The sequence below is a fragment of the Serratia sarumanii genome (assembly GCF_029962605.1).
Classification (GTDB): domain Bacteria; phylum Pseudomonadota; class Gammaproteobacteria; order Enterobacterales; family Enterobacteriaceae; genus Serratia; species Serratia sarumanii.
The window spans coordinates 1,425,132-2,332,097 of the sequence record NZ_CP124750.1; the positions used below are offsets into that span (position 1 = coordinate 1,425,132).

The window sequence follows — 906,966 nt, forward strand, 5'->3', positions numbered from 1 at the left end:
CGCGGTGCAGGCCGGGGCGCGGCTCCGGCGCTTCGGCATAAAAGCGCGGCGCGGCGCGCGCGTCGAGAATTTGCACCGGCGTGCCTAACGCCTGCTCCACTTGCCGCATATCCACCACCGCGTCGGCGTTGAACCGGGCGTTGAACGTCTGCGGGGCAGGCTGCGCCGGGCCGGTTGCCAGCGCCTGGCCCTGCGCGGTCCAGCCGTTCAGCCCTTCGTCCAGCACGTAAACGCGCTCGGCGCCGAAATTGCGGAAAGTCCACCAGCCGCGCGGCGCGGAGAACTGGTTGCCTTCGTCGTAAATCACCAGGGTATCGCGCTCGCTGATGCCCAGCTTGCCCACCGCCGCGCCAAACTCCGCCGCCGTCGGCAGCATGTGCGGCAGCGCGGTGTTTTTGTCCGCCACCTCGTCGATATCGAAATAGACCGCGCCTGGGATATGGCCGCGTTCGAACTCGGCAAGCATATCTTTCTTCGGCGTCAGCCCCACCGGCGACATCCGGACGTCGATCACCACCAGATTTTCATCGTTGATATGTTGCGCAAGCCATTGAGGGGTCACCAGAAACGGAGAATTCATCGTATTGTTCGCCTGTTGTGAAAACGGATTTTCACTATACACCAGGCCGTGCCGGGATGGAGTATGATGTTCAGGCAACGGTATGGGCGGGAGACGGAAAACATGACGGATCGGGCGTTTGACGGGGCCAAGATCGCGCTGCTGTGCGACGGCCGCCTGCTGGTTTACCAACGGGACGACAAGCCGGGCATTCCGTGGCCCGGGATGTGGGATCTGCCCGGCGGCGGGCGGGAAAACGGCGAGACGCCGCTGCAGTGCGTGCTGCGGGAAACGCAGGAAGAGTTTGGGGTGTTGCTCGCCGAACGCCAGGTTGTCTGGCAGTGGCGTTACGACGGTATTCAGCCCGGCTACCCGCCGACCTGGTTTATGGCCGGAGTGATCACCCCGGCGCAGATCGCCGCCATTCGCTTTGGCGATGAAGGGCAGCGCTGGCGAATGATGCCGGTAGAGCAGTTTATTCACCACCCGCAGGGCATCGGGCATCTGCGCCGCCGGGTGGCGGTGTATTGGCTTCAGTCCGCCTGAGGTTGCAGCACGCCGCTCGGCATCAGTGCCTGGATGGTGGCGCCGACCCGCTGCACCGCCTGTTCGATCTCCGCCGTCAGCTTCGGCGCATAGTTGATGCGCAGGCAGTTGCGGTATTTGCCGGCGGCGGAAAAGATGCTGCCGACGGCGATCTGCACGCCCTGCTGCTCGAGATGGCGGTTCAGCCGCAGGGTGTCGAACGCCTCGTCCAGTTCGATCCACAGCATAAAGCCGCCGCGCGGCCGGCTGACGCGGGTGCCGGCCGGGAAGTGTTTCAGGATAAGGTCGGTCATGCGATCGCGGTTCTGCTGGTAGCGGGCGCGCATGCGCCGCAGGTGCTGCAGATAGTGCCCGCCGCGGATGAATTCGGCGATCGCCAGCTGCGGCTGGGTGGCGGTGGCGCCGGAGCCGATGAACTTCATGTGCAGCACCCGCTCCAGGTAGCGGCCGGGCGCGATCCAGCCCACCCGCAGCCCCGGCGCCAGCGTTTTGGAAAACGAGCTGCACAGCAGCACGCGGCCGTCTTCGTCGAACGACTTGATGGTGCGCGGCCGCGGGTAGTGATAGGCGATGTCGCCGTAGACGTCGTCCTCGATGATCGCCGCGTCGTGGCGCTGCGCCAGCGTCAGCAACCGCTGTTTGTGGGCGTCGGGCATGATGTAGCCCAGCGGATTGTTGCAGTTGGGCGTCAGCAGAATCGCTTTGATCGGCCACTGTTCCAGCGCCATCTCCAGCGCCGCCAGGCTGACGCCGGTGAGCGGATCGGTGGGGATTTCCAGCGCCTTGATGCCCAGGCCCTTCAGCGTCTGCATGGTGCCGTGGAAGCAGGGCGAATCGACCGCCACGATGTCGCCGGGTTGGCAAACGGCGCGCAGCCCGGCGGAGATCGCCTCCTGGCAGCCGGTGGTGATCAGCAACTGATCGGGGCCGATTTGGCAGCCGGAATCCAGCAGCAGGCGGGCGACCTGCTCGCGCAGCGCGGCCACGCCCTGAATGCTGTCGTAATACAGGCTGCGCAGATCGCCGTGGCGGGCGGCGTTGCGCAGGGCGACGATCAGCGGTTTCATCGTCGGCTCGGCGATATCCGGCATGCCGCGCCCCAGCTGGATCAGGCCCTCGCGCGGCCGGCTGCGCACCAGCTCCAGCACCTGCTCCCATTGCGAAATGTCCACCGGCCGCTGCACCGGCGCCGTCATGGCGGGCAGCTCGGCCTGCGCGCGCCGCGTATGCACGAAGTAGCCCGACTTCGGCCGCGCCTCCACCAGGCGCTGTTCTTCCAGCAGCCGGTAGGCTTGCTGCACCGTGCTGATGCTGACGCCGTGCTCCTGGCTCAGCGCGCGCACCGAAGGCAGGCGATGGCCGGCGGGATACAGCCCTTGCTGAATGCGTTGGCTGAGAATGGCGGCCAGAGTGGCGTAGCGTGTCATACAGAGGCCTCTTATCGGGATGCAGGATTAAAAAACCGGTACAGATGCTTTCAAAGTAAACCATTCAGCGGTTTTTTTGGCGCAGCTGTATGAAAAAAATAGCGCCAGCGTGAATCTGTATTGTTTTTCTCCCGGCGAGCATGATGACTGCAACGCAAAAACAGCAGGGAGAATAACAACATGGCACTGTTTGATGGCATGACGACGTGGCGACGGGTAGGCTGGTCACGCTGGCGTTGGTATTTGTTGCGCCGCAGTACGCGCAGAGAGTTACTGCTGCTGAACGACAGGCAATTGGCGGATATCGGCCTGACGCGGGCGGATGCGCGGCGCGAAGGCGATAAACCGTTCTGGAGAGGGTAAGGAAAGCGAATGCTGAAATTATTGGGCAAAGCCTCATCGATCAACGTGCGCAAGGTATTGTGGACCTGCCAGGAGCTGGGGTTGCCGCTGGCGCGGGAGGACTGGGGCAGCGGCTTTCGCTCCACGCAGGAGCCGGCGTTTCTGGCACTGAATCCCAACGGCCTGGTGCCGGTGCTGATCGACGGCGAGCGGGTGCTGTGGGAGTCGAACACCATCTGCCGCTACCTGGCCGGACGGGAAGGGCGCCGCGATCTGCTGCCGCAGGAACCCGGCGCGCGCGCGGCGGTGGAGATGTGGATGGACTGGCAGGCCACCGATCTGAACGGCGCCTGGCGCTATGTGTTCATGTCGCGGGTGCGCGGGCATGCGGATTATCAGGATGCCGCCAGCCTGGCCGCCGCCGAGCGTGAGTGGAATAGGCTGATGGGGCTGCTGGACAAGCATTTGGCGCAGCACGGCCCTTATACCGCCGGCGCGGCCTTCACGCTGGCGGACGTGGTGCTGGGGCTGTCGCTGAATCGCTGGCTGATGACGCCGTTCGAGCGGCCGAATTATGCGGCGCTGGCGGCCTATCAGCAGCGCCTGCTGCAACGCCCTGGCTACGTGCAGCATGGCGCCAACGGTTTACCTTGATATGAAATAAACGGTTCATTTTATCTCGTCCGGATACGGCAAGCCGTATCCGGGCTTTCCCGTTGCATCATCCCGTCAATGTTTCATGAACGGCATCACGAATGTGAACTTTATTTTCCTTTTTTCTTGTTGTTGAAATTTAAATTCCATATAAACCTGTTATCAGCCGGCGCGTTTCATTGAGCGGCGCCTGGTTCTACACAGGATTTCGATCACGGGAGAAAATGATGAAACAGGTACGCGTTGGGTTAATCGGCACCGGCTATATCGGGCGTTGTCACGCCATCGCCTATGCGCAGGCCGCCACGGTCTTTCCTCTGAAAGGGGAGCTGGTGCTGGAGATGCTGGCGGAAGTGACGCCCGAGCTGGCGGCGCAGCGCGCCACCGAGTTCGGCTTTGCGCGCTCGACCGGCGATTGGCGGCAGCTGGTGGCCGATCCGGCGATCGACGTGGTGGACATCTGCGCGCCCAACTTCTTGCACAAAGAGATGGCGCTGGAGGCGATCCGCCACGGCAAGCACGTGTATTCGGAAAAGCCGCTGGCGCTGGACGCCGCCGACGCGGCGGAGATGGTGCAGGCCGCCCGCGCCAAGGGCGTGAAAACGCTGGTCGGTTTCAACTACATGAAGAACCCGACCAGCCAGCTGGCGCGCGAGATCATCGCCAACGGTGAAATCGGCGAGGTGGTGCATTTTTACGGCACCCACAATGAGGATTATCTGGCCGACCCGCGCACGCCGCTCGACTGGCACTGCCGCCGCGCCAGCGCCGGGCTGGGCGCGCTGGGGGATCTGGCGGCGCACATCGTCAACATGGCGCACTACCTGGTGGGCGACATCGTGGCGGTCTGTGGCGATATGCAAACGGTGATCAAACAGCGCCCGGACCCGCAAGACCCGGCGCGCCTGTTGCCGGTGGAAAACGAAGATCAGGCCGGCGCGCTGCTGCGCTTCGCCGGCGGGGCGATGGGCACTATCGAAACCTCGCGCATTGCCTGCGGGCGCAAGATGGGGCTGACCTATGTGGTCACCGGCACCAAGGGCACGCTGAGCTATACCCAGGAGCGGATGGCGGAGCTGAAGCTGTATCGGCACGATGAGCCGGCGGAGCGGCAGGGGTTCAAAACGCTGCTGGTAGGGCCGAAGCACCCGGACTACGCGGCGTTCTGCATCAGCGCCGGGCACGGCATCGGCTTTAACGATCAGAAGACGGTGGAGATCCGCGATCTGGTCAACGGCATCGCCGCGGGCGATCGCATGTGGCCGGACTTTGAAGAAGGCTGGAAGGTGTCTTGCGTGCTGGATGCGATAGCCGCCTCCGCCGAGCAGCGGCGCTGGCTGGAGATTAACCGCGATTGAAAATGAAATGGCGCTCTCCCGTGGGCAGCGCCATTAATTTGTTGTGTTGATAGCTTAATATCTTATTAAGCTAGTTACATAATAAGTTGTTTGCCTGGCAACTTAGAACGAGAAGCACGAACAGCCGAACGCGCCCCAGAAGGCGTTTTCATCCGACACCGGGATGCTGGAGCGGCGCGCGATGTCATGCTGGTGCGCGTGTACGCCGCACGGGCCGCAGCATTGGTGCGCCTGGCTCAGCACGCCGACTTTGGCCGCCGCCGACGGCGGCGCGGAACGGTAGTGGCCCGGCACCTGGGTGACCGGCGACCACTCCGGCAGCACCGGCAGCGGCGGCGGCGCCAGCGGCGAGAAGCTGCCGGCGGCGTAGACCACCTTGCCGTCCACCACCGTCATTACCGACTCAATGCCTTTGATCTGCTCTTCCGGCACGCTGAAATAGTCCTGCGACAGCACCGCCACATCCGCCAGCTGGCCGACCTTGATCTGGCCTTTCTTGCCCTGCTCGGTGGAGAACCAGGCGCTGCCTTGCGTCCACAGCATCAGCGCCGTTTCGCGATCCAGCCGCGCGCTGTCGTCGTACATCGCCATGCCGCCGACGGTGCGGCCGGAGACCAGCCAGTACAGCGCTGTCCACGGGTTGTAGCTGGCGACGCGGGTGGCGTCGGTGCCCAGCCCGACCGGCAGCTCGGCCGCCAGCATTTTCGCCACCGGCGGCGTATGTTTGGTGGCTTCGATGCCGTAGCGCTCGGCGAAATATTCGCCCTGGAATGCCATGCGGTGCTGCACCGCAATGCCGCCGCCCAATGCCTTGACCCGTTCGATATTGCGTTCGGTAATGGTTTCGGCGTGGTCAAACAGCCAGTGCAGCCCGTTGAACGGAATGTCGCGGTTCACCTTCTCGAACACGTCCAGCATGCGGCTGATGGATTCGTCATAGGTGGCGTGCAGGCGGAACGGCCAGCGGTGCTCGACCAGATGGCGCACCACCCGCTCCAGCTCGTCCTCGGTGCCCGGCGGCAGATCCGGGCGCGGCTGCAGGAAGTCTTCGAAGTCGGCGGCGGAGAACACCAGCATCTCGCCGGCGCCGTTGTGGCGATAAAAGTCGGTGCCCTGGCCCGGCTTGAGCATGTCGGTCCACAGCTCGAAGTCTTCCAGCTCCTGCTTCGGCCGCTGGGTGAACAGGTTATAGGCGATGCGAATGGTCAGCTGCTTTTTCTCGTGCAGCTCGGCGATCACCTGATAATCCTCCGGGTAGTTCTGGAAGCCGCCGCCGGCGTCGATGGCGCTGGTGAGGCCCAGACGGTTCAGCTCGCGCATAAACTGGCGGGTGGAGTTGACCTGCTGCTCCAGCGGCAGCTTCGGTCCTTTCGCCAGCGTGGCGTACAGGATCATGGCGTTGGGCTTGGCGATCAGCATGCCGGTCGGGTTGCCGTTGGCGTCGCGCTGGATCTCGCCGCCCGGCGGGTTCGGCGTGTCTTTGGTGTAGCCGACCACCTTCAGCGCCGCGCGGTTGAGCAGCGCGCGATCGTAGAGGTGCAGAATGAACACCGGCGTGTCCGGCGCCGCCTGGTTGATTTCGTCGAGCGTCGGCATGCGGCGCTCGGCGAACTGGAATTCGGTCCAACCGCCGACCACCCGCACCCATTGCGGGCTCGGTGTGCGCAGCGCCTGTTCTTTCAACATGCGCAGCGCGTCGGCCAGCGAAGGCACGCCTTCCCAGCGCAGCTCCAGGTTATAGTTCAGGCCGCCGCGGATCAGGTGCAGGTGCGAGTCGTTCAGGCCCGGAATGGCGGTGTGGCCGTGCAGGTCGATCACCTGGGTTTCCGGCCCGGCGTGCTGCATGACTTCGCTTTCGCTGCCGACCGCCAGAAATTTGCCGTCGCGGATGGCGACCGCCTGTGCGGTGGGATTTTGGCGATCGACAGTGTGAAACTTGCCGTTGGTGATGATCAATGAAGCGTGGTGGTTCATAACATTCTCCCGGCGAACCGCCTAGCGGCGGGTCAGCCATTGATGAAAAACGCGGGTCACGATAGGCATCCACAGGTACACCACCAGGGCGACCACGGTGGCGTCATTGAGAAAATGGCCGAGCAGCGTGCCGTTCAGCTGCGGCAGCGCCAGCCCCCAAAACCAGGGCATCAGATTGGTGGAAGGGAAGATCACCAGCAGGGTGATGATGAACTGCTTCCACTGGGGCGGCTGGCGCACGCCGGGGCTGGGCGGGGTAAACCAGAACTCCGCGCCGGGGCGGATCTCGATATGGTCGCTCTCCAGCAACAGCGGGGTGACTTCTTCGATGTATTGCTTGCGCAGCGGCGAGTGGATCCAGCGGTACAGATTGTCGAGGTTGTCGAAGCGGACCAGCACCGTATAGGCCTGCTCGTCGCCGGAAGGGCGAATCACGTTGACGCCCAAATGGCCGGTGAAGCCCGCGGCGTCGGGCATGATGCGGTTCAGCCAGGCCTCATAGGCCTGCTCGTTCCCCGGCGCCAAACGGTGGGTGATCACCAGCGTGACATGCTGCGGATGGGCCATAAAACCGACTCCTGAAAATACCCCGGCGCGGAGCCGGGGCAAGGGGAATTATTTCAGCGTGCGGGCCGGTGCGTGGTGCACCATGGTGTAAGCGTAGTCGACGCCCATGCCGTACGCGCCGCTGTGTTCGCGCACCAGCGCCATCACCGCGTCGTAGGTGTCTTTGCGCGCCCAGTCGCGCTGGTACTCCAGCAGCACCTGCTGCCAGGTCACCGGCACGGCGCCGGCCTGCACCATGCGATCGATCGAACGCTCGTGCGCATCGACGGAGGTGCCGCCGGAGGTGTCGGTCACCACATACACTTCATAGCCGGCTTCCAGCGCCATCAGCGCCGGGAAGGTCAGGCACACTTCGGTCCACAGCGCGGAGATCACCAGCTTTTTGCGGCCGGTGGCTTCCACGGCTTTAACGAAGGCCGCGTCTTCCCAGGAGTTCATCGAGGTGCGTTCAATCGGGGTGATTTCCGGGTGTACCGCCAGCAGTTCCGGCCAGATATAGCCGCTGAAGCTTTCGGTTTCTACCGAGGTGAAAAGGGTTGGCACGTTGAAAATCTTGCCCGCCTTCGCCAAACCAACAACGTTGTTTTTCAGTTGCTGACGATCAATATTAGCCACGCCGAAGGCCATTTGCGGTTGATGGTCGATAAAAATCAGTGCGGAGTTGTCTTTATCAAGCAGTTGAAACTTGGACATAATTTACCTTCCCAGTGATATTTCGGTTGAACATCTGATGAGTGTAACGCCGATAAAACGCATGGTAGGCAGAGGGCGATTTCAAAGATACCGCAGAATTTTTGCCGACTTGTTGAGTTTTTTTATACACGGGAGAAAGCATGAGATTAAACCTGGAAGCGCTGCTGATTTTGGACGCGCTGGACCGGCACGGATCTTTCGCCGCCGCGGCCGCCGCACTGTTTAAAACCCCTTCGGCACTCAGCTATATGGTGCAAAAGCTGGAAAACGATCTCGACATCACCCTGCTGGACCGCTCCGGCCACCGGGCGAAGTTCACCGATACCGGCAAGCTGATGCTGGAAAAAGGGCGGGTGTTGCTGCGGGCGGCGCAGGATCTGGAGCAGCAGGCGCGCTACGTGGAGAACGGCTGGGAAAGCGAGATCACGCTCGGGATCGATGCCTCCTTCCCGTTTGCCCGCCTGTTGCCGCTGATCGACGAGTTCTATCGGCAGCATCATCATACCCGGCTGCGTTTCAGCCACGAGGTGCTGGCCGGCTCCTGGGAATCGCTGGTTTACGGCTGCGCCGACATTATCATCGGCGCCATCTGCGAGCCGCCGTCGCGGGTGGGTTATGCGTTCAGCCGGCTGGGGCAGTTGGATTACGTGTTCGCCGTCGCGCCACAGCATCCGCTGGCGGCGCTGCCGGAACCGTTGCCGAAAGATGAGATCCGTCAGCACCGGGCGGTGGTGGTGCGCGATACCTCGCGGGTCAACGCGCCGCAGAGCCTGAACCTGCTGGAAGAACAGGATACGCTGACGGTCTTCGGCTTCGACGCCAAGCTGCAGGCGCAGTTGGCCGGGCTGGGCTGCGGCTATCTACCGCGTTCTCTGGCGGAACCTTACCTGAACAGCGGCGAACTGGTGGCGAAACGCGTTGAATCTGAGCGCTGCAGCGACGTTGCCTATTTCGGCTGGCGGGAAAGCGCCAGCGGTCTGGCAGCCAAGTGGTGGCGCGAGCGGCTGCAGCGTTACGCGGATGACGGCGAGGCTTACCCGGCGGCGCAGTGATCGCCGTCATATAAGGATTAACAACCCAATAAGGATATAGGGAATGAAAAAGACACTAGGCCTGTTGGCGCTGTTGCTGTTAAGCGGCTACGGCGCCGGGCGTCAGGCCGGCATCCCGTTGCCGGAGCCGCAGGCCGAGGCGCAGGCCACGGCGCCGCTCAGCTATCCGGTGCGGGTGCATAACGCGGTGAGCCGCGAGCTGCGTTTGCCTGAACGCGCGCGCGGCCAACGCTGCACCATCAGCATTCGGTTGCGGCCGGACGGCAAGCTGGCGAGCAGCAAGATCGTGCGGGGTGACGCGCCACTGTGCGCGGCGGCGAGCGCGGCAGTGCAGTGCGCGCAGTTTCCGCCGATGGCCACCGCCACCGAGTACGCGCTGTTCAACGCCGTGGTGCTCGATTTCGTTCCCTGAAGGGAGGTAACGGACGGGCCGCCTGCGCGGCCCATTTTTTCGCTTTTACGCGTACGCAACCCGCTGAATTTTCACTTAGCTTTGCCATTTTCGTTATTTTGAATGCCGCTACGGCTCACGGATACTGGGAGAAAATCTCTTACCGCGAGCCCCAGCATGTCCTACGCCCACTATTTGCACCCCGAACAGCGCGAACGAATCAGGCAGCTTTATCGGCGCCGGCATTGGCGGCTGGAGCTGCCCACCTGGGGGATCATGGCGGCGGTGTACGGCGGCTGGTTCGGCGTGGCGCTGGGGTGGCAAACGCTGGGCCCGTGGCTTGGCGCGCCGCTGCTGATCCTGCTGACCACCTGGTACATGTCGTTGCAGCACGAGCTGATCCACGGCCATCCGACGCGCTGGCCGCGCGTCAATCAGCTGTTCGGCCTGTTGCCGCTGGCGGTGTGGTATCCCTACGGGCTGTATCGCGATTCGCATCTGCGCCACCATCGCAACGACCACCTGACCGATCCGCACGAAGATCCCGAAAGCTATTACTTCAGCGCCGCGCAGTGGCGGCGCTATCCCCGGCTGCTGCCGCTGCTGGCCGCCGTGCGCAATACGCTGATCGGCCGGGTGCTCCTTGGCCCGGCGCTGGATATCGCCGCGACCCTGGTCGGGGCGGTGAAAGCGCTTGCCGCCGGGGAGTGGCGCGTCTGGGCGAGGTGGTTGGTGCACCTGTCGCTGTTGGCGATGCTGCTCGACTGGCTGCAGGCGCAGGGTATCGGCGCGGCGTTTTACCTGCTGGCCATCAGCTACCCGGCGCTGGCGCTGACCAAGGTAAGATCGTTTTTTGAGCATCGCGCCGTGGACGCACCGCAGGCACGTTCTATTATTAATGAGGCGGGTTGGCCGTGGCGGCTGCTGTTTCTCAATCTGAACTATCATTTAGTGCATCACGATCTGCCCGGCCTGCCCTGGTATGGTTTGCGCGAAGTCTATCTGGCGGAGCGCGAGGCGTACCAGCGTCGCAGCCAGGGATTTGTCGCGCAGGGCTACGGCGAGTGGCTGCGCGATTACGCCCTGACGCCGATCGACGTCGGCGTGCATCCGTTGCGCGCCGGTGAACCGCAGGGGGAGGGCGATGTCCTGCCGACGGAAAAATTTATTGCGCGCTGGAAGCGCGTTTCTCAGGATTTTCCAACCTAACCGGCCCATGAGCCGGAAAACGTATAACCAGAGGAAAAGTATGGCAATCACCTTATCACGCGGACGTTCCTTTGCCGTCGCGCTGGCTCTGCTGGCCACCGGCGGTCTGGCGCAGGCGGCCGACTCGGTGCGCGTCGGCTCCAAGATCGACACCGAAGGTTCGCTGCTCGGCAACATCATCGTGCAGGTGCTGGAAGCCAACGGCATCCAGACCACCAACAAGCTGCAGCTCGGCACCACCAAGGTGCTGCGCGGCGCCATCACGTCCGGCGAGATCGACATCTACCCGGAATACACCGGCAACGGCGCGTTTTTCTTCTCCGATGAGAAAGATCCGGCGTGGAAGAACGCCCAGGCCGGTTTCGAGAAGGTGAAACAGCTCGACTACGACAAAAACAAAATCGTCTGGTTGGACGCGGCGCCGGCCAACAACACCTGGACCATCGCCATTCGCCAGGACGTGGCGGAGGCCAATCACCTGAAGACGCTGTCGGATCTCGGCAAGTGGATCAACGGCGGCGGCAAGTTCAAGCTGGCGGCCTCGGCGGAATTTATCGAGCGGCCGGATGCGCTGCCGGCGTTCCAGAATGCCTACGGCTTCAAGCTGAATCAGGATCAGCTGCTGTCCCTGGCCGGCGGCGATACGGCGGTGACCATCAAGGCGGCGGCGGAGCAGACCTCCGGCGTCAACGCGGCGATGGCCTACGGCACCGATGGCCCGGTGGCGGCGCTGGGGCTGCAGACGCTGGCGGATCCGAAAGGCGTACAGCCGATCTACGCGCCGGCGCCGATCGTGCGCGAAGCGGCGCTGAAGGCGCACGCCAATCTGCCTGAGCTGCTGAAGCCGGTGTTCGCCTCGCTGGACGGGCCGACGCTGCAAAAACTCAACGCGCAGATCGCCGTGGAAGGCCAGGACGCCAAACAGGTGGCGGCCGCTTACCTGAAAGAGAAAGGGTTTGTTAAGGGATAATGCCGAGGTGCCCCCTCTGCCGTCGGGAGAGGGGGTAAACCGAGGGAACCGGAGCGTTTCTTTGACTATCGCCGTAAAACATCGCGTCTTGTTGACGCTGTTCATGCTGTTGCTGCTGGCCGCGTTCGGCCTGCCGTTCCTCAGTTATGCCCCCAATCGCCTGTTGTCGGGCAAAAGCCTCTCCTTGTTATCCCTGCTGCACGGCCCGGCGCTGTGGCTGCTGTTGCCGCTGGCGGCATTGGCGATCCTCAGCCTGTTGCCGCCGACGCGGGGGCGGGCGCTGCTGGCGGCGCTGGCCGCCTGCGGGGTGCTGACGCTGGCCTTCTGGATCAGCGGGCAGGCCGCCGGGCGTCTGGCGCAGGAGGGATCGCGCCTGGCGCGCACCTCCTGGGGCAGCGGGTGCTGGCTGACGATGGCGCTGAGCCTGCTGATCGCCGCCGACGCCATGGCGCGCATCACCGCGTCGCACCTGTGGCGCATGCTGGGCAACGCGCTGGTGCTGGTGCCGCCGGCGCTGCTGCTGTTCGGGCATCAGCTCGATCAGCTGTCGCTGCTGAAGGAGTACCACAATCGCCAGGAGGTGTTTGACGCCGCGCTGCTGCAGCACCTGACCATTCTGCTGGCGACGATGGCGCCGGCGCTGGCGATCGGCGTGCCGCTCGGGGTGCTGTGTTTTCGCTCCGAGCGCTGGCAGCGGCCGATTTTCTCCGCGCTGAACATTATCCAGACCGTGCCGTCCATTGCGCTGTTCGGCCTGCTGATCGCGCCGTTGGCGGGGCTGGCGACGGCGGTGCCCTGGCTGGCGGAACACGGCGTCAGCGGCATCGGCATGGCGCCGGCGATCGTGGCGCTGGTGCTGTACGCGCTGTTGCCGCTGGTGCGCAGCGTGGTGGCGGGGCTGCAAAGCGTGCCGGCGGGGGTGATCGAATCCGCCACCGGCATGGGGCTGACGCGCGGGCAGATCTTCCTGCGCGTGCAGCTGCCGTTGGCGCTGCCGCTGTTCCTGACCGGCGTGCGCATTTTGGCGGTGCAAACCGTCGGCATGGCGGTGGTGGCGGCGCTGATCGGCGCCGGCGGCTTTGGCGCCATCGTCTTTCAGGGGCTGCTCAGCAGCGCGCTGGATCTGGTTCTGCTGGGGGTGATCCCGGTGGTCATGATGGCGGTCATCGTCGATTCGCTGTTTAAATTTTGGGTTTCAATCCTGGACGTATCGCGCCGATGATTCACTTTGAGCAAGTCAGCAAAATTTTTCAGGGCAAGCCGGCGGTAGACGATCTCACGCTGCACATCGCCGAGGGCGAATTCACCGTGTTGATCGGCACCTCGGGTTCCGGCAAGTCCACGACGTTAAAAATGATCAATCGCCTGATCGAGCACGATCGGGGCAAGATTCTCTTTGCCGGCGAAGAGATCCAGTCGTTCAAACCGCAGGATCTGCGGCGGCGCATGGGCTATGCGATCCAATCGATCGGCCTGTTTCCGCACTGGACGGTGGAGGAAAACATCGCCACCGTGCCACAGCTGCTGAAATGGCCGCGCGCGCGCATTCGCGATCGGGTAACCGAACTGCTGGAGCTGTTGCATCTGGAGCCGGATCTGTTTCGCCGTCGCTATCCGCACCAGCTGTCCGGCGGGCAGCAGCAGCGGGTAGGGGTGGCGCGCGCGCTGGCCGCCGATCCCGAGGTGTTGCTGATGGACGAACCGTTCGGCGCGCTGGATCCGGTTACCCGCGCGGCGCTGCAGGCGGAGATCGCGCGCATCCATCAGCTCTCCGGCCGCACCATCGTGTTGGTGACGCACGACATCGACGAGGCGCTGGGCTTGGCGGATCGCCTGGTGCTGCTCGATCAGGGACGGGTGGTGCAACAGGGCACGCCGCTGGCGCTGCTGACCGCGCCGGCCAACGACTTCGTGCGGGATTTCTTCGGGCGCAGCGATCGCGGCATCAAGCTGCTGTCGCTGGGAACGGTGGCGGAGCGAGTGCGGTCCGGTGCCGCCGAGGGCGAGCCGATCGCCGCCGCCATGAGCCTGCGGGAGGCGCTGTCGGTGTTTGTGGCGCGCGGCAGCGACTGCCTGCCGGTGGTGGATGAACGGGGCGAAGCGTTGGGGGTGTTGCACTTCAACGATCTGATCGCCGGGCAGGCGCTGTCATGAGCGGGCGCATCTGGCGCCTGCTGCGCGATCCGCTGCCCTGGACGCTGGCGCTGTTGTTGGCGCTGGTGTTCGGCATGGATCATCTGCGCGGCCTGTTCGCCGCCTGGTTCCCCGATCTGGAGCGGCCCATTTATCAGCAGGACAGCTTTATCGCGCTGGTGGGGGCGCACCTGTCGCTGGTGGCGATCTCCAGCCTGATCGCGGTGGCTCTCGGCGTGGCGGCCGGCGTGGCGGTAACCCGGCGCAGCGGCCGGGAGTTTCGTTCGCTGGTGGAAACGGTGGTGGCGGTAGGGCAGACCTTCCCGCCGGTGGCGGTGCTGGCGGTAGCGGTGCCGGTGATGGGCTTCAGCGAACAGCCGGCGATCATTGCGCTGGTGCTGTACGGCCTGCTGCCGATCTTGCAGGGCACGCTGGCGGGCATCGAATCGGTGCCGCCCGCCACGCGCGAGATTGCCCGCGGCGTGGGGATGAGCGCCTGGCAAATTCTGTGGCGGGTCGAATTGCCGCTGGCGGCGCCGGTGATCGTCGCCGGGATCCGCACGTCGGTGATCATTAACATCGGCACGGCGGCCATCGCTTCCACCGTCGGCACCAAGACCCTCGGCTCGCCGATCATCATCGGTCTGAGCGGCTTTAACACCGCCTATGTGATCCAGGGCGCGGCGGTGGTGGCATTGTTGGCTATTATCACCGATATGCTGTTCGAACGTTGGGTGCGTTATCTCACCGCCTGGCGTCAGCAGACGCTGGCGACCACTCCGGCGGGGTAAGGGGGAAATGATGCAGGTGTCTCTACCGATGTACGGCGTTGGCCGGGAGCAGGCCGAATCTTTCTGGCAGGTATTGCGCGACAAGCTGCTGCGCCTGGGGCTGCCGGCGGCGCCGGAGCGGCTCAGTTGGCCGGACGATTTGGCGCAGCACTGGCGGCGCGACGATCTGCTGCTCAGCCAAACCTGCGGTTATCCGTTGGTCAGCACTCTGCCGCAGGTGCAGCTGATCGGCACCTACCATTATCGGGTTGAGGGGTGCGACGGGCCGAATTACCGCAGCTGGCTGGTGGTGCGCGCGGGCGACCCCGGCGAACGGTTGGCGGATTTTCGCGGCCGGACGGCGGCCTATAACAGCACCGATTCCCAATCCGGCTACAACGGCCTGCGCGCGCTGATCGCGCCGCTGGCGCAGGACGGGAAATTCTTTGGTGCGGCGATTGCCTCCGGCGCGCATTATCAGTCGTTGAAGCTGATCCGCAGCGGGCAGGCGGATATCGCCGCCATCGATGCGATCAGCATGGAACTGCTGCGCCGGGCGCAGCCGCAGGCGCTGGAGGGGCTGAAAATCATCGGCCGCACGGCAGCGGTGCCCGGTCTGCCGCTGATCACCGCGGCAGGTACGCCGCCGGAACAGGTGGAAATCCTGCGCGCCGGCGCCCGAGCGATGCTGGATGAGGCGGTCAGCGACCGCCTGCTGATCGGCAATTTCAGTCTGGTGCCACGTTCGGCCTACCAGATTATCACCGTGCTGGAACAGCAGGCCGCCGCGCAGGGCGTGACGGCGCTCTAGCCGCCGTTACAGCAGGGCGTCGCCGTCGATGTCGATCGCGCTGCCGGTGACGAAGCCGTTCTCCATCGCCAGCAGGTAACCTGCCGCGCGTCGGCCTGTATCAGGCGCAGCGCGTCGTTTTTCTCCCCGGCGTGGGGAAGGCGGCTATGGCGCGGTGAGGAACTGCTCGAAATGTCTGGTGCCCGCATCGCTCGCCGGTGTCGGAACGCGTCAGGCGGCTGCAGCGCTTTTTACAGCTGCGCTGCCAGCGCTGGCTGGACGATCACTTGGCCTGAAGGGTTTCGGTTTGCGCCGGCGTGGCGGCGGCATCCACGGCAGGCGCGCTTTCTTCGTGCGGGGTGGTGGAACGGGTGTAGATGTTCAGCCCGGCGAGGAATACGCCGCCCAAAGAACCGAAGGCGCACAGGGCGATGACGATGACGAACGCTTTTTTCAGCATAGGAATAATTTCGCAGGTTGCTTGGAACAGCGGGAATTATAGCCCCTTCGCCGGGTGAAACAAGAATCGTTTTTAACGGCGGCCCGCAGACCGCCCTTTGCGATCGCTACCGTTCGCTGTCGATGGCCTGCACGCGGGCCGGGCGGACGAACAGGTATTTTCCCAGCGTCACCAGCACCACCGCCGCCACGATGATCACCAGCGCCAGCCACTCGCGCGGCGCCAGCGATTCGCCGGCAAAGCCGATGCCGAGCAGCACCGCCACCACCGGGTTGACGTAGGCGTAGCTGGTGGCGACCGCCGGGCGCACGTTCTTCAACAAGAACATATAGGCGCTGATCGCCAGCATCGAGCCGAAGACGATCAGATAGCCCAGCGCCAGAAAGCCGCCGGTGCTCGGCATCTGAGTCAGACGCTCGCCGCTCAGCTGACTGGCTGCCAATAACACCACGCCGGCGACCAGCATTTCCGCCGCGCCGGCCATCGGCCCGGCCGGCAGCGAGATGCGCGATCCCAGTACCGACCCGAAGGCCCAGCTGGCCGACGCCAGCAAAATCAGCAGCGCGCCGGTCGGGTTGCCCACCAGGTTGTTGCCGGTATTAAGCAGCACGATGCCCACCAGACCGAGCGCGATGCCGGCCCATTCCAGTTTGGTGTTGCGCATCCCCCACAGCAGGCTGAAGCAGAGGGTGAACAGCGGCACCGTCGCCACCATCACCGCGGCGATGCCGGACGGCACGTGTTGGTGCTCCGCCACCGTCACCAGGCCGTTGCCCACAGCCAGCAGCAGAATGCCGATGGCGCCGGCGGCCAGCCACTGCTTCGGCGTCGGCAGCGCGTGGCCGCGCCAGGCCAGGAAACTGAACAGCACGATGCCGGCAACCAGGAAGCGAATGCCGGCCATCATCAGCGGCGGCCACTGCGCGACGCCGAGGCGAATGACGAAATAGGTGGAACCCCAAACGATATATAACGTGAACAACGCCCCGATCAACGGCAGGACGCTACGGCTTTGTTGGCTAAGCATAGGGATATGTTTTTGCAGGGGTGATTATTATTAGAACGCTCAGTAAACCCGATCGGGCAACCGATAAGCAATGGCTTTCGGCATTATTTTTCCCGGCCGCCGCCCGCCGTTCAGCTGTCCCGCCGCTTCCACTGCAGCCAGCTGACGGCCGGCAGGTAAATCGACCAGCCGACGGCTAGCAGCAGCAGCATGAACTCCGGCGGCACGCCGGGCAGCAAGGCGTCCAGCTTCCAGGACACGGCGTAGGCAAAGGGGCCGACGGCGGCGCCCAGCACCGCCAGCGGCCAGGGGGCCGCTCTGACCACGTCCAGCAGCCAATACCACCAGCAGCCGAAGCCGATCCACAGCGCGATGGTCCAGAGCGGCAGGCCGTGTTGCCCGCTGTAGTGCAGCACGCCGCTGTAGCTCCACAGCCCATCCATGCCGATACCGCCCAGGGCGGCCAGGGCCGCGCCTTTGCGGCGGGCGGCCGGGGTAAAGATCAGCGCCAGGGCCGCGCCGGCCAGCAGGATGCCGTTGAGCCGATCGCGAGTCAGCAGCGCCAGCAGCCAGCAGACGCCCAGTCCCAGCGTCGCCAGCCAGAATCCGGCATGCGGCTTCTTCATCGTTCAACTCCCGTGGGGTTACTCTGCCGCTGCGCGCCAGGCGCCGACGGATTTGCCAGAGCGAGCGCGAGGCCCGCTGTTGGTCTGAATATGCGTTAATTCAACCTTAGAAGGGAAGGTGCGGGATGCACAAGCAGAATAATCTGTACCGGTTGAAAACGTGGGCAAAAACCGGTGTTAAAGGAGCGAAATCCGGTAGGCGCAGCGGCGTGAGCCGGCCAGAATGTGTTCGGCGCGCTCCACCTGCGCCTGCAGCACTTCGGTGAAGATGCTTAGCTCCGCCCGGCAGAAGCCCTGGCAGACGGTGGCGGCGGCGCAGATCGGGCAGTGGTTTTCCACCAGCAGATAGGAACCGTCCTCCTCCTGACGCCATTCGGCCATATAGCCTTCGCGGCAGCGGATTTCGGTCAGGCGCGCCACGCGCTCCTGCAGATCGGCGGCGCCGATCATCGCCTGCTTGTAGTTGATGCGGTTTTCCTGCTCGCGGGTCTCGATCAGCACGTCGAGCGCCTGTTCGCCCAGCTTGTCGCGCACGGTGCGCAGCAGCTGCACCGTCAGATCCGCATGGGTGTCGGGAAAGCGCGCGTTGCCGGCCGAGGTCAAATGCCACAGCTGCACCGGGCGGCCCACGCCGCGCGTTTCCGCCACCGCTTCGACCAGCCCCTCTTTCGCCAGCTTGACGAACTGCTGGCGGGCCGCCTCACCGGTGGTGCCGAGCACCTTTCCTGCGTCAGAAGCTTGCTGTGGGCCGCGGGTTTTCAATAGCGTCAGCAAGCGGTCACTGACCGATTGTGCGGTGCTGCCGCTATTTTCCAAGTTTATTCTTGACATATTTCTCCGCCTCGCCCTAACTTATTCCAAGATAACTCTTGTTAAATTTAACGCAATCTTATGACCAACTCAATGCCATTCCTCTGAAAACAGGACGACAACCGTGATAACCCATGACGATAGCCGCTGGAGCGACCTTTTCTCCGGCAAAAATGCGGCCAGTGCGATCGCGCTTTCGCTCGGCGTGGCGCTGCATGCCATCAATATTCTGGTCGCCACCACCATTCTGCCCTCGGTGGTGCAGGATATCGGCGGTCTGGATCTCTACGCCTGGAACACCACGCTGTTCGTGGTGGCGTCGATCCTCGGTTCCGCGCTGTCGGCCCGGCTGCTCAGCGGCTACGGCGCGCGCAGCGCCTATCTGGTGGCTTCGCTGTTCTTCATCGCCGGGGCGGCGCTGTGCGCGCTGGCGCCGAGCATGCCGGTGATGCTGATCGGCCGTACGGTGCAGGGCTTCGGCGGCGGGCTGATCTTTGCGCTCTCCTACGCGATGATCAACCTGGTGTTCGAGCAGCGATTGTGGCCGCGCGCCATGGCGCTCATCTCGGCGATGTGGGGCATCGCCACCCTGGTGGGGCCGGCGGTGGGCGGCATTTTCGCCGAGCTGAACGCCTGGCGTTGGGCCTTCGGCATTCTGCTGCCGATCATGGCGCTGTACGCCGCATTTACCTTCCTGATTCTGCCCAAGGGCAAAGCGCAGCAGGCGGCCGCGCCGTTGCCGACCACGCAGCTGCTGTTGCTGACCGTGGCGGTGCTGGCGGTGTCCGCCGGCAGCCTGGCGCACAGCGCCTGGATCAACCTGGCGGGCATCGCGCTCTCGCTGGTGCTGATGGCCTGGCTGCTGAAGCGCGAAGCGCACTCGCGCGCCCGCCTGTTGCCGCACGGCGCGCTGCGGCGCGGCTCATCGCTGGCGGCGCTCTACATCACGACCGCGTTGCTGGTGATCGGCATGACCAGCGAGATCTTCGTGCCCTATTTTCTGCAGCTGCTGCACGGCCAGTCGCCGCTGATCTCCGGCTATATTGCCGCCGCCATGGCCGCCGGCTGGACGCTGTCCGAGATCCTCAGCTCCGGTTGGCGCGGGGCGGGCATTCGCCGGGCGATCGTCAGCGGGCCGCTGTTTGTGCTGGTGGGGCTGCTGGCGCTGGCGATTCTGATGCCGGTGCCGTCCGGCGGCCACTGGCAGGCGCTGGCGCCGATCGTCATTGCGCTGTTGCTGGTGGGGTTCGGCATCGGCTTCGGCTGGCCGCACCTGCTGACGCGCATTTTGCAGGTGGCGCCCGAAGCGGACAAAGATATCGCCGGCGCTTCGATTACCACGGTGCAGCTGTTCGCCACCGCATTCGGTGCGGCGCTGGCCGGGATGATCGCCAATCTGGCGGGGCTGAACGATCCGGGCGGCGCGGCGGGCGCGGCGTCGGCGGCGCGCTGGCTGTTCCTGGCGTTCGCGCTGGCGCCGCTGCTGGCGGTATTCAGCGCCTGGCGCTGCGCGGCGATCGCGCCGCCGGGCGCCGAGACGGGCAATCTTGTACAAAACCCGCCCTCGCGCGAGTGCTAGAACGCTCCTCCTTCTTCGATAGTGTTTGCGGTGATAGTGGCGTTCTTGCTGCGCAGTATGCTGGCGGTGGTGTTGCTGAGCATGCTGATATTCATCGCGCTGCGCGGCATTTTTTAAAATCCGCTTGCCATATCTCTAATTTGAGATTATTTCTCTTATATGGGATTTTAAGGCGGAGTGTGAGCGATGGATAACGGTTTGGAGACTGCCGACCTGAGGTTGGCGCAGCGGCTGGCGGATTTGCGCCAGCAGCAGGGGTGGTCGCTGGAGGAGTTGGCGCAGCGCACCGGTCTCAGCCGGGCGACGCTCTCGCGGGTGGAGCGCGCCGAAACCAGCCCGACGGCGTCGCTGCTGAACCGGCTGTGCGCCGCCTACGGGTTGACCATGTCGCGCCTGTTGAGCGAAATCGAAGACGAACCGCCGGAGCTGTTGCGGCCGCCGCAACAGCCGGTATGGGTCGATCGCGCCAGCGGTTTTCACCGTCGCTCCGTTTCTCCTCCCGCCGCGCTGTATAAGGCCGAGTTTATCGAAGCCCGGCTCGATGCCGGCGCGCAGATCGATTACGACCTGCCGTCGATTCCGGCGCTGGAGCATCACCTCTGGCTGCTGTCCGGGCAACTGGAGCTGACGTTGGAAGGGCGCGTTTTCCGGCTGTCGCCCGGCGATTGCCTGCGCTACCGCCTGTTCGGCGCGTCCCGTTTCCATGTCCCCGGCGATGAGCCGGCCCATTACACGCTCGTTATCTGCAGGCCATAGCCATGATTGAATTGCAACAGTGGGGCGCCGACGCGGCGCAAAGCGCCGTGGCCGACTTGGCCGAGATGCTGCACGCCAGCGTGGCGCACGGCGCCAGCATCGGTTTTGTCATGCCCTTTACGGTGGAGCAGGCGCGGGCATTTTGGCAGGGGCTGCTGCCGGCCCTGGCGCGGGGAGAGCGTGCGATGCTGGTGGCGCTGGCGAACGGTCGGCCGGTCGGCACAGTGCAGCTGCTGTTGGCGATGCCGGACAATGGCCGCCACCGGGCGGAAGTGGTCAAGCTGATGGTGCACCCGCAGGCGCGGCGGCAGGGCGTCGCGCGGCTGTTGATGCAGGAAGTGCAGGCGCTGGCGGCGCGTCATCGCCGCAGCCTGTTGGTGCTGGATACCCTGAGCGGCAGCGCGGCGCAGGGGTTGTACCGCCAATTGGGGTTCGAAGCGGCAGGTGACATCCCACAATACGCCCGCGCCAGCGACGGCGGGGCGTTGGAAGCCACCTGCTATATGTACAAACTGCTGTGACTCTTCGGATACTATTAAGTGAAGTTGATAGCCCAGACGCGCTGACACTGATGGCGGAATTGTCGGTGCAACTGGCTGAGATCACCGGTGATAGCGGTACATCCTCGTTTGATCCTGCTGCTATACAAGCGGATGGAGGTTGTTTTATGTTGGTACGCAATGCTGCCGATGAAGCCGTAGCTTGTGGGGCGCTGCGTCGATTAACTTCTGGCGTTGCGGAGTTAAAACGGATGTATGTACGTGAGCCTGGTAATGGTATTGGTCGTAAATTATTACATGCTCTGGAACAACAGGCTCGATGGTTGGGGTATCGCCAACTGTGGCTGGAAACTCGAAGAGTGAACCTGCGTGCCATCAAGTTTTATCTGGCTCAGGGGTATCGGATACGCGAAAATTATGGCCGTTATCGAGGTAACCCGCAGGCGGTCTGTTTCGAAAAAGTTCTGGAATGATGTTGTAAGTCCCCATAGCCATTTGACCTTGAAGATCCGTGCCTTGCTGCTTAGGTTACGGCCAGATTAAATCAAAGAGCGGATGCCGCTACGGTTTTCGGACGGTTAAAATCGAGAGGGTTAAGGGATGAACTACTCTGATATTGCTGAAAGGATAGTGAAAGTGCTTGCTTCACCGGGAAGCGGTGTGGGATTGGCTTCACAGGGCAGTGCCGATACCGATTTCTCACATTTCTTATACCCGCAATCAAAAATTTGAGCATACGCATTTCTTTATGTTCATGCCGCCGAGCCAATATCCCCATTGGTTCGGCGGCATGCTCCGTTAATCCCTTTTTGAAAAAATATTAGGTTATATGGTTTTTTTCTCCCTATTCCTGAATCAGCGCCCGCGCCAGGCTTTGATCGCCTGTTGGCGCACCTGCAGCTTCTGCTGCGGCGTCAGCTTGTTGTAGTCGCGGGCCAGCCCGCTTTCCCAATCGCCGTACAGCGGGTTGGGCAGCACGATGAATTCGGTGCCGAACTTGTTCTGGTTCTCGCTGACGAATGCCCGGCGCTGCGCGTTGTCCTGGTGGTAAGTCGCGGCGCCGAAGTCGTTCAGGTTGTCGCCCGCGTACACCACGATGTCGTAGCCGGCTTGTTTGATGGCGTCGAAGCGCGCCTGCTTATTGGAGGTATCGGTGCTGAGCAGCACGGTCTTTTCCGACATGCCGGTGAAACCGAGCTTCTGCATGTTGGCCACCGTGGCGGCGTATTCGCTCTGCTTGCGGTTCGACACGTAGAACATCGTGCCCTGATGGGCGTTGACGTAGCGGGCGAACGACACCGCGCCCGGCACCGCGCCGGCCTGTTCGGCCTGCGTCCATTTGGCCCAGGTGGCGCCGTCGTATGGCTGGCCCTGCTGCGCCTGCCAGCCGGAGTAGGCGCTGTTGTCCAGCATGGTTTCATCCAGATCGACCACCACCGCCTTTTTACGGCCCGGCGCGGCCCTGGCCTGATCGAAGGCGCGCTGCGCGCTGTTGAACGCCTGATGCGCCAGCGCGCGGTATTCGCCGGACTGTTGGAACCAGTTCACCGCCAGCACCGACTGATGCGCCAGCCGCTGCTGGGCCTGCGCGTCGGTGTGCGGCGGCTGCGCGCAACCGGCCAACGTCAGCAGCGCGACGCCAATCGCCGCGCCGAGGGTGAGTGTCCTTGCCTGTTTTCCTGCCATTGTTATCTCTCTCGGTTTTATTCTTGTGGGCTGTCCAGCAGCATATCCATCTCGAACTGCCGCAGGGGATCCTGCCGCCAGCCAAGATGCGTAAAGAAGGGGGCGGCCACCTCGGGCACAACGACGTTGGCAGTCAGCGGCAAAGGGGCGAACCGTGTTTGCAGGGCGGCCAGCAAGGCGCGCGCATGCCCCTGGCCGCGGTGCTGCGGCGGCACGTAGATCAGGCGCAGCCAGCAGTGCTCGGCGCCGGGCATCACCACGGCGTAGGCCTGACGATTGAGCGTATAGGCTTGCGGTTTGCCCGGCAGCTTGAACAGCGATTCGGGGGCGATCAGCCAGGGCAGATCGGTGGCGCCTTCCGCCGTCAGGCGATGGCTGACGGTCAGCGGATCGACCGCCTGCAGTTCCGCCGTGCCTGGCGGCGCTTCCGCCGGCGCCTGATGGCCGGTCAGGGTGCGCACGATGCGCAGCCCGGCGCGGTGGTACAGCGCCAGCGCGGCGTCGTTGCCTTCGATCACTTCCAGCGACAGCCGCCGGTCGCCGCGGTGGCGGGCGTCCGCCACCAGCCGCTGCATCAGCGCCTTGCCCAGGCCCTGGCCGCGCATCTCCGGGCGCACGGAAAAGGCCGCGACCCGGCTGTGCCGGCCGCGGCGGGCGATCAGCGCCACCGCCACCGGTTCATGGCGGTGGGTGACGATCAGGCTGTCGTTCAGGCTGAGATCTTCGGCGCCGAAACGGGCGGCGAAGGTCGGCCCGTCGACAACGAAGCGCACGATGTAGTTTTCAAAGCAGTGGCTGAGGATGTTCGCCAGTTCGTCGCTGCTGTAGCGCAGGGCGTTGTGGAAGTCGAAGCGTCCGTCGTTATGCATGGCTGATTTCGCTCGGGGAGAAAGCTATACATGTAGACCCGTTTTTTTTGCAAGGCAAGCGGGGGGATTGGACAGGGGGAAAATAAAAACAAAAAAGCCGGACGCAGCCGCCCGGCGAAATAAAACTCTGGGTATCAAGTGACGCTAAAGTTTGCAGTGGTGGTTATTCATTCATCACATCAGAACTGGTAGGTCAGGGCGACAACAACCACGTCGTCGTTTTTCAGACCCAGCTTGTTGTCGTCATCGAGCTGGTTGATTTTATATTCGACATAAGTGGACATGTTTTTGTTGAAGTAATAGGTTGCCGCTACGTCGAAATATTTCACCAGATCGACGTCGCCGATGCCTTCAATATCTTTGCCTTTCTGCTGAACGTAACCCAGCGATGGGCGCAGACCGAAGTCGAACTGATATTGCGCGACCAATTCAATCCCTTCCGCTTTATTGGCGAAGCCGCTAACGGAAGTGGCGTTGTTATTGATGGTGGCGGTGCCGGAAATAGGCGCGATATTGCGGCTCTGCGAATAAGTCGCGGCCAGGTAGACGTTGTTGTTGTCGTATTTCAGACCACCGGCCCAGATATCGGCCTTGTCGCCTTTACCGAAGGTGCCCGCTTTTTGCGTGGTGGTGCGGTTGGAAGAGGCATAGGCGGCGCCCACGCTCAGGCCGTCGATGATTTCGTAGCTGGAGGAGAGGCCCCAGCCGTCGCCGTTCGCCTTGCTGGCGGAGCGGCCGTCGTTTTCGTTCTTGCCCTGGTACTGCACGGCAAATTTCAGGCCGTCGACCAGTCCGAAGAAGTTGTTATTGCGGTAGGTGGCGACGCCGTTGGTACGGCCGTTCATAAAGTTGTCGGTCTTGATGTAAGCATCGTCGCCGAATTCAGGGATCATATCCGTCCAGGCGCCGACGTCGTAAATGATGCCGTAGTTGCGGCCGTAGTCGAAGGAACCGAGATCCTTATATTTCAGACCGGCGAAGCCCAGACGCGTTTTGGTGTCTTTAGTGCCGTCGGATTCCGTGTGGTTGGCGGCGATCTGATATTCCCACTGGCCGTAGCCGGTCAGCATATCGTTAATCTGAGTCGCGCCTTTAAAGCCGATACGCACGTAGGTTTTATCACCGTCGTTGCCGGCATCATCGGAGAAATAATGCAGGGCCTTTACACGACCGTAAAAATCGAGTTTGTTGCCGTCTTTATTGTAGATTTCTGCTGCCTGTGCCGCTTGCGCAAGTAAAAGTGCCGGAATAATAACGGCCAGAAGATTACGTTTCATGGGTTACCCTGCTTTATTCGATTGAAAGACGCTTATCATCAGTTGCATTGCTGTTTTACTGTGCCGCCTGATTGTTGGCGGCGGAGAATTTTTACCGTAGTAATGTGATCTATTTATGACAAAAAATTCATTTTCATGTCGAACGATTAAAAAAGTCGCGTAAAGAGTGAATTTTTTCTTCGGCCGACGGTCGGCGGCTGGTCTACAGTTATCGATACCTTGTTCCGCTGCGGGAGGAATCATGCACGATACTTATACTTTGTTCGGCACGCAGGGCTGCGGCTCGACGATCGTGGCCGCCGCGTTGGTGTTGACCGCTTTCCCCTGGGGCTATGAGGAGGTGGACTACATGCAGGACGGCCCGGAGCGCGATCGCCTGCTGGCGCTGAACCCGTTGGGCCAGGTGCCCACCTTAGTGTTGCCCAATGACGAAGTGATGACGGAGAGTGCGGCGATCATTCTGTTGCTGCACGATCGCGCGCCGCACGCCGAACTGGCGCCGCCCGGCGGCTCGCCGCTGTTGCCGCGTTTTCTGCGCTGGCTGCTGTTCATCAACGCGGAGATTTACCCCACCTTCACCTATGCCGACCATCCGCAGCGCTGGCAGCCGCAGGCGGCGGGGGCGGAACAGCTGAAAAACGCGGTAATGGATTATCGCGAGCGCTTATTGCGGCAGCTGAACGCCGCCGCCGGCGCTGCGGGCCCGTGGTTTCTCGGCAAGAGCTTCAGCGCGTTGGATCTGTACGTGGCGGTGATGTGCAACTGGCGGCCGGGCCGCGCGTGGTTCCGGCAACACTGCCCGCGGCTGTACGCCATCGCAGAGCGGGTGGAACAGCGGCCGGAGCTGAATGCGTTGCTGAGCGCCCATTTCGACGGTGTTGCCCCGCTGGAATCGTGATGCCTCCCCGCCGCCCGGCGGGGAACCCTCCCGTTTTTCTGAACCGAGACTGCTGAAAATCCCGATTTTCACTCGCAGCGGCGGCGGGTAGCGTAAGGCTATCCGCAACTGACAGGAGAGTGTGATGCCATCAGAATCCCAGGCCGGGCAGCAGGCGTTCGGCGATATTGCCCCCAAGCTGGCGCAGCTCAGCGACAGCGTTTTGTTTGACGATATTTGGCAGCGGCCGGCGCTGAGCCCGCGCGAGCGTAGCCTGATTACCGTCGCCGCGCTGGTGGCGCTCAACCGCGTGGAACAGCTGCCGTTTCACCTGCAGCTGGCGCAGCGCAACGGCGTGACGCGTCAGCAGCTGGCCGAGCTCATCACCCATCTGGCGTTCTACGCCGGCTGGCCCGCGGCGGCGTCGGCCGTGGCGCGCCTGCGTGAACTGGAACAGGAGGACAACCATGCCGTTTAGCCGCATCGCCCTGCATCAGGGCAAGTCCGCCGACTATCTGCAAACCTTGTCCGACAGCCTGCATCAGGCGCTGGTGGAGGCCTTCGAGGTGCCGCCGACGGATAAATTTCAGGTGATCGATCAATACCGCCCCGGTGAGCTTATCTACGATCGCGACTATCTCGGCGGGCCGCGCAGCGCGGCTTTCGTGCTGTTTTACATCACCGCCGGGCGGCCGCGCGACACCGACACCAAGCGGCGCTTCTACGGGCGGCTGGCGGCGCTGCTGGCGGAAAACCTGCGGCTGCGCCCCGAGGATGTGATGGTGGTGATCACCACCACCCAGTTGGACGAGTGGTCGTTCAGCGCCGGGCGCGCCTCGATGATCGATCCGCAGGCGTAACTCGGGCTGACGCCGCGGGCGGTCTGTGGGACAATGGCGCCATCATTTCGTTTAGATAAGAGTTGAATGGCGCTCTCCTCCGCAGTTAAAGATCAGATTGGCCAGTGGTACAAAGCCCTGCAGCAGCAAATACCGGATTTCATTTCCCGTGCGCCCCAGCGCCAGATGATCGCCGAGGTGGCGAAGACGCTGGCCGGCGACTACCCGCGCCATCTGGCGATCGAGGCGCCGACCGGCGTCGGCAAAACGCTGTCATACCTGATCCCGGGTATCGCCGTCGGGCGGGCGGAGAGTAAACCGCTGGTGGTCAGCACTGCCAACGTGGCGCTGCAGGACCAGATCTACAGCAAGGATTTGCCGCTGCTGAAAAAGATTATCCCCGATCTGAAATTTACCGGCGCCTTTGGCCGCGGGCGTTACGTGTGCCCGCGCAATCTGGCGGCGATGAGCACCGACGTTAGCCAACAGGGCGATCTGACGCTGTTCCTCGACGACGAGCTGGCGCCGTCCAGCGGCGAAGAGCAGGCGCTGTGCCAGAAGCTGACCAAGGCGCTGGCCCGCTTCGAGTGGGACGGGCTGCGCGATCACTATCAACAGAGCATCGACGATCCGCTGTGGGCCAAGCTGAGCACCGACAAGGCCAACTGCCTGGGGCGCAACTGCCACTATATTCGCGAATGCCCGTTCTATATCGCCCGCAAAGAGATCGAGAGCGCCGACGTGGTGGTGGCCAACCACGCGCTGGTGATGGCGGCGCTGGAGACGGAATCGGTGTTGCCGAACCCGAAAGAGCTGCTGCTGGTGCTGGACGAAGGCCACCATTTGCCGGAGGTGGCGCGCGACGCGCTGGAGATCGACGGGGAAATCACTGCGCTGTCGACCAACCTGCAGCTGGACATGATCGTGCGCCAGGTCGAGCAGTGCATGACGCAGTACCGGCCGAAGAATCCGCCGGGGCTGGCCAACAGCGAGCGGCTGAAAAACCATTGCGAGGAGCTGCGCGAGCTGGTGCAGATCTTCGAGCATCAGGTCAGCGCCTATCTGCCCGGCGACAGCGTGGCGGCCGAGCACCGTTTCGAGATGGGCGAGCTGCCGGCGGAGATGGTGGAGAGCTGCGCGCGGTTGTTCAAACTGACCGACGCGCTGCGCGGGCTGGCGGAGTTCGTGCTTAACGATCTCACCGAGCAGACCGGCAAGCATGACATCGTGCGCCTGCACCGGTCGATCATTCAGATGAGCCGCACGCTGGGCTATCTGGAGGCGATGAGCAAGCTGTGGCGGCTGGCGGCGCTCGACAAATCGTCCAACGCGCCGATCTCCAAATGGGTCACGCGCGAGCTGCGCGATAACGTCACCCATCTTTACCTGCACTGCGTCGGCATCCGCGTCAGCGACCAGCTGGAGAAGCTGCTGTGGCGCAAGGTGCCGCACGTGGTGGTCACCTCGGCTACGCTGCGTTCGCTGAACAGCTTCGCGCGTTTGCAGGAGATGAGCGGGTTGAGCGAGAAGGCCGGCGATCGTTTCGAAACGCTCTCTTCGCCGTTCAATCACGTCGAACAGGGCAAGATTGTCATTCCGCAGATGCGCTACGAACCGGCGCTCGCCAACGAGGCGGAACACCTCGAGGAGATGGCGCGATGTTTCCGCGCCGAGCAGGCGAGCGGCAAACACAAAGGCATGCTGATCCTGTTCAGCAGCCACCGGGCGATGCAGACTTTCCTCAGCTACGTGACCGATCTGCGGCTGATGCTGCTGGTGCAGGGCGACCAGCCGCGCTACCGGCTGGTGGAAGAGCACCGCAAGCGGGTGGAGAAGGGCGTCGCCAGCGTGCTGGTGGGGCTGCAATCGTTCGCCGAAGGGCTGGATCTGAAAGGCGAGCTGCTGACCCAGGTACACATTCACAAAATTGCGTTCCCGCCGATCGACAGCCCGGTGATCATTACCGAAGGCGAGTGGCTGAAATCGCTGAAGCGCTATCCGTTCGAAGTGCAGAGCCTGCCGAGCGCCTCGTTCAACCTGATCCAGCAGGTCGGCCGCCTGATCCGCAGCAACCAATGCTACGGCGAGATCGTGATCTACGATCGCCGGCTGTTGACCAAAAACTACGGTTCGCGGCTGTTGGCGTCGCTGCCGGTGTTCCCGATCGAACAGCGCGCGGTGCCGGAGGCCGACAAGGCGCATCTGGCGGCGCTGAAATCCGCCGCCGACGCGGCCAAAAAAGAGAAGAAGCGCGGCAACCCGTTCGCCCGCAAGCGGCGGCGTTAATCAGAGCAGCGGCGGCAGGCGGCGTTTGACCGGCGTGGTTTTCACGATCGAGGTGTTGCTCTGTGCGTGTTCGGCCAGCCGATCGAGGGTGTGGTCGAGCTGCGCCATCGAGTGCGCCACCAGCCGCACGATAAAGCAGTCTTCGCCGGTCACCTTGTCGCACTCGACCACTTCCGGGATCGCCTGAATCAGCTGTTCAACCTTCTTCAGCATGCCCGGCAGCGGCTTGATGCGCACCAGCGACTCGAAGGCGTAGCCCACCGCCTGCAGATTGACGTTCAGGGTATAGCCCTGGATCACGCCGCTTTCCTCCAGCCGCCGCAGCCTTTCCGACGTGCTCGGCGACGACAGCCCCACCTGCGCGCTCAGCGTCTTCAACGATGCACGCGCATCTTCCGCCAGAATGGTCAGGATTTGGCGATCGATATCATCCATAACGCCTCCGTTAGGTGTTTTCTTTATTATAGCTACGAGAAAAAGGCAGTTAAGCACATCTGCCTTTTTTATGCTATGGAAAGCCGCCCGGCGAAGCCGCAAGCTATGCCTCTGGGCAAGTTTGGAGGAACGCAGAATGAATGCAGAGATAAAACGCGGCTCGCTGGAGATGACGGCGGCGATGCTGATTTCCGGCTCCATCGGCTGGTTTGTGCTGATGTCCGGCCAGCCGGTGGTCAACGTGGTGTTTTGGCGCTGCGCGGTGGGGGCGCTGGTGCTGCTGGCGGTGTGCGGCGCGCTGGGGCAGCTGCGGCGCGATGTGCTGACGCGCGCCACGCTGCTGCTGGCGATCGCCGGTGGGGTGGCGCTGGTGATCAACTGGCTGCTGCTGTTTGCCGCCTATTCCTATGCCTCTATCTCCATCGCCACGGCGGTGTACAACACCCAGCCGTTTATGCTGGTGGGGCTGGGGGCGCTGTTTCTGGGGGAACGGCTGACCGCCCGCAAGCTGCTGTGGCTGGGGCTGGCGTTCGGCGGCATGATGCTGGTGGTGCTGGCGCAGCCGCGGCAGGCGGGGGAACAGAGTCATTATTTGGCGGGCATTGCGCTGGCGCTCGGCGCGGCGTTTTTTTACGCCCTGATGGCGCTGGCGGCCAAGCGGCTGAAGGGCACGCCGCCGCATCTTATTGCGCTGATCCAGGTGGCGGTAGGGGCGGTGATGCTGTTGCCGCTGGTGGATTTCCACGTTTCGGCCAGCGCTGGGCAGTGGGGCATGCTGGCGACGCTCGGCGTGCTGCACACCGGCCTGATGTACGTGCTGATGTACGGCGCGCTGCAGAAGCTGCCGACCAACCTTATCGGCTCGCTGTCGTTCATCTACCCGATCGCCGCCATGCTGGTGGATCGCCTGGCGTTTGGCCACCGGCTGTCGGCCTGGCAGCTGTTGGGCGCGGCGATCATCCTGCTGGCGGCGGCGGGCATGAACCTGCTGGGCGAGCGGCGAGCGCGGCTGCTGCCGGCCTCGGACGGCCGGCGCGCCGGCTGATGCTCAGTTCGTTTTTTTCAGCCGGCGCCATAAGGTGGTGCGGCTGATCCCGAGCAATCGGGCGGCGGCGGCGTGGTCGCCTCCGCATCGCGCCAGCGCTTCGTGGGCGGAGACGGGCGCTGGCGGCGTCTCGGGCGGCGTGGCCGCCGCCAGCTCCGGCAGCAGCCAGCGCAGCGTCTCGCCGCTCGGCGCGGTGCCGGTGCTCAGCATCAGCGCCACCCGCTCCATCATGTTGCGCAGTTCGCGCAGGTTGCCGGGCCAGGCGTAATGACTCAGCGTGGCGTAACAGCCGGCCAGGGCGGCGCGCAGCGGCTCCGTCAGCGGCACGTCGAGCGCCGCCAGCGACCGCTTCAGAAAGTGTTCCGCCAGCATCGCGATATCGTCGCCGCGCGCCCGCAATGGCGGCAGCTGCAGCCGCAGGGCGCTCAGGCGGTAGAACAGATCGGCGCGAAAGCCGCCCCGTTGAATCGCCTGCTCCAGGTGGTTGTGGGTGGCGCTGATGACGCGAAAGTCGACCGCCACCGGCTGCTGCCCGCCGACCCGGGTGACGGCCTTCTCTTCCAGCGCGCGCAGCAGCCGGGTTTGCAGGTGCAGCGGCATTTCGCCGATCTCATCCAGAAACAGGGTGCCGCCGTTGGCGGTTTCCAACAGCCCGCGCCGGCCGCCGCGCCGTGAGCCGGTAAAGGCGCCTTCCTCATAGCCGAACAGCTCCGCCTCCAGCAGCGATTCGGCTATGGCGCCGCAGTTGATGGCGACGAACGGCGGCGTCGCGCCTCTGGCCGGCGCGCCGCGCCGGGAAAAGTATTCCCGGTGGATCGCCTGCGCCGCCAGCTCCTTGCCGGTGCCGGTTTCTCCCTCAATTAATACCGCCGCCGGCGAGCGGGCGTACAGCATGATGGTGCGCCGCGTCTGCTCCATCTGCGGGGAGTCGCCTTGCAAATCGCTCAGCCCGTAGCGCGGCTGCAGGGTATTGCGCGCGGCGTAATCGCCGCCGCGTTTGCCGCCGCCCAGCATCAGGCGCGTCACGTCCAGCGCATCGCTGAAGGCGGCGCGCAGGGTGGCGGCGGAATAGAGAAAAATGGCGGTGAGCCCGGCCTCTTCCGCCAACTCGCTGATGAGGCCCGCTCCAACCACGGCCTGAATGCCGGCGGCTTTCAGCTCGGCGATCTGGCCGCGCGCGTCCTCTTCGGTGACGTAGCTGCGCTGCTCCAGCGGCAGATCGAAGGTCTGCTGGAACTCCAGCAGCGCGGGCAGAGGGGTTTTATAGGTGATGACGCCGATCCGATCGGCGGTTCTGCGCGCCTTGCTCAGCGCCTGCAGCAGGTCGAAGCCGCCGGGCTTGACCAGGATGACCGGCACCGACAGGCGGCTTTTCAGGTAGGCGCCGTTGGAGCCGGCGGCGATGATGGCGTCGCAAGGCTCGGTAGCCAGGCGGGCGCGGATGTGCTGCACCGCCTCCTCAAAGCCGAGGCGGATCGGGATGATGGTCGCCAGATGGTCGAACTCGAGGCTGATGTCTCGGAACAGATCGAACAGGCGGGTGATGGAGACGGTCCAGATCACCGGTTTGTCCGGCGTGACGTGATCGCTCATGGTGGGTTACCGAATGGAAGTAGCTGCATTAGGTGTAGCCCGGTTTCAGTTATGTTTCAAATTTTCTGCGTGAAACAGCGATTGAAACGTTGGCTGAAACGTTTTTTACCTCTTTGTCTGGCCAATGGCGCTGCAGATGTTGTAACTCGCTTATTTTTATCGATTTTAATTTTTCCCCTCACCGAAGTGCAACCTGGCCCGCCCCTTGCTCTGTCTGTTTCATCTGGCTAATCGGAGAAAACGTCATGACGCTGCGCTCACCCGGGCTCGCCTTTCGCCAGGCCCTGAGTAAAGAAAAACCCCTGCAAATCGCCGGCGCGATCAACGCCAACCATGCGCTGCTGGCCCAGCGGGCCGGATTCCAGGCCATCTACCTTTCCGGCGGCGGCGTGGCGGCCGGTTCGTTGGGGCTGCCGGATCTGGGCATTTCGACCCTGGACGATGTGCTGACCGACATTCGCCGCATCACCGACGTTTGCCCGCTGCCGCTGCTGGTGGATGTCGACAGCGGTTTCGGCGCTTCGGCGTTCAACGTCGCCCGCACGGTGCGATCGGTGAGCAAGGCCGGGGCGGCGGCGCTGCATATCGAAGATCAGGTCGGCGCCAAGCGCTGCGGCCATCGCCCCAATAAGGCCATCGTTTCCACCGGAGAGATGGTGGATCGCATCAAGGCGGCGGTGGATGCGCGCAGCGATCCGGACTTCGTGATCATGGCGCGCACCGATGCGCTCGCGGTGGAGGGGCTGGAGGCGGCCATCGAGCGCGCTCAGGCTTACGTGGCGGCCGGGGCCGACATGCTGTTTCCGGAAGCGATCACCGAGCTGGGCATGTACCGCCGCTTTGCTGAGGCGACGCAGGTGCCGATCCTGGCCAACATCACCGAATTCGGCGCGACGCCGCTGTTTACCACCGACGAACTGCGCAGCGCCCAGGTGGATATGGCGCTGTATCCGCTGTCGGCCTTCCGGGCGATGAACCGCGCGGCGGAGCGGGTGTACCGCGCTTTGCGCGAGGAGGGCACGCAGAAAAGCGTCATCGACACCATGCAGACCCGCAACGAGCTGTACGAAAGCATCAACTACTATTTGTTCGAAGAGAAACTCGACGCCCTGTTCGCTCGCCAACGCGACGAATAGGCGCCATTCACGCACAAGCCAAACGAGGACGGTATGAGCCAAGCGATCCCCCCGCAAAGCCCGACTGGCGTTAAGCCGAAAAAATCCGTGGCGTTATCCGGCGTGCCCGCCGGGAATACCGCGCTGTGCTCCGTAGGGCGCAGCGGCAACGATCTGCACTATCGCGGTTACGACATTCTCGATCTCGCGCGCCACTGCGAGTTTGAAGAGGTCGCCCACCTGCTGATCCACGGCAAGTTGCCCAACCGCGATGAGCTACAGGCCTACAAACACCGTCTCAAAGCCCTGCGCGGCCTGCCCGCCAGCGTGCGCACGGTGCTCGAGGCGTTGCCTGCGGCGTCTCACCCGATGGACGTGATGCGTACCGGCGTCTCGGCCCTTGGCTGCACGCTGCCGGAAAAAGAGCAGCACGGCGCGGCCGGCGCGCGCGACATCGCCGACCGGCTGCTGGCGTCGCTGGGATCGATGCTGCTGTATTGGTATCACTACAGCCACAACGGCGAGCGCATTCAGCCGGAGACCGACGACGACTCCATCGGCGGCCACTTCCTGCACCTGCTGCACGGCGAAGCGCCTTCCGCCAGTTGGGAGCAGGCGATGCACGCGTCATTGATCCTGTACGCCGAGCATGAGTTCAACGCCTCGACCTTCGCCGGCCGGGTGATCGCCGGCACCGGATCCGACGTCTATTCGGCGATCGTCGGCGCCATTGGCGCGCTGCGTGGGCCGAAGCACGGCGGCGCCAACGAGGTGTCGCTGGAGATCCAGCAACGCTATGAAACGCCGGACGAAGCGGAGGCCGACATTCGCCGCCGCATCGACAACAAAGAGGTGGTGATCGGCTTCGGGCACCCGGTGTACACCGTCTCCGATCCGCGCCATCAGGTGATCAAAGAGATCGCGCTGCGCCTGTCGCGGGAGGCGGGGGCGATGAAGCTGTATGACATCGCCGATCGGCTGGAAAGCGTGATGCGCGACACCAAAAAGATGTTCCCCAACCTCGACTGGTTCTCGGCGGTGTCTTATCACCAGCTGGGGGTGCCCACCGAAATGTTCACGCCGCTGTTTGTCATGGCGCGGGTGAGCGGCTGGTCGGCGCACATCATCGAGCAACGGCAGGACAACAAAATCATTCGCCCGTCCGCCAACTATACCGGGCCGGAAGCGCGGGCGTTCGTACCGCTGGATCAGCGCTGAGCGCTGAGCGCCGATCGCTATCGTGTCGTTTTCACTATGGAGCCTTTGGGAATCATGATGCTTGAGTCTGCCAATACCCGCCGTCCGCCGTTCGATCGCGAAATGGTCGATATCGTCGATTATGTGATGAAAGAGGCCGTCGATACCCCGGCGGCGTACCGCACCGCCCACTATTGCCTGCTCGATACCCTCGGCTGCGGGCTGGAGGCGCTGAGCTATCCGGCCTGCAAGAAACTGCTGGGGCCGGTGGTGCCGGGCGCCGAGGTGCTGAACGGCAGCCGGGTGCCGGGTACCCGCTTCCAGCTGGATCCGGTGCAGGCGGCGTTCAATATCGGCGCCATGATTCGCTGGCTCGACTTCAACGATACCTGGCTGGCGGCGGAGTGGGGGCACCCGTCGGACAACCTGGGCGGGATCCTGGCGGTGGCCGACTGGCTCTCGCGCCAGGCGGTGGCGGCGGGCAAAGCGCCGCTGACCATGCGGCAGGTGCTGATCGCCATGATCAAGGCGCATGAGATCCAGGGCTGCCTGGCGCTGGAAAATGCCTTTAACCGGGTGGGGTTGGATCACGTGCTGCTGGTGAAGGTGGCGTCCACCGCGGTGGTGGCGCAGATGCTCGGCCTGAGCCGGGCGGAGATCCTGAACGCGGTGTCGCTGGCGTGGGTGGACGGGCAGTCGCTGCGTACCTATCGCCACGCGCCGAACGCCGGCACCCGCAAATCCTGGGCGGCGGGGGATGCGACCGCCCGCGCGGTGCGGCTGGCGCTGATGGCTGCCACCGGCGAGATGGGCTATCCCTCGGCGCTGACGGCGCCGACCTGGGGGTTCTACGACGTCTCTTTCAACGGCAAACCTTTCCGCTTCCAGCGGCCGTACGGCGCGTATGTGATGGAGAACGTGCTGTTTAAAATTTCGTTCCCGGCGGAGTTCCATGCCCAGACCGCCGTGGAGGCGGCCATGACGCTGCACCGCCAGATGCAGGCCGCCGGCAAAACCGCCGCCGACATCGCCAGGGTAAGCATCCGCACCCACGAGGCCTGCCTGCGCATTATCGACAAGCATGGGCCGCTGGATAACCCGGCGGATCGCGATCACTGCATTCAGTATATGGTGGCGATCCCGCTGCTGTTCGGCCGGCTGACGGCCGCGGACTACGAGGATCGGGTGGCCGAGGATCCGCGCATCGATGCGTTGCGCGGCAAGATCCGCTGCCATGAAGATCCCGCCTTCACCCGCGATTATCACGATCCGGAAAAACGATCGATCGCCAATGCGCTGACGGTGGAGTTTACCGACGGCAGCCGTCTGGATGAGGTGGCGGTGGAGTATCCTATCGGCCATGCGCGGCGGCGCGAAGAGGGCATCCCGCTGCTGGTCGAGAAGTTCAAAACCAACCTGGCGCGCCAGTTCCCGGCTCTGCAGCAGCAGCGCATTCTCGAGGTGTCGCTGGACCGGCAGCGGCTGGCGCAGATGCCGGTCAACGAGTATCTCGATCTGTGGGTGATCTGACGCGAGCGGCGCTGACAAGCCACGTCGGCGCCGCTATGATGGACGCTCCATTCCCGTCCGTCTTCTTATCAGGTGATTCATGATTGATGCCGCAACGCTGTTGTTGTTTTCCGGTGCCTGCGTGGCGCTGGCGCTGACCCCCGGCCCGGATATGCTGCTGATCGCTTCGCGCAGCGTCAGCCAGGGGCGGCGCGCCGGTTTCGCTTCGCTGGCGGGCATTCAGCTCGGCACGTATTGTCACGCGCTGGCGGCGGCGCTGGGGTTGTCGCAACTGTTCGTCGCGGTGCCGCTGGCTTACGACGCGGTGAGAATGCTGGGCGCCGCCTATCTGCTCTATCTGGCGTGGAAAACGCTGCGATCCGGCAGCAGTTTGCAGGCTTCCGCCGGGTTGCAGGCGGTGCCGACGGCGCGCATCTTCCGCCAGGGGCTGTTCACCAATATCCTCAACCCGAAAATGGCGCTGTTCGTGCTGGCGCTGTTTCCGCAGTTTATCGATCCGCGTTCAGGCTCGGTGGTGGTGCAGATGCTGGCGCTGGCGACGGTGCTGAATCTGGTGGGCTTGCTGATTAACGGCGGGGTGATCCTGGCGGTCAGCGGCATGAAAAGCCGCTTTGCCGGCCGCCGCTTCAGCACCCGCTGGCCGAACTACCTGCTGAGCGGGGTGTTCGCCGGGCTGGCCTGCAAGCTCATTTTCGACAGCCGCCGCTAACCCTCGTGCAGCAGTGCTTCAAACGCCGCGCTGGCCGGTTCGTCCGGCAGCGCGCTGTACATCACCAGCCGCAGGTGATTCTCTTCGTCGACGATGAAAGAGGCGTGGTCAAAGGTGACCGGGCCGATTTCCGGGATGGCGAAGCTGCGCCGTCCCTGGCAGCGCCCGTGAATGTCGTGCTGCCGCCAGAGCTGGCGGAACTGCGGCGACACCCGCTCCAGCGCCTGTACCCGTTGGCGCATCACCTCATCCTCCGGCGCGCGAGCGTAGTCGCGGCGGAAGCTGGCCAGGATTTGCGGCGCCTGCGCCCGCCACTCCAGCAGGCGCGCATTGAGCTGCGGATCGGCAAACAGCATCCACAACATGTTGCGCTCTTCCGGCGGGCGTTCGGCGATGGCGAACAGCCGCTGCGCCGCCGGGTTCCAGGCGATGATGTCCCAACTCAGGTTCATGACGTAGGCCGGCCGCAGCGCCAAATCGTCCAGCAGCCGCCGCACCAGCGGCGAGACCTGGCACCACTGATGGCCGACCGGCACCGGCGGGCGCTGATGCGCCAATAAAAACAGGTGGTAGCGGCCGGCGGCGTCGAGCTGCAGCACCCGCGCCAGGTTTTCCAAAAACGCCACCGACGCATTGATTTCCCTGCCTTGTTCCAGCCAGGTGTACCAGGTAAGGCCGACGCCGGCCAGCGCCGCGACCTCCTCGCGCCGCAATCCCGGCGTGCGGCGGCGGCTGCCGCTCGGCAAACCGACCGCCTGCGGCGACAGCTGTTCTCGTTTTTGACGCAGAAAATCCGCCAGTTCGTGGCGAGTGCGCTCGAGGGTGCGTGGGGGCATGGCGGCCGTCCTGTTGCTGTTAGTAATAGTATAAGTGGCTATATAGTAACAGTTTAAAACATGTTTCATACTGCGGCCATCATAATCTCTGGAGGTGGTATGGAACATTCATTATCTCGTGAACGGCGAGGGTTGGCCGGCCTGCCGGTGCTGCTGTTGGGCGGTTTTGTCACGGTGTTCGATCTGTTTGTGGTCAACGTGGCGGCGCCGGTGATCCAGCGAGAATTCGCCGCCGATTTTGCCGGCGTCGGGTTGATCGTCGCCGGTTATGAATTGGCGTTCGGGGTGCTGCTGATCGCCGGCGGGCGTCTGGGCGATCGCTTCGGACGTCGGCGTCTGTTCAGCCTCGGCATGCTGGGATTCACGCTGACTTCATTGCTTTGCGGGTTGGCGGGATCGCTCAGTCTGCTGATCGCCGCGCGTATTCTGCAGGGGGCGGCGGCGGCGGCGCTGTTTCCGCAAATTTACGCCTTGATGCGGGTGCTGTACGAGCCGCAACAGCGGCGGCGCGCCTTCGCCTGGCTGGGCATGACGCTGGGGCTGGCGGCAATCTTCGGCCAGATCCTCGGTGGTTTTATCATCGAGGCCAACCTGTTCGGCAGCGGCTGGCGCATGATCTTTCTGATTAATCTGCCGATCGGCGCGCTGGCGCTGTGGGCGGCGCGGCGCATTCCCGAATCGCGGGTGGCGCAGGCGCAGCGGCTGGATGGCGTTGGCCTGGGGCTGGCGGTGACCGGCCTGTCGCTGTTGCTGCTGCCGCTGCTGGAAGGGCCGGCGCGCGGCTGGCCGTGGTGGATCGCGCCGATGTTGGCGCTGGCAATGCTGACGCTGTGGGGCTTCCTGCGTTGGGAGCGCCGTCTGGCGCAGCGCGGCGACGATGCGGTGCTCGATCCGGCGCTGTTCCGCCAGGCGGGCTTCGCGCCGGGTATGGCGGTGGTGCTGGCGATTTATGCCACCGCTTCCTCGTTTTTCTTGTGTTTCGCGCTGCTGCTGCAGGCGGGGGCGGGGCTGACGCCTTTTCAAGCGGGTAGCCTGTTCGCCCCGGCCAGCGCGGCCTTTATGCTGGCGTCGATGTTGGCGCCCCGGCTGGCGCTGCGTTGGGGCAACCGTGCGTTGAGCGCGGGCGTGGCGATTTACGCCGCCGGGCTGGCGCTGCTGATGGCGCAGGCGCTGTGGGGCGCGGCGCTGGCGCATCCGCTGCGGCTGCTGCCGGGGTTGGTGGTGCTGGGATTCGGCCAGGCGCTGAGCATGACGCCGCTGCTGAATCTGGTGCTCGGTTTGGCGCACGAGCGGCAGGCGGGCATGGCGGCGGGGCTGGTTGCCACCGTGCAGCAGGTGGGGGGCGCGCTGGGCATCGTGGTCAGCGGCGTCGGTTTCGTGCCGCTGCTGGCGCACGGCGGTGCGGCGGAGCGCTATGCCGAGGCCTTTGCCGGCGCCATGGTATTTAATCTGTTGGCGATGGGCGTCGCCCTGATCTTGTTAAACCGGATCACGCGAAATAGTCAGAAAGCGGATCTTAAGTAGGCCGCCGGCGGGTGCTTTACTGTCGTCATGATGAGAAGAGCGTAAGGAGCCACACTGATGTTTCAACCCGCCGCATTTCGCGAAGACGATCTGGATGCCCAACTGGCGCTGGTGCGCGCCCACCCGTTGGGGCTGCTGGTCAGCCACGGCGAGCAGGGATTGACGGCCGATCCGCTGCCGTTTCTGGCCGATGTCGAACAGGGGCAGATCCGGCTGCGGGCGCACCTGGCGCGCGCCAACGAGCACTGGCGGCGGCTGCAGCACGCGGCGGAATGCCTGGTGATTTTTCAGGGGTTGGAGGGCTATGTGTCGCCCGGCTGGTATCCGAGCAAGCGCCAGACCGGCAAGGTGGTGCCAACCTGGAATTACAGCGTGGTGCAGCTGTATGGCGTGCCGAAGGTGACGGACGACCCGGCCTGGCTGCGGCGCCAGCTGATCGATCTGACCGCGCAGCAGGAAGGAGGGCGCCCGGCGCCCTGGCGGCTCGACGACGCGCCGGCCAACTACATCGCCGCGCAGCTTAAAGGCATCGTCGGTATCGAGATCGCCGTCACCCGGCGCGAAGGCAAATGGAAGATGAGCCAAAACCGCAGCGCCGACGATGCCGATGGGGTGATCGCCGGGCTGCGCGACGGCGATGAAACGCAGCGGCGGCTGGCGGAGGAGGTTGAGCGGCGGTGCGGATAGGGTATGCTAACCGAAGAGTGAGCAAGGGGAACCTTCGGATGGATTACACCAAAATTATCAAAGAAATAGGCCGCGGCAAAAACCATGCGCGCGACCTGGACCGGCAGACCGCCTTTGAGCTGTATCAGGCGATGCTGGCCGGGGCGGTCCCCGAGCTGGAGCTGGGCGGCATTCTGATCGCGCTGCGCATCAAGGGTGAGGCCGAAGAGGAGATGCTGGGCTTCTACCAGGCGATGCAGCAGCAGGTGTTGCCGCTGCAAGCGCCGCAGGGGCGGCCGCTGCCGGTAGTGCTGCCGAGCTATAACGGCGCGCGCAAGCAGGCCAGCCTGACGCCGCTGCTGGCGTTGCTGCTCGCGAAAGTGGGCCTGCCGGTGGTGGTGCATGGCGTGCTGGACGACAGCACTCGCGTGACCAGCGCCGAGATTTTCCGCGCCCTGGGGCTGCCGTGGTCGGAACAGGCCGTTCACGCCCAGCAGCGTCTCGATAACGGCGAGGCAGTGTTCATGCCGGTTTCCACGCTGTCGGCGCCGCTGGCGCGGCAGCTCGGGCTGCGTTGGCGCATGGGGGTGCGCAACAGCGCCCATACGCTGGCCAAGCTGGCGACGCCGTTCGGCGAACAGGATGCGCTGCGCCTCGCCAGCGTCTCACACCCAGAGTATGTCGGCCGGGTGGCGTCGTTTTTCCGCCAGATCGGCGCCCGCGGGCTGTTGATGCACGGCACCGAAGGCGAAGCCTACGCCAACCCGCTGCGCTGCCCGCAGATTCACTATATTGCCGGCGGCGAACAGCGCGTGTTGCTGGAGCGCACCTTGCAGGATGAAACGCCGACGTTGCCGGCGGCGAAAGACGCGGAAACCACCGCGCGCTGGACCGAGCGCTGCCTGGCGGGCGAGGTGGCGATCCCGCAGGCCATCCAGCGGCAGGTCGCCTGTTGCCTGGTGGCCGCTGGCGAGAGCGAGACGCTGGAACAGGGGCTGCAGCGCCTGCGTCAGGCCTGAGCGCGACTATACTGGGATATTTCCTCATCGGCAGAGAAGGACGGTTATGCAACAGGCTCTCGATTACTTCAATCAATTGAACCAGGATTACCTCGACGTTCACCGCGCCAAAGAAGAGCTGTTCTGGCAAAACTACATGGGCACCGGCGGTGAAGAGGTGTCGGCGCGCTTTGCCGCCGCGGAAAGCGCCTATAAGCGCTTTATCGCCGAACCGCGCCGGCTGGCGGAGATCCGCAATCTGCTGGCCGGATTGGAAACGCTGCCGCAGGAGGCGCAGCGCGATGCGCTGATCCACGGCCTGCAAGGTTGGCTGCGTTTCTTCGACTGCAACGCCATTGAAGATCCGCAGGCGCAGGCGCTGTTGGATCGGATCATCCACGCCGAATCCGATCTCTACTCGCGCCGCAAGGGCTACCAGGTGACGCATCTGAACGCCGAAGGCCAGCGGGTGGCGGCCTCGCTCGGCGAGCTGTTGACCAACCAGGCGACCAACCCGAACGAAGACTACCGCCGCAGCTCGCAGCAGGCGCTGCGCGATCTGGAGCAATGGCTGCTGCATAACGGCCTGCCGGAACTGATTGGCTTGCGCAACCGCTTTGCGCGCCAGATGGGCTATCGCAACTATTTCGACTACAAGGTGAACAAAACCGAGCGCATGACGCCGGAGCAGCTGTTCGCCATTCTGGATCGCTTCGAGCGGGAAACCCGCGAGGCCAACGCGCGCAGCCTGCAGCAACTGGCGGCCGACAAGGGCAGCCAGGCGCTGGAGCCGTGGAACGTGCGCTTTGCCAGCGCCGGCGACGTCACCCGCCAACTGGATCCTTACTTCCCGTTTTCTCGTTCGCTGGAGCGCTGGGTCGACAGCTTCAAACGTCTGCACATCGGCTTTGGCGGCGCCGAGATGAACCTCGATCTGCTGGTGCGCAAAGGCAAGTATGAGAACGGCTTTATGCACGGCCCGGTGCCGCCGTTTGTGCGCCAGGGGGAATGGGTGCCGGCGCGCATCAATTTCACCAGCCTGGCGCAGCCGGGGCAGGTGGGAAGCGGCGCTTACGGGCTCAACACGCTGTTCCACGAGGGCGGCCACGCGGCGCATTTCGCCAACATTCGCCAGAATGCGCCGTGCTTCTCGCAGGAATTCCCACCGACCTCGATGGCCTATGCCGAAACCCAGTCGATGTTCTGCGACAGCCTGCTGGACGACGCCGACTGGTTGAAACGCTATGCGAAAAACGCCGCCGGCGAAGCGGTGCCCGATGCGCTGATCGAAGCCGGTATCGCGGCGCGCCAGCCGATGCGCGCGTTCAACGAACGCCATATCCTGCTGGTACCGTACTTCGAGTGGGCGCTGTATCAGTGGGATGACGAGCAGCGCACGCCGGAAGCCATCACCGCGCTGGCGCGCGAGGTCGAGCAGAAGATCCTTGGCATCAGCGGCAGCCCGCGCCCGACGCTGGCGATCCCGCACCTGCTGTCGCTGGAGTCCGCCTGCTCTTATCAGGGTTATCTGCTGGCGATGATGGCGGTGGAACAAACCCGCCAGTTCTTCCTGCAGCGCGACGGTTACCTGACGGACAACCCGGCCATCGGCCCGGATCTGGCGCAACACTATTGGTTGCCGGGCAACAGCGTCAGCCATGATGACACGCTGCGCAGCCTGACCGGCGAAGGGTTCAACCCGGACTCTCTGGCGCAGGCCTGTAACCAGACGGTGGCGCAGGCGTGGCGCGAGGCGCAGCAGACGATGGCCGCCGCCGCCGCGCGCCCGCAGCCGCCGGCGGATTTCGATTTGGAGGCGCATATTCGGGTGGTGGACGGCGAGACGGTATTGGCGGACAACGCCGACGGCGACGAACGGATGTGTCGCGATTTCGCCGCGGCGATAGAGGCGCGTTTGGTTTAAGGCTGACAATAAAAAAATCCACGCGGCAGCGTGGATTTTATTTAATGATAAAATCTGGGCGTTATTTTATTCGAAATAGACGTCGGGATTATCGGCCAGGGAAACGAAGCTCTTGGTGTTTCTATCCAGCGTACGAATTTCGCCGCTTTCGATGTCGTACACCCAGCCGTGCAGGCGCAGCCCGCTGTTGCGCAGACCCACCGCAACGGAAGGGTGGGTTTTGATATTATTTAGCTGGGCGATAACGTTCTCTTCCACCATAGCGTTAACTTTGTCTGTTTCGCTATTCCAGGTTTTCTTCTCGACCACCGCTTTGGCCGCATCCGCGTAGTGCAGCCAGTGGGCTACCGCAGGCATGGGATCGAGGCACTGACAGGACGCGATAGCCTTCATGGCACCACAGTTCGAGTGGCCACAAATCACGATATCAGTGACGCCCAGAGCCACTACCGCGTATTCGATAGTCGCAGAAACCCCACCCGGCTCCGGGCCGAAGGAAGGGACGATGTTGCCGGCGTTGCGGATAACGAACAGTTGCCCAGGCTCTTGCTGCGTCACCAGCTCGGGCACCAGGCGGCTGTCAGAACAGGAAATAAACAGCGCTTTGGGATTTTGGCTGGAGGCCAGGCTGCGAAAGAGTTCCTTACGCTGCGGGAAAATCTCTTTCTGGAAACTGAGGAAACCTTCAATGATATGTTGCATACAACGCTCTCTGCATCTGTAGTCTGCGTAATATGATAATCATCCTCTTCCGTTAGTCCAGCAATGGCACGGTAAAAAAATGTGTGTACATACCCCCTGTAAACCCCATTAAATACGGGGTTTAAACCCGTTTCCGGTAGCATTGTCCGGTTCGCTTACGCGTGGGTTGCTGATAAAGCGGGTAGCAAAAAACCGGCTGTCGTGCCCATGCAGCGCTGACGCAAGCGAAGATAAAAAAAGCCCGCCGGGGTGATATCCGGCGGGCTTTTTGGCGTCTGGTGCGGTGATTATTTGTAGATAACCGCGGTGGCGTGCATCAGGTTGTTACCGCTGGTCGAAGTGATGGTGAAGGCCTTGGCGCCTGCCGCATCGGCTTTGGCGGCCAGTTGAGACTTCAGGCTGCTCAGGTCGGTCGCGCCGCTGGCGACGATCACGCCGGCTTTTTCGAATTGGGCGGCATCCTGGGCGCTGACGTGTTCAGCGGCGAAAGTGGTGAAAGAAACGGTGGCCAGGGCGATAGCGGCAGCAAAAGTTTTGATGGTTTTCATGTTCGTCATTCCTGTCAAAGTGAATTAGGGAGAAAGGGGGTTGCCTTTCGATGGGAAGATTATTGCGCAGTGACAGGCGGGATGAAATCGGAGAGTGTTGATGGGTTTGTTCAGATTTTTTGATTGTTAATCCCCCCGTTTATCTTCTGCCTAAACGGGGGAGACGATCAGCGCGTCGGGCGCGCCAAATCGAAACGGTGCTGTTCGGAAATGCCGTAGTAGGCGGTCGGGCCGCCGGCGCGCAGAATAGGTTCGGCAGCGGCGGTCTGGTAGACGCCGTGTTCGTCCAGCAGCGCCGGATCGAGGTGCACCGCCACCACCTCGCCCAATACCAGCCAGGTTTCCACCTGTTCACCGGCGGCGGTTTGCAGCTGAATGCACTGGGTCAGCCGGCATTCGAAGTTAACCGGACTTTCGGCCACGCGCTCGGCTTTGACCCGGCGCCCGGGCAGCGGCGTGACGCCGGCGAAGGCGAATTCATCCTCGCCGCGCGGCAGGGGGATGGAACTGTTGTTCATCGCTTCCGCCAGCGGGCGTGTCGCCAGGTTCCAGACGAATTCGCCGGTTTCCACGATATTCGCCACGCTGTCTTTCCAGCCGGTGCTGGCGAAACCGACGATCGGCGGACGGTAGTTGAAGCAGTTGAAAAAGCTGTAGGGCGCCAGATTGCGCAAGCCGGCGGCGCTGCGGGAAGAGATCCAGCCGATGGGGCGCGGGCCGACGATGGCGTTCAGCGGATCGTGCGGCAGGCCGTGGCCGGCGGCGGGTTCATAATAATAACGAGATTCACGGCTCATGGGGGATCCTGTGGTAATCGATGAGGTTTTCATTGTGCCGGGTTTCCCGCCGCTGCGCCATTGCGGGCGGGATGTGTTATCTTACGCGCCGGAAATACCTTCAAGAGAGCCCGTCACGGTGGAAAAAAAGAAAACCTTCCCGCAGCAGAAAAGCGGCCTGCATCCGCGCAACCGTCATCGTTCACGCTATGACTTCCCGGCGCTGATCGCCAGCTGCCCGGCGTTGGCGCCGTTCGTAAAACCGAACGCCTGGGGCGATGTGTCGGTGGACTTCGCCGATCCGGCGGCGGTGAAAATGCTCAACCGTGCGTTGCTGCAGCACTTTTACGGCATCGAACACTGGGATATTCCGGCGGACTACCTGTGCCCGCCGATCCCCGGCCGCGCCGATTATCTGCACCACCTGGCGGATCTGCTGGCGACCAGCAACGGCGGCGAGATCCCGCGCGGCAAGGGCGTGGCGATCCTCGACGTCGGCGTCGGCGCCAACTGCATTTACCCGATCGTCGGCCTGCGCGAATACGGCTGGCGTTTCACCGGGTCTGAAATCGATTCGGTGTCGCTCAACGCGGCCAAAATGATCGTCGAGATGAACCCGACGCTGCGCAACAGCGTGCGTCTGCGGTTGCAAAAACAGCCTGAGCTGATTTTTAGCGGCATCATCGGCGCGGCCGAGAAATTTGACGCCACCCTGTGCAACCCGCCGTTCCACGCGTCCGAGCAGGAAGCGCGCGCCAGCACCCGCCGCAAGCTGCATAAATTGGGCAAAGGGGAAGTGGTCGACAAGCCGGTGCAAAACTTCGGCGGCAAGAACAACGAACTGTGGTGCGAAGGTGGCGAAGAAGCCTTCGTGCGCAAGATGGTGGAAGAGAGCGTCGGCAAGGCCAACAACTGCCTGTGGTTCACTTCGCTCATCTCGAAAAACACCACGCTGCCGGCCATTTACCATGCGCTGAAGGTGGCGGGCACGGCCGAGGTGCGCACCATCGAGATGGCGCAAGGGCAGAAGATCAGCCGCTTTGTCGCCTGGACCTTCCACGACGCCGAGCAACAGGCCGCCTGGGCAGCCGAACGCTGGCGCTAATCCTTCCGGTGCCTCGGTATGGGAGCAAAGTCCCATACCGAGGGCCGGTTTTCCCCGTTTTATTGACTTATCGCATCAGCATTTCTTAACTGTAGAAATACCAATAAAACCCATTCAGGCAGTGTGCAATGTCTCTTTTCACGATGCAGGAGACAGGCCGCGGTGCAGCCATGCCGCGAACGTAATCCATCACACTGACGGGATTTATTATAATTCCTTTAGCTACGCAACAAGAGGTCGGCGCCTTAATTATCGGCATTTTCGGGCGTTTGCCGACGGCGGCGGAAATCGATTACTACGACAGCGCATTTGATATCGGCAGCCAGCCGCCCGCCTATATGGCCAGTATTTTAATGAGCCAACCCGATGCCGCTTGGATGAACGGCCAAAGCGAATACGACATTCTCAGCCAGGTTTATTTCTCCGTTTACAATACCGCTCCCGATCCGGATTACATCAATGCCTTGCTGCAGCAGGGGCATTTCAACAGCGCTGTCGCTAGCGTTGTCATCGAACTCTTCAACTATCCGGGGGACGATCCGGTAATGCTGGCGCAGCGTGATGCGCTCGATCAGCGCATTGCAGAAGGTTTGTATCCCGGCACTGCAGCCGATGCCGCCGGCGGAAGCGGCGACGCGCAGGCGATGTTTTATCTGCTGCGAGCGCCCTGGCAGACCGATGAAATTGCCCATGACGGCAAGCTGCTCAATCAGGGGGGCAATCTGGCGGCGTTGGCGCAGAGCAAGATTGCCACCCTGCCAATCAACGATCTTTCCGATCATGACTTCATTTTGCATCTGTTCGCTCAGGGATTTGAACGGCCACCGACGGCTCCTGAACTTGCCACTTACCAGCAACGACTGGCGGAGGGCGCGACGCGTGGCGATCTGCTGGTGGATATGATCGCGCAGTTGCGCGGGGTGGTGGCGCCGGAAGATGCTGCGGCTCAACAGCATTTCAATGCGGCGGGCCAGGAATATTCGCCGGGCGAACTGCCGGCGACCGAGTATCTGGAGCAGATAGCGGCGCTGTTCCGTGCATTGCCCGAGCGGGCGGTGGACAGCGCTTCGCTGGACAATTGGAGCAAGACGCTGGCCTCCGGCACGTTGAGCTATACCGAATTGGTCACGGCCCTTCTGGCGACGCCGGAATTTCAGGCGCAGGTCGGTGGTTTGCAGGGCGACGACTTTATTCAGCACGTCTATCAGGCGGTGCATGGCCGGGCGGCGGATGAACAGCAGCTGGAACACTATCGGGCATTGGGCGGCGACAAGGCACTGGTCACGCAGGCGGTGATTGCCGATCTGATCAATGCGCCGCCGGCAGGTGACGTTCAGTATGAACAGTGGATGTTCGCGCGCGATGTCGGCGCCAGCCTGGCGTATAAAACGACCGCTTCTCTCGCCACCAGCGAGGGCGGCGGCAACGCGTCGGGTACGGTGAATACGCATGCTCACCATACGCTGAGCAATGCGGAAACCGCCGTGCTGTTCAGGGTATTCCTGCATGCTGACGCGGACGTCATGGTTGACCTGAGCTATGCCTCGCAGCTTTCTTATCTGATCGTCAATGGCGACGCTGCGGCGGATATCTGGCTGCATAATAACCCTGCCGCTCGGTATGGGGTGGACATGACGGTAAACAATGCCAATGTGATAATGCATGGCACCTATGGCGACGATCGGGTGCAGCTCACCTCGCAGGCCGACCTCGCCGCCGCCCAAGGGCACTTTTATCTGAACAACGGTAATGACAGTCTGCTGTGGGGAGGCAATGCCAATGGCGGCGCCAATCATGTGGGGTGGGTGTTCAGCGCCGATGGCGGTGACGGGCACGATATTTTGTCCGCCAACCTGATCGTCAAAATGACCTCGACGCTCGATCTTTTTGGCGCGCGCATCAGTACGGTGAGCAGCAACGCCGCCAATTTCAGTCATTTCGAACAGATAGATATGGCGGGTTATATCGGCCAGGCGGAAGCCACGTTGACGCAAATCGGTTGGAACGGTTACAGCACGAAAGCGCTGGCGACGAGTGCTCATGTGTTTGACTACGGGGTATTGAGTGGCAACGCCACCGTAGAGGGAACGGACGGCGGGACGATCGTACAGAGCTGGGCGGCGCAGGCGCTTGGCCGTGAGGGATTACTGTTGTCCGGCCGGGCGGATAACGTCAAGGTGATCAACGCCAATGCCGATGCGGCACGCCTTGAAATCAGCGGCATCGGCGATCATGCGGACAGCCGGCTTGAGATAGCCTTCCTTGAGAATGCCACCGCTCGTTTCGACCTGTTGTTATCCGGGCGCGGTAACGCCGGCTCATTGGCGCTTGACTCGCATGGCGATGAAAACCCATTGACGCTGATCGCCGTCACCACCGGCGCCTGGGGAAATGGCGCGCTGACGCTGACGGGGCAAAATGATCAGGTGCAAGACATTACGTTGTCCGGCGGCGCGAATTTCAACCTGACGCTGACCGAGGGGTATACTCAGGTCCGCCTGGTTGACGCTTCGGCCTTCGCCGGTAATGGGTTCACCCTGACGTCCTCTCATGGCGGCAGCGGTGACGGCACGATCATTCAAATGTTGGATTCGCTGCCGTTAAGTGGTGACGCGCAGGCCAAATTGGCGCCGCTGCTGGAAGATCTTGGGCTACAGGGCGAACAGCTGCTGGTCAAAGGCGGGGGAGGCAGCGATCAATTTAACGTGCTGGGAGACACGACGATCGTGGCCGGCGCAGGGAAAAGCCACGTGACGCTGCACAGCAGCACGGCGGCGTCAGGCGTGACGTTAAAAGACTTTTCGCTGACGCAGGGCAGCATCGACGATGTGCTCTCAGGCCTGCGGATCGTTCATGGTACCGGCGGCGGCGCGCTGGCAGATTATGGCGTCAGCGATGCGCAAGGCGTGGAGGCGAGAATCGGCGCCCTGACGGCCGAACAAGGAAGCAGTGCCAGCCAGCTGTTGGCCGCGTTGCTCGATCTCGGCCAGCCCGGCGCGTTGAGCGCCAAGGTCGGGGTCAGTAGCGTTCTCGGCGGGCAAAACAGCAGCTATCTCATTGTCGATAACAATGATGACCACCGTCTGGATGAAGCGGACAGCGTCATCCTGCTTTTGGGACAGGATCATCAAAGTTTGCTCAACGAACTGCGCTATATTCCGGAAATCATGCTCAACGGCACGGTGGTTGAGCCGGAGCCTCTGGTCGCGTAAGGGCAATGTTTTAGCTCAACGGCGCCGGTTATCCTGCCGGCGCCGACAAAAATCCGCATTTTACCTTTCAATTTTCATCACTTACGTTATTCTCAATACGGAATTAATAATAAAAATCTTAGGCTGTTGGTTTATTTAAATTCTAATAATTACTTTACTGAATAAATAAATTCAATCCGGTTAATAGCAATAACCAGAAGGAACGGCGCTGCCCGTTCCTTCCGCGATGGCACGTCTGCGTGTGGGCGCGGCACGTGGCCAGGCAAAAATAAGAAAAGCGCCATCATCTGCCACAAGGACTACACCTTATGCTGTTACGATTCAGTCAGTTAACTACCCACAAAGGCGCCGAACTGAGCGCGATAGAACACGCCGTTCCGATGATCGTATTCTCGCCCGATGGCACGGTATTGCGCGCCAACGATCTTTTCCTCAACACGCTGGGATTTCAACGCGATGACGTGATTGGCCGGCATCACCGTATTTTCTGCGATCCGAACTATGTTGCCAGCCCGCTATACCGCAAACATTGGGAGACGCTGAATAAGGGCCAACCCATTACGGACACCATAAAGCGCATCGCGAAAAACGGCGAGGCGGTGTGGCTGCAAGGCACCTATGCGCCGGTGCTGAATAAACAGGGTAAGGTGGTGGAGATCGTCAAGATTGCCAGCGAAGTGACCGAGCGAGTGACCCAGGCGCAGGAGCATCGCAGCCTGCTGGCGGCGCTGAATCGATCGATGGCGATGATCGCTTTCACGCCGCAGGGCACCATCGTCAGCGCTAACGACAATATGCTGGCGCTGATGGGCTATCGGCTGGAAGAGGCGTGCGGGCAGTCGCATGCGGTGCTGTGCCCGCCGGAGTTCGCCAATTCCGACGATTATCGGCGGCATTGGCAGCGCCTGGCGCGCGGCGAGTTCATCACCGGGCGTTTTGAGCGCCTCAACCGGCGCGGCGAACGGGTATGGCTGGAGGCCAGTTACAACCCGATCCTCGACAACGAAGGCCAGGTGGTGAAGGTGGTGAAGATTGCCCAGGACATCACCCGGCTGATGCAACAGCAGCAGCATGAAGAAGAGATGGTGCGCAACGCGCATCATCTGTCGCTCGATACCGATCGGCAGGCGGCGCAGGGCGCGATCATCGTGCAGCAGGCGGTGAAAGGCATGCAGCAGGTCGAAGCGGCGGCGCGCGAAACCTCGGACGTGGTCACCGAGCTGGGCAAGTGTTCTCAGCAGATCGGCACCATCGTCGAAGCCATTCGTAAAATCGCTTCCCAAACCAACCTGCTGGCGATTAACGCCTCGATCGAAGCCGCCCACGCCGGCGAGCACGGGCGCGGTTTTGCGGTGGTGGCCAACGAAGTGCGCACGCTGGCGGAACAGTCGCGCAAGGCGGCGACCGAGATCGAACGCATGACCAAGTCTATCCAGCAAGGCGTGGCGGCGGCGATTGCCGGCATGGCAACCTGCGTGGAGCAGGCCGGCGGCGGCGTGGCGCTGACCCATGACGCCGGTGAAGTGATCAACCAGGTCAACATCGGCATGCACGACGTGGTGAAGCTGATGCAGGCGTTTGCATCGGTGAAGCAGAGCGACGCGCTGCACTGACTTTTCATCGCGCCGCCCGCCGAAAACGGGGGCGGCGTTTTTATCTTCCCGCCGATTCGCACGCCGTTGAGCCGTGGTTCAATTTTTCCGGCCTATGCTATCCTTAAATATGAACGAACGTTCGTTCATATTCACTCGATGGCGCCAGGCGCCCCCTTCACCGTTTCGGGAGCTGCCGATGGGAAACCGAGAAAAGATTGTCGAGGCCGCGCTGCACAGCTTTACCCATAGGGGATTTCACCAGACCAGCATGCGGGATATCGCGCAGGCGGCGGGCGTCAGCGTCGGCAACCTCTATAACCACTTTACCGGCAAGGAAGCGTTGATCGGCGAGATCGCGCTGCTGGAAAACGGCGTATTCGCCGAGTTTGCCGCCGGGCTGCGGGCCGACAGAACGCGGCCGAAGCAGGCGCTGTCGGCCTTTTTCACCGCCTATCACGCCTTTGTCGCCGAGCCGGCCAATGTGCAGCTGTCGGCTGAGATCGTGGCGGAGGTGGCGCGCAACCCGGCGTTGGCCGAGCCGTTCAGCGCCAACCAGCGGCAGCTGATTGAGGCGCTGGCGACGGTTATCGCCGAGGCTCAGCAAACCGGTGAGATCGCACCGGCGATAGCGCCGTTGCCGCTCGCGCAGCTGGTGCTGGACGCGATCGAAAGTCAGGCCTGGCGGCAGGCGATCTTTACGTCGCCTGCGCCGGAGGAGACCACGCCGGTGCGGCTGTTGGAACAGCTGCTCTACCGGCATCCCTAGTCGAGGTGGATATGCTGCACATTGAGCCGTACCGCGATGCTGACCGCCTGCAAACGGCGGCGCTGATCTACGCCGCGTTCTGCGACAAGTTTCAGCGCGCGCGCCGTCTGAGCGCCCGCCTTCAGTGGCGTTTGTTCTATCGGCTATGGAGTTGGAAGCAAGGCGGTAGCCGGGAGCGCAGCTTTGTGGCGAAGCAGGATGAACAGGTGGTGGCGGCCTTTGCCCTCAATGCGGCCGCTGGCGAGAACAGCGCCGGGCGGTGTCCGCGCACCTTGCCGATTTGGCGGCTGTGCCGCCGCTATGGCTGGCTGAACGTTTGGCGCATGTATCTGCAAATGGCGGTGTTGCGGCACACCCCGGCGGCCGATGAACTGTATCTCTCTTACCTGGCGGTGGCCGAGAGTCAGCGTGGCAAAGGGGTGGGCAAGCGGCTGCTGCAGTGGATGAACGACTACGCTGCCGGGCAAGGCGCGGGCCGACGCCTGAGCCTGCACGTCAGCCGGCGCAACGTGGATGCGCTGCGCCTGTATCGGCGCTGCGGTTTTCAGGTGCGGCGAGAAGAGCATTACGCTGCGTTGGGATGGCTGTTCGGCCAGGCCGACTGGGTGTTGATGGAGAGACGCTGCGGGGAGGCGACGTGCGCAAAATAGGATTGTGCAGCGTGGCGCTGTTCCTGCTGGCGTTCGGCTGGGTCATTTTCGTCAACGACTTTCGCTTCGTCACTGAACCGGTCACGGTGACCGCCGGCGGCAACCGGCTGACCGGCACGCTGGTGTTGCCGCAGCATGCGCCGGTCAAGCCCGGCGTCGTGGTGTTCGTACACGGTGATGGGCCGGCTAACGCCAGCCGCGACGAAGGCTATTACGGCATTTGGGAGGCGATGGCGCAGCAGGGCTACGCGGTTTTATCCTTCGATAAGCCGGGCGTTGGCGGCTCCGGCGGCAACTGGCTGCATCAGACCATGGCGGATCGCGCGCGGGAAACCGCCGATATCATCGACTGGGCCCGGCGGGACGGGCGCTTCGATGCGCGCTGCGTGGGGCTATGGGGCACCAGCCAGGCGGGGTGGGTGATGCCGGCGGTGGCGCGTTTGCGCCCCGACATCGCCTTCACGCTGGCGCTGGCGCCGGCGATCAACTGGCTGCGGCAAGGGCGTTATAACACCCGGGCGGCGATGGCGGCGGCAGGGGATGATGAAGCGCTGATCCAGGCGCGCGAGGCGCATTGGCGCCACATTCAGACGCTGCTCGAACAGCCGGACGGCTACGCGCAGTACCGCCGCGAGTATGGCGCCGCCGCTGCATTGAGCGCCGACCGCTGGCACTTTATCCGCGCTAACATGGCCAGCGACGCGACGGCGGAATTGCGGCATTTCACCACGCCGGTGCACCTGATCCTGGGCGGGCGCGACGTCAACGTGGACGCGGACGAAACCGAGCGCGTGTATCGGCAAACGATCCCGGCCTCGCTGCTGACGGTGACGCGCATCGACGAGGCCGATCATGTGATGATCAAACCGTTGTTCGCCCGCCATCCGTGGCTGATCAACGTGGTTGGCCTGTTTGCGCCGCGCTCGGTGCAATACGACGCCTACCGACAGGACGTGGCGGCCTTTCTGGCCGCTCAGCCCTGCGGGCGCTAACCGCCGGGGACCGAGGGCGGCGCCTGTTCTTCGTGCGGCTGCGGCGCGCGGGAGATCTGCATCGCCTGCTGCGGCATGCCGATGCCGGCCCGATCGAAATGGATTTTCACCAGCCGATCGAGGGCGTACTGGACCACCCACTGTTTCAGCGCCTGCGTGCGCACCGTCACGCGGGTGGTGAACGAGCGGTCGCCCAGCGCCACCACGCCGTTGAAGACCGGCTCGCCAATCAGGAAATGCTTCACCTGTTCATCTTGCTTCAGCGCCGCGATGGCCTGATGCAGCACTTCATTGACCCGATCGATATCCTCGTCGCGGCTGACGGTGTAGTTGGCGCGGTATACCCCGAATTCGCGCGCATAGTTGGCCAGCGTAGTGATCGAGGAGTACGGCACGATGTGGTAGACGCCGTAGTCGTCGCGCAGGCCGATCGAGCGAATGGTCATGCGCTCCACGGTGCCGGTGATGCCGCTGACGGTGACGTATTCGCCGGTGTTCATGCCGTTTTCGAACTGGATGAACACGCCGGTGATCACGTCTTTCACCAGCGTCTGGGCGCCGAAGCTGATAGCCAGCCCCAGCGCGCCGGCGCCCGCCAGCAGCGGCGCGATGTTCAGCCCCACCTGCGACAGCACGATCATCACGGTAATGGTGCTGATAACGATGGCCAGCACGTTGCGAAACAGCGTCAGCAGCGTGCGTTCGCGTGCGCTCGGCCGCACGCCGTTGCTCAGTTCCAGCGCCAGGCGGTGCTCGATGATGCTGGCCATCAGCGTCCAGCTGAAGACGGCGATCAGCAGGATCAGCAGGATATGCACCAGCCCGCCGAGCGTTCGCTGGCCATTTTCGCTGCCCGCCCACTGGTACAGGTTGATCAGGTGCCAGGCATCGAGCAGGAACAGCGTCACCGCCAGCACCACCATCACCCGCAGTATCTTCAGCCCGTTGGGGATGTAGGAGTTGATGCGCCGCTCGAGCATCGGATAGCGCAGATTAACGTCGGTCGGCAGCGAAATGCGGCGGAAAATCCAGCGGGTCAGCATGCCGGACAGCAGAGCGCCGACGCCGACCACCAGCAGGCTTTTCACCGTGGCGCTCATCATAAAGCGCAGGCTGTTGCCGATGTCGAACTGGGACAGCACGAACAACACCAGAAAATAGGCGATCGCCAGCAGATGCCAGATATGCCCCAGGCCGCGCAGGATCGCGCTGAAAAACGCCATCGACCGTTCGGCCAGCAGGTTGATCTGTTGCTGTATCGGCTTGCGGTTGTGCAGGATCAGCCAGATGGCGTACAGCGTCAGCGCCAGCATCACCACCAGATTGACGGCGGCGGCGGCCGGGTAGCTGATCTGCACCGCCACCACCGGCACCACCACCATCAGGCCGTAGCCGATCAGGCCGCTGAGCCAGGCGAGGCGCGTGTTCCAGTAGCGCGCGCTCTGGTCGCTGAAGGGGAAGGGGCGCAGGTAGTCGAAGTTGGGGGCGAAAATCAGCCGCAGCACCGCTTTGAAAAACTCAATCACCGCGAAGGCGCTGAGAAACAGGGTCTGCAGCCGCAGAATGGTGGCGCTGTCGGCGTGGACGTGGCGGGCGAACAGGTTGCCCGCCGCCAGCGCCAGCAGCAGCACCAGCAGATCGACGGCGAAAGCGCCGAGAATGGCGGCGGGGCGCTTATACCACGGGCCGCGCTGTAGCCGCGCGTTGTGCCCCCAGCTGCCCATGCGTTTGTACAACGGCGCGATCAGCCGCCGGATCAGGTGGAACAGCGCAAAGGTGACCGCCACCGTCAGCAGAAAGTAACCCAGCGCGCGGAAAAAGCCGGCGGGATTGAAAACGCGCTTCGGACCGGAGTCGATCAGCTTTTGCAGCGCGCCGAGCTTCTGGTTAAAGGTGCCGATGCCCTCCTGCGCCAGCGAGTTCAGGCTGTCGCTCAGCGTGGCCGGCGTTGATTCCTCCGGCGTTGTTGGGGCGGCGGCGGGGGCGTCGCCGGCGGCCTGTTTCAGGTGGTTGATGAGTGCCGCGCGCGCTTTGTCGTCTTGCAGCAGATCGGCCAGCGCGGCGTAGGCGGCCTTCTGCTGCTCGCTCTTGTCGGCGGGCGCGGGCGGCGCGTTTTGCGCCAGCGCCGGTGGCGCGAAGACGTTCAGGGTCAGCAACAGCAGCAGGAAAAGCAGGTGTTCTCGCAGATGAGAACCTCGTCGGGAGTCTGCGTTTGGCGGCATTGTTCCTCTCTTTGGCGTTCTGTGATCGGCGGATGTCAGAGCAATACGATGAAAAACAATGAATATAGTAGGAAAGGTGGCGCGATGTGGCGTGGGAACGCGTGCGGAATGAAAGCGGCGGGCGCGTGGCGCGCCCGCCGTGAAACCGCCAGGATCAGGATACGTGCTGCAGGAACTCCTGCAGACGCGGGCTTGGCGGATGGTTGATCAGGTCGTGCGGGTTGCCGTCTTCGGCAATCCGGCCCTTATCGATAAAGATCAGGCGCGACGCCACTTTTTCGGCAAAGCCGACTTCGTGGGTGACGATGACCATCGTCATGCCTTCCTCGGCCAGATCCTGCATCACCTTCAGCACTTCGTGGCGCAATTCCGGATCGAGCGCGGAGGTCGGCTCGTCGAACAGCATCATTTTCGGCTTCACCGCCAGCGCGCGCGCAATCGCCACGCGCTGCTGCTGCCCGCCCGACAGTTCGGACGGGTAGTGGTGGGCACGCTCCGCCAGACCGACCTTGGCCAGCAGCTCGCGCGCCAGCTTTTCCGCATCGGACTTCTTCGCGCCGCGCACGCGGATCGGGCCGAAGGCGACGTTTTCCAGCGCCGTCAGGTGTGGGAACAGGTAGAACTGCTGGAACACCATGCCGGCTTCCTGGCGGATCAACCGATCGTCCACTTTCGGATCGTTGGCTTTCAGGCCGTCGACGATCAGATCGCCGCTGGTGACCTCTTCCAGCTTGTTGATGCAGCGCAGCAGGGTGGATTTGCCGGAGCCGGACGGCCCGATGATCACCACCACTTCGCCTTTGTCGATCTTCAAATCGATGTTATGCAGCACCTGGGTTTGGCCAAAATGCTTGGAGACGTTTTTAAATTCAATCACAGGATTTTCATCCTTCTTTCCAGACGACGCAGCACGAAGCTCAGCACCAGGGTAATAATCAGATAGATAACCGCCACGGCGCTCCAGATTTCCAGCGCGCGGAAGTTACCGGCAATAATTTCCTGACCCTGACGGGTCAGCTCCGCCACGCCGATCACGATGAACAGCGAGGTGTCTTTGATGCTGATGATCCACTGGTTGCCCAGCGGCGGCAGCATGCGGCGCAGCGCCAGCGGCATAATGACGTAGCGGATGGTTTCGCGGCGCGACAGGCCGAGCGCCAGGCCGGCCTCGCGGAAACCGTTATGAATCGACAGCACCGCGCCGCGGGTGATTTCCGCAATGTAGGCGCCGGAGTTGATCATGATGGTCACCACCGCCGCGGTGAACGGATCGATGCGCAAATCGGTGAACGCCATCGGCAGGGCGAAGTAGATGAACATCACCTGCACCACGATCGGCGTGCCGCGGATCACTTCGATAAACACCAACGCGATGTGGTTGGCGATCCAACCGCCGTAGGTGCGGGCAAAGCCGGCGACGAGGCCGATGATCAGGCCGCCAATCAGACCGAGGACCGAAATCCACAGGGTCATTTTGGCGCCCTCTAACAAGATAGGAATGGCGGGCCAGATGGCGCTCCAGTCGAACTGCATGATATTTCTCCCGGTGATCCCGAACGTGGGTATCAGATACAACGAAGCGCAGGGGGGGTAAGCGCCCCCCTGTGCTTAAGTTAATAGCTTGCCAAATTCACAGCTTACTTAGGTTCGGTGCCGAACCACTTCTTGTAGATCTCGTTATAGGTGCCGTTCTCACGCAGGGTCTTCAGCGCGCCGTTCACCTTCTCGCGCAGCTCGTCGCTGCCTTTAGGGAAGGCGATGCCATACTGCTGTGCTTCCAGCGAATCGCCTACGGTTTTGAATTTGCCGGCGCCGGCCGTCTTGATGAAGTACAGGATGTTTGGCGTGTCGTGCAGCACCGCATCGGCGCGCTTGGTGCCCAGCTCCATGTAGGCGTTGTCGATGTTAGGGAACTGACGCAGATCCTTGGTTTTGATGTGCTGCTTGGCGTAATCCACCGAGCCGGTGCCGCTCTTCACCGCCACCACTTTGCCGTTCAGATCGTCGATGCTTTTCACGCTGTTGTTGTCGGCGTTGACCATCACCAGCAGGCCGCTCTTGTAGTAGCCGTCGGAGAAGTCGATGGCTTTCTTGCGCTCATCGGTGATGGTGATGCCGGCCAGCGCCAGATCGACGTTTTTGGTCTGCAGCGCCGGAATGATGCCGCCGAAGTCCATTGGCTTCAGGGTGTAGTCCAGCTTCAGCTCTTTGGCGACGGCGGCCCACAGGTCGATGTCGAAGCCGACGTATTTGTCGCCTTGTTTGAACTCAAAAGGAACGAAAGCGGTGTCGGTGGCGACCACCAGTTTGTCTGCTGCGTGGGAACTTACGGCAAAGGCCAGAGAGAGTGCGGCCAGGGAGACTTTAAAAATCGACTTCATGAGAGGAATTCCTGTACAGGTTGCGGATTACCCATTTTTTATATTGCAGTTGGTGCCATGAAAAAATCGTGCCATGTTTTCAACTACTATAAAAACAAAGAGTTATTGCGTGATGTTGTGCCGTAAAGGCGAATTGTTATGGTTATGCACCAAGGTGAGGCACCAAAATGGTGCGTAAGAATTATCTTGGTGCACGGGGCTATCATTAACCAAACTTTGGCTGTGAAACAACCGTTCTTTAACGTTTTTGCTTCAATATTGATAACTAACTCTAACTTTCATGATGCACTGACGGTGCAAGCGGAGCCGCGAGCGGCGAAAAGGGGGGGCAGATAATGCTAGCGCAACTGGCTGTCTTTGCTGCCGCGCCGGTTATACAGGCTGGCGGCAGCGTGTTTTTTGTCTTGTTCGGTCTGGCAGGCGAGGCAAAAACGCACGCCGGTTAACGCCTTGCGGCGTGCCTCGGGGATCGGCTCTCCACATTCCTGGCAATAGCGCTCGCTCTCGCCGTGCCCGAGCGCTTCACGCGCGCGCTGCACCGCATCGTCGACGGTGGAATCAATCTGATCTTGTACGGCGCCGTCCGCCGCCCAGCCGCTGGCCATCATTACCTCCCGACAAAGGAACCTTACCGTTTAATATGGGCCGTTTTTTGTACAATGCAACGGCCGCGCAAAAGAAAACAGGCCGGGCGAAGCCCAGCCTGTTCTGCCCGGAACGACGGGCGCTCTGCAACTTTTTAGCGTTATTCGATGTTGGATTCGATGAACCACAGGAACTTGTCCAGATCGCGCGAGGCGGCGGTGAACATGTCGGCGGTATCTTCGTCTTCCACTTCGGTAATGGCTTTACGGATGTCATTCGCGACCGCGCCGTAGCGATCGGCCAGCGCTTTCAGGTGCTCTTGCACGCTGTGGATATTGGTCGGATAGCTTTTCAGCGGCGTGCGATCGTTAACCACCTGTACGGTGCCCAGTGCCACGCCGCCCAGTTGCACCACGCGTTCGGCGAAGGTGTCCTGATGCTCGATGATGGCGGTGCGGAAGCCGTCCAGCATTTCATGGACCGCGATGAAGTTTGCGCCGCGCATGTTCCAGTGCGCCTGCTTGGTGATCAACGAAAGATCGATGAATTGCACGACCTGATGGTTCAGCGCCTTGATGGCGGCCAGTTTGACTTTTTCGTCCAGATCGTTACGGGTATACAGCAGATCAGAAGATTTCGTTTTCACCAGTTTAGCGGTACTCATATCAGATATCCTCTTGATTAGTCGTTGTCCTATTTCGTTACGGGATCAATTATAGCAGGGGTATTTATTTTTGCCGCACGAAAATGGCTATTGCACAAATAGGAATGGCCGAATGGCACTATTTTTATTTGTTTTTTGTTTTTGTGTAACTTTATGAAAGTTATTGTTATTTCAATTTAAGTTATTATTTATGTCAGTGAAGATTTACCCCTGTTATTTTATTTTCTGGCGGCATGCGGGTTCGGCTAAATATCTGCTTTGTTATCGGGGTGTTAATTTCAAGCCTATTCAGATTGATAGCCGTAATTGATGCGGATAAAGTAAGGGAATTAACCCCGGACTTTATTGGCGAATGATGAAAATTAACGTCGTCGGCACCAGCGGCAGCGGTAAAAGCACCCTGGCGCGTCAACTGGCGGAACGGCTTGACGTTCCCTATATCGAGATGGACAGGCTCTATTGGCGGCCCGAGTGGCAGGGGACGCCCGATGATGCGTTTCTGGCGCGGCTTGAGCAGACGCTGGCCGAAGCGGGAGGAGGCTGGGTGCTGGACGGCAACTACAGCCGCACGCAGGCGATCAAGTGGCGCGAGGTCGATTATATCCTGTGGCTGGACTACGGCTTCTGCCGCACGCTGTGGCAGGCCGTGCGCCGCGCGTGCCGGCGCGCGGCCAGCAAACGCGAGCTGTGGCCGGGCACCGGCAATCGGGAAAGTTTCCGCCGTTCTTTCTTCAGCCGCGAGTCGATCGTGCTGTGGACGATCCGCACTTACTCGAAGAACCGGCGAAAATACCTGGCGGAGATGGCCCGTACCGATGCAGGGCGCCGTTTCAAGCGCTTGCGCTCTCCCCGCCAGGCCGCCGATTTTCTACGGACGCTGCCGCAGGTTCACAGCAGCAGGCGGTGATGGATCCTCACTACCGCTTTCTTGATGTGCTGCGGCCGCTGCCACAGGCAGCCGGTTTTGTGCGCTTCCATCTGGAAAAAGATCGCGAACATGCCGTGCGTCATGTGCAGCGTTTGCGGGTGGCGTTTGATGTCCAGCAGCAGAAGGTCGCTATTTTCCGCGTGGGGATGTTCGCGGTGCCAGTCGCCCGCCAGGCCGTATTCGATGCGTTCTTCGCCGCTGATCAGCAGATGCAGCGCGATGTACTCCTGATGCATTTCGGCGCGCTTTTCCGCCGCCGGCACGGTGGTCAGCGTCATCACGTCCATAAAGATGTTGTCGCCGTCGATCGGGTGATGGCCCAGCGCCAGTTCGGGCAGGTCGCATCGGCGTAACTCGGTCAGGGTTGAAACCAGCGCCGGCGCGAGTCCGCGGCCGAAGCGGGGGTTGAACAGGCTGTTGTGAATCACTGTTATTCTCCATGTGAGCGAAAGTCCAAAGAGCCTGCGATACAGGCTAAGGGGAAGTATGCCGATTTGTCACGAGGAAAACAGTTAACCCGCCTGCATTCCGACGTTGCGGTCGGCAGGCGAGTCAGGCGATCAGGAAAGGCTTTCGAGGCGCGGCTTGGGGCGAATGGTCAGGGCGGAGCCCATGGAGGCGGCGATAATCGCCGCCAGCGCCAGCCATTGCACGCCGCTCAGGTGTTCGCCGAGGAACAGCATGCCGGACAGCGCCGCCATCGCCGGTTCGAGGCTCATTAAGGTGCCGAAGGTGCGCGCCGGAATTTTGGGCAGCGCGATGATCTCCAGCGAATATGGCAGCGCGGTGGAGAGGATCGCCACCGCCAGCGCCACCGGCAGAATATCGAGGTTGAACAGCACGCTGCCGGTTTGCCAGGCGCCGATCGGGCAGAACACCAGCGCGGCGATCAAGGAGCCGAGCGCCACCGTACCGGGGCCGTGATCGCCGCCGGCCTTCTGGCCGAAGATGATATAGACCGCCCAGCAGGCGCCGGCGCCGAGCGCACAGGCGGCACCGAACGGATCGATCCCGCCCACGCCGTGGCCGAGCGGCAACAGGAACCATAACCCGGCGATCGCCAGCGCCACCCAAAGAAAGTCGATCGGCCGGCGCGACGAGAACATGGCCACCGCCAACGGGCCGGTAAACTCCAGCGCCACGGCGATGCCGAGCGGCACGGTGCGCAGCGACAGGTAGAACAGGTAGTTCATCGCGCCGAGCGACAGGCCGTAAATCAGCAGCGGCAAGCGGCTGCCGGCGACGATGCGCATACGCCACGGGCGGAAGATAATGAACAGAATCAGGGTGCCGATGAACAGGCGCAGCGTCGTAATGCCTTCGGCGCCCACGATCGGGAACAGGCTTTTGGCCAACGAGGCGCCGCTCTGGATAGACACCATGGCGATGATTAACAGACAGATGGGCAGCAGCGCGGAGGGCGCTCTGCCGGAAGTAGATAACGACATCCTTAACGAGCCTTTTTTGCGCCGTTCCTCAGCCTTGAGAAAACGGTCGAAACGGGGATGCGAGCAGTGTAAATGAAATGGCGAAAATCTGTCTGAGAAAAGCGCGCATCGCGGTGAAATCCGCCGATCCTCGGATGAGATGCAGCGGATTTGGTCAAAAAGTGCGCTTTTTCTTAAGAATTATCTGGATATTAAATTGGTGATTTTTGTCACAGAAAGCCGTAGAATACGGCCGAAAATAGAGCGAAAAGAAGCAGATACACTGTTCTTGAAATCTTCTGTTACACGATATAAAGCTTTAGACACTCATTTCAAGGCAGAGTTTCACGCTAATTTTTGTTATATTTTCAAAGCATGAACAAATGGATGTACTTAATAATAAAACGCGTTTGAGGTGGTTATGAAAAAAATTGCATGTCTTTCCGCAGTAGCAGCTTGCGTATTAGCAGTTAGCGCAGGTACCGCATTCGCTGGTCAGAGCACCGTATCCGCTGGCTATGCGCAGGGTGATCTCCAAGGCGTTGCTAACAAGGCCGACGGTTTCAACCTGAAATACCGTTACGAGTTCGACAACAACCCACTGGGTGTGATCGGCTCCTTCACCCACCTGGAAAAAAATCGTTCTGAAAACGGTTTCTACAAGAAATCTCAGTACGATTCCATCACCGCAGGTCCAGCTTACCGCTTCAACGACTGGGCGAGCATCTACGGTGTGATCGGTGTTGGCTACGGCAAAAACATCGACAACGCCCAGGCTGGTGGTAACAAAGGTGGCAACAGCGACTACGGCTTCACCTACGGTGCCGGTCTGCAGTTCAACCCAATCGAAAACGTTGCCCTGGACGTTGGCTACGAGCAGAGCCGCATCCGCAGCGTGGACGTTGGCAGCTGGAATGTTGGCGTAGGCTACCGCTTCTAAGATTTCTTCATGCCTGCGGGCGTGAATGCGCGGCACAGGTTGCCGCGCGGATAAAAAATCCGCCTTCGGGCGGATTTTTTTTATCTGTCATTGGCCGCCGCGCCCCGTCGGCTGCGTCGAAAAGCGTGCGCTGCGGGCATCGCGCTCATAGCCTTGCGGTTCGGTCAGTAAACCGTACAGCTCGGGGCGGCGTCCGTAAATCCAGCGGCGGCCGGTGCTGAGCGGGATCAGCGTCAGATCGAGATCGGCGCTGACCATCCGGTCTTCCGCCGCCCAGGTCTCCGCCACGATGCGGCCGTAGGGATCGAGGATCATCGCATTGCCGGTGCGTACCTCATCGTCATCGCGGCCCACGCCGTTGCTGAACAGCAAAAACAGCCCGTTGTCGTGAGCGCGCGAGGGCAGCCAGCGCATCAGCCAGCCGCGGCCGTGTTCGCCGCGAAAGGCGGCTTCTATCGCCTGCGGATCTTCCGCCCGCCGCTGCCACAGCGCCTGTGGGATCGGCTTCATGCCGTGCGGGCTGCGCGAATGGGTGCCGCCGGTCTGGTGCGGGGCCATCAACACCTCCGCGCCCAGCAGCGCCGTTGCGCGCACATTCTCCACCAGATTGTTGTCCCAGCAGATCAATACGCCCACGCGCACGCCCCAGGGGGTGTCGAATACGGTATAGCGATCGCCGCTGGCGATAGCCGGGTGTTCGAAGGCGTGCAGTTTACGGTGCACATGCAGCGCGCCGTCCGGCAGGCATACGGCGTAGGCGTTGTAGCAACGGCCGTCGTCGCCCAGCTCGATCAGCCCGACGCCGATCGCCATGTTGTATCGCTCCGCCAGCGGGCGAATGCGCGCCAGCGAAGGGCTGGCGGCGATCGGTTCCGCCAGCGCCCGCACTTCGACGTCGGACAGATGGCGCACGTGCCAATAGCCGGTGATGCACATTTCCGGGAAGGCCAGCAGCTGTACCTGCTGCTCGGCCGCCTGAGCGATAAAGCGCTCAATGATCGACAGGTTGTAATTCTTATCGTTGGCGCGATGCTGGAACTGCACCGTGGCGGCGCGCAATGAGATGGTCATGGTGTCTCTCCGGTTAGGGTCTGCGTTGATTACAGCAGGTGGATTGATTACTGTATAATCAATTAAATTCCCTATTTGATAACCTGATGGAATGGACATAAAACAACTGCGCGCCCTGGTGGCGCTGGCCGAGCAGGGCAACTATCGACAGGCGGCGAGCCGGCTGTGCATCAGCCAGCCGGCGCTGAGCAAGCAGATTCAGGCGCTGGAAACCCAGCTCGGCGTTCGATTGTTCGAGCGTGGCCGACAGGGCGCGGTGCTCACCGCCGGCGGGCAGCGGCTCTACCCGGAGGTGCAGGCGCTGGTGGAACAGTACCAGCAGTTTCAGCGGCGCGCCCGGCGGGTGGCGCTCGGGGAAGCGGGGCGGCTGGCGCTGGGATTTGGCCTCTCCAGCTTTCATCTGGCGCCGCAGCTGGTGGCGGCTTTTCGCCAACGGTTTCCCGAGGTGGCGATCGGCCTGGAGGACATCCCGTCGGAGCGGCAGTATCAGTTGCTGTTACAGGGGGAGTTGCAGGCGGGGTTCGTGCGTTTGCCGGTCAATACGCCGCTGTGCGGCGTGGCAATGCTGAGTGACCGGTTGGTGCTGGCCGCGCCGGGCGCGCTGGCGCTGCGCGCCGACGATCTGATGGCGCGTTTCAATCAGCTGCCGCTGTTGCAGTTGACTCCGAAGCGCGGGCGCGGGCTGAGCGATCAGTCGCTGCGGTTTATCGCCGCTCACCGCTTGACGCCGAACGTGGTGCAGCAGGCCGGCGATATTCAGACGCTGTTGGCGCTGGTCGCCGCCGGCGTCGGCGTTGCGCTGCTGCCGCACAGCATCACGCATATCGCGCCGGCCGGCATCGACATTTTACCGCTGAGCGGCGAGGAAACGGAGTGGCAGGTCGGTATCGCCTGGGACCCGCAGCGCGCCGACGCGCTGCGGGACAACTTTGTTCAGACGGCGTTGGCGATGCAACGCGGTTAGGTTTTAGAGCGGGCAATGCATCACGACGATCGGGCTCTGGTGATACTCGCTGCGGCGGCTTTCGCTAAAGCCGACTTTTTTCGCCAGCGCCAGCGAAGCCTGGTTTTCCGGCGAGATGATGCAGACGGTTTTCTCCCCCGGCAGGTGCGTTTTACCCCAGGCCAGCGCCGCCCGCAGTGCCTCGGTGGCGTAGCCTTTGCCGTGCGCAGAACTCACCAGCGTCCAGCCCATTTCCGGCGCGTCGAGCGCCGGGGTGATATCGCGCAGGCCGTCGAAGAAGCCGATGCTGCCGAGGTACTCGCCGCTCTGTTTGTCACGCACCGCCCAATTTCCATACCCCAACAGCGCCCAGTGGCCAGCGTAGCGCATCAGGCGCCCCCAGGAGTCTTCCCGGTCGCGCGGCGTGCCGCCGATATAGCGTACCACCAGCGGATCGGCCCACAATGCGGCCAGCGACTCGAAGTCGTCCAGCCTGTGCGCGTCCAGCCGCAGGCGTTCGGTGACAAGCGTTGGCGCGGTGTTGATTACGGTCATGTTGCTGCTCCTGCACAGGGTGAAAGGCGATGAAAAACAACGGCGTTCAGTATGCCAGAGAAATCACACCGCCAGCCACAACAGCCAGGTGAACAGAAAGCCGCTCAGGCCGAGCAGGGTGGTCAGCACCGTCCAGGTTTTCAGGCCGTCGGCCACTGACAGCCCCAGATAGCGCGTGACGATCCAAAAACCGGAGTCGTTGACGTGGGAAAGCCCCAGCCCGCCGAAACAGGTCGCCAGCGTCACCAGCACCAGCTGCAGCTGATTCAAGCCGCTGACCGCCTCCGACAACAGGCCGCCGGTGGTCAGGATCGCCACGGTGGCGGATCCCTGCGAAGCGCGCAGCGCCAGCGAAATGATAAAGGCGGCGGGCACCAGCGGCAGGCCGATGGCCGTCAGCACCTCCGCCAGCGCCTTGCCGACGCCGGATTCCACCAGCACCTTGCCGAACACGCCGCCCGCGCCGGTCACCAGGATCACCACCGCAGCGGTCGGCAGCGCAGCGCCCATCACATCGCTGGCGTGTTGCAGGCTCCAGCCGCGGCGCAGCGCCAGGAAGTAGAAGGCCAGCAGCAGGGCGATCATCAGCGCCACCGCCGGCGAGCCCAGCAGCGACAGCGTATCGCGCAGCGCCGAGCCGGCAGGCAACAGCGTGGCGGAGACGGTGCCGAGCATGATGATGGCGATCGGGATGACGATCAGCGCTGCCACCAGCCCGGCGCCGGGCTGGTTGATGCGATCGCTGAGCGGCGCTTGCCCTTCCGGACGCGGTTCCGGCGCCGCCAGCTGCAGCTGTTCCAGCACCTCTATCGATAACGGATAGGTTTTGCGGTTGAGGTAGTTGGCGGCGAAATAGCCGATCGCGCCGACCGGAATACAGATCGCGAAGCCGATGATGGTCAGCCAACCGATGTCGGCGTTGAGCAAACCGGCGGCGGCCACCGGGCCGGGGTGCGGCGGCAGCGCGACGTGGACCGTCAACATCACGCCGGCCATCGGCAGGCCGAACTTCAGCGGCGACACTTTGGCGACCTTGGCGAAGCCGTAGATAATCGGCGCCAGAATGATAAAGCCGACGTCGAAGAACACCGGAATGCCGAGGATAAACGCGGCGAGGGTCAGCGCGGCGACGGTGCGTTTCGGCCCCAGCCCTTGGCTGAAGCGCTGCGCCAGCGACTCGGCGCCGCCCGAGTGTTCGATCATGCGGCCAAGCATCGCCCCCAGGCCGATGATGATGGTCACCGAGCCGAGCACGCCGCCCATCCCGGCGGTCATCACTTTCATTACTTCACCGGTCGGAATGCCGCTGGCCAACGCCACCAGCAGACTGACCACCAACAGCGCGACAAAGGGTTGCACCTTCGCCTTGATGACCATCAATAACAGCAGCACCACGCCGAGAACGGCAATCAGCAACAGCAGAGAGGTAGACATGAAAAAAGCCTTTCGTTGGGTAAGCGTTGGGCACCGCGATCGCCGCGTGGCGATACGGGTGCGTTTCATTGTTATAAAATCGATTTCCTGGTGTCGGCGGCGGCGTTAGCGGTAAGGTTTCAGCCAGCCGAGCCCGGCGGCGGTGTCGCCGCGCGGCCGGTATTCGCAACCTACCCAGCCTTGATAACCGAGCGCATCCAACTTGTCGAACAGCCACGGGTAATTCAGTTCGCCGTCATCCGGCTCATGGCGATCCGGCACCGAGGCTATCTGGATATGCGCGTAGCGCCCGGCCAGCGTTTCCAGCAACCCGCTGATATTGCCATCCACTAACTGCGCGTGGAAAAAGTCGAACTGAATGAACACGTTCGGTCTCTCGATAGCCGCCACCGCCTCCGCCGCCTGATGTTGACTGGCGAACAGGTAGTCGGGTTTGACCGGTGGGCTGAGCGCTTCGATCAGCACCTTGACGCCGTGCGGGGCGAAGGCGTCGGCGGCATAGCGCGCATTGGCGATAAAGGTGTCGAGATAACGCTGCCGGTCCGCGCCCGCGGGTACCACGCCGGCCATCAGGTGCACGCAGGGGCAGGCGAGGGCGATGGCGTAGGCCAGCGCGCGATCGATATCGGCGCGAGCATCCTGCTCGCGGCCCGGCAGCGCCGCCAGCCCCCATTCGCCGGCGGCGACATCGCCGGGCGCGGTGTTGAACAGCACCTGTTGCAGGCCGTGTTTGCGCAGTTTTTCCGCCAACAGCTCGGCGGGATGCTCGTAAGGAAACAGGAACTCCACCGCGTTGAAGCCTTGTTCGGCAGCGGCGGCGAAGCGCTCGAGGAATGGCACTTCGTTAAACATCATCGATAAATTGGCGGCAAATTTAGGCATGGGTCAGCTCCGTAATTCGGCAATTTCATCATCGGTCAAATAGCGGATCGGACGATCGCCGAGGGTGAAGATCAGCCGCGCCGCATCTTCCATCTCTTCGGTATTGTCCGCCGCCGCTCGCAGGTCTTTACCCGTCACCACCGGCCCGTGGTTGGCCAGCAAAAAGGCGCGGTGGGTGGGCGCCAGGCGGGCCAGATCCTGCGCCAGCCTTTCGTCGCCGGGGCGGTAGTAGGGCACCACCGGCACCTTGCCGACGCGCATCACCACATAGGGGGTGAACGGTTTGATGGCGTTGTCGACGTCCAGCCCCTGCAGGCAAGAGAGCGCCGTGAGGTAGGTGCAATGCAGGTGCACCACCGCTTTGCATTCCGGGTTGTTCAGATACAGCGCGCGGTGAAAGCTGATCTCTTTCGACGGCTTGTCGCCGGACAGCCAGTCGCCGTTCAGGCTCACTTTAGACAGGCGGTCGGCCTGCAGCTCGCCGAGACAGGAGCCGGTCGGCGTCGCCAGCAGCGCGCCGTCCGGCAGCAACAGCGAGAGGTTGCCGGCTGAGCCGGTGGCGTAACCGCGTTGGAAAAACGAGGCGCCCAGGCGCACCATCTCTTCTCGTGCCTGCTGTTCGATGGTCGTGGTCATACTGGAAACTCCGTTTGCGCGCGCGCGAAGAAGGCTTCATCGCCAAAATTGCCTGATTTCAATGCCAGGGAAATGGCCCGATCGCTGGCGCGCACCCAGGGAACGCCGGGGGAAATGCTGGGGCCGATATGGAAGCCGCGAATGCCCAGCGCCTGCGTGACCACGCCGGAGGTTTCGCCGCCGGCGACGATAAAGCGGCTGAATCCCAACTGGCGCAGTTGCACCACCAGCTCGGCGAACAACGCCTCCACCGCCTCGCTGGCGGCGCTACCGTACTGCCGTTGCGTTTGCTGCAGCGCTTCCGACGCTGCGGTGGCGTAGATCAGCGGGGCAAGCGCCTCCCCGGCGTGACGCTGCGCCCAATGCGCCAGCTCGGCGGCGTAGGCGGCGCGCGCCTGCGGATCGAGACAGCGGCCGATATCGATGGCCTGCGCCGCCGCGCGTTCGCGGTAGTGCGCCACCTGCCGGTTAGTCATGACGGAGCAAGAACCGGACAGCACCGCCGCTTTCTCGCCCTGCGGCGCGCCGGCCGCCTCTGCCGAACGCTCGCCGTTCTGCGCCCACTGCCGCGCCAGGCCGATCGCCAGGCCCGAACCGCCGGTCACCAGCTTCATCGTTTTCAACGCTTCGCCCTGGCTGAGCAGATGCCGTTCGTTGAGCGTATCCAGCACCGCGTAGCGCACGCCTTCCTGCGCCAATTGCCGCAGTTTCTCGCTGATCGCCCCGGCGCCGCGATCCATTTCCGCCGCCGTCACCAGCCCGCAGCGCCCGGTGGCCTGGGATTCCATCAGGCGCAGCAGGTTGCTGTCGGTCATCGGCGTGACCGGGTGATGACGCATGCCGGATTCGGACAGCAGCTGTTCCCCGACGAACAGGTGGCCCTGATAGACCGTGCGGCCGTTTATCGGCAACGCCGGAGATACCACAGTGAAACTTTCCCCCAGCGCGGCGAGCAGGGCGTCGGTCACCGGGCCGATATTGCCCTGCGCGGTGCTGTCGAAAGTGGAGCAGTATTTGAAGTAGAACTGGCGGCAGCCCTGTTTTTGCAGCCAGGCCAGCGCCTGCAACGACAGTTCGACCGCCTGCTCTGCCGGGCAGGAGCGCGATTTCAGGCTGATGACCGCCGCCTGCGCGCTGACCGGCGTTTCGTCTTGCGGCACGCCGTTCAACTGCACCGTCGGCAGGCCGTTTTGCACCAGAAAACTGGCGATATCGGTCGCGCCGGTAAAATCATCCGCGATTACGCCGAGCAGCATCAGATTGCCTCCTTTTTCTGCGGCAAATCGATGCCGGCAAAGATTTTGATTACCGCACTGTCGTCTTCTTTACCGTAACCGGCGTTGCTGGCGGCGGTAAACATGGTGAAGGCGGTGGAGGCCAGCGGCAGCGGGAAGTGCAGCGCCTTGGCGGTATCGGCCACCAGCCCCAGATCCTTGACGAAGATATCCACCGCCGATTTGGGCGCATAGTCGCCGTCGACCACGTGGCGCATGCGATTTTCGAACATCCAGGAGTTGCCGGCGGCGTGGGTGACCACGTCGTACATCACGTCCAGCGGGATGCCGGCGCGGGCGGCCAGCGCCATGGCTTCCGCTCCGGCGGCGATGTGTACCCCGGCCAACAGCTGGTGGATGATTTTAACCGTCGCGCCCAGGCCGATCGCCTCGCCGATGCGGTAAACCTTGCCGGCGATGGCGTCCAGCACGGGTTGCAGGCGCTCGAAGGTGGCGTCGGCGCCGGCGGCCATCACCGTCATCTGGCCTTCCTCCGCCTTGGCCGCTCCGCCGGAAACCGGCGCATCCAGCATCGGCAGCCCGTAGTCCAGCAGCCGTTGCTCGATCTGTTTGGCGTCATCGGCGGAAATGGTCGAAGAGACCATCACCGCGGTGCCCGGCTTGAGCTTTGGCGCCAGGCCTTGTTCGCCGAACAGGATCTGCTTCACCTGGGCGGCGTTCACCACCAGCAGCAGCACGGCGTCCAGTTCGGCGGCGAAATCGCGCGCGCTGGTAGACGCGTGTTTTGCGCCGGCCTGTTGCAGCGCCGCCAGCGCCTGCGGATTCAGGTCCGCCCCGTAGGTGGTCAATCCGGCGCGGAGGCACGAGCGCGCCGCGCCCATGCCCATCGCGCCCAGCCCAATGACGCAGACGGCATAATTCCCTGGGTGTGTCATACTGCACTCCTGTTAATTTTAGTGATAATTTGTTTTGTTGTGTTAAATGTAAGCGCTTGACGGCCGTTTATCCGCGATCGATATCACAATAATTAACAATGTGTGAGACGAATTCTTCGTACGGTTTCTGGCCTGTATCAACATTATTGTTATGTTTTTAAATAAGTTTATGTTTTTCTGGCGTCACTGCGCGCGCCGTCACGCCGCGAAAAATTAGGGCTATCGGCGAACGAAAATTGACGTAAAATCACAATTATTATCACCGCAGCAACGAGAGGGAACCGTGATACCTGTAGAACGCCATCAACAAATTCTTGCGCTGGTATCCGAACGCGGCGTCGTCAGCATTGCCGAGCTGACCGAACGGCTGGGGGTGTCGCATATGACGATCCGCCGCGATTTGCAAAAGCTGGAGGAACAGGGCGCGGTGCAGTCGGTCTCGGGCGGCGTGCAGGCGCCCGAGCGGGTGGCGAGCGAACCTTCGCATCAGGCCAAAGAGGGGATGTTCAGCCGGCAGAAAATCGCCATCGGCCGGCTGGCGGCGCGGCAAATTCCCGCCAATAGCTGTATTTATCTGGATGCCGGCACCACCACGCTGGCGCTGGCGAAGCAGATCGGTGAACGTGACGATTTGACGGTGGTGACCAACGACTTTGTCATCGCCGGCTTCCTGATCGAACACAGCCAGTGCAGAATCATCCACACCGGCGGCACCGTGTGCCGGGAAAACCGCTCCTGCGTCGGCGAAGCGGCGGCGCAGGCGCTGCGCGGTCTGTTTATCGATCTGGCGTTTATCTCCGCCTCTTCGTGGAGCATGCGCGGCCTGTCGACGCCGAACGAAGACAAGGTGATGGTAAAGAAGGCCATCGTCGAGGCCAGCCGCCGCTGCATTCTGCTCAGCGACACCTCGAAATACGGCAAGATCGCGACCTACCTGGCTCTGCCGATCGCCGCCTTTGACGCCGTCATTACCGACGAGGGGCTGCCCGCCGCCGCGCGGGAGGCAATCGAGCAAGCGGGGCTTGCGTTGCTGACGGCAGGGGAAGAAGAGTAAGAACGAACCGGAGTCAGGATGAAAGTTCGGTATCGATGCCACATGCGGGCGGTTCACTTGCTTCAACGCCGCCGCGTTCACGCCATTCGCGGCGCCTTTGTTCCCACCACTCTTCGTGGAAGGCTTGCATCTCTTTCAGGCGTTGTTCCTTAACGTGCTGCTGGTAAGTATGGGGTGTTATGGGGGTTATGCGGGATTTCGATGACATAGAGGCCGTCCTTTATAAACTCTATTTTGTATGAATAATGCCCTTTTTCAGCGTGTTTTTTCAACAGGAAATCATAAATTTTAGCTAATGCTGGCCTTAACGGTGCACTGAAGATGATCCTGGCATGATACTGATAAGCAAACTTGAGAAGGGTTTCCCCGATGCCAACGACGAATAAACGTTCGCGTTGGAGAAGGGTGTAATGCATTGCGGTATAGGTATCGAAAGCTGAGCGCTGGTGCTTGCTTGCGTCGCTCAGCGCCTTAACATCATAAAACTCCAGAGAGAAAGCATTATCGAGGAGAGTAGTGTCCACATACACTGGGGCAAACCAATGGTGCATGTTTTGCCCAATTTTCTTGAAATCCAAATGATAGATGGCCGTTTTACCATCACTTTTTTCTTACAGTAATCTGATACCTGTATGTGTCTGCTATCCCTGTGTGTGACTCCCTCACATCAATCTCCATGATGAAATCCTTTTTACTATTATTTTTCCTATAGTTATCCCCTTTGTGACGAACCGATTATTAACTGCGGCGGAGAAGACCCTCCAGCCGCCGATGGAGCTTATGCGCAGCACCGCGCAAAACTAAATGCCGCTGAACCAGTTGTAGCCCTGATCTTCCCAATAGCCGCCCGGATTGACGTCGCTGACGAAGATGGCGGCGATATGTTTGGCGTTTTTGAACCCCAGCTTGGTGGGCACCCGCAGCCGCAGCGGGTAGCCATAGTCCGCCGGCAGCGCCTTGCCGCCGAAATCCAGCGCCAGAATGGTCTGCGGGTGCAGCGCGGTGGCCATGTCGAGGCTGGAGTAGTAGCGATCGGCGCATTTGAAGCCGACGTAACCGGCATTCAGATCCGCCCCGACGTGCTGCAGAAAGGTGCGCAGCGGCACGCCGCCCCATTGGCCGATGGCGCTCCAGCCCTCAATGCAGATCAGACGCGTGATCTGGCTTTGCTGCGGCAGCCGTTGCAGCTGTTCCAGCGTCCAGGGCGCTTTTTTCTCCACTTTCCCCGCGACCTCAAGCCGGTAGCCGGCCAGATCGATCTCGGGGACGTTGTATTCCGGGTAAAACGCGTTGAAGGGGAAAGGCTGGGTAATCTGATCGGGCCGGTAAGTTTGCGCCAGCCGCTGGCCGCTGAACAGCCAGGCCTGCACCCGGTCGTTCCAGCGCGACATGGCCCACAGCACCTTATCCACCCGATCGCCGTCTTGCAGGTTGCAACCGGTGAGCATGGCGATGCCGCCCAGCGTCAGGCCGGAGCGCAGCATCAGGCGGCGCTGCAGATTGACCAGCTGCTTTTTTTGGTCCGGTTCCAGTTTTGGCGCGGTTGCCCGCGGCTTTTTCTCATTCATGTTTGCCACCCGTTATCATCGCCCACAGCGTTTTGGGCACGACGATCACCATAAAGACGTGGATCGCCACGAACAGGCCGATGCCGACCATGGCGAAGAAATGCACGTAGCGCGCGAAATCGAAGCCGCCAAACAGGGCGACCAATCCCTGCAGCTGAACCGGCTTCCAAATCGCCAGGCCGGACAGCACCAGCAATAGGCCCAGCGCCAGCACGCCGAGATACATCAGCTTCTGAATGGCGTTGTAGTGGCCATGCCGGTGGCGCAGGCGCAGCGTCAACGCCAGCCAGATATCCTGCCGCAGCGCGCCGACGCGAAGCGGCAACAGATCGCGGCGAAAATGGCCGCTGAACAGGCTCCACAGCAGATAGCAGGTGGCGTTGAGCGCCAATAGCCACATCACCGCCAAATGCCAACCAATCGCGCCGCCCAGCCAACCGCCCAGCGTCATCTGCGGCGGAAAGCGGAAATCGAACAGCGGCGAGGCGTTATAGATCTCCCAGCCGCTCATAAACATGCACACCATGGCGAACAGGTTGATCCAATGAGTGATTCGAACCGGCCAGCGATGCACCGGCCGCGACGCGTTGGGTTTCATGGCTTTCTCCGGTTACATCGGCGGCACGGTGCCGTCTTTGCCGGCGGATATGCGGGTGGCGACGCGCTCGCCCTTATCGTTGGCGGCGGAGAACAGCACGATGTGCACGCCCGGTTTCAGCAGGCTCAAATCGCCCGGATCCAGCGTCACGATTGGCACGTCTTCCGGCACGACGACGGTTTTCTGCTGGTTGCCGTAGGTGACGGTCAGGGTGCGGCCGTTGGATTTCACCAGTTTGCCGACGGTGCCGTTGGTCATGGTGTCTACTTTGCCGTCGGCGGATTCCCAGGCCGAGTGCCCTTCGCCGGTGCCGCGCAGGCTGGCGGCGAACACGTGCACCTCCAGCGCTTTGAGCGTGCCGTCCGGCTGCGGCACGGCGGCGGTGCCGATAAAGCTGTCCGGTTTGATGTCGTCCAGCGTGGCCTTGGAAACGCTGAGCACTTTGGTCTGATCGTTCAGCTTGACGCTGAGCGTCTCACCCTTGCGATCGGTCAGCTGCAGATTGCCGTCGGCCACCTGGCTGATGGTGCCGCGCAGCGGCGCGATAACCTTGCCCGGCGTTTGAGCGGCGGCGGCCAGGCCGCTGGACAGCAGCAAGGTGGACAACAGTAAACCGGCTATACGATGACGGGTAATCATAACGTTCTCCTGAAATGAGTTTGCCGGGTAAGCATGGTTGAGCCATTGGGTCAGCGCCATGGCCGTTTGATGACATTAATGTCATCAAGTTTGTCCGCCGAAGCTGCTAGTATTTTTGCAGACGTAACGAGGTGGTGAGCATGCGAATACTGGTAGTTGAAGACGATATCGGCACAGGGGATTACCTGAAGAAAGGGCTGAGCGAGGCGGGGTACGGCGTCGATTTGGCGCGCACCGGCACCGACGGGTTGTTTCGCGCGTTGGAGCAAGACTACGATGCGATCGTGCTCGACGTGATGCTGCCGGGGCTGGACGGTTGGCAGATCATCGAGGTGCTGCGCAAGAAAAGCGACGTGCCGATTCTGTTTCTCACCGCTCGCGACGGCGTGCAGGATCGCATCCACGGTCTGGAGCTGGGCGCGGACGATTATCTGATTAAACCGTTTTCGTTCACCGAACTGGTGCTGCGTTTACGCACCTTGCTGCGCCGTGGGCCGGCGCGCGAAGCCGATCATTACGCCATCGCCGATCTGCAGCTGGACGTGCTGCGCCGCCGGGCGGTGCGTCAGGAACAGGTGATCCCGTTGACCAACAAGGAGTTCATGCTGCTGCACCTGCTGGTGCGGCGCGAGGGCGAAGTGCTGTCGCGCACGCAGATCGCCTCTCAGGTGTGGGACATGAATTTTGACAGCGACACCAATGTGGTTGACGTGGCGATCAAACGCCTGCGCGCCAAAATAGACCGGCCGTTCGACGTCAAGCTGATCCACAGCGTGCGCGGCATCGGCTATGTCTGCGAGCCACGCTCGTGAACGGGCGCACTTCACGTCGGCCGGTGTCGCTGACGCTGCGCACCGCCACGCTGTTCGCGCTGGTGGCCGCTTTGGTGGTGAGCGGGACGGGCGGGTATCTGTATAGCGCCATGCGCCAGGAAATGACGCTGCGCAGCGATCTGCAGGTGACCGGGCGCGTAGAGTATTTCCGCCATTTGCTGGGACAGCGCTTTCCTTTGGCGCGCCTGACCGCCAATAACGGCCTGTTTGAAAACATGCTGGGCAATGAACAGGACGTGCTGATTTTCCAAATTCCGGGGCAAAAACCGCTCATCAACGTGAACCCGGCCGGGGTGGCATTGCCGCCGATCGCGCCGACGCCGGCCGGCCAGGCGCAGACGTTGGCCGCCGTGCGCGGCGGGGAAACGGCGCAGGGGGTGCCGCTGCGCGCGGCGTCGGCGATGGTGCGCCTGGAAGACGGCAGCCTGTTGCAGATCTCCGCCGCGCATGTGATGGTCAACGAGCAGAAGATGCTGGCGCGTTACCTGTGGCGCATCGTCGCGGCGGTGGCGGTGGCTTTCCTGCTGATTGCGCTGCTGGGGTATGGGGTTATGCGCCGGGGATTGAAGCCGTTATGGCGCATGGCGGCGCAGGCGTCGCAGATTGCGCCCAATACGCTGTCGACGCGCCTCAGCGAGCAGGGAGCGCCGAAGGAATTGCAGCAGTTGACCCGTTCGTTCAATGCGATGCTCGATCGGTTGAATGAAGGCTATCAGCGCCTGACGCAGTTTTCCGCCGATCTGGCCCATGAGATCCGCACCCCGATAGGGGCGCTGATGGGCCAGTGCCAGGTGGCGCTTTACCAGCCCCGCAGCGTGGAGGAGTACGAAACCCTGCTGTCGAACAATATGGATGAGCTGGAGCGCATTTCCCGCATGGTGGAAAACATCCTGTTTCTGGCGCGCGCCGGGGAGGCGCAGTCTGCGCTGAACTACGGCCGTCTGGATGTGGCGCTGGAACTGCGGCGGGTGGCGGATTACTTCGAAGGGCTGGCGGAAGAACGCGGCATCGCGCTGAGCTGCGAAGGGGAAGGCGAGTTGAAGGCGGACGCGATGTTGTTCCAGCGGGCGCTGAGCAACCTGGTGGCCAACGCGGTGCGCTATGCCGATGAAAACAGCCTGATCGCGTTGCGGGCTGAATGGCGCGCCGATGCCTGGTGGGTGCAGGTTATCAATCAGGGGCCGCCGATCGCGCCGGCACAGCTGGAAAAATTGTTCGATCGTTTCTACCGCGCCGATCCCGCGCGCAGCGCCGGCAATCATGCCAGTGGGCTGGGGCTGTCTATCGTGCGCGCCATCATGACGCTGCACGGCGGTGAGGTGCGCGCGCAGTGTTCCGCTGGCCAGGATGCTGCTTGCTTGACCTTTAGCCTGATATTCCCTTCATCAGTTCAATGAACTGCGCGAATGTTTTCGCCTGTTGCGAATAATGCGACAGGCGTCATTCGTAAGCTTTTCCTTTCATTATTATTTCCCCAGCGCCTTGGCTGAACCTAAATTTTAACATTTGCGTCGCGGCAAGCGCGTTAATTCATCAGGCTAATGCGTATGCCGGCTATATGTGATTGCGCTCAACATTCACGTGTTATTATTTTTTTATTAAAATTTAGTTCTGCGGCTATTTTTTGAGATGATTTTCCTTAAAGTTGATAATTTGCGATATAAAAAACTAACTTTTTGGTTTTTATCGCGTCAATATATCAATGGGCGTGGTGATTGGTTAACCTTTGGTTATGGTTTGCAAGAAAAATCCTATATAACGGTGGTGAGGTGAAAAAGCGTATTTCGTGGCGTTGATTGCGTGGTTTTTCTTGCCTGCATTTGGGTGTTTTTGCGAATTAACCCGATTTAATATTTCATTAACATTTGACGCCAAACTATAAATTATCGCTATAGTGAAAACATGTGAATAAAATGAAATATAGATTTAATGACCATATTCTCTTTGACGCAGACACCAGAACCCTTAGCCCAACTGATTTTTCTGACGATCCCATATCCATATCCAGTCCTTCCAAGCGGTTGTTGCTGCTGCTGATTGCCCACCATGGCGAGGCCGTGGGGCGTGAATTGATATTCAAGAAGGTCTGGGACGATTACGGCATGGTTTCCAGCAATAATAATCTTAATCAGTGCGTCAGCAAATTACGCCGGGTGATTAAAAATCTGGGCGTCGAAGAAGAGGTTATTGTCACTGTCCCTAAAGTGGGTTTTATGCTGCGTGATGAGATTACCATCGAGTCTTATGAGGAAGCGGAAGATAGACACGATGCAGAACCCGCCGCCTCTTTGCCGGAGCCTGCGCCCGAAGCGGCGATAAACCCGCCATCCGCAACCGTCATCAACCGGGCCACCTCTTTTTTCGGTGATTCCCGCCGCGGCTGGCTGATGATCTGTGCATTGGTCCTGGGGGGCATCCTCATGGCCATTGCTGTCACCGCCTATTTCAGCGGCTCGGAGGCCCGGCAGGAGAGCTACCTGGGAAAGTCCGGCAATTGTAAGGTTTTCATGTCCTTGCCTGCCGCCTCGGCGTCGGTCAACGCCAGCCTGAATCGGGACATTCTGGCTTACGCCGCTCACCAAACGGGAGAATGCAGCGGCGATGAGTTTTTGCTGGTGGTGCGCAGCAATCAGGTCAGGGCTTACATTTCCGGCATTTCCCGCTTATTCCTGCTGCGCTGCAAGATTTTGCGTGAACATAAAATGGAGATCTGTTCCGGTTTGGAAAGCGACAATGCCGAGTTTATTAATTGACCATCGATAGCCGTCGGCCCAACGCGATTGAAAGGACGGTGGATATGACAAAAATATTACAGCATTGAAATTGAACGTTTGCTTTTCATTTGGCGGGGTGCCGTGTGGCGTCTATCGAGAGGTATTTCCCTTTCTCTACCGCTTTCTACCTCATTATGGTGATTATGTATGGTTAAAGCCGATTTCGGTGATGCGCTGCTATTTTTTGAACCCAGCTATTTAGTGAGAACAGGAATGGAAGCATTTCTCGTTACCCGATCAAGTGACAGGTATTTTATCGATGCCTTGAGCGAGCTGGAGGGAGCATTGAAAGGAGGGAAGCCGCGCGCGCTTATTATGGAGTTATATCATCAGAACGAATATTTGTATGATGTATTGCGGTTCGTTCTGACGGCAAAAAATGTCTGGCCGGAAATTCCCTTGGTGATTTTCACCGCGGTAGAACACCCCGGTATATTAGCGCTGTTAGCGACGGATGCGCGCATAGCTATAGTGGCAAAGGAGGAGCCTTTGCATTGCCTGCGTGATGCCATTGCGGCTGCGGGGGAGTTCTCCGGCTATCGTTCCCCGCATATTCGTGCCCGGTTGGCCCATTCGCCTGTCGCATTATCTGACGGTGAATGGCGAGTTTTGGCCATGATGGCTGCCGGCGCATCTCCACGAAGCATTGCCAACCTGACCCGGCGAAGTTACAAAACCATCAGCTCCCATAAACTGAATATTATGCGAAAACTGAGCCTCAATCAGGCCGGTTTTATGCGGCTTATTCTTACCCTGAGAACCCGCTATCCTTCCTGAAATGTGGCAAGAGTCACCTCTTCTCTGCAGCAGTCGATCTTCATTGGCTGCTGCTCTCCTGAGTTAATCCAATCAATCTTCTCTCCGCAACGAACGAATGACGCGGGCTGAAATTCTGTACGGACATGGCAAGGATAAACAGGGTTGCTTTGTGGTTAAACAACAACCGCTTTGATGGGGTTAAACCACAATATGATTGTGCTTTCATCAAAGGCTTAATCCGTGTTTTAACGTGATTGTCGGGGGCCGCAATCTTAATTGCGGCATTTAAATCTAAATATTTGAACTTTAATAGTTAATGATTCTTTTTTGAACGGCTGGGGATATTCTTGTGGCGTCAAGCAGACTGGCTAAACGCAGTGATGCAAACGGCTGGCTGAGAATGGACGAAAGAAAGAAAACATATTCAACATTGAAGGGAGTTATACCATGAAGAAAATGACACTGGCTCTGGCGATCGTTTCCGCCTTTGCAGCGGTCAGCACTGCTCAAGCCGCCGACGTTACCGCTCAGGCGTTGGCAACCTGGTCTGCGACCGCCAAGAAAGACACCACCAGCAAACTGGTTGTGACGCCGATTGGCAGCCTGACCTTCAACTATGCAGAAGGCATTAAGGGTTTCAACAGTCAGAAAGGCCTGTTTGACGTCACCGTGGAAGGCGATACCACGGCCACCGCTTTCAAACTGACCTCAAAACTGGTCTCCAATACGCTGACTCAGCTGGATACTTCCGGTTCTACGCTGGAAGTCGGGGTGAACTACAACGGTGCTGCGGTAGAGAAAACGGCTGAAACCACCATGATCGACACCACCGCCGGCATTTTGGGCGGCAATCTGAGCGCCCTGTCCAACGCCTATAACCAGGCCGGCCGCACCAGCGCGCAGGATCAATTCACCTTCAGCATCATCGGCGCGACGTCAAACGGCACCACCGCCGTTACGGATTTCAGCACGTTGCCGGAAGGTATCTGGAGCGGCGACGTCAGCGTCGAGTTCAACGCGACCTGGACTTCCTAATCCCCCGAACGATCTGCACCTGGCAGGGGGGAGACCTCCTGCTATTTATCGCTCATCAACGCCAGTGGAATACCGCAATGACACGCTTTTCTCTCGCCGTCACCCTGATGTTAATGCTGCTGCGGCCGGCTTTGGCTCTCGATGTGGGTGAGATCAGCTCCTTCATGCCTGGCGACAGCGCGCGCCTGAGCAAGGAAATCAAAAACACCACCGACAGCGGCCGGCTGGTGAACATCAAGATCGAACGCATTTCCAGCCCCCTGGCCTCCGGTACGGCGATCCCGATGAGCAGCCGGGATGAAATGCTGCTGTCGCCCGCCAGCCTGATCTTGCCGGCCAACGCCAGCGACGTGATCCGCTTTTACTACAAGGGACCGAACGATGCTCAGGAGCGCTACTACCGCATCGTTTGGTTCGATCAGGCGCTGAGCGAGGCGGGGCAAAACTCGGATCGGCGTAATGCCGTGGCCACCACGTCGGCGCGCATCGGCACCATTTTGGTGGTGGCGCCTCGGCAGGATCGCTTCGCCTATCAGTTCGCCAACGGACGGATCAAAAACACCGGCAACGCCACGTTCAAAGTGGTGGCCTACGGCAATTGTAGGAACAAGCAAGACGGCAGCGACTGCAAGGAGAACTATTTCGTGATGCCGGGCAAGGATCGCGCCTTCAGCAAGGTTGACGTCAACGACAAAAAAGGGCGCGTCGCGCTGTGGCACGGCGAACAGTTTATCCCGGTGAAGTAATGCGCGCGTTATCCACGATGGATGCAAAACAATCACGCAAGGAGTGGCATGTGAACGCTGTGCTGTTGAAAACGCTTTTGGCTGCCGGTGCGCTGGCGCTGCCGACGCTGTTGCCTGGCCGTATGGCGATGGCGGCCGGTTTGACGCAGATTAACGGCGTGCTGATCCCGCAAACCTTCAGCCTGGCGTTGCGCGAGGGGATGAGTATTCCGCTGTTGTTGCATTATGAAAAGAGCGATGGCGTCAAAGACGACAGCCGCATCGGCCATGCCTTTCTCTACCTGGATCAGGACAGGCTAACGATTCGTCGGGTGACGCTGGAGGATAACGACGACGGCGCCCGGCTGACGGCGGCGATAGCCGGCCAGCTGCAGGCTTTGCAGGATGCGCCATTCGATCGGCAGCAGCATATCCGGATCGCGGACGACGCCTGGCTGGCGCTGGATTTCCGGCAGCTCAACCTGCAGCTGGTGGTGAAGGAATCCGCGCTCGGAACGGTGCTGCGCGCCCGCTCCAGCGACATCGGCGCGTCCAGCGTGGATGCCGTAAGCAGCACGCTGGATTATAACCTCGGGGTCTACGATAACCGGGCCCGCGCCAGCGAAGGCAATACCTCCAGTTATTTATCGCTCAACGGCGTTACCGCGTTGCGTGAACACCACGTGGAGTTGAACGGTTCCATCTACGGTATTGGCAGCGGCGATGAAAACGCCACGCTGTACAAAGCAATGTACGAGCGTGATTTCGCCGGCCGCCGTTTCGCCGCCGGCATGCTGGACAGCTGGAATCTGCAGTCGCTGGGGCCGGTCACCACCATCAACTCGAGCAAGATTTATGGTCTGTCCTACGGCAACCGCGCCAACTCGACGGTATTCGATAATTCCCAATCGCTGACGCCGATCGTGGTTTTTTTCCCCTCGGCCGGCGAGGTGCATTTGTCGCGCGATGGGCGGCTGCTCAGCGTACAAAACTTCACGATGGGCAACCATGAAGTGGACACCGGCAGCCTGCCCTACGGCATTTATGACGTCGAGGTGGAGATCGTGGTCAACGGCAAAGTGGTGGATAAACGCATGCAGCGAGTGAATAAACTGTTCAGCCCCAATCGCGGCGCCAATGCGCCGCTGGCCTGGCAATTCTGGGGCGGGATGCTGCGCATGGACGACTGGCGCGGCGAGCGAGAGCGCCACCGCCCGGCAAAGGACTCTTATTTGCTTGGCGCTTCGGCTACCGGCAATCTGCACACGCTGAATTGGGCGCTGTCGGGGTATTCGTTTGACGGCAACGCCGTCGGCGAGAGCCGAGTCAGCCTGCCGGTGACCGAGTCGATTCAGATCAACCTGCAAAACATGGCGGCCTCCGATCGCTCCTGGAGCCTGGTCAATAGCGTCAGCGCCGCGTTGCCCGGCGGCTTCAGCAGCGTATGGATCAATCAGGAGAAAACGCAGATTGGCGATCGTCTGTTGCAAAATGACGCCTATAACCGCGCCGTTGGCGGCAGCCTTAATCTGGGGGCGCTGTGGTCTCCGCTGGGCACCCTGAGCGCCAGCTACAACGACGATAAGAAGAACGACAGCCACTATTACAACGCCGACTATTACCAGAACATCTTTACCGGCCGCTTCGGCACGCTGGGCGTGCGGGCGGGCGTGCAACGCTACAACAACGGCAGCAGCAACGCCAATACCGGCAAGTACATCGCGCTCGATTTTTCGCTGCCGATGGGCAACTGGCTCAGCGCCGGCGTTTCCAACCAGAACGGCTACACCACCGCCAACCTGGCGGCGCGCAAGGACATCAAGGACGGGCCGATCCGCACCCTGGGCGCCAACCTGTCGCGGGCGATTTCCGGTGATACCCGCGGCGACAACCGCTTCAACGGTGGTGGCTATGCGCGCTTCGACACCAAGTATTCTGCCGGCACGCTCAACGTCAGCAGCTCCGCCGACGGCTATGTTAACAGCAGCCTGACCGCGAGCGGCAGCATGGGCTGGCAAGGGCGTGATATTGCCATCAGCGGCCGCAACGAAGGCAACGCCGGGATTATCTTCAATACCGGCATTGAAAACGACGGCCTGCTGACCGCACGGGTTGACGGCCGGATGGTGAAGCTGAGCGGCAATAAGAATTACCTGCCTTTGTCGCCTTACGGTCAGTACGATGTTGAGCTGATGAACAACAAAAACTCGGCGGAGAGCTTCGACATCGTCACCAAGCGCAAGAGCAGGCTCACCCTGTATCCGGGCAACGTGGTGGTGATCTCGCCGGAGATAAAACAGATGGTGACGGTGTTCGGCCGCATCAAGGCGGAGGACGGCACGCTGCTGGCCAACGCCTATATCAAGAACCATATCGGCCGCACCCGCACCGATGAGAAAGGCGAATTTATCATGGACGTCGACAAGAAATTCCCGGTTATCGATTTTACCCACAGCGGCAATCAGACGTGCGAAGTGGATTTGGATCTCAGCAAGGCGCAAGGCGCGGTGTGGGTCGGCGACGTGATCTGCACCGGGCTGAAAACCTATGCGGGCAATCTGTCATCCGGGGAGTCTGACCATGAGAGCTAACGTTGCGCTGTTGTTGTTGGCGCTGGTCACCCCCGCGCTGCAGGCGGCGGTCAGCCAGACCAACTGGCCGGATGCGGCGGTAATGAAATTTGTCTTCGTGGAGAACAACGCCGACGACAACTTTTTCGTTACGCCGGCCGGCGGGCTGGATCCGCGCATGACCGGCGCCAACAAGTGGACCGGGCTGAAATACGGCGGTTCCGGCACTATCTATCAGCAGAGCCTGGGGTACGTGGACAATGGTTACAACACGGGGCTGAATGCCAACTGGCGCTATGACATGTGGCTGGAAAATGCGCCGATAAAGAATCCGTTCCTCGGCTTGCGTTGCATCAACTGGTATGCCGGTTGCAATATGGATACCAGCTTGATTCTGCCGCAGACCACCGACGAAAAGGGATTTTACGGCGCCGTGGTCACGCCCGGCGGCGCAAAATGGATGCACGGCATGATGTCGCCGAGCTTCTATCAGTATCTGAAGCAGATGGCGGCGGGTGACGCTTTCAGCATGCAGATCAACGGTTGCCAAACGTCGGTGGCTTACGACGCCGCGGCCGGCGGCCGCTGCCAGGATCAGGCCAGCGGCAGCTGGTACAAGCGCACCGTCACGCACAGCAAGGCGGCGCACCTGCGCTTTATCAATACCAACGCCGTATCGGAGGTGTTCGTCAACAGCGATGGGGTGCCGATCATCGGCGAGGGCAATGCCGATTGCAAGAACCAGACTATCGGCGCCCGCTCGGGCATCATGTGCAAGATGGTCAGCTATGATTTGCAGACCGACGGCAGCGTCAGCAATACCTCGATTCATGTTTTCCCGGCGATTAACCATGCGGTGCTGTCATCCGCGGTGAACGCCGCCGACCTGCAGTTCAGTCTGAACGGCAACACCTGGAAAAACACGTCGGGCACCGGCAGCTACTATACCTTTAACGAACTGAAGAGCAGCAATGCCGTCTATGTGTTCTTCTCCAGTAACTTCTTCAAACAGATGGTTGCGCTGGGGATTTCCGACAGCGGCACCCGCGATCTGATCAATTTCCGTTTTCAGAACACCACCTCGCCGGAGTCGGGATGGTATGAGTTTTCCACCTCAAACCAGCTGATTATCAAGCCGCGCGATTTCAGCATCAGCATTATTTCCGATGATTACGACAACAGCCCTCATCGTGAAGGTTATGTCGGCCCGACGGAGCCGGCGCTGGAGTTCGGCTACCTGGTGACTACCAGCGGCAAAACCGCCGCCGATCAGGTGAGGGTGATGGCGACCGGGCCGACTCGGGCGATCAACGGGGTGAACTATTGCCTCTTTTCTTCCGCGGATAACAGTACCCAGGTGCCGTTTCCCGCCACCCTCGGCATCACCACCAGCACCAACGGCCAGCAGAGCTTCGCCGCCGGCTGCGATGGCCAGTGGCACGACATGACCAATGCGCTCTGGAGCAGCACCCCGTGGAATGATATTTCCGGCGAAGTGGGGGTGCTGAACAAGACCCGCGTGACCTTTAGTATTCCGATGAATAATCCGATCTCGCTGAGAACCGTCGACGGCAACGGTTGGTACGGCGACGTCAGCGCCGCCGGTGAAATTCATGTCGAAGCCACCTGGCGCAACATCAATTGAGGGCAGAGCGTGAAACTTATGCTGATAGGGTTGCTGTGTTTGTCCTTCCCCTTTACCGCCGCTGCAATCAATGTCGGCACCCTGACGTTTGCCATGGATCAGGATCGCTCATTCACCGCCAAGCGGGTGTTGAATAACAACCGCAGCGCGCGCCTGTATCAGGTGAGCATTCGCGCCATCGATCGGCCGGGAGAGCGCGAGGTGCGCAGCCGGCTGGCGGATGGCGAACTGCTGTTCGCGCCGCGCCAGCTGACTCTGCAGGCCGGGCAGGCGGAGTACTACAAGTTTTTCTACCGCGGGCCGCAGGATAATCGCGAGCGTTATTACCGGGTGTCATTTCGCGAAGTGCCGACCCGATTGTTCGAGCCGGGGCCGCGTCGGGGCGCCGGGGTCAACCTGGAGCCGATCGTGGTGATGGACACCATTCTGGTGGTGCGCCCGCGTCAGGTAAACTTTGCCTATCGGCTCGATACCCAGCGCGGTACGCTCACCAACACCGGCAACACCTACTTCAAGTTCCTGCTCAAGCCGGGCTGCAACAGCACGGATGAAGAGGGCGTCACCGAATACCTGCGCCCCGGCGATACGCTGACCCATGCCGGTATTCGGCTGAAGGGGCAGAAATTCATTATCTATAACGACAAATTTATCAGCGTCGATCGCAGCTGCCTCGATTAACGCGGCGGAATGGCAAACCGGAAACAGGCACCGCTTTGCACTTGTTCGATCAGCTGAATATCGCTGTCGTGCAGCTGCAAAATGCGCCGCACGATCATCAACCCCAGCCCGCCGGAAGGGCGCCGGGCGCCGCTCAGGACAGACGGGCGCACGAACAGATCGGCGCGCAGCGTCTGCGGAATACCGGGGCCGCTGTCGCTGACCTGCACCATCACCCGATCGTCCTGCCGCCACAGCCGCACGCCGATGTCGCCGCCGGGCGGCGTATGGCGAATGGCGTTGTCCAACAGGTTGGTCAGCACCCGCTCAATCATGCTGAGATCGGCGAACACCGGCGGAATGCCGGGGGCGATGTCGGCGTGCAGCCGCTGGTTGCGCGCCTCCGCCGCCAGCTCGAACTTTTGGAACACGTCCTGCAACAGCTCGCTGAGGGAGAAGGGCTCTTTCTGCGGTTTCACCACGCCATACTCCAGCCGCGCCAGCTCGAACAGCTCCTGCGCCAGCTTGCCCACCTTGCGGCTCTGCGCCAGCGCGATCTCCAGGTAGCGCTGCCGATCGGCTTCGCTCAGGGTGGCGGCTTTGACCGACAGCGTCTCCAGATAGCCGTGCAGCGAGGTGAGCGGGGTGCGCAGATCGTGCGAGACGTTGGCGATGAACTCGCGCCGCAGCCGATCCTGCTGCGCCAGCGTTTGCCACTGTTCGGCAAGGCGCTGCGCCATGCGGTGGAAGGCCTGCTGCAGCTGGCTGACTTCGTCGCGCCCGGCCCTGACCGCCGGCAGCGATGCGTAGGCCTGCACCGCCTCGATGCCGCCGCTGTCCAGCGCGCTGACCTGCCGGGTCAGGCGACGGATAGGGCGCGTCACCCAATAAAACGCCAAACCGCCGGCCAGCAGGCTGAACAGCACCATCAGCCCGGAGGTCCACAGCGCCATCCTGACCGCCGAGTTGAACTGGGCGTTGCTGGCCAGCGCCGTGTACTCTTCGCCGAGCAGCACCACGTACAGATAGCCTTCGATCCGGCCATCAACCTTTAGCGGCGCGACGCTGAACACCTTGCGCCCGTCCGCGCTGCGCGGATCGTCGCCATACACCGGCATCGGCGCGCCACCGAGCAGCGCCTGCAGCGGCGGCAGCGCGACCCGCTGCCGCTTCAGATGCCCGGCCGGCGCGGCGTTGCCGATAATCGTGCCCTGTTTGTCGAGCAGGTAAACCTCAACGCTGGGATTCACCGCCATCAGCTGATCGAACAGGGTATGCACCGCCTGCGGATCCGGCCCGTTCACCCCCAGCAGCGGGTTGCTGTCGGCAATATGCTGCGCCAGGTTGCCGGACAGGCGCTGGATCACCGCCTGGCTGTACTGGGTGCTGCTGCGCACCTGCATCCAGCCGGAAAAGGCGCAGCCGATGACGATCAGCAGCGCGAAGATCAGCGTGAGGCGTTGCGCTAACGTAAGGTTTTTCATGGCTCACTCTTGCGGCGCGGCCGCGAATTTATAGCCCATGCCCCACACCGTGAGGATGCGCTCGGGTTCCGCCGGGTTGCGCTCTATCTTGATGCGCAGCCGGTTGATATGGGTGTTGACGGTGTGCTCATACCCCTCGTGCTGATAGCCCCAGACCTGATTCAACAGGCTCAGGCGCGAGAACACCTGGCCCGGGTGGCGGGCGAAAAAGTACAGCAGGTCGAATTCGCGCGGCGTCAGCTCGACCGGCTGCTGGTGCAGGTGCACTTCGCGGGCGATGGGATCGATGGTCAGATCGTTGAAACTGAGCACGCCGGCGTCCATGCGCAGGTTGCGGCTCATCGCTTCCTGGCGGCGGAACAGCGCCTTGACCCGTGCCACCAGCTCCAGCATGGAGAAGGGCTTGGCCAGATAGTCGTCGGCGCCCAGTTCCAGCCCCAGCACGCGGTGTACCTCGCTGGAGCGCGCGCTGATGATGATGATCGGCGTGTAGCGCGTCATGGTGCGCGCCCGGCGGCAAATTTCCAATCCGTCCACGCCCGGCAGCATCAGATCGAGGATGAGGGCGTCCCAGCCGCCCTGTTCCAGCATCGCCATGCCCCGGTTGCCGTCGGCGGCGTGGCTGATGGCGTAACCCTCGTCGCGCAGATGCAGCTGCAGCAGTTCGGCGATGTCGCCGTCGTCCTCGACGATCAAAATTCGTTTTGGCTTGTCCATTCTCATTACCGCTGATTGCCCGTTTCTCTCCGAAGTCTACACAACCCCCACCGGCGGAGTTATCACATTTTATTTAACTTTGTGTGAGGTCTTGGGGAACAAATCCGGGGAATACTCGGCTCATCGCCTCATTGGTCGCCAGGAGTTCGCATGAACCTCACTCTCACCCCGGAACAACGACAGACGGTGCATCCGCTGTGGCTGCGGTTGACGCACTGGCTGAATGCGCTGGCGATGCTGATCATGGTGACCAGCGGCTGGCGCATCTACAACGCCTCGCCGCTGTTCAACTTCAGCTTTCTCAATGAGCTGACGCTCGGCGGCTGGCTGGGCGGCGCGCTGCAGTGGCACTTCGCCGGCATGTGGCTGTTCGGCGTCAACGGGCTGTGCTACCTGCTGATCAACCTGGCCAGCGGGCGTTTCAAACGCAAATATTGGCCGCTCAGCCCACGGCAGTTTCTCGCCGATATAGGCGCCGCGCTGCGCGGCAGGCTGCAACACGCCGACCTGCGCCACTACAACATGGTGCAGCGCGTGGCCTATCTGTCGGTGATGATCCTCGGCGTGATGAGCGCGCTGTCCGGGCTGGTGCTGTGGAAATCGGTGCAGTTTCCGCTGCTGCGCACGCTGCTCGGCGGCTATGAGGCGGCGCGCTATATCCACTTTTTCGCCATGTCGGCGCTGGTGGCCTTCGTCGCGATTCACCTGGTGATGGTGGCGCTGGTGCCGCGCACGCTGCTGGCCATGCTGCGCGGACGCTAAGGAGTGAATAATGGAAAAGGATAAACAGATCATGACGATCGATGAAGGGCAGGCGATCGTCAAAGAAGCGCAGCGGCTGTTGAGCGCGTCATCCCGCCGCCGCTTTCTGCGCAATGGCCTGACGCTGGGCGGCATCGCCATGCTCACCGGCTGCGATCTCAGCGACAACGCCAACGTCGAACAGGCACTTAGCCGCATGTCGCGCTTCAACGATCGGGTGCAGGGCTGGCTGTTCGACGGCGAGCGCCTGGCGCCGGTCTACCCGGAATCGATGATCACCCGGCCGTTTCCGTTCAACGCTTTCTACGCCGAGGAGGACGCGCCGGACATCAACGGCGACGACTACCGGCTGGAGGTGGCGGGACTGGTGCAGGACAAACGCGCCTGGAGCCTGCCGCAGCTGCACCGGATGGCGCAGGTCAGCCAGGTGACGCGCCATATCTGTGTCGAGGGCTGGAGCGCCATCGGCAAGTGGGGCGGCGTGCCGTTCGCGACCTTTCTCAAGGCGATTGGCGCGGATCTGAGCGCCCGCTACGTCAGCTTCAAATGCGCCGACGACTACTACACCAGCATCGACATGGCCACCGCGCTGCATCCGCAGACGATTATCGCGCTGACTTATGACGGCCAGATCTTGCCGCGCAAGTACGGCTACCCGATGAAGCTGCGCATGCCGACCAAGCTGGGCTACAAGAACCCGAAACACATTCAGGTGATCGAGGTCACCAACCGCTTCCCGGGCGGTTACTGGGAAGACCAGGGCTACAACTGGTTTGGCGGCAGCTGAGGCGGCCGCCGGCCATTCTCCGGCACTCCGGTGCCTTTGACATGACGGAAGGAAATACCATGAAAAAGTTATTCGCAATGATGATGTGCAGCGCGCTGATGCTGGGCGTAGCCGGCGCCAACGCCGCTGATGGCATGAGCAAAGACGCGATGGAAAAGGACGGCATGAGCCAGATGTCGCACGACGGCATGGCGAAAGATGGGATGAAGAAAGAGTGCATGGGCAAGGAGTGCATGAAGAAAGACAAGATGGGCAAAGACGCCATGAAAAAGGATGGCATGGCGAAAGACGGTATGGCCAAAGACGGCATGAAGAAAGACGAAATGAAGAAGGACGCGATGGGGCACTAAGCCGCCGCACTCCGCGGCCGCCAGCGGGCGATCCGCGGTGGCCGTGGGCAACATAAGGAGAGAGGATGATGCTGGCGACATGGCTGCGGCGCTTTCAGCGCTCGAACGGGGACGTTATCTTTATGCGCGCGGCGCTGGTGGTGATCTTCGCCGCCTTCGGCTACGCCAAATGGTTTGATTACGAGGCGCAGGGGCTGGTGCCGCTGATCGGCAACAGCCCGCTGCTGAGCTGGATGCATCAGGCGTTCGGCATCCGCGGCGCCAGCTATGCGCTGGGCGTCGCTGAGTGGAGCTTCGGTTTGCTGCTGCTGGCGGGATTCTGGTCGCGGCGGCTGGGGTTGCTGGGGGCGATCGGTTCGACGGTGACCTACCTGACCACGCTGACGCTGATATTTTCCACGCCGGGTGCCTGGGAGCCTTCCGCCGGCGGTTTTCCGGCCATGGCCGGCGCCACCAGCTTTTTGATCAAGGATCTGGTGTTGCTGGCCGGTTCCCTGGTGCTGCTGAAAGCCGATTTGCCGGCCGAGCAGGCATAAAAAAGGGCGTAGCCTGGCTACGCCCTCTGGTTATTGATCGACCGTCACATATCCGGGAAGGTCAGGGTGCCCCCCGGCGCTTCGCGATGAATGTGCAGGAAGTTCAGGTGCTTCTCGTACTGGTCGAGGATATCGCCAATCACCTGTTCCTTGCTGTAGTCCATCAGGTCGTTGCCCTGGGTGCCTTCCATCAGGAAGGTTTCCAGCCGGTAGTAGTGCGACTTGCCGGAGCGGGCGCGGTAGGTGAAGCCCGGCACCGAGTAGCGCATCGGCCAGATCTGATAGATGAAGTTCTGTTCCTCGCCCAGGTGCACCAGCAGCTCCAGGTGGTTCAGGCGCTCGTCTTCGGTCGGCGGCACTTCACTGAACTCCACTTTCGCGCCGCGCAGCTCCAGCTCGCGCGCCACGTCCTGCATTGCCGGGCGGCAGACTTTATCCAACATTTTCTGCGTGTACTGGGTGCCCGGGTAGTTCATCACCCGCGACAGGCGCTGTTTCCAGTTGAGCACGTCGTGGCTGGAGACCGGCACCGGCGCCAGGGTGCTGAGCGCGCTAGCCTTGCGGTAGTCTTCCACCCGCAGCGATTTATACAGCCCGGCCATCACGAAGAAGATCACGAAGCTGAACGGCAGGCCCATGATCACCGTGGTTTTCTGCAGCGCCGGCACGCCATCGGTCATCAGCATGCCGATGGTCAGCAGGCCGATGGCCACCGACCAGAAAATCCGCAGCCAGTTTGGCGCATCATTATTGATGTCGGCCAGGCGCGAGGTGAAGTTGCCCAGCACCAGCGAGCCGGAGTCCGCCGAGGTGACGTAGAACAACAGGCCGGTGATGGTGGCCACCGAGGCGCTGAAGGTGAAGCCGGGGTATTGCGCCAGCAGGCTGTAGAAGCCGCGCTCCGGGAACTGCATCACTTCCTGCGCAAACTCGGCGTTGCCGTGAATGATCTGGTACAGCGCGCTGTTGCCGAAGATTGACAGCCACAGCAGGGTGAACACGAACGGAATGATCAGCGTGCCGACCACGAACTGGCGAATGGTGCGCCCGCGCGAGATGCGCGCCAGGAACAGGCCGACGAACGGCGACCACGCCACCCACCAGGCCCAGAAGAACAGCGTCCAGTTGTTCATCCACTCCACCGGCCGATCGAAGGCGAAGCTGTTGAGCGTCATGCCCATAAAGCGGTTGATGTAATCGCCGACGTTGAGCACCAGCGCATTGAGCAGGAACTCGGTGTCGCCGAAGAACAGCACGAACAGGATCAGGCCCAGCGCCAGCAGCACGTTCAGCTCGGACAGGATGCGGATGCCCTTGTTGACGCCCGAGGTGACCGAGATGGTGGCCATGATCACCGACAGCAGGATCAGCGAGCCCTGCACCGTCAGGTTTTCCGGGATCTCGAACAGCACCTTGAGGCCGTAGTTGAGCTGCACCACGCCGATGCCCAGCGTGGTGGCGATGCCGAAGATGGTGCCGAGCACCGCGGCGATGTCCACGCTGTGGCCGATCGGGCCATTGATGCGCTTACCGAAGATCGGGTACAGCGCCGAGCGGATGGTCAGCGGCAGATTGTAGCGATAGCTGAAGTAGCCGAGGGCGATGCCCATCAGCGCATACATCGACCAGCCGGTCAGGCCGTAGTGGAACAGCGTCCAGACCATCGCCTGGCGCGCGGCCTCCAGCGTTTGCGCGTCGCCTTCCGGCGGCATCATGTACTGGGTCACCGGCTCGGCGACCGAGAAGAACATCAGGTCGATGCCGATGCCGGCGGCGAACAGCATCGCCGCCCAGCTCATCAGGCTGAACTCCGGCTTGGACTGCTCCGGCCCGAGCTTGATCGAACCGAAGCGCGAAGCGGCGATAAACACCACGAACACGATGTACAGCGTCGCCGCCAGCAGGTAGTACCAACCGAAGGTGGTCGACACCCAATTCAGCGTGCGGGTGATCCACTGCCCGGAGAAGTCGGTGAAAAAGATGGTCATCAGCGAGAAGGCCAGGATCAGCCCCGCCGAGGTGAAGAAAACCACAGGGTTGAGGCGGTCCTGCTGCGGTTTGGAGGAGGTTTCGCGTGTTGTCATCGTCATCCTCTGAACTGAGTAAAATCGTGCCGCTCCGCATTTCGGGGCGCGTTGGCGCCGCCGGAAAACGGGCGAATGAAGGCGGCGGCCACCCCATCAGGAGGGCCTGAGTAACGCCGCTTTCGCCTGTTAACGAAGCGCCGGCGCGCTTCGCGGCGGGAACCGCTTACAGCCACTGATTTTGGTCAGATTCGTTAATTACCTCACAAAAATCAGCCAGTTCCACAACCAGATAGTACAAATTTTTAACCAGGCGGCAATAAAATATATGCAATTTTTATTGAACGTTCAATCAAAAAAAAGTTTAATAGTCCCCATGATGACCTGAATCACGGGCGAAACGGCAGTGAAATTTGCCCGCTGAGATAAGGCCGAAGTCGGTTTTGTGAGAGTCGAAATATGCCAAAGGTAGGAATGCAGCCAATCAGAAGGCAGCAGTTGATTGATGCCACGCTCGCCGCGGTAAACGAAGTGGGAATGCATGACGCCACCATCGCGCAGATCGCGCGGCGGGCCGGCGTTTCCAACGGCATCATCAGCCATTATTTCAAGGACAAGAACGGCCTGCTGGAAGCCACGATGCGCTATCTGATCAGCCATCTGGGCGAGGCGGTGAAGCTGCGTTTGCAGGCGCTGACCGATAACAGCCCGGCGGCGCGGCTGCAGGCGATCGTCGCCGGCAACTTCGACGACAGCCAGATCAATAGCGCGGCGATGAAGACCTGGCTGGCCTTTTGGGCCAGCAGTCTGCACCAACCGCAGCTCAACCGGCTGCAGCAGGTGAACGGCCGCCGGCTCTATTCCAACCTGTGCGCCGAGTTTCGCCGCGTCATGCCGCAGCCGCAGGCGCGGTTGGCGGCCAAGGGGCTGGCGGCGCTGATCGACGGACTGTGGCTGCGCAGCGCGCTGCGCGGCTCGGCGTTCAATCAGGCGCAGGCGCTGGCGCTCACGACCGAATACATCACGTTCCAACTCCGGGGGCAGACGCCGCCCGGAGGATAACTCAAGGAGATCCTATGTCCCGTTTTGGCTTGCAGAAGCTCTATATTCATGGCGCCTATGTAGACAGCACCGCTGGAAAAACCTTCAACGCCATCAACCCGGCGAACGGCGAAGTTCTGGCGGAAGTCCAGGCCGCCGGCGCTGAAGACGTCGATCGTGCGGTGGCCAGCGCGGCCAGCGGGCAGAAGGTGTGGGCGGCGATGACGGCGATGGCGCGTTCGCGCATCCTGCGCCGCGCGGTGGATATTCTGCGCGAGCGCAACGATGAGCTGGCGGCGCTGGAAACGCTGGATACCGGCAAAGCGATGTCGGAAACCACCGCGGTGGACATCGTCACCGGCGCCGACGTGCTGGAGTATTACGCCGGCCTGATCCCGGCCATTGAAGGCGAACAGATCCCGCTGCGCGAAACCTCATTCGTCTACACCCGCCGCGAACCGCTGGGCGTGGTGGCCGGCATCGGCGCCTGGAACTACCCGATTCAAATCGCGCTGTGGAAGTCCGCGCCGGCGCTGGCGGCGGGCAATGCGATGATCTTCAAGCCGAGCGAAGTCACCTCGTTGACGGCGTTGAAGCTGGCGGAAATTTACACCGAAGCCGGCCTGCCGGACGGCGTCTTCAACGTGGTGACCGGCAGCGGCGCGGAAGTTGGGCAGTACCTGACTGACCATCCGGGCATCGCCAAAGTCTCTTTCACCGGCGGGGTGAAAACCGGCAAGAAGGTGATGGCCAACGCGTCGGGGTCGACGCTGAAAGAAGTCACCATGGAGCTGGGCGGCAAGTCGCCGCTGATTATCTTCGACGACGCCGATCTGGATCGCGCCGCCGATATCGCCATGATGGCCAACTTCTACAGCTCCGGCCAGGTGTGCACCAACGGCACCCGCGTCTTCGTGCCGGCGGCGCTGCAGGCGCAGTTTGAGGCGAAAATCCTCGAGCGCGTGAAGCGCATTCGCCTCGGCGATCCGACCGATCCGCAGACCAACTTCGGGCCGCTGGTCAGCTTCGCGCACATGGAATCGGTGCTGCGCTTTATCGAAAGCGGCAAGAACAGCGGCGCGCGCCTGCTGTGCGGCGGCGAACGCGTCACCCACGGCGAATTCGGCAAGGGCGCTTACGTGGCGCCGACGGTATTCAGCGACTGCCGCGACGACATGGAAATCGTGCGCGAGGAGATCTTCGGGCCGGTGATGAGCATTCTCAGCTACCAGAGCGAAGAGGAAGTGGTGCGCCGCGCCAACGATACCACCTTCGGCCTGGCCGCGGGCGTGGTGACCAACGATCTGGCGCGCGCGCACCGCGTGATCCACCAACTGGAAGCCGGCATTTGCTGGATCAACACCTGGGGCGAGTCGGCGGCGGAAATGCCGGTCGGCGGCTACAAGCAGTCCGGCGTTGGCCGTGAGAACGGCCTGACTACGCTGGAACACTACACCCAGATCAAATCGGTGCAGGTTGAGCTGGGCGAATACGCCTCGGTATTCTGATCTTCCCGCCGTCTTTCGAGCCGCAGCCGCGTTGGCTGCGGCCGACAATCTCTAGAGAGCCAAAATACACAGCCTGTTGCCGAGTCGCGCTTCGCGTCTTTGCCTGACCAGGCCTCTATAAAGTAAGGAGATAATGAATGGAATTTGACTACATCATTATCGGTGCCGGTTCCGCCGGCAACGTGTTAGCCACCCGATTGACCGAGGACGCCGACGTCAGCGTCCTGCTGCTGGAAGCCGGCGGCCCGGATTACCGGATGGATTTCCGTACCCAGATGCCGGCCGCGCTGGCGTTTCCGCTGCAGGGCCGCCGCTATAACTGGGCGTATGAGACCGATCCTGAGCCGCACATGAACAATCGCCGGATGGAATGCGGCCGCGGCAAAGGGCTGGGCGGTTCGTCCCTGATCAACGGCATGTGTTACATTCGCGGCAACGCGATGGACTTCGATAACTGGGCCAAAGCGCCGGGTCTGGAAGACTGGACCTATCTGGACTGCCTGCCGTATTTCCGCAAGGCGGAAACCCGCGATATCGGCCCGAACGACTATCACGGCGGCGAGGGTCCGGTGAGCGTCACCACGCCGAAAGCCGGTAACAACGAACTGTTCCACGCCATGGTGGAAGCCGGCGTGCAGGCGGGTTACCCGCGCACCGACGATCTGAACGGTTACCAACAAGAAGGCTTCGGCCCGATGGATCGCACCGTGACGCCGAAAGGGCGCCGCGCCAGCACCGCCCGCGGCTATCTGGATCAGGCGCGTTCGCGGCCGAACCTGAAGATCGTCACCCATGCGCTGACCGACCACATTGTGTTCGACGGCAAGCGTGCGGTGGGCGTCAACTATTTGCAGGGCGACAGCAATCAACTGACCCACGCCAAAGCGCGGCGCGAAGTGCTGCTGTGCGCCGGCGCCATCGCCTCGCCGCAGATCCTGCAGCGTTCGGGCGTCGGCCCGGCGGCGCTGCTGAACAGCCTGGATATCAAGGTGGTGCACGATCTGCCGGGCGTCGGGGAAAACCTGCAGGATCACCTGGAGATGTACCTGCAGTACGCCTGTAAGAAACCGGTGTCACTGTACCCGGCGCTGCAATGGTTCAACCAGCCGAAGATCGGCGCGGAATGGCTGTTCAACGGTACCGGCGTTGGCGCCAGCAACCAGTTCGAGGCCGGCGGCTTCATCCGCAGCCGCGCAGAATTCGCCTGGCCGAACATTCAGTATCACTTCCTGCCGGTGGCGATTAACTACAACGGCAGCAACGCGGTAAAAGAGCACGGCTTCCAGGCGCACGTCGGCTCGATGCGTTCGCCGAGCCGCGGCCGGGTGCAGGTGAAGTCGAAAGATCCGCGCCAGCACCCGAGCATTCTGTTCAACTACATGTCGACCGAACAGGATTGGCAGGAGTTCCGCGACGCTATTCGCATCACGCGCGAGATCATGGCGCAGCCGGCTTTGGACGAATACCGCGGCCGCGAGATAAGCCCGGGGCCGGAGGTGCAGACCGACGAGCAGCTGGACGCCTTCGTGCGCGAGCACGCCGAAACCGCCTTCCACCCGTCCTGCTCGTGCAAGATGGGCGAGGATGAGATGGCGGTGGTCGATGGGCAGGGCCGGGTGCATGGCATGGAAGGATTGCGGGTGGTGGATGCGTCAATCATGCCGCTGATCATCACCGGCAACCTGAACGCCACCACCATCATGATCGCCGAGAAGTTAGCCGATCGCATTCGCCAGCGCGCGCCGCTGCCGCGCAGCACCGCCGACTATTACGTCGCCGGCGATGCGCCGGTGCGCAAACAGTAACCGACACGCCCTCTCGCCGTTGAGGGGGAGGGCCGCCGTAGCAAGCAACCCCTCTCCATATGCTCTTCCCCAAGGCGAGGGGGCAACTCTCTTTTTATTCCTTATCCCATCATGCCGCCGGCAGCGAGATCGCCTGATCGAAACTGGTGGGCGTCGCCATGCGCCACATGCGGGCGTAGAACTCGCTTTTGATCTCCGGCTGCAGCAGCGCGCCCGGCTCCAGGTAGTAATAGATATCGGCGTATACCTTGATCTCGGTCGGCGTGATGCGGCGCAGCATATGGTGCGAGGTCAGCTGCTCCGGGCGGCTGACGCCGGCCGCCGCCAACATGTCCGCCAGCGCTTTCATCGTATTTTGATGGAAGTGGTAGACGCGTTCCGCCTTGTTCGGCACCACCAGCGCCTTTTGCCGCAGCGGATCTTGCGTCGCTACGCCGGTCGGGCAGTGGTTGGTGTGGCAGCTCTGCGACTGGATGCAGCCGACGGCGAACATAAAGCCGCGCGCCGAGTTCACCCAATCGGCGCCGAGCACCAGCACGCTGGCGATGTCGAACGCGCTGATGATCTTGCCGCTGGCGCCTATCTTGATCTGGTCGCGCAGGCCGCAGCCTACCAGCGTGTTATGCACGAACAGCAGCCCTTCGCGCAGCGGCATGCCCATATAGTTGGAAAGCTCAAGCGGCGCGGCGCCGGTGCCGCCTTCCTTGCCGTCCACCACGATGAAATCCGGCAGGATGCGGGTGTGCAGCATCGCCTTGACGATGGCGACGAACTCCCACGGGTGGCCGATGCACAGCTTGAAACCGACCGGTTTGCCGCCTGACAGCTCGCGCAGCTGTTGTATGAAATGCATCATTTCCAGCGGAGTGGTGAAGGCGCTGTGCGAGGCCGGCGAGATGCAATCGACGCCTTCCGGCACGCCGCGGGTGGCGGCGATTTCCGCATCCACCTTCTTCGCCGGCAGAATGCCGCCGTGGCCGGGTTTGGCGCCCTGGCTGAGCTTGATTTCAATCATTTTCACCTGCGGGCTTTGCGCCTGTTCGGCAAAGCGCCGCGGATCGAAATGGCCGTCGGCGGTGCGGCAACCGAAATAGCCGCTGCCCAGCTCCCACACCAGATCGCCGTTGTTTTCGCGGTGATAGCGGCTGATGCTGCCCTCGCCGGTGTCGTGGTAGAAATTGCCCTTGGCCGCGCCGAGGTTGAGCGCGCGAATGGCGTTGGCGGAGAGCGCGCCGAAGCTCATGGCAGAAATGTTGAAGATCGACGCGGAGTAGGGCTGGCGGCAGTCGGCGCCGCCGATGGTGATGCGGAAACTGGTCGGGTCGGCGGCTTCCACCGGCCGCATGGAGTGGCCGATGCACTCATAGCCGGTTTGGTAGACGTCCAGCAGGGTGCCGAACGGTTTGTCGCCCATCTCGTTTTTCGCCCGGCGATACACCAGCGTGCGCTGGGTGCGCGAAAACGGGATCTCTTCATTATCCTGCTCGAGGAAATACTGGCGCAGTTCCGGGCGGATGAACTCGAAGAAGAAGCGCATGCGGCCGATGATCGGGTAGTTGCGGCAGATGGCGTGGCGCTGCTGGGTGAGATCGTAGATACCCAACACCATCAGGCAACCGCAGGCCAGGGCCGGCAGCCAGAACCACGGATAGTTGTGCATCATGATCAAGAAAGCCAGGGTGAGCAAGATGCTCAGTACAAAGCAGGTATAGCGGCTGAATAAGGACGACTTCATAACATCTCCTGATGTTTATTTTAATCCACACGACATGACTCACGGATAATCCGTGTGCGAATCGTAGCCAACAGGAGGAGATGTTGTGTGTCTGTTGCTGCTTTGTCGCCGGTTGTTACATTAATTTAACGCAGCGGCAGGGGAGACGGGTTGCCGCGCGGCGTACCGCGCAACAAGCCAGGATGTTTATTTGCCGGCGACGAAGATGGTGCTCATGCTGCGCAGCCGCAGCTTTTTCATCGCGCTGTATTTCTGCGAAAAGATGGTTTTTGGGTGCGTGCCGCGCTTTTCCGCAATGTGCAGCAGGCTGTCGCCGCGCAGCAGATTGAAGATCACGTCGCTTTCCGCCGGGCTGAGCTCGCGGGTTTTCTGCACTCTGATGCCGCCCGGCTCCTTGCTTTCCAGCAGCCGCTGGATTTTTTCCTGCAGCGAATAAAGCGGAATGCGGGTGGAGACCAACTCAACGGAAATCCCCAGGATCGACAGCAGTTTCACCACGCGCTCGTCGTCGTAGAACACCAACAGGCGCGTTTTGCTGTTGTACTGCTGGTGCAGGGACACCAGGCTTTCGATCACGTTAACGCTCTGCTCCAGGTTTTGCGAGGTGAAAATCAGCGCGATATCGTGCTTGGTGATCTTCTCTGCTTTGGCGCCGCCGTGCATGAAATCGGAAAACAGGCGGATATCGTACGCGCCGTAGTGTTTCTTCAGCAGCACCGACAGGCCAACATAGCTGTACTTACACTCACTAATCACAAGAACGTTGTTTTTAGACATAGGGCAAACACCAATACCGAGTTAAAAGTATTCAGCTGTAAGAAGCGAGTTCAAATCCTTGATGCTGGATTCCTTCCACAGCTTTCCCTGCAGTGCGTAATATGGCATTTCATCCAGCCATTTCTTGTGTTCGGGAGTTTCAACTCCTTCGATAATTACCTTGTAATGATTAAGGTAAAAGAAGCGCAGTAATGCGCGCATCAAGCCCTCGCCGCCGGACTTTTTCATGAAGTCCCAGAGCAGAAAACGGTCGAGCTTAACGAAGCGGAACTGGCTGTTGTACAACGCGGAAAAACCCGCATAGCCAGAACCAAAATCATCGAGCCAAAATGAATAACTATTCAATGACGGATCGCCGTGCACGCGATCTTTCACCAGCCGGGTTGAATTCTCGCTGATCTCGAAATGAATACAGCGCATGGCATTAATTCTTTCGGCAAAGTGAGTATTCGCCAGCGATTGCAGAGAATAATCGTCAACATTCAAAGTGGCTATCACTTGGTTTTCATGAAACCAGTGTTTGTATTTATCGATCAGATTGATCTGATCCATCAAAATCTCAATCCGGGTGGCGCTATCGGCGTGGCGAAAGAACTGTTCAGGAGAAAAATGAGCGTATTCGCTATTAAACGTAAAGCGAGACAGACATTCGACGGCCAGCAATTGTCCCGATTTCGCGAACATTGGCTGAAAAACATAATTAATGCCGTTATTTTTCTCTCTGAAAGAACCGCTCATTTCCCAATCCTTGGATTGATATTTAACTTGTTGATTTTAAATGATTAAAAAGAAAGTTACTCCAGGTTTATTGGTAAATTTCTTATTTAAAGCGCCAGAATGGCCGAAGCGTGTCGACAGACCATTTAACGCGTAATTCGTGCCAAAGTCCAAATGTCGCAATCTGTTACTAAATGTAAATATTTGGGATAATATGCTGATTTTCAGGCCTTAATGCAAAATCTTGAACTCTGCAGCTTTCCCAAACACAGATTATTCCTATTCATATGAATCGTCAACATCGATCGATAGGTATTCGCCGATAGTTTATTCCTATCAAGAGGAGCCTTATGAATGTTTTAAACGATTTAACATTAAGAATATGCTTAGTCTATATTTCGTCCGGCAATGAGTTCATCGAGGCAACGCTCCTTTTCAGCAAGGGAGTGCTATCGCTGAGTGTATGCTCAGTGGCGGCAATATATATAAGCCCGCCACTGAATCGATTATTTTATTGTTCTATGGAGCTGGAAATGAAAAAAGTATTATTGCCTTTGGCTGCCCTGGTATTGTCTGCAACTGCTTCCAACGCAATGGCAGCAAACGGCACTGTTAAATTCACCGGTGAAATCAAACAGTCTACCTGCCAGGTAACTAGCGATACTCAGAATAAAGAAGTTTACCTGGGTACTTACCCAACTTCTGCTTTCCCAACCGTGGGTTCTAAATCCGCTTCTAAAGCTTTCCAGATCTCTCTGGAAAAATGTGATGCCGGTGATTACAGCCTGCGTTTCGACGGTAACACCGTTGCCGGCAACCCAGACCTGCTGTCCGTAAGCAACGTTGGCGGCACTGGCGCTGCAGCTACCGGCGTGGGTATCGAAATCACCGATAACAACGGCAAGCCATTCGCTATCGGCGACGGTTCCAACATCAACGACGACGTAGCGAAAGTCACCATCGCTGCTGACGGTAAAGCGACCTTCAACCTGCAGGCTCGTTACCGTTCATTCGACAGCAACGTAACTGCAGGTCTGGCTAACGCCACCAGCCCGTTCACTATCGAATACAAATAATCGTCTTTCAGGACACACACGGCCAAGGATGGCCCGTAGAGGAAACCGATGAAAAAGTTCTTTGCTGCTCTGCTGATGCTGGGCACCTTTAACAGCTACGCCGGTATCCAGGTAGATGCCACTCGCGTGATCTATAAAGGCGACGACAAATCCGCCTCTCTGCCGATTCATAACGATGCTTCAGAAGCTTATATGGTGCAGACCTGGCTGGACACCGGTGACAGAAACCAAGTGCCGAAAAATCTGCCTGTCGTTGTCGTTCCACCGATTCTGAAATTGGACGCTGCCAAAACTGCAGTTCTGCGCTTTATCTATTCCGGTAATGGCTTACCTCAGGATAAAGAAACCCTGCTGTGGATTAACGTGCAGGAAATTCCGCCGGCGCCGAAGCAAGAAAACGTGCTGCAGGTTGCGGTGCGTACTCGAATCAAACTTTTTTACCGGCCGGTGGCGTTGAAAACGACGCTGGACGAGCAAGTACAAAACTTGCGTTGGCAGCGTGAAGGTTCACGTCTGCAAGTGATTAACGATGGCCCGCTGCATATTACCTTTGGGGCGCTGCATTTGAAAAACAGCGCGGGCAAGACCGTGGATGTGGACGCCAACATGGTGAGCCCGAAAGATCGCTTATCGATCAGCATCCCGGCGGGCGTCAGCGTCGGCAACAAGATTGCTTTCAGTTATATCAACGATTTTGGCGGTAGAACGGAAGTCAAGGACGTTCCAGTACAATAAGAGAGACAGGGAATGGCAAATCAACGAAAAGTAGCAGGCGGAACGACGCGGCTGACACAGCTGATCCGAATTGCAATCATTGCCGCCAGTGCGCCGATGTTCTGGAGTGAAGCGGCGCTGGCAGAGTTTAACATGTCGTTTATTCACGGCGATGAAAACCTGAGCAATGCGGAAGCGGTCGCTCAGGGCGATGCTTTGCAACCGGGCGTTTACCCATTCGACATCTACGTCAACCTGACTCAGGTCGATCATAAGGATGTTACTTTTCGTCAGGTTAAAGGCCAGACCGCGTCTCAACCCTGCCTGAAAGTTGAAGACCTGCGCAACTACGGCATCAAACTGCCGGAAACGCTGCAGGCCGGCAGCTGCGTTGATCTGCCTGCGTTGGTTAAAGACGCCACCGTCAGCTATGACGCGGCGGTGCAGCAGATCAACATTTCCGTGCCTCAGACCATGATGGATCTGAGCGCTATCGGCGCGATCCCGCCAAGCATGTACGATGAAGGCATCAACGCGCTGTTCGCCAACTATAACTTCAACTACAACAAGAACAGCTATCGCAAAGATGACGCTGACGACAGCGAGTACATGTTCCTCGCGTTGAACAGCGGCCTTAACCTGGGCAGATGGCGCCTGCGCAACAACTCCACCTGGGACAAACAGAGTGGCAGCAGCAGCAACTGGACCAACGTCTCTTCCTGGGCCGAGACCGACATCGTGCCATGGCGCAGCCGTTTGGTGATGGGGCAGGCGAGCACCAACAACAGCGTGTTCAACAGCTTCCAGTTCCGCGGGGTGCAACTCTCCAGCGTTGACGACATGCTGCCGGACAGCCTGCGCGGTTATGCGCCGGTGGTGCGCGGCGTGGCGGCGACCAACGCCCGCGTCGAGATTCGCCAGAACGGTTACGTCATTTACAGCACCAACGTTGCGCCGGGTCCTTTCGAGATCCATGACGTCTATCCGCATACCAACAACGGTGACCTGCAGGTGACCGTCAACGAGGCCGACGGTTCGCACAAAACGTTCAGCGTCGCCTACTCTTCCGTGGCCAACATGCTGCGCGAAGGCATTTGGAACTTCCAACTGACCGCCGGTAAATACCATAACGGTAACGGTGGCTATCAGCCGAAGCTGATTCAGGGTACTGCGGCATACGGCATGAACTATGGCCTGACGCCGTTCGGCGGCGCCATCATTGCCGAGCACTACCGTTCCGCTGCCGTGGGTATCGGTAAGAGCCTGGGATCGTGGGGTGCCATCTCCGTGGACGGTTCGATCTCCGATACCGAGCTGGCGAACGGCGATCGCAAGCAGGGGCAGAGCTTCCGTTTCCTGTACTCCAAATCGCTCAACCAGATGGGCACCAACTTCCAGTTGGCGGGCTATCGCTATGCGACTTCCGGTTACTATGATCTCAGCGATGCGGTCCAGGAGCGTAACAGCTGGCGCAACGGCATTTATGCCAATGATTACTGGGATCCGAACGATCTGCAGCCGGGCCAGCCTTCCTGGAGCAACAATCAGAAACGCACCCGATACACCGCGCGTTACGGCAACAAGCGTGAACGCGTCGAGCTATCGCTCAGCCAGCAGCTGTGGGCGGGGGCCAGCCTGTACGCCAACGTGAGCCATCAGAACTACTGGGGCGTATCCGGTAACGATCGTACGATTCAGCTGGGTTACAACGACGGCTTCAAGCGCATTTCCTACGGCGTTTATCTACAGGATACGCGCGGCCAGTACGGTTATTCCGATCGCAGCGTGAACTTCACGATGTCGATCCCGTTGGATTGGGGCCAGAGCAACAACTCGACCACTGCCAACTTCAGCGCGGCGCACAGCAAACAGAGCGGCGACAGCTACTCGACCGGCATCAGCGGCACCATGCTGGACGATCGTCGCATGAACTATTCGGTTTCCACCGGGCATACGCAGTCCTCCGGTCAGAGCAGCAACCTGAACCTGGGCTACAGCAGCAGCATCGGTAACATCGACGGTAGCTATGCCTACAGCTCGAAATACCGTCAGGAAGGGGTGGGCCTCTCCGGCGGCCTGCTGGTGCACTCCGGCGGCGCGACGCTGACGCAGCCGTTGCAGAACACTATCTTGCTGGTGGAAGCGAAAGACGCCAAAGGCGTGCGTCTGGAAAACCAGCCGGGCGTGACCATCGATCGCTTCGGTTATGCGGTTGTGCCGTCGGCCAACCCGTACCGCTACAACTATGTGGCGCTGCGCACCGAAGATTTCGGCCCGGGCCTGGATGTGCCTGTGGCCAGTAAGCAAGTGGTGCCGACCGAGAAATCGGTGGTGAAGGTGAGTTTCGATACCTTCAAGGGCGTCAGCCTGCTGATTCACGCTCGTCTGGGTGACAACGGTTATCCGGCCATCGGCGCCGGCGTGTTCAACGAGTCCGGTCGCAACAGCGGCACCGTGGGCCTGGAAGGCGCAACCTATGTTTCCGGCGTGAAAGCGGGTGAGAAACTGACGATCAAATGGGGTCCGAAAGCCGACCAGCAATGCGTACTGCCGATCCCGGCGGACGTGGGCGACAAACAAGCGGCCATGGGATATCAGGAACTGACCCTGCAATGCCAAAAACTGTAAGGTACACCATGAACTTGAGCAAATTAGCACGTAACACACTTCTGTCAGTGGTGGGGCTGGCGGGGTTGGCGATGGCGCAACAGGCGGCGGCGATGCAGTGCCGTTTCGGCAACTCGACCGGCAGTAGCAGGCCAACCGGCAGCGTGACGCAGGATATCGACGTCGGCCGCCCGATCGTGTTGGCTGCCAGCGACTTTGTTAAAGGTAACCTGATTTGGCGTTCTCAGAACTTTACCTCCACCTTTACCTGCTGGGATACCGACAACTACCCGCGTGGAGAGAACGCTTACATCTATTGGAACCCGCAGAACTCGTTCGGCGCACTGGATAAGTCGTTGGAGATTGGGGTGTCGATCAACGGGCGTGATTATGATGCGATCAACCTGAAGCAAAGTTCCAACCGGCCGACGGGCCCTGATTTGGGGCCGGGTACCAAACCGGGCAGTAATAGAAGGAAAGCCGATCCTCAGGCGGTGACCGCCACTTATTCGGTGTATATCAAAGCCACCGGGGTGAAACCGCCGGCGGGTAACTTCCCGCCGCTGGCGCGCGCTTCGCTGTTCCAGATCGATGGTGAGTTGGGCCTGAACGCCACCAAAGACAGCAACTTTAACGCCTATATTAAAGGGTTGGACAAGATCCGCGTGATCCAGTGCAATCCGCAGATCACCGTGTTGGCCAACAACGGCGCCAGCGTCGATTTCGGTGTGTTGACGACGTCCAGCGCCAAAACCGGCACTATCGCCAAGCAGGTGCCGTTCGATATCAAGGCGACCTTGAGCGGCGGCGAGTGTGCCGGCCAGTCTCTGCAGGCCAGTTTCAGCAGCACCAACGCCGATCCGTCAGATAACACGCAGATCCTGCCGACCACCAAACCGGGCGTGGCGATCTTCCTGACTCAGCAACGCGACACCAACAAAACGCCGATCCCACTGCAAACCAACGTGGATTTCGGCGGCGTGCTGCAGGATAAGCAGAACGAAGTGAAAGAGACCTTTATCGCGAACCTGAAGTGGTTGACCAATACGCCGAAGACCGGGGTGTTCAACGCCACCGCCAACGTTGACGTCACCTTCAAATAATCCGGTGTCGCTTCAATTAAAAAGGGTTCAGTTCGCGAGAACTGAACCCTTTTTACGTGTTATGCCGCGTTTATCAGCGCAGCCCCATCCAGGTGGTGCAAACGCCTTCCGGCGGTTTGCCAGCGTACCAGCGGGGCAGCGTAGGGGCATCGTGGCGTGGCTCGGCCTCCACTTCCACCGGCTGCGCCGGCCATTCCGCCACGTCCCAGCGGGTGGTGCGGCGATACACCGCCGGGGTTTTGCCGAACTGTTTCTTGAAGGCGCGTGAGAACGAAGGCTGAGAATCGAAATGGTATTGCAGGGCGATATCCAGGATCGGGCGCGGGGTGGAGCGCAGCGCCTGCGCCGCCTGCGACAGGCGCCGCTCGCGGATATAGCTGCCGAGCGCGTGGCCGGTGGTGCTGCGGAACATGCGCTGCAGGTGCCATTTGGAGTAGCCCGACTTGGCGGCGACGTTATCCAGCAGCAGCGGCTGGTCCAGATGAGTTTCAATCCAGTCTAGTAAATCGTGAATGATATTGACGCGATCCATGGTTTTAGTTCTCCCGCAAAAACGACATTCAGGTCACAGTGACTTAGCTTAATTATCCAAGAATATACTTTGATAATAGGCGCGAGTGCGCCGTTACGCAAGGGTAAACCGGGGGAAAAAGGTGACCAAAAATGCTCTTTGAATCGCAGGGGGATAAAAGAAAGGCCGCATAAAGCGGCCTTTCCAGCAGGAAACGAGTGGAAAATCAGTTGGTTTCCGGTTTCACTTCAATGTAGTTCAGACCCAGCACGCTGCTGGTGTAGCCGCGGATCTTGTTGGTCATCTCGATATCGCCGTTCAGCTTGTGGCCGTAGGACGGGATGATCTCTTTCAGTTTGCTCTGCCATTCCGGCGTCGCCACTTTGTCTTTGAACACGGTTTCCATCAGGTGCAGCATGATCGGCGCAGCGGTGGAAGCGCCCGGTGACGCGCCCAGCAGAGCGGCGATGCTGCCGTCTTCAGAGCTGACGACTTCGGTGCCGAACTGCAGCACTCCGCCTTTATCCGCGTCTTTCTTGATGATCTGCACGCGCTGGCCTGCGGTCCACAGCTTCCAGTCTTCCTGCTTGGCGTCCGGGAAGTACTCTTTCAGCGCGGCGAAGCGATCGTCGTCGTTCATCATCAGCTGGCCGACCAGGTATTTCACCAGATCGAAGTTATCCAGACCGACGTGGGTCATCGGCATCAGGTTCGAGGTGCTCAGCGAGTGCAGCAGATCGAACAGCGAACCGTTCTTCAGGAACTTGCTGGAGAAGGTGGCGAATGGCCCGAACAGCAGCACGCGCTTGCCGTCCAGCATGCGGGTATCCAGGTGCGGCACGGACATCGGCGGCGAACCTACGCTGGCCAGGCCATACACTTTGGCCAGGTGCTGGTTGGCGATCGCCGGGTTGGTGGTGACCAGGAACTGGCCGCCGACCGGGAAGCCGCCGTAGCCGTCGGCTTCAGGGATGCCGGATTTCTGCAGCAGGGTCAGGGAGGCGCCGCCTGCGCCGATGAACACGAACTTGGCGTTAACGGTGGTTTCTTTACCGTCGCGGTTCAGATCGGCAACGGTCACGCTCCAGGTCTGATCGGCGTTGCGCTTGATGTCGCGCACTTCGTGGCTCAGGTTCAGCTTGAACTTGTCGCTGGTGCTCAGCGCGTCAACCAGCTGATGGGTGATCACGCCGAAGTTGACGTCGGTACCCAGCGGCATACGGGTCGCGGCGATTTTCTGCGCCGGATCGCGGCCGTTCATCACCAGCGGCGCCCACTGTTTGATTTGCGCAGGATCTTCGGAGTATTCCATGCCGCGGAACAGGGTGCTGTGCTGCAGCGCCGCGTAGCGTTTACGCAGGAAGTTGACGTTGTCGTCGCCCCACACGAAGCTCATGTGCGGCACGCTGTTAATGAAGGATTTCGGATCTTTCAGGACATTGTTTTTCACCTGATAAGACCAGAACTGGCGAGAGATTTCGAAAGACTCGTTGACCTTCACCGCCTTGCTGATGTCGATGGTGCCATCGGCTTTTTCCGGCGTGTAGTTCATTTCGCTGAAGGCGGAGTGGCCGGTGCCGGCGTTGTTCCAGCCGTTGGAGCTCTCTTCCGCCACGCCGTTCATGCGCTCGTACATGTCGATGGTCCAGGTCGGCTCCAGCTCATGCAGATAGGTGCCCAAGGTGGCGCTCATGATGCCGCCGCCGATCAACACCACGTCGACGGTTTTATTCTTCTCTTCAGCCGCCGCCTGCTGCGTAACGCTAAACAGGCTGAGACTGAAAATCAGGACGAGTAATTTTCTCATTGAATTAAATCTCTTGTGTGTAAATTCTACTCATTGCAGGTGAAAGAATTTAGCGGGAGTTACCCTGGAAAATAGTGAAGCCGACCGCCCGGCGTGAGCCGATAGGCAGCGATAATGCCTTTTTGTTAATAGGGTTTTTAACGAAAAGTGAACTATTGCAGGCCGTCCGGATGCAAATTGATCGGTTCACGTTACTGGCGGGGTATTATTGTTTGCGAGAATGTTAAAAACTACTTTTGTAACTAAAAAAAATGAATATAAGCAAAAATAGGCCGGTTGCTGTCGCAGGAATAAACAGAGAGGGGAGTAAGGCCATATAACCGCGTTATTTCAAGGGGTTAATTGTCGCGCAATTAAACGTTATTTCGTTATCACACAATAATTGCGGTTAAATTGCAAATACGCATCGGTAACCAATAATAAACGGCCGCCGTTGCGGGCGGCCAGGATTCACAAGGCGGTTACTTGATGCCCATCGCATCGCGCATGGTGAAGAACAGATCGGTCTGATCGGTCAACCCCACCACGTTGGCGGCGTGCGGGCCGTAGGCCGCGACGCGCAGCTGGGTGCCGGTGTGCCCCTGCGATTCCTCTTCCGAGTTGCCGTAGCTGAGGGTCATCGGCGCGCCGTCTTTGGTGGTCAGTGTCTGGGTCAGGCCCGGCGCTTTGGCGTCGGCGGCGACGATCTGGCTGGAGTGCGCGTGGTCGGCGGTGACGATCACCAGCGTGTTGCCGTCGGCGCGGGCGAAGGCCAGCGCTTTTTGCACCGCCTCGTCCAGATCGACGGTCTCACCAATCTGCCCGCACGGGTTGGCGGCGTGATCCTGCTTATCGATCGACGCGCCCTCTACCTGCAGGAAGAAGCCGTTCGGGTTGTCTTTCAGCAGCGCGATCGCTTTTTCGGTCATCGCCGCCAGCGTTGGCGTGGCCGCGGTGCGAGCCGGGTTGTTTTCGCAGGTCACCGCCGGTTTGTCGAGGTTGCCGTGATAGCTGGCTTTCGGCCCCAGCCAGCGCACCGGCATGTTGCCGTCGGCGAACAGGCCCAGCAGCGGTTTTTGCTGATTGGCCAGGGTAACGGCCTGCAGTTCATCCGCGTTGCTCACCCACTGATAACCTTGCGCCGCCGCTTGATCTTTCAGCGATTTTCCTTGCCATTCGCCGCTTTTCGCCAGTTGGTTGAAGGATTTCGCGCCGCCGCCCAGCGTGACGTCGGCACGGGTTTTCAGCAACTGCTCGGTGATGGAACCGCGGCCGCCGTTTTCCAGCGCGTTAGCGGCACATTTCTCGCTGGTTTCCTCCGGGCCGTAGCATTTGCGCGAGGTAACGTGCGACACCAGCGCCGCCGGTGTGGCGTCCTGCAGTTCGGCGGTGGAGACGTTGCCGGTGGCCTTGCCGGCCGCCTTGGCGATCTCCAGCAGCGTCGGCTGGTCTTTGCCGTTCACGTCCACGCCGAGCGCGCCGTTATAGGTTTTCACCCCGGTGGCCCAGGCGGTGGCGGAGGCGGCGGAGTCGGTCACGTAATCCGGTTTGTGGGTTTTCTTGTCCAGCGAGTAGTGGGTGTATTGCCCGGTCAGCGGCAGGGCGTCGATGCCCTTGAAGTAACCGCCTGCGCCTTCGGCGTAGTTACGCGCGGCGGTGATCTCGGAATCCCCCATGCCGTCGCCAATCAGCAGGATCACGTTTTTCACCGTTTTGTCCGACAGCGACGCCTTCAGCGCGGCGGTCTGATCGCCGGCCAGACGACGGGCGCCGCCCGGTTCGGTGAGGGTGCCGCGCGCGGCGCGCTCGGTCAGGCCATCGACATTGGCCGAGGTTTCCGCCGCGATGGCGGAGGAACAGAGCAGGGCGGACAGCACGGCGCCGGCGATCAGGGATACAGCAGGTTGCATGGGGTAAGCTCCTTGTCGTAATACAACAATGTAAATAACATCAAATTGTTACGTAAGGAGAGTAGAGCAGAGGGATGACAATTTTATGACAGCGAAAGACGGGATGGCCCGGCGGCCACCCCGTTTGGCGTCAGGCCGCGCGCGCCGGGATAGCCAGCCCACGCTGCACCGCCGGCCGCGCCAGACCGCGCTCCAGCCACTGCGCGACGCGGGGGAAACTGTCGAACTCCACCAGCTCGCGGGCCTCATAAAAGCCGATCAGGTTACGCACCCAGCCCAGCAGCGAGATATCGGCGATGGTGTAGTCCGCGCCCATGATCCAGTCGCGGCCTTCCAGGCGCGTTTCCAGCACGCCGAGCAGGCGTTTCGATTCGTTTTTGTAGCGCTCCAGCGGCCGCTTGTCTTCATACTCGCGCCCGGCGAATTTGTGGAAGAAACCGAGCTGGCCGAACATCGGGCCGACGGCGGCCATCTGGAAGAACACCCACTGAATGGTTTCGTAACGCTGCGCCGGATCCTGCGGCAGGAAACGGCCGCTCTTTTCCGCCAGGTAGAGCAGAATGGCGCCGGATTCGAACAGCGGCAGCGGCCGGCCGCCGGGGCCGTCGGGATCGATGATCGACGGGATCTTGCCGTTCGGGTTCAGCGCCAGGAATTCCGGCGTCCAGGTTTCGTTGTTGCCGATTTCGATCAGGTGCGCTTCATAGGGCAGGCCGATCTCTTCCAGCATGATGGACACTTTGACGCCGTTCGGCGTCGGCAGGGAATAGAGCTGCAGCCTTTCAGGATGCTGAGCCGGCCAGCGTTTGACGATCGGGAATTGGGTGGAATCGAGCATGGAAACTCCTCGGGTTGGCGGGGTGGCTTAAGCGTACCCCGTGAGTATTGCAGTAAAACTACCCCGCCGCCGGGTTACACCGTGAGTTCAAAATGTGCTGCCAGCGCTTTTTTACCGGCAGGGGTCAGCTGCAACTCGCGGCTGTCGAGTCGGCGGACGATCCAGCCGCGGTGGATAAAGGCGGCCAACAGCGCGGCGCCCAGTGCGCCACCGAGGTGAGAGCGGCGTTCGCTCCAGTCCAGGCAGCCGCAGGCGAAGCGGCGGCGGGTGGGGGCGGGGGAGCAATCGACGCCCAGCCGCGCCAGCGCGGCCTGACCGGCGTCGCTTAAGCGGTAGTCTTCCTCACCGCTCAGCCAGTTCAGCGCATGCAGCCGATCGTGCAGTTTCACCGCCACCTCGCCCGCCATATGGTCGTAGCAGGTGCGGGCATATTGCAGCGTGGTGGGCGTGCTGCTTTTCACCGACGTGCGCGGCACGCCCGCCAGCGCCATCAGGCCTTCCAGCGCCTCGGCCACCGGCTGACCGGCCAGCCGAAAATAGCGGTAGCGCCCCTGTTTGACGCAGGCGATCAGCCGCTGCTCCAGCAGTTTCGCCAGATGTGTGCTGGCGGTGGACGGGGCGACCTCGACCGCCGCGCTGAGCTCGGTGGCGGTGTAGGCGCGCCCATCCATCAACAGGCACAGCATGCGCGCCCGGGTGCGGTCGGCGATGGCGGCGCTCAGCGCCGCCAAACGATCTTCTAGGTCGATGTTATGCATACTTCGAGGTTAGACGAAGTATGACTGCGCGTCCATTGTTAACCTGTGGCTGTCGCATTCTGGTGTTGTGCGTCTGTGTTCGCTGGATATTGATGAGCGGGCGTTGGAATCGGTGCGGTGGCGCCATTCCTACAATGCGCGCGTACCTGAGTTTTACCGTTGAGAGGAGACGATAATGATCGCCGTGATTTTTGAACTGCAGGCCGCCGACGGGCAGCGCGATACCTATCTGGCGCTGGCGGCGGAGCTGAAGCCGCTGCTGGCGCAGATCGACGGATTCATCTCCATCGAGCGCTTTCAAAGCCTGGCCGATCCTGCGCGCCTGCTGTCGCTCTCCTTCTGGCGCGACGAGGCGGCGGTGCAGCAGTGGCGCAATCTCGAGCAGCACCGGGCGGCGCAGGCGCGCGGACGTGGCGAGGTGCTGGCGCAGTATCGGCTGCGGGTGGCGGAGGTGGTGCGGGACTACGGGCTGGAGAGACGCGAACAGGCGCCGCAAGATAGCCGTTGTTATCACCGCACCTGAAGAAAGCCCGCCGCCGGCGGGCTTTCGTCCGTTATTTCGCTTCGCTGCCCACCTTCATTGCCCCGGCGTAGCTGGCGCCCATCCCCCAGGCGGCGCCGTGGTCGCGGGCGATCTGCAATACGCCTCCCGCCGTGGCTTTGCGGCTCCAGTCCTGCTGCCATTCCAGCATCAACGCCACCCAGTTGATGGGCGTGGCGCCCGCCTGTACCAGACGCTGCATGGCGTTGTTTTGGCTGTCTGGCGTAATGTCGCCGGTGACGTCCGACAGGATATAAACCTCATAACCCTCGCCCAGGGCGGACAGCGCCGGCAGCATCACGCAGCTGGCGGTCCACAGCCCGCCGATGATGATTTTCTTGCGGCCGGATTGTTTGATCAGATCCACCACGCGCCGATCCTGCCAGACGTTGATGGCGGTGCGATCGTACACCTGCAGGTCCGGGCGTGCCTGCGTCACCTGCTGGAATACCGGCCCGGCGAAGCTTTTGGCGTTGGCCGAGGCCAGAATGGTCGGCACGTTGAACACCTTGGCGGCCTTGGCGATGCCGGCGGCGTTATTGACCAGGTTGGTTTGATCGATAGAGGAAATGGTCATGCCGAACATGTCCTGCAGATCGACCAACAGCAACAGGCTGTTCTCGGCGGTCAGCGGTTGCACATAACCCGCCTGGCTGCTGTCGGCGGCGGGGGATTGCGCCAGCGCGGCGACGGGGGCGGCGGCGGCGCTCAGGCCGAGCATCAGGGCGAACAGGGTCTTTTTCATTATTAACTCCATGATTATCAGTAGATTAAATTCACCTCTCACTCAGGGAGGCGGTTGAATAAAGTCTACTGAGGTTGTTGAAGTTAATAATCTGTGTTTTATTGAATTTATAATTAACCATAAGGACATAATATGGACGTGCTACTGACGATGCGCGCCTTTCGTCGCGTGGTTGAGCGCAACAGTTTTTATAAGGCGGCGGAGGATCTGGCGATCACGCCGGCGGCATTGAGCAAGCAGATTAAGCAGTTGGAAAACCGGTTGGGGACGCTGTTGCTGGTGCGCACTACCCGCAGCATGAGCCTGACCGAAGCCGGGCAGCTCTATTACCAGGAAGCCTGTCGGTTGCTCGGCGAGTTCGACGCGCTGGAGCAGACGGTTGCCGCCAGCGCGCAGCAGGTCTCCGGCACGCTGCGGGTCAATGCGCCGCTTTCGTTCGGCCTGACGGTGTTGTCGCCACTGCTGCCGCCGTTTATGCAACGTTACCCGCAGCTGCAGATGGAGCTGACGTTGGACGACAGAGTATTGGACGTGGTGGCGGCCGGTTTCGATATTTCCTTGCGCATTCGCCGACGGCTGCCGGATTCTTCCCTCAGCGCCCGGGCGCTGGGTGAAGTGCACCAGCGAATTTGCGCCGCGCCCGGCTATTTGGCGCAGCACGGCGTGCCGCAAACGCCGAATGAATTGCAGCGACACAGCTGTCTGGCCTATTCCCTGGCGGAAAGGCCGGGGCAGTGGCAGTTCACCGCCGGTGAGGAGAGCCTGAGCGTGACGTTCACTCCCAGGTTGATCGCCAACAACAGCCTGATGCTGCGGGATATGCTGGTGGCGGGACTGGGTATCGGTTCGCTGCCGTCGTTCGTGGCGGACCCCGAGATCGCCGCCGGCAGGCTGGTGCGGCTGTTCCCTGAACAGATTGCCGACGTGCATCAGGTTTTCGCGGTTTACCCGACGCGCCGGCATGTGCAGCAGAAAGTGAGTTTATTCACCGAATTTGTGCGAGAACAGGGATTGATGACGGCGAATTGACAACGGTGCACGATTGTCATATTCCTTAGCTATGAAAAAATCCTACCGCCCATTCGCGCAAATTATTATCACCCTTCTCCAAAGGGTGGGATAGCGCGTGTGTCGCCAATAAAAACCCGCCGGCAGGCGGGTTTTTTTATCCCCTTCCGGCAACGACCGGAGAACGTCATGAAAACCTACCCTGCAGTTTTACACCTGATGTGTGGCAAGGCCGGCGCAGGCAAATCGACGCTGGCGCAGCGTTTGGCGCAGCAACCGCAAACGCTGTTGCTGGTCGAAGATGCGTGGCTGGCGACGCTGTATGAGCAGGAGATGACCAGCCTGCAAGACTATGCGCGCTGTTCCGACCGGTTGCGGCGGGCGCTGGGCGGACACCTCGTTCAACTGCTGCGCGGCGGCTGGTCCGTAGCGCTCGATTTCCCGATGAATACGCCAGACAGGCGGCGCTGGGCCAAAGCGTTGGCGGAGGAGGCCGGCGTTGCGCACTGTCTGCATTTTCTCGACGTCAGCCATGCGCAATGCCTGAGCCGGATAACGCTGAGAAACGCGCGCGGCGAGCACCCGTTTACACTGAGCGAAGCGGAGTTTGAGCGCCTGGCGCAGTACTTTGTTCCCCCGGCGGAAGAGGAAGGGATGACAGTCTTGCGTTATGGCGAACAGGACTGAAAACCGGCGCCATGACGGCGCCGGCAATAGGGTTAGGCTTTGGCGTTAAACGCGTTGTAGAAGGCGACTTCCGCGCACGGCAGCGCGGCCTGGAAGGCGATGGCGCGGAAGTAGATTAGAAAGGCTTGGTCGGCAGGTATTTGCCGTCCAGGGTGATCACCGCGCGTTCGCCGCCTTCCGGATCGGCCACCTTCTTGATATCCAGCTTGAAGTTGATGGCGCTGATGATGCCGTCGCCGAACTGCTCGTGTACCAGCGCTTTCAGCGTGGAGCCGTAAACCTGCAGCATTTCATAGAAGCGATAAATGGTCGGATCGGTCGGCACGCCACCGGGAATGCTGCCGCGCAACGGGATGGTTTGCAGCAGCTGTACCGCCTCTTCGTCCAGCCCGAGCTTGGCTGCCACGGTGCGTGCCGCTTGTTCCGGCAGCGCATGCTGCCCCAGCAGCGCGGCGGTGACGAACGCCAGGCTGAGTCCGGTGCCCTCAGCCAGCGCGTCGAAAGTCAGGTTATGGCGGATCTTGGCGGCCATGATGGTGTCGGTGAGCGCTGCGCGCGGGGCGGCGTTGTGCAGAGAGTGTGTCATGTTAGCTCCTTTTGTTGACTTAAAAACGGGCGATCGCCGGGGTGGCGGTCACCTCGGGATGGGTGGCGAGCGGCACGAAGCGGCGGGTTTCGCCGTCCAGCGCGTCGATAGCGCCGCTGGCGATGTCATAGACCCAACCGTGCAGCGTCAGGCGTCCCTGATCCAGCGCCAGGGCGACGGAAGGGTGCGTTTTGATGTTGTTGAGCTGGGCGATGACGTTTTCGCGCACCATCGATGCGACCCGCGCCTCGTTGGAAGCGTGCGGATAAGCCTGATTGACCGCCTTCGCGGAATCGGCGTAACGCAGCCAGCCGGCGACCGTGGGCAGGTGATCCAGACACTGGCAGGTGGCGATGGCGGTCATTGCGCCGCAGTCGGAATGGCCGCAGATCACGATATCTTCCACGCCCAGCGCGGCGACGGCGTACTCGACCGAGGCGGTAATCCCGCCGGGTTCGGGGCCGAAAGAAGGCACGATGTTGCCGGCATTGCGGATCACGAACAGATCGCCCGGCTCGCGCTGGGTGACCAGCTCCGGCACCAGCCGGCTGTCGGAACATGAGATAAACAGGGTGCGCGGGTTTTGGCGGGTCGCCAACTGCTGAAACAGCGCCGTGCGTTCAACAAAGGCTTCGCGCTGGAACTTCAGGAAGCCTTCAATCACCTCTTTCATCCGTTTCTCCATTGGGTGTCGTTATGCGATGGCGGCATGATGAACGCTTCTGGCTATAGGGTCTAAGACCCATTTATAATGCCAGCTATAGGTTTTACTAATAGCTGGGGCGTTATGCTGCTGCGACACATCCGTTATTTTCTGGCCGTTGCCGAACAGGGCAACTTCACCCGCGCCGCCGAATCGCTGCACGTCTCGCAACCGACGCTGTCGCAACAGATCAAGCAGCTGGAAGACACATTGGGAGCGCCGCTGTTCGATCGCAGCGGCAGAGCCGTGCGCCTGACCGACGCCGGTGAGGCGTGGATGCGCTATGCGCGCTTGGCGCTGCAGGATCTGGATGCCGGCGCGCGGGCGATCCATGACGTGGCGACGCTGGCACGCGGCCATTTGCGGCTGGCGATGACCCCCACGTTCACCGCCTATCTGGTGGGGCCGGCGGTCGATGCCTTCTACCGCCGCTATCCGGGGATTACGCTGAGCATTGAAGAGATGGCGCAAGAGCGAATGGAGGCGCTGCTGGCGCAGGATAGGCTGGATCTGGGCATTGCCTTCGAGATGGCGCAGTCGGCGGAGGTGGAAGCGGCGCCGTTGTTCAATGAGTCGCTGGAGCTGATGGTCGGCACCGATCATCCCTTGGCATCTCATCGCCGGCCGCTGACGCTGGCGGAGTGGCAACATCTGCCGCTGGCCTTGCTGAGCGGCGACTTTGCCACGCGCCAGTTTATCGATCGCTACTGCACGCAGCTGGGTTTCCGGCCGCAGGTGGCGGTGGAGGCCAATGCGCTAGGCGCCATCGTCGAGATCGTGCGGCGCGGGCAGCTCGCCACGCTGCTGCCGGCCGCCATTGCGCGCGAGAACCGGCAGTTGAAAAAAGTGGCTTTGGCCAACGCCATGCCGGTGCGGCAGGCGGTATGGCTGCAGCGCAAAGGCGCTTACCGCAGCGCCGCCGCGCAGGCGTTTATTGCCCTCTTGCAGGAACAGGGCATTACGCCGGCGCCGGGCAGCCGATAGCCGCACGGCTCGGCAGCAGGCGCTATTCTTTATGACGCTCCCGGAACAGCAGAGTGGCGATCAGGCTGACGGTCAACATGCCGGTGACGTACCACGCCGGCGCCATCGGATTGCCGCTGACGTCCAGCAGCCAGGTGACGACCAACTGCGCCGATCCGCCGAACAGCGTCACGCCAAAGGCGTAGATCATCGAGGTGCCGGTGGCGCGCACGTGGCGCGGCAGCGCCGAGACGATCAGCATAGTGCTGGCCAGCATGTTGATGCCCAGCGCGCCGATCAGCAGGATGCGGAAAACGATCGCCAGCCACAGGGTTTGCGTGGCGCTGAGGAACCAGAAGGTCGGGTAAATCAGGATCAGTGCTGCAAAGATTGAGAACAGCAGCGGCCTTTTGTAGTTCTGCACCCGATCGACGTAACGGCCTGCGCAATAGACGGCGATGATCTGTACCACAGAGGCAATACAGCTGAACAGGTAGGCGGTCGGGCCGGCGATGTGATAGGTCTGCATCATGTAGGTCGGCATATACAGCAGCACCACGTAGACCATCACGGTGCCGGACATGATGATCAATACGCCCAGCAACAGATCTTTGGCATGATTGCTCACCAGATCCCATACCGGATTCAGCGGCGGCCGCGCGTGAGCCGGCGCCTCTCCAGTGTAGGTCTCTTCCAGATGTTTGCGAATATAGATGCCGACGGGAATGATCAACAAACCGATGATGAACGGCACGCGCCAGCCCCAGGCATACAGTGCCTGCTCCGGCAGAAAATAGGTGAGCGCCAGGCCTAAAGAGGCGCCAAGCAGGGCGCTGATGCCCTGGCTTATCGCCTGCCAGCTGACGAAGAAGCCGCGTTGGTTGGCCCCTGCCGACTCCAGCAGCAGCGTGGTGGCCGAGCCCACTTCACCGCCGGCGGCAAACCCCTGAATCAGGCGGCCAACCACGATCAGCACCGGCGCCAGAACGCCGATTTGCGCATGGGTGGGCGCGAAGGCGATCAGCGCGGTGCCGACGCCCATCAGCACGATGGTCATCAGCATGGCGGCCTTGCGGCCGACCCGATCGGCATAGGCACCCAGCACCATGCTGCCCAGCGGGCGCATGATAAAGCCGACGCCGAACACCGCCACCGACATCAACAAGGAGCCGTAGGCGCTGTCGCTGGGAAAATAGAGTTTGCCGATAATGGCGGCAAAGAAGCTGTAGACGGTGAAGTCGAAAATCTCCAGGCCGTTGCCCAGGCTGGCGCCGACAATGACTTTGTAATTTACCGCGCCCTTCCCCGCCGTTTGGCTTTTGGGCAATGCGTTTTCAGCAGTGTTCATCGTTGTCTCTCGCGATAGGTGGACGGTGTGTTGTTATTATTTTCTGGCCGGGGTGGTGTTATCCGGGGCGGCGATAACCGAGCCCCGAAACGCCAACAAAACGGCAACGTCACGTTTACATATACTTGTATGTACAATCATATGCAATATGAGAGTAGTTAGCGGGATAACGGTGGTTTGATTTTCACATCTTTCTGTATTTAATTGTTTTTATTTGATTTTCTCTTCAGCTGGAACGAATGTGCCATGTCGATTTAGTGAGCTGTAACGCATTAATCCTCTAAAAAACCTTGGTAATTAAGAAGGCGGTCACAAAATGTCGCGTATAGCAGAATGTGTGGCGATAGTCGGAAAAAACTAGAATTAAATAGAGACGTGTTGGCTGTATTAATGATTTTCATAAGGTGAACAGATACGATTTATTCGTGCCTGGGGCGGTTCTGGGGAGAATAAATGTCATTTTTAAGTTTAATTAATATATTTGGCGAATTGGTTTCAAATATTGTACGGCTTGCTGCGTGAAATCTCGCCGTGAATTTTATCGGTATTATTCAACCCAGCTATGACTCATCCGTCGTCACCGCTCAAAATGTCACCAAAACTTCCCGCGATCTCTTAACCCCGTTGTGGCATAATGCGCGCCAAATCACATTCCCTATGTATAAAGAGCGAGCGCTGTGTTAAGCACCAACAACATCACCATGCAGTTCGGCAGCAAGCCGTTGTTTGAAAACATCTCTGTTAAATTCGGCGGCGGCAACCGTTATGGCCTGATCGGCGCCAACGGCTGCGGCAAGTCCACCTTTATGAAAATCCTCGGCGGCGATTTGGCGCCGACCGGCGGCAACGTGTTCCTCGATCCGAACGAGCGCCTGGGTAAACTGCGTCAGGATCAGTTCGCCTTCGAACAGTACAGCGTGCTGGACACCGTGATCATGGGCCACACCGAGCTGTGGGCGGTGAAGGAAGAGCGCGACCGCATCTACGCCATGGCGGAGATGAGCGAAGAAGACGGCTATAAAGTGGCCGACCTGGAAGTCGCCTACGGCGAGATGGACGGTTACACCGCCGAAGCGCGCGCCGGCGAACTGCTGCTTGGCGTCGGCATTCCGGTGGAACAGCACTATGGCCCGATGAGCGAAATCGCGCCGGGCTGGAAGCTGCGCGTGTTGCTGGCGCAGGCGCTGTTCTCCGATCCGGAAATCCTGCTGCTCGACGAACCGACCAACAACCTGGACATCGATACCATTCGCTGGCTGGAGCAGGTGCTGAACGAACGCAACAGCACCATGATCATCATCTCGCACGACCGTCACTTCCTGAACATGGTCTGCACCCACATGGCGGATCTGGATTACGGCGAACTGCGCGTTTATCCGGGCAACTACGACGAATACATGACCGCCGCCACCCAGGCGCGTGAACGTCTGCTGGCCGACAACGCCAAGAAGAAGGCGCAGATCAACGAGCTGCAATCGTTCGTCAGCCGTTTCAGCGCCAACGCCTCCAAATCCAAGCAGGCCACCTCGCGCGCCCGCCAGATCGACAAGATCCAGCTGGAAGAAGTGAAGGCCTCCAGCCGCCAGAACCCGTTCATCCGTTTCGATCAGGACAAGAAGCTGTTCCGTAACGCGCTGGAAGTGGAAGCGCTCACCAAGGGCTTCGACAACGGCCCGCTGTTCAGCAAGCTGAACCTGATGGTGGAAGTGGGTGAGAAGGTTGCGGTGCTGGGCGCCAACGGCATCGGTAAAACCACCCTGCTGAAAACGCTGGTGGGCGACGCGCAGCCGGACAGCGGCAGCGTGAAGTGGTCGGAAAACGCCCGTATCGGTTACTACGCGCAGGATCACGAATACGAGTTTGACGATACCCTGACCGTGTTCGACTGGATGAGCCAGTGGAAGCAGGAAAAAGACGATGAGCAGGCGGTGCGCAGCGTGTTGGGCCGTTTACTGTTCAGCCAGGACGACATCAAGAAGAAAGTGAAGGTGCTGTCCGGCGGTGAGAAGGGCCGCATGTTGTTCGGCAAGCTGATGATGCAGCGCCCGAATATTCTGGTGATGGACGAACCGACCAACCACCTGGATATGGAATCCATTGAATCGCTGAACATGGCGCTGGAGATGTACGAAGGCACGCTGATCTTCGTCTCCCACGACCGTGAGTTCGTCAGTTCGCTGGCGACGCGCATTCTGGAAATCACCCCGAACAAGGTGATCGACTTTACCGGCAACTACGAAGACTATCTGCGCAGCCAGGGCATCGTGTAACCCTCGCGGCAACGCATCAGGGCGGGAATTATCCCGCCCTTTTTTTATCCGTCATTCCCCGCCGCACACCTCGCAGTGCGGATCCTTCGGCAGTTTCATCTCGCGGAACTGCATGCTCATCGCATCGAACATCAACAGCTTGCCGCGCAGCGGCTGACCATAGTCGGCCAGCAGCTTGATGGCCTCCATCGCCTGCAGGGTGCCGATAGTGCCGACCAGCGGCGCCATCACGCCCGCTTCGACGCAGGTGAGGGCGCTGTCGCCGAACAGCCGGCTCAGGCAGCGGTAGCAGGGCTCGCCCGGCTGATAGGTGAACACGCTGAGCTGGCCTTCCATGCGGATCGCCGCGCCGGAAACCAGCGGCCTCTGCTGCGCGTGGCACAGGCGGTTCAGGGCATCGCGCGCCGCCACGTTGTCGGTGCAGTCCAGCACCAGATCGCAGGCGGCGATCTCTGCCGCGACCGCGTCATCTTCCAAACGGCAGTCGATCGCGTCGATGCGGATATGCGGGTTGATGGCGTTCAGTTCCCGCTTGGCGGAAGCGACCTTGCTCTGGCCGATGCGATCGTCGCGGTGCAGGATCTGGCGCTGCAGGTTGGAGAGCGAGACGGTGTCGAAATCCACCAGCACCAGATGGCCGACGCCGGCCGCTGCCAGATATGGCGCGGCGGCGCAGCCCAGCCCGCCCAGCCCGGCGATCAGCACGCGGGCGGCCTTCAGCTTCTCCTGGCCGTCGAAGTCAAAGCCGCGCAGCACGATCTGGCGGTTGTAGCGCAGCGCTTCGGCGTCGGTCAATTCCGGCAGCATGCTCAGCTCCTCAGCAGGGCGTTGAACGGCTCGATCTCCACCGTTTCGCCTACCGCCACCGAACCGCGTTCGCGCTCCAGCACGATGAAGCAGTTGCCCTGGCTGTAAGAGCTGAAGACGTGCGAGCCCTGGTGGCCGGTGGTGCTGACCTCCAGTTCGCCCGCGGCGTTGCTGCTGAACACGCCGCGCTGGAAATCGAGGCGGCCCGGCGATTTCTTCAGCGGGGTCAGCGCCCGTGCGCGCAGGCGCGGCGGCAGGCGCCAGTCGCTGTGGCCGGCCAGCTTCGCCAGCAGCGGTTGCACCAGTTGGTAGAAGGTCAGGGCGGCGGAAACCGGGTTGCCCGGCAGGCCGCAGAACCAGGCGTGGCCCAGCTTGCCGAAGGCGAAGGGTTTGCCGGGTTTGATCGCCAGCTTCCAGAAGCTGACCTGGCCCAGTTCGTCGAGCATTTGTTTGGTGTAGTCGGCCTCGCCGACCGAGACGCCGCCGCTGCTGATGACCACGTCGGCCTGGCTGTCCGCCCGTTCGAAAGCGGCGCGCAGCGCATCGCGATCGTCGCGGATAATGCCGAGATCGAGCACCTCGCAGCCCATCTGCTCCAGCATCAGGCGCACCGCGAAGCGGTTGGTGTCGTAGATTTGGCCCGCCTGCAGCGGCTGGCCGACCGGCTGCAGTTCGTCGCCGGTGGAGAACACCGCCACCTTCAGCTTACGCATCACCTGCACCTCGGCGACGCCAAGCGAAGCCAGCAGCGGCAGCTGTGCGGCGCCCAGCTTCACGCCGGCCGGCAACACGCTCGCGCCGCGGCGAATGTCTTCACCCGCCAGACGGATATTCTGGCCGGCTTCAACCGGCGCGGAAAAACGCACGCCCTGGTCGCTCACCTCGGCCTGCTCCTGCATCACTACCGCGTCCGCCCCGGCCGGGATCGGCGCGCCGGTCATGATGCGCACGCAGCTGTTGGTCGGCCATTGGCCGTCGAACGGCGCACCGGCGAAGGCCTTACCGGCGACCGGCAGCGGCGCATTGGCCGCCAGATCGGCGAGGCGCAGCGCATAGCCGTCCATCGCCGAGTTGGCGAACGGCGGCACGTCGAGCGGTGAGACCACTGGCGCGGCGGTGATGCGGCCGGCGGCGGCGGTCAGGGCGACGGATTCGGTCTGCTGCAGTGGGGCGATCTGCCCGAGCATTTTTTCCAGCGCTTGCTCCAGGGAAATGAGATCGGAAGTATGGCAATGATCCATAAAGGGAACTCCGTAATCAGGGGGGCGCTAAAATAGCGACAAAGTGCGGGTATTATGGCAGAGAACGCCGGGGGGGAGAACGGGTTATGCCCGCCATCTTTCGCACTGCGGTGATGGGGCGATCGGGTATAAACTGCGTAAAACAGAGGAGAATCATGATGCATAAACAGGTTATCGACTTCTGGTTCGACGAGATCGAACCGATCATGTGGTTCAAAAAGGACGACGATTTCGATCGTCTGCTGCACAGTCGTTTCGGCGAAATCTGGCGCGCGGCGGCGGCGGGGGAATTGGCGCACTGGCGCGACACCATCGAGGGGCGCCTGGCGGAGGTGATCGTGCTCGATCAGTTCAGCCGCAACCTGTTCCGCGGCACGCCGCAGTCGTTCGCCTGCGACGGCATGGCGCTGATCCTGGCGCAGGAGGCGATCCGCAGCGGCGAGTGCGAACGGCTGAGCCGCGAGCAGCGCGGTTTCCTTTATCTGCCGTTCATGCATTCGGAATCGCCGCTGATCCACCAGCAGGCGCTGGTGCTGTACACCGAGCTCAATAACGGCGACCAGCTGGAGTTCGAGCTTCGGCACAAGGCGATCATCGATCGTTTCGGCCGCTACCCGCATCGCAATGCGATATTGGGGCGCACCAGCACGCCGGAAGAAGAGGCTTTTTTACAGCAGCCCGGATCGGGTTTTTAATCTCGGATCATCTGCGCCCGGCCGGGGAAAAAACAGCAGGCCGGGCGCCGCAATAAGCGTTATTCAGCGCGAACGTTTATTTCCTTACGCCATGCCGCTATTTCCGCACGCGGAATTACCAATAATCTCGGCCGTACGATCGGCGGTTTACGGCTTTTTATAACCTGCTGTTTTTATTCCAATAAGCTATTTCAAGGTGCGAAACGGTCTAAGCGGACTACGCTAAAAGCGGGACGTGGACGTTATGCTGTACTTCCACTGTAGGACTAAATAGAGTCGAAAAAGACTGAATAATAATGATACCGCGCTCAGCTTATTCGCTGCGCAACGGCGGGATTAACACAGGGTGTCAGGCAAATGAGCAAACCAGTGATTGCCATTCATGGCGGCGCGGGCGCAATTACCCGGGCGGCGCTGAGTGCGGAAAAAGAACGGCAGTATATCCAGGCGCTGTCCGAGATCGTGACCGCCGGGCAGGCGATACTGGCGCAGGGCGGCAGCGCGCTGGACGCGGTGACCGAAGCGGTGCGGCTGCTCGAAGAGTGCCCGCTGTTCAACGCCGGCAAAGGCTCGGTGTTTACCCATCAGGGCACTCACGAACTGGACGCCTGCGTGATGGACGGCCGCACCTGCGATGCCGGCGCCGTCGCCGGCGTCAGCCGCATCCGCAACCCGGTGCTGGCGGCGCGCGCGGTGCTGGAAAACAGCGAACACGTGCTGTTTGCCGCCGAAGGCGCCGAGAAGTTTGCCGCCGCCCACGGCCTGGAAATGGTTACCCCTGACTTCTTCTTTACCCAAGAACGTTTCGATCAGCTGCACCGCGCCCAGGCGGAGCAGGGCCGGGTATTGCTCGATCACGACGGCGCGGCGCAGGCCGGCGATCCGCTCGATCCCGATCGCAAATTCGGCACCGTCGGCGCGGTGGCGCTGGATGCGCTGGGCAACCTCGCCGCCGCCACTTCGACCGGCGGCATGACCAACAAGCAGGCCGGGCGGGTAGGCGACACGCCGATTATCGGCGCCGGCTGCTATGCCAACAATGCCACCGTGGCGGTTTCCAGCACCGGCACCGGCGAAATCTTCATGCGCGGCGTGGCGGCCTATGACGTCTCCGCCCTGATCGAATACGGCGATCTGAGCCTGCAGGCGGCCAGCGATCGGGTGGTGATGGAGAAGCTGCCGGCCCTCGGTGGCAGCGGCGGCATGATCGCCGTCGATCGCCACGGCAATATCGCGCTGCCGTTCAACTGCGAGGGGATGTATCGCGGTTTTGGCTATGTCGGCGATGCGCCGTCCGTCGGGATTTACCGCTAAGCGTTCACCGGGAGGGTGCATGACCGACGTTTTACTTCGACCCGCCGCCAGCGGCGGGCCGTCATTGCCGCCGCAGCGGGTGCTGACGGTGCGCGATCTGAGCATCAGCTTTCCTCAACCGGACGGCGCCGTAGAAGCGGTGCGCAACCTGTCGTTCGATCTCGATCGCGGCGAGACGCTGGCGATCGTCGGTGAGTCCGGCTCCGGCAAATCGGTCACTTCGCTGGGGCTAATGCGGTTGGTGGAGCAGGGCGGCGGGCGCATCGTCAGCGGCGCCATGACGCTGCGCCGGCGCGACGGCACGCTGCTCGATCTGGCGCAGGCCTCGCAGAGCACGCTGCGCACGGTGCGCGGCGCCGACATGGCGATGATCTTCCAGGAGCCGATGACTTCGCTCAACCCGGTATTTCCGGTCGGCGAGCAGATCGCCGAATCGCTGCGCCTGCATCAGGGCATGGATCACCGCAGCGCGCGCCAGGAGGCGCTGCGCATGCTCGATCTGGTGCGTATTCCGGAGGCCAAAGAGGTGCTGGGGCGCTACCCGCACCAGCTTTCCGGCGGCATGCGCCAGCGGGTGATGATCGCCATGGCGCTCTCCTGCAAGCCGGCGCTGCTGATCGCCGATGAGCCCACCACCGCCCTCGACGTCACCATTCAGGCGCAGATCCTGCAGCTGATCCGCGTGCTGCAACGGGAGATGCAGATGGGGGTGATCTTCATTACTCACGACATGGGCGTGGTGGCGGAGATAGCCGACCGGGTGCTGGTGATGCGCCGCGGCGAGCAGGTGGAACAAAATCGGGTGCGCGAGCTGTTCGCCGCGCCGCAGCAGGCCTATACCCGGGCGCTGTTGGCGGCGGTGCCGAAGCTGGGGGCGATGGCCGATCGGCCGCTGCCGGCGAAGTTTCCGTTGCCGGGCGGCGAGGGGGATACGGCGCCGCAGGATACCGTGCCGCCAGACGCCGCGCCGATCCTGCAGGTGGAGCATCTGGTCACGCGTTTTGATCTGCGCGGCGGGTTGTTCAATCGGGTCACTCGCCGGGTGCACGCGGTGGAAAACGTCAGTTTCGATCTTTACCCCGGCGAGACGCTGGGGCTGGTGGGCGAGTCCGGCTGCGGCAAGTCCACCACCGGGCGCTCTTTGCTGAAGCTGGTGGACAGCCAGAGCGGCACCATCACCTTCGCCGGGCGGCGGATAGATCAGTTGAAGGGGCCGGCCCTGCAGCACCTGCGGCGCGATATTCAGTTCATTTTTCAGGATCCATACGCTTCGCTTGATCCGCGTCTGACGGTCGGTTTTTCCATCATGGAGCCGCTGCTGGTGCACAACGTGATGCGCGGCCGCGAGGCGGAGCAACGGGTGGCCTGGCTGCTGGAGCGCGTCGGCCTGCTGCCGGAGCATGCGCGCCGCTACCCGCACGAATTTTCCGGCGGCCAGCGCCAGCGCATCTGCATCGCGCGCGCGCTGGCGCTGAACCCGAAAGTGGTGATCGCCGACGAGGCGGTGTCGGCGCTGGACGTGTCGATTCAGGCGCAGATCGTCAATCTGCTGCTCGACCTGCAGCGCGAGTTCGGCGTCGCTTTTCTGTTTATTTCACACGACATGGCGGTGGTGGAGCGCATCAGCCACCGGGTGGCGGTGATGTACCTCGGGCAGATCGTCGAGATCGGCCCACGGCAGGCGGTGTTCGACAACCCGCAGCACCCTTACACCCGCAAACTGATGGCGGCGGTGCCGGTGGCCGATCCCGCCCACGCCCACAAACGGCAGCCGCTGCCGGCCGATGAGATCCCGAGCCCGGTGCGCGCGCTGGGCGATGAACCCGTTACCGCACCGCTGGTGCAGGTTGGCGCCGGGCACTTTGTCGCCCGCCACCCGATCGCCGGTGCTTTTTAAAGACCTCAGGAGAGACAAGCGACATGAAGCACACATTCAAACGCAATGCGCTGTTGGCCGCCGTACTGCTGGCGGCGGGAACCGGCCCGGTCTGGGCGGCGAAGGACGCGGTGATCGCCGTGGCCTCCAACTTCACCACCCTCGATCCTTACGACGCCAACGATACGCTGTCGCAGGCGGTGGCCAAGTCTTTCTATCAGGGGCTGTTCGGCTTCGACAAGGACATGAAGCTGGTGAACGTGCTGGCGGACAGCTATGAGGTCAGCAAAGACGGCCTGACCTACACCGTCAAACTGCACCAGGGGATTAAATTCCACGACGGTACCGCGTTCAACGCCGAGGCGGTGAAGGTAAACCTCGATCGCGCCAGCAACCCGGACAGCCACCTCAAGCGCTACAACCTGTTCAAGATGATCGACAAAACCGAAGCGGTGGACGCCAATACGGTGAAGATCGTGCTGAAAGCGCCGTTCTCGGCGTTCGTCAACAACCTGGCGCACCCGGCGGCGGCGATCATCTCGCCGGCGGCGCTGAAGCAATACGGCAAGGAGATCGGTTTCCACCCGGTCGGCACCGGGCCGTATCAGTTCGTCACCTGGAACCAGACCGATTTCGTCAAGGTGAAGAAGTTCGACGGCTACTGGCAGCCGGGGCTGCCGAAGCTCGACAGCATCACCTGGCGCCCGGTGGTGGATAACAACACCCGCGCGGCGATGCTGCAAACCGGCGAGGCGACCTTCGCCTTCCCGATCCCTTACGAGCAGGCCAAGGTGCTGGAAGGCAACGCCAAGCTGGACGTGGTGGCCGCCCCGTCGATCCTGCAGCGTTACATCAGCATGAACGTCACTCAGAAGCCGTTCGACAACCCGAAGGTGCGCCAGGCGCTGAACTATGCCATCAACAAGGACGCGCTGATCAAAGTGGCGTTCGCCGGGTACGCGGTGCCGGCGGAAGGGCCGGTGCCGCCGGCCATTGACTTCGCCGCCCGCTATAAGCCGTGGCCGTACGATCCGGCCAAGGCGCGCGAGCTGCTGAAAGAGGCCGGCTACCCGAACGGCTTCACCACCACCCTGTGGTCTTCCCACAACCACAGCACCGCGCAGAAGGTGCTGCAGTTCACCCAGCAGCAGCTGGCGCAGGTGGGGGTAAAAGTGACGGTGACGGCGATGGATGCCGGGCAGCGCGCGGCGCAGGTGGAGAGCGTCGGGGTGAAAGACACCGGCGTGCGGCTGTTCTACACCGGCTGGTCGGCCTCGACCGGGGAAGCGGACTGGGCGCTGTCGCCGCTGTTCTCCACCCAGGCGGCGCCGCCGAAGCAGTTCAACACCGCGTTCTACAGCAACCCGCAGGTGGACAAGGATCTGACCGACGCGCTGGCGACCACCGATCGCGCCGAGAAGCAGAAACTGTATCAGGACGCGCAGGATCGCATCTGGGCCGATGCGCCCTGGATCTTCCTGGCGACCGAACGTCTGTTGTCGGCCAACAGCAAACAGCTGAGCGGTTTCTACGTGATGCCGGATACCTCGTTCAACTTTGATAACGCCGATCTGAAATAAGGCGCCCATCCCCGCCTGCGGCCAAGCGTCGGCGGGCGGGGGAAGGAATGAGATGCTCAATTATTTTCTGAAACGACTGCTGGGCCTGATCCCGACGCTGCTGATCGTGGCGGTGCTGGTGTTCCTGTTTGTCCACCTGTTGCCGGGCGATCCGGCGCGGCTGGCGGCGGGGCCGGAGGCCGACGAGGCGGTGGTGCAGCTGGTGCGCAAGGATTTGGGGCTGGATCAGCCGCTGCCGCAGCAGTTCGCACACTTCTTCGTCAACGCGCTGCGGGGCGACTTCGGCATCTCGATGGTGTCCAAGCGCCCGGTGAGCGAAGAGATCGCCTCGCGCTTTATGCCGACCTTTTGGCTGACCGTCACCAGCATGCTGTGGGCGGTGGCGTTCGGCCTGGCGATCGGCGTGGTGTCGGCGGTGTGGCGCAACCGCTGGCCGGATCGCCTCGGCATGACGCTGGCGGTGTCGGGGATCTCGTTCCCGGCCTTTGCGCTAGGTATGCTGCTGATGCAGGTGTTCTCGGTCGAACTGGGGTGGCTACCGACGGTGGGCGCCGACAGCTGGCGACACTACATTCTGCCTTCGATCACCCTGGGGGCGGCGGTGGCAGCGGTGATGGCGCGTTTCACCCGCGCTTCGTTCGTCGAGGTGCTGCAGGAAGACTACATGCGCACCGCGCGCGCCAAGGGCGTGCGGGAAAGCGTGGTGGTGATGAAACACGGCCTGCGCAACGCGATGATCCCGGTGGTGACCATGATGGGGCTGCAGTTCGGCTTCCTGCTCGGCGGTTCGATCGTAGTGGAGAAGGTGTTCAACTGGCCGGGGTTGGGGCGGTTGCTGGTGGACTCGGTGGAGATGCGCGATTACCCGGTGATCCAGGCCGAGGTGCTGCTGTTCTCGCTGGAATTCATCCTGATCAACCTGCTGGTGGATATGCTGTACGCGGCGATCAACCCGGCGATTCGTTATCAATGAGGACGCGGCATGATTAAGCATTGGCGGCGCAACGCCGCACTGAAGGCGATGCCGCTTATCGATCCCAATGCGGTACGCACGCCGTGGGGCGAGTTTTGGCGGCGTTTTCGCCGCCAGCGGGCGGCGCTGGTCGCCGGTCTGTTGGTGCTGCTGCTGATTGCGGCGGCGCTGCTGGCGCCTTATCTGGCACCGTTCGATGCGGAAAACTATTTCGATTACGATCGGCTGAACGAGGGGCCTTCGCTGATGCACTGGCTGGGCGTGGATTCTCTCGGGCGCGATATCTTCAGCCGCATCCTGATGGGCACGCGCATTTCGCTGGCGGCCGGGGTGTTCTCGGTGCTGGCGGGCGGGGCGATCGGCACCCTGCTGGGGCTGCTGGCCGGCTACTATGAGGGCTGGTGGGATCGCCTCACCATGCGCGTCTGCGATGTGCTGTTCGCGTTTCCCGGTATTCTGCTGGCGATCGGCGTGGTGGCGATCATGGGCAGCGGCATGGCCAACGTGATCGTCGCGGTGGCGATCTTCAGCATTCCGGCCTTCGCCCGCCTGGTGCGCGGCAATACGCTGGTGCTGAAGCACCTGACCTATATCGAATCGGCGCGCAGCATCGGCGCCTCGGACTGGACCATCATCCTGCGGCACATTCTGCCGGGCACTCTGTCTTCGATCGTGGTCTATTTTACCCTGCGCATCGGCACCTCGATCATCACCGCCGCCAGCCTGTCGTTTCTGGGCCTGGGCGCCCAGCCGCCGACGCCGGAGTGGGGGGCGATGCTCAACGAGGCGCGCGCCGATATGGTGATCGCGCCGCACGTGGCGATCTTCCCCAGTCTGGCGATATTCATCACCGTGCTGGCGTTCAACCTGTTGGGCGACGGACTGCGCGACGCGCTCGATCCTAAGCTGAAGGGATGATGCTTTAACGTATGGCGCATATTTGAACGGGCTCAAATGACGTCTCAATGCTACTATCGTTCAATAAACCGTGTTGTTTGCACGAAAATGAGTGAGAGAGGTGCCGATGCCAGTAAAACAACGAACGACGCAAAGTGTGACCATGACGGTGGAACGCAGTTTGTTGAGCCGTGCGCGTGAGGCGGGGATTAATCTCAGCGCGACGCTAACTGCTGCTTTAGATGCTGAGTTACGTCAGCATGAGAGGATAAAATGGCAGGAAGAAAACCGAGAGGCGCTTGAAGCGCTTAACCGATTTAATGATGAGCATGGTTGCTTTAGCGACGAATACAGGACGTTTTAGCGATGCAATTTACGGTGTATGCGAATAGGGGGAACAGCGCGGTTTATCCCCTGCTGCTTGATGTGACGAGCGATATCATTGGGCAATTAAATCGTCGAGTTGTGATCCCTTTGTTGCCCGTTGAAAAATACCCTGGGAGTACGCGACCGGAACGCTTGATCCCGTTGATCAGATTGATTGATGACAACGAGTACGCCGTGATGACATATGAAATGGCCAGCATCCCGGTTCGGGCTTTGGGGGCCGAGTTTTGTGATGTTTCCCAGTATCGGACCAGGATAAAAGCCGCCATCGACTTTCTTCTTGACGGTATTTGAAGAAATCCGGGCGCTTTAATAACCGCCCGGATTTTTTTATCAGCGGAACAGGTGCTCGGCGTGGAAGCGCAGGTGATCTTCCACGAAGGTGGCGATGGTGAAGTAGCTGTGATCGTACCCCGGCTGAATGCGCAGCGTCAGCGGCCAGTCGCGCTGGCGCGCCAATTCGGCCAGCCGCGCCGGCTGCAGCTGATCGGCCAGGAACTGGTCGTCGTCGCCCTGGTCGATAAGGACCGGCATTTTTTCCGCGCCGCTGGCCAGCAGATGGCAGCTGTCGTACTGCAGCCACTGGCTTTCGTCGCTGCCCAGATAGGCGGTGAACGCCTTGCGGCCCCACGGCACCTGGCACGGGTTAACGATCGGCGCGAACGCCGATACCGAGCGGAAGCGCTGCGGATTGCGAAACGCCATTATCAGCGCGCCGTGGCCGCCCATCGAGTGGCCGAAGATCGACTGACGATCGCTGACGCTGAAGTGCTGTTCGATCAGCGCCGGCAGTTCGGCGCTGATGTAGTCGTACATGCGGAAGTGGCGATCCCACGGCGCCTGGGTGGCGTTCAGGTAGAACCCGGCGCCCTGGCCCAGATCGTAGCCTTCGTCGTTCGGCACTTCGTCGCCACGCGGGCTGGTGTCCGGCATCACCAGCACCAGGCCCAGCTCGGCGGCGATGCGCTGCGCGCCGGCTTTCAACGTGAAGTTCTCGTCGTTGCAGGTCAGCCCCGACAGCCAGTACAGCACCGGCGGCGGGTTGTCATCGCGCGGCGGCGGCAGGTAGATGCTGAATGTCATGTTGCAATTCAGGCTCTGCGCCGCGTGGCGATAGCGCTGCTGCCAGCCGCCGAACATGCGGTGCTCTTCGAGAAGTTCCAATGACAACGTCATCTCTGCCTCCTGGCTTATTGGTCGAAGTGGATGACGGAACGGATCGATTTGCCTTCGTGCATCAAATCGAACGCTTCGTTGATCTGCTCCAGCCCCATGGTATGGGTGATAAAGTCGTTCAGCGCGAATTCACCGTCCAGATAGCGTTCGACGATGCCCGGCAGCTGCGAACGGCCCTTGACGCCGCCGAACGCCGAACCGCGCCAGACGCGGCCGGTGACCAGTTGGAACGGACGGGTCGAGATCTCTTCGCCCGCGCCTGCGACGCCGATGATCACCGATTCACCCCAGCCCTTGTGGCAGCACTCCAGCGCGGAACGCATCACGTTGACGTTGCCGATGCACTCGAAGGAGAAATCGACGCCGCCGTCGGTCAGCTCGACGATCACGTCCTGAATCGGCTTGTCATAGTCTTTCGGGTTGATCAGATCGGTAGCGCCCAGCTTGCGTGCCAGATCGAACTTGCTGGTGTTGATGTCGATGCCGATGATGCGGCCCGCGCCGGCCATCTGCGCGCCGATGATCGCCGACAGGCCGATGCCGCCCAGGCCGAAGATCGCCACGGTGTCGCCCGGTTGCACTTTGGCGGTGTTCATCACCGCGCCCATGCCGGTGGTCACGCCGCAGCCCAGCAGGCACACTTCTTCCAGCGGCGCTTCCTTGTTGATTTTCGCCAGTGAGATTTCCGGCACCACGGTGTACTCGGAGAAGGTGGAGGTGCCCATGTAGTGGAAGATCGGCTTGCCATCCTTGAAGAAGCGGGTGGTGCCGTCCGGCATCAGCCCTTTGCCCTGGGTGGCGCGGATCGCCTGGCACAGGTTGGTCTTGCCGGATTTACAGAATTTGCACTCGCCGCACTCCGGGGTGTAGAGCGGGATCACGTGATCGCCGACTGCCACGCTGGTGACGCCTTCACCGACCGCTTCCACCACGCCGCCGCCCTCGTGGCCGAGGATCGCCGGGAACACGCCTTCCGGATCTTTGCCGGACAGGGTGTAGGCGTCGGTGTGACAAACGCCGGTGGCGACGATCCGCACCAGCACTTCGCCTTTTTGCGGTGGCATCAGCTCGACTTCTTCGATCTTCAGCGGCTGGTTCGGGCCCCAGGCAACGGCGGCGCGGGTTTTGATCATCTCCATCATAGTCTCCTCAGTGGTTTTCTTTTTAAATCAGGCGATATCGACAACGTCTGATAAATCGTTGGGGGTGCTTTCATCAACAGCGGCGGTTTCCGTCTGTTCAATAATCAACTCTTTCAGCGCGCGCACGTTCGGGCCGAACGCGTCGCGGCGCCACAGCAGCCAGGTGGCGGTGTCGGCCACGTCCGGCGGCAGGGGGTGAACCCGGACCCGCTCATGACCCGGCAGCAGGCTCAGCACCGAATGCGGGATCATCGCCAGCCCGGCGCCGCTGGCGACGCAGGCCAGCATGGCGTGATAGGACTGGATCTCCATAATTTGCCCCGGCCGTGCGCCTTCGCGCTTGAACCAGGCCTCCAGCCGCAGGCGGTAGGAGCAGCTGGCGCGAAAGGCGAACAGCGTCTCGCCATTGGCGTCTTTGGCGCTGTGGATCGGCGCGTGATCGAGACAGGAGATCACCACCATATGTTCAGGATAGGCGATGCAGCCGTTCAGCTCGTCATAGGGTACCGGGCCGTCGACCAGCGCCGCGGCCAGCGTGCCGGCGCGCACCCGATCGGCGATTTCGCCGGAGGTGCCGGTGGTCAGCGACAGCGAAACCTGCGAGAAGCGCTGGTGGTAAGCCGCCAGCAGCGAGGGCAGGCGGGTAGCGGCGGTGCTCTCCATCGAGCCGAGGGCGAAGTTGCCCGCCGGTTCGCCGGCGTGGGTGATGCTCATCGCCTCGTCGCTCAGCGCCAGGATGCGGTTGGCGTAGCACAGAAAGTTATGGCCCATCGGCGACAGGCGCAGGCGCTGTTTTTCGCGGATAAACAGATCGGCGCCCAGCTCCTGTTCGAGCTGGCGCAGTCGGGTGGTCAGATTCGACGGCACGCGGTGCAACTGCTCGGCGGCGCGGGCGACCGAGCCGGTTTCCGCTACGCAGCAGAACATGCGAAGCTGGGTCAGATCCATAATATTCTCGTTTCGTGATGAACTTGATTAGTATTATTCAGTTTTTGTGAGTTTAATACTGCGGCATGATACTGGCAACTTTCTTTTAACCTTTTGGATGCCGATATGGCTTTACGTATTGCCTTGAGCGGTTTTGCCGCGCTGATCGTTGCGATGGGCATTGGCCGCTTCGCTTTCACCCCCCAGGTGCCGCTGATGATCGCGGAACACCAGTTCACACTGACCGGCGCCGGGCTGGTGGCGGCGATCAACTATTTGGGCTACCTGTGCGGCGCCTACGACGCGATGCGCGCCACGCGCCACGTCGAGCGGCGCCTGTGGCTTGGCGTGTGGGGCGCGGTGGCGCTGACGCTGCTGTCGGCGCTGGCGCAGGATGAATGGACGCACGGCGCGCTGCGCTTCGTCATCGGCTGGGCCAGCGGCTGGGCGATGGTGCTGGTGGCGGCCTGGACCAATGAGCGGTTGGCGCACTACGGCCGGCCGGCGCTGAGCGCGGCGGTGTTCGCCGGGCCGGGCGCCGGTATCTTCCTCAGCGGCATGCTGGCGGTGGGCATCAACACGCTGGGGCTGACGGCGGCGCAGGCCTGGCTGGTGTATGGCGTGCCGGCGCTGGCGTTGGTGGGGGCGATTAGCGCCTTTCTGCCGCGCAGCGGCGAGCTGCATCGCCCGGACGTGGCCCCGGAACCGCTGCTGCTGACGCCGGCGCTCAAACGCCTGGTGTGGAGCTACAGCCTGGCCGGGTTCGGCTACATCCTGCCGGCGACGTTCTTGTCGCAGATGGCGGCGGCGCGTTTTCCCGGCAGCCTGTTCGCGCAGTTCGTCTGGCCGGTGTTCGGCGGCGCGGCGGTGCTGGGGATCGTTATCGGCATTTTGACCCGCCATCGGCTGACCACCCAGAGCCGGCTGGCGATCACGCTGTGGATACAGGCGCTGGGCGTGCTGAGCGCCGAAGTGGTGCCGGGCGTGGCCGGCCTGGCGCTCGGGGCGTTGCTGACCGGCGGCGGCTTCCTCTGCGTGGTGCAGCTCGCCCTTCAGCACGGCCGTGAACTGGCGTCGCGCCATGCGCGCTACATGGCCGGGTTGCTGACCACCGGTTATGCGATCGGCCAACTGGTCGGGCCGATGCTGTCGGCGCTGTCGACCGCCTTGACCCATCGACTGGAGCCGGCGCTGTACGTGGCGGTGGCGGCGCTGTTGGTGGCCGGTGCGCTGGTGGTGAATACCCCGGCGCGGCGGTTGGCGCAAAAAACGGCGATGCGGTGATTGAAATCCATACAAAAAGCGTGGAATCCCGCAGCCGGCCTGATTGTGCTAAATGCGAATATTTCACCTGCGGATGAAGCACAATCACTGGATAATCGCCGCGCTCTCATCTACAGTGGGGGCAAAATCTTGACCGGGTTCACGTTATCCACCACGAAAACTCTGCCGTCACGAGAGCAAGCAATTCGCTGGCCGCACGCCCTACCAGGCCGCCGGCGGGTTCCGTCCGCAGGAGAACAAATACATGACATCATTAAGTAAAGAAGCCGCGCTGGTGCATGCGGCGCTGGAAGAGCGTGGTCTGGAGACGCCGCTGCGCGGGGAAGTGCTGGATCGCGAAACGCGCAAGCGCCGCATCAAAGAGCACATGACCGAAATCATGCAGCTGCTGAACCTCGATCTGTCCGATGACAGCCTGGCGGAGACGCCACATCGCATCGCCAAAATGTATGTCGACGAGATCTTCTCCGGGCTGGACTACGCCAACTTCCCGAAAATCACCGTTATCGAGAACAAGATGAAGGTGGATGAGATGGTGACGGTGCGCGATATCACGCTGACCAGCACCTGCGAACACCACTTCGTGACCATCGACGGCAAGGCCACCGTGGCCTATATCCCGAAAGACTCGGTGATCGGCCTGTCGAAGATCAACCGCATCGTGCAGTTCTTCTCCCAGCGTCCGCAGGTGCAAGAGCGCCTGACCCAGCAGATCCTGGTGGCGCTGCAGACCCTGCTCGGCACCAATAACGTGGCGGTATCGATCGATGCGGTCCATTATTGTGTCAAGGCGCGCGGCATCCGCGACGCGACCAGCGCCACCACCACCACTTCGTTGGGGGGGCTGTTCAAGTCCAGCCAGAATACCCGCCAGGAGTTCCTGCGCGCGGTGCGTCATCACCAGGGGTGATGGCGTTGCGGGGCGACCCGCACGACGACAACAGGCGCCTGCGGGCGCCTTTTTCATGAGCGGAAGACAGCGATAAAAAATGAACAGTCATCCTCTGCCGCGCATCGCCACGCTGGACTGCGTGCGCGGCATCGCCATCCTCGGCATTTTATTGCTGAACATCAGCGCCTTCGGCTTGCCGAAGGCCGCCTACCTCAACCCGGCCTATTTGGGCATGCCGTCATCGCGCGACGCCTGGACCTGGGCGCTGCTCGATCTGTTCGCCCAGGCCAAGTTCCTGGCGATGTTCGCGCTGCTGTTCGGCGCCGGGCTGCAAATGCTGCTGCGGCGCGGCAAAAGCTGGATCCGCGCGCGGCTGTCGTGGCTGCTGCTGTTCGGCCTTGCGCACGCCATCTTCCTGTGGGACGGCGACATTCTGCTGGCCTACGGGCTGATCGGCCTGGTGTGCTGGCGCATGATCCGCGAAGCCAAAGAAACCTTCCAACTGCTGAAAACCGGCGTGGTGCTGTATTTGATCGGCGTGGCGGTGCTGCTTTTGCTCGGCTTCGTCTCGCACGGTGAGCCGGGCAGCTTCTGGCAGCCGGGCGCGGCGGAGCTGCAGTACGAGAAGTTCTGGAAGCTGCAGGGCGGTTTCGAAGCCTGGCGCAGCCGCGCCGATCTGCTCTCGTCCAGCCTGCTGGCCATCGGCGCGCAGTATGGCTGGGAGCTGGCGGGGCTGATGCTGTTCGGCGCCGGGCTGATGCGCAGCGGCTGGCTGCGCGGCAGTTATTCCTCCGGTTATTATTTGCGGCAGGCGGCGTGGCTGCTGCCGCTTTCGGTGCTGATCCAGCTGCCGGCGGTGGCGCTGCAATGGCAGGTGCATTGGGACTATCGCTGGAGCGGTTTCCTGCTGCAGGTGCCGCGCGAGCTGGGCGCCCCGCTGCAGGCGATGGGCTATCTGGCGCTGTGTTACGGTTTCTGGCCCGCGCTGTCGCGCATGCGCATCGCCCACTGGCTGACCCTGGTGGGGCGCATGGCGTTGAGCAACTACCTGCTGCAAACGCTGATCTGCACCACGATGTTTTATCGCTTTGGCCTCTATGAGCAGTTCGACCGGCTGCAGCTGTTGGCGTTCGTGCCGCTGGTCTGGCTGGCCAACCTGGCGTTTTCCGCACTGTGGCTGCGTTACTTCGAACAGGGACCGATGGAATGGCTGTGGCGCAGGCTGACGCAGCTGGCCGCCGGCGAAGCGGAACCCAAAACGCGGAAGTGAGCGCCCGCCGGCAGGTTAAAAAAATGTATGTAAACGTTTTCTTTCCTGTGACGTAATTCACGCAGAGCAGCGGGCCAATCGGGGTAGGATAGCGCCACCGGCCACTACCCCGATTTCAGGATCCCGCATGCCTCCAGTTCATCCGATCACCATTCGCGACGTGGCGAAACGCGCCGGGGTCTCCGTGGCGACCGTCTCCCGCGTGCTGAATCACAGCGCGCTGACCAGCAAGGAGACGCGCGAGCAGGTGCTGCAGGCGGTGGCGGAGCTGGGCTATCGCCCCAACGCCAACGCGCAGGCGCTGGCGACCCAAAGCAGCGATACCCTGGGCGTGGTGGTGATGGACGTCTCCGATCCGTTCTTCGGCGCGCTGGTGAAAGCGGTAGACACGGTGGCGCAGAAACACCACAAATACCTGCTGATCGGCAACAGCTATCATCAGGCGGACAAAGAGCGACACGCGATCGAAGTGCTGATTCGCCAGCGCTGTAACGCCCTGATTGTTCACGCCAAAGCCCTGAGCGACGCCGAGCTGATCGGCTTTCTGGAGCAGGTGCCGGGCATGGTGCTGATCAACCGGATTATTCCCGGCTATGAGCCGCGCTGCGTCGGGCTGGATAACGTCTGCGGCGCGGAAATGGCGATGCGTCTTTTGCTGTCGCAAGGCCATCGGCGCATCGGCTATCTGGGCTCCAATCACCCGATCGAAGACGGGCCGCTGCGCCAGCAGGGCTATGCGCAGGCGATGGCCGCCGCCGGGCTGGCCACGCCCGATAACTGGCGCGCCTACGGTTCGCCGGATCTGCAGGGCGGCGAGGCGGCGATGGTGGAGCTGCTGGGGCGTAACCTGCAGCTGAGCGCGGTGTTCGCCTACAACGACGCCATGGCCGCCGGCGCCATGGCGGTGCTGAAAGAAAACGGTATCACGGTGCCGCAGCATTTCTCGCTGATCGGCTTCGACGACATCCCCATCGCGCGTTACACCAGCCCCAAGCTTACCACGGTGCGCTACCCGATCGTCTCGATGGCCACGCTGGCCACCGAGCTGGCGTTGCAGGGCGCGGCAGGCCTGACGGAGCCGCAGGCCGCTCATCTGTTCATGCCGACGCTGGTGCGGCGCCATTCTGTCGCCCCCTGGCAAAGTGAGGCGACGGTCACTCTCTGACGATTTAATCTTGTGTAACCGTTTTCAATCTGTGAGAAAATTCACAGAATATTAACATCACGCCGTCTATGCTCTAGGCGTTTTCCGGCGCAAAGGCCCTTGCCGCTGCAACCTTTATCTCGCGCTGACACAGCATTTCTCGGAAATAACAAAATCCACGGACGGCAGGTGTTGAGTGGAAATCGCCTGGCCTGGGGTGTGCGCACTGCCGGTGACCATTGGCTCAAAGACGAGTAATACCCTACACAGAACCGGAGACTGACAATGAATAAGAAGGTTTTCACCCTGGCCGCCATGGCCGCAGCCATGATGTTTGGCGCCGCAGCCCATGCTGACACCCGTATTGGCGTCACGATTTACAAGTACGACGACAACTTCATGTCGGTGGTGCGCAAGGCGATCGAGAAGGACGCCAAGGCTTCACCGGACGTCACCCTGCTGATGAATGACTCGCAGAACGACCAGTCCAAGCAGAACGATCAGATCGACGTGCTGCTGGCCAAGGGCGTGAAAGCGCTGGCGATCAACCTGGTCGACCCGGCCGCGGCGCCGGTGGTTATCGATAAGGCGCGCGCAAACGATATCCCGGTGGTGTTCTACAACAAAGAGCCTTCCCGCAAGGCATTGGACAGCTACGACAAGGCGTATTACGTCGGCACCGACTCCAAAGAATCCGGCGTGATCCAGGGCGAGCTGATCGCCAAACACTGGCAAGCCAACCCGGCCTGGGATCTGAACAAAGACGGCCAGATCCAGTTCGTACTGCTGAAAGGCGAGCCGGGCCACCCGGATGCCGAAGCGCGCACCACCTACGTGGTGAAAACGCTGAATGAAAAAGGTATCAAGACCCAGCAGCTGCAGATGGATACCGCGATGTGGGATACCGCGCAGGCGAAAGACAAGATGGATGCCTGGCTCTCCGGCCCGAACGCCAACAAGATTGAAGTGGTGATCGCCAACAACGACGCCATGGCGATGGGCGCGGTGGAAGCGCTGAAGGCGCATAACAAGACCACTATCCCGGTGTTTGGCGTCGATGCGTTGCCTGAGGCGCTGGCGCTGGTGAAATCCGGCGCGATGGCGGGCACGGTGCTGAACGACGCCGACAACCAGGCGAAAGCCACCTTCGAGCTGGCGAAAAACCTGGCGGCGGGCAAACCGGCCACCGAAGGCACCCAATATAAAATCGAAAATAAAGTCGTGCGTATTCCTTACGTCGGCGTAGATAAAGACAACCTGTCTCAGTTTGTTAAATAAGAATTGAGATCCCGCTAAGACCCCGCCTGCGGCGCCAACACCAGGAATACCGCCGGCGGGGATGTTTACGACTGCAAGACAGTTAAGCCAGGTGTATTTATGGCCGATAGCTCACGCGAATTTTTGCTGGAAATGACGGATATCTGTAAGTCATTTCCCGGCGTCAAAGCCTTGGACAATGTCAATTTACGCGTCCGTCCGCACTCGATTCACGCCCTGATGGGGGAGAACGGCGCGGGGAAATCGACGTTGCTGAAATGCCTGTTCGGCATTTATAAAAAAGACAGCGGCAGCATTGTGTTTCAGGGCCGGGAGATCGATTTCAAGAGTTCGAAGGAAGCGCTGGAGCACGGCGTTTCCATGGTGCACCAGGAGCTGAACCTGGTGCTGCAACGCACCGTGATGGACAATATGTGGCTGGGGCGCTACCCGACCAAAGGCCTGTTCGTCGATCAGGAAAAAATGCTCAAAGACACCCAGGCGATCTTCGACGAGCTGGATATCGACATCAACCCGCGCGAAAAGGTGGGCAACCTGTCGGTGTCACAGATGCAGATGATCGAAATCGCCAAGGCGTTCTCCTACGACGCCAAAATCGTCATCATGGATGAACCGACCTCCTCGCTGACGGAGAAAGAGGTCAATCATCTGTTCACCATCATCCGCAAGCTGAAAGAGCGCGGCTGCGGCATCGTTTATATCTCGCACAAGATGGAAGAGATCTTCCAGCTGTGTGACGAGATAACGGTGCTGCGCGATGGCCAGTGGATCGCCACCCAACCGCTGGAAGGGCTGGATATGGACAAGATCATCGCCATGATGGTCGGCCGCTCGCTCAGCCAGCGCTTCCCCGACAGGCAGAACACGCCGGGTGAGGTGATCCTCGAGGTGAAAAATCTGACGTCGCTGCGCCAGCCCTCGATCCGCGATGTGTCCTTCGATCTGCACCAAGGCGAGATCCTCGGCATCGCCGGGCTGGTGGGCGCTAAGCGCACTGATATCGTCGAGACGCTGTTCGGCATTCGCGAAAAGGTGGCGGGCACCATCAAGCTGCACGGAAAAGCGATCGATAACCACAGCGCCAACGAAGCGATCAACCACGGTTTTGCGCTGGTGACCGAAGAGCGCCGATCCACCGGGATTTACGCCTACCTCGACGTGGGCTTCAACTCGCTGATCTCCAATATCCGCAATTATAAAAACAAGCTCGGCCTGCTGGATAACGCGCGGATGAAGAGCGACACCCAGTGGGTGATCGACGCCATGCGGGTGAAAACGCCGGGGCATCACACCCATATCGGCTCGCTGTCCGGCGGCAATCAGCAGAAGGTGATCATCGGCCGCTGGCTGCTGACGCAGCCGGAGATCCTGATGCTGGATGAACCGACGCGCGGCATCGACGTGGGCGCCAAGTTCGAGATTTATCAGCTGATGACCGAACTGGCGAAGAAGGGCAAGGGGATCATTATCGTCTCGTCCGAAATGCCGGAGCTTTTGGGGATCACCGACCGTATTTTGGTGATGAGCAATGGTCAGGTTGCGGGCATCGTTAACACCAAACAGACCTCGCAAAATGAAATCTTACGTCTCGCCTCCCTGCACCTTTAAGGATCGGAATTATGAACGCGCTAAATAAAAAAACGTTATTTACCTATTTCAAGGAAGGCGGCATTTACGTGGTGTTGCTGGTGCTGTTGGCCATCATCATCATTCAGGATCCTACCTTCCTCAGCCTGATGAACCTGAGCAACATTCTGACGCAGTCTTCGGTGCGCATCATCATCGCGTTGGGCGTGGCGGGGCTGATCGTGACCCAGGGCACCGACCTGTCCGCCGGGCGGCAGGTGGGGCTGGCGGCGGTGGTGGCGGCCACGCTGCTGCAGTCGATGGATAACGTCAACAAGGTGTTCCCGCACATGGAAACCTGGTCGATTCCCCTGGTTATCCTGCTGGTGTGTGCGGTCGGCGCGGTGATCGGCCTGGTTAACGGCCTGATTATCGCCTATCTCAACGTGACGCCGTTCATCACCACCCTGGGCACCATGATCATCGTCTACGGCATCAACTCGCTGTATTACGACTCGGTCGGCGCTTCGCCGGTCGCGGGCTTCGATCCGAAGTTCTCCACCTTTGCCCAGGGCTTCTTGCGCTTCGGCGACTTTAAGCTGTCGTACATTACCTTCTATGCGCTGATCGCCATCATATTCGTCTGGATCCTGTGGACCAAGACCCGCTTCGGCAAGAACATTTTCGCCATCGGCGGCAACCCGGAAGCGGCCAAGGTGTCCGGGGTCAACGTGCCGTTGAACCTGATCATGATCTATGCGCTGTCCGGCGTGTTCTACGCCTTCGGCGGCCTGCTGGAAGCGGGGCGCATCGGCAGCGCCACCAATAACCTCGGCTTTATGTACGAGCTGGACGCCATCGCCGCCTGCGTGGTGGGGGGCGTCTCCTTCGCCGGCGGGGTGGGTACGGTGTGGGGCGTGGTGACCGGGGTGATCATCTTTACCGTCATCAACTACGGCCTGACCTATATCGGCATCAACCCGTACTGGCAGTACATCATCAAGGGCAGCATCATCATCTTCGCCGTGGCGCTGGACTCGTTGAAATACGCCAAGAAGAAGTAGATTTACCGCAGTACAGACGACAAGGCCGGCAAAATATGCCGGCCTTTCTGTTGGGCGTTTGCCGCGTCAGGGCTGTTTGGCTTTCTGCTTCTCTTCTTTCAGCTTGTGCTCCAGCTCGACCAGCTGTTCCGGCGAAACGGCGGGATAGCCCTGGGCGTCTTCCGGTACGGTGTGCATGGCGGAAATCGGGATCAGCGGGCCGAGGAAGCGCGGTTCGCGCTTGAGGATATAGAGATCGGTCAGTGCGCCCAGGCGGGCGAAGATCTCGCGGGCGCGCACCGTCATCATGTCTTTCGGCGACGGCACCGCGTAGCACTGCGCCTGAATGCCCATGTGCAGGGCGATGAACAGCGCGCGCTCGCAGTGGAAGCGCTGGGTGATGATGATGAAATCGTTGGTGTCGAACACCTTGCGGGTGCGCACGATGGAGTCCAGGGTGCGGAAGCCGGCGTAGTCCAGCACGATATCGCTCGGCGCCACGCCGGCGGCGATCAGATCGCGGCGCATGGTCATCGGCTCATTATAGCTTTGCTGGGCGTTGTCGCCGCTCAGCAGCAGGTATTTCACCTTGCCGCTGTTATAGGCGTTGATCGCTCCCTGAATGCGGTAACGGTAGTACTGGTTGATCACCCCGGTGCGGTAATACTTGGCGGTGCCGAGCACCACGCCGACCTGGCGGTGCGGCAATGCCTGCAGTTCGTCGTAGACGTAAGGCGCGGTTTTCCAGCTGATCCAGCGATCGAGCGCAATAGCCGAACCCATCAACACCGCAATGAAGATGAACAGGCTGATGATCAGGCGTTTCCACATGTTGTTGCCTTACGCGCGCCGGGCTGAAAAAGATGGATCAAGGCTACTTTACCTGACCGACCTACGCAAGACGTGAACCGCCTGAAGCACGCGCGCCGCCGCATTTTTCGGCGTTTTTGTCGCACAAAAAAGCCCGGCGGAGCCGGGCTGGGTCATTTCAGCGCGCCATTCAGAACGAGGTGCGCTTGTAGCTGCGGTATTGCGGCCGCCAGAAGTTGTGTTCGATGGCTTTCGACAGCGCGTCTTCGGAGGTGACGATCGCCACGCCCTGCAGCTGCGCGGCTTTACCCACTTCCATGGCGATGCACTTCGACACGCCCTGAATATCGTCGATATTTGGCAGCAGCGCGCCGTGGCCGTCGGTGGCCAGCGGCGAGCAGTCCGCCAGCGCGCGGCTGGCGGCCATCAGCATGGCGTCGGTGACGCGGGTGGCGCCGGAGGCCAGCACGCCGAGGCCGATCCCGGGGAAGATATAGGAGTTGTTGCACTGGGCGATCGGGTACAGCTGGTCTTTATAGCTCACCGGCGCGAACGGGCTGCCGGTCGCCACCAGGGCGGCGCCGTCGGTCCAGTTGATGATGTCTTCCGGACGGGCTTCCACGCGCGAGGTCGGGTTGGACAGCGGCATCACGATAGGGCGTTCGCAGTGCTTGTGCATCTCGCGGATCAGCTCTTCGGTAAACAGCCCCGGCTGGCCGGACACGCCGATCAGAATGGTCGGCTTGGCGTTGCGCACCACGTCCAGCAGCGAGATGGCGTCGCTGGCGGTTTCCCAGCCGGCCAGGTTGTCGCTCTTCTGCACCAGCTTGCTCTGGAAGTCGAGCAGGTTCGGCAGTTTGTCGGTCAGCAGGCCGAAGCGGTCGACCATGAACACGCGGGCGCGCGCTTCGTCTTCGCTCAACCCTTCGGACTTCATCTGCGCGATGATCTGCTCGGCGATGCCGCAGCCGGCGGAACCGGCGCCGAGGAAGGTGACGGTCTGATCGCGCAGCTGGCTGCCGGCGGCGCGGCTGGCGGCGATCAGGCTGCCGAGGGTGACCGCGGCGGTGCCCTGGATGTCATCGTTGAAGCAGCAGATCTCGTCGCGGTAGCGGTTCAACAGCGGGGTGGCGTTGTTCTGCGCGAAGTCTTCGAACTGCAGCAGCACGTTCGGCCAGCGGCGTTTGACCGCCTGAATAAACTCTTCGACGAAGGCGTGGTACTCCTCGCCGGAGATGCGCGGATGGCGCCAGCCCATGTACAGCGGATCGTTGAGGCGTTGCGGGTTGTTGGTGCCGACGTCCAGCACCACCGGCAGGGTGTAGGCCGGACTGATGCCGCCGCAGGCGGTGTACAGCGACAGTTTGCCGATCGGAATGCCCATGCCGCCGATGCCCTGGTCGCCCAGGCCGAGAATGCGCTCGCCGTCGGTGACCACGATCACCTTGACGTTCTGCTTGGTGGCGTTTTGCAGCATGTCATCGATGCGATCGCGGTTCGGGTAGGAGATGAACAGCCCGCGCGCGCGGCGATAGATATCGGAGAAGTGCTCGCAGGCCTCGCCGACGGTCGGGGTGTAGATGATCGGCATCATCTCGCTCAGGTGCGAGTCCAGCAGGCGGTAGAACAGGGTTTCGTTGGTGTCCTGGATGTTGCGCAGGTAGATGTGCTTGTCGTTATCGTTCTTGAAATCCTGATACTGACGGTAGGCGCGTTCCACCTGTTCTTCGATGGTTTCCACCGCTTCCGGCAGCAGGCCGTGCAGGTTGAAGTGGCTACGTTCTTCCTCGGTGAAAGCGCTGCCTTTGTTCAGCAGCGGAAATTCCAGCAGAATCGGGCCGGCGTAAGGGATGTAGAGCGGGCGTTTGCTTTCGTATTCTAGTTCCATCAGTTTTACTCTTCACGTATCAGATAACTTTATTGCCGACGATCCTAAAAGATAAAGAGCAGATGTACAGCATTTGTTGCCCGATGATGAACCAGGTTGGCGTAATTATCGACAATCAAATGATTTTTTAACTAAAGAAAGTGTCTCTGGCGGCGTCGGGGCATTGTATTTGGTGGGCGGGGCTGTTAGCGACGGAACCGGATGGCTCCGCCGTTGAGCGCTTAGAACGCGGCGCGGCTGACGTTTTGGCAGCCCAGCGCCGCCAGGGTGACGCGGGTGGCGTCCCACTGACTGATGATCGCCTCCTGCGGTTCGGCCAGCACGGCGCGGCGGATGTTCAGGCAGTCGCCGCCGGAGAGGTTCAGCAGGATCAGCGCGGCCTGCAGCGGCGGCAGGCTCGGGTTGAAGGCGGCGTTTTCCGCATAGCGGCCGGCGTAGATGGTGCCGTCCGCCGTTTCCAGCGCCACGCCGCTGTGGGCGTTGCTGTACGGCGCGTGGCTTCGGTTGGCTGCCGCCAGCGCCGCCTGTGCCAGCGCATCGTTCAGCGCCAGCTGATGGCCATGATCGACCTCGTCCATCAGCAGCGAGGCGACATCGAGATCTTTCGGGCCGAAGGCGTCCGGCAGATAGTCCGCCAGCGTGGCCGGCGCGCGGCCCGGCAGACGGATCTGCAGCTCGCCGCCGCTGTTCAGTTCATTCATAAACTGGCGGCAATGGCCGCACGGCGTGTAGTTGACGGTGACCGAGGCCAGCGCTTTTTCGCCGCGCAGCCAGGCGTGCGTTACCGCACTCTGTTCCGCATGCACGGATTGCTGCAGCGGCGCGCCGCTGAATTCCATATTGGCGCCGAAATAGAGGTTGCCGCTTTGCCCGCGCGCGATGGCGCCGACATGGAAGTGCGATATCGGGGTTAACGAGCAGGCCGCCGCCAGCGGCAGCAGCGCGAATGCCAGCGCATCATCGTCCAGCCCGCAGCCTGTGCGGATCGCCGCCGCTTGCTCGGCCGTGAACATCGCCGGAAAGTCAGGCGCGTCCAGATAGGGCTGCAGGGCGGATTGCAGTGTCGCGGGCAGTGCGCTGAACGCGGTGTGAAAACGCGGATGCATAGAAAGTCTCTCTACAGGTTAACGGGATAACATTCTAGGCAGGCCAGAGACATTAAAGTGTGATTAATGTCTCTTAATTGATGAAATTAGTGCAATGAGATACATAAATGCGAGATGTATCGCAAGTTTCACCCTGTTCAACTGAACAGGTGCAGCAGCACCGGGAACAGGAACGGTGCCAGCAGCGAGGTGATGATGCCGCAGATCACCAGCGCCAGCGAGCCGAAAGCGCCTTCCTGGTAGTCCATCTCCGCGCAGCGTGCGGTGCCCAGCGCGTGGGACGCGGTGCCCATCGCCAGGCCGCGCGCCGAGTGGGTGGTGATTGTCAACAGGTTGAACAGCGTATGGCCGAACACGGCGCCGAGGATACCGACGAAAATGACGCAGACCGCGCTGATCGCCGGAATGCCGCCGAGCGAGTCCGCGACGGCCATGGCGATCGGCGTAGTGACCGATTTCGGCAGGATAGAGGCGGCGATTTCCGGCGTGGCGCCCAGCCACAGGGCGATGGCGCCGCCGCTGATCATGGCGGTCAGGCTGCCGATGAAGCACACCGCGATAATCGATTTCCAGCGCGCGCGGATCTGGTGCAACTGCTCATACAGCGGGAAGGCCAGCGCGACGACCGCCGGCTGCAGCAGATCGTTGAGGATTTTGCTGCCCAGGAAGTAACGCTCATAGGGGATGCCGGTGAGCAGCAGCAGCGGGATGATCACCGCCATGGAAACCAGCAGCGGATTGAGCAGCGGCATATTCAGCTTGCGCGCCAGCCAGCGCGCGGCGAAATAGACCGCCAGCGTCAGCGGCAGCGACCACCAGATTTCATGGATCATGAGTTACCCTCCGTGTCGTCGGGTTTGCCGGCGATGCGGCGCTCGCGATGAAAATAATGTGAGGTATAGCCGACCACCACCAGCACCATCAGCGTACTGATCAGGCAAGAGATAACCAGCGGGCCCAGATGCGCGACGATCTGGTCGTAGTATTTCATCACCCCGACGCCGATCGGCACGAACAGCAGCACCATGTAGCGGATCAGCAGATGGCAGCCGGGTTTAACCCATTTGGCCGGCATAATCTGGGTAGAGAGCAGGGCGAACAGCAGCAGCATGCCGAGAATGCTGCCGGGAATGGCGAACGGCAGCAGCGCCGCCAGCGCGTTGCCGACGAACAGACAAAGGTAGATGAGGAGCAGAGCCCTCAGGTATTTCCAGCATAGTGTGAGCACGTTGGCCATTGTCTTTTCCCGTTTAACCGATGCATTCATCATACAATTAAACTGTGAGCCATGCCACAGATCGCGCCATGAATTCTCGCTATGGGCGCCATGCCCGATCGGCGGGTTGACAGCCCGGAATGGCCGCTACGCGCGGATTCAGCGCGCGTCTTCGGCGGTTGCCGCAGCCTGTTCTGCCAGCCGATGGCCAAGGAAGAAAAACAGCAGGCTAAGCAGCGCGCAAACGATCAACATCACGAACATCAACGGCGGCGCGGCATAGCTGAGCAGCATACCGCTCAGAACCGGATTGATGGCGCCGCCCAGCGCGCTGAGGTTTTGCACGCCATAGTAGCTGCCTTTCAGATGCGGCGGCGCGATAAAGTCGATGAACATGTATTCCACCGGAATGACGATGATTTCGCCGAGGGTAAACACCGCCATCGCCACCATCCACAGCCAGACCGCCTGGCCGGCCATCATGAAACCGAGCAGCCCGACGATGAAAAACAGCGTGCCCAGCACCAGCCAGCGCAGCATGTTTTCCTGGCGCATGCCGCGGCTGAGCAAGTATTGCAGGGCGATAACGATGCCGGCGTTGACGATCATTACCAGCCCGATGATTTTGTAGGCGAACTCGGCGCTGGAGACGGTGATCAGGTACTGCGACAGATAGCCGGTGAACTGACCGAACACCACGGCGCCCAGGGTGCTGCCGAGAGTGAAGTAGATAAGCCGCCGATCGCTGCGCAGGATAGTCACCGTCTGGCGGAAGTTGGGGAGCGCCGCCGGTGCGGCGGCGGTTGGCGCCGGGCGCTGTTCCCGGCCGCGCAAGCGCAGGCTCAGCGCCGCCACCGTCGCCAGCGCCAACCCGCCCGACAGATAAAACGGCAGCAGCGGGCTAAGCCCGGCCACCAGCACGCCGAGCGCAGAGCCGATCGCCCAGCCGACGTTGACCAACGTATAGTTGATAGAGAAAGCCTTGATGCGCTGCTCGACCGGCAGCCAGTCGGCGAAGCAGGCCTTGATGGTGATACTCAGCACCGAATAGCAGGTATGCAGGATCGCCAGCACCACGATGACGCCGCCGGGGCGCGGGATCCAGGGAATGGCGAAGAAGCTCAGCGCAAACAAGACAATCGACAGCAGGATCAGGCGGTTTTTGCTGAATTTGTCCACCAGATAGCCGCCGTACAGGCTGGCAAGGATGCCGAGGGTCAGGCTGACGCCCAGGATCACGCCCACGCTCTTCGGCAGCAGATGGAAATGCTCGGTGAGGTAGATGGTGATGAACGGCAGCGTCACGCCGCGGCCGATGGTCAACACCAGCGAACTGGCCAGCAGTACGTTGATCAGCGAGGGGAATCCCTTCATTCGAAGCCTGTTTATGCATACAGTTATGGGCGATGCAGATAACATAGCGTATTTTGGCGAGGACGGAAGGGGAAAGCCGATAATTAGGTTAAAAACAGAGGCTGCGTCGCCAGCCTCGTCAAAAACAGCACTATTTACCGTGTTCGGCCTGCAGCGTGGCGAACCACGGCTGGACGAAATCGCTGCTGCTGCCCCAGCCGGGGATGATCTTCGCCAGCCCGGCGACGTTGACCGGCCCCGGCTGCGCCAGCAGCAGCGCTTGCGGAATGACCGTCGCTTTGAACTGATAGCTGTCCGGCGTGCTTTCCCCGGCGATCTTGTTGGCCACCAGGCGCAGGTTGACTGCGCCGATAAGCTTCGGATCCACCGCCACGCTGACCTGCCACGGGCTGCCGGCCTCGCGCATCAGCTGCAAGTCCTGGTTGGAGATATCGATGCTGTACAGCTTGATTTCGGTGCGGCCGTTCTCTTTCAGCGCCTTGTAAGCGCCCTGGGTGAAGGCATCCCAGGTGCCCCAGATGGCGTCAATCTTGCCTTTCGGGTATTTCGCCAGCACCGCGCCCACCTTGTTGGCAGTATCGCCCTGCACGTCGGAGGAGACCGCGCCGATCGATTCCAGCTCGTGAATGCCCGGATGCTGTTTCAGCAGTTGCTGATAGGCGGCCTGGCGGCGTTCCATCGGCGGGAAGCCGGCCACCCAGAGTTTGATGATGTTGGCCTGGCCGTTGAAATCCTTCACCAGCTGGCCGAAGGAGGCGTTGGCCAGCGAAGCGTCGTCCTGCTGCGAGACGGTGACGCCGGGAACGCTGCCGCTGACGTCGGTATCGAAAGCCGCGACGGCGATGCCGGCCGCCGCGATGCGTTTGACCAGGTCGGTGGAATAGGGGGCTCGCCCCTGCGAGAGAATGATGCCGTCATATTTCTGGCTGATAGCCTGGTTGACGAAGTCCTGGAAGCGCGCGTCGTCGCCGTTGCTGAGGAAAGTGTCCACCTTGAAGCCAAGCTTGCGCCCTTCCTGAATGGCGCCCGCCAAGAATTGCGTGGTGTTGTCGTCGGAGCCGAGATTGCGGATCACCGCGATGCGCACCGGCCCCTGATGCTGAGCGATGGCGGCCGGCACGGCGGCGGTTTCCGCCGCCTGCAGCGGCAGGGCGGCCAGCAGGCTGAGGGCGAGCAGCGAAGTCTTGAGGTTTTTCATTATTATAGGCTCCAAAAAAGCAGGTTAACGATCCCGGTGAAGGTCTGTTATAGCAGTCTTTCTATCTGGACGTCTATTTGTTGTTGCTGAGCATCATAGCGGGATACGGCGGGCGAGGGAATCAGAGCGGTTATGACGTTTTCTTACTGTTTATAACCTTGGGTTTGAGGCATTAAAAAAGGGCCGAGCAAGCTCGACCCTTGATGTAACGCGCCGGCGCGGTTACTTGACCTGCATGCCTGGCTGCGCGCCGCTGTCCGGGCTCAGCAGGAAGATCTCTTTCCCGCCGGGGCCCGCCGCCATTACCATGCCTTCCGAAACGCCGAAGCGCATTTTGCGCGGCGCCAGGTTGGCGACCATGATGGTCAGGCGGCCTTCCAGCGCTTTCGGATCCGGGTAAGCGGAGCGAATGCCGGAGAAGATCTGGCGCGATTCGCCGCCCAGATCCAGTTGCAGTTTCAGCAGCTTGTCGGAGCCTTCGACAAAGTCGGCGCTCTTGATCAGGGCGATGCGCATGTCCACCTTGGCGAAGTCGTCGAAGGTGATGGTTTCCTGAATAGGATCATCGGCCAATGGACCGGTCAGCGGTTTGGCGGCGGCCATGTCTTCCTTCGAGGCGTTGACCATTTCGCTGACCTTGTCCAGATCGATGCGGTTGAACAGCGCTTTGAACGCGTTCACCTGATGACCCAGCAGCGGTTGCGGGATCGCGTCCCAGCTCAGCTCGGCGTTGAGGAACGCTTCGGCGCGTTCGGTCAGCGAAGGCAGCACCGGCTTCAGATAAGTCATCAGCACGCGGAACAGGTTGATGCCCATCGAGCAGATGGCCTGCAGATCGGCGTCGCGGCCTTCTTCCTTCGCCACCACCCAAGGTGCCTGCTCATCTACGTAACGGTTGGCCAGATCGGCCAGCGCCATGATTTCGCGGATCGCGCGGCTGAACTCGCGGCCGGCGTAAGCTTCGGCAATGCTCTGCGCCGCGTCAACGAAGGTCTGGTACAGTGCCGGATCGGCCAGGCTGTCGGCCAGCTTGCCGCCGAAGCGCTTGTTGATAAAGCCGGCGTTGCGCGACGCCAGGTTCACCACCTTGTTGACGATATCGGCGTTTACGCGCTGCACGAAGTCTTCCAGATTGAGATCGATGTCATCAATGCGCGAAGAGAGCTTGGCGGCGTAGTAATAGCGCAGGCAGTCGGCGTCCAGATGCTGCAGGTAGGTGCCGGCCTTGATGAAGGTGCCGCGCGACTTGGACATTTTGGCGCCGTTCACCGTCACGTAGCCGTGCACGAACAGGTTGGTCGGTTTGCGGAAGTTGCTGCCTTCCAGCATTGCCGGCCAGAACAGGCTGTGGAAGTAGACGATGTCCTTGCCGATAAAGTGATACAGCTCGGTGGTGGAGTCTTTGCGCCAGAACTCGTCGAAGTCCAGATCGCCGCGCTTGTCGCACAGGTTCTTGAAGGAGCCCATGTAGCCGATCGGCGCGTCCAGCCAGACGTAGAAGTATTTGCCCGGCGCATCCGGGATCTCGAAGCCGAAGTAAGGCGCATCGCGGGAGATGTCCCACTGCTGCAGGCCGGATTCGAACCACTCCTGCATTTTGTTCGCCACCTGCTCTTGCAGCGCGCCGGAGCGCGTCCACGCCTGCAGCATTTCGCTGAAGGCCGGCAGGTCGAAGAAGAAGTGCTCGGAGTCGCGCATCACCGGCGTCGCGCCGGAAACCACGGACTTCGGATCGATCAGCTCCGTCGGGCTGTAGGTGGCGCCACACACTTCACAGTTGTCGCCGTACTGATCCGGCGATTTGCATTTCGGGCAGGTGCCTTTCACGAAACGGTCCGGCAGGAACATGCCTTTCTCCGGATCGTACAGCTGAGAAATGGTGCGGTTCTTGATAAAACCGTTTTCTTTCAGGCGGCTGTAAATCAGGGTGGACAGCTCGCGGTTTTCATCGCTATGGGTCGAATGGTAGTTGTCATAGCTGATGCCAAAGCCGGCGAAATCCTGTTGGTGCTCCTGGCTCATCTCCGCGATCATTTCTTCCGGTTTCACGCCCAGCTGCTGCGCTTTCAGCATGATCGGCGTGCCGTGCGCGTCGTCCGCGCAGATGAAATGCACTTCGTGGCCGCGCATTCGTTGGTAACGCACCCAGATATCCGCCTGGATGTGCTCGAGCATGTGGCCGAGATGGATGGAACCATTTGCGTACGGTAGCGCGCACGTCACCAATAATTTTTTCGCGACTTGAGCCATAGTGAGAACTTGCTTTCTGTAATGAATAAAAGGGCCTTCGATGTTAACCGATCGCGCCCTTCGCTGCTAGGGCGGTTTCTTGCAGGTTATATGCGTCAGCGGCAGCGCAGTTCTGATATGCTTAGCCGGAAGCTACCCATTCAAAATCAAGGAGCCGGGATGAACGCAAAATCCCCTGAGCAGACCAACCCCGAAGTTCTGCGCGCCCTGGTGACCGGTGTACTGGCCGCCTTTGAACACCCGACGTTGAAAAACAACCTGACCGCATTGAAGGCCATTCATCACTGCGCGTTGCTGGACGATGTGCTGCATATCGAACTGACGATGCCGTTTGCCTGGCAGAGCGGTTTTGAGGCGCTGCAGGCGAGCGTCGGCCCCGAATTGCTGCGCGTGACCGGCGCTTCCGCCATCGACTGGAAGCTGAAACACGACATCACGACGCTGAAACGCGCCAACGGCCAGGCCGGCATCAAAGGCGTGCGCAACATCGTCGCCGTCAGCTCCGGCAAAGGCGGGGTGGGCAAATCCAGCACCGCCGTCAACCTGGCGCTGGCGCTGGCCGCCGAGGGTGCCAAGGTCGGCATTCTGGACGCCGACATTTACGGCCCGTCGATCCCCAACATGCTGGGCACCGAACATGAGCGGCCGACTTCGCCGGACGGTCAGCACATGGCGCCAATCATGGCGCACGGCCTGGCGACCAACTCCATCGGCTATCTGGTGACCGACGACAACGCCATGGTGTGGCGCGGCCCGATGGCCAGCAAGGCGCTGATGCAGCTGCTGCAGGATACGCTGTGGCCGGATCTGGATTATCTGGTGCTGGATATGCCGCCGGGCACCGGCGACATCCAGCTGACGCTGTCGCAGAATATTCCGGTAACCGGCGCGCTGGTGGTCACCACGCCGCAGGATATCGCCTTGCTGGATGCCGCCAAGGGCATCGTGATGTTCGAGAAAGTGCATGTGCCGGTGCTGGGCATCGTGGAGAACATGAGCGTGCATATCTGCAGCAACTGCGGCCACCATGAGCCGATCTTCGGCACCGGCGGCGCCGAGAAGCTGGTGCAGAAATACCACAGCCGTCTGCTGGGGCAGATGCCGCTGCATATTTCGCTGCGCGAAGACCTGGATCGCGGTACGCCGACGGTGATCAGCCGCCCGGACAGCGAATTCGCCGAGATGTATCGTCAACTGGCCGGCCGCGTGGCCGCGCAGATGTATTGGCAGGGCGAGGCGATCCCGACGGAGATCGCGTTCCGCGCGCTGTAATCTGCCTATCGCAATGCAAGAACCCGGCTCAAGCGCCGGGTTTTTTTATGGGATGCGGGTGGGGTTGTGCAAATCTGCCCGGGTATAAGGGCGTTCGATCTGCGCCAGCGTTTTGGCGATATGCTCCAGCAATCCCTGGGTGGGGGCCGGCTGCCGCTGCCCCATCAGCGCCAAGGGCAAGGCCAGCGCGATGGCGAAGTGCGGCCAGGAGAGATGCGGGCGCGCTTTGTTCCGCTGCAACCGCAGGAACAGTGCGCTGGCCAGGTAGCCTAAAATCAGCCCGCTGATCACCTCTGATACCGAATGCACGCGAATTTCCAGCCGCGACACGCCGATGGCGAAAGGCAATATCCATCCGGTCAGCAAAGCGATGCTGCGTATCGGGTGGGAAAAGCGGCCGGTCAACGTCCAGAGCAGTGGCGGCCAGATGCTGGCCGCGAGAGCTGAATGGCCGCTGAATCCGGTGAAATCATAGCGCTCGCTGCCGATGCCCCAGCCCATAAAGGCCAGTTTGGACAGGCAGACCACCCCGCCGGTGAATCCGAAGATCAGCGCCCACTGCCAACCCGCCGCGCGGGTGGCGGGAGATATGAGCAGCAATAAAAACAGAATCAGCGCGCAGGGCAGCAACAACATGCTGTCGCCGAAAAAAGTCAGAAAATACCAATCCAGCACATCAATCTCCGATGAAAGGGGGCGGGGAGCAAAAGTCAGCGCCGGGGAGTGTAACCCGTTACGGCGCGTTGCCCTAGCCGCGAGATTCTTAAAATGCCGCGTGCCCGTGGCGTGGCAGCCCGAATTCGCCCGCCGCCGCGCAATATACAGTGGCGCAATCCCCGGCGACTCCCTATAATTGTCGCGTTTTAGTTCCCCCCCTTCACAATACGAAATCAGGTCTTTAATTTTATGACTGACAATCCGCATCAGTGCGTCATTATTGGTATAGCTGGCGCATCTGCCTCCGGAAAAAGCCTTATTGCCAGCACGTTGTACCGCGAACTCCGCGAGCAGGTCGGCGATGAGCACATCGGCGTTATTCCAGAAGACAGTTACTATAAAGACCAGACTCACCTGACCATGGAAGAACGGGTCAAAACCAACTATGACCACCCGAGCGCCATGGATCACAACCTGCTGTTCCAGCATCTGCAAATGCTGAAGGCCGGCAAGGCGATCGAACTGCCGCTGTACAGCTACACCGAACACACGCGCAAGAAAGAAACCGTCCATCTCGAACCTAAAAAAGTGATTATTCTGGAAGGGATCTTGCTGCTGACGGATATCCGCCTGCGCCAGGAGATGAACTTCTCGATCTTTGTCGACACGCCGCTCGATATCTGCCTGATGCGTCGCATGAAGCGCGACGTCAATGAGCGCGGCCGCTCGATGGATTCGGTGATGGCGCAATACCAGAAAACCGTGCGCCCGATGTTCCTGCAGTTTATCGAACCTTCCAAACAATACGCCGATATCATCGTCCCGCGCGGCGGCAAAAACCGCATCGCGATCGATATTCTGAAAGCCAAAATCAGCCAATTCTTTGAATAATGCCGCTTACATGGCCGGAAATGCGCATTTCCGGCCGGCGGCCAACTATTTGCACCCCGGCGTAGACCTTTCGCCCGTTGTGTGGCAATTTTTGTTTAGTTACGCGTTTTGATGGAGAAGAAAGACATGAGACTGTGCGACCGCGATATAGAAGCCTGGCTGGATAGCGAGAAACTGGTGATTTCCCCGCGCCCGCCGCTCGAACGCATCAACGGGGCCACAGTAGATGTCCGTTTGGGCAATCAGTTCCGCGTGTTCCGCGGCCATACCGCGCCTTTTATCGATCTTAGCGGGCCGAAAGACGAAGTCAGCGCCGCGCTGGATCGCGTGATGAGCGACGAGATTGTCCTGCCGGAAGGCGAGGCGTTCTTCCTTCATCCCGGTGAACTGGCCCTGGCGGTGACCTTCGAATCCGTGACGCTGCCGAACGATCTCGTGGGCTGGCTCGACGGCCGCTCTTCTCTGGCGCGTCTGGGGCTGATGGTGCACGTGACCGCGCACCGTATCGATCCGGGCTGGCACGGGCGCATCGTGCTGGAGTTTTACAACTCCGGCAAGCTGCCGCTGGCGCTGCGGCCGGGGATGCTGATTGGTGCCTTAAGCTTTGAGCCGTTGTCCGGCCCCGCGGCCCGGCCATACAACAGCCGGCAGGACGCAAAATATCGCGATCAGCAGGGCGCAGTAGCCAGTCGAATCGACAAGGACTAACGGCGCGGGATGCACCGTCGGTGTGGCGCTGACAAGAGGGTGGCATGAGAAGATTACTGACGACATTGGCGATTTTACTGGTGGTCGTGGTGGCGGGGATGTCCGCGCTGGTACTGCTGGTCAATCCGAATGATTTTCGCGGTTACATGGTCAAAAAGGTCGAGCAGAAGAGCGGCTACCAGCTGACGCTCGAAGGCGATCTGCGTTGGCATATCTGGCCGCAGCTCAGCATTTTGGCCGGGCGCATGACGCTGACCGCGCCGGGCGCCAAGGCGCCGGTGGTGAGCGCGGAAAACATGCGTCTTGACGTCAAACTGTTGCCGCTGCTGTCGCATCAGCTGTTTGTGAAACAGGTGATGTTGAAAAACGCCGTCATTCGCCTCACGCCCGACAGTGAAGAGCTCTCGCAAGTGGACGCCCCGATTGCGCCGGCCGGCAGCGGCGCTGATGCGGCAGACGCGGCCTGGAAATTCGATATCGATAACCTGCGCGTCGTGGACAGCCTGTTGATTTGGCAGCGCGCCGACAACGAGCAAATCAATGTCCGGGACATCAATCTTACCCTGCAGCAAACGGAGAAACGGCAGGCGCGGCTGGACATCTCCAGTCGGGTCAACCGCGATCAGCGCGACCTGGCCTTCAGCATGGCGGCCGATATCGATCTGCAGCAGTTCCCGCACCAGATCGGTGCCAAGGTGACCCAGTTCAATTACCAATTGTCGGGGGCGGATATTCCGAACGGCGGTATTCAAGGCGAGGGCAATGCTCAGGTGGTCTATCAGCAGACGCCGGCGCAAATTGCCGTCAGCCAGCTGAACGTCAGTGCCAATAACAGTCAGTTGACCGGCGATATCAGCGCCAGCCTGGGGGCGGTGCCCGGCTATGTGGTGAACCTGAATTCGGCTAATCTCGATCTCGACGCGCTTTCCGGTTGGCAATCCAGCACCAATACCGCCGAGCAGCCCGCCGTGACCGCCGCGCCGGTGATCGCCAGCCAGGTTGACGATCGGCAGCAGAACCTGGAAGCGCTGCGCGATTTCAATGCACAGCTGAATCTGCAGGCGGCGCAGTTGACCTACCGCGGTATGAACGTTACCCAGTTAGCCGTCGCGGCGGATAATCAACGCGGCCTGTTGACGCTGCATAAACTTGCCGGGCAATTGGCCGGCGGTGATTTCTCTTTGCCGGGATCGCTCGACGCACGCGGCAATAAACCGGTGATAAACGTGCAGCCGACCCTGAACCAGGTTGAGCTCGGCACGGTGCTCAAAGCCTTCGACATGCCGCAGATGCTGACCGGCAAATTCAGCATGAAAGGGGATTTGACCGGCGATCGCCTTTCTTCACAGTCATTTGAGCACCGTTGGCGCGGTACGGCGCAGCTGGCGATGCAGGATGCGCAGTTGCACGGCCTGAATATTCAGCAATTGATCCAACAGGCGGTGGCGCGCAACGATAACAGCGTGCGCGGGCAAGACAGCTATCAGCGCTATACCGAAGTCAAAAGCGTCTCGGCGCGGGCCAGCCTGAGCCAGGGCACTGTCAAGCTCAGCAGCCTGACGGCGGATTCGCCTTTGCTGGCGCTGACCGGCGCCGGCAGTATCGATATGCCGGCAAAACAGTGCGATATGGCGCTTAACGTGCGCGTTACAGGCGGCTGGCAAGGGCGCGGCGAACTGATCGAGCAACTGCAAAAAACGTCGATCCCGCTGCGGGTTTACGGGCCGTGGCAACGGCTGAATTACCAACTGCAGGTCGATCAGGTGCTGCGTAAAACGCTGCAGGATCGGGCTAAAGATGCGCTGAACAAATGGGCTGAAAAGAACAAGGATTCGCGCGAAGGCCAGGATCTGAAGAAGCTGCTCGACAAGCTGTAATCCCTTCTGACGCGGGCCGTTTTACGGCTCGCGTCAATATCGGCGTTTCCCGCGATAATTTCCCTCCGTTACCTTGATGAAGGTCATGAAGACTCACGCTCGATTTGTGCAGAGTAAGAGCATATTTTGCTATGACTATGCGCCTGAGCGCGAAAACATAACGAGTTGAGGAAACATGATAGAGCTTCTTATTGGCGCGGCGGTGGCGGCGGGCGTGGGCCGTTACATCATCAAAGGATATTCCGCCACCGGTGTCTTGATGGTGGGCGGGTTACTGCTGCTTGGCATCAGCGCCCTGATGGGGAAAACGCTGTTGCCGTCCGGCGCCGCGTCTACCGGCTGGCGCGCGACCGATATTATCGAATACGTCAAGATCTTGCTGATGAGCCGCGGCGGCGATCTGGGCATGATGATCATGATGCTGTGCGGTTTCGCCGCCTACATGACGCATATCGGCGCCAACGACGTGGTCGTCAAGCTGGCCTCGCGCCCGTTGCAGATGATCAACTCGCCTTATCTGCTGATGGTGGCGGCCTATTTTGTCGCTTGCCTGATGTCATTGGCGGTCTCTTCCGCCACTGGTCTCGGCGTATTGCTGATGGCGACGCTGTTCCCATTGATGGTGAACGTTGGCATCAGCCGCGGGGCGGCGGCGGCCATTTGCGCTTCGCCGGCGGCGATTATCCTGGCGCCGACCTCCGGCGACGTGGTGCTGGCGGCCAAGGCGGCGGAGATGCCGCTGGTGGACTTCGCGTTCAAAACCACGCTGCCTATCTCGATTGCCGCCATCGTCTGCATGGCCGTGGCGCACTTTTTCTGGCAGCGTTATCTCGACAGGAAGAGTGATGAACAGCATCACATCGTGGACGTCAGCGAAATCAAAACGCATGCGCCGGGGTTCTACGCGATACTGCCGTTTACGCCGATCCTCGGCGTGCTGCTCTTCGACGGCAAATGGGGGCCGGAGCTGCACATCATTACCGTGCTGGTAGGGTGCATACTGTTGGCGGCCGCGATCGAGTTCGTGCGCAGCTTCAGCGCCAAACAGGTATTCAGCGGCCTGGAAGTGGCGTATCGCGGCATGGCGGACGCATTCGCCAGCGTGGTGATGCTGTTGGTGGCCGCGGGCGTCTTCGCGCAGGGGTTGAGCACCGTCGGCTTTATCAGCGGATTGATCGGGTTGGCGCAGTCGTTCGGCACCGGCGGTTTGATCATGATGCTGGTGTTGGTGGTGATTACCATGCTGGCGGCCATGACCACCGGCTCCGGCAATGCGCCGTTCTATGCGTTTGTCGAACTGATCCCGAAACTGGCGGCGCAGATGGGCGTGAATCCGGCCTACCTGGTGATCCCGATGCTGCAGGCGTCTAATCTCGGCCGCACGCTGTCGCCGGTCTCCGGTGTGGTGGTGGCGGTCTCCGGCATGGCGAAAATCTCGCCGTTCGACGTGGTGAAGCGCACTTCGGTGCCGGTGATTGTCGGGCTGGTGGTGGTGATCGTGGCGACGGAGCTGCTGGTTCCCCAGTAACATTGAGGCCGGGCAATGCCCGGCCTCAATGTTAAACCTCGTAGTCCTCCGCTGGGAGAGGCGGGGTGATCTTCACTTTAAGGATGCGGTGGCTGTTGACCTCCAACGGCTCGAACAGGTAGTCACCGATCCTGATTTGTTCGCCTTCTTGCGGCACGCGCTGGCTGTGTTCCATCAATAGCCCCGCCAGCGTGTGGTATTCGCGCTTTTCTTCCAGCGGCATCGGCAAGTACAACACCAGATCTTCCAGCGGCATATAGCCGTTGGCGATCCAGCTGCCGTCCTCGTTTTGCTGAATGTCGTGGCGTGCGTCCACCTCTTCGCCGGCCTCCGGCAGGTTGCCGGCGATGGTTTCCATCACGTCCGTCAGGGTGACGACGCCTTCGACGGAGCCGAACTCATCGACCACAAAGGCAAAGTGCGTCTGCGCCTGGCGGAATTGTTCCAGGGCGCTTAACAGCGTGAGCTGTTCCGGGAAGATCAACGGTTGGCGTATCAGCGCACGTAGATCCAGCGGCGCTTGCGCCAGCTGCTGTTTGAGGACGTCGATGGTGTGGATCACGCCCAGCGGCTCATCGCTGGCGCTGCTTTCCACCACCACGATGCGCGTGTGCTGATTACGCTCCAACAACTGCGTCAGCTTTTCCTGCGGATCGTTCAGCTCAAGGTATTCGACGTCGTGACGCGAGGTCATGATGCTGCTGACGGTGCGCTGCGCCATGCCCAGCACGCGTTCGATCATGCGCCGCTCTTGCTGGTTGAAGATCTCGCCGTTTTCGCTGTCGCTGTCCGCCAGTAGGTTGGCGGAATGGCTGTCGACCTCCGCTTCTTCATGTTTGCCGCTCAGCATGCGCAGCACAGCCTCGGCGGTACGTTCGCGCAGTGGCCGCACCTTTGACAGGAAACGACGGCGGTTGAACTGCGCCAGTTGGTTCAATGCCTCGATCATTACCGAGAAGCCGATCGCCGCGTAGAGATAGCCTTTCGGAATGTGGTAGCCGAAGCCCTCCGCCACCAGGCTGAAACCGATCATCAGCAGGAAGCTCAGGCACAGGATAACAATAGTCGGGTGAGCGTTGACGAAACGCGTCAGCGGCTTGCTGGCCAGCAGCATCAGGCCGATGGCGATACAGACCGCGATCATCATCACCGCCAGGTGATCGACCATCCCAACGGCGGTGATCACCGAGTCGAGCGAGAAAACGGCGTCCAGCACCACGATCTGCGCCACCACGGGCCAGAAACGCGCGCCTTTGCGTGCGCCGTGCTGCTCTTCATCCTTACCTTCCAGCCGCTCGTTCAGCTCCATGGTGGCCTTGAACAGCAGGAATATCCCGCCGACCAGCATGATCAGATCGCGGCCGCTGAAGGGGTGCTCCGCAACGATGAACATCGGTTTGGTCAGCGTCGCCAGCCACGAGATGGAGGCGAGCAGCGCCAGACGCATGACCAGCGCCAGCAACAGACCGACGACACGGGCCTTATCTCTTTGTTGTTTTGGTAGTTTGTCCGCCAGAATGGCGATGAAGACAAGGTTGTCTATACCCAGCACGATTTCCAGCACGACCAACGTGGCCAGGCCGGCCCAAATTGTTGGATCAGCGATCCATTCCATACGCCCAATTTCACCTGTAAGTTCTACGGCTTATGCCGCTCGGGAATGATGGGCGTTGAGGCGGCAAAATTCAACTTTAATCGGGAGGACGTGGATCAGAATAGGAGGATTGCCGCAAACATCGATCGGCGCCGAGTGGCCAACGGAGCCAGGGGCCGGAGGGCGCAAATATCTACCGGGATGTATGCGCTCAGAAAAGAAACGCCTTATTAAATTTATTTAAATCAAAACATTAAAACAATTTTCCTTGACTATGATTCTTATCGGTATAAGGCATGAGTAGTCTTATTCTGAAAACGGCTGGCTGGGGGGATCTAAGGCTTGTATCACTTAGACATTAGTATAAGAATCTTAGTCATATAACGGCAGTAACTAGCATTGTTTGGTTATAAAGGCACCGGTTTTTTTACTTTTTTGTGAACGGCATGGCAGTTCAAACGAAGAATGAGAGCCGTTTTGCATAAAAATTGTTTGGCTCATGCAATGACGTGGTGGATACGTCATAACAGTACTTTGGTAGCTGCAAGCCAAGGGCGGTAGCGTGCCCGATTGAATCCCTTTGTTCACGCTGCGCAGGTGAATGCAGCGCTACGATGAATTGGAATGAAAATGCAAACAAGACTCAAGGCAGTGATCCCCGTTGCGGGGTTGGGAACCCGTATGTTGCCGGCGACCAAGGCGATTCCTAAAGAAATGTTGCCCGTGGTCGATAAGCCCTTAATCCAGTACATTGTTGCTGAATGCGTGGCGGCGGGGATTAAAGATATCGTATTGGTTACGCACTCATCGAAAAACGCGATTGAAAACCATTTTGACACTTCGTTTGAGTTGGAGGCCATGCTCGAAGCGCGTGTGAAACGCCAGCTCCTGAGTGAAGTGCAAAGTATTTGCCCGCCGGACGTTACCGTGATGCAGGTGCGTCAGGGACAGGCGAAAGGGTTGGGGCATGCGGTGCTGTGCGCCAAGCCAATGGTGGGTGATTCTCCTTTCGTTGTGCTGTTGCCCGATGTTTTATTGGATGATTCTACGGCGGATTTGCGTAAGGAAAATCTGGCTAAAATGATCCAGCGTTTTGGTGATACGGGTTACAGCCAAATCATGGTTGAACCGGTGCCGGAACAAGATGTGTCCAAATACGGTGTGGTAGATTGCGCTGGCGCGACGATCGCGGCAGGAGAAAGCGCGCCGATGACGGCGGTGGTTGAGAAGCCGGCCCGCGAGGATGCGCCTTCCAATCTGGCCGTCGTCGGCCGATATGTGCTTGCCGCCGATATTTGGCCGTTACTTGAGAAAACCCCTCCCGGCGCGGGCGATGAGATTCAACTGACCGATGCGATTGCGATGTTGATGGATGAGCAAACGGTGGAAGCATTCCATATGAGCGGCAAGTCCCACGATTGCGGCGACAAGTTTGGCTATATGAAGGCGTTTGTGCAGTATGGTCTGCGTCACGGTACGGAAGGTGAGAATTTCAGCCGCTGGTTGAAGCAGACGTTAGGAAAGTAACAGGTTGTCGCCACCGCGGCTGAAAGCGATCACGAGATTGAATGAGGTCTACCATGACGAAGTTGAAAGCGGTTATTCCCGTTGCCGGATTGGGCATGCGTATGCTGCCGGCGACCAAAGCGATTCCGAAAGAGATGTTGCCAATCGTTGATAAGCCGTTGATTCAATACATTGTCAACGAATGCGTCGCGGCGGGGATTAAAGAGATCATCCTGGTGACGCATTCTTCCAAGAACGCCATTGAAAACCATTTCGATACCTCATTCGAGCTGGAGGCGATGTTGGAGGCGCGCGTGAAACGGCAATTGCTGGATGAGGTGCAGTCGATAACGCCAAAAGGCGTGACGCTGATGCACATTCGCCAAGGGCAGCCTAAAGGACTGGGGCATGCCGTTCTCTGCGCTAAGCCGTTGGTCGGTGATTCTCCTTTTGTCGTGCTGTTGCCGGACATCTTGCTGGATGACGCGAAAGCCGATTTGAAGAAAGACAACCTGCCACACATGATTGCGCGCTTTGAGCAGACCGGTCTGAGCCAGGTTTTGGTGCAAAAGGCAGACGAACACGTACTGCACGATTATTCCGTGGTGGAGTGTGAGGCCAGCAGCCTGGCTCCTGGCGAAAGTGCTCGTATCACATCAATTATCGAAAAACCGGCGCCGGAAACCAAGTTGGAATCCAACTACTCGGCGGTGGGGCGCTATGTCTTGTCTGCAGATATTTGGCCGCTGCTGGAGACCACGGAACCGGGAGCCTGGGGGCGCATTCAACTGACCGATGCGATAGCAGAATTGTTGAAACGCAAACCGGTAGAGGCGACAGAGCTGGTGGGGGAATCGTTCAACTGCGGCGAAAAACTGGGTTACCTGCGCGCTTTTGTCACTTATGGCTTGCGTCACCCGACCCAAGGCAAAGCGTTCCGCGAGTGGGCTGAACGGCTGTCGCTTTGAGTAAAACTTATCGCTTCTCTCGATGAGGGCCGTTGCCATCATGGCGGGAGTAGCTAGAATAGTTGTTGAATTTTGGGGAATTTCACTGTTCCAATTTTTATTTTAGTATACATTCTACTGCGAGTAGCCAAGTTGCTATGGCGAGAGAATTTTATGCGTATGGCCGTCTGATTCTGACAAGTCGCTGTTATTTTTAAAAAATTAAAGCTTTAAACTTGCCTCCGCACTGATTTTTACCGGTGCCGGGCATTTCAGTTTATTTACCTCGCTCATAATAGCTTTGCTCTTATCAACGGCAGATAAACGTTCTTGATAATTGCAAACAGAGCTCATGTTTTGAGACGGCACAGCAAGCGACAGACAGTTTGATAAGGTTACAGAGACGCTGCCACGGTTGGCGCGCATAGTAGCTTTGCAGATACATTTACCTGAAAGTGATGATAATTTGATGGCAAAACGACAATTGAAAGTGATATCGCTATTGATATCGATCAGCGTAATCAGTGGATGCACCGTGTTTCCTGGAACCCATTTATCGACCAGCGGAAAAGAAGTCGTAAAACAAGAAGATGCTGACTTCGATATCGATAAGATGGTTAACATTTACCCGATGACACCGAAGTTGTTGGACTCGATGCGTCCGACAAAGGTGGTTGCTCAGCCGAATGCGCAGTTGGACGCATCGCTACGCACGTATGAATACCGGATCGGGGTAGGTGACGTCCTTAATGTCACCGTTTGGGACCATCCAGAATTGACCACGCCTGCGGGCCAATACCGCAGCGCCAGCGACACAGGCAACTGGGTACACTCCGACGGCACGATTTTCTATCCTTATATCGGTAAGGTTAACGTGGTGGGTAAAACCGTTACCCAAATTCGCGATCAGATCGCCTCCCGTTTGGCTCAGTACATCGAAAGCCCGCAGGTTGACGTTAATATCGCCGCTTTCCGCTCGCAAAAAGCTTACGTGACGGGCGAAGTTACCAAATCCGGGCAGCAGCCTATCACCAACGTACCTTTGACGGTGATGGATGCGATCAACGCCGCCGGCGGGCTGACGGAGAATGCCGACTGGCGCAACATCATCCTGACCCACAACGGCAAAGAACAGCGTCTTTCATTGCAGCAATTGATGCAGAATGGGGATTTGACTCAGAACCATCTGCTCTATCCTGGGGATATTCTGTATATTCCGCGCAACGACGATCTTAAAGTGTTCGTCATGGGTGAAGTTAAAACCCCATCGACGCTAAAAATGGATCGCAGCGGCATGACGCTGACGGAAGCGCTGGGCAATTCTCAGGGGATAAGCCAAGCTGCGGCAGATGCGACCGGTGTCTTCGTTATCCGCCCACTGCACGGAACACAGGGCGACAAACTGGCTAATATTTATCAGCTCAACATGTCCGATGCGACAGCATTGGTGATGGGGGCTGAATTCCATCTGCAACCGTATGACATTGTTTACGTGACGGCAGCGCCTATCGCGCGTTGGAACCGCCTGATCGTTCAGCTGGCACCAACCATCGATAGCTTCAACAATCTCACGGAAGGCTCACTGCGTATCCGTAATTGGCCGTAGTAGGGAGGCTAGCCATGTTTGATTCTATCTTGGTTGTCTGCGTAGGTAATATTTGCCGCTCCCCTACGGGGGAGCGGCTCTTGAAGCAGCATCTGCCGGACAAAGAGATCGCTTCCGCAGGCATCGGTGCCTTGGTTGGCAAAACCGCGGATAAGAGCGCTATTTCCATTGCGGAAAAACATCAGCTGTCGTTAGAAGGGCATGAAGCCAGGCAGTTGACGAAAGAAATGTGCCGGGAATATTCATTAATTCTGGTTATGGAGAAAGGGCATATTGATGCTGTTTGCCGCTTGGCGCCGGAGGTCAGAGGCAAAACCATGCTTTTCGCCCATTGGTTGGGGCAGAAAGAAATTCCCGATCCTTACAGAAAGAGCGCCGAAGCGTTTGAGTTTGTTTACCGCCTTCTTGATGATGCAGCCCAAAAATGGGCCCAGGCATTAAATCGTTAACCAGAGATTACAATGACTGATAATACGAAACCAGGCTTATCAACAGCCAATAATCATGATGAGATTGATCTAAGTCGCTTGCTGGGAACTTTAATTGATCACCGCTGGCTCATCATCGGGATTACAGCGTTATTCTCTGTTGCCGGTATCATTTATTCCCTGTTCGCCACGCCTATATATCAAGCTGACGCCATGGTTCAGGTTGAGCAAAACGTCGGGAACTCGTTGGTCAACGACCTATCTCAAATGTTGCCTAACAGTCAGCCGGGTTCTTCCACGGAGATTGAACTGATCAAGTCACGCATGGTGACGGGTAAGACTGTCGATGATCTGAATCTTGAAACGGTGGTGCAGCAGAAGTACTTCCCGATTTTTGGCCGCGGCTGGGCTCGTTTGACGGGTAGCGAACCTGCCAAAATTGCGCTGTCCCGTCTCAATGTGCCTGCCAACTCTGACGATGTTGAGCTGGAATTGACCGTGATTGATGCCCAGCAATATGTGCTGAGCAACAACGGCACCGAGATTATCAAGGGGAAGGTTGGCGCGCTGGAGAGTGGCCATGGGATTTCTTTGCTGGTTAGCGAAATTTCGGCGGAGCCAGGCACTGTCTTTGAAATCGCCAAGTTGCCGCGTTTGGTGGCGACCAACAATCTGCTGGATGCTTTGACGGTTGAAGACAAAGGTAAAGACACCGGCGTGCTGGCGTTGAGCCTGGTCGGGGATGATCCTGTCTTGGTGCGAAACATTCTTGACAGCATCAGCAAAAATTACCTGTTGCAGAACGTCGAACGTAAATCGGAAGAGGCGGCTAAAAGTCTGGACTTCCTGAAAGATCAGTTGCCTGAAGTTCGTAGTTCTTTGGATAGTGCCGAAGATAAACTCAACCGTTTCCGTCAGGCGAATGATTCTGTCGATTTGTCCCTTGAAGCGAAGTCTGTTTTGGACACGATTGTGGGGGTTGAGGCTCAACTGAACGAGCTGACGTTCAAAGAGGCGGAAATTTCCAAGCTTTATACCAAAGAGCACCCGGCTTATCGTGCGTTGATGGAAAAACGCGCCACGTTGCAACAAGAAAAAGATAAGCTGAACAAGCGCGTTAGCGTTATGCCGAAGACCCAGCAGGAAATCTTGCGTTTGACCCGTGATGTACAGGCAGGGCAAGAGATCTACATGCAGTTACTGAATAAACAGCAAGAACTGGGCATCACCAAGGCAAGCACAGTCGGTAACGTACGTATTGTGGATCCTGCCGTTACGCAGCCTCGTCCGGTTAAACCGCAAAAAACCATTATCGTTTTGATAGTCACGTTGTTAGGCGGTCTATTCTCCACCGGTTTCGTTTTGCTTAAAACCATGCTGCATCGCGGCATCGAAAGTCCGGAACAGTTGGAACAGCAGGGGATCAACGTTTACGCGAGTATTCCGCTGTCCGAATGGCAGCAAAAGAGCGACCGCGAGACCATGCTGTCCGGCAAGCGCAGCAGTAACAGGAGTTACACCCTACTTGCCGTGGGCAACCCGGCGGACTTGGCGATTGAAGCCGTCAGAAGCTTGCGTACCAGTCTGCATTTTGCCTCGCTGGAAGCCAAAAATAACGTTCTGATGATTTCCGGTGCCAGCCCAAGCATCGGTAAAACGTTTGTCAGCATTAACCTGGCGGCGGTGATCGCCCAGGCGGGTCAGCGCATTTTGGTCGTTGACGCCGATATGCGCAAAGGTTATGCCCACTCGTTGTTGAACTGTGAATTGGGATTGGGGTTGTCTGACGTGTTGTCCGGCCAGGCGTCGGCGCAGCAAGCGATCAAGCAAACATCGATCGAGAATCTCAGCTTTATCTCGCGCGGCAAGATTCCTCCGAACCCATCGGAGTTGTTGATGCACAACCGCCTGACAGAGTTCCTGGAGTGGGCGGGCAAAGAGTATGACATCGTGTTGGTCGATACCCCACCGATCCTGGCGGTAACGGATGCCGCTATTGTGGCGCGCAATGTCGGCACGACGCTGTTGGTTGCACGTTACGGCGTGAACTCGCTGAAAGAGATTGAGGTGAGTATTCGTCGCTTCGAACAAAACGGCATGGAAATTAAAGGTATTATCCTTAACGCCGTTGAAAATAAATCGGGTAGCGCCTACGGCTACTACGCTTACGAATATAAATAAACTCCCTTCTATGTAAAAGCTCCTCATTATGAGGAGCTTTCTGATTCATTCAAAAGTAATGCATAAAATCCAATTTCGGAGAGAATAAATGAGTAATCTTGCAATTATTCCGGCAAGGGGTGGGTCGAAAGGTATTCCCAAAAAAAATATTAAAGAAATTGCAGGTAAACCATTAATCGCTTGGAGCATAGAGCAGGCATTAAATTCTTCGAGTATTGATCGTGTTATTGTTTCTACAGATTGTGAAGATATCGCTGCCGTAGCCAGAGAATATGGCGCGGAAGTCCCGTTCATGCGTCCGGCCCATCTGGCGAACGATACCGCTGCGACTGAGCCCGCGCTTTTGCATACGCTGGAGTGGTTGGCTGAACATGAGAGTTACCACCCTGAGTATACCGTCCTGTTGCAGGCTACTTCTCCTGTTCGCAAAGATGATGCGATTGATTCTGCAATCAGAAAGATTATTGAAAAGAAAGCCGATTCACTGCTGAGCGTATGTGAGTTTTGGCATTTCTTGTGGGAAAATGAAGATAATCCGAAAGCCTATTACGACTACTTAAACCGTCCGCGTCGGCAAGATATTAAGCCTGAAAATATCAAACTTAAAGAAAATGGTTCAATTTACGTTACGAAAAGCGAAATTCTCCTCAGTACCGGTAATCGTCTTGGTGGCAAAGTTGTAGCGCATAAGATGTCGGAAGAGGAAAGCTTTGAAATTGACACCATGCTGGACTGGGCGGTTGTTGAAGTAATTTTGAAAAATTGGAGTGGGAGATAATTTATGTTAATTCAGAAAAAAATATCTGACTTTTTAGTGTTTGAAACCGAATCAATCATTAAAGCCTTAGAAAAAATCAACTCGAATAAAAAGCGCATTATTTTTGTTGTCACTGAAGACGGCAAGCTGTGCGGCTCTTTCTCAGACGGTGATTTCCGTCGTTGGATCACTAACGGCGACTTCGATCTGAGCCGCGAAATGTCGGAAGTGATGAATCAGAACGTCCGCTATAAAAAAGTGGATGCGCCACGCAATGAGATTGAATCGCTGTTTTCGAATGGCGTTGACGTTCTGCCGCTGGTTGATGATTATCGTCGTTTGGTCGCCGTTGCGCTGCAAAGCGAAAAAGGCCTGACGATTGGCAAACACACTATCACGGAAACCTCGCCGACTTACATTATTGCTGAAATTGGCAACAACCATAATGGCGATATTAAGCTGGCTAAGCATCTGGTTGACCTGGCGGTTGACGCGGGCGCCGATTGCGTCAAGTTCCAAATGCGCGATCTGAGCTCTTTGTATAAGGGCGGCAACGATAAAGACAAATCCGCCGATCTTGGCGCACAGTACACGCTGGATCTGCTGAGAAAATTCCAGCTCAGCAATGAAGAACTGATTGAAGTGTTCGATTATTGCAAGGAGAAGGGGCTGACCCCGCTGTGTACTCCTTGGGATCTGAAGAGCCTGGAAGTGTTGGAAAACTACGGCATGGAAGGTTATAAGGTCGCTTCCGCTGACTTCACTAACCACGAAATGTTGGCCGCGTTGGCCGCTACGGGCAAACCGCTGATTTGTTCTACCGGTATGTGCAGCGAAGCAGAAATCAAAAGCTCGGTAGACTTCTTGAAATCGAAAGGTGCCGAGTTTGTGATCCTGCATTGCAATTCTACGTATCCGACGCCGTTCAAAGACGTCAACCTGGCCTATATCAAACGTCTGCAGCAGGTGACGGGCTGCTTGGTCGGCTATTCTGGCCATGAGCGTGGCATTTCAGTGCCGATCGCCGTGACCGCGCTGGGCGCAAGAGTGATCGAAAAACACTTCACCATCGACAAATCCATGGAAGGCAACGACCACAAGGTGTCGTTGTTACCCCCTGAGTTCAAAGAGATGGTCGTACGTATCCGCGAAGTTGAAGAGTCCATGGGCAACGCCGGCGAACGTACTATCACCCAAGGGGAAATGATCAACCGCGAAACTCTGGCAAAAAGTTTGATTATCAATCGCGATCTGAAAAAAGGTGAAATCATCACTCGCGAGATGGTTGAAGTGAAGAGTCCGGGGCAGGGTCTGCAGCCTCTTTATCTGGAGCAATTGGTCGGTAAGAAAGCCAATCGTGACCACGAAAAAGGCGGATATTTCTATGAGTCGGATCTAAATGATGTGGCGATAGAAGCCAAGGACTATGATTTCAATCGTCCGTTCGGCATTCCAGTGCGCTACCACGATTACGGCAAGTTGAAGAATAAATCCAATCTGGACTTCGTCGAGTTCCATCTGAGCTATCAGGATATGGAACTCGATTTGACAGAATTCTTCTCCGGCGCTGAAAATATCGGTTTTGCGGTACATAGCCCCGAGCTGTTCGCCAACGATCATATTTTGGATCTGGCGACGGATGATCCCGTTTATCTTGCTCATTCGATCAAACAGCTGCAGCGTGTCTGCGATGTGACTCGCGCGTTGAAGCAATATTTCCCGAAAACTGAGCGTCCGGTCATCGTGGTGAATGCAGGCGGTTTCAATACCACCGGTTTCTTGCCAAAAGAATCACGCCAGGCGATGTACGAACGCATTGGCGCCGCTCTGGGTGAAATCAATCAAGAAGGTGTTGAAATCATCATCCAGACGATGCCTCCGTTCCCATGGCACTTTGGTGGTCAAAGCTACCATAACCTGTTTGTCGATCCGGACGAGATTAAAGCGTTCTGTGAGAAATACGGCTACCGCATCTGCTATGACACGTCGCATTCCATGATGGCTTGTAATTACTACCAATGGGATCTTCATGAGTTTACCCAAAAGGTCGGCCCTTACACCGCACATATGCATATTGTTGATGCTTTGGGAGTGGATGGTGAAGGGGTACAGATCGGTAAAGGCGATGTGAACTTTGACGAGCTGGCTGATGATCTGCGGCGTCATGCGCCGGGAGCGCAGTTTATTCCTGAAGTGTGGCAGGGACACAAAAACCAAGGGGAAGGGTTCTGGCATGCGCTTAACTTCCTGGAAAAGTATCTGTAAATGAGTAAAGCCATTATGGGGGCTGCGGCCTTGTCGGTAGGGGATATTCTCGGCAAGGTCATCGGCTTCATCATATTGCCTTATTTGACAGCACACCTAGGCGCGTCGGGGTACGGCGCGCTGACTCTTTATTTGTCCGTTATTCAGATCTTGATCATTTTCATTTCGTTCAGTGGTCAAGGTCTGTTGCCGGTCAAATACATGCAGGAGGGGGAAGGGAGCTCCCTGGTGTTCCGCAGAGATAACATCGCCTTGGCTTTCGCGTCGAGCGCGCTACTGGTGGCTATATTCTACATTGTCACACTGGTCGCCAAGATCTCTGTTTCTTTCAGCGACGGTTTTCTGGTTGTTTTGGCATCTCTGGCGCAGGCGCTGAACTTTATCAATTTATCGCATTTGCGCATTAGTCAGACCTATAAAGTTGCCGCTATCGGCCAATTTTTGCTTTCCGCATTCAACGTTTTATTCACTATCGCTCTTTTTGAAATGATAGCGTCGACGCCAGGACAACGTTTGATAGCGATCGCGGCATCATTTTTCAGCATTCAGCTGGCCTACGAGTTCTTTGTTTACAGAAAAATAGCGGTTGAACGCAGCGTGCTCCAACCGTTGCGTAAGCGTTATAAGGAAATCATTAGCTACGGGGTATCCCTATTGCCACATCATGGCAGTTATTGGATTAAATCCTCGGTGGATAGATTCTTCATAGCGCATTACATGAGTACGGCGGTAGTCGGGGTTTATGGCTTGGCGTTTCAGCTAACCTCTATCGTTATGCTCTTTTTCGGCGTAATCAACCAGGCGTTCCAACCTTTCATTTATCGCAAGCTTAAAGCGAACGATTTTAGAGGAGTCGAGCTCATTCAATATGGTTACACAGCTCTGGTTATCGTTTCGTGCATTATTTACTTCTTTATTTTGCCATTTGCTTTCCCGTATCTGTTTAATGCTGAGTTCAATCGCGCCATTTATTACTTCAACATTCTTTTGCCTGGAACTGCATTTTTATCGATTTATTATATTTTTACGCACTCACTGTTTTACTATCGTAAAAATAAATTAATCTCAATTATTACCATGGGTTCGATGATAACGCATTTGATTGGTATATTTGTCATCACCATGACAGAAATCAAAGTTGAGTATTTCTGCCTGGTTTATGCAATTTCCAGTTTTTATGCATGTGCAGTGACTTTTTATTGTGGCAAGCGACAGATCAGTATTGAGAGGAAAAGATGATAGCAAGTCTTAAACGATGGTTGCGAAACTTACGTAAGCAGCGTTATCGTTCAAAAGTTATCAGAATGGCTGAAAGATGTGGTCAAAATCCTAAAATTAACTTTTTAACTATCGTTAATAATAAAACCCGACTTGGTGATAACTTTAACTCCAATGGTTTGACGGTGGTTGGAAAGGGCGGTGTTACTATCGGTGATAATTTCCACTGTGGTTTTGGTTGTGTATTGATCACCGAAAATCACAATCATCATGGGAATGCGATTCCCTACGATAACACTTATGTGATTAAGGACACGCATATCGGGGATAATGTTTGGCTTGGGATCAATGTGATTGTTCTGCCCGGGGTTTCCATCGGGGAAGGGGCCATTATCCAAGCCGGCAGCGTGGTGGTTAAAGATATAGAGCCCTACGCTATAGCCGGCGGCCATCCAGCGAAACCCTTTTCGCAACGCGATGTTGCTCACTATCTGCAGCTTAAGGCTGAAGGCAAATTTCATTGAACGGCAGTTATACATTCATGCCCGTAGCTTAATCGGATATTAGAAATATGAGTAAATACATTGCGTATATTGAGTCACCGCTTCAGGCTTTTAATCTCATTGAGTATCTTGATGCAAAGAACATTGTGCTCGATCTGTTGATTGTCAATAAGCGTTCGGCCAATTCTGCGCTGAATCACGGGCAGATTGTTTATCTGTTGAACATGATTAAGCATCGCTCCCTGGAAACCATTGATGTCGAAGGGAAACTGGGTAATGCTTTTGATATTAAACGGCAATTGAAGAGTGTAACTTCCGTGGTGAGTGCGAAGGAAACTGTCACTTTGATTGCCGGTGAGTATCGCGCGAGGGTTTTTTGGATTTTAGCGCATAAATATTCGAGAAGAAATGTGGTCCTGCTGGATGATGGTACGGCAACGCTCAGAATTAAACGCTACAATAATCTCACTGCTCGGGGCGTCGTGAAGTCGGTTTTCCTCAAGTCACTTGGTATGACCAATAATGAGAGAGAAAAAATAACCTTTTTCTCTGTTTATGACATCGAAGGTAATGTTTCAAAAAGAGATGTGGTCGTTAAGCACAGTTACCAAAATTTTAAGGCTAAACTGGCCAGTCTTCCTGATGGAAAGAACAGAGTCTTCATTATAGGTACGCCGCTTTATGAGGCAGGGGTAACGTCTGTTGATGATATTGACTTGACGCTAAGAATGATAAATGACTTAAAGTCAAATCAGATGGGTGCCGAGCTTGTTTATATTCCTCACCGCCGCGAGCGTGAAGAGAAAATAGATGAAATCAGAAAGTCTGTAGAGGTCCGTCGGTTGGATTTTCCCTTTGAGGTTTATCCCATTGTGGCTGGTGAGAACGTCAGTTGTATAGCCGGATTTTATTCATCATTGTATGACAATCTCGTAAAAATATATGATGAAAAAATTAAAATAATCGCTTACGTTCTTGATGAGAAAGTTTTATCACCAGAGTGGAGTGGATTTGTTAACGCGATTTATAAAAACTATGAGAGTTATGAAAGCGCGGATATTACGCTGATTAAAAACAAATTTTAATTTTATAAATTTACCGTGGTGATGGAAAATGAAGATTGCTTTAATTAACACACTTTATGCTCCTTATAAAATCGGTGGTGCTGAAGTATCAGTTCAGTTGTTGGCTGAAAGCCTGCAACGAGCCGGGCATGAAGTTGGTGTGTTTTGTCTTCATGAATTTGATGAGATAAAATATGACACTCTTAATGGCGTTCATATTGCTTATTTACCTCTCAAAAATATGTACTGGCCATTTCAGGCTTCTTCGGCAAGCAAATTAAAGAAAGCGGTGTGGCATCTGCTTGATTCTTATAATCCATTTATGGCTCGTGCCATGCGTAAGGAGCTGCGCAAATTTTCTCCGGATGTGGTGCATACCAACAACCTCAGCGGTTTTTCCGTCGCAGCGTGGCGAGTGGCCAAGAAGCTGGGGGCGCGCGTGGTACACACGACTCGCGATTATTATCTATTCCATCCGAACGGCACGTTGTTTAAACATGGCCAAAATATGGACGTACAGTCGTCTGCAGTGCGCATCGCATCTTTTCTAAAGAAAAAAGCCAGTCAGCGCGTAGACGTTTTTGTTGGCATAAGTAAATATATTTCCGCCTTGCATCGGGAAAATGGATTTGCGCGCAACGCGGTACATACGCATATCTACAACCCTGTCGCCGCGATAGAGTATGTACCGACCGTCAACGAAAAGGTCAGGATCGGTTTTGTCGGTCGCCTCACCGAAGACAAAGGTTTTGATGAGTTTTGTGCTCTGGCAAAACAGGCCAGCGGCGATCCGCAGGTTGCATTCTACGCCGCCGGCAGATTCAATGGTGACGCCGCTGGCGAGAGGTTGAAGGTGTTAGCGTTGGAGGCAGGTATTCATTTGCTTGGCTTTATCAAGATTGAAGAGTTTATGACGCAGATTGACGCCGTTGTTCTACCAACGCGATGGAATGAGCCCTTTGGGCGAACCGTTGCGGAATCGGCCATCTCTGGTAAGGTTGTGTATACGCCTTTCAATGGCGGAGTGGCAGAAATCGCAGCTTTTTATGATAATATTTTCGAGCTAAAAGATTTTTCTGTCGCCAGTGTGGTTAGCGTCGTGAGAGAAAATAACAACAAACCGCGTCGTTCGTTTTTTGAACTAGAAAAAATAACCGATGCTTATGAGAGCGTGTATAGAGGGTCATAATGAGGGTATCGACAAAGTCGTTGGTTGTTTTTCTTTTGCTGATGTACATGACATTGCTCTCATTGAATGGCGTTGTGACCGTTGCTGCGTATATGTCGACCAGGGCACTTTTATTATATAAAGACTTTTTTGCCATGGCAGTGCCGGTTTTCGTCCTAATCTTGCTTTTTGCGCGTAACCCTAACGTGTCAAAACAGTGTAGAAGCGTAATGATCTTTTTCCTGTCGATGGTGATCTTCTCGTTAGTTTATGTACTTTTAAGTATGATCACCGGCAGGTTTGATTTCTTCCGCTCTATCGTTCAGTTTCGCTTAGAGTTACTGACATTCGGTTCTTTTTTCTTTGCCGCCGTTTTACTTCTTTTTGAATATAATGAGCGTGTCGAGATTGTTAATAAAATCATTAAGTACTATATTTTCTTTGCCGTATTGAATGCGCTCTTCGCGGTTGCCGAATCCAGTTTGGCAGGCCTGCTTTATGCGCTAATCGGTTTTGACCCTGGCCCACAGTTGACACAGTTTGGTAAAGAATATGGTCTTCTGTTACGCACTATTCAGGGGCAATTACGTGCTTTTGGTCTGCTCACCGGGCCATTCAGCCTCAGTGAATATCTGTTTTTTGCACTGGTATTATCGCCTTATGTAAGCGAAAAAAATCGCAAGAAATATATTCTTCTCATTATGGTTGGGATCGCATTTTCAACATCGAAAACGGCGATTATCATGGCACTGCTTTATATCATGTTCCTGATGCTGAGACGCTTTTTCTCTCAACGTTTTAGCCTGAATTCAGTCACTATGGTAACGATGGTCTTGTCACTGTTCTTTTATATTACGACGACCAATTACAGTATTTATGAGATGATATTCCCGAAGGAGAATGCTTACGCGGAGAACAGCATTTTACTTCGTACGGTCAATATAGAAGCCGTGCGAGCTGACAGTGAGTATTCGCCATTTATCGGTGCTGGGTACGCTGTGAATGGTAACGCGGTGGTTGGTGATGACAATACGAACTCAATCCCGCTTGATAGTATGTATATCTACATGTTGTCGAATTACGGTAATGTCGGAATTATCCTTCTGGTTATTGTCGCTACGATAATTCTTGGCATTCTTTATCAGCGTACTCGTCTTGGCCTTAATCCCAGTGTTTACCTATACTGGATGATCTCGCTTTCGATGAATTTCGTTTATAATAACCCGTTGACAAACTATCCAGGCTATATATTCGCAATCATAATATCGATTTTGTTATTATCGATTAGAACGCCGGAGACGGGTTCCGTGAGTCGCTCAAGAAAGAATGTAGGTTATGTGCAATCGCTACATTGACACGGTATTATTTAAAATTGCGAGGTAATTAATGATTTATGTCAATGCGCGATTCTTAACGCAGGATTTGACAGGGGTTCAGCGGTTCGCTCAGGAAATATGCCTTGCGCTGAGTAAGATTAGGCATGATATTGTTTTTGTCTCGCCACCTAACATTATTCACCACGATATCGCGTCGCAATTGAATGTTCAGGTGGTGGGTAAGAAAAGCGGTCACTTTTGGGAGCAGGTAGAGCTTCCTGCTTTTTTAAAGAAAAATAAAAGCCCGCTTCTAATAAATCTTTGCAATACGGCTCCGATCTTTTATCGTAATAAAATTGTTACTCATCACGATGTTATATATAAACGCTATCCGCAAAGTTACTCTGCAAAGTTTCGTTTCGTTTATAATAACTTTGTTCCCCTGATGTTGCGTCACAGTAAGGCGTTGATTACAGTTAGTGAATTTTCTAAAAAAGAAATTAGCCAGGCGTTTGACTACCCATTAAATAATATTTACGTAATCTATAATGCGGTGTCCGAGCAGTTTAAACCCATTGCGTCGGCATCCAATACAGAACGCCCTTATTTATTGGCCGTTTCGTCTCCAAATTATCATAAGAACTTTCATGGTCTGATTGCCGCTTTCTCTCAAATGGCAAACGGCCAGGATGTGACGCTGAAAATCATTGGGGCCGCCAACAAGAATTTCGCGGATGTTGGGTTTTCGACGGAAGGAACTGCAAGGAACGATAACATACAGTTTTTGGGGCGTGTGAGCGATCAACAGCTTGTAGAACTCTATTCTCATGCTCGCGCCTTTGTGTTCCCCTCTTTATATGAAGGGTTCGGCATTCCTCCGTTAGAAGCGCAGGCTTGTGGTTGTGCAGTAGTAGCGTCCAATCGGGCTTCTATGCCCGAGGTATTGTCGAAGAGTGCATTGTACTTTGATCCGGAAAACATCCTGGAAATGAAACAGGCACTGGAGCGGATTATGCAGGATGAAGCGTTGCGCCAAATTTTAATCGCTGAGGGATTTACGAATGTCAAACGTTTCGATTGGATGCGTTCGGCAGCAGCGTTGAGCGAGATAATGACGAGATCTATGCAATGAAAAAAAAAGTGCTGCATGTCGCCGAGACAGTGAAGGGTGGCGTCGCTACGGTAATTAGACAACTTGTACAGCAAAATGATGAATTTGATTTTTACTGTGTGTTGCCCGATAGTCAATATCGTGAGATTGGCGCTTTCCCCGCAGAAAAAATGAAGGTATTTACGCGGACAGGGAGAAATATTTCTTCGTTTATCTCTTTGGCTATTAACTATATCCAGATGGTACGTAAAGAAAAACCGGATGTCATTCACGTCCACAGTACTTTTGCGGGGGTTGTTTGCCGGCTGTTAACGCCATTGGTAAGAATGACATGCAGGCCTAAAATTATTTATTGTCCGCATGCTTTTTCTTTCCTGATGGACACATCAGAAAAGAAAAAGAAGGTTTATGCCAAGATAGAGAAAATTCTGCAAAAGAATACCGATGTTATCATCTGTACCAGCGAATATGAGAAACGAACGGCACTGATGGCCGGGTTGAGTCCTGATAATTTGACTGTGGTATATAATGGCGTTGAACCCCCTGTAACGCTGTCGGATGATACCAATCCTTATCGCCAAGATAAAATAAATATATTGTTTGTCGGCCGTTTTGATTATCAAAAAGGATTTGATTTGGTTCAGCGGATTGCCGACGAATTGGATGACAGATTTTTAATCACGATCGTCGGCGGCAATGTACACGCAAAAGAGCAACCGGCATCACATGCCCGGATGGATTTTAAAGGTTGGTTGACTTCGGCAGAAATGGCGCCTTATTTCACCTACGCCGACGTGTTGTTGATGCCAAGCCGATGGGAGTCGTTCGGTCTGGTCGCCGTTGAAGCTGAAAGCTATGGGTTGCCCGTTGTCGCCAGCCGCTGCAGTTCATTGCCGGAGGTGGTGAGCGAAGGCGTTACGGGGTATCTGTTTACGACCAATCAGGCCGATGAGGCCGTTGAGATATTGAATGCTCGCGACCAACGCGATTGGAGTGCAATGAAAGTTGACTGTGTCGATTTCTACAATGCTAATTTTACTTCAGAAAAAATGATATCCAATACTTATCGTCATTACAGATAATCGATACATCCGTTTTTTGGAATGAAAATAATTTTTTTTACTATTTATATTTAATCGGTGAGAGTAAAAATGAGTAACCTTTATCCTGTTATTATGGCTGGGGGAACAGGGAGTCGCCTGTGGCCGCTTTCTCGTGAATTATTCCCCAAACAGTTCTTAGCGCTGTGCAATGAATTTTCCATGTTGCAAACGACAGTCATGCGGCTTAAAGGGTTAGAGATTATTAATCCTCTTGTTATATGTAACGAAGAGCATCGTTTTATCGTGGCCGAACAACTGCGCCAAATCACGCGTTTATCGCATAATATTATTCTGGAGCCGGTAGGGCGTAATACGGCGCCGGCGATTGCGCTTGCCGCTTTGCAGGCGGTTTCCAGCGGTGACGATCCGCTCATGTTGGTATTGGCCGCGGATCACGTCATTCAGGACGAAGCGATTTTCCGCGATGCGGTCAATCAGGCAATTCCCTATGCTGAAGCGGGAAAACTGGCTACTTTCGGCATCGTTCCGACGGGCCCGGAAACGGGCTATGGGTATATTCAAAAAGGTGCCAGCGTCGACGGTTCCAGTATCTGCGGCGTTTCGCGCTTTGTCGAAAAGCCTAATCTTGAAACGGCGCAGCAGTATCTGGCCAGCGGCGACTATCTCTGGAATAGCGGTATGTTTTTGTTCAAAGCCAGCCGTTACCTGGAAGAATTAGGCCGTTTCCGCCCAGATATTCTGGACGCGTGTAAGCAGTCGCTTGCGCATTTGACCCCCGATATGGACTTTATCCGCGTTGACCGAGATGCATTCATTGCCTGCCCGGATGAGTCTGTCGATTATGCCGTGATGGAACAAACTGCCGATGCTGTCGTCGTACCCCTGGATGCGGGATGGAATGACGTGGGATCATGGTCTGCGTTGTGGGAAATCAGTGAAAAAGACACAAAAGGGAACTCTACTTTCGGTGATGTTCTTGAGCATAACTGTTCAAATAACTATATTCGCGCGGAGCATAAATTGGTGGCCGCTGTCGGGGTGACCAATTTGGTTGTGGTTGAAACCAAAGATGCCGTGTTGATTGCCGATAAAGATAACGTCCAAGACGTAAAAGAAATCGTCAACCAACTGAAGCGACAAAAGCGTTCCGAAAGCAAACAGCACCGTGAAGTTTATCGTCCGTGGGGCAAACATGATGCGATTGCGCAGGGCGATCGCTTCCAGGTGCGCCGCATTACTGTAAAGCCAGGCGAGAAATTGTCCTTGCAGATGCACCATCATCGTTCGGAACACTGGGTAGTGGTGTCAGGCACTGCCAAAGTGCATACCAATGGTAAAATGCAACTGATCAGTGAAAACGAATCCGTTTATATCCCTCTTGGGGTCGAACATTCTCTCGAAAACCCGGGAAAAATCCCGCTTGATTTGATTGAGATTCAGTCGGGTGCCTATTTGGGAGAAGACGATATCGTGCGAATCGGCGACTCCGCTCAGCATAATTAATCATTTTGGTGCGGTGGATATTTGAGCCGCATCACTGTATTTACGTTTGGTAAGGATCTCAACATGTCTCAATCATTGACTTGTTTCAAAGCATACGACATTCGCGGGCAGCTGGGTGAAGAGCTGAACAACGATATTGCCTATCGTGTCGGCCGTGCATATGGGGAGTTTTTGCAACCTAAAAGCGTTGTCGTCGGGGGAGACATCCGTTTGACCAGCGAGGAACTGAAACTCGCGTTGGCGGAAGGGCTGCGCGATGCCGGGGTTAATGTTCTGGATATTGGCGTCAGTGGAACGGAAGAAATTTATTTTGCCACTTTCCACTTAGGTCTCGATGGCGGCATAGAAGTGACGGCCAGTCATAATCCTATGGATTACAACGGAATGAAGCTGGTGCGTAGCCAGGCTAAACCGATCAGCGGCGATACCGGTTTGCGCGATATTCAGCGTTTGGCAGAAGATAATAACTTCGCTGCGGTTGATCCGACCCGACGCGGCAGCTACGAAACAATATCGATTGAAAAAGAATATGTGGATCATCTGCTGAGCTATGTGAATACGGCTAACTTCAAACCGTTGAAGCTGGTCGTCAACTCCGGCAACGGCGCTGCAGGTCACGTTATCGATGCTGTCGAATCGCGTTTCAAGCAGCTTCAGGTGCCGGTTGAATTTATCAAGGTTCACCACCAGCCTGACGGCAATTTCCCCAACGGTATCCCTAACCCGCTGCTGCCGGAGTGTCGGGAAGATACGGCGCAAGCAGTGCGTGCGCACAAGGCGGATATGGGAATCGCGTTTGACGGTGATTTCGATCGCTGCTTCTTGTTCGATGAACACGGCGGATTCATTGAAGGTTACTATATCGTTGGCTTGTTGGCGGAGGCGTTCCTGGAGAAAGACGCTGGGGCGAAGATCATTCATGACCCGCGCTTGAGCTGGAACACCATCGACGTGGTCAAGCAGGCAGGCGGGGTGCCGGTGATGTCGAAAACGGGCCATGCATTCATTAAAGAGCGTATGCGCCTGGAAGATGCCGTTTACGGTGGTGAGATGAGCGCCCACCATTACTTCCGCGACTTTTCATATTGCGACAGCGGCATGATCCCATGGTTGTTGGTTGCTGAGTTGCTGTGCATTAAAAACAAGACGCTCGGGGAGTTGGTCGGGGATCGGATGATCGCTTATCCAGCATCGGGTGAAATTAACAGCAAACTGCAAGATCCAAAAGCTGCAATTGAAAGAGTACTCAATCGCTATCAGCCTTCGGCACTGGAATTTGATACGACCGATGGCATTAGTCTGGAATTTGCAGACTGGCGATTTAATTTACGTAGCTCAAATACTGAGCCGGTGGTGCGTTTGAATGTCGAATCACGAGCCAATCCTGCACTGATGCAGCAAAAAACAGAGGAAATACTGGCCTTGCTTCGACGCTGATCTCTGGTTTTAAAGCTATATTTTAATGCTGGGCGAGCGGTATATGCCCAGCGTTGTGAAGCGATATAGGTACCAGAGAAAACTAACAAAAGGCATCTATACTATGATAGTTAATAGGCAGTTATCTATGAACGGTTTCCGTCGGGGCGTGTTGCATACTAATGCGTCTCTTACTTCAATGCTTCAGCGCTTCTCTGATATTTTCGTTATCTTTAGCGGGCTGTACTTGTCTTGCCTAATCTCCGGTGCCGCATTTAGCGTGCAGCACTGGATTATGGTATTAATATCGATCGTTATCTTCCAAATGATTGGTGGGATTACTGACTTTTATCGTTCGTGGCGTGGTGTGCGTGCGGGGCTGGAGATCCAGCTCATTTTGCAAAACTGGTCGCTGAGCCTGCTGTTGACCTCAGGAACGGTGGCGTTGATAAATGTCTTCAATAACGAGTATTCCGTCTATATCCAATGGTATCTGCTGGTCTGCTGCGGTTTGGTCATTACGCGCAGCGTGATCCGGCTGCTCTTGGGATACATGCGCAATATTGGTTTCAATACCCGTAATGTGGCCATCATGGGCGCGATGCCCGTCGGTATTCGTCTGGCAGAATCTTTACGTGACGCGCACTGGATGGGATTTAAAGTGTTGGGCATTTACGACAACGATAATTCTCCGTTGAACAGCAAAATCGAACGCTGCGGCGACTTGTCTCAGCTCGTGAGCGACGCGAAAAGTGGCCGTATCGATAGGGTCTATATCGCAATGTCGATGGAGCAGGAAAAATTGATCAAAGATACGATCGCGGATCTTTCTGATACGACCTGCTCAGTGATGCTGATCCCGGATATCTTTACGTTCAACATATTACAGTCACGATCGGAAGAGATTAATGGCGTTCCCGTCGTTTCGTTATTCGATACGCCAATGAGCGGGGTTAATCAGGTAATTAAGCGTATTGAAGACATCATTCTGTCAATATTTATTTTGCTGTTCATTTCTCCGGTTCTGTTGCTGATCGCCTGCATGGTCAAATTTACCTCTTCCGGGCCCATCATTTTCAAACAAAGGCGTTATGGCATGGATGGCAAGGCCATCGAGGTATGGAAATTCCGCTCGATGACCGTGATGGAAGATGGCGATAAAGTCGTTCAAGCGAAAAAAGGGGACGCGCGCCTGACGCCGGTCGGCTCCTTCTTGCGTCGTACCTCTCTGGATGAATTGCCGCAATTTGTCAATGTACTGAAAGGCGACATGTCGATTGTAGGCCCAAGGCCGCATGCCGTGGCACATAATGAACAGTATAGAAAGTTGATCAACGGCTATATGCTGCGCCATAAAATGAAGCCGGGTATCACGGGGTGGGCGCAGATCAACGGTTGGCGTGGCGAGACGGATACGTTGGAAAAAATGCAAAAGCGCGTTGAGTTCGATCTCGACTACATCCGTAACTGGAGCGTTTGGTTGGACATTAAAATCGTCTTCCTGACCATTTTCAAGGGATTCATTAATAAAGCGGCGTATTAGATTTTCTTTAAGGATGTCGCGCCTGGGAAATGTGGATTTCCTGATCTCTGGGGATGTTGAGACAGTTCATTTTTCTTTTAAAACTGGAGGTCGGTCAGATGTTGACTAAAACAAACCGTAAACTGAGGTGCTGGAAGGGGGCGGCTTCATCGCTGGCCTTCGCATTGCCGCTGATGTTTATCAGTGCGAACGCCTTGGCTTTCGAAGTCGGGGTTCATGCGCATTTTCGCTGGTATCCCAACGATCCGGATAAATATTTGGATCTGATTAAGCGTTACGGTTTCACGTCGTATCGAGCGGATTTTCCCTGGAGCGGATTGGAACAGCAAAAAGGGCAGTATGTCATAACCGGCAATATGCAAAAGGCCGACCAAGCGTTTAACGATGCCCAGGCAAAATTTGGTCTGAATGGGTTATTAGTATTGGCGTACGGTAACAAACTCTACGATCCATCGGGTTATCCAACGACGCCTGAAGCCATTCAGGCTTTTGCCAACTACGCGTATTGGACGGCCTCCAAATATAAAGGCAAGATCAAGTATTACGAGATCTGGAACGAATGGACGAATGCCACTGCGATTAAGCCGAAGCCGCGCACGCCACCGCCGCCGGAGATTTTTGTCGCGTTGGTGAAAGCTACGGCTGCTGCGGTTCGAAAGGCCGATCCCAACGCAATTGTCATTACGGGAACGGCCAACCCAACAGGAACTCGCGATCCTTCCTGGGTTGATAACATCGTTAAACTCGGCGTGTTGAATTACGTTGATGGTTTCTCCATCCACCCTTACTCCTATGGCAACGATAATTACGCTATACGGGCCCCTGAGGGGAACCTCGGCGTCGTGGATAAATTCGAGGCTCGGCTTGCAAAGGCAGCAGGTAAGACGGTGCCGATTTATATCACTGAAATCGGCGTGCCAACCTATGACGGTAAAGGCGGGTTATCAAAAGATGTGGCTGCGCAATATGTGGTGAAATATACTTTCCTGGCCAAATCGCGGCCCTTTATCAAAGGGATATGGTGGTACGATTTGCTCGATGATGGAGACAACCCGAAAATCAATGAACATCGATTTGGGCTGCTGACGAGAAACGGTCAACCGAAGCCGTCGATGCTGGCTTTAAGTAAGGTCGCAGATGTTGCGCGATCGTATTCCGTTGAGAAATACCAAGTGCTGCCGGGCGGTAAAATTTCCATCGCATTGAAAGGGAATAATCAACATGCGATGCTATTCTGGCAGGAAAAACCGGTGGCTAAGCCTGCCAGCGGTATTTCTTCAGGCTTGCGTAGTTTTATGGCGAGTGAGGCGCCGCAAAACCAAAGTGCTACGCCGCTCAAAGAGGTTCAGGGGAATACGGCTGCACCCGATGGCGATGTACCGGTAATGATGCGCTCCAGTGCTCCGATTGCCTCGCCCTGGTAGGCAGGCTGTGAGTAAAAAACCGCAAGCTTATTAAGCTTGCGGTTTTTTTTTGTCCAGCGTCATAAGCGGCTTGCTGCTTCGCCATTCGCCTGCATTTGCCGCCTATAAAAAAGCCAGCCGGCATAGCCGGCTGGCATCAGTATATAACTGCCGTTCTCCATGCGGCCCTGAATAAATAATCAGGGCGCTTGGTGAAGGCGTTACGCTTACGCGTAGTGCAACGTATCCACCAATTGCTGGTGGTTTTGCCCAGTCAGGTATACCACGGTATCGTTGAGGTCCAGCGAGTGGTTATCGTTGTTGTCGATAATCACGTAAGAGCTGGCAGTGTTACCGCCACCGCTGAATACAACGGATGCCACACCCACTTTCGACGTCAGCGAGTTGCTGCTATCCAGGCCAAGAATACCGCCCAGCAGGCCGATAACGCCATTGGTCAAACCGCCCACCAGTGTCCCCAACAATGCATCCAACGTGTCGGCAGAACGCGTACCGTAGTTCGCTACCGCGGTGCCGCTGGCGTCATCGGAGATAGTCAGGCCGCCATGGTTCACGTCGACAATCGAGTCCTTGAGGCTATTAAAGTCCTTGATGGTCACACCCGCCTGCGTGTTACTGGCCTTGATGTCGTAGGTGTTGGCACCTGCGCCGCCGGTCAGCGTGGTGTTGCCAATCACGCCCAGAGTATCGGCAGCACTGGAACCTTCTACGGTCATTTGGTAACCGTTCAGGCCCAACGCCGTCAACACCGGTGCCAACAGGTTGGTGGTGATAACGCTCAGCGGCAGAATGTTCAGCAACTGAATGATGATACCGTCACCGGTACCGCCATGGCTGGAGTCGAGATTCAGCCCCGCGGTATTGGTGGACGCATTGATATCACGCACGTTGCTGAAACCGCTGCCCACCGTCAGATCCAGCGCGTGATCACCGGTCACGTTGATGGTCTGAACCTGCGCATTGGTGCCGGCCAATGACAGAATATTGTCAAAGCTGCCGGTACCGCCCGAGGCTACGTTCACCGTACTCAATGCAGTACCGCCAATCAGGCTGCTGCTGCTGTTGAGGGTGATGGCACCGGCGTTCACATTGGCGGAACTCACCGCATCGAAGTTGATGTCGAAGTGATTGGTGGCATTCTGGACGAAGGTAAAGTTCAGCGTGCTGGCAGCGGTCGCGTCCCCTTTCACTGCCAACTGCGCGGCGTTGCCGCCGGCGGCGTTGATGACGTTGACGTTAGCCAGACCGGAGACCACAAACCCCTGAGTGCCCAGATTGGTGGCCGCTGCGTTCTGCGTAACCGTGCCGCCGGTGGTGCCTTCGACCGTGGACGTGCCGTTGGTCAGGCCAAAGTCAAAGGTGTTGTTTGGCGTGGTCACGCTGGTGGTAGTCGGTGAACCGATCAGCGGCGTCGTAATCAGCGTACCGACGGACTTGCCGATATAGCCGGTCAGGTCGATCTGCTCGAAGTTCGAGAAGTTGTTGGCGTTGCTGGTCACGGTGCTGGTACGAACGCCCAGGGCGTTTTGGTTGGTCACCACGGTTTTGGTGATGAAGTTGGCGGAGATGGAGTCCGTACCCGCGCCGCCATTAGCGGAGATGCCGGCGCCGACGGTGTTGGCTGCGCCGGTTGCCGCATTCCCCGCCCATTTCAGCGAGTCGTTGCCGTTGCCAAGGTTAAAGTCGCCGGTGCCCGTGGCGATGTTGGCCGTCGACGTCACGATGACATCATCATTCCCGGAACTGGCGTTCAGAATCACGTTGCCATTGTTAACGGTAATATCGACACCAGGGTTAACCCCGTTGTCAGACAGGTTGACCGTTGCTGCACTGGTGCCGTTGATGGTCAGATTCGCCAGGTGGTCGGCGAACTTCAGGTTCACGATGCTGGCGGCATTGGCGTTCAGTTGCACATCCGTCAACACTGCCGTTTCGGCATTGCTAATTTGGTGAGATGCGCCGGTGTTGACGGTGCCCGTCGCGTTGCCGCCGGCGGCCGTTGCCGTCAGAGACGCCGCGGTTTTGTACAGCAGGCTGGTACCGATATCGTATTCGAAGCCATGCTGCTGAGTGACGGTGGCACTGTCAGTGGCGACGGAGCTGCGCAGGTCGTTGATAATGGCCTGCGTGATGGCCGTTTTGCTCCCCAGCGCACCATAGCTGGCTAATTGCGCAGCGGTGGCGGCGGTGCCATGCACCAGGGTAAAGATATGCTGAACAAAATCATCGCCAGTCAATTGAGCGCCTTTCTTTTGCGACTCTGCTGAATTGATCAGGGTAGTGATGACCTGTGCATAAGTTTTACCGGCAAACAGTTCTTTGCTCCAGGTGTCCAGCCCGCGGGCATCGACGCCACGGCCAGGAATTGCCAGGAAGGCCGCTGCGACTTGTTCTTGATAGTTCAGAGCCGGCAGTTCACCCGGTTGCCACACGTGTGTCGCCGCCTGGAAGTGCTGTTGGGCCGTGGTATCGCCGGCGGCAACGGTGCCCTTCAGTGCTGCGATCACTTGAGCTACGACGTCGCCGCGAGTCGAGCCGCCACTCAGCAAGGCGAGATAGCTGCTGCTTTCGGCCGAAGTTGGTGCGCGTTCATAGCTGTTTTGGAAGATGGCGTTGATGAAATCGCTATCGCTTAACGTTTTCAGCGGGCTGTTGTTCACGAAGGTTTGTGCGACCGCCGCCAGCGTTTTGCTGCCCTGCGCCAATACGGTTCCCCAGTAGGTAATGCCGTCCTGAGTTTGCGTTAAGCCCACGACATGGAAAACACCCTGTACGTCAGCTGCGCCGGCCGACGATGCGGCTGTCGCGACAGGGAACAGGGTTTTTTCGACTTGAGCTTCGAAATTGCTCTGTGCTGTCAGCAGCGTTGAATCAAAACCGCTGTAGCTAAGTACGTCGTTAATCACCTTGGCAACAACGGATGCCGTGGTGGGGTTGCCCGCTAAAAGATCGGCAAGCACGCTGCTGCTGGGGGCACTGCCGTTCACTGCGGTGTAGACCTTGGTTACGATTTGAGAAGCCGTCAGACCGTTCAGGCTTGAGGTGCCGGTAATGAATTTTTGCGCAACTTGCTCCAGAGAAAGTGCAGAAGTTTCAATTTTCTGCGAGTAGTAATCTAACGCCGCGGTATCAATATTCTTTCCAGAGATTGCAAGGAAAAAAGCAGCCGCTTTTTGCTGTGCTACTAATGTGGCCATACGTTACCCCTTTGGATGTACCCATTTTCTACGGACATAAGAAAGATGTGACCGGCCCCCCATAGCCGTGCCAGGAAGAGGTTTGGTCAGATTTTTTAGTATTAAAGCTTGTGAAAACAACGGCATATAAAAATGACATACTAATGCCAATTGTTGCTTTCACGTTTTAATCAAAGGAGCTGATGAGATTTTTGTCAAGGCTATAGGATTTTTTTTATTTCTATTGTTTTGGTTTTTCTATAACTAATTGTGTTGTCAATTAATCCTGCGTTTTTGTCGCAGTGGATTAATATTTTTTATGAGTGAAATGATTTTGGTTGGTTTTTTAACTGTGGGGATTATTAGATTTCTAATTATTTCCAGTGGTGGCGGTTTGACTTTGCCGGGGCGTGGGAAAGGGGGGCGGTGTCCTGTCATTCAGGTTTGGGTAACTTTTTGCTTTATATTGGTTTTTTTTTGAATTTTTGAGGAATGTTTTTTTCGTCTGCCGCCTTGCTGGAATTCCAAATGTGTATCTATAGTTAATGAAAAAGCAGCTGCAGTCTTGAGCATGTTTGGGGGCTTTTTTTGTGAGGTTAATCTCATAAAAATCAATGCGGATTTTGACTGACAGTGCACATGATGTAAGGGCAGAAAGTGAATCAATTTATACCGCGCAATGAAATTGCGGATGTTATACGGACTCGCAGCAAGGTTTTCTGGACCGTTGGCATATTTACCGCATTTATTAATTTATTAATGCTAGTTCCTTCTATCTATATGCTCCAGGTTTATGACCGGGTGCTTCCTTCTCGCAATGAAATCACGCTGTTGATGCTGACGCTGATCATGCTGGGCATGTTCGGCATGATGTCGCTGTTGGAATACGTGCGCAGCATGGTGGTGATCCGTATCGGCAGCCAGCTGGATATGCGGCTCAACACGCGAGTCTATACCGCGGCCTACGAGGCGAATCTGAAAAACGGCTCGTCTGATGCCGGCCAGATGCTGAGCGATTTGACCAATCTGCGCCAATTCCTCACCGGCAGCGCGCTGTTCGCCTTCTTTGATGCGCCGTGGTTTCCAATCTATCTGTTGGTGATATTCCTCTTTAACCCTTGGTTGGGGCTTTTCGCTCTGGTCGGTGCGCTGTTGCTGATCGCATTGGCGGTGATCAACGAAATGGTGTCGAAAAAGCCGCTGGCGGAAGCCAGCAAGCTGTCGATTATGTCCGGGACGCTGGCCAGCACCAATCTGCGCAATGCCGAAGTGATCGAAGCTTTGGGGATGTTGCCCAACCTGAAACGCCGGTGGTTCGGTCTGCACCAGCGGTTCTTGAACAGTCAGCGCATCGCCAGCGAACGCGCATCGCGGGTCACGTCGATCACCAAGTTTGTGCGCATGTCGCTGCAATCATTGGTGCTGGGGCTGGGGGGCTGGCTGGCGATCGATGGGCACATCACGCCCGGTATGATGATAGCCGGTTCCATTCTGATGGGGCGAACCCTGGCGCCGATTGAGCAGGTTATTAACGTCTGGAAGAGCTACAGCGCGGCGAAGCTTTCTTATGGCCGGTTGGTCAAGCTGCTGGAAACGCATCCGCAACGGGGTACCGGCATGTCCTTGCCGCGCCCGGAAGGGGTGCTGGCCGTAGAAGGCGTCACCGCCACGCCGCCGGGATCCCAAGGCGATGCGGTATTGCATAACGTGAGTTTTGCCATCCAGCCCGGTGACGTGCTGGGGATCATTGGCCCGAGCGCGTCGGGGAAATCGACGCTGGCGCGTTTGCTGGTCGGCATTTGGCCGGTCAGCGAAGGGATTGTTCGGTTGGATAATGCCGACATCTATCAGTGGAACAAGGATGAGTTGGGGCCGTATATCGGCTATCTGCCACAGGACATTGAGCTGTTTGCCGGGACTATCGCCGAGAATATCGCCCGCTTTAACGATATTGACTCAGAGAAAGTCATTGAAGCCGCCAAGCTGGCCGGCGTGCACGAACTGATCCTGCGTTTCCCTAACGGCTACGATTCGGTGCTCGGCAACGGTGGCGCTGGGCTTTCCGGTGGACAGAAACAGCGTATCGGCCTGGCGCGCGCATTGTATGGCGACCCTTCGCTGGTGGTATTGGATGAGCCTAACTCCAACCTGGATGATGCGGGCGAGAAAGCGTTGAACCAGGCCATTATGTTCCTCAAGCAACGTAATAAAACGGTGGTTCTGATTACCCATCGCACCAATTTGCTGTCGATGACCAGCAAGCTGTTGCTCCTGGTAAATGGCAACGTCAACGCATTCGGCCCGACTCAACAAGTGCTTCAGGCGTTAGCCAATGCGCAAAAAGCGCAGGCGCAACCGCCTCAGCAAGCGGTGAGGGCGGTAAATTCCGAGCCGGATGAAGGCAATATCCCGAAAACGCAAATTAATTAAGCCGTGAATTGCCTGGCGGCTTTATTGCCGTCCGCAGTTTAAAGGAGTTGGTATGTCGACGCACATTGGCGAGCCGCAAGACTCGTATATTGAAGAGATCCCGCAGGATGAACGGCGGTTTACCCGGATGGGCTGGCTGGTCGTGGGAATTGGTCTGTTCGGATTTTTGGCCTGGGCAGCGTTCGCGCCTCTGGATAAAGGGGTGGCATCGCCGGGATCGGTAACCGTTTCCGGCAACCGCAAAACGGTGCAGGCCCCGGCCAGCGGCATCATCAAGAATATCGCGGTGAAAGACGGCGACAAGGTGAAAGCCGGAGAAGTCCTGGTGCAGTTGAGCCAGGTGCAGGCACAGGCGCAGGTCGATTCCCTGCGCGACCAGTACTACACCACGCTGGCCACCGAAGGGCGTTTACTCGCCGAGCGCGACGGTCTGAGCAACGTCACTTTTTCCCCTATTTTTGCCCAGATCAAAACTCAGCCGCGCGTGGCTGAAATCATCGCGTTGCAAACGCAGCTGTTCGCCTCCCGCCGCCAGGGGCTGCAAAGTGAAATTGACGGTTATAAGCAGTCGATGGACGGGATTCGTTTCCAATTGAAAGGCCTGCAGGATTCGCGCGCCAACAAGCAGATTCAACTTTCCAGCCTGCGTGAGCAGATGAACAGCATGAAGCAACTGGCGGCGGACGGCTACCTGCCGCGCAACCGCTACCTGGAAGTGCAGCGTCAGTTTGCCGAGGTGAACAGCAGCATCGATGAAACCGTCGGGCGGATTGGCCAGCTGCAAAAGCAGCTGCAGGAATCTCAGCAGCGTATCGACCAGCGTTCCGCCGACTATCAGCGCGAGGTCAGAACGCAACTGGCGCAAACCCAAATGGACGCCAGCGAGTTTCGCAATAAGCTGCAAATGGCCGATTTCGATCTGGGCAACACTGCCATCACCTCACCGGTGGACGGCACCGTGGTCGGATTGAATATCTTCACTCAGGGGGGCGTCGTGGGAGCGGGTGACCACCTGATGGACGTTGTACCCAGCCAGGCGACATTGGTGGTGGATTCTCGCCTCAAAGTCGACCTGATCGATAAGGTGTACAACGGGTTGCCGGTGGATCTGATGTTTACCGCCTTCAACCAAAACAAAACCCCGAAAATTCCGGGAACGGTCACGTTGGTTTCCGCCGATCGCCTGGTCGACAAAGCCAACGGCGAGCCTTACTACCAGATGCAGGTCACGGTCTCGCCGGAGGGCATGAAGATGCTCAGTGGCGAGGACATCAAGCCGGGGATGCCGGTGGAGGTGTTCGTGAAAACGGGGTCGCGCTCGCTGCTGAGCTATCTGTTTAAACCTATTTTGGATCGCGCTCATACTTCATTAACCGAGGAATAATTTTGATTCAATCAAAACGACAGGCTGCCGGTCTGGTTATCGGCACCCTTTTGTTTGCGATATCTGCGCCGGTTTATTCGATAGGGATTTTAGACGCATATTCGCTGGCATTAGAAAAGGACCCGACTTTCCGGGCGGCTATAAAAGAGAAAGAAGCGGGAGATGAGAACGAAAACATCGGCAGGGCGGGGCTGCTGCCGAAAGTGTCGCTGAACTATCAGAATTCGCCGCGCAACTGGCAGACGCAAAAATATCCGCAGAGCGACTTTTTCGGCAATGTTTCGGAGGTCACCCGGCGGCAGCAATATCGCAGTTATTCCAGTTCGATCACGCTGACGCAGCCGCTGTTCGATTATGAAGCGTACGCGCGCTACAAAGCCGGCGTCGCGCAGACGATGATGTCGGACGAACGCTATCGCGGTAAGTTGCTGGATCTTGCGGTTAGGGTGATTAACGCCTATGTCGAAGTGGCCTATTCCAAGGATCAAATCGCGTTGGCCGAAGCGCAAAAGGCGGCTTACAAGGAACAGCTGACCTTGAACGATCGCCTGATGAGCGCCGGTGAAGGCACCATTACCGACGTATCGGAAACCCAGGCACGCTACAGCTTGGCCGAAGCGCAGGTCATCGAAGCGCGCGATGCGCTGGATGCCGCGCAGCGCGAATTGGAAGTGATTATCGGCATGCCGCTGAACCAGCTGGATGAGTTGCAGGTGTTGCGGCCGGGCAAGTTCAAGGTGGCGCCGCTTATCCCGTCCAAGTTTGAAGAGTGGCAAAAGATCGCGCTGGAGAATAACCCGGTGCTGGCCGCCTCGCGTCATGGCGTGGATGCCGCCAAGTATGACGTTGAAAGGAATCGGGCGGGCTTTATGCCGCAGGTTCAGCTGTATGCTTCGCATTCGGAAAACGACTCCAGCAGCGATAACACGGTTAACCAGAAATACCGCACCGACAGCATCGGCGTGCAGGTCAGCATGCCTATTTATTCCGGCGGCGGCGTTTCGGCGTCGACCCGGCAGGCGGCGGCGCGCTATGGCCAGGCGATGTATGAGATGGATGCGCAGACGGGCACCACGCTCAACGATCTGCGCAAGCAGTACAATCTGTGCATCAGCAGCCGCGCCAAGGTGGCGGCCTATGAGTTGGCGGTACAATCGGCCACCACACAGGTGACGGCGACCCGGCAAAGCGTGCTGGCCGGGCAACGTGTCAACGTTGACGTGCTCAACGCCGAACAGCAGCTCTATAGCGCCCAGCGCGATCTGGCCTCCGCCAAGTACGCCTACATCAAGTCGTGGATTACCTTGCTGAGCGACTCCGGTACGTTGGATGAAAAAGATGTTATGCGGGTAGCGCAGTATTTTGCCCGCAGTCGCTAGCAACATATTCACTATGAGCATTAATCTGAAAGAGCAGCGTTGAGCTGCTCTTTTTGTTATCAATCCTAAACCACCCCTTATGGAGGTGGTGATCGTTCATGTGGGACTATGCCCGTAGGGGGCACATGCTAAATACTGCCTCGGTTTGTTATCAGCAAATCAAGGGGTAAGTAGCATGAACAGATATGAATCCGCTTCCCATGTATTCTATCGCTGTCAGTATCATCTCGTATGGACACCGAAGTTCGGATACAAAATCCTCAAGGGTAATCTCGGTAAAGAGCATCAGCACATTGTGCACAAAAGAGAATACACTGGTGCTGCCTACGACAACTCTTTTCGTTTGCATACTTGTAAAGCCAATCGAATCAAAGGAACTCTATGAACATAGGGATGGTCAATTATGATAGAAAAGACGTGCGTTAGTGCGAATTTCATTTAAAATCAATTGATTGCTTAAATAAGGCAGTTCATCTTGAGCGCCAGGAGCGCGAGTAAGGAGTTTTTATGGCGGTTTTAATCACCGGAGGAGCCGGTTATATCGGTTCTCACACTGTTCTGGCTTTGTTAGAACATGGCGAAGATGTTGTAGTGTTAGATAATTTATCAAACTCTTCCGATGAGTCTCTGCGTCGCGTTGAGAAACTCGCGGGTAGAAGTGCTCAGTTCTACCAAGGCGATATCTTGGATGCTGAGTGTCTGCATCGCATCTTCGAGGCTCACGACATCTCGGCTGTGATCCATTTTGCTGGGCTAAAGGCTGTCGGAGAGTCGACGCGTAAGCCGCTCGAGTACTATCAGAACAATGTCACCGGCACGTTGGTATTGTTGGAGGAAATGCGTCGTGCGGGTGTGCATAAGTTTATCTTTAGTTCTTCTGCCACGGTGTATGGCACTCCAGAGCAAGTTCCTTTGACCGAGACGTCTCGCGTTGGCGGTACGACGAATCCTTACGGCACGTCGAAGCTGATGGTAGAACAAATTTTGCAAGATTTCGCTAAAGCAGAACCGCAATTCTCCATTACCGCCTTACGTTACTTCAACCCGGTTGGTGCGCACGAATCCGGCATGATTGGTGAAGATCCAAATGGTATTCCCAACAATCTGATGCCTTATATTGCTCAGGTGGCAATCGGAAAACTGGAGAAACTGTCTATTTTCGGTGACGACTATCCGACTAAGGATGGTACGGGGGTCAGAGATTATATTCATGTCATGGATTTGGCTGAAGGGCACCTCAAGGCGATTGAACACATCGATGAGCACAGAGGCTTTACAGTCTATAATCTGGGGACAGGGGTAGGATATTCGGTGTTGGAGATGCTCCATGCTTTTGAAAAGGCTTCAGGTCGCAACGTAGCTTACCAAATTGTACCACGCCGAGACGGCGACATTGCCGAATGCTGGTCCGCTCCAGGGTTGGCGTTCAAAGAATTGGGATGGAAGGCTACCCGTGATTTGGATGCCATGATGCGTGACGCGTGGAATTGGCAGAAGAACAACCCTCAGGGTTATCGCTAAAATAACACTGAATAGGCGTGATTTTTTATTACGCCTGTTTTATTTTCCTTATATGGCAACTTGTTTTTTACATTATATTTCAGTTAGACGTCTGTATTAACAATCTCATTATCACCATCAGAGTTATCCTATGTTAAATATCCCCAAATAAGTGATATCTTTAAAAAAATATTAAAAAAATCATTTTATATCAATGAGATTAATTCTCGATGAGAGTAGCTATGCATGGTTTTTCACGTTGTTAACGCACATACTTCATCATTAGCCTGCTATCATTGATGTGTCCCAACCAGGCCCTATGACACTTAACGATTTGATATGTTAGAGTAATGTTATGACTAGCACGGCCTCTAGGTAGAGGCTGTGTTCATGCTGGAGGATGCTTTAAAGGAATGAAGAAACTGTGCTATCCTGCAATGTCTTCAGTAGCGAACTATCTTAAGTTGATTTAGAGGGCGTTTAGACCCACTCAAATATAGTTCAATGTGAGGTGTTCTCGGCTTATTCAAAATGGCAGCAGCGCTAGGGAGACACTGGTTGGGTAGGAAATTCCGAGTGAGTGAGTAGTCAAATGAAAGTAATTGATACAAAGATTGCCGGCGTCAAAGTGATTGAACCTAAGATTTTCGGTGATCAGCGTGGCTTCTTTTTCGAAACGTTCCAAAAGCAACGTTACCAAGAACTACTTGATATTGAACATGATTTTGTTCAAGACAACTATTCTCGTTCGACACGTGGCGTGCTGCGAGGTTTGCACTTTCAGACCTCTCGTCCCCAGGGGAAGCTGGTCTATACCCTAAGAGGGGAGGTCTATGATGTTGTGGTGGACATCCGTCCAAATTCACCTTCTTTCAAACAATGGTTAGGGATCAATCTATCTGAGGGTAACAAGAAGCAACTGTGGATCCCACCTGGCCTTGCACATGGTTTCTTGGTGTTGAGTGATGAAGTCGACTTTGCTTATAAATGCACCGATTACTATGATCCGAAGAACGAGCACTGCTTGAGTTGGAACGATCCTGAACTGGCGATTGAATGGCCTATAGAGCATCCCCAGCTTTCTGAGAAGGATCTTAAAGGCAAATTATTCAGCGAGCTTTTTTAAATGCGTATACTGGTAACTGGCGGCAATGGTCAACTAGGCCATTGCTTGGCGGATACATTGCCTGGCAATTGGCAGATCGTTAGCCTGGACCGCAGACAACTTGACATTGCTGATTGGCCTGCAGTGCAGCAAACTGTTGCGGAGTTGAATGTAGATTTCATTGTAAATGCAGCAGCTTATACGCTAGTGGATAAAGCTGAAGAAGAAATCATCGTTGCGGAGGCTGCAAATGTTATTGGTCCAGCTAATCTGGCTATGATTGCAGAGAGCCTAAGCATTCCACTGATTCATATTTCGACAGACTATGTTTTTAGCGGTGCAGAAGAGGGCGTTTCTTTGTGTGAAGATTCACCAACGGGGCCGCTAAATGTCTATGGTCAAACCAAACTGCTTGGCGAAAAAGCCGTACTAACCACGTGCTCACGCGCCGTGGTGATCCGCACATCCTGGTTATTCAGTGAGCATGGCACCTCTTTTGTGCATACCATGCTTAAATTAGGAAAGACACGTAAATCGCTTGCTATTATTAACGATCAGTTTGGTCGACCTACCTATGCTGGTGATTTAGCTAAATGTATTCTCACTATTATTAGCCAAGGGGTTAATGAACCCATGCTATATCATTTTTGCGGGGACAAGATTGTCTCGTGGTTTGAGTTTGCTGCGGAGATTTTTTCTTTAGCTAAGGTATTTGACGATAGTTATAGATTTATGGCTTTGTCTTCTATTAACAGTGAACAATATAAATGCGCAGCCAAAAGACCTAAGCATGCGATACTTAACTGCGAAAAAATATATCGTGAACGCGGGATCTGCAATAGCAACTGGCGAGTGAGCCTGGAAAAAGTAGTTCCAAAAATTATTGATCAGATGAATAATTAATATGAAGACATTGTTGAAAAATACAGGTTTGATTTTTAATCTTACCAAGCGGGATGTTGAAAGTCGCTACCGTGGGACTAGTCTTGGTATCGTATGGTCGCTGCTAAACCCTGTGATTATGCTTTCTATCTATAGCTTTATTTTTGGCTTTGTTTTTAAAGCCAAGTGGGGGCTGACAACGACAGAAAATTACACTTTGATTATGTTTACCGGTCTGCTGACACATGGTTTTATTGCCGAATGTCTTGGCAAGGCGACAACAATATATGTATATAATGTCAGCTATGTTAAAAAAGTTTTATTTCCTCTTGAATCCTTGTGCTGGGTGTCTGTTTTTGGCGCATTATTCCAATTCTTTATGGGATGCATTGTTTTTGCCATTTTTTGTATTTTACTAAAGCAACCTGTTAGTCTAATGGCATTATTAGTTCCTATTGTTATTCTTCCATTGATTTTATTATCATATAGCATTTCATTATTTTTGTCATCGCTAGGTGTTTATATTCGTGATATGGGGCAGGTTGTTTCAGTTATCATTGCCTTAATGTTATTTATGTCGCCTATATTTTATCCTATTACTGCTGTTCCAGAACAATATCGTATGCTGATTTATATTAATCCGTTAACGTTTATTGTCGAAGCTTTACGTGATGTCGTCCTGTACGGAAAATTATTCAGTCTTGAAGGCTATGCACTCTATTGGGGTATCAGTATTGTGCTGTACGTATTAGCTATAACTTGGTTCAAAAAGGTAAAGAGAGGCTTTGCTGATGTCCTCTAATATTGTTATCTCTGCGCAAAATCTGCGTAAAGTTTATCAGATTTATTCCAGCCCGATGCAGCGCCTGGGAGCCTTGCTGGGGTATCGGGGGGCTAAGGGTAGGGAGTTTGTCGCTCTGGATTCCGTTAATTTCGAGATTAGAAAAGGTGAAACAGTCGGTATTATTGGTGTCAATGGTTCCGGTAAATCAACTCTGTTGCAAATGATCTGTGGAACTTTGGCGCCTACAAGCGGCAGCGTATTTACTAAAGGGCGTATTGCACCGTTGTTAGAGCTTGGCGCTGGGTTTAATCCAGAGTTCACAGGGCGTGAAAACGTTTACCTGAATGCATCTCTTCTGGGCTTAACGCGTAAAGAAATTACGGAGCGTTTCGATAAAATAGCTAGCTTTGCCGATATCGGTGAATTTCTCGAGCGGCCGGTTAAGACTTTTTCGAGTGGTATGTTTGCACGTTTAGCCTTTGCCACTGCCATTCATGTCGATCCTGAAATATTAATCGTAGATGAAATTCTTGCTGTTGGAGATTCACGCTTTCAGCGAAAATGTGTAAAGAAGTTTAATGAAATCAGAAATGATGGATGTACAATCCTGTTCGTTTCGCACGATGATTATCAGGTTCGAAATATCTGTAATAGTGCACTATACCTTGAAAAAGGTGTACAGCGTTATTTTGGAAATGCAGATGTTGCTGTTCAGCATTACCTTTCTGATATGCAGAAGAGTGTGATGGAGACTCAAGATGCCGAAAATAAAGCTATTGAAAATGAAATAAGTAGCAGATTGATAAAAATAGCTAATGTATCTCTTCTCGATCGGACTGGGAATTCAGTAACCGAGCTGGCTAGCGGTGACAATGTTAAACTGTCTTTCGATTACAAATATGAAGGAAGTGACGGGGAATTCGATGGGCTGACCTTTGTCTTTAATCTTTACCGTAAAGATGGGGTATATATCTGTGGGACGACTACAGCAATGCGTGGCTTAGAACCATTTTCCCTAAGTCGGGAAGGACGAGTGACTATTGATTTTCCCGCATTGAAGTTGTTGTCAGGTATTTATAACTGGCGAGTCGCTGTCAATGATCAAGATGGTATACAGATAATTAACGAAGCTGTACCGGTCTGTGAGTTTTCTGTAGCCGATAACTTCAGTGCCGTTGGAATTTATGATATTGAACATAGCTGGTCTGTGGTGGCCAAGGGGTAAGTATGGAACGGATTGAGAACGATCTTCTTAAGTTGCAGTTTTTAAGAGAAGAACATCACCAGCGTTATCAGTACGTTGCCAGTTTTGCCAAGGGAGTTGTGGTTGACTGTGCATGCGGTATCGGATATTCGGCACCTATCGTCTTGTCTAACCCTGCTGTAGTCAGTTACACAGGGTTGGATGTTGATCGAGAGGCAATCGCCTATGCACAAGAGCACAATACGACGGATTCTCGTTTTGAGTATGGTTCGATTTTAGCCTTGCCGTTCGATGATTGTAGCGTCGATACATTTATTTCCTTAGAAACGTTGGAGCATCTTGAGCAACCTGAATTAGCGATTGCAGAAGTCAAACGCGTGCTGAAACCAAATGGGATATTTATTTGCTCTGTGCCAACTAAAGATTACGAGAATTTTTGTGTCAGTTTGTATGGGCCTAACCCTTACCATATTCAAGCCTTCTCTTTAGAAGCTTTGAAAACATTGTTGCAAGCCCAATTTTCGCATGTTGATATTGCTGTTATCGCTCAAGAACTCGTCTCTATAGTGCATACATTTCAAGATCAAAAGATGCCGCCTGCGGTATTTAATGCAAAAAACAAGAACGTAATGAACGGTTCTTTCATTGCGATTTCATCTAATGTTGACGCTATTTATAATAAGAATACGCTATTTACAGGTATGAGTCGCATAGAATATGACCAAGAATTGGTCTCTCCATTGCGACAAAGTTTGGAGTTTGCAGAACGCTTGGCTGAACAACGTTGGCAGTTGTTGCTTGAGGCTGAAAAAAGAATCAATGAAGTAACATATTATAAAGAACAGGCAGAGCGCATCTCTGAAGAAAGAATGCAAGCATTCAGGGACACGGAAGAGATGGTCCGTTCCCGAGATCAAGCTTTGTCTGAGGCAGAGCGGATTATTCAGATGCTTAAGGAACAGCTGGAAAGCGTTTCAAAGCAAAATTCGAACCAATAACTCTGTGAATGGATTATATCTACAATGATTGTCACGATTGCCGATAATATCGAAACCATTCTGGTCGATTTTTTTGATACTGTAGTCGAGCGTAGTTGCCACCCTGAAGTCGTGAAACGTAAATGGGCTGCCGCTCTCGTGGATTCATATCGTATTTGTCTATCCGTAGAGGATCTATATGCTCTACGTTTAAGAATCGAAGCGGGATTGTGCGCCAGTAGTCAAATGCAAGGCGATGACGCTGAATTCCGTTATGATGATATGTCGCTTGCCTTGTATTATGAACTTCAACGTGCGCAGATTGCGGCTCGATTGCCAGAAAGTGACACCTTCCTTGCTTTTTGCCGCGATCTAGAGTTGGCTATTGAGCTATCTGTGCAAAAACCAATAGTAGCAACGTTGGACATGCTGAGAGCTGAAAAAGCGAAAGGTAGACGTATTTATTTGGTTTCTGATTTTTATTTAGATCAACAATCAATTGTTTATTTTGCCAAATGTCATGGGTTTGATGATATTTTTGATGGATTCTTCGTTTCCAGCGAAAATAAGCGAACGAAGAAAGAAGGGCGAGCTTATGATGTGGTTATTGCAAGATTAGGTTTGAATGTTAAAAAGACGATTATGTTGGGCGACAATGCACACAGTGATGTTGCTATGTCGACAGCCAGGGGGCTGTTTGCGCATCATTTGCCTGTGGATCAACACCGATATGATGAGAGCCTACTGGCGGATCGTGAGCGCCTTGCGGTGGAGAACAAAGTTAATCGGGTGATCGCTGAAGATAATTTCAGCTTTAACTGGGTAAGTAGTGCAATTTATTTATTCACGCGTCGGCTCTATTGGTCTTTGGTGATAAACCAAGCTAAAAACGTTTATTTTTTTGCAAGGGAAGGCGAGTTTCTTCAAAAGGCGTTTGACAAATTTCAAGCTAGTTTGCCGAAAAATTTTTCGCGTATTACTAGTCATTATATGTATGTGTCGCGTCGAGCAACCTACTTGCCTTCATTGGGGCCTCTGAGTGGCAGCACATTCAACAAGTTATTATATCAGTATGGTTCATGTAGCCTGACTGCCTTTTTGAAAAGCATTAATCTCGATGATTATGTATCTGAGCTTAAAGTGCGTTTTCCTCAGGTGGATTTTGAAGAGCAGCATTTGAATATTGCTGGATTGCCGGCGTTTTCTGCGTTAATAGATGATGAATTCTTTAAGGCTATCTATGAACGCGAGCGCAAAGAACAGAATATCTATCTCAATGACTACTGTGACTCGTTGATGGCAGAAAAACATGATGAATGGGTTCATGTTGTTGATGTCGGCTGGAAGGGTAGTATTCAAGATAATTTGGTAAAAGCGACCCAGCGCAATATGTCTGGTTACTATTTCGGTATATTGGATGGGGCTGAAACCCATAAGAACAATATTAAAGAGGGGCTGCTGTTTGATCATCAGTGGGGGCAGCGCCTTGGTGATGATATGTTTAACGAGTTCCGTGCCGGTTTTGAAGTTTTTATGGGGGCCTCGCATGGCAGCCTAAAGAGATATGGTGTTGACATCGATAATTTTGTTTTCGACCATAACGACTCAGAGCTCGCTTTCTTCTATGAGCAAATAGCGCCATTCCAAGAGCGTGCATTGCATCAATTCAATGGTTTTTCAAAAATAGAGCGTGTTTATTCGCTATCTGATCATGAGATCAGCAAAGCGGTTAAAAAGTTTTACTTTCGTGGCGTGATGTTGCCGAGTCGGGTTGAACGTGAAAAATTTTCGTTGATCAAACACTATGAGAATTTTGGCGTATTCAACTTTAGCTCCTTTGGGCAGAGTAAACGTTCCCCCCTGTCTTATTTTAAGCGCTTGGTGAGAAATCCTCGACACACCATTGGTTCTGCTTGGTGGAAACCTCTGGATTTCCATGCAAATGGCGTATGGTATTTGAAATATCCTTATTTTTTGGTGAAAAAAATAAAGTTTAAAGGGGCTAAATAATGAGTAAAATTGCTTTTTTACTATGGAGTCCGGATATCAGTGGCGGCACTAATGTCATTTTTGAACATGCTACGCGTATGCGAAAGAATGGTGACGATATCACGATTATCACTGAGGATAAACCAAACAATAAGCGGTTAGAGTGGTTTCCAGGTGCAGAAAAACTGACTTGGATGGATTATGCTGAAGCTGCTGAAAAAAAGTTTGATCTGGTTATTGCGACTTGGTGGCGTACTGTATTTTATCTCAACAAAATCAATGCCAAGAAATATGCATTTTTTGTTCAATCCATCGAGTCGCGTTTCTATCCGGAAGATGAAGTGACTTTACGCACGCTTGTCGATCTGACTTATAGCTTGCATGTTAATTTTATCACTGAAGCGACATGGATTAAAGAATACCTTAAAGAACATTTTGACCAAGATGCGTTATTGGTCAGAAATGGAATTAGCAAGGCTTATTTTAATGATGAGATTAAACCAAAGGTGCCTCGAGCGTCTGAAAAGCTACGTGTATTAGTGGAAGGTCCGTTAAACGTCAGCTTTAAAAATACGGAACTTGCAGTTGAGTTGTGCCGGCAGTCTCGTGCTGATGAAGTCTGGTTTGTCACATCGACTGAAATTGGTGCTTACCCGAACGTTGATCGTCTGTTTAGCCGTGTGCCAATTTCTGAGATCGGTAGTATTTACGCCTCTTGCGATGTTTTGGTTAAACTTTCCACCGTTGAAGGAATGTTTGGCCCCCCGTTGGAGATTTATCATACTGGTGGCACCTCCATCAGTTATGATGTGACTGGTTACGACGAATATATTGAGCATAATGTCAATGGACTGGTGTCTTTCAGCCGCCAAAACCAGGAAATCATCGAGTTTATAAACCGCCTTAAGGATAACCCTGATGAGCTGGCTCAATTGAAAGCAAATGCTTTGGCTACCGCTGAAAAGTGGCCGGATTGGGAAAGCAGTTCCAAAGAGTTTTCAGCAGCGTGCGAGCAGCTTATTGCATCGGGAGTTATTACCTCGGTTACCTTACTTAAGGCGCAGACAGAGCGCTTTTGGCTCTTCTATGAGGAGTCATTGCGCCAGGCGCAGCAGGGGGGACAGGCGGGCATTCCCTCTCTAAATCGGTATGCACATTTTCGTCAGCGTGTTATCAATAAATTGCATCGCGACTACCCTACGATTTTTTCCTTGCTTCGGAAACTCAAATGGACGGTAAAATCTTATCTGCCGGGAGCTCGATGAGTGTTTGATTACGAAGTTGTGGTGTGTACTTACAACGGTGAACGCTACATTGTCGAGCAGCTTGCCTCAATTGTCGGCCAGACAATCTCTCCGCGGAGGATCATTGTCAGTGACGATGGTTCTACGGATAATACGCTGAAATTGATTGCTAATTTCGCTGCAACGACGTCAGTTCCGTTCGATGTGCAGCAGCGTGTTGCGGGCCCAAAAGGGCCCGCGCATAATTTCCTGCATGCGCTTTCTTTGACGACGGCAACGAACGTCTTTTTGAGCGATCAGGATGACGTTTGGGTAACTGATAAAATTGAATATTATCAGCGAGCGGTCAGCCAAATCGGCGATGAGTCCGTGCCGTTATTAATCTTTTCAGATGCTGAATTAGTTGACAGCGAACTTCGCTTCTTGAGCGCTTCTTTTTTACAGAATGAGCGACTTAATCCTGATCACCAGTTGGTGTTTCCTCGCTTGCTTTTCCAAAACTGTATCCAGGGTGCAACTGTGATGGTGAATCGATCACTGCTTAAGCATCTTCGCCCTAGCCAGCATATGTTGATGCATGATTGGTGGCTGGGTTTGCTGGCTACCACTTTTGGAAGGTTGGTGTTCCTTCCTGAACGATTGATAAAGTATCGGCAACATGCGAATAACGTGGTTGGCAGCAGTGGCTATGGATTGAAACGTATTCTGGCAAAATTTATGCGGCTGCCCTCAGTTGCACATCAGAATCGGTTAGTGATTGAGCAGGCGATAAGTTTCTATGAGATATACGGTGGGGAACTCAAAAAAGAGGATAAGAAATTTTTGGAGAGGATGTTAAGATCCCGACGTTTTGTGCTTTGGCAGCTTTTCTTGCTAAAATGTGGGGTTGCAAGAACAACCATTACGAGAACTATTTCCTTGTATTTCTTATATTAGAGTTTTTATGCCTGAATCTTTAGTTGAGCCATGTCGGTGCTTCATTTCAGTTATATCTCACGGTCATGGCAACATGATCATTGATGAGGGATGTCTAAAACTGCTGGCCTCAAACAACTACATTGTCGTTTTGAAAGATAACAAGCCACAGCGTGAACTTCAGGAATATTGTCAGGAGTCTGGCATTCATTATCTTGTTGATCAGCCTATGGGGTTTGGCGCAAACAATAACTATATTTTCACTTGGTGCCAGCAAGAGTTAGGAATGCGTGATGGGGATCGCTTTTTGGTGCTTAACCCTGATGTTTTTATCGAACCATCTGTGCTGGCAGCACTGCTGTTGCACGCGGAACAAAACACATACTCGCTAGTTGCGATCAATCTCTTCAACGATAAAAATTTTACTATTTATGACAAAGGGATAAGGCATTTCCCAACCATTAGCAGCTTTGCGGTTTCATTCTTGCTGCAGAAAAATAAGTCTATCTACGATAAAGACAAAATTACTCAGGATACGGAAGTTGAATGGGCAGCAGGCTCGTTTTTACTGTTTACTGCCAAATGCTATCGAGAGCTGGGCGGATTTGATACGCGCTACTACATGTACTGTGAAGATCTTGACATTTGCTGGCGAGCGAGGCGGGAGTTAGGGATAAACGTTGTTTATTTGCCTCAATTTAAAGCATTGCATCTTGCTCAAATGCGTAGTCGCTCACTTTTTTCTAAACATTTTATCTGGCACGTTACCAGCGCTTTGCGTTTTTGCTTGAAACAAGCGTTGAATAGATAAAATTGTCTTATCAACCCTCAGAGAGTGTCGACCTATCGCACCAATCACTACCCACCCGGCTCAATCCTGAGTTAACATGTGTGCCACATCACAAAACCTGCTGGCCGACGTTGCCGGCAGGGTCATCCTCAGACAGGAGTTCCTAAATGTCCAAGCAACAAATCGGCGTTGTCGGCATGGCGGTAATGGGCCGCAACCTCGCGCTGAACATCGAGAGCCGTGGTTACACCGTTTCCATTTTCAACCGTTCTGGCGACAAAACTGACGAAGTGATCGCTGAGAACCCGGGCAAGAATCTGGCGCCGTATTACACCGTTGAAGAGTTTGTCGAATCGCTGGAAAAACCGCGCCGCATCCTGCTGATGGTGAAAGCGGGCGAAGCAACGGATAAAACCATTGCCTCGCTGACTCCGCACCTGGACAAGGGCGATATCCTGATCGACGGCGGCAACACCTACTATCAGGACACCATCCGTCGTAACCGCGAACTGTCCGACCAGGGCTTCAACTTCATCGGTACCGGCGTTTCCGGCGGTGAAGAGGGCGCGCTGAAAGGACCTTCCATCATGCCTGGCGGCCAGAAAGAAGCTTACGAGCTGGTGGCGCCGATCCTGGAGAAAATCGCTGCGGTTGCCGAAGGCGAGCCTTGCGTGACCTATATCGGCGCAGACGGTGCCGGCCACTATGTGAAGATGGTGCACAACGGCATCGAATACGGCGACATGCAGCTGATTGCCGAAGCCTATTCCCTGCTGAAGCAGGCGCTGAACCTGAGCAACGAGCAACTGGCCGAAACCTTCGCCGAGTGGAACAAGGGCGAACTGAACAGCTACCTGATCGACATCACCAAAGACATCTTCACCAAGAAAGACGAAGAGGGTAAATACCTGGTCGATGTGATCCTGGACGAAGCCGCCAACAAAGGCACCGGCAAGTGGACCAGCCAGAGCTCGCTTGATCTGGGCGAACCGCTGTCGCTGATCACCGAGTCGGTGTTTGCGCGCTACCTGTCCTCGCTGAAAGACCAGCGCGTTGCCGCGTCTAAAGTGCTGACCGGCCCGAAAGTGGCACCGTTCACCGGCGACAAAGCCGAATTCATCGAGAAAGTGCGTCGCGCGCTGTATCTGGGCAAGATCGTATCCTACGCACAGGGCTTCTCTCAGCTGAAAGCCGCGTCTAAAGAAAACAACTGGGATCTGCACTACGGCGAAATCGCCAAGATCTTCCGCGCCGGCTGCATCATCCGCGCCCAGTTCCTGCAGAAGATCACCGACGCTTACGCGGCGGATGCCGATATCGCCAACCTGCTGCTGGCGCCATACTTCAAGCAAATCGCCGACGAGTACCAGCAGGCGCTGCGTGACGTGGTGGCCTATGCCGTGCAGAACGGTATTCCTACGCCGACCTTCTCCGCTGCGATCGCCTACTACGACAGCTACCGCTCCGCGGTGCTGCCGGCGAACCTGATCCAGGCGCAGCGCGACTACTTCGGTGCGCACACCTATAAACGCATCGACAAGGAAGGCGTGTTCCATACCGAATGGATGGAATAAGCCCGCCCCGTTGAGCGATAAAAAAAGCCGCCGAGGTTAACGCCCGGCGGCTTTTTTATTGGGCGCGAGTTAGCGTCACGCTTTTTTCTGATGCCGTTCGCGCAGCCGGCCGATCACCGCGCTCAGGTCCAGATCCTGGTCCTGCAGCAGCACCAGCAGGTGATAGATCAGATCCGAGGCCTCGTTGGTCAGCTCTTCGCGATCGTTGACCGTGGCGGCCAGCGCGGTTTCCACGCCTTCCTCCCCGACCTTCTGCGCAATGCGCTTGGTGCCGCTGGCATACAGGCTGGCGGTGTACGAGCTGTTCGGGCTGGCGTGCTTGCGCTCCGCCAACAGCTGCTCCAGCTGATAGAGGAACGTCCAGTCGCTGGCGGCCGGGTGGAAGCAGCTGCTGTTGCCGAGGTGGCAGGTCGGGCCGATCGGGTTGGCCAATACCAGCAGCGTGTCGTTATCGCAGTCCGGCGTGATGCTGACCACCTTGAGGAAGTGGCCGGAGCTTTCACCCTTAGTCCACAGGCGCTGCTTGGTGCGCGAGAAGAAGGTGACGTTGCCGCTCTGCTCGGTGGCCGCCAGCGCTTCCGGCGTCATGTAACCCAGCATCAGCACTTCGCCGGAAACGGCGTGCTGCACGATGGCCGGCATCAGGCCGTCGGTTTTTTCCCAGTCCAGCTGGTTGTTCTGTTGTTCTGTCAGCACACGCGAATCTCCACGCCTTGTTCAACCAGGAACCTTTTCAGCTCGCCGATATTGATGATTTGTTTGTGGAACACCGACGCCGCCAGCGCGCCGTCGACGTCCGCATCGCGGAACGCTTCCAGGAAGTGCTCCATGGTGCCCGCGCCGCCCGAGGCGATCAGCGGCACCTTGCAGGCCTCGCGCACCCGGCGCAGCTGCTGCAGATCGTAACCGTTGCGCACGCCGTCCTGGTTCATCATGTTCAGCACGATCTCACCGGCGCCGCGGCGCTGCACTTCCTGTACCCAGTCGAGGGTTTCCCACTGGGTGATGCGGGTGCGGCTCTCGTCGCCGGTATATTGGTTGACGTGATACTTGCCGGTTTCACTGTCGAACCAGGTGTCGATGCCTACGACGATGCACTGCACGCCGAAGCGTTCCGCCAGGCGGCTAATCAGCTCGGGATCGGCCAGCGCCGGCGAGTTGATCGAAATCTTGTCGGCGCCGAAAGACAGGATTTGGCTGGCGTCCTCGGCGCTTTTAATGCCGCCGGCGACACAGAACGGAATATCAATCACCTCCGCCACGCGCGATACCCAGCTTTTGTCCACCACCCGGCCGTCGCTTGAGGCGGTGATATCGTAAAACACCAGCTCGTCCGCACCTTCTTGCGCATAGCGCTGCGCCAGCGGCACGATGTCGCCGATGATTTCGTGGTTGCGGAACTGCACGCCTTTCACCACTTGCCCGTCTTTAACATCCAGGCACGGGATTATCCGTTTTGCCAGCATGCGATCGCCTCCTCAACGCTAAATTTACCTTCCAGCAGGGCGCGCCCCACGATCACGCCGGCAACGCCGCTGCCGCGCAGCTGGGCGATGTCGTCCAGATTGCCGATGCCGCCCGAGGCCTGGAAGGCCACCTGCGGATAGCGGCGGCTGATCGCCTGATACAGCGCCACGTTGGAACCGGCCAGCGTGCCGTCGCGCGAAATGTCGGTGCACAGCACGTGCTTCAGCCCGTAGGGCAGGAACTGCTCCACCACCTGTTCCAGCGTGGCGTCGGAATCCTCCTGCCAGCCGCTGATGGCCACGCGTTTCACGCCCTGCGCGTCGATGCGCACGTCCAGCGCCAGCACCAGCGCGTCGGCGCCGTAGCGCTCGAACCAGCTCTGCACCAGTTGCGGCTGTTTCACCGTGGTGGAGCCGATCACCACGCGCGTGGCGCCGGCCTCCAGCAGGGCGCTGACGTCTTGCTCGTTGCGGATGCCGCCGCCGACCTGCACCGGCACGTTAACCCCCGCCAGCAGTTTGCGCAGCAGCGGGATCTGGCGCGCCGCCGGATCCTTGGCGCCGGTCAGATCGACCAGGTGCAGCACCTGCGCGCCCTGTTGTTGATAGTCCTGCAGGCGTAACAGCGGATCGTTGCCGTAGTCGCGCTGTTGGCCGTAATCGCCCTGATGCAAACGCACCACCTTGCCGTCGATCAAATCCAAAGCCGGAATAATCATGCTGCCTACATCTCCAGAAAGTTTTTCAACAGTTGTGCGCCGGCCGCTCCAGAACGTTCTGGATGAAACTGCACGCCGAAGAAGTTGTCTTTTTGCACGGCGGCGGTGAAGGGCTCGCCGTAGTTCGCCTGGGCGATGGTGCTGGGGCATATCGGCATCGCATAGCTGTGAACGAAATAGAAGTAGGCGCCGTCATCGATGCCGCGGAACAGATGGTGGCCCGCCTGCGCGGACACCTGATTCCAGCCCATGTGCGGCAGCGGCAGGCCAAAGTCGGTCATCTGCTTCACCGGCGTATCGATAAGGCCGAGTGTCGTCACGCCGCCGTTCTCTTCGCTGCTGGCCGCAAGCAGCTGCATGCCGAGGCAGATGCCCAGCACCGGCTGCGTGCAGGCCTTGATCAGCTCGACCAGATCCCGTTCGCGCAGTTGATCCATCGCCGCCTGCGCGGTGCCGACGCCCGGCAGGAACAGCTTGTCGGCGCGCAGCACGATCTCCGGATCGCGGCTCACCTCCGGCTGGTAACCCAGGCGCCGCACCGCGTAGGTGACGGAGGCCAGGTTGGCGCAGCCGGTATCCAAAATCACCACGTTCATCACAGCACTCCTTTCGAACTCGGCAGGGTATTGCCCTCGACGCGGATCGCCTGGCGCAGCGTGCGGCCAAACACTTTGAACAGGCTCTCGACCCGGTGGTGGTCGTTTTTGCCCTTGGTCTTCAGGTGCAGCGTGCAGCCCATGGTGTAAGAGAGCGAACGGAAGAAGTGCTCGACCATTTCGGTGCTGAGATCGCCGACGCGCTGATAGTTGAACTCGGCCTTGTACTCCAGGTGCGGGCGGCCGGAAATATCCAGCGCGCAGCGCGCCAGGCACTCGTCCATCGGCAGCACGAAGCCGAAGCGAGCGATGCCGCGCTTGTCGCCAAGCGCCTTGTTCAGCGCTTCACCCAGCGCCAGACCGGTGTCTTCCACCGTGTGGTGATCGTCGATATACAGATCGCCTTTGACGTCGATCTCCATGCGGAAGCCGCCGTGGGTGGCGATCTGATCCAGCATGTGATCGAAGAAGCCGACGCCGGTTTTGATCTTGCTGCCGCCTTCGCGATCCAGCCAGACGTTGACGTCGATCTGCGTCTCTTTGGTCACGCGGTTAACCCGCGCGTGGCGGTCGCGCAGGGTCAGCTGGCGCACGATCTCTTTCCAGCCCAGCACGCCGCGCTGGTAGCGCAGCCCCTGGATGCCCATGTTTTCCGCCAGCTGCACGTCGGTCGGCCGATCGCCGATCACGTAGCTGTGGGCGGCATTCAGCACGCCGGGTTCGAGGTAGCCCTTCACCAGTGCGGTTTTCGGCTTGCGGCAGTCGCAGTTGTCCGCCGGCAGGTGCGGGCAGATCAGCACATCGGCGAACTGAATGCCCTGCGAGCTGAGGATCTGCATCATCAGGTTGTGCGGCGGATCGAAGGTTTCCTGCGGGAAACTGGCGGTGCCGAGCCCATCCTGATTGGTGATCATCACCAGCTGATACCCCGCCTGTTGCAGCGCCAGCAGGGAAGGGATCACGTCCGGCTCGAGCGCCAGCTTGTCCAGGCGGTCAACCTGGAAATCTTCCGGTGGCTCGGCGATCAGCGTGCCGTCACGATCGATAAAGAGGATTTTTTGGCTCACATTGGCTCCTGGCGAGTCTGGTTGGCGCCGGGCAGGGCGGACAAGGCGTCCACCACGCGTTGACATTCGTCGCGGGTGCCTATGGTGATGCGCAGGCAGCCGGACAACCCGGGCTGTTTGTTTTGGTCTCGTAAGATAATGCCCTGATCCCACAAGCTTTTAAACACATTACTTGAGGCGGTGAAGCGGACCAGCAGGTAATTGCTGTCGCTGGCGAAAACCTGCTCGACGCAGGCGCATTTTTCCAGCTGTTGCTGCAGCCAGCTGCGGGTGGCGGCGATGTCGGTGACGCGCTGACGCATGGTGCGGATACCTTCTTCGCTCAGCGCCTGCGCGGCGATATCCGCCACCGGCGTCGAAAGCGGGTAAGGCGCGATCACTTTCAGCAGCAGGGCGATCAGATCTTCGTTGGCGAGCGTAAAGCCGCAGCGCAGGCCGGCCAGCGCAAAGGCCTTCGACAGCGTGCGCAGGATAGCCAGGTGCGGATAGTCGCTCAGCCACCCGGCCACCGAGGCCTGCGGGCAAAACTCGATATAGGCTTCGTCCACCGCGACGATCGCCTTGCCTTTGGCCAGCTCCAGCAGGTTGCGCAGCGAGTCCGGGTCGATCAGGTTGCCGGTCGGGTTGTTCGGGCTGCAGACGTAGATCAGCTTCACGTTGTCCATGCTGTCTGCGATGGCCGGCAGATCCAACTGCCAGTCCTCTTTGGCGGCCACGGTGCGGCGCTCCACGCCGAAAGTTTCGGCGCTGACGGCGTACATGCCGTAGGTCGGCGGGCAGAACAGAATGGCGTCTTTGCCCGGCTCGCAGAAGGCGCGGATCAGCAGTTCGATGCCTTCATCGGCGCCGCGGCTGACCAGCACCTGCTCTTTCTTCACCCCGGCGTAGGCGGCGTAGCGTTCGATTACCTGCGCCGGCTGGCACTCCGGATAGCGGTTGAAGGTTTGCGCGGTCAGCTGGAACTCGGGCGCGATCGGGTATTCGTTGGCGTTCAGCCACACGTCACCCTTACCGCCGAGGCGGCGCGCCGATTGATAAGGGGTCAGCTCGCGAACGTTGGCGCGCGCCAGTTTTTCGATGCTCATGCTTGCTCCTTCAGGGCGGCGACGCGCAGGGTCACGGCGTTCTTGTGGGCGATCAGCTGCTCGGCGGCGGCCAGGGTCTCGATGGTGGCGGCCAGGTTGCTGAAGCCCTGCGGCGTCAGCTCCTGCACCGTCATGCGTTTTTGAAAATCGGCCAGCCCCAGGCTGGAGCAGGTGGCGGTGTAACCGTAGGTCGGCAGCACGTGGTTGGTGCCGGAGGCGTAATCGCCGGCGGACTCCGGCGACCAGTCGCCGAGGAACACTGAGCCGGCGCTGGTGATGCCGTCCACCAGCTCGCGCGCATTGCGGGTCTGAATGATCAGGTGCTCCGGGCCGTAGCGGTTGCTGATGGCCACGCACTCAGGCAGATCGCGCGCCACGATCAGGCGGCTGCTCGCCAGCGCCTGGCGGGCGGTCTCGGCGCGCGGCAGCTCGGCCAGCTGGCTTTCCACCGCTTCGGCCACCGCCTGCGCCATCGCCGCGTCCGGCGTCAGCAGGATCACCTGCGAATCCGGGCCGTGTTCGGCCTGCGACAGCAGATCGGAAGCGACGAATGCCGGGGTGGCGCCGGCATCGGCGATCACCAGCACCTCCGAAGGGCCGGCCGGCATGTCGATAGCCGCGCCGTCGAGACGCTGGCTGACCTGCCGCTTGGCTTCGGTCACGAAGGCGTTGCCCGGCCCGAAGATCTTCGCCACGCGCGGCACGCTTTCGGTGCCGAACGCCAGGGCGGCGATCGCCTGCGCGCCCCCGACCTGAAACACTTCCTGCACGCCGCACAGCTGTGCCGCATACAGGATCTCATCGGCGATCGGCGGCGGTGAGCACAGCACCACCCGGCGGCAACCGGCGATGCGCGCCGGCGTCGCCAGCATCAGCACGGTGGAGAACAGCGGCGCCGACCCGCCGGGAATATACAGGCCCACCGAGTCGATTGGGCGGGTCACCTGCTGGCAGCGCACGCCCGGCTGCGTTTCGACGTCCACCGGCGGCAGTCGCTGCGCGTTGTGGAAGGTGTCCACGTTGGCGACGGCCACCGCCATCGCCTGTTTGATGTCATCGCCCAGTCGCGCGCAGGCGGCGGCGATCTGCTCGGCGCTGACGCGCAGCGCGGCGACTTCCGCCTTGTCGAAGCGGGCGCTATAGTCGCGCAGCGCCCGATCGCCGTTGGCCTTCACGTTGTCGAGGATCTCGCTCACCGTGCGGGTGATGCTGTCGGAAGCGGCGATTGCCGGGCGCATCAGCAGCTCGGCCTGGCGTTCGGCGCTGCACGTTGCCCAGTCGATCGGCGTGTTGAAGGTCGACATGGCGTTACTCCATCATCTTTTCAATCGGCAGCACCAGAATCGAGCTGGCGCCGAGCGCTTTCAGTTTTTCCATGGTTTCCCAGAACAGGGTTTCGCTGCTGACCATGTGCATCGCCACGCGGTTCTGCGCGCCGGCCAGCGGCAGAATGGTCGGGCGTTCGGCGCCCGGCAGCAGCGCGACGATCTCGTCCAGCTTCTCGCTCGGCGCGTGCAGCATGATGTATTTGGATTCACGCGCCTGGATCACGCCCTGAATGCGGGTCATCAGGCGGTCGATCAGCTGTTGTTTGGCTTCCGGCATTTCGCCGTCGCGCTGGATCAGGCAGGCTTTGGAGCGGTAGATCACCTCCACCTCGCGCAGGCCGTTGGCCTCCAGCGTGGCGCCGGTAGAGACCAGATCGCAGATGGCGTCGGCCAGGCCGGCGCGCGGCGCCACTTCCACCGAACCGTTCAGCAGGCAAGATTTAAAGCGCACGCCCTGCTTGTCGAGGTATTGCTTCAGCAGGTGCGGGTAAGACGTGGCGATGCGGGCGTCCTGCAGGCTTTGCGGGCCGGCGTATTCGGCGTCGAGCGGGGTGGCCAGCGACAGGCGGCAGCCGCCGAAATCGAGGCGGCGCAGGGTGAAGTAACGCGGGTCTTCGCCCTGAGCGCGGCGGCTGAGCAGCTCTTCTTCCAGCACGTTTTCGCCGATGATGCCCAGATCGACCACGCCGTCCATCACCAGGCCCGGAATGTCGTCATCGCGCACGCGCAGGATATCGATCGGCATGTTTTCCGCGAAGGCGATCAGGCGCTGCTGCTGCAGGTTGATCTTGATGCCGCAGCGCGCCAGCAGTTCCTGGGATTCCTCGCTCAGGCGGCCCGACTTCTGCATTGCGATCCGTAAACGTGTCTTGTCCAGCATGGTAACCTCTGTTTAATCTGTAATTTTATGAATTTGTTGTAAAAATATTCTTTCTGTCTGTCCGAAGCCAAAAAAAAACCCTCGGAAGAAATCTTCCGAGGGCTCTCTCTTGCGTTCTGCGCGCCACTGGAAGATTAACAAACCGTCTTCCAGCACACATCGCCTGAAAGACTAGTCAGGGTGATGGTGATGATGGTGGTTGAACTGAACGCGTGTCATGGTGTTTTTCTCTAATCAAAAGCCGGTAAAAACCGTATGCCGATTAAGCTAAACTATCCGCTGTCCACCGCGCAACCCTTTTTTAACGTCATAAATTTAATTTATTGAAACAGGTTAGGTTATTAGCCACACACGGCTTTACCTAACCTTAAGCCGGGCAGATTGTATCGCCGTGCACAGTGGCGTAGCCTTAGGGGTAGGGCGCTGCGATCTTCAGGAGAGGAAGAGGATGAAAAAGGTAGCCATTATTGGTTTGGGTTGGCTGGGCATGCCGTTGGCGCTGTCGCTGATGGGCCGCGGGTATGACGTGGTCGGCAGCAAAACCACGCCGGACGGCGTCGAGGCCGCGCGCATGAGCGGCATCGAATGCTATCAACTGGAGCTGACGCCGGAGCTGGTGTGCGATCCGGACGATCTGGAATCGCTGCTGCGCGTGGATGCGCTGGTGGTGACGCTGCCCGCGCGCCGCACCGTCGAAGGCAGCGAGAACTATTTCAATGCGGTGCGCATGCTGGTGGACAGCGCGATGGCCTTCGGCGTGCCGCGCGTGATCTTCACCAGTTCCACCTCGGTGTACGGCGAAACCGCCGGCACGCTGCGCGAAGAGTCGCCGCTGCGGCCGGTCTCGCCGTCGGGCCGGGTGCTGGCCGAGCTGGAGCGCTGGCTGCATGAATTGCCGAATACCTCAGTGGACATTCTGCGGCTGGCGGGGCTGGTGGGCGCCGATCGCCACCCCGGCCGCTTCCTGGCGGGCAAACTCGACGTGAAGGGCGGTTCGCAGGGGGTGAATCTGGTGCATCAGGACGACGTCATCGCCGCCATCCAACTGCTGCTGAAGCTGCCGAAGGGCGGCCACGTATACAACCTGTGCGCGCCGCGTCATCCGGCCAAACGCGAATTTTATCCGGCGCTGGCCGAACAGCTGCACCTGGAGCCGCCGCAGTTTGCCGACGAAGCGGAGCAGGATGAGCGGCTGGTGGACGGCAACCGCATCTGCAACGAGCTGGGTTTTGAGTACCAGTATCCCGATCCGGCGCGCATGCCGGTCAGCTAACGTCCGTCAGGCCCCGCGCATGCGGGGCTTTTTTTTCGCCGGCGCGCGCCAAATCCTCCAGCAGCGCGTTCAACGCCTCGTCGGGCTGGACAGGGCGGCTGACCAGGCTGAGCGTGGCGCGGTAAGAGAGCGCCGCGCCGCCCAACTGCCGCAGCAGCCCCTGTTCCACCCAGCGCGCCGCGTAGTGGGTGGGCAGATAGCCAAGACAGGAGCCGCTCAGTACCAGATGGGCGACGCTTTCCATATGATGGGCCACCGCCGCCAGGTGAGGCGGCGCGATCGGGCACAGCTGCTGCGCCAGCAGGTAGCCGCGCTTGACCCAGCGCGCGTTTTCAATCTGCTCGCGCTCCGGTTCTTCCACCGCGAACAGCGGGTGATCCGCGCTGCAGTAGATCGCCTGCGTCTCCTCCAGCCACGGCTGATAGCGCAACGCCTCCAACTGTTGGCCGAAGTAGCCGATGCCCAGATCGAGCTGCCGGTGCAGCAGCCCCTGCTCAATCTCGTTCGGTGAACAGATGCGGCACTGCAATTGCACGTCCTGATGTCGGCGCTGGAAATGTTTGATGGCCTGGCTGAACGGATTGCCTGGCAGCGAAACCAGATTATCCACCAGACCGATCTGCAGATCGCCGGTCAGCAGGCCGTTCAGCGACTGGCTGACCCGGGTGAAGTCGCGGGCGGCGTTGAACAGCGAGCGGCAGGCGATCAGCATGCGTTCGCCCTTGGGCGTCAGCCGGAAGCCGGAGCGTCCGCGCTGGCACAGGCGAAAACCCAGCCGGGTTTCCAGCGAGGCCAAGTGAGTGCTGATGGTGGACTGGTTCATCAGCAGCGCTTCCTGCGCGGCGCTGACGCCCTGAGCTTCCGCCACCGCGACGAATACCCGCAGCAGTTTCAGATCGATATCGCTTAGGTTGGTGAGCATCGTCCCCTCCGCAGAACGTCGGCCGGTTAACCCATTTTTAACATCGAGAAAATAGGTGCGGCGCTGAAGATATGGCCTCCCTTATGGCATGAAGTTGAAATAAAAATCAATACTTCAATAGGTTAGTTACATCGCGTTTTTCGATGTTTACATGCAAAAGCGGGAATGGTAGCCGGGGTGGCCAGCGGGGTAGTCTGCGAATGTTGCTCAAATGTTTCAATTCATCGCAGATCAAGACAAGGAAACGCCATGCTGAACCAACCCCAAAGCGGTAACGATATGCCGCGCTTTGCCGGTATCCCCACCATGATGCGCCTGCCCGCCGCCGAACAGGCGCGCGGTCTGGACGCCGCCTTTGTCGGCATTCCGCTGGATATCGGCACCTCCAACCGCAGCGGCACCCGCTATGGCCCGCGCCAGATCCGCCAGGAATCGGTGATGATCCGCCCCTACAACATGGGCACCGGCTCCGCCCCGTTCGAACGGCTGCAGGTGGCCGATCTGGGGGATGTCGCCATCAACCCTTACAGCCTGGCGGATAGCGTGCAGCGCATCGAGGCGGCTTACCACGAGATCCTGGCGCACGGCTGCATACCGTTGACGCTCGGCGGCGACCACACGCTGACGTTGCCGGTGCTACGCGCCGTCGCCCGTCGACATGGCTCGGTCGGGCTGATCCACGTCGATGCGCATTCCGACACCAACGAGGAGATGTTCGGTGAACAGCTGGCGCACGGCACCACCTTCCGCCGCGCGTTCGAGGAAGGGTTGCTGGCGCCGGAAAAAGTGGTGCAGATCGGCCTGCGCGGCAGCGGCTATGCGGCGGACGATTTCGACTGGTCGCGCCGTCAGGGCTTTCGCGTGGTGCCGGCCGAGGCCTGCTGGCACCGATCGCTGACGCCGCTGATGGCGGAGATCCGCGAACAGATGGGCGATGCGCCGGTTTACCTCAGCTTCGATATCGACGGGCTGGATCCGGCCTTCGCGCCGGGCACCGGCACGCCGGAGGTCGGCGGACTGTCGGTCTGGCAGGGGCTGGAGATCGTGCGCGGCTGCCACGGGCTGAACCTGGTGGGCGGCGATGTGGTGGAAGTGTCGCCGCCTTACGATCGCTCCGGCAACACGGCGCTGCTGGCGGCCAACCTGCTGTTTGAAATGTTGTGCGTGCTGCCGGCCCGCTGAGGCGGCGCACTGACCCTACCGGCGGAGCGGTTGCGTCGGGACCCCTGATAACAATAACAACGGAGTGGAGGTACCCATGAATCTCGATCTGCTGGTCGTGGTGTTTTACTTTCTGGTGATAGGCGCGGTGGGGTGGATGGGCATTCGCCGCGCCAATTCCAAAGAGGCGTATCTGGTCGCCGGGCGCAACCTGGGGCCGGGGCTGTATCTGGGCACGCTGTCGGCGGTGGTGCTCGGCGGCGCGTCGACCATCGGCAGCGTCAAGCTCGGCTACACCTACGGCATCTCCGGCGTCTGGCTGTGTGGCGCGCTGGGGCTGGGCATCGTGGTGTTGAGCCTGGTGCTGGCCAAGCCGCTGCTCAAGCTGAAGCTGTATACCGTCAGCCAGGTGTTGTCGCGGCGCTATCATCCGGCGGCGCGGGTTACCAGCGGCGCGATCATGCTGGCGTATGATCTGATGGTGGCGGTGACTTCGATCATCGCCATCGGCAGCGTGATGCAGGTGATGTTTGGCCTGTCGTTCAGCGCGTCTATCCTGCTCGGCGGCGGGCTGGTGGTGCTGTATTCGACGCTGGGGGGCATGTGGTCGCTGACGCTGACCGACATCATTCAGTTCATCATCATGACCGTCGGCATGATGCTGGTGCTGATGCCGATGAGCATCGTCAAGGCCGGCGGCTGGGAGGCGTTCACCAGCCTGCTGCCCGCCGGTTACTACCAGCTGTCGTCGATCGGGCTGGACACCATTCTGGTATTTTTCCTGATCTATTTCTTCGGCATTCTGATCGGCCAGGACATCTGGCAGCGGGTATTTACCGCCCGCAGCGCCAACGTGGCGCGCTTCGCCGGGCTGGGGGCGGGCGTCTACTGCGTGCTGTACGGCGTGACCGGCGCGCTGATCGGCATGGCCGGCAAGATCGTGCTGCCGTCGCTCAGCAACACCGACGGCGCCTTCGCCGCTATCGCGCAGGCGGTGTTGCCGGTCGGCGTCAGCGGGCTGGTGGCCGCCGCGGCGTTGGCGGCGCTGATGTCCACCGCCAGCGCCTGCCTGCTGGCCTCTTCCACCATCGCGCTGGAGGACGTATTGCCGGCCATCCGGCGCAAACCTTCCGGCGGGTTGGCCGCCGGGCGCTTCACCACGCTCCTCATGGGCGCGGTCATGCTGGGGCTGGCATTCGTGGTGCGCGACGTGCTGGCGGCGCTGACCCTGGCTTACAACCTGCTGGTGGGCGGCATGCTGATCCCGCTGGTGGGGGCGATCTTCTGGCCGCGCGCCACCAGCGCCGGCGCCATCGCCAGCATGCTGACCGGCAGCCTGTGCGTGGTGGGGCTGATGGTCTGGCACGGCATCGACGCCAACAGCCCAATCTACGGCGGCCTGCTGGGCGGCGGCGTCGCCTTCGTGCTGGGCAGCCTGTTGAGCCGCCCGGCAGCGCAGCTGCAGACCCAAACCGAGCGCTGAAACGCACTGAGCTTTTATCGCGGCGCCTTTGCTGCTTTACTGGAGGGCGGGGCGCACGGCTCCCGAATGGGTTTAACGGCGGTCGTAAGGAGATTGGGAGTGAAGGAAAAAATCAAAGTCGCATGCTGCCAGTTAGCGTTGCGGGTCGGGGAAGCGGAACATAATCGGGCGCTGTCCGCCCAGGCTATCCGCCGGGCGGCGCAGCGCGGTGCCAACGTTATCGTGCTGCCGGAGCTGGTGAACAGCGGCTACGTGCTGCGCGATAAGGCGGAGGCGAGGGCGTTGGCCGAGGCTGAAGACGGGCCGAGCCTCAGCCTGTGGGGAGCCCTGGCGCGCGAGTTGGATGTGGCGATCGTCGCCGGTTTCTGCGAGCGCCTGCCCGATGGCGAGGTGGCCAACAGCGCGGCATTGATCGATGCGCAGGGGGTGAGGGCGATTTATCGCAAAGCGCACCTGTGGCACGAAGAGAGCACCATCTTTACCGCCGGCGATCGGCCGCCGCCGGTCATCGAGACCCGCTTCGGCCGGTTGGCGATGATGATCTGTTACGATCTCGAATTCCCTGAGTGGGTACGGCTACCGGCGCTGGCCGGCGCTCAGCTGCTGTGCGCGCCGGTCAACTGGCCACTGGCGCCGCGCCCGCAGGGCGAACGGCCGGCGGAGATGGTGAAGGCGCAGGCCAACGCCGCCGTCAATCGGCTGTTCATCGCGGTGTGCGATCGTTGCGAAACGGAGCGCGGCGTTGCGTGGATCGGCGGCTCGGTGATCGTCGACGCCGACGGCTATCCATTGACGCAGAGCCTGGCAGGCGAAGGCATGGTGCTGGCATCGATGGATATCGGCTCGGCCGATGACAAGCACATCGGCCGCCATAATCACGTGCATCGCGATCGGCGGCCGATGCTGTATTGAAGCGGCGCGGCGGGCCGCTCCGCAGAGGGTTTTTGCCGGCGGGAACAGCCGCCGTTTTGGCGCTTACAGCCAGCCCGATTTCTTCAGCTTCTGATACAGGAAAATGCAGCCGACGGCGGTCACCCCCAGCGTGGCGTGATAGGCCCACGGGAACTTCAGCTCCGGCATGTCGGCGAAGTTCATGCCGTACAGGCTGAAGATCACCGTCGGGATGGCCAAAATCGCCCCCCAGCCCGCCAGCCGTTTCACCACTTCGTTCTGTTTGACCGTCACCAGCGCCAGGTTGACGTGCATGGCGTTGGTCAGCATTTCGCGCATGTCGTCGATATTGCTGACCACCTGATGCGCGTGATCCTGCACATCACGCACATAGGCGCGCAGCTCTTTCGGGATCACCTCTTCGTGCAGGCGGATCAGCTGGTTGCAGATTTCATCCATCGGCAGCGCGGCGTTGCGCAGCGCCAACAGGTGGCGGCGCAGGGTATAGACGTTCTCGATCGCCGCCTGATCGAACTCCGACTGAAACATGTTGGCTTCGATATTCTCGATGGTGCTCTCGAAGCGCGTCACCACGCTGCGGTAGTTGTCCACCACGAAGTCCAACACCGAATAGAGGGCGAAGCCTGGCCCGCGGCACATCTGCTTGCGGTTCTCCTCCGCCTTGGCGCGGATCGGCGCGTAGCTGGGCGAGGCGCCGTGGCGCACCGTCACCAGAAAGTTTTTGCCGACGAAGAAATGGGTTTCGCCGTATTCGATTTCGTCGTTCTCGCCCCACTGCGCGGTTTTCACCACGATGAACAGCGAGTCGCCGTAGGTTTCCAGCTTCGGCCGCTGGTGCGCGCACAGCGCGTCTTCGATCGCCAGATCGTGCAGGCCGAACTCCTCCTGCACCTTGCGCATAAACGCCGGCTCCGGCTGCCGCAGCCCCAGCCAGATGAAGGTATCCGGCTGTTTGACCACCTCGCTGATATCGTCGATGGTCACTTCGCCCAGCCGTTGGCCGGCTTTGTACGCCACACAGTTCACCACCATGCTTTTGCTGTCCATCCGTCCATCCATTAATCAGTCAGGGTTTTGGTAAGAAAATAACACTCATGTTCCACCGGATACTCTTTCAGCGTCATTTGCAGCTGATAGCCGAGTTTTTCGTAGAACGGCCGCGCCTGGAAGCTGAAGGTATCCAGGCGAGCGTAGCGGCAGCCGCGCGCCTGCGCCTCGCGTTCGGCGGCGCGCATCAACCGGCCGCCGAGGCCGCTGCCGCGCTGGGAATCCGCCACCCACAGCCATTCGACGCTCAGCCAGTTGCCCCAGGTTTCGGCGGTCAGCCCGCCGATCACCGTGCCGGCCTCGTCGCGCGCATAGACGCTGAGCGGCTTGCGATGACGGGCGTTGATATGCGGCAGGTTGTAAGCGCGCAGGCCTTGCCTGATCGCATCGAGGATGTGTTCGTCAATCGCGTCGGTAACGGTAATGTCCATGATTCCTCCTGGGTGATGGGTTAACTTAAGCACACTGCGGCCAAAAGGCAACCTGTTGAAATGTAATGCAAACGACCGCGCCCGCTGAGTGGGCTACACTAAACGGGTCATTTCACCCCCAGGAGGATGCCATGCCCCGATTGACTTTGCTGGCCGGTTTGCTGCTGTGCAGCGGCCTGCTGCAGGCCGCGCCGACGGTCAGCCAACTGCAGGACGGCCTGGAACACCCGTGGTCGCTGGCCTTTTTGCCGGCGGAACAAGGCCTGCTTATCACCGAGCGGCCCGGCCGGCTGCGGCTGTGGCAGCAGGGCAAAGGCCTGTCGCCGCCGATCGCCGGCGTGCCGCAGGTTTACGCCGAGGGGCAGGGCGGCCTGCTGGAGGTGTTGCCGGCCCCCGACTTCGCCGCCAGCCGCCGGGTGTACCTCAGCTTCGCCGAACCGGGCGAGGGCGGCAAAGCCGGCACGGCGGTCGGCTACGGCCGTTTGAGCGACGACGGCGCGCGGCTGGAAAACTTCAAGGTGATCTTCCGCCAGCTGCCCAAGCTGTCGGTCGGCAATCACTTCGGCGGCAAGCTGGCGTTCGACAGGCAGGGCTACCTGTTTATCGCGCTGGGCGAAAACAACCAGCGGCCGACGGCGCAGGAGAGCGACAAGCTGCAGGGCAAGCTGGTGCGGCTGACCGCCGAAGGCGCGGTGCCGCCGGACAACCCCTGGGTCGGCCTGGCTGGCAAACGGCCGGAAGTTTGGTCCTACGGCCACCGCAATCCGCAAGGGCTGGCGCTGAACCCGTGGAGCGGCGCTATCTGGGAACATGAGCACGGCCCGCGCGGCGGCGATGAGCTCAACCTCCCGCTGCCGGGTAAAAACTACGGCTGGCCGCTGGCCACCTACGGCATCAACTATTCCGGCCAGCCGATCCCCGAGGCCAAAGGGGAACGGGTGCCCGGCACCGAACAGCCGCTGCACTATTGGCGGGTATCGCCCGGCCTCAGCGGCATGGCGTTTTATGACGGGCAGCGCTTCCCCGCCTGGCGGCACTCGCTGTTCATCGGCGCGCTGGCGCAAAAGGAACTGATTCGCCTGACGCTGGAAGGCGACAAGGTGGTGGCGGAAGAGCGGTTACTGGGCGATCGCGGCGAGCGCATTCGCGAGGTACGCAGCGGGCCGGATGGCTATCTGTATCTGCTGACGGACGAGCGGGACGGCAAGCTGCTGAAGGTCGGGGCGTCGTAACGCCCCGCAGCGATCAGGTGAGTTCGCTCATCACGCCGCGCTGATAGGCCGGGCGGGCGCGCAGCTGCTGATACCAGCGCTCCATGTTCGGCCGCGGGTGGCGGGCGATCGGCATTTCGAACCAGGCGTAGGCGAAGCTGCCGAGCGGAATATCGCCAAAGCCGAATGCATCGCCGGAGAGGTAAGGCTGGCGTGCCAGCGTCTGTTCGATGACGTCGAAGTGCTTTTCCAGCGTGGCGATCGCCGCTTCGATTTTCGCCATGTCGCGCAATTCCGGCGCGGTGCGGATCAGGCCCCAAAAGACGATGGTGAAGGCCGGGACGATGGTTGAGGTGGTCCAGTCCATCCACTTCTCGGCGGCGGCGCGCGCCTGCAGATCTTGCGGATAGAACGTCGCGTCGCCGAATTTCGCCGCCAGATAGCGCACGATGGTGTTGGATTCCCACAGCACGAAGTCATCGTCCTGCAGCAGCGGCACCAGGCCGTTCGGGTTCAGCGCGCGGTAGCTCTCTTCGTTCACCTTGCCGAACGCGCCGCCGGCGTTGATGTGGGTGTAGCTCAGCCCCAGTTCGGCGGCGCACCACAGCACCTTCCTGACGTTGTTCGAATTCTCACGGCCCCAAATGGTCAGCATTGCGCAACTCCGTTAGTGGATTAAGGACCCTCTATACCTACGCCACAAAACGCTATTTGTCACACCGCAGGGCACTTTTTGCCTGCCGCTCAGCGTTCCCAGCGGCACACTTCCCAGCCGTGCTCCGCCGCCAGCGCGCTCAGTTCGCTGTCGGGGTTGATCACCGTGGCGCTGTCGACGAATTGCAGCATCGCCTTATCGTTGAGGGAGTCGCTGTAGCCGTGGCTGTGCTCGAACTTCAGGTGCGGATGCTGCGCCAGCCAGTGCTGCAGGCGGATCACCTTGCCCTGTTGGTAGGTCATGGTGCCGTAGGTGTTGCCGGTGAAGCGGCCGTCGCTGATTTCCACGCCGATCGCCAGCGCATCGTCGGCGCCGAGCTGTTCGGCGATCGGCGCCACCAGGTGCTCGCCGGTGGCGGAGATCACCAGGATGCAGTCGCCGCGCTCGCGGTGCCACTGCAGGCGTTCACGGGCGGCGGGATAGACGCGCGGCAGGATATCGCGCCGGATGTAACGCTGTACCCAGCCGGCCACGGTTTGCACGCTCAGGCCGGCCAGCGGCGCCAGCGTGGCCTGCATGTAATCCTCCATCGACAGCTTGCCCTGATAATAAAGCTGCATCAGCTGCTGCTCCTGCAGCTCCAGCTCCGCCGGCGCGAAGCCCTGGCCGACCAGCCAGCGGATCCACAGGCTGGCGCTGTCATCGTCAATCAGGGTTTCATCCAGGTCGAATAAGGCTAAATCCATCAGTATTTCTCCGGCAGGCAGGGTATGAGGTCGTTTACAGGATAGCGGATAGCGCCCGTCGCCAGCCAGCGGCGTCGGCGAAATTGCGCAGAGCATAAGAAACATTGATGACGGTTTTGCGACAGTTTGTTGAACGTTTGCATAACTTAGAACGCAACAATATTGGCCGCCCCGGCGAGCGCGGTGATAACTATGGAGCAAATGCAGCTACCCGGTAGGGAGTGACAATGTTGATTATTCGCCTGTATGGCAGCCCGATCGTGATTGGGGAAGAAGAGGAACCGCATGATGACGCATCTGACGACGCTGAAGACGCTGCCGCTGCTGGATCTTTCGCAGCTTGACGGCGATGCGCGTCAGCGGCGCGCCTTTCTCGACGATCTGCGCGCGGCGGCCCGCGACGTCGGTTTTTTCTATCTGCGCGGGCACGGCGTGGACGGCGCGCTGAATGCGCGGCTGCAGCAGGGCGCGCGGCAATTTTTCGCGCTGCCGGAAGCCGACAAGCTGGCGGTGCAGATGGTGCATTCGCCGCACTTTCGCGGTTACAACCGGGCGGCGGCGGAGCTCACGCGCGGCCAGCCGGACTGGCGCGAGCAGTTCGATATCGGCGCCGAACGCCCGGCGCTGACGCTGTCTGACGACACCCCGCGCTGGGCGCGCCTGCAGGGGCCAAACCAGTGGCCGGCGGCGCTGCCGACGCTGAAACCGCTGCTGCTGCAGTGGCAACAGGCGATGACCGCCATGTCGCTGCGGCTGCTGCGTGCTTTCGCTTTGGCGCTGTCGTTGCCGGAGCAGGCTTTCGATCGCTTGTATGGCGATAAGCCCAACGAGCACATCAAACTGATTCGCTATCCGGGGCGGGACGCTACCGCCAGCGCACAGGGCGTCGGCGCGCACAAGGACTCCGGGTTTCTCAGCTTCCTGCTGCAGGACGAGCAAAAAGGGCTGCAGGTGGAGGTGAGCGAAGGGCAGTGGCTCGATGCCCAGCCGCGTGAAGACACCTTCGTGGTGAACATCGGCGAGCTGCTGGAACTGGCGACCAACGGCTATCTGCGCGCCACGGTGCACCGGGTGGAAACGCCGCCGGCGGGGCACGACAGGCTGTCGATCGCTTTTTTCCTCGGCGCGCGCTTGGACGCGGTGGTGCCGTTGTATCAACTGCCGCCGCCGCTGGCGGCGCAGGCGCGCGGCCCGGCCAGCGATCCGCTCAACCCGCTGCTGCGCGACGTGGGGTATAACTACCTGAAAGGCCGCATCCGTTCCCACCCCGATGTGGCGCAGCGCTTTTATCGGGACGTCATCGGCGTCTGAATAGCGGGCACAAAAAAGCCCGGCGCGCCGGCCGGGCTGATGGCGCTTGATGCAGGCGATTATTCCGCCAGCGCCTGCTGCAGATCGGCGATCAGATCTTCCACATCCTCAATCCCCACCGACAGGCGCACCAGCTGCGGCGTGATGCCGGTTGCCAGGCGCTGTTCCAGCGGAATGGAGGCGTGCGTCATGCTGAATGGCTGGCTGATCAGGCTTTCCACGCCGCCCAGGCTTTCCGCCAGGGTGAACAGGCGCGAGCGCTTGATGACCCGGCGCGCATAGGCATCGTCGCCTTTCAGCCGCACCGAGATCATGCCGCCGAAGCGCGTCATCTGGCGCGCCGCCAGCGCGTGCTGCGGATGGCTAGGCAGGCCGGGATAGTAGACGTTTTCCACCTGCGGCTGGCTCTCCAGCCACTGGGCGATGCGCAGCGCGCTGTCGCTGTGGCGCTGCATGCGCAGTGCCAGGGTGCGAATGCCGCGCAGCGTCAGGAAGCTGCTGAACGGATCGAGAATGCCGCCGACCGCGTTTTGCAGGAAACCGAGCTGTTCCGCCAGCGCCGGGTTATCCCCCACCGCTGCGACGCCGGCCACCACGTCGGAGTGGCCGTTGAGGTATTTGGTGGCGGAGTGCACCACCACGTCAAAGCCCAGATCCAGCGGGCGCTGCAGATACGGCGAGGCGAAGGTATTGTCCGCCACGCTGATAAGCCCATGCTTTTTGGCGATCGCGGCAATGGCGCTCAGATCCGCCAGCTTCAGCAGCGGGTTGGTCGGGGTTTCTACCCAGATCATTTTGGTGTCCGGCTCGATCGCCTGCTCCAGCCCGGCGAGATCCGCCGGCGACACGTAGGTGACGCGCAGGCCGGCGGTGCGGCTGCGCACTTTTTCCAGCAGGCGATAGGTGCCGCCGTACAGATCGTCTACTGCGATCAGGTGGCTGTCCTTATCGAGCAGCTCCAGCACCGTGGAGCAGGCCGCCAGGCCGGAGGCGAAGGCGTAGCCGCGGCTGCCGCCCTCCAGTTCGGCGATGGCGCTTTCCAGCGCGGTGCGCGTCGGGTTGGCGCTGCGGGAGTATTCATAGCCGGTATGCTCGCCCGGCGCCGGTTGGGCGTAGGTGGAGGTGGCGTAAATTGCCGGCATCACGGCGCCGGTGGCGTCCGGGGTGTAACCGGCGTGAACGGTCAACGTATCAAACTTGGCCATAATGGATCCTTATTAACGTAATTTTTGGCGCCAGGCGTTAAGCACGTCTGTGCGGGTAATCAGGCCGAGGAAGCGCTCGCCGTCGAGCACCACCGCGACGTGGCCATGGTTGAAGGTGGCCTGCAATTCGTCGTAGCCGGCTTCCTTTTGCAGCGTATGGACCTGCTTGGTCATCGCGCTGCCGGCCGGCAGGCTGAAGTGGGCGGCGTCGGCCTGGACGGCGTTCAGCAGATCCCACTCATCGATCAGGCCGACCACCCGATCGCCTTCCAGCACCGGCAGCTGCGAGATGTCGTACAGCCGCATGCGGGCGTGCACGATCGCCAGCGTGTCGTCCGGCGCGGCGGAGACGGCGGCGCCTTCGTCGTGGCGGTAGGCGATCAGATCGCGCAGATCGCCGTGCTGCGGCTTGCTCAGCAGGCCCTGTTCCAGCATCCAGTGGTCGTTATACATTTTAGACAGGTATTTGTTGCCGCTGTCGCAGACAAAGGTCACCACCCGCTTGGGTTCGGTCTGTGCGCGGCAGTAACGCAGCGCGGCGGCCAGCAGGGTGCCGGTGGACGATCCCGCCAGCACGCCTTCCTTGCGCAGCAGATCGCGCGCGGTGGCGAAGGCTTCGGCGTCGCCGATGCGATAAGCGTGGCGGACCTGGTCAAAGTCGCTGAGCGGCGGGACGAAGTCTTCGCCGATGCCTTCCACCAGCCAGCTGCCCGCTTCGCCGATGTGGCCGCTGTCGAGGTAGTCCGCCAGGATAGAGCCGGCAGGGTCGGCCAGCACAAATTCCGTCTGCGGCGAAACCTCGGCGAAATAGCGGCTCAACCCGCCCAGCGTGCCGCCGGAGCCGACGCCAACCACGATAGCGTCCACGTCATGCTCCATCTGCCGCCACAGTTCGGGCGCGGTGGTAGTGGTATGGGCCGCCGGATTGGCCGGGTTGTTGAACTGATCGATATAAAAGGCGCCGGGGATCTCCCCGGCCAGGCGTTTGGCGTAATCCTGATAGTAAGCCGGATGCCCCTTGCCGACGTCCGAGCGGGTCAGCAGCACTTCCACGCCCAGCGCGCGCAGGTGGAAGATCTTCTCGCGGCTCATCTTGTCCGGCACCACCAGCAGCAGCTTATAGCCTTTCAGCGCCGCCACCAGCGCCAGCCCCAGGCCGGTATTGCCGGCGGTGGCTTCGATGATGGTGCCGCCCGGCTGCAGCTTGCCGTCGCGCTCGGCCTGTTCGATCATCGACAGCGCCACGCGGTCTTTGATCGAACCGCCGGGGTTTTGATTCTCCAGCTTGACGAACAGCCGGCACGGGCCGGTATCGAACCGGGTCAGTTCCAGCATCGGGGTATTGCCAATCATCTCGATGACGGAATGGGGGATCGCCATGACTCATCTCCAGGATTATTCGGTATAAAAGTCGTTATGTGGATGATAGCGCTGAGAATAAGCGCTTTAAAAAGAACAAATAACGGTTATATATGCCATTATGGAATATATTAATCTTTTTTAGACGTATGGATGCGCAGATGTTTAGCGGTGCAGATGCTTGGCCGTGTAGCCGTGGGTGGGTGCAAAAATGCGCGTTACGATGCTTTTTTGAACGATAAGCGGGGGGCTGCGTACAGTTATGTAAAAATGCTGAAAATTCACGCTAAACCCTGCAAAAATAAGATAAATCACATAAACTCACAGCAAGGGCATTTTCGGTGCGCTGCGTTACCCGCTACGGGCGCCGCAGGGGGTTGCGGCCGGCACGCGCGCACCGGGCCACTCTCGCTGGTTGGCTTAAAACGTGAACATGTTTGAAAGTTAACGCTATTTCAATGATTTGAATGGACACTCTGGCGACGTCATGATGAAAAAAAACTTATCCACTTCCCTGAAAAAACTGACCTTCAGCGTAGGCATCCTGTTGCTGGCCGCCCCGGCCGTGCATGCGGCCGAGCCGCCGGCGCCGCCGCAGGTAGACGCCAAGGCCTTCATTCTGATGGATTACAACAGCGGCAAGGTGTTGACCGAAGGCAATGCCGACACCCGCCTCGATCCCGCCAGCCTGACCAAGATCATGTCCAGCTACGTGATTGGGCAGGCGATCAAGGCCGGCAAGATCAAGCCGGAAGACATGGTCACCGTCGGCAAAGACGCCTGGGCACCCGGCAACCCGGCGCTGCGCGGTTCTTCGCTGATGTTCATCAAGCCGGGCGATCAGGTGCCGGTGCTGGAGCTGAATAAAGGCATCGTGATCCAGTCGGGCAACGACGCCAGCATCGCGCTGGCGGATTACGTGGCGGGCAGCCAGGATTCGTTCGTCGGCCTGATGAACAATTACGCCAAATCTCTGGGGCTGCAGAACACCCACTTCCTGACGGTGCACGGCCTGGATGCGGAAGGGCAGTACAGCACCGCGCGCGACATGGCGCTGCTGAGCCAGGCGCTGATCCGCGACGTGCCGGACGAATACGCGCTGCATAAAGAGAAAGAGTTCACCTTTAACAAGATCCGCCAGGTTAACCGCAACCGCCTGCTGTGGAGCAGCAACCTGAACGTCGACGGCATCAAGACCGGTTACACCAGCGGCGCCGGCCACAACCTGGTGGCGTCGGCCACCGACGGCCCGATGCGTCTGATCTCGGTGGTGCTGGGCGCGCCGAGCGATCGCGTGCGCTTTAGCGAAAGCGAAAAGCTGCTGACTTGGGGCTTCCGCTTCTATGAAACCGCGACGCCGATCAAGGCCGATAAGCCGTTCGTCACCCAGAAAGTGTGGTTTGGCGACGTCAGCGAAGTGCCGCTCGGCGTGGCGAAAGACGCCTCGGTCACCATTCCGAAAGGGCAGATGAAAAACCTGAAGGCCAGCTACAAGCTGACCCAACCGACGCTGGAAGCGCCGTTGGCGAAAAACCAGGTGGTCGGCACCATCGATTTCCAGCTGGACGGCAAGACCATCGAGCAACACCCGCTGGTGGTGATGCAAGAGGTGAAAGAGGGCAACTTCTTCAGCCGCATCTGGGATATGGTGATGATGAAGCTGAGCCAGTGGTTCGGCGGGATCTTCGGCTGAAAACCCTGATGTGAGGAGCGCGCCCCGGGCGCACGATCCTCGACCAGGCCGCAACTGCGAGGTTGCGGCTTTTTTTTCGCGATTTTTTGGGCGCGGTGATTAAAAGTAGTCCACCAGCATGGTGGCGCCGCTGGTGAAATCGCCTTCCGCCAGGGTGACGGCGCTGTTTTTCACCGGCACCGCATCAAGCGTCGGCGGATTGGCGTAGTCGATGTTCAGCGGCGTATTGATGGCGAAGGCCTTACCGTTGGCCAACAGTTTGATGCCCAATCCATTGACGCTGCTGGTTAACACGCTGCCGTCGAAGGCCGCCGCGCTGCCCATGATCTTCATTTTCAGCTGGCGGCTGTTATCCAGAAACTCGCATTTGATGCTGTAATCGATGCGTTGCATATAGCGATTGCCGTCGATGCGCTTGATGCCGACCTTGCCGAAGTCGATATCGATGGTGCGCCCGTCGTTGATCACGCAAGGCGGAGGCGCCACCACGGTGGCGGTGATGTTGACCTTGGTGCCCTGGTCGGCGGCCTGAGCCGCGGCGCTAATCAGGCTCAGCGCCCACAGCAAAGCGCAGCGCGTTTTACTCGTCATGTTCATTCTGGCTCCCGTCTCAAGGTGCGCTGAAGATCAGCGTGGCCGAACCCGACAGCGGGCCGGTGGCGATGCTGGTGTAAGGGACATTGTTCTTTACCGGTACAAAGGTCACGGTATCGTTGCCCTGGCCGTTGACGATGCGCGTTCTGAAGGCATTGTTCGGCTTCACCACCGCGCCGTTGTACATCATCGCCACGCCGACGTTAGGATTGGTGGTCTTGATAAAATCGCTGGAGAAGCCGCTGGCATCGCTGACCATGCGGATCAGAATATCCTGCGTCGCGCTCTGGTCGTCGCATTGGTAGCTGAGCGCTTTGTCCTGTTTTATCTGGGCATCATTGGCGCTCTGGGTCAGAAAGTCCTGACGGATCTGGCCGAAGTCGACGTTAATCTGCTGGCCGTTGTTGATGGTGCAACTGGTGGTGACGAAGTAGGCGTCGTTGTCGGCGATCAGGCGCCAGCGATAAACGCCGCACTGTGGGCAACCCGGCTGATCGTTGGTCTGAATAAAGTTGATTTGGCCGATGACGTCGCCCTTGTTCACCTTGATGTCCGGCGTTGGGAAACGGTTCAACACGATATAGACCCGGATGGCGACCGACTGGGTTTGCAGGCCGGTAAGGCTGAGTACGCTGATGCCTGATGGCACCGGGGAGTTGTAATCGCTGCCGTTGATGGTGGTGCCGCTGCCGATGGCGCCAAAAATCGCACTGTTCATCGACAGCGCCGGGCTGTCGGTTTTGAGATAGTCATACCAGCTCGCGACGTCGTTTTTACAGGTGACCTGGCTGACGTTGACGATTTCGTTTTTGCCATAAGAAAGCTGTGGCCCGATGCGTACCCGGACGTCAACCGGCGTGGTCGAGCCCCCGGGTGGAATCAGTCCGCCATCGGACGTGCGGCAGGTAAACGCGTTGGCGTTGCCAATCAGCATGAAGAAAGATAATGCCAGGCAGCAACGTAAAAATAGCAGGGCTGTTTTTCTCACGATAATATCCCAATATATATAAATAGTGTGCGGCGTTACTCCGCAATGAAATATTGCCAATCAGGCCGGCTGGCCATATTTATTCCGTTAAAGGGGAGTGAGGGGCATCGCTGTTGGAGATGCCGTCGTTATCACCGTTCAGCAACGCGGTGGGATACCACCTCAATGAGTTGTTGATAGAGCCGTCCGTCACAATCACTTTTTTCCGGGAGACAAGATCCAGCAAAAGCCGCCGCGCCCGGTAAACACCGACGTTGACGGCATTGGCCAGTTGCCGCGTCGATAGCCATTGCTGCTGTGGCGGCAACCCGCCGATAGGGCACTTACGGGGCGACTGCGCGAATAATGTTTGCAGCAGATCGTGCTGCAATTGCCGTATTTCCTTTTGTTTCGGAGATAACGCTTCCATAGCACTTCCTCTGTATTCCGATTGCCGTATTCCTAAGAAAAAACAAACTTTCGCTGCCTACCAACAACGAGGTAAAACGCGAACAAAGAAAATTCCTATCTATTTATCAGGATTGAAAAAAAAGGCGTTGCCCGCCCCGTTTTTACCTGTGCTTAGGCAGGGGTGGCGTCACGCTGAAACCTAAAATTTTGGTTTATTATATTCACAAAGCGCCACTTTGCGATCTGATTACTTGGGAATCCAAGAAAAACAGGATATTGCTCTATAAAAGCATCTTTTACGATCTATGAGGCTAAAAATAACAGTAAATTAACTTCAATTAGGAAATAAATTGCGAATGTTCGCCTTGATCAAAAAAAGCCTTTTTTTGCCGAGAGGCATTTGCCAGAATATTCATCGCCGGACAAGAAGGACGGATTAGAAAGTATTGGCCTCTGCTTGTTGTGATTTCGTTTATTTTTATATGACGGATTCATTAATGGGTGGGCCGCTGCAGACTTGCCGTTATCGACGTATTTATTGTCGATGCCTTTGGGTTTTGGCAGTTAACCAACCAGCAAGATGCTAAAGAATCAGGGCTGCGCACATATAAGCGCGAGCAGGTTTCCTGTTGCTCTTTTTCTTGATTGGAATATGCATTTTTTCTTATAAGGAATATAGGTTCTATGAAACTTAACAAAATCATGATGGCTGCAGTGATTGCATTTGGCGCAAGTTCTTTTGCACAGGCAGCCGATCAGGGACACGGTAAGGTCACCTTCACGGGCTCTATTATTGATGCGCCATGCTCTATTGCGCCCGAGTCGATCGATCAGACCGTAGATCTGGGCCAGGTTTCCAACGTGGCGTTGAAAAACGGCGGCAAATCCAACCCGCGTCCGTTTGAGATCAAACTGGAGCAGTGCGACATCACCACGCTGAAAACCGTTAAAACCACCTTCAGCGGCGTCGCATCGTCCACCGACAAGGATCTGTTGGGTATCGCGGGCACCGCCAGCGGCGCCGGCGTAGCCATCTCTTACAATGGCCAGCCGATCAAACTGGGTGAAGCGACTACCGCGCAGACCCTGAATACCGGCAACAACACCCTGCATTTCGCCGCCTACCTGCAGGGCGAAGGCGCTTCCGCCGCCATCGTTCCGGGTGATTTCACTGCCGTAGCCGATTTCACCCTGGCTTATCAGTAAGTGAGCCCGAAGGCTTAATCAACCAGGCATGGGGTTCGCCGCATGCCTGGTGAATCTCCCTGTCAAAGGAATGTCGCGATGTTTTTACCAAGGAATCGAGCGGGTGCCGTTCTTTTGGCGTCGTTGGCGTTTGCGCCCGGCCATGCAACTTCCGCCGCGCAGGGGTGGGGCAAAGTCAACATGCACGGCGCCATTATCGACACCGCCTGCGCCATTGCCGCCGGCAGCCGCGATCAGACGATCGATATGGACACTATTCCTCTCGGGCAGATCATTCGTGACGGCCAGGGGATGACCAAACCTTTCAGTATCGAATTGGTCAATTGCATTTTGGAACGGCCGGAAAACAAGCCTGACTGGAAATTCTTTCAGGTCACGTTTGATGGTTATGCGGAAGGCGCTCTGTTTGGCGTACAGGGCGATGCGCGCGGCGTTGCATTGGAGATAAAAGACAGCAGCGGCACGGCGGTTATTCCAGGGAAACCTTTGCCGATGGAGGGAATAATACCGGGGAACCGAGTGCTGAATTATTCCATGACGTTGATGCCGAATCACCAGCCGTTGAAGGTGGGAGCGTATTTTTCCACAGTGCGTTTTAAGCTGGATTATTTTTGATTTTTTCTCGTACTGACGGTTAATTCGTTATTGAAAGGACTTTATTATGCTTTCACCGGCAGGGAAGTTATTTCGTCTTCAGGCCTTGGGGCTTTGCGTTGCCCTTTCTCTGGGAAATCCAATCGCGTTGGTCTATGCCGCCGACGTGATTCAATTCAATACCGACGTATTGGACATCAACGATCGCAAAAATATCGATCTGAGCCAATTCACGCGCAGCGGCTACATCATGCCGGGCGTTTATACCATGGTGGTGCACGTCAATAAGAACGATCTGCCGGAACAGCCGGTGACGTTTATGGCGCCCGAGAACGATCCTAAAGGCAGCGAAGCCTGTCTTTCGCCGGAGTTGGTCAACCAACTGGGGCTGAAAGAAAAACTGTTAAGCACGCTGAACTGGACGCACGGCGGCCGTTGCCTTGACGCCTCCAGCCTGGCGGGGATGGAAGCCCGCGGCGATCTTGCCAGCTCCTCACTGTATCTCAACATTCCTCAGGCCTATCTGGAATACAGCTCGGAAAACTGGGACCCGCCTTCGCGCTGGGATGACGGTATTCCTGGGCTGCTGTTTGACTATAACGTCAACGCCCAAACGCAAAAACATCAGAAGGGCGGCAGCAGTTACAGCCTGAGCGGCAACGGCACCGGCGGCGCCAACCTGGGCGCCTGGCGTCTGCGCGCCGACTGGCAGGCCAACCTCAACCATCAGACCGGTTCTTCTCAGCCGACCGACAAACAGTTCGACTGGAGCCGCTATTACGCCTACCGGGCGATCCCGGCGCTGCGTTCGCGGCTGACAATGGGTGAGGATTACCTGAACTCCGACATTTTCGACAGCCTGCGCTTTACCGGCGTCAGCCTGCGATCCGACGACAGCATGTTGCCGCCCAACCTGCGCGGCTATGCGCCGGAAGTGACCGGCGTGGCGAAAACCAACGCCAAGGTGGTGGTCAGCCAGCAGGGGCGCGTGCTGTATGAAACGCAGGTGGCGGCGGGGCCGTTCCGCATTCAGGACATCAACGATGCGGTTTCCGGCGAGCTGGACGTGCGCGTCGAAGAGCAGGACGGCAGCGTGCAGGAGTTCAAGATGAACACCGCCAACATCCCTTATCTGACGCGGCCGGGTACTGTGCGTTACAAGCTGGCGACGGGCAAGCCGTCGGAGTGGGGGCACCATCTGCGCGGGCCGATGTTCGGCACCGGCGAGTTCTCCTGGGGGATCAGCAACGGCTGGTCGCTGTACGGCGGAGGCATCGCCGGCGGCGATTACAACGCGCTGTCGCTGGGGATCGGGCGCGATCTGATGGCGCTGGGGGCGCTGTCGTTCGATGCCACGCAGTCGCGTGCGCGTTTGCCGCAGGATGGCACGCTGACCGGCGGTTCGTACCGGCTGAGCTATTCGAAGAACTTCGATGAATACGACAGCCAGGTCACCTTCGCCGGTTACCGCTTCTCTCAGGAAGACTTCATGAGCATGGGGGACTACCTGGATGCGCGTTACGAAGGGGGGCGCAGCGGCAAGAGCAAGGAGATGTACACCATCACCTTCAACAAACAGTTCCGCGATCTGGGGCTGAGCACTTATCTCAACTACAGCCACCAAACCTACTGGGATCGGGCGCCGAACGATCGTTACAACCTGATGGTGTCGCGCTACTTCGACATCGGCGATTTCAAAAACGTCAGCGTGTCGCTGTCGGCCTATCGCAACCGTTACAACGAGCGCAACGACGACGGGATGTATCTGTCGCTGTCGCTGCCCTGGGGCAGCGCGGGCACGCTCAGTTACAACATGACGCTCGATCGCGAAGAGAACGCCCACCGGGTCGGGTACTACAACCGGGTCGATGAACACAACAACTATCAGATCAGCGCCGGCGCCGCACGCAGCGGAGCGACGGCCAGCGGTTATTACAGCCATCAGGGCGACATGGCGCAGATCAACGCCAACGCCAGCTACCAGGCCGGCCGCTACAGCGCCGTCGGCATCGGCGCACAGGGCGGCCTGACAATGGCGGCTGAAGGAGCGGTGCTGCACCGCGTCAATACGCCGGGCGGCACGCGTTTGCTGCTCGATACCGAAGGCGTCGCCGGTGTGCCGGTGCGTGGCTACGGCAATACGGTGCTGACCAACCGTTACGGCAAGGCGGTGGTGGCGGATGTAAACAGTTACTACCGCAACAAGGCCAGTATCGATCTCAACAGCCTGAGCGACAACGTCGAGGCGACGCGTTCGGTGGTGCAGGCCACGTTGACCGAGGGGGCCATCGGCTACCGCAAGTTTGAGGTGATTGCCGGCGAGAAGGCGATGGCGATCGTCAAGCTGGCGGACGGCAGCGAGCCGCCGTTCGGCGCCACGGTGCTGAATGCCCGCAAACAGGAGACCGGCATCATCAATGACGGCGGAAGCGTTTACCTGTCCGGCCTCAATCCCGGCGAGCGCATGAGCGTGCACTGGAACGGCGCGGCGCAGTGTGAAATCCAGCTGCCGGCGCCGCTGCCGGCCGAAATGTTGATGAACACGTTGCTGCTGCCTTGCCGTCCTCTTGCCGGCGACAAGCCGGCGGCCGACGCCAACTGACATACACCCGGCGGAGTGCGCTCCGCCGCTAAACCGCCGGGGCGGGCTCGTCCGCTTCCGGCCGACTGGAACCGTGAAGACATGATGAATCTGACTATGACCAGAAAGACCGTTTTCCTTGTGGGCCCGCTCGCCGCCGCGTTGACGATCGGCGCGGTCAGCCTGCCCGCTCATGCGGCCATCGCGCTGGATCGCACGCGCGTGATTTTCGACGGCGACCTGAAAACGGTCAGTCTCAACATCAGTAACCAGAACAAACAGTTGCCGTATCTGGCGCAGGGATGGATCGAAGACGATCGCGGCAACAAGATCCAAAGCCCTTTCACCGTGCTGCCGCCGGTGCAACGGGTGGAACCGGGCAAACCGAGCCAGGTGAAGATCCAGTCGCTGCCGGCGGCGCGTCAGCTGCCGCAGGACAGGGAGACGCTGTATTACTTCAACCTGCGCGAGATCCCGCCGCGCAGCAATAAGCCGAACACGCTGCAGATAGCGCTGCAGACGCGCATCAAAATGTTTTATCGCCCGGCGGCGCTCGCCCCGAAAAAGAATGCCGCACCGTGGCAGGAGCAGCTGACGCTGACCCGGCAGGGCGACAAGTACGTAGTGAACAACCCGACCCCGTATTACGTGACGATCGTTGAGGCGAGCGCCGGCAAGGGCGGGAAAGGGGCGGCGGGCTTTGAACCGCTGATGGTGGCGCCGAAGGCCAGCGCCCCGCTGAACGTCTCCGCCGCGAGCCTCGGCAACGGGCCGTCGCTGGCGTACATCAACGATTACGGTGGGCGGCCGCAGTTGAACTTCCGCTGCGCCGGCAATGCCTGCCAGGTCGTGCCGGTCGCCAAATGACGAGCCGCGCCAGCAGGGAAGACAGAGTGAACACAGCGGAGTGAACGAATCATGCAACGAAAGATCCCCATGTTGTTGGGAAAAGCCTATGAACGTCATCAGCGACGCACTATCGGCCTGACGGTGTTGGCCGCGCTGATGGTGCCGCTGACGGCGGGCACGATGCTGATGCTGATGCCGCCGGCCCGCGCGGTGGACAACTGGGAGGTGGAGGGCGCGAACGGCACGCTCCACGTCTACGGCGCGTTGACGGAAAGCGCCTGCAGTCTGGAAATGACCACCGCTCGTCAGGAAGTGTGGCTGGGGGAGACGGGAACGGCGCATTTTCAGCGCCCGGGCGATCGCGGCACGCCGGTGGCGTTCGAGCTGACGCTGAAAGACTGCCTGCGGGCGCCGGCGAGCAACCGCGACGCCTGGACCGGGGTGCTGGCCTGGAGCGGCAGCCAGCCTGCGGTGTCCGTGGCGTTTGCCGCGCCGACGGATGACGACGCGCCGAGCCTGGTCAGGGTCGCCGGCGTCACCGGCTTGGGGTTGCAGTTGGCGGATGCCAGCGGCCTGCCGGTGCGCCTCGGCGCGCGTAACAAACCGATCTTGCTGACGCCGGGGCAAAACACCCTGACGTATACGGTGACGCCGGTGCGCACCCCGGCGACGCTGAGCGCCGGCGCCTACCGTGCGGCGATCGATTTCCGCCTTTATTACGACTAATACGCCGCTTGCGCCGAGCCGGCGCAAGCCTAACCAAAGGGAGTGGCGTCATGCGCGCGACAGAGACGAACCGGCGCCGGAGCGCGCTGTTGGGGGCAGGCATGGTCATGGTGGCCGGCATGATGGCGCAGCCGGCGGACGCGGCGGAAAACATGCGCTTTCACGGGACGCTGGTGGCCGAGCCGTGCGTCATTCAGCCGGGAGATGAGGATATCCAACTGGATTTCGGCACCATCGTCGACAAATACCTGTATCTGAACACCCGCACCCATAGCCAAACCTTCGCGTTGCACCTGACCGAGTGCGATCTCAGCCTGGGCAATACGGTGGCCATTACGTTTACCGGCACCGAGAACGCCAAACTGCCCGGCCTGCTGGCGCTGGATGCCGGCAGCATGGCTTCGGGGATCGGCATCGGGTTGGAGGACAGCAGCGGCAAGGCGCTGCCGCTCAATCGCGCCAGCGATAAATTCCGCCTGAATGCCGGCAACACCACGCTCACGCTGCAGGCCTATGTGCAGGGGGAACCGGAGGCTATCCAAACGAAGACCATCGGCCGCGGCACCTTCAGCGCGGTGGCCACTTTTACGCTGGAATACGAATAAGCGTCTACAAGGACAAAAAACGCAATGATGATAAAGCCCCTCAATCGCGCCCTGCGCATGGGCCTGCTGTGCCTGTTGGCGTTGAGCGCCGCCGCCTGTCAAAACCAAAAATCGGGCAAACCCGCCGTGAACACCCAAAATCAGGCTGTGCAAGCGCCGTCAGAAGAGGCTTTGCGCAAGCAGCGTGAGGCCGAGCAGCTGCAGCAGTGCCAGCAGCAACTGGGCGCATTGCGCACCATCAACGAGAAACAATATCAGCGCTATAAACAGGCCTTCGACAGCCTGATGAGCGGCGCTTCGCAGTACGCCAATCTACGCGCCCGGGTAAACGGCGACACGCAGGAGACGGTGGATGCGCTGTATCGCTACAAGGTCAACTATCTGTGCGCCGGGGTGAATCAGGCGGTGTTGACCGGGCTGGCGGATCGCGGAGAGCAGGTTAAATGAGGCTGCGTCTGTTCGGCTGTGTCGCTCTGCTGTTCACCGGCGTTGCGCAGGCGGACGACGGCGTGCCTGCGCTGCTGCAGTTTGCCGAGCAGTATCAACGGCAGAGCACCGGGCCGAAGAGCGAAAACGCGGCGCCCGCCGACCATGCGTCGGGGCAAAAAAAGCGTGAGCCGGCGAAGCGCCCGTCGGACACCCAACAGCCGGCTTCACCGGCCAAAGCTTTTACGCTGAGCCAGGCATTATTGGCGCGTGACCAACAGCTGGCGCGCCAGCGAATGGAACTGACGATGTTGCGCCAGGAACTTGCCGCGCTGCGGGCGGAGAAAGCGGCGCCACCCGTCGCGACGTTGCCTGATTCGTCAACGCTGCAACAGTGGATCGCCGGGCTGGGCGCCGCCTGGCGCGGTTCGCCCGATGCCCAGCGCGCCGAGGCGCTGCTGCGTCAGGCGACGCAGGAAACCGCCAAAACCAAAGCGGCGGCGATGCAGGCCGAACGGCGCGCCAGCGAGCTGGAGTCCGCCGCGCAGGCATCGGCACAGACGCTTGCACAACGCCAGCGCGAGCACCAGGAGGCGCTGCACGCTCTGCGCGCCGCGTTGGAAGCGAGTGAGCAGAAGCGAGCTGCTGAGCAGAAGGCGACTCAGCAGGCGCGCGAGGCGCTGTTGGCGCTGCATCAGCGGCTGCAATGGGAGATGACGCCGGAGCAGTTGAAGGATGAACGCAAGCGTTTGTCCTACGCGGCGGGCAGTGCGCTGGGGCGCGACATTCAGGGGGTAGTGGCGGAGCGTCAAAGCTGGGGCGTACCGGTGGATCGCGACAGCCTGTTGGCGGGCGTCATCGATAGCGTGTCGGGGCGTTTGCAGCTGCCGCCGGATGAACTGAATGCGCTGACGGCGCAGGCGGATGCCGCCGCCGTGGCCGCGCGTGAGAAACGCGTTAACGAACAGCGGCGGCGTGACGAAGATTACCTGGCGCAGTTCCGTCAACAAAAGGGCGTTAAGCCGTCGGCGATGGGCTTCTGGTATCGGGTGGATTACGCCGGGGAGGGGGCGTTGGCGCCAACGGCGGTGGTCGATGTGGTGGTGAAGGAGAAACTGACCGACGGCACGGTGATCCAGGATATGGAACTGAGCGGCAAGGTGCTGTCGCAACCGCTGTCCGAATATCCGCCGCTGTTTCGGGAGGCGATAAGCCATCTGCATAACCACGGTTCGCTGACGATGGTCGTGCCGCCGGCGCTGGCCTACGGCGAAACCGGCTATCCGCCGAAGGTGCCGCCCAACGCCACCATGGTTTATGAATTACGCATCGACAACAGCCAGGCACCGGCAAAGGGTGCCAAGGCGGTTAAACGGGAAGCCGACACGGCGGGAGGGCAGGGATGAACACCATGATAAAAATCGCGCTATTTGATGAAAACCGTTACTTCAGCGCCGGTTGGCAGGAGGCCCTGGCGCTGCACTTCAGCACTTACGGCAAGCGCACGCTGTTACTGGATGCGCAGCAGGTTCACGAAGCCGATCTGGTGTTCTGCTATTTTCCTCCCGGCGTGCAAAGCTGTTTTTGTCACTTCTTTGAGGCGCAGGCTGCGGGGCGCCAAACGCTGTATTTCTCGTTGCGAACGCCGGAGGGGCGGCATAAACGCACCTTCGGCACCCGCTGCGCGCTGGAGGCCGGCGTCATCTACCACGATACGCCGCTGGTATCGGCGCTGTATCAGGTGAACGCCGAGTTGGAGCGGCGCAGCAAATGGCCGGGCAGGCCGAGTTGTGGCATGAACTGCGTATGCCAGCACCGAGGCCTGACGCTGCGCGAACAGGAGATCATGCGCTGCATGACGCGGGAGATGGGAGTGACGCAAATCGCACGGATGCTGGACATCAGCGTGAAAACCGTCAGCAATCACAAGATGAGCGTTATGCGCAAGATGGGATTCCGGCGTAATGCCGAACTTTACGGCTGGCTGCGGCACAGTGCCCGTCCCGGCGCCGTGGGGGCGCGAGCCGGCATTCAGCCTGGCATTGCGGCAGGGAAGGCGCAGCACTGAGACGGCGCCGGCTCAATCGGAGCGGCCGGCGCCTTAAGTGCCTCGCCGTGGCGGTCAGTTGCAGGCCACGACCTTGATCGCCAGCCCGCCCTGCGAGGTTTCGCGGTATTTGGCGTTCATGTCTTTGCCGGTTTCGTACATGGTTTCGATCACCTTATCCAGACAAACTCGCGGTTCGCTGGTGCGGCGCATCGCCATGCGTGCGGCGTTGACCGCCTTGACGGCGGAAATGGCGTTACGCTCGATGCAGGGCACCTGAACCTGGCCGGCGAGCGGATCGCAGGTCAGCCCCAAATGGTGCTCCATGGCGATCTCCGCCGCGATGCACACCTGCGCTGGGCTGCCGCCCAGCAGCTCGGTCAACCCGGCCGCCGCCATCGAACAGGCCACGCCCACTTCCCCCTGGCAGCCCACTTCGGCGCCGGAGATCGAGGCGTTCATCTTGTACAGCGCGCCAATCACGCCGGATGCCAGGAAGTAACGGGTGTAGGAGTTGGCGTTTACCGGACGGATGAACTTGTCGTAGTAAGCCAGCACCGCAGGAATGATGCCGCAGGCGCCGTTGGTCGGCGCGGTGACCACGCGGCCACCGGCGGCGTTCTCTTCGTTGACCGCCAGCGCGAACATGTTGATCCAATCGACCACGTTCATCGGGTCGATATTGTTCTTGTCTCCGGTCACCAGAATGCGGCGCAGCGCGGCGGCGCGACGCGGCACCTTCATCGGGCCGGGCAGCAAGCCTTCGGTGTTGATGCCGCGCTCGATACCGGCGCTCATCACCTGCCAGACGTCGGCGAAGTGCGCGTCGATATCGGCCTTGCTGCGCAGCGCCAGCTCGTTCTGCATCACCAGGCCGGACAGCGACAGCCCGGTGTCTTTGCAATGCTGCTGCAGATCGTGCGCCGATTTGAACGGGTAGGGCACCGGCGTGGCGCCCTCGGCAGACTGGCCGAAGTGCTCTTCGTCGACGATGAAACCGCCGCCGATCGAGTAATAGGTTTTGCTGTGCAGCAGGCGCTCACCGGCGAAGGCGCGGATGCGCATGCCGTTTTCGTGCAGCGGCAGGTTATCACTGTGGAAATTCATGCCGCCGTGCTGCGGGAAATCCACCTCGTGATGGCCGTTGGCCAGCGGCAGGCGGCCGCGCTGTTCGACGTCGCGGATAAAGCCGGGAATGCTGTCGATGTCCACGTCGTGCGGCAGGTTGCCGGCCAGGCCCATGATGATGGCGATATCGGTGTGGTGGCCTTTACCGGTCAACGACAGCGAACCGTACACGTCGACCACCACGCGGGTGGTGTCCTGCAACTGCTGGTGGGCGATCAGATCGTCGACGAACTGTTTGCCGGCTTTCATCGGGCCAACGGTGTGGGAACTGGATGGGCCGATGCCAATTTTGAAAATATCGAAAACGCTGACCATGGTCTCGCCTCCTTCTTCAGGTTTCAGGCGGTGAATACGGGAAATGGGGGAGTGCGGGAGGGCCGGCGCGCAGCGGCGCCGGCCGGACGTGATTAGCCGAGCAGGCTGAACACGATAGCAGAGATGGCGATCAGACCCATCACAACCACGAACACGTTGCTGATGTGGCCGCTGTACTTGCGCATGGCAGGCACTTTACGGATGGCATACATCGGCATCAGGAACAGCAGCATGGCGATGATTGGGCCGCCCAGGGTTTCGATCATGCCCAGGATGCTTGGGTTCAGGGTGGCGACGATCCAGGTGGTCACCAGCATGAAGATAGCGGTCATGCGGTTCAGCTTGGCGGTGCTGACGGTTTTGCCGCGGCTCTTCATCGACTTGGCAACCAGGCCGTTGAAGCCTTCACGCGCGCCCAGGTAGTGGCCCAGGAACGATTTGGTGATGGCGACGAAGGCGATAACCGGCGCGATGTACTCGATCATCGGGTTATTAAAGTGGTTAGCCAGGTAAGACAGAATCGAGATGTTCTGCGCCTTGGCTTCCGCCAGGTTTTCCGGCGTCAGGCTCAGCACGCAGCTGAACACGAAGAACATTACGGTCAGCACCATCATGATGTGTGCGTAGGCCAGAATGCGGGAGCATTTCTTCTCGGCGTCTGCGCCGTACTCTTCACGTTTGGCGACGGCGAAGGCGGAGATGATCGGCGAGTGGTTGAAGGAGAACACCATTACCGGGATCGCCAGCCACAGGGTCATGATCAGGCCGTGGCCCATGCCGGTACCGCTGCCGGACAGCGACACGTTTTCGAAGATGGCGCCGGTCCAGTTAGGGATCAGATACACCGCCAGCAGCATCAGCACCGCGACGAACGGGAAGACCAGGATGCTCATGGTTTTCACGATGGCCTGCTCACCGAAGCGCACGATGGTCATCAGGCCGACGATCAGGATCAGCGACAGGATGGCGCGCGGTGGCGACGTCATACCCAACTGGTGGGTGATGAAGCTGTCGACGGTGTTGGTGATCGCCACGCTGTAAACCAGCAGAATCGGGTAGATGGCGAAGAAGTACAGCAGGGTGATCAGTTTACCGGCGGTGATGCCGAAGTGCTCTTCTACCACGGCGGTGATGTCTTCACCGGGATTCTTGCCGGACAGAACGAAACGGCACAGGCCGCGGTGGGCAAAGAAGGTCATCGGAAAAGCGATGATGGCCATGATGATCAGAGGAATCAAACCGCCGATGCCGGCGTTGATTGGCAAGAACAGGACGCCTGCGCCGATGGCGGTGCCGTACAGGCCCAACATCCACATGGTATCCGTTTTACGCCAGGTACTGCTGGAGCCCGAGGCCGCAGAGGCAATTGTGCCGGTCTGTGTAGTGTCCATAAATATCTCCGAAGTGAACACGAATTTAAAATTAAAAGGCAAAACTTAAGGTTAAACCGTCAAACGTCCTATTCAGGCAACGCTTGCGGTAAGAATCAGGTGTTGCTTGCGGGGATGTTTTGGCGTCCCCCTGGTTGTTTATTGTGTTCATTACCAAGGCACAGCGCCGGGTAATTCACTAAAGACTTTTCACCGTCACGGGCGATAAAAGTCGTTACCGCTGCCGACAGGTCTTTGCCTGTCGATTTTTGTTGGCGGCAAGATAACGATTTACAGTAGAAACAACCGTGATCCTGCTCTCAAATGCGCAATATGTGCAGTTATCTGCTTTTTTATCGATTTTTCGCGCATTTGTTGCACATTTGTGTAAGATTTTGTGCTGAGAACGCTCTCATAATAATTTCTGCGATTATGCGGTTTGTACAATAATTAGCCGGATAAAGCGCTGTGCTCAGCAGCAAGCCGAGCAATATATTTTATGCGTGGTTTTGGATCTAGCGAAAAACCCGGATTAAGCAGTTTTAGTGATGTGGATCACATTGTATTTTTAAGTAAAATTTCATTCATCGATTTGTTTTTAAATGGTTTTTAATGAAAATCGCCGTTAATAACGAAGGGAAATTACTTACGTGGTTAGCGGATAGAAATGCGTAACCATTCATCATATAAATAACAGATGCCTAACAGGTATTGGCGATATTTGCTTCAACCGCTTAAACCGCCGTTTATTTAAACATCGCGGCCTTTGGCGCGATTTATCATATAAAAGCCATAAATAGTCGTTAATTTACCCAGCCGGCAGCGGGTTTAGCCTGCGAGAAAATAATCACCCGGGTGACCTGTTGCATTTTATTAACCTGATGTTGCGTGCGGATAAGCGAAAAACGCGAATCGATTGCGCATTATTTGTTCATTTTCGGGCGGGGAAAGAAGGGGATTGCAGCGGTGCGCCGTCGGTTTCGACGGCGCAGAAGGCGAATTAATAGCGGGTAGCGATGGCGTTGTCGTTGAAGAACGCCATGAAGTCGGCGTCCGGTTGGCGGTCGCTGATCACCCGATCGAACTGCGTCAGCGGGCCGATGCAGGCCGGTTTGGTTTTGCCGAACTTGCTGTGATCCGCCACCAGGATCTTTTGCTGCGCCATCGCCATGGCGCGATGCTTCATCTCCAGCTCGTCGAAGTTGAAGCAGGTGGCGCCGTGCTGCAGGCTGAGGCCGGCGGCGGAGATAAAGGCGATGTTCGGGCAGATGTGATCGAGCTCGTTGCGGCCGCCGACGCTGGAAAAGATGTAGTTGTTCGGCTTGAACTCACCGCCGCACAGGACCACTTTGCAGTTCGGTTTGTCCTGCAGCGCCAGGAAGGTGTTCAGCGAATGACACACGGCGGTGAAGATCAGCTCGTCGGCGATGGCGTCGATGATCGCCGGGGTGGTGGTGCCGCAGTCGAAAAACACCGTGTCGTTTTCATTGATCAACGGCGCCGCCAGCAGGCCGATGCGCCGTTTCTCCGTCACCTGCTTGGCTTTTTGATCGGAAACGAAGTAGTTGGTGACGCCGTTGCTGCGCGGATCGGTCACCACGTAGCCGCCGAGCAGCACCACCGCCGCCGGTTCGGCGCTCAGATCGCGGCGAATGGTCATCTCCGAGACCCCCAGCAGCACGGCGGCTTCTTTCAGGTGGATCTTGTCAGCGCGTTTTAACGCCTGAACTAACCGGTTGATACGTTCTTCGCGCCGCGTTTCCATAGATCCGTCTTCCCACAGGTAGTAGATGTAAGGGCGTGCCGGCGTTTCCGGCGTTAAACACAAACGATGCGGGGCAATATCGGGCCGCATTGGCCGCCCGTATTGTCCCGCATCGTTGTGTATTGGCTATGCCCGTCAGGGCATGCCGACGATCAGTAGCTGCCCGCCGCCGGCTGGGCGCCGGATACGATGGCGACGCCGGAGCTGGTGCCGATACGCGTGGCGCCGGCGTTGATCATCTTCTCGGCGGTGGCGCGATCGCGCACGGCGCCGGAAGCTTTCACGCCCATTTCGCTGCCCACGGTCTCGCGCATCAGTTTGACGTGCTCTTCCCGAGCGCCGCCGGTGCTGAAGCCGGTAGAGGTTTTCACGAAGGCGACATCGAGTTCGCGACACATTTCACAAACCTGGACGATCTGCGCATCGCTGAGCAGGCAGGTTTCCAATATTACCTTCAACGGGATAGCCGCGCAAACCTCGCGCACGGCGGCGATGTCGGCTTTCACTTCGTCCAGCAGGCCGCTTTTCAGCCAGCCGACGTTGATCACCATATCGATCTCTTGCGCGCCGGCGGCGATCGCCGCTTTGGCTTCAAAGGCTTTGGCGACGGTCAGGCCGGCGCCCAGCGGGAAGCCGATCACCGAGCAGACTTTCACGGTGCTTTCCTGCAGCAGCTGGGCCGCCAGCGGCACGTAGCCGGAGTTGACGCATACCGCATAGAAGTTGTGCTGCTGCGCTTCTTCGCACAGTTTGGCGATCTGCAGTTCGGTGGCGTCCATCGCCAGCAGGGTGTGGTCAACGTAGCTGGCGTAATCGATGTTTTCGGTGGTCATCGCGATTCCTTAGTGAAGTTAAGACAGTAAGCCGGATGGGTAATGTGAAAATAATAACATTCAGATGCCGATAAACCTAGCGATGTTTAAAAAATGTCGACGAGATCGTCGCGAACAGGCCGTTATACGTATAACTTAAAGGCGGAGTTTTGTTATTTAAATAACATTTAACGGCTCGCGGCCTGCGCGGGCGCAACGTCGAGGGGAAAAAAGATGAAGATCAACATCGAACTGGATCCTGAAGCTTTCGGGGCGCATCGGCAGGAACTGTTCCGCAATGCGGATTTCGCGGTGAGCGCGCATCGCTGCGCAGAACGCGGGCCGATGCTGACGCTGGCGAACTGCCGCGGCGCGCTGACGGTCTTGCCGTATGAGGGTCTGGCGATTTGGGACGCCGAGTTTGACGGTTATTCATTGAAATCGGGCCGCCGCAGCGCCCGCGGTCTCGGGAGAAAGCGCGCTGACGACGCGGCGTTCTGCCCCGCCTGGCCGAGCCACGACGGCGCGCCGCTGCAGATGCAGCGCGTGTGGCTGCAGCTGACGGGCGATGAGCTGACGTTGCATGGCGAAGGCGAGCGGTTGGGCGGGCGTTGGCGCATCGGCCCGGCGCTGCGTTTGGCAGCCCAGAGCGCGCAGTTCGCCATAGAGATGAAGGTCACTAACCTGGCCGAGCGGCCGCAGCCGCTGCGCTATGTGTGTCGCCTCAACTATGATTGCATTCCCGACGCGGTATTCCGCCAGAATCTGCCGACGCCGGCTTTGTTAGGGGATGCGATCGGGCAAGAACTGCTGTGCTCCGACGATCTGACGCGCTATGTGGATCAGGCCGAGTTCTTTATGCTGACGCCGCAAGGCCGGCGTTATGTCACGCGCTTCGCTACCGGGCAGTTCAACTATGGCCTGCGACGCATCGCCGTTCAGGGCAACCGGCGGCTGCTGGCCTTTGTTCAGCCGGCGAACTGCCGCCCGAATGCGTCAGAGGGTGAGGCGGGGGTGATGCTGGGAGCGGGAAAAACGCGGGCGTTCTGCGTGACCACCGGCGTGGTGTGAAATCACGGGGCGGTAACGCCCCGGTCATGTTGTACGGTTACTCTTTCACCCAGCCGCGGCGAATGGCGAAGGCGAACAAGAAACGATACAGGCGCGACAGCTTGTCGGCGAGGGCATCGCCGAACAGATTCCACACCAGCTGGGCGAACAGGCAGCCGACCAGACCGAGCAGGAAACCGCCGACCATATCCAGCGGCCAGTGTACGCCGAGGTAAACGCGTGACCAGGCGATGCCGACGGCGACAATCATCAGCAGCGCACCGGACCAGACCCGGTGCCAGAACAGGAACGCCAGCGCAAAGGTAAAGATGGCGGTGCCGTGATCGCTCGGGAACGAGCTGTCCGGCGCGTGCGCCAGGAAGGTATACCCCACGCCGGCGACGAATGGACGCTCATGCGGCAGCAGCGCGCCGATAGTGGAGGCGGCAAGCATGGCGAACAGCAGCGCGATCGTGGTTTTCGCCACCACTTCGCGCTGTGAAACCAGCTGGCTTTGCGGCCCCCACAGCCACAGGCCGACGATCAGCAGCGGCACGATAATGATCAGATCGCGCGCCAAAAAGGTGGCGAAATCAATCATCCACTCGGGAGACGCCGGGTTCGCATTGATCCAGGCGAAAAGAACATGGTTTAACTGCTCCATAACCGTTACCTCATCTTGCGGCACCAATAGCCGCTAACCATCCAATAAATAACCAACTGGCTTAACCAAACCCACCAACCCGCCCACAGGTTATGGGTAAGAAAATGTGCGCCGCGCATGATCTGACCAAAGCCCATCAGCATGCCGAGCGCAATGCCGCCGCACCAGCACCACCAGGCCAGGCGCGGGCGCTGCGGATAAAACAGGAAAAACAACGCCATGACCGCGAAACCGCTCGAGGCGTGCCCGCCGGGGAAACAGCGGCCGGGGCCCGGCAGCGCCGGCACCGCACCGAACAACGGGAAGGACATCGCCTTGCCGTCGTACTCGATCAGATCCCACGGACAGGAGTGCGCGCTGGTGGCCTTGAGAATGCCCACCACCAGCGGGCCGATGCCGAGAAGCAACATGCTGACGATCAGGCGCGCGCTGCGGCGATAGATGCCCCAAAACAGCGCCAGTACCGCCCCGACGATCACTATTTGCTTCAGCAGGCGGTGGTTGATCAGATCCAGCCAATAATTGTTTTGCCACGGGAAATGCCCGCTGGCGGCATCGTACCAAAGGTTGCCGATCGCCCAGTCCAGCTGTTCGTTGCGGGAGAGCCACAGGAACAGCAGGCCGCTGATCAGCAGGCCAAAAACCTGCCAACGGTAAAAGGATGCCGGCAGGGAGTAAAGGGCGGTTGTCTTAATTTGCGGTGCCGTTGAGGATTGATTTAATGACGATTCTGGATTCACGCGCAGGCTCGGTGGCAGGATTGAATAACGCCACTGTAATAATTCTGTCTTAAGAAAACCTTAGTCCACCGGTAAGAAAACCCTATCCGAGGCCACCGCCTTCGGCTAAGGTAATCGTTTGCTTTTTTTCGGGATGAGAATGTGGTGATGCAGAATAACGCGCGTGTCTTACTGTTGGCGGCTGCCGGTGCGGCCTTTTCTCCGCTGAGCTTTGGCCAGCCTGCGGCGGCCGGGCCGATCGTGGTGCAGGGCGCCATGCCGGTGGAGGCGGAACGTTTCGCCCAGCGGTTGGAAAACCCGCGCGAGGAGCAGATTGGCGGCTGGCGCTTTTGGCACGGCACCGTAGACGGCTACCCGGTGGTGGTGTCGGAGACGCTGAAGGGCATGTCCAACGCCGCGGCGGCCACGGCGATCGCCGCCACGCAGTTCCGCCCGGTGGCGATCTTCAACCAGGGCACCGCCGGCGGCCATGATCCGGCACTGAAAGTATATGACATCGTGCTGGGCAAATATTCGGTCAATCTCGGGGCGTTCAAAACGCCGGCCAAGGCGTTGGGGGCAGGCAGCGACTCACGGCAGTGGCAGCCGATGGATCTGTTGGCTTCCAAAGGCAGCGCCGGCGAGGACAAAAAGGCGCACAGCCTGCGTCAGTTTCCCGCCGACCCCAACCTGCTGGCGATTGCGCAAAGCGTTAAGGGCGATTACCGACAGGGCAAGGTCGTGGAAGGGGTAATCGGCTCGGCCGACGTGTGGAACAGCGAGCTGGACCGCATTCGCTATTTCCACGACAGTTATCAGACTTCGGTCGAAGAGATGGAGACCGCCTCCGCCGCGCAGATCGCCGCCGAATTCAAGGTGCCGTTCGTCGGCATTCGCGTGTTGTCCAACAACATCACCAATCAGGGCAACTACGATCCGCAAACCGGGCTGGCATGCCAGGATTATGTCTATCAGGTGGTGAAGGCCTATGTTGCCAACCTGAAGAAACGCTGAGTCATTGCTCCGGTTAATCGACGATATCAGGCGATTGTCACTATTGAACGCCTATTGTAAAGAAGATTAAACCTGTGGCGGGCTTAGCTGTAGTGTATTAGTTTATAGGCGGATTATTTGACAACGTGTAGGGATAAAACATGAATAAGGCATCCGTTGTATTTTCCGGCCTGCTGATGGCCGTTTCCGCCGGCGCTATGGCGGCTACCTCTGGCGATGACGCGGATATCAGCAAGCAGCCGCTGGAAAAGGTCGCGCCTTACCCGAAAGCCGAGAAGGGCATGAACCGCCAGGTGATCTACCTGCCGAAGCAAGAGCACGAAGAGAACTACAAGGTGGAGCTGCTGATCGGCAAGACGCTGGAGGTGGACTGCAACCGCCACATGATCGGCGGCACGCTGGAAACCAAAACCCTGTCCGGCTGGGGCTACGATTATCTGGTGCTGGAGAAGCTCTCTGAACCGGCCTCGACCATGATGGGCTGCCCGGACAACACCAAGACCAAGCAATTCATCGCCGCCAACCTGGGCGACGCCGCGATGCAGCGCTACAACAGCCGCCTGCCGATCGTGGTGTATGCGCCGAAAGACGCGGAAGTGAAATACCGCATCTGGAAAGCCGAAGATACCGTAAGCCAGGCCGAGCAGAAGTAATCGCCGCCTGACGCCGCTCCGCTTGTCCTGCCCTGCGCGGCAGGCGGAGACTTTTCCCCGTTACGCTTTCTTTCCGCCCGCCAATACCGCCCGTTCGGTTTCTTCCCCCATGGCGATCAGCCAATCCAACACCGTTGAGAATATCGCATCCTCCTGGCCGTCGGCCTGGGTCATCAGCACGTAATCCGTCCCGTCAGGCGCAAAGCCATATGGCGCCACCAGCGCGCCGTTGACGATGTCATCCGCCACCAGCGCCAAAGGGCCGATGCCGATACCGGCGCCGGCGACCGCCGCCTGCAGGCTGAGATAGAAATGTTCGAAACGCAGCTCGTTGCCCGGCTGGATCTCGAAGCCGCTGTGGGCGCACCAGTCGCGCCAGGCGAACGGTCGCGTCTCGGTGTGGAGCAGGGTGCCGCGCAGTTCACGCCCCGCCGCGGCATGCTCCCGGCGGCAAACCGGGCCGACCCGTTCTTTGAGGAACGGGCGGGCGACCACGTCGTCGGCGATCGGGAAATCGTTGCGGCGAATCGCCAGATCGATGCCTTCGCGCGAGAAGGCGACGGCGCCGCCGGCGGAGACCAGCTGCAGATCGCGCTCTTTCCCCACCGCCTGCTGCAAACCGGCCAGGCGCGGGATCAGCCAGCGGATCAGAAAGGTCGGCTCGCAGGAGATCACCAACGGGCGATTCTGATGATGCCGACAGGCGCGGTCGATCGCCGACTGCAGGTTGTCCAGCCCCCGGCCGATCTCGCTCGCCAGCTCTTGCGCCTGCGGCGTCGGGTGCACCATGCGGCTGGTGCGCTGAAACAGCGCGAATCCCAGGGTCTGCTCGAATTCGCGCACCGCACGGCTGACGGCGCCGTCGGTGACGTTGAGTGATTTGGCGGCTTTCGACACGCTGCCGTACCGCACCGTAGCTTCGAAAGCCCGTAATACCGCCAGGTTAGGCAATCTTCGTTGACGCACTGCGCCCCCTTTTGATTGAGTTTTTATCAATCATCGATACTACGCAAATCGTTTTTTATTGCCAGCCAAATCCGCCAAAGTGTGCATCACTTTCCACTTACGGGTAACTGCGATGATTGCCATTCTCGCCGATGATCTTACCAGCGCGCTCGACGGCGCGGCCCCGTTCGCCGCGCGCGGACTGAGCGCCTGCGTCATGCTGCGCCTGCCCGATGCCGCGTTGCAGGGCGCGGAGATCGTCGCCTTCGATTTAGATTCCCGCTTCGTTTCGCCGGAGCAGGCGGAGCGGCGTTTTCGCCATGCCGCCGCCTGCGTGAAACCGGCGCGCCTCATCTACAAAACGGTGGATTCCACGCTGCGTGGCAATCTGGGGCCGGAAACGCGCGGGGCGCTGACGGGCAGCGGGCGCCGTCTCGCCATCGTCGCGCCGGCCTTCCCGGATGCCGGCCGCACCACGGTGGGCGGCCGGCAATACGTCGACGGCGTCGCGCTGGAGCAGACCGCCTTTGCGCGCGATCCGAAGAACCCGATCGTCACCAGTTACGTCATGGAGCGCATGGCGGGGCTGGAGCCGACGCGCTTTCAGGTATTCGACGCCGCAGGCAACGGCGAGCTGGATGAGCTCGTGGGGCGGATCGGCATTGCCGAACCGGTGGTGTGGGTGGGATCGCCGGGCCTGGCGGCGGCGCTGTCGCGTGCGTTGTCCTCGGAGGAGAACGCGCCGCCCGCTCAACCGCCGCTGAGAGCCCGCAAGGTGCTGGTGGCGATTGGCAGCCTGCATCCGGCGAATGACGCCCAGCTGGCAAGCCTGCGGCAGGCGGGCGCGGTGCTGGTCACGCTGCCTGAAGCGGCCGATCCCGAGGCGGTAGCGCAAGAGGTGCGAGCGGCGTTTGCGCGTGCCGATGTGGTTTGCCTGATTTCGCCCCGGGCGCGAGCGGGTGCGGCGGACCATGCCGCTGTGCTGGGCGCGGTCGTCAGCCGTTGCACGCCAGCCTTCGACGGGCTGGTGGCGACCGGCGGCGATACCGCGCGGCGCATCGTCGACGCTATGGCGGCCGGCTCATTGACGCTGTTCGGTGAGGTGGAACCCGGCGTGCCTTTCGGTTTGTTGAATCTGCCGGGCCGCAGGCTGCCGTTCGCCACCAAGGCGGGCGGTTTTGGCCGGGCCGGTACGTTGTTGAACTGCGTAACCCGGTTGCGCGCTGACCGAGAAGGAGAAGAACAATGACCCTTTCCACCTTGCCGCTGGCGATAACGATGGGCGATCCCGCCGGCATCGGGCCGGAGATCATTGCCAAACTGGCGGCCACAGAGCGGTTGAGCACGCCTTATGTGGTGATTGGCGATGCCGGCGCACTGGCGCGCGCGGCGGCCAGTCTGGGGCTGACGCTGCCTATCCGCGAACTGCCCGCCTCGCTGGCGGGATGGGACGAAGCCTGGCGGCGGGGGGAGACCGCCGTCTATTCCGCCGGCGTTGCGCTGCCGGCGGACTTGCCCCTCGGCAGGCTCGATAAGCGCGCGGGGGCGGCGTCTTATGCCTGGGTGGTTGCCGCCATCGATCTGGCGCTGGCGGGGCGCATCGCCGGCATCGTCACTGCGCCGCTGAACAAGGAAGCGATGCGCCTGGCGGGGATCGATTATCCGGGGCACACCGAGATCCTGGCGGCGCGATCGGGCACCCAGGACTTCGCCATGATGCTGGCCAATGACGAGCTGCGGGTGATCCTGGTTTCCATTCACGTTTCGCTGCGGGACGCCATCGACGCGGCGACCGTGGAAAACGAGCTGCGCGCGTTTCATCTGGCGCAAACGGCCTGCCGGGCGTTGGGCATAGCGAAACCGCGCATTGCGGTGGCCGGCCTGAATCCGCACGCCGGTGAAAACGGCCTGTTCGGCCGCGAAGATCTTGACGTCATCGTGCCCGCCATCGCCCTGGCGCGGGAACAGGGGTTGGACGTCAGCGGCCCCTGGCCCGGCGATACCGTTTTTATGCGCGCCCGGCGCGGGGAGTTCGACATTGTGGTCGCCCAATATCACGACCAGGGCCTGATCCCGGTGAAATATCTCGGGGTGGATCACGGCGTTAACGTCACCGTCGGCCTGCCGTTTATCCGCACCTCGGTCGACCACGGTACGGCGTTCGATATCGCGGGCAGCGGACGGGCGGAACACGCCAGCCTGCTGTACGCCTTCCGGCAGGCGGAAAAAATGCTGCGCGCCCAATAACTCACATCACCTGAAGACAATAAGGAAACACCATGCACACACCCGAGTTTATTTTCATGCTGACGCGCAACGACAGCACGGTGCCCGATGCGCAAGCGCGGCTGCCAGAAGTGCTGGCTGCCGGCGTGAAGCATATCGGCTTTAAGGATATCGGCCTGCCGCTGGATCAACTCAAACAGTTGGCGCAGGCGATCCACGCCGGCGGCGCCACCGCGTACCTGGAAGTGGTCAGCCTGGATGAGGAAAGCGAGATGAATTCGGCGCGCGCGGCGCTGGAATTGGGCGTTGATGTATTGATGGGGGGAACGCGCCCGGAAAGCGTGCTGCCGATCATTCGTCAGTCTGACCTGCGCTACTATCCGTTCGCCGGCCGCATCAGCGGCCACCCCAGCGTGCTGGAAGGTGACATTGACGATATTGTCGCCAGCGCCCGCCAGCGCGCTGCTTTACCGGGCGTGACAGGGCTGGATCTGCTGGCCTACCGCTTTGCCGGCGACGTGCCGACGTTGATTCGGCGGGTGTGCGATGCGGTCGACAAACCGGTTTATATCGCCGGGTCTATCGACCGGGAAGATCGCATCGCCGCCGTGGTGACGGGCAATGCGGTTGGTTTCACCGTCGGTACCGCGGCGCTGGACGGCGTGTTTCCCGCCGATAAGCCGGGGCTGACGGCGCAAATCAACGCGGTGAAATGCCTGATTGGCAATGTGATCCGCAAACTGTAACGCGTCTCCATTCGGTTCTTTCCAGGGCGATGGGGCAGTTATCTCATTCGTTGAATCATTAATTTGCATGGCTTCTCTTTTTTAATGCTCTTGCGAGCAGGCACGCCCTTGGGCGCTCGCCGACGTTTACCCGGCAACACAGCGTAATTGCCGCCAGGTTCAATATATATATAGAGGGAGTGAAAAATGATTAAAGGGTTAGGGAGTGCCGTTGTGGCGGTGAGCCTGTTGTTAACCGGCTGCGGTACCTTCAGCCTGCTGCGCGATCAAAAGATCGCCGACGCTTTTCACGTCGGCGCCGACAAGCGTTCGATAAGCCGGGATTTCGGCGAGCCGATCGCCACCCTGCCGACGCTGAACGGCCAGGGGGTGTGCCACGACTATAACCACCGCTTGCCGAACGGCACCGTGACGCCGTTCTACGTCGGCTTCAGAAACAGCGACGGCAAAGTGGTGGCCTTTGGCCCCACCACCTGCGGGGAAGCGCAGGCCAACGGCAATCTGAACAGTGATGAACCTATCAAACAGCGGTTCTAAACGGGCATTGCTGCGCCGGCCTGTGGCCGGCGCAGCAAAAGCAGCCCAGCAACGTTGGGTGTGCCATTTTTTTTTCTCTATATCCCTTCTGATTTTCCGCCAGACTTTTATCTGAGATTTATTTTCCTATGGCGTTTGCCAGACGCCGCTGCCGAAAAACACCATTACATGAATTCTCTCCATCGGGTCTTACGGTGTGAACAGCAAGACAACAAAGCAATCTTTGCTGAATTATGCTAGTTTTTCGAACATTCACGGGCATACAGTGACTTGCAAGATAAGGATATCCAATGCGTTATCGTTCGCTAAATCTCGGCGAGGTGACAAGGAAAGGGGCTGGAACGCCGCCCCAGGGAACCGACGTACGGGCTGGTGCCGTATGAAGCTGCTCTCTCTCTTTTCTGAACACACGGCGCCGGAAAGTTTCTCCCGGATACTCACCCCGACACAAGCGCACCATGAGCTGGAACGGCATTATCTGTTCGGCGGCGCAGCCGGCATATCGATAAGCAGCCGGTACTCCATAACCCGCAATACTCAATCCGGTATTGGCGTCACCGGTTATCGTGAGGACGCGATTGTGAAGCGCAGCGTGTTCGATGATCTCAATCGGGGCGGCTTGCTGGCGATTGATGAGGGAATGGGCGCCTGGACGCCGACGAAATACGCGTTTTACGTCGACGCGGAAGGCCGATTACAGCGCTATCCCGGCAGCTCTCTTCCTGCCTTTTATCCAACTGGGCGCGTGATCGCCCGCTATGAAGAAATGGTCAGCCGCTATGGCCGGCGGGCAAAACCGACGGTGCTGCCGGCGAGGCAGAATACGACCCGGAATCCCCCTCTGCAGCAAGCCATCGCTACCGCAGTGGCAACCGTTGCCGCCACGGTACAGGCCATTCGTCCGATGACTAAGGCTGAACGCTGGCAAGAACGCCAGTACCTGATAGGGCGAGGCAACCGCAGCATTTACCCTGATGCGCGCATGGCGGCACAGCGATTGGCGGAGAACAACGTCGCGGTCGAAAAAGCGAAGCTGGCTGAGAATGTTTACAAGACCACTAACCCACTCAAGGACACGATAGACATCCCTGAGGGCTGGAAGGACATCAGTAACAATGATGGGGCGCTGGGCCGGCTTGGTTTGAGCAGTAACATGCTTTATGACAAACCAATGAATCCTGACTTTTTAGCCCGAGTTTATCAGCCAGACGAAAGTGTCTTTGGCAAGGCGATGAACCCGACGGTGGTATTCCGCGGATCGCGGGCACCAGAATTCCCGGAGGGAATAAGCCGCGCAACCCAAAAAGCCTTAATAAGGGGTGACTTATCAGGCATTAAAAATCTCAGTGACTGGAAAAACAACGGTGCTCAGGGAATAGGGATTAATTCTGAATACTACAAAAAAGCGGTTGGTATTGGCGATAAAATTTCAAAGGTATCCAATATCGACGTTGCAGGTCACTCATTAGGCGGTGGCATGGCGTCTGCTGCCTCCATGGCCAGCGGCAAGCCAGCTTGGACGTTTAATGCCGCTGGATTGCATGCGGGAACCGTAGAAAAATACGGCGGCTCTATAATAGGCAGTGTCGATAATATTCAGGCGTATCGCGTGAAAGGGGAGCTGTTGACCAAGCTGCAGGAGGTTGATTTGTGGGAGGATGCCAAAGACCTCAAATTTTATCCGCCGGCGGTGATGGCGAAAGAACGGTTGTCCATGTTGGCGCCTGACGCCGTGGGAGTAAAACACACGCTTTCCGGTGGAACAGGCTCACTGCTGGATAAGCACGGTATAGACCAGGCGATACAATGCATTGAAAATGAAAAAGACGATGACATTGCCACAATCAAGGGAAGAATATGAAAAAACTTATTCTCATTATCACGATGGTAGTGTCTACGCTCATCATGCAGGGGTGCGAAAAAGGTATGGATTTACAACCGCAGGATTATTTTGACGGTCAGCAATTGGACATTGCCAAAGCCATTTATGATGGTGATAGGCCGCAGTTGGATAAACAGTTATCATCAGTAAACAAAGAGATCTTAAATCGTCCAGCTAAGGAAGAAATGACCTTATTGTTCTGGGCAATAAACAATGCCATCTATGATAAAACCACACCTGAAAGGCTGAAAATTATCACTGATTTGGTAAAAGCCGGCGCAGATCCTTTACAGCCTCAACCCAACACGCCAGGTAGCCCAGCTGAATTTGTTATGAAAGCGGATAAAGGTATCTGGATACAGGCTATGTTAGAGGGCGGACTTTCTCCAAATGCTAGGGATAAGGTTCATAATCAACCCATTATATTTAATAGCATCTTTGCAAAAAACACAGAAACATTAGAGGTCATGTTGGATTATGGTGCGGATATAAATATAAGAAATTCACTGGGTGATACGCTGCTCATCGATGCTTTAGACTATCACTCCTATGACCACGTCATTCTTCTTTTAGAAAAAGGTGCCGATAGCGATATAAGAGGCAACTCGGGTTGGACGATGGGCAATCAGCTGCAACGGCTGATTAATAGGAGTCAGGACGGCAGTGAGGCGAAAGAGTCTCTTGAGCGCATCAGAGACGAGCTAATTAAGCGTGGCGGGAAATGGCCGCCTGCTCCTGTCAGTCAATAAACCGTCTCGCTGTAATACCAGAAAATGGGCACATGTTGTAAGGGTATTCTTACCGCAGAGGCATTGTCCACAGACGGTCGAGTTGCGAAAGTTTGCTTGGGTTGCGCACGATAAATACCTGAGCCAGTCGGCCTTCGGCATTCAAACTGAGACTGACAGACGCCGTAATACGGCCTTGTTCGGATAGCAAGGCGCCTGGCACGCCATTGATGAGCGCGTGTTGCCAGAGATAGGCTCGCCAAAATACGGGCAATTTACCGCCGATAAATTCGAGCACGTCACGTTTGCCGACGAGTTCAGCCAGGTTGGCGGGCACTTTGCCGCCGCCGTCCGCACTGAGCTTAACGTCTTCGGACAACAGGGTCGAAAGCGGTTCGATATCTGCCGTTTCCACCGCCGTTTTGAAAGCGATAAGCAAGGCTTCCTGCCGCTCTGTGGGCTGGGTTTTACGCTCCTCTGGGCGGCCAACTTTTTCGCGCGCGCGTGACACCAGTTTACGACACGCCGTTTCTTCTCCACCTAATGTCATGGCGAGATCCGCGTAGGGCAAGTCAAAGATGTCATGCAGCAAATAGGCTGCGCGCTCGCGGGGAGTGAGTCTTTCGAGCAACAGCATAAAGGCCGTCGACAGCGACGATGAGAGTTCCAACGTTTGCTCGGGCGTTTTGGCTACGGCGGTTTGAATGGGTTCTGGTAGCCAAATACCGACATAATCGACGCGAGCCTGCTGCGCGGCGCGCAGCAGGTCAAGACAACGACGAGTGCAGACGGTGGTCAGCCAGGCAGCAGGATTCAGAATGCTGTGGCGATCCGCATTTAACCATTTGATATAGGTATCTTGCACGGCATCTTCCGCGTCGGCCAGAGAACCTAAAATACGATAGGCGAGGCCGATCAGAAACGGTCTTCTCGATTCGAACAGTGCTGCATACTTGTCGTTTTTCATATTAGTGGCCGGAAATATGAATTCTATTCCACAGATTTATCATAGTGATATTTGCGGTTAGCGCGCTGATTTCTTCCTCGGAATAGTACGCGCGCAATGCCGCGCGCAGTGGGCCATACTCGGTATGGCGTTCAAGCCGCGTTAACGCTTCTGTCCAGGCAAATGCGGCGCGCTCGCGAGGCGTGAAATCATCAACGTGTTCCCATACCACCAGCCTGTCCAGACGTGCGTTGGTTTCACCGTCCTCACGCGCTTCTTTGGTATGCATCTCGACACAGTAACCGCAGCCATTGATTTGCGAAGCGCGCAGGAGGACGAGATGGTAGATTTTGCGCTCTAGATTGTGCGCGTCGATAGCGCCATGCACTTTCAGCAGCGCGGAAAAAACGTTGGCAATGGTTTGCGCATGATTGACAGGGTCGGTATTCACTGGCGTAGTCATAAGAACTCCTCATTTATCGGGTTAACACATATAGATGACGAATGAGAAGAGGGATGTGTGACCGAACCACAGCAAAAATGTGCATTTCGGGGTCGTGGGCCGTTGATGTAATACGTTTTTCAGGCAACAAAAAACCCGATAATCTTGAACCTAAAAGGCGGGATTATCGGGCTCCACAAAATGGGGACATCAAAGAAAAGCAGTGGCACTAATTCAGACTGCGGCCCCCAACGAAAGTTCTGGCCGGCGACAAAAAAATCAAAATATTTTTATCGCCGATCCATCTCTCCCGCTAATCGATCAGCCGAGTATCCCTGGCCATAGCACCACGATGAGTGAACCCGCCAGCGTTAACAGCACGTTAGCGATGGCGTAGGTGCCGGCATAGCCCAGCGCCGGGATATTGCTGCGCGCGGTGTCGCTGATGATCTCCATCGCCGGCGCACAGGTGCGGGCGCCCATGATGGCGCCGAACAGCAGGGCGCGGTTCATGCGCAGCACGTAGGCGCCGAACAGGAAGCAGATAATCACCGGCACCAGGCTGACGATCAGCCCAGCGATCAGCATCTGGCCGCCGACCGCGCCCAGGCTGTGGCCGATGCCGGCGCCGGCGCTCAGGCCCACGCCCGCCATAAACACCATCAGGCCGAATTCTTTCACCATGTTCAGCGCGCCCTGCGGAATGTAGCCGAAGGTCGGGTGGTTGGCGCGCAGGAAGCCGAGCATGATGCCGGACATCAGCAGGCCGGCGGCGTTGCCGATGCCGAACGAGAAGTTACTGAACTGAATGGTGATCTGGCCGATCAGCAGGCCGATGATGAAGAAGGCGCAGAATGCCAGCAGGTCGGTCACCTGGCTGTGGATGGAGATAAAGCCAATCTTCTCCGCCACGCTCTTCACCCGGCGCGCGTCGCCGCTCACCTGCAGCACGTCGCCTTTGTTGAGCACGATGCTGTCGTCGATCGGCATTTCGATCTGGCTGCGGATCACGCGGTTGAGGAAGCAGCCGTGGTCGGTCAGCTTCAGTTGGCTCAGGCGCTTGTTCACCGCGTTGCTGTTCTTCACCACGATCTCTTCGGTCACGATGCGCATGTCGAGCAGATCGCGATCGAACACTTCCTTGCCGTTGCGGAAGCTCGGGTCCAGCCGCGCGTGGGCGTCCGGGTAGCCGACCAGCGAGATCTCGTCGCCCACCTGCAGCACCGCGTCACCGTCCGGGTTGGCCAGAATGCCGTTGCGGCGGATGCGTTCGATGTAACAGCCGGTCTGGCGGTAGATGCCCAGTTCGCGCAGGTTCTTGCCGTCGGCCCAGGCCACCAGTTCGGGGCCGACGCGGTAGGCGCGGATCACCGGCAGGTAGACCTTGCGCTGGCTGTCGGTGTCCAGGCCGCGTTCGCGGGCGATCTGCTGGGCAGAGGTGGACAGGTCCTGGTGCTGCAGCTTCGGCAGGTAGCGCGCGCCGAAGATCAGGCTGACCAGACCGATCAGGTAGGTGAGGGCGTAGCCAAGGCTCAGATGATCCTGCGCCGCCAGCAGCGCCGGGCCGTTGACGATGGTGTTGCGCAGCGTGTCGCCGGCGCCCACCAGCACCGGCGTCGAGGTCATCGAGCCGGCCAGCATGCCGGCGGTCAGGCCGATGTCCCAGTGGAACAGTTTGCCGAGACCGATGGCGATAACCATCGCCGAGCCGACCATCACCAGCGCCAGCATCAGGTAGTTTTTGCCGTCGCGGAAGAAAATCGAGAAAAAGTTGGGTCCGGCTTCCACGCCGACGCAGAAAATAAACAGCATGAAGCCGAGATTCAGCGCCTCGGTGTTAATGGCGAAGTGTTGCTGGCCGAGCAGCAGCGAAACCACCAAAACGCCAATGGAATTACCGAGTTGGACGGAGCCCAGACGGAGTTTACCGAGGCACAGCCCCAGTGCGAGTACCACGAACAGTAACAGAATGTAGTTACCGTTTAACAAACTAGCGACGTTTATGTTCACGGAGGATAACTTATTGTTTACCAGTAAGTGCTTGATATAGATAACTATAAGAGATAGATTCAGCCTTAAAACGACGTTATAAATCACCACCAGCGGAAGGCAAAGCGAACCATCGTTCGGCGGCGTTCATTCTAGACGCTATGACCGATGACAGCCAGCACAGAAAGCTGATTTCCTGCGCCGCCGTGCGCATTTAACTCTCTTTTGACCAAGGAAAAAATTCGGTTCAGCGTCACCGCGCGGGTGAGCGGGCCGATTTCTATTGATGCGGTAATTGGGTGGGGGAGAATTCGCATGACGAGTTATAGATATTGGCTGGGCATTCTCAGCTGTTTTCTGTTGTTCAGCCTGGTGTTTCTCGGCCAGCAAACCGGCCTGTTCGGCAGCACCGATCATGAGCACCACGGCGAAACCGGCCTGCTGCTGTTTGTGATCCCCGGTGCGATCGCCAGCTATCTGTCGAGCCGCAAGCGGCTGCTTTGCCCGCTGCTCGGCGCGCTGTATGCGCTGCCGCTGTGCCTGTTGATCCGCCACTTCTGGCTGACGCCGTCCTCTTCGTTCTGGCAGGAGCTGGCGTACGCCACCAGCGCGGTGTTCTGGTGCGTGTTCGGCGCGATGCTGATGCTGTTCGCCCTCGGCCTGTTGCAGACGCTGCAGCAGCTGCACCGGCGGCAGCGGCAATAAAAAAAGGCGCGTTAAGCGCCTTTTTTGTCTTTGTCGTTCAAAAGTTTACTGGAACAGGTTCAGGTGTTCTTTGGCGTAAGCTTCGAAATCGGTGCAACCGCCGATGTGCTTCTCATCCAGGAAGATCTGCGGCACGGTTTCAACCGGTTTGCCGACGGTTTTTTCCAGATCGGCCTTGGTGATGCCTTCCGCGTGGATGTCAACGTAACGGAAGTTGAAATCGTCGCGTTCTTCAGTCAGTTTTTCCGCCAGTTCTTTAGCGCGGACACAATAAGGACAGCCAGGACGCCCGAAGATTACTGCAAACATGCAACGCTCCTTAATTGGATTTTCAATAAATTGTTCGCTACCGCAACGACATCCCGTCACCGAAAAAGTCATTACCTGCGTCAGATGGTGCCTACTATGCCCGTTGAGCCGGCGAAAAAAAAGCAGGAATTACCTGTTAGTTTGATTCATGTAACCAATTAGTCTGCCGGGACTGTCGCCGCCGACGGGAATTCACTACACTGGAGGCAGACCTTCTGGAGAAGAAAAATATGCGTTCATTCGGTGACTTACCGCGCCCGGTGCTGGTGTTGGAAGGGCTGGGCATCGTGATGCTGGTGCTGGCCTACCTCAGCATTCACGGGCACCTGCAGCTGCCGGGCTGGCTGGCTTCGCAGCAGGCGGCGGTCGGCATGATTTTCCTCGGCGTGGCGCTGATGGTGCCGGCGGCGGCGTTTCTGGTGTGGCGCGTGGTGCAGGGCTTTGGGCCGCTGATGCGCGGCGGGTTGCCGCCGGAAAACGATCGCCGCAAACCGCAATCGAAAGATAATCAGGACAGCGATCCGCGCGCCTGAGCGCCGCGGCCGCTAACCCGCCTGCCGGGCAGGCGTTGGCCTTTGGGGTGACGAGTGAAAATTGCCATTCTTTCTCGCGACGGAACGCTCTACTCATGCAAGCGGCTGCGTGAAGCGGCGGAAGATCGCGGGCACAGCATCGATATCATCGATCCGCTCTCCTGCTACATGAACATCAATCCGGCGGCGCCGACCATTCATTATCGCGGCCGCCAACTGGAGCGTTACGATGCGGTGATCCCGCGCATCGGCTCCGCCATCACCTTTTATGGCACGGCGGTGCTGCGCCAGTTCGAGCTGCTCGGCAGCTACCCGCTAAACGAATCCGTGGCCATTACCCGCGCCCGCGACAAGCTGCGTTCGCTGCAGCTGCTGGCGCGGCAGGGCATCGATCTGCCGATTACCGGCTTTGCCCATTCGCCGGACGATACCGGCGACCTGATCGAACTGGTCGGCGGCGCGCCGTTGGTGGTCAAGCTGGTGGAAGGCACGCAGGGCATCGGCGTGGTGCTGGCGGAAACCCGCCAGGCGGCGGAAAGCGTGATCGACGCCTTTCGCGGGCTGAACGCCCACATCCTGGTGCAGGAATACGTGCGTGAAGCGCAGGGGCGCGACGTGCGCTGTTTGGTGGTCGGCGGCCGGGTGGTGGCCGCCATCGAACGGCAGGCCAAGCCGGGCGAGTTTCGCTCCAACCTGCACCGCGGCGGCACCGCCCGCAAGGTGACCATCACCGCCAGGGAGCGGGCGATCGCGGTGAAAGCGGCCAGTACGCTGGGGCTGGACGTCGCCGGGGTGGATATCCTGCGCGCCGAGCGCGGCCCGCTGGTGATGGAGGTCAACGCGTCGCCGGGGCTCGAAGGCGTGGAAACCACCACCGGGCTGGACATCGCCGGCATGATGATCGAATACATTGAGCAGCGCGGCCGGCCGGGCTTTCGCCTGAAATCCGGCGGTTGACGGGTGGGCGGCGCGCTTTTCCCGCCGTGCAATATCTGAATTAGTGAATTAAGCCGCATTGATCGTGGCGTATCGGGTGAATATTCCGTAAGCTATGCGCCTTTTCGCGTATTGAATATTGTGAGGCTGGTTATTATGGATTCACTCATTGTCCCCGATTTGGCGCTGTTGCGGCGCTGGCTGGATCAGTCGGGCATCTCTTTCTTTGAGTGCGATTCCTGCCAGGCGCTGCACCTGCCGCACATGCAGAACTTCGACGGCGTGTTCGACGCCAAGATAGATCTGGTGGACAACGTCATTCTGTTTTCCGCGCTGGCCGAGGTGAAGCCGACCGCGCTGATCCCGTTGGTGGCGGACCTGAGCCAGATCAACGCCAGTTCGCTGACCATCAAGGCGTTCGTCGACATTCAGGACGACAACCTGCCGAAGCTGATCGTCTGCCAGTCGTTGAGCGTGGCGGTCGGCATCACCTACGAGCAGTTTACCCACTTCATGCAGCAGGGCGAAGAGCAGGTCTCGATGGTGATCCTCGAGGCGCGGGCGAACGATCTGCTGTTTATGGGTGATGAAGAAGAGATCCCCGCTGGCGCCGTGCGTCAGCCGATGCTGCACTGATCCTCGTCGTACCTTAAGCATGCCGTCGCTCCGGCGGCATGCTGCCGTTATTCCCCTCCGCAATAAAATATTCTGCACTTTGGCCTTTGCCGCCCGATCTTTCTCGCCTTTTGTGCCGTTAATGGCGTATCACATAGAGAAAAACTGCATAAAAAATCGATAAAAGGCGTTTTTTACCCTGGGGGCTGGCGGGTTGCGATGGCAGCGGCTATGCTGCTGATTCTGCAAAGGGCTTGCGATTTCCCTTGTGGCCACGCGAGCAGGGCAGTGAAAAAAGGCGCATACAATCATATGCATAGCCATTCAGTTCGCGGTTGCAACGATTGCGCTCGATCAGGAAAGGTTTTGTATCGCTGCAGATACAAGTTCAATTCTATGATTCACCCTGTTTTGGAGGAAGTTACGGATGGTCACCCAACGTAAAAAGTGGTTATCGGGTGTGGTTGCCGGCCTGTTGATGGCCGCGTCCGTCACGGCGTCAGCCGAAGAGAAAACGCTGCACGTGTATAACTGGTCCGACTATATCGCGCCGGATACCCTGGCCAAATTCCAGAAAGAAACCGGCATCAAGGTGGTGTACGACGTCTTTGACTCCAACGAAGTGTTGGAAGGCAAATTGATGGCGGGCAGCACCGGTTATGATCTGGTGGTTCCTTCATCCAACTTCCTCGAGCGCCAGTCGCAGGCCGGCATCTTCGAGCCGCTCGACAAGAGCAAAATGCCCAACTACAAGAATCTCGATCCCGAGATGCTGAAGCTGGTGGCGCACAATGACAAGGACAACAAATACGGCATCCCTTACCTGATGGTGACCACCGGCATCGGCTACAATGTCGACAAGGTGAAGGCGGCATTGGGCAAAGACGCGCCGGTCGACAGCTGGGATCTGATCCTCAAGCCGGAAAACCTCGAGAAGCTGAAAAGCTGCGGCGTCTCCTTCCTCGATGCGCCGAGCGAGGTCTACGCCACCGTGCTGCACTACCTGGGCAAAGATCCCAACAGCACCAACGCGGCGGACTATACCGGCGCGGCTAACGATCTGCTGCTGAAGCTGCGGCCGAACATCCGTTACTTCCACTCGTCTCAATACATCAACGATCTGGCGAACGGTGATATCTGCGTGGCGATCGGCTGGTCGGGCGACGTGATGCAGGCGGCCAACCGCGCCAAAGAGGCGAAGAACGGCGTGAACGTGGCCTACGCGATCCCGAAAGAAGGGGCGCTGACCTACTTTGACATGTTCGCCATGCCGGCGGACGCCAAGAACAAAGACGCCGCGTACCAGTTCCTGAACTTCCTGATGAAACCTGACGTGATGGCGGGCATCAGCAACTATGTCTATTACGCCAATGCGGTGAAGGACTCTACGCCGCTGGTGAACGCTGAGGTGCGCAATAACCCGAACGTCTATCCGCCGGCCGATCTGCGCGCCAAGCTGTTCACGCTTAACGTACAGTCGCCGAAGCTGGACCGTGTCATTACCCGCGCATGGACTAAAGTTAAAAGCGGGAAGTGATGATGGGGGGATATCCCCCATCGTCGGTAAACCGGCAGGCGGGCGCTCCCCGCCTGCATTGCCGTTTTGGGCCACGGCGCTCGCCGTGGTTTTGTGCCGCTTTACGCCGGAGAGCACCCCGATTGAACGACGCCATCCCTCGTCCTCAAGCCAAGTCGCAGAAGGTCTTCACCCCTCTGCTGGAAATTCGTAACCTCACTAAAACCTTCGACGGGCAGAATGCGGTCGAAGACGTCAGCCTTACCATCTACAAGGGCGAGATCTTTGCGCTGCTTGGCCCGTCCGGCTGCGGCAAGTCCACCTTGCTGCGCATGCTGGCCGGCTTCGAGCAGCCTTCGGAAGGGCAGATCGTGCTCGATGGGCAGGATATGTCGCACGTGCCGCCGTACCAGCGGCCGATCAACATGATGTTTCAGTCTTACGCGCTGTTCCCGCACATGACGGTAGAGCAGAACATCGCCTTCGGCCTGAAACAGGACAAAATGCCGCGGGCGGAAATCGCCGAACGGGTGGCGGAAATGCTGGCGCTGGTGCACATGCAGGAGTACGCCAAGCGCAAGCCGCACCAGCTTTCCGGCGGCCAGCGGCAGCGGGTGGCGCTGGCGCGCAGCCTGGCCAAGCGGCCCAAACTGCTGCTGCTGGATGAGCCGATGGGCGCGCTGGACAAGAAGCTGCGCGATCGCATGCAGTTGGAAGTGACCGACATTCTCGAGCGCGTCGGCGTCACCTGCGTGATGGTGACGCACGATCAGGAAGAGGCGATGACCATGGCGGGGCGCATCGCCATCATGAACCGCGGCAAGTTCGTGCAGATCGGCGAGCCGGAAGAGATCTACGAGCATCCGAACAGCCGCTTCAGCGCCGAATTTATCGGCTCGGTCAACGTCTTCGACTGCGTATTGCAGGAGCGGCACGATGACGCGCTGATCCTGCAAAGCCCCGGATTGCGCCATGCGATCAAAGTCGATCCGGACGCCTCGGTGGTGGACGGCGTGCCGATCCAGGTGGCGCTGCGGCCGGAAAAGATCCTGCTGTGCGAACAGGTGCCGGAAGACGGCTGCAACTTCGCGGTGGGAGAAGTTGCGCATATTTCCTACCTGGGCGATCTGTCCATTTATCACGTGAAGCTGCACAGCGGGCAGATTATCAGCGCCCAGCTGCAAAACGGCCACCGTTTCCGCAAGGGGATGCCGACCTGGGGCGATGAAGTGCGTCTGTGCTGGGAAACCGACAGCTGCGTAGTGTTGACGGTGTAGTGGAGCCGGTGAGGAGTAACCCGTATGACCCTGCTTTCTGAACGCACGCCGGAACCGCCGGCCAAAACGCCCGGCACCCTCAAGGCGCTGTTCCACCGCCTGCTGATGGCTCACGGCCGCAAGCTGGTGATCGCGCTGCCGTATTTATGGCTGACGCTGCTGTTCATGCTGCCGTTCCTGATCGTGTTCAAGATCAGCCTGGCGGAGCTGGCGCTGGCGGTGCCGCCTTACACCGAGCTGATGAGCTGGGTGGACGGCAAGCTGAACATCGCGCTCAACTTTGCCAACTACCTGCAGCTGACCGACGATCCGCTGTATATCGACGCCTACCTGCAGTCGCTGCGCGTGGCGGCGGTCTCGACGCTGTGCTGCCTGATCATCGGCTATCCGCTGGCCTGGGCGGTGGCCCACAGCAAGGCGTCAACCCGCAACATTCTGCTGCTGCTGGTGATCCTGCCTTCCTGGACCTCGTTCCTGATCCGCGTCTATGCCTGGATGGGTATTCTGAAAAACAACGGTATTCTGAATAACTTTCTGATGTGGCTGGGGGTGATCGACCAGCCTCTGGTGATCCTGCACACCAACCTGGCGGTGTATATCGGCATCGTTTATTCCTATCTGCCGTTTATGGTGCTGCCGATCTACACGGCGCTGATCCGGCTGGATTACTCGCTGGTGGAGGCGTCGCTGGATCTGGGGGCCCGGCCGCTGAAAACCTTCTTCAGCGTGATCGTGCCGCTGACGCGCGGCGGGATTATCGCCGGTTCGATGCTGGTGTTCATTCCGGCGGTGGGCGAATTCGTGATCCCGGAACTGCTCGGTGGACCGGACAGCATCATGATCGGCCGTGTGCTGTGGCAGGAGTTCTTCAATAACCGCGACTGGCCGGTGGCCTCGGCGGTCGCTACCATCATGCTTCTGTTGCTGATCGTGCCAATTTTGTGGTTCCACAAACACCAGAACAAGGAAATGGGAGGGCAGGCATGAACAACTTGCCGGTAGTGCGTTCACCGTGGCGTATCGCCATCCTGACGATCGGCTTTACCTTCCTGTATGCGCCGATGCTGATGCTGGTGATCTACTCCTTCAACAGCTCCAAGCTGGTGACGGTGTGGGCCGGCTGGTCCACGCGCTGGTATACCGAACTGTTCCACGACTCGGCGATGATCAGCGCGGTGGGGCTCAGCCTGACCATCGCCGCCGCCTCCGCCACCGCCGCGGTGGTACTGGGCGCCATCGCCGCGGTGGTGATGGTGCGCTTCGGCCGCTTTCGCGGTTCGACCGGCTTCGCGTTTATGCTGACTGCGCCGCTGGTGATGCCGGACGTAATCACTGGCCTGTCGCTGCTGCTGCTGTTCGTGGCGATGGGGCACGCTTTCGGCTGGCCGTCGGAACGCGGCATGTTCACCATCTGGCTGGCGCATGTCACGTTCTGTACCGCTTACGTGGCGGTGGTGATCAGCGCGCGCCTGCGCGAGGTGGATCGCTCGATTGAAGAGGCGGCAATGGATCTGGGGGCGACGCCGCTGAAGGTGTTCTTCGTCATCACCTTGCCGATGATCGCGCCGGCGCTGATCTCCGGCTGGATGCTGGCGTTTACCCTGTCGCTGGACGACCTGGTGATCGCCAGCTTCGTCTCTGGGCCGGGCGCCACCACGCTGCCGATGCTGGTGTTCTCCAGCGTGCGCATGGGGGTGAATCCGGAAATTAACGCGTTGGCCAGCCTGATCCTGCTGGTGGTGGGCATTCTCGGCCTGATCGCCTGGTGGTTTATGGCGCGCTCGGAAAAACAACGATCGCGCGAATTGCAGCGGGCGGCCCGTAGCTGAATCGTAACAAACCTGCTATTTTTGCAATCAATAAGTATTGCAACTAACTACCTGACTTTACATGCGCCATCTGTATTGGTGGCGCGTCGTAGCGGAACACGGATATGTCAGACATGCTGAAAAGCGGGCAGGGAATGGGATCGACTTCGGATGCGCCAGTGCCGGTGATGGTGGCGGGTACCGCCATGGTCGCGATCAAGTGTATCAGCGTGGTGCTGCTGTTGGGCGAACTGGGCGTCGACGGCGCGCAGGAGTTCGTCAACACCAGCGCGCAGGCGTGGGATTCTACCTTTATCTTTCTGGCCGGCCTGCTGCTGCTGTGCCTGCAAATCAGCTGCGGCTTTGCCGTGATGCGCGGCCGCAACTGGGGGCGCTGGGGGTATGTGGCCTGCCAATGCATCGTGGTGCTTTACCTGCTGTTGGCCACCATCGGCAGCGTCTTTCCCGAGGTGTTCACCGTGGAAGGGGAAACCAGCGGCCAAATCCTGCACGTTCTGATCCTGCAAAAGATCCCCGACGCGGTGATCCTGGCGTTGCTGTTTGTTCCCACCGCCAGCCGCCGCTTCTTCACCGCGCGCAAGTGAGATTTTAGGCGCGCGGAGTGGTAAACTCTGCGCCCTTGATTCGTCATCCTGAACTTCACGGTAATCTTCATGCATTGCGCTTTGTATACGGCGGGCACCTGCCGTTCCTGTCAGTGGCTGGAAAAGCCCTATCCGCAGCAACTGGCCGACAAACAGCATCACCTGCACTCGTTGCTGGCCGGGCGCGACGTCGCGCAGTGGCTGCAGCCGGCGACGGGGGAACTGAGCGCATTTCGCAATAAAGCCAAGATGGTGGTCAGCGGCAGCGTGGAGCGCCCGCTGCTCGGCATGCTGCACCGTGACGGCACGCCGGTCGATCTGAGCGACTGCCCGCTGTATCCCGCCGGTTTTGCGCCGATGTTTACGGTGCTGAAAAGCTTCATCGCCCGCGCGGGCCTGACGCCGTACAACGTGGCGCGCAAACGCGGCGAGCTGAAGTACCTGCTGCTGACCGAAAGCACGCTCGACGGCGGCGTGATGCTGCGCTTCGTGCTGCGCTCGGAAACCAAGCTGGCGCAGCTGCGCGCCGCGCTGCCGTGGCTGCAGCAGCAGTTGCCGCAGCTCAAGGTGATCTCCGCCAATATTCAGCCGGTGCACATGGCGATCATGGAAGGGGAGCGCGAGATTGCGCTGACCGAACAGCAGGCGCTGGAGGAACGGTTCAATCAGGTGCCGCTGTTCATCCGCCCGCAAAGCTTCTTCCAGACCAACCCGCAGGTGGCCGCCGATCTGTATGCCACCGCCCGCGACTGGGTGCGCGCGCTGGGTATCGACAGCATGTGGGATCTGTTCTGCGGCGTCGGCGGTTTCGGCCTGCACTGCGCGCAGCCGCAAACGCGGCTGACCGGCATCGAAATCAGCGCGGAAGCGATCGCCTGCGCGCGCCAGTCGGCGCAGCGGTTAGGGTTGTTGCACGTAGATTTTCAGGCGCTCGATTCCACCCGTTTCGCCACCGCCGAAGGCCAGGTGCCGCAGCTGGTGCTGGTCAACCCGCCGCGGCGCGGCATCGGCCAGGCGCTGTGCGACTATTTGAGCCGGATGGCGCCGGACTATATTCTCTATTCGAGCTGCAACGCCGAGAGCATGGCGAAAGATATCGAGATGTTGCCGGGGTACCGCATCGAACGGGTGCAGCTGTTCGACATGTTCCCGCATACTGCGCACTACGAAGTGCTGACGCTGTTGGTGCGGCGTTAAAGGCGCTTTTTGGCAGCCGTGTAAGCCGCTGAACGTTCGCGTTTGCCCACAGACAGGACCAGAACCACGATCTCCGTTTCCATGACGCGATACACCAAACGAAAGCCGGATGCTCTGAGTTTGATTTTGTAGCAATCGGGCAAACCGGCGAGTTTGTTGGCAGGGACGTGGGGATTAACCAATACCGATACCAGCTTTTTTTTGAACTGTTCCCGGATCACCGGGGACAGTTTTTTAAATTCCTTCAGCGCATGTTCTTCGAATTCAAGCTTATAAGTCATCCAAATTGACCTTAATGCGTTTGCCGTTCATCCGTGAACGAACGATTTCAGCGAGTTCGATATCTTCCAGGTACTCCGCGATAGCCTCCCAGGTTTCCGGTGAGACGTAATATCCCGAAATCTTACCGTTGGTCAGGACGGCGACCGGCTGCCCTTGTGCCTCTTTAAGGGCGGCGTTGGGCGATTTCTTAAAATCGCTGATGCTGACTGCGGAATCGGCAAGAATGGGTTGAACCGTCATGATGTTATCCTTGATGCTAAATTCAGTATCAAATTTAGCACTAAATGGATGGGGTAGCAATCGGATGGAGCCGCCAAAGGATGGCGGCTCCACATGCGGACTTACTGCGGGAACCACTTGTCGTTGATGGCCTTGTAGGTGCCGTCGGCCTTGATGGCGTCCAGCGCGGCGTTCAGCTTGGCCAGCAGCGCCTGGTTGTCCGGGCGCACCGCGATGCCGAGACCTGTGCCGAAGTATTGCGCGTCGGTAACGTGTTCACCGACCGGCGCCAGCTGCGGGTTGGTTTTCAGCCACTCGTTCACCACGGCGGTGTCGCCGAACACGCCATCAATACGGCCGTTTTTCAGCTCCAGAATGGCGTTTTGGTAGCTGTCGTAAGAGACGGTGGTAATCTCCGGATGCTTGTCCTGCATGTATTTCTGGTGGGTGGTGCCGTTTTCCATGCCGAGTTTTTTGCCTTTCAGATCCGCCAGCGAGCTGAACTTGCCTTTTTGCGCAATCACGATCGCCGAGTTGGCGTAGTAAGGCTGGGTGAAGGCGACCTGTTTGCTGCGCTCCGGCGTGATATCCATACCGGAAATCACCGCATCGTATTTCTTGAATTTCAGCGCGGCGATCAGGCTGTCGAACGCCTGGTTGGTGAAGGTGCACTGCGCCTGCATCTGCTTGCACAGCGCGTTGGCCAGATCGATATCGAAGCCGACGATCTGGTTATTGGCGTCGAGCGATTCGAACGGCGGGTAAGTGGCGGAAGCGGCGAAGCGGATGGTCTCGGCCGCGGTGGCGTTAAAGGTGATTCCGGCCAACATCGTCGCGGCAAGCAGCAGTTTTTTCATGCGTAGAGCTCCTGTCTGGATCCTGAAAGTGATTTTTCGCTATCGTTTGTTTTTACTGGTAATCGCCAGAGGTTTTTGCGAGGACACCTGCTGATAACCCTGCCATCGAGTGAATTAAAATGCAATGAAAATGATTAAATATTGCCTCGAGAATAAAAAAAGCCCCGCACTACGGCGGGGCTTGAGGGGAGGCGGCCTCAGTTGCGGCGCTCAAACGCCAGCGCGCGGCGCTCCACCAGCCGCATCAGCAGCGTCAGCAGGCCGTTAACGCACAGGTACACCAGGCCTGCGGCGCCAAACACCATGACGTCGTAAGTGCGGCCGTACATCAGCTGGCTGTAGCCCATCACTTCCATCAGCGTGATGGTGTAAGCCAGCGAGGTGCTTTTGAACACCAGCACCACTTCGTTGGAGTAAGACGACAGCGCGCGCTTGAAGGCGAACGGCAGCAGGATGCGCAGCGTCTGCCGGCGCGACATGCCCAGCGCTTCGCACGACTGCCATTGCCCGGCTGGAATGGCGCGCACCGCGCCGTAGAACAGTTGCGTGGTGTAGGCCGCGCTGTTCAGCGCCAGCGCTATCATCGCGCACAGCCAAGGCTGCGACAGCAGATTCCACAGCCACGGGTAGTCGCGGATCGCCGGGAACTGGCCGGGGCCGTAGTAGATCAGGAAGATCTGCACCAGCAACGGCGTGCCGGTGAACAGCGTCACGTAGATCTTGACCAGCGGCGTCAGGATTGGCGTTTTCAGCGTCAGGATCACCGTCAGCAGCAGCGACAGCACCAGCGCGACGATCAGCGCGGCGACGGTCAGCGTCAGGCTGGTGTGCAACCCTTTGAGGATTTCCGGCAAATACTCAATCATCAGACCGGCCCCCGCTCAAAGCGCGTGGCGCGCAGCTCAATGCGTTTGATGACGTATTGGCTGAACAGCGTCACCAGCAGGTAGATGGCCGCCGCGATCACATACCAGGTAAAAGGCTCCTGGGTGCGGGTGGCGATGCTCTTGGTTTGCAGCATCAGATCGTTCACGCTGATCAGCGACACCAGCGCGGTGTCTTTCAGCAGCACCAGCCACTGGTTGCCGAGGCCGGGCAGGGCGTGGCGCCACATCTGCGGCATGATCAGGCGAAAGAAGATCGCCGCCTTGCCGAGCCCCAGCGCCTGGCCGGACTCCCACTGCCCCTGCGGCACCGCTTTCAGCGCGCCGCGCAGCGTCTGCGAGGCGTAGGCGGAATAGAGCAGGGCCAGAGCGATCACCCCGCACAGGAACGGGCTGACTTCGAAATTGTCGATCGCCAGCTGAATCGGCAGCTGGAACAGACCGAGGTTGAGGGTAAAGCCGTCGGAGAGCATCAGCAGCAGCTGCGACGAACCGAAATAGATAAACAGCACCACCAGGATTTCCGGCAGGCCGCGCAGCACGGTCACCCAGGCGGTGCCGAGCCAGCTGACCGCTTTCCAGCGGGACGATTCCCATACGGCGAACAGCATCGCCAGAATCAGCCCGAGGATCAGGGCGCAAACGGCAAGGCCGACGGTCATGCCGGCGGCGCTTGCTAAAGGTTGAAATTCATTCATCGGGGCGTATTACTGCTGGAACCATTTTTTGTAGATGGTTTCATAGGTCCCATCCTGCTTGATCTTGTCCAGAGCGGCGTTGAACTTGCCCTGCAGCTCGGTGTTCTTCTGGCGTACCGCGATGCCGAGGCCGGTGCCGAAGTAGTCTTTATCCGTGACTTTGGCGCCCACTGCCGCCAGCGCGTCATTCTGCTTCAGCCATTCGTTAACCACCGCGGTATCGCCGAACACCGCATCAACGCGGCCGTTCTTCAGATCCAAAATGGCGTTCTGGTAGCTGTCGTAAGGCACGGTGGTGATTTCCGGGTGCTTGTCGGTCAGGTATTTCTGGTGGGTGGTGCCGTTTTGCACGCCCACTTTCTTGCCTTTCAGCGCCGCCACGTCGGCGATTTTGCCTTTCTGCGCGATGAACAGCGCCGAATTATCGTAGTACGGCTTGGTGAACAGCACCTGCTTTTCACGTTCCGGCGTAATGTCCATGCCGGCCATCACCGCATCGAAACGCTTGAATTTAAGGCTTGGGATCAGGCTGTCGAACGCCTGGTTGGTGAAGGTGCACTCGGCCTGCATCTCTTTGCACAGCGCGTTGGCCAGATCGACATCAAAACCCTGAATCTTGTTGCCGGCGTCAATAAATTCAAATGGAGGATAGGAGGCTTCGGTAGCGAAACGGATGGTTTCGGCTGCGGAGGCGGAAACGCTGATGCCGGCCAGAACGGCGGCGATTATTAGTTTTTTCATCGCAAACTCCCCAAATTACAGCAAGTTAATTGTTAGTGTGATAAGTAGTTGGCAAACTCGGTGGTCCGCGGCTGCGTGAAGTGGCTGCTGTCGCCTTGCTCCACCACGTGGCCGTTTTCCATGTACACCACGCGGCTGGCGGTCTTGCGCGCCACTTCCACTTCGTGGGTGACGATCACCTGCGTGATGCCGGTGCCGGCCAGTTCGCGAATGATGCTGACGATCTGAGCGGTGATTTCCGGATCCAGCGCCGCGGTCGGTTCATCGAACAGCAGCACCTGCGGTTCCATCATCAGGGCGCGGGCGATTGCCACGCGCTGCTGCTGGCCGCCGGAAAGGTGCAGCGGGAAGCGATCGGCGAAGTCGGTCAGGCGCAGGCGCTTGAGCAGCTTGTCGGCGCGCTCCATCGCCTGAGCCTTGGTCAGACCCAGCACGCGGCAAGGCGCTTCGATCAGGTTCTGAACCACGGTGAGGTGAGGCCACAGGTTGTATTGCTGGAACACCATGCCGACATTTTGACGCAGTTCGCGAATGGCTTTCTCGCCAGGCGCCTGCTTGAAGTCGAATTGGTTGCCGGCGATCTGCAGTTGGCCCGAACGCGGCATTTCCAGCAGGTTCAGCACCCGCAGCAATGAACTTTTCCCGGCGCCGCTTGGGCCAAGCAGCACCAGGGTTTCCCCGGCTGGACAATCCAGCGTGATGTCAAACAGCGCCTGGTGAGCGCCGTAATAGCAATTGATACCGTTAAGTTGAATACTCATGCGCCAGAATTGAATAGACATTGATGCCGCAAATGTTAACTTCCACAGAATACTTATGCAATCTTTGTGCGTTAAAATTTATGAGTGTGCGGCGGGACAGTAAAAGATTAGCACAAGATACCGCGACTCAAGCCGAGGGAGGGGATTTGTGGTGCAGGCTGTGAGATCGGTAGCGAAATTTTTTCTATTGGACGAAATCTGAGCGGCAGGCGGGAGGCGGGGATGGCCGACGCGGCAAACCCGCGTCGGCCGGGGGATCGCGGGTTACTGGTTTTCCAACACCTGGCGCACGCTGCCGTTGGTGGCATGCGCTGGAACATTCAGGTAGCGAATATCATCAACCACCCAGCAGGTGCCTTCGCGCACCATCAGCACTTCGTCCTGCCAGTTCACGGTGCTGTTGGCGTCTTTTTGGTAGCTCAAGTCGACGCGCAGCGGGATGTTTTTCGCATCGGTGTTAGGAATGGTCGAGGCGCTGGCGACGGACGCGCTGCCTGGCCCCTGCGCATTGCCGGAGAACAAGTCGCCGGTGATCCGATGCTTGCCCGGGTTCTGGGCGGCGCTGACCAGATCCTGATACAGCACTTTGCTCAGGTAAGGCTGCAGCTGCGCCAGGCGGTTACTGTCCGGCAGGCCAGCGCCCTGCTGGATGCGCAGGTCATAGAACTTTTGCGCGACCGTATCCGGGCCGCCTTCCACACAGCTGCCGCTGCGGGTGCCGATATCCTTGTATGCCGGTTCCACCGTGGTACAGGCACTCAGCAACAGCGCTAAGGGTAAAACAGCCGCAATCGTTTTTGTTTTCATCTTATTACCTTATGTGAAAGTCTCTACCATGAAGACCGATAGCTTACAGTATAAATGCGTTTTTTGGCCTTGCATTCGTACTGCGTGCCATTGATTAAGCGAACATAACGCTAATCTTCTGGTCATAGATACGTTGAATTAATCAAACAAGGAATTCTGATGCAGCTTTCAACTACCCCGACCCTGGAAGGGTTCACCATCACCGAATACTGCGGCGTGGTCACCGGCGAAGCGATCCTCGGCGCCAACATCTTTCGTGATTTCTTCGCCGGCGTGCGCGATATCGTCGGCGGCCGCTCGGGCGCTTATGAGAAAGAGCTGCGCAAGGCGCGCTTGATCGCGTTCGAAGAGCTGGAAGATCAGGCGAAAGAGCTGGGCGCCAACGCGGTGGTCGGCATCGATATCGATTATGAAACCGTTGGCAAAGACGGCAGCATGCTGATGGTGACCGTCAGCGGCACCGCGGTGAAAGCCAGCCGCTAATCCCACTCCCCAACGCCCTGGCGCGTCCGGGGCGTTTTACTTTGTCCGACGGTGGTTTCCGTGGCGATTATTGATTAACGTTAACGCTATATCAGGTCATCACATCACAGGGAGGATAAGTGAAAATTTGGCCAGGGATCATCGCCGCCGCGCTGCTGGCGGGATGCCAAAATCCGCAGCAGGACACGCTCGTCGATCGCGGCGCTTACCAGCTCGAAACCCTGCATCAGGCGCAGGGCGCGGATCAACGCATCCGCTTTCTGGTGATGCACTACACGGCGGAAGACTTCCACTCATCGCTGAAAACGCTGACCGACGAACACGTCAGCGCGCATTATCTGCTGCCGGCGCATCCGCAGCGCGAACACGGTAAACCGACGGTGTTCCGCCTGGTGCCGGAAGCGATGCGCGCCTGGCATGCCGGCGCCAGCGCCTGGCGCGGCCGCAGCAACCTCAATGACACCTCGATCGGCATCGAAATCGTCAACAAGGGCTTCACCCGCAGCATGCTGTTCACCCACTGGCAGCCCTATACGGCGGAGCAGATCGCCGTGCTGATCCCGCTGAGCCGCGACATCATCCAACGCTATGGCATCCAGCCGCAGGACGTGGTGGGGCACAGCGACATCGCGCCGCAGCGTAAACAGGATCCCGGCCCGCTGTTCCCCTGGCGGCAGCTGGCCCAGGCCGGCATCGGCGCCTGGCCGGACGAACGCGACGTGCAGCGTTTGCTGGCGGGGCGCGATCGCCATGCGCCGGTACCGATGGCGCCGCTGCTCGAAAAGCTGGCGCGTTACGGCTACGCGATCGACCCGTCGTGGAATGCGCGGCAGCAGCGCAATGTGCTGGCGGCGTTTCAGATGCACTTCCGGCCCGACGATGTGCGCGGCGAACCGGATGCGGAGAGTGAAGCGATTGTCGATGCGCTGCTGGTGAAGTACGGCGCGGCGCGTTGATTACAGGCCGTGCAGCTTGCCGTGATCTTTCAGCCAGCGGGCGGTGCGCGCGATGCCTTCTTCCAGCGAGACGATCGGCTGATAGCCCAGCTCTTGCTGTGCGCGGGTGGTATCGAGCGTGAGGTCGAAATTGAGTTTGGCGACGCCGTAGTGGGTCAGCACCGGCTCCTTTTCGCTTTTGCTGCCGAGGCGCTCCATGCCGCGGGCCATCATGTCGAGCATCGGATAGGGGACGGAGCGGATATGGCACTTCATGCCCAAATCGTCGATCAGCTGCTGCACCACGGTGCGAAGCGGGCGCGGCTGCTGGTTGGTGATGTTGTAGGCGCGGCCGGACGGCGTATCTTCTTTTAGCGTCGCCAGCCACATGGCGTGCACCGCATTCTCCAGGTACGTCATGTCCACCATCGCCGCGCCGCCGCGCGGCAGCAGCAGGTTGCCGTAGCGTTTGATCATCTGCAGCAGCCGCGGCAGCATCACCTTGTCGTGCGGCCCGAACAATCCCTGCGGGCGCAGAATGGTGAAATGGGTCTGCGGATTGGACAGCGCCAGCTGCTGGATCACCTGCTCGCCGGCGGCCTTGCTGCGCGCGAACTCGTTGGCGTAGCGCTGCGGGCGAAAGTCTTCGGTCACGTTGCGGTGATGGTGGTAATCGAAATAGATCGCCGGGGAAGAGATGTGAATGAACTGCGCCACGCCGTAGGCCGCCGCCCATTCGCCGAGGCGGCGGGTGGCGCGGACGTTGGCCAGTTCGAAGGCCTCTTCGGTGCCCCAGGGCGAGGTGAAGCTGGAGCAGTGCCACAGCACGTCGACGTCCGTCAGCATCGCCTTGGCCTGCGAAGAGATCAGATTGGTGAGATCGGCATGAATGAACTCCGCGCCCATTTTTTCCAGCAGGCCGCCCATCGCCTGGTTGCGGCCGGTGGCGCGCACTTTGATGCCCTGACGGCGCAGATATTCGACGGCGTTACGGCCTAACCCACTGGTGGCACCGGTGACCAATACCTTCATAACGGACTCTATTCTCACCCAAAATCGGAATACCGGCGGGCGCTTGCGGCGCTCCCAGCAAATAAGATGCCATTCTTCCGTGATTTCGTGCGCTATGCAATCGGAAAGCCCCGAAGCACAGCGGCAAACTGTGCGGTTGATCGACAAATGAACGGCGTTCAGCGCCGTTGGCGGTCCAGGCCCTCGGCAAGTTCGGCGATGCGCTTCGCCATGCCGCGGAAAATGAACAGATGCGCGGGCATCATGGCGAACCAATACAGCAGCCCGCTAAAGCCGGCCGGATGCCACCAGGCGCGCACGTCCAGCGTGCGGCGATCGCCGTGATCGGTAATGGTGAAGCTCAGCCGCCCCAGCCCTGGCGCCTTCATGCCGAACAGCAGCGCCAGTTGCCGCAGCGGTTTCAGCGTGATGACTTTCCAGCCGTCGATCTTGTCGCCCAGCGCCAGGCTCGCGCGCGCCGGGCGGCCATAGGCCACGCCGTTGCCGATCATGTCGTCCATGCGGGCGCGGATCCGCCACAGAATATTGGCGTAGAAATAGCCTTCTTCGCCCCCCAACTGCTGCACCGTTTGCCATAGGGCCTCGCGGGTGGCGGTGGTGTCCAGCGAACAACCGGCCTGTTTCGGATAGTAACCGTAGCCGGGGCGCCAGCGGGCCCGCGCCGCCGGATCGTAGCCCCAGTCGGCGGAATCGACCACCTCCTGTTCGCGCTGCAGCGTGGTGGCGACCGCCTGATCGAAGGTGTGCAGCCGCTGCGGGATCAGCGCCTGCAGCGGCCGGCCGTCGGCGGGCAGATCGTGCTTTAGCCCCTGGATCAGCGCGCGGGCGATCGGCGTCGGCACCGAGGTGATCAGGCTGATGAACCACACCGAAATCAGCCGCGTCGGCAAGGGGATCGGGATCAGCCAGCGCCGCTTGCCGCTGAGGGCGATAAAGCGTTTGAACATATCCTGATAGCTGAGGTACTCCGGCCCGGCAATGTCGAAGATGCGGTGTTCCTGCGCCGGGTGCGCCAGCAGATCGGCCAGATAAACCAGCAGGTTCTCCAGCGCCACCGGCGACGACTTGGAGCGCACCCAGCGCGGCGGCGTCAGCACCGGCAGGTTATAGACCATGTCGCGCATCACTTCGAACGCCGCCGAGCCGGGGCCGACGATGATGCCGGCGCGCAGTTCGGTCACCGGCACGCCGCTCTGGCGCAAAATTTCGCCGGTCAGGCGGCGGGCCGCCAGGTGGGGCGAACTGTCGTCGTTCGGCTGCAGCGCGCCGAGAAAGATCACCTGTTTGACGCCGGCATTGCGCAGCGCGTCGCGCAGGTTTTCCGCTGCCTGGCGCTCCTTCTCGATAAAATCGTCGCCGTCGCCCATTGCGTGCACCAGATAGTAAAGCGTATCTGTCTCCCACAGCGCCGCGCTCAGGGTCTCCGGGCGGTACAGATCGGCATACAGGCAGTTGACCTGCGGCCAGTTCTGCTCCTGCAGCCACTCGATGCGCCGCGCGGCGGCGGTAATCTGATGCCCCTGTTCGATCAGGTGCGGGATCAGGTTCTGACCTATATAGCCGCTGGCTCCAAGAACCAGTACGCGTTGGGGTGTCATCGGGCCGCCTTGTGCGGTAGAGGATTGGCAGAACGACAGGATGCCAAATTCGGGGTTTAAATGCACTTTTTGTATGGGTATAAGCCGGTTGCATCCATCGTGGCGCAGGTTCACACTACGCGCCCTTTATCGAACGAAAAACCGGATGCCATGAAGCTCAATGTGATTTGTTACGCCCTGCTGGGCCTGGCGCTGGTCGCCAGCCTGTTCTCGCTGCATCCGGTGTGGATGTGGTTGCTGCTGGCCAACCTGCTGACGTTTCTGATCTACGGCGGCGATAAGCTGGCGGCGCGCAAGGGGTGGCGGCGGGTGCCGGAGGCGACGCTGTTGCTGTTCGGCGCGCTGGGCGGGTGGTTGGGCGCACTGGCGGCACAGCAGCTGTTTCGCCACAAAACCCAGAAGCAGCCGTTTAAAACCTGGTTCATCCTCAGCGTGGCGCTCAACCTGGTGGCGGTGCTGGGGCTGTGGTACTGGGTTTATGGCCGCTGGATCTTCTGATTACAGCAGCAGCGGCAAGGTGGCGCTGGCGGTGGCCTGCATCGCCTGAGCGTAGGCGGGATCGCGCCGAGCCAGTTCGGCGATCATCAACTCCACCAGCAGCATGGCGCCGACCTTGGCCGGCAGGGCGCCGGCGGTCAGCGGCCCTTCCGGTTTGGCCGCCACCAGCAGCGTATCCGCCAGCTTGGCCAGCGGGCTGCGTTGGGTGTTGCTGACGGCGATCACGCGTGCGCCGCGCCCTTTGGCCAATGCCACCGCATGCAGCACGTCCTTGGTGGAGCCGGAGCTGGAGATGACGATCAGCAGATCCCGCTCACTCAGCGAGGCGGCGTTCATCGCCGCCCGGTGCATGTCGCTGAACAGCTGCGCCGGTTTGCCGAGGCGCAGCAGCTTGTAGTGCAGGAAATCGCCGATGATGGCGCTGGCGGCGACGCCGTAAATCTGCACCGAAGCGCAACGCTGCAGGCTGTCCGCCGCCTGTTGCAGCGCCTGCGGATCCAACAGCGCGCCGGTATCCCGCAGCGCCTGAACGCTCTCTTCCACCAAATTTTCCGTCGCGCTTTGCCGCGTCGTCGCCTCCGGCTGGCTTTGTTGCAGGCTGAGGGCCAGCGCCATTTTAAATTCGGTATAGCCTTTGCAGCCCAGATGGCGGCACAGCCGCGTGACGCTGGCTTCGCTGGTGGCGCTTTCACGCGCCAGTTCGGTGATGGTCAGGTAAACGGCGCGGGAGGGCTGCGCAAGAAGATAGTTGCCGAGCTTTTGCAGCGTGGGGCTGTACCCCGCCAAATCCTGCCGCAGCCGCAATAACAAGTTGCCTGTATTCATCACGTTACCTTTCTGAGTATTCCCGTTTCTATTGTGGCGGAAAGACGCCGCCGCTCGCCAGCGAAATCGACGGATTGTGAAGCCGATCATCATTATGAATAAAATTTTCATTAAATTAATTTAATGTGGTAAAAATTTTCATCATAAAAATGATAGCGGGGAAAAATTTATGTCAACGCCAGAATTGTCGCGCTCCGGCGGCTGGTTCGAAAAAGCCCAGCTGTTCGGCAAATCGTTCATGCTGCCGATCGCCGTGCTGCCGGCGGCCGGCCTGCTGCTGGGGATCGGCGGTGCGCTGTCCAACCCCAATACCGTCGAGGCGTATCCCTGGCTCGACGTCGGCTGGCTGCAAAGCGTATTTACGGTGATGGCCAGCGCCGGCGCCATCGTGTTCGCCAACCTGGCGGTCCTGTTCGCGGTCGGCGTGGCGGTGGGGTTGGCCAAAAGCGACAAGGGCACGGCGGGGCTGGCCTCGCTGATCGCCTACCTGGTGATGAACGCCACCATCAATGCGCTGTTGAAAATCAACGGCACGCTGGCCGAGCAGAACGCCGGCGCGGTGGGGCAGGGAACGATTCTCGGGATCCAGACGCTGGAGACCGGGGTGTTCGGCGGGGTGGTCATCGGTCTGGTGACCTGGTATCTGCACGGCCGCTACAACAAGATAGCGCTGCCGCCGTTCCTGGGCTTTTTCGGCGGCTCGCGCTTTGTGCCGATCGTCAGCTCGCTGGCGGCGATGGCGGTCGGCGCCCTGATGACCGTGGTGTGGCCGCCTTTCCAACGGCTGATCTTCGGCATGGGCGGGCTGGTGGACGCCAGCGGCTATCTCGGCACCTTTATCTACGGCTTCGTATTGCGCATGCTCGGGCCGTTCGGCCTGCATCACATCTTCTACCTGCCGTTTTGGACCACCGCGCTCGGCGGCAGCGAAGTGATCAACGGACAGCTGGTGGAAGGCACGCAGCGCATTTTCTTCGCCCAGTTGGCCGACCCGAATACGCAGCAGTTCTACATCGGCACGGCGCGCTTCATGTCCGGCCGCTTTATCACCATGATGTTCGGCCTGGTCGGCGCCTGCCTGGCGATGTACCAAAGCGCGCGCCCGGAGAACCGCAAACGCGTCGGCGGGCTGCTGCTGTCGGCGGCGCTGACCTCTTTCCTGACCGGCATCACCGAACCTATCGAATTCTCGTTCCTGTTCATCGCGCCGGCGCTGTACGTGGTGCACGCGCTGTTCGACGGCCTGGCGTTCGCGATCGCGCACATTCTGCATATCACCATCGGCCAGACGTTCTCCGGCGGTTTTATCGATTTCATGCTGTTCGGCGTGCTGCAGGGCGAAGCGAAAACCCACTGGATGTATGTGCCGCTGGTCGGGGTGCCCTGGTTCTTCCTGTACTACTTCACGTTCCGTTTCCTGATCCTGCGCTTCAATTTCAAAACGTCGGGGCGCGAGGTGGAAACCGCGCCGGAAGCGGTGACGACCGGCACCGAACGCTCGCAGCAGGTGCTGGCGGCGCTGGGCGGCAAAGAGAATATCGTCGAACTGGATTGTTGCGCCACGCGGCTGCGCGTGACGGTAAAACAGAGTCGGTTGCTGGACGAAAGCGGGCTGAAGGCCAGCGGCGCGCGGGCGGTGATCGTTCGCGGCAACGGCGTTCAGGTGATCTATGGCCCGCACGTGACCATTATTAAAAACGAAGTCGAGGAGTTGTTGGATTTATGACGCTTTCCATTTTGCAGCAGATTAAGGGCCGGCTGGTGGTGTCTTGCCAGGCGCTGGACGACGAGCCGCTGCACAGCGATTTTATCATGGCGCGCATGGCGCTGGCGGCCGAGCAAGGCGGTGCGGCAGCGATCCGCGCCAACGGCGTCGAAGACGTTAAAGCCATCCTGCGCACGGTGGCGCTGCCGGTGATCGGCATTATCAAGCGCGATTATGCCGGTAGCGATGTCTATATCACGCCGACCCTGCGTGAAATCGATGAGCTGATGACTGCGGCGCCGCAGATGATTGCGCTGGACGCGACCGGCCACCGGCGGCCAGGGGAGCTGCAGCTGGCGGCGCTGGTTGCCGCGATCCGCGCCAGGTATCCCCGGCTGCTGCTGATGGCGGACATCGCCACCGTGGAAGAAGCGCAAGAGGCTGCCAGGTTGGGGTTCGACTGCGTGGGCACCACGCTGCACGGCTATACCGCCGAAAGCCGGGGCGCCCGACTGGCGGAGGACGATTTCGGCTTTCTGCGTGCGGTGCTGGCGGCGGTGCCGGTGCCGGTCATCGCCGAGGGCAATGTCGAAACGCCGGCGATGGCCGCGCGCTGCCTGGCGCTGGGGGCGCATGCGGTGGTGGTGGGCGGCGCCATTACGCGCCCGCAGCAGATCACCCGCCGCTTTGTCGAGGCCATCGGCGGGCGGTGAAGGGCTCCCCGGCGCGCCGGGGAGGGGAAATCAGGCGTGCTGCTGGAGGAACTCCCGCCACAGCTCGACCACCCGCTGCAGATCCTGACGGCTGACGTCGAGGTGGGTCAGAATGCGCGTCAGCGGGCCGCTGCTGATCAGCACGTCGCGTTCGCGCATCCACGGGCCGAATTTGGCCGCCAGCGCCGGCGGTTGGCGCAGGTACAGCACGTTGGTCTGTGCGCCGGGTTCGACGACCTCCACGCCGATCTGCCGCAGCTGTTGCTCCAGCCAGACCGCGTTGTCATGGTCTTCGCGCAGCCGCGCGACGTTATGCTCCAGCGCGTAGAGGCCGGCCGCCGCCAGGATGCCGGCCTGACGCAGCCCGCCGCCGGTCATCTTGCGCCAGCGCAGCGCGCGCTGAATGAAGGCCTCGCTGCCGCACAGCAGCGATCCGACCGGCGCGCCCAGCCCTTTCGACAGGCAAATGGTGAAGGTGTCGCAGTATTGCACGATCTCTTTCAGCGGCAGGTTCAGCGCCACGGCGGCGTTGAAGATGCGCGCGCCGTCGATATGCAGCGCCAGCTGCCGCTCGCGGGTAAACTGCCACGCCTGCTGCAGGTAGGCCTGCGGCAGGACTCGGCCGCCGATGGTGTTTTCCAGGCTCAGCAGCCGGGTGCGGGCGAAGTGGATATCGTCGGGTTTGATGGCGGCGGCGAGCTTGTCCAGCGGCAGCGTGCCGTCCGCGTCGGCCTCGATCGGCTGCGGCTGGATGCTGCCCAGCACCGCTGCGCCGCCGGCCTCGTATTTATAGTTGTGCGCCTGTTGGCCGACCAGATACTCGTCGCCGCGCTGGCAGTGGCTCAGCAGCGCCACCAGGTTGGCCTGGGTGCCGCTGGGCAAAAACAGCGCCGCCTCTTTGCCCGACAGGCGCACCGCCTCGGCCTCCAGCGCGTTGACCGTCGGGTCATCGCCGTAGACGTCGTCGCCGACCTCTGCCTGAGCCATCGCCTGGCGCATGGCGGCGCTGGGGCGGGTGACGGTGTCGCTGCGTAGATCGATAAGCATAGGGTTCCTGGAATGTAAGGGAGAGGAAAAGGGTACATGGCATCATATACCCTTATTTCACCGGGGGGCAGCTTGCTTAGCGCAGCCAGTTGGTTTTCGCCAGCTCGACCACTTCGTCGCCGCGGCCGTTGATGATGGCGCGCAGCATGTACAGGCTGAAGCCTTTCGCCTGTTCGAACTTGATCTGCGGCGGCATCGCCAGCTCTTGCTTGGCGGTGACCACGTCCAGCAGCGCCGGGCCGGGGTGCGCCAACATCTCCTGCAGCGCGCCGTCCAGATCCGAGGCTTTTTCCACGCGGATGCCCTTGATGCCGGCGGCGTTGGCGATCGCCGCGAAGTCCGGGTTATGCAGGTCGGTGCCGTCGGTCAGGTAGCCGCCGGCCTTCATCTCCATCGCCACGAACCCCAACACGCTGTTGTTGAACACCACGATTTTCACCGGCAGCTTGAGCTGCGCCAGCGACAGGAAATCTCCCATCAGCATGGTGAAGCCGCCGTCGCCGCACATGGCGATCACCTGTTTATCCGGCGCGGTGGCCTGGGCGCCGATCGCCTGCGGCATGGCGTTGGCCATCGAACCGTGGTTGAACGAACCGAGCAGGCGGCGCTTGCCGTTCATTTTCACGTAGCGGGCGGCCCACACCGTCGGCGTGCCGACGTCGCAGGTGAAGATGGCGTCGTCGCTGGCGTACCGGCTGAGCTGCTGCGCCAGATACTGCGGGTGGATCGGCTGGTCGTCGTTGGCGGTCGCCAGCCCGTCGAGATCCTTGCGCGCGTTGCGGTAATGCTCCAGCGCCTTGTCGAGGAACGCCCGGTCGCGCTTGGGCTCCAGCTGCGGCAGCAGGGCGGTGAGGGTGGTGTGGATATCGCCCACCAGCGCCATATTGACCGGGCAGTGTGCGCCGATGCTGCCGGGGTTGATGTCGATCTGAATGATGTTGGCGTTGGTGGGGTAGAACGCGCGGTAGGGGAACTGGGTGCCGAGCAGCACCAGCGTGTCGGCGTTCATCATCGCGTGGTAGCCGGAGGAGAAGCCGATCAGCCCGGTCATGCCGACGCTGTAAGGGTTATCCCATTCGATATGCTCTTTGCCGCGCAGCGCATGCACCACCGGCGCCTGCAGCAGCTCGGCCAGCTTGACCACCTCATCGTGCGCGCCGGCGCAGCCGCTGCCGCACATCAGGGTGATGTTCTTCGCCTTGTTCAGCGTCTCCGCCAGCTTGTTCAGCTCGCTCATCGGCGGCTGCACCAGCGGCAGCGCCGGGGTATGCCAGGTCAGGGGCGCGTCTTCCGGTGCCATGCGCAGCGCCACGTCGCCCGGCAAGACCACCACCGAGACGCCGCGGTTGAGGATCGCCTTGCGCATGGCGATCTCCAGCACGCGCGGCAGCTGTTCCGGGTTGGAAACCAGCTCGCAATAGTGGCTGCATTCGCGAAACAGCTCCTGCGGATGCGTTTCCTGGAAGTAGCCGCTGCCGATTTCGCTGGAAGGAATGTGCGCGGCGATCGCCAGCACCGGCACATGGTTGCGGTGGCAGTCGAACAGGCCGTTGATCAGGTGCAGGTTGCCGGGGCCGCAGGAACCGGCGCACACCGCCAGCTGGCCGGTGAGCTGGGCTTCGGCGCCGGCGGCGAAGGCGGCCACCTCTTCATGGCGGGTGCCCAGCCATTCGATGGTGCCCATGCGGTGCAGGCTGTCGCTAAGGCCGTTGAGCGAATCGCCGGTCACGCCCCAAATGCGTTTTACGCCGGCTTGATCCAGCGTTTTGGCGATCAGTGTGGCTACGGTTTGCTTCATGGTTCCCCCAAACATGGTTTAAAAAACGATGTGTACTCGATCCGGTGAGCGGCAGCAGAACAACTGCAAGCATAGCTTACCGGCGGTGGACGAGATGCGGTCAGGAAGGGTAAAGAGCGTAGGACGGGGGAAAGTGTAACCGGGCGGGGAGGGGGGAACTTGCCGATAAATGCCCCATCGCGGCGATGGGGCCAAGGGATCACGCCAGCGTGACGTCGCCCCGCAGCTGGCAACTGCAGGCCAGCACGTAGCCTTGCGCTATTTCTTCCGCGCTCAGCGTCATGGTGCTGGTGGTGATGTAGTCGCCCTCGAGGATGCGGGTTTTGCACGAGCCGCACACCCCGGCGCGGCAGGCGGCGTTGACCGGCAGGGCATTGGCCTCCATCGCCGCCAGCAGCGTGCTGCCGACCGGCACGCGGAATTCGCGCAGCGGGCGGGCGGCGCGTAGCGTCAGCCCTTCAGTGGCATCGGCCTGCGCCGCCGGCGTGTGGAACTGCTCTTTATGGAAACGCTCGGCCGGCACGCCGAGCCGACGGCACAGCTGCTCCACGTGGTCCATGTAGGGCGCAGGGCCGCAGGTCATCACCGTGCGTTCGGCGATATCCGGCGCCGCCTGCCGCAGCGTCTGCTCATCGATGCGGCCGCTGAGGTAGCCGGGTTGCAGATCCCGCTCGGCCATCAGCGTCAGGCGCAGCTGCGGATGGGCGGCGCACAGCGCGCGCCATTGATCGGCGAAAATCGTGTCGGCGGGGGTGCGCACGTTAAAGATCACGGCGATATCGCAGGCCGGACGGTTGGCGGTCAGCCAGCGGCACATCGAGACGATCGGCGTCACGCCGCAGCCGGCGGCCAGCATCAGATAACGATCGGCCGGGTGGCACTCGTAGCTGAACTCGCCCTGCGCGTCGGACAACCACAGCGTGTTGCCCGGCTTGACCTCTTGCGTCAGCCAGCGCGATCCGATGCCGTCCGGCAGGCAGCGCACGCTGATGCTGAGAAAGCGGCTCTGGCCGGGCGAGGAGGAGAGCGTATAGGCGCGCAGCGTCTCCTCGCTGTTGCGGATGCTGACCAGCGCAAACTGGCCCGCCTGATAAGGGTAGAAAACGTCGCATATCAGGTTCAGCGTCCAGACGTCGGCGGTTTCGCGCTGGATGGAATGTACCTGCATGCGGTTCGGGCAAAGCGGAGTGGGTTGAGTCATCGGGGCACCTCAAAAAGCAAAGGGGCCGGCGCAGGCGGCCCCATAACGTAATGGCATCAGGCGAGCAGCGCGTTGATATCCTGCTCGACGGTGGTGATCGGACGCAGGCCGAATTTCTCGTTGAGGATCGCCATCAGGTTGTCGGTCAGGAAGCCCGGCGCGGTCGGGCCGGTGACGATGTTTTTCACCCCCAGCGACAACAGCGTCAGCAGAATGACGATCGCCTTCTGTTCAAACCACGACAGCACCAGGCTGAGCGGCAGCTCGTTGACGCTGCAGCCGAGCGTGTCCGCCAGCTTGACCGCCAGCATGATGGCGGAATAGGCGTCGTTGCACTGGCCGACGTCCAGCAGGCGCGGCAGCCCTTCCAGCGTGCCGAAGTCCAGCTTGTTGAAACGGTACTTGCCGCAGGCCAGCGTCATGATCAGGCAGTCTTGCGGCACGCTGCGGGCGAAGTCGGTGAAGTAGCTGCGCTCGTCGCGGCTGCCGTCGCAGCCGCCGACCAGGAAGACGTGGCGCAGTTTTTTCTGCGACACCAGATCGATCACCGTGTCGGCGGCGTTCAGCAGCGTCTGGCGGCCGAAGCCGACGGTGATCAGGTGCTCGATCTCGGTGTAAGGGAAACCGTTCATGTCCTGCGCCTGGCGGATCACGGCGCCGAAGTCGTCGCCCTCCAGATGGTTGACGCCCGGCCAGCCGACGATGCTGCGGGTCCAGATGCGATCGCCGTAGTTGCCGAGGTTCGGATCGATGATGCAGTTGGAGGTCATCACGATCGGGCCGGGGAATTTGGCGAACTCCGTCTGCTGGTTCTGCCAGCCGCTGCCGTAGTTGCCCACCAGATGCTTGAATTTTTTCAGTTCCGGATAGCCGTGCGCCGGCAGCATTTCACCGTGAGTGTAGACGTTGACGTTTTGCCCTTCGGTTTGTTCGAGCAGCATGCGCAGATCTTTCAGATCGTGGCCGGAGATCAGAATGGCTTTCCCGGCCACCGGGCGCACGTTGACCGCGCTGGGCTGCGGATCGCCGTAGGCCTGGGTTTCGCCGCGATCGAGGATCGCCATCACGTTGAAGTTCATCTTGCCGATGCCCATGGCGTTGTTCAGCAGGGTGTCGACGTCGCGCGGCCGGGTGCCGAGCCAGGCCATAAAGGCGTGGTAGTCGGCATAGAGCTGCTCGTCGAACTGGCCGAGCACGTGCGCGTGTTCCATATAGGCCGCGGCGCCTTTCAGGCCGTACAGGCACAGCATGCGCAAACCGTGGACGTCGTCGCCGACCTCGGCCTTGTCGCCGTTGAGGGCAAACTGCGCCGCCTGTTGCAGCAGCGCAGGCATATCGTCACCGGCCAGCTGCAGCGCCGCCATCGGGTGATCGACGCGCACGCCGGCATCCAGCAGCCGGCAACGGGCAGCCAGCGAATCGCGCAGCAGCAGGGTTTCGCGCGCGTAGCCGATGATGCGCTGGGAGTCGAAGTTGACGTTGGTCAGGGTGGAGAAGAAGGCGCGCGGGGCGAAGCTGTCGATCTCGTGATCGACGATGCCCAGCGAACGCGCCTGCAGTGCCCAGGCGGAGAGGCCCTGTAGCGCCGCCACCAGCAGATCCTGCAGATCGGAGGTTTCCGCCGTCTTGCCGCACATGCCCTGAGCATACGCGCAGCCGTTGCCTGCCGGGGTACGGATGGTTTGTTCACATTGCACACAGAACATAGTCGCTTCCTTTTATTTTTAAAGTTGCATTTGTAATGCTTGTTTAAAAGCATAGATCGGCGATCGGGGTTGCAAAAGGCTTTTGTGCGACTACTGCGGGCAAGTTTGATTTAGCGCAATTTTGCCGTGCGGATGGGAATTATTACGCTTTGGGGACCGGGCGGCCCCCAGGGGAGAGGATCAGGAGAACAGGGCGATCAGCACCGGCGCCAGCAGGCTCAGCAGGAAGCCGTGCACGATGGCGGGGGGCACCATGTCCAGCCCGCCGCTGCGCTGCAGCACCGGCAGGGTGAAGTCCATCGAGGTGGCGCCGCACAGGCCGAGGGCGGTGGAGCGGCTGCGGCGCACCAGCGTCGGGATCAGCATGATTGCCACCAGCTCGCGCGCCAGATCGTTGAAGAACGCGGCGCTGCCCATCACCGGGCCGTAGGCGTCGGTGATCAGAATGCCCGACAGCGAATACCAGCCGAAGCCGGAGGCCATCGCCAGCCCGGCCTTGACCGGCAGCCCCAGCAGCTGCGCCGCCAGCGCGCCGCCGGCCAGCGACGCGACGGTCACCACCAACGCCACCAGCGTGCCGCGGCGGTTGAGCACGATCTGGCGCAGCGTCATGCCGCTGTTGCGCAGCTGAATGCCGACCAACAGCAGCAGGAAGATCAGCGCATATTCGCTGCCTTTATGGGCGAACTGCAGCCATTGCCACTGCGTCAGGCCGAGCAGGAAGCCGCCGAGCACCACGCCGCACAGCTTGAGCGACTCCAGCGCCATGTGCACGCGCGAAGGCAGCTTTTCCTGTTTATGGCTGCTGCGCCACGGCATGCGCCGCTCCAGCAGCGCCAGCAACAGCAGATTGGCGCAGAGAATGCAGAAGAAGAACACCGCGCTGTATTGGAAGATCAGCACCAGGTTGCTGCTGAGATCTTCCATGAACGCCAGGCTGATACCCATGAAAAACAGGATCACGTACACCATCCAGCTCAGCAGCCGGTTGATCAGCACCAGCAGCGGGCGATGGCGTAAGGGAATGAGGTAACCGACAATCAGCGGTAACAGAATAATCAACAGTCCTGAGTACATGGTGCAGCTTGTGTCCTTGAGTTTTGGCGCGCGCCGAACGGCGTCGAGGAGCACACGCTAACCAAAAGCCCGGCCGGAGTAAAGCGGCAGATTTGACGTTGGCCGCTTGACCTGCAAGGGGTTTTTTGACCATGCTCTGTGAAGGTTGCCTCATTGACGAGGCGACGGCGCGCACGGGAGGCGGCGGATGTTCTTGGAGCGTATCGAAATTGTAGGTTTTCGCGGCATTAACCGGCTGTCCCTGATGCTGGACGACAACACGCTGTTGCTCGGCGAAAACGCCTGGGGTAAATCCAGCCTGCTGGATGCGCTGACGCTGCTGCTGGCGCCGGAGCAGAAGCTGTATCGGTTTGAGGCGCACGACTTCCATTTCCCGCCCGGAGAAGAGGCGGCCAAAGAGCGCCACCTGCAGGTGGTGTTCACCTTCTGCGAAAAAGACATCGGCCATGCGCACCTGCCGCGCTATCGCCACCTGACGCCGCTGTGGGTCAAGGGCGAAGATGGTCTGAGCCGCATTCATTACCGCTGCGAAGGCGAGCTGGCCGACGACGGCACGGTGTGCACCTGGCGCGGTTTTCTCGACGCCGACGGCAACGCCTTTCAACTGCACCATATCGAACAGCTGGCCCACGCCATCATCCGCATTCATCCGGTATTGCGCCTGCGCGACGCGCGCTTTATCCGTCGCCTGCGCCCCAGCAGCCTCGGCGATGAACGCAAACCCGATACCCAGGCGCTGGCGCAGCAGTTGGATCAGCTGACGCGCGAGCTGGTGCGCAATCCGCAGAAGCTGACCAACGGCGAACTGCGTCAGGGGCTGGCGGCCATGCAGCAACTGCTGGAGCACTACTTCGCCGAGCAAAGTTCGCAGGTGACGCGGCCGCGCGGCCGCGGCGGCGAACCGGAGCAGGATGCCTGGCGTGCGCTGGACGGCATCAACCGCATGGTGGCCGAGCCGAACAGCCGCAGCATGCGCCTGATCCTGCTGGGGATGTTTTCCACCCTGCTGCAGGCCAAGGGCGACGTTAAGCTGGATGCGCATGCACGGCCGCTGCTGCTGGTGGAAGACCCGGAAACTCGCCTGCACCCGATTATGCTGTCGGTGGCCTGGGGGCTGCTCAATCAGCTGCCGCTGCAGCGCATCACCACCACCAACTCCAGCGAACTGGTGTCGCTGGTGCCGGTGGAGCACGTCTGCCGGCTGGTGCGCGAGTCGGGGCGGGTCGCGACCTACCGTCTCGGGCCGCGCGGGCTGAGCGCCGAAGACGGGCGGCGCATCGCGTTTCACATCCGTTTCAACCGGCCGTCGTCGCTGTTCGCCCGCTGCTGGCTGCTGGTGGAAGGCGAGACCGAAGTGTGGCTGCTGAACGAGCTGGCGCGCCAGTGCGGCTACCATTTCGAGGCGGAAGGGGTGCGGGTCATCGAGTTCGCCCAGTGCGGCCTGAAGCCGCTGCTGCGCTTCGCCCGCCGCATGGGCATCGAGTGGCATGCGCTGGTGGACGGCGACGAGGCGGGCAAAAAGTACGCCAATACCGTGCGCAGCCTGCTGGACAATCATGAAGACAACGAACGCGATCGGCTGACCGCGCTGCCGGCGCCGGACATGGAACACTTCATGTTCCGCGAAGGGTTCGGCCCGGTCTATCACCGGATGGCGTCGGTGCCGATCAACGCGCAAATGCCGGTGCGCAAGGTGATCCTAAAAGCGGTCCACCACTCGTCGAAGCCGGATCTGGCGATCGAGGTCGCGATGCAGGCCGGCGAATGGGGCACGGACTCGGTGCCGCCGCTGCTGAAGAAAATGTTCTCACGGGTGATCTGGCTGGCGCGCGGCCGGGCGGACTGACGACGGCCCACCGGGCGTTATCGGGCGCAGAAATGCGCCGCCAATCCCTGTTCCAGCTCGTCCAGCAGCTGATAGCGGCGGCGATACTCGGCGCGCTTCTTGCTGGCAACCTCTTCGAGAGGTTTGCGGGCGATGCGCGCGGGCAGCAGGAAATAGCCGCTGTCGAGCGGTTTGGCGCCCATCGACAGCCAGAACTGATCGTAATCGGCGTGCAGTTGATCCTTCTTCTTACTCTGGTAACGCCAGTTTTGATAGATATGGGTGGCGTTGCCGACCGCCACGATCTGGCGGATGCCGAGGTGCCGCGCCAGCGTGCAGATGCCTTCCAGCACCAGCCGTTTGGGGAACAGGCCGTGGCACTCTTTGGTGGTGTGCTGGATCTCGGCGTGCGGCACCTCATGGTTTGCGCCCTGCAGGCCGCCGATGAACAGCGTCGGCTGCTGCTGATAATGCATCAGCGCAAAGGTGATCTCCGCCAGCATCACGCCGTTGGCGTTGCGCAGCAGCAGCGTGGCTTCCCCTTCCTTATTCAGCTTGTCGATCGCCGCCAGTTCCAGCGCGATCGGCGCTCCGTTTTTGCCCATCGCGCGGGCCAGCACGAAAGGCTGCGGGCCGAGGTGGCCGAGGCGCATCTTCAGCGGCATGCGCTGTGCGATAAGATCGTAATGATCGCGCAGGGCGAACAGGCATTCGATCTTGCTCATGTTGGCCGCCAGGTAGGGGCGATGCAGTTTGCACGGCAGGTTCGGCTGCGCGCTCAGGATCTCCTCCAGCAGCGGGTTGCTGGCCAGGGTGCTGAGCAGGCCGCTGGTGGTGCGCCAGTTGAGCAGCGAACGGCCGAGAAACTTCAGGCGAAACGCGGGCTTTTTCCAGGCGTTGCTTGGCGCCTTGTCGCCATTGATCAGCGCCGTCATCAGTTGCCAGCCGTTAAGCGGCCGGGCGGAGGCGAGTGGGTAGCTGAGCTGTGACATGATGAAATCCTTGGCTGTATTGAATGGCGCTATTTCATCAAGGCTTCACTAAACGGGAGTTCAATGCTGAACTGTAACCAGGCGTGTCTCCACATTGTGTTGAGCTAAGGTTTAGTTATTCCCTACGGTGCGTGCTAATTTAGCTCCGCCGCCGCAATGGGCGGTTGATATTCACAAGCACAGGCAGGTCAATTTTGACAGGGTTTACAGGACATAAACGCCGCTGGATACTCGTTCTGGCGGTCATTGCGGCGCTTGCCGCGGCGGCCGTTTGGCACTTTCGCCATCCGGCGCCAACCGATTTCAGAACGGTGAAAGCCAGCAAACGCGATCTGCAGCAGAACGTGTTGGCGACCGGCCAGCTGGACGCGGTGCGCAAGGTTGACGTCGGCGCGCAGGTCAGCGGGCAGTTGGAAAAGCTGTATGTCGAGATCGGCGACAAGGTGAAGAAAGGCCAGTTGCTGGGCGTTATCGATCCGCAACAGGCGCAGAACAGCATCCGCGAAGGCGAGGCGACGCTGCGTGAACTGCATGCGCAACTGCTGCAGGCGCAGGCCGAACAGCAGTTGGCGGCGGTCACGCTGCAGCGCAACCAGGCGCTGGCCAAGCTGCAGGCGGTGTCGCGCCAGGATCTGGATCAGGCGGCGACGCAGCTGGCGGTGAAGAAAGCGCAGGTGGGCACCATCAATGCGCAGATCGCGCGGAACCAGGCCAGCCTGGATACCGCCAAGATCAACCTGGCCTATACCCGCATCGAGGCGCCGATGGATGGCGACGTGGTGCAGATCACCACGCTGCAGGGCCAGACGGTGATCGCGGCGCAGCAGGCGCCGAACATTCTGACGCTGGCGGATCTTGGCACCATGCTGGTGAAGGCGCAGGTGTCGGAGGCCGACGTCATCAACCTCAAGCCGGGTCAGAAGGCCTGGTTCACGGTGCTGGGCGATCCGACCCGGCGCTTCGACGGCGTGCTGAAAGACATTCAGCCGACGCCGGAAAAGGTCAACAACGCCATCTTCTATTATGCGCGTTTCGAAGTGCCCAACCCGGAAAGGCTGCTGCGCTTGCAAATGACGGCGCAGGTGCATATTCAGTTGGCCGGCGTCGAGCAGGCGCTGGTGATCCCGCTGGCGGCGCTGGGCGATCAGATCGCCGACAATCGCTACCACGTCTCGGTGCTGAAGCAGGGCAAGGAAGAGAAGCGCGAGGTGGCCATCGGCCTGCGCAACAATATCGACGTGCAGATCCTCAGCGGCCTCGAGGCGGGCGACGAGGTGATCGTCAGCCGCGGCGGCGTGGAGGCCGGCTGATGGCGGCGCTGTTGCAGCTGAGCGGCATTCGCCGCAGCTACCGTTCCGGCGAGCAGACGGTGGAGGTGCTGAAGGGGATCAGCCTGAGCATCGACGCCGGTGAAATGGTGGCGATCATGGGGGCCTCCGGCTCCGGCAAATCGACGCTGATGAACATTCTCGGCTGTCTGGACAAGCCGAGCGCCGGCGTGTATCGGGTGGCCGGGCAGGATGTGGCGACGCTGAGCGACGATGCGCTGGCGCAGCTGCGGCGCGAGCATTTCGGCTTTATCTTTCAGCGCTATCATCTGCTGCCGCACCTGAGCGCGGCGCACAACGTCGAAGTGCCGGCGGTGTACGCGGGGCTGGGCAAAGCGGCGCGGCGCGAGCGGGCGGAGGCGCTGTTGCGGCGTCTGGGGCTGGGGGAGCGCGTCAACTACCGGCCGAGCCAGCTTTCCGGCGGCCAGCAGCAGCGCGTCAGCATCGCCCGCGCGCTGATGAACGGCGGGCAGGTGATCCTGGCGGATGAACCGACCGGCGCGCTCGACAGCCACTCCGGCGAAGAGGTGATGGCGATCCTCAAACAGCTGTGCGCCCAGGGCCACACGGTGATCCTGGTGACCCACGATCCGGCGGTAGCGCGCCAGGCGGAGCGGATCATCGAGATCCGCGATGGCGAGATCATCGCCGATTCGCGCCCGGCACCGCAGGAGAATGCGCAGGCCAAGCCGCTGGCGCTGGCCGCGGCACCTTCCTGGCGGCAGATGGGCGGCCGTTTCCGCGAGGCGCTGGTGATGGCCTGGCGCGCGATGGCGGCCAACAAGATGCGCACCGCGCTGACCATGCTCGGCATCATTATCGGCATCGCCTCGGTGGTGTCGATCCTGGTGATCGGCGACGCCGCCAAGCAGATGGTGCTGGCGGACATTAAATCCATCGGCACCAACACCGTCGATATCTATCCCGGCAAGGACTTCGGCGACGACGATCCGACCTACCGGCAATCGTTGAAATACGGCGATCTCGATGCGCTGCGCGAACAGCCGTACATCAGCGCGCTGTCGCCGAGCATCAGCAGCAGCATGCGGCTGCGCTTGGGCAACGTCGACGCGGCGGCCAACGTCAACGGCGTCAGCGAGCAGTTCTTCCGCGTGTACGGCATGAGCTTTACCCAGGGCGTCGGCATCGACTCGATGCAGGTGCAGTCGCAGGCGCAGACGGTGGTGATCGACGCCAATACCCAGCGGCGGCTGTTCCCGCACCAGAAGAACGTGGTGGGCGAGGTGATCCTGGTAGGCAACATGCCGGCGACGGTGGTCGGCGTGGCCAGGGAGAAGCAGTCGATGTTCGGCAGCAGCAAGACGCTGAACGTGTGGGTGCCTTACAGCACCATGGCCAACCGATTGATGGGCAACAATTATTTTGACTCGATCACCGTGCGCATCCGCGACGGCTACGATAGCAAGGAAGCGGAACAGCAGCTGTCGCGCCTGTTGACGCTGCGCCACGGCAAGAAGGACTTCTTCACCTATAACATGGACAGCCTGGTGCAAACCGCCGAGAAAACCACCCGCACGCTGCAGCTGTTCCTGACGCTGGTGGCGGTGATTTCGCTGGTGGTCGGCGGCATCGGCGTGATGAATATCATGCTGGTGTCGGTGACCGAACGCACGCGCGAGATCGGCATTCGCATGGCGGTGGGTGCCCGTTCCGGCGACGTGTTGCAGCAGTTCCTGATCGAGGCGGTTCTGGTCTGCCTGGTGGGGGGCGCGCTGGGGATTACGCTGTCGTTCGCCATCGGCCTGGCGGTGCAGCTGGTATTGCCGGGCTGGCAGATCAGCTTCCCGCCGGCGGCGTTGCTGAGCGCGTTCCTCTGTTCCACCGGCATCGGCGTGGTGTTCGGCTATCTGCCGGCGCGCAATGCCGCGCGGCTGAATCCGATCGATGCGCTGGCGCGCGAGTAGGTAACAGGCATAAAAAATGCCAGTCACACGGCGGCTGGCATTTTTATCGCAGTCACGCTCAGTGCAGCGCGACTTTGCCGGAAGCGTTTAGGACAGCGCCTCGCTTTCCACCGGCACAATAAGACTGGCATGGTTCCCTTTCGGCCCTTGATGCACGTCGAAGCTCACCTGCTGGCCCGCCTTCAACGTTCTGTAACCATCCATCTTGATGGTGGAATAATGCGCGAAAATATCTTCGCCGCCGCCGGCTGGGCAGATGAAGCCAAAACCTTTGGCGTTGTTAAACCATTTAACAGTACCCGTCTCCATGCTTTTACATCCCTCGCAACGCTATTTTAAGTGAGATGAATAACTGATTTCGCACCCGCCGTGGGCGGGTAGCAGGGTGGACAAGGGGTGGTTAAAAGACCACCAGCCACGAATTTACACTCTAGAGCAAATGATCGGGGCGTCAAGGGATCGGCTTTTGTCGGCGGGGAGCAGTTCACCAAAGTTTGAAGCAGGTAACGCTATTGCCACGATTCAGTCACAATTGGCCCGTTTTTTTGCGCACGTTACAGTGCGGCGGGACGAAGCCGAAGATGATAAAATAGTAACTATCCCCACTTTGAATAACCGAAACCTGCCCCCATATCTGAGGGCAGAGCAGAGAAGATGAGCAGCGATGGGCAATAACAACGACTGGCTAAACTTTGAACACTTGGCCGAAGAAAAACAAATCGATGCGGTAAAACCGCCGTCTATGTATAAAGTTATACTTAACAACGACGATTACACACCGATGGAATTTGTGATTGACGTTCTGCAAAAGTTCTTTTCTTATGATATTGAACGCGCAACGCAACTGATGCTCACGGTCCACTATCAAGGCAAGGCGATCTGTGGTGTTTTTACCGCCGAGGTGGCGGAAACCAAAGTCGTCCATGTGAACCGGTACGCAAGGGAGAACGAGCATCCGTTGCTTTGTACGCTGGAAAAAGCCTGAATAAGGCAATCTATTGGGGAGGTGCTTATGCTCAATCAAGAACTGGAACTCAGTCTCAACATGGCTTTCGCCAGGGCGCGTGAGCACAGACACGAGTTTATGACCGTGGAGCACCTGTTGCTGGCGTTGCTGAGCAACCCTGCCGCGCGAGAAGCGCTTGAGGCATGTACGGTGGATCTGGCCGCGTTGCGCCAGGAGCTGGAAGCCTTCATCGAACAAACCACACCGACGCTGCCCGCCGGCGAAGAAGAGCGCGACACTCAGCCGACGCTCAGCTTCCAGCGCGTGCTGCAGCGCGCGGTCTTCCATGTGCAATCTTCCGGCCGCAGCGAAGTGTCCGGCGCCAACGTGTTGGTGGCCATTTTCAGCGAGCAGGAGTCGCAGGCGGCCTATCTGCTGCGCAAACACGACGTCAGCCGTCTCGACGTGGTGAACTTCATTTCACATGGCACGCGTAAAGACGAGCCGGGCCAAGCGCCGAATGCGGAAAACCCGGTGAACGAAGAGCAGTCCGGAGGGGAAGACCGTATGGAAAACTTCACCACCAACCTCAATCAGTTGGCCCGTGTGGGCGGCATCGATCCGTTGATCGGCCGCGATCGTGAGCTGGAGCGCGCGATTCAGGTGCTGTGCCGCCGTCGTAAAAACAACCCGCTGCTGGTCGGCGAATCCGGCGTCGGCAAGACCGCCATCGCCGAAGGGCTGGCCTGGCGTATCGTGCAGGGCGACGTGCCGGAAGTGATGGCGGACTGCACGCTGTATTCGCTGGACATCGGTTCACTGCTGGCCGGCACCAAATACCGCGGCGACTTCGAGAAGCGCTTCAAGGCGCTGCTCAAGCAGCTGGAGCAGGATCAGAACAGCATTCTGTTCATCGATGAAATTCACACCATCATCGGCGCCGGCGCGGCTTCCGGAGGGCAGGTGGATGCCGCCAACCTGATCAAACCGCTGCTGTCGAGCGGCAAGATCCGGGTGATCGGTTCGACCACCTACCAGGAGTTCAGCAACATCTTCGAAAAGGATCGTGCCCTGGCGCGCCGTTTCCAGAAGATCGACATCACCGAGCCGACGGCGGAAGAGACCGTTCAGATCATCAACGGCCTGAAGACCAAGTATGAAGCGCACCACGACGTGCGTTATACCGCCAAGGCGATCCGCGCCGCGGTGGAGCTGTCGGTGAAATACATCAACGATCGTCATCTGCCGGACAAGGCGATCGACGTGATCGACGAGGCGGGCGCCCGCAGCCGGTTGATGCCGGCCAGCAAGCGCAAGAAAACCGTCAACGTGGCCGATATCGAATCCGTGGTGGCGCGCATCGCTCGTATCCCGGAGAAAACCGTGTCGGCCAGCGATCGCGACGTGCTGAGAAACCTGGGCGATCGCCTGAAGATGCTGGTGTTCGGCCAGGATCAGGCGATCGAAGCGCTGACCGAGGCGATCAAGATGAGCCGCGCCGGCCTGGGCCACGAGCGCAAGCCGGTCGGTTCCTTCCTGTTCGCCGGGCCGACCGGGGTCGGGAAAACCGAGGTCACCGTACAGTTGGCCAAGGCGATGGATATCGAGCTGCTGCGTTTCGACATGTCCGAGTACATGGAGCGGCATACCGTCAGCCGTCTGATCGGCGCGCCTCCGGGCTATGTCGGTTACGATCAGGGCGGGCTGCTGACCGATGCGGTGATCAAGCATCCGCATGCGGTGGTGCTGCTCGATGAGATCGAGAAGGCGCACCCGGACGTGTTCAACCTGCTGCTGCAGGTGATGGACAACGGCACGCTGACCGACAACAACGGCCGCAAGGCGGACTTCCGCAACGTGATCCTGGTGATGACCACCAACGCCGGGGTGCGGGAAACCGAACGCAAGTCGATCGGCCTGGTGCAGCAGGACAACAGCACCGACGCGATGGAAGAGATCAAGAAGGTGTTTACGCCGGAGTTCCGCAACCGTCTGGACAACATCATCTGGTTCAACCATCTGTCTACCGAGGTGATCCAGCAGGTGGTCGACAAGTTCATCGTCGAACTGCAGGCGCAGCTGGATGCGAAGGGCGTCTCGCTGGAAGTGAGCGACGAAGCGCGCGACTGGCTGTCGGTGAAGGGCTACGACCGCGCGATGGGCGCTCGTCCGATGGCGCGCGTCATGCAGGAAAATCTGAAGAAACCGTTGGCCAACGAACTGCTGTTCGGCTCGCTGGTGGACGGCGGTTCCGTGAAGGTCGAGCTGGACAAGGACAAGAAACAGCTGACCTACCACTTCCTCAGCGCCGCCAAGCGCAAGGCGGACGAGGGCGCGGTGCACTAAGGCCGCCTTCAGGCAAAGAAAAAGCGATGCTTCGGCATCGCTTTTTTTATGGGTGAGATTCACCGTACAACAGAAACGAGTGAGCCCTCTCAGTTTACCTGCGCACCTGCAACCCGTTGTGTAACGTCGCTGCGGGGGTAAACGGAAAGGGCTCCCGAGGGATTACATCCTCGATGCCGCCAACGTGTGGCGCGCGGTGAGCCGATTAACGGCTACGGAAGACAATGCGGCCTTTGCTCAGGTCGTACGGGGTCAGCTCTACAGTGACTTTGTCGCCCGTCAGGATGCGGATATAGTTTTTACGCATTTTACCGGAGATGTGTGCGGTTACCACGTGCCCGTTTTCCAATTCAACGCGGAACATGGTGTTCGGCAGCGTATCAAGAACGGTGCCCTGCATTTCAATATTGTCTTCTTTGGCCATCGAATCCTCTAGGTCTAACTACCTTAGTTTTTAACCGGCAAGATAATGCCGAAAAACCCCCATTATGTAAAGATGTGTCGGTGAACATTGCACCGTTTCCACCAATTAGTTTACTGGAGAGGGCGGTTCAGCCGGCTGTGGGGATATGACTTGCGGCTCCCAGCACGCCGGCGCCAAAGGCCGCCGTTGAAGGGTGCTGAGCTGCTGCAAAAATTGACGGCGCGGAATTTCACGCGCGCCAAGGCGGGCAGTGTGAGCGTTCAGCACCTGGCAGTCAATCAATTCCCCGCCATAAGCGGCAAAATGGCGGCAAAAGGCCATCAATGCGCATTTTGAGGCGTTGGTGACGCGGCTGAACATCGATTCGCCGCAGAACAACGCGCCCTGCGCCACGCCATACATGCCGCCGACCAGTTGATTATCCTGCCATACCTCCACCGAGTGCGCGTAGCCGAGGCGGTGCAGATGCTGATAGGCGCGCTGTACCTCCGGGCCGATCCAGGTGCCTTCATCCGGCCGGTGGGCGCAGGCGGCGATCACCGCGGCGAAGTCGTGATTGAGCGTGATGCGAAACGGATCGTGGCGCAAAAAGCGTTTCAGGCTGCGGTTGAGATGAAACTCTGTCGGGAACAGCACCGCACGCGGATCGGGCGACCACCACAGGATGGCTTCCCCCGGCGAATACCAGGGGAAGATGCCGCGCTCGTAGGCCGCCAGCAGCCGCGGCGCCGTCAGGTCGCCGCCGATAGCCAGCAGGCCGTTAGGGTCGCGCAGGGCGCTTTCAGGCGAGGGGAACGCCAGCGACTGTGGGGAAAGCTTCACGATGCGCATACGGGGTCTCTGCGTCCTCTACGGGCCGATTACGGCGCCAGGTTGCTGATACGGTTGCGAAAGCGGGCATAGCGGCCCTGCCGGCGCATCAGGGTGGCGTGATCGCCCTGTTCGACAATCCGGCCGTCGTCCATTACGCAAATGCGGTCGAGATGCTCCAGGCCGTACAGACGGTGCGTCACCAGGATCAGCGTTTTACCCTGACAATGCCGGCGCAGCAGCGCCAGGATCTGCTGCTCGGTTTCGGCGTCCAGCCCTTCGGTCGGTTCGTCGAGCAGCAGCAGCGGGGCCGGGTGCAGCAGCGCGCGGGCGATGCCCAGGCGGCGCTGTTCGCCGCCGGACAGCTGCCGGCCGCCTTCGCCCAGCCAGGCGTTCAGCCCGCCGTCGCTGTCCAGCAATTTATCCAGCCCCACCTGCCGCAGCACCTCGCTCAGGCGAGCGTCGTCGGCATCCGGCGCGGCCAGCCGCAGGTTTTCCCGCAGCGTATCGCTGAAGATATGCACCCGCTGGCTGACGACCGTGGTCATCCGACGCAGCGTGGCTTCATCATAATCCTCCAGCGGTTCGCCGTTGAGCAGAATGTTGCCGCCGTCGGTGCGCCAGGCGCAGGTCAGCAGCTGCAGCAGGGTGGACTTGCCGCAGCCGGTGCGGCCGAGCAAGGCGATGTGTTCGCCAGCCGCGACTTCGAGCGTGACGTCGCGCAGCACCGGCTGCGGCTGGTCGGGGTAGGTGAAGCTCAGCTGCTGCAGGCTAAGCTGAGCCCGATCGGCGGCGGCCGGGCCGGCGGCCGGGAAGGTGACCTCCGGCTGACGATCGATGATCTGCTTGACCCGCGTGGCGGAGGCGATCACCTGGCCGAGGTGCTGGAAGGCACCGGCGACCGGCATCAGCGCTTCGAACGACGCCAGCGCGGCGAAGACGAACAGCGCGATCAGCGCGCCGGGCTGGCTATCGCCGCCGATGCCGGCGGCGGTCAGCCACAGCAGCAGCGTCACCGTCAGCCCGCTGGCGAGGATCATCAGCGCCTGCGCCTTGCCGCTCAGCGAGGCCTGCTGCCACTGGCGGCGTTGCCACCGCTGTTCGGTGGCGTTCAGCGTCTGGCGGAAGTCGTTGACGGCGCCGAACACCACCAATTCCGCCTGCCCCTGCAGCCAGGCGGTCAGGTCGGTGCGGTATTGGCCGCGCAGCGCGGTAAGCTGGCCGCCGATCGGCTTGCCGGCGCGATAAAACACCGGCGGCACCAGCAGTAACAACAGCAACAGGATGCCGCCCAGCGTCAGGGCGAGTGCAGGATCCAGCCAGCTCAGGCCGTAGGTGACCACCAGGATCACCACCGCTGCGCTGATCAGCGGCGAGATCACCCGCAGATAAAGATGATCCAGCGTGTCCACGTCCGCCACCAGGCGGTTGAGCAGCTCGGCCTGGCGGAAACGGGCGATGCCGCCCGGCGTCAGCGGCAGGATCTTGCTGAAGGTGAACACCCGCAGATGCGACAGCACGCGGAAGGTGGCGTCGTGGCTGACCACGCGCTCGGCATAGCGCCCGGCGGTGCGGAAGATCGCCGCGCCGCGCACGCCGGCGGCCGGCAGCATGTAGTTAAAGGTCAGCAGGCCCGCCAGTCCGGCCAGCGACGAGGCGGCCAGGAACCAGCCGGAGAGCGCCAGCAGGCCGATGCTGGCCAGCAGAGTGACGATCGCCAAGAGGATGCCGAGGCTAATCAGCAGGCTATGGCGGCGGTACAACGCCAAAAACGGCAGCAAAACGCGCATGATTAAAGCTCCCCGCGGCGATGGGCGATCAGAGTGGCGAACAGGCCCGGCTGGGCGCTGAGGGTGGCGTAATCGCCCTGTTGCACGATGCGCCCGTTATCCATCACCCAAATCTGATCGTAGTCTTCGGTGTCTTCCAACTGGTGCGTCACCAGCAGGGTGGTTTGCTGATGCGAAGCGGCGTTCAACGCCTGCATCACCCGCTGCTCGCTGTGGGCATCGAGGCTGGCGGCCGGTTCATCCAGCAGCAGCAGGCGGCGCGGGCCGATCAGCGCCCGGGCGACCGCCACGCGCTGCGCCTGGCCGACCGACAGGCGGGCGGCGTTGTCGCCCACTTCGGTGTCGAGCCCCTGCGGCAGATAAGGGAGCAGTTCGCTGACGTAGGCGAGTTCCACCGCCTGCTGCAGCTGTGCTTCGTCGGCCTGCGGGCAGCCCAGCAGGATATTGGCGCGCAGGGTTTGCGCCGGCAGGTGCGGGTTCTGGCCGACCCAGCTCAGCTGCTGGCGCCAGGTTTCTGCGGACAGGTCACGCAGCTCGACGCCGTTGACGGTCAGCGATCCGCGATAGGGCAGGAAGCCGAGCAACAGATTGAGCAGTGAACTTTTGCCGGCGCCGCTCAGCCCGACCAGCGCCACGCGCTGCTGCGGTTGCAGGGTGAAGCTCAGCGGCCCGGCCAGCAGCACGCCGTTCGGCGACAGGATTTCCAACGCGTTCGCCTGCAGCGTCAGCGGTTGATCGGCGGGCAGTTGCCGCGTGCCGTTGCCCATCTGCTCGCCTTCGGCGCTGAGGAAGGTTTCCAGCGCTTCCGCCGCGCCGACCGCCTGCGCCTTGGCGTGGTAGAAGGTGCCGAGATCGCGCAGCGGTTGGAAAAACTCCGGCGCCAGAATCAACACCAGAAAACCGGAAAACAGCGTTACCCCGAGGCCGTAGCTGCCGAAGTTGAGTTCGCCGAGGTAAGAAAAGCCGAAGTACACCGCCACCACGGCGATGGAGATCGAAGCGAAAAACTCAAGCACGCCGGAAGAGAGGAAGGCCATGCGCAGCACTTCCATGGTGCGGCTGCGGAAATCTTCGGAAGATTTGGCGATTTGCGCGGTTTCGGCCTGCGCGCGGTCGAACAGCCGCAGGGTGTCCAGGCCGCGCAGGCGGTCGAGGAAGTTGCCGCTCAATCGCGCCAGCGCCACGAAGTTGCGGCGGTTGGCGTCGGCGGCCCCCATGCCGACCAGCGCCATGAACAGCGGGATCAGCGGCGCGGTCGCCAGCAGAATGATGCCTGCGGCCCAATTGATCGGGAAGACGGCGATCAGGATCAGCAGCGGGATGAAGACCGCCAGATACATCTGCGGCAGATAGCGCGAGTAATAGTCCTGCATATCCTCGATCTGCTCGACGATGATGCTGGCCCAACTGCCCGCCGGTTTGCCCTGGATCCAGGCCGGCCCGAGCTGCTGCAGCTTATCCAGCACCTGTTGGCGCATGCGCTGGCGGATCACTTGGCCACACCGGAAACCGACCCGTTCCCGCAGCCAGCTCAACAGCGCCCGCAGCGCGAACGCGGCGGCCAGCCAGATAAACGAAGGGATCAGCTGTTCGCGCGGGGTATGCTCGATGATCAGGGCGTGCAGCAGGCTGGCCAACAGCCACGCTTGCGCCACGATCAGCAGGCCGCTGAACAGCCCCAACAGCATGGAAAGGCGCAGCCAACGCTGCGCTAACGAACTCTGGGTTTTAAGCCAACGGGTTAACTGTTGCTGTCTGGTTTTTTTCATCAGATATGCGTCTGCGTCGCCGGCGCCCGTTTGTTACGGGCTGGGTTAACGTACTGTTAAATAATAGTGTTTGGCGCAATCGGCGACAAACAAGCGAGGCCCCATGTTACCTCGTCACCCGGCAGACTGAAAATAATAAAGCGGCCAAATGTGGCTATAACAGACGCGAGAAGGGGAGTGCGGAGGGGGGAAACAAAAAAAGCGGCTCGAGAGCCGCTTTTTGCTGATGAAGAGAACGTTTTAGCAGACTTCTGCGCCGGCGATGCCGTCCAGGTAACGCTCCGCGTCCAGCGCCGCCATACAGCCGGTGCCGGCGGAGGTGATCGCCTGGCGATAGATGTGATCCATCACGTCGCCCGCGGCGAACACGCCGGGGATGGTGGTTTGGGTCGCATTGCCGTGAATGCCGGACTGCACCTTGATGTAGCCGTTTTCCAGCTCCAGCTGGCCGCCGAAGATGCCGGTGTTCGGGCTGTGGCCGATGGCGATGAACACGCCGGCCAGTTCCAGTTCACGGGTTTCGTTTTCCGCTTTGGTGCTGCGGATACGCACGCCGGTCACGCCCATTTCATCTCCCAGCACTTCGTCCAGCGTATGGTCGGTGTGCAGCACGATGTTGCCGCTTTTCACTTTTTCCATCAGCCGGTCGATCAGGATCTTCTCCGAGCGGAAGCTGTCGCGGCGGTGGATCAGGTGAACCTCGGCGGCGATGTTGGACAGGTACAGCGCTTCTTCAACGGCGGTGTTGCCGCCGCCGACCACTGCGACTTTCTGGTTGCGGTAGAAGAAGCCGTCGCAGGTCGCACAGGCGGAAACGCCTTTGCCCTTGAAGGCCTCTTCGGAAGGCAGGCCAAGATAGCGGGCGGAGGCGCCGGTCGCGATGATCAGCGCGTCGCAGCTGTATTCGCCGCTGTCGCCGAACAGGCGGAACGGACGCTGCTGCAGATCGACGCTGTTGATGTGATCGAAGACGATTTCGGTCTGGAACTTCTCCGCATGCTCGCGCATGCGCTCCATCAGCGCCGGACCGGTCAGGCCTTCGGCGTCGCCCGGCCAGTTTTCCACTTCGGTGGTGGTGGTCAGCTGGCCGCCTTGTTCCATACCGGTGATCAGCACCGGGCTCAGGTTGGCGCGCGCCGCGTAAACGGCGGCGGTGTAACCGGCCGGGCCGGAGCCCAGAATCAGTAATTTGCTATGTTTAGCCGTGCCCATGAATAACCTCTTTATTCCACAATGGCGGACAATGAAGCCGATTGTAGGGAAAATGACGCAGTAAAAAAAGCGCCGGGCGACGTTGTTAACGATTTGTATGATAGTTGTCGCCTATTAATGCACCCGCTGTCGGCAAATCGTACGCCGAACGCAGAAATTTACCTTATCAAAGTCGCATTAGGCTGCCGAATCGCCAAGCGCGCAAAAACGGCGCATTCTGCGACTTAGGCCGCTCCCTGCCGGGGTTTATCTGCCAGCGATTCATAACCAAAAATGGGATGCAGACTTTTCGTGACGGTACGTTGTTCTGATTTTGCTTCTTTTACTTTGACAATCCGCTGCGCATTTGCGAAAACATCATAGGAAGAAGAAATTATCCCCGTAACACCAGCAAATCGTACGTATTTGCGCCGCGAGGCGGCAATGCGCGGTGGATGTGCGGAGCAGGGCGCGCAAGCGTTTGCTGATTTTTTCTCGACCTTAACGTCGTTACCGGCGCCGCGTGGGGTTGGACAGACAGGCTGCGCGGCGTGGAATGATGGTAGTGAAGAAGCATATGACAGGCATCGGGTCTTCGCTTGGAACGAACCCTTACACATTGACGTTGGCTAGGGTGTGGCAAGTGCACGGAAGAAAATAAGAGAGACAATAATAATGGCAGACAACAAGAAACGCCCGGGTAAAGATCTTGACCGTATCGACCGCAACATCCTGAATGAGCTGCAGAAGGATGGGCGTATTTCGAACGTCGAGCTTTCGAAGCGCGTGGGGTTATCCCCGACACCATGTTTGGAACGCGTGCGCCGTCTCGAGCGCCAGGGTTTCATTCATGGCTATACCGCATTGCTTAACCCGCATTATCTGGATGCGTCACTGCTGGTTTTCGTGGAGATCACGCTGAACCGCGGCGCGCCAGATGTGTTTGAGCAATTCAACTCGGCAGTGCAGAAGCTTGAAGAGATTCAGGAGTGTCATCTGGTTTCCGGTGATTTCGACTACCTGTTGAAAACCCGCGTACCGGACATGTCGGCTTACCGTAAACTGCTGGGCGAAACCTTGCTGCGTTTGCCGGGGGTCAACGACACCCGTACCTACGTAGTGATGGAAGAAGTGAAACAGAGTAACCGTCTGGTTATCAAAACACGGTAAGGTGCAGGTGCAAAACCTGATTAAATTGGTTACACTCCTGTTTATTCATACAGTTTCGGCGCCGGGGAAGCTTCTCGGCGCTGTTGCTATGTCAGCTAACAGGAACCTGGAGAGCCTTTCTTGAGCCAGGAATATACAGAAGATAAAGAAGTTACCCTGAAAAGACTCAGCAGTGGCCGGCGTTTGCTGGAGGCTGTGCTTATCGTGGTAGCGATTTTTGCCGTTTACCTCATGGCTGCGCTGGTCAGTTTCAACCCGTCTGACCCAAGCTGGTCGCAGACCGCGTGGCATGAGCCGATTCACAACTTGGGCGGCGGTGTTGGGGCCTGGTTGGCCGACACGCTGTTCTTCACCTTCGGGGTGCTCGCCTACGCGATACCACCGATCATGCTGGTCCTGTGCTGGGCGGCCTATCGCCAACGGGCCAACAGAGACTACGTCGACTATTTCGCGCTCTCCCTGCGCCTGATCGGCACCCTGGCGTTAGTGCTTACCTCCTGTGGGCTGGCGGCGCTGAACGTTGACGATCTCTATTACTTCGCTTCCGGCGGCGTGATCGGCAGCCTGCTGAGCAACGCCATGTTGCCATGGTTCAACGGCATCGGCGCCACGCTGGCGCTGCTGTGCGTGTGGGCGGCGGGGCTGACGCTGTTTACCGGCTGGTCCTGGCTGGTGATCGCCGAGAAGATCGGCGGGGCGGTGCTGGGCGTCGCGACCTTCATGACCAACCGTTCGCGTCGCGAAGCGCGTTATTTCGAGGATGACGAGCGTTACGTTGACGACGAGCCTGAGCAGGCAGGGAAGGGCGCCGCCGCAGCGGTTGCCGCGACCGCCGCCGGAGCCGCGGCCGCCGATGACGACGTGTTGTTCTCTGCGCCTTCGGTCACCGAAAGCGCCAAAGAGGCGGCGGAAGACGCCGCCGATCCGTTGCTCAGCGGCCTGCGAGCCGACGATGGTGAGGTTGAAGCCGCCGCCGCGCCAATCGCGCCGGCGGCTTCGCCTGCACCGGCGGTGAAGGCAGCGATCCACGAGCCCGTTGCAGCGCCGATCGCCGCTCAGGCGCCGTCGGTAACGGTGGCGCCGGCTGCGCCGGCCTCGGTCAATCAGCACCCGGTGAGTGCGCCGGCGCAAGACGCCACGCCGCCGCTGTACTCCTTCGAAATTCCGGAAGAAACGCCTGCACCGAAGGCGACGCGTCCTGTCGATCCTTATCAGGATGACGATGAGCCGCGTCTCGGTAATTGGCAAGAGCCGGCTGCGCCGCAGCCGCCGGCGCGTTCTCCCTTTGATTTTACCGCCGCGCAGCGCGACAGCGCCGACGTCAGCGGAGCGGGTGGTTTCAGCGCTACCGGTGCCAAGCCACAGCTGGATACGGCAGCCGCTGCCGCTGCGGGCGCCGCAGCGGCGACCTTCATGCCGGCCTTCACGGCCACCAGCGACGGCAATCCGCAGGTTAAGCAGGGCATCGGCCCTGAGCTCCCGCGGCCGAACCCGGTGCGCATCCCGACCCGTCGCGAGCTGGCTTCTTACGGCATCAAGCTGCCTTCGCAGCGTGCGGCCGAGCAGGAACAGCGCCAGGCGGATCCTCAGCAGCCGACGGCGGTGAGCCCGCAGGAAGAAGAGGCGCTGCAGGAAGCCGCGCTGCGTCAGGCGTTTGCCGAGCAGCAAAGCCAACGCTACGGCGAAAGCTACGCGCCGGAGCAACAAGATGACGAGAGCGCCCTGCAGGAAGCCGAGCTGAGCAAGGCGTTTGCCGAGCAGCAGAACCAACGCTACGGCGAAGGCTATCAACAGGACGACGAAGAGGCGCTGCAAGAGGCCGCGCTGCGCCAGGCGTTCGCCGAGCAGCAGCAGGCGCGCTACGGCCAGCAAGCGGCTGCTCCGCAAGCGCCGGCCGCCAGCCCGGTCGATACCCGCAATGCTTTCAGCTTCTCGCCGATGGCGGATCTGGTGGATGATGGCCCGAGCGAGCCGATGTTCACGCTGTCTCCGCAGCTTGAAGAGCGCATTGAACAGCAAAGCGAGCAACAGGACGACGTGCCGTTCGGCCAGTTTGAGCCTGCGGCGCCGGTTGCCCAACCTCAGCAACCGCACTCGCAGCCTCAGCAATACCAGCAGCCGCAGCAACAACAGTATCAACAGCCGTCGCAGCCATATCAGCAGCCACAGCAACCGGTGCAGCAGCAGCCTCAGCAAACTCAGGCCGAGCAGCATCCGGCGATGGACAGCTTGATTCACCCGTTCCTGATGCGCAACGATCAGCCGCTGCAGAAGCCGACCACGCCGCTGCCGACGCTGGATCTGCTGACCGAGGCCCCGAAAGAGGTAGAACCGGTCGACTCCTTCGCGCTGGAACAGAAGGCGCGTCTGGTGGAGGCCAGCCTGGCCGATTACCGCGTGAAAGCCGACGTGGTGGACATCCTGCCGGGGCCGGTCATCACCCGCTTCGAGCTGGATCTGGCGCCGGGCGTTAAAGCGGCGCGCATTTCCAACCTGTCGCGCGATCTGGCACGCTCGCTGTCGACGTCGGCGGTGCGCGTGGTAGAAGTGATCCCCGGCAAGCCTTACGTCGGTCTGGAGCTGCCGAACGCCAAGCGGCAAACGGTGTACCTGCGCGAAGTGCTGGATTGCCCGGCCTTCCGTGACAACCCGTCGCCGCTGTCCATCGTATTGGGTAAGGACATCTCCGGCGAACCGGTGGTGGCCGATCTGGGCAAAATGCCGCACTTGCTGGTCGCCGGTACCACCGGTTCCGGTAAGTCGGTCGGGGTCAACGCCATGATCCTGAGCATCCTGTATAAAGCCACGCCGAAAGAAGTGCGCTTTATCATGATCGACCCGAAAATGCTGGAGCTGTCGGTTTACGAAGGCATTCCTCACCTGTTGACCGATGTGGTCACCGACATGAAAGACGCCGCCAACGCGCTGCGCTGGTGCGTGGGGGAAATGGAACGCCGCTACAAGCTGATGTCTGCCCTGGGCGTGCGTAACCTGGCCGGCTACAACGAGCGCGTCGATCAGGCCGAGGCGATGGGGCGTCCGATCCCGGATCCGTTCTGGAAGCCGACCGACAGCATGGACATCACGCCGCCGGTGTTGGAGAAAGAGCCGTACATCGTGGTGATGGTCGACGAATTCGCCGATCTGATCATGACGGTCGGCAAGAAGGTCGAAGAGTTGATCGCTCGCCTGGCGCAGAAAGCGCGTGCGGCGGGTATCCATCTGGTGCTGGCGACCCAGCGTCCGTCGGTGGATGTGATCACGGGTCTTATCAAGGCCAACATCCCGACGCGTATCGCCTTTACCGTGTCGAGCAAGATCGACTCCCGCACCATCCTCGATCAGGGGGGCGCCGAGTCCTTGCTGGGTATGGGCGACATGCTCTATCTGGCGCCGAACTCCTCGATTCCGGTGCGCGTGCATGGCGCATTCGTGCGCGATCAGGAAGTGCACGCGGTGGTCAAGGATTGGAAAGCGCGCGAGCGGCCCCAATATAAAGAGGGCATTCTCAGCGGCGGCGAAGACGGCGAGGGCGGTGCCGGCGGTGGTATGGACGGCGACGAAGAGCTGGATCCGCTGTTTGACCAGGCGGTGGATTTCGTGGTGGATAAACGCCGCGCCTCCATCTCCGGCGTACAGCGCCAGTTCCGTATCGGCTATAACCGCGCGGCGCGCATCATCGAACAGATGGAAGCGCAGGGCATCGTCAGCGAGCAGGGGCACAACGGCAACCGCGAGGTGCTGGCGCCGCCGCGGCACGATTGATGGTCGTTTAGCCATTGCAATTCAATAAGAAAGGGCCGCTTAAGCGGCCCTTGTGCAAAGAAGCGTAAACCCGTTTCTTCTCGGAACATTGGCCTACCGGCCGATCGCCGGCTTCGGGTAAAGTAACCGGGTAAAGGGTTGATTTGACCCGCACGGCGTCGCCCTGCGGTTAACGCATTTCATAAGGTATCTGGAATAATGAAAAAACTGTTAGTTGCCTGCTGTCTGCTTTCGGGATTCGCTTCTACTTCCGTGCTGGCCGATGCCGCACAGGATCTGCAAAGTCGCCTGGCGAAGGTGAACAGTTTCCACGCCAGCTTCTCGCAAACCGTGACCAGCGCCGACGGTGCCGCGGTGCAACAGGGGGAAGGCGAGCTGTGGGTGAAGCGGCCGAACCTGTTCAACTGGCATATGACGTCACCCGATGAGAGCGTGCTGGTCTCCGATGGCCAAACCCTGTGGTTCTATAACCCGTTCGTCGAGCAGGTGACGGCGACCTGGCTGAAGAACGCCACCGGCAATACGCCGTTTATGCTGATCACCCGCAATAATGCCAGCGACTGGAAACAGTACAACGTGAAGCAAAAGGGCGATGATTTCGAGCTGACGCCGAAGTCCGCCAGCGGCAACCTGAAGCAGTTCGCCATCAGCGTGACCAACAGCGGCACCATCCGCAGCTTCGCCGCGGTGGAGCAGGACGGCCAGCGCAGTTCCTACACGCTGAAAAGCCAGCAGAACGTCGCCGCCGATCCGGCCAAATTCAAATTTACCCCGCCTAAGGGGGTGACGCTGGACGACCAGCGCCAGTGAGGTGCAAGTGAGTAATAATCTGTCGCTCGATTTTTCCCAGAACGAGTTCCAGCCGTTGGCCGCGCGTATGCGGCCGACCACGCTGGCGCAGTATATCGGCCAGCAGCACCTGCTGGCCGCCGGCAAGCCGCTGCCGCGCGCCATTGAGGCCGGGCAGCTGCACTCGATGATTTTATGGGGGCCGCCGGGCACCGGGAAGACGACGCTGGCAGAACTGATCGGCCGTTACGGCCAGGCGGATGTCGAACGGATCTCCGCCGTGACCTCCGGTATCAAGGAAATCCGCGAGGCGATCGAGCGGGCGCGGCAAAATCGCGACGCCGGCCGCCGCACCATCCTGTTCGTCGACGAAGTGCACCGCTTCAATAAGAGCCAGCAGGACGCTTTCCTGCCGCACATCGAAGACGGCACCATCACCTTTATCGGCGCCACCACCGAAAACCCGTCGTTCGAGCTGAACTCGGCGCTGTTGTCCCGCGCCCGCGTTTACCTGCTGAAGGCGCTGACTGCCGAAGATATCGGCCAGGTGCTGGATCAGGCGATGGGCGACAAGGCGCGCGGCTTTGGCGGCCAGAATATCGAGCTGCCGGCGGAAACGCGCCGCCTGCTGTCGGAGCTGGTGGGCGGCGACGCACGCCGGGCGCTGAACAGCCTGGAAATGATGGCCGACATGGCGGAGTTGGACGCCAAAGGCGTGCGGGTGCTGACGCCGGAGCTGCTGAAAGAAGTGTCGGGCGAGCGCAGCGCGCGCTTCGACAACAAGGGCGACCGTTATTACGATCTGATTTCCGCGCTGCATAAATCGGTGCGCGGCTCGGCGCCGGACGCCGCGCTGTATTGGTATGCGCGCATCATTACCGCCGGCGGCGATCCGCTCTACGTGGCGCGCCGTCTGTTGGCGATTGCCTCTGAAGACGTGGGCAACGCCGATCCGCGCGGCATGCAGGTGGCGATCGCAGCCTGGGATTGCTTCACCCGCGTGGGGCCAGCGGAGGGCGAACGCGCCATCGCGCAGGCGATCGTCTACCTGGCCTGCGCGCCGAAGAGCAATGCGGTTTACACCGCGTTCAAGGCTGCCATGCGCGACGCCAAAGAGCAGGCCGATTATGACGTGCCGGAGCACCTGCGCAACGCGCCGACCAAGCTGATGAAGGAAATGGGGCTGGGGGCGGAGTACCGTTACGCCCACGACGAACCCAACGCCTACGCCGCTGGCGAGAACTATTTCCCGCCCGAAATGGCCCATACGCGCTACTATCAACCGACCTCGCGCGGGCTGGAAGGGAAAATCGGCGAAAAGTTGGCATGGCTGGCTGAGCAGGATCAAAATAGCCCGACAAAACGCTACCGCTAGCGAGGCCGTTGCGGTAAGGTTAGCGGGTATCACTCTTCTTTTATGCGGCTATAAATCAGCCGCATAGAACAACAACACTTCTTTCAATAACAACAAGCACAGGATTAGCATGCTCGATCCCAATCTGCTGCGTAATGAGCTAGACGCAGTCGCCGTCAAACTGGCTCGCCGAGGCTTTAAACTCGATCTGGATCTGCTGCGTTCGCAGGAAGAACGTCGCAAAGTTCTGCAGGTAGAAACTGAAACGCTGCAAGCGGAACGCAACTCCCGATCGAAATCCATCGGCGCGGCCAAAGCGCGTGGGGAAGACATCGAGCCGCTGCGTCGCGAAGTGAACGAGCTGGGTGACAAGCTGGATGCCGCCAAGGCGGCGCTGGATGCGTTGCAGAGCGAGATCCGCGATTACGCCCTGACGCTGCCTAACCTGCCGGACGACGCCGTGCCGGATGGTAAAGACGACAGCGAAAACCTGGAAGTTGCCCGCTGGGGCGAACCGCGCCAGTACGACTTCGCGGTGCGCGATCACGTCGATCTGGGCGAAATGGCCGGCGGGCTGGATTTTGCCGCCGCGGTTAAGCTGACCGGTTCGCGCTTCGTGGTGATGAAAGGGCAAATCGCCCGCATGCACCGCGCGCTGTCCCAGTTCATGCTGGATCTGCACACCGAGCAGCACGGCTACCTGGAGGCCTATGTGCCTTATCTGGTTAACCACGCCACGCTGTACGGTACCGGCCAGCTGCCGAAGTTCGGCGAAGACCTGTTCCATACCCGTCCGCTGGAAGAAGAAGCCGACAGCAGCAACTACGCGCTGATCCCAACGGCGGAAGTGCCGCTGACCAACTTGGTGCGCGACGAGATCGTGGAAGAGGAAACTCTGCCGCTGAAAATGACTGCACACACGCCATGCTTCCGCGCGGAAGCCGGTTCTTACGGCCGCGACACCCGCGGTTTGATCCGCATGCACCAGTTCGACAAGGTCGAGATGGTGCAGATCGTTCGTCCGGAAGATTCGATGGATGCCCTGGAAGAGCTGACCGGCCACGCGGAAAAAGTGCTGCAGCTGCTGAACCTGCCTTACCGCAAGGTGCTGCTGTGCACCGGCGACATGGGCTTCGGCGCGTGCAAAACTTACGATCTGGAAGTGTGGCTGCCGGCGCAGGATACCTACCGCGAGATCTCGTCCTGCTCCAACATGTGGGACTTCCAGGCGCGTCGCATGCAGGCGCGCTGCCGCAGCAAAGCCGACAAGAAACCGCGCCTGGTTCACACCCTGAACGGCTCCGGCCTGGCGGTTGGCCGTACGCTGGTGGCGGTGCTGGAAAACTACCAGCAGGCCGACGGCCGCATTCAGGTGCCTGAAGTGCTGCGTCCTTATATGGGCGGCCTGGAATATATCGGCTAAACGGCAAACCACGAAAAAAGCGCCTGCGGGCGCTTTTTTTATGTCGAGAATTCAGCCCGTAGTCAGCGCATAAGCCTGTTGAATGTAGTCCGCCAGATGTTTGCTTTTCACCTCGTCGGGCGAGTGGAGCTTGATGTGCCGCCGATACTGGCCGCTGCCTTCGAGCTGGAGATAACGATCTTCCAATCGGTAGCCGTGGCCGAACTCCACCGTGACGTGGTGGCGATAGGCGAAAACGCCGCAGAAAAATTGGCTATGCGAGAACATGATGCCGCCGTATTTGACCGATTCGGTGACGCCGTTGCCGCACGCTGCAGCTATCCGGCGCACCTGCTGTACGATCTCCAGCAGTTCGCCGTGCGTGCTGCCGATGTCCGCCAGCAGGGCCTCTACCGCCGCATCATTTGCCTGACTCATCTTGCTTCTCCATCGTCAAATTCGCCCTGCGCTGAGCATAGCGCTTTTTCAGCCGGTTAGCCGGAAACAAATCGTGCGGTGCAATGATAAGAGGCGATTGACTTTTTTATCGCCAGTGGCATGATGCGCGCACTCTCATTGCGCGTTCGGTCACAATTTCACTATGTCCGCATACTCCCGCCCAGTGCTCTTATTGCTCTGCGGCCTTTTGTTGCTCACGGTATCCATTGCCGTTTTGAATACGTTAGTGCCTCTTTGGTTAACCCATGCTCAGCTGTCGACCTGGCAGGTGGGAATGGTCAGTTCCTCTTATTTCAGCGGCAACCTGTTGGGCACGCTGGTGGCGGGCAAACTGATCCAGCGCGTCGGTTTTACCCGCAGCTATCATCTTTCTTGTCTGGTGTTCGCCGCCGCGACTGCCGGCATGGTGCTGTCGATCGATTTTTGGAGCTGGCTGGGCTGGCGCTTCTTCGCCGGCGTCGGCTGCGCCTGGATCTGGGTGATCGTGGAGAGCGCGCTGTTGCGCAGCGGCAACCTGAGCAACCGCGGCCAGCTGCTGGCGGCCTATATGATCGTTTATTACCTTGGTACGGTGACCGGCCAATTGCTGTTGAGCATGACCTCGACCGAGTTGCTGCACGTGGTGCCGTGGGTGACCGCCATTGTGATTAGCGCCATGCTGCCGATGCTGTTCGCGCGGGTCAACCGCCATGAAGACGAGCCGCAGCAGGCGGCGGTGTGGACCATGCTGAGACGCCGCAGCGCGCGCCTCGGCATCAACGGTTGCATCATTTCCGGCATTGTGCTCGGTTCGCTATACGGCCTGATGCCGTTGTACCTCTCCCATCAGGGCATGAGCGACGCCAACGTCGGTTACTGGATGGCGCTGCTGGTCAGCTCCGGCATCGTCGGCCAATGGCCGGTCGGGCGCCTGGCCGATCGTTACGGGCGCCTGCTGGTGCTGCGCATTCAGGTGTTCGTGGTGATCCTCGCCAGCGTGGCGATGCTCGGCAACTACGCCATGGCGCCTTCGCTGTTCATCCTCGGCTGCGCCGGCTTTACCCTGTATCCGGTGGCGATGTCCTGGGCCTGCGAGAAGGCGCTGCCGCACGAGTTGGTGGCGATGAACCAGGCGCTGTTGATGAGTTACACCATCGGCAGCCTGCTGGGGCCGTCGATGACGGCGTTGCTGATGCAAAACTATTCCGACCGCGTGCTGTTCGTGATGATCGCCGCCGTGGCGCTGGTTTACCTGCTGATGCTGCTGAAGAAACAGAAGCCGGATCACCATCACACGCCGTTCGCCGCCGCCTGAGCATGAAAAAACCGGCCATGAGCCGGTTTTTTCTTTTGGCGTGCGCCAATCAGTAAATCACTTTGTGGCCGTAGCTTTCCAGGATGCCTTTGACGCGATCCATGGTCTCGGCTTTCGGCGGGTGCACGCCGTCCAGCTTGTACTCTTCCCCCATCGCTATCCATTTGTGCTTGCCCAGCTCGTGGTAGGGCAGCAGCTCGATTTTCTCGATGTTGGTCATGTCTTTGGTGAACTCGCCCAGCAGGTGCGCCGACTTATCGTCGTCTGACCAGCCCGGCACCACCACGTAGCGGATCCAGGTGCGCTGGTTGCGTTTCGCCAGGTAGCGGGCGAATTCCAGCGTGCGGTGATTGGAGACGCCGACCAGGTTCTGGTGGATCTCGTCGTTCATCTGTTTCAGATCCAGCATCACCAGATCGGTGGTGTCCAGCAGCTCGTCGATCACCGGATCGTAGCGGCGCACAAAGCCATTGGTGTCCAGGCAGGTATTGATGCCTTCGGCGTGGCAGGCGCGGAACCAGTCGCGCACGAATTCAGCCTGCAGGATCGCCTCGCCGCCGGACGCGGTCACGCCGCCGCCGGAGGCGTTCATGAAGTGGCGGTAGGCCACCGCGTCTTTCATCAGCTCTTCGACGGTCACTTCCTTGCCGCCGTGGGTGTCCCAGGTGTCGCGGTTATGGCAATAGAGGCAGCGCATCAGGCAGCCCTGGAAGAAGACGATAAAGCGGATCCCTGGCCCATCGACGGTGCCGCAGGATTCGAAGGAGTGGATGCGACCAATTGCTGACATTGCGGGGTTTTCTCCAATATTGACTGTCAAACGCAGTCTAAAAATAGGCGCGTGGCCGCCGGCCAGGTATCTGCGATGCAGCAGCGGGTGGAACCGCCACCGGGGTAATGATGCCTGTCGGCCGGTCAGTTGCCGGATAACTGTTTTGCCGGCTATCCATTCAGTATAGATGTCCGGCAAAACAGACTCGTACAGAGTCAGGGGAGAGCGGTGGGAGAAAAGGGCCGGCAAAACCGGCCCCTGCGTTGGTGCCGAGCAGTTTCCCGCCCGGCCGGCGTATTACATCGTTTGAGTGAAGGTACGAGTAATCACGTCCTGCTGCTGCTCTTTGGTCAGCGAGTTGAAGCGCACGGCGTAACCGGAAACGCGGATGGTCAGCTGAGGGTATTTCTCAGGGTTTTCCATCGCGTCCAGCAGCATTTCGCGGTTCATCACGTTGACGTTCAGGTGCTGGCCGCCTTCGATGGAGGCTTCATGGTGGAAGTAACCATCCATCAGGCCCGCCAGGTTGGCTTTACGCACGTCGTCGTCTTTACCCAGCGCGTTAGGCACGATGGAGAAGGTGTAGGAGATCCCGTCTTTCGCGTAGGCAAACGGCAGTTTGGCTACCGAGGTCAGGGAGGCTACTGCGCCTTTCTGGTCGCGGCCGTGCATCGGGTTGGCACCTGGGCCGAACGGTGCGCCTGCGCGGCGGCCATCCGGGGTGTTACCGGTTTTCTTACCGTACACCACGTTGGAGGTGATGGTCAGTACGGACTGGGTCGGTACCGCATTGCGGTAGGTGCGCAGTTTCTGAATTTTCTTCATGAAACGTTCCACCAGGTCGCAGGCGATGTCATCGACGCGGGCGTCGTTGTTACCGAACTGCGGATACTCGCCTTCCACTTTGAAGTCGATGGCCAGGCCGTCTTCGTCGCGAATGGTGGTGACTTTCGCGTACTTGATGGCAGACAGGGAGTCGGCCGCCACGGACAGGCCGGCGATGCCGCAAGCCATGGTGCGATAAACGTCACGGTCATGCAGTGCCATCAGCGCAGCTTCGTAGCTGTACTTGTCGTGCATGTAGTGAATGATGTTCAGCGCGGTCACGTACTGCTTGGCCAGCCAATCCATAAAGTGGTCCATGCGCGCCATGACTTTGTCATAGTCCAGCACTTCGTCCATCATCGGCGCTTCTTTAGGGCCGACCTGCATTTTCAGTTTTTCGTCAACGCCGCCGTTGATGGCGTACAGCATGGTTTTCGCCAGGTTGGCGCGGGCACCGAAGAACTGCATTTGTTTGCCGACGATCATCGGGCTGACGCAGCAAGCGATGGCGTAGTCATCGTTGTTGAAGTCAGGGCGCATCAGGTCGTCGTTTTCGTACTGAACGGAAGAGGTGTCGATGGACACTTTCGCCGCGAATTTCTTGAAGTTCAGCGGCAGCTTCTCAGACCACAGGATGGTCATGTTCGGCTCCGGAGACGGCCCCATGGTGTACAGGGTGTTCAGGAAGCGGAAGCTGTTTTTGGTGACCAGGGTGCGGCCGTCAACGCCCATACCGGCCAGGGATTCCGTTGCCCAGATTGGGTCGCCAGAGAACAGCTCATCGTACTCAGGGGTACGCAGGAAGCGCACCATACGCAGTTTCATCACCAGGTGGTCGATCAGTTCCTGCGCTTGTTCTTCGGTCAGTTTGCCCGCCTTGATGTCGCGCTCGATGAACACGTCGAGGAAGGTGGACACGCGGCCGAAGGACATGGCTGCGCCGTTCTGGGATTTCACCGCGGCCAGGTAGCCGAAGTAGGTCCACTGCACCGCTTCTTGCGCGCTGGTGGCCGGGCCGGAGATGTCGTAGCCGTATTTGGCGGCCATCTCTTTGATCTGAGCCAGAGCGCGGTGCTGTTCAGCGATCTCTTCGCGCAGCTGGATGGTCATTTCCAGATCTTCACCGTTTTCCAGTTTTTCCTGCAGCGATTTGAACTGGTTCAGCTTGTCGGCCATCAGGAAGTCGATACCGTACAGCGCCACGCGGCGGTAGTCGCCGATGATGCGGCCGCGGCCGTAGGCGTCCGGCAGGCCGGTCAGCACGCCGGATTTACGGCAGTTCAGGATGTCTTTGGTGTAAACGTCGAATACGCCCTGGTTGTGGGTTTTACGGTATTCGGTGAACACTTTTTTCAGCTGCGGATCCAGCTCGCGGCCGTACACTTTGCACGAACCTTCGACCATTTTGATGCCGCCGAACGGGATCAGCGCGCGTTTCAGAGGGGCGTCGGTCTGCAGACCCACGATGGTTTCCAGCTCTTTGGCGATGTAACCCGCGTCGTGAGAAACGATGGTTGAAGCAACGTTGGTGTCGAAATCAACCGGCGCGTGAGTGCGGTTTTCCAGTTTGATCCCTTCCATAACCTTGTCCCACAAGGTGGTGGTGGCCTGAGTTGCCCCAGCCAGGAAGGACTCGTCACCTTCATAAGGCGTGTAGTTTTTCTGGATGAAGTCACGAACGTTGACTTCATTCTGCCAGTCACCCTTGCTGAAACCTTCCCAAGCGTTGGCTAATTTCTCGTTAAGTTCGGTCATTGTACACCTACCTTTGATTGTGGATTTCTAACTCTGCGCGCGGTAACTCACAGCTTAGTGCTGTTCGCGGCCCCCGCGCAGATAAATTACCCAGTAAGTCAACCCAACCAGCAGACCGCCACCGATGATGTTGCCGATGGTGACCGGAATCAGGTTGTCGATGATGAAGTTGCTTACTGTCAGATGAGCGAATTGCTCAGGTACCGCCCCTACGGCTTGCCAGAATTCCGGCGTGGCGAAGTGTTTGACCACGATGCCCATAGGGATCATAAACATGTTGGCGATGCTGTGCTCGAAGCCGCTGGCGACAAACATCCCGACCGGCAGCACCATGGCGAGCATCTTGTCGGTCAGGGTGCGGCCGGAGTAGCTCATCCAGACCGCCAGGCAGACCATCAGGTTAGCCAGAATGCCGAGGCACACGGCTTCGATAAAGGTGTGATGCAGCTTGTGGTCTGCGGTTTGCAGGACATTCAGCCCCCACTGGCCGTTGGCGACCATATACTCGCCGGAGAACCAGATCAGCGCCACGAAGAACAGCGCGCCGACCAGATTGCCGAGATAAACGTTCAGCCAGTTGGCGCCCAGCTGGCCCCAGCTGATGCGGCCGCTGGCCTTGGCGATGACGATGAGCACGGTAGAGGTGAACAGGTCGGCGCCCGACACCACCACCAGCATTAACCCGAGAGAGAAGCAGATGCCGCCGACCAGTTTCGCCAGCCCGAAAGGCACGCCGGCGGTGCCGGTGGTCGCCGTGATGTAGAAGACGAAGGCGATGGAAATGAAGACACCGGCGGTGATCGCCAAATAAAACGTTTTCAGCGGATGTTTGGTGGCTTTATACACGCCGGCATCTTCAGCGATTTTCGCCGTTGCCGCAGGTAAAATCAGATCGAAGGGGCTGTCAGTTTTCAAACTAACTCTCGCTCTTAAGGGTTAAAACAACGCAATGAGATACTAGCAAAGCAGTATAGGGGAAAATTTGATTTGGATCATAAGGCGGGGAAGTAGAGCGGCAAAATGACGTGTTTTTTGTGTGGTTTTTGTGGTTAATTTATTGATTTCTAAGATAAAACAATTTTTTAATGTTTGCAAATTTTTTTGAATGCGCAGGGTGGGCCGCAGGCGCTAAAGTTAAATTTTTAGGCGTTTTGTCGCCGCGCAGCGCTGAAAGTTTAATTATCGGTTAATTATTATTTCACCGTCCGGCAACAATTGACGGTTTATTTATTTTTATGGTCGTTTAACCGCCTATTTTCCGGCGAAAAAATAAAACCGCATGCGTTGAAATAAACCGCAAAAATGAAAACGCCGCAACGGCGTGCGGCGTTTGGCAGCAGGGGTACTCCCAAAGTGGCAGTGCCCCTGATGACGCTTAGGCCTTGGCCCAGTGGCGGCGTTTGGCCGCCTGCAGCTTCTCGTAGGCCGCCAGCAGCGCCTGATGGGCCGGCAGCGCCTTCAGATCGGCATAGACGGCGAACAGCCCGTTGAAGCGTTCTTCACCGCTGATGGCGGCGGAGGCGGCGTCGACCGCTTCCTGGCCATACATCTTCACGAACGCGGTATAGTATTGCGCCGCTTCGCGTTCAGGCTCCTGCGCCAGCAGCAGCAGCGTTTGCAGGCAGCGGTAGTAGTTGCTGCGCGCCGGGCTCAGCACCGAGGCGTTGAAATCCTGCGTCCATTCGGTCCAGATCAGTGCCTGATCCAGATCGCCGCCCGCCAGCGCCAGCATCGCCTTCAGCTCGCCCACGCGCAGGGTATGCCAGGCGTTGTCTTTGCCGCTGGCAATGCCCAGCAGTTCGCGTACGCGGGTGAAATCGTCCAGCCCTTCGTCATCCAGTTGCTCGATCAGCGCCAGGTACTCTTCCGGCTCCCACTCGCTGCCCGGCAGCGCCAGCAGCGTGTCGCGCAGGTGCGCGCCCATGCTGTTGTTGGCCAGCAGCAGGTCTTCCGCCGGATAAATGTCGGACATGCCCGGCACGATGATGCGGCAAGCGTAGACGCCCAGGTGCTCGTAGTCGGCGATGTACACTTCCGCGTCTTCCTTGTCGAAGATGCTCATCAGGGTGGCGAACTCTTCCTGCGTGCTGCCGCTGAAGTTCCAGTCAACGAACGGGTAATCCGCGTCCTGTTTGAACAGATCCCAGGAGATCAGGCCGCTGGAGTCGATGAAGTGCGTTTCCAGGTTGGTGTGTTCCGCCACTTCTTCGTCATCGAAGGTCGGCGCGGTGAACACGTCGAGATCTTTCAGGCTGCGGCCCTGCAGCAGTTCGGTCACCGTGCGTTCCAGCGCCACGCCGAAGTCCGGGTGCGCGCCGAACGAGGCGAAGCAGGTGCCGTTGGTCGGGTTGAACAGCACCACGCAGATCACCGGGTAGTTGCCGCCCAGCGAGGCGTCATAGGAGAGGATCGGGAAACCTTCCTCTTCCAGTTTGGCGATGGCTTCCACCACGCCCGGGTAGCGGTTCAGCACTTCGTCCGGGATCGCCGGCAGGCTGATGGATTCGGCGATGATGCGGTTTTTCACATAGCGCTCGAACACTTCCGACAGGCCCTGCACGCGCGCTTCGTTGGCGGTGTTGCCGGCGGACATGCCGTTGGAAACATACAGGTTGCCGATGATGTTCATCGGGATGTACACGGTTTGCTGATCGGACTGGCGGGTAAACGGCAGCGCGCACACGCCGCGATCGGCGTTGCCGGACTGCAGATCGACAAGATCGCTGGCGCTCAGCTCTTGCTGCGGATCGTAGAAGGCGTGCAGGCGTTCGTCGAGGATGCCGGCCGGCAGCGCGTCGTCTTCAGGGATCGGGAACCATTTCTCATTCGGGTAGTGCACGAAGTCGCCTTCGGCGATCTGCCGGCCCAGATAGAAATCGGCGAAGAAGTAGTTGGTGGACAGGCGCTCGAAATATTCACCCAGCGCGGAGGCCAGCGCGGCTTTTTTGCTGGCGCCTTTGCCGTTGGTGAAGCACAGCGGGCAATCGCGATCGCGAATGTGCACCGACCACACGTGCGGCACCGGGTTCAGCCAGGAGGCTTCTTCGATGTTGAAACCGAGATCGCTCAGTTTCTGCTGGAAACGGGCGATGGAGTCTTCCAGGGCGGCATCTTTACCGGGGATAAAAGTTTGCGTCATTGTCTTCATTTCATGTTTTCATGTTGACAGGTGTTTTTGTTTTACCTTTAATTTTCAAAATGTTGATTGAAAATTAGGCTGTATATTGTTCCGGTGTTTTTTGACGTTTTCTCATTCTTGCAGCAAAACGCGGGGTACGTGGTGGGGCCGAACTGAACACCAAAACAGCCTGCCATGAAGATGGCGTTACCCTGAGGGTTACCTCAACCTTGAGGGATATCTTCTCACACGTGAGAGAAAAAAGGGTAGGTTCAGTCGGTTCAGTCGGTTCAATATTTATATATAAATGATTTATATGGCTATCCTTCTGTTTTTTGAACCGACCTCACAGCAACGAGATGCAGAAACATCAAGCGAGAGGCTGCGCATCGTCTTGGTGGCGTGACACCATGAATCCATAGGTTAAAAGCTCTTGACATTCACCGGAAAAATGAGAATGATAATCAAACTCATTTGCCTGGGTTGTAAAACTGCCGCTCCCTCAGAACCATAAATATAGCTTTAGTCATGGGCGAATGGGAAATACAGATTAAATGATTTGCATTTTTAGTTTTCTCATTAATTATCATGGTTAGGGGAGATGACAGTTATAGAGGTATAAAATGAAATTTTCATTAGATAGTGCTTTTTATAAACGATGGTTAAGAAATTCGTTATATATTTTTTCAATATTCAGTGTTGTAAATTATATTAGTGAAGGTGTTCATGATGGAAGTTATTTCTTTATCGTGATTTTTGGCATTTGTTTTATTGTGGGCTTTGTTTTTTCATTGTTTAACTTAAATTTACAGGAACGTAAAGATGAAAGAACTTAATTTGAGTGAAATTAATCGAGTTACAGGTGCGGGCGGTGAACAAATAGCTCAACTGGCCGGCACTGTCGCCGGTACTTGGCTCGGTGGCGGTAATCCCTATGCTGGGGCCCTCGGCGGGTATGCGGCCGGAGAAATTTACAATGGAATTCAGAACGGCTATCAAACGGCTCCAAATATAGATGTAGGTATCGGATCTTACAATGCTAACTTTAATTCTGACTTAGGCGCTAGCGGTAGTTTTTCTGTTGCAGATGTGGAAGCCATGGGATGGTGTAATTTTAATATGACTTATTTCTCTAGCTCTAGCGGTTGTTAAATGTCAATCGTTAAGCAGGCATTTTTCAATGCCTGCAATTCGATTTTTCGATTGATAATATTTTTGTGTGTTCTGGTTGACTAACGTATAGCAATTAAATCAATCCACTCTACAATTTCTCATTCAGCGATTGAGGGTATAACTCAGTGTATACCTGCCAAAGCAGATTCAAGTTGCGATGGCCGGTGGCCTGGGCGACACCTTCTCAATGCTAAACCCCACCTCAAATAGCCTGCTGCCCGCATCACGGCGCAGATACGGGGTTTTGCGTCATTCCTAAAGCGGCGGCAAAGTCACAGTTTTTTTAAGGATAGGGGCCATAATTCAGCGAGTTATCTGTCACGGAGAAATCTAATGAAATCAGTGAAACTCAGCGCGTTAACCCTCTTGTTGACCGGCTTCAGCGCCTCGGCGCTGGCGCTGCCCAACATCACCCTGCTGGCGACCGGCGGCACTATCGCCGGCGGCGGTGAGTCGGCGACGAAATCCAACTATACCGCGGGCAAGCTGGGCGTCGAGGCGCTGGTCGATGCGGTGCCGGAGCTGAAAAACGTCGCCAACGTGCAGGGGGAGCAGGTGGTGAACATCGGCTCGCAGGACATGAACGATCAGGTCTGGCTGACGCTGGCGAAGAAAATTGACGCCGACTGCGGCAAGACCGACGGCTTCGTCATCACCCACGGCACCGATACGCTGGAGGAGACGGCCTATTTCCTCGATTTGACGGTGAAATGCGACAAGCCGGTGGTGCTGGTAGGGGCGATGCGGCCGGCGACGGCGATGAGCGCCGACGGCCCGTTCAATCTGTACAACGCGGTGGTGACGGCGGCGGATCCGCAATCGGCCAACCGCGGGGTGCTGGTGGCGATGAACGACACCGTGCTGGATGCGCGCGACGTCACCAAGACCAACACCACCGCCGTGCAGACCTTCCAGTCGCCGAACTACGGCCCGCTGGGGTATATCCACAACGGCAAGATCGATTACCAGCGCTCGCCGCAGCGTAAGCATACCCGGGATACGCCGTTCGACGTCAGCAAGCTGAACGAATTGCCGAAGGTCGGCATCATCTACAACTATGCCAACGCCTCCGATGCGCCGGCCAAGGCGCTGATCGCCGAAGGCTACCAGGGCATCGTCAGCGCCGGGGTCGGCAACGGCAACCTGTATAAAACCGTGTTCGACACCCTGGCGACGGCGGCGCACAATGGTGTGGCGGTGGTGCGCTCATCGCGCGTGCCGACCGGCGCCACCACCGAAGATGCGGAAGTGGACGACGCCAAGTACGGCTTTGTGGCCGCCGGCACGCTGAATCCGCAAAAAGCGCGCATACTGCTGCAGCTGGCGCTGACGCAAACCAAAGACGCGAAGCAGATCCAGCAGATGTTCAATCAGTACTGATCGTTTTCTCTCCTGCGGGGGCCGGCCGGGCTCTCGCAGCCATCTTGGCTGAATACAGCATAAAACACCGCGTTAACCCGCTGAATTTCCCCATATCACAGGGTTTTATCGTCCAAACAATCGCGACGGCCGCAGAGCCTGTCATCACCCGGCGCGGCCGTTTGCCGCCGACGGGCGAATAAGCGTTGCAGCCATGGGGCGTGAGTGATAAAACCGATGGGTTGGTTAACGCGAGCGTTAACTTCGGGCGTCTTTTCGACAGGTCGCTTTTCTGCGGCGAACAGTGACAGTGAATGTGGTGAGGGGAAATGACTCAGGTTTATAATTTTAGCTCTGGCCCGGCGATGCTGCCGGTGGAAGTGTTGCGTCGTGCGGAACAGGAACTGTGCAACTGGCACGGGCTGGGCACGTCAGTGATGGAGATCAGTCACCGCAGCAAAGAATTCATCGCCGTTGCCGAGCAGGCGGAACAAGATCTGCGCGATCTGCTGAAAGTCCCCTCCAACTATAAAGTGCTGTTTTGCCACGGCGGCGCCCGCGCGCAGTTCGCCGCGCTGCCGCTGAACCTGTTGGGCGACAAGGCCACCGCCGACTATATCGACGGCGGCTATTGGGCGCACAGCGCCATCAAGGAAGCGGAAAAGTATTGCGCCCCGAACGTCATCGACGTGAAAACCCGTATCGACGGCCTGAGCGGCATCAAGCCGATGAAAGCGTGGCAGCTCAGCGACGACGCGGCTTATGTCCACTATTGCCCGAATGAGACCATCGACGGCGTGGCCATCGATGAAACGCCGGACTTCGGCGACAAGGTGGTAATCGGCGATTACTCCTCGACCATCCTGTCCCGCCCGCTCGACGTCAGCCGTTTCGGCGTGATTTACGCCGGCGCGCAGAAAAATATCGGCCCGGCTGGCCTGACGCTGGTGATCGTACGTGACGATCTGCTGGGTAAGGCGCGCAAAGAAGTGCCGTCGATCCTCGACTACACCGTGCTGGCCGAGAACGACTCGATGTTCAACACCCCGCCAACCTTCGCCTGGTACCTGTCGGGGCTGGTGTTCAAATGGCTGAAAGAGCAGGGTGGCCTGGTGGAGATGCAAAAACGCAATCAGGCCAAGGCCGAACTGCTGTACGCGACCATCGATAAATCCGACTTTTACCGCAGCCAGGTGGCGATCGCCAACCGTTCCTGGATGAACGTGCCGTTCCAGCTGGCCGATGCGGCGCTGGACAAGGTGTTCCTCAGCGAAGCCGAAGCCATCGGCCTGCAGGCGCTGAAAGGCCACCGGGTAGTTGGCGGGATGCGCGCTTCTATTTACAATGCCATGCCGCTGGCCGGCGTGCAGGCGCTGACCGACTTCATGGCCGACTTCGAACGTCGTCACGGTTGATTCCGTCAGCCCGCCCGGCGCGGGCTGCTCAGGCTGTTGTCCTTTTGCATTAAAGCGGCTCCGGCATTATTCCGGAGCCGTTTCGTTTATCAGAATTGGAGAGTTTTGTTCACATGGTGGATTCCCTGACGTTACACCCGGTCGCCCTGGTCAATGGCACCGTCAACTTACCCGGCTCCAAGAGCGTTTCTAACCGCGCTCTGCTGCTGGCGGCGCTGGCGAAAGGAACGACCCGGCTGACCAACCTGCTGGACAGCGACGACGTGCGTCATATGCTGAACGCGCTGCAGGCGTTGGGCGTGAACTACCAGCTTTCCGCCGATCGCACCCTGTGCGAAGTGACCGGCGTGGCCGGCCCGCTGGTGGCCGAACGGCCGCTGGAACTGTTCCTCGGCAATGCCGGGACGGCGATGCGTCCATTGGCGGCGGCGCTGTGCCTCGGCGAAGGCGACGTGGTGCTGACCGGCGAACCGCGCATGAAAGAGCGCCCGATCGGCCATCTGGTGGACGCGCTGCGCCAGGGCGGGGCGCAGATTGATTACCTCGAGCAGACCGATTACCCGCCGATTCGCCTGCGCGGCGGCTTCCAGGGCGGCGACGTCACCGTTGACGGCAGCGTCTCCAGCCAGTTCCTGACCGCGTTGCTGATGACCGCGCCGCTGGCGCCGCAGGATACGCAGATCCACATCAAGGGCGAGCTGGTTTCCAAGCCGTACATCGACATCACGCTGCATCTGATGCGCACCTTCGGCATATCGGTGAGTCACGACAACTACCGGGTGTTCCATATCCAGGGGCGCCAGACGTATATCGCGCCGGGCGATTACCTGGTTGAGGGCGACGCTTCTTCCGCCTCTTACTTCCTGGCGGCGGCGGCTATCAAAGGCGGCACCGTGCGCGTGACCGGCATCGGCCGCAAAAGCGTGCAGGGCGACACCAAGTTTGCCGACGTGCTGGAGAAAATGGGCGCGCGCATTACCTGGGGCGACGATTTCATCGAATGCAGCCGCGGTGAACTGCGCGGTATCGACATGGACATGAACCACATTCCTGACGCGGCGATGACCATCGCCACCGCAGCGCTGTTCGCCGAGGGGCCGACCACCATCCGCAATATCTACAACTGGCGGGTGAAGGAGACCGACCGTCTGGCGGCGATGGCCACCGAGCTGCGTAAAGTGGGGGCGGAAGTGGACGAAGGCGAAGACTACATTCACGTCGTGCCGCCGGCCAAACTGCAGTTTGCCGAGATTGGCACCTACAACGATCACCGCATGGCGATGTGTTTCTCGCTGGTGGCGCTGTCGGATACTCCGGTCACCATTCTCGATCCGAAATGCACCGCGAAAACCTTCCCGGACTATTTCGAACAGCTGGCGCGCATCAGCCAGCCGGCGTAACCCGTCAAATCGTTTATTTTAAGGCCCCTTTGTGGGCCTTTATCGTTTTTAACCTTTGGCGGCCGGCATTTCTTCTATACTTTTTCGCGGTTGTGCGCTTATTTTCAACAACCGGACAGTTCCAGGGTAACAGATCGCCGTAGGGCAGCGTATAATACGCCACCGTATTTGCCCCTGATTGGGCAGGTGACAGAGAGTACGGCGCGCGGGCCTTGAGCCGAAGCGCACCGTGTCTCTGTGAGGTTTTCTACCTGAAGGAGAGAGAAATGACGGCTACAGCCCCGGTGATAACCGTTGATGGACCAAGTGGCGCAGGCAAAGGCACGCTGTGTAAAGCGTTGGCCGAGTCCCTTGGTTGGCGTTTGCTGGATTCCGGCGCGATCTATCGCGTGCTGGCGCTGGCGGCGTTGCATCATCAGGTGGATATCACTTCTGAGGAAGCGCTGGTTCCGCTGGCCGCACATCTCGATGTTCGCTTCGTTGCCCAGGACGGCAAGCTGCAGGTGATTTTGGAAGGTGAGGACGTCAGCAATGAGATCCGCACCGAAACCGTCGGCAACACCGCGTCGCAAGCGGCGGCGTTTCCGCGCGTGCGCGAGGCGCTGTTGCGCCGCCAGCGCGCATTCCGCGAGGCGCCCGGCCTGATTGCCGATGGCCGCGACATGGGCACGGTGGTGTTCCCGGACGCACCGGTCAAGATTTTCCTCGACGCCAGCTCGGAGGAGCGCGCGCACCGCCGCATGCTGCAGTTGCAGGAGAAGGGCTTTAATGTTAACTTTGAACGTCTTTTAGCCGAGATAAAGGAACGGGACGACCGTGACCGTAATCGGCCTATCGCGCCTCTGGTGCCTGCTTCTGACGCCCTCGTGCTGGATTCTACCAGCATGTCGATCGAAGAAGTGATCCGGCAGGCGTTGACGTATGCACAGAAAGTGTTGGCGTTGCCGCAGCAATAAGCGCGGCGGCGCTATTGGCTTTTTGTCATATTTGTCATAGCGGTATCGCAATATATCGGGTAAAATTTTACCCCTGTAACCTTAAACCCTGTCGGCATGGAGCCAATGGCGGGGTATGTGAAACAACCCCATTCGGCGGGACGCTAAATGGACGTTAAACTAAAGAACCCTGAAGATTAACAACATGACTGAATCTTTCGCTCAACTCTTTGAAGAATCCTTAAAAGAAATCGAAACCCGCCCGGGTTCCATCGTTCGTGGCGTCGTTGTTGCTATCGACAAAGATATCGTGCTGGTTGACGCCGGTCTGAAATCTGAGTCTGCCATCCCGGCTGAGCAATTCAAAAACGCCCAGGGCGAGCTGGAAATCCAGGTTGGTGACGAAGTTGACGTTGCTCTGGATGCTGTTGAAGACGGCTTCGGTGAAACCCTGCTGTCCCGTGAGAAAGCTAAGCGTCACGAAGCTTGGATCACGCTGGAAAAAGCTTACGAAGAAGCTGAGACTGTAACCGGTGTTATCAACGGCAAAGTGAAGGGTGGCTTCACCGTCGAGCTGAACGGCATCCGCGCGTTCCTGCCAGGTTCCCTGGTTGACGTGCGTCCGGTACGTGACACTCTGCACCTGGAAGGCAAAGAGCTTGAGTTCAAAGTCATCAAGCTGGATCAGAAGCGCAACAACGTTGTCGTTTCTCGCCGTGCGGTTATCGAATCCGAGAACAGCGCTGAGCGCGATCAACTGCTGGAAAACCTGCAGGAAGGCATGGAAGTTAAAGGTATCGTTAAGAACCTCACTGACTACGGTGCATTCGTTGATCTGGGCGGCGTAGACGGCCTGCTGCACATCACTGACATGGCTTGGAAACGCGTTAAGCACCCAAGCGAAATCGTCAACGTTGGCGATGAAATCACTGTTAAAGTGCTGAAGTTCGACCGCGAGCGTACTCGTGTATCCCTGGGCCTGAAACAGCTGGGCGAAGATCCATGGGTTGCTATCGCGAAACGTTACCCAGAAGGCACCAAGCTGACTGGTCGTGTAACCAACCTGACTGATTACGGCTGCTTCGTAGAAATCGAAGAAGGCGTTGAAGGTCTGGTACACGTTTCTGAAATGGATTGGACCAACAAAAACATCCATCCGTCCAAAGTTGTTAACGTGGGCGACGTAGTGGAAGTGATGGTTCTGGACATCGATGAAGAACGTCGTCGTATCTCCCTGGGCCTGAAGCAGTGCAAATCCAACCCATGGCAGCAGTTCGCAGAAACCCACAACAAGGGCGACCGCGTTGAAGGTAAAATCAAGTCTATCACTGACTTCGGTATCTTCATCGGCCTGGACGGCGGCATCGACGGCCTGGTTCACCTGTCTGACATCTCCTGGAACGTTGCAGGCGAAGAAGCAGTTCGTGAATACAAGAAAGGCGACGAAATCGCAGCGGTTGTTCTGCAAGTTGACGCAGAGCGCGAGCGTATCTCCCTGGGCGTGAAGCAGCTGGCTGAAGACCCGTTCAATAACTACCTGTCTATGAACAAGAAAGGTGCTATTGTTACTGGTAAAGTCACTGCAGTTGACGCCAAAGGTGCTACAGTTGAATTGGCAGGCGGCGTAGAAGGTTACCTGCGTGCATCTGAAGCCTCTCGCGACCGCATTGAAGATGCAACTCTGGTTCTGAACGTAGGTGACGAAGTTGAAGCCAAATTCACCGGCGTTGACCGTAAGAACCGCGTTGTAAGCCTGTCCGTACGTGCTAAGGACGAAGCTGACGAGAAAGACGCCATCGCAACTGTTAACAACAAACAGGAAGAAGGCAACTTCTCTAACGCAATGGCTGAAGCTTTCAAAGCGGCTAAAGGCGAGTAATGACGGGGGGCGGTCTCTGACCGCCCCGATACGGTAGTTTAGCTGCAAAGCTTGGAGGTACTATGACCAAGTCTGAACTTATTGAAAGACTTGCTGGCCAGCAATCTCATATTCCGGCGAAGGCCGTTGAGGATGCAGTGAAAGAGATGCTTGAGCACATGGCCGCAACGCTGGCCGAGGGCGAACGCATTGAGATCCGCGGATTCGGCAGTTTTTCTCTTCACTACCGTGCCCCGCGTGTAGGCCGCAACCCGAAAACCGGCGACAAAGTCGAGCTGGACGGCAAGTACGTTCCTCACTTCAAACCAGGCAAAGAGTTGCGTGACCGCGCCAATATCTATGGCTAGTCGCTGACTGCCCATAGCGTTGTTGCTTGTAAAGAATATAAAACGGTGCCTTTAAGGCGCCGTTTTTTTTCGCCTGCGATTCCCCGAGCTCTGCTTGTGAATTGCGTACCGCGCCGCATTTGCGGTGTGGCTGCTGCATAAGCCTCTCTTATCCTGCCGTGCTCGCCGCATCCTCACTAAAGCCCGCTGGCGGCGACATGTCGCTTGAATAATCCTGCTTGCTCTTCGTGATGCGTTTTTGCTCATGGTGAAGCCGATGGGAGAAGAGCGATCAAAATTTCGCTGGATCTGGCGATATTCGCCGTTATCTGCGGCATCTTGCCGCTGCTGCTTTTACCGCAGTTGCCAGAGCAATGGTTGCTGTGGCCGATGCTGCTGGTCGCCGGTTTACTGCTGCGCACCCGTTGGCCGTTCTGCCGTTATTTGGCCTGCCTGGGATTGGGATTCATATGGGCAGTTTTCAACGCCGGAAGCCTGCTCGGGCAAATGGATCGCTTAAGCCGCGTGCCGGAAGTGACGGCGGTGGTGCAGATAAGCAGCGTCGCACTGGAGCCTGCCGTCAGTAAGCAGACCCTGATGCGCATCGAGCGGGTCGACGGCCATTGGCTGGCGCCTGCGCTGGCGTTTACCACGACATGGGCTCCGAAAGAGCAACGGCTGTGTGCCGGGCAGCGTTGGCAATTGAAACTGCGCATGCGGCCGGTGCATGGCAAGCTCAATGAAGGAGGCTTCGACAGCCAACGTTGGGCGATCGCACAGTGCCAGCCGTTGACCGCTCAGGTCAGGCAGGCGCGCTTGCTGGAGGGGAATTGCGGCCTGCGCCAGCGCATTATCAGCCATGCTGAAGCCAACATTGGTGAATTGCGTTACAAGGCGGTGTTGCTGGCGTTGGCGTTTGGGGAAAGAACCGCGCTCGAACAGGCTTTGCGCACGCTGATGTTGAAAACCGGTATCGCTCATCTGATGGCCATATCGGGGTTACATGTTGCGATGGTCGCCATTTTGTTCTGGGCAGTGCTGCGCGCTCTGCAGTTTTTCCTCCCCGCCCATCTGATTGGTTATCGTTTTCCGTTGATCGCGGGCTGGGTGGCGACGCTGATCTATGTTTGGTTGGTGGGCGCCCAGCCGCCGGCGGTGCGTACCGCGTTGGCGATGACGCTGTGGATGCTGCTGCGTTTGCGCGGCGTGCATTGCTCTTCATGGCAAGTGTGGCTGTGGTGCATCGGGCTTATTTTGCTCTGTGATCCGTTGGCGGTCTTGTCAGACAGTTTCTGGTTGTCGGTACTGGCGGTGGGGTGCCTGATTTTTTGGTTCGAGTGGGCACCGCTCGGCGAGCGATTTCGTTCGGCGTGGTATTGGGCTCCGGTGCGCTGGCTGCATATTCAGCTAGGCATGACGTTGCTGCTGGTGCCGATGCAGGCCGCGCTGTTTCTGGGCCTGACGTTGACCTCGCTGCCGGCCAATCTCTGGGCGGTGCCCATCGTCTCATTGGTGACGGTGCCGTTGATTTTACTGGCGTTGATTTGCGGCATCTTCCCCTCGCTAAGTTACGGGCTTTGGTGGTTGGCGGATTTCACATTGGGATGGGTGTTTGTGCCGTTAAATTATCTGCAGCGCGGTTGGGTGGATTTGGGGGCCGCCTCGTTGCTTGCCAGCGCGTCGGGATGGCTTCTCGTTATCTGTTGGCGCTTTCATTGGTGGTGGCGCTATGCGCCTGGACTGGCAGCGATAGCCATATGCTGCGTGTTATGGCGAGGTAAAGCACCGGATTACCATTGGCGAGTCGACATGCTCGATGTCGGGCACGGCCTGGCGGTGGTGATCGAGCAAAACGGCAAGGGGATACTGTACGACACCGGCGATCGTTGGGCGACAGGCAGTGCCGCAGAACGGCATATATTGCCGATGCTGAACTGGCGGGGCATTGAGCTGGAGCAGATCATTATCAGCCATATTCATCTCGATCATATCGGCGGGCTCCCGACGATGCGGCGAGCGTTCCCGCAAGCTACCGTGCGCAGCCCGATACGCGGGGAAGGGCATTTACCCTGCATCGCCGGCGAGCGTTGGCGCTGGCAGTCGTTGCAATTCGAGGTGCTGTGGCCGCCGAAAATGCTCAAAAGGCCGGTTAATGACGACTCTTGCGTGATCCGTATCGACGACGGGAAATACAGTCTGCTGCTCACCGGCGATGCGGAAAAGAGGGCGGAGGCGCAGCTGCTCCGATTGCGGCGCGACCGCTTAATGGCCACGGTATTGCAGGTGGGGCACCATGGCAGCAAAACTTCCTCAACACCGCCTTTTTTGCGCGCGGTTAATCCCGAAGCTGCGCTGGCGTCCGCATCTCGTTACGGTAAATGGCGTTTGCCGGCGCGTAAAGTGGTCGCCCGATATCGGGCAAATGGCATTACATGGCACGATACGACGCGCTCCGGCCAGTTGTCGGTGCTTTTTTTCGACAACGATTGGCAAATTAAAGGCTTTCGCGAACAATTAATGCCCCGTTGGTACCATCAGCGGTTTGGCGTAGAGGGCGATAATGAGTAAAATAGGCCGCTATTTCTTCCGATGCTGGTATTTGCATGATGAATGATAAAGATCTCTCGACCTGGCAGACGTTCCGTCGACTCTGGCCGATGATCACTCCTTTTAAGACCGGGCTGATTGTGGCCGCCATTGCGTTGATTATGAACGCAGCGGGGGACACGCTGATGCTGTCTCTGCTTAAACCGTTATTGGACGATGGGTTTGGAAAAACCGACAGCAGCGTGCTGGTGTGGATGCCGCTGGCGGTGATTGCGCTGATGCTGATGCGCGGCGTGACCAGCTTTGTTTCAAGCTACTGCATTTCCTGGGTTTCCGGCATGGTGGTGATGCAGATGCGCCGCCGCCTGTTTGGCCACATGATGAGAATGCCGGTGGCCTTCTTCGATCAGCAATCCACCGGGACGTTGCTGTCGCGCATTACCTATGATTCCGAGCAGGTGGCGTCTTCTTCTTCCAGCGCGCTGGTGACCGTGGTGCGCGAAGGGGCCTCGATCATTGGCCTGTTCATCATGATGTTCTACTACAGCTGGCAGCTGTCGGTGATCCTGATCGTGCTGGCGCCGATCGTCTCCATCGCCATTCGCCTGGTGTCCAAGCGTTTTCGCAACATCAGCAAGAACATGCAGAACACCATGGGGCAGGTGACCACCAGCGCCGAACAGATGCTGAAAGGCCATAAAGAAGTGCTGATCTTCGGTGGCCAGCAGGTGGAAACCGAGCGCTTTAACTCGGTGAGCAACCGCATGCGTCAACAGGGCATGAAACTGGTCTCTGCGTCTTCCATTTCCGATCCGATCATTCAGCTGATCGCTTCGCTGGCCCTGGCGTTCGTGCTGTTTGCCGCCAGCTTCCCAAGCGTGATGGAAACCCTGACCGCCGGCACCATTACCGTGGTGTTCTCGTCAATGATCGCGCTGATGCGTCCGCTGAAGTCGCTGACCAACGTCAATGCCCAGTTCCAGCGTGGGATGGCGGCCTGCCAGACGCTGTTCTCCATCTTGGATATGGAACAGGAAAAAGACACCGGCACCCGCGAAGTGAAGCGCGCGAAAGGCGACATCGAATTCCGCAACGTCACCTTCTACTATCCGGCTAAAGAAACGCCGGCGCTGCGTGATATCAACCTGAAAATCGCCGAAGGCAAGACTGTGGCGTTGGTGGGCCGCTCGGGTTCGGGTAAATCCACCATCGCCAACCTGCTGACGCGCTTCTACGATATTCAGGAAGGCGAAATCCTGATGGATGGCCACGATCTGCGTGAATATACCCTGGCCTCACTGCGTAATCAGGTGGCGCTGGTCTCGCAAAACGTGCACCTGTTCAACGATACCATCGCCAACAACATCGCCTATGCGCGCGAGAGCGAATACAGCCGCGAGCAGATTGAGAAAGCGGCCGAAATGGCGTACGCGATGGACTTCATCAACAAGATGGAAAACGGCCTGGATACGGTGATCGGTGAAAACGGCGTGATGCTGTCCGGCGGCCAACGTCAGCGCATCGCCATCGCGCGTGCTTTGCTGCGCGATTGCCCGATCCTGATCCTGGATGAGGCGACTTCTGCGCTGGATACCGAATCCGAGCGTGCCATTCAGGCCGCACTGGACGAGCTGCAGAAAGACCGTACTTCGCTGGTGATCGCACACCGTCTGTCGACGATTGAGAAGGCGGACGAGATCCTGGTGGTGGAGGACGGTCGCATCGTCGAACGCGGCGAGCACGCCGAGTTGCTTGAACGGCAGGGCGCCTATGCGCAACTGCACCGCATGCAGTTTGGTCAATAATGATTGAGCGCATTTGGTCCGGCGGTTCGCTGCTTTATCTGGCGCTGCTGCCGCTCTCCTGGCTGTATGGCCTGTTCAGCTGGCTGATCCGCCTCAGCTACCGCTGTGGCCTGCGCAAAAGCTGGCGCGCGCCGGTGCCGGTGGTGGTGGTGGGCAACCTCACCGCCGGCGGCAACGGCAAAACGCCGATGGTGATCTGGCTGGTGGAACACCTGCAGCAGCGGGGCTATCGCGTTGGCGTGGTTTCGCGTGGTTACGGCGGTAAGTCGGCGGTCTATCCCCTGGTGCTCAATCAGAATACCTCGACCCGCGAGGCGGGCGATGAGCCGGTGCTGATTTATCAGCGGACCGGTGCGCCCGTGGCGATTGCGCCCAAGCGAGCAGAGGCGGTGCAGGCCTTGCTGCAACAACAGCCGCTGGATGCGATCGTCACCGACGATGGCTTGCAGCACTATGCTTTACAGCGTGACTTCGAGCTGGTGGTCATCGACGGCGTGCGTCGCTTCGGCAACGGCTGGTGGTTGCCGGCCGGGCCGATGCGCGAGCGTGCTGCGCGGCTTGGCAGTGTCAATGCGCGCGTCGCCAATGGCGGCGTGGCGCAGGCCGGGGAAATTGCCATGCGCCTGCAGGCGCGTGATGCGGTGAACCTGCTGAGCGGTGAACGTCGCCCGGTGGCCGAGCTGCCGCGCGTGGTAGCGATGGCGGGCATCGGCCATCCGCCGCGTTTCTTCGCGACGTTGGAAAAACTGAACGTCGAGGTGGTGCAGGAAGTGGCGTTTGCCGATCATCAGGAATATCAGCAGGCGCAGCTGGCGGCGCTGGTTGCTGCCGATCAAACGCTGTTGATGACGGAGAAGGACGCGGTGAAATGTCGCGCCTTTGCCCAGCCCAATTGGTGGTATTTGCCGGTTGATGCGGTGCTACCGTCCGCTCAGGCTGAGCAACTGCTGCAGGATATCGAATCTCTGCTGACCAAGTAACCTCAGGATGTCAGCGTGGCAAGCCCCAGGGCTTGCGCGCAGGCTTCCAGCGAACGCTGCTGGGTTTGCTGATATAGCGCCAGCTCGTCGATCACCTCACTGCCCAACGCTTGTTCAAACGCTGCCCGGCTGGAAGCGGCGTTGTACTGCGCGTGGCGGCTGTCCCCCAGATTCGACTGGAAAATCCCCGCGGCGCTGACCGGCAGAAAATCTTCATACACCAGCGGCTGGAAGCGAACGTGTTCTTTCTCGATCAGTTGCTCCAGAGTGCTGTGCTTATCCAGCGACTCTTTGGCCGCCAGGCCGCATTCGGTCGGGAAATAGCGGAACCAGGCCAGCTGTTGCTCGCGCAGCGTGGCGTAATCATCCGGAAACGCCCGGAAGTTTTCCTCCAGCAGTTGATAGTAGCGCTCGGCATTCTTCTCGCTCGGCGGCGCTTGCAGCGCATCGTTGGTGGCCTGCAGCAGACGGTCGTAGAGTTCTCTTCCTTTCGTCGTCAGCGCCACACCGCGCTGTTCGATCTCGCCGAAGCGCGCGGTATGGTGGCCGGCGACGGCACGGCCGTCATGCTCAACGAAATCGACGCGTTCTTCCAACGCCTTGAAGCTGGTTTGGCGCAGCAGGATCGCGCGACGACGGCGCGGCGGGCCCTCGATGACCGCCTTGGGCGTAATGCCGCGGCCGGGCATCGCCTGCTGAACGCGATCGATATCCAGCGTGCGCGGTGTCAGATGGTTGATATGCGGCCCTTTAAACGCCACCACGTCGGCGATCAGGCGATGCTGATCGTGCAGCTGCCGGTATTCTTCGGCGCTGACCGTCGCCTGGTTGTGCCAGCGGAAGGTTTCCAGCGCTTGTTCGACAAATTCTTGCGCCTGCACTTCATTCAGCCCGCCTTGCGCTTCCTGCAGCGCGATCAGCTCCAGCGCGCGATCGGTAAAGATGCGGCGGCGCGCCAGCAAGCGCTCGGCCAGCGCACGCAGCGCGGGATCTTCTATCAGTTCCAGGCGCAGCAGGGAGGTGAACACGCGGAAAGGGCTGATCTGCAGCGCGTCTTCGTGTACGGCGCGAAAAGCGGTGGAGTGCACCGGAACGCCCGCCACCGACAGGTCATAGTAACCGACCGGCGCCATGCCCATCACCCGGAACAGGCGGCGCAGGGTGGCCAGCTCGTCCGCGGTGCCGACCCGGATGGCGCCGTGGCGCTCCATCGCCAGGCGTTCTATCTCGCCGGTAATTTGCAGTTGATGAGCCAGTGCGGCATCTTCGCGCAGAACCTGTCGGTTGGTTTCCGCCACCAGCTCCAGCAGATCGCCGTACAGCGGCACCTCCTTTTGATACATGTCCGACATCGCGTGAGAGAATCTGGCGCGGATTTCATTAGGTGAAACGAACTGCTGGGCGGTCATGCGCATAGCTCCTTGATTCAGCATAATCTGAAAAATCGTGTTTTTAGCGGCAAAAGTGCTGGCGAAAAAGCCGTCTGCCTTGTTTTCCCCTCAAGTTTAGCTATCTGGTTTGGGATTTGTTATAGACGTGGCAAGCATATTAGAGTTTTATGCGTCAGCTCTCATTTGCAGCGCACAGACGGGCAAAAGATGCCCTGGCGAGCGGAGAGACGCGGTGGTTCGGCCGCGGCGACCATTAAATTAAGTCATGCATATTCAGGGAGATAAAAATAAATTCGGCTTATTTATGAATTTAAGGCAATAAACCTCTTGTGCATTCACCAGTTTTATGAGTAAATGCAAGTCGGCCTGTAATCCAGACCTATTTATGTTCGAGTTTAGAGTTAAGCAGTTCCTCCAAAAACGTTATCATCCGATTCCGCTTCAAAGACGAACCTTCTAAGTACCTCCCATAAGTAATGTTTCTGAAACGGCCCCAATTGCCTCTTATGGCAGGTTTTGTAAATATATTTAAAGGTAAATGTAATGTCTAAGAAGACTGGTCAGGTTAAGTGGTTCAACGAAAGCAAAGGTTTTGGTTTCATTGAGCAGAACGACGGCGGCAAAGATGTATTCGTACACTTCTCCGCAATCATGACCGACGGTTTCAAGACCCTGGCTGAAGGCCAGCGCGTCGAGTACACCATCCAGGACAGCCCGCGCGGGCCGGCTGCCGCCAACGTAGTTGCTCTGTAAGAATACAGGGAACGCGTATAAGAGATCTTAATACAACCATGGTGATGCGTCAGCGCTGAGTCATGCGGAAGATATTAAGTTCAACAAGCCCGCCTTAGTGCGGGTTTTTTTATTTTTTGCTCACGAGAGGTTTGTTACGAAAAACTTTAGGATGGGCTGGTAGCGTCCAGACAATATAAAAAATGACGTTGTCAAGGATGCTCAAGTAAAAGGATATAAGTTATGTTTAAAAATACTGTGTTAAAAATGGGTCGCGTGAAATGGTTTAATCAGGCCGAAGGCTATGGTTTTATTTCACCGGTAGATGGCAGCGACGAAATCTATGTCAATCGCAACGCTATCGCCAACACCAAAAATAAGTCGTTGAACGAAGGTCAGAACGTCGAGTTCTCGATCTATCGCAGCTCACATGGGCTGTCCGCGGCAGACGTTATCGCGTTCTGATCGCATCCACCTTCCTCGCCAGTGCCGGTGTCGCCACCCGCATGCACTGGCGAAGATAAATCCCTCGATATCCACTATTATCAGGCCATTGCCTACTTGTCACGGATATCAGGATGACCACCCCGATAATTTCCCTTACCGCCGCTCGCGCGCTGCACCTTGCCGCCCAGGGGCTGCTTTCTCCGCTTAAACGCCAGGCTCGGCCCGACGACGTCGTAAACGCGATCCAGCGCATGGGGCTGTTACAAATCGATACCATTAGCGTCGTCGCCCGCAGCCCGTATCTGGTGCTGTTCAGCCGTTTGGGGGCCTATCAACCGGAATGGCTGGAGCAGGCGCTCGCCGGCCGCAAGCTGTTCGAGTATTGGGCGCACGAAGCCTGTTTCCTGCCGATCGAGGATTTTGGTCTGCTGCGGCATCGCATGCTGGCGCCGCATGATATGGGCTGGAAATATTCCGCCGACTGGGTGCAGCAGCACCAGGCGGCGATGGACAACCTGCTGCGGCACATCGAACAGCAGGGGCCGGTGCGCTCCGCCGATTTCAGCGCCGAGAAGAAAGGCAACAGCGGATGGTGGGACTGGAAACCGGAGAAACGGCATCTGGAGATCCTGTTTACCGCCGGCAAGCTGATGGTGGCCGAGCGTCGCAACTTCCACCGGGTTTACGATCTGACCGAAAGGCTGCTGCCGGCCTGGGACGATGCGCGTCATGCGCTGCCTGCGGAGCGGGCGCGCCGGCAAATGTTGCATCGCACCTGCCGCTATCTGGGCATTTTCCGCGCCGAATGGTTGGCGGATTACTATCGGCTGAAACGCGTGGCGCCAAAAACTTTGCTGGCAGAGCTGCAGGATCAGGGGGAGATTTCGCCGGTGCGGGTAGAGGGGCTGGAAGGGCAGTTCTATGTGCATGGCTCACTGACGGAATTGCTGCCGCTGGCGGAACAGGGCAAGCTGAAATCGACGGTCACCAGCCTGCTGTCGCCGTTTGATCCGGTGGTTTGGGATCGCCGCCGGGCGCTCGAGCTGTTCAACTTTGACTATCGGCTGGAGTGCTATACGCCGAAAGAAAAACGCCGCTATGGCTACTTCACCTTGCCGGTGCTGCATCGGGGTGAACTGGTGGGGCGCATTGACGCCAAGGCGCACCGCCGCCAGGGGGTGTTCGAGATCATCAGCTTTCATGTGGAGCCGCGGGTGCGCTTCGGCAAACGGCGGGCCCAAGATATTCGGCAGGCCATCGCGCGTATGGCCAAATGGCACGGCGCGCAACGCGTCGCGCTGGGCGACATTCCGGCGGCGTTGGCCGCTGAATGGGGTGCCGGCTGGGAAGTGGGATAACGAGCGACGCCGTCGGTGGGGTAAAACGAAGTTCAGCGCCGCTCGTTACAAAGGGGCTCAGTGGCTGAAGTTAGCGAACAGAGCGATGATTTTATGCAGACGTTTGATCACGTATCACGGCCTTTTTGTGATTTGTATCACAAAATTCTACGCCGGGATGCGCCGCAGTTCAAGCTGTTGCGCCGGCGCGCTGAGGAAATATCGGTGGGTTGGCGCCGCCGGTGATTAACCTGAGGCCGGGCGTTATGCTATCCTCACTGCCTTTCCCAGATGACCAATCCCCTAGCGGAGGATGCATGGACCACCGTTTACTCGAAATCGTTGCCTGCCCGGTATGCAATGGCAAACTCTATTTCAATAAAGAAAACCAGGAACTGGTGTGCAAAGCGGACGGGTTGGCTTACCCGCTGCGCGACGGCATTCCGGTGCTGTTGGAAAATGAAGCGCGTGCGCTGTCGCTGGATGAGAAGCACGCATGAGTTTTATCGCTATTATTCCCGCCCGCTACGCCTCAACCCGTTTGCCGGGCAAACCGCTGGCCGATATTCACGGCAAGCCGATGGTGGTGCACGTGATGGAGCGCGCCCGCGAGTCCGGCGCCAGCCGCGTCATCGTGGCGACCGATCACCCTGAAGTCGCCAAAGCGGTGGAAGCCGCCGGCGGCGAAGTGTGCATGACCAGCCCGGATCACCATTCTGGCACCGAGCGTCTGGCGGAAGTGATCGCGCACTACGGCTTTGCCGACGATCAGATCATCGTTAACGTGCAGGGCGACGAACCGCTGATCCCGCCGGTGATCGTGCGTCAGGTGGCGGAGAACCTGGCGGGCAGCCAGGCCGGCATGGCGACGCTGGCAGTGCCGATCGAGAGCGCCGAAGAGGCTTTCAACCCCAACGCGGTGAAGGTCGTGATGGACGCGCAGGGCTACGCGCTCTATTTCTCTCGCGCCACCATTCCGTGGGATCGCGAGCGTTTCGCCGCGTCGAAAGAGAGCATCGGCGACAGCCTGCTGCGTCATATCGGCATCTACGCCTATCGCGCCGGCTTCGTGCGCCGCTACGTCAGCTGGGCGCCGAGCCAACTGGAGCAGATCGAGCTGTTGGAACAGCTGCGGGTGCTGTGGTACGGTGAAAAAATCCACGTGGCGGTCGCGAAAGCGATCCCGAGCGTGGGGGTCGATACGCCGGAAGATCTCCAGCGCGTGCGCGACAGCATTCAACCTTGAGCCTGAGTTCGTCGGCGCGGCGCGCAACGCGCCGACGATGTAATACCCTCCATTATTGATCCCCGTTTTGTTGATCTGCGTTGAAGAATTTTTCCGCTCACCGTTCGATGATGTTACGCATCCCCCCTATTAGCCTGAGGTGAATGCCTTATGGAGCAGTTACGCGCCGAACTGAGCATTGTGCTGGGTGAGTCCATCAGCCGGCTGGAGCGGGTGAGCGAGCAGCCTTATGCGCATATGTATTCGCTGTACGATCGGCAGGGCAACGCGATCCCGCTGATGGCGAAAAGCTTTATCTGTCAGGGTATCGCCCAGCAGGAGGCGTACAAGCTGTCAATGCTGGCGCGCGACGGGGATATTCGCCTGCCTACGGTGTACGGCGTGGTGTGTACCCACCAGGCGCCGTACAAGGAAATCCTGCTGATCGAGCGCCTGCGCGGCGTGTCGGCTGAAGCGCCGACGCGTTCGCCGGATCGCTGGAATATGCTGATGGAGCAGATCGTTGACGGGATATTGGCCTGGCACCGCATCGACAGCCACGGCAGCGTCGGCAGCGTTGACAGCACGCAGGAGAACGACTGGTTTTGCTGGTATCAACAGCGGGTCGAAGTGCTGTGGGCGACGGTGGTCAATCTCACCACCCCGCAGCTGACCATGGCGGATCGCCGTTTGCTGTACCGCACGCGCGAAGCGCTGACCCATTTTTTCGTCGGCTTCGACGATCCTTGCGTTCTGGTGCACGGCAACCTGTCGCTGCGCAGCATGCTGAAAGATCCCAAAAGCGATCAACTGCTGGCGATGCTCAATCCCGGCGTGGTGCTGTGGGCGCCACGCGAATACGATCTTTTCCGCCTGTGCGAGGCGGGTATGCCCAGCCAACTGCTGTTCAGCTATCTGCGGCGCGCGCCGGTCGCCGACGCTTTTCTGGCGCGGCGCTGGCTGTACGTGGTGTGGGAAGCGGTGGGGCGTTTGATCCATACCGGCAAGCTGGAGCGGCGGCCGTTCGACTATGCGTCGCAACAGCTGCTGCCCTGGCTGGCCGGTTGAACGGGCCTTACTCGGCGCCGGCGCGGTCCGCGCCTTTCAGCCATTGCCACAGGCTGCCCAGCGTTTCATACCAGGCGCGCTCGGTATGGCCGAGGAACATTGACGACGGCGTGGCGCGATCCCAGATATTCAGCGGCGAGTCGATCGCCAACTGGTTGGCCGGCGCCGGGATCGGGTGCAGGCCTTTCGCCTCGAAGAAGCGCATGGCGCGCGGCAGATGGTTGGCGGAGGTGACCAGAATGAAGGGGTGCTCGCCGACCAACTTGGCGACCTGAGCGGCCTCTTGCTCGGTATCGCGCGGTTCCCCCAGGATCACCATATCGCTGCGCGGCACGCCCAGGCTTTCGGCCACCAGCGCCGCCGTGGCGGCGTTGCTTTGCATGCGTCCGGCGGACGCGCCGGTAAACACCATCCTGGCACCGGGATGCGCAAGATAAAGCCGCACGCCTTCCGTCACGCGCGGCAGACTGTTGCCGAGCAGGTTTGAGCTGGGCGCCCAATCGGGATTGTAGGTATAGCCCCCGCCCAATACCACGATGTAGTTGACCGGATCGTTGCCGCGATAAGTCTGGTATTCGGCTTCAATCGGCCGCAGCAGCCGGTCGGCCACCGGTTGCAGGCTGAAAAGCAGTAAAAACAGCCAGCTCAGCGTGAAAATCGTCTTACCGCTTTTTTGCCAGCGGGTGAACCACAGCAGCAGCAGCGCCAGCCCCATCAGCAGCATCAACAGCGGCAGCGGCATCAGCATGGCGCCAAAGAACTTTTTCAGGTTGAACAGCATCGAAAATCAGATCCTTTTGGGTGAAAAAGCGGCATCCAGGCATAAACCGGCCGCAAGAAGATACATTCTAAGCCAGTCTGTGCCAAAATAGCAGGTTTGAATGGGCGTGCGCTTTGCCGCCGACAAGAATGAGATCAGCGGAGCCGTTGTCCATGCAGGATCGCAATTTTGACGATATTGCTGAAAAATTTGCGCGTAATATTTACGGCACCACGAAAGGAAAAATCCGCCAGGCGGTGGTTTGGCAGGATCTGACCGGGCTGCTGGCGCAGTTGCCGCAGCGGCCGCTGCGCATCCTCGACGCCGGGGGCGGTGAAGGCCATATGGCCTGCCAGTTGGCAGAATTAGGACATCAGGTGTTGTTGTGCGATCTTTCTGGTGAGATGATCCAGCGCGCCGCGCAGCTGGCGGAGCAGAAAGGTGTGAGCCAGAACATGCAATTCGTACAAAGTTCTGCGCAGGATATCGCTCAGCATTTGGAACAGCCGGTTGATCTGATATTGTTTCATGCAGTGCTTGAATGGATCGCCGAGCCCGAAGCGGCGCTGCGGGCGTTGTATGACTGCCTGACGCCGGGCGGCGCGCTGTCGCTGATGTTCTTCAACGCCAACGGCCTCTTGATGCGCAACGTGGTGTTGGGTAATTTCCAACTGGTGGATCCCGAGGTCAGGCGGCGCCGCAAGCGTTCGCTGTCGCCGCAATATCCGCACGATCCGCTATTGGTCTACGGTTGGCTGGAACAGCTGGGCATGCGCATCAGCGGCAAAACCGGGGTGCGGGTGTTCCACGACTATCTGCAGAGCAGACAGCTGCAAACACAAAAATTTGAAGAGTTACTGGCGCTTGAACAGCACTATTGCCGGCAGGAGCCGTACGTGAGTTTGGGGCGCTATATTCACGTCATGGCGCATAAACCAAACCTGAAGGACGAACTATGAGTGAATTTTCCCAGACAGTACCCGAACTGGTCGCCTGGGCACGGAAAAATGATTTCTCTATTTCGCTCCCTACTGAGCGTCTCGCATTTTTGCTCGCCATCGCCACCCTGAACGGCGAACGGCTGGACGGCGAGATGAGCGAAGGTGAGCTGGTTGATGCATTTCGCCATGTCAGCAAGGGTTTTGAACAGACGCATGAAACGGTGGCGATGCGCGCCAACAATGCGATCAACGACATGGTGCGCCAGCGCCTGTTGAACCGCTTTACCAGCGAACTGGCGGACGGTAACGCGATTTACCGCCTCACGCCGCTGGGCATCGGCATTACCGATTACTATATTCGCCAACGCGAATTCTCCACGCTGCGTCTGTCGATGCAGCTGTCGATCGTGGCGCAGGAGCTCAAGCGCGCCGCCGACGCCGCCGACGAGGGCGGCGACGATTTCCATTGGCACCGCAACGTGTTCGCGCCGTTGAAATATTCGGTGGCGGAAATCTTCGACAGCATCGACATGACCCAACGCGTGATGGACGAGCAGCAGCAGAGCGTGAAAAACGACATCGCGGCGCTGCTGAGCAAAGACTGGCGGGCGGCGATCTCCAGCTGCGAGATGCTGCTGTCGGAAACCTCGGGCACCCTGCGCGAGCTGCAGGATACGCTGGATGCGGCGGGCGACAAGCTGCAGGCCAACCTGCTGCGTATCCAGGACGCCACCCTCGGCAACGTGGAGCTGGGCTTCGTCGACAAGCTGGTGTTCGATCTGCAAAGCAAGCTGGATCGCATCATCAGCTGGGGCCAGCAGGCGATTGACCTGTGGATCGGCTACGATCGCCACGTGCATAAATTTATCCGTACCGCTATCGATATGGATAAAAACCGCGTGTTCGCCCAACGCCTGCGCCAGTCGGTGCAAACCTATTTCGACCACCCGTGGGCGCTGACCCATGCCAATGCCGATCGTCTGCTGGACATGCGCGACGAAGAACTGGCGCTGCGCAGCGAGGAAGTGACGGGGGAACTGCCGCCGGATCTGGAGTTCGAAGAGTTTAGCGAAATTCGCGAACAGCTGGCGGCAATGATCGAAGAGGCGCTGAAGGTGTATCAGGAACAGCAGATGCCGCTCAACCTTGCAGCGGTGATGCGCGATTATCTGGCGCAATATCCGCGTGCGCGTCATTTCGACGTGGCACGTTTAGTGGTCGACCAGGCAGTGCGCCTCGGTGTGGCTGAAGCAGATTTCTCAGGGTTGCCGGCGGAATGGCAGGCAATCAATGATTACGGAGCCAAGGTCCAGGCCCATGTCATCGACAAATATTGAACAAGTAATGCCAGTCAAGCTGGCCAAGGCACTGTCCAACTCGCTGTTCCCGGCGCTGGACAGCCAACTGCGCGCGGGTCGTCACATCGGTATCGATGAGCTGGACAACCATGCCTTTTTAATGGATTTCCAGGATGAGCTGGAAGAATTTTACACCCGTTACAGCGTCGAGCTGATTCGGGCGCCGGAAGGTTTCTTCTATTTGCGCCCGCGCTCCACCACGCTGATCCCGCGCTCGGTGCTGTCCGAGCTGGATATGATGGTGGGTAAGATCTTGTGCTACCTATACCTCAGCCCCGAGCGCCTGGCGCACGAAGGCATTTTCAGCCATCAGGAGCTGTACGACGAGTTGCTGAGCCTGGCCGATGAGAACAAGCTGCTGAAGTTCGTTAATCAGCGCTCCACCGGTTCGGATCTCGATCGGCAGAAGCTGCACGAAAAGGTGCGCACCTCGCTGAACCGCCTGCGCCGCCTTGGCATGGTCTACTTCATGGGCAATGACAGCAGCAAGTTCCGCATTACCGAGGCGGTGTTCCGCTTCGGCGCCGACGTGCGCAGCGGCGACGATCCGCGTGAAGCGCAGCTGCGCATGATTCGCGACGGCGAGGCGATGCCGGTTGAAACCAGCCTGTCGCTGAACGATGAGAATGAGGCTGAGGATCAGCAGGTTGATAACGCTCCTGACGGTGCAGAGGATGAACAGGAATGATTGAACGCGGTAAATTTCGCTCGCTGACGCTGGTTAACTGGAACGGCTTCTTTGCCCGCACCTTTGATCTGGATGAGCTGGTGACCACGCTGTCTGGCGGTAACGGGGCAGGGAAATCCACCACCATGGCGGCTTTCGTCACCGCACTGATCCCCGATCTGACGCTGCTGCACTTCCGTAACACCACCGAAGCGGGCGCCACCAGCGGTTCGCGCGATAAAGGCCTGCACGGCAAGCTGCGCGCCGGCGTGTGCTACTCCACCCTCGACGTCGTCAACTCGCGCCACCAGCGCGTGGTGGTCGGCGTGCGTCTGCAGCAGGTAGCGGGGCGCGATCGCAAGGTCGACATCAAACCATTCACCATTCAGGGCCTGCCGACTGCGGTGCAGCCGACCGAGCTGCTGACCCAGACCGTGGGTGAGCGCCAGGCGCGCGTGCTGTCGTTGCAGGAACTGAAGGATCGCGTGGAAGAGATGGAGGGCGTGCAGTTCAAGCAGTTCAACTCCATCACCGATTACCACTCGCTGATGTTCGATCTGGGCGTGATCCCGAAACGCCTGCGTTCGTCCGCCGATCGCAGCAAATTCTACCGTCTGATTGAAGCGTCGCTGTACGGCGGTATTTCCAGCGCTATCACTCGCTCGCTGCGCGATTACCTGCTGCCGGAAAACAGCGGCGTGCGCAAGGCGTTCCAGGATATGGAAGCGGCGCTGCGCGAAAACCGCATGACGCTGGAAGCGATCCGCGTCACCCAGTCGGATCGCGATCTGTTCAAGCATTTGATCTCCGAGGCTACCTCCTATGTGGCGGCGGACTATATGCGTCACGCCAACGAACGCCGCATCCATCTGGACGGCGCGCTGGCGCTGCGCAGCGATCTGTTGGGCAGCCGCAAGCAGCTGGCCGCCGAACAGTATCGCCATGTGGAAATGGCGCGCGAGCTGAGCGAACAGAGCGGTGCCGAATCCGATCTGGAAACCGATTACCAGGCCGCCAGCGACCACCTGAATCTGGTGCAGACGGCGATGCGTCAGCAGGAGAAGATCGAGCGCTATGAAGCCGATCTGGAAGAGCTGACCTACCGTTTGGAAGAGCAGAACGAAGTGGTGGCCGAGGCCAGCGAGCAACAGGCCGAAAATGAAGCGCGCGCCGAAGCGGCCGAGCTGGAAGTGGATGAGCTGAAGAGCCAGCTGGCCGACTACCAGCAGGCGCTCGACGTGCAGCAGACCCGCGCCATTCAGTATCAGCAGGCGCTGCAGGCGCTGGAGCGCGCACGCGCGCTGTGCCAACTGCCGGATCTGACCGCCGATAACGCCGAACAGTGGCTGGATACCTTCCAGGCCCGCGAGCAGGAGGCGACCGAAGCGCTGCTGATGCTGGAACAGAAGCTGAGCGTGGCCGACGCCGCGCACGGCCAGTTCGAACAGGCCTATCAGCTGGTGGGGAAAATCGCCGGCCAGGTCAGCCGCAGCGAAGCCTGGCAGTGCGCGCGCGAATTGCTGCGCGACTGGCCTTCGCAGCAGCACCTCGCCGAGCGCGTTCAGCCGTTGCGCCTGCGCCTAAGCGAACTGGAACAGCGCCTGCGCTCGCAGCAGGACGCCGAGCGCCTGTTGCAAGAGTTTTGCAAACGCCATGGCCAAGAGTACCAGCCGGACGATCTTGACATGCTGCAGCAGGAGCTGGAAGAGCGCCTGGAAGCGCTGTCGCAGAACGTCAGCGAAGCCGGCGAACGCCGCATGGAGATGCGCCAGGAGCTGGAGCAGATCCAGCAGCGCATCCGTGAGCTGACGGCGCGCGCGCCGGTGTGGCTGGCGGCGCAGGACGCTCTGAGCCAGCTCAGCGATCAGAGCGGAGAGCCGCTGGAAAACAGCCAGCAGGTGACCGAATACATGCAGCAGCTGCTGGAGCGCGAGCGTGAAACCACCGTCGAGCGCGACGAAGTGGCGGCCCGCAAACGTGAAGTGGAAGCGCAGATCGAACGTCTCAGCCAGCCGGGCGGCGCGGAAGATCAACGCCTGGTCACGCTGGCCGAACGTTTCGGCGGCGTGTTGCTGTCGGAAATCTACGATGACGTCACCATCGACGACGCGCCTTACTTCTCGGCGCTGTACGGCCCTTCGCGCCACGCCATCGTGGTGCCGGATCTGTCGCTGGTGCGCGAGATGCTGGAAGGGCTGGAAGATTGCCCGGAAGATCTTTACCTGATCGAAGGGGATCCGCAGTCGTTCGATGACAGCGTATTCGCCGTCGAAGAGCAGGAAAAAGCGGTGGTGGTGAAAATCGCCGATCGCCAGTGGCGTTATTCCCGCTACCCGGAAGTGCCGTTGTTCGGCCGCGCGGCGCGCGAAAATCGCCTGGAAGTGCTGCATGCCGAGCGTGAAACGCTGGCGGAGCGCTACGCCACGCTGTCGTTCGACGTGCAGAAAACCCAGCGCTCGCACCAGGCTTTCAGCCGCTTTATCGGCACCCATCTGGCGGTGGCGTTCGACGCCGACCCGGAAGCGGAGATCCGCGGCCTGAACGCCCGCCGTGGCGAAATCGAACGCGCGCTGAACAATCACGAAGCGCAGAACCAGCAGCAGCGTCAGCAGTACGATCAGGCCAAAGAGGGCATTTCCGCGCTCAACCGCCTGATGCCGCTGGTGTCGTTGCTGAACGATGAAACGTTGCAGGACCGCGTCGACGAGATGCGCGAAGAGCTGGAAGAAGCGCAGGACGCCGCGCGTCATATTCAGCAGCACGGCGTGTCGCTGGCCAAGCTGGAGCCGCTGCTGTCGGTGCTGCAGAGCGATCCGCAGCAGCATGAACAGCTGCAGCAGGATTACGCGCAGGCGCAAAGCGTGCAGCGTCAGGCGAAACAGCAGGCGTTCGCGCTCACTGAAGTGGTGCAGCGTCGCGCGCACTTCAGCTATACCGACTCCGCCGGCATGCAGAACGCCAACAACGATCTCAACGACAAGCTGCGCCAGCGTCTGGAGCAGGCGGAAGCCGAACGCGCCCGCGCCCGTGAGCAACTGCGCCAGTATCAAACCCAGTTCACCCAGTACAGTCAGGTACTGGCTTCGCTGAAAAGTTCGTACGACGCCAAGCGCGACATGCTGAAAGAGCTGAGCCAGGAGCTGGTGGACATCGGCGTGCAGGCCGACGCCAATGCCGAAGCGCGCGCCCGCGCGCGTCGCGACGAACTGCATGCGGCGCTGAGCAACAACCGCGCTCGCCGCAATCAGCTGGAGAAACAGCTGACCTTCTGCGAAGCCGAAATGGACGGCCTGCAGAAGAAACTGCGCAAGCTGGAACGCGATTATCATCAGCTGCGCGAGCAGGTGGTGACCGCCAAGGCGGGCTGGTGCGCGGTGATGCGCCTGGTGAAAGACAACGGCGTGGAACGCCGCCTGCACCGCCGCGAGCTGGCGTATATGGATGGCGACGAGCTGCGCTCGATGTCGGATAAGGCGCTCGGCGCGCTGCGTCTGGCGGTGGCGGATAACGAACATCTGCGCGACGTGCTGCGCCTGTCGGAAGATCCGAAGCGGCCGGAGCGTAAGATTCAGTTCTATATCGCGGTGTACCAGCACCTGCGCGAACGCATCCGTCAGGACATCATCCGCACCGACGATCCGGTCGAGGCCATCGAACAGATGGAAATCGAGCTGGGCCGTCTGACCGAAGAGCTGACCGCGCGCGAGCAGAAGCTGGCGATCAGTTCGAAAAGCGTGGCCAACATCATTCGCAAAACCATTCAGCGCGAACAGAACCGCATTCGCATGCTGAACCAGGGGCTGCAGGCCGTTGCCTTCGGCCAGGTGAAGAGCGTGCGGCTGAACGTCAATGTGCGCGAAGCGCACGCCACTCTGCTGGACGTGCTCTCCGAGCAGCAGGAACAGCATCAGGATCTGTTCAACAGCAACCGCCTGACCTTCTCCGAAGCGTTGGCCAAACTGTATCAACGCCTGAATCCGCAGATCGACATGGGGCAGCGCACGCCGCAGACCATCGGCGAGGAGTTGCTGGACTACCGCAACTACCTGGAGATGGAAGTGGAGGTATACCGTGGCTCCGACGGCTGGCTGCGTGCGGAAAGCGGCGCGTTGTCTACCGGTGAAGCCATCGGTACCGGGATGTCAATCCTGGTGATGGTGGTGCAGAGCTGGGAAGAAGAATCCCGTCGCCTGCGCGGCAAAGACATCTCGCCGTGCCGCCTGCTGTTCCTCGATGAAGCGGCGCGTCTGGATGCCAAGTCGATCGCTACGCTGTTTGAGCTGTGCGACCGTCTGGAGATGCAGCTGATCATCGCGGCGCCGGAAAACATCAGCCCGGAGAAGGGCACCACCTATAAACTGGTGCGTAAGGTGTTCCAGAACCACGAGCATGTGCACGTGGTGGGGCTACGCGGTTTCGCCGGCGAGCCACCGGCGCTGGGCACTGCGCCGGTTGAAACGCCGTAAGGCAGAAAAACGCCCTAAAAATCCGAAAATAGCCGCCGCAGGGTGGCTATTTTTTTGTGCGCGTGGATGATAGTCCTGCTTTTTTATCCGTTGAAAAGCGGTTAGTTTAATCACATAAACAGTTATTCGGCGCCCGCAGGGCGAAACGGCCTTTCTGTTTGTATACTGAAACTATATGCAGTTTTTGACGTTTTTTTTGTGAGCATACAGGGGGCAAGGGATGTTGCTTAAAAAGGGAAACTCTCTACGACGTTTGGCGCTGAGTGGCGCTATCGCCTGTAGTCTTGTGTCGTCGTTTTCCGCATCGGCCACCGTCCCGGCGTTGCCGGTGGCATCAGCAGGCATGTCCGTTGCGCAGAGCCGTTCTGAACTGCTGGCCGCGTTGCCGCGCGGCATGGATTTGCACTACCTGTCCACGCTGGCGCCGCTGTATGCGGCGAATCACATGCAGCCGATGTGGCAGGATCGCGAAGCCGTTCAGCAATTTCAGCAGCAGCTGGCCGAGCTGGCGATGTCCGGCGTGCAGCCGCAGTTCACCCAATGGGTGAAGATGTTGACCGATCCGGCGCTCAGTGAAGCGGGCCGCGATGCGGTGCTGTCCGATGCGATGCTGGGCTATTTGCAGTTCGTCTCCGCCATCGGTGCCAACGGCAACAACTGGCTGTACAGCAATATTCCCTACAAGCTTGGCTTGCCGCCCACCGCGGTGATCAACCAATGGCAGCTGGCGGTGCGCCAGGCGCGTACTCTGAGCTACGTGAATTCGCTCGCGCCGCAGCATCCGCAATACGCCAAGATGCATCAGGCGCTGCGCGACATGCTGGCGGATAATCGTCCCTGGCCGCAGGTGGGCAGCGGCCCGAGCCTGCGCCCAGGCCAGATGAGCAATGATATTCCGGCGCTGCGTGAGATCCTGACGCGCACCGGTATGCTCGCCGCCGCGGCGCCGGAAGCGGAGCCGGAACCGGCGGTGGTTTCGGCGAAGATCAATGAGCCCGACGACGGCGGGCTGACGGTAGACGAAGAGAAAAGCCGCGTGACGGTCAGCCCATCGGCAGCGCCGGTGACGGAGCTGACCGCGGAACAGACGCCGCCGCAGATTGGCAGCGTGGTGAGCGATAACCTCTATACCGACGAACTGGTGGAGGGCGTCAAGCGCTTCCAGAAATGGCAAGGGCTGACGGCGGATGGCGTGATCGGCGTGCGCACCCGCGAGTGGCTCAACGTGTCACCGAAAACCCGCGCCGCGCTGCTGGCGCTGAATATCCAGCGCCTGCGGATCCTGCCGGGGCATGTCGGCACCGGCATCATGGTGAACATTCCCAACTACTCGCTGACCTACTACCAGAACGGCAATGAGGTGCTGTCTTCCCGCGTTATCGTCGGGCGGCCGAGCCGCAAGACGCCGCTGATGAGCAGCGCGTTGAACAACGTGGTGGTCAACCCGCCGTGGAACGTGCCGACTACCCTGGTGCGTGAGGACATCGTGCCGAAGGCGATGCGTGACGGTAACTACTTCCAGAAACACGGCTATACCGTGCTGTCGGGCTGGAGCAACGATGCGGAAGTGATCAACCCGGCGATGATCGACTGGAGCATGGTCTCTGCGCGCAACTTCCCGTATCGCGTGCGTCAGGCGCCGGGCGCGACCAACTCGCTGGGGCGCTTCAAGTTCAATATGCCGAGCTCGGACGCCATCTACCTGCACGATACCCCGAACCACAGCCTGTTCCAGAAAGACATCCGCGCGCTCAGCTCCGGCTGCGTGCGGGTGAACAAGGCTTCCGATTTGGCGAATATGCTGCTGCAGGACGCCGGCTGGAACAACAGCCGCGTGTCTTCCACGCTGAAAGAAGGGAATACCACTTATGTGAATATTCGCCAGCGTATTCCCGTAAAACTGTATTATCTGACCGCCTGGGTTTCGGATGACGGCCAACCGCAATTCCGTACAGATATTTACAATTATGATAATACGGTGCGATCGGGCGCACAAATTTTGGCTCAGGCCAAAAAATTAATGCAGTAAATGCAGTAATTATAAATAAATAACGGTCAGAATGTTTGGCTATACCGCAGGCCCTCGTAGCCGGGGGCCTGTAAACCTAGGCGTATCGCGGGTTGACTCAGCATACGCAGGCGGTTATGGTTCGGACAGTGCGCTGCTTTGTGCATTTATTTTGACATTCTTGCCGGGTTTAACAGAGTCATGGACAAAATTGATCATCACCGCCGTAAATGGCTGGCGCTAGGTGGCGCCGCTATGGGCATAGCGCTGCTTCCAGGGCAGGCGTTTGCCAGTATTTCCACCGCTCGACCGCGTATTTTAGTGTTGAATAACCTGAATACCGGTGAATCTATTAAAGCCGAGTTCTTTGACGGCAAAGGTTACAATAAAGAAGAGTTGGTGCGGCTAAATCATCTGTTCCGCGATTATCGCGCCAACAAGGTTAAATCGATCGATCCCCGCTTGTTTGATCACCTCTATCGTCTGCAGGGGCTGCTGGGCACCAGCAAGCCGGTGCAGCTGATCTCTGGATACCGTTCCGTAGACACCAACAACGAACTGCGTGCGCATAGCCGCGGCGTGGCCAAGCACAGCTACCACACCAAAGGCCAGGCGATGGATTTCCACATCGAAGGTATCCAATTGAGCAATATCCGCAAAGCGGCGTTAAAAATGCGCGCCGGTGGTGTAGGATATTACCCACGTAGCAACTTCGTACACATCGATACCGGCCCGGTTCGGACCTGGTAATCGCTGTGCCGTCAGTGAATAACGCCGCCCCTTGCGGAAGCGGCGTTATTGTCATTGGAGCCTTATGAAATACCATCTTATTCCCGTTACCGCCTTTAGCCAGAACTGCAGTCTGATTTGGTGTGAAAACACGCAGCAGGCGGCGTTGGTCGATCCCGGCGGTGAAGCGGAAAAAATCAAAGCGGAAGTCGCGCGGCAGGGGGTGACGGTCACCCAGATTTTGCTGACGCACGGCCATTTGGATCATGTCGGCGCGGCGGCGGAGCTGGCGGACCATTATCAGGTGCCAATCTATGGCCCGGATAAAGAAGACGCGTTTTGGCTGGACGGTTTGCCGGCGCAGAGCCGGATGTTTGGGCTGGAAGAGTGCGCGCCGCTGACGCCGACCCGCTGGCTGTCGGAAGGCGATGAGATGCAGGTGGGCGAGATGACGCTCAAGGTGTTGCATTGCCCTGGGCACACGCCGGGCCACATCGTCTTTATCAATGAGCAGGCGCGTTTGGCGCTGGTGGGCGACGTGCTGTTTAACGGCGGCGTGGGGCGCAGCGACTTCCCGCGCGGTGACCATCAGGCGCTGATCGCCTCTATTCGCACCAAACTGCTGCCGTTGGGCGACGACATGCGCTTTATTCCCGGCCACGGCCCGATGTCGACCTTCGGCCACGAGCGCCAGACCAACCCGTTCCTGCGCGAAGAGCCGGCGGTGTGGTAACGATTATTTCCCGGCAGAAATAATCAAGGGCGCATAGAGCGCCCTTTTTTACGATTTATGACCTGCGTCGATGCCTTTAGAGCACGGCGACGATGGCTTCACACAGCGGCGCCATGTTGTCCGGCGTCATGCCGGCCACGTTCACCCGGCCCGAGTTCACGGCGTAGACGCCGAACTCTTCGCGCAGACGCAGCACCTGTTCTTTGGTCAGGCCGCTGAACGAGAACATGCCGTTCTGTTGGATGATGAAGCTGAAGTCCTGCTGCGCGCCTTTCTCCTGCAGGGTGTTCACGAACAGCTGACGCATGCGGTGAATACGCTGGCGCATGTCGGTCAGTTCCTGCTCCCACATCGCGCGCAGCGCATCGTTGCCCAGAATGGTGGCGACAACCGCCGCGCCGTGTGACGGCGGGTTGGAGTAGTTGGCGCGAATGGCCGCTTTCACCTGGCTGAAGGCGCGATCGGCGGTTTCGGCATCGGCAGCCACAAGGGTGCAAGCGCCGACGCGCTCATTGTACAGGCCGAAGTTTTTCGAGTAGGAGCTGGCAACGATCAGCTCTTGATGTTTGGCGGCGAAAATACGCAGGCCCTGCGCATCTTCTTCCAGACCGTTGGCGAAGCCCTGGTAGGCGAAATCGAACAGCGGCAGCCAGCCATTGGCGACGGAAAGCTCAGCCAGCTGTGCCCACTGTTCCGCCGTTGGATCGATACCGGTCGGGTTATGGCAGCAGCCGTGGAACAGCACCACATCACCGGCCTGCGCCTGTTTCAGGCTGTTCAGCAGGCCGTCAAAGTCCAACGCGTGGTTGGCGGCGTCGTAGTAGGCGTACTCCAGCACTTCCAGGCCCACGGCGCTAAAGACGTTCTTGTGGTTTGGCCAGCTTGGGTTGCTGATCCAGATGCGCTTGGCGCTGGTCTGGTTGGCGATAAAGTCTGCCGCCACGCGCAGGCCGCCGGTGCCGCCGGGCGTCTGTGCGGTACGCGCGCGCCGCGCGGTAACGATCGGGCTCTCTTTGCCGAACAGCAGCTCTTGCGTGCAGCTGGCGAACGCCGGGATGCCTTCAATGCCGAGATAGTTTTTGGTGGTCTCGTTTTCCAGCAGATACTGTTCAGCTTTTTTTACGCTGGTCAGCACCGGCGTTTTGCCAGTTTCGTCTTTATAAACGCCAATCCCTAAATTGATTTTATTCGGGCGGGCGTCGGCGCGGAAAATGTCGGTCAGGCCCAGGATCGGGTCGGCGGGTGCGGCGGTGATTTTTTCAAACATGTCAGGTGCTTCCAAATCTCGGAGTTAAGCAGACAGAAGCATCAGGGTAGCGCCAGTTATCGGCTTTGCCAACCGTTTGCGATAAAAACACCGCGATCTTGTGAACGGGAAGGATTCGACAGAAAAAATGATGGGGAAGGGGAAATCTGCAGGATAAAACGTTACCGGGAGACACAAATAAAAACAGGGCCGAAGCCCTGTTTTTTAACTTAGCCGACGGTAAACCGCCGTTAAGCGAGACAACTTAGAACTGGTACACCAGACCAACGGCTACGATATCGTCGGTAGCGGTGCCGGTTGCTTTGGTGAACTCGTTGTCATCCAGCAGGTTGATTTTGTAATCAACGTAGGTGGACATGTTTTTGTTGAAGTAGTAAGTGGTACCAACAGAAACATATTTAACCAGATCCTGGTCAGAGCTTACGCCTGGGACGTTCAGGTTCTTGCCTTTAGACTGCAGGTAAGACACTTCTGGACGCAGACCGAAGTCGAACTGGTACTGAGCAGTGACTTCGAAGTTCTGAGTTTTGCTCGCGAAGCCACCGCACTTGTCATCGGTAGCTGCACAGCCTGCACCGAAGTTACCGCCGCCGAACGGAGTCATGTTACGGGTTTCTGCGTACATCGCCGCCAGGTAAACGTTGTTGGCATCGTATTTCGCGCCCACGGTCCATGCGTCAGCCTTGTCGCCACGCTCGTTGGAACGCAGTTTCTGGTCGTCGGTACGGTTGGAAGAAGCGTATGCAGCGCCGAAGCTTACGCCTTCGCCGATGTCATAAGTAGAGGAGATACCCCAGCCGTCGCCGTTTTGTTTCTTAACGTTACGACCGTCGTTCTGGTTTTTGCCCTGGTATTGCAGAGCGAAGTTCAGACCGTCAACCAGACCGAAGAAGTTGTTGTTACGATAGGTCGCAACGCCGTTGGTACGGCCGGTCATGAAGTTGTCGGAGTAGGTGTAAGTATCGCCACCGAACTCTGGCAGCATATCGGTCCAGCCTTCCACGTCGTACAGTACGCCGTAGTTACGGCCGTAGTCGAAGGAGCCGTAGTCAGCGAATTTCAGACCGGCGAAGCCCAGACGGGTTTTGGTGCCTTCGGTGCCCTGAGATTCGGCGTGGTTGGACTGAACGTTGTATTCCCACTGGCCGTAACCGGTCAGTTGGTCAGTAATCTGGGTTTCACCTTTGAAGCCGAAACGAACATAGGTCTGATCGCCGTCATTGCCTTTGTCGTCGGAGAAGTAGTGCAGACCGTCAACTTTGCCGTACAGATCCAGCTTGTTGCCGTCTTTGTTGTAGATTTCAGCTGCGTTTGCTGCACCAGCAGCCAACAGAGCCGGGATAACCACTGCAAGAATGTTGCGCTTCATCATTATTACCCTCATTGGTGTTATTCGGACACCTTTGCCACTGCCGCCAATAATTCTTTGGGAACTATTGTTGATAGATTGGTGTCGTCCTGTGTCTGAACGCAGTGTTCCATTCACAGGCGGGTTAATCTAGGACGAAAATGATACCAATGTCCCAATCAGGTTGCAAAAGGAAAGTATGTGTAACCAAATGTAATTTTTCGGGAACTTTGTGATGTGCGTCAATATTAAAAAATGCGAAAGGCCAGCGAGGCTGGCCTTTGTTTTGTAACGAAATCGTTTAAAAAACGTTTGATCGTATGAATTAGAAGCTTGCGTTACGTGGTGTGCGTGGGAACGGGATCACATCGCGCACGTTTTGCACGCCGGTGACATAGGCGATTAAACGTTCAAAACCCAGGCCGAAACCGGAATGCGGCACGGTGCCGTAACGACGCAGATCGCGATACCACCAGTAGTCTTCTTTATTCAGGCCCATCTCTTCCAGACGTTGATCGAGCATGTCGAGGCGTTCTTCACGCTGCGAACCGCCGATGATTTCACCGATGCCCGGCGCCAGCACGTCCATGGCCGCGACGGTTTTACCGTCTTCGTTCATGCGCATATAGAACGCTTTGATGTCTTTCGGGTAGTTCTTCACCACCACCGGCGCCTGGAAGTGTTTCTCCGCCAGATAACGTTCATGTTCGGAAGAGAGATCGATGCCCCAGGAAACCGGGTTTTCGAAGGTTTGGCCAGAGGCCAGCAGGATCTCAATGGCGTCGGTGTAGTCCACCTGGGCGAAATCGGAAGAGACGAAGCGCTCCAGACGAGAGATTGCGTCTTTATCCACGCGTTCGGCGAAGAATTTCAGATCGTCTGCACGTTCATCCAGCACCGCCTGGAACACATACTTCAGCATGCTTTCGGCCAGGCCGGCGACATCGTCCAGCGTCGCGAAGGCCACTTCCGGCTCGATCATCCAGAACTCCGCCAGGTGGCGGCTGGTGTTGGAGTTTTCGGCACGGAAGGTTGGGCCGAAGGTGTATACCTTGGACAGCGCACAGGCGTAAGTTTCGCCGTTCAGCTGGCCGGAAACGGTGAGGAAGGCTTCCTTACCGAAGAAGTCCTGGCTGAAATCGACGGCGCCCTTGTCGGTGCGCGGCAGGTTTTCCAGATCCAGCGTGGACACGCGGAACATTTCGCCGGCGCCTTCGGTGTCGGAGGCGGTGATCAGCGGGGTGGACACCCAGAAATAACCATTTTCATGGAAGAAGCGGTGGATCGCCTGCGCCAGGGTATGACGCACGCGCGCCACGGCGCCGATCAGATTGGTGCGCGGGCGCAGGTGGGCCACTTCGCGCAGGTATTCGATGCTGTGGCGTTTGGCCGCCATTGGGTAAGTATCCGGATCGTCGACCCAGCCGACCACGTTGATCGCGGTGGCCTGCAGCTCAAAGCTCTGGCCTTCGCCCGGTGAGGCGACGACCTTGCCGGTAACTTCAACTGAGCAACCGGTGGTCAGGTGCAGCACTTCATCCTGATAATTCGGCAGAGAATTATTAACGACGGCCTGTAACGGATCAAAGCAGGAACCGTCATAGACGGCCAGGAAGGAGATACCAGCTTTTGAATCTCTCCGGGTACGTACCCAGCCGCGTACGGTGACTTCACTGTCAACCGCAGCACGACCTTGCAGTACGTCGACTACAGGCACTACGCTCATAGATTTCTCTCTTTAATAATTTGGTTTAGAAATAGCTTACAACCCAAGAATATGGGGGTAATGGCTATGTTACTTGCCGCGGTGCAGAGCACAAGCAGAAATCATCGGATTGGCGCAACATTTATCGTGGCTGGCTGAAAAGAGGGCGGTCGGGATAAAACAAAAAAGCCGGCGCCTGAACCGGGCCGGCTTTCTCTCTATATATAGAAGGCTCAGCTGGCTTTCTTCACCAGCGGCAGATCGAAGGCCTTGCGCAGAGCCCTGACGAACGCCTGATCCTGGCAAATGGTTTTGCCGGGGCTGTCGGAGAGCTTGGCCACCGGCTTGCCTTTGCACTCGACCAGCTTGATCACGATATTCAGCGGTTTGACGCCGGGAATATCGCAGGTCAGGCGCGTGCCGATGCCGAAGCCGAGATTGATGCGCTGGTAGAAATGGCGATAGAGCGCCAGCGCTTTTTCCAGATCCAGGTTGTCCGAGAACACCAGCGTTTTGCTCATCGGATCGATGCCCAGCTTTTGATAATGGGCAATGGCCTTTTCACCCCACTCGACGGGATCGCCCGAATCATGGCGCAGCCCCTGATAACGTTCGGCGAACTGCGGGCCGAAGTCGCGCAGGAAGGCATCCATGGTGATACAGTCGGTGAGCGCGATGCCAAGCTGATCCGGGTATTCATCCAACCAGGCTTGCAAGGCGGCGCGCTGGCTGTTGGCCAGCACCGGGCTTATTTGCTGATGCGCCTGGAACCACTCATGCGCCTGAGTGCCGACCGGCGCCAGGCCGAGCTGATGCGCCAGATCGTAATTGCTGGTGCCCGACAGGTACGGGAATTCGGTCTGCAAGGTGCTGACGATGGCCTGTTGCACGCCTTGAGAGAAACGGCGACGGGTGCCGAAGTCCATCAGCTTGAAGCGCGAAAGATCCAGATCGCCCGCCAGCGTCTTGAACTGAGCCAGCTTGGTTTGCAGATGCGCCACCGCCTGTTCCGGCGTCGCCAACGGAGAGCGCCGACGGTGCACCACTTCGCTGATCACCGCCAGCAACGGCACTTCCCACATGATCACTTCACGCCAGGGGCCGGCGATGCGGATTTGCAGCTTGCCGTCGCGGTTGTCTATGGTGACCTGCTGCGGATCGTAGCGGAACGTTCGCAGCCAGCTCAGGTAATCCTGACGGAAGAAGGGCAGACCCGAAAGATAAGCGAATTCGGCGTCGGTCAGCGCCAGCCGGCTCATCAACGCCACCTGCGCGCGGATCTCGTCGGCATATTCGCCCAGCAGTTCGTCGCCGCGGCAGCGGAATTCCGCCGCCACGCTGATCGCGGGATAGCGATGGAACACTGCTTGCTGCATATGAAGCTTATAAGCATCGGTATCAAGCAGTGATGTCAAAATCGGGGAAGCGTATTGAGTCATAGCGCGTTACAGCATCCTCGTCAGGCGCGTGTCCAAATCCGGATAATCATAAAAGTGGGGGTGGAGTATACCCGGATTATCCTGTTATTGAAGCTGCATCACACCATAAATCACCAAAGCGGGTCGAGGATTAAACGTGCCTTTATGGCGGCCTGATAGCGGCGGGGAGGAAAAAAAGCCAGATATGCCTGTAAGGTGAATGACTTAGCCTAATTAGTCATAAAAATTATAATGTTAATTATTTTAAACAGCGAATCAGATATAGCCGGCCTGGGTATGCACGTTGACCCGATCCTTGCCGTTCTTTTTGCAAAAATAGAGCGCTTCGTCCGCCTGTTTGATCGCCGCTTGCAGCGCGGTGAATGCGTTGACCGGCGCAATGCCGCAGCTGGTGGTGAAACGCACTTGCCGTCCATCGGCCAGATTTAGCGTCAGGCGATGAGTGCGGGCGCGCAATTGCTCCATGATGTCCCGCGCGTTGTCCAACGAACAGTTGCCCAGCAGCACCGCGAACTCTTCGCCGCCGTAGCGGCAGAAGATGTCGCTGGCGCGGAACGCGCGTTGCAGCAGGTGGCTGAATGCCACCAGCGCCCGGTCGCCCACGTCGTGGCCATAGCTGTCGTTGAGCTGTTTGAAGTTGTCGATGTCGATCAGGCAAAAGGCTTGCGGGTAGCTGCCGTCGCCCAGCAGCTGACATTCAAGGAAGAATTTACGGCGGTTGTAAATATTGGTGAGCGGATCGAGGAAAGAAGAGGCCTCGAGCTCTTTAATCAGCAGTTGTTTCTCACTTTCCAGCGAGACCTTGTCCAACTGGTATTGCCTGAGCTGCTGAATGGCGTCGCTGATGGCGATCAATTCCTGGCTGTAGAAGGCGTCGTTGCGATCGATATTTATCTCGCCGCGCGACAGCCGCACGATATTGTTGTGGGTCTTGGTCAGCCAGCGGTTGATGCTGGTGCAGAACACCAGCGCCGGCAAAATGAACAGCAACACCACCAGGCCGGCGAGTGCAATCATGCCGTAAATGGTCGTCTGGCTGTCGTAAATCTTGTGACGCGACGCGAGGGTTTCCAGTTCGAAGCTGCGTTGATACAGCGCCTGCGACAGCCCGCTCACATCGTCGACATAGCGCGAAATAAGCGCGGTGGGGTAGGGCTGATGGGTATCGATAGCGGTGTACAGCCCATGGGTAATCTGTTGGAGGCGCTCAGCGGAAACCTGGGCGAGCAATGCATTGACGATGTTGGTGATTTGTCCATCGTCGTAGTTGATCTTCATGAAGATCAATCGGGTGCTCAGCGCGTTCAGTACGCCGGTCAGCTGAATGGACTTCAGGTAGGCGTCTTTGCGAATGAGCGGTCTGACGTTGACGTCGATAATCTGATCGCTCAATTCCGTCAGTGACATATTCAGCCGGTTATTAAGGCGGATGGCCTCGAGAAACATAAAAGAGTCGGTATCCACCATCCGGGTATCGTAGGTGTAGCGGTAATAGCTCTTACTGGTTTGCGAGATGTAATAGGCGCTGTTGATGTTGAACAGATTGGCGTTGGTGTTATTGACCTGCGAAAGCTGCAGGTTGTCATTATCCAGCAGCTGTTCCATCAGGCTGATCATCGACAGCGCGGCGATTTTTTGCCGAACCCCGAGCTGTCTGGCGACCTCATCGTCCAGATGTTCGCGGATGCGGGTAATTCTTTCGCGCGCCGCCCGATCGGCGGCCAAACATTGTGCTCGGGTGATTTGCGGATCGATCAGGCTCAAGCGTTTGAGGCGGTGCGCCTGCAAGGCAGCCTGAAAGGCTTCGGAGATTTCTTTGGCGCGATCAATTTTGTACAGATTGAGTTGGTTATCGCGGTAGTCGGTATGGGCTTCGAGCAGCTCATCGACGATGAACAGAGAGAAGGAAGTCATCAGGCACAGGGTAAAAAAATAGATTGCGTATTTAATTTTCATAGTGCGAGTCATCCTGATCCTGATGCCGCAATTATACCACCATGCCGCCTGCGTCGCCTCAACTATGCCGGCGCCCTCCGGTGGCGGTTTTTTAGCATTAAATGCTGATTTTTATTTAGCCATTGGTCACCTGCGCTATCGCCTGGCGGGCGATTTATGATTTGCCTCTGATTTCTCTCTCGTGGTCGCCCGGCGGCTCTGGGCTTTTCGGCCAGCTGTGATACAGTTTATTCACAATTCAGGCCCACCGCGCGCCGCAGGGGAACACTCCGGCTGCGGTACGAAGCAGAAGAGCGGCCTGGCACCTATAACTCACCGAGACGTTTAAGGGTTTTTATGACACAACAGCCACAGGCAAAATACCGCCACGATTATCGCGCGCCCGATTACACCACGACCGATATCGATTTGGACTTCAGTCTGGACGCGGAAACCACGCGCGTGACCGCCGTCAGTAAAATAAAACGTCAGGGCGCGGCCGGCGCACCGTTGGTGCTGGATGGCGAAGATCTGACGCTGGTGAGCATTCAGGTGGACGGCCAACCGTGGAGCGCCTACCGCCAGCAGGATAACCAACTGATCATCGAAGCGTTGCCGGCACAATTCACTCTTACCATCGTCAACGACATTCACCCGGCGAAAAACACCGCGCTGGAAGGGCTGTACCTGTCCGGCGATGCGCTGTGCACGCAATGCGAAGCCGAAGGTTTCCACCACATTACCTATTATCAGGATCGCCCGGACGTGCTGGCGCGCTTTACCACCCGCATCGAGGCCGACAAGGCGCGCTATCCGTTCCTGCTGTCGAACGGCAACCGCATCGGCCAGGGCGAATTGGCCGATGGCCGCCACTGGGTGCAATGGCAGGATCCGTTCCCGAAACCTTGCTACCTGTTCGCGCTGGTGGCGGGAGACTTCGACGTGCTGCGCGACAGCTTCACCACCCGTTCCGGCCGTAAGGTCGCGCTGGAGCTGTTCGTCGATCGCGGCAACCTGGATCGCGCCGACTGGGCGATGACGTCGCTGAAGAACTCGATGAAGTGGGACGAGACCCGCTTCGGCCTGGAATACGATCTCGACATTTATATGATTGTGGCGGTCGATTTCTTCAATATGGGCGCGATGGAGAACAAAGGGTTAAACATCTTTAACTCCAAATACGTGCTGGCGAAGGCGGAAACCGCCACCGACAAGGATTACCTGAACATTGAAGCGGTGATCGGCCACGAATACTTCCACAACTGGACCGGTAACCGCGTAACCTGCCGCGACTGGTTCCAGCTCAGCCTGAAAGAGGGGCTGACGGTGTTCCGCGACCAGGAGTTCAGTTCCGATCTGGGATCGCGTTCGGTCAACCGCATCGACAACGTGCGCGTGATGCGCGGCGCGCAGTTCGCCGAAGACGCCAGCCCGATGGCACACGCCATCCGCCCGGACAAAGTGATCGAGATGAACAACTTCTACACCCTGACGGTGTATGAAAAGGGTTCCGAAGTGATCCGCATGATGCACACCTTGCTGGGGGAGGAGAACTTCCAGAAAGGGATGCAGCTCTATTTCGAACGCCACGACGGCAGCGCCGCCACCTGCGACGATTTCGTGCAGGCGATGGAGGACGCGTCCAACGTCGATCTGTCGCGCTTCCGCCGTTGGTATAGCCAGTCCGGCACGCCGCTGTTGACGGTTCGCGACGATTACGACGCGGAAACCCAGCAGTATCGTCTGCATGTCAGCCAGCAAACCGCGCCGACCGCCGATCAGCCGGAGAAATTGCCGCTGCATATCCCGCTGGATATCGAACTGTACGACAGCGAAGGCAACGTCATTCCATTGCAAAAGGGCGGCCTGCCGGTCAATAACGTGCTGAACGTCACCGAAGCGGAGCAAACCTTCGTGTTCGACGGCGTGGCGCATAAGCCGGTGCCGTCGCTGCTGCGCGAATTCTCCGCGCCGGTGAAGCTGGACTATCCGTACAGCGATCAGCAGCTGACCTTCCTGATGCAGCACGCGCGCAATGAATTTGCGCGTTGGGATGCGGCGCAGAGCCTGCTGGCGACCTATATCAAGCTGAACGTGGCGCGGCACCAGCAGAAGCAGCCGCTGTCGCTGCCGCTGCACGTGGCCGATGCGTTCCGCGCAGTGCTGTTGGACGAAAAACTGGATCCGGCGCTGGCGGCGCAGATCCTGACGTTGCCGTCGGAGAACGAAATCGCCGAGCTGTTCGCCACCATCGATCCGGAAGCGATCGCCGCGGTGCATGAAGCGATCGTTCGCTGCCTGGCGCGGGAGCTGGCCGATGAGTGGCTGGCGGTATATCACGCCAACAAGACCGACGGCTACCGCGTGGAGCACGCCGAGATCGCCAAGCGCGCCTTGCGTAATGTGTGCCTGGGCTATCTGGCGTTCGGCGAAGATGTGGCGCTGGCGGATCAGCTGGTGAGCGAACAGTATCGCCAGGCGGACAACATGACCGACTCGCTGGCGGCGCTGTCTGCTGCGGTCGCGGCCCAGCTGCCGTGCCGCGATGCGCTGCTGGCGGCGTTCGACGAACGCTGGCATCAGGATGGCCTGGTGATGGATAAATGGTTCGTGCTGCAGGGCAGCAGCCCGGCGGCAGACGTGCTGAGCAAGGTGCGCGCGCTGCTGCAACACCGTTCGTTCAGCCTGAGCAACCCGAACCGCACCCGTTCGCTGATCGGCGGCTTCGCTTCCGGCAACCCGGCGGCGTTCCATGCCGCGGACGGCAGCGGCTATCAGTTCCTGGCGGAGATCCTCAGCGATCTCAACCAGCGCAACCCGCAGATCGCCGCGCGCCTGATTGAACCGCTGATTCGCCTGAAGCGTTACGACGCGGGCCGCCAGGCGCTGATGCGCAAGGCGCTGGAACAGCTGAAAGGATTGGAAAACCTGTCCGGCGATCTGTACGAGAAGATCAGCAAGGCGCTCGACGCCTGATCTTTTCGCGTTGGATAGATCAAGGGACGGCCTGCGCCGTCCCTTTTTTCATCCCTTCAATTCGCCGCCCGACGGCCGCTGGCCGCTGTGGCCGGCGGTGATAACACCCGCTCCAGCACTTCGGCCTCCAGTTCCGCTAGCCGGGCCGAGCCTTTGCGGCGCGGCCGCGGCAGATCGAGAGTCAGATCCAGCCCGATGCGGCCCTCTTCAATCAGGATCACCCGATCCGCCAGCGCGATGGCTTCGCTGACGTCGTGCGTGACCAGCAGTATGGTAAAACCGTGCTGTTGCCACAGCGTTTCTATCAGCCCCTGCATCTCGATGCGCGTCAGGGCATCCAACGCCCCGAGCGGTTCGTCCAGCAGCAGCAGGCGAGGGCGGTGGATCAGCGCGCGCGCCAGGGCGACCCGCTGCTTTTGCCCGCCGGACAGCGCCGCCGGCCAGTCGCGGGCGCGATCCGCCAAACCGACCGCGTCCAGCGCCTGCAGCGCCGCGTCGCGCCACTGGCCGCGCAGCCCCAGGCCCACGTTGTCGATCACCGTTTTCCACGGCAGCAGGCGCGCATCCTGAAACATCAGCCGGGTATCCTCTTTAGCGGCGGCAAGTGGCGCGTTGCCGCTGAGCAGCGCGCCGCTGCTGGGCTGTTCCAGGCCGGCCAACAGGCGCAGCAGGGTGCTCTTGCCGCAGCCGCTGCGGCCGACCACCGCCACGAACTGCCCGGCGGAAATGCGCAGCTGAATATTGTCCAGCACGGTGCGGTTGCCGTAACCTTTGCCGATGGACTCCAGCGTCACCGGCGTGCCTTGCGCAAGGCGAGCGGGAAGGGTCATAGCGCTTCTCCCTGTTTCAGTTGATAGGCCGGATGCCAGCGCAACCAAACGCGCTCCAGCAGTTGCGCGCCCACGTCCGCCAGCTTGCCGAGCAGGGCGTACAGCACGATCGCCACCACCACCACGTCGGTTTGCAGAAATTCACGCGCGTTCATCGCCAGGTAGCCGATGCCCGAATTGGCCGAGATGGTTTCGGCGACGATCAGCGTCAGCCACATGAAGCCGAGAGCGAAACGCACGCCGACCATAATCGACGGCAGCGCGCCCGGCAGTACCACCTGTGTAAACAGGCGGAAACCGCTTAAGCCGTAGCTGCGGGCCATCTCCAACAGGCCGCGATCGATGTTTTTGATGCCGTGATAAGTATTGAGATAAATCGGGAACAGCGTACCGAGCGCCACCAGAAAGATCTTGGCGGATTCATCGATGCCGAACCACAGGATCACCAGCGGGATCAGCGCCAGGTGCGGCACGTTGCGGATCATTTGCACCGAGCTGTCCAGCAGGCGTTCGCCCCAGCGCGACAGCCCGGTAATAAAGCCGAGGATCAGCCCGATGCTGCCGCCGATGGCAAAGCCGATCAGCGCGCGCTGGCTGCTGATGCTCAGGTGCTGCCACAGTTCGCCGCTTTGGCTCAGGCTCCAGAAGGCGGCCAGCACCGCGCTCGGCGCCGGCAAAATGCGGTTGGACAGCCAGCCGGTTTCTACGGCGATCTGCCAGAGGATCACCAGCGCCAGTGGCAGCGCCCAGGGGGCCAGCCGATACAGGATGCGTTGCGCGTTCTTTGCCATCGGGGCGCTCCTCAGCTCTGCGACACTTTTTGCGGAACATAAATGTTGGCCACCACTTCGCCCTGCGGGCGCACCGGCTGAAGGCGCGCGGGCGTTTCCTCCTGCGCCAGATCGAGGTGCGGGAGCAGCAGTTCGCCGACGCGGTAGGCCTCTTCCAGATGCGGATAGCCGGAGAGAATAAAGGTGTCGATGCCCAGATCGGCATATTCCTGCATGCGCGCCGCGACCGTCGGGCCATCGCCCACCAGCGCGGTGCCGGCGCCGCCGCGCACCAGGCCGATGCCGGCCCACAGGTTCGGGCTGATCTCCAGGTTGTCCTTCTTGCCGCCGTGCAGCGCCGCCATGCGCCGTTGGCCGACGGAGTCGAAGCGCGCAAAGGCCTGCTGCGCGTCGGCGATGGTTTCCTCATCGAGATGTGCGATCAGCCGATCGGCGGCGCGCCAGGCCTCTTCGGTGGTTTCCCGCACGATGACATGCAGGCGGATACCGAAGCGTACCTGGCGGCCTTTCGCCGCCGCTTTGGCGCGCACCTCTTCGATTTTCTCTTTAACCTGCGCCGGCGGCTCTCCCCAGGTGAGATACATTTCTACCTGTTCGGCGGCCAGATCCTGCGCGGCGGCGGAGGATCCGCCGAAATAGAGCGGCGGGCGCGGCTGCTGCACCGGCGGGAACAGCAGTTTGGCGCCTTTCACCTGAATGTGCTTGCCGTCGAAATCGACGGTTTCGCCTTCCAGCACCCGGCGCCAAATGTGGGTGAACTCGGTTGAGGCTTCGTAGCGCTCTTCATGATTGAGATGCAACCCCTCCGCCGCCAGCTCTTCCGGATCGCCGCCGGTGACCAGATTGAACAACGCGCGCCCGTTGGACAGGCGATCCAGCGTTGCCGCCTGGCGCGCCGCCAGCGTAGGGGAGATGATGCCCGGCCGCAGCGCGACCAAAAATTTCAGCCGCTGGGTGACCGGGATCAGCGAGGCGGCCACCAGCCAGGAGTCTTCGCACGAGCGGCCGGTGGGGATCAATACGCCGCCGAATCCCAGCCGATCCGCCGCCTGGGCGATCTGCTGCAAGTAACCGTGATCGACGCTGCGCGCCCCCTGTGCGCTGCCGAGATAGTGGCCGTCGCCGTGGGTGGGTAAAAACCAGAAAACGTTCAGGCTCATCGTCAGTGTTCTCCCATTGTTTATTGCGCGCTTGGGCGCCAGATGCGTTGCGAGATGTCGACCTTCACCGGCACCAGCCGGTTGGCGTAAAACAGGTCGGCGGTTTGCTGCTGCGCGGCGATCGTCTGCGCATCGAGCGGTGTGATGGCGGTCGGCGGGCGGTGATCCAGATAGCTGGCGATCACCGGTTCGGGCAGCCCCATGGCGTTGGCCAGCAGGGTCACGCTTTGCGCCCGGTCGCTGCGGGTGAGCGCATCGGCCTGGGTCAGCACGGTCAGAACCTGGCTGATAAAGCTGCCATTGGCTTCGGCGTAGGGGCGCGCCGCCAGATAGAAGGAACCGGTCTGGTTCAGATCGGTGCCGTCGCCGAGCACCCGTACGCCGCCCTGCAGCAGCGCGGCGGAATAATAAGGATCCCAGATGGCCCAGGCATCGACGTTGCCCTGCTGGAAGGCGGCGCGCGCATCGGCGGGGGTCAGATAGGCGGGCTGGATATCCGTAAATTTCAGGCCGGCCTTTTGCAGCGATCGCAACAGCAGGTTGTGCGAGCTGGATCCTTTCTGGAAAGCGACCTTATGGCCTTTCAGATCGGCGACGGTTTTGATCGGGCTATTTTCCGGCACCAGGATCACCTCCGCCTTCGGTTTGGGCGGCTCGACGCCGACATACAGCAGGTCCGCGCCGGCGGCCTGCGCGAAGATCGGCGGAATATCGCCGGTGCTGCCCAGATCGATGCTGCCGACGTTCAAGGCCTCGAGCATTTGCGGGCCGGCGGGAAACTCGATCCAGCTGATGCGGGTGGCGGGGAAACGTTCCTCCAGCAGCCGGTGGCTCTTCGCCAGCACCAGGCTGACCGATCCTTTTTGGTAGCCGATGCGGAACTGCGCCGGATCCTGCGCGGCGGCGGCAGTGGCCCAAACCAACGACAGCAGGCCGGTGAGGGTAGCGGCGCTGAGCCAGCGCCGTAAAGCGATGCGTTCTTTCATTCAGGCTCTCCTTTTCCAGGCCTTTCAGGCGGTCTGACGTGCCGCCAGCGGCGAGGCGACGCGCAGCGCGGGCGGTTTGCGGCGGCCAAGCGCCAGATAGAAACTGGCCAGCGCCTCTTCCAGCCGGGCGGCGACGGCGTCGGTGAGCGTGGCGCCTTCGCCGGTCAGTTGGATCTGGCTGTCGTCGGCGAATACGCCGTGCAGCACTTCCTGCGCTTTCAGCGCTGCCAGCACCGGTTTGAGCGCATAGTCCACCGCCAGCATGTGGCCGACAGAACCGCCGGTCGCCAGCGGCAGCACCACCTTATGATCCAGAGCTCGTTCCGGCAGCAGATCCAGCAAGGTCTTCAGCGCACCGGAAAACGACGCTTTATAAACCGGCGTGGAAATCAGCAGGCCGTCGGCCTGCGCCAGCTGGTCGGCAAACGCCTTGATCGCCGGGCTGTTGAAGTTGGCATACAGCAGGTCTTCGGCATCGAAGTCGTGCAGGGTATAAGCCGTCACTTCCACCCCTTGCTGCCGCAGCCAGTTCTGGCTCAGCGCGAGCAGTGCGGCGGAACGTGATGGGATGCGTGGGCTGCCGGCCAGTGATATAACGCGCATTGCCACTCCTTATAACTAAAAGTTAGGTTTAATTAGAAAATCAATGAGAAGTGTTTTAAACCTACCAGCAACCGGGCGCGTTTTTTAAATCTCATTTTTTGATTTGGATATGCGCAAAAGCGGATTGGCGCCGATTTGGCGGTGAAGCGGGAAAACGATTGCGTAAAAACCGCTTTTTTTGCCTTTAATCAATTCCAATTAGGCGGGGGATACCGGATAATACGCCCCCGGTTTGCAACCGGGAAATCAGGAGAGTCCATGTACTACCCCCTCATCAGGAAAGCGTTGTTCCAGCTCGATCCCGAGCGCGCGCACGAAGTGACCTTTCGTCAGCTCAGCCGTATTACCGGCACCCCATTAGCGTTTCTTGTCCGTCAGTCCGTGCCGACCAAACCGGTCAGCTGCATGGGGCTGTCGTTTAAAAACCCGTTGGGATTGGCCGCCGGTCTGGATAAAAACGGCGAATGCATCGATGCGTTCGGCGCGATGGGCTTCGGCCATGTGGAAGTCGGCACCGTGACGCCGCGCCCGCAGCCGGGCAACGACAAGCCGCGCTTGTTCCGCGTGATTGAGGCGGAAGGCCTGATCAACCGCATGGGGTTCAATAACCATGGCGTGGACAATCTGGTTGAAAACGTTAAGAAATCCCATTTCGGCGGCATTCTTGGGATCAATATCGGCAAGAATAAAGACACCCCGGTCGAACAGGGTAAAGACGATTATTTGATCTGCATGGATAAAGTTTATCCGTATGCCGGTTATATCGCGATTAACATCTCTTCACCGAATACCCCGGGGTTACGATCCTTACAGTATGGCGAAGCGCTGGACGATCTTTTGGCTGCGATTAAAAATAAGCAGCAGGAATTACATGCGCGCCATCACAAATATGTGCCGGTGGCGGTAAAGATCGCGCCGGATCTTTCAGAAGACGAATTGATCCAAATTGCCGATAGCCTGGTGCGGCATAATATCGATGGCGTGATCGCCACCAATACCACCTTGGATCGAAAATTGATCCAGGGGTTAAATTACTGCGAACAAGCAGGCGGATTAAGTGGGCGTCCGTTGCAATCGCGCAGCACGGAAGTGATCCGTCGTCTTTCCACCGAACTGCAAGGGCGCCTGCCGATTATCGGCGTGGGCGGCATCGATTCGCTGACGGCGGCGCGCGAAAAAATGGAGGCCGGCGCGAGCCTGCTGCAAATTTATTCCGGATTTATCTATCACGGCCCGCGTTTGATTAAAGATATCGTTACCCATATCTAATATTTTTCCTCTCATTTTATTCCGGGGGTTTATTTCTGCCCCCGGCTCGTCTATATTTTGTTCGTTAGCATAAATATCGTTCGCGGAATTATCCGATGTTTAAGCTATTTTATCGGTGATAAAATCGCCTTTTAGGGTGAGTGCGGCGTTGGCATAGGCAGCGAGAAGGATACGAAATGAAGATAAAACCTGACGATAATTGGCGTTGGTATTTTGATGCCGAACACGATCGGCTAATGCTGGATTTAGCTAATGGTATGATCTTCCGTTCACGTTTCCCGGCCAAAATGTTAACGCCGGACGCCTTCGATGAATGCGCTTTTTGCGTGGATGACGCCGCCCTTTATTTCACCTATGAAGAACAGTGCAAGCAGATCAAACTCAGCCATGAGCAGCGCGCCGAGCTGGTGTTGAATGCGCTGGTCGCCTACCGCTTCCTGAAACCGCTGATGCCGAAGAGCTGGCATTTCTCGCAGCAGCATTACCCGCTGCAGCCGAAAAACGGCGAGCTGGCGGCGGTGAAGGTGATGGAAAGCGGCGTGGAAGCGCGCTTGCTGGTGGTGGAGGCCGGGGATAACGCCAGCCTGTGCCTGCTGGCGCAAAATCAACTGACGGTCGCCGGCCGCACCATGGTATTGGGCGACGCCATCAAGGTGATGCACGATCGGCTGAAACCCTGCGCGCAGGATGAAAGCGCCGCCCCGGCTTACGACAGGGCGGTATAAGGCGGATTACGCCAACGTCAAATCACTTTTTGGGATACAGCTGCAGCACAGGATGGTGCCGTTGTCGCCCAGCGCGCTTTTCTTCAGCGGCGCGACCTCACCGCTCAACAACGTAATGCGGCAGCTGCCGCAAATCCCGGCGCGGCAGGAGTAAGGCACGCGAATGCCTTGCTGTTCCAGCTGTTCGAGCAGGATCTGCTGGTTGTTGCCGGTAAACACCTTTCCTTCATATTCGATAGTGACGCTGTGCTCGCTGTCTTGCGGCGCCTGCACGCTCTCCACCACTTTGCCGGCGCCATAAGGGCGCGGCGGCTTGGTCGACAGCACTTCCACCGTATCGCCCACGCGGATGATGCCGCTGCTGCGCGCGATCATGTTCTGGCCGAAATCGATATCGCCGTTGTCGGCGGAGCGGAATTTTTGCAGCGTACTCAGCGGTTCGCCGCTCGGGTGCTTGCGGCCGCGCTCGGTGCTGACGGTGGTGAGCACGCAGCGGCTGCAGGGTTTCACCAGATCGAACATCACGTCGCCGACGCGGATCACCTGCCAACCGTCCTCGGCCCAGGCGGCTGCGCCGCTCACCACCAGATTGGGGCGGAACTGCTCCAGCTTGATGCTGCCGGGGCAACGCCGCTGCAGATCGTTGAACGAAGCCTGGTTAATCAGCAGATAAGGGTAGCCGTCGGCAAAGGTCAGCGGGATTTCGGGGTGTTTTTTCACCCGTCGGGTCAACTCCGGCCCCAGCCAGCGCAGTTCAACGTCGCGCTGGAAATAGCCGCTCAGCCAGCGGTTGATCTCATCCGGCGCGATCAGCGCGGTGAAATGGTTGCCCCACACCTCGGTCGGCTGCGGCGCGGCGGCGAAGTCGCTGAAGCGAATGGCGGCGCTTTCGCCGTCCGGCGCGCTCAGGAATAGCCCGTCCGGCAGCAGCGCCGGCGTGAACAGCACCATCTGCGGGTATTGGCGCGCGGTAATAAAGGTGCCATCCGGCTCGGTGATCATAAAGTTGCGGTCGAAGGCCAGACCGCTGCTGCCGACCTGGGCGTAAGAAAGCTGCAGACCGCGCAGTGATTTAACCGGATGGACGTAGAGTCTGGAAAGCGTGATCACCCTCATCTCCGTGCGATTATTAAATAGAAGGGAGCAACTTTATGACAAGCGGTGCGGATTAGCTATAATGCGCAACAATTTTCTTTTTGGTGATAAGCACGATATGAACTCTCTGTTTGCCAGCACGGCGCGTGGATTGGAAGAACTGTTAAAAAGCGAGCTGGAAGCGCTTGGCGCTCACGACTGCAAAGTGGTGCAGGGTGGAGTACATTTTCAGGGTGACGATCGTCTTCTGTACCAAAGCCTGCTGTGGAGCCGCCTGGCTTCGCGCATTCTGTTGCCACTGAACGAATTCCGCGTGCACAGCGATCTGGATCTGTACCTCGGGGTGCAGGCGATCGACTGGCCGAGCATTTTTGGCGTGGATAAAACCTTTGCCGTGCATTTCAGCGGCGTGAACGAAGAGATCCGCAACAGCCAGTATGGCGCGCTGAAGGTGAAAGACGCCATCGTCGACAGCTTCACCCGCAAACTCGACCAACGCCCGACGGTCGCCAAGCAGCAGCCGGATATTCGCGTTAACGTCTTCCTGCAACGCGATATGGCCAGCGTGGCCCTCGATCTGAGCGGTGAAGGCCTGCATCAGCGCGGCTACCGCGATCTCACCGGCCAGGCGCCGCTGAAGGAAAACCTGGCGGCCGCCATCGTGCTGCGTTCCGGCTGGCAGCCGGGCACGCCGATGCTCGATCCGATGTGCGGCTCCGGCACGCTGTTGATCGAAGCGGCGATGATCGCCGCCGATCGCGCGCCTGGCCTGCACCGCCAGCACTGGGGCTTCAGCGCCTGGAATGGCCACAACGCCGAACTGTGGCGTGAAGTCACCGCCGAAGCGCAGGTGCGCGCGCGCCGGGGCCTGCAGGAAACCGCCTCTCGCTTCTTCGGTTCCGATATCGATCGCCGGGTGATTGAGATGGCGCGCGGCAACGCCCGCCGCGCCGGCGTCGCCGAGCTGATCACTTTCAACGTCGGCGACGTGGCGCGCTTGACCAATCCGCTGCCGGAAGGCCCGCACGGCACCGTGATCAGCAATCCGCCGTACGGTGAGCGTCTGGAAAGCGAACCGGCGCTGATCGCGCTGCACAACATGCTGGGCCGCGTGATGAAAAGCGCCTTCGGCGGTTGGCAACTGTCGCTGTTCAGCGCCTCGCCGGAGCTGTTGAGCTGCCTGCAGCTGCGCGCCGAGCGCCAGTTCAAGGCGAAGAACGGCCCGCTGGAGTGCGTGCAGAAAAACTATCAGCTGGCGGCGAACCCGGCCGGCGCCACTACCGGCGGCGTGCAGGTGGCGGAAGATTTCGCCAACCGTCTGCGCAAAAACTTGAAGAAGCTCGACAAGTGGGCGAAACAGCAGGGCATTGAATGCTACCGCCTGTACGATGCCGATCTGCCAGAATACAACGTCGCGGTGGATCGTTACGGCAGCAAGGTGGTGGTGCAGGAGTATGCGCCGCCGAAAACCGTCGATGCGCAGAAAGCGCGTCAACGCCTGTTCGATGTGATCAACGCGACGCTGGCGGTGCTGGAATTGCCATCGAATCAGCTGATCCTGAAAACGCGCGAGCGGCAGAAGGGCAAGAATCAGTACGAGAAGCTGGCGCAGAAGGGCGAGTTCCTGCTGGTGGAAGAGTATAACGCCAAGCTGTGGGTTAACCTGACCGACTATCTCGATACCGGCCTGTTCCTCGATCACCGTATTGCGCGCCGCATGCTGGGCGAGATGAGCGGCGGCAAGGACTTCCTCAACCTGTTTGCCTATACCGGCACCGCCAGCGTGCACGCCGGGTTGGGCGGCGCGCGCAGCACCACCACGGTGGACATGTCGCGTACCTACCTGGAATGGGCGGAGAAGAACCTGCGCGCCAACGGCCTGACCGGCCGTCAGCATCGGCTGATCCAGGCCGACTGCCTGTCGTGGCTGAGCAACGCCAACGAACAGTTCGACGTGATCTTCATCGATCCGCCGACGTTCTCCAACTCCAAGCGGATGGAGAACACTTTTGACGTGCAGCGCGATCATCTGGCGCTGATGAAAGATTTGAAACGGTTGCTGCGCCGCAACGGGACCATCATGTTCTCGAACAACAAGCGCGGTTTCCAAATGGATATGGCAGGGCTGAGCGCGCTGGGCCTGGAGGCGAAAGAGATCACCGCCAAGACGCTGTCGCAGGACTTTGCCCGTAACCGTCAGATCCACAACTGCTGGCTGGTGACTCACGCCGGCGAAGGAAAATAATTACTATGTCGTTAATCAGCATGTCCGGCGCCTGGCTCTCTTTCAGCGATGCGCCGCTTTTAGACAACACCGAAATTCATATCGAAGACAACGAGCGCGTGTGTCTGGTCGGGCGCAACGGCGCCGGCAAATCCACGCTGCTGAAGATCCTCGGCAAAGAGATCCCGCTGGACGACGGCCGGGTGATCTACGAGCAGGATCTGATCGTGGCGCGCCTGCAACAGGATCCGCCGCGCAATATCGGCGGCAGCGTGTTCGACTTCGTGGCCGAAGGCGTCGCGGAGCAGGCGGAACACCTGAAGGCGTACCATGCGATTTCCCATCTGGTGGAGAGCGACCCTAGCGAGAAAAATCTGGCGCGCATGGCGCAAATCATGGAGATCCTCGATCACCAGGGGCTGTGGCAGCTCGACAGCCGCATCAGCGAAGTGCTGCTGCAGCTGGGGCTGAACGGCGACGCCGAGCTTTCCTCGCTGTCGGGCGGCTGGCTGCGTAAAGCGGCTCTGGGCCGCGCGCTGGTGAGCTCGCCGCGCGTGCTGTTGCTCGACGAACCGACCAACCACCTGGATATCGAAACCATCGACTGGCTGGAAGGCTTCCTGAAAGAGTTCGACGGCAGCATCGTCTTCATCTCGCACGACCGTTCGTTTATCCGCAACATGGCGACGCGCATCGTCGATCTGGATCGCGGCAAGCTGGTTTCCTGGCCGGGCAATTACGATCTGTATCTGCAGAGCAAAGAAGAAGCGCTGCGGGTGGAAGAGCTGCAAAACGCCGAGTTCGATCGCAAGCTGGCGCAGGAAGAGGTCTGGATCCGTCAGGGCATCAAGGCGCGCCGTACCCGTAACGAAGGCCGCGTGCGTGCGCTGAAGGCGCTGCGCGTCGAGCGTTCGCAGCGCCGCGAAGTGATGGGCACCGCCAAGATGCAGGTGGAAGAGGCGACCCGCTCCGGCAAAATCGTGTTCGAGCTGGAAAACGTCAATTATCAGGTGGGCGAAAAAGTGCTGGTGCGCGATTTTTCCGCCCAGGTACAGCGCGGCGACAAGATTGCGCTGGTGGGGCCGAACGGCTGCGGCAAAACCACGCTGCTGAAACTGATGCTCGGTCAGCTGAAAGCCGACAGCGGCCGCGTGCACTGCGGCACCAAGCTGGAAGTGGCCTATTTCGATCAGCACCGCGCGGATCTCGATCCGGAGCGCACGGTGATGGACAACCTGGCGGAAGGCAAACAGGAAGTGATGGTCAACGGTCGTCCTCGTCACGTCTTGGGCTACCTGCAGGACTTCCTGTTCCACCCGAAACGCGCGATGACGCCGGTGAAGGCGCTGTCGGGCGGTGAACGTAACCGCCTGCTGTTGGCTAAGCTGTTTCTGAAACCGAGCAATCTGCTGATCCTCGATGAACCAACCAACGATCTCGACGTCGAAACGCTGGAGCTGCTGGAAGAGCTGATCGACGGCTATCAGGGCACCGTGCTGCTGGTCAGCCACGATCGTCAGTTCGTCGACAACTCGGTGACCGAGTGTTGGATCTTTGAAGGCAACGGCGTGATCAACGCTTTCGTCGGCGGTTACTACGATGCGCATCATCAGCGCGCTACGGCGAAACCGATTCGTCAGGCGGCGCCGAGCACGAGCAAACCGGCGGCGGAGAAAAAGGCCGAGCAGCCGAAGAAAGCGGCGGCCAAGCTGAGTTACAACCTGCTGCGCGAACTGGAACAGTTGCCGCAGCGGCTCGAACAGCTGGAGGCGGAAATCGAAGCGCTGCAGGCGCAGATGAGCGATGCCGACTTCTTCACGCGGCCGCACAGCGAAACGCAACAAGTGCTGACGGCGCTGGCTAACGCCGAGCAGGCGCTCGAGCAGGCCTTCGCCCGCTGGGAAGAGCTGGAAGCGATGAAAAACGGCTGACCGTTGCGATACCGCCCGCGCGCTGCTGCGGGCGGTATCGACGTGCCGGTGAGCAACGTTATTTAGGAGGAATATGGTGTGTTCCCACAACAATCATCAGCAGCATAGTCATTCCGCACCTTCGGCGGAGCACCAGGATAACCTGATGCTGTGCCCGCAGTGCGACATGCTGGTGGCGCTGCCGCCGCTGGCCTATGGCAGCAAAGCGGTCTGCCCGCGCTGCAAAACCACGCTCAGCGCCCGCTGGGACGAGCCGCGCAAGCGGCCGATCGGTTACGCCCTCAGCGCCCTGTTCATGCTGGTGCTGGCCAACATTTTCCCGTTTATCAACATGCGCGTCGCCGGCATCGGCAATGAAATCCGGCTGATTCAAATTCCGGAAGTCATGGTGGCGGAAGACTACGCCAGCATGGCCACGCTGTTTATGGTGTTCGTGCAGCTGATCCCGGCGTTTTGCATGGTGGCGATCATTCTGCTGTGTGCCAAAGTGCGTTTGCCGCTGGGGCTGAAAGAGTGGATGGCCCGGGTGCTGTTCCAGTTCAAGACCTGGTGCATGGTGGAAATTTTCCTCGCCGGGGTGCTGGTCAGCTTCGTCAAGCTGATGGCCTACGGCGATATCGGCATCGGCAGCAGCTTCGTGCCTTATTGCCTGTTCTGCCTGCTGCAGGTGCGCGCCTTCCAGTGCGTGGATCGGCGCTGGCTGTGGCAGGACATCGAACCGGCGCCGCGCCTCGATCGCCCGCTGACGGTGGGGCGCACCGGCATGCGGCAGGGCGTGCGCTCTTGCGCCTGCTGCACGGCGATCCTGCCGGCCAATCAGGTGCGCTGCCCGCGCTGCCACACCAACGGCTACGTGCGTCGCCGCCACAGCCTGCAGTGGACGCTGGCGCTGCTGGTGACCTCCGTCATGCTGTACATTCCGGCCAACCTTATGCCGATCATGGTGACCGAGGCGCTGGGCAACAAAATGAACTCCACCATCATGGCGGGGGTGATCCTGCTGTGGGGCGACGGCTCTTATCCGGTGGCGCTGGTGATTTTCATCGCCAGTATCATGGTGCCGTCGCTGAAAATGCTGGCGATCGGCTGGCTGTGCTGGGATGCCAACGGCAGGAAGAAACCGCGCGCCGACAGCGAGCGCATGCATCTGATTTATGAAGTGGTCGAATTCGTTGGCCGCTGGTCAATGATCGACGTGTTTGTGATCGCCGTATTGTCGGCGCTGGTGCGAATGGGGCAGTTGATGAGCATTTACCCCGCGACGGGCGCCGTGCTGTTCGCGCTGGTGGTGATCCTCACCATGTTCGCCGCCATGACATTTGATCCCCGGCTGACCTGGGATCGCGCAAGTGAAACAATCAACAAGGAGCCGCAAGGTGACGGAAAATAATCATAGCGTCGCGGACGTCGAGAAGATCAAGCGCTGGTCGCCGGTGTGGATCATTCCCATCGTGACCGCGCTGATCGGCGCCTGGATCCTGTTTTACCACTTCAGCCATCAGGGGCCGGTAGTGACGCTGGTCACCACGACGGCGGAAGGGCTGGAAGCGGGTAAAACCAAAATCAAAAGCCGCAGCGTGGACGTCGGCGTGGTGGAAACTGTCACGCTGAGCGAGGATCTGAGCAAGGTGATGGTGCAGGCGCGCCTTAATTCGGGCATGGAGAAATTGCTGCGCCAGGACTCCGCCTTCTGGGTGGTGAAGCCGCAGATCGGCCGTGAAGGCGTCTCCGGGCTGGGCACGCTGCTCTCCGGCGCCTATATCGAACTGCAGCCGGGCAACAAGGGCAAAGACGGCAAAGACAACTATCAGCTGCTCGACGCGCCGCCGCTGGCCTCTCCGGATGCCAAAGGGCTGCGCATCGTGCTGGACAGCGAAAGATCGGGCCAGCTCAACGCCGGCGATCCGGTGCTGTTCCGCGGCTACCGCGTCGGCTCGGTGGAAACCAGCTATTTCGATCCTAAAACGCGCGCCATGCGCTATCAGCTGTTCATTACCGCGCCTTACGATCAGCTGGTTACCACCAACGTGCGCTTCTGGAAAGACAGCGGCGTGGCGTTCGACATGTCGGCGCAGGGCATGCGGGTGGAGATGGGGTCGCTGACCACCCTGTTCAGCGGCGGCGTCAGTTTTGACGTGCCGGAGGGCTGGGATCGCGGCGAACAGGCGAAAGAGAAGGCGGAGTACCAGCTGTTCGACAACCAGCGCAGCACGCAGGATTCGCTGTATACCGTGCATAAGGACTACCTGCTGTTCTTCTCCGACTCGGTGCGCGGCCTGCAGCCGGGCGCCCCGGTCGAGTTCCGCGGCATTCGTCTGGGCACGGTGGCGCAGGTGCCGTTCTACAAAGAGGGGATGGCGCAGCGCCTGGACAACGATTACCGCATTCCGGTGTTGATCCGCATCGAGCCGGATCGCTTCCAGAAAGAGCTGGGCGGCAATTTCGATATCGAAGGGCATTTGAAAGACGCCGAGTCCCGCGGCATGCGCGCCTCGATGAAGTCCGCCAACCTGCTGACCGGTTCGCTGTACATCGATCTCGACTTCTATCCGCAGGAGAAACCGTGGAAAGGGCCGCGCGAGCTGTTCGGTTATCCGCTGATGCCGACCACCAGCGGCGGTCTGGCGCAGATCCAGCAGAAACTGATGCAGACGTTGGATAAGATTAATTCGATGCCGATCAATCCGATGATCAACGAAGCGACCAAAACGCTGGCGGAAAGTCAGAAAACCATGAAATCGACGCAGCAGACCATGAAGTCGCTGAACGACATCATCGCCAGCAAAGAGATGCAGGCGCTGCCGCAGGACATGCAGAAAACCCTGCTGGAGCTGAACCGCAGCATGAAAGGGTTCCAGCCTGGTTCGCCGGCTTACAACAAGATGGTGGGCGATATGCAGCGCCTCGACCAGGTGTTGCGTGAGCTGCAACCGGTGCTGCGCACCCTGAATGAGAAGAGCAACGCGCTGGTGTTTGAAGCCGCCGGCAGCACTGACCCTCAGCCGAAGAAGGCCACGAAATGATGAAATGGATCCCGGTAGCCCTGGCGCTGTTGCTCAGCGCCTGCAGCAGTTCGCCACAGAAGACCTACTATCAGTTGCCGGCGCTGGGTGCGCCGGCCGCGGCCGGCAGCAGCGGTGCCTCCACGCGCCAGCTGTGGCTGGAGCACGTGAGCGTGGCGGATTATCTGGCGCAGAGCGGCGTGGTGTATCAGACCAACGACGTGCAGTATGTGATAGCGCAGAACAATCTGTGGGCCAGCCCGCTCGACCAGCAGCTGCAGCAAACGCTGGTCACCAACCTGAGCAGCGCGCTGCCGGGCTGGGTGGTCTCTTCGCAGCCGATGAGCAGCGATCAGGATGTGCTAAACGTCACTATCAGCGGCTTCCACGGCCGCTTTGACGGCAAGGCGATCGTTCGCGGCGAGTGGGTGCTGAACCGCCAGGGGCGCTTGATCAAACGGCCTTTCAGCCTGGAATTGAAACAGGGCGAGGACGGCTATGATGCCCTGGTGCGCACCCTGGCGCAGGGCTGGCAGCAGGAAGCTCAGGCTATCGCAGCACAGATGGGCGGCATTTAGTCATAATTTGGTCTAAAATCGTCTAATCCCTGTCAGCGTGAAAATTCGGTTTTCTTCGCTGGCAGGGATTTCTATTTAATTTCAAACGGTTAAATCCTTCCCCGGCAGATCAGCCACTTAGCACTTTCCTCGGGCGTAGCTCACAATTATGACATTGGCGTGAATTTTGCGCATTGATCTTCTCTTCTTTTAGCGCTATTGATTACTCGTGGCTGCGCAAAAAGCAGCCATTGTTTTCTTTCCACCAGACCAAAATGAGGGAAACGAGGCATGAAGAGACAGAAACGCGATCGTCTGGAAAGGGCGCATTCGAGAGGGTATCAGGCAGGTATTTTAGGGCGTTCCAGGGAACATTGTCCCTACCAATCATCGGTGGACGCCCGGTCTCAATGGCTGGGAGGTTGGCGAGAAGCCATGGAAGACAGGGCTGTGACCGCTTAAGCGGCTCCCTGTCAAATAAAAGGAATAACCTCCGCCTTTGGCGGAGGTTTTTGTTTGTGCCGTTTATTCGTCCTGCCAGCGTTTCAGTAAAATACTCGCATTCACGCCGCCAAAGCCAAAGCCGTTTGATAAGGCGTAGGTCATATTCATCGATTCCGCCCGTTTCGCGACCAGATGCAAGCCTGCCGCCGCCGGATCGGGGTTATCCAGATTCAGCGTTGCAGGAGCTATCTGATCGCGCAGAGCCAGGGCGGTAAAGATGGTTTCCAGCCCGCCGGCGGCGCCGAGCAGGTGCCCGGTCGCTGATTTCGTCGAGGTCACTGCGACAGTCCCGGTGGTGCCAAACAGGTGCTTGATGGCATTGATTTCGCCTAAATCGCCTACGGGTGTCGAAGTCGCGTGCGCGTTTAAATGCTGAACCTCTTCTGGGGCGACATTCGCCTGCTTCAACGCGATTTTCATCGCCCGATAGGCGCCGTTGCCGTCTTCAGCGCCGGAGGTCATGTGGTAGGCGTCGGCGCTGGTGCCATAGCCGACGATTTCCGCGAGCGGCGTAGCGCCGCGCACCCGCGCATGCTCCAGCGTTTCAATCACCAGCATGCCGGCGCCTTCCCCCATGACAAAACCGTCCCGGGCGCTGTCGAAAGGCCGGGAGGCCTGTCGCGCCAACTCGGCCGGTGCGGTGGACATGGCGCGCGCGGCGGCGAATCCGCCCAGGCTTACGGTGTCGATAGCGGCTTCGGTACCGCCGCACAGGGCGATATCGGCCTCATCATTGCGGATCATACGCACCGCGTCGCCAATGGCCTGCACGCCGGCCGCACAGGCGGTGACCGGTGCGCCAATCGGGCCTTTGAAGTGATGCTTGATGGAAACGTGACCGGCCGCCAGATTGACCAGGAAAGAGGGGATGGTGAATGGCGACAGGCGCTTGGCGCCGCGGCTGTCCGTAGTGCGCACCGCCTGGGCAATGGCCGGGAAGCCGCCAATGCCCGAGGCGATGACGGTGGCAGTTCGCTCTTGTTTTTCCTCCGTATCGGCTATCCAGCCGGCCTGACGAACGGCTTCATCCGCCGCCGCCATGGCAAACAGTATAAAGCGATCCATTTTCTTTTGGTCCTTGGGGGCGACGGACGCGTCTGGGTTGAATCCCGCCTCGGCATCTTGCGCCAGTTCGGGGACTTGCCCCCCGACCTTGACCGGCAAATCTGCAATGATCTCGTCAGGCAAAGCCCGAATGCCGGACTCTCCTTTTAATAAACGTTGCCAGATGGCCTCCACGCCGCACCCTAACGGTGAAACGGCGCCCATGCCGGTAATAACGATACGACGATTGCTCATGACTGCTCCTTGGTGAGTTCGGATAAATCGGCGAGGCGCCGCTGCCGCATTAGTTCGGCGCGTTGACGTATGCCGTCATTTGCCGCAGGCCCCGGTGCCAACGTAATAAACTGCGGCGGCACCTGCTGTTGGGTCTCGACGTTGATCAACTGGACCTGGATCGGCCGATCGGTGCGGCCGTCGACTAACAAGGCGCTAATGTCACCGTCGATCAAATGGCGATTGCCCCATTGTGAGAGAGCGGCCAGTACGGGAAGAAAATCGTTGCCGCGTTCGGTGAGCAGATATTGATAGCGAACCGGCCGCGTTTGATAACGTTGCTTATGCAGAATGCCGTGGGCCACTAAATCCTTCAGGCGTCGGGCCAGGAGAGTGGGTGAAATCCCCAGACTTTGTTGGAATTCGTCGAACTTGGACAATCCCTGAAAGGCATCACGCAGGATCAGGATGCTCCACCATTCTCCGACGCGATCTAACGAACGTGCGACGGGGCAAGGTGTATCGCTAAAGCGGGTTTTTTGCATATCGCCTCTTTGTGGATACATTTATTGTAGTTACATGATAGCTATACTAGGCGATTTTGAGGGGCAAGAAAATGACCGGATGGAAAAAACCGCTATCGCGTCGGTGCGGGCTGCGGGGAGAGGCCTCGCTCAACTGGCCTGCGTTCGGGTAGGAATAGGGTGGAGACAGGGGGAAAAACGTTTCGGCAGCGGGCAATTAAAGGAGGTGAGTAGTCTTTAAACGAGAAGTGAAAGAAATGCCATCACGCTGGGCGTGATGGCATGCGAAGAGGAAGACGATGGCCGCCTTCTCCTCAGCGTGATCAGAACGCTGTGGTGTCCTTGAACAGGCCCACTTTCAGATCGGTGGCGGTATAGATCACTTCGCCGTCAACCAGCACTTCGCCATCGGCGACGCCCATGATCAGCTTGCGGGTGATGACGCGTTTGAAGTTAATGCGGTAGGTCACTTTCTTCGCGGTTGGCAGCACCTGGCCGGTAAACTTGACTTCACCGACGCCCAGCGCGCGGCCTTTGCCTTCGCCACCCAGCCAACCGAGGTAGAAACCGACCAGCTGCCACATCGCATCCAGGCCCAGGCAGCCTGGCATGACCGGATCGCCGATAAAGTGGCAACCGAAGAACCATAGGTCCGGATTAATATCCAGCTCCGCTTCCACATAACCTTTGTTGTGAGTTCCGCCGTCTTCGGTCATCTTGACCACGCGGTCCATCATCAACATGTTACCTGCCGGCAACGGTGGGCCACCGGCGCCGAACAGCTCGCCACGGCCGGATGCTTCGAGGTCTTCTTTCGTATAGGAATCGCGTTTATCTACCATGTTCTCAGTAAGCCTTATTTTAATGAAGGACGCAGGTTAGCTAACACGTGTACGCTGAACAAGTCCGATCAGCCGTGGTTGAACCAGTTGAGCCAGCGCAGCGGCCACGGACGACGGCGTTCCTGCAGGCTCACCTGCGCAATCCGTTCCTGAATGGCCGCCAACAAGTTCGGCTGTTGTTCGTCAGAGTAGAGGCAACCTGTGAGCAAAGGCAAGGCTTCCGCCGCGCTCTCTACCGCCCACAGATGGAATTGCCCTTCGCGTACCGCGTCGACGACATCCTGGCGCAGGCACAGGTGGCGCACGTTGGTCGCGGGCAATACGACGCCCTGTTTGCCCGTCAGGCCGCGGCGCAAACAAACCTCGAAGAAACCTTCGATCTTTTCGTTAACGCCACCTATCGGCTGTACGTTGCCGAATTGGTCGACGGAGCCGGTGACGGCGATCTGCTGGGTGATCGGTTGCTGTGACAGGGCGCTGATCAACGCGCACAGTTCAGCCAGCGAGGCGCTGTCGCCGTCTACTTCACCGTAAGATTGCTCAAAGACGATGGAAGCGGAGAAGGGTAACTGCTGATCCAGATCCAGCTCGGCGATCAAAAACGCCTGCATGATCATCATGCCTTTAGCGTGCAGGTTGCCACCCAGTTCGGCTTTGCGCTCGACGTCGGTGAACTCGCCGTCGCCGAGGTGCACAACGCAACTGATGCGCGACGGTTCGCCAAAACTGCGTGGATGGCCGGGATAATCCAGGACTGACAGGCCGTTGATTTGCCCGATCACTTCACCCTCGGTCTCAATCAGAATCTGGCCCAGCTCGATTTCATCCTGCATACGTTCGGCCAGATAGCTTTCACGCCATTCGCGGGCATTTAACGCCGCTTCGAACGCTTTGGCCGTAATGCGATCTTCTTCGGCATACAGTGCGGCTTCGGACAGCTGCTGGCCAAGCCAAACCGGCGAGAGTGGCAGGATGCCCTGGTCGCCACTGTAACGCACGGCCTGAACGATCAGCGGCGCCCAGGCGTCGCTCGCCAGCATCGGCAACTGCTGGTCGGCAATCACGCCATTGACGTAGCCGCACCACTGCGCCATATCATCAACTTCAGTCAGCTGCAGATCGTCTTCGAATTCACCGTAGACCGCTTGTTCACTCAGTTCCGGCTCGATATCGTGAAAATCGGCCAGGCCGTGGCGATCGCCGACCACAATCAGCCGCAGCTCCAGCGGCATTGGCGGAATGGCTACCGGCAGCGGGCGGGTTTCGTCTGGCGAAACCCAATGGAACTGACGTTGGCCGATCATTTGCTTCAGCCGCAGCCATAGCAACGGCTGAGCCAACAGGGCACGGGCCGACAGAATCAAAATGCCGCCGTTGGCCTGGTGCACCAGACCCGGCTGCAGGGTGATGTCGCCATTGTGGATCCGTACGCAGCCAAACAGTTGCTCCGGCTCAACCCACTCCTGGAACAGGCAAGCGCCGCCGGCGGCAAAAGGTTCATCGCCACGGCTGGCCGGCTCTACGCTGACTTTGCCATCCTGAATGACATAGTGGCTGCCGCGGCATGCCGTGTTTTTCGGCAGCAGTGGCGTGACGGCGTGAGCGATCAGTTCCAGATACTCTCGTGTTTCTTGCGCCTTCAACAGCATGAAACGCGGTGGCGATTGGGGGTGGCAAAATAGCGTCAGGGCATTTTCCAGCCGAGGCTGAATGGCGGAAAAGGGCACGGGTGCCAACTGAGCGGCGGTATCAAATATCGCCTGATAAGGCGTTACGTCCGGCAATAAAGATTGCCATTCAAGTCGGTTATTGGTCAAAGTGTTAGATGCAATCGTTAAAAAGGGAAAGGGCGATTATACAAGAATAACGGCGGCTTGATACATGCGGAGTGCCAGTTGGCATCAGGGAGTTTGACATCGCGCGGTGACTGTGCAAAAAACAGTCTAAAAGACGGCTTAATTGCCGGGGAAATTTGGCGCAAAGCTGTTATGCTTATTTGAAGTTACGCGGTCACTGAAGAGCTCAAGATGAAATATCAGCAACTGGAAAATCTGGAGAGCGGTTGGAAATGGAAGTACCTGGTGAAGAAACATCGGGAAGGGGAACTCATTACCCGCTACATTGAAAACAGCGCTGCTCAGGAGGCGGTTAACGAGCTGCTGAAGCTGGAAAATGAGCCGGTAAAGGTACTTGCATGGATTGCCGCTCACATGAATCCGGAACTGGATAACCGGATGAAACAAACGATCCGCGCCCGCCGTAAACGTCATTTTAACGCAGAACATCAGCATACGCGTAAAAAATCTATCGATCTGGAGTTTTTGGTTTGGCAACGATTGGCTGCCCTGGCGCGCCGACGTGGCGTTACGCTGTCGGAAACCGTCGTGCAGCTTATCGAAGACGCTGAACGCAAAGAAAAGTATGCGAACCAGATGTCGTCGTTGAAAGAAGACTTGAAGGCGATTCTTGGCAAAGATCCCAAGTAAGTGCGTGAGCGCGCCTTTGTTGCGCTTGGTTTCAACAATAGGACGAAAAAAAACCCCGCTATGCGGGGTTTTTATTAGGCGAGTAAACTTAGCCCTGAGGCTGAGTTACAACGTCTTTGATACCTTTAACTTCGATCTCTACGCGACGATCTGGTGCCAGGCAAGCGATCTGAGCTTTGGTAGCGCGGCCAGATTTGTAGCCACAGGTGTTGCCAGTAACTGCATCTGCTTCACCCATACCACGTGCAGAGATTTTGTCTGACGGGATGCCTTTGGAAACCAGGTAGTCAACAACGCTCTGTGCACGTTGTTCGGACAGTTTCTGGTTGTACTGGTCAGAACCAACGGCGTCGGTGTAACCCAGAACAACTACGGAACCGTCTTTAGGATCCATGGAGCTCAGCTGGCTGTACAGCTGATCCAGAGCCTGTTGGCCTTCTGCTTTCAGAGTAGACTTGTTGAAGTTGAACAGCACGTCAGACTTCAGAGTGAAACGCTTGGTTTCAACAACTGGAGCTGGAGCCGGAGCTGGTGCTGGAGCAACTACGTCATCCTGACCGAAGCGGTAAGAAACGCCCAGGCTCAGCATGGTGTTGTCTGGACGTGCGCCAACGGTACCTGCGTCACCGATGTTGCTTACGAACTGGTAATCCAGGCGAGTAGCCCAGTTTTTGGTCAGTGCGTATTCAACACCAACAGCAGCCAGCGGAGAAACGCCGGTGTCGTGGTCGCTCAGACGCTGACCAGTACGGCCGTAGTTAGCTTTGGAATCTGCACGCCATACCATACCACCCAGACGAGTGTAGATGTCCAGATCGTCAGCAATTGGGTAGCTCAGTTTAGCGGCCAGTTGAACGCCCTGCGCTTTGAAAGCACCGTTGTTCACGCTGCCTTTGTAAGGCATGCGGCCGAGCCAGTCATAGCCCAGTTCGAAGCCCAGGTATTGGTTTGCCTGGTAGCCCAGGAACGCGCCGGCACCCAGCTGATCTTTGTGGGTAGGACCGTTGCCGATACCGTTCTGGTAACCGTTGCCGTAGAAGCCAACGTCATGGTACTGGGACCAGCCCAGTTTAGCACCGGTGTACCAAGTGTTATCTTTTGGAGCGGCTTGCGCTACGGTAGCGAAACCTGCCAGTGCCACTGCTAATGCGATAGCTGTCTTTTTCATTTTGCGCCTCGTTATCATCCAAATAGGCAATGAGCTTTAAAGCTGTTTTAAGCCCTTGGTTAAATTCCTTCGCCAAGGTTTAAGCCCTCGTTTGTTACTCGCCAGTTTTTCTGACGTTATAGAGCAACCTTGGCGATGTAAAGTCTACAACGTGGCGCGAAAGTTACAAGTGTGATGTGATAAGGCTCTAAAAAAAAACGCGGAATCGTACATATTTGCTAACATTCTCAGCCTAAAAAAACGGCGATTCCTTGGGCGTTTTTACTTGCCAAACCGCAGCCGGACTAGCTTTGTGCCTTCCACCGCAAAGGTTCCGCTTATGGGGTGCGAAAATGATGGGAAAAATCCTAAATTTACTTAATGATACAAAGAAGAGTGAATTTTTAGGGTGGAACAGTGTCCGTGAGTCGGGTTAATGTCACGTTGAGGGCGCATGATAAACCCATAGGCATTACCCAATTCTGCCGCACGTCTTAATTTTAGACGATCCTCCTCCGTTAGCTCGGGCAACCAGCCAAGAACCACGCTGTAATTTCCCGTTTGCAGCGCTTTTTCCATAGCCTCGACCGTATTCACCGGGCTGATTTGGCTCAATTGCACCATCTTATCTACAGGCAGGCCGGATTGCTGCAGCCATTGCTTGCTTAATTTTTGCTGCGGTGTCAGCCACAGAAGCCAGCGAGACTGCTTGCCCAGTTGCAGCAGCAGGGGCAACAGCAATTGAGCCACTGCGGGCTGGCGCTCGTTGTAAACAAGTTCACTGATCAAGCCATTCTCTTTGCCGACATCCGTGTTCTTCTCAGCATTGCGCGCTGTAAAAGAGCCTTGGCTGAAATGAGGTTGGTAGAGTGATTGAGTACGCATAAAGTTCCCGCCCGTCGTGTTACTGTATGTTTATACAGTATCCCTGATTTGGGATAAGATCAACCCAAATTTTCGTAGCGGCTCGCATAATTGCGATCATTTTTTGTACCGGTGTTTTTTGTGATTGGCATGCGGGTGGATAGTGCGTATTTTCCTAATTAGTTGTTCACGTTACTCTTTTCATTGATAAGAGAAATAATACGACCGGAACCTAAAAAGGAGAAACGCTATGAAAAGGATGTCGATACGAAGGATCGCACAGGCTAAAAATTGCTTCGCGGCGCTGGGCGCCATCACCACGCGGTCACAGTTTGGCGGCTACGGCCTGCTGGCCGAGGGGGTAATGTTTGCAGTGATAGCGGAAGGAGAGTTGTACCTGCGGGCTACGGCGAGCATGGAACCGGCTTTTCGCGCCAGAGGGATGGTCAATATGGTCTATTCCAAGCGTGGAGTGCCCATCACTTTGCGTTATTACTGGGTTGACGAGTCGCTGTGGCGGGAACGCAACGAGCTGGTGGGGCTGGCCTGGCAGGCCGTCAGGGAAGCGCGTCGAGAGCAGCGGCTTAAGGCCGGCGATCACGGTCGATTGAAGGCGTTGCCGAATATCGATGTCAACATGGAGCGCTTGCTATGGCGAGCGGGTATCCGCAACGCCTATGACCTGCGGCTGCAAGGCGCTAAACGCAGCTATCTCCGCCTGCTGCAACAGCAGACCAATCTGGGGCTGCGTGTGCTGCTGTCGCTGGGCGGCGCGATAGCCGGTTATCATCAGGCGGCGTTGCCGGCCGAATTGCGCAACGAACTGGTGCGCTGGTTCGAGCATACGATGGCGATGCGCCGCCATGGGCATGAGCCAGTGGTTCAGGGCCCATCGAGCGAGCCCTGAATAATTAGATTGCCTTATTGATTTGGGCGTGGAGTGCGGTGAGCTCCGGCAGCAGTTCGAGCATCAACCCCACCTGTTGCAACACCAACTGCTCTTTGCTTTCAGGTTCCGGAACGGCTCTGCGAATGCGCTCCGCCAGCTGTTCCAGCGCTTGCACAATGCGCTGGCTGTTCCGTTCTTCCTGATGCAAGGCGCCGTCCACGTAACACACGGCATCATTGAGCAGATCGAGGGTGACAGGGGTATTCAGCCGCTCGCGGTGTGCCCCCAACGCCGAGATATAACTCAGGAGAGTGTGGTTGAGGCAAAGCAGGCGGAAGGCGGCTTCCTGCAATTCCTTGTCGGCCTTGGGATCGGCGGACATGTTGGAGATGACCGAAGCCAGTTCGGCATCGCTGTTGTGGGCATCTCGCCGCGCAATGCGGTAGGCGAGGCCGTTATCCTTACCCTGGTGGTATTGCACCAGAATGGCGTCCAGATAACGGCAGTTGGCATTCAGGGTTTTATCCACCACCGCCGGCAGTTGGCGGAATTTCCAGTCCGGCCAGATAAAGCTGACCGCCGCCCAGGCGATGGCGCAGCCCAACAAGGTGTCGTAAACGCGCGGGGCGGCTACTTCGAATCCTTCACCCAACAGGTTAAAGCATAACAAGACCAGTAGCGTGATGAACATGGTGGCGTGGGCATACTGGACGGTGCGGAAAGCGAAAAATAGAACGCCGGTGATGACGATCAACACCAGCTGTCCTTCCAGTGAAGGCACGAAATAGAGGATCGGCAGGCCGATCAGGATACCGGCCAGGGTGCCGATGATGCGCAGCGCCAGGCGTCGGCGGGTAGCGTTGTAGTTCGGTTGACAGACGAACAGGCTGGTCAACAGGATCCAGTAACCGTGCTGCATGCCGGTGAACTGGATGAAAGCGTAACCCACGCACAGCACCACCGACATGCGGATCGCGTGGCGGAACAGGGCCGATTGCGGCGTCAAATGGCGGCTGATGCGCAGGCGGATGTCGCTCCAGCCGGTTAAGCGATCGTCGGCCAGGCTGTTCTCTTCCGCTTGCCCGCTTGCCAGTGTCTGCTCTGACTCAATATTGGCCAGCTGCGCATCGATCGCATGCAGGTTTTTCAGCAGGTGCGCCAGCGCCTTGGTTTGTTCTGAATTGCCCTGGGTTTCGGCGATGCGCGCCAAGGCCTCCTGAATGCGGCTGAAGGCCGGCTCAAAACGCGGGTTGTGCTGGTATTTTTGCCGCAGCAGGATCGATTGTGCCAGTTGGCGGCAGGCGCGCGCCTGCATGCTCAGCAAACGCTGGAAGCGGAATAAAATATCGCTGTGGCGGAATTGCCGGCTGAGCGCGTGATACTGAACGTGGGAAGAGCTGGCGCGTTCGTGGATATCCTGCGCGACAAAATAGTAGTGCAAGGTACGGCGGGTGCCGCGCTGGCCGCGATCGCCTTTCAGGCGCGTCAGCAGCGAGGCTTTGGTCTGGTTAAGCAACGCGACCAACGCGCTGTTGGCCATCGCAACATCCATCCATGGCAGGTCGGCGTCGCGTTCGGCGTCGGGATCGAACAGGTTGGCTTTGGCATCCAGATAGTTGGCCAGTTGATCGTAGCAGCGCGCCAGGTTCTCTTGCAGTGGCCGGATAGGGAACAGCAGGTGGCCCGCCAGCGTCAGCAGGTTGTACCACAGCGCACCGATCACCAGCAGCAGCGGTTGCTGATACCAGGCATCGTACATGGCGGTGCCGAGCATGGTGTAAACCGCGATCAGCAGTGCGCCGAAGGCGATGGTGGCGTAACGTTGCCCCAAGGCGCCCAGAAGGATAAAACCGCAGGTCGACGTGGTTAAGCCAAGGGCGAACAACCAGGGATAGGGGAACAGCAGCTCGATTGAAGCTGAGGCGACAAAGAAGCACACCAGCGTGATCAGCAGGTTGCGTAACCTGCCGGCCAGGCGGTCATCCAAGTCGGTCAGGGCCGCTGCCACCACGCCCAGCGTCAGCGGGATGGTCAGCTTGGGAATGCCCAGCCACCAGGGAACGGCGGTGGTGCCGATCAGCGCAATAAGGATGCGCAGGTGATACAGCAGATTGCTGTTATAGGTGTAACGACGTACTGCGGGTGCAAAAGAGCGCACGAAAAACTCCTCAAACGGAGAAAAAATTAACGCTGATGATAGTGGCGGCGAGCATTCTCAATACGCGCTTGCTGAGCCATTTCTACCGAGACGACGCGGCGCCCCACCGGCCACAGCGCGATGGCGGCAATTTTGAAATTGGCGATGCCGACCGGAATGCCGATGATCGAAACGCACTGCACGATACCGGCGGCGATGTGTGACAGGCACAGCCACCAGCCGAACAGCACCAGCCAGATAACGTTGAGCAGTGAGCCGCCGGCGGAGAGCAGCGCATTGCTTTTTTCCGGGTAGAGCTCATCGACGTGGATTGCCTCATTGCCGAACGGCACCAGCGACAGCTTGGTGATTTCCCAGCAGGAGCGGGTGAGCGGCAGCGTGATGACCAGCAGCACGCTGAACACCGTGGCGATGAGCCAACCCAGCGTGGTGAAGAAACCGCCCAACACAAAATTAAGAATATTCAGTACAGTACGCATAGACGTCATTCTGCTCTAATGTTGGCCAAACCGCGATGCGGGCGTATTCACGATAAAAACGCAAAATCTATTCTACCCTTTTTTTAGCGCTAGAGTGCCACTGCTTATCGCAGGTAAACTGGCAGATATCCGTTATTTAATCTCAACATAGTCATGGCGCGACGATATGGAACTTAAAGCGACATCGCTGGGGAAACACCTGGCTCAGCACCCTTATAACCGCGTGCGGTTGCTGCACGCCGGCGTTGAGGTGAGCGGGGAAAAACATGAATACCTGATCCCCTTCAATCAACTGATTCAGGTCAGGTGCAAGCGCGGCATCGTCTGGGGCGAGCTGGAATTTGAATTGCCGGACGAAAAAGTGGTGCGACTGCACGGCACCGAGTGGCAGGAAACGCAGCGTTTTTATCACTATCTGCAGCAGGCGTGGCAGCAGTGGAGCGCCGAAATGAGTGAGGTCAGTGCCGGCGTGTTGCAACAGCAGGTGGCACAGATTCAGCGCATTGAGCAGCAAGATAAATGGTTCAAAAAGTCTGAGCTGGGCAAACTGCAGCAGCAAATCCGTGAAGCCTTCTCCGCGCTGCCAATGCCGGTGGCGCGCCTGGAGGAATTCGATAACTGCCGGGCCGATTACCATCTGTGTCTGCAATGGCTGCAGCAGGGGCAACGCAGTGTCGACCAACGCAACCGGCAGTGGACCGATCGCATGCTGGAGCAACATCACGACTTCTTCCAGACCGTCGAGAGCTCACCGCTCAATGACTCTCAGAGCCGTGCGGTGGTCAACGGCGAGGATTCCGTCCTGGTATTGGCGGGGGCCGGCAGCGGCAAGACGTCGGTGCTGGTGGCGCGCGCCGGCTGGCTGCTGCGCCGTCAGGAGGCGGAGCCGGGCCAAATCTTGCTGTTGGCGTTCGGCCGTCAGGCTGCGAGTGAGATGAATGATCGCATCAAAGAACGTTTGGGCGATGTCGGTATTCAGGCCAAAACATTCCATGCATTGGCGCTGCAGATCATTCAACAAGGCAGCCGCAAAGCCCCGGCCATCAGCCGGTTGGAAACCGATGCCAGCGCGCGCAAAGCGTTGCTGATTGCCCATTGGCGCGAGCAATGTGCAGAGAAAAAAGCCCAGGCGAAGGGGTGGCGTCAATGGTTGACCGAGGAGCTGGAATGGGACGTGCCGGAAGGCGACTTCTGGCAGGATAAACGCCTGGCGGACCGGCTGGCGGGCCGGTTGGAACGCTGGCTGGGGCTGATGCGCATGCACGGCGGCAGCCAGGCGGAGATGATTGAGCAGGCGGATGAAGAAATCCGCGATCTGTTTTCGAAACGCATTCGGCTGATGGCGCCACTATTGAAAGCCTGGAAAAGCGCCTTAAAAGAGGAAGGAGCGGTGGACTTCTCCGGCCTTATTCATCAGGCGGTCAACATTCTCGACAAGGGGCGCTTCGTCAGCCCGTGGAAACATATTCTGGTCGATGAGTTTCAGGATATCTCGCCGCAGCGTGCGCTGTTGCTGGCGGCGCTGCGTCGGCAGAACAAGCAGACTTGCCTGTTTGCGGTGGGGGATGACTGGCAGGCGATTTATCGCTTCAGCGGCGCAGAGTTGACGTTAACCACGGCTTTTGCCACCCACTTCGGCGAAGGGGCGCAGTGCGCGCTGGACACCACTTATCGTTTCAACGAACGTATCGGCGAGGTGGCCAACCGGTTCGTGCAGCAGAACCCGCACCAGCTGAAAAAACCGCTCAACAGCCTGAGCAAGGGCAATAAAAAGTCGGTGGCGATCCTGCCGCACGAGCAGTTGGAGCCCTTGCTGGATAAACTGAGCGGCTACGCCAAGCCGGATGAGCGCATCCTGGTGCTGGCGCGCTACCATCATCTGAAACCGGAAGCGCTGGCGAAGGCGGCCACCCGCTGGCCCAAGCTGGATCTGGAATTTATGACCATCCACGCCAGCAAGGGGCAGCAGGCGGAATACGTCATCATCGCCGGTTTGCATGATGGGCGTGACGGCTTCCCCGCCGTGGCGCGCGAGTCGGTGTTGGAAGAGGTGCTGCTGCCGCAGCCGGAGGATTTCCCGGATGCCGAAGAGCGCCGTCTGCTGTATGTCGCGTTGACGCGCGCTAAACATCAGGTGTGGCTGTTGCAGGATCGTGAACGTCCTTCGGTGTTCGTTGAACACCTGCAAGATCTTGGCGTACCGGTGCAGAAAAAACCGTAAGCCTGGGCCTGGCGGCTGCCAGGCCGCGAGGACTATTTCAGGCGGTCTTGCAGGTAGCGCTGATAGTCGGGGATGGCGATCTCCACCTCGCTTTTGAACAGCGGAGAGTCGATCAGAAAGTCGGCGGTCGAGCGGTTGGTGGCCACCGGAATATTCCATACGGTCGCCAGCCGCAGCAGCGCCTTCACGTCCGGATCGTGCGGCACCGCGTTCAGCGGATCCCAGAAGAAGATCAGCATGTCTATCTTGCCTTCCGCAATCAGTGCGCCAACCTGCTGATCGCCGCCCATCGGGCCACTCAGCATGCTGGTGACGGGAATGCCGCTGGCGCGCTGGATCAGATTACCGGTAGTGCCGGTGGCGTACAGCTGGTGCTGCGCCAGAATGGTCTTGTGGCTTTCTACCCACTCCAGCAGGGCCTGTTTGCGGTGATCGTGCGCCACCAGCGCAATGTGTTTGCGCGCGGCGATAGTGCGGGTGGTCAATTCCATCTCGGTGTCCTTCGCTAATCGGGGAATGTGCGACAGATTACTGAAACTGTTTTTCACTGCCTAGCGTTTGCGCTTGAAAATGCGAAGAAAAGACGCCTTTACGGGGAAAGGCGCCGGGAGGGATCAGCGAATCGGTTGTTTATTGGCCCAGCGCAGAAAACGCTTCTGTGTTTCCTTGTCGGCCTGTTGAAACCAGTATTGCAGCATTTGTTCCGACACGTTTTCACCTTTCAACGTCACCGTCGGGGCGTTTATCGGCGCGCCGGCCAACGCGAGGGCTGAGGCATTGCCCGCGTTCGCCTGAACAAAGCTCGGAACGGAGGCCGGGCGGTTCTGGCGGTTGTAATCGGTCATCACCTTTTCCAAATCGGTATTGAAGGTGACGCTGTCGGGATGCAGCACATCATGCCGGAACGGCAGGGCGTTGCCGTCTTTATCGACCACCAGATAATTCAACGTTCTGTCAAAGCGTTGCGCATCACGATCGTTCTCGATGCGTGGCAGTTCGATCGCCACCTGGCTGATCTTTTGCGTATTGAAGGTGGCAACCAGCGGCAAGGAAGCATAGGCCTGCGTATGCTGGCCGGAACGTACGGTTTTGGTCACTTTAAACAGCAACTGGTGCTGCCCGCCATCCAGTTCAAGGCTGTCGGCGCCTTTTAACAACGAACCTGTCATTTTCTTGCCGTCGACCACCAGCAGGTCGATGTCCGGGGAGAGTTTCAGGGTCGTAGCCGCGGCAGGTATGCTGATGCTGAGCAACGCCGCAACCACCAGACCAAATTTCATCATTATCTCCTTATAAAGTGGCGTAACGCTAAGTGTTGAACACGGCATAGGTTGTGTCAAAATTTTTCAATCGGGTATTTTGTTTACATTTTTACATATTTTATCGCGATTAGACATGACCATGCGCAGCTGAACCGCGACAGCCTCTGACCATAAGATTGCGGTGAAGTTTCCCTTGCGTTGCGTTTAACCGAACGAATGCCGATCGGTTACACTCGAAATGGAAAGTGACGCAGTGATAAACGGGAGTTGAAGATGCAAGATCAAGAGATTGTTGAGCTGTTGCAACAGGTGAAAACTATCGCGCTGGTCGGTGCCAGCGATAACCCATCACGGCCCAGCTATGGGGTGATGGCGTATCTGTTGGCGCAAGGGTATCAGGTGATCCCGGTCAGCCCAAAACTGGCGGGGCAGACGCTGCTGGGGCAGCAGGTTTACCCTACGCTGGCCGCTATCCCGCAGCCGGTGGATATGGTTGACGTGTTTCGCAATTCAGAAGCGGCTTACGGCGTGGCGCAAGAGGCGATAGCGATCGGCGCCAGGGCGCTCTGGCTGCAGATAGGGGTGATTAACGAGCAGGCGGCAGCGCTGGCGAAACAGGCCGGGTTGCGTGTGGTGATGGATCGCTGTCCGAAAATCGAAATCCCGCGCTTAGGGTTGGAGCGCTAAATAAAAAGGGCCAGGCGCGATGCCGGGCCCTCTCGGGTTTCTCAGGTCTTGGCGCGGTCAATTGCGCAAGCGTGGCGCCTGTAGCTGGTGACGGATGGATTCCGCCAGTTCATCCAGCGATGGTTGCTCGGGGTGTGCCTCCTGGGCTTCGCTATCCAGCTGCGCTTCCGCCAGATAGGTGTGTACCGGTTGGCCTTCCTCGTCTTCCATCACCACGTGGTACCAAGGGGCTGAACGCAGTTCATCGTTCGCCGCTATTTCGTCAGCTTTGGGTTGTTCCAAAGAGTATTCCGGGTCGATATCGATCACGACGCCCAAATACCCCAGCAGTTTATGCCTAACCTGTTGTCCGATACCGAATTTGCTGGCAATCATGATGACCTCCTGAGAAACAATGCCTTGCTCATATATGGGGGCAGGGCAGCGCATTTCAAGTTACATCACCCGACAAGCGAATCCTTTCAGATACAGCCCCTCAGGGTATGTGGCGATCACCGGGTGATCGGCAGCCTGTCGGAACTGCTCTATAAATTGTACATCACGTCCGGCATCTACAGCGGCGTCGGCCAAAATTTTCTGGAACAGGTCGGTCGGCATCAGGCCGGAGCAGGAGAAGCTGAGCAGAATGCCGCCCGGATTCAGCAGCTGCAGCGCCAGCATGTTGATGTCTTTGTAGCCGCGGCAGGCGCTGGCCAACTGATTCTTGTTCTCGACGAATTTCGGCGGATCCATGATGATCAGATCGAATTTTTCGCCTTGAGTGCGGTAGTTGCGCAGCAGCTGGAACACGTCATCGCGAACGAACTCCGCTTTGTTCAGATCCAGCTTATTGAGCTCGACGTTCTGTTTGGCGATATCCAGCGCCGCCTGCGAGGTATCCACGCTGATCACCTGCGCGCAACCGCCCATCAAAGCGGAAACGGCGAAGGCGCCGGTGTAGGAGAAGCAGTTCAGCACCCGACGGCCGGCGGAGTAATTGCGCGCCGCCAGGCGGCTGTCGCGCTGGTCGAGGTAGAAACCGGTCTTGTGCCCCTGCTGAATGTCCACCAGCAGCTTCATGCCGTGTTCGGTGATCGGCAGCAGTTCCGGCGGCAGATCGCCCAGCACCGGGCCCTGCGCCAGCGGCAGGCCTTCTTTTTTACGTACCGCAACGTCGGAGCGATCGTAGATCGAACATTCCGGGTAGCAATGCTGCAGGGCGGAAAGCAGGGCCGGGCGCTGGTATTCGGCACCGGCGGACAGCAGCTGCAGCACCAGGAAATTCTGGAAGCGATCGATAGTGATGCCCGGCAGGCCGTCGGACTCGCCGGCGATCAGGCGGTATCCGTCCAGACCGTCGCGCTGTGCGACCCAATCGCGCCAGCTTTGCGCTTGCTGCAGGCGGCGAATGAAGAAATCGATGTTAATCTCTTCATCTTGCTGGAAGGTCCAGACGCGTGCGCGGATCTGCGACTCGGGCGAATAGGCGCCGCGTGCCAGCCACTTACCCTGGCTGTCGAGGATATCAATGGTTTCACCGGAGTGGGCTTTGCCCTCAACGCGTTGAACGGCGCCGGAGAACACCCAAGGGTGGCGACGGAGTAAGGACTTTTCACGTCCTTTGGCGAGATGTAAGCGCATGGTTAAACTACTTTTTATTCAATGGGTTAATTGGCTGGATTAAGCGTTTGCCAAAATAAGTTCGTCATCATAGCTGAATCTGACAGCGTTCACTACCGCGTTGGCTCGGATTGTATCGCGTTATCTCTGCGGGCGTCGCACCGAAGAGAGAGAAAGTGCAGCCTTCAAACTGAAGAAATGGCAGCTTAAAAAGGTGTATTATAGCAAGCCAGAGATGAAAGCATGTTGATCAGTGCGTGAAGGCGCTTTGTTACCTGCAGGATTAGATGTTTGACAGGGGATTATGCTTTATAGGGCATAAGGCTACAGAGTGATATATTTATTCTTGTTAAGAGTATTTTTGGCTGTTTTTGTAATATAAAGTGAAGGGAGTGCACCAGTGAGATTCTTTTTGTTTTTCATTTTTTTTATGACGACTCACACAGTATTGGCTAACGAGTGGGTTTTTAGTGATGATGAAAACGCTATAAGTGATGGGGTATTAAAGATTTCGGTTCAGGCTGGGCATTATAAAATTTCATTTCCACCTACTGCGAACCCAAACTCAGGTGCTGTGTCGATTAACGGCGAGCGGTTTTACGGTAACCGTTCTTTTGGATTCGACGGCGAGCAAGCGGACATAATGATTGATAGGTTAATAAAGGTAAAGAGTGCTCAGGTTGAATATGATGATCGTTTTAAAACGAAAGTTGTTCGCAAGTTGGTTGATTTTTCTGACATTACATCATCCCTCGATAGCTTGAAAAATAAAAGTCATTGACACCTCTCACATCATCGACGATAGAGCAGATGGCTTTACTCGAAATAGGAATAGCGCTGTCGCTTGGTTGCCCGGTGGTATGTTTACTCACGACGGCTGGCCGACGGTACGCTTTCTTGTGAGCAAGCAGAGCCCATCATTCAAGAGTGTGGATTGAAGATTACCGTTTTGTTTTTAACTGGTTGATTATTAATGTCTTTTTTGGAATTTCATAGTAATTGACTTCAGGCTGAGGTTCGCCTCACGGAAGAAAGCCTATCTCCGGGCAGATGGGGATGTAAGCTTTTTGTAAGTTTTTTGTGAGTTTTAGGTTTTTTCGCATTGACAAAAATCTTAACTTAATCTGTTATTGAGCACCTGATGTTTATTATGCAGATATTAGGATTTTTCTTAAATGTCTAAAGAAAGAAGCTTGTCGTTTGATTTTTTGAAAGGGTTGCTTATCTTGCTCGTCATCGTGGGACATTTATTGCCAGGCAGCGCTGATGTCGGTTTGCGTGGGGCAATATATTATTTCCATATGCCGCTTTTTCTAGGGGTGACGGGCTACTTTGTTCGGCGTTATTTTCTTGATGGCGGCGTGATTAGCGTGCTGAAAAAGTATCAGTGGCGCATGATAATTCCTTATATGTTGGCATTCGTTGTTTACAGCGTTTATTCTCTTTACTCCTCAGAAGAAGTAGGTTTAAAGCAGTTCATCGGTCTATTCCTTTACCCCTACTATCATCTTTGGTATATCCCAGCAGTGATCATATTCGTGCTATATACTATGGTCATTTACAAGAGTAATTTCTTAATTGGTTTCTTTCTGTTCACTTCCGCGGTGTTATCTATTGTCTGGTACTGTTACGCCGACACGCTGGAAAACCAATATGCCTGGCTGAAATTCATTGGTGATAAGCGTTTCTATTATTACTACTCCTTCTTTTTATTAGGTTTCCTGATCGGGGATAAGAATTTTCACGGTAACCCGCTGGCGTTGTTCGCTATCGCGTTGGTCGTAGGCATATTAGGGTACTATGAACCGAACGGGGCACTGCTGGATGCCGCCTCATGGTTTGCATTTAATGCTGCGCTGTTGCTGTTGATGGTGAGTTTGTGTAAACGCCTGAAGCTGAGAATTGAGGGCTTTGTGGTCAAAATGGGGCAGGTATCTCTACCTATTTATCTTTGGCATGTGTTACCCATTTTGCTTGTCGGAGCAATGGTCGATAAGGATACGTTAGGTTTTTATCTCAGCGTAACGGCCATTATTTTCGCTCTGGTCATCATATTTATCCGCTTGCGTGGCAAAAGCAGATTTATCGACTCTTTCTTTTACGGAGAAAGGGCCAACTGGCTACCTGCCGAAAAATAGCAAGTCTGTCCCGGCCGAGGGAGCTCGGCCGTCTACTTTTTACGTAAGCCTCTATTATAGAAATTGTTGTCCTCTGGCTCCTTGCCTCTTTATCTTTTGATTGAGTTTCTATACTCAATACATACTTATTCTTTAGACAAGATAACAGGGGGCGATTATGACACAAGTTTGCATTGCTGCGTATGTGTATGGCGTGGTGCAGGGGGTTGGGTTTCGCTATTCCACCCAGCGGCAGGCCGAGGCGTTGGGGGTGACAGGCTATGCGCGCAATCTCGATGACGGCAGTGTTCAGGTGGTGGCCTGCGGCACACAGGCGCAGGTGGACAAGCTGCTGGAGTGGTTGAAACAGGGCGGCCCGCGCAGCGCGCGCGTCGAACGTGTGCTGGTGGAGCCGCAGGGCCTGGCTGATTACAGCGGGTTTGGCATTCGTTATTAAACGCTCGCCTGCAGCGGCGCTGCGGGCAGAGCGGTCAAATGCATTTTACCGGTTTCGGCAATCCGGCGATTTTGGTGGCTTGTTTGGCCGGCCCTTTCGGGAACAGGCGATACAGATAGCGGCTGTTGCCTTTTTCTTCGCCGTATTTCTGCGCCATCGCTTTGACCAGCATGCGGATAGCCGGTGAGGTATTAAATTCCTGATAGAAGTCGCGCACGAAACGCACCACTTCCCAGTGTGCTTCGGTGAGCACGATCTCTTCCTGCGCGGCCAGCAGCGGCGCCAGCCCTTCATGCCAGTCGGCGCTGTTTTTCAGATAACCCTGCGCGTCAGTGTCGATAACCTGACCTTCAAACTCCAACATACTGCCTCGATAACGGATAATTCGGAACGGCCGCCAGTTTAGCAAATTTTTTCAGCCGCAAAAAACAAAGCCCCGCCGGAGCGGGGCCTGGAAAGCTGGTGTATCGTGCGATCAGTTGCTGCGGGCGAAGCCCAGAATGCTCAACAGGCTGATGAACATGTTGTAGAGCGACACGTACAGGCTAACGGTGGCGCGAATGTAGTTGGTCTCGCCGCCGTGAATGATGTTGCTGGTTTCCCACAGGATCGCGCCGGCGGAGAACAGGATGAACAGCGCGCTGATGGCCAGGTGCAGGGCAGGGATCTGCAGGAACAGGTTGGCGATCACCGCCACCAGCAGTACCACAAAACCTGCCATCATCATGCCGGACAGGAATGACATGTCTTTACGGGTGGTCAGCACATACGCCGAGCAGCAGAAGAACACCGCTGCGGTGCCGCCCAGCGCCAGCATGATCAGATCGCCCGCGCCGGCGTTCAGGAACGAGCTGAGAATGGGGCCGAGGGCATACCCCATGAAACCGGTCAGCGCAAACGCCGCCAGGATGCCTGCCGGGCTGTTGGCCAGTTTATGGGTCAGGAACATCAGGCCGTAGAAACCAACCAGCATCAGCAGCAAGCCCGGTGCCGGCAGCCCCAGCATCGTGCTGGCGGTCGCGGTCAGCGCCGAGAAAGCCAGCGTCAGGGATAACAGGAAATAGGTGTTGCGCAGGACTTTATGCGTGCTGAGCAGCGAGTCGCGCGAAGAAGATGAGACGACAATGCGGTCCATAATGCTCTCTCTTATCAAGCCATCACAAAATAATCCCGATGATAGGCAGCGCAAGCGCTTGATTAAAGTTTGTTTACCAATCTTTACCCTTAGTTATCATTGTTGCAACAGCAGGGAGGAGCGGACGCGCGTTTGTTCGCCGTTTGCTGCGTCTTCGCCGATTTTTCGCGCGGTTGAACGCGCCCGGGCTTTACAAGCGAATGAGGTCTGTTTATAGTGCGCGTCGTTGCGGAGGGGTGGCCGAGTGGCTGAAGGCAACGGTCTTGAAAACCGTCGACGGGAAACCGTTCCAGAGTTCGAATCTCTGCTCCTCCGCCATACATTCTGACCCCGTGCTCACTGAGCACGGGGTTTTTGTTTTTGCGTGCGTAGAAATCGAGGCGCTTTTGCAGGAAACGCGATCGGCTATTGATAAGGGCCACGCATCGGTGAGATTATGCGGTCATCAAGGTTGGCTGCTCGGATGCCTGCTGCTGTCAGGCACCGCCGGGGTGATAAACAACGCCGCCTTATCGATTTCGCTTAATGCTCTTATGGAGACAGAGATGAACTGGTATCAAGTCGCCCTATGGACCATGATCTTTCTGAAGTCCGGCGCTTTCCTGGTATTCGTGTGGTGGTGGATGTTCAAACGCGCAACCAAACCTTATGTGCGCCCGCAAGACGTCGTGGTGGACGATACGCCGTATGATGAGAACCTCACCATGGAAGAGGTGATGAAAAACCATGGCATCGTCCGTACGGATATGTCGGTAAAATAGCCCTTCCTCCCCAATCGGTATCTGGGGCGTGTTTGCCATAAGCGCGCCCCGTTGCGATCCTTCGCTGTCTCTCTATGGCATTCTGTTCTCAGGTTAACGGCATAGCGTTACCGGGAAAAGCACGCCATGAACGATGTACGCATCTTGCCGAGCTTTACGCATCGAAAAAACGCCGTTCTTAATGCCGAGAGAGATCATGGGGATTTCCTGGGTCAGCTCATCCGGCGCGTTGTCGTCGGGCGCTTTACTGATTTCTCGGTGGGTGGTCATGTAAAACCCGTCATCTAACCTCTTTATATCAAAGTTTATTTTCCTATCCAGGCTGTAGGTTTTGCCTCTCACGGTGATGTCCCCACGCTGCACGATCATGGCATGATGTTCGTCATAGATGAATAAACTGCCCGTCACTTTTAATTCCAGGTCATCGCCTGAAGCTAATCGTTTTTTAGTGATCGTATCGGCCTGGCAATTCATATGCACAGGCGCGGCGGGGGTTAAAACGCGAAACAGGACAATGAAGAGAATCACTGCCAAAAATCCGATAGTCAGCATTTTGGGGTTGAGCAATGCGGCCATTTATTTTCCGTTGAGAATTTTGTAGGTAACACACTGGGTATATCGATCTTGTGAGCCGAGATAACACACACCGAGGAAGGTGTTATAAGTCAACGTGTGTTTTACGGAGGAAAAATAGATGTCCGCTTTACTGGCTATACAATCCACACCGCTCTCTTCTAGCGCCTGGTTGACCATGCGCTTTTCCAGTTCGTCATCAATATGCTTGTCCGCATCCAGAGAATACAAGGTGCAGCGGTCTTTTTTCCCTAACGAGATTAAATTTTCTCTGGGTTGATCAGGCGGTTCAACAGGATAGAACGCCGCGACGAACAACAGCGGAATAAATGCGCCGCAGATAGCGGCAATAGCGCGAATATTTACCTGTTTCTGCGGCGGCGTGTTATGTGATTCGGCAACCGACGGGAAAGACGAAAGCGGCACTGAGGCGGAAGAAGGGGGAGTTTCGTTAACGGTTGCCTGCGGTGATGGGTAAATATCAATCATGGCGGTAAAGCAAAAACCGACTTTCGCCAGGGTCTTTATCGGCGAGGTTTCTCTCCCCAGCAGTTTGAACGCTTTCCTTATTTCACTGACGGCCACATTGAGGCTGATCGATGAGCCTGAAAAACCATACTCTTCCCATACCTTTTTTATCAATACCTCACGTTTCAATGGGATATTCGGATGAGTCAGCATTTCAATTAACAGGCGCGAGGCCGGATTGGATATCCGTATCGATGACTCATCGTTATCAATGAGTTGGAGACGACACGCATTTGCGTCATAGATCACGCAGAGGTCGATAATATATTTCATGTATTCAGGTTTTTATAATGGTATGGGCTTCCAGGTCGCGGCTAGTATTTAGTGAAACGTCGGTCAGGTCAAGGTTCTGGGTGGAAAACATAAATAATTCAGGGTGTTTTTTATTTCTTCGACGAACAGAATGCATGGTGCATTGCTCTTTTTATTATGCTTGGCAGAGTTAAATTCTGAAAATATATAATTTATTAGATTATAATAATTAAAATTTACGTTAATAAAAATAATGTTCCTGTTGTTAATGATTTGATGCAGAATTATCTTAGTGTTTTACGGCGCCTGCTTATGTGCCGGGCGCTTATTGATGGCTCCCAAACGGCAATGCGATTTTTCCAAGAAAACGGCAGGTATTTAGTGCAAGGCATCGCCGTTTTCTTTAGCCATGGATGGAGGAAGTATGCTCAGTATCGGTATCGTATCTGAAAACATCTTTTTCAGAGAGGCGATGAAAAGGATATTGGCGCCAAGGATTTTTCATAAGGATCACGTTATTGCTTACTACGACGATCTGCCTTTGGCCATGGGGCGAAATTGCCACGATATTCTAATCGTCGATGATGCGATAAAAAGCCTGTTGCGTTTCAGCATGGCGGCAGCGTTATTGTCTGCTATTCATGGCGTGAAAATTTTTTTGACGACAGAAGAGAAGCGTCGTCTGTTATTTCGTTCTGTCACGCGTGATGTGGTGGTGCTCGATAAAAGAGTGCGAGTTCCCGACATGAATAAGGAATTGTCTTTGCTGCTGGCTAATATTGCGCAGCATTCTGCATTAAATGGAAACGTTGAGGGTGGGGCGGCCCGCAATACGAAAAGTTGCCTGACTGAAAGTGAATTGGAAACGCTTCATTTGCTTTCTTTCGGCTATACGGTGACCCAGGTATCCCGAATGCTTGATAAAAGCGTAAAAACGGTCAGCACGCAGAAATGCAGTGCATTACGCAAAATGGGATTGAAGAATCGGGTGCACAATTTATTGGACATTTCATCCGGTTTCTCGGCGGTTATCTAGGAGTTCGTTATTTTGTCGCTTTTATTATCGGCTGATGAATAACGCGATGGCTTGATTTTATAAAAACAGGAATGTGTTCACCCTTTTGCCTCTGTATTACGGGGAGGGATTGTTTCATCCCGCCAGCAGCGGCTGCTTTTTATTTATTCTCTCAAACCAAACTGTTATGGAGTTTTATCTCATGATGAAGAAGATGCTTTCTGTTGCAATCATGGCGGCCGCGGTCGCTGCGCCGGTGGCTTTTGCTGAAGACAATTCCGCCGGTGGCGTGATTAACTTTACCGGCGCCATTACCGACACCACCTGTACGATTAACGGCGGCAAGAGCGCGGATTTCACCGTAGCACTGAGCCCGATCTCGGTGACCGACGCGGGTAACACCGTCGGGCCAATCACCAAGAACAAGAAGTCCTTCTCGTTGACCTTCTCCGGCTGTTCGCCGGCGGCCGGTACCGCAGGCACCCCGCTGAAAATCTACTTCTCCTCCGCGGATAACATCTCCACCGACGGCAAATATTTGCTGAACAACTCGGTCAACGAGAACGACGCTTCCGTCGCGAAGAACGTAGGCTTCTCTCTGGCGGAAACCGGTTCTTCCACCCCGATCCAGCTGAACGTGCCTTATGTCACCGACATCATGGGCGACAAAGAGGCGCCGGATTCAGAAACCCTGACGCTGGACGCGTACTACTACAAAACCAACGCCGAAGCGGCAAAAGTGGGCGCTCTGAGCTCCAACGTGACTTACACCATTTCTTACCTGTAATCGCGCTGACAGCCAGGCCCTTGATAGGGCCTGGCCACCCGGGGGAACGATGAAAAAATACATGATGATAGCGGCGCTGATGCTGGGTTCCGTTGGCGCGCAGGCCAATGTGGTGGTTAACGGCACGCGGGTGATCTACCCGGCAAACAACAAGGACGTGATTGTCCAATTGCTGAATAACGGTACCGACCCTTCGCTGGTTCAGGCCTGGATCGACGACGGCGATATCAATTCCACCCCGGAAACCGCTAATGTGCCGTTTTTGCTGTCGCCGCCGGTGGTGAAAGTGAACGGCAACAGCGGGCAGCAGCTGCGTATTCAGAAAGTCGGCGCCGCGTTGGCGGCGGATCGTGAATCGGTGTTCTACCTCAACGTGCTGGATATCCCGCCGACGCCGGAAAACCTGCAGGGCACCAATACGCTGCAGCTGGCGATCAAGTCGCGCATCAAACTGTTCTACCGCCCGCAGGCGTTAACCCGCGGCGTGGAAAATGCGTTGGAAGAACTGACGCTGCAAGCCAATGGCAAAGGCTTCAACGTCATCAATAAAAGCGCGTATTTCATTACGGTAGCGAATATAGGCCAAGGTGCGGACAAGCATCTGCTGGTTGATTCGCTGATGGTCGCGCCGTTTTCCACCCAGTTTGCCGCCAGCAAACGAGCGGTCAGCAAAAACGCCCGTTATGACCTGATGTATATCGACGATCTGGGGGCTTACAAGTCTAAAGCCATCACCGCACACTAACCTGAAAGAACAACAATGAAGCTGAATAAAAAAGTCCTCTCGCTGCTGACCGCCTCTTCATTCTTGTTGCCGGATACGGCCTGGGCGGTGACGTTCGATACGTCGCTGTTGGCCGGCGAATCGCGCGATTCCGATCTCTCGCGTTTTTACCTCAATAATGACATGCCTGCCGGCCGGCAGGAGATCGATGTGTATGTCAACCATGACTGGAAAGGGCGCTATGCGCTGCTGTTTGGCACCCAACGCGACGATATCCAAATCGACTACCAGGATGCGCAGCGGCTGGGCATCGATCTGAGTCAATTGCCGGCGCCTCAGGCGCCCCAGACGACGCTGTCGATCGCCACGCTGGTGCAGGGCGGTCGGTTCGATATGGACGTCGGCGCGCTGAGCCTGCGGCTGACGGTGCCGCAGGCGCGGGTCAACCGATCGGAGGCGGGATACGTGGATCCGGCCTTCTGGAATCGCGGCATCTCCGCATTGACGCTGGCCTACAACGCGACGTACTACCACGCCGAGGCGCGCGGCGACGGCAATCGCAGCAACAACGACGATTTTTATACCGGGCTGGAATCCGGGATCAATCTGGCCGGTTGGCAATTTCGCGACAGCAGCAGCTTTCGCCACGGCAGCGGGCGGGGGAGCCACTGGCAGAACAACACGCGCTATCTGCAGCGCGGCTTCGCCGACATCAAATCCAACCTGACCGCCGGCGATTTTTATTCGCCGGGGGATCTGTTCGACTCGGTGCGCATCCGCGGGGTGGCGCTGGCGTCGGACATCAGCATGCGCCCCAACTCGCAGCAGGGCTTTTCACCGATCGTGCGGGGCGTGGCGCAAACCAACGCCCTGGTGAAAGTGGTGCAGAACGGCAACGTGATCTACCAGGAAAACGTGCCGCCGGGTGCCTTTACCCTCGACAGTATTCAGCCGACCGGCTCGGCGGGCGATCTGTGGGTGACGGTCAAAGAGGCGGATGGGCGTGAACAGTCGTTCAGCGTGCCGTTTTCCGCCGTACCCAACATGTTGAAACAGGGCGTCAGCCAATACAGCGTGCTGGCCGGCAAGGTGAACGAAAGCAATACCGATTACGATCCCGGCTTTGTGCAGGGCACCCTGCAGTACGGTTTCAACAACCTGGTAACCGGCTATGCCGGCAGCATTTTGAGCGACGACTATCAGGCCTGGCTGCTCGGCAGCGGCTGGAACCTGCCGATAGGGGCGGTGTCCATCGACCTGACGCATGCCGATACCCGTCTGAAAAACCGCCGTGAAAGCGGGCAGAGCTTCCGTATCGCCTACAGTAAATTTCTCGATGCCACCGCGACCAACTTCACGCTGGCGGCCTACCGTTACTCCACCCGCGGTTACTACAGCTTTACCGACGCCATTTACTCTAATGACGGTTACCGCCAGCTGGAACGGCAGTTTGACCGCTGGCGCGACGAGGAGGGTTTGTCCGAACTGGATATGAACACCTGGGATGCGCTGCGGTCCGCCCGGCCGAAAAATACCTTTACGCTTAATTTGAACCAGCGTCTTAACGAAGGGTGGGGCACGCTGTTCTTCTCCGGCTCCCAGCGCGATTACTGGACGGCCAACGCGAAAAGCCGCGAATACCAGTTGGGATACTCCAACAATCTGGGGCGCGTCAGCTACTCCGTTTCCGCCAGCCGGGTGCGCAACAGCCAGCGTGAGGAAGAGACGCGTTATTACCTGTCGTTCAGCCTGCCGCTGTCGGTGTTCGACAACAACGCCTACCTCAGCACCGGCCTGTCGGCGACGGACTCTCACTATCAGCAAAGCACGGTCAGCCTGAGCGGCAACGCGCTGGAGTCCAACCGTCTGAGCTACTCGCTGAACGGCAGCAATCGCAGCGGCGGCGACAACATGGCCGGTGTCAATGCGGCCTACCGCACCCGTGTCTCGACGCTTGGCGTCTCCTACAGCGAAGGCAACGATTATCGCCAGAGCGGCCTCAGCGCGCGCGGCAGCCTGGTGGCGATCCCCTGGCATGTGCTGGCGTCGAACGAAATCGGCAACACCATGACGGTGGTCGAGGCGCCGCAGGCCGAAGGGCTGATGGTCAACGGCGACGAAAGCATCGTGACCAACGCCCAGGGCCTGGCGCTGGTGCCCTATGCCACGCCATACCGGCAAAACTCGGTCACGCTGTCGGATACCGGCCACAGCAGCGGGGCGGAAATCAGCGGCAACGTCGCCAACCACGTGCCTTACTACGGCGCGGTCAGCTACCTGAAATTCGAAACCGATCAACGTCAGCCATTCCAGCTGCGGGCGCAGCGCGCCGATGGTGCACCGCTGCCGTTCGGCGCCGAAGTGCTGGATGAAAACGGCCGGTCGATAGGCTTTGTCGGCCAGGCCAGCGTGCTGTACCTGCGCGTCGAACAGCCGCCAACGGCGTTGACGGTGCAACTGCGCGACGGCCGTTGCCGCATCGCCAAACCGACTCTGGCGCTCGACGCGTCGCCCGGCGTTTGCCGCTAATACAGGATAACCGAACCTATGATCAGGCTGATTTTTTTGCTGCTGCTGTCCGGGCTGTTCAGCGGCTATAGCTATGCCACCTGTTTTGGCAAAGGGATCTCATTTGCACCGGCTTTGAATGTCGATCTCTCCGATAAGCTGAATGCCAACACCCCGGTGTGGGAGGAGCAATACAGCACCCAATATGTCGGCACTTTCGACTGCAGTTCTTCAAAGAGCAAATTTACCTATACGCTCAAGCTGTCGCCCGATAATAAGAATGCGGCTATTTTTGGTTTTAACAACGGCACGCAGTGGATACGCGCGCAAATCGTCAATAAAATTGGCGATCGTGAACTGTCAAAGCGCGGCGAACATTCCGCCGCCGAGTTAAATACGCCGATGACCGTGCGCTACTCGTTAGAATCGAAGCCCAAAAATGGCCGTGTGGTGCCGGGGGATACGCTGATGCTGGATGACGCGCTGATGGTCTCGGACATTACCGGCATAAAGATATGGGAATTGCCGATTTGGCTGTTGCAGCAAGTCGGGAAAATACTCAGTTGGCTCCTGACCGGCAACTGGCCTTATGACGAACGCGATATGTACGGCCAGCCGATGAACATCAAATACGCGCCCAAAACCACCACCTGCCGTTTCGACAACGCCGGCCTGACGGTCAGATTGCCGAAAATGGGCGTGGCGCAGGTGTTGAATAACAACCAACCCGGCTACACGCCGTTCTCGCTGAACATCAGCTGCCAGAACATGCAGCAGGAAGGCATCGCCGATCGCACCGTCGAGATGTTCCTGTCCAGCAATAACCTGCTGGCCTCCGACGCCAGCGTGCTGACCAATGCCAACGCGGGCGGCGCGCAAGGGGTGGGGCTGCGCCTGGTCAAACGCGATATGCCGAGCTCGCCGGTGGTACTGTCGCCCTCCAATGTCGATCGCGGCAGCGCCACCTCATTGTTTCACGTCGCCGCCGGCGGCAGCCTGAACAGTCACTTTATCATCGGCATGGGCGCTTATTATTACCCTTATCAGCGCGATGGCGTGACGCAGGGTGAAATCAACACCTCGGCCACGCTGAACATTATTTATCCCTGATGAATGGGCGGGTGCAAAAAAACCGGCAGCCGCCGCTGCCGGGGTTGGTTATTGATAAGTCATCGCGCTGGCGTGCAGCTTGTTATTTCCTACGATCGCGATGATTTTGTAGTAACGGGCGCCAGCCTTGGCGGTTTTGTCCGCCAACATCTTTTCCGCATCGCTCAGATTTGCGGCACCGCTAACGGTAATCACCTGGCGCGGCGTCAGGGCGTCCGCCTGTTGACTATTGATTTGCGTTGCCGCGACTGTTGCGCCTGAAAAGACAAAAGCCCCTAGCAGCATCGTTTTCAACATGACGTTCTTCATGATGTTCTCCCCAAGCGCAATACGCTTGTTCTTTGCTATGGTTGAATCTTTTTGTTTCGTTATGCTAAAGGATAAGCAGCGAGGTGTCGGCGCGGTAGTGCCTGAAAGCGTAATGCATCGTTTCCAAACTGGAAACGATAAGGAGGGGGCATGCAGGATTTGAACGATCTTCAACTGTTTGCTTTGGTGGTGCGACATGGTGGTTTCGCCGCAGCCGAGCGCGCGAGCGGCGAAGCTAAATCCAAACTCAGCAAACGCGTGGCTCGTCTGGAGGCGAGTTACGGTGCGCGGTTAATCGAACGTTCGACGCGCAGTTTCCGCGTCACGGATATTGGCCGCGATGTGTATCGTCAGTGTGAGGCGATTATCGAGCGGTTGGAGGCGGCCGATGCCATTGTCGCCCGTGCGCGCGACGAAGTGAGCGGCTGCCTGCGCATCAGTTCGCCGCCCGGTTTGATGCAGTATTATAATTCCCATCTGCTGTTGGGGTTTATGGCGCGTTACCCGGACGTGCGCGTACAACTGTTGATCCATGAGCGCCATGTGGATCTGATCAACGAAAAGATCGATGTGGCGTTTCGCATTACGAGTCATTTCGACCAGGATCAATCATTGATTAAACGCGATCTTGGCGTACGGCAACGCATTTTGGTCGCCGGCGCGCAGCTGGTGGAGAAAGCCGGCGGCTTGCCGCAGTCGTTCGAACAGCTGGCCAGCTTGCCGACGTTGTCGATGGGGGAGTGGCTGGATCGCGATCGATGGGAATTCGAGGATAATGCAGGCAATCAACGTACTTTCGTACACGTCCCCCGGCTGTGTTGCGGGGATTACAGCACGTTGCATAGTGCGGCGATTGCCGGGATGGGCGTCGCGTTTTTGCCGATCCATTTGTGTGCCAACGAATTGCGAACGGGTCAACTGCTGCGTCTGCTGCCGCAGTGGCGTGCGCCGAGCAGCATTGTTCATCTGGTGTTCACCAGCGGCAAAGGCCTGTTGCCGCCGGTGCGGGCGTTTATCGATCACAGCGTCGCGGTATTCGCCGAAGCCAATCGCCGCCTCTCGATGATGCCGGTTGCCTAGCCGCCTGTCACTGCCCATCCGGGTGTTCGAAAATATGCGCGCCGGCCCCTTGCCGGCCCAATATATCGTTCGGGTTGCGCAGCGGGCAGTCGGCGAGCGACAGGCAGCCGCAGCCGATGCAGCTATCGAGATGGTCGCGCAGCACCGTCAGCCGTTGAATACGCTCATCCAGCGTTTTGCGCCAGGCGGAGGACAGCACTCCCCATTGTTCTGAGGTCAGCTTGCTGCCGATGGGGAAACGGCTCAGCGCGGCGCGGATCTCTTCCAGCGGAATGCCCGCGCGCTGTGCGATCTTGATCACCGCGATATAGCGCAATACCACCGACGGATAACGCCGCTGATTGCCGGCGTTGCGCGTCGCCTGAATCAGCCCTTTACTCTCGTAGAAGTGCAGCGCGGATATCGCCACGCCGCTGCGTTTCGCCACTTCCCCGACGGTCAATAGCCGATTGGCGTCAATCGGTTCATTTCTTGCCATTTTATCTTCCTCAACTTGACCTCAAGTTAACCTGAGGTTTTATAGTTCAGCCTGCCGGGCTTGGCAACCGGCATCTCTCGAGACCTGCCCCCGCCTTATTGGGGAGAAGGATGGCTTTGGCTGTAAAATCAGGAAGAAACCGTTATGCAACGCTTTATCAACACCGCTCTGGACAGTTATTGGCTTTGGCTGCTCGCACGTCTGTGCTTGATGGTGATTTTTATCTCGTCGGGGCTCGCCAAGCTGTTCGACATCGAAGGGAGCCTGGCGGAGATGCGCGCCGCCGGTTTGCATCCGGCCTGGCTGTTCAACCTGGCGTCGGCGGCGGTGCTGCTGACAGGTTCGGTATTGATCCTGCTGAACCGGTGGGTGTGGCTGGGCGCCGGCATGCTGTCGGTGTTTCTGATCCTGACTATCGCGATCGTCCACACCTTCTGGAATATGTCCGCTCCCAATATGCAGATTTCTCTCTACTTCGCGCTGGAACACATCACGGTGATCGGCGGGCTGTGGGTGACGGCCATCGCCAGCCGTTTGCGTCAACGTCTGGCCAACACGCGTGAGGCTGCATGATGAAACGATATCTCATTATCGCGGCGCTGCTGGCGGTACTCGTCGTCGCTGCGGTAGCGATGCGTTCCACCGCGCGGCAAAGCGAAGGCGCACCGGCCTATCCGCCGGTGAAAGTGGCGCTGGCGCCCGCACTGCGTGAACAGGCGGCGCGCAGCTACGCCGGCGTGGGCGAGCTGGAGGCGGCCAGCCAGGTGGAGGTGGCGGCGGAAACCAGCGGCCGCATCACGCGTATCCTGTTCGAATCCGGCCAAACGGTGCGGCAGGGGCAGTTGCTGGTGCAGCTCAACGATGCGGTCGAACAGGCTGAGCTGGTGCGTCTGCAGGCGCAATTGCGCAACGCCGATCTGCTGCTGGGGCGCATGCGAAAACTGATGAACCTCAACGCCACTGCGCGGCAACAGTTGGACGATGCGCTGGCCGAGCGGGATATGGCGCTTGGCGCGGTGCGGGAAACGCAGGCCAAAATTGCGCAGAAGGCGATCCGCGCGCCGTTTTCCGGCGTCATCGGCATTCGCCGCGTGCATGAAGGGCAATATCTTAACGCCGCCGAGGCGGTGGCGAACCTGGTGGACGCCGATAGGCTGCGCGTCAACTTTTCGCTGGACGAACAAAGCAGCGCCGGGTTGGCGCCAGGCCAGGCGGTGTCGGTGCAGGTTGGGGCGTATCCCGATCGCGCTTTCCCCGCCGTCATTACCGCTATCGACCCGATGATCGGCAAATCCCGCACCGTGCAGGTGCAGGCGACGTTGACCAACCGTGAGGGATTGCTGAAGGCCGGCATGTACGCCGGCATTCGCGTCACGCAGCAGCAGCGCGTGGCGGTGCTGACGGTGCCGGAAACGGCGCTGACTTATACCGCGTACGGCGATACCGTGTTTCTGGCCCAGCAGGGTGAAAAGGGCATGACGGTCAAGCGCGTTTCGGTCACCGTGGGTGAGCGCAACGACGGGCGCGTCGAGATCGTCAATGGCCTGCAGGAAGGCGATCGGGTGGTGACTTCGGGCCAGCTCAAGCTGAGCGACGGCATGGCGGCCGAGCCGGTGGCGCAGGATACCCTGAACGCCGCCCAGGCCGGTTCCTGAGGAGAGACCGATGACATTTACCGATCTGTTCGTGCGCCGGCCGGTGCTGGCGCTGGTGGTCAGCACCCTGATCCTGCTGTTCGGCGCGCTGGCGCTCAGCAAGTTGCCGATCCGCCAATACCCCCTGCTGGAAAACTCGACCATCACCATCAGCACTGAATATCCCGGCGCGTCGTCCGAGCTGATGCAGGGCTTTGTCACGCAGCCGATCGCCCAGGCGGTGTCCTCCGTCGAGGGCGTTGACTACCTTTCTTCCTCTTCGGTGCAGGGGCGCAGCGTGGTGACGGTGCGTATGGCGCTGAACCGCGATTCGACCCAGGCGCTGACCGAAGTGATGGCCAAGGTCAATCAGGTGCGCTACAAGCTGCCGGAGCAGGCTTACGATCCGGTGATTGAGCGCTCCGCCGGTGAGGCCACCGCTGTGGCCTATGTCGGCTTTTCCAGTAAAACGCTGTCCACGCCGGCGCTGAGCGAATACCTGACGCGGGTGGTGGAGCCGATGTTCACCACCATCGACGGCGTCGCCAAGGTTGAAGTGTTCGGCGGGCAAAAAATGGCGATGCGCCTGTGGCTGGACAGCGATCGGCTGGCCGGCCGCGGCCTGACCGCCGCCGACGTGGCCGACGCGGTGCGGCGCAACAACTACCAGGCGGCACCGGGCAAGGTGAAAGGGCAGTATGTGGTTGCCAACGTGCGGGTGAATACCGATCTCACCAGCGTTGAGGAATTTCGCAATCTAGTGGTGCGCAACGACGGCAATGGCCTGGTGCGTTTAAAAGACGTCGGCACTGTGGAGCTGGGCGCCGCGGCCACGGAAACCAGCGCCCTGATGGATGGCGAACCGGCGGTGTTCCTCGGCGTCTTCCCTACGCCGACCGGCAACCCGCTGGTAATCGTCGATGGCATTCGCCACCTGATGCCGGCGATCGACAAGATGCAGCCGCCGGGCGTGAAGATGGCACTGGCGTTCGAAACCGCGCGCTTTATTCAGGCCTCGATCGATGAAGTGGTGCATACCCTGCTCGAAGCGCTGGTGATTGTGGTGGCGGTGATCTACCTGTGTCTGGGGTCGCTGCGCACCGTGTTGATCCCGGTGGTGACCATTCCGCTGTCGATCCTTGGCGCTGCCGGGCTGATGTTGGCCTTCGGCTTCAGCGTCAATTTGCTGACGCTGCTGGCGATGGTCCTGGCGATCGGCCTGGTGGTAGACGACGCCATCGTGGTGGTGGAGAACGTGCATCGTCATATCGAAGAGGGGAAAACGCCGCTGGCGGCGGCGATGATCGGCGCGCGCGAGGTGGCGGGGCCGGTGATCGCCATGACCCTGACGCTGGCGGCGGTCTATGCGCCGATCGGCCTGATGGGCGGGCTGACCGGCGCGCTGTTTCGCGAGTTTGCGTTGACGCTGGCCGGGGCGGTAGTGGTGTCCGGCGTGGTGGCGCTGACGCTGTCGCCGGTGATGAGCTCGCTCCTGCTGCCGGCCAAACAGAGCGAAGGGCGCGTGGCGCACGCCGCCGAGTGGTTCTTCGGCGGTCTGACGCGGCGCTATGCGCGCGCGCTGGATTTTTCGCTGCGCCACCGTTGGTTGACCGGCGCGCTGGCGTTGCTGGTGATGATCAGCCTGCCGCTATTGTACCTGATGCCGCAGCGCGAGCTGGCGCCGACCGAGGATCAGGCCATCGTACTGACTGCCATCAAGGCGCCACAGCACGCCAACCTGAACTATGTCGAACGCTTTGCCTACAAGCTGGACGAGGTTTACAACCGCATGCCGGAAACCGAAAGCCGCTGGATCATCAACGGCAGCGACGGCACGGCGTCCGGCATCGGCGGCATCAACCTGACGCTGTGGCAGGCGCGTCAGCGCTCGGCGTCGGCGGTGCAGGCCGATCTGCAGCGGGCGGTGAACGACGTCGAAGGCACCAGCATTTTCGCCTTCCAGCTGCCCGCCTTGCCGGGCTCCACCGGCGGGCTGCCGGTGCAGATGGTGCTGCGCACGCCGCAGGACTACCCGCAGCTGTATCGCACCCTGGAAGAGGTGAAGCAGAACGCCAGAAACAGCGGCCTGTTTATGGTGGTGGACAGCGATCTGGACTACAACAACCCGCTGGCGGAGGTGCATATCGATCGCGCCAAGGCCAACAGTCTGGGGATCCGCATGAGCGACATCGGCGAATCGCTGGCGGTGCTGGTGGGGGAAAACTACCTCAACCGCTTCGGCATGGACGGCCGCGCCTATGACGTGATCCCGCAGAGCCTGCGCGAACAGCGGCTGACGCCGCAGGCGCTGGCGCGACAGTACGTCCGCACGCAGGACAATACGCTGGTGCCGCTCTCCACCGTGGTGTCGGTGGCCGTTAAGGTCGAGCCGAACAAGCTGACCCAGTTCAACCAGCAGAACGCCGCCACCCTGCAGGCCATTCCCGCGCCCGGCGTTTCGATGGGCGAAGCGGTGGCCTTCCTCGAACGGCAGGCCAATGCGCTGCCGGCCGAGTTTAGCCACGACTGGCAGGGGGATTCGCGCCAATATACCCAGGAAGGCAGCGCGCTGGCATTCGCGTTCCTGGCGGCGTTGGTGATCATCTATCTGGTGCTGGCGGCGCAGTACGAGAGCCTGAAAGATCCGCTGATCATCCTCATCACCGTGCCGCTGTCGATCTGCGGCGCCTTGCTGCCGCTGGCGCTGGGCTACGCCACGATGAACATCTATACCCAGGTCGGGCTGGTGACCCTGATCGGGCTGATCAGCAAGCACGGCATTTTGATGGTGGAGTTCGCCAACGAGTTGCAGATGCATCAGGGGCTGACGCGGCGCGCCGCGATTTTGCAGGCGGCGCAAATTCGCCTGCGGCCGGTGTTGATGACCACCGGGGCGATGGTGTTCGGCTTGATTCCGCTGCTGTTCGCCAGCGGCGCCGGCGCCGCCAGCCGCTTCGGCCTGGGGCTGGTGATCGTATCCGGCATGCTGGTGGGCACGCTGTTCACCCTGTTTGTGTTGCCGACGGTGTATACGCTGCTGGCGCGCGATCACGCGGTGGCGTCGCCCCGGCAGCGTGAACTGGCCGCGGCGCAAAAGGCGCTGACGGAATAAACCGCCGGCGCCCGTATGAAAAATAAACCCGCCGCGGCGGGTTTTTTCGTCAGTTTTTGCAGCCCATCAACTCCGGCAGGACGCCGGGCTTGCTCTTCAGCGAAGCCTGTACGTCGTCCGGCAGACCGGCCCAGATGATCAGACCGGTGCGTTTCTCGATCTCGTCCACCGTCACGCGGAATTGGCAAAAATCGGCGCCCTTCGGCGTATTCTGATCGAACAGGAAAGCGGCATAGTGGTTCACCGCCGGGCTGTTGTTGATGAAAATCACTTTCCAGTAGGCGCTGGGGATGGTGTGCGCTTTCTGGGTGCCCGGCAGTTTGCCCATATCGCGCTCATACAGCGGTCCGGTCACGGTATAGACCGAGGAGATATCGGCGCGATCGATCAGCTTGCGTTCCTGATCTTCCAGCCGCGCCCAGGCGCCCTGGTTCAGATCGGACTTTTGCGGCGTGATGTTGGACAGGTAGTTCAGCGACTCCCAGTCGGAAACGCCCGCCAGCGAGGCCAGCGGCGCCTGATGACCGCGATCGACCTTCAACGCCGCATTGGCGCCGGTGTAATCGGCGGGCGCCAAAGTGTCCGCCGGGTTGAGCGCCGGATCGGTTTTCCAGTTGCGCGTCTTGCCGCTGGCCGGCGTGTCTTTGGTGATGTGATAGGCCACCCAGTTGGCGAACTTGGTGGTGCTGTTGTTGTTCAACGTATAAGCGTGACGCACGATCGATACGTTGCTGCTGCCGCCGGTCGGGCAGCCGACCGCGCAGTTGTCGATGGATTCGAGCGTGTCGGCCGACGCCTGCGCGGCGAACAGCAGGGCGGCCAGGGCCAACATCTTGTTGTTAAAACGCATATTCATATCCTCAATAAGTTAAAAAATACTGTATATATTTACAGTGAATTAAACTTATCGCAGTGAAACGAATACAACAATGCAACACATTCATGTTGTGAATGTGTCGGCGTTGACAGAGCGGAACGGCGCCCTGTACGCCGCTCGGACTATCAAAAACGCCAAAACGCGCGTGAACAGAGGATCAACATCGGATAGATCTCGAGGCGGCCGAGCAGCATGGCGGCGCACATCAGCCATTTCGCCGCGTCGTTCAGCGTGCCGAAACCGGCGGCGGTTTCTCCGTACCCCAGCCCCATATTGTTGATGCAGGCGGCGACGGTGGCGAAAGCGGTGACCAGATCATAGCCCATCAAGTTCAGCAGCCAGATAAACAGACAGGTGAACAGCACGTAAAGGAAGAAGAAGCTCCAGACGGAGCGCAGCGTCCGATCCTGGATCGGCGCATTGCCGACCTTGATGGTGTACATGGCGTTGGGATGCACCAGCTGGTTGATCTCGAGCCGGCTTTGTTTGTACATGATCAGAAAACGCAGCGCTTTAATGCCGCCGCAGGTGGAGCCGACGCAGCCGCCGAAGAAACTCGCCGCCAGCAGCAGCATGATGGTGTGGGACGGGATCCGGGTGTAATCGGCGATGGCCAGACCGTTGTCGGTCATCATCGAACTGGTGAGGAAAAAGCCGTGCACGAAGGCGTCTTTGACGCCGTACATGCCCGAGCGGTACAGCTCGATACACACGATCGCCACGACGATGGCCAGAATCAACAGGAAAAAGCGCAGCTCGGGGCTGCGGTACAGCGGTTTCAGGCTGCGACGGCCGACGGCAATGAAATAGAGCGTGAAGTTCACCGCCGCCAGAATAGAGAAAATGCCGCCGACCATTTCCACCGCCGAACTGTCGTAGTACCCCAGGCTTTCGTTGCGGGTGGAAAATCCGCCGAGCGACACGGTGGAAATGCCGTGGCACAGCGCATCGAACCACGGCATGCCCGCCAGACGAAAGGCGACGGTACAGGCCAACCCCAGCCCAAGGTAGATCAACCACAGGTTTTTCGAGGTATCGGCCAGGCGTGGCGTCAGGCGTTCCTCCTTGAACGGGCCGGGCATTTCCGACTGGTAAAGTTTGGCGCCGCCGATGCCCAGCAGCGGCAGCACGGCTACGGCCAACACGATAACCCCGAGGCCGCCGATAAAATTGAGCTGGGAGCGGTAATAGAGGAACGATTTGGGCACGTTCGAGACGTCATTCAGTACCGAGGCGCCGGTGGTGGTGATGCCGGAGACTCCCTCAAACATCGCGTCGACCAGCCGGACGTTCAGCGTGTCATCCAGCCACAGCGGCAGGGCGCTGATCGCGGAAAACAGCAGCCAAAACATCACGATGATCAGAAAACCGTCCTGGGTGCGCAGCTGCACTTTCGACTGCCGGGTGCTGAACCAGCCCAATCCGCCGAGCGTGGCGGCCACCACCAGGGTATAGAAAAATGAGAAGGCGCTTTTTTCTTTATACAACAGCCCCGTCAGCAGGGGCGGGATCATTGAAAGGCTGTAAAGAAGGACCAAAAAGCTGCAAAGATGAATAACGACCAGGATCTGTTTGGTTCTGACCATACTGTTGCTCGGAATGCCTGCCGACAATGCGTCAATTTATTGAAGTGTATCAAGCATAAAGCAGGCGATATAAAAATAACGTAAAAATTCATATCGCCTAATAAGTATGGCGGGGCGTTATTCCAGCAGGTTGTTGACCGTACGGCGCACATAGTGCGTCATCTGCGCCAGATCGTCCGGCGACACCGGGCCGCCGCCGGCGCGCACCACCTGCTGTTCGATCTGGGTAATCTCCTGCTCGACCTTGTTGGCGATCTGCACTTTGACTATTTTGTCCACCGAAGACAGCAGCACCTTCAAGACCACTTTCAGCGCGATGTTCTCGCAGAACGAGTCGTAGTGATGAACCGGCGGCGGCGGGGCCGGAGCCGGCTCGGGCGCGCGCGGAGCCAGAGCCTTGAAGCTGTCTACATTTTCAATAATAAGATCCATGTCTCTTATTAGTTCATCAAAATCTTTAGACACTGACTTATTCCCTTCGCTGTGCGCAAAAAACAGAACGCCCGTCCTCGGGCTGAAAGCGGATGAGCGACGGGCAGAACGAATTCGGGCCTGGCCTTCAGACGCTGAATGGCCGGGGGAGGGGCATTCTAACCTTGCGGCGGGTCGGCAACAAGATGGGGCCGTGCGAATGCGCGGCCCTTTGAATCACAGGCGCAGGAGGGGGCTTAATTTTTCAGCTTGGCGGTGATTTTTGCCACGTGCTCGCCCTGATAGCGGGCAATGGTCAGCTCTTCGTTGCTCGGCTGCCGCGAGCCGTCGGCGCCGGCGATGGTGGTGGCGCCATACGGGGTGCCGCCGCGCACCTGCGAAACGTCAAACAGCTCCGGCGTCGCATAGCCGATCGGCACGATGATGAAACCGTGGTGCGCCAGCGTGGTCCAGGTGGAACTGATGGTGTGTTCCTGGCCGCCGCCGGTGCCGGTGGAGGAGAAGACGCTGCCTACCTTGCCGTACAGCGCGCCGGAAGCCCACAGACCGCCGGTCTGATCGAGGAAGGTGCGCATCTGCCCGGCCATATTGCCGAAGCGGGTCGGCGTGCCGAAGATAATGCCGTCATAGTCCGCCAGCTCTTGCGGGGTGGCGACCGGCGCCTGTTGATGTTGTTTGCCCCCGGCTTTGGCGAAGGCCTCCGGCGTCATGGTTTCCGGCACGCGTTTAATCGTCACGTCCACGCCGTTAACCCGATTCGCGCCTTCGGCCACCGCCTGCGCCAGGCTTTCGATATGGCCGTACATTGAGTAATAAAGCACCAACACTTTCGTCATGTTCCGTACTCCCGCTCAGATGATTAACAAAAACCCTTGATAAGCATAGAAGCGAATGACGAACTTGGTTTTGTCGGATGGCGGATTCAGGGCAAGCGCCGCAGCTTGTGCGCCAGCCGCTGTTCCTGCCAGCGTGCCGGCGCGGGTCGGCGGGCGGTCAGAAGGCGACGTTGCGGATAAAGCGCAGGGGCAGGTTGCCGTGGTTGGCGTAAGCGTAGCGTTGATCGCTGTTGAAGGTTTGTGCGGCGCCGGCGCTGAGCGTCAGCGTGCCTTGTTCCAGCTCCAGCGTCAGGGTACCGGCAATCACGTAGATCATTTCGCTCCAGCCTTCGGCGTCCGGGGCAGAGTCATAGCGCTCGCCCGGCATCAGCGTCCATTCCCACAGCTCGGCCCGTTGCCGCGCCGGCACGCTGGCGGCGAACAGCGCCTGGCTGCCCGGCTGCGCGCCTTGCCAGGCCAACTCGCCCACCAGATGGCTGCCGCGCGCTTCCGGCGCCTGGATCAGATCGGTGAAAGAAATCGCCAGGGCGGCGGCGATCTTGTCGAGCACCGCCAGGCTGACGTTGCGATCGCCGGCCTCGATGCCCGCCAGCATGCGGCGGCTGACGCCGGAAAGCTCGGCCAGCGCCATCTGGCTCAGGCCCGCCCGTTGGCGGTAGCCGCGCAGATTGCTGCTCAGGTATTGCAGCACCTTGGGGGGATCGGTTTTTGCGTTATGCGCCGTATTGCTCATCGCCGGACTTTATCTCATACTGGCAGGATCTGTGCATTATATTGCACTCAGCAGGAAGGGCAAGCCGGTGTCAGCAGCAAAAAAATCCTTTATTTCCGCCGTGGTTCCGCAAATCAGGTTGCCGGAAGCGGTGTTGATTTTCATCACCATGATCTGGGGCGGCACCTTTTTGGCGGTGCATCACGCGATGCAGGTCAGCGGGCCGTTCTTTTTCGTCGGCCTGCGTTTCGCCACCGCCACGCTGGCGCTGACGCTGTTTTCGCTGCGCGTGCTGCGCGGCCTGACCCGGTATGAACTGAAGGCGGGCGTGCTGATCGGGCTGGCGATCATGTTCGGTTACAGCATGCAAACCGTCGGCCTGCAGACCATCACCAGCAGCCAATCGGCGTTTATCACCGCCATGTACGTGCCGATCGTGCCTCTGTTGCAATGGCTGGTGCTGGGGCGCTTCCCCGGCATCATGTCGTGGATCGGCATTCTGCTGGCCTTCACCGGCCTGATGCTGCTGGCGGCGCCGAGCAGCACCGACATGACGCTGAGCCTCGGTGAAATTCTGACGCTGGCCGGCACCCTGGGCATGGCGGCAGAGATCATTCTGATCGGCGCCTTCGCCGGCAAGGTCAATATCCGCCGAGTGACCATCGTGCAGCTGGCGACCGCCTCGCTGGCCTCCTTTTTGATGATGGCGCCGACCGGCGAGTCGCCGCCGCCGTATTCGGATTACCTGCTGTACAGCGCCATTGGGCTGGGGCTGGCCAGCGCCTTGATTCAGCTGACCATGAACTGGGCGCAGCGCAGCGTTTCGCCGACGCGCGCCACGGTGATTTACGCCGGCGAACCGGTCTGGGCGGGCATCGTCGGGCGGTTGGCCGGCGAGCGTTTACCGGGCGTGGCGTTATTGGGGGGCGCGTTGATTGTAATCGGGGTGGTGGTCAGCGAGCTGCGCGTGCGGCGCAGGGATAAAGCGGCGGTGGCGACGGAAGCGGATTAGCGCAGAGACATAGAAAGCAGGAAGGGGCGGAGATATCCGCCCCTTTTGCATCACGCGGTTTTCTTCTTGCGCAGGAACACGTAAGACAGGCCGAGCACGATGAACCACAGCGGGGTGACGATCAGCGCCTGGCGGGTGTCTTCGCGCAGCGACAGCAGCACCAGCACGAACACGAAGAACGCCATGCACACCCAGCACATCAGTTTGCCGGCCGGCATCTTGTAGATCGATTTCTGGTGCAGCGCCGGGCGCTGTTTACGGTAGACCAGGTACGAGCACAGGATGATGGTCCAGACGAACATGAACAGAATCGCCGATACGGTGGTCACCAGGGTGAAGACCGTCATCACGTTCGGGATCAGGTAAATCAGCACCACGCCGCCCAGCAGGCAGATGCAGGAGAAGGTGAGGCCGTTGGCCGGCACCGCGCGCTTGGACAGGTTGGCGAACGATTTCGGCGCGTCGCCTTCCTGCGCCAGCCCGAACAGCATGCGGCTGGTGGAGAATACGCCGCTGTTGGCGGAAGAGGCGGCTGAGGTCAGCACCACAAAGTTGATCACGCTGGCCGCGGCCGGCAGGCCGATCAGCACGAACAGTTCAACGAACGGGCTCTTGTCCGGCACCACGGAGCTCCACGGCGTCACCGACATGATGACGATCAGGGCAAACACGTAGAACATGATGATGCGGATCGGAATCGAGTTGATGGCGCGCGGCAGCGATTTCTCCGGATCCTTGGTTTCCGCGGCGGTGGTGCCCACCAGCTCAATGCCGACGAAGGCGAATACCGCAATCTGGAAGCCGGCGAAGAAGCCGCTGATGCCTTTCGGGAACATGCCGCCGTCATTCCACAAATGGGTGAATGAGGCCACGGTGCCGGTCGGCGATTGGAACTGCATGGCGATCATCACCAGCCCGGCGACGATCAGCCCGACGATGGCGACGATTTTGATCATCGCAAACCAGAACTCCATTTCACCGAACATTTTCACCGTCGCCAGGTTAAGGCCGAGCAGCAACAGCACGCACAGCAGCGAAGCGATCCACTGCGACAGCTCGGGGAACCAGAACTGGGCATAGGCGGTGATCGCCACGACGTCGGCGATGCCGGTGACCACCCAGCAGAACCAGTAGGTCCAGCCGGTGAAGAAACCGGCCCACGGGCCGAGCAGATCCGCGGCGAAATCGCTGAACGATTTGTATTCCAGGTTGGACAGCAGCAGCTCGCCCATGGCGCGCATCACGAAGAACAGCATAAAGCCGATGATCATGTACACGAAGATGATCGAAGGGCCGGCCAGACTGATGGTTTTACCGGAGCCCATAAACAGACCGGTGCCGATGGCGCCGCCGATGGCGATCAGTTGAATATGTCGGTTAGTGAGGTTTCGCCGTAGATGATCTTCTGAAGCGGGCGTCGCGTCAGTCGCTATTTTAGAGTGATCTACCATCTGATGATGTCCTGTTTTACCTGTCATTAGTGAAGTCGCGAGCTCTGAAGTGGCTCTTTTTTATACATTTATCCGGTTGGTCCGGCTTTAGTAAGGTAGTGCAATAACGCCACCTTTGTGCAACATGTTTACAACATTTATACGCAGGATAAAAGTCGATCAATCTTTACACGGAGGAGGCAAATCGGACGTTCAGGGAGCGGAAGATTACTCTTCAAAACGTGGGATTAACAGACCTTATGCGGCTTATCTCGTTGATTAAACAAAGGGTTGTAAAGTTCGCATGAGAAAAAGTAATGGGTGTAAGCGTTCGACAGCGGCTGCGGCGAGGAAGACAGTTTAGCGCGTTGAGTTGTTCGAACAGTTGCTAGAGCCGTTGACTTTTAATCAATGGGTCACAGGTTCGAACTCTGTACGACCCGCCAACCAAATCAGCGTGTTACGCTCGGACTTTTCTCTGTTTGTTTCCTCATTGCGCCGTTTTAAGCGCGCATTCTGCAAAAAAATTCGCATTTTTCGACTGATGTTCAGAAAGGTGATCTGGCGCAAACTGCGATGTTGCACCGCAGTTTATACGGCAAGAGAGGCTGTGCGCTGGCGCAACGTCGGCGCATGGGCCGAACATTTGCCCAAGAATCTTTCAGGTCAAGGTACGGGGAATACATGCGCAGCCGACATCAAGATCAGCGCCCAGGCGGCAGCCGAGAGCGCGGCGGTGGCATAGACGCGCCCCAGCGGCAGTTTCAGCATGCCGGCCATCAGCGGTACGGTATAGCGCATCACCGCCAGAAAACGCGAGGCGAACAGCAGCGGCAGCCCTCTCTTTTGCAAGGCGTGCTGGGCTTTGCGCAGCGGCGCGTGAAAGCGTGCCGGCAGCCGGCGGCGTAGATCGCGGCGGCATAGCAGCGCGCCGCAGTGGAACGACAAGATCGATCCCAGCGCGGCGCCGAGGGCGATGGCCGCCCAAACGGCGCCGAGGGGCAGCGCGTGCTTGCCCGCAACGATGCCCATCAGCAGCGTGACCGAAGCGGGCGGCAGGATGGAGGAAACGAAGATCACGGATTTACCCAGCGCAAACAGGAAAATCAGCAGCAGCAACATCTCCGGCTCCGGACTGTATTTGGCGATAATGTGCGTCAATTCATCCATTTAACACCTGCGGGCGAGGGGGCTGAGTGCCAGTGTCCCATCCGCAGGTTCAATAAGGGTTAAATAACGCGTCGCTATCCGGCAATCTCTGCGTCTTGCTTGCTCACCTCGGCGCGCCGGTTTCTGAGCGCCCACAACAGCGCGGCGCACAGCAGCGAGAAAGCGGCCAGCACCAGCGGCCCGGCATGCGGGCTGTGAAAACGCTGTTCCGCCTCGGTGCGGATCAGCGGGGCTAAAAAGCTGAACGCGGCGCCGAGCGTAGTGCAAAAGCCGATGCCGGCCGCCAGCGCCGGGCCGGTGAGCACCTGAGCGGGAAACGTCCAGAAAATCGGCTGTACCGCCAGGAAACTGACTGCGCAACAGCTCAGGGCGACGATAGCGAGCAAAGGGCCGGCATAGGAAGAGACCACCAACCCCAGCGCCGCCGCGATCATGCAGCCGACGGCGATCGGTAATCTTCTGGCGGTGTTTCTGTCGGCAAAGCGCGGCAGGAAATAGACGCCCAGCGCGGAGAACGCCCAGGGAATGGCGGCCACCAGCGAGGCCTTGAAGCCGAGATGGGTGCCCATCAGCGAGGCGACCTGCGACGGCAGGAAAAACATCAGGCCGTACACGCCGATTTGCAGGGTGCCGTAGATCAGCGCCAGATGCCAAACTTTGCCGCTTCTCATCGCCGCTTTGACGCTGCTGGTTTCGGTCTGCTGCTGTTCGGCGGCCAACTGTGCCACCAGCGCCGCACGTTCTTCCTCGGCCAGAAAGCGGGCCTGCTGCGGGCTATCGTCGAGATAGAAAAAGGCGAAGACGCCGAGGGCGACGGCCGGCAGCCCCTCCAGCACGAACATCCAGAACCAGCCGGGTTTGCCCAGCACGCCGTGCATCTCCAGCAAGGCTCCCGACAGCGGCGAGCCGAGCGTCAGGGCCGCCGGCACGCCGAGCACGAAAATGCCAATGACCGAGGCGCGCACCTTATTGGGAAAATAGATCGACGCGAGCAGCAGGATGCCGGGGTAAAAGCCGGCTTCGGCGATCCCCAGCAGAAAGCGCAAGACGATAAACTGCTGTTCGTTGGTCACCAGCCCGGTACAGGCCGACAGCGCCCCCCACAGCGCGGTGGTGGCGCTGAGCCAGCGTTTGGCGCCCCAGCGGTTCATCAGCAGGTTGGCCGGGATGCCGAACAGCGCATAGGCGGCAAAAAATATCCCGGCGCCCAGGGCAAAGGCGGATTGCGACAGCGCGATATCGATGGCCATCGCGTCCTTGGCAAAGCCGACGTTAACCCTGTCGATAAAGGCGACAAAGTACATGGCGAACATCAAGGGCACCAGTCTGCGCCAGGTTTTGCGGATGGCGGCGTTGAGCGCTGGAGCGGCATAGGTGGCGTGATTCACTGGCGATAACCTCTCTTCTGAGAATGACAAACGTCGGTCACAGGACCGTCCTGATACCGTTGCCCGCAACACGGCGGTAACCACGGATTTTTTCGTGAGCCTTAAAGGTCCAAAGGACTAATGGTCAGGCCTTTAAGGGCGAAAAAAACGCCGCGTATCGAGTCGGCAGGTTGGTGCAGACATCACCATGGTGAATGGTGTGTTGCTTTCTTGTTAATTAAAAGTTCACACAGGGCTATGGCGCGTTCAAGCGCTTTGATCGCGATCTGTGTGCGCTATCACCGAATTGGCAACCCGGTGGTAGACCCGGAGAAAGGCGCTTTCATCTCGTGAGGGGGAGATATAAGGTGAAACGCGGCAAAACAAAATACAGGAGCGCTACATGCTGAAGGTCATCGCTGAAGATTTTATCCACCCGGAACACATTGCAACCGTTATGCCATGGTATCGCGAGCTGGTGGAGAAAACCCGGCAGGAACCTTTGTGCATCAGTTATGAGCTGTGTATCGACCAGCAGGATCCCGGGCATTTTATTTTTATCGAAAGCTGGCCGGATCGCGCCGCCCTGGATGCGCATTGCCAGACCGAGCATTTCACCCGGCTGGTGCCGCAGATCAACCAGCATCAGCGCAAGCCTTGCACCTTCCTGTTTATGCAGGTATTTCCTGAAACAGGTGATAAATAGGCGAAAAAATCCCCGCAGGGGGCGGGGTCAATGGCTTCTCACTACTATCTTGTTGTGATTAAAAAATAGGCTGATAATGATTTTCATTCTCTAAGAATGCTCTTAAATAAATCAGCCTGGTGAATGATTCGCTGCCGGCTTTTCGCTGACTGTTTTAATGGCGTGCAACATACGGCGGCGTATCAGCCCGCTGACCAGGCGAATCGCATACCAATAGGGGGTAAACCGCCGCCGGCTGGCGTCGTCGGGGCAGAAGATGCGCGTTTCCGTCACCAGGCGGCAGCGGCCGTCCGGCAGAGGGCTCACGACATAGCCCAGCGCCAGTTTGGCGACGCCGGGCTTAACGAAGGCCAGAAAGCCCGCCCCGTCAGCGACCTGCTCCAGACCGTATTCAGCCTGCCAAAAGCGGCCGATCAGGCCATAGACCAACGCGCTGTCATCCTGCTCAAGCAGGCAAAAGTTATGCAGGCCAAACGGCGGCGGGCTGGGTTTATTACGTGGCATCAGCCGCGCGGGCAATTCGCGCAGCGCTATCATGCTGCGGAAAAAACGGTCGTGCTTGGGATCGTAAGCGGCCACGGCCGCCAGGATCCGCGCCTGTGGCGCGGCGATGGCGATCGCATGCCGCTCCGAGAACTGGTATTGCCCAAGGTATTTATTCAGCAGCGTCATGCTTTGCATTCTCCCGCCATTCGCTTTGCAGCAGAGCGAAACCGAATTCGTCGCCCCACGCGCCTTTGAAAAACACGTTTTGCCGCCAATGGGCCTCGCGCCGAAAACCCAGTTTGCCGAACAGCGTGGCGGCGGCAAGATTACGCGCGTCCACCACCGCAGTAATACGGTGCTTCGCCAGCGACCCGAACAGCAGGGCGATGACGGCGTTCAGCGCCTCGCGCGCCAGCCCTTGACGCTGGTGGCTGGGCGCGAAGGTCACGCCCAGTTCAGCCTGGCGCCCCTCATCGAAGAAATGCACCGCGATATCGCCGAGCAACGCGCCGTCCTCGCGGCGTTCGACCGCCAGTTGAAACCAGCTGTCGTCACGGTTGAATTCGAGCCGCCGTTGCTGTGCGAAAAAGGCCTGCGCATCGGCGGCGCTGTAGTCGCTCCAGCTTTGATAGCGCGCCACGTCCGGGTGGCTGCGGTAGGCGGTAAAGTGGGGCAGATCGTCGGCGGTGAACGGGCGCAGGCGAAGTCTGGGGGTCAGCAGAGGCAAATGGCGCATTATTTTTCCTTATCAGCGCATTAGGGCTAATGGCAGTGTAGCCCAGCGCCAAGAGGCGGGCTGCGTAAAATGAGCGGTGGCGGAAAAGCGGGAAATGCCGGTTCAGGCGAACCGGCGGGAGAATTATCGGCGGGCGGCAGCCTGGCGCAGGCGCTCGACCGGGCCTTGTTGAAAAGCGAATGAGGGGGCTTCTTGCCGTGCCAGCCCCTGGCGCACGATGGCCTTCACCGTTTGGCTGGCGGCAAGATCTTTTGCGGCGATCTGTTCGGCGATGCGCAGCGCCTCTTCCCGGGCCGCCCCCTCGCTGATACGGGAAATGGCGCCGTGTGACAGCGCCTCCCGTGCGCCGACGGTTCTGCCGGTTAGCAGCCAGTCGAGTGCGACATAGGGGGAAATGCGCGTCGGCAAGCGCGCGCATCCACCTTGTGCGGCGACTAACCCGAGCCCGGTTTCGGGGAAACTGAAGCGCGCATTCTGGCCGGCGACGATCAGATCGCACGCCAGCGCCAGCTCAAAGCCGCCTCCGTACGCGATGCCGTCAACGGCGGCGATGATCACCTTGGCGATCTGCGCATGGATCAGCCCGCCAAACCCCTCCGGCGTGACGATGGGCAGTTCGCCCTGACGGAAGGCGTCGACATCCATGCCGGCGGAAAATACCGCCGGTTGACCGGCCAGAACGATCGCGCGCACCGAGTCATCGTTATCCGCCTGCCGCAGGTAAGTGCGGATCAGCTCGGCCATCTGCAGGTTGATGGCGTTCTTTTTTTCCGGCCGATTGAGGGTGATGACCGCAACCTGCTCGCCATGGCGCTCATAAAGCACCGGAAGGGCTTTACTCATTGCCGGTCTCTCCCCGGAAAAACAGCAGTGTCAGCAGCAGGGCGATGGCGCCGAGCGGCAGCGAAAACAGCGGCAGGTAATAGGCCGGCAGCGCGTAGAGCGTCAGGCCGCCCAGCATGCCGCCCGCCGCGATGCCGGCGTACAGCACCGAGCTGTTGAGCGACACGGTCAGCGCGCCAAAGCGTTTCGACAGCGACAACAGGTGATGCTGGATCGGCACCAGGTACATCCAGCCGGTGATGCCCCAGACCAGGAAGATGGCCAGCACCCACCAGGGGGAAGTGACATAAAAGGCCAGCAGAAACAGGGACAGCGTCTGGATCGCCACGGAAAACAGCAGCACGAACTTGCTGCCGAGGGCATCGGTTAACGCGCCGGAGGCAAAGTTGCCGATCACCGCGCCAATGCCGAACACCAGCAGCGCGAGGGGCAGGATCGCCTGCGGGCCGAACTGGGTGTTTTTCAGCAATACGCTGACGTAGCTATAGACGATGTGTTCCGAGCAAACGGCGAAAAAGGTGATCAGCAGCGTGGTCAGCACCGCCTTTTGCCGCAGCGGGGCGAGCCGCTCTTTCAGCGAATGCTTGCCTGGCGGCGCGATGGCGCGCAGCGCCAGCGACAGGCCCAGCAGCGCAATCGCCCCCAGCAGGGCGATGAACAGGAAGATTTCACGCCAGCCGATCAGTTTGGCGAGAAAAGTACCGAACGGAATGCCGAGCGCAATAGCCAACGTCATGCCGCCATAGACGATGGAAATGGCCAGGCCGCGGCGTTTTTCCGCCACCAGCCCCACCGCGGCGGCGGCGGCCTGCGGCGTGTAACAGGCTGCTCCCAATGCGGCCAGCACTCTGCCGAGCGAGATCTGCAGGTAGCTGGTGGCCCAGGCGCAGGCCAGGTTGCCGGCGATGAACAGCACCAGCGCCAGCTGCAGGATATGCTTGCGGTTGACGTTGCCCAGCAGCCAGGCGGTCAGCGGCGCGAACAGCATATAAGCCAGTGCGAATACCGATATCAACTGCCCCGCTTGCGCAGGGCTGACGGCAAAGGTGTCGGAAATGTCGCTGAGCACGCCGGCGACGATAAAGGCGTCGGTGCCGATGGCGAACGTGCCGGTCGCCATCAGACAGAGCGTGACCAGATGGCCGTTATAATCCGCTAACGTCATCCCGCCCTCCGCAGATCGTTCGCCGCCCAGACCCGCCCCAGCGCGGCCAGGAACGTCTCCACGTCGGCATGGGAGTGCGCCGAGGTCGGCGTCACCCGCAGCCGCTCGCTGCCTGCGGGCACCGTCGGCGCATTGACCGGTTGCACGTAAATATCATGCTCATCGAGCAGCACTTTGCTGATGTGTTTGTTGCGGTGCGGATCGCCGACCCTCAGCGGCAGGATATGGCTGTCGGCCGACACCAGCGGGATGCCGGCGGAGCGCAGGCCGGTTTTCAGGTGATCGACGATCGCCAGCAGGTGCTTGCGCTGGGTGTCATGCTCGAGGTTGTATTTAAAACTGGCCAGCGCGGCGGCCACCACCGGCGCCGGCGACGAGGTGCTGAAGACGAATGCCGGAGCCCAGCTGCGCACCGCCTCCACCACCGAGCGGGGCGCGGCGATATAACCGCCCGCCGCGCCGTAAGATTTGCCGAACCCGCCCTGAATAATGGTGATTTTATCCAGCAGGCCCAGCTGTTCGGCGTAGCCCAGCCCCCGTTCGCCATAGACGCCGGCGGAGTGGATCTCGTCGAGATAGGTCAGCGCCTGATATTGCTCCGCCAGCGCCACGATCTGCGCCAGCGGGGCGAAGTCACCGTCCATGGAATACAGCGACTCGAAGGCGATCAGCTTTGGCCGCGCCGGATCGGCGGCCTGCAGCAGTTCGGCAAGGTGTGCCACGTCGTTGTGGCGGAAGATCTTTTTCTCCGCTTTGCTGTAGCGGATACCGTAAATCATCGAGGCGTGATTCAGCTCGTCGGAGAACACGATCAGATCGGGAATGGCGTCGCACAGGGTGGACAAGGTGGCGTCGTTGGCGCCGAAACCGGTGGTGAACAGCAGCGCCGACTCTTTGCCGTAGGCGCTGGCCAACAGCGTTTCCAGCTCACTGTGGTAGACCGAGGTGCCGGAAATGCTGCGGGCGCCGCAGGTGCCCAGCCCGACCCGGTTAACCGCTTCGGTGGTGGCTAGCAGCACTTTGGGGTGGTGGCTCATCGCCAGATAGTCGTTCGAGCACCAGACGTTGAGGCGGCGCTCACCGTGGTGCCCGTGGCTGGTGGCCCAGGGTTTGTCCTGCACGCCGCGTTCAAGGTTGAGGAACTCGCGAAAACGCCCCTGTTTTTTGGTTTCCGCCAGCTTTTCTTCAAGAATGTTCAGTACGCTCATCGTATGTTCCTTGTGTTAAACGGCTTTAAGGTTTAATGACAGCCCCTGACCGACGCCGACGCACATCGTCACCAATGCGTTGCCGGCCTGCCGATCGCGTAGTTCCAGCGCCGCCGACAGCACCAGGCGCGCGCCGGACATCCCCAGCGGGTGACCGAGCGCGATGGCGCCGCCGTTCGGGTTGACCCGCGCGTCGTGGGCGTCGATGCGCCAGTGTTTCAGCGCCGCCAGAACCTGTGAGGCGAAGGCTTCGTTAATCTCGATGATGTCGAAGTCGTTCAAGGTGAACCCGCCGCGCTGCAGCAAGCGCTCGGTGGAGGCGATCGGCCCCAGCCCCATCAACGCCGGTTCAACGCCGGCGGCCGCGCTGTCGCCGATCTCCGCCAGCGGTTGCCACCCTTGGCGTTTCACGTAGCGCCCGGAAGCCAGCAGCAGCGCGGCGGCGCCGTCGTTGATGCCGGAAGCGTTGCCCGCGGTGACCGAACCGCCGGCGGAGAACGCCGGTTTCAGCGCCTGCAGCTGCTGCAGCGTGCTGAGGCGCGGGAACTCATCCTGCGCGAATGTACGCGTGGTCTTGCGATCCGCCGGCACGTCCACGGGCGTGATTTCCCGCGCCAGCCGGCCGCTGTCGATCGCCCGGCGGGCCTTTTGCTGCGAGGCCAGCGCGAACAGATCCTGCTCCTCGCGCGAGATGTGCTGCCGTTGGGCCACGTTTTCCGCCGTGATGCCGAGCGGATCGCTGCCGTAGCGCTCCGCCAGCCGCGGGTTAACAAAGCGCCATCCCAGCGTGGTGTCGTACAGCTTCACCCCCTTGTCGAACGGCGTGTCGCCCTTGCTCAGCACATAGGGCGCGCGGCTCATGCTTTCCACGCCGCCGGCCAGAATCAGTTCGCTAAGGCCGCTGCGGATTTTCGCCGCGGCGTAGATCACCGCATCCAACCCAGAGGCGCAAAGGCGGTTGAGGGTGATGGCCGGCACCGACGGATCCAGCCCGGAAAGCAGCGCCGCCATGCGGGCGACGTTGCGGTTGTCCTCGCCGGCCTGGTTGGCGCAGCCCAGCACCACTTCGTCCAGCTTCGCTTCCGCCGCCGGATTGCGCTGCAGCAGACTGCGAATGATCGTTGCCGCCATGTCGTCGGGGCGGGTATGCGCCAGGCTGCCGCCATAGGCGCCAATCGCCGTGCGCGTGCCGTCGATCAGATAAACGCCGTCATCGTTAATGCTCATCATGGATCCTTAAGGCGTGGTCGTCAGCGCCGGTTGCGCGGCGTGTAGAAGGGTGTAATGCGGCGCATAGCGTGCCGCGTGCAGCAGCTGCGCCAGGTTGCTCAGCGTCGTCCTGACGTTTTTCTCCCCCAGGCTATCGAGCAAGCCGAAAATGCCGTCGGCGTAGTTAACGCCGGCGACGGCGGCGACATTGATGTCTTCCCGGCTGCAGACGCCGCTTTCCACCATGATCACCGACTCGTTGATCAGGCTGCTGAGGACGCGGGCGACGATCAGCGCCGGGGAGTCCTTGATAAATTCAACCTGCGGGATTGCCGTGTGCAGCAGGCGTAAAAACAGCGCCTTATTGGCCGCAGAGGCGTGGCGGTTGTGCGCTGCCACCAGATACGCCGTGTCGGCGTAGTTCAGGGCGACATCGACCACAAAGGCATCCGCCGCCGTCAGCTCCGCCAACTGGCTCGCCGTGCGGCCATCGGTGACGCTGACGGTGAAAGCCTCATTGATCTGGACGGCCGGCCCCAGGCCCGGTAAGGCCGGCCGTTGCTCCACGCGCAGCCGTGGCCACTGAAGCGCGGCCCGCTGTTGCAACAGGGTAAAAAAAGGGTGTTCGCCGTAAACGCGCAGCGTCTCGACGTCTGCATCGGTGGCGGCCGTTACCGGTAAGGCGTTTTCTTCGGCGGCAAAATAGGAGCGGCCGTTCTTTTTCCCCAACAGACCGGCATCGACCAGCGAACGCTGCAGATGGCCGGGGGTATAGCGCGGATCGTATTGCATGTCCTGCCAGATTTGCCGGCTGACCTGATAGTTGATGTCCTGGCCGATAAAATCGGTCAGCTCGAGCGGCCCCATGCGAAAGTGCCCGCCGGCCTTGAGGGCGCGGTCGATCTGCGGCGCGCGCGCCACGTGTTCTTCCAACAGGCGGAACCCTTCCAGGTAGTAGGGGCGGGCCATGCGGTTGACGATAAACCCCGGCGTGGCCTGGCAGACGACATCGCGTTTCCCCAACGCGGCCACCAGCTGACGGCAACGTTCGGTGGTGGCGCGTGCGGTAAAGTAGGCCGGGATGATTTCAATCAGTTTCATCAGCGGCGCGGGATTGAAAAAGTGCAAACCGATAAACCGCTCGCTGTGCGTCACCGCGGTTGCCAGCTTGTTAAGCGACAGTGAGGATGTATTGGTGGCGATCAGCGTGTCGGGCTTGACCGCCGCGGCGATGGCCGCCAGCACCTCAAGTTTGGTTTGCTCTTGCTCGGCGATGGTTTCTATCACTAGATCGCTGTCGGCGATAGTCTCAAACACCGAGGTGAACACCAGATTAGCCAGCACTGCGCCTTTATCCTGCAGCGCGATCTTGCCCTGTTCGACTTTCTTGTTCAGGTCTTGCGCGATATATTCGCGAGCCTGATTGAGGGTATTGCCGTTGCGATTATAAAGCACCGTGCGAATGCCTTTTTGCGCGAAAAGATAAGCGATGCCTCTGCCCATCGTTCCCGCGCCGATAATCGCAGCCGATTGAATTGCCGCATTACTTTCTGCCATAGAAAATCCCCGTCACTGTATGCCATGCGAAATTCGCAAATGCTTATTATCTCTTTGGATTTACGGAGGCACCGGGTGCCTGTCTGGAAAGTAATTGGCGGTGCCTTGGCTGTCTAACGGTAGAAATGACAGGTTTACGCGCCGAGGATATTATGCTATTCGCGTAGTTTTCCTGTGCGGCGCAATAAAAAGGCTTATTTTAAGGGGAATAGCTGTTTTCGTTATAGCGTTGGTATTTTTTATTATATGAAACGGCTACTGACGCCGGACGGCGATATTCTATAGTGAGTCTGACCTATCGATAAATCGGCATCGCTATCTGGAGAACCTGCGTTATGGATACCCGCACTCAACGGCTCATGGCGGAGGTGATTGGCAGCCTGGCCGATCGCGAACGTTTTCTGACGCAGCTGGGGCCCTGCGCTGAGGCGTTGGGGTTTGATTATTTCTCCTACATCGTGTTTTCCTGTTATCCGGCCAGCCGCCCCAAGATGCTGATCGAAGGGAATTTTTCAGCGAACTATCTCGAAGATTATCGGCGGCAGCGGGTGTATTTGCAGGATCCGGTTATTGAGCGCGCTCACCATTCCACGCTGCAGTTTCAGTGGGACGAAAGCTTTTATCACGAGCGGCCGCTGCTTTGGCGGCATATGGCGCAGTTCGGCCTGTGCGCCGGTTGGTCGCAGTCGGTCAAGGATTGCTATGGCCGGCTGGGGATCCTGACGTTTGCCGGCAAAGCGCTACCCGAGCAAACGCCGCAAGCGCGGGCGGCAAATGAAACCTTCTTCCTTTGGCTGGCGCAAACCGCCCATAAAACGCTGCGTGAAGCCTTGATCTCGGTGAACGACGACGCGATAAAAGATGTGCTGACGCTGCGCGAAAAAGACATCCTACGCTGGTGCAGCGAAGGGAAAACGGCGGAAGAGATCGCGCTGTTGATGGGGGTGAGCGAGCGCACGATCAATTTCCATATCGGCAACTCGATTAAAAAACTTTCTGTCGCTAATAAGACCGCCGCCACCGCCAAAGCGGTTTATTTGCAGCTGATTTAATCTTGAGTAATAAATAATTAAGTCCCTATCCGTTATCGGCGTGATGTTTATATTTTGTTAAATTAAGAACTGTCCTTATTCAGTATTTACCCCCCGATCACAAAAGCGTGATAAAGCGATTCACCGCCGCCGTGCGCGGCAGTATTCTGTAGGCACCCGGTTTACATAGAAAGGACGTGATATGTACAAGACTATTTTAGTGCCGATCGATATTGAAGAGGATCTGTTGACCGAGCATGCGCTGAAGCATGTGGAATATTTGGCGAAGCTGTCCGGCGCTAAAGTGCATTTCTTCCATGCGCTGCCGGATGCCTCGGCGTTTGTTACTGCCTATTCGTTCGGTCTCAAGGAGTTTGAGAATCAGGCGGAAGTGAAGGCGGTGGATAAACTGAAGAAAATCATGTCGGAAATCGATCTGCCGTTGGATCGCCTCAATTACACCGTCAGCTTCGGCTCTGCACGCGATCAGGTGTTGGAACTGGCGGAAGAGATCGACGCCGATCTGATCATCATCGGTTCGCGTCGCCCGAGCGTGAAAACCTATCTGCTGGGATCTAACGCCGCCGCTATCGTTCGCCATGCCAATATTTCGGTAATGGTGGTCAGATAATCCATCTTAAGCCCACCGTTTTCGGGCGCGTTCTGCGGTTGCCGGTCGGCAGCAGAGCGTGCCTGGCGCTTTATTGCCATCTCAGCCTGAGCTGCTACGATTTTAGCTGACGTTTTTATGCCAACCGGGCCACCGGCCTTGCGCATATTCTTCATCTCAGCCAGAAGAGGGGCAGCTATGCCATTAGAAGTCGATGGGATTATCAGAGGCGATCGGGGCAGTGAACCGAGCCGTTGGCAACATGCGTCAACCAAGCCGCTTATTACGCTGACCTGGCATCACACCATTCCCTGGAACTGTTTGCGTAATGTCTGGAATGGTCTGGTGGCGGGGCAGCATTGGGACGCGCTGGACGAGTTTATGAACCTGATCGGTGTGCCAAACCGCGCCGAGGTGCTCAAACAGATCAAAAATAAAAATCTGCAGGATCGCGATGGATTACACACTCTGGTGACCTGGCAAGGATGGAATATCGTCGAGGGGCCAGGTAACGAATATCGCGCGCAGGGGGACGATCCCGGCGAAAACTTCGACGGTTGGTCGGGTAAGGGAATGAGCACTAATCAGCAAGCGACGCTGCAGCAGGTCAACGTGTTGTATCAGGTGATGGCGCCGTTGGGAAGCCGGGCGCTGGATGCCGCCAGACAGGCGCCGCCCATTACCGCTGAGGAAGCGGGCGTCTTGCAACGGACGATTAAACAGACCCGCCCAACGTTGCGAGGAAAGGAACCGATCCGGTGGCAAGAAGATATGTGGCATCAGGTGCAGCCGGGTAAAGAGGCGAAACACTTTGCCCGCTGGGATACCAAACCGGTGTGGCGCAAGCGCCTGCACAGCGATCTGGCTCAGGCAGGATAAGCCTTTCCCCGCGCCGGGTTGCCGGCGCGGGGCATTAACCCGGCGCTAATCGCACAGCGCCACGATTTCGTCGTACAACGTCCTGGGGATTTCCACGCCGTATTGCTCGCTCTGGCGCCGCTGCCGATAACGGCGTTCGCCGGGAATGCGTGCGCCTTGCGCCTGCATATCGGCAAACATCGCCTCTGCTCCGGCGAAATATTTCGCCTTATCCGCACCGAGAAAACGCTCAGGATCCAACGCGATGATCAGCTCACCGCCGTAAGGCGACGAACCGGTGCCGTCGTCATAGGCCAGCGATTCCTTGCTGGTCATATCGCCGATCAGCGGCCCGGCCAACAATTCCACCATCGCTGCCAGCGCCGAGCCCTTATGCCCGCCGAAGGTCAGCATTGCACCCTCCAGCACGCTGGCGGCATCGGTGGACGGATTGCCCGCCTTATCAATGCCCCAGCCTTCAGGCAGCGGGGTGCCGGCGCGGCGATGCAGTTCGATTTCGCCGCGCGCCGCCGCGCTGGTGGCCATGTCGAACAAAAACGGCGGCCGATCCGCACGCGGCCAGCCGAAGGCGATGGGGTTGGTGCCGAACAGCGGTCGCGAACCGCCGGCCGGCGTCACCCACGCGTGGCTGGGCGTGCAGGCCAAGGCCACCAACCCCTGTTCGATCAGCGGTTCGATGTCGGCCCACAGCGCGGAGAAATGCACGCAGCGGTTGATCGCCAGCGCGGCGATGCCATTGGCGCGCACCTTCTCGATAAAGACCGGCAGAGCGGTGCGGTAGGCCAGCAGGGAAAACGCGCCGCCGGCGTCGGCGCGCAAGATGGCCGGTGCCTGGTCGAACAACCTGGGCATCGCATCGGCAGAGACCTTGCCTGCCCGCAGCGATCGCACGCAGCCCAACAGCCGGTATAGCCCGTGAGAAGCGCAGCCGTCGCGTTCACCCTGGGTGACATTTTGCGCCACCGCCTCGGCATGAGCCGGATTGAAACCGTTGCTGCGCAGCGTACGCAACGCCAGTTGATAAGCCTGTTCCAGCGACAGCACGTGCATGGATGTCATTTCGATGTCCTCCCCGAGTTCATTCTTCTTCATCGCCGATAAAATTGGCCTGGGGTAAACAGGTATAGGCGCCCCAGTAGTAAATCGCCAGCGCAATCACCGCCATGGTGAGGGTGTCCCACGGGTGGGCAATAGCGCCGATGCCGCCAAAGCTGCTGAGATAGGAAAGCCCGATCACCAGCGCATAGAAGACGATCAGCCACAGCGAGGACCAAATTTGCTGCCGGAGGCTAACGGCATGGGTCGGCACCTGATTCTTGAACAGGATGTAGATGAAGAACATCAGGATCTGCAAGCCGAGCAGCCAGGAGACGGTGTCCCAGCCGGACCAGAAGACGATCAGCGCCGAAATGATAAACGACAGCGGGCCGAGCACGCAGAAACCGCGCACCCGGAACGGACGCGGCATATCGGGCGCATTGCGCCGCAGCCCGGCGGCGGTGACCGGGGCGATGGCGTAGCTCAGCACCAGGGCGGCGGACACCACGCCGATCAGCTTTTCCCACGACGGGAACGGCAGCGTCCAGAATACCGAGAGAGCGAAGGTCAACCACAGCGCCGGGCGGGGGATGCCGGAGTCGCCATCCACCCGGGTGAACAGTTTGAAGAAGGTGCCGGCGCGCGCCCAACCGTAGATAACGCGAGGCGTGGCGTTCATATAGATATTGCCGGTGCCGCTCGGCGAAACGATCGCGTCGCTGACCACCAGAAACGCCAGCCATCCCATGCCGAGCGTGATGGCGATGTCGCGGAACGGCAGGGAGAACTGTTGGCTGATGCCGGCCCAGCCGCCGCTCAGCATCTCGCTGGGGATACTGCCGAGAAACGCTATCTGCAGCAGCACATAGATGATGGTGGACAGCACCACCGACAGGATCAGCGCGATGGGAATGGTGCGCTGCGGCCGTTGCACCTCGCTGGCGACCGAAATGATCGGCGTCAGGCCGAGGTAGGCAAAGATGATGCCGCCGGCGGAAATGGCGGCCTCAACGCCGGCGGAACCGAAGGGGGCAAAGCCCTGGCTGTGCAGGTTTTCCGGTTTGAAAAAGCTGAACAACACCACGATCACCAGCAGCGGCACCAGAAACTTCAGCACGCTAATCAGGTTATTGGATTTGGCGAAGGTTTTTACGCTGTAATAGTTGAGCGCGAAGAAAAAGCACAGCAGCGCCAACTGCACCAGCCAGCCGACCGGGGTCGGGTCGCCGGAACCCGGCTGGCTGAGGAACGGGAACCAGGCGGCGGCGTACTGCCGTGCGGCGACGACTTCGATGGCGATCAGGCTGGAGAAGGCGATCAGCGTGATAAATCCCAGCAGATAACCCATCAGTTCGCCGTGTGAGAAGACCGGATAGCGAATGATGCCGCCGGCGCGCGGCAGGGCGGCGCCCAGCTCGCAGTAGACGATGCCGAGCAGCAGCACCGCCAGGCCGCCGATCAGCCAGGAATAGATGCCGGCCGGGCCGGCGATGGAGGAGACATGGCTGGCGGCGAACAGCCAACCGGAGCCGAAGATGGCGCCCAGACCGATGAACGTCAGATCGGTGAGCGTAAGCTGCTTCTTGAATTTGCCTTGGGTTGTCATGGTATTACCCTTTTGTTATTGAGTGGCAGACAGATGCGGCCGGGCTAATTTTGGGCAGGTGAAACCAGGGGATCTCGGGTGTAAACGCCGTTCACCAGCCGTAGCAGGTTGAGCGGGTTGGCGTCCTGCAGCGCCGGCGGCAACAGCGCTGCGGGGGTGTTTTGCAAACAGACCGGCCGCAGGAAACGCTCGATGGCCAGCGTGCCTACCGAGGTGCCGCGCGCGTCGCTGGTGGCCGGATAAGGGCCGCCGTGCACCATGGCGTCGCACACTTCCACCCCGGTCGGATACCCGTTGAACAGCACCCGACCGGCTTTGCGCGCCAACAGGGACGTCAGCCCGGCGGCCATCGCGAGATCGTCGTCGTCCGCCAGCAGCGTGGCGGTCAACTGGCCTTGCAATGCCGCCAGCGCCGCATGCAGCTGCGCTTCGTCATCCATCGCCACCAGGATGCTGACCGGGCCGAAGACCTCTTGTTGCAGCAGCGGGTCGGCCTGCAGCAGCAGCGCCCCCTCCGCCTGATAAAGCTGCGCCGCCGCGCGAAGAGCGGGCGTTTCGCTGCGGCCTGCCAGACGCCGCATACCCGGGTGGGCATTGAGGGCCGCCAGCCCGTGACGGTAGTGCTCCAGCGTGCCGGCATTCAGCATCGGCTGCGGCTCGGCGGCGTTGACCAGGGCGCTCATCGTTTCGGTCAGCCGCTCGAAGGCGGCGCCGCGCAGCGCGACGATCACGCCGGGCTTGGTGCAGAACTGACCGCAGCCGAGCGTGAAGGAAGAGACCAATTCCTGCGCGATGCGCTGCTCGCGCCGCGCCAGCGCCTTGGGCAGGATCACTACCGGGTTGATGCTCGACATTTCGGCGAAGACCGGGATAGGTTGAGGGCGTTGCGTCGCCAGATCGAAGAGCGCCCGGCCACCTTGCAGCGAGCCGGTGAATCCCACCGCCTGAATCGCCGGATGTTGTACCAAATCGGCCCCCACGCGGTTGCCGAAGATCATGTTGAAGACGCCGGGGGGCATCCCGGTGCGTTCCCGTGCGCGCTCGATCGCCTGAGCGGTCAGCTCCGCGGTGATCATATGGCCGCTGTGCGCCTTGAACACGATCGGGCAGCCGGCGGCGAGCGCGGCGGCGGTATCGCCGCCCGCGGTGGAAAACGCCAGCGGGAAGTTGCTGGCGCCGAAGACCGCCACCGGGCCGAGCGCCGTGCGGTATTGACGCAGATCGGGGCGCGGCAGGGGGGAACGCTGCGGCAGCGCGCAGTCGATGCGCACGCCCTCGACGTCGCCGCGCCGCAGCAGCGTGGCGAACAGCCGCATCTGGCCGCTGGTTCTGGCGCGTTCGCCGCTCAACCGCGCCTGGGGCAAGGCCGTTTCCTGCATGGCGAAGGCGAAGAAAACATCATCCAACGCGTCTATCTCCTCGGCGATGGCGTCGAGAAAGTTAGCGCGTTGTTCCGCGCTGAGCTGCGAATAGGGCGCAAAAGCCGCGGCGGCGGCTTCGGCGGCGGCGGCGGTTTCTGCCGCCGTGGCCTGGTGGAAGCGGTAACCGGTCGGCTGACCGTCGTCGGCGCGCAGGCTGAGCAGCGCCGCTTCCCCTTCGGCGCGGCGCTGGCCGCCGATAAATTGTTGGCCGCTGATGGCGGCATAGCGAGCGTTGGGCATCGGTTCCCCCGGTAGAGAAAGCATGACGCCCGGCATGGCCGGGCGGTGAAGGCGTTATAGGCCGACGTTCGGCAGCGCCGGGCGAGTGGCCAGCGCTTTATCGATCATGGCGTTGATCTCGCTGAGCGTTTCCCCCTGCAGCGCCAGGCGCGGCGGACGAGTGACGGCGCTGCCGCGGCCGACTCGCTGCTCGCAAAGCTTGATGCACTGCACCAGGTCAGGGCGGGCATCGAGGTGCAGCAGCGGCATGAACCAGCGGTACAGCGCCAATGCTTCCTCATAGCGTTTTTCCTTCGCCAGCCGGAACAGGGTTTCCCCTTCGCGCGGGAAGGCATTGGACATGCCGGAGATCCAGCCTTGCGCGCCGACGGCGATGCTTTCCAGCACCACATCGTCCAACCCGGCGAACAGCACGAAGCGATTGCCGACTTCGTTGCGCAGATCAATAAAGCGGCGGGTGTCGCCCGACGAGTCTTTGAAGCACACGATGTTCTCGCAGTCGACCAGCGAGGTCAGGATGTCGGGCGTGACGTCATTTTTGTAAATGGGAGGGTTGTTGTAGACCATGATCGGCAGATCGGTCGCGCCGGCGACGCTGCGGAAATGCGCGGCGGTTTCGTGCGGCTTGGCGGAGTAGACCAGCGCCGGCATCACCATAATCCCGTCGACGCCGGCCTTTTGCGCTTCACGCGCCATATTCTGCGCGAAGGCGGTGGTGAACTCGGCGATGCCGGCGATCACCGGCACTTTACCGTCGGCGGCGTCTCTCGCCACTTCGATCACCGCCAGCTTTTCCTGCACCGTCATTGAGGTATTTTCACCGACGGTGCCGCACACCACCAGGCCGGAGACACCGTCGCGCACCAGGTTTTTGATCACCGTATGAGTGGCGTCGAGATCCAGAGAGAAATCGTTGCGGAACTGGGTCGTCACCGCCGGGAATACGCCGCTCCAGCTTATGGCTTTATGGCTCATCGTGTTTGTCCTGTCGTCCGTAAGTGTTAATGAAAAGTGAATCTTTGGTAAGGCTCACCGACAGATTGACCGGTATTGCGCAGGGAGGCTTGACGCTTTTCGCCGATTGCCGCGACGAAATTGGCACAATGCCGGCGGAACGCGGGCGTGAAAAATCCGGGCGCCGGCGCACCGTGAAAAGAGGGGGGTAACCAGATAAATCAGCGCGTTAAGCGGAAAGCGTCAGGCGGAAATCGCGCGGCGTGGAGCCGGTCATCGCTTTGAACTGACGGCTGAAGGCGCTGTGATCGGTGTAGCCGCACTGCAGCGCGATGTCGGTGATCGGCAGATCGCCGGCCAGCAGTTCAGTGGCCTTTTCCAGCCGCACTTTATGGATCATCTGGCGCGGGGTGAGGTGGAAGATACGTTTGCAGTAGCGTTCGATCTGCGCCACCGACAACCCGGTCAGTGCCGTCAGCTCCTCAAGCGCGATCGGCCGGGCATAGTGGCGGCGGATGTGCACGTCGATCGCCGCCAGCCGTTGGTAGGCCGGGTGATTGGCCCTGGCCTCCTGCAGATCGTGAGAAATACCCGCCATACCGATGATTTTTCCCTGTGCATCATACAGCGCCAGCTTTTGCGTCAGGCACCAGCCGGTTTCTCGGCCGTTGTACAGGTGCATTTCCAGCTGATCCTGGATCAGCACGCCGTGGCGCAATACCCGCAGATCCTGCTCGGTATAGTCGGATCCGAGCTGAGCGGGAAAAACGTCGGCGGAGGTTTTGCCCAGCAGCGGCGTGACGGTTTTGAAACCGCAGCGCCTGGCCAGCGTGAGGTTGGCCAGCAGGTAGCGGGCCTGGGCGTCTTTGATAAAGAACACCACGTTGGGGATCGCGTTCAGCAACGGCGCGATCAGCGCCAGCGTATTCAGCAGATCGCGCAGGTTGTTCGGGCGCTGCTGCGCCAGCCCGTCGCACAGGCGTGACAGATGTTCGACGGCAAAAACGTCCTCCTGTTCCGGCAGCCCCACGAGTGAAGGCGGCGAGAGAGAAACCGGAGGCTGATAGTCTGAAGTGGATCTCATAGCAGTCCCTTTTCGGTCGTTAGCCGGGAAAACAGGCGGGTCAGGTTGATGTCTTCGCATCAATATTAACTTTTCTGTAACGAATCAAGCGCTATTTCCGGCCACCTGCCAAATATGCGGATTGCCGCATACTTTTGCCGGACGGCGCGTGGCGGTTGCTTGAAAACTGCGGCGTTTCTCGTCATGCGGAGATTTAGCATGAAAGTAACGTCATGATAAATAAGTTATTGTTATGGCATTCGTTAATATCATGCCCGCAACGCGTCAGGCCTGACTTTTGTCACTATGCTGATTTCTTCATTCGCCGCGCCGAAACGCATCAAGCCGTTAAGCCCACATTCGTTCAGGCTAACGCTATTGGTAACATCTCATTAACTCAGGAGACGCCGATGGCACTTTCTGCGCATATCACCGCTTTGCGGGCGATCGATTCTCATACCGGCGGAGAGCCGACCCGCCTGATCGTGGAAGGTTTTCCCGATCTCGGCGCGGGCAGCATGGCGGAACGGCGGGCGCGCTTCGCGCAACATTATGATGATTGGCGCTGCGCGGTGATGCTCGAACCGCGCGGCAATGACGTGCTGGTGGGGGCGTTGCTGTGCCGCCCTTGCTCGCCACAGGCCACCGCCGGGGTGATCTTCTTTAACAACAGCGGCTATCTGGGCATGTGCGGGCACGGCACTATCGGGCTGATCGCTTCGCTGGCGCACCTGGGGCGCATCCACGCCGGGCGCCATCTGATAGAAACCCCGGTCGGCCCGGTAAACGCCACGCTGCACGAGGACGGCAGCGTCACGGTAGAGAACGTGGCGGCTTATCGTTACCGCCGCCAGGTGCGGCTTGAGGTGGCGGGTTACGGGCCGGTGACCGGTGACATCGCCTGGGGCGGCAACTGGTTCTTCCTGATCGGCGAGTCGCCGTTGTCCATCGATAAACAAAATCTGGAGGCGTTGACCGCGTTCACCTGGGCGGTGCGGCAGACGTTGGAACAGGCGGGCATTCACGGTGAAGACGGCGGAGCGATAGACCATATCGAACTGTTCGGTGACGATCCGCAGGCCGACAGCCGCAGCTTTGTGCTGTGCCCCGGTAAAGCCTATGATCGTTCCCCGTGCGGCACCGGCACCAGCGCCAAACTGGCGTGTCTGGCGGCGGACGGCAAACTGGCGCCGGACACGCAGTGGCGGCAGGCCAGCGTGATCGGCAGCGAATTCCAGGCCTATTATCGTTGGAACGGCGATCGCATCGCCCCCTTTATTCGCGGGCAGGCCTACGTGTGCGCCGATAGCCAGCTGCTGCTCGACGAACGCGATCCCTTCGTCTGGGGAATACGCTGATGGGCGCCGAGCGGGGAGCCGATGTCATCGTGGTCGGCGCCGGCATCATCGGCGCCGCCTGCGCCTGGCGGTTGGCGCGGGAAGGCTATCGCGTCTCGGTGGTGGACGATCGCCGCGCCGGCGCCACCGCCGCCGGCATGGGGCATCTGGTGTGCATGGACGATAATCCGGCCGAGCTGGCGTTGAGCGCTTATTCGCTGCGGTTATGGCGTGAAGTGACGGGGCGCATGCCGCAAGCGTGTGCCTGGCGCGGCTGCGGAACGCTATGGCTGGCGGATAAAGCGGATGAAATGGCCATCGCCGAGCAAAAGCGGGTGCGGCTGGCGGAGCAGGGCGTGGCCGCGGAATTGCTGACGGCGGAACAGATCGCCGCCATGGAGCCGATGCTGCGGCACGGCCTGGCCGGCGGACTGCGGGTGCCGGGCGACGGCATTCTGTATGCGCCGCTCGCGGCTCGCTGGCTGTTGGCCGACGGTGGTGCGGCAATCGACGTGGTGCACGGCGAAGCGGCAGCGCTGGAAGAGGGAGCCGTGCGGCTGGCGGACGGCAGACGCCTGGCCGCGCCGGTGGTGCTCCTGGCGTGCGGCCTTGGGGCCAATGGCCTATTGCCGCAGACTTTGCTGTACGCCAAAAAGGGCCATCTGGCGATCACCGATCGCTACCCGCTGCGGGTGCGGCATCAACTGGTGGAGTTGGGGTATGGGGCCAGCGCGCATGCCAGCGACGGCACGTCGGTGGCATTCAATGTGCAGGCACGGCCCACCGGGCAATGGCTGATCGGTTCTTCTCGCCAGTTCGGCGCCGTCGATTCGGTGTTGGACATGCCGCTGTTGGCGGCGATGCTTGCGCGTGCGCAGCATTTCTTGCCCGCACTGGCGCAGATGAACATCATTCGCTGCTGGACCGGGCTGCGCGCCGCCTCCGTCGACGGGCTGCCGCTGTTGGGCGCGCATCCACGGTATTCCTGGCTGTGGCTGGCACTGGGGCACGAGGGATTGGGCGTCACGACCGCCCTCGGCAGCGCTGCGCTGATCGCTGCGCAGATCGGCCGGCAAACGCCGGAGATTGACGATTCCCCGTATTTGGCGGCGCGGGCGTTTGCCGCCGAGGAGCTGCCTGTATGAATGAAAGACAAAACACGATCGCGTTGAGCATCGATGGCGAGCACCGGCGGGTGCCGGTTGGCCTCAGCGTTGCTGCGGCGCTCAGCCTGTGCGGCGACGATCGTTGTCGGTTGTCTGTTTCACATCAACCGCGCGCTCCCTTTTGCGGCATGGGCGTTTGTCAGGAGTGCCGGGTGAACATTAACGGTCTGCGTCGCCTGGCGTGCCAAACGCTGTGCCAAGCCGGCATGCGCATTGAGAGGAGCGATGATGAGTAACTTAGACTGTGAGGTGCTGATCGTCGGTGCCGGGCCGGCCGGCATGGCGGCGGCGCTGGCCGCGGCGGAAAGCGGTGGCCAGGTGCGAATGATTGATGATAATCCGCATCCCGGCGGGCAAATTTGGCGCGATGGGCCACAGGTGGTTTTGCCTGAAACGGCGAACCGCTATCGGCAGGCGGTGGCGACGAAGGAAAATATTGCGCTGCAGCCCGGTTGCAAGCTGGTGGCGCAGTGTGGCGCTAACCGATTGGCGTATGAAGACGCCGATGGCTGCGGCGTGATTCGCTATCAAAAGCTGATTCTATGCAATGGCGCGCGTGAACTTCTGCTGCCGTTCCCCGGCTGGACGCTGCCGGGGGTGACCGGCGCCGGTGGTCTACAGGCGCAAATCAAGCAAGGGCTGGCTATCCGCGGCGAACGAGTGGCGATAGCCGGCAGCGGGCCGCTGCTGTTGGCGGTGGCGAACAGCGTGAAACAGGCCGGAGGCGAGGTGGTGCTGGTGGCTGAGCAGGCGCCGCTTTGGCGGTTGGCGGCGTTCGCCGGCGGCCTGTGGCGTTGGCCAGGCAAGCTGCGTCAGGCGTTTTCTCTGATGCCGCATCGTTACCGTGCCGGTAGCCGGGTGCAGGCGGCGTTGGGGCAAGAACGTTTAACCGCGGTGCGCGTCAATAACGGCGGGCGGGAAAGAACGATCGCCTGCGACAGGTTGGCCTGCGGTTTTGGTCTGGTGGCGAACATTGAGTTGGCGATGCTGCTGGGGTGTCGGATAGAACACGACGCCGTAGCGGTGGATCATTGGCAGCAAACCAGCCAGGTGCAAATTTTTGCTGCCGGGGAATGTACCGGCATCGGCGGCAGTGAATTGGCGCTCACCGAAGGCGCCATCGCCGGTTATGCTGCCACCGGGCAGCGGGAAAAGGCGGATCGCCTGGCGGCGCAGCGGCGGCGATGGCGGCGTTTTGCCACGGCGGCGGCCAGAGCCTTCGCTCTCGATGAGCGCTTGGATTCGCTGGCCAAACCACAAACGCTGCTGTGCCGCTGTGAAGACGTCATGCTGGAACAGGTGCGTCATCAGCCGGATTGGCACACGGCCAAGCTGGGCAGCCGCTGTGGCATGGGGGCATGTCAGGGTAAAGTCTGTGCGACGGCGGCGAGGCAGCTTTTTGGCTGGCCTTTGCCGCCGCCGCGTGTGCCTTTAACGCCGGTCAGAGCGGAAACGTTGGTTGCGCTGGGGCTGCTTGGCGATGACGACGACGGCTGAATGGCTTAGCGGGCATTCCGCACCCGGCAAACGCCGCTATATCACCATTGCGGCCAATAGTAGGTTTTCTCTCGCCAGCCTTTGCCGTACATGCAGGCTTCGATGGTGGCGTCTCGTGCGGACTGATTACGATCGGTTTGCACTGTTTTAATCGACGGTTCCTTGTCATAGCGGTATCCCGATGGACAGTCTTTCTTATTTTTCTCGCAAGGAATGTATTTGTTTTCGTAGCTGAACTCCACGTCCCGCACCATGTCCGGCGGAAAACGTTCGTAGCCGCGACTGCGGCATTCGGCATATTCGGCATTTCGGGTACTCTCAACCGCGCCGGGCCTTTCCCATTGGGTGCAGGCGGTCAACATCAATAACGGCAAGGCAATCAAACAACGGCAATTCTTCATGGTGTCCCTAACTCTTTCTCTATCCTGAGGCTCGCTGACTAGGAATGTTCCTAACCGGTGAGGTAGGGAAGTGTAATAAACTGGCGCAATAATTGGAAATGATAATGGTTATTGTTTAGGTATGATTGAGGAAGTGCCGCGTTGAGAGAGGATGTGGCGCATTGAGTGAAGTCTGTAGGAAGCGGCGACCTCATGGCGAGGGCAGGTCGATGTGGCGCTGGTTTTTTCATTTTCTTTTTGCCGCAAGGATCCGAGCATCATTGCATCGTTATGAGTAGAGAAATAATATGCAGGCTAAGTATGTTCTTAGCTGGTTTGAATATTATCTTTATTTAGGATATTTACCCATGCCAAGAATTTAATTCTCGGTATTAATACCCTATTTTTTTTATTTCTGTTTTTTTAATGGGGTTTTATTTTCGGATTTTATCCAGAAGAGAATTTTTAGTTACAGGGAATTCATTTGCATTTTAATTTTGGATTTTTTAAATTCAGTTCAGAGGAAGGATAACCGTTCGCGACAGCTACAAAAAAGGAGTTTATTTTGTCAGGGATAAAGAAAACGCCTGAAAGTCATGACGGTTTACCTGCACCATCAGAGGATTATGATACTTTTAAGCACCTCTCCGATGTTGGCTCCGTGTTGGGATATGGGCGAACTCGCTTTTATCAGTGGTGCCGTAGCCGCGGATTTCTAACTCCGATGAACGTTCCGTCTCATGAAATGATCGCCCTGGGATATATGGTGGCGGTGTTATCAGAGACCGGCCATACCCGGGTTTACGTCACGCAGGATGGTTTCAGTTACGTCAGTGGCGCTTTTGCTGCAGATATCCAACGTGGCATGATCAAGTTTTAAATCTGCAATAATCGCCTTTATTTCAATGGCTTTAATGCAGAATCTTCTTATCCCTGCAGGTTCGTGGGAGGAGTGGGAAGTTATCCGATTTTTTCGCATCTGCGGTATGAATGCTACTGGAGACAGCTATTCTCTTGTTACGATAAGCATTATTTTCTTCAGGAGCCAAGGATGAAGCATTACGCCGCGTTGTTATTTGCCTCTGCACTGTTGACGGGATGTGCGACCCAAGCCGTGCCGCCGCAACAGGCTGAGTTGCCCCCCCCAAGCCGTCTGATGCTCTATCAGAATATCCCGGATACGCCTTACGCCACGGTGGTGGTGGTGCGCGACAGCGGAATGCTGGCGGGCAGCTGCCGCACCGGCGTCTATGTGAATGGGGAGTTTGCCGCTTCGCTGGAGGCGAAAGAAAAAGCAGAGTTTCGCGTGCCGCCAGGCAATGTTTCGGTCAGTATCGGGCAAGATATGATCGAGAATCACCTGTGTATTTGGCGTGAGACCGGCGGCAGCATACCGATGACGCTGCGCGCCGGTGAAAGCCGCTATCTGCGTATCGCCGGCGATCGGCAGCGTGGCTTCGTTTTGCAGGCGGGGCGACCGTAATCTGCCCTGGCAAGGGCGTTAACGCCCTTGCCACCATCCCCACAGCGTAATGAGTAGCCACGCTGCCGCAATCCAGCACAGTACCGCCGCCCCCAGAGCCAACGACAGCCGCAGACTGTTGATCAGGAAATACAGCGAGATCAAATACACCAGGTAGGGTAGCACCGCCCACATGCCAAAAATCAGCGTGGTTTTCAGCGCCGCAATGGAACGCTCGTTGCCGACAATGTAATGCGCAATCAGGGCGAAAGTGGGAAAGAGCGGGACTAAACCGGCGATATAATAGTTGCGCGTTTTGGCCAACAGGCCGATCAGAACCACGACCAGTGCGCCGATCAGCGCTTTGACAAGGATGGCCATAACGGTCTCGGGTGTGGGGGAAAGTCAACACACTGCCCGAAAGCACGTGCAAGATCAATGGGGTGTGGAGTAGCGCGGTGAAAAGCAGACCCACAAGAAGTGCGGGTCTGGGACGCAACGCTTACTGACGGTAAGCGTGCTTGATTTGCTGAATGCTGTTCTTGAAGATTTCCGCCTGGGTAGGATCTTCAATCTGGGCGATGAAACGTTCCATGTTGATGATGACTTTCCCGGCGTCGGCCTGGCCGATCGACTTCAAGATCAGCGTCAGCGTAGCTTTGAGGCAGGCAACCTCGGTCGCCAAGATTTCCGGGTTTGCAGACGTAGTGAAATCAACGTTGCTCATTTTCTCTCCTGATTTTTTGAGGCCGTAGCCTGATACAAGCTGCTTTGGCACGCCGCGTGCGGGCTAAACGTTGCCCCGCGCGCAGCGGCGAATTTAACTGGGCGCGGAGTATAGCATAGCATGCGTCCGTCATCTGCACCGGGCTTGCTCCGGTCATGCGGGTGGGCAACGTTCGCTCATTGCCATGCTGAATCATCCGCTGTCGGCCAGTTATTTCGAGGTGGTTAACAAGTATTTGTCCGGCACGTTATTGTTGAACAATGGGGGGAATTATAATTATTTGGGCGGGGAACACCGATTTTACCGGCGTTTGCCGGGAATAATAGTTTCGAACGCGGGTTGCCAAACCCACGTTGGCGGCGGATTTTGTTACGCCTTTAAATATCAAATGATTACAAAAAGCCAACGGCCGTGTTAATATTATGCATGTCGCGATTGCTTACACAGATTTCTCACGCGCAACATGATTGTCGCGCTATCCTGTGTTTGGTGCAGCGCCGCGCAATTATTTTCGTCGTCCGATCTTTTCCAACGTGACGATTTATCGGCGGCATAGACGGCTAAAATTGAAAAATCAGCTCTGCTCCGCAAAGTTATTCGAAAGTATGTATTAATCTGTGTTCATTCTTGTCTGAAAAACAAGTAATATCTCTGGCGAAAACAGAGGCCGATTGCGTTACTCCCTTTTTTTGGAGATTTTTCCTTGATTAGCGTTCTTCTTGTTGATGACCACGAACTGGTGCGCGCAGGGATACGACGCATTCTTGAAGATATCAAAGGTATAAAAGTTGTCGGTGAGGCTCAGTGCGGTGAAGACGCCGTAAAATGGTGCCGTGGCAACGCTGTCGATATCGTGCTGATGGACATGAATATGCCGGGCATTGGCGGGCTGGAAGCCACGCGCAAGATTGTGCGTTATGCACCCGACGTCAAAGTCATCATGTTGACCATCCATACTGAAAATCCTTTGCCCGCGAAGGTGATGCAGGCGGGTGCCGCCGGTTACCTGAGCAAGGGCGCCGCGCCGCAGGAAGTGATTAACGCCTTGCGTTCCGTGCATGCGGGGCAGCGCTATATCGCGTCTGATATCGCCCAGCAGATGGCCCTGAGTCAGCTGGAGCCGCAGGCTGAAACGCCGTTCAGCTGCCTGTCTGAACGCGAGTTACAGATCATGTTGATGATCACCAAAGGCAAAAAGGTGAATGAGATCTCGGAGCAACTGAGTCTCAGCCCGAAAACGGTGAACAGCTACCGTTACCGCATGTTCAGCAAACTGAATATCAGCGGCGACGTCGAATTGACTCACCTGGCCATCCGACATGGATTGTTCAATGCGGAGACGTTGTTAAGCAGTGAATGACCGTTTTGATGCCAAAGCCTTCCTGAGTACCGTCACCAGCCAGCCCGGCGTCTACCGTATGTACGACGCCACGGGTACGGTGATCTACGTCGGTAAAGCCAAAGACCTGAAAAAGCGTCTCGCCAGCTATTTTCGGCAGCAGGTCAGCAGCCGTAAAACCGAGACGCTGGTTAAAAATATCGCGCAAATAGACGTAACGGTTACCCATACTGAAACAGAAGCGCTGCTGTTGGAACATAACTACATTAAATTGTACCAACCGCGATATAATGTTCTTTTGCGAGACGATAAATCTTACCCGCTGATTTTTCTCAGTGCGGATACCCATCCCCGTTTGGCGATGCATCGCGGCGCCAAACACGCCAAGGGCGAATATTTCGGGCCTTTTCCCAACTCTTACGCCGTACGCGAAACGCTGGCGCTGCTGCAGAAGCTGTTCCCGATCCGCCAGTGCGAAAACAGCGTATATCGCAACCGGTCGCGCCCGTGCCTGCAGTATCAGATCGGCCGCTGTCTGGGGCCTTGTGTTGCCGGCCTGGTGAGCGAAGAAGAATACCGGCAGCAGGTGGACTATGTACGGCTGTTTCTTTCGGGCAAAGATCAGCAGGTATTGCACCAGCTGATTGCGCGTATGGAAGAAGCCAGCAAACTGCTTAATTTCGAAGAGGCGGCGCGCATTCGCGATCAAATTCAGGCCGTGCGCCGCGTCACCGAGCGGCAGTTCGTGTCGGGCGACAGCGACGATCTGGACGTGATCGGCGTGGCGTTCGATGCCGGTATGGCGTGCCTGCACGTGCTGTTCATCCGTCAGGGCAAGGTGCTGGGCAGCCGCAGCTATTTCCCTAAAGTGCCGGGCGGCACGGATATGGGCGAAGTGGTGCAGACCTTTGTCGGTCAGTTCTATCTGCAGGGCAGCCAGGCGCGCACGCTGCCCGGTGAGATCCTGCTGGATTTCAGCCTGCCGGAAAAAGACCTGCTTGCGGAGTCGCTCTCCGAGTTGGCGGGGCGCAAGATCCAAATTCAAAGCAAACCGCGCGGCGACCGCGCCCGTTATCTGAAGCTGGCGCGTACCAACGCGGCAACGGCGTTGACCACCAAGCTTTCGCAACAGTCGACTATTCATCAGCGGCTGGCGGAATTGGCCAAGGTGCTGAACCTGACTGAAATCAACCGCATGGAGTGCTTCGATATCAGCCACACTATGGGCGAACAGACCGTGGCTTCGTGCGTGGTGTTCGACGGTAACGGCCCGGTGCGAGCGGAGTATCGGCGCTACAATATCAGCGGCATCACTCCCGGCGATGACTACGCGGCGATGACGCAGGTGCTGAAGCGCCGTTACGGCAAGGCGCTGGAAGAGAAAAAGATCCCGGATGTCATCTTTATCGACGGCGGTAAAGGGCAGCTCGGCATGGCGATCGACGTCTTCAAATCGCTGAACGTCACCTGGGACAAGAATAAGCCGCTGCTGATTGGCATCGCCAAAGGCGCCGATCGCAAGGCCGGATTGGAAACGTTGTTCTTCGTGCCGGAAGGCGAGGGGATTTCGCTGCCGCCGGATTCGCCGGCGCTGCATGTGATCCAACACATCCGCGACGATTCGCACAATCATGCGATTACCGGCCACCGGCAGAGAAGGGCGAAAGTCAGAAATACCAGCGCATTGGAGCTGATTGAAGGCGTAGGGCCGAAACGGCGCCAGGTGCTGTTGAAGTATATGGGCGGACTGCAACCTTTGTTGAACGCCAGCGTGGAGGAAATTGCAAAAGTGCCGGGTATTTCACAAGCATTGGCAGAAAAGATCTACAATGCATTGAAACACTGAGGGCAATGTAGCAACATACTCTTAATTTCCACTCTAGCCAGATAGTTACCGTAGCATTATGCAATTGAATATACCGACTTGGCTTACCCTGTTTCGCGTAGTTCTGATCCCATTCTTTGTGCTGGCGTTTTATCTGCCGTTCAACTGGGCTCCGATGGTTTGCGCCGTTATCTTTGTGTTCGCCGCCGTCACCGACTGGTTTGACGGCTTTCTGGCACGCCGCTGGAAACAAACGACGCGCTTCGGGGCGTTTTTGGATCCGGTCGCGGACAAAGTGATGGTGGCGGTGGCACTGGTGCTGGTGGCGGAGCACTACCACAGCTGGTGGATCACGCTGCCGGCGGCCACCATGATCGCCCGTGAAATCATCATTTCGTCGCTGCGCGAGTGGATGGCGGAAATTGGCAAGCGCAGCAGCGTGGCGGTATCCTGGATCGGCAAAGTGAAAACCATGGCGCAGATGATGTCGCTGGTGGGTTTGCTGTGGCGGCCGGATCGCTCCGTAGAGTATGTGGCGATTGGCTTGCTGTATATCGCGGCGGTGCTGACTTTCTGGTCGATGTTCCAATATTTGAAAGCGGCGCGCAACGATCTGCTGGAACCGTGATCGATACGCTGCAAAAATCGGCAAACGATCGTGATGAGCCAACAATTTTATTGACTCATCACGTCAGGCAAGTAGAATGCATCGCATCAGACGACAACGATGAATTGCCGAAAGATAGCAAATAAATCAGTCAGTTCTGGTAATGCGGGAATAGCTCAGTTGGTAGAGCGCAACCTTGCCAAGGTTGAGGTCGCGAGTTCGAGCCTCGTTTCCCGCTCCAAACATTAGCCTGTTGAATCCCCGTGATTCAGCAGGTAAGCGAAAAGGGGCTTCGGCCCCTTTTTCGTTTTCTATTCCTTTGCCGTCCGGTGAAACCCTTCTTCATCCTGCTAGCTCGATTATTGCCACTATATCTGCTGTCGTTTTCATACCCCAGGATGCATCCGTTGCATGGTGCAATCAGGCACATTTGATTGGGCGCCGTACGGTGTACAATCTGACGTCAGTCTCCAGCCTTGCAGTTGCGTTGGCCGTTCGGGGCAGCGGCACCGGAGATTCATGATAATGTTATGCCTGATATCCCATCACCATAAGCAAGTGAAAAGCTGCAGAGGGCGCGGGTAAGCGATTCCTGCTGAGAAAAAAGATCCGATTTGCCCGTGAATCCCTGAACCGATGCATATAAAATCAACATTTCGCTTGCCTTTGCGTTGGCATTGTGAACAGTGCGCCCACAAAATAAGCAGTTGAAAGCGTTAGAGAACTTTTTGCTATTTCGAGGGGTTGCCAAGGTGGGGGGTTTAGTCCATAATGCAGTCCATCGATTCGGCGGTAACGAAATAAATTACTTAAGAATCAGATGATTAAGATAAGCGATTTCAACATCGCCGATCAAAAGAACAAAACGAAGTGGGTGAATCACCGGCTTTGGCCTGAAAAGGCAAACAGAATAAAGGCGCGTTAACAAAGCGGTTATGTAGCGGATTGCAAATCCGTCCAGTCCGGTTCGACTCCGGAACGCGCCTCCAACTTTCCCGAGCCCGGGTGGTGAAATCGGTAGACACAAGGGATTTAAAATCCCTCGGCTTATGGCTGTGCGGGTTCAAGTCCCGCCCCGGGTACCAGGGAACGAAAATACCGAATAATCAAAGCAATAAGTAGTAATGTCGTAGACCGCCGAGAGGCGGTTTTTTTGTGCCTGAAATTCGCGTTACACCTGTATTCTTCCCTTTTTTGTCATACCCCATGCCCATGGATTGTCATCCTGCTTGCAGGGAGCCCCGCAGGGCTCCGCAGTACCAATTATAAGAAACCGAACGCCGCAGCGAGGATCCAGCCGAAGACGCAGGAGACGCTAACGCCGATCAGGCCGGGCAGAATAAAGCTGTGGTTGATCACGAAGCGGCCGATGCGGGTGGTGCCGGAGCGGTCGAACTGGATCGCTGCCAGATCGCTGGGATAGGTTGGCAGAATGTAATAGCCGTAGCAGGCCGGCGCCGAAGCGACGATATAGGCCGGGTTGACGCCGATCGCCAGCGCCACCGGCACCAGTGCCGCCAGCGCGGCGGCCTGCGAGTTGACGAATTTCGACACCAGCAGCAGGATCAGCGCATAGGCCCAGGGGTACTCTTTCACCAGCACGCCCAGGGTGGCTTCGATCTGCGCCAGGTGCGCGCCGAACATGGTTTCCGCCATCCAGGCGACGCCATACACCGCCACGATGGCGATCATGCCGGAGCGGAACACTTCGTTTTTAGAAATAGACGCCGGGTTGGTGCGGGTGATGATGACGATCAGCGCCCCGGCCATCAACATGCACATCTGGATCACCAGGACCATGGAGAGCGGCTTGCCGCCGAAGCTGGGCCGCAGCTCGGAAAATGCCCCCAGCACCGCCACCAGGGCGATGGTAGCGAGGAAAATCCACATGGCGATCCAGTTGCTGCGCGGCAGCACCCGGTCCAGCAAGGTGGCGGCATCGCCATAGACGTAGCGATGGTTTTCCGGCACCGAGATGAATTTCTGGAACTCCGGATCTTTGTCCAGGTCTTTGCCGCGGAACCAGCTGAAGATGCCGATCGCCAGAATGCCGCACAGGGTGGAAGGAATGGTGATCGACAGCAGGTCGAGGAATTCCAGATGGCGGCCATTGAAGGTATAGCTGCTGAGCATCGCCACCAATGAAACGACCGCTACCGAAACCGGGCTGGCGATAATGCCCATCTGCGCGCCGATCGAGCTGGCCGCCATCGGCCGTTCCGGGCGGATGTTATTTTTGATCGCCACGTCATAAATGATCGGCAAGATGGTGTACACCACGTGCCCGGTGCCGCACAGAATAGTGAGAATGCAGGTCACGAACGGTGCGATGATCGAGACGTAGCGCGGGTTGCGCCGCAGCATCCGTTCGGCGATTTGCAGCATCACGTCCAGCCCGCCCGAGGCCTGCAGGGTGGCGGAGGCCGCCACCACCGCGATGATCACCAGCATCACGTCTACCGGCGGTTTGCCGGGCTGCAGGTGAAAGCCGAACACCAGGATCATCAACCCGATACCGCCCAGTAACCCCAGCGCAATGCCGCCCTTGCGCGCCCCATACAGCAGGCATGCCAATATAACCGCTAATTGCAGAAAGAAATCCATGATAGATACGCCTTAATAATGTTGAACTTAACTGCGTTCAGTTTCCGGCGGCGGTTACAACAGAAAGTTGTTTTAAATCTAAAGGCGCTAAAAAACTGTGGTTATTGACGCTAAAGAGTGATGGTGCTCACACTCAGTGAATCAAGGGGGAAGAAGCCACCAGCACGAAAAAGCAAACCAACAGGTCAGACCTCTACTATATGAAAGGTTTACTGATCCGAGGAGAAAACCATGGACCCGACAAAAATGACCGGGCTGGCGCTGTTACAGGCTGCAATGGCCGGCAAGATCCCAGCGGCCTCGATCGCTGAAACCGTGCCTATGAAGCCGGTTGCGGTGGAAGAAGGGTATATCCGTATCGTGGCGCGGGCAGACGGGCGCCATCTGAATCCGCTGGGTGGCGTACATGGCGGCTTTGCCGCCACGGTATTGGACTCGGTGACTGGTTGCGCGGTGCACAGTACGCTGGGCGCAGGCGTAGGTTACGGCACCGTCGATCTGCAGGTAAAAATGCTGCGCCCTGTGCCGAAGGAGAGTGACCTGATCGCCGAGGGGCGTCTGGTCTATGCGGCGAAGAACGTCGCTTTCGCTGAAGGCACGCTCAAAACGGCGGAAGGGAAGCTGCTGGCTTCGGCAACCGCCACTTGTTTTATCATTCGCCCCACCGAACAAGCACCGCAATAACCTGCTCGTTATCGGGCTTCGGGCTATCAACCCGGGGCCCGATGCATTTCTCTTCGGCTGCATAGATTGCTACGCTACGATGACAGGCGCGATACGCCATTGTGGTCTAGTATTCTTGGGTAAAAATTTATCGGAGTGATTATGCAGCCGTATAAAGAGGTTGAGTTTGATCATGAGCTTTGTCTGGCGATCGGCAAAGCCGTATTAGACGTGGTGTCGCAGGGGGAGGAAACCAGCGCTCCGGCGGTGATGAACGCGATTGAGCGGTCGGTGGAACAGGGGTTGAATGACGACGAAACGGCCATCGCCGACGACGCCCTGGATTTGATGGCTCGTCTCGTCCACGGCTTCAGCTTCATAAATCTAGCGGATGAAGAGGATACTTCCCATGCATTGGTTGAATTTCAAACGCTACAAGAGTGACGTTGCCAAACAGGCCGTGCCGCCGCATTTGAATGCGGCTGAATTTGCGCGGCATTACGCCGACAAGCCGCAAGCCGATACGGAAGAGTATCTTTCGCTGAGCGGGGAGATGTGCTGGGATGCGGTGGTGCTGTGCGCCCACCGTTCAGGCGCGCTTAGCAAGGCGAAATACAAGCAGCTGTGGCAGACGGTATTCGATAAGCAATACAAACATTTCGTCAGCCCTGACGATACCGAGATCCGCACCATGGCCGATATGTTGCGCGCGCCGCAGGGATGTTTTATCGGCATATTTTCCCTGCGTGACGCGACGGCGCCCCGTTTGCTGCATGCCATGATCGGCACCGGTGCAGGCTTTGCCGCCGGCAATAAAAATCTTTGCATCGGCGTGGGGGGCGCGGTCGGCTGGGAAAATCTCAATCTGGCGCGCGATCTGCGCTGGCAGCCGGAAGGCGGTTTTTTACGCCAGGGCGACAACGAAGTGCTGCGCATTTTTTACCGGCCTTTCCCCGCCTGAGCCGGTTCGCCCGCTTTTAGAGTAAAAAAAACCGCCGTCTGGCGGTTTTTTGTTGGCGGGTATCCCCCTTATTTGAACCCGCCGTTGCGAATGAATTCGAGACCGGCGGCAGTGATCCGCGTTTGATGCGGGTCGATATCATAGTTGTTCTCGTCGATGTCGCTCATCACATAGGCCTGTATCAGGCCCTTGGTTTTGAGATAGGCGAAGGGATCGGCGAAGGCGTGCGGGCTGGTGGCGTCTTGTTTCCACAGTTCATAGGTTTTTTCATCCAGCGTGCCGGGGTGATTGGCGGCCAGCCGGGTCAGGATCTGATTGTAGAACGCATAGTCGGTCATGATGCGGTCCTCTTTATCGCGAGCGACAGTCTCGGAAAATGGCGGTAAGGCCTTTCAATCATAGCCGATGTTTTCCGCCGTCGGCATGGGGTTAGCCGCGTTGGCTTTCAATCCAGTGGAACAGACGTGAAATGCTCAAGGTGATATCACCGATGTTGAAGAGTGCGCCAAGCCACAGGGCGAGCATAACCAGGATGCCGATGATGATGGAAAGGTCCATCGTGCTCATGATTATGTTCTTCATTAATAAAGGTGTGCGGCAAAGCGTGCCACCAATCCCGCTTGCCATAAAATGCGCTGCGCATTATTCCTTTTGAAATCAAAGTAAAAAAGCCACCCAAACGGGTGGCTTTTGTGTTTTCGCGCGGATCAATCCAGCTTGGGATGCTGGTCGATCAGGATCTGCTTTTTCTTTTCCAATTCGGCGATCTGCGCGTTGATGTCCTCGACTTTCTGTTCGATGTTGTCGTAGGTCTCCTGCAGCAGCTCTTTCGCTTCTGAGCGGTCCGAAGCGGCCGGCGTCGCGCCGCGCAGCGGCTTGTTGGCGGTTTCTTTCATGTACAGACCTGTGATAAGACCGATCACCGCCACAACCATCAGGTAGTAGGCCGGCATGTACAGGTTGCCGGTCGCTTCGACCAGCCAGGCGGCGGCGGTCGGCGTCGCACCGGCGATCAGCACCGAAATGTTGAACGAAATCGCCAGCGCGCTGTAACGGATGTGCGTCGGGAACATCGCCGGCAAAATCGAGGCCATCACCCCGGTGAAGGAGTTGAGCAGCACCGCCAGCACCAGCAGACCGACGAAGATCAGGCCAATCACGTTGCTGTTGATCAGAATGAAGCACGGGATCGCCAGCGCCAACAGGCCGATGCTGCCGCCGATAATGAACGGCTTACGGCCGATGCGGTCGCTGGTCAGGCCGATTACCGGCTGTACGAACAGCATGCCGATCATGATGGCGATGATGATCAGAACGCCGTGATCTTCCGAGTAGTGCAGGTTATGCGACAGGTAGCTCGGCATGTAGGTCAGCAGCATGTAATAGGTCACGTTGGTGGAGATGACGATACCGACGCACACCAGCAAACTTTTCCAGTGTTTGGCCGCGATCTCTTTGAACGAGGTTTTCGGCGGATTTTCGATGGCGTTGCGGTCATCTTTTTCCATCTTGTCCACGTGCTGCTGGAACGCCGGGGTTTCTTCCAGCGCATGGCGCAGATAGAGACCGATCAGGCCCAGCGGTGCGGCGATGAAGAACGGGATACGCCAGCCCCAGTCGAGGAAGTTGGCTTCGCCGACGATGCTGGAGATCAGCACCACCACGCCTGCGCCCATCACAAAGCCGGCGATGGAGCCGAAGTCCAGCCAGCTGCCCATAAAGCCGCGTTTGCGGTCCGGCGAGTATTCGGCGACGAAGATCGCCGCACCGGAATATTCACCGCCGACGGAGAAGCCCTGCGCCAGCTTGGCCAGCAGCAGCAGGATCGGTGCCCAGATACCGATCGACGCATAGGACGGGATCAGGCCGATACAGAAGGTGCTGACCGCCATGATGATAATGGTCACCGAGAGCACCTTTTGGCGACCGAACTTGTCGCCCATGGCGCCGAAGAATAGGCCGCCGAGCGGACGCACCAGGAAGGGCACGGAGAAGGTCGCCAGCGCGGCGATCATTTGCACGCCGGGAGAGGCGCCGGGGAAGAAGACCTGGCCAAGCGCATAGGCGACAAAGCCGTATACGCCGAAGTCGAACCACTCCATCGCGTTGCCCAGGGCCGCCGCGGTGATCGCCTTCTTGAGTTTGCTGTCATCGATGATGGTGATGTCGTTAATGTGCATCGGTTTATGTCGTTTTTTTCTTAACTTCATATAATCATCCCTTAATGAATTATTCGTTGTTCGTGAAAGCGTAATCTCCGTTCACTGTTGTTTTCGAGTTATCAAATCGGCTAATCGAATCGCGGTTCAAGACGATTCATTATCCACATTTAAGTTGGGATGTGGATCACAAAATATCGTCGTTTATGCCAAGGTTATGTCATTTAGGTGACTAATTATTTTGCATCTATAGCTTAACGTTATATCTTGCGCCGATCAAATCCAGCAGTTTAACTTAAGTGTTTGCACCGATTTGGTGCGAGAATGGTCTAATAATTGTGCGATTTGACGGTTTTTCGTCTGATTAGGTATGTTTGAAGTATAGAGAGTACGGGAGATAAAACAGGAAAAATTGATGTGTTCACCGCTAAAAAATCACCTGGCCGGAGGATGGCCAGGCTGTTTGGTTTAGGGTACCGACGAACCGCCGAATTCCAGATAGATTTTCGCCAGGTTCTGGTACTGCGCGAAGCGGTTCTCGTCCACCGCCAGTTCCGCTTGACGGCGCTGCTCCTGAGCATTTAGCCAGTCGGTAATGGTGACGGCGCCCTGCCGGTAACGCACCTCGTTCAGCCGCTCCGATTTGCGCGCCAATGCCAGCGAGGCCTGCAGCTGCGTCTCTTGCGCCCGCAGCTGTGCGCGCAGCGACAGGGCGTTATTCACATCACCCATCGCCTTGTACAGCGCCTGCCTGAAGGCCAGCACCTGCTGTTCGTAGTCGTTACGGGCGATCTTGATATCCACCCCCATTTGCCGCCATTGCAGGAATGGCAACGTCAGGCCGGCGCCGAGGCTGCCCGTCGGGTTGCGCAGGAACTCCAGCAGCGCGCTGCTGCTGGCGCCCAGCGAGCCGGTCAGGCTGAACGCGGGATAGTACTGCAGACGTTTCTCGTCGACGTTGGCCAGGGCGGCGCGCAACCGCAGCTCTTTGGCGCTGAGATCCGGGCGCCGGCTCAAGACGCTGGCGGGGATGCCGGTGTTGATCTGCGGCATCGCCGTCGTCGGCAGACGCGCGGGCGCGATAGTGGCCTGGCCTGAAGGCGCGCCCAACAGCACCGTCTGTTCATTCAGCGCCTGTTGACGATCGTGTTGCAACGCCAGCAGCCGGCTTTCCTGCGTCAGCACGTTCTGTTCCGCGTTCACCACGTCCAGCGCCGAGATGCTGCCGGCCCGGTAGCGGGCGTTGGCCAGCCGCAGCGTCTGTTTGGCGTAGGCGATGCTCGCCTGGCTGACGCCGATCTGCTGATTGAGGAAGCCGATGCGCCAGTAATTCGTGGCGGCGTTGGCCAGCAGCGTCAGGCGCGCCGTTTGCAGATCCTGCTCGGAAGCCTGGCTGGCCCACTCGGCGGCATCGCGCTGGCGCGCCAGTTTGCCCCAAAGGTCGACTTCATAGCTCGTAGAGAGCGTCGCGCCGCTGGTTTTATTCCAGGCGGAGGACTCCGACAGCGGGCGATTGATGCCGCTGTTCAACGAGGCGTTGACGTCGGGGGCGGTGCTGATGCCGACGCGTTCCGCCTCGAGCCGCGCACGGTAGACGCGCAGCACGGCGACGGCCAGATCGTTGTTGCTGGCCATCACCTGTTGCAGCCAGCGATCGAGCTCGGGATCGTGGAAATCGCGCCAGTCGAACGGCGTCGGCGCGGCGTTGTCGGCGGCGTGCTGCCAGCTCGTCGGATAGTTGACCTGCGGCGCCCGGTAGTCGCTTTTCAGGGCATTGCCGCAGCCGGCGGTGAGCAGGGCGGCGAGGCTTAACGCCAGGGGAGATAAAATTTTCATGGGTTACTCGCTGGCCAATGAAACGACCGGATCCATCCTTGCCGCTTTGCGGGCGGGGAGATAACCGAAGATCATGCCGATTAAGGTTGAACAGAAAAACGCCGTCGCGGCGGCTTGCCAGGAATAGATGGCGGTGAACATGCCGCCCGCCAGCGAGGTGAACAGCGAACCGGCGGCGAACGACAGCGCGATGCCCAATGCGCCGCCGATCAAACAGACCAGCACCGCCTCGATCATGAACTGTTGCATGATATCGCCGCGCCTTGCGCCGACCGCCATGCGCACGCCGATCTCATGGGTGCGCTCGGTCACCGAGACCAGCATGATGTTCATCACGCCCAGGCTGCCGATCACCAGCGAGATCGAGGCCACCATCAGGATCAGCAAACTGAGCGTCATCGAGGTGCGCTCGATCGATTTACGGAACTGATCGCGGTTGAACGTCATGAAATCCTTGACGCCATGGCGCTGGGTCAGCAACTGCGTAATGGCGCTGACGGCGGCTTCGCTGGCGACGTCATCCTTCAGCCGCACGGTAATGCCGCTGAGCGTGGTTTTGCCGACCATGCGGTACATCACCGTGCTGTAAGGCATCCAGACGCTGATGCGGTTGGGCGCATAGTTGCGTTCGCTTTTGGCGACGCCGACCACCCGCGCCGGCACTGAGCCGAGAAACACGATCTGGCCGAGCGGCTCGACGCCGAAATCGCCGAACAGCGCCTGGCGCGCGTTGTCGTCGATGATCACCTCCTGCAGCGCGTTGCGATCGTCGCGGAAGGTGGCGCCTTGCACCAGCGTGATGCCGTTGACGCGGAAATAATCGCGCCCGACGCCGGTGATTGACGCGGTGGAGGATTTGCTGCGAAAACGGATGCTGTCGGACGCGCTGACTTCCGGGCTGACGCTGTCGACGAAGCTTTGCTGCGCCAGCGCGTCGGCATCGGCCGGCACCAGGGTGCGGATGCTGTCGATGGCGTCGTCGAAGAAGTCGCGCCCCGGATAGATGCTCACCACGTTGGTGCCGAGCCCCTTGATATTCTCCAGCGTGCGCTGTTTGGCGCCTTCGCCCAGCGCGACTACCGTAACCACGGCGGCGATGCCGAAGATAATGCCGGTCATGGTCAACGCGGTGCGCAGGCGGTGGGCGTTCATCGCCTTCAGCGCCATGTGCAGCGACTCGCGGGTGCGGTCGATAAGACTTTGCCAGCCGCTTTGCCGGCTGCGGTTCGGCGGCGGCAGCGCTGCGGCGGGTGCCGATTGGCGGCCGCTGTCAGCGATGATTTTGCCGTCTTGCAGTTCGATGACGCGCTGCGCATGTTGCGCCACTTTCATATCGTGGGTGACGATCACCACGGTGTGGCCGCGTTGGTTCAGCTCGCTGAGGATCGCCAGCACTTCCTGGCCGGATTGGGTGTCCAGCGCGCCGGTTGGTTCGTCCGCCAGGATAATTTCGCCGCCGTTGATCAGCGAGCGCGCGATGCTGACGCGCTGCTGCTGGCCGCCGGAAAGCTGGCCGGGCTTGTGGTCTTCGCGCCCCTCCAGGCCCAACCGCGCCAGCAGTTGCGCCGCCCGCTGCCGCCGCTGATCGCGCCGGGCGTTGGCGTAGATGGCCGGAATTTCAACGTTGCCCAGCGCGCTGAGATCGGGCATCAGGTGGTAACGCTGGAAGATAAAGCCGATATGCTCGCGGCGCAGGCGGGCCAGTTCGTCCGGCGACAGGTGGGCGGCGTTCTGGCCGCTGATGTAATAGTCGCCGCGATCCGGCACATCGAGGCAGCCCATGATGTTCATCAGCGTCGATTTGCCGGAACCGGAGGCGCCGATGATCGCCACCAGTTCGCCGGCGGCGATGGTCAAATCGATGTCTTTCAACACCGTCAGCGCCTGGCCGCCGTTGGTGTACGTTCGGCTGATGCCTTTTAGCTCGATGATCGCGTTCACAGGAAGATGCCATCCTCAGCCGGCTTGGCGGCGGTCTGCGACAGCACCACGGTTTCACCGGCTTTCAGGCCGCTGAGGATCTGAATGTCGACGTTGTTGGTGATGCCGGTAGTCACTTCGCGCGTTTCCAGCCGCTGATCCTGAGTCAGCACCTGCACCTGTTGCCCTTTTCCTTCGGTTTTATGCACCGCCTGGATCGGCACCAGCAGGGTGTTCTTTGCTTCGCCGAGCAGCAAGGACACCTGCGCGGTCATGGCGATGCGCAGGCGGTTTTCCGGGTTGGGCACGTCCAGCAGCGCGTTGTAATAGACCGAGGCATTCGAGGTGCCGGAGCCGGAAGCGGAGCTGGTGCCGGCGAGCGAGTCGTCTTTCATCACCGATTCAGGCGCCAGCTCGATGGTGCGCAGCGTGGCGTCGTAGCGCTTATCCGGATCGGAGAAAATGGTGAAGTAAGCCTTTTGCCCCGGCGAAATACGGGTGATGTCGGCTTCGGAGATCTGCGCCTTGATGGTCATCGTATCCAGCCGCGCCAGCTTGACGATGGTCGGCGCGCTTTGGCTGGAGTTGACCGTTTGCCCCTGCTGCGTGACCACGGCGATAACAATGCCGTCCATCGGCGCGACCACGCGGGTATAGCCCAGATCGATTTTTTTCTTCTCGACTTCGATCTGCGATTGCACCAACTGCGCATTGAGTGCCTGCAGATCGGCGCGAGTGGTGGCGAGCGAGGCTTCGGCGGTCTCGAAGTCTTCCCGCGAACTGGCTTCGTCGTTCAGCATGCGGCGCTGGCGTTTAAAACGCGACTCTGCCTGTTTCAACAAGGCCTGTTTGGCTAACATATTGGCTTTAACTACGTTCAGCGCCGCCTCGGCGTTGCGCAGATCGTTGCGCTGTTGCAGATCGTCGATGTCGGCGATCGGTTGCCCTTTGGTGACGCGATCGCCCAGTTTGACCTTCAGTGATTTCACTTCACCGGAGACCCGCGCACCGACGTTAACGCGTTCGACGGCATCCAGTCGCCCGGTGGCCAGCACGGCGTTCTCGATATCGCCCAGGCGGGCCGTTGCGGTAACGTAATCCTGCTGCGGCGGGCGTTGCCAATAGAGGGCCAGCGCGATGGCGACGCAGATGAAAATGATGACGGCGATCAACGCCAGACGACGGGGTGTGAGTTTCAGTGAAGTCATGCCCAGGTTTTCCATAACGATAAAAGCGGCGGTTCCAGTCTGCCATCATGGCAGCGCCAGCTTGAACTGGCGCTAAACGTGAGGCGCTTTCCCGCTGGAAAGGAGATAGTAAAGGCTTTCCCGCTAAAGATCACGGCGAGTTATTATCCTTCGGGGTGCAACCGGCTGTGTGGCGCGTTATACTGGGTAAAAAACCAGTATTCATTCATTAGCAGGATAACGCCGCCGCCATGATGCCAAACCGCCTCGAGCCGGAACTCGACATTTACCAATACCCGGAGCACCTGCGCGCCTGTCTGGCGCCGTTGCCCAAGGGGCCGGGCGTCTATCTGTTCCACGGCGAGAGCGAAAGCCTGCCGCTTTACATCGGTAAAAGCGTCAACGTACGCAGCCGGGTGATGGCGCATTTTCGCGCGCAGGACGAGGCGAAAATGCTGCGCCAAACCCGGCGCATCAGCTTTATCGAGACCGCCGGCGAGTTGGGTGCATTGCTGCTGGAGGCGCAGTTGATCAAGCAGCAACAACCGTTGTTCAACAAACGCCTGCGGCGCTCGAAACAGCTGTGTGCGCTGCGTCTGCTGGCGGATACGGTGACGATTGCCCACGCCAAAGAGATCGATTTCGCCGTCACGCCCCACCTCTACGGGCTGTTTGCCAATCGCCATGCCGCGCTGGAAAAACTGCGCGCCATCGCCGACGAGCATCGTTTATGTTATGGCAAGCTGGGGATCGACAAGCTGCCCGCGGGGCGAGCCTGCTTCCGCTACAGCCTGCGCAAGTGCGCCGGCGCCTGCTGCGGCGTGGAGTCGGCGCAGGAACATGCGCAGCGGCTCGGTGCGGCGCTTGAACAGCTGCGCATCGCCTGTTGGCCATTCGCCGGGCGCGTGGCGTTGGAAGAACAGGGCGAGACGCTGCGTCAGTACCATGTGATTCACAATTGGTTTTATCTGGGCTCGGTCAGCAGCCTGGCGCAGGCGCAGCGGCTGCAGAGTGCGGCCAGCCATTTTGACAGCGATGGCTACAAGATTTTGTGCAAGCCGCTCATGGCCGGCGATTATCGGATTATTGAGCTGCCGTAATGCCATAACGCTGGCGATAGCCTAAGACTTATCTGTAAATTCAGCGCATTATGCTAAAAAAGCTTGAGTCCATAATGTTGTTATGGATAATGGCGCCCCGAAGCGAAGGAACGCGCTATTAACTCAGTTGGCAGAGTGATTGGTTTTATAATGGCTTGTTTTGGCTTGAAAATTGATAGACGCGGGTTCGAGTCCTGCATAGCGCGCCAGCTTTCTTCCCTTCATCTCACCGCGCTTACCGTAAAGCGCACCCGGGTTGATTTGCACTATCGGCTCCTCGTTGGGATTTTCGGGTGTGCTTTACCGTAACCGCTGGCTTTCCTTCCTCTTTCTCTTTCGATCCTTTGCTAAACTGTAATCAGGCAGGCTTGCTGCCCGGCAACAGGAGGTCGATATGTCTCACTCCGAGCAACTGCAGGAACTCTTGCACCGCGTCGCCGCCCTCGAGGCGAGAGAGAAAGCGCTGAGCGCCGCGTCCAACGCTTATCAGGCGATTATCACCACCATGTTGGGCAATATGGAGAAGACCGAACGCGATCGGATCATCGCGATGATCGATCAGGCCCATGAAATCGCCTACGCCCGCGCCATTCAACGCAGCAACGAACCGCAAAAGCAGAAAATCAAACAGGCCGACGATGTGGCCCAGCGCATGTTCATGTTTGCGCAAGGCAAGGCCGCCCAACCGCGCTGAAGCCGAACTATAACAGTTGCAGCCATTAAGTTGGCTAACTGATCTACCTGGCGAAACTGTACTTGTGTTACTTTTAGCGGTGAGATTTGATGGCAATGCTGTTTCCAGCATAAGGTTGTAACGATGGACGCGATTAAAAGCATCTTGGTTAAAGAGATTGAACAGATCAATCGGCGCGAAGGGCGTGACGGCAAGCCGCGCTTCAACAGCGAATTCGCTCGCACTCACCGCTATCTGTGCCTTGCCATGTTCGCCGGTTATTTCGCGGTGATCGCCGTGATGTACCAGGTGCCGTACATGGGGATATATGCTTTCCTGGGCTTCACCGCTTTTGTGCTGTTCATGTTCGCCATGCTGCTGATCGAGATCCGGCCGGTATACCGCTTCGAGGACATCGGGGTGCTCGATCTGCGGGTTTGCTACAACGGCGAGTGGTACTTTACCCGCGCGCTGTCGCCCTATGCGGTGCAGCAACTGCTGGAGGAGCCGTCCATCGGCGCCGCGCTGAAACAGAAGATGCGCGTGATCATCGGCAACAAGGGCGAAATCGACTTCTACGACGTGTACGACATGGCCTACGGAAAAAAGCCGCAGGATGAGCAGCCGCAGCTGGCGGCGGCAAACTGAAAGGTTTCCGGCCGGCGGCTTGTCGATTATACTCAGCGTTTGAACGCGAAGCAGAATGAGGATCAAGCGATGAGTGATGATATTTTCGATTTTGATATCGATGCCGAACTGGCGAAAGCCGAAGAAAAAGCGGCGCAGAAGGTAAAAGAGGTCCCTGAGTTCCTCGAAGACGAAGCGGACTGCGAAGGTTGCAAGATCTGATCGCCTGCCCCATAAAAAAAACCGCCGCGGCGGTTTTTTTTATGTCTGAGCGTCGTGGGGTGTCAATCCAGCACGAATCCCCAGATCAGCAACGTCGCCACCAGAATCAGGCAAAGCGCGGACACCGTCACCAGTATTTTCCCCAGAATGTCTTTTTCTTGTTCCTGCTGCGTCACGTTGAAATTATCCAATTAAAAGTCTATGGACCAAACCGGCGATGCTGAGATCGAGCGCCGCTACGCCCAGCGCCATAAGCATCATTACCGAAAGAAATCGAGTCTTGCCGTTCACGTCCTTAATCCCTGTGGACGCCGCTGTTAAGTTTTTATATCAAAGGGATATAATTCAGCGACGCCCTATTTCATGCATCATGATAGTGATTAAGAACGTTCTTAAGGCCAGAAGTTCCCTCGTCTGATAACGCAGCCGGTGCGGCAGCGTCAGTCGGTTACGATCCGCACGCCTATCTTGCTGACTTGATTGCCGTCCATTTCGGCGATGGTCCAGGTCAGGCCGTCCCATTCCACCTGGTCGCCGATCACCGGTTCGCCGCCGATCAGCTGAATGACGAACTGGCCCAGCGTCTGCTGCTCGTCCACGTCGTCTTGCAGATTGAGGCCATAAAGCTGCGAGATGTCGCTTAAACGGGCATCCGACTGCAGGATAAAGTCGCCGAAGAAGCGCTCGTCGAGCGTCACGGCCGGCGCCTGGCTGAACAGTTTGCCGAGGATGGGCAGGTCGTGCTCATGGCCGATAACGCACAGAATATCGTTCTCCCGCAGGCGGGTACTGCCGCTTGGGTGCAGCAGTTCTTTGCCGCGGAACAGGGCGGCGATGCGGGTATTGGGTGGCATCTTCAGCTCCCGCAGCGCCGCGCCGACGCACCAGTTTTCCGCCGAAAGCTGATACACGAACTGTTCCCACTGGTTTTCCGGGTGCACGTCCAGCCCAACGCGGGAGATCGGCGTCAGCGCCGGCGGCACGATCACCTTGGCTTTTTTGGCGGCAAACGACAACGTGGTGCCTTGCAGCAGCAGGGAGACCAGCACCACGAAAAACGCCACGTTGAAAAACAGCTGGGCGTTGGGCAGCCCGGCCATCATCGGGAACACCGCCAGGATCACCGGCACCGCGCCGCGCAGGCCGACCCAGGAAATAAAGCCGCGCTCGCGCAGGGTAAAGCTGCGGAACGGCAGCAGGCCGATAAACACCGACAGCGGACGGGCGAACAGGATCATCCACAGCGACAGCAGCAGGGCAGGGATGGCGATCGGCAGCAGCTCGTGCGGGTTGAGCAGCAGGCCAAGCACCAGGAACATGCCGATCTGGCTGAGCCACGCCAGGCCGTCGAAGGTTTGTACGATGCCGTGCCGGTTGCGGATCGGCCGGTTGCCCAGCAGCAGGCCGCACAGATACACCGCCAGAATGCCGCTGCCGTCCAGCGCGGTGGTCAACGCAAAAATAAGAATGCCGCCGCTCACCGCCAGCAGCGGATAGAGGCCGTCCGCCAGTTTGATGTGGTTGATCAGCGTCAGCAGCAGCCAGCCGCCGCCCAGACCGAAGACGATGCCCATGCCGAACTGCTGCATCAGATGCAGCGGGAAGGTCCAGCTCAGCGCGGTTTCTCCGGCGGCGATCATCGCAATCAGCGTGATGGTGAGAAACACCGCCATCGGATCGTTGCTGCCGGATTCTATCTCCAGCGTGGCGCTGACGCGTTCGTTCAACCCTTTGCCGCCCAGCAGCGAGAAGACCGCGGCGGCGTCGGTGGAACCGATGATGGCGCCGATCAGCAGCCCCTGTAGCAGATCGAGGTTGAACAGCCAGGCGGCTGCCATGCCGGTCAGACCGGCGGTGATCACCACGCCGATGGTGGCGAGAGACAGCGCCGGCCACAGGGCGACGCGGAAAGAGCTGACCCGGGTACGCATACCGCCGTCGAGCAGGATCACCGCCAACGCGAGGTTGCTGACCAGATAAGCGACGGGGTAATTGCTGAAGACGATGCCGCCGGGGCCATCGACGCCGGCCAACATGCCGATCGCCAGGAAGATCACCAGGATCGGAATGCCGAGCCGGGAAGAAAATGAGCTGAGCAGAATGCTTGCCCCCACCAGCACGGCACCGATGACGAACAAACTGTTAATGGTGCTGGCATCCAAAATATCGCTCTCCTGAGGCTGGGGGATAGGGGGCACTGCGAGTGTGTCGATGATAACGTGTTTAGTGGGTAAAACGCCAAGGCTGATTGCGAAAACAACCGATCAATTATTGCCCTTTGGTGTGATTAAACGAAGAAAGTGAGGAGAAGAGGGAGACTCCTGCCTTTTATCCAACATTATCAGGCTGCTGTATTTCTGCTTCGGCAACAATGTTCGATCGTGGCTGAGGGAAAAACCATTAAGCCCGCGCAGGCAGGCTTAATGGTTTGCAGGCGCGGTAGGATTAATGATCGAGCGATTCCAGCGCCCGTTTGATCAGCTCGGAGGCCAGCTTGCTTTCCGCTTCGGAAATGCCGTCGAGATTGAAGTTGGAGAGCTCAGCGACCAGAATGCTGCGTTCTTTCCCGCTGATCGAAGCGTCCAGCGCGGACAGCAGCCTGCCGAGGATCTTCAGCAGGGTGGCGTTTTCCGCTATGGCTTCCTGAGCCGGGGTGTTCTTGTCGGTCATTCAAAATCCTCTCTGTCGTGACGGAAGGGAGATGCAGCTAACGCCATCGAATGAATTAAACGATCGCGCAGCCCTTCGGGGGTGTTGAGCCCAATCACTACCGTAAGGCAGGGATCCGGATTTCTACTTATGCATTGCAGTTATAACGGCTAGGTTATCTATGCAGCCGTATCACTTTGCCCTAACGGGCGACGTCAGGCTGAGCAATGTGTGCTCTGCATGGCAAGAGAGATGGCGCAACCGCGAGGTTGCGCCATCAAGTATAGCGTCGGGAGGAAAATGTGAAGGCGGCGGAACCGCCCTCAGGAGATTTTTTCTTTTCGCAGACGGTTATTGAAGCGAGGACGATCCAAGAGAAAAGTAAGATGCAGACGCTGTATCAGCGCATAGGCGATTACAGGGGCGATCAGCCCGAATAGCGTGCCGGCGATCGCTTGTGTTGGCCAATGGTCGATATGCATAAATTTGGTCAGTATGATGCGTAAGCCGCTGGCCGCGAGGATATGCATCAAATAGATGACCATGCTCAATTCGCCGAGTCGTCTCAGCCAGGAAAGATTCGTCTTGGCCAACAGAACCGACAGGCTGACGATGAAGAAGATGGCCTCAACCGCCAGTAACAGGGAGAAACTGCCGGTATCGGTATACAGCAAACCAGAATAGCCGTGGAATCCCCACTGCAGCGCGATGAACGCGATCAAGGAGGCCAGCAGCGAACCGAAACCCAGATTGGCGATGAGGGAAGCGTAGCGAATGGCAAAAGCGCCAAGCAGGAAGAAGATCAAGAATCGGGTAATGTAATCAAAATGGAAGGCTTTGGTTAGGCTGTCTTGGTAGAGATACAACCCCGCGCTGATAACGATCAATACCGGCAGGAGATAACGGTATTTTTCTTTGCTATACAGCAAGGTGGCCAAAACAAAGACCATGAACAAGGCGTACAGGAACCAAAACTGTGCGCGCGGATGCGTAAATAGCGACAGGACATCGCCCAGGCTGGAAGGGTTATTGGTATAGCGCGACAACAGTACTTCCACCATGCCTTGCAGTAGCGACCAGACGACATAGGGATAAACGATGGTGTCTATCTTGCTGATCACAAAGCGTGTTTTTCCCTTTTTATCCAAGGATTGCGTAAAAAACAGACCTGAGAGGAAGAAAAACAGCGGCATATGAAAACTGTAGATAATGCTGTCCGTCAGTAGATAGGATGAACCGGAAAGCTGAATGCCCGCGCTGTATAGACCCCGATTGACGTGGCCAAAAACCACGAGAATGATGCCGATTCCCTTGGCATAATCGACCCATGCTTCTCTCATATGTGTACCTAGCCCAGAAGTAACGCAACTGATTTATAAGTATGAATATGAGCGTAACAGGCAGTTGCCGTTTTGCAATGTATCCCGGGGATTAGGAATAATATTAGGAAAATGCTCAGGGCAGCTACCGCCGCCCCGAGGTAGTGAGGCGTATTATCATTGATGAGGTTAATTTCTGGATGAAAAATCATCACCCAGAAATGGGGTGGGAAGCCTAACGCGGCTTGCCGGAGAACAGGAAGCGCAGCAGCGGAACGCGTTTGTGCAGTTCATATAACGCGAAGGCCAGCGAGAACACAAACAGCAGGCCCAGCAAGAATCCCAACAGGTTGTTGCCGATATAAGGCGTCACGAAAGCGCCATATATCAGGGTCAACGGATGGTGCACCAGATATATAAACAGCGAGGCGTTGACCAGATAGGTGATGCGCGGCGAGTGATAATTCAGCAGGTTATGCCCGAAAGAGAACGCCACGTTGGTCATCAGGATCCCCATTAGGGTTTTGATCACCACTTCCAGCTCGAACATATAGCTGCTGTGCGCCAGCAGCTTTTGGTTCAGCATATATGCGATAAACAGCAGCAGCGAACCGAGCAGCGCCAGCGGTGAGCGGCGCAGAAAAATCTCCTTAAGCCACACATACTTAAACGCATAAGCGCCGAGGATGAAGAACGGCAGGTAGAACATCGTCTCCATCACCACGAAATTGAACAGGCCGTTGGATAATAGCTGCGGTGCAAAAATTAAAATAATGCGGTGCGCGGCCGAATAGCATATCGCATAAATAAAGAAATACAGTGAGATGTTTCCTAATCCACGCATTCTGTTTATTAACGCAGGAATATGTTCACGGGGTTGACGCTTGATGTTGCGGAACAGATAAAAGCAGGCGCAGGTTAACAATGACAGGGTCAATAAGAACCAAAGATGAGACACCAATTCCCAAACTGTTACATTTATTTTCTGATAGAGAGAAAACTCATCCCAGCCGTTTAATTTATCGGTGAAATATTTCAGCATGAAAAACTGCGGCACCGTGATTAGCGGGATGGAACTCAACAGCGGGATCGCCACCCGCTCCAGCCTGACCTTCAGCCACTGGTGGCGCTCGTAGCGCTCGTAAAGCATGTAGGAGAAGTAGCCGGAGATCACGAAGAACACCTGCATGCGGAAGGCGTGGATGAAGTCGTTCAGCACCGTGAGCGAGAAAGAGGGCGACGGGCTGTTCACCGCCCAGGCGTGGCTGGAATAGATCAGGGAGAGGTGAAACGGGATGCCGAGCAACATCAAATAGGCTCTGATGGAGTCGAGAAAAAACTCGCGCTGTTTGCTGCCTTTAGTCATAGATTACCGCTGGTGATTTAATCGAGTGTTCATTAACACGCTTAATAAGTCGTCAAACGTTAAATTGTTATCCGGAACCCTACTATAGCCCCCCGCATTTTTCCATAGCGTCTTGTTGCGCGGCTTGCTACGCTGGTGTTCCATCAGCTGCTTAAACAATGAGCCGTAAACATGAACCATCCATTTATCATGTTGTCGGAAAGCTGAGTAATCCATTAATATGGATTTAAATGATTTGAGCACACGAATAGGGGGGGATGTGCTAGTTAATATATTATCCGGACAACCACGCGCCGCGAGCGTTCGTTGGTTAGGTGCTACCGTATTGTTCACGCTGTTCAGTTCGCCGGCATGGGCCTTTTCTATTGATGATGTGGCCAAGCAGGCGCAGGACCTGGCGGCGAAAGGTTTCGAAGCCCCGAAGAGCAACCTTCCTTCTCAGTTCCGCGAGATGAAGTTCGCAGACTATCAGCAGATTCAGTTCAATCACGATAAAGCCTATTGGAGCAAGCTGAAAACCCCTTTCAAGCTTGAGTTTTATCATCAGGGGATGTACTTCGACACGCCGGTGAAAATCAATGAAGTCACCTCCACCAGCGTAAAACAGATCAAGTACAGCCCGGATTACTTCAACTTCGGTTCGGTCAAACACGACCCTGAATCGGTGAAAAATCTCGGTTTTGCCGGCTTTAAGGTGCTCTACCCGGTCAACAGCGCCGACAAAAACGATGAGATCATGAGCCTGCTTGGCGCGAGCTATTTCCGCGTGGTGGGTAAAGGGCAGGTTTACGGGCTTTCCGCTCGCGGCCTGGCCATCGATACCGCTTTGCCGTCCGGCGAAGAGTTCCCGCGTTTCCGCGAATTCTGGGTTGAGCGTCCGAAGCAGGGCGACAAGCACCTGGTGATCTATGCGCTGCTGGATTCCCCGCGCGCCACCGGCGCTTACCGTTTCACGGTGATCCCGGGCCGCGACACCACCGTGGACGTCGAGTCCAAAGTGTTCCTGCGCGACAAGGTGGGCAAACTGGGCCTGGCGCCGCTGACCAGCATGTTCCTGTTCGGGCCGAACCAGCCGTCGCCGACGTTGAACTACCGTCCGGCGTTGCACGACTCCAACGGCCTGTCTATCCATGCCGGCAACGGCGAGTGGATCTGGCGCCCGCTGAACAATCCTAAACACCTGTCCGTCAGCACCTATACCGTCGAGAATCCGAAAGGCTTCGGTCTGCTGCAGCGCGGCCGCAACTTCAAAGAATATGAAGATCTGGACGATCGTTACGATCTGCGCCCGAGCGCCTGGATCGAACCGAAGGGCGACTGGGGCAAAGGCAAGGTTGAGCTGGTGGAGATCCCGACGGCGGATGAAACCAACGACAACATCGTCGCGTTCTGGACACCGGATACGCTGCCGGAAGCCAAAAAGCCGCTGACGCTGAGCTACCGCCTGAACTTCACCCGCGATGAAGACAAACTGCATTCGCAGGACATCGCCTATGTGGCCCGCACCATGCGTTCGACCGGTGACGTGAAACAGTCCAACCTGATTCGCGAGCCAGACGGCAGCGTGGCCTTCTTGGTCGACTTCGTCGGCCCGGTGCTGAAAGGGCTGGACGCCAATACCCCGGTCGCCTCTCAGATCAGCATCGGCGACAACGGTGAAATGGTGGAAAACAACGTCCGCTATAACCCAGTGACCAAAGGCTGGCGCCTGACGGTGCGTCTGAAAGTGAAAGACGACAAGAAGCCGGTAGAAATGCGCGCGGCGCTGGTCAATGGCGATAAGACTCTGTCGGAAACCTGGAGCTATCAGCTACCTGCCAATGAATAAGCCTACTCAACCCGCCCAGGATTATCTTGCGGCGCTGCCTCTGACCGCCGAGCGGTCGGAGGCGCTCAACCCTCAAACGGCGGATGACGCTCAGGCACTGGAGGCGCTCCATCGGCAGATGGGCGCCGCCGACGCCAACGTCAATAGCCTGTCGGCGGATGACGTGGCGCTGGCCTCGGTCAAACCGCGTATCGAAAACGCCTGGCCGGATGCGGTCAGCGATGACGACTTCGATACCGACGCCGAAGGGCGCGCCATTCTGAAGGCGACGCCGCCGATCAAACGAACCACCATGTTCCCGGAAGCCTGGCGCACCAACCCGGTGGCGCGCTTCTGGGATTCTCTGCTGGGGCGTTCGCCGCACAACCGGCACGCCACCAAAGAGGAGGCCGAGGCCGAGAACCGCTGGCGTACCGTCGGCTCCATGCGCCGTTATGTGCTGCTGGTGCTGATGCTGGTGCAAACCGGCATCGCCACCTGGTACATGAAAACCATCTTGCCTTATCAGGGCTGGGCGCTGATCGATCCTATCGCCATGCTGGATCAGGATCTGATGCAGTCGGTGCTGCAGCTGCTGCCATATGTGCTGCAAACCGGCATTCTGATCCTGTTCGCCGTACTGTTCTGCTGGGTCTCGGCCGGTTTCTGGACCGCGCTGATGGGCTTCCTGCAGCTGCTGATCGGCAAGGACAAATACAGCATTTCCTCCACCATCAAGGGCGATGAGCCGATCAATCCGGCGCACCGCACCGCGCTGATCATGCCGATCTGCAACGAAGACGTCGAACGCGTGTTCGCCGGCCTGCGTGCGACCTATGAGTCCGTCGCCGCGACCGGTCAGCTGGAACACTTCGATATCTACGTCTTGAGCGACAGCTACGATCCGGACATCTGCGTGGCCGAGCAAAAGGCGTGGATGGAGCTGTGCCGCGATGTCGACGGCCACGGCCGCATCTTCTATCGCCGTCGCCGTCGCCGCGTCAAACGCAAGAGCGGCAACATCGACGACTTCTGCCGTCGTTGGGGCGGTGAGTACAGCTACATGGTGATCCTGGACGCCGACAGCGTGATGAGCGGCGAATGCCTCACCGGGCTGGTGCGTCTGATGGAAGCCAACCCGAACGCCGGCATCATCCAGTCCGCGCCGAAGGCGTCCGGCATGGATACCCTGTATGCGCGCGTGCAGCAGTTCGCTACCCGCGTTTACGGGCCGCTGTTTACCGCCGGCCTGCATTTCTGGCAGCTGGGCGAGTCACACTACTGGGGCCATAACGCCATCATCCGCGTGAAGCCGTTTATCGAGCACTGTGCGCTGGCGCCGCTGCCGGGCGAGGGCTCCTTCGCCGGTTCAATCTTGTCGCACGACTTCGTTGAAGCGGCGCTGATGCGCCGCGCCGGATGGGGCGTGTGGATCGCTTACGATCTGCCGGGCAGTTACGAAGAGCTGCCGCCAAACCTGCTGGACGAGCTGAAACGCGACCGTCGCTGGTGCCACGGCAACCTGATGAACTTCCGCCTGTTCCTGGTGAAGGGCATGCACCCGGTGCACCGCGCGGTGTTCCTCACCGGCGTGATGTCCTACCTGTCGGCGCCGCTGTGGTTCATGTTCCTGGCGCTCTCCACCGCGTTGCAGGTGGTGCACACCCTGATGGAACCGCAATACTTCCTGCAGCCGCGGCAGCTGTTCCCGGTCTGGCCGCAGTGGCGGCCCGAGCTGGCGATAGCGCTGTTCTCCACCACGCTGGTGCTGTTGTTCCTGCCGAAGCTGCTCAGCATCGTGCTGATCTGGGCCAAGGGCGCGAAAGAGTACGGCGGGGCGTTCCGTCTGTTCATTTCGATGCTGATGGAAATGCTGTTCTCGGTGCTGCTGGCACCGGTGCGCATGCTGTTCCATACCGTGTTCGTAGTGAGCGCCTTCCTCGGTTGGGAAGTGGTGTGGAATTCGCCGCAGCGTGACGACGACGATACGCCGTGGGGCGAAGCCTTCCGCCGCCATGGCTCGCAGATGTTGCTGGGCCTGGTGTGGGCCGGCGGCATGGCGTGGCTGGATCTGCGCTTCCTGTGGTGGTTGGCGCCGATCGTGTTCTCGCTGATCCTGTCGCCGTTCGTGTCGGTGCTGTCAAGCCGCGCGACGCTGGGCATGAAGAGCAAACGCGCCAAGCTGTTCCTGATCCCGGAAGAGTACAACCCGCCGCGTGAGCTGTTGGCGACGGAAGAATACCTGCATCTCAACCGCAATCGCGCGCTGACCAACGGCTTTATGCATGCGGTGGTCAACCCGTCCTTTAACGCGCTGGCGACGGCGTTGGCGACGGCGCGTCACCATCTGCGCGCGACGCTCGATCGCAACCGCGAGGAACGGGTGAACGAAGCGCTGCAGCTGGGGCCGGAGAAGCTGGCGAAGGGCAAACGTCTGGAGCTGCTGAGCGATCCGGTCACGCTGGCTCGTCTGCACCAGCGCGTCTGGCTGTTGCCGGAAGGCGCCGCCTGGCGTGAGCACTATCAGCAGTTGCCGCACAACCCGCTGGCGCACCCAACGGGCCGGCGTTAATCGCTGAACGGCAACGCCCAGACGGGGAATGCGCATGGCGCATTCCCCGTTTTTTTTACCTTTTGCTTACGTGCGCCGGTGCCGGCGGAGAAAGGGAACTGTGGTAGACTGCGGCCGATGCGTTGTTCACTCGCGAAACAACCCCCTTGCTCAGAGTCAATGTTGTGAATCTCTCTTCCTACCTTCGGCTGGCCTGCGTGGCGGCCGGCGTGATGGCCCTGACCGGCTGCGGCAGCATTATCAGCCGCACCGTGCCCGGCGCGGGGCATGGCCACCAGTACTATCCCGGCGTGCAGTGGGATCTGCGCGATACGCCCTGGCGTTACGTCACGGTGATAGACGTGCCGCTGTCGATGGTGGTGGACACCTTTATGCTGCCGCTCGATGCCCAGCACGGCCCCTATGAATAAACCCGCTCAGCGGGTGGTGAACACCACCAACTGATAGCCTTTCTGCCCGCAATGGAAAGGCGCCAGCGCCGTCATGCCCAGCCCTTGCACGTGAGCGGCCAACGAATGCGGATTGTCGTCGTCGATAAACAGCGCGCCCACGTCGTAGTCATGGCTGGTGTGCGCTTTGACCGCGGCGTAAAGGCGCTTCAGCACGCCTTTGCCGCGCCAGGCGGCGGCGAGGCAGACCGGGCCGTAGAGAAACACCCGCAGTTCATTCAGCGCGCGTCCGGCGAAGGATTGCGTGGCGAGCGTCGCCAGCATCGCGTCCACCACCGGCGGGCGCGGTTGCACGTCGGCGGGCATCAGGCAAACAAAGCCTGCCAGTTGGTTTTCCTGTTCAGCCACTAGTATGCCGATGCCGCGGTTGATCGCCGCCAGCTGCGCCTCATTCATGCGCGATACGATAAATCCCTGCCGTTTTTGGCGCTCGTCGAGCGCTTCCGGCACGTTTTCCCCCTGCAGCTGCAAAATGGCGGGGTAGTCGGTGGGGCGAGCCCGGCGAATATTCATGCTGCCTCCTTGGCGATGAGTGCGTAGTGCGGGTTAACGTTCATCCCACTCATCGGCCGCGGCCTGGCCTTCTTCGGTATCCAGCGGCGGCTCGAGCTGGAAGTCGCCTTCTTCCCATTCGTACAGGGTATTTTCATCTATCCACTCGGCGGTGATCTCCACCTCGTCGTAGTCACCGTCGAAGATTGCCTGCGCCGCCGCACCGCTGCGCAGCGGCAGGCACTCCACCGCTTCGCCTTCTTCCTCGAAGAACTCGGCCTGCCACATCGTGTCGCCATCCTGCATCACGTACTTTTGCAGATTGAACTGCTGCGGCACCGGCGGTTCGTCATCGCCGCCGCCTTCGGCGGTGTCGATAAACTCTTCGCGTGCGGCCTCGATGGCTTCTTCCAGGGTTGCATACAGGCTCATGTTCGCCTCCGTTGACAATGAGAGTAGAGCGCCCGGCGGCACTGCCGGTGCGGTGGGGGAAACGTCAAACCTAATTGTTGTCTCACTGGCGCAGGATGCAAATTTTTTTGTTGTCCGCATTGCGACGATGGTTGTCCGCAAAGCGGGAGAAGAGGCGGCGAGGGCGGGAAATAATGGCGTCATCGTTCATTCAGGCGTCAGGAGAAGCCCATGTTAATCGACCCTTCAAGCAAATATCGACCGTTCCCGCCGGTGGCGTTGCCGAACCGCCAATGGCCTGCGCGTACGCTGCGGCAGGCGCCGCGCTGGTGCTCCAGCGATCTGCGCGACGGCAACCAGGCGCTGGCGGAACCGATGGATAACGCGCGCAAGCGCGAGTTCTATCAATTGCTGTTGCAGTGTGGTTTTAAAGAAATTGAAGTGGCTTTTCCTTCGGCGTCGCAAACGGATTTCGATTTTGTGCGCACGCTGATTGACGAGCAGCTGATCCCGGACGACGTCACGATTCAGGTGCTGACGCAGTCGCGCGACGATCTGATTGACCGCACCTTCGAGGCGCTGCAGGGGGCGCCACGGGCTATCGTGCATCTGTACAACGCCACGGCGCCGATGTTTCGCGACATCGTGTTCCGCCAGGATAAGGCCGCCACCGTGGCGATGGCGGTGAACGGCGCGCGGCGCATTCGCCGGCAGTGCGAGGCACAGCCCGATACCGCCTGGTGCTTCGAGTATTCGCCGGAAACCTTCTGTTTTACTGAATTGGCGTTCGCGCTGGAGATCTGCGAAGCGGTGGCGGCGGTGTGGCAACCGGGGCCGCAGCGGCCGATGATCATCAATCTGCCGGCGACGGTGGAAGTGAGCACGCCCAATGTGTATGCCGATCAGATTGAATGGTTCTGTCGCCACTTCAGCCGCCGCGCCGATGTAACGATCAGCGTGCATCCGCATAACGATCGCGGCACCGGCGTGGCCTGCGCGGAGCTGGCGCTGTTGGCCGGCTCCGATCGGGTCGAAGGCTGCCTGTTCGGCAACGGGGAGCGCACCGGCAACGTCGATCTGGTTACGCTGGCGTTGAATCTCTATACCCAGGGCGTGGCGCCGGGCCTGGACTTCAGCCGCCTGAAGCAGGTGGTGGAGGTGGTGGAGCTGTGCAATCAGCTGCCGGTGCACCCTCGCCATCCTTATGCCGGCGAGTTGGTGTTTACCGCCTTCTCCGGTTCGCATCAGGATGCGATTAAAAAAGGCTTCGCCGCCCAGCGCCAGCGCCAGGATGGCTGGTGGCAGGTGCCTTACCTGCCGCTCGATCCCGCCGATGTCGGCTGCAGCTATGAGGCGGTGATCCGGGTCAACAGCCAGTCCGGCAAAAGCGGGGCCGCCTGGCTGTTGGAACAAAATCACGGGCTGGCGTTGCCGCGCGGTTTGCAGATTGATTTCAGCCAGGTGGTGCAGCGCGCGACCGACGGCAGCGGCAAGGAAATGAGCGGCGCGCAGCTGTGGCGCTTATTCCGCGACACCTACGGGCTGGTGGAGCAACCGCACTTGCAGCTGCTGAGCTACCAGACGGAAAGCCACGGCGTAGAGGCCTACAGCTTCAATGCGCGGGTTGCCTGTGAGGGAGAGCCGCTGCGGCTGCAGGGCGCCGGCAATGGCCTGCTTTCCAGCGCGGTGGATGCGCTGCGCCAGCGCTTCGGCTTGCCGCTGGCGATCGAGGATTACCACGAACATACGCTGGGGCACCAGAGCGACAGCCGGGCGGTGGCCTATATTCGCTGCTCGTTGCCGCAGGGTGAGGCGACCTACGGCGTTGGCATCGACGTCGACTCCGCCAGCGCCTCGCTGCAGGCGCTGCTCAACGTCGCCGGGCGCTATCTGGCGTCAACGTCGGCGCGGCCGGGCTGAAATAGTCGCTGGGCGCGACCCCCAGCACCCGGCGAAACATGGCGCTGAACGCGCTGGGGCTGTCATAGCCGAGATCCAGCGCCACTTCCAACACCGAGCGGCCGGTCGCCAGCGCGTTCAGCGCCGCCAGCAAACGGGCGCGTCGCACCCAATCGCTAAAATGCAGCCCGGTTTCGCGCTGGAAGCGCCGCGACAGGGTGCGTCCGCTGACGCTGAGATGAGCGGCCGCCTGTTCCAGCGTCCAGGGCTGCGCCAGCGTAGCCTGGATATGGCGGCACAGGGCGAGCAGCGAGGCCTCACGCGGTTCAGGCAGGTGCAGCGGCAGGATCGGCAGCATCCGCAACTCATCCAGAATCAGTTCCATGACGCGTTCATCGCGTCCGCCGCTCGGGTAATCGGGCGCAATCTCCATCGCACAAATAATCAACTCGCGCAGCAGCGGAGAAACCTGCACCACCTGGCACTGGGCCGGCAGATCGGCGCGCGCCAGCGGATCGACGAACAGCGTCCTGGCCGCCACCTGGCCGGTAATGCGCAGACTGTGCACCACCTTAGCCGGCACCCAGACGCCGCGGCCGGGCGGCACCACCCAACTGCCGAGCCGGGTCGTGACCTGCACCACGCCGCTCAGGCTGTGAATCAGCTGCGCGCAGTGATGGTAGTGATCCGGCTCGCTGTAGCCGTGGCGATAATCCTTGGCCAACGGCCGGACAGGCTGGTCGGGCGGCAGAACGTCGTGAAACAACAGCATCGTAAGCAGGCTCCGCGCGGCAAAAGGGGGAAGACAGCATGCCATGCGGCGCTGTTTCACACCAGTCTGTGGCGCGGTACGGCGAAATGGTTTATAAAATAATATTATATAATTTTATAAATTGATGGAGGGGCAATGGATATTGACGCGATGCGCAAGGCGGCGGCGCAGGCTGGCGCGATGCTGCGCACCTTGGGCAACGAAGATCGGCTGCTGCTGCTGTGCCGGCTCAGTCAGGGCGAGATGGCGGTGAGCGAGCTGGCGCAGGCGCTGGATATCCGCCAGCCGACGCTGTCCCAGCAGCTTGGCGTGCTGCGTGAGGAGGGATTGGTCTCCACCCGACGCGCCGGCAAGCAGATTTACTATGCGGTGGCCGACGCTAAAGCGCTGGCGCTGCTCCATACCCTGTATCAACTCTATTGCCCACAGCCGGAGAACCGCGATGACCATTGACTGGCAACACTTCACGCCGTATTCCGCGCTGGCGGGCGGAGCCATTATCGGCGCAGCGGTGGCGCTGCTGTTGCTGTTCAACGGCCGGATCGCCGGCATCAGCGGCATTACCGGCGGTTTATTGAGCGCGGGTGGCCGCGAGCGGGGCTGGCGCGCCGCATTTCTTGGCGGGTTACTGATTTCCCCCTGGCTGTATGCTGCCGCAGCGGCTTTGCCGTCTGCTGAGATCGCGGCCGGCAGCGGCGGGCTGGCGGTAGCAGGGCTGTTGGTGGGGGTGGGGACACGATTGGGCAGCGGTTGTACCAGCGGGCACGGCGTGTGCGGCGTCGCGCGGCTGGCGCCGCGTTCGCTGGCCGCCACGGCGGTGTTTATGCTGCTGGGCTTTACGACCGTGTGGCTGATGCGCCACCTGCTGGGAGGGTGAGATGTTTAAATCCCTGTTGGCGCTGCTGAGCGGCGTGATTTTCGGTCTGGGGCTGATCGTCGCCGGCATGGCCAATCCGGCCAAAGTGTTGGCGTTTCTCGACGTTACCGGCCAGTGGGATCCTTCGCTGGCGCTGGTGATGGTTGGGGCGATCGCGGTGGCGGCGCCGGCCTTCTTGTGGGCGCGGCGACGCGAGCGGAGCCTGTTGGGCGAACCGCTGCAGATCCCGGCCGCCGGGCGTGCGGATCGCCGTTTGCTGGCGGGCAGCGCGCTGTTCGGCGTCGGTTGGGGCATCGCGGGCATTTGCCCTGGCCCCGCCTGGGTGTTGGCGGGGGCGGAGATACAGCGGGTATGGCCGTTCCTGCTGGCGATGCTGGCGGGCATGGCGCTGTATGAGATTATCATGAGGCGGAGGCGTACATGTCGATAGCCAAGGCGGTGTTGCGCATCGCGCGCCCGACCGATCGGTTACAAGAGATTGCCGCGCTGTATTGTCGCGGGCTGGGGTTCGAAAAGCTGGGCGAGTTTGTCGATCATCAGGGCTTTGACGGCATAATGATCGGCCATCCGCAGCATGCCTACCATCTGGAGTTCACGCAGCATCGCGGGGTGCGGGTCGGGCAGGCGCCGACGCAGGATCATCTGCTGGTGTTTTATCTGCCGGATGAGAACGCATGGCGAGCCGCGTGCGAGCGGATGCGGGCGGCGGGATTCCTGGTTGTCACCGCCTATAACCCCTATTGGGATAGGGCGGGGCAAACCTTTGAAGATCCTGACGGCTACCGGGTGGTCCTGCAACATCAGGCCTGGCAAGGATAAAAAAACCGGCGCCTTGAGCGCCGGTTTGCGAGATAAAAACGGGGTATCCGTCAGGCGCTGGTCGCCGGTTTCTGCGCGCTCTTGGTCTGGGTATTTTCCAGCATGCGGCGAATCGGCACGATCAGCACGATAAGCACGGCGGCGCAGATCAGCAGCGCGACTGAGCAGCGAGCGAACAGATCCGGCAGCATATCCAGTTGGTCGGCCTTGACGTGACCGCCGATCAGACCGGCCGCCAGGTTGCCCAGCGCGCTGGCGCAGAACCACAGCCCCATCATTTGCCCGCGCATTCTCTCCGGCGCCAGCAGCGTCATGGTGGCCAGGCCGATCGGGCTCAGGCACAGCTCACCCAGCGTCAGCATCAGGATACTGCCCACCAGCCACATCGGCGATACGCCGGCGCCGCCGTTGCTCAGCACATTCTGCGCGGCCAGCATCATCAGGCCGAAACCGCCGGCGGCGCACAGGATACCGATCACGAACTTGGTGATGCTGCTTGGGCGCACGTTATTGCGCGCCAGTGCAGGCCAAGCCCAGCTGAACACCGGCGCCAGCAGGATGATGAACAAGGCGTTGATCGACTGGAACCACACCGCCGGGATCTCGAAGCCGCCGACCATGCGATTGGTGTAATCGTTGGCGAACAGGTTGAACGAGGTCGGTTTCTGTTCAAACGCTGACCAGAAGAACGCGGCGGAGATCAGCAGGATAAAGCACACCAGCAGGCGAGCGCGCTCTTTGCGGCTCAGGCCGGCAAAGGCGAACAGATAGATGAAGTACAGGGTGACCGACGCGGCGATCACGTACACCAGCACGCTGGCTACTTCGACCGGGTTGATGACGATGGTGCCCTGAGCGATCAGCACGATGACCGCAGCCAGGCCTACCGCCAATGCCAGCAGCCAGGCGCCGACGCCTTTTTTCTTCGCTACCGGGCTGTTCCAGGTGGAATCCAGGCCCACCTCGCGGTCATAGCGTTTCATCGCCGGGACGGCGAACACGCGGAAGATCACCAGCGCCACCAGCATCCCGATACCGCCGATGCCGAAGCCCCAGTGCCAGCCGTGTGACTTGATCAGCCAGCCGGAGATCAACGGGGCGATGAACGAACCGATGTTGATGCCCATGTAGAACAGCGAGAAACCGCCGTCGCGGCGCGCATCGCCTTTCTTGTACAGCGTGCCGACCATCACCGAGATACAGGTCTTGAACAGGCCGGAACCGAGCACGATGAACATCAGGCCGATGAAGAACAGGTTGGTGCCCATCACCGCGGACAGGGCGATCGACAGGTGGCCGAGGGCGATCAGAATCGAACCGTACCAAACGGCCTTGCGTTGGCCGAGCCAGTTGTCCGCCAGCCAGCCGCCCGGCAGCGCCGCCAGGTACATGCTGCCGGCGAAGATGCCGACGATCGCCGACGCGTTCTCGCGCGCCAGACCCAGACCGCCGTCGTATACGGTGGCGGCCATAAACAGGATCAGCAGCGGACGGATGCCGTAGAACGAAAAGCGCTCCCACATTTCGGTGAAGAACAGAGAACCCAGCGGATAGGGATGGCCGAAGAAGGTCCGGCTTTCTGACTTATTGACAGAGGATTGCATAACGATTTCCCAATAAAAAGGCGCTGCATGGCTGCAGCCCGTACTGTGGTTGTATGTGTATTTAATGAAGGCGATCCGCCCAATGCGGATTACCCGACAAAACCGCGGCTGCAACGCTGATAAACCGTGGAAAGCGTGCTGACCTTTTCTTCACTTGGCCGATGTTTCACATCTAGCGTGATATTATTTAACCATTTGATAACTGGTCGTTGGTTTTGTCTAGTACCTGTATCCCATTTTTTAGACGAAAAGTCGACAAGCATCTCCTTTTCTGGTTTTTCTGTTGGTTATGACAGGAATATGATTGACAGCGGGTTTTATGCGCTGAAGGTTAATTAATTGTTGATAAACAAGATGTTGTAGTAAGAATGTTCCGAGTGGGGCGAAAATTCGCCGGCCCGCAGGAAGCATTATTAAAAGTAGGGGAAACGCGAGGTTGATCCGGCCAATAGCGGAAATTGGCGATAAATGCAGCTATTGCTCTTCCTGCAGCGTGTCTTCCCGCATATAGCCCGGCCGCCGCCGCAGACACCACCAGGAATAACCGGCGTTGAACAGCACCACCAAAGCGGTGACGGCGAAGACCGCGCGAAAACCGTAGCCGGCGGAGACCGCGGCGCCGAGCAGCGGGCCGCTGACGTTGCCGACGTCGCGGAACGACTGGTTGTAGCTGAAAATTCGGCCGGCGACCTGATTGGTGCAGTTATAAATCAACAGCGTCTGTACCGCCGGCAGCAGCGCGCCGTCGGCCGCCCCCAGCAGAAAGCGCAGTACGCCGAGCTGCCACGGCGTTTGCACGAACGCCATCGGGATCAGCAGCAGCACCGAGACGATCAGCATAAAGACCAGAATGCGTTCCGGGCCGATGCGATCGCCCAGCTTGCCCAGCCGTGGGGCGCTCATCAATGCCGCGACGCCGGGCACCGAGGCGATCAGCCCGCTGATAAACGCCAGATTATGGGTCGCGCCGGCCAGATCGCGCACATACAGCGTCAGGATCGGGGCAATTGAGCCGGTGGCGATCTGGATGATCATGGTAGTAACGAACAGGCTGAGCACCAGCTTCGGGTTCTTCAGCGAGGCGAACACCTGTTTTGCGTGCAACATGTCGCGCTTTTGCACCGGGGTAAATTGCTCTTTGACATACAGCAGCGTCAGCACGAAGCAGACGAACAGCACCGCGGCGGTGATATAAAACACCGGGCGCAGGCCGTACAGATCGGCCAGCAGGCCGCCGATCAGCGGGCCGATCAGCGCGCCGCCGACGCCGCCGGTTGACAGAGTGCCGAGCGCCCAGCCGCTGCGGTTGCGCGGCACCTGGGTGGCGATCAGCGCGTTGGCGTTGGGTATGAACCCGCCAAGCAACCCCAGCACCGCCCGCAGCGCGAGAAACTGCCAGACCGTTTGCGCCATGCCCATCAGCACCATGACGATCGCCATGCCCAACGCCGAGCGCAGCAACATCAGTTTACGGCCGCGTCGGTCGGCCAGGGCGCCCCAGAACGGCGCGGCGATAGCGGAAAACAGGAAGGTAATGCTGAACAGCAGACCGGACCACATGTTGAGCGCCTGATGGCCGGTTACGCCCAGCGTCTCGACGTACAGCGGCAGAAACGGCATCACCAGGCTGAAGGCGGCGCCGGTGAGAAAGCACCCTACCCAGGCGACGAAAAGGTTGCGTTTCCAGTTAACGGGTTCTGCTGCCGAAGCCATAAATGTCCATTGCCGAAAGGTGACGCGTTTTGCCGGCGGCAAAAAGATGAAGGGCAAAACGTGAAAGTTAGCCTGATAAGTATGCGCCGCCGGCGCGGCTACGGCAAACCAGAGGACGGAAATAGGGCGAAAAATGAAATAAAGTTTTAAAAATGACGCTTAAACCTTATTCCGCGCTTGGCGCGCGGAATTTTCAGCGTTTTATAGGCCGGCCAGCGCCTCGAAACCGGCGGCGGTGGTGGTGGCGCTAAAGTCAGTGATCTCGTAGTGGGCCACGGCGTTAAACGGATCTTCGGCCAGGATGGCGTCCAGCCGCGCACGCTCAATGCCCTTGGCCAGGATCACGCCGCCTGTGCGGGGATTCTTGCGGCCGGAGGCGATGAAGGTGCCGTCCTGAAAATATTTCTTAAGCCAGGCGATGTGCCCGTCAAGGTGGCTGTCGACGTCGGCGATCGGGCGATGGTAGGTCAGGCTGACAATGTACATGGCGGCTCCGGGGTTGGCGGCAAAGGCTTTACCATCCCACCCTCGCCGTCGATTCTCAAGAGGCGCGCAATAAAAAACCCGCCGGCGGCGGGTTTGCTTTATCAGTAGAGCGAAGGCTCGCCTTCCGGGCGGGTCTTGAAGCGGCGATGCAGCCACATGTATTGATCCGGCGCCATCAGGATCTCTTTTTCCACCACTTTATTCATAAAGGCGGCGGCATCGAGTTCGTTATCCAGCGGGAAGTTTTCCACCGCCGGCTGCATGATCAGCTCATAGCCTTTGCCGTCCGGCAGGCGGCGCGGGGTGAACGGAATGATCGCCGGTTTGCCCATCCGCACCAGCACGTAACTGCCGGTGGTGGTGGCGGCTTTGTCTACCGCGAACAGCGGCACGAATACGCTGCTGCGCGGGCCGTAGTCGTGATCCGGCGCATACCAGATGATATCGCCCTGTTTCAGGGCGCGGATCATGCCTTTGATGTCTTTGCGATCCAGCATCGATTTGTTGGAACGCATGCGGCCCCAGGTTTGCAGCCAGTCCATCAGCTTGTTGTCGTGCGGGCGGTAAACGCCGATGCCCGGGTTGTGAATGCCGAAGATGCGCGCGCCCAGCTCCAGCGTCAAAAAGTGCAGGCCAATCAGCAACACGCCCTGCTGGTTGTCGCGGGCCTTTTGGATGTGCTCCAGGCCGCTGACCTTGAACCAGCGCTCGATGCGCCAGTTGGGCCAGAACCACGCCATGCCGGTTTCAAACAGCCCCATGCCGACCGATTCGAAATTCTTTACCACCAGCGCATCGCGTTCGGCCTGCGGCATGTCGGGAAAACAGAGCTCGAGGTTACGCTGGGCGATAGCGACGCGTCGCTTGAGAAAGCGCATGGAAAATCGCCCAATCGAGGTGCCGAGCCAGTAGATGACGGGATAAGGCAGCAACACCAGCAGATACAGCAAGCCGATGCCGACCCAGGTCAGCCAGTAGCGCGGGTGCAATAAGGAACGATTGAAAGTAGGAACTTGAGTCATGGGTTCTCTGTTTGAATACGGTTGTTTAAGTGTAATGACAGAGTCATAGCATGGTCTGGCAGCCGGGTGAGCTCGGCGGCAAGGTTCGTTTCTGCCGTTTGTTTGCGACTATTGTGGCATTTTTCTGGCGATCCGGGAAAACACAACGCATTAAAATCCCTTTTTGGGCGTTAAATATGCATCGAATGCCGAATTTTTCCACAATCTTTCCTGCCAAAGATAATGGCGATATTATTGCTGGTAATTATTCAGAGGGTAAATATGTTGGCACCATGGATCAGTGCGGGGCTGCTGGTTTTGGGCGCGGCGGTCGGCAGCGTCGGCGCGCATCTGCAGGTGAACTCGATATTGGCGCTCGCCGGCGTGATGATGGCGCTCGGTATACTGGCTTCCGCGTTTACCGAAGGCGGCGGACGCTGAACGGGGCGTTTGCGCCAGGGCTGCGCGGCGGCGGTTTTTCGGGTATGATGTGCGCCGCGCGCGGGCCGGCAGGCTGCGCGCGATGATCAGTCACCTCCCGAAAGACAGGAAAGTACACCATGCCAGTGTTACATAACCGAATTTCTAATGAGGAACTGAAGGCGCGCATGCTGGCGGAAACCGAGCCGCGCACCACAGTTTCTTTTTACAAATATTTCTCCATCGACGATCCCAAAGCGTTTCGCGACAGCCTGTACGTTCAGTTCGAAAAATTGAAGGTGTTCGGCCGCATCTACGTGGCGAAAGAGGGCATCAACGCGCAGATCAGCGTGCCGCAGCATAACTTCGACGCGTTCAAAGCCGCGCTGTTCGCCTCGCACCCGGCGCTGGATCAGGTTCGGCTGAATATCGCGCTCGAAGACGACGGCAAATCCTTCTGGGTGCTGCGCCTCAAGGTGCGCGAGCGCATCGTGGCCGACGGCATCGATGACGAGAGCTTTGACCCAAGCAACGTCGGCGAATATCTGCAGGCCGATCGCGTCAATCAGATGATCGACGATCCGAATACGGTGTTCGTCGACATGCGCAACCACTATGAGTACGAAGTCGGTCACTTCGAAAACGCCATCGAGGTGCCGTCGGATACCTTCCGCGATCAGCTGCCGATGGCGGTGGAGATGCTGCAGGACAGCAAAGACAAAAACATCGTCATGTACTGCACCGGCGGCATTCGCTGTGAAAAAGCCAGCGCCTATATGCTGCACAACGGCTTTAAAAACATCTACCACGTGGAAGGCGGGATCATCGAGTACGCCCGCAAAGCGAAAGAGCAGGGGCTGCCGCTGAAGTTTATCGGCAAAAACTTCGTGTTCGATGAGCGCATGGGCGAGCGCATTTCCGACGATGTGATCGCCAACTGCCACCAGTGCGGGGCGCCGTGCGACACCCACACCAACTGCAAAAACGACGGTTGCCACCTGCTGTTCATTCAGTGCCCGAGCTGCGCCGCCAAGTTTGAAGGGTGCTGCAGCGAGATTTGCCGCGAAGAGCTGAAGCTGCCGCGCGAAGAGCAGCGCGCGCGCCGTGCTGGCCGGGAAAACGGCGTCAAGATCTTCAATAAGTCGAAAGGCCTGTTGCAGACTACGATGCACATTCCGGCACCGGAAGAAGAAGGCCCAGCCCGCTGAGCCTGAGGAAATGAGAAGCCCGGCCGCCAAGCCGGGCTTTTTTACTTATTTCTCGCGCACGCCTTCTACGGAGATGATCAGCTCAACGTCTTGCGACGCCGGGCCCAGATCGGTGGTGATGCCGAAATCTTTCAGCTTGATCTTGCCGTTGGCTTCAAAGCCGGCGCGGTAGCCGCCCCACGGATCGTTGCCCTGGCCAATCAGTTTGGCGTCCAGCGTAACCGGTTTGGTCACGCCGTTCAGCGTCAGGTTGCCGACCACCGCATAACCGTCGCCGCTTTTCTTCACTTCGGTGGATTCAAACTTGGCCTGCTTGTTCTTCTCCACGTTGAGGAACTCGGCGCTGCGCAGGTGCTTGTCGCGCTCGGCGTGGTTGGTGTCGACGCTGGCGGTATTGATGGTCACGTTGACTTTGTCCTTGGACGGATCTTTTTCGTCGAAGGTGAAGCCGCCGTCGAAGTCTTTAAAGCTGCCGTACAGCCAGCTGTAACCCAGGTGCTGGATGCGGAACTCGATAAAGGCGTGCTGGCCCTGTTTGTCGATCTTGTAGTCCGCCGCCAGTGCGGAACCGGCGCTCAGCAGCAGGGCGCCTGCGGTCAGGCCCAATACGGTCTTTTTCAACATAGCAATCTCCATAAATCCAAAGGTTAATCGGCGCTGCTACCCAGCATCCGTTTCAAAGTGACATCACGATCGATAAAGTGATGTTTAAGCGCGGCCAGCCCGTGCAGTACCGAGAGCACTACCACGGCCCAGGCCAGGTAAAGGTGTATGGCGCCGGCGGTGTCGGCCTGTTCCGCCATGCCGGTCACGGTGGCGGGTACGTCGAACCAGCCGAATACGCTGATCGGTTGGCCGTCGGCGGTCGAGATCAGATAGCCGCTGATCAGAATGCCGAACAGCACGGCATACAGCGCCAGATGCGCGAGAATGGCGCTGACGCGAGTGAGACGGCCATAGCTGGCCAGAGGCTTGGGCGGCGGCGAGACAAAGCGCCAGATCACGCGGATCACCATCACGATGAACAGCAGCGCGCCGATGCTTTTGTGGATCTCCGGCGCCTGGTGATACCAGACGTCGTAATAGCCCAGCGTGACCATCCACAGGCCGAGGGCGAACATGCCGTACACCGTCAGCGCCACCAGCCAGTGGATCAACACTGACACATGGCCGAAACGATCGGCGGTATTTTTCCAGAGCATCCTGTTTCCTTCGATTACCGATTGGCTGGCTGCAATAATTAAACTTTAGGAAACATAAAATCAATAATAAATTTAACTATGTTACTTCTTAGAAATATTAGTCAGTGAATTTGTTTGAGATGTTCGGAGTTCATCAGATAAATCGTTGAAGATGATATGATTTCTTTCACGTGGCGATTATGCTAGTTGTTGAAAATTAGGCTTATTATCTATTAATGTCAGCTTTTGTCATTTTACGTAAACCGGTCATGGATTGCTGGGCGGGATTATTGGTTGGCAAAGGTTATGCCTATTTCTTGCGGCGAAGAGCAGGGCGGAAAGATTAAATTATTCGAACGGTTACGCTAAATCCTCTGCGGTGTGACGGCCGACTTTGCTACCATTAGCGCCAAGAGTCGGCTCTTTGTGGCCGGTTAACCCAGTGAAATAACAAGGAAACGTCATGGGCCGAACCCGAGTAACCGACAGCAGCCTGCGTTTGGCCGTCCTGTTGGCGATGTTGGTGATCATTTTGGCCGGGGTGAAAGCCGCCGCCGACATCGTGGTGCCGTTTCTACTGGCGGTATTCCTCGCCATGGTGCTGAACCCGCTGGTGACGATGCTGGAACGCCGCCGGGTGCCGCGCATCCTTGGGGTGACGCTGCTGGTGACGGCGGTGATCGTGGTCGTGATGCTGTTTATCGGCATGCTGGGCGCTTCGCTGAACGAGTTCGCCCGCTCGCTGCCGCAGTACCGCGGCATGATGATCGAGAAACTGCGCGAGCTGCAGCATTACGCCGATCGCTTCAATATCAGCCTCTCCAGCGAAGCGATGCTGCAGTATGTCGATCCCAGCGCGGCGATGAATCTGGTTACCCGCATGCTGGGGCACCTGTCTGGCGCCATGACCAACGTCTTCCTGCTGCTGATGACCGTGGTGTTTATGCTGTTTGAAGTGCAGCTGCTGCCTTATAAGCTGCAGCAGGCGTTGGATAAGCCGAACGAAGGCCTCGCCGCGATGCGGCGGGCGCTGGACGGCGTGACGCGCTATCTGGTGATTAAAACCATCATCAGCCTGGCCACCGGCGTGATCGTCTGGATCTTCCTGGCGGCGGTCGGGGTGCGCTTCGCCTTTATCTGGGGGCTGCTGGCGTTTCTGCTCAACTATATCCCCAATATCGGCTCGGTATTGGCCGCCATTCCACCGTTGATTCAGGCGCTGCTGTTCAACGGATTGGGCGATGCGTTGGTGGTGGCGGGCGGCTTTATCGCTGTCAACATGGTGATCGGCAATATCCTCGAACCGCGGGTGATGGGGCGCGGGCTGGGGCTGTCGACGCTGGTGGTGTTCCTGTCGCTGATCTTTTGGGGTTGGCTGCTCGGCCCGGTGGGCATGTTGCTGTCGGTGCCGCTGACGATCGTGGCGCGCATCGCGCTGGAGACCACCGAGGGCGGCTATCGGCTGGCGGCTATCCTGGGGGACGGCCGCCCGCCGCGCCAGCCTCCGGCGGCGCCGGAGTAAGGAAGATTTTTCCGCTGACACCGGGCTGCGCGGCGTGTTGCAGCGCCGCTGCGTACTGATGCAGAGGGTAAATCGCGGCGGGCGGGCGCAGCGCCAGCTGGCCGCGGCGCAGCAGCTGGAATAGCTGATAAAACGCCGTTTGCCACTGCGCCGGCGCCGCCTGCGCATTCCATTTACGCAGGTGGAACAGCGAAGCGCGCAGCTTTAACTCGTCCACTACGCGCCGCCAGTCCACTTGGCGCCCGCCTAAAAGGCCCAGCGCCACGAAATCGCCGCCGGAGCGAACCGCTCGCGCCAGCTGCAATCCGTCTTCTCCGCCGATGCAGTCGATGGCGGCGCGGGCGCCAAAATGGGTCATTTGCGCCAGCTGCGGCGCTTCGATAACGCGCCAGGCGCCGGCGGCCAGCAGCGCCTGGCGATGGGCGGCGTTGCGCACCACCACCGCCAGACGAATACCACGCAGCGCCGTCAGCTGCGCCAACAACAGGCTAACGGCGGAGCCGCCGCCGTTGAGCAGCAGCACGTCGCCGGCGTTGAGCGGCAGCCATTGCGTCAGCAACACCCAGCAGGTGAGCGGGTTGATGTAAATCTGCGCCGCGTCGTTGTCGTCGATGTCGTCCGGCACCCAGACCACCCGATCCTCAGGCAGCGTGACGAAGGTTTGCCAGCTGCCGTCACCCGCTACCGCCAGCGCGCGTCGGCCGGTCGAGCGCCCGCTCTGCGGATCGACGATGACGCCTGCGCCTTCATAGCCCGGCACCTGCGGCAGGGCGATACGATGCGCGTATTGGCCGTGAATCGGGATCAGGTCGGAAGGATTGATCGGGGCATAGCGCATCTGTAGCAGCAGCCGGCCGGGGCGCAGCGTCGGCCTGTTCACCTGCTGCAGCGTCAGCACCTGGGCGGGATCGCCGAAGCGGTTGAAGCTCAATCGGGGAAATGACGACGGCATGGGTTACAGCACGAAGAAAAAGTAGACATCCAGCGCCAGCAGCACCAGCCACAGGCAAAGATACAGCACCAGGTGCTCACGCACGTTGTTGACGATAGCCGCCAGTATTCGGTTTAACATTTCAGCCGCCAGAAGAAAGAGACCTTTGATTATAGTCCTTTTCTCGGCGTCTTTTATAGCGCGCCGCGCATGAGTGCTGGAAGAATGGCGATAAAAAAGCCTGCGTTATCGCAGGCTTGATGTCATACCGCCAGCAGCGCCAACGGCGTCGAGTTCGTTGGCGTGTTCGGCGGGTAGAAATAACGCAGCACGTTATATAACGAGTAGAACTCCAACCGGTTGCGCGCGTTGATCTTCTCCGTGATGTGGCGCTTGTGCACGTACACCGTATGCGAGCTAATTTGCAGTTTTTTCGCGATGCGGTAGTTGGGCATCTCCGCCATCCAATATTTCATCACCGTCAGTTCCTGCGGGCTGAACAGGGAACGCTCTTCGCCGTCATCGGCCAGCGCCAGCGGATTTTCGCGCAGCGTGCGTAAGGTGAGCGGCAGAATGCTTTTATTGAACAGAAACGCGTTATCGGCGATGCGCATTGGCGTTTCGCTGTAAGGGTAAGGCGTATCGAGATAGATAAACAGCAAGGCAGACTGGCTGGCTTCCATAAACGCCAGCAGCTGTGCGTCCGCTTCGTTATAGCGGCACTGGTTGCTGAGGTTCACCAGAATGTGGCTCGGCTGAAAGCTGGCCAACAGCGGCGTAGCGTACTCAATGCTGTGGCAGCACTTGATCGTCGTAATCCCACTATCAGCAAAGTAGCTGGCTATACCGACCCGGGTGAAGCAGCATTCGTCCACGACAAGTAGTTTCATGGTGACGTCCTTGTTGAAAGCCGATGGAGCATATCTTCTGTAAAATAGGACTTACACTGCAAGTGTTCAATTCGGAAATTCAACTGCTGAATGCAAGAAATTTCCGTTATAAGAATTTTTACTTGGTATTTAAAAGAGTTAGCAGGTTAAGAAATTGTAACCGTCAGATTTCGCTGCCCAGGGCTCGACGGGAACCAGGACAGCGACAGCCTTTGCTTAGCTAAATCGTTTCAGACCAAAGCTGGAGACGTCGACCGGCGGCGCTTTGTCCTGCGCGAACAGCGCGGCAATCTCGCCCAGTGCGCTGGCGAACTTGAAGCCGTGGCCGCTCAATCCGCTGATGACCATCAGGCGATCGCACTCCGGCAGGGTATCGATAATAAAGTCTTCGTCGGGGCTCATGTCATAACTGCAGGCTTCGCCGTGTAAACATACGCCTACACCCGGCAAAAACTGCCGCAGGAAGGTGAAGACTTCGGTGCCGTCGCTGGCGTAGCTGCCGAAGGGCTTGCGCTGCTCGGGGGCATCCATCGGCTGGCCACCGTCGTGTTTGCCCACTTTCAGGCCGTCGTTATCCGCCGGGAAGCCGTAATAGTGCGTGCCGTCTTGCGCTTCAACGGTAAAGGCCGGGAAGCGATTGTTCACGCTGTAGCGGCCATCCGCCTGATGCCAGGAGAATACCTTGCGCAATGGCGCAACCGGCAGCTGCGGCAACAGCGCTTTCACCCAGGTGCCGGCGGTGACCACCGCTTTTCGCGCCGTGAAACGCCCTTCGCCGGTGACGACTGCAGCGCCGCCATCAATAGGCTCCACCGCGCTGACCGGGCAGTTGAACAACTGGCTGCAGCCGGCCTTTTTCGCCAGCTTGATCAGGCCGGCCACCGCCAGTTCGGAACGCAGGAAGCCGGCGTCCGGCTCGAAAACGCCGACGTAACCTTCCGGCGTGCGGAATTCCGGCCAGCGTTGAGCAATCTGTTCGGCGCTGAGGGTTTGCGCGTTCAGGCGGAATTTTTGCGCGCTCTGCTGCGCATTGCGAATGAATTCGGAGTGCTGCGGCCCCAGGTTGAGTACGCCGCACGACTGGAACAGTTCCTCGTCGGAATGTTGAATCAGCGCATTCCACAACGCCTGCGCGCGCAGCACCAGCGGCACGTACTTTTCACCTTCGCCGTAAGCGTGACGGATGATGCGGGTATCGCCGTGATGGCTGCCGTTGCGGTGCGGGGGAATGGCGCTGTCGATCATCAGCACTTTCAAGCCGGCGCGGGTTGCGTAATACCCTGCCGCTGCGCCGACTGAACCGCTGCCCACCACAATCAAATCATATTCCACGTGCCGACCCTCTCTGATAGCGATTTCTTATCGCCCCATGATAAAAGGTTGGCGGGCGCAATGCACTGATTGAACGGCGAAGGGCAAAGAAAAAGGCGCCGGGAATGGGGCGCGGCGCCTTAGGGGTTAGGGGACGATGAATCAATGTTTTCTGCGATCAAGATCCTGATAATCCGTAGCTTCAATCTTGGCGATGCCGGCCTCTAAGATATTGATTAATTGACGGGCGACATCTGTGGTCAGCCAAAGCGTTCTGTCTACTTGGGCTTCTTCGGGCGTTTGGTCTAGTGAAGACAGGTAATGAAGGCGTATCATCATGGCGTCGTAAACGTCGACAGTACTGATATCCCAACCGACAAGCGGGTGCGTCTGAATTACTTCATCATTTCTGTCCATAAAGACCCCTTATTGAGTAGTAACTACCGTGAGTGACTAACGAGGATCAATGCGGCTCATCATCATGAGAGCAATTACAGTATACGCATCCGCTTTCATCGGTGGAGGGGGTTGTCACCAAAATTTGCAAAATAAATATTTATTTGAGCAATTATTCTACAAATTTGTATGTGTTGCAGTGGGTGAGTACAGCGCGGCGCGTTATTCCGCGTCGGCAGGTGGCGATGCACCATACAGACATTTTTCCAGCTCTTCGGCCAAATGGGCGAAATGCTTTTGCGTTTCGGCGTCGCGATTCTGGCTGTGCGATTCCAGCTTCAGGCTGTGGATCAGCCGCTGGTTGGCTTTGTCATCCAGGCTGAAGGCCAGATAAGAGAAAGCCACTTCCAGTACGTTCAAGCGCCTTTTCTGATCGGCAATCAACGCCAGCAGTTCGCCAAACGTCATTGCGTCTTCGGATTTCACCTTGTCCGGGGCCATGCTTACTCCTTTGCGTTAAATACAGCGCTGAGGCGGATTTTGTTCCAGAGTAAGGGTAAGCGATGAATGGGCTGGGCGCCAGAAACAAAAAAGCCGGAGAGCGACCCCCGGCAAAAACAGCATTGCAGTGTTATTCTGCGCTGAACCACTCGTCCGCGCTTTCCCAGGTTTCCTGAAGGATTTCCTCGATCAGATCCCGGTCGGTTTTGGCGCCCCCCAGCACGGAGAGCCCGTTGGCGCCGGCATAACGTACGTGCACGACGGCGTCTGGAAACTGGCGATTGACCCGTTTGCCCAGTTCACCGGTCAGCGCCTCAATGGCGCCCGACGGCAGCGGCCGGGTTTTATCTATAGTGACTTCAACACGCATAATTGCCCCCGAAGCGATTTACTGTTTATTTATACAGCTAGCCGACTGCGGGGGCAAGAGGGCGAAGAAAAAATATCAGTCTTTCAGCGACCAGTTCAGGGTTTCACCGGCCAGGAAGGGGATCACGGATTCATTGCCCAGGGCGATCTCTTCCGGCTGGGTGGTCGACACGCGCTGCAGCTCGATGAAGTCTTCGTTGAGCGGCAGGCCATAGAAACGCGGGCCGTTGAGCGAGCAGAAGGCCTCAAAGTGCGCCAGCGCGCCGAGCTGTTCGAACACCGCGGCGTAAGCCGGGATGGCATTCGGCGCGTTGAAACAGCCGGCGCAGCCGCAGCTGGACTCTTTGCGATGCTTGAGGTGCGGCGCGGAGTCGGTACCGAGGAAGAAACGATCCGAGCCGCTGGCGACCGCCTGACGCAGCGCTTCCTGATGGACATTGCGCTTGAGGATCGGCAGGCAGAACAGGTGTGGGCGAATGCCGCCGACCAGCATGTGGTTGCGGTTGAACATCAGGTGCTGCGGCGTGATGGTGGCGCCGAGGAAACGATTGCCTGCCTGCACATATTGCGCCGCTTCTTTGGTGGTGATGTGCTCGAAGACGATCTTCAGCTCCGGGAACTGCTGGCGGATCGGTTCCATCACCTGCTCGATAAAGCGCGCCTCGCGGTCGAAGATATCGACGGCAGGGTCGGTCACTTCGCCGTGGATCAGCAAAGGCATGCCGACTTTTTGCATCTGTTCGAACAGCGGGTAAATGCCGGTCACGTCGCTGACGCCGTGGCTGGAGTTGGTGGTGGCGTTGGCCGGATACAGCTTGGCGGCAGTAAACACCCCTTGCTCAAAGCCGTTGGCCAGTTCACTGGCCGCCAGGGAGTTGGTCAGATAGCAGGTCATCAGCGGAGTGAAGTTGTGGCCCTGCGGGACCGCCGCCAAAATGCGATCGCGGTAGGCGCGCGCGGCGGCCACGGTCGTTACGGGCGGAACCAGGTTCGGCATCACGATCGCCCGGCCAAATACCTGGCTGGTATAGGGCACCACCGTTTTCAGCATCTCGTCGTCACGCAGGTGGATATGCCAGTCGTCTGGGCGGCGGATTTTCAGAACTTGAGGTTGTGCGGTCATCTAGCTAGGCTCCGGCGGTCAAATACGTCTAATGAAAAGCGAATAATGGGTTTATTCACGCCGGGGTGTAAGGATAAGCGGAAAGCGCCTGAGATGCATCTGTTTGTTGGCGACAAGTTGAAATCAATAGCGCGGCGGGCGCATAGTAACAGGGATTTCAACGATGCCGACGCCAATACCGTCGACCTTCATCAAGTGGAAAGGGAGAAAGCAATGGAAGTACGCGTTATCGCCACCCTGCAAGCGAAAGCGGGATTTGAAGACGCCGTCAGCGAAGCGGTGCACGACATTCTCGAGCCGAGCCGCCAGGAGTTGGGCAACCTGCAATATGATTTGCATCGCGATCTGGAAAAGCCGGGCGTTTTCGTGTTCTTTGAGCGTTGGGCCAGCAGCGAAGCGCTGGATAAGCATAATGAGACGGCGCATTTTCAGCAGTTCGTCAGCCGGCTTGACGGCAAGTTGGATGTTTTAGACATCAAAAAACTGAAAAAGATAGCCTGAGCCTTTTTGCAGGTAAGAAAAAACCCGCCGATGGCGGGTTTTTTTAGAGCTGCAGATTAACTTATTCGTTAACCGGCTGCGGCTTGGTGGCCGGCGCGGTGGCCTGGCTCACCGCCGAATGGCCGCCTGCCGAGCCTTTGCCTTCAAAGTTGAAGGAAGGGCGCTGCCAGTCGCTGTGCTTGCGTTCTTCCGGCACGTAGGCCGGCGCAGGCGCTTTGGTCATCGGTGCAGTGGCGATGTGTTTGTACAGTACGTCCTGCACGGCTTTCACCGGTGCCGGCTGCTGAGCAACCACAGGCGCAGGTTCTGCGGCGATTGGCGCCGGGGCTTTTTCGACCGGAGCGGCTTCCACGGCGGCTGGCGCAGGCGCTGCTTCTGCCACTGGCGTTTCTTCCGCTTGCGCAGCTTCTGCCGGCGCAGCGTCGACCACAGGCTCGTCTTCCACCGGCTTGGCTTCAACCACAGGTTCTGCCGCAACGGTTTCAGCTACCGGCTCGGCTTCCACTGCCGGGGCAGTCTCTTCCGCTTTCGGTTCTTCAACTGCGGCAGGTGCCGGCGCGGCTTCCACCAGCGTCGGGGTTTCCTCGGCCGGGGTGGCAACGACAGGCGCTATGGCTGCAGCCTCTTCCGTTACGGTAACGGCCGCAGTTTCAACTGCGGCTTCTGGTGCCGGCTCGTTGACGCTGGCCGCAGCCTGAGTTTCTTCCACGGCAACGCTGTGCTGTTCAACCGCTGCGGCAACAACCGGTGCCGCTGCCTGTTCTACTTCTACGGCTTCGGCCTGCACTTCGGCTTCTTCAACCTGAGCAACCGGGTAGCTTACCCAGACTTTGCCCGATGCCATTTCCGGCGAAGCGAACGCGCCCGCCAGCGGCATTGGGGACTGCAGCGGGTAACGCTCATCGCGGTAACGACGGCGACGCTGGCCGCTGACGCGCAGGTGGCGCGGTGAACGACGGGAACGGCGCGGCATGCCTTCGCCGTTGCCACGGTTTTCGCCCTGGGCATCGTCTTCCGGCTGAGCGGCAACGGTTTCCGGCAGCAGCTTGACGCTGTCGTCGGCGGTCGGCTGCGCGACTTCGGCTTTCGCTACCGGCGCTTTCGGCGCCAACAGCTCTTCCGCTGCACGCTGCAGTTCTTCTTCCGCGGACAGGATGCGCACCTTCTGCGACAGAGGGCGGCGCTGGCGGCGCTGCATGTTCTGCTGCTGGCGTTCTTCCTGCTCTTCATCGGTGCTCTCGACAGCTTCAACGCTTTCCAGCGCTTTCACTTCCTGCTGCGCCTGACGTTTTTCTTCCTGACGACGACGCTGGCGTTCAGCACGCTGCTCACGGCGTTGCTGCTGATCTTCGCGCGGCGCTTTAGCGCTGTCTTCCGAAGCGGATTCCTCCGCTACCGGCGCGTTCTGCTGCTGGTTGCGGCGGTTACGGCGCTGTTCATCGCGGGATTCACGCGATTCACGGCCTTCGCGGTTCTCACGCGGCTCACGGTTGTCGCGCTCGCGATTGTCACGGCCTTCACCGCGCTCTTTACGCTCGCCGCGTTCCGGACGGTCGCCACGCTCACCGCGCTCTTTACGGCCGGTGCCTTGGCGACGCTGACCGCGACGATCCTGACGACGGTTTTCACCGTTGCTTTCCGCCTTCGGCGTTTCGGCCGGTTTGGTTTCTTCGACGGCAGGTTGTTCCTCACCGGCGAACAGGCTCTTCAGACCACCGAACAGGCGGCCCAGGAAGCCCGGCTTGGCGGCGGCCGGCGTTGCGGCTTTAGCTTTGGCGGCGGTGGCAGGTTTGGCCACGGCGACAGGTTCTTCAGCCGGCGGTGGCGCATCGGCGGACAGGGAGAAGGAAGCCAGGGCCGGTTGCTCCGGACGCTTGCGTTCCATCGGCGCGTCTTCCAGCGGGCGCTCCATGTCTTCTTCGTGCAGCTTCGGCAGCAGGTAGCTGAGGGTAGAGGTTTCCTCGCCCTTGCGCACGCGCAGCACCGAGTAGTGCGGGGTTTGCATTTCATCGTTAGGCACGATGACGGCTTTCACGCCACCCTGACGTTTTTCGATCGCGCTGACGGATTCGCGCTTTTCGTTCAGCAGGTACGAAGCAACCTGAACCGGCACGATAGCGTGAACTTCTTTGGTGTTTTCCTTCAGCGCTTCTTCTTCGATCAGGCGCAGGATGGACAGCGCCAGCGATTCGTTGTCGCGAATGGTGCCGGTGCCGTTACAGCGTGGGCACACGTGGTGGCTGGATTCGCCCAGCGACGGGCTGAGGCGCTGACGGGACATTTCCAGCAGGCCGAAACGGGAAATGCGGCCGATCTGGATGCGCGCGCGGTCTTGGCGCACGGCATCGCGCAGGCGGTTTTCCACTTCGCGCTGGTGGCGAACCGGCGTCATGTCGATGAAGTCGATGACGATCAGGCCGCCAAGGTCACGAAGGCGCAGCTGGCGAGCGATCTCGTCCGCCGCTTCCAGGTTGGTGTTGAACGCCGTCTCTTCGATGTCGCCGCCGCGGGTGGCGCGGGCGGAGTTGATGTCGATGGCGGTCAGCGCTTCGGTGCTGTCGATGACGATCGAGCCGCCGGACGGCAGGCGCACTTCACGCTGGAAGGCGGATTCGATCTGCGATTCGATCTGGTAGTGGCTGAACAGAGGGATTTCACCGCTGTACAGTTTGATTTTGCTGCTGAAATCCGGGCGGCCCAGCGCAGCGATGTGCTCTTTGGCCAGATCGAGAATTTTCGGGTTGTCGATCAGGATTTCGCCGATGTCCGGGCGCAGGTAATCGCGGAAGGCGCGCACGATAACGTTGCTTTCCTGGTGGATCAGGAACGGCGCGGGGCGGCCTTCGGCGGCTTTTTTAATCGCTTCCCAGTGCTTCAGGCGGAAGGAGAGATCCCACTGCAGTGCGTCGGCGGATTTGCCTACGCCCGCGGTGCGAACGATCAGGCCCATGCCGTCCGGCAGTTGCAGCGAGGAGAGCGCTTCTTTCAGCTCGGTGCGATCATCACCCTCGATGCGGCGGGAAATACCGCCGGCGCGCGGGTTGTTCGGCATCAGCACCAGATAACTGCCCGCGAGACTGATGAAGGTGGTCAAGGCGGCGCCTTTGTTGCCACGTTCTTCTTTGTCTACCTGAACGATGACTTCCTGGCCTTCGCGCAGCACATCTTTGATGTTCGGGCGGCCATGGGAAGAGTAATTGCTAGGGAAGTATTCGCGGGCGATTTCTTTAAGAGGGAGGAAACCATGTCGTTCTGCGCCGTAGTCCACGAACGCTGCTTCAAGACTTGGTTCAATACGGGTGATTTTGCCTTTGTAAATATTCGCTTTTTTCTGCTCATGACCCGGACTTTCGATATCCAAATCATACAGCCGCTGTCCATCTACGAGGGCAACACGCAACTCTTCCTGCTGAGTTGCGTTAATCAACATTCTTTTCATCTTAACTTACTCGTTATTTTTACATTATCGACAAAGCTGCGGGCAAAATAACCTCATGGCCGGAGTTAAACCGAAAGCCCCGTGTCTTCTCGCAAAGCCGTCAACCTCACGGTTGTCGCCTGCATAGGGGCGCATTATCTCGGTAAGCCTGCTTTTCTTTGTGAAAGACAGCACTTTTACTAGGGGAATAGCCTCTGATTTACGTCGACAGATCTGATTCCATTTGCCGGCCAAGCTGCAACCCGCAGCCCGCTAATTGTTTGATTTCGCATTACGTCTTACGCCATTGCTGCGTTTTTGCGCGATCAGACAAATTTTATAATTCCACCGTTTTCCCTGTTTAACGAGAATCAACGCGGAAAGTGACTGCATTATTCCACTGCTGATGCCGTTATAGCAAGGTGACTTTTTCTTAACTGCGGAAGAAATCGCAAACGTTCAAACCGGCTTGCTGCCTTATTGTCCGCTGGGGTTTCGCCCGCCGTCAGAGAGACAGTTAAGCACAGAAAAAGATGTGGCGCTATTCACGCGCTCTATTTAGAATCCCGCACCATGAAAACGAACAATCCAGCAGTACAATTCATCACGATTTCCGACGACGAAGCCGGTCAGAGAATCGACAACTTTCTGCTCGCTCGCCTGAAAGGCGTGCCGAAGAGCATGATTTACCGCATCGTGCGCAAAGGCGAGGTGCGGGTCAATAAAGGGCGCATCAAGGTCGAATACAAATTGGCGGCCGGCGACGTGGTGCGCGTGCCGCCGGTGCGGGTGGCCGAGCGCGAAGAGACGCCGGTGTCGGCCAAGCTGGATAAGGTAGCCGCACTGGCAGACTGCATCCTTTATGAAGACGACCACCTGCTGATCCTCAACAAGCCTTCCGGCACCGCGGTGCACGGCGGCAGCGGCCTGAGCTTCGGCGTGATCGAAGGGCTGCGCGCGCTGCGCCCGGAAGCCCGCTTCCTCGAGCTGGTGCACCGTCTGGATCGCGATACCTCCGGCGTGCTGCTGGTGGCCAAGAAGCGTTCCGCGCTGCGCTCGCTGCACGAGCAGCTGCGGCTGAAGGGCATGCAGAAGGATTATCTGGCGCTGGTGCGCGGCCAGTGGCAATCCCACTGCAAGGCCGTACAGGCGCCGCTGCTGAAAAACATCCTGCAAAGCGGCGAACGCATCGTGCGCGTCAGCAGCGAAGGCAAGCCTTCGGAAACCCGCTTCAAGGTGGAAGAGCGTTACGAATTCGCCACGCTGGTGAAGGCCAGCCCGATCACCGGGCGCACTCACCAGATCCGCGTGCACACGCTGCATGCCGGGCATCCGATCGCCTTTGACGATCGCTATGGCGACCGCGAGTTCGATCGCCAACTGGCGGGCACCGGCCTGAAGCGTCTGTTCCTGCACGCCGCGGCGCTGCGCTTCGAGCATCCGGCCACCGGCGAAACGATGCGCATCGAAGCGCCGATGGACCAAGAGCTGCGCCACTGCCTGCAGGTGCTGCGCCGGCAGGTGGCCAAGTAATCCGCGTCAGACCAGCGGGTTGATGCCTTCAGCCCGCAACATCTCCAACAGCGCGATCAGCGGCAGGCCGATCAGGGCGTTCGGATCCCGGCCTTCCAACCTGTCGAACAGCGCGATCCCCAATCCCTCGCTCTTGAAACTGCCCGCGCAGTTCAGCGGTTGCTCCAGACGTACATAGGCGGCGATCTCCGCTTCGCTCAACGCGCGAAAATGCACGTGGAACGGCTCGCACAGGGCCTGCAGCTGCTTGCTGCGGCCGTTGTACAGCGCCAGGCCGGTATAGAAGGTCACGGCCTGGGCGCTGGCCTGGCGCAGCTGCGCCCGGGCGTTTTCCTCGGTATGGGGCTTGCCGGTGATGTTGCCATCGATCACGCAGACCTGATCGGAGCCGATGATCAGATGCTCGGGATAGGCGAGGGCCAGCGCCTGAGCCTTCGCCGCCGCCAGGCGCAGCACCAGCGCTTCAGCGCTTTCGCCCGGCAGTGGGGTTTCATCCACCTCGGGTGCGGCGCAGTCGAAGGGCAGCTGCAGCTTCTCCAGCAGCATTTTTCGATAGGGTGAGGTGGAGGCTAAAAGCAATCTCTGCATAATTTTTTTCGCAAACCGTAGCGTAAATGGGTATGGCATTTTAAACTGTCGGCCGCTGTGGAAGCGAATATTGGTGAAAGGAGCCGTTTTACGGCCTTTTTCTTTGACTCTATGTCGTTACAAAGTTAATATGCGCGCCCTATGCAAAAGGTAAAATTACCCTTGACCATTGATGCGGTACGTACCGCTCAGAAACGCCTGGACTATGCTGGTGTCTATGCGCCTGAGCAGGTTACTCGTGTTGCCGACTCCGTGGTCAGTGTGGACAGTGATGTCGAGGTGTCGTTGTCGTTCAATATCGACAATCAGCGCCTCGCGGTGATAACAGGGCATGCGGACGTCACGGTAACGTTGATGTGCCAACGCTGTGGAGTCCCGTTCGAACATCAGGTTCACACAACATATTGTTTTAGCCCGGTCGTCAATGATGAGCAGGCTGAGGCATTACCGGAAGCGTACGAACCGATCGAAGTTGACGAGTTTGGCGAAGTCGATCTGTTGGCGATGATAGAAGACGAAATTATTCTTTCACTGCCTGTCGTTCCGGTACATGAATCTGAACACTGTGAAGTGTCCGAAGCGGACATGGTATTTGGCCAACTGCCTCCCGAGGCGGAGAAACCGAATCCGTTTGCCGTATTAGCCAGTTTAAAGCGTAAGTAATTGAGGAGTAAGGTCCATGGCCGTACAACAGAATAAACCAACCCGTTCCAAGCGTGGCATGCGTCGTTCTCACGATGCTCTGACCACGACTACTCTGTCTGTAGACAAAGTATCCGGTGAAACTCACCGTCGTCACCACATCACTGCCGACGGTTTCTACCGCGGTCGCAAGGTTATCGGCTAAGTAGCGATACCTTGACTCGTCTAACCCTGGCGTTAGATGCAATGGGCGGGGACTTCGGTCCCTGCGTCACAGTGCCTGCTTCGTTGCAGGCACTGGCCTCTAATTTACAGCTTCATCTCCTGCTGGTCGGCAATCCCGACGTCATCTCCCCTTTGCTTGCCCACGCCGATCCGGTTCTTCTGGAGCGTCTGCAAGTCGTGCCCGCCGAGTCCGTGATCGCCGGCGACGCCAAACCTTCACAAGCGATACGCGCCAGCCGCGGCACGTCGATGCGCATTGCGCTCGAGCAGCTCAGCAGCGGTAAAGCGCAGGGCTGCGTCAGCGCCGGCAATACCGGTGCGCTGATGGGATTGGCGAAGCTGTTGGTCAAGCCGCTGGAAGGCATCGAGCGCCCGGCGCTGATGACGGCGATCCCGAATCAGCAACGCAGTAAAACCGTGGTGCTGGATTTGGGCGCCAACGTCGAGTGCGACAGCACCATGCTGGTGCAGTTTGCCGTGATGGGCGCGGTGATGGCGGAAGAGGTGATCGGCATTGCGCAACCGCGGGTGGCGCTGCTGAATATTGGCGAAGAAGAGACCAAAGGCCTGGATAATATCCGCGAAGCGGCCGCTGTGCTAAAAAATACTCCGGCAATCAACTATATTGGTTACCTGGAAGGAAACGAGCTGCTCACCGGTAAGACCGACGTGTTGGTGTGCGATGGCTTCGTGGGCAACGTCACCCTGAAAACCATGGAAGGGGTGGTCAGGGTGTTCTTATCGCTGCTGAAATCGTCCGGCGACGGCAACAAGCGAGCGTGGTGGCTGAAATTGTTGGGCCGTTGGTTGCAAAAACGGGTGGTTAAGCGGTTCGGCCACCTGAACCCCGACCAGTATAATGGCGCATGTCTGTTAGGATTGCGCAGCACCGTAGTCAAGAGCCACGGCGCTGCGAACCCTCACGCGTTTGCAGTCGCAATCGAACAGGCTGTGCAGGCGGTGCAGCGGCAAGTCCCGGAAAGGATTGCTGCGCGCCTTGAGGCTGTATTACCTAAGAGTGACTGATCGTACATGTATACAAAGATTCTCGGTACGGGGAGTTATTTGCCCGTACAAGTGCGCACCAATGCTGATTTGGAAAAAATGGTGGATACCTCTGACGAGTGGATCGTCACGCGTACCGGTATCCGCGAACGTCGCATCGCCGCTGCGGATGAAACCGTCGCGACGATGAGCTTCCAGGCCGCTGAGAAAGCGCTGGAAATGGCAGGTGTGGCTAAAGAAGACATTGGGCTGATCGTCGTGGCGACCACCACGACCACTCACGCGTTCCCGAGCGCGGCGTGCCTGGTGCAGCAAATGCTGGGCATCAAAGACTGCGCGGCGTTCGATCTGGCTGCGGCCTGTGCCGGCTTTACTTACGCGCTCAGCGTGGCCGATCAGTACGTGAAGAACGGCGCGGTCAAACATGCGCTGGTTATCGGCGCGGACGTCTTGTCGCGCACGCTGGATCCTGAAGATCGCGGCACCATCATTCTGTTTGGCGATGGCGCAGGGGCGGTGGTGCTGGGGGCTTCTGAAGCGCCGGGCATTCTGTCTACCCATCTGCATGCCGACGGCAGCTACGGCAACCTGCTGACGCTGCCGTACAAGGATCGCCAGAATCAAGACAAGCCGGCCTATGTCACCATGGCGGGCAACGAAGTCTTCAAGGTTGCGGTTACCGAGCTGGCGCGCATCGTCGACGAGACGCTGCAGGCCAACAACCTGGACCGCAGCGAGCTGGATTGGCTGGTGCCGCACCAGGCCAACCTGCGCATCATCAGCGCAACGGCGAAAAAACTGGGCATGGGGATGGACAAAGTGGTGGTGACGCTCGATCGTCACGGCAACACCTCTGCCGCCTCGGTGCCTTCCGCACTGGACGAAGCGGTGCGCGACGGGCGAATTCAGCGTGGCCAACTGGTGCTGCTGGAGGCCTTCGGCGGCGGCTTTACCTGGGGCTCGGCGCTGGTTCGTTTCTGATTTGGACAGGAAGAAAAAATGACGCAATTTGCTTTTGTTTTCCCGGGCCAGGGGTCGCAGACCGTTGGCATGCTGGCCGAGTTGGCCGCACAGTTCCCGATCGTCGAAGAAACCTTCGGCGAAGCCTCTTCCGCCCTGGGTTACGACCTGTGGCAGCTGGTGCAGCAAGGCCCGGCGGAAGAGCTGAACAAAACCTGGCAGACCCAACCGGCTCTGCTGGCCGCCTCGGTGGCGATTTTCCGCGTTTGGCAACAGCAGGGCGGTAAAGCGCCGGCGCTGATGGCGGGCCACAGCCTGGGCGAATACTCGGCGCTGGTCTGCGCCGGCGTGCTGGACTTCAAGGCGGCGATCCGTCTGGTCGAGCTACGCGGCAAGCTGATGCAGGAAGCGGTGCCGGAAGGCACCGGCGCGATGTACGCCATCATCGGTCTGGACAACGACGCGATCGCCAAGGCGTGTGAAGAGTCTGCGCAGGGGCAGGTGGTTTCTCCGGTCAACTTCAACTCGCCGGGCCAGGTGGTCATCGCCGGCAACAAAGAAGCGGTTGAGCGCGCAGGCGCCGCCTGCAAAGCCGCCGGTGCCAAGCGCGCGCTGCCGCTGCCGGTGAGCGTGCCTTCGCACTGTGCGCTGATGAAACCGGCCGCCGACAAGCTGGCCGTGGCGCTGCAGGACATCACCTTCAACGCGCCGCAGGTGCCGGTGGTGAACAACGTCGACGTGCGCACCGAAAACGATCCGGAAGCGATCCGCAGCGCGCTGGTGCGTCAGCTGTACAGCCCGGTGCGTTGGACCGAGAGCGTAGAATTTATCGCAGCACAGGGAGTGACGTCGCTGCTGGAAGTGGGGCCGGGCAAAGTGCTGACCGGTCTGACTAAACGTATTGTTGACACCCTGACGGCTGCGGCGGTGAACGACACCGCCAGCCTGTCGGCGGCGCTTGAACAATAAAGAGGAAAATGATGAGCTTCGAAGGTAAAATCGTTCTGGTCACCGGCGCGAGCCGCGGTATTGGCCGAGCTATTGCAGAAACGTTTGTGGCACGCGGCGCCAAAGTGATCGGCACCGCGACCAGCGAGAGCGGCGCTGAAGCGATCAGCAGCTACCTGGGCACAAACGGCAAAGGGTTTATGTTGAACGTTGTTGATGCGCAATCTATCGACAGCGTGCTGGCATCGATTCGCGCCGAATTTGGCGAAATCGACATTTTAGTGAATAATGCCGGCATCACGCGTGATAACCTGCTGATGCGTATGAAGGATGATGAGTGGGAGGATATCCTCGACACCAACCTGACTTCCGTATTCCGCCTGTCAAAAGCGGTAATGCGCGCTATGATGAAAAAGCGGTTTGGCCGTATCATCACCATCGGTTCCGTTGTCGGCACCATGGGGAACGCAGGGCAGGCGAACTACGCGGCGGCTAAAGCCGGTCTGATTGGTTTTAGCAAATCTTTGGCACGTGAAGTTGCTTCGCGTGGCATTACGGTCAACGTCGTGGCACCTGGCTTTATTGAGACGGACATGACACGGGCGTTGACAGATGATCAACGCGCAGGCATTTTGTCATCAGTTCCAGCCAACCGGCTGGGCGATGCTAAAGAAATCGCCAGCGCTGTTGCATTTTTGGCCTCTGATGAGGCCGGCTATATCACCGGTGAAACGCTACATGTCAATGGCGGCATGTACATGATTTAAAAAATGTGAAAACCATTTGCGTTATTTGAGGCAAAAACCGCAAAATAGCGTAAAATCGTGGTTTGACCAGCCGGGATTTAGTTGCATCTTTTTCAGCATTTTATACACTACGAAAACCATCGCGAAAGCGAGTTTTGATAGGAAATTTAAGAGTATGAGCACTATCGAAGAACGCGTTAAGAAAATCATTGTTGAGCAACTGGGTGTTAAACAGGAAGAAGTTTTGAACAACGCTTCTTTCGTTGAAGATCTGGGCGCTGATTCTCTTGACACCGTTGAGCTGGTAATGGCACTGGAAGAAGAATTCGACACCGAGATTCCAGACGAAGAAGCTGAGAAGATCACTACTGTTCAGGCAGCTATTGATTTCATCAACGCTAGCCAGCAGTAAGAGAACATATCTAGGCGGTCGCTCGACCGCCTAAGTTTTTTCTATCCCTAGTGTCATATTTTTCCCTCCCTGGAGGACAAACGTGTCTAAGCGTCGAGTAGTTGTGACCGGACTGGGCATGTTGTCTCCTGTCGGCAATACGGTAGAGTCCACGTGGAACGCTCTTCTTGCCGGTCAGAGTGGCATCAGCCTGATCGACCATTTCGATACCACTGCCTATGCGACCAAGTTTGCTGGCCTGGTAAAGAATTTTAATTCCGAGGATTTCATCTCGCGCAAAGATGCGCGCAAGATGGACGCCTTTATCCAGTACGGTATCGCTGCCGGCATGCAAGCCATGCAGGATGCAGGCCTGGACATCACCGAGGCTAACGCCAGCCGCATTGGAGCCGCGATCGGTTCCGGCATCGGCGGCCTGGGTTTGATCGAAGAAAACCACAGTTCACTGGTTAACGGTGGCCCACGGAAAATCAGTCCGTTCTTCGTGCCATCCACCATCGTGAATATGATTGCCGGTCACCTGACAATCATGTACGGCATGCGTGGCCCAAGCATTTCCATCGCCACCGCCTGTACTTCAGGTGTGCACAACATCGGCCATGCGGCGCGTATCATTGCCTACAATGATGCGGACGTGATGCTGGCCGGTGGGGCAGAGAAAGCCAGCACCCCATTGGGCGTCGGCGGCTTTGGCGCAGCGCGCGCCCTGTCCACTCGTAATGACAACCCGCAGGCGGCGAGCCGTCCGTGGGATAAAGACCGCGACGGTTTTGTGCTGGGCGACGGCGCCGGCATGATGGTGCTGGAAGAGTACGAGCACGCGAAAAAGCGCGGCGCGAAAATCTACGCCGAAGTGGTGGGCTTTGGGATGAGCAGCGATGCTTATCACATGACGTCGCCACCGGAAAACGGCGCAGGCGCTGCGCTGGCGATGGAAAATGCCCTGCTTGACGCCGGTGTGACCCCGTCACAAATCGGCTACATCAACGCGCACGGCACCTCTACGCCGGCGGGCGACCAGGCGGAAGCGCAGGCGGTGAAATCCGTCTTCGGCGCCGATGCAGAGCGCGTGCTGGTGAGCTCGACCAAATCGATGACTGGCCACCTGTTGGGTGCGGCAGGCGCGATCGAGTCTATCTTCACCGTGCTGGCGCTGCGCGATCAGGCGGTACCGCCAACCATCAATCTGGATAACCCGGATGAAGGTTGCGATCTGGACTTCGTGCCTCACGAAGCGCGCCAGGTCAGCGATATGGAGTTCAGCCTGTGTAACTCCTTCGGCTTCGGCGGCACCAATGGCTCGCTGATCTTCCGCCGAGTGTAACTCGCGCTGTGGATAGCTGATGAAAAGCCCGGTTTTTTAACCGGGCTTTTTTACGCCTATCGTCTGGACACCAACAGGGCTGCGTATCGCCTCGTCGCCTGCTATTCTGCGAGCGTAATGAAATCACCCGGCAACAGGAGGAAGCATGTACTGGATTAACGGACAACGCCACGATGCGCTGGCGCCGAGCGATCGCGGCCTGCAGTTCGGCGATGGCTGCTTTACTACTGCCCGGGTTATCGATGGTAAAATCGAGCTGCTGTCCTGGCATCTGGAGCGGCTGCAGCAAGCGGCGCAGCGGCTGATGCTGCCCGCCACCGATTGGCTGGCTTTCGAGCGGGAGATGGCGCTGGCGGCCGAATCAATTCCGCTCGGCGTGGTCAAAGCGATACTGACGCGCGGCAGCGGCGGGCGGGGTTACAGCCCGACGGGGTGCGAAAACCCGACGCGTATCGTGGCCCGCAGCGGCTACCCTGCGCACTATTTGCAGTGGCGCGAGCAGGGCATCACGCTTGCGCTCAGCCCGGTGGCGCTGGCGCGCAATCCGTTGCTGGCGGGGTTGAAGCATTTGAACCGCCTGGAGCAGGTGCTGATCCGCGCGCATCTTGACCAGACGGCCGCCGACGAGGCGCTGGTGCTTGACACTGCCGGTATGCTGGTGGAATGCTGTGCGGCTAATTTGTTCTGGCGTAAGGGAAAAGCGGTATTTACCCCGGATCTGAGCCAGGCAGGCGTCGCGGGCCTGATGCGGCGGCGGGTGATCGCGCTGCTGGCGGGCTCGGAATACCGTCTGCACTGCGTCAGTGAACCGCTGGAGACGCTGGCCGATGCCGACGAAGTCCTGGTGAGCAATGCGCTGATGCCGCTGCTGCCGGTAAACGCTGCGCAATCATGGCGCTATGCTTCGCGCCAGCTGTATGATTTTTTGCGTCCACACTGTTAACCATGGCTGATTGATGAAGAAAAGAAAGCTGAAGGTCCTGTCTATTATTGTTGTTCTGGTATTGGCGCTGCTGTTTTGGGGCTACCAGAAGATCGAACGCTTTGCCGATACGCCACTGGCTATCCAACAAGAAACCATCTTCAAACTGCCGGCCGGCACCGGCCGGGTAGCGCTGGAAGGGTTATTGGTGCGCGATAAGCTGGTGCGCAACGGCCGCTGGTTCCAGTGGCTGCTGAAGCTGGAGCCGGAGCTGGCGGAGTTTAAAGCCGGCACTTACCGGTTCACGCCGGGCATGACGGTGCGCCAGATGCTGAAACTGTTGGCCAGCGGCAAAGAGGCGCAGTTCACCGCACGCTTTATCGAAGGCTCACGCCTGCGTGACTGGCAGCAGGTGCTGCAGCAGTCCAAATACCTGAAACACACCCTGGCGGGCAAGAGCGAAGCGGAGATTGCCGCAGCGCTCGGCATTCCTGCGGGAGAAACGCCGGAAGGGCATTTGTACCCGGATACCTATCAGTATACCGCCGGCATGAGCGACATCGCGCTGCTCAAACGCGCACACGTGCGCATGAACAAAGCGCTGCAGGCCGCCTGGGCCGGCCGCGACACCAGCCTGCCGTATAAAACGCCGGAAGAGCTGCTTACCATGGCCTCGATCGTCGAGAAAGAGACCGCGGTGCCGGAAGAGCGCAGCAAGGTGGCGTCGGTGTTCGTCAACCGCTTGCGCATCGGCATGCGCCTGCAGACCGATCCGACGGTGATCTACGGCATGGGCGAAAGCTATAATGGCAACATCACGCGCAAGGATCTGGAGACGCCGACGCCTTACAACACCTATGTGATCGCCGGCCTGCCGCCAACGCCGATCGCCATGCCGGGTGAGGCCTCGCTGCAGGCGGCCGCCAATCCGGCCAAAACGCCTTATCTCTATTTTGTCGCCGACGGCAAGGGGGGGCATACCTTCACCACCAATCTGGCGAGCCATAACCAGGCGGTGCGCGTGTACCGTCAGGCGTTAAAGGAAAAGAATGAAAAGTAAATTCGTTGTTATCGAAGGGCTGGAAGGCGCGGGTAAAACCACCGCGCGCGATACGGTGGTCAATGTGCTGCGCGAACACGGCGTCAGCGACATCGTCTTCACCCGCGAGCCGGGCGGCACGCCGCTGGCGGAGAAGCTGCGCGATCTGTTCAAGCGCGGCATCGACGGCGAATTGCCGACCATCAAGGCCGAAGTATTGATGCTGTACGCCGCGCGCGTGCAACTGGTGGAAACCGTGATCAAACCGGCCCTGGCGCGCGGCGCCTGGGTGGTGGGCGATCGCCACGATCTCTCTTCACAGGCTTACCAGGGCGGCGGCCGCGGTGTGGATCCGCAGCTGATGAGCTCGCTGCGCGACACCGTGCTGGGGGATTTTCGCCCGGACTTGACGGTGTATCTCGATCTGCCGCCGCTGGTCGGCCTGCAACGCGCACAGGCGCGCGGTCAGCTGGATCGCATCGAACAGGAGGCGCTGCCGTTCTTCGAACGCACCCGCGCTCGCTATCTCGAGCTGGCGGCGCAGGATAAAACCATCGTCACCGTCGACGCCGCCCAGCCGCTGGAGCAGGTGACCGCGGCGATCCGCGACTGCGTCGGCCACTGGCTGCGGCAGCAGGAAGGCGCATAATGAACTGGTACCCGTGGCTGAACGGCCCTTATCGCCAGCTGATCGGGCAGTACGCCGACGGCCGAGGCCATCATGCGCTGCTGCTGCACGCGGCGGCGGGCAACGGTGACGATGCGCTGGCCTACGGCCTGAGCCGCTGGTTGATCTGCCAGCAGCGCAACGGTGAAAAAAGCTGCGGCGAGTGCCACAGCTGCCGGCTGATGCTGGCGGGAAACCACCCGGATTATCACGTGCTGGCGCCGGAAAAGGGCAAGAGCAGCCTGGGCATCGAGCCGATCCGCCAGGTGATTGAAACGCTGTACGCCCACGCGCAGCAGGGCGGCGCTAAAGTGATTTGGCTGCCGCAGGCGGAACAGCTGACCGAAGCGGCGGCCAACGCGCTGCTTAAAACGCTGGAAGAGCCGCCGGAGAAAACCTATTTTCTGCTGGGCTGCCGTGAGCCGTCGCGGCTGATGGCGACGCTGCGCAGCCGTTGCCTGTATTGGCATTTGGCCAGCCCGGATGAGCAGCTCAGCCTGCAGTGGTTGGGCCGGCAGGCGGCCGGCTCTCAGACGGACCGCCTCACGGCGCTGCGCCTGCACGACGGCGCGCCGCTGGCCGCTGAACAGCTGTTGCAGCCGCAGCAGTGGCAACAGCGCAGCGCCCTGTGCGCCGCGTTGAGCGCCGCGCTGCCGCAGCGCGATATGCTGTCGCTGCTGCCGGTGCTGAACCATGAAGACGTCGCCGAGCGCCTGCACTGGCTGTGCGCGCTGCTGGTGGACGCGATGAAGTGGCAGCAGGGCGCGCATCACTATGTATTGAATCAGGATCAGCAGCCGCTGGTGCATCAGCTGGCCAGCCTGCTGAGCAGCGCCTCGCTGCAGCAGATCGTGCAGCAGTGGCTGAACTGCCGCCATCAGCTGCTCAGCGTGGTGGGCGTCAATCGTGAGCTGCTGCTGACCGAACAGTTACTTCGCTGGGAACAGATGCTCGGCGCCGCCGGCTATTCCCACCCTCATTCGCTGTAAAGTAAAAGAGTTAAAAATTATGTTGTTAGTCGATTCTCATTGCCACCTTGACAGTCTGGATTATCAAACGCTGCACCAGAATGTGGACGATGCGCTGGCCAAAGCCAAGGCGCGCGACGTCGGCTATGTGCTGGCGGTCGCCACCACGCTGCCGGGTTACCGTTCCATGACCGAGCTGATCGGCGAGCGCAACGACGTGGCCTTCTCCTGCGGGGTGCATCCGCTCAATCTGGAAGAGGGGTATGATTACGCCGAACTGCGTCGCCTGGCGGCAGCGGAGCAGGTGGTGGCGCTGGGGGAGACCGGGCTCGATTACTTCTACCAGAAAGACAACCTTGAGCTGCAGCAGGACTCTTTCCGCGAACATATCCGCATCGGCCGGGATCTGAACAAGCCGGTGATCGTCCACACTCGCGATGCGCGCGCGGACACGCTGGCGATCCTGCGTGAAGAGAACGCACAAGACTGCGGCGGCGTACTCCACTGCTTCACTGAAGATCTGGCCACGGCCGAAGCTCTGCTGGATCTGGGCTTCTACATCTCCTTCTCGGGCATCGTCACCTTCCGCAACGCCGAACAGCTGCGCGAGGTGGCGCGCTATGTGCCGTTGGATCGCATTCTGGTGGAAACCGACTCGCCTTATCTGGCACCGGTGCCGCATCGCGGCAAAGAAAACCAACCCGCCTATGTGCGCGATGTGGCTGAATACATGGCGGTATTGAAGGGCGTCAGCCTGGAACAACTGGCCGAAGCCACCACCGCCAACTTTTCACGTTTATTTCACCTCGAACTGTGATCTTTGACCTAGGCTATAGCTGTAGATCATTGTCTGCGTAATTTTTTTTAAGCTCGTAATTAATCACTGAAACGGGTAAGGTTCCCTCCCGTTTCAGGGTGATTGATGCGTGTTTTTTGGTCTGTTTCGCCAAAAAACAGCCGGTTTATGCAAAGTTACCGCGGCTCGATCATCGAAACGTGATTGTCATCAAACATTGCGCAGGCTATTTATTTTACTCTGCGTAATAAATTCAAGGGGTGCTCAGACACCCTGAATTGCAGGGGTTTTTCTCCCCCCCTTGCAGCGCGAATCATCGCGACAAGAAGTAGCAAAGCATTATTACTCAGGAGCACACTCAACTATGTTCAAGAACGCATTTGCAAACCTGCAAAAAGTAGGTAAATCGCTCATGCTGCCGGTGTCCGTGTTGCCTATCGCAGGTATCCTGCTGGGCGTCGGCTCCGCCAACTTTAGCTGGCTACCTGCGGTAGTCTCCCACGTGATGGCGGAAGCGGGCGGTTCGGTCTTCGCCAACATGCCGCTGATTTTCGCCATCGGCGTCGCCCTGGGCTTCACCAACAACGACGGCGTTTCCGCGCTGGCGGCGGTGGTGGCCTACGGCATCATGGTGAAAACCATGGCGGTGGTTGCGCCGCTGGTGCTGCACCTGCCGGCTGAGGAGATTGCGGCCAAACACCTGGCGGATACCGGTGTGCTCGGGGGGATTATCTCCGGCGCCATCGCGGCCTATATGTTCAACCGCTTCTTCCGCATTCAACTGCCGGAATACCTGGGCTTCTTTGCCGGTAAGCGTTTCGTGCCGATCATTTCCGGTCTGGCGGCGATCGTTCTGGGCGTAGTGCTGTCCTTCATCTGGCCGCCGATCGGTACGGCTATCCAGACCTTCTCGCAGTGGGCGGCTTATCAGAACCCGGTCGTGGCCTTCGGCATTTACGGCGTGGTTGAGCGTGCTCTGGTGCCATTCGGTCTGCACCACATCTGGAACGTACCGTTCCAAATGCAAATCGGTGAATTCACCAACGCGGCGGGCCAGGTATTCCACGGCGACATCCCTCGCTACATGGCGGGCGACCCTACCGCGGGCAAACTGTCCGGCGGCTTCCTGTTCAAAATGTACGGTCTGCCTGCTGCGGCCATCGCCATCTGGCACTCGGCCAAGCCGGAAAACCGCGCGAAAGTCGGCGGCATCATGATCTCCGCCGCGCTGACCTCGTTCCTGACCGGTATCACCGAGCCGATCGAGTTCTCCTTCATGTTCGTCGCGCCGATCCTGTACGTGATCCACGCTATCCTGGCCGGCCTGGCGTTCCCAATCTGCATCCTGTTGGGCATGCGCGATGGCACCAGCTTCTCGCACGGCCTGATCGACTTTATCGTACTGAGCGGCAACAGCAGCAAAATCTGGCTGTTCCCAATCGTCGGCATCGTCTACGGTCTGGTGTACTACACCATCTTCCGCGTGCTGATCGCCAAGCTGGATCTGAAAACCCCGGGCCGTGAAGACACCGCTGCCGAGCAGACTGCGCAGGGCGGTTCCGAAATGTCCGCGGCGCTGGTTCAGGCCTTCGGCGGTAAAGAAAACATCACTAACCTGGATGCTTGCATCACCCGTCTGCGCGTCAGCGTGGCCGACGTGTCCAAAGTTGACCAGGCGGGCCTGAAGAAACTGGGCGCCGCCGGCGTAGTCGTCGCTGGCTCCGGCGTGCAGGCCATCTTCGGCACCAAGTCCGACAACCTGAAAACCGATATGGACGAATACATCCGTAATCACTGATTCAGGCAGGGGAGTTACCAAGGGAGGCGAAAGCCTCCCTTTTTTATTGCCTGCCGTCAGGCGCCAAGGCGCTGTTCGAGTTCGGCGAGAGAAGGGAGGAACCAGACCTGTTCGCCGCGGTTGGCTTCACGCACGAAATCTTGCAGCGCGTTGCTTTGCGCCAGCCAGGGGGAGATATCGCCCAGCAGCGCAACGCGCAGGCTGTAGTTGATAAATTTCTGCAATACGGCGCCGGCAATGCCGCTTCTGAGCTGGAAAAAGGCGGCGTCGAGGCGGTTGACGGGGAGGGCAATCATCCCGGCATCGTGTTCAAAGGCGGGCGCGATAAACAGGCTGACGTCGTTTTCGTCTTTCAATGGTGGCCCGGCTTCGGCGAACACCACCAGGCGCAGATCGTGGATTTGCTGCACGGCGTAGCTCATCGGCGCTCCGGGAGTCAGGGCTTGGCGTGCTTTTGCAGGTAATGCTCGAACACCGCCAGCGTTTCGTCCGAGATATGGTGCTCAATCCCTTCGCTGTCCAGCTCGGCGGTTTCGCTCGGCACCCCGACGCACATCAGCAGATCGACCACGATGCGGTGACGGCGGCGCACCTTCTGCGCCAGCAGCTCGCCTTCCTCGGTTAAAAACACCCCGCGATAAGGGCGCGATTCCACCAGCCCGGCGCTTTTCAGCCGCGCGATATTTTTGATCGCCGTCGGGTGAGACACGCCGAAGCGGCGCGCGATGTCGGTGGTTCTGGCTTCGCGGGTGCTTTGCAGCAAATCGGCGATCAGCTCAACGTAATCTTCGATCAGCGCATTGGACTGCGCTTCGCGGGCGCGGCTAAAACGCAGGGCGTGCTCGGCCTCGTCCGGCATGTCGGTCTGGGCGTGGCGGTCGGCGTTATCTGGCGCGCGGGTAACCATAGCGTGGGGCGTCCTGTAAGCATAAAAATGGCGTCTCCCGGCAATGCGGGGAGGGTTGCCCTAAGTTAGTCCAAATAGCACACATTATCAATTCGATGCCACGCATTGTGGTAGTTAGAAATATCTCTACACAAAGCCAATGAATTTCGCCTGTTGCATAAAGTGTAGCCGATGCTACATTGTCGGCATGGTAGGTGGAAAAATAACCAGTGAAAGATTGAGGGTAATTCATGCGTGACGCGGCAACCACTCCATCGTTAACCGAACGGACCAACATCGCGATTGGCGCCGCCCTTGCCGGACGCAAGCGCGGCGCCTTTACGCCGTTGCTGTTCGCCGGCCCGGCGGTGATTGCCTCTATTGCCTATATGGATCCCGGCAACTTCGCCACCAATATTCAGGCCGGGGCGAAATACGGCTACAGCCTGCTGTGGGTGGTGGTGATGGCCAACCTGATCGCCATGCTGTTCCAGGCGCTGTCGGCCAAGCTCGGCATCGTCACCAACCGCAATCTGGCGGAGATGTGCCGCGACCAGTTTTCACGGCCGGTAGTGATCGGCATGTGGCTGCTCAGCGAAGTGGCGGCGATGGCCACCGATCTGGCGGAGTTTCTCGGCGGGGCGATCGCGCTGGCGCTGCTGTTCCATATGCCGCTGCTGGCGGGGATGGGGGTGACGGCGGTGATCACCTATGCGCTGTTGATGGTGGAAAAGAAAGGTTTCCGCCCGGTCGAGCTGATGATCGGCGGCCTGGTGGGCATCATCGCGCTGTGCTATCTGGTGGAGATGTTCATCGTACCGGTGGACTGGCAAGCGGCCGGCCTCGGCATGGTGACGCCGCAGTTGCCGGACGCGCAAGCGCTGACCATCGCCGTCGGCATTATCGGCGCCACCGTGATGCCGCACGCCATTTTCCTGCACTCGGGGCTGACCCAGCACCGCAGCCCGGCCAGCGACAACGGCGAGCGGCGCAAGCTGCTGCGTTTTTCCAATATTGAAGTGGTGATCGCGCTGGCGCTCGCCGGGCTGGTGAATATTGCGATGGTGATCATGGCCTCGAGCGCCTTCCACGCCGGTAATAGCGACGTGGCCGAAATTGGCACCGCCTACCATACGTTGACGCCGCTGTTCGGCGCGGCGGCCGCCGGCATCTTCCTCGCTTCGTTGATCGCCTCCGGCATTTCCAGCTCGGTGGTGGGCACCATGGCCGGGCAAATGATCATGCAGGGCTTCGTTGGCTTCCGCATCCCGGTGTGGGTGCGCCGCCTGGTCACCATGGTGCCGGCGTTTATCGTGGTGGCGATGGGCGTCAACGCCACCGACGCGCTGGTCTATAGCCAGGTGGTACTAAGCCTGGCGCTGCCGGCGCCGATGATTGCGCTGGTGATGTTCACCCGCCGCCGCGACATCATGGGCGAGTTCGCCAACGGCCGCTGGACCAGCCTGGCGGCGGTGGTCGGCACGGTGGTGATCGTGCTGCTCAACGTGGTGCTGTTGTTGCAGACCTTCGGCGTCGATATTCCCGGTTTGGGGTGATCTTGCGGGCCGCGCGGGGCGCGGCCGCGTCGCTAAATTATAAATTTCCCACACCACCGTCCATCTGCAGCTCGGCGCCGACCATAAAGGCCGACTCGTCCGCCGCCAGAAACACCGCCGCTTTGGCCAGCTCCAGCGCGCTGCCCATGCGGCCGATCGGTACCAGCGCGCGAATATCGTCGCGTAATGCCTGTTCATCCGCTTCCGCCAACCCCAGCTTACCCAACGCCGGGGTTTCGGTCGGGCCGGGGCTGAGGCCGTTAAGGCGAATGCCGCGCGCGTGCAGCTCGCCGGACAGCGTTCTGGCCAGCGACAGCAAGCCGGCTTTGCTGGCGGCGTAGGCGCTGCTCTGCGGCAGGCCGATATGGGCGCTGACCGAACCGCACAGGATCACCGAAGAAGGGTTGGCCAGCAGCGGCAGCAGCGCCTGGATCAGAAAAAACGGCCCCTTCAGGTTGATGTCCATCAGCCGCTGATAGCTCTGCTCATCCCACTCCTGCAGCGGGCGATGCGTAACGTCGCCGGCGTTGATGTACAGCACGTCCAGCCGCGGCCACCGTTGCCCCAGCCGCTGCGCCAGTTCGCGCTGCTGCGGAATATCGCCGGCGTCGCTCAGCAGCAACAGCGCCTTGCCACCCAATGCCTGGCCCGCCGCGTCCAGGGCGCTTTGGCTGCGCCCGGTGATCGCCACCGTTGCGCCCTCGGCGATGAACTGGCGGGCGGTTTCCAACCCGATGCCGCTGGTGCCGCCGGTAATCAATGCGTATTTGCCTTGCAGTCGTGCCATAACCGATTCCTCTTTAGCGTCAGTTGCGGCATTATTTGCGCTATAGTTACTTTTGCATAGTAGGCACCTTTTGGATACTAAAGGGCGAGGTGGAATGAAATGACGGCACAAGCGCCATTAGCGGCGGAAAATAATTTGGCGGCGTTGCCGCCGGCGGGCGAACCCTGCCCGATGGTGGACTTCGTCAATCTGGTGTCGGGCAAGTGGGCGATACCGATCCTGTACCGGCTGATAATGATCGACGGCCCGGTGCGATTCAGCGAGCTGCAGCGGGCGGTGGCGCCCATTGCGCAAAAAGAGCTGACGCGTCAGCTGCGGCTGTTCGAGCAGCGTGGCCTGGTGACGCGGCAGGTGTTTCCCGAAGTGCCGCCGCGGGTGGAGTATCAGGTCACCGCGCTCGGTAAATCGCTGCGGCCGACGCTGGATTCGCTGGCCGAGTGGATGCGTCGGCACGCGCCGCAGCTGATCGGCGGCTAGTCGCCGATGCCCGGCGGATTGATGGCGGAGCGCTCGACCTTTTCGTCGCCTTCGCCCCAGCGCTCCAGCACCTGCGCGTATTCGCCGCTGACGATGACGCCGTTGATGGCGGCGTTGACGGCGTTCACCAAACCGTTGCCTTTTTTGGTGGTGACCGCGACGTAGGCCACGTTGGGGCCGATGCCGACCATTTTGGTCTTGCCGGTCAGCGCCGCCTTGTAGGCGCCGGTGGAGTGGGGGCCGAAGAACGCATCGGCGCGCCCGGACTGAATGCTCAGGTTGGTGGCGGCGTCGTCGGTCACGTAGATCGGCTGCACCGGCGGCAACCCGGCGGCGCGGTTTTGCTTATCCCATCCCAACAGTATGTTTTCCTGATTGGTGCCGGATCCGACGATGACCCGCAGCCCGGCGACGTCCTGCGGCCGGTTGATCGAGGTGATGTGGCTGGTGGATTTGACGTAAAAGCCCAGCGTGTCCACCCGATAAGTGGCGAAGTCGAATTTGGTCTTGCGCAGTTTGGTGACGGCGATGTTGAAGATCGCCGCGTCGTATTTGCCGGTGCTGATGCCCAGCGGCCAATCTTCCCACGAGGTAGGCACCAGATTCAGCGCCAGCCCAAGGCTGTCGGCCACCAGGCGGGCGATGTCCGGATCGCTGCCGATCAGCGTTTTATTGTCCTCGGCGAACAGCGCCAGCGGCGGAGAGTTCTCGAACGCCACCGCCACCGTCAGCTTGCCGGGCACCGCGAAGTGAAAGTTTGCCGGAATCAGTGCGATAGCGGCCGGGTTTTTCTCCGCGCGTATCGGCTCTCGGTTAGCCTGCAGATCGATACCGCCCGCCGTGGCCGCCTGCACGGCGGCGCTCAGCAACAGCGCGCACAGCGCCGAAATCCTCAGTGGCATAGCACCCTCTATCCTTTGTTAATCATGGGGTTACTATTGGCGGCGGCGCGGGGCAAGTAAAGCAACAATAGTGAATAACCAAAGTGAAAAGATGCACAAGCGCGGCGCCGGGCTGCGCGAATCTGCAGCACTCGACGTGGAAAGTGCGCAATCAGGTTGAAAGCAGTAGAATTTGTCACTCATACTGCGTACAGCTAATTGTGTAAAACAAGGAACGCCAGATGGCCGAAGAAACGATTTTCAGTAAAATTATCCGCCGCGAAATCCCTGCTGATGTGGTTTATCAGGACGAACTGGTCACCGCTTTCCGTGACATCTCTCCCCAGGCACCCACCCATGTGCTGATCGTTCCCAACGTGCTGATCCCAACCGTCAACGACGTGACCGTGGAGCATGAAGCCGCGCTGGGCCGCATGATCACCGCCGCGGCGAAGATCGCCGAACAGGAAGGCATCGCCGAGGACGGCTACCGCCTGATCGTCAACTGCAACCGCCACGCCGGTCAGGAGGTCTATCATATTCACATGCACCTGGTCGGTGGCCGCTCGCTGGGGCCGCTGCTGTCACGTTAAGCGAGGAAATCATGCGCGGTAAAAAAACTCTCCGTGGTCTGATGGCGTTGGCGCTGCCCGCCGCGTTGCTGATGGGATGCAGTTCATCGCCCGGCATCGCGGTCAACCAAGGGCAGACGGTTGTGATGGATCCTTCGGTGCTGACCGCCGGCATTTTGGCCGATACGCCCTCGATTTCGAACGCCTCCGGGCGGGTGATGGCGACCTCGGTGCTCAACAACAGCCAAATGACGCCGGTCACCGTACATTACCGCTTCTATTGGTACGACGCGCAGGGGCTGGATATTCGCCCCTTCGAGAAACCGCGCGAGATCGTGGTGGCGCCCGACTCGGACGCCAAAATTTACTCGATTAACGGCAATCTGGACGCTAAAAGCGCGCGTCTGTATCTGTACCTGTAAGCGCTTGCCAGGTTTGGAGAAAAAGCATGAAAAAGTACGTCTTAGTGGCGCTGGCCGCATTAACCCTCAGCGGCTGTCTGTCGCGCCCGCCTGAGCCGGAACAACCGTTGCCGCCGGTCACCGTCGAACCGGAACAGCCGACGCCGCCGGTCGAGCAGCCACAGCCGCCAACCACCGAGCCGGTGCCGCAGCCGCCGAAAATCCAGCAGCTTGACTGGCTGGGCAGCGTTCAGCCGCTGGTGGGGCAGATGCTGAAGGCCGATGGCGTCACGGCCGGCAGCGTGCTGCTGCTGGACAGCGTCAAGAACAACACTAACGGTTCGCTGCAGATGGGCAAAGCTACCGCGGCGCTGTACAAGGCGCTGGCGTCGAACTCCACCTTCAGCGTGGTGCCGGAAGCGAAGCTGACCAGCGCCAGACAAACGCTGGGCCTGTCGGCGGATGACAGCTTCGGTTCGCGCAGCAAGGCGATTGGCCTGGCGCGCATCGTCGGCGCGCAGTACGTGCTGTACAGCGACGTCAGCGGCGACGTGAAGTCGCCGGCGTTGGATATGCAGCTGATGCTGGTGCAAACCGGCGAGATCGTCTGGTCGGGCAATGGCGCCGTTAAACGCTGAGGCCGCGCTGCGACGATTGATGGAAACCAGACTGCCGGCGGTGAATACCGCCGGTTGTCATTTCAGCCCGGTGCAGGGGCTGACCGGCGAGAGCTGGCGCATCGACGGCGCGGGCATCACGCTGTTGGCGCGCCAGCACAGTGCGGAAAAACGCGCGCTGGGCGTGAGCCGACGGCGCGAAGCGCGGGTCTTGCGCCGCTGCGCGCCGGGGCTGGGGCCGCGGGTTTTCGCGCAGAATAATCAGTGGCTTATCCTCGAATGGCTCGAAGGTGACGTCGTCACAGATGCCGAGTTTGCGGCGCTGAATGAGCGCGGCGAGCTGGCGGCGATGGCGGCGGAACTGCATCGGCGGCCGCTCAGCGGTTACCGGCTGGATCTGCGGCGGCAGTTCCTCCGCTACTGGCCGCAGCTGGATACGCGGCGTGTAACCCCCGCCTGGCTGCGCCTGCAGCGCCATTTTTTGCTAAGTGTGCCGCCACGGCCGCTGCGCTTGGCGCCGCTGCACATGGACATCCACCCGGGCAATCTGCTCGCCACCGGTGAGGGGCTGCGATTGATCGACTGGGAGTATGCCGCCGACGGCGACGTGGCGCTGGATATCGCCGCGCTGTTTCGCGGCAATGGTTGGTCGGCCGGGCAGCAGCAGCGCTTTTTGCAGCACTACGCGCGCCAGGGCTATCACGACGCCGCCCGGCTGCAGGCCCAGGTGCGGGGCTGGCTGCCGTGGGTGGATTATCTGATGCTGCTGTGGTTTGAAGTGCGCTGGCAACAGAGCGGCGACGCCGAATTTTTACGCTGGGGCGCTGCAGTGCGCCGGCGACTTTGTTTATCATCATCCGAATTCTGAACGAACAATAATGAAGTGAGGTGCCCGTGGGCCCAGTAATGCTAGATGTCGCCGGCTATGAGCTGGATGCAGAAGAACGCGAGATTTTGAAACACCCGCTGGTTGGCGGATTGATCCTGTTTACCCGCAACTTCCACGATGCGGAGCAGCTGCGTGAGCTGGTGCGCCAGATCCGCGCCGCCTCGCACGATCGGCTGGTGGTGGCGGTAGACCAGGAGGGCGGGCGCGTGCAGCGCTTCCGCGAGGGCTTCACCCGCCTGCCGGCGGCGCAGTCGTTCGCCGCGTTGCACAATGCGCAGGAAGGCGGCCGGCTGGCGCAGGAGGCCGGCTGGCTGATGGCGGCGGAAATGATCGCGCAGGATATCGACATCAGCTTCGCGCCGGTGCTGGACATCGGCCACGGCAGCGCGGCGATCGGCGAACGTTCGTTCCACAGCGATCCGCAGCAGGCGCTGGCGATGGCCGAACGCTTTATCCTCGGCATGCACAGCGCCGGCATGAAAACCACCGGCAAACACTTCCCTGGGCACGGCGCCGTCAGCGCCGATTCGCACAAGGAAACCCCGCGCGATCCGCGGCCGCTGGCGCAGATCCGCGAGCATGACATGGCGATCTTCCGCGAGCTGATCAACCGCCAACTGTTGGACGCCGTCATGCCGGCCCACGTCATCTATACTGAAGCGGACCCGCGCCCGGCCAGCGGCTCGCCTTACTGGCTGCAGCAGATCCTGCGTCAGGAGCTGGGCTTCGACGGCGTGATTTTCTCCGACGATCTGTCGATGGAAGGCGCCGCCATCATGGGCAGCTACGCCGAGCGCGGCCAGGCGGCGCTGGATGCCGGGTGCGACATGATCCTGGTGTGCAACCACCGCGAAGGCGCGGTCAGCGTGTTGGATAACCTGTCCCCGGTCAAAGCAGAGAAGGTGAAGCGGTTATATCATCGCGGTCAGTTCACCCGTCAGGAACTGCGCGACTCCGAGCGCTGGCAGCAGGCGCACAAGGCGCTCAGCGCGCTGAGCGAACGCTGGGAGGAGCACAAGCAGCGTTCGCAAGGGTGAATCCAGGCGCCGCATCGCGGCGCAGAGCGGAAATGATGAGGGCCGCGCCCGCGGCCCTTGGCTTGTTGCGAGGATCCACATGATTATCTATTTGCACGGCTTCGATTCCACCAGTCCCGGCAATCATGAAAAGGTGTTACAGCTGCAGTTTATCGATCCGGACGTGCGCTTCATCAGCTACAGCACGCTGCATCCGCGTCACGACATGCAGCATCTGTTGAAAGAGGTGGACAAGGCGGTGCAGCAGGGCGGCGACGCGCACCCGTTGATCTGCGGGGTCGGCCTCGGCGGCTTCTGGGCGGAGCGCATCGGCTTCCTGTGCGGCATTCGCCAGGCGATGTTCAACCCGAACCTGTATCCAGAAGAGCACATGCACGGCAAGATAGACCGGCCGGAAGAGTATCGCGATATCGCCACCAAGTGCGTGGAGGATTTCCGCGAGAAAAATCGCGACCGCTGTCTGGTGGTGCTGTCGCGGCACGACGAGGTGCTGGATAACCGGCGCAGCGCCGAATTGCTGCATCACTACTACGAGATCGTGTGGGATGAACAGCAGACGCACAAGTTCAAAAACATCTCCCCCCATCTGCAGCGGCTCAAGGCGTTCAAGGCGCTGGGTTAACAGTTTCATAACGCTGCCGTGAGCCGCGCTTCCCGTTTTTCACCGGCGGAAAGTGCGGCTTTTTTGTGCGCCCAGGCAAGATCTTGCGTGGCAATCGGCAAAATTTAAAACTGTGACTCAGCGCTAACTATTTGAATCACAATCGCCAAAAAATCCCCTCGTCCAGCCTTTAACCAAAAAAATTTGATGTACGTCAATTTTGGTATGACCAAATAACCTCACATGTTATTCTGGCCTCAGAGAGCCGATTTATTTTAAGCGAACCCTATGTATTCTAAGGATATTATTTATTTACCCTGGAATAACAAATGGTTCACATTTAGGGGGTTATTTTGACAACGCCAAAGAAGAAAATCGTTATTGTTGGCGGCGGCGCCGGTGGCTTGGAGCTGGCGACCAGCCTGGGCCATAAACTTGGCCGCAAGAACAAAGCGGAGATCACGCTGGTGGATCGCAACCACAGCCATTTGTGGAAACCGCTGTTGCACGAAGTGGCGACCGGTTCCCTCGATGACGGCGTGGATGCGCTCAGCTACCTGGCGCACGCGCGCAACCACCATTTCAGCTTCCAACTGGGGTCGTTGACCAACATCAACCGCGAGACGCAAACGCTGCAGCTGGCGCAGATCTGCGACGAGCAGGGCGGTGAGCTGGTGCCGGCGCGCGAATTGCCGTACGACATTCTGGTGATGGCGCTGGGCAGCACCTCGAACGATTTCGGTACGCCGGGCGTGAAAGAGCACTGCATCTTCCTGGATAACCCGCATCAGGCGCGTCGTTTCCACAACGAAATGCTCAATCTGTTCCTGAAATTCTCGGCGCAGCCGGGGCAAAAAGAGCGGGTCAACATCGCCATCGTCGGCGGCGGCGCCACCGGCGTCGAGCTGTCCGCCGAGCTGCACAACGCGGTGAAGCAGCTGCACAGCTACGGTTTCGAAGGCCTGGACAACAGCGCGTTGAACGTGACGCTGGTGGAGGCCGGCGAGCGCATTCTGCCGGCGCTGCCGCCGCGCATTTCCGCTGCGGCGCACCAGGAGCTGATTAAACTGGGCGTGCGCGTGCTGACCAACACCATGGTGACCAGCGCGGACGCCAAAGGCCTGAACACCAAGGGCGGCGAGTTCATCGACGCCGATCTGATGGTGTGGGCGGCCGGCATCAAGGCGCCGGACTTCATGAAGGATATAGGCGGCCTGGAAACCAACCGCATCAACCAGCTGGTGGTGGAGCCGACGCTGCAGACCACGCGCGATCCGAACATCTTCGCCATCGGCGACTGCGCCTCCTGCCCGAAAGAGGGCGGCGGTTTCGTGCCGCCGCGCGCTCAGTCGGCGCACCAGATGGCCTCGCGCTGCGCCACCAATATCCTGGCGCTGATGAACGGCCAGACGCTGAAGCTATACGTGTATAAAGACCACGGCTCGCTGGTGTCGCTGTCGCGCTTCAGCACCGTCGGCAGCCTGATGGGCAACCTGATGCGCGGCTCGATGATGGTGGAAGGGCGCATCGCGCGCTTCGTCTACATCTCGCTGTACCGCATGCACCAGGTGGCGTTGCACGGTTACATCAAAACCGGCCTGATGATGCTGGTGGGCGGCATCAACCGGGTGATCCGCCCACGTCTGAAAATGCACTGATACCGCCTTTGTCGACCAACCCGCGCCGGTTCGCCCGCGCGGGTTTTTTTATGGCGGCGCGAGGCGATCGGCGGCGGTTGCTTGATTCTTCAGCATAAGCTGTCGTCGGTATGGGTAAAACTCTTAAGATTCCTCCTAAACAGCGGAAAAACGGCCGTTTTCCCGCATTTTTGGTCCCCTTGTCTTATTGCGGGGCTTCAGATCATTGTGCAGACTTTACCTCGTTTACAGACGGCGCGTCGCGCACGCCGTAAACCGGGATACCGCAAGCCGCCCATGCGCAAAATAATAAGCGCGGTGCCATGCCGGTAACAGACCCCGGAAAAAATGCGTGGTAACACTTTCAGGAGGTTTCCTGTGAACAAGTCAATGTTAGCCGGTGTTGGGATTGGTATCGCTGCCGCTCTGGGGATTGCCGCGGTAGCCAGCCTGGACGTCTTTTCTGCCGGTCCGCAATATGCGCAGGTGCTCGCCGCAACGCCGATTAAAGAAACCATCAAAACGCCGCGTCAGGAATGCCGCAACGTCACCGTTACGCACCGTGCGCCGGTGCAGGATGAAAACCGCATCGCCGGTTCTGTGCTGGGCGCAGTGGCGGGCGGCGTGATCGGCCACCAGTTCGGCGGCGGCCGCGGGCGCGACGTGGCGACCGTGGTCGGCGCGCTGGGCGGCGGCTATGCCGGCAACCAGGTGCAAGGGGCGATGCAGAATAATGACGTCACCACCAGCGTGCAGCAGCGTTGCAAAACGGTCTATGACAAGTCTCAGAAAATGCTGGGCTATGACGTGACCTACAAGATCGGCAATCAGCAGGGCAAGATCCGCATGGATCACGATCCGGGCACGCAAATCCCGTTGGATAAAAACGGCCAGCTGGTGCTGAACAGAGCCTGATCGCCACATTCGAATTAAGCCCGCGGGCAGTGTTAGTTCTGATCGTTTAACCCGGTTAAGCGAGCGGCGTTAACATTGACGCGGGTTTCTGTTTTCTGCCCGCCCAACAATTTGCGATCGTTCTAATGTCTGCGTGCGATATCACTGGGCAAAACTTCAAAAAAGCCCCCGCGTTTGTTATATTATTGTGCAATTAAGCGGTGTTATCGGCGCCAATCGCCACACCGGCCAAACCTGAGTATTTCGTCTCGCAGAGATAACGACATGTTAGATTTTCGCTTTCCGACAGCGTTGCAAATGGTCCTTAGCGTCGCCGTAGCTGAGAAGCAGGGCATGCGTTCGACGAGCGCCACCCTTGCCGCCGCTCTGGAAGCCAACCCCAGCTTTATCCGCAAACTGATGGTGCCGCTGACCAAAGACGGCATCATCGTTTCCACCCTGGGCCGCAACGGCTCTATCCACCTCGGCCGCCCGGCGGAAGAGATCACCCTGCGGGACATCTATCTGGCGGTGATCGACGACAAGCGCATCTGGGCTTCCCGTCCTGAAGTGCCGGCCCGTTGCCTGGTGAGCGCCAACGCCTGCTGGTATTTCAAATCGGTGGTGAACGAAGCCGAACAGGCTTCGCTTGCGGTGCTGGCGCGCCATACCGTGGCCGATTCGCTGGCCGAACTGGAGCGGGGCGACAAGCGTGCCTGCGCGGAGTACGCCGCCGCGCAAGAGGCTGAAACCGCCGACAAATAATCGCGGTTCGCATGCATAAAAAAAGGTCGGGCAATGCCCGACCTTTTTGCATTTTAACGCTGCGTTCAGACGGTCTGCGGCTGCGCTTTGCGCGCCACCAGGCGCCGCAGCGTGACGTAGAACACCGGCGTCAGGAACAGCCCGAACAGGGTGACCCCCAACATGCCGGAGAACACCGTGATGCCGGTGACGCCGCGCACCTCGGCGCCGGCGCCGTGGCCGAGGATCAGCGGGATGGTGCCGGCGATGAAGGCGATGGAGGTCATCACGATCGGCCGCAACCGCAGGCGACAGGCCTCCAGCGCCGCCTCGACGATGCCTTTGCCCTGCATTTCCAGCTCACGGGCGAACTCGACGATCAGAATGGCGTTCTTGCAGGCCAGCCCCATCAGAACGACCAGCCCGACCTGCACGAACACGTTGTTGTCGCCGCCGGTAAGCCACACGCCGAACAGCGCCGACAGCATGGTCATCGGCACGATCAGGATCACCGCCAGCGGCAGCGTCCAGCTTTCGTACAGCGCCGCCAGCGCGAGGAACGCCAGCAGCACCGCCACCGGGAACACCACCAGCGCGGCGTTGCCCTGGGTCGATTGTTGGTAGCTCAGATCGGTCCACTGGATGTTCATGCCGTTCGGCAACAGTTTGCCGGCCATCTGCGTCAGCGCGCCCATCGCCTGGGTAGAGGAAAGCACGCGCGGATCGGCGTCGCCGATCAGATCCGCCGCCGGGAAGCCGTTATAGCGGATCACCGGATCCGGGCCGTAGGTGGTGCCGATGTTGACCATGCTGCCGATCGGCACCATTTCACCCTTGTCGTTGCGGGTGCGCAGGTTGGCGATGTCTTCCACGCTGTCGCGGAACTGGCCGTCTGCCTGCGCCATCACTTTCCAGGTGCGGCCATAGCGGTTGAAGTCGTTGATGTAAGACGAACCGAGGTAGGTCTGCAGCGTGCTGAACAGCGCATTGAGCGGCACCCCCTGCGCCTTGGCCTTGTCGCGATCGATTTTGGCGTCCAGCTGCGGCACGTTGGCCTGATACGAGGAGATCGGGAACCCCATCCCCGGCGTTTGCATAATGGCACCGGACATGGTGTTGATCGCCGTTTGCAACGCGCCGTAGCCCAGCCCGGCGCGATCCTGCACGTACAGCGAATAGCCGGAGCCCTGGCCGATGCCGAGGATCGGCGGCGGCATGATTGAGAAGGCGAAGCCTTCCTGGATCTGTGAAATGCGCGCGTTGATCTCGGCGTTGATCTGCGCCGCGGTACGGGTACGGGTGCTCAACGACTCCAGCGCGAAGAACACCGTGCCGGTATTCGGCGTATTGGTGAACTGCAGCGCGTTCAGGCCGGGGAAAGCCACCGCATCGGTGACGCCGTCCACGCTCAGGCCGATGGCGCTCATCTTGCGGATCACCGCATCGGTGCGTTCCAGCGAGGCGCCTTCCGGCATTTTCACGCCGCCGATCAGGTACAGCTTGTCCTGCGTCGGGATAAAGCCGCCGGGCACGGTCTTGAACATCACCCCGGCGGCGGCCAGCAGCAGCAGGTAGACGACGAACACCGCGCCGCGCCGGCCCAGCACGCGGGAGACGCCGCGCTGGTAGCGTTGCGAACTGCTGGCGAAGAAGCGGTTGAACGGCCGGAACAGCCAGCCGAACAGCCGGTCGATCAGGCGCGACGGCAGGTCTTTCGGCGCGCCGTGCGGTTTGAGCAAGCGTGCCGCCAGCGCCGGCGACAGGGTCAGCGAGTTGATGGCGGAGATCACCGTCGATATGGCGATGGTGACGGCGAACTGCTTATAGAACTGCCCGGTAACGCCGGAGAGGAACGCCATCGGCACGAACACCGCACACAGCACCACGGCGATGGCGATGATCGGGCCGGAGACCTCGCGCATCGCCTGGTGCGCCGCCGCCAGCGGCGACAGCCCCTCTTCGATATTACGCTCGACGTTTTCCACCACCACGATGGCGTCATCCACCACGATGCCGATCGCCAGCACCAGCCCGAACAGGCTGAGGGTATTGAGCGAGAAGCCCAGCAGATACAGCGCGGCGAAGGTGCCGACCACGGAGATCGGGACCGCCAGCAGCGGAATGATCGAGGCGCGCCAGGTCTGCAGGAACAGTATGACTACCAGCACCACCAGGATCACCGCTTCCAGCAGCGTATCCACCACCGCGCGGATCGAATCGCGCACGAACACCGTCGGATCGTAAGGCGATTTCCAGCTCATGCCGTCCGGGAAGCGGGTCGCCAGCTCGGCCATCTTGCCGCGCACCGCGTCCGACAGCTCGATGGCGTTGGCGCCCGGCGACTGGAAGATACCGATACCGACCGCATCCTTGTTATTGAGCTGGGCGCGCAGCGCGTAGCTGCCGGAGCCCATTTCGATGCGCGCTACGTCGCGCAGCCGCACGATCTCGCCGTTTTCGCCGCTCTTGAGGATGATGTTGCCGAACTCTTCTTCGGTTTGCAGGCGGCCCTGGGCATTGATCGACAGCAGATAGTCGCTGCGCGTCGGCATCGGCTCCGCGCCGAGCTGGCCGGCGGAGACCTGCACGTTTTGCTCCTGCATGGCGCTCACTACGTCGGAGGCGGTCAGGCCACGCGCGGCGACCTTGTTCGGATCGAGCCAGATGCGCATCGCATACTCACCGGCGCCGAAGATCTGCACCTGGCCGACGCCCGGCAGGCGAGCCAGCTCATCCTTGACTTTCAGGGTGGCGTAGTTGCGCAGGTACAGCGAATCGTACTTGCCGGAAGGCGAGACCAGATGCACCACCAGCGTCAGCGCCGGGGACTGTTTCTGGGTGGTGATGCCCTGGCGGCGCACGTCTTCCGGCAGGCGCGCTTCGGCCTGCGCCACGCGGTTTTGCACCTGCACCTGGGCCTGATCGGGATCGGTGCCGGGGCGGAAGGTGACGGTGGTCACCAGCACGCCGTCGGAACCGGCGACCGATTTCATGTACATCATGTTTTCGACGCCGTTGATCGCTTCTTCCAGCGGCGTGGCCACCGTTTCAGCGATCTCTTTCGGGTTGGCGCCCGGGTATTCTGCGCGCACCTGCACGCTGGGCGGCACCACGTCCGGGTACTCGCTGATCGGCAGCAGCGGGATGGCTATCACCCCGGCGACAAAAATCAGTATCGACAGCACCGCGGCAAAGATCGGCCGGTCGATGAAAAAGCGGGAAAAGTCCATGGGTCAGAAGTCTCTGCTGGGAGCTTAGTTAAGTGCGGAGGCGATAGGGTTCATGGCGACGGTTTTCGCGTCGACCGGCATGCCCGGCATAAACACTTTCTGCATGCCGTCGACGATCACCCGATCGCCGTTTGCCAACCCTTTCTGCACGATGCGCAATCCTTCGGCCATACGGCCCACGTCGATGTCGCGGCGCTGCGCCTTGCCGTCTTTATCGACGATGTAAACGAACTTGCGGTTCTGGTCGGTCATCACCGCTTTATCGTCGATCAGCATGGCGTTGAACTCGGCGCTGCCGGGCATCTGTACCCGGGCGAACAGCCCCGGCGTGAAGCGGCGCTCGCGGTTGTCGAGCAGGGCGCGCATGCGGATGGTGCCGGTCCCGGCGTTCAGCTGGTTATCGGTGAAATCCACCAGCCCCTGATGCGGGGTGCCGTCTTCGCCTACCAGGCCGACCTTCACCGGCAGGCGCGCGTCGTGGCGGCCCTGCTGCTGATAGCGTAGGAAGGTGGCTTCATCCACATCGAAATAGACGTAGACCTTGTCGAGCGACACCAGCGTCGTCAGCACGCTGGCGCTGTCGCCGGCGGTGACCAGGTTGCCGGCGGTGATCATCGCGCGGCTGGCGCGCCCGTCAATCGGCGCGGTAACGCGGGTAAAGTCGAGGTTCAGCTGCGCCATATCGAGCTGGGCCTGCGCCGCCAGCACGTTGCTTTGCGCCTGCGCGGCGGATGACCGGCGCTGTTCCCAGACTTCCTGAGAGATGGCCTGAGTGCCGATCAGTTTCTCGGTGCGCGAGGATTCGCTGCGCGCCAGGGCGGCCTGGTTGCGAGCCCGCACCAGCTCGGCCTGCGCCTGTTCGCGCGCGGCACGGTAGGTACGATCGTCGATGGTGAACAGCACCTGGCCTTTTTTCACCTCGTCGCCTTCGGTGTAGTTGACCCGTTCGATGTAGCCGGAGACCCGTGGGCGCAGCTGCACGCTCTGCACCGCTTCGACCCGGCCGTTGAAGGCATCCCACTGGCTGATCGGTTTGACCACCACGCTGGCGGCGCTGACCACCGGCGGCGGTGGCGGGGCGTTGTGCGCGACGCTGTTGTCGCACCCGGCGAGCAGGGCGGCCAGCAGCGCCACCCCGGAGAGCCGCTGGCCCAGAGCGACGGCGCGTGTGCGGCCGCCGGCGTTGAACGATGAGTTTGGTTGATTTGCCATTATTTTTATTCCGATGAGTAAGTGCGGTCAGGCCCCATACCCGGCCCTGTTCTCCGGGATTCGCCCCGCGCCGGCGTGCGGTGAGGGGGCGGCTGCGCCATGCAGCGGCGCAACGTTAGGTTTTGAAACACATTGGTGTCACATTAATGTATCAATATCGGTTACATTAATTGGGTGGAGTATAGTGGCGGCTTTCTGGTAAATGCAATAATAAAAATTGCATTTAAAGCGAAACTGTTGCAACGTATGTGCATCGGGCAGAGGGGAACCCTGCCAAATGATGGGAGCATCAGCATGAACACTACGGGCTTTATTACCGATTTGAAGGCGTGGATCGACAACAATCTGGAAGAGAAACTGGATATCAACACCGTGGCGGATCGCGCGGGCTATTCCAAATGGCACCTGCAGCGCATGTTCAAACGCCAGACCGGCTACGCGCTGGGGGAGTATATCCGCATGCAAAAACTGAAAGTCTCGGCGGAGCGCCTGGCCAACAGCGGCGAGCCTATCGTCAGCGTGGCGATTTCGCTCGGCTTCGACTCACAGCAGTCGTTCAACCGCAGCTTCAAGCGCCAGTTTGGCCAAACGCCGGGCGACTGGCGCCGCGCGTTGGCGCAGCCGGCGTCTATGGGGCGCACGCACCACTGAGCGGTTGGGCAGTGGGGATAAAAAAGCCTGAATTTGCGTTCGGGCTTTTTTGTCTATGTGGAAGGAGGGATAGATTCGCTGCGCTCACCCTGCGGGCCGCCGTTGGCGGTCCAAAACGCAGGCGTTTTGTCGAACCCTGTCGAGGATTCTCACCCTCCCGGCCGGTACGCTATGCAAACAAAAAAGCCTGAACTTTCGCTCAGGCTTTCTCGTTAGAATATGGCGGTGAGGGAGGGATTGATTCGCTGCGCTCACCCTGCGGGCCGCCGTTGGCGGTCCAAAACGCAGGCGTTTTGTCGAACCCTGTCGAGGGTTCTCACCCTCCCGGTTGGTGCGCCATGCATACAAAAAAGCCTGAACGTGAGTTCAGGCTTTCTCGTTAGAATATGGCGGTGAGGGAGGGATTGATTCGCTGCGCTCACCCTGCGGGCCGCCGTTGGCGGTCCAAAACGCAGGCGTTTTGTCGAACCCAGTCGAGGGTTCTCACCCTCCCGGTCGGTGCGCTATGCATACAAAAAAGCCTGAACGTGAGTTCAGGCTTCTTCGTAGAATATGGCGGTGAGGGAGGGATTCGAACCCTCGATACACTTTCGCGTATACACACTTTCCAGGCGTGCTCCTTCAGCCACTCGGACACCTCACCATATTTTATTGTTGCGAAATCATCGCTGCAACGGGGCGCTACTATAGGGAGTGGGGCCGATCCGGTCAAGAATAATTTCAGTGTTTTTGTTCGTCCGCTCAAGCCGTGCGCACTTTGCTGAAAACTGCGGCGAACGGCAGGGCAGATGTCATGAATAGGCGAGAAAATCAGCGGTAAGGTTCGTGGATAACCGGCGGAAATGGGGAGCGCGGTCTCAGAGGGTGGGGAGATGCGCTGCGCGCACCCCTCTCGGCGGTGCGCCATGCAAATAAAAAAGCCTGGACGCGAATCCAGGCTTTCTCTTTGAATTTGGCGGTGAGAGAGGGGTTCGAACCCTCGATACACTTTCGCGTATACACACTTTCCAGGCGTGCTCCTTCAGCCACTCAGACACCTCACCGTTTTGTTGTCGAAAACGCTTTGCGCTGTCGACGGGCGCTAATGTAGGAGAATCTGATCTCAGCGTCAACCCTCTTATTTCATTCTCATGACTGTTTAGCCAAACTTGCAGCAATTTGCTGATTTACCGAACGATATTCCCACTCGCGGCCGCCAGCGGGCAGGGCTGGCAGCGGTAAGAATCCATGAAAGACGATCGCTTGACCTTTTTCTGTGCAGATAGCTCAATATATCGCCATTGAGGTTGGGTTGTTTGCTGTTATATGCATTAATACTGGATTATTAGTCAGATGTGTCGCTAAATGGAATCATGTCGGCGCGGCGTTTTTGGCAAGGAACATCACGTCGCCGCGCAGATTGCCGGGTGACAGGCCGGCGATATCGCAGACAGGGACAGACTCATTACATAATAATGCAGTAGAGGTTCGTTGTGACTCCTTCAGATGCCATACCGGCGCCGCAAGCGCGCCATGCCATTCCCCCCGGTGCGGGGGCGCTGTTCTTCATCCAAATCTTCGCCACGCTAGGCTTCGCCGTGCTCTACTCCACGCTGGTGCTGTACGCCACCAAGCGATTGGGTTTCAACGAAAGCAGCGCCAACGCCATGATGGGCGTGTTCGGCGCCTTCAACTATGGCCTGCACATGTTCGGCGGTTACCTCGGCGGCCGATTCCTCAGCAACCGCAATCTGTTCGTGCTCGGCATGGTGCTGCAGGTGATCGGCTGCGCGCTGATTGCCGTCGCGGGCGTGTGGGGGCTGTACTGGGGGCTGGCGATGTTCCTGACCGGCAGCGGCCTCAACGTCACCTGCATCAATATGATGCTCACCCAGCGTTTCAAGCCGGACGATGATCGGCGCGAATCGGCGTTCCTGTGGAACTACGCCGGTATGAACCTCGGGTTCTTCGTCGGCTTTACCGTTGCCGGTTATTTCCAACTGACGGAAAACTACCGCGCGCTGTTCCTGTTCGCCACGCTGGGCAACGCGGCGGCGATCGTTGTCGCCGTCTGCCGCTGGCGCATTCTGGCGGATCTCAATACGCCGCTGCGCGACGCCAGCCGCAGCCAATACCGTTGGCGCATGCTGGTCGGGCTGGCGGTACTGGTGGCGCTGGTGCCGATCATCCGCGTGATGCTGACCCACGCCGAGTTCAGCGGCCACTTCGTGATCGTGCTCGGCGCGCTGATCTTCCTGATGCTGTGCGTGGTGACGCTGCGCCACCATCCGCGCGATGAGCGCCGCAGAATGGCGGCCTATCTGATCCTGGCGCTGGGCTCGCTGGTGTTCTGGGCGCTGTACCAGCTGGCGCCGATGGGGCTGATGCTGTTCTCCGAGCACAACATCAACCTGAACGTTTACGGCATTCAGGTGGCGCCGCAGTGGATCCAGAACATCAACACGCTGGTGATCGTGGTGGGCGGCCCGCTGCTGGCCTGGTGGTTCAACCGCTTGCGCGCTCGCGGTTGCAACATCGACATTCCGCTGCAGTTCTCCGGATCGCTGTTCTGTATCGGGCTCGGCATGCTGGTGCTGCCGCTGGGCATCAGCATGGCGGGCGGCGATGGGCTGGTGGCGTTTAAATGGATCGTCATCAGCTATGTGCTGCAAAGCGTCGGTGAATTGATGATCTCGCCGATCGGTTACGCCATGATCGGCAAGTTGGCGCCGCCGCGCTATCAGGGCGTGATGATGGGCTGCTGGATGATGGTGACCGGCGTCGCCTCGGTGCTGGCGGGCTACGTCTCCGGCCTGATGCCGGAAAACAGCGGCAGCACGCCGCTGCAGACCAACCCCGGCTACAGCGAAATCTTCAGCGCGCTGGGCTGGGGGGCGACGGGCGTCGGCGTGGCGATGCTGATTCTCATTCCGCTGCTGCGGCGCCTTATCCGGCGCGACGGCCCGTCTGCTGCCTGATTGGCTAACATGCACAACAGCCCCACTGGTCGGGGCTGTTTTTATTTTGGGCTTTAACGCTTGCATCCGGCGGCGAATCGCGGAAGGCTGGAGGTAAACCAATAAAAACAAACGGGAGCCCGCAGTATGAACATCATTTATTACCACCCCTTGTTTAACGCCCAGGAATGGCTGGTCGGCATCAAGCAACGCCTGCCGCAGGCCGAGATCCGCGAATGGCAGCGCGGCGACGAGCGGCCGGCCGATTACGCGCTGGTGTGGCGCCCGCCGCACGAGATGCTGGCCAACCGCCGCGATCTGAAAGCGGTGTTCGCCCTCGGCGCCGGCGTCGACGCGATCCTCGATCAGGAGCGCAAACACCCCGGCACGCTGCCTGCCGGCGTGCCGCTGCTGCGGCTGGAGGATACCGGCATGGCGCAGCAGATGCAGGAATACGCGCTGAGCTATGTGCTGCGCTATTTCCGCCGTTTCGACGAGTATCAGGCGCTGCAGCAGCGGCAGGAGTGGCAGCCGCTCGATCCGCACTCGCTGGATGATTTCACCACCGGCATCCTCGGCGCCGGCGTGCTGGGGCAGAGCGTGGCGCGCAAGCTGACCGAGTTTGGCTTCAGCGTGCGCTGCTGGAGCCGCAGCGCCAAGCAGATCGATGGCGTGCAAAGCTTCGCCGGAGAGGCGCAGCGCGCTGCCTTCCTCGACGGCGTCAAATTGCTGATCAACCTGCTGCCCAATACGCCGGAGACCGTCGGCATTCTCAACCGCGAGCTGTTCGCGCAGCTGAGTTCGGGTGCCTATCTCATCAACATCGCGCGCGGCGCGCATCTGGTAGAAGCCGATCTGCTGGCGGCGCTGGAGCAGGGGCAACTGGCCGCCGCCACGCTGGACGTGTTCGCCCGCGAGCCGCTGCCGCAGGATCACCCGTTCTGGCGTCATCCGCGTGTCACCATTACCCCGCATATTGCTGCCATCACGTTGCCGCAGCAGGCGATGGATCAGATCGCCGCCAACATCCGCGCGCTGGAGGCGGGGCATGCCCCGGCCGGCGTGGTCGACAGGCAACGGGGGTACTGATCCTTCTGCCGCCGTTCGGTAGCTGATAAGCTGTTATCGTCATCGCGCCTGCCCGTGCCTTTGCGGGCGGACCCTCTGGAAGGAGAAACAATGTACCCCGTTGATTTGCATATGCACACCGTCGCCAGCACCCACGCTTACAGCACGCTGCACGATTACATCGCCGAAGCCCAGCAGAAGGGCATCAAGCTGTTCGCCATCACCGATCACGGCCCGGATATGGCCGATGCGCCGCACTACTGGCACTTTATGAACATGCACGTGTGGCCGCGCCTGGTGAACGGCGTGGGCATCTTGCGCGGCATTGAAGCCAACATCAAAAACCTGCAGGGCGACATCGACTGCACCGGCCCGATGTTGACCGCCACCGACGTCATCATCGCCGGTTTCCATGAGCCGGTGTTTGCGCCTCAGGATAAAGCGTCCAATACTGAAGCGATGATCGCCGCGATGGCGCAGGGGGACGTGCATATCATCAGCCACCCCGGCAACCCGCGTTACCCGATCGACATTCCCGCCGTCGCGGCGGCGGCGGCCAAATACGAGGTGGCGCTGGAGCTGAATAACTCGTCGTTCACCCACTCCCGCAAGGGCAGCGAGGCCAACTGCCGGGCGATTGCCGCCGCGGTGCGCGATGCCGGCGGCTGGCTGGCGCTGGGCTCGGATTCGCACGTCGCCTTTTCGCTGGGTAACTTTGAGCACTGCGAGCGCATTATCGAAGAGGTGGGCTTCCCGCAGGCGCGTATTCTCAACGTCAGCCCGCGCCGGTTGCTGGACTTTCTCGAGCGGCGCGGCAAGCCGGCGATTGCGGAATTGGCCGATTTGTGACATCGTCCCGGCAAAATTTTCCGTATTGTATAAGGCATTATCATGAATGAGTTTTCCATTGTCTGCCGCGTGCTGGGTACGCTGTTCTACCGTCAGCCGCAGGATCCGCTGCTGGTGCCGCTGTTCGCGCTGATCAAAGAGGGCAAGCTGCAGCAGCACTGGCCGCTGGAGCAGGATGACCTGTTGAAGCGCCTGCAGCAGGGCTGCGACGTCAACCAGCTGGCGACCGATTTTAACGCGATGTTCGTCGGCAGCGAATGCAGCGTGTCGCCGTTCCGCTCCGACTACGTCGAAGGCGCCAGCGAAGCGGACGTGCGCACCTTCCTGCAGCAGCGTGGCATGCCGCTGGCGGAGGCGCCGGCCGATCATTTCGGCCAGCTGCTGCTGGCGGCGTCCTGGCTGGAGGATCAGTCGCAGGAAGATGAAGCGCAGGCGCAGATCGCCCTGTTCGACGAGTTCCTGCTGCCGTGGTGCGGCCGCTTCCTCGGCAAAGTGGAAGCACACGCCACCACCGGTTTTTACCGCACGCTGGCGCTGATGACCCGCGACGCCATCCAGGCGATGCGCGACGAGCTGGCGGAGTACGAGCAGGACGACGAAGCGGGCGACGAAGAAGCGTAACGCCGCAGCTTACCCAGGCGGGCCGCCCGGCCCGCTAAACACAGGTTTGCATCCCCCAGACGTAAATTGACAAAAGATCCCTTAATCTGGCGGTTTACCGTCGGCTCGGCCGCGCCTGCGCGCCGCGCTTTTTCACGCAAGGGGCAGATGATGAAAAGTAACTGGATGCAGCAGATTCAAACGTTGATCGGGCAGAAGGCCGGCGCGATGGGCGGGGCGGAAGGCATCGGCAAGCTGCTGGCGCCGACGGCGCTGGGCGGCCTGGTCGGCGTGCTGTTGGCCAACAAGTCCTCGCGCAAGCTGGTGGGCAAGTTCGGCAAGAATGCGCTGATCATCGGCGGCAGCGCGGCGGTGGGCGCAGTGCTGTGGAACAAGTATAAGCAGCGGGTGAAAGAGACCCATCAGGACGAACCGCAGTTCGGCCTGCAAACCACGCCGGTGGATCTGCGCGCCAAACGCCTGGTGCAGGCGCTGGTGTTCGCGGCCAAGAGCGACGGCCATATCGATGCCGACGAGCAGCGCGCCATCGATCACAGCCTGGCGCAGCTGCAGGTGGGGGAAGAGGCGCAGGGCTGGGTGCAGGAAGCGATCGAGCAGCCGCTCAACCCGGAATTGATCGCCCGCAGCGTGCAAAACGAAGACGAGGCGCTGGAGGTTTACTATCTGAGCTGCCTGGTGATCGACGTCGATCACTTTATGGAGCGCGGCTACCTCGACGCGCTGGCGCAGGCGCTGAAGATCCCGGCGGACGTCAAGCAGGGCATCGAGAGCGACGTCAACGAGAAAAAGCGCGAGCTGGCGTAGCGCCGCTTGGCAAGCCGGGGGGAATCATGTCACTCTTGCCGCAATCTATGTAAGCGGATGATTTAGCAATGATGACCCCACCGAAAGCGGAAAAACGCCCTTATCCCATCACCATCCACGGCGACACGCGCGTGGATGACTATTACTGGCTGCGCGACGACGAGCGCGCAGACCGCCAGGTGCTGGACTACCTGCAGGCGGAGAACGCCTACACCGATGCGATGCTGAAACCGCAGCAGGCGCTGCGCGAAACCCTGTATGAAGAGATGGTGGCGCGCATTCCGCAGCAGGAACATTCGGTGCCTTACGTGCGCCACGGCTATCGCTATCAGACGCGCTATGAGCCGGGCAATGAATACGCGATTTCCGTGCGCCAGCCGCAGGCCGAGAGCGAGCGCTGGGAGGTGCTTATCGACGGCAACCAGCGCGCCGAGAATCACGAGTTTTACACCCTGGGCGGGCTGGACGTCAGCCCCGACAACCAGCGGCTGGGGGTGGCGGAGGATTTCCTGTCGCGCCGCCAGTATGACATTCGCTTCAAGAACCTGGCCGACGGCAGTTGGGCGGACGAAGTGCTGGAGAACACCTCCGGCAGCTTCGAATGGGCCAACGACTCCTCGACGGTGTACTACGTGCGCAAGCACGCCAAGACGCTGTTGCCGTATCAGGTTTATCGCCACGTGGTGGGCAGCGATCCGCAGCAGGACGAGCTGATTTACGAAGAGCTGGACGATACCTTCTACGTCGGGCTGGAGAAGACCACCTCCGAGCGCTTTATCCTGATCCACCTGAGCAGCACCACCACCTCGGAGATCCTGCTGCTGGACGCCGACCGTGCGGACGCCAAGCCGCAGCTGTTCGTGCCGCGCCGCAAGGATCACGAATACGCCATCGATCACTATCACCAGCATTTCTACATCCGCTCCAACAAGGACGGCAAGAACTTCGGCCTGTACCAGAGCGAACAGGCGGACGAAGCGCAGTGGCAGACGCTGATCGCCCCGCGCGCCGACGTGATGCTGGAGGGCTTTAGCCTGTTCCGCGACTGGCTGGTGGTGGAGGAGCGCAGCGCCGGCCTGACGCTGCTGCGCCAGATCCACTGGCAGACTGGCGAAGAGAAGCGCATCGCCTTCGACGATCCGACTTATACCACCTGGCTGGCGTACAACCCGGATCCGGAAACCGCGCTGCTGCGCTACGGCTATTCGTCGATGACTACCCCGACCACGCTGTACGAGCTGAATATGGACAGCGGCGAGCGGACGATGCTCAAACAGCAGGAAGTGAAGAACTTCACGCCGGAAAACTACCGCAGCGAGCGAGTCTGGGTGAAGGCACGCGACGGCGTCGAGGTGCCGGTATCGCTGGTGTATCGCCAGGACAGCTTCCAGCGCGGCGCCAACCCGTTGATGGTGTACGGCTACGGCTCCTACGGCAGCAGCATGGATCCGGCGTTCAGCGCCAGCCGCCTGAGCCTGCTGGATCGCGGTTTCGTGTTCGCGCTGGCGCACATTCGCGGCGGCGGCGAACTGGGGCAGCTGTGGTATGAAGACGGCAAGCTGTTCAACAAGCAGAACACCTTCAACGATTTTATCGACGTGACCGAAACGCTGGTTGCCCAGGGGTACGGCGACGGCAAGCGGGTGTTCGCCATGGGCGGCAGCGCCGGCGGCCTGCTGATGGGCGCGGTGATCAACCAGGCGCCTCAGCTGTTCCACGGCGTGGTGGCGCAGGTGCCGTTCGTCGACGTGGTGACCACCATGCTGGATGAGTCGATCCCGCTGACCACCGGCGAATACGACGAGTGGGGCAACCCGAACGAGCAGGCCTATTATGACTACATCAAGCAGTACAGCCCGTACGATCAGGTGAAGGCGCAGGAATACCCGCATCTGCTGGTGACCACCGGCCTGCACGATTCGCAGGTGCAGTATTGGGAGCCGGCCAAGTGGGTGGCCAAGCTGCGCGAGCTGAAAACCGACGATCGGCAACTGCTGCTGTATACCGACATGGATGCAGGCCACGGCGGCAAGTCCGGGCGCTTCAAGGCCTATGAGGATATTGCGCTGGAGTACGCCTTCATTCTGGCGCTGGCGGAGTAACGGCATTCGGCGGGCAGCCTGCGCCGCCCGCCGTGTTAGCCAATCAGATAGTATTTCAGCGTGTGTTTCATGTCCGGGCTCAGATCGTCGATGGATTTCAGCATCCAGCGCAGATAGCCGGGATCTTCCTGGGCGATGCGATCGATCTCCTGCCCGCGATACTTGCCGAATTTGAACTTCTTCAGCAGCACCGGTTGTTCGGTGATCTGCACCATTTGCTCCGGCGTCCAGCCCGAATCCTTGATGATGCGTTGCAGCAGCGCGGCGGTGACGTAGCAGTCGTACAGCGCGCGGTGCGGGTACAGCGTGGCGTCTGCCGGCAGCTGCACGTCCAGGTTCAGCGCGTAGCGCAGATATTGGTTGCCGTACTTGATGTCCGGATACAGCGTGCGCGCCAGCTTGAGCGTGCAGATCCAGGCGCCGTTCATCTCCGGCAGCACGCCGCGATCGAAAGCGGCGTTGTGCGCCACATAGTAGGGGCTGCCCTGATAGCGGCCGATTGCCACCGCAATGCGCGGTTTGCCTTCCACCATTTGCTCGGTGATGTGATGAATCGCCATCGCGTCGAGGCTGATGGGGCGATCCGGGCTGACCAGATCGCTCATCGGGTTGGTCAATTGGCCGTCGAGCAGATCGAGGGAGGCCACTTCCACCACGCCGCCGTCCAGCCCACAGGTCTCGGTATCTATTACGCGTAACGTCATGTTTTCCTCTGCGTTGCCGTCAGGCCTCAGCTTAACTGGCACAAGCGGCCGTGCCAACCGCGCCTTGCTGCAGCCAATAAAAAACCCGCCAAGGCGGGTTTAATGACGGATGGAAGGGCGCTTACTCACCAGACGGATGCGCTTTTTTGGCGCGTTTCTCCGCACGTTTCTCAGCTGGGGTTTTCAACGGCTTCTTCTTCGCATTCTTTTTGCTATCCATTCCCTTACTCATGATGGCCTCTCGTTACCTATGATTGGGTGGCTTGCTCAGCCATTAACCGCCTAAAGCCAAGAGGATGCAAGCGGCAAAGTGCAGATTTAGGTTAACTGGCTGTTTGTGCATGAAATTTTGTTTTTGGATGACCGGGTGTTAAAAATAAATATTATGTTATAATGTTACACTTTTGGTGTTGGGAGAGCGCAATGACAGTCATGACGTTACCGGATGCGCAGCAACTGCTGGCCATGCCGGATTCTGATTATATGAACTCGGTTCAACGGGCGTTTTTCCGCCAGCTGCTGCAGGATGAGCGGCAAAAGCTGCTGCTGCACATCGATGAGCTGAAAAAAGAGATCGATGGCGGCGAAGCGACGGGCGATGAAGCCGACAAGGCGGCGCGCGAAGAGGAGCTGCGCCTGCTGTTCCGCCAGTTGGATCGCGAAAGCCGCCTGCTGCCGAAAATCGATGCGGCGCTGGCAAGGTTGCAGAACGGCGAGTACGGCTACTGCCGGGAAACCGGCGAACCTATCGGGCTGGCGCGCCTGCTGCTGCGCCCGACGGCGGAACTGAGCATCGAGGCGAAAACCGCGCAGGAGATGCGCGAGCCGCATATGCGCAAAGGTGGCTAACTGAGTTCCCGGGGGGGGGGGGGGGGCGAATGCGCCCCTCAACCGATCGCGCCTGTGGGCATTTTGCAGGCAGGTCGTTGTGATTTTGAGCAAACGCGCGCCGAGTTCTCGGCGCGCGTTCTAGTTTTCGGGTTTTACCGTTGACCTACCGGGCGGCTTCCGCTTTGATGAAAGCATGACTCACAGAGAGACGGAAAGCGCCATGGAACAATTACGAGGTTTGTACCCGCCGTTAGCGGCATACGACAGCGGTTGGCTGGACACTGGGGATGGCCACCGGATCTACTGGGAGCTGAGCGGCAACCCGAACGGTAAGCCGGCGGTCTTCATTCATGGCGGGCCGGGCGGCGGCATCTCCCCGCATCATCGCCAGTTGTTCGATCCCGAACGCTACAAGGTGCTGCTGTTCGATCAGCGCGGCTGTGGCCGCTCCCGTCCGCATGCCAGCCTGGACAACAACACCACCTGGCATTTGGTGGCCGATATCGAGCGGCTGCGCGAAATGGCCGGCGTCGATCAATGGCTGGTGTTTGGCGGTTCCTGGGGGTCGACGCTGGCGCTCGCCTATGCGCAGACCCACCCGGAGCGCGTCAGTGAAATGGTGCTGCGCGGCATCTTCACCCTGCGCAAACAGGAGCTGCATTGGTATTACCAGGACGGCGCGTCACGCTTCTTCCCGGACAAATGGGAGCGCGTGCTGTCCATTCTGTCGGATGAAGAGCGTAAAGATGTGATCGCCGCCTACCGGCAGCGGCTGACCTCGGCCGATCCGCAGGTGCAACTCGAAGCGGCCAAGTTGTGGAGCGTGTGGGAAGGGGAGACGGTCACGCTGTTGCCGAGCCGCGAATCCGCTTCGTTCGGCGAGGATGATTTCGCGCTGGCGTTCGCCCGCATTGAAAACCACTATTTCACCCATCTGGGCTTCCTGGAGAGCGATGACCAGCTGCTGCGCAACGTGCCGCTGATCCGCCATATCCCGGCGGTGATCGTCCACGGCCGCTATGATATGGCCTGCCAGGTGCAGAACGCCTGGGATCTGGCCAAGGCCTGGCCGGAAGCGGAATTGCATATCGTGGAAGGGGCGGGGCATTCGTATGACGAGCCGGGCATCTTGCACCAGCTGATGATCGCCACCGACCGGTTCGCCGGCAAGTGACGCAAAAAACCCGCCGTAACGGCGGGTTTTGTTATTTGGCCTTCGGCTCGTACGGCAGGCGCGAAAACTTGTGGGATTCCGCGCGGTAGTGCGCCACACGCTCGCGAAAATAGTCGCGCAGCGGTTCCGGCTGCTCGCGCTCCACCACTTCCGGGATCACCGGCATGTTGTAGCGCTCTTTGTACGCCACGCCAGAGGCGGCGAGATCCACGTTCACCCTGTCCATCTCTTCTTTGGACAGCTCGGCCAGATTATAACCCACGCTATGCTCCTTACTTACTTTGCCGCATTGAACCTGCGCAGAAGGTAATCCACCCGGCGACGCTTGGCAAGCCCGTAGCGCCGCCGCGGCGGACGATATTTTCCAAAGAGTAATGCAATCTATTTATTCTTTTAAATAAGAATGATTCGCTTTTTGATTAAAATAAAAGATGGGAATAATTATCATAATAATTAGCGTAAATCTCTATATGTTTTTATGTGATTGATTTTAATCAAATAAATAATTAATATTGATCGGATGTAAATAAGGTGTTTTTATTTTTACGGCAGCAGGGCATAATGCGCGGAAATTAAATTCATGACCTGCAAAATAAAAGGAATCATTATGCTGACGCAAGAAATGACTCAAAAGCTGAATGAGCAACTGAATCTGGAGTTCTACTCCGCGAACCTGTACCTACAAATGAGCGCATGGTGCAGCGATAAAGGCTTTGAAGGCGCCGCCGCATTTCTTAAAGAGCACTCTCAGGAAGAGATGCAGCATATGCAACGTCTGTTCGACTACCTGAGCGACACCGGCTCTTTGCCGCTGCTGGGCAGCATCGCCGCGCCGCCGGTGGCGTTCGAATCGCTGGCGGACGTGTTCCAGCAGACCTACGAACACGAACAGCTGATCACCCGTCAGATCAACGAACTGGCGCACGCCGCCATGACCGCACACGATTATTCCACCTTCAACTTCCTGCAGTGGTACGTGGCGGAGCAGCACGAAGAAGAGAAACTGTTCAAATCCGTGCTGGATAAGCTGGCGCTGGTGGGCACCAGCGGCAAAGGCCTGTTCTTCATCGACAAAGATCTGAAGAAAATGGGCGCGATGGGCCAGGGCGGCAACGGCCAGGCTTAATTCGCACCAGAATATCGAAAAACCGCGCGCGGGCGAGCCTGACGCGCGGTTTTTTTTTACCCTGCGTTTATCGCGGTTATGCGGCGATACGTGCTGCCGGATCGCAAAATACCAGTGATGCGCTCGACTTGCCGCAGCGCGGTCGCTATGATTTACCGCGATACGCTACAGGGATGGTAGAGTCAAAACAGCGGGTTAGCCGATACAACCCGTTTTTCTGTTTACCCGTGGCGCAATCATTTGCGGTGGGTTGGGGCCGCTGATACATCGCCTTGGCTGTGGCCTTAACCCTTATGACCCTCTTTTACTGTTAAGGGATACCACTGTGATCGGTAAAATTCGTTCCTCTTGTCGCCTGCTTTCCACCGTTTTCGTCCTGTTCGTCGGCCTGTCTTCGCAGCAAGCGCTGGCGCACGCCCACCTGAAAGTGGAAACGCCGAAGGCCGACGCCAGCGTCAGCCCGGCGCCGAAGGCGCTGACCCTCAGCTTCTCCGAAGGCATCGAACCGAACTTCAGCGGCGTGAAAATCACCGGCCTGGACAACGCCGTGGTGAAAACCGGCAAGCTGCAGCTCGATCCGAACAACAACACCCAGGTCAATGTGCCGATCGAAGGCGAGCTGAGCGCGGGCAAATACAACGTCAGCTGGCATGTGGTGTCGGTCGACGGGCATAAAACCAAAGGCCAGTACAGCTTCACCGTAAACTGATCGTGAGTCTGGCGACCCTGTTCGTTCTGTGTCGCTTGGTGCACTTTGCGGCGGTGATGCTGATGTTCGGCATCAGTCTGTTCACCGCCTTACTGTCACCGCAGCGCCTCTCCCCGATCCTCTCCCGCGATGTGCGCCCGCTGCTGCTTGCCAGCACCTGGATTGCCGGGCTTTCCGCCGTGGCGCTGCTGGCCATTCAGGCCGGGCAAATGGGCGACGGTTGGGAAGACGCCTGGCGGCTGGAGGTCTGGTGGGCGGTGCTCGGCACCACCTTCGGCGAAGTGTGGCGCTGGCATCTGGGCCTGTCGCTGCTGGCGATCCTGAGCCTGCTGCTGCCGGAACGGCCACGCGCGCAGGCGTTGGCGCTGTGCTCGGTACTGCTGCTGGTGAGCCTGGCGTTTATCGGCCACGCGGCGATGCACGAAGGCGCGCTGGGCGCGCTGCACCGCGCCAACCATGCGGTACACCTGCTGGCCGCCGGCTACTGGTTCGGCTGCCTGGCGCCGCTGCTGGTTTGCCTGCGCTACCTGCAGCCGCCGCAGTGGCGCAGCGACGCCATCACCACGCTGATCCGTTTCTCGCGCTGGGGGCACCTGGCGGTGGCGGCGGTGATCGTCACCGGCATCGTCAACAGCCTGATCATTCTCGGCGGTTGGCCGCTCAACCTCAGCTCGCCTTATCAGCGCCTGCTGCTGATCAAAACCGCGCTGGTGGCGCTGATGGTGATGGTGGCGCTGGCCAATCGCTACGCCATAGTGCCGGCGATGAGCCGCGTGCCAGCGCTGGCGCAGCGCGGCGTGGTGCTGGCCTGCTGGCTCGAAGTCGGGCTGGGGATGGCGGTGCTGCTGCTGGTCAGTTTATTTGCAACCTATGCGCCGGTATGACATTTCAGCTTGCCGCAGGCCGGCAAGCTGCGGGAAAATCGACGCGAATAGCAACCTTAAGGCCAACACATGAAATCGGTATTACTCGGCATTACGCTGCTGGCAACCGCGACCGGCGCGCTGGCGGCAGACAAACTGGTGAACATCACCAAACTGGAGTACGGCAAACAGTGGGCGTTCACCAAGGAAGAAGTGACGCTGCAGTGCCGCAGCGGCGGCGCGCTGTTCGTGCTCAACAACAGCACTCTGATGCAATACCCGCTCAACGACGCAGCGGAGCAGCAGGTGAAGAAGGGCCATCAGCGTGCGCAGCCGCTGGAGGTGCTCCTGCTGGACGACCCTGCCGAACCGGGGAAAAAAATGAGCCTGGCGCCGTTCATTGAACGCGCCGAGAAGCTGTGCGCTGACTAACCGCTTATTTGCCAACGCCTTGCCCAAGGTGCGCGGATTGATGCGCCTTTGCCGCATAGTTATTTCGTCACGAAACTATCACGCGGCCGCCGGGCGGCTGGCAAAACTGGCGCGGTAGGCTACTCTTAAAGTGCACGGCTGAACAAGCCCTGCATTAAATGCCAACTTTTAGCGCACGGCTCTCTCCCAAGAGCCATTTCCCTAGACCGAATATAGGAATCGTATTCGGTCTTTTTTTGTGTGATTGATTTATAAGGAAATTCTATTTAAGGCACCACCAACAATCCCCGCTCCTCTTTTCGAGTCATAGCCACCAACCCGATCTCCATCCTTATTCCCCATCCGCACATATCGCTAATTTCGCCGCACCAAAAGTCATTACGTCATTTATGGCGCTGATAAGCTCCGGTCATTGCTCCCATCACCGGTTAAATGAGAGTGGCATTATGGGGAATATCAAGGCATTAGGCGTTATAAAAGGAAACCTGTGTTGAACGATCGGTTGAGCCAGTTGAAGAGGGCGCTGCCCGGTTATCTCGAGGCGTGGCGTGAGGGGGCTTTACCCTCTGACTGGGGGCAGGTGGCTAATCCTGAAGTGGTTGCCGCCCTGTTGGCGGAGTGGGAGGCGCTAAGCGAATTGGCGTCGCTGTTCGAAACCGCGACTGAAACCCCAACCGATCCCGCCGCGTTTTGGCAGGCGCGCGCCGAGCTGATGGCGCAGCGCAATCATGAGCTCAATGACCAACTGGCGACGCCAATCCGTTTGCCCGGCGCACGGGTAGCCTTCTTTGGCTATGTGAAAACGGCGGTGATGGACGCCAGGCAGGTGAAGGCGGCAATTCGCGATGCCGGTTTTACCATTGCGGGCGACAGCCAAAATGAGAACACGGCTTAGCGCGGCTTCTTCTCAAATTTCTCGGCAAAAAAGAACCGCAGCAATTTATGGGTCCACAGCAGCATTGCGCCGACCACCACCAGCGAGACGACGAAATGCGACAGGTTTTTCGGCGCGGCGTAGCCGTGAGTAAAAGAAACCCCGGCGCCGCTGAGCAGCAGGGTGGCGATCCAAAAGCCGAGTAGCAGGCACAAGGTACGGAACAGTTTAAACATTGTTATCACCGAAATGCTGAAAGCGCCGACTGAACGGAAAGACTCAGCCGGAGCTCTGATTAGTTAAAACCGCTTAGCGAGAGCAGGTGTTGCCACCCTTGTTGCTATTGTTATTGCAGTTGCTCTTGTTGCCGCCTTGCCCCATGCCGACGTTGCCGCCACCTTTGCTGGCCTCTTTGAAACAGCCGCCGTTGAGCGCGCCCAGCGCCAGACCGCCAAGCCCCCCTAGTGAGCCGGTGATGATGCCGTTAATGCAGTCCGGGGAGGTGTGTTTCTGGTACATATTGCCGTCCGACGATTTACCGCCCCCGTTCTTGTTGCCACCGTTGTTGTTGACGCGGCCGTTGCTGCCGCGGTTGTTGGCAAAGTTACCTGCGCCGGCGATCAGGTGAAAATATTTAGCCTCGATCTCTTGCATAAAACTCCCTCTTTATCGATTCGGTTAAATGGCGTATAGCTTGCGCAAGCCAACTGTTTTTAACAGAAAAAACGGCGGGGATAATTACCGGTTCGGATAAGAACAGAGAATTTATTTAAGAGTATTTTCCAGGCTTATGAGAGTGATGGTGAATGATATTCTCGACGAGGGGGTAGGCGAGCCACCTCGGGCCTTTGCAACGAATGGTCTATCTGCGGCACGCAGCAAGGTTCAATTCACCCGGCCAATTTGTTAGGATCGCCCGACCTACATGACTATTGGTGCAGTACATTGAAAATTAAAGCGTTGTTATTTGTTGCGTTGGCCGCACTGGCCGGCTGCAGCCAGGAGGGAACCTCGATGAATCAGCCCGCAAACGAGAAAGGCGGCCAAACGGAAGTGTTGCTGGTGAACAGTGCGCTGGTGGACTGCGTGGGCGTCGCCCCGATGAAGTGCATGCAGGTGCGCCGCTCCGCGCAGCAGCCGTGGGAGTTGTTCTATACCGGCATCGAAGGTTTCACCTTCGAACCGGGCTATCAGTATCGGCTGAAAGTGCGCGTTACTCCGGTAGAGAACGTGCCGGCCGATGCCTCATCGCTGCGTTACACGCTGATTGAGCAGTTGGAAAAGAACAAGGCGTGACCCTCGACAGGCCGGGTAATCGCAATCCGGCCTGCCATGATTATCCCTTTACCATCATGACATGCCTCGGCGGCGGGCTTGCCGACTGGTCTGTTCACTGCGCTTGTTTTCGCACTTTCTTAAGTATATTGAGAAAATCAGGTATATTGTCCTTCGGTTTTTAGCTACCAAGAAAAAATTACTATGATTATCAAACCTAAAATTCGTGGTTTTATCTGCACCACCGCTCACCCGGCAGGCTGTGAAGCCAACGTCCGTGAGCAAATCGCCTACGTTAAGTCGCGCGGCGAACTGAAAAACGGGCCTAAAAAGGTGCTGGTCATTGGTGCATCCACCGGTTACGGTCTGGCCTCGCGCATCAATGCCGCTTTCGGCAGCGGTGCGGCCACCATCGGCGTATTTTTCGAGAAGCCTGGCAGTGAAGGCAAAACCGGTTCCGCCGGTTGGTACAACTCCGCCGGTTTCGACAAGGCAGCTAAAGAAGAAGGCCTGTACGCGAAAAGCATCAACGGCGACGCATTCTCCAACGAGTGCCGTCAGACCGTGATCGATCTGATCAAAAAAGACTTGGGTCAGGTTGACCTGGTGGTTTACTCGCTGGCTTCGCCGGTGCGTAAGATGCCGGAAACCGGCGAAGTGGTGCGTTCCGCACTGAAGCCGATCGGCGAGCCGTACAAATCCGTCGCGCTGGACACCAACAAAGACGTGCTGGTTGAAGCCGTGGTCGAGCCGGCCAACGAGCAAGAAATCGCCGACACCGTGAAGGTGATGGGCGGCCAGGACTGGCAGCTGTGGATGGACGCGCTGGACGAAGCGGGCGTGCTGGCGGATAACGCGCAGTCTGTCGCTTACTCCTACATCGGCACCGATCTGACCTGGCCAATCTACTGGCATGGTACGCTGGGCAAGGCGAAAGAAGATCTGGATCGCGCGGCGCACGCCATCAACCAGAAGCTGCAGGCCAAAGGCGGCGCGGCTTACGTTGCGGTGCTCAAGTCGGTGGTGACTCAGGCTTCCTCTGCCATTCCGGTGATGCCGCTGTATATCTCCATCGTGTTCAAAATCATGAAGGAGCAGGGCATTCACGAAGGCTGCATCGAGCAGATCCAGCGTCTGTTCGCCACCAAGCTGTACAGCGGCACGGCGCCGGACACCGACGAGAAACACCGCCTGCGTCTGGATGACTGGGAACTGCGCGACGAAGTGCAGGAAACCTGCCGTGCCATCTGGCAGCAGTTGAACGACAACAACATCAACGAACTGACCGATTATCAGGGCTACAAGGCGGAGTTCCTGCGCCTGTTCGGCTTTGGCCTGCAGGGCGTTGACTACGACGCCGATCTGAGCGGCGAAGCCAACTTCGACGTGATCGAGCTGGTCTAAGCGCGTCGAGCGGTCAAACAAGGTCGGGTTAGCCCGGCCTTTTTTATTGCCTGCGAATTATCGGGTGGTTAAGCGAAAATGTTTATTTTGGGTTAACAGACGAACCGGGTGATTAACATCGGCAGTCGGATGGTGAAATAACGGCGGTTATTAAACTAAAGAAAGTCATTTTTTTATTTACCCTTGCCGCCGGCTGCGGGTATTTTATTTCCTTTAAGGAGGAAATTATGACATGGCGTTATTGTGCCACGGTATCGTTGTTTTTGTTGAGCGGCTGCAGCGCGATTCAGCCGACGTCGACGTCCCCAGACTGGTCTCAGCCGCAGCCTGCCACGCGGGAGCAGCGGCAACGCATCATGGCGGGTGAGTCCGCCTCCTCGGTATTACATGAAGGAAACGTCGGCATTGGCGGCACCTTTGATGGGGCGAAAATATTCGATCGTTAAGCCGCTAAATATATTCAGCCAAATTAATGCGCGCATTCTGCCGATATTGTCGGAGGGTTTACCTCTCCTGCGTTATTCTGCCGTGGCCCAACCATTCATTGCGTTAACAGACAATTCGTTTTCCTTATAGGGAACCGCCGGTTTATTTCGGCGTAATCAAAGGAGTTGCCCATGGCGAAGGAGATGGCCGCGATCTTTCTCTTGCTGTTGCTGCCGTTAAGCCAAAGCGCCGGCGCGGCGCGTTACGACAGGCCGTGCGAAGGCGTGTCGCCGGTGCTGTTTCAAAAGCGCCTGAAAGCGTTGGCGCAGGATTTGCGGCAGGAAATGAGTGAGGAAGCGACGCCGACAGAGCGCGATGCGGAGGAGCTGGCGCGCTTGGCGGAGTGCGGTATCGAGCCCGGCAAAGCGCCCGTCACCGGTGGGCAGCGAGCGCCGCATTCCGAGGAAAAACCGCCGGCATCGCCAAACGGTTGTTGAGCCGGCGTGCGCGCAGAGTCAAGCGATGTAAAAGGAGTCATTGATGAAAAGGATAGTGTTGGCCGGCGTGGCCTTGTGTAGCTGCTGCTTCGCGCAGGCGCGGGTGGATTTGGAATACCATGCGGCGCCGCCGAAGGACAGTAAGGTCACCGAGGAGTACCAGAAAAAGCGCGACGCATTGCGCCACAAGGTGTGGAATGTCGATAACCTGACGCTGGCCAACGAGCAGGCGATTGCGCGCGAACAGCAGCGCGAGGCGGCAGAGACCGCCGAGCGGCAGCAGCGGAACCTGGAGCAGCAGCAGAAAAAGCAGCGCTGCCTGCGGAGACACTCGAAAGATCCTCACCGCGAGGCGAAGTGTTACACGCACAGCTTCTAACATTAATCGTCCGGGCGCCATCAGCGCCCGGCGTCGTTTAGGCCGGGCGGCAATGCTCCTTCAGCATGGCGATCGCGTCCGGTTTCAGCTGATACAGATAGACCGGGCGGCCGGTGGCGCCGTACAGAATACGGGTGCCGAGAATGCCGCTCTCCGCCAGATAGATGAGGTACTTGCGGCAGGACACCCGCGAAATGCCGATGGCGTTGGCCAGATTGTCGGTGGAAAACTCGTTATCGTGCTGCTGTTCGATCCACTCGCAGACCGTGCTCAGGGTGATGCTGGTCAGCCCCTTCGGCAGCTTTTTGCTCTCCTGGCCGCCGGGCTGGCGGCGCAGCAGGCTGTCGACGTCGGCCTGCGAAAACTCGCGCTGCGCCAACAGCTGCGACTGCTGCCGGTAGTGGCTCAGCGCCTCCTTGAAGCGGCTGAACTGGAACGGTTTGATCAGATAATCCACCACCCCGTAGTGCAGCGCTTTTTGCACCGTGTTCACGTCGCTGGCGGAGGAGATGATGATCACGTCGGTCTTCTCGCCGAGCTCGCGCAGGCCGGGCAGCAGATCCAGCCCGTTCTCCTGCTGCATGTAGATATCCAACAGCACCAAATCGATGCTGATGCCGGCATCGGCCAGCAGCGCGCGCGCCTGGCTAAGAGTGGCGACCGTCGCCTGGCAGTGAAAACCGCCGACCTGGCTCAGGTAGTATTTGTTCAGCTCCGCCACCATCGGGTCGTCGTCGACAATCAGTACGTTAATCATGGGTTCTGCTCTTGGCCTGATAGGGAAGGTGCACGAAAAATTGGGTCAGCTCGCCCGGTTCGGACTCGAAATCGATGCTGCCGCCCAGTTTCTCCAGATGGCTGCGGATCAGCGCCAGGCCGATGCCACGTCCGGTTCCCTTGGTGGAAAATCCGTGTTCGAAGATGCGCGCGCCGATCGCCGGATCGATGCCGGGGCCATCGTCGCTGACGATACAGTGTAATTGATCGTCGTGATGATGGAAGCTCAGGCCGATCTCGTGGCCCTCAACGCCGTCGATGGCGTCGATGGCGTTTTCGATCAGGTTGCCGAGCACGCTGATCAGCACGTGCGTGGTTTCCGCATCGTCGGTTTCCGGCAGCAGGCTGGTTTCCTCGATGGTCAGCTCGATGCCGGCCTCGTGGGCGCGGCTGATCTTGCCGATGAAGAAGCCCGCCACTTCCGGCGAGTGGATCTTGCGCAGCAGTGCGCCGATCTCTTCCTGATAATTGCTGGCGGTGTTGATGATGTAGCTTTCCAACTGCTGATAGGCCTTCATGTGCAGCATGCCGAGTATCACATGCAGCTTGTTCATAAACTCGTGCGATTGTACCCGCAGCGCGTCGGCATAGTGCGCCATGCCGCTCAGGCGCTGCAGCAGGCGGCTGACCTCGGTTTTGTCGCGGAAGGTGGCAATGGCGCCGGTCACCTGGCCGTTGACGATCACCGGCACGGTATTGGTCAGCAGTTCGCTGCCGTTGAAGCCGATCTGCCGATCGCGCAGCGGCTTGCCGTCGGCCAGCACCTCCGCCAGATGCAGCTGCGCCGGCCAATGCTTGCTGGCGGCGTCCAGCAACAGATTTTCCACCGGGCCGCTTTGGCGCAGCAGGCGCTTGGCTTCGTCGTTGACGATGGTGATGCGGGATTCAGTATCGACCGCGATCACGCCTTCTTTAATCGACTGCAGCATGGCGTTGCGCTGTTCGAACAGGTTGGAGATTTCGTAAGGCTCGAAACCCAGCATGATGCGCTTGAGCGCGGAGACCAGGAAGAAGGTGCCCAGGCTGCCGACCAGGGCGGCGAAGGCGATGGTCCAATAGATGATCCAGCGGCTCTCCGCCACCACCCGCTGCACGGTGTCCAGCGCGATGCCGAGCGCCACCACGCCGATTTGTTGTTTCTGCGCGTCATACACCGGCACGAACACCCGCAGCGCCGGGGCCAGCGTGCCGCGGTTGATGGCACTGTTGACGTTGCCTTGCAGCGCGGGCGCCAGATCGTCGCCGATAAAATGCTTGCCGATCAGCCAGGGTTTGGGGTGCGAATAGCGGATACCCTGCATATCTACCACCACCACGAACAGCAGCTCGTTTTGATGGCGCACCTGCTCGGCGAAGCGCTGAATGGCGCCGCTTTGCTCGCGCCGCTGCAGGCCGTCAACTACGGTGCTGGAGAGCGCCAGCGTATTGGCGACGGCGATGGCTTTCTGCTGCAGCTGATCTTGCCCCTCGCGGCTCATCTGCACGAAAAACAGCGCGAACACCACCAGCAGCACCGAAGCGATGATGGCGGACACCATCAGCGTGATGGAGGTGCTCAGCTTGAGCGGCACCCGTTGTTTTGGCATGGCGGTTCTCCGAATGGCGATATCACGGCGTATTCTAGCGAGGAATGAGGCAAGCTGCAGTTACCGGCAGCAGGTTATAGCATGCTGCCGGGGAGCGGGGGGCTTATTTTAGTTACAAAAGCGGGTCACTGCTGGTGGTAGATCTCCAGCGCCTGTTGGCCGCTGGCGCCCTGATGGATGATTGCCATCAACGCGCGCACCACCTGCGACGGATTGCTGTGTTGATAGACGTTGCGGCCGTAAACCATGCCGGAGGCACCCTGGGCCATCAGCGCGGCGGATTTCTCCAGCACCGGCCCCAGCTCCCCCTTGCCGCCGCCGCGCACCAGCGTCGGGCAGCGCGCCGCTTCCACCACGCGGTGAAAATCTTCCACCCGCTCGGTTGGATCGGCCTTGATGATGTCGGCACCCAGCTCGCGCGCCAGCCGCACCAGCGGCACGATCTTCTCCACGTCGCCGAGCGAGCCGTAGGCGGCGCCCTGGCCGGCCGGCGTCATCACCAGCGGTTCGATCATCAGCGGCATGGCGTAGCGATCGCAGGCGTGGCGCAGGCGGCCGATGTTCTCCACGCACTGGCGGAAAATGCCGGGCTCATCCGGGATCATATACAGATTGACCACCACCGCGGCGGCGTCCATTTGCAGCGCCGCCAGGATTGGCGCCTCCGGGTTGTGCAGCACCGCCCACATCTCGCGGTGGCGGGCGGCGTTATAGGCGTTGCCGACGTCGGTGCGCATCACCAGCGCCGGTTTTTCGCGCTGCGGCGCGCGCTGCAGCAGATCCGCCTGGCCGTAGTTGACCTGAATGGCGTCGGGGCGCGCGGCGATCAGGTTGCCCATCACCCGTTCGATATCTTCCAGGCCGATCAAGAAATCCGGTTCGTTGGCGATGCCGTGATCGATCGCCACGTCCAGGCACTTGCCGTTGTTGAACAGGCGGTTCATCCGCACCTTGCTGCTGAGCTGCATGTCAGGTCCTCCTGAGATAGGGATATGTCCATTATTGCCGAGTAAGGATGGTCGGGAAACGCGGAAACCGCAAACTGCGCGGCCGCTCGCAGTTTTTGCCGGCGCACGAAAGGGGAACGCTCGCCAGCGGCTTGCACTTCATTTGTTAGATCCGTGTCATGTTTTTGTTAATAAGCCATTCCAAAATGCATGTTTCGCTTGTTTGGGTTAAAAAGTTTCAATAACCTCAATTATGAAATAAACATTTAAAAAAGCGGTAAAGACGCCGTTTGTTGTGCCAGGGGTTTATTTCAATTGGTTGTTTTTAATCTGTTTTGAGACATCGATCACCATTTTTACAACGGCCTTGATACGGCGATAACGCGGTAAATTCGCCGTATCAAAGGGATAACACCGACCGTATTGTTGTTTGAATGTAAAAAATATTTTTCATTAGCTGTCAACCAACAGACCTCTTCATTCTAACGATTAAAGGGTAACGAACATGAAGCTGAAGAAACTGATCGCCGCCTCGGTACTGATGTGCATGCTGCCGGCCAGCGTGCTGGCGAAAGACATCAAGATCGGCGTTTCCATGGCTTACTTCGATGACAACTTCCTCACCATTCTGCGCCAGTCGATGCAAAACAAAATGAAGGCCGACGGCAACGTCAGCGGCCAGTTCGAAGACGCCAAGGGCGATATCGCGCAGCAAATTCAACAAATCGAAAACTTCGTCAGCCAGGGCGTCGACGCCATCATCCTCAACCCGGTGGATACCCAGGGCGTCAAGCCGATGATCAAGCTGGCCGAGAAGGCCAAGATCCCGCTGGTGTTCGTCAACCGCAAGCCGGAAGTGGCGCTGCCGGCCGGCATGGCCTACGTCGGCTCCGACTCCAAGCTGGCCGGCAAGCTGCAGATGGAGGAACTGGCCAAGCTGATGAACGGCAAGGGCAACGTGATGATCCTGATGGGCGAGCTGTCGAGCGAAGCCACGCGCGACCGCACCCGCGGCGTGGAAGAGGTGGCGGCCAACTACCCCGGCATCAAGATTATCGATAAGCAAACCGCCAAATTCTTCCGCAAAGAGGCGGTAGACGTCACCACCGACTGGATTTTGTCCGGCCAGCAGATCGACGCCATCGCCTCCAACAACGACGAAATGGCCATCGGCGCTATTTTGGCGCTGAAGCAAGCCAAGAAATCCGGCGTGCTGGTGGCCGGCGTTGACGGCACGCCGGACGCGCTGGAGTTCATCAAGAAGGGCGATCTGGCGCTGAGCGTGTTCCAGGACGCCAAAGGCCAGGGCGAAGGCGCGGTGCAGACCGCCGTTCAACTGGTGAAAGGCGAGAAAGTGGAGAGCAACGTGCTGATCCCTTACCAGCTGATCACCCAGGCCAATTACCAGCAATTCGCCGATAAAAACAAGAAATAAGCCTTGAAGCCCGCCGCGGGCGCCGGTGTGGGGCGAGCGCGGCGGAAAACGTGGGTCAGTGCGGAGGTAAGCGGTATGTACCCTTATGTTCTTGAGGCCGAAGGCATCAGCAAGCAGTTCCCCGGCGTCAAAGCGCTGGATAAGGTCTCGATTAAAATCAAACCCGGCAGCGTGCACGCGCTGATGGGGGAAAACGGCGCGGGCAAATCGACGCTGATGAAATGCCTGATCGGCATCTACCACCCGGACGAAGGCTCGATAAAAATCAAAGGCCGGCCGGTCACCTTCAGCGACACGCTGCAGGCGCTGCATTCGGGCATTTCCATGATCCACCAGGAGCTGAACCTGGTGCCTTACATGACGGTGGCGGAAAACATCTGGCTGGGGCGCGAGCCGGCGCGGCTGGGGTTCGTCAACCACGAACAGCTGAACGAACAAACCCGCGAGCTGCTGGCGCGGCTGAACATCAAACTGCAGCCGGACACGCTGGTGGGCGAGCTGAGCATCGCCAATCAGCAGATGGTGGAGATCGCCAAGGCGGTGTCCTACAACGCCGACGTGCTGATCATGGACGAACCGACCTCGGCGCTGACCGAAGGCGAAGTGGTGCACCTGTTCGCCATCATTCGCGAACTGCGCGAGCAGGGCAAAGGCATCATCTATATCAGCCACAAGATGGACGAGATCTTCGCCATTACCGACGAAGTTAGCATCTTCCGCGACGGCACCTTCATCGCCTGCGACAAAACCGAAAACCTGACCAAACAGTCGCTGATCACCATGATGGTGGGGCGCGAACTGACGCAGATATTCCCCAAATTCAACAACAATATCGGCGAGGAAGTGCTGCGGGTGGCGGGGCTGCGCCGCAGCGGCTGGTTCCATGACGTGTCGTTCAGCGTCAAGCGCGGCGAGATCCTTGGCGTCGCCGGGCTGGTGGGCGCCGGGCGCAGCGAAGTGATGGAAAGCCTGTTCGGCATGCACCCGGCGGACGGCGGCGAGATCTTTATCGAAGGCCAGGCGGTGAAGGTGGATTCCCCGGCGAAGGCGATCGAGAGCGGGCTGGCGTTCCTCACCGAAGACCGCAAGAAATCCGGCCTGTTTCTGGTGCTGTCGGTGGTTGAGAACATGAGCATCGTCAACCTGTCGGAATACATCGGCAAGAACGGTTTCGTCAGCCACGTGCAGATGGCCAAAGACTGCATGGAGCAGATTAAAAAGCTCAACATCAAAACGCCGACCATGGATCAGATCATCAATAACCTCAGCGGCGGCAACCAGCAGAAGGTGCTGATCGCGCGCTGGCTGCTGGCGCAGCCGAAAATCCTGATCCTCGACGAACCGACGCGCGGCATCGACGTGGGGGCGAAAGCGGAAATCTACCGCCTGATCAGCGAGCTGGCCAACCGCGGCGTCGCCATCATTCTGGTCTCCTCCGAGCTGCCGGAGATCCTCGGCATGAGCGACCGGGTAATGGTGATGCACGGCGGCCGCATCACCGGCATTTTGGACAAAGACGACGCGGACCAGGAGAAGATCCTGGCGCTGGCCTCAGAATAACGAAGGGTGAACATCATGAGTAACGTAAAGATTGAGAAGCCGCTCTCCGCCGATTCAACGGGCAAGGGAACGCTGTTCTCCGGGCTGAGCGGCAAAATGCCGAAGGATACCGGCATCTTCATCGTGATGATCGGCATCGCGCTGATCTTCGAAATCCTCGGCTGGTACATGCGCGATCAGTCGTTCCTGCTGAATCCGAACCGCCTGCTGCTGATCGTGCTGCAGGTGGCGATCATCGGCATCATCGCGGTGGGCGTCACCCAGGTGATCATAACCACCGGCATCGATCTCTCCTCCGGCTCGCTGATTGCGCTGACCGCAGTGGTGGCGGCCAGCCTGGCGCAGACCTCGGACAGCATCTCGCCGATGTATCCGGGGCTGCTCGATCTGCCGGCGGCGATCCCGATCGGCGCGGGGATCGGGGTGGGCATCGTCTGCGGCTTTATCAACGGCTTCCTGATCACCCGCACCGGCATTCCGCCGTTCATCGCCACGCTGGGGATGATGGTGTCGGCGCGCGGCCTGGCGCAGTACTACACCAAGGGCAACCCGGTCAGCTTCCTGTCGGACGGCTTCACGTCAATCGGCCAGGGGGCGATGCCGGTGATCATCTTCCTGGTGATTGCGGTGATCTTCCATATTGCGCTCAAGCACACCCGCTACGGCAAATACATCTACGCCATAGGCGGCAACATGACCTCGGCGCGGGTCTCCGGCATCAACGTCAACAAGTACCTGGTGACTGTTTACACCATCGCCGGCGGCCTGGCGGGGTTGGCGGGTGTGGTGCTGGCGGCGCGCGTCAGCAGCGGCCAGTCGAGCATGGGGATGTCGTATGAGCTGGACGCCATCGCCGCGGCGGTGATCGGCGGCAGCAGCCTGATGGGCGGCGTCGGGCGCATCACCGGCACGCTGATCGGCGCGGTGATCCTGGGCCTGATCAAAAGCGGCTTCACCTTTATCGGCGTCGACTCTTACATTCAGGACATCATCAAGGGCGTGATTATCGTCGCCGCCGTGTCGATCGACATGCGGCGCAACCGTAAAAAACACTGATTGCCGTGAATTGCCGCCGGCGTCAGGGTTGGCCGGCGGCGTTTTTTTTACCTGGGGGGCACATCATGAACTACCTGAAAGGGCTGTGGCTGGCGGTGGCGCTGTGCGCGTCTACCCCGGCATGGGCGCAAACCATCGGCGTGTCGATGGCCTATTTCGACCAGAATTTCCTCACCATCATCCGCCAGGCGATCGACAAGGAGGCCAAGGCGCGCGGCATCACCGTGCAGTTCGAGGACGCGCGCGGCGACGTCGGCCGCCAGACCGATCAGGTGCAGAGCTTTATCAGCGCCGGGGTGGACGCGATTATCGTCGATCCGGTCAACTCGGCCAGCACGCCGGTGATGACCAAAATGGTGCAGGCCGCCGGCGTGCCGCTGGTGTACGTGAACCGCACGCCGGGCGATGCCAAACTGCCGCAGGGCGTGGTGTTCGTCGGCTCCGACGAGCGGGAATCCGGCACGCTGCAGATGGAAGAGCTGGCGCGGCTGGCCGGCTATCAGGGCAACGTGGCGGTGATGATCGGCAACCTGACCGACGCCGGCGCGCTGCAGCGCACCAAAGACGTGGAGCAGGTGGTGAGCAAGTACCCGAAAATGAAGGTGGTGCAGAAGCAGAGCGCCAACTATTCACGCAGTGAAGGTATGGATCTGATGATGAACTGGCTAACCAACGGTGAAGCGATCGACATCGTCGCCGCCAACAACGACGAAATGGCGATCGGCGCAATCATGGCGCTGCAGCAGGCGGGCAAGGCGGACAGGAAAGTGCTGATCGGCGGCATCGACGCCACGCCGGACGGCCTCAAGGCGCTGGCCTCCGGCAAGATGCAGGTCACTGTGTTCCAGGACGCGGTCGGCCAGGGCAAAGCCTCGGTCGATGTGGCGCAGCGCATGATCAACGGGGAAAAACTCGAACCGTATTACTGGATCCCGTTCGAGCTGGTGACGCCGGCCACGATGCAGAAGTATGCGGCCAGGCCGTGAGTTAACCGTCAGATTCGCGTTGCCGGGGCGCTGCTTGCAGCGCCTTTTTTATTGGCGTCAGTTACATGTCCGCTTGCGGCCAGCGCGGCGCCGGATCTTGCCTCACACTGAGGATCTTTAAACCGTGTGAGGATGAGCGATGAATGCATTAAACGGCAAGGTGGCGGTGATCGGCGGCGCCAGTTCGGGGATCGGCAAAGCGGCGGCGCTGCTGTTCGCCCGCCAGGGGGCTGCGCTGGTGTTGGGCGCGCGGCGCGAGCCGCTGTTGGCGGAGCTGGTGGAGGACATTCGGCGCGAGGGCGGCCGGGCGCTTGCGGTGGCGGGCGACGTGCGTGACGAAGCCTTCGCCGAACGGCTGACGGCGACGGCGGTCGACGAATTCGGCGGGCTGGATATCGCCTTCAACAACGCCGGCACCTTGGGGGCGCTGGGGCCGTCGCTGGCGTTGAGTGCCTCAGAGTGGCGCGAGGTGCTGGAAACCAACCTGTCCAGCGCCTACTACGGCGCCAAATATCAAATCCCCGCCATGCTGGCGCGCGGCGCGGGCTCGGTGATTTTCACCTCCACCTTCGTCGGCCACACCGCAGCGTTTCCCGGTACGGCGGCCTATGCGGCCGGCAAGTCGGGGCTGATCGGCCTGACGCAGGCGCTGGCGGTGGAATTCGGAGGACGCGGCATTCGGGTGAACGCGCTGCTGCCGGGCGGCACCGATACGGCAATGGGGCGGCAGATGAGCCATACCCCGGAGGCATTGGCGCAGGTGGCCGAACTGCACGCGCTGAAGCGGTTGGCGATGCCGGAGGAGATCGCGCAGGCGGCGCTGTATCTGGCGTCTGACGCTGCTTCATTCGTCACCGGCACCGCGATGCTGGTGGACGGCGGCGCGTCCATCCAGCGCGGCTGAGGCCACGGGCGCCGTGGCTTCAACGGGCGTCAGAAAGCGGACAGGTGGCGGCGCACGATCTCGCGGCCGATCTCCAGCGAGGCGGTCGCCGCCGGAGAGGGGGCATTGCATACGTGCAGCGAGCGTTGGCCCTGCACGAAGTGGAAGTCGTCCACCAGCTTGCCGTCGGCGGTCAGCGCCTGGGCGCGCACGCCGGCCGGGCCGGGGCGAATATCCTGCTCCTGCAGCGCCGGGATCAGCCGACGGGCGTTCTCGGCAAAGCGGCGGCGCGACAGCGAACGGCGCATTTCCGCCAGCCCTTCGCCGAGGTAGTTGCCGGCGATTTTCCAAAAACCGCGATAGCCGAGCACCTCGCTCAGATCGCGCAGGCTGAAGTCGCATTTGCGGTAGCCTTCGCGTTTGAAGGCCAGCACCGCATTGGGGCCGACGTCGCGCTTGCCGTTATACATACGGGTAAAATGCACGCCGAGGAAAGGGAAATCCGGGTTGGGCACCGGGTAGATCAGATGGTTGACCAGGTGGTTTTTCGCGTCGTCCAGCACATAGTATTCACCGCGGAACGGCACGATCTTCATGCCTGTTTCGTAACCGGCCAGTTTGGCGATACGATCGCTGAACAGCCCCGCGCAGTTGATCAGCAGTTTTCCCTCGAAGGTGTCGCCGGCGGCGGTGACGGTGACGCCGCCGGCGTGTTCGCGGATGGCCTCAACCTGATGGCCGTAGGCAATCTCGCCGCCGCGCCGCACGATGATCTCCGCCAGCTTGGCGGCCACCTCCGCGTAGTTGACGATACCGGCGTCGGGCACCAGCAGCGCTTCAAGGCCATTGACGTGCGGTTCGCGCTCCCGCAGCTGCGCCTGCGACAGCCGGGTGACCTGCAGGCCGTTTTGCAGGCCGCGCTGATAGATGTTCTCCAGCCGATCCAGTTCGTTTAGCTGGGTGGCGACAATCACCTTGCCGCATTGGTCGTGATACAGGTCGTGTTCGCGGCAGAAGGCGAACATGCTACGGTTGCCCTGTTTTGCCAACTGCGCTTTCAGGCTGCCGGGCGTGTAGTAGATGCCGGAATGCACCACGTTGCTGTTGTGGCCGCTTTGGTGCGCCGCCGGGCCGCGCTCTTTTTCCAGGATCAGAATGCGCCGCTGCGGATCCGCTTCCTGCAGCGCATTCACCACGCCGAGCCCCACCAGGCCGGCACCGATAACGATCGCGTCGTACATCACGGCTCTTGCTCCTCGTTTTCCAGGCGGCGTAATTTGCCGCGTACGTTGTTCAGATGGCTTTGCATGGCGGCGGTGGCCGCCGCCGCATCGCCGTCGCGAATGGCGATAAACACCTGCTCATGTTCGTCGATCACCCGCTGGCGCTCGGCCTGCCGCCCTAGGTTTTTGCTGAGCGAGTACACCAGCACCCCCAGATACAGCTCGTGCATGTTATCGAGGATCTGCACGAAAAACGGGTTATGCGAAGCCTGCATGATGGCGCGATGGAACAGGTAGTCTTGCCGATAGCCGATCTGGCCGTCGTTCAGCGTACAGTCACGAAAGGCGAGGTGCGCCTGTTCGATCGCCTGCAACTCCTGTTCGGTGCGGCGCTCGGCGGCCATGCGCGCCGCCTGCTGTTCCATGACTTCGCGCATTTCCAGCAGCGCTTCCACCTCGCAGCGGTCGGCTACCTCCATCACCAGCGGTTCGTATTTGCTCAGCAGCGAATGCTGTTCCACCCGGTGGCCGCCGCCCTGGCGTGAGGAGATGATGCCGCTGACCTCCAGCACGCCGAGCGCCTCGCGCACCGGCACCCGGCTGACGCCGAACGCGTCCGCCAACACGTTTTCCGACGGCAGCTTCTCGCCGACCGGAAAGGTGCCGTCGTTGATGCCGGCTTTCAGCTGCGCCAGCACCTGATGAGAGGCTTTCTGGCGCGTGACCTTGCGGATCATGACGCGCCTCCCGGCAGCGCGGCGCGCTGTTTATAGCGCAGCAGGTGCATGGCGGCGGCGGCGGCGATCAGGGCCGCGCCGCCCAGATCGGTCATCAGGCCCGGTTTGATCAGTAAAATCGCCGCCGCGGTAAACAGCACCCGCTCCAGCCAGTGGGTCTTCATCAGCCAGAAATTGGCGCTGGCGATCGACAGGGCGTAGATCCCCACCAGCGCGCTGATCACCATATGCAGCACCGACAGCGGGTTGAGATCGTCGCCCTGCATCAACAGCATCGGGTTGTAGACCAGAATGAACGGGATGATAAAACCCGGCAGCGCCAGGCGCACCGCGTCCCACGAAGTTTGCATCGGATCGGCGCGGGCGATGCTGGCGGCGGTGTAGCTGGCCAGCGCCACCGGCGGCGTGATGTTGGACAACGCGCCGAACCAGAACACGAAGAAATGCGCCGCCAGCGGCAGCACGCCGGCTTTGATCAGGATCGGCGACACGGTCACAGCCACCACGATGTAGAGCGCGGTGGAGGGTAGCCCCATGCTGAGCACGATGCACACCAGCATCACCACCAGCAGGATCATCCACAGGGTGTTGTCGGTCATGGCGACGATGTTGAACGCCAGCGTGGAGCCGATGCCGGTCATGGTCACCACGCAGATGATCACGCCGATGGCGGCGCAGGCGATGGTGACCTGGATCGAGCCGCGCGCCGCGTCGTTCAAGGCCAGCGCGATTTTTTTCGGCGTCATGCGCACCGAACTGTCGGGGGTGAGCCAGCTGGCGACGATGATAGAAATGATGCCGAGGAAGCCGGCATAGATTGGCGTTTTGCCCAGCAGCAGCGTGCCGATGACGATGACGAGCGGCAGCAGCAGCAGCCCGCGCGCCTTCAGCACCGCGCGCACCTGAGGGATGTTCTCCTTGTTGATGCCCTTCAGGCCCTGTTTCTTGGCCTCCAGGTCGATAGCCATGATCAGCGCGGCGTAATAGAGCAGCGCCGGCACGATGGCGGCGATGACGATGGTGGTGTATGAGATGCCGAGGAAGCCGGCCATGATAAACGCCGCCGCGCCCATGATGGGGGGCATGATCATGCCGCCGGTGGAGGCGGTGGCTTCCACGGCGCCGGCGAAGCGGGACGACAGCCCGATGCTTTTCATCAGCGGAATGGTGAAGGTGCCGGTGGTGGCGACGTTGGCCACCGCGCTGCCGCTCAATGAGCCGGTCAGTGCCGACGAGATCACCGCCACCTGGGCCGGGCCGCCGCGGCGGCGTCCGGCGGCGGCCAGCGCCAGATCGTTGAACAGCGCGGTTGCGCCGCTGACGCTGAGAAAGGCGCCAAACAGAATAAACACCACGATGGCGGTAGAGGCGGTGGACAGGGTGATGCCGAAAATCCCCTCGCTGGTCATGAACAGCCGATACAGCAGGCGTTCCACCGAGAAGCCCCCGTGGCCGAAAATGCCCATGAAGTACTGCCCGAACAGCGCATAGAGGATGGCGAAAGTCGCCAGGCCGGGGATGAAATAGCCGGTGGTGCGCCGCGCGGCTTCGAACAGCACGCCGATACCGATCGCCGCCATCACATAGTCGGTGGCGTTGGGGATGCTCTTGCGCACCACGTGCAGATCGACGTAGTTAACGTAGAAATAGCCGTAGCTGACCAGCGTCAGGATGATGAACAGATAGTCCCAGCGGTTGAAACTGCGGGTGGCGTGCCGGGCCGAGAAGGGGAACAGGATAAAGCCCAGGATCAGAATGCCGCTCAGGAACGTGGTGTTGCGGTAGAACTCCTGCGTGTTGGACAGCGCGTTGGCGTAGATGGCATAGGCGGAAATGGCGATCGCCAGGACGGTTGCCAGCTGCAAATAGATGCCGCTCAGCGGCCGGTTGCCGGCGCCGGCTTCCTTGTCCAGATCGACGGCGGGCTGCGGTGAAGAAGGGTGAGTGCTCATACGTCCTCCTGGATTAAGGGTTGGCGGCCAGCGCGGCGGCTTCCGGCGGGATCAGATAATCGGGTATCTCGACGCCGGCTTCGCGGTAGTAGCGATAGGCGCCGAGGTGCAGCGGCACGGAAACGCCTTTCAGCGCATTCTCCAGCGAGATGTATTTGGCCGAGCTGTGCACCTGGTGCACTTCCGGCAGGTTCTCGAACATCGTTTTGGTCAGGTCGTACACCAGCTTTTCATCGAGCCGGCTGAGGGCCACCAGAATATTGGGCTGCGCGATGGTGGCGATCGCCTTGGGCTGGCGCGGGTAGGTCTCCGCCTTGATGTCGAAGCGGAACCAGGAATTGGCGATAGCGTTGATGCTGGCCAGCTGTTCGTCGGTGACTTCCAGGATGCGTGCCGGCACGCCGCTGGCATACATGTCGGTGACGGCGGCGGCCGGCACCCCGGCGGGCAGGGCGCCGCCGTCCAGGCGCCCGTCGCGCATTGCGGAAACCGTATCGCCGTAGCCGAGGTATTCCGCCGACAGCGACTTTTTGGTCAGGGTAACGCCCTGCAGGATGATCATCGTCGACTGTTCGGTGCCGCTGGCCTGCGGCCCGACGGAAAAGCGCGTGCCGGCGATATCGTTCAGCGTGCCGTCTTTCACCCGGCTTTCCAGCATCACGAAGTGTTCGACGTTGGGCCACAGCATGGAGATGGAGCGCAGATCGCCGTAGGCGCGGCCGTCGAAGTTGCGCACGCCCTGATAGGCTTCGACGGCGATCAGGCTCTGCAAAATCGCCAGCTGCGCCTCGTCTTTTTGCAGCAGGTCGATATTCTCGATCGAACCGGCGGAGGATTGGCCGGTGACCTGTATCCCCTGGCGTTTCAGCCGGTTGCTCCAGACGTTGGCCAACCCGACGCCCATCGGGTAGTAGGTGCCGCCGGTGGAGGCGGTGGCGACGGAGAGGAAGGTTTTATCGGCGTTTTCCGCTTTACCGGCGATGGCCAGCAACGCGGCGCCGACCACGGCGCAGGTAACAAGCAACGCTTTGATTTTTCTATTTTTCATTATTTTCCCCAGCGGTTTTTTGAAACAAATAGAAAACATTTACGCAAACTTGTATACAACATGGCAGCTTTATTCACCTAAAGCGCCGTGCTTGATTTGTGATCTGAGTGGGCGAAAATTGAACGGTGCGGCGGAGGGCGGAAATGAAAAACCCGTGGCGGGCGCCACGGGCATGCGGGGGAGGGTTACCAGCCTTTGACGGCGTCGCCCTTGTAGATATCGGCGGCGCTGGCTGCCACTTCATCGGTCTGATAGGCCTTGACCAGATCCTTCACTTTCTCGCTGTCTTTGTTGTCGATGCGGCTGGCGAAGATGTTGACGTACGGCGAGTTTTTGTCTTCGACAAACAGCCCGTCCTTGGCCGGCGACAGGCCGATCTGGCTGGAATAGTTGGTGTTGATGATCGCCAGCGTCACTTTCTGATCGTCCAGCGCGCGCGGCAGCTGCGGCGCTTCAATCTCGACGATCTTCAGCTTTTTCGGGTTGCCGACGATGTCCAGCGCGGTCGGCAGCAGACCGACGCCGTCTTTCAGAGTGATCAGCCCCTGTTTTTGCAATAGCAGCAGCGAGCGGCCCAGGTTGGTCGGATCGTTCGGCACCGCCACCTGCGCGCCGTCCGGCAGCTGGCTGAGTGCGGTTATCTTCTTCGAATAGCCGGCGATCGGGTAGACGAAGGTGTTGCCCACCGCGGCCAGCTTGTAGCCGCGCTCCTGCATCTGCTTGTCGAGATACGGCTTGTGCTGGAAGGCGTTGACGTCCAGATCGCCGTTATTCAGCGCTTCGTTCGGCAGCACGTAGTCGTTGAAAGTCACCACCTCCACGTCCAGATCGTATTTCTGCTTGGCGACCTTTTGCACCACCGCCCACAGCGACTGATCGATGCCGGCGCTGATGCCGACCTTGATGTGGTGATCGTCCTGTGCGGTCGGGCCACAGGCGGTCAGCAGCAGCGTGCCGGCGGCGGCCAGCGCCAGGGTGAGGTTTTTCAGCGTAAATGTCATTTTCCCAGGGTCCTTGTCAACATTGCCTGCTAATTTGGGCGGGCAGAATAGTGGCAGTGACTGTAGGTGAGCGTCGAGATAAAACAAAATACTGATTCACTATGACTCATAGCAATTAGCTATGAGCGGCCGCCGCCCGGCGCGGTGCGGATTGTTTTGACGGCGAATCGGCGGGCTTATTATGATAGCCGTTGGCCCGCGAGGGCAGACTGGGTACTGAAACGAAGGAAAAAACAATGCGATTGAACACTTGGAGCAAGGCGCTGCTGCCGCTGGTGGTGTTGGCCTGCGTCTCGGCGACTCAGGTTCGGGCGGCGGAGAGCGATACCGGGCCGATCCCCAAACAGCTGCTGGGCAACTGGCGCGTCAGTAAAATTGTGCCGACTCAGACCACCGGCTGCTGGGATCAACAGCAGGCGCAGAGTCTGATCGGCGGTAAAATCAGCTATAAGGCGGATGCGTTCAGCTGGAACGGCACGGCGCTGAAAAGCGAAGGCGCCACCGTCAGCACCGTAGAAGCGCAGGAGTTCGTCGAGGACAATTCCGGCAGCAGTTCCTACATCGATTTCCCGATGCTGGGCATCAGCACGCCGTCGGTCGAGCGCGTGGCCATTCAGCACGCGGATACCGTCATCAAAGGCATCACCGATCAGGGCACCGATGGGGTGCCCGGCGATAACGTGCTGGTGAAAGACGCCAACACGCTGATCCTGTCGCTGTGCAACGTCTGGTTTGAGGCGCAGCGCGAAAAGTAATCTCTCCCTTCCGCCCCGGCAACGGGGCTTCCCCGCCGTTATCTCTCCCGCCGCGCGCGCCGTTTCTGAACTAAAATTAACCATAACGATATGACTCTGACGTGATATCGGAGCCTCGGCTCTACCGAGTCCATGACAGGAGGCGCTATGTGTTACCACCATATTGTCATCGCCACCGATCTGAGCGATGACGGCAAACGATTGGTCGAAAAGGGGGCGCTGCTGGCGGAGGCGCTGAAGGCCAAACTCTCGCTGATCTATGTGGACGTCCACTATGACACCTACCACGCGGCAATCGGCTTTTCGGAGCACAGCTATGAGGGCGCGTCGTTCGAAGAGAAGATCCGCAAAGAGCTGGAGCCCACCACGCAAAACGTCAATTACCCGATCGCGGAAGTGATTATCGGGCGCGGCGGCTTTGTTGACGAACTGCGCACGGCAGTGGTGGACAAGAATATCGATCTGCTGGTGTTCGGCCATCACCACGATTTGTGGAGCAACCTGTTTTCTTCCACCCGCAACGCCATCAACCAGCTGAATATCGACGTGCTGGTGATCCCGATCCGCTCATAAACGCGGGCCACCGCCGGGCAACGATGGCGGTGGCCGCTGCGGCTTATTGCGTGAAGAAGTCGTTATACAGCATGTACAGGTGTGCCGCGCTCCAGGAGAAGTTCGGCGCGCCTTGTTGCTTGCCGGTGAGCGGGTTGTAGTTCTCGCGGATCGGCCCGTCGGCGACCAGGCCGTCGGCGTGGCGGAAGAAAGCCTGCGCCATCGCCACCGCATCGTCACGGTAGCCGTAGCGTTCCATGCCCTTGAGGCCGAAATACAACTGATCGACCCACACGCGGCCGCGCCAGTAGATGTCCGCGCCGAACGCCGGATTGGTCAGCGCCGCGGTGCCGAGCGGCACGTAGGTATTGAACTCGCGCGGATCCTTCATCACCCTGACCACCGCATCGGCGTGCGGCTGGCTGGCGGCACCGTTGAACAGCGGCGACCAGCCTTCCGGCCCTTTGCCGCGTTCGACGATCGGTTTGCCGGCGCAGCCGTTGGCCAATGGCCGCTTTTCGATGCGGATGTCATAGAAGAAACCGCTGTGCTTGTCGAACATGCAGGTGTTGATGTAGGCCGCCAGCCGGTCGGCTTTGGCGCGGAAGGCGGCGGCCTCGGCGCCGTGGCCGAGAATATCGGCCATCTCCGCCAGATAGCGGTTGTCGCTGTACATGTAGCTGGCCTGATCCACCGACTCCTGCAGCAGCGAGTAGCCGAGCAGCGTGCCGTCCGGCGCGCGGTTTTCGGCGAATTTCACCTGCCAGTCTTCGCGTTTGCCGCCCTGCGCCAGGTAGCGCGCCAATTGATCCGGATCGATAAAGCCGAATACCGCCGCATCGTCGCGGCCCGACTCCCAGGAGGCGGCGGTCTGCGCCGGGATCTCGATGCTGTCGTACTGCCCCTCGCGCACGATGCGATCGTAATTGTCGAGGCCGGCCAGCGTTTGCTCGCGCTGCCCGCGCTTGACGGTGAACAACATGCGTCCGTCGGGGGTATTGTGCGCTTTGTCGCGGGTGGCGCCGTACTCCGGTACGCCGTTGCCGTTGTGGTCACGGTTGCGCAGCCACCAGTCATGGTAGGCCACCAGCTTCGGGTACATCTCCGCCAGCCAGCCCTTATCGCCGGTGACGCGATACACCTCCATCACCGCCCAGGCCGCCAGGCTCGGCTTGGTGTTGCGCTCGTTCCAGTTACCGCCGTCGCCGCCGCGCTCCGGGCTGGGGTTGTAGGCGATAAGGTCGGGCAGGAAACCGGCGTCCCACGGGCGCAGGGCATCGCCCGGCCGGATCTGGAAGGCGAACACCGCGCGGATGTTGTCCTTGGCCACGTCCGGGTTGAAGTGCGCCATGGCGTAGGCCTGTTTCCAGGTGTCCCACGGCCAGGTCTGGTTGCCGGAGAACCAGCGTCCGGTCACCGACGGGGTGACCGAGTCGAACTTCATCGCCCCGGCGGCGCCGCGCCAGTTGCCGTTCAGCGTTTCCATCGCTTTGACCGCCACGCGGGTTTGTTCCGCCGTGGCGTGCGGGTTGCTGAGCCCTGTGGCGAGATAGCGTTCCCAACGCTGGGCCGACGCGGCCATATAGCGCTGCGGGTGAGCGAGGATGTCGGCGATGGCGCGTTGTTCGCGCCGCGCTTCTTCGGCGGTAAGCAGGTGCGAGTAGGTGGTGTACAGGGTGGTGGAGCCGGCGATGCGCGCCGTGGCGCGGAAGCGGTGGCCGTCGACCGTGGTGCGCTGCGGCAGCGATTTGTGGATCTGATACTCGGACTGGCCGGAGGTCATCAGCTGCGACGGCGCGCGCACCTTGCCGAAGGTGACGCGCAGGCCGTCAGCCGTCGGCACAATGCGGCGCGTGTAGTCCGGAAACGCCTGCTCGAGGGTCGCCGGCGGCTGTGGTTTTTGCTCTTTGGTCGCATAACGTTCCAGCAACTCACCGTCCCACACCAGCTCCAGCGGCGTGTCGGTCAGGATTTGGGTTTCCAGCAGCGAGGTGCGCGCGCCAGCGAAGCGCAGCGTCAGGTTGACGGTCACGCCCGGCGCGCTGAGCCGCTGCACCAGGGCGCCGGGCAGGCTGTAGGCCGTCATGGTGAAATGCACCGGTTTACCGTCTCGATAGACGCTGAGCCGATCGAAATTGTTGGCCATAAAGTTGATGTACTCTTCGGTCAGCAGCGCTGGGCCGGGGAAACCGCCCATGCCTTCCGGCCCGCTCGGCAACAGGTGGCCGTGCCAGGCGCCGAGATCGAAGAACGGATTGAAGCGCTGGTGATCGTCGAAATCATAATCGAGCATAAAGTGCGGCGCGCCGCGGCGGTCGATGACGTTTTTATAGCGCTCGGCCAACGGGGCGTCGGCGTCGGGCGTTTTCGGCGCACAGCCCGTCAGCGCCAATGCGAGGATGAGGGGGGTGGCCAGCGGGTTCAGGGGAGTCATGTTCATCGTAGGAGCCTCAACGGTTACCAATAGAAATATTGCATCAGAAACACCGAGTTGCTGGCGCCGGTGCTGTCGTTGCGCATGAAGAATTTACTGTCCAGCGCGGTGGCCAGCTTGCCGCCGGCGTATTCATACCAGACGCCGAACTGGGCGTATGAGGTGGCGGTATCCGCCGCATTATCAAACCGGTGGCGGGCGTAGCTGTAGGCGGTGGAGAGATACAGCCCTTTGGCGGTTTCCGTCATCGCACTGAGCATCAGGCCCGACTCGCTGCCGGGATGGCCGCCGCTGTCGCCTTTGCCGGTGTGGTGCCAGACGCGGCCGGCCAGGTGTTGGCCGCGCAGCCCCAGCAAAAACAGCTGCCCCAGGCCGTCGGTCACTTCCAGGCCGTTCAGCAGCGTCAGATTGTCCTGCAGGTCGTACTGGGTGTAGCCGTTGACCATCGCCCGGTAGGTATATTTGTCGGAATAGCGATCGTATTTACCGAAGTGCAGCAGCGCCTTGCTCTCGTTGATGCGGCTTTCCGGCGCCGCCGTCAGGCTGTAGCGAAAGCGCCCGGTCAGGTTTTGCAGCTTGGCGGCGTAGCTGAGATCGCGGGTGTTGGGGATCACGTAGCCGTACTCCGGCGTGAAGTCGCCCCACCATTGCAGGTCGTCGAGCGACGAATCGTTGCGCACGCTGAGCATCATCTCGGTGCCGTCGTCGGTGCGGTAACCGCCGTAAAAGCGGTTCAACCCACCCTCGAAGCCGCCCCAACCGTGGCCCGGCGTCCAGGCGTGGCCCTGGTTGTCCGCCTGCACGGTCCAGCCTTCGCCGTAAATCAGGCCGAACCAGTGGCCCCGTTTGATCTCCAGGCCGCCTTCGATATAGGTGCCGTCGCTGTATTGATGCTGATGTTCGCCGTTCAAATAGACGCTGCCGCCGATGCCGAGCTCGCCGTAAAAACGCAGGGCGGTCGCGGCGCTATCGGGTAGCGGCGGCGGCGGGAGCTGATTGCGCTCCGCCGGGGTCACCGGTTCCTGCGCCGCCCAGGCGGGCGCGTTAACGAGCAGCAACAAGGGCAACAGGGCGTGATGGCTTAGTGATTTCATGGGGCATAGGCCTGGTGTTGGGTGGATCGGAACGTCAGCCGAGCGGCGGCTCACGCGAGGTCGCTCCCGGCTCCCTGGGAGAAAAAACCGCCCCGGCGGGACGGTAAACGGCAGGTATATTAGTAAAATATTTAGTAAAAAATATGCTTTAATCAGTAAATCGTTAACTTGATCACAGCGGGTGAAATGGGTATCTTTCGCTGCAGGCGCCCGGCAACGGCTGGCATGAGCGTGTTCTGGCCTGGTCTGGGAAGGAGAGGAGGCGGGCGACGCTGTACGCCGCGGCGCTATCCGATTAAGCTACCGTTTTTCGTCTGTGCATTGGGACTCTATGGCCACACTGAAGGAAATTGCTGAAGCCGCTAATGTGTCCGTCGCCACCGTTTCGCGCGTGTTGAATGACGACCCCACCCTGAGCGTGAAGGCGCAAACCCGCCAGAAGATCCTGGAAGCGGCGGAACGCCTCGAATACAAGATCGCACCTTCCAAACGGCAAAGCGGGCAACGCCTGCATTTCGCCGCGCTGTTCACCTATACGCAGGGCGTGGAGATCAACGATCCCTATTACCTGGCGATGCGCTACGGCATCGAGACGCAGTGCGAAAAGCTGGGCGTGGCGCTGAGCGCCGGTTACGACTTCAACGGCGACAAGGCGCTGCCGGCGGCCGACGGCCTGCTGGTGATCGGCCGGCCACAGCCCGCGCTGTATGAGCAGCTCAGGCAGCAGGAAACGCCGGTGGTGTTCATCGACGGCGTGGTGGAGGATGAGCGGTTTGACTGCGTCAATGTCGACCTGTACAAGATCAGCCGCAAGGTGATCGACTACTTCATCGGCCGCGGCTATCAGCGCATCGGCTTTATCGGCGGGCGCGACCATCCGGCCGGCATCGACCAGCGCGAGCAGGCATTCGTCGAGTATGGCCGGCAGCAAAATGTGGTGCGAGCGCAGGACATTTACCACGGCGATTTCAGCAGCCAGTCGGGCTACCAGTGCGCGAAAGCGATGTTGCAGAGCCAGAATGGCTATCCGCCGGCGCTGCTGGTGGCGACCGATTCGATCGCCATCGGCGTGCTGCGCGCGCTGCACGAACACGGCATTCAGGTGCCGGGGCAGATCGCGCTGATCAGCGTCAACGATATTCCCACCGCCCGCTTTATTTTCCCCGCCTTGTCCACGGTGCGCATCCCTTCGGAAACCATGGGCGCACAGGCCGTCAACCTGCTGGCGGAGCGGCTGCGCGATGAGCGCGCCGTCCCGCTGTCGATCTTCGTTCCCAGCTCGCTGCAGCTGCGCGACACCACCGTCGCCTGACCGGCCCCCGCCTCGGCGGGGGCGTTGGCGCTCAAAATTAACGTCATGATAAAAAAAGGCCTTTGAGATTTATTGTGATCCTGTCGTCATTTGGTAAATATCAACTGTAGTTTTTACTAAATATTTACTATCGTTTCCGCATTGCACAGGTGTCGGGAGACGTGACGTGAATAATTGGGAAAACATTGAAAAACAGTCGGAGCACCGGTTGGCGCCGCGCGCGAGCTTCTTCAGCTACGCGGACGCCGGGCAGGCGCTGAGCTTCGATCGCAACGCCAGCCGGCGTTTCCAACTGCTGAGCGGCCGCTGGCGCTTTCGCTTCTTCGAGCACCCGGCGCAGGTGCCGGCGGCATTTTACCGAGAGCCGATGAACGACTGGGGCGATATGGCGGTGCCGGGCATGTGGCAGTTGGAAGGGCACGGCCACCTGCAGTACACCGATGAGGGCTTCCCGTTCCCGATCGACGTGCCTTACGTGCCGACCAATAACCCCACCGGCGCCTATCAACGCCACTTTACGCTCGACGCCGGCTGGCAAGATCAGCAAGTGCTGATCAAATTCGACGGCGTGGAAACCTACTTCGAGGTGTACGTCAACGGCGACTATGTCGGCTTCAGCAAGGGCAGCCGGCTGTGCGCCGAGTTCGACATCAGCCCCTATGTGCGGCAGGGCGAGAATCTGCTGTCGGTGCGGGTGATGCAGTGGGCCGACTCCACCTACATCGAAGATCAGGACATGTGGTGGATGGCCGGCATTTTCCGCGACGTCTATCTGATCGGCCAGAGCGCTACCCACCTTCACGATCTGACGCTGGTCACCACCTTCGATGAGCGCTATTGCGACGCGCAGTTGGCGATCGATGCCGAGCTGCGCCATCTCGGTGTGCAGGCCGCCGAGGGCTGCCGCCTGCAGGCGCAGCTGTTCGACGGCGATCGCTGCGTGGCGGAGCAGTGGCGCGACGATCTGCGCATCGAGCGGGCGCTGAGCTGCCGTTTCGAACTGCCGGTCAGCCGCCCGCAGCAGTGGAATGCGGAAAATCCCTATCTGTATCAGCTGTTGCTCAGCCTGTATGACGGCGCCGGCAACCTGCTGGGCGTGGTGCCGCAGCGGGTGGGGTTCCGCGAGATTGCGGTGCGCGACGGGCTGATGTACGTCAACGGCCGCTATCTCAAGCTGCACGGCGTCAACCGGCACGATCACGATCACCGCAAAGGGCGCGCCGTCGATATGGCGCGGGTGGAGCGCGATATCGTGCTGATGAAGCAGCACAACATCAACTCGGTGCGCACCGCCCATTACCCCAACGATCCGCGCTTTTACGAGCTGTGCGATCTCTATGGTCTGTTCGTGATGGCGGAGACCGATTTGGAGAGCCACGGCTTCGCCAACGTCGGCGATCTGAGCCGCATCACCGACGATCCGCGCTGGGAGCAGGCCTACGTCGAGCGCATCGAGCGCCACGTGGCGGCGCAGAAAAACCACCCGTCGATCATCATCTGGTCGTTGGGCAACGAGTCCGGCTACGGCTGCAACATTCGCGCCATGGCCCGGCGCTGCAAGGCGCTCGATCCGACCCGTCTGATCCACTATGAAGAAGATCGCGACGCCGAGGTGACCGACGTGATCAGCACCATGTATTCCCGCGTGGCGATGATGAACGCCTTCGGCGAATACCCGCACCCCAAACCGCGCATCCTGTGCGAATACGCCCACGCGATGGGCAACGGCCCCGGCGGGCTGTTCGAATACCAGTCGGTGTTCAACCGCCACGCCAGTTTGCAGGGGCACTACATCTGGGAGTGGTGCGATCACGGCCTGCTGAGCCACGACGAACAGGGGCGCGAGCGCTACCAGTACGGCGGCGATTACGGCGACTATCCGAACAACTACAACTTCTGCATGGACGGCCTGATCTACCCGGACCAGCGCCCCGGCCCCGGCCTGCGGGAATACCAGCAGGTGCTGTGCCCGGTGGAGGTGACGGCGGAGGAAGGCGCAGGCGACGTGCTGCGGGTGAAAAACCGCTATTGGTTCAGCTCGCTGGCGGACATCACGCTGAAGGTCAGCGTCAAGACCGACGGCCGCCAGGTGGCGAGTTACGAATTCAAGCTGCCGCATCTGCAGCCGGGCGAGAGCGAAGACATGCACCTGCCGGTGTTGGCGCTGGGGCAGGGGGAAACGCTGATCGACGTGGCGGTGCATAAGGACAGCGCCACCCGCTACAGCGAGAGCGACCAGCGGCTGGGGCATTATCAGCATCTGCGCCGGGCGGCGACGCGGCGACCGGCTCCACCACAGGCCGATGCGCCGGCGCTGCAATGCCGCGAGGAAAATCATCGGCTGATCGTCAGCGGCGGCCGGTTCCAGCTGGCGTTCTCGCTGCTGAGCGGCGAACTGCTGTCGTGGCGGGTAGACGATGAGGACGTGGTGGGGCGCGCGCCGCGCATCACCTTCTTCAAACCGGTGATCGATAACCATAAACAGGAATATGAGGGGATTTGGCTGCCGCATCACTTCCCCATCATGCAGCAGCACTTCCGCCGCCTCAATCGGCAATGGCAGGGCGAGGATCTGCTGATCGAGGTACACAGCCTGATCGCGCCGCCGGTGTTCGACTTCGGCATGCGCTGCACCTACCGCTGGCGCATCTCCCCGCAGGGCTACGTCAGCCTGGATCTGGCCGGTGAGCCTTACGGCGATTTCCGCCAGATTATCCCGAAAATCGGCCTCGATTTCGGCATCAGCCGCCGCTTCGAGCAGGTGGAATACTACGGCCGCGGGCCGGGCGAGAACTACCGTGACAGCTGCCGGGCCAACCTGATCGGCCACTACCGGCAGCGCGCCGACGCGCTGTTCGAACACTATCCGTTCCCGCAGGACAACGGCAACCGGCAGGACGTGCGCTGGCTGAGCCTGCAGGACGCGGCGGGCAAGGGGATCTTCATCCAGCCGCGGCGGCCGATCAATTTCAGCCTGTGGCCCTACAGCGCCGAGATGCTGCACCAGGCCCAGCACATCAACGAGCTGGAACCGAGCGACTGCCTGACGCTGAACCTGGACGACCAGATCCTCGGCCTCGGCTCCAACTCCTGGGGCTCCGAAGTGCTGGATACCCACCGGGTCTATCTGGCGCCGTTCAGCTACGGTTTCACGCTGGTGCCGTTCGACGGGCGGCAAACGCAGGGCGCCGCGCTCGCCGGTTATGACTTCGCGCCCGCTCACCATCACCCGCAGTCTGCGGAGGAAAACGCATGATCATTCTCGAATCCCTGGCGGAGTTCCAGCGCATCTATCACAGCGGCAAGAAGTGGCTGCGCTGCATGGAGGCGATCGCCAATGTCGATCGCATCAGCCCGAACGTGTGCCATTCGATCGGCGACTCGCTGACGTATCGGCTGAGCGTCGGCGCCGGCCGCCAGCACGGTTGGCTGGAGGGCAATCGCCGTTACTTCGATGTGCACTATTACCTTGAGGGGGAAGAGACCGTCGAGGTCGCCGACAAACGGTCGCTGACGACGGTGGCGCCCTATCAGGACGAAACCGACCGTGAGTTTTTCAGCGGCGAAGGCGAGAGGCGCCGGGTCGGCAAAGGCAACGTGGCGATCTTCGAAAATCACCAGGCTCACCGCTTCACAGAAAGCGGCAAGGTAAAAAAAGTCATTTTAAAAGTGACGGTGGAAGACAGCTATTTTGTTAACAAATAGCGCGCTCGCCGATCGATAACAACAAACCGAAGTCCCCTACACCATTCGGAGAATCTCTATGGCTGCGTCGAACAGAAACACCATCGGCAAGTTTGGCCTGCTGTCGATGACGTTTGCGGCAGTGTTCAGTTTCAACAACGTGATTAACAACAATATTCAGCTCGGGGTCGCCTCGTCGCCGGTGTTCCTGGTGGCGACCATCATTTACTTCATTCCCTTTTGCCTGATCATCGCCGAGTTCGTCTCGCTCAACCGCAACTCCGAGGCCGGCGTTTATGCCTGGGTGAAAAGCGCGCTCGGCGGGCGCTGGGCGTTTATCACCGCCTACACCTATTGGTTCGTGAACCTGTTCTTCTTCACCGCGCTGCTGCCGCGCGTCATCGCCTACGCTTCTTACGCGTTCCTGGGCTATGACTACGTGTTTACCCCGCTGACCACGGCGATCATCAGCATCTTCCTGTTCGCCTTCTCGACCTGCATTTCCAACAGCGGCGCAAAACTGCTGGGGCCGATGACCTCGGTGACCTCGTCGCTGATGCTGTTGCTGACGTTTTCCTACATCGTTCTGGCGGGCGCGGCGGTGCTGGGCGGCATCGAACCGGCCGACCCGATCAACGTGCAGGCGATGACGCCGAACTTCAACTGGGCGTTCCTCGGCATTACCGCCTGGATCTTCCAGGCGGCGGGCGGGGCGGAGTCCGTGGCGGTGTACGTGAACGATGTGAAAGGCGGCAGCCGCGCCTTCGTGAAGGTGATCATCGTTTCCGGGCTGTTCATCGGCGTGCTGTATTCGGTGTCTTCGCTGCTGATCAACGTGTTCGTCCACCGCGCTGACCTGCATTTCACCGGCGGCACGGTGCAGGTGTTCGAAGGCCTGTCGGCGCACTTCGGCCTGCCGACGGTGCTGATGAACCGCTTTGTCGGCATCGTCTCCTTCACCGCCATGTTCGGCTCGCTGCTGATGTGGACGGCGGCGCCGGTGAAGATTTTCTTCACCGAGATCCCGAAGGGCATTTTCGGCGAGAAAACCATTCGTTTGAATCGGCACGGCGTGCCGACGCGCGCCGCCTGGATCCAGTTCTTCATCGTCATCCCGCTGATGCTGATCCCGACGTTGGGTTCCAGCAGCGTGCAGGATTTGATGAACACGCTGATCAATATGACCGCCGCCGCCTCGATGCTGCCGCCGCTGTTCATCATGCTGGCCTATCTGAATCTGCGCCTGAAGTACGACCGGGTGGCGCGCGATTTCAAAATGGGCTCGCGCCTGCAGGGCATCGCCATCGTCAGCGTGCTGATCGCCATCTTCACCGTCGGCTTCTTCGCCTCGACGTTCCCGACCGGCGCCAGCGTCATGACCATCGTGTTCTATAACGTCGGCGGGCTGGTGGTGTTCCTCGGCTACGCCTGGTGGAAGTACAACCGCTACGCGAAAAGCCTGAGCGCCGAGGCGCGCTACCACGAAGACATGCCGTTGGCGCGCCTCGCGCTCGAAGCGCAGGAAGGGGCGCAGGCCGGGCAATCCGCGCTGACCACGCCCGTTTGCAATAAACCGCTGTAATTTCTCCTCTATCGGCTCCGTGCCCCGGCGCGGAGTCTCGCTTTGCGCAAAAATCCTGCCCTGGCGCTTGCATAATACATAAGTGAATACTAATGTATTTGTATGAACGAAAATGACATCTTCAAGGCGCTGGCCGATCCGACTCGCCGCACCATCTTCGACAAGCTCGCCCTCGGCAGTATGAACGCCAGCGCGCTGCGCGAAGGGCTGCCCATCAGCCAGTCCGCGATGTCGCAACACCTGGCGGTGCTGCGCAATGCCGGGCTGGTGCGCGAGACGAAGCAGGGGCGCTTCGTCAATTACCAGGTCGACCCGGAAGGGCTGGCGCAGATCGCCGATTGGCTGGCGAAGTATCGCGCCTGGTGGCCGGCGCGCATCGACGCGTTGCAAACCTTGCTGAAGGACATGGATCAATGAACAAACGGGCTGAGCAGCCGCCGCGCGATCGGCTGATATTGGAGTATTCGCTCGATGCGCCGCCGGAAAAAGTGTGGCGAGCGCTCAGCATTCCCGAGCTGCGCGAGCAGTGGCTGCCTCCGGGGGATTTGGCGCAGGCCGAACCGCTGGCCGCCACGCCGGGCGAAGCGGTGAGCTACCGTCTGCGTGACGACCGGCCGCCGTTCCTTGAAAGCGTGGTGACGCTGCAGATAGTGCCGGACGCCGCTGGCGGCAGCCTGCTGCGGATTATCCACCAGCTCGACGCCGCCAATGACGGTTCGGTGACGATGATGCTCGCCGCCTGACGCGTTAAATTCATTTCCCTTTTGCCAACCCAGGAGTTCACCGATGCGTGAGAAGATGATGCTCGTCCCGATGGTGGTGGAACAGACCAGCCGGGGAGAACGTTCCTTTGATATTTATTCGCGCCTGCTGCGCGACCGGATCGTTTTCCTCAATGGCGAAGTCAACGACGACGTAGCCGAAATGCTGTGCGCCCAACTGCTGTTTCTGGAAGCGGAAAACCCGGAGAAACCGATCCACCTGTACATCAACTCGCCGGGCGGGGTGATCACCAGCGGGCTGGCGATTTACGACACCATGCAGTATATCCGCGCGCCGGTGCATACGCTGTGCATGGGCACCGCGCGCTCGATGGGCTCGTTCCTGCTGATGGCCGGCGAGCCGGGCCACCGCATGGCGCTGCCCAACGCCAGCCTGCATGTGCACCAGCCGCTGGGCGGCTTTCAGGGGCAGGCCTCCGACATCTTGATTCATGCCGAAGAGATGAAACGCACCAAAGACACGGTGATCCGGCTGTACGCCAAACATTGCGGCCTCAGCTACGAAGAGGTGGAACGGGTGTTGGATCGCGATCGCTTTATGACCGCCGACGAAGCGGCGGCCTGGGGGTTGATCGATCGGGTGCTGCGGGAAAGGTAAACGGCTCAGCGGGGCTCGGCGGCCTGCGGCGTGTGCCAAACCCGTTCAAGCCCGAATTCGACCATCGCGAAATAGAGGCTGAAATAGCGCTCCGCCATGATAAAGAACGAACTGTTGAGTTCGATCACCACGTTATTGGTGGTGGTCAGCAGACCGGATTTTTCCGCCGCCTGCAGAATGCGATTCACGTGCGCGCGTGAGACGGAGCACGACTTGGCGATTTTCGCCGAGGAGAGCAGCAGAAAGGGGGAGTCCTGCCGGATGCTTTCGATATGCAGCATCAGCAGCACCATGTGGCCGGCGTCCTTGCTGATAAACAGCCCGGATTGCGGCACCAGATCGATCAGGTAAATCTCCTTGAGCATCAGCTGCCCGTAGGCGGCGAAAAAGGTGGGCAGAAAGTCGGGCGCCGCCAGCAGCGCCGCGATAGGCATCTGTGGCGCCAGCGCCTGGTAGGGCCGCGCCATCGAGGCGATCAGCGCCTGGGTTTCCGCCAGCGCGTGCGGCGTAGGTTTATAGCGCAGCTGGCGCTTGTCATGTTCACAGGGTTTGACCTCCAGCCGGCGGCCGACCCGCAAAAAGAACAGAAAGGAGTCCAGGGAGTTCTCGCTGATGATGTTCTTCCCTTTAAAAAAGGCTTTGATGTCTTTCAGCCCGGCGGCGGGCTGGTGGTAGTAAATGGACAGGATGGTGGAACAAATGATGAACCGGCTGTTCCTGAAGATGATTTTGTAAAACAGCGGATGTTTCTTGTAGGTCTCCTTCAATAATTCCCCGTGTTTGATGATGGCGGTATGAAATGCCGGTGACTGCCTGATGTTGTTGGCCTGTTTCTCCAGGTGAAACTGTAGCTGGAATCTGCTTAGACTCATTTTCCCTATTTCCTGTACTTAAAAAATGTACTGCTTTTTATCGTTATGGGGTTGCTGTGTATGACTTGACGATCTGCTGGCCCTGGTCGTTGATGAAGGTGGCCTGAACGGTGATCTGAGAAGGGAGCGTCGGCGCCGCAACGCCGTCGAGGTGATAATCCCGCATGCTGAACGGTGCGGTCATCATGTCGCTTTCTTGCCGCACCGGGTAATCGCGCCTGCCGGTTTGCACGGCGATGCGGGCGAAGGAGAGATAAAACGCCGACCGGTTGTGACAGCGCAGCAGATAGCCTCCCGGCGATTTTTGCAGCGAGAACGAGACGGCCTCGGCCGCGTTTTCGGCGTTTCCCTTTAGCGCTTTGGGGCGGTAGAAGATTTTCATCTGCGTGTTCATCGCCAGCGTCACGCGCGACGTCAGCGGTGGCCTGGTCGGCTGGCTGGGCGGGATCTCATACAGATTAAGCCAGAACACCGACTCCCGGTCGGTGGGCAGGTTCGCGCCGGCAAACAGGATCCGCAGCCCTTTCAGCGCCGAAGGCGGCAGGGCGAATACGCTGGGCAGGGTGACAAACGGCGCGCGCGACAGCTCGGGGGCGGCGTTGACGTCGCCGTTATCGACCCAGGTTTGCGCCACGATCGGATAGCCGTTGGTGTTGAGCAACATCAGGGTTTTTTCCGTGTCGCCCTCGCGGAAAATCACCCGGGTGGCGGAGGCGATGATGCCCGCCTGCGCGCCCATGGCCGCCAGCGCCAGCAGCAGGGCGCATCCCATCGTCAGATATTTCTTTCTCATCATTGCACCTTAACCCAGACGTAGGCCCTGGCGTCCACTTTGCCGGCGGTGACCGTTTGCCCGGGCAGCCGGGCGAGCGTGGCGGTGAGCTGGGTGGTGTAGTGGGTGAACCCCGCCGCGGTGCTGCCGCCGCCGCTGGCGCCGTTGAGCACCGGGTACCAGCCGGCGTCGTTGCCCTGCGGGCATTGCCCGGCGCTGCAGCGCGCCCAGCCGACGAAGTTCATCGGCGCGCCGTTGCCGGCGTTGGCGAGCGCGATGCCCACGCCGGTGGCGACGCTGCTGTCGGTGCCGTAGCCGCTGGAGAGCAGGTAGCTCACGCCGCCGTTGGCGCTGACCAGCCCGAGCTGCTGCGCCGCGACATAGCTTTCATACGGCACCTGCAGGCCGAGGGCGGTATTGTTGCTGCTGACGCCGGACACGGCGGCATTGTCACATTCGATATTGATGGTGAACTGCGCCTGTGAGGTTTGCCCGGCGGTCAACTGGCTGACGGATATGGTCGGCAGGATCACCAGCGGCGTGACGTTGCGCGCCACGCAGGTGGCGGTATAGGTCAATGAGGAGATCGGTGCGGTGCCCATGCCCATCGCGTTCCAGCGCCCGGTGCCCCAAGTGGCGTAGTTGGTGGCGGAATCGCTGCCGATAGGATCCGAGGCGATGCCGGGCCCCTGAAAGGTGACATACCCGTTCGGCTGCGTGCAGGTATAGTTCGAATTGCCGGTGGTCGAGGCCATGCCCACCAGCGGGTTGCCGGCGCTGTAGCCGCAGTAGTTGCTGGCGCCCGCGCCCGGCAGCGAGCTGATGCGGATCAGGTCGGCACGGATGGCGCTGAAGTCTTTCACCCGGATCTGAATTTTGCTGCCGACGGTGGCGTAGCGGGTAATCGGCGCCGACTGCCAGTAGCGGGTAAAAACCTTGCCGGAATCCAGATGGGTCAGGCGGATGCCGACGTAAGGGAAGTAGGTGGCGTAGTAGTTGGGGTTGCCGTCCTGGGCGCCCAGATCGTAATAGCCGCCGACGCGATCGTCGCCGTTGGTGGCGAAGACTTCATAGATCTGTCCCGCGTCGCCGGCGTCGCACTCATACAACACTTTGTTGGGATCGGGATAGCGCGTGCCGGAGGTGAGATCGAACACGCTGGTGCCCAGCGGCGTGCCGACGGGCTGCAGGTAAGTGCTGGTCAGGTTAACCCGGCCCAGCGCCGTGCCCACCCCGCAGGGATCGCAACCGGAATCGATCCAGGGGGCGACCCGGGTGCATTGCGCCAGCGCGGCGGGCGCGCCGCACAGCGACAGGGCGAGCAGAGCAAGGGCGGCGATCGGGTAAGAAATGCGTTTCATCGTCTCTCCTGAGAATCAGTGTGAACGGGCTAGCGGCACGGGGCGCTGAGCCGTTGAATCGGGCCGTCTTCCCCGGCGGGCAGACGGTAATGCAGCGTGCACTGTTGGCCGGGCGCGTCGCCCCAGTTCAGCGTCAGCGCGCCGGCATTCCGGTCGCTGCGCAGATACACCTGATTGGCCTGGCCGACCATGCCCACGCTGTTGCCCGCTGCGTCGAGGACGTTGGCGCCCATCGGGATCGGCGCGTTATCGGGCCGCTGCGCGGTGATCAATAGCGCTTGGCCGCGCACGGTGTTGAAGCGCAGGCGCACCGTGGCGCCGGCGTACGGGGCGACGCGCCGCTGGCCGTCTTCCAGCTCCGCTTTGTCGTTCATGCCCTCGGGGTTCAGCGCGACGGTGTTGTAGTGATAGGGCACCAGCGACGGCGCCAGCGCGTAGCCAAAGCGATCGACGCGCGCCCCCTGGCCGTCCATCACCCGTGCGCCGCTGGCGCCGGGCGCCTCGATCAGGGCGAAGGTGTCGCCGACATACGGCCCTAATGTCACGCCGCCGCGGTGCGCCACCACCGCCCCCTGCAGCGACAGGGAACCTTGTCGATACTGGCGTGCGGTGGAGAACGAGCCGGTGACGTTGGCGTAAGGCAGACGGGTTTGCAGGTTGCCGCCCCAGATGCTTTGTTGGCGATCGTCGTCGGTGGTGAAGTTCAGGCCGTAGCTGACCGGCTGTTCGTCGCCGACGCTGCCCGATAGCGCGGCCTGATAGTTGCCGCCCTGGCCCTGGCTGTGGTTGGCCAACAGCGAGACGCTGGGGGCGGATGATGAACGCCCGAGCGGGAAGCTCAGCGACAGGGCGGTGACGGTCTGCGCGCTCTGCGCCAGCGGCGCGCTGTAGACGTTATCCAACGGCCCGTAGCCGCGGTAGTCGCCGTTGCTGTAGCCCAGGCTGCGGGTGCGGGTGACGGAGAGGTTAAGCGCCACGCCGTTGCCGAAGGTTTTTCCCCAGCCCAGCTGGAGCTGATTGTCGCGGCCGCGCTGATCGCGGTAGTCCTGAGTCGAGCCGGACATCGTCAGGCTGCCGAACGCCCCCATCCCCTGATTGACGGCGACCTCGAAACGCGACCGCTGGCGGTAAGAGTCGGATTGCCAGTTTTGGCCGGTGGCGGCGGCGCGCCGCACGCCGAGCACGTCGCTGAGATCGCGAAAGCCTTCGGTGGAGTAGCGGTAGCCGGCGATGGACAAGGTGGTGTCCGTCGGGCTGAAGGTGCGGCTGTAAGAGAGGTGCAGCATCCAGCCGGCGGCGCCGCCGTCCGGCAGGCTGGCGTGGGAATAGGTGGTATCCATGCCGAACGCGCCCAGCCAGCTGCTGTACACGCCGCCCAGCATCATCGCCTGATAGCCGTCCGCCAACTGGTTGCCGAGGTTGAAGGTCAGGGCGTTGGTCAGGCCGTGCTGCCAGGTCACTTCGCTGAACAGATCGTTGTCGCCGACGTAGCGGGAACGGCCGACGATCGCCGAGTAGCGCGACTGGCCGGGGCGGATGGATTCCGGCACCGCGGCGAACGGCACGGTGAAGGTGCTGACGCTGCCGTCGGCTTCCGTCACCACCACGCTGAGATCGCCGGCGTAGTTGGTGGCGTACAGATCGCTGATGGCGAACGGCCCCGGCGCGACGGTGGTTTCATACAGCGTGCTTTTGCCCTGCAGCACCGTCACGCGCGCGTTGCTTTTCGCCACGCCGCGCACCACCGGCGCATAGCCGCGCTGCGAATCCGGCAGCATGCGGTCGTCCGAACTGAGCTGAATGCCGCGAAAGCCCAGGCCGGAGAAGAAGTGCCCGTCGGTAAAGCCTTCGCCCAACAGCATTTCGCTGCGCCAGGGCAAGATCGCGCGCTGCACGTAGCGGCGGCTGGTGTCCAGATGGCCGCCGAACTCCCGATCGTAGCGGTAGCTGGACTGCTGGCGGTAGCGCCATAGCCCGAGGTTGAAGCCGCCGTTCAGGTTGGCGTAGGTCGAGTCGAGATCGCGGGTTTGCCCCTGTCGGTAACTGACGTGGTACTGGTTGAGGTTGTAATTGACGAAGGCCATCGATTCGCCGCTGTCCAGGCTGGCGGGATTGACGCTGCCGCGCGGCCGGCCGTTCAACAGCGCCTGCGGAATGCTCAGATCCAGCCGCAGCCGCGAGATATCGGCGTTCACCGTGATGTACTTCAGATCCCGGCCGGGCAGCAGGCATTCCGCTTCGGCGGCCGCCGGCGGATTTTTCAACCCGAAGCGCGCCAGCTGCGGCCGATCGAAACAGGGTAGCACCTGCTTGCCTGCGCGTACGAAGCGAATTTGATCGCGTTCGAGAAACTGGCCATTGAGGTACAGATCGATCTGATAGCTGCCCGGAGCGACGGCGTCCTGTTGGTTGAACTGGCTCAGGGCGCTGTTGCTCAGCACGCTGCCGCGCAGCAGCGCGGGATCGAAGGTATAGCCGTCGGCGGCGGCGCAGCCCAGCGGCAGCGCCAGCAGCGCGCAACACCAGCGTGCGGGCAGCGGCGCCGCCTTGCGAGCATCGAACATGAATACCTCCCTGTCTGGTTTCAGCGCGCGACGTTCAGGGTGCGTGAGATTTCCACCCCATAGTCATTGATGACGCGCAGTGCGACCTGCCGCACCTCCCCATTCACCGGCCAACTGGCCTGTGAAAACGGCGGGATCAGATCCGCCTGCGGGATGGCGATGCGCTTCGCGCCGCTCAGGATCGCGGCCTGGCTGACGTTGGCGTAGTAGCCGGTCGGGTTGTCGACGCGCAGCGCGTTGCCGGCCTGGCGCAGGCTGAGCCGATCGATGACGTGGTTGGCGTCGCCGGCCAGCCCGGCGGGGCGATAGAACACCTTCAGCCGATTGGTGACCACCAGCAGCAGTTTGTTCTTGTCGCTGTCCGTCTGGCGCACGGCGGGCACCTGCAGGAAGTTGAGATAGAACAGCGATTCGCGATCGCGCGGCAGCGGCTGGCCGACGAACGACAGCCGCACCATCTGCCCGCTGTGCGGATTCATGCGGAAGATCTGCGGCGAGGCGACGAAAGGTGCATCGGCGTTTTCCGGCGTGGATTTGGGGTTATTGATGTCGAGCCAGATCTGCATCAACGCCGGGGTGCCGTCGTCATTGGTGAACTGCAGCGTTTTTTCCCGCGCCTCGGCGGGGTAGATCACGCGGTTGCCGAGCAGCGTCACGCTGGCCGAGGCGTGGGTAGCGGCAAAACTCATCAGGCAAAGCGACAGGGCGGCCCATCGGCGGGCGGAGCGGGTTATCTGCGGCATAAACGTGAACCGATAAAGGGAGCGAGTCATTCAGCGCCGCCCGGCGAGAGGCGGCGCTGGTATCAACAGGTATGGCGCCTGACGCCGGCTTATTTGTAGCTAATGGCGAACTGTGCGGTGGCGATCACCGAACCGGCCGCCACGCCGGTGTCTTCCGCGTAGTAGCGAGCCACCAGGTTCTGCGAGGTGGAGGTGGCGTCTTTCGCCAGCGTCATCGCCGACGTGGTGACGGTCGAACCGCTGGCGAACGACAGCGGCGTAGTGGCGTCGCTGTCCAGCAGTTGAATGGACACCTTGGCCGCATCGCCCGCGTTGCCCAGGTTGCCGTTGGTGGTCGGGTTGTTGCCCGCCAGCACGGTTTTGATCGCCGTATCGCTGGTTGCCGCCGCACAGCCGGTCACGTTGACGGTGAAGGTGGTATCGCCGGCGGTGGCGCCTTTGGTGGCGAGTTTGCTGGCGGCGACGGTCGGCAGCAGAACGACCGGGTTGGATTGGTTACCGTTAATATTCACCGAGCAGGTTTGCGTGCTGACTTCGCCTTTAAATTGCACCGTATTGGACGAAGCGGCCGCACAGGCGCCGGAGAGAGCCAGCATGGATAATGCGACTAATTTAACATTCATGTGAAATGCCCTTTAATTTACTTTAGATAAAAGCTTTCCTGACAGTAATAAATTACTGACGTGCGGTTATTGATTAATCATGTTGCGCAATTGTTTTTTAAACGCGTCGGCAAACATGGATTTTCATCCTAACAAACTAAGAATTTTCCCTATAGATGTTTTGAATGAGGTAATAAGGTTGCGGGAGTCGCTGTTACATTTTTTTCATTTCCGCTTATATCATACAAAATAGAAAATAGATCTATATCATTGTGTTGCGTTTTTATTGGATCGCCAGTTTTTTCTGTGGAAATAATTTGAAACATTCATGCCTTTTTTGCGTATTAATCAACATGCTGACGGTTGCGTGATTATTTGAAAAACATGTTATCAAGATGTTTTGTATCGGTGTGCTTTGCAGGCGAATTACCCCAAAAAAGAGCAACGACAAGCCGCCTGAGGTGTGGAAGCATGCTTTCATGCTGATAAGGAGAATTAAAGTGAGAGTGATTTATATCGACGGTTCACCGCTGTGCCGGCTGGGTATGAAAACATTACTGGGCGGCGGCGTGATAACCTTATCCTCACCCAATATGAATATTATTAAAAATATAATTCCGGCGCCTGATTTAATTATTACGGAGTTTCCTCAGGAGATTTACCGGTTCGAGGCGTATTTAAATTTCATTAAATATTCACGTGGTGAATATAAAGATGTCCGGTTACTGTTCTTTATCGATAAGACTTCGCCGCTGATCCTGGCGTTTATCGCCGCGGCGCAGCCGGATGCGATTTTGCACAAACGGGAAACGCTGCAGGTGGTGCGAGAGACCTGCGCAACGCTGGCCCGCCAGGAGACGAGCGAACTGTACGTGGGGAACCGGCATCGGGCGGTGGCAATCACGCCTGGCGAGGCGGCGGTGCTGTGTGAAACCGCGCGCACGGAAGATATTCGCCTGACCGCTCGGCGGCTTAACCTGCACCCGAAAACCGTTTATTCGCACCTCAATAACGCCGGCAAAAAGTTCGGCATCCGCAATCGGGTGGAACTGTTGAAGATGATTGCGCTGCTGTAGCGCGCCGTTAGCGGGTTTTGCAGCGGCAGTGTTTCGGGCTCTCGGCGTGGAAGGGGGAAATGGGGGAGTCTGAGTCAGGGGCGATAAAAACAAAAATCCACGCCGAAGCGTGGATTTTTCCGTTTCCGGCAGCCGAGAGCAATGCTGCGGGGAAGGGCTTAGACGTTGAACAGGAAGTTCATTACGTCGCCGTCTTTGACGATGTAGTCTTTACCTTCGGAGCGCATTTTGCCGGCTTCTTTGGCGCCTTGCTCACCCTTGTAGGTGATGAAGTCATCATAAGAGATGGTTTGCGCGCGGATAAAGCCTTTTTCGAAGTCGGTGTGGATCTTGCCGGCCGCCTGCGGAGCGGTGGCGCCGACCGGGATGGTCCAGGCGCGCACTTCTTTCACGCCGGCGGTGAAGTAGGTCTGCAGGTTCAGCAGTTCATAACCGGCGCGGATCACGCGGTTCAGGCCCGGCTCTTCCAGGCCCAGCTCGGCCATGAACTCGTCGCGATCTTCGTCTTCCAGCTCGGCGATGTCGGATTCCACGGCGGCGCACACGGCAACCACCACGGAGCCTTCGGCGTCGGCGATTTTACGCACGGTGTCCAGGTACGGGTTGTTCTCGAAGCCGTCTTCGTTGACGTTGGCGATGTACATGGTCGGCTTCAGCGTCAGGAAGCTCAGGTATTTGATCGCCGCTTTGTCTTCGTCGCTCAGATCCAGCGCGCGCAGCATGCCGGCGTTTTCCAGGTGCGGCAGGCATTTCTCCAGCGCCGCCAGCTCGGCTTTGGCGTCTTTGTCGCCGCCTTTGGCTTTCTTCTGCACGCGGTGGATGGCGCGCTCGCAGGTGTCGAGGTCAGACAGCGCCAGCTCGGTGTTGATCACGTCGATGTCTTCGGCCGGATCGACCTTGTTGTTGACGTGAATGATGTTGTCGTTCTCGAAGCAGCGCACCACGTGGCCGATGGCTTCGGTTTCGCGGATGTTGGTCAGGAACTGGTTGCCTAGGCCTTCACCCTTGGACGCGCCTTTCACCAGGCCGGCGATGTCGACGAATTCCATGGTGGTCGGCAGAATGCGCTGCGGCTTGACGATCTCGGCCAGCTTATCCAGACGCGGATCGGGCATCGGCACCACACCGGTGTTCGGTTCAATGGTGCAGAACGGGAAGTTGGCTGCTTCAATGCCCGCTTTGGTCAACGCGTTGAACAGGGTGGATTTGCCTACGTTAGGCAGGCCGACGATACCGCATTTGAATCCCATGTTGTAATCACCTTAAATATCTTAACTATCAGCCGGTTAGGTTTAATCGACTGCATAAAGGGCAAAATAATGCCGCCATTATACACGTAATGGGCGTTTATCTCGATCAGACTTGTTTGGCCGGGGCGAGCGCAGCGCCCGCGGCCGGTTTTTGATTGAGATTTGGATCACATTTACCCATACTGGCCGTTCCGATTAACCGACAGGAAACGCGCCGGATGTATTTCTTGCCTACGCCACCCTGAGCAGTGCCCGCCTGCAGTCTGCCGCACCTTGCGGTACCCCATACCCGCTACGCGGGGAGATGATGTCATCTGTCATAAGTGAATAATGCATGTTTAATCTGAGTAACGTCAGGATCGCGGACGTTAAAAATGAAGTCCTGGCGGGCTTTGTGGTGGCGGTTTCGATGATCCCCGAGGCGGTCGGCTTTTCGCTGGTCGCCGGTCTTTCGCCGATCGTCGGTTTGCACACCGCGTTTATTATCGGCCTGGTCACGGCGCTGTTCGGCGGCAAGCCGGGCATGGTTTCCGGCGCCGCCGGCTCTATTGTGGTGGTGCTGATGAGCCTGGCGGCGCAGTACGGCATGGGCTACGTGCTGTGGGCCACGCTGTTTGCCGGGGGGATTCAAATCCTGATCGGCGCCTTCCGGCTGGGCAAGTTCATTCGTCTGGTGCCGCTGCCGGCGATCCACGGCTTCGTCAACGGTCTGGCGATCGTCATCATGCTGGCGCAGCTGAAGATGATCGCCGGGCAGGGGCCGCTGATGTACGGCCTGGTGGCGCTGGCGATTGCGGTGGTGGTGCTGTTCCCGCGCCTGTCCAAAGCCATTCCGTCTTCGCTGGCGGCGCTGCTGGTGGTTTCGGCGTTGGCGATCGGCCTCAATCTGCACACGCTGCGGGTGGGCGATCTGGCGGACATTTCCGGCGCGCTGCCGCACTTCAGCCTGCCGACGGCGCCGTTCACCCTGGAAATGGTGCGGGTGGTGCTGCCTTATGCGGTGGTGATTGCCCTGGTCGGTTTGATTGAATCGCTGCTGACCATGACGGTGCTGGATGAAATGGGCGGCAAGAAGGGCAACGGCAATCGCGAAAGCATCGCGCAGGGCGCCGGTAACGCGGTGTGCGGCCTGTTCGGCTGCTTCGCCGGTTGCGCGATGATCGGCCAGTCGATCATCAACTTCACCTCGGGCGGGCGCGGGCGCCTCTCCGGCACGGTGGGCGCCATCCTGCTGATTCTGTTCGTGGTCAGCCTGTCGCGCTATATCGGCCTGCTGCCGGTGGCGGCGCTGGCCGGGGTGATGCTGGTGGTGTGTTACAACACCTTCGAGTGGAGTTCGCTGCGCCGTTTGCGCCGTATGCCGAAGGCGGACGCGCTGGTGATGCTCGCCGTCACGCTGATCACCATCTTTACCGATCTGGCGGTGGCGGTGATCAGCGGGGTGATTATCTCGGCGCTGGTGTTCGCCTGGCAGCAGGCGCGCATCCGCGTGCGCCAGCGGCAGTTAACGGGCGACGTGGCGGTGTATCAGCTCGATGGCCCGCTGTTCTTCGGCTCTGCCGCCGCTTTCGCCGAGCTGTTCGAGCCGCAAAGCGATCCGCAGAACGTGGTGCTGGATTTTGCCGGCACCCGGGTGATGGATTCCAGCGGCGTAGAGGCGATCGATAAGCTGACGGCGCGTTACCTGGCGGCGGGGAAAAGCATTCGGCTGCGCCACCTGAGCGGCGACTGCGTGCGTTTACTTAAGCGCGCCGGGCCGTTTTGCAGCCATGAGCTGGACGATCCGCAGTATTACGTGGCGGAAGAGGGCTTCACCGCCGATGATCGCCGCGTGAGCGAGGAGACCTTCAACCCGCGCGGCTAGAAGCAGGCAGCGGGCAGGGCGCCCGCTGCGGCAAGGTTCAGGCCTGCGCCTTGAAGCTGTGCAGGCGCTGAACGGTTTTTTCCAGCCCGTCCTTCATCAGCATCTCGGTGCAGCGCAGCGACTCGTCGATCGCTTCGTCGATCATCTTCTGCTCGCTGGCCGGCGGCTTGCCGAGCACGAAGCCCACCACCTTGTTCTTGTCGCCCGGATGGCCGATGCCGATGCGCAGGCGGTAGAAGTTCGGGTTGTTGCCGAACTTGTTCTGGATGTCTTTCAGGCCGTTGTGGCCGCCGTTGCCGCCGCCGAGCTTGATTTTGGCGACGCCGGGAGGCAGATCCAGCTCGTCGTGCGCCACCAGGATCTCGTTTGGTTCGATGCGGTAGAAGTTGGCCATCGCCAGCACCGCTTTGCCGCTCAGGTTCATGAAGGTGGTCGGCACCAGCAGGCGCACGTCGTTGCCCGCCAGGTTCAAACGAGCGGTATAGCCGAAGAACTTGCTCTCTTCTTTCAACTGCTGATTGTGGCGCTGGGCCAGCAGATCGACGTACCAGGCGCCGGCGTTGTGGCGCGTTTGGGCATATTCCGCGCCCGGGTTGGCCAGGCCAACTATCAATTTAATACTGCTCACTGGGAGATTCACTATGATCAGGGTAATGGAAAGGGCCTTAGTCTACCTGCCGGGGCGGCGAATGACAAAATCCGATCCCCGCCGTCGCCTTAGGTAAGAAAGACGAATGATTCATTAGCTGAATAATTCAATTTGTCCGCTAATTTTCAGCGGCGCGTTAAGAAGTGTCAATAATTCTTTACCATTTGTGATCGCCTCCGCAATCCCCTTGCCGCAACAAGGACTATACTTAACTTATCAAAGTGGGTTAACAAGTTGCAGCGTTATCCCGGTTGGCACATGGCAATCATGGAGGTGGCATATGAAACGTAGAAGCGCGGACAGAATGGGCAACTTTTTTATGGGGCTGGGGCTGGTCGTGATGATCGGCGGCGTCGGATACTCCATTATTGCTGAAGTATCCCAGTTCAATTTACCGCAATTTTTCGCCCACGGCGCCATCATGAGTATCTTCGTCGGCGCGCTGTTGTGGCTGGTGGGCGCGCGTATCGGCGGCCGCGAGCAGGTGGCGGATCGCTACTGGTGGGTAAAACACTTTGATAAACGGTGCCGCAACGACCAACATCGTTCGTCGCATTGATTAAAAAATCAGAAGGGAAGCGAGAGCAGGGCAAGGGAAAATCTGCCGTGCATTAAGGTTTGAGGTCATGTTGGACTACGAGTAGAAAACCCGTTGTTGCTTACGCACCAACGGGTTTTTCTTTTTCTGCTGTCGGGCTCGCTATCTTTCCGGCGCGATGGGCGCCGCACCGGAAAGACGACGCATCAATGCTCGAACATTGCAGAGATCGACTCTTCGTTGCTGATGCGGCGGATGGCTTCAGCCAGCATGCCGGACAGGGTCAGAGTGCGAACGTTTTTCAGTGCCTTGATTTCCGGCGACAGCGGAATGGTGTCGCAGACGATCACTTCATCAATCACCGAGTTCTTGATGTTGTCCACGGCGTTGCCGGAGAAGATCGGGTGCGTCGCGTAGGCGAATACGCGCTTGGCACCGCGTTCTTTCAACGCTTCAGCCGCTTTGCACAAGGTACCGCCGGTGTCGATCATGTCGTCGACCAGCACGCAGTCGCGGCCTGCCACGTCACCGATGATGTGCATCACCTGAGAAACGTTCGCGCGCGGGCGGCGTTTGTCGATGATGGCCATGTCGGTGTCGTTCAGCAGTTTGGCGATGGCGCGGGCACGCACTACGCCGCCGATGTCCGGGGAAACCACGATCGGGTTTTCCAGGTTCTGCTGCAGCATGTCTTCCAGCAGGATCGGGCTGCCGAACACGTTGTCTACCGGAACGTCGAAGAAGCCTTGAATCTGCTCAGCATGCAGATCCACCGTCAGAACGCGGTCAACCCCTACGCTGGAGAGGAAATCGGCAACCACCTTGGCGGTGATCGGCACACGCGCGGAACGCACGCGGCGATCCTGGCGGGCATAGCCGAAGTAAGGGATAACGGCGGTAATACGACCTGCGGAGGCGCGACGCAGGGCGTCGACCATCACAACCAGTTCCATCAGGTTGTCGTTGGTCGGGGCACAGGTGGACTGGATGATGAAAATATCACCGCCGCGTACATTTTCGTTGATTTGCACGCTCACTTCGCCGTCGCTAAAACGACCTACAGCGGCGTCACCAAGGCTGGTGTACAAACGGTTGGCAATACGTTGTGCTAGTTCCGGGGTGGCGTTACCAGCAAAAAGCTTCATATCAGGCACGAGAAGAACCTCAGGCTTGCGTCCAGAGAAGATATTGTCATACGACATCGCCAAGGGGCAGTCGGCGACGCCGGCGCAATATACATACGGGTATGTAAAACTAAAATTGAGACCGCAGGCAGCGCAGGGATAACAGGGCCAGGTGTGCATGACCCTGCGCAGCGAAACGTTGAGCTACGACTCAAACCGCCCGGAACGAATGCGATGTAGTGGGGAGACGTTAACGCCGCGCGCTACAAAACCACACAACCACTCCGGGGCTTGATTTAACACCTGACGGGCGGCGATTTCTGTGTCGAATTCAGCAAACACACAAGCACCTGTGCCAGTCAGGCGTGACGGGGCGTATTCTAACAGCCATGAAAGAAGCTGTTCAACCTCGCGAAAACGTTTTCTTGCGATCGGTTCGCAATCATTTGCGTACGGTGCCTGCAACAGCTCACTTAAGGAGCGAATCGGGGTGTCTCTTTTCAATTCGGGGTCGCCGAAGATAACCGGCGTCGGGATGCCGACGCCGGGATGCGCCACCAGATACCACTTTTCCTGCGGCTCGGCCGGCTGCAGGCGCTCGCCGATGCCTTCGGCGAAGGCGGCGTGGCCGCGCACGAACACCGGCACGTCGGCGCCGAGGCTGAGCCCCAGCTCGGCCAATTGGTCGTCGCCAAGACCGCAGCGCCACAGTTCGTTCAGCGCCACCAGCACGGTGGCGGCGTTGGAGGAGCCGCCGCCCAAACCGCCGCCCATCGGCAGGCGCTTGTCGATGCTGATGTCGGCGCCGCGCGGTGCGGTCTGCAGGCCGCGTTCATCGCAATAGCGCTGCAGCAGGCGGGCGGCGCGCACGATCAGGTTCTGCTCGTCCGGCACGCCGTCGACCGGCGTCAGCAGATGAATGCGATCGTCCTGGCGCGGGTCAATGGTCAGGGTGTCGCCGTAGTCCAAAAACTGGAACAGCGTCTGCAGCAGGTGATAGCCGTCTTCACGACGGCCGGTGATGTACAGAAACAGGTTGAGTTTCGCGGGGGAGGGCCACTGGCGGATCATTTGAGCGTCCAGTTGTCCATTTTCAGCTTGATGCGCTGGTCGCCCTGCTGCAGCTCCAGGCGGTTAGGCAGCGTCGGCTGCACCTCGTTGCTGTAGCCCTGGTAATCCACTTTCCAGGTCTGTCCGCCTTGCTGGTAGGTCAGCTTGCTCAGGCGATATTGGTCATCCAGCGCAAAATCGCCGGCTTCGCCCGGCAGGCCGAGCATCCACTGGCGCAGGTTGTTCAGCGGGATCGCCATGCCGGTCAGCTTGCGGATCATCTCTTCCGGATTGTCGCTGACGTAGCGTTTGCCCTGGTTGTCGGTCAGCTGCACCACGTTTTTCTGCACGTTGAGATCCATTTCCGTGCTGCCGAGCGGGTTGGTCAGCAGCAGGCGGTAGCGCTCCGGCGAGAACTGCTGCCAGAAGAAGCGGGCGTAGACTTTTTTCTGATCAGACAAGTAGGCGAAGGAGCCGCGGGTCTGATAGGTGCTGAGCTGCTGCACCGCCTGCTCATGGGCGCGCCACTGCGGTGAGGTCGGGCTGGTGGCCGGGCCGGTCGGCTTGGTGGTGGTACAGGCGGCCAGCACCAGGCTGGCCAGCGGGATCAGACGGAGCAAACTAACTTTGCGTATTGGCATAACTTTCTCTTGTCCTTTTGTCCTTGCGGGCATGCGCGACGAAACCCGGATTCAGCGCTCACGCTAACGGGGCGGCGGCGGCGCGTCAATTTTTTGCTGCATCGCGTTGAATCTTGCCGCTTTTACCGGCGCAATGCCAACCCGGCACGCGCGTCGGGGTCGCCATTAAGCGTAACACAATCGCCTGAAGGCGGGGGAGGCGCGCCCGATAAGCGGTGCCTTCGTTGCGCAAACGCCGCCGTTGTGTACGCCGAATAGCGTGCGCGTTATCGCAAACTGCGCTAAAATTTAAGCAATCGACCTACCTCATGACTATTTATCCTGCTGTATTTATTGCTTATTCATTAATTGATGTCATCTATGACAGCGATTGAACGGAAGATGCGGTTGTTACTTTTATTGATCCCGCGCATCAAGTAGAATGCCGTTCAACGAGAACCCGTACCAAGATAAGTATTACTCGAAGCAATGACCCTGCTGGCGTTAGGTATAAATCACAAAACCGCTCCGGTTTCTCTGCGTGAAAGGGTGACCTTCTCGCCAGAGTCCATCGATGAGGCGCTGACCAGCTTGCTCCAACAACCGTTGGTGCAGGGCGGCGTCGTGTTGTCCACCTGCAACCGCACCGAGCTGTACCTCAGCGTAGAGCAGCAGGAACACATGCACGAGCAACTGGTCGCCTGGCTGTGCGCCTATCACAACCTGCGTCCGGAAGAGGTGAAGAAAAGCCTGTACTGGCATCAGGGCAACGACGCGGTCAGCCATCTGATGCGGGTGGCCAGCGGGTTGGACTCATTGGTACTGGGCGAACCGCAGATCCTCGGCCAGGTGAAAAAGGCCTTCGCCGAGTCGCAACGCGGCCAGTCGCTCTCCGGCGAGCTGGAGCGTCTGTTCCAGAAATCCTTCTCTGTCGCCAAGCGCGTGCGCACCGAAACCGACATCGGCGCCAGCGCGGTTTCCGTGGCGTTCGCCGCCTGTACGCTGGCGCGGCAGATCTTCGAATCGCTGGCCGATCTCAACGTATTGCTGGTGGGCGCCGGCGAAACCATCGAGCTGGTGGCGCGCCACCTGCGCGAGCATAAAGTGCGGCACATGATCATCGCCAACCGCACCCGCGAGCGCGCGCAGCTGCTGGCGGACGAGGTCGGCGCGGAGGTGATCACCCTGCCTGAAATCGACGAACGCCTGGCGGACGCCGACATCATCATCAGTTCCACCGCCAGCCCGCTGCCGATCATCGGCAAAGGCATGGTGGAGCGCGCGCTGAAGGCGCGCCGCAACCAGCCGATGCTGCTGGTGGATATCGCCGTACCACGCGACATCGAACCGGAGGTCGGCAAATTGGCCAACGCCTATCTGTACAGCGTGGACGATCTGCACGCCATCATTCAAAGCAATCTGGCGCAGCGCAAAGCGGCGGCGGTGCAGGCAGAGTCGATCGTGCAGCAGGAAAGCACCAACTTCATGGCCTGGCTGCGCTCGCAGGGCGCGGTGGAAACCATCCGCGACTACCGTTCGCAGGCCGACCAAATTCGCGCAGAGATGGAAGCCAAAGCGCTGGCCGCCATCGCGCAGGGCGCCAACGTGGAGCAGGTGATACACGAGCTGGCCCATAAACTGACCAACCGTCTTATTCATGCCCCCACCAAATCCCTCCAGCAGGCCGCCGGCGACGGCGACGTGGAGCGGTTGCAGTTATTACGCGACAGCCTCGGGCTGGATCAACATTAGTTTTCTCTATTAACAGGGTTTATTACCACGCATGAAGCCTTCTATTGTTGCCAAACTGGAAGCGTTACAAGAGCGCCATGAAGAAGTGCAGGCGCTGCTCGGCGATGCCGGTGTCATCGCCGACCAAGACCGGTTCCGCGCGCTGTCGCGAGAATACGCGCAGCTGACCGACGTCAGCCGCTGCTTCCTGGAATGGCGTCAGGTGCAGGAGGATCTGGAGACGGCGGAAATGATGCTGGACGATCCGGAGATGCGCGAAATGGCGCAGGAAGAGCTGAAACAGGCGCGGGCGGCCAGCGAAGAGCTGGAGCAGCAGCTGCAGGTCTTGCTGTTGCCGAAAGATCCGGACGATGAGCGCAGCTGCTTCCTCGAAGTGCGCGCCGGCACCGGCGGCGATGAGGCGGCGATCTTCGCCGGCGATCTGTTCCGCATGTACAGTCGTTACGCCGAAGGCCGCCGCTGGCGCGTCGAGGTGATGAGCGCCAACGAAGGCGAGCACGGCGGCTTCAAGGAAGTGATCGCCAAAGTCTCCGGCGATGGCGTGTACGGCCAGCTGAAGTTTGAATCCGGCGGCCACCGCGTGCAGCGCGTGCCGGAAACCGAATCCCAGGGGCGCATCCACACCTCCGCCTGCACTGTGGCGGTGATGCCGGAAGTGCCGGAAGCCGAGCTGCCGGACATCAACCCGGGCGATCTGAAAATCGACACTTTCCGCTCCTCCGGCGCCGGCGGCCAGCACGTTAACACCACCGACTCGGCGATCCGCATCACCCACCTGCCGACCGGCATCGTGGTGGAGTGCCAGGACGAACGTTCACAGCACAAAAACAAAGCCAAGGCGATGTCGGTGCTGGGCGCGCGCATTCGCGCCGCCGAGATGGCCAAGCGCCAGCAGGCCGAAGCGTCCACTCGCCGCAACCTGCTGGGCAGCGGCGATCGTTCCGACCGCAATCGCACCTACAACTTCCCGCAGGGGCGGGTGACCGACCACCGCATCAACCTGACGCTCTACCGTCTGGACGAGGTGATGGAAGGCAAACTGGACATGCTGATCCAGCCGATCGTGCAGGAGTATCAGGCCGACCAGCTGGCTGCGCTGTCCGCCGAGCAAGAGTGATGGACTATCAACACTGGCTGAAAGCCGCCGCCGCGCGTTTGACCCACAGCGACAGCGCCCGGCGCGACGCGGAAATCCTGTTGGGTTTCGTGACCGGCAAGGCCAGGACCTTCCTGATGGCGTTCGGTGAAACCCTGCTGACGCCGCCGCAGCAACAGCAGCTGGAGACGCTGCTGGCGCGCCGCGAGCGCGGTGAGCCGGTGGCCTATCTGGTGGGCGAGCGCGAGTTTTGGTCGCTGCCGCTGTCGGTTTCGCCCGCAACGCTGATCCCACGCCCGGATACCGAATGCCTGGTGGAATTGGCGCTGGCGCGTCTGCCGCCGCAACCCTGCCACTTCCTCGATCTCGGCACCGGCACCGGCGCCATCGCGCTGGCGCTGGCCAGCGAGCGCCCGGATTGTTCGGCAATCGGCGTCGATGTGCAGCCGGAGGCGGTCGCGCTGGCGCAGCATAATGCGCGCAAGCTGAAGATCGACAACGTCCGATTTCTACAGGGCAGCTGGTTTGCGCCGGTGGCGGGGCAACGCTTCGCGCTGATCGCCAGCAATCCGCCCTATATCGATGCCGCCGATCCGCATTTGTCGCAGGGCGATGTGCGCTTCGAGCCCGGCAGCGCGCTGGTCGCCGCCGATCATGGGTTGGCGGATCTGGCCGCCATCGTGGGCCAGGCGCCGCACCATTTGCAGCCGCAGGGTTGGCTGCTGTTGGAACATGGCTGGCAGCAGGGCGAGAGCGTGCGCGCGCTGCTGCAGGCCGCCGGATTTTCCGCTGTCGCCACCCACCGCGATTACGGCGACAACGACCGCGTGACGCTCGGCCAATGGCCGGGATAAGCGCCACTGATAATAACGACGCCCGCGCCATTTAAGGGAGCATCATGACTGCATACACCGCGTTGAAACATTTCCATTTGCTGACGGTCGCCATCAGTATTACCTTGTTTGTGCTGCGTTTCTTTTGGCAGTGGCGCCGCTCGCCGATCATGGGCCGCCGCTGGGTCAAGGTAGCGCCGCACCTGAACGACACGCTGCTGTTCGTCAGCGGCATCGCGCTGGTGGTGACGTTCGGGTTTTATCCGCTGCTGGGTATGGACTCATGGCTGACCGAGAAGCTGTTTGGCGTTATTATCTATATCCTGCTTGGCTACGTCGCATTGGGCAAGAAGACCAAAAGTCAGCGGCTGCGAACCGTGGCGTTCGTGCTGGCGTTGGGCTGTCTGTATCTGATAATTAAACTTGCCACGACGAAAATACCGTTTCTGATGGGATACCTATGAGTAGCATTGCTGATTTTGAATTTAACGCCTCGCCGCTGAGCGAAGGGGTGATCCTGGTGTCGCAGTCGGTGCGGCGCGATTTTCCCGCTGCCGACGTGGAGCGCAAGCTGCAACAGCTGGTGGACGAAGCGCGCGCGGCGGTGCCGGTCGATATCACTCAGGAGCAGCAACTGGATGCGCTCATCGAGCTGTTCTACAAGACCTGGGGATTCGGCGGCGCCAGCGGCGTTTACCGCCTGTCGGACGCCATCTGGCTGGACAAGGTGCTGGAAGGGCGGCAGGGCACGCCGGTCTCGCTGGGCACCATTTTCCTGCACATCGCCAACGCGCTGGATCTGCCGCTGTTGCCGGTGATTTTCCCCACTCAGCTGATCCTGCGCGCCGACTGGCTGGACGAAGAGCTGTGGCTGATCAACCCGCTGAACGGCGAAACCCTGAGCGAGCACCAGCTGGAAGTGTGGATCAAGGGCAACCTGGGGCTGGGCGCCGAGCTGGAAGACGACGACCTCGACGAGTCGGAGAACATCATGGTGGTGCGCAAGATGCTCGATACGCTGAAGGCCGCCCTGATGGAAGAAAAACAGCTGGAAATGGCGCTGCGCACCAGCGAAACGGTGCTGTGCTTCGATCCGGAAGATCCGTACGAGATCCGCGACCGCGGGCTGATTTACGCCCAGCTGGAGTGCAACCATATCGCGATTTCCGATCTCAACTATTTTGTCGAGCAGTGTCCTGAAGACCCGGTCAGCGAAGTGATCAAAGTGCAGATCCACTCGATTGAGCCGAAACAGGTGACGCTGCATTAATTCAATGACTCCGCGCAGTATGCAAGGCGACGGTTACAACCTTAACAAAGGCGAAAGCATGAAACAGAAAGTGGTTAGCATTGGCGATATCGACGTAGCAAACGATCTGCCGTTTGTGCTGTTTGGCGGTATGAACGTGCTCGAATCGCGCGATCTGGCGATGAGCATCTGCGAACACTACGTCACCGTGACGCAAAAACTGGGCATTCCTTACGTATTCAAGGCCTCTTTCGACAAGGCCAACCGCTCTTCCATTCACTCGTACCGCGGTCCGGGCCTGGAAGAAGGGATGAAGATCTTTGAAGAGCTGAAAAAAACCTTCGGCGTGAAAATCATCACCGACGTGCATGAAGCGGCGCAGGCGCAGCCGGTTTCCGAAGTGGTTGACGTGATCCAGCTGCCGGCCTTCCTGGCGCGCCAGACCGATCTGGTGGAAGCGATGGCGAAAACCGGCGCGGTGATCAACGTCAAGAAGCCGCAGTTCGTCAGCCCGGGGCAGATGGGCAACATCGTCGACAAGTTCAAAGAGGGCGGTAACGACCAGGTGATCCTGTGCGATCGCGGCAGCAACTTTGGCTATGACAACCTGGTGGTCGACATGCTGGGCATCAACGTGATGAAGAACGTGACCGGCGGCCATCCGGTGATCTTCGACGTGACCCACGCGCTGCAGACCCGCGACCCGTTCGGCGCCGCGTCCGGCGGCCGCCGCGCTCAGGTGGCCGAGCTGGCGCGCGCCGGCATGGCGGTCGGCCTGGCCGGCCTGTTCCTCGAAGCGCACCCGGATCCGAACAACGCCAAGTGCGACGGCCCGTCCGCGCTGCCGTTGGACAAGCTGGAGCCGTTCCTGGCGCAGATGAAAGCCATCGACGACCTGGTGAAGAGCTTCCCGGAGCTGGATACCAGCAACTAAGCGATTATCGCCGTAAAAAAGCCCGACTCGTCGGGCTTTTTTACGTTTAGGCGTCGGTGGCCGCCAGCGCTTCCGGCAGCGTCGGGTAGAACTGCAAGCGGCCCTCGATCGGCTGCACCCGCGCGCGCGCCAGGGTTTTCAGCGGCTGGAATGGCACGTCGGTGATCACCAGCTTTTTGTCCGCCGGCAGCACCTCGATAAAGCGCCGCAGGGCGCTCAGGCCGCCGGCGTCGAGCACCGGCACCGCATCCCATTGCAGCACGATCGTGCGGTAGCCTTCGCTGCGCGCCAGCAGTTCGGTAAAGATGCGCTCGGCGGCGGCGAAGAACAGCGGGCCGTTCACCCGCAGCACCAGGCGGCCGTGGTCGGCGCTCAGCTCACTCAGCTTTGTCATACGGGCGATACGGCGCATAAACAGCAGCGACGCCAGCACGATGCCCACGGTAATGGCGATCACCATGTCGAACAGCACCGTCAGCGACATGCACAGCAGCAGCACCAGAATGTCGTCCTTCGGCGCCCGGCGCAGCAGGTAAACCACCTTGTGCGCCTCGCTCATGTTCCAGGCGACCATCAGCAGCAGCGCCGCCATCGCCGCCAGCGGCAGGTAAGAGAGCCACGGCGCCAATACCAGCAGCGCCAGCAGCACCAGCAGCGCGTGGATGATGGCGGATACCGGCGAGGTGGCGCCGGCGCGCACGTTGGCCGCCGAACGGGCAATCGCGGCGGTGGCGGTAATGCCGCCGAAGAACGGCGCGATGATGTTGCCCGCGCCCTGGCCGATCAGTTCGCTGTTCGAGTTGTGCTTCTTGCCGGTCATGCCGTCGAGCACCACCGCGCACAGCAGCGATTCGATCGCGCCGAGCATCGCCATCGAAAACGCCGCCGGTAACAGGGCGGAAACGGTTTGCCAGCTCAGGGTGAACGGCTGCCCGCCGCCGCCCGGCAGATCCCAGGGCAGCAGCAACTGCGGCAGGATCGGCGGGATGCCCTGTCCGCTGCTGCCGTCGGCCAGCAGGTAGCTGAAGCGCGAGCCGATGGTCGCCACCGGGTGATCAAACAGCGCCAGCAGTCCCATCAGCGCAGTGCCCGCCAGCAGCGCCGGCAGGTGGCCAGGCACCCGCAGGCCGAGCTTGGGCCAGAAGATCAGGATCAAGAGCGTCACCGCGCCGATCAGGGTATCACCGAAATCCAGCGTTGGCAGCGCCTGCAGCAGGGCGTGCAGTTTGCCGACGTAATTTTCCGGCGTGTGCGCCAGCTGCAGGCCGAAGAAGTCCTTGATCTGCATGGTGGCGATGGTGATGGCGATGCCGGAGGTAAAGCCGAGCGTCACCGGCAGCGGAATGTACTCGATCAGCCGGCCCAGGCGCGCCAGCCCCATCAGCAGCAGAAATACTCCGGAGATCAGCGTGGCGACCAGCAGGCCGGCCAAGCCGAACTGCTGCGAAACCGGATACAGGATCACCACGAAGGCGGCGGTGGGGCCGGAGACGCTGTAGCGCGAACCGCCGCTGACGGCGATGACGATGCCAGCGATGGCGGCGGTATACAGGCCGTATTGCGGCGGCACGCCGCTGGCGATCGCCAGCGCCATCGCCAGCGGGATGGCGATAATGCCGACCGTCACCCCGGCGATAGCGTCTTTCAGCAACCGCGCCAGGCTATAAGGTTCCCGCCAGCAGGCGTCTATCAGCGCGCTGAAGGGGCGAATTTTGTTTATTTCATGCGTTTTCATCTACGGTGCGTACCAAATCTTCAAAAGTGAAAGGAATGGCGGGCCCGATGAGGTCCGTCTTGTCACGTGACAGATACCATACGCCTTTTGCTCAGCGGATTACCAGACCTGTATCAATTTGGCGCAGGAAATCAGAGAGTCGCCCTTTTGTTTGGCGCTAAATGCCGATAACAGATAAGTCAGCCGCAGATTCTGCGGCTGAAAAGCAAAGGAACAATCGAGGTTTTAACGGTTAGTGCAGGGCGGGAAGAGATAAGCCGAGAAAGTTCGCTAAAGTGCTCACCAGCAGCTGATGGTCTTCTTTCTGCGGCGCGCCGGAAATGCTGATGCTGCCGACGCAGCCGAGGCCGGTCAGGGTGAGCGGGAAGGCGCCGCCGTGCACCGAATAGTCGCGCACGTTCAGCCCGTAGCGTTCCTCCAGCGACGTTTGCCGCTGCTGCAGGCGCAGGCCGATGGCGTAAGAGCTTTTGTGAAAATGGTTCACCAGATTACGCTTGCGCCGCACCCAGTCGGCGATGTCCGGCGTGGCGCCCGGCATGGCGTAATAAAACAGCGTTTGCCCGGCCAGTTGGATCTCGATGGCGATGCTCAGGCCGCGCCGCTCGGCGGCGGTTTTCAGCGCCGCGCCCAGTTCCCAGGCGGTGGCGGCATCAAAATGGGTAAAGGCCAGCGTCGCTTCCTGTTCGCTGAGCGCCTGCAGTTCATCGTCGATATTCATGCGGTTCTCCCCCGATAACACAGGGCACAGAGTAGCCTGAAGCGCCTGGGGAGGGATAGAAGGCTTGGCGATAAGATAGAACCGCCCGGCCGCAGCCGGGGATGGGAGCGTGCGCCCCGGCGAGCGGGGCGCGTGGCTTCAGGCCGCCAGCGTGTGTTCGCGGAAGGCGTCCAACAGCTCTTCGGTGAACGTCAGGCGTTTTTGGCGATCGGCCAGATCGAGCGTGAACTTCAGCTTGCTCGGGCCGTCCAGGCGGTAAACCTGCGGATTGCCCTGCAACAGGCCAATCAGATAACCGGGATCGACGCGGTTGTTGTCGCCGAACTCGATAAAGCCGCCGCGCTCGTTGCTCTCGATGCGTTTGATGCCCAGCTTCTGCGCATGCAGGCGCAGCGCCGCGCACTGCAACAGGTTGCGCGCCGCGTCCGGCAACTGACCGAAGCGGTCGATCAGCTCGACTTTCAGCTCATCCAGCTCGCCGTCGCTCTTCGCGCTGGCGATGCGCTTGTACAGCGACAGGCGGGTATTGACGTCGGGAATGAAATCTTCCGGCAGCAGCGTCGGCATGCGCAGTTCCACCTCGGTCTGGCTGCTGGTGAGATCTTCCAGTGACGGTTCGCGGCCGTTTTTCAACGCATCGACGGCGCTTTCCAACAGCTCCATGTAGAGCGAGAAGCCGACGGTGGTCATCTGGCCGCTCTGGTCTTCGCCCAGCAGCTCGCCGGCGCCGCGGATCTCCAGATCGTGGGTCGCCAGCGCGAAACCGGCGCCGAGATCTTCCAGCGACGCGATGGCCTCTAGCCGTTTATGGGCGTCGGCGCCCATGGCTTTCGGGTTTGGCGTCAGCAGATAGGCGTAAGCCTGGTGGTGCGAGCGCCCAACGCGGCCGCGCAGCTGGTGCAGCTGCGCCAGGCCGAAGCGATCGGCGCGCTCGATGATGATGGTGTTGGCGCTGGGAATATCGATGCCGGTTTCGATGATGGTGGTGCACACCAGCACGTTGAAGCGCTGGTGGTGGAAATCGTTCATCACCCGTTCCAGATCGCGCTCGCGCATCTGGCCGTGGCCGATGGCGATGCGCGCTTCCGGTACCAGTTCCGCCAGGCGCTGCGCCGCTTTCTCGATGTTTTCGACGTCGTTGTAGAGGTAGTAAACCTGGCCGCCGCGCAGCACTTCACGCAGGATCGCCTCGCGCACGACCAGGCTGTCGTATTCGCGCACGAAGGTCTTCACCGCCAAGCGGCGCGCCGGCGGGGTGGCGATGATCGACAGATCGCGCATGCCGCTCATCGCCATGTTCAGGGTGCGCGGGATCGGCGTGGCGGTCAGCGTCAGGATATCGACGTCGGCGCGCATCGCCTTGATACGTTCTTTATGGCGCACGCCGAAGCGGTGTTCTTCATCGACGATCAGCAGCCCCAGGTCTTTCCAGCGCAGATCGCTCTGCAACAGCTTGTGGGTGCCGATGATGATGTCCACCTTGCCTTCTGCCGCGTCGTCCAGCACCTGCTGCTGCTCTTTGGCGCTGCGGAAGCGCGACATCATCTCGATGCGGATCGGCCAGGTGGCGAAGCGATCGCGGAAGTTGTCGAAGTGTTGCTGCGCCAGCAGGGTGGTCGGCACCAGCACCGCCACCTGCTTGCCGTTTTCCACCGCCAGGAAGGCGGCGCGCATCGCCACTTCGGTTTTGCCGAAGCCGACGTCGCCGCACACCAGGCGATCCATCGCCAGCGGCTGACACATGTCGCTCAATACGGCATTGATCGCCTGTTCCTGATCCGGCGTGGTTTCGAACGGGAAGCTCTGGCAGAACAGCTGATACTGTTCGCGGTTGTGTTTGAAGGCGAAACCGGCCTTGGCGGCGCGCTGGGCGTAGATATCCAGCAGCTCCGCCGCCACGTCGCGCACCCGCTCGGCCGCTTTCTGCCGCGCGCGCGTCCAGGCGTCGCCGCCCAGTTTGTGCAGCGGGGCGTTTTCGTCCGCGCCGCCGGCGTAGCGGCTGATCAGATGCAGCGAAGAAACCGGCACGTACAGCTTGTCCTCACCGGCGTAGGAGAGGATAAGGTATTCGGCCTTGATGCCGCCGGCCTCCAGCGTGGTCAGGCCGACGTAGCGGCCGACGCCGTGCTCCAGGTGCACCACCGGCTGGCCGGGATGCAGCTCCGCCAGGTTGCGGATCAGGGTATCGGTGTTGATGGTGCGCCGGTTGTCCTGCCGGCGGCGGCTGACGCGCTCGCCGAGCAGATCGCTTTCGCAGATCAGCGCCCGCCGGCGCAGGCCGTCGAGGAAGCCGTGTTCCGCGGCGCCGACCATCATGTAACGGCCCGCCGTTTCCGTCTGATCGAGGCGTTGAATCAGCGCCGGCGCCAGCTTGATGCGGCCGAGCAGATCCTGCAGCGTTTCACGCCGCCCCTCGCTCTCGACGGAGAAAATTACGCTGCCGTCGAAGCCTTCGATAAAGCGCCGCAGGTTATCCAGCGGGGATTTATGCTGCGCCTGCACCGCCAGATCGGGCAGGGCATGGTAGTCCAGATTGGTATTGCCGGCCTTGGCCGGCAGCTCATCGGTTTTCAGCGCGATGCGCGGCCAGGCCTTCAGCTCGCCGAACAGCGCGTCGACGCGCAGCCACAGCGTATCCGGCGCCAGCAGCGGGCGCATCGGATCGACGCGGCGGCTTTCGTAACGCTGGTTGACGTCTTGCCAGAAGCGCTCGGCGGCGCCCTCCAGATCGCCGGTATTGACGATCAGCGTGTTGGCCGGCAGGTAGCTGAACAGCGACGGCAGCGGCTGGCTGAAGAACAGCGGCTGCCAGTACTCGATGCCGGCCGGCCAGGCGCTTTTGCTGACCTGCTGATAGATGTGTTCGGCGTCGCGGCGCACCTCGAACTGCTCGCGCCACTGGCTGCGGAACAGCTCGATGGCGTTCTTGTCGGTGGGGAACTCGTGGGCCGGCAACAGATTGATGGCCTCGACTTCGCTCAGCGTGCGCTGGCTATCGACGTCGAAGATGCGCAGGCTGTCGATTTCGTCATCGAAAAAGTCGATGCGGTAAGGCTCATCGCTGCCCATCGGGTAAAGATCGAGCAGCGCGCCGCGGGTGGCGAATTCGCCGTGCTCCATCACCTGATCGACGCTGCGATAGCCGGCCTGTTCCAGCTGCGCGCGCAGCTTGTCGCGCGACAGGCGCTGGCCTTTCTTCATCACCAGCGCGTGGCCGTGCAGGAACTCGTGCGGGCAGACGCGCTGCATCAGGGTATTGACCGGCAAAATGATCACGCCGCGCGCCATGGTCGGCAGATGATACAGGCTCGACAAACGATCCGAGATGATTTCCTGATGCGGCGAGAAGCTGTCATACGGCAGGGTTTCCCAGTCGGACAGCGTGGTCACCATCTGGTCGGTGAACTGCTGGATCTCGTCGCGCAGCCGCAGGGCGTTTTGCATGTCCGGCGCGATCAGCATCACCGGGCCAGGGTGGCGTTCGACGATCTCGGCGCACTCCACGGCGCAGGCCGCGCCGGTCAGTTGCCCCAGCTGGCGCAGATCGCCTGCGCGATCGGGCAGAGAATAACGAGGGGATGAGGAACGGTTACGGCTATCGGAAGTGCTCATTCAGGTATCTTTAATCAATGTGTTAGAGGGCGTTCCGGCACGGATAACCCAGCGCCTTTATGCTGTTTATAGTAGCCCAGCGGCCGGCAAACTGACACAGCAAAAAGCGCTGCTCATCGCTTTTTTGCCGATTATTTAACCGGTTGACGCCGTCGACTTTTTGCGGCGACGGGGCAATATTGCGCTCATCTGCCGCCGCCGTTCTCCTCTGCGCCACGCAATAAAAGATCGTCGGGTGTTCCCTAAACGAGGGAGAGCCTTTATCATCCATGATCACTTTGCTTAAGCCACGGCTATCAAACGGATTTCATGTATCAACCTGTCGCGTTATTCATTGGCCTGCGCTACATGCGCGGGCGAGCCTCAGACCGCTTCGGGCGGTTTGTTTCCTGGCTTTCCACCATCGGCATTACGCTGGGGGTGATGGCGTTGGTCACCGTGCTGTCGGTGATGAACGGATTCGAAAAGGATCTGGAGAACAACATCCTCGGCCTGATGCCGCAGGCGTTGATCACCAGCCCGCAAGGATCGGTTAATCCGCAGCAGCTGCCTGCCTCCGAGGTGCAGAAGCTGCAGGGCGTCACGCGCGTTGCGCCGCTGACCACCGGTGACGTGGTGCTGCAAAGCGCCCGCAGCGTGGCGGTCGGGGTGATGCTCGGCGTCAATCCCGACGAGGCCGATCCGCTGACCCCGTATCTGGTCAACGTCAAGCAGCAGCAGCTGCAGCCGGGCCAATACAACATCATCATCGGCGAACAGCTGGCGGGGCAACTCGGCGTCAAACGCGGCGATTCGCTGCGCGTGATGGTGCCGAGCGCCAGCCAGTTCACGCCGATGGGCCGCATTCCCAGCCAGCGTCTGTTCACCCTCATCGGCACCTTCCACGCCAACAGCGAGGTGGACGGCTATCAGCTGCTGGTCAACCAACAGGACGCTTCGCGCCTGATGCGCTACCCGGCCGGCAACATCACCGGCTGGCGCCTGTTCCTGCAGCAGCCGCTGGCGGTCGATACCCTCAGCCAACAGCCGTTGCCGGCGGGCACGGTCTGGAAAGACTGGCGTGATCGCAAGGGCGAGCTGTTCCAGGCGGTGCGCATGGAGAAGAATATGATGGGGCTGTTGCTCAGCCTGATCGTGGCGGTGGCGGCGTTTAACATCATTACCTCGCTCGGCCTGCTGGTGATGGAGAAGCAGGGCGAGGTCGCCATTCTGCAGACCCAGGGGCTGACCCGCCGCCAGATCATGTCGGTGTTTATGGTGCAGGGCGCCAGCGCCGGCATCATCGGCTCGCTGCTCGGCACGCTGCTCGGCGTGTTGCTGGCCACCAACCTGAATAACCTGATGCCGATCCTCGGCGCCCTGATCGACGGCGCTTCGCTGCCGGTGGCGGTCGATCCGCTGCAGGTGACGATCATCGCCGTGGTGGCGATGGCGGTTTCCCTGTTGTCCACGCTTTATCCTTCATGGCGCGCTGCCGCCGTACAACCCGCTGAGGCTTTACGTTATGAGTAACCATCTTTTGCTGCAGTGTGACAACCTGTGCAAGACCTATCAGGAAGGCAATCTGCACACCGACGTGCTGCGCAACGTCAGCTTTGCCATGCAGCAGGGCGAGATGATGGCGATCGTCGGCAGCTCGGGTTCCGGCAAGAGCACCCTGTTGCACCTGCTGGGCGGGCTGGACTCGCCGACCTCCGGCGAGGTGATCTTCAAGGGCGCATCGCTGAACGCCATGTCTTCGGCGGCCAAGGCCGAGCTGCGCAACCGCCAGCTCGGCTTCATCTATCAGTTTCACCATCTGCTGCCGGACTTCACCGCGCTGGAAAACGCCGCCATGCCGCTGCTGATCGGCGGCGCCAAGCCGGCGCAGGCGCAGGAGAAGGCGCGGGAGATGCTGGCGGCGGTCGGGCTGGAAAAACGCAGCAAACACCGCCCGTCCGAGCTTTCCGGCGGCGAGCGTCAGCGCGTGGCGATCGCGCGCGCGCTGGTCAATAATCCGGCGCTGGTGCTGGCGGACGAACCGACCGGCAACCTGGACAAACGCACCGCGGACAGCATCTTCGATCTGCTGGGCGAGCTGAACGTGCGTCAGGGCACCGCTTTTCTGGTGGTGACGCACGATCTGCAACTGGCCAAGCGCCTGAGCCGCCAGCTGGAAATGGCCGACGGCCACCTGCAGGCGCAGCTGACCCTGATGGGGGCCGAGTAATGGCGGGAGCCTCACTGTCCTTCCTGACGGCCCTGCGTTTCAGCCGCGGCCGTAAACGCGGCGGCATGGTGTCGCTGATTTCGGTCATCTCCACCATCGGCATCGCGCTGGGGGTGGCGGTGTTGATCGTCGGCCTGAGCGCGATGAACGGCTTTGAGCGCGAGCTGAAAAACCGCATTCTGGCGGTGGTGCCGCACGGCGAGCTCGAGCCGGTAAATCAGCCGTTCAGCGGCTGGCCGTCGATTCTGCAGCGGGTGGAGAAGGTGCCGGGCATTGTGGCCGCCGCGCCGTACATCAACTTTACCGGCCTGATGGAGAACGGCGCGCAGCTGCGCGCGGTGGAAGTCAAAGGCGTTGATCCGCAGCAGGAGAGCCGGCTGAGCGCGCTGCCGCAGTATGTGCAGGGTGATGCCTGGGCCAACTTCAAGGCCGGCGAACAGCAGGTGATCCTCGGCAAGGGTGTGGCCGACGCGCTGGGCGTGAAGCCAGGCGCCTATGTGACGGTGATGATCCCCAACAGCGACCCGGAAATGAAGCTGCTGCAGCCGAAGCGCATTCGCCTGCACGTGACCGGCATTTTGCAGCTCAGCGGCCAGCTCGATCACAGCCTGGCGCTGGTGCCGCTGGCCGATGCGCAGCAGTATCTCGACATGGGTGACAGCGTCACGGGTATCGCCCTCAAGATGAACGACGTGTTCGCCGCCAACAAACTGGTGCGCGACGCCGGCGAAGTGACCAACGCCTACATTTACATCAAGAGCTGGATCGGCAAATACGGCTACATGTACCGCGATATCCAGATGATCCGCGCCATCATGTATCTGGCGATGGTGCTGGTGATCGGCGTGGCCTGCTTCAACATCGTGTCCACGCTGGTGATGGCGGTGAAAGACAAAAGCGCCGACATCGCGGTGCTGCGCACCCTGGGCGCCAAAGACGGCTTTATCCGCGCCATCTTCATCTGGTATGGGCTGCTGGCCGGGCTGCTGGGCAGCCTGAGCGGCGTGGTGATCGGGGTGATCGCCTCGCTGCAGCTGACCAACATTATCCGGGGCATCGAGAAACTGGTCGGCCACTCCTTCCTGTCGGGCGATATCTACTTCATCGACTTCCTGCCTTCCGAGCTGCACTGGCTGGACGTGCTGATCGTGCTGGCGACCGCCATCGTGCTGAGCCTGTTGGCCAGTTGGTATCCGGCGAGGCGCGCCAGCCGCATCGATCCGGCGCGGGTGCTCAGCGGACAATAAAACCCACGGGGAGGCAGCGATGCCGCCCCGTTTTTTTAGCCTGGGGATGGGTTATGTACTACGGTTTCGATATGGGCGGCACCAAGATTGAGCTGGGGGTATTCGACGACAACCTGCAGCGCATTTGGCAAAAACGGGTGCCGACGCCGCGTGAAGACTACCGGCAACTGCTGGCCACGCTGGGCGATCTGACCCTCGAGGCGGATGCGTTCTGTGGCCGGCGCGGCAGCGTCGGCATCGGCATTCCGGGCCTGCCCAACGACGATGACGGCACGCTGTTTACCGCCAACGTGCCGGCGGCGATGGGGCGGCCGTTGCCGCGCGATCTGGCGGCGCTGATCGGGCGCGAGGTGCGCGTCGACAACGACGCCAACTGCTTTGCGCTGTCGGAGGCCTGGGACGACGAGTTTCGCCGCTACCCGACGGTGCTGGGCATCATCCTCGGCACCGGCGTTGGCGGCGGCCTGATCGTCGACGGCAAGACGGTGCCTGGGCGCAACTATATCGCCGGCGAGTTCGGCCATTTGCGCCTGCCGGTGGATGCGCTCGAGGTGCTGGGGCGTGATGTGCCTCGCGTCGCCTGCGGGTGCGGCCACCAGGGTTGCATTGAAAATTACATATCGGGCCGCGGTTTCGAATGGATGTACGCCCATTTCTATGGCCGGCACTTGCCCGCCACCGAGATCATTGCGCATTATCAGGCGGGTGAGGCGCAGGCGGTGGCTCACGTCGACCGCTTTATGGACGTGCTGGCGATCTGCCTGGGCAACCTGCTGACGGTGCTGGATCCGCACCTGGTGGTGATCGGCGGCGGGCTGTCGAACTTCGACGCCATTTACCAGGCGTTGCCGCAGCGGTTGCCGGCGCACCTGCTGCGGGTGGCCCGGCTGCCGCGCATCGAGAAGGCGCGCTATGGCGACGCCGGCGGCGTGCGCGGCGCAGCGTTCCTCAATTTGGTAAACAGGGAAAAGTAAGGAGAGAGTTAATGCACACTCGCCATCGGCTGTGTCAGTTTCGCAAGAGTAAGCATGTGCTGCATCAGCGCTTTCGTTCACGCATTTTTCACCGTGACACCATGGCGGCGGCCGAGCTGAAAAAGCCGTTTGTGGTGGTATTGACCGGGGCCGGCATTTCGGCCGAGTCGGGCATTCGCACCTTCCGCGCCGCGGATGGGCTATGGGAAGAGCACCGGGTGGAGGACGTCGCCACGCCGGAAGGTTTTCAGCGCGATCCGGTGCTGGTGCAGGCGTTTTACAACGAACGCCGCCGCCAGCTGCAGACGGAGGAGATCGCCCCGAACGCCGCGCACCGCGCGCTGGCGGATCTGGAGGAGTGGCTGGGGGAAAACTTCCTGCTGGTCACGCAAAACATCGATAACCTGCATGAGCGCGCCGGCAGCAAGCGGGTGCTGCACATGCACGGCGAACTGCTGAAGGTGCGCTGCACCCAGTCGGGGCAGGTGTTCGAATGGCCCGGCGATCTCAGCGTTGACGATCGTTGCCATTGCTGCCAGTTCCCGGCGCCGCTGCGGCCGCACGTGGTGTGGTTCGGCGAGATGCCGCTGGGCATGGATGACATTTACCAGGCGCTGAGCAAGGCCGATTTCTTCGTCGCCATCGGCACCTCCGGCCATGTCTACCCGGCGGCCGGCTTCGTGCATGAGGCGCGGCTGGGCGGCGCCTACGCGATGGAGCTGAACCTGGAGCCAAGCCAGGTGGAGAGCCAGTTCGACGAGAAGCACTACGGCCTGGCCAGCGAAGTGGTGCCGCGCTTTGTGCACAAGTTCCTGGTGGGCAAGGTGGCGCGGGCCGACAGGCCCTGATAAAGGCATCAGGGCGCACTGCGCGCCCTGATGGGATGGCGGGGCGTATTAGCGCCCGGCTTTCAGCTTTTGGAAGTAGCTTTCATACAGCGTGCTGGCGTCGCCGACGTCGTTTTGCCACTCGCCGTGCTCAATCACCGCCTTGTCCGGGTAGAGGGACTTGTCGTTGGCGATCTCCGGCGACAGCAGTTTCTTCGCCGCCAGGTTCGGCGTCGGGTAACCGATGGTTTCCGCCACCTGCACCGCGATTTCCGGCCGCAGCAGGAAGTCTATCAGCTTCAGCGCCCCCTCGACGTTGCGCGCGTTGGCCGGAATGGCCAGGCTGTCCATCCAGAAGATCCCGCCTTCCTTCGGCCAGACGATCTCCAGCGGCGTGCCGGCCTGGCGCGCCACGAAGGCCGAACCGTTCCACACCATACCGACGTTGACTTCCCCTTCCATAAACGGGTTGCCCGGGTTGTCGGAGTTGAAGGCCAGCACGTTCGGCATCAATTTCTGCAGTTCGTGATAGGCGGCTTCGATCTCTTTCGGGTCGGTGGTGTTGCCGGAATAGCCCAGCTTGAGCAGCGCCATCTGGAACACTTCGCGCGCGTCGTCGGTCAGCAGCAGGCGGCCCTTGTACTGCGGCTGCCACAGATCGGCCCAGGCGGTAACGGTAGAGGGATCCTGTTCGTCGCTGTTGACGCCGATGGCGGTAGCGCCCCAGATGTAGGGGATGGAGTAGTCGTTGTTGGGATCGAACGGCTTGTTCAGCAGGGTAGGATCGAGATCCTTGAAGTGGCTGAGCTTGCTCTTGTCGATTTTTTGCAGCATGCCTTCCTTGCTCATCTTGGCGATGAAGTACGTGGAAGGCACCACCAGATCGTACGCGCCGTCTTTATAGGTCTTCAGCTTGGCGTACATACTTTCGTTGGATTCATAGGTGGAATAAATCACCTTGATGCCGGTTTCCTTGGTGAACTGCTCCAGCAGCCCCGGCGGGACGTATTCAGTCCAGTTATAGAAATACAGTGTTTTGCCGTCAGAGGCGTTTGCAGAGCAGATACTCAGCGCCATCATCCCGGCTGCGAGCAGATGTGACCACTTTTTCATGCAGCGTATCCTTCAGCAGTCGTGAGCCGAACCCGTATGAGCCGCCGTTTTCGGCCGCGCCATACCCCAGAAAGGGGCCATTATAGGGGGCGGGGCGGGGTGGGTAAAGGCGGTTATCCCGCAGGCAAATCAAGGGGTTTGGCGGCTTAAAGCGCATCACAATTTGATGGTCTCGCGCTGGACAGGCGGTGAAGCGCGTGCGAAACAATAATTTTGGCGAATAAACGAGGGCGGCGATGAATTTCAAACAGGTCTTCAGCCAGGCGGAGCTCAGCAAGACGGATCTGACGATTTTGCACTGCATTCTCGATAATCCGGACGCCTGCATCGACGACGGCATCCGCGCGGTGTCCGCACGCTGCTACAGTTCCCCCTCGACGCTGGTGCGGCTGGCTAAAAAGCTGGGCTTTCGCGGCTATCTCGAACTGGTCTATTTCATCAAATTCAACCTGACGATGGCGCCGGCCTATCAGGCGGAGCGCGCTACGCCGGCGGTACCGCCGGCGCAGTTTCTCGATCTGCTCGACAGCGGCAAGATCCTGATCCACGGCAGCGGTTTTTCGCAATTGGTGGCGCAGTATATGTACAACAAGTTTATGACGCTGGGCGTAGACAGTTACCTGTCGCTGTGGCCGGATTTCGACATTCTTGACCGTGAGACGCGCTTTCGCTTCGATATGGTGATCGTGATTTCAAAGTCGGGCAACAGCGGCTCGGCGCTGAGCTGGAGCGAGGCGGTGAAGCGTAACCGCATCCTGTTGGCGGCCTTCTGCGGCGACGGCGACAGCCCGCTGGCGCAGCAGGCCGACATGACCTTTCTGTTTGAGGACCGGCAAAAATACGATCACGATATCTACTATCCCAATCCGTTTTTCGGCCACTGTCTGTTGGGATTCGAGAATGTGATCACCGCCTGGTTTGAACGACGCGGCCGCTGACGGCCGCGCCGCATCGCTTAGCGCCAGTGCCCGGCATACTGACGGTGGGCCTGCAGGTACTCCTCCACCAGCATTTTCGCCAGCGAGTAGGAGTTGACCAGCGGGTGCACCATCAGCGCCTTGATGGCCAACTGGCGGTTACCGGTCAAGATCGCCGCCACCGCCAGCCGTTCGTACTCTTTCACCTGCGAAATCAGGTTCTTCTGGGTGTCGGGAATATCACGCATTTTGACCGGCTGAATGCCGGCGCTGCTCAATTCGCAGCTGATTTCGATCACGTCTTCCGGGTGCAGAAAATCGAGCGTGTCGCGGTTTTGCATCGATACCACCACGCGTTTTTGCCGGCCGCTGTTGACCGCCTCCAGAATGTCGATCGCCACCCCGGCATAGCCGCCGCTGTCCGGCTGTTCGATAAACTGTTGCAGCGTCAGCATCTCACGCGTTTTCACCTTGCCCTGGCTGGACTCGCGCTGCATATAGGAATTTTCGCGCTGCAGGTAATGGCTGAAGTAGACAGAGAAGGCATGCTCCAACTGACGGGGGATGTCCAGCTCGCCCAACGCCGACAGCATTTGGCGGTTGATCGCCGCGATTTGTTCGCCGCGGGTCTCGCCGCCCTCGACGATGGCGGCGATCGCCTGCTCACGGTAGTAGTAATAGTAGAGATACTCGTTGAGCATCAGGTTGTCCGACAGCGCCACCAGCTCCGGCGAGAAGTATTTCATGCAGGTTTCGCGATACAGGCGCGGATCCGCCAGCAGCCGTTCCGTGACCGGCTCGCCGTTGACGCGCGCATTGCGGAACCAGGAAAGGTGATTGAGGCCGAAGCAGTCGACGCTCAGCTGGTCTTCGCGGCAGTCCAGCAGCTCGGCCAGTTCGCGGATGAACTCGCTGGGGGCGTCGCAGATGCCGTAGACCCGGCGCTGGAAGCCGGATTTGATGATCGCCTCGGTCACCATGCCGGAAGGATTGGTGAAGTTGAACAACACCGCGTCCGGCGAGGAAAGCTGCTCGATCAGGCGGCAATAGTCGAGGATCGCCGGAATCGAACGCATCGCCATGGCGAAGCCGCCGGCGCCGGTGGTTTCTTGCCCAAGCAACTGGTGATTGAGCGCGATGCGCTCGTCATGGATGCGGCCTTCCTCGCCGCCGATGCGCAGGGTGGTGATGATGTAGTCGGCGCCTTGCAGCGCCTGGCGCGCATCGCTGCTGAGGCTGAAAGCAATGTCGCCGCGAATGCGCTGGAATACGCCCTGCGCCAGGGCGCCGTAGATCGCCAGATGGCGCTCATCGGTATCCATAAACACCACTTCGGTAATGCCGATGCGATGGGCGTTATAGGCGATGGATTTGGCGAGGAACGGGGAACGCACGCCGCCGCCGCCGAGAACGGTTAATTTCATTCGATATCTCCCATTAATAAAGCGTTAGAGTGCCGCTAAATATTTCTCTACCTGATTTTTGACCTTGCCGACCGTGACGCCGTAAATCACCTGCACTTCACGGCGATTCTTCACCACGCCTTTGGCGCCGGTGCTTTTCAACGCGGCCTCATCCACCCGCGCCATATCCTTTAATTCCACCCGCAGCCGGGTGAAGCAGTTGTCGACGGAAATAATGTTTTCCTTGCCGCCCAGCGCGCGAATAATGATGCCGCTCAGTTCGTCCGGGTTATTTTTGCGGTTCCGGTAATCCTGTTTGGAATAGAGTTTGACGTCCTGATCATCTTCGCGGCCCGGCGTCTTCAGATTGAGCTTCAGCACCAGCGTTTTGAACACCAGGTAATACACCGCAAACTGCACCAGGCCGATGACCACATACAGCGGCCAACGGGTGAGGGAGACCGGCAGCGGCAGGTTGTAGGCCAGGAACTCGACCAGCCCGCTGGCGCCCCAGGGGCGCACCTGGAACAGGTTGCAGGCCACCTGCGACAGCGCGGTCAACACGGCGTGGATCACCCACAGCAGCGGAGAGATAAACAGGAAGGTGAACTCTATCGGCTCGGTGATGCCGACCAGGATCGAGGTGGTGATGGCCGGGATCAGAATTGCCTTGGCCAGCATTTTCTTTTCCGGTTTGGCGGTGTGATAGAAAGCCAATGCCGCGCCCGACAGGCCGAAGATGGTCACCATCCCTTGCTGCGAGAAGCGCAGCGCTTCGTTCATCAGCGGCGAGATGCTCGGGTCGCGCATATAGGCCAGGAAAATTGCCTGCGAGCCGGAGACGGTCTGGCCGTCCTGCACGATTGAACCGCCGATGCTGGTGAGCTGGAACGGCGACCAGATAAAGTGGTGCAGCCCGGTGGGGATGAGGAATTTTTCGAAGAAGCCGTAGACGAAAACCCCGAGCGAGCCGGAGCTTTTCATAAAGCCGGTCAGCGCGATCAGGCCCTGTGAGATGGCCGGCCACAGGTAGCTGAAGGCGACGGCGTACAGCATGATGATCGGCGTCATGGCGATCAGCACCAGTTTGGCGCCGCCGTAGACCGAGAACACGCCGTTGAGCTCGACGTTGCACAGGCGGTTGTGCACCCAGGCGATGGTGACACCGAGGATAAGACCGAGAAAAATGCCCATATCCACCACGGTAAAGCCCAGCAGTTCAGTCTGCCCGGTGCCGTAATATTCGCCGTTGATCTTGGCCGCGACGTGGCCGCTGAGTTGCAGATAAGACGAATTGGCGCCGAGGAACATGATAAAGCACATCACCGCAACCAGCGCCGCTTCGCTTTTTTTGTCTTTGGCCAGGCCGTAGGTAATGCCGATGCAGAAAATCAGCCCGAGATTGCCGAATAACGGCCAGAAGGTATCGCCGATCATTTTACCGATAGAGAACACGGCGGAATGTTCATTGATAAGTGTGGCATTGGTGAGAATAGAACTGAGCGCCAGAATCAGACCGATCACCGGCAGGAAAAATATCGGCCCCATCATGGCTTTGGAGAAAAGCTGCAGCTTGCTTAAGATATTATCGATAATACCTTTCATGGCAGTTCCTTTTTATATTTTAATGGATGACGACGTTGCTGAATAAACTCCCTGGAAGCGAGAAAAAAATAAGGCACCTTGCCTGGATTCAGTTATAGGGGGAAGTTTTCGCCGCTGCAATCGGCGGGGCGGAAATAGGCACCGATGGTCAGGGAGTGACAACCGGTGCCGATTGTGAAGGGGATCACAACCGGGCGCCGCAGCGCCCGGCGGGGAGGATTATTCGGCCTTGGGCGCGCGATCGCGCATCACCCACTGGCTGGCGATCACCAGCACCAGCGACAGCAGCAGCAAAATGGTGGCCAGCGCGTTGACCTCCGGCGAGACGCCGACTTTCACCATCGAATAGATCTTCAGCGGCAAGATCTCGTAGCTCGGGCCGGTAACGAAGGAGGAGACGACCACGTCGTCCATCGACAGGGTGAAGCTCAGCAGCCAGCCGGCCGCCACCGCCGGCATCGCCAGCGGCAGGATGATCTTGCGCAGAATGGTGAACTCGCTTGCGCCGAGATCGCGCGCGGCCTCCAGCATCTTCACGTCGAAGCCTTTCAGGCGCGCGTAGACGGTCACCACCACGAACGGCAGGCAGAAGGTGATGTGCGAGAACAGCAGCGACCAGAAGCCGAGCGAAATGCCCAGCAGCATGAACAGCACCAGCAGCGAGATGGCCATCACGATGTCCGGCGACATCATCACCACGAACAGCATGCCGCCGACGAACGGCTTGCCGCGGAAGCGGTAGCGGTACAGCGCCACCGCGGTCAGCGAGCCGATCAGCGTGGCGAAGGTAGCGGAGAGCACCGCCATGGTCAGCGAATGGCCGGCGGCCTGCAGCAGGCTGTCGTTGTTGAGCAGCGTGCTGTACCACTGGGTGGTGGCTCCTTGCCAACTAATGCCGAAGCGCGAGGCGTTGAAGGAGTTGACGATCAGGATGACGATCGGGATATACAGATAAGCGTATACCAGCGCCATAAAGCCGCCGCGCAGCAGACGTCCGATCATGCCAGATCCTCCTTCTTGTTCAGCAGGCGGGCGGCCCGGTAATAGACCAGCAGCAACAGCCCCATCACCAGCGTCAGGCAGATGCTGGTGGCCGCGCCGAACGGCCAGTCGCGGATATTGAGGAACTGGCTTTTAATCACGTTGCCGATCAGCAGATTCTTGGCGCCGCCCATCAGATCGGCGACGAAGAACAGCCCCATCGCCGGCAGCACCACCAGCAGGCAGCCGGCGATAATGCCCGGCATGGTCAGCGGCACGATGATGCGGATAAAGGTCTGCAGCTTGCCGGCGCCGAGATCGCGCGCCGCCTCCAGGCAGGACTTATCTAGCTTTTCGATGCTGGAGTAGAGCGGCATCACCATAAACGGCAGCAGGATATACACCAGGCCGAGGATCACCGCTTCCGAGGTGTACATGATGCGCAGCGGCTTGTCGATGACGCCGATCCACAGCAGCGCGTCGTTGAGATAGCCGCGGGTGCTGAGAAACAGCTTCAGGCCGTAGATGCGGATCAGCGAATTGGTCCAGAAGGGCACGATCAGCAGAAACAGCAGCAGCGGTCGCACCTTCTGCGGCAACCGCGCCAGGATAAAGGCGAACGGGTAGCCGATCGCCAGGCAGCACAGGGTGGCGATCAGCGCCATGTTCAGCGAATGCAGCAGCACCTGGGCATACAACGGATCGAACAAGCGCCGGTAGTTGTCCAGCGTGAACACCATCTGCACCAGATTGGCGTCGTCGCGGGTCAGGAAGCTGGTGGCGATGATCATCAGGTTCGGCATGAACACGAACAGCAGCAGCCAGGCGACGACGCCGACGATCACCACATTCTGGAAGACTTTACGCGATTTCTTCATCGGCCAGCACCACCTCCCAGCTTTCAACCCAGGTCACCGCCATCTTCTGGTTGAGCGAGTGGTCGACGTCCGGATCGTCTTCATTGAAGAACTCGCTGACCATCACCGTTTTACCGCTCTCCAGCTCAACCACCGACTCCAGCGTCATGCCTTTGTAGTTGCGCTCGCGCACGTAGCCGATCAGCCCGTCGTGCTGCGCGCTGTCGTTCACTTCTTCTACCCGCAGATCCTCCGGGCGCAGCAGCACCTTCAGCTTTTGGCCCGGCTCTGCCGGCAGATCGGCATAGATGTCGCACTCGCGGCCTTCGACGTTGGCGCGCACCCGCTGCGCATCGAGGCGCTGCAAGACCACCGCGTCGAAGATGTTGATCTCGCCGATAAAGCTGGCGACGAACAGGTTCTTCGGCTCTTCGTAGATCTCACGCGGCGTGCCGTCTTGCTCGATGCGGCCTTCACGCATCACCACGATGCGATCCGACATGGTCAGTGCTTCTTCCTGATCGTGGGTGACGAACACGAAGGTGATGCCCAGCTTGCGCTGCAGCGCCTTCAGCTCGTTCTGCATCTGTTTGCGCAGCTTGTAGTCCAGCGCCGACAGCGATTCGTCCAGCAGCAGCACCTTCGGCTTGTTGACCACTGCGCGGGCGATGGCCACGCGCTGCTGTTGGCCGCCGGAGAGCTGGCCCGGCCGCCGCTTGGCGAAGGCATCCAGCTGCACCATGCGCAGCGCCTCTTCGACGCGCGGCGTCAGTTCCGCCGCCGGCACCTTTTGCATGCGCAGGCCAAAGGCGACGTTGTCGAACACCGACATGTGCGGAAACAGGGCATAGCTCTGAAACACGGTGTTGACGTGGCGATGTTCGGCCGGAATGGCAGTGATGTCCTGGCCGTCGAGCACGATGCGGCCCCGATCGGCGTCTTCAAGACCGGCGATCAGGCGCAGCACCGTGGTTTTGCCACAGCCGGAGGGGCCGAGAATGGTGAGGAATTCGCCGTGGTTAATCGCCAGTTCGAGATCGGCAATGATGGTTTTGCCATCGAACGCTTTGCTCAGGGCATGCAGTTCAACAAGGGGAGTCAGAGAGGATGTCTCAGTCATTTATCGTATTACTCTATCCCGTGGGCTAATGCAGATAGAACCGCAACTGGAAAAGACTGCCGGAGCTTGCGGAATGCCCGCTGATCAAATGAAGCTCAAACCAGTTGCGCCAATGGAAATTTTTCGAGCGCGCATGATAGACGCTGAATGCCGGAATTGAAAGCCGATCCGGCCCAGATGCCGCGTTTTTCATCATGATAGCGACAAATGACCCTGTGATGACAGTGTTATTTCCCTCAGAAATCATCACAAAGATTAATGATATTGGCGAATTCTGGTTAAAAATGACCTGACGCAATATTTGATCCTGATCGGTTCCGCATAATGAAACGCGATATTCTGAGGGGCCGCTACCATGGACAAATTACTTGACCGCTTTTTCAACTACGTCTCTTTTGACACCCAGTCCAAAGCGAACGTAAAGCATGTGCCGAGCACCGACGGGCAGTTGAAGCTGGCGCGTGCGTTGCAGCAGGAAATGATCGCGCTCGGCTTCGAGCGGGTGTCGCTCAGCGAACACGGCTGCGTGATGGGCACCTGGCCGGGCAACGTCGCCTGGCCGGTGCCGGCGGTCGGTTTTATCGCCCATCTGGATACCTCGCCGGATTTCAGCGGCAAACACGTCAATCCGCAGATCGTCGAGAACTATCGCGGCGGCGACATCGCGCTCGGCATCGGCGATGAAGTGCTGTCGCCGGTGATGTTCCCGATCCTGCACCAGATGCTGGGGCAGACCTTGATCACCACCGACGGCAAAACGCTGCTGGGCGCCGACGACAAGGCCGGCATCGCCGAGATCCTCACCGCCATGGTGCGCCTGCGTGCGCGCAAAATCCCGCACGGCGACATCCGCGTGGCCTTCACCCCGGACGAGGAGGTGGGCAAGGGGGCGCAGCTGTTCGACGTGGCGGCCTTCAATGCCGAATGGGCTTACACCGTGGACGGCGGCGGCGTCGGCGAGCTGGAGTGCGAGAACTTCAACGCCGCCTCGGTGACGATCAAAATCCTCGGCAACAGCGTGCACCCCGGCAGCGCCAAGGGCGTGATGGTCAACGCGCTGTCGCTGGCCACCCGCATTCATCAGGCGCTGCCGGCGGACGAAGCGCCGGAGACCACCGAAGGCTACCAGGGCTTTTATCACCTCAGCAGCATCAAGGGCAGCGTGGAGCGCGCCGAAATGCACTATATCCTGCGCGACTTCGAGCGCGAAGGATTCGAGGCGCGCAAGCGCAAGATGGTGGACATCGCCCGTGAGGTCGGCAAAGGCCTGCCGCGCGATTGCTATATCGAAGTGAGCATCGAAGACAGCTATTACAACATGCGCGAACAGGTGGCGGAGCACCCGCACGTGATTGCGCTGGCGCAGCAGGCGATGCGCGACTGCGACATCGAACCGGTGATGAAGCCGATCCGCGGCGGCACCGACGGCGCGCAGCTGTCGTTCCGCGGCCTGCCGTGCCCGAACCTGTTCACCGGCGGCTACAACTACCACGGCAAGCACGAGTTCGTGACGCTGGAAGGCATGGAGCAAGCGGTGGCGGTGATCATGCGCATCGCGGCGCTGGCCGCCGAGCGGGCGCGGTAAACACCTTCGTTCCCCGGCCGGCTTGCGCCGGCCCGCATTCCCTTTTCTGATACGCCCGGCGGGCACAGCGCGCCCGCCGTTCTCTTATCGTTCCCTGCCTCATTGTTGTCCCCTTCACCATACAACCCGTGGTGAGGGAATCCCGTTATCCTCAGAGATAGAGTGCTGGTTATGCATACAGGATTGCTGTGTGCTTAACCGGTTTTACAGCTTCGGTGCGGTGAGCCCAGTGGCCAGGGAATGCTGGGGGAATGAGCGCTGTTAACCGCCATCAAACAGGACGTAAGAGGGTAATAATCATGGCAGAAGAAAAGAAAAATGCTCAGGTGATTAACGGCGTTAACGACGATATTGCCGAACTAAAATCGCTGTCTACGCTGCGCCAGCGCGTGGTCAGCGACGGTGAAATCGTCTCCAAATCGGCCAACGGTTTTCGGCTGGCAAATGGCAATACCGGTGTGATGCTGCGTAATGATGGCGAGGCTTTCTACTTACTGACAACTCAGGCTGGGCAAGCTCAAAACGGACAATGGAACACCTCGCGTCCTTTCGCTTTCAGCCTGGCTTCCGGCAGGGTTGCACTCGGCAACGGCGTTGATATTTCCGGTGGTGCGATGGTATCGCATGACGCGGGTATAGGGGCTGTGACCACTGGACCCACTCCCCTGATAAATGGGCAGGCATACAACGCACCGTATATTCATACGCGCTTCGTCACCAGCGGAGTCAGTTCTTCTATGATGATGGGCGCGCGGATTATCCCCGGGAAAGAAGATACGGGATTACTGGCTTATAGCGACCTTGCGGGACGCTGGAATGAAATTCAAGTAAAGGCGAACAGCGAGCTCTCTGCCGGGCAACTGACAAAACGTAACGGCAATGGCTGGATTGTCGCTGCCGGCAATATTGACGTTTCAGGTAAAGCAGAACGTATTACCAATGGGGTGCGTCTTCAGGGAAATGGGGATCTGAGCGCAGATATTTATCATATTGAACACATTAGCCAATACCATGCCATGGCATTCCATGTGGCCAACGGCGGGGCGCAAGGATGGTATGAGTTCCGGAATAACGGTCATGCCTACACCAACGGCGCCTGGAACAGCAGCTCCGATGCCCGCATGAAAACGGACATCACCCAAATCGAAGGCGCATTGGACAAACTAGCCCGCATCGGCGGCTACACCTACCTCAAACAGGGCGTGCCGGAGGCCGGGGTGATCGCTCAGGAAGTGGAGAGCGTATTGCCGCAGTCGGTAACCCAAACCGAGTTGAAGCTCAACGACGGCAGCGTACTGAAGGATGCGCGGGGCATCAATATCAACGGCGTGGTGGCGTTGCTGGTTGAGGCGCTTAAGGAAGAGCGAGCGGCCCGAGAAGGGTTGGAATCGCGGTTGGCGGCGTTGGAAGCCAGGATTTCAACATCTCAAAATGTTTGAGCTGCGGCCAATTGACGATGTTTTCAACGGAGTAATTATTGCGGCTGAATAATGCAGTATTTGCTCCGCCTGCCTTGAGCAAGGAGAAAGATATGGGCGGATTTAACTATGGTGGTGGAAAAGGGGATGGGACTGACTGGAGTTCTGAAAAAGGAGATACTCCCGAACCCGGTGGCGGCTCCAATGGCAATGGCGGTCGAGACAGTGGCAACGACAACTCTCAGGCGGGTGCTTTCCAACGCCAGATGACCGCAGTGCTGAATGATCCAGCGATTAAAAGCATGCTGGCGGATTTGCAAAAGCGGGCTCTGCGCATTAGTCCATCGGCGAAAGTTGAGTTAGTCAGTGTAGATGCCCGCGGTCTGCTGAGTATAAGCCTTTCGGGTATGCGTCGAGAGCAGTCTCTCGCCGTAGAGATGGCTTTCCAGTCAGTGCGACCGCGAATCAAAGGGGATTTAATATCTTCATTTACCACCAGCGAGGGCACAGTAAATGAAAATACGCATTATTTAGGAAAGGTTGAAACCGGCTACCGACTCGGTGATTACGAGCGTGGGCCCAGCGGTAACAATGGTGATGCCAATACGGTGGCGGAAAACAACGTTACGTTTAGTGCCTATTCCTCTGTTTTTCAAGGGAAGATACCACCGGGCTATTGGCTGAATAACAATAAAGTCATGACTGAGGTTGTGATTGAGTATGAGATTAACGGTGGGGGGAAAGGAGACAGTCGGACGGGGTACCGAAAAACCACAGTAGAAGTTCCTTCGCTTACCCGTGCTTACCAACAGTGGCAACAGATGCTTAAGGATGTCGCTGAGGAACAGCGGAAAGCAGAAGAAGCCCGCAAGGCCGAAGAAGCTCGTAAGGCCGAAGAGGCCGGCAAAGCCGAAGAAGCTCGTAAGGCTGAAGAGGCCCGCAAAGCTGAAGAAGCTCGCAAGGCTGAAGAGGCTCGCAAAGCAGAAGAAGCCCGCAAGGCTGAAGAGGCCCGCAAGGTGGAAGCCGCAAGAAAAGCGTTGTTCGCCAAAGCGGGGATTCTGGATGCACCGGCATACTCCCCGGAAAAGCTAAAAGCGGCCAATGCGGCACTGGCTGCCGCAGGCGCCATGGTGCTTAACCGCGCGCCCGCGATGCTGCAGACGTCGATGGTCGGGCAAGGTGTGATGACGACCACGAGCGAACTGGCTGGCTGGGCAGCGAGCGCGTCGTGGCGGGCGGCCTACGAAGTTGGCAGTATACGCGCCGGCACCGCAGTCGCCGCCGGATCGGTGCTGGGGGCTTTTGCCCTCGGCTTCTACCCGACGGAGGTCGGTGCAGGGAGCGATCGGGTGCCAGGGCGGGATGTCAATCTGTTTGCCCTCCAGGCGAGCCTGGCGGCGGCGGGCAGGGCGACCATCCAGCCCGGCATGACCTCGGTCGATTTGCCGGTGCGCGGATTTATCACCACTGACGATGACGGGAGACAGAGCGTCAACTTCGTCAGAACGGGCGTCGGCGGCGTATCGCCGAGCGTGCCGGTATTCAGACCCGTTCGCGATGAGCTGACGGGGCTGGACAAAATCACGCTGCCCGCAATGGCGGGGGTGCCGGCGAGGACGATACTGATTAACCCGGTGCCGACCGGGCCGGCCGCGCCGCCGCATACCGGCAACGGCTCACCGGGGCACAAATCGCCAGTGCATACCGGCACCGGCATCAGGCAGGCGGACAGCATCGTGGTCACCACCTTCCCGGCGGATGTGGTGCAGGATCTGCAAGACTTTATCCTGTGGCAGCCGGATGCGACGGAGATTGGTGTAGAGGCCATCTATGTGATGGTGAGCAAGCCCTATGGTGAAACCAACGCCAGGGGCAAATACAGCGGTCGTGAATACAACACCAATAAAGCTGGAGGCCCCATCCAGAATCTGGATTGGAAAGGGGCCAGCATCGACCGTGCTGGCGTGGATAAGGTGAAGTTGCATACTGGGCGTTTTACAGAGTCGGACGCTAACAAAGTGATGATCGGCCGCCTGGAAAAGATCTTGAAGGGAGAACTGCCCCCCACCGATACTGACAGGCGATTTTATACACATGAGATCAGGGAATTGGAGCGTTATCGCAATTTGGGTATTAGAGATGGCTCTGTGCCAGATAATCAAGGGGAAGTGTGGAATAATACGCATACTGCGACGTTGGAAGATTATCAATTAGGCAACAGCGAGGCTTTGCTCTATACGCAGGAGGCTTTAGACGCTGCTGAACAACAAGAGTTGAGGATGCTAAAATGATTGATTTAGAACGCTTGGCAAAAGAAGAAAAAATTTCTGACGTCATTGCCTTTTTGGTGAGAAATGAGGATGGGTTTGGTTATCCCCAAATGGATCGATTCTTTAGTCGCCATAATTTCGCAGTAATTGGGAATGGTGAATTCAGGCGGGTGTTCGAACAGTTACGTCAGAATGGTGTTATTGAATGGGGCGACAAAATGCTTGTTAAAAAAGGCCCCAACTGGAAAGAGCCGAAATTCGTAACCGAGAAAAAATACGGTATCGAATAGCCGTGGTTATGGTCTGATTCGTGCATTTTTAACCCCCAGCAAACGAAATTTTGTTGGGGGTTTCCTTTTTTGGAAGGTGGGGGGCACCATAACGCGAGTCTTGTGCCGGGTGGCAAAAGTAGCGGTCCTCGCTCTTTTTGTCGCCTGGGCTAACGTGCGGATACTGTAGTTAAAACGGGACGCTTGCGATTATCATAATCGCTTGCCGCAACAAGGCGTTGCTCATAGTGTGGAAGCACATTCCCCACGCATAAGGACCGCATGATGAGCACCGAATACCGTATCGCCAGCCCGCATTTGGCGCAGCTCGTTCAGGCGATTTGGCGCCAGGCCGGCAGTACGGCGCGCGAAGCCGAGCTGGTGGCCGATCATCTGGTGCAGGCCAATCTGGCCGGGCACGACTCGCACGGCGTCGGCATGATCCCCAGCTACATGGCGTCATTGGCGCAGGGGCAATTGCAGCTCAATCAGCACGCCGAAGTGGTGCGCGACGCCGGCGCGGTGCTGACGCTCGACGGTGCGCGCGGTTTCGGTCAGGTGGTGGCCAGCGAAGCAATGGCGCTGGGCATTGAACGCGCCGGCAAGCTGGGCCTGGCGGCGGTGGCGCTGCACAACGCGCACCATATCGGCCGCATCGGCCATTGGGCGGAGCAGTGCGCCCGCGCCGGTTTTATCTCGATTCACTTCGTCAACGTGGTGGGCGATCCGATGGTGGCGCCGTTCGGCGGCAGCGATCGCCGCTTCGGCACCAACCCGTTCTGCGCCATTTTCCCGCGGCCGGGCCGCACGCCGCTGCTGTTGGATTTCGCCACCAGCGGCATCGCCTTCGGCAAGACTCGGGTGGCCTATAACAAAGGGTTGTCGGTGGTGCCGGGCTATCTGATCGACGAACACGGGCGGCCGACTGCCGAACCGAAGGTGATGCACGAAGCGCCGTTCGGTTCGCTGCTGCCGTTCGGCTTGCACAAAGGCTACGCGCTGGCGGCGATGTGCGAAATCCTCGGCGGCGCGCTCTCCGGCGGCCGCACCACCCACGCCGCCACGCTGAAAGCCGACAGCGACGCCATCTTCAACTGCATGACCACCCTGATCCTCGATCCTCAGGCCTTCGACGCCCCGCAAATGCAGGCCGAGGCCGAAGCGTTTATCGGTTGGGTGAAGGCTTCGCCGCCGAGCGGCGAACAGCCGATCGCCGTCCCGGGAGAGTGGGAAGAGGCCAACCGCGCGGCGCGGCTGGAGCAGGGCATCCCGATCGATGCCAATACCTGGCGGCAGATTTGCGCGGCGGCGGAACAGGCGGGCATGACGGCGGGGGAACTGGCGGATTACCGCGCGCAGGCGCGCCAGGGATAAAAAAAAAAGCCACCCGGCAGGGTGGCTTGTTCGCGTGACGGCAATCAGTCGTTAAAGTACCAATAGCCGCTGTTGACCAGCGCGGTCAGCAGCGCCAGGAACGACGGATCGTCCACCGCGTCGCCGAGCAGGGCGGCGTCGACGCTGAAGTTCTGGCAAAGGGCGTCTGCGGCCTGCAGCTGGTCGGTGTCGATCAGCTCGCCGTTGACGAAGCAGCGATCGCCGACGCGGAGCACGCGCAACCCGCCCAGGCGCTGCAGCGCTTCACCCTGCTGCAGCAGCTCGTAGATTTCCCCGGCCTGATACGGCGGCTCCGGCGGCGCCAGATCCAGCTCGTGGCGCGACTGGGAGATAAACTCGCCGAACCAGTGCTGGAAGTGTTCCGGCTGTTGCACCAGATCCAGCATCATCTGCCGTAAGGCGTCCACTTCCTGCGGCAGGATCTCCGCCGGGTGTTCGCGCAGTTTAACGTCCGGATCGCCGTAGCGTTTGCTGCCCAGCTCGCGCGCCAGCACGTAGTCGGCGAAGCCGCTCACCAGCTCGCGGCCGTTCGGCGCGCGGAAGCCCACCGAATAGTTGAGCGCGTTTTCCAGCGCATAGCCTTCATGCGGGAAGCCCGGCGGAATGTAGAGAATGTCGCCCGGCTCCATCTCTTCGTCGATGATGGCGTCGAACGGCTCCACCTGCAGCAGATCCGGGTGCGGGCAGTGCTGTTTCAGCGGCGTTTTTTCCCCGACGCGCCAGCGGCGGCGGCCGGTGCCCTGAATGATGAACACGTCGTACTGATCGAGGTGCGGGCCGACGCCGCCGCCCGGTACCGAGAAGGAGATCATCAGGTCATCCATCCGCCAGTCCGGCAGCTGGCGGAACGGGCGCATCAGCGCCGCGGAAGGCTCATGCCAGTGGTCCACTGCCTGCACCAGCAGCGACCAGTTGTTTTCGCTCAGGTGATCGAAGCTCTCGAAGGGGCCGTGCGCGACCTGCCAACGGCCGTCCTGGTGGCTGACCAGGCGGCTGTCCACTTCGTTTTCCATCGCCAGCCCGGCCAGCTCATCCGGGGAGATCGGATCGATAAAGTTTTTGAAGCCGCGCTTCAGAATCACCGGACGCTTTTGCCAATAACGTTGCAAAAAATCGTTCCAGTCCAGGTCTAATTGATAATCCATGTTCTATTCCAGGAGAGAGGAGTGAGCCTGTGTGCGATTATAACGGAAGTTTGGCCCCGTGGATCGGGGCCGCAGCGGCATAATTTACTCGTTGTGGTGGGTGTCGTGCTGTCGGGCGAAGGTGACCTGCATGCGCGCGCCGCCGAGTGGGCTGTCGCTGATGACGATTTCGCCGTCGTACTGCTCGATGATCTCCGCCGCCACCGACAAACCCAGACCCTGGCCGGGGCGCAGGGTATCCACCCGCTGGCCGCGCTGGAAGATCAGCTGGCGCTTGCTTTCCGGGATCCCCGGGCCGTCGTCGTCGATAACGATGGTGAGGTTTTTCTCGGAGTGCAGCGAGGTGATCTCCACGAATTCCAGGCAGTATTTGCAGGCGTTTTCCAACACGTTGCCCATCACTTCCATAAAGTCGTTTTTCTCGCCCATAAAGGTCACTTCCGGCGAGATGTCCAGCGTGATCACCACCCCTTTGCGCTGATAAACCTTATTTAGCGCCACCACCAGGCTGTCGAGCAGCGCCGGCACCGAATGGATCTCGCGCGTCAGCACCGTCTGGCCGGAGTTGATGCTGGCTCGGTGCAGGTAGTAACCGATTTGCTGCGAGATGCGCCCGATCTGATCCAGCATGATCGGCTCGGCTTCTTCGATGGTGGTCTGTTTGCCGCTGCGCAGCGAGCGCAGGGTGCTTTGCAGCACCGCCAGCGGCGTTTTCAGGCTGTGGGTCAAATCCGACAGGGTAGTGCGGTACTTGGTGTAGCGCTGGCGTTCGTTGCGCACCAGAATGTTCAGATTGCGCACCAGCCCGCGCAGCTCGCTGGGCGGGTTCTCATCCAGCTGATCGCGCTCGCCGTTCTCCAGCTCGCCCACCTGATTGACCAGCGCCTTGATCGGCCGCAGGCTCCAGTAGGCCGCCAGCCACAGCAGCGGCACCACCAGCAGCAGGTTGGCCAGCAGCACGTAGCTGAACCACTCCCACACCACGTCGGATCGCTGCAGCTCCTGCGGAATGCTGTCGACCACCACGATGGTCAGCGCCGGCAGGCGAGGCGTGGCGGCATAGGTGTTGACCGCCACCGAGTGGGTCAGCGCGTTCTGATCGGTATCGTCGTAATTTTTCAGCTGATCCTGCGCTTTGGGGTTGTCCCCCAGCACTTCGCTACTGACGCGGGTGTCGGTGTCGATTTCGTAAAAGCCGGACTCCTCCAGCCATTCCTTGTTGATCAGCTTCTCCAGCTCCGGCACCTTGCGCTGGCTCCACAGCAGGTTGCCTTTATCGTCGTAGATAAATACCAGCGTCGGGAAGTTGAGATCGATATCGGGGGGAATGGCGATGGTGAGCTTGTTGTCTTTCCACTGCGCCAGACTGAAAAACAGGTTGCTCTCGCCGCGCAGCAGGCGGAAGGCGGTTTTGTCGAAGCTGACGATATAGCCGACGACCGCCACCAAACCGTAAGAGAGCGACAGCGCCAGGATCACCCCGGCGGTCGCCATCAGGAAGCGGGCACGCAGCGAAAACGGTTTTTTATTCTTGTTGAACATTATGTTCACTTCGCGTCAAAACGATAGCCCTGGCCACGTACCGTGGTGATCACTTCATGCGGGTATTCCGCCTGCACCTTCTTGCGCAAGCGGCCCATCAGCACGTCGATGGTGTGGCTTTCGCGCAGCTCGGCGTCCGGGTAGAGCTGCAGCATCAACGAATCCTTGCTCACCACCTTGCCGGCGTTGCGGATCAGGGTCTCGATGATGGTGTATTCAAAGGCGGTCAGCTTGATTTGCCGATCGTTGACGCTCAGTTCGCGGCGCGACAGATCGATCTGGAACGGCGGCAGCACGATCACCTGCGAAGCCAGGCCGCTGTTGCGGCGCATCAGCGCCTGCATGCGGGCGATCACTTCTTCCAGGTGGAACGGCTTGGTGACATAGTCGTCGGCGCCGGCTTCCAGCACCGCCACTTTGTCCTGCCAGCTTTCGCGGGCGGTCAGCACCAGGATCGGCAGCTTGGCCTGGTGCGCGCGCCAGCGGCGGATCAGGCTCAGACCGTCTTCACCCGGCAGGCCGAGATCGACGATGGCGATATCCGGCGCGTGCTCCTGCAGGAAGTAATCGGCTTCCTTGGCGTCTTCGGCCGCGTCGACCTGATGGCCCATCTCGCGCATCTGAACGGAAAGGTGGTGGCGCAGCAGACCATTATCTTCAACAACCAGTACTCGCATGGCGAACTCCTGTGACTATGCGGGTGAACGTCCTGTCACCCACGCGATAAAAAGGGAACACGCTCTGCGGCGTGTCAGGGGATAACGCGGCCACCTGAACCATGTTGACAAAAAGTGCTGAGGCTATGGTAGGTATAACCCGCCCGGCTCGCAAGAGAGCCGAAGCAATGTATTAAAATAAGCGTTATCAATTTGTTCGCCGACATTATCGACAAGTTCTGATAAACGTCGGATAAACAGCGGCGGGGCGACGTTAAACGCAACTTAAACGCGCCGGGCATTGCCCGCGGAAAGAACGTGTGAGCCGGGGCGCTTGATAAGCTTTAAAGGTACTAATAAGGTATTATTGAGGCATCGGCACATTTTCTCAGGAGCGACGGATGAAGCAGTTAACCCAGGCGGAACGCATAGCGGGCGCACTTTACGGACAGATGCTGGGCGACGCGCTCGGCATGCCTTCCGAGCTGTGGCCGCGCGAGCGGGTTAAGCGCCACTTCGGCTGGATAGACGGCTTTCTCGACGGGCCGGCGGAGAACACCGCCGCCTGTTATTTCAAGGCTGGGCAATATACCGACGATACCGCGATGGCATTGGCGTTGGCCGATGCGCTGGTGGAGGCGCAAGGCGAGGTGGTGCCGGAGCTGATCGCCCGCAACGTGATCCGCTGGGTGGACGGTTTTGACGCTTTCAACAAGAACATTCTCGGCCCCAGTTCCAAATTGGCGCTGAGCGAGCAAAAAGCGGGCACGCCGATCGCCGAGTTGGAAAACAACGGCATCACCAACGGTGCGGCGATGCGCATTTCGCCTTTGGGCTGCGTGCTGCCTTCCGCGCCGCTGGAGGATTTCTGCCGACAGGTGTGGCTGGCCTGCAGCCCGACGCACAAATCCGACATCGCCGTCGCCGGTGCGGTGGCGATCGCCTGGGCCGTGGCGCGGGCGGTGGAAGGGGCTGACTGGGCCTCCATTCGCCTGGCGTTGCCGGGGGTGGCGGAGTATGCCCAGCGCCGGCAGGAGACGACGTTCAGCCCTTCGCTGGCGGCGCGCATCGAACTGGCGTTTCAGGTGGTGGATGAAGCTACCGGCACCGAGCAGGCCTCCGAGCGGGTATATCAGCTGATCGGGGCCGGGGTGAGCACCATCGAGTCGGTGCCCGCAGCGCTGGCGATGGTGCAGCTGGCGCAAACCGATCCTACCCGGTGCGCCGTGCTGTGCGCCAACCTGGGCGGCGATACCGACACCATCGGCGCGATGGCCACCGCGATTTGCGGCGCGCTGCACGGCGCCGAGGCGATTGAGCCGGGGCTGCTGGCGGAGTTAAAACGGGTGAATCCGCTGGATATCGGGGCTTACGTTCAGGCGTTCGCGCGTTTTCGCCGCCGCCGGCAGGGCGAGTCGTAAGCCGCCGCGTGACGCAACGGGTCAGCTTTCGCTGGTAAATTCGTACATGTCGCTGCGGCAGAAGCTTTCACTGTATTCGATCGGCTTTTTTTGATGGTCGAACAGCGTCTGGCGCACGATCAGCAGCGGCATCGGCTCCGAGAGCCGCAGCGCCTGACGGATATCGTCGTCGGCCATCGCCGCGCTGACCTGGCTGCGCAGCGATCCCATCTCCACCTTATTGCGCCGGAAGTAGTCGTACAGCGAGATGCCGATCTCGTCGACGTTGGCAATTGCCGTCACCACTACGTAGGACACCGCCACCGACATTGGCCGCCGATCGATCAGGTGAATGCGTTTGAGTTGGTAGATCGGCGTTCCGGCCGCCAGCTGGAGCTTTTCAGCCAGCTCAGCGCCGGCGGGTATCCGTTCGCGGCTGATCCACTGCGTGTCCGGCCGGCGCCCCTGCTGTATTACCTCGCGCGAGAATCCTTTGACGTCCGCCAATGAATAGAACAGCTTCGGCTCGGGCCGCTGCGGTTGAATAAAGGTGCCGTAGCCGCGCGAACGGCCGATGATGCCGTCCTGCTCGAGGCAGGCCAGCGCCTTGCGCACCGTGATGCGCGAGATGCCGAGCCGTTCGGTGAACAGGCGCTCGCTGGGCAAAAAATCCCCCGCATTCAGCAACCCCTGCTCGATGGCCTTGCGCACCGAGGCGTTGAAGCGCAAATACAGCGGCATCGCGCCCGCGCTGGCCAGATCCTGCTGCAGTTTGTCCAGCAGACGCTGGTTGGTCTCCTTGCTCATAGCCGACGGAAGTCCTGTAGCCGCAATGCGATGGCTTATTTAAGGGGATTTCGCCGGGCAGCGCAACTGCCGCCGCCGCCGGGGTGAAATGAGGTAGAGTAGTGCGTCGGCCCCCTGAGCCAGGAGAAACAAATACCCCATGAGCGATACCCCACGACACGCGGACGACGCGGCGATCCTGGCCGCCTTCGCGCAGCAGCGGCGGCAAGGTCTGACCCGGCGTTCGGCGCTGCATCAGGCCCTGCTACAACTAATCGCCGCCGGAGAACTGCCCTGGCGGACGCAGCTGCCGCCGAGCCGTGCGTTGGCGGCCCGGCTGACGGTGGCGCGCGACACGGTGGAACAGACCTACGCGCGGCTGGAAGCGGAGGGGTTCATCAGCCGAACGGTGGGGCGCGGCAGCTTTGTGCGTTATCGCTGCGACACGCTGCTCGGCCGTGAACTGCTGGCGACGGCGGCAGGGCAAGAGGCGCGGCTGGCGGAGCGCGAGCTGAGCGATCGCGGCCGGGCGCTGCTGGCGGTCAGCCATACGCCGCACACCAGCCGCCAGGCTTCGCTGACGCCTTCGCTGGCGGACCTGCGGGCGTTTCCCATCGAGCAATGGCTGCAGCAGGAAAAGCAGGCGCTACGGCGGCACGGCGAGCGGCTGTTGGGGTATGCCGATCCGCAAGGGTTGCCGGAGCTGCGCGCGGAGATCGCGCGCTATCTGCAGCGGGAGCGGGGCGTGAAGGCGACGGCGGAACAGGTGATCGTGGTGACCAGCTCTCAGCAGGCGTTGGCGCTGTGTACGCAGGTGCTGTTCGATCCCGGCGATGCGGTGTTCGTCGAAGAGCCGGGTTACCAGGGGGCGAAAAAGCTGGTGCAGTCGGCGGGGCTGCAGGCGCGGCCGATCGGCATCGACGAGCAGGGGCTGGACGTCGGGCAGTTGATGCAGGCCTCGGGCGGCGGACGGGGCGTTTACATCACGCCGTCCCATCACTATCCGCTGGGGTATTCGCTGAGCCTCGAGCGGCGGCTGGCGCTGCTGCAGTGGGCGCAGCGGCAGCGGGCCTGGATCATCGAAGACGACTACGACGCCGAGTTCAACTATGACCGGCAAACCAAGGCGGCATTGCAGGGGCTGGACAGCGGCGGGCGCACGCTGTACATCGGCACCTTCAGCAAGACGCTGTTTCCGGGGCTGCGCATCGGTTTCATGATTGCGCCGCCGCAGCTGGTGCGGCCATTGGTCGCCGCCAGGCAGTTTCAGGACGGCTACACGTCGGCGCTGGCGCAGATGACGCTGTTCCACTTCCTGCACGAGGGCGACTACGCCGAGCATCTGCGCAATATGCGCACGTTGTACAAGGCGCGGTTGAACGTGCTGTACGACGCGGTGCATCGTCACCTGGCGGCCTGGACGCGCCCGGCGTTGCCGCAGGGCGGGCTGCAGCTGGTGTGCCCGTTGGCGGATGCGGCGACGGAGCGGCGGCTGGTGGCGGCCGCCGCCGAACGGGGAATTCGGCTGTACGGCCTGGCGGACTTCTATACCGGCACGCCGCAGCGCGGGGCGCTGGTGCTCGGCTTCTCGGCCTATACGCCGGATGAGATCGTGCGCTTTATCGCGACGCTGGCGCAGGTGTTCAACGCGCTGCCGGTGGCAAGCGACGGCTAAAATTGGTCTGCTCTGCGTTTCGTATTGGTCCGTATTGTACCGTCGCCGCGCGGTGTATTCTGCCGCTATCCGGTTATTTCCCTAATGGAAATAACATCTTACTCCGTGAGGCGCTATGAACCCATCAAACCCTGAAGTGACTATCCGCAGAATCAATGGCGACGACAAAGCACAGTGGCTGGCGCTGTGGCAGGGCTATCTCGATTTTTATCGCGCCGACGTGGCGCCGCAGGTGACCGATCGCACCTTCGAACGCCTGGGGCAGGATGAACAGGTGTACGGGCTGGTGGCGCAGGATGCCGACGGCCAACTGCTGGGGCTGATGAACCTGGTGTTCCATCCGTCCACCTGGAGCGCGGTCGGCTATTGTTATATCGAGGATCTCTATGTGTCGCCGCAGGCGCGCGGCCACAAGGTGTCGGAAAAGCTGTTCGAACAGGCGTATCGACTGGCGGAGGCGCGCGGCAGCGATCGGATCTACTGGATGACCCAGGAGTACAACGCGCCGGCGCGCTCGCTGTACGACAAAATCGGCAGAAGAAGCTCGTTTATCGTTTATACCCGTTAACCGCAGGAGGCGTGTATGGCAATGAATCGTTATGGTCAGCCGGTCGGAGAACCGATGCCGGATTGGCAGCCGGCTCGCCGCCCCGGCGGCGCGACGCTCGGCGGGCGTTTCTGCTCGCTGGCGCCGCTCGAGCCGCAGCGGGATTACGCCGCGCTGTTCGAGGCGTTTCAGCTGGCGCCGGACGGCCGCGACTGGACCTATCTGTCCATCGAACGGCCCGATACGCCGGCGGCGATGTTGCAGCATCTGGAGACGCTGCAGGCCAACCCGGCGCTGGTTAATCTGACGGTGTTCGACGCCGCCAGCGATGCGCCGGTGGGCACGGTGGCGCTGATGCGCATCGACGAAGCCAACGGGGTGCTGGAGATCGGCCACGTCAGCTGGTCGCCGTTGATGAAACAGCGCTCCAGCGCCACCGAAGCCATCGCGCTGCTGCTGCGCTATGCCTTCGACACGCTGGGCTACCGCCGCTGCGAGTGGAAGTGCGACAGCCATAACGCGCCGTCCCGCCAGGCCGCGCTGCGCTTTGGCTTTCGTTACGAGGGCAACTTCCGCTTCGCGGTGATCGTCAAGGGGCGCAGCCGGGATACCGACTGGTTTGCCATCACCGCCGACCGTTGGCCGACGGTGCGGCAGGCGCTGGCGCGCTGGCTGAGTGCGGACAACTTCGATGCGCAGGGGCGGCAGATAGCCCGGCTGCAGGTGCTGCGCGGCGAATAGCAAAGAAAAAGGCGGCCCGCAGGCCGCCTTGTCGTTGTCAGGCTAAAGCGCTTATTTCAGCTCGTCGACCATGGTGGTGGCGCGGCCGATGTAGTTGGCCGGGGTCATCGCCTTCAGACGGGTTTTCTCTTCTTCCGGCAGCGCCAGGCCATCGATGAACGCCTGCATGCCGGCGGCATCCACGCGCTTGCCGCGGGTCAGCTCTTTCAGCTTCTCGTAAGGTTTCTCGATGCCGTAGCGGCGCATCACGGTCTGGATCGGCTCGGCCAGCACTTCCCAGTTGTGATCCAGTTCGTCCAGCAGGTGCGCCTGGTTCACTTCCAGCTTGCTGATGCCTTTCAGGGTGGCCTGATAGGCGATCAGCGCGTAGCCCAGGCCTACGCCCAGATTACGCAGCACGGTGGAGTCGGTCAGGTCGCGCTGCCAGCGGGACACCGGCAGTTTGCCCGCCAGGTGGCCCAGCACGGCGTTGGCCAGGCCCAGATTGCCTTCGGAGTTTTCGAAGTCGATCGGGTTGACCTTGTGCGGCATGGTGGAAGAACCGATTTCGCCGGCGATGGTCTTCTGCTTGAAGTGGTTCAGGGCGATGTAGCCCCAGATGTCGCGGTCGAAGTCGATCAGGATGGTGTTGAAACGCGCTACGCAGTCGAACAGCTCGGCGATGTAGTCATGCGGCTCGATCTGGGTGGTGTACGGGTTCCAGGTGATGCCGAGCGAGGTCACGAACGCTTCGCTGAACTGATGCCAGTCCACTTCCGGGTAAGCGACGATGTGGGCGTTGTAGTTGCCGACCGCGCCGTTGATTTTACCCATGATCTCCACGCGCTCCAGCTGGCGGTACTGGCGCTCCATGCGGTAAGCCACGTTGGCGAACTCTTTGCCGACGGTCGACGGGGTCGCCGGCTGGCCGTGGGTGCGCGACAGCAGCGGAATATCGCGGTATTCCAGCGCCAGCCCTTTCAGCGCGTCGATGATCTTGCGCCAGTAAGGCAGCACCACGTCCTGACGGGCGCTTTGCAGCATCAGCGCATGCGACAGGTTGTTGATGTCTTCGGAGGTGCAGGCGAAGTGGATGAACTCGGATACCGCGTGCAGCGCAGGCACCGCCGCCACTTTTTCCTTCAGGAAATACTCGACCGCTTTCACGTCGTGGTTGGTGGTGCGCTCGATGGTTTTGATGCGCTGAGCGTCTTCTTCATTGAATTCCGCGACGATTTTGTCGAGGAAAGCGTTTGCGTCGGCGTCAAAAGCGGGAACTTCCTTGATTTCTGCGCAGGCCGCCAGTTTTTGCAGCCAACGTACTTCAACCTGTACGCGGAATTTCAGCAGACCGTATTCGCTGAAAATGGGGCGCAGTGCGCTGACTTTATCACCGTAGCGTCCATCAACGGGGGAAACGGCGGTCAGTGAGGATAATTCCATCGGTAGCAACTCCTGGGATCGATTAACAATGAGCAACGATATTTTGCGCCTGTTTGAACAGACGATTACGGGAAAACATTAACTGCAGGCGGCTGCCGCCGACCTGTTGCCACAGCACGGCGGCGCGAATGCCGGCCAGCAGCGTGGCGCGAACCTTGGCCTGCACCTGCGGGTTCTGCAAGATAGCCGGCGAGCCGGTCACCTGGATGCGCGGCCCGAGCGGGCTGACCACGTCGACGTAAATGCCGGCCAGCGCGCTGATGATGGTGTCCGACTCAAGATCGAAGTGCGCCAGCTGGCGTTCGAGCTGGCTGAGGCGTTCACCGAGCGTGTTCATCGCCTGTTTGTTGGCGTTGAGCTTGCGCTCCAGCACCATCAGGCTGATGGTGTAGCGGGTCAGTTCCGCGCCCGGCCCTTTGTTATTGGCGTTAAGCACGCCCATCAGGGTTTCGAGGCCGACCATCAAATTGCGTTCTTCACCGCCGAACACCGCCAGCGTGGAGGGCGGGTCCATCTGCAGCAGGCTTTTCAGCGAGGTCTGAAAGGCTTCGCGGTTGCATTGCCCTTCATGGGCCAACTGCTGAACCAAACGCGCCGACTGGCTGATACCCGCCATGGCCAGCGTGATGTCATAATAATTCTTCGCCACGATTACTCCTGTAAACGCTGTGAACGGTACATGGCTTACTGCATAAGGTTGTGTGTATCGCAGGGGTAACGGCGGCGGCCGCGAACGGTAACGAACGGGCGTGGCTGTAACAACGATGACAACGAATGCCGCGGATCATGCCACAAAATCGAGGCTAAACCCAGCGTCTAATACGCCCGAGACGAGGCGGAGGCGCCGTACGCCGCAGAACTGCGCAGACAGGCGGCGAAAATCGCCGGCGCGGCGGCGCGAACTTATTGTTGCGGCGGCAAATAAAGTGCGGCGGCTGCATCTATACTGCCAACGTGAGCCCTCAAATAAAGATCTTCATATGCACGTAAAAAACAAGCAGCCGCTGCCGGCGGTAACGCTGGCGGCCATCGGCGTGGTGTACGGCGATATCGGCACCAGCCCGCTGTATACCCTGCGCGAATGCCTGACGGCGGAGGAGGGCATCACCATGACGCCGGCCTCAATCTACGGCTTTTTGTCGCTGATTTTCTGGCTGCTGACGCTGGTGGTGTCCATTAAATACATTTGTTTCGTGATGCGCGCCGACAACGACGGCGAGGGCGGGATCCTGACGCTGATGTCGCTGGCGATCCGCAGGCTGGATGCGCGCTGGGTGCCGGCGGCGGTGCTGATCGGGCTGGTGGGCGGCAGCTTCTTTTACGGCGACGGGGTGATCACCCCGGCCATTTCGGTGCTTTCGGCCATCGAGGGGCTGCAGATTATCGCCCCCGAACTGGACAGCTTTATCGTGCCGCTGTCGCTGCTGGTGCTGACCGCGTTGTTCGCGATACAAAAGCGCGGCACCGGCAGCGTCGGCAAACTGTTCGCCCCGGCGATGGTTATCTGGTTCCTGACGCTCGCGCTGCTGGGCATCGGCGGCATTCTGCAGCACCCTGGCGTGCTGCGGGCGCTGAACCCTTACTGGGCGGTGAATTTCTTCCTCGAATACAAGACGGTGTCGTTCTTTGCGCTGGGCATGGTGGTGCTGTCGGTCACCGGCGCCGAAGCGCTGTACGCCGATATGGGCCACTTCGGTAAAAAGCCGATCCGTCTGGCGTGGTTTACGCTGGTGGCGCCGGCGCTGGTGCTGAACTACTTCGGCCAGGGGGCGCTGCTGCTGACCAATCCGGCGGCGATCAACAACCCGTTCTTCCTGCTGGCGCCGACCTGGGCGCTGATCCCGCTGCTGGTGATCGCCACGCTGGCGACGGTGATCGCCTCGCAGGCGGTAATTTCCGGCGTATTCTCGCTGACGCGGCAGGCGGTGCGGCTGGGCTACCTGCCGCCGATGCGCATCATCTATACCTCCGATCAGGAGTCCGGGCAGATCTACATTCCGGTGGTGAACTGGCTGCTGTTCGCAGCGGTGCTGATCGTGATTATCAGTTTTAAACACTCCAGCAACCTGGCCTCGGCTTACGGCATCGTGGTGACTGGCACCATGCTGCTGTCGTCGATTTTGCTGAGTATCGTGGCGGTGAAAAACTGGGGCTGGCCGCGCGCGCTGGGCGGGCTGATGCTGGTTGTCATGCTGTGCATCGACGTACCGCTGTTCGGCGCCAACCTGATCAAGCTGGCGACCGGCGGCTGGCTGCCGGTGGTGCTGGGGCTGATGATTCTGCTGATCATGCTGACCTGGAAGACCGAGCGTTCACGTCTGATCCGCCGGCTGCGCGACAACCAGGAGGGGCTGAGCGCGCTGATCGAGTCGCTGGAGGAGGCGCCGCCGAAGCGGGTGCCGGGCACCGCGGTGTTTATGGAGCGCACGCCGCACGCGGTGCCGCTGGTGCTGTTGCATAACCTGAAGCACAACAAGGTGCTGCATGAGCGCGTGGTGCTGCTGACCATCGTCACCACCGACATGCCGTACGTGCATAACGTGCAGCGGGTGGCGATCGAACAGCTGTCGGCGAGTTTCTGGCGGGTGGTGGCGAGCTACGGCTGGCGCGAGACGCCCAACGTCACGGACATCCTTTACCGCTGCGGGCTGGAGGGGATGAGCTTCACCATGAACGAGACCTCGTTCTTTATGTCGCGCGATACGCTGGTGCTGGGCAAGCGGCCCTGGTATTTGCGCGTGCGCGGCAAGGTGTTCCAGCTGCTGCAGCGCAATGCGCTGCGCGCGCCGGATCTGTTCGAAATCCCGCCGAACCGGGTGATCGAACTGGGGGCGCAGGTGGAATTTTGAATAAAAAAAACGCTGCGGTAAACGCAGCGTTTTTCTTTTGCCGGGCAGTTACGCCAGGCGCTGTTCGATGATGCCGCCGCCGAGGCAGATTTCGCCCTGGTAGAACACCGCCGACTGGCCGGGGGTGACGGCGGAGACCGGCTCGTCGAAACGCACTTCGATGCGTTCGCTGTCGAGCGGGGTCACGGTGCAAGGGATATCCTGCTGGCGATAGCGGGTCTTCACCGTGCAGCGGAACGGGCCGCTCAGCGGCAGGCGATCCACCCAGTGCAGCTGCTGCGCGATAAGGCCGGTAGACATCAGGCGCGGGTGATCGTGCCCCTGGGCGACCACCAGCACGTTGTTGGCCACGTCTTTATCCACCACGTACCACGGATCTTCGCTGCTGTCTTTCAGGCCGCCGATGCCCAGCCCTTTGCGCTGGCCCAGGGTGTGATACATCAGGCCCTGGTGTTCGCCGACGGTCTGGCCGTCAACGCTGACGATCGGGCCCGGCTGCGCCGGCAGGTAACGGCCGAGGAAGTCGCGGAACTTGCGCTCGCCGATAAAGCAGATGCCGGTAGAATCTTTCTTCTTGGCGGTGACCAGCTCCAGCTGCTCGGCGATGCGGCGCACCTCCGGCTTCTCCAGCTCGCCGACCGGGAACAGGCTTTGCGCCACCTGCTCGTGGCTCAGGGTGTAGAGGAAGTAGCTCTGATCCTTGTTGCCGTCGACGCCGCGCAGCAGGCGGCTCTTGCCGTCTACGTCCTGGCGGCGCACGTAGTGGCCGGTGGCGATGAAATCGGCCCCCAGATCTTCGGCGGCGAACTCCAGGAAGGCTTTGAATTTGATCTCTTTATTGCACAGGATGTCCGGGTTCGGCGTGCGGCCGGCCTTGTACTCTTCCAGGAACAGCTCAAACACGTTGTCCCAGTATTCCGCCGCAAAGTTCACCGTGTGCAGTTCGATGCCCAGCTTGTCGCAGACCGCTTGCGCGTCGGCCAGATCGGTCGCGGCGGAGCAGTACTCTTCGTCGTCGTCTTCTTCCCAGTTCTTCATGAACAGCCCAGCGACCTGATAGCCCTGTTGCTGTAACAGATAGGCGGTAACGGAAGAGTCGACGCCGCCGGACATACCGACGATTACTTTTTTCTGGCTGTTGTCTGACATGGGGATCTCACGAACTTGAACACGAACCGTGCTGATAAAAACAAGCGCAGGATTTTACCACGTTGGCCGCGCCGGCGCACTGTTCATCTTGTGCTGCACGGCGCCCTTAAAACGGCCAGGCGAAGCTGCCGACCAGCGACAGCGGGTAGCGCTCCGGCTGCTGGTAGCTGCGAATGCTCTCCGCCACCAGCGCGGAACGCAGGTTGGGCGCCTGCAAGATCTCGTCGGCGCTCAGCCACAGGCAGCGATCGATGTCGCTGTCGTGCGGCTCGGTCGGCAGCGGCTGTTCCAGCTCGATAACGAAGCAGAAGCGCAGGAACGGCGTGCGATCCGGCGCGATCCACTGGTGCAGGCGCAGGAACGCCTGCGGCGCGGCGCGGATGCCGGTCTCTTCCCACAGCTCGCGCTCGGCGGCCTGCACCAGCGTCTCGTCGGCCTCCAGGTGGCCGGCCGGCTGGTTCCACAGCGCTTTGCCGTTGATGGTCTCTTCGACCACTAAAAATTTGCCGGCGGCGTGCACCACGCAGGCCACGGTGACGTGCGGTTTGAACATGCGCTCTCCTTACAGCGGTTTGTCGATGCGCCGGTAGATGTCGTCCAGCTCGGCGATGCGGGTGCGATAGCTTTTGAGCAGGCAGGCGGTATCGCCGCCGCACCGCTGGCGTTTTGCCAGCCAGTCCTGCTGGCTGTCCTGCATCGCGCCGCGCGCGCCCATGGCGAACAGGCCGCGCAGGAATTGGTATTTTGTGGCCATTTGCACGTCCAGATCGTTCAGCGTGCGGTCGGCGCAGATGGCGCGTTCATCGCTGCCTGCCGCCTTGGCGCAGTCGAAGCTGGCGGCCTGGGCGGCGAGCGGGGCCGCCAGTGCGGTGAACAGCAGCGCGGTCAGTGTGTTCCTCATGGCGCCTCCATCAGTTATCGGTCTACAGGGAATCGATAGTTTTCCATTCACCAGGTTGCAGTGAACCCAGCGAAAGATTACCCATACTGTAGCGAATCAGGCGCAGGGTAGGGAACCCGATATGCGCCGTCATGCGACGCACCTGGCGGTTTCGCCCTTCATACAGGGTGATTTTCAGCCAGCAAGTGGGGATGGATTTACGTTCGCGGATCGGCGGGTTGCGTGGCCACAGCCACTGCGGCTCGGCCACCAACTCCACCCCGGCGGGCAGCGTGGGGCCGTCTTTCAGCGTGACGCCGCTGCGCAGCGGCGCCAGATCGCTCTCCTGCGGCGCGCCCTCGACCTGCACATAATAGATTTTGCCGGTGCGCTTGCCCGGCTGGGTGAGCTGCGCCTGCAGCTGGCCGTCGTTGGTCAGCACCAGCAGCCCTTCGCTGTCGCGATCCAGACGCCCGGCGGCGTAAACGTCGGGGAAGGGGATGTACTCTTTCAGCGTGGCGCGGCCGGCTTCGTCGGTGAACTGCGGCAGCACGTCGAAGGGCTTGTTGAATAACACAATTCGGCGCGGCCCCTTCGGCGCGGCGGGTTTGGCGGCATTCGGCTTGCTGAATCGTTTAACTTTGTGATTTCTAACAGAGAATTTTTTCATAACGGTTGAGATTACGGATGATAAGCGCATTATAACCGAATCCGTTTCGGATTGGCGCGGACCGAATATTCAAGTAGTATCTACACGCATCTTACAAAGCATTAACAAAATTGCGCTTGAAGGAGAGGTTGATGGAAAGCAAAGTAGTTGTTCCGGCAGAAGGTAAAAAAATCACGGTTGACGCCCAGGGTAAACTGGTTGTTCCTCATAACCCGATCATCCCGTTCATCGAAGGCGACGGCATCGGCGTTGACGTGACTCCTGCCATGATCCACGTGGTTGATGCGGCCGTTAAAAAGGCTTACCACGGCGAACGTAAAATCTCCTGGATGGAAATCTACACCGGCGAAAAATCTACCCACGTTTACGGTAAAGACGTGTGGCTGCCGGACGAAACTCTGGACCTGATCCGCGACTACCGCGTCGCCATCAAAGGCCCCCTGACCACCCCGGTCGGCGGCGGCATCCGTTCTCTGAACGTGGCCCTGCGCCAGCAACTGGACCTGTACGTGTGCCTGCGCCCGGTGCGTTACTACCAGGGCACCCCAAGCCCGGTGAAACAGCCTGAGCTGACCGACATGGTGATCTTCCGTGAAAACGCCGAAGACATCTACGCCGGCATCGAGTGGAAAGCCGGCTCCGCCGAAGCGGACAAAGTGATCAAATTCCTGCGCGACGAAATGGGCGTGAAGAAAATCCGCTTCCCGGAGCAGTGCGGTATCGGCGTGAAGCCATGCTCCGAAGAAGGGACCAAGCGTCTGGTGCGTGCGGCGATCGAATACGCCATCACCAACGACCGTGACTCTGTGACCCTGGTTCACAAAGGCAACATCATGAAGTTCACCGAAGGTGCCTTCAAGGATTGGGGCTATGAGCTGGCGCGCGAAGAGTTCGGCGGCGAGCTGATCGACGGCGGCCCATGGCTGAAGATCAAGAACCCGAACACCGGCAAAGAGATCGTGGTTAAAGACGTGATCGCCGACGCCTTCCTGCAGCAAATCCTGCTGCGCCCGGCGGAATACGACGTGATCGCCTGTATGAACCTGAACGGCGACTACATCTCCGACGCCCTGGCGGCCCAGGTCGGCGGCATCGGTATCGCACCGGGCGCCAACATCGGCTCCGACTGCGCGCTGTTCGAAGCGACTCACGGCACCGCGCCGAAGTACGCCGGCCAGGACAAAGTGAACCCAGGCTCTATCATCCTGTCCGCAGAGATGATGCTGCGCCACATGGGCTGGTTCGAAGCGGCTGACCTGATTGTTAAAGGTATGGAAGGCGCCATCGCCGCCAAGACCGTGACCTATGACTTCGAACGCCTGATGGAAGGCGCTAAACTGCTGAAATGCTCAGAGTTTGGCGACGCTATCGTAGAGCACATGTAAGTGTGTTTGGCGTTTGAATAAGAGCGGGAGCCTTAGGGCTCCCGTTTTTTTATTGTTCGAATGGGCATGGGATATCAAGGATTGGCCGATTCACGCACCACCAGCACCGGGCAATTGGCGTGGCGCACGACGGCGGTGGCATTGGAGCCGAGGAGGTAAGTGATCGCAGAAGGGCGGTTGGAACCCATCACAATAATCTCCGCGTTAAGCGCATCAGCGAGTTCCAGGATCTGATCTTTAGGATCGCCGACGGCCACGTGCGTGGTCACTCTATCTTCAGGCACGCTGAATTCTTTGGCCGCTTTCGCCAACCCTTCGGTCGCTACCGCAATGATTTCGTCTTTGGTTTCTATCGCCGCGGTGGCGGCAAAGCCGAAAGCGGCGTAGGTGGCGCGTGACGGGATCACCGCTAGGAAATGGACGTGGGAGTCTTCGAGCCTGGCGAGCGCGTTGACATGTGGGATGACCTGCTGCGTTAATTCCGGCTCGGTAATATCGACTGGAACCAAGATAGTTTTATACATACTCCCTCCTTATCATTATCAAATAACTCCACTTCTTGGATTATAGCTGTTCGACGCAGGGAAAGGAGAGATCCGTATGGCAAACCCGGGAACGTTGGCGCTGAAATGTCAGGTGTTCGACGTTATCGTTAAATGCAGGCAAGTACGCCGGGTTTAGAGTAGAAAGGGAGCCATTGGCTCCCTTGGTGTTAGCTGGCTGAGATTATCGGAACCTTAATGAGGGATCTCTGAAACCTCTTTGACTTCCGTCTTGTTGATTTGCTGTTTAACGCCATTGGCATCGGTATAACCGAGCAACCCGGCAGAAGTTTCTTTCGGCTTGCCGTCACTGATGAGCGTTCGACCGTCGTGGGTATGGATGGCGTAGCTGGTGCGTGTGCAGCCTGACAGTGCGGCGATGGCAACCAGGGCGATCGCGGGAAGAACAAGCGTTTTTTTCATTTGAAGCTCCTTTTAGTTATCCAACTCACTCATGTTTGCAATCTGGTCTCGATTGATCTGTTCCGTTTTGCCCGTTTCAGCGTTTCGATAGGAGACTAACCCGGTATCTGTATCGACCTGAGGTTTGCCGTCGGTGACAATGGTCTTGCCATCCGTTGTTTTGATCGCCTGATTGGAAGCGCAGCCCGCAATGAACATCACCGTAGTTGCAGCAAGAAGCGCGGCAAAGAGTCGTTTGCTTTTCATACCTACCATCCTGGTTACTTAAACGAATTTAATATCAGGAAAATAAGTATAGGCAGATTTTCCAGATTGCCAGGGTTGAAAGTGCTTATGGTGGGATAAAAAAGTAAGAATAACTTAATTTATTGATGGGGTGATTACCCATTCGGGAGATGTCGACAGGTCAGGGGGCTCAGGCGTACGGCCCGGTGAGGGGGTTAGGGTTTCATATCATCATCTACTCACGATTTTCCGCGTGCCAGTGCGTGATGTCATTGGTGGTTTGGCGTTAATTCTGTATAAGTATTCACCGGGGATCTTTTCGAATACAACGTTGATTCGACTGATAATCATCCATAAGGACAGGGATATGAAAATAACGCATTCAGGCTATAAAACCGGCGCCGCCACATTATTGGCGGCGATGCTCGCACTGGCATTAATGGGGTGTGCCAAGAGCACTGCCCCCAGCCAATCCGTTCCGGCGAATAAAGAGGTCGATGATCTTTTTGCCAACCTTGGTAACCCAAAGACGCCTGTGCCGGGAAAAGAGAAAGAACAGTATTTTGCCCAGTTGCTGGCCGTGATTCAAAGCCATTTGAAGGATGCAGAAGCCTACTCAGGCAGAAGTTGTACATTGCGCATCAAGCTGGCGCCGGATGGTCTGCTGATCAGCGTTCGGGCTGAACAAGGGGAGCCGCAACTTTGCCAGGCCGCGATAAAGGCAATCGTCAATGCGCGTTTGCCTAAGCCGCCAACGGCCGCGGTTTACGAAGCGGTCAACAACGGCACGTTGGAGTTTCGGCCGATATGAAAATAAAGGGCGACAACTGCGATGCCAGATAATTAAACCAAAGTCGCAGGCCGTACTTTCATGCGGCCTGTGAGTATTGGGTTGTGCAATATTTCGTATAGCGTTTCCTAATGCTGAAGCCAGTCTTTTCGGCATTATTTCACGGCATATGTTGCCAATACCTACCGATACATCATTGCGCTCACGCGCTCGCTTCGATCTTTAAAACCGTTGCTGCGCATCGTGACCACGTAATAGCGGTAGTGATGCTTCTGCGCGTACTCGCGCACCAGCTCTTCAGCAAACAGGCCGCTGAAGGTGACGGTGGTGACGAAGGTCAGCCCTTTCACTTCGTAGGTGCTGATCTCTTGCGGAGTGCCGATATACGGCGGCGGGAACACGGTTTTGTGGAACTGGCAGCCCGCCAGCAGCAGGGTAAACAGCAGGGCGGCGGAAATTTGCGGTATTTTCATCGGGAAATGTTTTCCTTCCTTGGCGTGTTTTTAGTAACTCTATAATAGGATTACAAAATTTGGCGGGGATGTAAAAATTATCCCGCTTCGGTTGCCGTTTCGTTGAAGCGGTTCCGCCGTCATCCATACGAATGAGGGGTTAAATATGCTTGTGCGCCTTGCTGCGGAAACCGATGCCGCAGCCCTGATCGCCCTGGACAGCGTTGCTCAGAATGCGCCGCAGCGCGCGGCGCAAATCCGCGCCTGGTGCGCGCAGGGCATCTGTTTTCTTGCCGAGGAACAGGGCATGGTGATGGGCTATGGGGTGCTGCACTATCACTTCTTCGGCTGCGGCTTTATCGAGATGTTGATGGTCGGCGAGCGCTATCGCCGCCGGGGCGTCGGGCAGGCGCTGATTGCGGCGTTGAAGTCCCATTGCCGGCAACCGAAGCTGTTCACCTCCACCAATCGCTCCAACCTGCCGATGCAGCGGCTGCTGCTGAACGCCGGGTTTGTCGCCAGCGGCCGGATTGACAATCTCGATGACGGCGATCCGGAGCAGGTCTTTTTTATCCCGGCGCGCTGATACAAAACCACTGACAAAAAAGGGGCCCATTGGGCCCCTGCGTGATTCGCTGCGGGAGGTTTACTCCACCGCGTCGGGATGATTTTTGCCTTCCTCGATAAACGCTTCGTCGATCTCTTCGATGTTCTCCTCGCTGTCGCGGCCGGACAGAATGTTCCAGCAGGCGATGAACAGCGCGGCGATCAAGGGGCCGATGACGAAGCCGTTGATGCCGTAGATCTCCATGCCGCCCAGGGTGGAAATCAGGATCAGGTAGTCCGGCATTTTGGTGTCTTTGCCCACCAGCAGCGGGCGCAGAATGTTGTCCACCAAGCCGATCACCACCACGAAGAACACTACCAGGAAAATGGCTTTCCACAGCATGCCGGTGGCGAAGAAGTAGATCACCGCCGGCACCCAGATGATGGCGGAGCCTACGGCCGGGATAATCGACAGGAACGCCATCAGCGCGCCCCACAGCAGGCTGCCGTCGATGCCGGTAAAGTAAAACGCCAGCCCGCCGAGCGCGCCTTGCACCACGGCGACCACCACCGTGCCCTTGACGGTGGCGCGGGAGACGGCGGCGAACTTCACGAACAGGTGGTGTTTTACATGCTGGGAGAGCGGCAGCGCTTCGAGCGCCAGGTTCACCAGATAGGGGCCGTCTTTCAGCAGGAAGAACAGCAGGTAGAGCATCACGCCGAAGCCGACGACGAAGTTGAAAGTGCCCTTGCCGATCAGGAAGACGCTGCCCGCCAGATATTGCCCGCCCTTGAGCGCCACCTCGGAAAGCTGCTTTTGTATCTCGGCGGCGCTGTTGAGGTTATGTTCCGCCAGGAAGCGCTGCGCCCAGCCGGGCAGGTGGCGCATAAAGTCCGCCAGCATGGCCGGCAACTGGCTGTTGTTGGTCTGCAGCTTGGTGTAGATCACGTTGAATTCCATCGCCAGCGACGAGGCGATGATCGCCAACGGCGTGAACACGATCAGGCAGATCAGCGCCACCGTCAGCAGCGACACCACGCCGTTGCGTTCGCCGACGTACTGCTTCAGTTTCTTTTTTACCGGATGGAAAATCACCGCCAGAATGACCGCCCACAACACCGAGGAGTAGTAAGGCCCCAGCACGTCGAAAAAGGCGGCGGTAACGATGAACAGGATCAGAATAAAGAATCCCTTGGAAATGCCTTTAGACATCATAGTCGTCCCTCAAAAGATGAATTTTCAGCATAGATGAACTGAATGAAAACAACACTATCATCACCTTTACTTAACCGGTAGGGGATTTTTAGTGGCGTATTCCATAGGGTTATTAAGGGCAAGGCGGGCGCCGCAGGGTGAACAGGCGGCGGCGTGAGAAAAGAAAGAGGGCTAAATAATTAACAAAATTTATCGATTGTGTTTCATTTTGTGAGCCGCACTTGCCGCCTGCGCCAGGCTTTCCTAGTGTTGATGAGGGCGGCCGTTCGCCCGATACCACGAAGGAGTATGCAAATGACTGAACACAAACGACTCGGCGTCATCGAGAAGACGCTACTGATCGCCTTTGCCGGCTTGCTGGTGTATTTCGCGGCCACCGGCGCCTTGTCATTGTCGGGTCTCGATCATCATTGGCCTTATCCTTCGCGATAGGTAGGCACCTGCACCAGGGAAAATTCAGCACCGCTTATAACAAACAAAACCACCTTTCTGCTTATCACCCCGCCTTATGCCGCCGGCTGAGAAAAGCCAGCGCCAACAGCGCCCCTGACACGGCCGCCGCCAGCACCAGCCAGGCCGGGGCCGCCCAACCGGCTGCGGCCACGATGGCGCTCAGCGCAACCGGGCCGATCACCTGGCCGAGATAGTTCCCCTGCATCACCAGCCCCAGGCTCAGCGGCAGCAGCGTCGGTTCCGGCGTCGCCGCCGGCGTGGCGGCCAGAATGGTGGCGGGCAGCATGCCGGCGATGGCGCAGAACAGGAAACACAGCGGGATCAGCAGGGCGTTGGGCGTTATCGGCAAGAAAATGCCGATGCCGAAGACGCCGATGATCAGGCTGGTGGCCGCGAGCAGGCTACCGGCGCGCAGACCGCGCGACAGCAAGAGCCCGGCGGCGAGGTTGCCGATGATGTTCGCCGCCACCGCCGCCGCGCTGATACCGCCGGCGGCCGCCAGCGACAGGCCGATGCGCTGCATCAGGAAGATCGGCAGGAAGGTCATCACCGAGAAAAATTGCAGGTTGTAGGTGGCGAACATCAGCGCCAGCAACAGCGGCCGGCGCGCACTCAGCAGGGTGGCCAGCGCTTGCCGCAGCGGCAGCGACGGGGTGTGAGCGTTGGCGGTGCGGCGGGACGTGGTCAGCGGCAGCAGCAGGGCGGCCAGCAGCGTCAGCGCCGCACCGGCCTGCCAACTCTGCTGCCAGCCGGCGAGATGGGGGCCGAAAAACAGCGAAATGGCGATGCCCGCCGGCATGAAGGTGCTCCAGATGCCGAACACCAGGCTGCGCTGCGCCGGGGCGACGATGCGGTTCAGCACCGCCGGCGAGGCGACCACCACGATCACGAAGCCGAGGCCTTCGACAAAGCGGCTGACGATCAACCCGCTGAAGTCGTGCAGCGCGGCGCCGGTAAAGCTGGCGGCGCTGATGATCAGCAGCCCGAGCGCCAGCAGCCGCCGGTCGCCCCAGCGGCGCACCAGCAGCCCGGCGGCGATGCCGCCGAACACCCCGACGAAGGGAAAGGCCGAAATAACCCAGCTCAGCGCTTCGAGCGAACGGCCGAACTCGGCCTGCAGCGCCGGTAGCGCGATGGTGGCCTTGCCCACGTGCAGCGCCGCGGCGATGCCGGCGAACAGCACGTTGATGACGGCTAGCCAGGGCGTGGCGGCGGGGAGAACGCGGTCGATGGCGTCCGGTTTAATCGCGGTCATAACACTCTCCAGTGGCGGTAACGCCATCACTATGTGCTCTTGCAACGGCTGAGGTCGTTCAAATGCTGCGCTATCACGCGGGGAAATTATTCATTTCGAGCTTTATTGCGCGCCTTCGTTGTTTGGTTCGCCAGCGTGCCGCCCGGCGTGGACGCGGGTCCCCCTGCAGCGGTTTACTGTTCCGGCACGCAGCAGGCGTGTTGAATTCATTTTATAAGGAGCAGTGTATGTCAGAGATGATGAACGAAAGTGGGGCGCCGGCCATTGAATGGAGCTATGGCGGCCGGGGTGATGATATCAGCAGCAGCCTGAGCCTCGACACGGTTGAGGAGCAGCCGCTGGGTTTCTTGATGACGGTCGATCGGCCGGTGCAGATCTTTAAAGACGCGCTGTCGCCGATGATGGCCTTTGTCACGCTGCTGCGCCCGCTGTACGTCAAAACGAGCGAGGGTTTCCAGTACGTGCCGGTTTCCAACCCCTGGACCGACGTGCAGCGCCTGCCGGCCAGCGCAGGCTATCTGGGCGTACAGGTCAACGCCGGGCTGTTCTTCCACGGCGCCAAGCCGACGCACTATAAAGATCGCGACGGCCAGATGAAACCGATCGACGGCGGCACGCTTTTGCAGCACATCACCGTGCTGCATCAGGTGGCGCAGCCGCTCGGCCCGGGTGAAGGCGCCGTCTGAGCCGGCAGCGTTATCACAGGGGCCGGACGCGGCCCCTTATCGTGCCTTGAAACCGTGCGCCGGTTGGGTAAAACTGGCTGCCTATTCAAGGAGAAGAGTATGTACAGCGACAACGAGAAAAAGTTTTATATCATCCTCAACCGCAATCACGAACCGGCCACGCTGTTTAACGCTTCCTGCCATCTGACGGCGGGCATCACCGATCTGATCGAACAGCGCCAGTTTCACCACTACCCGAGCAGCCTCGACGGCGTCAGCGCCAATATGAGCCACTATCCGATAGTGATCCTGCAGGCTAAAAACAGCAGCCAGCTCAGCAACCTGATCCTCAAATGCAAGGAGGAGGGCGTACTGTCCAACTTCTTCACCACCACCATGCTGTCGCACTCCGCCGAACAGCAGATCGCCGACACCGCCAACACCCCTTACGAACAACTGGATTTCGTGGCGGTGGCGCTCTACGGCGACGCCGAACAGCTTAAGCCGCTGACCAAGAAGTTCTCCGTCTACCGCTGAAAAAGCGGAATCTCAGATGCTGGCGCCGTCGTAACTGTGGATCTGCAACGCATCCAGCGCGACGTCAGGCACGCAGCGCAGGTTGACGGCGCACATCGCGGCGCCGTCCGGCGCGGTGCCGTAGGCGAAGGGCTGAGCGCCGCAGACTCGGCAGAACTGATGGCGGATCTTGTGCTGATTGAAGGTGTAGGCGCTGAGCTGGTCCTGGCCGCTGTTGAGCGTGAAAGCGCTGATGGGGAAGAACGACAGCAGCAGCCCTTTGCGGCGGCAGATCGAACAGTTGCAGCTGAGGGCCTCGGTGGGCAGTTCGGCGTCCACGGAGAAGGTGACGGCGCCGCAGTGGCAGCTTCCCTGGAATGGCATGGCGATGGTCCTGTAGCAGGGGGCGTGTTTGCCCAGTATAGTGCAATTTATCGTCACTCGGCCGCGCAGGGCCTGGTTTCCTTAGTAAATGCGCGGTTTTCTGGTAGGTTAGAGGTTAACGTCATCAAAAGGAGATCGCGATGTTAGAACATTACTATCCGGCCAATATGGGCGCCAAACCGGTCACGGACGAACAGCATAAACGGCTGGTGGCGGTGCAGGCGGCGCTGGAACTGATCAAGGCCACGCTGTCGGATACCAACGACGGCAACGGCGTGGACTTCCAGCTGAAGGCGGCGGAGAAGCACATCGGCCCGATGGCCGACGCCATTCAGGAAGCCCTGAAGTAACGGTTCGCCGTCGCCTCAACCGCCCGCCCGGGCGGTTTTTTTTGCGCCGATTACTGCGATTTTTTTAGTAGCGCATTGCCTTTTTCCCGGCTGGTGCCGTGAGCGGCGCGATCCTACTCTAGCGATCCGAGTCCTCATCAGGATCATGCTTATGTTCCGCTTCTGCCTCTTTTCTTTCTTGTTGCCGCGGCGCCGACGCCTCACCCAGCTTGCCGGCGCCGCGCTGTTTCTCAGCGGCGTCATGCAGGCGCAGGCCACGCAGCGCATCGAATTCTCGCCGGATGCCGCCGGCGCCTACCCTGAAGGCATCGCCTGGAATGCGCGCGCCGGCGCGTTCCTGGTGTCGTCCCTGCGTGGCGGGCAGCTCGGCCTGGTCTACCCGGATGGCCGCTATCGGCGCTTTTCCACCGGCAGTGGACTTATCACCACCTCCGGCATGCTGGTGGACGCCGAGCGCAACCGGGTGCTGGTGTGCAACGAAGACGTGGGCGTATCCCTCAACTCAGCCTCCGGCACGCGCAATCGCGTGGCGCAGGTGCTGGAGTTCAATCTCGATACCGGCGCGCTGCAGCAGACGTACGATCTTTCATCGTTAAGCCGTGGGCCGACGCTGGCCAACGATCTGGCGCTCGACGCGCAGGGCAATATCTACGTGACCGACAGCTTCCAGCCGCAGATTTACAAGATTGACCGGGCAACGCGCCAGGTGTCGATTCTGGTGCGCTCGGCGCGTTTGATCCCCGCCGACGCCCCCGCCGCAGCGCAGGGCACGCAGCCTTATCTCAACGGCATCGTGTATCATCCGGATGGCTATCTGATTGCGGCGGACTACACCCGCGGGCTGCTGTGGAAGGTGACGCTGGATAACGCGCCTGCAATAAGTGAAATCAGGCTGCCGCAGCGGCTGAAAGGGCCGGACGGGCTGCGGCTCAAAAACGCCCATGAATTGGTGATCGTACAGTCTTTTCCGGGGAGAAAAGGGGGCATGTCCGGCAACGTAACGCTGCTTTCCTCGAACGACGGCTGGGCCAGCGCGCATATCACGGCGGTCGCCACGCCGCCGGAATTGGATGGGCCGACCGGCGCCGCGCTGCGCGATGGCGAAGTGTGGGTGGTCAACTCCCGTTACCCCCGTTTGTTTGCCGACGTCGCTCAGGCGGAGAGCGTCAGGACATTCAGCATCGTCAAGGTGGCGTTAGAGCGGAGGCCCGCCGATCGGCGACGGTTGCCAACCCTGCCGGAATAGGATTAAATGCCGCACTGACTGTATAAATAAACAGGTGCGCTGCGATGAGTCTGATGTTGAAGGGTGAAAAGATTGACCGTAACCGCTTTACCGGCGAGAAGATTGAAAACGGCAGCTTTATGCTGTGTGATTTTTCGGGCGCCGATCTGACCGGCACCGAGTTTATCGGCTGCCAGTTTTACGATCGTGACAGCCGACAGGGCGGCAATTTCAGCCGTGCGATACTGAAAGACGCCAGCTTCAGAAGCTGCGATTTGTCGATGGCCGACTTCCGCTACGCCAGCGCCCTGGGGCTGGAGATCCGCGAATGCCGCGCGCAGGGCGCCGATTTTCGCGGCGCCAGTTTTATGAACATGATCACCAGCCGCATCGGGTTTTGCAGCGCCTATATCACCAAAAGCAACCTGAGCTACGCCAACTTCGCCAAGGTGGTGCTGGAGAAATGCGAGCTGTGGGAAAACCGCTGGTACGGCGCACAGGTGCTCGGCGCCAGCTTCAGCGGCTCCGATCTGTCCGGCGGCGAGTTCTCCGGATTCGACTGGCGCGCCGCCGACGTCACCCAGTGCGATTTGAGCAATGCGGAACTGGGCGAATTGGATTTACGCACCACCGATCTGCAGGGCGTCAAAATGGACAGCCACCAGGCCGCGCAGCTGCTGGAGCGGCTGGGGATCGCGATCGTCGGCTGAGAGGGGTTAAGGCGATGATTGGGCAAATAAGCGATTGAAGGCTTTATCCGCGTCTACCGGAATGCGGCGTTGCATTACCGGGATAGTGAAGCGCGGATCCTGTGAGAGGTGGCGAGCTTGCTCGTTGAGCGGCACGACGGCGATGGCCAGATTGTCGTTGGCCTGCATAACGCCTTCCTGTTCGAACAAGGCGAACACCGGTGCGGTGTGCGCAGTACCCAACGAGCAAGCCGAAATCCAATAGTGCCCGTCTTGGGCAAATTTGCACTGTGCCGTTTGCAGGCTAATTGCGCTGATCTGTTTGGCGATCAAGGCATTCGCGTTTTCCACATAGCTTGGTGGTGCCGGCTGGCAGCCTGCCAAACTGAGTGTCAGCACAGCTAGCGTCAGTGTTCTTTTGCCAATCATAGCCATCCTTGAGGTCATTTCCTGCGAATATAAATAATTATCGTAGCAACGATAATGTACCCGTGTCGAGAACAGATTGATTTATTAAGTTTTTATGGCTTTTTCATGACGATTAAGCGCTTATCCCTGTTTTTATAGCAGAGAGCGCTTTCGCGTGAAGGGAAGAACATAACGCGGAAGCGGCGGCTATTTGCGCTTTCATAGTCAGCCCCGGTGCTGTGATCTTTGGCGATCAGCGCTGCGAGTCTAGCTGTTCGTTGTGTTTCACTCCGCCCGTAGCGACAGGCGTCAGCGGCCTTTTGCGATAATAAATTTATGAGCCATATGAATATAATTTAAAATATATCTTGCTTAAATAACTCAGCCGTGTGTAAATAGCGTCATCGGTTTGTAGTACAGACCTTATGAAAGCAGTTTTAGTAAAGCAGTTCTCAGTATTAGCGATATCCATCAGATACCTCTTTTTCCGCGAATTTTCTTCTCTAGTGCCCCATAAGTTTCCAATAAAAACAGACCTCTATCGCCCTATGGCGTCGCAAAAATATAAAGGAAATATCTCTATGTCTACTAAAATGACTGGTTTGGTAAAATGGTTTGATGCAGGTAAAGGCTTCGGCTTTATCACCCCGGCAGACGGCAGCAAAGACGTGTTCGTACATTTCTCTGCTATCCAGAGCAACGATTTCAAAACGCTGGACGAAGGCCAACAGGTTGAGTTCACTATCGAAAATGGCATGAAGGGCCCTTCTGCCGGCAACGTGGTCGCGTTATAATTTTCGGCCGAGGTCCGATTTCTTACGACAGCGATGAGGGTTTAAGCCGGAGCAGTTAAGAAATAACGTCCTCAGCCTGAATAAACTCCGGGTTCGCCCGGAGTCTTTACCAATACGTCATTAGCTCAGCAGGAAGAGCGGCAACGAAATTATCCGTTGGCGGACTGGGGTTCGATTCCTCGATGACGTTCCAATAATTAATTATTATTGGCAACAGAAAAACAGATTGCCACAGAATTAATAACGCCGCGTTTCAGTCTATTTTTCTGTTGTGAAAAAGTCGCGCTTAGGCTGCGTAATGTTGGAGTGTTGGATGGACGCTTACGCCATAACATGACAGCCGGGAAAGTCACCGGCACGCGATTAATAGCCCCGGCCTTGGCCGGGGTTTTTTATGCCCGCGATCTTAACGCTGGGAGTCCAGCAGTTCGTTGTTTTTCACTACGTCCTGCGCTTTGAGGTAGCTCTCGATCAGCAGTTGATAGGCCGGGAAGATTTTGGTGTAAACCTCGGCCCACTGCTGAGCGTCGGCGCGGTTCCAGCTGCCCTGCAGCTCCGAGGCCACGCCGGCGGTGTCGATCGGCACCACGCCGGCCTGCACCACGCGCGCCAGGGTGATTTCCTGCGCCATTTTCGAGTAGGTGCCGGAGGCGTCGATCACCGCGAACACTTTATAGCCTTCGGCCACCGCGCTGATGGACGGGAAGGCCATGCAGACGCTGGTGATGGTGCCGGCGATGATCAGCGTCTTGCGGCCGGTGGCTTTGACCGCCGCCACGAAGTCCGGGTTGTCCCAGGCGTTGATTTCCCCTTTGCGGGCGACGTATTGCGCGTGCGGCGCATTCTGATGGATTTCCGGGATCAGCGGGCCGTTCGGGCCCTGCGGCACTGAAGCGGTGGTGATCACCGGCAGTTTGCTGAGGGTGGCGATGCTGGCCAGGGCGGCGGCGCGGGCGCGCAGTTCGGTCATCGGCATGTCGGCGACGGTCTGGAACAGGCCGCTCTGGTGGTCGATCAGGAGCATGACCGCGTCATTGGCATCAATAACAGGACGCTGGCCGTTGAAGTTGGCTGGAGTGCTCATGGTTTTTTCCTTCTCTTGTCGTGAGGTCAATGGGTATCTGCTTTGATTGATAAGGCTGAAACTCAGCGCTTGTCTACAGTGTAGGGAGGGGAGAAAAATCCGGTAGACCGCAAAGGCGGGATGCATCGTTCCACAGATGGAACGATTGCGAGACAGGCGAGCGAACCGGCGCTGGGCTAAACTTAAGGTGCATGAGAAACATGCGGCAAGGAGCGCCATCCTGTTTACGGAGTTGACGAGGAGGGCCGCCATCATGGCTTATCGGCATATCGTTGTCGCCACGGATCTCAGCGAAGACGCCGAGTTCCTGCTGGGCAAGGGCGCCAGGCTGGCCGCCGCGCTCAATGCCCAACTTTCCCTGATCTATATCGACATTCATCGCGCCGGTTATTACGTCGATCTGGGCGTGGGCGATTATAACTACACCGATCGCACCTTTTCAGAGCGGGTGAAGAATATGCTCAATGCGATCAAAGGGCAGTCGTCGTATCCGGTTGAAGAGGTGATCGTCAGCCGCGGCGCGTTGACGGAGGAACTGAACCGGGTGGCGAAGGAGAAAGGGTTCGATCTGGTGATCTTCGGCCACCATCACGATGTCTGGAGCCGACTGGTCTCTTCGGCGCGTCAGGCGATCAACGAGCTGAACGTCGATCTGCTGGTGATCCCCATCGAGAAAAAATAGTCGCGGCCGCCTGCGGGCGGCTGCCGTTTTTCATTCACATCGCTTATCTCTGAGCGGCCATAACCGCCTATCCGCAATAGTCCCGCTGGCTGACAATCCGCCTTGAAAATAGTGACAGGCCGGAATTTTATTCTATCCATCAATGTGTTGGCCAAAATCCGATAAAGGTTAACCCAGCGCATTGAAATCACTGACATACCTCCTTTTGGTTAATAAACCGCACGTTTTGACTGGCGCTCAGGGGAGGGGCGTCTTATCCTCGGGGCAATGAGATTTGTATGACTTATATAAATACGTTCACATGGAGGAGGTCTCATGCGTTTTGACAATAAAGTCGTGGTTATCACCGGTGCGGGCAATGGCATGGGGGAAGCGGCGGCGCGGCGGTTCTCCGCCGAGGGCGCCATCGTGGTGCTGGCCGACTGGGCTAAAGAGGCGGTAGACAAGGTTGCTGCTTCGCTGCCGAAGGGCCGGGCGATGGCGGTGCATATCGACGTGTCCGATCACGTCGCGGTTGAAAAAATGATGAACGAGGTGGCGGAAAAACTGGGCCGCATCGACGTCCTGCTGAACAACGCCGGCGTACACGTGGCCGGCAGCGTGCTGGAAACCAGCGTCGACGACTGGCGCCGCATCGCCGGGGTCGATATCGACGGCGTGGTGTTCTGTTCCAAATTCGCCTTGCCGCACCTGCTGAAGACCAAGGGCTGCATCGTCAATACCGCGTCGGTGTCCGGTCTGGGCGGTGACTGGGGCGCGGCCTACTACTGCGCGGCGAAAGGCGCGGTGGTCAACCTGACGCGCGCCATGGCGCTGGACCACGGCGGTGACGGCGTGCGCATCAACTCGGTCTGCCCGAGCCTGGTGAAAACCAACATGACCAACGGTTGGCCGCAGGAGATCCGCGACAAGTTCAATGAGCGCATCGCGCTGGGCCGCGCGGCAGAGCCGGAAGAAGTGGCGGCGGTGATGGCGTTCCTGGCCAGCGACGACGCCAGCTTTATCAATGGCGCCAACATCCCGGTCGATGGCGGGGCGACCGCCTCGGACGGCCAACCGAAGATCGTTTAAGCGTTAACGCACAGGCCCGGTCAGGATGACCGGGCCTGCTGTTTTAGACGCCGATGCGGTCGCGCAGCGTGTAGTAGGCCGCGCCGATGGCGGTGAACGGGATCTGCAGATTGCGCCCGCCGAAGAACGGCAGGTGCGGCAGCTTGGCGAAGGCGTCGAAGCGTTCGGCGTCGCCGCGCATCAGCTCGGCGATCAGCTTGCCCGCCAGATGGGTACAGGTCACGCCGTGGCCGCTGTAGCCCTGCATGTAGTACACGTTATTCTCCAGCCGGCCGAACTGTGGCATGCGCGACAGCGTCAACAGGAAGTTGCCGGTCCAGCGATAGTCGATACGCACCCCTTTCAGCTGCGGGAAGGTCTTCAGCAATTTTGGCCGTATCAGGTTGTCGATGTCGTCCGGATCGCGCGCGCCGTACACCACGCCGCCGCCGTACAGCAGGCGATGATCGGCGGTGATGCGGTAGTAATCCAGCAGGTAGTTACAGTCTTCCACGCAGTAGTTCTGCGGGATCAATGCCTGCGCGATCTCCGGCGCCAGCGGCTCGGTGGCCACCACCTGAGTGCCGCACGGCATGCTGCGCTTGGCCAGCCGCGGCTCCAGCTTGTCGCCCAGATAGGCGTTGCCGGAGACGATGACGAAACGCGCCTTCACCTGGCCGTTGGCGGTGCTGATCAGCGCCGGTTCGCCGTGGCGGATGTTCGTCACCGCCGATTGCTCGAAGATGCGCCCGCCCTGCAGGCGGATCGCCTCGGCCTCGCCCAGCGCCAGATTGAGCGGATGGATGTGGCCGCCGCTGTGATCGAGCAGTGCGCCGACGTAGCGATCGCTGGCAACCTCCTGGCGCACCCGGTCCGCATCGAGCAGCTCGAGCTGGGTATTGCCGTAACGTTCCCAGTTGCGTTTTTGCTCGATCAACGCATGGAACTGCTTGTTGTTCAGCGCGGCGAAGATGCCGCCGGGGCGATAGTCGCAGTCGATGGCGTAGCGGCTGATGCGGCTGCGGATGATCTCCGCGCCTTCAAACATCATGCTGCCGAGCAGGCGGGCGCTTTCCGCGCCGTAGCGCTCTTCAATCACATCGATGTCGCGGCTGTAGGAGTTGACCAACTGGCCGCCGTTGCGGCCGCTGGCGCCGAAACCGATGCGCGCCGCTTCCAGCACCACCACGTCGTAACCGGCTTCCACCAGGAACAGCGCGGAGGAGAGGCCGGTATAGCCGCCGCCGATCACGCAGACGTCGCACTCGATCGATTCGTTCAGTTGCGGATAGGGCTGATGTGCGTTGGCCGTGGCCGCATAGTAGCTTTTTACGTGTTCAGTCATGAGATAAGCCCTTATTCCAGCGAGATCCAGGTGGTTTTCAATTCGGTGAACTTGTCCAGCGCGTGCAGCGATTTGTCGCGGCCGTTGCCGCTCTGCTTGTAGCCGCCGAACGGCACGGTCATGTCGCCGTCGTTGTAGTTGTTGACGAACACCGTGCCGGCTTTCAGCTGGCGCGCCATGCGGTGCGCACGGGCCAGATCGCGGGTCCAGACCGCGGCGCCGAGGCCGTAGTCGCTGTCGTTGGCCAGCTGCAGCGCCTGTTGCTCGTCGTCGAAGGTAGTCACCGCCAGCACCGGGCCGAAGATTTCATCGCGCGCCACGCTCATGGCGTTGTTCACCTGGGTGAGGATGGTCGGCCCCAGATAACCGGCGTGGTCGCCCTGCGGATGGTCGCGCCCGTCGAGGAACAGCGCGGCGCCCTGGCTGAGCCCTTGATCGATATAGCCGGCCACTTTCTCGCAGTGGCCGCTGTCGATCAGCGTGCCCATCACCGTGTCGGGATCGAGCGGATCGCCAGGAGCGAAGGCCGCCGCGTGTTTGCGCAGCGCCTGTAGGAATTCCTGCTGAATGCTCGCCTCTACCAGCAGGCGAGTGCCGGCGATGCACACCTGCCCCTGATTATAGAAGATGCCGGCGGCAGCGCTGCGGGCGGCCTGATCCAGATCCGGGCAGTCGGCGAAGACGATATTGGCGCTCTTGCCGCCGGCCTCCAGCCAGACGCGTTTCATGTTCGATTCGCCGGCGTAGATCATCAGCTGCTTCGCCACCGGCGTGGAGCCGGTAAAGGTGAGGGCGTTGACGTCGCGGTGCAGCGCCAGCGCCTTGCCGGCGTCGTGGCCATAGCCGGGCACCACGTTCAGCACGCCGTCCGGTAGCCCGGCCTGCTGCGCCAGTTTGCCGAGCAGGATGGCGCTGAGCGGCGATTTTTCGGAGGGTTTGAGCACCACGCTGTTGCCGGCGGCCAGCGCCGGGCCGAGTTTCCAACAGGCCAGCAGCAGCGGGAAGTTCCAGGGCACGATGGCGCCGACCACGCCGATCGGCTCGCGCTCGATCAGCGCCAGCGCCTCGCGGCCGGTGGGGGCGATTTCGCCGTAGACCTTATCGATCGCTTCGGCGTACCAGCGGATGCAGCGAATGGCGCCCGGCACGTCGTCGCGCAGGCTGTGGCGAATCGGTTTGCCGGTGTCCAGCGTTTCCAGCAGCGCCAGCTCTTCGTGATGCTGCTCCATCAGATCGGCGAAGCGCAGCAGCGTGGCTTTGCGCTGCGCCGGGGCGGCCTGCGCCCAGTCGCCGCGTTCAAAGACGGCGCGCGCCGCGCTGACCGCCCGATCGATGTCGGCGGCTTCGCCGCGCGCAACCTGCGCCAGCTCACGGCGCCCGGCGGGATCTTCCACGGCGAAAAATTTCCCCGCGGCGGCCGGCTGGTAGCGGCCGTCGATAAACAACCGGTGCTCAATCTTCAGGGTCTGCGCCCGTTGTTGCCAATACTGCAAATGGTGAAAGTTCATGCCTGGCTCCGTTGATCAGAATGTCGTCGGCGTATGGGCGCTGATAATCCGGCAAATGCGCGCCGACGTGTTGCTGAAACTGTGGGGGATGCCGGTATTGATGGCGTAGCTCTGCCCGGCCAGCAGGTGATAGCTCTGGCCGTTGACCTGCAGCACCACTTCGCCCTCCAGCAGCGTGCCGATCTCTTCCCCCTGATGTTTGATGCGCTCGCCGGTGGTGGTGCCCGGTTCGTAGGTCTCGATCATCATCGCCAGCGTGCGGTTCGGGTCGCCGTTGTGGATCAGCTTCATCGAAACGCCCTGGCTGCCGATTTCGATCAGATCGTCACTGCCTATCACGATCTGCGGCTCCGCCGGTTTTTCCGGCTCGGCGAAAAACGCCGACAGCGACAGACCGTATACCGTCAGCAGCTTTTGCAGCGTACTGATGGCCGGGCTGACCTTATCTTGTTCGATAGTGCTGATGGCGCTGTGGGTTAACCCAGACAGTTCGGCGACCCGGCGCTGCGACAACCCTAATTGTTGACGGATCTGCGACAGACGTTTTCCCGGTGCCAAGCTGACGTCGCTCATGGGCGTTTTTCCTTTTGATAGTTCCGACAGGCGGTGATGAAACCATCAAACAACAGGCGCGACAGGGCGTACTCGTCGCTGTTCCACTCCGGGTGCCACTGCACGCCGAGCGCGAAGGGCTGATCGCGCACGCTGATCGCCTCCACCAGCCCGTCGGCGGCGTGCGCCTCGATGCGCACGCTCGCGCCCAGGGTTTTGGCGCCCTGGCCGTGCAGCGAGTTCACCCAGAATCTGTTGCAATCCGGTATCAGTTGCGAAAGCAGCCCCCCTTCCTGAACGATGACTTCGTGGGCGGGGGCGTATTGCTGTTCCAGCGGCAGGTCGTGGTCTTCACGATGCTCCAGCAGCTCGGGTAGTTCGTACAGGCGGCGGTGCAGGGTGCCTTGGGTGGCGACCACCATCTCCTGCATGCCGCGGCAAATGGCGAAAAGGGGAATGCGCCTGTCGAACGCCTGGCGGATCAGCGCCAGGCTCAACGCGTCTCGGCCAGGATCGGCGTCAGGCTCATCGCCGTTTTCACCATAAAGGTGCGGCTGCACATTACTGGGGCTGCCCGGCAGCAAAATGCCGTCGAGTCGCGGCAGCAGTTCCGCCAGCATTTCCGGCTCCGCCAGCGCGTGCGGCAGGGCGATCGGCAGGCCGCCGGCGGCGATAACGGCATTCAGGTACTTTTCTTGCAAGGTCTGTGTGAGGTGCCCGTTTAACCTATACCTGCACATGACGACGCCGATGACTGGTCTGTTAAATATATTGTCCATGCTATCCCCTTGGTACGTTCGAAATTATGAACGATAAGCATCTCCACCGCCGATTTCGTTCAATATTCTATAAATCTAGCAGTCGATTGGGCAATATTCAAACCAAAAGTAACACTTGCAAAACAAATTTGTTTCATCTACGTTTCATTTGTGGGCATTATATTGAACAAGACGGTCAATAAACATCGACGACAGCAAAACACAAACGGCGGGTGAACCATGCAGACCAACATCGTAGAAGTGGAAAACTTTGTTCAGCACAGTGAAGAGAGACGAAGTAGCGCGTTCCAGCGCGAAGTGAAGAAGTATCTGGAACGTTATCCGTTAACCCAACATGTCGACGTACTGTTGACCGATCTGAACGGCAGCTTCCGCGGCAAACGCATCCCGGTCGGCGGCCTGAACAAACTTGAGAAGGGCTGTTACTTCCCGGCGTCGGTATTTGCGATGGATATTCTCGGCAACGTCGTAGAAGAGGCCGGGTTGGGGCAGGAGCTGGGCGAACCGGATCACGTGTGCGTGCCGGTGCCGGGCACGCTGACGCCGTCGGCGGCGGACCCGCAATATATCGCGCAGGTGCTGCTCACCATGCTGGATGAAGATGGCACTCCCTTTGACGTTGAACCGCGCAATGTGCTGAACCGAGTGTGGCAGCGCTTGCGTCAGCGCGGGCTTTCCCCCGTGGTAGCGGTAGAGTTGGAGTTCTATCTCATCGATCGTCAACGCGACGCGGAGGGCTATCTGCAGCCGCCGTGCGCGCCGGGCACGCAAGAGCGCAACACCCAAAGCCAGGTGTATTCCGTCGATAACCTCAACCATTTCGCCGACGTGCTGAGCGAGATCGACGAACTGGCGCGTTTGCAGGGCATTCCGGCGGACGGCGCGGTGGCGGAGGCGTCGCCGGGGCAGTTCGAGGTCAACCTGCACCATACCGACGACGTGCTGCAGGCCTGCGATCACGCGCTGGCGCTGAAGCGGCTGGTGCGCATGGTGGCCGAGAACCACAACATGCAGGCGACCTTTATGGCCAAGCCGTATGAGGAACACGCCGGCAGCGGCATGCACGTGCACATCAGCATGCTGAACGCGCAGGGCAACAACGTGTTCGCCGACGACGATGGCGAAGATTCGGCGCTGCTGAAACAGGCGCTGGCGGGCATGATCGCCCTGATGCCGTCTTCGATGGCGCTGCTGGCGCCGAACGTCAACGCCTACCGCCGCTTCCAGCCCGGCATGTATGTGCCGACCCAGGCCTCTTGGGGGCATAACAACCGCACCGTGGCGCTGCGCATTCCCTGCGGCGATCGCGACAACCACCGCGTGGAGTACCGCGTGGCGGGCGCCGACGCCAACCCTTATCTGGTGATGGCGGCCATTCTGGCCGGCATCGTCTACGGGCTGGAAACCGCGCTGCCGCTGCCTGAGCCGGTGACCGGCAACGGGCTGGAGCAGGACGGGCTGCCGTTCCCGATCCGCCAGAGCGACGCGCTGTACGAGTTCGAACATCAGCCGGTGCTCAATGCATTGCTGGGCGAACGTTTCAGCCACGTCTATCTGGCCTGCAAAACCGATGAGCTGGTGCAGTTCGAGCGCCTGATCACCGAAACCGAAATCGAGTGGATGCTGAAAAACGCCTGATCCCGCTCACCCTGCGACTACCGCGCGCGTCCGGCGCATTTCATCGGCTCTCCTGTGGCCGGTGAGGCTGCGCGCTGCGGTACTGAATTTCTTCTATCACGGCGTACAGGACGCCGACGAGGAAATAACCATGACTCAGTCATTCCCATGCGCAGACGTTTGCCTGTGCCGCAGTGCCTACGGGCCGGTCGCCGGCCGCCCGACAGTGACCTCAACCCGTTTTACCCGCCGCCTGAGCAGCAGTTTCCCCGCGGCCTCTCTGAATGACGTTGCACGGTTGACAGCAGAGGACCAAGAGGGGAAATGCCATGACGATTAAAGCCACCGACGGCGGCCCGGCGGGCAAACCGCAGCTGCGCAAATCCCTCAGGCTGTGGCAGGTGGTGATGATGGGCCTTGCCTATCTGACGCCGATGACGGTGTTCGATACCTTCGGCATCGTCTCCGGCCTCACCGACGGCCATGTGCCGACCTCCTATCTGCTGGCGCTGGCCGGCGTGCTGTTCACCGCCATCAGCTACGGCAAACTGGTGCGCCAGTTTCCTACCGCCGGCTCCGCCTACACCTATGCGCAGAAGGCGATCAACCCGCACGTCGGTTTTCTGGTGGGGTGGTCATCGCTGCTCGATTATCTGTTCCTGCCGATGATCAACACGCTGCTGGCGAAGATTTACCTGACCGCGCTGTTCCCGGAAGTGCCGCCCTGGGTGTGGGTGGTGGGCTTCGTTATCCTGATTACCGCCATCAATCTGAAAAGCGTCAATCTGGTGGCCAACTTCAATACCCTGTTCGTGCTGGCGCAGGTGGCGATCATTCTGGTGTTCATCTACCTGGTGGTGCGCGGCCTGCACAACGGCGAGGGGATGGGCACGGTGTGGAGCCTGCGGCCGTTCCTCAGTGAGAATGCGCACCTGCTGCCGATCATTACCGGCGCCACTATCCTGTGCTTCTCGTTCCTCGGCTTTGACGCGGTCACCACGCTGTGCGAAGAGACGCCCGACGCCGCCAAGGTGATCCCGCGCGCCATCTTCCTGACCGCGCTGTATGGCGGGGTGATCTTTATCAGCGTGTCGTTCTTCATCCAGCTGTTTTTCCCGACCATTCAGCGTTTCCACCAGCCCGATGCCGCGCTGCCGGAGATCGCGCTGTACGTCGGCGGCAAGCTGTTCCAGTCGATCTTCCTGTGCGTGACCTTTATCAACACGCTGGCCTCCGGTCTGGCGTCGCACGCCAGCGTGTCGCGCCTGCTGTACGTGATGGGGCGTGACAACGTGTTCCCGGAGAAATTCTTCGGCTACATTCACCCTAAATGGCGCACGCCATCGCTGAACGTGCTGATGGTCGGGCTGGTGGCGCTGTCGGCGCTGTCGTTCGATCTGGTGACCGCCACGGCGCTGATCAACTTCGGCGCGCTGGTGGCCTTTACCTTCGTCAACCTGTCGGTGATCAGCCACTTCTTCATTCGCGAAGGGCGCAACAAAAGCTGGAAGGATCGCTTCAACTTCCTGTTCCTGCCGCTGGTGGGGGCGCTGACGGTGGGGGTGCTGTGGCTGAACCTGGAGAAGAGCTCGCTGACCATGGGGCTGATCTGGGCGACGCTGGGCTTCGGCTATTTGGCCTGGCTGACCCGGCGTTTTCGCCAGCCGCCGCCGCAGCTCGAGCGGCAGCCGCAGCAATAAACTCACAGGCGGGAATTTCCCGCCTTTCTTTTTGGCGCGTGCGGCAGTAGAGTGAAAAACCTGATAAAAAATAACCCATTGGACCCGCCTTATGCCCGCTTTACCCTCGCGTACCCGCGCCACGCTGTTCGGTTTGTTGGCCATTGTGCTGTGGAGCAGCGTCGTCGGCCTGATTCGCAGCGTCAGCGAAGGGCTGGGGCCGATCGGCGGCGCGGCGATGATCTACAGCGTCAGCGCGGCGTTTTTGCTGGTGGCGCTCGGCGTGCCGAAATGGCGCAGCTTTCCGCGGCCTTATCTCATCGTCGGCAGTCTGCTGTTCGTCAGCTACGAGATCTGCCTGTCGCTGTCGCTCGGCTACGCCAATACCCGCCTGCAGGCGATAGAAGTGGGCATGATCAACTACCTGTGGCCCTGTTTCACCGTGCTGATGGCGCTGGCGCTCAACGGCCAAAAGGCGAAATGGTGGCTGCTGCCGGGGCTGCTGCTGTCGCTGTTCGGCATCGGCTGGATCATGAGCGGCGAGGGCGGCTGGTCACCGGCGCAGATGCTGGCCAACGTGCGCAGCAATCCGCTCAGCTACGGGCTGGCGTTCAGCGGCGCGGTGATCTGGGCGCTGTACTGCAACCTGACCAAGAAGATCGCCCAGGGCAGCAACGGCGTGGTGCTGTTCATTGTGCTGACCGCGCTGGCGCTGTGGCTTAAATATGCCTTCAGCGCGGAAAGCGGCATGCAGTTCAGCGCCGGCGTGACTGTGACGCTGCTGTGCGCCGGGGTGGCGATGGGGGCGGGGTATGCCGCCTGGAACGTCGGCATTCTGCACGGCAACATGACGCTGCTGGCGACCGTCTCTTATTTTACCCCGGTCCTGTCGGCAGTGTTCGCCGCGCTGGTGTTGCACACCTCGCTGACCGTCAATTTCTGGCAGGGCGTGGCGATGGTCACTCTCGGCTCGCTGATCTGTTGGCGGGCAACCCGTGGAAATTAACGGAAATTATCCGCCGTCGGCGCAATGTTGAACTAGAATTTAACTAGCCATGTTGCCTGAAGGAACGACGACGATGAGAAGCGACATTCAATTTATTCAACAACCCGAAATCGACGTGCATCACTACGAGCGCGGCGATACCGTGCGCCTGACCACGGCGAATCTGCGGCATGAATATCAGCTCGACGTTTATATTTTGCGCCGCGACGACAAGCTGATTTACGGCTCGGTCGTCGCGGCGGCGCCCAAGACCGATATCCCGGTCGCCAGCTGGGAGGTGAAAAACGGCGAAGAGGTGGCGTTCCGCCAGGAAAACATCGCCAAGGCGGTGCCGGCGGTGAACTGATTTCGCTTTGCGTATTTTTTACTGATTTTATGAAGGCCGACGTTTATACGTCGGCTTTTTCTTTGCCGCGGCTCAATGGCGGGCAGGTGACGCCCTGATGACAGTTGGCTCAAAAACTGCGCTAAAAATCGATGTGCATGACAAAAATCACAACGAATGTGAATTTGAATGAAACATAATTTGACAAATGTGAACGCAATCGATTACCTATTCGCGAAATGCGTAACTGGATCACAGATTCTTACAGTCAGTGGTTTCTATAATGCGCGCGTCATCCGAGTTTCTGTGTGAAGACAACGCCAGGTGTCGGCAGACTCATTGTCATCTTTTCTAAACGGGCAGGAAATGGCCCTTTAAGCATGTGGTAATAAAATGAAAAAAATAGCTCTCGCAGCAGGTGTACTGCTCGCAGCGTCTTACAGTGCATCATCAATGGCTGATAGCAAAGACAGTCAATATGTCTCCGACTGGTGGCACCAGAGCGTCAACGTGGTGGGCAGCTACCACACCCGCTTCGGGCCGCAGCTGAATAACGACGTGTATCTCGAATACGAAGCCTTCGCCAAGAAAGACTGGTTCGATTTCTACGGTTACGTTGACGTGCCGAAGTTCTTCGGCGTGGGCAATACCCCGGATCGCGGCATCTGGGACAAAGGTTCCCCGCTGTTTATGGAGATTGAACCGCGCTTCTCCATCGACAAGCTGACCGGCACCGATCTGAGCTTCGGTCCGTTCAAAGAGTGGTACTTCGCCAACAACTACATCTATGATCTGGGCCACAACGCCGACGGCCGTCAGAACACCTGGTACATGGGTCTGGGCACCGATATCGACACCGGCCTGCCGATGAGCCTGTCGATGAACATCTATGCCAAATACCAGTGGGAAAACTACCAGGCCGCCAACGAGAACAGCTGGGACGGTTACCGCTTCAAGGTGAAATACTTCGTGCCGCTGACCCAGGTGTGGGGCGGCAACCTGAGCTACATCGGCTTCACCAACTTCGACTTCGGTTCCGATCTGGGCAAGGACAGCCATTGGGTTGACGGCACCGGCAAACAGGTGCGCACCAGCAACTCGATCGCCTCCAGCCATATTTTGGCGCTGAACTACGATCATTGGCACTATTCTTTCGTGGCGCGTTACTTCCATAACGGCGGCCAGTGGCAGGATGGCGCGGATATCGGCACCCCGCAGGGCCCGATCAAGTCTACCGGCTGGGGTTATTACCTCGTGGTCGGCTATAACTTCTGATTTTCCGTGTTATCAGAAACAGAAAACCCCGCTTGGCGGGGTTTTTTTTGTCATCACTGGGCTTGTTCAACCGGGAGATGCTTCACCGGCATAAACAGCCTGCCTTTGATCACGTGACATTCATTATTTATCCAACTAATGATTTGTTCACGGCTGACGCCTTCAGACTGCGCGTAACGATGAAGATCGCCGTTAAAGTGGCGAGTGATGTATTCCATGAGGGTCATTTGCACGTCTTTTGCTCCTGAACGCCCACCCGTTGCCAGCCTGGCCACCGCGGGAGGTTGAGGTTTCTCAGACAGCGAATGTAAATTATTGGCAACCAAATCTCAACATAAAGCACCAGATTGGGGCGACAGCGGCGGGAAAAAGAATCCCGCACGGAGAGGCGGGAAGTGTTCGCTATTATCATTATGGATGATAAGAATAAGATTTGAGGTGCGACGAAAAAGAGCATGCTAACTCTTTTTTGTTACCCTCCCACGCTAGCGTAAGGCTTATTTTTCTTCAAGAAAAATCTGAGGTAAGCTTCGGAATTCTCGAGGCGTGTTGCGTTGAAACAAACTATTGGCGCGACTGCCGTCAAACCGCACCGTTATCTCGGAGTTTTCCTTATACTTCGTCCGGAAAAGACCCGCTATAGTCAACAGAGTCCCCCCAAGCAGGAATACACAACATGAACAAACGTCGTACGACCCTCACGGTGTTGGCGCTGATCGCGTCGCTGGGGTTGTCATCCGCCCCGGCCCTGGCTGACAAAGGCGGCAATGGTAACGGCAACGGTAATGGCCATGGCAACAGCGGCAATCACGGTAATAGTGGTAACCATGGCAACAACGGCAACAAAGGCAATAAAGATAAAGGCGGCTATAGAAACGACGATAATCTGGTTTCCGTCAGCCTCTCGCGCGACCGCGCCCGTTCGCTGGCGCGCAACTACGGCCTGACCGGCTACAGCTCGCTGCCACCGGGCATCGCCAAGAATCTGGCGCGCGGTAAACCGCTGCCGCCGGGCATCGCCAAAAAAGTGGTGCCTTACTCGATGCTGCGCGATCTGCCGCAGTACCCGGGTTATGAGTGGCGTATCGCCGGCGACGATCTGGTGCTGGTCGCACTCAGCACCGCGATTGTGGCTTCCGTCATCAACGGCGTGTTCGACTAAGGTTTGTCGAGCGTTATCGGGCCTCGCTGCGGCGGGGCCTTTTTATTTGCCAGCGCGGGGCGGACGTGGTGAACTTTGGGCCTTACGTTTTCACTGCATCATAAGGGAGGCACCATGTTCAGGGCGTTATTGATAGCCTGCTGTTTGACCAGTTTTCCCGCGTTGGCCGACGGCGCCGCCGCCATCGGCGAACTGGTGAACCAACGGCTGTCGTTGATGAAAGACGTTGCCGGTTACAAGGCGCAGCAGCATTTGCCGATCGAAGACCTGGCGCAGGAGGCGAAGGTGTTGGCCAGCGCGCAGGCGGAGGCGGGGCGTTTGGGGTTGGAGCCCGCGTCGGTGCGGCCTTTTATCGCCGCGCAGATGAACGCCGCCAAGGCGATTCAGTACCGCTATCGCGCCGACTGGCTGGCGAGCCCGGAACCCGGCTGGCAGCCGCGGCCGTTGGCGCAGGTGCGCCCGCAGATCGCACAGTTGAGCAGCCAGATATTGCAACGGCTGGCGGAGCGGCTGCGCGCCGGCCCGCTCGGCGAGGCGGATCGGGCGGCGTTTATGGCGTCCGTGGATCAGATGAATCTCAGCGCCGCCGACAAACGGCGGCTGGCGGATGCGCTGCTGGCGGTCAGAACCGGCAGCGCAGGCTGAGCGTCAGTCGCGGCCGACGGCGCTGCGGCGGAAGGTCAGCATCCGGCTGCGGTTGGCGATGAGATCCACGTTGTAACCGCGGAAATAGAGGCAAAAGCGTTTCAACCACGGTCCGTCCTGGCACTCCACCAGCATGCGGCCCTGGCCGAGCGGGCTGAGCGTCCCGGTCTGCGCCGCCGGGCCGACGCCGATATGTACCCGATCGCCACGAATTTCAAAGGCGGTGCGATAGTGCGGGTGATACCACAGTCCCTGCACATGCTTCAGGCAGTCGCCATTGGCCGAGACCGGCAGAAAACGGCGCGCCACATGCCCGACTTCGCCCTCGACCGCTTCGCCGGTCCACTTCAATTTGATTGGCATATGGGCGGACAGCGACACCGCGTAGCCGTCTTCGCCCTGATACAGCGGTTCACCGCTGCCCAAATAGGCCAGGTTGCCGTCTTTGACCTCCAGCCAGTGTGGTTCGGCCAGCGTGGCGTAGAGGCCGTCGGGGATCGCCGTGCTGCGCTGCGGCAGCGGTTCGCCGAGCAGCGCCGCCATCACCTGCAAAGCCATACCGAAACTGTCGCAGTCTTCGCGGTTGGCCACCAGCGCGACGCCGGCCTGGCGATCGGGCGCCAGCAGGAAATAGGTTTTGTAACCGGCGTGGGAGCCGCCGTGGCCGAGCAAGCGCCGGCGGCCCAGCGGGGTTTGCGCCAGCCCCAGGCCATAGGCGCTGAGCTGGCCCTGATTGAGGCGGCGCGGTGCGCCGAGTTGCGCCAGCACGCCCTGGCCGGGGCCTTCGTCGGCCAGCAGCGTCTGCAGCCAGCGGGTGAGGGCGTTGAGGCTGCCGGTCAGGCTGCCGGAGGCGGAAAGGTGCAGGCCGGCGCTGGCGTGTTGCCAGCCCTGCGGCGCACGCCAGTAACCCGGCACCAACCCCGGCACCACGTCGAACCAGCTTTCCGGCGCTTGCATCTGCACCTGCAGCGGCCGGGCAATGTGCTGTTGCACCAGCTGGTCGAAATCATACCCTTTGCTGCGCAGCGCGGCCTCCAGCAGCCGATAGCCGGTATTGCTGTAGGCGATCTCGCTGCCGGCTTCGTAGTTCAACTTCTCCAGCCCTTCGACAAACTGCATGACCGGCTGTGCCTCGCTGACGGCGTGCAGCGAGATGCCGAGCAAACCGAGCGTCTCGCGCACGTCGGGCAGGCCGCCGGTCATGTCCAGCGCCTGGCCGACGGTGACGTCCGCCAGCGCGGGTTGCAGGGCGGGCAGCAGTTCGCCCAGGCGTTGCTCCAGCCGAATGGCGCGATCGGTGGCGTTCAGCGCCAGCGCGGCGAAGATATGTTTGGTCACGGAGGCGTAGCGCACCACGCTGTCGGCGGTGAAGGGAGTATTCTGCGCCAGATCGGCCAGGCCGGCGCAGGCGGTGGCGCGGAGTTGTTCGGCGTCAAACAGGGTGATGGCGCCGCCGGGTTCGCCACGCCGTTGCCAGCCGGCCAGCAATTGTTCGGCAACGGCGCCGGCAGCGCGCCAGTTTAACGGTGTTACAGACATAGGGCCTCCAGAGTGATGGTTCGAAACGGGCCAGCTCGGCCACACGTCGCTCGGCGCTGACGAGGAGCGCGGGCTTTTCGGCTGATTGTGGCGCAGTGCGTTTTTCGTCGGCCGCTGTTTTGTGCGCTGTTTAGACCAGTCGGTGGGGAATCACGCGAAACTTTGATATGGCGCGCAGAACGCGGCTGACGATGCGGTTAAAGGCTGGGGGAGAAACAGGCGCCCGGCGGCGCCTGCAGAGGGGATCAGTTGAGTTTGGCGGCGCCGTCCAACAGGCCTTCAATCATCTGCTTGAGCAGGCGCTGCAGCGAGGCAGCGCGCTGCGGTTCGAACGCGTAAGGATACTGTTCGGACATGTAGTTCACCTGCGCCAGCTCAAGCTGGATCGCATGCTGTTGCTGCTGCGGCTGGCCGTAGGCGCGGGTGATGTAACCGCCCTTGAAGCGGCCGTTCAGCACGTGGGTGAACTGCTGTTGCTGCTCGCAGCAGGCGACCAGCCGATCGCTCAGCGCCTGGGCGCAGCTTTCGCCGCCGTTGGTGCCGAGGTTGAGATCCGGCAGCTTGCCCTCGAACAGCCGCGGGATCACCGAGGCGATGGAGTGCGCGTCGAACAGCAGCGCATAGCCGTGCCGCGCTTTGAGGCGCGCCAGTTCGTCTTGCAGTTGCTGATGATAAGGTTGCCAAATTTGCTGCAGATAGCCGGCGCGCTCTGCGTCCGTCGGTGCTTTGCCCGGCAGGAAGCTTGGGCGGCCGTCGAACAGCACGTCGGGATACAGACCGGTGGTGGCGGTGGTGTACAGCGGCTTGTCGTCCGCCGGGCGGTTCAGATCGATGACGAAGCGCGAATAGTTGCCGACCAGCACGCTGGCGCCCATCGCCCGGGCGAAGTCGTACAGCTGTGGTATGTGCCAGTCGGTATCGGGCAGCGGGCGGGCGTCGTCGGTCAGCCCGGCCTCGACCGCCGGCGTCAGTTGCGTGCCGGCGTGCGGGATGCTGATCAGCAGCGGCAGGCTGCCGGTCTGGAAGCTAAAAGGATCGCGAATGGTCATTGACGTACTTCTCCTCGGAAAATCACCGTACAGGGCAGTTGGCCGCCCAACCAATAAGCCAGTTCCGCCGGCCGCGACAGCGGCCAGTGAACGAAGTCCGCCACCTTGCCGGTTTCCAGCGTGCCGTGGCTGTGTTGCAGCCCCAACGCTTTGGCGGCGTGGGTGGTAACGCCCGCCAACGCTTCTTCCGGCGTCAGGCGGAACAGCGTGCAGGCCATGTTGATCATCAGACGCAGCGACAGCGCCGGCGAGGTGCCGGGGTTGGCGTCGCTGGCGATCGCCATCGCCACCTGGTGCTTGCGGAACAGCTCCACCGGCGGGCACTGGGTTTCGCGCAGCAGGTAATAGGCGCCGGGCAGCAGCACCGCCACGGTGCCGGCGTTGCCCATGGCGCGGGCATCTTGTTCGGTGGCGTATTCGAGATGGTCGGCGGAAAGCGCGTGATGGCGCGCCGCCAGCGTGCTGCCGCCGAGGGCGGAGAGCTGCTCGGCGTGCAGCTTGACCGGCAAACCGGCGGCTTCGGCGGCGGCGAAGACCCGCTCCACCTGCGCCGGTGAGAACGCCAGATGTTCGCAGAAGGCGTCAACCGCATCCGCCAGGCCGGCTGCCGCCGCCTGCGGGATGATGGTGTCGCAGACCAGATTGATGTAGTCGTCGGCGCGGTTGGCGTATTCCGGCGGCAGCGCATGGGCCGCCAGACAGGTGGTTTTCACCTCGACCGGCAACAGCTCGCCCAACTTGCGCGCCACCCGCAGCATCTTCAGTTCGCTTTCCGGGCTGAGGCCGTAACCGGATTTGATCTCCACGCAGGTGACGCCTTCCGCCAGCAGCGGCCGCAGGCGGAACAGCGCCTGCTCCAGCAGCAGCGCTTCATCGGCCGCGCGGGTGGCTTTCACCGTGGAAATGATGCCGCCGCCCTGCGCGGCGATCTCGGCGTAGCTCACGCCGTTCAGCCGCTGTTCGAACTCGCCGCTGCGATTGCCGCCGAACACCAGGTGCGTGTGGCAGTCAACAAAACCGGGGGTGATGATGCCGCCGTCGAATTTCACCGTTTCGTCCGCGATCAGGCCGGACGGCAGCGCCGCATGTTCGCCAATCCAGACGATCTTGCCGTCGCGCACGGCGATCGCGCCGTCGGTCAGGGTGTGATACTTGCCGTCGCGCATGGTGACGATATCGGCGCCGTGCCACAGGCTGTCACAGTGAATCTCAGACGTCATTGCTTTCCTCCGCCGGAGCCGCAGCTCCCACATGGTTGTATATACAATTAAAAACAACCTAACGCATTCATCGGGATGTCACAAGAGGCGGGCGAAATTTTGTTATCAGGATGTGATCGATAGCGGAGATGCAGGCGCAGGGCGCGCCCGCCGGGGATCAGACTTCGCTGGTGAAGCGGCCGAACAGTTGATAACGGCTGCCGGGGTACAGCAGCCGGGCCGAGGTCACCACGGTTTTGCCGGACCAGGTGCGGCGATGGATCAGCAGACCGGGTTCATGGTCTTCCAGCTGCAGCAGCTCGCGCTCACGCCGGGTGGGGATCACCGCTTCGACGATGTGTTCGCCGGCGGTCAGCGGCGCGGCCTGCGTCAGGTAGGTGTAAGGCGTGACGCGGTCGAAATCCTGCTTCAGGTAATCCGGCGCCACCAGCGGGTTGACGCAGCGGTCTTCCACCTGCACCGGCACATCGTTTTCGTAATGCACGATCTGCGAATAGAACAGCCGTTGGCCGGGGTGAATGCCCAGCGCCGTCGCTTCTTCCTCGCTGGCCGCACGGGCCTTCAGCTCGAGGATCTTGCTGCTGTGACGATGGCCGCGCGCGGCGATCTCATCGGCGATGTTGTGCACTTCCAGCAGCGCGGTATGCGCTTTGGCTTCGGCGACGAAGGTGCCGACGCCCTGCATGCGAATCAAAAAACCTTCGCTGGTCAGCTCGCGCAGCGCGCGGTTGATGGTCATGCGGCTGACGCCCAGTTCCGCCACCAGTTCACTTTCGGAGGGCACGCGCTGGTGCGGTTGCCAATGCCCCGCACGGATTTGATTCACGATCGCCTGTTTGACCCGTTGGTAGATCGGGGCGGGGGCATCGCTCATTGCAGCCGCCAGTTGTAACACGGTCTGTTGTTCAGCCACGACGTTAACCTCGTCAAATAAAAAAATAATAACACCAGTTTACTGTTGATGTCGGCGTATGTATATGTATATACAACTAGTGGCCGTCGCGCCAGAAACTTGCCGGCGGCCGCCAAAAATTCCCGAAGGCGCGCCATCGCCGCGCCTCATTCGCCGTTACACCAACAGTGGAATACTGCCATGCCTGCTTATTTTGCCCCACGCGCTTTGCTCCCTGAGGGCTGGGCGCATAACGTCCGGCTGGACGTCGATGCGCAAGGTTATCTGACTCAAGTTACCGCCGACGCTGAGCCGCAAGGCTGCACCCGGCTGCACGGCGACGCGGTGCCGGGCATGCCGAACCTGCACTCCCACGCTTTCCAGCGCGCGATGGCCGGGCTGGCGGAAGTGGCGGGCAACCCGCAGGACAGCTTCTGGACCTGGCGCGATCTGATGTACCGCCTGGTGCAGCGCCTGACGCCGGAGCAGGTGGAGGTAGTCGCCCGTCAACTGTATATCGAAATGCTCAAGGGCGGATACACCCAGGTGGCCGAATTCCATTATCTGCATCACGACGCCGACGGCAAGCCTTACGCCGATCGCGGTGAGATGACCGGCCGCCTCAGCGAGGCCGCGCATCAGGCCGGCATCGGCATGACGATGCTGCCGGTGCTGTACAGCTACGCCGGTTTCGGCGCGCAGCCGGCGCAGCCGGGGCAGAAACGTTTTATCCAGGATACCGAAAGCTATCTGCACCAGCAGCAGGTGATTGCCCGCCAGTTGGCGGATCGTCCGTTGCAGAATCAGGGGCTGTGCTTCCACTCGCTGCGTGCGGTGGAGCTGGGCCAGATGCGGCAGATTTTGGCCGCGTCGGATCGCACTTTGCCGGTGCATATTCACATCGCCGAGCAGCAAAAAGAGGTGAACGACTGCCTGGCGTGGAGCGGGCAGCGCCCGGTGGCCTGGCTGTATGACCATCTGCCGGTCGATCAGCGTTGGTGCCTGGTGCATGCCACCCATCTGGATCGCGACGAGCTGGAAGCGCTGGCGCGCAGCCGCGCGGTGGCCGGCCTGTGCCTGACCACCGAAGCCAACCTCGGCGACGGCATCTTCCCCGGCGACGCTTACCTGCAGCAGCAGGGGCGCTGGGGCATCGGTTCCGACAGCCACGTTTCGCTCAACGTGGTGGAAGAGCTGCGCTGGTTCGAATACGGCCAGCGGCTGCGCGATCAGCGCCGCAACCGTCTGACGACGCCGGAACAGTCGGCGGTGGGCGATGTGCTGTACCTGCAGGCGCTGCAGGGCGGTGCGCAGGCGTGCGGCGCGCCGATCGGCCGGTTGCAGAGCGGCTATCGCGCCGACTGGCTGGTGCTGGACGGCGACGATCCGTATCTGGCGGCGGCGCCGGACGCCTCGATCCTCAACCGCTGGATGTTCGCCGGCGGTAAAGAGCAAATTCGCGACGTGTTCGTCGGCGGCCGGCAGGTGATCGAGCAGGGGCGGCACGCGCTGCAGCAGCAGAGCGGCGCCGAGTTCCTGCAGGTGCTGAAAACCTTTCAGCAGGAGGCGTAATGAGCCTGACCCGTTTTAACTTCGCCGCGCTGCCGGTCAGCCCGTGGCGCAACGGCGGTGGGGAAACCCGTGAAATCGTCAGCTGGCCGCCGGGCGCGCAGGATTTTGACTGGCGCGCCAGCATCGCCACCATCGCACAGGACGGGCCGTTTTCCGCCTTTGCAGGCATCGATCGTTCGATCACGCTGCTGGAAGGCGACGGCGTGCGGCTGTTCAGCGCCGGGCATATCGACCATCAATTGGCGCGCGTCGGGGAGCCGTTCGCGTTCTCCGGCGACGTGGCGCTGGAAGCGACGCTGCTGGGCGGCGCCAGCCAGGATTTCAACATCATGACGCGCCGCGGCCGGCAGGCGGCCGAGGTGCGGCGCAGCACGGCGCCCGTCACCTTGCCACCCAACCAGGCGGGCGTGCTGTATGTGCTGAGCGGGGTCTGGTCGCTGCCGGGGGGCGGCGAACTGCGGGCGCGCGAGGGCGTCTGGTGGGCGGCGCAGGCGGCGGGCGGCGAAGTGGCGCCGCTGACGGCCGACGGCGCTCTTCTGTGGGCGAACATCACAGCCTGCTAACGCAGAGTAGAGTCCTGCGCCCGGTTATGGGATTATTCACTTTTCCCCATTAATCATAAAGAAGGGCGCATGGCTTCGCTGAAAGACGTCGCAAAACTTGCCGGAGTCTCTTTGATGACGGTGTCCCGCGCCATCAATGAACCCGGCAAGCTGCGGCCGGAAACCTACCGCCGCGTCAAACAGGCTATCGACCAGTTGGACTACGTGCCGGATCTGTCAGCGCGGCGTATTCGCGGTGACGGAAATCGCGTGCAGACGCTCGGCGTGCTGGCGCTGGACACCGCCACGACGCCGTTCTCGGTGGAAATGATCCTGTCGATTGAGAAAACCGCGCGTGAACGCGGCTGGAACAGCTTCGTCGTCAACCTGTTTGCCGACGACAACGCCGAACAGACCGTCGATCTGCTGCTGGCGCATCGTCCGGATGGGGTGATCTTCACCACGATGGGGCTGCGCGAGGTGACATTGCCGGCCAAACTGCTGGACAAAAAGCTGGTGCTGGCCAACTGCGTCAGCCCGGCGCATTCGATCGCCAGCTACATTCCTGATGACGAGCAAGGGCAGTATGAGGCCACGCGCACGCTGATCGCCAAAGGCTATCGCGCGCCACTGTGCATTCATTTACCGGCGGATACGCTGGCGGCGGGCCTGCGCCGCCGCGGTCTGGAACGCGCCTGGCGCGAAGCGGGGCGCGATGTTGAACAGCTGCGGCAGTATCATCTCGATCTGAGCGGCGGCGATCAAAGCTATCGCGACTGCGTCGCGCTGCTGGAGCGGCATTTCTCTCCCGGGCGGCGCGATTGCGACGTCGTGGTGTGCGGAAACGATCGGATAGCCTTTCTGGTGTATCAGGTATTGCTGGCGCAAGGATGGCGGATACCGCAACAGGTGGCGGTGCTGGGTTACGACAATATGGTCGGCACCGGCGAGCTGTTCCTGCCGGCATTGACGACGGTGCAGCTGCCGCATTACGAGCTGGGCCGCCTTGCGGCGCTGCATGTGATTGAGCAGCGGGAGCTGCGTGAGACGGTGAAAGTGCCTTGCCCGCTATTGGAGCGTGGTTCGCTGTAAGCGCACCGGGTGCGTCGCTGCGCGCCCGGTGCTCATTCCCATTATCCCCAGAGGCTTGCCAACTGCCATCCCGTGATGGGCTCGAACTGTGCCCGGCCGCCTGCGGCGAACAAGCTGAGGTGGCGCTCGCCCGCCGTCGGATAGATGCGGCTGGTCAGGCAGGCCTGCCCCTGATTGACGAAGATCTCCAGCGATGAGCGGTCAATGAAGATCCGTAGTGACAGGGTGTCACCTTCTGGCAGCGGCACGCTGCGGCAGGTGCACAGGGCGGGGTTGTCATGAAAACGTTCCAGCACCAGTCGGTGCGCCTGATTGTCGACGAATAGGCGCGCCGCATTCCCGATGGCCAGCCCGTAACGCTCGGCGTCGTTGTCGGCCGGTCTCAACGTCAGGGTGAGTTCCTGCACGTCGTCCGCCAGCGGCAGATGCTGATTGGTCAGCGTCTGTGCCAAAAACGTGTGCGATTCTCGGCGCAGCGCCGCCAGTTCACGCGCCGGGTTCATGCGGACGCTGCCGTCGGCGGCCAGCGTCAGCTCACGCGGCAGGGTGAGGGCGCCCGCCCAACGGTGCGCTTTGCTGGGCATCGGTGATTCCCACATATCCATCCAGGCAAACAGCAGCCGACGGCCGTCGGCGGCGGTGAAGGTCTGCGGCGCATAGAAATCGTGGCCGGCATCCAGCTCGCAGAAGGGTTGGGTCACCCTAAAGTCGCTGTCAGGCCGCCAGTGGCCGAGCAGATAGCCGCTCTGGAAGCGATTGCGGTAGCGGTAGCCCTGTGCCGCCAGCCCCTGCGGAGAGAACAACAACAGGTGTTGTTCCCCCAGCGGGAAGAAATCCGGGCATTCCCACATATATCCTTGATGCGCCGCCTGCGCGCCGGCCAGCACCCGATCGAAGCGCCAGGCGCGCAGGTCTGCAGAACGGTACAGGCGCACCTGGCCGAGACCGTTTTCTTTGGCGCCGACCACCAGCCACCATTCGCCGTTCTCGCGCCAGACTTTCGGATCGCGGAAATGCTGAATGCCGTCCGGCGGGGCCAGCACCGGCCCATGTTTAACGAAGCGTATGCCATCTTCGCTGGTGGCCAGACATTGCACTTCCCGCACCTGGCTGTCGTCGCCGGGTTCGCCCAGCCACACGTGGCCGGTGTAAATCAGCGTCAGGACGCCGTTGTCATCCACGGCGCAGCCGGAAAAACAACCGTCTTTGTCATAGGGCGCATCGGGCGCCAGGGCGATGGGCTGGTGCTGCCAGCGGATCAGATCGCGGCTGGTCGCGTGCCCCCAATGCATGGGCCCCCAGTGTTCGCTGTAGGGGTGATGCTGGAAGAAGGCATGATAGACGCCGTCAATACAGATCAGGCCGTTGGGATCGTTGATCCAGCCGGCGGGCGGCGCGAGATGGAACTGCGGGTAGTATTCGTCTCGGCGCTCTGCGCGCAGGGCCTCGACCGCATGGTCGGCTTGAGCTAAGGCAGTGTTCATTGGATAGACTCGCTTGATTTAATGGCGGATTGAAAGGGGGTTGCGCTGGCGGAACGTTCGCCGCGCAGCAGGAAACAGGAGACAAGCGTCGTGGCGGCGACCGCGCACCCCATCAGCAGATAGGTGTCGGCAAAGCCGATGCGGTCATAACCGTAGCCCGCCAGCGGCGACAGGAAGCTGGCCATCACCTGGGTGATGAACTGAAAGCCCACCAGGTAAAGCGTTGAGGAGAGGCGACTGTCGAAGCGGCTGGCGATGTATTTGAAGATAGCGATCAGCAGGATCGGCAACTCTACGGCGTGCAGCAGTTTCATGGCGGAGATCATCAATGCGCCGCTGACCAAGCCTGAGCCGAACATGCGCAGCGCCATCACGCCACCGGCCAGCAGTAGCCCCTGTTTGGCGCCGATGCGGTTCACCAGCAGCGGCGCCAGGAACATGCCGCCGGCCTCGAGGAAGACCTGCAGCGAGTTGAGGAAGCCGTACATTTCGTTGCCCTGTTCGCGAGAAGCGAACTGCGAGGCGAAGTAGACCGAAAATTGCTGATCGAAAACGTTGTACACGCTGATACCGAGCACAAACACCACCAGCGCCCAGAAGCCCGGCATACGCAGCAGCGCCAGCGCATCCTGCAGCCGCAGATTTTCCGGTTTGCCGAACGCCAGGCCGGCCATGGCGTTCGGCTTCAGCTCGCGCACCTGGCTGAGCAGCAACAGGAATATCACGGCGGCGGCAGAGGCCAGCCAGAAATTGATGTTCGGATCGATATTGAAGATAAAACCGGCCAAAAAGGTGGCGCTGGCCCAGCCGAGCGATCCCCACATGCGGGCGCGGCCGAATTCGAAACCGCTGATGCGGCTGACTCGCTCGGTATAAGATTCCAGCGCGCCGATGCCGGCGAAGAAGGTGGCGCCGATAAATACCCCGCCGACCAGCGCACCGAGCGGCAGGCTGCTCGCCAGCAGCGGGGCGTAAACGTAGATAAAGAACGGGCCGGTCAGCAGCAGCATCACGCCGAGAAACTGCAGCAGGTGCTTGCGCAGCCCAAGTTTGTCCTGAATAAACCCGTACAGCGGCTGTGCGCACAGCGCCACCAACGAGATGGCGGAGAAGATCAGGCCGGTCTCGGCGCCTTTCAGGCCGATCTTCTGATTCAGCCACAGCGAGATCAGCGAAAAGCTGGCAGACCAGGTGAAGAAAAAGAAGAACAGCAGGCCGCTGAGCAGCACGTAATATTTTTTAGTTTCGCGGTTCATGGGTAAGGCCCCGGTGAGTGAAGTTAGCTCTATTGTTAACGTTAACTCGCAAGGGGATGAAGCTGGCAGATGTCACGCATGCGATGTTAATCACAAAAGTTAACGTTAACATTTGTGCCTTGTGATCGAGGTCACGGGTTGGCAAGGGGGCGATGCGCCCCCCGGAAGATTAACGTTCGTTCAGCGAGCGCAGATGGTCGTCGCGGCGCAGCGTCATCAGCGCAAACAGGCTGACCACCGAGGTGGCGACCACGTAGTAAGCGGGAATGTCGATATTACCGGTCTGTTTGATCAGGCCGGTGATAATCAGCCCGGCCGAACCGGAAAACACCGCATTGGACAGCGAGTAAGCCAGCCCCAAGCCGGTATAGCGCACCCGGGTCGGGAACATCTCCGCCAGCATCGCCGGGCCGGGGCCGGCCAGCAGGCCGACCACGGCACCGGCGATCATGACCGCCAGCCCTTTGGCCCACAGTGAACTCTGCGCATCCTGCAACAGGTGCAGCAGCGGGAAGGTGAACAGGATCACCGCCGCCACCGCCGTCAGCATCACCGTTTTACGCCCCAGTTTGTCGCTGATGATGCCCGCCGGCAGAATGGTCAGGGCGAAGCCGACGTTGGCCAGCACCGTCGCCACCAGCGCCTGCTGGAAGGTGGCGTGCAATGAAGTTTGCAAATAGGAAGGCATCACCACCAGGAAGGTATAGCCGGCGGCCGACCAGCCCATCATGCGGCCGATGCCGATCAGAATGGTTTTCACCACGCCGCCCAGTTTCGCTTCCGGCGGCGCGGCGGCGTGTTCCGCATGTTGCTGCGCCTGGGTGAACGTGGGCGTCTCTTCGAGCTTGAGCCGCAGCCACAGCGCCACGGCGCCCATCGGCAGCGCCAGCAGGAAGGGAATACGCCAGCCCCAGTCATGCAGCTGCTGCACGCTGAGCAGCGCGGCCAGCAGCGCCACCAGCCCAGCGCCGGCCAGCAGGCCGAGCGCGACGGTCAGCGACTGCCAGGCGCCGAACAGCCCACGCTTGCCCTTCGGGGCGAACTCGGTCATCAGCGACACGGCGCCGCCGAATTCGCCGCCGGCGAACAGCCCCTGAAACATGCGCAGCAGCGTCAGCAGCAGCGGGGCGGCGACGCCGATCGAGGCATAGGTTGGCATGACGCCGATCAGCGCGGTGGCCAGCGTCATCAACAGCAGAACCGCAATCAGCGTCGGGCGACGGCCGATGCGATCGCCGATGCGGCCGAAGATCACCGCGCCGATCGGCCGACAGAAAAACGCCAGCGCGAAGGCGGCGTAGGTGAGGATCAGGCTGGTGATTTCGTTTTCACCCTGCAGCGTGAAAAAATTGGCGGCGATAACGGTGGCCAGGAACCCGTACACCCCGAACTCATACCATTCGATAAAGTTGCCGACCGAGCCGGCCAGCAACGCCTGACGCGAGCGGCGCGCGTCGAGAGTCTGTTGATTCATCCCCGTTCCCACACTTTTGAATTATTGTTCGTCAGTTCTAAATTTATACGACAAAACAATCAATTGATTTCAGCGGGAACTGTGAGGCGCTCAGCGCATGCCGTCGATACGCCACCATTCGGGGCAAACATCGGCGAACGCAGGGGATGGCGGAAGAGTGAAAACAAAAAAGGGCCGAAAATTCGGCCCTGAGACGGCTTGGCATAAACCCCTGCGTTACCGTTTAGGCCCGGCGTTCACCAATTTTTCACCCGCCGGGGTGACGGTATATTTGGCGAAGTTATCGATAAAGCGCTGCGCCAAATCCTGCGCTTTCTCCTGCCACAGCGACTCGTCGGCGTAGGTTTTGCGCGGATCGAGGATCGACGGATCGACGCCCGGCAGCGCGGTCGGCACCTCCAGCCCGAAGATCGGCAGCGTGAAGGTCTCGGCCTGCTCAATGTCGCCATTCAGAATGGCGTCGATAATGCCGCGCGTATCCTTGATCGAAATACGTTTGCCGCTGCCGTTCCAGCCGGTGTTGACCAGGTAAGCCTGGGCGCCGGCGGCCTCCATGCGTTTCACCAGCACTTCGGCATACTGCGTCGGGTGCAGCGTCAGGAACGCGGCGCCGAAGCAGGCGGAGAAGGTTGGCGTCGGCGCGGTGATGCCGCGCTCGGTGCCGGCCAGCTTGGCGGTGAAGCCGGACAGGAAATGGTACTGGGTCTGCTCCGGCGTCAGGCGCGATACCGGCGGCAGTACGCCGAAGGCGTCGGCGGTCAGGAAGATGATCTTGCGCGCATGGCCGGCTTTGGACACCGGTTTGACGATGTTCTCGATGTGATAAATCGGATAGGAAACGCGGGTGTTCTCGGTCTTGCTGGCGTCGTCGAAGTCGATGCTGCCGTCGGCCAGCACGGTGACGTTTTCCAGCAGCGCATCGCGGCGGATCGCCTGATAGATTTCCGGCTCCGCCTGCGGCGACAGCTTGATGGTCTTGGCGTAGCAGCCGCCTTCGAAGTTGAACACGCCGTCGTCGTCCCAGCCGTGCTCGTCATCGCCGATCAGCTGGCGCTTCGGATCGGTGGAGAGGGTGGTTTTGCCGGTGCCGGATAGGCCGAAGAACACCGCCACGTCGCCTTGCTCGCCGACGTTGGCCGAGCAGTGCATCGAGGCGATGCCCTTCAGCGGCAGCAGGTAGTTCATGATCGAGAACAGGCCTTTCTTCATCTCGCCGCCGTACCAGGTGCCGCCGATCAGCTGCATGCGTTCCGTCAGGTTGAAGGCGACGAAGTTCTCCGAGTGCAGCCCTTGCTGCTGCCAGTCCGGGTTGGTGCATTTGGCGCCGTTCAGCACCACGAAGTCCGGCTCAAAATCCGCCAGCTCGGCGTCGCTCGGGCGAATAAACATGTTTTTCACGAAGTGCGCCTGCCAGGCCACCTCGGTGATGAAGCGCACTTTCAGACGCGTGTCGGCGTTGGCGCCGCAGAACGCGTCGACCACGAACAAACGCTTGCCGGAGAGCTGGTTGCCCACCAGCGTTTTCAGATGCTGCCAGACCTCCGGGGAGAGCGGCTGGTTGTCGTTCTTGCCGGTGCCGTTGTCCGACCACCAGACGGTATCGCGCGTGGTGTCGTCGCGCACGATGTATTTGTCCTTCGGCGAACGGCCGGTGAACTCACCGGTCGCGACGTTGACCGCGCCGAGTTGGGTGAGGGTGCCGCGTTCCAGCGGCGGCAGGTCGGCGCGGGTCTCTTCGGCGAACAGCAATTCATAGCTGGGGTTATAGACGATGTCGGCGGCCTGATGGATGCCGTAGCGAGCGAGGGTTTGTGGGGTAACAGCGCGTGAAGACATATTCTACTTCCTTATGAGTCATATTATGCCTCTTTCCCGTGCGGTGCCGCGCGCAGGATTAAGGTTCGGATCAAGCTGACCGGATTCAGCTAATGCGTTTCCGGTTCTTTATTAATAAAACAGGGGGCTTTTTCGCCCTCCTATAGCATAGCAGCGAATTTAAGCCTGCTTACTTTAATTACAAAATGCTGACGATAATTAATTAAAACCAACCTTGGCGGAGGGTCACAATATTGAATTTCGCCGGCGTAATTTAGTTTTGCATTTTTATTTTTTATCATATCGTCAGGGCTGTCCACTGTTTTATTTCTTATTAGAAAAAGCGAAATCCACAATAGGATTTTTCGTAATCATTTGTTTTTTCTTGGCTATGACAGGACTGTTGCGCCAGGTGAATCTAACCGTACTGTACGCTTGTCAGCAGGGTGAATAATGAAACAGATAAATGCAGAACTGGCCTGTGATAAAAATGCGGCATCGTCCGAATCCTCAGGATTAATTAATCAACTTCGTCAAATAGATATCGGTGCGGTGCCGATCGCGTTGTTTATCACGATTTGCGCGATCGTGGCGATTTCCGCCTACGCCAACTTCCTGCCGAAGAATATGATCGGCGGCCTGGCGGTGATAATGACGCTGGGCTTTGCGCTGGCGCAGTTGGGAAAAAGCATTCCCGTGCTGCGCGATATCGGCGGGCCGGCCATTCTGTGTTTGATGGTGCCGTCGGTGTTGGTCTATTTCAATGTCTTCCAGCCTAACGTCATGGGCACCGTTCATCTACTGATGAAAGACGCCAACCTGCTCTATTTCGTCATCGCCAGTCTGGTGGTCGGCAGCATTCTCGGCATGAACCGGGTGATCCTGATTCAGGGGATGATTCGCATGTTTGTGCCCTTGGTGGTCGGTACGGTGACGGCGGTGATCACCGGGCTGCTGGTGGGCAAGCTGTTCGGCTTTACCTTTTATCACACCTTTTTCTTCATCATCGTGCCGATCATCGGCGGCGGCATCGGCGAGGGGATTTTACCGCTGTCGCTGGCCTATTCGGCGATCCTGGGCTCGACGCCGGACGTCTACGTCGCGCAGCTGGCGCCGGCGGCGGTGCTGGGCAACATCTTCGCCATCGTGACCGCCGGGGTGCTGGCGCGCATCGGCATGCAGCGCAAGGCGCTGAGCGGCGACGGCATGCTGATCCGCTCGGCGCAGGAGAACGCGATGTTCGCCATCAAGGAGCAAAGCGGCAACGTCGATTTCCAACTGATGGGCGGCGGGTTGCTGGTGATCTGCGCCTTCTTTATCGTCGGCGGCCTGTTTGAACACATCGTGCATATTCCCGGCCCGGTGCTGATGATCCTGTTCGCGGTGCTGTGCAAATACTGCCGGGTGATCCCGGCCTCGATGGAGACCGGCGCGCACAGTTTCTACAAGTTCGTCTCCACCGCGCTGGTGTGGCCGCTGATGATCGGTCTGGGCATGCTGTACGTGCCGCTGGAAAGCGTGGTGGCGGTGTTCTCGGTCGGTTATGTGGTGGTCTGCGGTTCGGTGGTGCTGTCGATGGGGCTGGTCAGTTTCCTGATTGCGCCTTACCTGAAGATGTTCCCGGTGGAAGCGGCGATCGTCACCTGTTGCCACAGCGGCCTGGGCGGCACCGGTGACGTGGCGATCCTGTCGGCATCGAACCGCATGGGGCTGATGCCGTTCGCCCAAATCGCCACGCGCATCGGCGGCGCTTCCACGGTCATTGGCGCGACGCTGCTGCTCGGTTGGTTAGTCTAAGTCCAGGGTTTCTTATGGATAGCCGGGGTTGGATTGCCCCGGTTTTTTATTTCGAGGACAGCCGCACCCACAGCGTGATGAGCTATTTCAGCGAAAGCAACATCGGGCAGGACTTTAAAGGCGCGTACTCATCCGGGCCATTGCTCAACGACATCACGGCGATCCCGCATTTCTACGGCGCCAACATGCACACCCGCATCGGCGATACGATCTACGGTTTCAATTCCAATACCGATCGCGACTTCCTCACCGCCACCGGCGGATTGGATCCGCGACTTCGTGCGCGGTGAAGACAAGAACGATCTGACGCTGTTCAACACCGGCAGCGATTTCCTGGTGAAAGTGGTGGGGCAGCCGCTGGATGCGGGTGATTTCGTGTTGGCGTAATGCAGGCAACAAAAATAGGGCGTTTTGGGCAAAAACCCGACAATTCCTATTAATTCCGTCATATTAGCGTGACATAGTAGCGCGCAGAAGGCCGGGCTTGCATACCTCGGGCTTCTGTCGGATCGCCAACCTTTTCGGTTGGCGATTCATTTTCCGCCTTTCAGCATGTTGATGGCGGCGCCGAGCAGGATGCGCCGTTCGATATCGTTGCTGTCCGCCAGCTGCCGCGCCAGATGTTTTTCCAGCGTTTCCACCGACAGCGCTTCGCCGCGATGGCGCAGCTGCATCACGCCGTCGCCGATCAGGCGTGCGACCTCATCCCATACGGGTTTAATCTCCTGTTCCGAGAACGTCATGGTCTACCTCGCTGGTTGATTTTTGCCCAATGTAGCAGCTGAACTGCGGCTTCGCTACCGGCTGCCTAAAACAGGAAGCATAAAAAACAAGCCATCAGTATTTCTTCTGGTTTTTACGCTCAATACTTGCGGTGTCGAAAAGCAGGAGAAAACATCATGAACTGGGTCGAAACCTTTACGGAGTACTACCGCCTGAGCCGCACGGGTGAAACGCAGCATTGGCTGTGTCGCCGCTGGTTGCCGCAGGGAGAGGCGCGCTTGGCCTATTTGCGGGAGTTGCTGGAGCCGACCGCGCCGCGGCGGCGGTGAGCAGGGCGCCGGCGTTTGGCCGGCGTCGTTTCGCGGGATTAACCGAAGGCTATCGCCGCCCAACGCAACAGCAGCAACGCCAGGCAGATCAGCAGCAGCACCACCACCATTCTACTGAGCTTGGCGCCCATGCGTTTTGTTGCCACGTTGTTTCCCCTTTAGCTGAAATACCATCCACCGGCGAGGATGATGAGGAAAAGCGTCACTAACGCGACGCCGTTGAGTAAATCGCTGAAGGTATCGTCAGCATCGATGTCATTTTGCCGCATGTTGCCGCCTGGCGGTCGCCATTGGGTGAATAATGTTCACAGTATGCGCCCGACAGCGCGGCAGGCACAGCGAAGAACGGTAAAAACGCGTAAAGGCAGCGGTGGCGGAACGCGCAGTCGCGCTTGCGACGGATGCAGACGGCCGGCAATACGTTGTACTATCCTGTCTGCATTGATGCATTTTTCCTAAAGGTATAATCATGGCGACGGCAATTCCACAGAAATACGAGCATCTTGAGCGCTGGGCGTTCGGCGATACCGAGCAGCAGGCCGATGAAGTGGTGCAATTGATCCTCAATGGCACCAAAACGGCCACCTGTTCCAACCTCGATGGCGAGGGGATCCCGCAGGCCGGCGATCGGTTCCTGGTGGTGGACGGCAAGGGTGAGCCGGTCTGCGCGGTCGAGCTGACCGCGGTGGAAATGAAAACTTACGATCAGGTCGATGAAGCGCACGCCTTTGCCGAAGGCGAGGGCGATCGCTCGCTGGCGCACTGGCGCAAAGAGCTGCAGCGCTTCTTCGAAGAGTACGATCTGTTCTCGCCGGACATGACGCTGGTGCTGATGAATTTCAAAGTCGTCGACAAATTCTAATCTTATGCGCGCCGTTCCTTACGAGTGCCAGTGGGCCAGCCCGGAGCTGGCCGCCGATCTGATCGCCGGCCGCGCGACGCTGGCGCAAGACGAAAATTGGGCGCGCAGCGGCGCCTGCGATCGAGCGGAGTACGTCGAGTGGGCCAATCACGTGTGCGGCATGGCCTGTCTGAAAATGGTGCTGGGCCACCGCGACGGCGAAGCGCCGCCGCTGCTGGAGCTGGCGCGGCGCAGCCTGCCTTACGGCGCCTATGTGCGCGAAGGGGAGCGGATAAAGGGGCTGATTTACGCGCCGTTCGTCGAGTTCGTACGCGAGCAGTTCGCGCTGCAAGCGGAGGTGAAGGTGGGGCTGGAGGCCGCTGACGTGCCGGCGCTGCTTCAAGAATGCCGTTACTTTATCGCCTCGGTGCATCCCTCCATTCGCCGGCCGGAGAGCATACCGCCGCAGCGGGGCGGGCATCTGGTGCTGATCACCGCCGCCGATGCGCAAAGCGTGACCTTCCACAATCCTTCGGGCGACAGCCCGGCGACGCGCGAGCGGGTGCACCTGCCGCTCAGCCGCTTCACCCCTTTCTTTGCCGGCCGCGGCATCGCCATCGCATAAAAAAACGCGCTGTTTCCGATGAAAACAGCGCGTCGTCAGCAGTTCTGATGCATTTTCATGCCAGCCGCATCACCCAGGCGTCCGCCTGCCGATCGTAGTGCTGCTTGTACAGCAGTGACTGTTTGCCGTCGAGGATCGCCGGAATGCTGGTGTGTTCATCCCAGCCGTCCAGCTGCATGCACAGATCCGGATCGGACTTGCAGGGAATGCTCAGGGTGCCGGCGCGGTCGGCGCCGGCGTGAAGATGCGCGTCATCGACCTCGAAGCTGCCAATTTTTACGACGGTTTTGCTCATGGGAACTCCTTGCTCAATGGTGTGGTAGGAGGTTAGACCAGTTCGGCCATCGGTAACAGCATAGCCAAGTGAGCAAAAAATGCCACATAAAAATTACATTTTGGAAACAATTTCCACGACGGCAAAGCACCGCGCCTAGTATTCCACCACAAAACTGAGATTGTCTTGATAGCTGCCGACCGCCACTTCCGTCTGCGCCGCATTGACCGCCGCCTTATACGGGATGCTTTGCGCCAGCCCGGTGCCGGCGCCGCTCTGTTTGTTGGTGCTATCCCAAACGGTCGTCGTATTGGGCAAGTAAATCTGATACTGCATGAAATTGCTGGTGCCGCTTTTCATACGCCGCCAACCGGAGACCGGGTTATTGCCGTTGGTGAAATAGGTGTTGTATCCCTCGGTTTTGGTGCAGGTCAGGGTGATGCTCTGATTGACAGGATTGAACTGCCCGACCAACGCCATGCTGCCGAAGTTGACGTTGGGCGCGGTGCCGATCAGGCAGTCTTTGGTGATGGCGACGCTGACGCTGACCGTGCTGGCCTTGTTGACGCCGTCCCACCAGATGCACAGGCCGAGCACGCCGAGGCCGCAGATATGGTAGTTCCAGATCAGGTTGATGGTGTCGGTATAGGTGCCCGAACGCACGTTGGCGCCGGCGGTGGTTTTGATATACAGCGGAAAGTTGACGTTGGAGGAGATCAGGATCAGCGACAACAGATTCAGTGAACTGTAGTCAATGGTCTGCCCGATGCTGTAGGGATATTGATAGTTGGCGTCGGGATAGATCAGGTAGGCGATTTTATCGCCGGAACCGTCGGTGTTGGCGACCGCCATGCCGTTGGTGGTTGACGCAACCTTGACCGTGACGGTGTTCTGCGACAGCAGCGATAGCCCGAGGCCGGTGCAGTTGAGGCCGGCGGTGCCCTGGGCGTTGATCTGCCCGTTGTAGACCACGAAAGAGCTGCTTCCCGGTAAGGTGACGGTGCCGTTGGTGGTGGCGCAGTCGGCGAATGCGCGCTGACAGAACAGCAGCGAGAGGGTTAACAATAAGAAGGCTTTCAATCCCCGAAACATAGTGACTCTCCGTCGTTGAATTAGCGGCAGACAACCGGGCCGACGCGCTGGATGCCCTGAGGCTTCGCCAGGCTGAATTCCGCCTGACACGGCGGGCCGCCGTCGGCCGGGATCACGCTCAGCCGATTGTGTTGTTGCACCGGGTCGATATAGGTCATGCCATCCCAACCGACATAGCTTTGCTGATTGCCGCCAACCACCGCCACCTGGCTGCCGTTGGCCAACGGTTTGCCTTGCTCGTCAACCAGTTCGACGTCGGCGGCGGAGATGGGTTGGATGGGGAACTCAACCAGAAAACCGCTGTGATCGCGAATGGCGACGGTTTTCTCCACCGTCGGCAGCGCGACGTCGGCGGGCAGGTTGAGCGGATCAATCTGGAATTTCGCATGGTAGTAAGAGGTGACGGTCGGCACCAGTAAATAGCCCTGGGCGTCGGTCTTGCCGATCGGCTGGTTCTCATAGCTCACCGGAATGTCGGCGTATCCTTGCGTGGACACCAGCGCAAAGGCATCGTTGATGGTGTTGGTGGCGTACACGCCGCCGTTCATCGCCACCAGCGAACCGCTGATTTCTCCCCAGTGGTTGGTTTCATCGCGGGTGCCGTATACGCCCGCTCGGGCTTCGAGTCTGCGGGTGCGCCAGGTCAGATCGGCCTGGCGGTAATCGCCGCCGCTCGGGTTATTGGCGTAGGCCAGATTCCAGCCGAAACCGCCATCGGTCGGCGCGGCGCGGCTGTAGCTGACGCGTTCGCTCCAGCGGTTGTTGTTGTCGCGCGCGGCGCTGAAGCTGGCCGTGCCCCAGCTGTCGAACGGAATGGAGAGCTGCAGCTGGGCGCTGTAACCGCTGCTGCCGATTTCCCGGTTCAGCGAGGCGTACAGGCTGCTGTTGCGCCAAAGCGATACGCTGTAGGACAGGTTCACCAGGCGGGTTCGCTGAGCGATGGCGTCGCGGACGTCAAAATAACCGGCGCCGAGGCTGCCGAGCCGGCCCAGGCTGACGCTGCCGGTCAACTGATCGGTGCGGCGGCTCAGGCGGTAGTCGCTTTTATACACGGAAATGTCGCCAAAATCGGCGCTGCGCAGGATGCGCTGGGCGTTGAGGCTGAAACGTTGGTTGCTGTAGGTGTAACCAAAGCTGCTCTGATCGCCGTGGTTGCCGGTGTAGCGATAGACGGGCTGGGGATCCGGCTGTTGCAACGGCCTGCCGGTCAGCGGATCGTAATAGGTGGGGGATGGTATCGCCCGGCCGCCGTTAAACGCTTCATCGCCGGCCTGGCTGACGCTGTAGGACGCGTTGAGAACCCCCCATTGCCCGACGCGAAGGTCGGCGCCGGCGCCGCCAACCGCCAACTCGGCTGCGCCTTCGGCGCGTCCTTCCAGGGTTAACCAATTAGTGACGCCGTAACGTAAGCTGGCGCTGCCGACCCATTGCCCGTAATCGGCAGAATTCAACCCGTAGTTGCGCCGCAGCAAACCGGTGGAAATGCTGAAATCGCTCATGCCGGTCTGCAGCAGGTTGCTGGCCACGTAGAACGGTACCGTGGTGCTGACCTGGCGGCCGAGGGCGTCGGTGGTGACGACGGTGGCCTGACCCGCGCCGTTAATGTAGGGCACGCTGTTGAGGGTGAACGGCCCGGGATTGATGTTGGTGGTGCTGTTTTTATAGCTGTTGATGTATAAATCGACGCTGCTGGGCAATGCCGCCTGGCCGGAAAATTGCGGCAGCGGGTAGGTGATAAGATCCGGGCGCACCGCGAAATTGCGCGCCAATTGCAAGCCGCCGATGCGCACGGCGCTGCTCCAGGGGAGCGAGCCGGTGGTAAGGTCACCGGCGATCACACTCAGCATCCGCTGGTCGTCGTTGAAACGCCAGTAGCTGTCGTATCGAATATAGCGCCCGCCATCGTCGTTCGGCCCGCCGTTAAACCCGCTGCGGTAGATGCCGGTGTTGGCGATGACGCCGAACCCGTCGAACAGCCGCTGTTCGCTCCACGCCGACAGGTAGCCCGGCCGGCCATTGCCGTTGCTTTGGCTGGCATAGATATCGTAGTTGAACAGCAAACCCAGGCTGCTTTGCGCCGGCAAGCGCTGCAACGGTGAATGGGCGCCGATGGTTTGCTGCGGCAACCAGTCGTTAGGCACGTTGATCAGCAACTGCTGGCTCTCGCCGCTGTAGCTGACATCCACCTTCTCCAGCCGATCGACGGCGATCTCTTTCGCCTGCTTATCCGCTACCGGCAGCCCGGCGTCGAGCAGTTGCTGGGGCGTCATGTAGTAATGGCCGCCGCGGTAGTTGACCGGCACGACGTTGCCGGTTTGGCGCCCGTTGACGACCGGCTCCAGATACAGCGTGGTGTCCGGCATGCTGACGGCGCTGGGCGGCGGCGGCAGATCGTCGCCGAGCGCAAACGGCAGCCAGCCGCCGGCCGCCATGCTCAGCATGGCAAACGCCAGCGGCTTAAGGCTGAAACGCCGCGTCGATAGCCTCCCTGTCGGCTGCACCTGGGCCTCAATAAGACGGAATGGCTACGGGCTGTTTGTTGTCATTGACCGTGGCCATCAGTTTGCCGCTGCTGAAACTGCCGGCGGGCGGCAAGGCGAAGCGCATTTGCGAACCGGGCAGCACGTATCCCATCAGGCCGGGATTCAGGCTGCGGCCTTGCAGCGTCACTTTCGACATGCGGGCATGCACTGCGCCTTGATTTCGCACCTCCAGCCAGCGTTCGCTGCTTTGCTGCTGTAGACGATAGCTGAGCTGAGGTTGGCTGGCGGTCGCGTAATCGCGCGGTTTTTCGCTGTCCTGTTTGGTCCAAATACCCTTGCCGCTGACGAACAGCGGCACCGAGTAGCGCATCTGGAATTTCAGCCCCATCTCCGCACCGCCGGGAGCGGCGCCCGACGATTGTTCTTTCAGCGGCACTTCATCGACCAAAATGCGGTAGGCGCGCTCCTGTCCCGCCGCCGGGGCCGACTGTTTGATCAGGCGTATCAGCTGGCGTTTGCCTGGCGCGATCGACGCCACCGGCGGGCTGGCGATCACGTCGCTTTGGTTGCTGTAATCGTCTTTACCGGCGGTTTGCCGCCAACCCAACACGCGAATTTGCATATAGACCGGTTTGCTGTCGCGATTTTCCAGCCACAGCGCGGTGGCCTGTTGTTGATCTTCAATCACCGGATCGATTGGCCAAATGAGAATGGAGGCCGCGGCCAGGGCGTGCTGCTGGCTTGCCAGGAGCAGGGCTGCCGTTAACGGCAGGCGGAAGGGTATGCGCATAACTCATCCTTATTGCAAAAAAACTTAATAAGTGACCGTCAACAAGACCGTATCGCTGTAAACGCCACTGGTGGGCAGGGTACTGGTCGAAAACAGACGGGCGTAAACCTTGATTTCTTGCGTGCTGCCGGTGGCGGCGACGGTCTGCGCCGCACCGCCGTTGGCGCCATCCCCCCAAAGGGTGGCGTAGTTGCTGTCTTGATAAAGTTGATACAGCAGCGTTTCCGACGTGGCGGCGTTTTGTAATTTTCTGCCGCCGGCGATGGATCCGGTCACATGATTGCCGACGCCGAGGGCCAGCGTAACGCTCAGCCCCGGGTTGCAGCGAAACAGCACCGAACCGGCGCCGCTGCTGGAGACGACGCTGACCGCGTTGCTCAGCGAGGACAGCTGGCCGAAGTTCAGGGTGCCGAAGGTGGTCACGTCGCTGACGCCGCTGCCTAATACGCAGCCTTTTACCACGGTTGCATTGACGGTGAACGGCTGGCTTTTGGTCAAGTCGTTGACGCCGGTATCGCTTTGGGCCGGGGAAAGCGGCAGGCAGAACAGCAAACCGCAAATGGAAGCGCGCATCGTCATTACCAATTGATCGTGACCTGTACCGTGTCGGTGTAGCTGCCTGTCGGGGGCGTGGACTGCGCCGGAATCATGCCATAGACCGGCAGCCAGTTGTCCGAACCGTTGGCGGTTTGTGACACGCCCGTCAGATTGTCCCAAATGGTGCTGTGGGCGGCGTTGGTGTACAGGTTGTAATTCACCCGTTGGCCGGCCGCGCTTTGCAGGTAGCGGGCCGCGGTATTGCCGCTTTGCCCGCCGCCAAGCAGAACGCTGTAGCTGGTGCCGTTGGTGCATTTCACCCGAATGGCGCCGGCGTTTTGCTGCCCGGCGACGCTGGTGGCGGTGCTGAGAAAATACAGCGTGCCGAAATTCAGCGTGCCGAAGCTGACGTTGCCGCCTGAGCTGCTGCCGGCTTCACAGGCGCTGAGCAAGGTCGCGCTGACGCCGAGGGTCGCCGTTTTACTGTCGGCCAGCGCCAACAGACTGCACGCCCATAATCCGCCGCAGCAAAGCGCGTGCCGCACCGTTACCAGGTGACCGTCATCGTGACGGTGTCGTTATAGGTGTCCGCCGCCGGGGTAGAACCGGCCGCCGGCACGCGGCCATACACGATCAGCGGAACGGCGGCGCCGGTGCCGGTGCCGGTCAGCGCGTTGGCGCCGCTGCCCCAGGCGGTGGTGCGCGCGGCATCCTGGTAAAGGTTATAGCTGATGAATGCGCCTGCCGTGCTGGCCATGCGGCGTTGGGTGCCTGACGTGACGTGGAGCCCGTTGTCCAGCGCCACCGTGTAGTCTGTGCCGGTGGTGCAGGTCAATGACAGCGTACCGGCCCCCCCTGCGCCGGTGGCGCTGGCGTCGATGATGTTGGCCAGTGAAGAGTAAGTGCCGAAGCTGATGGAGCCGAAGTCGTTGACGGAACCGCTGCTGTTGCCGCCACCCACGACGCAACCGGCGCCGATGGTCAGCGTCACGCCTAACGTGCCTTGAATGGTGCCTGCTGCGTTAGCCGCGCCGTTGGCGCACAGCAGGGTTGCTACCGAGGTCAATGCCATCAGAGTTTTTTTCATCTTATATTCCTTGCCGTATGAGAGAAAGCCCGCAAAGACGCCACCCAGAGGTGGGTTGAACGTATTCATTTAGCTGCACTTTAATTAATAGAATAAGAATCGGGAATTGTCTTGATGAAAGCGAGAAACTTTTTATTCCCATCCCCCGGCTGACGGGGCTTACAGGTGAGGTATACCGATAAATTGAAATGATTAGAATAATAACGAACGGTGATGGGAATATTATTAGCGTTATTTTATCGCCGGGGCGTTTAATTCCCCGGCGCGGTATCGTTTACAGGTGGAAATCCAGCGCCCCGTCGCGCACCAGCTCGCGCGGCAGGTTGTTCTTGATACGGCTACCGATGCGCTTGGCGATGCCCAGCGGCTGCCCTTGGTAGGTGACGATGCATTCATCGCCCGCCGGCGGCAGTTCCGGGTAGAGATCGCGGCCGTGATACCACTCCTGCGCCAGCGTAGCGTCCAGCTCGAAATGCGCTTTGCCGCCGGTGCCGGCCAGCGCGACCGCCGCCTCGTGCTGCCAGCGGAAACCTTTAGGGAAACGCTCCGCCAGTTTGAGGCCGATGCGCGAGAAGCGCACCTTGCCGAACAGCGGTTCCAACTCGGCCGGGAACAGCCAGATCTCTTTGTCGCGCTCCCATAGCCGGCCGTCATCGCCCCAGGTTAAGCCGGATGCGGCGGCGGCTTGGGCGACCTGCGCCGCTTCTTTGCCGGACAGCGGGCTGAACGGGAATTTACCGACTTTGTAGGTCGGCTTCGCCAACGGCGCCACGGCGCGCCGTTTGCGCAGGCGGGCGACGAAAAAGCCTTCGCTGTCGTAAATCTGCGGGAAGACGTGTAGGAAACCTTCGGCGGTCAGCGCCTTGTCGGCGCCGGGGAACAGCCCGCCCAGCGGCTCGATGCTGACCGCGTCGCCGTAGGTGTCCAGCAGCCAACGCACCACCTGCTGGTTTTCCTGCGCATTGAGCGTGCAGGTGGAGTAAACCATCACGCCGCCCGGCGCCAGCGCATGAAACGCGCTGTCGATCAGTTCGCGTTGGGTGGCGGCGATCTCGGCCACGCTTTCCGGCGACCAGTTGCTCATGGCGTCCGGATCCTTGCGCACCACGCCTTCGCCGGAGCAGGGGGCGTCGAGCAGAATGGCGTCGAAGCTCTCCGGCAGCGCGGCGCCGAACACCCGGCCGTCGAAGTGGGTCAGCGCGGTGTTCTTCACGCCGCAGCGGCTGATATTGGCGTGCAGCACTTTCACCCGGCTGGCGGAGTATTCGTTGGCGACGATGCCGCCCTGATTGCCCATCAGCGCGGCGATCTGGGTGGTTTTGGATCCCGGCGCCGCCGCCACGTCCAGCACCCGAGTCGGCGCCGCGCCGCCCGCGAACAGTGCGCTGACCGGCAGCATCGAACTGGCTTCCTGAATGTAGAACAGGCCGCTCAGGTGTTCGGCGGCGCTGCCCAGGCGCAGCTCTTCATCGTCGCGCTCGATCCAGAACCCTTCCGCGCACCAGGGAATGGGCTCCAGTCGCCAGTCGTAATCCTGCACCAGCGCCAGGAAATCGGCGACGCTGATTTTCAGCGTATTGACGCGCAGGCTGCGGCGCAGCGGGCGCTGGCAGGCGGCGATAAAATCGTCCATCGCCAGCTCGGCGGGCATGATGGCGCGGGTGGCGTCAAGGAAAGCGGGGGGCAGAAAAACGGCGGTGGATTTGGCCACGGGGCGAACTCTCAGGGTGCAATAAAGATAAGGGCGAGAGTTTATCACAAAGCGGAAAAAAACAGGGCCCGGCGATGCCAGGCCCTGAGGAAAATGCGAAATTTAATCGCGCGGAATGGCGGTGCCCCAGGTTTTCCAGTCCTTAGGCTCTTCCGGATTCAGCAGGAAGTGTTTGTTCGGCGTGGCTTTCGGCGCCAGCGGAATAGTCGGCGGCGTGGCGAAGGCGATACCGCCGCGGATGAACTGCTGGAAGGTGCCGCTCTTGATCACGCCGCCGGTCAGGCCGAACTGCAGGTTGTAACCCGAAGCCAGCCAGAACACGCTGTTGTTGCGCACCAGATGCTGATATTTCTTGCTGATGCGCAGCGCGACGTGCACCCGATCGGACATGGCGCCAAGGTAGAAGCCGGTGATGGTACCGACCTCTACGCCGCGGAACAGCACCGGCGTGCCGATCTGCAGCGAGCCGGTTTCGGCGGCGTCGAGCACTACGCTCAGGCCGTCGAGATAGCGCGAGTCGGTGATGCTGGCCTGCTGCAGCTCGAAGGTGCGCAGCTCGCGGCCGCGCCCCGGCTCCACGTTGATATAAGGCTGGAGCAGGGTATCGAGATTGCTGACGCCGGCGGCGGAGATCTCCGGCGAAACGATCGAGAAGCGGCTGCCCAGACGCGCGAAAGTGTGCACATATTCCGGATACAGCACCGCTTTGGCCAACACTTCGTTGCGCTCCGGCGCCAGCTGCAGCGACTCCACCTGGCCGACGTCGATACCGAGGTAGCGCAGCGGCATGCCCGCCGACAGCTTGCTGGCGTCGTAGGTTCGCAGCATGATTTGGCTGCCCACCGCGCGGGCGGCGGTTTCGCTGGCGTACAGCACGCGGTTGGCGCCCTTGTTGAGCGTCACGCCCTGCAGGTTGTCGAAGCTGATGGCGCCTTTCAGCGCGCGGTTAAGCGGCGAAGCCTGCACCGTCAGCCCGCTGCCGTTGAGCTGCACCTTGGCGCCGCCTTCGGCCCAAAAGATGCTTTCGCGGGTCAGCAGCTTGCGGTATTCCGGGCTGATGTAGACGTCCACCTCAAACTCGTTGGCCTTCGGCCGAACGTTGACGATCTCGCCCACCTGGAATTTGCGGTACAGCACCACCGAACCGGCCTGCACGTCCGGCAGGCTGGTTGCGCTGAGGGTCAGGGTGGTGGAAGGGGCGTTGCCGACGATGCCTTCCTCGGCTTTCTCGCTGTTGGCGTACAGCGGGTATTGGCCGCCCGGTTCCCCCTTGCTGCCGGGAATAATGCGCACGCCGCCGTCTACCCACTCCTGGGCGCTGGCGCCGAGCACTTCCATGCCGTCGATGCCCAGCTTAACGTCGAGGCGGCTGTTGACCACGAATTTGCTGTCTTTGTGCAGCAGGCCGCGGTACTGCGCGTCGATGGCGGCGGTGAACACCACGCCGCCGGCGGTCAGGGTGCGGCTCAGGATCTGGCCGACTTTCACGCCGTGCACCACCAGCGGTTGCCCAACGTCGATGCCGTAGCTTTGCGGCGCATTCAGCGTGACGGTCAGCACGCCAGGCTGCTGCAACAGCGTTTCGCTGCTGTCCAGCACGTTGAAGCGCTGCTGCGGCTCACCTTCGCCCGGCACCAGCTCCAGCGTGGTGCCGGTCAGCAGTTGGCTGAGCTTGGCGTCGTTGAGGCTGATGCGCGGGCTGCGCATCACGATGCGGGTGCCGCTGCGCATCAGATCGACCACCGAAGGATCGATGGTCAGTTCACCGACCACTTTGCTGTCCTGTTGCAACGTCAGCTTGGTGAGGGTGCCGACCTGCAGCCCCTGGTACATCAGCGGCGTGCGGTTTTCACTCAGGCTGTTGCCGTTCGGCAGATCCAGCAGGATATTGACGCCGCGCTGGCTGTGGGCCAGATCCGGATACAGGGTATAGCTCTGATCGCCCTTGGCCTGCTGGCCATCGGCCGGCGAATCGAAGGCGATGGCGCCGTTGACCAGCGCCGCCAGGCTCTCCATTTGTACCGTCGCGCCGGACAGGCTGAAATCGCCCTTGAAACCGGAGACATTCCAGAAGCGGCTGTTGCTCTTCACCAGGTTGGCGAAACGGCGGTCGATCAGCACGTCGATGGTCACGCCCTTGTTGCCTTCGCTGATGGTGTAGTCATACACCTTGCCGACCGGGATTTTACGGTAGTAGACCAGCGAGCCGCTGTTGAGTGAGCCGAGATCGTCGGCGTGCAGGTGGATCATCAGCTCGCCGGTGTTCAGGCGGTATTTCGGCTGGGTATCGAGCGCGGTGAAGTGAGTTTGCTCCTTGCCGCTGCCGGGCATCATGCCGATATAGTTGCCGCCGACCAGGGCATCAAGCCCGGAGACCCCGGCCAGCGAGGCTTTGGGCGTCACCAGCCAGAACTGAGTGCCTTCGCGCAGCGAGTCTTCCAGATCGCTTTTGATGCTGGCCTCCACCACGATGCTGCGCAAATCTTTGCTCAGGCTGATTTTCTGCACCGTGCCGACCTCTACGCCCTGATAGCGTACCGGCGTGCGGCCGGCGACGATGCCCGCCGCCGATTGGAAATCGATGGTGACGGTGGTGCCGCGCTCCTGGACATTGTTATAAACCAGCCACCCGGCGATCAGCAGGGCGATGAACGGCAGTAACCAGAACGGTGAAATGCGGCGCTTGTTCTTGACCCGCGCTTCAGTCGGTGTAGTCGGCGTTTCCTGTTGCATGTGCATCCCAAATCAATCGGCTATCCAGCCACTCAACGGCAAGAATAGTCAAAATGACCGCCGAGCCAAAGTAAAACGCGGCCGGTCCCATAGTAAAAGATAACAGCTGGTCGCGGTTTACCAGCGACATCATCAAGGCGATAACGAACAGATCGAGCATCGACCAGCGGCCGATCCAGGCGACCAGACGCAGCAGACGAATGCGCGTCTTCAGGCTGTGCGAGGTTTTGAAGTGAATGCTGAACAACAGCGTGATCAGCACGATCACTTTGGTAAAGGGCACCAGCACGCTGGCGATGAACACGATGGCGGCGATCGGCACGTTGCCGGAGGTGGCCAGCGAGACCACGCCGGAGAATATGGTGTCTTCGAGGCGCACGCCGTTGGCGTAAATGATGGAAATCGGCAGCAGGTTGGCCGGTATCAACAGGATCATCGCCGCGATCAGCGCCGCCCAGGTTTTCTGCAGGCTGTAAGGCTGGCGGTGGCACATCGGCACGTGGCAGCGCGAACAGCGGCCGCGCGCGTCGGGGTAGCCGGTATAGTGGCAGGACAGGCAAATGTGCAGCGCCGCCGGCGGGCCTTTCGGCTGTTCCTGCGGATAGTAGCGCTCCCACAGCTGCTCCAGGTTGGCGTGGATCAGCGTCAGGATGCTGAGCAGGGTGAGCGACAGGTAGGCGATCAGCGCGCTGCCCGCCTGGATGTCGGCGTAATCCTGCACCTTGATCGCCGCCACCGCCATGCCGATCAGATAGATGTCCAGCATCACCCACTCTTTCAGCCGCTCCAGCATCAGCAGCACCGGCCGCAGGTTCATGCCGAGCGCGTGGCCGAAGCGCAGGTACAGCAACGACAGCGCCAGCGTCAGCGGGGCGCCGATGGTGCAGAACGCCACCATGCTGGCGGTAAGCGGGTCGCCCTGACGGCTCATCTGCCAGATGCCTTCCAGCAAACTGGCGTCGATGCGCGTGCCGAGCAGGCGGATGCTGATCAGCGGTTCGGTGAAGGCGAACGGCATCAGCAGCAGCATGGCGATCGCCATGGCGGTCAGGCGCGTCATCGACCAGTCGCGGCCGTTCACTACCTTGGCGTTGCAGCGCGGGCAATAGGCGGCCTGGTTGCCGCTGAGCGGCGGCAGCACGAACAGCAGATCGCACTCGCAGCAGCGCTGGTGGCGCGCTTTGGAAAGGGGGGCGGTGATCGCGTGTATTTTCATCTTTGACAAGTCGCTGCCCTTGAGCCCGCCGGAACTGTCAGCGTAGCTGAAAAATAAACCGGCCGCGTCACTGGCGATCGGGCGCCGGACGGTAAAACGAGGTAAACCGGGATTCTGAGCGGCAAACATACCCCGAGCGACAGGGTTTTGTGAAGCAACAGATGATTAACCTTGTGGCTATACGCATTTAATGCTTATTTTATAGGGCCTAAGCTTTGGGCTTCTGGCCATCTTCACTGTTTCAATGGTTATCACATGACAAAAGAACAATTCTACGCGGAATTAAAACGTGACCTGAGCGCGTTGCTCGGCGGGGAAACCAACTTTATCGCGGCGTTGTCCAACGCCAGCGCGTTGCTCAACGAGCGTCTGGATGACGTGAACTGGGTCGGTTTCTATCTGATGGATGGCGGCCAGCTGGTGCTGGGGCCGTTCCAGGGCAAGATCGCCTGCGTGCGTATTCCGGTGGGCAAGGGCGTGTGCGGCACGGCGGTGGCGGAAAATCGCGTGCAGCGCGTCGGCGACGTGCATGCGTTCCCGGGCCATATCGCCTGCGATGCGGCCAGCAACGCGGAAATCGTGCTGCCGCTGGCGGTTGGCGGCCGAGCGATCGGCGTTTTGGATATCGACAGCACGGTTTATCAACGCTTCGACGAACAGGACGAAGCGGGCCTGAAAGCCGTGGTGGCGGGGCTTTGTGAGCAACTGGAACAGTGCGACAGTGCGAAATATGTGACTGTGGCGGCAAGTTGATCGACGGTTAACGTGGCAATTACCGATGGCGTCATTATAATGACGCCTGTTCATGCCTGTGGCTTGTTGGCAATACCGTTGTAATCAGGAAATTTCATGGAAAATCAACCTAAGTTGAACTCTAGTAAAGAAGTCATTGCTTTTCTTGCCGAGCGTTTTCCGCTCTGCTTTAGCGCCGAAGGCGAAGCTCGTCCGCTGAAAATCGGTATTTTTCAGGATTTGGTAGAGCGCGTGCAGGGGGAAGAGAATCTCAGCAAAACGCAATTGCGTTCTGCCCTGCGCCTGTACACCTCAAGCTGGCGTTACCTGTACGGCGTCAAAGTCGGCGCGCAGCGCGTCGATCTGGACGGCAATCCGTGCGGTGAACTGGAGCAGCAGCATGTCGATCATGCTCGCCAGCAGCTTGAAGAAGCCAAAGCGCGCGTTCAGGCACAGCGTGCCGAACAAAACGCCAAAAAACGTGAAGCCGCCGGTGAATCCGCCGATGCCGCGCCACGCCGTCCGCGCCCAGCCGGTAAAAAGCCCGCTGCACGTCGCGAAGGCGGAGCCGCGCCGGAGAACCGCAAGCCGCGCCCACAAACTCGCCCACAGCCAGCTCGTCAACCTCGTGCAGCAAAAGAGGAAAACCAGCCGCGTTATGCGCCAGTCACGGATATCTCTAAACTGCAAATTGGCCAGGAAATCAAAGTCAGAGCAGGCAAGAGCGCGATGGATGCTACCGTACTCGAAATCGCTAAAGATGGCGTACGTGTGCAGCTCTCTTCCGGTCTGGCGATGATTGTGCGCGCAGAACACTTGCAGTTCTGATACGGAGGCCAACCCAGGCATGAACAAATTCGTCAGATTAACAGCGATTGCAGGGCTGCTGTGGGCGGGTGTCAGTTACGGCGCGGAAACAGCCAACATCCGCATCGGCCAACTGCCTCAACTGCAACAGGAACCTCAGCACGCTACGGTGAGTGAGCGCGTCACCTCGCGCTTCACTCGCTCTCATTACCGCCAGTTTGCCCTCGACGCGGAGTTTTCAGGCAAGATCTTCGATCGCTACCTGAACATGCTGGACTACAGCCATAACGTGTTGCTGGCCTCCGACGTGGCGCAGTTCGCCGGCAAACGCAATCAGGTTGGCGAAGAGCTGAAAACCGGCAAGCTGGACACCTTCTACGCGCTGTTCAATCTGGCGCAGAAACGCCGCTTTGAGCGTTACACCTATGCGTTGTCGTTGCTGGACAAGCCGATGAACTTCACCGGCAACGGCACTATCGATCTCGACCGCAGCAAAGCGCCGTGGCCGAAAGACAAGGCCGAGCTGGATAGCCTGTGGGATGCGAAAGTCACCTATGACGAGCTGAACCTCAAGCTGACCGGCAAGACCGACAAAGAAATCCGCGACACGCTGACCAAGCGCTATCAGTTCGCCATCAAGCGCCTGACGCAAAGCAACAGCGAAGACGTCTTCCAGCTGGCGATGAATGCCTTTGCGCATGAAATCGACCCGCACACCAACTATCTGTCTCCGCGCAACACCGAGCAGTTCAACACCGAGATGAGCCTGTCGCTGGAAGGCATCGGCGCGGTGCTGCAGATGGATGACGACTACACCCTGATAAACTCGATGGTGCCGGGCGGCCCGGCGGCGAAGAGCAAGGCGATCACCGTGGGCGATCGCATCGTCGGCGTCGGCCAGGCCGGCAAACCGATGGTGGACGTGATCGGCTGGCGCCTGGACGACGTGGTGTCATTGATCAAAGGGCCGAAAGGCAGCAAGGTGCGCCTGGAGATCCTGCCGGCAGGCAAGGGCACCAAAACCCGCGTGGTCACCCTGACCCGCGAGCGCATCCGCCTGGAAGACCGCGCGGTGAAAATGACCATCAAGACCGTCGGCAAAGAGAAGGTGGCGGTGTTCGACATCCCCGGCTTCTACGTCGGTCTGACCGATGACGTGAAAGTGCAGCTGCAGAAGATGGCCAAGCAGAACGTCAAGAGCGTGATCATCGATCTGCGCACCAACGGCGGCGGCGCGCTGACCGAAGCGGTGTCGCTGTCCGGCCTGTTCATTCCGAGCGGCCCGGTGGTGCAGGTGCGCGACAACAACGGCAAAGTGCGTGAAGACGCCGACACCGACGGCGTGACCTACTACAAAGGCCCGCTGGTGGTGCTGGTCGATCGCTTCAGCGCCTCCGCCTCCGAGATCTTCGCGGCGGCGATGCAGGATTACGGCCGTGCGCTGATCGTCGGCGAGCCGACCTTCGGTAAAGGCACCGTGCAGCAGTACCGTTCGCTGAACCGCATCTACGATCAGATGCTGCGCCCTGAGTGGCCGGCGCTGGGGTCGGTGCAGTACACCATTCAGAAGTTCTACCGCGTCAACGGCGGCAGCACTCAGCGCAAAGGGGTGACCCCGGACATTCTGATGCCGACCGGCGTCGATCCGGCGGAAACCGGCGAAGCGTTTGAAGACAACGCCATGCCGTGGGACAGCATCAATGCGGCGACCTACAGCAAGACCGGCGATATGGCGCCGTTCGAGCCGGAGCTGCTGAAAGATCACCAGCAGCGCATCGCGCAGAATCCGGAGTTCCAGTACATCGCGCAGGATATCGCGCATTACAAGGCGCTGAAGGATAAACGCAACATCGTGTCCCTCAATCTGGCGGTGCGCGAGAAAGAGAACCACGACGACGATGCGACCCGTTTGAAACGCATCAACGAGCGCCTGGAACGTGCGGGCAAGAAGCCGCTGAAATCGCTCGACGATTTGCCGAAGGATTACCAGGAACCGGATCCGTACCTGGATGAAACCGTGCATATCGCGCTGGAGCTGGCTCATCTGGAAAAAGATCGGCCCGCTCAGCAGCCAGCGCAGGCCAAATAAGGCCGCGTCCGGCAGGATGAAAAACGCACCCTCGGGTGCGTTTTTTTATGGTGACGCGAAGGCCTGCTTCCCTGCAGGGGAATGGGGGCGGGCTTATGCGTCGCCTGACAAATTTATGGCAAAAAACCCCTCCGCCTTACGCAACAATCGTTTACAATTTGCCAAATCCCGGTCGCGCGCCGTTTTTGTAAAGTTTCGTATTTTTAGTAGGTTAATGACGCGCGACTCTTGAAACTGTGACGAATGCCCATACGATCTAGGGTATCTTCGACAGCGTTTTGTTAACATTTATGAGGAAGTAAACATTTTATGATGCGTATAGCTCTGTTCCTGCTCACCAACCTGGCGGTGATGTTGGTTTTCGGGCTGGTGCTCAGCCTGACAGGAATCCAATCCAGTAGCGTTCAGGGTCTGATGATCATGGCCGGTCTGTTCGGCTTCGGCGGCGCTTTCGTGTCGTTGCTGATGTCCAAGTGGATGGCGCTGCGCTCCGTCGGCGGGGAAGTGATTGAACAACCGCGTAACGAAACCGAAAACTGGCTGCTGGAAACGGTGCGCCGTCAGTCGCAGCAGGCGGGCATCGCGATGCCGCAGGTTGCTATCTACCACGCGCCGGACATCAACGCCTTCGCCACCGGCGCACGCCGCGACGCCTCGCTGGTCGCCGTCAGCACCGGCCTGCTGCAGAGCATGAGCCGCGACGAAGCGGAAGCGGTCATCGCGCACGAAATCAGCCACGTCGCCAACGGCGATATGGTGACCATGACCCTGATTCAGGGCATCGTGAACACCTTCGTCATCTTCATTTCGCGCCTGATCGCGCAGGTTGCTGCCGGCTTCCTGGGCAACCGCGACGGTGAAGGGGAAGGCAACGGCAACCCGATGATTTACTTCGCGGTGTCGATGGTGCTGGAACTGGTGTTCGGCATCCTGGCAAGCATCATCACCATGTGGTTCTCGCGTCACCGCGAGTTCTACGCCGACGCCGGCTCCGCCAAGCTGGTGGGCCGCGAGAAGATGATCGCCGCCTTGCAGCGCCTGAAAACCAGCTACGAGCCGCAGGAAGCGGGCAGCATGATGGCGTTCTGCATCAACGGCAAATCCAAGTCGTTCAGCGAGCTGTTCATGTCGCACCCGCCGCTCGATAAGCGCATCGAAGCGCTGCGTTCCGGCCAGTACCTGAAGTAATCGGCTGAATGAAAGGAAAAACCCCGGCTCGCCGGGGTTTTTTTATGGCATGACGAAATCGCTTTTTCAGGTGGAGGATGCTGATTCAAGCGTCAGATTTCGCGATTTGAATACGGCCTTTCCGCCTCTCGCGGTACGCTAGCCGCTGCAGGCTACCATGCCTGACGCCTTCGCTTGCTTGGTTTGGGAAGCTCATGCTATATGCTTTGGCACCATAACGTCTGTCCCTGAGGCCCTATGAAAATCAACGCTCTTCCCTTGCTCGGCTGTGATGAGGCGCTGGCGCGCCTTACCATATTGGCGGGCGGCGTCGCCGATGCGTCTGCGGAGTTGTTAAACCGGAATGGTTACGATTCTGAACAGCCAGCTATACGCTGGCATTCAGGCGACCTGCACCTCCCATCGTTTTTCCCAGACGAGAACGACAGGCACGATTACGATTATCTGGTCGTAGAAGGAGATTTGATCGTAGAGGGGTGCATGGCGGTGTCACCCCAGCGGGAGGACGGCGGCATCATTGTGCTGGGGCGGCTGCAGTCGGATACGCTGATTTGTTTGGGCGAGCTACTCGTGCGTGACGATGCCCGCATACGCCATGCCTATTGCAGCTCTGGAAACGACGGCGCGTTTGTGGTGGGGGGAAATCTGGCCGTGCTCACCCTGGTAGAAACGGGGGAATTTATCCATGTACATGGCGATCTCGACGCGCGATGTCTCGCCTCATTGCAGAACTTCGTTCAGGTTGACGGAGAGACGCGCTGCGACTGTCGAATCGACAGCGCGCAGTCCGCTGAACCGATCACGCGCATGTTCGCTTCAGACCTGCTGAAGGCCTTTGAGGGGGAGGATAACGACGGCCAACACATTGTTGGCTGGTATCCGGATGACGATGCCTATTTAGCGTGTTTGCAACAAGGCCGCAGCCCTTTGAGGAGCGGCGACTGACGCCAAGCGTATCACACCTGGCGCGGCGTGATTCAGGCCGGCCGCATTGCTGGAACCGCCGGTTTTAGAATCGATGGGGTTTCGGCTGTTTCTATGGCCGCTATTTCACCTCGCGGCTTGGCTGCGCCGTTTGCGCCGTCGATTGGGTGATGCGCAGGCTGCTGACCGCCGCCGCCAGAGTGGCGAACACGCCGGCCAGGACCAGCGATGCGTGGGTGCCGGAGGTGGGGAACAGGTTGAACATCAGCGCCACCAGCGCGGCCCCCGAGGTTTGCCCCAGCAGGCGAGCGGTGCCCAGCATGCCGCTGGCGCCGCCGCTGCGGTTACGCGGCGCGGCGGAGATGATGGTGTGATTGTTGGGCGACTGGAACAGGCCAAAGCCGGCGCCGCACAGCACCATGCGCCAGATGATGTCCCAATTTGACGGAGCCGCGGGCAACAGCGCCAGCGAGAACAGCCCGAGCGCGAACACCGCCAGCCCAATGCAGCCCAGCAGGCCGGCGTGCACGCGCTCCACCAGCCGGCCGGCGATCGGCGCCATCACCACGATCGCCAGCGGCCACGGCGTCAGCAGCAGCCCGGTCGCCACTTCGTCGCGGCCCAACGCGCTTTGTAGAAAGAACGGCAGCGATACCATCGCCAGCATCTGCGCGGCGAACGAGCAGATTGAGGTGCCCATCGACAGGGCGAAGATCGGGATGCGCAGCAGGTCGACCGGCAGCAGCGGAAATTCCTGGCGCAGCTGGCGGCGCACGAACACCGCGCCAATCGCCAGCAGCGCGGCGATCTCGCTGAAGATCAGCGTCAGGCTTTGGCCCTGGGCGAAGCCGCTGATGGCAGTGATCAGCAGGCCGAAGGTCAGCGCGTTCAGCACGGCGCTGGTGGGATCGAAACGGCGGTTATCGCTTTTTTGGCCGTTGGCCGGCAGAAACTTCATGCCCAGCAGCAGCGCGACGAGGCCGATCGGCAGGTTAATGGCGAACAGCCACTGCCAGGACGCGACCGACAGGATCGCCGCCGCCACCGTCGGCCCGGCCGCCGAGGAGCAGGCGACGATCAGCGAATTGATGCCCATGCCGCGGCCGAGAAAACGCTGCGGATAGATGATGCGGATCAGCGCGGTGTTGACGCTCATGATGGCAGCGGCGCCAAAGCCTTGCAGCACGCGGGCGATGGTCAGCGTGAGCAGCGAGTCGGACAGGGCGCAGAACAGCGAGGTGATGCTGAACACCAGCAGCCCGGCCTGATAGATGCGGCGATAACCGATCAGATCGCCGAGCGACGCCAGCGACAGCAGAGAGACGGTGATCGCCAGCTGATAGGCGTTAACCACCCAAATGGAGCTGGCCGGGCTGGCGTTGAGATCGCGCGCGATGGTGGGCAGCGCCACGTTGGCTATCGCGCCGTCGAGCACGGATACGGTAATGCCGAGGGCGATGGCGAGGATCGCCCCATAGCGTTGCGGGACGGGGAGGCCGTCGGAACAAGGACGCATGTTGGTCTCAGCGGTATTTATTCAGGGGAGTATTATCATGCTAATCATATTCGCCCGTGATTGCATGCCCCTTGTCCGCTGAATTGTAAACGGCGGTGAGCGGGCCGGCGGTTATCCATTTGGCTTCAATCGCTTAGCGTTCAACTGCGTTGCGCGTCGCGATCTGTTCCGATTATACTGAAACCCTTGTTTAAATTTCCTGAAACAGAACCGTTAAGTAGGGTATTCGCCATGGCTAACGCAGATTCAGACAAGCAACCGGATGTCGTCTCATCCGTAATGAAAGTGTTCGGTATTTTGCAGGCGCTCGGCGATGAGCGCGAGATTGGCATTACTGAACTGTCCCAGCGGGTGATGATGTCCAAAAGCACCGTCTACCGTTTTCTGCAGACCATGAAAGCGCTGGGCTACGTTTCGCAGGAAGGCGAGACGGAAAAATATGCGCTGACGCTCAAGCTGTTCGAGCTGGGCGCCAAATCGTTGCAGAACGTCGATCTGATCCGCAGCGCCGACGTGCAGATGCGCGAACTGTCGAACCGCACCCGCGAAACCATCCACCTTGGCGCCCTGGATGAGGACGGTATCGTCTATATCCACAAGATCGACGCGATGTACAACCTGCGCATGTATTCGCGCATCGGTCGCCGCAACCCGCTGCACAGCACCGCCATCGGTAAAGTGCTGCTGGCCTGGCGCGATCGGGATGAGGTGGCGCAGATCCTGTCGCAGATTGAATTTACCCGCAGCACCGAGCATACCCTGACCAGCGCCGCCGAACTGCTGCCGGTGCTGGAGCGGGTGCGTGAGCAGGGATACGGCGAAGATGCCGAAGAGCAGGAAGTGGGGATCCGTTGTATCGCGGTGCCGGTATTCGATCGGTTTGGGGTGGCGATCGCCGGGTTGAGCCTCTCTTTCCCGACGCTGCGCTTTTCCGAAGCGGCGCGGGAGGAATATGTGGCGCTGTTGCACGTCGCCGCCCGGCGCATCAGTGAACAGCAGGGCTATTACGACTATCCGTTCTGACCCTTCGCTTCCATGAACAAGGCGCTGCCATGGCAGCGCCTTGTGGCTATTTCACGCCCGGCGTCAGCCGCTGCGAAATCCGTTCCAGCACTAACATCAGCAACAGCGTGGCCGCCACCAGGATCATGGTCAGCGTCGCGCCGTTGGCGATGCTGCCGCGATCGGTCAGGCTGAAGATAGTGACCGGCAGCGTTGCCCAGCTCGGCGGGTAGATCATCATGGTCGCGCCCAGCTCTCCCATCGACAGCGACAGGCTGAGGGCGAAGGCGGAGATCATATAGGGGGCGATCATCGGCAGGGTGACGTGGCGCAGGCGGAACAGCGGCGAAGCGCCCAGGCTGGCGGCGACGTTCTCGTAGTCGCCAGGCAGCCGGGCCAGCCCGGCCATCACGTTGCCGAAGGTGAAGGCGGAAATCAGCACGAAGTGCGCGACGGGCACGATCAGGAAGGTGCCGTTCATCTGCAGCGGCCCCTGGCTGAACGCCACCAGCATCCCGAGACCGATCGATACCGAAGGCACCGCGCTGGGAATGAAGAACAGCGTGCTCAGCAGGCGCTGGCCGCGCCCCTGATGGTGGCGCAGCGCCAACGCCGCCCAGGTGCCGCACAGCAGCGCGAACAGGCTGGCGCTGAAACCGATAGCCAGGCTGGCGACCAGCGCGTCCCAGGAGGCGCCGCCAAAGGCCTGGCGGAAGTGGCTGAGGGTGAAACCGCTCGGCAGCACGCCGTTCCACTGTTCGCTCAGGCTGGACATCAGGATCACCGCCAGCGGCAGGCAGAAGAACAGCGCGAACAGCGTGACCGCCAGCGTGCAGGTCAGGGTGCGGCCGGTGCGAGACCAAATCAACATCGTCAGTTCCTCAGCCCGGCGCGCGCCGCGGCGTAGCGGTAAAGGGAGAACAGCCCGAGCGACAGCGCGATATTCACGACGGCGATCGCGCAGGCGACGGCGTAATCCGACTCCAGAATCGCTTTGGAGTAGACCATCATCGGCAGCGTGGTGACGCCCTTGGCGCCAATAAACAGCACGATGCCGAACTCATTGGTGGTCAACAGCAGGCACAGGCTGCCGCCGGCCAGCAAGGCCGGCAGCGCGGCGGGCAAAATCACCTGGCGCACCACGCGCCCCGGCCGGGCGCCGAGGATGCTGGCGGCTTCGAGCTGGCTGCGATCGATCTGCGACAGCGCCGCCATCAGCGGACGCATCACCAGCGGCGTAAACACGGTGATTTCCGCCAGGATCACGCCCCAGATGGAGTAAAGAAAGTCTACCGGCGGCAGGGTGAAACCGAAGGTCGCCATCAGCGTACCGTTCAGCAGGCCGGCGGAGCCGTAGATAAAGGTGAAGGCCAAGGTGATCAGGAAGGTCGGCATGGCGATAAAGGTATCGATCACCCAGGCGATCAGCCGGCTGCCGGGGAACGGCGTGAACACCAGCAGCAGCGACAGCAGGGTGCCGAGCACCAGGCAGCCCAGCGTCGCCAGCAGCGCAATCTGCAGCGTATTGAGCAGGGCGCTGACAAAGCGTCGGGATTCGAACACCTGCTGCAGCGCGGCGGCGCTGAACAGCCCCTGATCGTCGGTAAACGCCTGTTTGACGATCAGCGCCAGCGGATAGAAAAACAGCGTCGCCAGCACCAGCAGCGGCAGCAGGATCCATAAACGGCGCGGTGAACGCGGCCGCCGGGCCGGGCGAGTAAGCGTAGAGTCGGTCATGTCAGTCCTCGATCAGTACCGCGTCGTCAGGGGCGAAATAGAGCGGCACGCGCTCGCCGATCTGCGGCATCCGGCTCTGATGGGTGGTGACCACGCGCAGCGGGTGGCCTTGCGCGTCGAACTGCAGGTGCGTCAACTCCCCCTGCCAGTGAATATCGCGCAGCGTGCCGACGATGCAGTTGCTGCGCTGGGCATCGGCATCGAGCGCAATATGCTGCGGCCGAATGCACAGCAGTTTGTCGAAGCCGCGTTGTGTGCCGTAGGTGAAACAGCCGATCACTTTTCCAGCGCAGCTGACGGTGGTCATGCCTTGGCCGGCGGTGGTTTCCAGCGCGGTGGCCGGCAGCAGGTTGGCGCGGCCGAGGAACTCGGCGGCGAAGCGGTTTGTGGGATGACGGTACAGCGCGCGGGTCTCGCCGTGGGCGATCAGGTGTCCGTCGCGCATGATGCCAATCTTGTCCGCCAGCGTCAGCGCTTCGCCCTGATCGTGGGTGACGTACAGGATGGTCAGCTCCGGCAGCTCGCGGTGCAGGCGGGCGATCTCTTCCACCATGCTGTGGCGAATCTGCGCGTCCAGCGCCGACAGCGGTTCATCCAGCAGCAAGACTTTGGGTCGCACCGCGATGGCGCGGGCGATCGCCACGCGCTGCTGTTGGCCGCCGGAGAGCTGGCTGGGATAACGCCTGGCGTAGGCGGACATGCCGACGATGGCCAGCGCCTCCTCGACGCGCTCGGCGGTGAGGCCGCGCGGCTTGCCCTGGGCGCGCAGGCCGAACGCCACATTGTCCTCGACGCGCATATGCGGAAACAGCGCGTAGTTCTGTACCACCATGCCCAGACCGCGCTCATAGGGCGGCATGTCGGTGACATCGACGTCACCGATGGCAATACGCCCAGCGGAAGGCTGCACGAAACCGGCGATCGCCCGCAGCACGGTGGTTTTGCCCGAGCCGGAGGGGCCGATCAGCGCCAGCACTTCGCCCGGGGCGATGGTGAGCGTCAGGGGTTTCAGCACTTCGGTGCCGCGATACGACACGCTGACGCGGTCGAGTTGGATGCCCGACGGCCCGGCGATGTCGAGGCTGTTATCCCGCGCCTCGGCGCGGGAAGAGAGGGTAGAAGGCATTGTCAGCGTCATTCGGTCACCTTGTGCCAGCGTGAGATATCGGCGGACAGGCTGCTTACCACCTGATTCCAGTCCGGCGCCCAGATGTCCACGCCTTTCAGCGCCGCCTGCGACCGCTTGAAGTTATCGTCGGTCGGGATGACGTCCTTACGCACCGGCATGCCGTAGGACATGGCGCTAACGCTGCTCTGCGCTTCTTTGCTCAGCAGGAAGTCGATCAGCTTTTTGCCGTTGGCGCTTTGCGGCGCGCCTTGCACCAGGCCGACATAGTAAGGCAGCGCCAGCGTGCTGCGCTTGCCGTCCGGGCCGGCCGGCCAGAACACCTGCACGTTCGGGTTGCTGCGCATCTGCGCCAGGTTCATCTGCAGATCGCCGTTGGCCACCAACAGCTCGCCTTTATTGACCAGCGCGGTCAGCTTGCCGGTGGAAGCGGAAGGGCCGACGTTGTTGCTTTGCAGCTTGCCGAGGTAGTCGAAACCGGCGTCTTTGCTACCGAAGCTGTGAAACGCCTGCAGCAATACTGCGGTGCCGTCACCGGCCTGGCCCGGCGTGGAGTACTGCAGCTTGTTGTGGAACTGCGCATCCAGCAGCTGCTGATAGCTGGCGGGCGCCTGCGGCAACAGTTTGGCGTTATAGATGAAGCTCAGGTAGTTGTTTACCAGCGGCACGAACTGCGGCTGAGCATCGGCGATCTGCGCCGCATCCTGCGGGGTGAAATCCTGCAGCAGTTTTTCCGCGGCGGCGCGCTGGATGAACGGCGGCGGCGTCACCAGCACGTCGGCCTGCGGGTTGCTGCGCTCTTTCGACAGCCGCTCTACGATGGCGCCGGAACCGCCTTCGACGTACTGCACCTTGATGCCGGTTGCCTGAGTGAAGGCGCCGAACTGGGTTTGATACCAGCTGTGATCGCCGGCGTGCAGACCATCGGCGGAGTAGACGGTCACCACCGCGTCGGCGGCCCAGGCCGGCGCGGAGCCGAGTGCGATGGCGGTCATCACGACCAGACGAGAAAGTTTCATAGCTTCAGCCTCACTGTTGCGGATTTATGCGTGACTGGTATACACCAGATATGCGGCCACGCTAATCGGCGAATATGACAAACAAATGAAAGCGGCAAAATATATTTGCCGGCAACGGGGAATTGGGCGTAGGGGAGAAAGGCGGGGCGGTGGGCGCAGCCCCTGTCATGCGGGGTTAAAGCGTATCGACTTCGATGCGCAGGCTGTCGTGGCGCCAGTACTCGATATCGAAATCAAGAATGCGGCCGTGCTGGTCGTAATTCAACCGGCGCAGCAATAAGGCGGGCAGGCCGACCATGGCGCCGAGCGCGTTGGCGGCGCGGTAAGGCAGGGCCGTCGGGTAGAACGACAGGTGCATGTTGCTGTAAATCAATGCGTAATGCTGTTGATAGACTTCGGTCAGGCTGCCGTTGAGATCGTGGCTGAGCAGTTCCGGCACCCGCTGCGGCAGGCAGTGGTTTTCGCAATAACAGATGGCGCGGCCGTCGGCGTAGCGCACGCGGCGCAGCAGATACACCTGGTCGAAGGGTTCGAGCGCCAGCGGCTGCATCACGTCAAGCGGCACCGTGGTTTTTTCGCCGGACAGCAGCGCGGTGCGCGGCGCGCGCCCCTGCTCCTGGCACAGGCGGTGGAAGTTGGTGTTCTGCGTCGGATCCAGCCACAGCCGTTCCGGCGTGACGAACCAGCCGCGGCGATCGGCGCGATAGATGGCGCCGGTGGCCTCCAGCTGCGCCAGGCTCTCGCGAATGGTAACGCGGGTGGTGGAGAAGATGGCGCACAGCTCGCGCTCCGAAGGCAGCTTGTCGCCCGCCTGCAGCGCGCCGCGGGTGATGCGCGCCTGAAGCTGATCCTTGATCTGCAGGTAGTGGGGCATATCGCCCTGATGTTCTTTCATTTCATCTCGCTATGGCATCGGCCCGTCATTCCGGCACGCGCTTATTATACATAGCCAGATGAATTTTTTGTTTCACCGCGCTTTGTCGTTTGACCGGGGAAGGAATTTGCCGCCACAATGCTTGTAATCTGGTATAGACCAAATAGGTGAATAACATGTCCGATCGTAACTACCTGCTGTTGACCCCCGGCCCGTTGACCACGTCGAAAACGGTAAAAGAGGCGATGCTGTTCGACAGCTGCACCTGGGATGAAGATTACAACCTGGGCGTGGTGCAAAGCATCCGCCAGCAGTTGGTGGCGCTGGCGACGCCGTCCGCCGGTTACACTTCGGTGTTGCTGCAGGGCAGCGGCAGCTTTGCGGTGGAGGGCGTGCTGGGCACGGCCATCGGCCCGCAGGACAAGCTGCTGATCGTCAACAACGGCGCCTATGGGGCGCGGATGATCGAAATGGCGCGGCTGATGGATATCGACCACCACGCTTTCGACTGCGGCGAGGTCAATGAACCGGACGTGGCGGCGATGGAGGCGGTGCTGAAAAGCGATGCGCGCATCAGCCATATCGCCATGGTGCACTGCGAAACCACCACCGGCATGCTCAACCCGCTGCAGAAGGTCGCCGGCCTGGCGGCGCGCAACGGCAAGACCTTTATCGTCGACGCCATGAGCAGCTTCGGCGGCATCCCGCTGGATGTGGACGCGCTGGGCATCGATTTTCTGATCAGCTCCGCCAACAAATGCATTCAGGGCGTGCCGGGCTTCGCTTTCGTCATCGCCCGCCGCAGCGAACTGGAGAAATGCGCCGGCCGTTCACGCTCGCTGTCGCTGGATCTGTATGCCCAGTGGCGCTGTATGGAAGACCAGGCCGGCAAATGGCGCTTTACGTCGCCGACCCACACCGTGCTGGCCTTCGCGCAGGCGCTGAAAGAGCTGGAGCAAGAGGGCGGCATTGCCGCGCGCCACCACCGCTATCAAACCAATCAGCGGCGGCTGGTGGCGGGCATGCGCGAGCTGGGCTTTGAGACTCTGCTGGATGATGCGTTGCATTCGCCGATCATCACCGCATTCTATTCGCCAAAGGCCGACACTTACCGCTTCGCCGAATTTTATCAGCGCCTGAAGCAGCAAGGGTTTGTGATCTATCCCGGCAAAGTGTCGCAGAGCGACTGCTTTCGCATCGGCAACATCGGGGAAATTTACCCGCAAGATATCGAACGTTTGCTGGCGGCCGTCGGGCAGGCGATGTATTGGAATCAATAAGGATTGACCATGAAACAGATCAACGCAGTGATCCTCGACTGGGCCGGCACCACGGTGGACTTCGGCTCCTTTGCGCCAACGCAGATTTTCGTCGAGGCGTTTAAACAAACCTTCGATATCGACATCAGCCTGGCGGAGGCGCGCATTCCGATGGGGCTGGGCAAATGGCAGCACATCGAGGCGCTGGGCAAGCTGCCGGCGGTCGACGCGCGCTGGCGGCAGAAGCTGGGCCGCTCGATGAGCCACCAGGACATCGACGCGCTGTATCAGGCGTTTATGCCGCTGCAAATCGCCAAAGTGATCGACTTCGCCAATCCCATCGAGGGTGTGCCACAGGTGATTGCCGGGCTGCGCGAACAGGGCATTAAAATCGGCTCCTGCTCCGGTTATCCGCGTGCGGTGATGGAGGTGCTGGTGCCTGCCGCCGCGCAGCGCGGCTACGCGCCAGATTACTGGGTCGCCACTGACGATCTTGCGGCCGGCGGGCGGCCGGGGCCGTGGATGGCGTTGCAGAATGCCATCGCGCTGGGCATCGATGCGGTGGCGCACTGCGTGAAGGTGGACGACGCGGTGCCGGGCATTCATGAAGGGCTGAACGCCGGGATGTGGAGCGTCGGGCTGGCGCTGTCCGGCAACGAGTTTGGCGCGACCTGGCAGGAGTACCGCCAAATGGCGGCGGCAGAGATCGAGCTGCGCCGTACGGCGGCGGCCGATAAGCTGTATGCGGCGGGCGCACATTATGTGATAGACACGCTGGCGCAATTGCCGGGCGTTATCGCCGACATCAACCGGCGGCTGGCGGACGGCGAGCGGCCGTAACGACCGGGCGCGGGGCATAAAAAAAACCGGGGAGAATCCCCGGTTTTTTCGTTTTGAGACGGCGTTAACGGTGAGCCAATTCGACTTCGTCTTCGCTGTCCATCACGGTTTTGTCGGTTTGCTTCATCAGCTGGCTGGTGATGGTGCCCGCCGCCATGGAGCCGTTGACGTTCAGCGCGGTACGGCCCATGTCGATCAGCGGTTCGACCGAGATCAGCAGCGCGACCAGCGTTACCGGCAGGCCCATCGCCGGCAGCACGATCAGCGCGGCGAAGGTGGCGCCGCCACCCACGCCCGCCACACCGGCGGAGCTGATGGTGACGATGCCGACCAGGGTGGCGATCCACACCGGATCCAGCGGGTTGATGCCGACGGTCGGCGCAACCATCACCGCCAGCATTGCCGGGTAGAGGCCTGCACAGCCGTTCTGGCCGATGGTGGCGCCGAACGACGCCGAGAAGCTGGCGATGGATTCCGGCACGCCCAGGCGACGGGTCTGCGCTTCCACGTTCAATGGAATGCTGGCGGCGCTGGAGCGGCTGGTGAAGGCGAAGGTGATCACCGGCCACACCTTGCGGAAGAATTTCAGCGGATTAACGCCGGTGAAGGCCAGCAGGGCGGCGTGAACCACGAACATGATGCCCAGGCCGATGTACGAGGCCACCACGAAGCTGCCGAGCTTGACGATGTCGTGAATGTTGGAACCGGCAACCACTTTGGTCATCAGCGCCAGCACGCCGTACGGCGTCAGTTTCATGACCAGACGCACCAGCTTCATCACCCAGGCTTGCAGGGTGTCGATAGCCACCAGCACGCGCTCGCCTTTCGGCTTGTCGTCTTTCAGCAGCTGCAGCGACGCCACGCCGAGGAAGGTGGCGAAAATCACCACGCTGATGATCGACGTCGGGCTGGCGCCGGTCAGATCGGCGAACGGGTTTTTTGGGATGAACGACAGCACCATCTGCGGCACGGTCAGGTCGGCCAGTTTATCCACGTAGTTGGTCTGGATTGCCGTCAGGCGCGCGCTTTCCTGCGCGCCCTGCACCAGGCCTTCGGCGGTCAGGCCGAACAGGTTGGTGACCAGTACGCCCACCAGCGCCGAGATCAGCGTGGTGAACAGCAGCGTGCCGATAGTCAGGACGCTGATTTTGCCCAGAGAAGAGGCGTTATGCAGCTTGGCCACCGCGCTCAGGATCGAGGCGAACACCAGCGGCATGACGATCATTTGCAGCAGCTGCACATAGCCGTTGCCGACGATGTTGAACCAGCTGATGGATTCTTTCAGTACCGGGTTGTCGGAGCCGTACACCAGCTGCAGGCCCAGACCGAACACCACGCCGACCACCAGGCCGACCAGCACTTTTTTCGCCAGGCTCCATTGCTTGTGGCGGGTTTGCGCCAGCAGCAACAGGAGCGCGACAAACACCAGCACGTTAATCACGAGCGGAAAATTCATCCCCAATGTCTCCAATCATCTTTCTTATAAAAACGACTACGCATCACGTATGTCGCGATGTAAATATCGTAACAGTTTGCCGGGTGGCCTACTTATATCCAAATGGAATTTGATATAGCTTTTTGTGTGTTTTTGTTCGTTTTATATACATGAAGGTGATTGGTTGAGCGGGTTTTTGTGATCAGGGTCTAATATTTCTGATTTGCTCGACATAGGATTGCACCGGCAGGGTGAAATCACCTTGCCAGCAGATGGCAAACGCCACCAGGCATAGACACAACACACGCTCCAGCTGGTTGCCCTTTTGCGAGTTGAGCAGCGGCAGGCGAAAACGCCAGCGGCACGGCCACAGCAGCGGAACGCCGGCGGGGGTGAGCATATCGGCCAGCAGATGGCTGAAGTAACCGATGATCATGGCGTGCAGCGCGTCGGCCGGGATCGGCCAGCTGCGCGGCACGTCCAACTGGAACAGCGCCATGCCGCCGGCGATCGCCAGCAGGCTGTGGGTGAAACCGCGGTGGCCGAATGCGCGGGCGATGGGAATGGCGAGCCAGCGCAGACGCTGGCCCAGCACCGACTTGGGGTGATCGATGTCCGGCAGCAGCGAGGTCAGCAGCGCGGCGGGTATGATGTGCCACCAGTCGCCGGTAGCCAGCTCTGGCGTCACTTCCGCCTTCTTGGCGAAGATCGCGCAAGCGACAGAGAATATAAGGTGTCCTTCCGCGGTCATGCTGTTGCGATTCCGGCTGGTAAACTGTTAATTTATCCAGTATATGGGAAAATTCCCAGTAGTGGAAGCAGTTACCCTGTAACCAATTGTTTATTTTCCCCTGTTTTACAACGGGTTGTTACGGCAATGCGTAACAAATCATCGATTTTGACCGGTGAGAATTAACGGCGGGCGATGGGCGGGTGCGGAACGGAAAGAAACGAGGGCGGTTGTTTGGCGTGCGGCGGGAGGAAGCGGCGGCCTTGAACAGCGCTGCGTGGCAGTGACAACGCTCCGCGGGCCGTCGCTTTCCCTGCCGCCCAGCATAATAATAACAACATGCCAATTCAATAATAATGAAACACTGTTTCGTTTGTTTTGCGGCGTGGATCCCCTTTATGCGCAGAGCGGCAAAGCCAGGGCGCCGGTGGCCGGCGCCGCAGGTCAGGCAAAGTGGGCGGGGGTGAGCTGTTCCAGGGTCTCCAGCTGGTGGTCCGCCAGCGCCCAGCGCGGATCGTGGCGGTATTCGGCGGCGGGGATGACGATGGAACGCATGCGCGCGGCCTTGGTGGCGATCATGCCGTTAAAGGAGTCTTCCAGCGTGATGCAGCGCAGCGGATCGCTGCCCAGGCGCTCGGCGGCGATCAGGTAGACCTCCGGATGCGGTTTGCTATACGGCAGGTATTCGGCGGAAACCAGCTGATCGAAGTAGCCCTCAAGATCGAACATCTTCAGCACCTGCCGTTGCATGTGCAGCGGCGAGGCGGAGGCGAGGCCGATGTTCAGCCCCTGCTCGCGGCACAGCTCCAGCGCCTGCCGGACGCCCGGCAGCAGCGGGCGCGTCTCGTGCACCAGCTCGATGGCCCGTTCGATAATCCGCGCCGACACCTCATCGAGCGATACGCCTTGCCACGGCATCGCCTGGTACCACATCTTCACCACCAGATCGATGCGCAGCCCCAGGGTGTCCGGCAGCTTGTGGCGATCGGACAGATCCAGACCCAGCGCGCCGAAGATATCCAGCTCGGCCTGCAGCCACAGCGGTTCCGAGTCGATCAACAAGCCGTCCATATCAAAAATTGCGGTTTCAATGCGTTGCGAATAAGCCATTAACGGTTAACTCCTGCCGGCGCGGGTGAATGTGCCGACACTCTATCATCGCCGGCGGCGAGACTAAAATCTTTGCCTGCGCGTTTGGCTTTTGCCAAAGCGAAGGATATTCCACACCTCGCGTAATTTTAACCACCAGCGTTGGTGTTGGCGCTCGGTGACCTGTTGCAACATGCGGGCATAGTCCAGCACCAGCCCCGGCGTCCAGGTCATGCTTTCGCCACGGCTGCGCAACACCGCCAGCATCCACAGATTGGGATCCAGCACCAATAACAGAAAACGGCGCCACAGATGTTTATCGCCCAGCACGCCCTCCAGCGCGCTGTCGAGCGCGCCGATGACCGTGGTGGAGCAGTTGCGCCGAGTCAGGTTGTAAGTCGCGTCCTGCCGATACCGCAGCCAGAATGCGCGCAGCGCCGCCGGGTTATAGCGATAGAACTGAATTTTCTTGTCCGGCGGGCACCAGGCGGCGATCTCGCCCGGCAGGTCGGGCAGGAAACGCCCGTCGACGTTGTTCTGTTCGCCGGCATGCAGCAACTGGCGGAAATCCTGAACGGAATGGCTGATGTCGTTGAGCGGGTAGTGACTGATATACACATCCGGCGCGAGCGCCAGGGCGGCATGACCGGTGGAGATATTGCCGCCGCCGTCGACCGCCGCGATGTATCGGTCGACAATGTAACGCCGGCGTGGATCTTTAGCCGCACCAATCGGTGTCCAGACATACACCGTGAGCGGCGTAGCCTCGTCCGCCGGGGGCGGTGGCTGCCGCGCGGGGTGCTGATTCAGAGAGAAGCTTGCCAGCCTCCGGGCGATACGCAATAAAGCCCAGCCGGAAAGCACCATCATCACGCCGAGGCAAAAGGGCACCGTCATCCGGTGCGGCGCCGGCCAGCCGACAAAAATCATCAACGAAAGCAGGATCTCGCCGCCGCCCGCCAGCGCCACGGCTTTCCATCGACTGTGTTGAATCACCGTGGAGGAGGCGATGCGCACGGCGCCGTCAAGCAGCAGCGCGCTGCCAAACACCACGGTGGCGACGATGTTATCGTCTGCGGGCACGTCCAACATTAAAAAGGCCATAAACACGAAGCCCAGCCCCTTCAGCAGCACTGGCCTGCTGGCGGAAGAGCCGATCACCAGCGCGGCGGATATCGCCACCAGCCCCTCCAGCGCCAGGATGACCGCCAGCGCATCCAGCGCCAGCACGGATCGGCCATCCTGCAGTATGTCGAACAGCACCAGCGCCCCTGCGGCTATCCACAGCCAACCGAACAGCACCAGCAGGCGGCGCTGGCCGTGCAGCGCCTGCGCGCCCAGCAATAAGATAATCAGTCGAATCATGGCGGCCTCTGCCCGAATGGATAACTTTATCTCTTCAATGATAGTGCCCGGACGGCGTTAAGCAGTTGATTTCGGCGAATTCGGCTAAGCTTGTAGCACAGCGGGAATGAAGAAAACGGTGGGCGAGCTTCGCCAACTGCAGGTAGACTTAGCCGATTCGGTTACGTCGCTAACAAGGGGAACACATGACGTATCAACAGGCCGGGCGTATCGCCATTTTGAAACGCATTCTCGGATGGGTGGTTTTTATCCCGGCGTTGCTGTCGACGCTGATTTCCGTGCTGGGCTTTGTCTACCAGCACAGTGAAAAAACCAAGGGTATCAACGCGGTGATGCTGGATTTTGTCCACGTGATGGTGGACATGGTGCGTTTCAATACGCCGTTCCTGAATCTTTTCTGGTACAACTCCCCGGTGCCTGACGTGGATAAAAGCCTGTTCAGCGGCGCCAATCTGATGTTCATCATCATCTACATACTGATCTTCGTCGGGCTGGCGCTGCAGGCTTCCGGCGCGCGCATGTCGCGCCAGGTCAAGTTCATCCGCGAAGGGTTGGAAGACCAGATGATCCTGGAGCAGGCCAAGGGCAGCGAAGGGCACACGCGCCAGCAGCTGGAGGAGCGCATTACGCTGCCGCACCACACCATCTTCCTGCAATACTTCCCGCTGTACATCCTGCCGATCGTGATTGCGGTGATCGCCTGGTTCGTGATCCGCCTGTTGGGGCAGTTGGCCGGCGCGGCCTGAGGCATGAACGGGGCGCCGAGCGGCGCCCCGGAACGTTACGACGCCTCGGGCTGCAACAGCGCCTCCACCGCGCGCTGCGCAGCCACCAGATGCTGGCCGCCGAACAGGTTGCTGCGGTTGAGCAGGTAGTACAGCTGATACAGCGGCTGGCGCTCGATAAACCCGGCACCCAGCGGCCACACGCTCTGATAGCCGTCGTAGATCTGCGGCGGTAGCTCCGGATACAGCGGCAGCATCGCCAAATCGCACTCTCGGTCGCCCCAGTAACTGGCCGGGTCGAACAGAATCGGCCAGTTGGTGGTCATCGCGCAGTTGCCCGGCCACAGGTTGCCGTGCAGCAGGGAAGGCTGCGGCTGGTGGTGCTGCAAGCGCAGATACACCCGATCGACGATGTCGTCGATATCGCCGAAGGTCATGCCTTTCTCCGCCGCCAGCTGCAGCTGCCAGCCGATGCGCTGCTCGGCGAAGAATTCCGACCAGCGGCGCTGCCAGGCGTTGGGTTGCGGGGTGGTGGTCAGATCGCTGTCGAAGTCGAGACCGAACTGCGGTTGCTCGCTCCACTGGTGCAGATGCGCCAGTTGTTGCCCCAGGCAGTAGGCGCCGTGGGCGTCGAGGGGTTTCAACTGCTGATACTCCAGCAGCAGGAAGCTGTAGTCGCGATCGCTGCCGACGCCGTACACTTCCGGCACCCGCACGCTTTTGCTGCGTGCCAGCAACGCCAGCTGATCGGCCTCGGCGGTGAATATCGGCAGTTGTTCACGGGCGTCGCATTTCACGAACACCTCGTTGTCACCGTAACTCACGCGCCACGCCGGGTGAATGTCGCCCCCGGGCAGTTCAATCCTTTCGCGTATCTCTGCGCTGCCAAGATGTTCACTTAACAGACGGCTAACGGCTTGCCACATGGTATCTCCCCCTCTGTGCTGCCTGATAATTCATTAGGTTAGCGTCTTTCCCGTGGTGAAAACACGACGCGGCGCACAGCCGGCGTCAAAGGTGGCGATTTTTTCAGCGTCTCGCCAGCTCAAAGTATATACCCTATTGATTGATTTAAGCGCAATACCGGTTGCAACTTGATGACAACAACGCAATGAGCGGGGGCAGGCGATGCGGCGAGCAGAGGGCATCGCCGCATCGGAGGGGATTAACCGCCGGTGAGGGCGTTTTGGTTACGCTGTAACGGACGCAGCTTGCTGTACAACAAGGCGATAACGAACAGCACGGCCTGTACGATGACGATGCAGGGCCCGGTGGCGCCGTCGATGTGGAAGCTGATCAGGGTGCCAAGCACGCAGGAGAACACCGACACTACCGTCGCCACCACCAGCATGCGTTCGAAGCGGCGGCACAGCATAAAGGCGATGATGCCCGGGGCGATCAGCATGGCGATCACCAGGATCACCCCCACGGCCTGCAGCGAGGCGACGATGGTCATCGCCAGCAGGCACAGCAGCCCGTAGTGCAGCAGCTTGACCGGCAGGCCAATCACCCGCGCATGATGCGGATCGAAGCAGTACAGCATGAAGTCTTTGCGCTTGAGCAGCACCACCGCCAGGGTGATGCCGGCGATCAGCAGGGTTTGCTTCAGCTCGCCGTCGGTAATGCCCAGCATGTTGCCGAACAAAATGTGGCTCAGGTGTTGGTCGGTATCGATGCGTGAGAACAGCACCAGGCCGAAGGCGAACATGCCGGAAAAGACGATGCCCATCACCGTGTCTTCTTTCACCCGGCTGTTCTCTTTCAGGTAGCCGGTGGCTACCGCACAGAAGATGCCGGAAAGGAAGGCGCCGATCGCCAGCGGAATGCCGACCACGAACGCCACCACGATGCCGGGCAGCACCGCGTGCGAGATGGCGTCGCCCATCAGCGACCAGCCTTTGAGCACCAGGTAGCAGGAGAGCACTGCGCACACTACGCCGGTGACGATGGCGGCGACGATCGCCCGCTGCATGAACGGGTAGGCGAAGGGTTCGCTGAGCAGTTGATACAGGGTGTCCATCAGCGGCCTCCGGTTTGCGAATGCGCCACGCGGCGGCGGGACGCCAGCAGGCCGTGTTTCGGCGCGAAGAAGAACGCCGCGAGGAACACCAGCGTTTGCAGGGTGACGATCACCCCCCCGGTGGCGCCGTCGAGGAAGAAGCTCAGGTAGGCGCCGATGCCGCTGGTCAATGCGCCGATGATGATGGCGATGATCACCAGCCGGCTGAAGCGATCGGTCAACAGATAGGCGGTAGCGCCAGGCGTGATCACCATGGCGATCACCAAAATGGCGCCGACGGTTTGCAGCGCGGCGACGGTGCAGGCGCTGAGCAGGGTGAAGAACAGGATCTTCAGCTTTAGCGGCGACAGGCCGATCGACACCGCGTGGCTTTCGTCGAAGAACACCGCCAGCAGGTCTTTCCACACCAGGCACAGGATCAGCAGCGAAACGCCGATAATGATTTCCACCTGCAGCACGTCTTCATCGGCGATGCCGAGGATGTTGCCGAAGATGATCGACTGCACGTTGACCGAGGTGGGGTTGAGCGACACGATCAGCAGGCCGACGGCGAAGAAGGTGGAGAAGATAAAGCCGATGATGGCGTCTTCGCGCAGCCGGGTGATGTGGCGCACCAGCGTCATCGCCAGCGCCGCCAGCATGCCGGTGAAGAAGGCGCCGGCGGCGTAGGGCAGGCCGAGGGCGTAGGCGCCGGCCACGCCGGGCACCACCGAGTGCGACAGCGCGTCGCCCATCAGCGACCACCCTTTCAACATCAGGTAGGCGGAGAGGAACGCGCAGGCGGCGCCGACGATGGCGCTGACCCAGATGGCCTTCACCATGTAGTTGTAACTGAAAGGTTGCAGCAGAAGGTCCAGCATCAGGATTGTTTCTCCCTGGCCTGGCTGTTGGCCGGCGGATCGCTCTTGGTGTGGCCGTAGAACACCGCCGGGCGCTCATCGTCGGTCAACACCGTAACGGTGCGCGGATCGTTGTCATCGTGCAGATCCGGGCCGGAGAGGTTGATATGGCGCAGCACGCCGCCGAACGCCTGCTCCAGATTGCTCTGGGTGAAGGTGGTTTCGGTCGGGCCGGCGGCCAGCACCGTGCGGTTGATGAGGATCACCCGATCGCAAAACTCTGGCACGCTGCCGAGGTTGTGGGTGGAGACCAGGATCAGGTGCCCCTCGTCGCGCAATGCGCGCAGCAGATCGATAATGGCATTCTCGGTTTTCACATCCACGCCGGTGAACGGTTCATCCAGCAGCAGCACGGTGCCCTGTTGCGCCAGCGCGCGCGCCAGAAACACGCGCTTCTTCTGGCCGCCCGACAGCTCGCCGATCTGCCGGCCGCGCAGCTCGCTCAGGCCGACGCGCTCCAGCGCCTTGTCGACCCGCAGCCGATCCTCGCGCGACGGAATACGCAGGAAGTTCATCTTGCCGTAGCGGCCCATCATCACCACGTCTTCCACCAGCACCGGGAAGTTCCAGTCGACGTCTTCGGTCTGCGGCACGTAGGCGATCAGATTCTTTTTCAGCGCCTCCGCCACCGGTTTGTCGCTTAGCGACACCCGGCCGGCGGTGGGCCTGACCAGGCCCATGATGCTTTTGAACAACGTCGACTTGCCGCTGCCGTTGACGCCGACCAGCGCGCAGATCGAACCGCCGCTCAGGGTAAAGCTGGCGTTGTGAATGGCGGTGTGTCCGTTGTTGTAGGTCACTGTGACGTCGTCCACGTTCAACTCAGGGCGGACAAACGGTTCATGGGTCATTGATCGAATCCTTTGGCGATGGTTTGCACGGTGGTGTTAAGCAGGTCGATGTAGGTCGGCACCGGACCGTCGCGGGTGGACAGCGAGTCTACGTACAGCACGCCGCCGTATTTGGCGCCGGTTTCTTTCGCCACCTGTTTGGCCGGCTTGTCGGAAATGGTGCTCTCGCTGAACACTACCGGAATATGGTGGGCGCGCACTGCGTCGATCACCCGGCGCACCTGCTGCGGCGAGCCTTGCTCATCGGCGTTGATCGGCCACAGATAGACTTCTTTCAGCTGATAGTCCTGCGCCAGGTAGCTGAAGGCGCCTTCGCTGGTCACCAGCCAGCGCTGTGCGGCCGGAATGCGCGCCAAGCGTTCGCGCAGCGGGGCGTCCAGCGCGCCGATTTTCTCTGCGTAGGCCTTGGCATTGCGGTTATAGGTTGCCGCGTTGGCCGGATCGTGCTCCACCAGCGCTTTGCGGATGTTCTCGATGTATACCAGCGCGTTGCTCGGCGACATCCAGGCGTGCGGATTAGGGTTGCCGTTATACGGCCCTTCGCGGATCGGCAGCGGGGTAATGCCTTCGGTGACTACCGCCGCCGGCACCTGCTTGATGTTTTCGAAGAAACGCTGGAACCAGCGTTCCAGGTTCATGCCGTTCCACAGGATCAGGTCGGCGTGCTGCGCTTTGACGATATCGCGCGGGGTCGGTTGATAGTCGTGGATCTCGGCGCCCGGCTTGGTGATGGACTCTACCACGGCGGCATCACCCGCCACGTTCTGGGCGATGTCCTGAATGATGGTAAAGGTCGTCACCACGCGCAGCTTTTTTTCCGCCAGCGCGTTTTGGCTGACCAAGGCGGCGCCGAGCAGCAGGCAGGCGAGCGTGAAAGGGCGTAACAGTGTGGCAGCGCGGAAAGGGCGACTGCGACGAAAAGCGCAACTTATCAATGGCATGATGACGTCTCCTGGTTCAAATGAAAATGATTATCAATATCAATTGAAGCGAAGTCAAGCGTCACTTGCCCACCGCCGGCGGGGTACATCTCCAACTGAAAAAATAATACCCTCCGGGAAGTTATAGCATTTTATGTATCAGTATGTAACCGCTGAAGGTAGTCCTTACAGGCGCATATCGCCACCTCCGGCTGTTTTCCCAATGCCAACTGGCCGAACCCCTGCGCCAGGCGCTGTACATCCTCTTGATCCAGCACGGTTATGAACGCAAAACTGTTGCTGCCGAGCTCATGGTGCACGCCATTTTCGTCTGTCACCGACGTGACAAAACCTTCGCGCGTCAATTGCCCGGTCAGCTTTGCCAGGTCGGTTAATCCTTCTTCCTGATAGCGAAAAGTCACCACAAAGCAGTTTGTTGCAGATTGACTCATAAATCACCTCTTGGTATATGGATAGCTTGAGATTAGCCCAAAAAATTACTGCAGGTGTCCTTACAAGTTGTATATGCTACGCAACTCATTGAAAGGAGTGAGGGATTCTGTGAAAACAAAAATAGGTTGCCTTACGGCAATTTTGCTTTTGTCGGGGTGCGCCAAAGATCCGCAAACGGCAAGCAATATTTCAGGCAGTGGCACAACGCGCGGCGGTTGGTTAAAACCCCCTCCGCAGGCACCGGTAAACCGCACAGGCACGCCGGTTGCCTATAACGATTACATTCGTCAGGCCGCCAGCAACTACGGCGTTGACGAAACGCTGATTAAAGCGATTATTCAGGTGGAGTCCGGGTTTAACCCGAACGTGGTCAGCACCTCGAACGCAGTGGGATTGATGCAGCTTAAGGCTTCTACCGCCGGCCGTGACGCCTATCGCATGAAAGGAAGAAGCGGGCAACCCAGCTCGCGTGAGCTGAAGGATCCGGCGGTCAATATTGATCTGGGAACGGCCTATATCAATATTCTTCAAAGCCAGCAGCTAGCCGGGATCAACAACCCACAGACTTTGCGTTATGCCACCATCGTTTCGTACGTGAACGGGGCGGGCGCCATGTTGCGTACCTTCTCATCGGACAAGCGCGTGGCGGTCAATCGCATCAATCAGATGAGCCCGGATGAGTTTTATCAGCACATCCAGAAAAAGCATCCGGCGCCACAGGCACCGCGCTATTTGTGGAAGGTGACCACCGCCTATCAGGCGATGTCGCAGTAACCCTCTCTCTTGTCTAATCGGCCGCTGAATGCGGCCGATTTTGTTTCCAGCATCCTTCCAGCGCGCGAGCTGCTTCTCATTTTTCGTTATTTCCTCACCGCTTATCGGAAAAACCGCACGAAAAGTTAAATTTACGTTAGCAGATAAATCTTTACGTTCATTCAATAAGTTACCGGTAACATTTTTGCGCTTGGATGCATTCTGACCTTCAATAAATATACAAATAAGTAACAAATTATTTTAAAAACCCGTATCGATCGCAAGGTTGCGGTTAAATAGTTGTGACTATCTTTGGATGGAATGTGACATGTCGAATCATAAAACCAACAATTCGCGGCGCGATTTCTTGTTGAAATCGATGACCTTAATTCCTGCGGCGGTAATTGGTGGCAGCGGCGTTGGCGCGCTGACGGCACCGACACCGGCGGTCGCGGCCTCGAACACCTCAACGCAGAACGATTACCAACCGACCTTTTTCACCCCGGAAGAGTGGGCCTTCATCAAGGCCGCCGTGGCGCGCCTGATCCCGGCCGACGAGCGCGGCCCAGGCGCACTGGAAGCCGGCGTGCCGGAGTTTATCGATCGCCAGATGAATACCCCGTACGCCACCGGCGCCATCTGGTACATGCAGGGGCCGTTCAACCCCGATGTGCCGAAGGAGATGGGCTATCAGCTGCCGCTGGTGCCCAAGCAAATCTACAACCTCGGCATCAGTGACGCCGACGCCTACAGCAAGAAAACCGCCGGCAAGGCCTTCGCCGAACTGGATGGCGCGCAGCAAGACGCCATGCTGCAAAAGTTCGAGTCCGGCGAGGCGGAGTTCCCGCAGCTGCCGTCGAAACTGTTCTTCTCCTATCTGCTGCAAAACACCCGCGAAGGTTTCTTCAGCGATCCCATCCATGGCGGCAACAAAGACATGGTGGGCTGGAAGCTGATTAATTTTCCGGGCGCGCGCGCCGATTTTATGGACTGGGTTGAGCGAGGGGAGCGTTATCCCTTCCCGCCGGTCTCGATTCGTGGGGAGAGGGGCTAAGCATGGCAACGGTAATGAAAAAAGTAGACGCGGTGATCGTCGGCTTCGGCTGGGTGGGCGCGATCATGGCCAAAGAGCTGACCGAGGCCGGCCTCAACGTGGTGGCGCTGGAGCGCGGCCCGATGCGCGACACCTATCCGGACGGGTCTTATCCGCAGGTGATCGACGAGCTGACCTATAACATCCGCCGCAAACTGTTCCAGGATCTGTCGAAAAGCACCGTCACCATTCGCCATAATAGCAGCCAGACCGCGGTGCCTTACCGCCAGCTGGCGGCGTTCCTGCCGGGCACCGGCGTCGGCGGCGCCGGTTTGCACTGGTCGGGCGTGCATTTCCGCGTCGATCCGATCGAACTGCGCATGCGCAGCCACTATGAAGAGCGCTACGGCAAAAACTTCATTCCGAAGGACATGACCATCCAGGACTTCGGCGTGACCTACGACGAGCTGGAACCGTTCTTCGACAAGGCGGAGAAAGTGTTCGGCACCTCCGGCACCGCCTGGACCATCAAAGGGCAGAAAGTGGCGCAGAAGGGCGGCAACCGCTTTGCGCCGGATCGCTCCGACGATTTCCCGCTGCCGGCGCAGAAAAATACCTACTCCGCCCAACTGTTCGAGAAGGCGGCACTGGAGGTGGGTTACCACCCTTACAACCTGCCGTCCGCCAACACCTCGGATTCTTACACCAACCCGTACGGCGCGCAGATGGGCCCGTGCAACTTCTGCGGTTTCTGTAGCGGCTACGCCTGCTACATGTATTCCAAGGCCTCGCCGAACGTCAACATCTTGCCGGCGCTGCGCATGGAGAAACGCTTCGAGCTGCGCACCAACGCCAACGTGCTGAAGGTCAACCTGACCGACGACAAGTCCCGCGCCACCGGCGTGAACTACGTCGATGCGCAGGGGCGCGAGATTGAACAGCCGGCCGATCTGGTGATCCTGGGCGCGTTCCAGTTCCACAACGTGCACCTGATGCTGCTGTCCGGCATCGGCAAGCCTTACGATCCGGTGACCGGCGAGGGTGTGGTCGGGCGTAACTTCGCCTACCAGAACATGACCACCATCAAGGCGTTCTTCGATAAAGACGTGTTCACCAACCCGTTTATCGGCGCCGGCGGCAACGGCGTGGGCGTGGACGACTTCAACGCCGACAACTTCGACCATGCCAAAGAAGGCTTCGTCGGCGGTTCGCCGTTCTGGGTCAACCAGGCGGGCACCAAGCCGATCTCCGGTCTGCCGACACCTCCGGGCACTCCGGCCTGGGGCAGCAAATGGAAAGCGGCGGTGGCGGATGCTTACACTCACCACGTTTCGATGGACGCCCACGGCGCGCACCAGTCGTACCGCAACAACTATCTGGATCTCGATCCCAACTACAAGAACGTCTTTGGCCAGCCGCTGCTGCGCATGACGTTCGACTGGCAGGAGAACGACATCAAGATGGCGCAGTTCATGTATGACAAAATGGCGCCGATCGCCAAGGCGATGAACCCGAAACTGATCGCCGGCAGCCCGAAAAACGCCAACAGCCACTTCGACACCACCAGCTACCAGACCACCCACATGAACGGCGGCGCGGTGATGGGAGAAGATCCGAAGACCAGCGCGGTCAACCGCTATCTGCAGAGCTGGGACGTGCACAACGTGTTCTCGATCGGCGCATCGGCCTTCCCGCAGGGGCTGGGCTACAACCCGACCGGCACCGTGGCGGCGCTGGCTTACTGGTCTGCCCGCGCCATTCGCGAGCAGTATCTGAAAAACCCAGGCCCATTGGTGCAGGCATAAGGACGGCGAACGATGAAAGCATTTGTACCGGCACTGGTTCTCAGTGCAGTGAGTTTTTCCGTTTGGGCGCAGGACGCCACCGTCAGCAGCGAGCTGATCAAGCGCGGTGAATACCTGGCGCGCGCCGGCGACTGCGTGGCCTGCCACACCGACGGCAAGAGCGGCAAAACCTTCGCCGGCGGCCTGGCGATGGAGACGCCGATCGGCACCATCTACTCCACCAACATCACGCCGGACAAGAAAACCGGCATCGGCGATTACAGCTTCGAGGATTTCGACAACGCGGTGCGTAAGGGCGTAGCCAAAAACGGCAGCACCCTGTATCCGGCGATGCCGTACCCGTCGTTCGCGCTGGTGAAAGAAGACGACATGCGCGCCATGTATGCCTATTTCATGCACGGCGTGCAGCCGGTGGAGCAGGCCAACAAGGATTCCGACATCCCGTGGCCGCTGTCGATGCGCTGGCCGCTGAGCATCTGGCGCGGCATGTTCGCGCCGTCGCCGGCGGACTTCGTCGCCGACGCCAAGGCCGATCCGGTGATCGAGCGCGGCCGCTACCTGGTGGAAGGCCTGGGCCACTGCGGCGCCTGCCATACCCCGCGCAGCATCACCATGCAGGAAAAAGCGCTGAGCAACAGCGAAAGCGACGATTACCTGTCCGGCAGCAACGCGCCGATCGACGGCTGGGTGGCTTCCAGCCTGCGCGGTGATAACAAGGACGGCCTGGGCAGCTGGAGCGAAGCCGAGCTGACCGAGTTCCTGAAAACCGGCCGTAACGACAAGGCGATCGTATTCGGCGGCATGAGCGACGTGGTGGAGCACAGCCTGCAATACCTGAGCGACGACGATCTGACCGCTATCGCACGCTACCTGAAATCGCTGCCGCCGAAAGACGGCAAGCAGCAGGCGGCGCCGGTCGAAGACAGCGTGGCCAAGGATCTGTGGCGCGGCGACGACAGCAAGCCCGGCGCGGCGCTGTATGTCGATAACTGCGCGGCCTGCCACCGCACCGACGGGGTGGGTTACAAGCGCGCCTTCCCATCGCTGAAGGGCAATCCGGTGGTGCAGACCGAGGACGCGACCTCGCTGATCCACATCGTGCTGACCGGCAACACCACGCCGGCGGTGCAGGGGGCGGTGTCCAACATCACCATGCCGCCGTTCGGCTGGCGTCTGAACGATCAGCAGGTGGCGGACGTGGTGAACTTCATCCGCACCAGCTGGGGCAACAGCGCCAAACCGGTGAGCGCCTCCGACGTGGCCGACGTGCGTAAAGACCGCTCGATGATCCGCGACGAGAAGGAGATGGGCAGCGCCGAGGTGCCGGACCATCCGGACGCGAAGAAGTAAACCGTTTAAGGGCTCCGCAAGGGGCCCTTAGTTTTTACTGGGTGCGCCGGTTTTTTCAGCATTTCCTGTTCGTAAATCGTTCGTTCGGCCGATAAAACATAGACCCACAACGGATTTTTCATTATCCTTTGCCGTCCTTTCATCAGGCGCAAGTATGAAGTATCGCTTTAATTCACTGATTATTATTAAAAAATTCGCGGAGAAGGATATCCCGTTAGGCGCAATCGTTGGCGCCGCAGATTAAGGTAGACTGTCTCATGAGTACGATTTCTCCCGATTCAGGCACGCTGACGGCCGCTCAGCCCGCCAAATGGAACAAAACCGACACCGTCTGGATGTTCGGTCTCTATGCCACCGCGGTGGGCGCCGGCACGCTGTTCTTGCCGATCAACGCCGGCCTGAATGGCCCGCTGGTGTTGCTGTTGATGGCGCTGTTCGCTTTCCCGCTGACCTATTTGCCGCACCGCGCGCTCAGCCGCTTCGTGCTTTCCGGCTCCAGCCGCGACGGCAATATTCACGATGTGGTGGTCGAACACTTCGGCGTACTGGCCGGCAAAATCATCATGATGCTGTATCTGATGGCGTTCTTCCCGATCGTGCTGGTGTACAGCATTTCGATCACCAATGCGCTGGACAGCTTCCTGATCCACCAGTTCCACGTGGCGCCGCTGCCGCGCATCTGGCTAAGCCTGGCGGTGGTGGTGGTGCTCAATCTGGTGCTGCTGCGCGGCAAAGACAGCATCGTGGCGGCGATGGGCATGCTGGTGTTCCCGCTGTTGGTGTTCCTGATGGGCATTTCGCTGTACCTGATGCCGAGCTGGAATACCGCCAATTTCGTTCACGACCTGGCCGCCACCCGCTTCGACACGCCGGGGCTGTGGCATTCGCTGTGGCTGGCGGTGCCGGTGATGGTGTTTTCCTTCAGCCATGCGCCGATCATCTCTTCCTTCGCCTCGACCCAGAAGAGCCTGTATGGCGATAAGGCGGAACGCCGCTGCGCGCGCATCATGCGCTACAGCTATGTGCTGATCTGCGTCACCGTGCTGTTCTTCGTGTTCAGCTGCGTGCTGAGTTTGTCCCATGAAGACATGCAGCAGGCGAAAGATCAGAACATCACGGTGCTGACCACCCTGGCCAACAAGTTTTCCAACCCGCTGATCGCCTATCTCGGCCCGGTGATGGCGATGCTGGCAATGGCGAAATCCTATCTCGGCACCTCGCTGGGGGTCACGGAGGGGGCGACCAGCCTGATCGACGGCGTCACGCGCGCGGTCGGCAAACCGCTCAGCTCGCGCATGACGCACCGCATCTCGGCGGTTTCGCTGTTCCTGCTCACCTGGGCGGCGACGGTGTGGAACCCCAGTGCGCTGCACATCATCGAAACCATCAGCGGCCCGCTGATTGCGGCTATCCTGTTTATCCTGCCGATGTACGCGGTGCGCGCGGTGCCGGCGATGCGCAAATACCGCGCGGCGAGCAACGTCTTCGTGCTGGTGATGGGCCTGATCGCGCTGTCGGCGCTGATTTACGGCCTGGTGTGATCCCCTGGGCGCGCCGCTTTCGGCGCGCCTCTCAATCCTGCGTTACACATCCCTTTGCAATTAATCGTCGGGTTGCCGGGCGTTATCTTTGATAATGCAAGCCATTCTCATTAGTATTTCCTGATTGCGTTCATGACTAAGGAGTCTTTCGTGCATCGTCGAATCACTTTGCCGGCGCTGATTTGCGCCGCCTTACTCGCCTCTCCGGCGATGGCCACCACCTATCCGCTGACCCTGACCGACACCTCCGGCCAGACGCTCACCCTCCAGCAAGAACCGAAACGTATCGTGGTGCAGGACGGGCGCGACATTCTCACGCTGGCGCTGCTCGATCGCGCCAACCCGTTCGGCCGGCTGGTGGCCTGGAATAACCTGTTGAAGAAAAGCGACGCGGCGACCTGGGATATCTTGCAGAGCAAATGGCCGGCAGCGAAAAACATCATCGATATGGGATTCAGCGACAAAGGTGAAGTGAATCTGGAGAGCGTGATCGCCAAGCGGCCCGATCTGATGATCGCCCAGCTGCGTTCCAAACCTTCGCTGAGCCAAACCGGCGTGCTGGATAAGCTTAAGGCGCTGAATGTGCCGGTGCTGTTTATCGACACCATGCTCAAGCCGGTGGAAAACACGCCGAAAAGCGTGACGCTGCTGGGGGAAACCCTCAACCGGGAAAGTGAAGCCAAGCAATATACCGATTATTATCAGCAGCATTATCAGGCCATTCTGGCCAAGACGCAGGCGGTGGAACCCAAGCCGCTGGTGTTCTTTGAAGCCAAGGCCGGCCTGAACGGGCTGGAGTCCTGCTGCTTCACCCATGCGCACGTCGGCTGGGGCGCGTTGGTGGAAGCGGTCGGCGCGCGCAACATCGGCTCTGCGCTGTTGCCGGGCGCGACCGGCGACGTGGCGCTGGAAAAGGTGATCGCCATGAAACCGGATGCCTACATCGTTTCCGGCTCGCAGTGGGCCAGCAAGACCAACGCCGCGGTGCCGTTCGGCTATGGCGTCACGCAACAGCAGGTGGATGAGGCTTTCAATCGCATGAAACAGCGCCCGGGCTTCGCGCAGGTGTCGGCGGTGAAAGAAGGGCGGTTCTACGGCATCTACCATAACTTCTACAACCATCCGTACAACATTGTCGGGTTGGAGTATCTGGCGAAGTTTATCTATCCGGCGCAGTTCCCGGATCTGGATCCGGCCAAGACCTACAGCGAGATCCTCAGCCGCTTTACCGAAGTGCCGGAAGGCAAAGGCATTTTGGGCGCGCAGGCGCCGACGGGGAAATAACGGCAACGGGCGCGACGACGCGCCCGTTTTTGATCTTTAAGCGGCGGCCGGCGTATAGGTGGAGATGATCTCCAGCACGCCGTTGATGATGAACTGCACGCCCATGCACACCAGCAGGAAGCCCATCAGGCGCGAGATCGCCTCGATGCCGCTTTTCCCCACCAAGCGCATGATGGCGCCGGAACTGAGCAGGCAGCCCCACAGGATCACCGCGACCGTCAGGAAGATGGCGACCGGCGCCACCGTCAGCACCCAGGGTTCAAAACCCAGCGTGTTATCTTTGACGCTCGAGGCTGAGCTGATGATCATCGCGATGGTGCCCGGCCCGGCGGTGCTCGGCATGGCGAGCGGCACGAAGGCGATGTTGGCCGAGGTCTTATGGCGCAGCTCGTGTGACTTGCTCTCCACCTCCGGCGCCTCATCGGCGCTTTGTTGCGGGAACAACATGCGGAAACCGATGAAGGCGACGATCAGGCCGCCGGCGATGCGCAGGCCGGGGATCGAAATGCCGAAGGTGTTCATCACCACCTGGCCGGCGTAAAACGCCACCGTCATGATGCAGAACACATAAACCGAGGCCATCAGCGACTGCTGATTACGCTCTTCGCGCGTCATATTGCCGGACAACCCGAGCAGCAACGCCACCGTGGTCAGCGGGTTGGCCAGCGGCAACAGCAGCACCAAACCCAGTCCGATGGCCTGGAATAACTGCAAAATACCCGTCATAAAAGAGACTCCCTGTGCAACGTTCAAGCCGCCACGCGGCGGCCCATGAGCTGAACAGCCTAGCCTGCCGTGCGCCTGGCGGCAATGGGGACAGCTCGTAACGTTCATTAACCGTCGGCCGGCGTTTTATCACTGCCGTTGCACTCGCCGGTGAGCTCCGATCCATCCTCGCACCCCAGTGGCGCTTCATTGACCGCAATCGCCCGCGGCACCGAACGCTAGCCAAAATGCACCCGCCCATACAACGTCGCTAATACTGGGTACATATTATTAATTATTTTTAACTGTTTTTACCGTTTAACCGCTTAAGAGATTAAACACTTCTATACTGGTAAGGCTTTGTGGCATTTCTTCATAATCGAAAAGCTTAAAAGGAGTTTTACTATGGAAGTGGCAAAAGAATGGGTAGCGGCGAAAAAAATCTCCTGGGGCAGCGTCATCGGTGGTGTGATCACCGTGTTGGCTGTTTCACTGTTGCTGTCGACGTTGGGCACCAGTTTGGGATTTTCCATCGTGGATCCGACATCAGACGATCCGATCAATGGAGCCGGTACCACCGTAGTGATTTGGTCCGCTGTTTCAATCATCATTAGCTTGGCTGCCGGCGCTTTTATTGCCGGACGTTTGGCTGCTAATGACGGCCTTATTCATGGCTTCCTGGTATGGGCTACGTCACTGATTGTGGCGGCGGTATTGGGTGGAATGCTGGTCGGGTCTGCAGTGAAGGCCACCGGTAATGCGCTGGGTGCTATCGCTTCGACCTCTGGCAGTTTGCTTTCCGGCGCCGGTTCCGCGATTGGCAAAGGGGCAACCGGGTTGGCAGACGTGGGCGGTAAGGTGTTTGACAAGTTGGGTATCGACACCACGTTGGAACCTGAACAGCTGCATGGTGATGTGGTTACGGCGCTCAAAAAAAGTGGTATTCCGTCATTGCAGCCTGAATTCATGCAGCAACAGTTGAATGCGGCCAAGACTGATTTGGCAGACGCAGTAAAAGCCCTGGCACTTCAGCCTGACAATAGCGATGCGATTATTAAGCAACTGGTCGACAAGCTTAAAAAACATGGTGAGGCCATCTCGCAAGATGTGGATCAAGACACACTGAAAAAAGCTCTGGTTGAAAATACCAATATGACGCCGCAGGAAGTGGACCAGACGGTGAAGAATTTGGTCGACGCCAAAAATAAAACTGCGCAGCTGGTTAATCAGCGCTTGGATGAAGCCGAAGCAAAAATCAATCTGGCAAAACAGGAGTATGCTGAGCTGAAACAGAAGGCGCGCGAACAGGCTGCCGCGGCTGCGGACGAATTGTCTCGGGCTGCCCTGTGGTCATTCTTTGCGTTGTTGATTGGCGCAGTGGTCAGTGCATTGGCAGGCTTGTGGGGCGTTAACACCAATGCCCGACGTGTAACCGTATCATCTCCGCAGGCGTAATCTCCAGGCTCGTTTGCGCGTCTCGATGATATAGGGATGAGAGCCTGAAATACCGACGACGATGAAATGACAGCCAGGAAAGACTGGCGCCTACCCCGGCCATGTGCCGGGGTTTTTATTGTTTGCGGCGTGATTAATGACCACCTTAATCGCTGTGTAGGGTATTAGGCATCAATTGCCACGATCCCTGGGGACAGGTGGATAACATAGATGCGCTGTAAATAATAATGAGTGTGATTATGAAACAAGAACTGCATATTTTGCTGGGGAAAGCCGTTACCTTTCTGCTCTACTGCGCTTTTTTGGCGGCCTTGGTCGGCCTGGTATTTATCGACGTACACTGGCTGCATAATTTCGTGCATGAAACCTCGCTGACCGAAGCGGCGCAGGAGCTGTTGCTGCTCGCCATCTCCGGCGGTTTCTTCGCCGCGGCCCGGCGGCAGGCTGAACGCCGCTCCGCCTGGATGCTGGTCGGCGGTTTCTTTCTCTGCATGCTGATCCGCGAGATGGATTTCGCCTTCGATGCGCTGTGGCACGGCGCCTGGGTGTGGTTCGCGCTGGCGGTCGCCTTGGCCTGCCTGGTGCATGCAGCGCGGCACATCGCGGCGACGGTGCGCGGCCTGGCCTATTTCGTGACGCATCCCGCCTACGGCATGATGTGCGCCGGCCTGCTGTGCATTTTGGTGTTTTCACGCCTGTTCGGCATGAGCGCGCTGTGGCAAACGCTGATGCTGGACGGCTACAACCGGGTGGTGAAAAACATGGTGGAAGAGGGTTGCGAACTGCTGGGCTACGGCCTGTGCCTGCTGGCCACCCTCAGCTACATGAAAACGGTTTTTGCGCCGGCTGACGCGAAAGCGTGAGGGCGGCGCTTTATTTATCCGGAACAATTTTAGTGATACTATTCGCTTAGCCGAATGTGGCTGAGAAGGTATGCGTTCCATTCTGTATACCCAGTGAGGTTTCAATCTGGCAATTGTGGGCGAGATCTGAAACTTGGCTGACCAAACCCAAAATCCAATTTTCGTACTGCATGTGATCTGTCGTGTGGGTCACCACTGTAGATAAGGAATTATTAATGCCTGTTATTACCCTTCCTGACGGTAGTCAGCGTCATTTCGATCACCCCGTTTCCCCGATGGATGTCGCGCGCGATATCGGCCCTGGCCTGGCGAAAGCCTGTATCGCCGGCCGCGTCAACGGCGAGCTGGTCGACGCCGGCGATCTGATCGAATCGGATGCGCAGCTGGCCATCATCACCATCAAAGATGAGGACGGCCTGGAAATCATGCGCCACTCCTGTGCTCACCTGCTGGGTCATGCGATCAAGCAGCTGTGGCCGGATACCAAAATGGCGATCGGTCCGGTGATCGACAACGGTTTCTATTATGACGTGGATATCGACCGCACCCTGACGCAGGAAGACCTGGATCTGCTGGAAAAGCGGATGCACGAGTTGGCCGATAAGGATTACGACGTCATCAAGAAGAAGGTCAGCTGGCAAGAAGCCCGCGACACCTTCGCTGAGCGCGGCGAAATCTACAAAGTGGCGATCCTGGATGAGAACATCAGCCATGACGATCGTCCTGGCCTGTACCACCACGAAGAATACGTCGACATGTGCCGTGGCCCGCACGTGCCGAACATGCGTTTCTGCCACCATTTCAAGCTGCAGAAAACCTCCGGCGCTTACTGGCGCGGCGACAGCAAAAACAAAATGCTGCAGCGTATCTACGGCACCGCCTGGGCAGACAAGAAGCAGTTGAACGCCTACCTGCAACGCCTGGAAGAAGCGGCCAAGCGCGATCACCGCAAGATCGGCAAACAGCTCGACCTGTATCACATGCAGGAAGAAGCGCCGGGCATGGTGTTCTGGCACAACGACGGTTGGACCATCTTCCGCGAGCTGGAAGCCTTCGTGCGCATGAAGCTCAAAGAGTACCAGTACCAGGAAGTGAAAGGTCCGTTCATGATGGACCGCGTGCTGTGGGAAAAAACCGGCCACTGGGAAAACTACAAAGACGCCATGTTCACCACCGCGTCGGAAAACCGCGAATATTGCATCAAGCCGATGAACTGCCCGGGCCACGTGCAGATCTTCAACCAGGGCCTGAAGTCGTACCGCGATTTGCCGCTGCGCATGGGCGAGTTCGGCAGCTGCCACCGCAATGAGCCATCGGGTTCCCTGCACGGCCTGATGCGCGTGCGCGGCTTCACGCAGGATGACGCCCACATCTTCTGTACCGAAGAGCAGGTGCGCGCCGAAGTGAACGAATGCATCCGCATGGTGTATGACGTGTACGGCACTTTCGGCTTCGACAAGATCGCCGTCAAGCTGTCCACTCGCCCGGAAAAACGCATCGGCACCGACGACATGTGGACCCGTGCGGAAGAAGACCTGGCCGCCGCGCTGACCGAGAACGGCATTCCGTTTGAATATCAGCCGGGTGAGGGCGCCTTCTACGGACCGAAAATTGAATTTACCCTGCATGATTGTTTGGATCGCGCATGGCAATGTGGTACCGTGCAGCTCGATTTCTTCTTGCCGGGCCGTTTGGGCGCTTCGTATGTTGGCGAAAACAACGATCGCGTCGTGCCGGTAATGATTCACCGCGCCATTTTGGGCTCCATGGAACGTTTCATCGGTATCCTGACCGAAGAATACGCCGGGTTCTACCCGACCTGGATCGCTCCGGTGCAGGTGGTGGTGATGAATATCACCGACAGCCAGTCTGATTACGTCCAGCAATTGACCAAAAAACTGCAGGATGCAGGCATTCGCGTGAAAGCGGACTTGAGAAATGAGAAGATTGGCTTTAAAATTCGCGAACATACTTTACGTCGAGTCCCTTACATGTTGGTGTGCGGCGACAAAGAGGTCGAAGCAGGCAAAGTTGCCGTTCGTACCCGCCGTGGCAAAGACCTGGGAAGCCTGGACGTAAACGAAGTCGTAGACAAGCTGCTGAAAGAGATTCGCAGCCGTAGTCTTCATCAACTGGAGGAATAAAGTATTAAAGGCGGAAAACGAGTTCAACCGGCGCGTCCTAATCGCATTAACAGAGAAATTCGCGCGCAAGAAGTTCGCCTAACCGGCGTCGATGGCGAGCAGATTGGTATTGTCAGTCTGAATGAAGCTCTTGAAAAAGCTGAGGAAGCGGGCGTTGATTTAGTAGAAATCAGCCCAAATGCCGAACCGCCAGTTTGCCGAATCATGGATTACGGCAAATTCCTCTACGAGAAGAGCAAGTCGACGAAAGAACAGAAGAAGAAGCAAAAAGTTATTCAGGTCAAGGAAATCAAATTCCGTCCTGGCACCGATGATGGCGACTATCAGGTCAAACTACGCAACCTGATTCGCTTTCTGGAAGATGGCGATAAAGCCAAAATCACCCTGCGTTTCCGCGGGCGTGAGATGGCGCACCAGCAGATCGGTATGGAAGTGCTTAACCGCGTCCGTAAAGACCTGTGTGAAGATATGGATCTGGCAGTGGTCGAATCCTTCCCTACGAAGATCGAAGGCCGCCAGATGATTATGGTGCTCGCTCCTAAGAAGAAACAGTAAGGCTTACAAGTAATGGAACCCGCGCGGCGCTTGCGCTGTGTGGGTTTTATTCGCCCAACTGATTCGTTGTTTAACAATGCGAAGTGGATTTAATTAAAATGCCAAAGATTAAAACTGTACGTGGTGCAGCCAAGCGCTTCAAAAAAACCGGCAGCGGTGGTTTTAAGCGTAAACATGCCAACCTGCGTCATATTCTGACCAAAAAAGCAACCAAGCGTAAACGTCACCTGCGTCCGAAAGGCATGGTGTCTAAAAACGATCTGGTCCTGGTTACCGCGTGCCTGCCGTACGCATAAGCCATTTTTTTTGAATTTAGAATAAGACTTTAGGAGAGAGCATATGGCTCGCGTAAAACGTGGTGTAATTGCACGCGCACGTCACAAGAAAATTATGAAGCAGGCGAAAGGCTACTACGGTGCCCGTTCGCGCGTATATCGTGTTGCCTTCCAGGCAGTAATCAAAGCAGGCCAGTATGCTTACCGTGACCGTCGTCAACGTAAGCGTCAGTTCCGTCAGCTGTGGATTGCACGTATCAACGCAGCTGCTCGTCAGAACGGTCTGTCTTACAGCAAGTTCATCAACGGCTTGAAAAAAGCGTCGATCGAAATTGACCGTAAGATCCTGGCTGACATCGCAGTCTTCGACAAAGTGGCCTTCGGCGCACTGGTTGAGAAAGCGAAAGCAGCTCTGGCGTAAGTCAGTAGTAGAAGAGGGAGCTTGCTCCCTCTTTTAATCTTTGTTTTCAGCGACAAATATTGACTTTCATTGTCCGCAGCTATATCACTGGTGGGCAATCATCGACAAGGTACCGCAATCATGCACGCAGCTATTTTTCGTTTCTTTTTTTACTTTAGCGCCTGATTTCAGGAGGCTTTGCGCGTAAGAAAAGAAACGAAAAGTAGCGCCTAAGCCTCCCTCGTGGAGGCTTTTTTGTTTTTGGCCATCGTCCCGCCTTGCAACGCGTTGCGGTGAGTATGGCTGGCGTTCAGCTCAGGTGAGCCGCCCGGCCGGCAACGCATTGAAAAGTCTTTGAAGATTGCTCAAAGGCGTGTTCGAATATAGATAACAATTACTTAGGGCCATCCCGGCCAGAGGAAGAGGAAAGCAATGCCACATCTCGCAGAGCTGGTTGCCAATGCCAAGGCAGCCGTAGAAGATGCCCAGGATGTTGCCGCGTTAGATTTGGTGCGCGTCGAATATTTTGGCAAGAAAGGTCATTTCACCTTGCAGATGCAGTCTCTGCGCGACGTCCCGGCGGAAGATCGTCCGGCGGCCGGCGCGGTGATCAACCAGGCCAAGCAGGAGGTGCAAGACGCCCTGAACGCGCGTAAGAACGCGCTGGAAAGCGCTGCGCTGAACGCGCGCCTGGCGGCTGAAACCATCGACGTCTCCCTGCCGGGCCGTCGCATGGAAAACGGCGGTCTGCATCCGGTGACCCGCACCATCGACCGTATCGAAACCTTCTTCGGCGAGCTGGGCTTCTCCGTTGCCACCGGCCCGGAGATTGAAGACGATTACCACAACTTCGACGCGCTGAACATTCCAGGGCATCACCCGGCGCGCGCCGACCACGATACTTTCTGGTTCGACGCCACGCGCCTGCTGCGCACCCAGACTTCCGGCGTGCAGATCCGCACCATGAAGAACCAGCAGCCGCCGATCCGCATCATTGCGCCGGGCCGCGTTTATCGTAACGACTACGATCAGACGCACACCCCGATGTTCCATCAGATGGAAGGGCTGATCGTCGATAAAGACATCAGTTTCACCAATCTGAAGGGCACGCTGCACGATTTCCTGAACAACTTCTTTGAAGAAGACCTGCAGGTTCGTTTCCGTCCGTCCTACTTCCCGTTCACCGAGCCGTCCGCTGAAGTGGACGTGATGGGCAAGAACGGCAAATGGCTGGAAGTGCTGGGCTGCGGCATGGTGCATCCGAACGTGCTGCGCAACGTGGGCATCGATCCGGAAGTTTACTCCGGCTTCGCCTTCGGTATGGGCATGGAGCGCCTGACGATGCTGCGTTACGGCGTCACCGACCTGCGCGCATTCTTCGAAAACGATCTGCGTTTCCTCAAACAGTTTAAGTAAGGCGGGAATATCACATGAAATTCAGTGAACTCTGGTTGCGCGAGTGGGTAAACCCGGCCATCAGCAGCGAAGCATTATCCGATCAAATCACCATGGCCGGCCTGGAAGTGGACGGCGTGGATCCGGTTGCCGGCGCGTTTAACGGCGTCGTCGTGGGCGAGGTGGTCGAGTGCGGTCAACACCCGAACGCCGACAAACTGCGCGTCACCAAGGTTAACGTAGGCGGCGATCGCCTGCTCGACATCGTCTGCGGCGCGCCAAACTGCCGTACCGGCCTGAAAGTGGCGGTCGCCACCGTGGGCGCGGTGCTGCCGGGCGACTTCAAAATCAAGGCCGCCAAGCTGCGCGGCGAGCCTTCGGAAGGCATGCTGTGCTCGTTCTCCGAGCTGGGCATTTCCGACGATCATGACGGCATCATCGAGCTGCCTCTGGATGCGCCGATCGGCACCGACATCCGTGACTACCTGAAACTGAACGACAACACCATCGAGATCAGCGTCACGCCGAACCGCGCCGACTGCCTGGGCATCATCGGCGTCGCGCGCGACGTGGGCGTACTTAACCAGGTTGCGCTGACCGAGCCGGACATGAGCCCGGTGGCCGCCACCATCGACGCCACGCTGCCGATCCGCGTTGACGCGCCGCAGGCGTGCCCACGCTATCTGGGGCGCGTGGTGAAAGGTATCGACGTCAAGGCGCCAAGCCCGCTGTGGATGCGTGAAAAACTGCGTCGTTGCGGCATCCGTTCTATCGATGCCGTGGTAGACGTCACCAACTATGTGCTGCTGGAGCTTGGCCAGCCGATGCACGCTTTCGATCTGAGCCGCATCGACGGCGGCATCGTGGTGCGCATGGCGGAAGAAGGGGAAACCCTGACGCTGCTGGACGGCAACGAAGCCAAACTGAGCGCCGACACCTTAGTGATCGCCGATCATCAAAAAGCGTTGGCGATGGGCGGCATCTTCGGCGGCGAGCATTCCGGCGTCAACGGGGAAACTCAGGACGTGCTGCTGGAGTGCGCCTTCTTCAGCCCGCTGTCGATCACCGGCCGCGCACGCCGTCACGGCCTGCACACCGATGCGTCTCACCGCTATGAGCGCGGCGTCGATCCGGCGTTGCAGTACAAAGCGATGGAGCGCGCCACGCGCCTGCTGCTCGACATCTGCGGCGGCCAGGCCGGCCCGGTTATCGACGTAACCCACGAAAACGAACTGCCGAAGCGCGCCACCATCACGCTGCGCCGCGAGAAGCTGGATCGTCTGATCGGCCATGTGGTGCCGAGCGAGCAGGTCAGCGACATTCTGCGCCGCCTGGGCTGCCAGGTGACCGAGCAGGGCGACAGCTGGCAAGCGGTCGCGCCGAGCTGGCGTTTCGATATGGAAATCGAAGAGGATCTGGTGGAAGAAGTGGCGCGCGTTTACGGCTACGACAACATCCCGGATGTGCCGGTGCGCGCCGATCTGGTGATGACCCAGCATCGCGAAGCCGATCTGACGCTCAAGCGCGTGAAGACCATGCTGGTCGATCACGGCTACCAGGAAGCGATCACCTACAGCTTCGTCGATCCGAAAGTGCAGGCGCTGCTGCACCCGAATGAAGACGCGCTGATCCTGCCGAGCCCGATTTCGGTCGAAATGTCGGCGATGCGCCTGTCGCTGTGGACCGGTTTGCTGTCCGCGGTGGTGTATAACCAGAACCGTCAGCAGACGCGTCTGCGCCTGTTCGAAAGCGGTCTGCGCTTTGTGCCTGATAGTGCGGCAGATCTGGGTATTCGTCAGGACGTCATGCTGGCAGGCGTGATCGCCGGCCATACGCACGATGAGCATTGGGATCTGGCACGCAAGCCCGTCGACTTCTATGATTTAAAAGGGGATCTGGAGTCTGTCCTCGAACTGACCGGTAAATTATCCGAAATTCAGTTCCGGGCGGAAGCCAATCCGGCCCTGCATCCAGGGCAGAGTGCGGCGATTTATTTGCACGGCGAACGCGTAGGTTTCATCGGTGTGATTCACCCGGAACTTGAACGTAAACTGGATCTTAACGGCCGCACCGTGGTGTTTGAACTGGAGTGGAACAAGCTTGCGAGCCGCGCCGTGCCTCAGGCGCGGGAGATTTCGCGCTTCCCGGCAAACCGCCGTGATATCGCCGTTGTGGTGGCTGAAAACGTCCCCGCAGAAGATATTTTGGCCGAGTGTAAGAAAGTTGGCGCAAATCAGGTAGTTGGCGTAAACTTGTTTGACGTGTACCGTGGCAAGGGCGTGGCAGAAGGTGACAAGAGCCTGGCTATCAGTCTGGTATTGCAGGATACCGCTCGTACACTGGAAGAAGAGGAGATAGCCGCTACCGTTGCAAAATGCGTAGAGGCTCTAAAACAGCGATTCCAAGCATCCTTGAGGGATTGAACCTATGGCGCTTACTAAAGCTGAAATGTCAGAACACCTGTTTGAGAAGCTTGGGCTTAGCAAACGGGACGCCAAAGACCTGGTGGAACTGTTCTTTGAAGAGGTCCGTCGGGCCCTTGAGAATGGCGAACAGGTAAAACTGTCGGGTTTTGGCAACTTTGATCTGCGTGACAAGAACCAACGTCCGGGGCGTAACCCGAAGACCGGCGAAGACATTCCGATTACGGCGCGCCGCGTGGTGACCTTCCGTCCGGGGCAGAAGCTGAAAAGCCGGGTAGAAAACGCCAGCCCGAAAGGGTGAGTGACGTGTGATATCAAAAAAGGCCGCTTGCGCGGCCTTTTTCTTTTTGAGGATAAAATTCAGTTTATTCCTAATGGGCAATGTAAGAATTAAAATCCTGCGTTCAAACGCTACGGCGGAAGTTTATTTAAGCTCGATTTCGGAATATTCTTAAATCTTATTTGGTGAGTGGCATTGTTTTCGCTTCAATAACGGCCGTGATAATGGCCAGGGCCATCGCCACGGTGGCCGCCGCCCCAGTGCGGGCCCCAGCAGCAGGCGCTGAGGCTTGCTGTCAGGGCCACAACGGCCAGCAGGCTGCCTATACGTTTAATCATCTTATTCTCCTCCGATGGAAATTCGCTTAATTATAATTGCCACGCCGCTTGAGAGCCGTCAGTTATTCGTTAAGCCTTGTCAGCGGTTATGATAATTAAAGGCGAGGGCAAACAGTGTAGGGATTGTGTAAGGCCGTCGAAAACAATCTGAAAATAGGCATCGGTGAGATAGTGGTTAAATAAACGCGCTGATATAACCACTGCAGCAAGAAAAATAGAGTGAGAAGGCAAAATGAAAAAGATCCTGTTGCTGGTGTGTTTCCCGCTGTTGCTGCCGCTGGCGGCGCAGGCCGATGTCTCTGTCGATATCAATGTGCCGGGCGTTTCTCTGCATCTGGGGGATCAGGACCGTCGCGGCTACTACTGGGATGGTTACGACTGGCGTCCACCGCAGTGGTGGCATGCGCATCAGGGCCGCGGTCTGGGTGAGCGCAATGCGTGCGGCATGTACTGGGACGGCGGCCGCTGGCAGCCATCGCCGCCGCGTGGCTATGATCACCGTGAGCCGGCACGCAGCGGCAATCCGTTCCGCGGCGATCGCGATAATCGCGACCACGAGCGCAATCATGACGATCGCGGTGCCTCCGACCGCCGCGATGACGGCCGCGGCCAGCCTTATCCACCGGGCAACGCCGGCCCGCATCGTTAACCCTGAGTTTATCGGCGGCTGGTTTTGCCATCATCGTTGCGATGACGGGCAAGGCCAGCCGCTGCTTTCCTGCGCCATCATCCACGCAAGGCTTCCCCTTGCGGCGTTAACCCCCTAATATTCGACTCAAACGTCAATTATCCGGCCACGACAGCGGCCGGCAGGGAACCGCCGCGCCATGCCAACCAGCCGTACCTTCACCTTATTGTTGCAACATCAACGCTACCGCGATAAACGCCAGATCGGTCTGTTGGCGCTGTGCGTGGCGGTGGCGTTGCTGTTCAGCCTTTGCGCCGGCGACCAATGGATATGGCCGTCAGAGTGGTTCAGCGATCGGGCGCAACTGTTCGTCTGGCAACTGCGTTTGCCGCGCGCGCTGGCGGTGATGCTGGTCGGTGCCGCCCTGGCGGTGGCGGGCGCGGTAATGCAGGCGCTGTTTGAAAACCCGCTGGCGGAGCCCGGTCTGCTGGGCGTCGCTAACGGCGCCGGCGTAGCGCTGGTGCTGACGGTGTTGTTGGGGCAGGGGTTGTTGCCGGTGGCGCTGATGAGCGCCGCCGCGATAGCCGGTGCGCTGGCGATGACCTTCCTGTTGCTGGGCTTCGCTCGCCGCCGACGTCTGACCAATGCGCGGCTGTTGCTGGTCGGCGTAGCGCTGGGCATCGTGTGCAGCGCGCTGATGACCTGGGCGGTCTATTTCAGCACCAGCCTCGATCTGCGGCAGCTGATGTACTGGATGATGGGCGGTTTCGGCGGGGTCGACTGGCGCCAAAAGTGGCTGGTGCTGGCGCTGCTGCCGGTGCTGCTGTGGTTGTGTGGCCAGGGCAAAGCGCTCAACCTGATGGCGCTGGGCGAGGTACAGGCGCGGCAACTAGGGCTGTCGCTGCATCTGTGGCGTAACCTGCTGGTGCTGGCGATCGGCTGGCTGGTCGGCGTCAGCGTGGCGCTCGCCGGGGTGATTGGCTTCGTTGGGCTGGTGATCCCGCATATCTTGCGGCTTATCGGCCTGACCGACCAACGCTATCTGTTGCCGGCCTGCGCGCTGGCCGGGGCCGGGGTGTTGCTGGTGGCCGATGTGGTTGCCCGCATTGCGCTGCTGGCGGCCGAGCTGCCGATCGGCGTGGTGACCGCCACGCTGGGGGCGCCGCTATTTATCTGGTTACTGACCCGGGCAAAAGGCGTAAGGTAGTTCTCTTCATTCACCTGCCATTAAAAAACCAAAGGATGACAACCGATGAGCAAGCCAATCGACAACCTGCCGTTACAAACCATTGAAAATCAGCCGACCACGCTGGGCGCCTACCAGGGTAAGGTGCTGCTGGTGGTCAACGTAGCCTCGGAATGCGGGCTGACCAAACAGTACGAAGGGCTGGAAGCGCTGTACGAAGCCTACCGCGATCAAGGGCTGGAAGTCCTCGGGTTCCCGTCCAATGAATTCCTGGGCCAGGAGCCGGGCAGCAACGAAGAGATCCTGGCGTTTTGCCGTGGCACCTTCGGCGTGCAATTCCCGATGTTCGCCAAGATTGAGGTGAACGGCGAACGCCGTCATCCGCTGTACCAGGCGCTGATTGCCTCACAGCCGGAGGCTGTCGCACCGCAGGGCAGCGAGTTTCTGACGCGGATGACCAGCAAAGGGCGTGCGCCGAAGCACACCGGCGATATTCTGTGGAACTTCGAGAAATTCCTGATCGCGCGCGACGGCACGGTGATCCAGCGCTTCTCGCCTGACACTACGCCGGAAGATCCGGCGCTGGTGGCGGCGGTGAAACAAGCGCTGGCAGGATAAGACAGATGCTGCAACTCGTTGAGGTTGGGGTGGCGGGGCGCCTGGCGCCTTTTTCGGCACAGATTGACGGCGGGTTGCAGGTTCACCTGATCGGCCCCAATGGCGCAGGGAAGAGCACCCTGTTGGCGCGGGTGGCGGGCATGCTGCCGGGGCTGGGCGAAGTCTGCCTGGACGGACGCGCGTTGGCCGATTATCCGGGGAGCGAGCTGGCGCGCCGACGCGGTTATCTCAGCCAGCAACAGCCGCCGGTGTCGTTGATGCCGGTGTTTCAGTATTTGGCGTTGCACCGGCCTGCCGGCGCGGCGCAAACCGAGGTGGAGCACGCCATTCTCTATCTATGCCAGCGGTTGAAGCTGGTGGATAAGCTGTCACGCACGTTGACGCAGCTTTCCGGTGGCGAATGGCAGCGGGTGCGGCTGGCGGCGGTGTTGCTGCAGGTGTGGCCCAGCGTCAATCCGCACAGCCGGTTGTTGTTGCTGGATGAACCGACCAATAGCCTGGATGTGGCGCAAAAGGTCGCGCTGGATCGCCTGCTGCGCGAATTCTGCCAAAGTGGGCGCAGCGCGCTGGTGTGCGCGCACGATCTGAATCATACCCTGCAGCAGGCCGATCGGGTTTGGTTGCTGCACGCTGGGCAGCTGGTCGCGCAGGGCATCACCCGTGAGGTGATGGCGCCCGACCTGTTGTCGCAGATCTATGAAGTGGATTTTCACCTGCAATGGGTGGGGAACCAGCGTTGGATCATGACGCGCACGGCTTAATTCGTCCCGGCAGCATAAATGTAAACGAAAACTAAACGTAGTGAATATAAATAGCCGGGTAATCATCGGCTATTATTGTTCCACCGCTCATTTTATCGTGGGTTTTATTGAAAAACGTCAATGACGTGCTAGGCTTGATTCGGAAAAAATAAAATAAGTAAATAATTATTAATATATATAATAAATTGATTTTCATAGTAAATTTAAATTAATGATGACGGCGCCTACCTATCAGTTCTCCCACTGATGACACGTCTCGTCTTAAGGTTTAGTTAAGCTTGCGGCCTTACATTGTCAGTTAATCCACGGAAACGATTCTTCTCTGGCGTTTAATATTCGTTAAACGAAAGGGATTTACAGTGTCATCAAAAGCAGCTCGATACGTTTGGGGTTAACTATGGATCAATTTTTGCCTTTCTCTCGTCCGGCCATCGGCGATGAAGAAATCGCCGCGGTAGAGAAAGTATTGCGTTCCGGTTGGATCACCACCGGGCCGCAAAACCAGCAACTGGAAAGCGACTTCTGCTCCACTTTCGGCTGTAAGCACGCCATCGCCGTCAGTTCCGCCACGGCGGGCATGCACATCACGCTGATGGCGCTGGGCATCGGCGCTGGCGACGAAGTCATCACCCCTTCGCAAACCTGGGTCTCCACCCTCAACATGATCGAGCTGCTGGGCGCCACGCCGGTGATGATCGACGTTGACCGTGATACGTTGATGGTCAGCGCCGCCGATGTCGAGGCTGCCATCACCCCGAATACCAAAGCGATTGTTCCGGTGCATTATGCCGGTGCTCCCCTGCAAATGGATGCGCTGCGCGCCGTAGCCGCACGCCATCGCTTGCCGCTGATCGAAGACGCCGCCCACGCGGTCGGCACGCGCTACAACGGCGAATGGGTCGGCGCACGCGGCACGGCGATTTTCTCTTTCCACGCGATTAAAAACGTGACCTGCGCCGAAGGCGGCCTGATCGCCACCGACGACGATGCGCTGGCGGATCGCCTGCGTTGCCTGAAGTTCCACGGTCTGGCCGTCGATGCCTTCGATCGCCAGCAGCTTGGCCGCAAACCGCAGGCCGAAGTGGTGGAGCCGGGTTACAAATACAACCTGTCCGACATTCATGCGGCGATCGCCGTGGTGCAACTGTCGCGCTTTGCTGAGCTGAACGCGCGCCGTAAGGCGCTGGCACAGCGCTACCTGAGCGCGCTGGAAGGCTCGCCGTTCCAACCGTTGGGCGTGCCGGATTATCCGCATGACCACGCCTGGCACCTGTTTATGGTCCGCGTCGATCCCGCGCGTTGCGGCATCGATCGCGACCAACTGATGGAGCGCCTGAAAGAGGTTGGCGTCGGCACCGGGCTGCATTTCCGCGCCGCGCATACTCAGAAATTCTACCGTGAGCGTTATCCGCAGCTTTCTTTGCCGAATACCGAATGGAACTCGGCGCGGCTGTGCACCTTACCGCTATTCCCTGATATGACCGACGCCGACGTGGATCGCGTGGTCAATGCCTTGTCTTCTGTTGTGGAGTCTTTACGTGCCTCGCGTTGAACCGATTAAAAAAGTATCGGTAGTCATCCCGGTATACAACGAGCAGGAAAGCCTGCCGGCGTTGCTGGAGCGGACTACTGCCGCCTGTAAGCAGTTATCTCAACCTTATGAAATCATCCTCGTCGACGATGGCAGCAGCGACAACTCCGCTGACATGCTGACTGCGGCGGCGGAAAAGCCGGATAGCCACGTGATCGCCGTCTTGCTGAACCGCAACTATGGCCAGCACTCGGCCATTATGGCCGGTTTCAATCAGGTGACCGGCGATCTGGTGATTACGCTGGACGCCGATCTGCAGAACCCGCCGGAGGAGATCCCACGGCTGGTCAGCGTGGCGGAAGAGGGCTATGACGTGGTGGGCACCGTGCGCGCCAACCGTCAGGACTCCTGGTTCCGCAAAAGCGCCTCGCGCGTGATCAACATGATGATTCAACGCGCCACCGGCAAGTCGATGGGGGACTACGGCTGCATGCTGCGCGCCTACCGTCGTCATATCGTTGAGGCGATGCTGCACTGCCATGAGCGCAGCACCTTTATCCCGATCCTGGCGAATACCTTCGCCCGCCGCACGACCGAGATCGACGTGCGTCACGCCGAACGCGAGTTTGGCGACTCCAAGTACAGCCTGATGAAGCTGATCAACCTGATGTATGACTTGATCACCTGCCTGACCACCACGCCGCTGCGTTTGCTCAGCGTGGTCGGCAGCATCGTGGCGCTGTCCGGGTTTGTGCTGGCGCTGGTGCTGATAGCGCTGCGTCTGCTGCTCGGCCCTGAATGGGCCGCCGGCGGCGTGTTCACCCTTTTCGCCGTCCTGTTCACCTTTATCGGCGCCCAGTTTGTCGGCATGGGGCTACTGGGTGAATACATCGGCCGCATCTATACCGACGTGCGCGCGCGTCCTCGCTATTTTGTTCAGAAAGTGGTCGGTGCACAGCAGGGCCACAATACTCAGGAAGAAGAATGATGAAAGCTATTGTATTTGCTTACCATGATATTGGCTGCGCCGGTCTGAAAGCGCTGACTGAGGCGGGTTATGACGTGCAGGCCGTGTTCACGCACACCGACGACCCTGGCGAGAACAACTTCTTCTCCTCCGTGGCCCGTTTGGGCGCCGAATTGGATCTGCCGGTCTATGCGCCAGAGGACGTAAACCACCCGCTGTGGGTTGACCGCATTCGCGCACTGCAGCCGGACGTGATCTTCTCGTTCTATTACCGCCACATGCTGAGCGACGAGATCCTGTCGCTGGCACCGCAGGGCGGTTTCAATCTGCACGGTTCGCTGCTGCCACGTTACCGTGGCCGTGCGCCGGTGAACTGGGCGCTGGTGAACGGCGAAACCGAAACCGGCGCCACGCTGCACAAGATGGTGAAACGCCCGGACGCCGGGGACATCGTCGGGCAGCAAAAAGTGGCCATCGCCGACGGCGATACCGCGCTGACGCTGCACAAAAAAGTGCTGGAAGCCGCGCAGATCGTGTTGAAAGAGCAACTGCCGAAGCTGAAGAACGGCACCGCCACCTTCACCAGGCAGGATGAGTCCCAGGCCAGCTACTTCGGCCGCCGCAGCGCGGCGGACGGCGAGATCCTGTGGCACAAATCCGCCAAAGAGATCAACAACCTGGTGCGCGCCGTCACCGAGCCGTACCCGGGGGCGTTCAGCTACCTCGGCCAGCGCCAGCTGATCGTCTGGCGCTCTCGCGTGCTGGATACCCAACACGATAAGCAGCCGGGCACCGTGCTGAGCACCTCGCCGCTGGTCATCGCCTGTGGCGAAGGCGCGCTGGAGATCGTCGCCGGTCAAAACGACAGCGGTCTGTACGTGCAGGGCAGCCGCCTGGCGCAGGAAATGGGCATCGTCACCGACGTGCGTCTGGCCGCCAAGCCGAACGCCGCGATGAAACGCCGCACCCGCGTACTGATCCTCGGGGTCAACGGCTTCATCGGCAACCACCTGACCGAGCGCCTGCTGCGCGACGATCGCTACGACATCTATGGTCTGGATATCGGCTCTGACGCCATCAGCCGCTTCCTCGACAACCCGCGCTTCCACTTCGTGGAAGGCGACATCAGCATCCACTCCGAGTGGATCGAGTATCACATCAAGAAATGCGACGTGGTGCTACCGCTGGTGGCGATCGCGACGCCGATCGAATACACCCGTAACCCGCTGCGCGTGTTCGAGCTGGACTTCGAAGAGAACCTGAAGATTGTTCGCGACTGCGTGAAATACAACAAGCGCATCATCTTCCCGTCCACTTCCGAAGTGTACGGCATGTGCGACGACAAAGAGTTCGACGAAGACCATTCGCGCCTGATCGTGGGGCCGATCAACAAGCAGCGCTGGATCTATTCGGTCTCCAAACAGCTGCTGGATCGGGTGATCTGGGCTTACGGCGCCAAAGAAGGCCTGAAGTTCACGCTGTTCCGTCCGTTCAACTGGATGGGGCCGCGCCTGGATAACCTGGACGCGGCGCGTATCGGCTCTTCCCGCGCCATCACCCAGCTGATCCTCAACCTGGTGGAAGGTTCGCCGATCAAACTGATGGACGGCGGCGCGCAGAAACGTTGCTTCACCGACATCAACGACGGCATCGAAGCGCTGTTCCGCATCATCGAGAACCGCGACGGCCTGTGTGACGGCCAGATCGTCAACATCGGCAACCCGACCAACGAAGCGAGCATTCGCGAGCTGGCGGAAATGCTGCTGGAAAGCTTCAACAACCACCCGTTGCGCGACCGCTTCCCGCCGTTTGCCGGCTTCAAGGACGTGGAGAGCAGCAGCTACTACGGTAAAGGTTACCAGGACGTCGAGCACCGCACGCCGAGCATCAAAAATGCTCACCGCCTGCTGGGCTGGCAGCCGACCATCGAGATGAAGCAAACCATCGCCGATACGCTGGACTACTTCCTGCGCACTACCGTTCAGGAAGGGAACGGTGCATGAAGAAAGTCGGTCTGCGGGTTGATGTAGATACCTTCAGCGGCACCCGTGAAGGGGTGCCGCAGTTGCTGGATCTGTTCGAAAAGTACGACATTCAGGCCAGCTTCTTCTTCAGCGTGGGACCGGACAACATGGGGCGCCATCTTTGGCGCCTTTTGCGTCCGAAATTTTTGTGGAAAATGCTGCGTTCGAACGCCGCCTCGCTGTACGGTCTGGACATTCTGCTGGCCGGCACCGCCTGGCCGGGGCGCAACATTTCACGCGCGCTGGGGCCGCTGATGAAGCGCACCGCCGAAGCCGGCCATGAGGTCGGGCTGCACGCCTGGGATCACCAGGGGTGGCAGGCCAGGGTCGGCAAGTGGAGCGAGGCGCAGCTGACCGAACAGGTACAGCTGGGCGTCGACGCCCTGAGCGCCAGCACCGGCCAGCCGGTGAAATGCTCCGCCGTGGCGGGTTGGCGCGCCGATACGCGCGTGCTGGAGGTCAAACAACGCTTCGGCTTCCATTACAACAGCGATTGCCGCGGCACCCATCCGTTCCGTCCGGTGCTGAGCGACGGGCGCCACGGTACGGTGCAGATCCCGGTGACGCTGCCGACCTTCGATGAAGTGATTGGCAGCGAAGTCAGCATGGCCGACTTCAACGACTATATTCTGCGCGCCATCGAGAACGATCGCGGCGTGCCGGTGTACACCATTCACACCGAAGTGGAAGGCATGTCGCAGGCGGCGATGTTCGAACAGTTATTGCAACGCGCACAGCGGCAGGGCATCGAATTCTGTCCGCTGAGCGCGCTGTTACCGCAAGATTTGGCGTCACTGCCGTTGGGCCGCATCAAGCGCGCTCCTTTCCCCGGCCGCGAAGGTTGGCTGGGCTGTCAAACCGATGTGAAGGACGTTACATGAAGGCGCTAAAAGGATCCTGGGCCATTGTGCTGGCCGTTTTTTTTGCTCTGGTTTACCTGATCCCGCTTAACGGCCGCCTGCTGTGGCAGCCGGATGAGACGCGTTATGCCGAGATCAGCCGTGAAATGCTGCAGCGCGGCGATTGGGTCGTGCCGCACCTGCTGGGGTTGCGCTATTTCGAAAAGCCGGTGGCGGGTTACTGGTTCAATAACATCAGCCAGTGGCTGTTTGGCGAAAACAACTTTGCGGTGCGTTTCGGCTCGGTGTTCAGCACCGGCATGACCGCGCTGCTGGTGTTCGCGCTGGCGATGCTGATGTGGCGCAATGCGCGCCGCGCCAGCCTGGCGGCGCTGATGTTCCTGTCGATGGTGCTGGTGTTCAGCATCGGCACCTACAGCGTGCTGGATCCGATGATCTCGCTGTGGCTGGCGGCGGCGATGGTCAGTTATTACCTGACGCTGAAAGCCACCTCGGTCAAAGGCAAGCTGGGCGCTTACGCGTTGCTGGGCCTGGCCTGCGGCATGGGCTTTATGACCAAGGGCTTCCTGGCGCTGGCGGTGCCGGTGATCGCGGTGATCCCGATCGTCATTCAGCAACGCCGCATCAAGGATCTGCTGTGCTATGGCCCGGTGGCGATCGTGACCGCTACGCTGCTCAGCCTGCCGTGGGCGCTGGCGATCGCGCAACGCGAACCCGATTTCTGGAATTACTTCTTCTGGGTCGAGCATATTCAGCGTTTCGCCGAAGATAACGCCCAGCACAAGGCGCCGTTCTGGTATTACCTGCCGGTCCTGCTGGCGGCGGTGCTGCCGTGGCTGGCGCTGCTGCCTGGCGCGCTGCTCAAGGGTTGGCGCGAGCGCGTACAGCGTCCGGAGCTGTTCTTCCTGCTGAGCTGGGCGCTGATGCCGCTGATCTTCTTCAGCATCGCCAAAGGCAAGCTGCCGACCTACATTCTGCCGTGCATGGCTCCGCTGGCGCTGCTGATGACCGCCTATGCGGAAGACTACGCCGCCACGCTGCGCGCCAGGCTGTTCAAGGCCAACGCCTGGCTGAACGGCCTGTTCGGCCTGATCGGCATCGTGGCGCTGGTGGTGTTGAGCTCCGGTCTGCTGCCGAAGGCACATCTGTTTACTCCGCAGGAGTGGCCGAAACTGGTGCTCGGCCTGATCGCCTTCGGCGGCTGGCTGCTGTTCGCGCTGGTTTCCGTACGCGACAACGGCCGCCAATGGCGCTGGGCGGCGGCTTGCCCGGTGCTGCTGTGCCTGGTGATCGGTTACGCCATCCCGCAACAGGTGACCGATTCCAAACTGCCGCAAAACTTTGCCCGCGCCACGATGGCCGAACTGAGCGACAGCCGCTATGTGTTGAGCGACAGCGTCGGGCTGGCGGCCGGCCTGGCCTGGGAGCTGAAGCGCAGCGACGTGCTGATGTACAGCCAGAAAGGCGAGGTGGCCTATGGTCTGGAGTACCCGGATGCCAAGGGGCACCTGATCAGCGATGCCGACTTCCCGCAGTGGCTGGCGCAGGCGCGCAAGCAGGGGAACGTGTCGCTGGTGCTGCAGCTGTCCCGTGGCGAAGCGCTGCCGCAGGAACTGCCCGCCGCAGACAAGGTGGATCGCATGAACCGCCTGGTGCTGATGTGGTATAAACAGCAACCATGATGGGTTTTCTGTTGGTGATTGTGGTCAGCCTGCTCACCTGTGGTGGGCAGCTGTGCCAGAAACAGGCGGCGCACTGTTGGGAACGGGCGGACGAGGCGCGGCTGAAGCTGACACTGCGCTGGTTGGCGCTGGCGGTGCTGCTGCTGGGGCTGGGCATGGCGGTGTGGCTCAATGTGCTGCAACGCCTGCCGCTCAGCCTGGCTTACCCGATGCTCAGCCTGAACTTTGTGATGGTGACGCTGGCGGCGCGCTGGCTGTTTCATGAGCCGACGACCGCCCGCCACTGGTGCGGCGTAGCGTCGATTATGTTGGGGATCCTGCTGATGAGCGTGCATTCATGAGGGGCTATGCCTGGGGCGCCGCCAGCGTGTTGCTGGTGACGTTGGCGCAGTTGCTGATGAAGTGGGGCATGGTGCAAATCCCGCTGATGTCGTTCGCCGACGTCTCGTTGGCGCTGATCGGCGGCTACTGGCTGCCGCTGTTGGCGGTGGGCGGCGGCATCTGCGGTTATGCGCTGTCGATGCTGTGTTGGTTCTTTGCGCTGCGCCACCTGCCGTTAAACCGCGCTTATCCTCTGTTGAGCGTCAGTTATGCGCTGGTCTATCTGGCGGCGGTGATCCTGCCGTGGTTCAACGAGTCCGCTACGCTGCTGAAAACGCTGGGCACGCTGTTTATTCTGTTCGGCGTCTGGCTGATTAACAGCAAGTCCGAGACAAAATCGCAGGAATAGGGCCAAAACCGGCGATCCTGTCATTATCTCCCTTATGGCGCTTGCCTTTTTCCCCGTGCGGGAGATAAATTAACGCCAAATAGCGCTCTCCTTACGTGGTGCCGGCTTTGCCTCGCAGGCGGTGTGGTGGTGTACCGGATGGCATAATGCGGCAACGTGTTCAATGAAGGGATATTATGCGGATGCGTGTGTGGTTTTTATTAGCCAGTTTGATCCTCGCCGGGTGCAGCAGCCATGCGCCGCCGCCCAGCGGCCGCCTGGCGGACTCTATCGTGGTGGTGGCCCAGCTCAATGAGCAGCTGCGCCAGTGGTACGGCACGCCATACCGTTACGGCGGCCTGGATCGGGGCGGGGTAGATTGTTCCGGCTTTGTTTACCGCACGTTCCGCGATCGTTTTGACATGCAACTGCCGCGTTCGACCGAAGAACAGACCTCGCTGGGCACCAAGGTCTCACGCGATGAGCTGATGCCGGGCGATCTGGTGTTTTTCAAAACCGGCGGCGGTGAGAACGGCCTGCACGTCGGCATTTACGATACCAACGACCAATTTATCCACGCGTCGACCAGCCGCGGGGTGATCCGCTCCTCGCTCGATAACGTCTACTGGAAGCGGGTGTACTGGCAGGCGCGACGCATTTAGCCTTAACCCATTGATTTGGTGTATCATGGCGGCATCTCATGTTTTGGACGGTGCCTGCCATGAACAGCCTGCGTTTACTGATCTCCGACTCCTACGATCCCTGGTTCAACCTGGCGGTGGAAGAGTGCATCTTCCGCGAAATGACCACGCAAAAAATTCTCTTCCTGTGGCGCAATGCCGAAACGGTGGTGATTGGCCAGTCGCAGAACCCCTGGAAAGAGTGCAACACCCGGCGCATGGAGCAGGACGGCATTCGGCTGGCGCGGCGCAGCAGCGGCGGCGGGGCGGTATTTCACGACCTGGGCAACACCTGTTTCACCTTTATGGCCGGCAAGCCGGGCTACGACAAGAGCGTCTCGACCGACATCATTCTGCAAGCGCTGCGGCAGCTGGGCGTCGCGGCTGGCGCGTCGGGGCGCAACGATCTGGTGATGGAAACCGCCGATGGGCCGCGTAAAATATCCGGCTCGGCCTATCGAGAAACCCAGGATCGCGGTTTCCATCACGGCACGCTGCTGCTGAACGCCGACCTGGAACGGCTGGCGAACTACCTCAATCCGGATCCCAAAAAGCTGCAGGCCAAGGGCATCACCTCGGTGCGTTCACGCGTCGCCAATTTGGCGGAGTTTTTGCCGGGTATCAGCCATGAGCAGGTATGCGACGCCATCGTGCAGGCTTTCTTCGCCCACTATGGCGAAACGGCCGAGCCGGAGATCATTTCGCCGGACGTGTTCCCCGATCTGCCCGATTTTGCCGCGCAGTTCGCCAAACAAAGCAGCTGGGAATGGAATTTCGGCAAGGCGCCGGCGTTCAGCCACTTGCTTAACGAGCGCTTTGTCTGGGGCGGCGTAGACCTGTTCTTCGATGTGGAGAAGGGGGCTATCGTTCGCGCGCAGGCGTTCACCGACAGCCTTAATCCCGCCCCGCTGCAGCGGCTGGCGGATATGCTGGTGGGCTGCCCGTATCGAAGCGAGCCCGTTGCCGCCTGCTGTGATCGACTGATGGCGGACTATCCTCAGCAGGCGGCCGAATTAGCCGAACTGCGACAATGGCTGAGTGAAACGATCCGTTAGCGGAGGCCTGGTGATGAAGGGATGAGCGTGCTCATCCCTTTTTTTATCGCTGAAATCGACGTTTTGCACGGCGGTAGCGCAGATTTTCTGAAAATCAAGGTGGGCATTTTTTTGCGTTTTCAATGCCGAGAATAACGGGCGGAATTGATGCGTTATTAAATTTAATCAGTCATCGTTAACGACAGGAAAAATCGGCGTTAAGGCGGGAAGATTATTTTACTTTATTTAAGATTTTTCTTAAATAAAACAAAGGAGATAAGTCAAATTTGGCCGTCAATCCATTCTACTTAAGCCAAATACCTTTTCACATAACGCGTTTGGCGGGCGCCATGGCATAAGTTCGGCTGCTTTTCTTTGCGCCTTTCACGATTGTCGTATAGCTTTAATCTATCAATTAAATGATATTTCATGGGTATTTACATTGATATTTCCGATTAATCCCAGAGGGATTGATCGATAAAATATATTGATATACGATGATACGCTAGCCATTCATCCTGTGGCATTAAAATGAACATCCAACTCGAAGCTGACTTTATTAGTAGCTATGTTTTTCAACCTGTTTACTCAATGGAGGGCGGGCTGTTGGCGGTGGAAATGTTGAGCCGATTCAACAGTCTCGACGGTGATTTAGCCATGCCGGCCGAAATTGGGATTAATTTATTGGCGCCTGAACAAAGGATTGAGTTATTTAATGAGCAACTGAAACTTGCGGAGCAACATGCGGCTTGGTTTACCGGTAACAACGTGCAGTTGACCATCAATATCGAAGAAACCATCGTTGAGCTTATTCTTTCCGATTCGGCGTTGTGCCAACGGATCGGGCAATATCCTTTTATTGCATTTGAAGTGAGTGAGAGTTTTCCGAATCTTTCGGCCGGGAAGAACAACCCGAGCGTGCGGCGATTAAGCGAAATGTTTACGCTGTGGCTCGATGATTTCGGTTCCGGTAAAGCCACGCTGACCGCGTTGTACGATGGTTTGTTTGACTACGTAAAGATAGACAAGCGTTTTTACTGGCAGCTGTTTACCCATCAGGGATATGACGTGGTCATCGACTCGTTGTTAAAGAATATCAACCTGTTATGTAAAGGCGTGATCGTCGGAGGAATAGAGAAAAAAGAGTATTTTAATAAACTCAGGTACGCCGGTGTTTTAGGTCTGCAAGGTTTTTTATGGCCCAGCGTTGGTGTGGATAATCTGCAAGCTTTGCTGGCGACGCCCAGCGAGTTCAATAATTAAGAAGTGATATAAAAAATTACACACAATGAGGTAAATCATGCGCGGAGTGAGGTTACCGTGATTCCGCTACCGTTATTGATCCTCGCTGTTGGGCTGATAACACCGTTTATCAGCCGGCATTAAACCCGCGCTTCCTCAGCCAGGCGGAACGCCAAACTCCCCGCATCCGTCCTGACGACAGGCGGATGCGTTCTCCCTGCATTCCTTCGGTGTTAATCCGCTCGTTCAGGCTCTACACTACGCTGAAACGGAGGGCCTATGCCGCAGTTCGATAACGCTTACTACCAACAGTTACCCGGCTTCTACACCGCTCTGAACCCGACGCCGCTCAAGGATGCGCGCCTGCTGTACCACAGCGAGCCGCTGGCGCGCGAGCTGGGGCTGGATGAAAGCTGGTTTACTCAGGATAAAACCCCGATTTGGGCGGGAGAAACGCTGCTGCCGGGCATGCAGCCGCTGGCGCAGGTGTACAGTGGCCACCAGTTCGGCGTGTGGGCAGGGCAGTTGGGTGATGGCCGCGGCATTTTGCTTGGCGAACAGGTTCTGGCGGACGGCAGCCACCGCGACTGGCACCTGAAGGGCGCCGGGCTGACGCCGTATTCGCGCATGGGGGACGGCCGCGCGGTGCTGCGTTCGGTTATCCGCGAGTTTCTGGCCTCTGAGGCGCTGCACCATTTGGGGATCCCCACCACCCGAGCGTTGACCATCGTCACCAGCAGGCAGCCGGTGTTCCGCGAGCAGCCGGAACGCGGTGCCATGCTGATGCGGGTGGCGGAAAGCCACGTGCGCTTCGGCCACTTCGAACACTTTTACTACCGTAACCAGCCGGAGCAGGTGCGGCAGCTGGCGGATTTCGTCATCGCCCGTCACTGGCCGCAGCTGCAGGATCAGGCCGAGCGCTACCTGTTGTGGTTTACCGACGTGGTCGAACGCACGGCGCGCCTGATCGCCCATTGGCAAACCGTCGGTTTCGCGCACGGCGTGATGAACACCGACAACATGTCGATTCTCGGTATCACCATCGATTACGGCCCTTACGGTTTCCTTGACGACTACCAGCCCGGCTATATCTGCAACCATTCCGATCACCAGGGGCGTTACGCCTTCGACAATCAGCCGGCGGTGGCGTTGTGGAACCTGCATCGTCTGGCGCAGACCCTATCGGGGCTGATGACCACCGAACAGCTGCAGCAGGCGCTGGCGGCGTATGAGCCGGCGCTGATGCGCGCCTACGGCGAACAGATGCGCGCCAAACTCGGCTTCTTCACGCCGACGGCGCAGGACAACGACGTGCTCACCGGTCTGCTGGGCCTGATGGCGCAGGAAGGGCGGGACTATACCCGCACGTTCCGCCTGTTGAGCGAGACCGAACAGCAGCAGGCGCAGTCGCCGCTGCGCGACGAGTTTATCGATCGCGCGGCGTTCGACGCCTGGTATCAGCAGTATCGTCAGCGTTTGCAACAGGAGCAGGTGAGCGATGCGGAGCGGCAACGGGCGATGAAGGCGGTGAATCCGCGGCTGATCCTGCGCAACTATCTGGCGCAGCAGGCGATTGAGGACGCGGAGAACGACGATGTGGGCCGTTTGCAGCGATTGCATCAGGCCCTGCTGCGGCCGTTCGACGATGTGCCGGAGTATGACGATCTCGCCGCGCTGCCGCCGGACTGGGGCAAGCACCTGGAGATTTCCTGCTCCAGCTGAGATGAAGAAAGGGCGCTTGATAGCGCCCTTAAATTTTTTATTGGCGCAGGTAGACCTGCGGCAGCGACACTTCGGGATGATGCACCACGCCGAGATCGGCCTGATACCAGCGGGTGAGGATCTCCGTTTGCAACACTTCCTGCGGCGTGCCGCTCGCCACCAATCGCCCCTGATGCAACAGCAGGATCCGATCGGCGTACAGCGCGGCCAGATTGAGATCGTGCAGCACGCAGCAGACGCCCAGCGGCTGTTGGCGCGTCAGCGAGCGCAGCAGGCGCAGGGTGTGCTGCTGGTGATACAGATCCAGCGCCGAGGTCGGTTCGTCGAGGAACAGCCAGGCGGGGGACGGCTGCGGTTGCCACAGCTGCGCCAACACCCGCGCCAGCTGCACCCGCTGTTGTTCGCCGCCGGACAGCTGGCGGTAGTCGCGCTGCGCCAGCGCCAGGCAGTCGGTTTGCGCCATCACCTGTTGGATCGCCTGATGCTCGTCGCGTTTGCCGTGCGGCGAACGCCCCATGCTGACCACTTCTTCCACGCTGAACGGAAACGCCAAATCGCTGTACTGGCGCATCACGGCCCGGACTTTGGCCAACTGTTGCGGCGCCCAGTGTTCCAGCGGGCGGTCAAGCAGCCGACATTCGCCGCAGTCCGGCGTCAAATAGCCGGTCAGCAAGCGCAGCAGCGTCGATTTGCCGGCGCCGTTAGGGCCGATAATCGCCACCATTTCACCGCCGGCAAGGCTGAGCGAAACGTCGTTGATCAACCGGCGCGTACCGAGGCTGTAACGCAGCTCCCGGGCTGTCAGGCAGGCGGCGTTATCCACCGGCTCGCTCCCGCTGGCGCATCACCAGCCACAAGAAATAGGGACCGCCGATCAGGCTGGTCATCAGCCCCACCGGCATTTCGGCCGGCGCCACCAGCGTGCGCGCCAGCGTATCGCTGACCAGCAACAGGCAGGCGCCGCCCAGCGCGGAGCAGGGCAGCAGCCAGCGGTGATCGCCGCCGAGGCGCATGCGCACCAGATGCGGCACCACCAGGCCGACGAAGCCGATCACGCCGCTCATCGCTACCGCCGCGCCGATCAGCAAGGCGCTCAACAACAGCAGCTGCAGCTTGGCGCGCTGGACGTTCACCCCGAGGTAGTGGGCCTCTTCGTCCCCCAACTGCAACAGGTTCAGTCGGCGCGCCTGCAGCAGCGTCAGCAGCGCCGCAGGCAGGATCAGCGAGGCGGAAACCGCCAGGGTCGGCCACTGCGACTGGCTGAGGCTGCCCATCATCCACAGCGAGAACTGGCGCAGCTGTTGATCGCTGCTGACGTAAGAGAGCACGCCGATGGCCGCCATGCACAGGGCGTTGATGGCGATGCCCGCCAGCAGCAGCCGCGACAGATTGCCGTGCCCGCTGCGGCTGATGCCGTAGATCAACAATGACACCAGCAGGCTGCCGAGGAACGCCGCCAGCATATGACCGTACAGCGCGATCGTCACCGGCAACGCCAGCGGCATCACGATGAAGAGCGCGACAAACAGCGCGCCGCCGCTGCTGATGCCCAGCAGGCTCGGATCCGCCAGCGGGTTGCGGAACAGCCCTTGCATCACGGCGCCGGATACCGCCAGCGCGCAGCCGATCACCACCGCCAGCAGCACGCGCGGCAGGCGAATGTTCAACCAGATGTGCCAGGCTGCGTCGCTGAAGGGTTCGCGCCATAGGGTGCGAAACGACAGCGTCAGCGCGCCCAGGTTGGCGGCGACCAGCGCCAGCAGCGTCAGCAGCACCAGCAGACCGATGATGGCCAGCTGAGGCGAGGTGCGACAGCGCATTACTTTTGCTCCGCCGCGTGGCGCAGCTTGGCCAGCGCCGCCGGCGTTTCCAGACCGAAGCCCAGCAGCGCCATGTCATCGACGATCAGCACGCGGCGCTGCTTGCCTGCCGGCGTCAACGCCAGGCCCGGCAGCGTCCATAGCTGCTGTTCGCCGCCGAGGGTGCGCACGCCGTCGGTAGTGACCAGCAACAGATCCGGCGCGCTGGCGATGACGCCTTCCTGCGACAGCGGCCGGTAGCGGTCAAAGCCCTGCATGGCGTTTTTCAGCCCGGCGGCGGCGATCACCGCGTCGGCGGCGGTGTGTTGCCCGGCGGCCATCGGCGTGATGCCGCCGTGGCTCATTACGAACAGCACCTTGACCGGCAGCGGGGAGGTATCCACCGCCGCCAGCTGTTGTTGATAGCGCTCGCTCAGCTGTTTGCCTTGCTCAACGCGTTGCAGCGCGGCGGCGATCGTAGCGATTTTCTGCGGTACCGCCTGCAGGGTGGTGTCACCCGGCACGCTGACCACTTTGACGCCGCTGTCCGCCAGCTGTTTGAGCACCAGCGCCGGCTGTGCCAGCTCGGTCGTCAGCACCAGCGTCGGCTTCAGCGCCAAAATGCCTTCGGCGTTCAGCTGGCGCATGTAGCCGACGTCCGGCAGCTTTTTCACCGCTTCCGGATGCAGGCTGGTGCTGTCGCGGGCGATCACCTCGTCGCCGGCGCCGAGCGCGAAGGCGATTTCCGTCACGTCGCCGCCGATCGAGACGATGCGCTGCGCCGCTGCGGCGGTGAGCGGCAGCGCCAGCGACATCATCAACGCCAGGCGGCGGATCAAGGAAGATTTCATGCGGCGATGTCCTTGGCGGCGAGCGCGGCAACCTGCTCGCGCCACTGGGTTTGTTCCGGCTGGCCTTCGGTGCGCTGGCCATACAGCTGCGCGATCTGTGTGCCGTCGGCGGCGAACAGCTCCAGGCTGGTGACGATACCGTCCTTGGTCGGTTTGCGGGTGATCCAGCTTTCGGCGATGGCGTCTTCAATCAGGTGCAGCGTGAAGCGGCGGTTGAACACGTTGATCCAGCCTTCCTGCGGCATCAAACGTTCGATCTGGCCGGTGAAGATCTGCACGCAGCCGCGGTTGCCGACGAAGATCATGATCTCGTTTTGCTGTTGCTGCGCCGCTTCGAGCAGCTGCGACAGCGCGCTGTTGTCCACCTGGTAGGCCAGATCGTCGCCGACGGCGCGGAAGGCCTGTTGGCGCGTCAGCTTGTTGCGGCTCAGCAGCTGGAAGAACTGGTGAACGTCGGTCATCGCGCGCCACTCACCGTCGATTTTGGCATGATCCTGCGTCGTTTCATCGGTGGTTGCCGCCTCGGCGGGCTGCAGCGCCAGCGCCGGGTTTTCTTCGCTCAGGTGGCGCTCCACCAGCGCCATCCAGGCCGGCAGATCGGTTTCCTCGGTGGTGTAGACCTTGTGCAGCGCATCGCCCTGTTGGTCGAAGAACTGAATGCTGTGGCGCACGCCGCGCTTGTTGGTTTCGCTCATGGCGAAGACGCTGGTCCAGTGGTTGAGGAACAGGCGCAGATCCAGCTCGCGTGGGTTGAGGATCAGCCCGGCGTGGCCGTTGAGGTGCTGGTTGCGGTAGCGGCCCATCTGCTCATGCACCGCATAGCTGTTGCGGGTGATGGACTTGGTGACGCCGACCTGCTCAAGCTCGGTCAGCAGGGTGCGCGCGTCGGCCTGCAGGCGGCGGGTGTCGTGACCGACGCGGGCGTGCGTCAGCTCCGCTTCGCTGACGCCGAGGATCGCCGCCAGATCGCGGGCGTATTTGCCGGGGTGATCGATTTTAGCCTGTTGGTAGCGTTCGTATAGGGTGTTGCTCATGCGGGATTCTCCTGCGCTGTAATGCGAACGGCGGACAACCGGGTTGTCCGCCAGATAGTCAAATGATTACCACTGGTAGCTGACCAGCAGTTTGGCGTTGCGGCCATCCTGCGGGACGCCCTGCGGCGAGTAATATTCCTTGTCGAAGGCGTTGCCCAGCACCACGGTGGTGGTCATGCCCTGCAGACGATCGCGGCCCTTATAGCTCAGATAGAAGTCGTTGACGCCGTAGCCGGCTTGTTCGGCCGTGCCGGTCTCCACGCGCGTCGCGCGTTCGGCTAAGGTGGCGACCCAGCCGGCGGACAGGCCGGTTTCGCCCAGCGGCACGTCCAGCGAACTGGTGACGGTGTCTGGATTGATGCTGCTTAACCAGTCACCGGTTGCTTCATTTTTGCCACGGGTGCGGTTATAAGCCAAATCCCAGCCGAACCATGGTGTTTTATAGCTGAGCGTAGCGTCCCAACCCCATATTTTGGCGCGATCGATATTGGTCGAGAATGTGGTGCAACTGATGCAATAAGGACCTCGCGGACCGCGTCCCAGTTCCATCGTGACATCGGTGGTGATGTAGTCCTTGGCTTTGGTATCGAAATAGCTGGCTTTGAACTGCAGACTGTCATCGGCCAGCATCAAATCATCGAAACGCAGACCAAACCCGTACTCTTGGGTTTCGTTGGTTTCCGGTTTCAAATTCGGGTTAGGCACCCAATAGTTGGTGATGGTGGTTGGTCCCATTGGAATTGAGAAGTGCTTGGAGTCGTTGTACATCTCACCCATCGTCGGCGCGCGGAACGCCTGAGAATAGGAGCCGAACAGCATCAGCCAGTCGGTAGGCGTAATACTAACAGCACCGCGAGAGGACCATTTGTCCGCATCCACATCGGCATAGCCGTCGCTTGAGCCCTTGTAATTGTCATAGCGGGTGCCGGCGAGCAGAGTGACAGGCAGATCGCGCAGCGTGATTTCATCCTGTAGCCAGCCTGAAGCGAAATTGATTTTTGCGTGTGGGAAACTTTCGGTAGCGCCGCCCGGTGTTTGTTCCTGTTTGTAGGCCTCGGTGCCGTAGGTCAGCAGGTGCGAGGCGAAAGTATCCGCAAACAGGCGCGTTCGGTTTTCGAGTTTGGCGCCTTTCGTGGTTTGTTTGCGTGCTTCATCTTCGCTGCCATTGGCGTGAGCGTTAATTTTTACGTCTGAATAATACACTTTCGCTTCCGCATCCAGCCAATCCTGGCCGGCGGGTTTCAGTTTGTAACTCAGTGCCGCGTCGCGTTGAATCGTCGAACGATCGGTCATTAAGTTTCCACTGGAGCTGGCTGGCGTTTGCGGGTTTTTCGGCTCCTGCGCGCTGTTATTGTAGTAACGAAGATTGCCGCTCAGCGACTGATTGTCGTCGAGCTTCCAGGTGCCTTTGGCCAGCACGTTGCTGATGGTTTCGTCGTTAGGCGCATCGAAGCCGTTGCCCTGACGCAGATCGCCGACGTCGCGAGTGCCGAAAGACAGCAGGCCGTCGAGGTTATCGGTCTTGCCATAGGCGCTGGCGCCCATGCCCAGGCTGTGATCGCCGGTGCCGGCGGTGCCGTAGACGCGGAACCCGCTATCGTGGCCCGGCAGCAGCAGATCGGCGGCATCGACGGTCTCATAAGACACTACACCACCCAACGCGCCGCTACCGTACAGCAACGCGGAGGGGCCGCGCACGACTTCAATGCGTTTCACTAACGCAGGATCCAAAAATGTGCCGTTAATATGGCCGGTATCGGTCCCCTGACGGATGCCGTCGACCAGCGTCAGCACGCCGCGTCGGTCGTAACCGCGCATCATGAGATCCTGCCCATTGCTGCGCCCGGAACCCGTGACGGTAATGCCCGGCACGCGGCGCAGCATATCGGCGGCGGTGCCTGCAGTTTGGCTTTCCGGCGAGTTGCCTTCGATGACCGTGACCATCATCGGCGCTTCAAAGCTGCTACGCTGGTTGCCGGTGGCGACCACGGTCATGGTCTCGTCGGCGGCTTTGGCTTTTTTGGCCGGCGCCGCGTTGGAAGAGGATGTTGTGCTGGTGTTTTGTGCCAAGGCCACCGTAGGCAGAGCGCAGGCAATCGCCAGACTCAAAGCGGAAAAACGCAGCCGGGTGGAAAATGTCAGAGGCATGGTGCAACTCTCCGTATGTAATAAAACATATCAATAGATTTGCTGGCTGCCTGGATCAAAAGATCGGGGTGGCTGGCGTTTGAGGGTTCTGTGGTTATTTGGTCAGGATCAATTTCCCGGCTTTGGTCTGCCGCAGTTGATAGCGCTGGCCCTGATGGGTAATGAACGCGATGCCGTCGGCGCCGAGCAGCTGTGCGCTGTCGTAGCTGGGCGGCGCGTTTGCGCTGTGCTCGGTCGGGGCCGCGGCGGCGGGGGTAGGCGTGTTGGCAGTATCCATTATCATTGTGCTTATAAAACAGACCATTAAATGGTAATTAATATCAAACTGAGAATCATTATCATGTGAAGGAAAGGTTACATCAAGGAAAATTTTCTTACCGATGGAACCTTTTTGTCGAATGGACATCCGGCGGCGGGCCGGGCGTACCCGGCCCGTGTAAAAGGGGCGTTATTTCAGCAGGGTTTCGATGCGGTCAAACAGACGCTCGGGCTTGGTGATCGGCGCAAAGCGCGTGACGCGCTGGCCGTCGGCGGTGAGCAGGAACTTGGTGAAATTCCATTTGATGCGGCGGCTGCCCAGAATGCCGGGCGCCAGGCGTTTCAACTCATTGAACAGCGGGTGCGCGCCGGGGCCGTTAACGTCTATCTTGCTGAACAGAGGGAAACTGACGCCGTAGTTGAGGCTGCAAAAGTTGGCGATCTCCAGCGGGCTGCCCGGCTCCTGAGAACCAAACTGGTTGCAGGGGAAGCCGAGCACCACCAGGCCGCGTTCGCGATAGTATTGCCACAAATTTTCCAGCCCGCGGTATTGCGGGGTGAAGCCGCACTTGCTGGCGGTGTTGACCACCAGATAAGCGCGCGCCGGGTAATCGCCCAGCGTTTTTTGCTCGCCCTGCAGCGTGACGCAGGGGATGGATAACAGAGAGTGAATCATGCCGTGGCTCCAGGTGCGTTTCGGCGGGTGCTAAAGCGTTGCAATCAGTATAGATGAGCGGGACAGAAGGGATAAAGCCGGGGTGAGGCCCCGGCCTCTAGTGCGTCAGAAACGGCTATCGACCGCATCCGCCAGCATCGCCAGCAACTGTTCGCTGTCGGACCAGCTCAGGCAAGGATCGGTGATTGACTGGCCATAGGTCAGCGGCTGGCCGGCGACGATCTTCTGCGTGCCTTCCACCAGGAAGCTTTCCGCCATCACGCCGGTGATGGCGGCGGAGCCGGCGCGGATCTGTTGGCAGACGTTGTCGGCCACTTCCAGCTGGCGGCGGTGCATTTTCTGGCAGTTGCCGTGGCTGAAGTCGATCACCAGGTGTTCCGGCAGATCGAACTCGCGCAGGCTGTCGCAGGCGGCGGCGATGTCGCTGGCGTGATAGTTCGGCGTTTTGCCGCCGCGCATGATGATGTGGCCGTACGGGTTGCCGCTGGTCTGATAGATGGTCATTTGGCCATGTTTGTCCGGCGACAGGAACATGTGCCCGGCGCGCGCCGCGCGAATGGCGTCGATGGCGATGCGGGTGTTGCCGTCGGTGCCGTTTTTGAAGCCGACCGGGCAGGAGAGCGCCGAGGCCATTTCACGGTGGATCTGGCTTTCGGTGGTGCGCGCGCCGATGGCGCCCCAGCTGATCAGATCGGCGATGTATTGGCCGACCACCATGTCCAGGAATTCGGTGGCGGTTGGCAGGCCGAGCTGGTTCACTTCCAGCAGCAGGCGGCGCGCCATTTCGATGCCGCGGTTGACCTGGAAGGTGCCGTCCAGCGCCGGATCGGATATCAGGCCTTTCCAGCCGACGACGGTGCGCGGTTTTTCGAAATAGGTGCGCATCACGATCTCCAGGCGATCCTGGTAGCGTTCGCGCAGGGCGTTCAACCGGCCGGCGTAATCGACGGCGGCGTCGAGATCGTGGATGGAGCAGGGGCCGATCACCACCAGCAGGCGGCGGTCTTCACCGGTGAGGATTTTTTCAATGCGTTTTCGTGACGCGGTCACGTTGTCGGCGACGGCCGCCGAGATCGGCAGCTTGTCCGCCAACGCTTGCGGCGTGACGAGGCTGTCGATGCGCGCGGTCCGCAGTTCATCTGTTTTGTGCATGTTGTTCCCTGGAAACTGTTCTTCTCTGCGGCAGGAGTGCCGGGAAGTGATGGCGATCACAATAACGCAAAAAGCGCTGAATTCAACCGTAGAGATTGTGTTCTGTTGATCAAAGCCGCGAAAAAAAGCACAAAAAAATCAGCGGCTGCTGAAATAAACGGCAGGTGGCGGGGCGCGGCGGCCCCGCGAGGAAAAGGTCAGAACATGCGGCGGCTCATGCCGAGGATGTCGAGGATTTTGGTGGAGATCTCTTCGACCGAATAGTTGGTGGTATTGAGGTAGCGGATCTGATTTTTGCGGAACAGCGCCTCGACTTCGGCGATCTCCATACGGCACTGGCGCAATGAAGCGTAACGGCTGTTTTCACGCCGTTCCTCACGGATCGCCGCCAGGCGTTCCGGATCGATGGTCAGGCCGAATAATTTATGCTGAAACGGTTTCAGCGAGGCCGGCAGGTGCAAATTGTCCATATCGTCGGCGATAAACGGGTAGTTGGCGGCGCGGATGCCGAACTGCATCGCCAGATAAAGGCTGGTGGGGGTTTTGCCGCAGCGCGACACGCCGAGCAGGATCACCTGCGCCTGATCGAGGTTGCGCAGCGAAATGCCGTCGTCGTGCGCCAGCGTATAGTCGATGGCGGCAATGCGCGCGTCGTACTTGCCGAGGTTGCTGGCGGTCAGACCGTGGGTGCGGTTCGGCACCGGCGTCGGCTCCACTTCCAGCTCGCCCTGCAGCGGGCCGACCAGCGCCTGCACGATATCCTGGCAGAAGCCCTGGCTCTGCACGATCACATCGCGCACTTCCGGCGAGATGATGGAGTAAAACACCAGCGGCCGCACGCCGGTTTCATTATAGATATCATCGATTTGTTGGCGAACTGCGCGAGCGCGCGCCTCGGTTTCGACAAACGGCAGGGTATAGGTGGTCGCCGTGACCGGGAACTGCGACAGCACCGCGTGTCCCAGCACTTCGGCGGTGATCGCCGTACCATCCGAAATATAAAAAACGCTTCTTTCCACCCGAGGCTCCTTACCTGAAAACGGTGTTACTGCTGTCATCACTGTCAATATCATGAGCCGCAGACGATCCGCCGGTAAAGGGGCGAGGGGAAAAATTGTGACGGCGGGGCGGTAAAGCGCCTTGCGGCGGCGCGTGAAGAAAAGCGCGTTTTGCCGGCGGTAAAAATCGCGGCGCGGCGACGCTTTTCGAGCCGAAACGTAAATTTGCCGCTATTTTCACCAAAAACGGTAGCGTTTGCGTGGTCATTAAAACAGAAGTTTAAAAAGAGCGTAATTTGTTGAGAACTAAGCTTTTCGTGCGATTGGGAACGGTTCCCAGGCAAATCAGCCGGTTAGGACATTCTCTTAAAAACCACTTTCTTCAGTGGGTTGATCGATTCACCTTTCCATTTTCCCCGGATCAGTGTGCTAGTCTGATTCGGCTCCGTGTTAGCGGCGCCGTAAAGCAAGCGAATTAAATCCGTCTTTACCCTACTGATAGCAATAAGGATTGTCTCGATGTCCAACAATGGCCCAGACTTGCGTAATGTGCTTTGGTACAACCAGCTTGGCATGCACGACGTTGACCGTGTCGGCGGCAAAAACGCCTCCCTCGGTGAAATGATCACCAATCTTTCCGATTTGGGCGTGGCCGTGCCGAACGGTTTTGCCACCACCGCACAGGCGTTTAACGATTTCCTCGAACAAAGCGGTGTTAACCAGCGCATCTATCAGCTACTGGATCAGACCGACGTTGACGACGTTGCACAACTGGCCAAGGCCGGCGCCCAGATCCGCCAATGGGTGATCGACACGCCGTTCCACGCCGAGTTCGAACGCGAAATTCATCAGGCTTACCAACAGCTCGCCGACGGCGAACCGGAAGCTTCCTTCGCGGTGCGCTCCTCCGCCACGGCGGAAGACATGCCGGACGCGTCCTTCGCCGGCCAGCAGGAAACCTTCCTCAACGTGCAGGGCATCGACGCCGTAATGGTGGCGATCAAGCACGTGTTCGCATCGCTGTTCAATGACCGCGCCATCTCTTATCGCGTGCATCAGGGCTATGACCACCGCGGCGTGGCGCTGTCGGCGGGCGTACAGCGCATGGTGCGCTCGGATTTGGCCTCTTCGGGCGTGATGTTCACCATCGATACCGAGTCCGGTTTTGATCAGGTGGTGTTTATCACCTCCGCCTTCGGCCTGGGTGAAATGGTGGTGCAGGGCGCAGTGAACCCGGATGAGTTCTATGTGCACAAACCGACGCTGCAAAACGGCAAGCCGGCGATCGTGCGCCGCAACCTGGGTTCGAAAAAGATCCGCATGGTGTACGCGCCGTCGCAGGATCACGGCAAGCAGGTGCGCATCGAAGACGTGCCGGAAGCGCAGCGCAGCCGTTTCTCGCTAACGGATGACGAAGTGCAGGCGCTGGCGCAGCAGGCGATCCTGATCGAAAAACATTACGGCCGCCCGATGGATATCGAGTGGGCGAAAGACGGCCATACCGGCAAGCTGCTGATCGTGCAGGCGCGCCCGGAAACCGTGCGCTCCAACGAACAGACCATGGAGCGCTACCAGCTGAACGGCTCCAGCCCGGTGCTGGTGGAAGGCCGCGCCATCGGCCACCGCATAGGCGCCGGTCCGGTGAAAGTGATCCACGACATCAGCGAAATGGATCGCATCCAGCCGGGCGACGTGCTGGTCACCGACATGACCGACCCGGACTGGGAACCGATCATGAAGAAGGCCGCCGCGATCGTCACCAACCGCGGCGGGCGTACCTGTCACGCGGCGATCATCGCCCGTGAGCTGGGGATCCCGGCGGTGGTGGGCTGCGGTCACGCCACCGACGTGCTGAAAGACGGCCAGAAAGTCACCGTGTCCTGCGCGGAAGGCGACACCGGCTTCGTTTACAGCGATATGCTGGATTTCAGCGTGCAGAGCTCCGAAGTGACCGAGCTGCCGGATCTGCCGCTGAAGATCATGATGAACGTCGGCAATCCGGATCGCGCCTTCGACTTTGCGCGTTTGCCGAACGAAGGCGTGGGCCTGGCGCGGCTGGAATTTATCATCAACCGCATGATCGGCGTGCACCCGCGTGCGCTGCTGGAGTTCGATCAGCAGACGCCGGCGCTGCAAAACGAGATTCGCGCGCTGATGCAGGGTTACGATCATCCGGTCGAGTTCTACGTCGGCCGCCTGACCGAGGGCATCGCGACGCTGGGCGCCGCCTTCTGGCCGAAGCGCGTGATCGTGCGCCTGTCCGACTTCAAATCCAACGAGTACGCCAACCTGGTGGGTGGCGACAAGTATGAACCGCACGAAGAGAACCCAATGCTGGGCTTCCGCGGCGCCGGCCGCTACGTGGCCGACAGCTTCCGCGATTGCTTCGCGCTGGAGTGCGAGGCGGTGAAACGCGTGCGTAACGAAATGGGGCTGACCAACGTCGAAATCATGGTGCCGTTCGTGCGCACCGTGGCGCAGGCGGAAGCGGTGGTGGCCGAGCTGGCGCGTCAGGGGCTGAAACGCGGCGAAAACGGGCTGAAAGTGATCATGATGTGCGAGATCCCGTCCAATGCGCTGTTGGCGGATCAGTTCCTCGAACACTTCGACGGCTTCTCCATCGGCTCCAACGACATGACCCAGTTGGCGCTGGGGCTGGATCGCGACTCCGGCGTGGTGTCGGAGCTGTTCGACGAACGCAACGACGCGGTGAAAGCGCTGCTGTCGATGGCGATTCAGGCGGCCAAGCGCCACGGCAAATACGTCGGCATCTGCGGCCAGGGCCCGTCCGACCACGAAGACTTCGCCGAGTGGCTGATGGAGCAGGGCATCGACAGCCTGTCGCTTAATCCGGACACCGTGGTGCAGACCTGGATCAATTTGTCGAAAAAGAAATAATGTCTCGGCCTCGCTGAGGCATTAACGCCGGGCCGCAGTTAACGCTGCGGCCTTTTTATTTCTGAATGTAAATAACGGCGCGTAAAATAATCAATTCGACGAAAAAAGAATAAAAAAAAGCCCACCGTAGGAGATGGGCAAAGACTACACACAGCAATTCACATGTATGGCATTACATTGTTCAGAAAGGTTGCTTTAAAATCAGTGATTTGAAGCAATAGATGGCCATAATACTAGATTTTTGAACGCGACTAGTCATTAAGAATCATCCTAATCGATAGCGGCATCACATTTTATTTGCGGGAGTTATCTCTTTTTGCCGTTTGCAACAAACAGGGATTTACATTGCACCTTTCATTCGCGGTGCCGTAATCAATATATGGCGGCATTATATTGGGCGGAGATATTACTCGAATGGGGTAGGAATAACGGCAGGAGTGAAAAGTTCCGCCCGACGATGCGGGCGGAAAGGGGGAATTAGCGTTTTTCCAAATCTTCGATGACTTGCTCCGGCGCGGTGGTCGGCTCCGGCGCTTCATCCATCCAGGCGGTCAGCAGGCGATAAGATACCGCCAACACCACCGGGCCGATGAACAGGCCAATCATGCCGAAGGCCAGCAAGCCGCCGATAACGCCGGACAGGATCAGCAGCAGCGGCAGATCGGCGCCCATGCGGATCAGCACCGGGCGCAGCACGTTATCCAGCGTAGCCACCACGCAGCTCCAGACCAGCAGCACGGTGCCCCAGGTGGTATCGCCGTGCCAGTACAGCCAGATGATGGCCGGCACCAGCACCAGCAGCGGCCCCAATTGCGCCACGCAGCAGATGAAGATCAGCATCGTCAGCAGAGTGGCGGCCGGAATGCCGCTCACCGCCAGACCGATGCCGCCCAGCACCGACTGCACCAGCGCAGTCACCACCACACCCAGCGCGACGGCGCGGATCGCCTGGCCGCCCAGCAGCACCGCCGCATCGCCGCGCGCAGAGCCGAGGCGCACCGCAAAGTGGCGGATGCCCAACGCCACCTGCTCGCCGCGCGCATACAACAGGGCGCTGAACAGCAGCATCAGCGCGCAGTGCAGCAGCAGACGGCCGATATGCGCGGCCTGCGCCACGAACCAGGTGGCGGTTTGGCCGAAGTACGGCTGCACCTTCGCCAGCAGCGCGGCGCCGCCGGCGTTAACCAGCGTATGGTAGCTGGTATAGAGCCTGTCGCCGATCATCGGCACGGACTGCAGCCAGGCGAGATCGGGAATATGCAGTTTGCCCGGCGAGCTGGCCCAGGCGATCAGCGGCGCACTGTTATCCACCACGCTGCTGATCAGCAGAGAGATAGGCAAAATGAACAGCAGGATCAGCAGCAGGGTCATCACCAGCACCGCCAGCGAGCGGCGGCCCCACAGCAGCTTTTGCAGTTTGAGCAGCAGCGGCCAGGTGGCGATCACCACCATTCCCGCCCAGGCGAAGCCGAGAATGAACGGTTGGATCACCCAAAAACAGGCGACGATCATGATGGCGATAAACAGCACGCCGAAAATAATTCGCGGTAAGTCGTAACGCGATTGCGGGAGTGGCATCAGTGGCTTCTCATCCTGGTCAATTAAATCCCTGGCACCGGCGAATCGGGTGCCTGTCGGTCGGTTTATTACCGCCGGACGGCCGCCTGTGGCGGCGTTCGCAGGGCGGTAATAATGTGAATGCCTTCACTAAACGAGTATGTTAGTTTTTAGTGTCACTAAAAAATAGGGTGGGTCTGAATTAAAGGCCCGATTCAGCGTACATCAGCGCATAAAAAATAGACGGACAGGGTCAAAAAAGCGAATGATCCCACAGATTTCTCAGGCGCCCGGCCTCGTTCAACGGGTGCTCGACTTTTTGGAAGCACTGAAGCAAAACGGATTCAACGGCGATACCGCCACCAGCTATGCCGACCGGCTGACGATGGCCACCGACAACAGCATCTATCAGCTGTTGCCCGATGCGGTGGTGTTTCCCCGTTCCACCGCCGACGTGGCGCTGATCGCCCGCCTGGCCGGGGAAGAGCGATTCAATGCGCTGACCTTCAGCCCGCGCGGCGGCGGCACCGGCACCAACGGCCAGTCGCTCAATACCGGCATCGTGGTCGATATGTCGCGCCATATGAACCGCATTCTGGAGATCAACGTTGAACAAGGCTGGGTAAAAGTCGAAGCCGGGGTGATCAAGGATCAGCTGAATCAATATCTGCGGCCGTTCGGCTACTTCTTCTCGCCGGAACTGTCCACCAGCAACCGCGCCACCCTGGGCGGCATGATCAATACCGACGCCTCCGGCCAGGGTTCGCTGGTGTACGGCAAAACCTCCGATCACGTGTTGGGCCTGCGGGCGGTGCTGCTGGGCGGCGAGATGATCGATACCCGCGCCATGCCGACGGCGCTGGCGGAAACGATTGCTCTGGACGAGACCGCCGAAGGGCGTATCTACCGCACGGTGCTGAACCGCTGCCGCGAGCAGCGCTCGCTGATCCTGGAGAAATTCCCCAAGCTCAACCGCTTCCTCACCGGTTACGATCTGCGCCACGTGCTGAGCGACGATCTGCAAACCTTCGATCTGACGCGCATCCTGACCGGCGCCGAAGGCACGCTGGCGTTTATCACCGAGGCGCGGCTGGACATCACGCCGCTGCCGAAAGTGCGTCGCCTGGTCAACGTGAAGTACGATTCCTTCGATTCGGCGCTGCGCAATGCGCCCTTTATGGTCGAAGCCAAGGCGCTGTCGGTGGAAACCATCGATTCCAAGGTGCTGAACCTGGCGCGTGAAGACATCGTTTGGCACTCGGTGAACGAACTGATCGCCGACGTGCCGGATAAAGAGATGCTCGGGCTGAACATCGTCGAGTTCGCCGGCGACGATCGGGCGCTGATCGACGGCCAGATGGAAACCCTGTGTCAACGGCTGGACGAATTGATCGCGCAGCGGCAGGGCGGCGTGATCGGTTACCAGATCTGTGGCGATCTGTCGGGCATCGAGCGCATTTACAACATGCGCAAGAAGGCGGTCGGGCTGCTGGGCAACGCCAAAGGGCGCGCCAAGCCGATTCCGTTCGCCGAGGACACCTGCGTGCCGCCGCAACACCTGGCGGACTATATCGTCGAATTCCGTCAACTGCTCGACGACCACCACCTGAGCTACGGCATGTTCGGCCACGTCGACGCCGGGGTGCTGCACGTGCGCCCGGCGCTCGACATGTGCGACCCGCAGCAGGAGGTGCTGATGAAGCAGATCTCCGATCGGGTGGTGGCGCTGACCGCCAAATACGGCGGCCTGCTGTGGGGGGAGCACGGCAAGGGGTTCCGCGCGGAATACAGCCCTGAGTTCTTCGGCGAAACGCTGTATGAAGAGCTGCGCCGCATCAAGGCGGCATTCGATCCGGATAACCGCCTGAACCCGGGCAAGATCTGTTCGCCGCTGGCGGTGGATGCGCCGATGATGCAGGTGGACGCGGTCAAGCGTGGCACCTTCGATCGCCAGATCCCGGTCGAAGTGCGCACCTCATTCCGCGGTGCGCTGGAGTGTAACGGCAACGGCCTGTGCTTCAACTTCGACGTGCGCAGCCCGATGTGCCCGTCGATGAAGATCAGCGGCAACCGCATTCATTCACCGAAAGGGCGGGCGACGCTGGTGCGCGAGTGGCTGCGTCTGTTGGCCGAGCAGGGCGTCGATCCGCTGGCGCTGGAGAAAGAGCTGCCGCAGCAGCGAGTCAGCCTGCGCGGTTTGATCGAAAAGACCCGCAACAGCTGGCATGCCAGCAAGGGCGAGTATGATTTCTCGCACGAAGTGAAAGAGGCGATGTCCGGCTGCCTGGCTTGCAAGGCCTGCTCCACCCAGTGCCCGATCAAGATTGACGTGCCGGGATTCCGTTCGCGCTTCCTGCAGCTCTACCACACCCGCTATCTGCGCCCGGTAAGCGACTACATGGTCGCCGGCGTGGAGAGCTATACCCCGTTGATGGCCCGCGCGCCGAAGGTGTTCAACTTCTTCTTCCGCCAGCCGTGGCTGCGGGAGATGAGCCGCAACGCCATCGGCATGGTCGATCTGCCGCTGCTGTCCAGCCCGACGCTGCGTCAGCAGCTGTCCGGCCACCGCGCGACCACGCTGACGCTGGAGCAGCTGGAAGGGCTGAGCGCCGATCAGCGCGCCGATCACGTGCTGATCGTCCAGGATCCGTTCACCAGCTATTACGACGCCAAAGTGGTGGCGGACTTTGTCCGGCTGGTGGAGAAGCTCGGCTATAAACCGGTGCTGCTGCCGTTCTCGCCGAACGGCAAGGCGCAGCATGTGAAGGGGTTCCTGACGCGCTTTGCCCGCACCGCGCGCAAAACCGCCGATCTCCTCAACCGTATGGCGCAGCTCGGCATGCCGCTGGTGGGCGTCGATCCGGCGCTGGTGCTGTGCTACCGCGACGAATACCGCGAGATCCTCGGCGCCGAACGCGGCGATTTCCAGGTGCAGCTGGTGCACGAATGGCTGCAGCAGCGGATCGCGGATCGCGCCGAACAGCCGGCGACCGGCGAACCCTGGTATCTGTTCGGCCACTGTACCGAAACCACCGCGCTGCCGGCCAGCGGCCAACAGTGGGCGGCGATCTTCGCGCGCTTCGGCGCCAAACTGGAGAACGTCAGCGTCGGCTGCTGCGGCATGGCGGGCACTTACGGCCATGAAGCCAAGAACCTGCAAAACTCGCTCGGCATTTATGAGCTATCATGGCACCCGACGCTGCAGCGTTTGCCGCGGCAGCGCTGCCTGGCGACCGGCTATTCCTGCCGCAGCCAGGTGAAACGCATCGAGGGCAATGGCGTGCGCCACCCCTTACAGGCACTTCTGGAGATGATTGAGTGAAATTGTGGAAACGTGAAACATCGCTGGAGCAGCTGAACCGCGCCGGCGACGGCTGCATGGTCAGCCATGTGGGCATCGAGTTTACCCAGCTGGGCGAGGATTTCCTCGAGGCCACCATGCCGGTCGATGGCCGCACCCGGCAGCCGTTCGGGCTGTTGCACGGCGGGGCGTCGGTGGTGCTGGCGGAATCGATGGGATCGATGGCCGGTTACCTGTGCAGCGAGGGCGAGCAGAAAGTGGTGGGGCTGGAGATCAACGCCAACCACCTGCGCGCGGTGTTCGATGGCCAGGTGCGCGGGGTGTGCCGCGCACTGCACGTTGGCCGCCGTCATCAGGTGTGGCAAATCGAGATCTTCGACGCGCGCGATCGGCTGTGCTGCACCTCGCGTCTGACCACGGCGGTCATCGACTGATTCCCGCCGGTTTCCGCAGGCGATCGGCCTGCGGAGCCTTGCGCCTTACAGCTGAAACGGCACGCGTTTGACGAAGTCCTTCTGAAACGCGTTTGCCTTCTCCCAGGTGCCTTCCATTGCATATTTTTGGCAGATCAGCGTCAGCGTGTGGCGAGCGAAGTGGTAGCTTTGCACCCGAAAAAGCTGGCAGCGCTGTGGGTTGTTGATCTCGACGATCAGCCGGTTGTGCAGCTTGCTGAGCGCATGCAGGTAGCTGTCGTCGTCGCCGTTCTCCAGACACAGATTGGCCATGGTGAGGCTGACGCTGTTGTACCGCTTCAGGTGGTCGATATTGCATTCCGGGCGCCGCAGCGCCGCTTCGGCCATGTAAAAGTCCACCGTGGCATCGCGCACGCTGAATTTGTAGTCATCAATCTTGCCCAGCAACCATGCGTTGATCGAAAGAGTCATTGGCTTCGCGCTCAAATTACAATTGAATGATAATCATTATCATATAAACTGCCGCGTTGCCGATCAATCCCCGGCGCGGCGTTTTTTCATCGCGCGGGGGTGTAAAAGGCCGTCGACGACCCAATTTAATCCTGAGCGACTAAACTTTAACCTGAGGGTGCGCGCTTGCGCCGCGCCACGAAATGCCGATAAACGCACATTTACGACAGACAGAATGCAGAAATAGGTATTTTCTATGAATGTTTAGATCGGCAACGCCCCGCGGCGCTGTAACGCTGACGGGCCACCGGGGAGTGCGGTACGGTGATGCAGGATAGAGAACAAATTCATAGGGATAGCATGCACGCCTTGCCGCCAGACGCCGCAAGTCGCCACGGGTGTCCCGTTGGCTTGCCGCGCGCCGCAGCGAAAAACCGCGCTCGCGGCGGATACCCCCGCAAAACAAACGGTTGAAGTGATAATCGTTATCACTAACATATAAGCAACCCAGATTGGCTGTGGCCAAACACGAGTGTGAGGTAGACCCTATGCAAACGGAAAATGTCGGCACTTTTTCTCTGGATGAAAATGTCTGGCAAGGCATTTCGCTCAGCGACAGCGCCGTACGACAAATAACCAAACTGATGCAGCAGGATCCGCAGGTGAAAGGGCTGCAGCTAGGGGTGAAACAATCCGGCTGCGCCGGCTTTGCCTATGTGCTGGATCTGACCCGCGAACCCGCCGATGACGATCTGCTGTTTGAGCGCGACGGCGCCAAACTCTATGTGCCGCTGAAGGCCATGCCGTTCATCGATGGCACCACGGTAGATTACGTCCGCGAAGGGCTGAATCAGATATTCAAATTTAACAACCCTAAAGCTCAGCATGCCTGCGGGTGCGGCGAGAGCTTTGGCGTTTGAGCGATGCAATCAACATGACACGAAGCAATGTAGAAATGCCTAATGAAGTGCAGGCTTGGGTCAGCGAAGGTCGCTACAAAGAAGGTTTCTTCACCCAGTTGGCAACCGATGAGTTGGCCAAAGGCATCAACGAAGAGGTGGTGCGCGCCATCTCGGCCAAGCGTAACGAACCCGAGTGGATGCTGGAATTCCGCCTCGAGGCCTACCGCGCCTGGCTGCAGATGGAAGAGCCTCACTGGTTGAAGGCCAATTACGATCGTCTGAACTACCAGGACTACAGTTACTATTCGGCGCCGTCCTGCGGCAGCTGCGACGACGCCTGCGGTTCGCAACCCGGCGCGGAGCAGCAACCGGGCGCGGCGACGGAAAAAGATTACCTGACCAGCGAAGTGGAGCTGGCGTTCAACCAGCTCGGCGTACCGGTGCGCGAGGGCAGCGAGGTGGCGGTGGACGCCATCTTCGACTCGGTCTCTGTCGCTACCACTTACCGTGAAAAACTGGCGGAGAGCGGGGTGATTTTCTGCTCGTTCGGCGAAGCGATCCAGGAATACCCGGATCTGGTGCGTCAGTACCTGGGCCGCGTGGTGCCGTCCAACGATAACTTCTTCGCCGCGCTGAACGCCGCGGTGGCTTCCGACGGCACCTTCGTTTATGTGCCGAAGGGCGTACGCTGCCCGATGGAACTGTCGACCTACTTCCGCATCAACGCCGCCAAAACCGGCCAGTTCGAGCGCACCATCCTGATCGCCGACGAAGGCAGCTACGTCAGCTATATCGAGGGCTGTTCCGCCCCGGTGCGCGACAGCTATCAGCTGCACGCGGCGGTGGTGGAAGTGATCCTGCATAAAGACGCCGAAGTGAAATACTCGACGGTGCAGAACTGGTTCTCCGGCGGCGAGAGCAAGGGCGGCATCCTCAACTTCGTCACCAAGCGCGCGCTGTGCGAAGGCGCCGGCTCGAAAATGTCCTGGACCCAGTCGGAAACCGGCTCGGCCATCACCTGGAAATACCCGAGCGTGATTTTGCAGGGCGACAATTCGATCGGCGAATTCTTCTCGGTGGCGCTGACCAGCGGCCATCAGCAGGCCGATACCGGCACCAAGATGATCCACATCGGCAAAAACACCAAGTCGACCATCATCGCCAAAGGCATCTCCGCCGGCCACAGCGAGAACACCTATCGCGGCCTGGTGAAAATCCTGCCGGGGGCGGAAAACGCCCGTAACTTTACCCAGTGCGACTCGATGCTGATCGGGCCGGACAGCGGCGCCCACACGTTCCCTTACGTTGAAGCGCGCAACAACAGCGCTCAGCTGGAGCACGAAGCCACCACCTCGAAGATCGGCGACGACCAGCTGTTCTACTGTCTGCAGCGCGGCATCAGCGAGGATGACGCCATTTCGATGATCGTCAACGGTTTCTGCAAGGATGTTTTCTCCGAGCTACCGTTGGAGTTCGCCGTCGAGGCGCAGAAACTTCTGGCCATCAGCCTGGAACACAGCGTGGGTTAATCGCCGCATTTTTAGCGCCGTCGGCGCTATCTGAGGACACAGCATGTTAAGCATCAAGAATTTGAAAGTCAGCGTGGAAGGCAACGAGATCCTCAAGGGATTGGATCTGGAGATCAAACCGGGCGAAGTGCACGCCATCATGGGGCCGAACGGCTCGGGCAAGAGCACGCTGTCCGCCACGCTGGCCGGGCGTGAAGAGTACGAAGTGACCGAAGGGGAAGTCACCTTCAAGGGCAAGGATCTGCTGGAGCTGGATCCGGAAGATCGCGCCGGCGAAGGCGTGTTCCTGGCCTTCCAGTACCCGGTGGAGATCCCCGGCGTCAGCAACCACTTCTTCCTGCAGACGTCGGTCAACGCGGTGCGCAAATACCGCGAGCAGGAGCCGCTGGATCGCTTTGACTTCGCCGATTTCATCGAAGAGAAAATCGCGCTGCTGGATATGCCGGCCGATCTGCTGACCCGTTCGGTCAACGTCGGCTTCTCCGGCGGCGAGAAAAAGCGCAACGACATTCTGCAGATGGCGGCGCTGGAGCCGGATCTGTGCATTCTCGATGAAACCGACTCGGGCCTGGACATCGACGCGCTGAAGATCGTCGCCAACGGCGTCAACTCGCTGCGGGACGGCAAGCGCGCGTTTATCATCGTCACCCACTATCAGCGCATTCTGGACTACATCCAGCCGGATTACGTACACGTGCTGTCCCAGGGGCGCATCGTCAAATCCGGCGATTTCTCGCTGGTGAAACAGTTGGAGGAGCAGGGCTATGGCTGGCTTACCGACCAACAGTAATTCAAACGCGCTGCAGCAGCTGTATCGCCTGTTCGAAGGCCGCGGCGGCGAGCGTTCGCCGCATGCGCTGGCGCACTGGCAGCAGGCGCTGCGCCTCGGCTGGCCAACGCGCAAGCATGAAAACTGGAAATACACGCCGCTGGAGAGCCTGCTGGAGCAGCAGTTCCTCGATCCGCAGCCCGCGCCGGTGAGCGCTGAGCAGCTGGAGGCGCTGGCGCTCGGCATCGATGCCTGTCGGCTGGTGTTTATCGACGGCCGCTACAGCGCCGCGCTGAGCGATGGCGATTTGGGCGACTACCAGTTCGAATTGACTGCCTACGGCACGCCGCAGGCGCTGCCGGAGCCGATCCAGCCGGAAATTTTCCTGCACCTGACTGAAAGCCTGGCGCAGGAAACCAGCCTGATTCGCTTGCCGGCCGGCAAGGTCCCTGCCCGCCCGCTGTACCTGCTGCATATCAGCAGCGGACGCGGCGCCACCGGGGAAGTGAACACCGTGCATCATCGTCACCATCTGGAGATCGGGCGCGGGGCCGAGGCGGAAGTGATTGAACACTACGTCAGCCTGGGCGAGGCCGCGCACTTCACCGGCGCGCGCCTGACCGCAAACGTAGCGGACAACGCCGGGCTGTTGCACTGCAAGCTGGCGTTTGAGAGCCAGCCGAGCTACCACTTTGCCCACAACGATCTGGTTATCGGCCGCGACGCGCGGGTGAAAAGCGACAGTTTCCTGCTGGGCGCCGGTCTGACGCGCCACAACACCAGCGCGCAGCTGAACGGCGAAGGCGCAAATCTGGTGATCAACAGCCTGGTGCTGCCGGTGGGCAAAGAGATCTGCGATACCCGCACCTATCTGGAGCACAACAAGGGCTATTGCGAAAGCCGCCAACTGCATAAAACCGTGGTCAGCGATCGCGGCAAAGCGGTGTTCAACGGCATGATCAAAGTGGCCAAGCACGCGATTAAAACCGACGGCCAGATGACTAACCATAACCTGCTGTTGGGCAAGGTGGCGGAAGTGGATACCAAGCCGCAGCTGGAGATCTACGCCGACGACGTCAAATGCAGCCACGGCGCCACCGTGGGGCGCATCGATGAAGAGCAGCTGTTCTATCTGCAGTCGCGCGGCATCGACAAACACGCGGCGCAGCAGATGATCATTTTCGCCTTCGCCGCCGAGCTCACCGAAGGCATCGCCAATGACACCATCCGGGAACGGGTGCTGGCGCGCATCGCCCAGCGCCTGCCGGGGGAGGCTGAATGAGTTATCCGATTGAACGCGTGCGCGGCGATTTCCCGCTGCTGGCGCGTGAGGTGAACGGCCAACCGCTGGCCTATCTCGACAGCGCCGCCAGCGCGCAGAAACCGCAGGCGGTGATCGACCGCGAGCTGGAGTTCTACCGCCACGGTTATGCGGCGGTGCATCGCGGCATTCATACCCTGAGCGCCGAGGCGACCCAGCAGATGGAAGCGGTGCGGGAACAGGCGGCGCGCTTTATCAACGCCGCCTCGGCGGAAGAAATGGTGTTCGTCAAGGGTACCACCGAAGGCATCAATTTGGTGGCCAACAGCTTTGGCCGCCACCTGCTGCAGCCGGGCGATGCGATTCTCATCACCGAGATGGAGCACCACGCCAATATCGTGCCGTGGCAGATGCTGGCGCTGGAGCGCGGGCTGCAGCTGCGGGTGTGGCCGCTGCAGCCGGACGGTACGCTGGATCTGGCGCTGCTGCCGGAGCTGGTCGACTCGTCCTGCAAACTGCTGGCGCTGACCGAGGTCTCCAACGTGCTGGGCACCGTCAACCCGGTGCGCGACATCATCGCCCGCGCCAGAGCCCTGGCGCCGGAGCTGACGGTGCTGGTGGACGGCGCGCAGGCGGTAATGCACCAGCGCGTCGATGTTCAGGCGCTGGACTGCGATTTTTACGTATTTTCCGGCCATAAGCTGTACGGCCCTTCCGGCATCGGCATGCTGTACGGCCGCCAGGCGTTGTTACAGCAGATGCCGCCGTGGGAAGGGGGCGGCTCGATGATCCGCCAGGTCAGCCTGACGGCGGGCACCACCTTCGCCGATCCGCCGTGGCGCTTCGAGGCCGGTTCGCCGAACACCGCCGGCATCATGGGGCTGGGGGCGGCGTTCGATTACGTCGAAGCCCTGGGCCTGAATGCGATCCACGATTATGAACAGTCGCTGATGCACTATGCGCTGGAGGCGCTCAGGCAGGTGCCGACGCTGAAAGTTTATGGTCCGGCCCATCGCGCCGGGGTGATCGCCTTCAACCTGGGGGAGCACCATGCCTATGATGTCGGCAGCTTCCTCGACCAGTACGGCATCGCCATTCGCACCGGCCATCACTGCGCGATGCCGCTGATGGCGTTTTATCAGGTGCCGAGCATGTGCCGCGCTTCGCTGGCGTTATATAATACCCGCGAAGAGGTGGACCGGCTGGTGGCCGGGCTGCAACGCATTCATCAGCTATTAGGCTAGGCCGGGGCGCGTCCCCGGCGGTACAAAAGGATCCCCATGGCGAATTTGCCGGACAAAGATAAATTGGTGCGTAATTTCTCCCGCTGTTTGAACTGGGAGGAGAAATACCTGTACGTGATTGAACTCGGCGCCAAATTGCCGCCGCTGGACGAGGCCGAGCGGCAGGCCGGCAACCTGATTTCCGGCTGTCAGAGCCAGGTATGGATCGTGATGCGCCGTGATGAGCAGGGGCAGGTCGAGCTTCACGGCGACAGCGACGCGGCGATCGTCAAAGGGCTGCTGGCGGTGGTGTTTATTCTTTATCGTCAATTGACGCCACAGCAGATCGTCGATCTCGATGTGCGGCCGTTTTTCAGCGAGTTGGCGCTCAGCCAACATCTGACGCCTTCGCGTTCACAGGGGTTGGAGGCGATGATCCGCGCCATTCGCAGCAAAGCGGCGCAGCTGGCCTGACCCATAACGGCCGCACCCTCAAGGCTCATTGATACCTTCGCTTTGTCAATGAGTCTTTACAATCCGCAGTTTTCCTCCTGGCAATGCTCCCAATTCAGTGATATTTCAGCAGCTTACCTATTGACGTTTCGTTGACAATCAGCGGCGGCGATTACGTTATAACATGTTGATTTTTAGAGGACTTATTGCCTTTGATACCAGCGTTGCTAGTATTAATCAGGTATTGTCTGATTTACCCACCGCCAGGCGCTCGTTAGCCTTGGGGGCGAACCGTCATAAAAAAATATAGGGATGATAATGAAACGTGCGTTGAGTTTAATGGGCATGGTCTTCGCCACCGTATTGGCCGGCACGCAGGCCGCCAGTGCGACCGAGTACCCGCTGCCGCCGCCGGACAGCCGTCTGATCGGTGAAAACACCACTTATACCGTGCCAAACGACGGCCGTCCGCTGGAGGCGATCGCCGCCGACTACAAGATCGGCCTGCTGGGCATGCTGGAAGCCAACCCTGGCACTGACCCGTTCCTGCCCAAGCCGGGTTCGGTGCTGACCATTCCGACCCAAATGCTGCTGCCTGACACCAAGCGTGAAGGGATCATCGTCAACCTGGCCGAGCTGCGCCTTTACTACTACCCGAAAGGCGAGAACAAAGTGATCGTCTATCCGATCGGTATCGGCCAGACCGGGATGCACACGCCGCTGGAGGTGACCTCCGTCAGCCAGAAGATCCCTAACCCGACCTGGACGCCAACCGCCAATATCCGTAAACGCTATCAGTCCCAGGGCGTGACGCTGCCAGCGGTGGTGCCGGCCGGCCCTGAGAACCCGATGGGGTTGTTCGCCCTGCGTCTGGCGATGGGGCGCGGTGAATACCTGATCCACGGCACCAACGCCAACTTCGGTATCGGCATGCGCGTCAGCTCCGGCTGCATTCGTCTGCGTCCGACGGATATCGAAGCGCTGTTCAATCAGGTGCCGCGCGGTACGCGGGTGCAGGTGATCAACGATCCGGTGAAGATTTCGGTTGAGCCGGACGGCAAACGCTATGTGGAAGTGCATCAGCCGCTGTCGCGGGTAGAAAGCGACGATCCGCAGACCATGCCGATTGCGTTGTCTAAAGCGGAGAAAGCCTTCGCTGCGGATGCTCAGACCGATCGCGCCGTGTTCGATAGCGCGGTTGTACGCCGTTCTGGCATGCCGGTGCTGGTCAACGTAGGGGAGAGCCCGTCGGCGGTGAGTTTGACGCCTGCAGCGACGCCTGAGGCGAATAAGAGCCCATTCAAGGCAGCGCCAATCAGTTCCGTGAACTAAGTTTGCAGGATTGTGTGGTCGAAGAGGGGTTCAGCGTGCTGAGCCTCTTTTTTTGCCTGCGGTGCAGGAAAAACCAGTCCAAGGGACAGGCAAAAAAAACGGCGCACAATGTGCGCCGTTTTCAATAACCAAAGCTATCTTACTTTTTGTAAGCGTGAGCTTGGTTGTCCAGACGCTGGTTAGCGCGTGCTGCGTCGTCTTTAGCAGCTTGAACGTCAGAACGCATTGCGTTCACGTCGTTGCTCAGCTGATCAACTTTAGCGTTCAGAGTCTGAACGTCAGAAGACAGTTGATCGATTTTAGCGTTGCTAGAGCAGCCAGCCAGCAGAGTGGAACCCAGGATTACCGCGCCCAGTACCAGTTTAGTACGATTCATTATAACACCCTCTAGATTGAGTTAATCTCCATGTAGCGTTACAAGTATTACACAAACTTTTTTCGAAAGAGAATAATTTTTTAGTGTTGAGGTGCTTTATTTTGATCGTTCGCTCAAACTTGCATCTGGTTTTACAAATTAGTTAAAAAAACGAGGGAAAACAGCCGGCTTCCATGGGACTACTCCGATTCTTTATTAGCTAAATAATGAGCGGATCGCGGTTGCGTTTTGAGAAAAATAGTTTACTGCCGATAAAAAAAACGCCGCAAAGCGGCGTTTTGATCAAGGCAATTATGTCACGTTTTATATTACAGCACGTGTACCGAGGCAGTGTTGGTGGTGCCGCTCGGCACCAGCGCGCCGGAAACCATCACCACGACGTCGCCTTTCTGTGCCAGGCCGCTGGCCAGGGCGGCTTCTTTACCGATGCGGTAGAAGTCGTCGGTAGAGGCGATTTCCTTGACCATCTGCGGGATGACGCCCTTGCTCAGCACCAGCTGGTGCGCGGTGGTTTCATTGGTGGTCAGCGCCAGGATCACCGCGTTCGGGAAGTATTTACGCACGGATTTCGCCGACTTGCCGCCGCTGGTGGCGACCACGATCAGCGGCGCGTCCAGTTTCTCGGCGGTTTCAACCGCACCGCGGCACACCGCTTCGGTGATGCGCAGCTTGCGGCGATCGTTCAGGGCGTCGATGCGGCTTGGCATCACGCGATCGGTACGCTCGCAGATGGTCGCCATGATGTTGACCGCTTCCAGCGGGTATTTGCCCTTGGCGCTCTCGCCGGACAGCATGACGGCATCGGTGCCGTCCAGGATGGCGTTGGCAACGTCGCCGGCTTCCGCGCGGGTAGGGCGCGGGTTCTTGATCATGGAATCGAGCATCTGGGTGGCGGTGATCACCACTTTACGCGCGCGGTTGCATTTCTCGATCATCATCTTCTGGGCGAAGATCACTTCTTCGACCGGGATCTCCACGCCCAAGTCGCCACGGGCAACCATGATGCCGTCGGACGCTTCGAGGATCTCGTCGAAGTTGTTCAGGCCTTCCTGGTTTTCGATCTTGGAGATGATCTGGATTTGCTCGCCGCCGTGGGCTTTCAGGTGTTCGCGGATCTCCAGCACGTCTGAGCGTTTGCGGATGAAGGACGCCGCCACGAAGTCGACGCCTTGCTCGCAGCCGAAGATCAGGTCGCGTTTGTCTTTTTCGGCCAGCGCAGGCAGCTGGATGGATACGCCCGGCAGGTTGACGCCCTTGTTCTCGCCCAGGTCGCCGTTGTTCAGCACTTTACAAACGACTTCGTTCTCGGTCACGTTGGTGACTTCCATGCCGATCAGGCCGTCGTCAACCAGCACGGTATTGCCGATCTTCAGGTCGGCGGCGAAGCCGGCGTAGGTGACCGCCACGCGTTCGCTGTTGCCGATCACGCTCTGGTCGGTGGTGAAAGTGAAGGTTTGGCCGGCGACCAGCGAGGCGTCTTTGCCGCCTTCCAGTTTCATGGTGCGAATTTCCGGGCCTTTGGTATCCAGCAGGATGCCGGCGTTGATGCCGGTTTTCGCCATCACGGCGCGCATGTTCTTGATGCGGTTGCCGTGCTCTTCATAGTCGCCGTGAGAGAAGTTGAGACGCATCACGTTCATGCCCGCATTGAGCAGGTTGGTCAGCATTTCTTCCGATTCGGTTTTTGGACCGATGGTACAAACAATTTTGGTCTTTTTCATGGCGGAGTTTTCTACAAGTTGTGATGGATAAAAAAACGAATTTGACCGGCGCGGTTTACGCCGGTAGGGAATTTGGGCCGTGCCTGGTGGTGAAAAACATAGTTAAGGATAGGTGACGACAGTTGAAGTGGGGCGGAAAAATTCAGCCCGCGCGGGGGCGCGGGGATGCTGCGCAACGGGGTAAGATCACATTGTGTTGTTATTGCGTTTTCGCAGATCAAGGGCTGAAACCATTCAACTGATAGACGTTGCGCATTATAAAGGCTAAGCGGCGGGAAACAAAATAAAAAACCGCGGCGGTGCGGCGGATATAGCAAAACGGGGCCAAATGTGGCGCAAATGCAACGCGTTGTGGGCCGTTTGTTGCGCAAATAACCTTTCTGTAAATATGGCTTACCGCGGTAGGGGGATTTCCAGCAGCACGCCGGCGCTCAGGCAGAAGCAGCCGCTGGCGACGTTGGCCGGCAATATCAGGCTCTCACCGGCCCGCACCACTCGCGTATCGCCGCCGAGAGTGAACTCGAATTCACCGGATATCACTCGGGTTTGCAGCGCGTGCGGGGGCTTTTGCAACTGGCCGAAGGCGCCGGCTTCGAAACGCACTTCCGCCGCCGGCGAACCGTCGCTCATCACGCCTTCACGGCGGGCAAGGCCATTGTCGAGCGGTAAAAAGGCGGTTTTGGCGGTAAAAGTGGTCATGTGGCGTTCCTGATGACGGTAGCACGGCGCGATCGACATAACGGGCAGGCGGTCGGGCAGAGACGAAATAACGGGAAGTATAACGCGACAGGGGGAGGTGAATCAGCAATATGGTGCGTCCGAGTGGACTCGAACCACCGACCCCCACCATGTCAAGGTGGTGCTCTAACCAACTGAGCTACGGACGCACTGCGCTGCTTCTGAAATTTGGTGCGTCCGAGTGGACTCGAACCACCGACCCCCACCATGTCAAGGTGGTGCTCTAACCAACTGAGCTACGGACGCACTGTACTGCTTCAGGAATTTGGTGCGTCCGAGTGGACTCGAACCACCGACCCCCACCATGTCAAGGTGGTGCTCTAACCAACTGAGCTACGGACGCATCTTTTCCTGCCTGTCATGGCTGACAGCGGGGACGAATATTAACGAGCTACCCGCGTGCTGGCAAGGGGAAAAGCGCAATTTTATTTGGTATTTCACGCGATTGCTGAGGTTGTGCGCAGTCCGGCGTTTTTTTCCGCAAACCGCAGCCCGGCCGGGGATGAAACCGGCCGGGCTGCGGATTCAGCGCGTGGATCGCTGCAGGATGACGGTGGTCGGCTGTTTCTGCAGCCAGCGCATGCGCAGCGCCATCATGATGGCGGCGAAGGTCAGGCCGATGATAAAGCCGATCCAGAAACCGCTCGGCCCCATCGCCGGCACCACCGCGTCGGTTAACGCCAGCAGATAGCCGCTCGGCAGGCCCAACACCCAATAAGCAATGAAGGTGATGAAGAAGATCGCGCGGGTATCTTTATAACCACGCAGCACGCCGCTGCCGATCACCTGGACAGAATCCGAGATCTGGTACAGCGCCGCCAGCAGCATCAGCTGCGAGGCCATCGCCACCACCGCCGGGCTGTCGTTGTACAGCAGGGCGATCGGTTCGCGGAAGGCGGCGGTAAACAGCGCGGTGCAGACGGCCATGGTGATGCCGACGCCGATGGCGGAGTAAGCGGCGACGCGCGCGCCTTCGACCGAGCCTTCCCCCAGACGATAACCGACGCGGATGGTGGCGCCGACGCCCAGCGACAGCGGCAGTACGAACATCAGCGCGCTGAAGTTAAGCGCGATCTGGTGGCCGGCGACCGCGACGATCCCCAGTGGCGACACCAGCAGCGCCACCACGGCGAACAGAGTGACTTCGAAGAACAGCGCCAGCGCTACCGGCATGCCGATGCCGATCAGGCGCTTCAGCGCCGCCCAGTCTGGGCCGCCGAGATCGCCGGTTTGGCGTTTGATGTCGCGCTGCGACGGCGCGCGCTTCACGTAGCCGCGCATCATCAGGAACATGATCCAGTAGACGCTGCCGGTGGCGACGCCGCAGCCGACGCCGCCCAGCTCCGGCATGCCGAATTTGCCGTAGATGAAGATGTAGTTGATCGGGATATTCACCAGCAGGCCGAGGAAGCCGATCACCATGCCGGGCTTGGTTTTGGACAGCCCCTCGCACTGGTTGCGCATCACCTGGAAGAACAGGTAACCCGGCGCCCCCCACATGATGGCGTGCAGATAACCGACGGCTTTATCCGCCAGCTGCGGATCGATGTTGTGCATCATGTCGATGACGAACTTGCAGTTATACAGCACGACGATCAGCAGCACGGACACGCCGGAAGCCAGCCAAAAACCCTGGCGCACCTGGTGAGCGATGCGATCGCGACGCCCGGCGCCGTTGAGCTGGGCGATAACCGGGGTCAGCGCCAGCAGCAGGCCGTGGCCGAACAGGATGGCCGGCAGCCAGATTGAAGTGCCGACCGCAACCGCCGCCATGTCGGTGGCGCTGTAAGCGCCGGCCATGATGGTATCCACCACGCCCATGGCGGTTTGCGATATTTGCGCGATGATGACCGGGATAGCGAGAGCCAATAAACTACGCGCTTCAATTAAGTACTTCTGCACGCATACACCTTTTCTATTTATATATGTGGGAGGGAGGGCTGCCGCGAGAGGACAACAATTAAAATAGCGGAATTTTGTCAAAAAGATTGTACCTGCTCGGCGTCGTTAAGCAAACGCCGCAGATAAATAGTTATTAAATGCGCAGCCATTCGTTTTTTGCCGTCGCGGATTTGGTTTTCAGCGCCAACTGGGGCAAACTGCCGATAGCGTTTTAACCTATTTAGTAAAAGAGGCACATATGTTCACCGGTATCGTACAAGGCACCGCGCCGCTGGTCGCCATTGATGAGAAACCCAATTTCCGCACCCACGTGATCGAAATGCCTGCCGAGCTGCTGCCGGGGCTGGAGCTGGGCGCGTCGGTGGCCCATAACGGCTGCTGCCTGACCGTCACCGCGGTGGAAGGCAACCGCGTCAGCTTCGATTTGATTAAGGAAACTCTGCGCCTGACCAACCTCGGCGATCTGGCGCTGGGCGACATCGTCAATATCGAGCGCGCGGCGAAGTTCAATGACGAAATTGGCGGCCATTTGATGTCCGGCCATATTATCTGCACGGCGGAAGTGGCCAAGATTTATACCTCGGAAAATAACCGGCAGGTATGGCTGCGCATGCCGAATGCCGAATTGATGAAATATGTGCTGCACAAAGGCTTCATCGGCATCGACGGCATTAGCCTGACCATCGGCGAAGTGGTGAATAACCGTTTCTGCGTGCACCTGATCCCGGAAACGCTGGATCGCACCACGCTGGGTAAGAAACGCCTGGGTGACAAGGTGAACATCGAGATCGATCCGCAAACGCAGGCGGTGGTGGACACCGTCGAGCGCGTGCTGGCCAATCGGGAAGCGGCGCTGGCGGCGGCGATGGCGCCGGCGCACAAAGACTGACAGCGATTCGGGCGTTGCCGCCGGAATCGAATCATAAGCAGAGAGGAGAAACGCGTGAAGTTTTATGGGAAAACGTTGTTGTTAACCGCGTTGCTGGCGCTGAGCGCCTGCAGCAGTTCGCCTGAGCAGGGCGCGAGCGCGCAAATGGCCGATGCGGATGATACCTGCGGCGCTTCGCAGTATCAAAACTTCGTCGGCAAACCGATGACCTCGCTGGAAGGCGTGCGGATCGACGCCAAGGTGCGCGCCATTCCGTACAACTCTGCCGTCACCATGGATTTCAACCTGCGCCGCCTGAACTTCCTTGGCGACAGCGACGATAAAATCATCCGCGTCTACTGCGGCTAAGCCGTACGCGTCGAACGAGCAAAAAAAGGCCCCGGCGATATTGCTGCCGGGGCCTTTTTTGTCGGGCAAGCGCTTAGCGGGCGACGCGGATGCCGCCTTCAACGCCTTTCGGGCTGAACACCACCTGCCACAGCTGCAGATCGCGCGCCCGGAACGCGCCGGCGCAGGCGTTCAGGTAATAGCTGAACATCCGCTCGAAGCGTTCGGAATAGCGCGGTGCAAGCTGCGGCCACGCCTGTTTGAAGCGCTCGAACCAGGCCATCAGCGTGCGATCGTAGTCGGCGCCGATGTTGTGCCAGTCTTCCATCACGAAATGGCCTTCGCTGGCTTCGGCGATATGGCTCACTGAAGGCAGGCAGCCGTTCGGGAAAATGTACTTGTTGATCCACGGATCGACGTTCATGTCGGTTTTGTTGGAGCCGATAGTGTGCAGCAGGAAGAGACCGTGCGGCGCCAGATTGCGTTCTACCACATTGAAATAGGTGCGGTAGTTTTTCGGCCCGACGTGCTCGAACATGCCGACCGAGACGATGCGATCGAACTGCTGATGCAGATCGCGGTAATCCTGCAGCAGGATCTGCACATCCAGCCCGGCGCAGCGCGCCTGAGCCAGCTTCTGCTGTTCTGCGGAGATGGTCACGCCGACCACCGATACGCCGTAATTTTTCGCCGCATAGGCGGAGAGGCCGCCCCAGCCGCAGCCGATGTCCAGCAAGCGCATGCCCGGTTGCAGCTGCAGTTTCTCGCAGATCATCCGCAGCTTGGCTTCCTGTGCCTCCTCCAGCGTGGTGGCGTCTTTCCAGTAGCCGCAGGAATATTGCATGTAAGGATCGAGCATCAGGGTAAACAGATCGTTGCCGAGATCGTAATGTTCTTTGCCGACGATCCAGGCGCGCTTTTTCGATTGCAGATTGGTCAGGCGCGCGGCGGCGATACGCAGGGTATCTTTCAGGTGGTGGGGGAGTTTCTTCTCCAGCCCGGCGCTGACCACGCGCTGGAAGAACATATCCAGCCGCTCGCATTCCCACCAGCCGTCCATATAGCTTTCGCCCAGGCCCAGCGAACCTTGCTGCAAGACGCGTTTAAAGAAATCGGGGTTTTTAACCTGAATATCGAAGGGGCGCGAACCGTTGATTTCAATGCCGGCCAGGCCGAGCATTTCGTGCGCGATACGGTACCACTGATTGTCCTGGATGCTCAGATCTTCTATACACGATGAACTCATAGCTTCTCCATCACCTTCTTCTGACTGATGACCCGTTAGGAAACAGCTTAGACAATTTCTGCGGGTGCATACGTTTACCGGCGGAAAATAGACCCGCGGCGTCTGATATCCGACTATGAACAGAGGAAATTTAAAGAAGCGACCCGGCGCGAACGGCGCGGGATAAACGCATCCTTAAAAAAAGAGTGTGACGCAAAGCGCGTACACAAGCGCTAATTGAGATATAGAGATTATAAGGTGTTACTTTACAAGGTTGTTTTTGAGTATAGGCGTGCCGAGGCGTTGACTCAACTGTAAATCGCACTCGGCACGCATATTCTTTAAGTGATTATTAAACTTGGCAATTATGACGCTGAGTTAGCATGTTCCCGCTGCGGCTTTTGCTGCGCATCGGCCGCTTTTCCACGCTGCAGGAAATACCCCAGCGCGGCCAGGATTACCGTAGACACCATCACCGTCACCGTCGCCAACAGCGGCTGGGCAATAAATGCCGACACCAGCATGCTCGCCACAAAGCACAGCCCCAACTGCAGCGTATTTTGCAGCGCGGCGGCCTTGCCGCTGCTTTCCGGGAACGGCATCAGCGCATTCGCCACCATGATCGGATAGCCGGCGCCGTTGACCAGCGCCATCACGCAGAATGGGATCAGCAGCGTGGTGAGCGTCGGATCGGTCAGGGTGGCCACCAGATACAGCGCCACCATGCTGACACCATAAGCTACCAGCAGCCACGGCAGCAGGGTTTTGCCGTTGATGCGCTTGAGCGCGGCGCGGCAGCCGTAGCCACCCAGCAGGAAGGCCAGCGTTTGCGGCACGTAGCTCAGGCCGATATCGCTCGGGCTGTAGCCCATGTCACCGAGGATGAACGGCGAGCCGGTCAGCCAGGCGAAGAAGCCGGCCGAGCAGGCGGCGTACATGGCGACGTTGCCGCTGAACACCGGGGATCTCAACAGTTGCCAGAAGCTGACGCTGTTTTTTGGCGCATCGGCGCTGGGTTGCGTTTTGGCGCGCTCTTTGAGCAGCAGCGTCGGCAGCAGCAGCAGCGCGGTGATGGCCAACAGCGCGGCGAAGATCGCGCGCCAGCTGGCGTGGTTCAGCAACCAGGCGCCGAGCAGCGGCGCCAGCGCCGGCGACAGCGCTACCAGCGGCATAATGGTGGCGAACACGCGGTTGGCCTGGCCTTCGCGGTAACGGTCAACCACCAGCGCTTGCCAGATGGCGGCGGCGGCGCAGACGCCGACGGCCTGAATAAAGCGCAGGATCCAGAGCTGCACGGCGTTTTCCACCCACAGCATGCCCAGGCAGCCGAGGGCGAACAGCGTCAGCCCGATCAATAATACCGGTTTGCGGCCCAGACGGTCGGAGAGCGGCCCCCACAGCAGCTGCGCAAAGGCGAAGCCGGCCAGGAAGATGCTCAGGCTGGCGCTCACCGCGCCGGCGGAAATTTGCAGTTCCTCCCGCATGGCGCCGAAGGCGGGCAGATACATATCGGTCGCCAGATAACCCAGCATGCTCAGGCCGGCGAGGTAGAACATAAAGCCAAAGGAATTTCGCATGGTATTTCTCGTTAATATTTTAATGTCGCAGGTTTTTAGCGCCGGCCAGTGTATCCGGCTGGATCTCTGCTTGTGAAACGGTAATATTTGCAAAGTGCTGTTAAAAAAATTGAAGGCAAGGCGATGTGGTCTGAATATTCTCTTGAAGTGGTCGATGCGGTGGCGCGCACCGGCAGTTTCAGCGCGGCGGCGCAGGAGCTGCACCGGGTGCCGTCGGCGGTCAGCTATACCGTACGGCAGCTGGAGCAATGGCTGGCGGTGCCGCTGTTTGAGCGGCGTCATCGCGATGTGGAGTTGACGCCCGCCGGTGCGCTGTTTATCAAAGATGCGCGAGTTGTTATCAAAAAAATGCTCGACACCCGCCGCCACTGTCAGCAGGTGGCCAACGGATGGCGCGGCCAGCTGAATATCGCGGTCGACATCATCGTCAAACCGCAGCGCAGCCGCCAACTGGTGCTGGATTTCTACCGTCATTTCCCCGACGTCGAATTGATGCTGCAACCCGAAGTGTTCAACGGCGTGTGGGATGCCTTGGTGGATGGCAGGGCGGACATGGCGATCGGCGCCACGCGCGCGGTGCCGGTCGGCGGCGGCTTCGCCTTCCGCGACATGGGTTATATGAACTGGCTGTGTGTGGCCAGCCCGCAACATCCTCTCGCGCAGTTGACGGGGCCGCTGAATGACGATCAGCTGCGGCCGTACCCTTCGCTTTGCCTGGAGGACACCTCTCGCAATCTGCCCAAGCGCGTCACCTGGACGCTGGATAACCAGCGGCGGCTGGTGGTGCCGGACTGGACTTCGGCGCTCGACTGTCTGTGCGCCGGGCTGTGCGTCGGCATGATGCCGGCGCATCGGGCGCTGCCGCGGGTGCAGCGCGGTGAGCTGACGGCGTTGCAGCTGCAGCAGCCGTTTCCCGCCAGCCCTTGCTGCCTGACCTGGCAGCAGGATAAACCGTCACCGGCGATGAGCTGGCTGCTGGCGTATCTGGGCGATGGGGAGACGCTGAATCAGGAGTGGCTGAGCGAGGTGGAACCGGAAGCCGCGCAGGCTTCCGGCGCGGGGGATTAGCGGCGGTAGTCGATGAACGGGCCGTCGGCGACCGAGCGGCGTTCGATCAGCTTCGGATGCACTTCGATCACCTGCGACTCTTCGCGTTTACTGATAATGCGATCCAGCAGCATGGTGAAGGCCATTTCGCCCAGACGCTCTTTCGGCTGGTGAATGGTGGTCAGCGCCGGGGTGAAGTAGCGAGCGTTGCGCACGTTGTCATAGCCGATCACGGAAATATCCTGCGGCACCCGCAGCCCCAGCTCGTCGGCCGCGCAGATGGCGCCCATCGCCATGATATCGCCGCCGCAGAATACCGCGGTCGGCCGCTGTTTTTGCGACAGGATTTGGTGCATCGCCTTGTAGCCGGACTCCGGCTCGAAGTCACCCTGGACGATCCACTCTTCGCGAATGTCGATATGCGCTTCCTGCAGCGCCTTCATAAAGCCCTGATGACGGCCGCCGCCAGTGTTGCGCGACAGCTGGCCCGGAATGGCGCCGATATCGCGGTGGCCGCGCTCGATCAGGTAACGGCCGGCCAGATAGCCGCCTTCGAACGCGTTATCGATGATGGTGTCGGTGAAGTCGCCGCGCGCGGCGCCCCAGTCCATCACCACCATCGGGATGTTGCGGTAATCTTCCAGCATGCCCAGCAGCTGATCCGGGTACTCGGAGCACATGACCAACAGGCCGTCGACGCGCTTTTGCGCCAGCATCGCCAGGTAGGCGCGCTGCTTGTCCAGATTGTTGTGCGAGTTGCACAGGATCAGGGTGTAGCCTTTGCTGTAGCAGCTGTTTTCCACCGCCTCGATCACTTCGGCAAAGTAGGGCGCTTCGCTCGAGGTGGCCAGCAGGCCGATCGACTTGGTGTGATTGACTTTCAGGCTGCGCGCCACGGCGCTCGGCGAGTAGTGCAGCTCTTTGATGGCGGCCCACACGGCCGCTTTGGTCTCTTCGGCGACGAAACGAGTCTTATTGATGACGTGCGAAACGGTGGTGGTGGAAACGCCCGCGCGTTTGGCCACATCTTTAATCGTTGCCATGTAAGGAATGACTCCTGAACTCACATGTTTACAGCATGTAAGTGTGATGTTAATCGTTTGCCTACGTAGATCCTTCTCCAGAGAAGCGAAAACTGAGTTTTTAGTGTGTTGAAGTCTTCAGCGCTTAATCAGGAGGGGCATGGATGCCGGTACGCAGTTGTGAACTGCGAATTTTGTCGCATATTGAACAAAAGTGGAAGAGGTAATCGAGATTATAAACCGGGAAATGATAACAAGATTTTATCGGCGAACTGTGGGAAAATGATTTGACGTACTAATTGTACGCCTTTTATCCTTAGGAAAGCCCATTTTAAAGGAGTTGTCATGGATACCGAATTGAAGATGTCGCTGTTCACCACCGTCTGCGCGTTGGCGGTCATTATCGCTTTCAGCTTCGTTGCCGCGTTGAACTGATTTACCCCCGGTTATAAAAAAGGCGCAGCCTGGCTGCGCCCCATCACCTCAGAACCTGCGCTTACGCCAGGTTTTCCGCTGCGAAGGTCCAGTTGACCAACGCCCAGAAGTTTTCCAGGTATTTTGGACGCGCATTGCGGTAATCGATGTAATACGCGTGTTCCCACACGTCAACGGTCAGCAGCGGTTTGTCTTCACCGGTCAGCGGGGTGGCCGCGTTGGAGGTGTTGACGATCGCCAGCGCGCCGTCCGGTTTTTTCACCAGCCAGGTCCAACCGGCGCCGAAGTTTTTCACTGCGGCATCGGTAAACTGCTCTTTGAACGCAGCGAAAGAGCCGAAGGATTTGACGATCGCCGCCGCCAGTTCGCCCTGCGGTTCACCGCCGCCCTGTGGCGACAGGCAGTGCCAGTAGAAGGTGTGGTTCCACACCTGCGCGGCGTTGTTGAAGACGCCGCCGTTTGAGGTCTTGATGATCTCTTCGAGCGATTTGCCTTCGAACTCGCTGCCTTTCACCAGGTTGTTCAGGTTAACCACGTAGGTGTTATGGTGTTTGCCGTAGTGGTATTCCAGGGTCTCGGCGGAGATGTGCGGCTCGAGCGCGTTTTTCTCATACGGTAATGCAGGTAATTCAAACGACATTGCTTCCTCCTTTACAGCGCCACTCTTTTTCCGCCGGAGCGGGAGCCGAATGGGCCGTTTTTTATTGTGGTCTTTCAATCTTAACAATTTTCATCATAAAAAACAGGAAGAAAAGCGAGAAATGCGCGTGAGGCGGTGTGAGGGGTGATAGCTTGAGCAGGCGGTTGCGACCGGGGCCGCAACCGCGCAGAGCAGGGAATTAACGAATGGTTTTCGGCGTTACTACGCGGCGCGCGCCGATGTAGTGGTTTTGCCAATAGTCGTTGTCGAGCTGGCTGATGCGGATCTCTTCGCCGGTGCGCGGCGACTGGATGAATTTGCCGTTGCCGAGATAAACGCCGACATGATCCGCCACGCCGCGGTTGTTGATGCGGAAGAACACCAGATCGCCACTTTCCAGTTCGCTTTTCTTGATCGGCGCCGCGTCGCGCAGGTGGTACATCTCGTTGGCGGTGCGCGGCATCTTGATTTTTACCACGTCTTTATAGGCGTAATAGATAAGGCCGCTGCAGTCGAAACCGGTGCGCGGCGAGCTGCCGCCCCAGCGGTAAGGTTTGCCCATCTGGCCCATCAGCTTGGCCATCGCGGTCTGCTTGGCATGCTGATAGCGTTTTTTGTGCGCCGGGCTGAGTTTCAACGGTTTTTCATCACGCGCCAGCTTGGCGGTGGCCATACCGGCTTCGCGGTGGCGGCCGTAGCCTTTTTTGTAGCCCTTTTTCGGCGGGGTGACTTTAATCTTGGCGGTTTTCTGCGCTTTGGCCTTGGGTTTGGCGCTGGCGATCTTTTTCGCGCTTTTCTCGCTTTTCGCCTTGGCGGTCTTGGTTTTTTTCGCGGGGGCCGTCACTTTGGCTTTTTTAGCGGTTTTGTCCGCTTTCTTTTTTCTGCGGTCATCGGGCCGCGCTTCATTAGCATGGCTTTTACGCTGCTCGGCGGCAACACGCGCCTGTGGCGCAGCGTGCGCCAAATTGAAGAAGAGCTGCGTAAACAGCAGCGCAAAGAGCGTAAGAATTAAACGCATGTCGACGTCACCAACCTTGGCCCCGAAACGGATATCGAAAGAGTTACAGTATTCCCGAATTTCGCCATATAAAACAGCGAAGAACTCATAAATAATAATCCATATTGTGAGAAAACGTTAATGACATTTTTTTTGGTTCAAAATCAGCCCGTTGGTGTATGAAAAAGCGCCGGCAGGGGGCTATGGATATAATTAATCCGCGCCGTCACCGCCGCGCAATATATTAGTGAAATGGTCGGATTAAAAATGTTATTCTCAACGTATGTTTTGACCGGAATGACGTGGCCGGTGAAACGCGATCGGCGGCGGGTGAATATCCTTGCAAAAGATGGCGTTTTCTTGCGACTGTTCCAGCCGCTACAATAGCCCGCGTGATGCATGTTGTAGCCATGAAATGTGGCTTGAGGAAGCAATAAATGACGACGACACTTGAAAAAATTCAGCACCAGATCGCTGAAAACCCGATTCTGCTGTACATGAAAGGTTCGCCAAAGCTGCCGAGCTGCGGCTTCTCCGCACAGGCTGTGCAAGCGCTGTCCGCCTGCGGCGAGCGTTTCGCTTACGTGGACATTCTGCAGAACCCGGACATCCGCGCCGAGCTGCCAAAATACGCCAACTGGCCGACGTTCCCGCAGCTGTGGGTAGACGGTGAGCTGGTCGGCGGTTGCGATATCATTATCGAAATGTATCAGCGCGGCGAACTGCAGCAGCTGATCAAAGAAACGGCAGAAAAGTATAAAGCGCAGGAAGACCAGCAGTCTTAATCGACGGGCTTGCGGTTATCGCGTAACGGGCGGCGCCAGTGCAAACTGGGCCGCCTTTTTTGTTGGGCTTATTCGGCGAGATCGCCGGCGGGCAGCGGCCAACCGCCGAGACGTTTCCAGCGGTTAACCAGCTCGCAAAACAGCAGGGCGGTTTGCTCGGTGTCGTACAGCGCAGAGTGCGCCTGGCTGCTGTCGAACGGCATTCCGGCCGCGATACAGGCCTTCGCCAACACCGTTTGGCCCAGCACCAGGCCGCTCAGCGCGGCGGTGTCGAAGGTAGCGAACGGATGGAACGGGTTGCGCTTCAGGCCTGCGCGTTCGGCCGCGGCCATCAGGAAGCTGTGATCGAAGTTGGCGTTGTGCGCCACGATAATGGCCCGGTTGCAACCGCGATCCTTGAGCCCTTTGCGCACCGCTTTGAAAATGGCGTGCAGCGCGTCATATTCGCTGACCGCGCCGCGCAGCGGGTTGTGCGGATCGATGCCGTTAAACGCCAGCGCTTCCGGCTGCAGGTTGGCGCCCTCGAAAGGCTCCACGTGGAAGTGCAGGGTCTCGTCCCGCTGCAGCCAGCCATCTTCATCCATTTTCAGCGTGACGGCGGCGATCTCCAGCAACGCATCGGTATTGGCGTTAAAGCCGGCGGTTTCAACATCTATTACTACGGGATAAAACCCACGAAAACGACCACTCAGGGCGTTAAGATCACTTTTCTCGGCCATCAGTTTCTTATCTTCATCGAATGCAGCGCGCATTATGGCAAATTTTGCGCCCGGTTGCAGGCGCTATCGCGCGGAGAATCAGCAGGGCGCTGGTGCGCCCTGAAGGGGAGGCTTAGTGGCCGAGGCCCTGACCGGCGTGTTTGTTTTCGATCAGCTCGATTTTGTAGCCGTCCGGATCCTCGACGAAGGCGATGACCGTGGTGCCGCCTTTCACCGGGCCGGCTTCGCGGGTGACCTTGCCGCCTGCGCGGCGGATGCTGTCGCAGGTGGCGGCAACGTCGTCCACGCCCAGCGCCAGGTGGCCGAAGGCGGTGCCCATGTCGTAGCTGTCGGTGCCCCAGTTATAGGTCAGTTCGATAACCGCACCTTCGCTCTCTTCCGTATAGCCGACGAAAGCCAGGGAGTACTTGTACTCGGGGTTTTCGCTGGTGCGCAGCAGGCGCATGCCTAATACCTTGGTGTAGAAGTCGATGGCGCGTTGCAGATCACCGACGCGGATCATGGTATGGAGTAAGCGCATAATTCCTCTGAATTGGCTGTGCCGTGGCAGACGGCGGGTGGATTGAAGCACAAGCGAGTATAGCCTTGTCCCGCAAGGGAATTCAACGTGACGAGTGAGTGACGATGTCACGTATTAGTTTTCCGTCAACGGTGTCTAAATATTGATCGAGCGTACCGATCGATACAGAGTAATTGATCTGCACAATCAATTATCTATTCCAGCGGCAATCGTGTAAAAATTGAACGGCAATAGAGAACAACACCAGGGAACACCGGCCCGCCTCGTGCGGGCCTTTTTGCGCGCGGCGCACAAAAAAACGGCCATGCGATTGCGTGGCCGTTGGGGTCAGGAAGGGTTACTTCGCCAGAAACGGATAGTCGGTATAGCCTTCGGCGCCGCCGCCGTAGAAGGTTTCCGGCTTAGGTTCGTTCAGCGGAGCGTGCTGACGGAAACGCTCTACCAGATCCGGGTTGGCGATGTAGCTGCGGCCGAAGGCCACCGCGTCGATGAAGCCTTTTTCGATCAACGCTTCGGCTTTCTCGGCGGTGTAGGCGCCGGCGCCGACGATCACCCCGTTAAAGTGGGCGCGCACCGAGTCGCGGAAGGCGTCGGAATACGGTTTGCCGCCGGCCCAGTCCGGTTCGGAGATGTGCAGGTAAGCGATGTTGCGCTTATTCAGCTCTTCCACCAGATACAGCGCCGCTTCTTCCTGATCTTCACCGTTGTCCAGCCCGTTGAACGGCCCCAGCGGCGAGATGCGGATGCCGATGTGTTCGGAACCCCATTCGGCGATGGTGGCGTCGACCACTTCCAGCGTCAGGCGAGTGCGATTCTCGATGCTGCCGCCGTATTGATCGGTACGTTGGTTGGAGGCCGGTGACATGAATTGATGCAGCAAATAGCCGTGCGCCGCATGCAGTTCGATGAAGTCAAAGCCGGCTTCCCGCGCGTTGGCGGTCGCCTGGCGGAAATCGTTGACGATGCCCGGGATCTCGCTGGTTTCGAGCGCACGCGGCGTGGAGGTCGGCACGCGCACCCAGGCGCCGGTTTCATCACGCACGGTGGTGCGGGTTTCGGCGTTGATTGCCGAAGGGGCGACCGGTGCTTGCCCGCCCGGCTGCAGGCTGGCGTGGGAGATGCGGCCTACGTGCCACAGCTGCACGGCAATATGGCCGTTGTTGTCATGCACTGCCTGCGTGATGTTTTTCCATGCGGCGATCTGCTCCGGCGTATGCAACCCCGGCGCGCCGGCGTAGCCTTTCGCCTGGAAGGAAACCTGGGTCGCTTCGGTCACGATCAGGCCGGCGCTGGCGCGCTGTGCATAATATTCCGCCATCAGCGGCGTAGGAATGTCGCCTGGCTCGATGCTGCGCAAACGCGTCAGCGGAGCCATAAACACGCGGTTGGGCAGGGTGATGGCGCCAACCTTCAGCGGAGAGAGCAATTTTTCAGTCTTCATAGTGCATCCTGTATTTAATAGACCGGTCGTCTAGTAATGGGCGATAAAAAACCACGAACTGCATTTTCAATAAAAAGAAATTGTTACCGTTACGCTTGCGGCGGGCGCAGCAGCAACTCGATGCTTTCCAGCGCGCTCGTTAACGGCGCCAGCGAGTGGCGGATCTTGGCGCGCAGCGAGGCACCGAGCCACAGTGAATACAGCGTTTCTGCGGTCGCCGCGGGGCTCATGGCCACCGACAGCGAGCCCTCGGCGATACCGCGCTCGATGGCCTCCTGCAGGTGGCCGATCACGCGAGCGGTGCCCGTTTCCAGCGCATGACGCATCGGTTCCGACAGATCGCTCACCTCGGCGGAAAGCTTCACCGCCAGGCAGGCGTTGTGGCATTCGCTGCGGCAGTGGTAGCTGATAGCCTGAGCGTAATAGCCGAGCAGCTGGTGGCGGGCATCGCCGCGTCTGTCGGCAAACAGCGCCTGCATTTGTGCATCATAATGGGCGAAATAACGTTGCAGCATCGCTTCGCCGAAGGCTTCCTTCGAGCGAAAATAGTGGTAGAACGAGCCTTTCGGCACGCCCGCGGTGGCCAGCAGTTCACTCAGCCCCATGCCGGTAAAGCCCAGGCGCAGGCTGAGGGTTTCGCCGGTGGCGAGCAGATGTTCACGTGTGTCCACGTTGCAATGCGTTGATTTGGTCATCATGGTGCCGAGCATAATAGACCGATTGGTCTAGGTCAATGGGAATAAAAAAACCGGCGCACAAAACGCCGGTTGTCTGCAAACTATTGTGCCCCAGCGGCACGCGGAAGTTAAGCCTTTACGCCGCGTTGCGGCAAGGCTGCAGGATATCCAGCCGGGATTGATATTCGCGGGTCTGTACGTTCAGCATGCCCAACAGGGTGTGGAACAGGTTGTCCTGCGACACGTCGTCTTTTTCCGCCAGCGCGTTCAGGCACTGGCGATCGACGCCGAAATTGCGCTGATAGTCGGCCGACATCCACATCAGGAAAGGCACGTGCGTCTGCTGGCTCGGCGCGAAGACATAGGGCGTGCCGTGCAGATACATGCCGTTTTCCCCCAGCGATTCGCCGTGATCGGACAAATAGACCAGCGCGGTATTGAACCGCCCGTCATACTGCCGCAGCAGCTTGATGGTGGCATCGAGCATCGCGTCGGTATACAGGATGGAGTTGTCATAGGTGTTCACCAGCTGTTCATGGCTGCAATCCTGGATCTGATTGCTGTTGCAGGTCGGCAAAAATGTCTGGAATTCTGGCGTGCTGCGGCGGTAGTAAGCCGGGCCGTGGCTGCCCATCTGGTGCAGCACGATCACGCCGTCGTCTTTCAGGCCATTGATATAGTCGTTCAGCTTGTACAGCAGCGCGTTGTCCATGCAAACCTCGCCGTCGCAGTCCTGCGGCAGTTTCAGCTTGGTCATGTCGATGTGCGGCACCCGGTCGCAGGCGCCTTTGCAGCCGCCGTCGTTATCGCGCCACAGCACGCTGACGCCGGCATGCGCCAGCACGTCGAGCATCCCCTCCTGGTGCGCCGCCTGAGTCGCGTCGTACTCCTTGCGCGGCATGTTGGAGAACATGCAGGGCACGGAGATCGCCGTTTCGGTGCCGCAGGAACTGGCGTTCTTGAAGTAGACCACGTTGTCCTGCTTCAGGCGCGGGTTGGTTTCGCGCCCGTAGCCGCCGAGGGAGAAGTTTTCGGCGCGGGCGGTTTCGCCCACCACCAGGATCACCAGCGTTTTCTTGGCCTGCCCGGCGATCAGCGGCCCTTTGCGCGCGTCCTCGCCGATCTTGACCAGCGGCAGATTGCGGGTGAAGTAACGCTGTTCGGTAAACTTGATGGTGCCGGCGACGAAGTTGGAAGGGGTCAACATCTTCACCACGCTTTTATTGTTGCGGATCAGCGAAGCATAGTCTTTGTAGAACAGCGCGGCGACGATCAGGATCACCGCCAGCGACAGCATGACGTTGGCGGCGCGCAGTCCAACCATGTACCACCAGGGGCGAGTCTGGCGAATCTGGGTGAAGCAGACCGCTACCGCCGGCAGAATGCCGAACAGCGCCAGCCACAATCCCATGCGCGGCGTCAGCAGCGCCGTCGCCTCCTGAGGGTTGGTTTCGAAGGCGTTTTGCATCATGTTGCCGTCGATCACCACACCATAGCTGAACATGAAATAGTTGGCTGCGGCGCTGCCGAGCAAGAAAAAGATGATCAGCGGCTTGCGCAGGTAGGGCACGGTCAACACGCTGAAGATGATATTCAGCGCACAGAAGATCACCACCGGCATGCTGGCAGCGAAAATCACGCTGTGGACGCTATCGAAGGTGATATACGACCAGGCGCGATGCAGGAATAACGCGTTTTGAAACAGAGTGAAGAACAGGGCGGTGGCGAGGGTAAAACCGAGGCTGTTGCACCGTAAGCGTTGACGTAACCACATTGCCGAATCGGGATCCTGAAAGTAGATAATGCTTTGAAATCTACCGGATGAAACTTAAGGAAACCTTAGAAACTCAGAATATTGGCGGCGGAGCCTGTGCGGAAAACGCCAGGCCGAGCGGCCTGGCGGTGGGGCGGTTTAGTAGGCGGCGGTGAATTGCGCGCGAATAAACTGAGGCTTTTCAATTTCATCAACGATAGCGACCGCCAGGTCTTCTACCGAAATGCTGGCCGGCGCTTCGCCGTTCATCAACAGTTGCGTGGTGCCGAGGCGGAACTGGCCGGTGCGTTTGCCCGGCTCCAGCAGGGCGGCCGGCGAGAGATAGGTCCAGTCGAGCGCCGATTCATTGCGCAGTTTGTTGCGCAGATCGCGCACCGCCTGCGCGCCGGGGCGGATATTTTCCGGGAACTGCGGTGTATCCACCAGTTCAACGCCGGGCGCCACTTCCAGGCTGCCGGCGCCGCCGACCACCAGCAGGCGCTTGACGCCGGCCTGTTCGACCGCGGTGAGGATCTGTTGGGCGCCGCGGAGGGTTTTCTCATACAGGTTGTCTTCGCCCCAGCCGGGGTTGTAGGCGCTGATCGCCGCATCCTGACCGCGCAATTGCCCCGCCAGCCAGGCGGTATCGGCAACGTCGCCCAGCGCGACGGTCAGGTTGGCGTGCTCCGGCAAATCTTTTTTCTGGCGGGCGATTGCCGTCACCTGAATACCGCGAGCCAGCGCTTCATCCACCACGCGGCGGCCAACAAAACCGGTTGCTCCAATAATGGCTACTTTCATCTGCATGCTCCTTCGGGGATAGGTTCAGTATCGTGACGCAGGCCGATGTGCCTGCTGCGTGGTGTTTACTCTAGTCCTTAACAATAGCCGTGATTAGTGCCATATTCATGCTTTCTTGATTAAGTAAAACTTCATAATCGTGGATAAACTCAATCGAATGGCGGTATTCGCCACCGTGGTGGCGGAGGGATCGCTGGCCGGCGCGGCGCGGCGGCTGGGCATGACGCCGTCGGCGGTCAGCCAGCACATGCGCTCGCTGGAGAAGGCGCTTGGGGTGCCGTTGCTGCATCGCTCCACCCGCCGTCTGGCGCTGACCGAGGCCGGGGCGGCGTTCTACCCCGGCTGCGAGGCGATGCTGCAACAGGCGCAGCAGGCGGAGCAGCGGCTGGCGGAATTGCGGGATACGCTGGTGGGCGAGCTGCGCATCGCCACCCCGGTCGGCATCGGCGGCCGATCGCTTGCGGAGGCGCTGGCGCCGCTGTTGCAGGCGCACCCCAAGCTGACGCTGCGGGTGCTGGCGGACGATCGCATCGTCGATATGATAGAGCAGCGGGTCGACATCGCGCTGCGGGCCAACCGTCAACTGGCGGACGCCAATATGATCGCGCATCCGCTGACGGCGTGGCCGATGGTGCTGTGCGCCGCGCCGCGTTATCTCAGCCAGCATGGGGTGCCGGAAAAGCCGCAGGATTTGGTGCAGCACCGCTGGATCTCCAGCGGCTACAACGGGGCCCATCTGGACTTGCTGCACCAGTCCGGCCAGCAGGTTAAGCTGCGGCTGGCGGAAGGGCAGATCGTCAGCGAGAGCATGAACGTGATGCGCGCCTTTACCCGCGCCGGGCTGGGCATTTCCGTTCAGCCGCTGTATGAAATTGGCGACGAGCTTCAGCGCGGCGAGCTGTTGCTGCTGTTGCCTGAGTGGCGGCCGGCGCCGCTGCGGCTGCACGCGCTGACGCTCGAGCGCAACGTGCCGGAGAAAAGCCGCCAGGCGCTGCGCTATTTGCGCGACTATTTTCGCCGCAATGGCGAAAAGGGACTTGCCAGCGGCGGCGATGGCGTCTTCAATTAGCAAGAGAACGCAGGAGGAGCCCCGTGGCGCAGCAGCTTGAGTTTTTCGACATTCCCAGCCCGTGTCGCGGCATTTGCCAGGCCGACGATCGCGGATTCTGCCGTGGCTGCCTGCGCAGCCGCGAGGAGCGTTTTGGCTGGATGAACATGAGCGACGCGCAAAAGCGCGAGGTGCTGCGCCTGTGCCGTCAGCGCTTCCTGCGCCTGCAGCGCGCCAATAAAGCGCCCGACGAGCCGCTGCCGGAGCAGCCGTCGCTGTTTTAACCTTTCCTGATCTGCCGCACGTTCGTGTGGCTTACCGCTTCCCTGTGCCTCACCGGCTTGTGTATGCTGACTGGCAACTAATGTCATGAGGTTTTCGCAATGGTAGAACGTATTCGTCTCGCGCCGCAGGGGCCTGAATTTTCCCGCATGATTTGCGGTTACTGGCGGTTGATGGAGTGGGGCATGTCGCCGCAGCAGCTGCTGACGTTCATCGAACAGCATGTCGAACTGGGCGTCACCACCGCCGATCACGCCGATATCTATGGCGGCTATGCCTGCGAACAGGCGTTCGGCGACGCGCTGCGCCTGAAGCCGGCGCTGCGCCAGTCGCTGGAGCTGGTGAGCAAATGCGGCATCGCCACCACCGCCAAGCCCGGTAACCCGATCGGCCACTACATCACCGACCGCGACCATATCGTACAGAGCGCGGAGCAGTCGCTCCGCCATCTGCATACCGACTACCTCGATCTGCTGCTGATCCACCGGCCGGATCCGTTGATGGACGCCGACGACGTGGCCGAAGCCTTTGTTGCGCTGCACAAAAGCGGCAAGGTGCGCCATTTCGGCGTCTCCAACTTTACGCCCGCGCAGTTCCAGCTGCTGCAGTCGCGCCTGCCGTTCTCGCTGGCGACCAATCAGGTGGAGATCTCGCCGATTCACCAACCGGCTATTCTCGACGGCACGCTCGACCAGTGCCAGCAACTGCGCATCAAGCCGATGGCCTGGTCCTGCCTGGGCGGCGGGCGCCTGTTCAACGACGCCGAGTTCCAGCCGCTGCGCGACGAGCTGCAGCGGGTGGCGCAAGAAATCGGCGCCGAGACCATCGAGCAGGTGGTGTACGCCTGGGTGATGCGCTTGCCGTCGTCGCCGCTGCCGATTATCGGTTCCGGCAAGATTGAGCGGGTGCGTTCGGCGCTGAAGGCGCAGAAACTGGTGCTGAACCGCCAGCAGTGGTTCCGCATTCGCAAGGCGGCGCTGGGGTATGACGTGCCTTAAGGCGGAGTAAAAAAGAGCAAAGCCGGGCGGCGAAAGCACCCGGCTTTTTTACGTCGATCTTTAGGCCAACACCACCTGATCGGTGTTGAAGTGATCGAGCGAGACGCCGATCAGCGTGACCTGGCTGTGGCCGAAGGCCAGCACCAGATCGTCGTTTTGCTGCGTGGCGTAGTCGCGGATATTCCCGCTGGCGCCTTCGGTGCCGACAAACACCAGCTTATCGGTGGCGTTGAAGCCATACAGCTGATCGCGGCCAAAGTCACCGCTGAACAGGAAGGTATTGCCGTTGCCAACGCCCTTCAGGATGTCATCGCCGCTGCCGCCGACGAAGGTCAGGTTGCCGCCGGCGTGGCCGTTAAGGGTGTCGTTGCCGGCGTTGCCGAATAGCCAGGCGTCGTGGCTGCGAGCCTGCAGGACGTCATCGCCGTCGCCGCCGGCGGTGGCGGCGGCATAGGCTTTGAGGCCAGAGTCCGATTTCAATCCGGCGGCGGTCACCTGATGGTCCACCTGTTTGTTGAAGATAAGCCACGAGGTTTCTTTGCTGCGCAGGGTGCTGATGTCGTCCGCCAGCGTAATGCCGCCTTTGGCGTCGCGCAGGTAAAGCGTGTTGCCGTCGTAGGCGACCTCGGTGTTTTTCAACGCCTGTTGGGTATCGAAGATATTGTGGCCTTTGCCGCCGGCGATCAGGTTGTAGCCGCCTGCATCGCGGAAGATATCGTCGCCGTCGCGCCCCTCGAGATAGTCGTTGCCTTTGCCGCCCTTGATCAGATCATTGCCGTCGCTGCCGATGATAAACGTCGGCCCGCTGTGCGTTTCCGCGTTGCGGTTCAGGTCTTCCACCCAGGTATTGCCGCGCGTCACGTTCGACAGGTTGGAGACGATGATGGTCGAGTCTTTGTCGGTCAGCGAATAAAACTCGGAGTTCAGCACCCGCATCAGGCCGTCCTGATAGAAGAACGGCAGGTGCGACAGCCAGGTCGGAATGTTGAGAATGGAAAATGGCAGCAGGTTCCAGGCGTCCGACGCGTAGTGGTCGTTGAAGTTGACGATATTGTTGGTGGCGGAGGCATGGGGCGCATCGTGTACGCCTAACGACGCCCCGGTCAGCGTGGTGCCGTCGAGCGCGCGGAACACCGGATCGTTCTCGTAGCCGATGTTGATCACCTTGCCGCCGGCTTCGTACTGGGTCGGCGAGGCGAAGGCGACATAGTTGGACTGCGCGTAGAAGCCGCCCCAGTTGGCGTCGCTCTGCGCCGCCATGCTGTTGACCGCCAGCCCGCCGAGGCTGTGGCCGCTGACCACCACGTCCTCGCCGCTCAGCCCGTGCGCCTGCGCGAACTTCGCCACGTCGCCCAGCAACTGGCCGAAGGCCTTCAGCGTGTAGCCGTCGGCGTAGCCTTTCGGCCCGAAGCCGGCCAGCAGATCGTTAATCACATCGCCGATGGTATCGCCGATCAACGACTCGCGCGGGCCGCTGGTGCCGCGAAATGAGATGCCAATGGCGGTGAGATTGCCTTCGCTGTCATATTTGCCCAGCACTTCGGCCTGAGCGGTGGTGTAACCGGCGGTCTCGCCGTAGTAGGTGCCGCGCGCATCGGTTTTGCCGGCGTAACCCAGCTGTGCGGCGCTGATCACCGACCAGCCGGTGTTATTCACCGCCTGCTGCGCTGCCTGTTCGGAATCGGGATTCCAGGGAATGCCGGGCAGGCCGCCCTGCGATTGGGTGCTGCCGATCAGCGCAGTGACCAGCGTCAGCGGCAGGCCCAGGCCGAAACCGGTCTGGTGATAGCCTTCATCGAAGCCGTTATCGATATTGTGGTAAGCGTAGGTAGAGATGGCCAAGGCGTCGGAAAATAGCGCTTTCGACGCCTTTTCGTCCAGATCCTTATAGCTAAAGATGCCCATATCAGTTCCTTATGAAGTATGCCGCGGGCCTGTAAGTGGACTCACATGCGCCGGCGGTGGAAACAGGGAAACAACGTTAGCCGAACGACAGCTGGTCAGAGGACCAACATCGGTAGAATTATTATTAGTGTTAAATATTAGGCCTGCGAATCAAATTAGCGAGATTGTGCGTTGGTTAACAGTGCCGGCGCAGGCTCTCCTATACTGATAGCTCGATATAGTCATTAAGGAGACTGATTGATGAAACGTTATTGGTATGCAGCGCTCGGCCTGATGGCGTGTGGTGCGGCTCAGGCGGCGACAACCGACGTCGAGATGCACCTGGTGACCGGGCAGGGGATCGGTCAGGACATCGGCAAGGTGGCCATCAGCGAAACGCCGTATGGCCTGCTGTTCACGCCGAGCCTGAAAGCATTGCCGGCCGGGGTACACGGCTTCCACGTGCATGAGAAAGGCAGCTGCGAGCCGGGCATGAAGGACGGCAAAGCGGTGGCGGCGCTGGCGGCCGGCGGACATTTCGACCCGCAAAAGACCGGAAAACACCTCGGGCCGTATGCCGACGGGCACCTGGGTGACCTTCCGGCCATCTATGTGACCGCCGACGGCATGGCGAACTATCCGGTGTTGGCGCCGCGGCTGAAAAAAATCAGCGACATTGAGGGTAAAGCGCTGATGGTGCACGCCGGCGGCGACAACCATTCGGATCATCCACAACCGCTCGGCGGCGGCGGAGAACGCTTCGCCTGCGGTGTGATCAAATGATTATCCGCCGCTAACGGCCGGTACGGCGGTGGGCTGGCCCATCGCCTGTTGCAACTGCTGCAGCGAGCAGTAGAGCCGCCAGATCAGGCCGGCCAGATCGCGCGCCGCCTGTTCCGGGTGGTGCGCCAGCGCGTTGCTCATGCGCAGCAACTCCTGCAGCGTGGCGTCCAGCGAACTGTGCTGCACGCCTTTCTCCGTCATGATGCCGCGCAGGCAGTGGATACAGACGTTGCGCACCGCCGACAGCGGATCGGAACGGGTTTGCCAGTCGCGCAGTTGCCAGACGATATGGCTGCAGTTGAGCAGCACCACGCCCCAGCGCAGCAGCCAGGTGCGAGCGTCCTGATCCTGACTTTGATTAAGCTGGCTGATGCGATGGTAGATCAGCGATTCGAACTGGCTTTCGCTCTGCTGCGGCCGTTTGCTCAACTGATCGATAAAGTCGCGCCGCAGCGCGCGGATAATGCGGCGGCTTTTGCGTTTGTCCGAGCTGGGGCGCAGGATCTGAAACGCCAGCCCGGCCAGCAGCACGCCGACGATTTTAGCGATGTTGTCATTGATAAAGGACTGGTAGTCATAGCTCGGCGGATTGCTGACGGTCAGGAACGAGCCCATAAAGACGATCAACTGCCCCCAGAGCGCGGCATAAGGTGGATTCTGCAGCTTGAGCATCTGCATGGTCACCAGGATCGGGAACAGGAAGGCGCAGAACACCCAGAAGTCGTCAATCTGGATCATCAAACCGAATTTCACCACGAAGCAGGCGACCGAGAGCAGCAGCACCGCCTTGAGCAAGGTGCTGACGCTGTTGATCGGCGAAGGCGTGGAAGAGTAGAGCACGCAGCTGATGGCGGTGAGCGTCAGCGCCGCGCTGCCGGCGTCCCACTGCGTGTTGATCCAGTAGGCGCAGCCGATCACGATGCACAAAAAGGTGCGCAGGCCGTTGTAGGCGGCTTCGTAGCTGTCGGTATGGCGCGCCAGCGCAGTGACGCGCGGCGGTTGGAGATCGCTGACCGCCGTGGCGCTTTCCAACCGCCGCAGCCAGCGGTTGCAGCGCAGGTAAAGCCAACAGAAATCGCGCAGCCGCAGCCAGAAGGCGCGATGGCGGTAGTCCGTAGCCTCTTGCGGGGCGATCTGCTGAAGCAGGCGCGCCAAACGGTATTTGTCGGTGGCGGGATCGCGCAACTCGTCCAGCAGTTTGTCAGCACCGGCATCAGATTGGCGGGGCGATCCGGCCAGTTCAGCAGCATGCGGCGCAGGCTGGAGATAACGCTGGTCATGCGCAGCTGTTGGTGCAGCAGATAGTTGAGCAGGTTATTTTGCCGCCGCAGCCGGTAGTGGCTCCAGAATGCCTGAATGCGCAGCAGGTTCATGGTCAGGATCTGGCCGATGACCCCTTCGTGCGAGGTGCGCATCTGCGCGGTGATCTCCGGCTGCCACAGCATGGCGGCATGCTCCAGCAGGCGCAGCTGCATGCGCCGCAGCGAGGTCAGCAGGGCTTCGCCGTCCGAGGTGCTGGGCAGGATCATCATCATCAACCCGCCGCACAGAATGCCGGTGATCACTTCGCAAACCCGCGCCTGTGCGATATCGAAGATTTGCTGGGTATCGGTGACGTTGACCGTGCCGAAGGCGATGATGGCGGCGGTATAGCCCGCCAGCGCGAAGGCGTAAGAGACGTTGTTTTGGTAATGGTTGGAGACATAGGTGCACAGCCCGATCCAGGCGGCGATGAACAGCGTAAACAGCCAGGGATCGTTCAGGCAGTGGCCGGCGATCGCCACCGACGCGGCGGCGCCCACCAGGCTGCCGAAGATGCGGCCGATGCTTTTACTGATCACGCCGCCGATGGTGGGGAAGCTCACCACCGCGGCGGAGGTAAGCGCCCAATAGGGTTCGTCGAGTTCGAGCACGAAGGCTACCCATAGCGCCAGACACATCGCCAGTGAGTTGCGCAGCGCATAGCGCCATTGGCCGCCGGTCGCCTTACCCCAGGGGGTGCGGCTCCACTCCAAAAAAGGCAGGTTCACACTTTAGTTCCGCTGATGAATCGAAATGGTGCAGGTGGTGCCGGCGACCAGCGTCAAATCGGCGGGCACGTTGAGCAATTTTATCCGTACCGGCACGCGCTGAGCCAAACGCACCCAAGGAACATTAGGCTTAACGTCCATTAATAGATCGTTGCTGCTGTCAACGCTCTGATCGTAAATGGCGCGGCCGATGCTCTCTACTTCCCCCTGTAGCGGCGTGTTGCCGTTATATAAAACGATGTCCGCTTTATTGCCTTCTTTTATATGCTTCAGCTTGGTTTCTTCGAAATAACCGAGCACATAAAACGAATGCACATCCACCAACGCCACCAGCGGCGTACCGGCGTTGGCGTAGTTCCCGACCCGCGCCTGCAGGTTGGTGATATAACCGTCGGTTGGCGCGTAAATTTTGGTTTTGCTCAAATTCCATTTGGCCTGTTCCAGATTGGCCAGGGCGGCTTTATAGGCGGCCTTCATTGCCTGCGCGGCTAAATTTGACTCGTCCAAATCTTCAGCGGAAATAACGTTACGCGCTAAACCGCGGCGGCGGGCAGCCTCGTGGTCCGCTTTGGCCAGATCGGATTGCGCTTTTGCCACCGCGGCCTCGGCATTGTCCAGCGCAATCTGGTAGGGCACCGGGTCGAGGGTAAAAATCAGACTTCCCGCAGGTACGAACTGATTGTCATTCGCGCTTATTTTCTCTAATCTTCCAGAGACTTCAGGGGTGATATTGACGAGTTCGGCGCGCACTTTTCCATCACGGGTCCATGGGGATTGCATATAATAATTCCAGAGCCACCAACCGGCGCAGACGGCAATGGCGCAGACGATCACCGTAGAGAAGTATTTTAATGTTTTATGCTGCATGGGTTACCAACTCGCTAAAATCCATAAGGAACCGCTGACGGTCAGAACGAAAATGGACAGGTCCATCAACATGGGATGCCAGATTTCACCGGAATACATCCAGTCTCTCAGCAGCTGATGAATCAGCAGCCATAAGAGCAGTCCTAGTAAAAAAGCTTTAAATATAGGTGGAAAATAAAGCGATGCTCCCAGGACCAAATCGGGCAAGGGAGATGAGGTGTGTAACCATGATGTATTCACATTAACAATCCCTAAGGGTGAATATGTTGAATATTTGCATAACGATTAAACAATAGCGGCTAAAAATAGTGGCTATTTCCACAATATACATTATATACATTTGTGTTTTTAATGTGAGTTACCCAAAATAGTCTAAGCTCTGGGAGGTAATGTTAGCATGCTAATTATAAGGAGGGGGAAGTGGAGTCAACATTAGGTTCAGATTTAGCACGATTAGTTCGTGTGTGGCGCGCGCTCATCGATCATCGGCTCAAGCCGTTGGAGCTGACCCAAACGCATTGGGTCACGTTGCACAATATCAATCGCTTGCCGCCGGAGCAGTCGCAAATCCAGCTGGCCAAGGCGATCGGTATCGAGCAACCGTCACTGGTCCGTACGCTGGACCAACTGGAGGAGAAAGGGCTGATCACGCGTCACACCTGTGCCAACGATCGCCGCGCGAAGCGCATCAAGCTGACCGAAGCGGCCGATCCGATCATCAGGGAAGTGGACAGTGTGATCACGTCTACGCGCAGTGAGATTTTAAGCGGCATTACCGCCGACGAAGTGCATCTGTTGGTAGGGCTGATTGGCAAGTTAGAACAAAATATCACCGAACTGCAGAACAAATAATAATATTCTTATTTTCTACGATTACAGTTTCACAGCATCAGAAATAAAACCGGAGGCGATTGCCTCCGGTTTGCCGCTTGTCGCCGGCTGGCTTACAGCGGGGAAACGGTGATGGTGTCGCCCATGCGCGCCATGCGCACGCGCTGGCCAGGGCTGAACTTGGTGTCGCCCGCTTTCTGCACCACCACGATGTTCTCTTTCTGGTCGGTTTTGATCTCCAGCTCGTAGCCGGAGGTACGGCCGGCCACTTCACCGATGCTGTTACCTGCCGCGCCGCCGGCGATAGCGCCCGCCGCGGTAGCCAGCGTACGACCGGTGCCGCCGCCAACGGTGTTGCCCAACAGCCCGCCAATCACCGCGCCGCCGATCATCCCCATGGCGTTGGAGCCTTCGCCGCCCTGAATTTTAACCGGACGCACGGAAACCAGCGTCCCGTAGGTGACGGTCTGCACCTGCTTGGCCTGTGAGGACGAGTAGACATCACCGGACATGGATTCATTGGCACAGCCGGCCAGCGTAACGGCGGCGACGGCAACGACGAGAAGACGCTTGATCATACAAAACTCCTGATGGTAGTAGTCCATAACCTGGCAATGCTATCCAGGCAAGATTCAGTGAAAACGATAGACAAAGTATGGCTGAAAGTTGACACACCGCCATGCTTCATCGCTGCATGCAGCTTAACTTTTCTCTGTTCAACCAATAATAAACCGCGGTTTACCTTTATGACAGCCTTGGTGACATTCCGTCGCCTGTTATGGCACGGTTTAACACATAACCCGTGCCACAGCGGCGTCGGGGGGCATCTGGCTCACGAACCGTAAAAAAAGCATCATAATTCATGGCGTTAATCCGGCAATTCTGGTTTATTTGTCAGGATGAATTTTGCTTACCGCGCGGGTTAGAGGATGTTGCTATGAAGTCAGGCCGCTATATAGGCGTCATGTCCGGCACCAGTCTGGACGGAATCGATGTGGTATTGGCCGCGATCGACGATCGCATGGTGGCGCAGCAGGCCAGCTATAGCCATCCGATGCCGATGGCGTTGAAAAAAGAGATCCTGGGCATGTGCCAGGGGCAGCAAACCACGCTGGCCGCCGTCGGCCGGCTGGACGCGCGACTGGGCACGTTGTTCGGCGAGGCGGTGCTCGGCCTGCTGAAGCAAACCGGCATCGACGCGGAGCAGATCACCGCCATCGGGTGCCACGGCCAGACGGTGTGGCACGAACCGGAGGGTGACGCGCGTTTCTCGATGCAGCTCGGTGATAACAACCGCATCGCCGCGCTGACCGATATCACCACCGTCGGCGATTTCCGCCGGCGCGACATGGCCTACGGCGGGCAGGGCGCGCCGCTGGTGCCGGCGTTCCATCAGGCGCTGCTGGGGCATCCCGTCGAGCGGCGCATGGTGCTGAACGTCGGCGGCATCGCCAACCTTTCTCTGCTGTTGCCCGGTACGCCGGTGCGCGGTTTCGATACCGGGCCGGGCAACATGCTGATGGACGCCTGGGTATGGCGCCACCGCGCGCAGCCTTACGATCAGGACGGCGGCTGGGCGATGCAGGGGCGAGTCTGCTTGCCGCTGTTGCAGCAGATGCTGGCGGATCCGTACTTCGCGCTGCCGGCGCCGAAAAGCACCGGCCGCGAGTATTTCAATATCGCCTGGCTGGAGCGGCAGCTGGCCGGATTGCCGGCGATTGCGCCGGTCGACGTGCAGGCCACGCTCACGGAGCTGACCGCGGTCAGCATCAGCGAGCAGGTATTGCTGGCCGGCGGGTGCGAGCGCCTGTTGGTCTGCGGCGGCGGGGCGCGCAACACGCTGCTGATGGCGCGCCTGTCGGCGCTGCTGCCGGGCACGGAGGTCGGGCTGACCGACGATTTTGGCGTCAGCGGCGACGACATGGAGGCGCTGGCCTTTGCCTGGCTGGCCTTCCGCACGCTGTCCGGCCAGGCCGGCAATCTGCCTTCGGTGACCGGCGCCAGCCGTGAAACGGTGTTGGGTGGGATTTATCCGGTTTTGCCATTGGGGGCCCGTTAGCTCTGTTAGGATAGCCTGTGAAGGATTTTTCTAAGGAGCAACAGCATGAAAAAAGTCATTTTCGTCGCCGGCGCGCTGGCGCTGTCCGGCTGCAGCTACATCCTGCCGCAAAGCAGCCAGACGATGCACTACCAGTGCGGCACCACGCCGCTGACGGTGGCGCTTGACGGCAAGGCGAGCGAAGTCAGCCTGCTGATGGACGGCGAACAGCTGCATCTCAAGCAGGTGCTGGCGCTGACCGGCGCCAAATACAGCGACGGCAAATACACTTTTTGGTCGAAAGACCGTAACGCCTATCTTGAGCGCAACGGCAAGGTAGTCATGAGCGACTGCGTGTTGACGGAGTGAAGGTCGACGGCGGCGTCGGAGCGATTGAGTTCCTGACGCCGCAGGCGCAGAATGTAACGACGGATTTTTTCAGTTGGTCGATAACCCAGATGATTGAAAAGAGTGAGTTTGATGTTGCGGACCTGCGCCGTGAATACACCCGAGGCGGCCTGCGCCGCAACGATCTGACCGCCAACCCGCTCGAACTGTTCGAGCGTTGGTTGAAACAGGCCTGCGACGCGCGCCTGGCCGATCCCACCGCCATGTGCGTCGCGACCGTCGACGAACACGGCCAGCCTTATCAACGCATCGTGCTGCTGAAGCATTTCGATGAGCAGGGGCTGGTGTTCTACACCAACCTCGGCAGCCGCAAGGCGCAGCAGCTGGCGCACAACCCGCATATCAGCCTGCTGTTCCCCTGGCACATGCTCGATCGCCAGGTGATTTTCCTCGGCCAGGCGGAGCGCCTGTCGACCCTCGAAGTGCTGAAGTATTTCAACAGTCGGCCGAAAGACAGCCAGATCGGCGCCTGGGTGTCGCAGCAGTCGTCGCGCATTTCCGCGCGCGGCGTGCTGGAAAGCAAATTCCTTGAGCTGAAGCAGAAGTTCCAGCAGGGCGAGGTGCCGTTGCCGAGTTTCTGGGGCGGATTCCGCGTGAAATTTGACTCCGTCGAGTTCTGGCAGGGCGGCGCCCATCGCCTGCATGACCGTTTCCTGTATCAGCGGGACGGGAATGACTGGAAAATTGACCGACTGGCACCCTGAAGACGGAAAATCCCCTCTAAGCGCTGGTGCTGACGCCGCCGGCGCTTTATTCTATGCGCTACCCTGAATTTTTATTTCGCCACTGGGCGAAAGGCCGTGTACCGGCAAAGGTGCATTCGTTTATACATGGAGTCATTGATGGCAAGCAGCAACTTGATTAAACAACTGCAAGAGCGGGGCCTCGTTGCCCAGGTTACGGATGAGGAAGCGTTAGCGGAGCGACTGGCGCAAGGGCCAATTGCACTGTATTGCGGTTTCGATCCGACCGCTGACAGCTTGCATTTGGGCCATCTGGTTCCTCTGTTGTGCCTGAAGCGCTTCCAGCTGGCCGGCCACAAGCCGGTAGCATTGGTGGGCGGCGCCACCGGCCTCATCGGCGATCCGAGCTTCAAAGCGGCGGAACGCAAGCTGAACACCACCGATACGGTGAACGAGTGGGTCGAGAAGATCCGCAAGCAGGTTTCCCCGTTCCTCGATTTCGACTGCGGTAGCAACAGCGCTATCGCGGCCAACAACTACGACTGGTTCGGCGGCATGAACGTGCTGACCTTCCTGCGTGACATCGGCAAGCACTTCTCCGTCAACCAGATGATCAACAAGGAAGCGGTCAAGCAGCGCCTGAATCGCGACGACTCCGGCATCTCCTTCACCGAGTTCTCTTATAACCTGCTGCAGGGCTACGATTTCTCCGAGCTGTATAACCGCCACCAGGTGGAGCTGCAGATCGGCGGTTCCGATCAGTGGGGCAACATCACCTCAGGCATCGATCTGACGCGTCGTCAGCACCAGAAGCAGGTGTTCGGCCTGACCGTGCCGTTGATCACCAAAGCAGACGGCACCAAGTTCGGTAAAACCGAAGGCGGCGCGGTCTGGCTGGCGCCGGAAAAAACCAGCCCGTACAAGTTCTACCAGTTCTGGATCAACACCGCCGACGCCGACGTTTACCGTTTCCTGAAGTTCTTCACCTTCATGAGCCTGGAAGACATCAACGCGCTGGAGGAAGAAGATAAGAACAGCGGCAAGGCGCCGCGCGCCCAGTACGTGCTGGCGGAAGAAGTGACCGGCATGGTGCACGGTGCGGAAGGCCTGGCGGCCGCCAAGCGCATCACTCAGAGCCTGTTCTCCGGCGCGCTGCACGACATGACCGAAGCGGACTTCGCCCAGCTGGCGCAGGACGGCATGCCGACCATTAAACTGGAGCGCGACGCCGACCTGCAGCAGGCGCTGGTGAATGCCGAACTGGTGCCGTCACGCGGCCAGGCGCGCACCATGATCGGCTCCAACGCGGTGACCATCAACGGCGAGAAACAATCGGATGCCGAATACCGCTTCAGCGATGCGGACCGTCTGTTCGGCCGCTACACGCTGCTGCGCCGCGGCAAGAAACACTACTGCCTGGTGGATTGGCAGTAAGCGTCAGTCAGCCTATATGACGTGAAAAGCCCGGGGAGATCCCCGGGCTTTTTTTATCACTTGGCGCGGATGAAGATTAGGCAAACGCCTCCGGCAGCGAGTTTTCGGCCGCAACACCGTTCACGGTAATGGCTGGCGAGTGGTAGTGCAGAGAGACGGCAGCCAAATAGGGATCCTGATTGCCGATCGAGAACACCACATCATCGGCGTCAAACGTTTGGTTATGATTGTTATCCACGATGACATAGAGCGATTTGTCCAACTTTAGCAATCCGACTTCCGCCAGGTTGTTGGCGCTGGCGCCGTTGGTCATCTTCGCCAGAACCTGCGAGAACAGCGCTTGGGCATTGTCCGTCGCATTCAGGCCACTGAACGCATTTTGTAATTCAGCTTGGGTAGTGGCGCTGCCGTACAAGGTTGCGGTCTTGTCTCCTGTCTTGGAGAAAACCCATGGGTTATCGGTTTCTCCCACGGAGATGACGCTGTTGGCATAGCCGGTATTGAGCGTGACCATATTGTCTATTTTGCTATCGGTAAAATGTAACGCACCGGCGCTATCCAGCGTCGTGTTGCCCTTAACGTCGGCTTTATAGACGGTCAATCCGGTGCGGTCGACCGTTAACTGGTCGCCGGCAAGTTCGGCAATGACATGGGCGAAATCGTCTTTATTGGCCAGCGTGTTTAGCGTGTTGTAGAAAGCGCCGCCGCCGGTGCCGCCTTTTTCTGCGACGAGGTACAGCTTCATGTCGGAGTAATAACGGCGTTCATCGGTAAATTCGCTGCCTATGATGGTCTTCAGGTTATCGCTAAAATCTGCGGCGACGGTCAGATTAAGCACCAGCGGTTTATCGCCTGTGTACATATAGCCGCTCAGCATCAACGTGCTAATCGAGTTGTCCCCGCCGCTCAGGGTCAACGTGCGATTTTGCACAATGTCGAGGTTGCTGCCCATACGGATTTCGAGCGTTTCTTTATGGTTCGATGTAAAGCTGAAAGTACCCATATTGAGATTGGTTACCGTATGGCTAGCCGCATCGGTAAAGAACAATTTAAAGCTGTCGTCGCTTTGCGCCGTATCGCTGATATGGATACGACTTTTCGCGGTCAAGTCGCCGCCGAGGGTAAATTGCCCGCTGCTGACGTTGAGCAGCGTTAAATCTCCGGAGTAGGCCGTAATTACCCCCCCAGCCGATCCCGTAGTGTTTTGCGAAGCATTGGGCTGCGCCATTTCGCCTTGTTTTAGCGAGTTGATGTTGCCGTAAATCGGATGGGAGACGGTCGCTTCTTGCGTGAACAACCCAAAGTCAAAGACCTTGTTGCCTTCAGTGGCGACCCGCTGCCCGTTAAGATAAATCTCTCCGGTACCGCGATAATGGGTCAAATCTACATAGTTGAAGTACAGGAACTGATTAACGTTATTTGTGATTTCAGCATCATAGCCACCGCCGGCGCTGGCCGTCAGGTGGACGACCTTGGTGAAAAAATTGGCTGAGACACTGTAGTAAGATGTCTCGGGATCGCTATTAAGCGCCGTCGCTTTGAAATCACTGCTGACCCTATTGCCGCTGTCGGCTGTGGCATTGCCTTGCCAGACAAGCTGATGTTTCCCGGCGGCCAGATTGATTTGCGCGGCTGCCGTCGTCATATCGAGCCGGTCGGCGACGACGGTGCTGTTCTTAACGTTGGTAAAGTTAATCCCTTCGGGGGCGTTCAGCAGATTGCCCTCGCTAAGAATGAGAGTGATATTCAGGTTTCTCAGCGACTGTAGCATTGCGTCATTGGTGGCAAAATCGCCCTGCAGCGTGACTTTTTGCAACGATTTGGCAAAGCTGAGATCGACCGCGGAGCCGACCTCCGCGTTAAGAGTGATCTCGCGCAGTTGGCTGATTTCCGCATGACTTAACGTATGTTGCTTACCGGTATTCAGGCTGCCGTTGAGGGCGCCGTCGGCATTCGACATCGTGACGTTGCCACGGATCTGATACCCCAGCTCGCTGCCAATTTTGTATTCGAGATTGACGAGTTGCTCGTGACTGGGGCTGACTCCGCCCTCCAGCGGCGCTTCCCCGTTGCGGAACGCATGCAAAATATTCAGCGTCGCCTGCAGCGGATTATTGCCGGCTTTGAGCAGAATTGCCTGTTTTTGCAGTTCGCTCAGCGCCGGGCCGTAATACAGTTCGTGATAAACCCTGGCGAAGTCTGCGGCATCTTTGAAGGGGGAGGATTTAGCCAGAATGGTCAGCAGATCAAGCTCGGAATTTCCCGCGGCGAGGAATTTGCTGTAACTGTCCAACCCGGTTGATTCCAGCGTGGCCTTTTTCCCGAGTTGCAGAAAGAGCAGCGCTACGCTTTCCTGATAGTGGGTCGCAGCCATCTCACCCGCAGCGTAGACATGGGTAGCATTAAGAAAAGCCTGTTTGGCTGCGCCATGGGCAGTGTCGTTACGAATATCGGCGATCAGACGCATGATGACGTCGCCGCGCGTTTCGGTATGATTATTCAACCCGGTGACGTAATTGGCGAGCTCGCTTGCGCCTGCATCAACGCCGAACGTATTTTTATAGACGGTTTTGACGAAGTCTTCATTACTTAACGTGGTCAACGCGCTGCGCGTCTCGACGAAACGGCCGGCGATATAGCTGGCGTCGGCTTTTCCCGTCGCCAGAACCTGGCTCCAATAATTGACGCCTTCCGCCACCGCAAGGCTGCCTACGATGTAAAACAGAGCTTGAATATCGGCTGCCGCTTCGGCGTTGGCGGGATAGGGGGACAAAGCGGGGTGTAAGGTTGTATCAATAATATCAAACAGATGCTGTTGCTGTGCGACCGGTGCCGCAGCGTCACCCATATAGCTTTTCACGCCGGCGATGAGATCCTTGGTAATCAGCCCCAGCGTTTTTCCTGCATTGGCTTGCGCGACCAGCGTGGCCAGCACTGCGGGCGCTGGATCCGCGCCTGTCGTATTTTTATAGATGTATTGAATTTTTTGCGATGTTGTCAGGCCATCGTAGCGATGATGTCCATCCTGAGACTGGATGAATTTTTCTGCCAGTTGATCTCTGCTGTACTGCCCCGATTCCAGCTGGCGGGCAAAGAAGTTCAAGGCGGCGCTATCGGCTTTTTTACCGAGCGTGGCGTAAAAAAGGATGGCCACATCCTGTTGTGACGACAATAAACTCATGTTAACCCCTGTGTTGACATAGAAATAAGCATCAACAAGTACAGTTCAAAACCAGGTTATTGCAATGCGGCGAAATATGAGGAAATTCTGTTTCTGCCGAAAATGCGGTTGTCCTCTGTGTAAAAGCACTGCGGCGAAAGGCTCGATACTGGGGCAACCCTTTAGTGGCAGTCCACTATCGTAAATATCTTGGCGTGGATCGGGTTTTTCTCTCTGTCGAAGCCATGGCTGCAGGCTCGCGGCTTTTTTTGGATCGGACTTTTCGCTACAATATGCCGCCGTCGAAAGCATAAAAATCCCTCTCATTTCTTGTTTTTAACAGCGCCGGCATGACGTTTTAGCGTCGTGCACCCATTATCATTTCGCCGCGGGCTGATGCACACGGCATGGCGAGGTCAGTTGTTCCGATGAAAAACATTCTTTCTATCCAGTCGCACGTGGTGTTTGGTCACGCCGGCAACAGTGCGGCTGAATTCCCGATGCGCCGCATGGGTGTCAATGTCTGGCCGCTGAACACGGTGCAGTTCTCCAACCATACGCAATACGGCCAGTGGACCGGCTGCGTCATGCCTGCCAGCCACCTGACCGAGATCGCGCAGGGTATTGCCAATATCGAGCAGCTGCAACGCTGTGATGCGGTGCTGAGCGGTTATATCGGTTCGCCGGAGCAGGGTGACCATATTCTGGAGATTGTGCGTCAGGTTAAGCAGGCGAACCCGAATGCCTGGTATTTCTGCGATCCGGTGATGGGGCATCCTGAAAAGGGCTGCATCGTGGCGCCGGGCGTGGCCGAGTTTCACTGCCGCCAGGCGCTGCCGTGCAGCGACATGATGGCGCCGAACCTGCTGGAGTTGGAGATGCTGAGCCAGATGGCCGTCGCCAACGTGGCCGATGCGGTGCAGGCCGCCCGCGTGCTGATCGCCAAGGGGCCGCGGCTGGTGCTGGTCAAGCACCTGGCCCGCGCCGGCTATCACGCCGACTGCTTCGAAATGCTGTTGGTGACGGCGGACGAGGCCTGGCACATCAGCCGGCCGCTGGTGGACTTCGGCGCGCGTCAACCGGTTGGCGTCGGTGATTTGACCAGCGGTCTGCTGCTGGTGGATCTGCTGAAGGGCGAGGCGCTGGACAAAGCGCTGGAGCACGTGACCGCCGCCGTGTATGAGGTGATGCTGACCACGCAGGAGATGGGCGAATACGAACTGCAGGTGGTGGCGGCGCAGGATCGGATCGTGCAGCCGCTCAGCGAATTCAAAGCGGTAAAGCTGTAAGTGCATCGAGCCCCGGCGACAGCCGCCGGGGCTGAAACTTTACTTCAATCCTTCGGCGTTCAGCGCCGCATCTACCGCCGGGCGCGCCGCAACGCGATCGAACCAGGCCGCCAGATGGGCGTGCTTGCGCACGTCGAACTGCAGGGCGAACGCCCAACGCAACACGGTGAACAGGTAGGCGTCGGCTACGCTGAAACGGCTTCCCAACAGGAAGTGCTGCTTCGCCAGCACCGAATCCAGATAGCTGAACTGCTGCTCCAGCTTGGCGCGCGCGATGGTTTGGTATTCCTCGGGCGTTTTCGGGTTGAACAGCGGGCTGAACCCTTTGTGCAGTTCGGTGGCGATGTAGTTCAGCCATTCGATCGCGTGGTAGCGCGACAGGGTGCCCGCCGCCGGGATCAGGTTGCGATCGGGCACGCGGTCCGCCAGGTATTGCACGATCGCCACGCCTTCTGTCAGCAGGCTGCCGTCATCCAGCAGCAGCGCCGGTACCTGTCCCTTGGGGTTGATGGCGAGGTAATCGGCGCCGCTCTCGGTCTTCTTCTGCGCCAGATCGACCTTCTCCGCCGTAAAATCCAGCCCTGCCTCACGTAGCACGATATGCGGGGACAGCGAACAGGCGCCGGCTTTATAGAACAGTTTCATCGGAAGCTCCTTGTTGATGACGAATGACGGGCATGCTTAACCTCTCATCGTAGTCCCATAGCGCCAAAATTACAGCGGCTTAGCTAACAAATTTAACCGATGATCGCCTCGGCGGGCTGCAGCTGCGTCAGCGTTGCGGCGATCTGCTGTTGCAACGCCTGCGGCGCTACCTGCATCGGCGAGCGCAGCTCGTTGGCGATCAGCCTCTGCTGAGCCAGCACCGTCTTGACCGGCGCCGGATTCGGGAAGCTGAACATCTGGTGGATCATCGGCAGCAGCTCATAGAAGTTGCTGCGCGCCGCGGCCAAATCGCCGGCGGCGACCTGCTGCACCAGCTGCACGAAACGTTCCGGGTGAACATGCGCGGCGGCGGAGATGGCGCCGGTGCCGCCGAGGCACAGCGTGGTGAGGATCAGATTGTCTTCCCCGGTCATCACATCGATTTCGCCGTCGGCGATCAGCGCCATGGTGGCGTCAGGATTGCCGCCGCAGTCCTTGATGGCGGTGATGCGCGGATGGCGCGCGAGCCGGCGCAATGTGGCCAGCTCCATGGCGATGCCGGTGCGCTGCGGAATGTTGTACAGGATCACCGGCACGCTGGAGGCGTCGGCCAACTGGGTGAAATAATCGATCAGGCCGCATTGCGAAGGGCGAATGTAGTAAGGTGCCGGGATCAGCACGCCGGCGATGTCGCGCAGCTGAATGGCCTGCTGCATCTGCAGCGTGGCGGCCATGTTATTGCCGGAAAGGCCCATCACGACCTGGTGTGCGGGCGCCACTTCCAGCACGGCGTCGAGCACCGCCAGCTGTTCTTCTTTGTTCAGCGCGGCGGCTTCACCGGTGGAGCCGCAGACCACCAGGCCATTGATGCCGGCGTCGAGCAGGTGCCGCGCCAGGCGTTTCACCGCCGGCAAATCGACGGCATCGTGATTGAAAGGGGTAACCATCGCCACCCAAATACCCGAAAATGAGGCCATAAAATATTCCTTCTGTGTGACCGACAGAGAAGCCAGATGAGAAAATTGAAGGCGGGGCGTTGCGCGCCATCCAGTCAGCTCATCTGACGGGACAGCTCGCCCCGGTCAAATGAGCGTCTGTTTCTTCGATTTAACCGCCGCCAAACCGCCAACGGGCAACGCGGGCGTCATCAGCATGTCAGCGTTGCGTGGGTAGGCCATAGCGGTCTCGTGAAAAGGGGAAGTGGGGTGATAATGAATATTCTTCATCAGGCTGTCAATTTACAACAGATTGATAACATTGTTATTCATGATTCGGTAGCGAGGATGAGTTTGGCTAATAAATAAAAATCCCCGCAGCGGCGGGGAGAGTTTGGCCGGCTCAGCGCGGCGGGCGGGAGCCGATGGTGGCGGACCAACTGAAGGTGTCGCCGCTCGGCCGATAGCGGTTGGACTTACGTTCTGCACGCTCCGCCTTGGCGAGCTTCGCTCTGGCGGCCATGATGCGCGCCACCACTTCATCCTTGACCTTGTGCTGTTCGGCGTTGGTCAGCGGCCTGCCGTGGCTCTTGCGCGCCTTGTCCAGTTCGGTTTTCACTTCCCGCTGTTCGCTTTCCGTCATCTCTTTCAACGTCAACTTTTTCATCTGTGCCGCCCGTTCGGTGAAGTTGACCTACAGTTTAGCGGCGTTATGTGACCGAAAATGTTATGGGCATAACGAAATGCGCGGTAAGCCGGCATTACACCTCTTCCAGCAGATCGTCGACAAAGCGCCGCATGCGTTCGGTGCGCTGCTCGGCCATGTGCCGCCCGGCGGCGGTCTGGAAGCCGTCTTGCAGTTTGAACAGCTTGGTTTCGAAGTGATCCAGGCTGAAACGCTTGTCGTCGTATTGGCGATGCTCGGCCCGCGGGTCGGCGGCGTCGTACAGCGCGCTGCGCATGCGGCCGCCGATATAGAAGCAGCGCGCCACGCCGATCAGGCCGATGGCGTCGAGGCGATCGGCATCCTGCAGGATCTTCGCCTCCAGCGTTTGCGGGGGGATGCCGGCGGAAAAACTGTGCGCTTCGATGGCGTGAGCCACCGCCGCGATATCCGCCGGCGCCCATTCCAGCCGGGTCAGCGTCAGCGTGGCTTGCTCCGCCGCCATGCGTGAGGCCAGATGGCGCTGCGGCGAATTCTTTTCCACCGCGACGGCGTCGTGCAGCAGCACCGCCGCACAGAGAATGCGCCGGTCGCCGCCTTCCAGCTTGCTGATCCGGCGGCAGTTCTTCCAGACCCGGTGCAGATGCGCCACGTCATGCGAACCGTCGTCCGACTCGAGGGTGAGCGGCAACAGCGTTTGCGCCAGCGCCTGGTAGGGGGAAAAAGGTTGTAACAGCTCTTGCGTCAGCGAGGGTAAAGACACGTTCAGCTCCTGTTGGGGGAAATCGGTCAATCAGCATAGCCGCGCCGGATGCCGGGAGAATGACAGAAAAACGGCTATTGTTTACTAAAGTGCAACCCACTATTGTCATAACTGCGGTTTTTGCAGCGAAACAAGCAACCTAGAATAGCCGCATTCCGCCGTCTCCGCTTGGTGAGAGCCTGTGTCCGCGGAGATGGCCGGAATATCCTCATCAGCCATGGGAGAAGATATATGCCAACCCCTCTTGAAATAGTGCGCGCAACCTATGAAGGCAGCTCCGAAGAAAACGGCCGTAATCTGCTGGCGGCGCTGGCCCCCGATGCCGAGTGGACCGAAGCCGCCGGTTTCCCCTACGCCGGTACCTATATCGGCCCGGAGAACATCATCAAGAACGTGCATCAGCGCCTGGGCAGCGAATGGCAAGGTTACCGCGCCGATGTCGACCACTTTTACGACGCCGGCGACAATGTGATCGCTCAAGGTTTTTATCACGGCACCTACCGGGCCACCGGCAAATCCTTCAACGCCTCTTTTGCGCATATTTATACGCTGCGCGGCGGCAAAATCGTGAAGTTCGTGCAGATTGTCGACAGCGCCAAAGTGCTGGAAGCGATGCAGCCTTAATCGCCGCTGCGCTTGCCGAATTTGCGGTCGAACTCGCGCCGGTAACCCCGGGCCTTGTTGCGATCGCGGATCCACAGATAGCCGCACACCAGCGCAACCGCTCCCGAGAAGGTGACGTTGCGCATATCCCGGTCATACCAAAACACCAACAGCGCATCCAGCGCCGCAATCAGCGCGATCCATTTATACATATGGGATTGACGCCGCGTGGCGGCGTTGAGTCGCTTTAACTGTCTGGCTTCGTCCAACACCGGTTTTTGCTGCATAGCGTTTCGTTATCATCAGGCTGTTCACGCTAAATTAGCAGAATTTCCCTAACCGCCGCAAAGATTAACGCGCGGTGCCATGCGGTTTTCCCCGCCGCTGGCGCGGGGCAGAAAATTTATGCCGGACGCTTGAATTGTCCATTGGGCGTGGTAGGTTATTTATTCGCTATTTTTGGGTTTTTATTCAGCACTCGCCGTGTCATCAAGCTGCAGCACCGGGCGGTTAACGTGATGGGTTCGATACATGCGGCGATTAACTTCGGCAGGAGGATGTGATGAACGATAAAACGGCACGCCCGCAGGATGTGGTTCAGCAACAGCTTGACGCCTATAACGCCCGCGACATCGACGCCTTCATGGCCTGCTGGGCGGACGACGCGCAGTATTACGAGCATCCCGACACGCTGCTGGCCAGCGGCAAGGCGGCGATCCGCGAACGGCATCTGGTGCGTTTCCAGGAGCCGAGTCTGTACGGTGAACGGATAAAACGCATGGCGGTGGGGAACATGGTGGTCGATCAGGAAGTGGTGACGCGTAACTTCCCGCAGGGGCGCGGCAAAATGGATGTCATCGCCATTTACGAAGTGGAACAGGGGCGGATCGCCAAAGCCTGGTTCAAGATCGGCCCCTGCGTGCCGGATGAGGGCGCGCTCTAGCCCCGCATTATTGCAACGCCATCACCGCTTCTATCTCTACGCACACCTGCGGTGAAAACAACGCGCTGACCGCCATCAGTGAACAGGCCGGTAGCGCGCCATCGAAATAGTCAAACAGCACCGGGCGCACGCCCGCCAGATCGGCGATGTCGGTCAGGAACACGCTGATTTTAATCAACGCTTTAAGATTAACGCCTTCGCTGGCGGCGATAGTGGCTAACTGCTCGAGGATCTCTTGCGTTTGCTCCGGCGCGCTCAAGCCTTGCGCGTCGGTGGCGAAGGCCGTCAATCCCGACACGTACAGGCGATCGCCGTGGCGCACCGCATGCACATAGGGGCCGCCCGGCGTAGGCAACTGCGGATAATTCGTGCGTTTTAATAATGTCATGATCAAACCCCGCGCAAGACCGGTTAATAAAATCGACAAACTTGGTTAGGATACTGAGGAAACGGCGGCCAGACGCCGCGCACCGATGATATTTGAGAGTATCATCCTTCTTTATTTTATACGCCCTCTCTCACCAGAATGTGACAGTGTGGCGCAGCTCGGCCACAAGGACGCATGAGACGATGAACCCGCTTTTTACTCCCTACCTGCAACGCTGGCAACTGGAACAGGACGGCAAAGCCTTCGAAACCCACAGCAGTCTGCTGATGCCGGTGCGTTACCGGGGCGAGGCGGCTATGTTGAAGATCGCCCGCGAGCAGGAAGAGCGCTTCGGCGGCCAGCTGATGTGCTGGTGGCGCGGGGAAGGCGCCGCGCAGGTGCTGGCGTGGCATGACGACGGCATTCTGCTGGAGCGCGCGCAGGGTGAAGGTTCGTTGGCGCAGCTGGTGCGTGACGGCGACGATGAGCAGGCCACGCAAATCCTGTGCGGGGCGATCGCCGCCTTGCATGCGCCGCGAGCGGAACCGTTGCCCGAGCTGATCCCGCTGCAGGAATGGTTCAGCTCACTGTGGCCGGCGGCGCAGGCGCACGGCGGCATGCTGCGTCTCTGCGCCACGGCGGCGGCGGAATTGCTGAACAGCCCGCGAGAAGAGAGCGTGTTGCACGGCGATATTCACCATGACAACGTGCTGGACTTCGGCGAACGCGGCTGGTTGGCGATCGATCCCAAGCGTTTGTATGGCGAACGGGGCTTCGACTACGCCAATATCTTCTGCAATCCCAACTATGGCATCGCCACCGATCCGGCCATTTTCCAGCGCCGCGTGGAACAGGTCTGTCGCTTGGCCGGGCTGGAGCGCCGGCGCTTGCTGCAATGGATCCTCGCCTGGTCGGGGCTGTCCGCCGCCTGGTTCATGGAAGACGGGCAGGCGGCGGACATCGACTTTCGCGTCGCCGAGCTGGCGGCGCGCGCGCTGGATCTCCCGCTGCCGGGCGGCGACTCAGGGTTCATCCTGCCAGTAATCGAGCGAGGTTGAAGGGCGCTGCAGGTAGCGCACCTGCTGGCCGTCTGCGCCGCGCGCCATCGCCTGGTATTTGCCGGAATCCGGGTACATCACCAGCTCCGGCTGCTCGCGCGTGCTGACGGACAGGTACTTCAGCGGCGCATCTGAGGTGTTGATGATCTGGTGCGGGTATTCCGGGCCCGGCGGAATGAAGATGACATCCCCGCTGACGATCGGCAGCATTTCTCCGGCCACCCGCAGCGTACCGCTGCCTTCCAGAATGATGAACATTTCCTCCTGAGCGTAGTGAAAATGGTAGGGGCAGGAGCGCATACCCGGCGCGACACAATCGAAAGAGGCGCCCAGCTTGTCGGCGGCGGTGCCGGTGCCGAGGCGAGTGCCGACGCTGTCATACAGCGGCGGCCGCCGATCGTGCCGCTTATCTACCCGTTCGACATTACGTATCAGGCGCTGAGTCAACAGCGCAGCTTTCTCAGTCATAGGCTTCCTTGGTGACGGCGTCACTTATTTTGTGAATTGATATCAAGACGACAGAGAAAGTGAAGGCGCCATGGCGGCACTTGTCAATGTAGACCGCCCGTTACGTCACGGTGGTTCGCCACGGCAGCGACAGCAGCAGATGCGCGATGGCGCCGCCGACAATGCCCCAGAATGCCGAACCGATGCCGAGCAACGTGACGCCGGAGGCGGTGATGAGGAAGGCGATCAGCGCCGCGTCGCGCTGTTTTTCATCATGCAGCGCGCGTTGCAGGCTGCCGCCGATGGTGCCGAGCAGCGCCAGCCCGGCGATGGTGTGGATCAAGGCGACCGGTAACGCGCTGAACAGCAGGCCGATGGCGCCGCCGAACAGCCCGGCCAGCAGGTAGAAAACGCCGGCGGCCACCGCGCCCATATAGCGCCGCTGCGGATCGGGATGCACGTCCGGCCCCATGCAGATGGCGGCGGTGATCGCGGCGATGCACACCGAGAAGCCGCCGAACGGCGCCAGCAGCAGCGCGGTCAGCGCCGTCCAGGCGATCAGCGGTGACGTAGGCACGCGGTAGCCCGCCGCCTGCAGCGTGGCGATGCCGGGAGCGTTCTGCGAAGCCATGGTCACCGCGAAGAAGGGTACGCCGATGCCCAGCAGTGTCGGCCAGCTGAAGTGCGGCGCGATAAATTCCGGCATGGCGAACGCCGGCGCATGCTGTGTCAGCTGGATATTGCCCTGCAGCGCAGCGATCGCCAGCCCGGTCGCCAGCGTCAGCACGATGGCGTAGCGCGGTTGATAACGGCGGCTGAGTAGATAGGCCAGCCCCATGCCGGCGCTCAGAGAGAAATTGAGCTGCAGCGAAGCGAAGGCGTCCAGACCGAAACGCAACAGGATCCCCGCCAGCATCGCGGCGGAAATCGCCTGCGGAATGTAGTCCATCAGGCGGGCGAACAGCCCGGTGACGCCGCACAGCAGGATCAGACCAGAAGCGAAGATAAACACCCCGATCGCCTCGTTGATCGGGGTGCCGGGCAGGCTGGTGACCAGCAGCGCCGCACCGGGCGTCGACCAGGCGGTGAGGATCGGGGTACGGTAGTAAAGCGAGAGTCCGAGCGAGGTGATGCCCATCGCGATCCCCAGCGCGCTCAGCCAGCCGCCGATCTGCGCCGGCGTGGCGCCCGCGGCGGCGGCGGCCTGGAAAATGATCGCGGCAGAGCTGGTGTAACCCACCAGGACGGCGACAAAGCCGGCCATGACGGCGGGCAGGGTCAGATGGCGCAGGGAGAGGGCTGGGCGCATGAGAAGCTCCAATCGGTGGTTGTGCGTTATAACGCACGATGAGAAATCAGCATAGCACCGTGCGCTATAGCGCACAAGCGGGTATAATCGGGCTCGACACGCAGAGGAGAACTGGATGCAGGAACTTGCCGGCCATTTGGCACACACCCTTCGCACGCTGCGCGCGCAGCGCGGCTGGAGCCTGACGCAGGCGGCGGAATACACCGGCGTCAGCAAGGCGATGCTCGGGCAGATCGAACGCGGCGAATCCAGCCCGACGGTGGCGACACTGTGGAAGATCGCCACCGGTTTCAACGTGGCGTTCTCCGCCTTTCTTGAGGCGTCGCCCGCGCAGCAGCAGGCGACGCTGCACCGCTACGGCGATCTGCCGGTGTACGATCAGGACAACGCCGATATGCGCGTGGTGCCGCTGTTTCCGTACGATCGCCAGCTGGGTTTCGATATGTTCGTCATCGATCTTGCACCGGGCGCGCTCAGCGAGTCGTCGCCCCATGAGCCGGGCGTGATCGAGCATGTCATCGTGATCAGCGGCCGGTTGGAGTTGGCGATAGACGGCGAATGGCACAGCCTGGCTGCCGGCGAGGCGATGCGCTTTCAGGCCGATCGGCCGCACGCTTACCGCAACGCCAGTTCACAAACGGTGCGTATCCACGATCTGATCCACTATCCTCAATCCTGACTCAACGCGGCGACCGTGGGCTTTGACTCCGCGCCGCCAAACGCCTACCTTGTTGAAAATGACTCTTATTTCACAGGCTGTCGCCCACGACGGGGCGGCGTTGCAGCCGACTCAAAAGGAGCTTGATTTTGCCGGTCACCAATCGACGTCAGTTCATTAAACTCAGTGCGCAAACCGCAGGAGCCGTATTCGCGATGACTTCATTACCCAACAGTATCCGCCTGGCGATGGCGGCGGAAGGCGGCGCGGCCGCCGGCGATGAATTCCTGTGGCTGGAAGAGCTGCAGGGTAAAAAAGCGCTGCAATGGGTGCAGCAGGAAAATCAGCGCACCGTGGCGCGTTTCGGCCAGGGCGAAGACTTTCAGCGCATTGAGCGCGAGGTGCTGGATATCCTCAATAAAGACACCCAAATCCCGTGGGTGAGCAAGCGCGGCGAGTACTATTACAACTTCTGGCAGGATCAGGCCAATCCGCGCGGCCTGCTGCGGCGCACCACGCTGGACGAGTACCGCAAGGCCAAACCGGCCTGGGAGACGGTGCTGGATATCGATGCGTTGGGCAAGGCGGAAGGCAAGGATTGGGTCTATCAGGGCTCGCAACCGCTGGCGCCGGAATACCGCTATTGCCTGATGCAGCTGTCGCCGGACGGCGGCGACGCCACCGAAATCCGCGAATTCGATCTGGTGGCCAAACGCTTCGTCAAGGACGGCTTCAACGTGCCGGTGGCGAAAAGCCGGGTTTCCTGGGTCGATCGGGACACGCTGTTCATCGCCACCGATTTCGGCCCCGGCTCGATGACCCAGTCCGGTTACGCGCGCATCGCCAAACGCTGGCGGCGCGGCACGCCGCTGAGCGCCGCCGAAACGCTGTACGAAGCGCAGCCCGAGGACATGGCGGTCTTCGCCTATCACGATCGCACGCCGGGCTTTGAGCGCGATTTCGTCGGTCGTAGCCTGGACTTCTATCGCCGCGACTATTTCTTGCTGGCTCAGGACGGCCGGCAGAAAAAAATCGATATCCCGGCCGACGCAGAGCTGGACACGCATCGGGAATGGCTGCTGATCAAACCGAGCAGCGACTGGGAGGTGGGCGGCAAGCGTTATCCGTCCGGCGCGCTGCTGGCGGCCAACTTCGATGACTATCTGGCGGGCAAGCGCGAGCTGCAGCTGTTGTTTACCCCGACGGCGGAGCAGGCGCTGAGCGGCTACAGCGGCACCCGCGATCATCTGATCCTCAGCATCATGGATAACGTGGTCAACCGGCTGGAAGTGCTGACGCCGCAGGGCGGCAGCTGGCAACGTCGCCCGCTGGGCAACCCCGGCGCCATCAGCACCATTTCCGCCGGCGGCATCGACGAAGAGAGCAACGCCTATTTCCTGACCGTCAGCGGGTTCCTGCAGCCGACCTCGCTGTACATGGGCAATCTCGACGGCGGTGAGGCGACGCTGCTGAAACAGGCGCCGCAGGATTTTGACGCGTCAGGCTACCAGGTGAGCCAGCATTTTGCGCGTTCCAAGGACGGCACCCGCGTGCCGTATTTCCAGATTGCCGCCAAAGATCTCAAACCGGATGGCAGCACGCCGACGCTGCTGTATGGCTACGGCGGGTTTGAAGTGCCGCTGCTGCCGGGCTATCTCGGCGGCAAGGCGCCGGCCTGGCTGGAGCGCGGCGGGGTGTACGTGGTGGCCAACATCCGCGGCGGCGGCGAATACGGCCCGGCCTGGCACCAGGCAGCGCTCAAGCAGAATCGCCATCGCGCCTACGAGGATTTCGCCGCCGTGGCCGAAGATCTTATCGCACGCAAGGTGACCTCGGCGCCGCATTTGGGGGCGCGCGGCGGCAGCAACGGCGGCCTGTTGGTGGGCAATATGCTGACGCTGTATCCGCAGCTGTTCGGCTGCATCGTCTGCGAAGTGCCGCTGCTGGACATGCAGCGTTATACCCAGCTTTCCGCCGGCGCGTCGTGGATCGCCGAATACGGTGACCCGAGCAAGCCGGATGAGTGGGCTTATATCAAAACCTTCTCGCCGTACCACAACATTCAGGCGAAAACGGCCTATCCGCCGGTGCTGTTCTATACCGCCACCAGCGACGATCGGGTCAACCCGGCCCACGCCCGCAAAATGGCCGCGCGCATGCAGGCGATGGGGTATCAGCAGGCCTATTTCTATGAAAATACCGAAGGCGGGCACAGCGCTGCCGCCGACAAGCAACAGGCGGCGTTCCACAGCGCGCTGGTAAGCGAATTCATGTGGGCCAACCTGAGCGGCAAACCCAAGTCAGCGTAAGCCTTTTTCTTGCGGGCATAAAAAAACACCGGGGCGTTAACTCCGGTGTTTTTATTTACGTCTCAATCTGCCGGCGATCAGCGAGCCGCGGTGGCTTCCTGCGCTTTCTGATTGGCGTCTTCGGTGGTGTCCAGCGTCATGCGGTACAGCTTCGGCGCGGTCAGCATCATCAGGATAGCGATGACGGCGGTGACGATACCGATCTGCATAAACACATGGCTGTAGATGGCCAGCGAAGCGTGCGCGTCGTTGATGTCGCTTGGGACGGCAGTCAGACCGGCAACCTTACCGGCGATCAGCGCGGCGGCGGCGGTAGTCAGGAACCAGGAGCCCATGATGAAGCCCATCAGACGCTGCGGCACCAGCTGCGCCACCATCGCCAGGCCCAGGCCGGAAATCATCAGCTCACCGATGCTCTGCAGCGCGTAGCTCAGGATCAGCCAGTTGACCGACACGATGCCCTGTTCGTTGGCGAAGCTGGCGCCCCACGGCAGCACCAGGAAGGCGCAGGAGCAGAGGATCATGCCGAAAGCGAACTTGTGCGGCATTGGCAGGCGATCGCCCATTTTGTTATACAGCGCGGCCAGAATCGGGCTGGCGAGCATGATCCAGAACGGGTTCAACGCCTGATACTGCTCCGGCTCGAAGGCGACGCCGAAGATGCTGTGTTCCACGTTGTGGATGGCGAAGAAGTTCAGCGAGGTTGGCATCTGGCTGTACAGCACAAAGAACACCACCGCTTCCAGCATCAGCAGGAAGGCGACGATCATCTTACGGCGAGCGGCGCCGTGCAGGGCGAAGGTTTCCTTGGCGAACACCAGAACGATGCCGGCGGAAACCAGAGCCAGCGCCCAGCGTGCGATCACCTGGTTGTGCAGCAGCCAACTGGACACGGCGATCAACGCCACGATGCCAACCAGCACCATCAGCAGTTTCGGCAGATGCAGCGGCTTGAAGTCAGGCTTGGAACCGTTTTCCTTCACCCACTTGCGGCACATCATAAAGTTGACCAGGGTGATCAGCATGCCGACCACGCTCAGCGAGAATGCCACGCTCCAGCCGTATTTCGCCGCCAGCCACGGAGTGGCCAGCATAGAGAAGAAGGAGCCGATGTTCACCGACATGTAATACATGGTGAAGGCACCGTCGAGACGCGGATCGTCTTTCTCATAGCAGGTGGACAACAGGGAGGACGGGTTGGCCTTGAACAGGCCGCTGCCCACGGCGATGGTCGCCATGCCCATGTAGACCCAGAAGATGTCGTGGCCGGAGTAGGCCACCATGGCGTAACCGGCGGCCAGCACCAGCGCGCCGAGCACGATCACGCGTTTGGCGCCCAGCACTTTGTCGCCCAGCCAGCCGCCGATGGCGACGAAGCCGTATACCAGGGCGCTGAAGGAAGAGAACAGGGTGATGGAGTCGGCTTCGCTCATGCCGAGCATCTTGACCAGATAAACCGCCATGATGCCCTGCAGGCCGTAGTAGCCGAAACGCTCCCACAGTTCGATCGAGAAGATCAGATAGAACGCTTTCGGCTGTTTGAACGCGTTAAGGCTAACGCTCTCCGGATGTTGGTTGTTTGCTGTTGACACTGGTACCTCTGTTTTTTCGCAGCCCGTCTTTGGAGGACGGGAAAGTACAAAAGTTGATGCGGAACGGCATCCTTTTGCGTTGTTATAGGATGGGGACGGCGGTTAATGTTCACTATCTTTGTCAACGAGGCAAGCAGTTTGTCATATTCGGTTACATTTAACGCCCGCAGGATTATGCGGCGATGTTGCAAATGTTATGCAGTATTAACTTTCGGGTTTTAATGGTTTGCCGATTTTTTGTTTTGATTAAAAGCTATACGAATTTTAAACAGGGATATATTCTGCTGAATTGCTATTTTTTAGCGCATCAGTGTAGGTGAGGTTATTAATCCGTTGGAATGTTGTGCACATGGCGCGTTTTGTAAAATTATAGAAATTTGGGAAAACGAGACTGGCATTTGTGAACGCCTTGTGATCCTGAAAGCGTGACGTTCACCGCAATTTTCGACTAATTTTTCGCTTGAAAATAACACGGCACTGAGTTTTTCACTGAAAACCTCGAAATTGCCGGGGTTACTGCTGCGCGATATCACATTTCCGATAAAAAAGAGGCGCTGGCGGGGGGAGAGGTGGCGACGGGTGCGGTTTGCCGCACCCAACAGACTCAGGATTCCGGATAAACCTTTTCTTTATACTCGCACAGGTCTTCGATAATGCAGGAGCCACAGCGCGGTTTGCGCGCGATGCAGGTATAGCGGCCGTGCAGGATCAGCCAGTGGTGGCAATCGACCTTGAATTCGGCGGGCACCACCTTCAACAGCTTCTCTTCCACCTGATCGACGTTCTTGCCTGGCGCGAAGTGAGTGCGGTTGCACACCCGGAAGATGTGGGTGTCCACGGCGATGGTCGCCCAGCCGAAGGCGGTATTGAGCACCACGTTGGCGGTCTTGCGGCCGACGCCCGGCAGCGCTTCCAGCGCGGCGCGATCTTCCGGCACTTCGCCGCCGTGCAGCTCCAGCAGCATGCGGCAGGTTTTGATCACGTTTTCGGCCTTGCTGTTGAACAGACCAATGGTCTTGATGTACTCCTTGACGCCATCAACCCCCAGCGCCAGCATGGCGGCGGGGGTGTTGGCGACCGGATAAAGCTTGGCGGTCGCTTTGTTGACGCTGACGTCGGTGGCCTGTGCGGACAGCAATACCGCGATCAGCAGTTCAAACGGCGTGGTGTACACCAGTTCGGTGGTCGGATGCGGGTTGTTGTCGCGCAGCCGGGTCAGAATTTCCAGTCGCTTCTGCTTGTTCATCAGGCCTTCTCAGCACGTCCTTGTTCCAGCAGCGGTTCCACCGCCACGGCGCGGGCTTTGCGCGCCTTCATTTTTTCGTCGATCAGATATTTGACCGCCAGCAGCAGCCCCAGGCCGATAAAGGCGCCCGGCGGCAACATGGCCAGCAGGAAGGGGCTGTCGAAATGCACCACTTCGATGCGCAGTGACTTGGCCCAGCCGCCCAGCAGCTGGTCGGCGCCATCGAACAGCGTGCCGTTGCCCAACAGTTCTCGCATCGAGCCCAGCGTCACCATCACGCCGGTGGCGCCGAGGCCGATGGCCAGACCGTCCAGCGCCGAGAGGCCGACCGGTTTTCGCGCCGCCACCGCTTCGGCACGGCCGACCACGATGCAGTTGGTCACGATCAACGGAATAAAGATCCCGAGCGACTGATACAAACCGAAGGCATAGGCGTTGATCAGCATCTGCACGATGCTCACCACCGCGGCGATGATCATCACGTAGATCGGAATACGCACTTCGCTCGGCACCCAGCGGCGCACCGCGGAAATCGAGGCGTTGGTCAAGACCAAAACCAGGGTGGTGGCCAACCCCAGGCCGAGCGCGTTGGTGACGGTGGAGGTCACCGCCAGCAGCGGGCACATGCCCAGCAGCTGCACCAGGGCGGAGTTGTTCTTCCACAACCCCTGGACGATCAATTCTTTGGCTTCACTCATTCGGCGGCTCCACACGCAGGTAAGCTTTCAAGTTTAGGCGGCAGCGTTTCCATATACAACGCCGTGCGGCGCACTGCATTGACCACCGCACGCGGGGTGATGGTAGCGCCGGTGAACTGATCGAACATACCGCCGTCTTTCTTCACCGCCCAGCGCTTATCGTCCGGGCCTTCGATTTTCTTGCCGCTGAAGAAGGAAATCCAGTCGGAAATGCGCAGTTCGATTTTGTCCCCCAGCCCCGGGGTTTCGTGGTGTTCAATCACGCGGGTGCCGAGCACCGTGCCGTTGAAATCGGCGCCGACCAGCAGCTTGATGGCGCCGGAGTAGCCGTCCGGCGCGGTGGTTTCCAGCGCGGCGGCGGTCGGTTGCCCGTTTTTGCGCGCCAGGTACAAGCGGTGCGGCGCGCCGTCGCCCAGCGCCGGATCGCTGACCAGGAGGCATTCGTTCTGCATAATGTTGTCGTAGTTTTCCGGCGGCACCACCTGATCGAGCAACGCTTTTTGCTGCAGCGCCGCCTGATGGGCGATGGTGCCTTTCGTCAAGGTATAGACCACGGCGGTCAGGCCGGTGGTGACCGCCGCGAACACCGCCAGCGTGGTGCCGTGCTTTCTCATGGAATTCAGCATGGCGGCTCCTTAGCGATGGCCGTACACGCGCGGCTGCGTGTAGTGGTCGATTAACGGGACGGTGATGTTGGCGAGCAGCACGGCGAAAGCCACGCCGTCGGGGTAGCCGCCATAGACGCGGATCAGCCAGACCAGCATGCCGATCAGCGCGCCGTAGATCAGGCGGCCCTTCGGCGTGGTGGAGGCGCTGACCGGATCGGTGGCGATAAAGAACGCGCCCAGCATGCTGGCGCCGGAGAACAGGTGGATCAGCGGCGAAGCCTGATGCGCCGGATCGATCCACCAGGCAAGGCCAGAGCAGAAGGCGATGGCGGCCAACATGCTGAAAGGGATTTGCCAATGGATTAGGCGGCGCGCCAGCATAAACAGGCCGCCGGCCAGGAAGCCGAGGTTGACCCATTGCCAGCCGATGCCGGCCAGCGCGCCGCCGAACAGCGGCTGCTGTAACACCTGTTCCACGCTGTGGCCGCTGCGCAGGCCGGTTTTGAAGCCGTCGAGCGGCGTGGCCTGGCTGATGCCGTCCACGCCCATCTGCAGTTCGTGCAGCGTCGCGCCTTGCGAGGTATGGCCGCTGAAAATGGCCAGCAGCGTGTCGTGGAGCGACAGCGCGGTGGCGCGCAGCTCATCCGGCGGCAGCCAGCTGGTCATCTGTACCGGGAAGGAGATCAGCAGCACCACGTAACCGACCATCGCCGGGTTGAACGGGTTCTGCCCGAGGCCGCCGTACAGCTGCTTGGCGATGACGATGGCGAAGAAGGTACCGATAACGATCATCCACCACGGGGCCAGCGGCGGCAGGCTGATGCCGAGCAGCAGGGCGGTCAGCAAAGCGGAGTTATCTGCCAGCCGGCTGCGCACCGGCAGCTTGCGCAGCCTGAGGATCGCGCCTTCTGCGGCCAGCGCGACGATCGCCGCCAGCGCCACCTGAATCAATACGCCGTAGCCGAAGAACCAAATCTGCGCCGCGATGCCGGGAATGCACGCCAACATCACCCACAGCATGATGCGGCTGGTGCTTTGCTGGTTGTGGGTGAACGGCGAGCTGGCGATGTGTAAGCCTTTGGCGGCTGTGGGTGATACCGGCCTGAACTTCATAGAGTAACGATACCTTCTGCGCCGCGCCTGCGGCAGTTTCGATGCGCCGAATTGCGGGCGCGGCAAAAATAATAGCCGAGCATTCTACCTGATTCGATGCGAGGGTAATACGCCTTAATAATAGGGGTATTCAGCTTTCCGCACATCTGGCGATCGGGACGGCGCGATTTGATTTTTTTTTGGCCGGAAAATGGGCTAACGTGAGGAATTGTCAGTGGAACTTGTGCCGCCATCGACCGCAATAAATGGGTTAACCGTATGAATGAAATATCATTTTTCACCAGATTTCCGCACAAAATAACAACTTTCACATAATCCGTGTAGGTTACTATCGCGAACATTATTGAGTCAGTGAACCCATAATAATGACAAATGAAGACATTTTTTTTATTGAAGAGCTAATTGAGTGGGTGGAGATACATCTGGAGAAACGGCCAAACCTGGATGAAGTCGCGCGTATTTCGGGCTATTCCAAGTGGCATCTGCAGCGTAAATTCAAGCGTATTACCGGCATTCAACTCGCCACCTACATCCGTTCGCGTATCCTGACGCGCGCCGCGGTGGCGCTGCGCATTACTCGTCGCTCCATCATCGACATTTCCGATGAGCTGGGCTTCGACTCTCAGCAGACCTTTACCCGCATGTTCAAGCAGCGCTTCGGCACCACGCCCAATCGCTACCGTTCGATGACGCACTGGGACGTGAAAAACCTGATGCCGCGCTTTAACTTCGAAGCCAGCTACGGCGCCGGTTATTACCCGGAAGTGAAGCGGCTGACGCTGCCCGACATGCAGTTGGTCGGTTTCACGCGCCGGCTGGATTTCGCCTCCGAACAGGAGCTGGAGTACTCTTCCTGCATGGCGATGAAGGACGAGATTTTCAACGACTTCTTCAAGGGGCTGCACGTCGACTGTCGGCGGATTTACAGCATCTACTCCCCTCATGCCGGGGAGGGCGACGAGCTCTCATCCACGCTGGTGATGGCGGTCGATCCTGAACACAAAAAGGATATTCTTTCCAACTATCAAATCGACACTTTCCATCTGCCGAGCCGCGAGTTTATCTCCATCAACCATAAGGGTTCGGCGAAAGAGTGTTTGCAGTTTTTCGGCTACCTGATGTCGCATGTAATGCCGGGGCTGAAGGATGAAGTGCGCGGCAGTATGGAAATGGAGATCATTCAAACCAAAGAGTGGAATCCGGAATCCAAACTGCGCCAGATTGATGTGGATTACACCTACCTGATCTCTATCGATTAAACGGCGCCGACGTCAGCCAGGCGCCGCTGTCATCATTTGTCTTCCGTTTCCGCCGCCAGCGATTCCCTGGCGGCTTTTTTGGCTTTGGCGCGGGCGATAGCCGCCGCGACCGCCGCCTTGCGCGGATCTTCCTCGGCGGTTGCCGGCGCCGTTTCCGCCGCTGCAGGGGCGTCCGCCTGCTGCGCCGCCTTCTTGGCTTTGGCGCGTGCGATAGCCGCCGCGACCGCCGCCTTGCGCGGATCTTCCTCGGCGGTTACCGGCGCCGTTTCCGCCGGTGCAGGGGCGTCCGCCTGCTGCGCCGCTTTCTTGGCTTTGGCGCGGGCGATAGCCGCCGCGACCGCCGCCTTGCGCGGATCTTCCTCGGTGGCTGCCGGCGCCGTTTCCGCCGGTGCAGGGGCATCTGCCTGCTGCGCCGCTTTCTTGGCTTTGACACGCGCCAGAGCGGCAGCGACCGCCGCCTTGCGCGGGTCTTCTTCGGCGGCTGCCGGCGCCGTTTCCGCCGGTGCTGGGGCATCTGCCTGCTGTGCCGCTTTCTTGGCTTTGACACGCGCCAGAGCGGCAGCAACCGCCGCCTTGCGCGGATCTTCTTCGGCGCTTGCCGGAGCCGGTTCCGCTGCGGCTGGGGTATCTGCCTGCTGCTCTGCCTTTTTGGCTTTGACGCGCGCCAGGGCGGCAGCAACGGCCGCTTTACGCGGATCGTCCTCTGTTGCCGCCGGGGCGGCGTTGTCTGCGGCCGGCGCTTCCTTGCGCGCTTTCACGCGGGCCAGCGCCGCGGCCACGGCGGCTTTGCGCGCGTCGTCGCCGGAGGCCGCCGGTGGCGCCTCTTTTTCCGCCTCGGCCGCCAACTGGGCGCGGCGTTCACGCGCCTGCGCTTTACGCGCTTCGCGGGCAGCGATCATTTCGCTGTTATCCGGCTGCTGGCCGTCGACCGGCGTAACCGCCGCTTCGGCATTCTTGCTGCGCACGCGCGCCAGCGCGGCCTGCACCGCACCCTGATCGTCGTCGGTCAGTTTGACGGCGGCTTTTTTGTGCCGCTCTTCGCGCGCCAGCTTCTCGCGCTCCAGGCGGGCCAGCTTGGCTTCGTAACGCGCCTTGGCCTCGGCGGCGCGCGCCGCTTCCAGATCGATAGCCTTGATCTCGGCCTTTTCCTGACGGTAGTACTGCACCAGCGGGATGTTGCTGGGGCAGACGAACGCGCAGGCGCCGCATTCAATGCAGTCGAACAGGTTATGGTTGCGCGCCTTGTCGTGCTCCTGCCCACGGCTGAACCAGTACAGCTGCTGCGGCAGCAGCCCGGCAGGGCAAGCGTCTACACACAGGCCGCAGCGGATGCAGGACTGCTCCGGCTCCTGCGGTGTCATTTCATCGACCGTCGGCGCCAGAATGCAGTTGCTGATCTTAACGATCGGCACGTTCAGCGCAGGCAGGGTGAAGCCCATCAGCGGGCCGCCCATGACCACCATCTGCTGCGCCTGCGGGCGGAAACCGGCGAAGTCAAGCAGGTGCTGCACCGGCGTGCCGATGCGCGCCCACAGGTTGCCCGGGCGCTCGATCGCGTCGCCGGTCAGGGTCACTACGCGCTCAATCAGCGGTTCACCGTCGACGATCGCTCGCTTGATGGCGAAGGCGGTGCCGACGTTTTGCATCAATACGCCGATGGCAGAGGAGTGCTTGCCGTGCGGCACTTCCTTGCCGGTCAGGATCTTGGTCAGCTGTTTGGCGCCGCCGGACGGGTATTTGGTGGGGATAACGCGCAGCGCAATGCCGGACTGGCCGCGTAACGCCTGCTTCAGCGCCGCGATCGCCTCCGGTTTGTTGTCTTCGATGCCGATCAGCGTGACCTTGGGTTGCAGAATATGTTGCAGGATCTGCGTGCCTTCAACGATCTGATCGGCATGTTCCTGCATCAGGCGATCGTCGGCGGTGATGTAAGGTTCGCACTCGGCGGCGTTGAGGATCAGCGTTTCCACGCCGCTCATGCCGCCCTGCAGCTTGCTAGCGGTTGGGAAACCGGCGCCGCCCAGACCGGCGATGCCGGCCTGATGAATACGTTGAATCAGATCCGCGGCGGGCGCTTGGCGGTAGTCAGCCACCGGATCGCGCTCGCACCAGCGGTCTTCGCCGTCCGCCTCGATAATCACGCACAGCTCCGTCAGCCCGGAAGGGTGCGCGGTGATGTGCGGCGTGATGGCGCTGACGGTGCCCGAGGTCGGGGCGTGAACCGGCACGGTGCGGCCGCGGCCGACGGTCAGCGGCTGGCCTTTCAACACCCGATCGCCGGCATTGACGCACAGCTCGCCTTCAGGCCCCAGATGCTGTTGCAGCGGAATGATAAAGGTCTTGGGCAGGGGAGCGACACGCAGCGGCGCACCGCTGGACTGCGTTTTCATTTCCGGCGGATGGATCCCGCCGTTGAAATCCCAGATCCGGTCTTTTTTAAAGGCGGCGAACAGATTAAGCATGTTGCTCCACGTGGATCACTTGCACCGGGATCGTCTTCATGTCCCACTTCCAGTTGGCGGTGGTGGTGGCGACCGGTCTCATTTCAATACAGTCGGTAGGGCAAGGGGCGACGCACAGGTCGCAGCCGGTGCAGAGGTCGGTGATGACGGTGTGCATGGCGCGGGTGGCGCCGACGATGGCGTCCACCGGGCAGGCCTGAATGCACTTGGTGCAGCCGATGCAGTTGGCCTCGTCGATATAGGCCACTTTACGCTCCGGCTCGGCGGCGGCTTCGCTGCCCAGCGGCTGCGGCTCGACGTTGAGCAGCTCCGCCAGTTTCAACATCACCTGTTCGCCACCCGGCGCGCATTTGTTGATCATCTCGCCGTTGGCCACCGCCTCGGCGTAGGGGCGGCAACCGGGGTAGCCGCACTGGCCGCACTGGCTCTGCGGCAGGATCGCGTCGACCTGCTCGGCGACCGGATCCTCCTCCACCTCAAAACGGCGCGCGGCGTAGCCCAGCACCAGTCCGAACAGCAGCCCGAGCGCGCTTAAAGCCGCGATAGCTATCCACAACGCAGTCATTAGAATTTCACCAGCCCGGTAAAGCCCATAAAGGCCAGCGACATCAGCCCGGCGGTGATCAGTGCGATCGAGGAGCCGCGGAACGGCGCCGGCACGTCGGCGACCGCCAGACGTTCGCGAATGGCGGCAAACAGCACCATGACCAGCGAGAAACCGGCGGCGGCGCTGAAGCCGTACACGGCGGACTGCAGGAAGTTATAGCCGAGGTTAACGTTAAGCAACGCTACGCCAAGCACCGCGCAGTTGGTGGTGATCAGCGGCAGGAAGATGCCCAGCAGGCGGTAGAGCGCCGGGCTGGTCTTGCGCACCACCATCTCGGTGAACTGCACGACGACGGCGATCACCAGAATGAAGGAGAGCGTGCGCAGATACACCAGATCCAGCGGAACCAGAATAAAGGTGTTGATCACCCAGGCGCTGACGGAGGCCAGCGTCATGACGAAGGTGGTGGCCATTCCCATGCCGATGGCGCTTTCCAGCTTCTTGGAAACGCCGAGGAACGGGCACAGGCCAAGAAACTTCACCAGAACGAAGTTGTTCACCAGTACGGTGCCGACAAACAGGAGCAGGTATTCGGTCATTGCGATGCCTAAAAAAATAAAAGCCGCCTATTATCGGGAATCGGCGGCCGGACGACAACATATGAATCGCAGGGGTATTGCCTTTTTTGGCGAAAATTTACACAAAACACCCGATAAAACGTGCTGCAACCGCCCTTAACGTTCGGTAAAGGTGCCTTTGACCCGCTGCGAGCGCTTGATGTAAGGCACCAGCAGCGCCGCCATCAGCAGCGGCCAGCCGAGGCTGCGCACTGCCACTTCATCCGGCACCGGCGCGAAGGCGAAGGCTTTCACCGCCAGGAGCACCGTGATCAGCAGCCACAGCAAGAACAGCTTGGGGAAGCGCTGCGAGCGCTGGCAAAACAGCCACAGCAGCCACAGGGTGAAGCACCACATCAAGAGCGTGGTCAGCACCGAAAAGTACCATTGCAGGGTAAACGCCTGGGCGTTGGTCAGCAGATAGTCGCGCGATTCGGGCATAAAGATCGCCATGGCGTACAGGAGCAGCATCAGGCTGGCGCTGAGCAGGGTGACGATCAGATAGGCCATCGGGGCCAGCAACCAACCGCCGATACGAGAGTATTCAGCTTGAGACATAAAGGCTTCCTGATTGAAACGGGGATCACAGGCGGCATAGCTTAGCGGGTAATACCGGCTTCGTCATCTCAATCAACCGGATAGCTCGACATCGCGGCGGGTGGCAGCACGTTTGGCTACTCGACGCCGTATTAAGCCCGCTTCAAATTAACATCTCATTTACTTCTTGTTCCATCCGGCCGCATGGTGTCAAATCGAAAGGTCTGTCGTGAGCCTGCAAGAGGAAATCCCATGGCTGAGAAAATTCGTGTCGGGCTGGTCGGTTACGGCTACGCCGGCAAAACCTTTCATGCGCCGCTGATCGCCGGTACGCCGGGGCTGGAGCTGGCTACCGTCTCCAGCAGCGATGCCGGCAAAGTGCACGCCGACTGGCCGTCGATGGCGGTGGTGGGCGATGCGCAGGCGCTGTTCGCCGATCCCACCCTCGATCTGATCGTGATTCCCACTCCCAACGACACCCACTTCCCGCTGGCGCAGCAGGCGCTGGCCGCCGGCAAGCACGTGGTGGTGGATAAACCGTTTACCGTGACATTGTCACAAGCGCAGGCGCTGCAACAGCAGGCGCAGCAGAGCGGTTTGCTGCTGTCGGTATTTCACAACCGCCGCTGGGACAGCGACTTCCTTACCTTGAAAGCGCTGCTGAATGAGGGCGCGCTGGGCGAGGTGGTGTATTTCGAGTCGCATTTCGATCGCTACCGGCCGCAGGTGCGCCAGCGCTGGCGTGAACAGGGCGGCGTCGGCAGCGGTATCTGGTACGATTTGGCGCCGCACTTGCTCGATCAGGCGCTGCAACTCTTCGGCAAGCCCGAGCGGCTGTTCGTCGATCTGGGGGAATTGCGGCCGGGGGCGCAGGCGGTGGACTATTTCCACGCCTTGCTGAGCTATGGCAATCGCCGCGTGGTGCTGCACGCCAGCATGCTGGCGGCGGCGGAGAGCCCGCGTTACGTGGTGCACGGCACCCGCGGCAGCTATATCAAATACGGCCTGGACCTGCAGGAAGACCGGCTGAAGGCCGGTGAGCGCCTGCCGCAGGCCGATTGGGGCTATGACATGCGCGACGGCGTGGTGACGCTGTCACGTGGCGATCTGCTGGCGGAGCAGCCGCTGCTCAACATTCCCGGCAACTACCCGGCCTATTACGCCGCGGTGCGCGACGCGATCGCCGGCATCGGCGAAAACCCGGTGCCGGCCGCCGACGCCATCACGGTGATGGCATTGATCGAACTGGGGCTGGAATCGGCCCGGCTGCAGCAGGCGCTGCCGGTGGTCTGAGCCCGTCCATTTCTCTGTGGCCCGGCGCAACGTCGGGCCTTTTTACGACTTTACGTGCAAGGAAATCCGTTTCATGTCCTGGTTGCAGCGTTTGCGCATTGATAAATTTTTGCTGGTTCTGATTTTGGTGGTGATCGTCGCCTCGCTGTTCCCTTGCGAAGGCATCTGGAAAACCTTCTTTGAACACCTGACCACCGCCGCCATCGCGCTGCTGTTCTTTATGCACGGCGCCAAGCTGTCGCGCGAGGCGATCGTCGCCGGCATGAGCCACTGGAAGCTGCATCTGCTGGTGTTCCTCAGCACCTTTGCGCTGTTCCCGCTGCTTGGGCTGGCGATGAATCTGCTGGTGCCGGGCATCATGACGCCGACGGTCTATCTCGGCTTCCTCTATCTGTGCGCGCTGCCGGCCACGGTGCAATCGGCCATCGCCTTTACCTCGGCGGCGGGCGGCAACGTGGCGGCGGCGATCTGCAGCGCCTCGGCGTCGAGCATTCTCGGCGTGTTCCTGTCGCCGCTGCTGGTGGGGGCGTTGATGCATACCCAGGGCGGCAATACCGACGTGCTGCACGCCATCGGTTCAATCATTCTGCAGCTGATGGTGCCGTTCGTGGTTGGCCATCTGGCGCGGCCGCTGATCGGCAAGTGGGTCGATCGCCATCGTAAGCTGATCAACCTGACCGACCGCTCGTCGATCCTGCTGGTGGTGTATACCGCGTTCAGCGCGGCGGTGGTGGAAGGGATTTGGCATCGCATCGACGGCTGGTCGCTGCTGACCATCCTGGTTATGTCGTTGGTGCTGCTGACGGTGGTGTTGGTGATCAACACCTATGCGGCGCGTTGGCTGGGCTTCAACACCGCCGATGAAATCACCATCGTCTTCTGCGGCTCGAAAAAGAGCCTGGCGAACGGCATCCCGATGGCCAACGTGCTGTTCCCGGCCGCGGCGGTGGGCGCCATGGTGCTGCCGCTGATGATTTTCCACCAGGTGCAGCTGATGGTGTGCGCGGTGCTGGCGCAGCGCTATGCGCGTAAAACCGCCAAACAACGGGCCGAGGCGGAAACGCTGGCGGCCAAATAGAACGCAGGCCGCTAACGGCAGCCCAGCGCGTCGAGCAGAAAGTCGGCGCGCTCGTCGGGTGAGGTGCGCGGCAGTTCCTGCAGCTGATAGCCATGTTGGCGATAGGCGGCCAGCATCGCTCGATAGGTCTGCTCGGCTTCGGCGAAAGATTGTTTTCTCTCGCTGTCCTGCGCGTAGATCGCTCGCCACGGTGGGGCGATGAACACCGTATCGGCATAGCGAAAAGCGCCGATCGCCGCGGTTAAGGGGGCGGGGATCGGCAACCCGCACAGCGTCAGGTAACCGGCGATATCCGGCAGGCCGCGATCGAAGAACCAGCATGTTGCGCCCGTCGCTTCCCGCCATGAGCGCAGTTCCCAATCCAGCATCCGCTCGGCGAAAGCCTGGCGATCGCCCCACGGCAGCGCATTGCCGCCAATACTCGCCTGATCCTGAATAATCGCCCGGCCCGCCTCCTGCGAATGCGGGTAGCCACGGCGATGAAGAACCTCGATGAGCGTGCTTTTGCCCGAACCCGGGCCGCCGGTCAGCACGATGCGGCGTAGTTTGTCAGACATAAGAAATTCCTCTCGTGCGGCAGAGTTATGGGTGAAAACAGCGATAAAGACGAGCAGGCGGAAGAAAACGGGGGATGAGAAGAAGGCGCCGTGTGGCGCCTTGGGGGAATTTAACCTTGCACTTTGGCGCGCAGCGCCTGTTTTTCCTGCTCGCTGAGGAAGGCCAGCTTCAGGCCGTTTTCCTGCGCGGTGCGGATTTCCTGCGGCGTCAGCCCGGCCTGCGGCGCGGCGACGCGGTATTCGTGCTCGATCTCGATGCCCTGAACCGCCGGATCGTCGGTGTTGATCGATGCCAGCACGCCGTGGCGCAGGAAGGTGGCCAGCGGATGCTGTGCCAGCGAAGGCACGGTGCTGGTCTGGATGTTGGAGGTCAGGCAGGACTCGATGCCGATGCCGTGTTCCGCCAGGAAGTCCATCAGCGCCGGATCTTCGACCGCTTTCACCCCGTGACCGATACGCTCGGCGCCCAGCTCGCGGATCGCCTGCCAGATACTTTCCGGGCCGGCGGCTTCGCCCGCATGCACGGTGATGCGCAGGCCGGCGTCGCGCGCGCGGTTGAAGTGGTTGAGGAACAGGCTGCCGGGGAAGCCCAGCTCATCGCCCGCCAAATCCAGCGCGGTAATGCCGTCGCGGTGCGCCAGCAACCCTTCCAATTCCTGCAGACAGGCGGCCTCGCCAAAGGTGCGGCTCATGATGCCGATCAGGCGAATGTCGATGTCGCGATCGCGGCAGCCCGAACGGATCCCGTCGATCACCGCTTCCACCACGCCGGCGACCGGCAGCTGGTGCTTCATCGCCATGTAGTAAGGGGAGAAACGCAGCTCGGCGTAGTGCAGGCCGGCGTTGGCGGCGTCTTCGACGTTTTCGTAGGCCACACGGCGGCAGGCGTCCAGATCGCCCAGCACCGCCACGCCCCAGTCCAGTTTCTGCAGGAAGCTGACCAGATCCGGTTCGGCGTGGGTGATCTGCACGTGCGGGCGCAGGCTCTCCAAATCGTTGGCCGGCAGGGCGAGATTGAATTGGCGACCGAGGTCGAGAATGGTCTGCGCGCGGATGTTGCCGTCAAGATGGCGGTGAATGTCGGTAAGCGGTAGGCGGGGATCGATCATGCTGGGCACTCGCTAATTTATCGTAGGTAAAGTGCAGAACAGTATAAAAACAAATGAATGAAACTTGCCATCTCGTTGCATAAAAAAGTGACTTGAATCACAAATAATGCGAGGTGTATCGCATTTTCGTGGTGAATCAGGCTTTCAACACGCTGACGCCCGCCTGCTGCAACGGCGCGATCAATGCGTCGTCGGTGGCGCGTTCAACGATGATGGTATGCGCCAGCGTAATGTCACCGATCGCATACTGCGAGGCGGCGTTAAGCTTGGCGGCGGAGGCCAGCACCACGGTTTCCGCCGCGCGGGCCGCCAGCGCCCGCTTGATGTAGGCCTCTTCCAGATCGCCGGTGCTCAGCCCCGCGGTGGGGTGCACGCCGGTTACGCCCATAAAATAGATATCGGCGCGAATATGCGACATCGCTTCCACCGCGGCGGCGCCAACGCTGACGATCGAATGCTTGTACAGCCGGCCGCCGATCAGGATCACCTCCACCGTGGGGTGATCGACCAAGCCCACGGCGACGCTGGGGCTGTGGGTGACGATAGTGGCGTTCAGATAGGGCGGCAGCTGCCGGACCAGTTCTGCAGAGGTGGTGCCACCATCGATAATCACTACCTGGCCAGGGGCGATCATCGCCGCCGCCGCTTTGGCGATCGCGCGTTTGGCGCCGGATTCCAACTGATTGCGCTCGGCGAAGCTGGCAATGGCAGAGGAAACCGGCAGGGCGCCGCCATGTACCCGTTGCAGCAACCCCTCGGCGTCCAGTTCGCGCAGATCGCGCCGGACAGTGTCTTCCGACAACCCAAACATTTCGCTGAGCTGCTTGGCCAACACCTGGCCGTCCTGGGCCAGTTTTTCCAGGATGATCTTCTTGCGCTGGCTGGTCAACATGGCCATTTTCCTCTCAAAATTGCTTTGCACGAAATACCTTGATCATACACGAAACTGCACGATAGTATCAATTTCCTTCCTCTGGCGGAGTAAACCGATGATAGCCACCAAAGACAGGGTTCGCATTGTCGAAACCCGGGTGTTGTCCGATGACTGGTACCTGCTGAAAAAAACCACCTTTGATTTTCTGCGGCGCGACGGCGTTTGGCAGCGACAGAGCCGTGAGACCTATGATCGCGGCGACGGCGCGGTGATTTTGCTGTTCAACCGGCAGGCGCAAACGGTGGTCCTGACACGCCAGTTCCGCTTTCCGGTCTTCGTCAACGGCCATGACGGCATGTTGATTGAGGCCGCCGCCGGGTTGCTGGACAACGCATCGCCGGAGGCGCGTATCCGCGCCGAAGCGGAAGAGGAAACCGGCTATTTCGTGCAGAACGTGGAGAAGGTGTTCGAAGCCTACATGAGCCCCGGCTCGGTCACCGAGAAGCTGCACTTTTTCGTCGGCGAATATCAGGCGAGCGATCGCCTCAACGAGGGCGGCGGGGTGGTGGCGGAGGGGGAAGATCTGGAGGTGCTCGAGCTGCCGCTGGCGCAGGCCCTGCAGGCGGTTCGCCAGGGCACGATCGTTGACGCCAAAACCATCATGCTGCTGCAGTTTGTCGCCTTGAATCGGACGTTGGAGGAAGAACGATGAAAGCACAACAAATCTTGATCGCCGGCCCCTACCGCAGCGGCACCGATGGCGATCCGCAGCGTATCGCCGCCAATCTGGCGCGCCTGGAACAGGCGGCGCTGGCGGTTTACCAGCGGGGGCACGTGCCGGTGATCGGCGAATGGCTGGCGCTGCCTTTGGCGGCGGCGGCGGGTTCCACTCAGGTTGGCGATGCGGTGAGCGAGGCGTTTCTTTACCCGGTGGCTCACCGACTGATTGCGCAGTGTCAGGCGGTGTATCGCATCGAAGGGGCGTCTGCGGGGGCCGATAACGACGTGCGGTTGGCCAACGAGTGGGGTCTGACGGTCTATCGCCGCCTGGAGGAGATCCCGCCTGTTCAGGGGTAACGAAGGGGCGGGCAGAGGCTCGCCCCCTCGCGCTATTGGTCGCTCAGCACCAACCGCAATCCGGCGATCAGCTTGTCCATGCCGGCCTCCAGCTTGCTGCGCGGGCAGCCGACGTTGAGGCGCAGGAACCCGCGGCCTTCCTCGCCGTAGGTAAAGCCTGGCATGATCGCCACCTTTTCGCGCTCGATCAGCACCTGCTGCAGCGCCCGATCGTCTACGGCCAGCGGCCGCAGATCGATCCAGGCCAGGTAGGTGGCCTGCGGCGGACGCCAGCCCAGCGCGGGAAAAGCCTGCTCCAGCCGCTCGGCGACGTAGGTCAGATTATCCTGCAGGTAGTCGCGCAGGGCGTCCAGCCAGGGTTCGCCGTGGCGATAGGCGGCCACGTGCGCCGCCACCGCCAGCACCGCCGGCGAAGAGAGGCCGTCGCGGGCTTTTAGCTGCTGGAAATAGGCTTCGCGGCTGGCATCGTCGCTGATGAAGCCGTAGGCGCCGGTCAGCGCCGGGATATTGAAACTCTTGGAGCCGGAGGTCAGCAGGGCCCAGCCGCCGGTCGCCACCTGGCTCCACGGCGTATGGCGGTGTTCCCCCCAGACCATGTCCATGTGGATCTCATCGCTGATGACGCGCACGTCGTGGCGCTCGCACAGTTCGGCCATCTGCTGCAGCTCGTCGCGGCGCCACACTTTGCCGGTGGGGTTATGCGGGCTGCACAGCAGCAGGATCTTGGTCTGCGGCCGCGCCAGCAACGCCTCAAGGTGAGCCATATCGCAGCGCCAGTCGTCGCCGGCTTTTTGCAGCGGGCAGGCCAACAGCTGGCGCTGGTTGGCGAGGATCACCTTGTAGAAGGCGTCGTAGGCCGGAGTATGGGTCACCACGTAATCGCCCGGCACCGACCATTGGCGGATCAGTTGCGCCGCCATGTAGATAACGGAAGGGCCGTACACCGCCGTCGCGGTGTCGATGGCGGCGTTGAAACGTTGCTGATACCAGTGGCGCAGCGCGCCGAGAAAATCCTCGTGCTGCCAGCGGCTGTAGCCCAGCACGCCGTGCTGCAGGCGCTGCTGTAATGCGTCGAGAATGCACGGCGCGGTGGCGAAATCCATATCGGAGATGGTGAACGGCAGCAGGTCGTCGCTGCCGAAACGATCGGCGATATAGTCCCACTGGGTGCACCAGGTGCCGTGGCGGTCGATCGGGGTGGAGAAATCAAACATGGGTGGCTCCCTGCAGCGCCGCGGCAGGTTGCGCCGTGGCTATCAGTGAGTCTAATTCATCCTTCACCGATTGCACCTGCGGGCCGATCACCACCTGCAGATTATGGTCGTTGAGATGCACCACGCCGATGGCGCGGTTGGCCTTCAGCGCCGCGTCGTCCACCCGGCTCATGTCGTTGACCGACAGGCGCAGGCGGGTGATGCAGTTGTCCAGCGTGATAATGTTGTCCGGACCGCCGAGCGCCGCCAAAATCGCCGGCACGTTGTAGCCGGATTTGCCCACCGCGCCGGCCGGCGCGCTTTGGCTAACGGCGCCGTCGCTCTCGCGGCCCGGCGTTTTGATGTTAAAGCGCTGGATGGCGAAGCGGAAAATGGCGTAATAGCCGACGAACCAGACGGCGGCCACCACCGGCACCAGATACCACTTGGTGGCGGTGCCGTGCAGAATGCCGAACACCACGAAGTCGATGATATTGCCGTCGGTATTGCCGATGGTCACGCCCAACAGCGCCATCACGGTAAAGCCCAACCCGGTGAGCAGCGCGTGGATCAGGTAGAGGAACGGAGCGACGAACAGGAACAGGAACTCGATCGGCTCGGTGGTGCCGCCGACCACGCAGGCCACCACGCCGGAAATCAGCAGCCCTTTGATTTTATGACGGTTCTCCGGTTTGGCGCAGTGATACATCGCCAGCGCCGCGCCCGGCAGCCCGCCGAGGAACGCCGGCATTTTACCCTGCGACAGGAAGCGAGTGGCGCTTTCGGCGAAGCCGGTGGTGGTTGGGCAGGAAAGCTGCGCCTGGAAGATGGTCAGGGCGCCGCTGACGCTGTGGCCGCACACTTCCATGGTGCCGCCCGCCTCGGTAAAGCGGATCAGCGCCACCAGAATGTGCTGCAGGCCGAACGGCAGCAGCAGGCGTTCGCCGGTGCCGAACAGCATCGGGCCAAAGGCGCCGGCGCTGTTGATCACCCAACCCAGCCCGGTGATGCCGGCGGCGAACCACGGCCAGATCAGCGGGATCACCAGGCCGCACAGGCCCAGCACCACGGTGGTGACGATCGGCACGAAGCGCGTGCCGCCGAAGAACGCCAGCGCGTCCGGCAGGCGGATGGTGTGGAAGCGTTCATGCAGGCGATAGACGATGATGCCGACGATCACCGCGCCGAGGATGCCGGTATCGATCGACTGAATGCCGAGGATGTTCTGGATATTGTTGGCTTTCAGTACCAGCGGATCGCTGGTGGGCAGCACGCCGGCGGCGGTCAGGTAGAAATTGGTGCCCAGATTCAGCACGGCGAAGCCGACGAAGCCGGAGAAGGCGGCGACGCCCTTGTTCTCGCGCGCCATGCCCAGCGGAATGGCGATGGCGAACATCACCGGCAGGAAGCTGAAGGCGAAGGAGCCTACCTTGCTCATCCAGGTAAAGATCAGCTGGAAGATCGGGTGGCCGATAAACGGCATCAGGGTGATCACGTCGCGGCTGCTCAGCGAGCTGCCGATCCCCAGCATGATGCCGCAGAAAGAGAGCAAGGCGACGGGCAACATGAAGGTTTTGCCCAGGCTCTGGAAGAACTCCCAGAGGGTGATTTTGGGTTTGTTGGCTGCTGACATAACCGACTTCTCCTGGCGAAAAGACGAGCAAAAAGAGGACTGCAGATTAGGTAAAAAGAAGATAAAACGTTTTACCTAGAAAAAATGCGCCGCCAATCACAAATCTGCCGCCCGGTTTTTGACGACAATGCGGTAGGCAGTAAAACGTTTTACTGAGATAACGGATTCGGTATACCCTTGATCATTACGGCGCGGGTTGCCCAGGAACGGGTTCGCAGAGACTATGAGCATCAAAAAGATCACCATCACCGATGTGGCGCAACAGGCGGGCGTGTCGGTCACCACGGTTTCCCTGGTGTTGAGCGGCAAGGGGCGCATTTCGCCGACCACCGTCGAGAAGGTCAATCAGGCGATAGAGCAGCTGGGCTATGTGCGCAATCGCCAGGCGGCGACGCTGCGCGGCGGGGAGTCCGGGGTGATCGGCCTTATTCTGCGCGACATCTGCGAACCCTTCTATGCCGAAATGACCGCCGGGCTGAGCGAAGCGCTGGAGGCGCACGACAAGCTGCTGTTTTTGACGCAGAGCGGGCGCGACGGCCAGGGCTTGCAGCGGGCGTTTGACGCGCTGCTGGCGCAGGGCGTCGACGGCATCGTGCTGGCGGGCGGCATTCGCGCGGCGGCGGGCCTGAAGGAGAAGGCGGCCGAGCAGGGCGTACCGCTGGTCTGCGTGGCGCGCTCCAGCGGTCTCGACGGCGTGGACGTGGTGCGGCCGGACAACATGCAGGCCGCCAAGCTGGCCACCGAATTTTTGATCAAGCGGGGCCACAGCCAAATCGCCTACCTCGGCGGGCAGAGCGACTCGTTGACGCGCGCCGAGCGGCTGGGCGGCTTTTGCGCCACGCTGGTGCAGTATGGCCTGCCGTTTCGCAGCGAATGGATCGTCGAGTGCGATTGCCGGCAGCGCCAGGCGGCGGAAGCGGCGGAGCAACTGCTGCGCCATTACCCGAATATTACCGCCATCGTCTGCCACAAGGCGTCGGTGGCGCTCGGCGCCTATTTTGGCCTGGCGCGCAGCGGCCGCAGCATCGGTTCGGACGGGGTCGACGCCTACTACGGGCGGCAGGTGGCGCTGATCGGCTTCGGCGACGTCCCGGAGGCCGAACTGACCGAGCCGCCGCTGACCTTCGTCTCCAGCTCGGCGCGGGAAGTGGGGCGCAGCGCCGCCGCGCGCCTGCTGCAGCGCATCGGTGACGCCGACCTGCCGGCGCAGAACGTCATTCTGCCGCCGACGCTGATCCGGCGCGGTTCCGCCTAGCCCTGTTGCTGTTCCTCCTCCGCCTCCCGGCGGATCCAGCCGATAAAGGTTTTCATCGCCGGCGTCAGATCTCGCGATTTCAAATGGGTCAGCCAATAAGCGCCGAGTGCGGCCTCGGCGGCAAACGGCCGCTGCAGCGCGCCGGCGGCCAGTTCGCGGCGGAACATGCTGACCGGCGCCAGCGCCACGCCATCGCACTGGATCGCGCCTTCCACCATCAGCCTTGACGAGTCGAACACCGGGCCGTTGATCCGCCACGGCGTCACCTGTGCCGCCGCGAACCAGCGTTCCCACTCGTCCTTGCGGTAGGTGCGCATCAGCTGCTCGTGCTGCAGATCCTGCGGCGTGCGCAGGCGCGCGGCGACCGCCGGCGGGCAGAGCACCGTCAGCGGCGCGTCGAACAGCTTGATATTGCAGGTGGCGGGCCAGAGGCCTTCGCCGAAGCGGATGGCGAAATCCATGCCGTCGGCCGACAGATTGACCAGGTTGTTGTGGGTCAGCACCCGTAGATCGATAAACGGGTGCGCCGTGCGGAATGCCGCCAGCCGCGGCATCAGCCAGCCGACGGCGAAGGTGCCGACCACCGCCACCGTCAGCACCTCGTGGAAATGCCCGCCTTCGAACTGCTGCAGCACCGCCTCGATGCGGTCGAAGGCGTCGCTCAATACCGGCAGCAGCGCCTGGCCCTCTTCGGTCAGATCCAGCCCGCGCGGCAGGCGGCGGAACAGCTGAATGCCCAGCTGTTCTTCCAGCATGCGCACCTGCTGGCTGACGGCGGCCTGGGTGACACGCAGCTCCAGACCGGCGCGGGTGAAGTTCAGGTGGCGAGCGGAGGATTCGAACGCCCGCAGGGCGTTGAGGGGAAGTCGATTGCGCATTGTCGATAGCCATAAGTTTTTCTTTATGCTGGCTGAAATTATTATCGCTTGTCAACCCGGCGGCAAAATCCGATATTTGGCGCGGCTGCTGTGAGCGTCGCCGCAGCCGTAAAGGAATGACATCATCAATCAGGGAAAGCGCCGTGCATAACGCCAATAAAAACTTTTGGCCGCGGCTGATACCCTGCAACCTAAGAGCTTCTATCATGACGAAAATGAACCGCCTGGCGGCCGCGCTGATCGCCGCACTGATCTTGCCGACCGCGCAGGCCGCGCAGCAGCAGGATATCGACGCCGTTATTCAGCCGCTGATGAAAAAATATGGCGTACCGGGCATGGCGATCGCCGTGTCGGTCGACGGCAAACAGCAGATTTACCCGTATGGCGTCGCCTCGAAGCAGACCGGCAAACCGATCACCGAGGAGACGCTGTTCGAAGTGGGCTCGCTGAGCAAAACCTTTACCGCGACGCTGGCGGTCTATGCGCAGCAGCAGGGCAAGCTGTCGTTCAACGATCCGGCCAGCCGCTATCTGCCCGAGCTGCGCGGCAGCGCCTTCGACGGCGTCAGCCTGCTGAATCTGGCGACGCATACCTCCGGCCTGCCGCTGTTCGTGCCGGACGACGTCACTAACGACGCCCAGCTGATGGCCTACTACCGGGCCTGGCAGCCGAAACACCCGGCGGGCAGCTACCGTGTCTATTCCAACCTCGGCATCGGCATGCTGGGCATGATCGCCGCCAAGAGCCTCGACCAGCCGTTTATCCAGGCGATGGAACAGGGGATGCTGCCGGCGCTGGGCATGAGCCACACCTACGTTCAGGTGCCGGCGGCGCAGATGGCTAACTATGCGCAGGGTTACAGCAAGGACGATAAGCCGGTGCGGGTCAACCCCGGCCCGCTGGATGCCGAGTCTTACGGCATCAAGTCCAACGCTCGCGATCTGATTCGCTATCTGGACGCCAACCTGCAGCAGGTGAAGGTGGCGCAGCCGTGGCGCGACGCGCTGGCCGCGACGCACGTCGGGTATTACAAGGCGGGCGCGTTCACGCAGGATCTGATGTGGGAGAACTACCCGTATCCGGTGAAACTGTCGCGTTTGATTGAAGGCAACAACGCCGGGATGATCATGAACGGCACGCCGGCCACCGCCATCACGCCGCCGCAGCCGGAATTGCGCGCCGGCTGGTATAACAAAACCGGCTCCACCGGCGGCTTCTCCACCTACGCGGTATTTATCCCGGCGAAAAATATCGCCGTGGTGATGCTGGCCAACAAGTGGTTCCCGAACGACGATCGCGTCGAGGCGGCTTACCACATCGTCCAGGCGCTGGAGAAGCGCTGACGGCCAGGGGCGCCGACGAGGTGCCCCTACCAGCGATGCTGCCGTTCACGTTGCTCGCGCATGAAATCGATAAAGGCGCGCAGCTTGAGCGGCAGATGCCGGCCGGCGGGAAAGTAGATGAAAAACCCCGACGCTTCGCTGGCGTAATCCGGCAGCACTTCCACCAGTTGCCCCTGCGCCAGCTCCTGCAACACCGTGCCCTGAAAACGCTGTGCGATACCCAGGCCCGCCAACGCCGCATCCTTGAGCAGCCGATCTTCGTTAAAAATCAAACTGCCGCTGACGTCCAGCGCGCGTTCATCGTCGCCCAGGCTGAAATACCAGGGTTCCAGTTTGCCGCTGCCGGGGAAACGGTAGCGCAGGCAGTGGTGAACGGGCAGATCGTCCGGCGTGGCCGGTACGCCGCAGCGCGCCAGATAGTCGGGCGAGGCGACCAGCACCCGACGCTGACCGTTGTCGATCGGCACGGCGATCATGTCCTTTTGCAGCATGGCGTGCATGCGAATGCCGGCATCGAAACTGCCCAGCACCAGATCGGAAAAGCGGTCTTCGGTAAACAGCTCCAGCTGCACGTCGGGATAGCGCCGTTGAAATTCCGCCAGATGCGGCATTACCAGCAGCGAAGCGGCCAGCTGCGGCAGCGTAATGCGCAGCAGGCCCGCCGGCTGCGCGCCCAGAGCGCGCACGTCGTCCGCCGCCACGTCGATCTGGCTCATCGCCGGCGATACCTTCTGATAGAACAACCGGCCCTCGTCACTGAGGCGCACCGAGCGGCTGGTGCGATGAAATAACCGTACTCCCAGCTGATTCTCCAGCGCCTGAATGTTTTGCGACACCGCCGGCGGCGTGACGCCCAGCTGGCTGGCCGCGCGGGTAAAGTTGCCCAGGCGCGCGACGGCTTCGAAATAGGGCAACAGCTGCAGGAGTGAACTCATCTATCAATAACCTGTGCTTAATGATTCATTAAATTATGCCTTATTTTAATTTATGACGAAGGTTTTAGACTGATTTTACTTTCCATCAGAGAGATGAAAATCATGTCGGCAGAACAACGGGCGTTAACAGAACGGATCGCGGCGATCGATCAACAGGCGATGGCCGAAGGGCGCATCGTGGGTAGCGTAGTGCTGGTGGCGCGGCGGGGCGAGATTTGCTACGCCGGGGCGGCCGGCTATGCCGATCGCGAAGCGCGGCGGCCGATGCGGCGAGAAACGCAGTTTCGACTGTCGTCGGTCTCCAAACCCTATACCACGCTGGCGGCGCTGCGCCTGATTGAGCAGGGCAAGCTGAGCCTGGACGACGCGGTCAGCGACTGGCTGCCGTGGTTCACTCCGGCGTTGGCGGACGGCCGGCGCCCGGCGATCAAGATTCGTCATTTGCTGAGCCACACCGCCGGGCTGGACTATCGGCTGAACCAGCCGCCGGCGGGCGTTTATCATCAGCTGGGGATCCAGGACGGCGTGGAGCTGTCGACGCTGACGCTGGAGCAAAACCTGCGGCTGTTGGCACAGGCACCGTTGCTGTCGGCGCCGGGGGAGCGCTTCAATTATTCGCTGGCGATCGACGTGCTTGGCGCGGTGCTGGAACGGGTGACGGGCATGCCGCTGCAGCAGCTGTTTGTCGAATGGGTGGCGCGGCCGCTGGGGCTCGGCAATACCGCGTTTTATGCGGCGGACGCCGCGAACCTGGCGACGCCGTATTACAACACGCCGCAAGGGCCGCAGCGCATGCATGAAGGCCTGCGGCTGGCGCTGCCGGAGGAGATGGCGGGGGGCGAGGTACTGTTTTCACCCGCGCGGGCGCTTAACGCCGGGGCCTATCCTTCCGGCGGCGCGGGCATGGTCGGCGATGCCGACGATGTGCTGCGCCTGGTGGAGGCGTTGCGCAGCGGCGGGCAGGGCATGTTGCGGCCGGACACGGTGGCGTTGCTGCGCAGCCCGCACGTGGGGGCGCAGGCGCAAACGCAAGGGCCGGGCTGGGGATTCGGTTTCGGCGGGGCGCTGCTGGTGGACACAGATGCCGCGCAGACGCCGCAGCATGCCGGCACGCTGACCTGGGGCGGCGTTTACGGCCACAGCTGGTTCTTTGATCCACAGGCGCAGTTGAGCGTGGTGATACTGACCAACACCGCGTTTGAAGGCATGTGCGGCCGCTATCCGCAGCAGATCCGCGATGCGGTTTACGCCGCGGAAATGGGGTAAATAAAAAGGGCCCCGCAGGGGGCCCTTGATCAGGCTGTCAGGCGATTACTGCGCCGGTGCCGGAGCGGGTTCCGCTTCCTGCGCCGGTTCAGCGTCTTCCGCCGGGGCGCCCAGCATGGCGAACTGGCCGATGAACTCTTGCAGCGACATCTTGTTGCCGTTGAGGTCAACCTGGTTGTCGGCATAGTGGAACTTGCTCGCGATCACGCCGTCTTTCTGGGTGGTCAGCTTGAACATCTGGCCCATGGCCGCCAGGCCCTGCACTTGCTGCTGCGCCAGTTTCTGCGCGTCTTCCGCATTGTAACCCTGCAACAGCGCGGTTTTCGCGGTCACTTCGGTGGCCATCGCTTCCGGAATGGTCAGGTTGATATCCAGCTTTTTAACCGCCTGCGCGATCAGCTGATCCGGCGATTGCGCCGGGGAGGCGGCTTTGCTCGGATCGGTCAGCGCCAGATCCAGCGTGAAGGTGCTCTCGCCCTTGCTGTTTTTCCAGCTCAGCGGCGCGATGCTGAGGCTCGGGTTGCCTTTCAGCAGCAGCGGCAGGTTCTTTTGCAACAGCTCGGCGTTTTGCTGCTCATACACGGCCGGATCCAGGTTCTCGCCCTGTTGCAGCAGCGCCATGGTCTGGCGGTTGTAGCTGTCGGCGAAGTCTTTCAGCGCCTTGCCGTCGACGTTGTCGATTTTCAGCGCCAGCTTGCCGGCGCCGAAATCGTTGCCCTGCACCTTGAGCGCGTCCATGGTGTAGTCGATCTGGCCGCCGATGTTGCTGCTGCCTTGCTCGCCGAACTTGCTCACCAGGTTGAAACCGTCCAACGCCACGGTATCTTTACCGTCGATCGTCAGTTTGAACTGCTTCAGCGTCATCGTCTGATCGCCGAGCTTCACGCCGAACTTGCTCTCGTTGCTGTTGCCCTTCAGGTTGAAGCCCTGGAAGGTGATCTGCTCGTTTTGACCGAATTCGTTCGGGCTGGCGAACACGATATTGTCGCTATTGGCGTCCAGCACGAATTTTTTCAGATCGCTGGACACATCGGCGTTAATGGTGGCGCCGCTGAATTTCAGCGAAGACTTATCCTTCTGGTAGTCCAGCGGGATGATGTCGATGGCGGACGAGGTGTCCCCGCTGTAAGAGATGCGCGAATCGGCGGTAAACAGCGATTTGCCTTTGGTGGTGTCAAACAGGCCTTTCACCGCCGGGGTATTTTCCAGCTCGGTATGCACCGACGCCATGCTCGGCAGCAGATTGAATTTTTTCAGCTGGGCGAAGGGGAACGGGCCGTGATCGATGGTTTCCAGGAACGCCACTTCTTCGCCGGCTTTCAGCGCCGCGTCTTCACTGGTATCCGTGCCGTCGGAACGCAGCACATAACGCACTTTACTGCTGAACAGGCCGCGCTGGTAATTTTCATAGCTCAGCTTCACGCCGGCTTTCGGCAGGTAAGCTTTCAGCTGGCCGTTGGCGTTGTCGACGACTTCGCCCATGTGCTGCTCGATCAGTTTCCCGGTGTACCAGGATGCCCCGGTCCATGCTGCGCCAAGAACCACAATGACGCTGACAGCGACTAACGATTTTTTCATAGCTCTGTTTCATCCTTTTTTCTTATCACCCTCCGTTGCGCGGGAGGGGCAAATAGGGGCCGAAAATAAACGCCCGCAGGCGTTTAATTGTGGGGGTAGCTCTCGCTTTCAGCAAGCAATTTGCTGAAATTTATCAACGGTTAGGCCAGCTGGTTATAAACCCTGGCGATGCGGCCGCTGCCGCTGACGTTGACCGGGGATTCGAAAGCCCCGATAAAGCAGGATTCGCCCGGTTTGAGCGTCAGGCGTTGCCCGGATTTTTCCAGCGTCGCTTCGCCGGTGACGCAGAACACGATGGCGGCGCTTTGCTGCGCCAGCGCCTGCGGGGCGGTGGTCAAATCGTGCAGCGAGAAGGCGAAATCCTCCACCGGAATCGGGAAGAACAGCTCGTTGCCGCGCGGCTCCGGCTGGGTCAGCAGGCCGGAAGCCGGCTGCGGGCGGAACTGCAGATTGGCCAGCAGCTCGGGCACGTCGATGAATTTCGGCGTCAGGCCCGCGCGCAACACGTTGTCCGAGTTGGCCATCACCTCCAGCGCCACGCCTTTCAGGTAGGCGTGCGGCGTTTCGGCATACAGGAACATTGCTTCGCCCGGCGCGAGCTGCACCACGTTCAGCAGCAGCGGTGAGAACAGGCCGCTGTCGTCCGGATAGAAGCCGGCGATAAAGCGTACGGTGTCCCAGGGTTCCCCCTGCTGGTTGTTGAGCGCGGCTTTCAATACGCCGAGCGCCAGCGACTTTTGCTCGCCGCTCATCGTCAGCAGGCTGGCGAACAGGGTTGCGAGATGCGCGGTGTCCGGCTGTTGCAGGAAGGCGGCGATGTCGTGGTGTGCGCCGGCGATCGGTTGCAGCAGGGAAACGATATCGGCCAGTTCGCGAAAGCCGTTCATCGCCAGGAACGGCGTGAGGGCGAACACCAGCTCGGGCTTGTGGTTGGGATCTTTATAGTTGCGTTCGGCGGCGCTCAGGGGGATGCCGGCGGCATTCTCTTTCGCGAAGCCGATTTCGGCCGCCGCTTTGCTCGGGTGGACCTGGATCGACAGTGGCTGATCGGCGCAGAGTACTTTAAACAGGAACGGCAACTCGCCAAAGCGGCTGGCGACGTTGGTGCCCAGCTGTTTTGGCTGGTCTTCATCGATCAGATCGCGCAGCGAACGCAGCTCGCCGTCGGCGCCCGGCACGCGGGAAGGGCTCTTGGGATGGGCGCCCATCCACAGTTCGGCCATCGGCAGATTATCAGGGTTGGCGATGCCGTAAAGACGGGTCAGCGCATCGTGGCTGCCCCAGGCGTAATTCTGTACCGCGTTGGTCATTTTTTGCATGTCGATAAACGTCCTTAGCGTCATTGCCGTACCGGATGGCAATAACTTACTGATTTTATACGGTTAGTTAAATCTGTGCCGACAACCATCATACGCCCGCGTCGGCAGGAAAAATCATGGGCGCGATCAAAACAACGCCGAATAACGTCGCGCCCGGCAATGGGGCCAAAGTATAGCGTGATAACGATCGGCGCCTCAATTGGCGCGCAGGCCTCAAGGCGGCCCGGAAAACCCGCCGTTCGATTATTTTTTGAACCGGCGGGATTATTGCCGATAGTCCGCTCATCCTGCCGCATTATTTATTATTCAGCATGTAAAAATATGACTGCTGAATTTATTTTTTACCGTCTGAGCCATTCCCTTATTATTATTTTCGCGCTGCGCCGGGCGATCACACGCCGAGCTTAAACCTGCGCGTCAGACCCCTTTACCGTAACGGCTAACGAGTCGATTTAACAAAACCAGAGGTCTGTTGCATGAAAAAACTGTTGTTGCTGTTGGGGCTTTGCGCCGGCGCAGCCCAGGCGGCGGTGATTGTCACCTATCCCTACGCGGCGCCGCGCGCCGTGGCGATCGCGCCGGCGCCGATCGTCGTTGCACCCGCGCCGGTCGCGGTTCCCGCCGCGATCGTGCCCGTGGCGCACCCGTTGGCGCTCACCGCCGGCGCGGCGGCGACCGGGGCCTATCGGCATCATGAACGGCAGGACGCCTACGACGAGATCAATCATCTGCAGCAACAACGTATCGATGAGCTCAATCATTTACAGGCGCAGCGCATCAATAATTTTAATTCGCGTCATCCGCGTTAATGATTAGCCACACTTTTATTCTCCTGGCTCATTCCCGGCCGTTTATTTCGCCGCGGGTTAACCGATGGAAAATAACCGCGTCGTTAATGGGTAAAAAAGATGAAACGTGCTGTGAGATAACTCTCTTAATGCGAATAGTTATTATGTCACTATACTGGGAGTGCATGCCGACGGGGGGTAGCGCGTCGGCTCAACCCTACGATTTTAGGAATTATGCTAAGGAGATAATGATGGCAGGCGTTCGTATCGAAAAAGACTCTATGGGCCCCATCGAAGTACCGGCCGACAAGCTGTGGGGCGCGCAAACCCAGCGTTCGTTGGCGCATTTCCGCATTTCCTCCGAAAAGATGCCGACCGCGCTGATCCACGCGCTGGCGTTGACCAAGCGCGCCGCCGCGCAGGTGAACGTGGATCTGGGGCTGCTGCCGGCCGAACGGGGCGCCGCCATCATCAGCGCCGCCGACGAAGTGCTGGCGGACAGCCATGCCGACCAGTTCCCGCTGTCGATCTGGCAAACCGGCTCCGGCACCCAGACCAACATGAACATGAACGAAGTGTTGGCCAACCGCGCCAGCGAGCTGCTGGGCGGCGTGCGCGGTGAAGAGCGCAAGGTGCACCCGAACGACGATGTCAATAAAAGCCAGAGCTCCAACGACGTGTTTCCCACCGCGATGCACGTGGCGGCGGTGATTGCGCTGCGCGAACATCTGATCCCCGAGCTGAAAGTGCTGCACAAGACGCTGAGCGACAAGGCCGAAGCCTACCGCGACATCGTCAAAATCGGCCGCACCCATCTGCAGGACGCCACGCCGCTGACCCTGGGGCAGGAGATCTCCGGTTGGGCGGCGATGCTGGCGCACAATCTGAAACACATCGAGGACAGTATTCCGCACATCGCCGAGCTGGCGCTTGGCGGCACGGCGGTCGGCACCGGGCTGAACACCCATCCGGAGTACGCGGTGCGCGTCGCTAAAGCGCTGGCGGAATTGACCCATCAGCCGTTCGTCACCGCCCCGAACAAGTTCGAAGCGCTGGCGACCTGCGACGCGCTGGTGCAGGGGCATGGCGCGCTGAAAGGGCTGGCGGCCTCGCTGATGAAGATCGCCAACGACGTGCGCTGGCTGGCTTCCGGCCCGCGCTGCGGCATCGGCGAGATTTCGATCCCGGAGAACGAACCGGGCAGTTCCATCATGCCGGGCAAGGTCAACCCGACCCAGTGCGAGGCGATGACCATGCTGTGCGCCCAGGTGCTGGGCAACGACGTGGCGGTAAACATCGGCGGCGCTTCCGGCAACTTCGAGCTGAACGTGTTCCGCCCGATGGTGATCCACAACTACCTGCAGTCGATTCGCCTGCTGGCCGACGGCATGCAGGGTTTCAACGAGCACTGCGCGGTGGGCATCGAACCGAACCGCGATCGCATCACCCAGTTGCTGAACGAATCGCTGATGCTGGTGACGGCGCTCAACACCCACATCGGCTACGACAAGGCGGCGGAAATCGCCAAGAAAGCGCACAAGGAAGGGCTGACGCTGAAAGCCGCGGCGCTGAAGCTGGGCTACCTGTCCGAAGCGCAGTTCGACGAGTGGGTGCGGCCGGAAGCGATGGTCGGCAGCATGCAGAAATGATTGATCTGTGAGGCAACCGGGGGCTTACTGAGGTAAGCCCTTTTTTTGTGGAGAAATCAAGATGTCGCGCGCACAACGTTTACTCGATCTGATGCAGCTGCTGCGCAGCCGCCGTTATCCGGTGGCGGGCCATGCGCTGGCGCAGACGCTGGGCATCAGCATGCGCACGCTGTACCGCGATATCGCTACGCTGCAGCAGCAGGGGGCGGAGATCGCCGGCGAGGCGGGCGTCGGCTATGTGCTGCGCCCCGGCTTTATGCTGCCGCCGCTGATGTTCTCGCAGGCGGAGACAGAAGCGTTGGTGCTGGGCATGCGCTGGGTCAGCCGCCGCGGCGACAGCCAGCTGGCGAGCGCGGCGGGCCAGGCGCTGGCCAAGATCGCCGCCGTGCTGCCGCCGGCGCTGCGGGAGGAGCTGGAGGCTAACACGCTGTTGATCGCGCCGGTTCAGGCACCGCCGGTGGCGGATGAGCTGCGGGTGCTGATCCGTGACACCATCCGCCGCGAGCGCAAGCTGCATATCGGCTATCTCGATCTGGCGGGGCAGCGCAGCGAACGCCTGCTGTGGCCCTTTGCGCTGGGCTTTTTCGACCAGCTCCAGGTGCTGGTCGCCTGGTGCGAGCTGCGCCAGGCGTTTCGCCATTTTCGCCTCGATCGCATTCAGGCCGCCATGCCGTTGGAACAGCGCTATCCGCGCGGCCGGCGGCGGCTGCTGAAAGAGTGGCGCCTCAGCGAGGGCATTGCGGAGCAATAGCGGCACGCTGCTGCTATAAACTGTCAGCCGCGCGCTTTAGTCTGTGCCTATCGGGAACCGGCTGGTTCCCATCACCCAGAGGACAGACCGATGACTCTTCCCAGCATGACCCTGCTTTACGTCGATAACCCGCTGAACAGCGCCGCCTTTTATCAACGCTTACTGGGACAGGCGCCGGTGGAACTTTCTCCCGGCTTCGCCCTGTTCGTGCTCAACAACGGCTTTAAGCTGGGGATGTGGGCCAAACAGGGGGTAAAACCTGCGGCGACCCTGACCGGCGGCGGCGGTGAACTGGGCTTTTTGTGCCAGGATCCGCAAGAGGTCGAGGCGCGCTATAACCAGTGGCGCGAACTCGGGCTGCCGATTGAACAAACGCCGACCGAGATGGCGTTCGGTTACACCTTCGTGGCGCGGGATCCGGACGGCCATCGCCTGCGGGTGTATGCCCTCAGCGAGTAGCGTCGTCGGTATACAGGTGCAGGCGTGGCACCAGCAGCCGCAGCGGCCGGGCGTCGGGTTTGTAACGGTGTTTCACCGCGTCGACGTCGTAGTTGAGCAGCTCGCCAATCTTCGGCACCGCGGCGCCGTTTTCAACCTGACACAGGGCGATCAGCGGCAGCGGGCAGGGGTGTTGCACCTGTTTTTGCTGCTGCTGATACCACACCCGGGCGATCGGCTGCACTTTGACCGGCCGCTTGATTTTCAGCGTCGCGTGCTGCGGCAGGCGGCTGACGTCGTCTATCTCGCGGCTGACCAGGGCAGCCCACTGTTCACGGCTGTGCGGCGGCACCGCGCGGCCGGCTTTCAGGCTTTTCTCCAGCTGCGCCAGGATGTCGTCCCGCTTGACGTTTTTGATGATGTGCTTGTTGGCCCAGCCAAAGCGCACGGAGTCGGGATTGGTCAGGGCGGTGAGGGTGCGATAGGCGCTGAGGGTAATCAGCCCGTGCAGATGGGTGTGCACGAACTCGAAACGCTGCTCCGGCGCCAGGCCGGAATCGACGGTGATAATCTGTTCCAGCTCGCCCTTCAGGCGATTGATCAGCGCCAGCTGCGTTTGCAGCACCTGATACTCCGGCTGCTCCACCGCCAGACAGATGACGCCGGGCAGGCGAACGGCGGCCTTGCTGCTGACATTCTCCCGGTTATGGTGGATAAACAGCCGCTGATAGTGCTCCAGCGCCAGATCGCGCGCCGCTTGCCCCACATGCTGTTCGACCGCGATATGTGAGATGGCCTGATGTTCCTGGCCTTTTTCAACCTCCGGCAGGCTGAACACCCGCGCCGCCAGCAACCGCAGCGGGGCGATCTGCTGCTGCAGCGCGCCGAGCGCCTGCTCCAGTTCGGTAAAGCAAGCGTTCATCCGGCCTATCACATCGTATCTGCTCATCGCACCTTCCTGTTTTAGTTACAACATACTATAGAAGAGTAGCAGACTGGGGGCAACATAGGCTACCGGGGAAAAGGCGGCTTCACTGACCACCCGGCTTATCAGCGGAAAATACGCCATAAAGGTCTTTGGCGGCAGGGCACGCAAGACACTCTGTATACGTAGTGTTTTGATTCATTTATGGATTTTATCCTGTTCGTTTGTGTTTTGTTTAATCCATTTTCCGCTCGCCGTTGTCCAAACGCTGGAACAAACGGAATGGCAGGACGCGATGAGCCCTTGGGGTTATCTTTTCTTCTGTCATTAACGGGCGCTTTAAACGGAGGTTCACTGTGGATATTAAACAGAAAGTCAAAAACATGACGCTGGAAGAGAAAATCGGGCAAAAAATCATGCTGGATTTTCGCTACTGGGATCGGAGCGGTAGCAGCAATCAGGATATGACCGTTCCCGATGAAGCCATTGGCAAGCTGATCGCCGATAACCACGTGGGTGGGGTGATCCTGTTTGCCAATAATCTGAAAGACAAGCAGCAGATCAACACATTGACGGCCTGGTATGCCGCGATGAAAACCCACGCGGGCATTCGTTTGTTTATTGGCACCGATAACGAAGGCGGTAACGTTTTCCGGCTGCCGCGCGGCGACTATGCCTCATTTCCCGGCAATATGGCGCTCGCAGCGGCGATTGAGGGCGGTGCGGATAAACATCTCGCCGTTGAACAAGGCAAACTGATGGCCCAGGATATGCGCGCGTTGCATATCAATACCAACTTTGCCCCGGTCGTGGACGTCAACACCAACCCGTTCAATACGGTGATTAACGTTCGCGCCTTCAGCGATGATAAGAACACCGTTTCCCGTCTGGCAGAGAAAATGGTGGCGGGCATGAAACAGCAGGGGCTGATCACCGCTTACAAGCACTTCCCCGGCCATGGCAGCACCTCGACCGACTCGCATACCGGTTTGCCGCGCGTCGATCGCACGCGGGAAGAGGCTTTTGCCATCGATATCGCTCCTTACAAGCAGGCCATCGATCGCTGCGCGGCGCCGGACATGGTCATGACCGCCCATATTCAGTATCCGGCACTGGATAACCGCCAGATAGACACCCGCAGCGGTGAAAAAATCACGGTGCCGGCCACCATGTCGCATGAAATTCAGACCCAGATCCTGCGCAATGAATTGGGGTATGCCGGCGTAACGATTTCAGACGCGCTGGATATGGGCGCGATTGCCGAGCATTTCAGCCAGCAAGCGGCAGCTGAAAACGTCTTTGCCGCCGGGGTGGATATTGCCCTGATGCCTGTCAGCATCGCCTCGCCGGCCCAGGCGCGCTTGCTGCCGGAACTGATCCGTTACCTTGCGGACAGGGTGAAAACGGGGCATCTCAGCGAGGCTGATATCGATGCCTCGGTTGAGCGAATTTTGCGCCTGAAATTGCGCCATAACCTGATGGGCCATAGCGACAGGCCGTGTTTCAACGACGCTTCGTCCTCAGCGCACAAGCTGGAAAAACGCATCGCCGATCGCTCCATTACCGTGGTGATCAATCGCCACAGCCTGTTGCCGTTGAAGGGCAAAACGCTGCGCTACTTTATTTTGACCCCGTGGGGCGAGCAGGCCAACGGCATTGCGCGCGTGATGGCGCAGGAGGGGTATCAGAACGTCGTTGCCGCGAAGGCAACGGAGCTGAGCGACGCCCAGGTCAGAGAGCATATTGCCGGCTGCGACGTGTTCCTGCTCGGAACGCTGTCAACCCGCTTTACGCCTGCCGAGCAGGATGGGGTGGTGACTTCCGCAACCGGAGCGGGCAATGAAGGCAGTCCTTATCCGGGCTGGTTGAAATACGCTGCCGAGCAAGGGAAAAAACGCGTTCACCTCTCACTGCGCGCCCCTTACGATATCGTGAACTATGCCGCAGAGGTGGAGGCGGCCGTCGCCACCTACGCCTACTACGGTTATGACAGCGGCGTGTGGCGCGGCCCTTCGATGGTCTCTTTGGCGCAGGTGCTGACGGGTAAAATCAAACCGCAGGGCAAATTGCCGGTCAACACCTGGCATGACTACGATGCGGAAACCAATACGGGCAAGGTGGCGTTCCCTCGCGGGACTGGGCTGAGCTGGTGATGGGGTAAGGACACCGGCGTCGTCTGAAAAAGGCGACGCCGGCAGCTTGATAGCGGGCAGTTTCTTGCTCTGCACGTAACGACATGGGATAACCGTCACTCACGGAAGGAGAATCAGGATGCCGACAGGCGCAACAAAATTAGGCGGATGGCTGTTGATGGCCGCCATGCTGGGCGTGAGCGGATGCGCCAAGCCACCCGAACCGGAGAAGCCCCCGCGGCCGACACCGCCGATAACACCGATGCGGGGCATCTGGCTGGCCACGGTCATTGGCCTGGACTGGCCGCCGGCGGCCTCCCTGAAGGCGGAAACCGCGCAAGAGCGGGTTTGCCAGCAGAAACAGGGGCTGACGGACGCGCTGGACGAGATGGTGAAAACCGGGATTAACACGGTTTATTTTCAGGTTAAACCGGACGGCACGGCCCTGTGGCGCTCAAACATCTTGCCCTGGTCTGAGGTGTTGACCGGCACCGTTGGCCAGGATCCCGGCTATGATCCGCTGGCCTTTATGCTGCAAGAAGCGCACCGGCGCGGCATTAAGGCGCATGCCTGGCTGAACCCTTATCGGGTTTCCATGAATACCCGCCCACAGACGATTGAGGCACTCAATCATACGCTGCAGTCGCCGCCGGCCAGCGTCTATGCGCTGCATCCCGACTGGATACGCACCGCCAACGAGCGCTTCGTGCTCGACCCCGGTCTGCCCGACGTGCGCAACTGGATCACCGGCGTGGTGGCTGAAATCGTCAAAAACTACGATGTCGACGGCATTCAGTTTGACGATTATTTCTATTACGAAACGCCGCAATCGCCGCTGGATGATGAACGAACATATCGCGCATACGGCAAAGGATTTGCAGACAAAGCCGCCTGGCGCAGAGACAACACGCTGCAATTGATAAAACAGGTGTCAGCCGCCGTCAAAGCATTGAAGCCCGAGGTTGCGTTTGGCGTCAGCCCGGCGGGCGTATGGCGAAACAAAGCGGACGATCCTGACGGTTCGGCGACGCGGGCAGGCGCGCCATCGTATGATACGGCCTATGCCGATACGCGCCAGTGGGTAAAACTGGGGCTGCTCGATTATATCGCACCGCAGCTGTATTGGCCTTTTGATCGTGAAATTGTCCGCTACGACGTGCTGGCCAACTGGTGGGCCGAGGTGGTGAAAGGCACGTCGGTTCGGCTCTATGCCGGGGTGGCGCTGTATAAAGTGGGTACGCCTGCGGCTAGCGAGCCGGCCTGGGCCGTCGAGGGCGGCGTTCCCGAACTGAAAAGGCAGCTCGATCTCAACGAAAGCCTGCCGGGAATGGGGGGAACCATCCTGTTCCGGCAACGCTATCTGACTGAGCCGCAAACGGATAAGGCGGTGGCGTACCTGCGCACCCGCTGGAAAACCGGTCAATAATCACAGGCACTGGCATGACAAGCCGCGGCAAACCACCGCGGCTTTTTCTCTTCAAAGGCGCGCCGCTTCCGGCAGGCGTTTCAGGTAATGCACTACCAGCAGCGCCAGCAGCAGCATCAGGCTGATGAACGCCGCCACGCCATTCCAGCCGAAACTGTGCCAGAACACGCCGCCGAGGGTGCCGGCCACGCTCGAGCCGACGTAATAGCAGAACAGATACAGCGACGACGCCTGGCCTTTGGCGCGGCGCGCGCGGCGGCCGATCCAGCTGCTGGCCACCGAGTGGGCGGCGAAAAAGCCGGCGGTGAACAGCATCATGCCGATAAAGATCGCCGGCACCTGTGGCAGCGCGGTAATCAGAATCCCGATCAGCATAATTACGATCGAGGCCAGCAGCACCGGGCCGCGCCCGAAGCGCGAGGTGAGCGCGCCGGCCTTGGGCGAGCTGTAGGAGCCGGTGAGGTACACCACCGACAGCAGGCCGACGATCGCCTGGCTCAGGTGGTAAGGATCCGCCAGCAGGCGATAGCCGATGTAGTTGAACAGGGTGACGAAGCTGCCCATCAGCAGGAAACCTTCCGCGAACAGCAGCGGCAGGCCCTTATCGTGCCAATGCAGTTTGAAATTGATCAGCAGGGTGCGCGGGCGCAGCGAGCTGGCGCGAAAATGCCGCGAGGCGGGCAGGATGCGCCAGAACATGCAGGCGGCGGCGAGGGCGAACAGGCCGATAACTCCGAGCGACACGCGCCAGGAGAAGAAGTCGGTCAACACCCCGGTCACCAGGCGGCCGCTCATGCCGCCGATCGAGTTGCCGCTGATATACAGCCCCATCGAGAAGGCGACGAAGCTGGGATGGATCTCTTCGCTGAGATAGGTCATGCCGACCGCCGCCACGCCGCTCAGCGACAGGCCGATCAGCGCGCGCATCAGCAAAATGCCATGCCAGCTGGTCATAAAGGCGCAGATCAGCGTGCAGACCGCCGCCAGCAGCAACGCCACCACCATCACCGATTTGCGGCCGATGGCGTCGGACAGCGGCCCGGTGAACATCAGGCCGATCGCCAGCAGGCCGGTGGAGACCGAGAGCGACAGGCTGCTTTCCGCCGGCGAGACGCCGAAATCTTGCGACAGCACCGGCAGGATCGGCTGCACGCAGTAGAGCAGCGCGAAGGTCGCCAGCCCGGCGGAAAACAGCGCCAGCGTTACGCGCATAAACTGCGGCGTGCCGCGTTCGATGTAGGGGAGTTTGTTGTTGAGGGTGGAGCGTTTTATTTTTGGCGCAGCGGCCGCGTCATCGTTGGCGGCCAGCGTCGACGGCATCGCGGCCGCAGAACGCACAGGGGTTGTCACAGCGTTTCCTTACCGAACGTCGGGGGAGATAAACAGACACTTTGCAGATAACAAAATGATAGGGAGCGGCGATTTTTTTGTCTAATATATTAATAATTAAAATTAAGATGTTTTAAATATGAATATCGAATTGAGGCACCTGCGTTACTTTATCGCCGTGGCGGAAGAGCTGCATTTTGGCCGCGCCGCCGAACGGCTGCGCATCTCCCAGCCGCCGCTCAGCCAGCAAATCCAGGCGCTGGAGGAGATGGTCGGCGCGCGGCTGCTGGCGCGCAACAACCGCAACGTCAGTTTGACCCAGGCCGGGGAGATGTTCCTCAAAGAAGCCTATCAGGTGCTCGATCAGGTCGGGCGCGCGGCGGAAAAGGCGGCGCGTCTGGATCGCGGCGAACTGGGGGAAATGACCATCGGCTTTACCTCTTCCGCGCCCTTTATCGGCGTGGTGTCGCGCAGCCTGCGCGCCTTTCGTCAGCACTCGCCGCAGGTGCATATCAAAATGCGCGAAATCAACACCAAACAGCAGATCGAACCGCTGCTGAACGGTGAGCTGGATCTGGGGGTGATGCGCAACACGCGGCTGCCGGAAGCGCTTCACTATCAGCTGCTGCTGCGCGAACCGCTGGTGGCGGTGGTGCCGCAAGGGCATCCGCTGGCGGAAACGCCCGGCGGCGCGCTGCGGTTTCAACATCTGGCGCAGGAGCCGTTCGTGTTCTTCTCGCGTGAAGTCGGCACCGCGCTGTACGACGAAATTCTGCTGCTGCTCGGCAAGGCCGGCATAACTCCGTACATCACCCAGGAAGTAGGCGAAGCGATGACCATCATCGGGCTGGTCTCCGCCGGGTTGGGGGTGTCGATTCTGCCGGCCTCTTTCGCCCGGGTGCGGGTGGACGGCGTGCGCTATCTGCCGCTGGCGGAACCCGACGCCACCACCGAAGTGTGGCTGGTGCATCACCGCCGGCGGCCGCTGACCGCTGCGGCGCAGGCGCTGATGGCGTTGATGCTCAAATGACGCCGAAACCGGGTAAATAAAACTCGATTCACGCTGAAATTGCGAGGAATTTGTGCAGCAAATCACATAACGAATCAAATAGTTGACGCTGTATGACAAAAGCCCCACCATAACCCCTAGTCTTTATTTAGAAGCGCGAAAAATAGTAGGAGCAGGTTTGTGATTGCGGTTGGGCAGCCTGGGCATATCGATCAAATCAAACAGACTAATGCGGGGGCGGTTTATCGGCTAATCGATCAACTGGGCCCGATTTCGCGCATCGAACTGTCAAAACGCGCGCAGCTGGCGCCCGCCAGCATCACCAAGATCGTGCGCGAACTGCTGGAAGCCCACCTGGTCAAGGAAACCGAGTACCAGGAAATCGGCAGCCGGGGCCGCCCGGCGGTGGGCCTGGTGCTGGACACCGAAGCCTGGCATTACCTGTCCGCCCGCATCAGCCGCGGCAGCATCACGCTGGCGCTGCGCGATCTCAGCAGCAAACTGGTGGTGGAGGAGCTGCTGCCGCTGGCGGCCGAACACCCCGAACCGCTGTTGAAACGCATCCTGACCGAAGTCGACCAATTCTTTATCCGCCACCAAAGCAAGCTGGAGCGGCTGACGGCGATCGCCATCACGCTGCCGGGCATGATCGACGTGCAGTCCGGCGTGGTGCACCGCATGCCGTTTTACGACGTGCTGGAGATGCCGCTCGGCCCGGCGCTGGAAACCCGCACCGGCCTGCCGGTTTACCTGCAGCACGACATCAGCGCCTGGACCATGGCCGAGGCGCTGTACGGCGCCTCGCGCGGCAGCCAGAACGTCATTCAGGTGGTGATCGACCACAACGTCGGCGCCGGGGTGATCACCGGCGGCCATGTGCTGCACGCCGGCAGCCACAGCGTGGTGGAGATCGGCCACACCCAGGTCGATCCTTACGGCAAACGCTGCTATTGCGGCAACCACGGCTGTCTCGAAACCGTGGCCAGCATCGAAAACATGCTGGAGATCGCCCAGCAGCGGCTGAGCGGCTCGATGAGCTCCAGCCTGCACGGCGCGCCGCTGACCGTCGAATCGCTGTGCGACGCCGCGCTGGCGGGGGATCAGCTGGCGCGGGACATCATTCTCGGCGTCGGCCACAGCGTGGGGCGCATTCTGGCAATCATGGTCAACCTGTTCAATCCGGAGAAGATCCTGGTGGGCTCGCCGCTCAACCGCGCGGCGGAGATCTTGCATCCGGCCATCGCCTCCTGCATTCGTCAGCAGGCGCTGCCGGCCTACAGCGAGCAGGTCAAGGTCGAATCCACGCAGTTCTTCAATCAGGGCACCATGCCCGGCGCGGCGCTGGTGAAAGAGGCGCTGTACAACGGTTCATTGCTGGTGCAGCTGCTGCAGGGCTAACATCAGAACTTCTTATTAATCCCGCAAAAGATTGAGCTACCTCAAGCCCCTATGAGGGCGCATCCCCTAGAATTTTTCCGCAAGACTTCTTCGCCGCCGGTGCGGCGACACATTGTTAACGGGGCATTCTGGGGCATTTTATTCATGTTGAAGCGTTTATTTGTGACAGGCACGGATACCGACGTCGGTAAAACCGTGGTTTCCCGCGGGTTGATGCAGGCGCTGGCCGCCGATGGCCGTTCGGTGGCCGGCTACAAGCCGATCGCCGCGCGCTGCCAGGAAACCAGTGAGGGCATCCGCAATAAAGACGCTTTGGTGTTGCAGGCCACCTCAACCCTGCCGCTGTCCTACGAGGAGATCAATCCCATCACCTGCCTGGATGAGGTGTTTCACGCGCATGCAACCGAGGACATCAACTATGGCGTGATGAGCAGCGGTCTGCGCGATCTGTCCGCCAAAGCCGACACGGTGGTGGTGGAAGGCAGCGGCGGTTGGCGGGTGCTGATGAACGATCTGCGGCCTTACGCCGAGTGGGTGGTGCAGGAACAGCTGCCGGTGGTGCTGGTGGTGGGCATCAAACTGGGCTGCGTCAGCCACGCGCTGCTGACCGCGCAGTCGATCATCAACGACGGTCTGCCGCTGCTGGGCTGGGTGGCCAACCGCATCAACCCGGGGTTGGCGCACTATGCCGAAACCATCACGGCGCTGCAGCAGCGCATTCCCGCGCCGCTGCTGGGTGAAATTCCGTATCTGCCGCGCGCGGAGCAGCGCGAACTGGCGCACTACCTCGATATTTCCACGCTGCTGTAAGTCCGTTCAGGCGCAGAGCGTCGCCAACAGCCGGGCGGCGATCAGCAGGCCCAGCCCATACACCGTGTGGGTGAGCAGGCTGAGGAGCCGCGCTTTTCGCGGGTAGGCGGTTTTCGCCGCCGCCACGCCAAAGCCCAGCGCGGGCTGCATCACCAGAAACGGCGCCGCCAGGCTCAGCCAGCCGCTCAACAGCGCGATGAGCGGCTCCGGCGCCGCATACCACTCGCTGCCCGCCAACCCGAGCGGGATAAAGGCAAACGCGATGCCGATGGCGTAATGCAATATCCAGCCGATTTCTCTCTCCCCCCGGCGCGGCGGCGCCGTAACGATGGTGGCGTGAAACCAGCGGCCGTCGAACATGCCGAGAAACCAACGGCCCACCAGCGCATAATCGAGAGAAGGGATGTCGAAGCGCCGCTTCAGCAGCAGCGCCCACAGATCCATACAGAGGGTGGCGCCGGCGCCGGTTAACAGGATGCGCACTAGCAGATCGGGGGTCATAGGGTGTCCTTGGCTCAGTGACGTGATAATGTGCGCACAGTGTGCAACTTAAAGTCGGCTTCAAGTCAATGGCAAAAGAACTGGATATCGGCGCGGTGGCGCGCCTGAGCGGAGTCGCGCCTTCCGCGCTGCGGCATTACGAGAAGAAAGGGCTGATCGCGTCGACGGGCCGCCACGGTTTGCGCCGCCAATACGCCGCCGGCGTGCTTGACCAACTGCGGCTGATCGCGCTGGCGCGCCTGGCCGGTTTTACGCTGGACGAGATGAGCGCCTTGTTTGACGAACGGGGCAAGATAGCGCTCGATCGCGGGCTGCTGGCGGCGCGGGCGGATGAACTGGATCGCCATATCCAACGCCTGATGCAGGTGCGCGACGGGCTGCGCCACATGGTCGATTGCCCTGAACCCGAGCACCTGCAGTGCCCGCAGTTCAGGAAAATCCTGCAGCAGGGCGAGTTCTAAGCCTCGCGTTTGGGCGGCGGCGCCGAGTGATACACCGACACCGGCCGCAGGCCGCGCGACACGGTGGTGGCGATCACGCACGAGAGCAGAATGCCGGGCAGCAGCGCGTATTCGCCGGTCATTTCAAACACCATCAGCGCCGCCATGATTGGCGCATGGGTGGTGGCGGCCAGCAGGGTGGCCATGCCGGTCAGCGCCAGCAGCAGCGGCACCGCCGCATCCATGCCCGGCCACAGGCCAAACAGCTGACCGATGATCGAACCGAGCGCGGCGCCGACGAACAGCGTCGGGGTGAAGACCCCGCCCGGCGCGCCCGACCCGCTGCTGGCGAGGATCGCCAACAGTTTGCACACCAGGATCGCCCCCAGCAGCAATACCCCCGGCGGCGCGATCAGCAGCGCCTGTACCACGCTGTAACCGTTGCCCCACACCTGCGGGAACAGCAGCGAAAGCAGCCCGACGATCAGGCCGCCCAGCGCCAGCTGCAACGGCGGCTTCAACCGCAGCGAGCGGAAGGCATGGCCGGTGGCGGTCATCAGCCATAAAAACAGCGGCCCACCGGCGCCGGCCACCACGCCGACCAGCGCCATCAGCAGGTATTGCGTCGGCAAGGGGGCGGCGAGCGGCGTCACCAGATAGAGCGGCGCCTGGCCGCCGTTGAGCAGGTTGGTCATCAGCAGGGCGCTGACCGCGGCGATCACCACCGGGCCGAGCGAGGCCAGCATCAGGGTGCCGAACAGGATCTCGGCGATAAACAGGCTGCCCGCCAGCGGCGCATGATAGGCGCTGGCCATCCCGGCGGCGGCGGCGCAGGCCACCCACAGTTTCCACTCTTTCTCGTGCGTAAAGCGCTGGGCGAACAACGAGCCCACCAGCGCCGCCAGCAGGATCATCGCGCCTTCGCGGCCGATGGCGCTGCCGCTCGACACCACCAGCAGCGACGCCAGGCACTTCACCAGGCTGGCGCCGGTGTCCAGCTTGCCGTTGCCGGTCTCGATCGCTTCCATATAGTCGGTGGGCGCCGCCGGGCGCTGGTGGCGGTAGCGCTGATGCATATACAGCAGCAGGCCCGCCGCCAGCCCGCCCAGCGCCGGCGTGAGGGCGCGCCGCCAGCCGGGCAGCGCGGCGGCGGCGGCCACCAGGCTGCCGTCGGCATTGCCGAGCAGCAGCCACTCGAGGCCAATCATCGAACGGTGGAACAGCCACACCGCCAGAGCGGCGGCGACGCCGATGAACACGGCGATAAACAGGCTGCGCAACAGGGCGCGATAGTGGTGCAGATGGACCAATCTTTTCATGCGTGGGCAGCGTCGTGAGAAAAATCAAAGGGTCATCAGCGCATTGTGCTTGGCGCTCCGGCCGATGACCAGTGAATCTTTAGCAAACTGCGGCGTGGGCGGGGCGGCGAGCGCCCCGGCGTGGGTTATTGCGGCGTCAGCACCCGGCGCGTGCGGCCGGAGCTGAGGTAGTCGGCGATATAATCCTGCGAGATTTCGCCGCTGTAGCGGCCGTCTTCATCGACTATCGGCATCCAGGAGGTGTTGTGCTCGTACAGCTTCGACAGCACCACGCGCAGGTTCTCCTCCGCACGGGCGGTGACGCGGAAATGGTGCAGGCTGTCGGCGCAGACGCCCGGCGCGCCGCGTGCCTCGCGGCGCTTGACGTATCCCAGCGGCTTGCCGTCGGCGTCCACCACCGTCACCGAGCGGGCGTCGATATCGTCCATCAGCCCGAACGCTTCCACTAGCGGCGTCTCCCGCCGCACCGTCACCGTTTCCTGTTGATCGGCCACGTCGCCGGCCTGCACCAGCAGCAGGCGCTTCAGCGTGCGATCCTGGCCGACAAAGGAAGCGACGAAGTCGTTGGCCGGTCGCGCCAGCAGCTCATCGGCGCTGGCGTTTTGCACGATTTTGCCCTGGCGGAACACCGCGATGCGATCGCCGAGCTTCAGCGCTTCGTCGATGTCGTGGCTCACCAGCATCACGGTCTTTTTCAGCTGGCGCTGCATGTCGAGAAACTCGTTCTGGATGGTTTCGCGGTTGATCGGATCCACTGCGCCGAAGGGTTCATCCATCAGCAGCACCGGTGGATCGGCCGCCAGCGCGCGGATCACGCCGATGCGCTGCTGCTGCCCGCCGGACATCTCTTTCGGGTAGCGGTGCAAAAAACGCTTGGGATCCAGCGCCACCATGCTCATCAGCTCCTCGGCGCGATCGTGGCAGCGTTTTTTGTCCCAGCCCAGCATGCGCGGCACCACGGTGATGTTCTCCTCGATGGTCATGTTGGGAAACAGGCCGATCTGCTGGATGACGTAGCCGATTTTGCGGCGCAGGCTGACGGTATCCAGCGCGCTGGTGTCTTCGCCGTTGACCAGAATGGTGCCGCCGGTGGGTTCGATCAGGCGGTTGATCATCTTCAGCGTGGTGGTTTTGCCGCAGCCGGAAGGGCCGAGCAGCACGCAGATTTCGCCTTCCGGCACGTCCAGATTGATGTTGTCGACGGCGTTGAACGGCGTGCCGTTCTTTTGCATGAACTGTTTGGTCAGATTTTCCAATTTAATCATGAGCGGATCCCCTTGGGCGTTAGCGCAATTTGCAAGCGGTGCAATAACCAATCGAGGACGATCGCCAGCAGGCTGATCATCACGGCGCCGGTAATCAACTGGCGAATGTCGCTGCTGCTGATGCCGTTGAGCAGCAGCAGGCCGAGGCCGCCGGCGCCGATCACCGCAGCGATCGCCATCACGCCGATATTCATCACCACGGCGGTGCGGATGCCGCCGAAGATCACCGGCAGCGCCACCGGGATCTCCACCCAGCGCAGGCGTTGCCAGAACGTCATGCCGATGCCGCGGCCGGCTTCGCGCAGCCCGCCGGGCAGGTTGTCGAGCGCGGTGTGGGTGTTGCGCACGATTGGCAGCAGCGAGTAAAGGAACACCGCGGTGATCGCCGGCACGTAGCCGATGCCGTGGCCGATTAAGGAAAACAGCGGGATCATCAGCCCGAACAGGGCGATGGAGGGCACGGTAAGCACCAGCGTGGCTAGGCTCAGCACCGGCGTCGCCAGCCATTTGTGGCGGACGATCAGCACGCCGAGCGGCACGCCGATCAGGATCGCCAGGCCGACGGCGACGCCGACCAGCAGCAGATGTTCCAGCGTCAATCCGGCGATATAGGCCCAGTTTTGCCAGGCGTAAAGTATGGTATTCATCACATGCCTCCCTAAATCAGGCCGCGCTGCTTGAGGAACGCGTCGGCGACCTGTTGCGGCGTCTGGTAGTCGATATCCACCCTGGCGTTAAGCTCGGTGATCACCTGATTGTTGAACTGTTTCGACAGCGTGTTCAGCGCCTCTTCCAGCCCCGGCGTGTTTTGCAACACGTCGGCGCGCACCACCGGCGTGACCGCATAGCTCGGGAAGTAACCCTTGTCGTCTTCGAGCACCTGCAGATCGAAGCCTTTCACCCGGCCGTCGGTGGTGTACACCAGCCCGGCGTCGACGAAACCGTCGCGGATGGCGTTGTAGACCAGGCCGGGATCCATCTGGCGGATTTGCGGACGATCGAGCGGCATGTCGTACAGCGCCTGCATCGGCTTCAGGCCGTCCGAGCGGCCGGCAAACTCCAGATCCAGCCCCAGCAGCCAGTTGTGTTTCGGGTCGGTTTTACGCACTTGTTCCACTTTGGCCACCAGCTGCGACATGGTGCGAATCTGCTCTTTTTCCGCGCGCTGGCGCTGCATGGCGAAGGCGTAGGTGTTGTTCATGTCCGCCGGCTGCAGCCACACCAGGCCGAGTTTGGCGTCGAGCTTTTTCACCGTGTCGTAAGTTTCCTGCGGCGTCATGCGCTTATTGATGTGGTTAAAGATGATCAGCGAGGTGCCGGTGTATTCCCAGGTCATGTCGATCTGTTTGTTGATCATGGCGTTGCGGGTGATCACCGTGGCCAGATTGGTCTTGGGTTCGACCTGAAAACCTTTGGCCCGCAGGTATTGCACGGTGATCGCCGACAGAATGCGCTGTTCGGTGAAGTTCTTGCTCGCCAGCGTCAGCGGGGCGCCCCAGGCGGCCGCGCCGGTCATCAGCAAGGAGAACAGCAGCGCGTGGCGGAGGCGTTGTAACCATCGAGTCATCGCGTTTCTCCCATCAGGATGCGGTGTGCGGGCTGAGCCGGCGGCCGAGACCGGCCAGCGCCAGATCGAGCAGCAGGGCGATCAGCGCGGTGGCGGCGGCGCCGAGGATCAGCGTCGGGAAGTCGTTCAGGTAGATGCCGGGGAAGATCAGTTCGCCGTAGCTGCTGGCGCCGATCAAAAACGCCAGCGGCGCGGTGCCGACGTTGATCGCCATCGCGATGCGTACCCCGGCGAAGATCACCGGCAGGGCGTTGGGCAGTTCGACCTGGCGCAGCCGCTGCCCGGCGGTCATGCCAATACCGTTGGCGGCCTCGACCAGCGCCGGCGGCACCGAACGCAGGCCGGCATAGGTATTGCGCACGATGGGCAGCAGCGAGGCGAGGAACAGCGCCACCACCGCCGGCCGGTCGCCGATGCCGATGATCACCATCGCCAGCGCCAGCACCGCCAGCGGCGGCAGGGTGTTGCCGACGTTAAAGATCTGCATCACGTGCTCCGCCCAGCGGCGGGCGAAAGGGCGGCTCAGCAGGATGCCGCTGGGAATACCGACCAGCAGCGACAGCAGCATGGAGCACGCCACCAGGAACATGTGCTGCTGGCCGAGGTAAATCAAATCTTCCCGGCGCGACTTGAGGGTTTCCCAGCCGATGCCGTAAACCAGCAGCGCGACGACGGCGATAAACAGCAGGCTCCCGAGGAGCAGGCGCCGGTATGGCGCTGACTTGTGCATGATGTTGCGTCCTCCGTTGCGCGGAGCGGCCGATAGGCGGCGCATTCCGCTCTGATTGTTACCCACTGCCCGGCGGGCGTGGCGGTACAAAACGGGCGTTTCGCATGAGGTTAGCGAGATTGAGCGAAGGGTGCGTTCGGCACAGCGTGCTGAACGTAGGCTCAATACGTGAGTTAATCAGCATAAGATACTGATATTTAAACCCGAGAAAGCACGAAGCCCAAAGGCGCCGGCTAGGGAAGGTATAGCACCCTGACGTTGAGCGTGCCAAGTTTTATGAACAAAATCAGCTGATTGAGTTTGCCCAGATTGGCGCCGCAGACCGCGTCAGCGCTGGGATGCGTGGAAAGTAAAAAAAATCCGCAGCAAAAAGTTACGCCGTAACAATCAGTCCAAATGGTGCGATTCGCCGCCGGCAAAGGCAGGATGTGAGGGCGGATAGACTCGGCGCAGACGCTTGCTGATATACTCAGGGAAAATAAAAACGCCAGGAAGCCTGCATAACGCCATGACAAATAACGTTTCACCCGCACCCATCGCCCACCGCCCGCTGATCCTGATCGCCTGCATGCTGGCGATGTTCATGTCGGCGATCGAAGCCACCATCGTCGCCACCGCCATGCCGACCATCATCGGCGATCTCGGCGGCTTTTCGCTGCTGGGCTGGGTGTTCGCGGTCTATTTGCTGGCGCAGGCGATCACCATTCCCATCTACGGCCGGCTGGCGGATCTCTACGGCCGCAAGCGGGTGTTCTTCTTCGGCGCCACGCTGTTCCTGCTGGGATCGGTGCTGTGCGGCTTCGCCCCCGACATGTATTGGCTGATCGGCTTCCGTCTGCTGCAGGGGCTGGGCGCCGGCGCCATCATGCCGATCGCCTCCACCATCATCGGCGACATCTACAGCGCCACCGAGCGGCCGAAGGTGATGGGCTACCTGTCGAGCGTGTGGGGCGTGTCGGCGATCATCGGCCCGCTGCTGGGGGCGTTTATCGTGCAGCACCTGCCGTGGGCGCTGGTGTTCTGGGTCAACCTGCCGATCGGCCTGCTGGCGATGTTCTTCCTCTGGCGCTATCTGCCTGCGCATCAGCAGCTGCGGCGGCACGCGCTGGATCTGGCGGGCACCGCCTGGCTGACGCTGTTTGTTTCGGCGCTGCTGCTCGCGCTGTTGCAGATGGAAAGCCTGGGATGGTGGGTGGCGCCGTTGCTCGCGCTGGCGGCGGCGTCGCTGGCGCTGCTTGTCCGCCAGGAGCGGCGCGCGGTCGAACCGCTGTTCCCGCTGGCGCTGTGGCAAAGCCGGGTGATCGTCGCCGGCAACATCGGCGGGCTGGTGATCGGCGCGGCGATGATGGGCATCAGCGCCTTCCTGCCTACTTTCATTCAGGGCGTAATGGGCGGCTCGCCGCTGGAGGCGGGCACCACGCTGGCGCTGATGTCGATCGGTTGGCCGCTGGCCAGCACGCTGAGCGGCCGTTTGATGCTGATGACCTCGTACCGCGCGACGGCGTTGCTGGGTGCGCTGCTGTTGGTGGCGGGCGGCCTGATCCTGCTGATGCTGCAGCCGACCGGCGGCCTGCTGTGGGGGCGGGTGGCGGCGTTTATGGTCGGCGCCGGCATGGGGTTGTGCAACACCACGTTTTTAGTGTCGGTGCAGAATGCGGCGCATTACAGCATTCGCGGCATCGCCACCGCCTGTACGGTGTTTACCCGCATGGTGGGGTCGGCCATCGGCACCGCGATTTTGGGTGCCACGCTGAACCTCAACCTGCAGTGGCGTTTGCCGGAGATTGACGATCCGGTGCAGCGGCTGATGGAGCCGGCGGTGCGGCAGAGCATGGGAAGCGAAGCGCTGGCGCAGCTGATCCAGCAGGTGGCGGCTTCGCTGCATTGGGTGTTTCTGGTGTCGGCGTTGGTGTCGTTGCTGGCGTTGGCGGCGGCGATGCTGATCCCGGCGCGTTGTCGACCGCAGGGCGAAGGGGAAGAGGCGGAGCAGGCGTAAGGGAAAAGTAAAGGGCGCGGCTGTGAATGAACTGCGCCCTGGATAGCCGATGCGGCTTACTGCGTGTTGGAGGTATCCTGGCTGCTGCCGGTCTGCGCCGCGTCACCGCGATCGTCGCCATTGTTCAGGCGGGTATAGACGATCTTCTGGGTGTCGTTTTCGCAGTGGCCGACCACTTGGCCGCCCGCTTGATCGGCCTGATCGTTAGGCACGATCTCCAGTTTGAAGCCGGACTCCGGAACGCCGTTATTGATGATTTTCTGCGAAATGTCCGCTTTCACGCTTTCGCAGGAGGCCAGGGCCGCCAACGGCGCGCCGGCCAGCAAGACAGCGGTTAATATCAGCGTTTTCTTCATCACGTCATCCTTTTAGACAATGGACTTCCTGTAACAGGATAGCAGTAATGGCGGCCGGGTTTCACGCTTGCCCGCCCGCCGCAGGCGGATTAAGGATTAATCCGACGCCCGGTCTGACGATCCAGACATTTACGGGTGTCCGGCTCCCAGTACGCGTTGACGTTGTTGCTGTCGTTGCAGCGATCTTCGTCATCCGCCGCGCGATCGGCCTTGTCGAACTCTTTCTCGACGCGAGTGTTAACCTTGTGGCGCAGGGATTTGGTATCATTCCACTGCTCTTTGCTCTGGCGTGCTTCTTCGGTGCTCATCGCGCCGCTGCCTTTGCCATCGACGGTGACGCAGGTGCTGCCCTGCGTGCAGGTGGCGGCCAGCGCCGGCGCCTGCCAGGCGCCCATAACGGCCAGCATGGCGACCGGCAGCATCCCGCGCAGCAGTCGTTGGGTCGAAAATGTTTTCATCGTTTCATCCTTATGAGTGAGCGCGCCTGATGATGGCGACACTGGCGTTACTTCGCCCGCAGGCGTGGTGACAAATATACCACCGCGCTTCTGAAATTCACCAGCCAAGCGCCGATTCGTTTACTTTATCGAGAGAAAACTGCGACCGATGTTAAAAACCACGCTGTTGTTTTTCGCCACCGCCCTGGCTGAAATTATCGGCTGTTTCTTGCCTTATCTCTGGCTCAAAAAGCAGGGCAGCGCCTGGCTATTGCTGCCGGCGGCAGTGAGCCTGATGCTGTTTGTCTGGCTGTTGACGCTGCATCCGGCGGCCAGCGGGCGGGTCTATGCGGCCTACGGCGGCGTGTATGTGGCGACGGCGCTGCTGTGGCTGCGGGTGGTGGACGGGGTGAAGCTGTCTGCGCTGGACTGGGTGGGCGCGGGGGTGGCGCTGGCGGGCATGTTGATCATCGTTTCCGGCTGGCGCGCAGCCTGAGCAAACACGGCGGGAGTCGCCTCCCGCCGCCGGAGATCAGGCGCCGCGGTGGATGTTCAGCCCGGCGAAGGACTGGCTGACCGGCATCATTTCCAGCGTGTTGATGTTGACGCGCGCCGGCAACGTCGCGACCCAGAACACCGACTCGGCGATGTCTTCCGGCGTCAGCGCATCGGCGCCTTCGTAGGTTTTGTTGACCTTGCCGTCATCGCCCTTGAAGCGCACGTTGGAGAATTCGGTGCCGCCCACCAGGCCCGGCTCGATATCGGTCACGCGGATGCGCGTGCCGTGCAGATCGGCGCGCAGCCCCAGGCTGAACTGTTTGACGAACGCCTTGGTGGCGCCGTACACGTTGCCGCCGGCGTAAGGCCAGTTGGCGGCGGTGGAGCCGATGTTGATCACATGGCCGACGTTGCGCTCGACCATGGCCGGCAGCAGCGCGCGCGTCATGTTCACCAGCCCCTTGGCGTTGGTGTCGATCATGGTTTCCCAGTCATCGGCGTTGGCCTTGTGCGCCGGCTCCAGCCCCAGCGCCAGGCCGGCGTTGTTCACCAGCACGTCGATCTGGCGCAGCTCGGCCGGCAGTGCTTCGATCGCCTGTTGAATGGCAGCGCGGTTGCGCACGTCGAGCCGCACGATGTGCAGCGCTTGCCCTAATTCGTCCTGCAGCTCTTCGAGACGCTCAAGGCGGCGCCCGGCGGCGATCACCTGATGGCCTTCACGGATAAAACGGCGTGCGATTGCCTCGCCGAAACCGGAGGTGGCGCCGGTAACAAAAATAATCATGTTGCTGTTCCTCAACTGTTTTTACCCTACATGCCTCTATCATTAGCACAAACCCGCTGGCAGTGGCAGCGGTTATCGTGGCGCAGAGAAAAAAAGGCCGCACCGGGCCGGCGGCCCGATGCTGATTAGCGCTGAGGCGGCAGGTGGTAGACCACGGCGTCATACTTGATGTTTTCACGCTTGCCGGCCAGCACGCCGCCCAGCGACTCGGCGAGGCGGCGGCTGGCGGTATTTTGCTCGGCCACCGGGTAGATAAGGTGCTGAGGCTGAAAGCGCTCGCTGACCCAGTGCGCGATGCCCTGCACGATTTCGCGCCCGTAGCCCTGGCCGTGCAGGCTCTCTTTCACCCAGATGCCCAGCTCCGGGGTGCGGCTGCGCAGGTTGTGCGCGCCGCCGACGCCGACAAACTGCCGGTCTTCGCGCCGACGGGCGACGAAGATCACTTCTTCGCCTTCGCGCATCAGCGGCAGCCAACCTTGCCAGACGTTGGCGAAATCTTCCGGCGACGCCTCCGGCTCAAAGGCCATAAAGCGCGTCAGAGTGGGGGTGATCGCCTGGTAAACATCGTCGGCGTCTGCTGCGGTAAAGGGGGCAATCAACAAACGGTCGGTGTCCACGCGGCACTGAGAAAGGTCATTATGATTCATCTTATTTTCCCTCGCTTTTCAGGCCAGAACGGCAAAAAATCCGCGCCCATAAATCAGGGCGGATCGTCGATATTACGCGCATTGGCGGCAGAAGCGACTTATTTTTCGCCGCTTGGGCAAGATGGAAAGATCGGGATTGGTGACAATGTCACGTTGTGAATGAAGCGGCGAGCGCGCTGAGGTGCGCCCGCCGTAGGGGATCAGAACTTCACCGAGCCTTGCAGATAGATCGTGCGCGGCTGGCCGATGTACAGACCTTTGTTATTGTCGTCATAGGCGCGGGTGAAATACTCGTGGTTGAACAGGTTTTTCACGCCGACGCCCAGATTCAGGCCGGCCATTTCCGGGCCGAAATCATAGGCGGCGCGCACGCCCCACAGCATATAGCCGGGAATGCGGCCGGTGCTGCCGTCGGCGCTTTCCGCCACGGTGTTGGCGTTATCGGCGAACTGGCTGGATTGGAACTCGCCGTTGAGGTTAAACGCCCAGTTGCCCGGCGTGTAGTCCAGCCCCAGCGTGCCTTTATGCTTCGGTGAGAACGGCACCTGGTTGCCCTTGTAGCCGCCGTCTTCGCGGATAGTGGCGTTGACGTAGGCGTAGCTGGCGTAGGCGGTCAGATCGTCCAGTTTCGGCGTCAGCTGCGACAGATCGTAACGCAGGCTGCCCTCCAGCCCGGCGTGGCGAGTTTTGCCGCGCGCGGTCACGCTGTCGGTCACCTGGTTGGAGTCGTACTGGTTGTTGAAGTTGATCAGGAACAGCCCGATCTCGCCGGTCAGCGCATCGCCGGCGTAGCGGGTGCCCAGCTCCCAGGTGCGCGCCTTCTCCGGTTCAATCTTGCCGCTGTCGACCGCTTTGCCCATCTGGCTGTATTGCACGGTGCCGAAGGAGCCTTCGGTGTTGGCGTACAGGTTCCAGTATTCGTTAAGGTGATACATCACGTTCAACGCCGGCAGCGGCGCGTTATAGCTGACGTCGAGGCGGTTGTTCTTGATGTAGTTGTTCTGATACGACTTGATGTACTCGTAGCGCATGCCTGGCGTGATGGTCCAGTCGCCGATGTCGATGCGATCGTCGATATAGAAGGCGTGCGCCTCGGTGCCGGACTGGGTATCGCGATCGTACGGGCTGGCGCTGGACGGCAGCCGGCCGGTGCTGGCCTTGCTGGTGTAGCGCAGCTCGTGGGTGGATTCGCTGACGTAGCGGTAGCCGACGCCGACCTCATGCGCCGAGTCTCCCCAGCGGAAGCTCTGGCTGTAGCGCGGTTCCACGCCGCGCACCCAGTATTCGCGCGGTGACAGCGTCAGATTTTTGCCCTGATCCAGATAGCCGCTGCGCAGGGTGTAGGTGTAGAAGCTCTGCACGTCGAACTTGTGCTGTTGATCCGGCTGATACTGATAGCCGAAGTTCGCCAGCTGGCGGCGGCCCCAGAACTTGTCGTACGGGCGCGTCGACTGGAACGGGTTGGCGTTGTAGTCCGCCCGGCTCAGGCCGCCCGGCATGTCCGCCTCGCCTTCGTAGTATTGCAGCAGGCTGTTGAAGGTGTGCACCTCGTTCGGGGCGTAACGGCTTTTCAGCATCACGTCGTCAATCTTGGTCGCGCTGTGTTCGCGCCAGTCGCTGCCGCGGGTGCCGGAGTAGAGCAGCGCCGCGCCGAAGCCGTTGTCGGCGGTGCCGCCGATCATCAGGTTGCCGGTGCCTTTCGGGTGATCCTGGCGCGAAGTCGGGCTGAGCTGCCCCTGCATACCGGCTTCCATGCCGAAGGTTTTCGGGATGGCGCGGGTGACGAAGTTGACGACGCCGCCGACGCTCTGCGGCCCGTAGCGCACCGCGCCGCCGCCGCGCACCACGTCGATCGCGTCCATATTGCCGAGCGAGGCCGGCGCCAGCGACAGCTGCGGCTGGCCGTAAGGCGCGAAGGGCACCGGGATGCCGTCCATCAGTACGGTGGAGCGGCTGGCGAGGCGCGGGTTGAGGCCGCGAATGCCGAAGTTCAGCGCCATGTCATGGCTGCCGGTGCCGTTGTTCTCCGGCGCCACCACGCCCGGCACGCGATTCAACGCTTCGCGCACGGTGGTGGTGCCGGTTTTGGCGAATTCTTCGCGGCGCACCACGTCGCGCGCGCCGGGATGTTCGAACACGTCTACCTGGCGGCCTTCCGCCAGCCAGTCACCGACCACGGTGATGTCTTCTTCCTTCTGCGGCTGAGGCAGTTTGGCCAGCGTGTAACCGTTGTTGCCGAGCGCTATAGCCTGCAGGCCGCTGCCCGCCAGCAAGGCGTTCAGGCCGTCATCGACGCCGTAGCTGCCGCTCAGGCCCGGCGAACGTTTACCGGCGGTCAGCGTGCCGTCCATCGAGAGCGCGATGCCGGCGCGCGCGGCGAAAGCGTTCAGCGCGCCGTCCAACTCACCGGCCGGAATATGATAGGCTGCGGCGGCGCTGGCGGCGCTCGCCGTCAGCGGTGCGGCGAATGCCAGGCCAATGGCCACGGCCAGCGGCGTGGCGCGTTTTCCCCAAAGCGAAGCCGGCGCTCCCTTTCCCCAAGCGTTGTTCATACCTTCTCCTGAATCATTTTTTATTTATTGCTGCAGTGTTTTCCTGGGAGTCGGATGAGCGAAGCAAAAGGGACAATCAAGAATGCGATTTTTTATCATTTTCATTTAAAAAATTCAGGCGGGAACGATTTGCAGCCAATAGCGGGTAAAGCTTTGCAGGCGCACCGGCAGCGTCTGGCTGAGCAGGGCGAGGGCGCGATCGGTATCGTTGAGCGGGAAACTGCCGCTGACGCGCAGGCCGGCGACGGCCGGATCGCAGCTCAGGTGGCCACGTCGGTAGCGCGCCAGTTCGGCGATCACCTGGTCCAGCCGCCATTGGCTGACGCTCAGCACGCCGCGCAGCCAGCCGTCCTCCGCCGCAGCCGGTTGCTTGTCGCTGAAGGCCGAGGCGCTGAAGCCGATCTGTTCCCCGGCGTCCACCCGGCGCGTTTGCTGCGGATCCTGCGCCAGCTGCGCTTCGACCGCATGCTCCAGCACCGTCAGGCGCGTCTCGCCGCCGATCTCGCGCACCAAAAAGCGGGTGCCGAGCGCGCGCATCGCCCCCTGCGGGCTTTGCACCCACAGCGGCCGGGGGTCGCGCCCGGTAATCAGGCTGATTTCTCCGGCGTGCAAACGGATCAACCGTTGACGATCGTCGTAATGCACGTCCACCGCACTGGCGGTGTTCAGCACCAGTTGGGTGCCGTCGCTTAACACAATGGGTTTGATTTCGCCGGTGGCGGTGCGGTAGTCGGCGCGCAGCTCCCGGCCGAACGGCGATTGGTAAAGGAAACCGCCGCCACCTACGCCAAGCAACAGCAGCAGGCTCTTCAGCAGGGTGCGGCGATCGATTGCCGACTGGCGGCCGGCGCGATCGAGCGCGCGGTAGCTGAACTTGCCCGGCACGCCCTGCAGCTGGCTCTGCAGCGCTTCGACGCGCTGCCAGGCCCAGCGGTGATCGGCGTGCTGCTGGTGCCAGGCTTGCCACTGTAGGCGCTGGCGGTCGGTGACGTGCTCATCGCACAGCAGGGCATACCAGTGTGCGGCCATCTTCAGCGCCTGGCGCTGCTCGGGGGTAATGGCGTTGCTCATGAGAAAACGTCGTTTTCCAGGCTGAACAGCAGGCAATGTTCGGTGGCCTTGGCCATGTATTTTTTAACCGAACTGACCGACACGCCGAGGCGCACGGCGATGTCCGCATAGCCCAGGCCTTCGAGCTGCGACAGCAGAAAGGCCTGTTTCGCTTTCGGCCCCAGGCCGTCGAGCATGGCGTCGATCTGCTGCAGGCTTTCCAACAGGCTCTGGCGCTGTTCCGGCGACGGGGCGTAGCCTTCCGGGATCAGCGTCAGCATCTCCAGATAGGCGCGCTCCAGCGTTCTGCGGCGGAACAGATCGACCATCACCCGCTTGGCGACGGTGACCAGAAAGTCTTTCGGCTCGCGCAGGGTCTCCGCGGCGTCGCTTTTCAGCAGGCGCATAAAGGTGTCCTGCGCCACATCGTCCGCGTCGAAAGCGCAGCCCAGCCGCCGGCGCAACCATCCCTGCAACCAGGCGTGATGGGTGGCGTAAAGGCGCGACAGCGCGGCGTGCGGGGCGGAAGCGGTGGCGGACATGGTTTTCGCATTGCTGGTCAAAAAGATGCGCGGATGATAATTGAGAATGGTTATCGTTTCAAGTTTGTCGGGTGGGTTCCTGAATGGTTCCGGCCTCTTTTTATCGCGTTGAAATAGGCTGACGGGCGCGAAAATATCCCTTTGCCCATTAAAGGTGCAGCAAAGGTGTTATTCCGGTAAGCAAACGGTTGCTATTAATCTGCCGTCGAAGATCGCCGCGTGTTTTATTCTTTTTCTTCGGTTGGTTTTCTTTGTTTAATTGGTATCACTTTGTTTTAACGTGAAAATATATTTTTTGTCGGTCTGTTGGCACACGGCTTGCTATGCTTAACCTGGTCTTTAAGTTTGGGCAACAGAAGGCATTGTTTCATCGACGCAGGTTATTATGCGGGTGAGATTGGCCGGTCGTCACAAGGAAGAAAATAATGGCACTGCAATTCACCACGGCTATTCGTGGCAATTTTTTTGATATCGCGGCCTGCGTGGAGGAACCGCAACAGCTTGACGAACGCCTGCGGCACATTCCCGACGGTTTGTTGCTGCTGAATGGGGGCGTCATCGCCTGGTTCGGCAGCTGGCAGCAGGGTGAGGCGCTGTTGCCGCCGGGTTTCGCGGTCACGGAGTATCGCGACAAACCGATCGTACCGGGCTTTATCGACACCCATATCCACTATCCGCAAACCGAAATGATTGGCGCCTATGGCGACCAACTGCTGGACTGGTTAAATAATTACACCTTCCCGACCGAAAGCCGCTATGGCTGCGAGCGGCACGCCGACGCGATGTCGGCCTTCTTTCTGCGGGAGTTGCTGAGCAACGGCACCACCACCGCGCTGGTGTTCGGCAGCGTGCATCCGCAGTCGGTCGATGCGCTGTTCAGCCAGGCGCAAACGCTGAACATGCGCCTGATCGCCGGTAAGGTGATGATGGATCGCCATGCGCCGCAGGCGCTGCTGGAAACGCCGGAGCAGAGTTACCGCGACACGCGCGAGTTGATTGAACGCTGGCACGGCAAAGGCCGCCTCGGTTACGCCATTACGCCGCGCTTTGCGCCAACCAGCACCCCGGCGCTGCTGGCGCAGGTGCAGCGGCTGCGCGAAGAATTCCCCGACGTGTGGCTGCAGACGCACCTGAGCGAGAATCCGCAGGAAGTGGCCTGGGTAAAATCGCTGTTCCCGCAAAGCCAAAGCTATCTGGACGTTTACCATCGCTACGGCATGACCGGCGGCAAAAGCGTGTTCGCCCACTGCCTGCACCTGGAGGAGCAGGAGTGGGACTGCCTGTGCGAGACCCGCTCGGCGATCGCCTTTTGCCCCACCTCCAACCTGTTCCTCGGTAGCGGGCTGTTCGACCTGCAGCAGGCCTGGCGCAAGCGGGTGAAGCTCGGCATCGGCACCGACGTGGGGGCAGGCACCTCCTTCAATATGCTGCGCACGCTGGGCGAGGCGTACAAGGTCGGCCAGCTGCAGCATTACCGGCTCTCCGCCGTAGAAGCGTTCTATCACGCCACCCTGGGCGGCGCCCGCGCGCTGTCGCTAGACGACAAAATCGGCAACTTCGACGTCGGCAAAGAGGCGGATTTCGTGGTGCTCGATCCGGCGGTGACGCCGCTGCAGCAGTTACGCTACGCCAACAGCGCCACGCCGGCGGAACAAGGCTTCGTGCTGATGACGCTGGGGGACGATCGCAATATTTATCGCACCTATGTGGACGGCAAGGTGGTTTATCAGGCGGCGGTGTCAGACTGATTTCATTCGCGGTGTTGGCGCAAAGGCATATTGGAATACGCCGACACCGCGTGGCGACAATTTTAACATAAGGAAGTGAAAGCCTTGATAGCGTTATTGCTGCACACGTTGTGGATGAAAAACAGACAATGGAAGGGCGGCGCATGATTATTTATTGGACATGCCGAGATGTAGTCTGAATACGATTATTTGGTTAGGAGACTCTTTATTGGTTTTTTATGAATATACCTAGTGATATACAGCCATGTTGCTGGATAAGTGCGTAAAAAGCATTGCATTTCTTCGGGGGGCTCTATATCATAATGAGAATAATTATCTTTACGATATCGCTGCTTAAAAAGCAACAGGCTTGTTTTAATCACTGTTGCTGTTTTTTCGGTGTACTTCTGCATTTTACGAGCCAGGATTGGCTTGAGCTTTATTTCTGGAAAGGGATTTCATGCGTGATTTGTTTCGACAGGAAGCCACGGATCATCAGCGGGCGAAATGGGCGGGTAAGGCCTTATTGATAAACGGCTTGCCCGCCTGGTGCTTTGGTCTTTTATCGTTTTTATTTATTCTTGTTTTCCTCTCTTTTCTTATATTCAGTCATTATACGCGCCGCATTAATGTTTATGGTGAAATCACCACCTTCCCCCGCTCAGTCAATGTGTTTGCACCCCAGCAGGGTTTTATCTCGGAACGCTTCGTCGAAGTGGGCGACGTGGTTAAAAAAGGCCAGCGTCTTTATCAGATTGATGTCAGCCGGGTGACGGATAACGGGAAAGTGAGCGCCAATACGCGCCTGGCGCTGGAAAACCAGTTAAAACACGTTGACAGCATCATCCTTAAGTTGCAAGACAACAAGCGCATGACGCTGGAAAATCTACGCGCGCAAAAAAAACAGTATGAATTGGCGCACATGCAGTCCAAACAGCTGTTGGATAACGCACGAGAAGGGGTGGCATTTGCTCAGGACAACATGCGTTCCTATAAGGAATATCAGCAGCGCGGTCTGATTACCAAAGATCAGCTTAGCGGACAAACCTATTCGTTTTATCAACAACAAAGTCTGTTCCAAAACCTGCATAGCCAACACATTCAGGAATCGTTGCAAATTACGAATTTGGAAAGCGACATCGTTACGCGCGCGGCAGATTTCGATAATCAAATTTCACAGTACCAGTTTCAGCGTAATGATTTGCAACGGCAGTTAGCGGAAGCCGATGCCAGCGGCGCATTGATCGTGAACGCCCCGAGCGATGGCCGCATTGAATCTCTCAGCGTTACCCCGGGTCAGATGGTCAATAGCGGTGACAGTCTGGTACAGATTATTCCACGTAATGGCGCGATTTATCAGCTAGTTTTATGGTTGCCGAACGCCAGTGTGCCTTATGTTTCAGCGGGGGACGCCATCAACATTCGTTATGATGCTTTCCCCTATGAGAAGTTTGGCCAGTTTCCCGGCAGGATAGAAAGCATCGCTTATGTGCCGGCCTCCATGCAAGAAATGTCAACTTACAGCAGTTCTCCCGTGCATCAGCCCAACGCGCAAACGGCATCTTATTACAAGGTCACCGTTTCCCTGGATGAAACGCATATCAGTTACCAGGGCAAGGCGTTGCAGCTCACTAACGGCATGCGGGCTCAATCCACGCTGTTTCTGGAAAAAAGGCCTTTATATCAATGGATGTTCTCGCCTTTCTACGATATGAAAAACAGCCTGATGGGGCCAATCAATGACTGAATCTTATTTCGACACGCTAAAGGGCAAACTCAATTTGTCGCTGCGCCGCAAAGTGCCGCAGATCCTGCAAACTGAAGCCTCGGAATGTGGGCTGGCCAGTCTGGCGATGGTATGCCATTACCATGGCTTGCAAATCGATCTGTTTAATCTGCGCAGCCGCTACGGCTTTTCTTCACGCGGGGCGACGCTGTCCGCGCTGATTGACATCGCGAGCGCACTGAAACTGCAATCCAGAGCGTTATCGCTGAATATCGATGAACTTAAGGCATTGAAAATGCCTTGTATTCTGCATTGGGACATGAAGCATTTCGTGGTGCTTGTCAGTGTCAGCCGAGGGCGGGCGGTGATCCATGACCCTGCCTTTGGCCGTAAAGTGCTGGGGTTGCATGAACTGTCGCGGCATTTTACCGGCGTAGCGCTTGAGCTGTGGCCAGACAGTGAATTTCAGCCGATCAAACAGCAAAGCAGATTGCGTTTTCGCAAACTGATGAGCAATGTGCGCGGCCTCAAGGGGGCCTTGCTAAAGATCTTCTGTCTGTCGATCGTGATTGAAACGGTTAATCTGCTGTTGCCCGTCGGTACGCAGTTGGTCATGGACCATGTGATTCTGGCCGGCGATCATGATCTTTTAGCGCTGATATGCATAGGATTGCTGTTTTTTATTTTATTCCGTACCGGCGTATCCATGTTGCGCTCGTGGATCTCTATCGTCATGGGCGCGTTGATAGACGTGCAGTGGAAGGCGGGAGTGTTCGATCATCTGATGAAATTGCCGCTTTCCTTCTTTGAGAAGCGCAAGTTGGGTGATATTCAATCCCGTTTCGGCTCATTGGATACGATAAGAGCGACTTTCACTACCAGCATCGTCAGCAGTATTATTGATGGCATCATGTCCGTAGGCGTATTTATCATGATGCTGCTCTATGGCGGCTGGTTGGTTTGGGTGGTGCTCGGCTTTACGGCGATATACGTTATTCTCAGGTTGTCGACCTATCAATATTATCGGCAGCTGTCGGAAGAGCAGTTGGTGAAAGGGGCACGAGCCGGGTCTCATTTCATGGAAACGTTGTATAGCGTCAGTACGTTAAAGGCGCTGGGGTTATCTGAAACCCGTTCGCAGTATTGGCTGAATCTAAACGTAGAAACGATCAATGCCGGTATCAAGCTGACCAAATTAAACATGATGTTTGGCGGCCTGGGGGCGTTTATCGCCACCTGCGATCAGGTGATCATCCTTTGGCTAGGCGCGGCATTGGTCATAGACAATCAAATGACGATCGGCATGTTTATCGCGTTTAACGCCTACCGCGGGCAGTTTTCGGAGCGTGCCAGCAGCCTGATCGACATGATGCTTCAGCTGCGAATGCTGAGTTTGCATAATGAAAGGGTGGCGGACATTGTGCTTTCGTCACCGGAATCGCAAATGCCCGCGCGCCAGCTCTTCACAAAAGGCAAAGCCGCGGAGCTTCGGGTGCGGAATCTGCGCTACCAGTATGATCGCTTGGCGAAACCCATTATCGCGGATTTGAATCTCAGCATTGCAGCGGGAGAAAGCGTGGCGATTGTCGGTCCCTCCGGCGCGGGTAAAACCACGTTGATGAAGTTAATGTGTGGGTTGCTGTCGCCGGATGAAGGGGCCGTGCTGGTCGACGGTATGGATATCAGCAACATTGGCGTTAATAATTATCGCCAATGTATCGCTTGCGTGTTGCAGGATGACAAGCTGCTGGCGGGATCTATCGCTGAAAATATTTCAGGATTTGATGCCGAAATGGATCTGAAGCGTATTGAGGCGTGCGCACGACGTTGCAATATGCATGATGATATTCAAAACATGCCGATGGGCTATGAAACATTGATCGGCGAACTGGGGGGGAGCCTTTCTGGCGGGCAGAAACAGCGCTTATTGATAGCCCGTGCGCTCTATCGTCGCCCCAGCATTCTGTTTATGGACGAAGCGACTAGCCACCTGGATCTAGATAATGAAACACATATTAACCGCGCTATTTCACAACTGAACATTACCCGCGTGATTATTGCGCACCGTCCGTCGACGATTGCCTCTGCGGATAGAGTCATTCGACTCGGGTAATGTCAGCTTCGCTTTACCTGGCCTCTTCACCCCGATATTTCCGCTACTTCAACCGCGCACTCATCCTGCGGTGAACCCATGAAAAAAGGGTTATCACAATGATAACCCTGGCATGATGTGACGCTTTAGGCGCTGAAGCCAATGTTAACCGCTGAGGTCAACCGCGAGGCTTGCAGGGCCCCGATCAGTTCGAATCGGTATTGTTGTTGTTCCCCCACATGGTACCGCCGCCGTTGCTCCCGCCCCAGGGAATGCCTGATGGGCCAACTGAGCCGGGGGCACGATCGCCGGTGACATAGTTACCGACAGCACCGCCGACAATAGTGCCGACAACGCCGCCCGCCACGCCACCGATAGAGCCGATGCCGCCGCCGATCGCTGCGCCGACAGTTTCTGCGGAAACCGTCAATGTACCGCTGCGATCTCCTGCACCGGAAATGATTGAACATTCTTCAGAGGTAAGATTGCGCATACTTGCTCCTTAGTAATTAAATTTTAAAATAAGCCACGTTGATCATGCTGAGCGTCGCCCGCGATCGCTATTGAGCAATTTATGCGTGGCGATAACGGCAAAGGCGATAAGGGCGTATTTCAAGAAACGATTGAGGCTGAAATAATCCGCAATCGCGCCAACAACAAGCCCGATTAAAATGGCGAACAATATAATGAATAATCTTTTCATATGATGGATACGAATCTTCCTGCATTAGTTACTGTCGGCAGGATTGTTCGTCGATGTTTGTTTATTGCCACCCAACATGGACTCCACCATTTTGCCAGCGGTATAGGCGGCACCACCGATAACGGCACCGGCAACAGCGCCTGGGCCAGCACCGACGCCGCCAGCCATGGCGCCGGTCATCGCTCCACCAACCGCGCCGGCAGCGACTGCACCGCCCAACTCTGCATAGCTGAAATCCCCAGCTGCCGCGATAAAGTTCACTTCATTAAGTGTAAGCTCTCTCATAATGACTTCCTTATATTATTGGTTTTTGGTTTTTGCAGTTTTCCGATACCAGAAAAATGCCACTAGCAAGGTTGAAAAGATAAAGGATTGAATGATTGTGCTGGTAAACCTCCTGTCTTCGGAAAAAAATAAAGAATAAAAAATATCCATAAATGTGTAGTAAAAGCAGAACAAAAAAATCCAACTGCTTGGTAATTTCATCAGTGCCTCGATAGGTTTGATTGATAGGGGGTATCTTCTCGCGTTATTCCAATGATGTTGACAACGCGTGCAGCAATTGCGTCAGCGCTCGAAGAAGTTGAGCGTTGTTTAAAATGCTGTAATGCGTTTCTGCACAATAACTGAGTTGAACGCTATGCGAGGATTGCATCTCCCAGCGTTGTGCAAGATGGGGGTGTTTACGCTGACGTTGCTGGCTGAGCCAAAGCGTTAGCGGTATCGCTATCTGCGGCAGGGGGCCGGCGTTATTCGTTAGTTCGAACGATTTTTTCAGCGCCCAACAGAAGGTTTCGGCATGTTCCAGCGTGATCTTCTCCGCAAGCACGCTCTGATTCAGCGCATAGTGCATTTTTATCTCGTTGGCGAAGCTGTCTATCGCATTCGTTTCTTGACGCCGACACAAATGGCGCGCAATACCGAGGGAGTCGAACAGACTGAGGTAACTTTGGGCCACGCTGAAACGTCGCTTCACTGCGGGCTGCTGGGCGGGAAAACCGCTGTCGACAACCACCGCATGCGCAAAGGGCGCGCCTTGTTCCGTGGCCAGCGCCGCCATATGGACAGCTAATTGGCCACCCAATGACCAGCCGGCGATAACGGCCGTGTCGCGTTTGGCACGCGGTATGGCCGCCAAGTGGGAGGCGGCCAATCGCTGCAGGGTGAGTGTGTCGTCTGCGCCTGGCGCGGCCAACCCCGGGCTGGCGATGGTAATGATGTTGGCGCAGGCGCAAAGCTGTTTTGTCCACTTTGCATATTGATGTACCTGGCCGCCGGCGCCATGCACCAAATACAAGGTGGGCAGAGAGGGGCGATCGGCTGAGCCGGACAGCATCGATAACGGCAGGGGCGCATTCGCGCGCAGACGCTCGACAAGTTTATCGAGCTGTGAGTAGCCAAGGATTTCCGCCAGGGTTAATTCCACATTAAGGGCGCGCTTGATGTTGCCCAAAAACGTGATGCCGGAAAGCGAGCTGCCGCCATTGCTGAAGAAGCTGGCATGGGGGTCGATCTTGTCTGGGGTACAGCCTAACGTATTCGCCAACAGCTCTCGTAGCAGCATGAGTTCCGCGGACGCCGCGGGTGCAACATCGCTGGCCTGACTCCGTTCGGTGCCTGGCGATAGCAAGGTGCGATCCAATTTGCCGTTGCGTGAAAGTGGGAAACGTTCAATGAGATGATAGCGGGATGGCGCCATATACGTGGGCAATGCGGCCGTAACCAGCTCGCGTATTCTTTGCTCTGCTTGAATGCAGGTTTTCCCCGCCTCGGTCAATGTGATGTAAGCCTCCAGATGCGGTGTGCCGTTCCCGGTTTCATCGCGACAGACGACACACGCTTCAGCGACCAGCTCGCTGCTTTTGAGCGCGAATTCGACGTCACCTAATTCGACGCGAAAACCCTGCAGTTTCACCTGTTGGTCTTCGCGGCCGAGAAACTCGATGTAACCGCTGCGATGCCAACGGCCGCGATCGCCGGTGCGGTACACGCGTTCTCCGGTGGTTGGGAAAAGCACAAAGCTGCCGACGGTGGTTTGGCTATCGCGCCAATACTCGCGGGCAACCCCAACGCCACCGATATAAATGTCGCCGGTAACGCCGAAACCGCACGGCTCGAGTTTTTCATCCAACACCCACATGCTCTGATTTGGCAATGCGGTTCCATAGGGGATGGCGTTTCTGTAGTGCGTATCTCGTGTAACCGGATGATAAATTGACCATATTGCCCCTTCGGTTGCACCGCCAAGGCTGGTGATGGTGGCGTTGGGGCAAAGCCGATGTGCCTCGGCGATCAGCCGCGAAGAGATGCGATCGCCGCTCAGCCAAATATGCCGCAGTTGAGGCAGCGACAGGATGTTTTCTTGTGCGCAATATTGCACCAGCATTTGCAAGATGGCGGGAACCGAGTTCCAGATGCTGATTTGCCGCTGGCGTATCGCATTTAGCCATGCTGACGGCTCTTTCGCTTCATGCGGCGATAGCACCGTTACCGATGCGCCGGCTAGCCAGCTGCCGAACAGGTCATAGACCGATAAATCGAAGGCCAGATCGGCGAGCGCCAATACGTTGTCACGATGAGAAACGTTAAACTGTCGGTTCATGGTCAGCAAGGTATTGGTGACGGCACCCTGTTCCATAGCCACACCTTTTGGCGTGCCGGTCGTCCCCGACGTATAAATGACATAGGCGAGCGCTTCCGCTTCGCCTGGCGGGAAGGTCGCTGTGTCTGTGACATGAGGGGAAAACAGCGCCTCCAGATCTTGAATGCGGGTAGTCTGCGGATAGCGGGCGCGATGGTGAGCCTGGTTGCTCAAAACCCAGGCGCAACCTGATATCCGCATAATGGCCGCTGCGCGGGCATCCGGCAATCCTTCGGCCAACGGCAAGTAGGCGCGTCCGGCGAGGATCACGCCGAGCGCCGCAATAGCTTGATGAGCGCCGCGTGGAAGATCGATGGCGATGAGCGCGCCTGGGGCGGTATGGGCGATCAGCCAATGCGCCACGAGGCCGGCGTGCCGCAACAGTCGATCGTAATGCCATACGCTATCGCCCTCGTACAACGCCGGGCGATCCGCATGCTGGTGGGCAGTGCGTAACAGCCGATCGGAAAGAGGTTGCCGCAAGAATGCCGGCATTGCCTGTCCGATGGAGAGCTGACGCAATTGCCGGTTATCGGCCATTGACGCCAGCGAATAGTGGCCGACGGCCCGCGAGGGATCGCAGGCAATTTGCTGCAGCAGCAATGCGTAAGCTTGCGCCAATCCATCAATGCGCTCCGGCGTAAACAGCTTGGCGTTGTATTGCCATTCCAACTGAATGCCCTCTGCGCTGGAAATCACTTCCAGAACCAGATCAAACTTGGGCGGCGCATAGCCTCTCGGCAGGGTGTTAACCTGCGCACCGCCAACATTTAGCTCATTGCTTTTGCGATGTTGGCAGACGAACATGATTTGAAAAATGGGGTGAAACTTGCCGCGCGTGGGCTTGAGTTGTTCAACCAGGTAAGAGAATGGCAAACCCTGATGTTTGAAAGCGCGCGCAAATTTATTCGCGTTCTTTTGCAGCAGCGCGGTGAAACTGTCGTCGCCAGTGATGATAAATTGGTGAGCGATCGTGTTGACGAAGCTGCCCACGGCATCGTTTAACGTTGGCTCGTTCCTGTTGGCGATCGGGCTACCGATGACCACGCGATCCGTCGCAGATTCTCTGGCAATCAGTAACGCGAAGGCGGAGTGCAACAGCGTAAACAGCGTCGTACCGTTATGTTTGGCTAACTGGGCCAGAGCCGACTGCAGTTCGTTCGTCAGCGATGTTCTGACGATATTCTGTGTTTTTCCTGCCGCGGTGATGGCGATATCGTATTCAAGCGCGTGTTTTTCCGGCGCACCATCCAGTTCATCGCGCCAAAACGCCATGCTGTCATCGACATTGGCGACGGCGAGGAAAGGGTCTTCAAGGTAGCGGAAAAACGCCTGGCCGTTGTCATAATGGCAATGCTCTTCGTGCGCGTGATAGCCACGGCTCAGTTCATCCACCAGCAAATTGGCCGTCCAGCCGTCGACCACGCAATGGTGAAAAGTCAAGAACAGATAGTGGTGCTGCGCGCTCTTTCTCAAGATCCGGCAGCGCAGGGGATACTCGGCACCGAGATCAAACGGAATCGTGCACTGGGCGTTAAGCGCCGCTAGCATACTTTTTTGCTGCTCCTCACTATTCTGCCCGCTGATGTCCTCGAGACTGTGTTCGAAAATGGTTTCATCAGGATGCACGATGTCAACGGTGATGGCTTCCCCGTCTAGCCGATAGCGGCCGCAAAGCGCACCGTGCCGCTTGAGTAGTTTTTTCAGCGCGGCGAGCAAACGCGTGGGGTCAAAGGGTCCCAGGATCTCTTTGGCGATCGGAATGTTATACAGCGGGCTGTTCTTGGTGAAGTTTTCATACAGCCACAGGTATTGCCCCGCGTAGTGATTGACGGTGTAACAAGGCTTCTCCCCGGTGTCTCGCACTGCATTATCTGGCGTACAGACAGATAAAAATGCGGTGATGTCTTCCTGCACCGCACTGAGGGCGGCGGCGTCGACATGCTCAATGGTTTGGCGTCGAGGCGACAGCTCGCCGAATGTTGCTCCCTGTTTCGCCATTTCCATCAGATTGATCAGGCCGATGACGCTCATCAGTGCACTCCTTCTATGTTGACGTCGATAGCTTTCCCTGTTCGACCGCTTTTATTCGGGCGTTTGTCGCTGTGGGCGGAAATCAAATTCAGCCAATGCGACAAGCTACACAACTGCACTCCCGGGTTTCTCCGCTGTGCCATTGTGAAGGCGGCGCGATGATCGATATTCTCGCCATCATCGAAGCCGAAGATCCTCAGTACGCAGCCGTTCAATCGCTCATTGGCCGTATCGAACCGGATGTGCGGGAAATAGCCAAGCCGCGCGGAAAAGGCTATCAACTCAGTAACGCCGGCGTCGATGGCTTGGCGGCGCGAATCGGTTTTATGCAGCAACAGCAGCCGCTCATGCCGAAAATCGCGCAGCAGGCTTTGCGTGAGTCTGGCGCCGCCGGCTGTATCATGCATAAAGATCATGTAGTTAACTCGGCCGGGCAGGACGAGCAGCAGGGCCGAAAGCGCATCAAGCCAGCTGGCATATTGCGTGGCTTCGTTCGGTACGTTGAATATGGCCGCGTTCAGCGGCCATTCAGCATGCAACGGCAGCGCCTGCGGTGACAGAATGTCCACACCGTGTTTGTCGGCGAGGGCGGCCAACAAAAGTCGTTCATCTGCGCCTTCGGGGGATTGAATAAACAGCCGGCTGCTGGCCGGCGCCTCGGTTGATAGGCGGCGGCCGATAGCGCAACGGATGTCCAGATGCTGCGGATCCAGGCCATAGCGTGCATGGGCCAGCTGCGTTAGGTGTCGGCAGAAATCGGCGAGTCTCGGATGTTCAAAAATGTCGCTCAGGTTCAGATCCAACCGACAGTGGGCGTTAAGCGCGTTAATGATTTTTATGGCCTGCAGCGACTCGCCGCCGAGCGTGAAGAAGTCGCCATCGTCACTGCCCAGCGTCGCGAGCCAAACCTCATTCACCAGGGTGTTGAATGTCGTCGAACGCAATTCCCGTGTGGGTTCAGGCAGCCGGGATTGTCTTTCCAGGGTGCGATAATCAATCTTGCCGTTAGCCAGTTTGGCCAGCGGCGTTGGGTGATGCACGAAGCGCTGAGGAATATGTGCATTGGGCAGTTCGCCATACAGCGTGCGGCGCATTGCCTCGCTGAGCGGCTGCCGGCTGTGATAATGCGCGTACAGTTCCGTTCCCGCGTCGCCGCTTTTGGCCAGCACGGCAATTTCGACAATTGCGGGCAACCGGGCCAGACAGCTTTCTATCTCACCCATATTGACGCGCTGCCCGGCGATTTTCGCTTCACGAATTTTGCGGCCAAGGAACACCAACTGCCCATCCTGGCGCTGGCAGGCGATATCGCCGGTACGAAAGGCGGGCATGGGATGGCCGTTAACCTCAAGGGTGACGAACTTTTCCGCGCTCAGCGTTGGCTGATGCAAATATCCCAGGCTGACGGTCGCTCCGGCTATCAGTAATTCGCCGCTGCAGCCGAGCGGCAACAGCCTGAGATCCTCGCCGACGATCGCCGTGTATATACCGTCCAACGGTGCGCCTATCGTCACGGCGGCGCCATCGTTTTTGATTTCGGCGACCGTCGCCACCACGGTTGTCTCGGTTGGGCCGTAGGAGTTGAATAACTTTCTGCCTTTGGGATAGTGCGCGAACCAGCTTTCTTTGGCTCGCGGTGAAAGGCTTTCGCCGCCGATGATAACGGTCGTGACGGCCGGCGGCAGCGTCTGTTCGCCGCCGGAGGCGAACAGCATCTCATTAAAGTAGGCGGTCGGCAGATCCAGCAGGCTGATTTGATGATCGGCGCAGAATGTGAAGAAAGCGGCAAAACTGTGCTTGACGGCCTCAGGGGCGATACACAGGTGGGCGCCGGCACCCAGCGTCATGAAAATTTCTTCAATGCACGCATCGAAATGCAAGGGCGCAAATTGCAACACGCGTTCATGCGGTTGAATGCCATAGCATTTTATCGCCGCATCGACAAAAACGTTGAGAGCATGTCGGGCGCCTATCACGCCTTTAGGCATTCCCGTCGAGCCGGAGGTAAACATGATATAGCCGGTTCCGGCCGGGAATGGCGGCACCTCTGCCGCTATTTGCCGGCGAAACACGGTGAAGTGCGCGAAATCCGCCGGCATATCGAGTGTCGATGCGCGCCAATGCGCCAATGCGTCAGGTTCGGAATGAAAGGAGGGAAGTGTGCGATCGGTAATCAGGATAGCGTCGCTAAACTGTTCAAGCAGTTGACGATGAGCCGCTCCATCCCCTTTGGCATTCAGGTTGACGAACGGCATTTTCAACTGCAGCGCAGCAAGCATGCAGATGATGGCTTCCGGCCCTTGCGGCAAGTCGAGCAACAGCACGGTGTATGCAGCACGGGCGGGGGCCAGGGTATCGGCCAGCGCACGCCACTGTTGCTGCAAAACGGCATAAGACAGCGCTCTTAGCGACAACGAAGCGTGTGCGGGCGTGAGGATCGCCGTGCGTTGCGGCGCTTGAACGACGGCACGATCGATACGTTGCATTATATCGACCACGTTCTCGTTGGCTGCTTTACCCTGCAGCGAGAGCGGGAAACGTTGTCGCAATGCCGCGACGGAAAGATTTTCCGGGTCGTGATACAGCAAGTCGCACAAGGTCTGTATCCCCTGGCTGTGCCGCACCAGGCTGGCCGCATCGTAAAGCCCTGAGTCGGCATCGATCTCCAGCCGAAGCGTTTGGTTATCGAGATCGGGACGCATGTTGAACACCAGATCCTGCGCGCCTCCTGAGCGTAAATTACGGATTTCGCTGCGCTGCGCGGAAGAAAATGAGGCTGCCGCTTCAAAGGGAATGATATTGACCACGATGTTGAACAGCGGCGAGCGGCTGGTGACGCTCCTCAGACTTTTTATCTCTTCGTAACGGAACGCTTGATGTTTTTTGAGTTGCCTGAGCATGCGTTCAATGGTTTGCGCCAACTGTCGGCATGAGGCTGTGTCCTCAATATCGAGCGTCAAAGGAACAACGTTGGTTTTGCAAGTCAGCGCCTGCCTCGTCAGGGAGTCTGTTCGCGCCATCATTGGGACGCCGATCGTTTGCTGTTTCTCGCCGGTACACAAGTACAAATATGCCATCACTGCCACGAAAGTGCGCGCCAGCCAAGAAGGGTGCTCGGTTTGCAGCGCAAGGCGCTCGGCAGGATAGGGCAACGACGTCACATGGCGGATCGTTTGTCCCGAGGGAATATTGGCGCAGGCTAATGTCATCGGGTCTGGCAGTGAGGCGCTGGCTGCTTGCCAAAAATGTCGGTCCGCTTGATAGGCGGCTGACTGTTTATACTCAGATTCAGCCCTGAGCAAGGCATCGATCGCAGGTACGTCTTGCGGTTGCTGCGTTTGGCCTCGGTAGGCCTGTGCCACTTGGTGGATCAGCAAATAAGTGCCGTAACCATCAAGCAGCAGATGGTGGCTGCAGAAATACCACAGAAAGCGTTGCTCACCCAGTCTAATGATTTTTTGTCTGAATAACGGCGCAGCGTTCAACGAGAACGGGCGCTTGGTATCCGCTTCCATTAATTCGATAGCGGTGGCCATATTGTTGGCGCGCTGCGAAAGATCTACCCATTCCACTGAGATGTTGGCGGTGACGGGATATTGATAAGGCGTACCGTTATCTTCATCAAACAGAACGTGCAGCGTCGGCGTTTGGCTGATGACGCGATGAATGGCACGTTTCATTCTTGCGATATCGAGAGTGTGATTTATTTCGACATATTCCGCGATATTATAGCTCGATTTGTCATCGCCGATCTTGGTGCCGTAGTAAAATCCCGCCTGTGAATCCAATAGTTGATGCTTGCTCATCGGCTCATCCCTGATGTTTATTTTTCTTTATTTTTTTACCGTCATCAGTTTGCCCGTTCGGCGGGAACGCCATACAACCGTGCGACGTTCTGCGATTGGGTGAACTGTTTTAAGGTGTTCCAAACATAAATGCGCGCTGCCTGGCTTGCAGCAAAAATCTAAAATACACAGCGTGCCGCCCTCATCCCATTCTGAGGTATGGAGAAGAAACTGCGGATCGTTAATAAATCGACCCAGCGTCTCATCTCTCAGGTAGGCCCAGGTTATATATCCTAACGGATTATCCAAATGGTCGAATAATATTTTGAATTGGTTTTGATTAATCGCTTCCTGAGTCCATAGCTGCAACGTTTTTATATGGTACAAACTGTAATTTTTATTCATCAGCATACAGTTAACGGCGAAGCCCAGGCTCTCGTATTGACTGAACTTACTTTTACCCTGCTGGTTTTCTTTGATAAAACTCACGAAATATCCTCAGCGTTATTATTGTAATACGTTGATCGCCTGGCGCTCGAAACGATCCAGATAGGTTTGCAACTGTTCGCTGATCTCGCTGACTTCACCGCGCCAGCCGGCAATTTCTTGAAAAATCACTTCACGGCGCATGAACGCGCGGGAGCCCAACCTTCGGGTGACGGTCTGCTTCATCACCTGTTGTAATCCGGCGGCGGTTTGATCCGCTGATGTTTCCTGAAGGTACTTCGCGTATAACCGCTGGAATGCCAGAGAAAATTTCTCCTCCGCTGTCGTACCCTGTTGTTCGGCGGAAACCCTTACGGGCGAGTCGATGAGCCGATGCAACAGGGCAATCGCCGGATGAGCATTCCCCTGGCCCAGACCTTGTCGACGGCTAAAGACGCCGGGAGCCAAATCGAACATTTTTTGCAAGCGTTCGCCTAAGGCGAACCATTCGGCGGTGAGAGGCAGGCGTTGTAAAAATGCAGGGGCAAAACCCGCCATACCGAGATTATCCAGCAGGCAGGCTCGCTTGTAGGCCATACTAAAGGCCGCGCCGATGCCTTGGTGCGCTGCCGCGAGAAATGCCGGGCCAAATTGATGCTTGGCTAAATAAAAAGCGAGATCTTGCATGCCTCTCAGCAACAAAGGGGCGTCTTCGTTGAGTTTGTTGTGCTGAATGTAGCTGCGGCCGGGATCTCGACGTTCTGCGGGAAAAACGCTGCGAACACCATGAAAGTCCAGCAGCCTGCCGGCCATATCGCAATTGGAGGGTGAGGTCATCATCACCAAATGGCGGGTACGGCAGTAAGCTATCTGCGTCGCAAGGCGCCGGGCAAGCTCGCAGAGCCCGTAGAATGCTCGTTCTTCCTGCGGCAATGCCAACCAGCGCACAGCGTCAAACTCAGAGGGACGAGGCAGAAAGGACGGTGCGGCGACAATGAGTTTTTCGGTCCGCTCAATATCCGAAGGCTGCCTTTGCATCGCATCATGAGGATGATAGTAGGGCGCGCGGCAAAAATGTGCAGGGCGCACGACGGGTTCGCGCACCAGCAACGCCTTGCGGTTATGGACATCTCCCGCCGATGCAGGAGAGAGGGTGGCGATGGGGTTGTCGGTCAGCAAGATCGCCTTATTGGGCACGGCGCCATAAGGCAGCAGTTTGGCCATGACGTTTCCCCACAATGCCTCCAATACTGCGCCGGTCATTGTCAACTCGCCATCGACATGCTTTGCCCCTTGACCGACTAACGCATTGGCTCCGATGCCTTTAACCTGCCATAGCCCATCAAAGCCACAGCGTGCGCCACCGCCGTTGCGCGAAATAGCCCCGCCGCCATAACGTTCGGCGAAAAAGACTTTTTCATCGTTTAAGAGCGGCGTGCCGTCATCAAAAATAGCATGACGATTATTTTCTTCGATGAGATAGCTGGCCTCATTTTTCAGTTCGTCCTGCTCGGCAGGGCTTAATTCGTTGTGCCAGAGTAATTGAGAACCTGTCTTTTTTGCGACAAAAGGAATCAAGCTTTCGTGAAGCATGGCGAGGTTTTTCATTTTTTTAATCGTTATTTTTATGGGCGCAGGGCAAGTTAAGTATCGGCCTTATTTTTCAAGGGATAATAAGGCCCACGTTTTTTTAATTTGAAGAATCCGGTGTTGAAAGTGACGACGACGGTGAAGGGCGACCACCGCCACTGCCATTCCATGTTGGGCCCATGGGAACCTGTGGAATAGCAACGTTAACCGGCATGTGCGGTGCGGCCTGAATAGCGATTTCCGTGCCCACGCCCACGGCTAATGATACGGGGGTGGGCAATTTCGCTATTGTGCTCAGGCTACCGACAATAAGTGAAGTCGGATTATAAGAATCATTGCCGTCAGAACCGTTAATACATGACAACTCAACTTCCGTTAAGGCTCTCATTTAAGCTCCTTCTTGCGAGAGGTAATAGATAACACAAGCGAAAAAATAACTGCCATCGACAAACCATACATTGCCGTGATTTTAAGGGCGGCCGTATCCAAAAGGATCGCTTGGCGCTGCCGGCAGTAGTCTAAAAATACGGCAAGGGGGAATATCAAGAACAGCATGACGATATGGTACGTGCGCAAGCCTTTTTTCTTCGCGTTTTTATAAGTTGCACTGATAATGAGGATGAAAATGACAATAAGAACTATTTCCGTTATAAGCTGCAATTTGATTAGCTCCATTAATCAAAATTTACATCAAGTTACATTGAGTAACCTGATAAGTCAACAGGGTATTTTATGATTCTTCTTTATTTATCAATGGCATTGAATTAATTTCCTATAAACTAATTACATTATGTGACTATATATTGGTGATAAAAAACAAAGATGTCACTGGAGCTTGTGGCAGCGGCCGGCGAGGCGGCTAACTTCTAATCACTTGTTTTTGCTCAAACTGCCAACTGCACCTAAGCTAGGAGGTGACTCAGAGGGAGCGATACCCCGAGACCTTATTCCGTGAACATGGAGGAGTTTCGATTTGATGCGTTTATCCACATTGGTGCTGGCGATCGGCATGGCGCTGGGCTCGCAGGCACAGGCAGCAGAAACCCAACCTCATGCCGACCATAGCGCACTGCCCAGCGGCCAGGCGAAGGAGGCTAACGTGACCGGTGAAGCCAATCAGCACGACAAGCAAAAGACTCAAAATCCGTTCTTCTATCAAAGCCGTCTGCCGTTCCAGGCGCCGCCGTTCAACCTGATCAAGGAGAGCGACTACGCGCCGGCGATCGCAGCGGGCATCAAGCAAAAGCGGGAAGAGGTGGAGAAGATCGCCAACAACCCGGCCAAGCCCAACTTCAAAAATACCTTCGTGGCGCTGGAGCAGGCTGGTTCGCTGCTGACGCGGGTGATGAACGTGTTCGGCGCCATGACCTCGGCCAACACCAGTGACGCGCTGCAAAAGCTGGATGAAGAAACCTCGCCGAAGCTGGCGGCGCTGAACGACGACATCATGCTCAACGGCAAGCTGTTCGCGCGCATCAAGGCCATCTATCAGGATCGCGACGCGCTGAAGTTGGATCCGGAGTCGCGCCGGCTGGTGGAAGTGACCTACAAGAACTTCGAGCTGGCGGGCGCCAACCTATCGGACGCCGACAAGGCCAAGCTGAAGGCGCTGAACCAGGAAGCGGCGACGCTGAGCACCCAGTTCACCAACAAGCTGCTGGCGGCGAGCAAAAACGGCGCGCTGGCGATAACCGACCAGGCGAAGCTGGACGGCCTGTCGGAAGGCGAGCTGGCTGCGGCGGCCCAGGCGGCCGCCGAACGCAAGCTGGAGAAACAGTGGCTGCTGGTGCTGCAAAACACCACGCAACAGCCGTTGCTGCAGAGCCTGAAAGATCGCGACACCCGCCAGGCGCTGTTCGACGCCTCCTGGACTCGTGCGGAGAAGGGCGATGGCAACGATACCCGCCAGACCATTTCCCGTCTGGCCAAGGTGCGCGCCGAGCAGGCCAAGCTGCTGGGCTACCCGAACTACGCCGCCTGGAAATTGCAAAACCAGATGGCCAAGACGCCGGATGCCGCGCTGAGCTTTATGCGCAACATCGTGCCGGCGGCCACCGCGCGCGCCGAGCGTGAAGCCAAAGACATTCAGGCGGTGATCGACCAGCAGAAAGGCGACTTCAAGGTGCAGGCCTGGGACTGGCAGTTCTATGCCGAACAGGTGCGCAAGGCCAAGTACGATCTGGACGAGTCGCAGATCAAGCCTTACTTCGAGCTGAACAACGTGCTGAACAACGGCGTGTTCTACGCCGCCAACCTGCTGTACGGCATCAGTTTCAAGGAGCGCAAGGACATCCCGGTCTATCAGCCGGACGTCAAGGTGTACGAAGTGTTCGACAAGGACGGCAAGTCGCTGGCGCTGTTCTACACCGACTACTTCAAGCGCGACAACAAGGGCGGCGGCGCCTGGATGAGCAACTTCGTCGATCAGTCGAAGCTCAACGGCACCAAGCCGGTGATTTACAACGTCGCCAACTTCACCAAACCGGCGCCGGGCCAGCCGGCGCTGCTGTCGTATGACGACGTAATCACCATGTTCCACGAGTTCGGCCATGCGCTGCACGGCATGTTTGCCGATCAGGAATACCCGAGCCTGTCGGGCACCAACACCGCGCGCGACTTCGTCGAGTTCCCGTCGCAGTTCAACGAGCACTGGGTCAGCGATCCGAAAGTGTTCAGCCACTTCGCCAAGCACTACCAGACCGGCGAGGCGATGCCGCAGGAACTGGTCGACAAGATCAAGAAGGCCGACAAGTTCAACAAGGGCTACAGCATGACCGAGCTGCTGTCCGCCGCGCTGCTGGACATGCACTGGCACATGCTGACCGCCGATCAGCCGCAGCAGGACGTGGACAAGTTCGAGGCCGAGTCGCTGCAAAAAGACAAGGTCGATCTCAGCTACGTGCCGCCGCGCTACCGCTCCAGCTACTTCCAGCACATCTGGGGTAACGGCTATGCCGCGGGCTACTATGCCTATCTGTGGACGGAAATGCTGGCGGACGACGCCTTCCAGTGGTTCACCGAACACGGCGGCCTGACCGCCGAAAACGGCCAGCGCTTCCGCGACATGATCCTGTCGCGCGGCAACAGCCAGGATCTGGAGAAGCTGTACATCGACTGGCGCGGCAAAGAGCCGAGCATCGAACCGATGCTGATCAACCGCGGGCTGAAGGACGAGTAAGTTCGGCCACTCCCGGTAAGCAAACAAAAGGGCGCGTTATGCGCCCTTGGTCTTTTTGGCTTGGTCGACATTCAGCGGTTCACCACCTTGGCCGGCAGGGCCACTACCAGCAGCGAGCTGAGCAGCAGGCAGCCGGCGAAGGCCCAGAGCGCGCCGCCGCTCTTGCCGGTCAGATCCAGCGCCAGCCCCATCAGCGAATTACTCACCAGCCCGGCGATGTTGGCCAGCGAACAGGCCAGCGCGAAGCCGGTCGCCGCCGCCGTGCCGCGCAGGAAGGTGGCCGGCAGGCTGAAGAATACCGGCACCGCGCCGATGATCGCCGCCTGGGCGATGGAGAACAGCAGCACCGTGGCCAGCGCGTTGTGGGTAAAGAAGGTGCTGCCGGCCATCGCCAGCGCGCCGACGATAAACGGCACGATGATATGCCAGCGCCGTTCGCGCAGCCGGTCGGAACTGCTGCCGATCAGCAACATGCCGAGCAGGGCGGCGACGCTGGGGATCGCCGTCAGGTAACCGATGGTGGTGATGTCGGTGACGCCGGCGGTTTTGATGAAGGTCGGCATCCAAAAGCCCATGGCGTAGGCGCTGAGCAGAATGGCGAAGTCGATGCCGCCGAGCATCCAGACTTTCAGGTTGAAGAAGCCGTCGCGGAAGCTGTGCTTGCCGTGATCGGCCTCGGCGTCGTCGCGCGCCAGATCGTCGGCGATGCGCTGTTTCTCCTCGGGCGTCAGCCACTTGGCCTGCTGGTAGGTGTTAGGCAACAGCCAAAAGGTCAGCACGCCCAACAGCACGCTGGGAATGCCCTCCAGCAAAAACAGCCATTGCCAGCCGTGCAGCCCGTGAAGCATGTCGAAATGGCCCATGATCCAGCCGGACAGCGGCCCGCCGATCACGCTGGACAGCGGCAGGCCGATCATGAACAGCGCGATGATACGGCCGCGGCGATAGGTCGGGAACCACAGCGTCAGGTAAAAGAGCACGCCGGGCAGGAAACCGGCCTCCGCCACGCCGAGCAGGAAACGAATGACGTAGAACTGGGTCGGCGTGGTGACGAACATGGTGGCGGTGGACAACAGTCCCCAGGTGATCATGATGCGGGCGATCCACATTTTGGCGCCGACGCGCTGCAGGATCAGGTTGCTCGGCACTTCGAACAGAATATAGCCGACGAAGAACAGCCCGGCGCCGAGGCCGAAGGCCGCTTCGCTCAGCTGCAGCGCGTCGGCCATCTGCAGCTTGGCCAGCCCGACGTTGATGCGATCGAGGTAGGCCGCCAGGTAACACAGGCAAAGAAACGGGATCAGTTTCCAGGTGATTTTGCGGTACAGCAGCAGCGATTCTGCGTCCGCTTTCCCCGCCAGCGGGGTGTCGACAATGGCCATGATGTTGTCTCCAGGTGGTGCGTGTTGGCCTCCGCAGGAGGCGCCTGTTGTGTTTGCGTTGCATGGGCGCCGCCCTGTTTCGGGCGGTCGCGTGAGGCGCTGTCTGCGCCTTCGTTATTGTCGTTGCAGGTGAATCCTTGACTCATAACCGGTTCAGGTAGTCGAGCGCCTCCCGTTTGTGCACCACGTCGCCGTATTTGCTGTCGATATCGAACAGGTTGGCTTCGTGCGGGCCGGGGTGACGATCGCCGACGCACTCGCGCACCACCATGGCGCGAAAGCCGTGCTGCACCGCGTCCACCGCGCTGGCGCGGATGCAGCCGCTGGTGGAGCAGCCGATCATCAGCAGCGTGTCGATCCCTTGCGCCACCAGCAGCGGCGCCAGCGCGGTGCCGAAGAAGGCGCTGGCGTATTGCTTGCTCAGCACTACCTCATCGGCCAGCGGCGCCACCGGCGGGCAGAACGCCGCCAGCGGGTTGCCCGCCACCATGTCCTTCATCACCGGCGCTTTTTTGACCCACAGACCGCCATCGGCAAAATGGCCTGAATGATAACGGATATGGGTGTGGATCACAGGAATTCCCGTGCGGCGCGCGCAGGCCAGCAGCTCGCGGCTCTCCTCGACCGCGCTCACCACGCCCGGCGCGAACAGCGGCGCGCCTTCGGTGGTGTAGGCCTGCATAAAGTCGATCGCCAGCAGCGCCGGGCGCCGGCCGAAGCCGATGCGCTGGCCCCAGACGCCGCGGTAGTTGTCGCTGAGGGTGTCGTTCATTCTGCCTCCTCAATAGGCGCCGGACAGCAGGGCGCCGGCGCCGGGGACGATCGGTTCCAGCTCCAGCGCGGTCAGCATCGCGTAAGTGGTGGCGATGGCGGCGGTGATCACCGGCTTGCCGGTTTGGGCCTCCACCGTCGGAACCGCCGGCAGCGAAGGCATCTGCACGCAGGCGGACAGCACGATAGCATCGACCTCGCGTAAATCCATCTCGGCGACGATCCCCGGCAGCCTGGCCGGATCGTGCCGGCCGACTTCGAGGTTGTCCGGGATCTCCAGCGCGCGCCACACCTTGACCTCAATGCCTTCGTGCTGGATGTAGTCCACCACCAGCTGGGTCAGCGGTTTCATGTAGGGCGCCACCAGCGCGATGCGTTTGGCGCCGATCACCTTCAGGCCGTTGACCAGCGCGCCGGCGCTGCTGATAACCGGCGCGGCGGCCTGATTGTCTTTCGTCACCTGCGCCAGCCGGGCCTGCGATTCGCGGTGGTAGCCCAGCCCCATCGCCATGATGGCCACCAGGCAGGCGTAGCCGAGCACGTCGACCCGCGCGTCGGACAGCTCCAGCGCGCAGCGATCGGACTCGGCGTCCATCGCCGCCAGCTCTTCTTTATTGACGTGTTTCATGCGCATGCGGCTGGAGTGAAAGGTGAAGCGCTCCGGGCGTATCAGCTGGCGCGCGCCCAGCATCGCCGGGATCTCGGTTTCCATCGTGGTGTTGGAGCTGGGCACGATCTGGCCGATGCGGTAGTGGTTGCTCATGTCGGTGTTCCTCAGTTAATCCAGAAAATCGCCCAGGGCGCGGAAGAAGCCGTCGAAGTCGTCCCACGGGATCATGTGCCCGGCGTTCTCGACCTCGACGATGGCGATCTCCGGCTGCAGCGCGCGGATCTCCGCCCGGTCTTCGGGGTGAATGACGCCGCCTTTGCCTGCGGCCATCAGCAGCGTCGGCATGGTCAGCAGCGGGTAGTCGCGGTGGCTGTCCACCTGATGAAAATCGTCGTAGGCGCGTTGGATCGCCGGCTCGTAGCAGGTGTGCAGCCACTCGGCGCGCAGCCGGCGCTGCTCTTCGCTCCAGGTCGGGCAGAAGGCGCGCATTTGCTCGGCGCTCATGCCCGGCAGCGACTGCCGGATCGAGTCGGCGTACCACGGCCATTGGCCGGGATAGGCGCGGCGGCCGGGGCCGGAAACCGGCGGATCGACCAGCACCAGCCGCCGCACGCCGGCAGGCTGCAAAACGGCGGCGCGCAGGGCGAAGCGGGCGCCCATCGAATGGCCGAGCAGGGCGTAACTGTCCAGGCTCAGCGCGGCGGCGAAGGCGTTGACGTCCTGCGCGCAGGTCTCCGCGTCATAAGCCAGTTCCGGGCCGCTGGACGACAAACCGCGGCCGCGCACGTCGAGCACGTAGACGTCGTATTTTTCCCCCAGCCGCTCGGCGACGAAACCCCAGGTGATCGCCGGGCTGGTGATGCCGGGGATCAGGATCAGCGCCGGGCCGTGGCCGCCGTAGCGCAGGTAGTGTTGGCGAATGCCGTTGGCGTGAACGTGGGCGCCGTAGAGGAAAGTGCTCATGCGGCGTTCTCCGATTTCAGCGCTTGCGCGTACAGGTCATAGCCGTAGACCCAGGCCGGATCTTCCTGGGTGCGCAGGAAGGTGTTGGCGTTGGACACCGCCTGCACCCGTGAAGCGCGCTCCTTGCGGTTGGCTTCATACATCTGGAAGGCGGTGCGGTAGTCGCCAAGGCCGGTTTCCTGCAGGCAGCGGGTCAGCATGGCGGCGTCTTCGATCGCCATCGCCGCGCCCTGCGCCATATGCGGCTTCATCGGGTGGCAGGCATCGCCGAGCAGCACCAGGCGGCCCTCGCTCCACAGCGGCAGCGGTTTGCGGTTCAGCAATGGCCATTTGGTGACCTGTTCGCTGGATTCGATCAGCGCCTGCACGATCGGGTGGTAGCCGGCGAAGGTCTCGAACATCTCTTCGCGGCTGCTGTCGATGAAGCTGCCCTGGAAATCCCAGGCCGGGTGCGGCACGCCGCTGACGTAGTAATACTCGTCGCGCCGTTGGGTGGTGTAGTAGACCATCAGATGGCGGTCCGCCGACCACCACTTCACGCAGTCTTCGAACGTCAGGTTGTATTTCGCCAGCTTCTCGCCGCGGATCAGCGCGCGGTGGGCCACCCAGCCGCTGTAGATCGGCGCTTCGGCGCCCAGCAGATGTTCGCGGATGCGCGAGTTGATGCCGTCGGCGCCGATCACGATGTCGGCATGGGCCGAGGTGCCGTCGACGAAGTTCAGCACCACCTCGTCACCGCGATCTTCAATCTTGCTCAGGCATTTGCCGAAGTGCAGGGTGCCGGGCTGCAGCGCGGAGAGCTGCAACGCCTGCAAATCGCCGCGGTGCACCGTCACA

Annotated in this window: 858 protein-coding genes, 10 tRNA genes, 3 other RNA genes, 6 pseudogenes and 2 other annotated features (2 of these 879 running past the window's edge); of the genes and pseudogenes, 463 read left to right on the plus strand and 414 right to left on the minus strand. The window is 59.6% G+C overall.

The features are described from left to right. Positions 1-580: the 5' portion of a 3-mercaptopyruvate sulfurtransferase gene (sseA, locus tag SSARUM_RS06795; RefSeq protein ID WP_033646953.1), read on the minus strand. Its footprint begins 266 nt before the window's first position; the window shows 580 of its 846 coding nt (coding positions 1-580); it begins with the start codon at positions 578-580; its stop codon lies beyond the left edge, outside the window. Between the two features lie 102 nt (positions 581-682). Between sseA and SSARUM_RS06800 the strand changes: the two genes are divergently transcribed. Beyond that, positions 683-1,105: an NUDIX hydrolase gene (locus tag SSARUM_RS06800; RefSeq protein ID WP_060429743.1), complete on the plus strand. Its 423-nt coding sequence runs from the start codon at positions 683-685 to the stop codon at positions 1,103-1,105. On the opposite strand, the gene SSARUM_RS06805 is transcribed toward SSARUM_RS06800, so the two are convergent. After that, on the minus strand, positions 1,093-2,532 hold the full coding sequence (locus SSARUM_RS06805) for an aminotransferase-like domain-containing protein (protein ID WP_033646949.1): 1,440 nt from the start codon (positions 2,530-2,532) through the stop codon (positions 1,093-1,095). The two genes, SSARUM_RS06800 and SSARUM_RS06805, sit on opposite strands and share 13 nt — an antisense overlap. 180 nt (positions 2,533-2,712) lie before the next feature. Between SSARUM_RS06805 and SSARUM_RS06810 the strand changes: the two genes are divergently transcribed. The 3 genes from SSARUM_RS06810 (at position 2,713) to SSARUM_RS06820 (ending at position 4,886) form a co-directional block, all read left to right on the plus strand. Beyond that, positions 2,713-2,895, plus strand: coding sequence for a DUF1127 domain-containing protein (locus SSARUM_RS06810; RefSeq protein ID WP_033637613.1), 183 nt, complete (start codon positions 2,713-2,715; stop codon positions 2,893-2,895). Between the two features lie 9 nt (positions 2,896-2,904). Then, positions 2,905-3,528 (plus strand): glutathione S-transferase family protein, encoded by a 624-nt coding sequence (locus tag SSARUM_RS06815; RefSeq protein ID WP_043146950.1) that lies wholly within the window; start codon positions 2,905-2,907, stop codon positions 3,526-3,528. Positions 3,529-3,755: 227 nt separating this feature from the next. Continuing rightward, positions 3,756-4,886: a Gfo/Idh/MocA family protein gene (locus SSARUM_RS06820; protein ID WP_041034068.1), complete on the plus strand. Its 1,131-nt coding sequence runs from the start codon at positions 3,756-3,758 to the stop codon at positions 4,884-4,886. Positions 4,887-4,988: 102 nt separating this feature from the next. Here the strand turns inward: SSARUM_RS06820 and SSARUM_RS06825 are convergent, their stop codons facing one another. The 3 genes from SSARUM_RS06825 to SSARUM_RS06835 are packed head-to-tail and all read right to left on the minus strand — an operon-like array spanning position 4,989 to position 8,120. Further along, the gene (locus SSARUM_RS06825; protein WP_043146952.1) at positions 4,989-6,860 is read right to left on the minus strand and encodes an amidohydrolase; all 1,872 of its coding nucleotides are present in this window, start codon (positions 6,858-6,860) and stop codon (positions 4,989-4,991) included. A gap of 21 nt (positions 6,861-6,881) precedes the next feature. Further along, positions 6,882-7,427: an antibiotic biosynthesis monooxygenase gene (locus tag SSARUM_RS06830; protein ID WP_060429745.1), complete on the minus strand. Its 546-nt coding sequence runs from the start codon at positions 7,425-7,427 to the stop codon at positions 6,882-6,884. Between the two features lie 48 nt (positions 7,428-7,475). After that, positions 7,476-8,120, minus strand: coding sequence for a hydrolase (locus SSARUM_RS06835; protein ID WP_033637618.1), 645 nt, complete (start codon positions 8,118-8,120; stop codon positions 7,476-7,478). A 140-nt stretch (positions 8,121-8,260) separates the two neighbouring features. Here SSARUM_RS06835 and SSARUM_RS06840 point away from each other — a divergent pair, with 140 nt between their 5' ends. The 8 genes from SSARUM_RS06840 (at position 8,261) to SSARUM_RS06875 (ending at position 15,456) form a co-directional block, all read left to right on the plus strand. After that, positions 8,261-9,172 (plus strand): LysR substrate-binding domain-containing protein, encoded by a 912-nt coding sequence (locus tag SSARUM_RS06840; protein WP_033646934.1) that lies wholly within the window; start codon positions 8,261-8,263, stop codon positions 9,170-9,172. 43 nt (positions 9,173-9,215) lie between these two features. Further along, the gene (locus SSARUM_RS06845) at positions 9,216-9,584 is read left to right on the plus strand and encodes a cell envelope integrity TolA family protein (protein ID WP_060429747.1); all 369 of its coding nucleotides are present in this window, start codon (positions 9,216-9,218) and stop codon (positions 9,582-9,584) included. Positions 9,585-9,740: 156 nt separating this feature from the next. Further along, the gene (locus SSARUM_RS06850; protein WP_043146957.1) at positions 9,741-10,772 is read left to right on the plus strand and encodes a fatty acid desaturase; all 1,032 of its coding nucleotides are present in this window, start codon (positions 9,741-9,743) and stop codon (positions 10,770-10,772) included. Positions 10,773-10,812: 40 nt separating this feature from the next. Beyond that, positions 10,813-11,742 carry a glycine betaine ABC transporter substrate-binding protein OsmF gene (osmF, locus tag SSARUM_RS06855; RefSeq protein WP_033637621.1) on the plus strand — a complete coding sequence of 310 codons (930 nt, stop codon included), beginning with the start codon at positions 10,813-10,815 and terminating at the stop codon, positions 11,740-11,742. Between the two features lie 61 nt (positions 11,743-11,803). Beyond that, positions 11,804-12,964 carry an ABC transporter permease gene (locus SSARUM_RS06860; protein WP_043146959.1) on the plus strand — a complete coding sequence of 387 codons (1,161 nt, stop codon included), beginning with the start codon at positions 11,804-11,806 and terminating at the stop codon, positions 12,962-12,964. Continuing rightward, positions 12,961-13,896 (plus strand): ABC transporter ATP-binding protein, encoded by a 936-nt coding sequence (locus SSARUM_RS06865; RefSeq protein ID WP_060387441.1) that lies wholly within the window; start codon positions 12,961-12,963, stop codon positions 13,894-13,896. Before SSARUM_RS06860 ends, SSARUM_RS06865 begins: the two co-directional genes overlap by 4 nt. Further along, positions 13,893-14,666 carry an ABC transporter permease gene (locus SSARUM_RS06870; protein ID WP_033637624.1) on the plus strand — a complete coding sequence of 258 codons (774 nt, stop codon included), beginning with the start codon at positions 13,893-13,895 and terminating at the stop codon, positions 14,664-14,666. Before SSARUM_RS06865 ends, SSARUM_RS06870 begins: the two co-directional genes overlap by 4 nt. Before the next feature lie 28 nt (positions 14,667-14,694). Next, entirely contained in the window at positions 14,695-15,456 is a 762-nt protein-coding gene (locus SSARUM_RS06875) for a phosphate/phosphite/phosphonate ABC transporter substrate-binding protein (protein WP_080430341.1), read from the plus strand. Positions 15,457-15,462: 6 nt separating this feature from the next. Here SSARUM_RS06875 and SSARUM_RS24635 read toward each other — a convergent pair. The 5 genes and pseudogenes from SSARUM_RS24635 to SSARUM_RS06895 form a co-directional block, all read right to left on the minus strand. Continuing rightward, positions 15,463-15,543, minus strand: a pseudogene (locus tag SSARUM_RS24635) (SDR family oxidoreductase); the annotation flags it as partial. Positions 15,544-15,718: 175 nt separating this feature from the next. Next, positions 15,719-15,895, minus strand: coding sequence for a hypothetical protein (locus SSARUM_RS06880; RefSeq protein WP_162846220.1), 177 nt, complete (start codon positions 15,893-15,895; stop codon positions 15,719-15,721). A gap of 106 nt (positions 15,896-16,001) precedes the next feature. Next, the gene (gene yedA, locus SSARUM_RS06885; protein ID WP_060429751.1) at positions 16,002-16,922 is read right to left on the minus strand and encodes a drug/metabolite exporter YedA; all 921 of its coding nucleotides are present in this window, start codon (positions 16,920-16,922) and stop codon (positions 16,002-16,004) included. A 110-nt stretch (positions 16,923-17,032) separates the two neighbouring features. Beyond that, positions 17,033-17,527, minus strand: coding sequence for a DUF2878 domain-containing protein (locus SSARUM_RS06890; RefSeq protein WP_033637629.1), 495 nt, complete (start codon positions 17,525-17,527; stop codon positions 17,033-17,035). A gap of 177 nt (positions 17,528-17,704) precedes the next feature. Beyond that, entirely contained in the window at positions 17,705-18,358 is a 654-nt protein-coding gene (locus SSARUM_RS06895) for a helix-turn-helix transcriptional regulator (RefSeq protein ID WP_033653420.1), read from the minus strand. A 103-nt stretch (positions 18,359-18,461) separates the two neighbouring features. Here SSARUM_RS06895 and SSARUM_RS06900 point away from each other — a divergent pair, with 103 nt between their 5' ends. The 5 genes from SSARUM_RS06900 (at position 18,462) to SSARUM_RS06920 (ending at position 21,904) form a co-directional block, all read left to right on the plus strand. Then, on the plus strand, positions 18,462-19,916 hold the full coding sequence (locus SSARUM_RS06900; RefSeq protein WP_060421402.1) for an MFS transporter: 1,455 nt from the start codon (positions 18,462-18,464) through the stop codon (positions 19,914-19,916). A gap of 186 nt (positions 19,917-20,102) precedes the next feature. After that, positions 20,103-20,672: a helix-turn-helix domain-containing protein gene (locus tag SSARUM_RS06905; RefSeq protein WP_033646915.1), complete on the plus strand. Its 570-nt coding sequence runs from the start codon at positions 20,103-20,105 to the stop codon at positions 20,670-20,672. Between the two features lie 2 nt (positions 20,673-20,674). Continuing rightward, entirely contained in the window at positions 20,675-21,193 is a 519-nt protein-coding gene (locus SSARUM_RS06910) for a GNAT family N-acetyltransferase (protein WP_043146968.1), read from the plus strand. 65 nt (positions 21,194-21,258) lie between these two features. Continuing rightward, complete coding sequence (locus tag SSARUM_RS06915) at positions 21,259-21,645, plus strand: GNAT family N-acetyltransferase (RefSeq protein WP_236672597.1); 387 nt, start codon at positions 21,259-21,261, stop codon at positions 21,643-21,645. Between the two features lie 127 nt (positions 21,646-21,772). Further along, positions 21,773-21,904 carry a hypothetical protein gene (locus tag SSARUM_RS06920; protein WP_255170871.1) on the plus strand — a complete coding sequence of 44 codons (132 nt, stop codon included), beginning with the start codon at positions 21,773-21,775 and terminating at the stop codon, positions 21,902-21,904. A 123-nt stretch (positions 21,905-22,027) separates the two neighbouring features. Here the strand turns inward: SSARUM_RS06920 and SSARUM_RS06925 are convergent, their stop codons facing one another. From SSARUM_RS06925 to ompC (SSARUM_RS06935), 3 genes are all read right to left on the minus strand, one after another. Continuing rightward, a complete protein-coding gene (locus tag SSARUM_RS06925; RefSeq protein WP_043146972.1) occupies positions 22,028-22,858 on the minus strand; it encodes a 5'-nucleotidase, lipoprotein e(P4) family in 831 nt (276 codons plus the stop codon). Positions 22,859-22,875: 17 nt separating this feature from the next. Continuing rightward, on the minus strand, positions 22,876-23,727 hold the full coding sequence (locus SSARUM_RS06930; RefSeq protein WP_043146974.1) for a GNAT family N-acetyltransferase: 852 nt from the start codon (positions 23,725-23,727) through the stop codon (positions 22,876-22,878). Between the two features lie 179 nt (positions 23,728-23,906). After that, positions 23,907-25,004, minus strand: a complete 1,098-nt coding sequence (gene ompC, locus SSARUM_RS06935; RefSeq protein ID WP_033646909.1) for a porin OmpC — start codon at positions 25,002-25,004, stop codon at positions 23,907-23,909. A 241-nt stretch (positions 25,005-25,245) separates the two neighbouring features. On the opposite strand from ompC (SSARUM_RS06935), the gene SSARUM_RS06940 reads away from it, so the two are divergent. The 4 genes from SSARUM_RS06940 (at position 25,246) to dinG (ending at position 29,006) form a co-directional block, all read left to right on the plus strand. Further along, entirely contained in the window at positions 25,246-25,902 is a 657-nt protein-coding gene (locus SSARUM_RS06940) for a glutathione S-transferase family protein (protein ID WP_060429753.1), read from the plus strand. Between the two features lie 124 nt (positions 25,903-26,026). Continuing rightward, entirely contained in the window at positions 26,027-26,359 is a 333-nt protein-coding gene (locus SSARUM_RS06945) for a carboxymuconolactone decarboxylase family protein (protein WP_033653414.1), read from the plus strand. After that, positions 26,349-26,741 (plus strand): tautomerase family protein, encoded by a 393-nt coding sequence (locus tag SSARUM_RS06950; RefSeq protein WP_060429756.1) that lies wholly within the window; start codon positions 26,349-26,351, stop codon positions 26,739-26,741. The genes SSARUM_RS06945 and SSARUM_RS06950 overlap by 11 nt, the downstream gene beginning before the upstream one ends. Positions 26,742-26,807: 66 nt before the next feature. Continuing rightward, positions 26,808-29,006, plus strand: a complete 2,199-nt coding sequence (dinG, locus tag SSARUM_RS06955) for an ATP-dependent DNA helicase DinG (RefSeq protein WP_033637643.1) — start codon at positions 26,808-26,810, stop codon at positions 29,004-29,006. Here the strand turns inward: dinG and SSARUM_RS06960 are convergent, their stop codons facing one another. After that, entirely contained in the window at positions 29,007-29,441 is a 435-nt protein-coding gene (locus tag SSARUM_RS06960; RefSeq protein WP_016928538.1) for an Lrp/AsnC family transcriptional regulator, read from the minus strand. Between the two features lie 136 nt (positions 29,442-29,577). Between SSARUM_RS06960 and SSARUM_RS06965 the strand changes: the two genes are divergently transcribed. Continuing rightward, positions 29,578-30,486, plus strand: a complete 909-nt coding sequence (locus SSARUM_RS06965) for a DMT family transporter (protein WP_033637645.1) — start codon at positions 29,578-29,580, stop codon at positions 30,484-30,486. Between the two features lie 3 nt (positions 30,487-30,489). On the opposite strand, the gene prpR is transcribed toward SSARUM_RS06965, so the two are convergent. Beyond that, complete coding sequence (prpR, locus tag SSARUM_RS06970) at positions 30,490-32,079, minus strand: propionate catabolism operon regulatory protein PrpR (RefSeq protein WP_060429758.1); 1,590 nt, start codon at positions 32,077-32,079, stop codon at positions 30,490-30,492. Positions 32,080-32,324: 245 nt separating this feature from the next. Here prpR and prpB point away from each other — a divergent pair, with 245 nt between their 5' ends. The 4 genes from prpB to SSARUM_RS06990 all read left to right on the plus strand — a co-directional run bounded on the left by prpB (position 32,325) and on the right by SSARUM_RS06990 (position 36,630). Beyond that, a complete protein-coding gene (gene prpB, locus SSARUM_RS06975) occupies positions 32,325-33,215 on the plus strand; it encodes a methylisocitrate lyase (protein ID WP_033646893.1) in 891 nt (296 codons plus the stop codon). Between the two features lie 33 nt (positions 33,216-33,248). Then, entirely contained in the window at positions 33,249-34,412 is a 1,164-nt protein-coding gene (gene prpC / locus SSARUM_RS06980) for a bifunctional 2-methylcitrate synthase/citrate synthase (protein ID WP_033646891.1), read from the plus strand. 57 nt (positions 34,413-34,469) lie between these two features. Then, the gene (locus SSARUM_RS06985; RefSeq protein ID WP_060430588.1) at positions 34,470-35,921 is read left to right on the plus strand and encodes a bifunctional 2-methylcitrate dehydratase/aconitate hydratase; all 1,452 of its coding nucleotides are present in this window, start codon (positions 34,470-34,472) and stop codon (positions 35,919-35,921) included. 79 nt (positions 35,922-36,000) lie between these two features. After that, a complete protein-coding gene (locus SSARUM_RS06990) occupies positions 36,001-36,630 on the plus strand; it encodes a LysE family translocator (protein ID WP_033646890.1) in 630 nt (209 codons plus the stop codon). Here SSARUM_RS06990 and SSARUM_RS06995 read toward each other — a convergent pair. Continuing rightward, complete coding sequence (locus SSARUM_RS06995; protein WP_033646888.1) at positions 36,627-37,466, minus strand: helix-turn-helix transcriptional regulator; 840 nt, start codon at positions 37,464-37,466, stop codon at positions 36,627-36,629. The two genes, SSARUM_RS06990 and SSARUM_RS06995, sit on opposite strands and share 4 nt — an antisense overlap. Before the next feature lie 99 nt (positions 37,467-37,565). On the opposite strand from SSARUM_RS06995, the gene SSARUM_RS07000 reads away from it, so the two are divergent. The 4 genes from SSARUM_RS07000 to SSARUM_RS07015 are packed head-to-tail and all read left to right on the plus strand — an operon-like array spanning position 37,566 to position 42,578. Continuing rightward, positions 37,566-38,990: an MFS transporter gene (locus SSARUM_RS07000; RefSeq protein WP_060429760.1), complete on the plus strand. Its 1,425-nt coding sequence runs from the start codon at positions 37,566-37,568 to the stop codon at positions 38,988-38,990. 57 nt (positions 38,991-39,047) lie between these two features. Further along, positions 39,048-39,677 (plus strand): FMN-binding negative transcriptional regulator, encoded by a 630-nt coding sequence (locus SSARUM_RS07005; RefSeq protein ID WP_060429762.1) that lies wholly within the window; start codon positions 39,048-39,050, stop codon positions 39,675-39,677. Between the two features lie 38 nt (positions 39,678-39,715). Next, positions 39,716-40,675 (plus strand): DNA-binding protein YbiB, encoded by a 960-nt coding sequence (ybiB, locus tag SSARUM_RS07010; RefSeq protein ID WP_039566903.1) that lies wholly within the window; start codon positions 39,716-39,718, stop codon positions 40,673-40,675. A 46-nt stretch (positions 40,676-40,721) separates the two neighbouring features. Further along, positions 40,722-42,578 carry a M3 family metallopeptidase gene (locus SSARUM_RS07015; protein ID WP_048321377.1) on the plus strand — a complete coding sequence of 619 codons (1,857 nt, stop codon included), beginning with the start codon at positions 40,722-40,724 and terminating at the stop codon, positions 42,576-42,578. Between the two features lie 66 nt (positions 42,579-42,644). On the opposite strand, the gene SSARUM_RS07020 is transcribed toward SSARUM_RS07015, so the two are convergent. The 3 genes from SSARUM_RS07020 to SSARUM_RS07030 all read right to left on the minus strand — a co-directional run bounded on the left by SSARUM_RS07020 (position 42,645) and on the right by SSARUM_RS07030 (position 44,625). Continuing rightward, entirely contained in the window at positions 42,645-43,280 is a 636-nt protein-coding gene (locus SSARUM_RS07020) for a carbonic anhydrase (protein ID WP_004939270.1), read from the minus strand. A 287-nt stretch (positions 43,281-43,567) separates the two neighbouring features. Further along, entirely contained in the window at positions 43,568-43,828 is a 261-nt protein-coding gene (gene bhsA, locus SSARUM_RS07025) for a multiple stress resistance protein BhsA (RefSeq protein ID WP_015377148.1), read from the minus strand. A 167-nt stretch (positions 43,829-43,995) separates the two neighbouring features. Further along, positions 43,996-44,625 (minus strand): flavin reductase family protein, encoded by a 630-nt coding sequence (locus SSARUM_RS07030; protein WP_033646882.1) that lies wholly within the window; start codon positions 44,623-44,625, stop codon positions 43,996-43,998. A 118-nt stretch (positions 44,626-44,743) separates the two neighbouring features. On the opposite strand from SSARUM_RS07030, the gene rlmF reads away from it, so the two are divergent. From rlmF to SSARUM_RS07060, 6 genes are all read left to right on the plus strand, one after another. Next, complete coding sequence (rlmF, locus tag SSARUM_RS07035; RefSeq protein WP_181404983.1) at positions 44,744-45,709, plus strand: 23S rRNA (adenine(1618)-N(6))-methyltransferase RlmF; 966 nt, start codon at positions 44,744-44,746, stop codon at positions 45,707-45,709. Positions 45,710-45,918: 209 nt separating this feature from the next. Next, positions 45,919-48,921, plus strand: coding sequence for an autotransporter outer membrane beta-barrel domain-containing protein (locus tag SSARUM_RS07040; protein ID WP_060387455.1), 3,003 nt, complete (start codon positions 45,919-45,921; stop codon positions 48,919-48,921). A gap of 308 nt (positions 48,922-49,229) precedes the next feature. Next, positions 49,230-50,534, plus strand: coding sequence for a methyl-accepting chemotaxis protein (locus SSARUM_RS07045; RefSeq protein ID WP_060429764.1), 1,305 nt, complete (start codon positions 49,230-49,232; stop codon positions 50,532-50,534). 178 nt (positions 50,535-50,712) lie between these two features. Next, a complete protein-coding gene (locus SSARUM_RS07050; protein WP_033653404.1) occupies positions 50,713-51,282 on the plus strand; it encodes a TetR/AcrR family transcriptional regulator in 570 nt (189 codons plus the stop codon). 11 nt (positions 51,283-51,293) lie between these two features. Then, positions 51,294-51,932: a GNAT family N-acetyltransferase gene (locus tag SSARUM_RS07055; RefSeq protein ID WP_060426527.1), complete on the plus strand. Its 639-nt coding sequence runs from the start codon at positions 51,294-51,296 to the stop codon at positions 51,930-51,932. Next, positions 51,920-52,924: an alpha/beta hydrolase family protein gene (locus SSARUM_RS07060; RefSeq protein WP_060429766.1), complete on the plus strand. Its 1,005-nt coding sequence runs from the start codon at positions 51,920-51,922 to the stop codon at positions 52,922-52,924. The genes SSARUM_RS07055 and SSARUM_RS07060 overlap by 13 nt, the downstream gene beginning before the upstream one ends. Here the strand turns inward: SSARUM_RS07060 and ybiO are convergent. From ybiO to dps, 6 genes are all read right to left on the minus strand, one after another. Beyond that, the gene (gene ybiO, locus SSARUM_RS07065; RefSeq protein WP_039566892.1) at positions 52,921-55,146 is read right to left on the minus strand and encodes a mechanosensitive channel protein; all 2,226 of its coding nucleotides are present in this window, start codon (positions 55,144-55,146) and stop codon (positions 52,921-52,923) included. The genes SSARUM_RS07060 and ybiO overlap by 4 nt on opposite strands. Positions 55,147-55,300: 154 nt before the next feature. Beyond that, positions 55,301-56,023 (minus strand): glutamine ABC transporter ATP-binding protein GlnQ, encoded by a 723-nt coding sequence (glnQ, locus tag SSARUM_RS07070; RefSeq protein WP_004939230.1) that lies wholly within the window; start codon positions 56,021-56,023, stop codon positions 55,301-55,303. Then, entirely contained in the window at positions 56,020-56,679 is a 660-nt protein-coding gene (glnP, locus tag SSARUM_RS07075; RefSeq protein WP_004939229.1) for a glutamine ABC transporter permease GlnP, read from the minus strand. Before glnP ends, glnQ begins: the two co-directional genes overlap by 4 nt. Positions 56,680-56,783: 104 nt before the next feature. After that, positions 56,784-57,527 carry a glutamine ABC transporter substrate-binding protein GlnH gene (gene glnH / locus SSARUM_RS07080; protein WP_004939223.1) on the minus strand — a complete coding sequence of 248 codons (744 nt, stop codon included), beginning with the start codon at positions 57,525-57,527 and terminating at the stop codon, positions 56,784-56,786. 338 nt (positions 57,528-57,865) lie between these two features. After that, positions 57,866-58,132, minus strand: coding sequence for a DksA/TraR family C4-type zinc finger protein (locus tag SSARUM_RS07085; RefSeq protein ID WP_033637659.1), 267 nt, complete (start codon positions 58,130-58,132; stop codon positions 57,866-57,868). A 140-nt stretch (positions 58,133-58,272) separates the two neighbouring features. Beyond that, positions 58,273-58,776 (minus strand): DNA starvation/stationary phase protection protein Dps, encoded by a 504-nt coding sequence (gene dps / locus SSARUM_RS07090; protein ID WP_004939215.1) that lies wholly within the window; start codon positions 58,774-58,776, stop codon positions 58,273-58,275. Between the two features lie 355 nt (positions 58,777-59,131). Here dps and SSARUM_RS07095 point away from each other — a divergent pair, with 355 nt between their 5' ends. Beyond that, positions 59,132-59,683, plus strand: coding sequence for an AAA family ATPase (locus SSARUM_RS07095; protein ID WP_033647478.1), 552 nt, complete (start codon positions 59,132-59,134; stop codon positions 59,681-59,683). Here the strand turns inward: SSARUM_RS07095 and SSARUM_RS07100 are convergent. After that, positions 59,665-60,132, minus strand: coding sequence for a NanQ anomerase/TabA/YiaL family protein (locus SSARUM_RS07100; protein ID WP_033646871.1), 468 nt, complete (start codon positions 60,130-60,132; stop codon positions 59,665-59,667). The two genes, SSARUM_RS07095 and SSARUM_RS07100, sit on opposite strands and share 19 nt — an antisense overlap. A gap of 132 nt (positions 60,133-60,264) precedes the next feature. Then, positions 60,265-61,152, minus strand: a complete 888-nt coding sequence (gene rhtA, locus SSARUM_RS07105) for a threonine/homoserine exporter RhtA (RefSeq protein ID WP_004939202.1) — start codon at positions 61,150-61,152, stop codon at positions 60,265-60,267. Positions 61,153-61,552: 400 nt separating this feature from the next. On the opposite strand from rhtA, the gene ompX reads away from it, so the two are divergent. Next, positions 61,553-62,071 carry an outer membrane protein OmpX gene (gene ompX, locus SSARUM_RS07110; RefSeq protein ID WP_033637662.1) on the plus strand — a complete coding sequence of 173 codons (519 nt, stop codon included), beginning with the start codon at positions 61,553-61,555 and terminating at the stop codon, positions 62,069-62,071. Positions 62,072-62,158: 87 nt separating this feature from the next. Here ompX and SSARUM_RS07115 read toward each other — a convergent pair whose 3' ends face one another. Continuing rightward, positions 62,159-63,142: a nitrilase family protein gene (locus SSARUM_RS07115; protein WP_039566890.1), complete on the minus strand. Its 984-nt coding sequence runs from the start codon at positions 63,140-63,142 to the stop codon at positions 62,159-62,161. A gap of 91 nt (positions 63,143-63,233) precedes the next feature. Between SSARUM_RS07115 and SSARUM_RS07120 the strand changes: the two genes are divergently transcribed. Beyond that, positions 63,234-64,106 carry a LysR family transcriptional regulator gene (locus SSARUM_RS07120; RefSeq protein WP_060429765.1) on the plus strand — a complete coding sequence of 291 codons (873 nt, stop codon included), beginning with the start codon at positions 63,234-63,236 and terminating at the stop codon, positions 64,104-64,106. A 3-nt stretch (positions 64,107-64,109) separates the two neighbouring features. Here SSARUM_RS07120 and SSARUM_RS07125 read toward each other — a convergent pair whose 3' ends face one another. The 6 genes from SSARUM_RS07125 to ltnD all read right to left on the minus strand — a co-directional run bounded on the left by SSARUM_RS07125 (position 64,110) and on the right by ltnD (position 69,762). Continuing rightward, positions 64,110-64,640: a GNAT family N-acetyltransferase gene (locus tag SSARUM_RS07125; RefSeq protein WP_033637665.1), complete on the minus strand. Its 531-nt coding sequence runs from the start codon at positions 64,638-64,640 to the stop codon at positions 64,110-64,112. 63 nt (positions 64,641-64,703) lie between these two features. Beyond that, a complete protein-coding gene (locus SSARUM_RS07130; RefSeq protein ID WP_060429768.1) occupies positions 64,704-66,074 on the minus strand; it encodes a GntP family transporter in 1,371 nt (456 codons plus the stop codon). A gap of 105 nt (positions 66,075-66,179) precedes the next feature. Further along, positions 66,180-66,956: a 2-oxo-tetronate isomerase gene (gene otnI, locus SSARUM_RS07135; RefSeq protein WP_060429770.1), complete on the minus strand. Its 777-nt coding sequence runs from the start codon at positions 66,954-66,956 to the stop codon at positions 66,180-66,182. A gap of 3 nt (positions 66,957-66,959) precedes the next feature. Continuing rightward, a complete protein-coding gene (gene otnC / locus SSARUM_RS07140; protein ID WP_033637668.1) occupies positions 66,960-67,592 on the minus strand; it encodes a 3-oxo-tetronate 4-phosphate decarboxylase in 633 nt (210 codons plus the stop codon). Beyond that, entirely contained in the window at positions 67,589-68,848 is a 1,260-nt protein-coding gene (gene otnK / locus SSARUM_RS07145) for a 3-oxo-tetronate kinase (protein ID WP_080430340.1), read from the minus strand. Before otnK ends, otnC begins: the two co-directional genes overlap by 4 nt. Continuing rightward, positions 68,848-69,762, minus strand: a complete 915-nt coding sequence (ltnD, locus tag SSARUM_RS07150) for an L-threonate dehydrogenase (protein WP_033646860.1) — start codon at positions 69,760-69,762, stop codon at positions 68,848-68,850. Before ltnD ends, otnK begins: the two co-directional genes overlap by 1 nt. 283 nt (positions 69,763-70,045) lie before the next feature. Here ltnD and ygbI point away from each other — a divergent pair, with 283 nt between their 5' ends. Further along, positions 70,046-70,816, plus strand: a complete 771-nt coding sequence (gene ygbI, locus SSARUM_RS07155) for a DNA-binding transcriptional repressor YgbI (RefSeq protein WP_033637671.1) — start codon at positions 70,046-70,048, stop codon at positions 70,814-70,816. Positions 70,817-70,965: 149 nt separating this feature from the next. Here ygbI and SSARUM_RS07160 read toward each other — a convergent pair whose 3' ends face one another. From SSARUM_RS07160 to SSARUM_RS07175, 4 genes are all read right to left on the minus strand, one after another. After that, positions 70,966-71,367, minus strand: a complete 402-nt coding sequence (locus tag SSARUM_RS07160; protein ID WP_223181937.1) for a hypothetical protein — start codon at positions 71,365-71,367, stop codon at positions 70,966-70,968. Between the two features lie 249 nt (positions 71,368-71,616). Beyond that, a complete protein-coding gene (locus SSARUM_RS07165) occupies positions 71,617-72,384 on the minus strand; it encodes a molybdopterin-dependent oxidoreductase (protein ID WP_033637672.1) in 768 nt (255 codons plus the stop codon). Beyond that, entirely contained in the window at positions 72,377-72,982 is a 606-nt protein-coding gene (locus tag SSARUM_RS07170; protein ID WP_033646856.1) for a cytochrome b/b6 domain-containing protein, read from the minus strand. The genes SSARUM_RS07165 and SSARUM_RS07170 overlap by 8 nt, the downstream gene beginning before the upstream one ends. Before the next feature lie 12 nt (positions 72,983-72,994). Next, the gene (locus SSARUM_RS07175) at positions 72,995-73,621 is read right to left on the minus strand and encodes a hypothetical protein (protein ID WP_033637674.1); all 627 of its coding nucleotides are present in this window, start codon (positions 73,619-73,621) and stop codon (positions 72,995-72,997) included. Positions 73,622-73,761: 140 nt separating this feature from the next. Between SSARUM_RS07175 and SSARUM_RS07180 the strand changes: the two genes are divergently transcribed. The 9 genes from SSARUM_RS07180 to SSARUM_RS07220 all read left to right on the plus strand — a co-directional run bounded on the left by SSARUM_RS07180 (position 73,762) and on the right by SSARUM_RS07220 (position 84,640). Then, a complete protein-coding gene (locus SSARUM_RS07180) occupies positions 73,762-74,433 on the plus strand; it encodes a heavy metal response regulator transcription factor (protein ID WP_033637675.1) in 672 nt (223 codons plus the stop codon). Next, on the plus strand, positions 74,430-75,851 hold the full coding sequence (locus SSARUM_RS07185) for a heavy metal sensor histidine kinase (RefSeq protein WP_033646854.1): 1,422 nt from the start codon (positions 74,430-74,432) through the stop codon (positions 75,849-75,851). The genes SSARUM_RS07180 and SSARUM_RS07185 overlap by 4 nt, the downstream gene beginning before the upstream one ends. A 516-nt stretch (positions 75,852-76,367) precedes the next feature. Continuing rightward, on the plus strand, positions 76,368-77,207 hold the full coding sequence (locus tag SSARUM_RS07190; RefSeq protein ID WP_033646852.1) for a winged helix-turn-helix domain-containing protein: 840 nt from the start codon (positions 76,368-76,370) through the stop codon (positions 77,205-77,207). Between the two features lie 168 nt (positions 77,208-77,375). Next, positions 77,376-78,005, plus strand: coding sequence for a helix-turn-helix transcriptional regulator (locus SSARUM_RS07195; protein WP_033646850.1), 630 nt, complete (start codon positions 77,376-77,378; stop codon positions 78,003-78,005). 429 nt (positions 78,006-78,434) lie between these two features. Continuing rightward, positions 78,435-79,022: a common pilus major fimbrillin subunit EcpA gene (gene ecpA, locus SSARUM_RS07200; RefSeq protein WP_033646847.1), complete on the plus strand. Its 588-nt coding sequence runs from the start codon at positions 78,435-78,437 to the stop codon at positions 79,020-79,022. 77 nt (positions 79,023-79,099) lie between these two features. Then, positions 79,100-79,768 (plus strand): EcpB family pilus assembly chaperone, encoded by a 669-nt coding sequence (locus SSARUM_RS07205; RefSeq protein ID WP_033646845.1) that lies wholly within the window; start codon positions 79,100-79,102, stop codon positions 79,766-79,768. A gap of 17 nt (positions 79,769-79,785) precedes the next feature. After that, entirely contained in the window at positions 79,786-82,338 is a 2,553-nt protein-coding gene (locus tag SSARUM_RS07210) for a fimbrial biogenesis outer membrane usher protein (RefSeq protein ID WP_049213481.1), read from the plus strand. Then, positions 82,328-83,962, plus strand: coding sequence for a fimbrial adhesin EcpD (gene ecpD / locus SSARUM_RS07215; protein ID WP_060429771.1), 1,635 nt, complete (start codon positions 82,328-82,330; stop codon positions 83,960-83,962). Before SSARUM_RS07210 ends, ecpD begins: the two co-directional genes overlap by 11 nt. Before the next feature lie 18 nt (positions 83,963-83,980). Then, positions 83,981-84,640 carry a fimbrial biogenesis chaperone gene (locus tag SSARUM_RS07220; protein ID WP_089185373.1) on the plus strand — a complete coding sequence of 220 codons (660 nt, stop codon included), beginning with the start codon at positions 83,981-83,983 and terminating at the stop codon, positions 84,638-84,640. Here the strand turns inward: SSARUM_RS07220 and SSARUM_RS07225 are convergent. Together SSARUM_RS07225 and SSARUM_RS07230 are read right to left on the minus strand one after the other, a co-directional pair. After that, entirely contained in the window at positions 84,637-86,103 is a 1,467-nt protein-coding gene (locus SSARUM_RS07225) for a sensor histidine kinase (RefSeq protein WP_060429774.1), read from the minus strand. The genes SSARUM_RS07220 and SSARUM_RS07225 overlap by 4 nt on opposite strands. Before the next feature lie 3 nt (positions 86,104-86,106). After that, complete coding sequence (locus SSARUM_RS07230) at positions 86,107-86,820, minus strand: response regulator transcription factor (RefSeq protein ID WP_041034140.1); 714 nt, start codon at positions 86,818-86,820, stop codon at positions 86,107-86,109. Positions 86,821-86,970: 150 nt separating this feature from the next. Here SSARUM_RS07230 and SSARUM_RS07235 point away from each other — a divergent pair, with 150 nt between their 5' ends. From SSARUM_RS07235 to SSARUM_RS07250, 4 genes are all read left to right on the plus strand, one after another. Next, positions 86,971-87,582: a cytochrome b/b6 domain-containing protein gene (locus SSARUM_RS07235; RefSeq protein ID WP_041034142.1), complete on the plus strand. Its 612-nt coding sequence runs from the start codon at positions 86,971-86,973 to the stop codon at positions 87,580-87,582. A gap of 10 nt (positions 87,583-87,592) precedes the next feature. After that, the gene (locus SSARUM_RS07240; RefSeq protein ID WP_041034144.1) at positions 87,593-88,369 is read left to right on the plus strand and encodes a molybdopterin-dependent oxidoreductase; all 777 of its coding nucleotides are present in this window, start codon (positions 87,593-87,595) and stop codon (positions 88,367-88,369) included. A gap of 59 nt (positions 88,370-88,428) precedes the next feature. Then, positions 88,429-88,719, plus strand: a complete 291-nt coding sequence (locus tag SSARUM_RS07245) for a pentapeptide MXKDX repeat protein (RefSeq protein ID WP_039566869.1) — start codon at positions 88,429-88,431, stop codon at positions 88,717-88,719. A 65-nt stretch (positions 88,720-88,784) separates the two neighbouring features. Next, complete coding sequence (locus tag SSARUM_RS07250; protein WP_033637683.1) at positions 88,785-89,255, plus strand: YkgB family protein; 471 nt, start codon at positions 88,785-88,787, stop codon at positions 89,253-89,255. Between the two features lie 44 nt (positions 89,256-89,299). Here SSARUM_RS07250 and SSARUM_RS07255 read toward each other — a convergent pair whose 3' ends face one another. After that, positions 89,300-91,339: a choline transporter gene (locus tag SSARUM_RS07255; protein ID WP_033653535.1), complete on the minus strand. Its 2,040-nt coding sequence runs from the start codon at positions 91,337-91,339 to the stop codon at positions 89,300-89,302. A 399-nt stretch (positions 91,340-91,738) separates the two neighbouring features. Here SSARUM_RS07255 and betI point away from each other — a divergent pair, with 399 nt between their 5' ends. The 3 genes from betI (at position 91,739) to betA (ending at position 95,633) form a co-directional block, all read left to right on the plus strand. Continuing rightward, a complete protein-coding gene (gene betI / locus SSARUM_RS07260; RefSeq protein ID WP_004939107.1) occupies positions 91,739-92,341 on the plus strand; it encodes a transcriptional regulator BetI in 603 nt (200 codons plus the stop codon). Between the two features lie 14 nt (positions 92,342-92,355). After that, complete coding sequence (betB, locus tag SSARUM_RS07265) at positions 92,356-93,828, plus strand: betaine-aldehyde dehydrogenase (RefSeq protein ID WP_033653381.1); 1,473 nt, start codon at positions 92,356-92,358, stop codon at positions 93,826-93,828. A 137-nt stretch (positions 93,829-93,965) separates the two neighbouring features. Then, positions 93,966-95,633, plus strand: coding sequence for a choline dehydrogenase (gene betA / locus SSARUM_RS07270; RefSeq protein WP_033646828.1), 1,668 nt, complete (start codon positions 93,966-93,968; stop codon positions 95,631-95,633). A 109-nt stretch (positions 95,634-95,742) separates the two neighbouring features. On the opposite strand, the gene SSARUM_RS07275 is transcribed toward betA, so the two are convergent. From SSARUM_RS07275 to SSARUM_RS07285, 3 genes are all read right to left on the minus strand, one after another. Beyond that, a complete protein-coding gene (locus SSARUM_RS07275; protein WP_060425563.1) occupies positions 95,743-97,368 on the minus strand; it encodes an FMN-binding glutamate synthase family protein in 1,626 nt (541 codons plus the stop codon). A 186-nt stretch (positions 97,369-97,554) separates the two neighbouring features. Next, complete coding sequence (locus SSARUM_RS07280) at positions 97,555-98,145, minus strand: LuxR family transcriptional regulator (protein WP_004939094.1); 591 nt, start codon at positions 98,143-98,145, stop codon at positions 97,555-97,557. A gap of 21 nt (positions 98,146-98,166) precedes the next feature. Then, on the minus strand, positions 98,167-98,883 hold the full coding sequence (locus SSARUM_RS07285; protein WP_033637688.1) for an EAL domain-containing protein: 717 nt from the start codon (positions 98,881-98,883) through the stop codon (positions 98,167-98,169). A gap of 512 nt (positions 98,884-99,395) precedes the next feature. Here SSARUM_RS07285 and SSARUM_RS07290 point away from each other — a divergent pair. From SSARUM_RS07290 to SSARUM_RS07305, 4 genes are read left to right on the plus strand one after another with little or no spacing between them, the layout of a single operon-like run. Beyond that, positions 99,396-99,938, plus strand: a complete 543-nt coding sequence (locus SSARUM_RS07290) for a fimbrial protein (protein ID WP_033647475.1) — start codon at positions 99,396-99,398, stop codon at positions 99,936-99,938. 48 nt (positions 99,939-99,986) lie between these two features. Continuing rightward, on the plus strand, positions 99,987-100,673 hold the full coding sequence (locus tag SSARUM_RS07295; protein ID WP_033646826.1) for a fimbrial biogenesis chaperone: 687 nt from the start codon (positions 99,987-99,989) through the stop codon (positions 100,671-100,673). A gap of 12 nt (positions 100,674-100,685) precedes the next feature. Further along, positions 100,686-103,280 (plus strand): fimbria/pilus outer membrane usher protein, encoded by a 2,595-nt coding sequence (locus SSARUM_RS07300; protein WP_033646825.1) that lies wholly within the window; start codon positions 100,686-100,688, stop codon positions 103,278-103,280. A 14-nt stretch (positions 103,281-103,294) separates the two neighbouring features. After that, complete coding sequence (locus SSARUM_RS07305) at positions 103,295-104,362, plus strand: fimbrial protein (protein WP_033647471.1); 1,068 nt, start codon at positions 103,295-103,297, stop codon at positions 104,360-104,362. A gap of 73 nt (positions 104,363-104,435) precedes the next feature. Here the strand turns inward: SSARUM_RS07305 and SSARUM_RS07310 are convergent, their stop codons facing one another. The 5 genes from SSARUM_RS07310 to SSARUM_RS07330 form a co-directional block, all read right to left on the minus strand. Continuing rightward, positions 104,436-104,894: a helix-turn-helix domain-containing protein gene (locus tag SSARUM_RS07310; RefSeq protein WP_033646824.1), complete on the minus strand. Its 459-nt coding sequence runs from the start codon at positions 104,892-104,894 to the stop codon at positions 104,436-104,438. Between the two features lie 205 nt (positions 104,895-105,099). Then, positions 105,100-106,680: a malate:quinone oxidoreductase gene (locus tag SSARUM_RS07315; RefSeq protein ID WP_033637693.1), complete on the minus strand. Its 1,581-nt coding sequence runs from the start codon at positions 106,678-106,680 to the stop codon at positions 105,100-105,102. A gap of 461 nt (positions 106,681-107,141) precedes the next feature. Continuing rightward, positions 107,142-108,569: an alkaline phosphatase gene (phoA, locus tag SSARUM_RS07320; protein WP_060429775.1), complete on the minus strand. Its 1,428-nt coding sequence runs from the start codon at positions 108,567-108,569 to the stop codon at positions 107,142-107,144. 130 nt (positions 108,570-108,699) lie between these two features. Then, positions 108,700-109,407 carry a glutathione S-transferase N-terminal domain-containing protein gene (locus SSARUM_RS07325; RefSeq protein ID WP_060429778.1) on the minus strand — a complete coding sequence of 236 codons (708 nt, stop codon included), beginning with the start codon at positions 109,405-109,407 and terminating at the stop codon, positions 108,700-108,702. A 74-nt stretch (positions 109,408-109,481) separates the two neighbouring features. Continuing rightward, complete coding sequence (locus SSARUM_RS07330) at positions 109,482-110,165, minus strand: ArsR/SmtB family transcription factor (protein ID WP_033646820.1); 684 nt, start codon at positions 110,163-110,165, stop codon at positions 109,482-109,484. 175 nt (positions 110,166-110,340) lie between these two features. Here SSARUM_RS07330 and SSARUM_RS07335 point away from each other — a divergent pair, with 175 nt between their 5' ends. Then, complete coding sequence (locus tag SSARUM_RS07335; protein WP_033646818.1) at positions 110,341-110,688, plus strand: antibiotic biosynthesis monooxygenase family protein; 348 nt, start codon at positions 110,341-110,343, stop codon at positions 110,686-110,688. A gap of 31 nt (positions 110,689-110,719) precedes the next feature. On the opposite strand, the gene SSARUM_RS07340 is transcribed toward SSARUM_RS07335, so the two are convergent. Further along, positions 110,720-111,451, minus strand: a complete 732-nt coding sequence (locus tag SSARUM_RS07340) for an isochorismatase family protein (protein WP_033646817.1) — start codon at positions 111,449-111,451, stop codon at positions 110,720-110,722. Between the two features lie 132 nt (positions 111,452-111,583). On the opposite strand from SSARUM_RS07340, the gene SSARUM_RS07345 reads away from it, so the two are divergent. Both SSARUM_RS07345 and SSARUM_RS07350 read left to right on the plus strand, forming a co-directional pair. Then, on the plus strand, positions 111,584-112,480 hold the full coding sequence (locus SSARUM_RS07345) for a LysR family transcriptional regulator (protein WP_033646815.1): 897 nt from the start codon (positions 111,584-111,586) through the stop codon (positions 112,478-112,480). A 168-nt stretch (positions 112,481-112,648) separates the two neighbouring features. Then, positions 112,649-113,146 carry a P-loop nucleotide/nucleoside kinase family protein gene (locus SSARUM_RS07350; RefSeq protein ID WP_033653370.1) on the plus strand — a complete coding sequence of 166 codons (498 nt, stop codon included), beginning with the start codon at positions 112,649-112,651 and terminating at the stop codon, positions 113,144-113,146. Between the two features lie 115 nt (positions 113,147-113,261). Here SSARUM_RS07350 and cynS read toward each other — a convergent pair whose 3' ends face one another. Continuing rightward, on the minus strand, positions 113,262-113,732 hold the full coding sequence (cynS, locus tag SSARUM_RS07355; protein WP_033637703.1) for a cyanase: 471 nt from the start codon (positions 113,730-113,732) through the stop codon (positions 113,262-113,264). Positions 113,733-113,751: 19 nt separating this feature from the next. Continuing rightward, positions 113,752-114,405, minus strand: a complete 654-nt coding sequence (locus SSARUM_RS07360) for a carbonic anhydrase (protein WP_049213454.1) — start codon at positions 114,403-114,405, stop codon at positions 113,752-113,754. A gap of 114 nt (positions 114,406-114,519) precedes the next feature. Here SSARUM_RS07360 and cynR point away from each other — a divergent pair, with 114 nt between their 5' ends. After that, the gene (gene cynR, locus SSARUM_RS07365) at positions 114,520-115,419 is read left to right on the plus strand and encodes a transcriptional regulator CynR (RefSeq protein WP_049196255.1); all 900 of its coding nucleotides are present in this window, start codon (positions 114,520-114,522) and stop codon (positions 115,417-115,419) included. Between the two features lie 22 nt (positions 115,420-115,441). On the opposite strand, the gene SSARUM_RS07370 is transcribed toward cynR, so the two are convergent. Continuing rightward, positions 115,442-116,746 (minus strand): MFS transporter, encoded by a 1,305-nt coding sequence (locus SSARUM_RS07370; RefSeq protein ID WP_053088908.1) that lies wholly within the window; start codon positions 116,744-116,746, stop codon positions 115,442-115,444. 677 nt (positions 116,747-117,423) lie between these two features. Between SSARUM_RS07370 and SSARUM_RS07375 the strand changes: the two genes are divergently transcribed. After that, entirely contained in the window at positions 117,424-119,016 is a 1,593-nt protein-coding gene (locus tag SSARUM_RS07375; RefSeq protein ID WP_033646804.1) for an ABC-F family ATPase, read from the plus strand. A gap of 51 nt (positions 119,017-119,067) precedes the next feature. Here the strand turns inward: SSARUM_RS07375 and moeB are convergent, their stop codons facing one another. Together moeB and moeA are read right to left on the minus strand one after the other, a co-directional pair. Beyond that, positions 119,068-119,823, minus strand: coding sequence for a molybdopterin-synthase adenylyltransferase MoeB (gene moeB, locus SSARUM_RS07380; protein WP_039566848.1), 756 nt, complete (start codon positions 119,821-119,823; stop codon positions 119,068-119,070). Positions 119,824-119,825: 2 nt separating this feature from the next. After that, positions 119,826-121,064 (minus strand): molybdopterin molybdotransferase MoeA, encoded by a 1,239-nt coding sequence (gene moeA / locus SSARUM_RS07385; protein WP_039566846.1) that lies wholly within the window; start codon positions 121,062-121,064, stop codon positions 119,826-119,828. Positions 121,065-121,222: 158 nt separating this feature from the next. Here moeA and SSARUM_RS07390 point away from each other — a divergent pair, with 158 nt between their 5' ends. From SSARUM_RS07390 to SSARUM_RS07425, 8 genes are all read left to right on the plus strand, one after another. Beyond that, the gene (locus SSARUM_RS07390) at positions 121,223-121,759 is read left to right on the plus strand and encodes a DUF924 family protein (RefSeq protein WP_033646798.1); all 537 of its coding nucleotides are present in this window, start codon (positions 121,223-121,225) and stop codon (positions 121,757-121,759) included. 357 nt (positions 121,760-122,116) lie between these two features. Beyond that, complete coding sequence (locus SSARUM_RS07395) at positions 122,117-123,073, plus strand: isoaspartyl peptidase/L-asparaginase family protein (RefSeq protein ID WP_033654974.1); 957 nt, start codon at positions 122,117-122,119, stop codon at positions 123,071-123,073. Between the two features lie 19 nt (positions 123,074-123,092). Further along, positions 123,093-124,970, plus strand: a complete 1,878-nt coding sequence (locus SSARUM_RS07400) for a dipeptide ABC transporter ATP-binding protein (RefSeq protein ID WP_060429780.1) — start codon at positions 123,093-123,095, stop codon at positions 124,968-124,970. A gap of 23 nt (positions 124,971-124,993) precedes the next feature. Continuing rightward, entirely contained in the window at positions 124,994-126,529 is a 1,536-nt protein-coding gene (gsiB, locus tag SSARUM_RS07405; RefSeq protein ID WP_033646792.1) for a glutathione ABC transporter substrate-binding protein GsiB, read from the plus strand. A 52-nt stretch (positions 126,530-126,581) separates the two neighbouring features. After that, positions 126,582-127,502: a glutathione ABC transporter permease GsiC gene (gene gsiC / locus SSARUM_RS07410; protein ID WP_033637716.1), complete on the plus strand. Its 921-nt coding sequence runs from the start codon at positions 126,582-126,584 to the stop codon at positions 127,500-127,502. 9 nt (positions 127,503-127,511) lie between these two features. Further along, positions 127,512-128,420 carry a glutathione ABC transporter permease GsiD gene (gene gsiD / locus SSARUM_RS07415; protein WP_019454428.1) on the plus strand — a complete coding sequence of 303 codons (909 nt, stop codon included), beginning with the start codon at positions 127,512-127,514 and terminating at the stop codon, positions 128,418-128,420. Between the two features lie 106 nt (positions 128,421-128,526). Beyond that, positions 128,527-128,763 (plus strand): type II toxin-antitoxin system CcdA family antitoxin, encoded by a 237-nt coding sequence (locus SSARUM_RS07420; RefSeq protein WP_039566839.1) that lies wholly within the window; start codon positions 128,527-128,529, stop codon positions 128,761-128,763. A 2-nt stretch (positions 128,764-128,765) separates the two neighbouring features. After that, positions 128,766-129,080: a CcdB family protein gene (locus tag SSARUM_RS07425; RefSeq protein WP_019454426.1), complete on the plus strand. Its 315-nt coding sequence runs from the start codon at positions 128,766-128,768 to the stop codon at positions 129,078-129,080. A gap of 39 nt (positions 129,081-129,119) precedes the next feature. Here the strand turns inward: SSARUM_RS07425 and fghA are convergent, their stop codons facing one another. From fghA to ptrR, 3 genes are read right to left on the minus strand one after another with little or no spacing between them, the layout of a single operon-like run. Then, a complete protein-coding gene (gene fghA, locus SSARUM_RS07430; protein WP_033654970.1) occupies positions 129,120-129,962 on the minus strand; it encodes an S-formylglutathione hydrolase in 843 nt (280 codons plus the stop codon). Positions 129,963-129,976: 14 nt separating this feature from the next. Beyond that, positions 129,977-131,101, minus strand: a complete 1,125-nt coding sequence (locus SSARUM_RS07435; protein WP_033637718.1) for an S-(hydroxymethyl)glutathione dehydrogenase/class III alcohol dehydrogenase — start codon at positions 131,099-131,101, stop codon at positions 129,977-129,979. 30 nt (positions 131,102-131,131) lie between these two features. Continuing rightward, positions 131,132-132,052, minus strand: a complete 921-nt coding sequence (ptrR, locus tag SSARUM_RS07440; protein ID WP_033654969.1) for a putrescine utilization regulator PtrR — start codon at positions 132,050-132,052, stop codon at positions 131,132-131,134. A 105-nt stretch (positions 132,053-132,157) separates the two neighbouring features. On the opposite strand from ptrR, the gene SSARUM_RS07445 reads away from it, so the two are divergent. The 7 genes from SSARUM_RS07445 (at position 132,158) to mglC (ending at position 140,529) form a co-directional block, all read left to right on the plus strand. Next, complete coding sequence (locus SSARUM_RS07445) at positions 132,158-133,315, plus strand: YbfB/YjiJ family MFS transporter (protein ID WP_060387473.1); 1,158 nt, start codon at positions 132,158-132,160, stop codon at positions 133,313-133,315. A gap of 244 nt (positions 133,316-133,559) precedes the next feature. Continuing rightward, entirely contained in the window at positions 133,560-134,225 is a 666-nt protein-coding gene (folE, locus tag SSARUM_RS07450; RefSeq protein WP_004938969.1) for a GTP cyclohydrolase I FolE, read from the plus strand. Between the two features lie 79 nt (positions 134,226-134,304). Then, a complete protein-coding gene (gene yeiB / locus SSARUM_RS07455; RefSeq protein WP_060429782.1) occupies positions 134,305-135,477 on the plus strand; it encodes a DUF418 domain-containing protein YeiB in 1,173 nt (390 codons plus the stop codon). 127 nt (positions 135,478-135,604) lie between these two features. After that, positions 135,605-136,642, plus strand: coding sequence for an HTH-type transcriptional regulator GalS (gene galS / locus SSARUM_RS07460; RefSeq protein ID WP_033646782.1), 1,038 nt, complete (start codon positions 135,605-135,607; stop codon positions 136,640-136,642). Positions 136,643-136,906: 264 nt separating this feature from the next. Then, entirely contained in the window at positions 136,907-137,899 is a 993-nt protein-coding gene (mglB, locus tag SSARUM_RS07465) for a galactose/glucose ABC transporter substrate-binding protein MglB (RefSeq protein ID WP_039566832.1), read from the plus strand. A gap of 99 nt (positions 137,900-137,998) precedes the next feature. After that, positions 137,999-139,507, plus strand: coding sequence for a galactose/methyl galactoside ABC transporter ATP-binding protein MglA (mglA, locus tag SSARUM_RS07470; protein WP_033637724.1), 1,509 nt, complete (start codon positions 137,999-138,001; stop codon positions 139,505-139,507). An 11-nt stretch (positions 139,508-139,518) separates the two neighbouring features. Continuing rightward, positions 139,519-140,529, plus strand: a complete 1,011-nt coding sequence (gene mglC / locus SSARUM_RS07475; RefSeq protein ID WP_004938953.1) for a galactose/methyl galactoside ABC transporter permease MglC — start codon at positions 139,519-139,521, stop codon at positions 140,527-140,529. A gap of 66 nt (positions 140,530-140,595) precedes the next feature. On the opposite strand, the gene sanA is transcribed toward mglC, so the two are convergent. The 8 genes from sanA to metG form a co-directional block, all read right to left on the minus strand. Continuing rightward, the gene (gene sanA, locus SSARUM_RS07480; RefSeq protein ID WP_033637725.1) at positions 140,596-141,339 is read right to left on the minus strand and encodes an outer membrane permeability protein SanA; all 744 of its coding nucleotides are present in this window, start codon (positions 141,337-141,339) and stop codon (positions 140,596-140,598) included. 169 nt (positions 141,340-141,508) lie between these two features. Then, on the minus strand, positions 141,509-143,206 hold the full coding sequence (locus SSARUM_RS07485; protein ID WP_033637726.1) for an NAD-dependent malic enzyme: 1,698 nt from the start codon (positions 143,204-143,206) through the stop codon (positions 141,509-141,511). Between the two features lie 221 nt (positions 143,207-143,427). Next, positions 143,428-144,312: a cytidine deaminase gene (gene cdd / locus SSARUM_RS07490; RefSeq protein WP_041034193.1), complete on the minus strand. Its 885-nt coding sequence runs from the start codon at positions 144,310-144,312 to the stop codon at positions 143,428-143,430. Positions 144,313-144,449: 137 nt separating this feature from the next. After that, positions 144,450-145,145, minus strand: a complete 696-nt coding sequence (locus SSARUM_RS07495) for a CidB/LrgB family autolysis modulator (protein ID WP_043147033.1) — start codon at positions 145,143-145,145, stop codon at positions 144,450-144,452. Further along, on the minus strand, positions 145,142-145,549 hold the full coding sequence (locus SSARUM_RS07500; RefSeq protein WP_033654965.1) for a CidA/LrgA family protein: 408 nt from the start codon (positions 145,547-145,549) through the stop codon (positions 145,142-145,144). The genes SSARUM_RS07495 and SSARUM_RS07500 overlap by 4 nt, the downstream gene beginning before the upstream one ends. A 138-nt stretch (positions 145,550-145,687) precedes the next feature. Further along, entirely contained in the window at positions 145,688-146,902 is a 1,215-nt protein-coding gene (locus SSARUM_RS07505) for an MFS transporter (RefSeq protein WP_033646776.1), read from the minus strand. Between the two features lie 130 nt (positions 146,903-147,032). Next, the gene (locus SSARUM_RS07510) at positions 147,033-148,100 is read right to left on the minus strand and encodes a sugar ABC transporter substrate-binding protein (RefSeq protein WP_043147037.1); all 1,068 of its coding nucleotides are present in this window, start codon (positions 148,098-148,100) and stop codon (positions 147,033-147,035) included. Positions 148,101-148,322: 222 nt separating this feature from the next. Further along, positions 148,323-150,350 carry a methionine--tRNA ligase gene (gene metG, locus SSARUM_RS07515; protein WP_033654962.1) on the minus strand — a complete coding sequence of 676 codons (2,028 nt, stop codon included), beginning with the start codon at positions 150,348-150,350 and terminating at the stop codon, positions 148,323-148,325. Positions 150,351-150,509: 159 nt separating this feature from the next. Here metG and apbC point away from each other — a divergent pair, with 159 nt between their 5' ends. Next, positions 150,510-151,622: an iron-sulfur cluster carrier protein ApbC gene (apbC, locus tag SSARUM_RS07520; RefSeq protein ID WP_033646773.1), complete on the plus strand. Its 1,113-nt coding sequence runs from the start codon at positions 150,510-150,512 to the stop codon at positions 151,620-151,622. A gap of 45 nt (positions 151,623-151,667) precedes the next feature. Here the strand turns inward: apbC and SSARUM_RS07525 are convergent, their stop codons facing one another. After that, on the minus strand, positions 151,668-152,297 hold the full coding sequence (locus SSARUM_RS07525; RefSeq protein ID WP_033637734.1) for a phosphatase PAP2 family protein: 630 nt from the start codon (positions 152,295-152,297) through the stop codon (positions 151,668-151,670). Between the two features lie 231 nt (positions 152,298-152,528). Here SSARUM_RS07525 and udk point away from each other — a divergent pair, with 231 nt between their 5' ends. From udk to dcuC, 4 genes are all read left to right on the plus strand, one after another. Next, a complete protein-coding gene (gene udk, locus SSARUM_RS07530; RefSeq protein ID WP_004938922.1) occupies positions 152,529-153,170 on the plus strand; it encodes a uridine kinase in 642 nt (213 codons plus the stop codon). Positions 153,171-153,296: 126 nt separating this feature from the next. Then, entirely contained in the window at positions 153,297-153,878 is a 582-nt protein-coding gene (gene dcd, locus SSARUM_RS07535) for a dCTP deaminase (RefSeq protein WP_004938917.1), read from the plus strand. Between the two features lie 44 nt (positions 153,879-153,922). Further along, entirely contained in the window at positions 153,923-155,755 is a 1,833-nt protein-coding gene (gene asmA, locus SSARUM_RS07540; protein WP_033646771.1) for an outer membrane assembly protein AsmA, read from the plus strand. A gap of 175 nt (positions 155,756-155,930) precedes the next feature. Next, on the plus strand, positions 155,931-157,283 hold the full coding sequence (gene dcuC / locus SSARUM_RS07545; protein ID WP_060387480.1) for an anaerobic C4-dicarboxylate transporter DcuC: 1,353 nt from the start codon (positions 155,931-155,933) through the stop codon (positions 157,281-157,283). 31 nt (positions 157,284-157,314) lie between these two features. Here the strand turns inward: dcuC and SSARUM_RS07550 are convergent, their stop codons facing one another. Further along, on the minus strand, positions 157,315-158,898 hold the full coding sequence (locus SSARUM_RS07550; RefSeq protein WP_033646770.1) for a TerC family protein: 1,584 nt from the start codon (positions 158,896-158,898) through the stop codon (positions 157,315-157,317). Positions 158,899-159,507: 609 nt separating this feature from the next. Between SSARUM_RS07550 and galU the strand changes: the two genes are divergently transcribed. Then, entirely contained in the window at positions 159,508-160,404 is an 897-nt protein-coding gene (gene galU / locus SSARUM_RS07555; RefSeq protein WP_033638708.1) for a UTP--glucose-1-phosphate uridylyltransferase GalU, read from the plus strand. Positions 160,405-160,457: 53 nt separating this feature from the next. Then, positions 160,458-161,351, plus strand: a complete 894-nt coding sequence (locus tag SSARUM_RS07560) for a UTP--glucose-1-phosphate uridylyltransferase (protein ID WP_033637738.1) — start codon at positions 160,458-160,460, stop codon at positions 161,349-161,351. A 201-nt stretch (positions 161,352-161,552) separates the two neighbouring features. Here SSARUM_RS07560 and SSARUM_RS07565 read toward each other — a convergent pair whose 3' ends face one another. After that, complete coding sequence (locus SSARUM_RS07565; RefSeq protein ID WP_162062228.1) at positions 161,553-161,864, minus strand: hypothetical protein; 312 nt, start codon at positions 161,862-161,864, stop codon at positions 161,553-161,555. On the opposite strand from SSARUM_RS07565, the gene SSARUM_RS07570 reads away from it, so the two are divergent. From SSARUM_RS07570 to SSARUM_RS07645, 16 genes are all read left to right on the plus strand, one after another. Continuing rightward, the gene (locus tag SSARUM_RS07570; RefSeq protein WP_033637739.1) at positions 161,800-162,936 is read left to right on the plus strand and encodes a polysaccharide export protein; all 1,137 of its coding nucleotides are present in this window, start codon (positions 161,800-161,802) and stop codon (positions 162,934-162,936) included. The genes SSARUM_RS07565 and SSARUM_RS07570 overlap by 65 nt on opposite strands. A gap of 14 nt (positions 162,937-162,950) precedes the next feature. Beyond that, positions 162,951-163,385: an arsenate reductase/protein-tyrosine-phosphatase family protein gene (locus tag SSARUM_RS07575; protein ID WP_033637740.1), complete on the plus strand. Its 435-nt coding sequence runs from the start codon at positions 162,951-162,953 to the stop codon at positions 163,383-163,385. Positions 163,386-163,397: 12 nt separating this feature from the next. Next, a complete protein-coding gene (wzc, locus tag SSARUM_RS07580) occupies positions 163,398-165,545 on the plus strand; it encodes a tyrosine-protein kinase Wzc (RefSeq protein ID WP_039566818.1) in 2,148 nt (715 codons plus the stop codon). 88 nt (positions 165,546-165,633) lie between these two features. Continuing rightward, positions 165,634-166,323 (plus strand): acylneuraminate cytidylyltransferase family protein, encoded by a 690-nt coding sequence (locus tag SSARUM_RS07585; RefSeq protein ID WP_033637742.1) that lies wholly within the window; start codon positions 165,634-165,636, stop codon positions 166,321-166,323. Between the two features lie 3 nt (positions 166,324-166,326). After that, a complete protein-coding gene (locus SSARUM_RS07590; RefSeq protein WP_033637743.1) occupies positions 166,327-168,567 on the plus strand; it encodes an N-acetylneuraminate synthase family protein in 2,241 nt (746 codons plus the stop codon). After that, positions 168,568-169,806: an oligosaccharide flippase family protein gene (locus SSARUM_RS07595; protein ID WP_039566814.1), complete on the plus strand. Its 1,239-nt coding sequence runs from the start codon at positions 168,568-168,570 to the stop codon at positions 169,804-169,806. It abuts the gene before it with no gap. After that, positions 169,803-170,309 (plus strand): acyltransferase, encoded by a 507-nt coding sequence (locus SSARUM_RS07600; RefSeq protein ID WP_072264922.1) that lies wholly within the window; start codon positions 169,803-169,805, stop codon positions 170,307-170,309. Before SSARUM_RS07595 ends, SSARUM_RS07600 begins: the two co-directional genes overlap by 4 nt. A 47-nt stretch (positions 170,310-170,356) precedes the next feature. After that, complete coding sequence (locus SSARUM_RS07605; RefSeq protein ID WP_060426579.1) at positions 170,357-171,373, plus strand: hypothetical protein; 1,017 nt, start codon at positions 170,357-170,359, stop codon at positions 171,371-171,373. 28 nt (positions 171,374-171,401) lie between these two features. Continuing rightward, positions 171,402-172,541, plus strand: a complete 1,140-nt coding sequence (locus SSARUM_RS07610; RefSeq protein ID WP_033637747.1) for a glycosyltransferase family 4 protein — start codon at positions 171,402-171,404, stop codon at positions 172,539-172,541. Further along, positions 172,541-173,875: an O-antigen ligase family protein gene (locus SSARUM_RS07615; RefSeq protein WP_033637748.1), complete on the plus strand. Its 1,335-nt coding sequence runs from the start codon at positions 172,541-172,543 to the stop codon at positions 173,873-173,875. Before SSARUM_RS07610 ends, SSARUM_RS07615 begins: the two co-directional genes overlap by 1 nt. Before the next feature lie 31 nt (positions 173,876-173,906). After that, a complete protein-coding gene (locus tag SSARUM_RS07620) occupies positions 173,907-174,968 on the plus strand; it encodes a glycosyltransferase family 4 protein (RefSeq protein WP_033637749.1) in 1,062 nt (353 codons plus the stop codon). Then, positions 174,965-176,029, plus strand: a complete 1,065-nt coding sequence (locus tag SSARUM_RS07625) for a glycosyltransferase (RefSeq protein ID WP_033637750.1) — start codon at positions 174,965-174,967, stop codon at positions 176,027-176,029. Before SSARUM_RS07620 ends, SSARUM_RS07625 begins: the two co-directional genes overlap by 4 nt. A 69-nt stretch (positions 176,030-176,098) precedes the next feature. Continuing rightward, positions 176,099-177,514, plus strand: coding sequence for a mannose-1-phosphate guanylyltransferase/mannose-6-phosphate isomerase (locus SSARUM_RS07630; protein WP_033646763.1), 1,416 nt, complete (start codon positions 176,099-176,101; stop codon positions 177,512-177,514). A 63-nt stretch (positions 177,515-177,577) separates the two neighbouring features. Next, positions 177,578-178,951, plus strand: coding sequence for a phosphomannomutase CpsG (cpsG, locus tag SSARUM_RS07635; protein WP_033637752.1), 1,374 nt, complete (start codon positions 177,578-177,580; stop codon positions 178,949-178,951). Between the two features lie 127 nt (positions 178,952-179,078). Beyond that, positions 179,079-180,473, plus strand: a complete 1,395-nt coding sequence (gene wcaJ, locus SSARUM_RS07640; RefSeq protein WP_049213009.1) for an undecaprenyl-phosphate glucose phosphotransferase — start codon at positions 179,079-179,081, stop codon at positions 180,471-180,473. 98 nt (positions 180,474-180,571) lie between these two features. Then, complete coding sequence (locus SSARUM_RS07645; RefSeq protein ID WP_049213008.1) at positions 180,572-181,897, plus strand: cellulase family glycosylhydrolase; 1,326 nt, start codon at positions 180,572-180,574, stop codon at positions 181,895-181,897. A 206-nt stretch (positions 181,898-182,103) separates the two neighbouring features. On the opposite strand, the gene SSARUM_RS07650 is transcribed toward SSARUM_RS07645, so the two are convergent. Next, a complete protein-coding gene (locus SSARUM_RS07650) occupies positions 182,104-185,094 on the minus strand; it encodes a beta strand repeat-containing protein (protein WP_060387484.1) in 2,991 nt (996 codons plus the stop codon). A gap of 636 nt (positions 185,095-185,730) precedes the next feature. Between SSARUM_RS07650 and SSARUM_RS07655 the strand changes: the two genes are divergently transcribed. From SSARUM_RS07655 to gndA, 15 genes and pseudogenes are all read left to right on the plus strand, one after another. Beyond that, complete coding sequence (locus SSARUM_RS07655; RefSeq protein ID WP_033637754.1) at positions 185,731-187,503, plus strand: type I secretion system permease/ATPase; 1,773 nt, start codon at positions 185,731-185,733, stop codon at positions 187,501-187,503. Positions 187,504-187,555: 52 nt separating this feature from the next. Continuing rightward, positions 187,556-188,887 (plus strand): HlyD family type I secretion periplasmic adaptor subunit, encoded by a 1,332-nt coding sequence (locus tag SSARUM_RS07660; protein ID WP_033646761.1) that lies wholly within the window; start codon positions 187,556-187,558, stop codon positions 188,885-188,887. A gap of 2 nt (positions 188,888-188,889) precedes the next feature. After that, positions 188,890-190,266 carry a TolC family outer membrane protein gene (locus SSARUM_RS07665; protein WP_016928415.1) on the plus strand — a complete coding sequence of 459 codons (1,377 nt, stop codon included), beginning with the start codon at positions 188,890-188,892 and terminating at the stop codon, positions 190,264-190,266. A 175-nt stretch (positions 190,267-190,441) separates the two neighbouring features. Beyond that, positions 190,442-190,549 (plus strand): annotated as a pseudogene (locus tag SSARUM_RS07670) (IS200/IS605 family transposase); the annotation flags it as partial. 224 nt (positions 190,550-190,773) lie between these two features. After that, positions 190,774-191,787 carry a UDP-glucose 4-epimerase GalE gene (galE, locus tag SSARUM_RS07675; protein WP_033646759.1) on the plus strand — a complete coding sequence of 338 codons (1,014 nt, stop codon included), beginning with the start codon at positions 190,774-190,776 and terminating at the stop codon, positions 191,785-191,787. A 571-nt stretch (positions 191,788-192,358) separates the two neighbouring features. Next, complete coding sequence (gene rfbC, locus SSARUM_RS07680; protein ID WP_033646757.1) at positions 192,359-192,892, plus strand: dTDP-4-dehydrorhamnose 3,5-epimerase; 534 nt, start codon at positions 192,359-192,361, stop codon at positions 192,890-192,892. Then, positions 192,893-193,774 carry a dTDP-4-dehydrorhamnose reductase gene (gene rfbD / locus SSARUM_RS07685; RefSeq protein ID WP_033646754.1) on the plus strand — a complete coding sequence of 294 codons (882 nt, stop codon included), beginning with the start codon at positions 192,893-192,895 and terminating at the stop codon, positions 193,772-193,774. A 1-nt stretch (position 193,775) separates the two neighbouring features. After that, positions 193,776-194,555, plus strand: coding sequence for an ABC transporter permease (locus tag SSARUM_RS07690; protein ID WP_039566799.1), 780 nt, complete (start codon positions 193,776-193,778; stop codon positions 194,553-194,555). Next, the gene (locus SSARUM_RS07695) at positions 194,545-195,762 is read left to right on the plus strand and encodes an ABC transporter ATP-binding protein (protein WP_033646749.1); all 1,218 of its coding nucleotides are present in this window, start codon (positions 194,545-194,547) and stop codon (positions 195,760-195,762) included. The genes SSARUM_RS07690 and SSARUM_RS07695 overlap by 11 nt, the downstream gene beginning before the upstream one ends. Positions 195,763-195,764: 2 nt before the next feature. Beyond that, on the plus strand, positions 195,765-196,739 hold the full coding sequence (locus SSARUM_RS07700) for a methyltransferase domain-containing protein (RefSeq protein ID WP_052210560.1): 975 nt from the start codon (positions 195,765-195,767) through the stop codon (positions 196,737-196,739). Between the two features lie 24 nt (positions 196,740-196,763). After that, complete coding sequence (locus SSARUM_RS07705; protein WP_033646747.1) at positions 196,764-198,728, plus strand: HAD family hydrolase; 1,965 nt, start codon at positions 196,764-196,766, stop codon at positions 198,726-198,728. After that, complete coding sequence (locus SSARUM_RS07710; protein ID WP_033646744.1) at positions 198,728-199,972, plus strand: glycosyltransferase family 4 protein; 1,245 nt, start codon at positions 198,728-198,730, stop codon at positions 199,970-199,972. The genes SSARUM_RS07705 and SSARUM_RS07710 overlap by 1 nt, the downstream gene beginning before the upstream one ends. Beyond that, positions 199,973-200,887: a glycosyltransferase family 2 protein gene (locus SSARUM_RS07715; RefSeq protein WP_050438915.1), complete on the plus strand. Its 915-nt coding sequence runs from the start codon at positions 199,973-199,975 to the stop codon at positions 200,885-200,887. A 73-nt stretch (positions 200,888-200,960) separates the two neighbouring features. Further along, positions 200,961-201,677 carry a glycosyltransferase family protein gene (locus tag SSARUM_RS07720; RefSeq protein ID WP_080281272.1) on the plus strand — a complete coding sequence of 239 codons (717 nt, stop codon included), beginning with the start codon at positions 200,961-200,963 and terminating at the stop codon, positions 201,675-201,677. 146 nt (positions 201,678-201,823) lie between these two features. Beyond that, positions 201,824-203,230, plus strand: coding sequence for an NADP-dependent phosphogluconate dehydrogenase (gndA, locus tag SSARUM_RS07725; protein ID WP_004938815.1), 1,407 nt, complete (start codon positions 201,824-201,826; stop codon positions 203,228-203,230). Positions 203,231-203,305: 75 nt separating this feature from the next. Here gndA and hisIE read toward each other — a convergent pair whose 3' ends face one another. The 9 genes from hisIE to hisL all read right to left on the minus strand — a co-directional run bounded on the left by hisIE (position 203,306) and on the right by hisL (position 210,590). Further along, entirely contained in the window at positions 203,306-203,926 is a 621-nt protein-coding gene (gene hisIE, locus SSARUM_RS07730) for a bifunctional phosphoribosyl-AMP cyclohydrolase/phosphoribosyl-ATP diphosphatase HisIE (protein WP_033646740.1), read from the minus strand. Then, positions 203,920-204,696, minus strand: coding sequence for an imidazole glycerol phosphate synthase subunit HisF (gene hisF / locus SSARUM_RS07735; RefSeq protein ID WP_033637764.1), 777 nt, complete (start codon positions 204,694-204,696; stop codon positions 203,920-203,922). The genes hisIE and hisF overlap by 7 nt, the downstream gene beginning before the upstream one ends. Further along, on the minus strand, positions 204,678-205,415 hold the full coding sequence (gene hisA / locus SSARUM_RS07740; protein WP_039566794.1) for a 1-(5-phosphoribosyl)-5-[(5-phosphoribosylamino)methylideneamino]imidazole-4-carboxamide isomerase: 738 nt from the start codon (positions 205,413-205,415) through the stop codon (positions 204,678-204,680). The genes hisF and hisA overlap by 19 nt, the downstream gene beginning before the upstream one ends. Positions 205,416-205,420: 5 nt before the next feature. Continuing rightward, positions 205,421-206,011, minus strand: a complete 591-nt coding sequence (gene hisH, locus SSARUM_RS07745) for an imidazole glycerol phosphate synthase subunit HisH (protein WP_033646739.1) — start codon at positions 206,009-206,011, stop codon at positions 205,421-205,423. Next, a complete protein-coding gene (gene hisB, locus SSARUM_RS07750; RefSeq protein WP_033637767.1) occupies positions 206,011-207,078 on the minus strand; it encodes a bifunctional histidinol-phosphatase/imidazoleglycerol-phosphate dehydratase HisB in 1,068 nt (355 codons plus the stop codon). Before hisB ends, hisH begins: the two co-directional genes overlap by 1 nt. Then, positions 207,075-208,163 (minus strand): histidinol-phosphate transaminase, encoded by a 1,089-nt coding sequence (gene hisC / locus SSARUM_RS07755; protein ID WP_039566790.1) that lies wholly within the window; start codon positions 208,161-208,163, stop codon positions 207,075-207,077. The genes hisB and hisC overlap by 4 nt, the downstream gene beginning before the upstream one ends. Continuing rightward, positions 208,160-209,467, minus strand: coding sequence for a histidinol dehydrogenase (hisD, locus tag SSARUM_RS07760; protein WP_039566788.1), 1,308 nt, complete (start codon positions 209,465-209,467; stop codon positions 208,160-208,162). Before hisD ends, hisC begins: the two co-directional genes overlap by 4 nt. 4 nt (positions 209,468-209,471) lie before the next feature. Further along, positions 209,472-210,371: an ATP phosphoribosyltransferase gene (gene hisG, locus SSARUM_RS07765; RefSeq protein WP_033637770.1), complete on the minus strand. Its 900-nt coding sequence runs from the start codon at positions 210,369-210,371 to the stop codon at positions 209,472-209,474. Positions 210,372-210,440: 69 nt separating this feature from the next. After that, positions 210,441-210,567: a sequence feature (His leader region), on the minus strand. Continuing rightward, positions 210,543-210,590, minus strand: a complete 48-nt coding sequence (hisL, locus tag SSARUM_RS07770) for a his operon leader peptide (protein WP_100396937.1) — start codon at positions 210,588-210,590, stop codon at positions 210,543-210,545. (Overlaps the previous feature by 25 nt.) A gap of 229 nt (positions 210,591-210,819) precedes the next feature. On the opposite strand from hisL, the gene SSARUM_RS07775 reads away from it, so the two are divergent. Further along, the gene (locus tag SSARUM_RS07775) at positions 210,820-211,644 is read left to right on the plus strand and encodes an SDR family oxidoreductase (protein WP_015377257.1); all 825 of its coding nucleotides are present in this window, start codon (positions 210,820-210,822) and stop codon (positions 211,642-211,644) included. Here SSARUM_RS07775 and SSARUM_RS07780 read toward each other — a convergent pair. Next, the gene (locus SSARUM_RS07780; protein ID WP_060387489.1) at positions 211,637-212,566 is read right to left on the minus strand and encodes a LysR family transcriptional regulator; all 930 of its coding nucleotides are present in this window, start codon (positions 212,564-212,566) and stop codon (positions 211,637-211,639) included. The genes SSARUM_RS07775 and SSARUM_RS07780 overlap by 8 nt on opposite strands. Before the next feature lie 249 nt (positions 212,567-212,815). Here SSARUM_RS07780 and speB point away from each other — a divergent pair, with 249 nt between their 5' ends. The 3 genes from speB (at position 212,816) to SSARUM_RS07795 (ending at position 216,122) form a co-directional block, all read left to right on the plus strand. Next, positions 212,816-213,748 carry an agmatinase gene (speB, locus tag SSARUM_RS07785; RefSeq protein ID WP_033646727.1) on the plus strand — a complete coding sequence of 311 codons (933 nt, stop codon included), beginning with the start codon at positions 212,816-212,818 and terminating at the stop codon, positions 213,746-213,748. 76 nt (positions 213,749-213,824) lie between these two features. Further along, entirely contained in the window at positions 213,825-215,210 is a 1,386-nt protein-coding gene (locus tag SSARUM_RS07790; RefSeq protein WP_033646725.1) for a sodium:solute symporter family protein, read from the plus strand. A gap of 99 nt (positions 215,211-215,309) precedes the next feature. Continuing rightward, entirely contained in the window at positions 215,310-216,122 is an 813-nt protein-coding gene (locus SSARUM_RS07795; RefSeq protein ID WP_033646723.1) for a nitrilase-related carbon-nitrogen hydrolase, read from the plus strand. 63 nt (positions 216,123-216,185) lie between these two features. On the opposite strand, the gene corA is transcribed toward SSARUM_RS07795, so the two are convergent. Both corA and SSARUM_RS07805 read right to left on the minus strand, forming a co-directional pair. Then, complete coding sequence (gene corA, locus SSARUM_RS07800; RefSeq protein ID WP_033637778.1) at positions 216,186-217,169, minus strand: magnesium/cobalt transporter CorA; 984 nt, start codon at positions 217,167-217,169, stop codon at positions 216,186-216,188. 11 nt (positions 217,170-217,180) lie between these two features. Further along, a complete protein-coding gene (locus SSARUM_RS07805) occupies positions 217,181-217,600 on the minus strand; it encodes a GNAT family N-acetyltransferase (protein WP_060429789.1) in 420 nt (139 codons plus the stop codon). A 131-nt stretch (positions 217,601-217,731) separates the two neighbouring features. Here SSARUM_RS07805 and SSARUM_RS07810 point away from each other — a divergent pair, with 131 nt between their 5' ends. Further along, positions 217,732-218,832, plus strand: coding sequence for a PQQ-dependent sugar dehydrogenase (locus SSARUM_RS07810; RefSeq protein ID WP_060429791.1), 1,101 nt, complete (start codon positions 217,732-217,734; stop codon positions 218,830-218,832). A gap of 13 nt (positions 218,833-218,845) precedes the next feature. Here the strand turns inward: SSARUM_RS07810 and SSARUM_RS07815 are convergent, their stop codons facing one another. Further along, the gene (locus SSARUM_RS07815) at positions 218,846-219,466 is read right to left on the minus strand and encodes a glutathione S-transferase family protein (protein WP_060429793.1); all 621 of its coding nucleotides are present in this window, start codon (positions 219,464-219,466) and stop codon (positions 218,846-218,848) included. An 89-nt stretch (positions 219,467-219,555) separates the two neighbouring features. Continuing rightward, positions 219,556-220,212 carry an HAD family hydrolase gene (locus SSARUM_RS07820; RefSeq protein WP_060387493.1) on the minus strand — a complete coding sequence of 219 codons (657 nt, stop codon included), beginning with the start codon at positions 220,210-220,212 and terminating at the stop codon, positions 219,556-219,558. Positions 220,213-220,500: 288 nt separating this feature from the next. Here SSARUM_RS07820 and SSARUM_RS07825 point away from each other — a divergent pair, with 288 nt between their 5' ends. Beyond that, positions 220,501-221,523 carry an isopenicillin N synthase family dioxygenase gene (locus tag SSARUM_RS07825; protein WP_060430592.1) on the plus strand — a complete coding sequence of 341 codons (1,023 nt, stop codon included), beginning with the start codon at positions 220,501-220,503 and terminating at the stop codon, positions 221,521-221,523. Between the two features lie 59 nt (positions 221,524-221,582). Here SSARUM_RS07825 and SSARUM_RS07830 read toward each other — a convergent pair whose 3' ends face one another. After that, entirely contained in the window at positions 221,583-222,728 is a 1,146-nt protein-coding gene (locus tag SSARUM_RS07830; protein ID WP_033637784.1) for a trans-sulfuration enzyme family protein, read from the minus strand. 12 nt (positions 222,729-222,740) lie between these two features. Beyond that, positions 222,741-224,108 carry a pyridoxal-phosphate dependent enzyme gene (locus SSARUM_RS07835; protein ID WP_060429794.1) on the minus strand — a complete coding sequence of 456 codons (1,368 nt, stop codon included), beginning with the start codon at positions 224,106-224,108 and terminating at the stop codon, positions 222,741-222,743. Between the two features lie 466 nt (positions 224,109-224,574). On the opposite strand from SSARUM_RS07835, the gene SSARUM_RS07840 reads away from it, so the two are divergent. Then, entirely contained in the window at positions 224,575-225,780 is a 1,206-nt protein-coding gene (locus tag SSARUM_RS07840) for a serine hydrolase (protein ID WP_033637786.1), read from the plus strand. Between the two features lie 99 nt (positions 225,781-225,879). Here SSARUM_RS07840 and SSARUM_RS07845 read toward each other — a convergent pair whose 3' ends face one another. From SSARUM_RS07845 to SSARUM_RS07855, 3 genes are all read right to left on the minus strand, one after another. After that, positions 225,880-226,371: a fimbrial protein gene (locus tag SSARUM_RS07845; protein WP_223181936.1), complete on the minus strand. Its 492-nt coding sequence runs from the start codon at positions 226,369-226,371 to the stop codon at positions 225,880-225,882. A 19-nt stretch (positions 226,372-226,390) separates the two neighbouring features. Beyond that, complete coding sequence (locus SSARUM_RS07850) at positions 226,391-227,308, minus strand: fimbrial protein (RefSeq protein WP_071883788.1); 918 nt, start codon at positions 227,306-227,308, stop codon at positions 226,391-226,393. A 133-nt stretch (positions 227,309-227,441) separates the two neighbouring features. Beyond that, a complete protein-coding gene (locus SSARUM_RS07855) occupies positions 227,442-227,771 on the minus strand; it encodes a hypothetical protein (RefSeq protein WP_033646709.1) in 330 nt (109 codons plus the stop codon). 665 nt (positions 227,772-228,436) lie between these two features. Here SSARUM_RS07855 and SSARUM_RS07860 point away from each other — a divergent pair. The 9 genes from SSARUM_RS07860 (at position 228,437) to SSARUM_RS07900 (ending at position 236,807) form a co-directional block, all read left to right on the plus strand. Further along, entirely contained in the window at positions 228,437-228,958 is a 522-nt protein-coding gene (locus SSARUM_RS07860; RefSeq protein WP_025302212.1) for a fimbrial protein, read from the plus strand. A 78-nt stretch (positions 228,959-229,036) separates the two neighbouring features. Then, entirely contained in the window at positions 229,037-229,573 is a 537-nt protein-coding gene (locus SSARUM_RS07865; protein ID WP_033654626.1) for a fimbrial protein, read from the plus strand. A 46-nt stretch (positions 229,574-229,619) separates the two neighbouring features. Beyond that, the gene (locus SSARUM_RS07870) at positions 229,620-232,154 is read left to right on the plus strand and encodes an outer membrane usher protein (RefSeq protein ID WP_282494538.1); all 2,535 of its coding nucleotides are present in this window, start codon (positions 229,620-229,622) and stop codon (positions 232,152-232,154) included. An 81-nt stretch (positions 232,155-232,235) separates the two neighbouring features. Continuing rightward, positions 232,236-233,000 carry a fimbria/pilus periplasmic chaperone gene (locus tag SSARUM_RS07875; protein WP_048321394.1) on the plus strand — a complete coding sequence of 255 codons (765 nt, stop codon included), beginning with the start codon at positions 232,236-232,238 and terminating at the stop codon, positions 232,998-233,000. Between the two features lie 69 nt (positions 233,001-233,069). Beyond that, a complete protein-coding gene (locus tag SSARUM_RS07880; RefSeq protein ID WP_053063689.1) occupies positions 233,070-233,708 on the plus strand; it encodes a fimbrial protein in 639 nt (212 codons plus the stop codon). A 50-nt stretch (positions 233,709-233,758) separates the two neighbouring features. Next, on the plus strand, positions 233,759-234,313 hold the full coding sequence (locus SSARUM_RS07885) for a fimbrial protein (protein ID WP_048321395.1): 555 nt from the start codon (positions 233,759-233,761) through the stop codon (positions 234,311-234,313). Between the two features lie 24 nt (positions 234,314-234,337). After that, complete coding sequence (locus tag SSARUM_RS07890) at positions 234,338-234,760, plus strand: hypothetical protein (RefSeq protein WP_060428352.1); 423 nt, start codon at positions 234,338-234,340, stop codon at positions 234,758-234,760. Further along, positions 234,757-236,145: an FKBP-type peptidyl-prolyl cis-trans isomerase N-terminal domain-containing protein gene (locus tag SSARUM_RS07895; RefSeq protein WP_060429797.1), complete on the plus strand. Its 1,389-nt coding sequence runs from the start codon at positions 234,757-234,759 to the stop codon at positions 236,143-236,145. Before SSARUM_RS07890 ends, SSARUM_RS07895 begins: the two co-directional genes overlap by 4 nt. Beyond that, positions 236,142-236,807, plus strand: coding sequence for a helix-turn-helix transcriptional regulator (locus SSARUM_RS07900; protein ID WP_060429799.1), 666 nt, complete (start codon positions 236,142-236,144; stop codon positions 236,805-236,807). Before SSARUM_RS07895 ends, SSARUM_RS07900 begins: the two co-directional genes overlap by 4 nt. Before the next feature lie 54 nt (positions 236,808-236,861). Here the strand turns inward: SSARUM_RS07900 and SSARUM_RS07905 are convergent, their stop codons facing one another. The 4 genes from SSARUM_RS07905 to deoC form a co-directional block, all read right to left on the minus strand. Beyond that, positions 236,862-238,229, minus strand: a complete 1,368-nt coding sequence (locus SSARUM_RS07905; RefSeq protein WP_033646691.1) for an L-serine ammonia-lyase — start codon at positions 238,227-238,229, stop codon at positions 236,862-236,864. Between the two features lie 92 nt (positions 238,230-238,321). Next, on the minus strand, positions 238,322-239,620 hold the full coding sequence (locus tag SSARUM_RS07910; RefSeq protein ID WP_004938697.1) for an HAAAP family serine/threonine permease: 1,299 nt from the start codon (positions 239,618-239,620) through the stop codon (positions 238,322-238,324). 979 nt (positions 239,621-240,599) lie between these two features. Then, positions 240,600-241,364, minus strand: coding sequence for a DNA-binding transcriptional repressor DeoR (gene deoR, locus SSARUM_RS07915; protein WP_033637797.1), 765 nt, complete (start codon positions 241,362-241,364; stop codon positions 240,600-240,602). A 152-nt stretch (positions 241,365-241,516) separates the two neighbouring features. Beyond that, positions 241,517-242,197 carry a deoxyribose-phosphate aldolase gene (gene deoC, locus SSARUM_RS07920; protein WP_033637798.1) on the minus strand — a complete coding sequence of 227 codons (681 nt, stop codon included), beginning with the start codon at positions 242,195-242,197 and terminating at the stop codon, positions 241,517-241,519. A 213-nt stretch (positions 242,198-242,410) separates the two neighbouring features. Here deoC and SSARUM_RS07925 point away from each other — a divergent pair, with 213 nt between their 5' ends. Beyond that, complete coding sequence (locus SSARUM_RS07925) at positions 242,411-243,247, plus strand: aldose epimerase family protein (RefSeq protein WP_033654635.1); 837 nt, start codon at positions 242,411-242,413, stop codon at positions 243,245-243,247. A 37-nt stretch (positions 243,248-243,284) separates the two neighbouring features. On the opposite strand, the gene ybjG is transcribed toward SSARUM_RS07925, so the two are convergent. Together ybjG and SSARUM_RS07935 are read right to left on the minus strand one after the other, a co-directional pair. Continuing rightward, positions 243,285-243,890 carry an undecaprenyl-diphosphate phosphatase gene (gene ybjG / locus SSARUM_RS07930; RefSeq protein WP_060429801.1) on the minus strand — a complete coding sequence of 202 codons (606 nt, stop codon included), beginning with the start codon at positions 243,888-243,890 and terminating at the stop codon, positions 243,285-243,287. A gap of 5 nt (positions 243,891-243,895) precedes the next feature. After that, entirely contained in the window at positions 243,896-244,630 is a 735-nt protein-coding gene (locus tag SSARUM_RS07935) for a phosphatase PAP2 family protein (RefSeq protein ID WP_060429803.1), read from the minus strand. A 147-nt stretch (positions 244,631-244,777) separates the two neighbouring features. Here SSARUM_RS07935 and SSARUM_RS07940 point away from each other — a divergent pair, with 147 nt between their 5' ends. Both SSARUM_RS07940 and eco read left to right on the plus strand, forming a co-directional pair. Beyond that, the gene (locus SSARUM_RS07940) at positions 244,778-245,623 is read left to right on the plus strand and encodes a 5'-methylthioadenosine/S-adenosylhomocysteine nucleosidase (RefSeq protein WP_060429804.1); all 846 of its coding nucleotides are present in this window, start codon (positions 244,778-244,780) and stop codon (positions 245,621-245,623) included. Positions 245,624-245,763: 140 nt separating this feature from the next. After that, positions 245,764-246,276, plus strand: coding sequence for a serine protease inhibitor ecotin (gene eco, locus SSARUM_RS07945; RefSeq protein WP_033637803.1), 513 nt, complete (start codon positions 245,764-245,766; stop codon positions 246,274-246,276). Between the two features lie 60 nt (positions 246,277-246,336). Here eco and SSARUM_RS07950 read toward each other — a convergent pair whose 3' ends face one another. Then, entirely contained in the window at positions 246,337-247,242 is a 906-nt protein-coding gene (locus tag SSARUM_RS07950) for a LysR family transcriptional regulator (protein ID WP_053091702.1), read from the minus strand. 58 nt (positions 247,243-247,300) lie between these two features. Here SSARUM_RS07950 and SSARUM_RS07955 point away from each other — a divergent pair, with 58 nt between their 5' ends. The 6 genes from SSARUM_RS07955 to SSARUM_RS07980 all read left to right on the plus strand — a co-directional run bounded on the left by SSARUM_RS07955 (position 247,301) and on the right by SSARUM_RS07980 (position 253,361). Continuing rightward, complete coding sequence (locus SSARUM_RS07955) at positions 247,301-248,470, plus strand: four-carbon acid sugar kinase family protein (RefSeq protein ID WP_140926891.1); 1,170 nt, start codon at positions 247,301-247,303, stop codon at positions 248,468-248,470. Beyond that, entirely contained in the window at positions 248,467-249,468 is a 1,002-nt protein-coding gene (gene pdxA, locus SSARUM_RS07960; protein WP_038881152.1) for a 4-hydroxythreonine-4-phosphate dehydrogenase PdxA, read from the plus strand. The genes SSARUM_RS07955 and pdxA overlap by 4 nt, the downstream gene beginning before the upstream one ends. Before the next feature lie 32 nt (positions 249,469-249,500). Beyond that, entirely contained in the window at positions 249,501-250,193 is a 693-nt protein-coding gene (locus tag SSARUM_RS07965; RefSeq protein WP_060429806.1) for a beta/alpha barrel domain-containing protein, read from the plus strand. 186 nt (positions 250,194-250,379) lie between these two features. Beyond that, a complete protein-coding gene (locus tag SSARUM_RS07970) occupies positions 250,380-250,730 on the plus strand; it encodes a hypothetical protein (RefSeq protein ID WP_140926889.1) in 351 nt (116 codons plus the stop codon). Positions 250,731-251,109: 379 nt separating this feature from the next. Beyond that, entirely contained in the window at positions 251,110-252,591 is a 1,482-nt protein-coding gene (locus SSARUM_RS07975) for a hypothetical protein (protein WP_049213128.1), read from the plus strand. Further along, on the plus strand, positions 252,588-253,361 hold the full coding sequence (locus tag SSARUM_RS07980; protein ID WP_060429810.1) for an ankyrin repeat domain-containing protein: 774 nt from the start codon (positions 252,588-252,590) through the stop codon (positions 253,359-253,361). Before SSARUM_RS07975 ends, SSARUM_RS07980 begins: the two co-directional genes overlap by 4 nt. A 49-nt stretch (positions 253,362-253,410) precedes the next feature. Here the strand turns inward: SSARUM_RS07980 and sigJ are convergent, their stop codons facing one another. The 3 genes from sigJ to SSARUM_RS07995 all read right to left on the minus strand — a co-directional run bounded on the left by sigJ (position 253,411) and on the right by SSARUM_RS07995 (position 256,738). Further along, positions 253,411-254,307, minus strand: coding sequence for an RNA polymerase sigma factor SigJ (gene sigJ, locus SSARUM_RS07985; RefSeq protein ID WP_049213126.1), 897 nt, complete (start codon positions 254,305-254,307; stop codon positions 253,411-253,413). A 1-nt stretch (position 254,308) separates the two neighbouring features. Beyond that, positions 254,309-254,749, minus strand: a complete 441-nt coding sequence (locus tag SSARUM_RS07990) for a carboxymuconolactone decarboxylase family protein (RefSeq protein ID WP_049213125.1) — start codon at positions 254,747-254,749, stop codon at positions 254,309-254,311. 300 nt (positions 254,750-255,049) lie between these two features. Continuing rightward, the gene (locus SSARUM_RS07995; protein ID WP_004938680.1) at positions 255,050-256,738 is read right to left on the minus strand and encodes an aspartate:alanine antiporter; all 1,689 of its coding nucleotides are present in this window, start codon (positions 256,736-256,738) and stop codon (positions 255,050-255,052) included. A 294-nt stretch (positions 256,739-257,032) separates the two neighbouring features. Between SSARUM_RS07995 and SSARUM_RS08000 the strand changes: the two genes are divergently transcribed. Then, positions 257,033-257,422, plus strand: a complete 390-nt coding sequence (locus tag SSARUM_RS08000; RefSeq protein WP_033637808.1) for an inner membrane protein YbjM — start codon at positions 257,033-257,035, stop codon at positions 257,420-257,422. 45 nt (positions 257,423-257,467) lie between these two features. Here the strand turns inward: SSARUM_RS08000 and SSARUM_RS08005 are convergent, their stop codons facing one another. After that, entirely contained in the window at positions 257,468-257,731 is a 264-nt protein-coding gene (locus SSARUM_RS08005; RefSeq protein ID WP_004938676.1) for a GrxA family glutaredoxin, read from the minus strand. 230 nt (positions 257,732-257,961) lie between these two features. Between SSARUM_RS08005 and SSARUM_RS08010 the strand changes: the two genes are divergently transcribed. The 9 genes from SSARUM_RS08010 (at position 257,962) to rlmC (ending at position 266,218) form a co-directional block, all read left to right on the plus strand. Next, complete coding sequence (locus tag SSARUM_RS08010; RefSeq protein WP_033646672.1) at positions 257,962-258,264, plus strand: YbjC family protein; 303 nt, start codon at positions 257,962-257,964, stop codon at positions 258,262-258,264. Between the two features lie 54 nt (positions 258,265-258,318). Beyond that, a complete protein-coding gene (gene rimK, locus SSARUM_RS08015) occupies positions 258,319-259,221 on the plus strand; it encodes a 30S ribosomal protein S6--L-glutamate ligase (protein ID WP_033637810.1) in 903 nt (300 codons plus the stop codon). A 135-nt stretch (positions 259,222-259,356) separates the two neighbouring features. Then, positions 259,357-259,836 (plus strand): type III secretion system chaperone family protein, encoded by a 480-nt coding sequence (locus SSARUM_RS08020; RefSeq protein ID WP_004938666.1) that lies wholly within the window; start codon positions 259,357-259,359, stop codon positions 259,834-259,836. 406 nt (positions 259,837-260,242) lie between these two features. Next, on the plus strand, positions 260,243-261,352 hold the full coding sequence (gene potF / locus SSARUM_RS08025) for a spermidine/putrescine ABC transporter substrate-binding protein PotF (RefSeq protein ID WP_033637811.1): 1,110 nt from the start codon (positions 260,243-260,245) through the stop codon (positions 261,350-261,352). 122 nt (positions 261,353-261,474) lie between these two features. Continuing rightward, positions 261,475-262,608 carry a putrescine ABC transporter ATP-binding subunit PotG gene (gene potG, locus SSARUM_RS08030; protein WP_060429812.1) on the plus strand — a complete coding sequence of 378 codons (1,134 nt, stop codon included), beginning with the start codon at positions 261,475-261,477 and terminating at the stop codon, positions 262,606-262,608. Between the two features lie 24 nt (positions 262,609-262,632). Next, on the plus strand, positions 262,633-263,595 hold the full coding sequence (potH, locus tag SSARUM_RS08035; RefSeq protein WP_033646669.1) for a putrescine ABC transporter permease PotH: 963 nt from the start codon (positions 262,633-262,635) through the stop codon (positions 263,593-263,595). Continuing rightward, a complete protein-coding gene (gene potI, locus SSARUM_RS08040; RefSeq protein WP_060429814.1) occupies positions 263,592-264,437 on the plus strand; it encodes a putrescine ABC transporter permease PotI in 846 nt (281 codons plus the stop codon). Before potH ends, potI begins: the two co-directional genes overlap by 4 nt. 104 nt (positions 264,438-264,541) lie before the next feature. After that, positions 264,542-265,021 carry a YbjO family protein gene (locus SSARUM_RS08045; RefSeq protein ID WP_049197168.1) on the plus strand — a complete coding sequence of 160 codons (480 nt, stop codon included), beginning with the start codon at positions 264,542-264,544 and terminating at the stop codon, positions 265,019-265,021. Between the two features lie 69 nt (positions 265,022-265,090). After that, the gene (gene rlmC, locus SSARUM_RS08050; RefSeq protein WP_060429816.1) at positions 265,091-266,218 is read left to right on the plus strand and encodes a 23S rRNA (uracil(747)-C(5))-methyltransferase RlmC; all 1,128 of its coding nucleotides are present in this window, start codon (positions 265,091-265,093) and stop codon (positions 266,216-266,218) included. Here rlmC and SSARUM_RS08055 read toward each other — a convergent pair. From SSARUM_RS08055 to SSARUM_RS08090, 8 genes are all read right to left on the minus strand, one after another. Further along, positions 266,215-266,499: a type II toxin-antitoxin system RelE family toxin gene (locus tag SSARUM_RS08055; protein WP_033654647.1), complete on the minus strand. Its 285-nt coding sequence runs from the start codon at positions 266,497-266,499 to the stop codon at positions 266,215-266,217. The two genes, rlmC and SSARUM_RS08055, sit on opposite strands and share 4 nt — an antisense overlap. Next, entirely contained in the window at positions 266,489-266,740 is a 252-nt protein-coding gene (locus tag SSARUM_RS08060) for a type II toxin-antitoxin system Phd/YefM family antitoxin (RefSeq protein WP_004928423.1), read from the minus strand. Before SSARUM_RS08060 ends, SSARUM_RS08055 begins: the two co-directional genes overlap by 11 nt. A 101-nt stretch (positions 266,741-266,841) precedes the next feature. Then, complete coding sequence (gene artJ / locus SSARUM_RS08065) at positions 266,842-267,576, minus strand: arginine ABC transporter substrate-binding protein (RefSeq protein WP_043147094.1); 735 nt, start codon at positions 267,574-267,576, stop codon at positions 266,842-266,844. A 197-nt stretch (positions 267,577-267,773) separates the two neighbouring features. Further along, positions 267,774-268,442, minus strand: a complete 669-nt coding sequence (gene artM / locus SSARUM_RS08070; protein ID WP_033637817.1) for an arginine ABC transporter permease ArtM — start codon at positions 268,440-268,442, stop codon at positions 267,774-267,776. Continuing rightward, entirely contained in the window at positions 268,442-269,158 is a 717-nt protein-coding gene (gene artQ / locus SSARUM_RS08075; RefSeq protein ID WP_033637818.1) for an arginine ABC transporter permease ArtQ, read from the minus strand. The genes artM and artQ overlap by 1 nt, the downstream gene beginning before the upstream one ends. A gap of 9 nt (positions 269,159-269,167) precedes the next feature. After that, positions 269,168-269,899, minus strand: coding sequence for an arginine ABC transporter substrate-binding protein (gene artJ, locus SSARUM_RS08080; protein ID WP_033637819.1), 732 nt, complete (start codon positions 269,897-269,899; stop codon positions 269,168-269,170). 32 nt (positions 269,900-269,931) lie between these two features. Next, a complete protein-coding gene (artP, locus tag SSARUM_RS08085; RefSeq protein ID WP_038884338.1) occupies positions 269,932-270,660 on the minus strand; it encodes an arginine ABC transporter ATP-binding protein ArtP in 729 nt (242 codons plus the stop codon). 264 nt (positions 270,661-270,924) lie between these two features. Further along, positions 270,925-271,467: a lipoprotein gene (locus tag SSARUM_RS08090; RefSeq protein ID WP_033637821.1), complete on the minus strand. Its 543-nt coding sequence runs from the start codon at positions 271,465-271,467 to the stop codon at positions 270,925-270,927. Positions 271,468-271,626: 159 nt separating this feature from the next. Here SSARUM_RS08090 and SSARUM_RS08095 point away from each other — a divergent pair, with 159 nt between their 5' ends. Beyond that, positions 271,627-271,950 (plus strand): heavy metal-binding domain-containing protein, encoded by a 324-nt coding sequence (locus SSARUM_RS08095; RefSeq protein ID WP_033637822.1) that lies wholly within the window; start codon positions 271,627-271,629, stop codon positions 271,948-271,950. Between the two features lie 119 nt (positions 271,951-272,069). Then, positions 272,070-272,906, plus strand: a complete 837-nt coding sequence (locus tag SSARUM_RS08100) for an N-acetylmuramoyl-L-alanine amidase (RefSeq protein WP_049197174.1) — start codon at positions 272,070-272,072, stop codon at positions 272,904-272,906. Here SSARUM_RS08100 and SSARUM_RS08105 read toward each other — a convergent pair whose 3' ends face one another. Both SSARUM_RS08105 and SSARUM_RS08110 read right to left on the minus strand, forming a co-directional pair. Next, a complete protein-coding gene (locus tag SSARUM_RS08105; RefSeq protein WP_033646660.1) occupies positions 272,907-273,917 on the minus strand; it encodes an NAD-dependent epimerase/dehydratase family protein in 1,011 nt (336 codons plus the stop codon). Positions 273,918-274,075: 158 nt separating this feature from the next. Beyond that, on the minus strand, positions 274,076-275,515 hold the full coding sequence (locus SSARUM_RS08110) for a DUF2867 domain-containing protein (protein WP_049197175.1): 1,440 nt from the start codon (positions 275,513-275,515) through the stop codon (positions 274,076-274,078). A gap of 150 nt (positions 275,516-275,665) precedes the next feature. On the opposite strand from SSARUM_RS08110, the gene SSARUM_RS08115 reads away from it, so the two are divergent. Further along, positions 275,666-276,013, plus strand: coding sequence for a DUF1294 domain-containing protein (locus SSARUM_RS08115; RefSeq protein WP_033654657.1), 348 nt, complete (start codon positions 275,666-275,668; stop codon positions 276,011-276,013). On the opposite strand, the gene SSARUM_RS08120 is transcribed toward SSARUM_RS08115, so the two are convergent. Beyond that, complete coding sequence (locus tag SSARUM_RS08120) at positions 276,014-276,841, minus strand: MurR/RpiR family transcriptional regulator (RefSeq protein ID WP_043147107.1); 828 nt, start codon at positions 276,839-276,841, stop codon at positions 276,014-276,016. A 166-nt stretch (positions 276,842-277,007) separates the two neighbouring features. Between SSARUM_RS08120 and SSARUM_RS08125 the strand changes: the two genes are divergently transcribed. Continuing rightward, positions 277,008-278,564 carry a PTS transporter subunit EIIC gene (locus SSARUM_RS08125; RefSeq protein WP_060429818.1) on the plus strand — a complete coding sequence of 519 codons (1,557 nt, stop codon included), beginning with the start codon at positions 277,008-277,010 and terminating at the stop codon, positions 278,562-278,564. Further along, entirely contained in the window at positions 278,561-279,256 is a 696-nt protein-coding gene (locus SSARUM_RS08130; protein ID WP_033646654.1) for an N-acetylmannosamine-6-phosphate 2-epimerase, read from the plus strand. The genes SSARUM_RS08125 and SSARUM_RS08130 overlap by 4 nt, the downstream gene beginning before the upstream one ends. 30 nt (positions 279,257-279,286) lie before the next feature. Here SSARUM_RS08130 and ltaE read toward each other — a convergent pair whose 3' ends face one another. From ltaE to SSARUM_RS08155, 5 genes are all read right to left on the minus strand, one after another. Continuing rightward, complete coding sequence (gene ltaE, locus SSARUM_RS08135; protein WP_033646651.1) at positions 279,287-280,303, minus strand: low-specificity L-threonine aldolase; 1,017 nt, start codon at positions 280,301-280,303, stop codon at positions 279,287-279,289. Positions 280,304-280,379: 76 nt separating this feature from the next. After that, a complete protein-coding gene (poxB, locus tag SSARUM_RS08140) occupies positions 280,380-282,101 on the minus strand; it encodes a ubiquinone-dependent pyruvate dehydrogenase (RefSeq protein WP_060418405.1) in 1,722 nt (573 codons plus the stop codon). A gap of 199 nt (positions 282,102-282,300) precedes the next feature. Next, entirely contained in the window at positions 282,301-283,302 is a 1,002-nt protein-coding gene (gene hcr / locus SSARUM_RS08145; protein ID WP_060429819.1) for an NADH oxidoreductase, read from the minus strand. Positions 283,303-283,358: 56 nt separating this feature from the next. Continuing rightward, entirely contained in the window at positions 283,359-285,008 is a 1,650-nt protein-coding gene (gene hcp / locus SSARUM_RS08150) for a hydroxylamine reductase (protein WP_060428367.1), read from the minus strand. Between the two features lie 180 nt (positions 285,009-285,188). Further along, a complete protein-coding gene (locus tag SSARUM_RS08155; RefSeq protein WP_004928363.1) occupies positions 285,189-286,085 on the minus strand; it encodes a LysO family transporter in 897 nt (298 codons plus the stop codon). Between the two features lie 187 nt (positions 286,086-286,272). Here SSARUM_RS08155 and SSARUM_RS08160 point away from each other — a divergent pair, with 187 nt between their 5' ends. Further along, positions 286,273-287,931 (plus strand): ATP-dependent endonuclease, encoded by a 1,659-nt coding sequence (locus SSARUM_RS08160; RefSeq protein ID WP_060429821.1) that lies wholly within the window; start codon positions 286,273-286,275, stop codon positions 287,929-287,931. A gap of 17 nt (positions 287,932-287,948) precedes the next feature. Here SSARUM_RS08160 and SSARUM_RS08165 read toward each other — a convergent pair whose 3' ends face one another. After that, positions 287,949-288,902 carry a VirK/YbjX family protein gene (locus SSARUM_RS08165; protein ID WP_060429823.1) on the minus strand — a complete coding sequence of 318 codons (954 nt, stop codon included), beginning with the start codon at positions 288,900-288,902 and terminating at the stop codon, positions 287,949-287,951. Between the two features lie 245 nt (positions 288,903-289,147). On the opposite strand from SSARUM_RS08165, the gene macA reads away from it, so the two are divergent. Both macA and macB read left to right on the plus strand, forming a co-directional pair. Continuing rightward, positions 289,148-290,212: a macrolide transporter subunit MacA gene (gene macA, locus SSARUM_RS08170; RefSeq protein WP_230118457.1), complete on the plus strand. Its 1,065-nt coding sequence runs from the start codon at positions 289,148-289,150 to the stop codon at positions 290,210-290,212. Beyond that, a complete protein-coding gene (macB, locus tag SSARUM_RS08175) occupies positions 290,212-292,155 on the plus strand; it encodes a macrolide ABC transporter ATP-binding protein/permease MacB (protein WP_060426565.1) in 1,944 nt (647 codons plus the stop codon). The genes macA and macB overlap by 1 nt, the downstream gene beginning before the upstream one ends. Positions 292,156-292,242: 87 nt before the next feature. Here macB and cspD read toward each other — a convergent pair whose 3' ends face one another. Beyond that, positions 292,243-292,464 carry a cold shock-like protein CspD gene (gene cspD / locus SSARUM_RS08180; RefSeq protein WP_004928349.1) on the minus strand — a complete coding sequence of 74 codons (222 nt, stop codon included), beginning with the start codon at positions 292,462-292,464 and terminating at the stop codon, positions 292,243-292,245. 355 nt (positions 292,465-292,819) lie between these two features. Here cspD and clpS point away from each other — a divergent pair, with 355 nt between their 5' ends. Together clpS and clpA are read left to right on the plus strand one after the other, a co-directional pair. Next, complete coding sequence (clpS, locus tag SSARUM_RS08185; RefSeq protein WP_004928347.1) at positions 292,820-293,140, plus strand: ATP-dependent Clp protease adapter ClpS; 321 nt, start codon at positions 292,820-292,822, stop codon at positions 293,138-293,140. A gap of 27 nt (positions 293,141-293,167) precedes the next feature. After that, a complete protein-coding gene (gene clpA, locus SSARUM_RS08190; RefSeq protein ID WP_025302261.1) occupies positions 293,168-295,447 on the plus strand; it encodes an ATP-dependent Clp protease ATP-binding subunit ClpA in 2,280 nt (759 codons plus the stop codon). A 205-nt stretch (positions 295,448-295,652) separates the two neighbouring features. Here clpA and infA read toward each other — a convergent pair whose 3' ends face one another. The 5 genes from infA to trxB all read right to left on the minus strand — a co-directional run bounded on the left by infA (position 295,653) and on the right by trxB (position 301,452). Beyond that, on the minus strand, positions 295,653-295,871 hold the full coding sequence (gene infA, locus SSARUM_RS08195) for a translation initiation factor IF-1 (RefSeq protein WP_002211347.1): 219 nt from the start codon (positions 295,869-295,871) through the stop codon (positions 295,653-295,655). A 105-nt stretch (positions 295,872-295,976) separates the two neighbouring features. Then, positions 295,977-296,702, minus strand: a complete 726-nt coding sequence (gene aat, locus SSARUM_RS08200; protein ID WP_033637838.1) for a leucyl/phenylalanyl-tRNA--protein transferase — start codon at positions 296,700-296,702, stop codon at positions 295,977-295,979. 29 nt (positions 296,703-296,731) lie between these two features. Beyond that, entirely contained in the window at positions 296,732-298,471 is a 1,740-nt protein-coding gene (gene cydC / locus SSARUM_RS08205) for a heme ABC transporter ATP-binding protein/permease CydC (RefSeq protein ID WP_060387538.1), read from the minus strand. Between the two features lie 2 nt (positions 298,472-298,473). Then, positions 298,474-300,240, minus strand: a complete 1,767-nt coding sequence (gene cydD, locus SSARUM_RS08210; protein ID WP_060425590.1) for a heme ABC transporter permease/ATP-binding protein CydD — start codon at positions 300,238-300,240, stop codon at positions 298,474-298,476. A gap of 240 nt (positions 300,241-300,480) precedes the next feature. Next, the gene (gene trxB / locus SSARUM_RS08215) at positions 300,481-301,452 is read right to left on the minus strand and encodes a thioredoxin-disulfide reductase (protein ID WP_033637844.1); all 972 of its coding nucleotides are present in this window, start codon (positions 301,450-301,452) and stop codon (positions 300,481-300,483) included. Between the two features lie 654 nt (positions 301,453-302,106). Here trxB and lrp point away from each other — a divergent pair. From lrp to serS, 5 genes are all read left to right on the plus strand, one after another. Further along, positions 302,107-302,601, plus strand: coding sequence for a leucine-responsive transcriptional regulator Lrp (gene lrp / locus SSARUM_RS08220; RefSeq protein ID WP_004928318.1), 495 nt, complete (start codon positions 302,107-302,109; stop codon positions 302,599-302,601). A 120-nt stretch (positions 302,602-302,721) separates the two neighbouring features. After that, positions 302,722-306,366 (plus strand): DNA translocase FtsK 4TM domain-containing protein, encoded by a 3,645-nt coding sequence (locus SSARUM_RS08225; RefSeq protein ID WP_060387540.1) that lies wholly within the window; start codon positions 302,722-302,724, stop codon positions 306,364-306,366. Positions 306,367-306,564: 198 nt separating this feature from the next. Then, on the plus strand, positions 306,565-307,176 hold the full coding sequence (gene lolA / locus SSARUM_RS08230) for an outer membrane lipoprotein periplasmic chaperone LolA (protein ID WP_019454555.1): 612 nt from the start codon (positions 306,565-306,567) through the stop codon (positions 307,174-307,176). 67 nt (positions 307,177-307,243) lie between these two features. Further along, positions 307,244-308,530, plus strand: a complete 1,287-nt coding sequence (locus SSARUM_RS08235) for a replication-associated recombination protein A (RefSeq protein WP_048322053.1) — start codon at positions 307,244-307,246, stop codon at positions 308,528-308,530. 109 nt (positions 308,531-308,639) lie between these two features. Then, positions 308,640-309,932: a serine--tRNA ligase gene (gene serS / locus SSARUM_RS08240; protein WP_033637847.1), complete on the plus strand. Its 1,293-nt coding sequence runs from the start codon at positions 308,640-308,642 to the stop codon at positions 309,930-309,932. Positions 309,933-309,983: 51 nt separating this feature from the next. On the opposite strand, the gene SSARUM_RS08245 is transcribed toward serS, so the two are convergent. Continuing rightward, entirely contained in the window at positions 309,984-310,349 is a 366-nt protein-coding gene (locus SSARUM_RS08245) for a DUF1801 domain-containing protein (RefSeq protein ID WP_039566712.1), read from the minus strand. Positions 310,350-310,512: 163 nt separating this feature from the next. Between SSARUM_RS08245 and SSARUM_RS08250 the strand changes: the two genes are divergently transcribed. Beyond that, the gene (locus SSARUM_RS08250; RefSeq protein ID WP_033637849.1) at positions 310,513-311,664 is read left to right on the plus strand and encodes an MFS transporter; all 1,152 of its coding nucleotides are present in this window, start codon (positions 310,513-310,515) and stop codon (positions 311,662-311,664) included. A gap of 49 nt (positions 311,665-311,713) precedes the next feature. On the opposite strand, the gene pflA is transcribed toward SSARUM_RS08250, so the two are convergent. The 4 genes from pflA to ycaO form a co-directional block, all read right to left on the minus strand. Continuing rightward, on the minus strand, positions 311,714-312,454 hold the full coding sequence (gene pflA / locus SSARUM_RS08255) for a pyruvate formate lyase 1-activating protein (protein ID WP_033637850.1): 741 nt from the start codon (positions 312,452-312,454) through the stop codon (positions 311,714-311,716). Between the two features lie 279 nt (positions 312,455-312,733). Continuing rightward, the gene (pflB, locus tag SSARUM_RS08260; protein ID WP_004928286.1) at positions 312,734-315,016 is read right to left on the minus strand and encodes a formate C-acetyltransferase; all 2,283 of its coding nucleotides are present in this window, start codon (positions 315,014-315,016) and stop codon (positions 312,734-312,736) included. Positions 315,017-315,070: 54 nt separating this feature from the next. Then, positions 315,071-315,931: a formate transporter FocA gene (gene focA, locus SSARUM_RS08265; protein WP_019454548.1), complete on the minus strand. Its 861-nt coding sequence runs from the start codon at positions 315,929-315,931 to the stop codon at positions 315,071-315,073. Between the two features lie 460 nt (positions 315,932-316,391). Then, complete coding sequence (gene ycaO / locus SSARUM_RS08270) at positions 316,392-318,155, minus strand: 30S ribosomal protein S12 methylthiotransferase accessory factor YcaO (protein ID WP_033646622.1); 1,764 nt, start codon at positions 318,153-318,155, stop codon at positions 316,392-316,394. Between the two features lie 801 nt (positions 318,156-318,956). On the opposite strand from ycaO, the gene SSARUM_RS08275 reads away from it, so the two are divergent. Further along, positions 318,957-319,286 carry a hypothetical protein gene (locus SSARUM_RS08275; protein WP_072264918.1) on the plus strand — a complete coding sequence of 110 codons (330 nt, stop codon included), beginning with the start codon at positions 318,957-318,959 and terminating at the stop codon, positions 319,284-319,286. A gap of 109 nt (positions 319,287-319,395) precedes the next feature. On the opposite strand, the pseudogene SSARUM_RS08280 reads toward SSARUM_RS08275, so the two are convergent. Further along, positions 319,396-319,541 (minus strand): annotated as a pseudogene (locus SSARUM_RS08280) (site-specific integrase); the annotation flags it as partial. 99 nt (positions 319,542-319,640) lie between these two features. On the opposite strand from SSARUM_RS08280, the gene ansB reads away from it, so the two are divergent. The 9 genes from ansB to lpxK all read left to right on the plus strand — a co-directional run bounded on the left by ansB (position 319,641) and on the right by lpxK (position 331,953). Further along, a complete protein-coding gene (gene ansB / locus SSARUM_RS08285) occupies positions 319,641-320,687 on the plus strand; it encodes an L-asparaginase 2 (RefSeq protein WP_033646620.1) in 1,047 nt (348 codons plus the stop codon). Positions 320,688-320,995: 308 nt separating this feature from the next. Continuing rightward, positions 320,996-322,081 (plus strand): 3-phosphoserine/phosphohydroxythreonine transaminase, encoded by a 1,086-nt coding sequence (gene serC / locus SSARUM_RS08290; RefSeq protein ID WP_033646617.1) that lies wholly within the window; start codon positions 320,996-320,998, stop codon positions 322,079-322,081. Positions 322,082-322,194: 113 nt separating this feature from the next. Further along, positions 322,195-323,481 carry a 3-phosphoshikimate 1-carboxyvinyltransferase gene (gene aroA / locus SSARUM_RS08295; RefSeq protein WP_060429829.1) on the plus strand — a complete coding sequence of 429 codons (1,287 nt, stop codon included), beginning with the start codon at positions 322,195-322,197 and terminating at the stop codon, positions 323,479-323,481. Positions 323,482-323,747: 266 nt separating this feature from the next. Continuing rightward, positions 323,748-324,437 (plus strand): (d)CMP kinase, encoded by a 690-nt coding sequence (gene cmk, locus SSARUM_RS08300; protein ID WP_004928270.1) that lies wholly within the window; start codon positions 323,748-323,750, stop codon positions 324,435-324,437. Positions 324,438-324,621: 184 nt separating this feature from the next. Then, positions 324,622-326,295, plus strand: coding sequence for a 30S ribosomal protein S1 (gene rpsA, locus SSARUM_RS08305; RefSeq protein ID WP_004928267.1), 1,674 nt, complete (start codon positions 324,622-324,624; stop codon positions 326,293-326,295). 62 nt (positions 326,296-326,357) lie between these two features. Then, positions 326,358-326,642, plus strand: coding sequence for an integration host factor subunit beta (gene ihfB / locus SSARUM_RS08310; RefSeq protein WP_004928264.1), 285 nt, complete (start codon positions 326,358-326,360; stop codon positions 326,640-326,642). 318 nt (positions 326,643-326,960) lie between these two features. Then, positions 326,961-329,189 (plus strand): ComEC family protein, encoded by a 2,229-nt coding sequence (locus tag SSARUM_RS08315; RefSeq protein WP_230118402.1) that lies wholly within the window; start codon positions 326,961-326,963, stop codon positions 329,187-329,189. A 35-nt stretch (positions 329,190-329,224) separates the two neighbouring features. Continuing rightward, positions 329,225-330,973, plus strand: a complete 1,749-nt coding sequence (gene msbA / locus SSARUM_RS08320; protein ID WP_021504329.1) for a lipid A ABC transporter ATP-binding protein/permease MsbA — start codon at positions 329,225-329,227, stop codon at positions 330,971-330,973. After that, positions 330,973-331,953 carry a tetraacyldisaccharide 4'-kinase gene (lpxK, locus tag SSARUM_RS08325; RefSeq protein ID WP_039566698.1) on the plus strand — a complete coding sequence of 327 codons (981 nt, stop codon included), beginning with the start codon at positions 330,973-330,975 and terminating at the stop codon, positions 331,951-331,953. The genes msbA and lpxK overlap by 1 nt, the downstream gene beginning before the upstream one ends. Before the next feature lie 2 nt (positions 331,954-331,955). Here lpxK and hglS read toward each other — a convergent pair whose 3' ends face one another. Then, complete coding sequence (hglS, locus tag SSARUM_RS08330) at positions 331,956-333,362, minus strand: 2-oxoadipate dioxygenase/decarboxylase HglS (protein WP_039566697.1); 1,407 nt, start codon at positions 333,360-333,362, stop codon at positions 331,956-331,958. 525 nt (positions 333,363-333,887) lie between these two features. On the opposite strand from hglS, the gene cspE (SSARUM_RS08335) reads away from it, so the two are divergent. From cspE (SSARUM_RS08335) to SSARUM_RS08360, 6 genes are all read left to right on the plus strand, one after another. Next, complete coding sequence (gene cspE, locus SSARUM_RS08335) at positions 333,888-334,097, plus strand: transcription antiterminator/RNA stability regulator CspE (protein ID WP_019454537.1); 210 nt, start codon at positions 333,888-333,890, stop codon at positions 334,095-334,097. A 222-nt stretch (positions 334,098-334,319) separates the two neighbouring features. Next, positions 334,320-334,541, plus strand: coding sequence for a cold-shock protein (locus tag SSARUM_RS08340; protein ID WP_004928241.1), 222 nt, complete (start codon positions 334,320-334,322; stop codon positions 334,539-334,541). Between the two features lie 113 nt (positions 334,542-334,654). Beyond that, positions 334,655-335,881, plus strand: a complete 1,227-nt coding sequence (locus tag SSARUM_RS08345; protein WP_048321413.1) for a winged helix-turn-helix domain-containing protein — start codon at positions 334,655-334,657, stop codon at positions 335,879-335,881. A gap of 296 nt (positions 335,882-336,177) precedes the next feature. After that, positions 336,178-336,360 carry a Trm112 family protein gene (locus tag SSARUM_RS08350; RefSeq protein WP_004928237.1) on the plus strand — a complete coding sequence of 61 codons (183 nt, stop codon included), beginning with the start codon at positions 336,178-336,180 and terminating at the stop codon, positions 336,358-336,360. Then, complete coding sequence (gene kdsB, locus SSARUM_RS08355) at positions 336,357-337,106, plus strand: 3-deoxy-manno-octulosonate cytidylyltransferase (protein ID WP_004928235.1); 750 nt, start codon at positions 336,357-336,359, stop codon at positions 337,104-337,106. Before SSARUM_RS08350 ends, kdsB begins: the two co-directional genes overlap by 4 nt. Positions 337,107-337,256: 150 nt before the next feature. Further along, positions 337,257-338,153, plus strand: a complete 897-nt coding sequence (locus tag SSARUM_RS08360) for a YcbJ family phosphotransferase (protein ID WP_033654240.1) — start codon at positions 337,257-337,259, stop codon at positions 338,151-338,153. A 7-nt stretch (positions 338,154-338,160) separates the two neighbouring features. On the opposite strand, the gene elyC is transcribed toward SSARUM_RS08360, so the two are convergent. Next, a complete protein-coding gene (elyC, locus tag SSARUM_RS08365; protein ID WP_060429833.1) occupies positions 338,161-338,934 on the minus strand; it encodes an envelope biogenesis factor ElyC in 774 nt (257 codons plus the stop codon). 152 nt (positions 338,935-339,086) lie between these two features. On the opposite strand from elyC, the gene cmoM reads away from it, so the two are divergent. The 7 genes from cmoM (at position 339,087) to SSARUM_RS08400 (ending at position 349,815) form a co-directional block, all read left to right on the plus strand. Then, positions 339,087-339,872 carry a tRNA uridine 5-oxyacetic acid(34) methyltransferase CmoM gene (gene cmoM, locus SSARUM_RS08370; RefSeq protein ID WP_033646604.1) on the plus strand — a complete coding sequence of 262 codons (786 nt, stop codon included), beginning with the start codon at positions 339,087-339,089 and terminating at the stop codon, positions 339,870-339,872. Then, positions 339,869-341,191 carry a chromosome partition protein MukF gene (mukF, locus tag SSARUM_RS08375; RefSeq protein WP_004928228.1) on the plus strand — a complete coding sequence of 441 codons (1,323 nt, stop codon included), beginning with the start codon at positions 339,869-339,871 and terminating at the stop codon, positions 341,189-341,191. The genes cmoM and mukF overlap by 4 nt, the downstream gene beginning before the upstream one ends. After that, positions 341,172-341,900: a chromosome partition protein MukE gene (mukE, locus tag SSARUM_RS08380; RefSeq protein WP_033637863.1), complete on the plus strand. Its 729-nt coding sequence runs from the start codon at positions 341,172-341,174 to the stop codon at positions 341,898-341,900. Before mukF ends, mukE begins: the two co-directional genes overlap by 20 nt. Further along, positions 341,897-346,345 carry a chromosome partition protein MukB gene (mukB, locus tag SSARUM_RS08385; RefSeq protein ID WP_060429835.1) on the plus strand — a complete coding sequence of 1,483 codons (4,449 nt, stop codon included), beginning with the start codon at positions 341,897-341,899 and terminating at the stop codon, positions 346,343-346,345. Before mukE ends, mukB begins: the two co-directional genes overlap by 4 nt. A 220-nt stretch (positions 346,346-346,565) precedes the next feature. Continuing rightward, entirely contained in the window at positions 346,566-348,374 is a 1,809-nt protein-coding gene (ldtD, locus tag SSARUM_RS08390; RefSeq protein ID WP_049233767.1) for a L,D-transpeptidase, read from the plus strand. A gap of 180 nt (positions 348,375-348,554) precedes the next feature. Further along, entirely contained in the window at positions 348,555-349,103 is a 549-nt protein-coding gene (locus SSARUM_RS08395; protein WP_033637866.1) for a YcbK family protein, read from the plus strand. Positions 349,104-349,167: 64 nt separating this feature from the next. Then, entirely contained in the window at positions 349,168-349,815 is a 648-nt protein-coding gene (locus tag SSARUM_RS08400) for an MBL fold metallo-hydrolase (protein ID WP_033646596.1), read from the plus strand. A 76-nt stretch (positions 349,816-349,891) separates the two neighbouring features. Here the strand turns inward: SSARUM_RS08400 and SSARUM_RS08405 are convergent, their stop codons facing one another. The 5 genes from SSARUM_RS08405 to SSARUM_RS08425 form a co-directional block, all read right to left on the minus strand. After that, a complete protein-coding gene (locus SSARUM_RS08405; protein ID WP_039566691.1) occupies positions 349,892-351,082 on the minus strand; it encodes an amino acid aminotransferase in 1,191 nt (396 codons plus the stop codon). A 244-nt stretch (positions 351,083-351,326) separates the two neighbouring features. After that, positions 351,327-352,454: a porin OmpC gene (gene ompC, locus SSARUM_RS08410; RefSeq protein WP_039566689.1), complete on the minus strand. Its 1,128-nt coding sequence runs from the start codon at positions 352,452-352,454 to the stop codon at positions 351,327-351,329. Positions 352,455-352,755: 301 nt separating this feature from the next. Beyond that, on the minus strand, positions 352,756-354,156 hold the full coding sequence (gene asnS / locus SSARUM_RS08415; RefSeq protein ID WP_033637870.1) for an asparagine--tRNA ligase: 1,401 nt from the start codon (positions 354,154-354,156) through the stop codon (positions 352,756-352,758). 212 nt (positions 354,157-354,368) lie between these two features. Beyond that, positions 354,369-355,574 (minus strand): nicotinate phosphoribosyltransferase, encoded by a 1,206-nt coding sequence (pncB, locus tag SSARUM_RS08420; RefSeq protein ID WP_033646591.1) that lies wholly within the window; start codon positions 355,572-355,574, stop codon positions 354,369-354,371. 255 nt (positions 355,575-355,829) lie between these two features. Then, entirely contained in the window at positions 355,830-357,530 is a 1,701-nt protein-coding gene (locus SSARUM_RS08425; protein ID WP_033646589.1) for a GGDEF domain-containing protein, read from the minus strand. A 336-nt stretch (positions 357,531-357,866) separates the two neighbouring features. Between SSARUM_RS08425 and pepN the strand changes: the two genes are divergently transcribed. Further along, positions 357,867-360,485 carry an aminopeptidase N gene (pepN, locus tag SSARUM_RS08430; protein WP_033646587.1) on the plus strand — a complete coding sequence of 873 codons (2,619 nt, stop codon included), beginning with the start codon at positions 357,867-357,869 and terminating at the stop codon, positions 360,483-360,485. Positions 360,486-360,541: 56 nt separating this feature from the next. Here the strand turns inward: pepN and ssuB are convergent, their stop codons facing one another. From ssuB to ssuE, 5 genes are read right to left on the minus strand one after another with little or no spacing between them, the layout of a single operon-like run. Beyond that, positions 360,542-361,315 (minus strand): aliphatic sulfonates ABC transporter ATP-binding protein, encoded by a 774-nt coding sequence (ssuB, locus tag SSARUM_RS08435; protein WP_033646586.1) that lies wholly within the window; start codon positions 361,313-361,315, stop codon positions 360,542-360,544. Continuing rightward, positions 361,312-362,106 (minus strand): aliphatic sulfonate ABC transporter permease SsuC, encoded by a 795-nt coding sequence (gene ssuC / locus SSARUM_RS08440; protein WP_033646585.1) that lies wholly within the window; start codon positions 362,104-362,106, stop codon positions 361,312-361,314. Before ssuC ends, ssuB begins: the two co-directional genes overlap by 4 nt. A gap of 11 nt (positions 362,107-362,117) precedes the next feature. Continuing rightward, positions 362,118-363,266 carry an FMNH2-dependent alkanesulfonate monooxygenase gene (ssuD, locus tag SSARUM_RS08445; protein WP_060429838.1) on the minus strand — a complete coding sequence of 383 codons (1,149 nt, stop codon included), beginning with the start codon at positions 363,264-363,266 and terminating at the stop codon, positions 362,118-362,120. Positions 363,267-363,286: 20 nt separating this feature from the next. Further along, the gene (locus SSARUM_RS08450; protein WP_033646583.1) at positions 363,287-364,252 is read right to left on the minus strand and encodes a sulfonate ABC transporter substrate-binding protein; all 966 of its coding nucleotides are present in this window, start codon (positions 364,250-364,252) and stop codon (positions 363,287-363,289) included. A gap of 24 nt (positions 364,253-364,276) precedes the next feature. Beyond that, complete coding sequence (gene ssuE / locus SSARUM_RS08455) at positions 364,277-364,855, minus strand: NADPH-dependent FMN reductase (protein ID WP_033646581.1); 579 nt, start codon at positions 364,853-364,855, stop codon at positions 364,277-364,279. Positions 364,856-365,113: 258 nt separating this feature from the next. Here ssuE and pyrD point away from each other — a divergent pair, with 258 nt between their 5' ends. Next, entirely contained in the window at positions 365,114-366,124 is a 1,011-nt protein-coding gene (pyrD, locus tag SSARUM_RS08460) for a quinone-dependent dihydroorotate dehydrogenase (protein WP_033646580.1), read from the plus strand. A gap of 176 nt (positions 366,125-366,300) precedes the next feature. Then, positions 366,301-366,849 carry a cell division protein ZapC gene (locus SSARUM_RS08465; RefSeq protein WP_033637882.1) on the plus strand — a complete coding sequence of 183 codons (549 nt, stop codon included), beginning with the start codon at positions 366,301-366,303 and terminating at the stop codon, positions 366,847-366,849. Positions 366,850-366,855: 6 nt separating this feature from the next. Here the strand turns inward: SSARUM_RS08465 and SSARUM_RS08470 are convergent, their stop codons facing one another. After that, complete coding sequence (locus SSARUM_RS08470) at positions 366,856-367,959, minus strand: YcbX family protein (RefSeq protein WP_043147166.1); 1,104 nt, start codon at positions 367,957-367,959, stop codon at positions 366,856-366,858. Between the two features lie 103 nt (positions 367,960-368,062). Between SSARUM_RS08470 and rlmKL the strand changes: the two genes are divergently transcribed. The 6 genes from rlmKL to rmf all read left to right on the plus strand — a co-directional run bounded on the left by rlmKL (position 368,063) and on the right by rmf (position 376,120). Next, on the plus strand, positions 368,063-370,189 hold the full coding sequence (gene rlmKL, locus SSARUM_RS08475) for a bifunctional 23S rRNA (guanine(2069)-N(7))-methyltransferase RlmK/23S rRNA (guanine(2445)-N(2))-methyltransferase RlmL (protein ID WP_089185444.1): 2,127 nt from the start codon (positions 368,063-368,065) through the stop codon (positions 370,187-370,189). Positions 370,190-370,194: 5 nt separating this feature from the next. Next, the gene (locus tag SSARUM_RS08480) at positions 370,195-372,099 is read left to right on the plus strand and encodes an ABC transporter ATP-binding protein (RefSeq protein ID WP_049195835.1); all 1,905 of its coding nucleotides are present in this window, start codon (positions 370,195-370,197) and stop codon (positions 372,097-372,099) included. A gap of 73 nt (positions 372,100-372,172) precedes the next feature. Beyond that, the gene (gene pqiA / locus SSARUM_RS08485; RefSeq protein WP_071883795.1) at positions 372,173-373,489 is read left to right on the plus strand and encodes a membrane integrity-associated transporter subunit PqiA; all 1,317 of its coding nucleotides are present in this window, start codon (positions 372,173-372,175) and stop codon (positions 373,487-373,489) included. Further along, positions 373,476-375,122: an intermembrane transport protein PqiB gene (gene pqiB / locus SSARUM_RS08490; RefSeq protein WP_033646578.1), complete on the plus strand. Its 1,647-nt coding sequence runs from the start codon at positions 373,476-373,478 to the stop codon at positions 375,120-375,122. Before pqiA ends, pqiB begins: the two co-directional genes overlap by 14 nt. After that, positions 375,119-375,679 carry a membrane integrity-associated transporter subunit PqiC gene (gene pqiC, locus SSARUM_RS08495; RefSeq protein ID WP_033646576.1) on the plus strand — a complete coding sequence of 187 codons (561 nt, stop codon included), beginning with the start codon at positions 375,119-375,121 and terminating at the stop codon, positions 375,677-375,679. The genes pqiB and pqiC overlap by 4 nt, the downstream gene beginning before the upstream one ends. Positions 375,680-375,949: 270 nt before the next feature. Continuing rightward, the gene (gene rmf / locus SSARUM_RS08500; RefSeq protein ID WP_004928150.1) at positions 375,950-376,120 is read left to right on the plus strand and encodes a ribosome modulation factor; all 171 of its coding nucleotides are present in this window, start codon (positions 375,950-375,952) and stop codon (positions 376,118-376,120) included. 63 nt (positions 376,121-376,183) lie between these two features. Here rmf and fabF (SSARUM_RS08505) read toward each other — a convergent pair whose 3' ends face one another. From fabF (SSARUM_RS08505) to SSARUM_RS08520, 4 genes are all read right to left on the minus strand, one after another. Beyond that, a complete protein-coding gene (fabF, locus tag SSARUM_RS08505) occupies positions 376,184-377,461 on the minus strand; it encodes a beta-ketoacyl-ACP synthase II (RefSeq protein WP_033646574.1) in 1,278 nt (425 codons plus the stop codon). Continuing rightward, the gene (locus SSARUM_RS08510) at positions 377,458-377,985 is read right to left on the minus strand and encodes a winged helix-turn-helix transcriptional regulator (protein WP_033637890.1); all 528 of its coding nucleotides are present in this window, start codon (positions 377,983-377,985) and stop codon (positions 377,458-377,460) included. The genes fabF (SSARUM_RS08505) and SSARUM_RS08510 overlap by 4 nt, the downstream gene beginning before the upstream one ends. A gap of 302 nt (positions 377,986-378,287) precedes the next feature. Continuing rightward, positions 378,288-378,806 carry a bifunctional 3-hydroxydecanoyl-ACP dehydratase/trans-2-decenoyl-ACP isomerase gene (gene fabA / locus SSARUM_RS08515; RefSeq protein WP_004928144.1) on the minus strand — a complete coding sequence of 173 codons (519 nt, stop codon included), beginning with the start codon at positions 378,804-378,806 and terminating at the stop codon, positions 378,288-378,290. Between the two features lie 68 nt (positions 378,807-378,874). After that, positions 378,875-380,623: an AAA family ATPase gene (locus SSARUM_RS08520; protein WP_033646573.1), complete on the minus strand. Its 1,749-nt coding sequence runs from the start codon at positions 380,621-380,623 to the stop codon at positions 378,875-378,877. A gap of 210 nt (positions 380,624-380,833) precedes the next feature. On the opposite strand from SSARUM_RS08520, the gene matP reads away from it, so the two are divergent. Then, on the plus strand, positions 380,834-381,292 hold the full coding sequence (gene matP, locus SSARUM_RS08525; RefSeq protein ID WP_004928138.1) for a macrodomain Ter protein MatP: 459 nt from the start codon (positions 380,834-380,836) through the stop codon (positions 381,290-381,292). Between the two features lie 88 nt (positions 381,293-381,380). Here the strand turns inward: matP and ompA are convergent, their stop codons facing one another. Continuing rightward, complete coding sequence (ompA, locus tag SSARUM_RS08530) at positions 381,381-382,460, minus strand: porin OmpA (RefSeq protein WP_033638719.1); 1,080 nt, start codon at positions 382,458-382,460, stop codon at positions 381,381-381,383. Between the two features lie 357 nt (positions 382,461-382,817). Continuing rightward, complete coding sequence (gene sulA / locus SSARUM_RS08535; protein ID WP_033646571.1) at positions 382,818-383,324, minus strand: SOS-induced cell division inhibitor SulA; 507 nt, start codon at positions 383,322-383,324, stop codon at positions 382,818-382,820. Positions 383,325-383,553: 229 nt separating this feature from the next. Here sulA and SSARUM_RS08540 point away from each other — a divergent pair, with 229 nt between their 5' ends. Beyond that, positions 383,554-384,210 carry a TfoX/Sxy family DNA transformation protein gene (locus tag SSARUM_RS08540; protein WP_060426533.1) on the plus strand — a complete coding sequence of 219 codons (657 nt, stop codon included), beginning with the start codon at positions 383,554-383,556 and terminating at the stop codon, positions 384,208-384,210. Between the two features lie 4 nt (positions 384,211-384,214). Here SSARUM_RS08540 and yccS read toward each other — a convergent pair whose 3' ends face one another. Further along, positions 384,215-386,350 (minus strand): YccS family putative transporter, encoded by a 2,136-nt coding sequence (gene yccS, locus SSARUM_RS08545; RefSeq protein ID WP_060387546.1) that lies wholly within the window; start codon positions 386,348-386,350, stop codon positions 384,215-384,217. 26 nt (positions 386,351-386,376) lie between these two features. Next, positions 386,377-386,829 carry a YccF domain-containing protein gene (locus SSARUM_RS08550; protein WP_033637896.1) on the minus strand — a complete coding sequence of 151 codons (453 nt, stop codon included), beginning with the start codon at positions 386,827-386,829 and terminating at the stop codon, positions 386,377-386,379. Positions 386,830-386,995: 166 nt separating this feature from the next. Here SSARUM_RS08550 and helD point away from each other — a divergent pair, with 166 nt between their 5' ends. Next, entirely contained in the window at positions 386,996-389,050 is a 2,055-nt protein-coding gene (gene helD / locus SSARUM_RS08555) for a DNA helicase IV (protein ID WP_033637897.1), read from the plus strand. 32 nt (positions 389,051-389,082) lie between these two features. Here helD and SSARUM_RS08560 read toward each other — a convergent pair whose 3' ends face one another. After that, positions 389,083-389,541 carry a methylglyoxal synthase gene (locus SSARUM_RS08560; RefSeq protein ID WP_015377363.1) on the minus strand — a complete coding sequence of 153 codons (459 nt, stop codon included), beginning with the start codon at positions 389,539-389,541 and terminating at the stop codon, positions 389,083-389,085. Positions 389,542-389,664: 123 nt separating this feature from the next. Then, positions 389,665-390,330: a DUF2057 family protein gene (locus tag SSARUM_RS08565; protein ID WP_049235528.1), complete on the minus strand. Its 666-nt coding sequence runs from the start codon at positions 390,328-390,330 to the stop codon at positions 389,665-389,667. Positions 390,331-390,585: 255 nt separating this feature from the next. Between SSARUM_RS08565 and SSARUM_RS08570 the strand changes: the two genes are divergently transcribed. Beyond that, complete coding sequence (locus SSARUM_RS08570) at positions 390,586-390,999, plus strand: CoA-binding protein (protein WP_060429840.1); 414 nt, start codon at positions 390,586-390,588, stop codon at positions 390,997-390,999. Positions 391,000-391,056: 57 nt separating this feature from the next. On the opposite strand, the gene hspQ is transcribed toward SSARUM_RS08570, so the two are convergent. Both hspQ and rlmI read right to left on the minus strand, forming a co-directional pair. Continuing rightward, the gene (gene hspQ / locus SSARUM_RS08575; RefSeq protein WP_033637900.1) at positions 391,057-391,374 is read right to left on the minus strand and encodes a heat shock protein HspQ; all 318 of its coding nucleotides are present in this window, start codon (positions 391,372-391,374) and stop codon (positions 391,057-391,059) included. A gap of 60 nt (positions 391,375-391,434) precedes the next feature. Further along, positions 391,435-392,619 (minus strand): 23S rRNA (cytosine(1962)-C(5))-methyltransferase RlmI, encoded by a 1,185-nt coding sequence (rlmI, locus tag SSARUM_RS08580; protein WP_033637902.1) that lies wholly within the window; start codon positions 392,617-392,619, stop codon positions 391,435-391,437. A gap of 379 nt (positions 392,620-392,998) precedes the next feature. Here rlmI and SSARUM_RS08585 point away from each other — a divergent pair, with 379 nt between their 5' ends. The 3 genes from SSARUM_RS08585 (at position 392,999) to yccX (ending at position 395,172) form a co-directional block, all read left to right on the plus strand. Next, the gene (locus SSARUM_RS08585) at positions 392,999-393,379 is read left to right on the plus strand and encodes a hypothetical protein (RefSeq protein ID WP_049213690.1); all 381 of its coding nucleotides are present in this window, start codon (positions 392,999-393,001) and stop codon (positions 393,377-393,379) included. Positions 393,380-393,773: 394 nt separating this feature from the next. After that, a complete protein-coding gene (locus tag SSARUM_RS08590) occupies positions 393,774-394,736 on the plus strand; it encodes an acyltransferase family protein (RefSeq protein ID WP_049213692.1) in 963 nt (320 codons plus the stop codon). A 157-nt stretch (positions 394,737-394,893) separates the two neighbouring features. Continuing rightward, on the plus strand, positions 394,894-395,172 hold the full coding sequence (yccX, locus tag SSARUM_RS08595; RefSeq protein WP_033646563.1) for an acylphosphatase: 279 nt from the start codon (positions 394,894-394,896) through the stop codon (positions 395,170-395,172). Between the two features lie 34 nt (positions 395,173-395,206). Here the strand turns inward: yccX and tusE are convergent, their stop codons facing one another. Together tusE and yccA are read right to left on the minus strand one after the other, a co-directional pair. Further along, positions 395,207-395,536 (minus strand): sulfurtransferase TusE, encoded by a 330-nt coding sequence (gene tusE / locus SSARUM_RS08600; protein WP_004928095.1) that lies wholly within the window; start codon positions 395,534-395,536, stop codon positions 395,207-395,209. Between the two features lie 111 nt (positions 395,537-395,647). Then, a complete protein-coding gene (gene yccA, locus SSARUM_RS08605) occupies positions 395,648-396,307 on the minus strand; it encodes an FtsH protease modulator YccA (RefSeq protein ID WP_004928091.1) in 660 nt (219 codons plus the stop codon). A gap of 230 nt (positions 396,308-396,537) precedes the next feature. Between yccA and SSARUM_RS08610 the strand changes: the two genes are divergently transcribed. Then, positions 396,538-396,625, plus strand: a tRNA-Ser gene (locus SSARUM_RS08610). A gap of 227 nt (positions 396,626-396,852) precedes the next feature. Then, the gene (locus SSARUM_RS08615; RefSeq protein WP_016928277.1) at positions 396,853-397,068 is read left to right on the plus strand and encodes a hypothetical protein; all 216 of its coding nucleotides are present in this window, start codon (positions 396,853-396,855) and stop codon (positions 397,066-397,068) included. A gap of 93 nt (positions 397,069-397,161) precedes the next feature. Here the strand turns inward: SSARUM_RS08615 and SSARUM_RS08620 are convergent, their stop codons facing one another. Together SSARUM_RS08620 and SSARUM_RS08625 are read right to left on the minus strand one after the other, a co-directional pair. Next, positions 397,162-397,644 carry a hypothetical protein gene (locus SSARUM_RS08620; RefSeq protein WP_049213694.1) on the minus strand — a complete coding sequence of 161 codons (483 nt, stop codon included), beginning with the start codon at positions 397,642-397,644 and terminating at the stop codon, positions 397,162-397,164. Further along, positions 397,645-398,442, minus strand: coding sequence for a winged helix-turn-helix domain-containing protein (locus SSARUM_RS08625; RefSeq protein WP_051917629.1), 798 nt, complete (start codon positions 398,440-398,442; stop codon positions 397,645-397,647). A 403-nt stretch (positions 398,443-398,845) separates the two neighbouring features. Between SSARUM_RS08625 and SSARUM_RS08630 the strand changes: the two genes are divergently transcribed. The 5 genes from SSARUM_RS08630 (at position 398,846) to SSARUM_RS08650 (ending at position 404,565) form a co-directional block, all read left to right on the plus strand. Continuing rightward, positions 398,846-399,457: a response regulator transcription factor gene (locus tag SSARUM_RS08630; RefSeq protein ID WP_282494586.1), complete on the plus strand. Its 612-nt coding sequence runs from the start codon at positions 398,846-398,848 to the stop codon at positions 399,455-399,457. Between the two features lie 181 nt (positions 399,458-399,638). Continuing rightward, positions 399,639-400,223, plus strand: a complete 585-nt coding sequence (locus SSARUM_RS08635; protein WP_033637910.1) for a fimbrial protein — start codon at positions 399,639-399,641, stop codon at positions 400,221-400,223. Positions 400,224-400,272: 49 nt separating this feature from the next. Then, a complete protein-coding gene (locus tag SSARUM_RS08640; protein ID WP_060418417.1) occupies positions 400,273-400,968 on the plus strand; it encodes a fimbrial biogenesis chaperone in 696 nt (231 codons plus the stop codon). Positions 400,969-400,983: 15 nt separating this feature from the next. Then, positions 400,984-403,476: a fimbria/pilus outer membrane usher protein gene (locus SSARUM_RS08645; RefSeq protein WP_060429842.1), complete on the plus strand. Its 2,493-nt coding sequence runs from the start codon at positions 400,984-400,986 to the stop codon at positions 403,474-403,476. Positions 403,477-403,494: 18 nt separating this feature from the next. Continuing rightward, a complete protein-coding gene (locus SSARUM_RS08650; protein ID WP_049212751.1) occupies positions 403,495-404,565 on the plus strand; it encodes a fimbrial protein in 1,071 nt (356 codons plus the stop codon). A gap of 48 nt (positions 404,566-404,613) precedes the next feature. Here the strand turns inward: SSARUM_RS08650 and SSARUM_RS08655 are convergent, their stop codons facing one another. Further along, positions 404,614-404,874, minus strand: a complete 261-nt coding sequence (locus SSARUM_RS08655; RefSeq protein ID WP_033637916.1) for a YdgH/BhsA/McbA family protein — start codon at positions 404,872-404,874, stop codon at positions 404,614-404,616. 150 nt (positions 404,875-405,024) lie between these two features. On the opposite strand from SSARUM_RS08655, the gene SSARUM_RS08660 reads away from it, so the two are divergent. Next, a complete protein-coding gene (locus tag SSARUM_RS08660; protein ID WP_033637917.1) occupies positions 405,025-405,954 on the plus strand; it encodes a LysR substrate-binding domain-containing protein in 930 nt (309 codons plus the stop codon). A gap of 7 nt (positions 405,955-405,961) precedes the next feature. Here SSARUM_RS08660 and soxR read toward each other — a convergent pair whose 3' ends face one another. Next, entirely contained in the window at positions 405,962-406,432 is a 471-nt protein-coding gene (gene soxR / locus SSARUM_RS08665; RefSeq protein ID WP_033637918.1) for a redox-sensitive transcriptional activator SoxR, read from the minus strand. Positions 406,433-406,576: 144 nt separating this feature from the next. On the opposite strand from soxR, the gene SSARUM_RS08670 reads away from it, so the two are divergent. The 3 genes from SSARUM_RS08670 to SSARUM_RS08680 are packed head-to-tail and all read left to right on the plus strand — an operon-like array spanning position 406,577 to position 411,178. Further along, on the plus strand, positions 406,577-407,005 hold the full coding sequence (locus tag SSARUM_RS08670) for a DoxX family protein (RefSeq protein WP_033654208.1): 429 nt from the start codon (positions 406,577-406,579) through the stop codon (positions 407,003-407,005). Further along, positions 407,002-408,087 carry an efflux RND transporter periplasmic adaptor subunit gene (locus SSARUM_RS08675; RefSeq protein WP_060418421.1) on the plus strand — a complete coding sequence of 362 codons (1,086 nt, stop codon included), beginning with the start codon at positions 407,002-407,004 and terminating at the stop codon, positions 408,085-408,087. The genes SSARUM_RS08670 and SSARUM_RS08675 overlap by 4 nt, the downstream gene beginning before the upstream one ends. Positions 408,088-408,097: 10 nt before the next feature. Then, positions 408,098-411,178 carry a MexW/MexI family multidrug efflux RND transporter permease subunit gene (locus SSARUM_RS08680; protein WP_060429844.1) on the plus strand — a complete coding sequence of 1,027 codons (3,081 nt, stop codon included), beginning with the start codon at positions 408,098-408,100 and terminating at the stop codon, positions 411,176-411,178. Between the two features lie 49 nt (positions 411,179-411,227). On the opposite strand, the gene SSARUM_RS08685 is transcribed toward SSARUM_RS08680, so the two are convergent. The 5 genes from SSARUM_RS08685 to SSARUM_RS08705 form a co-directional block, all read right to left on the minus strand. Further along, positions 411,228-412,028 (minus strand): DNA/RNA non-specific endonuclease, encoded by an 801-nt coding sequence (locus tag SSARUM_RS08685; RefSeq protein ID WP_015377376.1) that lies wholly within the window; start codon positions 412,026-412,028, stop codon positions 411,228-411,230. 152 nt (positions 412,029-412,180) lie between these two features. Further along, complete coding sequence (locus tag SSARUM_RS08690) at positions 412,181-413,641, minus strand: TrkH family potassium uptake protein (protein WP_060429846.1); 1,461 nt, start codon at positions 413,639-413,641, stop codon at positions 412,181-412,183. Positions 413,642-413,758: 117 nt separating this feature from the next. Beyond that, the gene (locus tag SSARUM_RS08695; RefSeq protein ID WP_033646551.1) at positions 413,759-414,073 is read right to left on the minus strand and encodes a hypothetical protein; all 315 of its coding nucleotides are present in this window, start codon (positions 414,071-414,073) and stop codon (positions 413,759-413,761) included. Positions 414,074-414,309: 236 nt separating this feature from the next. Next, positions 414,310-414,909, minus strand: a complete 600-nt coding sequence (gene wrbA / locus SSARUM_RS08700; protein WP_060429848.1) for an NAD(P)H:quinone oxidoreductase — start codon at positions 414,907-414,909, stop codon at positions 414,310-414,312. Between the two features lie 157 nt (positions 414,910-415,066). Continuing rightward, positions 415,067-415,642, minus strand: a complete 576-nt coding sequence (locus SSARUM_RS08705; protein WP_033654204.1) for a helix-turn-helix domain-containing protein — start codon at positions 415,640-415,642, stop codon at positions 415,067-415,069. 67 nt (positions 415,643-415,709) lie between these two features. Here SSARUM_RS08705 and SSARUM_RS08710 point away from each other — a divergent pair, with 67 nt between their 5' ends. Next, a complete protein-coding gene (locus tag SSARUM_RS08710) occupies positions 415,710-416,633 on the plus strand; it encodes a DMT family transporter (protein WP_033637926.1) in 924 nt (307 codons plus the stop codon). A gap of 50 nt (positions 416,634-416,683) precedes the next feature. Here SSARUM_RS08710 and cycA read toward each other — a convergent pair whose 3' ends face one another. The 3 genes from cycA to SSARUM_RS08725 form a co-directional block, all read right to left on the minus strand. Then, on the minus strand, positions 416,684-418,084 hold the full coding sequence (cycA, locus tag SSARUM_RS08715; RefSeq protein ID WP_033637927.1) for a D-serine/D-alanine/glycine transporter: 1,401 nt from the start codon (positions 418,082-418,084) through the stop codon (positions 416,684-416,686). Between the two features lie 645 nt (positions 418,085-418,729). Then, positions 418,730-419,233, minus strand: a complete 504-nt coding sequence (locus tag SSARUM_RS08720) for a DedA family protein (protein WP_033637928.1) — start codon at positions 419,231-419,233, stop codon at positions 418,730-418,732. A gap of 74 nt (positions 419,234-419,307) precedes the next feature. Next, entirely contained in the window at positions 419,308-420,621 is a 1,314-nt protein-coding gene (locus SSARUM_RS08725; RefSeq protein WP_033637929.1) for an MFS transporter, read from the minus strand. Positions 420,622-421,003: 382 nt separating this feature from the next. On the opposite strand from SSARUM_RS08725, the gene SSARUM_RS08730 reads away from it, so the two are divergent. Continuing rightward, a complete protein-coding gene (locus SSARUM_RS08730) occupies positions 421,004-421,306 on the plus strand; it encodes a putative quinol monooxygenase (RefSeq protein WP_033637930.1) in 303 nt (100 codons plus the stop codon). A gap of 111 nt (positions 421,307-421,417) precedes the next feature. On the opposite strand, the gene SSARUM_RS08735 is transcribed toward SSARUM_RS08730, so the two are convergent. The 7 genes from SSARUM_RS08735 to SSARUM_RS08765 form a co-directional block, all read right to left on the minus strand. Next, complete coding sequence (locus SSARUM_RS08735) at positions 421,418-421,978, minus strand: hypothetical protein (protein ID WP_060429850.1); 561 nt, start codon at positions 421,976-421,978, stop codon at positions 421,418-421,420. Beyond that, entirely contained in the window at positions 421,962-422,528 is a 567-nt protein-coding gene (locus tag SSARUM_RS08740; protein WP_033637932.1) for a GNAT family N-acetyltransferase, read from the minus strand. Before SSARUM_RS08740 ends, SSARUM_RS08735 begins: the two co-directional genes overlap by 17 nt. 123 nt (positions 422,529-422,651) lie before the next feature. Continuing rightward, entirely contained in the window at positions 422,652-423,371 is a 720-nt protein-coding gene (locus SSARUM_RS08745; protein ID WP_033637933.1) for an enoyl-CoA hydratase-related protein, read from the minus strand. Beyond that, positions 423,364-424,536: an MFS transporter gene (locus SSARUM_RS08750; RefSeq protein WP_033646543.1), complete on the minus strand. Its 1,173-nt coding sequence runs from the start codon at positions 424,534-424,536 to the stop codon at positions 423,364-423,366. Before SSARUM_RS08750 ends, SSARUM_RS08745 begins: the two co-directional genes overlap by 8 nt. After that, positions 424,533-425,744, minus strand: a complete 1,212-nt coding sequence (hemA, locus tag SSARUM_RS08755; protein WP_033646541.1) for a 5-aminolevulinate synthase — start codon at positions 425,742-425,744, stop codon at positions 424,533-424,535. Before hemA (SSARUM_RS08755) ends, SSARUM_RS08750 begins: the two co-directional genes overlap by 4 nt. 15 nt (positions 425,745-425,759) lie before the next feature. Continuing rightward, on the minus strand, positions 425,760-426,971 hold the full coding sequence (locus SSARUM_RS08760; protein WP_033637937.1) for an acetyl-CoA C-acyltransferase: 1,212 nt from the start codon (positions 426,969-426,971) through the stop codon (positions 425,760-425,762). A gap of 9 nt (positions 426,972-426,980) precedes the next feature. Further along, the gene (locus SSARUM_RS08765) at positions 426,981-428,510 is read right to left on the minus strand and encodes a 3-hydroxyacyl-CoA dehydrogenase NAD-binding domain-containing protein (RefSeq protein ID WP_043147186.1); all 1,530 of its coding nucleotides are present in this window, start codon (positions 428,508-428,510) and stop codon (positions 426,981-426,983) included. Positions 428,511-428,845: 335 nt separating this feature from the next. On the opposite strand from SSARUM_RS08765, the gene SSARUM_RS08770 reads away from it, so the two are divergent. The 3 genes from SSARUM_RS08770 (at position 428,846) to SSARUM_RS08780 (ending at position 431,030) form a co-directional block, all read left to right on the plus strand. Further along, positions 428,846-429,562 carry a LuxR family transcriptional regulator gene (locus tag SSARUM_RS08770; protein ID WP_033637939.1) on the plus strand — a complete coding sequence of 239 codons (717 nt, stop codon included), beginning with the start codon at positions 428,846-428,848 and terminating at the stop codon, positions 429,560-429,562. A gap of 181 nt (positions 429,563-429,743) precedes the next feature. Continuing rightward, positions 429,744-430,172: a universal stress protein gene (locus tag SSARUM_RS08775; protein WP_033637941.1), complete on the plus strand. Its 429-nt coding sequence runs from the start codon at positions 429,744-429,746 to the stop codon at positions 430,170-430,172. Between the two features lie 177 nt (positions 430,173-430,349). After that, positions 430,350-431,030, plus strand: coding sequence for a hypothetical protein (locus SSARUM_RS08780; protein WP_033637942.1), 681 nt, complete (start codon positions 430,350-430,352; stop codon positions 431,028-431,030). A gap of 45 nt (positions 431,031-431,075) precedes the next feature. Here the strand turns inward: SSARUM_RS08780 and SSARUM_RS08785 are convergent, their stop codons facing one another. The 5 genes from SSARUM_RS08785 to SSARUM_RS08805 all read right to left on the minus strand — a co-directional run bounded on the left by SSARUM_RS08785 (position 431,076) and on the right by SSARUM_RS08805 (position 437,373). Beyond that, on the minus strand, positions 431,076-432,089 hold the full coding sequence (locus tag SSARUM_RS08785) for an Ldh family oxidoreductase (RefSeq protein ID WP_060387556.1): 1,014 nt from the start codon (positions 432,087-432,089) through the stop codon (positions 431,076-431,078). Between the two features lie 19 nt (positions 432,090-432,108). Beyond that, positions 432,109-433,674 (minus strand): APC family permease, encoded by a 1,566-nt coding sequence (locus SSARUM_RS08790; protein WP_033646537.1) that lies wholly within the window; start codon positions 433,672-433,674, stop codon positions 432,109-432,111. A gap of 44 nt (positions 433,675-433,718) precedes the next feature. Further along, positions 433,719-435,335 carry an aldehyde dehydrogenase (NADP(+)) gene (locus SSARUM_RS08795; protein WP_033646536.1) on the minus strand — a complete coding sequence of 539 codons (1,617 nt, stop codon included), beginning with the start codon at positions 435,333-435,335 and terminating at the stop codon, positions 433,719-433,721. Between the two features lie 54 nt (positions 435,336-435,389). Then, entirely contained in the window at positions 435,390-436,310 is a 921-nt protein-coding gene (locus tag SSARUM_RS08800; RefSeq protein ID WP_033646535.1) for a dihydrodipicolinate synthase family protein, read from the minus strand. 208 nt (positions 436,311-436,518) lie between these two features. Next, entirely contained in the window at positions 436,519-437,373 is an 855-nt protein-coding gene (locus SSARUM_RS08805; protein ID WP_033646534.1) for an AraC family transcriptional regulator, read from the minus strand. 389 nt (positions 437,374-437,762) lie between these two features. Here SSARUM_RS08805 and SSARUM_RS08810 point away from each other — a divergent pair, with 389 nt between their 5' ends. From SSARUM_RS08810 to SSARUM_RS08825, 4 genes are read left to right on the plus strand one after another with little or no spacing between them, the layout of a single operon-like run. Then, entirely contained in the window at positions 437,763-438,710 is a 948-nt protein-coding gene (locus tag SSARUM_RS08810; protein ID WP_033646532.1) for a 4-hydroxyproline epimerase, read from the plus strand. Then, complete coding sequence (locus SSARUM_RS08815; RefSeq protein ID WP_060429852.1) at positions 438,710-439,834, plus strand: NAD(P)/FAD-dependent oxidoreductase; 1,125 nt, start codon at positions 438,710-438,712, stop codon at positions 439,832-439,834. Before SSARUM_RS08810 ends, SSARUM_RS08815 begins: the two co-directional genes overlap by 1 nt. Continuing rightward, positions 439,831-440,091, plus strand: coding sequence for a (2Fe-2S)-binding protein (locus SSARUM_RS08820; protein WP_033646529.1), 261 nt, complete (start codon positions 439,831-439,833; stop codon positions 440,089-440,091). The genes SSARUM_RS08815 and SSARUM_RS08820 overlap by 4 nt, the downstream gene beginning before the upstream one ends. After that, complete coding sequence (locus tag SSARUM_RS08825; RefSeq protein WP_033646528.1) at positions 440,084-441,352, plus strand: FAD-dependent oxidoreductase; 1,269 nt, start codon at positions 440,084-440,086, stop codon at positions 441,350-441,352. The genes SSARUM_RS08820 and SSARUM_RS08825 overlap by 8 nt, the downstream gene beginning before the upstream one ends. Before the next feature lie 41 nt (positions 441,353-441,393). Here the strand turns inward: SSARUM_RS08825 and SSARUM_RS08830 are convergent, their stop codons facing one another. After that, a complete protein-coding gene (locus SSARUM_RS08830) occupies positions 441,394-441,753 on the minus strand; it encodes a hypothetical protein (protein ID WP_033646527.1) in 360 nt (119 codons plus the stop codon). A gap of 544 nt (positions 441,754-442,297) precedes the next feature. Here SSARUM_RS08830 and SSARUM_RS08835 point away from each other — a divergent pair. Next, positions 442,298-442,612, plus strand: a complete 315-nt coding sequence (locus SSARUM_RS08835; protein WP_033637956.1) for a hypothetical protein — start codon at positions 442,298-442,300, stop codon at positions 442,610-442,612. A 171-nt stretch (positions 442,613-442,783) separates the two neighbouring features. After that, entirely contained in the window at positions 442,784-443,215 is a 432-nt protein-coding gene (locus tag SSARUM_RS08840; RefSeq protein WP_047568120.1) for a hypothetical protein, read from the plus strand. An 18-nt stretch (positions 443,216-443,233) separates the two neighbouring features. Here SSARUM_RS08840 and SSARUM_RS08845 read toward each other — a convergent pair whose 3' ends face one another. Beyond that, positions 443,234-443,575, minus strand: a complete 342-nt coding sequence (locus SSARUM_RS08845) for a GlpM family protein (protein WP_033637958.1) — start codon at positions 443,573-443,575, stop codon at positions 443,234-443,236. Between the two features lie 121 nt (positions 443,576-443,696). Continuing rightward, positions 443,697-443,921 (minus strand): DUF2594 family protein, encoded by a 225-nt coding sequence (locus SSARUM_RS08850; protein WP_004927950.1) that lies wholly within the window; start codon positions 443,919-443,921, stop codon positions 443,697-443,699. Between the two features lie 703 nt (positions 443,922-444,624). On the opposite strand from SSARUM_RS08850, the gene uvrY reads away from it, so the two are divergent. From uvrY to SSARUM_RS08880, 6 genes are all read left to right on the plus strand, one after another. Further along, entirely contained in the window at positions 444,625-445,281 is a 657-nt protein-coding gene (gene uvrY / locus SSARUM_RS08855) for a UvrY/SirA/GacA family response regulator transcription factor (RefSeq protein WP_004927947.1), read from the plus strand. Continuing rightward, the gene (gene uvrC / locus SSARUM_RS08860; protein ID WP_043147202.1) at positions 445,274-447,106 is read left to right on the plus strand and encodes an excinuclease ABC subunit UvrC; all 1,833 of its coding nucleotides are present in this window, start codon (positions 445,274-445,276) and stop codon (positions 447,104-447,106) included. The genes uvrY and uvrC overlap by 8 nt, the downstream gene beginning before the upstream one ends. Before the next feature lie 58 nt (positions 447,107-447,164). Next, complete coding sequence (gene pgsA / locus SSARUM_RS08865) at positions 447,165-447,713, plus strand: CDP-diacylglycerol--glycerol-3-phosphate 3-phosphatidyltransferase (RefSeq protein WP_033637960.1); 549 nt, start codon at positions 447,165-447,167, stop codon at positions 447,711-447,713. Between the two features lie 144 nt (positions 447,714-447,857). Continuing rightward, a tRNA-Gly gene (locus SSARUM_RS08870) sits at positions 447,858-447,933 on the plus strand. Between the two features lie 674 nt (positions 447,934-448,607). After that, positions 448,608-448,681, plus strand: a tRNA-Cys gene (locus tag SSARUM_RS08875). A gap of 10 nt (positions 448,682-448,691) precedes the next feature. After that, a tRNA-Leu gene (locus SSARUM_RS08880) sits at positions 448,692-448,777 on the plus strand. A 178-nt stretch (positions 448,778-448,955) separates the two neighbouring features. Here SSARUM_RS08880 and SSARUM_RS08885 read toward each other — a convergent pair. After that, positions 448,956-450,296, minus strand: coding sequence for an anaerobic C4-dicarboxylate transporter (locus tag SSARUM_RS08885; protein WP_033646470.1), 1,341 nt, complete (start codon positions 450,294-450,296; stop codon positions 448,956-448,958). 231 nt (positions 450,297-450,527) lie between these two features. Between SSARUM_RS08885 and SSARUM_RS08890 the strand changes: the two genes are divergently transcribed. From SSARUM_RS08890 to SSARUM_RS08900, 3 genes are all read left to right on the plus strand, one after another. Further along, the gene (locus tag SSARUM_RS08890) at positions 450,528-450,980 is read left to right on the plus strand and encodes a PaaI family thioesterase (protein WP_033654150.1); all 453 of its coding nucleotides are present in this window, start codon (positions 450,528-450,530) and stop codon (positions 450,978-450,980) included. Between the two features lie 141 nt (positions 450,981-451,121). Then, positions 451,122-451,403, plus strand: coding sequence for a hypothetical protein (locus tag SSARUM_RS08895; protein ID WP_060387559.1), 282 nt, complete (start codon positions 451,122-451,124; stop codon positions 451,401-451,403). Next, positions 451,369-451,920, plus strand: a complete 552-nt coding sequence (locus SSARUM_RS08900) for a hypothetical protein (protein ID WP_033638004.1) — start codon at positions 451,369-451,371, stop codon at positions 451,918-451,920. The genes SSARUM_RS08895 and SSARUM_RS08900 overlap by 35 nt, the downstream gene beginning before the upstream one ends. A gap of 68 nt (positions 451,921-451,988) precedes the next feature. Here SSARUM_RS08900 and SSARUM_RS08905 read toward each other — a convergent pair whose 3' ends face one another. From SSARUM_RS08905 to etsA, 6 genes are all read right to left on the minus strand, one after another. Beyond that, a complete protein-coding gene (locus SSARUM_RS08905; protein ID WP_033646469.1) occupies positions 451,989-452,258 on the minus strand; it encodes a hypothetical protein in 270 nt (89 codons plus the stop codon). 91 nt (positions 452,259-452,349) lie between these two features. Then, entirely contained in the window at positions 452,350-452,487 is a 138-nt protein-coding gene (locus SSARUM_RS08910) for a hypothetical protein (RefSeq protein ID WP_162062229.1), read from the minus strand. A gap of 140 nt (positions 452,488-452,627) precedes the next feature. Beyond that, the gene (gene proP, locus SSARUM_RS08915) at positions 452,628-454,130 is read right to left on the minus strand and encodes a glycine betaine/L-proline transporter ProP (RefSeq protein WP_060429854.1); all 1,503 of its coding nucleotides are present in this window, start codon (positions 454,128-454,130) and stop codon (positions 452,628-452,630) included. 417 nt (positions 454,131-454,547) lie between these two features. Continuing rightward, positions 454,548-455,915, minus strand: coding sequence for a macrolide efflux RND transporter outer membrane subunit EtsC (gene etsC, locus SSARUM_RS08920; RefSeq protein ID WP_060429856.1), 1,368 nt, complete (start codon positions 455,913-455,915; stop codon positions 454,548-454,550). Between the two features lie 3 nt (positions 455,916-455,918). After that, a complete protein-coding gene (locus SSARUM_RS08925; RefSeq protein WP_060429858.1) occupies positions 455,919-457,856 on the minus strand; it encodes a MacB family efflux pump subunit in 1,938 nt (645 codons plus the stop codon). Then, complete coding sequence (gene etsA, locus SSARUM_RS08930) at positions 457,853-459,043, minus strand: macrolide efflux RND transporter periplasmic adaptor subunit EtsA (protein WP_455678619.1); 1,191 nt, start codon at positions 459,041-459,043, stop codon at positions 457,853-457,855. The genes SSARUM_RS08925 and etsA overlap by 4 nt, the downstream gene beginning before the upstream one ends. Positions 459,044-459,273: 230 nt before the next feature. Between etsA and cho the strand changes: the two genes are divergently transcribed. The 5 genes from cho to SSARUM_RS08955 all read left to right on the plus strand — a co-directional run bounded on the left by cho (position 459,274) and on the right by SSARUM_RS08955 (position 461,644). Further along, positions 459,274-460,122 carry an excinuclease Cho gene (gene cho, locus SSARUM_RS08935; protein WP_060387822.1) on the plus strand — a complete coding sequence of 283 codons (849 nt, stop codon included), beginning with the start codon at positions 459,274-459,276 and terminating at the stop codon, positions 460,120-460,122. Between the two features lie 112 nt (positions 460,123-460,234). Beyond that, a tRNA-OTHER gene (locus SSARUM_RS08940) sits at positions 460,235-460,331 on the plus strand. Between the two features lie 185 nt (positions 460,332-460,516). After that, complete coding sequence (locus SSARUM_RS08945; protein ID WP_049195113.1) at positions 460,517-460,816, plus strand: sigma-S stabilization anti-adapter protein IraP; 300 nt, start codon at positions 460,517-460,519, stop codon at positions 460,814-460,816. 123 nt (positions 460,817-460,939) lie between these two features. After that, complete coding sequence (locus SSARUM_RS08950) at positions 460,940-461,443, plus strand: YlaC family protein (protein WP_033638009.1); 504 nt, start codon at positions 460,940-460,942, stop codon at positions 461,441-461,443. A gap of 69 nt (positions 461,444-461,512) precedes the next feature. Next, on the plus strand, positions 461,513-461,644 hold the full coding sequence (locus SSARUM_RS08955) for a hypothetical protein (protein WP_015377413.1): 132 nt from the start codon (positions 461,513-461,515) through the stop codon (positions 461,642-461,644). Positions 461,645-461,706: 62 nt separating this feature from the next. Here SSARUM_RS08955 and SSARUM_RS08960 read toward each other — a convergent pair whose 3' ends face one another. From SSARUM_RS08960 to mdoC, 5 genes are all read right to left on the minus strand, one after another. Then, positions 461,707-461,835: a hypothetical protein gene (locus SSARUM_RS08960; protein WP_033638010.1), complete on the minus strand. Its 129-nt coding sequence runs from the start codon at positions 461,833-461,835 to the stop codon at positions 461,707-461,709. 249 nt (positions 461,836-462,084) lie between these two features. Beyond that, complete coding sequence (locus SSARUM_RS08965) at positions 462,085-463,806, minus strand: potassium/proton antiporter (protein WP_060387562.1); 1,722 nt, start codon at positions 463,804-463,806, stop codon at positions 462,085-462,087. A 283-nt stretch (positions 463,807-464,089) separates the two neighbouring features. Continuing rightward, a complete protein-coding gene (locus tag SSARUM_RS08970; RefSeq protein WP_033638012.1) occupies positions 464,090-464,314 on the minus strand; it encodes a hypothetical protein in 225 nt (74 codons plus the stop codon). Between the two features lie 302 nt (positions 464,315-464,616). After that, entirely contained in the window at positions 464,617-465,633 is a 1,017-nt protein-coding gene (locus tag SSARUM_RS08975; protein ID WP_060429861.1) for an acyltransferase family protein, read from the minus strand. Positions 465,634-465,847: 214 nt separating this feature from the next. Continuing rightward, positions 465,848-466,978, minus strand: a complete 1,131-nt coding sequence (gene mdoC / locus SSARUM_RS08980) for a glucans biosynthesis protein MdoC (RefSeq protein ID WP_033638014.1) — start codon at positions 466,976-466,978, stop codon at positions 465,848-465,850. Between the two features lie 259 nt (positions 466,979-467,237). On the opposite strand from mdoC, the gene mdoG reads away from it, so the two are divergent. From mdoG to SSARUM_RS08995, 3 genes are all read left to right on the plus strand, one after another. After that, positions 467,238-468,806: a glucans biosynthesis protein MdoG gene (gene mdoG / locus SSARUM_RS08985; RefSeq protein WP_170310366.1), complete on the plus strand. Its 1,569-nt coding sequence runs from the start codon at positions 467,238-467,240 to the stop codon at positions 468,804-468,806. Further along, on the plus strand, positions 468,799-471,357 hold the full coding sequence (mdoH, locus tag SSARUM_RS08990; RefSeq protein WP_033638017.1) for a glucans biosynthesis glucosyltransferase MdoH: 2,559 nt from the start codon (positions 468,799-468,801) through the stop codon (positions 471,355-471,357). Before mdoG ends, mdoH begins: the two co-directional genes overlap by 8 nt. Before the next feature lie 164 nt (positions 471,358-471,521). Next, positions 471,522-471,767, plus strand: a complete 246-nt coding sequence (locus SSARUM_RS08995) for a YceK/YidQ family lipoprotein (RefSeq protein WP_072264917.1) — start codon at positions 471,522-471,524, stop codon at positions 471,765-471,767. A gap of 6 nt (positions 471,768-471,773) precedes the next feature. Here the strand turns inward: SSARUM_RS08995 and SSARUM_RS09000 are convergent, their stop codons facing one another. Both SSARUM_RS09000 and SSARUM_RS09005 read right to left on the minus strand, forming a co-directional pair. Continuing rightward, positions 471,774-472,319, minus strand: a complete 546-nt coding sequence (locus tag SSARUM_RS09000; RefSeq protein WP_060429863.1) for a GNAT family N-acetyltransferase — start codon at positions 472,317-472,319, stop codon at positions 471,774-471,776. 33 nt (positions 472,320-472,352) lie between these two features. Continuing rightward, positions 472,353-472,730 (minus strand): MysB family protein, encoded by a 378-nt coding sequence (locus tag SSARUM_RS09005; protein WP_033638020.1) that lies wholly within the window; start codon positions 472,728-472,730, stop codon positions 472,353-472,355. Positions 472,731-472,940: 210 nt separating this feature from the next. On the opposite strand from SSARUM_RS09005, the gene leuA reads away from it, so the two are divergent. After that, positions 472,941-474,629, plus strand: coding sequence for a 2-isopropylmalate synthase (gene leuA / locus SSARUM_RS09010; protein WP_060429864.1), 1,689 nt, complete (start codon positions 472,941-472,943; stop codon positions 474,627-474,629). Here leuA and SSARUM_RS09015 read toward each other — a convergent pair. Then, positions 474,580-475,380, minus strand: a complete 801-nt coding sequence (locus tag SSARUM_RS09015; protein ID WP_060429867.1) for an AraC family transcriptional regulator — start codon at positions 475,378-475,380, stop codon at positions 474,580-474,582. The genes leuA and SSARUM_RS09015 overlap by 50 nt on opposite strands. A gap of 135 nt (positions 475,381-475,515) precedes the next feature. On the opposite strand from SSARUM_RS09015, the gene SSARUM_RS09020 reads away from it, so the two are divergent. The 4 genes from SSARUM_RS09020 to SSARUM_RS09035 are packed head-to-tail and all read left to right on the plus strand — an operon-like array spanning position 475,516 to position 477,076. Beyond that, on the plus strand, positions 475,516-475,833 hold the full coding sequence (locus tag SSARUM_RS09020; protein WP_033638023.1) for an ArsR/SmtB family transcription factor: 318 nt from the start codon (positions 475,516-475,518) through the stop codon (positions 475,831-475,833). Continuing rightward, positions 475,823-476,257 carry a YeeE/YedE family protein gene (locus SSARUM_RS09025; protein WP_033638024.1) on the plus strand — a complete coding sequence of 145 codons (435 nt, stop codon included), beginning with the start codon at positions 475,823-475,825 and terminating at the stop codon, positions 476,255-476,257. The genes SSARUM_RS09020 and SSARUM_RS09025 overlap by 11 nt, the downstream gene beginning before the upstream one ends. A 1-nt stretch (position 476,258) precedes the next feature. Continuing rightward, on the plus strand, positions 476,259-476,687 hold the full coding sequence (locus tag SSARUM_RS09030) for a YeeE/YedE family protein (RefSeq protein ID WP_049195120.1): 429 nt from the start codon (positions 476,259-476,261) through the stop codon (positions 476,685-476,687). Next, positions 476,678-477,076 carry a VOC family protein gene (locus tag SSARUM_RS09035; RefSeq protein ID WP_041034618.1) on the plus strand — a complete coding sequence of 133 codons (399 nt, stop codon included), beginning with the start codon at positions 476,678-476,680 and terminating at the stop codon, positions 477,074-477,076. The genes SSARUM_RS09030 and SSARUM_RS09035 overlap by 10 nt, the downstream gene beginning before the upstream one ends. 50 nt (positions 477,077-477,126) lie before the next feature. Here the strand turns inward: SSARUM_RS09035 and SSARUM_RS09040 are convergent, their stop codons facing one another. The 4 genes from SSARUM_RS09040 to SSARUM_RS09055 all read right to left on the minus strand — a co-directional run bounded on the left by SSARUM_RS09040 (position 477,127) and on the right by SSARUM_RS09055 (position 481,901). Then, positions 477,127-478,680 (minus strand): peptide MFS transporter, encoded by a 1,554-nt coding sequence (locus SSARUM_RS09040; protein WP_033638027.1) that lies wholly within the window; start codon positions 478,678-478,680, stop codon positions 477,127-477,129. 474 nt (positions 478,681-479,154) lie between these two features. Beyond that, entirely contained in the window at positions 479,155-480,393 is a 1,239-nt protein-coding gene (gene mdtG, locus SSARUM_RS09045) for a multidrug efflux MFS transporter MdtG (protein ID WP_060429868.1), read from the minus strand. A gap of 201 nt (positions 480,394-480,594) precedes the next feature. Continuing rightward, positions 480,595-480,879, minus strand: a complete 285-nt coding sequence (locus tag SSARUM_RS09050) for a YciI family protein (RefSeq protein ID WP_060420566.1) — start codon at positions 480,877-480,879, stop codon at positions 480,595-480,597. Positions 480,880-480,980: 101 nt separating this feature from the next. Continuing rightward, positions 480,981-481,901, minus strand: a complete 921-nt coding sequence (locus SSARUM_RS09055; RefSeq protein WP_033638030.1) for a Kdo(2)-lipid IV(A) acyltransferase — start codon at positions 481,899-481,901, stop codon at positions 480,981-480,983. A gap of 261 nt (positions 481,902-482,162) precedes the next feature. On the opposite strand from SSARUM_RS09055, the gene SSARUM_RS09060 reads away from it, so the two are divergent. Further along, entirely contained in the window at positions 482,163-482,321 is a 159-nt protein-coding gene (locus SSARUM_RS09060; RefSeq protein WP_060429872.1) for a hypothetical protein, read from the plus strand. Positions 482,322-482,440: 119 nt separating this feature from the next. Beyond that, positions 482,441-483,508 (plus strand): oxygen-dependent tRNA uridine(34) hydroxylase TrhO, encoded by a 1,068-nt coding sequence (trhO, locus tag SSARUM_RS09065; RefSeq protein WP_033646457.1) that lies wholly within the window; start codon positions 482,441-482,443, stop codon positions 483,506-483,508. A 45-nt stretch (positions 483,509-483,553) separates the two neighbouring features. On the opposite strand, the gene SSARUM_RS09070 is transcribed toward trhO, so the two are convergent. Then, the gene (locus tag SSARUM_RS09070) at positions 483,554-484,132 is read right to left on the minus strand and encodes a YceI family protein (protein ID WP_016928208.1); all 579 of its coding nucleotides are present in this window, start codon (positions 484,130-484,132) and stop codon (positions 483,554-483,556) included. Between the two features lie 23 nt (positions 484,133-484,155). Continuing rightward, positions 484,156-484,710, minus strand: a complete 555-nt coding sequence (locus SSARUM_RS09075; protein WP_033646456.1) for a cytochrome b — start codon at positions 484,708-484,710, stop codon at positions 484,156-484,158. 442 nt (positions 484,711-485,152) lie between these two features. Between SSARUM_RS09075 and SSARUM_RS09080 the strand changes: the two genes are divergently transcribed. Then, the gene (locus tag SSARUM_RS09080; RefSeq protein WP_282494616.1) at positions 485,153-486,211 is read left to right on the plus strand and encodes an AI-2E family transporter; all 1,059 of its coding nucleotides are present in this window, start codon (positions 485,153-485,155) and stop codon (positions 486,209-486,211) included. Here SSARUM_RS09080 and SSARUM_RS09085 read toward each other — a convergent pair. The 8 genes from SSARUM_RS09085 to pyrC all read right to left on the minus strand — a co-directional run bounded on the left by SSARUM_RS09085 (position 486,159) and on the right by pyrC (position 491,732). Continuing rightward, entirely contained in the window at positions 486,159-487,163 is a 1,005-nt protein-coding gene (locus tag SSARUM_RS09085) for a zinc-dependent alcohol dehydrogenase family protein (protein ID WP_060425619.1), read from the minus strand. The two genes, SSARUM_RS09080 and SSARUM_RS09085, sit on opposite strands and share 53 nt — an antisense overlap. Before the next feature lie 3 nt (positions 487,164-487,166). Further along, a complete protein-coding gene (locus SSARUM_RS09090) occupies positions 487,167-487,283 on the minus strand; it encodes a DUF2770 family protein (RefSeq protein ID WP_033638034.1) in 117 nt (38 codons plus the stop codon). A 122-nt stretch (positions 487,284-487,405) separates the two neighbouring features. After that, positions 487,406-488,032, minus strand: a complete 627-nt coding sequence (locus tag SSARUM_RS09095; protein ID WP_033646453.1) for a LuxR C-terminal-related transcriptional regulator — start codon at positions 488,030-488,032, stop codon at positions 487,406-487,408. Positions 488,033-488,248: 216 nt separating this feature from the next. Then, the gene (gene solA / locus SSARUM_RS09100) at positions 488,249-489,364 is read right to left on the minus strand and encodes an N-methyl-L-tryptophan oxidase (protein WP_039566617.1); all 1,116 of its coding nucleotides are present in this window, start codon (positions 489,362-489,364) and stop codon (positions 488,249-488,251) included. A gap of 141 nt (positions 489,365-489,505) precedes the next feature. Beyond that, entirely contained in the window at positions 489,506-489,760 is a 255-nt protein-coding gene (gene bssS, locus SSARUM_RS09105) for a biofilm formation regulator BssS (protein WP_004927812.1), read from the minus strand. Positions 489,761-489,961: 201 nt separating this feature from the next. Beyond that, positions 489,962-490,240 (minus strand): hypothetical protein, encoded by a 279-nt coding sequence (locus SSARUM_RS09110; RefSeq protein ID WP_033646451.1) that lies wholly within the window; start codon positions 490,238-490,240, stop codon positions 489,962-489,964. A 130-nt stretch (positions 490,241-490,370) separates the two neighbouring features. After that, on the minus strand, positions 490,371-490,610 hold the full coding sequence (gene dinI / locus SSARUM_RS09115) for a DNA damage-inducible protein I (RefSeq protein WP_033638037.1): 240 nt from the start codon (positions 490,608-490,610) through the stop codon (positions 490,371-490,373). A 75-nt stretch (positions 490,611-490,685) separates the two neighbouring features. Then, positions 490,686-491,732, minus strand: coding sequence for a dihydroorotase (gene pyrC / locus SSARUM_RS09120; RefSeq protein WP_039566615.1), 1,047 nt, complete (start codon positions 491,730-491,732; stop codon positions 490,686-490,688). A 213-nt stretch (positions 491,733-491,945) separates the two neighbouring features. Between pyrC and SSARUM_RS09125 the strand changes: the two genes are divergently transcribed. Next, positions 491,946-492,233: a putative quinol monooxygenase gene (locus SSARUM_RS09125; RefSeq protein ID WP_033647446.1), complete on the plus strand. Its 288-nt coding sequence runs from the start codon at positions 491,946-491,948 to the stop codon at positions 492,231-492,233. Positions 492,234-492,294: 61 nt separating this feature from the next. Here the strand turns inward: SSARUM_RS09125 and rne are convergent, their stop codons facing one another. Continuing rightward, positions 492,295-495,672 carry a ribonuclease E gene (rne, locus tag SSARUM_RS09130; protein WP_072264915.1) on the minus strand — a complete coding sequence of 1,126 codons (3,378 nt, stop codon included), beginning with the start codon at positions 495,670-495,672 and terminating at the stop codon, positions 492,295-492,297. A gap of 552 nt (positions 495,673-496,224) precedes the next feature. Here rne and rluC point away from each other — a divergent pair. Further along, on the plus strand, positions 496,225-497,184 hold the full coding sequence (gene rluC, locus SSARUM_RS09135; RefSeq protein WP_033646448.1) for a 23S rRNA pseudouridine(955/2504/2580) synthase RluC: 960 nt from the start codon (positions 496,225-496,227) through the stop codon (positions 497,182-497,184). Between the two features lie 6 nt (positions 497,185-497,190). Here the strand turns inward: rluC and SSARUM_RS09140 are convergent, their stop codons facing one another. Further along, positions 497,191-497,772 carry a Maf family protein gene (locus SSARUM_RS09140; protein WP_049232154.1) on the minus strand — a complete coding sequence of 194 codons (582 nt, stop codon included), beginning with the start codon at positions 497,770-497,772 and terminating at the stop codon, positions 497,191-497,193. Between the two features lie 141 nt (positions 497,773-497,913). On the opposite strand from SSARUM_RS09140, the gene yceD reads away from it, so the two are divergent. The 14 genes from yceD (at position 497,914) to ptsG (ending at position 510,224) form a co-directional block, all read left to right on the plus strand. Next, positions 497,914-498,435, plus strand: a complete 522-nt coding sequence (gene yceD, locus SSARUM_RS09145) for a 23S rRNA accumulation protein YceD (protein ID WP_004927780.1) — start codon at positions 497,914-497,916, stop codon at positions 498,433-498,435. Positions 498,436-498,451: 16 nt separating this feature from the next. Further along, complete coding sequence (gene rpmF, locus SSARUM_RS09150) at positions 498,452-498,619, plus strand: 50S ribosomal protein L32 (protein WP_004927778.1); 168 nt, start codon at positions 498,452-498,454, stop codon at positions 498,617-498,619. Positions 498,620-498,630: 11 nt separating this feature from the next. Continuing rightward, positions 498,631-499,665, plus strand: coding sequence for a phosphate acyltransferase PlsX (gene plsX / locus SSARUM_RS09155; protein ID WP_071883797.1), 1,035 nt, complete (start codon positions 498,631-498,633; stop codon positions 499,663-499,665). Between the two features lie 6 nt (positions 499,666-499,671). Then, positions 499,672-500,625, plus strand: coding sequence for a beta-ketoacyl-ACP synthase III (locus tag SSARUM_RS09160; RefSeq protein WP_060418432.1), 954 nt, complete (start codon positions 499,672-499,674; stop codon positions 500,623-500,625). 18 nt (positions 500,626-500,643) lie between these two features. After that, positions 500,644-501,573 (plus strand): ACP S-malonyltransferase, encoded by a 930-nt coding sequence (fabD, locus tag SSARUM_RS09165; RefSeq protein WP_015377451.1) that lies wholly within the window; start codon positions 500,644-500,646, stop codon positions 501,571-501,573. Positions 501,574-501,584: 11 nt separating this feature from the next. After that, positions 501,585-502,319 (plus strand): 3-oxoacyl-ACP reductase FabG, encoded by a 735-nt coding sequence (gene fabG, locus SSARUM_RS09170; RefSeq protein ID WP_049213155.1) that lies wholly within the window; start codon positions 501,585-501,587, stop codon positions 502,317-502,319. A gap of 154 nt (positions 502,320-502,473) precedes the next feature. Further along, positions 502,474-502,710 carry an acyl carrier protein gene (gene acpP / locus SSARUM_RS09175; RefSeq protein ID WP_004719003.1) on the plus strand — a complete coding sequence of 79 codons (237 nt, stop codon included), beginning with the start codon at positions 502,474-502,476 and terminating at the stop codon, positions 502,708-502,710. A gap of 82 nt (positions 502,711-502,792) precedes the next feature. After that, the gene (gene fabF, locus SSARUM_RS09180) at positions 502,793-504,034 is read left to right on the plus strand and encodes a beta-ketoacyl-ACP synthase II (RefSeq protein ID WP_033638042.1); all 1,242 of its coding nucleotides are present in this window, start codon (positions 502,793-502,795) and stop codon (positions 504,032-504,034) included. A 145-nt stretch (positions 504,035-504,179) separates the two neighbouring features. Further along, entirely contained in the window at positions 504,180-504,977 is a 798-nt protein-coding gene (pabC, locus tag SSARUM_RS09185) for an aminodeoxychorismate lyase (RefSeq protein ID WP_039566603.1), read from the plus strand. 13 nt (positions 504,978-504,990) lie between these two features. Beyond that, on the plus strand, positions 504,991-506,016 hold the full coding sequence (gene mltG / locus SSARUM_RS09190) for an endolytic transglycosylase MltG (protein WP_033646443.1): 1,026 nt from the start codon (positions 504,991-504,993) through the stop codon (positions 506,014-506,016). Then, on the plus strand, positions 506,006-506,644 hold the full coding sequence (gene tmk / locus SSARUM_RS09195) for a dTMP kinase (protein WP_033646442.1): 639 nt from the start codon (positions 506,006-506,008) through the stop codon (positions 506,642-506,644). The genes mltG and tmk overlap by 11 nt, the downstream gene beginning before the upstream one ends. Continuing rightward, positions 506,644-507,651, plus strand: a complete 1,008-nt coding sequence (gene holB / locus SSARUM_RS09200) for a DNA polymerase III subunit delta' (RefSeq protein ID WP_033646441.1) — start codon at positions 506,644-506,646, stop codon at positions 507,649-507,651. Before tmk ends, holB begins: the two co-directional genes overlap by 1 nt. Positions 507,652-507,670: 19 nt before the next feature. Next, positions 507,671-508,447 (plus strand): metal-dependent hydrolase, encoded by a 777-nt coding sequence (locus tag SSARUM_RS09205; protein ID WP_016928186.1) that lies wholly within the window; start codon positions 507,671-507,673, stop codon positions 508,445-508,447. 343 nt (positions 508,448-508,790) lie between these two features. Further along, the gene (gene ptsG, locus SSARUM_RS09210; protein ID WP_016928184.1) at positions 508,791-510,224 is read left to right on the plus strand and encodes a PTS glucose transporter subunit IIBC; all 1,434 of its coding nucleotides are present in this window, start codon (positions 508,791-508,793) and stop codon (positions 510,222-510,224) included. Between the two features lie 56 nt (positions 510,225-510,280). Here ptsG and SSARUM_RS09215 read toward each other — a convergent pair whose 3' ends face one another. Both SSARUM_RS09215 and mntR read right to left on the minus strand, forming a co-directional pair. Beyond that, on the minus strand, positions 510,281-510,646 hold the full coding sequence (locus SSARUM_RS09215; RefSeq protein WP_033646440.1) for a DUF4180 domain-containing protein: 366 nt from the start codon (positions 510,644-510,646) through the stop codon (positions 510,281-510,283). Between the two features lie 14 nt (positions 510,647-510,660). After that, entirely contained in the window at positions 510,661-511,131 is a 471-nt protein-coding gene (gene mntR / locus SSARUM_RS09220; RefSeq protein ID WP_033638048.1) for a manganese-binding transcriptional regulator MntR, read from the minus strand. Between the two features lie 230 nt (positions 511,132-511,361). On the opposite strand from mntR, the gene SSARUM_RS09225 reads away from it, so the two are divergent. After that, positions 511,362-512,666, plus strand: a complete 1,305-nt coding sequence (locus tag SSARUM_RS09225) for an Nramp family divalent metal transporter (RefSeq protein WP_004928764.1) — start codon at positions 511,362-511,364, stop codon at positions 512,664-512,666. A 37-nt stretch (positions 512,667-512,703) separates the two neighbouring features. On the opposite strand, the gene SSARUM_RS09230 is transcribed toward SSARUM_RS09225, so the two are convergent. Next, positions 512,704-513,453: an SDR family oxidoreductase gene (locus SSARUM_RS09230; RefSeq protein WP_033655057.1), complete on the minus strand. Its 750-nt coding sequence runs from the start codon at positions 513,451-513,453 to the stop codon at positions 512,704-512,706. A gap of 99 nt (positions 513,454-513,552) precedes the next feature. Here SSARUM_RS09230 and SSARUM_RS09235 point away from each other — a divergent pair, with 99 nt between their 5' ends. Beyond that, the gene (locus tag SSARUM_RS09235; protein WP_072264913.1) at positions 513,553-513,930 is read left to right on the plus strand and encodes a winged helix-turn-helix transcriptional regulator; all 378 of its coding nucleotides are present in this window, start codon (positions 513,553-513,555) and stop codon (positions 513,928-513,930) included. Here the strand turns inward: SSARUM_RS09235 and SSARUM_RS09240 are convergent. Next, on the minus strand, positions 513,927-514,832 hold the full coding sequence (locus SSARUM_RS09240) for a transporter substrate-binding domain-containing protein (RefSeq protein ID WP_060429876.1): 906 nt from the start codon (positions 514,830-514,832) through the stop codon (positions 513,927-513,929). The two genes, SSARUM_RS09235 and SSARUM_RS09240, sit on opposite strands and share 4 nt — an antisense overlap. A 221-nt stretch (positions 514,833-515,053) precedes the next feature. Between SSARUM_RS09240 and hinT the strand changes: the two genes are divergently transcribed. The 9 genes from hinT (at position 515,054) to SSARUM_RS09285 (ending at position 522,224) form a co-directional block, all read left to right on the plus strand. Beyond that, the gene (gene hinT / locus SSARUM_RS09245; RefSeq protein ID WP_004928776.1) at positions 515,054-515,404 is read left to right on the plus strand and encodes a purine nucleoside phosphoramidase; all 351 of its coding nucleotides are present in this window, start codon (positions 515,054-515,056) and stop codon (positions 515,402-515,404) included. An 11-nt stretch (positions 515,405-515,415) separates the two neighbouring features. After that, positions 515,416-515,805, plus strand: a complete 390-nt coding sequence (locus tag SSARUM_RS09250; protein WP_033646437.1) for a YcfL family protein — start codon at positions 515,416-515,418, stop codon at positions 515,803-515,805. 26 nt (positions 515,806-515,831) lie between these two features. Then, the gene (gene lpoB / locus SSARUM_RS09255; RefSeq protein WP_033646436.1) at positions 515,832-516,422 is read left to right on the plus strand and encodes a penicillin-binding protein activator LpoB; all 591 of its coding nucleotides are present in this window, start codon (positions 515,832-515,834) and stop codon (positions 516,420-516,422) included. After that, positions 516,403-517,269, plus strand: coding sequence for a thiamine kinase (gene thiK / locus SSARUM_RS09260; RefSeq protein WP_060429877.1), 867 nt, complete (start codon positions 516,403-516,405; stop codon positions 517,267-517,269). The genes lpoB and thiK overlap by 20 nt, the downstream gene beginning before the upstream one ends. Positions 517,270-517,307: 38 nt before the next feature. Further along, a complete protein-coding gene (gene nagZ, locus SSARUM_RS09265; RefSeq protein ID WP_060426344.1) occupies positions 517,308-518,327 on the plus strand; it encodes a beta-N-acetylhexosaminidase in 1,020 nt (339 codons plus the stop codon). A 79-nt stretch (positions 518,328-518,406) separates the two neighbouring features. Continuing rightward, positions 518,407-518,949, plus strand: a complete 543-nt coding sequence (gene ycfP / locus SSARUM_RS09270; RefSeq protein ID WP_015377468.1) for an alpha/beta hydrolase YcfP — start codon at positions 518,407-518,409, stop codon at positions 518,947-518,949. 332 nt (positions 518,950-519,281) lie between these two features. After that, positions 519,282-520,586 carry an NAD(P)/FAD-dependent oxidoreductase gene (locus SSARUM_RS09275; protein WP_039566584.1) on the plus strand — a complete coding sequence of 435 codons (1,305 nt, stop codon included), beginning with the start codon at positions 519,282-519,284 and terminating at the stop codon, positions 520,584-520,586. Positions 520,587-520,943: 357 nt separating this feature from the next. Then, positions 520,944-521,480: a glycine zipper 2TM domain-containing protein gene (locus SSARUM_RS09280; RefSeq protein ID WP_004928798.1), complete on the plus strand. Its 537-nt coding sequence runs from the start codon at positions 520,944-520,946 to the stop codon at positions 521,478-521,480. Between the two features lie 264 nt (positions 521,481-521,744). Then, positions 521,745-522,224, plus strand: coding sequence for an RrF2 family transcriptional regulator (locus SSARUM_RS09285; RefSeq protein ID WP_025302433.1), 480 nt, complete (start codon positions 521,745-521,747; stop codon positions 522,222-522,224). Positions 522,225-522,289: 65 nt separating this feature from the next. On the opposite strand, the gene sdeB is transcribed toward SSARUM_RS09285, so the two are convergent. Together sdeB and sdeA are read right to left on the minus strand one after the other, a co-directional pair. Further along, a complete protein-coding gene (sdeB, locus tag SSARUM_RS09290; protein WP_060429879.1) occupies positions 522,290-525,433 on the minus strand; it encodes a multidrug efflux RND transporter permease subunit SdeB in 3,144 nt (1,047 codons plus the stop codon). A 24-nt stretch (positions 525,434-525,457) separates the two neighbouring features. Further along, positions 525,458-526,645, minus strand: a complete 1,188-nt coding sequence (sdeA, locus tag SSARUM_RS09295) for a multidrug efflux RND transporter periplasmic adaptor subunit SdeA (RefSeq protein WP_033646431.1) — start codon at positions 526,643-526,645, stop codon at positions 525,458-525,460. Positions 526,646-526,939: 294 nt separating this feature from the next. On the opposite strand from sdeA, the gene SSARUM_RS09300 reads away from it, so the two are divergent. Beyond that, a complete protein-coding gene (locus SSARUM_RS09300) occupies positions 526,940-527,296 on the plus strand; it encodes a helix-turn-helix domain-containing protein (RefSeq protein ID WP_004928813.1) in 357 nt (118 codons plus the stop codon). 220 nt (positions 527,297-527,516) lie between these two features. Here SSARUM_RS09300 and SSARUM_RS09305 read toward each other — a convergent pair. The 4 genes from SSARUM_RS09305 to SSARUM_RS09320 form a co-directional block, all read right to left on the minus strand. Then, positions 527,517-527,636, minus strand: a non-coding RNA gene (locus tag SSARUM_RS09305) — RtT sRNA. Positions 527,637-527,683: 47 nt separating this feature from the next. Beyond that, positions 527,684-527,803, minus strand: a non-coding RNA gene (locus SSARUM_RS09310) — RtT sRNA. A 46-nt stretch (positions 527,804-527,849) separates the two neighbouring features. After that, a tRNA-Ser gene (locus SSARUM_RS09315) sits at positions 527,850-527,939 on the minus strand. Between the two features lie 310 nt (positions 527,940-528,249). Further along, positions 528,250-528,339, minus strand: a tRNA-Ser gene (locus SSARUM_RS09320). A 447-nt stretch (positions 528,340-528,786) separates the two neighbouring features. On the opposite strand from SSARUM_RS09320, the gene SSARUM_RS09325 reads away from it, so the two are divergent. The 6 genes from SSARUM_RS09325 to SSARUM_RS09350 all read left to right on the plus strand — a co-directional run bounded on the left by SSARUM_RS09325 (position 528,787) and on the right by SSARUM_RS09350 (position 535,676). Continuing rightward, positions 528,787-530,253, plus strand: a complete 1,467-nt coding sequence (locus SSARUM_RS09325) for a peptide MFS transporter (RefSeq protein WP_039567114.1) — start codon at positions 528,787-528,789, stop codon at positions 530,251-530,253. 126 nt (positions 530,254-530,379) lie between these two features. Further along, positions 530,380-531,321, plus strand: coding sequence for a glyoxylate/hydroxypyruvate reductase GhrA (gene ghrA, locus SSARUM_RS09330; RefSeq protein WP_060429881.1), 942 nt, complete (start codon positions 530,380-530,382; stop codon positions 531,319-531,321). 90 nt (positions 531,322-531,411) lie between these two features. Beyond that, positions 531,412-532,149 (plus strand): phosphatase, encoded by a 738-nt coding sequence (locus tag SSARUM_RS09335; protein ID WP_033638063.1) that lies wholly within the window; start codon positions 531,412-531,414, stop codon positions 532,147-532,149. Positions 532,150-532,191: 42 nt separating this feature from the next. Then, positions 532,192-532,770, plus strand: a complete 579-nt coding sequence (locus SSARUM_RS09340; protein WP_033646428.1) for a TorD/DmsD family molecular chaperone — start codon at positions 532,192-532,194, stop codon at positions 532,768-532,770. Between the two features lie 150 nt (positions 532,771-532,920). Beyond that, positions 532,921-533,574 carry a tellurite resistance TerB family protein gene (locus SSARUM_RS09345; RefSeq protein ID WP_033638740.1) on the plus strand — a complete coding sequence of 218 codons (654 nt, stop codon included), beginning with the start codon at positions 532,921-532,923 and terminating at the stop codon, positions 533,572-533,574. A 68-nt stretch (positions 533,575-533,642) separates the two neighbouring features. Further along, the gene (locus SSARUM_RS09350) at positions 533,643-535,676 is read left to right on the plus strand and encodes a S9 family peptidase (RefSeq protein WP_033653828.1); all 2,034 of its coding nucleotides are present in this window, start codon (positions 533,643-533,645) and stop codon (positions 535,674-535,676) included. Positions 535,677-535,711: 35 nt separating this feature from the next. On the opposite strand, the gene exoX is transcribed toward SSARUM_RS09350, so the two are convergent. Beyond that, positions 535,712-536,380, minus strand: a complete 669-nt coding sequence (gene exoX, locus SSARUM_RS09355; RefSeq protein WP_004928833.1) for an exodeoxyribonuclease X — start codon at positions 536,378-536,380, stop codon at positions 535,712-535,714. 423 nt (positions 536,381-536,803) lie between these two features. Between exoX and dksA the strand changes: the two genes are divergently transcribed. Together dksA and pip are read left to right on the plus strand one after the other, a co-directional pair. Further along, the gene (gene dksA / locus SSARUM_RS09360) at positions 536,804-537,229 is read left to right on the plus strand and encodes an RNA polymerase-binding protein DksA (RefSeq protein ID WP_033638066.1); all 426 of its coding nucleotides are present in this window, start codon (positions 536,804-536,806) and stop codon (positions 537,227-537,229) included. Between the two features lie 202 nt (positions 537,230-537,431). Beyond that, positions 537,432-538,385, plus strand: coding sequence for a prolyl aminopeptidase (pip, locus tag SSARUM_RS09365; protein WP_033646426.1), 954 nt, complete (start codon positions 537,432-537,434; stop codon positions 538,383-538,385). Between the two features lie 31 nt (positions 538,386-538,416). Here pip and SSARUM_RS09370 read toward each other — a convergent pair whose 3' ends face one another. After that, a complete protein-coding gene (locus tag SSARUM_RS09370) occupies positions 538,417-538,647 on the minus strand; it encodes a DNA polymerase III subunit theta (RefSeq protein ID WP_033642715.1) in 231 nt (76 codons plus the stop codon). 345 nt (positions 538,648-538,992) lie between these two features. Here SSARUM_RS09370 and ftnA point away from each other — a divergent pair, with 345 nt between their 5' ends. The 5 genes from ftnA (at position 538,993) to SSARUM_RS09395 (ending at position 542,410) form a co-directional block, all read left to right on the plus strand. Further along, positions 538,993-539,511, plus strand: coding sequence for a non-heme ferritin (gene ftnA, locus SSARUM_RS09375; protein ID WP_025302449.1), 519 nt, complete (start codon positions 538,993-538,995; stop codon positions 539,509-539,511). A 325-nt stretch (positions 539,512-539,836) separates the two neighbouring features. After that, positions 539,837-540,220, plus strand: a complete 384-nt coding sequence (gene copC / locus SSARUM_RS09380; RefSeq protein WP_060429883.1) for a copper homeostasis periplasmic binding protein CopC — start codon at positions 539,837-539,839, stop codon at positions 540,218-540,220. A gap of 2 nt (positions 540,221-540,222) precedes the next feature. After that, positions 540,223-541,104 carry a copper homeostasis membrane protein CopD gene (gene copD / locus SSARUM_RS09385; RefSeq protein ID WP_060418439.1) on the plus strand — a complete coding sequence of 294 codons (882 nt, stop codon included), beginning with the start codon at positions 540,223-540,225 and terminating at the stop codon, positions 541,102-541,104. A 69-nt stretch (positions 541,105-541,173) separates the two neighbouring features. Next, on the plus strand, positions 541,174-541,515 hold the full coding sequence (locus SSARUM_RS09390) for a YebY family protein (RefSeq protein ID WP_025302452.1): 342 nt from the start codon (positions 541,174-541,176) through the stop codon (positions 541,513-541,515). Positions 541,516-542,002: 487 nt separating this feature from the next. Then, complete coding sequence (locus tag SSARUM_RS09395) at positions 542,003-542,410, plus strand: hypothetical protein (protein WP_230118415.1); 408 nt, start codon at positions 542,003-542,005, stop codon at positions 542,408-542,410. On the opposite strand, the gene SSARUM_RS09400 is transcribed toward SSARUM_RS09395, so the two are convergent. Both SSARUM_RS09400 and SSARUM_RS09405 read right to left on the minus strand, forming a co-directional pair. Then, complete coding sequence (locus SSARUM_RS09400) at positions 542,407-542,625, minus strand: hypothetical protein (protein ID WP_033638114.1); 219 nt, start codon at positions 542,623-542,625, stop codon at positions 542,407-542,409. The genes SSARUM_RS09395 and SSARUM_RS09400 overlap by 4 nt on opposite strands. 73 nt (positions 542,626-542,698) lie before the next feature. Continuing rightward, a complete protein-coding gene (locus tag SSARUM_RS09405) occupies positions 542,699-543,043 on the minus strand; it encodes a hypothetical protein (protein ID WP_033638115.1) in 345 nt (114 codons plus the stop codon). A 291-nt stretch (positions 543,044-543,334) separates the two neighbouring features. On the opposite strand from SSARUM_RS09405, the gene SSARUM_RS09410 reads away from it, so the two are divergent. The 5 genes from SSARUM_RS09410 (at position 543,335) to SSARUM_RS09430 (ending at position 546,370) form a co-directional block, all read left to right on the plus strand. After that, positions 543,335-543,685, plus strand: a complete 351-nt coding sequence (locus SSARUM_RS09410; RefSeq protein ID WP_033638116.1) for a DUF4377 domain-containing protein — start codon at positions 543,335-543,337, stop codon at positions 543,683-543,685. A gap of 183 nt (positions 543,686-543,868) precedes the next feature. Then, a complete protein-coding gene (fabV, locus tag SSARUM_RS09415; RefSeq protein ID WP_060429885.1) occupies positions 543,869-545,068 on the plus strand; it encodes an enoyl-ACP reductase FabV in 1,200 nt (399 codons plus the stop codon). 227 nt (positions 545,069-545,295) lie between these two features. Next, on the plus strand, positions 545,296-545,514 hold the full coding sequence (locus tag SSARUM_RS09420; protein ID WP_033646423.1) for a hypothetical protein: 219 nt from the start codon (positions 545,296-545,298) through the stop codon (positions 545,512-545,514). A gap of 171 nt (positions 545,515-545,685) precedes the next feature. Beyond that, positions 545,686-545,991: a hypothetical protein gene (locus SSARUM_RS09425; protein WP_033646422.1), complete on the plus strand. Its 306-nt coding sequence runs from the start codon at positions 545,686-545,688 to the stop codon at positions 545,989-545,991. A gap of 43 nt (positions 545,992-546,034) precedes the next feature. Continuing rightward, positions 546,035-546,370, plus strand: coding sequence for a hypothetical protein (locus SSARUM_RS09430; protein ID WP_033638120.1), 336 nt, complete (start codon positions 546,035-546,037; stop codon positions 546,368-546,370). A gap of 37 nt (positions 546,371-546,407) precedes the next feature. Here the strand turns inward: SSARUM_RS09430 and dcuR are convergent, their stop codons facing one another. The 3 genes from dcuR to SSARUM_RS09445 all read right to left on the minus strand — a co-directional run bounded on the left by dcuR (position 546,408) and on the right by SSARUM_RS09445 (position 549,701). Further along, positions 546,408-547,127: a two-component system response regulator DcuR gene (gene dcuR / locus SSARUM_RS09435; protein WP_060429887.1), complete on the minus strand. Its 720-nt coding sequence runs from the start codon at positions 547,125-547,127 to the stop codon at positions 546,408-546,410. Next, positions 547,120-548,733, minus strand: coding sequence for a sensor histidine kinase (locus tag SSARUM_RS09440; RefSeq protein ID WP_060429889.1), 1,614 nt, complete (start codon positions 548,731-548,733; stop codon positions 547,120-547,122). Before SSARUM_RS09440 ends, dcuR begins: the two co-directional genes overlap by 8 nt. Before the next feature lie 125 nt (positions 548,734-548,858). Beyond that, positions 548,859-549,701 carry a class I fructose-bisphosphate aldolase gene (locus SSARUM_RS09445; RefSeq protein ID WP_060429890.1) on the minus strand — a complete coding sequence of 281 codons (843 nt, stop codon included), beginning with the start codon at positions 549,699-549,701 and terminating at the stop codon, positions 548,859-548,861. A gap of 484 nt (positions 549,702-550,185) precedes the next feature. On the opposite strand from SSARUM_RS09445, the gene SSARUM_RS09450 reads away from it, so the two are divergent. The 5 genes from SSARUM_RS09450 to SSARUM_RS09470 all read left to right on the plus strand — a co-directional run bounded on the left by SSARUM_RS09450 (position 550,186) and on the right by SSARUM_RS09470 (position 555,621). Continuing rightward, a complete protein-coding gene (locus tag SSARUM_RS09450; protein ID WP_033638124.1) occupies positions 550,186-551,115 on the plus strand; it encodes a sugar ABC transporter substrate-binding protein in 930 nt (309 codons plus the stop codon). A gap of 75 nt (positions 551,116-551,190) precedes the next feature. Continuing rightward, positions 551,191-552,675: a sugar ABC transporter ATP-binding protein gene (locus SSARUM_RS09455; protein ID WP_140926702.1), complete on the plus strand. Its 1,485-nt coding sequence runs from the start codon at positions 551,191-551,193 to the stop codon at positions 552,673-552,675. 15 nt (positions 552,676-552,690) lie between these two features. Next, positions 552,691-553,731, plus strand: a complete 1,041-nt coding sequence (locus SSARUM_RS09460) for an ABC transporter permease (protein WP_025160279.1) — start codon at positions 552,691-552,693, stop codon at positions 553,729-553,731. 65 nt (positions 553,732-553,796) lie between these two features. Further along, positions 553,797-554,717 carry a sugar ABC transporter substrate-binding protein gene (locus SSARUM_RS09465; RefSeq protein WP_033653836.1) on the plus strand — a complete coding sequence of 307 codons (921 nt, stop codon included), beginning with the start codon at positions 553,797-553,799 and terminating at the stop codon, positions 554,715-554,717. A 139-nt stretch (positions 554,718-554,856) separates the two neighbouring features. Continuing rightward, positions 554,857-555,621: an SDR family oxidoreductase gene (locus SSARUM_RS09470; RefSeq protein ID WP_282494637.1), complete on the plus strand. Its 765-nt coding sequence runs from the start codon at positions 554,857-554,859 to the stop codon at positions 555,619-555,621. A gap of 29 nt (positions 555,622-555,650) precedes the next feature. Here SSARUM_RS09470 and lhgO read toward each other — a convergent pair whose 3' ends face one another. From lhgO to metQ, 5 genes are all read right to left on the minus strand, one after another. Then, positions 555,651-556,841, minus strand: coding sequence for an L-2-hydroxyglutarate oxidase (lhgO, locus tag SSARUM_RS09475; protein ID WP_033638128.1), 1,191 nt, complete (start codon positions 556,839-556,841; stop codon positions 555,651-555,653). After that, complete coding sequence (locus SSARUM_RS09480) at positions 556,841-557,560, minus strand: FadR/GntR family transcriptional regulator (RefSeq protein ID WP_060429895.1); 720 nt, start codon at positions 557,558-557,560, stop codon at positions 556,841-556,843. Before SSARUM_RS09480 ends, lhgO begins: the two co-directional genes overlap by 1 nt. Then, positions 557,557-559,512 (minus strand): TRAP transporter permease, encoded by a 1,956-nt coding sequence (locus SSARUM_RS09485; RefSeq protein WP_060420644.1) that lies wholly within the window; start codon positions 559,510-559,512, stop codon positions 557,557-557,559. Before SSARUM_RS09485 ends, SSARUM_RS09480 begins: the two co-directional genes overlap by 4 nt. Positions 559,513-559,525: 13 nt before the next feature. Next, positions 559,526-560,560 (minus strand): TAXI family TRAP transporter solute-binding subunit, encoded by a 1,035-nt coding sequence (locus tag SSARUM_RS09490; RefSeq protein ID WP_049211475.1) that lies wholly within the window; start codon positions 560,558-560,560, stop codon positions 559,526-559,528. Positions 560,561-560,745: 185 nt separating this feature from the next. Further along, complete coding sequence (gene metQ / locus SSARUM_RS09495; protein ID WP_033638132.1) at positions 560,746-561,561, minus strand: methionine ABC transporter substrate-binding lipoprotein MetQ; 816 nt, start codon at positions 561,559-561,561, stop codon at positions 560,746-560,748. A gap of 236 nt (positions 561,562-561,797) precedes the next feature. Here metQ and SSARUM_RS09500 point away from each other — a divergent pair, with 236 nt between their 5' ends. Beyond that, complete coding sequence (locus tag SSARUM_RS09500) at positions 561,798-562,316, plus strand: hypothetical protein (RefSeq protein ID WP_033638133.1); 519 nt, start codon at positions 561,798-561,800, stop codon at positions 562,314-562,316. Positions 562,317-562,463: 147 nt separating this feature from the next. Next, positions 562,464-562,889: a universal stress protein gene (locus SSARUM_RS09505; protein ID WP_033638134.1), complete on the plus strand. Its 426-nt coding sequence runs from the start codon at positions 562,464-562,466 to the stop codon at positions 562,887-562,889. A gap of 43 nt (positions 562,890-562,932) precedes the next feature. Here SSARUM_RS09505 and ygjK read toward each other — a convergent pair whose 3' ends face one another. After that, positions 562,933-565,308, minus strand: coding sequence for an alpha-glucosidase (gene ygjK, locus SSARUM_RS09510; RefSeq protein ID WP_060429897.1), 2,376 nt, complete (start codon positions 565,306-565,308; stop codon positions 562,933-562,935). Between the two features lie 17 nt (positions 565,309-565,325). Further along, positions 565,326-566,396 carry a protein YgjJ gene (gene ygjJ, locus SSARUM_RS09515; RefSeq protein ID WP_050596008.1) on the minus strand — a complete coding sequence of 357 codons (1,071 nt, stop codon included), beginning with the start codon at positions 566,394-566,396 and terminating at the stop codon, positions 565,326-565,328. Between the two features lie 331 nt (positions 566,397-566,727). Here ygjJ and ebgR point away from each other — a divergent pair, with 331 nt between their 5' ends. The 7 genes from ebgR to SSARUM_RS09550 all read left to right on the plus strand — a co-directional run bounded on the left by ebgR (position 566,728) and on the right by SSARUM_RS09550 (position 574,354). Then, a complete protein-coding gene (ebgR, locus tag SSARUM_RS09520; protein ID WP_033638137.1) occupies positions 566,728-567,708 on the plus strand; it encodes a transcriptional regulator EbgR in 981 nt (326 codons plus the stop codon). A gap of 166 nt (positions 567,709-567,874) precedes the next feature. Beyond that, complete coding sequence (gene ebgA / locus SSARUM_RS09525; RefSeq protein ID WP_060429899.1) at positions 567,875-570,964, plus strand: beta-galactosidase subunit alpha; 3,090 nt, start codon at positions 567,875-567,877, stop codon at positions 570,962-570,964. Continuing rightward, positions 570,961-571,413, plus strand: a complete 453-nt coding sequence (locus SSARUM_RS09530) for a beta-galactosidase subunit beta (protein ID WP_060429901.1) — start codon at positions 570,961-570,963, stop codon at positions 571,411-571,413. Before ebgA ends, SSARUM_RS09530 begins: the two co-directional genes overlap by 4 nt. A 58-nt stretch (positions 571,414-571,471) precedes the next feature. Beyond that, entirely contained in the window at positions 571,472-572,974 is a 1,503-nt protein-coding gene (locus SSARUM_RS09535; RefSeq protein WP_060429903.1) for an amino acid permease, read from the plus strand. A gap of 102 nt (positions 572,975-573,076) precedes the next feature. Continuing rightward, on the plus strand, positions 573,077-573,391 hold the full coding sequence (locus tag SSARUM_RS09540) for an ArsR/SmtB family transcription factor (protein ID WP_033638142.1): 315 nt from the start codon (positions 573,077-573,079) through the stop codon (positions 573,389-573,391). Beyond that, positions 573,388-573,717 carry an SRPBCC family protein gene (locus tag SSARUM_RS09545; protein WP_033638143.1) on the plus strand — a complete coding sequence of 110 codons (330 nt, stop codon included), beginning with the start codon at positions 573,388-573,390 and terminating at the stop codon, positions 573,715-573,717. Before SSARUM_RS09540 ends, SSARUM_RS09545 begins: the two co-directional genes overlap by 4 nt. Positions 573,718-573,760: 43 nt before the next feature. Continuing rightward, entirely contained in the window at positions 573,761-574,354 is a 594-nt protein-coding gene (locus SSARUM_RS09550) for an ATP-dependent Clp protease proteolytic subunit (protein ID WP_033638144.1), read from the plus strand. A 5-nt stretch (positions 574,355-574,359) separates the two neighbouring features. Here the strand turns inward: SSARUM_RS09550 and SSARUM_RS09555 are convergent, their stop codons facing one another. The 6 genes from SSARUM_RS09555 to SSARUM_RS09580 are packed head-to-tail and all read right to left on the minus strand — an operon-like array spanning position 574,360 to position 581,289. Further along, the gene (locus tag SSARUM_RS09555; protein WP_140926704.1) at positions 574,360-575,226 is read right to left on the minus strand and encodes a hypothetical protein; all 867 of its coding nucleotides are present in this window, start codon (positions 575,224-575,226) and stop codon (positions 574,360-574,362) included. A gap of 43 nt (positions 575,227-575,269) precedes the next feature. Next, positions 575,270-576,022: a fimbrial biogenesis chaperone gene (locus SSARUM_RS09560; RefSeq protein ID WP_223182335.1), complete on the minus strand. Its 753-nt coding sequence runs from the start codon at positions 576,020-576,022 to the stop codon at positions 575,270-575,272. Then, entirely contained in the window at positions 576,019-577,359 is a 1,341-nt protein-coding gene (locus SSARUM_RS09565) for a fimbrial protein (RefSeq protein WP_033638147.1), read from the minus strand. The genes SSARUM_RS09560 and SSARUM_RS09565 overlap by 4 nt, the downstream gene beginning before the upstream one ends. Positions 577,360-577,388: 29 nt before the next feature. Continuing rightward, positions 577,389-579,923, minus strand: a complete 2,535-nt coding sequence (locus tag SSARUM_RS09570) for a fimbria/pilus outer membrane usher protein (RefSeq protein WP_060429907.1) — start codon at positions 579,921-579,923, stop codon at positions 577,389-577,391. Between the two features lie 20 nt (positions 579,924-579,943). Continuing rightward, a complete protein-coding gene (locus SSARUM_RS09575; protein WP_223182005.1) occupies positions 579,944-580,696 on the minus strand; it encodes a fimbrial biogenesis chaperone in 753 nt (250 codons plus the stop codon). A 59-nt stretch (positions 580,697-580,755) separates the two neighbouring features. Beyond that, on the minus strand, positions 580,756-581,289 hold the full coding sequence (locus SSARUM_RS09580) for a fimbrial protein (protein WP_015377562.1): 534 nt from the start codon (positions 581,287-581,289) through the stop codon (positions 580,756-580,758). Positions 581,290-581,663: 374 nt separating this feature from the next. Here SSARUM_RS09580 and SSARUM_RS09585 point away from each other — a divergent pair, with 374 nt between their 5' ends. Next, positions 581,664-582,344 (plus strand): helix-turn-helix domain-containing protein, encoded by a 681-nt coding sequence (locus tag SSARUM_RS09585; protein ID WP_223182004.1) that lies wholly within the window; start codon positions 581,664-581,666, stop codon positions 582,342-582,344. A 158-nt stretch (positions 582,345-582,502) separates the two neighbouring features. Here the strand turns inward: SSARUM_RS09585 and ychF are convergent, their stop codons facing one another. Then, positions 582,503-583,594 carry a redox-regulated ATPase YchF gene (ychF, locus tag SSARUM_RS09590; RefSeq protein WP_033638156.1) on the minus strand — a complete coding sequence of 364 codons (1,092 nt, stop codon included), beginning with the start codon at positions 583,592-583,594 and terminating at the stop codon, positions 582,503-582,505. A 334-nt stretch (positions 583,595-583,928) separates the two neighbouring features. Between ychF and SSARUM_RS09595 the strand changes: the two genes are divergently transcribed. Continuing rightward, positions 583,929-585,458, plus strand: a complete 1,530-nt coding sequence (locus SSARUM_RS09595; RefSeq protein WP_060429908.1) for a SulP family inorganic anion transporter — start codon at positions 583,929-583,931, stop codon at positions 585,456-585,458. Positions 585,459-585,495: 37 nt separating this feature from the next. Here SSARUM_RS09595 and pth read toward each other — a convergent pair whose 3' ends face one another. Beyond that, the gene (gene pth / locus SSARUM_RS09600) at positions 585,496-586,086 is read right to left on the minus strand and encodes an aminoacyl-tRNA hydrolase (protein ID WP_004941053.1); all 591 of its coding nucleotides are present in this window, start codon (positions 586,084-586,086) and stop codon (positions 585,496-585,498) included. 301 nt (positions 586,087-586,387) lie between these two features. Between pth and ychH the strand changes: the two genes are divergently transcribed. Next, the gene (ychH, locus tag SSARUM_RS09605; protein WP_025302491.1) at positions 586,388-586,666 is read left to right on the plus strand and encodes a stress-induced protein YchH; all 279 of its coding nucleotides are present in this window, start codon (positions 586,388-586,390) and stop codon (positions 586,664-586,666) included. Positions 586,667-586,851: 185 nt separating this feature from the next. On the opposite strand, the gene prs is transcribed toward ychH, so the two are convergent. The 3 genes from prs to lolB form a co-directional block, all read right to left on the minus strand. Next, positions 586,852-587,799 (minus strand): ribose-phosphate diphosphokinase, encoded by a 948-nt coding sequence (prs, locus tag SSARUM_RS09610; protein ID WP_004941061.1) that lies wholly within the window; start codon positions 587,797-587,799, stop codon positions 586,852-586,854. Positions 587,800-587,973: 174 nt separating this feature from the next. Beyond that, positions 587,974-588,840, minus strand: a complete 867-nt coding sequence (ispE, locus tag SSARUM_RS09615; protein ID WP_049211446.1) for a 4-(cytidine 5'-diphospho)-2-C-methyl-D-erythritol kinase — start codon at positions 588,838-588,840, stop codon at positions 587,974-587,976. Further along, complete coding sequence (gene lolB / locus SSARUM_RS09620; protein WP_033638163.1) at positions 588,837-589,460, minus strand: lipoprotein insertase outer membrane protein LolB; 624 nt, start codon at positions 589,458-589,460, stop codon at positions 588,837-588,839. Before lolB ends, ispE begins: the two co-directional genes overlap by 4 nt. A 468-nt stretch (positions 589,461-589,928) precedes the next feature. Here lolB and hemA (SSARUM_RS09625) point away from each other — a divergent pair, with 468 nt between their 5' ends. The 6 genes from hemA (SSARUM_RS09625) to kdsA are packed head-to-tail and all read left to right on the plus strand — an operon-like array spanning position 589,929 to position 595,303. Beyond that, positions 589,929-591,191, plus strand: a complete 1,263-nt coding sequence (gene hemA, locus SSARUM_RS09625) for a glutamyl-tRNA reductase (RefSeq protein ID WP_033638164.1) — start codon at positions 589,929-589,931, stop codon at positions 591,189-591,191. A 31-nt stretch (positions 591,192-591,222) separates the two neighbouring features. Beyond that, positions 591,223-592,308: a peptide chain release factor 1 gene (gene prfA, locus SSARUM_RS09630; protein ID WP_033646391.1), complete on the plus strand. Its 1,086-nt coding sequence runs from the start codon at positions 591,223-591,225 to the stop codon at positions 592,306-592,308. Beyond that, positions 592,308-593,141, plus strand: a complete 834-nt coding sequence (prmC, locus tag SSARUM_RS09635) for a peptide chain release factor N(5)-glutamine methyltransferase (RefSeq protein WP_033646390.1) — start codon at positions 592,308-592,310, stop codon at positions 593,139-593,141. Before prfA ends, prmC begins: the two co-directional genes overlap by 1 nt. Before the next feature lie 41 nt (positions 593,142-593,182). Next, positions 593,183-593,584 (plus strand): SirB2 family protein, encoded by a 402-nt coding sequence (locus SSARUM_RS09640; RefSeq protein WP_170310367.1) that lies wholly within the window; start codon positions 593,183-593,185, stop codon positions 593,582-593,584. After that, the gene (gene sirB1, locus SSARUM_RS09645; RefSeq protein ID WP_060424985.1) at positions 593,581-594,390 is read left to right on the plus strand and encodes an invasion regulator SirB1; all 810 of its coding nucleotides are present in this window, start codon (positions 593,581-593,583) and stop codon (positions 594,388-594,390) included. Before SSARUM_RS09640 ends, sirB1 begins: the two co-directional genes overlap by 4 nt. Before the next feature lie 58 nt (positions 594,391-594,448). Continuing rightward, entirely contained in the window at positions 594,449-595,303 is an 855-nt protein-coding gene (kdsA, locus tag SSARUM_RS09650; protein WP_004941087.1) for a 3-deoxy-8-phosphooctulonate synthase, read from the plus strand. Positions 595,304-595,349: 46 nt separating this feature from the next. On the opposite strand, the gene dauA is transcribed toward kdsA, so the two are convergent. The 4 genes from dauA to SSARUM_RS09670 all read right to left on the minus strand — a co-directional run bounded on the left by dauA (position 595,350) and on the right by SSARUM_RS09670 (position 601,639). Then, complete coding sequence (gene dauA / locus SSARUM_RS09655; protein WP_060429910.1) at positions 595,350-597,038, minus strand: C4-dicarboxylic acid transporter DauA; 1,689 nt, start codon at positions 597,036-597,038, stop codon at positions 595,350-595,352. Between the two features lie 232 nt (positions 597,039-597,270). Continuing rightward, positions 597,271-597,756 (minus strand): heme-degrading domain-containing protein, encoded by a 486-nt coding sequence (locus SSARUM_RS09660; RefSeq protein ID WP_049211442.1) that lies wholly within the window; start codon positions 597,754-597,756, stop codon positions 597,271-597,273. Between the two features lie 138 nt (positions 597,757-597,894). Beyond that, on the minus strand, positions 597,895-601,368 hold the full coding sequence (gene mfd, locus SSARUM_RS09665) for a transcription-repair coupling factor (protein ID WP_060429912.1): 3,474 nt from the start codon (positions 601,366-601,368) through the stop codon (positions 597,895-597,897). Positions 601,369-601,390: 22 nt separating this feature from the next. Then, the gene (locus SSARUM_RS09670) at positions 601,391-601,639 is read right to left on the minus strand and encodes a hypothetical protein (protein ID WP_060429914.1); all 249 of its coding nucleotides are present in this window, start codon (positions 601,637-601,639) and stop codon (positions 601,391-601,393) included. Positions 601,640-601,677: 38 nt separating this feature from the next. Between SSARUM_RS09670 and lolC the strand changes: the two genes are divergently transcribed. The 5 genes from lolC to cobB are packed head-to-tail and all read left to right on the plus strand — an operon-like array spanning position 601,678 to position 606,646. Continuing rightward, positions 601,678-602,880: a lipoprotein-releasing ABC transporter permease subunit LolC gene (lolC, locus tag SSARUM_RS09675; protein WP_039566510.1), complete on the plus strand. Its 1,203-nt coding sequence runs from the start codon at positions 601,678-601,680 to the stop codon at positions 602,878-602,880. After that, the gene (lolD, locus tag SSARUM_RS09680; protein WP_033638178.1) at positions 602,873-603,577 is read left to right on the plus strand and encodes a lipoprotein-releasing ABC transporter ATP-binding protein LolD; all 705 of its coding nucleotides are present in this window, start codon (positions 602,873-602,875) and stop codon (positions 603,575-603,577) included. The genes lolC and lolD overlap by 8 nt, the downstream gene beginning before the upstream one ends. Next, a complete protein-coding gene (gene lolE, locus SSARUM_RS09685) occupies positions 603,577-604,824 on the plus strand; it encodes a lipoprotein-releasing ABC transporter permease subunit LolE (protein WP_060429916.1) in 1,248 nt (415 codons plus the stop codon). The genes lolD and lolE overlap by 1 nt, the downstream gene beginning before the upstream one ends. Before the next feature lie 53 nt (positions 604,825-604,877). Next, positions 604,878-605,798: an N-acetylglucosamine kinase gene (nagK, locus tag SSARUM_RS09690; RefSeq protein WP_041034741.1), complete on the plus strand. Its 921-nt coding sequence runs from the start codon at positions 604,878-604,880 to the stop codon at positions 605,796-605,798. 11 nt (positions 605,799-605,809) lie between these two features. Further along, on the plus strand, positions 605,810-606,646 hold the full coding sequence (gene cobB / locus SSARUM_RS09695; RefSeq protein ID WP_060429920.1) for a Sir2 family NAD+-dependent deacetylase: 837 nt from the start codon (positions 605,810-605,812) through the stop codon (positions 606,644-606,646). 48 nt (positions 606,647-606,694) lie between these two features. On the opposite strand, the gene potD is transcribed toward cobB, so the two are convergent. Beyond that, positions 606,695-607,738: a spermidine/putrescine ABC transporter substrate-binding protein PotD gene (gene potD, locus SSARUM_RS09700; RefSeq protein ID WP_033638184.1), complete on the minus strand. Its 1,044-nt coding sequence runs from the start codon at positions 607,736-607,738 to the stop codon at positions 606,695-606,697. 236 nt (positions 607,739-607,974) lie between these two features. Between potD and SSARUM_RS09705 the strand changes: the two genes are divergently transcribed. After that, on the plus strand, positions 607,975-608,676 hold the full coding sequence (locus SSARUM_RS09705) for a MurR/RpiR family transcriptional regulator (RefSeq protein ID WP_060428526.1): 702 nt from the start codon (positions 607,975-607,977) through the stop codon (positions 608,674-608,676). 17 nt (positions 608,677-608,693) lie between these two features. Here SSARUM_RS09705 and SSARUM_RS09710 read toward each other — a convergent pair whose 3' ends face one another. From SSARUM_RS09710 to SSARUM_RS09735, 6 genes are all read right to left on the minus strand, one after another. Further along, on the minus strand, positions 608,694-610,079 hold the full coding sequence (locus SSARUM_RS09710) for a family 4 glycosyl hydrolase (protein WP_060428528.1): 1,386 nt from the start codon (positions 610,077-610,079) through the stop codon (positions 608,694-608,696). 24 nt (positions 610,080-610,103) lie between these two features. Next, on the minus strand, positions 610,104-611,663 hold the full coding sequence (locus tag SSARUM_RS09715; RefSeq protein WP_033638189.1) for a PTS transporter subunit EIIC: 1,560 nt from the start codon (positions 611,661-611,663) through the stop codon (positions 610,104-610,106). A 219-nt stretch (positions 611,664-611,882) separates the two neighbouring features. Continuing rightward, positions 611,883-612,665, minus strand: coding sequence for a spermidine/putrescine ABC transporter permease PotC (potC, locus tag SSARUM_RS09720; protein ID WP_033638190.1), 783 nt, complete (start codon positions 612,663-612,665; stop codon positions 611,883-611,885). After that, the gene (gene potB, locus SSARUM_RS09725) at positions 612,662-613,522 is read right to left on the minus strand and encodes a spermidine/putrescine ABC transporter permease PotB (RefSeq protein ID WP_033646379.1); all 861 of its coding nucleotides are present in this window, start codon (positions 613,520-613,522) and stop codon (positions 612,662-612,664) included. Before potB ends, potC begins: the two co-directional genes overlap by 4 nt. Then, on the minus strand, positions 613,506-614,621 hold the full coding sequence (potA, locus tag SSARUM_RS09730; RefSeq protein WP_060428531.1) for a spermidine/putrescine ABC transporter ATP-binding protein PotA: 1,116 nt from the start codon (positions 614,619-614,621) through the stop codon (positions 613,506-613,508). Before potA ends, potB begins: the two co-directional genes overlap by 17 nt. Before the next feature lie 25 nt (positions 614,622-614,646). Continuing rightward, a complete protein-coding gene (locus tag SSARUM_RS09735) occupies positions 614,647-614,919 on the minus strand; it encodes a hypothetical protein (protein ID WP_126179550.1) in 273 nt (90 codons plus the stop codon). A gap of 57 nt (positions 614,920-614,976) precedes the next feature. Here SSARUM_RS09735 and pepT point away from each other — a divergent pair, with 57 nt between their 5' ends. The 5 genes from pepT (at position 614,977) to SSARUM_RS09760 (ending at position 621,537) form a co-directional block, all read left to right on the plus strand. Continuing rightward, entirely contained in the window at positions 614,977-616,206 is a 1,230-nt protein-coding gene (gene pepT, locus SSARUM_RS09740; protein WP_004941154.1) for a peptidase T, read from the plus strand. 299 nt (positions 616,207-616,505) lie between these two features. After that, positions 616,506-617,645, plus strand: a complete 1,140-nt coding sequence (locus SSARUM_RS09745) for a tail fiber domain-containing protein (RefSeq protein ID WP_049196636.1) — start codon at positions 616,506-616,508, stop codon at positions 617,643-617,645. A gap of 38 nt (positions 617,646-617,683) precedes the next feature. Then, complete coding sequence (locus SSARUM_RS09750) at positions 617,684-619,915, plus strand: S-type pyocin domain-containing protein (RefSeq protein ID WP_262926967.1); 2,232 nt, start codon at positions 617,684-617,686, stop codon at positions 619,913-619,915. Then, positions 619,912-620,184: a hypothetical protein gene (locus SSARUM_RS09755; RefSeq protein WP_033638197.1), complete on the plus strand. Its 273-nt coding sequence runs from the start codon at positions 619,912-619,914 to the stop codon at positions 620,182-620,184. Before SSARUM_RS09750 ends, SSARUM_RS09755 begins: the two co-directional genes overlap by 4 nt. A 264-nt stretch (positions 620,185-620,448) precedes the next feature. Next, entirely contained in the window at positions 620,449-621,537 is a 1,089-nt protein-coding gene (locus SSARUM_RS09760) for a malate/lactate/ureidoglycolate dehydrogenase (RefSeq protein ID WP_060430602.1), read from the plus strand. A gap of 44 nt (positions 621,538-621,581) precedes the next feature. On the opposite strand, the gene SSARUM_RS09765 is transcribed toward SSARUM_RS09760, so the two are convergent. The 3 genes from SSARUM_RS09765 to phoP all read right to left on the minus strand — a co-directional run bounded on the left by SSARUM_RS09765 (position 621,582) and on the right by phoP (position 624,922). Continuing rightward, the gene (locus SSARUM_RS09765) at positions 621,582-622,703 is read right to left on the minus strand and encodes a ribosomal protein uL16 3-hydroxylase (protein ID WP_033638200.1); all 1,122 of its coding nucleotides are present in this window, start codon (positions 622,701-622,703) and stop codon (positions 621,582-621,584) included. 84 nt (positions 622,704-622,787) lie between these two features. After that, positions 622,788-624,245, minus strand: coding sequence for a two-component system sensor histidine kinase PhoQ (gene phoQ / locus SSARUM_RS09770; protein WP_033638202.1), 1,458 nt, complete (start codon positions 624,243-624,245; stop codon positions 622,788-622,790). Positions 624,246-624,250: 5 nt separating this feature from the next. After that, positions 624,251-624,922 carry a two-component system response regulator PhoP gene (gene phoP, locus SSARUM_RS09775; protein WP_033638204.1) on the minus strand — a complete coding sequence of 224 codons (672 nt, stop codon included), beginning with the start codon at positions 624,920-624,922 and terminating at the stop codon, positions 624,251-624,253. 380 nt (positions 624,923-625,302) lie between these two features. On the opposite strand from phoP, the gene SSARUM_RS09780 reads away from it, so the two are divergent. Next, entirely contained in the window at positions 625,303-626,322 is a 1,020-nt protein-coding gene (locus tag SSARUM_RS09780; protein WP_060418458.1) for an ADP-ribosylglycohydrolase family protein, read from the plus strand. A gap of 21 nt (positions 626,323-626,343) precedes the next feature. Here SSARUM_RS09780 and SSARUM_RS09785 read toward each other — a convergent pair whose 3' ends face one another. After that, positions 626,344-627,108 (minus strand): GntR family transcriptional regulator, encoded by a 765-nt coding sequence (locus SSARUM_RS09785; RefSeq protein WP_060429922.1) that lies wholly within the window; start codon positions 627,106-627,108, stop codon positions 626,344-626,346. 139 nt (positions 627,109-627,247) lie between these two features. Here SSARUM_RS09785 and pdxR point away from each other — a divergent pair, with 139 nt between their 5' ends. The 3 genes from pdxR (at position 627,248) to SSARUM_RS09800 (ending at position 630,050) form a co-directional block, all read left to right on the plus strand. Next, on the plus strand, positions 627,248-628,762 hold the full coding sequence (pdxR, locus tag SSARUM_RS09790) for a MocR-like pyridoxine biosynthesis transcription factor PdxR (RefSeq protein WP_060429924.1): 1,515 nt from the start codon (positions 627,248-627,250) through the stop codon (positions 628,760-628,762). A 115-nt stretch (positions 628,763-628,877) separates the two neighbouring features. Then, a complete protein-coding gene (locus SSARUM_RS09795) occupies positions 628,878-629,330 on the plus strand; it encodes a GNAT family N-acetyltransferase (protein ID WP_060429926.1) in 453 nt (150 codons plus the stop codon). Between the two features lie 15 nt (positions 629,331-629,345). Next, complete coding sequence (locus SSARUM_RS09800; protein WP_033646373.1) at positions 629,346-630,050, plus strand: GNAT family N-acetyltransferase; 705 nt, start codon at positions 629,346-629,348, stop codon at positions 630,048-630,050. A gap of 51 nt (positions 630,051-630,101) precedes the next feature. On the opposite strand, the gene purB is transcribed toward SSARUM_RS09800, so the two are convergent. Together purB and hflD are read right to left on the minus strand one after the other, a co-directional pair. After that, positions 630,102-631,472 carry an adenylosuccinate lyase gene (purB, locus tag SSARUM_RS09805; RefSeq protein ID WP_033638215.1) on the minus strand — a complete coding sequence of 457 codons (1,371 nt, stop codon included), beginning with the start codon at positions 631,470-631,472 and terminating at the stop codon, positions 630,102-630,104. A gap of 22 nt (positions 631,473-631,494) precedes the next feature. After that, complete coding sequence (gene hflD, locus SSARUM_RS09810) at positions 631,495-632,121, minus strand: high frequency lysogenization protein HflD (RefSeq protein ID WP_033638217.1); 627 nt, start codon at positions 632,119-632,121, stop codon at positions 631,495-631,497. A gap of 331 nt (positions 632,122-632,452) precedes the next feature. Here hflD and kup point away from each other — a divergent pair, with 331 nt between their 5' ends. Then, complete coding sequence (kup, locus tag SSARUM_RS09815) at positions 632,453-634,321, plus strand: low affinity potassium transporter Kup (protein ID WP_033646371.1); 1,869 nt, start codon at positions 632,453-632,455, stop codon at positions 634,319-634,321. Positions 634,322-634,369: 48 nt separating this feature from the next. Here kup and mnmA read toward each other — a convergent pair whose 3' ends face one another. From mnmA to rluE, 4 genes are all read right to left on the minus strand, one after another. Further along, the gene (gene mnmA, locus SSARUM_RS09820) at positions 634,370-635,470 is read right to left on the minus strand and encodes a tRNA 2-thiouridine(34) synthase MnmA (protein WP_033638220.1); all 1,101 of its coding nucleotides are present in this window, start codon (positions 635,468-635,470) and stop codon (positions 634,370-634,372) included. A 106-nt stretch (positions 635,471-635,576) separates the two neighbouring features. Further along, positions 635,577-636,023 (minus strand): NUDIX hydrolase, encoded by a 447-nt coding sequence (locus SSARUM_RS09825; RefSeq protein WP_041034763.1) that lies wholly within the window; start codon positions 636,021-636,023, stop codon positions 635,577-635,579. A gap of 9 nt (positions 636,024-636,032) precedes the next feature. Continuing rightward, on the minus strand, positions 636,033-636,371 hold the full coding sequence (locus SSARUM_RS09830) for a lysozyme inhibitor LprI family protein (protein ID WP_033638222.1): 339 nt from the start codon (positions 636,369-636,371) through the stop codon (positions 636,033-636,035). Between the two features lie 22 nt (positions 636,372-636,393). Continuing rightward, positions 636,394-637,020: a 23S rRNA pseudouridine(2457) synthase RluE gene (rluE, locus tag SSARUM_RS09835; RefSeq protein WP_041034765.1), complete on the minus strand. Its 627-nt coding sequence runs from the start codon at positions 637,018-637,020 to the stop codon at positions 636,394-636,396. A 131-nt stretch (positions 637,021-637,151) separates the two neighbouring features. Between rluE and icd the strand changes: the two genes are divergently transcribed. Next, positions 637,152-638,405 (plus strand): NADP-dependent isocitrate dehydrogenase, encoded by a 1,254-nt coding sequence (gene icd / locus SSARUM_RS09840; protein WP_033638224.1) that lies wholly within the window; start codon positions 637,152-637,154, stop codon positions 638,403-638,405. A gap of 74 nt (positions 638,406-638,479) precedes the next feature. Here the strand turns inward: icd and uspF are convergent, their stop codons facing one another. The 3 genes from uspF to SSARUM_RS09855 all read right to left on the minus strand — a co-directional run bounded on the left by uspF (position 638,480) and on the right by SSARUM_RS09855 (position 639,616). Continuing rightward, a complete protein-coding gene (gene uspF / locus SSARUM_RS09845; RefSeq protein WP_033646368.1) occupies positions 638,480-638,929 on the minus strand; it encodes a universal stress protein UspF in 450 nt (149 codons plus the stop codon). 213 nt (positions 638,930-639,142) lie between these two features. Beyond that, a complete protein-coding gene (locus tag SSARUM_RS09850; RefSeq protein ID WP_033638226.1) occupies positions 639,143-639,370 on the minus strand; it encodes a YgdI/YgdR family lipoprotein in 228 nt (75 codons plus the stop codon). Between the two features lie 12 nt (positions 639,371-639,382). Next, complete coding sequence (locus tag SSARUM_RS09855; RefSeq protein WP_033638227.1) at positions 639,383-639,616, minus strand: YgdI/YgdR family lipoprotein; 234 nt, start codon at positions 639,614-639,616, stop codon at positions 639,383-639,385. A 346-nt stretch (positions 639,617-639,962) separates the two neighbouring features. On the opposite strand from SSARUM_RS09855, the gene tolA reads away from it, so the two are divergent. After that, positions 639,963-640,406, plus strand: coding sequence for a cell envelope integrity protein TolA (gene tolA / locus SSARUM_RS09860; protein WP_048322068.1), 444 nt, complete (start codon positions 639,963-639,965; stop codon positions 640,404-640,406). 161 nt (positions 640,407-640,567) lie between these two features. Here the strand turns inward: tolA and SSARUM_RS09865 are convergent, their stop codons facing one another. Beyond that, positions 640,568-640,858 (minus strand): hypothetical protein, encoded by a 291-nt coding sequence (locus SSARUM_RS09865; protein ID WP_033646366.1) that lies wholly within the window; start codon positions 640,856-640,858, stop codon positions 640,568-640,570. Between the two features lie 145 nt (positions 640,859-641,003). On the opposite strand from SSARUM_RS09865, the gene SSARUM_RS09870 reads away from it, so the two are divergent. After that, the gene (locus SSARUM_RS09870) at positions 641,004-641,423 is read left to right on the plus strand and encodes a GNAT family N-acetyltransferase (protein WP_048321483.1); all 420 of its coding nucleotides are present in this window, start codon (positions 641,004-641,006) and stop codon (positions 641,421-641,423) included. A 60-nt stretch (positions 641,424-641,483) separates the two neighbouring features. On the opposite strand, the gene SSARUM_RS09875 is transcribed toward SSARUM_RS09870, so the two are convergent. Further along, entirely contained in the window at positions 641,484-642,599 is a 1,116-nt protein-coding gene (locus SSARUM_RS09875) for an AI-2E family transporter (RefSeq protein WP_048321484.1), read from the minus strand. A gap of 294 nt (positions 642,600-642,893) precedes the next feature. Here SSARUM_RS09875 and SSARUM_RS09880 point away from each other — a divergent pair, with 294 nt between their 5' ends. Further along, positions 642,894-643,031, plus strand: a complete 138-nt coding sequence (locus SSARUM_RS09880; RefSeq protein ID WP_162837928.1) for a hypothetical protein — start codon at positions 642,894-642,896, stop codon at positions 643,029-643,031. A 64-nt stretch (positions 643,032-643,095) separates the two neighbouring features. Here the strand turns inward: SSARUM_RS09880 and SSARUM_RS09885 are convergent, their stop codons facing one another. Further along, positions 643,096-644,307, minus strand: coding sequence for an MFS transporter (locus SSARUM_RS09885; protein WP_048321485.1), 1,212 nt, complete (start codon positions 644,305-644,307; stop codon positions 643,096-643,098). 227 nt (positions 644,308-644,534) lie between these two features. Here SSARUM_RS09885 and SSARUM_RS09890 point away from each other — a divergent pair, with 227 nt between their 5' ends. Beyond that, the gene (locus SSARUM_RS09890; RefSeq protein WP_048321486.1) at positions 644,535-644,993 is read left to right on the plus strand and encodes a hypothetical protein; all 459 of its coding nucleotides are present in this window, start codon (positions 644,535-644,537) and stop codon (positions 644,991-644,993) included. A gap of 99 nt (positions 644,994-645,092) precedes the next feature. Further along, positions 645,093-645,509, plus strand: a complete 417-nt coding sequence (locus tag SSARUM_RS09895) for a DUF2000 domain-containing protein (RefSeq protein WP_049212527.1) — start codon at positions 645,093-645,095, stop codon at positions 645,507-645,509. Between the two features lie 12 nt (positions 645,510-645,521). On the opposite strand, the gene SSARUM_RS09900 is transcribed toward SSARUM_RS09895, so the two are convergent. Next, positions 645,522-645,872: a GFA family protein gene (locus tag SSARUM_RS09900; RefSeq protein WP_033646361.1), complete on the minus strand. Its 351-nt coding sequence runs from the start codon at positions 645,870-645,872 to the stop codon at positions 645,522-645,524. A 140-nt stretch (positions 645,873-646,012) separates the two neighbouring features. Between SSARUM_RS09900 and SSARUM_RS09905 the strand changes: the two genes are divergently transcribed. The 3 genes from SSARUM_RS09905 (at position 646,013) to SSARUM_RS09915 (ending at position 648,157) form a co-directional block, all read left to right on the plus strand. Further along, positions 646,013-646,222, plus strand: a complete 210-nt coding sequence (locus tag SSARUM_RS09905) for a hypothetical protein (RefSeq protein ID WP_025160266.1) — start codon at positions 646,013-646,015, stop codon at positions 646,220-646,222. A gap of 151 nt (positions 646,223-646,373) precedes the next feature. Next, positions 646,374-647,468: an SMP-30/gluconolactonase/LRE family protein gene (locus tag SSARUM_RS09910; RefSeq protein ID WP_223182003.1), complete on the plus strand. Its 1,095-nt coding sequence runs from the start codon at positions 646,374-646,376 to the stop codon at positions 647,466-647,468. A 44-nt stretch (positions 647,469-647,512) separates the two neighbouring features. Beyond that, positions 647,513-648,157, plus strand: a complete 645-nt coding sequence (locus tag SSARUM_RS09915; protein WP_060429928.1) for a Qnr family pentapeptide repeat protein — start codon at positions 647,513-647,515, stop codon at positions 648,155-648,157. A gap of 6 nt (positions 648,158-648,163) precedes the next feature. On the opposite strand, the gene SSARUM_RS09920 is transcribed toward SSARUM_RS09915, so the two are convergent. Continuing rightward, the gene (locus tag SSARUM_RS09920) at positions 648,164-648,565 is read right to left on the minus strand and encodes a hypothetical protein (protein WP_039567110.1); all 402 of its coding nucleotides are present in this window, start codon (positions 648,563-648,565) and stop codon (positions 648,164-648,166) included. A gap of 560 nt (positions 648,566-649,125) precedes the next feature. Between SSARUM_RS09920 and cspE (SSARUM_RS09925) the strand changes: the two genes are divergently transcribed. Next, positions 649,126-649,338, plus strand: coding sequence for a transcription antiterminator/RNA stability regulator CspE (gene cspE, locus SSARUM_RS09925; protein WP_033638238.1), 213 nt, complete (start codon positions 649,126-649,128; stop codon positions 649,336-649,338). A 114-nt stretch (positions 649,339-649,452) separates the two neighbouring features. Further along, positions 649,453-649,531 (plus strand): annotated as a pseudogene (locus tag SSARUM_RS09930). 213 nt (positions 649,532-649,744) lie between these two features. Here the strand turns inward: SSARUM_RS09930 and SSARUM_RS09935 are convergent. Continuing rightward, positions 649,745-650,422 carry an isochorismatase family protein gene (locus SSARUM_RS09935; protein WP_016928046.1) on the minus strand — a complete coding sequence of 226 codons (678 nt, stop codon included), beginning with the start codon at positions 650,420-650,422 and terminating at the stop codon, positions 649,745-649,747. Positions 650,423-650,675: 253 nt separating this feature from the next. On the opposite strand from SSARUM_RS09935, the gene SSARUM_RS09940 reads away from it, so the two are divergent. After that, a complete protein-coding gene (locus tag SSARUM_RS09940) occupies positions 650,676-651,104 on the plus strand; it encodes a universal stress protein (protein ID WP_033638240.1) in 429 nt (142 codons plus the stop codon). A 315-nt stretch (positions 651,105-651,419) separates the two neighbouring features. Beyond that, positions 651,420-652,175: a meso-2,3-butanediol dehydrogenase gene (budC, locus tag SSARUM_RS09945; RefSeq protein WP_025302549.1), complete on the plus strand. Its 756-nt coding sequence runs from the start codon at positions 651,420-651,422 to the stop codon at positions 652,173-652,175. 43 nt (positions 652,176-652,218) lie between these two features. On the opposite strand, the gene SSARUM_RS09950 is transcribed toward budC, so the two are convergent. From SSARUM_RS09950 to puuD, 4 genes are read right to left on the minus strand one after another with little or no spacing between them, the layout of a single operon-like run. Then, on the minus strand, positions 652,219-653,499 hold the full coding sequence (locus tag SSARUM_RS09950; RefSeq protein ID WP_282494666.1) for an NAD(P)/FAD-dependent oxidoreductase: 1,281 nt from the start codon (positions 653,497-653,499) through the stop codon (positions 652,219-652,221). 11 nt (positions 653,500-653,510) lie between these two features. Further along, positions 653,511-655,007, minus strand: coding sequence for an aldehyde dehydrogenase PuuC (gene puuC / locus SSARUM_RS09955; RefSeq protein ID WP_049234411.1), 1,497 nt, complete (start codon positions 655,005-655,007; stop codon positions 653,511-653,513). 15 nt (positions 655,008-655,022) lie between these two features. Further along, complete coding sequence (puuR, locus tag SSARUM_RS09960; RefSeq protein WP_033638246.1) at positions 655,023-655,580, minus strand: HTH-type transcriptional regulator PuuR; 558 nt, start codon at positions 655,578-655,580, stop codon at positions 655,023-655,025. Continuing rightward, complete coding sequence (gene puuD, locus SSARUM_RS09965; protein ID WP_043147308.1) at positions 655,577-656,338, minus strand: gamma-glutamyl-gamma-aminobutyrate hydrolase; 762 nt, start codon at positions 656,336-656,338, stop codon at positions 655,577-655,579. Before puuD ends, puuR begins: the two co-directional genes overlap by 4 nt. Before the next feature lie 219 nt (positions 656,339-656,557). Here puuD and SSARUM_RS09970 point away from each other — a divergent pair, with 219 nt between their 5' ends. From SSARUM_RS09970 to SSARUM_RS09990, 5 genes are all read left to right on the plus strand, one after another. Beyond that, complete coding sequence (locus tag SSARUM_RS09970) at positions 656,558-657,976, plus strand: glutamine synthetase family protein (protein ID WP_033646355.1); 1,419 nt, start codon at positions 656,558-656,560, stop codon at positions 657,974-657,976. Positions 657,977-658,284: 308 nt separating this feature from the next. Next, positions 658,285-659,655: an APC family permease gene (locus SSARUM_RS09975; RefSeq protein ID WP_060418467.1), complete on the plus strand. Its 1,371-nt coding sequence runs from the start codon at positions 658,285-658,287 to the stop codon at positions 659,653-659,655. Between the two features lie 91 nt (positions 659,656-659,746). Then, entirely contained in the window at positions 659,747-660,640 is an 894-nt protein-coding gene (gene yddG / locus SSARUM_RS09980) for an aromatic amino acid DMT transporter YddG (protein ID WP_060418468.1), read from the plus strand. Between the two features lie 73 nt (positions 660,641-660,713). Next, a complete protein-coding gene (locus SSARUM_RS09985) occupies positions 660,714-660,986 on the plus strand; it encodes a hypothetical protein (protein WP_004941292.1) in 273 nt (90 codons plus the stop codon). A 372-nt stretch (positions 660,987-661,358) separates the two neighbouring features. Continuing rightward, positions 661,359-662,240 carry a nucleoside-specific channel-forming protein Tsx gene (locus SSARUM_RS09990; RefSeq protein ID WP_004941293.1) on the plus strand — a complete coding sequence of 294 codons (882 nt, stop codon included), beginning with the start codon at positions 661,359-661,361 and terminating at the stop codon, positions 662,238-662,240. A 53-nt stretch (positions 662,241-662,293) separates the two neighbouring features. Here the strand turns inward: SSARUM_RS09990 and SSARUM_RS09995 are convergent, their stop codons facing one another. Then, a complete protein-coding gene (locus SSARUM_RS09995; protein WP_025160261.1) occupies positions 662,294-662,473 on the minus strand; it encodes a hypothetical protein in 180 nt (59 codons plus the stop codon). A 443-nt stretch (positions 662,474-662,916) separates the two neighbouring features. Here SSARUM_RS09995 and SSARUM_RS10000 point away from each other — a divergent pair, with 443 nt between their 5' ends. Both SSARUM_RS10000 and SSARUM_RS10005 read left to right on the plus strand, forming a co-directional pair. After that, positions 662,917-663,402 carry an anti-virulence regulator CigR family protein gene (locus tag SSARUM_RS10000; RefSeq protein ID WP_033646351.1) on the plus strand — a complete coding sequence of 162 codons (486 nt, stop codon included), beginning with the start codon at positions 662,917-662,919 and terminating at the stop codon, positions 663,400-663,402. Between the two features lie 114 nt (positions 663,403-663,516). Continuing rightward, the gene (locus SSARUM_RS10005) at positions 663,517-664,047 is read left to right on the plus strand and encodes a chorismate mutase (protein WP_039566463.1); all 531 of its coding nucleotides are present in this window, start codon (positions 663,517-663,519) and stop codon (positions 664,045-664,047) included. Between the two features lie 3 nt (positions 664,048-664,050). Here the strand turns inward: SSARUM_RS10005 and SSARUM_RS10010 are convergent, their stop codons facing one another. The 4 genes from SSARUM_RS10010 to hutC form a co-directional block, all read right to left on the minus strand. Then, positions 664,051-665,586 carry a serine hydrolase domain-containing protein gene (locus SSARUM_RS10010; protein ID WP_060429930.1) on the minus strand — a complete coding sequence of 512 codons (1,536 nt, stop codon included), beginning with the start codon at positions 665,584-665,586 and terminating at the stop codon, positions 664,051-664,053. Between the two features lie 245 nt (positions 665,587-665,831). Then, positions 665,832-666,635, minus strand: a complete 804-nt coding sequence (gene hutG / locus SSARUM_RS10015) for an N-formylglutamate deformylase (RefSeq protein ID WP_060429933.1) — start codon at positions 666,633-666,635, stop codon at positions 665,832-665,834. Next, complete coding sequence (gene hutI / locus SSARUM_RS10020; protein WP_060429935.1) at positions 666,632-667,855, minus strand: imidazolonepropionase; 1,224 nt, start codon at positions 667,853-667,855, stop codon at positions 666,632-666,634. Before hutI ends, hutG begins: the two co-directional genes overlap by 4 nt. A 157-nt stretch (positions 667,856-668,012) precedes the next feature. After that, complete coding sequence (hutC, locus tag SSARUM_RS10025) at positions 668,013-668,768, minus strand: histidine utilization repressor (protein ID WP_033638258.1); 756 nt, start codon at positions 668,766-668,768, stop codon at positions 668,013-668,015. A 180-nt stretch (positions 668,769-668,948) separates the two neighbouring features. Here hutC and SSARUM_RS10030 point away from each other — a divergent pair, with 180 nt between their 5' ends. The 3 genes from SSARUM_RS10030 (at position 668,949) to SSARUM_RS10040 (ending at position 671,953) form a co-directional block, all read left to right on the plus strand. Next, positions 668,949-670,319 (plus strand): formimidoylglutamate deiminase, encoded by a 1,371-nt coding sequence (locus SSARUM_RS10030; protein ID WP_060429937.1) that lies wholly within the window; start codon positions 668,949-668,951, stop codon positions 670,317-670,319. Next, the gene (locus tag SSARUM_RS10035) at positions 670,319-670,882 is read left to right on the plus strand and encodes a HutD/Ves family protein (protein WP_060429939.1); all 564 of its coding nucleotides are present in this window, start codon (positions 670,319-670,321) and stop codon (positions 670,880-670,882) included. Before SSARUM_RS10030 ends, SSARUM_RS10035 begins: the two co-directional genes overlap by 1 nt. A gap of 69 nt (positions 670,883-670,951) precedes the next feature. Then, positions 670,952-671,953 carry a LacI family DNA-binding transcriptional regulator gene (locus SSARUM_RS10040; RefSeq protein WP_060429942.1) on the plus strand — a complete coding sequence of 334 codons (1,002 nt, stop codon included), beginning with the start codon at positions 670,952-670,954 and terminating at the stop codon, positions 671,951-671,953. 41 nt (positions 671,954-671,994) lie between these two features. Here the strand turns inward: SSARUM_RS10040 and SSARUM_RS10045 are convergent, their stop codons facing one another. The 4 genes from SSARUM_RS10045 to pckA all read right to left on the minus strand — a co-directional run bounded on the left by SSARUM_RS10045 (position 671,995) and on the right by pckA (position 678,003). Next, complete coding sequence (locus tag SSARUM_RS10045) at positions 671,995-673,437, minus strand: glycoside hydrolase family 32 protein (RefSeq protein ID WP_060429944.1); 1,443 nt, start codon at positions 673,435-673,437, stop codon at positions 671,995-671,997. After that, positions 673,434-674,693: an MFS transporter gene (locus tag SSARUM_RS10050; RefSeq protein ID WP_033646341.1), complete on the minus strand. Its 1,260-nt coding sequence runs from the start codon at positions 674,691-674,693 to the stop codon at positions 673,434-673,436. The genes SSARUM_RS10045 and SSARUM_RS10050 overlap by 4 nt, the downstream gene beginning before the upstream one ends. A 169-nt stretch (positions 674,694-674,862) precedes the next feature. Further along, positions 674,863-676,167, minus strand: coding sequence for an MFS transporter (locus tag SSARUM_RS10055; RefSeq protein WP_033646340.1), 1,305 nt, complete (start codon positions 676,165-676,167; stop codon positions 674,863-674,865). Between the two features lie 216 nt (positions 676,168-676,383). After that, positions 676,384-678,003 carry a phosphoenolpyruvate carboxykinase (ATP) gene (gene pckA / locus SSARUM_RS10060; RefSeq protein ID WP_033646339.1) on the minus strand — a complete coding sequence of 540 codons (1,620 nt, stop codon included), beginning with the start codon at positions 678,001-678,003 and terminating at the stop codon, positions 676,384-676,386. Between the two features lie 432 nt (positions 678,004-678,435). On the opposite strand from pckA, the gene SSARUM_RS10065 reads away from it, so the two are divergent. Then, the gene (locus SSARUM_RS10065) at positions 678,436-679,779 is read left to right on the plus strand and encodes a 2-hydroxycarboxylate transporter family protein (RefSeq protein WP_033638272.1); all 1,344 of its coding nucleotides are present in this window, start codon (positions 678,436-678,438) and stop codon (positions 679,777-679,779) included. 47 nt (positions 679,780-679,826) lie between these two features. After that, a pseudogene (locus SSARUM_RS10070) lies at positions 679,827-680,039 on the plus strand (M10 family metallopeptidase C-terminal domain-containing protein); the annotation flags it as partial. A gap of 273 nt (positions 680,040-680,312) precedes the next feature. Here the strand turns inward: SSARUM_RS10070 and SSARUM_RS10075 are convergent. Next, positions 680,313-680,522, minus strand: coding sequence for a hypothetical protein (locus tag SSARUM_RS10075; protein WP_004931526.1), 210 nt, complete (start codon positions 680,520-680,522; stop codon positions 680,313-680,315). A 156-nt stretch (positions 680,523-680,678) separates the two neighbouring features. On the opposite strand from SSARUM_RS10075, the gene SSARUM_RS10080 reads away from it, so the two are divergent. After that, positions 680,679-680,831, plus strand: coding sequence for a hypothetical protein (locus SSARUM_RS10080; protein ID WP_162846222.1), 153 nt, complete (start codon positions 680,679-680,681; stop codon positions 680,829-680,831). Between the two features lie 38 nt (positions 680,832-680,869). On the opposite strand, the gene yniD is transcribed toward SSARUM_RS10080, so the two are convergent. Next, entirely contained in the window at positions 680,870-680,962 is a 93-nt protein-coding gene (gene yniD, locus SSARUM_RS10085) for a small membrane protein YniD (RefSeq protein WP_223182009.1), read from the minus strand. Between the two features lie 338 nt (positions 680,963-681,300). On the opposite strand from yniD, the gene SSARUM_RS10090 reads away from it, so the two are divergent. Beyond that, complete coding sequence (locus SSARUM_RS10090) at positions 681,301-681,693, plus strand: ASCH domain-containing protein (protein WP_033638276.1); 393 nt, start codon at positions 681,301-681,303, stop codon at positions 681,691-681,693. Positions 681,694-681,697: 4 nt separating this feature from the next. Then, the gene (locus SSARUM_RS10095) at positions 681,698-682,297 is read left to right on the plus strand and encodes a hypothetical protein (RefSeq protein WP_060387632.1); all 600 of its coding nucleotides are present in this window, start codon (positions 681,698-681,700) and stop codon (positions 682,295-682,297) included. Between the two features lie 55 nt (positions 682,298-682,352). On the opposite strand, the gene SSARUM_RS10100 is transcribed toward SSARUM_RS10095, so the two are convergent. The 10 genes from SSARUM_RS10100 to yebS all read right to left on the minus strand — a co-directional run bounded on the left by SSARUM_RS10100 (position 682,353) and on the right by yebS (position 694,220). Continuing rightward, positions 682,353-682,592 carry a DUF1480 family protein gene (locus SSARUM_RS10100; protein WP_004931517.1) on the minus strand — a complete coding sequence of 80 codons (240 nt, stop codon included), beginning with the start codon at positions 682,590-682,592 and terminating at the stop codon, positions 682,353-682,355. A gap of 135 nt (positions 682,593-682,727) precedes the next feature. After that, the gene (locus SSARUM_RS10105; RefSeq protein WP_033638278.1) at positions 682,728-683,663 is read right to left on the minus strand and encodes a Csu type fimbrial protein; all 936 of its coding nucleotides are present in this window, start codon (positions 683,661-683,663) and stop codon (positions 682,728-682,730) included. Between the two features lie 20 nt (positions 683,664-683,683). Further along, positions 683,684-686,104 (minus strand): fimbria/pilus outer membrane usher protein, encoded by a 2,421-nt coding sequence (locus SSARUM_RS10110; protein WP_181404986.1) that lies wholly within the window; start codon positions 686,102-686,104, stop codon positions 683,684-683,686. A 67-nt stretch (positions 686,105-686,171) separates the two neighbouring features. Next, entirely contained in the window at positions 686,172-686,936 is a 765-nt protein-coding gene (locus SSARUM_RS10115; protein ID WP_060429946.1) for a fimbrial biogenesis chaperone, read from the minus strand. A 24-nt stretch (positions 686,937-686,960) separates the two neighbouring features. Continuing rightward, complete coding sequence (locus tag SSARUM_RS10120) at positions 686,961-687,509, minus strand: Csu type fimbrial protein (RefSeq protein WP_086557004.1); 549 nt, start codon at positions 687,507-687,509, stop codon at positions 686,961-686,963. A gap of 5 nt (positions 687,510-687,514) precedes the next feature. Next, positions 687,515-688,018, minus strand: a complete 504-nt coding sequence (locus tag SSARUM_RS10125) for a Csu type fimbrial protein (RefSeq protein WP_071883799.1) — start codon at positions 688,016-688,018, stop codon at positions 687,515-687,517. A 2-nt stretch (positions 688,019-688,020) separates the two neighbouring features. Beyond that, positions 688,021-688,560 (minus strand): Csu type fimbrial protein, encoded by a 540-nt coding sequence (locus SSARUM_RS10130; RefSeq protein WP_033638282.1) that lies wholly within the window; start codon positions 688,558-688,560, stop codon positions 688,021-688,023. A gap of 274 nt (positions 688,561-688,834) precedes the next feature. Beyond that, positions 688,835-690,271: a 16S rRNA (cytosine(1407)-C(5))-methyltransferase RsmF gene (gene rsmF / locus SSARUM_RS10135; RefSeq protein ID WP_048321501.1), complete on the minus strand. Its 1,437-nt coding sequence runs from the start codon at positions 690,269-690,271 to the stop codon at positions 688,835-688,837. Between the two features lie 102 nt (positions 690,272-690,373). Beyond that, positions 690,374-693,004 carry a PqiB family protein gene (locus tag SSARUM_RS10140; protein ID WP_048322070.1) on the minus strand — a complete coding sequence of 877 codons (2,631 nt, stop codon included), beginning with the start codon at positions 693,002-693,004 and terminating at the stop codon, positions 690,374-690,376. Next, positions 692,973-694,220 carry a membrane integrity lipid transport subunit YebS gene (yebS, locus tag SSARUM_RS10145; RefSeq protein WP_039567108.1) on the minus strand — a complete coding sequence of 416 codons (1,248 nt, stop codon included), beginning with the start codon at positions 694,218-694,220 and terminating at the stop codon, positions 692,973-692,975. Before yebS ends, SSARUM_RS10140 begins: the two co-directional genes overlap by 32 nt. Before the next feature lie 255 nt (positions 694,221-694,475). On the opposite strand from yebS, the gene SSARUM_RS10150 reads away from it, so the two are divergent. From SSARUM_RS10150 to SSARUM_RS10170, 5 genes are all read left to right on the plus strand, one after another. Continuing rightward, complete coding sequence (locus tag SSARUM_RS10150) at positions 694,476-694,973, plus strand: GAF domain-containing protein (protein ID WP_033638286.1); 498 nt, start codon at positions 694,476-694,478, stop codon at positions 694,971-694,973. A gap of 96 nt (positions 694,974-695,069) precedes the next feature. Next, a complete protein-coding gene (proQ, locus tag SSARUM_RS10155) occupies positions 695,070-695,780 on the plus strand; it encodes an RNA chaperone ProQ (RefSeq protein WP_033638287.1) in 711 nt (236 codons plus the stop codon). A gap of 19 nt (positions 695,781-695,799) precedes the next feature. Next, on the plus strand, positions 695,800-697,848 hold the full coding sequence (gene prc, locus SSARUM_RS10160) for a carboxy terminal-processing peptidase (RefSeq protein ID WP_033646333.1): 2,049 nt from the start codon (positions 695,800-695,802) through the stop codon (positions 697,846-697,848). Positions 697,849-698,157: 309 nt separating this feature from the next. Further along, positions 698,158-699,036: a protease HtpX gene (gene htpX, locus SSARUM_RS10165; protein ID WP_033638291.1), complete on the plus strand. Its 879-nt coding sequence runs from the start codon at positions 698,158-698,160 to the stop codon at positions 699,034-699,036. 237 nt (positions 699,037-699,273) lie between these two features. Continuing rightward, positions 699,274-699,981 (plus strand): hypothetical protein, encoded by a 708-nt coding sequence (locus SSARUM_RS10170; protein ID WP_049196132.1) that lies wholly within the window; start codon positions 699,274-699,276, stop codon positions 699,979-699,981. Positions 699,982-700,081: 100 nt separating this feature from the next. Here SSARUM_RS10170 and SSARUM_RS10175 read toward each other — a convergent pair whose 3' ends face one another. After that, the gene (locus SSARUM_RS10175; RefSeq protein WP_049196133.1) at positions 700,082-701,476 is read right to left on the minus strand and encodes an MFS transporter; all 1,395 of its coding nucleotides are present in this window, start codon (positions 701,474-701,476) and stop codon (positions 700,082-700,084) included. 231 nt (positions 701,477-701,707) lie between these two features. On the opposite strand from SSARUM_RS10175, the gene kdgR reads away from it, so the two are divergent. Beyond that, positions 701,708-702,499: a DNA-binding transcriptional regulator KdgR gene (gene kdgR, locus SSARUM_RS10180; protein WP_060429948.1), complete on the plus strand. Its 792-nt coding sequence runs from the start codon at positions 701,708-701,710 to the stop codon at positions 702,497-702,499. 46 nt (positions 702,500-702,545) lie between these two features. Here kdgR and SSARUM_RS10185 read toward each other — a convergent pair whose 3' ends face one another. The 5 genes from SSARUM_RS10185 to phnR all read right to left on the minus strand — a co-directional run bounded on the left by SSARUM_RS10185 (position 702,546) and on the right by phnR (position 707,255). Continuing rightward, on the minus strand, positions 702,546-703,349 hold the full coding sequence (locus SSARUM_RS10185; RefSeq protein ID WP_033638295.1) for an ABC transporter permease: 804 nt from the start codon (positions 703,347-703,349) through the stop codon (positions 702,546-702,548). A gap of 2 nt (positions 703,350-703,351) precedes the next feature. Further along, entirely contained in the window at positions 703,352-704,215 is an 864-nt protein-coding gene (gene phnU, locus SSARUM_RS10190; protein WP_033646329.1) for a 2-aminoethylphosphonate ABC transporter permease subunit, read from the minus strand. 1 nt (position 704,216) lies between these two features. Further along, positions 704,217-705,347 carry a 2-aminoethylphosphonate ABC transport system ATP-binding subunit PhnT gene (gene phnT / locus SSARUM_RS10195; RefSeq protein ID WP_369819441.1) on the minus strand — a complete coding sequence of 377 codons (1,131 nt, stop codon included), beginning with the start codon at positions 705,345-705,347 and terminating at the stop codon, positions 704,217-704,219. Between the two features lie 2 nt (positions 705,348-705,349). After that, the gene (locus tag SSARUM_RS10200; protein WP_060429950.1) at positions 705,350-706,360 is read right to left on the minus strand and encodes a 2-aminoethylphosphonate ABC transporter substrate-binding protein; all 1,011 of its coding nucleotides are present in this window, start codon (positions 706,358-706,360) and stop codon (positions 705,350-705,352) included. A gap of 175 nt (positions 706,361-706,535) precedes the next feature. Beyond that, a complete protein-coding gene (gene phnR, locus SSARUM_RS10205; RefSeq protein ID WP_033638301.1) occupies positions 706,536-707,255 on the minus strand; it encodes a phosphonate utilization transcriptional regulator PhnR in 720 nt (239 codons plus the stop codon). 155 nt (positions 707,256-707,410) lie between these two features. On the opposite strand from phnR, the gene phnW reads away from it, so the two are divergent. Continuing rightward, positions 707,411-708,514: a 2-aminoethylphosphonate--pyruvate transaminase gene (phnW, locus tag SSARUM_RS10210; RefSeq protein WP_033646326.1), complete on the plus strand. Its 1,104-nt coding sequence runs from the start codon at positions 707,411-707,413 to the stop codon at positions 708,512-708,514. Between the two features lie 9 nt (positions 708,515-708,523). After that, positions 708,524-709,333, plus strand: coding sequence for a phosphonoacetaldehyde hydrolase (gene phnX / locus SSARUM_RS10215; RefSeq protein ID WP_033646325.1), 810 nt, complete (start codon positions 708,524-708,526; stop codon positions 709,331-709,333). Between the two features lie 64 nt (positions 709,334-709,397). On the opposite strand, the gene SSARUM_RS10220 is transcribed toward phnX, so the two are convergent. From SSARUM_RS10220 to SSARUM_RS10235, 4 genes are all read right to left on the minus strand, one after another. Continuing rightward, positions 709,398-710,789: an L-cystine transporter gene (locus SSARUM_RS10220; protein ID WP_060387638.1), complete on the minus strand. Its 1,392-nt coding sequence runs from the start codon at positions 710,787-710,789 to the stop codon at positions 709,398-709,400. A gap of 181 nt (positions 710,790-710,970) precedes the next feature. After that, on the minus strand, positions 710,971-711,519 hold the full coding sequence (locus SSARUM_RS10225; protein ID WP_033638305.1) for a metal-dependent hydrolase: 549 nt from the start codon (positions 711,517-711,519) through the stop codon (positions 710,971-710,973). A 423-nt stretch (positions 711,520-711,942) separates the two neighbouring features. Beyond that, positions 711,943-712,608, minus strand: a complete 666-nt coding sequence (gene hxpB, locus SSARUM_RS10230) for a hexitol phosphatase HxpB (protein ID WP_033638306.1) — start codon at positions 712,606-712,608, stop codon at positions 711,943-711,945. Positions 712,609-712,671: 63 nt separating this feature from the next. Further along, complete coding sequence (locus SSARUM_RS10235) at positions 712,672-713,952, minus strand: HdeD family acid-resistance protein (protein ID WP_033646324.1); 1,281 nt, start codon at positions 713,950-713,952, stop codon at positions 712,672-712,674. Positions 713,953-714,137: 185 nt separating this feature from the next. Here SSARUM_RS10235 and SSARUM_RS10240 point away from each other — a divergent pair, with 185 nt between their 5' ends. Next, a complete protein-coding gene (locus SSARUM_RS10240) occupies positions 714,138-714,698 on the plus strand; it encodes a YniB family protein (RefSeq protein ID WP_033638308.1) in 561 nt (186 codons plus the stop codon). A gap of 35 nt (positions 714,699-714,733) precedes the next feature. Here SSARUM_RS10240 and SSARUM_RS10245 read toward each other — a convergent pair whose 3' ends face one another. The 6 genes from SSARUM_RS10245 to ghoS form a co-directional block, all read right to left on the minus strand. Next, positions 714,734-715,603, minus strand: a complete 870-nt coding sequence (locus SSARUM_RS10245) for a fructosamine kinase family protein (protein WP_060429953.1) — start codon at positions 715,601-715,603, stop codon at positions 714,734-714,736. Between the two features lie 239 nt (positions 715,604-715,842). Beyond that, a complete protein-coding gene (locus SSARUM_RS10250) occupies positions 715,843-716,697 on the minus strand; it encodes a metal ABC transporter permease (RefSeq protein WP_033646322.1) in 855 nt (284 codons plus the stop codon). Continuing rightward, positions 716,697-717,557: an iron/manganese ABC transporter permease subunit YfeC gene (gene yfeC / locus SSARUM_RS10255; RefSeq protein WP_015377686.1), complete on the minus strand. Its 861-nt coding sequence runs from the start codon at positions 717,555-717,557 to the stop codon at positions 716,697-716,699. The genes SSARUM_RS10250 and yfeC overlap by 1 nt, the downstream gene beginning before the upstream one ends. After that, positions 717,557-718,447, minus strand: a complete 891-nt coding sequence (locus SSARUM_RS10260) for a manganese/iron ABC transporter ATP-binding protein (protein ID WP_033638312.1) — start codon at positions 718,445-718,447, stop codon at positions 717,557-717,559. Before SSARUM_RS10260 ends, yfeC begins: the two co-directional genes overlap by 1 nt. Next, the gene (locus tag SSARUM_RS10265) at positions 718,444-719,388 is read right to left on the minus strand and encodes a metal ABC transporter substrate-binding protein (RefSeq protein ID WP_033638313.1); all 945 of its coding nucleotides are present in this window, start codon (positions 719,386-719,388) and stop codon (positions 718,444-718,446) included. The genes SSARUM_RS10260 and SSARUM_RS10265 overlap by 4 nt, the downstream gene beginning before the upstream one ends. 131 nt (positions 719,389-719,519) lie before the next feature. Next, complete coding sequence (gene ghoS, locus SSARUM_RS10270; RefSeq protein ID WP_033646321.1) at positions 719,520-719,819, minus strand: type V toxin-antitoxin system endoribonuclease antitoxin GhoS; 300 nt, start codon at positions 719,817-719,819, stop codon at positions 719,520-719,522. A 109-nt stretch (positions 719,820-719,928) separates the two neighbouring features. Here ghoS and SSARUM_RS10275 point away from each other — a divergent pair, with 109 nt between their 5' ends. The 6 genes from SSARUM_RS10275 to SSARUM_RS10300 all read left to right on the plus strand — a co-directional run bounded on the left by SSARUM_RS10275 (position 719,929) and on the right by SSARUM_RS10300 (position 727,586). Further along, complete coding sequence (locus tag SSARUM_RS10275) at positions 719,929-720,594, plus strand: transglycosylase SLT domain-containing protein (RefSeq protein WP_004931439.1); 666 nt, start codon at positions 719,929-719,931, stop codon at positions 720,592-720,594. A gap of 307 nt (positions 720,595-720,901) precedes the next feature. Beyond that, a complete protein-coding gene (locus SSARUM_RS10280; protein WP_033646320.1) occupies positions 720,902-721,627 on the plus strand; it encodes a gluconate 2-dehydrogenase subunit 3 family protein in 726 nt (241 codons plus the stop codon). A gap of 2 nt (positions 721,628-721,629) precedes the next feature. Beyond that, positions 721,630-723,411 carry a GMC family oxidoreductase gene (locus SSARUM_RS10285; RefSeq protein ID WP_004931432.1) on the plus strand — a complete coding sequence of 594 codons (1,782 nt, stop codon included), beginning with the start codon at positions 721,630-721,632 and terminating at the stop codon, positions 723,409-723,411. A 12-nt stretch (positions 723,412-723,423) separates the two neighbouring features. Continuing rightward, positions 723,424-724,761, plus strand: coding sequence for a c-type cytochrome (locus SSARUM_RS10290; RefSeq protein WP_060429956.1), 1,338 nt, complete (start codon positions 723,424-723,426; stop codon positions 724,759-724,761). Between the two features lie 257 nt (positions 724,762-725,018). Then, positions 725,019-726,302, plus strand: a complete 1,284-nt coding sequence (locus tag SSARUM_RS10295; RefSeq protein ID WP_060429957.1) for an SLC5/6 family protein — start codon at positions 725,019-725,021, stop codon at positions 726,300-726,302. Between the two features lie 150 nt (positions 726,303-726,452). Continuing rightward, complete coding sequence (locus tag SSARUM_RS10300; RefSeq protein ID WP_033646319.1) at positions 726,453-727,586, plus strand: ABC transporter substrate-binding protein; 1,134 nt, start codon at positions 726,453-726,455, stop codon at positions 727,584-727,586. Between the two features lie 36 nt (positions 727,587-727,622). Here SSARUM_RS10300 and SSARUM_RS10305 read toward each other — a convergent pair whose 3' ends face one another. Beyond that, the gene (locus SSARUM_RS10305) at positions 727,623-728,312 is read right to left on the minus strand and encodes a MarC family NAAT transporter (protein WP_033646318.1); all 690 of its coding nucleotides are present in this window, start codon (positions 728,310-728,312) and stop codon (positions 727,623-727,625) included. Positions 728,313-728,696: 384 nt separating this feature from the next. On the opposite strand from SSARUM_RS10305, the gene SSARUM_RS10310 reads away from it, so the two are divergent. The 10 genes from SSARUM_RS10310 (at position 728,697) to ihfA (ending at position 738,102) form a co-directional block, all read left to right on the plus strand. Then, a complete protein-coding gene (locus SSARUM_RS10310; protein ID WP_060418478.1) occupies positions 728,697-729,746 on the plus strand; it encodes an AAA family ATPase in 1,050 nt (349 codons plus the stop codon). Between the two features lie 239 nt (positions 729,747-729,985). Continuing rightward, the gene (locus SSARUM_RS10315) at positions 729,986-730,609 is read left to right on the plus strand and encodes a hypothetical protein (protein WP_033646316.1); all 624 of its coding nucleotides are present in this window, start codon (positions 729,986-729,988) and stop codon (positions 730,607-730,609) included. A 215-nt stretch (positions 730,610-730,824) separates the two neighbouring features. Then, on the plus strand, positions 730,825-732,753 hold the full coding sequence (gene thrS / locus SSARUM_RS10320) for a threonine--tRNA ligase (protein ID WP_025159696.1): 1,929 nt from the start codon (positions 730,825-730,827) through the stop codon (positions 732,751-732,753). Between the two features lie 3 nt (positions 732,754-732,756). Next, positions 732,757-733,308, plus strand: a complete 552-nt coding sequence (gene infC, locus SSARUM_RS10325) for a translation initiation factor IF-3 (protein ID WP_048233542.1) — start codon at positions 732,757-732,759, stop codon at positions 733,306-733,308. A 98-nt stretch (positions 733,309-733,406) separates the two neighbouring features. Further along, a complete protein-coding gene (gene rpmI, locus SSARUM_RS10330) occupies positions 733,407-733,604 on the plus strand; it encodes a 50S ribosomal protein L35 (protein ID WP_004931418.1) in 198 nt (65 codons plus the stop codon). Positions 733,605-733,647: 43 nt separating this feature from the next. Further along, positions 733,648-734,004, plus strand: coding sequence for a 50S ribosomal protein L20 (rplT, locus tag SSARUM_RS10335; RefSeq protein WP_004931417.1), 357 nt, complete (start codon positions 733,648-733,650; stop codon positions 734,002-734,004). Between the two features lie 116 nt (positions 734,005-734,120). Continuing rightward, positions 734,121-734,243: a sequence feature (Phe leader region), on the plus strand. Then, the gene (gene pheM / locus SSARUM_RS10340) at positions 734,125-734,169 is read left to right on the plus strand and encodes a pheST operon leader peptide PheM (protein WP_121626058.1); all 45 of its coding nucleotides are present in this window, start codon (positions 734,125-734,127) and stop codon (positions 734,167-734,169) included. (Overlaps the previous feature by 45 nt.) Before the next feature lie 172 nt (positions 734,244-734,415). Next, positions 734,416-735,399, plus strand: a complete 984-nt coding sequence (gene pheS, locus SSARUM_RS10345) for a phenylalanine--tRNA ligase subunit alpha (protein ID WP_004931416.1) — start codon at positions 734,416-734,418, stop codon at positions 735,397-735,399. 14 nt (positions 735,400-735,413) lie between these two features. Continuing rightward, a complete protein-coding gene (gene pheT / locus SSARUM_RS10350; RefSeq protein ID WP_060418479.1) occupies positions 735,414-737,801 on the plus strand; it encodes a phenylalanine--tRNA ligase subunit beta in 2,388 nt (795 codons plus the stop codon). 4 nt (positions 737,802-737,805) lie between these two features. Next, complete coding sequence (gene ihfA / locus SSARUM_RS10355) at positions 737,806-738,102, plus strand: integration host factor subunit alpha (protein WP_004931414.1); 297 nt, start codon at positions 737,806-737,808, stop codon at positions 738,100-738,102. A 185-nt stretch (positions 738,103-738,287) separates the two neighbouring features. On the opposite strand, the gene SSARUM_RS10360 is transcribed toward ihfA, so the two are convergent. Continuing rightward, a complete protein-coding gene (locus SSARUM_RS10360) occupies positions 738,288-738,419 on the minus strand; it encodes a hypothetical protein (protein WP_033653919.1) in 132 nt (43 codons plus the stop codon). Positions 738,420-738,651: 232 nt separating this feature from the next. Here SSARUM_RS10360 and SSARUM_RS10365 point away from each other — a divergent pair, with 232 nt between their 5' ends. From SSARUM_RS10365 to SSARUM_RS10435, 15 genes are all read left to right on the plus strand, one after another. Further along, entirely contained in the window at positions 738,652-739,068 is a 417-nt protein-coding gene (locus tag SSARUM_RS10365; RefSeq protein WP_060429959.1) for a DUF2502 domain-containing protein, read from the plus strand. A 178-nt stretch (positions 739,069-739,246) separates the two neighbouring features. After that, positions 739,247-740,254 carry a vitamin B12 ABC transporter permease BtuC gene (btuC, locus tag SSARUM_RS10370; protein WP_033653920.1) on the plus strand — a complete coding sequence of 336 codons (1,008 nt, stop codon included), beginning with the start codon at positions 739,247-739,249 and terminating at the stop codon, positions 740,252-740,254. 45 nt (positions 740,255-740,299) lie between these two features. Further along, positions 740,300-740,851, plus strand: a complete 552-nt coding sequence (locus SSARUM_RS10375; RefSeq protein ID WP_033646314.1) for a glutathione peroxidase — start codon at positions 740,300-740,302, stop codon at positions 740,849-740,851. Between the two features lie 5 nt (positions 740,852-740,856). Next, positions 740,857-741,612, plus strand: coding sequence for a vitamin B12 ABC transporter ATP-binding protein BtuD (btuD, locus tag SSARUM_RS10380; RefSeq protein ID WP_043147376.1), 756 nt, complete (start codon positions 740,857-740,859; stop codon positions 741,610-741,612). Positions 741,613-742,009: 397 nt separating this feature from the next. After that, entirely contained in the window at positions 742,010-743,164 is a 1,155-nt protein-coding gene (gene arnB, locus SSARUM_RS10385) for a UDP-4-amino-4-deoxy-L-arabinose aminotransferase (RefSeq protein WP_033646312.1), read from the plus strand. After that, entirely contained in the window at positions 743,121-744,131 is a 1,011-nt protein-coding gene (arnC, locus tag SSARUM_RS10390) for an undecaprenyl-phosphate 4-deoxy-4-formamido-L-arabinose transferase (protein ID WP_194243198.1), read from the plus strand. Before arnB ends, arnC begins: the two co-directional genes overlap by 44 nt. Continuing rightward, complete coding sequence (gene arnA, locus SSARUM_RS10395) at positions 744,131-746,113, plus strand: bifunctional UDP-4-amino-4-deoxy-L-arabinose formyltransferase/UDP-glucuronic acid oxidase ArnA (protein ID WP_033647431.1); 1,983 nt, start codon at positions 744,131-744,133, stop codon at positions 746,111-746,113. The genes arnC and arnA overlap by 1 nt, the downstream gene beginning before the upstream one ends. Further along, complete coding sequence (gene arnD / locus SSARUM_RS10400; protein WP_033646311.1) at positions 746,110-747,015, plus strand: 4-deoxy-4-formamido-L-arabinose-phosphoundecaprenol deformylase; 906 nt, start codon at positions 746,110-746,112, stop codon at positions 747,013-747,015. The genes arnA and arnD overlap by 4 nt, the downstream gene beginning before the upstream one ends. Further along, entirely contained in the window at positions 747,012-748,676 is a 1,665-nt protein-coding gene (arnT, locus tag SSARUM_RS10405; RefSeq protein WP_033653922.1) for a lipid IV(A) 4-amino-4-deoxy-L-arabinosyltransferase, read from the plus strand. The genes arnD and arnT overlap by 4 nt, the downstream gene beginning before the upstream one ends. Continuing rightward, a complete protein-coding gene (gene arnE / locus SSARUM_RS10410; RefSeq protein ID WP_033653923.1) occupies positions 748,673-749,017 on the plus strand; it encodes a 4-amino-4-deoxy-L-arabinose-phosphoundecaprenol flippase subunit ArnE in 345 nt (114 codons plus the stop codon). Before arnT ends, arnE begins: the two co-directional genes overlap by 4 nt. Beyond that, positions 749,014-749,406 carry a 4-amino-4-deoxy-L-arabinose-phosphoundecaprenol flippase subunit ArnF gene (arnF, locus tag SSARUM_RS10415; protein WP_060418482.1) on the plus strand — a complete coding sequence of 131 codons (393 nt, stop codon included), beginning with the start codon at positions 749,014-749,016 and terminating at the stop codon, positions 749,404-749,406. Before arnE ends, arnF begins: the two co-directional genes overlap by 4 nt. A 176-nt stretch (positions 749,407-749,582) precedes the next feature. Next, on the plus strand, positions 749,583-750,047 hold the full coding sequence (locus SSARUM_RS10420) for an NlpC/P60 family protein (RefSeq protein WP_016927954.1): 465 nt from the start codon (positions 749,583-749,585) through the stop codon (positions 750,045-750,047). Positions 750,048-750,106: 59 nt separating this feature from the next. Then, the gene (locus SSARUM_RS10425; protein WP_033638762.1) at positions 750,107-751,120 is read left to right on the plus strand and encodes a lipoate--protein ligase A; all 1,014 of its coding nucleotides are present in this window, start codon (positions 750,107-750,109) and stop codon (positions 751,118-751,120) included. Between the two features lie 510 nt (positions 751,121-751,630). Further along, positions 751,631-752,362: an EAL domain-containing protein gene (locus tag SSARUM_RS10430; RefSeq protein WP_033646308.1), complete on the plus strand. Its 732-nt coding sequence runs from the start codon at positions 751,631-751,633 to the stop codon at positions 752,360-752,362. A 258-nt stretch (positions 752,363-752,620) separates the two neighbouring features. Beyond that, the gene (locus SSARUM_RS10435) at positions 752,621-754,063 is read left to right on the plus strand and encodes a protein adenylyltransferase SelO (protein ID WP_033646307.1); all 1,443 of its coding nucleotides are present in this window, start codon (positions 752,621-752,623) and stop codon (positions 754,061-754,063) included. Between the two features lie 37 nt (positions 754,064-754,100). Here the strand turns inward: SSARUM_RS10435 and SSARUM_RS10440 are convergent, their stop codons facing one another. The 9 genes from SSARUM_RS10440 to ppsR all read right to left on the minus strand — a co-directional run bounded on the left by SSARUM_RS10440 (position 754,101) and on the right by ppsR (position 763,039). After that, on the minus strand, positions 754,101-754,886 hold the full coding sequence (locus SSARUM_RS10440; protein WP_033646306.1) for a heme ABC transporter ATP-binding protein: 786 nt from the start codon (positions 754,884-754,886) through the stop codon (positions 754,101-754,103). After that, on the minus strand, positions 754,879-755,883 hold the full coding sequence (locus tag SSARUM_RS10445; protein WP_033638351.1) for a FecCD family ABC transporter permease: 1,005 nt from the start codon (positions 755,881-755,883) through the stop codon (positions 754,879-754,881). The genes SSARUM_RS10440 and SSARUM_RS10445 overlap by 8 nt, the downstream gene beginning before the upstream one ends. Further along, the gene (locus SSARUM_RS10450; protein ID WP_060429961.1) at positions 755,883-756,713 is read right to left on the minus strand and encodes a heme/hemin ABC transporter substrate-binding protein; all 831 of its coding nucleotides are present in this window, start codon (positions 756,711-756,713) and stop codon (positions 755,883-755,885) included. Before SSARUM_RS10450 ends, SSARUM_RS10445 begins: the two co-directional genes overlap by 1 nt. After that, complete coding sequence (locus tag SSARUM_RS10455) at positions 756,710-757,747, minus strand: hemin-degrading factor (RefSeq protein ID WP_033638353.1); 1,038 nt, start codon at positions 757,745-757,747, stop codon at positions 756,710-756,712. Before SSARUM_RS10455 ends, SSARUM_RS10450 begins: the two co-directional genes overlap by 4 nt. Positions 757,748-757,813: 66 nt before the next feature. After that, a complete protein-coding gene (locus SSARUM_RS10460) occupies positions 757,814-759,895 on the minus strand; it encodes a TonB-dependent hemoglobin/transferrin/lactoferrin family receptor (protein ID WP_060429963.1) in 2,082 nt (693 codons plus the stop codon). Between the two features lie 94 nt (positions 759,896-759,989). Next, positions 759,990-760,172, minus strand: coding sequence for a hemin uptake protein HemP (gene hemP, locus SSARUM_RS10465; protein ID WP_016927944.1), 183 nt, complete (start codon positions 760,170-760,172; stop codon positions 759,990-759,992). 171 nt (positions 760,173-760,343) lie between these two features. Continuing rightward, positions 760,344-760,829 carry a glutathione peroxidase gene (locus SSARUM_RS10470; protein WP_033646302.1) on the minus strand — a complete coding sequence of 162 codons (486 nt, stop codon included), beginning with the start codon at positions 760,827-760,829 and terminating at the stop codon, positions 760,344-760,346. Positions 760,830-760,934: 105 nt separating this feature from the next. Further along, a complete protein-coding gene (locus SSARUM_RS10475) occupies positions 760,935-761,981 on the minus strand; it encodes a 3-deoxy-7-phosphoheptulonate synthase (protein ID WP_004931381.1) in 1,047 nt (348 codons plus the stop codon). A 197-nt stretch (positions 761,982-762,178) separates the two neighbouring features. Next, positions 762,179-763,039 (minus strand): posphoenolpyruvate synthetase regulatory kinase/phosphorylase PpsR, encoded by an 861-nt coding sequence (gene ppsR, locus SSARUM_RS10480; protein WP_049234269.1) that lies wholly within the window; start codon positions 763,037-763,039, stop codon positions 762,179-762,181. 459 nt (positions 763,040-763,498) lie between these two features. Between ppsR and ppsA the strand changes: the two genes are divergently transcribed. Then, the gene (gene ppsA, locus SSARUM_RS10485; protein WP_041034881.1) at positions 763,499-765,877 is read left to right on the plus strand and encodes a phosphoenolpyruvate synthase; all 2,379 of its coding nucleotides are present in this window, start codon (positions 763,499-763,501) and stop codon (positions 765,875-765,877) included. Between the two features lie 109 nt (positions 765,878-765,986). On the opposite strand, the gene rprA is transcribed toward ppsA, so the two are convergent. Together rprA and ydiK are read right to left on the minus strand one after the other, a co-directional pair. Further along, an RNA gene (gene rprA / locus SSARUM_RS10490) (antisense sRNA RprA) lies at positions 765,987-766,096 on the minus strand. 258 nt (positions 766,097-766,354) lie between these two features. Further along, the gene (ydiK, locus tag SSARUM_RS10495; RefSeq protein WP_033646299.1) at positions 766,355-767,455 is read right to left on the minus strand and encodes an AI-2E family transporter YdiK; all 1,101 of its coding nucleotides are present in this window, start codon (positions 767,453-767,455) and stop codon (positions 766,355-766,357) included. Between the two features lie 244 nt (positions 767,456-767,699). Here ydiK and ydiJ point away from each other — a divergent pair, with 244 nt between their 5' ends. After that, positions 767,700-770,756 carry a D-2-hydroxyglutarate dehydrogenase YdiJ gene (gene ydiJ / locus SSARUM_RS10500; RefSeq protein ID WP_060387693.1) on the plus strand — a complete coding sequence of 1,019 codons (3,057 nt, stop codon included), beginning with the start codon at positions 767,700-767,702 and terminating at the stop codon, positions 770,754-770,756. After that, positions 770,753-771,169, plus strand: coding sequence for a 1,4-dihydroxy-2-naphthoyl-CoA hydrolase (gene menI / locus SSARUM_RS10505; RefSeq protein ID WP_016927938.1), 417 nt, complete (start codon positions 770,753-770,755; stop codon positions 771,167-771,169). The genes ydiJ and menI overlap by 4 nt, the downstream gene beginning before the upstream one ends. Positions 771,170-771,214: 45 nt before the next feature. Here menI and SSARUM_RS10510 read toward each other — a convergent pair whose 3' ends face one another. Further along, positions 771,215-771,619, minus strand: a complete 405-nt coding sequence (locus SSARUM_RS10510; RefSeq protein WP_004931369.1) for a hypothetical protein — start codon at positions 771,617-771,619, stop codon at positions 771,215-771,217. A 527-nt stretch (positions 771,620-772,146) separates the two neighbouring features. Between SSARUM_RS10510 and sufA the strand changes: the two genes are divergently transcribed. From sufA to SSARUM_RS10545, 7 genes are all read left to right on the plus strand, one after another. Further along, complete coding sequence (sufA, locus tag SSARUM_RS10515; protein WP_004931368.1) at positions 772,147-772,518, plus strand: Fe-S cluster assembly scaffold SufA; 372 nt, start codon at positions 772,147-772,149, stop codon at positions 772,516-772,518. A 14-nt stretch (positions 772,519-772,532) separates the two neighbouring features. Further along, positions 772,533-774,029, plus strand: coding sequence for a Fe-S cluster assembly protein SufB (gene sufB, locus SSARUM_RS10520; protein ID WP_033638360.1), 1,497 nt, complete (start codon positions 772,533-772,535; stop codon positions 774,027-774,029). Between the two features lie 43 nt (positions 774,030-774,072). Next, positions 774,073-774,819: a Fe-S cluster assembly ATPase SufC gene (gene sufC / locus SSARUM_RS10525; RefSeq protein ID WP_016927936.1), complete on the plus strand. Its 747-nt coding sequence runs from the start codon at positions 774,073-774,075 to the stop codon at positions 774,817-774,819. Next, positions 774,794-776,080, plus strand: coding sequence for a Fe-S cluster assembly protein SufD (gene sufD / locus SSARUM_RS10530; protein WP_033638361.1), 1,287 nt, complete (start codon positions 774,794-774,796; stop codon positions 776,078-776,080). Before sufC ends, sufD begins: the two co-directional genes overlap by 26 nt. Then, complete coding sequence (gene sufS / locus SSARUM_RS10535; RefSeq protein ID WP_060429965.1) at positions 776,077-777,303, plus strand: cysteine desulfurase SufS; 1,227 nt, start codon at positions 776,077-776,079, stop codon at positions 777,301-777,303. Before sufD ends, sufS begins: the two co-directional genes overlap by 4 nt. A gap of 36 nt (positions 777,304-777,339) precedes the next feature. Then, on the plus strand, positions 777,340-777,756 hold the full coding sequence (gene sufE, locus SSARUM_RS10540; RefSeq protein WP_060429967.1) for a cysteine desulfuration protein SufE: 417 nt from the start codon (positions 777,340-777,342) through the stop codon (positions 777,754-777,756). A gap of 297 nt (positions 777,757-778,053) precedes the next feature. Beyond that, positions 778,054-779,067 (plus strand): L,D-transpeptidase family protein, encoded by a 1,014-nt coding sequence (locus SSARUM_RS10545; protein WP_033638364.1) that lies wholly within the window; start codon positions 778,054-778,056, stop codon positions 779,065-779,067. 139 nt (positions 779,068-779,206) lie between these two features. Here SSARUM_RS10545 and SSARUM_RS10550 read toward each other — a convergent pair whose 3' ends face one another. The 7 genes from SSARUM_RS10550 to SSARUM_RS10580 all read right to left on the minus strand — a co-directional run bounded on the left by SSARUM_RS10550 (position 779,207) and on the right by SSARUM_RS10580 (position 783,804). Further along, positions 779,207-779,443: a major outer membrane lipoprotein gene (locus SSARUM_RS10550; protein ID WP_004931354.1), complete on the minus strand. Its 237-nt coding sequence runs from the start codon at positions 779,441-779,443 to the stop codon at positions 779,207-779,209. A 308-nt stretch (positions 779,444-779,751) separates the two neighbouring features. After that, complete coding sequence (pykF, locus tag SSARUM_RS10555; RefSeq protein ID WP_033638367.1) at positions 779,752-781,164, minus strand: pyruvate kinase PykF; 1,413 nt, start codon at positions 781,162-781,164, stop codon at positions 779,752-779,754. Between the two features lie 393 nt (positions 781,165-781,557). Next, positions 781,558-781,863 carry a cupin domain-containing protein gene (locus SSARUM_RS10560; RefSeq protein WP_033646294.1) on the minus strand — a complete coding sequence of 102 codons (306 nt, stop codon included), beginning with the start codon at positions 781,861-781,863 and terminating at the stop codon, positions 781,558-781,560. A 111-nt stretch (positions 781,864-781,974) separates the two neighbouring features. Further along, positions 781,975-782,051, minus strand: a tRNA-Val gene (locus SSARUM_RS10565). 20 nt (positions 782,052-782,071) lie between these two features. Next, positions 782,072-782,148: transfer RNA gene (locus tag SSARUM_RS10570), tRNA-Val, on the minus strand. Positions 782,149-782,168: 20 nt separating this feature from the next. Beyond that, positions 782,169-782,245 (minus strand) — tRNA-Val (locus SSARUM_RS10575). 182 nt (positions 782,246-782,427) lie between these two features. Continuing rightward, positions 782,428-783,804 (minus strand): MATE family efflux transporter, encoded by a 1,377-nt coding sequence (locus SSARUM_RS10580; protein WP_033638369.1) that lies wholly within the window; start codon positions 783,802-783,804, stop codon positions 782,428-782,430. A gap of 238 nt (positions 783,805-784,042) precedes the next feature. Here SSARUM_RS10580 and SSARUM_RS10585 point away from each other — a divergent pair, with 238 nt between their 5' ends. Together SSARUM_RS10585 and SSARUM_RS10590 are read left to right on the plus strand one after the other, a co-directional pair. Further along, positions 784,043-784,693 (plus strand): riboflavin synthase, encoded by a 651-nt coding sequence (locus SSARUM_RS10585; RefSeq protein ID WP_033638371.1) that lies wholly within the window; start codon positions 784,043-784,045, stop codon positions 784,691-784,693. Between the two features lie 54 nt (positions 784,694-784,747). Beyond that, positions 784,748-785,041, plus strand: coding sequence for an I78 family peptidase inhibitor (locus SSARUM_RS10590; protein ID WP_033648175.1), 294 nt, complete (start codon positions 784,748-784,750; stop codon positions 785,039-785,041). A 73-nt stretch (positions 785,042-785,114) separates the two neighbouring features. Here the strand turns inward: SSARUM_RS10590 and cfa are convergent, their stop codons facing one another. Beyond that, entirely contained in the window at positions 785,115-786,266 is a 1,152-nt protein-coding gene (cfa, locus tag SSARUM_RS10595) for a cyclopropane fatty acyl phospholipid synthase (RefSeq protein ID WP_033638372.1), read from the minus strand. A 344-nt stretch (positions 786,267-786,610) separates the two neighbouring features. Next, positions 786,611-787,822: a purine nucleoside transporter PunC gene (gene punC / locus SSARUM_RS10600; RefSeq protein ID WP_060428189.1), complete on the minus strand. Its 1,212-nt coding sequence runs from the start codon at positions 787,820-787,822 to the stop codon at positions 786,611-786,613. A gap of 123 nt (positions 787,823-787,945) precedes the next feature. Between punC and punR the strand changes: the two genes are divergently transcribed. After that, positions 787,946-788,890: a DNA-binding transcriptional activator PunR gene (gene punR, locus SSARUM_RS10605; RefSeq protein ID WP_033648176.1), complete on the plus strand. Its 945-nt coding sequence runs from the start codon at positions 787,946-787,948 to the stop codon at positions 788,888-788,890. On the opposite strand, the gene purR is transcribed toward punR, so the two are convergent. Beyond that, positions 788,887-789,912: an HTH-type transcriptional repressor PurR gene (purR, locus tag SSARUM_RS10610; protein ID WP_033638375.1), complete on the minus strand. Its 1,026-nt coding sequence runs from the start codon at positions 789,910-789,912 to the stop codon at positions 788,887-788,889. The genes punR and purR overlap by 4 nt on opposite strands. Positions 789,913-790,236: 324 nt before the next feature. Here purR and cydH point away from each other — a divergent pair, with 324 nt between their 5' ends. Further along, on the plus strand, positions 790,237-790,326 hold the full coding sequence (gene cydH, locus SSARUM_RS10615) for a cytochrome bd-I oxidase subunit CydH (protein ID WP_019455989.1): 90 nt from the start codon (positions 790,237-790,239) through the stop codon (positions 790,324-790,326). 61 nt (positions 790,327-790,387) lie between these two features. Here the strand turns inward: cydH and sodB are convergent, their stop codons facing one another. Beyond that, positions 790,388-790,966, minus strand: coding sequence for a superoxide dismutase [Fe] (gene sodB / locus SSARUM_RS10620; protein WP_004931333.1), 579 nt, complete (start codon positions 790,964-790,966; stop codon positions 790,388-790,390). A gap of 199 nt (positions 790,967-791,165) precedes the next feature. After that, positions 791,166-791,984, minus strand: a complete 819-nt coding sequence (locus SSARUM_RS10625; RefSeq protein WP_033638376.1) for a C40 family peptidase — start codon at positions 791,982-791,984, stop codon at positions 791,166-791,168. A 416-nt stretch (positions 791,985-792,400) separates the two neighbouring features. Between SSARUM_RS10625 and SSARUM_RS10630 the strand changes: the two genes are divergently transcribed. Then, entirely contained in the window at positions 792,401-792,748 is a 348-nt protein-coding gene (locus SSARUM_RS10630) for a Grx4 family monothiol glutaredoxin (protein ID WP_004931329.1), read from the plus strand. Positions 792,749-792,816: 68 nt separating this feature from the next. Here SSARUM_RS10630 and rnt read toward each other — a convergent pair whose 3' ends face one another. The 6 genes from rnt to SSARUM_RS10660 all read right to left on the minus strand — a co-directional run bounded on the left by rnt (position 792,817) and on the right by SSARUM_RS10660 (position 798,659). Further along, positions 792,817-793,500, minus strand: a complete 684-nt coding sequence (rnt, locus tag SSARUM_RS10635; RefSeq protein ID WP_016927925.1) for a ribonuclease T — start codon at positions 793,498-793,500, stop codon at positions 792,817-792,819. A 79-nt stretch (positions 793,501-793,579) separates the two neighbouring features. Further along, complete coding sequence (gene gloA, locus SSARUM_RS10640) at positions 793,580-793,987, minus strand: lactoylglutathione lyase (RefSeq protein WP_004931325.1); 408 nt, start codon at positions 793,985-793,987, stop codon at positions 793,580-793,582. A 337-nt stretch (positions 793,988-794,324) separates the two neighbouring features. Then, positions 794,325-795,428: an alkene reductase gene (gene nemA / locus SSARUM_RS10645; protein ID WP_033638377.1), complete on the minus strand. Its 1,104-nt coding sequence runs from the start codon at positions 795,426-795,428 to the stop codon at positions 794,325-794,327. Positions 795,429-795,517: 89 nt separating this feature from the next. Further along, entirely contained in the window at positions 795,518-796,138 is a 621-nt protein-coding gene (locus SSARUM_RS10650; RefSeq protein ID WP_033648177.1) for a TetR/AcrR family transcriptional regulator, read from the minus strand. A 103-nt stretch (positions 796,139-796,241) separates the two neighbouring features. Beyond that, complete coding sequence (eptA, locus tag SSARUM_RS10655) at positions 796,242-797,879, minus strand: phosphoethanolamine transferase EptA (protein WP_060429968.1); 1,638 nt, start codon at positions 797,877-797,879, stop codon at positions 796,242-796,244. A gap of 138 nt (positions 797,880-798,017) precedes the next feature. Further along, positions 798,018-798,659: an NAD(P)-dependent oxidoreductase gene (locus SSARUM_RS10660; protein ID WP_033648179.1), complete on the minus strand. Its 642-nt coding sequence runs from the start codon at positions 798,657-798,659 to the stop codon at positions 798,018-798,020. Between the two features lie 139 nt (positions 798,660-798,798). On the opposite strand from SSARUM_RS10660, the gene SSARUM_RS10665 reads away from it, so the two are divergent. From SSARUM_RS10665 to SSARUM_RS10675, 3 genes are all read left to right on the plus strand, one after another. Beyond that, the gene (locus SSARUM_RS10665) at positions 798,799-799,728 is read left to right on the plus strand and encodes a LysR substrate-binding domain-containing protein (RefSeq protein ID WP_188239961.1); all 930 of its coding nucleotides are present in this window, start codon (positions 798,799-798,801) and stop codon (positions 799,726-799,728) included. Positions 799,729-799,751: 23 nt separating this feature from the next. After that, positions 799,752-799,991 carry a DUF1289 domain-containing protein gene (locus SSARUM_RS10670; protein WP_015377731.1) on the plus strand — a complete coding sequence of 80 codons (240 nt, stop codon included), beginning with the start codon at positions 799,752-799,754 and terminating at the stop codon, positions 799,989-799,991. A gap of 99 nt (positions 799,992-800,090) precedes the next feature. Further along, positions 800,091-800,987, plus strand: a complete 897-nt coding sequence (locus tag SSARUM_RS10675) for an aldo/keto reductase (protein WP_033638383.1) — start codon at positions 800,091-800,093, stop codon at positions 800,985-800,987. Positions 800,988-801,047: 60 nt separating this feature from the next. Here SSARUM_RS10675 and SSARUM_RS10680 read toward each other — a convergent pair whose 3' ends face one another. Next, positions 801,048-802,892, minus strand: coding sequence for a polyurethane esterase (locus SSARUM_RS10680; RefSeq protein WP_060429970.1), 1,845 nt, complete (start codon positions 802,890-802,892; stop codon positions 801,048-801,050). A 240-nt stretch (positions 802,893-803,132) separates the two neighbouring features. Here SSARUM_RS10680 and sodC point away from each other — a divergent pair, with 240 nt between their 5' ends. Then, complete coding sequence (gene sodC, locus SSARUM_RS10685; protein WP_033648185.1) at positions 803,133-803,654, plus strand: superoxide dismutase family protein; 522 nt, start codon at positions 803,133-803,135, stop codon at positions 803,652-803,654. Here sodC and SSARUM_RS10690 read toward each other — a convergent pair. The 3 genes and pseudogenes from SSARUM_RS10690 to SSARUM_RS10700 form a co-directional block, all read right to left on the minus strand. Continuing rightward, positions 803,655-805,684: pseudogene (locus SSARUM_RS10690) on the minus strand (FUSC family protein). It lies immediately after the preceding gene. A 3-nt stretch (positions 805,685-805,687) separates the two neighbouring features. Continuing rightward, positions 805,688-806,551 carry an efflux RND transporter periplasmic adaptor subunit gene (locus tag SSARUM_RS10695; protein ID WP_033648187.1) on the minus strand — a complete coding sequence of 288 codons (864 nt, stop codon included), beginning with the start codon at positions 806,549-806,551 and terminating at the stop codon, positions 805,688-805,690. A gap of 3 nt (positions 806,552-806,554) precedes the next feature. Then, positions 806,555-806,791, minus strand: coding sequence for a DUF1656 domain-containing protein (locus SSARUM_RS10700; protein WP_049234481.1), 237 nt, complete (start codon positions 806,789-806,791; stop codon positions 806,555-806,557). 180 nt (positions 806,792-806,971) lie between these two features. Here SSARUM_RS10700 and slyA point away from each other — a divergent pair, with 180 nt between their 5' ends. Beyond that, positions 806,972-807,403 carry a transcriptional regulator SlyA gene (gene slyA / locus SSARUM_RS10705; RefSeq protein WP_004931301.1) on the plus strand — a complete coding sequence of 144 codons (432 nt, stop codon included), beginning with the start codon at positions 806,972-806,974 and terminating at the stop codon, positions 807,401-807,403. Between the two features lie 92 nt (positions 807,404-807,495). Here the strand turns inward: slyA and SSARUM_RS10710 are convergent, their stop codons facing one another. Beyond that, positions 807,496-807,960, minus strand: coding sequence for an outer membrane lipoprotein (locus SSARUM_RS10710; RefSeq protein ID WP_028128178.1), 465 nt, complete (start codon positions 807,958-807,960; stop codon positions 807,496-807,498). Between the two features lie 359 nt (positions 807,961-808,319). Here SSARUM_RS10710 and anmK point away from each other — a divergent pair, with 359 nt between their 5' ends. From anmK to tyrS, 4 genes are all read left to right on the plus strand, one after another. Beyond that, positions 808,320-809,441: an anhydro-N-acetylmuramic acid kinase gene (anmK, locus tag SSARUM_RS10715; RefSeq protein WP_039566363.1), complete on the plus strand. Its 1,122-nt coding sequence runs from the start codon at positions 808,320-808,322 to the stop codon at positions 809,439-809,441. 45 nt (positions 809,442-809,486) lie between these two features. Next, entirely contained in the window at positions 809,487-809,789 is a 303-nt protein-coding gene (locus tag SSARUM_RS10720; RefSeq protein ID WP_004931294.1) for an MliC family protein, read from the plus strand. 89 nt (positions 809,790-809,878) lie between these two features. Then, positions 809,879-810,532, plus strand: coding sequence for a pyridoxamine 5'-phosphate oxidase (gene pdxH, locus SSARUM_RS10725; RefSeq protein ID WP_033648477.1), 654 nt, complete (start codon positions 809,879-809,881; stop codon positions 810,530-810,532). A gap of 138 nt (positions 810,533-810,670) precedes the next feature. After that, positions 810,671-811,945 carry a tyrosine--tRNA ligase gene (gene tyrS, locus SSARUM_RS10730; RefSeq protein WP_033648189.1) on the plus strand — a complete coding sequence of 425 codons (1,275 nt, stop codon included), beginning with the start codon at positions 810,671-810,673 and terminating at the stop codon, positions 811,943-811,945. A gap of 76 nt (positions 811,946-812,021) precedes the next feature. Here tyrS and SSARUM_RS10735 read toward each other — a convergent pair whose 3' ends face one another. After that, positions 812,022-815,126 (minus strand): DUF4214 domain-containing protein, encoded by a 3,105-nt coding sequence (locus SSARUM_RS10735; RefSeq protein ID WP_060429972.1) that lies wholly within the window; start codon positions 815,124-815,126, stop codon positions 812,022-812,024. A gap of 407 nt (positions 815,127-815,533) precedes the next feature. Between SSARUM_RS10735 and pdxY the strand changes: the two genes are divergently transcribed. Then, the gene (gene pdxY / locus SSARUM_RS10740) at positions 815,534-816,394 is read left to right on the plus strand and encodes a pyridoxal kinase PdxY (protein WP_033638395.1); all 861 of its coding nucleotides are present in this window, start codon (positions 815,534-815,536) and stop codon (positions 816,392-816,394) included. Positions 816,395-816,433: 39 nt separating this feature from the next. Here the strand turns inward: pdxY and gstA are convergent, their stop codons facing one another. The 4 genes from gstA to SSARUM_RS10760 form a co-directional block, all read right to left on the minus strand. Continuing rightward, positions 816,434-817,039, minus strand: coding sequence for a glutathione transferase GstA (gstA, locus tag SSARUM_RS10745; RefSeq protein ID WP_033638396.1), 606 nt, complete (start codon positions 817,037-817,039; stop codon positions 816,434-816,436). A gap of 92 nt (positions 817,040-817,131) precedes the next feature. Further along, on the minus strand, positions 817,132-818,016 hold the full coding sequence (gene dapA / locus SSARUM_RS10750; protein WP_043147387.1) for a 4-hydroxy-tetrahydrodipicolinate synthase: 885 nt from the start codon (positions 818,014-818,016) through the stop codon (positions 817,132-817,134). A 361-nt stretch (positions 818,017-818,377) separates the two neighbouring features. Next, complete coding sequence (locus SSARUM_RS10755; RefSeq protein WP_043147388.1) at positions 818,378-818,641, minus strand: YjbD family protein; 264 nt, start codon at positions 818,639-818,641, stop codon at positions 818,378-818,380. Between the two features lie 94 nt (positions 818,642-818,735). Continuing rightward, a complete protein-coding gene (locus SSARUM_RS10760; protein ID WP_079656471.1) occupies positions 818,736-819,431 on the minus strand; it encodes an HD domain-containing protein in 696 nt (231 codons plus the stop codon). Positions 819,432-819,632: 201 nt separating this feature from the next. Here SSARUM_RS10760 and SSARUM_RS10765 point away from each other — a divergent pair, with 201 nt between their 5' ends. After that, positions 819,633-820,025 (plus strand): nuclear transport factor 2 family protein, encoded by a 393-nt coding sequence (locus SSARUM_RS10765; protein ID WP_033648196.1) that lies wholly within the window; start codon positions 819,633-819,635, stop codon positions 820,023-820,025. Here SSARUM_RS10765 and SSARUM_RS10770 read toward each other — a convergent pair. Further along, positions 820,022-820,291 carry a hypothetical protein gene (locus tag SSARUM_RS10770; protein ID WP_004938382.1) on the minus strand — a complete coding sequence of 90 codons (270 nt, stop codon included), beginning with the start codon at positions 820,289-820,291 and terminating at the stop codon, positions 820,022-820,024. The two genes, SSARUM_RS10765 and SSARUM_RS10770, sit on opposite strands and share 4 nt — an antisense overlap. Positions 820,292-820,566: 275 nt before the next feature. On the opposite strand from SSARUM_RS10770, the gene SSARUM_RS10775 reads away from it, so the two are divergent. Further along, on the plus strand, positions 820,567-820,947 hold the full coding sequence (locus SSARUM_RS10775) for a nuclear transport factor 2 family protein (RefSeq protein WP_033638401.1): 381 nt from the start codon (positions 820,567-820,569) through the stop codon (positions 820,945-820,947). Positions 820,948-820,954: 7 nt separating this feature from the next. Here SSARUM_RS10775 and SSARUM_RS10780 read toward each other — a convergent pair whose 3' ends face one another. Beyond that, on the minus strand, positions 820,955-821,335 hold the full coding sequence (locus SSARUM_RS10780) for a RidA family protein (RefSeq protein ID WP_033654780.1): 381 nt from the start codon (positions 821,333-821,335) through the stop codon (positions 820,955-820,957). A gap of 182 nt (positions 821,336-821,517) precedes the next feature. On the opposite strand from SSARUM_RS10780, the gene SSARUM_RS10785 reads away from it, so the two are divergent. After that, positions 821,518-822,372 (plus strand): aminoglycoside phosphotransferase family protein, encoded by an 855-nt coding sequence (locus tag SSARUM_RS10785; RefSeq protein ID WP_043147389.1) that lies wholly within the window; start codon positions 821,518-821,520, stop codon positions 822,370-822,372. Here SSARUM_RS10785 and SSARUM_RS10790 read toward each other — a convergent pair. Further along, on the minus strand, positions 822,337-822,840 hold the full coding sequence (locus SSARUM_RS10790) for a cupin domain-containing protein (protein WP_043147390.1): 504 nt from the start codon (positions 822,838-822,840) through the stop codon (positions 822,337-822,339). The genes SSARUM_RS10785 and SSARUM_RS10790 overlap by 36 nt on opposite strands. A gap of 100 nt (positions 822,841-822,940) precedes the next feature. Continuing rightward, positions 822,941-824,128 (minus strand): benzoate/H(+) symporter BenE family transporter, encoded by a 1,188-nt coding sequence (locus tag SSARUM_RS10795; RefSeq protein WP_060429974.1) that lies wholly within the window; start codon positions 824,126-824,128, stop codon positions 822,941-822,943. Between the two features lie 115 nt (positions 824,129-824,243). Between SSARUM_RS10795 and SSARUM_RS10800 the strand changes: the two genes are divergently transcribed. Together SSARUM_RS10800 and SSARUM_RS10805 are read left to right on the plus strand one after the other, a co-directional pair. Then, positions 824,244-824,807: a helix-turn-helix domain-containing protein gene (locus SSARUM_RS10800; RefSeq protein WP_033638405.1), complete on the plus strand. Its 564-nt coding sequence runs from the start codon at positions 824,244-824,246 to the stop codon at positions 824,805-824,807. 194 nt (positions 824,808-825,001) lie between these two features. After that, on the plus strand, positions 825,002-827,095 hold the full coding sequence (locus tag SSARUM_RS10805) for a prolyl oligopeptidase family serine peptidase (protein WP_043147392.1): 2,094 nt from the start codon (positions 825,002-825,004) through the stop codon (positions 827,093-827,095). Between the two features lie 77 nt (positions 827,096-827,172). On the opposite strand, the gene dtpA is transcribed toward SSARUM_RS10805, so the two are convergent. From dtpA to SSARUM_RS10835, 6 genes are all read right to left on the minus strand, one after another. After that, the gene (gene dtpA, locus SSARUM_RS10810) at positions 827,173-828,687 is read right to left on the minus strand and encodes a dipeptide/tripeptide permease DtpA (protein ID WP_033638407.1); all 1,515 of its coding nucleotides are present in this window, start codon (positions 828,685-828,687) and stop codon (positions 827,173-827,175) included. A gap of 604 nt (positions 828,688-829,291) precedes the next feature. Beyond that, positions 829,292-829,933 (minus strand): endonuclease III, encoded by a 642-nt coding sequence (gene nth, locus SSARUM_RS10815; protein ID WP_019455952.1) that lies wholly within the window; start codon positions 829,931-829,933, stop codon positions 829,292-829,294. After that, positions 829,933-830,631, minus strand: a complete 699-nt coding sequence (locus SSARUM_RS10820) for an electron transport complex subunit E (protein ID WP_033638408.1) — start codon at positions 830,629-830,631, stop codon at positions 829,933-829,935. The genes nth and SSARUM_RS10820 overlap by 1 nt, the downstream gene beginning before the upstream one ends. Continuing rightward, positions 830,628-831,257 carry an electron transport complex subunit RsxG gene (gene rsxG, locus SSARUM_RS10825; protein WP_033654762.1) on the minus strand — a complete coding sequence of 210 codons (630 nt, stop codon included), beginning with the start codon at positions 831,255-831,257 and terminating at the stop codon, positions 830,628-830,630. Before rsxG ends, SSARUM_RS10820 begins: the two co-directional genes overlap by 4 nt. Positions 831,258-831,266: 9 nt before the next feature. Continuing rightward, positions 831,267-832,352 (minus strand): electron transport complex subunit RsxD, encoded by a 1,086-nt coding sequence (rsxD, locus tag SSARUM_RS10830; RefSeq protein WP_049197119.1) that lies wholly within the window; start codon positions 832,350-832,352, stop codon positions 831,267-831,269. Then, on the minus strand, positions 832,349-832,633 hold the full coding sequence (locus SSARUM_RS10835) for a hypothetical protein (protein WP_140926787.1): 285 nt from the start codon (positions 832,631-832,633) through the stop codon (positions 832,349-832,351). Before SSARUM_RS10835 ends, rsxD begins: the two co-directional genes overlap by 4 nt. 84 nt (positions 832,634-832,717) lie before the next feature. Between SSARUM_RS10835 and SSARUM_RS10840 the strand changes: the two genes are divergently transcribed. Continuing rightward, a complete protein-coding gene (locus SSARUM_RS10840) occupies positions 832,718-833,611 on the plus strand; it encodes a helix-turn-helix domain-containing protein (RefSeq protein WP_043147394.1) in 894 nt (297 codons plus the stop codon). Positions 833,612-833,643: 32 nt separating this feature from the next. Here the strand turns inward: SSARUM_RS10840 and rsxC are convergent, their stop codons facing one another. The 4 genes from rsxC to SSARUM_RS10860 form a co-directional block, all read right to left on the minus strand. Next, positions 833,644-836,073: an electron transport complex subunit RsxC gene (gene rsxC / locus SSARUM_RS10845; RefSeq protein ID WP_060429977.1), complete on the minus strand. Its 2,430-nt coding sequence runs from the start codon at positions 836,071-836,073 to the stop codon at positions 833,644-833,646. Beyond that, entirely contained in the window at positions 836,066-836,638 is a 573-nt protein-coding gene (rsxB, locus tag SSARUM_RS10850; RefSeq protein ID WP_004938428.1) for an electron transport complex subunit RsxB, read from the minus strand. Before rsxB ends, rsxC begins: the two co-directional genes overlap by 8 nt. Next, complete coding sequence (gene rsxA / locus SSARUM_RS10855) at positions 836,638-837,219, minus strand: electron transport complex subunit RsxA (protein ID WP_004938443.1); 582 nt, start codon at positions 837,217-837,219, stop codon at positions 836,638-836,640. The genes rsxB and rsxA overlap by 1 nt, the downstream gene beginning before the upstream one ends. Positions 837,220-837,354: 135 nt before the next feature. After that, positions 837,355-837,795, minus strand: a complete 441-nt coding sequence (locus SSARUM_RS10860) for a DUF2569 domain-containing protein (RefSeq protein WP_019455945.1) — start codon at positions 837,793-837,795, stop codon at positions 837,355-837,357. Between the two features lie 231 nt (positions 837,796-838,026). Here SSARUM_RS10860 and SSARUM_RS10865 point away from each other — a divergent pair, with 231 nt between their 5' ends. Next, on the plus strand, positions 838,027-839,067 hold the full coding sequence (locus SSARUM_RS10865) for an oxidoreductase (RefSeq protein ID WP_060429979.1): 1,041 nt from the start codon (positions 838,027-838,029) through the stop codon (positions 839,065-839,067). 73 nt (positions 839,068-839,140) lie between these two features. Beyond that, positions 839,141-840,145, plus strand: a complete 1,005-nt coding sequence (locus SSARUM_RS10870) for a bile acid:sodium symporter family protein (protein ID WP_060429981.1) — start codon at positions 839,141-839,143, stop codon at positions 840,143-840,145. Between the two features lie 11 nt (positions 840,146-840,156). Here the strand turns inward: SSARUM_RS10870 and SSARUM_RS10875 are convergent, their stop codons facing one another. The 3 genes from SSARUM_RS10875 to SSARUM_RS10885 all read right to left on the minus strand — a co-directional run bounded on the left by SSARUM_RS10875 (position 840,157) and on the right by SSARUM_RS10885 (position 842,703). Beyond that, positions 840,157-840,702 (minus strand): AAA family ATPase, encoded by a 546-nt coding sequence (locus tag SSARUM_RS10875; RefSeq protein ID WP_060387709.1) that lies wholly within the window; start codon positions 840,700-840,702, stop codon positions 840,157-840,159. 110 nt (positions 840,703-840,812) lie between these two features. Then, a complete protein-coding gene (add, locus tag SSARUM_RS10880) occupies positions 840,813-841,811 on the minus strand; it encodes an adenosine deaminase (protein ID WP_033638417.1) in 999 nt (332 codons plus the stop codon). Positions 841,812-841,947: 136 nt separating this feature from the next. Then, a complete protein-coding gene (locus SSARUM_RS10885; protein ID WP_060429983.1) occupies positions 841,948-842,703 on the minus strand; it encodes a DeoR/GlpR family DNA-binding transcription regulator in 756 nt (251 codons plus the stop codon). Positions 842,704-842,800: 97 nt separating this feature from the next. Between SSARUM_RS10885 and SSARUM_RS10890 the strand changes: the two genes are divergently transcribed. Further along, entirely contained in the window at positions 842,801-843,397 is a 597-nt protein-coding gene (locus tag SSARUM_RS10890) for an NUDIX domain-containing protein (RefSeq protein WP_043147399.1), read from the plus strand. After that, complete coding sequence (locus SSARUM_RS10895; protein ID WP_033638420.1) at positions 843,394-843,762, plus strand: hypothetical protein; 369 nt, start codon at positions 843,394-843,396, stop codon at positions 843,760-843,762. The genes SSARUM_RS10890 and SSARUM_RS10895 overlap by 4 nt, the downstream gene beginning before the upstream one ends. A gap of 32 nt (positions 843,763-843,794) precedes the next feature. On the opposite strand, the gene SSARUM_RS10900 is transcribed toward SSARUM_RS10895, so the two are convergent. Next, positions 843,795-844,976: a MalY/PatB family protein gene (locus SSARUM_RS10900; RefSeq protein WP_060429985.1), complete on the minus strand. Its 1,182-nt coding sequence runs from the start codon at positions 844,974-844,976 to the stop codon at positions 843,795-843,797. Beyond that, positions 844,969-846,588, minus strand: coding sequence for a maltose/glucose-specific PTS transporter subunit IIBC (gene malX, locus SSARUM_RS10905; RefSeq protein WP_043147401.1), 1,620 nt, complete (start codon positions 846,586-846,588; stop codon positions 844,969-844,971). Before malX ends, SSARUM_RS10900 begins: the two co-directional genes overlap by 8 nt. Positions 846,589-846,811: 223 nt before the next feature. On the opposite strand from malX, the gene SSARUM_RS10910 reads away from it, so the two are divergent. Then, positions 846,812-847,843, plus strand: a complete 1,032-nt coding sequence (locus tag SSARUM_RS10910; protein ID WP_033648213.1) for a Mal regulon transcriptional regulator MalI — start codon at positions 846,812-846,814, stop codon at positions 847,841-847,843. Here SSARUM_RS10910 and SSARUM_RS10915 read toward each other — a convergent pair. Continuing rightward, the gene (locus SSARUM_RS10915) at positions 847,840-848,721 is read right to left on the minus strand and encodes a LysR family transcriptional regulator (protein ID WP_039566322.1); all 882 of its coding nucleotides are present in this window, start codon (positions 848,719-848,721) and stop codon (positions 847,840-847,842) included. The genes SSARUM_RS10910 and SSARUM_RS10915 overlap by 4 nt on opposite strands. 206 nt (positions 848,722-848,927) lie before the next feature. On the opposite strand from SSARUM_RS10915, the gene SSARUM_RS10920 reads away from it, so the two are divergent. Beyond that, positions 848,928-850,064 (plus strand): cephalosporin-hydrolyzing class C beta-lactamase SRT-2, encoded by a 1,137-nt coding sequence (locus SSARUM_RS10920; RefSeq protein ID WP_048321520.1) that lies wholly within the window; start codon positions 848,928-848,930, stop codon positions 850,062-850,064. A gap of 26 nt (positions 850,065-850,090) precedes the next feature. Here SSARUM_RS10920 and SSARUM_RS10925 read toward each other — a convergent pair whose 3' ends face one another. Continuing rightward, positions 850,091-850,999, minus strand: a complete 909-nt coding sequence (locus SSARUM_RS10925; protein WP_049234463.1) for a LysR family transcriptional regulator — start codon at positions 850,997-850,999, stop codon at positions 850,091-850,093. A 102-nt stretch (positions 851,000-851,101) separates the two neighbouring features. On the opposite strand from SSARUM_RS10925, the gene SSARUM_RS10930 reads away from it, so the two are divergent. Beyond that, on the plus strand, positions 851,102-852,265 hold the full coding sequence (locus SSARUM_RS10930) for a serine hydrolase domain-containing protein (protein WP_060426687.1): 1,164 nt from the start codon (positions 851,102-851,104) through the stop codon (positions 852,263-852,265). 45 nt (positions 852,266-852,310) lie between these two features. On the opposite strand, the gene SSARUM_RS10935 is transcribed toward SSARUM_RS10930, so the two are convergent. Together SSARUM_RS10935 and manA are read right to left on the minus strand one after the other, a co-directional pair. After that, complete coding sequence (locus SSARUM_RS10935) at positions 852,311-853,843, minus strand: YdgA family protein (protein ID WP_033638429.1); 1,533 nt, start codon at positions 853,841-853,843, stop codon at positions 852,311-852,313. A gap of 140 nt (positions 853,844-853,983) precedes the next feature. After that, a complete protein-coding gene (gene manA / locus SSARUM_RS10940; RefSeq protein ID WP_043147411.1) occupies positions 853,984-855,162 on the minus strand; it encodes a mannose-6-phosphate isomerase in 1,179 nt (392 codons plus the stop codon). Between the two features lie 476 nt (positions 855,163-855,638). On the opposite strand from manA, the gene SSARUM_RS10945 reads away from it, so the two are divergent. The 4 genes from SSARUM_RS10945 (at position 855,639) to SSARUM_RS10960 (ending at position 858,809) form a co-directional block, all read left to right on the plus strand. After that, entirely contained in the window at positions 855,639-855,971 is a 333-nt protein-coding gene (locus tag SSARUM_RS10945) for a hypothetical protein (RefSeq protein ID WP_043147412.1), read from the plus strand. 230 nt (positions 855,972-856,201) lie between these two features. Next, entirely contained in the window at positions 856,202-857,599 is a 1,398-nt protein-coding gene (gene fumC, locus SSARUM_RS10950) for a class II fumarate hydratase (protein WP_033654744.1), read from the plus strand. Positions 857,600-857,660: 61 nt separating this feature from the next. Further along, on the plus strand, positions 857,661-858,350 hold the full coding sequence (locus SSARUM_RS10955; RefSeq protein WP_049212098.1) for a helix-turn-helix transcriptional regulator: 690 nt from the start codon (positions 857,661-857,663) through the stop codon (positions 858,348-858,350). Positions 858,351-858,440: 90 nt separating this feature from the next. Then, a complete protein-coding gene (locus SSARUM_RS10960; protein WP_033638436.1) occupies positions 858,441-858,809 on the plus strand; it encodes a VOC family protein in 369 nt (122 codons plus the stop codon). Here SSARUM_RS10960 and tus read toward each other — a convergent pair. After that, positions 858,799-859,737 carry a DNA replication terminus site-binding protein gene (tus, locus tag SSARUM_RS10965; protein ID WP_033654741.1) on the minus strand — a complete coding sequence of 313 codons (939 nt, stop codon included), beginning with the start codon at positions 859,735-859,737 and terminating at the stop codon, positions 858,799-858,801. The genes SSARUM_RS10960 and tus overlap by 11 nt on opposite strands. Positions 859,738-860,069: 332 nt before the next feature. Here tus and SSARUM_RS10970 point away from each other — a divergent pair, with 332 nt between their 5' ends. Next, positions 860,070-861,866 (plus strand): glycoside hydrolase family 3 protein, encoded by a 1,797-nt coding sequence (locus SSARUM_RS10970; protein WP_140926554.1) that lies wholly within the window; start codon positions 860,070-860,072, stop codon positions 861,864-861,866. 118 nt (positions 861,867-861,984) lie between these two features. Then, positions 861,985-863,271: a glycoside hydrolase family 10 protein gene (locus SSARUM_RS10975; RefSeq protein WP_060429991.1), complete on the plus strand. Its 1,287-nt coding sequence runs from the start codon at positions 861,985-861,987 to the stop codon at positions 863,269-863,271. A gap of 51 nt (positions 863,272-863,322) precedes the next feature. Here SSARUM_RS10975 and SSARUM_RS10980 read toward each other — a convergent pair whose 3' ends face one another. Next, a complete protein-coding gene (locus SSARUM_RS10980) occupies positions 863,323-864,591 on the minus strand; it encodes an MFS transporter (protein WP_176692236.1) in 1,269 nt (422 codons plus the stop codon). A gap of 148 nt (positions 864,592-864,739) precedes the next feature. Between SSARUM_RS10980 and SSARUM_RS10985 the strand changes: the two genes are divergently transcribed. The 3 genes from SSARUM_RS10985 to bioD all read left to right on the plus strand — a co-directional run bounded on the left by SSARUM_RS10985 (position 864,740) and on the right by bioD (position 867,817). Continuing rightward, positions 864,740-865,630 (plus strand): LysR substrate-binding domain-containing protein, encoded by an 891-nt coding sequence (locus SSARUM_RS10985; RefSeq protein ID WP_033638441.1) that lies wholly within the window; start codon positions 864,740-864,742, stop codon positions 865,628-865,630. A gap of 159 nt (positions 865,631-865,789) precedes the next feature. Further along, positions 865,790-867,007 carry a sugar metabolism global transcriptional regulator Mlc gene (gene mlc / locus SSARUM_RS10990; RefSeq protein WP_033648222.1) on the plus strand — a complete coding sequence of 406 codons (1,218 nt, stop codon included), beginning with the start codon at positions 865,790-865,792 and terminating at the stop codon, positions 867,005-867,007. A 144-nt stretch (positions 867,008-867,151) separates the two neighbouring features. Further along, positions 867,152-867,817: a dethiobiotin synthase gene (bioD, locus tag SSARUM_RS10995; protein WP_033648223.1), complete on the plus strand. Its 666-nt coding sequence runs from the start codon at positions 867,152-867,154 to the stop codon at positions 867,815-867,817. A gap of 6 nt (positions 867,818-867,823) precedes the next feature. Here the strand turns inward: bioD and SSARUM_RS11000 are convergent, their stop codons facing one another. Then, positions 867,824-868,318, minus strand: a complete 495-nt coding sequence (locus tag SSARUM_RS11000) for a DUF2938 family protein (protein ID WP_039566303.1) — start codon at positions 868,316-868,318, stop codon at positions 867,824-867,826. Between the two features lie 68 nt (positions 868,319-868,386). Between SSARUM_RS11000 and SSARUM_RS11005 the strand changes: the two genes are divergently transcribed. Beyond that, the gene (locus SSARUM_RS11005) at positions 868,387-868,779 is read left to right on the plus strand and encodes a helix-turn-helix domain-containing protein (protein WP_033648225.1); all 393 of its coding nucleotides are present in this window, start codon (positions 868,387-868,389) and stop codon (positions 868,777-868,779) included. Here the strand turns inward: SSARUM_RS11005 and clcB are convergent. The 5 genes from clcB to SSARUM_RS11030 form a co-directional block, all read right to left on the minus strand. Further along, positions 868,776-870,077 carry a voltage-gated ClC-type chloride channel ClcB gene (gene clcB, locus SSARUM_RS11010; RefSeq protein WP_033648226.1) on the minus strand — a complete coding sequence of 434 codons (1,302 nt, stop codon included), beginning with the start codon at positions 870,075-870,077 and terminating at the stop codon, positions 868,776-868,778. The genes SSARUM_RS11005 and clcB overlap by 4 nt on opposite strands. 125 nt (positions 870,078-870,202) lie before the next feature. After that, positions 870,203-871,342 (minus strand): osmoprotectant ABC transporter ATP-binding protein OsmV, encoded by a 1,140-nt coding sequence (gene osmV, locus SSARUM_RS11015; RefSeq protein ID WP_033638454.1) that lies wholly within the window; start codon positions 871,340-871,342, stop codon positions 870,203-870,205. Then, positions 871,339-871,989 carry an osmoprotectant ABC transporter permease OsmW gene (osmW, locus tag SSARUM_RS11020; protein ID WP_033638455.1) on the minus strand — a complete coding sequence of 217 codons (651 nt, stop codon included), beginning with the start codon at positions 871,987-871,989 and terminating at the stop codon, positions 871,339-871,341. The genes osmV and osmW overlap by 4 nt, the downstream gene beginning before the upstream one ends. A gap of 11 nt (positions 871,990-872,000) precedes the next feature. Beyond that, on the minus strand, positions 872,001-872,858 hold the full coding sequence (locus SSARUM_RS11025; RefSeq protein WP_060437664.1) for a glycine betaine ABC transporter substrate-binding protein: 858 nt from the start codon (positions 872,856-872,858) through the stop codon (positions 872,001-872,003). Between the two features lie 64 nt (positions 872,859-872,922). Beyond that, positions 872,923-873,639 (minus strand): ABC transporter permease, encoded by a 717-nt coding sequence (locus SSARUM_RS11030; RefSeq protein ID WP_033638459.1) that lies wholly within the window; start codon positions 873,637-873,639, stop codon positions 872,923-872,925. A gap of 508 nt (positions 873,640-874,147) precedes the next feature. On the opposite strand from SSARUM_RS11030, the gene SSARUM_RS11035 reads away from it, so the two are divergent. Next, positions 874,148-875,635 carry an MDR family MFS transporter gene (locus tag SSARUM_RS11035; RefSeq protein ID WP_060429997.1) on the plus strand — a complete coding sequence of 496 codons (1,488 nt, stop codon included), beginning with the start codon at positions 874,148-874,150 and terminating at the stop codon, positions 875,633-875,635. 56 nt (positions 875,636-875,691) lie between these two features. Here SSARUM_RS11035 and SSARUM_RS11040 read toward each other — a convergent pair whose 3' ends face one another. Together SSARUM_RS11040 and SSARUM_RS11045 are read right to left on the minus strand one after the other, a co-directional pair. Beyond that, positions 875,692-875,991 carry a DUF1161 domain-containing protein gene (locus SSARUM_RS11040; protein WP_033648229.1) on the minus strand — a complete coding sequence of 100 codons (300 nt, stop codon included), beginning with the start codon at positions 875,989-875,991 and terminating at the stop codon, positions 875,692-875,694. Between the two features lie 89 nt (positions 875,992-876,080). Beyond that, positions 876,081-876,449 (minus strand): DUF1283 family protein, encoded by a 369-nt coding sequence (locus tag SSARUM_RS11045; protein ID WP_004938560.1) that lies wholly within the window; start codon positions 876,447-876,449, stop codon positions 876,081-876,083. A gap of 148 nt (positions 876,450-876,597) precedes the next feature. On the opposite strand from SSARUM_RS11045, the gene SSARUM_RS11050 reads away from it, so the two are divergent. Next, positions 876,598-876,924: a YnfA family protein gene (locus SSARUM_RS11050; protein WP_033648230.1), complete on the plus strand. Its 327-nt coding sequence runs from the start codon at positions 876,598-876,600 to the stop codon at positions 876,922-876,924. Positions 876,925-876,960: 36 nt separating this feature from the next. On the opposite strand, the gene ydfG is transcribed toward SSARUM_RS11050, so the two are convergent. Then, positions 876,961-877,710 (minus strand): bifunctional NADP-dependent 3-hydroxy acid dehydrogenase/3-hydroxypropionate dehydrogenase YdfG, encoded by a 750-nt coding sequence (gene ydfG, locus SSARUM_RS11055; RefSeq protein ID WP_025302722.1) that lies wholly within the window; start codon positions 877,708-877,710, stop codon positions 876,961-876,963. A 125-nt stretch (positions 877,711-877,835) separates the two neighbouring features. Continuing rightward, positions 877,836-878,357 carry a GNAT family N-acetyltransferase gene (locus SSARUM_RS11060; protein ID WP_049212079.1) on the minus strand — a complete coding sequence of 174 codons (522 nt, stop codon included), beginning with the start codon at positions 878,355-878,357 and terminating at the stop codon, positions 877,836-877,838. Between SSARUM_RS11060 and SSARUM_RS11065 the strand changes: the two genes are divergently transcribed. Continuing rightward, positions 878,349-878,516 (plus strand): hypothetical protein, encoded by a 168-nt coding sequence (locus SSARUM_RS11065; RefSeq protein ID WP_154609291.1) that lies wholly within the window; start codon positions 878,349-878,351, stop codon positions 878,514-878,516. The genes SSARUM_RS11060 and SSARUM_RS11065 overlap by 9 nt on opposite strands. Positions 878,517-878,557: 41 nt before the next feature. Here SSARUM_RS11065 and fecA read toward each other — a convergent pair whose 3' ends face one another. From fecA to fecI, 3 genes are all read right to left on the minus strand, one after another. Continuing rightward, positions 878,558-880,909, minus strand: coding sequence for a TonB-dependent Fe(3+) dicitrate receptor FecA (gene fecA / locus SSARUM_RS11070; RefSeq protein ID WP_060430000.1), 2,352 nt, complete (start codon positions 880,907-880,909; stop codon positions 878,558-878,560). A gap of 114 nt (positions 880,910-881,023) precedes the next feature. Then, positions 881,024-881,980 (minus strand): ferric citrate uptake sigma factor regulator FecR, encoded by a 957-nt coding sequence (gene fecR, locus SSARUM_RS11075; RefSeq protein WP_033648233.1) that lies wholly within the window; start codon positions 881,978-881,980, stop codon positions 881,024-881,026. Further along, complete coding sequence (gene fecI, locus SSARUM_RS11080) at positions 881,977-882,501, minus strand: ferric citrate uptake sigma factor FecI (RefSeq protein WP_033648234.1); 525 nt, start codon at positions 882,499-882,501, stop codon at positions 881,977-881,979. The genes fecR and fecI overlap by 4 nt, the downstream gene beginning before the upstream one ends. A gap of 425 nt (positions 882,502-882,926) precedes the next feature. Between fecI and guaD the strand changes: the two genes are divergently transcribed. The 3 genes from guaD (at position 882,927) to SSARUM_RS11095 (ending at position 888,067) form a co-directional block, all read left to right on the plus strand. Further along, the gene (gene guaD / locus SSARUM_RS11085; RefSeq protein ID WP_033648235.1) at positions 882,927-884,249 is read left to right on the plus strand and encodes a guanine deaminase; all 1,323 of its coding nucleotides are present in this window, start codon (positions 882,927-882,929) and stop codon (positions 884,247-884,249) included. A 439-nt stretch (positions 884,250-884,688) separates the two neighbouring features. Continuing rightward, a complete protein-coding gene (locus SSARUM_RS11090; RefSeq protein ID WP_033648236.1) occupies positions 884,689-885,975 on the plus strand; it encodes an HlyD family secretion protein in 1,287 nt (428 codons plus the stop codon). Continuing rightward, entirely contained in the window at positions 885,968-888,067 is a 2,100-nt protein-coding gene (locus SSARUM_RS11095) for a peptidase domain-containing ABC transporter (RefSeq protein WP_033648237.1), read from the plus strand. Before SSARUM_RS11090 ends, SSARUM_RS11095 begins: the two co-directional genes overlap by 8 nt. A 184-nt stretch (positions 888,068-888,251) precedes the next feature. Here the strand turns inward: SSARUM_RS11095 and SSARUM_RS11100 are convergent, their stop codons facing one another. The 9 genes from SSARUM_RS11100 to SSARUM_RS11140 form a co-directional block, all read right to left on the minus strand. Further along, positions 888,252-888,539, minus strand: coding sequence for a hypothetical protein (locus tag SSARUM_RS11100; protein WP_025302730.1), 288 nt, complete (start codon positions 888,537-888,539; stop codon positions 888,252-888,254). A gap of 42 nt (positions 888,540-888,581) precedes the next feature. Then, positions 888,582-888,749, minus strand: a complete 168-nt coding sequence (locus SSARUM_RS11105; protein ID WP_154067229.1) for a hypothetical protein — start codon at positions 888,747-888,749, stop codon at positions 888,582-888,584. A gap of 24 nt (positions 888,750-888,773) precedes the next feature. Beyond that, a complete protein-coding gene (locus SSARUM_RS11110) occupies positions 888,774-889,034 on the minus strand; it encodes a hypothetical protein (protein ID WP_049196799.1) in 261 nt (86 codons plus the stop codon). Between the two features lie 244 nt (positions 889,035-889,278). Further along, positions 889,279-893,424, minus strand: a complete 4,146-nt coding sequence (locus SSARUM_RS11115) for a non-ribosomal peptide synthetase (protein WP_060430001.1) — start codon at positions 893,422-893,424, stop codon at positions 889,279-889,281. Beyond that, on the minus strand, positions 893,424-897,230 hold the full coding sequence (locus SSARUM_RS11120) for an AMP-binding protein (protein WP_060430003.1): 3,807 nt from the start codon (positions 897,228-897,230) through the stop codon (positions 893,424-893,426). The genes SSARUM_RS11115 and SSARUM_RS11120 overlap by 1 nt, the downstream gene beginning before the upstream one ends. Positions 897,231-897,257: 27 nt before the next feature. Further along, positions 897,258-897,698 carry a toxin-activating lysine-acyltransferase gene (locus tag SSARUM_RS11125; RefSeq protein WP_033634445.1) on the minus strand — a complete coding sequence of 147 codons (441 nt, stop codon included), beginning with the start codon at positions 897,696-897,698 and terminating at the stop codon, positions 897,258-897,260. A gap of 18 nt (positions 897,699-897,716) precedes the next feature. Then, a complete protein-coding gene (locus tag SSARUM_RS11130) occupies positions 897,717-899,243 on the minus strand; it encodes an MchC protein (RefSeq protein WP_140926715.1) in 1,527 nt (508 codons plus the stop codon). Positions 899,244-899,325: 82 nt separating this feature from the next. Next, the gene (locus SSARUM_RS11135; protein ID WP_125460888.1) at positions 899,326-899,613 is read right to left on the minus strand and encodes an E492 group microcin; all 288 of its coding nucleotides are present in this window, start codon (positions 899,611-899,613) and stop codon (positions 899,326-899,328) included. Next, positions 899,610-899,885 carry a hypothetical protein gene (locus tag SSARUM_RS11140; RefSeq protein WP_140367555.1) on the minus strand — a complete coding sequence of 92 codons (276 nt, stop codon included), beginning with the start codon at positions 899,883-899,885 and terminating at the stop codon, positions 899,610-899,612. Before SSARUM_RS11140 ends, SSARUM_RS11135 begins: the two co-directional genes overlap by 4 nt. Before the next feature lie 316 nt (positions 899,886-900,201). Between SSARUM_RS11140 and dcp the strand changes: the two genes are divergently transcribed. Continuing rightward, entirely contained in the window at positions 900,202-902,403 is a 2,202-nt protein-coding gene (gene dcp, locus SSARUM_RS11145) for a peptidyl-dipeptidase Dcp (protein WP_033634447.1), read from the plus strand. A 71-nt stretch (positions 902,404-902,474) separates the two neighbouring features. Here dcp and SSARUM_RS11150 read toward each other — a convergent pair whose 3' ends face one another. The 5 genes from SSARUM_RS11150 to SSARUM_RS11170 all read right to left on the minus strand — a co-directional run. Next, entirely contained in the window at positions 902,475-903,785 is a 1,311-nt protein-coding gene (locus tag SSARUM_RS11150; RefSeq protein WP_033655189.1) for an MFS transporter, read from the minus strand. Between the two features lie 142 nt (positions 903,786-903,927). Continuing rightward, on the minus strand, positions 903,928-904,557 hold the full coding sequence (locus SSARUM_RS11155) for an N-carbamoylsarcosine amidohydrolase (RefSeq protein WP_033648241.1): 630 nt from the start codon (positions 904,555-904,557) through the stop codon (positions 903,928-903,930). 9 nt (positions 904,558-904,566) lie between these two features. Next, the gene (locus SSARUM_RS11160; protein WP_015377793.1) at positions 904,567-905,319 is read right to left on the minus strand and encodes a maleate cis-trans isomerase family protein; all 753 of its coding nucleotides are present in this window, start codon (positions 905,317-905,319) and stop codon (positions 904,567-904,569) included. A 15-nt stretch (positions 905,320-905,334) separates the two neighbouring features. Then, a complete protein-coding gene (locus SSARUM_RS11165) occupies positions 905,335-906,129 on the minus strand; it encodes an alpha/beta hydrolase (RefSeq protein ID WP_033648242.1) in 795 nt (264 codons plus the stop codon). Further along, a protein-coding gene (locus SSARUM_RS11170) for an FAD-dependent monooxygenase (protein ID WP_060430007.1) crosses the window boundary here: on the minus strand, positions 906,126-906,966 show its 3' portion. It continues 311 nt past the right edge of the window; only the last 841 of its 1,152 coding nucleotides appear in the window; its start codon lies off the right edge, out of view; it ends in the stop codon at positions 906,126-906,128. The genes SSARUM_RS11165 and SSARUM_RS11170 overlap by 4 nt, the downstream gene beginning before the upstream one ends.

Bases quoted from the DNA above. Each gene is read 5' to 3' on its own strand.
- speB (WP_033646727.1), top strand. From the start codon at position 212,816: ATGCTGAACCAACCCCAAAGCGGTAACGATATGCCGCGCTTTGCCGGT.
- SSARUM_RS07845 (WP_223181936.1), bottom strand. From the start codon at position 226,371: ATGACGAGTAAAACGCGCTGCGCTTTGCTGTGGGCGCTGAGCCTGATT.
- SSARUM_RS06835 (WP_033637618.1), bottom strand. From the start codon at position 8,120: ATGTCCAAGTTTCAACTGCTTGATAAAGACAACTCCGCACTGATTTTT.
- SSARUM_RS10130 (WP_033638282.1), bottom strand. From the start codon at position 688,560: ATGAAAAAAACTCTGATGGCATTGACCTCGGTAGCAACCCTGCTGTGC.
- SSARUM_RS07115 (WP_039566890.1), bottom strand. From the start codon at position 63,142: ATGACCATCTCATTGCGCGCCGCCACGGTGCAGTTCCAGCATCGCGCC.
- ssuC (WP_033646585.1), bottom strand. From the start codon at position 362,106: ATGGCAAAGAACGCGCAACGCATCCTGTATCGGCTGGCCCCCTGGGCG.
- SSARUM_RS09015 (WP_060429867.1), bottom strand. From the start codon at position 475,380: ATGCTGTTGTTTCACGACGTTCTGCCGCCCGACCAGCCTGTCCGGCCG.
- eco (WP_033637803.1), top strand. From the start codon at position 245,764: ATGAATAAGGCATCCGTTGTATTTTCCGGCCTGCTGATGGCCGTTTCC.
- artJ (WP_033637819.1), bottom strand. From the start codon at position 269,899: ATGAAAAAACTAATAATCGCCGCCGTTCTGGCCGGCATCAGCGTTTCC.
- dcuC (WP_060387480.1), top strand. From the start codon at position 155,931: ATGATAGAGCTTCTTATTGGCGCGGCGGTGGCGGCGGGCGTGGGCCGT.
- SSARUM_RS08675 (WP_060418421.1), top strand. From the start codon at position 407,002: ATGATGAAACGATATCTCATTATCGCGGCGCTGCTGGCGGTACTCGTC.
- SSARUM_RS06910 (WP_043146968.1), top strand. From the start codon at position 20,675: ATGATTGAATTGCAACAGTGGGGCGCCGACGCGGCGCAAAGCGCCGTG.
- SSARUM_RS10805 (WP_043147392.1), top strand. From the start codon at position 825,002: ATGACTTCATTACCCAACAGTATCCGCCTGGCGATGGCGGCGGAAGGC.
- SSARUM_RS08895 (WP_060387559.1), top strand. From the start codon at position 451,122: ATGCAGCCGTATAAAGAGGTTGAGTTTGATCATGAGCTTTGTCTGGCG.
- SSARUM_RS07435 (WP_033637718.1), bottom strand. From the start codon at position 131,101: ATGGAGATGATCAAAACCCGCGCCGCCGTTGCCTGGGGCCCGAACCAG.
- pyrC (WP_039566615.1), bottom strand. From the start codon at position 491,732: ATGACCGCACAACCTCAAGTTCTGAAAATCCGCCGCCCAGACGACTGG.
- SSARUM_RS10065 (WP_033638272.1), top strand. From the start codon at position 678,436: ATGAAACAGATAAATGCAGAACTGGCCTGTGATAAAAATGCGGCATCG.
- SSARUM_RS10765 (WP_033648196.1), top strand. From the start codon at position 819,633: ATGCCAACCCCTCTTGAAATAGTGCGCGCAACCTATGAAGGCAGCTCC.
- phnU (WP_033646329.1), bottom strand. From the start codon at position 704,215: ATGACCGACTCTACGCTTACTCGCCCGGCCCGGCGGCCGCGTTCACCG.
- prc (WP_033646333.1), top strand. From the start codon at position 695,800: ATGAACAAATTCGTCAGATTAACAGCGATTGCAGGGCTGCTGTGGGCG.
- SSARUM_RS09895 (WP_049212527.1), top strand. From the start codon at position 645,093: ATGTACAGCGACAACGAGAAAAAGTTTTATATCATCCTCAACCGCAAT.
- sdeA (WP_033646431.1), bottom strand. From the start codon at position 526,645: ATGGCAAATCAACCAAACTCATCGTTCAACGCCGGCGGCCGCACACGC.
- SSARUM_RS08780 (WP_033637942.1), top strand. From the start codon at position 430,350: ATGCCATTAGAAGTCGATGGGATTATCAGAGGCGATCGGGGCAGTGAA.
- hisG (WP_033637770.1), bottom strand. From the start codon at position 210,371: ATGCTGGACAAGACACGTTTACGGATCGCAATGCAGAAGTCGGGCCGC.
- rnt (WP_016927925.1), bottom strand. From the start codon at position 793,500: ATGCGCGCTGCATTCGATGAAGATAAGAAACTGATGGCCGAGAAAAGT.
- SSARUM_RS10975 (WP_060429991.1), top strand. From the start codon at position 861,985: ATGCCGACAGGCGCAACAAAATTAGGCGGATGGCTGTTGATGGCCGCC.
- hutG (WP_060429933.1), bottom strand. From the start codon at position 666,635: ATGACCATTCGCGATCCTTTTAGCTTCCAGACCGGCAGCCTGCCGCTG.
- SSARUM_RS10445 (WP_033638351.1), bottom strand. From the start codon at position 755,883: ATGCGCTGTCGCACCTCGCCTCAGCTGGCCATCATCGGTCTGCTGGTG.
- SSARUM_RS07610 (WP_033637747.1), top strand. From the start codon at position 171,402: ATGAAGATTGCTTTAATTAACACACTTTATGCTCCTTATAAAATCGGT.
- SSARUM_RS07370 (WP_053088908.1), bottom strand. From the start codon at position 116,746: ATGAACACTGCTGAAAACGCATTGCCCAAAAGCCAAACGGCGGGGAAG.
- SSARUM_RS06925 (WP_043146972.1), bottom strand. From the start codon at position 22,858: ATGGCAGGAAAACAGGCAAGGACACTCACCCTCGGCGCGGCGATTGGC.
- fghA (WP_033654970.1), bottom strand. From the start codon at position 129,962: ATGACGTTGTCATTGGAACTTCTCGAAGAGCACCGCATGTTCGGCGGC.
- dauA (WP_060429910.1), bottom strand. From the start codon at position 597,038: ATGAAAACGCATGAAATAAACAAAATTCGCCCCTTCAGCGCGCTGATA.
- SSARUM_RS10285 (WP_004931432.1), top strand. From the start codon at position 721,630: ATGGCAACGGTAATGAAAAAAGTAGACGCGGTGATCGTCGGCTTCGGC.
- SSARUM_RS09505 (WP_033638134.1), top strand. From the start codon at position 562,464: ATGTGTTACCACCATATTGTCATCGCCACCGATCTGAGCGATGACGGC.
- hcp (WP_060428367.1), bottom strand. From the start codon at position 285,008: ATGTTCTGTGTGCAATGTGAACAAACCATCCGTACCCCGGCAGGCAAC.
- SSARUM_RS07975 (WP_049213128.1), top strand. From the start codon at position 251,110: ATGAAGCTGCTCTCTCTCTTTTCTGAACACACGGCGCCGGAAAGTTTC.
- SSARUM_RS08235 (WP_048322053.1), top strand. From the start codon at position 307,244: ATGCGGCCGACCACGCTGGCGCAGTATATCGGCCAGCAGCACCTGCTG.
- yceD (WP_004927780.1), top strand. From the start codon at position 497,914: ATGCAAAAGGTAAAATTACCCTTGACCATTGATGCGGTACGTACCGCT.
- SSARUM_RS09975 (WP_060418467.1), top strand. From the start codon at position 658,285: ATGACGATTAAAGCCACCGACGGCGGCCCGGCGGGCAAACCGCAGCTG.
- rsxD (WP_049197119.1), bottom strand. From the start codon at position 832,352: ATGAAGTTCAGGCCGGTATCACCCACAGCCGCCAAAGGCTTACACATC.
- artJ (WP_043147094.1), bottom strand. From the start codon at position 267,576: ATGAAAAAACTGCTGCTTGCCGCGACGATGTTGGCCGGAATCACCTTT.
- SSARUM_RS08680 (WP_060429844.1), top strand. From the start codon at position 408,098: ATGACATTTACCGATCTGTTCGTGCGCCGGCCGGTGCTGGCGCTGGTG.
- SSARUM_RS08690 (WP_060429846.1), bottom strand. From the start codon at position 413,641: ATGGTCAGAACCAAACAGATCCTGGTCGTTATTCATCTTTGCAGCTTT.
- ssuB (WP_033646586.1), bottom strand. From the start codon at position 361,315: ATGACCCTTCCCGCTCGCCTTGCGCAAGGCACGCCGGTGACGCTGGAG.
- serC (WP_033646617.1), top strand. From the start codon at position 320,996: ATGACTCAGGTTTATAATTTTAGCTCTGGCCCGGCGATGCTGCCGGTG.
- ydiK (WP_033646299.1), bottom strand. From the start codon at position 767,455: ATGCCACTCCCGCAATCGCGTTACGACTTACCGCGAATTATTTTCGGC.
- SSARUM_RS08750 (WP_033646543.1), bottom strand. From the start codon at position 424,536: ATGACGTTAGCGGATTATAACGGCCATCTGGTCACGCTCTGTCTGATG.
- SSARUM_RS07340 (WP_033646817.1), bottom strand. From the start codon at position 111,451: ATGAAAAAGACCCTGTTCGCCCTGATGCTCGGCCTGAGCGCCGCCGCC.
- SSARUM_RS10360 (WP_033653919.1), bottom strand. From the start codon at position 738,419: ATGATTAAACGTATAGGCAGCCTGCTGGCCGTTGTGGCCCTGACAGCA.
- SSARUM_RS09530 (WP_060429901.1), top strand. From the start codon at position 570,961: ATGATCATTCTCGAATCCCTGGCGGAGTTCCAGCGCATCTATCACAGC.
- SSARUM_RS09040 (WP_033638027.1), bottom strand. From the start codon at position 478,680: ATGCAATCCTCTGTCAATAAGTCAGAAAGCCGGACCTTCTTCGGCCAT.
- dinI (WP_033638037.1), bottom strand. From the start codon at position 490,610: ATGCGTGTTGAAGTCACTATAGATAAAACCCGGCCGCTGCCGTCGGGC.
- SSARUM_RS10820 (WP_033638408.1), bottom strand. From the start codon at position 830,631: ATGAGTGAAGCCAAAGAATTGATCGTCCAGGGGTTGTGGAAGAACAAC.
- lolE (WP_060429916.1), top strand. From the start codon at position 603,577: ATGGCGGGAGCCTCACTGTCCTTCCTGACGGCCCTGCGTTTCAGCCGC.
- rsxC (WP_060429977.1), bottom strand. From the start codon at position 836,073: ATGCTTAATCTGTTCGCCGCCTTTAAAAAAGACCGGATCTGGGATTTC.
- SSARUM_RS10985 (WP_033638441.1), top strand. From the start codon at position 864,740: ATGAATATCGAATTGAGGCACCTGCGTTACTTTATCGCCGTGGCGGAA.
- SSARUM_RS07690 (WP_039566799.1), top strand. From the start codon at position 193,776: ATGAAGACATTGTTGAAAAATACAGGTTTGATTTTTAATCTTACCAAG.
- SSARUM_RS07330 (WP_033646820.1), bottom strand. From the start codon at position 110,165: ATGCATAACATCGACCTAGAAGATCGTTTGGCGGCGCTGAGCGCCGCC.
- kdgR (WP_060429948.1), top strand. From the start codon at position 701,708: ATGGCTAACGCAGATTCAGACAAGCAACCGGATGTCGTCTCATCCGTA.
- rpmI (WP_004931418.1), top strand. From the start codon at position 733,407: ATGCCAAAGATTAAAACTGTACGTGGTGCAGCCAAGCGCTTCAAAAAA.
- SSARUM_RS06810 (WP_033637613.1), top strand. From the start codon at position 2,713: ATGGCACTGTTTGATGGCATGACGACGTGGCGACGGGTAGGCTGGTCA.
- SSARUM_RS10245 (WP_060429953.1), bottom strand. From the start codon at position 715,603: ATGTGGCAAGCCGTTAGCCGTCTGTTAAGTGAACATCTTGGCAGCGCA.
- acpP (WP_004719003.1), top strand. From the start codon at position 502,474: ATGAGCACTATCGAAGAACGCGTTAAGAAAATCATTGTTGAGCAACTG.
- lhgO (WP_033638128.1), bottom strand. From the start codon at position 556,841: ATGTACGACGCGATCGTTATCGGTGCCGGCCTGGTGGGGCTCGGCGTG.
- cobB (WP_060429920.1), top strand. From the start codon at position 605,810: ATGCACACTCGCCATCGGCTGTGTCAGTTTCGCAAGAGTAAGCATGTG.
- nagK (WP_041034741.1), top strand. From the start codon at position 604,878: ATGTACTACGGTTTCGATATGGGCGGCACCAAGATTGAGCTGGGGGTA.
- lpoB (WP_033646436.1), top strand. From the start codon at position 515,832: ATGAAAAAGTACGTCTTAGTGGCGCTGGCCGCATTAACCCTCAGCGGC.
- SSARUM_RS07300 (WP_033646825.1), top strand. From the start codon at position 100,686: ATGGCAAATCAACGAAAAGTAGCAGGCGGAACGACGCGGCTGACACAG.
- SSARUM_RS08550 (WP_033637896.1), bottom strand. From the start codon at position 386,829: ATGCGTACTGTACTGAATATTCTTAATTTTGTGTTGGGCGGTTTCTTC.
- ihfB (WP_004928264.1), top strand. From the start codon at position 326,358: ATGACCAAGTCTGAACTTATTGAAAGACTTGCTGGCCAGCAATCTCAT.
- cydC (WP_060387538.1), bottom strand. From the start codon at position 298,471: ATGCGCGTTTTGCTGCCGTTTTTGGCGTTGTACCGCCGCCATAGCCTG.
- purR (WP_033638375.1), bottom strand. From the start codon at position 789,912: ATGGCAACGATTAAAGATGTGGCCAAACGCGCGGGCGTTTCCACCACC.
- SSARUM_RS07445 (WP_060387473.1), top strand. From the start codon at position 132,158: ATGGCTTTACGTATTGCCTTGAGCGGTTTTGCCGCGCTGATCGTTGCG.
- SSARUM_RS09110 (WP_033646451.1), bottom strand. From the start codon at position 490,240: ATGGCCCCGGACAAGGTGAAATCCGAAGACGCAATGACGTTTGGCGAA.
- potB (WP_033646379.1), bottom strand. From the start codon at position 613,522: ATGAAGAAATCGCGTAAAGTCTTCCAGAATGTGGTGATCGTCGGCGTC.
- ppsA (WP_041034881.1), top strand. From the start codon at position 763,499: ATGTCCAACAATGGCCCAGACTTGCGTAATGTGCTTTGGTACAACCAG.
- SSARUM_RS10305 (WP_033646318.1), bottom strand. From the start codon at position 728,312: ATGACGGGTATTTTGCAGTTATTCCAGGCCATCGGACTGGGTTTGGTG.
- SSARUM_RS10885 (WP_060429983.1), bottom strand. From the start codon at position 842,703: ATGTTGACCAGCCAGCGCAAGAAGATCATCCTGGAAAAACTGGCCCAG.
- SSARUM_RS06940 (WP_060429753.1), top strand. From the start codon at position 25,246: ATGCACGATACTTATACTTTGTTCGGCACGCAGGGCTGCGGCTCGACG.
- hglS (WP_039566697.1), bottom strand. From the start codon at position 333,362: ATGACCGCCCAGCAGTTCGTTTCACCTAATGAAATCCGCGCCAGATTC.
- SSARUM_RS07020 (WP_004939270.1), bottom strand. From the start codon at position 43,280: ATGCAACATATCATTGAAGGTTTCCTCAGTTTCCAGAAAGAGATTTTC.
- betB (WP_033653381.1), top strand. From the start codon at position 92,356: ATGTCCCGTTTTGGCTTGCAGAAGCTCTATATTCATGGCGCCTATGTA.
- SSARUM_RS08840 (WP_047568120.1), top strand. From the start codon at position 442,784: ATGAAGCATTACGCCGCGTTGTTATTTGCCTCTGCACTGTTGACGGGA.
- folE (WP_004938969.1), top strand. From the start codon at position 133,560: ATGACATCATTAAGTAAAGAAGCCGCGCTGGTGCATGCGGCGCTGGAA.
- SSARUM_RS07875 (WP_048321394.1), top strand. From the start codon at position 232,236: ATGATGAATCTGACTATGACCAGAAAGACCGTTTTCCTTGTGGGCCCG.
- rplT (WP_004931417.1), top strand. From the start codon at position 733,648: ATGGCTCGCGTAAAACGTGGTGTAATTGCACGCGCACGTCACAAGAAA.
- prfA (WP_033646391.1), top strand. From the start codon at position 591,223: ATGAAGCCTTCTATTGTTGCCAAACTGGAAGCGTTACAAGAGCGCCAT.
- SSARUM_RS09420 (WP_033646423.1), top strand. From the start codon at position 545,296: ATGACATGGCGTTATTGTGCCACGGTATCGTTGTTTTTGTTGAGCGGC.
- rne (WP_072264915.1), bottom strand. From the start codon at position 495,672: ATGAAAAGAATGTTGATTAACGCAACTCAGCAGGAAGAGTTGCGTGTT.
- ansB (WP_033646620.1), top strand. From the start codon at position 319,641: ATGAAATCAGTGAAACTCAGCGCGTTAACCCTCTTGTTGACCGGCTTC.
- betA (WP_033646828.1), top strand. From the start codon at position 93,966: ATGGAATTTGACTACATCATTATCGGTGCCGGTTCCGCCGGCAACGTG.
- pheS (WP_004931416.1), top strand. From the start codon at position 734,416: ATGCCACATCTCGCAGAGCTGGTTGCCAATGCCAAGGCAGCCGTAGAA.
- SSARUM_RS10050 (WP_033646341.1), bottom strand. From the start codon at position 674,693: ATGAACCGCGAAACTAAAAAATATTACGTGCTGCTCAGCGGCCTGCTG.
- SSARUM_RS09570 (WP_060429907.1), bottom strand. From the start codon at position 579,923: ATGTTCGATGCTCGCAAGGCGGCGCCGCTGCCCGCACGCTGGTGTTGC.
- SSARUM_RS11065 (WP_154609291.1), top strand. From the start codon at position 878,349: ATGATTCATCTTATTTTCCCTCGCTTTTCAGGCCAGAACGGCAAAAAA.
- SSARUM_RS10680 (WP_060429970.1), bottom strand. From the start codon at position 802,892: ATGGGCATCTTTAGCTATAAGGATCTGGACGAAAAGGCGTCGAAAGCG.
- SSARUM_RS07865 (WP_033654626.1), top strand. From the start codon at position 229,037: ATGTTTTTACCAAGGAATCGAGCGGGTGCCGTTCTTTTGGCGTCGTTG.
- SSARUM_RS07575 (WP_033637740.1), top strand. From the start codon at position 162,951: ATGTTTGATTCTATCTTGGTTGTCTGCGTAGGTAATATTTGCCGCTCC.
- SSARUM_RS08650 (WP_049212751.1), top strand. From the start codon at position 403,495: ATGATCAGGCTGATTTTTTTGCTGCTGCTGTCCGGGCTGTTCAGCGGC.
- SSARUM_RS06960 (WP_016928538.1), bottom strand. From the start codon at position 29,441: ATGGATGATATCGATCGCCAAATCCTGACCATTCTGGCGGAAGATGCG.
- SSARUM_RS08005 (WP_004938676.1), bottom strand. From the start codon at position 257,731: ATGTTTGCAGTAATCTTCGGGCGTCCTGGCTGTCCTTATTGTGTCCGC.
- pdxA (WP_038881152.1), top strand. From the start codon at position 248,467: ATGACCCTTTCCACCTTGCCGCTGGCGATAACGATGGGCGATCCCGCC.
- SSARUM_RS09585 (WP_223182004.1), top strand. From the start codon at position 581,664: ATGTTTTGTATCGGTGTGCTTTGCAGGCGAATTACCCCAAAAAAGAGC.
- SSARUM_RS07230 (WP_041034140.1), bottom strand. From the start codon at position 86,820: ATGGACAAGCCAAAACGAATTTTGATCGTCGAGGACGACGGCGACATC.
- SSARUM_RS11105 (WP_154067229.1), bottom strand. From the start codon at position 888,749: ATGAAAAGATTATTCATTATATTGTTCGCCATTTTAATCGGGCTTGTT.
- SSARUM_RS09760 (WP_060430602.1), top strand. From the start codon at position 620,449: ATGAGCACCGAATACCGTATCGCCAGCCCGCATTTGGCGCAGCTCGTT.
- SSARUM_RS10030 (WP_060429937.1), top strand. From the start codon at position 668,949: ATGCCTGCTTATTTTGCCCCACGCGCTTTGCTCCCTGAGGGCTGGGCG.
- rluC (WP_033646448.1), top strand. From the start codon at position 496,225: ATGAAAACGAACAATCCAGCAGTACAATTCATCACGATTTCCGACGAC.
- SSARUM_RS07720 (WP_080281272.1), top strand. From the start codon at position 200,961: ATGATCATTGATGAGGGATGTCTAAAACTGCTGGCCTCAAACAACTAC.
- SSARUM_RS11005 (WP_033648225.1), top strand. From the start codon at position 868,387: ATGGCAAAAGAACTGGATATCGGCGCGGTGGCGCGCCTGAGCGGAGTC.
- SSARUM_RS10510 (WP_004931369.1), bottom strand. From the start codon at position 771,619: ATGACTCTTTCGATCAACGCATGGTTGCTGGGCAAGATTGATGACTAC.
- mfd (WP_060429912.1), bottom strand. From the start codon at position 601,368: ATGAGCACTTCCGATAGCCGTAACCGTTCCTCATCCCCTCGTTATTCT.
- SSARUM_RS08010 (WP_033646672.1), top strand. From the start codon at position 257,962: ATGCGTTCATTCGGTGACTTACCGCGCCCGGTGCTGGTGTTGGAAGGG.
- wcaJ (WP_049213009.1), top strand. From the start codon at position 179,079: ATGAACGGTTTCCGTCGGGGCGTGTTGCATACTAATGCGTCTCTTACT.
- SSARUM_RS09470 (WP_282494637.1), top strand. From the start codon at position 554,857: ATGAATGCATTAAACGGCAAGGTGGCGGTGATCGGCGGCGCCAGTTCG.
- SSARUM_RS09085 (WP_060425619.1), bottom strand. From the start codon at position 487,163: ATGCCGTCGTCATTTCCCCGATTGAGCTTCAACCGCTTCGGCGATCCC.
- SSARUM_RS07700 (WP_052210560.1), top strand. From the start codon at position 195,765: ATGGAACGGATTGAGAACGATCTTCTTAAGTTGCAGTTTTTAAGAGAA.
- ptsG (WP_016928184.1), top strand. From the start codon at position 508,791: ATGTTCAAGAACGCATTTGCAAACCTGCAAAAAGTAGGTAAATCGCTC.
- SSARUM_RS07850 (WP_071883788.1), bottom strand. From the start codon at position 227,308: ATGCTGATTGGCAACGCCAACGCGTTTACCTGCCGCACGTCCGATGGC.
- SSARUM_RS09555 (WP_140926704.1), bottom strand. From the start codon at position 575,226: ATGAGTCTAAGCAGATTCCAGCTACAGTTTCACCTGGAGAAACAGGCC.
- SSARUM_RS07210 (WP_049213481.1), top strand. From the start codon at position 79,786: ATGGATGCAAAACAATCACGCAAGGAGTGGCATGTGAACGCTGTGCTG.
- SSARUM_RS10140 (WP_048322070.1), bottom strand. From the start codon at position 693,004: ATGCAACAGGAAACGCCGACTACACCGACTGAAGCGCGGGTCAAGAAC.
- SSARUM_RS09440 (WP_060429889.1), bottom strand. From the start codon at position 548,733: ATGCCAAAACAACGGGTGCCGCTCAAGCTGAGCACCTCCATCACGCTG.
- SSARUM_RS10865 (WP_060429979.1), top strand. From the start codon at position 838,027: ATGGCTGAGAAAATTCGTGTCGGGCTGGTCGGTTACGGCTACGCCGGC.
- wrbA (WP_060429848.1), bottom strand. From the start codon at position 414,909: ATGACGAAAGTGTTGGTGCTTTATTACTCAATGTACGGCCATATCGAA.
- SSARUM_RS07345 (WP_033646815.1), top strand. From the start codon at position 111,584: ATGGACGTGCTACTGACGATGCGCGCCTTTCGTCGCGTGGTTGAGCGC.
- SSARUM_RS10860 (WP_019455945.1), bottom strand. From the start codon at position 837,795: ATGTCTCAAGCTGAATACTCTCGTATCGGCGGTTGGTTGCTGGCCCCG.
- SSARUM_RS07030 (WP_033646882.1), bottom strand. From the start codon at position 44,625: ATGAGCCGTGAATCTCGTTATTATTATGAACCCGCCGCCGGCCACGGC.
- SSARUM_RS09020 (WP_033638023.1), top strand. From the start codon at position 475,516: ATGGATATTGACGCGATGCGCAAGGCGGCGGCGCAGGCTGGCGCGATG.
- arnD (WP_033646311.1), top strand. From the start codon at position 746,110: ATGAAGAAAGTCGGTCTGCGGGTTGATGTAGATACCTTCAGCGGCACC.
- fumC (WP_033654744.1), top strand. From the start codon at position 856,202: ATGGCAGGCGTTCGTATCGAAAAAGACTCTATGGGCCCCATCGAAGTA.
- SSARUM_RS10045 (WP_060429944.1), bottom strand. From the start codon at position 673,437: ATGAACACTGCCTTAGCTCAAGCCGACCATGCGGTCGAGGCCCTGCGC.
- SSARUM_RS10290 (WP_060429956.1), top strand. From the start codon at position 723,424: ATGAAAGCATTTGTACCGGCACTGGTTCTCAGTGCAGTGAGTTTTTCC.
- deoC (WP_033637798.1), bottom strand. From the start codon at position 242,197: ATGACCACCGAAAACATCGATTACGCCAGCTACGTTGACCACACCCTG.
- SSARUM_RS10315 (WP_033646316.1), top strand. From the start codon at position 729,986: ATGAAACAAGAACTGCATATTTTGCTGGGGAAAGCCGTTACCTTTCTG.
- SSARUM_RS08775 (WP_033637941.1), top strand. From the start codon at position 429,744: ATGTACAAGACTATTTTAGTGCCGATCGATATTGAAGAGGATCTGTTG.
- otnK (WP_080430340.1), bottom strand. From the start codon at position 68,848: ATGCTGCTCGGCGTAATCGCGGATGATTTTACCGGCGCGACCGATATC.
- SSARUM_RS07855 (WP_033646709.1), bottom strand. From the start codon at position 227,771: ATGGAAGCGTTATCTCCGAAACAAAAGGAAATACGGCAATTGCAGCAC.
- apbC (WP_033646773.1), top strand. From the start codon at position 150,510: ATGAACGCAAAATCCCCTGAGCAGACCAACCCCGAAGTTCTGCGCGCC.
- clcB (WP_033648226.1), bottom strand. From the start codon at position 870,077: ATGAAAAGATTGGTCCATCTGCACCACTATCGCGCCCTGTTGCGCAGC.
- SSARUM_RS10770 (WP_004938382.1), bottom strand. From the start codon at position 820,291: ATGCAGCAAAAACCGGTGTTGGACGAAGCCAGACAGTTAAAGCGACTC.
- SSARUM_RS09990 (WP_004941293.1), top strand. From the start codon at position 661,359: ATGAAAAAAATAGCTCTCGCAGCAGGTGTACTGCTCGCAGCGTCTTAC.
- SSARUM_RS09445 (WP_060429890.1), bottom strand. From the start codon at position 549,701: ATGCAGCTCAGCAGCAAGGTGCGGATGAACCGCCTGTTCAACAACGGC.
- galS (WP_033646782.1), top strand. From the start codon at position 135,605: ATGCCTCCAGTTCATCCGATCACCATTCGCGACGTGGCGAAACGCGCC.
- pyrD (WP_033646580.1), top strand. From the start codon at position 365,114: ATGTACTACCCCCTCATCAGGAAAGCGTTGTTCCAGCTCGATCCCGAG.
- pdxR (WP_060429924.1), top strand. From the start codon at position 627,248: ATGAGCGATACCCCACGACACGCGGACGACGCGGCGATCCTGGCCGCC.
- SSARUM_RS08130 (WP_033646654.1), top strand. From the start codon at position 278,561: ATGACGCTTTCCATTTTGCAGCAGATTAAGGGCCGGCTGGTGGTGTCT.
- lpxK (WP_039566698.1), top strand. From the start codon at position 330,973: ATGATTGAGCGCATTTGGTCCGGCGGTTCGCTGCTTTATCTGGCGCTG.
- SSARUM_RS08735 (WP_060429850.1), bottom strand. From the start codon at position 421,978: ATGACGCTGCTGAATAAATACCTTGGGCAATACCAGTTCTCGGAGCGG.
- SSARUM_RS07600 (WP_072264922.1), top strand. From the start codon at position 169,803: ATGATAGCAAGTCTTAAACGATGGTTGCGAAACTTACGTAAGCAGCGT.
- fabG (WP_049213155.1), top strand. From the start codon at position 501,585: ATGAGCTTCGAAGGTAAAATCGTTCTGGTCACCGGCGCGAGCCGCGGT.
- kdsA (WP_004941087.1), top strand. From the start codon at position 594,449: ATGAAACAGAAAGTGGTTAGCATTGGCGATATCGACGTAGCAAACGAT.
- SSARUM_RS08730 (WP_033637930.1), top strand. From the start codon at position 421,004: ATGCTGAAGGTCATCGCTGAAGATTTTATCCACCCGGAACACATTGCA.
- SSARUM_RS07275 (WP_060425563.1), bottom strand. From the start codon at position 97,368: ATGAAGTCGTCCTTATTCAGCCGCTATACCTGCTTTGTACTGAGCATC.
- osmV (WP_033638454.1), bottom strand. From the start codon at position 871,342: ATGATTAAATTGGAAAATCTGACCAAACAGTTCATGCAAAAGAACGGC.
- sirB1 (WP_060424985.1), top strand. From the start codon at position 593,581: ATGAGTAGCATTGCTGATTTTGAATTTAACGCCTCGCCGCTGAGCGAA.
- SSARUM_RS09575 (WP_223182005.1), bottom strand. From the start codon at position 580,696: ATGACTCGCTCCCTTTATCGGTTCACGTTTATGCCGCAGATAACCCGC.
- kup (WP_033646371.1), top strand. From the start codon at position 632,453: ATGCACGTAAAAAACAAGCAGCCGCTGCCGGCGGTAACGCTGGCGGCC.
- SSARUM_RS07005 (WP_060429762.1), top strand. From the start codon at position 39,048: ATGTTTCAACCCGCCGCATTTCGCGAAGACGATCTGGATGCCCAACTG.
- ybiB (WP_039566903.1), top strand. From the start codon at position 39,716: ATGGATTACACCAAAATTATCAAAGAAATAGGCCGCGGCAAAAACCAT.
- SSARUM_RS09900 (WP_033646361.1), bottom strand. From the start codon at position 645,872: ATGCCATTCCAGGGAAGCTGCCACTGCGGCGCCGTCACCTTCTCCGTG.
- SSARUM_RS10710 (WP_028128178.1), bottom strand. From the start codon at position 807,960: ATGATCAAGCGTCTTCTCGTCGTTGCCGTCGCCGCCGTTACGCTGGCC.
- rluE (WP_041034765.1), bottom strand. From the start codon at position 637,020: ATGAAAAAATTCTCTGTTAGAAATCACAAAGTTAAACGATTCAGCAAG.
- SSARUM_RS08660 (WP_033637917.1), top strand. From the start codon at position 405,025: ATGCAGGATTTGAACGATCTTCAACTGTTTGCTTTGGTGGTGCGACAT.
- SSARUM_RS09055 (WP_033638030.1), bottom strand. From the start codon at position 481,901: ATGACTCAAGTTCCTACTTTCAATCGTTCCTTATTGCACCCGCGCTAC.
- SSARUM_RS07495 (WP_043147033.1), bottom strand. From the start codon at position 145,145: ATGATCCATGAAATCTGGTGGTCGCTGCCGCTGACGCTGGCGGTCTAT.
- sufC (WP_016927936.1), top strand. From the start codon at position 774,073: ATGTTAAGCATCAAGAATTTGAAAGTCAGCGTGGAAGGCAACGAGATC.
- SSARUM_RS07000 (WP_060429760.1), top strand. From the start codon at position 37,566: ATGGAACATTCATTATCTCGTGAACGGCGAGGGTTGGCCGGCCTGCCG.
- SSARUM_RS10435 (WP_033646307.1), top strand. From the start codon at position 752,621: ATGCCGCAGTTCGATAACGCTTACTACCAACAGTTACCCGGCTTCTAC.
- SSARUM_RS07550 (WP_033646770.1), bottom strand. From the start codon at position 158,898: ATGGAATGGATCGCTGATCCAACAATTTGGGCCGGCCTGGCCACGTTG.
- SSARUM_RS07295 (WP_033646826.1), top strand. From the start codon at position 99,987: ATGAAAAAGTTCTTTGCTGCTCTGCTGATGCTGGGCACCTTTAACAGC.
- SSARUM_RS09005 (WP_033638020.1), bottom strand. From the start codon at position 472,730: ATGAGCCTGTATGCAACCCTGGAAGAAGCCATCGAGGCCGCACGCGAA.
- SSARUM_RS08105 (WP_033646660.1), bottom strand. From the start codon at position 273,917: ATGAAGGTATTGGTCACCGGTGCCACCAGTGGGTTAGGCCGTAACGCC.
- SSARUM_RS09915 (WP_060429928.1), top strand. From the start codon at position 647,513: ATGAGTCTGATGTTGAAGGGTGAAAAGATTGACCGTAACCGCTTTACC.
- pqiA (WP_071883795.1), top strand. From the start codon at position 372,173: ATGGTGTGTTCCCACAACAATCATCAGCAGCATAGTCATTCCGCACCT.
- SSARUM_RS07390 (WP_033646798.1), top strand. From the start codon at position 121,223: ATGCATAAACAGGTTATCGACTTCTGGTTCGACGAGATCGAACCGATC.
- rhtA (WP_004939202.1), bottom strand. From the start codon at position 61,152: ATGTCGTTATCTACTTCCGGCAGAGCGCCCTCCGCGCTGCTGCCCATC.
- ptrR (WP_033654969.1), bottom strand. From the start codon at position 132,052: ATGGATCTGACCCAGCTTCGCATGTTCTGCTGCGTAGCGGAAACCGGC.
- udk (WP_004938922.1), top strand. From the start codon at position 152,529: ATGACTGACAATCCGCATCAGTGCGTCATTATTGGTATAGCTGGCGCA.
- SSARUM_RS09480 (WP_060429895.1), bottom strand. From the start codon at position 557,560: ATGATCCGCAAGGTCACGCGCCAGAAAGCCTCTCATCAGGTGCTGGCG.
- SSARUM_RS09075 (WP_033646456.1), bottom strand. From the start codon at position 484,710: ATGCTCTGGAAAAATACCGCCGATCGTTTCGGCCATGTGTCAGTGTTG.
- SSARUM_RS11130 (WP_140926715.1), bottom strand. From the start codon at position 899,243: ATGAAAAACCTCGCCATGCTTCACGAAAGCTTGATTCCTTTTGTCGCA.
- SSARUM_RS07325 (WP_060429778.1), bottom strand. From the start codon at position 109,407: ATGCTCGATTCCACCCAATTCCCGATCGTCAAACGCTGGCCGGCTCAG.
- ssuE (WP_033646581.1), bottom strand. From the start codon at position 364,855: ATGCGCGTTATATCACTGGCCGGCAGCCCACGCATCCCATCACGTTCC.
- ghrA (WP_060429881.1), top strand. From the start codon at position 530,380: ATGAACATCATTTATTACCACCCCTTGTTTAACGCCCAGGAATGGCTG.
- helD (WP_033637897.1), top strand. From the start codon at position 386,996: ATGGAACTTAAAGCGACATCGCTGGGGAAACACCTGGCTCAGCACCCT.
- SSARUM_RS06845 (WP_060429747.1), top strand. From the start codon at position 9,216: ATGAAAAAGACACTAGGCCTGTTGGCGCTGTTGCTGTTAAGCGGCTAC.
- matP (WP_004928138.1), top strand. From the start codon at position 380,834: ATGAAATATCAGCAACTGGAAAATCTGGAGAGCGGTTGGAAATGGAAG.
- SSARUM_RS06945 (WP_033653414.1), top strand. From the start codon at position 26,027: ATGCCATCAGAATCCCAGGCCGGGCAGCAGGCGTTCGGCGATATTGCC.
- malX (WP_043147401.1), bottom strand. From the start codon at position 846,588: ATGTCAGCAGCCAACAAACCCAAAATCACCCTCTGGGAGTTCTTCCAG.
- arnB (WP_033646312.1), top strand. From the start codon at position 742,010: ATGGATCAATTTTTGCCTTTCTCTCGTCCGGCCATCGGCGATGAAGAA.
- SSARUM_RS06825 (WP_043146952.1), bottom strand. From the start codon at position 6,860: ATGAACCACCACGCTTCATTGATCATCACCAACGGCAAGTTTCACACT.
- SSARUM_RS08345 (WP_048321413.1), top strand. From the start codon at position 334,655: ATGACCACCCCGATAATTTCCCTTACCGCCGCTCGCGCGCTGCACCTT.
- SSARUM_RS10040 (WP_060429942.1), top strand. From the start codon at position 670,952: ATGGCTTCGCTGAAAGACGTCGCAAAACTTGCCGGAGTCTCTTTGATG.
- pncB (WP_033646591.1), bottom strand. From the start codon at position 355,574: ATGACTCAATACGCTTCCCCGATTTTGACATCACTGCTTGATACCGAT.
- nth (WP_019455952.1), bottom strand. From the start codon at position 829,933: ATGAACAAGCAGAAGCGACTGGAAATTCTGACCCGGCTGCGCGACAAC.
- ychF (WP_033638156.1), bottom strand. From the start codon at position 583,594: ATGGGATTCAAATGCGGTATCGTCGGCCTGCCTAACGTAGGCAAATCC.
- SSARUM_RS10430 (WP_033646308.1), top strand. From the start codon at position 751,631: ATGAACATCCAACTCGAAGCTGACTTTATTAGTAGCTATGTTTTTCAA.
- SSARUM_RS10115 (WP_060429946.1), bottom strand. From the start codon at position 686,936: ATGCGCATACCCTTCCGCCTGCCGTTAACGGCAGCCCTGCTCCTGGCA.
- SSARUM_RS10055 (WP_033646340.1), bottom strand. From the start codon at position 676,167: ATGAATCAACAGACTCTCGACGCGCGCCGCTCGCGTCAGGCGTTGCTG.
- SSARUM_RS10220 (WP_060387638.1), bottom strand. From the start codon at position 710,789: ATGAATTTTCCGCTCGTGATTAACGTGCTGGTGTTTGTCGCGCTCCTG.
- SSARUM_RS08945 (WP_049195113.1), top strand. From the start codon at position 460,517: ATGTCTCACTCCGAGCAACTGCAGGAACTCTTGCACCGCGTCGCCGCC.
- SSARUM_RS11095 (WP_033648237.1), top strand. From the start codon at position 885,968: ATGACTGAATCTTATTTCGACACGCTAAAGGGCAAACTCAATTTGTCG.
- SSARUM_RS07290 (WP_033647475.1), top strand. From the start codon at position 99,396: ATGAAAAAAGTATTATTGCCTTTGGCTGCCCTGGTATTGTCTGCAACT.
- SSARUM_RS11100 (WP_025302730.1), bottom strand. From the start codon at position 888,539: ATGCGCAATCTTACCTCTGAAGAATGTTCAATCATTTCCGGTGCAGGA.
- SSARUM_RS09250 (WP_033646437.1), top strand. From the start codon at position 515,416: ATGCGCGGTAAAAAAACTCTCCGTGGTCTGATGGCGTTGGCGCTGCCC.
- SSARUM_RS09830 (WP_033638222.1), bottom strand. From the start codon at position 636,371: ATGAGGAACACACTGACCGCGCTGCTGTTCACCGCACTGGCGGCCCCG.
- SSARUM_RS07835 (WP_060429794.1), bottom strand. From the start codon at position 224,108: ATGGCGATCCCCCATTCCGTCATCGAGATGATTGGCAATACCCCGATG.
- prpR (WP_060429758.1), bottom strand. From the start codon at position 32,079: ATGAGCGATCACGTCACGCCGGACAAACCGGTGATCTGGACCGTCTCC.
- SSARUM_RS08570 (WP_060429840.1), top strand. From the start codon at position 390,586: ATGCAAGATCAAGAGATTGTTGAGCTGTTGCAACAGGTGAAAACTATC.
- cspD (WP_004928349.1), bottom strand. From the start codon at position 292,464: ATGGAGACGGGTACTGTTAAATGGTTTAACAACGCCAAAGGTTTTGGC.
- SSARUM_RS07940 (WP_060429804.1), top strand. From the start codon at position 244,778: ATGCAGAATAACGCGCGTGTCTTACTGTTGGCGGCTGCCGGTGCGGCC.
- SSARUM_RS10625 (WP_033638376.1), bottom strand. From the start codon at position 791,984: ATGCGTTTAATTCTTACGCTCTTTGCGCTGCTGTTTACGCAGCTCTTC.
- potA (WP_060428531.1), bottom strand. From the start codon at position 614,621: ATGACTGAGACATCCTCTCTGACTCCCCTTGTTGAACTGCATGCCCTG.
- rmf (WP_004928150.1), top strand. From the start codon at position 375,950: ATGAAGAGACAGAAACGCGATCGTCTGGAAAGGGCGCATTCGAGAGGG.
- SSARUM_RS10930 (WP_060426687.1), top strand. From the start codon at position 851,102: ATGTCGGCAGAACAACGGGCGTTAACAGAACGGATCGCGGCGATCGAT.
- SSARUM_RS09240 (WP_060429876.1), bottom strand. From the start codon at position 514,832: ATGCCACTGAGGATTTCGGCGCTGTGCGCGCTGTTGCTGAGCGCCGCC.
- SSARUM_RS10935 (WP_033638429.1), bottom strand. From the start codon at position 853,843: ATGAAAAAATCGTTAGTCGCTGTCAGCGTCATTGTGGTTCTTGGCGCA.
- yccA (WP_004928091.1), bottom strand. From the start codon at position 396,307: ATGGACCGCATTGTCGTCTCATCTTCTTCGCGCGACTCGCTGCTCAGC.
- SSARUM_RS10780 (WP_033654780.1), bottom strand. From the start codon at position 821,335: ATGACATTATTAAAACGCACGAATTATCCGCAGTTGCCTACGCCGGGC.
- SSARUM_RS10890 (WP_043147399.1), top strand. From the start codon at position 842,801: ATGATAGCCACCAAAGACAGGGTTCGCATTGTCGAAACCCGGGTGTTG.
- SSARUM_RS11030 (WP_033638459.1), bottom strand. From the start codon at position 873,639: ATGCACAAGTCAGCGCCATACCGGCGCCTGCTCCTCGGGAGCCTGCTG.
- cmk (WP_004928270.1), top strand. From the start codon at position 323,748: ATGACGGCTACAGCCCCGGTGATAACCGTTGATGGACCAAGTGGCGCA.
- bhsA (WP_015377148.1), bottom strand. From the start codon at position 43,828: ATGAAAACCATCAAAACTTTTGCTGCCGCTATCGCCCTGGCCACCGTT.
- SSARUM_RS10660 (WP_033648179.1), bottom strand. From the start codon at position 798,659: ATGAAAGTAGCCATTATTGGAGCAACCGGTTTTGTTGGCCGCCGCGTG.
- thiK (WP_060429877.1), top strand. From the start codon at position 516,403: ATGGCGCCGTTAAACGCTGAGGCCGCGCTGCGACGATTGATGGAAACC.
- SSARUM_RS08885 (WP_033646470.1), bottom strand. From the start codon at position 450,296: ATGGATTTCTTTCTGCAATTAGCGGTTATATTGGCATGCCTGCTGTAT.
- arnA (WP_033647431.1), top strand. From the start codon at position 744,131: ATGAAAGCTATTGTATTTGCTTACCATGATATTGGCTGCGCCGGTCTG.
- SSARUM_RS10875 (WP_060387709.1), bottom strand. From the start codon at position 840,702: ATGTCTGACAAACTACGCCGCATCGTGCTGACCGGCGGCCCGGGTTCG.
- potD (WP_033638184.1), bottom strand. From the start codon at position 607,738: ATGAAAAAGTGGTCACATCTGCTCGCAGCCGGGATGATGGCGCTGAGT.
- sufB (WP_033638360.1), top strand. From the start codon at position 772,533: ATGACACGAAGCAATGTAGAAATGCCTAATGAAGTGCAGGCTTGGGTC.
- SSARUM_RS09350 (WP_033653828.1), top strand. From the start codon at position 533,643: ATGATGACCCCACCGAAAGCGGAAAAACGCCCTTATCCCATCACCATC.
- SSARUM_RS10200 (WP_060429950.1), bottom strand. From the start codon at position 706,360: ATGAAACTTTCTCGTCTGGTCGTGATGACCGCCATCGCACTCGGCTCC.
- SSARUM_RS09950 (WP_282494666.1), bottom strand. From the start codon at position 653,499: ATGACTGAACACGTAAAAAGCTACTATGCGGCCACGGCCAACGCACAT.
- SSARUM_RS08540 (WP_060426533.1), top strand. From the start codon at position 383,554: ATGAAAAGGATGTCGATACGAAGGATCGCACAGGCTAAAAATTGCTTC.
- SSARUM_RS09745 (WP_049196636.1), top strand. From the start codon at position 616,506: ATGGCAGAAGAAAAGAAAAATGCTCAGGTGATTAACGGCGTTAACGAC.
- SSARUM_RS10735 (WP_060429972.1), bottom strand. From the start codon at position 815,126: ATGAGTTTATTGTCGTCACAACAGGATGTGGCCATCCTTTTTTACGCC.
- puuR (WP_033638246.1), bottom strand. From the start codon at position 655,580: ATGAGCGACGTCAGCTTGGCACCGGGAAAACGTCTGTCGCAGATCCGT.
- serS (WP_033637847.1), top strand. From the start codon at position 308,640: ATGCTCGATCCCAATCTGCTGCGTAATGAGCTAGACGCAGTCGCCGTC.
- yccX (WP_033646563.1), top strand. From the start codon at position 394,894: ATGACACAAGTTTGCATTGCTGCGTATGTGTATGGCGTGGTGCAGGGG.
- sulA (WP_033646571.1), bottom strand. From the start codon at position 383,324: ATGCGTACTCAATCACTCTACCAACCTCATTTCAGCCAAGGCTCTTTT.
- cho (WP_060387822.1), top strand. From the start codon at position 459,274: ATGATGCCAAACCGCCTCGAGCCGGAACTCGACATTTACCAATACCCG.
- SSARUM_RS07790 (WP_033646725.1), top strand. From the start codon at position 213,825: ATGAATCTCGATCTGCTGGTCGTGGTGTTTTACTTTCTGGTGATAGGC.
- SSARUM_RS09580 (WP_015377562.1), bottom strand. From the start codon at position 581,289: ATGAATGTTAAATTAGTCGCATTATCCATGCTGGCTCTCTCCGGCGCC.
- SSARUM_RS08770 (WP_033637939.1), top strand. From the start codon at position 428,846: ATGGATACCCGCACTCAACGGCTCATGGCGGAGGTGATTGGCAGCCTG.
- SSARUM_RS10425 (WP_033638762.1), top strand. From the start codon at position 750,107: ATGAACAGCCTGCGTTTACTGATCTCCGACTCCTACGATCCCTGGTTC.
- rsxG (WP_033654762.1), bottom strand. From the start codon at position 831,257: ATGCTGAATTCCATGAGAAAGCACGGCACCACGCTGGCGGTGTTCGCG.
- SSARUM_RS07900 (WP_060429799.1), top strand. From the start codon at position 236,142: ATGAACACCATGATAAAAATCGCGCTATTTGATGAAAACCGTTACTTC.
- SSARUM_RS09425 (WP_033646422.1), top strand. From the start codon at position 545,686: ATGGCGAAGGAGATGGCCGCGATCTTTCTCTTGCTGTTGCTGCCGTTA.
- SSARUM_RS08900 (WP_033638004.1), top strand. From the start codon at position 451,369: ATGCATTGGTTGAATTTCAAACGCTACAAGAGTGACGTTGCCAAACAG.
- hspQ (WP_033637900.1), bottom strand. From the start codon at position 391,374: ATGATTGCCAGCAAATTCGGTATCGGACAACAGGTTAGGCATAAACTG.
- hisC (WP_039566790.1), bottom strand. From the start codon at position 208,163: ATGAGCATCGAAAAACTGGCGCGCGCCAACGTTCGCGAGCTGACCCCT.
- SSARUM_RS10785 (WP_043147389.1), top strand. From the start codon at position 821,518: ATGAACCCGCTTTTTACTCCCTACCTGCAACGCTGGCAACTGGAACAG.
- ldtD (WP_049233767.1), top strand. From the start codon at position 346,566: ATGTTGCTTAAAAAGGGAAACTCTCTACGACGTTTGGCGCTGAGTGGC.
- SSARUM_RS07895 (WP_060429797.1), top strand. From the start codon at position 234,757: ATGAGGCTGCGTCTGTTCGGCTGTGTCGCTCTGCTGTTCACCGGCGTT.
- SSARUM_RS09595 (WP_060429908.1), top strand. From the start codon at position 583,929: ATGTTTAATCTGAGTAACGTCAGGATCGCGGACGTTAAAAATGAAGTC.
- SSARUM_RS10170 (WP_049196132.1), top strand. From the start codon at position 699,274: ATGAAAATCAACGCTCTTCCCTTGCTCGGCTGTGATGAGGCGCTGGCG.
- SSARUM_RS09985 (WP_004941292.1), top strand. From the start codon at position 660,714: ATGAGAAGCGACATTCAATTTATTCAACAACCCGAAATCGACGTGCAT.
- phnR (WP_033638301.1), bottom strand. From the start codon at position 707,255: ATGAAAGAACATCAGGGCGATATGCCCCACTACCTGCAGATCAAGGAT.
- ihfA (WP_004931414.1), top strand. From the start codon at position 737,806: ATGGCGCTTACTAAAGCTGAAATGTCAGAACACCTGTTTGAGAAGCTT.
- SSARUM_RS09390 (WP_025302452.1), top strand. From the start codon at position 541,174: ATGAAATCGGTATTACTCGGCATTACGCTGCTGGCAACCGCGACCGGC.
- SSARUM_RS07255 (WP_033653535.1), bottom strand. From the start codon at position 91,339: ATGACAACACGCGAAACCTCCTCCAAACCGCAGCAGGACCGCCTCAAC.
- SSARUM_RS10260 (WP_033638312.1), bottom strand. From the start codon at position 718,447: ATGACCCATGAACCGTTTGTCCGCCCTGAGTTGAACGTGGACGACGTC.
- SSARUM_RS08635 (WP_033637910.1), top strand. From the start codon at position 399,639: ATGATGAAGAAGATGCTTTCTGTTGCAATCATGGCGGCCGCGGTCGCT.
- SSARUM_RS09550 (WP_033638144.1), top strand. From the start codon at position 573,761: ATGCGTGAGAAGATGATGCTCGTCCCGATGGTGGTGGAACAGACCAGC.
- SSARUM_RS08745 (WP_033637933.1), bottom strand. From the start codon at position 423,371: ATGAGTAAAGCCCTTCCGGTGCTTTATGAGCGCCATGGCGAGCAGGTT.
- uspF (WP_033646368.1), bottom strand. From the start codon at position 638,929: ATGTATAAAACTATCTTGGTTCCAGTCGATATTACCGAGCCGGAATTA.
- SSARUM_RS07175 (WP_033637674.1), bottom strand. From the start codon at position 73,621: ATGATTACCCGTCATCGTATAGCCGGTTTACTGTTGTCCACCTTGCTG.
- SSARUM_RS09080 (WP_282494616.1), top strand. From the start codon at position 485,153: ATGGGCCGAACCCGAGTAACCGACAGCAGCCTGCGTTTGGCCGTCCTG.
- rsxB (WP_004938428.1), bottom strand. From the start codon at position 836,638: ATGACTGCGTTGTGGATAGCTATCGCGGCTTTAAGCGCGCTCGGGCTG.
- SSARUM_RS10840 (WP_043147394.1), top strand. From the start codon at position 832,718: ATGACAAATGAAGACATTTTTTTTATTGAAGAGCTAATTGAGTGGGTG.
- SSARUM_RS09345 (WP_033638740.1), top strand. From the start codon at position 532,921: ATGAAAAGTAACTGGATGCAGCAGATTCAAACGTTGATCGGGCAGAAG.
- SSARUM_RS06880 (WP_162846220.1), bottom strand. From the start codon at position 15,895: ATGCTGAAAAAAGCGTTCGTCATCGTCATCGCCCTGTGCGCCTTCGGT.
- SSARUM_RS07315 (WP_033637693.1), bottom strand. From the start codon at position 106,680: ATGAGAAAATTACTCGTCCTGATTTTCAGTCTCAGCCTGTTTAGCGTT.
- mdtG (WP_060429868.1), bottom strand. From the start codon at position 480,393: ATGGCTTCGGCAGCAGAACCCGTTAACTGGAAACGCAACCTTTTCGTC.
- prpC (WP_033646891.1), top strand. From the start codon at position 33,249: ATGAGCCAAGCGATCCCCCCGCAAAGCCCGACTGGCGTTAAGCCGAAA.
- etsA (WP_455678619.1), bottom strand. From the start codon at position 459,043: ATGACTTCACTGAAACTCACACCCCGTCGTCTGGCGTTGATCGCCGTC.
- metQ (WP_033638132.1), bottom strand. From the start codon at position 561,561: ATGACATTTACGCTGAAAAACCTCACCCTGGCGCTGGCCGCCGCCGGC.
- SSARUM_RS06840 (WP_033646934.1), top strand. From the start codon at position 8,261: ATGAGATTAAACCTGGAAGCGCTGCTGATTTTGGACGCGCTGGACCGG.
- pepT (WP_004941154.1), top strand. From the start codon at position 614,977: ATGGACAAATTACTTGACCGCTTTTTCAACTACGTCTCTTTTGACACC.
- SSARUM_RS07170 (WP_033646856.1), bottom strand. From the start codon at position 72,982: ATGAAACCCAACGCGTCGCGGCCGGTGCATCGCTGGCCGGTTCGAATC.
- SSARUM_RS07970 (WP_140926889.1), top strand. From the start codon at position 250,380: ATGATTAAAGGGTTAGGGAGTGCCGTTGTGGCGGTGAGCCTGTTGTTA.
- gsiC (WP_033637716.1), top strand. From the start codon at position 126,582: ATGCTCAATTATTTTCTGAAACGACTGCTGGGCCTGATCCCGACGCTG.
- punR (WP_033648176.1), top strand. From the start codon at position 787,946: ATGTGGTCTGAATATTCTCTTGAAGTGGTCGATGCGGTGGCGCGCACC.
- SSARUM_RS07190 (WP_033646852.1), top strand. From the start codon at position 76,368: ATGAAATATAGATTTAATGACCATATTCTCTTTGACGCAGACACCAGA.
- SSARUM_RS08115 (WP_033654657.1), top strand. From the start codon at position 275,666: ATGAAGCTCAATGTGATTTGTTACGCCCTGCTGGGCCTGGCGCTGGTC.
- SSARUM_RS09850 (WP_033638226.1), bottom strand. From the start codon at position 639,370: ATGAAAAAAACGCTTGTTCTTCCCGCGATCGCCCTGGTTGCCATCGCC.
- SSARUM_RS08630 (WP_282494586.1), top strand. From the start codon at position 398,846: ATGCTCAGTATCGGTATCGTATCTGAAAACATCTTTTTCAGAGAGGCG.
- SSARUM_RS09800 (WP_033646373.1), top strand. From the start codon at position 629,346: ATGGCAATGAATCGTTATGGTCAGCCGGTCGGAGAACCGATGCCGGAT.
- holB (WP_033646441.1), top strand. From the start codon at position 506,644: ATGAACTGGTACCCGTGGCTGAACGGCCCTTATCGCCAGCTGATCGGG.
- SSARUM_RS10110 (WP_181404986.1), bottom strand. From the start codon at position 686,104: ATGCTGAGCATGGCGGCCGGCGGCTGGCTGCCGTTTGCGCTCGGCGAC.
- exoX (WP_004928833.1), bottom strand. From the start codon at position 536,380: ATGACGTTACGCGTAATAGATACCGAGACCTGTGGGCTGGACGGCGGC.
- SSARUM_RS09880 (WP_162837928.1), top strand. From the start codon at position 642,894: ATGACTGAACACAAACGACTCGGCGTCATCGAGAAGACGCTACTGATC.
- SSARUM_RS08640 (WP_060418417.1), top strand. From the start codon at position 400,273: ATGAAAAAATACATGATGATAGCGGCGCTGATGCTGGGTTCCGTTGGC.
- SSARUM_RS11050 (WP_033648230.1), top strand. From the start codon at position 876,598: ATGTTAAAAACCACGCTGTTGTTTTTCGCCACCGCCCTGGCTGAAATT.
- SSARUM_RS06990 (WP_033646890.1), top strand. From the start codon at position 36,001: ATGATTGATGCCGCAACGCTGTTGTTGTTTTCCGGTGCCTGCGTGGCG.
- SSARUM_RS10150 (WP_033638286.1), top strand. From the start codon at position 694,476: ATGACAAAAGAACAATTCTACGCGGAATTAAAACGTGACCTGAGCGCG.
- yfeC (WP_015377686.1), bottom strand. From the start codon at position 717,557: ATGCTGGACCTTCTGCTGCAACCTTTCAGTTACAACTACATGGTGAAG.
- SSARUM_RS08800 (WP_033646535.1), bottom strand. From the start codon at position 436,310: ATGAGCCATAAAGCCATAAGCTGGAGCGGCGTATTCCCGGCGGTGACG.
- SSARUM_RS08975 (WP_060429861.1), bottom strand. From the start codon at position 465,633: ATGAGAGAAGCATGGGTCGATTATGCCAAGGGAATCGGCATCATTCTC.
- SSARUM_RS11160 (WP_015377793.1), bottom strand. From the start codon at position 905,319: ATGAGCAACCACTACCGCATCGGCCAGATCGTGCCCAGCTCCAACACC.
- SSARUM_RS07980 (WP_060429810.1), top strand. From the start codon at position 252,588: ATGAAAAAACTTATTCTCATTATCACGATGGTAGTGTCTACGCTCATC.
- icd (WP_033638224.1), top strand. From the start codon at position 637,152: ATGGAAAGCAAAGTAGTTGTTCCGGCAGAAGGTAAAAAAATCACGGTT.
- hisD (WP_039566788.1), bottom strand. From the start codon at position 209,467: ATGTCGACCTTCAACACGCCGATCGACTGGGCAACGTGCAGCGCCGAA.
- SSARUM_RS07180 (WP_033637675.1), top strand. From the start codon at position 73,762: ATGCGAATACTGGTAGTTGAAGACGATATCGGCACAGGGGATTACCTG.
- fecR (WP_033648233.1), bottom strand. From the start codon at position 881,980: ATGAGCAACGCCATTACCCCCGAGCAGCGCCAGGCGCTGAAGATGGCC.
- SSARUM_RS10550 (WP_004931354.1), bottom strand. From the start codon at position 779,443: ATGAATCGTACTAAACTGGTACTGGGCGCGGTAATCCTGGGTTCCACT.
- macB (WP_060426565.1), top strand. From the start codon at position 290,212: ATGGCGGCGCTGTTGCAGCTGAGCGGCATTCGCCGCAGCTACCGTTCC.
- SSARUM_RS06830 (WP_060429745.1), bottom strand. From the start codon at position 7,427: ATGGCCCATCCGCAGCATGTCACGCTGGTGATCACCCACCGTTTGGCG.
- hemP (WP_016927944.1), bottom strand. From the start codon at position 760,172: ATGGATACTGCCAACACGCCTACCCCCGCCGCCGCGGCCCCGACCGAG.
- hisA (WP_039566794.1), bottom strand. From the start codon at position 205,415: ATGATTATTCCGGCTTTGGATTTGATCGACGGCAAGGTGGTGCGTTTG.
- SSARUM_RS07905 (WP_033646691.1), bottom strand. From the start codon at position 238,229: ATGGTCAGCGTTTTCGATATTTTCAAAATTGGCATCGGCCCATCCAGT.
- pckA (WP_033646339.1), bottom strand. From the start codon at position 678,003: ATGTCTTCACGCGCTGTTACCCCACAAACCCTCGCTCGCTACGGCATC.
- SSARUM_RS09335 (WP_033638063.1), top strand. From the start codon at position 531,412: ATGTACCCCGTTGATTTGCATATGCACACCGTCGCCAGCACCCACGCT.
- SSARUM_RS09660 (WP_049211442.1), bottom strand. From the start codon at position 597,756: ATGAATATCGACGATGAACTGCAGGCGCTCAGCGAACAGGAAGCGACG.
- SSARUM_RS07195 (WP_033646850.1), top strand. From the start codon at position 77,376: ATGGTTAAAGCCGATTTCGGTGATGCGCTGCTATTTTTTGAACCCAGC.
- SSARUM_RS10800 (WP_033638405.1), top strand. From the start codon at position 824,244: ATGCAGGAACTTGCCGGCCATTTGGCACACACCCTTCGCACGCTGCGC.
- SSARUM_RS07280 (WP_004939094.1), bottom strand. From the start codon at position 98,145: ATGTCTAAAAACAACGTTCTTGTGATTAGTGAGTGTAAGTACAGCTAT.
- SSARUM_RS07310 (WP_033646824.1), bottom strand. From the start codon at position 104,894: ATGGATCGCGTCAATATCATTCACGATTTACTAGACTGGATTGAAACT.
- SSARUM_RS07055 (WP_060426527.1), top strand. From the start codon at position 51,294: ATGCTGCACATTGAGCCGTACCGCGATGCTGACCGCCTGCAAACGGCG.
- SSARUM_RS07815 (WP_060429793.1), bottom strand. From the start codon at position 219,466: ATGCTGACCATTTGGGGCCGTGAGAATTCGAACAACGTCAGGAAGGTG.
- SSARUM_RS09715 (WP_033638189.1), bottom strand. From the start codon at position 611,663: ATGAAAGGTATTATCGATAATATCTTAAGCAAGCTGCAGCTTTTCTCC.
- proP (WP_060429854.1), bottom strand. From the start codon at position 454,130: ATGAAGTTAAGAAAAAAACGACATAAACCGATGCACATTAACGACATC.
- SSARUM_RS10185 (WP_033638295.1), bottom strand. From the start codon at position 703,349: ATGTTGATTTGGTCTCGCACCGGCCGCACCCTGACCTGCACGCTGGCG.
- SSARUM_RS09400 (WP_033638114.1), bottom strand. From the start codon at position 542,625: ATGTTTAAACTGTTCCGTACCTTGTGCCTGCTACTCGGCTTTTGGATC.
- phoA (WP_060429775.1), bottom strand. From the start codon at position 108,569: ATGCAACCTGCTGTATCCCTGATCGCCGGCGCCGTGCTGTCCGCCCTG.
- SSARUM_RS07050 (WP_033653404.1), top strand. From the start codon at position 50,713: ATGGGAAACCGAGAAAAGATTGTCGAGGCCGCGCTGCACAGCTTTACC.
- ispE (WP_049211446.1), bottom strand. From the start codon at position 588,840: ATGATCCGCCAGTGGCCCTCCCCCGCGAAACTCAACCTGTTTCTGTAC.
- SSARUM_RS10100 (WP_004931517.1), bottom strand. From the start codon at position 682,592: ATGAGCAAAACCGTCGTAAAAATTGGCAGCTTCGAGGTCGATGACGCG.
- SSARUM_RS07830 (WP_033637784.1), bottom strand. From the start codon at position 222,728: ATGGCCAAGTTTGATACGTTGACCGTTCACGCCGGTTACACCCCGGAC.
- SSARUM_RS07590 (WP_033637743.1), top strand. From the start codon at position 166,327: ATGTTAATTCAGAAAAAAATATCTGACTTTTTAGTGTTTGAAACCGAA.
- SSARUM_RS08845 (WP_033637958.1), bottom strand. From the start codon at position 443,575: ATGGCCATCCTTGTCAAAGCGCTGATCGGCGCACTGGTCGTGGTTCTG.
- SSARUM_RS07695 (WP_033646749.1), top strand. From the start codon at position 194,545: ATGTCCTCTAATATTGTTATCTCTGCGCAAAATCTGCGTAAAGTTTAT.
- SSARUM_RS10240 (WP_033638308.1), top strand. From the start codon at position 714,138: ATGACGTATCAACAGGCCGGGCGTATCGCCATTTTGAAACGCATTCTC.
- SSARUM_RS07780 (WP_060387489.1), bottom strand. From the start codon at position 212,566: ATGCTCACCAACCTAAGCGATATCGATCTGAAACTGCTGCGGGTATTC.
- anmK (WP_039566363.1), top strand. From the start codon at position 808,320: ATGAAGTCAGGCCGCTATATAGGCGTCATGTCCGGCACCAGTCTGGAC.
- SSARUM_RS11090 (WP_033648236.1), top strand. From the start codon at position 884,689: ATGCGTGATTTGTTTCGACAGGAAGCCACGGATCATCAGCGGGCGAAA.
- pdxY (WP_033638395.1), top strand. From the start codon at position 815,534: ATGAAAAACATTCTTTCTATCCAGTCGCACGTGGTGTTTGGTCACGCC.
- SSARUM_RS07360 (WP_049213454.1), bottom strand. From the start codon at position 114,405: ATGAAAGAGGTGATTGAAGGCTTCCTGAAGTTCCAGCGCGAAGCCTTT.
- mdoH (WP_033638017.1), top strand. From the start codon at position 468,799: ATGAATAAGCCTACTCAACCCGCCCAGGATTATCTTGCGGCGCTGCCT.
- SSARUM_RS10955 (WP_049212098.1), top strand. From the start codon at position 857,661: ATGTCGCGCGCACAACGTTTACTCGATCTGATGCAGCTGCTGCGCAGC.
- SSARUM_RS09140 (WP_049232154.1), bottom strand. From the start codon at position 497,772: ATGCAGAGATTGCTTTTAGCCTCCACCTCACCCTATCGAAAAATGCTG.
- cdd (WP_041034193.1), bottom strand. From the start codon at position 144,312: ATGCATCCGCGTTTTCACACCGCGTTCAGCGCACTGCCCGCGACACTG.
- glnP (WP_004939229.1), bottom strand. From the start codon at position 56,679: ATGCAGTTCGACTGGAGCGCCATCTGGCCCGCCATTCCTATCTTGTTA.
- SSARUM_RS10790 (WP_043147390.1), bottom strand. From the start codon at position 822,840: ATGACTGAGAAAGCTGCGCTGTTGACTCAGCGCCTGATACGTAATGTC.
- SSARUM_RS06920 (WP_255170871.1), top strand. From the start codon at position 21,773: ATGAACTACTCTGATATTGCTGAAAGGATAGTGAAAGTGCTTGCTTCA.
- rpsA (WP_004928267.1), top strand. From the start codon at position 324,622: ATGACTGAATCTTTCGCTCAACTCTTTGAAGAATCCTTAAAAGAAATC.
- SSARUM_RS09460 (WP_025160279.1), top strand. From the start codon at position 552,691: ATGAGTAACGTAAAGATTGAGAAGCCGCTCTCCGCCGATTCAACGGGC.
- ybiO (WP_039566892.1), bottom strand. From the start codon at position 55,146: ATGCCGCCAAACGCAGACTCCCGACGAGGTTCTCATCTGCGAGAACAC.
- SSARUM_RS09500 (WP_033638133.1), top strand. From the start codon at position 561,798: ATGCGATTGAACACTTGGAGCAAGGCGCTGCTGCCGCTGGTGGTGTTG.
- cydD (WP_060425590.1), bottom strand. From the start codon at position 300,240: ATGAAAAAAACCAGACAGCAACAGTTAACCCGTTGGCTTAAAACCCAG.
- SSARUM_RS07810 (WP_060429791.1), top strand. From the start codon at position 217,732: ATGCCCCGATTGACTTTGCTGGCCGGTTTGCTGCTGTGCAGCGGCCTG.
- phnX (WP_033646325.1), top strand. From the start codon at position 708,524: ATGAAACAGATCAACGCAGTGATCCTCGACTGGGCCGGCACCACGGTG.
- SSARUM_RS07885 (WP_048321395.1), top strand. From the start codon at position 233,759: ATGCGCGCGACAGAGACGAACCGGCGCCGGAGCGCGCTGTTGGGGGCA.
- otnI (WP_060429770.1), bottom strand. From the start codon at position 66,956: ATGCCTAAATTTGCCGCCAATTTATCGATGATGTTTAACGAAGTGCCA.
- SSARUM_RS07630 (WP_033646763.1), top strand. From the start codon at position 176,099: ATGAGTAACCTTTATCCTGTTATTATGGCTGGGGGAACAGGGAGTCGC.
- rpmF (WP_004927778.1), top strand. From the start codon at position 498,452: ATGGCCGTACAACAGAATAAACCAACCCGTTCCAAGCGTGGCATGCGT.
- ltnD (WP_033646860.1), bottom strand. From the start codon at position 69,762: ATGACACACCCAGGGAATTATGCCGTCTGCGTCATTGGGCTGGGCGCG.
- ygjK (WP_060429897.1), bottom strand. From the start codon at position 565,308: ATGAACATGACTCCCCTGAACCCGCTGGCCACCCCCCTCATCCTCGCA.
- SSARUM_RS08760 (WP_033637937.1), bottom strand. From the start codon at position 426,971: ATGAGCATTAACGATGACGGCGTTTATCTGATCGACGGCACGCGCACG.
- SSARUM_RS08670 (WP_033654208.1), top strand. From the start codon at position 406,577: ATGCAACGCTTTATCAACACCGCTCTGGACAGTTATTGGCTTTGGCTG.
- cspE (WP_019454537.1), top strand. From the start codon at position 333,888: ATGTCTAAGAAGACTGGTCAGGTTAAGTGGTTCAACGAAAGCAAAGGT.
- SSARUM_RS10945 (WP_043147412.1), top strand. From the start codon at position 855,639: ATGAAAAAACTGTTGTTGCTGTTGGGGCTTTGCGCCGGCGCAGCCCAG.
- SSARUM_RS07650 (WP_060387484.1), bottom strand. From the start codon at position 185,094: ATGGCCACATTAGTAGCACAGCAAAAAGCGGCTGCTTTTTTCCTTGCA.
- SSARUM_RS08905 (WP_033646469.1), bottom strand. From the start codon at position 452,258: ATGACCGACTATGCGTTCTACAATCAGATCCTGACCCGGCTGGCCGCC.
- deoR (WP_033637797.1), bottom strand. From the start codon at position 241,364: ATGGAAACGCGGCGCGAAGAACGTATCAACCGGTTAGTTCAGGCGTTA.
- SSARUM_RS06985 (WP_060430588.1), top strand. From the start codon at position 34,470: ATGCTTGAGTCTGCCAATACCCGCCGTCCGCCGTTCGATCGCGAAATG.
- ghoS (WP_033646321.1), bottom strand. From the start codon at position 719,819: ATGAGTCAATCTGCAACAAACTGCTTTGTGGTGACTTTTCGCTATCAG.
- SSARUM_RS07120 (WP_060429765.1), top strand. From the start codon at position 63,234: ATGGACATAAAACAACTGCGCGCCCTGGTGGCGCTGGCCGAGCAGGGC.
- SSARUM_RS08955 (WP_015377413.1), top strand. From the start codon at position 461,513: ATGAGTGATGATATTTTCGATTTTGATATCGATGCCGAACTGGCGAAA.
- SSARUM_RS07660 (WP_033646761.1), top strand. From the start codon at position 187,556: ATGTCGACGCACATTGGCGAGCCGCAAGACTCGTATATTGAAGAGATC.
- ecpA (WP_033646847.1), top strand. From the start codon at position 78,435: ATGAAGAAAATGACACTGGCTCTGGCGATCGTTTCCGCCTTTGCAGCG.
- SSARUM_RS08155 (WP_004928363.1), bottom strand. From the start codon at position 286,085: ATGTACTCAGGACTGTTGATTATTCTGTTACCGCTGATTGTCGGTTAC.
- hutI (WP_060429935.1), bottom strand. From the start codon at position 667,855: ATGACGTCTGAGATTCACTGTGACAGCCTGTGGCACGGCGCCGATATC.
- SSARUM_RS06930 (WP_043146974.1), bottom strand. From the start codon at position 23,727: ATGCATAACGACGGACGCTTCGACTTCCACAACGCCCTGCGCTACAGC.
- SSARUM_RS07710 (WP_033646744.1), top strand. From the start codon at position 198,728: ATGAGTAAAATTGCTTTTTTACTATGGAGTCCGGATATCAGTGGCGGC.
- SSARUM_RS09710 (WP_060428528.1), bottom strand. From the start codon at position 610,079: ATGAAATTAACCGTTCTCGGCGGCGGCGGCGTGCGTTCCCCGTTCCTC.
- dinG (WP_033637643.1), top strand. From the start codon at position 26,808: ATGGCGCTCTCCTCCGCAGTTAAAGATCAGATTGGCCAGTGGTACAAA.
- rlmC (WP_060429816.1), top strand. From the start codon at position 265,091: ATGCATTGCGCTTTGTATACGGCGGGCACCTGCCGTTCCTGTCAGTGG.
- SSARUM_RS08020 (WP_004938666.1), top strand. From the start codon at position 259,357: ATGGATTCACTCATTGTCCCCGATTTGGCGCTGTTGCGGCGCTGGCTG.
- pykF (WP_033638367.1), bottom strand. From the start codon at position 781,164: ATGAAAAAGACCAAAATTGTTTGTACCATCGGTCCAAAAACCGAATCG.
- SSARUM_RS09405 (WP_033638115.1), bottom strand. From the start codon at position 543,043: ATGCAAGAGATCGAGGCTAAATATTTTCACCTGATCGCCGGCGCAGGT.
- SSARUM_RS06895 (WP_033653420.1), bottom strand. From the start codon at position 18,358: ATGTCAAGAATAAACTTGGAAAATAGCGGCAGCACCGCACAATCGGTC.
- SSARUM_RS09455 (WP_140926702.1), top strand. From the start codon at position 551,191: ATGTACCCTTATGTTCTTGAGGCCGAAGGCATCAGCAAGCAGTTCCCC.
- SSARUM_RS08620 (WP_049213694.1), bottom strand. From the start codon at position 397,644: ATGGCCGCATTGCTCAACCCCAAAATGCTGACTATCGGATTTTTGGCA.
- bssS (WP_004927812.1), bottom strand. From the start codon at position 489,760: ATGGACAGAAATGATGAAGTAATTCAGACGCACCCGCTTGTCGGTTGG.
- yddG (WP_060418468.1), top strand. From the start codon at position 659,747: ATGCCCGCTTTACCCTCGCGTACCCGCGCCACGCTGTTCGGTTTGTTG.
- SSARUM_RS08565 (WP_049235528.1), bottom strand. From the start codon at position 390,330: ATGAAATTTGGTCTGGTGGTTGCGGCGTTGCTCAGCATCAGCATACCT.
- bioD (WP_033648223.1), top strand. From the start codon at position 867,152: ATGTTGAAGCGTTTATTTGTGACAGGCACGGATACCGACGTCGGTAAA.
- SSARUM_RS09785 (WP_060429922.1), bottom strand. From the start codon at position 627,108: ATGAGCAAGGAGACCAACCAGCGTCTGCTGGACAAACTGCAGCAGGAT.
- sdeB (WP_060429879.1), bottom strand. From the start codon at position 525,433: ATGGACTTTTCCCGCTTTTTCATCGACCGGCCGATCTTTGCCGCGGTG.
- SSARUM_RS09070 (WP_016928208.1), bottom strand. From the start codon at position 484,132: ATGTTGAAAAAGACCGTATTGGGCCTGACCGCAGGCGCCCTGCTGCTG.
- SSARUM_RS07130 (WP_060429768.1), bottom strand. From the start codon at position 66,074: ATGTCTACCTCTCTGCTGTTGCTGATTGCCGTTCTCGGCGTGGTGCTG.
- fabV (WP_060429885.1), top strand. From the start codon at position 543,869: ATGATTATCAAACCTAAAATTCGTGGTTTTATCTGCACCACCGCTCAC.
- SSARUM_RS06905 (WP_033646915.1), top strand. From the start codon at position 20,103: ATGGATAACGGTTTGGAGACTGCCGACCTGAGGTTGGCGCAGCGGCTG.
- SSARUM_RS06805 (WP_033646949.1), bottom strand. From the start codon at position 2,532: ATGACACGCTACGCCACTCTGGCCGCCATTCTCAGCCAACGCATTCAG.
- phoP (WP_033638204.1), bottom strand. From the start codon at position 624,922: ATGCGAGTACTGGTTGTTGAAGATAATGGTCTGCTGCGCCACCACCTT.
- SSARUM_RS08790 (WP_033646537.1), bottom strand. From the start codon at position 433,674: ATGACAACCCAAGGCAAATTCAAGAAGCAGCTTACGCTCACCGATCTG.
- SSARUM_RS09030 (WP_049195120.1), top strand. From the start codon at position 476,259: ATGTTTAAATCCCTGTTGGCGCTGCTGAGCGGCGTGATTTTCGGTCTG.
- SSARUM_RS09825 (WP_041034763.1), bottom strand. From the start codon at position 636,023: ATGTTCAAACCGCACGTCACCGTGGCCTGCGTGGTGCACGCCGCCGGC.
- SSARUM_RS09765 (WP_033638200.1), bottom strand. From the start codon at position 622,703: ATGGATTATCAATTAGACCTGGACTGGAACGATTTTTTGCAACGTTAT.
- SSARUM_RS09670 (WP_060429914.1), bottom strand. From the start codon at position 601,639: ATGGATGATAAAGGCTCTCCCTCGTTTAGGGAACACCCGACGATCTTT.
- SSARUM_RS09910 (WP_223182003.1), top strand. From the start codon at position 646,374: ATGTTCCGCTTCTGCCTCTTTTCTTTCTTGTTGCCGCGGCGCCGACGC.
- SSARUM_RS10895 (WP_033638420.1), top strand. From the start codon at position 843,394: ATGAAAGCACAACAAATCTTGATCGCCGGCCCCTACCGCAGCGGCACC.
- SSARUM_RS11135 (WP_125460888.1), bottom strand. From the start codon at position 899,613: ATGAGAGCCTTAACGGAAGTTGAGTTGTCATGTATTAACGGTTCTGAC.
- SSARUM_RS07860 (WP_025302212.1), top strand. From the start codon at position 228,437: ATGAAACTTAACAAAATCATGATGGCTGCAGTGATTGCATTTGGCGCA.
- SSARUM_RS10460 (WP_060429963.1), bottom strand. From the start codon at position 759,895: ATGCCTCTGACATTTTCCACCCGGCTGCGTTTTTCCGCTTTGAGTCTG.
- SSARUM_RS06820 (WP_041034068.1), top strand. From the start codon at position 3,756: ATGAAACAGGTACGCGTTGGGTTAATCGGCACCGGCTATATCGGGCGT.
- gloA (WP_004931325.1), bottom strand. From the start codon at position 793,987: ATGCGCTTACTCCATACCATGATCCGCGTCGGTGATCTGCAACGCGCC.
- SSARUM_RS07870 (WP_282494538.1), top strand. From the start codon at position 229,620: ATGCTTTCACCGGCAGGGAAGTTATTTCGTCTTCAGGCCTTGGGGCTT.
- SSARUM_RS06965 (WP_033637645.1), top strand. From the start codon at position 29,578: ATGAATGCAGAGATAAAACGCGGCTCGCTGGAGATGACGGCGGCGATG.
- SSARUM_RS06850 (WP_043146957.1), top strand. From the start codon at position 9,741: ATGTCCTACGCCCACTATTTGCACCCCGAACAGCGCGAACGAATCAGG.
- SSARUM_RS09780 (WP_060418458.1), top strand. From the start codon at position 625,303: ATGAAGCAGTTAACCCAGGCGGAACGCATAGCGGGCGCACTTTACGGA.
- SSARUM_RS10280 (WP_033646320.1), top strand. From the start codon at position 720,902: ATGTCGAATCATAAAACCAACAATTCGCGGCGCGATTTCTTGTTGAAA.
- SSARUM_RS07395 (WP_033654974.1), top strand. From the start codon at position 122,117: ATGAGCAAACCAGTGATTGCCATTCATGGCGGCGCGGGCGCAATTACC.
- hinT (WP_004928776.1), top strand. From the start codon at position 515,054: ATGGCCGAAGAAACGATTTTCAGTAAAATTATCCGCCGCGAAATCCCT.
- potI (WP_060429814.1), top strand. From the start codon at position 263,592: ATGAACAACTTGCCGGTAGTGCGTTCACCGTGGCGTATCGCCATCCTG.
- SSARUM_RS07205 (WP_033646845.1), top strand. From the start codon at position 79,100: ATGACACGCTTTTCTCTCGCCGTCACCCTGATGTTAATGCTGCTGCGG.
- SSARUM_RS10795 (WP_060429974.1), bottom strand. From the start codon at position 824,128: ATGCGCCCAGCCCTCTCCCTGCGCCATCTGACCCTGCCCGCCGTCATG.
- SSARUM_RS08810 (WP_033646532.1), top strand. From the start codon at position 437,763: ATGGCACTTTCTGCGCATATCACCGCTTTGCGGGCGATCGATTCTCAT.
- SSARUM_RS09540 (WP_033638142.1), top strand. From the start codon at position 573,077: ATGAACGAAAATGACATCTTCAAGGCGCTGGCCGATCCGACTCGCCGC.
- SSARUM_RS09940 (WP_033638240.1), top strand. From the start codon at position 650,676: ATGGCTTATCGGCATATCGTTGTCGCCACGGATCTCAGCGAAGACGCC.
- SSARUM_RS08165 (WP_060429823.1), bottom strand. From the start codon at position 288,902: ATGTCACAGCTCAGCTACCCACTCGCCTCCGCCCGGCCGCTTAACGGC.
- SSARUM_RS08560 (WP_015377363.1), bottom strand. From the start codon at position 389,541: ATGGAATTGACCACCCGCACTATCGCCGCGCGCAAACACATTGCGCTG.
- mntR (WP_033638048.1), bottom strand. From the start codon at position 511,131: ATGGTTACCCGCGCGCCAGATAACGCCGACCGCCACGCCCAGACCGAC.
- lolD (WP_033638178.1), top strand. From the start codon at position 602,873: ATGAGTAACCATCTTTTGCTGCAGTGTGACAACCTGTGCAAGACCTAT.
- SSARUM_RS08395 (WP_033637866.1), top strand. From the start codon at position 348,555: ATGGACAAAATTGATCATCACCGCCGTAAATGGCTGGCGCTAGGTGGC.
- mglC (WP_004938953.1), top strand. From the start codon at position 139,519: ATGAACGCGCTAAATAAAAAAACGTTATTTACCTATTTCAAGGAAGGC.
- SSARUM_RS10870 (WP_060429981.1), top strand. From the start codon at position 839,141: ATGTCCTGGTTGCAGCGTTTGCGCATTGATAAATTTTTGCTGGTTCTG.
- SSARUM_RS10585 (WP_033638371.1), top strand. From the start codon at position 784,043: ATGTTCACCGGTATCGTACAAGGCACCGCGCCGCTGGTCGCCATTGAT.
- corA (WP_033637778.1), bottom strand. From the start codon at position 217,169: ATGGACAGCAAAAGCATGGTGGTGAACTGTGTGGCGTACAAAGCCGGC.
- SSARUM_RS09090 (WP_033638034.1), bottom strand. From the start codon at position 487,283: ATGTTAAACCGAATACTGGCGGCTATCGTCAACAACGTGCGTGAGCAC.
- SSARUM_RS09160 (WP_060418432.1), top strand. From the start codon at position 499,672: ATGTATACAAAGATTCTCGGTACGGGGAGTTATTTGCCCGTACAAGTG.
- sanA (WP_033637725.1), bottom strand. From the start codon at position 141,339: ATGTGGAAACGCCTGATCATCAGCCTGTTCATCTTCATTGCGGTGTTG.
- infA (WP_002211347.1), bottom strand. From the start codon at position 295,871: ATGGCCAAAGAAGACAATATTGAAATGCAGGGCACCGTTCTTGATACG.
- SSARUM_RS09465 (WP_033653836.1), top strand. From the start codon at position 553,797: ATGAACTACCTGAAAGGGCTGTGGCTGGCGGTGGCGCTGTGCGCGTCT.
- SSARUM_RS07125 (WP_033637665.1), bottom strand. From the start codon at position 64,640: ATGACCGTAATCAACACCGCGCCAACGCTTGTCACCGAACGCCTGCGG.
- SSARUM_RS08705 (WP_033654204.1), bottom strand. From the start codon at position 415,642: ATGAGCAATACGGCGCATAACGCAAAAACCGATCCCCCCAAGGTGCTG.
- SSARUM_RS08890 (WP_033654150.1), top strand. From the start codon at position 450,528: ATGGACCCGACAAAAATGACCGGGCTGGCGCTGTTACAGGCTGCAATG.
- SSARUM_RS07485 (WP_033637726.1), bottom strand. From the start codon at position 143,206: ATGGAACTAGAATACGAAAGCAAACGCCCGCTCTACATCCCTTACGCC.
- SSARUM_RS10925 (WP_049234463.1), bottom strand. From the start codon at position 850,999: ATGAGTTCACTCCTGCAGCTGTTGCCCTATTTCGAAGCCGTCGCGCGC.
- SSARUM_RS07820 (WP_060387493.1), bottom strand. From the start codon at position 220,212: ATGGATTTAGCCTTATTCGACCTGGATGAAACCCTGATTGACGATGAC.
- yeiB (WP_060429782.1), top strand. From the start codon at position 134,305: ATGAACAGTCATCCTCTGCCGCGCATCGCCACGCTGGACTGCGTGCGC.
- fecA (WP_060430000.1), bottom strand. From the start codon at position 880,909: ATGAACAACGCTTGGGGAAAGGGAGCGCCGGCTTCGCTTTGGGGAAAA.
- SSARUM_RS09855 (WP_033638227.1), bottom strand. From the start codon at position 639,616: ATGAAAAGCAAACGACTCTTTGCCGCGCTTCTTGCTGCAACTACGGTG.
- SSARUM_RS09885 (WP_048321485.1), bottom strand. From the start codon at position 644,307: ATGACCGCGATTAAACCGGACGCCATCGACCGCGTTCTCCCCGCCGCC.
- SSARUM_RS09890 (WP_048321486.1), top strand. From the start codon at position 644,535: ATGTCAGAGATGATGAACGAAAGTGGGGCGCCGGCCATTGAATGGAGC.
- SSARUM_RS06995 (WP_033646888.1), bottom strand. From the start codon at position 37,466: ATGCCCCCACGCACCCTCGAGCGCACTCGCCACGAACTGGCGGATTTT.
- SSARUM_RS07160 (WP_223181937.1), bottom strand. From the start codon at position 71,367: ATGCACCATTGGTTTGCCCCAGTGTATGTGGACACTACTCTCCTCGAT.
- pepN (WP_033646587.1), top strand. From the start codon at position 357,867: ATGACACAACAGCCACAGGCAAAATACCGCCACGATTATCGCGCGCCC.
- dcuR (WP_060429887.1), bottom strand. From the start codon at position 547,127: ATGATTAACGTACTGATTGTCGACGACGACCCGATGGTGGCGGAGCTG.
- SSARUM_RS10235 (WP_033646324.1), bottom strand. From the start codon at position 713,952: ATGATTCGACTGATTATCTTATTGCTGGGCGCGCAGGCGCTGCACGGC.
- SSARUM_RS09970 (WP_033646355.1), top strand. From the start codon at position 656,558: ATGCAGACCAACATCGTAGAAGTGGAAAACTTTGTTCAGCACAGTGAA.
- tyrS (WP_033648189.1), top strand. From the start codon at position 810,671: ATGGCAAGCAGCAACTTGATTAAACAACTGCAAGAGCGGGGCCTCGTT.
- tus (WP_033654741.1), bottom strand. From the start codon at position 859,737: ATGAGCAGATACGATGTGATAGGCCGGATGAACGCTTGCTTTACCGAA.
- SSARUM_RS07165 (WP_033637672.1), bottom strand. From the start codon at position 72,384: ATGAATGAGAAAAAGCCGCGGGCAACCGCGCCAAAACTGGAACCGGAC.
- SSARUM_RS09025 (WP_033638024.1), top strand. From the start codon at position 475,823: ATGACCATTGACTGGCAACACTTCACGCCGTATTCCGCGCTGGCGGGC.
- SSARUM_RS09565 (WP_033638147.1), bottom strand. From the start codon at position 577,359: ATGAAACGCATTTCTTACCCGATCGCCGCCCTTGCTCTGCTCGCCCTG.
- ssuD (WP_060429838.1), bottom strand. From the start codon at position 363,266: ATGAGCCTGAACGTTTTCTGGTTTTTACCCACCCACGGCGACGGCCAC.
- SSARUM_RS08110 (WP_049197175.1), bottom strand. From the start codon at position 275,515: ATGACACCCCAACGCGTACTGGTTCTTGGAGCCAGCGGCTATATAGGT.
- cfa (WP_033638372.1), bottom strand. From the start codon at position 786,266: ATGAGTTCATCGTGTATAGAAGATCTGAGCATCCAGGACAATCAGTGG.
- SSARUM_RS10920 (WP_048321520.1), top strand. From the start codon at position 848,928: ATGACGAAAATGAACCGCCTGGCGGCCGCGCTGATCGCCGCACTGATC.
- yebS (WP_039567108.1), bottom strand. From the start codon at position 694,220: ATGAAAATACACGCGATCACCGCCCCCCTTTCCAAAGCGCGCCACCAG.
- SSARUM_RS08275 (WP_072264918.1), top strand. From the start codon at position 318,957: ATGAAAGAACTTAATTTGAGTGAAATTAATCGAGTTACAGGTGCGGGC.
- add (WP_033638417.1), bottom strand. From the start codon at position 841,811: ATGATCGATCCCCGCCTACCGCTTACCGACATTCACCGCCATCTTGAC.
- glnH (WP_004939223.1), bottom strand. From the start codon at position 57,527: ATGAAGTCGATTTTTAAAGTCTCCCTGGCCGCACTCTCTCTGGCCTTT.
- SSARUM_RS08970 (WP_033638012.1), bottom strand. From the start codon at position 464,314: ATGACCGACAAGAACACCCCGGCTCAGGAAGCCATAGCGGAAAACGCC.
- SSARUM_RS08245 (WP_039566712.1), bottom strand. From the start codon at position 310,349: ATGAGTCAGGCAAATGATGCGGCGGTAGAGGCCCTGCTGGCGGACATC.
- SSARUM_RS08615 (WP_016928277.1), top strand. From the start codon at position 396,853: ATGAACTGGTATCAAGTCGCCCTATGGACCATGATCTTTCTGAAGTCC.
- ygjJ (WP_050596008.1), bottom strand. From the start codon at position 566,396: ATGAAATCACTAAGCCATCACGCCCTGTTGCCCTTGTTGCTGCTCGTT.
- gsiB (WP_033646792.1), top strand. From the start codon at position 124,994: ATGAAGCACACATTCAAACGCAATGCGCTGTTGGCCGCCGTACTGCTG.
- asmA (WP_033646771.1), top strand. From the start codon at position 153,923: ATGAGAAGATTACTGACGACATTGGCGATTTTACTGGTGGTCGTGGTG.
- osmF (WP_033637621.1), top strand. From the start codon at position 10,813: ATGGCAATCACCTTATCACGCGGACGTTCCTTTGCCGTCGCGCTGGCT.
- hisF (WP_033637764.1), bottom strand. From the start codon at position 204,696: ATGCTGGCAAAACGGATAATCCCGTGCCTGGATGTTAAAGACGGGCAA.
- SSARUM_RS09705 (WP_060428526.1), top strand. From the start codon at position 607,975: ATGAATTTCAAACAGGTCTTCAGCCAGGCGGAGCTCAGCAAGACGGAT.
- otnC (WP_033637668.1), bottom strand. From the start codon at position 67,592: ATGACCACGACCATCGAACAGCAGGCACGAGAAGAGATGGTGCGCCTG.
- purB (WP_033638215.1), bottom strand. From the start codon at position 631,472: ATGGAATTATCCTCACTGACCGCCGTTTCCCCCGTTGATGGACGCTAC.
- betI (WP_004939107.1), top strand. From the start codon at position 91,739: ATGCCAAAGGTAGGAATGCAGCCAATCAGAAGGCAGCAGTTGATTGAT.
- clpS (WP_004928347.1), top strand. From the start codon at position 292,820: ATGGGCAATAACAACGACTGGCTAAACTTTGAACACTTGGCCGAAGAA.
- SSARUM_RS07240 (WP_041034144.1), top strand. From the start codon at position 87,593: ATGGAAAAGGATAAACAGATCATGACGATCGATGAAGGGCAGGCGATC.
- arnC (WP_194243198.1), top strand. From the start codon at position 743,121: ATGCCTTGTCTTCTGTTGTGGAGTCTTTACGTGCCTCGCGTTGAACCG.
- SSARUM_RS07095 (WP_033647478.1), top strand. From the start codon at position 59,132: ATGAAAATTAACGTCGTCGGCACCAGCGGCAGCGGTAAAAGCACCCTG.
- SSARUM_RS09920 (WP_039567110.1), bottom strand. From the start codon at position 648,565: ATGATTGGCAAAAGAACACTGACGCTAGCTGTGCTGACACTCAGTTTG.
- SSARUM_RS09450 (WP_033638124.1), top strand. From the start codon at position 550,186: ATGAAGCTGAAGAAACTGATCGCCGCCTCGGTACTGATGTGCATGCTG.
- SSARUM_RS10005 (WP_039566463.1), top strand. From the start codon at position 663,517: ATGTTCAGGGCGTTATTGATAGCCTGCTGTTTGACCAGTTTTCCCGCG.
- ecpD (WP_060429771.1), top strand. From the start codon at position 82,328: ATGAGAGCTAACGTTGCGCTGTTGTTGTTGGCGCTGGTCACCCCCGCG.
- artM (WP_033637817.1), bottom strand. From the start codon at position 268,442: ATGATTGAGTATTTGCCGGAAATCCTCAAAGGGTTGCACACCAGCCTG.
- artP (WP_038884338.1), bottom strand. From the start codon at position 270,660: ATGAGTATTCAACTTAACGGTATCAATTGCTATTACGGCGCTCACCAG.
- SSARUM_RS11025 (WP_060437664.1), bottom strand. From the start codon at position 872,858: ATGACCGGCGCGGCCGCCTGGGGCGCCCCGCTGACGCTGGCGAGCAAG.
- prpB (WP_033646893.1), top strand. From the start codon at position 32,325: ATGACGCTGCGCTCACCCGGGCTCGCCTTTCGCCAGGCCCTGAGTAAA.
- tmk (WP_033646442.1), top strand. From the start codon at position 506,006: ATGAAAAGTAAATTCGTTGTTATCGAAGGGCTGGAAGGCGCGGGTAAA.
- sufD (WP_033638361.1), top strand. From the start codon at position 774,794: ATGGCTGGCTTACCGACCAACAGTAATTCAAACGCGCTGCAGCAGCTG.
- etsC (WP_060429856.1), bottom strand. From the start codon at position 455,915: ATGAAAATTTTATCTCCCCTGGCGTTAAGCCTCGCCGCCCTGCTCACC.
- guaD (WP_033648235.1), top strand. From the start codon at position 882,927: ATGGCACTGCAATTCACCACGGCTATTCGTGGCAATTTTTTTGATATC.
- SSARUM_RS07890 (WP_060428352.1), top strand. From the start codon at position 234,338: ATGATGATAAAGCCCCTCAATCGCGCCCTGCGCATGGGCCTGCTGTGC.
- SSARUM_RS10910 (WP_033648213.1), top strand. From the start codon at position 846,812: ATGAGCATCAAAAAGATCACCATCACCGATGTGGCGCAACAGGCGGGC.
- SSARUM_RS07705 (WP_033646747.1), top strand. From the start codon at position 196,764: ATGATTGTCACGATTGCCGATAATATCGAAACCATTCTGGTCGATTTT.
- SSARUM_RS07500 (WP_033654965.1), bottom strand. From the start codon at position 145,549: ATGGCCAACGTGCTCACACTATGCTGGAAATACCTGAGGGCTCTGCTC.
- SSARUM_RS08350 (WP_004928237.1), top strand. From the start codon at position 336,178: ATGGACCACCGTTTACTCGAAATCGTTGCCTGCCCGGTATGCAATGGC.
- SSARUM_RS07925 (WP_033654635.1), top strand. From the start codon at position 242,411: ATGAAGATCAACATCGAACTGGATCCTGAAGCTTTCGGGGCGCATCGG.
- SSARUM_RS11035 (WP_060429997.1), top strand. From the start codon at position 874,148: ATGACAAATAACGTTTCACCCGCACCCATCGCCCACCGCCCGCTGATC.
- SSARUM_RS10695 (WP_033648187.1), bottom strand. From the start codon at position 806,551: ATGCAGCATAAAACATTAAAATACTTCTCTACGGTGATCGTCTGCGCC.
- sufE (WP_060429967.1), top strand. From the start codon at position 777,340: ATGGCGAATTTGCCGGACAAAGATAAATTGGTGCGTAATTTCTCCCGC.
- pgsA (WP_033637960.1), top strand. From the start codon at position 447,165: ATGCAATTGAATATACCGACTTGGCTTACCCTGTTTCGCGTAGTTCTG.
- soxR (WP_033637918.1), bottom strand. From the start codon at position 406,432: ATGGCAAGAAATGAACCGATTGACGCCAATCGGCTATTGACCGTCGGG.
- SSARUM_RS08095 (WP_033637822.1), top strand. From the start codon at position 271,627: ATGCAGCTTTCAACTACCCCGACCCTGGAAGGGTTCACCATCACCGAA.
- SSARUM_RS08045 (WP_049197168.1), top strand. From the start codon at position 264,542: ATGTCAGACATGCTGAAAAGCGGGCAGGGAATGGGATCGACTTCGGAT.
- sufS (WP_060429965.1), top strand. From the start codon at position 776,077: ATGAGTTATCCGATTGAACGCGTGCGCGGCGATTTCCCGCTGCTGGCG.
- SSARUM_RS09285 (WP_025302433.1), top strand. From the start codon at position 521,745: ATGTTAGATTTTCGCTTTCCGACAGCGTTGCAAATGGTCCTTAGCGTC.
- SSARUM_RS10450 (WP_060429961.1), bottom strand. From the start codon at position 756,713: ATGAAATCTTCCTTGATCCGCCGCCTGGCGTTGATGATGTCGCTGGCG.
- SSARUM_RS09225 (WP_004928764.1), top strand. From the start codon at position 511,362: ATGCGTGACGCGGCAACCACTCCATCGTTAACCGAACGGACCAACATC.
- wzc (WP_039566818.1), top strand. From the start codon at position 163,398: ATGACTGATAATACGAAACCAGGCTTATCAACAGCCAATAATCATGAT.
- SSARUM_RS10250 (WP_033646322.1), bottom strand. From the start codon at position 716,697: ATGGACACCCTGTATCAACTGCTCAGCGAACCCTTCGCCTACCCGTTC.
- SSARUM_RS08910 (WP_162062229.1), bottom strand. From the start codon at position 452,487: ATGAGCACGATGGACCTTTCCATCATCATCGGCATCCTGGTTATGCTC.
- SSARUM_RS09935 (WP_016928046.1), bottom strand. From the start codon at position 650,422: ATGAGCACTCCAGCCAACTTCAACGGCCAGCGTCCTGTTATTGATGCC.
- SSARUM_RS06800 (WP_060429743.1), top strand. From the start codon at position 683: ATGACGGATCGGGCGTTTGACGGGGCCAAGATCGCGCTGCTGTGCGAC.
- SSARUM_RS09865 (WP_033646366.1), bottom strand. From the start codon at position 640,858: ATGAAAATACCGCAAATTTCCGCCGCCCTGCTGTTTACCCTGCTGCTG.
- cynR (WP_049196255.1), top strand. From the start codon at position 114,520: ATGCTGCTGCGACACATCCGTTATTTTCTGGCCGTTGCCGAACAGGGC.
- SSARUM_RS10915 (WP_039566322.1), bottom strand. From the start codon at position 848,721: ATGCGCAATCGACTTCCCCTCAACGCCCTGCGGGCGTTCGAATCCTCC.
- SSARUM_RS08340 (WP_004928241.1), top strand. From the start codon at position 334,320: ATGTTTAAAAATACTGTGTTAAAAATGGGTCGCGTGAAATGGTTTAAT.
- SSARUM_RS09230 (WP_033655057.1), bottom strand. From the start codon at position 513,453: ATGGCACGACTGCAAGGCAAATACGCATTGATTACCGGCGGCACCAGC.
- pabC (WP_039566603.1), top strand. From the start codon at position 504,180: ATGTACTGGATTAACGGACAACGCCACGATGCGCTGGCGCCGAGCGAT.
- SSARUM_RS11120 (WP_060430003.1), bottom strand. From the start codon at position 897,230: ATGAGCAAGCATCAACTATTGGATTCACAGGCGGGATTTTACTACGGC.
- budC (WP_025302549.1), top strand. From the start codon at position 651,420: ATGCGTTTTGACAATAAAGTCGTGGTTATCACCGGTGCGGGCAATGGC.
- SSARUM_RS08695 (WP_033646551.1), bottom strand. From the start codon at position 414,073: ATGGATCTTATTATTGAAAATGTAGACAGCTTCAAGGCTCTGGCTCCG.
- SSARUM_RS07965 (WP_060429806.1), top strand. From the start codon at position 249,501: ATGCACACACCCGAGTTTATTTTCATGCTGACGCGCAACGACAGCACG.
- cspE (WP_033638238.1), top strand. From the start codon at position 649,126: ATGTCTACTAAAATGACTGGTTTGGTAAAATGGTTTGATGCAGGTAAA.
- SSARUM_RS07570 (WP_033637739.1), top strand. From the start codon at position 161,800: ATGGCAAAACGACAATTGAAAGTGATATCGCTATTGATATCGATCAGC.
- sodB (WP_004931333.1), bottom strand. From the start codon at position 790,966: ATGTCGTTTGAATTACCTGCATTACCGTATGAGAAAAACGCGCTCGAG.
- lrp (WP_004928318.1), top strand. From the start codon at position 302,107: ATGGCAGACAACAAGAAACGCCCGGGTAAAGATCTTGACCGTATCGAC.
- SSARUM_RS10000 (WP_033646351.1), top strand. From the start codon at position 662,917: ATGAACAAACGTCGTACGACCCTCACGGTGTTGGCGCTGATCGCGTCG.
- SSARUM_RS06815 (WP_043146950.1), top strand. From the start codon at position 2,905: ATGCTGAAATTATTGGGCAAAGCCTCATCGATCAACGTGCGCAAGGTA.
- SSARUM_RS11115 (WP_060430001.1), bottom strand. From the start codon at position 893,424: ATGAGCGTCATCGGCCTGATCAATCTGATGGAAATGGCGAAACAGGGA.
- SSARUM_RS09485 (WP_060420644.1), bottom strand. From the start codon at position 559,512: ATGAGCACTCACCCTTCTTCACCGCAGCCCGCCGTCGATCTGGACAAG.
- SSARUM_RS08720 (WP_033637928.1), bottom strand. From the start codon at position 419,233: ATGGATGAATTGACGCACATTATCGCCAAATACAGTCCGGAGCCGGAG.
- SSARUM_RS07910 (WP_004938697.1), bottom strand. From the start codon at position 239,620: ATGGACACTACACAGACCGGCACAATTGCCTCTGCGGCCTCGGGCTCC.
- SSARUM_RS10650 (WP_033648177.1), bottom strand. From the start codon at position 796,138: ATGCTCGGCACCATGATGACCAAATCAACGCATTGCAACGTGGACACA.
- ydiJ (WP_060387693.1), top strand. From the start codon at position 767,700: ATGATCCCACAGATTTCTCAGGCGCCCGGCCTCGTTCAACGGGTGCTC.
- SSARUM_RS07585 (WP_033637742.1), top strand. From the start codon at position 165,634: ATGAGTAATCTTGCAATTATTCCGGCAAGGGGTGGGTCGAAAGGTATT.
- SSARUM_RS09050 (WP_060420566.1), bottom strand. From the start codon at position 480,879: ATGTACATTGTCAGCCTGACCTACCATCGCCCGATCGCCGACGTCGAC.
- elyC (WP_060429833.1), bottom strand. From the start codon at position 338,934: ATGCTGTTCAACCTGAAAAAGTTCTTTGGCGCCATGCTGATGCCGCTG.
- gndA (WP_004938815.1), top strand. From the start codon at position 201,824: ATGTCCAAGCAACAAATCGGCGTTGTCGGCATGGCGGTAATGGGCCGC.
- SSARUM_RS10980 (WP_176692236.1), bottom strand. From the start codon at position 864,591: ATGCCGTCGACGCTGGCCGCCAACGATGACGCGGCCGCTGCGCCAAAA.
- trxB (WP_033637844.1), bottom strand. From the start codon at position 301,452: ATGGGCACGGCTAAACATAGCAAATTACTGATTCTGGGCTCCGGCCCG.
- SSARUM_RS08090 (WP_033637821.1), bottom strand. From the start codon at position 271,467: ATGAAAACAAAAACGATTGCGGCTGTTTTACCCTTAGCGCTGTTGCTG.
- ydfG (WP_025302722.1), bottom strand. From the start codon at position 877,710: ATGATTATTTTTGTTACCGGCGCCACCTCCGGTTTCGGCGAGGCAATC.
- ompX (WP_033637662.1), top strand. From the start codon at position 61,553: ATGAAAAAAATTGCATGTCTTTCCGCAGTAGCAGCTTGCGTATTAGCA.
- yniD (WP_223182009.1), bottom strand. From the start codon at position 680,962: ATGGGCGCCAAGCTCAGTAGAATGGTGGTGGTGCTGCTGCTGATCTGC.
- SSARUM_RS09870 (WP_048321483.1), top strand. From the start codon at position 641,004: ATGCTTGTGCGCCTTGCTGCGGAAACCGATGCCGCAGCCCTGATCGCC.
- trhO (WP_033646457.1), top strand. From the start codon at position 482,441: ATGCCAGTGTTACATAACCGAATTTCTAATGAGGAACTGAAGGCGCGC.
- galU (WP_033638708.1), top strand. From the start codon at position 159,508: ATGCAAACAAGACTCAAGGCAGTGATCCCCGTTGCGGGGTTGGGAACC.
- SSARUM_RS08400 (WP_033646596.1), top strand. From the start codon at position 349,168: ATGAAATACCATCTTATTCCCGTTACCGCCTTTAGCCAGAACTGCAGT.
- fecI (WP_033648234.1), bottom strand. From the start codon at position 882,501: ATGTCCGCCACCGCTTCCGCCCCGCACGCCGCGCTGTCGCGCCTTTAC.
- lolB (WP_033638163.1), bottom strand. From the start codon at position 589,460: ATGCCAATACGCAAAGTTAGTTTGCTCCGTCTGATCCCGCTGGCCAGC.
- SSARUM_RS08510 (WP_033637890.1), bottom strand. From the start codon at position 377,985: ATGCAAAAAACCCGCTTTAGCGATACACCTTGCCCCGTCGCACGTTCG.
- SSARUM_RS08250 (WP_033637849.1), top strand. From the start codon at position 310,513: ATGTCCGCATACTCCCGCCCAGTGCTCTTATTGCTCTGCGGCCTTTTG.
- SSARUM_RS09535 (WP_060429903.1), top strand. From the start codon at position 571,472: ATGGCTGCGTCGAACAGAAACACCATCGGCAAGTTTGGCCTGCTGTCG.
- SSARUM_RS08465 (WP_033637882.1), top strand. From the start codon at position 366,301: ATGAAGATAAAACCTGACGATAATTGGCGTTGGTATTTTGATGCCGAA.
- SSARUM_RS07285 (WP_033637688.1), bottom strand. From the start codon at position 98,883: ATGAGCGGTTCTTTCAGAGAGAAAAATAACGGCATTAATTATGTTTTT.
- btuC (WP_033653920.1), top strand. From the start codon at position 739,247: ATGCCAACCAGCCGTACCTTCACCTTATTGTTGCAACATCAACGCTAC.
- SSARUM_RS07510 (WP_043147037.1), bottom strand. From the start codon at position 148,100: ATGAAAAACCTCAAGACTTCGCTGCTCGCCCTCAGCCTGCTGGCCGCC.
- SSARUM_RS06865 (WP_060387441.1), top strand. From the start codon at position 12,961: ATGATTCACTTTGAGCAAGTCAGCAAAATTTTTCAGGGCAAGCCGGCG.
- pip (WP_033646426.1), top strand. From the start codon at position 537,432: ATGGAACAATTACGAGGTTTGTACCCGCCGTTAGCGGCATACGACAGC.
- osmW (WP_033638455.1), bottom strand. From the start codon at position 871,989: ATGAATACCATACTTTACGCCTGGCAAAACTGGGCCTATATCGCCGGA.
- dapA (WP_043147387.1), bottom strand. From the start codon at position 818,016: ATGGCCTCATTTTCGGGTATTTGGGTGGCGATGGTTACCCCTTTCAAT.
- SSARUM_RS10365 (WP_060429959.1), top strand. From the start codon at position 738,652: ATGAAAAAGATCCTGTTGCTGGTGTGTTTCCCGCTGTTGCTGCCGCTG.
- rfbD (WP_033646754.1), top strand. From the start codon at position 192,893: ATGCGTATACTGGTAACTGGCGGCAATGGTCAACTAGGCCATTGCTTG.
- SSARUM_RS07645 (WP_049213008.1), top strand. From the start codon at position 180,572: ATGTTGACTAAAACAAACCGTAAACTGAGGTGCTGGAAGGGGGCGGCT.
- SSARUM_RS07045 (WP_060429764.1), top strand. From the start codon at position 49,230: ATGCTGTTACGATTCAGTCAGTTAACTACCCACAAAGGCGCCGAACTG.
- SSARUM_RS10375 (WP_033646314.1), top strand. From the start codon at position 740,300: ATGAGCAAGCCAATCGACAACCTGCCGTTACAAACCATTGAAAATCAG.
- fabF (WP_033646574.1), bottom strand. From the start codon at position 377,461: ATGAGCAATCGTCGTATCGTTATTACCGGCATGGGCGCCGTTTCACCG.
- SSARUM_RS07620 (WP_033637749.1), top strand. From the start codon at position 173,907: ATGATTTATGTCAATGCGCGATTCTTAACGCAGGATTTGACAGGGGTT.
- ftnA (WP_025302449.1), top strand. From the start codon at position 538,993: ATGCTGACGCAAGAAATGACTCAAAAGCTGAATGAGCAACTGAATCTG.
- SSARUM_RS07400 (WP_060429780.1), top strand. From the start codon at position 123,093: ATGACCGACGTTTTACTTCGACCCGCCGCCAGCGGCGGGCCGTCATTG.
- SSARUM_RS10265 (WP_033638313.1), bottom strand. From the start codon at position 719,388: ATGCCATTGATAAGTTGCGCTTTTCGTCGCAGTCGCCCTTTCCGCGCT.
- hemA (WP_033638164.1), top strand. From the start codon at position 589,929: ATGACCCTGCTGGCGTTAGGTATAAATCACAAAACCGCTCCGGTTTCT.
- SSARUM_RS09545 (WP_033638143.1), top strand. From the start codon at position 573,388: ATGAACAAACGGGCTGAGCAGCCGCCGCGCGATCGGCTGATATTGGAG.
- thrS (WP_025159696.1), top strand. From the start codon at position 730,825: ATGCCTGTTATTACCCTTCCTGACGGTAGTCAGCGTCATTTCGATCAC.
- gsiD (WP_019454428.1), top strand. From the start codon at position 127,512: ATGATTAAGCATTGGCGGCGCAACGCCGCACTGAAGGCGATGCCGCTT.
- mukB (WP_060429835.1), top strand. From the start codon at position 341,897: ATGATTGAACGCGGTAAATTTCGCTCGCTGACGCTGGTTAACTGGAAC.
- asnS (WP_033637870.1), bottom strand. From the start codon at position 354,156: ATGAGCGTAGTGCCTGTAGTCGACGTACTGCAAGGTCGTGCTGCGGTT.
- SSARUM_RS07595 (WP_039566814.1), top strand. From the start codon at position 168,568: ATGAGTAAAGCCATTATGGGGGCTGCGGCCTTGTCGGTAGGGGATATT.
- pflB (WP_004928286.1), bottom strand. From the start codon at position 315,016: ATGACCGAACTTAACGAGAAATTAGCCAACGCTTGGGAAGGTTTCAGC.
- mltG (WP_033646443.1), top strand. From the start codon at position 504,991: ATGAAGAAAAGAAAGCTGAAGGTCCTGTCTATTATTGTTGTTCTGGTA.
- SSARUM_RS08655 (WP_033637916.1), bottom strand. From the start codon at position 404,874: ATGAAGAACGTCATGTTGAAAACGATGCTGCTAGGGGCTTTTGTCTTT.
- ebgR (WP_033638137.1), top strand. From the start codon at position 566,728: ATGGCCACACTGAAGGAAATTGCTGAAGCCGCTAATGTGTCCGTCGCC.
- SSARUM_RS07015 (WP_048321377.1), top strand. From the start codon at position 40,722: ATGCAACAGGCTCTCGATTACTTCAATCAATTGAACCAGGATTACCTC.
- yedA (WP_060429751.1), bottom strand. From the start codon at position 16,922: ATGCTTAGCCAACAAAGCCGTAGCGTCCTGCCGTTGATCGGGGCGTTG.
- mdoC (WP_033638014.1), bottom strand. From the start codon at position 466,978: ATGACTAAAGGCAGCAAACAGCGCGAGTTTTTTCTCGACTCCATCAGA.
- dcd (WP_004938917.1), top strand. From the start codon at position 153,297: ATGAGACTGTGCGACCGCGATATAGAAGCCTGGCTGGATAGCGAGAAA.
- leuA (WP_060429864.1), top strand. From the start codon at position 472,941: ATGTTAATCGACCCTTCAAGCAAATATCGACCGTTCCCGCCGGTGGCG.
- SSARUM_RS09060 (WP_060429872.1), top strand. From the start codon at position 482,163: ATGTTGGCACCATGGATCAGTGCGGGGCTGCTGGTTTTGGGCGCGGCG.
- SSARUM_RS07825 (WP_060430592.1), top strand. From the start codon at position 220,501: ATGACGCATCTGACGACGCTGAAGACGCTGCCGCTGCTGGATCTTTCG.
- SSARUM_RS08645 (WP_060429842.1), top strand. From the start codon at position 400,984: ATGAAGCTGAATAAAAAAGTCCTCTCGCTGCTGACCGCCTCTTCATTC.
- SSARUM_RS09430 (WP_033638120.1), top strand. From the start codon at position 546,035: ATGAAAAGGATAGTGTTGGCCGGCGTGGCCTTGTGTAGCTGCTGCTTC.
- SSARUM_RS08125 (WP_060429818.1), top strand. From the start codon at position 277,008: ATGTCAACGCCAGAATTGTCGCGCTCCGGCGGCTGGTTCGAAAAAGCC.
- SSARUM_RS07350 (WP_033653370.1), top strand. From the start codon at position 112,649: ATGAAAACCTACCCTGCAGTTTTACACCTGATGTGTGGCAAGGCCGGC.
- SSARUM_RS10080 (WP_162846222.1), top strand. From the start codon at position 680,679: ATGAACTGGGTCGAAACCTTTACGGAGTACTACCGCCTGAGCCGCACG.
- ompC (WP_039566689.1), bottom strand. From the start codon at position 352,454: ATGATGAAGCGCAACATTCTTGCAGTGGTTATCCCGGCTCTGTTGGCT.
- ompA (WP_033638719.1), bottom strand. From the start codon at position 382,460: ATGAAAAAGACAGCTATCGCATTAGCAGTGGCACTGGCAGGTTTCGCT.
- puuD (WP_043147308.1), bottom strand. From the start codon at position 656,338: ATGGACAATATATTTAACAGACCAGTCATCGGCGTCGTCATGTGCAGG.
- SSARUM_RS10120 (WP_086557004.1), bottom strand. From the start codon at position 687,509: ATGCGCGCTTCCATTTGCGGTTTGCTGTTCTGCCTGCCGCTTTCCCCG.
- artQ (WP_033637818.1), bottom strand. From the start codon at position 269,158: ATGAATGAATTTCAACCTTTAGCAAGCGCCGCCGGCATGACCGTCGGC.
- rlmI (WP_033637902.1), bottom strand. From the start codon at position 392,619: ATGCGCTTACATCTCGCCAAAGGACGTGAAAAGTCCTTACTCCGTCGC.
- metG (WP_033654962.1), bottom strand. From the start codon at position 150,350: ATGGCTCAAGTCGCGAAAAAATTATTGGTGACGTGCGCGCTACCGTAC.
- SSARUM_RS09905 (WP_025160266.1), top strand. From the start codon at position 646,013: ATGTTAGAACATTACTATCCGGCCAATATGGGCGCCAAACCGGTCACG.
- SSARUM_RS11060 (WP_049212079.1), bottom strand. From the start codon at position 878,357: ATGAATCATAATGACCTTTCTCAGTGCCGCGTGGACACCGACCGTTTG.
- SSARUM_RS07250 (WP_033637683.1), top strand. From the start codon at position 88,785: ATGATGCTGGCGACATGGCTGCGGCGCTTTCAGCGCTCGAACGGGGAC.
- SSARUM_RS08950 (WP_033638009.1), top strand. From the start codon at position 460,940: ATGGACGCGATTAAAAGCATCTTGGTTAAAGAGATTGAACAGATCAAT.
- SSARUM_RS11045 (WP_004938560.1), bottom strand. From the start codon at position 876,449: ATGAAAACATTTTCGACCCAACGACTGCTGCGCGGGATGCTGCCGGTC.
- SSARUM_RS10225 (WP_033638305.1), bottom strand. From the start codon at position 711,519: ATGACCGCGGAAGGACACCTTATATTCTCTGTCGCTTGCGCGATCTTC.
- arnT (WP_033653922.1), top strand. From the start codon at position 747,012: ATGAAGGCGCTAAAAGGATCCTGGGCCATTGTGCTGGCCGTTTTTTTT.
- potH (WP_033646669.1), top strand. From the start codon at position 262,633: ATGACCCTGCTTTCTGAACGCACGCCGGAACCGCCGGCCAAAACGCCC.
- SSARUM_RS11110 (WP_049196799.1), bottom strand. From the start codon at position 889,034: ATGAGAGAGCTTACACTTAATGAAGTGAACTTTATCGCGGCAGCTGGG.
- SSARUM_RS08795 (WP_033646536.1), bottom strand. From the start codon at position 435,335: ATGCCCAACGCTCGCTATGCCGCCATCAGCGGCCAACAATTTATCGGC.
- ppsR (WP_049234269.1), bottom strand. From the start codon at position 763,039: ATGACAGCAGTAACACCGTTTTCAGGTAAGGAGCCTCGGGTGGAAAGA.
- SSARUM_RS08805 (WP_033646534.1), bottom strand. From the start codon at position 437,373: ATGAGATCCACTTCAGACTATCAGCCTCCGGTTTCTCTCTCGCCGCCT.
- SSARUM_RS07425 (WP_019454426.1), top strand. From the start codon at position 128,766: ATGCAATTTACGGTGTATGCGAATAGGGGGAACAGCGCGGTTTATCCC.
- SSARUM_RS10470 (WP_033646302.1), bottom strand. From the start codon at position 760,829: ATGATTCACTCTCTGTTATCCATCCCCTGCGTCACGCTGCAGGGCGAG.
- cycA (WP_033637927.1), bottom strand. From the start codon at position 418,084: ATGGTAGATCACTCTAAAATAGCGACTGACGCGACGCCCGCTTCAGAA.
- tusE (WP_004928095.1), bottom strand. From the start codon at position 395,536: ATGTTGGAGTTTGAAGGTCAGGTTATCGACACTGACGCGCAGGGTTAT.
- SSARUM_RS07880 (WP_053063689.1), top strand. From the start codon at position 233,070: ATGTTGTTGGGAAAAGCCTATGAACGTCATCAGCGACGCACTATCGGC.
- SSARUM_RS10075 (WP_004931526.1), bottom strand. From the start codon at position 680,522: ATGACGTTCTCGGAACAGGAGATTAAACCCGTATGGGATGAGGTCGCA.
- ychH (WP_025302491.1), top strand. From the start codon at position 586,388: ATGAAACGTAGAAGCGCGGACAGAATGGGCAACTTTTTTATGGGGCTG.
- SSARUM_RS07335 (WP_033646818.1), top strand. From the start codon at position 110,341: ATGATCGCCGTGATTTTTGAACTGCAGGCCGCCGACGGGCAGCGCGAT.
- SSARUM_RS10090 (WP_033638276.1), top strand. From the start codon at position 681,301: ATGGCGACGGCAATTCCACAGAAATACGAGCATCTTGAGCGCTGGGCG.
- SSARUM_RS07840 (WP_033637786.1), top strand. From the start codon at position 224,575: ATGATGAAAAAAAACTTATCCACTTCCCTGAAAAAACTGACCTTCAGC.
- phoQ (WP_033638202.1), bottom strand. From the start codon at position 624,245: ATGTTCAACAAGAATAAAAAACCGTTTTCGCTGCGTGCCCGCTTCCTG.
- SSARUM_RS10775 (WP_033638401.1), top strand. From the start codon at position 820,567: ATGAACGATAAAACGGCACGCCCGCAGGATGTGGTTCAGCAACAGCTT.
- SSARUM_RS10420 (WP_016927954.1), top strand. From the start codon at position 749,583: ATGCGGATGCGTGTGTGGTTTTTATTAGCCAGTTTGATCCTCGCCGGG.
- moeA (WP_039566846.1), bottom strand. From the start codon at position 121,064: ATGGATCATTGCCATACTTCCGATCTCATTTCCCTGGAGCAAGCGCTG.
- mnmA (WP_033638220.1), bottom strand. From the start codon at position 635,470: ATGTCAGACAACAGCCAGAAAAAAGTAATCGTCGGTATGTCCGGCGGC.
- SSARUM_RS07805 (WP_060429789.1), bottom strand. From the start codon at position 217,600: ATGGACATTACCGTTACCGACGCGATTGACGAACACATCCTCGATGCG.
- nagZ (WP_060426344.1), top strand. From the start codon at position 517,308: ATGCTAGATGTCGCCGGCTATGAGCTGGATGCAGAAGAACGCGAGATT.
- SSARUM_RS09235 (WP_072264913.1), top strand. From the start codon at position 513,553: ATGACGGCACAAGCGCCATTAGCGGCGGAAAATAATTTGGCGGCGTTG.
- lolC (WP_039566510.1), top strand. From the start codon at position 601,678: ATGTATCAACCTGTCGCGTTATTCATTGGCCTGCGCTACATGCGCGGG.
- SSARUM_RS09125 (WP_033647446.1), top strand. From the start codon at position 491,946: ATGGAAGTACGCGTTATCGCCACCCTGCAAGCGAAAGCGGGATTTGAA.
- SSARUM_RS08360 (WP_033654240.1), top strand. From the start codon at position 337,257: ATGGAGCAGTTACGCGCCGAACTGAGCATTGTGCTGGGTGAGTCCATC.
- dksA (WP_033638066.1), top strand. From the start codon at position 536,804: ATGACAGTCATGACGTTACCGGATGCGCAGCAACTGCTGGCCATGCCG.
- fabA (WP_004928144.1), bottom strand. From the start codon at position 378,806: ATGGTAGATAAACGCGATTCCTATACGAAAGAAGACCTCGAAGCATCC.
- SSARUM_RS10545 (WP_033638364.1), top strand. From the start codon at position 778,054: ATGAAACGTGCGTTGAGTTTAATGGGCATGGTCTTCGCCACCGTATTG.
- SSARUM_RS08740 (WP_033637932.1), bottom strand. From the start codon at position 422,528: ATGCGCCATTTGCCTCTGCTGACCCCCAGACTTCGCCTGCGCCCGTTC.
- SSARUM_RS06875 (WP_080430341.1), top strand. From the start codon at position 14,695: ATGTACGGCGTTGGCCGGGAGCAGGCCGAATCTTTCTGGCAGGTATTG.
- SSARUM_RS11155 (WP_033648241.1), bottom strand. From the start codon at position 904,557: ATGAACGACACCCTCAGCGACAACTACCGCGGCGTCTGGGGCCAGCGC.
- SSARUM_RS08160 (WP_060429821.1), top strand. From the start codon at position 286,273: ATGTTCTTGGAGCGTATCGAAATTGTAGGTTTTCGCGGCATTAACCGG.
- SSARUM_RS10105 (WP_033638278.1), bottom strand. From the start codon at position 683,663: ATGTTTCGGGGATTGAAAGCCTTCTTATTGTTAACCCTCTCGCTGCTG.
- SSARUM_RS08825 (WP_033646528.1), top strand. From the start codon at position 440,084: ATGAGTAACTTAGACTGTGAGGTGCTGATCGTCGGTGCCGGGCCGGCC.
- SSARUM_RS10900 (WP_060429985.1), bottom strand. From the start codon at position 844,976: ATGTTTGATTTCTCCACCCCGATCGACCGCCACGGCACCTGGTGCACC.
- SSARUM_RS08055 (WP_033654647.1), bottom strand. From the start codon at position 266,499: ATGACTTATAAGCTTGAATTCGAAGAACATGCGCTGAAGGAATTTAAA.
- SSARUM_RS08850 (WP_004927950.1), bottom strand. From the start codon at position 443,921: ATGAGCAACGTTGATTTCACTACGTCTGCAAACCCGGAAATCTTGGCG.
- SSARUM_RS08060 (WP_004928423.1), bottom strand. From the start codon at position 266,740: ATGACGGTTCAACCCATTCTTGCCGATTCCGCAGTCAGCATCAGCGAT.
- pdxH (WP_033648477.1), top strand. From the start codon at position 809,879: ATGATTGAAAAGAGTGAGTTTGATGTTGCGGACCTGCGCCGTGAATAC.
- SSARUM_RS08685 (WP_015377376.1), bottom strand. From the start codon at position 412,028: ATGCGTTTTAACAACAAGATGTTGGCCCTGGCCGCCCTGCTGTTCGCC.
- rfbC (WP_033646757.1), top strand. From the start codon at position 192,359: ATGAAAGTAATTGATACAAAGATTGCCGGCGTCAAAGTGATTGAACCT.
- SSARUM_RS08405 (WP_039566691.1), bottom strand. From the start codon at position 351,082: ATGTTTGAAAAAATCACCGCCGCACCCGCCGACCCGATCCTGGGCCTG.
- puuC (WP_049234411.1), bottom strand. From the start codon at position 655,007: ATGAACTTTCACCATTTGCAGTATTGGCAACAACGGGCGCAGACCCTG.
- pheT (WP_060418479.1), top strand. From the start codon at position 735,414: ATGAAATTCAGTGAACTCTGGTTGCGCGAGTGGGTAAACCCGGCCATC.
- arnF (WP_060418482.1), top strand. From the start codon at position 749,014: ATGAGGGGCTATGCCTGGGGCGCCGCCAGCGTGTTGCTGGTGACGTTG.
- hxpB (WP_033638306.1), bottom strand. From the start codon at position 712,608: ATGGCTTATTCGCAACGCATTGAAACCGCAATTTTTGATATGGACGGC.
- SSARUM_RS08450 (WP_033646583.1), bottom strand. From the start codon at position 364,252: ATGAAAGAACGCATCGCTTTACGGCGCTGGCTCAGCGCCGCTACCCTC.
- SSARUM_RS09205 (WP_016928186.1), top strand. From the start codon at position 507,671: ATGTTGTTAGTCGATTCTCATTGCCACCTTGACAGTCTGGATTATCAA.
- SSARUM_RS08625 (WP_051917629.1), bottom strand. From the start codon at position 398,442: ATGAAATATATTATCGACCTCTGCGTGATCTATGACGCAAATGCGTGT.
- msbA (WP_021504329.1), top strand. From the start codon at position 329,225: ATGATGAATGATAAAGATCTCTCGACCTGGCAGACGTTCCGTCGACTC.
- SSARUM_RS10755 (WP_043147388.1), bottom strand. From the start codon at position 818,641: ATGAAAAAGTTGACGTTGAAAGAGATGACGGAAAGCGAACAGCGGGAA.
- SSARUM_RS08785 (WP_060387556.1), bottom strand. From the start codon at position 432,089: ATGACATCCATGCACGTGCTGTCGCTGGAACAGGCTTATCAACTGGCG.
- sigJ (WP_049213126.1), bottom strand. From the start codon at position 254,307: ATGAAAAACGACAAGTATGCAGCACTGTTCGAATCGAGAAGACCGTTT.
- SSARUM_RS09490 (WP_049211475.1), bottom strand. From the start codon at position 560,560: ATGAAAAATAGAAAAATCAAAGCGTTGCTTGTTACCTGCGCCGTGGTC.
- SSARUM_RS11000 (WP_039566303.1), bottom strand. From the start codon at position 868,318: ATGACCCCCGATCTGCTAGTGCGCATCCTGTTAACCGGCGCCGGCGCC.
- SSARUM_RS09035 (WP_041034618.1), top strand. From the start codon at position 476,678: ATGTCGATAGCCAAGGCGGTGTTGCGCATCGCGCGCCCGACCGATCGG.
- poxB (WP_060418405.1), bottom strand. From the start codon at position 282,101: ATGAAGCAAACCGTAGCCACACTGATCGCCAAAACGCTGGATCAAGCC.
- htpX (WP_033638291.1), top strand. From the start codon at position 698,158: ATGATGCGTATAGCTCTGTTCCTGCTCACCAACCTGGCGGTGATGTTG.
- SSARUM_RS09560 (WP_223182335.1), bottom strand. From the start codon at position 576,022: ATGATGAGAAAGAAATATCTGACGATGGGATGCGCCCTGCTGCTGGCG.
- phnW (WP_033646326.1), top strand. From the start codon at position 707,411: ATGTCCGATCGTAACTACCTGCTGTTGACCCCCGGCCCGTTGACCACG.
- SSARUM_RS10175 (WP_049196133.1), bottom strand. From the start codon at position 701,476: ATGCGTCCTTGTTCCGACGGCCTCCCCGTCCCGCAACGCTATGGGGCG.
- moeB (WP_039566848.1), bottom strand. From the start codon at position 119,823: ATGCTGCCGGAATTGACCGACGCCGAAGCGCTGCGCTACAACCGCCAG.
- potC (WP_033638190.1), bottom strand. From the start codon at position 612,665: ATGATCGGACGTCTGCTGCGCGGCGGCTTTATGGCGCTGGTATACGCT.
- SSARUM_RS07625 (WP_033637750.1), top strand. From the start codon at position 174,965: ATGAAAAAAAAAGTGCTGCATGTCGCCGAGACAGTGAAGGGTGGCGTC.
- mglB (WP_039566832.1), top strand. From the start codon at position 136,907: ATGAATAAGAAGGTTTTCACCCTGGCCGCCATGGCCGCAGCCATGATG.
- manA (WP_043147411.1), bottom strand. From the start codon at position 855,162: ATGCAAAAAATGACCAACGCGGTACAGAATTACGCCTGGGGCAGCCAC.
- SSARUM_RS07505 (WP_033646776.1), bottom strand. From the start codon at position 146,902: ATGAAGGGATTCCCCTCGCTGATCAACGTACTGCTGGCCAGTTCGCTG.
- eptA (WP_060429968.1), bottom strand. From the start codon at position 797,879: ATGTGGTTACGTCAACGCTTACGGTGCAACAGCCTCGGTTTTACCCTC.
- SSARUM_RS11150 (WP_033655189.1), bottom strand. From the start codon at position 903,785: ATGGCCATTGTCGACACCCCGCTGGCGGGGAAAGCGGACGCAGAATCG.
- SSARUM_RS09755 (WP_033638197.1), top strand. From the start codon at position 619,912: ATGATTGATTTAGAACGCTTGGCAAAAGAAGAAAAAATTTCTGACGTC.
- SSARUM_RS07085 (WP_033637659.1), bottom strand. From the start codon at position 58,132: ATGGCCAGCGGCTGGGCGGCGGACGGCGCCGTACAAGATCAGATTGAT.
- SSARUM_RS09095 (WP_033646453.1), bottom strand. From the start codon at position 488,032: ATGAAACTACTTGTCGTGGACGAATGCTGCTTCACCCGGGTCGGTATA.
- SSARUM_RS06870 (WP_033637624.1), top strand. From the start codon at position 13,893: ATGAGCGGGCGCATCTGGCGCCTGCTGCGCGATCCGCTGCCCTGGACG.
- SSARUM_RS08830 (WP_033646527.1), bottom strand. From the start codon at position 441,753: ATGAAGAATTGCCGTTGTTTGATTGCCTTGCCGTTATTGATGTTGACC.
- SSARUM_RS09300 (WP_004928813.1), top strand. From the start codon at position 526,940: ATGAACACTACGGGCTTTATTACCGATTTGAAGGCGTGGATCGACAAC.
- SSARUM_RS10720 (WP_004931294.1), top strand. From the start codon at position 809,487: ATGAAAAAAGTCATTTTCGTCGCCGGCGCGCTGGCGCTGTCCGGCTGC.
- SSARUM_RS06890 (WP_033637629.1), bottom strand. From the start codon at position 17,527: ATGAAGAAGCCGCATGCCGGATTCTGGCTGGCGACGCTGGGACTGGGC.
- SSARUM_RS09795 (WP_060429926.1), top strand. From the start codon at position 628,878: ATGAACCCATCAAACCCTGAAGTGACTATCCGCAGAATCAATGGCGAC.
- hisH (WP_033646739.1), bottom strand. From the start codon at position 206,011: ATGAACGTGGTGATTTTGGATACCGGCTGCGCCAACCTGGCCTCCGTC.
- ycfP (WP_015377468.1), top strand. From the start codon at position 518,407: ATGATTATCTATTTGCACGGCTTCGATTCCACCAGTCCCGGCAATCAT.
- rlmKL (WP_089185444.1), top strand. From the start codon at position 368,063: ATGAACTCTCTGTTTGCCAGCACGGCGCGTGGATTGGAAGAACTGTTA.
- btuD (WP_043147376.1), top strand. From the start codon at position 740,857: ATGCTGCAACTCGTTGAGGTTGGGGTGGCGGGGCGCCTGGCGCCTTTT.
- aroA (WP_060429829.1), top strand. From the start codon at position 322,195: ATGGTGGATTCCCTGACGTTACACCCGGTCGCCCTGGTCAATGGCACC.
- arnE (WP_033653923.1), top strand. From the start codon at position 748,673: ATGATGGGTTTTCTGTTGGTGATTGTGGTCAGCCTGCTCACCTGTGGT.
- SSARUM_RS07605 (WP_060426579.1), top strand. From the start codon at position 170,357: ATGAGTAAATACATTGCGTATATTGAGTCACCGCTTCAGGCTTTTAAT.
- SSARUM_RS08820 (WP_033646529.1), top strand. From the start codon at position 439,831: ATGAATGAAAGACAAAACACGATCGCGTTGAGCATCGATGGCGAGCAC.
- SSARUM_RS10675 (WP_033638383.1), top strand. From the start codon at position 800,091: ATGGTAGAACGTATTCGTCTCGCGCCGCAGGGGCCTGAATTTTCCCGC.
- ybjG (WP_060429801.1), bottom strand. From the start codon at position 243,890: ATGGAGCAGTTAAACCATGTTCTTTTCGCCTGGATCAATGCGAACCCG.
- SSARUM_RS07420 (WP_039566839.1), top strand. From the start codon at position 128,527: ATGCCAGTAAAACAACGAACGACGCAAAGTGTGACCATGACGGTGGAA.
- SSARUM_RS10010 (WP_060429930.1), bottom strand. From the start codon at position 665,586: ATGTCTGTAACACCGTTAAACTGGCGCGCTGCCGGCGCCGTTGCCGAA.
- SSARUM_RS08765 (WP_043147186.1), bottom strand. From the start codon at position 428,510: ATGGCAGAAAGTAATGCGGCAATTCAATCGGCTGCGATTATCGGCGCG.
- SSARUM_RS11165 (WP_033648242.1), bottom strand. From the start codon at position 906,129: ATGAGCACTTTCCTCTACGGCGCCCACGTTCACGCCAACGGCATTCGC.
- SSARUM_RS08000 (WP_033637808.1), top strand. From the start codon at position 257,033: ATGACGAGTTATAGATATTGGCTGGGCATTCTCAGCTGTTTTCTGTTG.
- SSARUM_RS09875 (WP_048321484.1), bottom strand. From the start codon at position 642,599: ATGATGTCTAAAGGCATTTCCAAGGGATTCTTTATTCTGATCCTGTTC.
- hemA (WP_033646541.1), bottom strand. From the start codon at position 425,744: ATGAGCGTACTGAACATTCTTGAAGAAAAGCTGGCGGAAACCAAAAAA.
- aat (WP_033637838.1), bottom strand. From the start codon at position 296,702: ATGCGCATCGTGAAGCTTTCCCCACAGTCGCTGGCGTTCCCCTCGCCT.
- mglA (WP_033637724.1), top strand. From the start codon at position 137,999: ATGGCCGATAGCTCACGCGAATTTTTGCTGGAAATGACGGATATCTGT.
- SSARUM_RS06950 (WP_060429756.1), top strand. From the start codon at position 26,349: ATGCCGTTTAGCCGCATCGCCCTGCATCAGGGCAAGTCCGCCGACTAT.
- SSARUM_RS07775 (WP_015377257.1), top strand. From the start codon at position 210,820: ATGAAAAAGGTAGCCATTATTGGTTTGGGTTGGCTGGGCATGCCGTTG.
- gstA (WP_033638396.1), bottom strand. From the start codon at position 817,039: ATGAAACTGTTCTATAAAGCCGGCGCCTGTTCGCTGTCCCCGCATATC.
- prmC (WP_033646390.1), top strand. From the start codon at position 592,308: ATGGACTATCAACACTGGCTGAAAGCCGCCGCCGCGCGTTTGACCCAC.
- clpA (WP_025302261.1), top strand. From the start codon at position 293,168: ATGCTCAATCAAGAACTGGAACTCAGTCTCAACATGGCTTTCGCCAGG.
- SSARUM_RS07245 (WP_039566869.1), top strand. From the start codon at position 88,429: ATGAAAAAGTTATTCGCAATGATGATGTGCAGCGCGCTGATGCTGGGC.
- SSARUM_RS07990 (WP_049213125.1), bottom strand. From the start codon at position 254,749: ATGACTACGCCAGTGAATACCGACCCTGTCAATCATGCGCAAACCATT.
- SSARUM_RS10630 (WP_004931329.1), top strand. From the start codon at position 792,401: ATGACGACGACACTTGAAAAAATTCAGCACCAGATCGCTGAAAACCCG.
- SSARUM_RS07220 (WP_089185373.1), top strand. From the start codon at position 83,981: ATGCTGATAGGGTTGCTGTGTTTGTCCTTCCCCTTTACCGCCGCTGCA.
- kdsB (WP_004928235.1), top strand. From the start codon at position 336,357: ATGAGTTTTATCGCTATTATTCCCGCCCGCTACGCCTCAACCCGTTTG.
- SSARUM_RS10455 (WP_033638353.1), bottom strand. From the start codon at position 757,747: ATGAGCAACACCCTATACGAACGCTACCAACAGGCTAAAATCGATCAC.
- SSARUM_RS10310 (WP_060418478.1), top strand. From the start codon at position 728,697: ATGGAAGTGGCAAAAGAATGGGTAGCGGCGAAAAAAATCTCCTGGGGC.
- ompC (WP_033646909.1), bottom strand. From the start codon at position 25,004: ATGAAACGTAATCTTCTGGCCGTTATTATTCCGGCACTTTTACTTGCG.
- SSARUM_RS08590 (WP_049213692.1), top strand. From the start codon at position 393,774: ATGTCTAAAGAAAGAAGCTTGTCGTTTGATTTTTTGAAAGGGTTGCTT.
- rsxA (WP_004938443.1), bottom strand. From the start codon at position 837,219: ATGACCGAATACCTGCTCCTGTTTGTCGGCACCGTACTGGTGAACAAC.
- hcr (WP_060429819.1), bottom strand. From the start codon at position 283,302: ATGACTCAACCCACTCCGCTTTGCCCGAACCGCATGCAGGTACATTCC.
- pflA (WP_033637850.1), bottom strand. From the start codon at position 312,454: ATGTCAGCAATTGGTCGCATCCACTCCTTCGAATCCTGCGGCACCGTC.
- nemA (WP_033638377.1), bottom strand. From the start codon at position 795,428: ATGAAGACTGAAAAATTGCTCTCTCCGCTGAAGGTTGGCGCCATCACC.
- cpsG (WP_033637752.1), top strand. From the start codon at position 177,578: ATGTCTCAATCATTGACTTGTTTCAAAGCATACGACATTCGCGGGCAG.
- SSARUM_RS10475 (WP_004931381.1), bottom strand. From the start codon at position 761,981: ATGCACAAAACAGATGAACTGCGGACCGCGCGCATCGACAGCCTCGTC.
- fabD (WP_015377451.1), top strand. From the start codon at position 500,644: ATGACGCAATTTGCTTTTGTTTTCCCGGGCCAGGGGTCGCAGACCGTT.
- ltaE (WP_033646651.1), bottom strand. From the start codon at position 280,303: ATGCTTATCGATCTACGCAGCGACACCGTCACCCGCCCCAGCGCCGCC.
- SSARUM_RS07615 (WP_033637748.1), top strand. From the start codon at position 172,541: ATGAGGGTATCGACAAAGTCGTTGGTTGTTTTTCTTTTGCTGATGTAC.
- tolA (WP_048322068.1), top strand. From the start codon at position 639,963: ATGAAAATAACGCATTCAGGCTATAAAACCGGCGCCGCCACATTATTG.
- pqiC (WP_033646576.1), top strand. From the start codon at position 375,119: ATGATGAAATGGATCCCGGTAGCCCTGGCGCTGTTGCTCAGCGCCTGC.
- SSARUM_RS10960 (WP_033638436.1), top strand. From the start codon at position 858,441: ATGACTCTTCCCAGCATGACCCTGCTTTACGTCGATAACCCGCTGAAC.
- SSARUM_RS09215 (WP_033646440.1), bottom strand. From the start codon at position 510,646: ATGAGCTACGCCGTGCAGCAAATCCACGATCTGCGCCTGGTGGTGTTC.
- ycaO (WP_033646622.1), bottom strand. From the start codon at position 318,155: ATGACGCAAACTTTTATCCCCGGTAAAGATGCCGCCCTGGAAGACTCC.
- SSARUM_RS08480 (WP_049195835.1), top strand. From the start codon at position 370,195: ATGTCGTTAATCAGCATGTCCGGCGCCTGGCTCTCTTTCAGCGATGCG.
- mukE (WP_033637863.1), top strand. From the start codon at position 341,172: ATGTCATCGACAAATATTGAACAAGTAATGCCAGTCAAGCTGGCCAAG.
- sodC (WP_033648185.1), top strand. From the start codon at position 803,133: ATGAAACGTTATTGGTATGCAGCGCTCGGCCTGATGGCGTGTGGTGCG.
- SSARUM_RS08815 (WP_060429852.1), top strand. From the start codon at position 438,710: ATGGGCGCCGAGCGGGGAGCCGATGTCATCGTGGTCGGCGCCGGCATC.
- potF (WP_033637811.1), top strand. From the start codon at position 260,243: ATGGTCACCCAACGTAAAAAGTGGTTATCGGGTGTGGTTGCCGGCCTG.
- SSARUM_RS08425 (WP_033646589.1), bottom strand. From the start codon at position 357,530: ATGAAAATTAAATACGCAATCTATTTTTTTACCCTGTGCCTGATGACT.
- SSARUM_RS09000 (WP_060429863.1), bottom strand. From the start codon at position 472,319: ATGAATATTCGCCGGGCTCGCCCCACCGACTACCCCGCCATTTTGCAG.
- SSARUM_RS10095 (WP_060387632.1), top strand. From the start codon at position 681,698: ATGCGCGCCGTTCCTTACGAGTGCCAGTGGGCCAGCCCGGAGCTGGCC.
- dps (WP_004939215.1), bottom strand. From the start codon at position 58,776: ATGAGTACCGCTAAACTGGTGAAAACGAAATCTTCTGATCTGCTGTAT.
- sufA (WP_004931368.1), top strand. From the start codon at position 772,147: ATGCAAACGGAAAATGTCGGCACTTTTTCTCTGGATGAAAATGTCTGG.
- SSARUM_RS07235 (WP_041034142.1), top strand. From the start codon at position 86,971: ATGAACCTCACTCTCACCCCGGAACAACGACAGACGGTGCATCCGCTG.
- lolA (WP_019454555.1), top strand. From the start codon at position 306,565: ATGAAAAAACTGTTAGTTGCCTGCTGTCTGCTTTCGGGATTCGCTTCT.
- SSARUM_RS10295 (WP_060429957.1), top strand. From the start codon at position 725,019: ATGAGTACGATTTCTCCCGATTCAGGCACGCTGACGGCCGCTCAGCCC.
- mukF (WP_004928228.1), top strand. From the start codon at position 339,869: ATGAGTGAATTTTCCCAGACAGTACCCGAACTGGTCGCCTGGGCACGG.
- SSARUM_RS10560 (WP_033646294.1), bottom strand. From the start codon at position 781,863: ATGACCACTTTTACCGCCAAAACCGCCTTTTTACCGCTCGACAATGGC.
- punC (WP_060428189.1), bottom strand. From the start codon at position 787,822: ATGCGAAATTCCTTTGGCTTTATGTTCTACCTCGCCGGCCTGAGCATG.
- SSARUM_RS10035 (WP_060429939.1), top strand. From the start codon at position 670,319: ATGAGCCTGACCCGTTTTAACTTCGCCGCGCTGCCGGTCAGCCCGTGG.
- SSARUM_RS07560 (WP_033637738.1), top strand. From the start codon at position 160,458: ATGACGAAGTTGAAAGCGGTTATTCCCGTTGCCGGATTGGGCATGCGT.
- galE (WP_033646759.1), top strand. From the start codon at position 190,774: ATGGCGGTTTTAATCACCGGAGGAGCCGGTTATATCGGTTCTCACACT.
- dcp (WP_033634447.1), top strand. From the start codon at position 900,202: ATGCGTTTATCCACATTGGTGCTGGCGATCGGCATGGCGCTGGGCTCG.
- cydH (WP_019455989.1), top strand. From the start codon at position 790,237: ATGGATACCGAATTGAAGATGTCGCTGTTCACCACCGTCTGCGCGTTG.
- proQ (WP_033638287.1), top strand. From the start codon at position 695,070: ATGGAAAATCAACCTAAGTTGAACTCTAGTAAAGAAGTCATTGCTTTT.
- cmoM (WP_033646604.1), top strand. From the start codon at position 339,087: ATGCAGGATCGCAATTTTGACGATATTGCTGAAAAATTTGCGCGTAAT.
- cynS (WP_033637703.1), bottom strand. From the start codon at position 113,732: ATGACACACTCTCTGCACAACGCCGCCCCGCGCGCAGCGCTCACCGAC.
- SSARUM_RS11040 (WP_033648229.1), bottom strand. From the start codon at position 875,991: ATGAAGAAAACGCTGATATTAACCGCTGTCTTGCTGGCCGGCGCGCCG.
- SSARUM_RS07225 (WP_060429774.1), bottom strand. From the start codon at position 86,103: ATGAAAAACCTTACGTTAGCGCAACGCCTCACGCTGATCTTCGCGCTG.
- SSARUM_RS09340 (WP_033646428.1), top strand. From the start codon at position 532,192: ATGAATGAGTTTTCCATTGTCTGCCGCGTGCTGGGTACGCTGTTCTAC.